Source organism: Anaeromassilibacillus sp. SJQ-5 (assembly GCF_054108045.1).
Genome location: NZ_JBPJWQ010000001.1, coordinates 576328 through 1499073, shown reverse-complemented (window position 1 = coordinate 1499073; position 922746 = coordinate 576328). Strand labels below are relative to the sequence as shown.

The following is a 922746-nucleotide window of genomic DNA, read 5'->3' as shown; positions in this document are numbered from 1 at the left end:
GGGCGCAACACCCTGTCCCTGACCGTCACCCTGGGCGAAACCGTAACCCAGGCGGTGGAGGGCCTGCTCGACGCCGCCAAGCAGCTCAACGCCGTGCTGTTCGACATCACCCGCGTCACCGGGCAGAATCCGGACGCCAACTACGACTACCAGCTGGATCTGGAAATCCCCGATCTGATTCCTCGCCTGACCGCCATCCGGCAGCAGGTGGAAGCCTGCCGGGAGCGCCTGCTGGCTTCCTCAAGCAAGGCCTCCGCCATGACCAACAATCTGGAGCGCATCGCCCTGGAACTACAGGAGCTTATCGACAAGCCCTCGAAAATTCCCCTGTCCCTGCCGGACGTCAGCAACAACCTGACCAACCTCAGCTCCTACGCCACCTCCCTGCAGGAGATGCCGCTGGCGCTGGACTATATCGAAATCCTGCCCCCCGGCGAGCGGGCCGCCAACCCCCACGCCACCATCTGGCAGAAAATCAGCGTCACCCTGCAAAACTTCCTGGCCGCCTTCCAAAAGGACTATAACGCCGTGGCCGCGGGAGAAACCGGCGCGTATTCCGGCAAGCCCCTGGAGCTCTGGGTCAGCCGGGGCAAGGAATGGGGCCAGATCCTCAAGGAGCGCATCGACGCGGATTTCACCCCGGAAACCGGCGTGCCGGTCAACGTCAACATCCTGCCCTCCGGCAGCGTGACCACCTCGGTCAACCCTCTGCTGCTGGCCATCGGCGCGGGCAAGGGTCCCGACGTGGTCATGGGCCTGACCTACAACCTGCCGGTGGAATACGCCATGCGGGGCGCGCTGCTCGACCTGTCGGCCTTCTCCGGCTATCAGGAGGCGGCGGGGCGTTTCCTGCCCGAGATGCTGGTGCCCTACGCCTTCGAGGGCGGGGCCTACGCCCTGCCCGAAACCATGTCCTTCCGCGCCATGTATATCCGCACCGACATCTTCACCTCCCTGGGCATCCCCGTGCCCGACACCTGGGACGATGTGTATAACCGGGTGCTGCCCGCCCTGAGCCAGAACAGCATGCAGATGTACGTGCCCACCATCCTGGACATTTTCCTCTATCAGCTGGGGGGAAACTACTACACCGCCGACGGCCTGCGCAGCGCCCTGGACACCCCCGCCGCCTTCGCCGCCTTCACCGAGCTGTGCGAGCTCTTCACCGATAACGGCCTGCCCATCTCCACCGATTTCTTCAGCCGCTTCCGCACCGGGGAGATGCCCATCGGCATCGAGAACCACAACGCCTATCTCCAGTTCAGCTACGCGGCCCCGGAAATCGCCGGCAACTGGAAGGTCTACCCCGTGCCCGGCCACAAGCAGGCCGACGGCAGCGTCACCCGGGCCAACAGCGGCCTGTCCGTCGATGCCGCCTGTATCCTCGCCTCCTGCGGGGAGCCGGAGGCCGCCTGGTCCCTGCTGGATTGGTGGACCTCCACGGATACCCAGAGCGCCTACACCACCCAGGTGGAGGGCCGCCTGGGATCCCAGGCGCGGTGGATGAGCGCCAACACCGAGGCCTATTGGGCACTTCCCTGGAACACCGATGAAAAGGCCGCCATCCGGTCCGCCTGGGACTGGGCGCGGGAAACCCCCGTGGTGCGCGGCAGCTATTACACCAACCGCTACTTGGTCAACGCCATCAACCGCGCCGTGGTGGAGAACGTCCCGCCGCGATCCGCGCTGGAGGAAGCGGTGGAGCAGATCAACAAAGAGCTCGCCCGCAAGCAGACCCGGCTCTAGGTAAGTGATGAAAGGATGACCGCCATGCCACGATCTCTGACGAAAGGACAGCGCCGGGAATACCGGCAGGGCGTCCTGTTCGTGCTGCCTTTTATGCTGCTGTTCCTGGTGTTCGTCCTGCTGCCCGTCGTCATCTCGGTGGTGCTCAGCTTCACCAGCTACAACATCATCCAGCCCCCCTCCTTCGCCGGGCTGGATAATTATAAGCAGCTGTTCTTGGACGACGACGTGTTCCAGACCTGCGTGCGCAACACCCTGCTGTTCGCCTTCATCGCCGGGCCGGTGGGGCTGGCGGCCTCCTTCATCCTGGCCTGGGTCATCAACCAGATGAAGCTGCGCAGCCTGTTTGCCATCGCCTTTTACGCCCCCTCCATCACCAGCGGCATCGCCATGTCTACCGTCTGGCTGTACATCTTTTCCCCCAACCGCTACGGCCTGGTCAATAACCTGCTCATCCAGCTGGGGTTCATCAATACCCCCATTCTCTGGAACCAGGACGCCCGTTACCTGCTGGGTGTCATTATCCTCATCCAAATTTGGATGAGCATGGGCAACGGCTTCCTGGTGTTCCTGGCCGGGCTGCAGAATGTCAACGCGGAATACTACGAGGCCGCGGCCGTGGACGGCGTGTCCGGCCGGCTGCAGCAGCTTGTGTACATCACCCTGCCCCAGATGAAGCCCCAGCTGCTGTTCGGCTGCATCAACGCCATCACCGCCAGCTTTGCCGTGTTCGATATCTCGGCCGGCTTCGCCGGGGTGCCCAGTCCCAACTACGCGGCGGACACCATCGTCTCCCATCTTTACGACTTCGCGTTCATCCGCTTCGAGATGGGGTACGCGTCGGCCATCGCGGTGGTGCTGTTCGTGCTGACCTTCGCCATCAGCCGCATCGTCATGCACGCCCTAAGGGAAAAAGAGTAAAGGAGGTGGGAAGCATGGTGCAGAAAGGTCTGCGCATCCGGCTGGGCCGCGCCCATATGCTGGTGGTAACGCCGGGGAAAATCGCGCTGTATCTCGGCATGGCGGTGCTGGCCGTGTTTATGGCCCTGCCGCTTCTCTACGTGGCGGTGACGGCCTTCAAGCCGTATGAGGAGCTGTTCCTGTTCCCGCCCCGGTTCTTCGTTAAGAACCCCACCATGGATAACTGGGCCAATCTAATGGGGGCCTTCGATTCTTCGTCCGTCCCCTTCCTCAAATATCTGTTCAACAGCCTGCTGACCACGGTGGTCTCGGTGGTCCTGACCATCCTCGTCTGCGCCCTGGCGGCCTACGGCTTCGCCAAAAAGCGGGTGCCCTTCGGCAACGCCCTGTTCACCCTCATTATCATGGCTCTGAGCTTTCCCGTCCACGCCACCCAGATCCCCAATTACATGATCGTCAACGCCCTGGGCCTCATCAACACCCTGTGGGCCCTCATTATCCCCAAAATCGCGGTGGCCTATAACCTGTTCCTGATGAAGCAGTTCTGCGACCAGATCCCCAATTCCCTGCTGGAGGCCGCCCGCATCGACGGCAGCGGGGAGTTACGGATTTTCTTCAAGCTGGTGTTCCCCATGCTCACCCCGGCTTGGGCTACCCTCATCGTGCTGTCCTTCGTCTCCAACTGGAACGATTACTTTTCCCCGCTAGTGTTCATCACCGATGAATCCCGCAAGACCCTGCCCCTGGTGCTGACCTCCCTGGCCGAAAACGGCAACATCGCCCGGGCCGGCGCGGCGGCGGTGGGCACCTTCCTGATGGTGCTGCCCACCATCCTCATTTTCGTCATCATGCAGCGGCGGGTCATCGAAACCATGACCTTTTCCGGCATCAAGGGATAGGAGGAGCCATATGCGAGTTTGTAAACGGGCCGCCGTCCTGCTTCTCCTGCTTCTGTGGTGCCTGAGCGTCGCGGCCAGCGCTGCCGTGACCACCGACTACGTGCTGGACGACGGGGAGAAGCGGCCCATTCCGCGGCCCTACGTGCCGGTGCGCACCCTGTCGGTGACCGCCTCCACCGGCCGCAGCCTCAACGCCCCCCAGGATCTGTTTCTCGCCCCCTCCGGGGATTTGGTGGTGGCGGATACCGGCAACAACCGCGTCCTGGTGCTCAGTCCCAGCGGCGAGGTGAAGCGGGAAATCACCGAGGCCGGCGGTCTTCCCCTGTCCAAGCCCCAGGGGGTGTTCGTGGATGAGCTGGGCCACCTGTTCATCGCCGATTCCTCCAACGCCCGCATCGTCCATCTGTCCCCGGACGGAACCTTCATCGAGGCCTTCGGCAAGCCGGAGACCGGGTATCTCACCTCCATCGACCTGTATACCCCCACCAAGGTGCTGTTCAGCGCCAGCACCGGCTACCTGTACACCATCATGGGCAAGGAGCTGCTCACCCTCAACGCGAACAACGAGTTCAAGGGCTATTTTGCCGCCAATCAGCTGGGCTTCAGCCTGAAGAACCGCCTGATTCAGATGTTCGCCACCGAGGAGCAGAAAAAGCGGCTGCGCAAGCCGGAGCCCGTCTCCTTCCAGAACATCCACTACCAGGACGGCCGCATTTACGCCGTCAGCGCCGGCGGCAAGGACAACGTCCGGGTCATCAACAGCATCGGCAATAACATTTTCCCCTCCGGCAGCTATGGCGAGCGGGAGATCGACGCCGACACCGGCCTGCCGGTGGAGCCGATTCTCGCGGACATCGCCGTGGACGCCCGCCAGACCGTCACAGTGGCCCAGGAAAACAACTCCCGGATCTACCAGTACGACATGGACGGCAACCTGCTGGCCGTCTTCGGCGGCAAGGGCAAAACCGCCGGGTATTTCGACCTCATCGCCTCCATCGCCATGGACGGGGAGGGGCGGCTCTACGTGCTGGACGCCGGCCAGCAGAACATCCAGGTGCTCGAGCCTACCCGCTTCACCTCCCGCCTCCACGAGGCCAGCCAGCTGTACGCCTCCGGCGACTACGCTCAGGCGCTGGACGTGCTGCACGAGGTGCGCGCCCTGGCCCCCTCTTATCCGCTGGTGCGGGAGAAGATCGGCGATATCCTCTATAAGCAGAAGGACTATGCCGCCGCCATGACCGAATATCGCCTGGCGGGGGCCCAGGAGAAATACGGCAAGGCCTTTGAGAAGGAGCGCTACCTCTTTTCCCAGCAGTATTTCCTGCTCACCGTCCTGGGCATCGCGGCCGCCCTCGTCGCCGTCGTGCTGCTGGCCCGCCTGGGGGTGAAGCTGGCCGCCCGGGCGGAGACCGCCCTGTATTTCGGCAGCCCCGGCCGGTTGAAAACCGCCCTGCTGCTCTTTCCTCTCACCCTGGTCCACCCGGTGCGCGCCTTCGAGCGCATCAAGCATGTCCGCCGCAGGCTGGGCGTTCTGCCCGCCTTCGTGCTGGTGGGGGCCGTCTGCCTCTTACGGGTGGCGCAGATCGCCTGGACCAATTACACCGTGGCGGACACCACCCTCCAGCAGACCAGCCTCGCGCTGGAAATGGGGGTCATCGTGGTGCCGGTGCTGGCCTTCTCCCTGCTGTGCTACCTGGTCACCTCCCTGCAGCTGGGGGAATGCACCTGCAAAGAGCTGCTGCTGGACGTGTCGTATTCCCTGGCCCCCGCCATTGTCGTGCTGCCGGTTCTGACCCTGGTTTCCCGGGCCGTCGGCGCGGCGGAAGCGGTGTTTTACCACATGGCCGTGGCGCTGCTGGTGGTCTGGATCGTCCTGCTGGTCTGCGTGGCCGTCAGCCGGAGCAACCAGTACGGCTTCTGGAAAACCGTGCTGGTGCTGCTGCTCACCCTGGTGGCCATCGCCCTGACGGCGGCGCTGCTGATGCTGTTCGTCAGCCTGAGCGCCCACGTGATCACCAGCGTCGGGGAAATGCTCAAAGAATTAGAAGCGCTGGGCGGCTGAACGGGAGGAACCGTATGAAAACATGGAAAAAAATCGGCGTCGGCCTGCTGGTGTGTGCCCTCGGCGTCGGCGCGGTCTGGGCGGATAACCGGCTGAACCGCGCCCCCGCCTACGACCCGGCCGCCTTCGCCTCCTACCGGGGCGCGTCCTACGCCCCGCAGGCCCAGTCCCGCGCCTTCGACGGCGCCGACGCCTATCAGACGGTGGGGGAGACCGCCGCCGCCCGGCTGCTGTACAACAGCGCCCGGCATGCCTTCGCCGTGGAGGATAAGGCCGCCGCCTCCCGCTGGGAGACTGCGGTGACGGGGCTGCAAACGGAGAATACCGATTCCCTCGGCGCCCTGTTTTCCGCCGTCATTGCCGATACGAACACCGGCAACACCCTCACCGTGGATAACGTCAAGGACGCCTGCACTGTCCAGGAAAGCGGCCTGAAAGGCGGCGTGCAGCTGGCCTTCACCTTCCCCGCCTATGAGCTGACCCTGACCCTGCAGGTCTTCCTGGACGACTCCGGGATGCTCTGCCGCGTCCCGCTGGAGGGCGTGCGGGAAGGGGAGGGGTACCACCTGGTCAACCTGGACGTGCTGCCCTTCTTCGGCGCGGCGGGGCAGGGGGACAAGGGCTATGTGCTCTATCCCGACGGCGCGGGGGCCCTCTACCGCTTCGGGGAGGGGAACCCGCCCTCCACCACCCCGCTGACCCTGGACGTTTACGGCCCGCGGAACCTCAGCCTGGACGACCTGGAGGACAACCGGGCCAAGCGTATCCCCAACCTGATGCTCCCCGCCTTCGGCATGAAGCGGGGAGAGGCCGCCTTTGCCGCCGTCATCTGCGAAGGGGACGCCTCCGCCGCCATCACCCTGGCCCCCAGCGGCTATGTCTATCCCCTTCACCGGGTCTACGCCTGCGCGGTCTACCGCCGGGTGACCTCCACCAAAAACGACGCCGGCTTCGACGTTTTCCACGTGGAGGAGGCCTCCCGGGGCAACGACTTCGCTGTCAAGTTCTTTTTCAGCGGCGGGGAGCCTGCCGGCTACTCCTGGATGGCCGGGGCGATTCGGGGCCACCTGCTGGACGCCGGCCTGCTGCCCGAAAGCGCGGAAACAGAGGGCGGCGCCTATGTGGAGCTGCTCATGGGGGCCGAGAAAAGCGGCATGCTGGGCGCCAGCTATCAGACCATGACCACCGCCCGGGAGGCCGGGACGATCCTCGAAGAGCTGCGGGCGGCCGGGAACGGCCTGACCGCCTCCCTGCTGGGCTGGCAGAAGGAGGGCTACGGCGTGTCGCCGGGCAGCCTGTCCGCCGCCGCGGGCGTGGGCGGCAAACGGGGCCTGCAAGCCCTGTCCCCCGACGGGGTTACCCTGGCACTGCAATTGCCCGTCGTCTTCGGCGGCACCGAGAAAACCGGCGCCAAGCGGCGGCGGGACGCCGTGGTCAACGTGCGGGGCGTCACCCTGGTGAACGAGGACGAAAGCGCCTTCCTCCTCAACGCCAATACCCAGTACCGGCTGCTGGAAAAGCGGCTGGCGGGCTTCGACGCCTTCTCCGGCAAGGGCCTGCTGCTCACCGGGGCGGCGGAGCTGCTGTATGAGGATTATAACCGGGGAAGCGCCATGACCCGGCAGGAGACCCTCCAGGCCCTGCGGGCGCTGATGGATAAGGCCGGGCAGGCGGGGCCGCTGTTGCTGCCCCGGGCTAACGCCTACGCCCTGCCCTACGCCGATTTCCTCACCGAAATGCCGGAGGGCGGGTCGGGCTACGCCCTGCTGGGCGAATCGGTGCCCTTCTATTACCTGGTGGTCAACGGCAGCATTCCCTACGCCCTGGAGACCGCCGGCAACCTGTCGCCCGATTTGCAGAAAACCAAGCTGAAATGGCTCGAATACGGCGCGGCGCCCTATTTCCTGCTCAGCGGGGAAAGCAGCGAAAAGCTGACGGACACCGCCGCCGAGTCCCTGTTTTCCACCGGCTACGCCGACCAGAAGGTTTCGGCCGCCGCCGTGCTCCAGGAATGGGCGGCCCTGCGGGAAAGCCTGAAGGGCCAGCGGCTGTGCGGCCATGAACGGACAGGGGAAAACCTGGCCGTCTGCACCTACAGCGGCGGCACCCGGATCCTGGTGAACGCCGGGGACGAGGACGCGCGGATAGCCGGCGAATCCGTCCCGGCCCGCAGCTACCGCGTACTGCCCGGATAAAGCAACCAAAGGCCGCCGCCTCTATATCAATCATCATTCAATAACGACCATAAGCGGAGTGGGGGATTGCCATGAGAGAAAAACCGAAACGCAGGGGCGTGTCCTTTCAACGGCGGGGCGTGCTGACCTGCCTGCTGTTCGTATCGCCCTGGCTGGTGGGCGCGGCGGTGTTCTTTTTGTACCCGCTGTTTTATTCCCTGCGCCTGAGCTTCGGCGTCATCGAAAATCCCGCCACCCAGAAGGTTGTCTTCGCGGGCTTCGAGAATTTCCGGGTCGCCTTCATGGAGGACGCCCGCTTTTTCCCCATGCTGCTCAGCATCGCCAAGGATACCCTCATCAACACCCCCCTCATCGTGGTGTTCGCCCTGTTCATCGCCACCCTGCTGAGCAAGGACATCCGGGGCAAGGGGCTGTTCCGCTCCGTCTTTTTCCTGCCGGTCATCCTGGGCACCGGCTTTGTCATGCAGCAGCTGCTGGGCGTGCAGATGAACGCTGACGCCGTGGAGGTGGCCCGGGGCATCCTCCTGCCCGAAAAGGTGGTGCGCTTTTTGAACCCCGGCGTCACCCAGGTGATTCTCGAATTTCTCAGCCGTGTCACCCTGGTTTTGTGGAAATCGGGGGTGCAGATCATCATCTTCCTCGCCGGCCTGCAGGCGATCCCCCGCTCCTTTTACGAGGCGGCCCGGGTGGATGCGGCCACCGAGTGGGAATGCTTCTGGTTCATCTCCCTGCCCATGATGGCGCCCACCCTGCTGCTGGGCGCGGTGTACACCATCGTGGCCGGCTTCCTGGATACCTCCAACGAGATGCTGGGCTATATCCACGAGCTGGGCTTCCAATGGTCGCAGTTCGAATATGCCTCGGCGGTCAGCTGGTTGTACTTTCTGTTCGTCATCCTGGTGCTGGCGGCCCTGTTCCTGCTGCTGAACCCCGCCACCAAACGGGTCAGGGAGGGCTGAACCGCCCCGCTTCCTCAGTCTGTGCGCGCCGTTTGCCGACGGCGGAGAAAGGATGAGCTTGGATATGCCACCATCTGCAAGGAGGGCCCCTATGAATTGGACGGATTTCAAGGCGTACGCCGCCCGGGGAACCTGGAAAAACACCCTGCGCAAGAACGGCCTGTGGCTGGCCGGCAGGGCGGCACTGTACTTTTTTCTCATCGTGCTGGGCTTCGTGTTCCTGTATCCGTTCCTGTTCATGATCTCCCGGTCCCTGATGAGCTATAACGACATCGTGGACGCCACGGTCAAATGGTTCCCGAAGGTGCTGTCGCCGGGCAATTACGCCCTGGCCTTTCAGACCCTGGAGGTGCCCCTCACCGGCCTGAACAGCCTCATTGTCACCCTGCTGTGCACCCTGGGTCACGTGGTGGCCTGCGCCTTCATCGGGTACGGTCTGGGCCGGTATTCCTACGGGTTCACCAAATGGATTTTCGCCTTCGTGGTGCTGTCCATCATCATCCCGGCCCAGAACCTGATTATCCCCCGGTATATCATCTATTCCTCCATGGAACAGCTGCTGAACGTGAAAATCCTTGATACCTACCTGCCCCTCATCGTTCCCGCCTTTTTCGGCTTCGGCCTCAACGGCGGCCTGTTCATCTTCCTGTTCCGCCAATATTACCTCCGCTTTCCAAAATCCATCGAGGAGGCGGCCCATATCGACGGGGCGGGCCCGGTCGTCACCTTCTTCCGCATCGCCCTGCCCACGGCGGGATCCACCATCCTGGTCTGCCTGGTGCTGTCCATCGTCTGGCACTGGAACGACTACTACGAACCCTCCATTTTCCTCACCACCCCGAAAAAATGGCTGCTGCCCCAGGTACTGCCCGATATGTTCGCCCGCCTGACCGCCAGCTCGACTGGGGACTTGACCGCCTCCGCCGAAGCCACCAAATACCACGCCGGCGTGGTGATGGCCGGCACCGTTATTTCGGTGCTGCCGCTGCTCATCCTCTATTTCCTGCTCCAGCGCTGGTTCATGGAAGGCGTGGAACGCAGCGGCCTCGTGGAATAACCAGCCGGGGCATGACAAAACACACCGGCTGTCATAAGGAGACGCGGTATATGACAGAGGCATTTGTGCAGAGCCTGCCGCTGCTGGACAGCGGTGATGTTGTGATAGCCGGAGCGGGGCCCGCCGGCCTGTGCGCCGCGGTGGCGGCGGCCCGGCAGGGCGCTCGGGTCATTCTTTTGGAACGGTTTGGGGCGGTGGGCGGCAGCCTGACGGTCGGTCATGTACGTACCTGCATGGGAGAGATCGCCGCCGGAACCATGCAGGAGGAAATCGGACGGCTGCTGGATACGGGCGGCGCCTGTATCCCTCACGATGTGGAGAGGGCAAAATATGTCCTGTCTCAGTGGCTGGAGGACAACGGGGTCATCCTGTATTTGCAGACACCGGTGGCAGAGGTCTGGAAAGCGGGGGAGAACGTCCGCGGCCTGGTGGTCTCCACGCCGCGTGGGTTGGCCCGGGTAGTGGGCCGGACGACGGTGGACGCCACCGGCGACGGTACGGCGGCCGCTCTGGCCGGGGCGCCCTACCAGATGGGGCGCCCATCGGACGGCTTGGTTCAGCCGGCCTCCCTTCTCTTTACCATCGATCGGGTGCACAGCGATCTGGTTTGCACGCATGAGGCGGACGATACGATGCTGGACGGGGTGAGTTACCTGCAGCTGTGCGAGCAGGCCAGCCGCTGCGGCGAACTGCCGCCGGACGTGACCATCGTACGGTTATATGGCGGTCAAGCACCGGATGAGCGGCTGGTCAACGCCAATCAGCTCTGCCGGGTGGACGGTACCTCCCCGGCGGATATCGCCCGGGCCGATCGGATGCTGCGGGGGCAGATTCAACAGGTGGTGGATTTCCTGCGTAAGCGTGTCAAAGGCTTCGAGAACTGCCGCCTGACAGGCAGTGCCGAAGCCCCGGGCTTTCGGGAGACCCGGCGGATCCAGGGCGACTATACGCTGACGGCTTCGGATATCTCCGCGGGGAGAACCTTCCCGGATGTGGTGGTGCACCACGCCAATTTCTGCTTTGATACCCATAACCCCGCCGGGGGCGGACAGGCGGAGGATTTGGAGGCGGCTCGGGATACACGGCCCTACGATATTCCCTACCGTTGCCTGCTGCCAAGAGGCGTGGAGAATCTGTTGGTGGCGGGCCGCTGTCTGTCCGGCACACATAAGGCCCATTCGTCCTACCGGGTGATGAATATCTGCATGGCGGTGGGGGAGGCCGCGGGGATAGCGGCTGCTCTGTCGGCCGCCAGCCGGATTTCCCCCCGGAAGCTGCCGGCTGCGGCTGTACAGGAGAAGCTGCTGAAAAACGGCGTGTCCCTATTCGGCTGACAGCGGAAAACTGTCCCGCGTCAATACACAGCGCCCCTCAAACCGCCCTGTCCCCAACTCATAGAAAAAGCCCTCTCCGCTGCGCGGGGAGGGCTTGGTTCATTTTAAGCCTTCAGGCCTCGAAGCCGATTTGGAGAAGGCCGTTGGCGTCCGTCCACCGGTCTTCCTCCTTGCGTGCCCCCATCAGGACGAGGAGCAGCCGCCGTCCGTCCTTTTCGGCGGATACGGTCAGGCAGTAGGTGGTATCGCCCGAGCCGGTCTTCATCCCGGTGACATAGGGGTTGTAGTGCTTCTCGTCGTCGGCAAGCAGCAGCTTGTTGGTGCTTTTCCAGGTGCAGGTGCGGCCGTTCAGCAGCGATTCGGTCACCGTGACCTGCTTGACGATTTCGCGCACCTGGGGCAGGCTGTCGGCGTGCTTGACGAGCTTGAGCATGTCGCCCGCCGTGGAATAATGGGCGGCTTCCGGGTAGCCGTCAGGGTTGTTGAAATGGGTGTTGGTCATCCCCAGCTCGGCGGCCGTCTGGTTCATCAGGGCGACGAATTTTTTCACGGCGTCGGCGGCGGACAGGGATTCGTCCCCGGCCGTCACCCGGCCGATGCTGGCCGCGATGGTATAGGCCGCGTCGTTGCCGGAGGGGATCAACAGGGCCTTGAGCATCTTGTCGAGATCCAGCTTGTCCCCGGTGAGCAGATTGGCCTTGCTGGATTGGTCGCGTACAAGACTCAGCTCGTTGCCGACGGTGAAAACGTATCCCTCGGGGGTGTATTGAATGGCCAGAGCCGCGGTCAGCAGCTTGGTCGTGCTGGCCGGCTCCTGCTTCATATCCGCCTGCTTGGTATATAGCAGCGTGTCGCTGCTGGCGTCATACAGGGCGATGTTCTGGCAGGCGGTGTTGGCGTCCAGGAAGGAGACGGGCAGCGTCACCTTGGGCGCGGCGGTAGTGGTCGCCGGCGCCTCGGAGGCGGCGGACGAGGAAGGGGCCGGCTGCGGCTGTTTCATAAGCACCCATATCAGGACGCCGGCCACCGCGCCGACCGCCACCACTAGCAGGGATGCCAGAACGACGACGATGGCGATCCGCCGGTTGCGTCCGTAAATCTTTTTCTTGGATTTCGAAACCTTATTACTCATGCGCAGCCCATTCCTTTAACATACTGTTTTTTAGTATTCTACCAAACAACCGGGTTATGTCAAGAAAATTGGCAAAGTTGTCCGGTTTTTCTATTATAGCATGGAATGGACGGACGCGCATAAATTTTTCCTTACAAATTTCTTATCCTTTATTCAATGGTGACGCCGGTGTAATAGTGGGTGAGGATTTCCTGCCAGGTGGACCCCTGCCGCGCCATGTAGTCGGCGCCGTACTGGCTCATGCCCACCCCATGGCCGAAGCCGTGGACGGTGAACTGAAACGCGCCGTCCGCGTATTTGACGGTGAAGCAGGCCGAGCGCAGGGAGAGCGCCGCCCGCATCTGCCGGCCGGTGACCTTCATGCCGCCCACGGTGATTTCCTCCACGGTGCCGGCCTCGGAGAGCTTGGGATCGCCGGTCACCCACCCGGCCGCGTCCCCCTCCAGCTTCAGATCCTTGACCTCCTTGCACAGGGCGGCGGAGAAGTCGGCCGCCTTGAAGGAAACCACCGTCTCATAGTCGGGCGACAGCTTGTCGCCCGGGCTGGGCACCGACTGGAGATAGGGATAATCGGTGCCCCAGACCACCCCCGCCGTCTCGGTGGCGCCGAAGCTGATGGCGTGATAGGAGGCCATAATCGGTTGCCCGTCGTAGTACAGCCGCTTGCCTGCCACCGCGTCCACCGCCTCGCATACCTTTTTATAATAGGTATCATAATTTTTGCCCCACCGCTCCTTGAGCCCCTCGGTGGTGTACCCCTCCGGGAACCGGGAGGGGACGTCGGAAAAGTCCGCCCCCTTCAAATCGGCGCTGGGATTGGCCCGCTGGGCAGTGCGCTTGCGGCTGTAATAGGTGTAAGCGGCCACCGCCTGGGCCTTCATGGCTTCGATGTGATAGGTGGGATACAGCTCGTTGGCCACCGTGCCGATGAGAAAATCCCTCTCGCTCAGCTCCACCACCTTCCCGCTGTCCGTATCCAGCACCCGGAAGGTGTCGGAGGCAGAGGGCGAGGAGGTGTCGGGGGAGGGGGCGCTCTGAGCCGGGCGGGGGGGCAGGGGAGACTTGTCCCCCTCCAGGACGCCCAAGGCCGGCAGGGGCAGCAGCAAAAGCATGACGAACACCACGAGCACCAGCGCACAATACCGTTTCACAAGCCTACTCCTTTCTTTTCCCGCGCCATCCCTGGTGAAGGGATTGGCGGAACATGCAAAAACTTCATGCGTACCTTTCATTTTCACGCGCATTATTTCGTTTTATTTTGAATTTTAAGAAGCAAAATGAAAGACAAAGAGAAACGAAATTCAAAATCTCTGCGTTTTTTCAAACGATTTCGCGCGTTTCTATTGACTTTGGCCGGGGGAAACTCTATAATCATATCCAAACGCCGAAGGGGCTGCCTGTCCGCCTTCAGACGAACAAAAAAGGAATGAGAGCGATGGACAAGACCACCATGCGAATTTCCAACAGCACATTAACATCTCTATGCGACGAATTCAAAAAGAATAACCGGATTGAACCGGAAAAATTCGAAAAGTACGAGGTCAAGCGGGGGCTGCGCAACGCGGACGGCAGCGGCGTTATGGCTGGGCTGACCCGGATCTGCAACGTGCACGGCTACGTCATGAACGAAGGGGAGAAGGCCCCGGTAGAGGGCCGCCTGATTTACCGCGGCATCGACATCAACGACCTGGTGGGGGGCTGCGTGTCGGAAAACCGCTTCGGTTTCGAGGAGACGGCGTGGCTGCTGCTGTTCGGCAGCCTGCCCAGCCCGCAGCAGCTCGCGAAGTTCACCGAAATCCTCTCCGCCTACCGGGAACTGCCCGAATACTTCGCGGAGGACATGATCATCAAGGCGCCCTCCCCCAACATCATGAACAAGCTGGCCCGCTCGGTGCTGGCCCTGTATTCCTATGACGACCTGCCCGACGATCTGTCCATGGAAAACGTGCTGCGGCAGTCTATTGAGCTTATCGCCCGCCTGCCCTCCATCATGGCCTATGCCTACCAGGTCAAGCGCCGCCATTACGACCGGGAAAGCATGTATTTCCACCCCAATGTCCCCGGTCTGTCCACGGCGGAGACCATCCTGCACTCTCTGCGGGCCGACTCGGCTTATACCGAGGAGGAGGCGCGGCTGCTGGATCTCTGCCTGATGCTCCACGCGGAGCACGGCGGCGGCAACAACTCCACCTTCGCGGCCCGGGTGCTCACCTCCTCGGGTACCGATACCTACTCGGCCATGGGGGCGGCCATCGGCTCCCTCAAAGGGCCCAAGCACGGGGGCGCCAACATCAAGGTCATGGAGATGCTGGAGTACCTGAAGGAGGGCATCCGGGACTGGGGAGACGAGGACGAGGTGCGCGCCTTCCTGGTGCGGATGATCAACAAGCAGGCGGGGGATCGCTCCGGCCTGGTGTACGGGATGGGCCACGCGGTCTACACCCTGTCCGACCCGCGGGCGGTCATCCTCAAGAAATACGCGGTGGATCTGGCCGAAAAGAGGGGCTACGGCCCCGAGTTCCGGCTGCTGGAAACGGTGGAGAAGCTGACCCCCGGCGTGTTCGCCGAGGTCAAGGGCAGCGACAAGGCCATGTGCGCCAACGTGGACATGTATTCCGGCCTGGTGTACAAATCCCTGGGGCTGCATCCCGACCTGTTCACCCCGCTGTTCGCCGTGGCCCGCATGGCGGGCTGGTGCGCCCACCGGGTGGAAGAGCTCTACACCGGCGGACGGATCATCCGCCCCGCCTACAAGGCCATCGCCAAGCCCCAGCCCTACATCCCCCTGGCGGAGCGGGGATAAGCCGATAGAAACGCCCCGGAAATCCAAGGATTTCCGGGGCGTTTGCCGACCCTTCAACAAGTATATAGAAAATCCATGTAAAGCCCGTATCGCGTGAACCCTTCGGAATGGGAGAAGCCTAAAGAAAACGGCTGGTTTTTTTCAAAGGATTGTGCTATACTGTAAAATATTGTTCCAGGCGGGCGGCGCCCGCGGAAAGGCGGAAGGACTGGTCATGAAGATGCGAGACGATTCCGGACAGAAACATGCCTGGCTGGCTGGAGGCTACCTGCCGGCGGGCAAAAAAATAGCCGCCGTTATCACGGCGGTGATGACGCTGGCGGTACTGATTCTGCGGGTGGCGCTGACGCCCAGGATGCAGGACCCGGACACCGGGCTGTTTCATCTGAGCTATCTTATCATCGGGCTGATGGCGTTGACCATGCTGGCGGCGGCGGTGCTGTCCTGGCTGTCGCAGAACGACGGGGTGCCGCCGGGAGGCAAGCTGCTGACCCCGCTGTCCCTATCCGCCATGCTGGCGGGTTCGGTGATGACCATCGTGTCGGCGCTGGACGGTTTTAACTGGCTGCTGTTCGGCGAGACGCCGGCCCCCAATGAGCATGTGATCAGCGGGATCGACGGCGTCACCCTCTTTTTCACCATCGTGTTCGGCCTGCTGGGCGGCGTGATGTTGGTGCGCACCGGCATCGTCTGGCTGACCGAAAACCGGGTTCGCTCGGGGCTGATGCGCCTGTGGGCCCTCGCGCCGGTGGGATGGGTCTGGATGCGGCTGGCGCGGTATGAGGTGTCGTATGCCAGCGCGGTGGCCGTCAGTGAGAGCTTTTACGATTTCGTCATGCTGATTTTTGCCCTGCTGTTCTTCTTCTCCTTTGCCCGGTATCTGTCGGGGGTGGGCGCGGGCAAAAACCGGCTGCTGTTCTTCTTTGCGCTGATGACGGCGCTGTTCTGCCTGAGCGGGCCGCTGACCCGGCTGTGCCTGTATATGACAGGGCAGGGGGACGCTTACAATGCCAGCCGGCTGGCCGGCGTGATCGACGGGGTAGTGGGGGCTTTCGCCCTGCTGTTCGCCTTTGTCCAGGCCTTCGGGAAGAACCGTCCGGCGTCGGAGGAGGCCCTGGTTCCGGCGGGGGATCCGGAGCAGCCCACGGTGGACGACATCCTCAAGGACCTTTATCCCAGCGACGAATAAAGACCCACCTGCACGGCCGACAGGGTGTCCCGCAGCAGCTGGGTCGGGGTGGGGGCGACATACAGCCCCGCGTCCCCCGGCAGGCTGGTGGACAGCGACAGCCCAACGGTGCCGGAACAGACGGCCAGGCCGCCCTTGTGCAGCCTGGCCGTTTCTTCAGCCACGGCCAGCGCCTCGGCCTCGGCGGGCGGGCGCTCCCCGGTGACGGTCAGAATGAAGGCTTCCGTTCCGGCGGACAGGGACACGGCCACCAAATCGGCCGCGTTGGCCCGGCAGGCGGCGCGCAGCAGGCCGACGACGCCCGCTTGGACAAGGCGGGGCTCGAAGCCCGCCGCTTCCCGCAGGGGAAAGCCCTCGGCAATCTGCACGCTCATGAGCGGAACGGCACTGTCCCGCTGCCGGGCGGCCCCCAGGGTTTGCAGGCAGGCGTCCAGCAGCGCGCGCAGCAGCACGGCCAGATCTCCCTGCGACAGGGGGCGGGGCAGGCCGGCGGCCTGGAGGATCGATCGGTTTTCCAGCCGCAGCAGACGGCGGAGGGCTGCTTTATGGCGGCGCTTCTGTTCGTCGTCCTGCCTGTCCAGAGGCGGGGCGGAAAGAAAGTAAGCGGCCAGCTTTTCCCGGAGCTCGCCTTCGGTTTCCCCAGTACAGGCGGGCGGGGCGGGAGGATCGGTGACAACCATAGCTTCAGACTCCTTGCGCGCGTAATCGTTTGGCGGTATTACACCCCTTTTTGGGGGAATTCATATGGCTTTTGGTGAACCTCACAAAAGTGTGAACATCTGGTTAAAAAGGTGACAAACTTCTTGAAAAGTGGGCGCAAACGCGTTAAAATGGAACAAGAATAAACGTATGGAGGTAATTTCATGGCTATTAAAGTAGGCATCAACGGTTTTGGCCGCATCGGCCGTCTGGTTTTCCGCGCGGCTGTTTCCCAGCCCGAGAAATTCGAGGTCGTGGGCATCAACGATCCCTTTATCGATCTCGACTACATGGTGTACATGGTGAAATATGACACCATCCACGGCAAATTCGACGGCTGCGTCAAGGCTGAGGACGGCAAGTTGGTCGTCAACGGCAAGGCCATCAGCGTGTATGCCGAGAAGAACCCGGCCGACATCAAGTGGAGCGAATGCGGCGCCGACTATGTGGTGGAATCCACCGGCGTGTTCTGCACCACCGAGAAGGCCAGCGCCCACCTGCAGGGCGGCGCCAAGAAAGTGGTTATCTCCGCTCCCGCGAAGGATAAAGACACCCCCACCTTTGTGTGCGGCGTCAACCTGGACAAGTACTCCAAGGACATGAAGGTCGTGTCCAACGCTTCTTGCACCACCAACTGCCTGGCTCCTCTGGCCAAGGTTATCAACGACAAATTTGGCATCGTGGAAGGCCTGATGACCACCGTGCACTCCACCACCGCCACCCAGAAGACCGTGGACGGCCCCTCCGCGAAGGATTGGCGCGGCGGCCGCGCCGCTGCCGGCAACATTATCCCCTCCTCCACCGGTGCCGCCAAGGCCTGCGCCCTGGTTATTCCGGAGCTGAAGGGTAAGCTGACCGGTATGGCGTTCCGTGTGCCCACCCTGGACGTTTCCGTGGTGGACCTGACCGTCCGCACCGAGAAAGCCACCTCCATGGAAGAGATCAACGCCACCCTGAAAGAGGCTTCTGAGACCTACATGAAGGGTATCCTCGGCTACACCGAGGACGCGGTGGTGTCCTCCGATTTCTATTCCGACTCCCGTACCTCCATCTACGACGCGACCGCCGGTATCGGCCTGAACTCCAACTTCTTCAAGCTGGTGTCCTGGTACGACAACGAGTGGGGCTACAGCAACAAGGTGCTGAACCTCATCGAGCACATGAACAAGGTCGACAACGAATAAGATTGTTTTCCGTTGGAAACGCCCGCAGCGAATGCTGCGGGCGTTTTTCAGCATTTGCGGGATTTGCGGGGCTTCGGGGGAGGGAGGATTATCCGTTTTTCTGCATGAAGTGCTCGGCGCACTGCTTGAGCTGTTCGACGGAGTTGACCTCCACGCCGCTTTGCACAATGGTTTCCTGCACGCTGGTGGGCAGGGTGTCGAAATATTGCTTCATGGCCGGATCCTGCATAGCTTTGGGCTGGTTGGACATAATCGGTTCATCCTTTCCAATGGTTTGACCTATCAAAATCGAACGGCCGAGAGGACCGGAATCGATGATGGTTTCCGACTATAGTGTAAACCGAATCGCCCGGATTACCGGTGGAAATTTTTTGCCGATGGAATTGGCAGATTTTGTTCGGATGGAAAATTCGCTGTGATTTAGGCCTTGTTTGATAAATGGCAGAATGCTCAATGGCGAGAGATTTTTTCGTCAATCAAGGCGATTTGACGCTGCCATACTTTATGTATGGCAAGGAAAATCAACGCAGAGTGGCGGAAAAAGATCCGCCGCTTGGACGTTTTGACATTTATCAAACAAGGCCTAGTCGGCGGCGCGCAAAAAAAAGAGGGCCCGCAGGCCCTCAGACTGTGAAAAAAGGGACGTTTCCGGCCCGCTAAGGCCGAATGAGGCCGGCGGTGAATTCGCCGCCGCAGGGGGGCGGCTGAGGCAGGGCCAGGGCGTACAGGTCGGCGGCGCGGCATTCGGCGTCCAGCACGGCGCGGGCATCCGCGTCCAGCCGGTCGATATGGGTGGGGCGGGCCAGCAGGGGCAGGGCGGGGTTTTTCACCGCCCGGAGAATTTCCAGCCCCCGGTCGTTGGCGCCGAGCACCCGCAGATAGGGCGGCTTTTTCCACCGGCCTGCCGCCGCGTCCCAGGCGAGAGAGGCGGACAGGCCGAGAAAGGCGGACCAGACCAGCCGCCGGATCCGGGTCAGGGGATATCGGCGGGTTTTGACGGCGTCCAGCAGCTCCTGGTAGGATCCGGCCTGCCGGGCCGCGGAGGCCAGCCGGTTTTCCAGTCCCTCGCTCAGGGCTGGGAGTGAAGCGAATTCCGCCGGCGACATGGTGCGCAGGCGGGCCAGCAGCGCGCGTTCCAGCCGGGAAACAGCCGCGGGGCAGCGGCCTTCCTGTGCGGCCTCGGCCAGGACGGCGGCGCAGGGGGCGGGCATGTAGGCGGTGGCGTTCAGAAGCCGATCGGCCTCGATGAGGGAACGTAGGAAGGTGGCGGAGGCCATGTCCCCGGCGGGGAGCCGAGCGCCGTGCCCGGCGCCGAAGCGGCGCACGGTGAAGGGGACTATGCCGGAGGTCAGGCGGCGCAGGGCCTTGATGTATTCGATGCCCAGGGTGTTGTTGGGGCTCTCAAACAAGGCGGCGACGCCGCCGCGCAGCTCCGCCGCCGCTTTCTGCCGGGCCTCGGGGAAGGGGAGGCCGCCTTCCAGATGGTAGGCGAGCAGATCGGCGAAGCGAGGGGATGCCAGCACGTCGGCGGCCTGCTCCAGCGCCTGGAGGTCGCCGCATTCGCTGCCGAAGCTGAGGACATCCACGCAGCCCAGGGCGTCCAGCAGGGAGACCGCGCCGAAGGCGAAGCCCTCCGCTGAGGACAGGCACCAGGGGACAGGCAGCTCGAGGACGAGATCCACCCCGCCGCGCAGGGCTGCCTTCACCCGGTCGGCCTTGGGCAGCAGGGCGGGTTCTCCCCGCTGGACAAAATGGCCGCTCATGACGGCGACGACGTGGGTGGCGCCGCAGCCGTTGTCCGCGGCGCGGGTGCGTTCGATTTGATGGGCGTGGCCGTTATGGAAGGGGTTATATTCCGCCACGATTCCGGCAACTTTCAATAAAATCCCGCCTTTCGGGCAGAAAAGCCCTTGAAAAACAAGCAAAACCGTACTATGATAGTATACGTTGTTTTGGGGCAAAATGCAATTGTGGAAGTTGCCCGGGAAAGGGCGAACCCGCGAAAGGATTGAGTACAAGCATGAAAATTCTGGTCATCAACGCAGGCAGTTCCTCCCTCAAGTATCAGCTCATCGACATGGACGGCGAGGTGGTCGTGGCCAAAGGGCTGTGCGAGCGCATCGGAATCGACGGCCGGTTCACCCACAAGACGGGAGACGGCCGGGTGGTGACGAAGGAAGTCGCCATGCCGGATCACACCGCCGCCTTCGAGCAGGTGAAGCTGGCTCTGACCGAAGGGGAAGGAAAGGTCATCGACAGCCTCTCCGAGGTATCCGCCATCGGGCACCGGGTGGTGCAGGGCGGCTCCAAGTATGATAAATCGGTGCGCATCGACGCAAAGGTGCTCGCGGACATCGAGGGGTATTCCTCCCTGGCCCCGCTGCATAATCCCGCCCATGTGCAGGGCATCAACGCCGCCGTGGCCGCCTTCGGCAAGGACGTGCCCCAGGTGGCGGTGTTTGACACGGCGTTCCATCAGACCATGCCCGCCAAGGCGTATATGTTCGGCGTGCCGTACGAATACTATCAGAAATACGGCATCCGGCGGTACGGGTTCCACGGCACCTCCCACCGCTTCGTCAGCGCTCGCTGCTGCGAGCTGCTGGGCAAGCCGGACGGGAAAGGCACCCGGATCATCACCTGCCACCTGGGCAACGGCTCCTCCATTGCGGCCATCAAGGACGGCAAGGTCGTTGACACCACCATGGGCCTGACCCCGCTGGACGGCTTCCTGATGGGCACCCGGTCAGGGGCGCTGGATCCCTCGGTGGTCACCTTCCTGATGGAGAAGGAGGATCTGTCTCCCGAGGAGATGGACAACATCCTCAACAAGAAGTCCGGTATGCTGGGCATTTCCGGCGTGTCCAGCGACGACCGGGACATCGCCAAGGCGGTAGAAGAGGGCAACGACCGGGCCAAGCTGGCGTGGGATATGCGCACGTATGAGATCGTCAAGTATATCGGCGGCTATGTGGCGGCCCTGGGCGGGGTGGACGCCATCGTCTTCACCGCCGGCATCGGGGAGAACCAGATCGATCTGCGTCGGGAAATTCTCAGCTCCTTCGGTTATCTCGGACTGAAGGTGGACGAGCAGGCCAACGACTGCCGCGGCAAGGAAAGGGAGATCACCACGGCGGATTCGGCCGTGCGGGCGTTTGTCATCCCCACCGACGAGGAGCTGGTCATCGCGCGGGACACCCAGGCGCTCATCGGGTAAGCGCGGTTCCCTTTTGTCGCTGGCTTCTTCTGAAGAGAAAACCACGAAAACCACTAGCCGGCTTAAAAGGTCGGCTAGTGGTTTTTTAGCGTTTTCTTTCATTTTACAGAGAGCAGGAGCTGAAAAAAGCGCGGTTTCGCGGCAGAGCCGCGAAATGCGGGCCACCAATATGGCCCGCAAACGGTTTTTCCAGGATCAAGCGCTTTAGCGTTTTATCCGCCATTCCCAAGGAAAGCAGAAACCAGAAAAAGCGCGGTTTCGCGGCAGAGCCGCGAAATGCCGGCCCCCCTAGAGGGCCGGCAAGAGGTTTTTCCAGGATAAAACGCATCAGCGTTTTATCCGCCATTCTCGGTTGGGGGAGAACAGGCCCAGCTGCTGGTTGTCCACGCCCTGATACTGATCGAGCAGCAGGCGACCGGCCGCCTCGGCGTAGAGGATGCCGTTATCGCCGCAGCACATGGCATAGGCCACGCGGCTGTTGGCGGGCAGGCGGCCGATCACCGGCAGGCCGTCCGACGTGCGGCCGTCCTTGGCCGCCCAGACGTATTCCGCTGTAATATTGCGGATAGCGGGGAACATATCCCGCAGGGTATACGCCAGGGCGTGATGGCGCTTCTCCGCCAGGTTTTGCAGGTTGATGAGGCGGGCTACCCGGCCCTTTTCATCCAGGACGCTGCTGTCCAGGCCGCCGATGAGGATGCGCTGGTCGGGGGTGACGGTGATATACTGCCGGGCGTTGCCCTCCCGATGAATGAGGCAGGTGCCCCGCCAGCCGGCAAACTCCTCCACCGGCTCGGTGGCCAGCAGATAGGTGGTACCCGCCTGGGTCAAGCCGCCGCAGTAGCGGTGCGTCTCCAGGCCGGCGGCCACGATGACATACCGGGCCTGTATCCGGTGATGGGTGGAGCATTCCAGGGTGATATCGTCCTGCGCCGACTGGTTGATGGCGGAGGCGGTGGTGTTTTCATAAATCCGGGCCCCCTTCTCCTTGGCGGCGCGGACGGCGGCATGGGTCAGGCGGTAGGGATCCACCTGCGCGGCGGCGTTTTTGGTATACACGCCCGCTTCCATGGGGAAGGTGAACTGCTCGCTGGCGGTGTCGGCGTTGAGCAGCTCGACATCCAGGCCGTTATGCAGGCGCAGGGAGTATTCCCGGCGCAGCTTGGAGGTACAGGCCTCTTCACTGGTATACAGCAGGCTGTCCTTGCGGTGGAAGCCGCAGCCATCCTCGGTGGAGGCGCAGAAATCTTCCAGGTTTTTCAGAGAGCCGAGCAGCAGCTCGGCGGCGGACATGGCCCGTTCGGCGCCGATTTCTTCCACGAGGGACACCAGGGAATCGCCGTTGGCCAGGGTCATCATACCGCTCGAGCAGGCCGAACCGCCGAAGCCGACGGGGCTGGCGCTGACCAGGACGGTGTCGATGCCCGCTTCGGCAAAGCGCAGGGCGCACATGGCGGCGGTGACGCCGCCGCCCAGGACGGCCACCTCACAGGTTTCGTCGGCGGACAGCCAAGGGTACTGGGCGGGGATTGTATCGACGGAGGGCCACAGCGGCGCCTCGATGGTGTTTTTGATCACGAGAACAACTTCCTTTCCGGCAATTGATACAAAGCTAGTGTGCGTTGCCGGCTCGGAGAATATGTGCATGCAGGCGAAAAAAGACGGCTCCAGAATCTGGAACCGTCTTTTTCTATTTGCCGGGGCGGTTGCTTTTGCCGCTGATGTATTCCACCTCCATGCGCACCACCGTGGTGTTGGCGATATGCTTTTTGAAATAGGCGGCCAAGGCTTCCTCGCTCATATCAGGGGAATATTTGGCGCACAGGAGGCGCAGGGCGGCGTGCCGCTCATCCTCGGCGTAGACGATGCGCGCTGTGCCGAACGCCATGGCGCTTTCATAGGTCATGGTCAGGCGGGCGGGCCGATTCTCCGCGTGGAGGACGGCGGTCAGGCATACACGGCTGTCGTGCACCAGGTTGTCCAGCTTCTGTCCCTCGGTGGCGCAGTGGAAATAAATCGAATTGCCGGACAGAGCGAAGCACAGGGGAATGCCGTAGGGCAGACCGTCCCCGCAGGTGGTGGACAGGATACCGTAATCCGCCTGCATCAAAATTTCCCGCGCCTTGTCGTAGCTTGTCTTTCTTCGGATATTCCGCATACCGCGCATGGGCGTCGCCTCCTTTCGCGGCGGGGGAGTAAATCCCGCGCCATTTCTGTTTTTTCTATAAGTATCATACACGGAAAACGAAAAAAATACAAGGTGGTTTCTGGGGATTTTTGGATGAGGCGTAAAGAGAAGAGAAAAACCGTTATTTATTTAACGAAAGGGCTTGCGTTTTGGAAAATCTATGCTATACTAATCCTGTAATTGTCCCATTTGGGACAATTTTGGAGGGGTGGTATGGAGGAGATCGCGTTTACCGCCGCGATGCGGCAAACCGCCGACGGCTTGTTCCTTCTGGAAGGGCTGGACGGGGAGACACGGCGGCAACTGTGGGCGCAGGCGCCCCGGCCGGTACGCTTTGAAAAGGGCGAGGCGATCTATTCCTGCCATGCCTTCCGCCGGGCGCTGGGGCTTCTGCTGCAGGGCGAGGTGCAGGTATACCGTCCGGGAGAGGACGGCCGCCGGGTGGTGATGAACCGGCTGACGACCGGGGAGGTCTTCGGCGCGGCGGCGCTGTTCGGCGAAGCAGAATCCTATGTGACGGAAATCGCGGCGCTGCGGCCCTGCGTGGTGCTGTTCCTGTCTCAGGAGCTGGTGACCGGGTGGATGCGCGCCCATTTTCCGGTGGCGGAGAACTACATCCGGTTCCTCACCGGGCGCATCCGCTTCCTCAACGGCAAAATCGCCGGGTTTACCGGCGGGCAGGCGGACGAACGGCTGACCGGGTATCTGTTGGCCCACCGCGGGGAGGACGGTCAGGTGACGCTGCCGGGCAGCCTGCTGGAGCTGGCCCAGTCCCTGAACATCGGGCGTTCCAGTCTGTACCGCTCGCTGGACGCGCTGACGCAGAGCGGCGCTATCCGCCGGCAGGGACGGCGGATTTATGTGGACGATCCCAGGCTCCTTGGAGAGCCTTGAATCGGATAGGTTGATTGGAGAAAGAAGGAGAACGTATGCAACTGAAAAAAATAACGGCCGGACTGCTCAGCGTCCTGCTGGCCGGCGCGCTGCTGGCCGGATGTTCCACGGGGGAGACCGCTTCCTCGAATGCATCCCAGCAGCCCGCCTCTTCCGCGGCGGCGGAGAAAACCAAGGTGAATGTATTCGGCATCAAGGGGCCGACCGGCATTGGCCTGGTCAATCTGATGAAAGCCAATGAGGAGAAGACGGCCCAGAACGACTACACCTTCTCTGTGCTGTCCACACCGGACGAGGCGGTGGCCAAGGTGGCCAGCGGCGAAGCGGATATCGCGGCGGTGCCCACCAATCTGGCGTCCGCCCTGTATGCCAAGACGAACGGCAAGGTGAAAATGCTGGCGGTCAACACGCTGGGGGTGCTGTACATTCTGGAAAACGGCACGGCTATCAACAGTGTGAAGGATCTGAAGGGTAAGACCATTTATTCCACCGGCCAGGGGGCCAATCCGGAATACGTGCTGCGGTATGTGCTGGAGAAAAACGGCCTGGATCCGGACAAGGACGTGAAGCTGGAGTTCCTGAGCGAGAACGACGAGCTGGCCACCCAGCTGGCGTCCGGGAAAGCCGGGGTGGCGCTGGTACCGGAGCCGGTGGTGACCACGGTGCTGACCAAGAACGACAAGCTGCGGGTGGCCCTGGATATGACTAAGGAGTGGAAGAATGCCGCAGGGGATGAGAGCACCCTGATGATGGGCTGCGTGGTGGCTCGTTCCGCGTTTGTGGAGAAGAACCCCCAGGCGGTCAAGGCGTTCCTCAGCGAGTACAAAGCCTCCATCGAAAAGGCGACCGGCGACGTGGACGGAACGGCCGCGCTGTGCGAGACCTACGGGATCATTCCCAAGGCGGCGGTGGCCAAGCAGGCGATTCCGCGCTGCAACTTGACATATGTGGACGGACAGGATATGATGAAGCAGATTAAGGGCTATTTCGACGTGCTATTTGCGGCGAAGCCCGCTTCCATCGGAGGAAAGCTGCCTGATGACGGCCTCTACTATCTCGACTAAAGGAAAACGGATCGGGACGGCCCTTCTGGCGGCGGCCTTTTGGCTGCTTGTCTGGCAGGGGATCAGTCTGCTGGTGGCGCAGGAACTTTTGGTTCCTGCGCCGCTTCAGGTTGCGCGCACGCTGGGACAGCTGGCGGGAGATGCGCGGTTTTGGCAGGCGGCGGGCGGCTCGCTGCTGCGGGTGGCCGTCGGGTTTGCGGCGGCGCTGGCGGCGGGGTCGCTGCTGGCGGTGCTGACGGTGCGGTTCCGGGCGGCGGACGTGCTGCTGTCCCCGCTGCTCAAAATCGTGCGGGCCGCGCCGGTGGCTTCGTTTATCATTCTGGCCTTGGTCTGGATCCGCACCAACACGCTGCCGGCGTTTATCGCCTTTCTGATGGTGGTGCCGGTGGTTTGGGGCAACGTGGAAAAGGGGATCCGGGAGACGGACGCGGGGCTGCTGGAAATGGCGAAGGTATACCGGCTGGGCTGGTGGAAAACCCTGGTGCGGGTGCGGATCCCTTCGGTGATGCCGTATTTTCTGGCGGCGGCCACCACCGGGCTGGGGTTCGCGTGGAAATCGGGGATCGCGGCGGAGGTCATCTGCCGGCCGGCCATGTCCATCGGCAGGCAGCTGCAGGACGCCAAGGTGTATCTGGAAACGCCTGAGGTATTCGCCTGGACGGCGGTGGTGGTGGCGCTGAGCATGGTGCTGGAGAAGGGGTTGCTGCTGGCTGTCCGGCGGCTTAAGCGCTACAACACCGGGGGAGAGGGGGACGGCGCGTGATCGCGTTGGAGGACGTATCGTTCGCTTACGGGCAAAAGCCGGTGCTGCAAGCGGTTTCCCTGCGGTTCCCGAAGAGCGGCGCGGTGTGCCTGTTCGGGGCGTCGGGCTGCGGCAAGACCACCCTGCTGCGGCTCCTGTCCGGCTTGGAAAAGCCAGACAAGGGGCGCCTCACGGGGCTGGAGGGCAAGAGGACGGCTATGCTGTTCCAGGAGGATCGGCTGCTGCCCTGGCTGTCGGTGCTGGAGAATGTGGCGGTGGTGCTGGAGGGGCCGGATGCCCGCGCGAGAGCGGCGGATTGGCTGGAGCTGGTGGGGTTGGCCGACGCGGCGCACAAGCGTCCGGCCGCGCTCAGCGGCGGGATGAGGCGGCGGGCCGCCCTGGCGCGCGCGCTGGCCGTGCAGCCCGACGTGCTGCTGCTGGATGAACCGTTCAGCGGGGTGGACGAGGCAAGCTGGCGGGAGCTGGCCGGATACATCGCGGCGGGCTATGCGGACCGCTTGGTGGTGCTGGTCACCCATATCCGGGCGGAAGCGGAGCAGCTGGGGGCGGCGGTGCTGGAGCTGCCGCCGGCGCCGCTGACCGGCCGGCTGACCTTCGGCTTACCCGAATAAATTCATGAAGAATTTTGCGGTTTTGGCTTGACAAACGGCCGGCTTTACGGTAATATATTGTACGGATTAAAAATCCCTTGCGGTTTTTTGTTAGTCGCCCGGGAAAATCCACAGTATATGGGGGCGTAGCTCAGCTGGGAGAGCGTACGGTTCGCATCCGTAAGGTCGAGAGTTCGATCCTCTTCGTCTCCACCAACAAAAACCCGCCATGGTTTTGCCATGACGGGTTTTTGCTATGTTATTTTTCGCTTTTATCTTGTAAGACTAACAGAAATTTGCGATAATATAAAAAATGCAAGAGGGTATATGATGAAAAAAGCCACTCAGATAGAGTCAGCGCCGGTATTTTGGTACTTTGAAAAAATATGTGCTATTCCGCACGGTTCAGGCGACATGGATGCCTTGAGTGAATACTGTATGCGGTTTGCAGAAGAAAACGGTTTACAAGCCGTTTGCGACGAGGCAAAAAATGTGGTGATCTATAAGCCGGGTACAAAGGGCTATGAAAATGCTGAGCCGGTTATTCTCCAGGGGCATCTTGACATGGTGTGCCAGAAAACAGAAGATTCAACCATGGACTTTGCAAAAGACGGGATAGAGGCTTTTACAGACGGTGATTTTATAAAAGCAAAAGGGACAACCCTGGGCGCCGATAACGGCATTGCCGTATCGATGATCATGACCATATTGGCGAGTCGGAATCTGCCCCATCCGCCGATCGAAGCGGTTTTTACAACCGATGAAGAAATAGGCATGCTTGGAGCCCAAAGGCTGGACACCGCCGTTTTGAAGGGCAGAAGAATGATCAATCTGGACGCGGAGGAAGCGGAGATCCTGACCGTTTCCTGCGCGGGGGGCAGTGATTGTAAGCTGATCCTTCCGTTTGATAGAAAAGTCGTGCGCGGTACGAAAATTCTATTGGAGATCCAAAATTTGAAAGGCGGCCATTCCGGCGTTGATATCGATAAGGGCCGTGTAAATGCCAACGTATTGGCGGGGAGAATTTTGCATCATGCGAGGAAAACGACGGCGTATGATATCCTAAAAATCAATGGCGGAACGAAAGGAAACGCCATTCCCTTTTGCTGTAAAGCGGAACTTGTCACGGCAGACGCGGAAAGTTTTATACAGGTACTTGAAGACTATTGTTCTGTTGTAAAAAGGGAGATCGGAGACAGGGAAGAACAGTGTTCGATCCGTCTAACGATGGAAGCGGCCGGTGAGTTTGAGGTTTTGGACTCTGTCGCCCGGGACAAGCTGTTATACATGCTGTTGATGACGCCAAACGGTGTGGTGGACATGAGTGCGGAAATAGACGGTTTGGTTGAAACCTCATTGAATCTGGGGATTCTGATGACAGAAGCGGACGGAATTGTTCTGCAGTACGCTCTGAGGAGCAATAAAAAATCCGCCCTGACTTATCTGGAGGACAAGCTCGCGGCGTTTGCCTCCTATAACGATTGCCGCTTCGGCATATCCGGCCGGTATGTCCCCTGGGAATTTAAAAAGGATTCGCCGCTCCAACAATTGTATATGGATGCTTTTTGCGAAAAGTTTGGGCACAAACCTCAAATTGCCGCCATCCATGCCGGGCTGGAATGCGCGGTGTTTGCGCAGAAAATGGAGGGCTTGGATTGTATTGCGATTGGCCCGGATATGTTTGACGTGCATACGGTAAATGAAAAACTAAGCATTTCTTCCACCACGGAAATTTTCGAGCTGCTATGTGTCGTGCTCGAAAGATGCAAATAAAATATTCTGAAATGCGGCGGCAATATTCTGTTTATGACGCGTGCGGAGAGGAATGAAGAACTATGGATAACAAAGATTTTAAGCCATATATTCCAGCGGAAAAAATTACTCCCGAAATTACGATAACTTCTATCGTTATGGGCGTGCTGTTGGCCGTTATATTTGGCGCGGCAAACGCTTATTTAGGGTTGCGGGTGGGTATGACCGTTTCGGCGTCCATACCCGCGGCGGTCATCGCCATGGGCGTCATCCGTGTCATTATGCGCAAAAATTCTATTCTGGAGAGCAATATTGTGCAGACCATCGGTTCGGCCGGCGAGTCGTTGGCGGCCGGTGCCATCTTTACGCTGCCGGCCCTGTTTTTGTGGGCGGCGGAGGGCAAGGTGGATAAGCCGGGCCTATGGGAAATCACCGCGATTGCTCTTATTGGCGGGTTGCTTGGCGTGTTTTTTATGGTCCCGCTCCGCAATGCCCTTATCGTGAAAGAGCATGGGGTACTTCCCTATCCGGAGGGAACCGCCTGTTCTGAGGTGCTTCTGGCTGGAGAAGAAGGCGGCGCGAAAGCCTCGACCGTTTTTGCCGGCATGGGCTTTGCGGCGTTATTCAAGTTTATTATTGATGGATTAAAGCTGGTTGCCGGAGAAATTTCGGTAAGCGTTAAGGGCTTTGCGGGACAGATCGGCACGCAGATTTATCCGGCGGTCATGAGCGTGGGCTATATCTGCGGCGCAAGGATTTCGTCCTATATGTTTGCCGGCGGCATTTTGAGCTGGCTTGTTATCATCCCGCTTATTGTGCTGTTCGGTGCGGATATGACGCTGTATCCCGGAACAGCGCCGATCAGCGAGATTTTTGCAAAGGGCGGAGCGGGCGCCATCTGGGGCACCTATATCCGCTATATCGGGGCGGGTGCGCTGGCTGCAGGCGGCATTATCAGCCTGATAAAATCTCTGCCGCTTATTCTAAAGACTTTTGGAGGCGCCGTGAAGAGCATGGCGGGCTCAAAAGAGAAGGCGAATGAACGCACGTCGAAAGACATCTCCATCAAAGTGGTGTTTCTGGCGATTGTGGTTCTGACTCTGCTCGTATGGCTCATCCCCGCCATTCCGGTTAGTTTGCTCGGTGCGGTCATTATCGTTGTATTTGGCTTCTTTTTCGCTACCGTTTCCTCTCGCATGGTGGGCTTGGTCGGCAGCAGCAACAATCCAGTTTCCGGCATGGCCATTGCCACTCTTCTGATTGCTACACTCATTTTAAAGGTTAGCGGGGCAACCGGTATTGCCGGTATGTGCAGTGCGATTGCGATTGGCTCGGTTATTTGCATTGTTTCCGCCATTGCCGGCGATACGTCCCAGGATCTGAAGACCGGGTATCTTTTAGGCGCCACACCGAAGAAACAGCAGATTGGCGAAATTGTCGGCGTTATTGCCGCGGCACTGGCAATCGGCGGAACACTCTATCTCCTGGACAGCGCGTGGGGCTTTGGTACAGACGAACTCGCAGCGCCTCAGGCCACCCTGATGAAGCTGATTACAGAAGGGGTTATGGAAGGAAATCTTCCGTGGGCGCTGGTGTTTATCGGTGCTTTTATTGCCGTGTTGGTCGAGATTGTCGGCATACCAGTGCTGCCCTTTGCGATTGGCGTGTATCTTCCTGTTCAGCTGAATGCGTGCATTATGGTTGGCGGTCTTGTCCGCCTGGCTTTGGATAAGCTGAAGCGCAGCAAAGAGGAAAAGGATGCCATTGTGAATGACGGCGTTCTTTTCTGTTCGGGTATGATAGCCGGTGAAGGCCTGGTGGGGATCCTGCTGGCAATTTTGGCGGTGTTTGGTCTGAATTCCGCGATTAACCTGTCCGAAAAATGGGCGATACCGGCGGTGGTTTCCAATATCGGAGGACTGGTGTTATTCGGTGTCATCATTCTGACGCTGTTGAAATTCTCCTTGTGGAAGAAGAGAAAATAAAAATGCGAAACAAACAGTCCGAAAATTATTTGGATGGGAAGCCGCTGCGGAATGAAAAAATTTCGTGGTCGGTCGAGGATGGACAAGTAACGCTGGAAATTGAAAATAAAGGCATATGGAATACGCTTTTTCAAAAAGTTTTGAAAAAGCCGCGGATCAGCTATGTGCATCTGGACGAAATGGGGAGTTTTATCTGGCCCCTTTTAGATGGCGAAAAGAGCATTCTGGAGATAGGAAAAGCCGTTGAAGAACAATTTGGAGATAAGGCAAATCCGTTATATGAAAGATTGGCTGAATATTTTCGGATTTTGGAAAGCTATCATTTTATACACTTAAATACATGAGCTTTACGCCAGCTGTATCCATATGGTCTTTCCATGTAGATCCGAATGGCTGTCGCAAGGTGGAAATGAAGAGAGCGGTCAAGGGGTTGAAGCCTTGGCCGCTCTTTATTTGGAGGCCGGTGCGGGTTCGACAACGCTGTGGGTTGTAGCAAGGCTAATCCCCCTTTTGGCCTAAGGCTTGTTTGCCGCAGAAGTTTTTTTGTGCGGCGATGGTTGCCAGCGTATCGCCCAGCTGTGTCAGAGTGGCCCCGATGAGAGTAATCTCGTCGGCTTCACGTCCTTCGGCGATGGCGGCCGCTATGGCGGTAATGCCGGCGGCTAACGTATTCGGACACACAATGTCATCTCCCCAATATATATTCTATGCACGAGACCCTGGTCATGTCCGGCCAAGTGCGCCAATCATGCAATAAGCGCGTCCCCCCATAACGCAGGCCAAGTTCCCGGGATCCAGCGTTTATCTATGGGCAAATACAGAAACTTTACAAATCGTTTATTGACTAGGCGCTCTATAAATCATATAATAGACTAATCGGTCTACTATATGATTGAAGGGGATCCCTATGAAAAAAGCAGAAAAAACTGAACGGACAAAGGAACGAATTCTTCAAGCAGCGATGGAAGAGTTTGGAAGAAAGGGGTATGCGGCCGCCACCATAGGCGCCATTTGCAGCGAACACGGCATCGCCAAGGGCCTGCTCTACCATAACTTTGTGGGTAAGGACGACCTGTATTTAGCCTGTGTATCCCGCTGCTTCGATGATGTGACGGCATATCTGCAGGGGCAGAACCTGGGGGCGGATCTGCATCGTTATATGGAGTATCGTTTTCGGTATTTTTCCGATCATCCGCTGTGTGCAGGGCTTTTCTTTGAGGCGGTATTGCAGCCCCCGGCAGCCCTCGTCTCTGCCATTCGGGAACGAAAGAGAGTGTTCGACCAACTGAACCAGCGGATTTATCGCGAGGCGCTGTCCGCGATGAAGCTGCGCAGGGAAGTCACCGAAGCGGAGGCCCTGGAATACTACGCCATCATGCAGGAGATGTTCAATGGGTATTTCAGCAGCCCGGCCTATGCGGGCAAAGATTTTAAGACGGTGGTGGCCGACCATGAGGATAAGCTGGCCAAAATGCTGGATCTTATGCTGTACGGTATTGCGGAAAGGGGCTCTGAAAAATGATCCTGTCTATTGTGCGGCTTCTGGCCGCTGTGATTCTGGCCTTTCTGGCCGGGAAACTCATCTCCAAGCTGAAGCTGCCCTCCATTTTGGGGTGGCTTATCGCCGGCATGGCTCTGGGCCCTCATGCTTTATCTTTGGTAAACAGCGCCCTCCTCGATGCGGTTTGGTATCAAAGCGCGGTGCATATTCTGGAGTGTGCGGTCGGCCTGATGATCGGCACGGAACTGGTCTGGAAGAGGATTAAGAAATCCGGGCGCTCCATCATCATCACCACCCTCACCCAATCCCTGGGCACTTTTCTGCTGGTGTCGCTTGTGTTCGGCATCGTCTTCTATTTTACAAATATCCCGTTGTATCTAGCCTTCCTTTTCGGCGGGATCGCTTTGGCGACGGCTCCCGCCCCGGCGCTGTCCATCGTGCGGGAATTTAAGACCAAGGGCCCCGTCACTTCGACCTTGATCCCCATGGCCGCGCTGGACGATATTGTGGGCTGCATCCTGTTTTTCACCACCATTGCGCTGGTCGCGGGGAACCTGTCCGCCGGAGAAATGCCCGCTTACATGATCGCTCTGGTGGTGCTGCTGCCCCTGGCGATCGGCGTGGTCACCGGCCTGCTGGCGGGTCTTGTGCTGAAAAAAGAGCGCCCTGCGCCGGTTACCCTGTTCCTCCTCATCATCACCATTCTGATTGCCTCCGGCGTAGGGTTCCTGTGCAACGGCCTGCTGCCCCGCCCGGTGCTCAATTTCATGCTCATCGGCATGGCGTTTTCCGCCACTTTCTCGAATATGATGCCGGAGGAACGGCTGGAGCAGATCATGAAGGGCTTCAATCCCATTCTCGGCGTGGCCATGATTGTCGTCATCCTCAATCTCGGCGCGCCGCTGGATTACCATCTGATCCTGGGGGCCGGGCTGTTTACCGCCATCTACATCATTGCCCGGGCATTGGGGAAATATTTTGGAGCGTTCTTCGGCGCGGCGGTCACCAAGTCGCCCAAAACCGTGCGGAATTTTCTGGGCTTCACCTTACTGCCCCATTCGGGGGTGTCCCTGGTCTTTACCGGTATCGCCGTGTCTGTGCTGACCGGCCCGGCTCCAGAATGCGCGAAAATCATCCAGGGTACCATCGCCGCCGCGGCGGTTATCAACGAGATCATCGCGGTTATCATGGCGAAAAAAGGATTCGAATGGGCGGGGGAATTTCACAAAGGAGAGCCTGAGAAAGAGGAAAGCCGTAAACTACCGGTTGATTGAGAAATACGGGCATACGCTAAGCGCTGGACACAGATTTTGTGGCAATAGCGCCGGAATATAAAACCGCGGGGGAAATTCGACGATTTCCCCCGCTTTTTTGCCGCCTGTTCATATAAAAGACAGACCAGAGGGACGCTGGCGTACATTCCCTATAAGAGAGCGGATAAACCGGCTTTCCGCAAGAGAAGAGGATTCCGGAACGTATTGTGCCATTCCGCATAAGCTGTACTATACCCCTACGGGAAGGAGGTTATACTCATGTCAGAATGTACGAGTTGTTCGGCTGGAGTTACTGCTAACCTGTCAGAGCCGGTTGAAGGCACTTGCCCGGCTGTTGGCTATCAGAAAGTAGCTGTTTGTGTCCCGGTGCTTATCACGCCTTTTGCGCATACCGGAAAGACGGTGACCAAGTGCTGCGGTGAGCCGGCTGTTGTTCCCGGCGAAATGCCCTGCCCCGGAAGAAAGAACGGCGTTTGCGCATTTACCATGAGTCAGACGATATGTGTGGAGGTTCCCGTAAACTTTGGCGCTACGGCAGTAGTAGGCGACACCTTTGTCGACTGTATTGACGCTTCCGCTGAGGACATCTGTCGAAACTGCAAAGAGGAGGTTTGAAAGAAATGGCCTATGATACCCCCTGCCAGCCGGAATCCTCTATTCCATCCGAGACATGCGGATGCAAGCAGGATGGATGCGAAAAGATCGGTTACCAATATGCGGATATCAGCGTTCCGGTAGAATTGAAATCGGATGCGAGTATTGGCGAGGTAACGGTGGAATGCTGCGGTGAGCCTTGTGTGAATTGTCGTGAATGCGACTGCGGAGACGCATGTGAAATCGTCGTCACGCAAAAGGTGAACATCCGCATTCCGGTCCATTATCAGGTAACCGCATGCATGGGTGACAGCACCATGAACTGCGATTGCGGCGGCTCCTGCTGTCAATAATTTTCTATGGCGCGTTGCGACGAAATCGCAACGCGCCTACTTATTACGCAGATCTCTTATGGATATCTTGAATTGCATGGTCGGTTTCACGTCATGCGTTGTCTTACGCTGTGTTATACTTTGGCTGGGATAGTGGGGGACGCAGAACTTTTATAACTTTTTGGATGTATTTCCAACTAAGATCGGTATAATCTTTTGGAATTTCTTTAAATAATATTAATTTTGTAAAGATCAATCGACAATTTCCGCTTTTTGTGATAGGATATATCATGAAATTGTCGAACAAGTGCGAGTTATTTCGAATTTTTCATGCATTTGTAGGACAAATTTGAGGAGGAAAACGAATGAAAAAGGTATGGACTCTCATTGCTTGCTTCGCCGCTTGTCTGTCTCTGGCCGCTTGCGGCACCGATTCGAACAGCAGCACGCCGGGCAGCACCGTCGCTACCACCACCACGGCCAAAACCGAGGCGGCCGACAAGACGGAGAAAACCACCGCGGCGACAACCGCGGCGACCAAGGAGCAGGGTTCCGCCGCCGGCATGACGTTGGAAGCGTATATCGCCTCGATCCAGGACAGCATTGATCAAATGTCCGCCGCCACGGAAAGCAGCGGCATGAAGATGAAGGTGTTCGCACGGGGCAAGTCCCTGGTGTACAGCTATCAGTATACCATCGATCTCGGGGATACGTCGCTGCTGAAATCCACCTTTGAGCAGGCGCTGGCTTCGACGGAAAGCACCTTCTCCAGCGTCCTGTCCGCCATGAAGCTCGTGGTGCCGGACGCGGAGTCCGTGACCGTTGAGTATCTGGACAAGGCCGGCAAGGTCATCGTTTCCAAGGAATTCAAATAAGCTTATACAGCAAGATAAAGCCCGAGGGGAGAGCAAATCGCTCTCCCCTCGGGCTTTTTTGTTCATCATAGGCGCCTTTTATTTCAGGGCCTGCCCGCCGCAGGAGATGATTCGCTGCGCCAGCCGCGCCATTTCTTCGGGGGATTCCTTCATGCCGGTTTCCAGCCATCGCTGGAATAATCCAATACAGCCGTACACGATGAACTCATAGAAATACTCGAAGCGTTCCGAATGCGCGCCCTCATACGCGGCGGTGATTTCCTGAAAGCATTTGTCCTTGACAATGGCCTTCAGCCGGTTGACAAAGGCGTGATCGCCGTTGGGACCCAACAGCGCAATGGCCATGTCGGAGTAGTTGATAAAGAAATGAAAGATATCGTTCAAAATGGGGTAAGGGTTTTCCGCGTTGACGATGGAGGGCTGCGCGTTCAAAATCTGATTGAATTCCTCGAACATTTCCGCCTCCACCTGCTCGAGCATATCGTATACATCCTTATAATGCAGGTAGAACGTCCCCCGGTTAATGTCAACCATGTCGGCGATTTCCCGTACCGTGATGTCCTTAATCGGTTTTTCCTGCAGCAGCTTCGTCAGGGCGAGACGAAGCTGCCTTTTTGTTTTGCGGACACGCCTGTCGACTTTCTTTTCCTCCATGACCGCTCTCCCTTTCGCTACTCAACAATTTTATAATTTTATGTCTATTATTTAATAATGGACAAGGGATATGATTATTAACGCACACTTGATTACTTATCTGGTGATTGCTTTCTGAACTAATATTAATATAATATAACTAGGCCTAAAAGTCAACAGCTGTTCATTTTAAATATTTCAAGTTTATTAGGAGGAGCGATCTATGGTCAAATTCGGCAAGGCGATCGTCAAGCTGCGAATTCCGATTCTGATCCTTGGGGTATTGCTGCTGATCCCATCGGTTTTCGGCATGATGAACACCAGGATAAACTACGATATGCTGGATTATCTGCCCGGGGACATGGACACGGTAAAAGGGCAGGACATTCTGCTGGACGAATTCGGCAAGGGCGCCTTTTCCCTGGTGGTGGTCGAAGGCATGGAGCCCAAGGACATCGCCGCCATGAGGGCGAAAATCGAAACGATCGAGCATGTGGAAACGGTGCTGTGGTACGACAGCCTGGTGGATTTGTCCGTTCCCATGGAAATGCTGCCCGATAAGCTTTATGAGGCCTTCAACCGGGGCGACAGCACCATGATGGCGATTTTCTTCGACACCTCTACCTCCGCGGATGAAACCATGGAGGCCATATCGCAAATTCGTTCGGTGGCCGGCAAGCAGTGCTTTGTTTCGGGTCTGTCGGCGTTGGTGACCGATTTAAAGGGCTTGTGCGAGCATGAGGAACCCATTTACGTCGCCCTGGCGGTGGTGCTGGCCTGTGCGGTTATGATGCTGTTTATGGATTCCTGGGTCATCCCGTTCATCTTCCTGATGAGCATCGGCATGGCGATTCTCTACAACCTGGGCAGCAACTTCTTTATGGGCGAGATTTCCTACATAACCAAGGCGTTGTCCGCCGTTCTGCAGTTGGGCGTCACCATGGACTATTCCATTTTTCTCTGGCACAGCTACTCCGAGCAGAAGGTCCGCTTTCAAGGGGACAAAAACCGGGCCATGGCCCACGCCATTTCCAACACCATCACGTCGGTGGTGGGCAGCTCGGTGACGACGGTGGCCGGTTTCCTGGCGTTGTGCTTCATGACGTTCACCTTGGGGCGGGATTTGGGCCTGGTCATGGCCAAGGGCGTGGTCTTGGGCGTAATCGCCTGTATCACCATCCTCCCGGCCATGATTCTCGTGTTCGATAAGCTGATTGAGAAAACCCGGCATCGCCCGCTCCTGCCCAAAATGGATAAGTTCGTGGGCTTTGTCACCAAGCGATCCTGGATTTTCCTGGTGGTTTTTCTCATTGCTCTGGTTCCCGCGTTTTATGGCTACCGGAATGCGAAGGTTTACTACGAGCTGAGCGAGGCCCTTCCCAAGGATATGGAGAACATCGTCGCCACCACGAAGCTGCAGGAGACCTTCGATATGGCGTCCACCCACATGATTCTGGCCGACGCCAAGCTGTCCGCCAAGGACGCGAAGGCCATGATGGACGAAATCGAAACCGTCGACGGCGTGAAATATGCCATCGGGTTTAATAGCCTGGTCGGCTCGGCTGTTCCGGAGGAAGTTCTGCCCGAGTCGCTGACCAGTCTGCTTAAGAGCGATAAGTATCAGCTCATGCTGGTCAGTTCCCGGTACAAAGTGGCGTCCGACGAGGTCAACCGGCAGGTGGACGATATCAACGCCGTATTGAAAAAGTACGACAAAAACGGCATGCTCATCGGGGAAGCCCCCTGCACCAAGGATCTGATCACCGTCACCGACCGGGATTTTAAGGTGGTCAACATCATTTCCATCGCGGCGATTTTCATCATCATCGCCCTGGTGCTGAAATCCGTCACCCTGCCGGTCATCCTGGTGGCGGTCATTGAGTTCGCCATCTTCATCAATCTGGGCATTCCCTTCTATACCGGCACGGCCCTGCCCTTTGTCGCCCCCATCTGCATCAGTACCATCCAGCTGGGCGCCACGGTGGACTATGCCATTCTGATGACCACCCGGTACAAAAAGGAGCGCTTCCGGGGCCGGGATAAGCATGAGGCCGTCAGGACGGCCCTGTCCGCGTCCATTCCCTCCATCACCGTCAGCGCTCTGGGCTTTTTCGCCGCCACCTTCGGCGTGGGCCTGTACTCGGATATCGATATGATTGGCTCCATGTGCAACCTGATGGCCCGCGGCGCCATCATCAGTATGCTATCGGTCATTCTCATTCTCCCCGCTATGTTCCTGCTGTTCGATAAAGTGATAGGCAAAACCACCCTGGGCATGCGGCCCAAACAGTCTCAAGGAGGTATCGGTCATGAAAAATAAGCTGCCTGTTAAAATTCTTGCCATCCTGCTGTCCTGCGGGCTGCTGACCGTGGGCGTGGGGGCCGCCCTGGCCCTGCAGCCGGCGGACGCCGCGCCGCCGGCTTCCGCCGCAACCAAGGAGCCGCAGCCGGCCGGCGCGGTTCAAAAGGAAGAAACGGTATACGTCTTGGCCAACGCCGACGGCACCGTGAGGAAAATCATTGTCAGCGACTGGCTGAAAAACACGCTCAAGCAGGACGTAATCGCCGACAAAAACGAGCTGTCCGAGGTGACGAACGTCAAAGGCGACGAGGGCTATTCCATGAACCCCGACAATATGCGGCTGTGGGACGCGAAGGGGCAGGATATTTATTATCAGGGCGAGATCCAGAAAAAGCTGCCTGTGGACATCTCCATCTCTTACAAACTGGACGGCCGCAGCATCTCCGCCGAGGAACTGGCCGGTAAAAGCGGCAAGGTCACCATGACCTTTACCTACACCAATAACCAGAAGCAGCCGGTGACCATCGATGGAAAAACGGAGGAGCTGTATGTGCCCTTCGTGATGCTGACCGGCATGATTCTGGACAACGATCACTTCCAGAATGTAACCGTCAGCAACGGCAAGGTTATCAGCGACGGGGATAAGAGCGTGGTTATCGGCTTTGCCCTGCCCGGTATGCAGGAGAATCTGAATCTTCCGGCGGATCGGCTGGAGCTTCCCTCCAGCGTGGAAATCACCGCCGACGCGACGGCGTTTTCCCTCATGACCACCATGACCATCGCCACCAACGATGTGTTTAACGAACTGGATCCCGACAAGCTGAACGATCTTAATCAACTGGGCGATTCGCTCGATGAACTCGGCGCAGCCGCCGGGAAACTGGTGGACGGCTCCTCCGCGCTGTACGGCGGCCTAAGCTCCCTGCTTGCCAAATCGGGCGACCTGATTAAGGGGATCGACCAGCTGGCCGCCGGCGCCAAGGAGCTGAGCGCCGGCGCCGGGAAGCTGCAAGGCGGCGCCGCCGATTTGCAGTCCGGCGCGAACGAGCTGGCTGACGGCCTGCAGCAGCTGTCTAAAAACAGCGCGGCCCTGAATGAGGGGGCTCAAACCGTCTTCAACACCCTCCTGGCCGCCGCCGATTCCCAGCTGGCCGCCGCCGGGCTGCAGACGCCGAAGCTGACGATCGACAATTACGCGAAGGTTCTCGATCAGATCCTCGCCTCCCTCAGCGAGGAGGCGGTGCGCAAGACCGCCGACGCGGCGGCGTTGGAAAAGGTCACCGCGGCGGTGAATGCGCAGGAAAGCGCCGTGCGCGCCCAAGTACAGGCGGTTGTTCGAAACCGCGTGCTGGAGGCGGTTCTGCAAACGCTGCATCCGCCCATCACCGTGGAGCAGTTCGCGCAGGCCCCCAAGGAGATACAGGCCGCGGTTAATGCCGCCGTGGATCAACAGATGGGCACCGACGCGATAAAGGATCAGGTGGATACCACCGTCCGGCAGCAAATCCAGCAGCTGATCGCGGATACTATGAAAAGCGCCGAGGTGCAGGCTCAAATTGAAGAAGCGGTGCAGAAAGCGGCCGCCGGCCGGGACAGCATCCAGACGCTGCGTAAGCAGCTGGACAGCTATCAGGAATTCTACACCGGCCTGCGGACGTATACCGCCGGCGTGGACGCGGCGGGCGCGGGCAGCGGCCAGCTGAAGGATGGTGCGGCGGATCTGGCCGGCGGCGCGGCGGATTTAGCGAAAGGCGCCGACCAGCTCTTAGCCGGTGTGCTGGAGCTGCAGAAGGGCGGCGCCGCCCTGATCGGCGGCGAGAAGGAGCTGAAAGCCGGCGCTATGCAGCTGTCCGACGGCATGAAGGAATTCAACAACAACGGCATCAAAAAGCTGACGGAGGTGTACGATGGCGACGTCAGCGTCCTCGTGGAACGTGTAAAAGCCGTCATCCGCATCTCCAAGAGTTACCAGACCTTTGCCGGCGCGTCGGATGAAACCGACGGCAGCGTGAAATTCATCTACAAGACCGACGGCATCGAATAGCCTCAAGCACCCCGCCATTTCGGCGGGGTGCTCAGTCTGTCAAAAAAGGGAATCCGCCATTCGTGAAACGAAAAAAGCGGAGGCGGGTTACCAATCGGTGTTTGCGAGGACATGTGCCTCGCAAACACACCTTATAGGCGAAAAATAACGGAAACACGTGTGTTTCCGTTATTTTTCAAGAGCAGGGGTGGTACTGGCGGGGATAGAGGGAGCAAGGCGAGTATAACGAGCCGCCGCGATCCGGCATCCCCGTCCAGCAGCGTGTCGACTTTGTCGACACGCTGAGCCCCCCGCCATTTCGGCGGGGGGCTTTTCCGTCCGGCCGCCTCTTGCTATTTTAAGGAAATTGGGGTATGATAAAAAGAAATAGGACGCCGTGGAGAAAGGCTGGCAGGTGCTGCCGATGTGAATCGGCAGCATTTTTCGTCCGTTCCACAGCCGAAAGGATGATGCGCGATGGCGGACAAAAGGGTATTGGTCATGAACGGCCCGAACCTCAATTTGCTGGGGATGCGGGAACCGGGTGTGTACGGCGACGAGAGCTACGACGCCATCTGCGCGCGGGTGGAGGAGCAGGCCCGGGCGCTGGGGCTGCAGGCGGACTTCTTTCAGTCCAACAGCGAGGGCGCGCTCATCGACCGGCTGCACGCCGCCATGGGCGTATACGACGGCATCGTGCTGAACGCCGGCGCCTACACCCATTACAGCTATGCCATCCGGGATGCCATCGCGGCCATTCGGCTGCCGGTGGTGGAGGTGCATCTGTCCAATATCCACGCCCGGGAGGAGTTCCGGCACACATCGGTCATTGCGCCGGTCTGCCGGGGGCAGATCGCGGGCTTCGGGCCGGCAAGCTATACGCTGGCGCTCCACGCGCTGCGGGAGCTGCTGTAGAAGCCGCCTAAACTTCGCGAAATCGGCTGCCTGCGGGCGGAAGAGGGAGGTATATGATGACAACGTATTGGGAACGCCTCGCGTCCCGGCTTCCGGACGGCGGCAGCGCCGCACTGGTTACCTCGCCGCATAACCGCCGGTATCTGACCGGCTTTCCCTCCAGCGACGGCTGTGTTCTCATTCTGCCGGACGCCGCGTATTTCCTGACGGATTTCCGCTATATCGAGGCGGCGCGCCGGCAAATCCGTTCCATGGAATGCCTGTGCTATCAGCGCCTGACGGACACCCTGCGGGAACTGACGGAAAAGCACGGCGTCCGGAGGCTGCTGGTGGAAGCGGGGCAGATGACCCTGCGGGAAAGGCGGAAGCTGCGGGAGACCCTGTCGGGGGATGTCGAGGATGGGGACGAGCTGGACGACTGGCTGGAGGCGCTTCGATTGATCAAATCCCCGGATGAGCTGCGCCGTATCCGGGAAGCCCAGGCGCTGACCGCCTACGGCTTTGAGAAAATACTCGACTATATCCGTCCGGGCCGGACGGAACGGGAGATTGCTCTGGAGCTGGAATTCCTTATCCGCCGGCAGGGGGCGGAGGGGATCGCTTTTGATTTCATCGTGGTGTCGGGCGCCAATTCCTCCTTGCCGCACGGCGTGCCGTCGGACAAGGCGGTGGAACCCGGGGACTTTGTGACGATGGACTTCGGCGCGGTGGTGGACGGCTGGCATTCCGACATGACCCGCACCGTCGCGGTGGGGCGCGTCGGTGAGAAGCAGCGGGCGGTATACAATACCGTGCTGCGGGCCCAGCAGGCGGCGCTGGCGGTGCTGCGGGCCGGCCTTCCCTGCGTCGAGGGGGACGCCGCCGCCCGGCGGATTATCGAGGCGGCCGGTTACGGCGGCTGCTTCGGACACAGTACGGGGCACGGTGTCGGCGTGGAAATCCACGAAGCGCCGCGCTTGTCGCCCGGCGCGGCGGGGGAGAGGCTGGCGGCCGGCAGCGTGGTGACGGTGGAGCCGGGCATTTATATCCCGGGCGAATTCGGCGTGCGCATCGAAGACATGGCATTTATTACGCCGGACGGCTGCGAAAATCTGACCGGCTGCCCGAAGGAATTGATGGTGCTGTGATGGATAAGAACGACTGGTCGCCGCTGCTGCAGCTTGCCCTGGGGGATGCGACCATGCTCAAAGAGCTCCTCCGCGAGCCTATTGCGGAGGAAAAGCCGGAGCCTGGGGAGGAGATTGTGCCCGCGATGGCCCAGGCACTGGCCGATTGGGCGGCCCTCCTGCCGGGAGACGTTGTGACGCTGGGGGGCGATCCCACCTATCCCATGCCGCCCGTCCTGCGCAGCGGTGACGGCTGGCTGGATTTCTACGAGCTGACCGGCGGGGAGGAGGCGGAGCGGGTGGATACCCTGGCCGGGGATTTCAACCGCTATGCCGCCGCGCATCCGCAGGAGGCCCGTGCGGTGTACCGGCTGGCGGCGGAGAAGCTGAAGCCGGCCGGCAAAACGCTGATTTTTCAGAATAAACCGGCCGAGAGCCGCTAGAGACCTTTCGGAATCCCCAAAAACTGCCGGTTTCTGCTGTGGAAAGCCATGTTTTTCGAACTTGGGGCTTGCAATCTATCCGCCGATACGGTAGAATGGGATACAGTTATGAAAATGGAGGAATAACAATGGTATCAGCAGGTGATTTTCGCAACGGCGTGACGTTTGAAATGGACGGCAACGTCTATCAGATTATCGAATTCCAGCACGTCAAGCCGGGCAAGGGCGCCGCTTTCGTGCGCACCAAAATCCGCAACGTAATCGCCGGTACGGTGGTGGAAAAAACCTTCAACCCCAACGATAAATATCCCACCGCTTTCGTTGAGAGAAAGGATATGGAATACTCCTACAACGACGGCGATTTGTATTATTTCATGGACAGCGAGACCTACGAGCTGCTGCCCATCGGCAAGGATATCCTGTCTGACAACTTCCGCTTTGTCAAGGAGAACATGATCTGCAAGGTCATGTCCTATAAGGGCAAGGTCTTCGGCGTGGAACCCCCGAACTTCGTGGAACTGCAGGTGACCACCACCGATCCGGGCTTCAAGGGCGACACCGCCACCAACGCCACCAAGCCCGCCACCCTGGAGACCGGGGCGGAAATCCGGGTGCCCCTGTTTATCGACGAAGGGGAGATGATTCGGGTGGATACCCGTACCGGCGAGTATATGGAGCGTGCATAATTCCCCGAAGATGTGCGCAAATTATAAAAATATTCAATATTAAAGGAGGGACAGCACATGACTGTCACAGAAAAGGTTGCCTATTTGAAAGGGTTGGCCGAAGGTATGGCCATCGACGAGAATTCCAAGGAAGGCAAGCTGCTCAAAGCGATTACCGACGTTCTGGCGGATCTGGCCCTGAGCGTAGAGGATCTGGAGGATTACACGGCCGAGCTGACCGAGCAAGTGGATGCCATCGACGAGGATCTGGATGCGCTGGAATGCGATTTTTACGATGACGACGAATGCGAGTGCGGCTGCGATGAATGCGGCGACGAAGACTGGGACGGCGAGTTTTACGATGTGACCTGCCCCAACTGCGACGAAGAATTCAGCGTGGACGAGGAAACCCTGATGGAGGGCAGCATCGAATGCCCCAACTGCGGCGAACACCTGGAATTCGATATCGACGAGTGTGACGAGGAAGGCTGCGACTGCGGCTGTCACCACTGCGAAGAAGACAAATAAGCATCCCCTTTGCAAGGCCCGCCGATTTTTTCGGCGGGCCTTGAGACTGTCAAAAAGGGGAATCCGCCATTCGGAAAACGAAAAAAGTGGAGGCGGGTTACCTATTTGTGTTTGCGAGGACATGTGCCTCGCAAACACACCTTATAGGCGAAACCTGGCGGAAACACGCGTGTTTCTGCCAGGTTTCAAGAGCAAGGGTGGTACTGGCGGGGACAGAGGGAACAAGGCGAACGTCAGTGAGCCGCCGTGATCCGGCGTCCCCGTCCAGCAGCTTGTCGACTTTGTCGACAAGCTGAAGGCCCGCCGAAAAAACGGCGGGCCTTGCTGTGATCTGTCCGCAGCCGCGCATGGGTTCCGTCAACGCCGGGCATACTAAAGGAAACGGCGGAGCGGACGCGTCAAGGCGTTTCGCTTCTCTTTTCAACAGAAATGCGAAAGGACGGGGCTTTAAGTATGCGTCTGGCGGCCAGGGGGCGAGCGTGCCTGAAAGGGCAATGGGCGGGCGCCGTGACGGTCCAGCTGACGATGCTGGCGGCGGGCGCTTTTTTGCTGGTATTGGAATTGCTGCTGCTGCGGCTGACCGGCATCGGCATGGCGGAAACCGTGCATGTGCCCGACTGGCTGGCAAATGCCGGCCTGTGGCCGCATGCCGCCATCATCGCCGGCGTCGCGATGCTGGATCTGCTGCTGGTGTCTCCTCTGCGTTTGGGGGAGGCTGCTTATTATTACCAGCTGACGCAGGGACAGGCACGCGCCCGGGAGGCGACCTGCGCCTTCCGGGCGGTGCGGGATACGGGCAGCCTGACGGTGCCTCAGTCGGCCACCCACGAATTCGTGCCTGTGCGCCCGGAAACGCCAAAGGTGCCGGTGCGCACCATCTGGGGCTTTTATCGGAAGGGATACGGCAAGGCGGTGGGCTGGCGGCTGGTCATGTGGGGCTGGCGCACCGTCTACGGCCTCGCCTGCTTCGCGCCCGCCACCCTGCTGTGGGGGTACAGCGAGGTGCTGCGGGTAAGCGGCGACGCCTCGTCGCTGACGGACGTAACCCGGCTGTTCTGCGGCCTGTTCGGTCTGTTCGCCCTGGCCGCAGGCTGGGTGGTGCAGCAGCTGATGATGCTGCGCTATCTGCCGGCCCAGTTCCGGCTGGCCGAAGGGGCATCCCTGCGGGAGGCCTTGCGGGATTCCCGGCGGCTGATGAAGGGGAATACCGGCGACGCCGCTTGGATGTATATGGGGTTTTCCGGCTGGCTGGCCGCCTGCCTGTTCGTTATCCCTATTGTATACGTATCCCCCTTGTTTTTGACCACCCGGGCGATCTTTGTCCGGCGGCTGGCACCCGCGGTGAAAAAGCGCCCGGCCGCTCTGCCGGCCAAAGCCGGCCCCCGTCCCGGCCGGCAGCCTTCCGTCTAAGCGGAGAGCTGCCGGCTTTTTTTCCAGAATACCGCTGTGGGAATCGGCGGATTGTCGCCTTGCAATTTCATGGGATCAACGGTATAATATATCCTATATACCAACCATAAGATGAACAAGCGAAACGCTCGGAAAGGACAAGTACATATGCCGAAGAAAATTAAGCAGGAGGATACCGACCTGTACAAGAAGCTGCTGGTCGGTTTCTCCTTTGGACAGCTGGTGCTGGGCTTCCTCTATTTCATGTTTGCCGCCATCAACCTGCCGACCATCGCCGTCCTGTTGGGGATCAGCATCGTCTGCATGATATTGGTCAGAGCCTTCTGGGAGGATAAGAAATTCATCCGCATTCTGGTGCGGGTGGTGTCCCTTACCTTTATCCTCGGCGTCCTGATACTGGTGGCGGTCACCGGCATCATGGGCCTGTCCTCTTTGGGCAATAACGCCAGCAGCTTGGAAAAAGAGTATATATTCCAGCAGGTAGCGGTGCTGCTCTGCGCGTTTTTTCAGTCGGTGCTGCTGGGGTTCTGCCCGGCGCTGGCCATGGCTTATCTGCGGGGGCACGGCTGGGACATCATGGCCCTGCGCATCGTCTCCGTCGTGGAATTGGTGGTGGCTGTCTGTACGGCGCTTTTCACCTATCGGTATGACGCTATCCAGCTCTCCATCGATAACCTGTATTTCAGCATTTTCTTTGTGCTGTGCGTGGCGGTGACCACGGTGCTGACCTTCCTGGTGTTTCCTCCCTTCGCCAAGAAAAAGGGGCTGCTTGCCCAGCCGAAGAAGGCCGCTGCGCTGTCGGCCGAACCGGAGGCGGCCCCGGAGGAGGAACCCGCCGCGCCGGCCAAACCCGTTTTCCGGGATTTGGGGGACGAAAAGCCCCTCCCGCCTGAGAAGAAGAAGCGCCGCCCCTCGGACAAGGATAAGCTTGGCCGCAGGAAAAGCGAGTAAGGCCGGCCCGTTATCCGATATAAAAAACCGACAGGCCGTGCGCGGCCTGTCGGTTGCTTGTTTCTGCTTTATTCGGCCTTCAGCCGGGTTTCCGCGTTGCGCAGCAGGTTGAATAGGGACGAGGCGAAGAGCGGGTACTGGGCGGAGATATCGTCGGGCAGTATGGCGGGCAGCTTGTCCGCTGCCACGCCCGGTTCCCCGCCCACGGTGAACCCTTGGGTCAGCCGGCCAATGCGGGCTGTCGCTTTGCCGGATTCCCCCAGCAGGGAGGGGAGAAACAAAAATTCCTCCACCGAAAACATAGCGGCGGGGTTCTTGGGATTGGCGGAATATATTTGGCGGAACACCGCGTAAACCGCCAGCATCAGGTAAGAGGAAACCTCCGTGGTCAGCGCCTTGTTGTTGCATTTCTGCAGCAGGTCGAACAGGATATGCAGCGAGTTGACCAGCAGCTTTTTGTTCAGCACCGGCAGAACGCTGCCCCGAAACTGATTGTCCCGGGCGGCGGGGTCGTTTTCCGGGATTTCATCCACGGCGATGACCGCGCCGGTTTTGTCCGCCGTACGCCCCAGCAGATAGTCGCAGGAGACGCCGTAATAATCGGCGGCCCGTACCACGAAATCCAGGCCGCATTCCCGAATGCCCTTTTCATAGTGGGACAACAGCGCCTGTGAAACCTGCAAATCGGCCGAGACCTGCTTTTGACTGACGCCGCGCTCTTTGCGCAGCAGGGTCAGGATTCTTGGAAAAGCGGTGTTCATGAAAACCCTCCAGCAGACAATTTGGAATCCGCAAGCGCGCCAAAATATGGGAGAGCCCTCAAAACGGCGCATCTGGCCCCAAACCCGCTTTTCCGGCATACCTCAAAATTCATCGCGGAAGGGCAGGCTTAGAGCCAGTCATATACTGTATGTTTACGATTATACTCTATTTTGATACCCTTTGTAAATCGTCAAAATGTGATTTTTAAGGAGAAAATTTGATGAAAACTTACAAAATCCACCTCATTCGACATGGACAGACCGAAGCCAACGCCAAGGGGCTGTACATCGGCATGACCGACCTGCCGTTATCCCCGGAGGGGCTGGCCGAATTGCTGACGCTCAAGCGGGAATATACCTACCCGGGCGCCGCTCGTTTTTTCACCAGCCCCCTGACCCGCTGCAAGCAAACCTTGGAGGTGCTATATCCCGGCTGCCGGCAGGAAGTGGTGGACGGGCTGGCGGAATGCGATTTCGGGGACTGGGACGGCCGCAGCGTGGCGGAACTGCAAAGCGATCCGCTTTTTCTACGCTGGATGGCAGGAGACAGCGGGGTCAAAATTCCCGACGGAGAGAATGCCGACGCCTTTCAAAAGCGGGTGATGGCGGCCTTCGAAGAGCTGGTGCAGGAATTGATGCGTTCGGGGGATACCGAAGCGGTGGTCTGCACCCACGGCGGCGTGATCATGCTGCTGATGATGGCCTACGCTCTTCCCAAGCTGGAAATGAGCGATTGTGTGGCGGAAAGCGGCAACGGCTTCACGCTGCGCATCACGCCTTCCGTCTGGATGCGGGAGCCGGTGGCCGAGGCGCTGTGCATGATTCCCTGGAAAGCGGAGGAATAAAGCGGGTCAGACGGTGGTTGACAAGATAGTTCCGCCTATGGTACAATGCCGTTTAGTTTGATTATCAAAATAAACGGAGGTAAGGCATGGCCGTCAGAATATTTACGGACAGCGCGTGTGATTTGGAGTTTTCAGAGCTGGAAGCCCTGCAGGTGGAGCTGCTGCGCATCCCGGTTTTCTTTGATGAGGAACGGTATATAGAAGGCGAAAATCTTACCCGGGAAGAGTTTTATGAAAAGCTGGCCGTATCGGAGCGGCTGCCCAAAACCGCCCAGATTACGCCGGTGGAGTTCGAGGAGGCGTTTCGTCCTTATGTGGAAGCGGGGGAGGAGATTGTGGTGCTGCCCCTGGCCAAGGAGCTCAGCGGCACCTATCAGTCCGCCTGCATCGCAAAGGAGCAGTTTCCCGAGGCGGTCATCCAGGTGGTGGACACCCGGCAGGTCACCTTTGGTTTGGCGCTTTTGGTCCGGCAGGCGGCGGCTCTGCGGGACGCCGGGCACACCGGGCCGGAAATCGCTGAACAAATCGGCCGTTTGGCGGCTCGGGTGCGGCTGTACGCCGTTATCGACGATTTGAAATATCTCCGGCTTGGCGGCCGCCTATCCTCCGCCGGCGCGGTGCTCGGCACCCTGCTGGGGATTAAGCCGATTATCAGCGTGCAGGACGGCCAGGTGGTCTGCGTGCATAAGGTGCGGGGCCAGAAGGCCGGCTGCGCTTATGTGCTGGAGCGGGCTGGACAGGAAGGGATCGATCCCGCCCTGCCGGTTTGCTTCGGACACAGCCACCTGCCCGGCGCGGCGGAAGAACTGCGGGATATGGCCGGGTCTCTTCTCGATGGCTGCGGACAGATCCATTGCTGCAGCATCGGCCCGGTGGTGGGCACCCATGCCGGGCCCGGCTGCGCCGGCTTTGCCTTTTTCGTCAAAGAATAAAAAGCGTCCGGCGGTCATTCCGCCGGACGCTTTGTTATGCTTACTGAATAGATAAATTCGGTACGCGGTATCTAGGAGTCACCGTTGATGATCAAAGCCATAAATTCCAAATTGTCTTTCCCGGTGTTGGCCAGCCCGTGACCGCTGCCCGAAGGGGTAAAGGTTACGTCGCCGGGCCCCACGTCCAGCATCGCACCGTTGTCGTTGTACCGGCCGGAGCCGGTCAGAATATAGTAGGTTTCGCTGTTGCCGTGATGCTCGTGATACCCCAAGGAACAACCCGGTTCCAGGGTTACCCGGGCGAACAGTTTGACCTTGCCGTCCATCTCCTTGTCCCCCAGCAGGGGTTCGATAAGGACATGGCCGTCCCCGCCGCATTTGTGTTCCGTCCGCTCCACGGTGCGCTCTTCCGGTTTTGTCATGGGATCGTCCTCCTTGGCCGTCAGCCGTTCCAGTTGGGCTTGACCAGCTGGTGGCGGCTGGATTTGTTGATGCTGTAATAATGGGTGAGGATTTCGTCGTATGTCCAGCCGCGCATTTTCCCGCCGTCGGACACACGCAGTTCGTTGGCGTAGCCCATGGCGCCCGTCTGGCTCATGCCGCAGCCATGTCCCGCGCCCCACACCTGGAAGGTCACGGTCTCGTTATTATAGGCCTCCACCCGGAAACAGTGGGACCAAAATCGCTGCCCGTTAAAATTGTCCAGCGCCTTGCGCACATCCTTGCCGGCCAGATAGCGCTTTTCGCTGCCGTTCATGCAATAAAACCCGCTGGTCTTGACATATTTGCCCGGCCCGCCGTCGTATTCCACCTGGAACCCGGCGTCATAGCTGACGGTGCCGCCGAACGCCTTCTGCATCTGTGCGTCAAAGTCGGAACGGGAAAGGCTGTACGTGGTGGAGACCAGGGAGGGATTGTTCGTGTATTTCTCGATATAGGTCTTGGTGTCATATGTACTCGCGACCGAGCGCAGGTAAGGCCGCGCTGAGACGAAGACGTTCTCCGAATTGGCCGTTACGCCGGGGGAGGAGGCGAAATACATGGCCTCAATCGGCGCTTTCGCCGGATCGGACTGCTTCACATCGAGAATTTTAATCCCCAATACGTTACCCACGGCCTGATAAATCTTTTGATCGTTCTCGTTGCCGTCCACATCCAGAGAAACCGTGGAAAAATTGAATGGATACGAATCCTTGCCAGATTTGGAGGCGTTGTAATTCAGCACGTAGGTGTAGGACGCCACCGCCTGGGCCTCCCAGGCGGCGGTGGAATTCACAGCCGTCCGGGCATTGCCCATTTCCGCCTTGACGATGCGGGCCAGCGCCAGCTGCAGCTCTTTCTTCTGATTGGCCGGGTCGGTGCTGATGGTCAGCAATTGATCGGCCTTGGCGTCGTATAAACGGAAATTTTTGATATAAACGCTTTCCGGCTCGACGGCGTCCCGTATGGTGGTTTCCGGGGGCTCGTCGCCGCTTGGCGGCGCCGAGGTGCTGCCGGTGGTCGTGGTGGTGACAGAGGCCCGGCTGGTGGTCGTGGTGGAACTGGACGTGGTGCCGTCCTGTGAACCGGTCGGTACCGATGAGCCGGTGACCGTGGTGGATTCCCCGGTTTCGCCGGATACCCCCTCCGTGCCCGTCGTGCTGGCGCCTTCGGTGAGGGACGCGGCGGTGGATTGCGCGGTACGGGCGGTCGTTGTTACCGAAGGATTGGCTTTTCTCCATGCCTCCGGCATAATGACGTCGCTGTTTTTGGTCGTGGTCGTCAGATGGATCGCTTCATCCTCCCCATCCCGCAGCCTGCGGGCGGCCACCACGATCTCCGCGCCGGAAAACCTCATCTCTACATCCGCCGGAACAGAGAGGAACAATAGGGAATCGTTGGCTTCCACCTGTACGGGCGTGTCGTACAGGGAACGGTCGCGTGTTTCGGCCACAAACTTAAGAAAGGCCGCTTCGTCGGCAAAGGTCGTGCGGTTATACGAGAAGGCCGTATCGTTCCGATCCAGCACCATGACGGCATAGGGGACCCACTTGCCGTTGGTGAACAGCGTGTTCATCTCCACCAAGGGGTGCTGAATCAGAAAATCCAGTTCCCGATAGCGCACCACGTCGGAAAACATCTGTCCGTCCTGCAGGTTGTTGCCGTAAATGGTCAGCGTCCGGTTGACGGACTGCGCGTTGACCAAAGCGGCCGTGCTGTCGAAGTAAGGCACGCCGTAGGGGGAATAGCGCCGGTCGTAGTTGTGATCGCGGTAGAACTGGTTCCTCGTATCCTTCATGACGGGATAGTTGACGTTGGTGCCGTCGATTTTTATCCAGCCGCCGATGTCCTTGTTCCGGTCGTACAGTCCATAGAAGCGGGAGAGCATGCCCTCCGGATATTTCTTGCTCGACAGAACGTCGGGGGGGAGGGAGCCCGGATCGTTCCCGTAAATCTCCAGGATTTCACCGAACAGCGCCCGGTTGCTCACCGGCATAAGCACGAACTGATTGATCAGCAGCCCGCCCGTCACCAGCACGGCCAGAACCGCCACCCAGGCGACGATTTTCCATACTCGTTCCTTAAGAGAATCCCCTTTCCAAGGGAAAATGGTGGCCAAAAACCGCCGCTGCTTGCCGGATTTGGGGGCGACGGGGATTTGCGGGGCTGCCTCCTTTGGCTCCTCCAGGGTTTCGCCGCCCGCCATGACGGCGGGAAGCGCTTCTAAATAGCGGCGGGTGAGATCCAGCGCGTGGGAGGTGGCGATGTACCGGACGTATTCCCGCTCGCCGCCCGAATGCCCGGCCACGATTTTTTTCACCCAGGTGCGCTTTTCATCCGCCAGGGCAATAAACACGGTACCCACCGGCTTGCCCTCGCTGGTTTCCGGCCCGGCGACCCCGGTGATACCGATGCCCAGGTCGGCCTGGCCCACCCGCCGGGCGCCGACGGCCATGGCGCTGGCCACCTCGGCGCTGACGGCCCCGTATTTCTCCAGCAGCTCCTCGGGCACGCCGAGAACCTGATGCTTGATTTCCTTGGAATAGGCGGCGATGCCGCATTCAAAGACAGAAGAAACCCCCGACACCTCGGTCAGACGCCCCGACAGCATACCGGCGGTGCAGGACTCGGCCGTGGCGATTTTCTTGCCCTTTTCCTTTAAAAGAGTGACCACCGCTTTCTGCAGGCTGCCGCTGTCCACCCCGTAGACAGCAGCCCCGAGTCTCTTGCGGATTTCCTCCACAATGGGGGCGCAGAGCGTCCTGGCCGTTTCGGTGTCCGCGGCGCGGGCCGTCACCCGCAGCGTGACCTCTCCGTCCTTGGCATAGGGCGCGACGGTGGGGTTGGCCTCCGACAGCAGGTCGGCCAGCCGCTCCGCCACCGTGGATTCCGGTATGCCGAACACACCCACGGTTTGGGAAAAGATGGTGCCGCCCGAAAACTTGGACAAATAGGGCGCTACCTTATCGTTGAACATGGGGATGAGCTCCGCCGGCGGACCGGGCAGCAGGATGACCACGTGGCCGTCCCGCTCGATGGCGCAGCCGGGCGCGGTGCCGTGATCGTTGGGAAAGACGACGCATCCTTCGGGCAGCATGGCCTGCTTCTTGTTGCTGGGGCTTAGCTCCCGCCCGGTGTTGGCAAAGTATTCCTGGATGCGCGCCCAGCTCTCCTCGTGCAGCATCAGCGGAATATCCAGCACCTCGCAGACGGTTTCCCGGGTCAGATCGTCCGGCGTGGGCCCCAGCCCTCCGGTAATCACCACCATGTCGCTGCGGCTCAGCGCCAGAGACAACACCTGCTTAAGGCGGGCGTTGTTGTCGCCCACCGTGGATTGATACAGCAGCTGTATCCCATACGCGGCCAGCTCCCGGGACAGAAACTGGCTGTTCGAATTGAGAATATCCCCGAGCAGCAGTTCCGTGCCCACTGTGAGTATTTCAGCGTTCATAATGACCTCCAAGCGTTGCTGTCCGAAAAATCTTAGGAAATGCTGCGACGGCGGACACCCGCCAGCGCTTCGGCCATCAGGGCGTCGATGTTCAGCGCCTTTTCCGCTTCCTCCACCATGGCCAGCTTGGGCCGGGTGCGGGGATGGCGGGGGGTGAACACCGTGCAGCAGTCCTCGTAGGGCTGGATCGATATATCAAAGGTGTCGATACGGCGGGCAATGGCGATGATTTCATCCTTATCCATGCCGATGACCGGCCGGAACACCGGCATGTCGGCCACCGCGTCGGTGCAGGCCAGGGCCGGAATGGTCTGACTGGCCACCTGCCCCACGCTTTCGCCGGTAATCAGGGCGCCGCATTGCTCCGTCTTGGCGATGGAAGCGGCCAGCCGCATCATGAACCGGCGCATGATCAGCGTAAAAAGCTCTTCCGGGCAGCTGCGCTGGATTTCCTCTTGGATGTGGGTGAAGGGGACGATGTGCAGCTCCATCCGCCCCGCGTACCGGGCCACCTGCTCAAGAAGGGAGACCACCTTCATCTCCGCCCGCTCGCTGGTATAGGGCGGGGAGGCGAAATGCACGCAGGTCAGCTCGATGCCCCGCTTGGCCATCATGTAACCGGCCACGGGGGAATCGATGCCTCCCGAGATCAGCAGGGCCGCCCGTCCGCCGGTGCCCACCGGCATGCCGCCCGCGCCGGGCAGCTGCGCCGCGTGAACATAGGCGCCGAAATCGCGGATTTCCACCATCACCACCACGTCGGGCTGATGGACGTCCACCCGCAGATGGGGATAAGCCTCCAGCAGACAGCCGCCCACGTCGGCGCAGATGGCGGGGGATTTCAGCGGAAACTCCTTGTCGCTGCGCCGCGCCTCCACCTTGAAGGTGCGGGCCTGTGTCAGCGCCGGCTTCAGATAAGACGCCGCCGCCTCGCGGATGGCCTCCATCTCCTTGGGCACCATGCGGGCGCGGGAAAAAGCGGAAAGACCGAACACCCGGGATACCCGATCGCAGGCCTCGTCCAGGTCGGCCGCGTCGTCCTGCGGCTCGATATAAATGGTGGATTGGGCCTTGCGCAGATGAAAGTGGCCCAGCGGGGTCAGCCGCCGGCGCAGGTTCTTCATCAGCACCGCCTCGAAGGTGCCGCGGTTCAGCCCCTTCAGAGCCAGCTCGCCGCATTTGATCAATAGGATTTCATTACAGTCTGCCATGCATCGTTACATCCGTTTCTTTTGTGTTTTCATGCCGCCGCATCATGCCGCCGGCGTTTCTTCTGTGGGGTCGGTGCTCGGTTTCGTCGTCGCGTCGGTCGGCTCGGTAGGTTCCGTCGGCGGATCGGTAGGCGCTTCGCTCGTCGGTTCCGTCGGCGCCTCGGTGTCCCCGCTGGAGGGGGTCTCGGAGGATGGCGTTCCCGTCGTGGTCGTGGTGGTCGGGGCCGTCGTTGGCGGCGGCGTGTTGCCGGACGTGGTGCCCGGCGTCACCGGCGTTGTGGTGGTGGGCTTCGTGGTCGACTCACCCAGCGTCGTGCCGGTGCTCCCCTCGGTGGGGGTGGTGCTTGCGGTGGTGCCCGCCGGCAGAGTGCCGGTGCCGCCGCTCGAGGTGGTGGTGACGTTCACGGTGGGGATCACATAACTGGGATCCGTATAGAAGGGATGAGGATCCTGCTTTTGATTGAGATACCATTGATAAGGCATGATCGCGTCGTCATTTTTCACGATGCGGGAGGTGTCCACGGTGTTGGCCTCCCCGTCCCGCACCCGGCGGGCCACCACGGCCAGACGGCCGTCGTCCAGCACGCTTTTGTTGGTGCAGGTGGAGAGAATGAGCAGATCGTCGTCCGCCGTCACGTCCACGCTGTTATAGTCGTAAATCGAATGAGCCCGCAGCTCGTTGACAAAATTGAGGAAATCCGCGTCCCCGGAAAAATCGGTGCGCAGATAGTTGAAGCGGTACCGGCTCTCCTTCTCGGCGTTGTCAATCATGACCACGGCGAATACCTTGTACTCGTTGCGATGGTACAGCGTATTCATGGTGATAAGCGGCGCGGAGCGCACGTTGTAGACGCTGTTGAGAAATTTGTTGATGCCGGAGAACATCTGCCCGCTGGCCATATTATGCCCATAAATGATGGAAACTTTGTTATGAGAAGCAGGCGTATCGATTACGTTGCGCTTGTCAAAGAACAGCGCGCCGTTTTTGTTGTTGTTCCCGTAAAAATCCTTGGTCAGATATTTGTCGTTATCCCCGGAATACAGGATGGGATAGCTGATTTTCAGAAAATCGTTTTTCGCGTTGGAGTTGTACTTGATCCACCCCCGCAGCTCGGTGTTGATGGGGTATATGTTCTTGAACGCGTCGTCGATGCCCTCGGGGAAGGGGAAGTCCTTGTATTTGTCCAGCACTGCCGCCGGGTTGTTGGGATCGTACATCTCGTCCAGGGTGCTGTACAGCCGGTCGTTGTTGGCCGGCACAATGACCATGTCATACACGATGTAGGACACCGAGCCGATGAGCACCAGCAGCGCGATGAGAAACACGCACTTGCGCACGATTTCCAGCGGCGCGTCCCCTTTTTTCGGCACCACATTGCCCAGCATATCGAGCAGAACGTCGGTGAATTTCTGCCGGGGCGCCGCCGCTTCCTCGCCGGCTTCCGGCGACTCGAACACCAGCGCGTAGGCTCCCGGGGCATCGTCCTCCGGCGGCGCGGCGGGATTCTCCACCTCAGCTGCGGCCTTGTCTACCTCGGCGCTTTTCCCGCCGCTCTGGTAGTCTTTCATCAGCCGGAGCACCTCCAGCTCGTTGGCCATATCGTCATCCATGGGCGGCAGGCCGCCCGGTTTTCTGTCCTTTTCCATTGGGTACCTCCATTGTCAGGAATGGCCTTCAGCGGCCTTTACGCGCCAGAGAGGCCATGGCCTCCTCCAGGGCGTCGAGAAACTGGCGGATGTCCTGCTCCGTGTTTTCATAGCAGAAACTCAGGCGCAGGGCGCTGTCGATTTCCGGGGACGGCAGCCCCATGGCGGTCAGCACGGGGCTTTTGCGCCCCTTGGAACAGGCGGAGCCGCTGGATACGGACACCCCCCGCTCGGCGAGAAAATGCAGCAGCGTTTCGCTGCGCAGGCCGGGAACGGAAAGATGCACAATGTAGGGAACCCCTCCCTCGGGCAGATGGAACCGGATGTCGTCCCGTCCGCCGAGTTCGCGGAGCAGCAGAGCGCGCAGCGCCTCGTAGTGCCGCCGCTGATCCTCGAAGGGGGGCAGCGCGGCGGCCGCGGCGCCGAAGGCGGCGATGAGCGGCACCGGCTCGGTGCCGGAGCGCAGCCCTTTTTCCTGCCCGCCGCCCAGCGCCCGGGGGACCACCCGCACGCCCTTGCGCAGATACAGGGCACCCACCCCCTTGGGGGCGTGCAGCTTGTGTCCGCTGACCGACAGGGCGTCCACACCCATCTTCTCGGGGAATACCGGGATTTTTCCGGCGGCCTGCACCGCGTCGCAGTGGATAAGCGCCTGGGGCGCGCGGCGCCGGATAAGCGGCGCCGCCTCCTCGACGGGGAACCGCGCGCCGGTTTCGTTGTTGACCAGCATGACGCTGACCAGAATGGTGCCCTCCCGGCAGGCCGCGGCAATTTGCTCCGCCGTCAGGCGTCCCTGTTCATCGGGAACCAGCCGGTCGACCTGCGCGCCTTCCTTTTCCAGCGCGTCGAAAGCGGCGGCGACGGAGGGGTGCTCGACGGCGGTTGTGACCGCGTGGCCGCCCCGCCGCTTGCGCGCGGCCCAGCCGCCCAGAATTGCCAGGTTGTTTGCTTCGGTGCCGCCGGAGGTGAAGATCAGCGTGTCCGGCGGGCAACCCAGCAGCTTGGCGACCGCCCGCCTGGCCGCCGTCAGTTCCTGCTCCGCTGCAAAGCCGACGGTGTGCAGGGAGGAAGGGTTGCCGTAGCAGCCGGTCATCATTTCATACGCCTTGTCGGCCGCCTGTTTGCAGACGGCGGTGGTGGCGCTGTTGTCCAAATAGGCTTGCTTCACGAATTTAACCACCCAGTCTGTAAGGGGAGGAGCCGCCGGGTGCCGCCGGACGAACGCGCGTCCCGCTTTCCCACAAGAAGCCCCCACCCCGTATTGACATCTTATTATATAACAAAACGCTCCGGGATACAACCTCTTGTTTTTATGGAATTTGCGTCGGACACCCCAAACGCACGGTTTTTTGCCGGCGGAAAGACGAAGATAACAAGATTGTCATTTTTACAGCCCGGAGGTTTCAAAAGTGTAATCAGTTTGTAATCAAAAACGGTATAATTCCCGCGAAAAATCCAATACAATAAAAGCATGGAAAAACACAAACACCGCCGCCGGGCGGCCGCATAACAGGAAGGATGTGACCTCTGTGAAAAAGAAGATGGGACAAATCGGTGTCGTGACGCTGCTGCTAGTGCTGCTGACTGCCTTTATGGGGGTCATGGCCAGCGCGGAGGAAGGCGGCTATTGGACCGAACAGCTGGACGAGGAAGGCCGCGTCGTGCGGATTTTTACGTATACCGAGCCGGTAGACATCACTGAGAATGAAGGCGAGCCCATGGACGACGCCGATTATGCCGTCCCCGAGGAGCCGGCCGCCGAGATGGTGCAGGTTCCCGTCTATCTGGCGGGCGCGGACGCCGCCCCGGCTCCCGCCGCCGAGCAGACGACCGGCATTACCGCCGGCATGGTCGTCGTCGGCATGGTGACGCTGGCCGGTCTGGCCTTCGCTCTGTATAAAGCCATTTAACAGCGGCATTGCCGGATTCTCGCGGACGTGAAAGGATGTGACGGATATGCAAAAGGCTTGGGCGCTGCTCCTGGTTCTGGCAGCTCTGGCCGGAGGACTGCTCTGCTGGGCGAAAAAACTGCAGGACCGCCGGCACAAACCGCTTGTGGAAACGTTTCACAACCGGTAAATGAACAGAGAAAGGCATGCCAACATACGAGGGCGCATTGCAAAATACAGGATTTTGCAATGCGCCCCTGAAAAACCGCTTGCGGGCCGTAATTTGCGGCCCGCATTTTGCGTCTTTACAGACGCAAAACCGCGCTTTTTCTGGTTTGTGCGTGTGTTTATCCATGGCGCAGCAGCCGTTTTTTGTCTGCCGGCGCTTCTTGCAATCCGGCGGCCGGGATGCTATAGTTAGAGCAAATCCAGCCAAGCTTTATGGGAAAGGAAGACCCGCGATGGAATCGTTTATAGAATTGGCGCGGCGCAGGCAAAGCTGCCGCCGCTATGACCGGCGGCCGGTGGAACCGGAAAAACTGGAGACCTGCATCGAGGCGGCGCGTCTGTCTCCCTCGGCCTGCAACAGCCAGCCCTGGGGCTTTACCGTGGTGACCCGCCCGGTTTTGCTTCCCGAGGTGGCCGCCTGCGTCCAGCAGCTGGGCATCAACGCATTCACGGCGGACTGCCCCGCCTTTGTCGTGGTGACGGAGGAAAAGGCGACCCTCATGAAGCGCCTGGACGGCGTGGTGGACAGCCAGCATTTCGCCTCTATCGACGTGGGCCTGGCGGCAGCACACCTCTGCCTCCAGGCGGCCGACCTGGGACTGGGTACCTGTATCATGGGCCTGTTCGACGAGGCGCGGCTGCGCCGCCTGCTGGATATTCCCGCCCAAAGCCGGGTGCGCCTGGTGATCGCCGTGGGCTATCCGGCCGAGGACGCGCCGCGTCCCAAGCAGCGCAAGGCGATGGAATCCGTCGCCCGGTTTATTCGGTAGGAAGGGAGCGGACAACCTTGATGAATTTCAACAGCGAAAAGATGTATCATATCGGCCTGCATCCGGAGCAGGGAGCGGGCTATGTCCTGCTGACCGGGGATCCGGGCCGGGTGGAGAGCATCGCCCGCCGGCTGGACAGCCCCGAGCCGGTGGCCTGCAACCGGGAGTACACCTCTTGGGCGGGGAACCTGGCCGGCCGTCGGATGCTGGTGATCTCCCATGGGATCGGCGGCCCATCCACCGCCATCTGTGTGGAGGAGCTGGTCAAATGCGGGGCCCATACCCTCATCCGGGTGGGAACCTGCGGCGGGATGGCGCACAAGGTGGTGGGGGGCGATCTGGTGGTCGCCTCCGCCGCCATCCGGCAGGAGGGCACCTCCCGCGAATATCTGCCGGTGGAATTCCCGGCCGCCGCCGATTTTGCCGTCACCCGGGCGCTGGCGGACAGCGCCGCCAGGCTGGGCCATCCCGCGCATACCGGTGTGGTGCACTGTAAGGATTCCTTCTATGGGCAGCACAGCCCCGAGGCCTCGCCCGTGGCCCCGTGGCTGAAGCTGCAGTGGCAGGCCTGGCTCAAGGGCGGCTGCCTCGCTTCCGAAATGGAATCCGCTGCTCTTTTTATTCTCGCCGCCTCCCTGGGCGTGCGGGCCGGCTGCGTCCTGACGGCCATATGGAACCAGGAACGGGCGGCCGCGGGCTTGTCCAATCCCCGCTGCGAGGACAGCGGCCCCGCGGTGGAAACCGCTCTGGAAGCCCTGCGCATCCTGATGGACGAGGAAACCGCTGAAATCCGCCGGGAGTGACGAAGTTTCGTTGTCAAATGCGCACAGAAATTTTGTTCGTATTTGGCAAAAACCAGAAGGGGCGATATTGCCCGCGTGCGGTTCCTGTGCTATAATTGAAAGGATAAGGCGTATATATCATTACCGGAGGAAATTCCCTCCGCGGGGACAGGGGAGAGTGACGGCGTCCATGATCATTTTAGGGATCGACCCGGGGTATGCCATTGTGGGCTGGGGCGTCGTGCGGTATGAACGGGGGCGCTTCACCCCTCTGACCTTCGGCGCCATCACCACCCCGGCGGGGATGGATTTTTCCCGCCGGCTGGAGGTCATTTACGACGAAATGGCCGTTCTGCTCGCGCAGCATAAGCCGGACGCCCTGGCGGTGGAGAAGCTGTATTTCAAAAACAACCAGAAAACCGCCATCGATGTGGCGGAGGCCCGGGGTGTTATCCTGCTGGCCGCGCACAAAAGCGGCACGCCCCTGTACGAGTATACCCCTTTACAGGTGAAAAGCGCGGTGACGGGCTACGGCAAGGCGGAAAAGCCCCAAGTGATGGAGATGACCCGCCGGCTGCTGCGTCTGGCCGAGGTGCCCCGGCCGGACGATACGGCCGACGCCCTGGCTATCGCCATCTGCCACGGCCAGTCGGGCGGCACCGCCCTCAAAAGGAGCTTGGCGGGCCGCGTGTAAGGGGCGAAAACTTTCCAGTAAATATCAGGAGGCATAGGCCATGCTGTACAGCGTAAAAGGCGAACTGATTCATATGGAACCGCAGATGGCGGTCATTTGCTGCGGCGGCGTGGGCTTCCGCTGCCGCATTACCATGAACACGGCCCGTCAGCTTCCCGCGGTGGGGAGCGAGGCGATGCTCTATACCATGATGAACGTGCGGGAGGACGCTATCGAGCTGTTCGGCTTTGCCGACCAGGGGGAGCTGAACTGCTTCAAGCAGCTGACCGCCATCACCGGCGTAGGTCCCAAGGCGGCCATCGCCATTTTGTCCGAACTGTCCCCCGAACGGGTGGCCCTGGCGGTGGCCGGCGGGGATTACAAGACCCTGACCCGCGCGCCGGGGGTTGGTCCCAAGCTGGCCCAGCGGATTGTCTTGGAAATGAAGGACAAGGTGGGCGCCCTGCAGACGAGCGGCGGCGCAGAGCTGCCCCAGGGGGCTGCCGTGTCCGCCGCCGGCAACGCCGCCGAGGCGGTGAATGCCCTGTCAGTGCTGGGCTTCACGCCGGGCGAGGCGTCCGCCGCCGTTGGAAAGCTGGACAGCGCCCTGCCGGTGGAAACCCTGGTGCGCCAGGCTCTCAAGTCTCTAGGCAGAAAGAGCTGACCGACTCGTGTCTCATAAAAAGGCGGATCCGCTGGTTTTCGCCGCAGGAAGGAAAGGACGTCGACCGTGGAAATGGATTACGAAAACCGCATGATATCCGCCGAATACCTGCCCGAGGACGACGGCGACAACCCGCTGCGTCCCCGCACCCTGGCCGAATACATCGGCCAGGAAAAGGTCAAGGATAACCTGTCGGTCTTTATCAACGCGGCCAAGATTCGTGGCGAGGCCCTGGATCACGTGCTGCTGTACGGCCCGCCCGGCCTGGGCAAAACCACCCTGGCGGCCATTATTGCGGCGGAGATGGGGGTCAATTTCCGCATCACCTCCGGCCCCGCCCTGGAACGGGCGGGGGATCTCGCGGCCCTGCTGACCAATCTGGACGAGGGCGACGTGCTGTTTATCGACGAAATTCATCGTCTCTCCCGCACGGTGGAAGAGATTCTGTACCCGGCGATGGAGGACTTCGCCATCGATATCATGAACGGCAAGGGCCAGGGCGCGGCCTCCATCCACCTGCCTCTGCCGAAATTCACTCTCATCGGCGCCACCACCCGGGCGGGGCAGCTTTCCGCCCCCCTGCGGGATCGGTTCGGCGTGGTGCTGCGCCTGGAGCTGTATACCCCCCGAGAGCTGGCCACCATCGTCAGCCGTAGCGCCCGGATTTTGAACATAGAATGCGACGAGGACGGTGCTTTGGAGATCGCCTCCCGCTGCCGGGGAACCCCCCGTATCGCCAACCGGATGCTCAAGCGGGTGCGGGATTTCGCCCAGGTCATGAACGACGGCGTCATCAATACCGACACCGCCCGGCAGGCGCTCGATCGCCTGGAGGTGGATGAGCTGGGCCTGGACATGGTGGATCGGCGGATGCTGGAGGCCATGATCCGGCACTATAACGGCGGCCCGGTGGGCCTGGACACCCTGGCGGCGGTCATCGGGGAGGAATCGGTGACCATCGAGGATGTCTACGAGCCCTATCTGATGCAAATCGGCTTCCTCACCCGGACGCCCCGCGGCCGGGTGGTGCTCCCCGCCGCCTACGCCCATCTGGGCCTGCCCGTCCCGGGCCAGCCCTCGCCTGAACAACCGAATTTATCGTTTTTTGATAACTGAATTCCGCGTATATTCCGCCTGTTGTGGGACAGGCGTAATATAGAATCTGTCACTGTGTGGGAAAGAGGTACTAGAATGGGAAGACTGTTTGGAACGGACGGCGCGCGTGGCGTAGCCAACACGGAGCTAACCTGTGAGACGGCCATGTCGATTGGACGGGCCGCCGCCATGGTGCTCATCGAGGTGGAGCACCGGCGTCCGCGTGTGCTCATCGGCAAGGATACCCGGGTGTCCTCCGATATGCTGGAGGCGGCGCTGGTGGCCGGGCTGTGCTCGGTGGGCGCCGACGTGCAGCTGCTGGGCGTGGTGCCCACGCCGGCGGTGGCTTACTTGGTGGGCAAGTATCAGGCGGACGCGGGCATCATGATTTCCGCGTCGCACAACCCCTGCGAATACAATGGCATCAAGATTTTCAACGGCGAGGGCTATAAGCTGTCCGACAACCTGGAGGAGGAAATCGAGGCGATTGTCCTGGACGGCGCGCAGACGCCGCCCACCCCCACCGGCGGCGGTATCGGCCGGGTGTCCCGCTGTGACCACGCGGTGGACGATTATGTCCGCCACCTGCTGGACGTGACCGACGTGGATTTGCGCGGGATGCGCCTGGCGGTGGACTGCGCCAACGGCTCGGCCAGCGCCACGGCCCGCCGTCTGTTTTCCGCCCTGGGGGCCGACTGCGTGTTTCTCAACGACCAGCCCGACGGCGTCAACATCAACGAAAACTGCGGGTCCACCCACATCGAGCAGCTGGCCGATTTTGTCAAAAAGCTGAAATATTACGGCGGCGTGGCTTTCGACGGCGACGCCGATCGCTGCCTGGCGGTGGACGAACAGGGCAACCTCATCGACGGGGATAAGATCATCGCCGCCCTGGCCATGGATATGAAGGAAAAAGGGGAGCTGGACGGCAATGCCGCCGTGGTGACGGTCATGTCCAACCTGGGCTTTTTCCGCTTTTGTGAGCAGAACGGCATCACCCCGGTCTCCACCAAGGTGGGGGATCGCTATGTGCTCGAGGAAATGGTGAACAGCGGCTACGCCATCGGCGGCGAGCAGTCGGGGCATATCATCTTCCGGCATCACGCCACCACCGGCGACGGGCAGATGTCCGCCGTCAAGCTGTTGGCCATGGCCCGGGAAAAGGGCGTCAAGCTCTCCCGGATCGGCGGCATGATGGAGCGGTATCCCCAGGTCATCATCAATGTCAAAGCCGACGCGGCCCAGAAAGCCAAATACGCCGCCGATAAGGCGCTCGCGGAGGAAATCAGCAAAGCCAACGCCTCCCTCGGCCGGGACGGCCGGGTGCTTGTGCGGGTTTCGGGCACCGAACCCCTGCTCCGTATCATGGTGGAAGGCCGGGAATTCGACGCCATCAACGACCTGGCGGTTCAGCTGGGCGAAACCATCAAAGCGGCGATCCAATAAGATTGAGTTAAAGGACAGGACGACGTATGAGAGCAGCTACCCGATGGAAAGACTATGAATTAATCGACGCCGCCGATGGGGAGCGGCTGGAGCGCTGGGGCGATATCCTCCTCATCCGTCCCGATCCGCAGATTCTCTGGAAAACGCCCCGGCGCAGCCCCCTGTGGAACAAGGCCCACGCCCGCTATCACCGCTCGCATACCGGCGGCGGCCAGTGGGAGCGGCTGAAGCCGCTTCCCGACGTGTGGGAAATCGGCTACGGCTCTCTGCGCTTTCGTCTGAAACCCATGGGCTTCAAGCACACCGGCCTGTTCCCGGAGCAGGCGGTCAACTGGGACGCCATGAGCGCCTGGATCCGGGAGGCTGGGCGCCCCATACGGGTGCTCAACCTCTTCGGATACACCGGCGGCGCGACCCTGGCCTGCACGGCGGCGGGGGCCCATGTCACCCACGTGGACGCCTCCAAGGGAATGGTGGCCTGGGGGCGGGAAAACGCGGCCGCCTCCGGGCTGGCCGACCGGCCCATGCGCTGGCTGGTGGACGACTGCGGCAAGTTCGTGCAGCGGGAGCAGCGCCGGGGCAACACCTACGACGCCATTTTGATGGATCCCCCGTCCTACGGCCGCGGCCCTGGGGGAGAGGTGTGGAAGCTGGAGGAGCAGATTTACGATTTGGTGGAGCAGTGCGCCGCCCTCCTGTCGGACAGGCCGCTGTTTTTCGCCATCAATTCTTACACCACCGGCCTGTCCCCCTCGGTGATGCAGTATATTCTGGGGACCCTCGTCTCTCCGAAGCACGCCGGCGTTCTCTCCGCGGACGAAATCGGTCTGCCGGTCACCCAAAGCGGCCTGGTTCTGCCCTGCGGCGCGACGGCGCTCTGGACGGAGCGGTAATCTACTCCCAGGAGGTTTCCCCATGAATATGATTGTCGCCGACGGCGTCAGCTTTCAATACGAATATCCCGATGAACCGCCGCTCAAGGTGCTGGAACACATCGACCTGACCATCGAGCAGGGTTCCTTCGTGGCGCTTCTCGGCCACAACGGCTGCGGGAAATCCACCATCGCCAAGCATTTCAACGCCATGCTGCTGCCCACGGGCGGCACCGTCCTGGTCAAGGAGATGAACACCAGCGACGAGGCGCTCAAATACGAGGTGCGCCGCACGGTGGGCATGGTGCTTCAGAACCCGGATAACCAGCTGGTCTCCACCATCGTGGAGGAGGACGTGGCCTTCGGCCCCGAAAACCTGGGGGTGCCTCCGGAGGAAATCCGCCGCCGGGTGGACGACGCCCTGCGGGCGGTGGATATGTTTGATTACCGCACCCATGCGCCTCATAAGCTGTCGGGCGGCCAGAAGCAGCGGATCGCCATCGCCGGCATCATCGCTATGGAACCGGAGTGCATCGTCCTGGACGAGCCCACCGCCATGCTGGATCCCCACGGCCGCCGGGAGGTGTTGGATACCGTCCGCCGTCTCAATAAGGAGCGGGGCATCACCATTGTGCTCATCACCCACTATATGGACGAAGCCGTCCAGGCCGACCGGGTGGTGGTCATGGACGACGGGGCCATCCTCATGGACGGCGCTCCCCGGGAGGTGTTCTCCCGTGTGGACGAGCTGCGCCGGGTGGAGCTGGACGTGCCCCAGCCCACCGAGCTGTGCCACGCGCTGCGCGGCCGGGGCCTCCCCCTGCCGGAAGGCGTCCTCACCGCCGCAGAATGCGCCGAAGCCATCGCCCTGCTGCCCGTTTTGGGCGCTGTGCCGGCCGCCGCGCCCGCTGCGCCCGCCCCCGCCCTCCCGGCGGAGCCGGTGCTGGAAACCGAGGCGCTGACCTACGTCTACGCTCCCGGCTCCCCCTTTGAAAAGACCGCCATGCACGATGTCAGCCTGACGGTGAACCGCGGGGACTTCGTGGGGATTATCGGCCATACCGGCTCCGGCAAATCCACCCTGGTGCAGCATCTCAACGGCCTGCTGCGCCCCACCTCCGGCCGGGTGCTGCTGGAGGGCCGGGACATCTGGGAGGATCCCAAAAAAATCCGCGCGGTGCGCTTCCGTGTGGGCATGGTGTTCCAATACCCGGAGCATCAGCTGTTCGAGGATACCTGCTATAAGGACATCGCCTTCGGCCCCAAAAACATGGGCCTGAGCGAGGAGGAGATCGATAAGCGCGTCCGCCAGGCCGCCGCTTTTGTCGGCCTGCGGGAGGAGTTGCTCGAGAAATCCCCCTTCGAGCTGTCCGGCGGCGAAAAACGCCGGGCCGCCATCGCCGGCGTCATGGCCATGGAACCCGAGGTGCTCATCCTGGACGAGCCCACCGCCGGCCTGGATCCCAAGGGCCGGGACACGATCCTCGAGCAGATCCGCGTCTATCAGGAGCAGCGCGGCACCACCGTGCTGCTGGTCTCCCACAGCATGGAGGATATCGCCCGGGTGGCCAAACGGGTGCTGGTTATGAACCGGGGCGAGGTGGCCATGTACGCCCCCACCGAGGAGGTCTTCTCCCGGGCGGCGGAGCTAGAAGCCATCGGCCTGTCCATCCCCGCCGTGACCCGCGTGTTCATGCGGCTGAGGGACAAGGGCCTGCCGGTGGGCGATAATGTCTATACTGTGGAGCAGGCGGCCGCCCGGCTGCTGCCCCTGCTGAAAGGGGGCGACACCCCATGCTGACGGATATTACTATCGGCCAGTATTTCCCGGGCAATTCCCTGCTGCACAAGATGGACCCCCGGGCGAAGCTCATTCTGACCTTCGCCTATATCGTGGCGGTCTTTGTTCCCCGCAACTGGGCGGGCCTGTCGCTTGCCGTCGCCTTCCTGGTGATGAGCGTCTGGCTGTCCCATCTGCCCCTCAAGCTGATTTTCAAAAGCCTGAAGCCTATCCTGCCCCTGATCGTCTTCACCTCCATCATCAACATCTTCTATGTGCGGGACGGCCTGGTGCTCGTGGACTGGTGGATCATCCATATCACCCTGCAGGGCGTGGTCACCGCCGTGTTCATCGCGGTGCGCATCCTCTGCCTCATTGCCGGCAGCTCCCTGCTAACTTATACCACCTCGCCCACCGCCCTGACCGATGCGCTGGAACGGCTGATGAAACCCCTCAAGTTCCTGCACGTCAACGTCCATGAACTGGCCATGATGATGACCATCGCCCTGCGCTTTATCCCCACCCTCATCGAGGAAACCGACAAAATCATGTCCGCCCAGAAGGCAAGGGGCGCGGATATGGAAAGCGGCGGCCTGATGCAGCGGATCAAGGCCCTGATTCCGATTCTCATCCCGCTGTTCGTCTCCTCCTTCCGCCGGGCCTACGAGCTGGCCATGGCCATGGAGTGCCGCTGCTACCGCGGCGGCGACGGCCGCACCCGGATGAAGCAGCTCCATCTCGCCGGCCGGGACACGGCCTGTCTGGTGGTCATGGCCATGCTGGTGACCGCCCTCATCCTGCTCAACATCTTCCTGCCCGCCAACGTCTGATTTCAAACGGAAAGGGGTGCCGCCATGCCGCGCCTGCTTTTGACCCTTCGCTATGACGGCACCCGCTACCACGGCTGGCAGGTGCAGCCTAACGGCGTCACCGTTCAGCAGGTGATGCAGGACGCGGTGGAACGCCTGACCGGCGTGCGATCCGGGCTGACCGGCTGCAGCCGCACCGACGCCGGCGTACACGCCAACATGTTCTGCTGCACCCTGGATACCGCCTGTCCCCTGCGGGGGGACAAGCTGGCGGCCGCTCTCAACGCCCATCTGCCAGCCGACGTGGCCGTGTACGGCTGCCGGGAGGTGCCGGCGGATTTCCATCCCCGGTATATGGCCGCGGGCAAGCGGTATGTCTACCGTATCTGGAACGCCCCCGCCCGCAATCCCTTCTGGCAGGGCTACGCTCTGCATCGGCAGCGCCGGCTGGACGAGCGCCGCATGGACGAGGCCGCCGCGGCTTACTGCGGCACGCATGATTTTACGGCCTTCTGCTCTGCGGGCAGCGCGGTGGAGGATCGGGTGCGCACCGTGCGGCGCTGCGGCGTCTCGCGTCAGGGCGACCTCGTGACCTTCACCGTGGAGGCCGACGGATTTTTATACAATATGGTGCGCATCATGGTGGGTACCCTGCTGGATATGGACGCCGGCCGGATCCCCTGGGACGCCCTGCCGGCCATTCTGCTATCCCGCGACCGGGACCGGGCGGGGGCCACCGCTCCGGCCTGCGGGCTGTATCTGGATGAAGTGTTTTACCCCGACGCCGCCGTCGGAAAGGAGATGGGGGGACAGCATGGCGAATAAACAGGACTTGAAAATTCGATCCCACGCGGCGCCTAGGAAAAAGAAGGATGCCCGCCCCGCGGCCGTTCCCCCGCCGATCCAGCAGTCTCCGGCCCCGCCGGCGTATACTTACCGCGAGTCCCCCCGGGAAGCCCCGGAAGCGGACGCCCCCATCCTGAAAGAGGTGCCGCCGAAAAAGCGGCGTCGGTCGGGCCGTTCCCTCATCTGGATGGTGTTTTCCCGCCTGGTGCTGGTGGGAGTCCTGCTCACCGGCGGTTACCTGCTTTGGCAGAATTGGGAGAAAATCGCCCCGGACAGCTTGGTCATCTGGGTGGAGGAAAAGCTGTCGGGCGGCGCCGGCGGCGAAGGCTACCCGGTGAGCGTGGCCGGCGGCAGCGTGCTGCATATGAGCGAGATCGAAGGCAATCTCGCCCTGCTCAGCGACACCTCCTTCACCATTCTCAACAGCCGCGGCGGGGAAGCGGTGCGCCGCCCCCATACCTTCTCCGCGCCGATCCTGAAAACCGCCGGCAAATACGCCGTGCTGGCGGAAACCGGCAGCACCAGGCTGAGCCTGGAAACCCGGGCTCAAACCCTCTGGAGCGTCACCCTGGAGCATCCCATTATCTCCGCCGACGTCTCCCGGAATGGCACCACCGCGGTGATTACCTCCGGCGGCCAGTCCTACAACGCCGAAATCGTGGTGTTCGACAAGAAGGGCAAGGAAATCTATCGCCGCAGCCGGAAACGGCAGGCGGTGGACGTGGCCGTCTCCCCCGGGGGGGATCGGGTCGCCATCGCCAGCATCGCGGCGGAAAACGGCGCCATCAAATCCTATTTGGAGATTTTCACCTTTGCCGCCGACAAGGATGCCGCCTTTACGCATGAAGCGTCCGGCATCCTGCTGGCCGCCGTGGATTACCTGGCAAGTGGCCAGACGGTCGCCGTGGGGGATACCGCCCTGTGGATCGCGGACGAGAAAACCGGGGCGCTCAAGCAGACGGATTTCGGCGGGCAGCAGCTGCTGGGCTACGCGCCCGGGGACGATCGCGTCGCCCTGATCACCCAGGCCTACGGCGCGACGGACGGGTGCCGCCTGCTGGCGGTCACCGCCGACGGTGCGACCGCCTTCACCGCCGACATCCACGAGGCCTATCGACATGTCGCCGCCGATAAAAACGGCGTGTATCTCCTGACCGGCAGCGCGGTGCATGTGTTCGGCGCCGCCGCCGAAACCGGCGTCCTCGAGGTGCCGTCGGACGGCCGCCTGATAGGAACGCTGGGGGATAAAATCATGGTGCTGGGGCTGACCACCCTGCGGCAGTACGACCGGCCCGCCGCCTAGAGCTATTGGCGAAGGACGACAATGATGTCCCCACGCCATTCTTGCCGCCGAACTTGTGTCATTTTATTCGCTAATGGCTCTATTATCGGAAAGGATTTTAGGCATGGGTATTCTTCTTGATATTCTCTGCATCGGCCTGCTCGCCGCCTCGGCGGTGGTGTTTGCCCAAAAATCGGTTTCCTCCTCGCTGCTTTCGTTGGGCGCCCTGCTGCTGGCGCTCACCGCCGCCTTCCTGCTCAGCCTCCCTCTGGGGGCTGCCGGTCGGCCCTTGATTGCTCCGACGGTGGAAAAGACCGCGGCCTATCGCCTGGCCGATCTGTTTTCCGCTCCCCATTTGGCTACCGGCCGGGAAACGGTGGAGGCCTTGGACTTTGATGAGCTCATTCGAACCAATCCGCCGGCCTTCCAGAAAATACTGGATCACTACGGCGCGGATATCGACACCCTTCGGGGCCTGCCGGAAACGCATGATTCCGCTGCGGTGCTGGATGCCGTTACCGGTAGGTACAGCCGCACCCTGTCCCGGGCGGTGAGCTATGCCGTGCTGTTCTGCCTGGCTTTTCTGGTCGGCAAGCTGGTCCAAAAGCGGGTGGAGGACGGCCTGGTGCCCCCGCCGCCCCTGCGGGGAACGCGGCGGCTGATTCCGCCCGCCCTGGGCCTGCTGGCCGGCCTGCTCTGGACTTTTTCGCTGGCCGTTTTGTTGGAATGGTTGGCGCCGGTGGTGGGCCGCGATTCCGTGGTTTTTTCGGAAGATATGCTGAAAAGCGCCTCTTTTTATCAAATTCTTAATCAAATAAACCTCTTTATCCGGTTGTAAAGAACAGGAAATCGTGGTATATTTATTGATACTGCGGGGCGGAAAAACCTCTCTGCGGCTTATGAATGGAGGGTTCTTCATGGCATATATTCTGGACATTGCGGTCATACTAATTTTTGTTTTGGCGATCTTCATCGGCTATCGCCGCGGCTTCGTCAAATCCATTATCCGGCTGGTCGGCTGCCTGTTGGCCCTGGTCATTGCCGGCACCCTCAGCGGCACCATCGCGGGCGGGATTTACGACGGCTTCCTGGCCGGTAAGGTCAAGGAGCAGATCGTCACCCACATTCCCGCCGCCGACACCGCCTCCATCAAAACCGGCCTGCACGACGCCATTGAGCAGATGCCCGGCTTTGTCAAAAACGCCCTGGACGCCTATGACTTGGGCAGTCCCGACGCCATTGTGGATTCCCTCGGCGACACGCTGAGCGGCAACGTCGACGCGGTGGCCCAGACGATTTCCGATAAGGTCATCCGCCCGGTGGCGGTTCTGCTGCTGCAGATGGTGTGCTTCTTTGTTTTGTTTATTATTCTGATTATTGTGGTCGGTATTCTGGCCGCCGTTATCAATAAGGCCTTCAAGCTGCCCGGCCTCAAGCAGATGAACGGGGCGCTCGGCGCCATCTTCGGCGCGGTGGAAGGCCTGCTGTGGGTGCTGGTCGCGGTCACGGTGATCCAGCTGGTCGCCACTTCCTCCGCCGGCGATTCGCTGTTATCCGCCAAAAATCTGCACGATTCGCTTCTGGTCAGTAAGATTGCCGACGTGAATCCCATCATCTCCGCCATGGATTCGGTTATCGAATCCCTGACCGCCGGTTGATTGCCCGCGGTGCCAAGGCGGATGGCCCAGGGCCTTGCTTCCGCCCTGGACCGGGAAAATAAGCGGCGGCGTGGAGACTGTCCAAGCCTTCCGGCGCGGCAGCCTTCACGCGGGAGCCCGGTTCGGCTGACCGGCTCCGTCGCGCGAGAAAGTATAGGCGGTTTGTATGCAACTGATGAATATCGAATGGAAATGGAATATTCCCAATCTCCTCTCCCTGCTGCGGATTCTGCTGGTGCCGGTGTTCGTCATCCTCTACCTGCTCAGCAGCGACGAGCGGATGGATTTGATGTACTGGTCCTTCGGCGTGCTGATTCTTTCCGGCGTCACTGACTCTCTGGACGGCATCATCGCCCGCAAGTGCAATCAGATTACCGACCTGGGCAAGCTGCTCGACCCGGTGGCCGATAAGCTGACCCAGGTAGCCGTGGTGATCTGCCTGGCCACCCGCTTTTCTCAGCTGATCCCCCTGGTCGTCATTTGCTTTGTCAAGGAGCTGGCCCAGAGCATCGGCGGCCTCATCCTGCTGCGGCGGGGGGCGGAGGTGCGGGGCGCCTCCTGGTATGGTAAGATGTGCACCTTTGTGTTCTACGGGGTGATGGCCCTCATCGTCCTGCTGCCCAATATGTACTGGTGGGTGCGGGTGCTTCTGGTGACCCTCGTCGCCGTTCTGATGCTGTTCGCCTTCTTCAATTATATGAGGGTCTACCTGAACATCAAAAAGACGCTCCCCAAAAAAGAGGGCGCCTCCAAATCCAGCGGCGGTCCGGCGGCTGAAAAGAAGGACGACGCGGCGTCCTGACCGGAAAATCCAGCGGGAGAAGAATTCCCGCTGGATTTTATCGCTTGTAAAACTCGTTTCTCAAGGTGAGCGCTCGCTCTCCCCAAAATCGGAGGTTGTTCGCTCCCCCTCACCTTCAGGTAAAAAATGTATCTGGCCGGGCCAAAGCCCGCCGGAATGGAGGCTTTATGGTTTGTTCACGCTGTAAAAAAAGGCCGGCGGTCGTCTTTATCACCCGCATGGAGGGGGAGAAGACGGTCAACGACGGCCTCTGCCTGGTCTGCGCCAAGGAGCTGGGCATCAAACCTGTCAACGATATGCTGGAGAAGTTCGGCATCACCGACGACGACATGGAGCAAATGGATCAGCAGCTGGGCGAACTGATGAGCCTGTCGGGCGAGGACGGGGAGGACGGGTTCACCCCCGGCGGCGCCCCGGCCTTCCCCTTTCTGCAGAACCTGTTCGGCGCGCAGGCCGGCGAGCAGGAGAAGAAGGAGACCGAAGCGCCCGCGGACGAAAAAGAGAAGGACTCCGCTAAGGAACAGAAAAAGAAGGAACGCAAGCGCAAGTTCCTCACCCAATACTGCACCGATCTTACCGCCCGCGCCCGGGAGGGGAAGATCGACGCCATCATCGGCCGGGATCGGGAAATCTACCGGGTGGTACAGATCCTGTCCCGCCGCACCAAAAATAACCCCTGCCTCATCGGCGAGCCGGGCGTCGGCAAGACCGCCATCGCGGAAGGGCTGGCCATCCGCATCGCGGCGGGCCAGGTGCCTCCCCGCCTGCTGGATAAGGAAATCCACCTGCTCGATCTCACCGCCCTCGTGGCGGGCACCCAGTTCCGCGGCCAGTTCGAAAGCCGCATCAAGGGCTTGGTGGACGAGGTCAAGGCGGAAGGCAATATCATCCTTTTCATCGACGAGGTGCACAACCTGGTGGGCACCGGGGACGCGGAGGGCAGCATGTCCGCCGCCAACATTCTCAAGCCCGCCCTCTCCCGGGGGGAAATCCAGGTCATCGGCGCCACCACCTTCAACGAATACCGCAAGCATATCGAAAAGGACGCCGCCCTCGAGCGCCGGTTCCAGCCGGTGACGGTGGAGGAACCCACCGTGGACGATACGGTGTCCATGCTTATGGGCATCAAGGGCTATTACGAAACCTTCCACGGCGTGCAAATTTCCGATCCGCTTATCCGCCGGGCCGTCACCCTGTCGGAACGGTATATTACCGACCGTTTTCTGCCGGACAAGGCCATCGACCTGCTGGACGAGGCCTGCGCCGCCGCCGCGCTGAACAACAAGGCGGCCGATAAGTATGAGCAGATGCAGCGCCAGGCCGCCTTCCTGCGCGGGGAGGAAGAGGAGGAGATGGGCCAAGAGGCCATCGACTATGAGAAGCTGGCCAATACCCGCGCCCAGCTGATGAAGGTGGAGCAGGACGCCGCGGCTATCAAAGAGGCCGCCCTGGGCGCCCAGGTGACCGAGGACGATCTGGCCCGGGTCATCGAGCTGTGGACCGGCATCCCTGCCTCCAAGGTGCGGGAGAACGAGCTGAGCAAGCTTGCCCATATCGAGGAACATCTGAAAGCCAAAATCATCGGCCAGGACGAGGCTGTGGCCCTGGTTTCCGCCGCCATCCGGCGCAGCCGGGTGCAGATAAGCCCCCGCCGCCGCCCTGCCTCCTTCATTTTCGTGGGATCCACCGGCGTGGGCAAGACCGAGCTGGTCAAGGTGCTCGCCGCCGAACTGTTCGACACGCCCGAAACCCTCATCCGCCTGGATATGTCCGAATTCATGGAGAAACACGCCGTTTCCCGCATCATCGGCTCCCCTCCAGGCTACGTGGGTTATGACGAGGCGGGGCAGCTGACCGAGAAGGTGCGGCGCAAGCCCTATTCGGTGCTGCTGTTCGACGAAATCGAAAAGGCCCATCCCGATGTGCTCAACATCCTGCTGCAAATCCTGGACGAGGGCCGGGTGACCGACGCCCATGGTCGGGTGGTCAATTTTGAAAACACCGTCATTGTCATGACCTCCAACGCCGGCAGTCAGAACCGGGAAAGCCTCATCGGCTTCGGCAAATCCGACGCGCAGGCCTCCCGCGACCGGGCCTCCAAGGCCTTGGCCGAGTTCCTGCGTCCGGAATTCATCGGCCGGGTGGACGAGGTGGTGTACTTCGACCCGCTGACCAAAGAGAGCTTTGTCCGCATCGCCGAGCTGATGCTGGACGAGCTGACCGCGCCGCTGCAGGAAAGAGGCATCGCCTTCTCCTGGACCGAGGACGCCAAGCAGGTGCTGGCTTCCAAGGCCTATGGCGGCAAGCGGGGCGCCCGGGATCTGCGGGGCGTCATCCGCCGGGACGTGGAGGATCGCATCGCCAGCCGGATCGTGGATAGCTGCGACGCCGGCCTGTCCGCCATCCGCCTGACCACCGACGCGAGCGGCCAGCTGCTGCTGGAAGCGGAATAGTCCCTTTGAAAAGGATGGATCCGAGGAATATTCGCCGGGACACACAGGGGGTTCTCCGCAGATACTAAAAACGCGAAAGCCATTGCGGCTTTCGCGTTTTTTTGTCCCTTTCAGGCGGTGTAACCGCTCAGATATCCCTCCACCTGGTACCCCGCGGCCAGCAGGGTGAGCGCGGCGGCTTCGCCGTCCGCGGCGTCCGCGCCGTAGACGATGAGCGGCGCGGCGGCGGACAGGCCGCCGTATTCTCCCCGCCGGATGGCGTCCAGAGGCAGATGAACCGCACCCTCCCGGTGCCCGAGGCGGTAAGCCTCGACGCTGCGCACGTCCACCAGCAGCGCGCCGTCCTGCTTCAGTTGGGCGGCCTCGGCGTCGGAGAGCAGCGCGGTGCTTAGTGCACCGGAGGGCTTCTCACCGGCGGCCCCCTCGCTGTTTCCACTGCCCGCGGTCGGGCGCTCACTGCCGCCCGGCCGGGTGGCCTGGCCGCAGGCGGCGGTGGATTGCGCGGCGTTCATATTCTTTTGGGTGGCGGAGCTTTGGGCCGCGTCCGGGCCGTCGGTGAAACCGACGGTGGTGGCGGCTCCGTCCGCCGCCCCGCCGGCGTTGTCGTCATAGGAGCCGTCGACAGGCTCTGTCGTTTTAGAAGGGGCTGTATCCTCCTGGCACGAGGTGCTCAGGGAGGCCGCTGGAGCGACGTTCAGCGAGCCGCCATTCTTGGTGCGCAGCCGGCCGCCGGCCGCCGCCGCGATGACCACCGCCACGCAGGCAGCCAGGGAAGCCAGCGCGGCGATCCACCGCTTCTGCCGGTAAAAGGGGAGGGGATGGGGCGCCTGCTCCTCCCGGAGGCGGGAGACGATGCTCTCCGGTGCGATGCGGGCCGAGGGCTCGTCATCCAGCGGCCGCAGGGCCTTATCGATATCCCGGGCGAGGCGCTTCTCCTCGTCGGGATGAAATTGATCGTTCATAGACATCCATGCCTTTCTGGCGTGTCGCCAAGCTGCTGTGTAGCGGAAACCGTCAGGGGGTGTTGGCGGGCTCTTCCTCCGGCAGAAGGGCCCGCAGCTTTTTCAGCGTCCGGTGCAGGCGGGAGCGCAGAGTCCCCTCCGGTCGCCCGAGCAGGGCGGCGATCTCTTTGCCGGAATAGCCGCCCACCACCGACAGGAGCACCAGCCGCCTATCTTCCGGCCCCAGGTCGGCAATGGCGGCCCGCAGCCTGAGGGCGGTGTCCCGGTCGCCGGCGAAATCCGGGCAGGCCAGGGGACAGGCGTCCAGATCGGTTTCCTCCCGGCGGCGGATGAGGCCGCGGATGTGCCGGTTGCACCGGGCGGACAGGATGGTGAACATCCAGCCCCGGAAGGCGTCCGGCTGCCGCAGGCCGTGCAGACCCCGGAAAGCCTCCAGGGCCGTTTCCTGCACGGCGTCCTCCGCCTCCTCCCGGCTGCCCAGCGCATACAGGGCGTACCGGTACAGATCCGTATAAACCTGTTCGTACAGGACGCCGAAGGCCGCCGCGTCTCCGGCGGCGGCGCGCTGTACCTGCTCGATGAAGTCGTCGTTCATGAAAGACACTCCTGTGCTGCACACTCGGATCGTGTTCAAAAGCGGGCGGGTTGTTGCATAGGGTTACAAAAAATTCGATTTTGCGCGTGCGGTCGACCGCAACGATGCGGAATCGGACGATTCTATAGTATACGAATGCGAAAAAAAACGCAAATATTTTTTCCCTTTGCGGCATATTGCCGCGCAAACGGTTCACACTATAACCGAGAAACAGCCTCGTTCATTTTGGAAAGCGAAGCCGTCGCCAGCGCGCCGGCCCCGCTTTCCGCCCGTTTTACCGCCGCCGGACGGGATTGCCGGAAGCCATTGGCCACCGGAGAGGAACGAAGCTGCGGCGGAGAAAAGGAGCGTTTCCATGGGAAAAAAGATTAATTTTGATGAAAAATCCAAGTTTAAACGGTTTCTTTCCGGCAAAGGCTTCTACGTGGCGCTGGCCGTCTGCCTGGTGGCTGTCTGCGGCGTGGCGGTAGGCACCTTTATCAATTCCCTGCCCCAGCTGTCCAGCGACAGCTCCAACCCCGCGTCCGTCGTATCCGTGACCCCCACCACCAAGGAAAAGCCGGTGGACAAGCCGGTCACCAACATCCCGGATGACCGCACCACCACATCCCAGGCGACCACGACTGGCAAAACCACCGCCGTGAACGTCGGCCCCACGCCGGCGGAGCTGTTCGTGCTGCCGCTGAGCAACGAGGTGCTGACCGAGTTCAGCGACGGCAAGCAGGTGTATTCCAAGACTATGGCCGACTGGCGCACCCATAACGGCGTGGACTTCAAAGGCGAGAAGGGGCAGAAGATCAAGGCCCTGGCCGACGGCACCATCCTGTCCATCGAGACCGACGCCCTGTGGGGCAAGGTGGTCACCATCGACCACGGCTTCGGCATCAAGTCCCGCTACTGCGGCATCGAGCCGGGCGACATCGAGAAGGGCCAGAAGGTGGAGGTATCCGAGGTCATCGGCACCCTGGGGGATATCCCCTGCGAGCTGCTGGACGGGCCGCATCTGCACCTGGAAATCACAGTGAACGGCGCCTATACCGACCCGGTGGAGGCCATTGGCCGGGAAGTGAAGGCGGCGTCGGCCACCGCGGCCAAGACGACTGGCGGCGGCGCATCCACCACCGCCGGCACGAAAGCCGGCACCACGACGGCGAAAAAGTAAGACTTTAGGCGACAACCTGCGGCATTTGGCCGCTGAAAATCGATAGTATGCGCTATTGCGCGCCCTCGTTATCCCGCTTGGCGGGTCGGCATAAGGGCGGGAAAAAGGGACGGATTTCTCCGTCCCTTTTTCTCATGCTTCCCATGGCCAAACGATGGGGACTCCATGCAAGACAGAGGCTGCCCTGCAATTTGAGCAGCACCTGAGACAGGAGGAAAAAGCGCGGCTGACACGCCATTTTAGAGCCAACTTGCAAGCCTTGTCCTTTGGCCGTGGTCTTGACGCAGAATTTGCAGAAGCTTTGCAGAGACGCGAGGATTTCTTTTCTTTCTTCGCGTATGATAGAAACAGCCCCGGAAGGACGGCGGACGTCTCCCGGGGCTGCGCTTATTTTTTGCCGTTGCCGAACATCACGATGCCGCGTTCCGCGTCCAGGGTGACGGTGGTGCCGCTTTTGAGAATTTTGGTGGCGTTGTGCGCGTTGACCAGCACCGGCTTTTCCAGCGCCATGCCCACGATAGCGGCGTGGCTGTTCATGCCGCCGGCCTCGGTGATGATGCCGGCTGCTTCCTTCAAGAGGGGAAGCAGGTTGTTGCTGGTCTGGGGGATGACGAGGATGTCGCCGGGGCGAAAGGTATCCAGCGCTTCTTCCTCGTCCCGGGCCACGCAGAGGTTGCCGCAGGCCGTGTACCGGGTGGCGCCCTTGCCCTGCACCAGGATGTTGCCCACCAGATGCACCTTGAGCAGGTTGGTGGTGCCGGACACGCCCAGGGGAGCGCCGGCGGTGATGACCACCAGGTCGCCGCTGGACAGGTACCCGGCGTTGACCGCGCAGTCCACGGCGTGGTCGAACAGGGCGTCCATGTTGTCCTTTTCCTCGGCCATGATGGGCACCACGCCCCAAGACAGGTTCATCTGCCGCTGGGCGGCGGGATTGGTGGTGCAGCAGATAATGGGGCAGGCGGGACGGAACTTGGAAATCATCCGGGCGGTGGTGCCCGATTTGGTGACGGTGATAATGGCCGCCGCGCCCAGATCGTGGGCGGTGGTGACGGTGGCGTGGGAGATGGCGTTGGTCACGTTGGGCGCTTCGTGAACGTCCCGGCTGGAGAAGCGCTTGATGTAATTGATGTCCTGCTCGGTGCGCCGCGCGATGCGGGCCATGGTCTTGACGGCCTCAATGGGGTAAGCGCCCGCCGCGGTTTCGCCGGAGAGCATGATGGCGCTGGTGCCGTCGTAGATGGCGTTGGCTACGTCGGTGGTTTCCGCCCGGGTGGGGCGGGGGTTCTTCATCATGGAATCCAGCATCTGGGTGGCGGTGATGACCTGCAGGCCCGCGTTGTACCCCTTATGAATCAGCTTCTTTTGAATGCTGGGGATTTCCTCCATGGCGATTTCCACGCCCATGTCGCCCCGGGCGACCATGATGCCGTCCGACACCTTGAGGATGTCGTCGATATTGTCCACGCCCTCGGCATTTTCGATTTTGGCGATGATCCGGATGGAATGGTTGCTGTTCTTTTCCAGCTCCTGGCGGATTTGCAGCACATCGTCGGCCCGGCGGGTGAAAGAGGCGGCGATGAAGTCGGCCTCCATTTCGCAGGCAAAGGCGATGTCGGCCCGATCCCGGTCGCTCATAAAGGGCATGGACAGCTGCGCGCCGGGGACGTTGACCCCTTTGTTAGCCGAGATCATGCCGCCGTTGATGACGGTGCAGGTGATGGTGGTGGCGGTGGTGCCCTGCACCTCCATATCGATGAGGCCGTCGTCAATCAGAATATGGCCGCCCTTGCGCACGTCGGCGGGCAGGCCGGCAAAGCTGATGGAGGCGATGGTGCTGTCCCCCTCCACCGGTTCGGTGGTCAGGGTGAAGGAGTCCCCGGCGCGCAGTTCTACCTTCGGTTCCTTGAAGGCGCCCAGGCGGATTTCCGGGCCCTTGGTGTCGATGAGGATGGCGATGGGGAGGCGCAGTTCCTCCCGCAGGGCCTTGACCATGTCGATGCGGGCCTTGTGATCCTTATGGGACTGGTGGGACATGTTGATGCGCGCGACGTTCATGCCGGAAAGCATCAGCTGCCGCAGCACATCCGGGTTATCAGTGGCGGGGCCCAGGGTGCAGATGATTTTGGTCTTTCTCATAAACAACCTCCATTTTTTGCCGGTCCAATCCGGCTGGCACTGCATGGAAGGGACAAACCAACATGCTTTTAGTATATCACAAAAAGCTGGTAAATAAAGGGGGAGGATGGGATTTTCCGATAATGGCTAAAAGAGGGCAGAGGCGTCCGGCAAATTTATGGGTTTGCATGAATTTGGAGGAAGTCGTTGCATAAGCGGCCGAATATGTTACAATGTTAGACGTATGCCGCCGGCCGGATCGGCGGGTAGTATGGCGCGGAACTCCAGGCGTTTTACGCTGTGTGAATATGAATCGATCGAAATCGGGATCTCGCCAGGGAAGGATGGACGAAAGATGGGGAAAAAATCAGAGGCGGTCAAAAGACGGAACCGGAGGCTGGCGTTTGTCATTCTGATAGCGCTGCTGGGGCTGCTGGCTGTGATATTCGTGATTATTGGGGTGATGGGGATGATTGAGCGCGGCAGGCAGACAGCCAGCAGCGCGTCCTCCGCGTCGCAGACGGCGCCGTCCGGCGGGGCGGATTCCTCTGATGAAAACGCGGACGGCACCACCGCCTCCACCAACGGCGCGACGACCGGGCCGACTTCAAAGCCGACCTCGAAGCCGACCGCCAAGACGACGGCCGGCTCCGACGGGCTGCTGCCGGTGGCCAAGTATGTGCAGAAAAACCGCAGCGTATGGAATTTGATTCTCGTCAACGATTACAATCCGCTGCCGGAAAATTTCGAATCCACGATCCACATCGCAGACTTCCGCGGGCCGGGCAAGCAGTGCGACGCCCGGATTGTGGAGCCTCTTAACCAAATGATCAAGGCGGGGGCTGCCTACAATCTGACGCCGATTTCTATGTTCCGCAGCCGGGAGCTGCAAACCAAGCTATATAACAACGAGGTCGCCAAGTGGCAGGGCCAAGGCTATTCCCTGGAGAATGCCAAAATTAAGGCGGCCACGGTGGTCAAACGACCGGGGGAGAGCGAGCACAATACCGGCCTGACCCTCGACATTCTCGGCAGCGGGCATACCTCTCTGACAGAAAGCTTCGAAAAAACGCCGGCGTTCAAATGGCTCGTCGAGCATTGCGCCGAGTATGGGTTCATCCTGCGGTACCCCAAGGGCAAGGAAAACATCACGGCGGTGATTTATGAGCCGTGGCACTACCGGTATGTCGGCGTGGAGGCGGCCAAGGAGATCATGAGCCGGGACATCACGCTGGAGGAATATATCCAGGAAAAGGGCATGTAAATGAAAAGGGACAGGAAACCGACGAAGAGAAGCGTCCCGGTGTTCCGGCTGACGCTGGGGGCGCTGTACGTGGCGCTGTTTGCTCTGGCGGGGAACGTGCCGGTGCTGGCCGCCATCCAGGTGGCGGGGATTCCCGTGACGCTGCAGGTGTTTCTGATCGCCATGATGGGGCTGACCCTGGGGGTGCGGGGCGGCCTGACGGCTTACGGGGCCGTGCTGGTGCTCACCCTGTGCGGCCTGCCCATGATGGCGGGCGGCCGGGGCGGGGCCGCCGTGCTGCTGGGGCCCACCTGCGGCTATATCTACGGCTGGGTGTTCCTCCTGGTGCTGCTGGGGCTGTACGCCGACAGGGGGATGCCCCGGCTGCTGCATAAAAAGCTCAGGGGGATGTCCATCCATCTGCCGGTTTCCTTCGCGGTGGGGCTGGCCGGGCTGGCGCTGGACTATCTGTGCGGCAGCGCGGCCCTAGCGGCCGTCAGCGGCCGGACGCTGGCCGAGATGCCGGCGCTGCTGCTGTCCAGCCTGGCGTTTCTGCCCGGGGATCTCATCAAGCTGGGGCTGGCCTCCTTTTTCTCCCTGTGCCTATTTGCCAAGCCGGCGTTCAGCCGGATGATGCGCGCCGTTTGAAGCGGCCGCGCCGGGAAAGAAAATTTTGACCGACCCATTGACAAGCGGGGAAAAGGCTGGTATACTAAACCAGAAATAAAACAAAGCAGAGCGTTACGCCCGCTCTCACCTGCGGATTTCGTTCCAACAGGTCAATAGACACACCTCGCTTTTAGCGGGGGGGATTTTGTGTGTATGACGCGGGCAGTTTCGACTGTCCGCGTTTTATATTTTAACACTGTATAGTGGTGGAGGTGCTTACCCATAGCAAGTAAGGAGATGCAGGTTAACGAGCAAATTCGTGACAGCGAGGTCCGCGTCATCGGGGACGGCGGCGAACAGCTGGGGGTTATGTCGTCCCGGGACGCCCAGCGGCTTGCCGACGAAAAAAATCTCGACCTGGTGAAAATCGCTCCGACGGCCACGCCGCCGGTCTGCCGGATCATGGATTACGGCAAGTATCGGTTCGAACAGGCCAAAAGGGAAAAGGAAGCCAGGAAAAATCAGCACATCGTGGAAATCAAGGAAGTCCGTCTCGGTCTGAACACCGATATCGGCGACTTCAACACGAAGGTGAAACACGCCATTCGCTTCCTGCAGGAGGGGAACAAGGTGAAGGTTTCCATTCGGTTCCGCGGCCGTGAGCTGGGACATCCGGAGATCGGTCATGAAGCCATGAAAAAATTTGCTGAAGCCTGCGCGGAATTCGCCAGCGTGGAGCGTCCTTCCAAAATGGAAGGCCGGCACATGTTGATGTTCCTTGCGCCCAAAGCCGCCGTCAAGTAAGCAATGGCCTCCGAAACGGGCCAGAACGTTTGCAGGACGACAGCGCGACAGCACCCTTTCACACCCGAATTTGTGGCTGCCGGGTATGCGCCCGGCAAGAAATGGAGGTCAAAATCATGCCGAAGATCAAGACGCACAGCGGCGCGAAAAAGCGCTTCAAGCTCAGCAAGGGCGGCAAGGTTATCCGCGCCCACGCCTACAAGTCCCATATTCTGAACAAGAAATCCACCAAGCGTAAGAGAAATCTCCGCAAGACGACTGTGGCCGACGTGACCAACGTGGCGCAGGTCAAGCGTTTGATTCCCTATAAATAAAGACACGTTGAAACGGAGGTAACGATTATGGCTCGTGTAAAAGGCGCAATGATGACGCGCAAGAGAAGGAAAAAGACTATCAAGCTGGCGAGGGGCTACTACGGCGCTAAGTCCAAGCTGTTTAAAATGGCCAAACAGGCGGTCATGAAATCCGGCCAGTACGCGTATATCGGCCGCAAGCAGAGAAAGCGCGATTTCCGTCGTCTGTGGATTACCCGCATTTCCGCCGCGGCCAAGGCCAACGGCATGAATTACTCCACCCTGATGAACGGCCTGAACAAGGCTGGTGTCACCCTTAACCGCAAGATGCTCGCCGAGTTGGCGGTGTCTGACGCGGCGGCCTTCACCGGGCTGACCGAAAAAGCCAAGGCGGCTTTGAAATAAGCTGGAATTGCGCCCGCCGGTAGTGACCGGCGGGCGCTGCTTTGTTTTTCCAAGGAGGGGCTATGGAGAGCATCACCAGCCGGGACAACCGGCTGATCAAGGAAGGGCGGCGGCTTCTGGCAGACGCGAAATACCGCCGGCAGACCGGCCTTTTCCTTTTAGAGGGGGCGCGGCTGTGCGCCGACGCGGCCCGATCGGGCGTGGCGATTCGCACGGTGCTGGTCACGGCGCGGGCGCGGGAAGGATACGGCGAGCAGCTTCAGGCCATTCGCCGGGGCAGCGGCGCAGAGGCGGCGTATGTCGAGATCTCGGAGGAGATATCCCGCCATTTGGGGGACACGGCGTCCCCGCAGGGAATATTCTGTATCTGCAAAACCCTTGACAACCGCGCTGCTTTGGATACAATAAATAGAATGGGCCGGTATATCGCTCTGGAGGACATGCAGGATCCCGCCAACCTGGGCACGGTGGTGCGTACCGCCGAGGCATTGGGGGCGGACGGGCTGCTGCTGTCGTCCGGCTGCTGCGACCTGTACAACCCCAAGGTGCTGCGGGGCAGCATGGGCGGGGTGTTCCGCCTGCCGTTTTACGCGGTGGGGGAAATGGGCGCGGCTATCGCCGCCCTGCAGGCGCGCGGGATGACCGGCTGGGCCTGCGTGGTGGATCCGGCGGCGACGCCGGTGCACAAGGCGGCGCTGGGGCCCGGCAGCATCTGCGTCATCGGCAACGAGGGCAACGGCCTAAGGCCGGAAACCGCCGCGGCCTGCCGCGGACGGCTGACCATCGCGATGGCTGGGCGGGCGGAATCTCTCAACGCCTCCATGGCGGCGGGAATCATACTTTGGGAGCTGATGCGGCCGCAGGCATAATCGGGGCCTGGCCGCATAAAAAATACAGGCGGGACGCCTGCACTTGAGGACGCGGGGAGGATGCGGATTGGACAGCCGGTTATACTGGATCTGGCTGCAGGCGGCGGTGCCCTTGGGGCACCGGGCGGCCGGGCGCATTCTCGAGGATGGGCGGCGGCCCGAAGCCATACACGCGGCCGGGGAAAACGAGCTGGCGGCCATGGGGTTGGCGGGCCTGCCGGGGCTGCTGGACAAACAGCTGGACGGGGCGGCGGACACCCTGCGCCGGGCCTGCGCGGGCAAGGACTGGGTGCTCACCCCGGACGACGCGGCGTATCCCCAAAGGCTGCGGGAGATCGCCGGGCCGCCGCTGGCTCTGTTCTGCCGGGGAGACGCGCCCGACTGGCAGGAGCGCCCCGCCTTCGGACTGGTGGGCACCCGGCGGGCCACGGACGGCGGAAAGCGGAACGCCGCCTGTCTGGCGGCGGGACTGGCCGCAGGCGGCATGATCGTGGTCAGCGGCGGGGCCGTCGGCATCGACGGGGCCGCCCATTTTGGAGCGGTGCGGGCCGGCGGCGTGACCGTGGTGGTCATGGCCTGCCCGGTGACCGGCACCTATCCGGAGGAAAACGAGGAGCTGCGGCGGGAAATCGTGGCTTCCGGGGGGCTGCTGCTCAGCGAGTTCCCGCCGGGCCGTGCGGCGAAATGCGATTTCCATGTCCGCAACCGGCTGATAAGCGGGTTGTCGGTGGGCGTCTGCCTCGGGGAAACCCCGGAGCGCAGCGGCAGCCTCATCACGGGCACGCTGGCCCGGGACCAGGGGCGGGACGTATACGCCATGCCGGGGGATCTCCAGACTGGCCGAAACGGCGGCGCGCACCAGCAGATCCGCAGCGGCGCGGTGCTGGTCACCAGGGCGGAGGAGATCCTCGAGGATTATCAGGAGCGGTTCCCCGGTCTGCTGGATTTGCAGGCGGCGGCCAAGGCGCAGGAGGCCATGAGCGCCTTCTGCCGGCGGCAGATGAACGGGCGGGCCCGCCAGGCGCCGGAAGCCGGAAAACGGCGGGCCGCGCGGGAGAGGCGGGACGACGAGCCCCGGCCGCTGCCGGCGGGCGCCTCGGCGCAGGCGGCGGCGCTGCACGCCCTGCTGAAGGCCGAGCCCGCCCAGGCGGACACGCTGGCCGAGACGGCAGGACTGCCGCTGAGCCAGGCGCTGGCCGCCCTGACCGAGCTGGAACTGCTGGGAGCGGCCCGCGGGTACCCCGGGCGGCGGTACGGCTTATGAGTTTGCTGTAACCCTTACGATACGGGCTTCACCCGGATGAAGGGGTACCCTTTATATAGAAAGGATTGGTTCGTAGACATGTCAAAGCTGGTCATCGTGGAATCCCCGGCCAAGGCCAAGACCATCAAAAAGTATCTGGGCCCCGGCTTTGAAGTGATTGCTTCTATGGGGCATATCCGCGATTTGCCCAAGACCCTGCTGGGGGTGGATGTGGATCACGGCTTCAAGCCCCGGTATGTGGATATTCCCGGCAAGACCGCCCTGATCCGGCAGCTGAAATCCATGGCGGCTGAGAGCGACGGCGTCATTCTCGCCACCGACCCCGACCGCGAGGGAGAGGCGATTTCCTGGCACCTGGCCCAGATTCTTAAGGTGGACATGGGGGATAACAACCGGGTCACCTTCAACGAGATCACCAAGACGGGGGTGACCCAGGGGATGGAGAATCCCCGGCACCTGGACATGGATTTGGTCAACGCCCAGCAGGCCCGCCGGATTCTCGACCGCATCGTGGGCTATAAGCTCAGCCCGTTCCTTTGGAAAAAGGTGCGCAAGGGACTGTCCGCCGGGCGGGTGCAGTCGGCGGCGGTGAGCATCATCGTCGACCGGGAAGACGAAATTCGCGCCTTTGTCAGCGAGGAATACTGGAGCATCGACGCGCTCTTAGCGGCCACGCCCAAGGGCAAGGGCTTCCCGGCCCGGTTCCACGGAACCGCCAAGGGCAAGATGAAAATTGAGAACAAGGAGCAGGCGGACGGGATCCTCAAGGAGCTGCGGAACGCCGCCTTTCAGGTCAGCGGCGTCAAGCGGGGCGTGCGGCAGATTTCGCCCGCGCCGCCCTTCATCACCTCCACCATGCAGCAGGAGGCCAGCCGGAAGCTGGGCTTTGCGGCCCGGCGCACCATGAAGGCCGCCCAGGAGCTGTACGAAGGCGTCGAGGTGGAGGGGATCGGCGCCATCGGCCTTATCACCTATATGCGTACCGACTCCCTGCGGATTTCGGAGGACGCCCGCAAGGAGGGCAACGATTTCATCCGGGAGACCTACGGGGCGGATTATCTGCCCGCCAAGCCCCGGACGTTCAAGTCCCGCAACAACGCGCAGGACGCCCACGAAGCCATCCGGCCTTCCATGCCCTCCCTGACCCCCGACCGGGTGAAGGAGTCCCTGACCTCCGATCAATTCCGGCTGTACAAGCTGATTTGGGATCGGTTCATCGCCAGCCTGATGGCCAACTGCGTCCACGACACCTGCCAGGTGGACATCCGCGCGGACAAATACCTGTTCAAGGCCTCCGGCTATACCGTCCGTTTTGAGGGCTACACGGTGCTGTACGTGGAGGGCAAGGACGAGGAGAGCGACGAGAACGGGCCGCTGCCCACCCTGAACGAGGGGGACGTGCTGCACCTGCGGGAGCTGGGGGGCAACCAGCATTTCACCCAGCCGCCTCCCCGCTACACGGAGGCGACCCTCATCAAGACCCTGGAGGAAAACGGTATCGGCCGGCCCTCCACCTACGCCCCCACCATCAGTACGATCCTGGCACGGGAATACATCGAGCGGGAGGGCAAGGCCCTGCGGCCCACGGCCCTCGGCGAGGTGACCACAAGGCTGATGAAGGAGCAGTTCCCCGAGGTGGTGGACGTGGAGTTCACCGCTAACATGGAGCAGCAGCTTGACGGCGTGGAGCACGGCAAGGCCGACTGGGTGGATACCCTGGACGCGTTTTATAAGGAGTTCTCCAAAACCCTGGAACGGGCGGAGGAGAACCTGTCGGGCGAGAAAATCAAGGTGCCCGAGGTGGAAAGCGACGTGGTCTGCGAGCAGTGCGGCCGCAAAATGGTTATCAAGTCGGGACGGTACGGGAAGTTCCTGGCCTGCCCGGGGTATCCGGAATGCAAGAACACCAAGCGGATCGTGGAGGAAACGGGGGCCGTCTGCCCGAAATGCGGCGGCTCCATCGTGGCCAAGAAATCCAAGAACAACCGCAAGTTTTTTGGGTGCAGCAATTACCCGCAGTGCGATTTCGTCACCTGGAGCGAGCCGACCAAGGAGCTGTGTCCCAAGTGCGGCAAGACTCTGTTCAAGAAAAAGGGGCGCAACGCCGGTGTTGCCTGCCTGACCGAGGGCTGCGGCTTTGAAAAAGGGCCCCATGACGAGGGCGAGGCCCCGGCGGCGCCGGAGAAGGCCGCGCCGGCGGAGGAATAGGCCGATGGATGCTATCCGAGTCATCGGCGCGGGGCTGGCGGGCTGCGAGGCGGCCTGGGCCATCGCGCAGGCGGGGGTGCCGGTGGAACTGACCGAGATGAAGCCGGGAGAGTACACCCCGGCCCATCACCGGGAGGGATTCGCGGAGCTGGTGTGTTCCAACTCTCTGAAGGCCAAGCGGCTGGACAGCGCGGCGGGGCTGCTTAAGGAAGAGATGCGGCGGCTTGGCAGCGTATGCGTGCCGGCGGCTTTCGCCTGCGAGGTGCCGGCGGGCGGCGCGCTCGCCGTGGATCGGGACGCGTTTTCCGACGCGGTGACGGCGCGGATACTGGCGCACCCGCTCATCACCGTGCGGCGGGAGCGGGCGGACGCGATCCCAGCCGACGGAATTGTGGTGGTGGCCACCGGTCCGCTGACGGCCGGTCCGCTGGCGGAGGATATCGTCCGGCTGTGCGGCGGGGGGCTCAGCTTCTTCGACGCGGCGGCGCCCATTGTGACCGCTGAAAGCGTGAATATGGACAGCGCCTTCCGGGCGTCCCGGTACGGCCGGGAGGAGAGCGGCGAGGGGGACTACATCAACTGCCCGCTGAACAAAGAGGAGTACGAGGCGTTCCACGCGGCGCTGGCGGCGGCCGAGACCGCGCCCCTGCACGAGTTCGATCAGGGCGGGGGCCGGAAGGTGTATGAGGGCTGCATGCCCATCGAGGTACTCGCGAAGCGGGGGGCGGACGCCATCCGCTTCGGGCCGATGAAGCCGGTGGGACTGCGGGATCCCCGCACCGGGCACCGGCCCTGGGCGGTGCTGCAGCTGCGCATGGAAAACGCGCAGGGGACGCTGTTCAATCTGGTGGGGTTCCAGACCAACCTGAAATTCGGGGAGCAGAAGCGGGTGTTCGGGATGATTCCCGCGCTCAAAGACGCGGAATTTATCCGCTACGGCGTGATGCACCGCAACACCTTTCTGGATTCCCCGCGGCTGCTGACGGCGGGATACCAATTGCGGAAGGAGCCACGGCTGTTCTTCGCGGGACAGATGACCGGGGTGGAGGGCTATATGGAGTCGGCGGCCTCCGGGCTGCTGGCGGGGATGAACGCCGCGCGGCTGTACCGGGGACAGCCCCTGCTCATGCTTCCGCCCGAGACCATGATGGGGGCGCTAGCGGGGTATATCAGCGGCGGGACGACGGCGGATTTCCAGCCCATGGGGGCAAATTTCGGGATTCTGCCGCCGCTCGAAGAGACGATACGGGACAAGCGGCAGCGATACGCCGCGCTGGCGCAGCGGGCGCTGGACCGGCTGGCGGAGACGACAGATAGATAGGAAAGGACGAGAAAGTATGCGGATCATTGTGGATGCGTTCGGCGGGGACAACGCGCCGCTGGAGGTTATCAAAGGGGCGGCCATGGCGGTCGCGGAGTACGGACACACCGTCGTCCTGGTGGGACGGGAAGAGGAAATCCGCCGGGTGGCGGCGGACAAGGACATCCCCCTGACCGGTATGGAGATTGTGGACGCGCCCGACGTGATAAGCATGGAGGACGAGCCCAAGTCCATCCTCAAGGAACATAAGGACTGCTCCATGGCCGAAGGCATGCGCCAGCTGGCCGCCGGGGAAGGGGACGCGTTTGTATCTGCCGGCAGCACCGGGGCGCTCATCATGGGCGGTACCTTCATCGTCAAGCGGATCAAGGGGGTGTCCCGGGCGGCGCTGGCGCCGCTGATGCCCTCCGACAAGGGGCCGTTCATGCTGCTTGACGCGGGGGCCAACGCCGACTGCCGCGCTGACATGCTGCTGCAGTTCGGCCATATGGGGTCGAGCTATATGACCAAGGTGATGGGTGGCGGCAAGCCGGCCACGGTGGGGCTGCTCAACGTGGGCACCGAGGACTGCAAGGGCGGCGAGCTGCAGCACGAGGCGTTTGCGCTGCTTAAAGACAGCGGCCTGAACTTCTTAGGCAACGTGGAGGCGCGGGATCTGCCCGCCGGGGCGGCGGACGTGGTGGTGGCTGACGGCTTCACCGGCAACGTGGCGCTTAAGATGATGGAAGGCGTCGCGGACATGATCATGAAGAACATTAAGGGCGTATTCATGTCCACCCTGGCCACTAAGCTGGCCGCGCTGGTCGTCAAGCCGCATCTGGGCGCGTTCAAGAAGAAAATGGACACCTCCGAATACGGCGGCGCGCCCCTGCTGGGCATCAGCAAGCCGGTCATCAAGGCCCACGGCAATTCCAAGGCCGCGGCTATCAAGAACGCCATCCGGGTGGCGGGCGAATTCGCGCAGGCCGGAGTGATCGAGGATATCGCGGCGGCGGTGGCGAAGAACGCGGACAAGGCGGAATAAGCGACAGAACGTGGGAGAGTACGGCATGGACGCGGAGCAAAAAGCGAACGTCAAGGCGTCGCTGAAGCTAGCGGGGATTCTGCTGGGATTCCTGGCAGGGCTGGTATTGGTGTGGTGCCTAATAAGCGCTTTTCATCTTTCCGATCCAGAGATAAACGGTTTCACAGGACTGTGGCATGCAGCCCGGATGGAGCTGACAGGCAAAAGCGTGGTACGGTACGAGGAATCGCCGCCCAAGTTTTTGGTGAAATATCCTGGGAACAACGAGGACTGGGCAGCGCTGGGAGTAACGCACCTGCACGAAGCCTGCGGATGCAGCGGCACCGCGTGGCTGGACGGAAAGCTGTACACTTATTTTACCGGCGCGTTTACCTCCCGGTATCAGCGCATGGTGTTTCAAGAAGCGAACGAAACCGAGGTGAGGCAAGTGGTTTTTAATGAAGTGGTGGAGCTTTGCCTGGGCAGGTACGGCTGCGAGGGGCCTGTCGAATTGGCCGACAGCTTCGACGAGCTGAACATCACCCTCGACGAGCGCAGCGATATGGCGCTGACCCTGGAGGAGCTCTACGGCGTGGCGATTCCGGACGAGGAGCTGGATGGGTTCGTGACGCTGGAGGACATGGTGGGGTATATCGAGGACAGGCTGTAGGAAAGGAATGGACACGGCATGAACAACGAGTATACGGCGCTGATGGATAAGCTGGGGTACCGCTTTCGGGATCCCCGGCTGCTGGAGAAGGCGCTGACGCATTCCTCCTATGCCAACGAGGGGCGGCACGGGCTGGAAAGCAACGAGCGGCTGGAGTTCCTGGGGGATTCCGTGCTGGGGTTTGTGGCGGCGAAATATCTGTTTGAAAAGGAGACCGGCCCGGAGGGGGAGCTGACCAAGCTGCGGGCGGCGGTGGTGTGCGAAAAGGCCCTGTGCTCCTATTCGAGGGAGCTGGGGCTTGGAGACTATCTGCTGCTGGGTAAGGGGGAACGGCTCACCGGGGGGGCGGAGCGGCCCTCCATCCTGGCGGACGCGTTTGAGGCGGTCATCGCCGCCATGTTCTTAGACGGCGGACTGGAGCCGGTGCGGGGGTTCGTGCTGCGCTTTGTCGAAAAGGAAGCGAACAACCAACGCAAGAGGCACTTCAAGGATTACAAGACCACCCTCCAAGAGATCGTCCAGCAGAATCCGGAGGAGAAGCTGGAATATGTCTTGACGGGTGAGTCGGGACCCGACCACAGCAAGCAGTTTGTGGTGGAGGTCCATCTCAACAGCAACGTCATCGGTACCGGCCGGGGACGCAGCAAGAAAGAAGCGGAGCAGCAGGCCGCCCGGGAGGCACTCAAGCTGATGGGCTACGACGGGTGAAACGCCCCGGCGGCGGATGACACTGTGAACTACAGGATGTGAACATATGCTATTAAAGTCCCTGGAAATACATGGCTTCAAGTCGTTCCCGGACAAGACGGTCCTCTCTTTCGGACAGGGGATGACCGCCGTCGTGGGGCCCAACGGCAGCGGCAAATCCAATATCAGCGACGCCATCCGCTGGGTGCTCGGGGAGCAGTCCACCAAAAGCCTGCGGGGCTCCAAGATGGAGGACGTCATCTTCAACGGAACCGCCCAGCGCAAGCCGGTGGGCTTTGCCGAGGTGTCCCTCGTCATCGACAACCGCTCCCGCAAGCTGGATTTTGACGCGGACGACGTAAAGGTCACCCGCCGGTATTACCGGTCGGGGGAGAGCGAGTACCTCATCAACAACGCCACTGTCCGGCTCAAGGACGTGCAGATGCTGTTCATGGACACCGGCCTGGGCCGGGACGGGTACTCCATCATCGGGCAGGGACGCATTGGGGACATCGTGGCCTCCAAATCGGAGGAACGGCGGGAAATCTTCGAGGAGGCGGCGGGCATCTCCAAATACCGCTACCGCAAAAACGAGGCGGAACGGCGGCTGAAATCCACCGAGGAGAATCTGCTGCGTCTGCGGGACATTTTACAGGAGCTGGAGGAGCGGGTGGGCCCGCTGGCCCAGCAGGCGGAAAAGGCCAAGAAATTCCTGGAATACGCCGGGGAGAAAAAGGATCTGGAAATCGGCTTGTGGCTGCACACCATGATCGATTCCAGGGCGGTGCTGCGGGAGCTGTCGGCCAAGCTGGAACTGGCCCGCACCCAGTACGAGGCGGCGGGAGAGGCCATGGACGGCTTCGAGGCGCAGATGGAGGATATCGCCCGGCAGGCCCAGGAGCTGGCCGTGGAGATGGACAACATCCGCCGGGGCGCCCAGCAGCTGGAGGAGGAGGCCGCCCGCTGCGACGGGGACGTGGCGGTGCTGCGCAACGATATTTACCACAACAAGGAGAACACGGCCCGCATCGAGGAGGAAATCCGCCTGTCGGCGGAGGGGGACAGCCGCATCGAGGAGGACATCGCCGCCCGGCAGGAGGACATCCGCGGTAAGCGGGAGGCCATCGCGCGGGCGGAGGCGGAGCAGCTGGCCCTGTCCGGCGAGATGGAGAGTCTCGCGCAGAGCAGCGACGTGTATTCGGGCCGGATCGACGAGCTGTCCCGGGAGGCGTCAGCCCTGGCCATGCGGCTGTCGGATATCCGGGTCAAATCGGTGACCAGCGAGTCCTCCCTGTCGGAAATCACCCTTCGGCTTTCCCAGCTGACTGCCAGCGTGGCCCTGCGTTCCCAGGCCGGGGATGCGGCCAAGGCGGAGCTGACCGAGGCCCAGGAGGCGCTGGACGCCTGCCGGCAGCGGGTGGAGGAGCTGCAGAACGCGGCCAAGGGCTACGAGCTGCGGTACAATTCCCGGGCGGCCAAGCTGGACGCGGCCAAGCAGAACGCCGACAAGCTGGGGCTGGACGCGGAGGAGAAGATGCGCCGGGCCCGGCTGCTGGAAGAGCTGGAACGCAACATGGAGGGCTTCGCCCACAGCGTCAAGGCGGTGGTCAAGCAGGCGGAGCGGGGCGTCCTGCGGGGCATCCTGGGGCCTGTATCCCGGCTGATTCGGGCGGAGGCCGACTATGCCCTGGCGGTGGAGACCGCCCTGGGGGGCGCGGCCCAGAACCTGGTGTGCGAAAAAGAGGACGACGCCAAGCGGGCTATCGCCTATCTGAAGGAGAACAAGGGAGGACGGGCCACTTTCCTGCCCCTGACGTCGGTCAAGGGCAATCTGCTCAGCGAGCGGGGCCTGGAGAACGAGCCGGGCTTCGTCGGGCTGGCGTCCTCCCTGGTGACCTACGATCCCGCCTACGAGGGAGTGGCCCGCAGCCTGCTGGGCCGCACCGCCGTGGCGGAGGATTTGGATTACGCCGTGACCATTGCGCGCAAATACGGCTACCGCTTCCGCATCGTGACCCTGGATGGACAGGTGGTCAACGCGGGCGGCTCCATGACCGGCGGCTCGAGTGCCAAGGGGACCGGGCTGCTGTCCCGCCGGGCGGAAATTGAAAGCATCCAGAAGGAGGCCGCCGTTCTGGGCGAAAAGGCGCGGCAGGCCCGGGAGCTGTTCCGGCAGCTGCAGCAGGAAGCGGCCGCCGCCGAGGCGGATCTCACCGGCACCCGAGGCGAGCTGGCCACGGCACAGGAGGATCGCATCCGTCTGGAGGGCGAGGTGCGCCGTTTGGCCGAGCAGGAGGAGGCCAGCCGCCGGGCGGCGGAGGAAGCCGCCGCCGAAATCACCGCTCTGAACGAGCGGGCGGAGGAATGCAAGCGCACCGCGGCGGGAGCCGCGGCCGAGGCGGCCGAGGCAACGGAACGGAAAACGGCCCTGGAGGCCGAGCTGCAGGCCGCCAGCGGAGGCCGGCAGGAGCTGACCGCCAAGCGGGAGGAGCTGTCTGCCAAAATCGCCGAAATAAAGCTGGAGGTAGTGGCCTATAATAAGGAGATAGAGGCCCTGGAGGGGGCCATACGCGATCTGCACGCGCGCCGTCAGGACGCGGCCGGGCACAAGGCCGCGCTCCAGGCGCAGATCACCACCCTGGCCGAGGCCAACGAGGCGCTGCAGGAGCGGATCGCTGAGAAAAACCGGCAGGCCGAAGCGCTCCGGGAACAGGCGGCGGCGTCCGGCGCGCAGATAGAGGCCCTGGCGGCCCGGCGCACCGAAGGGGAAGCCATGCAGACCAAGCTGCGCCAGCAGTCGCGGGAAAAGGCCGAGGAGCGGGAGCTGGCGGGCCGCGAGGCGGCGCGTCTGGAGGAAAAGTGCGGCGCCGTCCAGAAGGATGTGGACGACGTGGTGCGCCGGCTGTACGAGGAATACGAGCTGACCCGCACCGAGGCGGAGGCGGCGGCCAAGCCCATTGCGGATCCGGCGGCGGCCAACCGCCGGCTGGGCGAGCTGAAGAGCAAAATCCGGGGATTGGGCAGTGTCAACGTGGACGCCATCGAGGAGTACAAGGAGGTCAGCGAGCGGTACGAGTTCCTGAACGCCCAGGTGCAGGACGTGGAAGTCTCTAAGGACGAGCTGCTGGCCCTCATAGGCGAGCTGACCGTGCAGATGCGAGAAATCTTTATTGAACGTTTCAAGCAAATCAATTATAATTATGGCATTGTCTTCGCCGAGATGTTTGGCGGCGGCAAAGGGGAGCTGAAGCTCTCCGACCCGGACGACATTCTGCATTCGGGCATCGAAATGCACGTGCAGCCCCCGGGCAAGGTCATTCTCAACCTGGACGTTCTGTCCGGCGGCGAGAAGGCCCTGGCGGCCATCGCGCTGCTGTTTGCCATTCTGAAAGTCACCCCCTCGCCCTTCTGCGTGCTGGATGAAATTGAGGCGGCGCTGGACGACGTGAACGTGGATCGGTACGCGGCCTATCTGCGGCGGATGTGCGACAACACCCAGTTCATCGCCATCACCCACCGACGGGGCACCATGGAAGAGGCCGACGTGCTCTATGGCGTGACCATGCAGGAGCAGGGCGTATCCAAGCTCTTGGAGCTGCGGGCCAGCGAGGTGGAGCAGAAGCTGGGCATCAGCATGAACCAGGCGTAAGCGGTATATAGCGTCGTCGTTTGTCTGCGCAGCTCACCGGCGCTAAGTAATTCATGTGAAATTTGAGGTGCATCCATGGGCTTTTTCAGTAAAATCAGCGCGGGGCTGAAGAAAACCCGCGATTCCATCATGGGGTCGGTCAACTCCATGCTCCACGCCTTCACCAAAATCGACGAGGAGCTGTTCGAGGAGCTGGAGGAGATCCTCATCATGGGGGACGTGGGGGCGCCCACGGCGGGCCGGATCTGCGACGAGCTGCGCCGCAAGGTCAAGGAGCGGGGCGTCACCGACCCGGAGGCGGTCCGCGGGCTGCTGTATGAAACGGTGGCCGAAATGCTCCGGGGAGGGCAGGAGCTGCGGCTGACCACCAAGCCATCGGTGATCCTGGTCATCGGGGTCAACGGCGTGGGCAAGACCACCACCATCGGCAAGCTGGCCGCCCGGTTCCGGGCGGAGGGCAAGAAGGTGGTGCTGGGGGCGGCGGACACCTTCCGCGCCGCGGCCATTGAGCAGCTGGAAATCTGGGCCGAACGGGCCGGGGCGGACATCGTCAAGCACACCCAGGGGGCGGATCCCGCCGCGGTGGTGTTCGACAGCATCGCCGCCGCCAAGGCGCGGGGGGCCGATGTGGTCATCTGCGACACGGCGGGGCGGCTGCACAACAAGAAAAACCTGATGGACGAGCTGGCCAAAATCAGCCGGATCATCGACCGGGAGCTGCCCGACGCGGACAAGGAGGTGCTCCTCGTCCTGGACGCCACCACGGGACAGAACGCGGTCAATCAGGCCCGGGAGTTCAAAAACGCGGCCGGGATCACCGGCATCGTGCTCACCAAGCTGGACGGTACGGCCCGGGGCGGGGTGGTGCTGGCCATCCGGGAGGATTTGGACGTGCCGGTGAAGTTCATCGGCGTGGGGGAGGGCGTGGACGATCTCCAGCCCTTCGACCCGGACGATTTCGCCCGTGGGATTTTCGGGGAATAACAGGGTCGGAAAGGATGCGGGGATATGACCACCTTTATCATTGCCACCCATAACCAGAAAAAGCTGAAGGAAATGGCCCGGATTCTCGAGCCGCTGGGTATCCGGGCGGCCACCGACCGGGATCTAGGCTTGACCCTGACCGAGGCAGAGGAGACGGGAGACACCTTCGAGGAAAATGCCTATATCAAAGCGGCGGCGGCCTGCCGGGAGAGCGGCCTTCCGGCCATCGCGGACGATTCCGGCCTGATGGTGGACGCGCTGGACGGCGCGCCGGGGGTCTACTCGGCCCGCTACGCCGGAGAGGGGGCCACTGACGCCGACCGGAACGACAAGCTGCTGCGGGAGCTGAAGAACGTACCCGCGCATAAGCGGGGGGCGGCTTTCGTGTCCGTGGTCTGCTGTGTGTTCCCGAACGGGGAAGTACTGACCGCCCGGGGCGAATGCGCGGGCACCGTCGGTTTCGCGCCCAGAGGGGCGAGTGGCTTTGGCTACGACCCACTGTTCCTGGTGGGGGATCGCACATACGCGGAGCTGTCGGACGAGGAAAAGGACGCCGTCAGCCACCGGGGGAAAGCCATGCGGCTGTTCGCCGAGCGGCTCAAAACGTATTTAGACGGCCATCCGGCCGCCGCAGGAGACTAACAAGAATGGAGCAACGATATGCTGACCAGTAAACAGCGGGCGTATCTCAGAGGACTTGCCAATGGCCTGGATCCGATTTTGCACATGGGGAAGGGCGGCCTGTCCGACGCCATGATCCGCCAGGCGGATGACGCCCTGACCGCCCGGGAGCTTCTCAAGGGAAAGGCGCTGGAAACCGCGCCCATATCGGCCAGAGAAACGGCCCAGGCCATTGCCGAGGCGGTAGGGGCCGAGGTGGTACAGGTTGTGGGCCGCACCTTCGTGCTCTACCGCCGCAACGAAAAGGAGCCGCAAATCCAGCTGCCGAAGCAGAGGTAAAGCCTGTATCAAAATTACCCCGTACGAGGAGGAGCGCGTATGCCGAAACGAGTGGCCGTCTTTGGAGGCACATTCGACCCTATTCACGAGGGGCATGTACAGCTGGCGCTGCAGTTCGCCCGGCGGCTCAAGCTGGACGAGGTGCTGCTGGTGCCCACTTTTGTGCCGCCGCATAAGCTGAAGGCCGACATGGCCGCGGCGGAGGACCGGCTGGCCATGTGCCGCCTGGTGGCCGCGGCCCATCCCAAACTGAAGGTTTCCGACATGGAGATCACACGGGGCGGGGCCAGCTTCACGGTAGACACGCTGGAGACCCTGGAGGGCCAGTATCCGGGCACCGAATGGTATCTCATCACCGGGGCGGACATGTTCCTCACCCTGGGCACCTGGTGGCGCTTTGAAGATATCGCGGAGCTGGCGGTGCTGTGCGCCGCGCCCCGGGGGGCGGTGACGCTCGCCCAGCTGCGGGCCTACGCCCACACGCTGGAGGAGAGCGGCGCCCGCTGCCGGGTGGAGGACATTCCGGTGATGGACATCTCCTCCACCGACATCCGGGCCCGGCTGGCGGCGGGAAAGCCGCTGGAGGGACAGGTTCCCCGTGAGGTGGAAGACTATATCCGGCAAAGGGGCTTATACGGCGGCGCGCCGAGGGAGGAGCTCCCGCCGGACGAGCAGTTTATCGAGATCATCCGGGGGCGGGAAAGCGAAAAGCGGTTCCGCCATTCCCTGGCGGTAGCCGATGAGGCCGTCCGTCTGGCGAAAAAATACGGGGCCGATCCCGCCAAGGCGCGCACGGCCGGCATCCTCCACGACATTCTTAAGGATGCGGGACAAGATGCGCAGTTGCAAATTTTCAAGGATTTTGCTATACTACTGGATAACGTCGAACAACAGGCGCCCAAGCTGTGGCACGCCCGGGCGGGCGCGGTCTTTCTCGAGCAGGTGCTGCAGGTGAAGGACGCGGATATTCTCGACGCCGTGCGGTATCACACCACGGCGCGGGCCGGGATGTCGCGGCTGGAACGGGTGCTGTATCTGGCGGACTTCACATCGGCCGATCGGGATTATCCCGATGTGGACGAGATGCGCCGGCTGGTGGATGTTGGAATGGACGAGGCGATGGAATACGCGCTGGTCTACAGCATCCGGGATTTGACCGAACGCCGGCAGGCGGTGCATCCGGACACGCTGGCCGCTTACAACGAACTGGTGATGAGCCGGAAACACAGGTAAGGAGGACGGGACATTGGCGAAGGACAGACGGGACAAAACCGGCCGACCGGGACAGGTGAACCTGGCGCAGAAGGCCGGGCAGGCTGGCAAAAGTCCGGCGGGCGGTTCCGCTCCCCGGAAAAAGAAGAAGAAATCCACCGGAAAACGGGTGGTCACCATTCTGCTGGTCATCCTCATTCTGGTGTCCCTGGCCTTTATCATCGTACTGGGCGTGACGGTGTACCAGAGCCTTCGCTCCCCCACCAAGCCGCCGGTGACACTGAGCTCCTACGCCACCACCCCCACCTCGGAAAAGAGCCGGGTTTCCTATTTCCTGGTGGGACTGTTGGGGGAGGACGAGGTCGGTACCATGGACTCTCTGGCCCTGGTCTGCTACGATAAAAAGGGCAAGGCGGTGCAGATATTGCAGGTGCCCGCGGCCACCTATCTCGGCGAGGACGGCACCTTCGCGGTCAAAAATGCCGGCAGCGTGTACGGCCATCCGAAGCCGCTCGACTGGTGCGAGACCTGCCGGAAGCCGGTGTACTCCCCGGAAATCAAGGACGGCAAGCACACGGTCTGCGGTACGAAAATCACCCAGAAGACCGGCTCCGCCACCGAAAATCTCATCCATATCTTCACCCAGCAGTACGGCATGCCGGTGGATAATTTCTTCCTGCTGTCCCGAGGCTCACTGACCGCTCTGGTCAACGCCGTGGGCGGGGTGGATGTGAGCCTTGAGGCGGACATGAAGGTGGACGACATCCAGTACAAGAAGGGCGTCCAGACCCTGGACGGGGACGCGGCGCTGCAGTATATGACCACCTTCAGCTATAAAAACACCCCGGACAGCGACGTGGATCGGCTGGTGCGGCAGCGCAAGGTGTATACCTCCTTGTTCCAGCGGCTGATCGCCGCCGACAGCGCCGCGCGGGAAAAGGACATTTTCGGCCGGCTGATGGGCGGCGCGAACGCCATCCGCATGAAGAACGACACAGAAGCCATGCGGGCCATGCTGCTCGATCCCTCGGACGGCAAGCTCGAGGAGATGACGACGGCCCAAGCGCTGGCCGGGATGTTCGGAGAGCTGGCCAAGGTGCCGCTGGAAAACATCCAGTTTTATGTGATGCCGGGCGAAGCCGCCAAGAAGGGAAACGACACCTATTATTCCATCCACAAGGCCGATTTGGCCGCGCTGCTCCAGGAGCATTTTAATCCTTATGGCGCGGCGATCACCGAAGCGAACCTACAGGTGGCGGAGCTGAAAAATTCGAAGAAAACCGATACGAAGGCGCAGGCTATGAGCGCGATCAAGGTCGAGCAGGCGGGGACGGTCACCACCACCACGGCGGCGACCGCAACCACCGCCGCCACCGCCGCGAAATCCTGACGCCGGAAAGGACTTAACAGCGCATGGAAGCCAAAGACATTGCCAAAAGCGCGGTCGTCTCTCTCGACAAGCACAAGGCCGCGGATATCAAGGTCATCGGGGTGACGGATATCACCTCGCTGGCCGACTATTTCATCATTGCCGAGGGCACGAGCTCCACCCAGGTGAAGGCCCTGAGCGACTACGTGGAGTTCGAGCTGGGCGAGCAGGGGGTCAAGCCTCTGCGAGTGGAGGGATACAACGCCTCCAACTGGATCCTCATGGATTACGGCACCGTTATCCTCCACGTGTTTCAGGGGGAGACCCGCCAGTTCTACGATCTGGAACGGCTGTGGAAGGACGGGGAGCAGCTCCCGCTCGATGAATTCCTCGGCCAGCCGGAAACGGACTGAGAGCGCCGGGGGATAAAGCCCCCTGTATTGTATCTATGGGGCAGCCGCCCCTTTTGAAAGGATGCCATCAACATGCGGTACACACCCTCCTCGATTGAAAAGAAATGGCAGGCGATTTGGGAGAAGGAGAACACCTTCGCCGCTTCGGAAGACACGTCCAAGCCGAAGTTCTACGCCCTGGTTGAGTTCCCCTATCCCTCCGGCCAGGGGCTCCACGTGGGTCATCCCCGCTCCTACACCGCCCTGGACGTGGTGGCCCGCAAGCGCCGCCTGGAGGGATACAACGTGCTGTATCCCATGGGCTGGGACGCCTTCGGCCTGCCGACGGAGAACTTTGCCATCAAAAACCACATTCATCCCGAAATCGTGACCAAAAACAATGTGGCCCGCTTCAAGAGCCAGCTGCAGGCGCTGGGCCTGTCCTTCGACTGGACGCGGGAAATCAACACCACCGATCCCGACTATTACAAATGGACCCAGTGGATCTTTCTCAAGCTGTTTGAGAAGGGGCTGGCCTATAAAAAGGAAATGGCGGTCAACTGGTGCACCTCCTGCAAATGCGTGCTGGCCAACGAAGAAGTGGTCGGCGGCGTGTGCGAGCGGTGCGGCGGCGAGGTTATCCGCAAGGTCAAGAGCCAGTGGATGCTGAAAATCACCGAGTATGCCCAGAGGTTGATCGACGATTTGGATTTGGTGGACTACCCCGAGCGGGTGCGGGCGCAGCAGATCCACTGGATTGGCCGTTCCACCGGCGCGCAGGTGACCTTCCAGACCACGGCGGGACAGCCGGTGGAGATTTACACCACCCGGCCGGACACCCTGTTCGGTGCCACCTACATGGTCATGTCCCCCGAACACCCGCTGCTCGCGCAGTGGGAAGGCATCCTGACCAACCTGGACGAGGTAAAGGCGTATCAGGAGGAGGCCGCCCGCAAGTCGGATTTCGAGCGCACCGAGGTGGCCAAGGACAAGACCGGCGTCCGCCTGCAGGGCGTGATGGCCGTCAACCCGGTCAACGGCAGGGAAATCCCGATTTTTATCTCCGATTATGTGCTGGTGTCCTACGGCACCGGCGCGATTATGGCGGTGCCGGGCCACGATACCCGCGACTGGGAGTTCGCCAAGAAATTCGGGCTGCCCATCATCGAGGTGGTGAAGGGCGGCGACGTGGAAAAGGAAGCGTTCACCGACTGCGCCACCGGCGTGATGGTCAATTCCGGGTTCCTGGACGGGATGACGGTGGAGGACGCGAAGGAAGCCATTAAGACGTGGCTGGAGGAAAAGGGCATCGGGGAGAGCAAGGTCAACTTCAAGCTGCGCGACTGGGTATTTTCCCGGCAGCGGTATTGGGGCGAGCCGATTCCTATCGTCCACTGCCCCCACTGCGGCTTTGTCCCGGTGCCGGAGAGTGAGCTGCCGGTGCGGCTGCCCATGGTGGAGAGCTATGAGCCGACGGACAACGGCGAGTCCCCGCTGGCGGCCATCGAGGATTGGGTCAACACCACCTGTCCCCGGTGCGGCGCGCCGGCCAAGCGGGAAACGGACACCATGCCCCAATGGGGCGGTTCCTCCTGGTATTTCCTGCGGTATTGTGACCCGCACAATGACCAGGCGCTGGCGTCCAAAGAGGCGCTGGACTATTGGATGCCGGTGGATTGGTACAACGGCGGGATGGAGCACACCACCCTGCATCTGCTGTACAGCCGGTTCTGGCACAAATTCCTGTACGATATCGGCGTGGTGCCCTCGCCCGAACCCTATGGCAAGCGGACGAGCCACGGCATGATTCTCGGCGAGAACGGTGAGAAGATGTCCAAATCCCGGGGCAACGTGGTCAATCCGGACGAAATCGTCGCGGAATACGGCGCGGACACCCTGCGGCTGTATGAGATGTTTATCGGCGACTTCGAGAAGGCCGCGCCCTGGTCCAGCTCCAGCATCCGGGGCTGCCGCCGGTTCCTCGAGCGGATATGGGCCCTGTCGGAGGGGATCCTGCCCGGCGACGGGGTGCGCCCCGATTTGGAAACGGCCGTCCATAAGACCATCCGCAAGGTGGGCGAGGACGTGGAGAACCTGAAATACAACACCGCTATCGCGGCCATGATGGCGCTGCTTAATGAATTCGCGGCGGCGGGCGGTGTGACGCGGGAAGAGTACCGGATCCTGCTGCTGCTGCTCAACCCCTTCGCGCCCCACATGACCGAGGAACTGTGGGAAATGATGGGGTACGGCGGGCAGCTGGCTCACGCCAAGTGGCCGGCGTATGATCCGGCGAAGTGCGTGGAGGCCACGGTGGAAATCGTGGTGCAGGTCAACGGGAAAATCCGCGCCCGCCTGACAATCCCGGCCGCGGCGCAGGCCGCCGACGCCATTGCCGCCGCCAAGGCCGACGAGAAAATCGCGGCAGAAATCGCAGGGCGGCAGCTGGTGAAGGAGCTGTATGTTCCCGGTAAGCTGGTCAATCTGGTGGTAAAAGGCTGAGGCGGAAAAGGCTGGCGCAGTTTCCAGAGAGTTTTCCTTGAATTTGCATAAAGGCCTTGACGAAACCGGCGTTGTGCTGTATAATAAGTCACGCGTGATTTAGAGATTAGCCCCTGCTACACGGCGGAGGGAGGGAATACGATGTCAGAAGTTCGAGTAAAAGATAATGAATCCCTGGACAGCGCTCTGCGCCGGTGGAAGAAGTCTTGCGCCCGTTCCGGCGTTCTCGCCGAGGTGCGTAAGAGAGAGCATTATGAGAAGCCTTCCGTGAAACGCAAGAAGAAATCGGAAGCGGCTCGCAAGAGAAAGTTCAAATAATGTACGAAAAAAGCGGGCAAGCAATTGCCCGCTTTTTATCTATCATAAGACAGCTTTTCGTAACAAGCGTTAAAGGAGACGCCTATGTCGCTGTTCTATCCCACGATATTGAGAAAACGGGTGACCTCCATTACGGCGGAGGAGCTGCGTGCTTTGGGCGTGCGGGGGCTGCTGCTGGATGTCGATAACACCTTGACCACCCACGGCAGCCAGGCGCTGGATCCGGCCGTGCTGGCCTGGCTGCGGGCCATGGAGGCGGCGGGCTTTACGCCCACGGTGGTTTCCAACGCCCTGCGCAAGCGGGTGGAGCCTTTCGCAGGCAAGCTGGGGCTGCGATTTATCGCCTTTGCCTGCAAGCCGCTGCCCATCGGGTTCCTGCGGGCGGCCAAGCGGCTGGGGCTGCCCCGCGGGCAGTGCGTGGTTATCGGCGATCAGACCTTCACCGACGTTCTGGGCGCGCGGCTGGCCGGCATCCCCTGCATCCAGGTGCTGCCCATTCAACTGGAGGAGCATAAGCCGCTGATGCAGCTGAAGCGGCGGCTGGAAAAGGGCATCCTGGCCCGCTATACAAGGAAGACGAATACGACGGAGTAACCCGGCGAAAGGAATGAGCCATTTCATTGACGGTACGATTCGGCCCGGCGGGCAACAGCGATTCTTTTTACAATTCCGGCCATAAAAGCAGCCTGGAGACCTTCCCTTGGCTGCGGGAGAAGGGGCTGGACGTGTTTGAATACCAATGCGGACACGGGGCGCGCACCCGGGAGGAGACCGCCCGGCAGCTGGGGGAAAAAGCGAGGGAATGCGGCATCGGCGTATCGCTGCACGCGCCCTACTATATCTCCCTGGCCTCCAAGGACGAGGAAAAGCGACTGAACAGCCTGACCTACATCCTGCAAAGCGCACGCATTGTCGATTGGATGGGCGGGCGGCGGATTGTGGTGCATCCCGGGGGCTTGGGCGGACTGTCCCGGGAGGGGGCCACGGCCCTGGCCATGGACACCCTGCGCAGGGCCCAGGAGGCGCTGGACGCCGAGGGACTGTCCCACATCCATATCTGCCCTGAAACCATGGGGAAAATCAACCAATTGGGAGATTTCGACGAGGTGTTGACCTTTTGCTCGGTGGACGATCGGTTTTTGCCCTGCGTGGATTTTGGTCATCTTAATAGCCGCACCATGGGGCAGGTGAACAGCCGCAAGGCCTTTGCCGCCCTGCTGGACGAGATGGAGAACCGGCTGGGGCGGGATCGAGCCAGCCGGTTCCACGTCCATTTTTCCAAGATCGAATATTCCGCGGGGGGAGAAAAGCGGCATTTGACCTTTGCGGACGATTTTTACGGGCCCGAGCCGGAACCGCTGCTGGAGCTGCTGGCTGAAAGGGATTGGGGCCCCGTCCTCATCTGCGAATCCTGCGGCACCCAGGCGGAGGACGCGGCCGCGATGAAGACGGCCTATTTGGCGGCGAAGGGCGTCGGGAAAAGGTTACCGGAGTGATGGCGGTGCCGCTCTCGCGGGAAACAGGCGCTGCGTGGATGGAGGGGAGGTGCTGGCATGGAAAAAACAGAGGTACTGCGGCAATATTTTGGATATGCCTCCTTCCGTAAGGGGCAGGAGGCGCTGATCGACAGCATTTTGGAGGGGCGGGATACCCTGGGCATCATGCCCACCGGGGCGGGAAAATCCCTGTGCTTTCAGGTGCCGGCCTTGATGCTGGAAGGGGTGACGCTGGTCATCTCCCCGCTCATTTCCCTGATGAAGGATCAGGTCAGCGCCCTGTGCCAGGCTGGGATACGGGCCGCTTATCTCAATTCCTCCTTGACCTATCCCCAGTATCGTAAGGCGCTGGCCAACGCCTGCGCAGGGGTGTATAAAATCATCTATGTGGCCCCGGAACGGCTGCTGACCGAGGAGTTCCTGGCCTTTTCCCACCGGATGCGGATCGCCCTGGTGACGGTGGACGAGGCCCACTGCATCTCCCAGTGGGGGCAGGATTTCCGCCCGAGCTATCTGAAGGTGCCGGAGTTTGTCGCCCAGCTGGACGAACGGCCGGTGCTGGCGGCCTTCACCGCCACGGCCACCGAGGAGGTCAAGCGGGACATCGCCGCCATGCTGTCGCTGCGGGATCCGTTTACGATCACCACCGGTTTCAACCGGGACAATCTCTATTTCGAGGTGGACAAGCCCCCGGACAAAATGGCGGCCCTGCTGCGATACCTGCGGGACAATCCGGGGAAAAGCGGCATCGTCTACTGCACCACCCGCAAAACGGTGGAGGAGGTCTGCCAGAAGCTGCGGACGGCGGGATTTCCGGCCACCCGGTATCACGCGGGGCTGTCCCCGGAGGAGCGGCGGGACAACCAGGAGGATTTCCTCTATGATCGGGCGCCGCTGATGGTGGCGACCAACGCCTTCGGCATGGGGATCGACAAATCCAACGTGGCGTTCGTCCTGCATTACAACATGCCGGGGAGCATGGAGGCCTACTATCAGGAGGCGGGGCGCGCGGGACGGGATGGGCAGCCCGCCCAGTGTATCCTGTATTACAGCGGGCAAGATGTGGCGACCAACCGGTTTCTCATCGAGCACGGGGAAGGCGCTCCCGATGCGGACGAGGAGACCACCGCCCGCCTGCGGGAGCAGGATAAGGAGCGGCTGAAGCAAATGACCTTCTATTGCCACACGGCCGACTGCCTGCGGGAGTATATCCTGCGGTACTTCGGGGAAACGCCGGAAAACTACTGCGGCAACTGCGGCAATTGCAGCCGCAATTTCGAGGAAGCGGATGTAACCCGCGAAGCCCAGCTGCTGGTGGAGGGGATCGCCCGCACCGGGCAGCGGTTTGGGGCGAAGATGGTGCTCGATATCCTGCGGGGAAGCGGGAACGCCCGGATCCTGTCGGGCGGCTTCGACAAGCTGCCGGTATACGGCAAGCTGGCCGGCGTGGGAGAAAAGCGGCTGCGAGCCATTTTGCAGTTTCTGGAGCTGCGGGGCTTCGTGGAGAGCACGGGGGACGAGTATCCCGTGCTCCGGCTGCGGGAAACCGCGGAGGATTTGATGCGGGAGGACGCGGCGCTGACCATGAAAATCGCCCGGGAGGAGGTGCCCGCGCGGAAAAGCCGGGAGCCAGTGCCCGCGAACCCCGGGCTGTTCGATGCGCTGCGGGCCCTGCGGGCCAAGCTGGCGGCGGCGCAGAGCGTGCCTGCCTACGTGGTATTCTCCGACGCCACCCTGCGGGATATGTGCGCCCGTCTGCCCGCCGACGCCGACGAGATGCTGGAGGTATCCGGTGTGGGGCAGGCGAAGTTCGCCAAATACGGCGAGGCGTTTCTCGGGGCCATACGGGACTATACGGATAAAAACGGGATACCGTTTTAGAAGGGAGCGCCATGCGGATTTACATAGATGCCGACGGCTGCCCGGTGGTGGACAGCACCCTGCGGCTGGCCGCCGCCCACAGGGTGGAGACGGTGATTCTCTGCGACACCTCCCACGAGATTCAGCGGCCGGGGGTGCAGACGGTGACGGTTTCCAAGGGGGCGGACAGCGTGGATTTCGCCCTGGTCAACCGACTGGCCCCGGGGGATGTGGTGATTACGCAGGACTACGGTCTGGCGGCTATGTGCCTGGCTAAACGGGCGAAGGTACTGCATCAGGACGGCATGCGGTATTCGCCGGACAACATCGACGCGCTGCTGCTGGCCCGGCACACGGCCAGGAAAATCCGGCAGGCGGGCGGCCGGCTGCGGGGCAGCGCCAAAAGGAAGCCGGAGCAGGACAGAGCCTTCGAGGAAGCGCTGGAGCGGCTGCTGTCCGAGAGCGAGCCAAAATGAGGCAGCGGCTGGGGCGCTGGCCCAGCCGCTGATGGAGAACCCGGACATCCCGATTCTCGACGTAAAGAATCAAGAGCCTGCGTATAGCGTAGAGTAGGGGGCGGCCAAAAAAGCGGCTACTCTGTGGGATCATCAGTAACCGCCCCCGCTTTTTTCAGCAGCATCTGCACTTGGGGGACATCGACATGACGGACACTGGTTTTGTCCTTGATCGCCACGGCGGCAGCGACGCCTGCTGCTTGGCCTAAACAACAGACGATGGGCATGATGCGGATAGAGGCCTGAGCCTCGTGTGTGGTGGAAATACAGCGCCCGGTTACCAGTAAGTTCTGTGTATCCAAAGGCACGAGGCAACGGTAGGGAATGGTATAATATTGCGCATCCGGGAACAGATAATGGCTGGTTCCGGTACCCGATGGGTTGTGGATATCAATATCATAGTTGCCCAGGGCGATCGCATCCTCAAAGCGGGTACAGGCTTTGAGATCCTCGGCCGTGAGGGTGTACACCCCGTCGATCCTGCGGCTTTCCCGCACCCCGATTTCCATGGCGGTGGAAAGCAGGCGGCTGTTTTCAAAGCCTGCGGCGTTCTCTTTCAGAAAGCGGAATAGTTCAAACACCTGTTCCCGCGCTTCGATTTCCGCCTGGGTACGATCCCAAGCGTCCACCGGGTTGCGCTTGACAATCCGGGTGGAATTGACATGGATCACACCATCCTGCAAGGTCTCAAACAGAAGAATATCCTCCCGGGGATTTTTGATCTTTCCCTCTTTACGCCACTGCTTATAAAGTTGTTGGGCTTTTTGGAAGCCGTGGCGGCGTTTGTCAATGTCTACTCCGGCAATCCGAAAGCACAAAGTCATGGGCTGACAGAGGCGATCTTCATCCCGGCCCAGACGGAAGGGGACGCCACAGAGCACCGCTAAGTCTGCATCGCCGGTGGCGTCGATAAAGCAGTGGGCGCGATATGCCTGCCGTCCGGATTTGTTGAGCACGGTAACGCTGCGAATTTGTTCCTGATCTCGTTCGGCATCCGCCAGACAGGAGTGAAACAGCAGGCGGACCCCGGCTTTCAGAACCATGCGGTTCAGCACCAGCTTGAGAATTTCCTCATCAAACTCCATGCCGTTTTTATGGATACCATCGTTTTTTTGCAGTTCCTCGCAGATCTCCAGAAAAATGCCCTGACAGAGATTCACTTTTTTCTCGTTGATTTTGGTCCAATACGGCATAAAAGGGTTGACCAGGCAGTTGGCGGCCGCTCCTCCTAGGCAATTGGACTTCTCGATCAGCAGCACCGACATCCCTTCGCGCGCGGCGGCGATGGCGGCCGCCACTCCGGAAAACCCGCCGCCGGCTACGATGACGTCATAAAAATCGGATGGATTCATGTGAAAAACCCCCTTCGTATGTTTCAGCGCTTGTTGGATGACGCTTACCAGTATAGCAGTCCTTGATGCAAAAGATTTGTACAAAGGACAGTATATTTTTGCATCAAGGGAAAAAAGATGCTATATTGAGAGGGTAGGAGGGGTGGGTATGCCGGACGATTTCAACACCTTGTTGCAGATTTTTTGCCGTTTGGCTGGCGTTCATGTTTGTATCCACGACGTGGCCGGGATCTTTGAAAGAGCGGATATCCGGCTGGACGCGCGTTTTCGTCTGCACGCCCGGCCCTTCTGCGACGCCGCCAAAAGCACCAAAGCGGGCTACGCATACTGCACCGGCCACCGCATTCGTGTCAACCGGCAAAGCGCGGAGCTTCAAGCGCCGTTTGAGGGCCACTGCCCGTTTGGATTATATGAAATTGTGCATCCGGTTATCGTGGAAGGGCGGCTGGTTTGTATCGTATTTGTGGGCCATTTGTCGGTGGATCGGGAAAAATCGCGACGTCTGCTGCAACGGGCCTGTTCGCACACCGGTTCGCCGGCCGATGCCATGGAGAAGCTGCTGCCTGCGGTATGCGGCGGGGAGACGTTGGAGGCGTGCCGGGAAACGGCCGCTTTTCTGGCGGAGCGTATTGCTTCCATCAGCCATACGGCAGGCGTTTTGGCGGCGGAGGATAGCGGGCATTGGGCAGTGACGGCGGCTGTCCGGGAGATTAAGGCGCATTACGATCAGGAGCTGACGCTGAAGGATCTGGCCAAGCTGTATTTCCTCCACGAAAAATATCTTGGCCGCCTTTTCCGACAGCAAATTGGACGGAGCTTCCATCAATATCTGCTGGAAACCCGCTTGTCCAAGGCGGCGGAACTGCTGAAAACCACCCGAAAAACGGCAACGGATGTGGCGTTTGAATGCGGATTTAACAGCGCTGCTTATTTTAATCGGAGCTTTGCCGCCGCTTACGGCGCGCCTCCGTCCCAGTACCGCAAACAAATGGAGCAGAGAAAGAGACAAGGGCTCTGACGCTGGATAAGAACTTTATAGAAAAGGTTGACGATAATGGTGAATGGCGGGAGAGGCGCATAAGGAGCAACGCCAACCGCGCCATGGCGTTACCCGCTTCCATTTTACCAAAGGAGGTCTTTTCTCTCCGAATCAACGCTTTCGCTTTTTCTTCCTCCACGGCTTTGCCGGTGGTTGCCTCGCTAATAAAAAGGCGGAAGCCCAAAAGGGCTTCCGCCTTTTTTAGGTGCGGGGGAGCAGATAGCGGCGCACCAGGTCGGCCACGGCGTGATCCCGGTGAGAAGCGACCACCACGTCGGCCGCCTCCCTGGCGCAGGGCTGGGCGTCCGACGGGGCGGCACCCAGGCCGGCAAACCGAATCATGGTCACGTCGTTGTCGTAATCGCCGATGGCGGCGAAGGCCTCCCGAGGCTTGTTCAGATAGGCCGCCAACCAGGCGAGGGCGTCCCCCTTGGTGGCGCGGCAGGGCAGGATCTCGAGATAAAAAGAGGCGGAATAGGTGCTGACGAAGCTGCCGGGTGCTTCGACCAGGAAGACGCGCTCCAAATCGTGCAGCCGGGCGCTGTCGCCATAGAACAGCAGCTTGAAGCAGCCGTCGGCAAGGGCCTCCGCCAGCGTGGAGGGGCGGGTGGGCTGCTTTTCCCGGGTGACGTAGGGATCGGGCAGGCCGTTGGGATTGAGCATCCGGGTCCGGCCGCCGGTGAAGGCCTGCACGCAGACCTCCGGATACCGGTTCAGGGCGGTTTCCACCAGACAGGCCACGGTGTCCGCCTTCAGGCAGGCCTTGTATAAAAACGACTCGGTTTTGTAATCATAAACAGCGGCGCCGTTATACAGAATGGCGGGCAGGGTCAGCGGCAGGCCGCCGAGATAGGGGCGGGCCACCTCCTCCGACCGGCCGGTGGCGATGGAAAAATCCCCGCCGGCCGCCGTCAGGGCCCGCAGGGCGTCCAGGTTTTCCGGGGAAATCGCGCCCTCGCTGATGAGGGTGCCGTCCATATCGGAGTATAAAATCGATGGCATCATATAAGTCGGAGCCGCCTTTCTTTTCCGCCGGGGAATGCGGCGCTGGCGCGCCGTGACCAGTATACCGCAAATCGCTGCAAAAGAAAAGGGCTATAAAGCCGCATAGGCCACCGGGCAGGTTGTACATATCTGCCGGAATTTGGCATAAACTAAAGAGTAAGCGAGTATGGGAATAGGAGAGTCGGCATGGAATTTCAGGTTGGGGACGGTGCGCGCAAGGTGCTGACCCTCTGGATAGCGGGGACCGGCGTGCTGGCCGCTTTCCTCATCGGCGCGCTGGCGGGGCTGCTGACGCCCTGGCTGCTTATCGGCAGCGGCCTTGTCGCGGCGGCAACGGTGGCTGTCTGCTTCTGGTATCCCACCAGGTTTGTCCGTTCGTTCCGGGGGAGCTGCCGGGAAGAGGCGCTGCGGGCCGAAATAGGCGTGCTTTTCAAAAAGGAGCTGTATATCCCTCTGTCCTCCCTGCGCACCGTGGAAAGCTGGGCGACGCCTCTGCATCGGGCGTTTCGCTGCCGCACCATCGTTCTGCGATTCGCGGGGGGAGCGGCCATTCTGCCGTTGCTGCCCGCAGCCGAGGCGGGGGAGCTGGCCAGGCTGCTGGAGCAGCTGGAAAGCGTGAGCTGAGGAGAAGGGAACGAGCCGGAAGGGAGGAGGGCCATGGATCTGCGGCCACATCCGTTGTATATTTGGTACGACGCCCGCAAATGGATATGGCTGCTGCTCATTCCGGTGCTGCGGGCGTTGTTTTCCCCGCGGGACGCGGTCTATATCCTGCTGTCTTCCATCCGGGACGTGGGGATCGCCCTGCTGCTCATCGGGTATTCCGCCCTCAAGTGGCGAGGGGCTAGGTACCGACTGCATAACGGGATAACGCTGGAGCAGGGGATCCTGTTTCAGAGGGGGCTGCGGGTGGTGGCGGAGGACGCGGCCTCGGTGGAGGTGGAGCGTTCGCCGCTGATGTGGCTGTTCGGCGGCCGACGGGTGCGGGTCAACACCGCGGGGCTGCGGCGGCGGGCGGACGCGACCCTGTATCTGCCGGCCAGAACGGCCAGAGGGCTGCTGGGCGCGGACGGCCGGCGGAAGGAGAAAAAGGCTGTCTACGCTTCCCGTATCCTGCCGGTGACGGTGCTGGCCGCCTCGGGCTCCAACGCGGCGGTGGGGCTGCTGACCCTGGCGCCGGCTGTCAAGCAAATCAGCAATCTGCTGGGCCAGCAGGTTCCCGATCAGGTTTACGGCCTGCTCGACAAGGTGCTCTCCTTGGGGCTGCCGCCGCTGCTCAACTCCCTGGCCAATCTCCTGGTACTCAGCTGGGGCGTGGCGTTTCTAAACAGTTGGATGCGCAACGTGGGGTTCACCGCCCGGCGGGAGGGGGACCGGCTGCATCTCGCGTCCGGGCTGCTGACTCGGCGGCATATTCTGATCGATTGTCAAAAAATCACGGCTCTACAGCTGCGGCAGACCCTGTTCATGCGGCTGTTCAATTTGTACACCGCCACCATCACGGCAGCGGGCTATGGGCGGGAAAAGGGGGCGCGGCCGGTGGTGGTGCCCGCCGCCCGGCCCAAAGAGCTCAGCGGGGCGCTCGACGAGCTGCTCACCGATTACCCCATCTGCTCGAGCTGTCTGAGGCCCAGGCGGGACACGGTGATGCGGTTTATCGGTCTGCCGCTGACGGTGATGGCCTTCGGGCTGGTACCGCTGTGGCTGGGCGGGGTATGGACCATGGCGTCGGTTATCTGGATGATCGGCAGCGCCTGGTGGCTGCTCGTTCGGCTAGTCGGCTTCCGCTGGTCCGGCTTTGGCGTGGGAGGCGGAGCGGTGACCCTGCGGTATACCCGGGGGCTGGCGCTGTACGCCGTCCACGTGCCCCTGGAGGTGGCCGACTGCGCCATCCTGTCCCGCTCCCCCTTTCAGGTGCGGGGCGGCACCTGCACGGTGGAACTGCGCTGCTTCGGGGAGAAGCACCGCCGCCACCGGGCTCTGGCGCTGCCCTACGAGCAGGCCAAGGCCCTGGTCGAGCGTCTGCGGTAAAAAGGAAAAGACGCGGGCTTTCCCCCGCGCCTTTTCCTTGCTGAGCGGTTTGCTGGAATGCCGCCCGGCCCATCACAGCAGGTCGGTCAGAATATCCAGCAGGTGAACGGGATACACCCGGCCGTCTGCAAAGCATTGCAGAAGCCGCAGGGCTTCCTCCCGCCGGGAAGTGACGTCTGCCGCGCAGACATCCTCGTCCGCCCCGAGGATACGAATGCCGTAGCCGGCCCGCGCTTCCCCGGTTTCCCCAGTTACCGCCGTCTCCAGGAGATAATAAGAAAGGGTGCCGCTCTCCACGGAGATTTGTCGCAGAAGTTGTTGCTGCATGTTATACCCCCATAAGCATGTGCGCGGAAATCCAGGCGGCTTCCTGAATTTCCCAACTATTCGGACTTTCCTATTATGGCAGTTTAAAGGGGAAAAGTAAATACCACTTTTGTTTACAAAAAGTCCCATATATGCCCTTCGTTTCTGACTGAACCCCCAAGATCTGGTGCGGAGATTAGTCGAAATTTGAGGCGCTACCGTGGGTGGAGAGCATATAGGACACCGCTTCGGCCCGGGACTGGATATGCAGCTTCTTGTAAATATTGTAGAGCGTTTTTTTGACGGTGCCTTCGGCAATGCCGAGATATAGGGCGATGCGCTTATTGGTGCAGCCCTTGACCACATGCTCGAGCACCTGCTGCTCCCTCTCGGTCAGACGGGTGCCGGCCCGTTGGCTGAAGCGGACCACCTCGGTGGCGTTGACCAGTATGACGAAGGCCCGGTGGGGGCCGTGTTCGCTGTTGACGACGATCAGCTCGGATTTGAAAAAGCGCCGGGTTCCGTCGGAACGCTCGACGCAGAACTGCTGGGAATGGTTCTGCCCCGAGCGGATGTAGGACATGATTGTTTGTATCGGGGTGGGTTCGGCGTGGCAGTCCAGGATGTATTCCACGATTTCCTGGAAAACGTGGTTGGCCCTTTCCACATGTAGGCCGTCTTCGTCCACGCGGAGCAGGCCCATGCCGTTGATGCTCGAGGAAAACAGACAGTCGTATTCGTACAGCAGTTCCTCCCGCTGCCGGGAGAGCTGGACGGTTTGGGTGATGTTTTTCGCCCAAAAAAGAATCGTGCCGTTTTTCGGGCCATCGATGCGCAGGCAAGTCAGCTCGGCATCCCAAAAGGTGCTGCCGCCCTGCCGGGGGATGGACAGGGTGCAGTGCACGGGTTTATCGCTTTGCCGGCACTGGCTGCAGGCGCCGCAGATAATCTCCAAGCAGCGTTCCTGCATCATGGCGCAGAGGTTCCGGCTCTGATACCCCTCTTCCGGCAGGCTAAGCTGCCGCCTGGCGGTCGGATTGGCATGCAGGGGACAAACGACGTGGGAGCCGGAGAATTGCAGCACCATAATCCAATCATCAGTTTTCTCCCACATATAGTTGAAGTAGTCGATCACACCCATCATCCTCCCATTGCATTACCTATTTTGCATCATATTTACAGAAAATGCAAGAAAAATCTTTTTTATCTCGGAAAATACCCGGAAATTCGACAAAAAGGAGTGAAAAATACGCGCGATATTTTTGGTAAAATCCCGGTATCTTGTCCGAAAAGACAAAACCGCCGGCCAAACGTTGCTTGCGCCGCCGGGTTCCGGGCGGTATAATAACAGGGAACTCTAAATAAAAATGGAGGTAATACTATGCTGCTGAAAAATGCTGTGGTATACAATGAGGATTTTGAGCCGATCCGGGCGGATCTGGCTGTTGAAGGAGAAAAAATCGCGGGTATCGGCCAGGTGAACGCCGGGGGAGAGTGCCTGGATTTGTCTGGGTACACCATCATTCCCGGCCTGATTGATATGCACATTCACGGCTGCGCGGGCTTCGACGCCAGCGACGGCACCCCCGAGGCCTTGGAGGCCATGTCCAGGTGTCTGGTCGAGCGGGGCATCACCTCTTTTTGCCCCACGTCCATGACCCTGTCCTTTGAAGCGCTGCAGAAGATTTTCGCCAACGTGCAGGAGCAGAAGGACAAGGTGACCGGCGCTTACATTCACGGCATCAACATGGAGGGCCCGTATATCGCCATGTCCAAGAAGGGGGCCCAGAACGGCGCCTATGTCCGCAACCCCGATAAAGAGGAATTCCGCCGGCTGTACGACGGCTGCGGCGGCTGCGTCAGCATTGTGGACATCGCGCCCGAATGCGACGGGGCAGAGGCGTTCATCAAGGAAGTCCAGCCCTACTGCCCGGTGTCCACCGCCCACACGGCGGCGGGCTACGATCAGGCGGTCCAGGCCATCGAGTGGGGCGTGCGGCACACCACCCATCTGTACAACGCCATGAGCGGCCTGACCCATCGGGCGCCGGGCGTGGTGGGCGCGGTGTTCGACATGGCGCGGCAGTACGGCGTGCGGGGCGAGCTTATCTGCGACGGCTTCCACATCCATCCCGCGGCGCTGCGCATCGCGTTCCATCAGCTGGGCGAGGATGGCTCGGTTATTGTCAGCGATTCCATGCGCGCCGCCGGCCATGTGGACGGGGAATACGACCTGGGCGGGCAGACCGTATATGTCAAGGACGGCAAGGCCCTGCTGGCGGACGGCACCATCGCCGCCTCCACTTCCAACCTGTATGAGGAGCTGAAAAACGTCATTTCTTACGGCGTTCCCAAGAAGCAGGCCATCAAGTCGGCCACCATCAATCCTGCGCGGGCCATCCGGGCGGACGGGGAGACCGGTTCCATCGCCGTGGGCAAAAACGCGGATCTGCTGGTGCTGGACGACGACATGAACATCAAGCTGGTGGTCGTCAAGGGCGCGATAAAGGTGAACAATTTGTAACTTGCCACTGAAATTCTTGACTTATTTCCTCGGGCGCAGTATGATATAGGCAATACTGGTAATTCTATTGCTGGAGGATGATAAGCATGCGAGATAATAAATCTGGAAAGTTTGCGTTTATTGTGGTGGTTGCTGCCGTGGTGGCGGCTCTGACGACAGTGACGGTCCTGCTTCTGCGCGCCCGTGCCAAGAGAAAAGCTATGTGCTCTCATGCGACCGCCTTTGATTACGATTTGGACGACTGCGACTGCTACGACGACGAGTGCGACTGCGGCTACGGCCAGGAGGAAGAGCCCGTCGAGGAAGAAGCCGACGCGCAATAATTCAACAGATACAAAATAAGCAGCAGCTCGTGACGGGCTGCTGCTTATTTTTGGCGGCAGCATAAGGTGAGGGAGAGCGAACAACCTCCGGTTTTTGGGAGAGCGAGCGCCCACAGCGGCGTTGGCCTCACTTGCCATGCGACAGCATGGCGCGATCGGCCGCCTTGCTGTGAACCCCCGCTCCGTCCCCAAAAATTCTTTGACCTCAGCCTGCGTATTTTGTCATTCGGCAAGGCAGAGGACGACGGTGGGCTGGCGCCCACCTAGGACGATAACGCGGCAGAATGGCAAAATACACCGGCTGAGGCGGGGTGGGTTCCCTCTCCCTCACCTTAGGCGAAGGGATGGTAGGCACATGCGGATACAAGGGCCGGTGCTTCCCGCCGAGCTGAGGCGGGAAGCAGACATGGAGGAGGCCGTCCGCCGGGCGCTCCGGGAAGAGGACGACGTGCGGGGCTGTCTGTTTTCCGGCGGCGCGTTGACGCAGACGGCGCCGGACGATTGGAACGGAACCATGGAGTTCCGGGAATGCGTGTTCGAAAACTGGCGGTTTTCTGGCTGCTCGATGCCGCGTCTGGGGTTTGTGGACGCGGTGTTTCGGGGCTGTGATTTATCCAACCTGGATTTGACCGGGTGCAGCCTGCTGCGCTGCCGGTTCGAGGATTGCAAGGCGGTGGGGCTGACCCTGGCGGAGGCCAAGCTGCGGCAGGTGACCTTCGAGCAGTGCGGCATGCGGCTGGCCAACCTGTCGGGCTGCCAATGCAAGGGCGCGGGTTTTTTTCGCTGCGATTTGGAGGGGGCGTCCATGTTGGGCTGCGCGCTGGGGAAGGCCCCATTTGACCGCTGCCGGCTACTGGACTGCAACCTGTGCGGCACAGCCCTTTCCGGCATCGATTTCACCACCTGCGACATCGGGGGCTGGCTTCTGGGCGGCGGCGAGCTGCGGGGGGCGGTGGTCACCCCGTTCCAGGCGGCGGAGCTGGCCCGGCTGCTGGGCGTGGTCATTAAGGAGGGCAGCTTGTGAGGGCGGGAAGACGATGGTACGCGCTGGCCTTCGGCCTGCTGCTTCTGCTCGAGGCGCTGATCGCGGTGTTTGTGCACGACCGGTTCGTGCGCCCGTATCTGGGGGATGTGCTGGCGGCGGTTCTTCTCTACTGCCTGGCGCGGGCGGTTGGCGGGCGGGCGCCCGCCTGGCTGCCGGCGGCGGTCTTCCTGGCTGCGGCGGCGGTGGAGGCGGCCCAGTATTTTCAGCTGGGCGCGCGGCTGCACCTGGACACGGTGCCGGTGATTCGCGTGATTCTGGGCAGCGTGTTCGACTGGATGGATATTCTCTGCTATGCCGTCGGGGCGGGGCTGTGCGCGCTGTGGCAGGCGGCGGAGCCGCGGATTCTCTCGCGGAAAACAGGATAAGAGCCGGCTCCGGGAAGGTGGACGGATTTTCCCGGAGCTTTTTGTTTTTATGGCTTGTCCAAAGTCAGAACCGCCGGCCGAAAGCAACGCTTTCAGCCGGCGGTTTTCTGCGGCATTATAAAAGGGGGACGGTCAAAACCGTCCCCCTTGGCTTATTGCGGCGTGATGTCGTCAAAAAGGAAATCGTGCAGCTTCTGTTTGGTGGCGGTCTCGTCAAAGGTGATAACCGACACACCGTTGATGGTTTCCGGCATCAAATCCACGTTCATGGGGAAACGCATCTGATCGAACTTGGCGCTGCCGCTTTTGAGAACGGCGGTGCCGAGTCCCAGGATTTTCGAGGTGGACAGACTGGTTTCCATCAGCGGCACCACCTTGGCGGCCATGGAGGGGTATTCCAGCGGATTCATGGCTAGGGCCTTGTTGAAAACCTGCTCGATGACGCGGCGCTGCCGGTCGGTGCGCTGGCGATCGTCCCCGTTGCCTGCATACCGCACCCGGCTGTATCCGCAGGCCTGCATGCCGTTCAGGGTCTGGACGCCCGCCTTTTTGACATAGGTAGGGGTTTCTTTATAGTATTTGCAGTATTCCTTAATACTTTCATTGGTGCTTTTGATTTCGTTGGCTTGTACATCGATGGTCACGCCGCCCATGGCGTCCACCACCTTGGCCATGGAGTCAAAATCTACCGTCACATAGTCCCGCACGTTCAGGCCAAAATTCTGATTGATGGTCTGGATGGCCAGCTCCGGGCCGCCATAGGCATAGGCGTGGGCCAGTTTTTCCTTGGATTTGCGCCCCTGGATGGTCACATAGGAATCCCGCAGCAGGGAGGTGGCCTTCATTTTGTTGTTCTTGCGATCGACGGTCAGAATCATGATGGCGTCCGAACGGCAGGATTCCCCCTGCCGCGTGTCCACCCCGAACAGGGCGATATTGGTGATGTCGTCGTATTTCTCATCATTGAACTGGCTGTCGATACCCAGGGCGGAATTGTCCTGCGGGATGGCGTTGCGCTTAAGCTGCCCATTGAGCCAGAAAGCATAGACCGCCAGGCCGCAGACACACAGAATGAGCAGACAGGGCAGCATCACGAGCAGTATGCGGATCGCCTTGGGCAGGCGCTTTTTCTTCTTTTTCCGGTGGGAGGGCTGAAGCGGAACGGGAGCTTGTTTGGGCATGGCGGTTATCCTTCCTTTTACACGTCGCGTTTACCTGTTGCTTTTCTAGTATACCTCCGAATCGGGGGAATGCAAGAAAAAAACTTGTAAAATAATGCTTACGAAGAGTAAAAAAGGCGCGGCCCTTCAAAAGCACAGCGGCGGTGCATGGCCGGGACGGGAATAACGGCTTGAATTTTTCTTAAAATTCGGTGAAGAGGCGGGTGCCGGCCGTTTTTTTGCGGTATACTGAGTGGCGGACGGGAGCGCAGCCCCGCCCGGAGAAAGGCGGTATGGATATGGAAACGGCGCGGTATACCATTCTCATCGTGGAGGACGACGACACCATTGCCCGGCTGGTGAGCGACAGGCTCAGCCGGTGGGGGATGGAGACGGTGGTTGTCGAGGATTTCAGCGCGGTGCTGGACACCTTCGTGAAGGTGCAGCCCCATCTGGTGCTGCTGGATATTTCGCTGCCCTTCTGCAACGGGTACCACTGGTGCGAAGAAATCCGCCGGCTGTCCAAGGCACCCATTATTTTCCTGTCCAGCGCGTCGGATAACCTGAATATCGTCATGGCCATGAATATGGGCGGGGACGATTTCATCGCCAAGCCCTTCGATCTGGAGGTGTTGACCGCCAAGGTGCAGGCGCTGCTCCGGCGCACCTATGATTTTCAGGGGCAGGCGGCTTTTCTGGAGCACCGGGGAGCGATCCTCCGGCTGGGGGATCCGGTTCTCACCTATCGGGACAAGCGGGCCGAGCTGACCCGCAACGAGTACAAAATCCTGCAGCTGCTGATGGAGAACAAGGGACGGGTATTGTCCCGGGAGCTTCTCATGAAGCATCTGTGGGAGAGCGAGAGCTTCATCGACGACAACACTTTGACTGTCAATGTGGCCCGGCTGCGCAAAAAGCTGGAGGAGATGGGGCTGGAGGATTTCATCGTGACAAAAAAAGGCCTGGGCTATCTGGTAGAGGCGTGACGGCCCGGCAAGGAGGGGAAATGCGTATGGAACAGGCCAAGCTGCTGCCCGCCTATTTCCTAGCGCGGTGGCGGGTGCTGCTGGCGTTCGCGGCGTTCAGCGGGATATACGCCGCCGTGTATCTGCTGTATCACGAGCCGCTGGAGCCGGTGCTGTACGCCGGGCTGCTGACAGCGGCGCTGGGGGCCGGGATCGGCGTGGCGGATTTTCTCAAATACCGTCGGCGTCACATGGCGCTGCGCTGCCAAATCGAGGCGGCGGGGGTAACCCTGGATCGTCTGCCCGAGGCGGGGGATCTGCTCGATCGGGACTATCAGGAGCTGGCTGCTGCGCTCTCGCAGCGGAACGCCGCCCTGGTCAGCGAGGCGGACAGCCGGCTGAGCGAGCGGATGGATTACTACACCCTGTGGACCCATCAGATCAAGACCCCCATCGCCGCCATGCGGCTGCTGCTCCAGGAAGAGGAGACGCGCACCGGCGAGCTGGAGCAGGAGCTGTTCAAGATCGAGCAGTACGCCGACATGGCGCTGCAGTATCAGCGGCTGGAGAGCCTGAGTTCCGATTTGCAGCTGGAGTCCTGCTCCCTGGACGGGATTCTCCGCCAGGCGCTCAAGAAAATGGCCACCCCCTTCATCCGGCGGCGGATTTCCCTGGAGTTTGACGGGACGGGGGCGACGGTGCTCACCGATGAAAAATGGCTGACCTTCGTGGTGGAACAGCTGTTGTCCAACGCGCTGAAATATACGCCGCCGGGCGGGCGGATCACCCTGTACCTGGAGGCGGACAAGACCCTGGTCGTTGAGGACAACGGCATCGGTATTCGGGCGGAGGACATCCCTCGGATTTTCGAGCGGGGGTTCACTGGCTTCAACGGACGGATGGACAAGAAGTCCACCGGCATCGGCCTGTACCTCTGCCGGCGGATCCTCTCCCGCCTGTCCCACACCATTGCCATCGAGTCCCGACCGGGAGAGGGCACGCGGGTGCGGGTGGGGCTGGCCTCCCAGGCGATCGAGCTGCAGTGACAGGATTGTAAGGTTGAGGACGGGATTGTAAGCCAAAGCGATGGCGGCGCCTCGTTTTTTTCTTTATACTATAAGCATACTCCATATAAGAAACGAGGTTTACCCGTATGGCGCTTTTAGAAGTTAAGAATCTGAAAAAGGTATACACTACCCGCTTCGGCGGCAACCAGGTGCAGGCGCTGTCCAACGTCTCCTTCTCGGTGGAGGAGGGGGAATACGTGGCCATCATGGGCGAGTCGGGCTCCGGCAAGACCACCCTGCTGAACATCCTGGCTTCCCTGGATAAGCCGACCAGCGGCGAGGTGCTGCTGGAAGGCAAGAATCTGACAAAAATCAAGGACAAGGACATTTCCGCCTTCCGGCGGGAGCATCTGGGCTTCGTTTTCCAAGATTTTAATCTGTTGGACACCTTCTCGGTGCAGGACAACATTTTCCTGCCCTTGGTGCTTTCTGGTAAGCCCTATCCGGAGATGAAGCGCCGGCTGGATCCGCTGGCGAAGCTGCTGGGCATTACCGAGCTGCTGGGGAAATACCCCTATGAGATTTCGGGCGGGCAGAAGCAGCGGGCGGCGGTGGCCCGGGCGCTGATCACCCAGCCCCGTCTGGTGCTGGCCGACGAGCCCACCGGCGCCCTGGATTCCAAGGCGGCCACCCAGCTGCTGCGGCTGTTTTCCGATATCAATCGGCAGGGGCAGACTATCCTGATGGTCACCCACAGCACCCAGGCGGCCAGTCACGCGGGCCGGGTGCTGTTCATCAAGGACGGCGAGGTGTTCCACCAGCTCTACCGCGGCGGGATGACCAACGACGAGCTGTATCAGAAAATCGCGGACACCCTCACGGTGCTGGCTACGGGGGGTGGGGAGGTTGGCTAAGGTATTCTATCCCCGTCTGGCCGCCACCAACCTGAAGAAAAACGGCAGCACCTATTTTCCCTATATGCTCACCAGCGTCTGCTCGGTGCTGACCTTCTACACCATGCACGCCCTGGCCGCCAACCCGGGGCTCGCGCAGATGCCCGGGGCGGACAGCTTGAAGATGATTCTGAATCTCGGGGTCATCGTGGTGGGGCTGTTCTCCGCCATCCTGCTGTTTTACACCAACGGCTTTCTCATCAAGCGGCGCAAGAAGGAGCTGGGGCTGTACAGCATCCTGGGCATGGAGAAAAAGCACATTGCCCGGGTGCTGTTTTACGAGACGCTGTTCACCGCGGCGGTCAGCCTGCTTCTAGGGCTGGCGGGCGGCTTACTTATCGGCAAGCTGCTGTTCATGCTGTTGATGAATATCCTGCAGTTCACCACACCCATCGTCTATACGGTGACGCCGGACAGCCTGCTCGTGACGGCGGCGCTGTTCGCCGCCGTGTTCGCGCTGACCCTGCTGACCAATTTGCGGCAGATTCACCTGGCCGACCCCATCAATCTGCTGCGCGGCGGCCAGCAGGGGGAGAAGGAGCCCCGTGTTAAGTGGCCCCTGCTGGTCATCGGGCTGCTGTCCCTGGGCGGTGGGTATTTTATCGCGCTGACCGTTAAATCCCCGCTGGACGCGCTGCTGCTGTTCTTTGTGGCGGTGATCCTGGTCATCATCGGCACCTACTGTCTCTTCACCGCCGGGAGCATCGCGCTGCTCAAGGCCCTGAAGCGCAAAAAGAGTTTTTACTATAAGCCGGGGAACTTCATCGCCGTGTCGGGCATGCTCTATCGGATGAAGCAGAACGCGGTGGGGCTGGCCAACATCTGTATCCTGTCCACCATGGTGCTGGTGACCGTTTCCACCACCGTGTCCTTGTATATCGGGCAGAATGACATCCTGCGCAACCGGTACCCGCTGGACATGTCGGTGTCCTGCCCCGACACGCCGGAGGCCATCCAGGCCACAGACGAGCTGCTGACCCGCCTGGCGCGGGAGAACGAGGTGACGATTCCCGTCCGGTACGGCTACAGCTCCATTCCCTATATCACCGCCTTCCGGGACGGGAACGGGTTTTACAGCGCGGTGCCCGAGGGGATGAACGCCACGCCGGCCGACATCGCCGTGATCCGCGTGATGCCTCTGGAGAGCTATACCCGCATGACGGGGAAGGAGGTCTCTCTGGAGGAGGACGAGGTGCTGGTGTATACCGACACCATGACCACCTTCGGCGCGAACACCCTGGTGCTCAACCATGTCCCGCTGCGGGTGAAGGCGGAGCTGGACGACCTGCCGCTGGCCCCCAAACGGAAGGATCCGGCCCAGCCGACCGTGCATCTGGTCTGCCGGGACAAGGAGGTGATGCTCCATCTGGCGGAAATCCTGGACATGGAGAATCAGACGCTCATCTACGAGCAGTCCTTCAACATCACCGGCGGGGAAGAGGCCGCCGCGGCGTTTTCCCAGGCGGTGAAGGACGCGCAGGACACCATCCCCGGCTTGCGCTCCGACAGCCAGTATCTGGCCAAGACCAGCTGGTACGCCTCCTTCGGCGGCTTTCTATTCATCGGGATTTTTCTCGGACTGCTGTTCATGATGGCGGCGGTGCTTATCATATACTATAAGCAGATTTCCGAGGGCTACGACGATCACGACCGGTTTACTATCATGCAGAAGGTGGGCATGTCCCGCAAGGAGGTGCACCGGACGATTATGAAGCAGATTCGCCTGGTGTTTTTCCTGCCGCTGGCCGCCGCCGCGCTGCACATCGTCATGGCGCTCAAGGTGATGGTCAAGATGCTGGGGGCCTTCGCCCTGACCAACACGGCCCTGATTGTCACCTGCACCGGCGTGACGCTGCTGCTGTTCGCCGGCCTGTATTTCCTGGTTTACACCCTGACCGCCCGGACCTATTTTCGGCTGGTGCAATAAAAGCGCCGCGGCGGGCCGGGGCGTGAACCGTCGGACGTCACGCGGGAATTTGTCCTTTCCGGTTGGAACAGCCGAAACCGTTCAAATTTCCGGCCTGCGAAAGAATGGATGGTTGGTATGATGATCTTGGAATTTTTGCAGAAGGCCGGGCGGTTGCTTTGCCTGTGGGGCGGCACCGCCCTGTCCATCCTGCTGGTGGGGCTGGCGGGGCTGGTGTTCCTCCTGCTGCAAATGGTTTCGGACGGGGTGGATTGGATTTTGAAGCCCCGGGGCCGCCGGGCGCGGGAGACATAGAGAAATTTTGAAAAAAAGATAAAAAAGCGCTTGACATTGTGCCGGCTGTATGCTATCCTATAACACGTCGGTTGGACAGGTTCGCAAAAGTGACCTGAAAACCACAACATATGGGGGTATAGCTCAGCTGGGAGAGCGCTTGAATGGCATTCAAGAGGTCAGCGGTTCGATCCCGCTTATCTCCACCAAAAAATCCAACAGCCTTAAGGGCTGTTGGATTTTTTCTTTAAGAATCGACTGCAATATCGTTATCAATTATCCAGTAGGTAAAAGATTTATTCACCACATGCTTTCATAAACAAGGAGACAAAACTATGAAGCCCTTCCGCATTATATATCACTGTGGGGATGAACTTACCCTGCGGACAAAAGTGAAGTCCGGTCGGTTGGCGGATGATAACGGTATTCTTACTATAGTGCCTCGCCATGAGCAACAAACCATTGCGTTAGACGCTATACGCAGCGTAGAGCTGTTTATGATGAATGGAATAGGAAGCTGCCTTAAAATTCGGAATGGGGACAGCACCATCTTTATTAGTGTGGTGCGTTTCTGCATTGCCGGTCAATTCTCGGTGGTGAACATGCTCGGCACCCGTAAGCTAAAGGCTTTACTGGAAGCCCGTATCCTGTAAGTAAACATTCACCGGCGGGGCAGACGGCCGGCGGGATTCCATTTTATATAGCAAAACCCCCGGTTCTACCGGGGGCAGCATAACTGTGACAGCGGCGATACGGCTATACGGCCGTATTTGGGGATAGCGCGCCGCCGCCTGTTCAATTCGTCCGTTTTTTGCGGATAATCACCGCCGCTATAGACGCTCCGATGACTGCCGCCGCACCGAGCACGATAAGCAGCACGCGGATGAACCACGTCGAAGTAGGCTTGCCGTCCTTGGCGGCAGAGATATCTGTCGCGGCGTCGGAATCGCCGCTTTTACGGGCGCCGATTCGATCCAGACTGTCATAATAAGCTTTTGCAACCTGTCTTTCATCCAGTCCCTGTGTGTAGATTTTGGCGCCTAGTACCACATAATTGGTAAAATCCGAAAGCATTTCTTCTTTATAGGAAACGTTGCAGCCGATCCCCAATTTATTGTATATGGCATTGCCAAGCCGGAATTGACCAGTGAATTTTTCCTGCCCAATGAGTACGCCGTTGTAATATAGCTGCAGCATACGGTCTTCCGGGTCATAGGTACCCAGCACATGCGCCACCCGTTTGGCGTCTATCCCTGTTCCTTCCAGCAGGTCGCTGCCGGCAGCCATAACGTAGTGGGGATTTTCGGAATAATTCCCCTGCGTCGAGCCCAGCTGAAAGTTCATCTGTCCTCTTTTTCCGCGCAGATACAGCGTCACGCCGCCGTCGTTGCAGGAAGTGAAGAAGCCAGAGGTCTCGGAAGGAACTTTTTCCAGCTGAACGAACAGCTCCAGAGCAAAGCCTTTCATCAGCATCTCTTCCAGCTGATCCGGGGACGACAGCTCATCAAGCCTCAGCTCAATATAATCGCCGCGTTCCTTAGCCCGGAAGCCTGTGGTCTCGTATGGCTTGTTTCGATAATGGACGGTTACATCGCCGGCTCTGCCGCCGATACCCTTGACGGTAACATGGCCCTTTTGATCCACGGGCAGTCCGTTGGCAAAGCCAAGATCAAAATATGGCTCGGGGAGTGTTACGGCGGTGTCTGGTTCTTCAGGCTCTACCAGCGCGTTGCCCGCTGTGGGATCTCCTGGGAACTTGGTTTCCGCGTTCTGTGCGGGGGTATAAGGCAGCTTCAGCACTCTAGTGCCGAACCAGGAAACCACAAACTCCTTTGTGTTTTCATTGGCCACCAGCCACGCGGTATCCGGCGCGGCTTTATAAGAGTCCAAGTCGGTTTCCGCCGTAGGCCATAACACTACCTGCGGATTGGCAAGGGAATACAGTTCCGCCGTTCCGCCGCCGTATCCATGATGCGCCAGCTGCAGAATGTCACTTTTCAACTCGCCGCCATACTTGGCCGACAGATAATCGGAGGATTCCTTGGCAGAATCTCCCAAGAACAAGATTTTTTGGCTTTTTATAGTGACAGTGAACACGCTGGAGCTGGCGTTCAGACTCATATCCCGTACAGTAAGAGGGAACAGATCCTCATAGGTGAATAGGAATTCCACCTCGGCGTCGCGGATGAAATACCGGTATCCGCTGTGTACATTGGAGACCGGTACATTCGGTATGTATTTGCGGATGTTGTTCTTAAATGTGGTAAGCCGGGCGCGATGACTATCCAGCATATAGGCGGATTCGGAATGAGCGATATCCTCCTCGTTGGGGAAATTGTAAATTAGCTTTTCTATGGTTACTTGCTTGCTATATTTTTCAATAAAATCATTAAATGTTCCGATATGGTCGCCATGCGCATGGGTGAATATCCACGCGGCTATGACGATTTCCCCGTCGGCATATTGATCCAATATCCCGTATAGCTTATCCGCCTGCGCATAATTTTTCTCAGGCCATCCGCCGTCGATCAGCAGAAAACTGCCGTCGGCCAGACGGAAAACATAGCTCATTCCCTCCCGTATTTCCTCTGTAATCAGCTGTACCTGAACCAGAAAAGGAGCGGCGGTTCCGTTATAACGGTTTTCCTCCGCTTTGCCGGGCAGCATGCTTTTATTCTCCACAGTTACGCGCAGGCTGGCGTCGTGGGGAGAGTAGGAAACGTTGACCAGACGCTTGTCAGAAAGGTACACGGCAAACCGATTGTTTCCGACCTGGTTGTCGGCATATTTTTTATAGCCTGCCTTCTCCAACTGTTCCAGGTAGGCTGTATAATCCTTGCTTTCCAGTCCGGTGTAAAGATGGGTTTCGCTGTTTCCGCCGCTAAACCGCCCTTTGTAGGTTCCGCTTTTGTATGCGCCGAAATCGAATCCGTTCTGGTTCTGCCCAGCCGCGGAAACAGTAGGCAGTGTAATCAGCGGCGCTATGCACAATATCCCGATTGCCGCCGTTAGAATCCACGAAATAACCTGTTTCATAGTACGCTCTCCTTTTTCTGTATATAATGAGGAAAACAAAAAGGCTACGAAACGCGGCCGGCCCCTATGCCGGGCCTACCTCGATGGAATAGCCGGCGAACCGCTGAAGCGTTCGGTCGTCGATTTCGCTGTCAGTGACCAGGGTCAGGGAAGCGTCCAGACGGCAGAGAAGCAAGGGCGCGTTTACAAGGAACTTATCCTTTGTTACCATGATATAGGCGGCGTCTGCCTGCTTCAGGTATGCGCGCATCAGCGAAAGATAAGCGCTGTGAATAATAAACAGCCCCTTTTCGTTAATAGCGGAGGGCGTCACAAACGCCTTGGTGATATGCAGGTTTTCCAGGGCACTGACAGCGGGTTCGCCGTAGCAGGCCATTTCTTCCTTGTCGTAGTACCCGCCGGTGAAAATAACCTGGATATCCGGAACATCCTCAAAGCTTCGCATCACGTCTACTGCATTGGTGACCACCGTCAGCCGGCACGGCTGCTTCCTCAGGCATTGGGCCAGCAGCAGGGCCGTACTTCCAGAGTCGATCGCCACCACATCGCCATCACAGACAAGACGGGCGGCGGCTGCTGCCACCGAGGACTTTGCCTTATGGTTCTGCTTTATCCGGCAGGAAAGCGGTTGCAGGTGCTGCCTTTCCGCCCGCAGGGCGCCGCCGTGGGTACGTTCTATCAGGCCCTCCTGCTCAAGTGCTATCAAGTCTTTGCGCACCGTTTCGTTTGTCACTCCAAAGCGCGTTGTCAATTCTTTGACGTCAACTGCGCCTCGCTCGCCGACCAGGACAGCGATTGCGCTTCGTCTTTCTTTCGTAAGCAAATCCAATCAAATCCAATCATTCGCAATTTAATCCAATGTCGTTTTAGCGCTTAGCTAATTCATTGTCAATATGCTTTCTTCGAAATCAATAGGAAAGGAGAAAACTCATGGCCAACCTGATTATCGGCAACGGCGAGGATCTCCGCGCCCTGGTGGATAGCCTGTTCACCCTGCGGGACCCGGAGAAGGAGGCGGCCCTGTCCGAGGAGGAGCGGGAGGCCCTTCGCCGGAAACGGGAAGAGGAGATCCGGCTTCTTTGAAGTTGCCCCCGGTATGGGCGGCGGCCCTTGACAGACACACAAGATATGGGGTAAAATAGGATGTTGACGTTTCCCGGTCGTCGTGCCGGGAACACTTTTTTACGGGACGCTGCGAATTCACTAGAAGGAATGAGGAAACCCATGGCAACGAAAAAGCCCGCCTACGGCAACGACAGCATCACCTCCCTGAAAGGGGCCGACCGTGTGCGCAAGCGCCCGGGTGTTATCTTCGGATCTGACGGTCTGGAGGGCTGCGAGCACGCTGTGTTCGAGATTCTGTCCAACTCCATCGATGAGGCCCGGGAGGGCTACGGCAGCCGCATCGTGACCACCCGGTACGAGGACGGCTCCATCGAGGTGCAGGACTTCGGCCGCGGGATGCCGGTGGACTACAACCAGAAGGAGCAGCGGTTCAACTGGGAGCTGATTTTCTGCGAGCTGTACGCTGGCGGCAAATACAACACCAACGAGGCGGAAAGCTATGAGTTTTCCCTGGGCCTCAACGGTCTGGGCGCCTGCGCCACTCAGTATTCCTCCGAATACATGGACGTGGAGGTGCGCCGGGACGGGTATAAATACACCCTGCATTTCGAGCGGGGCGAGAACGTGGGCGGTCTGCAAAAGGAGCCGTACGCTAAGCGGGACACCGGCACCGTCATCCGTTGGAAGCCAGATTTGCAGGTGTTCACCGATATCGCGGTGCCGGTTGAGTATTTCCGGGATATTCTGCGCCGGCAGGCTATCGTCAACCAGGGCCTGGTGTTCGTTCTCCGGTCGCAGAACGGCCGCGGCTTCGACACCGAGGAGTTCGTCTATGAAAACGGCATCGCCGACTATGTGCGGGAACTGACGGGCGAGGAGGCCCTCACCGACGTGCAGGTCTGGTCGGCGGAGCGCCGTGGCCGCGACCGGGCGGACAAGCCGGAGTACAAGGTTAAGCTGAACGTGGCCCTCTGCTTCTCCAACAAGCACAACCTACTGGAATACTACCACAATTCCAGCTGGCTCGAGCATGGGGGCGCGCCTGAAAAGGCAGTGCGTTCCGCCTTCGTTTCCCAGGTGGACGCCTATCTCAAGCAGAATGGCCGGTACCTGAAGAACGAGAGCAAAATCAGCTTTCAGGACATCCAGGACTGCCTGGTGCTGGTTTCCTCCTCCTTCTCGACCCAGACCTCCTATGAGAACCAGACCAAGAAGGCCATCACCAACAAGTTCATCCAGGAGGCCATGGCCGATTTCCTGCGGCACAACCTGGAGGTGTATTTCCTGGAAAATAAGGCCGAGGCGGACAAGCTGGCCGAGCAGGTGCTCATCAACAAGCGCAGCCGGGAGAAGGCGGAAACCACCCGCCTGAACCTGAAGAAAACCCTGCAGAGCGGTAACGACCTGACCTCCCGGGTGCAGAGCTTCGTGGACTGCCGCAGCCGGAACGTGGAGGAGCGGGAGCTGTTCATCGTGGAGGGTAAGTCCGCCATGGGCTCCTGCGTCCAGGCCCGTAACCCTGATTTCCAGGCCATCATCCCCGTGAGGGGCAAAACGCTCAACTGCCTGAAAGCGGAGTACGATAAGATTTTCAAGAACGAGATCATCACCGACCTGCTCAAGGTCATGGGCTGCGGCGTGGAGGTCAAGAGCAAGGCCAACAAGGATCTGGCCACCTTCGATTTGAGCCTTCTGCGGTTCAACAAGGTCATCATCTGCACCGATGCCGACGTGGACGGCTTCCAGATCCGCACCCTTATCCTCACCATGCTCTACCGCCTGACCCCCACCCTCATTGAGAAGGGCCGGGTCTTCATCGCCGAAACCCCCTTGTATGAAATCACCTGCAAGGACGATACCTACTTCGCTTACGACGACCGGGAGAAGACGGAGGTCCTCGCCGGACTGGAAGGGAAGAAGTACACCATCCAGCGCTCCAAGGGCCTGGGCGAGAACGATCCCGATATGATGTCCCTGACCACCATGAATCCCGCCACCCGCCGCCTGGTGCAGGTCACTCCCGCCGACGCGGAGGATACGGCGCGCATGTTCGACATTCTGCTGGGGGACAACCTCAGCGGCCGGAAGGACTTCATCGCCGAGCGTGGCAGCCTCTACCTCGAGATGGTGGATGTCAGCTGACAACTGAAACGCATAGCGTTTCAGTTGTCTTGGAAAAAGCCCTTGCGGGCCAAAGCGGAGCGAATGTTAGCTGCATAGAAGAAGGAAGGATCACATGGCGAAAAAAATCCGAAAAACGCCGGTCATCGACAAGCTGCCGGATAACGCCCATATCGTAGGAGCGGGTCTGGTGGAGAACCAGAAGATCACCGATACGCTGGAGACCAACTACATGCCCTACGCCATGAGCGTGATCATGTCCCGCGCCATCCCGGAAATCGACGGGTTTAAGCCCTCCCATCGCAAGCTGCTGTACACCATGTATAAGATGGGGCTGCTGGGCTCCGGCCGCACCAAGTCGGCCAATATCGTCGGCTCCACCATGAAGCTCAATCCCCACGGCGACGCCGCTATTTACGAGACCATGGTGCGCCTGTCCGCCGGATATCAGGCCCTGCTGCATCCCTTTGTGGATTCCAAGGGCAACTTCGGCCGGTTCTATTCCTCCGACATGGAATACGCCGCCTCCCGGTACACCGAGGCCAAGCTAGCCCCCATCGCGGCCGAGCTGTTCCGCGACATCGACAAGGACACCGTGGACTTCGTGGACAACTACGACGCCACCATGAAGGAGCCCACCCTTCTGCCCGTCGGCTTTCCCACCGTGCTGGTCAACAACAACATGGGCATCGCCGTGGGCATGGCCAGCAACATCTGCTCCTTCAACTTAAGCGAGGTGTGCGAGACCACCATCGCCCTGATGAAGGATCCGCAGCACGACCTCACCGCCACCCTGAAAGCCCCGGATTTCCCCGGCGGCGGCCTGGTGGTCTACCGGCGGGAGGAACTGGAGAAAATCTACGAAACCGGTCGGGGCAGCGTGAAAATCCGCAGCGTCTATACCTACGACAAGGCCGCCAACTGCATTGACGTCACCGAAATTCCCTTTACCACCACCGTGGAGGCCATCATCGCCAAGCTGGCGGATCTGGTCAAAAGCGGCCGGGTGCGGGAAATCGCTGACGTGCGCAACGAAATCGGCCTGGACGGCCTGAAAATCACCATTGACCTCAAGCGGGGCGTCGACCCGGACAAGCTGATGAACCGGCTGTTCGCCATGTCCCCGCTGGAGGATTCCTTCTCCTGCAATTTCAACCTGCTCATCGCCGGCGTGCCCCAGGTGCTGGGCGTGCGCCGGATCCTGGAGGAGTGGATCGCCTTCCGCACCGAATGCGTGCGCCGGCGGGTGTATTTCGACCTGCAAAAAGCCAAGGACAAGCTCCACCTGCTCCGGGGGCTGGAGAAAATCCTGCTGGACATCGACAAGGCCATCCGCATCGTCCGGGAAACCGACGAGGAGGCCGAGGTGGTGCCCAACCTGATGATCGGCTTCGGCATCGATGAAATTCAGGCCGAATACGTGGCCGAAATCAAGCTGCGTCACCTTAACCGGGAATATATTCTCAAGCGCACCGAAGAGATTGACAAGCTGCGCCAGGCCATCGAGGAGATGGAGGCCGTCCTCGGCAGCGCCGCCAAGGTGCGGGCCATCATCGTCAGTGAGCTGCGGGAGATCAGCAAAAAGTACGGCCAGCCCCGCAAGACCCGCCTGCTCTACGCCGCAGATATCGAGGAGGCCGCCGCCGACGTGGAGGAGGAGATCCCCGATTATCCCTGCACCCTCTTCTTCACCGCCGAGGGCTACTTCAAGAAAATCACCCCCGCCTCCCTGCGTATGAGCGGGGAGCATAAGCTCAAGGAGGGGGACGTCATCACCCAGACGGTGGAGACCACCAACAACCGGGATCTGCTCTTTTTCACCGACAAGGGCACGGTCTACAAGGCCAAGGCCGCCGACTTCTCCGACACCAAGGCCAGTGTTCTGGGCGATTACGTCGCCGCTAAGCTGGGCTTCGACGAGGGGGAGAGCGCCCGCTACATGGCCGTCACCGGGGACTATAGCGGCTATATGCTCTTCTTCTTCGAAAACGGCAAGGTCGCCAAGGTAGAGCTGTCCTCCTACGCCACCAAGACCAACCGCCGCAAGCTGGTGGGTGCCTATTCCGACAAGTCGCCCGTCGTGGCCATCGTCCAGGCGCCGGAGGATGGGGAGTTCATGCTCACCGCCACCTCCGGGCGGATGCTGCTGGTGCATACCGGCGCCATCGCGGCCAAGGCCACCCGTAACACCATCGGCGTGCAGGTCATGACCCTCAAGGGCCGTCACCTGCTGCAAAAGGTAGAGCCCTTTACAGAGGGGATGGTCACCAAATCCAACCGCTACCGCACCAAAACCATCCCCGCCGCCGGCGCCCTGCCTTTGGCCGAGGATATCGGAGAGCAGCTGACGCTCGATTAAAGGCCGATGGCTTTATATGTGCGAAAGAAAACTTTTTCATATTTCGCACGGAAAAATGCATAGGATTCCGTTTTGCTGGGCATTCTACTGGTGGCGACGGATACAACCATTTTGCGTTTGCAGTAACCGCTGCCGGGAAAGTCCGCTATCGTTCGGTTCACTCCGTCCGGCAGCGGTCTTTTTCTTTACATATTACATAGCGGGGCAAAACCGGGACGGCGCTAATTTCCGTTTGCCGCTTGATTTTTGCCGGGATGTGTGCTAGTATACTAAGGACTGGAATTGATATACTATTTGGAGGGACAAGTAACATGAGCGTTTGGGAGATCATCATCGGCAGTGTGCTGATTGTGTTTTCGCTGCTGATTATTGCGGTGGTGCTGCTGCAGGAGGGCCGTCAGGCGAACCTGGGAGCCATTGCCGGCGCTGCCGACTCCTTTATGGAAAAAGGGAAGGCCCGCACCATGGACGCGCTGCTGGCCAAGTGGACGAAGGTCATCGCCATTACGTTTTTCGTTCTGGTGTTCGCCGGTATGCTGGTGACCAAGTTCTTATCCTAGGTAAGCGATTACGCCCTGCCCGGTTACGGTGCAGGGCGCTTTTTTTCACGCATGCCGCCCAGGCGGCTGAAAGGGTTGGTAGAACTATGACGGCAAAGGATATGAGAGACAGGGTGATCCGCCATTTCCGGCGGGCGAAAAAGCCCCTGAGCGCGGAGATGCTCGCTTCCCTGATGCGGCTGAAAAAATCGGAGCGTCCCCGCCTGCTGCTGACCTTGCAGCAGATGGAACGAGACGGGGAGCTGACCCAGAGCAAAAAGGGCCGGTACACCCTGGCCGACACGGCGGGCAGCGTACGGGGCCGGATACTGTCCCTCAACAAAAGCTTCGGCTTCGCCCGCCTGGAGGAAACGGGGGAGGACTGCTTCATCGCCGGACGCTACCTGGGTGACGCCCTGCCCGGCGACACGGTGGCCATCCGGATCGGTGCGCCCGATTCCCGCGGTACCCAGGGCGCGGTCGTCAAGGTGCTGGAGCCCGGCCCTCGCCTGTTCGCCGGCCGCCTGACGAGCGAGCGCGCGGATCGCTTCGCCGTAGAGCCGGACGGCGGCTTCCGCTACCCGCTGCCGGTGCGCCGATCCACCGTCGGCGGCGCCGTGCCGGGGGATAAGGTGCGCTTTGCCGTCAAGCGGAACAAGCAGGGGGACTGGACCGCCGGCATCCTGACCGTCTACGGTGCGGCGGACAGCGCCAAAAGCAGCGCCGACGCCATCATCGACAGCCGGGGCATCCCCTATGTCTTCCCGGAGGAGGTCTTCGCCCAGGCGGAGGCCCTCCGAAAAGCCGGCCTCTCCGCCAAAGAGCTGGAGGGGCGGGAGGATCTGCGGGCCCTGCCGCTGTTCACCATCGACGGCCGGGACGCCAAGGATCTGGACGACGCCGTCTCTCTGGAGCGGACGGCGGACGGCTGGGTGCTGGGGGTACACATCGCGGACGTGTCCCACTACGTGCAGGCGGACACCCCCTTGGACGTGGAGGCGCGCCAGCGCGGCACGTCGGTCTATTTTGCCGATCGGGTCATCCCCATGCTGCCCGAGGCGCTGAGCAACGGCGCCTGCTCCCTGAACGCCGGGGAGGACAAGCTTGCCCTCTCCGCCCTCATGACCCTGGACGCCGCCGGCAGCTGCCAAAGCCTCCGCCTGGTCAAATCGGTCATCGTCTCCAAGGTGCGGGGCGTGTACGACGAGGTGAACGCCCTGTTCGCCGGCACAGCGGACGAGGCGGTGCGGGCCAAATACGCGCTCGTCTGGCCCCAGCTCCAGGAGATGCGCCATCTGGCCGCCCTGCTGAAAAGGGCTGCCGAAAAGCGGGGCACCATGGATCTCATCAGTGTGGAAACCCGGTTCATCCTGGACGAGGAAGGCAAGCCCGCCGCCCTGCTGCCCCGCCAAAGCGGGGAGGCCGAGGGGATGATCGAGCAGTTTATGATCGCCGCCAACGTGGCCGTGGCCGCCCTGGCCCGCCGCAAAAAGCTGCCCTTCATCTACCGGGTACATGAGCGGCCCAATCCCGAAAAGCTGGCCCTGCTTATGGAAACCACTCGGGCCCTGGGGCTGAAAACCCCGCTGCAAAGCGACGATTTACCCCAGATGGCCCTGAGGGAGCTGATGGAGGAGGCCCGGGATACCCCTTACGCCCGGCTGGTCAGCGAGCAGCTGCTGCGCTCCATGGCCAAGGCGCAGTACAGCGACAACCCGCTGGGTCACTACGGCCTGGCCCTCCAGGATTACTGCCATTTCACCTCGCCCATCCGGCGGTATCCGGATCTGGCCATCCACCGGATTCTGAGCGATCATCTGGCCCATACCCCTAAGGCGGCCCTGTACGACCGGTACGGCGCTTTTGTTCGGGCCGCGGCTGCGTCCTCCTCCGAGTGCGAGGTGCGGGCCATGACCGCCGAGCGGGACTGTGAGGCCTGCTACAAGGCGGAATATATGCTGGGCTTCCTCGGGCAGACCTTCCCCGGCGTCATCGTCTCCGCCTCTGACTTCGGCCTGTATGTGGAGCTGGAGAACACCGTCACCGGCCTGCTGCGCCTGGAGCACCTGCCGGAGGAGGAGCTGCGCTTCAATGGCGTGGCCTCCTTGACCGATCCCCTGGGCCGTCCCCGCTACACCGTGGGGCAGTCCATCGATATCCAGGTGGCGGCCTGCGATGTGTCCATGGGCCGGGTTAGCTTCACTCTCCCGCCGTCCGCCGATTAATTTATCGCCGCGCGCTCGCCGATGATTAACGCGTCATATCCTGCCAATACTCTGCATAAGAATAGAGACGAAGGGCAGGATATTGGCGATGGAGAGTGTTCTGAAGCGGGCGATTTTGCGCGGCGAACAACAGCAGGAGTGCGATGTGCTGCAGGCCATCCGCGAGGTGTGCCGCCAGCTGGACAGCGTACAGGCGCGTTTTGAGATGGAGAGCGACAGCGATTTGATCGACGCCTGCATCTACGAGATGGAAGCCCTGCGCGCCCGGTACCGGTTTTTGCTTCGGCAGGCCAAGCAGGAGGGGCTCACCGCCTGCGCCAACACACCGCTGTGGGATAACAAAGCCTAAGCGGCCTCGCGTCCCCTGGCCTTCTGATTTTATGGGCCCGAAACGGACAGGTTTCCGCCGGGCGGGAAAGGCTGAGAAGGTCATGAGTCTGGGCATGTGGATCGCTGTGGGGATTGTGGGGAGCGCCGTCGCGCTGGCGGTAATCATCGCGCTGTTCCGGTCGGGGAAGCCGATACGGGGCCTGGTGGGCACGGGCGCCCAGGGGATATGCGCCTTGGCGGCCGTCAACGTGGCGGGCGCGTTCACCGGCGTGTCCCTGGGGCTGAATCTCCTGTCGGGGCTGAGCTGCGTGGTGCTGGGCATCCCCGGCGTGGTGACGCTGCTGTTTTTAAAGCTGATATTCAACGGATAACCAAAAAGCGGAGGAGCCGATTCGGCTCCTCCGCTTTTTTTCTTATGCCCGGGCCGTTCCGGCCTATTTCAGCCGGATGGCGATTTCCGTGTCCGCCCGCCGCATCCCCGCGTCCCCAGTCAGAATGGCCAGCAGACTGCGGTAAAGCAGGGTAGGATCGTTCAGAAAATTTTCCCGGATAAGCCCCGCCTGCATGTCGTCCGCCACCCGCAGGGAAACGGACATGAGGGGAGAGGCGCTGTCCTGGATGGTGCAGGTCACCCGGTAGCCGTGATCCAGCTTTTCCAGCTCCACGGTGTTCTCCTGCTCCCGCCGGATGCGGGTCAGCAGCTGCAGCGCCGCCTTGACCGACCGTTCCCGCAGAGTGTAGGGGATCATCCCCGCCAGGGTGTCGCCCACCTGCCGCCCCGTTTCGGTCAGGGAGATGCGGCCTTCCTCCTCGGTCAGGTGCCCCTGTCGGGCCAGCTCGTCCACGGCGGCGGCGGTCTCGAAGAAATTGGCCATGCCATTGCCCGCGATCAGCTCGGTCACCATCTGGCGCTCCATGGGCTCGCCCACCCCGAGCAGCATATAGCAGATCAGTATTTTGATTTCCTGCGACGTATATAAGCCGCCGGGCTCCACCCCGGCGGAAAAGGCATCCTGAATCGGCATCGTTGATGACTCCTATTATATAAAAACTCAGTATTACTGTATCACAATCCCGACCGAAAGGGAAGTGGGATTTTACACAAGAAACAGCCGGCGGCTTCTCCGGATCTTTTTCTCGGGAAAAATGGCGGTTTTTCTTGACAATCCGGCGGAAAACGAGTAAATTTTTAATGATATGCGCGGAATTTTGCCACCCACATTCTCGCGGCAGAGAACGGCGGGAGGGGCTTTCGCGCGCAATGAAGGAGGGAACCCAACCATGAACGTTTTTTCCAGGGTGAATCAGGCGCTGTTTCCCGGTGCCAAGGAGTACCCCAAGGTCGGCGCGGGCAAAATGGCGCTGCTCGGCCTGCAGCATGCTTTCGCCATGTCCTGTGCCACCATCCTGGTGCCGCTGCTGACCGGGCTGGACGTGGGCGTGGCCCTGTTCGCCGCCGGTATCGGCACCTTGATTTTCCACCTGTGTACCCGCGGCAAGATGCCCACCTTCCTGGGCAGCTCCTTCGCCTTCATCGCCGCCCTGCAGGCGGTCATCGGCGGCGACGAGGCCAATATTCCCAAGGCCATGGGCGGCATCATCGTGGCCGGCCTGTTCTATGTGGTGCTGGCCCTGCTCATTCGGCTCTTCGGCAGCAAATTTATGGACAAGCTCTTTCCCCCGGTGGTGCGGGGCGTGGGCATCGCCATCATCGGCCTGAACCTCGCGAGCGCCGCCATCAATAACATCCAGGGCAATGGCATTACGCTGTTCACCCCTGCGTATTATTGGAGCTGGGGCATCGCCATCGCGGTCTGCCTGACCGCCGTCATCCTGTCCAGCTACGGCAAGGGCATGGTCAAGATGTCCTCCATCGTCATCGCCCTGGCCGCCGGTTATGTCCTGACCCTGATTCTGACCAAGACCGGCCTGGCCCCGGCCGCGCTGATGGATATGGGGAAAATCGCCAATCACGGCTGGGTCGAAATCCCCAACTTCGTTCTGCCCCAGTTTGACCTGAAGGCCATCGGCATGATCGCCCCCATCGCCATCGTCACCTGCGTGGAGCACGTGGGCGACGTGTACGCCAACGGCTCGGTAGTTGGCAAGGACTTTACCAAGGATCCCGGCCTGCACCGCACCATGCTGGGCGACGGCCTGGCCACCATGGCCGCCGGCCTGTTCGGCGGTCCGGCCAACACCACCTATTCGGAGAACACCGCCGTCCTCGCCGCCACCGGCAACTACAATCCTGCCTCCCTGCGGCTGGCGGCCCTCATCGCCATCGCGATCAGCTTCTTCGGCAAGGCCATCGGCGTGGTGGAAACCGTGCCGAATTGCGTGCTCGGCGGCGCCTGCATCGTGCTGTATGGCATGATCTCCTCCGTGGGCCTGCGCACCCTGGTGGAGAATCACGTGGACTTCACCAAAAACCGCAATCTCTGCATCGCGGCGGTGATGCTGGTGCTGGCCATCGGCGGCGCCGTCATCGGCGGCCCGGCCTTTAGCGTCTCGGGCATCGGCCTGGGCATTCTGGCGGGCATCCTGCTCAACCTGGTGCTGCCCGAAGCCAAGAAGGAGGACGCCGGCCTGGTGCCCCACTATCTCAAGGAAGACGAAATCGACGAGGAGCGCGACTAAACCCCGGACGCTTCCGCCATACCGCCCGGTGCCGCCTTCGCGCGGCGCCGGGCCGCTTTATACACACGTGAAAGGAAGTGGCTTCTCATGGCCATCGAAAAAGTCAAGGAATACCTCAAGACCTTCGGTCGGGACGGGGACGTGCAGGAGTTTGACGTGTCCAGCGCCACCGTGGAACTGGCCGCCGCGGCTCTGCGCACCGACTCGGCCCGCATCGCCAAAACCATCTCCCTGTATGGCGACGACGGCTGCCTGCTGATCCTCGCTGCCGGGGACGTGAAAATCGACAATGCCAAATTCAAGGCCCAGTTCGGCAGGAAGGCCAAAATGCTGGCCCCGAGGATGTGGAGCCCCTGACCGGCCATGCCCCCGGCGGGGTCTGTCCCTTTGCCAATCCTGCGGGCGCTCGGGTGTACCTGGATGTCTCCCTGCGGCGTTTCGACGCGGTCTATCCGGCCTGCGGCAGCGCCAACTCTGCCATCCGCCTGACCTGCGAGGAGCTGGAGAAGCTGTCGAATTCCCAGGGCTGGATCGACGTCTGCAAGCCGAAAGAGCCGGTGAACGCCGGTTGAAACAGCGGCTGCTTGGTTTTGTGAAACGGGAGCCGGTGCTCCTGGTCTCGGCGCTCCTCGCGCTGGTTTCCGCGTGCTTTGCGCCCCCTTCGGCGGCGTATCTTCAGTATATCGATTTTCGCACCCTTGGCATCCTGTTCTGCCTGATGGCGGCGGTGGCCGGCCTGTCGGGGGCGGGGGTGTTTGTGGTGGCCGCCCGCCGGCTTTCCGCCCGGGCCCGCCACGTCAAGTCCCTGTCTCTGTTCCTGACCCTGCTCTGCTTTTTGTCCGCCATGCTGATCACCAACGACGTGGCCCTCATCACCTTCGTGCCCCTGACCCTGCTGCTGTTGGAGGGGCTGGAGCAGCGGCACCGGATCTTCGTGGTGGTTATGGAGACGGTGGCCGCCAATCTCGGCAGCATGCTCACCCCGGTGGGCAACCCGCAGAACCTGTATCTCTACGCCCGCTATGGGATCGGTGCCGGCGAGTTTTTCGCCGTGACCGCCCCGGTGTGGGCCGCGGGCCTTCTGCTGACGGTGCTGGCCGTGGGCCTGTCCCGCCTGCCGCGCACCCCGGTGCCTTATCTGCCTGCGTCCGGCCCTATCTCCCGGCGCACCGCCCTGTTTTACGGCGTGGTGTTTCTGCTCAGCCTCTTGGCTGTGTTCCGCCTGCTTCCCTGGTGGCTGGTGCTGGGGGCGACCGTCGCCGCCGTGGCCGTCGCGGATCGCCGCCTGTTCCGCTCGATCGATTACAGCCTGTTCGCCACCTTCGTTTTCTTTTTCATCCTGGTGGGCAACCTTGGCTCCCTGCCCGTCGTCCGGGACATCCTGTCCCGCCTGCTGGTGGGCCGGGAACTGCCGGTTTCCATCCTGGCCAGCCAGGCAGTCAGCAACGTCCCCGCCGCTCTGCTGCTCTCCGGCTTCACCGAGAATTGGAAGCCCCTGCTCGTCGGGGTCAATATCGGCGGCCTGGGCACCCTGGTGGCCTCCATGGCCAGCCTCATTTCCCTGCGCCTGTACGCCCGCACTCCGGGCGCGCGCGGCGGACGCTATTTTCTGGTGTTCACCGCCGTTAACGCGGTCTTTCTCCTGGTGCTGGGCGGCGGGGCTCTTCTGCTGCTGTAGCGTTTCCAGCAAGGCGGGCTTGTCCTGCCCGCGGCCGTATGGTACAATAGAAGCAAGCTCTTGCTTGGCCTACATGGAATTTCAAGGAACGGAAGGTTGAACCTATGACGAATATCCGGTGTCTGCGCCTGCACATGGCGGCGCTGTGCCTTTTGCTCGCGAGCCTGCTGGCCGCCGCGCTGGCTGGCTGCCATCAGCCCGCCGCTACCTCGAGCGACGGGGGAGAGAGCCTGGGCCTCATCAGCGTGCCTCCGCTGCTTTCGGTGGATATGGCCACGCTGCTAACGGCGCAGCAGGTTTCCGACGCCCTGGCGACGGAAGTAACCGGCCCCCAGATTTACGAGGAGGTCACGGCCCATTTCGAGTCGGAAGACGCTCTGACCACCGCCGACATCACCCTTAACGAGGTGACCCGGGAGGTCTTCGACGTCCAATTGGCCGTCATCCGGGAAACCTATACCGACCTGGAAGAAGCGCCCAACCTGGCGGACGCCGCCTTCTGGAGCCAGGAGAACAAGGAACTGATCCTTTACGGGAAGGGGTATATGGCGAGCATCGTGGTGGATATCCACGGCGTAAGCGAGGACAACGCCAACCTCCTGGGGGCCCGGCAGCTGGCCTCCCTCGTGCTGGATAAGCTATAAGAAAAAACGGGCCGTTTCGGCCCGTTTTTTTATCTATGCTTAAGCATGTAGGGGACAGCGCGAAGCGGTGGCCCCTACAAAAAGCCGCCCGCTAGGCGGGTGGGATTGTGGGCTTAAGCAAGAGCAACACCTTTCCTGGTATAATGACGATGTTCAAGCCGTCAAAAAAGAAGGAAAGGTGTTGCTCTATGGCACAAAGTTTAGCACATTCAAAATGGGTATGCAAGTACCACATCGTGTTCAGTCCGAAGTATCGAAGAAAGATCATCTACAACCAATTACGAGTGGATATACAGCAGTATATTCGGGATTTGTGCAAATGGAAGGGTGTGGAGATATTGGAGGGGCATATGATGCCCGACCATGTGCATCTGCTGTTGTCGATACCGCCGAAATATTGCGTCTCCAGCTTTATGGGGTACTTGAAAGGGAAATCGGCAATGATGATCTTTGAAAAACACGGGAATCTGAAGTACAAGTTCGGCAACAGGCACTTCTGGGCAACCGGGTATTACGTGAGTACCGTTGGACTGAATGAGGCAACCATCAAGAAATATATCCGAGAGCAGGAAAAGCAGGATATGCTCGAAGACAAATTGACTACCAAAGAATACGACGACCCTTTCAAGGGTAGCCGGTAGTCAGTCCACTACGGCTTGAACATAGTGAAAGCCAGCGTCTTTTAGGCGCTGGCCTTCCTATGCCCTTCTAGGGCTCCTTCATGCCACCCGTTTTACGGGTGGTCATGACTCCCAGCGCCCTCTTTTCCCGGAATCCCGGCTTTTTTGGCGTTTTTCTCACCTCCCGCCCCGCGCGGCATAGAATGGAGCAAGAAGCCAATGCAAGGGAAAGGGATGACCGATATGGGAGAGAACATATTGCTGGTGGCGGTGCTCCTGCTGGCGCTGTACGGCTGCACCCAGCTCATCCGCTGGCTGGTGCTGCGCCTCCTGACACCGCCGGCGCGGGATAAGGGCGTGCGCATCCTGCCGCTGAACGGCCATAGGGACGACTTGGAATACCTGGTGCGGGCCGCGGTGGTGCAGCGCCGTTGGGCGGGCCCGCTGCTCAAACCGGAACGGCTGATTCTGCTGGATACCGGCCTGGACGAGGAATCCCGGCAGGTGGCGGAGCTGCTTTGCCGGGACGCCGGCGTCGAGCTATGGGATCTGGACGCCCTGCTCGAGCAGTTCCACGAAGGGGCGTCGGTGCCGGAATAACCGGCGGTTTTCCCGCGGCCCCTTTACAACCGGGGGCGGTTCCACTATAATAGAATGTATGTTTGGCGAACCGGGTTGGAAAGGCGTTGGAGCGTATGGAATACCAAAGGGAAGACGAGGGCCTGCAGTCCCTGACCGGCACCGTGGAACGGGTGGTGTTCCGCAACGAGGAAAACGGCTGGACGGTGCTGGAGCTGGAGGCGGAAGACGAGCTGCACAAGGTGGTGGGGGTGCTCCCCTCGGTCAACGTGGGGGAGCGCCTGCGCCTGCTCGGCGCCTGGGTGGAACACGCCAGCTTTGGTCACCAGTTCCGGGCGGAACACTGCGAATCCCAGTTGCCCACCAACGCGGCCGCCATCCTGCGGTATCTCTCCTCCGGCGCGGTCAAAGGCGTCGGCTCCGCCACCGCTGTGCGCATCGTGGAGAAGTTCGGGGAGGAGACCCTGAACATCCTGGAGCAGGATCCCCTCCGCCTGGCCGAAATCCGGGGCATCAGCCGGGACAAGGCCAAGAAAATCGGGGAGGATTTCGCCTCCCAGTTCGGCCTGCGGGAGGTCATGATGACCTTTTCCCCCTATGGACTGACCCCCAACGAGGCGCTGCGCTGCTGGAAAAAGTGGGGCGCCGCCACCATCAAGAAAATCCGGGACAACCCGTATCTGCTCTGCTCCACCGGCCTGTACATCGGGTTCGAGCGGGCGGATCAAATCTGCATGGCCATGAACGGCGAGGCGGACAGCGCCAACCGCATTGAGGCCGGCCTGCAATACATCCTGCGGCATAACCTGAACAACGGCCATACCTGCCTGCCGGCGGACAAGCTGGTTCCCACCGCCGTCACCCTGCTGAACGTCCCGCTGGAGAGAATCGAGGCTGTGCTGGCCGAAATGATCGCCGGCCTCGACGTGCGGGAGGTGGTCATGGGTGGCCGCTCCTATATCTACCTGCCCCATCTGTATCAGGCGGAGAAATACGCCGCCTCCCGCATCTGTCTCATGACCGGCTTCCCGCCGGCGGTCAGCCGAAATATCGAGGCCGGCATCGACGCCATCGAGGCCAGCAACCACATCCATTACGAGGCCCAGCAGCGCCGCGCCATCGTGGAAGCGGTGACCAAGGGCGTGCTGGTGCTCACCGGCGGCCCCGGCACCGGCAAGACCACCACCCTGCGCGCCATCATCACCCTGCTGGAGGGGATGGGGGAGACGGTGGCCATCGCCGCCCCCACCGGCCGCGCCGCCAAGCGGATTTCCGAGCTGACCGGCTGCGAGGCCAAGACCATCCACCGCCTGCTGGAGGTGCAGTGGGACGAGGCGGACGCCGCCGTCTTCGCCCGCAATGAGAAAAATCCCCTGGATGCCGACGCCCTGGTGGTGGACGAGGTGTCCATGGTAGACGTGCTGCTTTTCGACAGCCTGCTGCGCGCCCTGAAATCCGGCTGCCGCCTGATCCTGGTGGGGGATACCGACCAGCTCCCCGCCGTCGGCCCCGGCAGCGTGCTCCACGATCTCATCGACAGCGGCGTGCTCCCGGTGGTGCAGTTGACCGAGGTGTTCCGCCAGGCGCAGGAGAGCCATATCATCCTGAACGCCCACCGCATCGTCAGCGGCCAGCAGCCCGAGCTGTCCTATAAGCAGGGGGATTTCTTCTTCCTGCGGCAGACCAGCCCCCAGGGCGTGACCCGCACGGTGCTCGACCTGTGCGCCCGCCGCCTGCCCGACTCCTACGGCTATACCGTGTTCAACGGCCTGCAGGTGCTCTGCCCCGGCCGCAAAGGGGAGCTGGGCACCCGCGAGCTGAACCGCCGCCTGCAGGAGCTGCTCAATCCCCCCGCGTCGGAAAAGAACGAGCTGACGGTGGAAGGCGTGCTGCTGCGCACAGGGGACAAGGTGATGCACACCCGCAACAACTATGACATCGGCTGGACGCGGGACGACGGGGAGTTCGGTAGCGGCGTGTTCAACGGGGATATCGGCGTGCTCGAGCAGGTGGATCCCCGCGGCGAAAGCGTCGCCGTGCGGTACGACGATCGGGTGGCCCTCTACTCCCGGCAGGACGCGCAGGATCTTGAGTTGGCCTACGCCGCCACCGTGCACAAAAGCCAGGGCAGCGAGTTCGAGGCCGTGGTCGTCCCGCTGTATCACAACCAGCGGCAGCTGTGCTATCGCAATCTGCTGTATACCGCCGTCACCCGGGCCAAATCCCTGCTCATCCTGGTGGGCAGCCGGGACACCATCCAGGAGATGGTGGAGAATAATCGCAAGACCCTGCGCTATAGCGGCCTGCGCTATTTCCTGCTGGAGGCCGGCGCTATGGACCTGTAACAAACCGGGGGGATCCTATGCATCGTTTAAAAGAACTGCGTTTGGAAAAGAAATATACCCAGGTAAAAATTCAGATGCTCACCGGTATCGACCAGAGCGATTATTCCAAAATGGAGAAGGGCACGCGGTATATGAGCCTGGAGCAGTGCCGTCGGCTGGCGCTTGCCTTGGGCACCAGCATGGATGACCTCGCCGGTCTCACCGACGAGAAAGCGCCCTATCCGCGGGTAAAGCCGTGAGGCGGCTGAGCGCCGTCCGCCGGCTGCTGGCCATCCTCTTCCCGGAGCGGTGTGCCTACTGCGGCCAGGTCGTCCGCTGCGGGGAGGGCTGCTGCCCCCGCTGCGCCGAAAGCCTGCCCCGCATCCTCCCGCCCGTCTGCCCGCTCTGCGGCCGGGGAAAGGCGAGTTGTACCTGCCGCGGCCATCGCGGCCCCCTGGACGGCCTGGCCGCCCCGTTTACCTACGAGGGCGCGGTTCGGCAGGGCATCCTGCGCCTGAAGGAGGAGGGGGACGCTACCGCCGCCACCACCCTGGCCGCCGAAATGGCGGATGCCGTCCGCCGTGCCTGGCCCGAAGCCGCCCCGGAGCTGGCCGTACCCGTGCCCGTCACCCGGCGCAAACGGACGCGTAAAGGCTTCAACCAGGCCGCCCTGCTGGCCGAAGCCCTGGCCCGGGAGTTGAATATCCCCTGTGTGAAGGCCCTCGTCAAATGCCGGGAAACCCGGCCCCAGAAGGAGCTGGCCGCCTGGCAGCGCAGCGGCAATTTACTGGGCGCCTTCGACGTGCGCCCCGGCACGCCGCTGGCCGGCAAATGCGTCCTCCTGGTTGACGACGTCTCCACCACTGGGGCTACGCTGGAGGAATGTGCCAAAATGCTGAAGATTCAAGGCGCCGCCCAGGTGCTGGGCATCGCGGCCGCCCTCACCCCCGGCAAAAAAGAGGCGGCTTGTCAAAAAAGGGAATCTGACATATAATAAGGAAAGCCGTCTGAAATCGTCGGACTCTGCCGTAAAGGATGGGATGAACCAATGCCCGGCATGGATCTGGGAATCGACCTGGGAACCTCCCAGGTGGTCATATATGCGTCCGGCAAGGGCGTGGTGCTCAAGGAGCCGGCCGTCATCGCGGTGGACAGCCGCGACGGCCACATCGTCGCCTGCGGCCAGGAGGCCTACGATATGCTGGGGCGCACGCCGGACTCCATTACCGCCGTGCGTCCGCTGGCCAAGGGCGTCATCGCGGACTACGATTACGCCGAGCGGATGCTGCGCTACTTTGTGCGCAAGGTCTGCGCCTATAAGATTTTGAAGCCCCGCGCCGCCGTCAGCGTCCCTGCCTCTGTCACCGAGGTGGAGCAGCGGTCGGTGGTGGAAGCGGTTTCCGCGGCCGGTGTGCGCCGGGTGGTGCTCATCGAGGAGGCCGTGGCCGCGGCCATCGGCGCCGGCCTGGACGTCAGCGCCGCCCGGGGCAGCATGGCGGTCAACATCGGCGGCGGCACCACCGATGTGGCCGTGCTGTCCCTCAAGGGCATCTCCACGTCCAGCTCCCTGCGGGTGGGCGGCGACGACATGGACGCCGCCATTGTCCGCTATCTGCGTACCAAATATAATCTTATCATCGGCACCCGCATGGCTGAAAGCATCAAAAAGTCCATCGGCTCCGCCATGCCGCCGGAGACTGCCTCTGTGATGGAGGCCAAGGGCCGGGACGCTCTCACCGGCCTGCCTGCCGTGCGCCCGGTGGACGCCCTGGAAATCGGGGAGGCCCTGTCTGAACCGCTGATGGAGATGCTCTCCGGTGTGCAGCGGGTGCTGGAAACCACCCCGCCGGAGCTGGCGGGCGACGTCATGGAGCACGGCATGGTGCTCACCGGCGGCGGTGCAAAGCTCGTCGGCCTCGCCCAGTTTATCCAGACCAATACAGGCGTCTCCTGCCGGGTGGCCGAACAGCCGGACGAATGCGTGGCCGTCGGCACGGGCAAGGCGCTGAAATTTGCCAAGCTCCTGTCCGCCGGTGTCTACGATGTCGACCAATTCAGCTACCATTTGTCCGAAACCTTGACCAATTAAACGCCGAAATCCCCCCGGAACCGTCGTTCCGGGGGGATCTTTTTTATTTATTCGTCGTCCTGATAAATCAGCGCCTTGATGGTCACGATCCGGTCACCGCCGGCGTTTTCCTCGCCCGGCGCGGAATCGGTCCCGCAGATTTTGCAGGCGTCCCGCACCTCGTCGCCCGCCGCGCAGATGGCCAGCTCCAGCCCCGTCTGGGAGGCGATGCAGGCCCGCTGCTGCCCGGAAACCACCTCGGCGTGTCCGCATTCGCAGGGGAAAATCGGCACGGGTTCAAGCCTGCCCCGGCCCTCCATGGCTCGGCGCAGGCTCGGGCAGTACAGTAGGTCCGACGGTTGCAGCCGCGTGCCGGGGGACAGGTAAAAGTCCGCCGCGACGCCCAGGGAGCACTGCCCGGTTTTTAAAAAATAACAGGTGGATTTATTCAAAGAAATCGTGGCTTCCAGCTTGCCCTTTATCACGCGCATACTCGTCACCTACATCCGGCGGAGAGAAACTCCGCTGAAAAAACATGGGCCGGATCCGCTTGGCGCGGATGGATTCCCCACCGTGCCCCGGCAATAGGGTTTCAGTGTATCATGTTTGGCACAAAAAGGCAAGATAAACGGCGGCGGAAAAGCCTCCAAAAAACCGACAGGGGTTTTAGCTTTACAGGTTGTCTGTTCAAAAAATCGGCAAAATTTTCGTCATAGAAGCTCTTCCCAAAACAGCCAAATGTCCCTGACTGAAAATTAATTTCTGGGTAAATACTTTTTTTGAGCAGTGGGATAGTAATAGAGGCTGGCGGAGAACCGACAGCTTGTGTCATGAAACACACACATCCATATATATAGGGAAATAGGCGCAGAATAGGCGGCGGCTTTTCCCCCATCGAAAGGATCGATTCGCTATGAAAAAGATGATACGGGGAGTTTGTGGGTTCCTCGCGCTGACCTGCGGGCTCCTCATGGGGGCGATCATCACCCTGTCCCACCAGCTTCCGGAGCAATTCAGCGTGGTGGAGGGCACGCCCCTGAATCTGAACGGTGCCGTGGAGGCGGGCGCGCCCCGTTCGGCTTCGGGGCAGACGGTGGAGACCGCGTCCCTCGCCGCGGGCAGCAGCTATACCGCTCCGCTCCGCCTGTTCGGCATGTTTCCCGTCAAAAACGTAGCTGTAAAGGTTGTTGACTTGCCGGTTGTGGTCCCTTGCGGCACCCCCTTCGGCATCAAGATGTTTACCGACGGCGTGCTGGTCGTGGGGATGTCGGATGTGGATACCGCTTCTGGCTCGCACAACCCCGCACGCAGCGCCGGTATCAAAACCGGCGATGTTATCGTCTCTATCGACAAGAAAATCGTGAACACGACGGAGCAGGTCGCCAAAATGGTGGAGGAATCGGGCGGAAAGACCATGGTGTTCCACATCCGCCGGGATAATATCGCCTTCGACGTGAAATTCGTACCCGCCAAATCGGTCAATGAAAACCGCTGGAAGGCGGGCCTGTGGGTGCGGGACAGCTCCGCCGGCATCGGAACCCTCACCTTCTATAACCCTCAGACCAAAACCTTCGGCGGCCTTGGCCACGCGGTCTGCGACGTGGATACCGGCGAGGTGCTGCCCCTGTCCACCGGCGAAGTGGTGCCGGCCCGGATATACGGCGTGGAAAAAGGCGTATCCGGCGCTCCGGGCGAGCTGCGCGGCGGTTTTGAAGCCGGCACTTTGGGCCAGCTGAGCATCAACGGCGAAACCGGTATTTTCGGAAAACTCACCCATTTGCCCTCCGCCATGCAGACCGTGCCGGTCGCCATGAAACAGCAGGTGAAAACCGGTAAAGCCCAAGTCCTTACCACCATTGACGGCGTGAAGCCCAAACTGTATGATATCCGTATCGACCAGGTTCGCTACAATGATTCTTCCCCCACCCGCAACATGGTGATTGTCATTACCGACCCGGAATTGCTGGAAAAAACAGGCGGAATCGTGCAGGGGATGAGCGGCTCGCCTATTTTACAGGACGGGAAATTGGTCGGAGCCGTTACCCACGTGTTCGTCAACGATCCGACAAAAGGCTTTGCAATCTTTGCGGAAAACATGCTGAAAACGGCGGACTCCGTCAAGACAGAGTCGGCAGCGGCATAAGTGGAAAGCTGATTGACTTTACAGAGAAGTGGGAACCTTTTGCAGGATTTCGTCGAATGGCTGGTGGATTTATCCAAATTCTTTTCTCCTTTATTATTTTTCTCGCTTTTTCCGTAAAAAGACTTGGAAACCCCTTGTGTTTATTGGAAGTATATGGTAATATATGCAAGCCGGCAAAAAATGGAAATTAAATAATTGGGGGAGCATCAACAGATGGAAAACAAGATCAAGGTGTTGTTGGCAGATAACAGTGAGCATTTTGGTATCCCGTGTGCGAACGTCATGCGCAGTCATGGTCTGGATGTGGAAACGGTCGAAAAAGACGGCCGCCAGTTGCTCGGCAGTATCGAGCGTGGGCATCCCGACGTGGTTATCATGGATTTCTTTCTGCCCCGCCTCGACGCTATCGGCGTGATCAAAAGCGTACAAACCACCGCGGCTTCCAAGCCTCAGTTTATGGTGATGTCCAGCTTTGATAACCCCAACTTGGAGCGGGAGGCCATGCTGGCCGGTGCCGACTATTACTTTCTCAAACCCTTCGACACCGACGAAATGGCCGAACGCATTCTGTCTCTGTGCAGCAAAAAGCGGGTGGAATCCATCCGCTCCGCCAAGCCCGCCGTTACCGCGAGCGGCAGCCTGGAAATGCGGGTGACGGAAATCATCCATCAAATCGGTGTGCCGGCCCATATCAAAGGATATCAGTACCTGCGGGATGCCATCCTCATGGCCATTGAGGACGACGACATCATCAACGCGGTGACCAAGCGCTTGTATCCGGCTGTCGCGAAAAAGCACAGCACCACTTCTTCCCGCGTGGAACGGGCCATCCGTCACGCCATCGAGGTGGCTTGGGATCGCGGCGACGTGGATGTGCTCAATTCTTACTTCGGCTACACCATCCATAACGGCCGCGGCAAGCCCACCAACAGCGAGTTCATCGCCATGATCTCGGATAAATTCCGGCTGCAGCTGAAAATTTCCTGACGATCGAAAAGCCTTCGGATGAAAGTTCCCCGCCGGAATTTTCATCCGAAGGTTTTTCCTTTTTATCGATCTGTGGTATACTATCGGATAGATTCACGTGTAAAGGAGATGCAATCTGTATGTCGAAAATGGAAGACGTCCGCGCGCAAATGGTCCAGGCCATGAAAAGCGGCGAAAAGGAGCGGAAGGAAGCCCTTTCCATGCTGCTGGCCGCCCTGAAAGCAAAATTCATCGATAAACGGGAGGAGCTGACGGAGGAGGAGGAAAACGCCGTTGTCCTTCGGGAACTCAAACAGACCAAGGAAACCCTGGCGTCCGCGCCTGCCGATCGCGCGGATATCCGGGAACAGTGCGAACGGCGCATTACCGTCCTTCAGGAGTTCGCCCCCCGGGAGATGAGCGAGGAGGAGATCCGCGCGCAGATTCAGGCCTCCCTGGCCGCTCTCGGTATTGAGCAGCCCACCATCCGGGACAAGGGGCGCTTGATGAAGGAGTTAATGCCCCGCGTTAAGGGAAAGGCCGACGGCGCCCTGGTCAACCGGCTGGTCACCGAACTGCTGGCTTAAAGCGCCCGAAAGGAAAAGACCGCCATGGAAATCGAACGAAAATTTTTGATAGACGGCTTTCCCTCCGACCTGCCCCTGCTCAAGGAGTCGGAGGTGGAACAAGGGTATCTGGCCACCGCCCCGGTGGTACGCATCCGCCGGGAAACCGTCGGAGGCGCCCCCTCCCATGTCCTGTGCTTCAAGGGAAAGGGGACGATCGCCCGGCAGGAGGTCGAGCTGCCCCTGACCGCCGAAACCTTTCGGCAGCTGGAGGATCTGCTGCCCGCGCCCATGATCCGCAAAACCTACAAGGTCTACGCCCTGCCGGACGGCCTCCGCTTGGAGGTCAGCCTGGTGGATGCGGGTACGCCCCGCGCGTTTTTTTACGCCGAGGTGGAATTCGATACGCTGGAGCAGGCACGCGCCTTCGTTCCGCCCGCCTGCCTCGGCCGCGACGTGACCGAGGAGCCGGGCTGGTCGATGGGCGCCTACTGGGAAAAAACCAGAATGCATCAATAAAACAGGCGATCGGCGGTTAAGCCGATCGCCTGTTTTATAGTTAACGGTTTTACGGAGAATTATAAGGGCAGGGTGCGGCGCATCATTTTTTTCATGGGGATGCAGACTCCGCAGGCCACCAGGCCGCCCACAATCGCCTCCAGCACGCCATTGGTCAGAATGGTGGTGCCGATGATGCCCAGCAGGAGATTGAAGGAAATGTCCATGGCCGTGGCGTAGCTTTTACCGAAAAAGACATAAATCCCGCCCATGACCAGCAGCGTGTTTGTCAGGCTGCCCAGTACACCGCTGACGGCGTAAATCACGCCGGTCGCGCCTTTTTTACCGTCCAGCAGCCGGCTGAGCAGCTTGAACATCAGGCTGGCCACCACGCCGGTCAGAATGCGGGGCACGAAACAGATGACGAGACTCCAAAAATTCCCCGGCGCGGCGGTGGGGGTGAACACGAAGGCCGTGACCGGGTTGGGGGGCATGAAGGTCCAGACGATGAAGCTGAACAGGCCGGCGGCAAAGCCCATGGCCGCCCCCGCGCCGGTGCCCAGCAGGATGCCGGCCACAATGACCGGCAGCATCGCCAGGGTAGCGACCAGTGGGCCGATGGGGATGCTGCCCAGCGGCGTGAAGCAGACGATCGCCTCCAGCGCCAGCAGAATGGCGAATTGCGCGATGAACAGGGTGTTTGGTTTCTTCTTGGACAGTGTTGCCATAGGGAATCATCCTTTCGCTGCTGTTCCTTATTACGGATACAGCGCAGTATATCTATGTAAACACATCGGTCCGGCGCCTGTGCGGCCGGGGCTGAAGCGCCTTGCGGCTGCTTCGCCCGGGCGCCGATAAGGCCCTGCCCGGCGTGTTGTTGTACGCTTAAACCTTGCCCTTATTCTTTTCGTAGATCATCCGCAGCCCCTCCAGCAGCAGATCGTCCACATAGGTGATTTTGCGCCGGCAGTGGGGGACGATTTCGCGCCCCAGCCCGCCGGTGGCCACGATGACCGCCGGGTAGCCCAGCTCCGCCTCGATGCGGTCGCACATGCCGTCCAGCATGGCCGCCGTGCCGTACACCGCGCCCGACTGCATGGAATCGTTGGAGTTGCCTCCGATGACCTTGGCGGGGGTCTCCAGGCTGATGCGGGGCAGCAGGGAGGCCCGGGAGATCAAGGAGTCGAAGGAGGTATAAACCCCCGGCATGATGGCGCCGCCCAGGAACGCACCGGTTTTGTCCACCACCGACACGGTGGTGGCGGTGCCCAGGTCCCAGATGACGCAGGGCGCGCCGAAGCGCGCCACCGCCGCCACCGCCCCCACCAGCAGGTCGGGTCCCAGCTGGGCGGGGTTGTCGATGCGGATGTTGACGCCGGTTTTGGTGCCCGGCCCCACCATCAGTGGGGTGACGCCGGTGACCTTTTTCACCGCCCCGCGGATCGCGTGCTCCAGCGGCGGCACCACCGAGCTGATGATCGCCCCTTCGAAATCATGGGTGTTGATGCCATACAGACGCAGAATGTCCATCAGGTCGATGGCGTATTGATCCTCCATCTTGGTGCGATCCGTCGCCACGCGGGATTCCAGCATCAGCCGGGTTCCCTCGAACACCCCGATGGTGATATTGGTGTTGCCCATGTCCAGCGCCAGCAGCATGCCGCGTCCATCCCTTCCGCCCGTGAATTTTCCTGTACGTTTAGTATACCATGCCGGACGGGCGGCATGCAAGCATTCCTCTTGCATATCGGACCAAAAGCGGTTAGAATAATAGCGCGGCGAAATATGGAAAAATGGAGATTTTGTATGATTACTTATCACGATATCCGGCATAACGAGGAGGTCCGCGCTCTGATTGAGGCGGGCAACGAGGCCCTGGGCGTCCTGGGCTATACCGACCATGGGTACGCCCACGCGGGCCTGACCGCCAAGGTGGCGGGGGATCTGCTGGAAACCCTCGGCTATGACGAGCGCACCTGCGAGCTGGCCCGTATCGCCGGCTTTATGCACGATATCGGCAACGCGGTCAACCGGACGGATCACGCCCTGTCGGGCGCGGCCCTGGCGTTTCCCATCCTCCGCTCCCTGGGGATGGACGCGGGGGAGACGGCGGCTGTCATCACCGCCATCGGCAACCACGACGAAAAAACCGCCAACGCCGTCACCCCCCTGAGCGCGGCCCTGATCCTGGCGGATAAGAGCGACGTGCGCCGCAGCCGGGTGCGCATCTCCCTGGAGGCGAAAAATTTCGATATCCACGACCGGGTCAATTACGCGGTGGAGGAATCCTCTCTGACGGTACAGAAGGAGGAGGGGCTTATCACCCTGGCCCTGCGTATCGACACCTCCATCACCGCCGTGATGGACTATTTTGAAATTTTTCTTTCCCGCATGACCCTCTGCCGCGCCGCCGCCTCCTTCCTGGGCCTCGACTTCGAGCTGGTCATCAACGAAACCCGGATGCTGTAGGTTCGGCCTTCAAACTTTGTTTACGTTTGCCGCCTTGTATTTTCTCCGGCTTTCCGGTATAATAACAGGGTTATTTTGCAAATTCTGCCGGAAGGCTTTGGAAAGGACAGGACAAGCATGCTGAACGTACTGTTGCGGGGGCAGCTCGATTGGTTCACGATCGTCGCGAATCTGGCCGTCCTCTGCGTCGTGGCTTTTGTGGTGTTCCCCGCCAGGGGGATGGCCCAGGCCTTCGTCGCCTATAAGCTGGGCGACCCTACCGCGAAATATAATGGCCGCCTGACTATGAACCCCCTGGCCCATATGGATAAGTATGGCATCGTGGTGCTCTTTCTTTGCGGCCTGGGCTTTATCAAGCCCATTCCCATCAACTCTCGCAATTTCCGCAATCCCCGCCGGGATATGATTCTGACCATCCTGGCCGGGCCGGTCATGGGCCTGCTGGTCGGCATGCTGGGCGTGGCCTTGTACCGCGTGGGCCTTCTGTTTGTCACGAGCGCCGCCAGCGTGAGCAAGCTCTGGCTGATTCTGGAGTATATGTTCGCTGAAACCAACGTCCGCCTGGCGGTGCTGATGCTGCTGCCCTTGCCCTTTTTCGACGGGTATCAGATCCTGTCCTTCTTCCTGCCGCCCAAATGGGTGTACTTCATTGAGCAGAACGGCATGATGATCTCCCTGGTGGTGCTGGTGCTGCTCGTCAGCGGCGCCTTGAGCGTTCCGCTGGATGCGATTTCCACGCTGTTCATGAAGCTGTTCAACTTCATCTTCATGGTGCCGAGCAGTCTGAGATTCTTTTATTGAAGGAACAAAACGGGGGCCCTATGGACGTCATCTCGTACAAGCTGCCTGTCTTCGAGGGGCCGCTGGATTTGCTGCTCTTTTTGGTGCAGAAGAACAAACTGAATATCTACGACATCCCCATCGCCGAGGTGCTGGAGCAGTACATGGACGCCATCCGGCGGATGCAGGAGGTGGATTTGGACGTGGCCACCGAGTTCTTGGACATGGCGGCCCGTCTGGTGCAGATAAAATCCTCCATGCTGCTGCCCCGCCACGAGGAGGCGGAGGCGCTCAAACGGGAGCTCACCGGCGAGCTTATCGAGTATAAGCTCTGCCAGGAGGCGGCCCGCCGCCTGGCCGCCCGCAACGTGGGAGGCGACATTTTCACCAGGGAGCCGGAGGAGTTTGAGCCGGACATGACCTATCGCCGCACCCACGCTCCGTCCGAACTGCTGGACGCGTATCTCGCCGCGGCCGGCCGGGGCAAGCGCCGGCTTCCGCCGCCGCCCCAGGCTTTCAGCGGCATCGTGGCCCGCCGGATTGTGTCGGTGTCCTCCAAGATCATTTTCGTGCTCCGCCGCCTCTACCGCCGGCCATGCGTGTCCTACGATTCGCTGTTTGACTCCGCGTCCAACAAGTCGGAGCTGGTGGCCACCTTCCTGGCCCTGCTGGAGCTGGTGAAGGCCAAGCGGATCGCCGTGGACGGCGAGGGCACGGCCCAGAACGTGCGGATGTTGGAGCGGGACAACGCCCGCCGCGCCGCGAAAAGGGGAGCTGAGCATGGAAATTAAGGAATACCAGGCGGCTATTGAGGCCGTCCTGTTCGCTAGCGGGGAGCCGGTTGCCGCCACCCGCCTGGCAGAGGTTCTGGAGCTGGATTTGGAAACCGCCGTCCGCCTGGCCGACGACTGGCTGCAGGACGTCAACACCCGGGGTGGCGGCCTGCTGGCCGTCCGCCTGGGGGATAAATACCAGCTGTGTACCAACAAGGCGTATGCAGGCTACGTCCGCCGCGCCATGGATATCCGGCGCAACACCCCGCTGTCCCAGGCCGCTATGGAGGTGTTGGCCATCGTGGCCTATAACCAGCCGGTGACCAAGGCTTTCATCGAGCAGGTGCGCGGGGTGGACTGCGGCGCGGTGGTGCAGGGCCTGGCCGCCAAGGGCCTGATTGAGGAAAAAGGCCGCCTGGAGCTGCCTGGGCGTCCGCTTCTCTACGGTACCACGGCGGATTTTCTGCGCTGCTTCGGCGTCTCCACCCTGGACGAGCTGCCGCCCCTGCCTCAAAAGGAGGAGGACGGCATGGTGGAAACCACGCTGGAGGAGGTCATCGAGGAAGCGGACGGCGAGCCGCCATCCGACGGCTGACGATAAAATAAGAGGGAAAGGGGCGATGGCGTGGCCTTTATCATCTGGCTGTCGGTTTTGGGGTTGGTGCTGCTGATTGCCCTGGCCCCTATTACCCTGCGCGCCGCGTTTGACGGCGAACTGCTGGTGCGGCTGCGCATTTACGGCATTCCCTATACGATTGCGCCCCGAAAAAAGCGAAAACGTGCGAAAGCGGCCGGGCGCAAATCCGGAAAAATTTCAAAAAAAGCGATAAAAGCCGATAAAAAGCGGCGAAAAAACGACCCCCTGAGCATTTCGCAGATGCTCAAGGAGGACGGCGTGGGCGCGGTGCTCGCCTATCTGAAGGGAATGGTTTCCCTGATGAACACGCTGGTGCGGCGGATATTAAACGCCATAACGGTGGATCGCTTTCATCTCTCCCTGACCGTGGCTGGCGGGGACGCGGCTGAGACCGCTCTTCTCCACGCCGCCGCCTGTTCCATCGTGTTTCCCGCCTTATCTTCTATGCAATATGTGCTGAAAATCCGCCGCCGGGAGGTGCGGATTCAGCCGGATTTTGTAAATGGAGAAAACCAGGCGTCGTTTGATATCCGGCTGCGATCCTGCCCGGCGCGTATTTTGTGGGCGGGGCTGCGGTTTTTGATGGCATATATTGGCAATACTATCCGGGAACGGGAACAAGAAGCACAAACCGAACCGCCGCGGCCCAAGGCGCCCGCGGCGAAATGACGAGTACAGGAGGAATGGCAAATGGATAAGAACAACAGCGTACAGGGCCTGCTTGGCGCGTCCATGGAAAAAATCAAGGAGATGGTGGACGCCAACACGGTCATCGGCACCCCCATCAACGCAGCAGACGGCACGATTTTGATCCCGGTGTCCCGGATTTCCTACGGGTTTGCCTCGGGCGGCTCCGATTTGCCCAACAAGGCCAATGCCGAGCTGTTCGGCGGCGGCAGCGGCGCGGGCATCAACATCACGCCCATCGCCTTTCTGGTGATCGCGAACGGGGATGTCAAGCTCCTGCAGCTGGTGTCCAAGCCGGATTCCACCGATCGCCTGGTCAACCTGGTCCCGGATCTGGTGGATAAGGTGACTGGCCTGTTCAAGAAGGACAAGGATAAAGAGAAAACCGAAGGGGAAGAGACCAACGTCCAGCCGGAGGATTGACCCGTTTCGGTGCATGTATCGCCACCTGCCTGCATATGTCTAGTCGTGGGTAGGTGGTTGATTTGTTTAAACAGATACTCAGTGCGGCGGCCTGTCTCGGCCTTCTATTCGCGGCGGCCCCGGCGAAGGCGGAGGGGCAGAAGCCGGAAAGCCTGTCGTCCCTGTCCGCCGTGCTTTACGAGCCGGAGTCGGGACGGGTGCTGTACGAGAAGGACGCCCATACGCCCCGGCCCATGGCCAGTACCACCAAGCTGATGACGGCGCTGCTGGCTATGGAGAACGCGGCCCCTGATCAGAACGTGGTCGTGACCCGGGAAGCCATTCTGGTGGAAGGGTCGGCCCTGGGGCTGCGGGAGGGCGACAACATATCCATGCTGGATCTGGTGACCGGCCTGCTGCTGGAATCGGGCAACGACGCGGCCAACACCATCGCGCTGACCGTGTCGGGCAGCCTGCCCGCTTTTGCGGAGAAGATGAATCAGAAGGCCAAAGAGCTGGGAATGAAGGACTCGGTATTCGTTACCCCCTCCGGCCTCGACCAGGGAGGGCATTCCTCCTCAGCGTACGACATGGCCCTGCTGGGGGCGGCGGTGATGCGCAATCCGGCGCTCGCGGCCATCTGCGCCAAAAAAAGCGCGGTCATCGAGCTGGGAAACCCCAAGCACAAGGCGACGGTGGTCAACCACAACAAGCTGCTGAACCTGTACCCCTACGCGGTGGGGATGAAGACCGGCTTTACCAAAAAATCCGGGAAGTGCCTGGTGTCCTCCGCCAAGAAGGACGGGGTGACCCTGGTGGCCGTGACGCTCAATGGCGGGGACTACTGGAACGACCATATCAAGCTGTTCGACTACGGCTTTTCCCAGGTGGAAGCGGTGCAGCTGGAGGCGCCCTGCCTGCCCGACATCGCGGTGACAGGCGGGTGCACCAGCCGGGTGCAGCCCCGAATGGAAAAGCCGCCAGCCGTCACCCTGCTCAAGGGGGAGAAGGAAAAGCTGGTCGTGCGGGTGGAGCTGGACGCCTTCGAATGGGCGCCGGTGGCCGCGGGGCAGCCCCTGGGAAGCGTGCGGTATCTGGTGGGCGATCGGGAGTTGTGCCGTCTGCCGGTGACCGCGGCGTATACCGTGGACGCCCGGCCGGTGGCGGGCTATAAGGACCAGGCGAAGCGCTGGTTTATGAAGCTGCTGCGCGAATTGCTGCGGTAATCCGCACTTTTGCGCGCTTTGATACGACAAAGAAAAGGAAGAAAACGATGGCGGAAGTACGATTGCAAAAGCTGCTTTCCGAGAGAGGTGTGGCCTCCCGGCGGAAGGCGGAGGAGCTCATCGAGCAGGGACGAGTCAAGGTCAACGGCCGGGTGGCGAAGCTGGGAGACAAGGCGGACGATCGCCGGGACGTTATCCTGGTGGCCGGCAAACGGCTGGGCCGGGCGGAAGCGCCGGTGTACATCCTGCTCCACAAGCCCCGCGGCTATATCACCACCATGAGCGACGAAAAAGGCCGCAAGTGCGTGGAGGAGCTGGTGCGGGACGTGGGGGTGCGGGTGTATCCCATCGGCCGGCTGGACAAGGACTCCGAGGGGATGCTGCTGCTGACCAACGACGGGGATTTCGCCAATGCGATCATGCACCCCGCCTCCCATGTGCCCAAGCGCTACCGGGTCACCCTGCGCGCGGCCATCAGCGACGAGCAGATCTTGAAATTTGAGGAAGGGATCCCGCTGGACGGACGCAAGACCGCCCCGGCGGAGCTGACCGTCGTCAGCAAGGAGCCGGAGCGTTCCGTGGTGGAAATCGTACTGTACGAGGGGCGCAACCGGCAGATTCGCCGGATGTGCGAGGCCATGGGGCTGCAGGTCGCGCGGCTTCGCCGGGTATCCATCGGCGGGGTGAAGCTGGGGATGCTGCCGGCGGGCAAGTGGCGCTATCTGGAGCCTAAGGAGGTCCGCACCCTGGTGCAGGCCACCGGCGTGACCCAGAAGGTGGCCGCCGCCTACATCAAGCAGGGAAGGAGCCCCGCCCATGGTGAGCATCGAACCGGCCGATAAGGGGACAGCGGCGGACGGATCCGTCCGCTTGGTTTACCGGGCCGGCAGCCGGGAGTGCGGACAGGTCGTCTTCCGGACAGAGGGCCCCAAGGCCCAGCTGCTGCAGGCAGCGGGGGAGAACAACCTTATCCTAGACGCGCTGGTGCGCGCGGCCCTCAACGCCGCCGATTTGGCCGGCGCGAGGGAGATGGTCTGCCAGGTCCCCACACTATATCCCACGCTGTCTGCCGTTGGTTTCGTCAAAAGCGACAAGGGAATGGGGATTCAAATTCGTGAATTTTTTAACCATCCCTGCTCACATCCGTAGGAAAAGACTTGTACTTTTTGGAAGTCTACGGTATAATAGAACTAATTTGCGCGACGAACCGCCCGGCTGGCGCAGAGCGGGGAAAGAGGGGGAAACCCTCCTTCCTCTCCGGCCGGAACCGGGTGGGGAAGCGCTTGGGTTTCATTCGATAGGAGGAAGCAGAGTATGAACATGCAGAATCAGCTCCAGAAGCTGGCCGATGCGGTTGCCGCGCGGGAAGGCTCCCCGGCGAGGGAGAGGCTGCTGCAGCTTTTCGACGCGGGGACGTTCGTGGAAATCGATCGGCTCGCGGCTGACGGGGACAAGCCCGCCGAAGCGGCGGCCGGATACGGGACGGTGGACGGCTCCCCCGTCTACGCATTCGCGCAGGATCCCTCGGTCTGCAACGGCGCTGTCGGCCGGGCGCAGGCGGCGAAAATCCGGAAGATTTACGAGTTGGCCGCCCAGAACGGCGCCCCCGTCGTGGGAATTTTCGACAGCGACGGCGCCAAGCTGGGCGAAGGTATCGACGCGATGGACGCCATTGCGGAAATCCTGCTGGCCTCCAACAACCTGTCCGGCGTGGTGCCGCAGATTGCGGTGCTGGCCGGCCCCTGCATCGGCTCCTCGTCGCTGATCGCCGCCAACGCGGACGTGACGGTGGCCGTGGAGGGCGCAGCCTATAGCCTGAATGTCGGAGACGACGACGCCAAAGCCGCCGTCCAGGCCGACACGGTGGAGGACGCTCTGCTGAAAGCCCGCGATCTGCTGAATCTCCTGCCCTCCAACAACCTGGCCAGCACGGCGCTATACGAGGCCGATGCGGCGGCCATGCCCGCCTGCGAGGACATCGCGGGTGTGGTGGACGCGGTGGCGGACGCCGGCACGGCGCTGCGGCTGTACGAGGGTTCCTCCTGTGAAACGGTTCTGGCCCGGGTGGGCGGCGCGGCCTGCGGTCTGGTTACCCTGGCAGGCGATAAAATCGGCTGCTGTGCAGCGGCCCGGCTGGCCCGGTTCGTCCGGCTGTGCGACGCTTTCTCCCTGCCGCTTATCACCTTTGTGGACGCGGCCGGGTTCGAATGCCTGCAGGGGGCGGCCAAGCTGTCCCACGCCTATGCCGAAGCCACCACGGCCAAGCTGACGGTGGTGACGGGGCGTGCCTACGGCCCGGTGTACATTGCGGCGGCCGGCAAATCGGCTGGCGCCGACGTGGTGCTGGCCTGGCCCTCGGCGGTGATTTCGCCGCTGGCTCCCGAAACCGCCGTGCATATCCTGTGGCAGGATAAGCTGGCGGCCATGACCGACCCGACCAAGGAGCGCCCGGCGCTGGCGGAGGAATACGCCGAAACGGCCTGCTCGCCCCTGGCGGCGGCCGCGGACGGCTTCGTCACCGACGTCATCCCCCCCGCCGAAACCAAGGCCAAGCTGGTGGCGATGATGGATATGCTTTCCGGCAAACGGGTGTCCCGCCTGCCCAAGAAGCATTCCAACCTGCCCCTGTAAACGGTACAGCGGAACAGAGCGGGGAATCCCCCGCCAAGCCTGCATGAAAATAGGAGGAACAACGATGAAACGGTTCAATATTTCGGTCAACGGCCACGCTTACGATGTACAGGTGGAGGAAGTCGCCGCCGGCGGTGCGACGGCTGCCATTCCCACCGCAGCCCCCGCCGCGCCTGCTGCTCCGGCTCCGGCGCCCGCGCCGGCCGCGGCCCCTGCCGCGCCCGCTCCCGCCGCAGCCGCACCCGCCGGGGCGGAGACCATCAACGCCCCCATGCCCGGCAACATCGTGAACGTGCAGGTCAAGGCCGGCGACACGGTGACCAAGGGCCAGGTGCTGCTGGTGCTGGAAGCGATGAAAATGGAAAACGAGATCATGGCGCCCCGCGACGGCGTGATCGCCGGGGTGCATGTGAACAAGGGCGACAGTGTGGATTCCGGCAAGCTGCTGATTTCCATGCAATAAGGCTTTTTGCCGGCCGCGCGGACGGCGCGCCGGACAGGAAGCCCGATGAAACTCAAGCGAAAGGGTTTGATTATATTGGCCAAGGTCGGAATTACCGAAACCATACTGCGTGACGCCCACCAGTCGCTGATTGCCACCCGTATGCCCCTCGAGGACATGCTGCCTGCTCTGGAGCGGTTGGACAACATCGGCTACCATTCTCTGGAGTGCTGGGGCGGCGCCACCTTCGACGCCTGCCTGCGGTTCCTGGACGAGGATCCGTGGGATCGGCTGCGCACCCTGAAAAAGCACATGCCCAAAACCCCGCTGCAGATGCTGTTCCGCGGCCAGAACATGCTGGGCTACCGGCATTATGCGGATGACGTGGTGGAGTATTTCGTGCAGAAATCGGTGGCCAACGGCATCGACGTCATCCGGATTTTCGACGCCCTCAACGATATCCGCAACCTGGAGACCTCTATCAAGGCGGCTCTCAAGGAAAAGGGCGCGCATGTGCAGGTGGCAATTTCCTACACCACCAGCCCGGTGCACAACATTGAATATTTCCTCAAATACGCCAAGCAGATCGAGGAAGCCGGCGCCCATTCCATCTGCCTGAAGGATATGGCCGGCCTGCTGGTGCCCTACCACACCTACGAGTTGGTCAAGGCCCTGAAGGAAACAGTCAAGATCCCGATCCAGATTCACTCCCACTTCACGGCGGGCATCGCGGATATGACCATGATCAAGGCCATCGAGGCCGGCGCGGACGTCATTGACACCGCCCTGTCGCCTCTGGGCATGGGCACCTCCCATCCGGCCACCGAGTCCATGGTGGCCGCCCTCAAGGGCACGGAGTACGACACGGGGCTCGACCTGGTGGCGCTCAACGAGCTGACCAAATATTTCCGCACCCTGCGGACAAAATATCTGGAAAGCGGCCTGCTCAACCCCAAAATGCTCGAGGTGGACACCAATGCCCTGATTTACCAGGTGCCGGGCGGCATGCTGTCCAACCTGGTCAGCCAGCTCAAGCAGGCGGGCAAAGAAGACAAGCTGGAGGAGGTGCTCCAGGAGGTGCCGCGGGTGCGCGAGGACGCGGGGTATCCGCCCCTGGTCACCCCGTCGTCCCAGATTGTGGGCACCCAGGCGGTGTTCAACATCATCGGCGGCGAGCGCTACAAGATGGTGACCAAGGAATTCAAGGGCTTGGTGCGCGGCGAATACGGGGCGACTCCGGTGCCGATCAAGCCGGAGTTCGTGAAAAAAATCATCGGCGACGACACGCCCATCACCTGCCGTCCGGCCGATCTGCTCGAGCCGGAGCTCGAAAAAATCCGTTCGGAAATGACCGAGTGGTACGAGCAGGAGGAGGACGTGCTGACCTATGCCCAGTTCGGCCAGGTCGCCGTTAAATTCTTCGAAAAGCGCCGCAATAAGAAATATGCCATCGATGGAGAGCATCTGCACACGGATGAAAAGGTTCATCCGGTATAACCGGAAACGCGCCGCTCTCCCTCCAGGGAGCGCGGTGAAAACGAAAGCCCCTTTTCGGGGCTTTCGTTCGTATAACGGCGGGTTCCCGCCAAGGAATGGATGAGGCGTATGATTCGAAGCATGACCGGCTATGGCCGGTATCAGGACACTGTGGACGGCATGGATATCACGGTGGAAATCAAAGCGGTCAACCATCGATATTATGAATACTCCTCCCGCCTGCCCCGGGCCTACGGCTTTCTGGACGACAAGCTCAAGGCGTATCTGCAGGGCAGCATCAGCCGCGGCAAGGTAGACGTATATGTATTCATCGACACGGCGGACGCACCGGGAAGCCGGGTAACGGTGAACCATTCCCTGGTGCAGGGCTATCTGAAGGCCCTGGGGGAGATCGCCGAAACCTACGGACTGCGTAACGACGTGTCCGTCATGTCCCTGGCCCGGTACCCCGATTTGCTGACCGTCCACCGGGAGGCGGAAGACGAGGAGGCGGTTTGGGCGGCGGTCCGCACGGTGGCGGACGTGGCGCTGAATCGATTCTTGCAGATGCGGGAAAAGGAAGGGGAGAAGCTGCAGGAGGATATCCTCAGCCGGGCGGCCGCTATTCTGGAGGCAGTCGGCCAGGTGGAGGAGCGTTCCCCCCAGACGGTCCGGGAGCACATGGACAAGGTGCAGGCCCGGATGCGGGAACTGCTGGGCACGGCCACGGTGGACGAGCAGCGGCTGCTCACCGAGGCGGCACTGTTCGCCGACAAAATCGCCGTGGCGGAGGAAACCGTCCGGCTGCGCAGCCATATCAGCCAGCTGGAGCACATGCTGGCCGGCAACGAGGCGGTGGGCCGCAAGCTGGATTTCCTGGTACAGGAAATCAACCGGGAGGCCAACACCATCGGCTCCAAGGCCCAGGATGTGCAGCTGGCGCGGGTCGTGGTGGACATCAAAGCCGAAATCGAGAAAATCCGCGAACAGATACAGAACATCGAATAAGCCCGGAAGGAAAGCGGTGCTTTCTTGTGGGAATGCAGCTCGCAGGTGTTTATGACCGAGGGATCACCTCCCCGGCAAGGAAAGGCGTGAGGACGGACAATGAAACTGATCAACATTGGGTTCGGCAACATGGTATCGGCCAACCGGCTGGTGGCGATTGTCAGCCCGGAATCCGCCCCGATTAAGCGGATTATCCAGGACGCCAAGGATCGCGGCACTTTGATTGACGCGACCTATGGCCGCCGCACCCGTGCGGTTTTGGTAACGGACAGCGATCACGTCATCCTGTCGGCGGTGCAGCCGGAGACGGTGGCCAACCGCTTGAGCGATCGGGAAGAAGATGACGAGGAGGAGCTGGAAGAGGATGAATGAACGAGGCATGCTGATTGTACTGTCCGGGCCCTCCGGCTCGGGAAAGGGCACCATCATCAAGAGCCTGTTGAAACAGCGGGACGACACCGTCCTGTCCGTTTCGGTGACCACCCGCCAGCCTCGGCCCGGGGAGGTGGATGGGGTTCACTACTTCTTCCGCACCCGCGAGGAATTCGAGCGCATGATCGAGGACAACGCCCTGCTGGAGTGGGCGGAATACAATGGGAATTATTACGGTACGCCGGAGGACGCCATCCGGGAATGGCTGGGGCAGGGCAAAAACGTCCTGCTGGAAATCGAGGTGCAGGGAGCGGAGCAGGTGATGAACCACCGCTCCGACCTGGTGTCGATTTTCATCACCATCCCCTCCATGGAGGAGCTGGAGCGGCGGCTGCGGGATCGCGGCACGGAAACCGAGGACAAAATCCAGGGCCGGATGGCGGTGGCGCAGCGGGAGCTGACCCGTGCCTTCCGGTACGATTATGTGGTGCTTAACGACGAGGTGGATCTGGCCGTCAAGCGGATCCACACCATTATTGACGCCGAAAAAATGCGGTATTCCCGCATGGAAACACTTGTGATGGAGGTATTGGGGCATGCTTAGACCGACGGATATCGAGAACCTGAAAGGAAACGAGAGCCGTTACGCGGTGGTGGTGGGCGTGGCCAAACGCGCCCGGCAGATTGCCGAGGAAGCGGAGAACGAGGGCGTGGTGCTGATTGAAAAATGCGTCAGCCTGGCCATCAACGATTTTACCAATGGCGATTACAAGATTGTGGTGCCGGAGATTACGGAAGAAAACGCCTGACAGTGAGGAGCGGAACGGGGCATGCGGGACAATGTGGTGCTGGTCGCCGTGGATCAGGCGTCGTTCCATTTCGATAAGCTGTACAGCTATCGCCTTCCCCCGTCGGCGGGAGAGGTAACCCGGGGCTGCCGGGTGCTGGTGCCCTTCGGCGGCGGCAACCGCCAGCGGCAGGGCATCGTGGTGCGCACAGACACGGCGGAGGATACCGCCCGCCTCAAGCCCATCGCCCAGGTGCTGGAAAGGGAACCGCTGCTGGACGGGGAAATGATGGATCTGGCCTTATGGCTTAAGGCGCGGACCTTCTGTACGGTGTTCGACGCGGTGCGCGCCATGCTGCCCACCGGGCTGTACATGCGGCTGCGGCCCATGCTGCGCCTGGCGCCGAAGGCGGAAGACCGGTTGGAAGAGATGACGCCCGAAGAGCGGCAGATCGTCTCCTTTCTGGCCAAATGCCCGGCCGCCGGTGTGGAACAGGAGACGCTGCTCAAAAAGCTGGGGCTGAACCCGGACGCGCCAGGCCTGCTCCGGCTGCTCGAATGGGGGGCCGTGCAGCGGTCGGAGGACGCTTTCCGCCAGGTGGGGGACGCCTCCATCCGCATGGCGCGCCTGGCCCTGGAGGGGGAGGCGCTGGACGAGGCGCTGAGCGTCTGCACCGATAAGCAGAAGGCGGTGGTTCGGCTGCTGCGGGACGTGGGGTGCGCGTCGGTCAAGGAGCTGTGCTATTTCGCGTCGGTAACCACGGTGGTGGTGGCCGCGCTGGTCAAAAAGGGCGTGGTGGAGTATTACGAAAACGAGGTGCTCCGTTCGCCCTACAAGCAGGCGGAAGAGCTGCCGGCCGTCGTCTCCGCCGTCCTGAGCGGAGAGCAGCAGGCGGCGTATGACGCGCTGCTCAGCCGGTACCGCGAGGGTAAGCCGGCCTGCGCGCTGCTGCACGGCATCACCGGCAGCGGCAAAACCCAGGTGTATATGAATCTCATCGACCAGGTGCTGGAGGACGGCCGCCAGGTATTGGTTCTGGTGCCGGAAATCAGCCTGACGCCCCAGATGATGCGCCTGTTTTTGGAAAAATACGGGCGGCGCGTGGCGGTGCTTCACAGCGCGCTGGCCATCGGGGAGCGAATGGACGAGTGGAAGCGGGTCAAGCGGGGGGAAGCCCGCGTGGTGGTCGGCACCCGCTCGGCCGTGTTCGCCCCCTGCGACAACCTCGGCCTGATTGTCATGGACGAGGAGCAGGAGCACACCTATAAATCGGAATCCTCCCCGCGGTATCACGCCCGGGACGTGGCCAAATTCCGCTGTGCCCGGCACGGCGCGCTGCTGCTGCTGACCTCGGCGACGCCGTCGGTGGAGAGCTATCACGCCGCCCTGACGGGGCGATACAGCCTGCATGAACTGCATGGCCGGTTCGGCGCCGCCCAGCTTCCCGAGGTGGAGGTGGTGGACATGCGCCAGGAGGAGGAAGGGGAGTCGGTAATCGGCCCCACCCTGCGCCGGGAAATGCAGAACACACTGGACAAGGGGCGGCAGGTGATCCTGCTGCTCAACCGCCGGGGGTTCAACACCCATATCTCCTGCCGCTCCTGCGGCTATGTGGTGACCTGTCCCTCCTGCAGCATCTCCATGACCTATCACCGGGCCAACGGGATGCTGCTGTGCCATTACTGCGGGCATATGCAGCCGCCGGTGACGATTTGCCCGGAATGCGGCAGCGACAAGGTGCGGTACGCGGGGCTGGGCACTCAGCGGGTGGAGCAGGAGCTGGAGCAGCTGTTCCCCGGGGTGCCGGTGCTGCGTATGGACACCGACACGACCATGTCGCGCTTCGCTTACGAGGACAAGTTTAGCCGGTTTGCAAAAGGGGAATTCCGGATCATGGTGGGCACCCAGATGGTGGCCAAGGGGCTGGATTTTCCTCTGGTGGGGCTGGTGGGGGTGCTCTCGGCGGATCAGGCGCTGTACGGCGACGATTTCCGCTGCTACGAGACCACGTTTTCCCTGCTGACCCAGGTCATCGGCCGGGCGGGACGCCGGGACGAGGCGGGCAAGGCGGTCATTCAGACGTATACGCCGGAGAATTACGTCATCGCTTTGGCGGCGCAGCAGGATTACCGCGGGTTTTATGAGTTGGAAATCGCGTCCCGGAAGATGATGAAGTATCCGCCCTATACCGATTTGTGTCTTATCGGGTTTGCCGGCGTGCAGGAAAGCCAGGTGCGGGACGCGGCGGGGCGGTTTTTGGCCGATCTGCAAGGGCTGGCCACCCGAGAGTATGCCGACGTGCCCATGATTGCGCTGGATCCCACCCCGGCGGCGGTGGCGAGGGCGGCGGGCAAGTACCGCTACAAGCTGCTGATAAAAACTGTCAACACCGCGCGCCTGCGGGAACTGGTCGGCCGGCTTCTGACAGAAGCGAATCGGAAGCCGGAAAACAAGGCGCTGACCGTTTACGCGGATATCAATCCTGCGGGCATGCTTTAAAAAAGATAAAACCAACATATACTGTGTATAGGCGTTCGGCGCGGAAAGCGCGGACGGAAAGGATGAACTGACCATGGCAATACGCAATATTCTGCGGGAATCGGATCCCTTTCTGCACAAGACCTGCCGCCCGGTCGAGGCGTTCGACGAGCGGCTGGCGCAGCTGCTGGACGACATGGCCGAGACGCTGCACAAGGCGGACGGCGTCGGACTGGCGGCGCCGCAGGTGGGGGTGCTCCGCCGGGTGTTTATTATGGATTTCGGCGAGGGCGTTATTGAATGCGTCAATCCGAAAATCCTCAGCACCAGAGGCAAGCAGGAGGATGTGGAGGGCTGTCTGTCCTGTCCGGGAGAGTACGGCATTACCAAACGACCCAAGACTGTCAAGCTGCAGGCGCAGGATCGGCACGGCAAATTTTTCGTGATGACCGGCAGCGATCTGATGGCGCGGTGCATGTGCCACGAGAACGATCATCTGGACGGGATCCTGTTCAAGGAGCACGTTATCCGGATGCTGGATCCGGAAAAGGACGGGTAAAGGAGAACTGCTCGGATGCGGATTATTTTTATGGGAACGCCGGATTTTGCGGTGCCCAGCCTGGAGCAGCTGGTGCGGAACGGGCACGAGGTGGTGCTGGCGGTGACCCAGCCAGATAAGCCCAAGGGACGTGGCAATCAGCTGACGCCGCCGCCTGTCAAGGCTAGGGCCTTGGCACTGAATATTCCGGTGTTCCAGCCCGTTTCCATGAAGACAGAGGAGACATACGAGACGCTGGCGGCCTGCCGGCCGGATCTTATCGTGGTGGTGGCGTATGGCAAGATTTTGCCGCAGCGGGTGCTGGATTTGCCGCCCCATGGCTGTATCAACGTGCACGCGTCCCTTCTGCCGCGGTATCGGGGGGCGGCCCCTATTCAGTGGGCGGTGCTCAACGGCGACGCCGAGGCGGGGGTGACCACCATGAAAATGGAGGCCGGCCTGGACACGGGAGATATGCTTCTCAAATGCCGCCGGCCGCTGCCGGCGGACATGACCGGGGGAGAGCTCCACGATTTGCTGGCCGCGGATGGCGCACAGCTGCTGTCCGAGACGCTCGGTGCGCTGCAAGCGGGAACGCTCCGGCCTCAGAAGCAGGACGACAGCCAGTCCTGCTACGCCCCCATGCTGAACAAGAGCCTCAGCCCGCTGGACTGGACAAAGCCGGCGGCTGTGCTGCACAACCAGGTGCGGGGGTTGAACCCCTGGCCCTGCGCCACCTGCCGGCTGGGCAGCCGGACGCTGAAGGTGCATCGAACCCGAGTGGGGGAGGCCTGCCGGGAGGAACCGGGGACAATTGTGAAGACAAGCCCCTTTACAATCGCCTGCGGCGGCGGAAGTTCGCTAGAACTGCTGGAGGTGCAGGCGGAGGGCTCTAAACGGATGGCGGCGGCCGATTTTCTGCGGGGCCATCCGGTCAAGGCGGGCGTTCTCCTGGAGGCGCAGGATTAGAAACCGAGATTTTGGGTAAAATCGTGAGGAAAGGAGCGAGATGAGATGCCTTTTGGCTTTTTCATGGATAAATGGTACCTGCTGCTGGTGGTGCCGGCGCTGTTGGTGGCGGCGTGGGCGCAGTACAAGGTGCACGCCACCTTTAAGAAGTACAGCCAGGTGGGGACGCAGCGGGGGCTCACCGGCGCGCAGGCCAGCGAGCTGATTCTGCAGCGGGAAGGGGTCGCGGCGGCGATTGAGGCCACCGGCGGCTCTTTGACCGATCATTACGACCCGCGGGGCAACGTCATCCGGCTGTCGGAGCCGGTGTTTGGCGTGTCCTCCATCGCGGCCATCGGCGTGGCGGCCCATGAAACGGGGCACGCGCTCCAGTATGCGAAGGGATACGCGCCGATTCAGATTCGCTCCGCCATTCTGCCGGCGACCCGGATCGGTTCGACCCTGGCGCCGTATTTGGTAATTGCGGGGCTGATTTTCAGCTTTTATCCGCTGGCATACGCGGGCATTGCGCTGTTTACGCTGGCGGTGCTGTTCCAGCTGGTGACCCTGCCGGTGGAGTTCAATGCCAGCGCCCGAGCCCTGCGGGCGCTGGAGGGCAACGGGATGATGACACAGGAAGAACTGGACGGCGCCAAAAGGGTGCTGACCGCCGCGGCGATGACGTACGTGGCGGCGCTGTTCGTGTCCCTGATGAGCCTGCTGCGGCTGGTGCTGATTGTTCTCGGCCGCGGACGGAGAGACAACTGATGGCGGGGAACGCCCGGCTGGCGGCGGTACAAGCCCTGCTGCAGGTGCATCGGGATCAGGGCTATTCCAATGTGGTGCTGGACAACCTGCTCAAATCCGGCGACCTGGGGCCGGCGGATCGGGCGCTGGCATCCCGGCTGTTTTATGGCGTGATTGAGCGCCGGCTGACGCTGGATTACGTGCTGGCCGCCTGCTCCACGGTGCCGATTAAGAAAATGCACCCTTGTGTGACGGAGATCCTTCGCTGCGGCATCTATCAGCTGCTGTATATGGACAAGATTCCCCCTTCCGCGGCGGTGAGCGAAGCGGTGAATCTCACCAAGGCGCTCAGGCAGCCCCGTGCCTCCGGCTTCGTCAACGGCGTTCTGCGGGGCGTGGAGCGAAAGAAGGGCGGTCTGCTGGACGGGCTGCCCGACACGGACGAGGGACTGGAAATCCGGTATTCCTGCCCGCGGGGATTGCTGCGGCTGTGGCGGGAAGCCTATGGCGACGAGACGGCCAGGGCGTTGGCGGCCCATATCAACGATGTGCCCGACGCCTGCCTGCGGGTCAACACCTTGAAAATCTCCGCGGACGGCTTTGCCGCCCGGCTGGAAGCGGCGGGGCTCCCTTTTGAGAGAGAGCCGGTTTTGCCGGCGTCCTTCCGGGTGGACGGGGCGCCGCAGTTAAAAAGACTTGCACCTGAAGCCGAAAACTGGTATTATCATCAGGATACCGCATCACAGTGGTGCTGCTATGCGCTGGGGGCGCGGCCGGGGGAACGGATTGCGGACGTCTGCGCGGCCCCTGGGGGCAAAAGCTTCACGCTGGCCCAGTATATGGACAATCAGGGAGAGATCCTGGCTTGTGATTTATACCCGGCCAAGTGTGACACCATGGAGAAACGGGCGGCGGCGCTGGGGATCACCTGCCTGCGCACCGCGGCCCGGGACGCTTCCAAGCCCTGTCCGGCGCCCCTGAGGGGGCAGTTTGACCGGGTAGTCTGCGACGTGCCTTGCTCCGGGCTGGGGGCCATTCGCAGAAAACCCGAAATCCGGTACAAGGATTTGAGTGCCTTCGAGGATCTGCCGGAGCTGCAATACCGGATTCTCGTCGAGGCGGCGGCGCTTACCCGGCCCGGCGGGGTGCTGCAATACTCCACCTGCACCCTCAACCCGGCGGAAAACGAGCAGGTAGCCGAACGGTTCCTGCGGGAAAATCCGGCGTTCTCCCCGCGGACGTTGCCGTTGGCGGACTGTTTCGCGGCGGTGGACAAGCCGATGGGGCATACCTTGACGCTGTTCCCGCATATGCATCATACGGACGGGTTCTTCCTGGCGGCCTTTGTTCGGTCGGAAGACTCTTCTTTATAAAGAATGGATGGTGCGCTTGACTCCCATCGACATCAAATCCCTGCCGGCTGAAGAGCTGCGCGAGCGGCTGGCCGAGAAGGCGATCCCGGCTTTCCGGGCCCGCCAGATTCAGGACTGGCTGGACAAGGGCGTATCCGATTTTGCACAAATGTCCAATCTCCCGCAGGCTCTGCGGGAGGAATTGTCACAAACTTTTACGATTCCTTGTGTCAAAATTGAAAAAAAGCTTGTATCTTCCTTGGACAATACTGTAAAATACCTGTATGGTTTGCCGGACGGCGAAACGGTGGAGTCTGTGCTGATGGAGTACAAGCACGGCTGGTCCCAGTGCCTTTCCACCCAGGTGGGGTGCCGGATGGGCTGTTCCTTCTGCGCCACCGGCATGGGGGGCTTTGTGCGCAACCTGTTGCCCAGCGAGATGCTCGCGCAAATTGAGCAGGCTCAGACGGACAATGGTATCCGGGTGTCCTCCGTGGTGCTCATGGGGATGGGGGAGCCGCTGGACAACTACGACAATGTTCTTCGTTTTCTGAAGATGCTGGCGGAGGACGGCGGTGTACATATCGGCATGCGGCATGTCTCACTGTCCACCTGCGGCCTTGTCGATAAGATATACCAGCTCATGGAGGAAAAGCTGCAGCTGACGCTGTCCATTTCGCTGCATGCGCCGAACGACGACATCCGCTCGCGGCTGATGCCTGTCAACCACCGCTGGCCGGTGGAGGAACTGCTGAAGGCCTGCCGTGCCTATATACAGGCCACTTCGCGGCGCATCTCCTTCGAGTACGCCATGATTCAGGGCGTCAACGATTCCGACGCCTGCGCGCACGAGCTGGCCGATCGCCTGAAGGGCATGCTTTGCCACGTCAATCTTATACCGGCCAACGAAGTGGCGGGCAAGAGCCATCGGCGCAGTTCCCAGGCGCGGCTGCGCGCTTTCTGCGGGGTGCTGGAAAAGCGCGGCGTCAACGTGACGGTGCGGCGCACCCTGGGCGCGGATATCAGCGCCTCCTGCGGGCAGCTACGCCGCCGGCAGGAAACCGGGGTCTGACAGCTGTAACCTTTCAAGAGGGCCGATAGGCTTATTACGGCGTTTTCCGCAGGGGGCTATCTCCGGGCGGGACAGACGGCAACACGTAGGAAAGGAGGCCATGTCCTTGAACGTTTTCGGTAAAACGGACACGGGACGCATGCGGCCCAACAACCAGGATGCTTTCGTCTGCGGGCGGCTGTTCGGCGACACCTTGTTCGCCGTGGTATGCGACGGCATGGGCGGGGCCAACGGCGGAAACGTGGCCAGTTCCATAGCCATCCGCATTATTTCCGATCGCATTGTGGATACCTACCGGGACGGCATGGGAGAGAGCTCCATCCGTCACCTTTTGGAGAGCGCCGTGGCCGCCGCCAACGTCGAGATATACGACACGGCGATGGCGGATTTGGAGTTGCGGGGGATGGGCACCACGGTGGTGGCGGCCATTGTCACCGGGGACCGGGCGCATGTCGCCCATGTGGGGGACAGCCGCGCCTATTTGGTGACGGACGGGGGCATCGAGCAGATGACCCGCGACCATTCCATCGTGCAGGCCATGCTCGAAAAGGGCCAGCTCACCCAAAGCGAAGCCAAGAACCATCCGCGCAAGCACTTCATCACCCGGGCCTTGGGCGTGGAGGAGACAGTGCAGTGCGACACGCTGGATTTCCCATTTCCCGATAAGGGAACGCTGATTATCTGTACGGACGGTCTGACCAACATGGTAGAGGCCGATGATATATACGCCATCGTACAAGCCGCAGGTGCGGAACAGGCGGTCGGCCGTTTGGTGGACGCCGCCAACGAGGCGGGCGGCAACGACAATATCACGGTGGTCGCCATCGGATAAGGGCGGCTGCACAATGCAAGAATACGCAGGGATTTGGAAAAAGCGAGGGTTTCCGTTATGAAACGGGAAGCAAGGGCCGCCTCTCGCGGCCTCGGGCGTTTTTCCAAAGGCGCTGTAAAATTCCATTTTGCAGCATCCCCTCCAGCGAAAGAATGGGAGTGACTTTATTTTGGATAAGTATGTGGGAAAGCGGCTGGACGGTCGGTATGAAATCAAGGAGGTCATCGGTGTCGGCGGCATGGCCTATGTGTACAAGGCCTATGACAGCATCGACGATCGCACCGTGGCGGTGAAAATCCTGAGGGATGAGTACCTGGCTAACGAGGAATTCACCCGCCGGTTTAAAAACGAATCCAAGGCGATAGCCATCCTGTCCCACCCCAACATCGTCAAGGTGTATGACGTCAGCTTTGGGGAGCGGCTGCAGTATATTGTCATGGAATACATCGACGGCATCACCCTCAAGGAGTATATCGAGCAGCAACAGGATATCAAGTGGAAGGAAGCCGTTCATTTCACCGTGCAGATTCTGCGGGCGCTTCAGCACGCTCACGACAAAGGGATCGTCCATCGGGACATCAAGCCGCAGAATATCATGCTGCTGCCCGACGGCACCATCAAGGTGACCGACTTCGGCATCGCCCGGTTCTCCCGCAATGAAATCCGCGCGACGAGCGCCACCGACAAGGCGATCGGTTCCGTGCATTATATCAGCCCGGAGCAGGCGCGGGGGGATATCACCGACGAAAAAGCGGATATCTATTCCACCGGCGTCATGCTGTACGAAATGCTGACCGGCCGTCTTCCATTTGAAGCGGACAGCGCGGTGTCGGTGGCCATTATGCAGCTGCAGTCCGAGCCGAAGCTGCCCCGGGAAATCAACCCCTCCATCCCCGAGGGCCTGGAGGAAATCACCATCAAGGCCATGCAGAAGGATCCCGCCAAGCGGTATCAGTCTGCAGCGGAGATGCTGTACGATATCGACGAGTTCAAGCGCAATCCCAGCATCCATTTCGAATACAAATATTTCGTGGACGAGACGCCCACCCGCTTTGTGGAAGCCATCACCAAGGTGAAGGGGGAAACCGCCCTGGAGGAAACGCCCGAGGAAGCCGACGAGCTGGCGGAGGAGGGCGCCGAGGAGGAGAAGAAGGGACCGCCCGTTCTGCCGATCCTGGCGGCCATTGCCGGCGCGTTCGTGGTGGTGGGCCTGATTTTTGTCGCCATCATTTTCATCTTCGGCCTCGTCGATCCGGGTAAGGAAAACATCGAGGTGGAGAATTTTGTCGGCAAAACCCTCGAAGAGGTTACAAATAACGAGGAATACGCCAAGCTCTATAAGTTCAACCCTCCCGAGCAGGAGTACAGCAACGAGTATGATAAAGGGGTCATCTGCAAGCAGAACCCCAAGCCCGGCACCTCCAAGAAAATCAAGGTGGAAATCACACTGACCGTCAGCATGGGCAAACGCACGGTGCAGATCCCCGAGGTGCAGGAGAACGAGCATAAGGATGTGGTGGTCTCCCGGATCACCGCGGCGGGCTTTGTGCCCCAGCTCACCCAGATGACCAGCGACACGGTGGCGAAGGATCGGGTGGTGAAGACTGTCCCGGCTTTCCCGGATCAGGCGGAAGAGGGCAGCGTAGTCGTCATCTACGTCAGCACCGGCGAGGAAGAGCCGGAGCCGATTTCGGTGCCCAATGTAATTAACCTAGGCCTCGAGGACGCCAAAACCCAGCTGCGCAACGCGGGCTTTATTGTCAACGACCCCGCCGTTAAATATGTCAACGACAAATCCCCCAAGGGGACGGTGCTACAGCAGTCGCTTGAAAAGGGGTCGATGCAGAAGCCCGGCACGGAATGCGTACTGACGGTGAGCTCCGGATTCCAGGATGTGGAGATCACGGTGCCGCTGCCCGATACCACCACCCCGGTGGACGTGCAGGTTTATGTCAACGGTAAGCTGAACAGCAGCCTGTCCGACTCGTATAAGAATATTCTGCCCAGTGTTGTGGGCAATCTCAAGCTGAAATGCACCGAGCAAGCGGCCAGCTATAATGTGACCATCATGCTGTCGGTGGCCGGCAAGAACGACTACAAGCAATACGCCAGCTATACGGCGGACGCGCTGGCCGGCTCGTCCAAGCTGGAGGGGACGCCGATATGGACGGAGCCTTCCAAGGGCACCACCACGACGACCACCACCGTTACGACCACGACCACCACCACGACCACCACCGAGCCGGAGTTCGGCTGACAATCAAAGGACGGAATGTATGAACGAAACGGTACAGGGAATCGTCATACAGAGCATCGGCGGCTTCTATTATGTAGAAGCCGCCGATGCGGTATATGAATGCCGGGCCAGAGGGATTTTCCGCAAGCAGGGACTCGCGCCGGTGGCCGGGGATCGGGTGCGGATCTCCCGGCAGGGCGGGGAGAAGGGAACCCTGGAGGAGGTGCTGGAACGGCGCAACGTCCTGGTGCGTCCGCCGGTGGCCAATCTGGATTACCTCGTGCTGGTGGCCTCCATCGCCGATCCATCGCCGAGCACCCTTATTCTGGATAAAATGATCGCTATCGCGGAAAAGAAGGGGATCGAGCCTCTGGTGGTCATCAACAAGGCCGACTTGGAGGATACGTCCTGGCTGGAGGATATTTATGGAACGACGGGGCTGCCCTGCTTCACGGTATCGGCAAGCGGCGGGGAAGGGGTAGAGCCGCTGCGGCAGCGGCTTCTCGGCCATATCAGCGCGTTCACCGGCAATTCAGGGGTGGGAAAATCCAGCCTGCTCAACGCCATCGATCCGCGTCTGACGCTGGAGACCGGAGAAATCAGCAAAAAGCTGGGCCGGGGGCGGCACACCACCCGGACCGCCACCCTGTTCCGCCTGGAGGGCGGCGGCTATATCGTGGATACGCCCGGCTTCTCCTCCCTGGACATGGAGCGGGCGGAACGGATATCCAAGGAGGAGCTGCCGAATTGCTTCCGGGAATTTGCGCCGTATAGGGGCGGGTGCCGGTTCACCTCCTGCGCCCATGTCAAGGAGCCGGGCTGCGCCGTGCGGCAGGCGGTGGAGGAAGGCAAAATCGCGGCTTCCCGGTATGAAAGCTACCGGACGATGTATGAAGAGGTCAAGGATAAAAAGGATTGGGAGTTCAAAGGGAACGCCGAATAGACAGACGGTCGGTCCACCAATGAGGCCGTGGGGTTCTAAACGGCGTTACGGAAGTCAGGAGAGAGAAAGCACATGAGCCGCTGTGTCATATTGTCCGCCGGGCCGGTGGAGGATCCGGAGGCCTTGCGCCCGCTGCTGCGCGATGACGACTGGTTTATCGCGGCGGACGGCGGGATGCGGTTGGCCGAAAGATTAGGGGTAACCCCCGGGCTGATTGTGGCGGATTTCGATTCCGGCGAGGCGCCGCGGGAAACGCGGGCGGAGGTGCTCCGTCTGCCGGCCGAAAAGGACTGGACGGACACCATGGCGGCCGCTATGGCGGGGCTGGAGCGGGGATTCCGGGAATTCCTGCTGCTGGGCTGCACGGGGGGGCGGCTGGATCACACCATAGCCAATCTGGCGGTGATGCTGTATATCCATCGCCAGGGAGGTACGCCGATGATGGCGGATGAGCGCAACCGGGTTTTCCTGTATGCGCCGTCGTCCTTTACTATCCCCCCGCAGAAGGGATGGAAGCTGTCGCTCTTCCCGTATGGCGGTGAGGTGCGGGGCGTCACGCTGAGGGATGTCCGGTATCTGCTGACCGACGCGACGCTGACGACCGACAATCCCGTGGGGGTCAGCAATGAATTTTTGGATTGTCCGGCGCGAATTTCCTTCCAGGAAGGCATTTTATTGCTTCTTTTTTCAAAAGATTGACGTTTTTACAGCAGAAAAGTCTGCACCCTTTTCCGCGTGTCGAATATGCTGATAGTAGACACGGGAAACGCCGTGATTACGAAAGCGGATGGGGGATGACTTCGGTGAAACGCAAATGCAGTACAGGTTTGTTTTGTGCGGCCTTCGGCGTCGGTTTGCTGGCTGCCACGATATGCCCGCCCCAGCTGATGCTTGTTGTAGTCGCGGCGGCGCTCGTGGTTGTTGGTTGTTCCAAAGCCCGAAATTGACGCTAAATGGAGGAGTATGAGTATGCAAATCGTCATTGTAAAGAGCCCCAAACTGTTCAGCGGGATCCTGCGCAAGCTGTTCGGCATTAAAAAGGAAAGCTACATAGACTGAAGACGGCGGGAATCGCCGGAGAGGACATGGCCATGCGGCCATGTCCTTTTCTTTTGGAGAAATCTTTGTTTGAGACGGTGCATACTTCTTGGACAGGTAGAATATATTGAGAGTGAACATATGCGTATGCAGCTGTGAGTGCGGCGTGGCATCCGCAGCACAAAGGAGAGGTGTATTCATGGACTTTAAGGTGATGAACAAGGCCATTTCCACCAATGAAACCTTGTTCGATGACTTTGACGAACGTCCGGTGGACTGTGACTTTGTCCTGCCGGACTATTGTCCGGACATTGCAGCGGTGCTGAAATGTACCCTCAAGCCGGTCATTCAGTCAAAGCAGCTCAGCGGGGATCGGATGCTGGTGGACGGGCAGGCAAACATCCGGGTCATGTATCTGGATGAAGCGCGTAAGTGTGTGCGCTGCTGCGAATTCAGCCAGCCCTTCACCAGTACATTTGCCGTCAAAAGCATGGGGCTGAATCCCTGTGTGCGGGCCACGGCCAAAACAGATTATGTCAACTGCCGGGCCACCAGCCCCCGCAGGCTGGACGTCCACGGCGCGTTCACGGTCAAGCTGAAAATCACGGCGGAGGGCGGCCGGGAGGTCGTCTGTGACGCCACGGGAGGCGGCCTGTACACCCGCAATCAGCCGGTGTCCTATTCCGTGCCCGCGGCCAGTGCCGAGAAGACCTTTACCATCAGTGAGGTACTGGATTTGGGAAGCGGAAAACCGCCGGCGGAAGCACTCATCCGCGGAGAAGCCGTCCCCTGCCTGACCGACTGCAAGCTGTTGGCCAACAAGGCCATCATCAAGGGCGACATTCTGCTGAAAAATCTGTATGCCAGCGATGTGTCGGCCGGGACGATGGAACAAGTGCGCCATGAAATCCCCTTCAGCCAAATCATCGATGTGGACGGCTTGAGCGATGACTGGCAGTGCCAGGTTTTCCTGGATGTGGTATCCAGCGACGTCCATATCAGCGTCAACCAAAACGGCGAGAGCTGTCTGCTGGCCGTGAGCATTAAGCTGACGGCCCAGCTCCAGTGCTACCGCACGGGTTCCTCCGAGGTAGTCATTGACGCGTATTCCGCCCGGTGCCCTCTCAAGCTGGAAACCGGCCGCTTGGAGACCCAGCATCTAATGCATGTGCGGCGGGAGACCAACGTGGTCAAGGAAGCCTTCGAGCTGCCGCCGGACGGCGTGTCGGATATCGTGGACGTCTGGTGCGAGGCGTCACCGGTTGGCCAGCGGTGCGAGGACGGAAAGGCCTTCGTGGACGGACGGCTGCTGATTTCCATGCTGGCCCGGGATCCCGGCGGGGCGGTCGCCTACTACGAGCGGCCGGCGGATTTTACTCTGGATTATGACGAGCGGTGCGACAGCATGACAGCGGATATGGCCGTCACCCAGGTGGAATACGCCATTGTCGGCGGCAAGGTCGAGCTGCGGCTGGAGCTGGAAGTGGTGCGCTGCTGCTACGCGGGAAACACCTGTCAGGCGGTTACGGCCATTACGGCGGAGGATAACGCCGAGTTTCCGCCCGAAAGAGCCGCGCTGAAGATTTACTTCGCGGGCGGCGGCGAATCCATTTGGGAAATCGCTAAGAACTGCCACACCTCCATGAATGCCGTGATGGAGGAGAACAACCTGTCCAGCGAAATATTACCGGAGGACACCATGCTGCTGGTGCCGCTTTGTTAAGGGGGAGTGACCGTATGGAAGGCCAGAGCATTTACGATACCATTGCCAAACGGACGGACGGCGACATCTATATCGGTGTGGTGGGACCGGTCCGGACCGGAAAGTCCACGTTTATCAAGCGCTTTATGGACACCCTGGTGATACCCAATATCGACAGTGCCTATCGGCGGGAGCGGGCCAACGACGAGCTGCCCCAGTCTTCGGCGGGGCGGACCATCATGACCACCGAGCCTAAGTTCATCCCGGAGCAGGCGGTCAGCATTTCGGTGGACGGCACGGCCAATTTGAACGTCCGTCTCATCGACTGCGTGGGTTACATTGTTCCTTCGGCGCTGGGATACATCGAGAACAACCAGCCCCGCATGGTCAAGACGCCATGGTTTGAGGAGGAGGTCCCCTTCAACATGGCGGCGGAAATAGGCACCCAGAAGGTCATCAACGAGCATTCCACCATCGGCCTGGTGATTACCACCGATGGAAGCATTACCGAGATTCCCCGGGAGGAATACCGAGAGGCCGAGGAACGGGTGGTCGGGGAGCTCAAGCAGATCCACAAGCCCTTCGTGGTGCTGATGAACACCATGAACCCCACCTCCACCGCCGTGATGCAGATGTGCGCGGATTTGGAGAAAAGCTACGGCGTACCGGTTTGTCCGGTCAACTGCCTGGATATGGGCGAGGCCGAAATCCGAAAAATCCTGGAGAAGGTGCTTTTTGAGTTCCCGGTGCGGGAAATTGGCGTGGAACTGCCCAAATGGCTGACCAGCCTGGATAAGAATCATCCCATCCGCAAGACGATTTTCGACTCTATCCGGGAGGCGGCCGGGCGGGTGAGGAAGGTCAGCCAGGTGGCTGGCATGGCTGGCGGCGTCGAGAACTGCGAGTATGTGGACGCGGCCAGGCTCACCGGCGTGGAGTTGGGACAGGGCTGCGCCACCATCAACGTCACCATTGATCCCGGCCTATTCTATCGCGTGCTCGGGGAGACCACTGGTCTGGATATCACCGATGAGGCGGCGCTGATGGCCACCATGATGGAACTGGCGGACGTCCAGAAAAAGTATGCGAAAATCAAGAGCGCCCTCGATCAGGTGGAGGCCACCGGGTACGGCATCGTGATGCCGGAACTGGAGGAAATGACCCTGGAGGAGCCGGAAATTATCAAGCAGAGCGGCCGGTACGGTATCCGCCTGCGGGCGGAGGCCCCCTCCATCCATATGCTCAAGGCCAACATCACCACCGAGGTTTCCCCCATTGTGGGCAGCGAGAAGCAGTCGGAAGAGCTGGTCAGCTATCTGCTGCGGGAGTTTGAGGAGAGCCCCGGAAAAATCTGGGAGTCCAACATCTTCGGCACCTCCCTGTATGGGTTGGTCAACGAGGGGCTTCATAACAAGCTGTACCGTATGCCGACGGATGCCCGCATCAAGCTCAAGGAAACGGTGGAGCGCATTATCAATGAAGGCTGCAGCGGCCTGATTTGCATCATCGTATAATTGGATAGGACATCCGGCGCGGGAGGGAGGCCTCCCGCGCCGGCGGAAGGGAATGGGATACATGCCGAATACGCCGGAAGAAAGAACGAACAGGCCGTCCCGCCGTCCGGCGGGAGAACAGAGAAACCGTGGGGGAAAGAAGCCGTCGCTGGCGGGTATGCAGGTGGTGCTGGTTCAGAGCGTTTCCTGCATAGCAGTGATTTTGCTGGTGCTGGTGATGAAGCTGGTGGGGGGCGACGCTTTTGCGCAGCTGCGTCAGCAGTTCAACGAATCCATCATGAGCAACTCCATTGTGGCGACTCTGGCGGCCTTGTTTGAATCGCCGAACAGCGAGCCCGTGCCGGGAGACAGCTCCGGCGATGCCTCCCAGCCGGACGGCGCGTCATCTTCGTCGGATACATCGGATGCGTCCGTACCGGACAGCCGGCCTGCGGAAAGCGGGGAAGGCGCGTCTTCGGCGAACGCGCCGGCCAGCAGCGAGGGCACCAAGCAGGCAGGCGCCACGCTTTCCGCGGAATCCGCTTCCTCCGGCACCGCGTCTGTTCAGACGGTTCGTTACGCGCCGGAAGGCTCTACCTTCGGCGTGGTAACGGCCAACCGTCTGGCCACGGCACCGCTGGATACCGGTACGATCACCTCCGGGTACGGCTATCGGAAAAATCCGACCAAGGAAGGGGAGGGGTTCCACAAGGGCCTCGATATCGGCGCGCCGGAGGGCACGCCGGTGCATGCGATGTATTTCGGCGTGGTTTCCGATGTGGGACAAGATCCCACTTACGGGAACTACATCAAGCTGTATCACGGTAACGGCATCGAGGTTCTGTACGCCCACTGTTCGGAGATTCTGGCCGAAAAGGAGGCGGTGATCCGGGCGGGGGAAATCGTAGCGAAGGTGGGCGCCACGGGCGACGTAACCGGCAGCCATCTGCATGTCGAGGTACGGGTGAACGGGCAGACCTATAATCCGGTCGGCCTGGTGCCGGTCAGCCTGTATGCTTAAGTTTCGGCTGTGGGGAACCGAATGGGCGTGCAGCCTGTTGTTTCCGGCTACGGTGGTGGTGCTGCTGACGCTGGACACAGGCGGTATGGCGGGATGGTGCCTGGCCGCCTCGGTGATGCACGAGGCGGGGCATTTTCTAATGCTGCTGGCCTGCGGCGGAAGACCGGCGCGGGTATCGATCGGCATTTTCGGCGTGCGGGTCGAGCAGGATGTTCACGCGCCTATCGGCTATGGGAAAAATGTGTGGGTTTCTCTTGCCGGGCCGCTGGTCAACGGCCTCTCCTGTGGGATCCTCCTGCTGCTTGGCGGAGGCTGGACAACGCCGGTCATGGTGCATGCGACCATGGCGGTGATGAATCTGCTGCCGGTGGAACCTCTGGACGGGGGACAGGCGCTGTTCTGTCTTTTGGCGCCCCACATGGAGGAGCCGAAGGCGACCCGCGCGGTTCTGGTTGTGTCGGTGGTGACCATCTTGCCTCTGGCAGCGGCGGGCTTCTACGTGCTGTTGCACAGCGGGTATAATTTTACGCTGCTGGCGGTCAGCGTCTACCTCGTATTACTGCTGCTGCTCAAGAAAAAATAGAGCCTGCCGCTTCGGACGGCAGGCTTTTTCGCCTTGTCAAGACAAGGCGGGGTATGGTATACTGCTGGCAGTATGAGGAAGGGGGGACGAGCGATGCCGCTATCTGTCTGGTTGCTGGAGGCGCCGGCCCTTCTTGACAGCGGCGAGGAGGCGGCGGTGCTGAACAAGCTGCTGCCGGGGCGGCGCGAAAGGGTGGCGGCGGGAAATCGGACGACGCGGCTGGCGGCTTATGCGCTGGAGGCGGTTCTCCTCCAGAGGTGCACAGGACTTAGAAGGGATCAGCTGTCGCTTGGGCTTTCACCCACGGGAAAGCCCTTTCTGCCAGGGTGCCCCTCCTGCCGCTATAATCTCTCGCATTCCGGAACGGCCGTGCTTCTCGGGATCAGCGACCAGGAGATCGGGGTTGATATCGAGACGATTCGAGTGCTGTCCCCGCGTGTGCTGCGCCGCTGCTTTACCCCGGCGGAAACGGAGTGGTGCGGCCAGGATGCTGCAAAGATGACGGCGCTCTGGACGCAGAAAGAGGCGTACAGCAAGTGGTCGGGCCAAGGACTGGCCCAGGTGCTGGCGGGCATCGACACGAGACAGGAGAAGACTGCCCAGTTGCTGACCACCTTCCGGGAAGGGGATTGGGCCGCGTCGGTTTGTTCCGCCGTACCATTTTGCAAAGAGCTGGTCCAGAGGATGACGTGGGACGAGCTGCGACATGCGTTATAAAACCGGGCCGCACGGCGATGGCTGTGCGGCCCAGCTGCTTTTAAGAGGTGCGTTTTCCGGACATGGTTTGCTGGACGATGCTTTCCATGACATCGCCGGTTAGGGCGCTTTCCACATAGCCGAAGATGTTGCCCTCCTTGTCGATCATGAAGGTGGTGGGAAAGGCGCGGATGCCGTATTCCGCGAACACATCCCCGCTCTCGTCCATCACTACGGGGAAAGTATATCGATTGTCCTTCAAAAACTTTTTGATGGAGGCCGTGGAGCCTTCGTTCCCCTGGTTGGGACCGGCCACGCCCAAGACGATCAGGTCTTTCTCGTTCTTGCCGTATTTCTCATAAAGAGCCTGAATTTCCGGCATTTCGCTGCGGCAGGGTCCGCACCAGGTCGCCCAGAAGTTGAGGAAAACCGTTTTCCCTTTGAAGTCGGACAGCTTATGCTGCTTGCCGTACTGATCGGTCAGGGTGAAATCTGGCGCCGGAAAAGCGGGCTCCTGAGACGCAGAGGAGGATTCCTCGGAAGTATCGGGGGCGGCGCTGACGGCGGAGGAGGCGGATTCCTGCCCGCCGCCAAACTGTGACAGATAGCTGGTGAAACCATTCATCATGCCGGTCAGGGTCATAACGCCCATCAAAATCAGCAGAACCGCGCCGATTTTAGCCGTGTATTTGACCACGTTGCGGTGCTTTTTGAAGAAATTGAGCACCGTTCCGGTGAACAGGCCCACGGCCAGAAACGGCAGGATAAACCCGATGGTATAGACGCCGATGAGCGCGAAGCCTTTGGCCATGGATCCGGAGGAGCCGGCCATCAGCAGAACGCTGCCCAGGGTGGGACCGACGCAGGGCGTCCAGGCAAAGCTGAATGTAAAGCCGAGCAGCAGCGCCGGAAGAGGGCCCATCGCCAGGCGATCCAGCCGGAAAAGAAGACGGTGCTCTTTGCCGAGAACCTTAGATTGGCCGAATACGCCGAGCTGATAGACACCGAACAGAATCATGATGATACCGCTGATGCGGGCAAACCAGATGCGGTTGTCGCTGAAGAAGCGGCCCAGGGCGTTGAAACCGAGCCCCAGTATAAAGAAGGTGAAGCTGATGCCCAGGACAAAAAACACGGTGTTGACGAGTACCCGACCCTGCCGGTAGCGGATGGTGCCGTCTTCCTCCACCGTTTTGGCGCCGCCCGCCAGATAGCTCACATACAGGGGCACGAGCGGCAGCACACAGGGGGAGAAGAAGCTGAGCAGCCCCTGAATAAACACGGTGAGAATTGGCACGCTGGTTTCGATGTTAAAACCCATAGCATCTCCTTTACATGTTGCGGTTTTATACGCAGGTGAATAAATCGTTGAGCGCCTCGCTCATGGTGGGGTGGGTATAAACGGCGTCGCGCAGGGCGGTGCAGGGAAGAGCGGCACTGTGCGCCAGTGATTTGGTGGGGATGCAGGTCACGTTGATACAGGTCCCCCATACATGGCCGCCGATTGCTCCACGAGCATGACCTATTCCAAACAGGCTTATTCGTTTGTTTCGACAGAAGTCGAAGAGCCGCCGAACAGCTGCCGCTCGACATCTTGCACGGTGATATGTTCCAAGCGCTCAAGACATTGGCTGTTTAAGTCGTCCAGGATATTGTCCACCACGCCGGAAATACCAGAAGCTATGCGGCACTTCATGTGGGGAGCGCCGCTGCGCCAACCGGTGGATACAAAACGGGCGTCCAACGCGTCGGCGATTTGCCGCAGGCTGACCGTGTCCGGCGGGAGGGGGAAGAAATAGCCGGCGTTTTCCCGCCAGCCGCGAGTCTCCACCAGACCGGCTTTCCGCAGCCTGGCCATTACCCGGCGTACCCGGACAGGGTTGGTGCAGATATTCTGTGCCAGCGTTTCGCTGTTGAGGGTTTCCGCCTTATGGTTGAGGAAAACCAGGGCGTGAACGCCGAGAATAAAATCGCTGTTCAAAAGCCGTCACCTCTTTACTTCGTGCTGTAATTATATCCATTACAGCATCCCCTGTCAAGAGAAATTTGGAAATCCGCACCAAAATTTGGTTTAACTAATAAAAAATTCTTTCATTGGAGTATATTGCTAAAAGATTGCGCTTTCCATTTTCCTATGTTATACTAAAAAAACATATATATAAGCAGAGATAGCGTATAAAAGAAGACTTTTCGCCTTAAATTGTAACAAAATGGAAGTGAGTTCCCTAGATGAGGGATAACAAATAGAGGAATGAGACCATGATTTCACGTAAAATGATACTGGTTGTGGAAGATAATGCCCTGAACCGGGCGCTGCTGTGCCAGATTCTGGCCGCCGAATACGATGTACTGGAAGCGGAAAATGGACAGGCGGCGCTCGATCTGTTAAAACAGTACGGCGAAGGGGTTTCCCTGATTCTGCTGGACATTGTTATGCCCGTAATGGACGGGTATACCTTTCTCTCCGTGGTCAAAACGGATCGTTCCTTGTCCTCCATCCCCGTTATCGTGACCACGCAGAACGACAGCGAATCCGAAGAGGTTGCCGCTTTGTCCCACGGTGCGGCGGATTTTGTGGCAAAGCCCTATAAACCCCAGATTATTCTGCATCGGGTAGCCAGCATTATCCATCTGCGGGAAACCGCCGCCATGGTTCGGCTGATTCAGTATGATCGACTGACGGGGCTGTACAGCAAGGAGTTCTTTTATCAGCGGGTCAAGGAGATTCTGCTGCATCATCCGGACAGGGAGTATGATATCATTTGTTCTGATGTGGAGAATTTCAAGCTGATTAACGATGTATTCGGTATTCCGGCGGGGGACCGGCTCCTTTGCGGCCTGGCGGACATGTATACATCTCTTGTCGGGGAGCGGGGGATCTGCGGGCGGTTCAACGCGGATCAGTTCGCCTGCCTGCTCGAACGCAGCGTCCAGTATACGGACGAGATGTTCATGGAGGCCAGCGTACGGGTGCACACCTTGTCCAGCGCAAAGAACGTTATCATGAAATGGGGAATTTATTCCATCGAGGACCGCACGATTTCGGTGGAGCAGATGTGCGATCGGGCGCTGCTGGCCGCTCGAAGCATCAAAGGGCAGTATGGCAAATATTTTGCCGCTTACGATGACCAGCTTCGCAACCAGCTGCTGCGGGAACAGGCCATTACGGATGGGATGGAGACGGCCTTGGCTAAAAGGCAGTTCGTCATTTACCTGCAGCCGAAATATCGCATCGCGGACAACCGGTTGTCCGGCGCCGAGGCGCTGGTTCGCTGGAACCATCCGGAATGGGGGTTGCAGCCGCCTTCGGAATTCATTCCTTTGTTCGAGAAAAACGGATTTATCACCCGGCTCGATCAATACATCTGGGACGGGGTCTGTTCCATTCTGCGGGAATGGGATGATAAAGGATACCCGCCGATTTCTATTTCCGTCAATGTGTCCCGGGCGGACATTTACAACGCGGATTTGGTGGACATTTTGATACATACCCTGAAAAAATATGATGTATCGCCGGAACGGCTTCATCTCGAAATTACGGAGAGTGCCTATACCGAAAATCCGAAGCAGATTATCGATACGGTCAGCCGTCTGCGCAAGGTTGGCTTTATTGTGGAAATGGATGACTTTGGAAGCGGCTACTCCTCTTTAAATATGCTCAATGAAATGCCCATCGACATCTTGAAGCTGGACATGAAATTTATGCAGAGCGAAACGGCCAAGCCGGTTAATCAGGGAGTTCTGCGCTTTATTATGGATTTGGCCCGCTGGATGAAACTGAGCGTGGTGGCCGAGGGCGTGGAAACCAAGGAACAACTGGAACGCCTGCGCGAAATCGGGTGCGATTATGTGCAGGGGTATTTTTTTGCCCGGCCCATGCCCTCCCTGGACTTTGAAAAGCTGATGAACGAACAGCGCTTATCGGTTACACCGGACGCGGCAGTCGGCCGCGCCGACCAGCACGGTTCTGCCTGATTTCGTTGGCTATCCGGCCAGCAGGCCGTGATGTGTCCATTTTGGCAGTCATGGGAGGACGAAAACCGATGAACCATCAAAACGCGGCTGAATCGACTGTGCAAGCGTTCTTCCGCTCCTGGTTTGAGCAGTGCGATGCAGAAGGAACCCTGTCTTTTTTACAGGTGCTCATCAATATTCTGAGCAACGCTATCAAATTTACAGGCGAGGGAGGAAAGGTCACCTTTTCGGCGGCCCAGCGAAAAAGAACGAAAAACGATGCGGTTATACGGTTTATCGTCAACGATACCGGTGTCGGCATGAGCGAGGAGTTCCTTCCTCACATCTTCGAGCCCTTTTCCCAGGAATCCACCGACACCACCGCTCTGTACGGCGGCACCGGTCTCGGCTTGGCCATTTCCAAAAACATCGTCGACATGATGGATGGCAGTATCGCGGTGCGTTCCATAAAGGGGATCGGCACCGCGTTCACTGTGGACGTTAAGCTGGGCATCACGGAAGAGGAAAAGCTGAGGCACAACCTGAAAAAGCGGGATTATAATTTTTCGCATATGCGGACGCTGATGGTGGACGACGACGTGGCGGTTTGCGAGAGTACGGTGGTCACGCTCAAGGAAATCGGCATCCAGGCCGAATGGGTGGACAGCGGCCGGAAAGCGATTGAGCGCGTCGGAATCCTCTGGGATAAGCATCAATATTTCGACACCATCCTGATCGATTGGAAAATGCCGGGCATGGACTGGTATGAACGCGCATCTGGCCAAGCCCATTGAGCCGGAACGACTGTATCAGACGTTATACGATTTTATTAATGGAAAGAGGCTTGAGTGATCATGCCGACATTTCGGGATGTTTTTGAAGCTTACGGCGCGGACTACGATACGACCATGGCGCGCTTCATGGGCAATGAAGCCATGTATCTTCAGCTTTTGGATATGCTGTTTCAGGACGAAAATATGCAGAAGCTGGGGGCGGCGCTGGCGAATAGAGACTATACGGCTGCGTTCGAGGCGGCTCATACGCTCAAGGGCGTTGTGGGCAATATGGGGTTGACGCCGCTGTACGAGGCGGTTTGCGTAATCGTGGAGCCGCTGCGTTCCAGAGAATGCCGCGACGATTATGCCGCTCTGTATCAAAGGGTTGAGTCCGAATTCCAAAGAGCGGAGGCACTTCGGAAGAAGCTGCGGGAAGGAGAATAGCTATGGCGCAGAGCAATCCCCTCTCTGTAGCTCAGATGACGGCCGTTCTGGATAACGCGCCGGTGGCGGTTTATGTCAGCGCGTTAGAATCCTGGGAATTGCTGTATGCGAACCGATTGGCCAGAAAAACACTTTGCAGGGGCGCAGGCATTCCCGGCACCACATGTTACCAGGCGGCGGGATATGAGAAGCCCTGTCCATTTTGTCGCATGAGCAGTATGTCGGACGCCGAGTTGCTGGTTCGGGAGTTTTATCATCCCGTTCATCGACGCGTCTACCAGCTCAGTGGGAAAATTATCGATTGGGATGGCAGGCCGGCGCATATCGAATACGGTTTGGACGTGACGGAAAAGAAGCGGGAGCAGGAGCGAAGCGAAACCCTCCGGGAAGAACTGCAGGCGACCTTCAGCAGCATTCCGTGTGGATTAAGCGTCTACCGGTTCAATGGCGAACAGATTACGCCGGTGTTTCATAATCCGGCATTTTATGAGATCATGGGATATTCCGATGAACACATTCGTTCCATCGAACGGGAAACCACTTTTTTGGGTGTTCATCCGGATGAGGTTGAACGCCTGCGGATCGGTATCGTGGAAGCAGTCCGCAGCGGCGCGCTGGTGGATCAGACCTATCGGATATGGAACGATCGGCGTGCCGCATTTTGCTGGATCCATCTAGAGGGGTCCGTTAAGGCGCAGGACGACGGCAGCAAGCTGCTATATGGTGTGTACAGCGACGTCAGTGAACGGATGCGTCTGGAACGCGAACTAATCGACGCCAATGAAAAGATGCAGGATATCGTTAACGCCATCCCCGGGGGCGTGGCGATTTACAAGGTTTCGGATATTTTTGAGACCACCTATTTTTCGGATGGCGTGGCTCAGCTGACGGGCTACACATCGGAGGAATACCAGCAGCTGATTCAGCAAGACGCGGCGGAGATGATATATGTTGAGGACGCCGCCATAGTGCTCTCGAAGGCCGCGGAGGTAATACAGAGTCACGGTATCGCGAAATTTGAGTTTCGCAAGCAGCATCGGGATGGACATATCGTGTGGGTGCGGGTGCAGATGAAATGGGTCGGGGAGGATGAGGGCTGCCCGTTGCTGCACTGCGTGTTTCACAATATCACCGACAGCAAGGAAGCTCAGCTGGAGATGGATCATCTGGTGAATTCTATTCCCGGTGGGATCGCCAGCTATCGGATCGAGGGGAAGCGTTTCCTTCCCACGTACTATTCGGACGGCGTGGTAGCGCTTTCCGGCTATACCCGGCAGGAGTATGAAGAGGTAGTGCGCGGCGATGCGTTCGAACTGATTTATGAGCCAGATAGGAAGCGGGTGTTCGCGGTCATTCAGGCGGTGCTGACGAACGGCGATGTGCTGGATGTTTCCTATCGGATGCGGCATAAAGACGGGCATTTGATTTGGATTCATCTCAATGGCAGACGGATGGGGCCATTGTCCGACTCCATGCGGTTTTACGCAGTGTTTACCGGTATGTCTTCCGAAACCCGGCTCTTCCAAAGCATCGCCAACGAGACGGCGGACGGCATCTATGTCATCGATAAGCAGAATTACGATTTGCTTTATGTGAACGAATCCAAGGACCTTTTTCTGCACGGTGGCGACAGAGTTGGGCAGAAATGCTACGCCGCGCTGCACGGCAAAACCGCTCCCTGCTCGTTTTGCACCCTGAATAGTCAGCTGCCGGATGGAACGGAGCACAAAATGCCGGTCGCCAAAACGGATCGGTTCTATGTCACGCGCTTCCGGGAGACCGAATGGAACGGTATTCCAGCATATGTCAAATATGTTCGGGATACGACGGAAGAGGTCAACACCCGAAAAGAGAAGGAGCGGCTGGAGCAGTATTTCCAAACGATTGTGAAAAATCTGCCCGGCGGAGTCGCCGTGGTTCGCTATGAAAAAGACGGGAGCCTGATTCCGGAGTTCCTGTCGGACGGTTTCGCGCAGATGACCGGGGTGACGCTGGAGGAAGCGTGGCGTATCTATAAAAAGGACGCCATGGCGGGCGTGCATCCGGACGACTGTGCCGCAGTGAATGAGCAAATGGCGGCTTACATCGCCAGCGGCGAAAATCATTGCGAGATTGTGTATCGCCTGCGCAAGGGCGACGATGGGTATATCTGGGTCAAAAACACCTTGACCATGATACAGAATGAGGGCGGCGATGGCCGGGTATATGCGGCCTATCATGACATGACCAAGGAGCGGGAGGAGCAAGAACGGATCCGCCAGCAGTATAACGATCTGATTTTGCAGCATTATCGCAAGCCGGGCCCTAACGCTTTGATCGTCGGGCACTGCAATGTGACGCAGAACCGGATTTACGAAATTATCGATTACACCCATTCTGCCCTTCTGGATACCTTCGGGCTCGCACGGCAGGAGTTTTTTCAAGGGATTGCTGGCTTGATTGTGGACGAGGCGGAACGGCAGACCTTTTTGAACATGTATCTCAATGAGCCGGCTTTGGCGGCGTTCGCGAGGAAGGACACGGAACAGATCCTCACGTGCTTTATAAAACTGCCGCAGGAGGAAAAAGGACGGTATGTGCAGTTCAAGGTCATCCTTGTAGAGACTCCCGACACCGGGGATATCACGGGTATTCTCACCGTCACGGATGTGACAGAGCAGACCATTTCCGATCGGATCCTGCACCAATTGTCTGTTACCAACTACGATTTTGTCATCGATTTGAATCTGGAGCAGGATACCTATACGATTTTAACCTGCAATAAAAAAGCGAACTGTGTGCCCGCTTCTCAGGGCAAGCATTCCGAGCACATGGCCGGCATGCTGCAGTCTTCCTTGGTGCCGAAGGATAGGGAACGGTATGCCCGCGCTTTGGAGCCGTGTGAAATCAAGCGCAGACTGAAGGAAAAAGGGTCCTATACGTTTTCTTTTTCCATGGTGGATGAGCAGGGGGATATCCGCACCAAGAATATGACGGTTTCCGAAGTGGATCTGCGGATTGGACGGGTTTGTCTGGTGCGCATCGATATTACGGATTCCGTACGCGAGCAGCAGGGACTGCTGAATATGATCGCCTATACGTTTGAACTGGCGGGATTTATTCATGTCGGCAGCGATCGCTTTACCCTGTATACCAGGCGTACGGTGCTGGAAAATCTATCGCCGTATTTGATGGAACATTATGGCGAGGAGGTTAAAAGCTTTTCTATGCGCTACGGCGTGGAGGCGGACAGGGAAGAGGTGCAAAAACAGTTTCGCTTGGAAACGATGCTTCAGAGGCTGGCGGAGCAGCCGGCAGGGTACGACTTCGTTTTTCCTTATCGGTCGGATAAAGGGATGCGGTATAAACAAATCAATGTGCTGTGGGGAGACGAAAACCACCGGACGGTCTGCTTGGTGCAGGCGGATGTCACCGATATGCTGACGGCTGAGAGAAACGCAAAACGCTCGTTGGAGCATGCGCTTATGGAGGCCAAGAAAGCGAACCGCGCGAAGAGCGATTTTCTGTCCGCCATGAGCCACGATATTCGCACCCCGATGAACGCTATTATCGGCATGACGATGCTGGCCGTCGCGCATTTGGACGACAAGGAGCGAATCGCGGACTGCCTGCAGAAAATCTCTGTTTCCTCCAAACATCTGCTCAGTCTTATCAATGACGTCCTGGACATGAGCAAAATTGAACAGTCCAAAATCCTTTTGAACCAGATTCCTATAGCGATTCCCGAACTGCTGAATCAGCTATCGGTCATGATGACGCCTCAGGCCAAAGAGGCCGGCTTGAATTTTTCGGTGCAGGTCGAACAGCTGCGGCACCCATATGTTTTGGGCGATCCGCTGCGCATCAATCAAATTTTCATCAATATTCTCAGCAACGCCATCAAGTTTACGCCGGAAGGCGGCCGTGTGGATTTCCTCATTGAGGAACTGGAGCCGAAAAAAGTGACCGCCGCCCGCTTTCGGTTCACCGTCAGCGATACGGGGATCGGTATGTCGGAGGGGTTTATCGCGCACCTGTTCGATCCGTTTGCCCGCAATTCCAGCGTCACGCGGGTCGAGGGGACCGGCCTTGGCCTCAGCATCACCAAGGGGCTTGTAGACTTAATGGAAGGCGATATTTCTGTGGAAAGCCAGGTAAACCGGGGCACCATTTTCCGCGTGGAACTGGAATGCGAAATATCACAGGCAAAGGAGAGGATCCATCCGGAAGCGATGGCGGAATCGTTTGGAGCGGCACGCAAGCAGGGCTTGGCCGGCCGTCGGTTTCTTGTGGTGGAGGATAACGCCATCAACGCGGAAATCCTTACGGAATTGTTAAGCATGCTGGGAGCCGAATCCATCGTCAGACCCGATGGCAGACAAGCGGTCCGGACATTTCAGGCGGCTCCGTCCCAGACCTTTGATGCGATTCTGATGGATATCCAAATGCCGGTAATGAACGGCTATGAGGCGACCAAGGTCATTCGAAAAATGGACCGAGACGACGCGGCAGACATTCCCATTATTGCCATGACAGCCAACGCGTTTGCTGAGGATGTTCAGGCCTCCCTGGACGTCGGCATGACCGCCCATGTGGCAAAGCCTATAGATGTGGACGTGCTGCAGAACACTCTGTATACCGTACTGGACAGAAAGGGAGAGTGAACCATGAAATGGCAATGGGCGGCGGCTCTCTGTATGGTCGTCGGACTGTTCAGCGGATGCACGGCGCGGCCTGTGACGTCCAGCGGCGAAGTGTCCGTCCATATCTCGTCCGCGGCTTATCACAAAATCACTCCCGAAGAGGCGAAAGACCGGATGGATGCCGGCGGCGTAACCATCGTGGATGTGCGGCGGGCGGAGGAATACGAAGAGAATCATATTCCAGGCGCCATTCTCGTAACAAATGAAACGCTGAAGGAACAAGCGGCAAAGCGTCTGCCGGTAAAAGACGCCGTGCTCCTTGTCTATTGCCGCACCGGGGTGCGAAGCCGCCAGGCCTCCGAAACGCTGGTTTCGCTCGGCTATCAGCAGGTATATGATTTCGGAGGCATTGTGGGCTGGCCTTTTGAAACGGAGAGCGGAGAATTTCAAACGCCGTGATGGTTTTGCCCCTTTCGATCGAGGTTTGCATTCCGGGAAGTTTTCCGGTATAATAGAGAACTCGAAGCCAATCAAGCAGTAGGATGGGAGACAATCGGATGAATTCAGAGCTCGAAAACATATTTATGCAGGTACAAAAGCCTGGCAGATATACCGGCGGAGAACTGAACAGTGTGGTAAAAGATAAAAACGCCGTGGCTATCCGGTTCGCCTTTGCCTTTCCGGATTTGTATGAGGTGGGCATGTCCCATCTTGGTATGAAGCTGCTGTACGGTTTGCTGAATGCGCAGGAGGATATCTGGTGCGAGCGGGTGTTCGCGCCGGATACGGATATGGAGCAGCAGATGAGGGAAAACGGCGTGGCGCTTTTTGGCCTGGAGAGCCGGGAGCCTATCGCTGATTTTGACTTTATCGGTTTTACGCTGCAGTATGAATTGAGTTTTACCACGATCCTGCATATGCTCGATTTAGCGGGGCTGCCCCTGCGGGCGGCGGATAGGGGAGACGATTGCCCGCTGGTTATCGGCGGCGGCCCCTGCGCCTGCAATCCGGAGCCGCTGGTGGATTTTTTTGACCTGTTCACTTTAGGAGAGGGCGAAGAGGTCAACCTGGAGCTGATGGCCCTCTACCGCCGGCATAAGGCTGCGGGCTTTCATAAGGCGGCATTTTTACGCGATGCCGCGCAAATCGAGGGGGTATACGTCCCTTCGTTGTACGAGGTGAGCTACCGGGCGGACGGTACCATCGAGGCTGTGCGGCCGCTGGACGGAGCGCCCTCCCGGGTGCGCAAGCGGATCATCGCCGATATGGACGCCATGTACTTCCCGGAATATTTTGTCGTGCCTTTTCTGGATATTGTGCACGATCGGGCCATGAGCGAGATTTTTCGCGGCTGCATCCGCGGCTGCCGTTTCTGCCAGGCTGGCTTTATTTATCGGCCGGTCCGTGAAAAATCTCCCGAGGTCATCGACGCCCAAAGCCGGGCGCTGTGCGCCTCCACCGGCTATGAGGAATTTTCCCTGTCCTCCCTGTCCACCAGCGACTATTCCCGCCTGGAGGAGCTGCTTCCCCGCCTGCTGGACTGGGCGGAGAAGGAGCATACCAATATCTCGCTGCCCTCCCTGCGGGTGGACGGCTTTTCCGAGGAGCTGGCCAATCAGCTGAATGTTCTGCGCCGCAGCGGCCTGACGTTCGCGCCGGAGGCGGGAACTCAGCGCCTGCGGGACGCCATCAATAAAAATGTGACCGAGGAGGAAATCCTGGAGACGTCCCGCAAGGCTTTTGCCGGAGGCTGGACGGCGGTTAAGCTGTACTTTATGATGGGGCTGCCCACGGAAACTCTGGAGGACATCGAGGGAATTGCCCGGCTCGGGCAGCAGATAGTCAATCTGTACTACGCCAACCCGGACAAGCCGAAGGGGAAAGGCGTGACCGTCTCCATCAGCGCCAGTTGTTTTGTGCCCAAGCCGTTTACGCCTTTCCAGTGGGAACCGCAGGATACGATGGAAGAGCTGCGCGCCAAGCAGAAGCATCTGGTCGCCTCGGTGACCACCAAGAAGATTTCGCTGAGCTGGCATGAAGCGGAAACCAGCTTTCTGGAAGCGGTATTCGCCCGGGGGGATCGCCGCTTATGTGCAGTCATTGAAGAAGCTTACCGCCGGGGCTGTCATCTGGACTCTTGGTCGGAGCATTTTGATTTCGCCACCTGGATGCAGGTGTTCGCCGATTTGGGGGTAGAGCCGGCCTTTTATGCCAATCGCCGCCGCTCCTATGAGGAGATTCTTCCCTGGGATCATCTGGATTACGGCGTTACCAAGGCTTTCCTGAAGAAGGAGAGCGAGAAGGCCCGCCAGAGCGTCACGACGCCCAACTGCCGGCAAGCCTGTTCCGGCTGCGGCGCCGCCTGCTGGAAGGGAGGCGTCTGTGTTGAAAACCGTTAGAATCCGCTTTTCCAAAACCGGACGGGCAAAATATATTTCTCATCTGGATTTGAATCGCGCCATGATTCGGGCGCTGCGTCGGGCGGAAATTCCGCTGTGGTATACCGAAGGCTTTAATCGCCACCCTTACGTGACCTTTGCCGCGCCGCTGTCCCTGGGATATGAGGGGCTGCGGGAATGCATGGATTTCCGGCTGGAGGAGGACATGCCCATGGAAGAGCTGGTCTCCCGGCTGAACGCCGTGATGCCGGAAGGGCTGACCGTCCTGGAGGCTAACGAGGCGCGTATGAAGCCGGGGGAGCTGGCGGCCGCTCGTTATCGTTTGACGTTTTCCTGTTTGCCGGAGGAGGTTCGCCGGCTTCTGGAGCAGGATGAGATCCTCGTAGAGAAGCGCACCAAAAAGAAAACCATGAAGACCGTGGATATCAAGCCGGCTCTGGCCGATGTAAGCTTGAGGGAAGCGGAGGACGGCTGCGTCATGGAAACGGTCTTGCCCTGCAGCAGCGATAACACAATAAACCCCGCGCTGCTAGCAACCGCTCTGCGGCAGTTGACCGGCCGGGAGGCTATCCGCTTTCAGGTAACGCGCCTGGAGCTGTATGGAAAAAGCGGGGATGTGTTTTTCTAAAAGATTTTATTGGGAAAAAGCGAAAATGTAGGATTGTCAAACATGTTGGACAAGGAATTCGATAGGAGAAAGCCAGGCGAGAGGTCTCATCGGTAAATCGTTGGAGCGGCGATTATGAGCAGCAAGTTGTTTTTCAAAATCAGCCAGGGAGAAGAAAGAGTGGAGAGAATAAAAGCGTTTCTGGTCTTCTCTGTGGCTGCGCTCTACCTTGCCATTATGTCTGGGAGTATAAGGGCGGATTAGTTTATGCTGGATGCCCAACTCAGCGGCAGTATTCTCAAAAAGGGTTTGGATATCCCGTTTGCTGTTGGAAAAGCGGTTGGTAAACTCAAAGCCGTTGTCGGTCTGGATGCATTCCACCTGAATACCCCGGCGGGAATACCACTTGACCAGCCTTTTGAGGAAGTCAGCGGAGGAATAGGTGGACTGCTCTGGGTAGGCGGCGAGGAATCGCAGGCGAGTGAACTCGTCAATGGCAGTATACTGGTACAGACGCAGTTCCGGATCGGTAATACAATGGCGGGGAACTACTTTCACATCCACCTGGATCCGCTGTCCGGGATAGGTCATCTGCTCATAGGGTTTGGGCTTGTATGGTTTCTTCTTCTTAGAAGCAGGGAACATCCCCAGCTTTCGCATGACCCGGAACAAACTCTCCGGACGGCGTGTATAACCCCGCTGGTGCAACCTATGCCACAGTTCCACCATACCTAGGGTAGGATTCCGGCGGCGCATATCCCGGATCAGTTTGAGTTCTGCTTCAGTATGCTGATTTGGATGGCTGTAGGGGCGTCTGGACTGACAGTCCAAAGAGCCAACGGTCCCATCCCAGCGTGCTTTCCAGAAGTAGATGTACGACCGGCTTTTGTTATACTTCCGGCTGGCACGGCTGACGCCGTATTTTTCCGCGTACTTCATCAGGGATTGCCGATATGCCATGTCCTGTGTTATACTTTTGCTCATGAAGGATATGGCTCCTTTCTCGGTAAGTTTTGTGTCGCAACTCAACTATAACCGATGTGGCCCTATCCTTCATCCTTTTTTATTCAACTGTCCAAGATGTATTGTACCTCTACAAGATTTTATTGGGAAAAAGCGAAAACCCCTTGCATTCTTTCTGAAACCGTGGTAAAATATTGCAGTTATCGGCGCATTGCGCTAATACCTGTTCCGTAAGAGGCTCTTCTCCTGACGGGCTTCTTACCGGGGATTAATGCCAAGCGAAAGCCGGACATTAGAGCGGACAGTCCTCTGCCTTCCGGGTAAGAATGTCTGAATATCAAGGAGGAAATGAAAAATGGACGCACTCAAAACCATTGCCAACGGCAGCCTTAAGGAGAATGCTCCCCAGTTCGGTATCGGCGATACCGTCCGGGTGGATGTGAAAATCCGCGAGGGCGATCGCGAAAGAATCCAGGCCTTCGAGGGCACCGTCATTGCCAAGCGCGGCAGCGGCGTGGCCGAAACCTTTACCGTGCGCCGCGTCTCTTATGGCGTGGGTGTGGAGAGAGTCTTCCCGCTGCACTCCCCCAATGTGGCGGACGTGAAGGTGGTTCGTTACGGCAAAGTACGCCGCAGCAAGCTGTACTACCTGCGCGATCGCGTCGGCAAATCCGCGAAGGTCAAAGAGCGCCTGAAATAATCCACGAAAATGTTATGCAAAAAAGGGACGTATCGTCCCTTTTTTGCTTTATTTAGGCGGAAAGCTGTGCTATAATAATGCAATAGTTGCATGTTTGTCCGGGAGAGGGGACGTTCCAATGTTCTCGCTGCATATATCCAAAGCCAAGCCCAATACCCGCGTATATGTGTCGGCGCTGTATGACTGGGTGGAGGCGGCGGTGTTTTCCCTGATTTGTGTCGTCGTGGTGTTCACGTTTTTCTTCCGCATCGTCGGTGTGGACGGCAAGTCCATGATGGATACCCTGATGCATAAAGACCGCCTGATTCTGGCGAGCGCTTTTTACACACCGAAGCACGGCGATATCGTGGTGATCAACCGCTATGCGGAGGAGCCGCTTATCAAACGCGTCATTGCCATGGGCGGCGACGAGCTGCAAATCGATCCGGACACGCATATCGTCCTGTTAAACGGGGAAGAGCTGGACGAGCCGTATGTGCACTATGACACCGTGCTCGAGGATTTCCGCGGCCCGATAACGATACCGGAGGGATATGTGTTCGTCATGGGCGATCACCGCAACGCGTCGAAGGACAGTCGCATGGACGAGGTGGGCCTTATCAATGTGAAGGATATCGCCGGCAAGGCGATTTTCCGTATCTGGCCGCTGAATAAAGTCGGCGGCCTGGAATAAAGAACCATAGAAGCAGATTGTGAGGTTTGAAACATGGACGAATCCAATAACGTGCTGGTGGAAGACACGGAAAACGAACGGACCGTCGCCGTATACGAATGGGTGGAAGCGGCTATCTTCGCCCTGGTCTGCGTGGTGCTGGTCTTTACCTTTTTGTTCCGTATTGTTGGGGTGGACGGGGAATCCATGCAAACGACGCTGATGGATCACGATCGCCTGATTTTGACCCGCCTGAACTACACGCCGGAACGGGGCGACATCGTGGTTATCAACCGGTATACGCAGGAGCCGCTGGTCAAACGGGTCATCGCCAAAGGAAACGACACCCTGGACATCGATGCCCAAACCGGGGAGGTCCTTCTCAACGGCAAGGTGTTGGATGAACCTTATCTTGACGATTTCCAGAGAACGGATCCCATGGAGTTTCAGGGGCCGATTACCATTCCCGAGGGCTACGTTTTTGTTATGGGAGACAACCGGCTGAATTCCCATGACAGCCGGAAAAGGGATATTAGCTGCGTCAGTGAGAAAGACTTAATGGGGAAAGCGGTATTCCGCCTATGGCCGTTCAGCCATATCGGCGGTTTATACAATTACGGAGGATAAGCGGCGCGAGATGGAACAAGGACAGACGATACAATGGTTCCCCGGTCACATGACGAAAACCCGGCGCAAAATCCAGGAATGTCTGCCGCTGATCGACGCGGTGGTGGAAGTGCTGGACGCGAGAATACCGAACAGCAGCCGCAACCCGGAGCTGGATGCGCTGACAGCGGGGAAGCCGCGCCTGGTGGTGCTCAACAAAGCGGATATGGCCGATGATACCGCCAACCGCCTGTGGCTGACGCATTTTCGCCGGCAGGGAGCGGCAGCCATGGCGGCGGACTGCAAAAGCGGTAAGGGGTTGAAGGAATTCACACCGCTGCTGCGCGGGCTTCTGGCGGAGCGGATTGCCGCTTGGGAGGCCAAAGGGATGGGAGGACGTCCTATCCGCGCTATGGTTATGGGGATCCCCAATGTCGGCAAGTCCAGCTTGATCAACCGCCTGGCAAAGGGCGGCAAGGCCAAGGTGGAGGATCGTCCCGGCGTTACCCGGGGTAACCAGTGGTTCGTGCTGGAGTCCGGCGTGCAGCTGCTGGACACCCCCGGCGTACTCTGGCCCAAATTCGACGATCAGCAGGTGGCGCGTCACCTGGCGTATACGGGGGCCATTCGCGATCAAATCCTGGATGTGGAAGAGCTGGCCTGCGGCCTGCTGACCATTTTGGGTCGGGACTACCGTCCGCTTCTGGCGGAGCGGTATAAACTTGCGGCGGATATGCCGGAGGACGGCTGGGAACTGTTGAACGCTATCGGCCGCAAACGGGGCATGCTGGTTTCCGGCGGCGAGGTTCACACCGAACGGGCGGCGATTACGGTTCTAGATGAATTCCGTGGCGGCAAGCTGGGCCGGATCACGCTGGAACGGTCCGAATGACCGCGAGAAAAGAGGGTACCATGACCAACTACGAATTTGACGAAGCCGTCCGTTCCGAAGGCTATGCCGTTGTTTGCGGCGTGGACGAAGCCGGACGTGGGCCGCTGGCCGGCCCGGTGTTCGCGGCGGCGGTAATTCTCCGGCCGGACGCCGTTATCGACGGGATTAACGATTCCAAGAAGTTGACCGAAAAGAAGCGGGAAGCGCTCTTTGATGTCATTCTTAAGGAGGCGTCCGCTTATTCGATAGCCAGCGCCTCGGTGGAGGAAATCGAATCCCTCAACATTCTGCAAGCCACTTTTTTGGCGATGAAGCGGGCGGTTCAGGGCCTGTCTGTGTCACCGGAGCTGGCGTTGATCGACGGCAACATGGTGCCGCCGGGGTTGGAGATACCCGGACGTTCTGTTGTCAAGGGGGACGCCTTGTCGGCCTCGATAGCCGCCGCCTCCATTTTGGCGAAGGTGAGCCGAGATCGGTATATGCTGGAATTGGATAAGACGTATCCGGCTTACCAGTTTGCGAAGCACAAGGGATATGGAACGGCTCTACATATGCAGCTCATCCTGGAGAACGGGCCTTCGCCGGTTCACCGGCGCAGCTTCCTTAAGAAACTGCTGGCTGAAAACGGAGGATAACGAATATGGCGGCGGTATCCAAAGGGGCGGCTGGTGAAGTACTGGCCGCCCGCTTTTTGCGGGAGCGGGGATACGATATCTTGACGGCAAATTACCGTACACGGTTGGGGGAAATAGACATAATCGCCGCCGATAAGCAATATATTGCCTTCGTGGAGGTGAAAACCCGAAACGATGCGGCTATCTATGCCCCCAGAGAAGCGGTTACCAAGGAAAAGCAGCGGCGGATTCTGCGTACCGCGGCCCGTTTTCTCCAGCAGCATCCCACCCCCTTGCAGCCCCGTTTTGATGTGGTGGAAGTCCTGACGGCGGCAGATGACCCGATGAAGGTGCTGGAGATCGATCATATTCAGGGGGCCTATGAAGCCGGCGACCTCCAACATGCGTTTTGAAGGAGGGATTTTCTTGCGCCTGTTTGACATGCATTGCGATACCTTGTACGAATGCTTCCAAAAGCGGGATGGCCTGAAGGAAAACAGGCACCATGTGGATTTACGACGGGGCCTGCGGTTTGACGCGTGGGCTCAAGTGTTTGCCGTATGGCTTCCGGATACGCTAGGGGGAGAAGCAGCCTTGGATACCTGCTGCGCCCTGTTGGACTACGGCCACCGGCAGATTGAGGCCAACGCCGACGCGATGCGCTTGATTCAAAAGGGCGGGGATTTGGAAGAGACGCCCGCCGCGCCGGTTTGCCAGGCGATATTCTCCGTGGAGGGAGGCGCCATGCTGGCCGGCCGGCTGGAGTCTATTGAAAAGCTGCGGGATCGCGACGTTAAAATTATTACCTTGACATGGAACGGCTCCAATGAGCTGGGACACGGCTGTGCTTCCGGCTGCGAGGAGGGGCTGACGGCCTTCGGAAAGGAAGCGGTGCGCCGCATGGAATCTGCCGGCATCCTGCCCGACGTGTCCCATTTGAACGAACGAGGCTTCTGGGACGTGGCGCAGACGGCAAAAGGCCCCTTTATCGCCAGCCATTCCGTTTCAGCGTCGATATATCCCCATGCCCGCAATCTGAAAGACGAGCAGTTTGCCGCTATCCGGCAGGCGGGCGGCCTAGTGGGATTGAACGTCTGCGCCTCCCAGCTCGGCGCGCAGACCTTTGAGCAGCTCGAACGGCATTTTTATCACTATCTCTCCTTGGGGGGGGAACGGGTGGTGGCATTCGGCTGCGATTTTGATGGGACGGATGTGCCGGAGGATTGGCAGGGGGTGGCCGTTATGGAACGGCTATATGCCTATTTTTTGCAAAAAGGCTATGCGGAAGACTGTCTAGAACGCTTATTTTACCGAAATGCCTTCGAATTCTTCCGGAACGCTTTGACAAGCGGCGGGAAAATAGATTAATATAAAGGAAAAGAAACTGTCTTGACCGGAAAGGAATGGTCCGTAAAATGATGTATAACAGCACCCGGAACAGCCAGGTGGAGGTGCCGTCCGCCCAAGCGATTGCGCAGGGGATCTCCTCCGAGGGAGGGCTGTTTGTTCCCCGGGAGCTCCCGTCCCTCTCCCAGAGCGATTTGGCGGGCCTGGTAAAAAAGCCCTACGTGGAGCGCGCCGCGTTTATCCTTTCGAAATTCCTGACGGATTTCACTAAGGAGGAACTGGAGGAGTGCTGCACAGCGGCTTATACCGGCGGAAAATTCCGGTCGCCCGCCGTGGCTCCGCTTCACAAACTGGAGGACGGTGTGCACGTGCTGGAACTGTGGCACGGCCCCACCTGCGCCTTCAAGGATATGGCCCTGCAGATTCTGCCGCATCTCATGAGGGTTTCTGTCGGCAAGACGGCTCAGGGGCAGGAAATCGTCATTTTGGTCGCCACCTCCGGCGATACGGGTAAGGCGGCTCTGGAAGGCTTCCGGGATGCCGCGCATACGAAAATTCTGGTTTTTTACCCGGTGGACGGTGTCAGCCCCATGCAGAAGCTGCAAATGACGACCCAGGAAGGAAACAACGTGGGCGTCTGCGCCATCCGCGGCAATTTCGATGACGCGCAGAACGGGGTGAAGGCCATCTTCACCGATAAAGCTGTGGGGGACGAGTTGGCCCGGCACGGCATGATGTTCTCCAGCGCCAATTCCATCAACTGGGGCCGCCTGGTGCCGCAAATCGTGTATTATGTATCGGCCTACTGCGATTTGCTGGCCAGTGGAGAGGTTGCTATGGGACAGGCGATCAACGTCGTGGTGCCCACCGGCAATTTCGGCAACATCCTGGCCGCGTATTACGCGAAGAAGATGGGACTGCCTATCGCTAAGCTGATATGCGCCTCCAACCGCAACCGGGTACTCACGGATTTCATCCGTACCGGCACGTACGATCGCAATCGGGAATTCCATGCCACTACGTCCCCGTCCATGGATATCTTGATTTCCTCCAACCTGGAGCGTCTCCTTTACGATTTGGCCGGCCGTGACGACGCAGAAATCCGGCGGCTGATGGGTTCTCTGAAAGAAACCGGCCGGTATACCGTACCGGAGGCCATCGGCGCCCGCATCCAGGATTTGTTCGCCGCCGGCTGGTGCGACGACGAGGGGACAGCGGCCGCCATTGCCGAAACCTATCAAAAGCACGGTTATCTCTGCGATACCCATACGGCGGTGGCTGTCCATGTTTACAACGAATACCGGCGGGAAACGGGGGATACGACCCCCACGGTTATCGCTTCCACCGCCAATCCGTATAAATTCTCCGCCAGCGTCCTGGACGCCCTGCACGGCGGCGCCGCCGCTATGGACGAGTTCGACAAGGTCGAGGCGCTCGAACGGCTGACCGGCTGCGAGGTGCCGCCTCCGCTGGCGGGCCTGCGCGGGAAAACGCCGCGATTCACCGAGGTTTGCTCCCGCGAGGAAATGCCGGCGGTTGTTTACCGCCTGCTGGGTATCCAGTAAAAACGCCGCCGGCAAAACCGGCGGCGTCCCTGCGGGGGTCAATCGTGCCCGGGCTTAAAGGTCGAGCAGGCCGTATCGGCGTTGCTGACGGCATAGGCCGGACCGACGATGATTTTGCCGGCGCTGCAGCTGCCGTCCTTCTCGTGATATTGGCAGTTTTTCACATCGCAGCGTACCACCGGCGACGAGGCTGCTTGGCTGTCGTAGCTGTTCATTGGCTATCCCTCCTTCATCGTCCTTCTGCGGTATAGTATGTCCGTCCGCCGATAAAACATGAGCGCGTCAGAAAATTTCTGGAAAGGGGTCCGTTATGTCGCTGTTCGCCATTGCCGATTTGCATCTTTCCCTGGGGACGAACAAGCCGATGGATGCTTTTCCGGGCTGGAATGGGTATGTCCGCCGTTTGGAGGACAATTGGCGGCGGCTGGTGGCCGACGGGGATACCGTGGTGGTGGCCGGCGACGTATCCTGGGGAATGTCTCTTGAGCAGGCGGGAGCGGATTTGGCGTTTCTTCACAGCCTGCCGGGGCGCAAGATCCTTATGAAGGGCAATCACGATTATTGGTGGACCACCCGGCGCAAAATGGACGCGTATCTGGAGGAACACGGCCTGACGAGCGTATCCATCCTGCATAACGACGCGTATACCGTAGACGACAGCTTGGCGGTCTGCGGCACCCGGGGCTGGTTTTACGACGCCGAGGCCGATGCGGATAAAAAGATTTTGGCCAGGGAGGTGGGGCGGTTTAACGCGTCCATCGACGCGGCAGTGGCGACCGGTCTAGAGCCGGTGGCGTTTCTGCACTATCCACCGGTGTACGCCGGGGCGGTCTGCGAGGAAATCCTGGAAACTCTGCAGCGCCGGCAAATCCGGCGGTGCTATTACGGACATATTCACGGGGCCGGAATCCGCAAGGCTTTCCGCGGGAAATGGGGGGACGTGGCGTTGGAGCTTGTTTCAAGCGACGCGTTATCCTTCGTGCCTCTCAAAATTTCACAGGGCTAGAAAAAATCGAGAAATTTACGGTTAATTCATAAAATCCTGTAGCGCAACGCGCGAGGATATGCTATAATCAAACTCAATGTGTAAAGGTAAATGTAGGAGGAAGTAAACAATGGCTTTGAAAACGGCAACGAAAACCGATACCAACCGGGTGGAACTGGTCGTCGAGGTGGATGCGGACAGCTTCGAGGCGGCGGTCAGCAAGGCCTATAAAAAGAATATTGGCAAAATGAATATTCCCGGTTTCCGCAAGGGGAAGGCGCCCCGTTCCTTCGTGGAGAAGATTTATGGCAGCGGCGTGTTCTATGAGGACGCTGTCAACGCTCTGTATCCCGAAGCGCTGGACGCTGCCATTAAGGAATCCGGCTATGAATATGTGGAAGATAAAATCGATCTGGACGTGGAGTCTGTCGGGAAAGAGGGCCTCGTTTTCAAGGCCGTCATCACCGTCAAGCCCGAGGTGGAAGTGGGCGAGTATAAAGGCCTGAAGGCCACCAAAAAGCTGGCGCCGGTCACCGACGAGGATCTCGATGCCGAACTGAAAAAGGTACAAGAGCGCAATTCCCGCCTCGTTTCTGTGGAGAATCATCCCGCTGAAAACGGCGATACCGTGACTTTCGACTTCGAAGGTTTTGTGGACGGGGAGCCTTTCGAGGGCGGCAAGGCGGAGAATTACACCCTGGTTCTCGGCTCCAACCAGTTCATCCCCGGCTTCGAGGAGCAGCTGGTCGGCAAATCCATCGACGAAGAAATCGATGTCAACGTGACCTTCCCCGAGGACTATCACGCGGCGGAACTGGCTGGCAAACCGGCGGTTTTCAAGTGCAAGATTCACGAGGTGCAGGTCAAGGAACTCCCCGAGCTGAACGACGATTTGGCGAAGGATACCAGCGAGTTTGACACGCTGGAAGAATTGAAGGCCGATATTAAGGGCAAACTGGAGCATGAGCGTACCCACGCTGCGGAAGACGCCGTGGAGAATCAGCTGCTGGATCAGCTCCTGGAGGGCTTTAAGGCAGAAGTCCCGGACGCGATGTACAACCATCGTGTCGACGAGAGCGTCCGCGATTTTGATTACCGGCTGCAGTCGCAGGGCCTGAACCTGCAGACCTATATGCAGTATACCGGCATGGATATGGACGCTTTCCGCGCCGGCTTCCGTGAGCAGGCGGAGAAACAGGTCAAAATTCGCCTGGCGCTCGAGAAGATTGCCAGCCTGGAAAATATTGCGCCTTCCGACGAGGAGCTGGAAGCGGAATACGCCAAATATGCCGAACAGTATAAGATGGACGTGGAAAAAATCAAATCCCTGATTCCTTCCGCGGAATTGTCCAAGGATCTGGCTGTCGGCAAGGCGATGGAAATGATTAAGGAAACGGCGGTTATCACCGAAGAATAATCGGCTGAAAATACAATTTCTTGGATTAAAATCCGGGTTCCCTGTCCATACTGGTCCTGTGACTGTGCAGACGGTCCAGCCGTTTGGACGGGGAATTTGTCCCCTCCTGCTGTATGGGCCGGAGAATGTAAATCTTCAAGCAATATGGAGGTGCCAGATAATGAGTTTAGTTCCTTATGTTGTTGAACAAACCAGCCGCGGTGAACGCAGCTATGACATTTTTTCCCGTTTGCTCAACGAGCGTATCATCATGCTGTCGGATGAGGTCAACGACGCGACCGCCTCGCTGGTGGTGGCTCAGCTGTTGTATTTGGAAGGGCAGGACCCCGATAAGGATATCCATCTGTATATCAACAGCCCGGGCGGCTCCATTTCCGCCGGCATGGCGATTTACGATACCATGCAGTTTATCAAATGCGACGTGTCCACCATCTGCATCGGCATGGCGGCCAGCATGGGATCGTTCCTGCTCGCGGCCGGTGCCAAGGGCAAGCGGATGACCCTGCCCAACAGCGAAATCATGATTCACCAGCCCATGGGCGGCACCAAAGGCCAGGCCAGCGACATCAAAATCCAGGCGGATCATATTCTCTTTATCCGCAACCGTATGAACCGACTGCTGGCGGAGATGACCGGCCAGCCTCTGGAGACCATTGAACGGGACACCGACCGCGACAACTGGCTGACGGCGGAAGACGCTGTGAAGTATGGTCTGGTGGACAAAATTATCGATAAGCACTGAATCGGAACGAATGCTATAAAGAGGGGAGGCATATCCGATGCCGAAAAACAACGATGAAAACCGTATTGTGAGCTGTTCATTCTGCGGCAAGACCCAGGACGCAGTGCACCGCTTGATAGCTGGGCCGGGCGTGTTTATTTGCAACGAATGCATAGAGCTCTGTCAGTCCATCTTGGAGGACGGCGGGAATTTTTCAAAGCGGCGCGCCAACAGCGACGATATACCGCCCCGCCTGCCTACCCCCAAGGAAATAAAGGCCGGGCTGGACGAATACGTGATTGGGCAGGATGCGGCGAAGGTTGCCTTGTCCGTTGCGGTGTATAATCATTACAAGCGCATTTTCTTCGGCGCATCCTCCGAGACTGAACTGGGCAAGAGCAATGTGCTCCTTCTCGGCCCCACCGGGGTTGGAAAGACAGCCTTAGCGCAGACGCTTGCTCGTACGCTGGATGTTCCTTTTGCCATTACCGACGCTACCACGCTGACCGAAGCGGGATACGTGGGCGAGGATGTGGAGAATATTCTGCTTCGCCTGATTCAGGCAGCGGATTACGATGTGGAAAAAGCGGAACGCGGCATTATATATGTGGATGAAATCGATAAAATTGCCCGTCGCAGCGAAAATCCTTCCATTACCCGGGATGTCAGCGGCGAAGGTGTACAGCAGGCGCTGCTGAAGATTTTGGAAGGCACGGTTTCCAACGTGCCGCCTTCCGGCGGCCGCAAGCATCCGCAGCAAGAATTCATTCAGATTGATACCAGCAACATTCTCTTTATTCTCGGCGGCGCCTTTGACGGCATCGAGAAGATTATCGAGAAACGAGTGGGATCGGGTTCTCTAGGCTTCGGCAACGAGGTGAAATCTAAAAAGGATCTTGACCGGAGCAAGCTTTTCAAGGAGCTGGTTCCCCAGGATCTTATCCGCTATGGGCTGATTCCGGAATTGGTTGGCCGTATGCCGGTGATCACTACCTTGGAAGCGTTGGATATCGAGGCTCTTGTCCGTATCCTAAGCGAACCGAAAAACGCGTTGATTAAGCAGTATACCCAGCTGTTTTCTCTGGATGGCGTGAAGCTGGAGTTCACATCGGAGGCCCTCAAAGCGGTGGCGGAGAAAACGCTGAAACGCAACACCGGCGCCCGCGGCCTTCGCTCGGTCATGGAGGAGCTTCTGACACAGCTGATGTATGAAGTGCCTTCGGATCCGACGATTGAAAAGATCGTGATAACCGGTGACTGCGTCACGCAGAACGCCAAACCGGAGATTGTTGTCAATCCGGAGAAAAAAACGAACCGGCTGAAGGTTCCGACGAAAAACCGCACGACACGCCGCAAGGTGACAGCTTAACCGGTGAAACCGCCGGCGGCAAGGGGATAAGCTTGACAGCCGGCACTCTGGTGCCGGCTGCCTTTTTATCCGGAAGACGGATACCAGTATCGCGTCTGTAAAGAATGGATGGTTAACATGGGAATAAAAAAACGGGTGGCACGTTCCTCGTCGCTCCCGCTGCTCGCATTGCGGGGGCTGGTAGTGTTTCCGGGGATGCTGCTGCATTTCGACGTCGGCCGTCAGAAATCGATTCAGGCGCTCAACGCTTCGATGGGCGCGGATCAGATTATCTATCTGGTTACCCAGCGGGATGTGGCACAGGACGATCCCTCTGTGGAGGGGCTGTATACGGTCGGCGTTGTGGCTAAGGTTCGGCAGGTCCTGAAGCTGCCGGGGGACAACCTCCGTATTCTGGTCGAAGGACTGTACCGCGCTGGCGTAGAGGAAGTGCTTCAGACGGAGCCTTTTTTGATGGTGGCTGTGCGTGAGCGGCTGGAACGCCGCATAGCCGGTTCGCTGCGCGCTCAAGCTGTGATGCGGGAATGCCGTACATATTTTGAGGAATATGCACAGCTGGCCCCGAAGATGGCGCCGGACGTGTCTTTGGGGGTGGCGGCGGCTCAGGACGCGGGTTACCTTGCCGATTACATCGCCGCCAATATCGCGCTGCCTCCGGAGGAAAAACAGGATATCTTGAGCACCGCGCCGGTGGAAAAGCGGATGGAACTGCTGCTGTCGCTCCTGGCACGGGAATGCTCGATCCTGGAGTTGGAGCAGGATATTCACGAACGCGTCCATGAACAGCTGGATCAGAATCAAAAGGAATATTATCTGCGGGAGCAGCTGAAAGTGATTTCCGAGGAATTGGGTGACGGAGATAATCCGGCGGAGGAATCCGAAGAATACCGGGAAAAAATCTTGGCGCTACAGCTCCCGGAGGAAACCAGCAACAAGCTGCTCAAGGAATGCGCCAAGCTGGCGAAAATGCCCTATGGGTCTCACGAAGCCACGGTGTCCCGCAACTATCTGGACACCTGTCTGTCCCTGCCGTGGAATACGCTGACCAAGGATAATCTGGACTTGACTGCCGCCCGCCGTGTATTGGATCGCGATCATTACGGCCTGGATAAGGTCAAAGAGCGTATTGTTGAGGCGCTGGCCGTCCGGCAGCTTTCCAGCGAGATGAAAGGCCAAGTGCTGTGTCTGGTCGGCCCTCCCGGCGTGGGGAAAACCTCTATAGCCAAATCCATTGCTTCCGCCATGAATCGGAAGTATGTCCGGGTGTCTCTTGGCGGTGTGCGGGATGAGGCGGAGATTCGCGGGCATCGCAAAACGTATATCGGCGCCATGCCCGGCCGGATCATCTCCGCCATCAAACAGGCGGGCAGCCGGAATCCGTTGATCCTTCTGGATGAAATCGATAAAATGGGCAGCGATTTTCACGGCGATCCCGCTTCCGCGATGCTGGAAGTGTTGGATGGGGAACAGAACAGCGCTTTCTGTGACCATTATATCGAAGTCCCCTTTGATTTGTCCGATGTGCTGTTCATCACGACTGCCAATACGGTGGACACCATCCCGGCGCCTCTTTACGATCGGATGGACGTCATCGCTTTGGGCAGCTATACGGCAGAGGAAAAATTCCATATAGCCAAAGAACATCTGCTGCGTAAGCAGGCAAAACGGCACGGCCTGACCATGCGGCAAATCCGGCTGTCCGACGACAGCTTGAAAGCCATGATCATCGGATATACCAAAGAAGCCGGGGTGCGCGGCCTGGAGCGCTGTATTGCGAAAATTTGCCGAAAGGTGGCCAAAATTATCGTATCCGGGGAAGCGAAGAGTGTGACGGTGTCCCGCCTGGAGGATTTCCTGGGGCCGGTGAAATATAAGGAAGATATGGCCGAGCGGCGGGATGAAATCGGCGTTGTCAACGGCTTGGCCTGGACTTCGGTGGGCGGAGAGACCATGCCTGTGGAAGTGGCTGTGCTGGATGGCAGCGGCAAAATCGAACTGACCGGCTCGCTGGGGGATATCATGAAAGAGTCCGCCCGCACCGCCATCAGTTATGTCCGTTCGCGCACCGCGGAATGGCACATCGATCGGGAATTTTATAAAAACAAGGATATCCACATTCATGTGCCGGAAGGCGCGGTGCCAAAAGACGGCCCTTCGGCGGGCGTTACCATGGCCACGGCCATTGTATCGGCTCTGACGGGTATCCCCGTGCGGCAGGATGTGGCGATGACTGGTGAAATCTCCCTGCGCGGGCGGGTGTTGCCCATTGGCGGCTTGAAGGAAAAGACCATGGCCGCCTATATTCACCACATGAAAACCGTGATTATTCCGGCGGAAAACGAGCCGGACTTGGATGAGGTGGACGGTGTGGTGAAGGACCATGTGGAGTTTGTGACCGCCTCCCACCTGGACACAGTTCTGAAAACGGCGCTGATTGCCCAGCCGAAGGCGGAAAGCTCCACGCAGTAAACCTGGAAAGGGGATAGCAACCATGAAAATTGAATCGGCCGCGTTTGAGGCGTCCGCCGCTCTCAGCCATCAGCTGGTGGCGCCTACTCTGCCGGAGGTGGCCTTCTCCGGCCGATCCAACGTGGGAAAATCCTCCTTGATCAATGCGCTTCTAAACCGCAAAAACTTGGCGCGCACCAGCGCCACACCCGGCAAGACCGCCACCGTAAACTTTTATCGTCTGGATACGATGCGGATGGTCGATTTGCCTGGCTATGGGTATGCAAAGGTTTCCGCTTCGGAGAAAAAACGGTGGAACACCCTGATTGAAGGCTATTTTGATGCCGACAGGGATTTGCGCCTGGTGCTGCAGCTGGTGGACATGCGCCATCCGCCGACCGGCGATGATCGCATGATGATCGAGTATCTGACGCAACGGGAAATCCCCTTTCTCGTGGTGCTGACCAAGGCCGATAAGCTCAACAAAACCGAAAGGAAATCTCGCCTGAAGGCTTTCGAAGAAGAGTTGGCGGAGTATGAAGGGCTGCAATGGGTGCCCTTCTCCGCCGTAACGCGGGAAGGCGTGGACGATCTGCGGGATATCCTGATTTCTGTTACGGAAGAAGAAGATGCCTAACATTAAAGGGCCGTATCTCCGCACGGAATGACGGACGATACGGCCGGGAAAGGAATGATGAGGATGTTACTATCGGATTGCTTATCTGTGAACGCCGCCGGGCATCTGGCCATTGGCGGCTGCGATACGGTCGAACTGGCCGCGCAATATGGCACCCCCTTGTATGTGATGGACGAAACCGCCATCCGCAGCGCCCTGCGCAGCTATAAGGCCTCCCTGGATGAGAACTATGAAAATGGGGGCATGGTGGCTTTTGCCAGCAAAGCCTGCAGCTTTAAGGAACTGTACCGCATCGTGATGGACGAGGGCTGCGGCGCGGATGTGGTGTCCGGTGGCGAGCTTTATACGGCCATGCAGGTCGGCTTCCCCGCGGAGCGGCTGTATTTTCATGGGAACAACAAATCCGTCGCCGAATTGCGTATGGCGTTGGAATACGGCGTGGGCCGGATTGTGGTGGATAACCTGGGCGAACTGCACACTCTCTCGAAGCTGGCGGGGGAGATGGGGAAGACGGCGGCTATCTATCTGCGGATTACCCCCGGCATCGACGCCCATACACACGCCTTTATCCGCACTGGACAAATCGATTCCAAATTCGGCTTTACGCTGGAGAACGGCGACGCCATGGAGGCGGCAAAGGAAGCCGCCGTCCTGCCCCACTTGGATTTTAAGGGGATACACTGCCATATCGGTTCCCAAATTTTCGACGAACAGCCTTTCATCCACGCGGCCGAAGTCCTGCTGGAATTTATGGATGCCGTGCGCACGGCCGCGGGCATTACCCTGACGGAACTGAATCTCGGCGGCGGCTTTGGGATTCCCTATACCAAAATGGATCATCCCAAGCCGACCGGGGACTATATGCGGCTGGTGGCCGGCGCGGCCAAGGAAAAAGCGCGGGAACTGCGGTTCCCCTTCCCCTATATCGTGATAGAGCCGGGCCGCTCCGTCGTCGCGCCGGCGGGCATCACTCTATACACTGTCGGTGGTATCAAGCATATTCCTGGTGTGCGGGATTACGTCAGTGTGGACGGCGGGATGCCGGACAATCCCCGTTATGCCCTTTATAAGGCGGATTACACAGCGGTGATTGCCAACCGGGCGGGAGAACCTGCTACAGATACCGTGACTATTGCTGGCCGCTGCTGTGAAAGCGGCGATTTGATACAGGAAAACACGCCGCTGCAAGCCTGCGGCGCGGGGGACATTCTCGCGGTGCTGGCGACCGGTGCGTATAATTATTCCATGTCCTCCAATTACAACCGTCTGCCCCGTCCCGCTGTCGTCATGGTCAAGGACGGCGCCTCTCGCGTGGTTGTCAAGGCGGAGACCTATGAGGATTTAGTGCGCAACGATCTTTGATAAAAATGCCCCTTACCGATTACCGGTAAGGGGCGCATTCGTTCAAAAGCTTAGCGCATCCGCGGTTGATTGCAGCCGCAGCCCGTTTTTTTGCCGTCGTTTTGTCCTTTGCCGCAGCATTTGTCAAAGCTGGGGTTGCAGGCATAGAAGTTCTGGCTGTTCAGATTATCGGTCGCAATTCGAAGCCCTTCGCCGAACCGTTGGTAATGCACGATTTCACGCGTCCGCAGGAATTTCAGCGGCTCGCGGATATCGGGATCATCGATGAGGCGCAGCAGGTTGTCGTAGGTAGTACGTGCCTTTTGCTCGGCGGCCATATCCTCGTGCAGATCGGTGATAACATCGCCTTTGCTTTGAATATAGGCGGCCGTCCAGGGCGCGCCGGAAGCGGCTTGCGGCCAAACCCCGGCGGTATGATCGACAAAATAGGTATCAAAGCCGGATTTGACAATCTCTTCCGGGGTCATATTCCGCGTCAGCTGGTGCACCATAGCGGCGATCATTTCAAAGTGGGCCAGTTCCTCGGTGCCGATGTCCGTCAGGATCCCCTTCAGCTCGGAATAGGGCATGGAATACCGCTGGCTCAGATATCGCAGGGAGGCGCTCATTTCGCCGTCGGGCCCGCCGTACTGCGTGATGATAATTTTGGCCAGCTTAGGGTTAGGGTTCTTGATTTTGACCGGATATTGCAGTTTCTTCTCATATTCCCACATAGCTTAATCCTCCATCTCATATTCCCAGGGCCAGGGGCTGTCTACCCAGGTCCAGCGGTTGCCGTTGGGTACGTCGCGCCGGGTTACCACATAGGGGCCGCAGCGCAGCTCGTACTCCGCGATCAGTTCCCGGCGTTTGCACATGTACTGCTCCCGCAGATGCATGGCGCGTGCGTCGTCGGGGTGGGAATCGAGATACGTCTCCAGATCGAGAATGGCAAAATCGTAGGCGGAAATGCAGCGCCGCATCTTGGCTCTCTCACTCACAGCAGCCGCCTCCTACCATCCACGGTTTGTCAAGCTCGGGGAAAATGGTGCCGCGGCAAAAGCCGTCCTCCACTTCATACACCTGCTCGAGACGCTGCCAGGGGACGTACGCCATGGCGACGACCTGTCCTGGACACTCTTCAGGGAAACTCATGGTATTCCGATCCATAAATTGATGTTCCAATGTCATGACTCCTTTATCTGGAAATAGACAGATGCTGTACAGCCTGTCTACTAATACAATATGGCCGCCTCCTCGTATTGGTTACAAAATTCTGGACATCTTACCAAGGACGTCCGGAAAATGCAAAAAAAAAGCCCGAATGGGTATGGACTTTTCTACTACACATATGCATAATAAAAAAGAATATTGATTGGAGGATGAGACTATGAATGTACGGACATATAAAGACCCCCAGGCTATCGGCACGGCGGCGGCGGCGCTTTTCTCCGCGAAGGTGATTGAAAACCCGCATGCGGTGCTGGGACTTGCCACCGGCTCCACCCCCATCCCCACCTATACCAAAATGGCGGAAATGTACGCCTGCGGCGCCGTGGATTTTTCGGGTGTGACCACCTATAACCTGGATGAGTATGTCGGCCTGGGCCACGATCATCCGCAGAGCTATTACTATTTCATGATGGACAATCTGTTCCGTCATATCAACGTACCGGAATCCAGCATTCATGTGCTTTCCGGCACTGCCTCCGATTCGGCGGCAGAATGCGCCGCTTATGAAAAGGCCATCGAAGCGGCCGGTGGCATTGACCTGCAGATTCTGGGAATTGGGCGCAACGGTCACATTGCTTTCAATGAGCCGGCCGATGCCTTTGCGCCGGTCACGCACGTGGTGGATCTTACCCAGAGTACCATTGAGGCCAATACCCGTTTCTTCTCCAGCTCCGATGAGGTGCCGCGTCAGGCTCTCAGCATGGGCATTGGGTCTATCATGAAGGCGAAAGCGATCGTGCTGATTGCCACCGGCGCCGACAAGGCGGAAGCGGTCAAGGCCATGATCACCGGCCCGGTTACGCCGCAGTGCCCGGCCTCCATCCTCCAGCTTCATCCCAATGTCACCATTATGCTCGACGCGCCGGCCGCGTCTCTGCTGTAACATTCTGACAAAAATCCCCATCCATATGGATGGGGATTTTTTATAACAGCAGCTTTCTAAGATCTTCCACGTTCTCGGCGATCTTAGACGCGCCGGCCTTTTCCAGTTCCTCGCGGCTGCCATATCCATAGGCAACGCCTAACGCCTGTGTCCCGACAGCGCGGGCGCCGTCGATATCGTAGCACCGGTCGCCGATCATCAATGCGTCGGCGGCGGAAAAACCAGTCTGCTCCAGGGCGTAAGCGATCACGTCCGCTTTGTGCACCCGGGTTCCGTCCAACTCGCTTCCGGCGGCCAATGAAAAATATTTCCTCAGCTGGAAATGCTCCAGAATCCGCTCGGCGAACACGGCGGGCTTGGACGTGGCCAGCGCCAGCGTCTTGCCGGCATCTTTTAAATCGGCCAATAATTCCGGAATGCCGGGATATACCTCGTTTTCATAAAGGCCGGTATCGGCGAAGTATTCCCGATAAGCGGCGACGGCCTTCCTGGCCTGTTCCTCGCTGAATCCATAAAACCGCTGAAAGGATTCCTGCAGAGGCGGCCCGATAAACGGCGTCAGCGCCTGGCGATCGGGCGGATCGATCTGAAAGGCGCGCAAGGCGTGCTGTACCGCGCTGGTAATCCCCACCATGGGATCGGTAAGAGTACCGTCCAAATCCCACAAAAGCAGCTGTTTGCTGGTCATTCTCCGGTTCATCCTTTCAAAACGTACATATATGACGCCCAGTATACCACATCGTCCCGCGTCTGCCAACCCGGTTGCGAAAAGGGGGCCGCCATGATACAATAGGCGAAGCGAATAACAAAGGGGAGAGCTTAAATGACGGTGCTGTGTCCGGTTTGCCAAACGCCTATCACGACGACGGAAGACGGAGGTGTCTGCCGAAAGGGGCACCGCTTTGATCGGGCGCGCAGCGGCTATATGCACCTTCTGCCCGCGAACCGGAAGCACGCCAAAAATCCGGGCGACGACAAGTTGATGGTCGACGCCCGGCGGAAGTTTTTGGATAAGGGGTATTACCGTCCTTTAGCCGATACAGTAAGCCGGCTGGCGGGCGAATGGCTGGCGAACCTGCCCCACCAAACGCCTTGTGTTTTGGATGCCGGCTGCGGCGAGGGGTATTATACCACCCTCCTTTACGACGCGCTGTGTCAGCGGGGGATGGAGCCGGATATCCTGGGGGTGGATATTTCTAAGCTGGCCTTGGATAAAGCGGCGAAACGGCAAAAGGCGATTTTCTATGTGGTGGCCAGCGTTTTCCATCTTCCCGCACCGGACGCCTGCTGCGATTTGCTTTGCAGCCTGTTTTCGCCTTACTGTTCGGAGGAATACCAACGGGTCATCCGTCCGGGCGGCGCCATGCTGCTGGTTATCCCGGGGGAAAATCATCTATGGGAACTCAAACAGGCAATTTACGAGCGCCCATATAAAAATCAAGTCAAGCCCTTTGCGCTCGAAGGCTTTACCTTACTAGACCACATGCAGGTACACGATACTATATACCTGGCGGAACATAACGATATCGAAAATCTTTTCAAAATGACCCCGTATTACTACAAAACTAGTGAGCAGGATCAGGCCCGTTTGCTTGGGCGGGGGGAACTGACGACGCAGATAGAGTTTGAGGTTCTGCTGTATCGGAAATAGCGGTCCGCGCCAGGGGGCAACCGTTGGTTGCCCCCTGTTTTTAACGGTTTTCCGATCTTGTACGCCCCGCATGGCTATGATATGATAGCGCATAGGAAAAGGAGGGAAGGGCCATGGATAAAGACAAAGCGGCGGCCTTTATTGAGGAAAAACGTAAGGAAAAGGGCCTGACCCAGCAGCAGGTGGCGGAGGCTCTTCATGTGACGCGCCAGGCGGTTTCCAAATGGGAACAGGGCAAATCGCTTCCCGACGTGGACACACTGCTGCATTTGGCGGAATTGTTTCAGGTGCCGGTGGAGGCTCTTCTGGGGGAGGAATACACGGCGCCGCCGGCACCGGAACCTCCTTGGTATCAAAACGTCAAAAAATCGCCCTCGCCGCCCCTTTATCAGGAGCCGGTGCCGCTGCGTCAGCTGCCCCAGGGCAAGCCCAACTCCCCATGGGGGATTCTGCTCTGCGTGCCGATCGGCTTGTTGGTCGTTATCGCGCTTATCTGGCCGTGCCTGAAAACGATAGGCTACAGCTTCACCTCCTACAACGCACTGTCTACGCCGGTTTGGGTCGGGCTGCAGAACTATTCGAACATGGTCAGGGATAACGTGTTTCAGCTGGAATTGGGCAATACCCTACTGCTGATCCCGCTGTCTCTTTTGTTCCTGGTGCTGGTCGGTTTTCTGGCGCGTGCCGCCAGCCGGCTTCCCAAAGCGGCTCGTTTGAGCCTGGGGGTGGTTTTGAGCCTGGTCAGCCTATCTGCGCTGCTGCCCTCCGGGCTGAACTATATCTTTTCGGCAGATTCGTACGGCCTGCTGAACGGCTACCTCATGTCTAAGGAGATTATTTCCGAACCCGTATTCTGGCTGCTGGATGGGGTATGGCCGCATCTGCTGTATGTGTTTCAGATGTTCTGTATCGTTCTGGCACCCCTGTATTGGGTGTGTGTGGCCGGTTTTTCTGATGGGGCCAATGGCAAAATTTTGCATGTGGCGGCGACATTGCTTCCGGTCGGCATGCTGGGCGTCGTACCGTATCTGATCTCTGTGTTTGGTTTCCCTTCGACGAATTACGCGCTCGACACCTTGCTGTCTTACCTAATCGACTACCGCCAGATTCGTTTTGAGTTGGGAACAGCCGCCGCGGTGTCGGTGGTTTTGTTACTCCTGCTGGCCCTTTGGATTACCGCCATCAATGGGATGGTATGGCTTTTTCGAAAGCTGATGGGTATGAGGCGTCCTCTCGCGCCTGCCCGCGCCGGGCGGCACAGCGTATGGGTTTGGGTCGTGTTTTCCGTAGGGTGTTTGTTTGCATTGGTTGCTCTCGTTCCGGTTGTGGCAGGGTTTCAAAGGTCTATCATGCCGCTGCAAGAGCAGTTTTTGTTCCCGCCCCGTTTCTGGGCGATGGAGCCCACCTGGTCGGGCTACGCCAAAGCGATAGCCTCGATGGTCGAAAATGGGAACTTTTCGGAAGGCGCCGGGGTGTGGCCGCTGCTGATTACACTGGGCTGGTACTGCCTGTTCATCCTGCCGGCCGCTTATGCCCTGACATTTTATCGGTATAAGTATCAACGTCTGGCGGCTGGAATCGGCATGCTCTGCTTTGCTGTGTCTCCGTGGCTGTATGAATGGGAGAGGATGCGTTTCCATCTTCCGGACTTGTTGATCGGATCGAGCAAGGCATTTCTCCTGTCCCCCTGGTTCGTTGTCGGTCTGTTGGCGTCGGTATGGGTGCTTCGGCGGGGAGCGGATGGATGCCAATCCCTCGCCGACTTGCGGCGCGGCGGGAAGCGGTTGATGCGCATGCTTTCCGGTCTTCTGGGAGTGGCGGTGCTGTCCTCGATGGCGGTCTATTTCGAAGGCCGTTTTTATGCGCTTTTGCCGGATTACAGCAATTTGTTTCACATTTGTAAGGAGCTGGGAAACGGAGGATCCACCATCATTCTTGCCTACGGGATTGTTCTGGGAACCGTCGGCTTAGGGCTGCTGATGCCGACGATTTTGCATAGGGAACCTAAGGAACGCGCCGTTTCCACCTAACAAAGAAGCGGGCCAGTTATTCTGGCCCGCTTCTTTGTTGGAGATCCCTATGATTTTCGGATGCTTCCCTGATGAAATGCCTCCACAAACCAGATATCCTCTAGCTGAAACACCCGGCCGTTCAGATAGTCGAGGATGCCTGCTGGTGTATGAAAATCAAACGCCAGCTTATAAGAGCACAGGGCTTGTTTGTGAAAGCCGGTGCCCTTGTTGATGGCGTTCGTGCCATACTTTCCGTCTCCAAGAAGCGGATGCCCGATAGAGGCCAGATGGGCGCGGATCTGATGGGTTCGGCCGGTTAGCAAATGAATTTCCAGGAGGGACATCCCGTCTTTTTCCTCCAGAACCCGATACTTCGTGCGAATGGTTCGGGCGCCTTCTTTGGCTTTGTCGGAAATATACACGCGGTTCTGTGCCTCGTTTTTTTCCAGATACCCCTCCAGCAGGGCTTCTTTTTTCTTCATGATACCATGTACGATGCACAGGTAGTATTTTTCGATCTCCCGTTCCTTGAGCTTCTCATTCAGGATCCGCAGTGCTTCCGCCGTTTTGGCGGCTATCACAATGCCGCAGGTATTCCGATCGATGCGGTTGACCAGCGCGGGTGCAAAGCTTGCCTCCCTGGCCGGATCGTAAGCCCCTTTTTCATAGAGATACCGCTGTATCCGAAACAGGAGGGTGTCGCGGTATTCCTTTTCGTCCGGATGCACCAGCAGGCCGGCTTTTTTGTTCAGCAGCAGCAGATTGTCGTCTTCATAGACAATATCCAACTGCCTGGATGCCGCCAGAAAGTCATAAACCGGCGCCGCTTCTTCCAGAAATTCGTCTTTCAAATACAGGGAAAGCACATCACCGGGCTGCAAACGTGTTGAAATTTCACATCTTTTTCCGTTGCATTTGATGTCCTTGGTGCGGATGGCTTTGTACATCATGGAGGCGGGAAGATTGTGAAAGGTTTTGGATAAAAACTTGTCAAGCCGCTGTCCAGCGTCGTTTTTTTGTATCGTTATGGTTTTCATAAAACGCTCCATTTCCCGGAAAATAGAGGATGGGCCACTGCCATTATAGCATATGTCCCGCTCTTTTCAAACTTCATATTTTTTGCTATACTGATTGGTAAGAATACCCTGTGGTTAAGGTGAGGGGGAAGAACATGGTTAAGGCAAAAAATCCTCACGATGGGCATCGCGGTCGCGTCAAGCTGCGTTTCCTCAAAGAGGGGCTCCATAATTTTGCGCCTCATGAAGTGATCGAGCTGCTGCTGTTTTTTGGCATTCCTGTTAAGGATACCAACGAGCTGGCTCATGAGCTGTTGGAACGCTTCGGCAGCCTGTCGGGTGTTCTGGAGGCGCCTTACGAGGAGCTTAAGCGCGTCAAGGGCATTTCCGATCACGTGGCCTCCCTCATCTGCTTCTGCTGTCAGCTGTCACATCGCTACTATGAGGACAAGCTCAGCTTCGGCACGGTGCTGAATAGTATCCATGAGGTGGGGCAGTATATTCTGCCGAAGTTTCTGGGCCTGAAGAATGAGGCAGTGGTGCTGCTGTCCATGGATAACCGCCGAAAGGTGCTCAACTGCACCACCATTTTCGAGGGCAGCGTCAACGCCACGGAAATCAATGTGCGCCTGGCGTTGCAGCAGGCCTTGCGGGATAATGCCACGGTCGCGGTCCTGGCGCATAATCATCCGAACGGCCATGCGTTTCCCTCTGCCGACGATATTGAATCCACCAAGATACTCGTAAAGGCCATGGCCTTGGCAGATGTGCGGCTGGTGGATCATATCATTATATCTGAGGATGACTTTGTGTCGATGGCTCAGACGCCGTCGCTGCAGTATATTTTTACCTGAACCTGATAAAAGGAGCAGCCGCGTCTTGTTGCGCGGCTGCTCCTTTTGGCTTGTCAGGACTGGATTTCCGGCCGTCCCTGGATGTTGTACAGGCGGGTGATTTTATCCCAGGTGGCCTTATCGGTTTTTCCGTTCGGTTCCAGCCCTCCCAGCTGCTGCATCTGCTGGACCGCACGCTGCGTATCCTCGTCGTAAATGCCGGTTTTTTTGACAGGCGGCAGGTTGCTGTAACGTTCCGAGATGGTGTCCAGCATGATTTGCAGGAAGAATACCAGATTGCCGGTATCGCCGGGCATCATCACATAGTCGGGTGCCGGAAAAGGCCGGAGAGCCTCCGCGGGCGCTTCCACCTTGAGTATCCGGGTGTATTCTGCGTAAATGGCGTCCCAGGTCTGCCGGTTGACCCGGCCGGTCGGTTCCAGACCGAAGCTTTCCTGAAAGGCGATGACCGCCTGGGTGGTTTCCGGGCCGAAAATACCGTCCACCGCTATCAGCGGGATTTCGATGTGCCGGGTGGCAACCGTACGCAAATAGGTCTGCAGCTCCCGGATATAGAGATCCTGATCCTGATGAATATCGTTGGGAATCCAGGTCATGTCGTTTCTCCTTCCGCCAGTTCGGTGCCCGGGAATTGTCCCGGCTGCTTATCATTGCCGACGCGCAGATCCGAGTACAGGCTGGCGATGGCGTCCCAAGTCAGTGGGCCGACAATGCCCGCGGCTTCCAGGCCAAAAAGATTCTGAAAAGCAATGACCGCCGCCTGGGTTTGATTACCGAAAACGCCGGTGACCTGCACTGCGGGGATTTCCGGGTAAAACTCGGAAATATATGCCAGGTATTCCTGAAGAATCTGCACATATTCTCCCTGGGAGCCAATACGCAGCACCGTTCCCGGATACAGCACGACGCCGCCCTCCATCACCGCCGTACTGTCGAGTATGCCGCGATAGGCTTTATACAGCTCGTTCCAGGTCTGCTGTCCCATAATCCCGTCCGGCGTCAGGCCAAAGGTGCGCTGGAATGCCATCACGGCCTGATAGGTGGCGTCGTCATATACGCCGGTGGTGGTCAGCGGGGGGACGGTATCGTAATACGCGGCGACTACCTGGAGATAATACTGTATCATCCGCACCTCGTCCCCTGTGTCTCCCGGAGACAGCAAGGAGGGGAACTGCTGCGCTACCTCGTCCAGGGAAATCCCCTCCGAATCCAGTTCGGATAGGCGCTTGACACTGTTGTAGAGATAGGCGATCCGATACCAGGTGGCTTTGCCGATAATGCCGTCGGCGGTCAGCTTGAAAATCCGCTGAAATTCCCGTACAGCGTCGTCTGTCTCCTGTCCGAACACGCCGTCCACCGGTGCAATTTTGGGAATGCTGGGGTAATTGCGGGATATGCGGTTCAGCTGTACCTGCTTGGTGCGCACGCTGTTTCCGGCATCCCCCAGCCGCAGGGGCAGCCCGGGATAGGAGGGGGAGTTGATGCGCACCGGTGTATCGGTGTTCAGGTTGATGTCCGGGCCGTAGAACTCCACCAGAATATCGTAAGGGCCATAACCCTGCTCCGCTAGAGGCACCGTTCCCCATTGAGACAACCCGTCGCAGGTGACGGTGGTGCCATTGCAGTATTGGGTGAAGTAGGGCTCGACGCTGCCCTGCCGGTAAACATACTCGTTGAAGATATCGTCAACGATGTCACTAATGTTGGCGAAGATATCCCGGTTCTGTACATAGGCCTGATCATAGCGTGTGGAGTTGGTGATGTCGAAATCATACCCCATGCTGCGGTACCACTCGGTATAGTAGCGGTTGAGAGCATAAGAAATCTGCGCATAGACATTGGCGCGGATGGCGTTTTCCGGCCAGGTCGGATAGATTTCGCTGGATGCCACGTTTTTAATATAGTCGGGGAAAGAAACCGTGACATTTTGGGCATTGGAGCCCGGCGCCCCCAGATGGACGGTCAGAAATTGAGGAATATACGGCTCTCCGTTCAAAGCGGTCGCTCCCTTCTAAAGATCCTGGGGTCCGGTCTGAAAGAATACCAGATCCTGGGGGGACAATTCAAATTCAGGAATGGGGATCATCTGAACGGGCTGCACCGCCGTGTTGCCGCCGTAGATCGGCGCGTTCACATTGAGTACTCGGAAATACCCGGGAGCGGCGGCCTGAATGTTATAGCTGGTGTAAGGCGAGGGGATCCCCGGTTCCATGGTCAGCGCGCTGTCCACGGCCGGCAGCGCGATCACCTCGGTTAAGCCGTCCCGGTCGGTGGTGGTATGGGCGTACAGCTCTTCGCCGCCGCCGTTTACCCGGGTGACCGTCACGATGGCGCCCGGAATCGGCGTGGCCTCCCTTGCGGAGGATAAAAACACCTGTAAGTATCCTGTAGACATGGGAAGGGACAGCTCTTCCGGCAGGACGGCGGGGCCTTCCTCCGGGGAAGATTCCGGGGCCTGCGGCGTGAAAATCTGTTGTGGCGTCTGCTCGCTGTTTTCCGCGGGCATCGGTTTTTCGAGCGCCCCTGGCTCCTCGACCAGCGGTACGCCGGGCAGCAGCCCTTCCTCCAGAATCCGGTCCTCCAGATGGATGGGAAAGCTTTTGGAAACGGGCCGGCCCGCCTGTGGAAGAGGCTGTGCGGGCGTTGACGCGTTGCTTTGGGACGGGTGGGGCACGGGTGCCGCGCTTTCTTGTTCCAAACGCTCGCGCATCTCCCGCCGGTTATCCTCCTGGAAATCCGGCGGATTGGGCGGCGAAATGATTTTGGCCGGATAGGCGACGCGTACCGGGCCTTCCGGCTCCTCGACGGGTTCGCCGTCCGGCTGGATACGGGGCGCGTTTTGCTGGTAGAAACGCATCAGCTCCCGGTTGTACTGTTCGATCAGGCTATCCAGGTTTTGAGAAGAGGAATCCAGCTTCATAAACATTCTCCATTTCTCCGGCGAAACGGATTGGTGGGGAAGGCGTCTCCTTTTCGCCGGCAGGAGACGCCGGAGGGCAGCGGTTGCCTATCAATTCATATATACGGCTTCGGCGGCTAAATATGCCAAAGCGGCAACATTGCATCTTTTTTTGGAGAATGGTATACTGATAGGAAATCAGCCTGGCCGGGACAAGCCGGCGCGGATAAGGAGGATGTCTATGAAACCGATACTAATCGTGGAAGACGACGAACATATAGCGAAAATGATAGCGGCCACCCTTTCCATCGGCGGGTACACCAGCGAAATCTGCGAGGATGGAGAGCGGGCGGTCACTCTTATCAGCGAGAGAGATTACGATCTGGTGCTGCTGGACGTCATGCTGCCCGGCTTGGACGGCTTTTCGGTTATCCAGCGGATTCAAAGTGATAAAACCCCGGTGATTTTTCTCACCGCCGTTCAGGATGTGGCCGATAAGGTGCGCGGCCTGAAGCTAGGGGCCGAGGATTATATTGTCAAGCCCTTTGAAGCGGTGGAACTGCTGGCTCGGGTGGAGGTGGTGCTTCGCCGCACGAACCGGGGAAAGACGCAGATTTGTTATGGGGATATCACGGTCAATTTGGATGAGCATGTGGTGAAGAAGGGCAACGATCCCGTTTCCCTCACGCCGAAGGAGTTCGACGTGCTGGTCTTTTTTCTGCAGAACACCGATATTGCCCTGTCCCGCGAACGGCTGCTCTCAGCTGTTTGGGGGTATGAATTTGCGGGCGAGACCCGGACGGTGGATATCCATGTCCAGCAGGTGCGCCGGAAGATGGGGCTGCAGCGGCAGCTGATCACGATTCCAAAACTGGGCTATCGCCTGGAAAGTCGCTAAGCGAAAGAGAGTGGTGGGCCGATGAAGCTCTGGCATAAAATATTTATCGGCACGCTGCTGCTGGTTATGCTGGCGGTGGACGGCACGTCTTTTTTGCTGCTGTCTCAGAGCCAAAACATGCTGTTTCAACAGGAACAGAAGCGGGCGGCGTCCGAACACAGCCTGGTGGCCGCCGCCGTGCAAAACACCGTGACAGTGACCCGCCTGCAGCAGAATAAAACCCTGCTGAGCGAGGAGGATACCTATGCCGTCGTGGAAAAAGTGCTGGACTCCCAGAAAAAGCGAGGCGCCGGCGTGTCCCTCTACCGGGCCGGCAAACGCATATCCACCACCGGCGTGATGGAAGAAGCCCAGGAGCTGGACGTGGTAAAAGCTGTGACAGCGGAAGCTCCTCAGCTGAAATTTATTACCCAGGATGCCCGGAGCTGTTTGCTGGTCGGCTCTCAGATCTCCATGGAAAAGGTGGACTATATCCTGGTCACCATGACGGACGCAACGGATCTGTCGGTTCTCCGCCGCGAACAGCTGCGGTATGTGCGCACGCTGAGTCTGGTGCTGTCTCTGGTGGTGGCCGGCCTGCTGCTGGTGATGGTCTGGTGGCTGATGCGCCCGCTGCAAAAGGTGAATTACGCTATGCGCCGTATTGCCCAGGGGGATTATCAGAAACGGCTCCAAATCGCCGGCCACAGCGAACTCGCCGAGCTGGCCCGCAACGTCAATCGAATGGCCGATTCCATTGAAACCAACGTCGACAGCCTGGAACAGGTGGCGGATAATCAGAAAACCTTTATCGCCAATTTGGCGCATGAGATGAAGACGCCGCTGACCTCCATCCTGGGCTTTGCCGATATTCTGCGCGTCAAAAAGGTCGTGACGGAAGCCGAACGGCGCGAGTACGCCGGTGTCATCGTCGAGGAAACCAAACGACTGCGCTCTCTTTCCGGCAAGTTGATGGAACTGATTACGGTAGGGAACACCCAGTTGGATTTTCAGCGGATATCCCTGCCTGATCTCGTTCGGGAGGTGGAGATTTCCCTCCAGCCTTCCCTCGCCCTGCGGGAAATGAATCTGCGCTGCGTGGTTCCCGACGTGGAGGTGCGTGTAGATAAAGAGCTGTTCAAATCGCTGCTGTACAATTTGGCGGATAACGCGATGAAAGCCTCGAAGGCGGGGCAGACGGTGGAGTTTTTAGGCGGGCTTGCGCCGGATGGCCATCTGGTTTTGATTGTGTCCGACTCCGGGATGGGAATTCCGCAGAAAGAGATCGCCAAAATCGTACAGCCTTTTTATATGCTGGATAAAGTGCGATCTAGAAAAGCAGGGGGAGCGGGCCTCGGCCTCGCCCTGTGTGTAGAGATTGCCCGGCTGCACGGGATACGGCTGACCATTGAAAGCGAATTGGGAAAAGGCACGCAGGTTTATCTCACATTTGACGGGGAGGCGGAAGCATGAGCAGCGGAAAACGAAAAAAGCGCATACGGAAAGACTGGCTGCTGATGAGCTGGCTGGCCGCCGCCGCGGTGGCGCTGGGGCTGTTTCTGGCTCTTGGGATGAACGCCCTGCTTCCCACCTATGAGAATAAGGTGCTGCCTTTGGAAAAGGAATTGCTTGCGCCCGCCCCGGTTTACGAGGCCATAGAAGAAACCCTGACGCTGTACCCGTGGAATCTGTACGACGCCGCTCGGGTGTCCAGCCTGTCCGAGTCGGATAAGGCGGCTTTGGGCGTACGTCTTTGGCAGATATTCGATTGGCTGTACATCTGCCTGTCCGAAGACCAAAATAAGGCGCAAATCCTAACCGCCGTAGAAGATACCAGCCAGCCAGCGGCTGCTATGAAAAAAGGACGGGATGAAAACGATCGGCCGCTCTATTATTTGGCGAATTATCGCCTGGAAACGGCAGATGAAAAGGGCGTGCGTTCGGCTGTCTGGGTGGATTGCGTTTTTGACTATCGGATGGAACTGGTTTATTTTCACTGTCGGACAGAACCGTCCGATACAGCCTATGATCGGTTTACGATTCAGCAGGGCGGCTGGGATCTGCGGCAGGCCCTATCCGACGGGGAGGCGGAAGGGTTGCCGGTTTGGCAGCAGCTCAAGAATATACAAAGCAACGGCTGGCTTCCCTCCTCCTTTACAGAGAACGATTTATATGCGGCCAATGCTCTGACGACGGACAGCGAACTGCTGCTGGTCTGCACCTCCAAGGCCAATGACGGCCAGCTGATATTGATGCTGGATCCGCTCCGTTTTTCAATGACCGGCTTCAGCTTACAACAAAAAGACTTTGTGGTAGAAGTTGATTAAATTGGCTCCTTTTAAAGGCTTTTATGCAGGAGCGGTACCGGGCGACGGGTAGCCAGTCGGTCAGCATGCTGTCGAGTAAACAGGAAGTTCGTTGAAGAGTTGAGGGAGACGGAGAAAACCGGAGGAAAAACGAGATTATGCAAGCGAAATGAACAACAATAGCTCTCAAATGCGGAAGAATCACATTTTTTTCGAGAAAATGCGAAAATATCTTGACATTTCCTGCATTGTTCTCTATATTGTTATTGTTGTTCACATTCCGGAATCCCACCCGGCAGAACCGGGCGGGATTTTTTCGCGTGAACATGCATCTGGCACATCGCATAAGCGGTATCCACGCAGCGCCGCAGTCTCCGCCGATCGGCGAGATTGTGAAAAACCCTTTGCGGAGGGCGTTGTCAAGGATACAGCGGTTTCCGATGGCTGGTTCAGGCCGGCTCAGGAAATTCTATTACCGCAAAGGGGGATGCATTGTCATGGAAAACACCAATATTATCCAACTCAAAGACATTGCGATGTCGTTCGATGGGGAACGGGTGCTGAGCCGTTTGAATCTCAGCATCTCGGATGGAGAGTTTGTCACCCTGCTGGGCCCTTCCGGTTGCGGGAAGACAACCACGCTGCGGATTATCGGCGGCTTCATCACACCGGACAGCGGCGATGTCTTTTTTGAAGGCAAACGTATCAATCAGCTGCCGCCGCACAAACGGGCCGTCAATACCATTTTTCAGCGGTATGCCCTGTTTCCGCATCTGAACGTCTACGAAAATGTCGCCTTCGGCATGCGGGTGCAGAAGAAGAGCAACGCCGAAATCAAAGACACCGTGGCCCGGATGCTTAAGCTGGTCAATCTGGTCGGCTTTGAGAAGCGGGGCGTGCAGACCTTATCCGGCGGGCAGCAGCAGCGGGTGGCTATCGCCCGGGCGCTGGCTAACCATCCGAAGGTCCTGCTGCTCGATGAGCCGCTGGCCGCGCTGGACCTCAAGCTGCGCAAGGATATGCAGGTGGAACTGAAAAATATTCAGAAAAGCCTAGGGATCACCTTTATCTATGTGACCCACGATCAGGAGGAAGCCCTGTCCATGTCGGATACCGTCGTGGTCATGGACGGCGGCGAAATTCAGCAAATCGGCACCCCGCAGGATATTTATAACGAACCGAAAAACGCCTTTGTGGCGGATTTCATCGGTGAAAGCAATATTTTGGACGGCGTGATGCATGAGGACTATTTGGTGGAGTTTTTCGGCCGGAAGTTCAAGTGCCTGGACGCCGGCTTTGCGCAGAAGGAGCCGGTGGACGTGGTGATCCGTCCAGAGGATATCGATATCGTGGAGCCGGACAAGGGACACCTTATTGGTACCGTGACCGGCGTGACCTTTAAGGGCGTTCATTACGAAACCATCGTCGATTTCAAGGGCTTCAAGTGGCTGATCCAAACCACGGACTACTATGCTCCCGATACCGTTATCGGTATTGTCCTCAACCCGGAGGATATCCATATCATGAAGAAGTCCGCCTATTCCGGCATGTTCGGCGACTACAGCTCCTATTCGGAGGAGTTTGAGGAAATGGCCGACCCCGAGGCGGATCTGGTGCACGAGGAAAGCGAGGAGGATAACGGATGAAAAACACCCGCTGCGCTGCAGCGCCCTTCGCGGTGTGGATGGTGTTGTTCACCGTCGTTCCCCTGGGCATTGTGGCCTGGTTCGCTTTTACCGATGCGCAGGGCTCCTTCACACTGGACAACATCCGTGCCATCGGGGATTATGCCGGCACTTTTCTGGACTCCATCGCCCAGGGGGGACTTGCGACGATTCTGTGTCTTGTCTTGGCCTATCCCCTGGCTTTCAGCATCGCCCGTTCCTCCGAAAGGGTGCAGCAAACTATGGTTTTGATCGTCATGCTGCCCATGTGGATGAATTTTCTGCTGCGCACCCTGGCTTGGATGACGCTCCTGGAGGACAAGGGGCTTATCAATCAGTTCCTCGGCCTTCTCGGCTTGGGGCCTGTCCATATGATCAATACCGACGGAGCGGTGGTCCTGGGCATGGTTTACAACTTTCTGCCCTTTATGGTGCTGCCCCTGTATTCGGTCATGGCTAAAATGGATGACCGCGTGATTGAGGCGGCGCAGGATCTGGGCGCCGGTTTCTGGAACGTATTCCGCCGGGTGGTGCTCCCCATGTCCGTGCCGGGGATCGTGACCGGCATCACCATGGTGTTTGTCCCGGCGGTGAGCACCTTTGTCATCACGAAGCTGCTGGGTGGCGGCAAGAAGATGCTTATCGGCGATGTCATTGAAATGATGTTCGCCGGCAGCGGACGGAATTATAATGTGGGCGCGGCCCTATCCCTGGTGCTGATGGTGCTGATGCTCCTGTGCATGGCACTGATGCACCTGGTCGACAAGGACGACGAGGATTTGGGAGGGATGATGGCATGAAAACACTCTCCCGTATCTACAATACCTTAATTTTTATCTTTCTGTATGCCCCCATCGTGGTGCTCATCGTTTTCTCCTTCAACAATTCCAAGAACCGGGCCGTCTGGCATGGCTTCACCACCAAATGGTATTCCGACCTGTTTCATAACGACCTGATTCTGGATTCCTTGAAGCTGACGCTGCTCGTGGCCTTTCTGGCGGCGATTATCGCCACCGTGATCGGTACGGCCGCCGCTGTGGGCATGTACGGTATGAACGCCAAGCTGCGTAAAACCCTGATGGCGGTCAACAATATTCCTATGGTGAATCCGGAAATTGTCACTGGCATTTCGATGATGCTGATGTTTGTGTTCCTGTTCCGGGCCACCGGCCTGCTGAAACTCGGCTTCGGCACCCTTTTGCTGGCGCATATCACCTTTTGCATCCCCTACGTGGTGCTGCAGGTAATGCCCAAGCTGCGGCAGATGAATAAGCATATGTATGAGGCAGCCCTCGATTTAGGCTGTCATCCACTGTCTGCCTTTTTCAAGGTGGTGCTGCCGGAAATCATGCCCGGCGTCGTCACCGGGGCGCTCATGGCCTTTACCATGTCCCTGGATGACTTTGTTATCAGCCTGTTCAATTCGGGTTCCACGGCGCAGACCCTGTCGGTGACCATCTATTCCATGACGAAAAAGCCGGTTACCCCGGAAATCAATGCGCTGTCTACCCTCATGTTTGGCACGGTGCTGCTGCTCTTATTACTCGTAAATATCCGCCAGATCCGCGATCTGGGGGGTAAAAATAAGAAAAAGGGAGATAGATAAGTGAAAAAAATCGCGATACTGCTGGTGGCCGTGCTGACGGCCGGGATTTTCGCCGGATGCTCTGCGGGCGACACGGACGAGGGCAGCGGTGGCAAAAAGAATGTGACGCTCAACGTCTATAACTGGGGCGAATACATCGACGATGAAGATTTCAACGTCAATGAAAAGTTCACCGAGGAGACCGGTATCAAGGTCAATTACAAGACGTTTGAGAACAATGAATCCATGTACACCATCATCAGCTCGGGCGCAGCGGATTACGACGTCCTGTTTCCCTCGGACTATATGGTGGGCAAGCTGATCAATGAGAATCTGCTGGCCAAACTGGATTTTGCCAACATCCCTAACTATCAGTATATTGACGAAGCGTATAAGAATCTGGATTACGATCCGAACAACGAATATTCCGTTCCGTATACCTGGGGAACGGTAGGTATTTTTTATAATAAAAAGCATGTGGATGAAAAGGATCTGGCCCAGGGCTGGGACATCCTGTGGAACGAGAAATACAAGGACAAAATCTATATGTTTGACAATCCGCGGGACGCCTTCGGTATCGCCCTCATCAAGCTGGGCTATAAAGTGAATACCACCAACAAGGCCGAATGGGAAGCCGCGTATAACGAGCTGCTCAGACAGAAGCCGCTGGTTCAGGGCTATTTCAACGATCAGATTTTCACCAAAATGCCCAACGAGGAAGGCTGGCTGGCCCCTTACTATTCTGGCGACGGCTCCATCATGATGTATGGAGAGGACGGCAATGAAAACATCGGCTATTTTGTGCCAGAACAAGGAACCAACTTTTTCGTGGACGCCATGTGCGTGACTAAGGACACCAAGCATAAGGCGGAGGCGGAGGCCTACATCAATTTCCTCTGCCGCACCGATGTGGCCAAGGCCAATGCGGAATATCTGGGGTATTCCACCCCGCAGACGGAGGCCCGCAAGCAGCTGGATCCGACGGTAGGGGAGAACCCTGTGTTTTATCCGCCTGCTTCCATCATGGAAAAAACGCAAGTGTTCCTGACGCTCCCCGCCGAAACCAATAAGCTGATGGACGACCTCTGGATTAAACTTAAAAGCAAATAACCGGCAAGGCGGCGCTGTGGCGCCGCCTTGTTTTTTGGGGGTTTCTTTTCAATTTTAGCCGGCATGGACATTGAAATTAAAAGGGGTTATTGCTATACTATATTTTGGAAGGAAGACAGCCTTTTCAGGAGAGGTGTGGAAAGCGTGATTTGTTTTCGTTGTGGAAAATCGGTGCCGGAAGGGGGCGTCTGCCCCTATTGCGGGCAGGATTTGTCGGCGGCCAGTCCGGCGACAGAAGCGGCGCCGGCGGATTCGCAGGCGTCCGTGCCGCCGGCACCGCTGCCCGAGAAAAAACGACGCTCTGTCGCTGGTCCTCTTGCGGTAGGGGCGGCGGCGGTGCTGGCCGCGGTGTGCCTGGCTCTTGGCGGAAGAAGGCTGGTGGACGGCTTGCCGTTGGCACCCTTGCTGACGCTCTGCGGCGTGTTTGCTTTGTTTTTCGTGGGGGATCTGCTGGGCCACAAGCAGCTACGTATGGCCCGCAGCGTGGGGCACTGGTGCTTGCTGGCTCTGGTGACCTCGGGGCTGCTGTGCGCCTGTACGGGTGTCGTGCTGTCCCTGGCCGGCGGAAGTTCCCGCCGGATGAACCTGGATTTTGCTTATCGGTATCTGCTGGACGGGCATGGCGAGGTGGCCCGCGAAAAGGCGCAGCTATGCCCCGAGAAGGACAGCGACATGATCACATTGTTGGCGGACGCCATTGATCGGGAGTATTTGACCGCCTATTTTGAAGCGGACAGGCTCCTGCGGGATGGGGAGCTGGACGCCTCCACGGAACCCTTGGTTCAGGAAGTGCGCGCGCTGTCCGCCGATGTCCTCGGCCTGTCGATCGACGCCGCAACCGGCGAAATGACAGGTACGGCGGCGGATTTGCCTCTGGCCAAGGAGGATATGGATCCGACGGCCATGACAGAGGCGAAGCGGCAGGAACGCATGGAGCAGCTGGTACGGGAAATCTGCGATAAGCGGGGCGCCGGCGATGTGATGAGCGAAAAAACGGATGAGCTGTATCGGCTGGACAAGGCCATGACGCTCGGCGATCTCAGCCAATTGGATGCGGCCACGGTGGAAGAGCTGTTGACGCTTTATCCCGATGACGAGGACGTTCTGCTGGTAGCCATCAAATACTATACCCGGCAGGAAAGTTGGGCCAAAGCGCGTCCGCTGGCTCAGAAGCTGGTCAGCCTGAACGGCAGCGAAAACAACCTGGTGGTGTATACAGATTTAATTGCGCAGCAGGTCAAGAGCGGCCAGAGCAGCAGCGATCCCGCACTGGACAGCGAAGCGCAGAAGCTTTTGGAGCAAGCGGAGAAAAAAGAGACGGAAGCCGGCGGCCTCAATACCCAGCTTCCCTCGCAGCAGGACAAATACGATCAGCTGATGAATGAAGCGGACGATCTGCGTAAGCAGGCCTCTCTGCTTGACATCACCCGCGCGGTGAACTACCTGCTCGCAAAAAAACCGATGAGCGGGGACAAGAGCGGCCTGCTGGATTTGCAGATTGCCAAGCTGTACCTGGCGGCGGACGAACGGGACGATGCCAAAGAGTATATCTGGAAGGTCGTGGACAACAGCGGCGTGCTGCGCCAGGATTCCCCAATCCGGGAGCCCTTGCAGGAGGTCGTAGGGGCCTACAACACCATGGAGGCGGGAGAAAGCGATCCGGCCCTGACCATGGCGGTACAGCGGCTGGTGCGCGCCCAAAGCCAGGATGTCGTATCCTCTTCGGGGGAGACGGTCAACGGAACTATGGCGAATTTCGTCACCTCCACGCTGAAATACGACAGGCTGTCGGTTTTGATCGGAAAGATCGATACGAAGAATTACCCCACTGTGCGCGCCTATGTGAACATAAGCGGAGAAAAGGATAGAAAGTTCGGCGCGGCAGACGGGTTCGTGAAGTCGGATTTTGAATTGTTCGATACGCAGTTCCAAATCCAGGATTTCAAGCTGATCCAGGATGAAGAAGCGGCGAAAATTTCGATTGCGCTGCTGATGGATCACAGCGGCAGCATGGAGGGAGCGCCGCTGAAGGACGCCAAGCTGGCAGCGGAAACCTGCGCTGAAAATATGGACGCGGATACCCAGCGCATGGCTTTGGTGCCGTATGACGACAGCGCCTCGGTCGCGGTGTCTCTGACCAATTCCTCGTCTAAATTGGTCAGCGGGATCCGCAATCTGTCGGCGGCGGGCGGCACCAACATTTCTGGAGGCATCCTTACGGCGTTGGGAGAGCTGGACGGTGTCGGCGGGACGCGGGCGATTATCCTGCTGACCGATGGAAAGGATAACAACAGCCAAGAGGAAATGCAGAAGGTGCTGCAAAAAGCCAAGCAGCAGGGCGTCGCGATTTTCACCATAGGTCTGGGCGACGTGAACAAAGCCTATCTGCGTGGTATCGCCCAGAGCACCGGCGGAAAATTTATCGCGGCGGAATCCTCCACGGAACTGGCGGATATTTATCGCCTGCTCCAGCAGTATATCGTCAACAACTACTGCATGGAATACACGATAACGGACAATCCGGAAGCGGATCCCCGGAGCCTGACGGTCGGCATACCGGACTATGCGGTGGACGATGTCAAGGCTTATCGGATTTCCGGAGAGGAAATCCCCGATGAAGACGAAGATACGGGGATTTACCCCGTGTCGGACGGGGATTTGGCCGTATACGCGCTCACGCCCGGCAGCGCGGCCCAAGGCGACATCAGCCAGGGGCTTACCGTCACGGTACGCGGCTCCGGCTTTCAAAAGGGAATGACCGTCAGCGTCGGGAACGTCGCCCTAACCAACGTGAAGGTGAAAAACGCGGGAGAACTTACCGGCAAGCTGCGGGGGAACCTGACGGCCGGTGTTTACGCGGTGAAAGCCCGGTTGCCCGACGGGCGGGCGGATACCCTGTATAAAGGCTTCCGCGTATTCCGCGCCGGCACGGTATCCTCTGTGCAGATGGGCAACCTGTTTATCTTGGCGGATAATATCGGCGTCACCAGCGAAAGCGGCAGCCGCACGCAGCTCACCGCCTCCGGCAATGTCAGCGTCAACGGCTTTCTGTACAGCACGTCCGAGCTGACGATTACTCCCAATGCTCAGCTGGATGACGACGATCTCTCCAAAGCGGGGCGCAAGGCGGTGTACCTCGGCTCAAACGGCTCGGTGGACGGCGAAGGCAAGCTCTACGCCAGCTACGCGCAGGCGGTGAAGACGGCGGAGAGCGGAAACAGCCTGCAGAGCATGGTGGGCCATACCTTTGCGGAGAACATTTTCCAGGGCCGGGATCTGGTGGTCCGCAGCGGGACGTTTTCCATGAGCGTGGGCGAATCCGATACCGATTTCGGCGCTGGCGGCAACGGCCAGGCCATTGCCGACGAATTGCGGGATTACTCGTTGAAATTCCCGGGCTTCACCGAGGTTTCCGCGGCCAAGGTGACCCTGTACGCCGATCGGCTGCAGCTGGATGCCGAGGCGTTGGATTTCGGCGCTATCGAGGACAATCTGGTTTCTGCCCTGACCGGAGGCGTGGCCGGCACCAAGAAGGATCGGGAGGCGCTGGTCAAAACCCTGGGGGGAGAATGGGAGCGCTTTTTTCCCCTGTCGGGATCGTTGTCGGTGGCGCTGGGCGCATCGGACGTGCGTTTCGGCGGCGAGGTCAAGCTCTCGCTTCCGGACGATAAAAAGTTCTTCCTGTTTCCGGTGAAAAAGCTGGGTCTAAAGATAAACTCCTTGGATGAGAATTATGAGTATTGGAACTTCGATGTCAGTATTTTAATGCCCGGCGTGAAGGTGATAAACGGCAGCGACCAGTCGGACAGCAGCATCGACGTGGCGGTAGGGTCGTATTTTTGGTATCCGGACAGCCTGGAAGTGGCAGTGACCATGGATCCGGGCATTCCGATTTTCAAGGTTTTCAATCTCACCAAGGTCGGAGGCGGGATGGCCGGCGCCAGCGGCCTGTTCATTCAGGATGATTCGGTAACCAAAAAGGACGCGACGCTGAAGGTGCTGGCCGAAGCGGATATCAACGTGTTCAAAATGCTCGGCTGGAAGCAAACCGGCGCGGCTCGCAGCATCACCCGCTGGGGGGAACTGGGGAAAATCTCCGACGCGCAGGTGCTGCTGAATTTCAGCGATCTGTCGCTGGATATCCAAGCGGATCTGGAATTGCTGCAGCAAAAAATCGCCTCGGCGGAAATTGGCATCAGCACCAAAAAATTTCTGGTGAAGGCCGGCGTCGGCGCCGAGCTGTCCTGTGCGGGCATCGACATCGGCGGTGAGCTGGAGGCGGAAGTTTCGGTATGCTGGGCCGGGCAGAATCAAGACGGTGTTTCGGCGCTGATCGGCCTGGGCGGCAATGGCCATCTGCGCTGCAGCTGGGCGAATGTGAACTGGGAAAACCGGAAGATCGGCATCGAGTTTACCGCCGATGTCGGTACGTCCAGCGGGACCACCCTCGCGGTAAAGGTGTACTGCAACGATGACTGGGCCCGGGCCTGGTATAACAGCGAAGGTCTCATGCTGTGGGATAAATTCCATTATGAGGATACATTCTGAGGAGAAGGAGGGATGGACGGTATGATAGCATATAAAAATCTCCGGCCCCGAAAAGCGGGCCTAGGCTTCAAGCTGACTTCCCTTTTTCTGACGGCGGTACTCTTTGCCGTTCTGCTGCCGCTGTCGGCGCTGGCCAAGACGAAGGAATATGAAATTCGTCTGAATGAACCCAAGGAGAATTATGTGTTTTCGGTTCTGTGGGACAATACCGATAAGCAGGCGGATGTGGTGATCACCTCCCCGAGCGGGAAGACCTATAACCTGGACAACATGCCGCAGGCCCAGGCCGGTGAGGGGGAGCTTCTGTTTTGGTTTGCGTCGGCGGAGAAAGGAACCTGGAAGGTCAAAATCACCGGCGAAGGGCTGGGAACGGTGACGCTGGATTCCGGCGTGATGCCCGGGCGGATGAACATTGCCTCGTTCACGGCACAGGTAGCGGGCGACAAAGGGACGGCCTCCTGGAATATCCAAGACAGCGAAGAGGACTTGACCCTGGAAATCTGGGCGGCGCCGGATCCCGTCAATTACGGAGGAAAGCGGTTGGCGTCCGTCAGGGGGAAAGTGTCCGGTCAGTGCGAATTCTCCCTGTCCGCTCTGGAGTCCGGAGATTATTATCTGTATCTCAAAGCCATCGGCAGCGGCGGCATTTTCGCCTGCCGCTATGGGGACGGCCCCGTTTCCTGGCGCAGCGCGGATGCTCTGCCGAAGCTGAGCGGCGTGAAGGCACGGATGCTGGACGAGGAGCTGTGGCTTTCCTGGGAGGCAATGAAGGATGCGTCCGGGTATCGCATCCGGGTGTATGATGCGGCCACCGGCGAACTGCTCACGGATGAGAGCGCGGAGAAGAAAGAAACCCAGTGGTTTGGAGAGATACCCGCTTCCGTCAACAAGCTGGCCGTCACCGTGGCGGCCTACCGCTGGGGAAACACCGGTGATTTCGAACGGCATACCGTGACGCGCGGCAATTTCGACGGCGTGACGGTCATGTTCCCGGAGGAAGAACACCTGAATACTAAAACCGTGTATGTCCAGGTGACGTTTACGGGAAGCTATACGGTCAGCGGAGCGCTCAACGACACCATGCTGGTGGAAGGAAGCAGCCAGTCGGGAAACTATCGGGTGGATATGGAGGAAGGAGACAACCGCCTCTCCTTTTATGTGACCGATTCATTGGGGAACATCCGCACCTTCGGCAAGGATGTGCATGTCGATGTGACGGCGCCTCAGCTGTCCGTTCTGCGGGATCTCAACGGGCAGTCCACCTCAGAGAACCACGTGTTTCTAGAGGGACATACCGAGGGAGGCGCCGTGCTGACCTTGAACGGCAAGACGGTGGACACACAAAACGGGTATTTCAGCATCCGCTGCCCCCTGTCCGTGGGAAAAAACCGGCTGGAGCTTTTGGCGACGGACGCCGCCGGGAACCAGTCAAAGTACAGCGCGGTGGTGGAGAGGCCCTGGTTCAGCGGGTCGGTTCTGATTTGGATTTTGTGCATAGTCGCGGGGGCGGCGCTGCTGGCGGTTTACGCTGTGATCTTCATTCGTGCAAGGAGGAAGAAAACATGAAAACGGCCAAGCGGATTTTCTTTATTCTAACGGTTGTGTGCGGCGCGCTTGCCGTGGTGTTTGATATTGTGGCCGTGTGCATGCAGGTGCAGGTGTCGGGTGAAAAGCTCCTGACCATGGATTCGCACTGGGGCTATATACTGGCCGTCAATTATCGCTGGGTGACCCTGGCGGCGGTTATCCTGACCGTCTCGGCGCTCGCTATGCTAACCGCGTACATTTTGTACAGAAGAAAGAGAAAAAAAGACGCACAAATGCCGGAAGGCTGATTTTCCCTTGAAACACCCCGCGGCGCGGGGTGTTTTTCTTCGGGAATCTTGACCGGTTTCCGGTTTGGTTGTATGATGGTAGGGATATGAACAAGGAAGGAACAAGCTTATGCTGACGACATTGAAAAACGGCCGTCTGACTGTGACGGCGGACACCCGGGGCGCGGAGCTCCAAACGATCGATAAAGATGGTGGCCCCTCGTATTTGTGGAGCGGCGATCCCGCCTTTTGGGCATTCCACGCCCCCACGCTGTTTCCCATCATCGGCGCGCTGCGCGGCGGCCGTGCCCTGTCGGCGGGCGGCGAAATCTCCCTGCCCAAGCACGGCTTCTGCCGTACGGCCGAGTTTGCCCTGGAGGACGCCGGCGACACCTTTGTGACCTACCGGCTGACCGACAGCGATGCGACCCGCAAAGGGTATCCCTTTGCCTTCTGCCTGCGGGTGCGCTATACGCTGGAAGGCGACAGCGTAGAAACCCGCTACACAGTGACCAACCGCAGCGAGCAGGATATGCCCTTTTTTATCGGCGGACATCCCGCCTTCCGCGTGCCGCTGTCCGAGGGCGAAACGCTGGAGGATTACCTGGTGGAATTCCCCGAAAAGGAAACGCTGGACTGCCCGCAGGTGGAGCTTGGCAGCGGCCTGATTATGGACACGGTGCGCAACCGGTTTCTCACCGACCGATCTTCCTTTGCTCTTAACCATGTGCTGTTCCGCGGCGACGCCCTGATTTTCGACGATCTCCGTTCCCGCAGCGTCTCCATGCGCTCGGTGAAAAGCGGCCGCGGCGTCCGTCTGGATTTCCCGGATATGCCGTATCTCGCCATTTGGACGCCGGTTGTCGATTCCCACTTTGTCTGCCTGGAGCCCTGGACGGGCATGGGCACGCGGGTCAGCGAGGACGATCGGTTTGAGCACAAGCTGGGCGCTAAGATTTTAAAGCCGGGCGAGGAACAATCGCTGGCGTTTACCATTACGGTGTTTTAAGGCAGGCGATGACAATGGAAACGATACAGGCCGTTCTCTTTGACCTGGACGGCACCCTGGTGGACACCCTGGGCGATTTGGCCGACGCCACCAACGAAGCGCTGCGCCGGCGCGGTTTCCCTGAGTATCCCGAAGAGCAATACCGGCAGATGGTGGGCAACGGCGCCCGCCGTCTAATTGAACGGGCGCTGGGGGAGCGCTGCACGCCGGAGCTGACCGGACAGCTGCTGGCGGATTTCGTGCGCATCTATGACGAGGGCTGTCTGCGCCGTACCGCGCCCTATCCGGGTATCCCCGAGGCCGTGACCGCGCTGAAGGAACGGGGGCTGCGCCTGGCCGTGGTCACCAATAAACCTGAAGAACAGGCAGACAAGATCGTCCGCCATTTTTTCGGCCCCCATGTTTTTACCTGTGTGGTCGGCGGCCGGCCTGGACGGGCCGCCAAACCGGATCCCGCCGCCGCTCTGGAGGTGCTGGCCGCCCTCGGCGTGCCGCCGGCCGCCGCCCTGTTCGTCGGCGACTCCGATGTGGATATGCAAACCGCGCATAACGCCGGCATGCGCAGCGCGGGCGCGGTCTGGGGCTTTCGCGGGGAAGAGGAGCTGCGGCGGGCCGGCGCCGGCATTCTCCTGCGAAAACCGGTAGAAATAGTAAATTGTTGTTGATTATTTTCCCGACATGCCTTATAATAAATAATCGTTAAGTTTTGTGGATGGAGGACTACATATGAAACGGTTTATGAAAATTCTGTCTCTGGGCGCGGCGGTTTTGATGCTGGCCGGTTCCTTGGCGGCCTGCAGCGGCAAACCCGGCGCGGGCTTAGATCTCATTTCTGAGGGCAAGCTGGTCATGGGCACCAATGCGTTTTTCCCTCCCTTTGAGTACAAAGAGGGCGGCGAGGTTGTCGGCGTGGACGTGGACATCGTCAAAGCCATCGCGGAGAAGCTGGATCTCACCTTCGAGGTCAAGGGCGATATCGAATTTGATTCCCTGCCCGAGAGCCTGAAAGCCAAGGATATCGATCTCATCGCCGCCGGCTTTACCGCCCGCGCCGACCGAGAAGAGGCCATGGACTTCTCCGACAGCTATTACACCGCTCTGCAGACCATCATCGTCCGGGCGGACAGTGCGTATACCTCTTTGGCCGACATCAAGGACAAGGGCCTGAAAATCGGCGGCCAGTCTGGCACTACCGGCCTGACTGAAGCGGAAGGCCTGACCGATAAGGACAAGGCGATTGGCTACACCAACGGTGCCCTGGCGGTGCAGGATCTGATCAACGGCAACCTGGACGTGGTTATTATCGACAACAACCCCGCCAAGGAGTACAAGGAACAGCACAGCAGTGAAATTAAGCTGCTGGAGAACCAGTTTGAGGAAGAGCACTACGTCATCGGCGTGCCCAAGGGCAACAAAAAGCTGCTGGAAGCCGTCAACAAGGCCCTGAAAGAGATCAAAGAGGACGGCACCCTCCAGAAGATCCTGGACAACTATATTAAATAATAAAAAGAGCCGGCCGCTTCGGCGGCCGGCTTTTCTGTCTATCTGTTATCTGTGAGGAGGCACTTTCTTGAACGCCATAGTGGATGGATTTCAAAACATCGTCCAGTCCTTTTCCGATGCGATTTTCCTGGCCGTCATTAAGGACGATCGCTATCAGTACCTGCTGGATGGACTGAAAATGTCCCTGCTGCTCACGGTTATCGCCGCGGGGATTGGCGTGGTCATCGGTATGCTGCTGGCCATTGCCAAGCTGCAGGATCTGGACAATCTGTCGGGCAGCCGCTTCATGAACGGGCTGCGCCGCTGGCTGGCCGGCTTCGCCAACGGCTATATTTCCGTGGTGCGCGGCACCCCGGCGGTGGTGCAGCTGATGGTGATCTATTTCATTATCTTCGGCCGGCTTTTCCAGGGGGTTCTGGAAGGGTATCAGGTGGCGGCCCTCGCCTTCGGCATCAATTCGGGGGCTTATGTGGCCGAAATTATCCGCGCGGGCATCATGGCCGTGGACAAGGGGCAGACGGAGGCGAGCCGTTCCCTCGGCCTTTCCGGCGGGAAAACCATGTTGTTCATCGTCATTCCCCAGGCGGTCAAGAACGTGCTGCCGGCCCTTGGCAACGAGTTCATCGTCCTGCTCAAGGAAACTTCGGTGGCCGGTTATATCGGCATCGCCGATCTGACCAAGGGCGCCCAGACCATCGGCAGCGTGACCTACGATTACATCGTGCCCCTCTTGTGCGCGGCGTATATCTATTTCCTGATGACCACCACCCTGGCCACCGGCCTGAACAAAATCGAGAGGAGGATGCGGCGCAGTGATTGAGGTACAGAATCTTCATAAGTATTTTGGCGAACTGGAAGTGCTCAAAGGCATTAACGCCCGCATTACCGACGGCGAATGCATTTGCGTCATCGGCCCCTCCGGCGGCGGAAAATCCACGTTTCTGCGCTGCATCAACCTGTTGGAAGTGCCCACCAAGGGCGATATCCTCATCGACGGCGTGTCCGTCATGCACAATTTGCGGCAGCTGGATAAAATGCGGCAGAAGGTCGGCATGGTGTTCCAGCAGTTCAACCTGTTCCCGCATATGACCGTGCTCAAAAACATTACCCTCGCCCCGGTCAAGCTCAAGAAAATGACCGCGTCCGAGGCGGGCGACAAGGCGATGGAGCTGCTTAACCGGGTGGGCCTGGCGGATAAAGCCAACGAATACCCCAACCGTCTCTCCGGCGGGCAGAAGCAGCGGGTGGCCATCGCCCGCGCCCTGGCCATGGATCCGGAGGTTCTGCTGTTTGATGAACCCACATCCGCCTTGGATCCCGAGATGGTAGGCGAGGTGCTGGAGGTCATGAAGCAGCTGGCGCTCAACCGGATCACCATGGTGGTGGTCACCCACGAAATGGGCTTTGCCAGAGAGGTGGGGGATCGGATCTTTTTCATCGACGGCGGCGTTATCAGCGAGCAGGGAACGCCGGACGAGCTCTTCGGCCACCCCCAGCAGCCCCGCACCCGGGAATTCTTGTCAAAAGTATTGTAAGGAGGCCGCCGCATGAAAGCCACACTGATTTTGTATATCGTCATGGGCGCGCTGTTCCTCGTGCCGCTGATCCTGTTCAATATCCGCCGGATTTTTGTCCGGAAGCCTCCGGCTCCCCTGAAAATCAATTGGGGCCGCGGCCTTTTCGTGGTGCTGTTTTCCGCATTCCTCGTCTTTTTTCTGGTCTGTGCGTATCGGACCACGATGGAAAGCCGGTATGAAATCGCGGCGGAGCGCATCGCGGAGCAGCACGCTTCTATGCTGGCCGGCAATCAATCGGCGGAAGATTTTCGCCAGTACGTGTTGGATAACGGCACAGAGGACGTTTCGGAAAGCCTTCGGGCCGCAGATTTGACCGATTTACCTGTCGCCGGCGACCAGGCGCGTTTTCAGATTAGCAGCTGGCTGACCCCAAAATATTGGGAAGAGGACGACGCCTATGCGCAAACGGAAAAGCTGGGCGACGAAAACCCTGTGTATATCATGTACCGTATGGAGGCCGGCGGCCAGCGGAAGCTGTACACCGTCCGGATGCGCAAGACCGACGACGGCTGGAAATACGATTGGTTCGGCAACGCCACCGAGGAACAAATCAAGAGTATGGAAAAAGGCCGGCGTCTGCCGTCGGAAAACAACGGCAAATGGTACGTGGTCCAAGCGGATAAACACGAATAAACGAACCCCTGCCGAGAGCCAGCGCTTTCGGCAGGGGTTTTTACAGCCGTGCGGTAAGTTCGTCCCAGCGGCGGATATGCAGACAGGCGCAGCGCGGCGCGGGCTTGTCTCCGCCTTCTCTGTCGTCCACGTCGCTGTCAAACCACACGGGGAACATCCCGGCCGCGGCGGCTCCCTCGATGTCCGCCTGCGGATTATCGCCGCAGAACCAGACCTCGCTGGCCGTCAGCCCCGCCTTGCGCAGGGCCAGTTCAAACAGCATGGGCTGGGGCTTGCGCAGCATATAGTCGCTCGACGCGAGAATAAACTCAAATGAATTTCCCGGCAGCAGCCTGTCCAGCCGCTTCCGCAGCGCCTCTCCCGACCAAAGAATATTGCTGACGACGGCGCTGCGAATTCCTTTGGCTTTGATGCAGGCCAGCATCTCTGCCGCGCCTGGCATCGCCTCGCCGGCGGACGCCGCGTCCCAGAATACCGTTTCCTGCTCCAAGGGCGTCAGGGAAAAGGCGATCCCTAAATATTCGTACAGCAGCCGGTTGAACTGCCCGCCGGTTATTTCATAACCGCCGTTGCGGATGTCTTTGACATAGGCGTCGATCCTTTTGGCCACTCTCCCGACATCCTCCGCCGTATCGCCGCCGTCGTTTTTGACCGCATAGCGAAGTAGCGCCGCGTTGCCGCGCAGGGAATCCCACCCCGGCTCGTAAGCCAGCGTTCGCCCGTAGTCGAACAGGATCATCTTTGGATACTTCATGCCTCTCATCCCTTCACGCCCGTCAAATCAAAAGCGGGAATATACGCGGTTCCGCTGCAGCCGCGCTCCTGTACATAGCCGTCGGTGATTCCCCTCTCCAGCATATAATCCCATACCTTCCGGCGTTCCCGGGCCGTCAGCGTTCGGTTCAGGGAAGGATACGCCTCCAGCGGCAGCACCGGGGTGTACTGGAACAGCAGGCTGACCCATACCGCTTCCTTGTGTCCCGCCAGCCAGTCCAATACCGCCAGGGATTCCCGGGTATACCCCGGCAGCACTAGATGCCGCACCATGGTGCCCTTTACCGCCACCCCCTGTGCGTTCAAAACCATCGGCCCCGTCTGCCGTGCCATTTCCAGGATGGCCGCCGCCGCGCGGGAGAAATAATCGGACGCGCCCGAAAAGGCCGCTGCCGGTTCTTCGTGTACGTATTTCAAATCCGGCAGATAAATGTCTACCAGCCCCTCCAGCGCCCGCAGCGTCTCCACTCGCTCGTATCCGCTGGAATTGTACACCACCGGAATCGCCGGCCGATACAATCGCAGCGCCTGACGGATCGCGGCCGCGTAGTGGGTGGGGTTGACTAAATTGATGTTGTGCGCCCCTTGCGCCTCCAGCTCCCAGAAAATCTCCGCCAGCCGCCGAATGCTCACCGTCTCCCCGAACCGCTCGTGGCTGATCGGGTGATTCTGGCAGAACACGCAGCCTAGGGAACAGCCGGAAAAGAACACCGTGCCCGACCCCCGCGTGCCGCTGATGCAGGGTTCTTCTCCCACATGCAGCGCCGCGCGGGCCACTACCGGCATCGCCGGCATCCCGCATACGCCGGCGGAAGGCGCGTCGTCCGCTCGGGGAACCCGGCAGCTCCGGGGGCAGAGAGAACAGCGGGGGATAGCCATATGGATTCCTGCTTTCCTGTAATCTACCTCTTATTGTACTCCAACGCATCGCGGCGTTCAATGGAAATTCAGAATTTGTTCGCATTCTGCCCGCCGAATCTGGTATACTGAAAACAATCCATATTGGAAGGAGCTTTCCCACATGAAATGCATCTCCTGGAACGTCAACGGCCTGCGTGCCTGCATGGGCAAGGGCTTTGCCGATATTTTCGCCGCGGAAAACGCGGATATCTTCTGCCTGCAGGAAACCAAGCTGCAGGCCGGCCAAATCGAATTAGAACTCCCCGGCTACCACCAATATTGGAATTACGCCGAAAAGAAAGGCTACAGCGGCACGGCTGTTTTCTCCAAACAGGAGCCGCTGTGCGTATCCTACGGCCTAGGTATCGCGGAGCACGATAAGGAAGGGCGGGTCATTACCCTCGAATTTCCCTCGTTCTATTTCGTCACGGTCTATACTCCCAATTCTCAGGACGGCCTGGCGCGCATCGCCTACCGACTGGAATGGGAGGCGGCCTTCCGCCGCTATCTCTGCGGGCTGGATGAAAACAAGCCGGTCGTCGTCTGCGGTGACCTCAATGTGGCGCATAAGGAAATCGATTTAAAAAATCCTGGTCCCAATCGGGGAAACGCGGGCTTTTCCGATGAGGAACGGGACGCTTTTTCCGCCCTGCTGGAGGCCGGCTTTACCGATAGCTTCCGTCTGCTGTATCCCGACGTGACCGGTGCATACAGCTGGTGGTCCTACCGCTTCCGCGCCCGGGAGAAAAACGCCGGATGGCGTATTGACTATTTTCTGGTTTCCAACCGGCTGGCCGGCGCCGTCCGGGAAGCTGCGATCCGCACCGAAATTTTCGGTTCGGATCACTGCCCGGTGGAGCTTCAGCTGGATATCTGAAAGGGGAGAAGCCTCATGGACGAGTATCAAAAACAAGTGGCCGGCCTCCAGGCCGCGCAGGTCATCGAAGCCCTGCGCCGCAACAATATGGATGGGTATTTTGTGGAACGCGCGGCCGATGTTCCCGAGCAGGTGGCCCGCCTGCTGCACGACGGCGACACCGTGGCGGTGGGCGGATCCAAAACGCTGACCCAGACCGGCGTGCTGGATTTGCTGCGCAGCGGGCGGTATCGTTTCATCGATCGCTACGCACCGGATATTCCCGACATGCGGAAGGTATTCCTCGACAGCTTCGCGGCCGACGCCTATCTGTCCTCGGTCAACGCCGTCACCCTGAACGGCGAGCTGTATAACGTGGACGGCAACAGCAATCGGGTGGCGGCCATCTGCTACGGCCCCCGCTCTGTCATTTTGGTGGCTGGCGTCAACAAAATCGTCAAGGATATCGACGCGGCCGTCACACGCGTCAAACGCTGCGCGGCCCCGGCTAACGCCGCACGCCTCGGCTGCGACACCTATTGCGCCAAAACTGGCGCCTGTATGGGCCTGCGGGGAGACATGGCGTCCGGCTGCAAAACCAGTACACGTATCTGCTGCTCCTACGTGGTATCCGCCTACCAGCGGGAAAAAGGTCGTATCAAGGTCATCCTGGTAGGAGAGGAATTGGGCTATTAAAAGACCAGCGGCCGGGGCGAAAACCCAGGCCGCTGGTCTTTTTATGTCAGCGGTACGCCGCAAGGATGGGCGGGCCGGCTGTCAAACGCCGCCTCCCGCATCACCTGCTCATACAGCCGGTAGCCGCCGGATAGGTTGTAGCATGTGAAGCCGTGCCCCGTCAGTATCCGGCAGGCGATATAACTGCGCAGGCCGCTTTGGCAGTGCACATACACCGGCTTGCCTTTGTCCAGCTCCTCAAGCCGAGCGCGCAGTTCGTCCAGCGGAATGTGCACCGCCCCCTCGATGTGTCCCCGTCGGTATTCGCCGGGGGTGCGGGTGTCCAGCAGCGTGACCTCCGGGTTGTGCTGCACGCCGGGAACGTCGTTCCAGTGGAACTGCCGCACCGTTCCGTCCAGCAGGTTGCCAATGACGAACCCGGCCATGTTCACCGGATCCTTCGCGGAGGAAAAGGGCGGTGCGTAGGCCAGCTCCAGCTCGGCCAAATCCGCTGCCCCCATCTGTCCGCGCACGGCGGCGGCCAGCACGTCGATGCGTTTGTCCGCCCCCTCGAAGCCCACGATCTGCGCTCCCAGAATCCGCCCGCTGCCGCGTTCGAACACAGTCTTGATTGTCATATTGGAAGCGCCGGGATAGTAAGTCGCGTGGGAAGGGGAGAAGGTCACTACCTTGTCGAACCGGTACCCCGCGGCTTCGGCAGCCCGTTCGTTGAGTCCGGTTGCCGCCACAGTCATGTCGAACACCCGCAGAATGGAGGTGCCCTGGCTGCCGTCAAAACGGCTGTCCCGGCCGCTGATGTTGTCGGCGGCAATCCGCCCCTGCTTGTTGGCCGGCCCCGCCAGCGGCACCCAGGCCGGATCTCCCGTCACGGCATGGGTGATCTGCACCGCGTCGCCCACGGCGTATATGTCGGGCGCGGAGGTTTCCATCCGGTCGTTGACCACGATGGCGCCCCGTCCGCCCAGCGTCAGCCCCGCTTCCTTGGCCAGTCCCGTGTCCGGGACCACGCCGAGGGCCAGCACCACCATGTCCGTTTCCAGCCTTTCGCCGCCCTCCAGCCGGACCGACAGGGAGGAATCCGTCTCTTCGAAGCCCTCCACCGCCGCATCCAGCCGCAGCGCAACGCCCTTGTCCCGCAGATACGCGTGTACGCCGCAGGCCATGTCGTAGTCGATGGGCGCCATCACCTGCCGCTGCTTTTCCACCACCGTCACCTGGATTCCCTGGTGGGTCAGGTTCTCCATCATCTCCAGGCCGATGAAGCCGCCGCCCACCACCACGGCGCTGCGCGGGGCGCTGCTTTGGATGAACGTGTGCAGCCGCAGCGTGTCCTCCACCGTGCGCAGGGTAAACACGCGCGCCGATTCCACGCCGGGCAGGGCGGGACGCAGCGGCCTGGCACCGGGGGAGAGGAGCAGCTTGTCATAGGCTTCCTCGTACTCGCTTCCGTCCTCCAGGCGCCGGACTGTCACGGTTTTCCGCGTCGGATCGATAGCCGTCGCCTCGTGGCGCACCCGCACGTCCACGGCAAACCTTCGCCGGAAGCTCTCGGGCGTCTGCAGAGTCAGCTCCTCCTGGTCGGTGATCACGCCTCCCACATAGTAGGGGAGCCCGCAGTTGGCGTAAGAGACGTATCCGCTACGCTCCAGCATGACAATTTCCGCCTGCTCGTCCAGCCGGCGAAGCCGGGCCGCCGCCGTGGCGCCTCCCGCCACTCCGCCGATAATCACAACCTTCATACCCGCGCTCCTTTCTCGATGTCGCCCTCCCAGGCTAGAATGCCGCCGATATTCACCACATGGGGATACCCCATTCCGCGGAACACCCTGCAGGCGCTTTCGCTCCGGCTCCCGCTGCGGCAGTATACGTACAGCGGTGTGCGGGGATCGGGCGCGATACGCGGCAGCTCGCTTTCCCGGCCCAGTTCCAGATGGACGCTTCCCGGAATATGGCCCTCGCCGTATTCCTCGTCGGTGCGCACGTCCAAGAGAACGGCCTGCGGATCCTGTCGGTAGGTTCGCACCCATTCGTTGATATTCGGTGTACTGGCTCGTGATTTTTTGAAAAGATGTATCGCCATCGTTTGACCTCCTTGTCGGGTTTCTGTCCACACTATACCACAAGGCGGCGCGGAGCGACGCCCTCCTTAGTCCGAAACGGCTTCGACCGTTTCGGAGTGGTTCAATGTTCTCTCAGGCGTCCAAAGGCTTGCGCTGCAAGGCTTTGGAGAACGCCGTGAGGTTATTCTACCACGCCGTCCGCCGGCCTTCCGTGATAAAGTCACCGGCCGGCGCAAACACGAAATGCGGGCCACATGTCATGGCCCGCACGCGGTCTTTTCAAGGGGTGGCGCATCCTGTCTTATTTTTTGGCTTTCAGCTGTTCCGCGATCATTCGGGCGCATTTGTATACGTCGCCGCCGCCCATGGTCAGCACCAGATCCCCCTCGTCCGCATGAGACGTCACATAGTCGCTGATTTCCTGGAAGGTGGGCAGATACAGCGCCCCCGGTATGCGATCGGTGATCTGCTGGGAGGACACATGATAGGTGTTTTCTTCCCGGGAGCCCATGATGTCGCTGACGATCACCTTATCCGCGATGGACAGGGAGGAGACGAACCCGTCCAGATGCCGGGCGGTGCGGGAATAGGTGAAGGGCTGGAAAATGGCCCAAACCTGCTGGTACCCCATGCCCTTGGCCGCGTTGAGGGTCGCGCTGATTTCGGTGGGATGATGGGCGTAGTCGTCTGCGATGGTCACGCCCGCCTCCGTGCCCAGAAATTCGAACCGCCGTCCGGCCCCGTGGAAGCTCTCCAGCCCCTCCACAATCTGCGCCGGGCTGGCCCCGCATAAGGTGGCCGCGGCGGCCGCCGCCAGGGAGTTGGAGACGTTGTGTGCGCCGGGCACCCCCAGGCGGACATGGGCGATGAAGCCGCCCTCGTGGTACAGGTCGTAGGTTCCATAGGAGCCGTCGGTCACCCCGACGTTTTTCGCCGTCCAGTCCCAGTCCCCTTGAAGGCCGTAGGTGATGACCCGCGGCCCGCTCAGCCCACGGACAGCCAGCGGCGCGTTTTCATCCTCCATGTTGACGATGAGGGTGCCGGTGGTGCGCGCGGCGAACTTCCGGAAGGAGGCGATGACGTTGTCCAGCGTGCCGAAATAGTCGAGATGATCCGCGTCGATGTTGAGGATGACCGCCACCGCCGGGATCATCTCCAGGTAATGATCCTGGAATTCGCAGGCTTCGCAGATCATGGTGTCGGTGGCCCCCGCCCGGCCGTTGGCGTTGATGAGGGGCAGCCGGCCGCCGATGAACAAGGAGGGATCCAGTCCCGCTTGCAAAAGAATCTGCGAAATCATGGAGGTGGTGGTGGTTTTGCCGTGGGTGCCCGCCACTGCCACCGTGTTGCCGTATCGGCGGGAAATCAGGCCCAGCAGCTTGGCCCGTTCCAGCAGGGGGATCCCCTTTTCCCGGGCGGCGACCAACTCCGGGTTCTGGGCGTTGACGGCCGCTGTATAGACCACCAGCTCCGCGCCGTCAATGTTCGCGGCTGCATGGCCCATGGTCACCGGAATGCCCAAAGAGCGCATCCGGTTCACGTTGTCCGACTCGTTGTTGTCCGACCCGGATAGCTGGTAGCCCCAGGTGTGAAGAATTTCCGCCAGCGGGCTCATCCCGGAACCTCCGATGCCGACGAAATGAATGCGCTTCACCGTGTGCAGGATATCCTGCGGTTGACGGTTGTCCATACGTGCTTTCAAACCCTTCCCTTGGGCCGGGGACTGCCCCGGCGCCGTTTTCCGGCGGGCGCGCCGCCGGATGTTCCGTTTCCTATTATATTGCCATCCGCAGAAAAAAGGAACACCTTTTCTTATTTTATCCGGAAAAATGTGGGTTTAATCCATCTTTCGCGCCCGTCGGCTCGGAATTCGGAATTATCCATTGAAATGGGCCGCCTGTTTTGGTATAATACAAGGATATAGGGCCCGCCGTACCGTCGCGTTTCTGCGAACATCGAGAGAGGAAATCGCCTGCTTATGACCAATACCAGACAAGTCACACCGGAAGAACTGGCCGTTCAGCGCGGCTATATGGACAGGGTGCGGGAGCATTACGAACGCCGCCTGTCCCACCGTTCGCCCCTGGCCTGCGTGCGCACCTTCGGCTGCCAGCAGAATGTCTCCGATTCCGAACACATTAAGGGCATGCTGGCGGATATGGGCTTCGGCTTCACCGAGCAGCCCGACGACGCGGACTTCATCCTGTTCAACACCTGCGCCGTCCGGGAGCACGCCGAGGATCGGGTTTTCGGCAACATCGGCGCCCTCAAGGCGCTCAAGCGCCGCCGCCCGGATGTGCTCATCGGCGTGTGCGGCTGCATGGCGCAGCAGGAGCACGTCGCGAAAAAGCTCAGGGAAAGCTATCCCTTCGTGGGCCTCGTCTTCGGCACCCACGTCATTCATACTCTGCCCGAATTGCTGTTCCAGGCCCTGGGAAGCCGCCGGCAGGTGCAGTCCATCCCCGACGCGGATGGCGTCATTGCTGAGGGGCTTTCCGTGCGGCGGGATGGGAGCTTCAAGGCCTTCCTGCCGATTATGTACGGCTGCAACAACTTTTGTACCTATTGCGTCGTGCCCCATGTCCGCGGCCGGGAGCGCAGCCGGGATCCCGCCTGTATCCTCGAGGAGGCGCGGCAGCTCGTGGCGGAAGGGTATACGGATATCACCCTGCTCGGACAGAATGTCAATTCCTACGGCAAAGGGGAGGCCCACGGGGTGGATTTTCCCGAACTGCTTCGGCGGCTCAACGCCATCGAGGGGGATTTTCTTATCCGCTTCATGACCTCTCATCCCAAGGATGCCACCCCCGCGCTGTTTGAAGCCATCGCCTCGTGTGAGAAGGTGTCCCGGCATTTTCACCTGCCCTTCCAATCGGGCAGCAACCGGATCCTCAAGGCGATGAACCGGGGGTATACCCGGGAGCAGTACCTGGAGCTTATCGCCTGCGCGCGCCGGACGGTTCCCGGCATCGCGTTCACCAGCGATGTCATCGTCGGTTTCCCCGGGGAGACGCGGGAGGATTTTGAACAAACCCTGTCCCTGATCCGCGAGGTGGGCTTTGTTTCCCTGTTCACCTTCATTTTCTCGCCCCGCGTGGGCACCCCCGCCGCCTCGATGCCCGATCCCATCCCAGCTGAGGAAAAATCCGCCTGGTTCCAAGAGATGACGGCCTTGCAGGAATCGCTGGCCGCCGAACGGCTGGCCGGTATGGTGGGATCCGTGCGCCGCGCCCTGATCGAGAACGCCTGCGACGGCTACCTGGAAGCGCGCCTGCCGGAAAATATTCTCATCCGGGTGGATGAAGGCGCCGCCCCGGTGGGAAGCTATGCCCAGGTGGAAATCACCGAGGCGAAAAGCTGGATTCTCTATGGCAGAATCGTCGACACGCAAGAAACAAAATAAACGGAGGATGTTTAACATGGAAGATATCTTGGAAATGGCTCGCGAACTGGCCCGCACCCTGCAGCAGGACGAGCGGTTTATCCGCACCCAAATGGCCCAGGCCGCCGCTGATGAGGACGAGGAACTGCAAGGCCTCATCGGGGAATTCAATCTCAAGCGGATCGCCGTGGGCAACGAAACCAGCAAGGAGGATAAGGACGAGGCTAAGCTGAAAACTTTGGACGGCGAAATCCGGGAGCTTTACGCCCTCATCATGGCCAACGAGCATATGGCCGCCTATAACGAGGCGAAAACCGAGCTGGATAAGCTCGTCAATGACATCGGCACTATCATCACCATGTCTGCCCAGGGTCAGGAGCCCGACGAGGTGCAGACCGGCGGCTGCGGCGGCAACTGCGCGGGCTGCAGCGGTTGCCACTGAGCATCGCTTTCGGCCGGAACAAAAGCGAAAGGAAGTGGCGCGCGTGGCGGAACTGACGCCCATGATGAAACAGTACCTGGAGATCAAGAAGCAGCATGAAAACTGCATTTTGTTCTTTCGCCTGGGCGACTTTTACGAGATGTTTTTCGACGACGCTAAGACGGCGTCGCAGGAATTGGAGCTGGTTCTCACCGGCCGGGACTGCGGGCAGGAGGAACGGGCGCCCATGTGCGGCGTCCCCTTCCACAGCTGTGAGTCGTATATCGCCCGCCTGGTGGCCAAGGGCTACAAGGTGGCCATCTGTGAGCAGATGGAGGATCCCGCCCTGGCCCAAGGGCTGGTCAAGCGGGACGTCGTGCGCATCATCACCCCCGGCACCGTCATTGAGGGCAGCATGCTCGACGAGGGGAAAAACAATTATCTGAGCGTCCTGTATATGGAGGAGGGGGCGGCGCAGGCCGGCCTGTGCTTCTGTGACTGCTCCACTGGGGACATTCATCTGACCTGCCTGCGGGGGGAGGACGTCCCCCTGCGGGTCGCCAATGAGCTGGGCCGGTACGCGCCCAGCGAAATCCTGCTCAACCAGCAGGCTGCCGGCCAGCCAGCGGTGGCTCAGTTCGTCACTGACCGTCTCGGCCTGTCTCCCGATGTCACCGACGACAGCCAGTTCGATTACGACGACAGCCAGCGCCGCATCCTCGCCCATTTCGGCAAGGATACCCTGGAGGATTTGGGCCTGGAAAACCAGTATCCTGCCGTGCGGGCCCTGGGCTGTGCCCTGTCCTATCTCCAGGCCACGCAGATGACCGGCCTGGAGCGGCTGACCAACCTGGATGTCTATTCCGACGTACAGTTCATGCGTCTGGACGTGACCGCCCGCCGCAATCTGGAACTGCTGGAAACCATGCGCAGCAAGGAAAAGCGCGGCTCCCTCCTCGGGGTGCTGGACTGCACCAAAACCGCCATGGGCAAGCGCCTTATCCGCAGTTGGATTGAGCAGCCGCTGATTCATCCCGCCCAGATTATCCGCCGCCATAACGCCGTGGAAGAGCTGCTGGGCGATATGGTGCTGCGCGGCGACGTGCGCACCATGCTGGCGGATATCTACGATCTGGAACGCATCATGACCCGCATCGTCTACGGCAGCGCCAACGCCCGCGAGCTGCGCTCCCTGTCCCATACCATCGCCAGCATGACACCCGTCAAATCCCGCCTGGAGGGCGTCAAATCGGCCCTCCTGCAGGAAATTCAGCATAACATCGATCCCCTGGAGGATGTCCGGGAGCTTATCGAAAGCGCCATCGTGGACGACCCGCCCTTCTCGGTGCGCGAGGGCGGCATGATCCGGGAAGGCTTCAACGCGGAAATCGACGAGCTGCATTTTGAAATGTCTGACGGCAAGGGCATCATCGCCCGCATCGAAGCCGCCGAGAAGGAACGCACCGGCATCAAAAACCTGAAGGTCGGCTATAACCGCGTGTTCGGTTACTACATAGAGGTCTCCCGCGCGTATTCCGGCGAGGTGCCCGATACCTATATCCGCAAGCAGACCCTGGCCAACGCCGAGCGCTATATCACCCAAGAGCTTAAGGAACTGGAAGCGCGGGTGCTGGGTGCCCGGGACCGCTCGATCGCGCTGGAATACCAGCTGTTCACCGATGTGCGCAACCGGGTCGCCGGCGAGCTGCCCCGCATCCAGAACACGGCCTCCGCCGTGGCCCGGTTGGATGTGCTGGCCTCCTTTGCCGAGGTGGCCATGCGCCGTCATTACTGCCGCCCCACGGTGGATATGAAGGGGCGCATCGACATCAAAAACGGCCGTCATCCGGTGGTGGAATCCCTGCTGGACGCCCCCTTTGTGCCCAACGACACCCTGCTGGATGAGAAGGATAATCGGGTGGCCATCATCACCGGCCCCAACATGGCTGGTAAATCCACCTATATGCGGCAGACTGCCCTCATCGTCCTCATGGCGCAAATCGGCAGCTTCGTTCCCGCCGACAGTGCCACCATCGGCATTGTAGACAGCATTTTCACCCGGGTGGGCGCGTCCGATGATCTGGCCTCCGGCCAGTCCACCTTTATGGTGGAAATGAGCGAGGTGGCCGCCATTCTCAAAAATGCCACGCCGCATAGTCTCATCGTTTTCGACGAAATCGGACGGGGAACCTCCACGTTCGACGGCATGAGCATCGCCCGCGCGGTGCTGGAATACGTGGCCAACAGCAAAAAGCTGGGGGCCAAAACCCTGTTCGCCACCCATTACCATGAGCTGACGGTGATGGAGGACGAAAAGGACGGCATCAAGAACTACAACATCGCCGTAAAAAAGCGGGGGGACGATATCACCTTCCTGCGCCGCATCGTGCGTGGCCCGGCCGACGACAGCTACGGTATCGAGGTGGCCAAGCTGGCCGGCGTTCCCGACGGGGTGGTGAACCGCGCCAAGGAGATCCTGCGCGAAACCGAGGCCGGCGACGCCCCCGAGCGCAAACGGCCCGCCCGCGAGCCGGAGGAGGACTCGGGCCAGCTGTCCCTCCTGGCTGGCGCGGACAACGAGCTGATTCAGCAGCTCAAGGCCCTGGATGTCAACACCTTGACGCCTATCGAGGCCATGCAGAAGCTGTATGAGCTGACTGCCGAAGCCAAGAAATACTGACGTGATGATAAAAAGGGGGGATCCCATGCCGCACATTCAAGTACTCGACAAGCATACCGCCGAGCTGATCGCCGCCGGGGAGGTGGTGGAACGCCCCTCCTCCGTGGTCAAGGAGTTGCTGGAAAACACCATCGACGCCGGCGCCACCATGGTCGCTGTGGAGATTCAGAACGGCGGCGTCACCTACATCCGCATCACGGACAACGGCGCGGGGATCGCCCGGGAAGACGTGCCTACCGCCTTCCTGCGCCATGCCACCAGCAAAGTGCGCCGCGAGGAGGATCTGGAGGCCATCGGCACCTTGGGCTTCCGCGGCGAGGCGCTGGCCTCCATCGCGGCGGTCTCCCGGGTGGAACTGCTCACCTGCGCCGCAGGGGAAACCGCCGGCACCCGGTACACCCTGGAAGGGGGAGAGGACGGCCACCTGGAAGACACCGGTTGCCCCCAGGGTACGACAATTGTCGTACGGGACTTGTTTTATAATGTTCCCGCCCGGATGAAATTTCTCAAAAAAGATGTCAGCGAGGCGAATGCGGTGGCGGGCGTGGTGGATCGCATCGCCCTGTCTCATCCGGAGGTGTCCTTCCGCTTTATCCGGGACGGCAGGGAAGAGCTGCTCACCCCCGGCGACAGTCAGCTGAGATCCTGTATCTACGCCGTTCTCGGTAAGGAGTTTTCGGACAGCCTGCTGCCGGTGGATTACACCCTCGGCGGCGTGCATGTCCACGGCTTCGCCAGCAAACCCGCCGCCAGCCGCGCCAACCGCACCATGCAGCACTTTTTTATCAACGGCCGGTACGTCAAGACGCGCACCGCCATGGCCGCCCTGGAGCAGGCCTATAAAGGGGCCATCATGGTCGGGAAGTTCCCCGCCTGCGTCCTGCATCTGGATATGCCCCCCGAGACAGTGGACGCCAATGTCCATCCCGCGAAAATCGAGGTGCGCTTCATCAATGAAAAGCCGGTGTTCGACGCGGTGTATCACGGGCTGAAATCGGCCCTGGCGGCCGGCGACGTCCCCAAGCAGGCGGTGCTGCCCGTCCGCCCCGCCGTCGGGCAGCCGCAGGCGGAGCAGCTGCATATGGAGCCGCCCGCCGCGCCCCGTTCCCCCGCGTCCCACATCGATGCGATTTTGGATAAGCCGCCGGCACAACCGACCGCTCCCGCGCCGGCCGTCCCGTCCGCGCCTCCGGCGGCTCGTCCCCGTCCCGTCCTTCGAGACGGGACGGATGCCCCCTATTACGCTGCCCCCTCGTATCTGAATATCGAACGCACCTCGGTCCAGCCTGCCGCAGCGCCTGAACCGCCGCCCGCGCCGCCTCCCGTTCGGGAAGAACCCGCCGCCCCGCCGCCCGCCGAAAAGGCGTCGGAGCCGGTCGTGTACGTCGGCGAGGTGTTTCATACCTACGTGATCGCCCAGATGGGCGAATCTTTATATGTCATCGATAAACACGCCGCCCACGAGCGCCTGCTGTATAACCAGCTGAAAGCGACGCCTCATAACGACGCGCAGATGCTGCTGGAACCGGTGTCCGTGCCCCTGGGCCGCGAGGAATACGCCGCCGTCACCGCCGAGCTGGAAACCCTGGGGGCCGCCGGCTTCGAGGTGGAGGATTTCGGCGGCTCCACCGTTCTGGTGCGGGCGGTGCCGCTGATCCTCTCCGGCTGTGACGCGGCGGCTGCCATTCAGGAAATCGCCGGCGGCTTCGTCTCCGGCAAACGGGAACTCACCATGGACAAGCTGGACTGGATTTACCATTCCTCTGCCTGCCGGGCAGCCGTCAAAGCCGGGGATAGCAGCCGGCCGGAGGAGCTGCGGCAGCTGGCGGAACGCGTGCTGCAAAACGACGACATCCGCTATTGTCCCCATGGCCGCCCCGTCTGCTTTGAACTCACCCGCCGGGAACTGGAAAAGCAATTCGGCCGCGTCTGACGGCCCTGCCTCGAAAGGAATGAGCCGTTTCATGCCCCCATCTCAGCCCCGCATCCCCGTCCTGGCCGTGGCGGGCCCCACCGCCTCCGGCAAGTCCGCGCTGGCCGTCCGCCTGGCGCGGGAGCTGGACGGCGAGGTGATCTCCGCCGACTCCATGCAGGTGTACGCCGCCCTCTCTATCGGGACGGCGCGCCCTTCCGAGGCCGAGATGCAGGGCGTCGCCCACCATCTTCTGGGCTTTCTGCCGCTGGAGGAGAGCTACAGCGTGGCCCGCTATGTCGAGGATGCCTCCCACGCCGCCGGAAGCATTCACGCCCGCGGCCGCCTTCCTATCCTGTGCGGCGGCACCGGCCTGTACCTGCAGGCTTTTCTGGATAATCTCATCTTCACCGAGCAGGGGGCCGATCCCGCCCTGCGCGCGGCGCTGAAAGCCCGTGCCCAGCAGGAAGGCGGACAGGCCCTGCTGGATGAACTGCGGGCCTTTGACCCGGAGACAGCCGCCCGCCTGCACCACAACGATACCGGCCGGATCGTGCGGGCCATCGAAGCCTTTCGAACCACCGGCGTCCCTTTAAGCGAGCAGGCCCGCCGCTCCCGCGCCGTCCCGTCCCCCTATGACGCCTGCCTTCTGGTGCTGGATTTTCGGGACAGACAGACGCTGTACCGGCGCATTAACGACCGGGTGGACGCCATGCTGGCTGCGGGCCTTCTTGAGGAAGCCCGCCGCGTTCTCGGCAGCCCCCACGCCGCCACCGTGACTCAGGCCATCGGCTATAAGGAGCTGGCTCCCTATCTGGAGGGGACCGGCTCCTTGGAGGCGGCGGTGGAGCAGCTGAAGCAAAGCACCCGCCGGTATGCCAAGCGGCAGCTGTCCTGGTTCCGCCGGATGAGCGCCGCGCACTTCGTGTATGTCGACGACTATCCCGACAAGGCCGCCCTCGTCAGGGCTGCCCTGACGGTGTGGAATACCCATCGCATGGAAAGGACGGTGTGACATGAATGCGTTTGTCAAACGGCTGCTGACGGTTTTGGGCGCCCTGTTCCTGCTGGTCTACGTGGTCTATCAGGGCTATCAGGTGCTGTATTCTCCCATCCGCACCGAAACCGTCTACAGTCAGAGCATGTACGAAACCGTGGATACCCGCGGCTTCACCGTCCGCAACGAAACGCCCATCACCGGCTCCGCCTCCGGCTACCTGTTTTACAGCGTGGAAAACGGCGGCCGCGTGGCGAAAAACGGCACCATCGCGCAGATATATCCCTCCGAGGCCGACGCTCTGGCGCAGCAGCAGCTCGCCGCTCTGGACACGGAAATCGCCCTGCTGAAAAGCATTCAGGAGCAGGGGACAGAGAACCGCGCCAATCTCGACCTCATCGAAAAGCAGCTGACCCAGTCCGTTTCGTCCCTGGTGAGCAAAGCCCATTCCTCCTCCTTCGAGGGCCTGGGAGACCTGCGTTCCGAGCTGCTGTCCCTGTTTAATAAGCAGCAGATCATCACCGGCAAGGTGCAGAACTTCGACGATCGGATCGCCCAGCTTACCGCGCAGCGCGGCACTCTGGCCGGCAGCTTCAAGGCGGCCACCGGCCAGGTGAAATCGCCGGTGGCCGGCTACTTCGTCGGCGGCCTGGACGGTTATGAGGACACCCTGGATTTTGACAAGGTAGAAACCTTGACAACCGAGGACATAAACAACGCCCTGAATGCCCAGCCCGCTTCCGTCCCCACCGGGGCCGTCGGGAAAATCGTGGGCGATTACGAGTGGTATGTCGCCTGCAACGTTCCCGCCACCTATGTCAGCTCCTTCGGTAAAGGGGCGTCCCTGACCATCCGCCTGCCCTTTGTCTCGGATGAGGAAATCCCCGTCAAGGTGGCCGCCTGCAACCGGGATCGCAATGGGCAGATGGCCGTAATTTTCCGCTGTGAGAACATGTCGAAGGAGCTGTCCTCCCTGCGCATGGAGGACGTGCAGATCCAGCTGGTCAAGCACACCGGCCTGCGCGTTCCCAAGGAAGCCATTGTGACCAACGAAGCCTTTGAAACCGGCGTGTACATCCGGGTGGGCAACACCGTGGTCTTCCGCAAAATCGAACAGGAATACAACGCCGACCCCACCTACTCGTTGTGCCGGCAGGTGGATAAGGAAGGCTATCTGAAATTATATGACGATGTCATTCTAGGAGGGAAGGGCCTCTATGACGGAAAAATCATTCACTGAGCCCGCGGACGACAGCGTCCGCGAGAACCTATTGCGTATTCGCGACACCATGGCGGCCGCCTGCGCCGCGGCGGGCCGTCCCGAAACCGATGTGTCCCTGCTGGCCGTCACCAAAACCGTGGAGCCGGCGCGGATTAACCGCGCCCTTTCCCTGGGCGTCGGCCAAATCGGTGAAAACCGGGTGCAGGAATTTCTCGGCAAACGGGATGCCCTGCGTCTGGACGGCGTCGGCGTGCACCTGATCGGCCACCTGCAAACCAATAAAGTGACGCAGATCGTCGGCCTGGTCGACTGCATCGAATCCATCGACAGCCTGCGGGTGGCCCGCGCCGTCAGTGACGCCTCGCTGAAAATCGGGCGGGTGACCGACGTGCTCGTGGAGGTGAACATCGGCAGGGAAGAGGCCAAATCCGGCGTCCTCGAGGAAGAACTGGAGCCCCTTTTGGAACAAATTTCCTCTTTTTCCGGCATCCGCGTGTGCGGACTCATGACTGTGCCCCCTATTTTAGAGACGGAACGGGAAAAAAGGCAGGTTTTTTCGCAAATGCGGCAACTGTTTATTGACATGCGAGGCAAAAACATAGATAATGTTAATATGAGCGTCTTATCCATGGGGATGTCGTCCGACTATCGGGAAGCGATCCTGGAGGGCGCCACCATCATCCGGGTGGGCTCGGCGCTTTTTGGAAGACGCAACTATTAATCACAGCAGGAGGAAATGCAAAATGGGACTGTTTGATAAAATCAAAGGCTTCATCAACGATCCGGAAGAAGACGAAGAAGAGGAATTCGATACGGCAGACGACGGGATGGATTTCGTGTCTAAAAGCGAAGACAAAGCTGCCGATTCATCGTATACAGCCGCCGAACCCAAGAAAAACAACAAGGTGGTCAACATTCACGCCACCGCGCAGCTGCAGGTGGTGCTCGTCAAGCCCGAGCGCTTTGACGACGCCAGCACCGTGGCTGATCACCTCAACGCCAAGCGCACCGTGGTGCTGAACCTGGAATCCGCGAATAAGGATGTGGCGCGCCGCATCCTGGACTTCCTTTCCGGCGTGGCCTACGCCAACGACGGCCAAATCAAAAAGGTCGCCAACTGCACCTTCATCATCACCCCCTATAACGTGGGCATCATGGGAGATCTGCTCGACGAACTGGAAAGCAATGGCCTCTACTTCTAAGAACCCGCACGCGGGCTTCAGGGATGGCGACGTCTGGCTGCGTGCCCGTCTGGACGATGCCGTGCAGTTGAGCGAGGCGCATTCCTGCCCTCGTTTTGTCGGTTTTCTGGATGAGCGGCAGCGGGCGATGGCGCAGGCGCAGCTGAAGGCTGCCCGGGGCGTGAACGTCTCCTTTTATGGCGGCCATGACGAGGCGGAGCGGACGCTGTGCGGCATTTTCCCGGATTTTATGGAGCCAGAGCCCGCCCTGTTTCCCCTGACGGCCCTGGCCTTTCGCTTCCGTGCCGAAGCCGGGCTGACCCACCGGGATTTCCTGGGTTCCCTCCTGTCCTGCGGCGTCAAACGGGAAACCGTCGGCGATATCCTCTGCGGGGACGGCCTGGCCGTGTCCTTTGTGGATGAGGATGTCGCCCCCTTCCTGTGCGGCCAGCTGACCAAGGTGGGGGGAGAAGGGGTCACGGTGACCGCCGGCTATACCGGCGCGCTGCCGGCTGGCCGGGCCTATGCTCCCATTCGGGATACGGTGGCCTCGCCCCGGCTGGACGCGGTGGTGAAGGCCCTTATCGGTACATCCCGGGAAGAGGCCGCCCGCCTGATCGCCGCCGGTTTGGTGTCCCTCAATCACCTGCCCAGCCTGTCGGCCAGCGCCCCGGTGCGCGAGGGGGACTGCCTGTCCGTGCGGGGTAAAGGCCGCTACATGGTGGATGCTCTTGGCCCGCCGACCCGCAAGGGCCGGCTCGCGCTGTCGGCAAGAAAATGTGTATAAGAATTCGTCCCAATAGCCGTTTGGCGGCTATTGGGATAGGTTCTAAGTATTCGATGCGTTTATCCGTTAGAAAGGAATGAGTCATGACCATGTATACGCCGGACGATATCCGCAATATTCAGTTTACCAAAAGCATGGGCGGGTACAAAACCGCCGAAGTGGATCCTTTTATTGATAAATGCGCCGATACGGTGGAGGCCCTCCTGCGCGAAAAGGCCGAGCTGACGAAAAAGCTGGAGGTTCTGGCGGATAAGCTGGTGGAGTACCGCAACGACGAGGATAATATCCGCACCGCTCTGCTCAGCGCTCAGCGCTTGGGCGACACCGTTGTCCGGGAGGCCAACCACAAGGCCGGCCTCATTCTGGAGGACGCCAATATCAAAGCGGAAAAGATCACCAGCGTGGCCAAACGGAACATCCAGGAGGAAGAGGCCGAATTGGAGCGCATCAAGCGCGAAGTGGCCGCCTTTAAGAAAAAGATGCTGTCCATGTACCGGGATCACCTCACCCTCATCGACGCTCTCCCCGAACTGAAGGAAGAGCCCCCCGCGTCTCCCGAAGTCCCCGCCGAGGAGCCGCCTGCCGCTCCCGTCCCCGAGGCGGGTTCCGCCGCGCCTGTGGCGGCTGTCGAACCGGTGGAGGAGGTTCCCGCCGTTCCCGCCCCGCCGGCGGTTCCGGTTCCCCCTCCCGCTGTGGAGCCGATGCCTTCCTTCGCCGCCAACATCCCGCAGCTGCCGGAGGACGAGATCCAGGTGGAATCTGTTATCCCCAAGGAGGTGCCGGTCGCTGGCAAGCGCCCCAATCCCCGCTTCACGGATTTGAAGTTTGGGTCGGAATACGACATCTCCGAGGATACCGGAGAGGCCACCGGCTTCTTTAAACGGAAAAAGTAATGCCGGCATTCGGCGTCCCCGCTGCCCTGTTCGGGCGGCGGTTCGCCCATTATCCCGACATATGTCGGCCTGGGAAGGAATGTTCATGCAATGGACCAGCAAGAGCAACGATCCGGCCAGCTGGTGGATCGAGCATTTGCCTTTGTCCGGGCGGCTTGGCTGCAGGCGGTCATCCTGATCGCCATCGCCGCCCTGACCGCTCTCGATCAGCTGTTTAAAGCCCTGGCGGTCTACTGGCTGAAAGGGAATCCCCCTCACGTTTTGATAGACGGCGTGTTTGAACTGCATTACAGCGAGAATCCGGGTGCCGCCTTCGGTATCCTGCAGGATCACCGCTGGCTTTTCATCTCCGTCACCATTCTGGTCATGGCGTTTATGCTGGTCCTGCTGATGAGCGGCAAATTCCGGCGCTACCCGCTGATGAACATCAGCGGCGTCCTCATTGTTGCTGGCGGCGTCGGCAACCTCATCGATCGGATCGCCAACGGCTACGTGGTGGATTTCCTGTATTTCCGCCTGATCAATTTTCCGATTTTCAATTTTGCCGACTGCTGCGTGGTGGTTGGCGCGGTGCTGCTGCTGATTTTCTTCTTTTTCTTCTATGAGGAAAAGCCGAAGTCCCAGCAGGAAGAACCCGCGCCGGCCGACAGCCTGCCGGCGACAGACGAAGGCGCCGCCGAACAGGCGCCGCAGGAGGAAGAGACGCCTCATGGAGGAGAAGAGCTGGATCGTTCCGCCGGAAAAGGCAGGGGAGAGGATTGACCGCCACGCGGCCGATTCCCTGCAGGTGACCCGCAGCGTCGCCCAGAGCTGGCTGGACGCCGGTCTGGTGTCGGCCAACGGCCGCCCGGTGACGAAGAATTATAAATTAAAGGGAGGCGACGTCCTGCTCGTGCAGGTGCCGCCTCCCGTTTCCTATGAGGCCCGGGCCCAGGATATCCCGCTGGACGTCGTCTATGAGGACGGCGACCTGCTCGTGGTCAACAAGCCCAAGGGCATGGTCGTTCATCCGGCCCCCGGCAATCCCGACGGCACCCTGGTCAACGCCCTGCTGGCCCATTGCGGGGACAGCCTGTCCGGCATCGGCGGCGTGATGCGTCCCGGTATTGTCCACCGCATTGATAAGGATACCAGCGGCTTGCTGATTGTGGCGAAGAACGACTTGGCCCATCAGGGCCTGGCCGCGCAAATCAAAGAGCATTCCTTCACCCGTATCTATGAGGCGGTGGTCTGCGGCCGGCTGCGGGACGCCGTCGGAACAGTCAGCGCCCCCATCGGCCGCCATCCTGTGCAGCGCAAAAAAATGGCGGTCACCGATAAAAATGCCAAGCCGGCGGTCACCCATTACGAGGTGCTGGCCTATTACCGGGGGTATACCCACGTCCGTCTGCGCCTGGAAACCGGCCGGACGCATCAAATCCGCGTGCACATGGCCTACTTGGGCCATCCCGTGGCCGGCGACACCGTGTACGGGCCATCGAAGCCTCTCAAAGGTCTCCAGGGGCAGTGCCTGCATGCCCGCGCCATCGGCTTCGTGCATCCCCGCACCGGTGCCTATCTGGAATTCAGCAGCGACCTGCCCGCCTATTTCACCCGGTTCCTGCAAGCGCTGCCGCCCGCATAGAGGCGACCAGGGGCGCGGCTGGCACTTGACCAGCTTCCTCGATGACCCTGCTGACAGAAAAACGGCGCCGCTCCCTTTCGGATGCGGCGCCGTTTTTGGTTATGCCAAGGTATTGGAAACCGGCGAGGAGACAGAACTCAGACGACGCCCTGCGCCATCATGGCCTCCGCCACCTTCATGAAGCCGGCAATGTTGGCGCCCATGACATAGTTGCCCTCGTGGCCGAATTTCTTGGCGTTGTCGTAGGCGTTCTTGTGGATGCCCACCATGATGTCATGCAGCTTGCTGTCCACCTCTTCGAAGGTCCAGCTCAGCCGCATGGAGTTCTGGCTCATCTCCAGGGCGGAGGTGGCCACACCGCCGGCGTTGGCCGCCTTGCCGGGGCCAAAGGCCACGCCGCTCTTCTGGAGCAGCTCGGTGGCTTCCAGGGTGGTGGGCATGTTGGCGCCCTCGGCCACAATCTGCACTCCGTTCTTCACCAGCATGGCCGCGTCTTCCTCGTTCAGCTCGTTCTGGGTGGCGCAGGGCAGGGCGATGTCGCACTTAACCGACCAGATGCCCTTGCCCTCGTGATATTCGGCGTCCGGGCGGGCCTGCAGGTATTCCTTGATGCGGCCCCGGCGGCCTTCCTTGATCTCCTTGACGGCAGCGAGGTCGATGCCGTCCTTGTCGTACACCCAGCCGTTGGAATCGCTGAGGGCCACCACCTTCGCGCCCAGGCTCTGGGCCTTCTCGGTGGCGTAGATGGCCACGTTGCCGGAGCCGGAGACCACCACGGTCTTGCCCTTGAAGGAGTCATTCTTTACCTTCAGCATCTCGTCCACAAAGTATACCAGGCCGTAGCCGGTGGCCTGGGTGCGGGCCAGGGAGCCGCCGTAGGTCAGCCCTTTGCCGGTCAGAACGCCCTCATAGCGGTTGGTCAGCTTCTTATACTCGCCGAACAGGTAGCCGATCTCCCGGGCTCCCACGCCGATGTCGCCGGCAGGCACGTCGGTGTCCGCGCCGATGTGGCGGTACAGCTCGCTCATGAAGCTCTGGCAGAAGGCCATAACTTCCCGGTCGGACTTGCCCTTGGGATCGAAATCAGAGCCGCCCTTGCCGCCGCCGATGGGCAGGCCGGTCAGGGAGTTCTTGAAAATCTGTTCGAAGCCCAGGAATTTGATGATGCCCAGGTTGACGGAGGGATGGAAGCGCAGCCCGCCCTTGTAGGGGCCGATGGCACTGTTGAACTGGACGCGGAAGCCGCGGTTGACCTGCACCTGGCCCTTGTCGTCCACCCACGGCACGCGGAACATCACCACGCGCTCCGGCTCGGTCAGACGCTCGAGAAGGCCAGCCTTCTCAAACTGGGGATTGGCCTCGATCACCGGGCGCAGGGAGTTGAGCACCTCGGTGGCCGCCTGGATGAATTCGTCCTGGGCGGGGTTCTTGCGGATAAGCTCGGAGAGAACGGAATCGACATAGGACATAGGGTACGTCTCCTTTTCATCAGCAGATTGCCGAAGCCCATGGCCCCGGCTTCGGTTAATATTATAACGAATTGAGGAACGATTTGCAAGAAGAATGCGAAAAAAATTCATAAAACTTTCAAAAGCACGGAAAAATGCGAATTTAGAAATCGTAAAATGCTAATTAATTCGAAAAATGTTGCGTTTTTTTGAACGCGTTTTCTCTAAAGAACCGATTGCCAGAAGGTGGGCAAGTGTGGTATACTAATCAAAAGTGCGAAAAGGTGCGAAGCGGTCGTTAAAAATGCGATAAGGAACGAAAACGTATGAAAACATGGCTCATCCGGGGTGCCAAAGTGGTAGACCCCTCCCAAAACCTGGAGGATACGCGGGATATCCTCATAAAAGACGGAAAAATTCAGGAAATAGGCACAAATATAATCAGCGAAAACGCGGAAATTATCGAAGCAAGCGGCCTGATAGCGGCTCCCGGCCTAGTAGATATGCACGTCCACCTGCGGGATCCCGGCCAAACTCACAAAGAAACCGTCCAAACCGGCTGTCAATCCGCCGCCGCCGCCGGCGTCACCTCCCTCGCCTGCATGCCGAACACCAGCCCGGCATGCGATTCGGCGGCGGTTGTGGAGGAGATTCTCCGCAAAGCTGCGGCCGCTAAGGCGCGGGTGTATCCTGTGGCGGCGATTTCCACCTCGCTCGAGGGGCGGAAATTGACGGACTTTGCCGCGCTGCAGAAGGCGGGCGCTGTGGCGCTGTCAGACGACGGGCGGCCTGTGCCAACGGCTGGGATGATGGCGGTGGCTATGGAACGGGCGGCCCGGCTGGGGATGCCTGTACTATCCCACTGCGAGGAGATGACCCTGGTGCGGGGCGGCATTATGCATGAAGGGGTTGTGTCTGAGGAACTGGGAGTGCCCGGTATTCACCGGGGAGCGGAAGAGGTGGCCACGGCGCGGGAAATTGCTCTGGCGGCGGCCACCGGCTGTCCGGTGCATATCTGCCATGTCAGCACGGCGGGGAGCGTGGCGCTGCTGCGGGACGCACGGCGGCGCGGCGTGCCGGTGACGGGGGAGACAGCCCCCCACTATTTCGCCTTGACTGACGAATGCCTGCGCGCGCGGGACGCGGATTACCGTATGAACCCGCCGCTGCGCACCGAAGCGGATCGACAGGCGGTCATCGAGGGGCTGCGGGACGGCACCCTGCAGGCCATCGCTACCGATCACGCCCCCCACACGCCGGAAGAGAAGGCCGATTTTCTCAAAGCGCCCAACGGTGCCATCGGCATGGAGACCTCGCTAGCCGCGGGGCTGACCTACCTGGTCAAGCCGGGTCATCTGTCGCTGATGCGGCTGATAGAGACTATGTCCACTTGGCCGGCCAAGCTGCTGCATATTCCTGCCGGTACCCTAAGACCCGGCGCTGCCGCCGACCTGGTGCTGTTCGATCCGGACAAGGAGTGGACGGTGGATGTGCAGAAACTGCACGGCAAATCCCGCAACTGCTGTTTTAAAGGAATGACGCTGACCGGACAGGTCCTGTATACGTTTTTAGGCGGCGAACTGGTATTTAGCCGCGGATAAATACACATGCAAGCTGGAGGAATGAAAACATGGCTCTCGATCGGCTGATAGAAGCGATCAAACGCACGCAAACCCCCACGGTGGCGGGACTGGATCCCAAGCTGGAGTATATCCCGTCGCACATCAAGGAGGCCGCCTTTCAGGAGTATGGCGAGACTCTGGAAGGGGCCGCCGCCGCTATTCTGGCGTATAACAAGGGCTTAATCGATGCCTTGTGCGATATCGTGCCGGCGGTGAAGCCACAGGCCGCCTATTACGAGATGTACGGCTGGCCGGGCGTTCGCACGCTGGTGCAGACCATCGCCTATGCCAAGGGAAAGGGCTTGTTTGTCATCACCGACGGCAAGCGCAACGATATTGGCACCACCATGGAAGCCTATGCGGCCGCGCATATGGGCAAAACGGCAGTGGGGGACAAGGACTGCGTCCCCTTCGGGGGGGACGCCCTGACAGTGAACGGATATTTGGGTTCGGACGGCATTCTGCCGCTGATTCCGGTTTGCCGGGAACAGGATACAGGCTTGTTCGTCCTGGTCAAGACCTCCAATCCCTCTTCCGGTGAGCTGCAGGATCGGCTCATCGACGGGCTGCCCGTCTACCGGCATGTAGGCGCTATGTGCGAAGCCTGGGGCGAACAGCTGCCGGGCCGCTATGGCTATTCCGGCGTTGGCGCGGTGGTGGGCGCCACCTATCCGGAGCAGCTGGCGGAGCTGCGGCGGGAGCTGCCCCACACCTTCTTCCTAGTACCGGGATACGGAGCGCAGGGCGGCGGCGCGAGAGACGTGGCAGGCGCTTTCGATAAGGATGGCCTGGGGGCTGTCATCAATTCCTCCCGCGGCATCCTGTGCGCCTGGAAAAAGGAAGACTGCGCGCCGGAGGATTATGCAGGCGCCGCCCGACGGGAGGCTTTGCGCATGAAAGCGGACATTACGTCTGTATTATAAGGGGGGGGCTGTATATGCGATATACGCAGGAAAATAGCAAGCTGCTCCATAAGGCGGAGATTGCTCCCGGTATTTATAATTTCACCTTGTCCGCGCCGGAAATCGCCAAGGCGGCAGCCGCCGGACAATTTGTCAATGTGCTGTGCGGCGCCCATACGCTGCGCCGGCCGATTTCCATCTGCGGATTTGATGCGAGCCTCGGAATCCTCCGGCTTGTTTTCGAGATACGAGGAAAGGGAACGGAATGGTTGGCCGGCAGGGAAGCAGGGGAGACCGTGGATCTGGTCGGCCCTCTCGGTCACGGCTTTCCCCTGCTGGAAACAGAAAAAAGAGCGGTCATGGTGGGTGGCGGCATCGGTACGCCTCCGCTTCTGCCTCTTGTGCGGCATTATGGGGCGAACGCGACGGCTATCACCGGCTTCCGCAGCGGGAGCGCGGCGATATTGCAGGACGATATGGCGGCCATGGGGGCCGGGCTGATTTTGTGCACCGACGACGGCTCCGCTGGTTTTCACGGCTTTACCACCCAAGCGCTCGAAGCGCATCTGGACAAACAGGCCTGCGATGTCGTTTACACCTGCGGCCCCAAGGTCATGATGCGCGGCGTCGCTCGTCTGGCGGAGGAGCGCGGCATTCTTTGCTACGTCTCCATGGAAGAGCGGATGGCCTGCGGCGTGGGTGCCTGCCTGGGCTGCGCGTGCAAAACCAAGGATAAAAACGGGGATCCGCAGATTTCCCGGGTTTGCCTCAACGGCCCGGTATTTGACGCGAAAGAGGTGGATTGGACATGAGCGACATGCGGGTGAATCTCTGCGGTGTCACGCTGAAAAATCCAGTTATCGCCGCTTCCGGCACGTTTGGCTACGGCATGGAGTACAACGAATTCTATTCCATCTCCCGGCTGGGCGGTATCTCCTGCAAGGGCACCGCCATCGAGGAATGGAAGGGAAACCCCACCCCGCGTATCGCGGAAACCCCGGCGGGCATGCTCAACAGCGTCGGGCTGCAGAATCCCGGCATGGACGCACTTTTAAACATCTATCTGCCCTGGCTGAAAGGGCAGGATATTGTGGTTATTGCCAATGCGGCGGGGCACAGCCTGGAGGAATACTGCGCGGTGGCTGAACGGCTCGGCGATTCCACCGTCGATATGGTGGAGCTGAACATTTCCTGTCCCAACGTCAAGGAGGGCGGCGTGAACTTCGGCACGTCCTGCGACAGCGTCGCCCGGGTGACGGCTGAGGTGAAAAAACGGTGCGGCAAGCCGCTGATGGTCAAGCTGACCCCGAACGTCACCAACATCGGTGACATCGCGGCGGCGGCGGAAAGTGCCGGGGCCGACGCCCTGTCCCTGATCAACACCATTACCGGCATGCGCATCGACATTAAGACGCGCCGGCCGATTCTCAAGAACAACACTGGCGGCTTATCCGGCCCGGCGGTTTTCCCAGTGGCGGTACGGATGGTGCGCGAGGTGTACAAGCGGGTAAATGTGCCGATAGTCGGTATGGGAGGCATCTCCAGCTTCGAGGACGCGGTGGAAATGATGATGGCCGGCGCCGCGGCTGTTCAAGTGGGCACGGCCAATTTTCATGACCCATATGCCTGTTTGAAAATTGCCGAAGGGCTTGCAGCCTACGCGGAACAGAACGGGCTGGACAGCATTACGGAGCTGACCGGCTGCGTGCAGGAATGGTAAGCGGCATGAAGATTATGGCGGTGGATTTGGGACAGGTTCGCACCGGTTTGGCGGTGTCGGACCCCACGGAACAGCTGGCCTCTCCGGTAGGCACCATCACGGAAAAGAATACGGACAAACTCCTTGAAAAGGTGGCGGCCGCCGCCAGGGAACAAGGGGTGCAGCAGCTGGTGGTGGGGCATCCGCGGAACATGGACGGAAGCCGTGGGGAATCCGCCAGACGGGCGGAGACGTTTGCCGCGTCGCTGGAGAAGGCGGCGGCGCTGCCTGTGGTGCTGTGGGATGAACGGATGACCACGGTATCCGCCATCGGCTATCTGAACCAAACGGATACCCGCGGAAAAAAGCGGAAAGCCGTAGTGGATACCGTGGCAGCAACCATCATTCTGCAGGATTATCTGGACAGTCGGCGTATGCGGCAGTCGGAATAAGCAAAAAGATGGTGTCAAGCGTTTAAGCTTGACACCATCTTTTTGAAGTTTGCGACGAACTTTTGTTTATTTTTTTGAAATTTCTTCTTTTTTCGGTTGTTGAGACGCGCGCATTTTTACGTGAGACAGTGGATTATTCTCCGCCGCCTGCTGAATTTGGGCGTTGGACAGATGGGTGTAAATTTCTGTGGTTCCCAAATTTTCGTGTCCTAGTATATCCTTGAGCACCCGAATGTCCACGCCGCCCTGCTGGTACATCAGCGTGGCGGCGGTATGCCGCAGTTTATGAGTGGAATAATCCTGCGCGCCGTCTACCTGCTTGAGATACCCTTTGATAATGTAATGGACGCCCTGCAGGCTGATTCGTTTGTTGAGACGGCTGAGAAACAGCGCGTGTTTATCTTGGACGCCATCCACGGGGCGCACCCTCAGGTATTGCCGGATGGCGTCCTGGCAAGCCTCGTTCAAATACAGGAGGCGTTCTTTGTTGCCTTTACCGCGCACCCGCAGGGTATTGTCCCGGCCGATGTCCTCCAGATTCAGACCAGCCAGTTCCGCCCGCCGCAGGCCGCAGTTGAGTAGCAGCACCAGCATGCAGTAATCCCGCTGCGGAAACTCTCCACTCACCTTGGTCAGCAGTTCCAGGCTCTGCTCCAAAGACAGGTACTTCGGCAGAGTTTTCTTGGCTTTCGGCGTATCCAGGTTCTGGACGGGATTGTACGGCAGTTGATTGGTCTTATCCGTCAAGTAGCGGAAAAACATGCGCAGGGAGGAAACCTTGCGGGCTCTGGTTTTGTTGCTGTTGCCGCGTTCGTTTTTCGCGTAGTTCAAATAATCGTATACGTCGTTCAAAGTCACGGATTTCACAAAATCCAAATCGATATCCTCAATGGATATTTCGCTGTCCGCTGTATTGGAATCCACCAAACGGCGTTGGCGTTTCAGGTAACGGAAAAAGGTGCGCAGGTCAGTGAAATATTCATCCACTGTTTTTGAAGAGCGGCCTTTGACCGTTTCCATATAGCCCAGGTAGCCACGCAGAATCTCGGGACAGGCATCCCAATAGTCCTTACGCAATGCAGTTCCTCTTTTCTCTCCCCTGAACTATACAAAATATTCATTTTGTATAGTTGTCCGTATCGTTGTTCAGATTCTGTAAACGGCTTCCCAGCCAGAGCAGCTCTTTCTCAAAACACAGGCCCTCCCGTTCCGGCACCTGGGCTTCCGCTGTGCGCTGGATGCAACGGCTGGTAAAGTATGCTGCCGTCTGTGCGGCCGTCTCCAGGTTTTGACCGTTGAGCAGGCCGGCCAGCAGCGCCGCGCTGAATGTGTCGCCGGTTCCGTGAAAATATTCCGGTACTTTGGTCGCCCAGACATATTGCAGCGATTGCTCGGAGGCCCGATAACAGGCGGCCCCGATTTGCGTCTCATCAAAGGATATACCGGTAAGGACAATCTGAGGCGCCCCTAAAGCCGCCAGACCTTTTACCAAGCTTTGTATATACTCTTCCGAGTAGCATTCCGCCTGATACGGAATACCGGTTAAGAACGCGGCTTCCGTCAGATTGGGCGTCAATATGGTGGCGCTCCGGCACAGGCCGCGCATACCTTCTACCATGTCCTCGGTATACATTTGATATAATTTTCCATTATCTCCCATGACTGGATCGACCAAACAAATGGTCTCTTTCTGTCCGAATAGCTGAAAAATCCGCTGCACACTTTCCAGTTGTTCGCAGGAACCGAGAAAGCCGCTGTAGACAGCGTCGAAGGAAAGGCCTTCCGTTTTCCAGTGCTCGGCCATGGGCAGGATGTCCACGGTCAAATCCCGATAGGTGTATCCTGTGAATCCGCTGGGATGGGTGGATAAAACCGCTGTGGGCAGAACCGAGCAGGTCAGCCCGGCCACCGACAAAATCGGCAGCGCCACGGTCAAGGAGCATTTACCCAGTCCAGTGATATCTTCTATAGCCAAGGCGTGTTTCTGTTTCATAAACGAACATCCAATCTATTCTCGACTTACTGGCTCATTGTACCACACTTTCCGGGAAAATAACAGCCGTGAAATTATTCACAAATTCCGACTTGTATTGTGTCCGGATTCCTGTATACTGGAAGGGTATTGCAAAGTAAAGGAAGGGTTGCATGTTTCGTAAGATCACTGCTGCGGACGAAGCCGTATATACTGAGCTGCTCAGAGAGTTCTACCACTCCCCCGCCGTTCTTCATCCGATACCGGAGGAATACTATCACCGTGCGTTTGAAGAGGCGGTCAAGGACAGCCCATACGCCGAGGCGTATCTGTTCGAACAGGACGGACAAATCGCCGGCTATGGCACGCTGGCCAAAACCTTCTCCACCGAGGCAGGCGGACTGGTGATTTGGCTGGAGGAGGTCTATATTCGTCAGGAGTTCCGGGGCTCAGGGCTGGGAAGCCGCTTTTTCCGCTTTATCGAGGAAATGTACGAAGGGACAGCCGCCCGGCTTCGCCTGGAGGTGGAGCCGGACAACGAAGCGGCCATCCGGCTGTATACGCGGCTCGGCTACGAGGCTCTCCCCTACCGGCAAATGATTAAGCCACTGATTTGAACGGCAAAAAGCCGGCACTTTCGTGCCGGCTTTTTTACAGTGTGAGAACGCCTTTATCCAACATGGACTGCGCCGCGAGCAGGACGCCGATTTTTCCGGAATGAAAATTGAGACCACCCTGCATATAGGCGGCGTACGGCGGGCGAATGGGCGCGTCGGCCGACAGCTCAATGGAAGCCCCCATAGTAAAGGCGCCCGCGGCCATAATGACGGGGTTCTCGTAGCCGGGCATATCCCAAGGCTCCGGCACCACAAAGGCATCCACCGGCGCCCCCTGCTGCATTCCCTGGCAGAAAGCGACCAGCGCCTCCGGGGTTTTTAGCTGCACGGCCTGGATGATATCCGCCCGGTATTCCTCCGGTTCGGGAGTGACGGCGTAGCCCAGACGGCGGAACAGTGCCGAGGCGAAGACGGCGGTTTTCATGGCCTCCCCCACTACGTGGGGCGCCTGGAACAGGCCCATATACAGTGTGCGATTGTGTCCGAGGGAGGCGCCCACTTCCCGCCCCAGGCCGGGCGTGGTCATCCGATAGGCGCATTGTTCCACCAAATCCGCCCGGCCGCAGATATAGCCGCCGTTTTCCGCGATACCGCCGCCAGGATTCTTGATGAGGGATCCGGCCATCAAATCGGCCCCCACGGCGGAGGGCTCCAGGCGTTCGGCGAATTCTCCGTAACAGTTATCCACAAACACCACGACGTCCTCACGCACCGCCCGCACGGCGGCGATCACGTCGCCGATGACCGACACAGGCAGAGAAGGGCGCAGGCTATACCCACGGGAGCGCTGGATATGTACGGCTTTGACGGCCGCGTTCTCCCGCAGTGCTCGGGTGATGGCCGGAATATCCGGCCATCCGTCGGCGGCCAGGGACACCTCTTGGTAGCCGATGCCATATTCGCGCAGGGATCCGGGAGAGGCTTCCCGCATGCCGATGACCTGTTCGAGCGTGTCATAGGGAGCGCCGGTGGCGGCTAAAAGGACATCGCCAGGGCGCAGGACGCCAAACAGCGCGATGGTAATGGCGTGGGTGCCAGACACGATGCTGTGCCGCACCAGCGCGTCCTCAGTGCCCATAACCTGCGCAAACACCTGATCCAGCGTGTCCCGGCCCCGATCGCCGTAGCCATAACCGGTCGTGGGGGTAAAGTGGCTTTCGCTGACCCGGTGGTCGATGAAGGCGGCCAGCACCTTCTGCTGATTATATTCGGTCGTCTCCTCAATTTGGGAGAAAATCTCGCGCAGAGAGGCGGTCACCTCCTCGCAAATGCCCTGCAGGGCGGGGGAAATCCGAAAAAAAGTGTGCTGCTCACTCACGGTTGTTCAACCTTTCAAAACAGTTATTCCTTAGAAACAACGCCCCAATCGCCGCAGACGGTAAAATGCAGGCGCTCGTACAAACGCTGTGCCGCCGGATTTTTAGGGCAAATCCAAACCGCTTTTCCCTTGGCCAGCATGGTGTGAGCCAGTGTGGAGACACAGGCCGACGCGTAGCCGCGGCTGCGGCAGTCGGGACGGGTGGCCACCGCCCCCAGAAGAGCGGCGCCGTGGCATTCGGCCACCGTCATGGCGGTGGCTGCGGGCCCCTGCGCATCGCTTAGTACAACCATGTGGCAGCAGCCGTGCCGCAGCCGATGGGAGACGTCGACATACCAGCTGTCAAAGGCGGACAGGCCGTCCTCAAAGCACTGGGCCAGCAGGGGATAAACGGAACGGGGAGACGCGGGAGGCTGTACCCGGTCATCCGGCGGCAAATCCCGTTCCAGCCGCATGACCGAGCCGGTTTTCGCCGTGGTTCCCCACCGCTCCGCGAGAATGGCGGCAAAGGCTGCATCGGTACGCACGCTCCGGATTTCCGGCTGCATAGATAAAAACAGGTACAGCTCTTCCCTATCCGTCTGCATGGAATGTTCCGCCACCGCCATACCGTCAAGCAGCGCGACAAGGCCGCCTTCGTCCGCCTGCCAGAAACGGACGAAGGGGCAGTCCGGGCCATAGGCCTCCAGCAGCCCTGCGATGCGGATGCCCGCCTCGGTTTCGGGAAGGGGAAGGCCGGGGCCTGTCCAGCGGCGGATCATACCGCCAGTTGCCTGGCCAGCTCCTGCAAAAGGGCCAGGGTCTGTTCCATATCCCGCTTGGCCACGACGCAAGCGGGGGAATGCAGGTACCGGCAGGGAAGCGAAACGGCGGCAACCCGCGCGCCGCGGCCGGCCAGCTGAATGGCGCCGGCATCGTTTCCGCCGGCCACCATGGTCTTGCTCTGGGCGCGGATATTCTTCTTTTTGGCAATCTCCAGAATCCGGGCATACAGATCCGCGTCGTAGAGGGTGCGCTTATCCATAAAGCTGATAACAGCGCCCTCCCCTACCCGGCAGACCTGCTTGTCAGCGGCGACGCCGACCGTGTCCGCCGCGGTGGTGGCGTCCACGACAACCGCGATATCCGGCTGCACGCCGAAAGCGGCGGCTTTCGCGCCTCGCAGTCCGACCTCCTCCTGAACGGTAAAGGCCAGAACCATGTCGTAATCCGGCGTCTGTTCCGCCAGGTCGAGCAGCAGCGCACAGCCCGCCCGGTCGTCGATGGCCCGGCTTTTCACCAGGCCGCCCTCCAAACGGGAAAATTCGCCAGCAAACACCGCCGTGTCTCCAGGGCGTACCAGAGCCTCAGCCTCCTCCTTTGAGGCGGCGCCGATATCGATGAGAAGCTCTGACGGCTTGGGGACCTGTTTTTTCTCGTCTGCACTGCAAAGGTGAGTGGCTTTACCACCGATCACACCGGAAATACCGCCAACCCGAACCGAGCGGCCGTATACCACCTTGGGATCGATCCCGCCGACCGTTGTAAAACGCAGATAGCCCTCCGGCGTGACGCCGGTGATCATAAAGCCGACCTCATCCATGTGCGCGGCGAAGAGGAGCGTATGCTTCGCCCGTTCGCGGCCTTTTACATGGGCCAGCACGTTGCCCATCGGATCCACGCGAACCGACATGTCCGCCGGGCTCTGCTGCAGGACGCGGAGAATATACTCCCGAACGGGGTGCTCTCGGCCTGAAACGCCTTCCAGAGAACACAGCTTTTTTAAATGGGTCATCACAGAGCCGTCACTCCCTTCTGAACAAACGCAGCCATCAGCGCGCCTACCGCCCGTACATCCTTAAGGTCGACGACCTCTGCGGGGGTATGCATATACCGAAGAGGAATGGAGAGAAGCGCGGTCGGCACGCCGGTGCGGGCATCGCTGATGGAATCGGCGTCGGTGCCGGTATCGCCGCCCATGACCTCGTGCTGCAACGGGATTCCCGCCTGTTCGGCCAGGGTTTCCAGCTGCCGGGTCAGTGCGACGTCCAGGGTGGGCGACCAGCCCAGCATGGGGCCTTTGCCCAGTTCACCGCATTTGGCGGCGGGGGCGTCGGGCGTCAGGGCGAAGCTGACATCGGTGGCAATGGCGCAGGTGGGATTGACCGCAAAGGCGGCGACGGCGGATCCGCGGCAGCCCAGCTCCTCCTGCGCGGCGAAGACGACCGCCATATCGCAGGAGAGCGCGACACCGTCTAGAAGCCGTAGGGCGTGCAGGATGGCCGCCACACCAGCCCTGTCATCCAGCGCTTTGGCGCAGACGCGATCTCCCAGCAGCGACTCGAAGTGAGGCCGGAAGGTGACGCGGGTTCCCAGTGGGATGTGCTTTTTGGCTTTCCTGGCATCCAGTCCCACGTCGATCCCCATGTCGGGAATATCCGCCAGAGGGGCGTCGCCGCCGCTCAAATGGGGCGGCGTGGAGCAGAAAACGCCGGGATAGGGCTTGTCCGCCCACAGAACGACCTCGGCCGCGGCCAGGGCGCGGGCGTCCACGCCGCCGCAAGGAGAAACGCGGACAAATCCGGCGTCGTCTACGCCGGTGACAATGAAGCCGATTTCGTCAATGTGCGCCTCCAGAAGCACCACCGGCGCGTTATTTTTCCCGCAGCGGCGCCAGCCGACGACATTCCCGATGGGGCTCAGCGTTACCTCGTCCATGTAAGGTTCCAGCAGTTTTGCGGCAGTTTTGGCAGCTTCCGGAAGGCCGCCGGCGCCGGCGGCACGGCAGAGGTCTTCGAGTGTTTTTTGTTCCTGTGTGATGGTATCCATGCGATTCCCTTCTTTTCAAACAGCAGGCAGGGCTTGAACCAAGTCTTTGAAATGGTTGCCCCGCACTTCAAAATTCGGATACATGTCGAAGCTGGCGCTGGCAGGTGACATAAAGACGATATCGCCTTGTCCGGCTATCGCGGCAGCTTTTTGGACAGCCTCCTCCATGTTATATACGCGGTAAATCGGTAAATCCGCGTGGGCGCGGATGGCGGCTTCTATGGCGTCGGCCGTCGCGCCCATGAGAATGGCGGCTTTTACGGTTTTGGCGGCGACGGGGCCGAGGGGGGCGTACGGAATATGCTTATCGTAGCCGCCAGCAATCAGGATAACCGGCTTTTCAAAGGCGTTCAGCCCCGCGATGGTCCGGGAGGGGCTGGATCCGATGGAATCGTTGTACCACCGGACGCCGGCGCGCTCACGCACCAGCTCGCAGCGGTGGGCGACGCCGCCGAAATCCCGGGCGTAGGACTTTATCACGTCGGCCGGCACTTCGCCCCAGACCGCGGAAATGGCGGCCAGATAATTTTCCACGTTATGGACGCCCGGGATGCGGATATCCCGAACGGACAGAACGGGCGTATCCTGGCCCTCTTCGCGGACATATAAGGTGCCGTCTTCCGCCTGCCAGGCGCCGCTCTCCACCGGATGACGGCGGGAAAACCAGGAGACCTGCGCCTGCGTGTCGGCGGCAAAGGTGGCGGTGACGGCGTTGTCCGCGTTCAAAACCGCTCGGTCGGACGGGGCTTGGTACCGAACGAGGTTCTTTTTAGCGTCGATGTATTCCTGCATATCGGTATGCCAGTCCAGGTGATTCGGGGCCACGTTTGTAACCACCGCCACGCGGGGTCGCTGTTTCATTCGGGTGAGCTGGAAACTGGACAGCTCCACGACGGCGGCGTCCTCGGGGCGGATGTCCCGGACGCAGGGAAGCAGGGCGCGGCCGATATTGCCGCCGAGATACACGGTTCTGCCGGCGGCGGACAGCAGGCCGGCGATGATGGTGGTGGTCGTGGTCTTGCCGTCCGATCCCGTTACCGCGTAAATCGGCGCGGGGCAAAGCTCGAAAAACAGTTCCATCTCCGAGGTGACGGGAATGCCGGCCTCTCTGGCCTTTTCGAAGGCAGGCAGGTAGGGCTTCATCCCCGGCGTACGCAAAATCAGGTCGGCGTCCGTCAGCTGGTCGAGGTACCCATCTCCCAGCAGCAGACGAGCGCCGGCCTGCTCCAGCGGTTCGACGGCTGCGCCCAGTTGTTCCCGGCTGCGGCGGTCGCAGGCCGTTACATGTGCGCCGGCTTCCAGAAACTGATGGATAACCGGCGTGTTGTTGGCGCCGATCCCGCAGATGGACACCCGCTTGCCGCGCATTCCCTCAAAAAAGGCTTCTGCCTTCGTCATAGTCCCACTCCTTCACTTCGGGTTTTCCCATCAAGCAAAGAAAACCCGCTAACCTTATTATTATACTGAGATGGCTGGAAAATATCAACAAATCCGCATCATTTTCTTTTCGGAACTTTTTCGTGTATTTCCACGGACATTTTTACGGAGAAAAGGCGGATTCGTTAACATTTTATAAATAGTAAGCAATTTAGTTGCGGATGTCAGGAAAAGAAGGTACAATAATCAAAAGGAATCGTACGATCCCTGAAAAAGTATGGTTACGTCGCTGTTCACCATCGAACAGACGGCATTCATACAGGAGGCCGTTTATGTTTTTTTATGAGGGGTATACCTGCCCTGTTTGTGGTGAAAAGTTCAAAGAGTCTGACGATATCGTCGCCTGTCCGGAATGCGGAGCGCCTCACCATCGGGATTGCTGGAAAAAAGAGGGACACTGCCATTTCGTAGCGGATCACGGTACCGATCGGCAATGGGTCCGGCCGCAGGCCGGCGATAGCGCAAATTCGGCTGAATCGGCGGTTGAGGGGAAGGTCTGCCCGCACTGCGGGGAGAAGAATCCGGAGTTTGCAGAATTCTGTTCCCGCTGCGGCAAGGATTTGCCGGCAAGCGACTGGAGCAGCGTACCTCCCCCGCCGCCCCAGGGACCGCCGCAGGCCAGCTATACGCCTCCTCCCTATCCCGGAGGCGCCTACGGGGAGTACACACCTTTTCGGATGCCGACTATCGATCCCTGCGGAGGCGTTCCTAAAGAGGAGACCATCGAGGGGGTTTCGGTGGAGGACATGGCCAGCGTTACGGGCATGAACTCGGCCTACTATGTACCCCGGTTTTATAAAATGTCCAAGGGCGGCTCGAAATGCAGCTGGAATTGGCCGGCCTTTCTGCTGACGCCCTATTGGCTGCTCTACCGCAAAAACTACTGGATGGGTGTTGTGCTGATGGTTCTGAATGTAGTGCGCACGGCTGTCAGCGCCTACATTCTCAACGTACAGATCGCCCCTGTGCTCAGCCCACTGCTGGGCGAAGGCTCCACCATCGTGGACGAATATCGAATCCTGATGGAAAAGTTCATGAACGGCGATCTGGCCATCGTTATGTGGATTATGGCGTTGATGGGGCTGGCCGATTTGCTGATTCGACTGTTTTTCGGGCTGTCGGGCAATTATTGGTATATGCGCACCTGTGTTTCCCGGGTTAAGCGGCTGCGCAGTAAAAAGCCGGATATGTTTCCCGCTGAGCTGACCGCCGCGGGCGGCACCTCCTTCCTGCTGGGGGCCTCGGCGTATGCCATTTTGTATTTCTCCTCGCTGCTGATTTCCACATTGATCGCCACGGTATTCCGATAAAGAGCCTTTACGGCGGAATGGACGGTGCTTATGCTGGATTATACCCACTATACCTGTCCGATATGTCATAAGCCGTTAAACGCCGATGAGGATATTGCTGTATGCCCCCAGTGCGGTGCGCCGCACCATCGCCGGTGCTTTTTAAAAAATGGACAGTGCGCTTACGCGGCGGATCACGGCGGGCCCCGGCAATGGAAACCGCAGCCGGATAAGGATGGGGACGGGACGGTCATCTGCGGCAACTGCGGCACCGTCAACAATGACACAGAAACGGTTTGCCACAAGTGCGGGCATGCGCTGGAGGAGATCTTCCCCCCTTCCCCAAGCGAACAGCAGCCGCCGGTGGACGAGGGAGTTTTTTATTCCCAGTTCAGTCCGTATATCGGGATCGCGCCGGACAGCACAATGGACGGATATCCGGTGATGGACATCGCCACTTTCCTTGGGGCAAATTCGGGATACTATCTGTCCCGGTTTCATTTTATGCGTCTGCAGAAGAGCAAAATGTCCTGGAACTGGTCGGCGGCTATTTTCCCGGTGTTTTGGGCGCTGTATCGAAAAATGTACCGGTTGTTTTGGATCCTTCTGGGCATATCGGTCTTGCTTTTTCTCCCCTTTGCGTGTATAATGGCTCGAATAGTGGCTTATCTGCTTAGTGATCCTACGCTATTGCGGGATTTATCGATCGGATTACTTCCAAAAACGGTGCTTCCCGCCTGGCTGATGATTGCAGCCAACGTTGCGACGACCGGAGGCTTTGTTCTGCGGGCAATGATGGCTTCTATGGGGAATCATTGGTATCACAAGCATACCCTGCGGCTGATGAACAAGGTGCGGGGCGCCGAGACGAATCCGCTGCATTACCGGTATGCCCTTTCCAAAAAGGGCGGGACGGCACCCGTGCAGGTGGCTGTCGCGGCGGCGGGGATCGCGGCCGTTTTGCTGCTGTATCTAGTGCTGCTGATTGTGTTCTGCGGCTGAATAAGACGTTAAAAATCGAGGAGGACTGCCTAATGGCTCAAAAAGTGCGGAAAGCTGTGATTCCGGCGGCTGGATTAGGGACGCGTGTGCTGCCCATTTCCAAGGCGATGCCCAAGGAAATGCTGCCGATCGTGGACAAGCCCGCCATCCAGTACATCGTGGAGGAAGCGGTCAAATCCGGCATTGAGGACATTTTGATTATCACCAACCGGGGAAAAGGCATCATCGAGGATCATTTTGATCACGCCGTGGAATTGGAGGAGCGGCTGGAAGCCTCCGGCCGCACAGAGGTGCTCAACGAAGTGCGTTCCATCGCTCACATGGCCAATATCTATTTTGTTCGACAGAAGGAAACCAGAGGGCTGGGGCACGCGGTCAACTGCGCGCGCTCCTTTATCGGCAACGAGCCGTTTGCAGTGCTGTACGGCGACGATGTGATTATCGGAGAGGATCCGGCCTGCGGCCAGCTGTGCCGCGCTTATGAAGCCTATGGCAAGGGTGTGGTGGGCATTAAGCAGGTGACGCCCGAACAAATTCTGAAATACAGCTCACTGAAGGTATCCCATATTGACGGAAATCTGTTTCACGTCACCGATATGATCGAGAAGCCGTCGCCGGATAAGGTGCTGTCCTTGTACTCCATACTCGGACGCTGTGTGCTGCCGCCGGAAATCTTCTCGATACTGGACAACACGCCGCCGGGAGCCGGCGGGGAAATCCAGCTGACGGACGCCATGCTCACGCTGACCCGCCGCGACGGCATGACCGGCGTGGATTTCACCGGAAAGCGGTACGACATGGGCAACAAGCTGGGGATCCTGGAGGCTACCTGCGAGGTGGCTCTGCAGCACCCTGAAGTGGGCGAAGGCTTCCGCGCTTATCTGAAAGAGTTGATTAAGACGCTGTAAAGAGTTTCATAAACAAATGAGGGCAAAAGGTGAAACATCATCACCTTTTGCCCTCATTTCTTGTATGCCCGCAGGCCGCATGCTATGATAAGAACAACCGAATGCTGCGGGAGGAAGTCCAAATGTCTGCGAAAGAAGTCTGGTCGAAATATCGCTTAGCCCTGCCAGTCTTTCTTTGTTTGGCGGTGGCGGGATTCATCATCGCCATGCTGCTGCGTGCTGGCCGCAGCGCCGAGCCGCCGATGTATGCGGTGGATTCCAGCGATTCCCGCAGCCGACCGTCCAGTCAGACGGCGACACGCTCTTCCACTGGGAGCCGGCCGCCAACCGTGGCGAGCGAAACAACCGGCGAAAAGCCGAAAGACGAGACCGCCAAGCCGGTTACCCGGTCCTCCCGGACGGCGAAAACGACGACACTTCGTACATCCCGCACCACAACGGCTAAGAGCACAAAAAGTACCAGTGCCAAAACCACGCGCTCCACAGCCGATCGATCGGAGCTCTATCAGAAAAAGCTGGAGGAGCTGCAAAAGGAATACGAGAAAAAACAGGAGCGCGTGCAGGACAAACTCATAGACCTGGAGATACAAAAGGAGATTGACCTGGCGGCTCTCGACCTGTATTATGCCTCGGCCGGTTTGGCGCATGGCGGCGCTTATGAGGCGGAAAAGAACCGGATATTGAGCCAGTATGAACAGGAAGCCGCCGCTTGCCGTCAGCAGGGCGAAGACTGGCAGCGGGAGTACGCGGACAAAGTGAAGGAACTGAAAGAGCAATATGGGCAGGAGTGATAAAAGCCGGTACAGACGCGGGCGTGTTCCGCATCCGTACCGGCTTTTATCTGGTTTTAGCCAGGCTGTGCGACCTTATGCATTTCCAGCTGGGCCATGACCAGGCCGTAATATATGCCTTTTTTCCGCATCAGCTCATTATGGGTGCCGATTTCCGCCACCGTATGCTTATCGATGACGATAATCCGATTCGCCTCTCGCAGGGTGGAGAGCCGATGGGCAATGGCAAAGGTGGTGCGATTTTGTGTCAGCCGGCCGAGCGCTTCTTGAATTTGGAATTCGGTTTCGGTATCCAGGCTGCTGGTGGCCTCGTCCAGAATCAGCAGATGGGGATCGTGGAGAATAGCGCGGGCAATGGCGATACGCTGTCTCTCCCCGCCGGAGAGCGTGTAGCCGTGCTCACCCACATAGGTATCGTATCCATCAGGGAATCGGGAAATGAAATCGTGGGCATTGGCCATTTTCGCCGCCTGGATAACCTCTCGCTGGGTGGCATTCTGCTTGGCGTACCGGATGTTGTCGTAAATGGTTCCGGTGAACAGAAACGTCTCCTGCAAAACCACACCGATTTGCCGGTGCAGACATTCCCGGGATATATCCCGCAAATCCACCCCGTCCGCCAATATCTGTCCGTCGTCCACATCGTACAGCCGCATCAGCAGATTAATCAGCGTGGACTTTCCGGCACCGGAGGAACCAACTAAGCCGATCATCTCTCCGGGGCGTATCTGAAAATTCAAATGCTCCAGCACTGGCAGATAGGATTTATACCCAAAGGTCACGTCTTTAAAGACGATTTCCCCTTTTAGCGTGTGCTCCCCGGCGTTCTTGCGTTCCTCCAGATCCGATTCCTCATCCAAAATTTCATAGATGCGTTCCAGGGAATTGGTCAGCTGCATCAGCATGCGGGGCAGACGGGATAAAAAGCCGAGAGGGCCGTAAAGCATGCCGGCATAGGCCACAAACTGGGTGAGCTGTCCGGGCGTCATACGTCCGCCGAGGACGGAGGCGCCGCCGAAGTAGATGACGAAAAAGGTGCCGACCGTCAGCAGGAAGGTCACAAACGGATAGAGCGTCGCCCAAAACCTCTCGTTGCGGCGCTGCAGCTGCATGAGCCGTTCGGTATATTCCTGAAAGCGCTGGGTTTCCCGCTGCTCCTGTCCAAAGGATTTCACCACGCGTATGCCGGAGATGACATCCTGCAGCCGGTTGTTTACCTTGTCGTTGAAGCGCCACTGTTGCCGCCAGAGCCGTTTTTCCTTCCGATGGAAGGCCCTGACCAGAAGGACGGCCGCCGGCATAAATGCGATGGCCAGCAGAGCCAGCTTCCAATCCATCAGCAGCATGACAATCATGGCGCCCAGAATGGTGAAGCTCTGGGTAAACATGTCGGCAAAAACCTCTTCCATGAATTGGCGGACCTTTGCCGAATCCTCCACCACCCGGTTCATCAGTTCGCCGGCCTGACGGCTGTCCATGAAGGACAGGGATAGAGAGTTGATTTTATGAAACACGCGGGCGCGCAGATCCCGGCTGATCCGGGTGCCCAGGCTGTTGCTCCACAGGTTGCGAACCACCGTCAGCGTCAACGTCAGCAGCATAAAACCGAGCATAATACCGAAGAAACCCAGCACCGCCCCCAGCGTTCCCTGGGCGGGAACCAGAATGTCGTCCACAAAATACCGCTGTATATACTGCTGCCCGATGGTGATCGCGGAAATTACCAGCATAAACAGGGTGATGCACAGCAGCGGTGCCATGTACGGCCGGCATAAATCAAAAAAACGATGAAAGCTGCGACCGCGGCCGTCGCAGCGGGGGCACAGGCTGGTTCCCGGAAGAACCCGTCCACAGCGCAGGCAGTGCTTTTCCTTTTCCCGACTGACCACTTCCCTGCCGTCTCCCCGACAAAGAACGTCCGTGCCCCGCGCCACATAGGAGCAGCGAACCATATGCCGCATGGTAAAGCGGCACAAAAGCCGTTCTTTCTCCCCTTGTTTGACCAGCAAAAGACCACTGTCGATTTGCGGCACGCACAGAATGGCATCCGCCGCCGCCAGGTCAATGGAATCAGCGATAGCGCCGTCCTTTAGAATATACAGCCGCTCGCCGGTCACCGCAATCCAGCCGTCTCCGCATAGATTCCCCTCTTTGTCCAGGTCATAGGGAACGCAGTAGCGGAGTTTCTGACCGTGCAGCGGGCCAGCCAGCAGTTCCTGCTCTCTGTCCGGCAGGGTATAGTGCAAATTCATGCGGTGTTTCACCCGCCTTTCTTTCCAACACGCCGCCTCTAAATAAACAGATCCAGCTTTTTGATTTCTTTGGCCGAGAGGGCATACAAATCCGGTATTTCAAACCGGTTGCCGTCCAGGTCGTTCACCAGATACCGATTAGAACCGATGGTATATACCGAACCGCCTCCCATACGGACCGTGAAGCGGCAGCGGCCCTTGTCGGTGGTGACATCCCAGTAGGAATAGCCGTATTCCTCCTTGATGGCGTGGATTTTCTGAATCTTCGGAGCAAAATACCGCAGCGCCATCTGTTCCTCCAGCATCTCCCGGGTGCCGGCGGGCAAATCGGCCAGATTTTCAATGAGGCCGATTTCTTTGCCGTCGCCCTCGGGTTCTCGAATGGAAATATAGGCATTTGGGTCACTGTGGGGAAAACACCGGTGTACCGCGATGCGGGAATAGTCCTTCCCGGCGAAGGTCATGCGTACAAAGCCGCCGCCCGTGCGTTCAAACACTGCGTTATCGGCGGTGATGGCTTTGATGGAAATGATGTCTTCCACCGATTTCTTTTCTTGTTCCAGAATATCGTTTTCTATCATAGAATCGGGCATCAGTCCCCCACCCCTCTCATAGCCAGCGCCTTGGACTGCAGTTGAAGCAGCTTGAAGTAGACGCCGCGTTTATCGATTAGTTCTTTATGGGTGCCGCTTTCCACCAGTTCGCCGTTCTCCAGTACGATTAAATGATCCGCGCCCCTCAGGGTGGACAGCCGGTGGGCGATGGAGATGGTGGTGCGCCCCTTGACCAAGGCGTCCAGCGACGCCTGAATGGCCCGTTCCGTTTCGGTATCCACCGAAGCTGTCGCTTCGTCCAGTACCAGAATCTGCGGATCGGCCAAAATGGCCCGTGCAATGGACACGCGTTGCCGCTCGCCGCCCGACAGCTGCCGACCGCCGGCGCCGATTAAGGTATCGTATCCATCCGGCAACCGGCAGATAAAGCCATGGGCGCTGGCGGCTATCGCCGCCTGTACGATTTCCTCATGGGTGGCGTCCGGGCGCGCATAGGCGATGTTTTCCGCCACGGTTCCCATAAAAATATAGGTTTCCTGGCTGACCATGGCCACCGCGCCCCGCAGGGAGGCGAAGGAAATGTCCCGAATATCATGGCCGTCCAGCTGGATATCACCGCTTTCCGCGTCATAGAGCCGGGAAATAAGATTGACCAGAGTAGATTTCCCGGCGCCGGACTTGCCGACAATGCCCAGCATCTCCCCGGCCTTGACATGAAAGCTGATGTCCTTGAGCACCGGCTTATTCGGCTCGTAGCTGAAGCTGACCCTATCCAGGCGGATATCGCCTTTTAGCTGGACATCCAAGGCCTTCGGGCGTTCCACAACATCGGGGTGCGCGTCGATAATTTCAAAGATGCGCTGGGCAGAGTTCATGCTGCCCGACCACCACTGAAAGACATGGGAAAAGAAATCCATTGGCCCCTGCAGCATGGACAGATAGCCCACAAAGGTCAGCAGAGAGCCGTAGCGAAAGGCGCCGTCGGCATGCAGAATGATCAGCGCGCCCACGGCCCAAACCAGCAGACTTGGGACGTCCTTGGCGATGCTGTAAGCCACGCTGAAGCGGTTTTGGTAATGCACAATGTTGATTTCTGCTTCCCGAACCCGGTTGTTGCTCTTTTCAAAGCGGACATCCTCGGTGCTTTCCTGGCCGAAGGCTTTGACCACCCGCGCACCAGTAATGTTGTCGTTGAGCACCGAATAGAGGCTGCGCACCACCCTGGCCCGCCGGCCAAAGGCATGCCAGAGGCGGGGCAGCAGCCAATAGCTGACCAGAAACAAAGGCGGCAGCAGGAAAAGGGCCACCAGCGCCAGGCGCCAATCCATAACGAACATCACCACAGCCGTTACCAAAATGGTCAGCACATTGAACAGCAAATACGGCAGGCCGTCGATGAAAAACTGCATGACTTCGTTGGCGTCGGCATTTACCCTCTGCATCAGGCTGCCGGTCTGCCTTCTGGTGAAGAAGCCGACCGAGAGTTTTTGCAGGGCGGCAAACACACTGTTCTTAATTTTACAGACCACGCCAGGAACCATGTACGCGGTCATTCGCCCGTGAATGACGCCGGTAATCTGCTGAAGCAGCTTGGTCACCGTCATGATGAAAACTAGGAAGCCCAGCATTAGCATAAAGTTGCCGCCGAAGCCCAGCGAGGAAGCGAAGTCCCCGTTTTTCCCCAGCACCTTATCATAAAGGACGGTGCCGGACAGATAGGGCCAAATAGCATTGAGAACGCCAGACGCGGCCACGCACAGCAGCATCACGACGACCCGCCAGCGGTATTCTTTGAAGTAGGCCAAGATTCGGAGCATCACTGTGCTCTTTTCCATACAGCGAGGGCAAACGGCACGTCCGCGCTCCGGATAGGGTAAGCCGCATTTCGGACAGCATTCCTCTTCTTCCCGTTCGGGAGGACGGCGGCATTCCCTTTCCGGATGCAGCAGCTGCTCAAGCCGATCGGTAAACCGGCGCATTTCCCTCATTTTACTGCCGGAGAAACGGCAGAGCCAGGTTTCTGTGCCGCTCAGTCGAACGGCCAGCAGGCCGCCGACCACTTGATTATGTATTTGCGGCTCCGAAAGGGTTTCCAGAGGATATTCATGCACTTCTTGAATGACCTCTTCCCTGCCGGCCGGCGCCTTGCCGAAGCCGCCGGAGAACTCCATCTCCCCTGACAACGCCGACACGGCCAATAGCAGGCGATCGGCCTTCAGGAACAGATGGACATGACGCAACTCCCCTTCTGGGCTCATGTCCGCGCAAGCGTAAGCCGCCAGAGGCTCTGTCTCTATGCCTCTGCGCCGGCAGGCCTGGAGAACCGTTTTGGGTACGGCAGGCGGTTTCGGCTCTTTGGCTGTGGAAGACACTCCCATCACACTCCTCCCCGTTTCACAAACGAGCGACAAAAAAAGCACACCCTACGCGGATGTGCTTACGGCCGTCTTCCTTCACGGAAGACGGGTTTATCTGCCCGAAAGTGAAACAGACAATTTGACATCCAAACCTTTGTTTTGAATTGTGCGGGTCATATTGTCCATCTCCTTTCCTGTAAGTTTCCTTATTTTAACACAGTATTTTGAATAATGCAACTAGTTTCGAACGTTTGTCCAAAAAAAGAATCGGGAGGCATTCCTGTATGGAATACCTCCCGACAGATAATCAGGTCGCCTGGCTGAACTGAAATTCGCCGTTTTCCGCGTCAATTTGAATGACATCACCGGCCCGGAATTTCCCTGTCAGAAGCTGCTCTGACAGGGTATCCTCAATTTTTGACTGAATGGCGCGGCGCAGGGGCCGAGCCCCGTAAACCGGGTCGAATCCCGCTTTGGCAATTTCCGCTACAGCCCGATCGCTGACCTGGCAGGACATATCCATACCGGCCAGCCGTTTATCCAGTGTGCGCAGCATCCGGCGGGCAATCTCCTGGATATTTTCCTCAGTCAGCTGCTGGAAGACAATGATATCGTCCACCCGGTTCAAAAATTCCGGCCGGAACGCCTTTTTAAGCTCAGCCATCACGTCGTTTTTTATCTGTTTCTGACTGGCGATTGGATCAGCGGTTTCCGCGATAGAGGCGAAGCCCATCTTTTTCTGCTCAGTGATCAGGCGGGCGCCGACGTTGGACGTCATGATGATAACCGTATTCTTGAAATCGACCCGCCGGCCCTGGGCGTCGGTCAGGATGCCATCCTCCAGAATTTGCAGCAGCATATTGAAAACATCGGGGTGCGCTTTTTCAATTTCGTCAAAGAGCAGCACCGAATAGGGCTTCCGGCGGATTTTTTCGGTCAGCTGTCCGCCCTCGTCATACCCGACGTAGCCGGGAGGCGATCCGACCAGACGGGACACGGTATGCTTCTCCATATATTCCGACATATCCAGGCGGATCATGGCGTTTTCATCCCCGAACATGGCCTCTGCCAGCGCCTTGCACAGCTCCGTCTTGCCCACGCCGGTGGGGCCGAGGAAGATGAAGGAGCCGATGGGGCGTTTGGGATCTTTAAGCCCCACCCGTCCGCGGCGGATGGCCTTAGAAACGGCTGTGACAGCCTCATCCTGTCCCACGATGCGTTCGTGCAGGATGGACTCCATATTCAGAAGACGCTGCCCTTCCGCCTCAGTGAGCTGCACGACCGGCACGCCGGTCCAGCCAGAAACGATTTCCGCGATTTCCCGGGCGGTCACCTCGCCGGTGATGCCGGCGTTCTTTTCCTGCCATTGCTGCTTGTGAACGGCCAGCTGTTCGCTCTTTTCCTTTTCCTCGTCCCGCAGCCGGGCGGCTCGTTCGAAGTCCTGTTCGTTGACCGCCGCTTTCTTTTCCTCGTTCAGCCGTTTGACCTCTTCCTCCAGCTCTTTCAAGTCCGGAGGAGCAGTAAAGGCTTTTAACCTTACGCGAGAGGCGGCCTCATCCACCAGGTCGATGGCCTTGTCCGGCAGATAGCGGTCGGATATATACCTTGTAGAGAGGGCCACGGCCGCTTCCAGCGCCTCGTCGGTAATTTTCACCTTATGGTGCGCTTCGTACTTATCCCGCAGCCCTCTTAGAATCAGAGCGGCCTCTTCCGCCGTCGGTTCGCCGACCATGACCGGCTGAAACCGGCGTTCCAGGGCAGCGTCCTTCTCGATGTGCTTACGGTATTCTTCGATGGTGGTCGCGCCGATGACCTGCAGCTCGCCCCGAGCCAGAGAGGGTTTGAGAATATTGGCGGCGTCTACCGCGCCCTCTGCGGCGCCGGCACCGATGAGGGTGTGCATTTCATCGATAAACAGGATAATATCTCCTGCTTTGGAGACCTCGGCAATGGCGTTTTTAATTCGCTCCTCAAAATCGCCGCGGTATTTCGTTCCGGCCACCATACCGGTCAAATCCAGCGTGACCACGCGCTTGCCCCGCAGGAGCTCCGGGACTTCATCGGCGGCGATTTTTTGGGCCAGGCCTTCTGCGATAGCGGTTTTGCCCACGCCGGGTTCGCCGATGAGGCAGGGGTTGTTTTTGGTTCGCCGGGACAGGATTTGGATCACCCGTTCGATTTCCGCGGCTCTGCCGATCACCGGATCCAGTCGGCCTTCCTTTGCCTGCTTCGTCAAATCCCGACCGAACTGATCGAGCGTCGGGGTTTTCCCTCCGCCCTTAGCCGCAGGGGCTTTCCCAAGCCGTTCGCCACCGGCGGTCGTTTGCGCCGTGGGGGCGCCCACGGCTTTCGCAATATCCCCGAACAGTTCGTCCGGGCGGGCGCCAAGTGCAACAATCAGGCGCACGGCCACGCTGCTGTCGTCCCGCAGCACCGCCATGAGGATGTGCTCCGTCCCCACATAGCCATGCTGCATCATCGCCGCCTCAGCCAGCGCCATCTCCATGGCGGTTTTGGCCCGGGGGGTGAAATCCTCGGGCGTCAGCCGGCTAAATTCCCCGCTGGATTCCACTTCGACGATTTTTTCCTCATAGAGAGCCGCCGTGACACCTCTGGCCCCGAGAACAGACGCGGCCACGCCGGTCCCCTCCCGCAGCAGGCCGAGAACGATATGCTCTGTGCCGATGTAGGTGTGCCCCAACTCCTGGGCAGCTTCTATGGCTAAATTCAAAGCCGTGTTGGCCTTTTCCGTAAATCCTTTAAACCGATACATATATCTACTCCATTTCTAAGATTCTTGCGATTCAGGCCAGGCGCTCCCTAACCATACGGGCGCGTAAAGCATCCCGCTGCAGGGGCTCCATGTCCTCGCCAGCGTGCAGCATGAGCGTCGCCGGCTGCGCGTCGTTGAGCAGTTCGCCGATAACATCCAGAGACAGCCCTTCGATAACACGAACGGCAATCCCGACCCGTACGTTGGAAATCAGCGCCATAAACTCGTCGTGGGACAATAGCCGCGCCGTTCTGAGCAGGCCCAGCGATCGCCAGACCCTATCCTCAAAATGCGGGTTTTGGCTGAGGCTTTCCCGGGAGACCCGTTCCTGCCGGATAATCTGCGAGGCGATGCCGAGGAGGTTTTCAATGGCGGCTTGTTCGGAAATTCCCAGCGTCACCTGGTTGGACAACTGGTATAGGGCGCCTTCCGACTTGCTACCCTCTCCATAAATGCCCCGGATCGTCAAGCCTAGCTTGGAAACGGTGTTGGCCAGCTGTTGGATGGCGTTATGCTCTTGAAGGGCGGGCAGGTGCAGCATAATGGAGGCCCGCATGCCGGTACCTAGATTGGTGGGGCATTGCGTCAGATATCCCAGGCGGTCGTCAAAGGCAAAATGCAAGGAGGCGTCTAGGCGGGTATCCAGTTCATCCGCCTGCGCATACGCCTCTTCCAACGCCAAGCCGGCCCGCAAGACCTGCAGACGCATATGATCCTCTTCGTTGAGCATAATGCTGACGCTTTCGTCCTCGTTGAGCAATAAGCCGCTTCCCGGCTCGCACCGGGCAAATTCCGGGCTGATCAGATGACGTTCCACCATCGACTGCGCCTCCATCGGCGCAATGTTTTCCATGGGACTGAACCGCAGCGGGCCGGCCGCCGCTTGAAGCGTTTTCTCAAAGATATCCATAACCTGCCGACGCTGCTCGGGTTCCATGCTGCCGGGGAAAGGATAGTTCTCGATATTGCGGGCCAGCCGCACGCGGGTGCTGATGACCACGTCCCCTTCCGGCCCACTGTGCTGATACCACTTATTCTCCATCGTGTCTCCCCTCCTCCAGCGCGCGGATGCTGTCCCGCAGCTCGGCGCATTTTTCATATTCCTGGCTGGCGATGCTTTCCGCCAGCTGCTTTTTCAGCACATCCAGCTCCCGTTCCTTTTTGGCCTCTTCCCCAGCGGCTACGGGCGTTTTGCCGGTATGGCGCGTTTTGCCGTGGATCCGGCGGATCGAGGGGAGAAGCTGATCGTAAAAGGTGGTGTAACAGGCCGGACAGCCGGCTTTGCCGTTTTTCGCGATATCGCCGAAGGTGCTCCCGCAGCATTCGCAGCGAACGGTGTCGGTTTTTTCTCGGACAGCCGGTTCCGCGAACAGACTGCCCCAGAAATTCCCCAGATCCAGACCAAGGCCGTCCCACACGGTGTTCAGGCCCTGCTTGGCGGCGCAAGCGGCACAGAGATGCAACTCTGTGGTTTTTCCATTCATCGTTTTCTTCACATGGGTAGTCGCCAGATTCTTGCCGCAATTCTGACAGGTCATACACAGTCCCATCCTTTCTCTATAACGCCGCTGCGGCCAGCATTTGTTTCATCACTGCCGCCCGCAGTCTATCCCGTTGTTCAGCCGGTATATCCCGGTACGCTTTGTCCGACAGGGCCGCCGCCATAATCCGCGCCTGCTCGGTTGTCAGACATTTCTCGTATAAAAGATTCTCCAATATAGCCTGGGCCGAGCCGGCTGCCAGTTCTTCGCCAATAGCGTTCAACGTATGCATCATCGGCGCGGCCGTGCTTTGGTATCGAACACGCTGAACGCGGATATACCCGCCGCCGCCCCGTCGGCTTTCCACGATGTACCCTTTTTCCGGCGTAAATCTGGAGGTTAATACATAACTGATTTGACTGGGAACACAGCCCAGCTCTTCCGCCAACGTGTTTCGCTGCAGCTCCGCCGTGCCGTTTCCGGTACGTTCCATTACACCTAAAATATAGGCGGCGATCGCGTCGCTTATACACATATTCCTATCAACTCACATTCCTGTCCCGTCATTTATTAATCCTTTTGCTTATTTTAGAGTATAATCAAAAGGTCAACAAAAGTCAAAGACTAAGAAAGTCTAACATCGTCGAAGGCAGTCTTTTTTTCTGTGTTACCTTGAAACATCACACGATTTCTTCTGTTTTCTTCGGATTTCAAGTCGTTACGGGGGCACAAATCCTTCCAGTTTCATCATATGGGTAGGGGACCGTTTTTATCCGTGGGCGCTCCCGTAAGATTCCGTAACCACTCCCCTGCTCGGTACATAGTATAGGGTGTAAGCGATGAAAGGAGGCGGCAAGATATGTGCCTGAGAAATTTGTTTGGCGGTAATGACTGCACCTGGATCCTGTTCATTATCATCGTCCTGTTGCTCATCGATAACGATGACTGTGGCTGCGGCGGAAGCTGCGGCGGTTGTGGCTGCGGCTGCTAACCTCCTACAGAAAACGCCCGGCGCGGAAAACCGTGCCGGGCGTTTTCTTTTGTTGACAGACGGTTCCGCTATGGCTATAATGTAAGGGAAAAGGACTACCACATCATGGCAGGAGGTATCCTATGAAAGACGACAAAATAAACGGCGCCTCCGCAAGGCCGGAAGAGCCACAGGATGATTTTGAAGTGCGGGAACGGAAAAGATGGACATTTTTCGGTCTCCCCTTCACGTTTACCACATATACCCTGACCCCTAAAAAGCTGACCGTTCAAACGGGGCTGTTCACCACGGCAGAGGACGATATTCTATTGTTCCGGATCATGGATACCTCCTACCGGCGGACCTTTATACAAAAGCTTTTCGGTCTGGGCAATATTCTAGTGGCCTCCTCCGATCACAGCATTCCTGAGCTGATTATTCGCAACATACGGAATGCGAAGGAGTTCAAGGATCTATTGGACGAGCAGGTGGAAAAGGAGCGGTTTCGCATGCGGTTTCGCTCCGGCGAATATGTGGGGATGGAATCGGAAGGCTGTGACGATGATTTTCATGGTCATCCGGGAACCTAATAAAATCAACCGTCTTCGGTCTTAGGATCGAAGGCGGTTTTGCTTTCGGCAAAATTCTTTAAATCGCGGCTCCGACTGTTGCGCACCGGCATCCGCTCGTTTATAATGGAAACGGATGTTTTACGCTTAGGAGGGGGAGCTATGAATAAGGATAAGCGGCGGCTTGGCGATCGGTATGATGGCAGGAGGCTGCGCCGTACGCCGGCTTTTTTTACGGTGATGCCGCATATTATGAAGAGGCGGTCGGACAGCATCGTCCTGTTTGATGAAGTAATCGATATTGAAAACCTGGAAAAATACGTGCGAAGGAAACGAAAGGAGGACAATTTGCCGGGCTTCTCCACCTATCATCTGTTCATTGCGGCGGCCGTTCGGATGATCACGCTGCGGCCCTGGCTCAATCGGTTTGTGATTGCGGGTAAGATCTATGCGCGCACCAATCTGACGGTTTCCATGTCTATCAAGCGGGGGCTTAATCGAGACGCGGAGGAGACCACCATTAAACCGGAATTCTCCCCCACCGATACGTTGTATGATGTATATCGTAAAATCAACGACGCGATTACGCATGAGGTCATGGACAGCACGGTGGAGAACGATACCGACATGGTAGCCCGGATTCTGAACCGTTGCCCGGCTTGGCTGATACGCGTGATTGTGAATTTGGTTAACGTGTTGGATCACTGGGGATTGATGCCCAAGGCGCTGAACCGCTTGAGCCCTTTTCATACGAGCATCTATATTACCGACGTCGGATCTTTGGGGATCGGCCCGGTCTTTCATCATATATACGATTTCGGCACCACTTCGGTTTTCATGGCTATTGGAAAAAAGGAGACAGAGCTAATCCGCGGATCCGACGGCTCGCTCGAGGATAAGAAGGTAATCCGGCTGCGCTTTACGGTGGATGAGCGTATTTGCGACGGATACTATTACGCGGAATCCATCCGCTCCATGAAACGCATGCTGAAAAACCCGGAGGTTCTCGAACAGCCTCCGGCCAGCACACCGGCTGATGCCTGGATTTGAAAAAAGGCGGGACGTGACTTGTATGGTCACGCCCCGCCTTTTTACAGGAGTCCTACTAGATTAACAGCCAATGTACCGAACTGATACACCATAAAAGAAACAATCCAGGCCACTACCGTCTGGAACGCAACAGTACCAAGCGCCCATTTCCAGGAATTCATTTCCCGTCGGATCGCCGAGAAAGCGGCGACACAGGGCATATACAACAGCACGAATGTCAAAAAGGACAGAGCTGCGACCGGTGTGAACACTCCTTGCAGGATGCTGTACATGGCGGCATCGCTGATGGGGTTAAATAGGATGGTCAGGGTTCCCACCACCGCTTCCTTAGCCACCAAGCCGGCCACCAGGGCAACGGAGGCCTGCCAGAAGCCAAAGCCCAGCGGGCTGAAGATGGGGGCGATGGCCTTGCCGATAGAGGCCAGCATACTGCTGCCTGTTTGTTCCGGCGACAGCATGTTCAGATGAAAGTCAAAGGATTGAAGGAACCAAATGACAATGGAGGCGGCCAGCAGGATAGTTCCCGCCCGCACGGCAAAGTCCTTGACCCTCTCATACAGATGCATCCACAAGGTTTTGAGCGTGGGCAACCGGTAGGGCGGCAGTTCCATGACAAAAGGGGAATGCCCGCCCTTCAGCACCGTCTTTTTAAGAATCATCGCGCAGACAATGGCAACAAGCAGCCCCAGGGCATAGATGCCGAAAACCACAAAGCCGCGGTACTTCGGAAAGAAAGCCGCGATGAACAACGCGTAAACCGGCATTTTCGCCGAACAAGACATAAACGGCGTCAGCATGATGGTCATACGCCTGTCCCGTTCATTCTCCAGCGTACGGGCCGCCATGACGCCGGGAACCGAACACCCGAAGCCCATCAGCATGGGAACAAAGGAGCGGCCAGACAAACCGGTCTTATGCAGCAGCTTATCCATAATAAACGCGGCCCGCGCCATATACCCGCTGTCCTCCAGGATAGAAAGGAACAAAAAGAGTAACAGGATCTGCGGAAAGAACGAAACGATGGAGCCGACGCCGGTGATTACCCCGTCACAGACCAGGCTGACGGCCCATGGAGATGCGTGCGCCGCCTGCAACCCCCTTCTGGCCCACTCGGTGAATATATCGATAAGACCGGTGAGCCCATCCGTCATCCAGGTGCCCAACGGGCCGAAGGTGATGAAAAACACCAAAACCATGATGCCTACGAAGACAGGCAACGCCAGATACTTATGCGTGGCGATGCTGTCGATGCGATCGGACAGCGTCAGTTCTCCTGGGGCTTTCAAGTGCGTCACGCACTGTTCGCAAATCTGACAGATAAATTTGTATTTTTGATCCGCGATGATCATATCGCGCTCGACGTACTTGGCCTCCAAATCGCGCACGATCTCATCGATCAAATGGGCCTCTCCGTCTGAAAAGTTCAGTGCTTCAATGGTGGGGGCATCGTCGTCAATGATTTTGACCGCCGACCAACGCAGGGCCATGCCCGTTTTCATGCACTTCGGTTCTATAATATCTTCAATGCGCAGGATGGCTTCCATGACGGCGGTGGAGTAAATTTCATCAATCACGTGGGTGGAAAGGTATTCGGAAGCGTGATGCTCCCGCCTGTCGTGGAGTTGATGCTTAATATACGGGTTGCCGCCATGCTTGGCGTCGATCCGTTCGGCCAGCCGCATTTCGTCGAAGGCGGATAAAGTCTGATGGCCGCGCTCTACGCCGTCATGATGAGCCCGGTCAATCAATTCCTTAATGCCACGGCCCCGGCTCGCGGAAATTGGTACAACCGGAACCCCCAGCATGTGCTCGAGCTTCTGCACATCGATTTCCACCCCGCGGCTTGCCAGCATATCCATCATGTTCAGGGCGATAATCATAGGACGGCCAAGCTCGGCTAGCTGTAAGGTTAGATAGAGGTTTCTCTCGATATTCGTGGCGTCCACCACATCGATAATCACATCGGGGTGCTCATCCAATATGTAATTCCGGGTGACCATCTCCTCGGCAGAATAGGGCGACAATGAGTAGATGCCTGGTAGGTCCACAACCGTTACATCTTCGCCGTGGCTTTTTAACTGGCCGCCTTTCTTTTCCACGGTCACGCCCGGCCAGTTACCGACATATTGGTTGGAGCCGGTTAATTCGTTGAACAGAGTAGTTTTGCCGCAGTTCGGATTTCCCGCCAGCGCGTAGGTCGTACTCATCAGCGTGCCTCCCCGTTGTCCGGCAAAACCCATATTTCTTTCGCTTCCGAGCGTCGGATGCTGAGTTCGTAGCCTCGCACATTGATCTCCAAGGGGTCGCCCATCGGCGCGGCCTTACGCATGATAACAACAGCACCGGGGGTAATCCCCATGTCAATGATCCGCCGCCGTAAAGCGCCGGAGCATCCCAGTCCTGTCACAATGGCCTTTTCGCCGATTTTCAAATCGTTGACCGTTTTCTCCAAACTGAGTCTCCCTCTTTCTCCCCTGCTCCCATCCCGGGGGTGTCCCTTCCATATATACGAGAAAAGCAGGACAAATATCCCGAGTGTTAGTCTTTGCTAATTTTAGCATGTTCCATTCGATTCGTCAATATTGAAATTGTGTGGCAATATGCCACATCTCTGCCACTCTTACATTTTTTCCACATATAATCCGTTGACAATTTAGACAGAAATTGGTACTATAAAAATGTCGGCGAAAATCGACAAAATCAAACAAACGCAGAAGCGACCAACGCCCTGTTCTGCGAAATGTTAAATGGAGGAAATAACATGAAATCAACCGGTATCGTCCGCAAAATTGACGGCCTTGGCCGCATTGTCTTGCCTATTGAACTGCGCCGTACCCTGGAAATCGGAGACAGCGATTCTCTCGAGATCTTCATCGAGGATAACACCATTATTCTGAAAAAGTATCAGCCCGCCTGCGTGTTCTGCGGCAACGCCAAAGACATCAGCACGTTCAAGGGGCGGAACATCTGCCCCGCCTGCGCGGCGGAAATCGCCCGTAAACTGTAAACTTAGCCTGTCTACCAAAAGCGGAATGTCCTTAACGAAGAAATATGAAAACCAAATAGGATACAGATGCAAGGAACCGTCGAGATGCTATAGCACGACGGTTCCTTGCGATCTATACGCTTCTATTTTTTGCAGAGAGCGTTATGTTCTCCGCCGCCTTAACAAATCTCAGCACATCCTCCGGCGCATGAAAGCTGTAAAGAAGTCCAAAAGGAATACTATAATCCCAATTGACAGGGATAGAGACAAGACCAGGATGAACTTCCTGCCAACATTCAATCGTAAGCAGAACATTTCTGGTCTCTGCACAGCGGTTAAATACAGATAAATCATAAAAGTAAGGCGTGTCTTCAATATGAATCTGCGGGTGATTTTTTTCCAAATCATTGCGTATGAAATCATTTACACCGGAATCTCCCGCACTCACCATCATAAGTGTTTCGCCGTATAAATCTTTGATATCAATACGGCTTTTCGATGCAAGAGGATGTTCTCTTGATACCGCAATCATTTTTTTGTATCTCCCAAGCGGCAGAAAATGGCATAAAGACAGCCACACCTTGGAATCACATACGCCAATTAAGAAATCAAATTTTTCACCCAACTTTTCGATTTCCGACAAAATGCCCTCGTGATTATCTTCAAAAGGAACGAGATGCAGCTTGTAGTCAGGAAAACTTTGATTTACCTTGTACCACAAATCCATAAAAGGCTTTGCGGGATTGAGCAAAGATGTACCAACGCAGAAGGTGGTGTCATAGGTATGCATGGCGGTATTTGCGGCGGCAATGGACTTTTTTGAGTAATCGATCATAAACTTTGCGTCACGGTAAATTACCTCCCCTGCCGGCGTTATATGTACGCCTGACGGAGTTCGTTCAATCAGCTTTAAGTTTAGATGGCTTTCAAGCGCGTTCATCTGTTTCATAACGGCAGTGGGTGAAATATACAGATGCTCCGCCGCTTTGGTAAAGCTACCGTAGTTGCTGACGGCTATAAAAGTATCAAGCATAGGATTATACATAGGATACCTCCAAACGCTAGTATAAACTTTAAGTTTATACTACGATAACATATCGGATATTCTGTGTCAAGGATTTCTATGTTATGCTTTTAGCAGAAACGGATGGAGGTATTGAAATGTCGAAAAAGTTGATTGCTTTTTATTCAAGAGCCGATGATAACTATGTAAACGGACTGATTAAAACCTTGGAAGTCGGCAATACGGAGGTTGCAGCGGGTATAATCAAAGAGTTGACAGGCGCTGATTTGTTTAAACTCGAGCAGTTGAAGCCTTATGCAAGAGATTACAACGAATGTATCGCACAGGCGCAAGCTGATCAGCGGCAGAACGCACGTCCCGATTTGAAAAGCTTCCCGGAAATGCTCGACGAATATGATGTGATTTATTTAGGCTATCCAAACTATTGGAGTACCATGCCTATGGCAGTATTTACTTTTCTGGAGCATTTTGATTTCAGCGGAAAAACAATCAAACCTTTCTGTACCCACGAAGGCAGTGGTCTGGGCAGCAGCTTAAGCGACATCAAAAAACTGTGTCCTGCCGCAAAGGTTGAAAAAGGTCTTGCCATTCACGGCGGCAGCGTAAAACGGTCGAGAAAGGATATTGAAAAATGGGTTCGGGAGGATTTGCTATGAATATACCGGAAGTGAGCCTATTCCCTATAGGAGGAGCAAACGAAGCTTTTGCACAGTATTTTATCGGGCAGAGCTATTTGAATATGCTATCCACAGAGCAGGTCATTATCGGCAATGTAACCTTTGAGCCGAAATGCCGCAACAACTGGCATATCCATCATGCGGATAAGGACGGCGGTCAAATGCTGCTTGTTACCGCAGGAGAAGGCTGGTATCAGGAATGGGATAAGCCGGCAAGAAAGCTGAAAGCCGGAGATATCGTTCACATTCCGGCAGGGATAAAGCACTGGCACGGTGCGTCGGCTGACTCATGGTTTCAGCATTTAGCAGTCGAAGTGCCGGGTGAGAATTGTGGGACGGAATGGTGCGAGCCTGTTTCCGATGAAGAATACGATAAACTGAAATGAGGTGTTGTTATGGCGAAGGTAACAGCAGGAAGAGACGAACTCGGCACATTTGCCCCGAAATTTGCCGAGGTGAATGATGATATACTCTTCGGCGAGATTTGGTCGAGAGAAGATAAGCTGTCCGCAAGAGACAGAAGCATCGTTACGGTGACGGCATTGATGGCAAGCGGAATTTTGGATAACTCCTTAAAGTTTCACTTATCAAATGCGAAAATTCACGGAGTAACAAAAGAAGAAATTGCGGAAATTCTTACACATGCGGCTTTTTATGCAGGCTGGCCAAAGGCTTGGGCGGCACTGCGTATGGCAAAAGAGATTTGGGAGGGATAGCCAAATGAAACGTGTATTGATTATTTCTGCAAGTCCGAGAAAAAACGGCAATTCCGATATACTGTGTGACAGATTTGCCAAAGGCGCGGCCGAAAGCGGTCATAAGGTAGAAAAGATATTTCTGGCATCAGAGAATATCGGTTACTGCCGTGGCTGTGGTGTGTGCAACTCCACGCACAAATGCGTTCAAAAAGATGATATGGCAGAAATTCTTGACAAAATGGTAACGGCTGATGCGATCGTTCTTGCCACACCTGTCTATTTCTACACGATGGACGGACAGATGAAAACCTTCATTGACCGTACCGTTCCGAGATACACGGAAATTACCGATAAGGATTTTTACTTTATTATGACAGCAGCTGACACCGAAAAAGGAAACCTTACCCGTACTATGGAAGCGTTCCGCGGTTTTACGGAGGATTGTCTTGCAGGAGCGAGAGAAGCGGGGATTATCTACGGCATCGGCTCTTGGAAGGTCGGAGAGATAAAAGACACTCCGGCTTACAACGAAGCCTATGAAATGGGAAGGAGCATTTTATGATGGAATATGTAACATTATCAAACGGTATAAAAATGCCAATTTTGGGCTATGGCGTTTATCAGGTAACAAAAGAAGAATGTGAGCACTGCGTGCTGGATGCCTTAAGTGTGGGGTACCGACATATCGACACGGCACAGTCGTATTTTAACGAGGAGGAGGTCGGCTCCGCTATTGAGAAATCCGGAGTGCCGAGAGAAGACATCTTCCTTACCACCAAAGTGTGGATTGAACATTATGGTTATGAGCAGACAAAGGCTTCCGTGGCGGAGTCTCTTCGCAAGCTGAAAACGGATTATCTGGATTTGGTACTACTGCATCAGCCGTTTTCCGATGCTTACGGTGCGTGGAGAGCACTGGAAGAATTATACGATGAGGGAAAAATCCGCGCGATCGGAATCTCCAACTTTTATGCCGATCGTATGGTCGATTTTGCGTCTTTCAACCGCATCAAACCTATGGTCAATCAGATGGAAACGCATATTTTCAATCAGCAAAAAAATTTAAAAGAGTGGGCTGACAAGTATGATATCCGTTTGGAAGCTTGGGCGCCTTTCGGGGAGGGGCGCGGAGGCACATTTGACAATCCGGTCCTTTCGCAAATCGGTGAAAAGCACGGAAAATCAGCGGCACAGGTTATGCTGCGCTGGAATATTCAGCGCGGAGTGGTTGTGATTCCGAAGTCAACACATATCGAGCGTATGAAGGAAAACTTCGCCGTTTTTGATTTTGTGCTGTCAGAGGAAGAGATGACCACCATTGCGGCTTTGGATAAAAATGAAAGTTCCTTCTTCTCTCATCAGGACCCATCCATGGTTGAATGGTTTGTAGGCATGGTTGAAGAAAGAAAAAAACATCAGGACTGCAGCAAAGAGAAAAAAAGCCGGTAAGACATTTATAAATCAGAATAAAAAGATAACGGAGGCAGCCGTGATGAAATTAAATTTAACACAGGAATGGGATAAAACCTATCCTAAAAGCAATAAAGTAAATCATAGCAAAGTAACATTTCATAACAGATACGGAATTACACTTGCGGCGGATATGTATACGCCGAAAAATGCTCAGGGTAAGCTTCCGGCAGTTGCGGTAAGCGGACCTTTCGGTGCAGTTAAGGAACAGGCATCCGGATTGTATGCACAAACGATGGCAGAGCGAGGGTTTCTTACGATTGCCTTTGACCCGTCATTCACGGGTGAAAGCGGCGGTAAACCGAGATATATGGCTTCTCCCGACATCAATACCGAGGATTTTCAGGCAGCGGTTGATTTTCTGTCCATACAGGACAATGTAGACTGTGAAAGAATTGGAATTATCGGCATATGCGGTTGGGGTGGTCTTGCACTAAATGCGGCGGCGATTGATACCAGAATCAAAGCCACTGTAACCTCGACCATGTACGACATGAGCCGTGTAAACGCGAAAGGCTACTTTGATTCTGAAGATAGCGAACCAGATCGTTATGAAAAAAGAAAGGCATTAAACGCTCAACGAACAATAGAATACAAATCCGGAACTTATGTGCGTGGGGGCGGTGTCGTGGATCCGTTGCCTGAAGACGCGCCATTTTTTGTAAAAGACTATTACGATTACTATAAAACCGAACGCGGTTATCACAAGCGTTCTCTCAACTCCAATGAGGGCTGGAATATTACAGGCTGTATGTCCTTTCTGAATATGCCGATTTTACGGTACAGCAATGAAATCCGCGGTGCAGTGCTGATGATTCACGGAGAAAAAGCACATTCCTGTTACTTCAGTAAGGACGCCTTTTCCGATATGATGAGAGATAGCGCTTATACAGATAACAAGGAGTTAATGATTATTCCTGATACAGTGCATACCGATCTATATGATGGCGGTAAAAAAAGTGCAATTCCCTTTGACAAAATAGAACAGTTTTTCAAAACAAATTTGAAATGAAAAGAAAGGAGTAGTAAAGAAAACTTACTATGAAAAAATTATTTTCAATCATTATGAGCATTTTGCTTATAGTATCTCTTACTGCCTGTGGCAGTCAAAACGCGGATCACTCCGGCGGCCAATCCGGGACTTTGGAAAACCTGCAATCAGGCAGCGGAAATGCTGAGGCGGAAATGCCTTCAAATGAAGCTTCTGGCAAAAAAACATTAGTTGTTTACTACTCTGCAACAGAAAATACCAAAAAAGCCGCCGAACATATTGCTTCTGTGACAGGTGGCGATCTGTTCGAACTTGTACCTGTAAAGCCTTACAGCCGTGAGGATTTGAATTGGAACGATGAAAACAGCCGTGTTGTTTATGAATACGAGCACCCCGCGGAAAGAAAGGTTGCCCTGACAACCGTAACGGTTGACAACTTCGATAAATACGATACCGTGTTCATAGGTTACCCTATTTGGTGGGGAATTGCTGCATGGCCTGTTAACGGTTTTATTGAAGCAAATGATTTTACAGCAAAGACAGTAATCCCTTTCTGCACATCGGCAAGCTCCGGTTTAGGCGATAGCGGAAAGTTGCTCAAGGAAGCGGCAGGAACCGGCAACTGGCTTGAAGGCAAGAGATTTTCTTCCGGGGTATCGGAAACAGAAGTTTCCGAATGGATACAAAATCTCGATTACTGATTATTATCCACTATGCGTTCCAGCTTCCCAAGCAAAGCGGAATGCCTGCCGTAGAAGTCCTCACCAACCCCACAGCAAAAGCCGCATAAAAAGCAGTAACCGGAAGGCATTTTGTCTTCCGGTTACATACTGTCCTCTATTCTCCGTTAAGAACATCGCAGAAAAGCAGATGGGCTTTTCGTTTTCCATTCAGATGGTATCGTCATCGTCATCCGGACGCGCGTCTTTCTTGTAAATCCGCCTGCCGCGTTTCAACTCCTGCTCATTGTACTGCTTAGGCAAAACGCGGGCCGGTTTCTTCTCGCCAGCCCCCTCTTCCTCTTCGTCCTTCACAGTACGGCCGGTATCCTGGAACACTGGCGCTTCCTCGTCGGCTGTATCTTCTTCGTCCTCGATGTTCAACGCCCGTTTGGCGTCTTTATCCTCACCGGGATGCTCCTTATAGTAAGGATCGATCATGTGTTTCTTAATAAGGGGAAATACATTATATTGAATCAGCAACGAACGGAATGCCGGAAAAATCAGAATGTACAGGAAAAGAACGATGGTAATCCCGATATAGCCAAGCCCCCAAATCAGAAGGAAACCCACGGCATAGCAGAGGATAAGCACCAGGGAAATAAGCAGATTCCGTTTAAGGCCGGCAAAAGCAAAAATCAGGCTGTTTTTAAACACCTGCTTAAGGGAAAGCTTGAAGGTGATGATCATCATGGGAATATAATATTTCATGAACGAGAAGACGATAAAGACCATGAAAATGACGGCCAGCAGGATATACTGAATAATCCCGGCTTCTTCCGCGGCCGCGTTGGCGTTGAAGAACCAGATATCAAAGGCAATCAGCACGCTGAGTATGACGTTGATTATGCCGTAAGGCAGCGCCTGTTTCCAATTCTTCTTGATAGTGTCAAAGAAGTCGCCGGAAACGAAAGCGTGTTTCTCTCGGGCAAAATTCCGGGTGATATACGTCATACCCGCTTCCGCCAAGCCCATGGTAAGAACCGGCAGGGAAATCAGAACATATAAGAGATTGACGCAGATAAGCTTCCAGAATTTGCGAAAGAAAATTTCAAAAAAGACAATAAAGCCTTTTTTCTTCGGGGCATTTTTGTCAATGCCCGGTCCTTCCTTGCTGTAGTCAAACAAGCCGAAAAATCCCGCCACTGCTATCAAACTCCTTGTGCTTGAAAATTCCTGCCGCTGACAGCGGCAACGATTCAGGTAAACCAGGAATAACACGCCAGCCGCAGACATACATCCACCACACCCGCGGCAAAAGCCAGACCGAAAAAGACCAGAAACCGTACACAGTAAAGCCGGAAATCCAGCCACAAGCCACCGCAATGCGCGTTGGGAAGCAGCTGGCCGCTGAGCAAAAGAGACATCCGCAGAGATTCGGAACAGCCCATAAGCAGCGCGGTGGCCGCAATCAAGGTGCGCGGTACGACCAACAGCGCCACAAACAAAATGCCCGGCCGGCCGGCTCCGTAGTAATAGGCTTCAGTCAGCCCCACTCCCAGACCGAAAAAGATGGGAACCAGCACCGTGACCGGTGCTCCATATGTGGACAAACCGGCCAGAAACAGCGCCAGCAGCAGAACAAACGTCAGAAAGCAAGAAGAAAACAGAACCGACATGCCCCCCTGAAAGCCCCCTTGAATCGCGGGGATATCCAGCATAAGAGACAGCTCATGCTCCATAGAGGCGTGCGAAACCGTAAATATCAGAACGCCGCCCAATACCCCCGCCAGAAACACAGCCAGAAATATCAGCAGACGACGGTTCTGTTCAAAGAATTCCTGCAGGGTCAGGCCGGGGGTGCTATGGGTTGTCCGGTTCATATGTAATTCCTCCCACCATCATATCACAAAATACTATGCAGGGAAAGAAGAAAATATGAACAGGACGGCATTTGGAAAAATCTTGCCGTTTTTTGTCGATGCTATTCGCAGGCAACGGCCTGCGCTGCCTCCATGACCTCCGCAGTCCCCAAGGCCGCCTTAATCATCAAAGCGCATTCCAATCGCTTTTTCTCCAATTCACAGGAAAGCGTATGCGCGCGAAGGATGTCTCCGGCATATTGCAGATTGTTCGCGTTGCAGCCGCCTGAACAATAGAATTTCGCCCAGCAGGAACGGCAGCTTTCTTTTTGATAAACCGTTGCCTTTGCGAAACGAGCCTTTTGTTCCAGGTCATATTCGCCGGTCAGAACATTCCCCATCTGCCATTCCGGCTGGCCCACGAACTGGTGGCAGGGGAATACGCCGCCATCCGGATCCACCGCCGCATATTCGTTGCCGCAGCCGCAGCCGCGCAGCCGCTTGATGGCGCAGGGGCCTTGATCCAAATCCAGCATAAAGTGAAAGAAATTAAAGCAGTGGCCGGCTTTTTTCTTTTCCAGAATCACTTTGGCCAGCTTATCATATTCCTCGAACACACGTGGCAGATCCTCTTCCCGGATGGAAAAGGGCAGGGACGGGTCACTGACTACCGGTTCCACAGATATCTGATCAAAACCGAGGGACGCCATATGCAGCACGTCTTCGGTAAAATCCAGGTTTTCCTTGGTGAAGGTTCCCCGGACATAATAATCCTTATCCCCCCGCTTAGCCACAAAACGCTGGTATTTCGGCACTATGCCGGCGTAGCTTCCCTTGCCGCCCGCATTCGGACGCATAGCGTCATTGACTTCTGGACGGCCGTCCAGAGATAAGACCACGTTATTCATCTCACGGTTAAGGAAGTCCGCGATCTCGTCCGTGAGCAGCACCCCGTTGGTCGTCATGGTAAAGCGGAACACCTTGCCGTGCTTTTTCTCCAGGCTGCGGGCATAAGCAACGGTTTCTTTGACCACATCGAAATTCATCAGAGGCTCGCCGCCGAAGAAATCCAGTTCTAAATTGCGCCGCCCGACGGATTTGTCAATCAAAAAATCAATGGCGGCTTTAGCCACTTCCAGACTCATGACTTTTGGCGTGCCGCCGTATCCCCCCTGCCCCGCAAAACAGTAGCGGCAGCGCAGGTTGCAGTCGTGGGAAACATGCAGACACATGGCCTTCAGCGGAGAAGAGACCATCCTATCAGCAAACTGCTCATAATCGTCCGGGCTGAACAGCAGGCCGTCGGTATATAGCTGATACAGCTCCTCGTACGTCTCCCGAATGTCGTCTTTGGGATAGTCCGCGTCCAAGCCGTCGTAAACGGTGGCCGGACAATCCGCCGTCATGTCCGCGGAAAGAAAACCGGCTATCCGATATGCTAGTTCATCCACCACATGGACGGCACCGCTGTGCACGTCCAGCAGGATATAATATCCATTGTTTTTAAATCTATGTATCATTCTATTGCCTCTCTTTATACAGCGAAACAGGGCGGATATCCTCCGCCCTGCTGAAATCTGAACTGGTGCAGGTTTACTTCTCACACTTCTGATTGGCAACGGTGCAGGAAGTTTTGCACGCCGATTGGCAGGAAGCCTGGCACTCGCCGCAGCCGCCCTTGGCCGCAGTATCCTTCAGATTTTTTTTGTTGATGGTTTGAATGTGTTTCATGGAAATCTCTCCTCCAAATTAAAATTCCTAATGTTTGCGTGAGTTCACGCCCAGAATGCCGCCGATCGCACCGCAGCCAATGAGAATGAACAGCTTAGCGACCGCAAAAGAACCGCGCACCTCTTTCAGCACCGCAAATCCCGCAACCAACACCAACACAAAAAGAATCAGTCCGCAGGCGGCGCCGAAAAGCAAGCCCTTTTCCTTGGCAATTTTCGCGGCAACGATACCGCCGACAAAAGCGCCAACCGCTGAAGCGACAACAGCCAAAGGTGTTATGGCCGCCTTGGGAACATCCACCGCCGCAATGACAGCCGCCATCAGCAGCAGCAAAAGCAGGCAGACGACGGCCCCCATACAGGCGCCTACCAAGACCGGACGCAATATTTTTTTCACCATGGCTGTATCCTCGCTGCGAGATTTCATATCTATCCCCTCCGCCATATTCATCACCATATGGTACATGCATATGTGGCGAAGAAAATATTTATGACCGTAAGGCCGGAAAAGCCGGGAAACCCCTGCATTCCTCCTTAAGATACGCGACAGGCGTTAATCAATCGTCGTCATCATCATCGTCATCGTCATCATCCACGATGTCGTTCGGATCGTGGATCGTATCGACGGTCTGAATGGCCCACTTTTTAATGGTCATTTTGTTGCGATCCGCGCCGGTCTCAATAACAAGAGAATCTTCCTTAATATTAAGAACACGGCCGCAGATGCCGCCAATGGTGGTGATTTCGTCACCGACGCGCATGTTATTACGCATCTTCTGCTCTTCTTTTTGCTTTTTGCGCTGCGGACGTATCATAATGAAGTACATCAGCACTACAATCAAAACAATCGGTCCGAACTGGATCAGCATCAGCAGAGCCGAGTTCCCAGCAGACTGCTCCTGAGCGGTCGTCGTGGCCGCTTGACCGGCCGCCAGTATAGCGTGCAAATTCAAATACAGCACCTCCTAAAAATCTTTTCTATTATAACGAGTTTTTCCAGAGTTAGCAAGTAAAATGAAAAAAATTTACAAATTATATCCGCTTGTCCAACACACCGATCAATTTCCTGTACAGTTCGTTGAATTTTCCCTGCTGCAGGCTGTCTCGAATCCGTTCCATCAAGGTGTTGTAAAAGTAAAGATTATGCATTACGCACAGCCGCATGGCCAGCATTTCATCCGCCTTGAACAGATGGCGGATATACGCGCGGGAATGACGGCGGCAAGTGGGACAATCGCATTCTTCGTCAAGCGGCGCCATATCCCGTTCGTATTTCTGATTGAGCATATTTCGATGGCCGCTCCAGGTGAAAACGTGGCCATGGCGGGCGTTACGAGCCGGCATGACGCAGTCAAACAGATCCACGCCCCGGAAAACGCCTTCCAATATGTTTTCCGGGGTGCCCACCCCCATGAGATACCGCGGCTTGTCCGCCGGCATATGAGGTTCGACGGCCTCGATGATCCGATACATGTCGGCGGCGGGTTCCCCCACGGCCAATCCGCCGATGGCGTAGCCGTCCAAACCCATGGCGGCAATTTCCTGCATATGGGCCACTCGCAGGTCCTCATACGTGCAGCCCTGGTTGATGCCAAACAGCATCTGATGGGGATTAAGCGTATCCGGCAGACTATTCAAATGCTGCATTTCATTCCGGCAGCGCCGCAGCCAACGGGTGGTGCGGGCGCAGGAATCCTTGGCATACGTATAAGCAGCTGGATTTTCTACGCATTCGTCAAAAGCCATGGCGATGGTGGAGCCCAAATGCGATTGAATCCGCATGCTTTCCTCCGGCCCGATGAACAGCTTGCGCCCGTCCACATGGGAAGCAAAATGCACGCCCTCTTCTTTAATCCGCCGCAGCTTGGCCAGGGAAAAGACCTGAAAGCCCCCGCTGTCGGTCAATATCGGTCCGTCCCAGCCGGTAAACCGATGTAGTCCCCCCAGCTCCCTGACCAATTCGTCTCCCGGTCGAACGTGCAGATGATAGGTGTTGCACAGCTGCACCTGGCATTTCAATTCCTTCAAGTCGAAGGCGGATACCGCCCCCTTAATAGCGCCGCAGGTGGCGACATTCATAAAAGCCGGCGTCTGAATAACGCCGTGCGGGGTTTCAAACGTGCCCAGCCGGGCACGGCCGTCGGTTTTCTGAATATGCATGTGATGTTCCCTTCCCATTTGCCTTATTGAAACAGTTTCTCCGGCAGGCGAATGTCGTCCAAGGGGATTTTATCCCAGGAAAACAGCGGCAGCACTTCCCGCAGGCTCATGGCCTGGGGCTGCGACAGCAATCCCGCTGTATAGGCCAGCCGTCCCACGATATCCTCCGCGCCATAGCCCCTTGTCCGCAGCGCGTCCAAATCCAAATCCCGATCTCTTTTGGATAGCCGCCTGCCGTCGGAAGTCAACAAAAGCGGAAGGTGGAAATACGAGGGCGGCGGCGCGCCCAGCAATCGAAACAGATACAGCTGCCGCGGTGTGGAAAGCAGTAAGTCCCGCCCCCGTACTACCTGGGTAACTCCCATAGCGGCGTCGTCCGCCACCACAGCCAGCTGGTAGGCGAATACGCCGTCGGCTCGTCTAACAATGATATCGCCGCACTCAGCGGCCAGATGCTGCCGGCACAGGCCGTAATGGCCGTCTGAAAAAGAAACCGTCTCGTCGGGCACCCGCAGCCGCAGAGCGGGCGTTCGTGATTTCATCTGTTCTGCAACCGTTTCTGCCGAAAGGTGCCGGCAGCGTCCATCGTATACCGGCTCGCCGTCCGACGCGTGCGGGGCTGTGGCGGCGTGCAGCTGAGCACGGGTGCAAAAGCAGGGGTATATCAGTCCGCGGCTTTGCAGCTTGTCCAAAAGCTCTTGATAAAAAGTGGTTCGTTCGCTTTGATAATAGGGGGCATGCGGCCCGCCCCAGCTTCCTCCCGCGTCCCAGTCAAAGCCCAGAAAGCGAAGATCAGCCTCCAGCTGATTGGCATACTTCTGCGGAGAGCGCGCCTTATCTAAATCCTCCACCCGCAAAAGAAACTGTCCGCCTTGTGAACGGGCGGACAGCCAAGCCAGCATGGCGCAAAGCAGGTTGCCGAGATGCATACGACCGCTTGGTGTCGGCGCGAAACGCCCCACAACCGGATTTGCCATCTCCCCCACTCCCCGCCTTTGCCAATCGTTTCCTTTCTATTGTAGAGTTTTGTTATATTCCTGTCAAGTGTTTTACAGTCGCTAGTTTTGCAGAGCGCGATACGCGCTGTCCAGCAGATCACCGCCGCTGTCATGAGGCAGGGACCAAGCGCCTACCCCCGCCAGCCCCTTCTGGCGGGCCAAGCGAACCTTGGCAGCAATGGAAGCCGGATCGTCATATGAGATAAAGGTGTTGTTGCCATATAGATAAGGGACGCCTGTTTCCTTGTGTTCAAACCGGGAATATCCCGCTTTATCAATATATCCCTTGACCAATTGCGCATACCCCAGAGACGAGGCGGACGAAAAGCGGCTGTAAAGGCCATTACCTTCCTTTGAAACCCCCTGGTATTTGTACCCATAAAACGGCATGCCCAGCACCAGCTTGGACGCGCTAGCTCCCCGGCGCAGATATAGATGGATCGCATCGTTTACGCTGTTTTGATAGTGCGGCGTGCTGCCGGAGGGCGTGTATAGCGGAGCGTTAAAGTCAGCGAATGTGTCCCAAGGGCCGTGCATATCGTAGCTCATAAGAAAAATATAATCGACCAGCGGAAGAATACGGGTCAGCTCGATGCGATCTAAATAGCTGGAGGAAACCGCCCCCGCAATAGTAAGCAGATAGGATTTCCCATCTTTTCTTCCCTGCGCGTCCAGTTGTTCCCGCAAGGTCTGAAGTAAAAGAGTAAAATTCTGTTTGTCCTGCGGTCGATTATGATTTCCTGCCATTCCGCCGGACACGGGATATTCCCAATCCAAATCCACGCCGTCAAATCCATGTTCCCGAATAAAAGCCACGCAGCTTTGCGCAAAGGCTTTTCGGCTGTTCGCGGTGGCAGCGGCATCGGAAAAGTATCTGGAATAATCCCATCCGCCAACGGAAATAAGCGTTTTCAAATGGGGATGTTTTGTTTTTAGCTGACGCAACTTTTCAAAGTTGCGCCGGTCTGTAACCGGATCGGCCAAAGTAATCGTCAGCGTCTTCGGATCGATCTTAGCAAAAGCATACGGAATATGTGTCAGCTTATTTGCCGGTATTTTATCCGGCGTATAACCGGTTCCCGCGGACCAGCCGGTGTAGTAGCCTACCATTAAGCTCTTGGAGGGCGCTACAGCTGCCGGCGGCTTAGAAGTAGCGGTAGGTTTTCGGTTGGTTGAGACGGTGCTCTTTGAAGTCGCCGCGGTGGTAGAGGACTGCTTGCTGAAGGACGTTGACTCCTGACCAATTTGTTGCGAAGTCTGCTGGGAGATACTTTGACTCGGTTGCGTGGAGCTGGCGCTCGATTCGCTTTCCGCTGTTGTGGGCGAATTTTCTGTAATCGTGGTCGTGTTTTCCGGAGAGGGAGTCGTCGCGGCCAGTTCCGCGCCGCAGCCCATCATAAATGTGGGAATAAACATTCCTATGATTGCCCAAAAGGCAACATATCTCCATCTATTCATATACCATCACCCTTTGCAAATACTCGATGTCCGCCACTATCATAACAAAGGTAGAATCACTGATACAATGAATAAAAATTGGCAAGGAAAATCCAAGAAAATGGGTTGAAAAAAGCTGTAACCTCCGACTCCAGTTCTTAAGAAAAACCATTTGGGGTTGACCGACGCCAAAAGCACGATATAATAGACATGTGTTTTTGTAACTCATGTAAAGAGAGGATTCATTATGGAAAAGGATTCCGTCAAAAGCGTGTCGTCCATCTTGCGCGTTTTGTTCCGTGTCATTCAGGGAGCCGTTATCGGTCTGGGGGCGGTTCTTCCTGGTATCTCAGGCGGTGTACTCTGCGTTGTATTCGGTATTTACAAGCCAATTATGGAGCTCCTTTCTCATCCGCTTAAAAATTTTAAAACCCATGTGCCGAAGCTGCTTCCGGTCATCGTTGGCTTGGGCGTGGGGTTTATGGGGATAGCCAATTTGCTGTCGTTTTTCCTGGAGAAATATCCGGCGCCTTCAGTCTGTTTGTTCGTGGGGCTCATTGTCGGCATGATGCCCTCCCTGTTTCGTGAAGCCGGTGAAAAGGGAAGAAGCCAGGGCTCTTTCATCTCCATGGGCATTGCCATGGTTGCTGTGTTCGCCCTACTGCTTGGCCTGCAGTTTTCTTCTGTGCAAATTACCCCCAACTTCGCCTGGTATCTTTTCTGTGGTTTCTGCCTGGCTTTGAGCGTCATTGCTCCGGGTATGAGCTTTTCCACCCTGTTGATGCCGCTGGGACTTTATACGCCCTTTGTGGATGGTATCGGCCATTTAAACATGGGGGTTTTGCTCCCCGGCGGCTTAGGGGCACTGATTACAGTCATTCTTTTGGCGAAAGCCGTCAACGCTCTGTTTGAACGGTATTACTCCTTGGCTTTTCATGCCATTATCGGCATTGTAATTGCGGCAACAGCCATGATCATTCCATTTCAAAGCTTTGCCATCTCCGTTGGGCAATGTGTCGTCAATGTGCTCTGTCTGGCGGTTGGCATTATCGCCGCTCTGCTGCTTGATCGTTTTAACAGGAACGTCACGAAGACAAGTGAATAAGTAGCTGATTTTAATGAGTTTTATAAGAAGGCCCCGGAAGTTTTTACTTCCGGGGCCTTCTAGCTTTTGTTGCAGATTATAGGATCAGCATGGCATCTCCGAAGCTGAAAAACCGATAACGTTCCTGGACAGCATGCCGATAAGCAGCCATGGTGTTCTCGTAGCCCGCAAAGGCGCTGACCAGCATGATCAGCGTACTTTCTGGCAGATGAAAATTAGTCAACAGTCCATCTAGCACTTGAAAGGAATACCCTGGATAGATGAAAATATCCGTCCACCCTTCCGCCGGCCGTATTTTCCCGTCCGTTAAACCCACGCTCTCCAATGTCCGGCAGCTGGTGGTGCCTACGGCGATGACCCGCCCCCCGCTTTCGCGCGTCCGGTTGATGACATCGGCCGTGGCGGCGGAGAGTTCATAATGCTCCGCATGCATTTTGTGGTCCGTGATATTTTCCTCTTTTACAGGACGAAAGGTTCCGAGCCCCACGTGCAGAGTTACAAAAGCCACCTCGACGCCTTTATTCCGGATAGCCTGCAGCAGCTCCGGCGTAAAATGCAGCCCTGCCGTGGGCGCGGCAGCGGACCCCAATTCCCGGGAATATACCGTTTGATAACGCTCCTTGTCCTCCAACCGTTTGGTAATGTAATGCGGCAGGGGCATTTGTCCGATATTCTCCAATAGATTGTAGAAATTCCCGTCGTAGTGGAACTTGACCAGGCGGTTTCCGTCCTCTACCACTTCCAGAACCTCTGCCTCCAATAGACCGCCGCCAAAGGTCAGCACATTGCCCGGCTTCGCCTTACGCCCCGGACCGGCCAGCACCTCCCAAACGTCGTTTCCCTTCGGGCTGAGCAGCAGCAGCTCCACCGCGGCGCCGGTTTCCTTCCGCTGTCCGTAGAGCCTAGCCGGCAAAACCCGGCTGTCATTGAGTATTAAACAGTCGCCCGGCCGCAAATACTCGAGGACATGATAAAACTGGGTGTCTACCAATTCGCCTGTGTCCTTATCCATCACCAGCATCCGAGAATGATCCCGGGGCTCCGCCGGTTCCTGTGCGATAAGCTCCTGAGGCAGGTCGTAATAAAATTCATGGCGTTGCATAATCCATTCCACGTCTTTCTGCTGCAAATTTTATGAGTTGCTGAATTTCCTGTCGGAGGACAGATTCCAATTGACATTCCCGAGTACGAATGCTACAATGATAAAAAATACCTATGTTGAATATACCGGAATAGAGGAGCGTTCGATTATCAGTAGGCTGTGTGAGGCGCCGCGCCAACGATCACAGCAGAAAGGAATCAACGCCGAAGGAGGAAGTCCCACGGCAGGACGACCGCCTGGCTGCAGGGTGAATAACTGTGCGGCTGTCATCATACACTATGGTGGAGTGCTATTCGCTTGAGGAATTGCCCCTCAGGTCAACGCTTTCTATTATACGTCGATGACAGCCGGTTTTCAACCGGTTTTTTTATTACTCTTTTTAGGAAATATGGGTGCGCGCAGCCTCTCGGCGGCGTTCCCTTATTCGGAAAGGATGCAAGCGAATGAAAACGTACAACGTCGGCATTGTGGGCGCCACAGGCATGGTAGGGCAGCGATTTGCCACCCTGCTCGAAAACCATCCTTGGTTTCGTGTGAAGGTGCTGGCCGCCAGTCCTCGTTCCGCAGGGAAAACTTATGAGGAAGCGGTGGGCAGCCGTTGGGCCATGGATGTTCCCATGCCTGCTGCCATGAAGGATATGGTTATCCGGGACGCTTCCAAGGTGGAGGACGTGGCGAAAGACGTGGATTTTGTTTTTTGCGCCGTCGACATGCCCAAAGCAGAAATCAAGGCGCTGGAAGAGGCTTATGCCAAGGCGGAATGCCCGGTGGTATCCAACAACAGCGCCCATCGCGGCACACCGGATGTCCCCATGATCATTCCGGAATTGAATCCTGAGCATGCGGAAATCATCCCGTTTCAGCGTAAACGCCTGGGCACCTCCCGCGGGTTTATTTCCGTCAAATCCAACTGTTCACTGCAAAGCTATGTTCCAGCCCTCTTCCCGCTTTCCAGCTGGGGAGTCAGCAAGGCGCTGGTTTGTACCTATCAGGCCATTTCCGGCGCCGGAAAGACCTTTGCCAGCTGGCCGGAAATGGTGGACAATATGATTCCGTATATCGGTGGCGAAGAGGAGAAGTCGGAACAAGAGCCCTTGAAAATTTGGGGCAAGATACAAAATGGTGCGATTGTCCCCGCCACGTCTCCGGCTTTCACGGCGCAGTGCCTGCGTGTGCCGGTTTCCAACGGACATTTTGCCGCTGTGTATTGCAGCTTTGACCGTAAGCCCTCCAAGGAAGAGATTCTCACGGCCTGGAAATCCTTCCGCGGCCGGCCGCAGGAGCTGGAGCTTCCCAGCGCTCCCAAGCAGTTCCTCCACTATTTTGAGGAGGACAACATGCCTCAAACCCGCCTGCACCGGGATTTGGAAGGCGGTATGGCCATCTCACTGGGGCGTCTGCGCGAGGATACGCAGTATGACTACAAATTTGTCGGCTTGTCCCATAACACGCTGCGCGGTGCAGCGGGCGGCGCCGTTCTGCTTGCCGAACTGCTGTGTGCAGAAGGGTATATGGCCTGATTTTGATAAGGAGGCGTTTGACTGTGAGCAAAACGACCATTTTTACCGGGGCCGGAGTGGCGATCGTCACTCCCATGAATCCAGACGGCAGCGTCAATTACGAAAAATACCGGGAGCTTATCGACTGGCAGATTGAAAATGGCACCGACGCCATCATCACCTGCGGCACCACCGGCGAATCCTCTACCCTTGGACACGAGGAGCATATCGCCGTCATGCGCACGGCAGTGGAGCAGGCGGCTGGCCGGGTGCCTGTTATATCCGGGACGGGCTCCAACGACACCGCCTACTGCATCGAGTTGTCCAAAGAGGCGGAGGCCTTGGGAGCCGACGGGCTTCTCCTGGTCACGCCGTATTACAACAAGGCGTCCCAAAAAGGGCTGATTCTGCACTACACCGCCATTGCCGACGCCGTCAACCTGCCGATTATTCTTTACAATGTTCCATCCCGCACCGGGGTGGAAATGAAACCGAAAACCATTGCGGAGCTGGCAAAGCACCCCCGTATCGTCGGCGTCAAGGAGGCTAACGGCAACATCTCCGCCGCGGCGCAGGTTGCCGCCCTGTGCGATATCGATATGTACTCGGGCAACGATGATCAAATCGTTCCCCTGCTGTCCTTGGGCGGTAAGGGTGTGATTTCGGTGCTGTCCAATATTCTCCCCCGCCCGACTCACGATATTTGCGCCAAATGGTTTGCCGGCGATGTGCAGGGAAGCCGGGATTTGCAGCTTCAGTATCTGGAGCTGGCCAATGCCCTGTTTACCGACGTCAATCCCATCCCCATTAAGGAAGCCATGAATCTGATGGGCATGCAGGTCGGCGGTTGCCGGTTGCCGCTGTGCGGCATGGACGATGCCGCGCGGGAAGCTTTGGCGGCGGTTCTGCGGAAATATCATTTGATGGCCTGATACGGCCTTACTGAACGCCCGCCGGACAACCGACGGGCGTTTGCATAAGAAAGGATGTGCTAACTATGACGCGCTTAATTCTAAGCGGCTGCAACGGCAAAATGGGCCGAGTCATTACCTCCTGCGTGGAGAGCCGCTGCGACTGTACGATTGTAGCCGGTTTTGATATCAACACGGAAAGCCATGCTGGCTATCCTGTTTACGCCAATCCTGCCAACTGCAACGCCGAGGCGGACGTACTCATTGATTTCTCTCACCCCTCTGCGTTGGCCGGAGTTCTGGCCTATGCGCAGGAACATCGGATTCCCGCGGTTATCGCCACGACAGGCCTGTCCAATGAACAAGTCGAGGAAATCAAAACGGCCGCCTCGGTTATTCCGGTGTTTTTCAGCGCCAATATGTCTCTGGGGATCAACCTGCTGATGGAATTGGTTCGTAAAGCCGCCGCTGTTTTGGGCAACGATTTCGATATTGAAATTCTGGAAAAGCATCATAATCAGAAGCTGGACGCTCCTTCCGGTACGGCCTTAATGCTGGCGCAGGCCGCCTCCGACGGTGTGGATTACCATCCGGAGTTCGTATATGAACGGCATTCCGTGCGCAAAAAAAGAGATAAGACTGAAATTGGCATTTCCGCCATTCGCGGCGGCACCATCGTGGGAGAGCACGATGTGATTTTCGCCGGCCGGGACGAGGTGTTGACGCTTAGCCACGCTGCCATGTCCAAGGAGATTTTCGCGGTCGGGGCACTGAACGCCGCCCTCTTCCTTCACGGCCGTCCCGCCGGGTTTTATTCCATGACGGATGTTGTCAATGCGGTATAAAGCAATAAAAAGGAACCGGACGCCTAAAAGCGTCCGGTTCCTTTTTATTGCTACTGATTATTCGGCAGAGGTTTCCTCGGCAGCTTCTTCAGCCGCAGGGGTTTCATCGTCGGAGGCATCCGCAATGGTCGCCGCCTCCTCTTCGCCATCTTCCAGCAAGGCACGAATAGACAAGCTGATACGCTTGCTGTCATAGTCGATGTTGGTGATCTTCACCCGGACTTCCTGGCCGATTTTCAACTCATCCTGAGGCTTCTCGATGCGGCGATCCGCAATCTGAGAAATGTGGATGAGGCCGTCGATCCCCGGAATGATTTGGGCAAAGGCGCCGAAGGTGGTCATCCCCACCACTTTGGCGGTCACTACGGAACCAATCGGGTAATTGGCTTTGAAAATCTCCCACGGATTGTCTTCCGCCTTGCGGTAGCCGAGGGAAATCTTGTGCTTCTCGGTGTCCAGATCCCGGATATACACATCCACGGTGTCGCCGACGTTTACCACTTCGGAAGGATGCTTGATGCGGGCCCAGGACAGTTCGGAAATATGCACCATACCGTCCACGCCGCCCAAATCCACAAACGCGCCATAGGACGTCAGTGACTTAACGACACCGGTATACCGCTGGCCGACTTCCGCCTGCTCCCAGAAAGCGGCTTCCTTCGCCTTGCGCTCCTCTTTCGCCACCAGGCGGATGGAACCTACCGCACGGCGGCGACTGGTGTTCACCTCGATAATCTTAAAGCGAACCTCCTGCTTGAGCAGCGGGGAGAGATCCTCCATCCGGGTCACGGAAGCGTGGGAAGCCGGGATGAAAACGCGCACGCCATTAGTTACGGCCAGAACGCCGCCCTTGATAACGTCGGTGATGACACCGTCCAGGATATCGCCGTTCGCTTCCGCCTCAACGACCTTATCCCAGCCCTTCAGGGTATCAACGCGCTTCTTGGAGAGCATAATCGTGCCCTCCTGATCGTTGGTGCGCATGATGAGCAGTTCCAACTCATCGCCCACTTTGACCAGTTCCTCGGGGTTGACGTTCGGATTAGCGGACAGCTCGTCCACAGGAATATAACCCGCCTGCTTGCGGCCGACCACTTCCACCTGCACTTCGTTGGGGGCGATGCCCACGACAATGCCGCGTACTCTTTCATCTGTACTTAAACTTTGAAGAGATGCCTCCAGCGCCTCCTCAAAACTCATTTCCTCAAAGGACTTGGCAGGTGCGGCTTCTTCGACAGCTTCTGCCGCCGCATTGGCTTCCGGAGTTTCGGTGGTCTCCGTCACTTCGGTTTCCTGGACTTCGTTGTTGTTCACGATCTCAGACATGGTTGAAAGTACCTCCTTTATAATACCGGCGGGCGTAGACGCCCCCGCAGTAATCCCAATGGCCCGTGCGCCGATAAATTGCCGCTTGTCCAGTTCTTCGGCCGACTCTATCAGCAAGGTAGGACAATTTTCCGAACAGACATCGCGCAGCTTGGCGGTATTGGAACTCTGGCGCCCGCCGACAATCACCATTTTGTCGCATTCCTGCGACAAAATAACCGCCTCATTTTGTCGTTCGGCAGTCGCATTACATATTGTATCAAAAATCAGAAGATTTGTATAGTGGTTTTTTGCGATTTCCGAACACTTTTCCCAAACATTCATATTAAAGGTGGTTTGCGCCACCATTATCACTTGTTTTTCTCCACCGAATTCGTCGGTTTTTATCCACTCTTCTAAATCTTGAGCGCTTGAAAAAACAAACGAAGGGCCGCTGCAATGTCCGCGAATCCCCATCACCTCCGGATGTCCCTCGTCCCCGGCGATCAGCACCGTGTAGCCATTCGCCGATTTCTCCGCGACAATACGGTGGATTTTCGCAACAAACGGACAGGTTGCGTCGCAGAGGTCCAGGCCTAGTTCCCGCGCTTTGTCATAAATCTCCTGCGCCACTCCATGGGAGCGGATGACCAGAACACAGCCGGCGGGCACCTCCTCCGGCACCTCGACAATCCGGACGCCGCGCTCCGTCAGCTCCTCCACCACCTGCGGATTATGAATAATCGGTCCGAGTGTACATACCTGCCTTCCCTCATCCAGAAGGTCCCTCACCATGTTGACCGCTTTGTTGACCCCAAAACAGAAACCCGCTGTTTTGGCCAAGCGTATGTTTGCAGCTTTCATTGGTTCTCCTCGATCATACGCCCGATCCGCTCGCTCATCATCCGGGTGGCATACCGGAGATCCGGCTGATCCTTATTATCCAAATGTAGTTCTTCCGAGGTAATTAGGGGGCCGAACACAATCTTCGTTCTATGGAAAGGCCGCAGATGCTGATTTTTTGTGACAATGCAAACGGGCAGAACGTTCGCCCCAGTCTGGGATACGATAAGAGCGGCGCCAGATTTAAAGCGCCCCAGCTTCCCGTCCTTTGAACGGGTTCCTTCCGGGAATATGCCCATGATTCGTCCCGATTCCACCACATCCCTGGCCGTGTCGATCGCCCCGCTGTCCCCTTTCCCGCGCCTGACGGGAAAAGCCCCCAGCTGTTTGCCGAAGAACCAGTTGTTAAAGCGGCTGTGAAACAGCTCTTCCTTAGCCATGAAATAAATATGACGCCTCTGCCCCATTTCCAGAAAAACCGGATCAATTTCGGAAATATGGTTGCATATCAACACGATGCGATCCGTATCGGAAGCCGGCGGAATATGCTCCCGTCCCAGCGTTTTGAAGGGAAAAATCAAATGTGCCAAGGGCGTACAGAGCCGAATCAGAAATTTTCCGAAGTTCATACGCTCTTTCATCCGATTGCCTCCAGCGCTAGTTTTTTCAGAACCTCCACCGACTGCTCGAGCGTATTCCCAGTCGTATCCACTAGGATGGCGTCGTCGGCCGGCTTCAGGGGCGCCGCCTCGCGATGACTGTCGTCATAATCCCGCTTAATCATGTCCGCCAGTACCTCCTCAAAGGTCGTAGCGACACCCTTTTCCTTCAGCTCCATATACCGCCGTGTGGCCCTGTCTTCCGGCGAAGCCGTCAGGAAAACTTTCAACCCCGCCTTTGGCAGTACCACCGTGCCGATATCCCGGCCATCCATAATGACGTTCTGGCTGACGGCTGTATCCCTCTGCAGCTGGAGCAGGAAAGCTCGCACCTCCGGCAGCGCCGACACCGCCGAAGCCGCCATGGAAACCTCGGGCGTGCGAATCCGTTCACTAACATCCTCGCCGTTGGCAAACACCCGCTGTACCCCATCCACATAGCGGAGCTCCAGCTGCAAATCTTTCAAAAGCGGCGCTACCTGCTCCGCCCTGGAAGGGTCGGCCCCCGCCGTAAGAGCGCAGTATCCCACCGTGCGGTACAACGCGCCGGTATCCACATAAATAAACGCCAGTTCCTTGGCCAGAATGCGGGCTATGGTGCTTTTTCCGGCGCCGGCCGGGCCATCAATGGCAATCGCTAAAGGTTTCGTCATGGGTTTTATTCTTCCTTTCGAGGGTGTTGCAGCTGTAATTATATATGATGGCCCAAAGCCATTCCGGTCGAAAAAGCAATTTGCAGATTAAAACCGCCCGTATAAGCATCCACATCCAGCACTTCGCCGGCAAAGTACAAACCGCTTACCAGCTTGGATTCCATCGTTTTAGCCTGGACTTCCTTCACGGAAACGCCGCCCGATGTGATAATGGCCTCCTCCACCGGACGAAACCCGCGGATGCTTACGGGAAAGGCCTTGAGCAGAGATACCAGCCGGTTTCGTTCCTCCCGGGTGATGGAATGCCCTTTTGTATCGCCGGCTATGGCGGCCAGGCGCAGCACCACCGGAATGGCCGTGCGCGGCAGTAGTTTGCCGAGAGTGTTGGCCACGTCGGCGTTTTTATACGCCTGCAAATCCCGCAGGACCCGGTTATCTAGCTGCTCCGGCGTCAATCCCGGTTTCCAGTCGATCCACAGCGTGTACCGTCCCGGTACCATATGCCGCATATGGGCGCTGGCGCTGAGAACCATCGGACCCGATACACCGAAATGGGTAAACAGCATTTCTCCCAAATCCGAGCAAATGCTGCCGCCGCTTTCGTTGTCCACCACCCGAAGCCCCACATTTTTCAAGGCCAGTCCCTGCATGTCCCCACACCAGCTGTCGTTCGATTCCAAGGGAACCAGCGAAGGCCTGGGCGGCACAATGGTATGACCAGCCTGCTCAGCGAGACGATAGCCGTCTCCGGTGGAACCTGTCAGCGGATAGGACAGCCCGCCTGTGCAAACCGCCACCGCATAGGCCGGCAATACGGAACCGTCCTCCAGCCTCACACCGGTACATACCCCGTCCTCCAAGCACAGCGATACGGCTCTTCCTTGGTGAAAGCGACACCCGCCCCCCCGCGCATACCGCACCAAAGCGTCCACGATATCCACGGCCTTGTCCGAAACGGGAAACACACGGTTCCCGCGTTCTGTTTTAAGCGGGACGCCCTGCTGCTCGAAAAAATCCATCGCGTCCTGCGGGGAAAACTGATTGAGGGCACTGTACAAAAAGCGCCCATTCTCCGGTACATGCTCGATAAACTCGTCGATGGTGCATCGATTGGTAACGTTGCACCGGCCTTTGCCGGTAATCATCACCTTGCGCGCCATGCGGGGATTGCGCTCTATCACCGTAACATCTAATCCGCGGCGAGCGGCACAGCCTGCCGCCATAAGACCGGCAGCTCCTCCGCCGATCACCAGTATTTGCATGCCATCCAATCCCCTTATTCAGAAACCTCTTCAAATGGCTGAAAAACCTGATAGGTCTCCCACAGCTGTTCGAGTTCCGTCAGCCGGGCGGCGTTGCTGTCCATCTTTTTCAGCGACACGGCCACCAGCAATGCGTTGATAATACTCAGCGGCGCGACCAAGGAATCCACGATGGTGGCCATATCGCTGTGCGCCAACAGCAGATAGGACGCGTACTCCGCTATAGGGGACAGCACGCTGTCTGTAATCGCAATGATCTTCGCCTGCCGGGAATGTGCGAAGTGGACGGTCTTTACCGCCTTGCTGGAATAGCGGGGAAAGCTCAAGCCGATGATGGCGTCCTGCTCCCCTATCTGCAGCATTTCCTCCAGAATTTCCGTTTCGCTCGAGGTGTAAATCAAATGGATATCCGGCAGCAGCAGCTTTAAATAATAGGCGAGAAAATTGGCCAGCGCCCGACAGCTGCCGGCGCCGAAAATATACACCCGCCGAGCCTCCACAATGGCGTCCACCGCCTGATAAAACACGTCGCGGGGAAGCTCCTCCAGCGTTTGACGAATGTTGGCCATATCATAGGCCATTACATTGTCCAGCACCTCGTCGTCCGCCATACGGGCCCGGGTCACCTCGATGCGCTGGACGGTGGTCAGCTTGCTGCGGATCAACTCCTGCATGGCTTTCTGAAGCTGCGGATACCCGTCGAACCCCAGTTCCGCCGCGAAGCGCACCACGGTCGATTCGCTGACGCCGACCGTCTCTCCCAGCTTGAAGGCCGTCATAAAAGCGGCCGATTCATAATGCTCCTGAATATATTGTGCAATCCGTTTCTGCCCCTTTGAAAAACCGGCGGCATGCTCCGATATATGGGCAATCAGATTCGTCTTCAAAGCCAGCACCCCCTCCCGGATATTCTATAGCGTTTACGGAGAAAATGCAAGCTTTATTATTCTTTCCTGCAAAATCATCCATGACGGAACAGACGGGCCAGCTTGGGCTGAAGCACGCGGAGATAAGTGGTGATCACCCCGGTCAGCGCAATATCATATAAAACGAACGCTACGTTCCCGATCGCCAGTATGACGAACGGCAAATCCAAGCCGAATATCTCAAAGGAATCGGCCGGCAGCCCGAGAAATGTCAGCATAATCCAATATGCGCCTATCATCGTCAAGTTAAACACAGCCAGCTTGATAATCCACTCCAGCCAAATCTTCCGCAGCCGCTCGATCAGCGCCTTAAGTACCGGATAATACCCGAAAAAGGCGATAAACAACACCTTGGCTTCCATGGACGGCGTGATCAGCAGCGACAGCAGCGCCACGCAGGCGTAGGACATCCAGCCCCACTTAACCCCTATCTCCAATATAATGGGGATCAGTACAGCTCCCGCAAGAGCCGGCAGCCCCATTTCAGAAATCGGCAGTATGGTCAGCAGCATACAGACCAGAGATAACGCGCATAAAATACCGCCCAAAGCCACCTTGGCACTCTGTCTCACAAATCCTGTCCTCCCTTTTATCCATGCGCCGCAACGCTAAACAACCCGTGCAGCAAGGCGGCACGGGTTGTCGGCTTCCGATTAACAGCAGCGGATGAAATCGCCGCCCATACATTCGCAGCAGCAGTCGGCGCAAAGCAGGCCGCTGCACATATCGCAGCCGGAACAGCCGCCGGCGGATTGCTGCCGATTGGACGTCCGGAACCCGCCGGTCTGCCGCTGCATGTTCATCTGATTGAGAGCGGAGCGGTATTCCATATTGCCGGGATCCATACGGGTGGCCGTGCTGAAATGATTATAGGCGTCCTCCAGCCATCCCTTTTTAAACAGGACGCTTCCTTTCAAAAAATACCATTCGGCATCGCGAGAGGCGGAAGGAATCCCGTCCAGCAGCACCTCCGCGTCCACAATCCGGCCGGTGCTCACCATGCTGCGGATATCGGCGAAGCGGGTGCTGCGCGCGGCGGAACCGCCGCCGGCTTGCCCGCTTCCCCCCTGCTTACGCATCCGGATAATGGTATCGTAAGCTTCGTTGATTTCCTGCATCTTTTCCTGCGCCAAATCAGACAGCGGATTGTTGGCGTAATTGTCCGGGTGATATTTACGCGCCATTTCCCGATAAGCGGTTTTAACCTCCTCGTCGGTGGCCTCAGGAGAAATCTCCAATACTTTATAAGGATCGTTCACGCTCATCAGGGCTCCTTTTCTTTCAGCGGCTTTTTATGGGGGCCTTCGCGGGTAAGCGCCTCTTTCTGGGCGGCGGGCATCCCCAATTCCAATATATTGCGTAAAATGCCGTCGAAACGGCGAACATGAAGTAAATTGTAAGCGGCAAGGCATTCAGCCAAACAGGCGTTTAGAGTGAACCTGGCATACTCCCGGGTGTCTTTGACCGCCTGAATGTCGCCCTTTTCCAAGCCACGGACAAGGATATAGGGATTATAGCTCCCGTTCTCCAAGTCTTCCGGCAAATCCTCCGCCGCATCCACGAGATAAATCCAACGACCCAGGCAGTAGCCGAACCGATCGCGTATTTTCTCCTCTCGCTCATCCGCGGCTCCCATCCTCGCCAGATAGGCCAGCATCATCGCGCTCGGCTCGGCAGCGGCGTCGAGGGACGCCGTTTTGGAAGTCTCCAACTCCGCCTGCCTGTCCATACAGGTCTGTATATGAGCGGCCAGCTCCGGATAGGCTTTGGCCGCCTTTTTCTTGGCACGGGAGGCGAAGGGCAGCAACAGCCTCGCCGGCAGGCTGTGGAAAAAACCGTTGTCGGCCATGTTGTCCTTGAGCTTGTGATACATCAGCAGGGTGGCAGCGTCGGCCGCAAATTCCACATGCGTGTTCTCGCAGCAGCAAGTCCGCTTTTTCAGCGGATTGAAGGTACAACGTCCTTTTTTGAAGCCGGTGCAGGTATCCGAAAGCGCCATGCGAAAAACGGCTAAAAAAGTAAAATCGTAGCTGAGCGTCATCCTTGCCATGACGCCGTACCGTTTCCCCAGTTGCTTGCACAGGGAACAATAAACCCCTTGATAATGCTCAAATTCGGCCATCTTCAATTCGGGTTTATAAATACGCACATAGCCAAACATAACGTCCCAACTGTTACCCTTCCTGATGGAATCTGAATATTATCATAGCGTAAACAATCGAATAGTATATGAAAGAATTGTAAATATTCCTTTGTGCGGCCATCAATTTCACACCTTGCCAGAAGACAGGCTCTGTATAGTGTACGGTTGTCCAAAACAGAATATACCTGCCGCTTCCCGGAAAAAGCCACAGCATCGGCAAACCCGCCGCCGATATAGCATCAGCAGCGGGTTTGCCTATTCCTGTTCACTTGAGAACCGATCGCAGGTATTGTCCCGTATAGGATTTTTCCACGGCGGCAATTTCCTCCGGCGTACCGCAGGCGACCACTGTGCCGCCTTTGTCGCCGCCCTCCGGCCCTAAATCCACCACATAATCCGCCGTTTTAATGACATCCAGATTGTGTTCAATCACCACAACTGTGTTGCCGGTGTCCACCAGCTTCTGCAGCACCTCGATAAGCTTGTGAACGTCCGCCGTGTGCAGGCCGGTGGTGGGCTCATCCAGAATATAAATCGTACGGCCCGTGGCCCGTTTGGACAGCTCGGTGGCCAGCTTGACGCGCTGCGCCTCACCGCCGGACAGCGTGGTGGCGGGCTGTCCGATTTTGATATACCCCAGCCCCACGTCCAGAAGTGTTTGCAGCTTTCGCGCAATCTTCGGGATGCTGCCGAAAAACTCCACGCCCTCCTCCACGGTCATGTTGAGCACATCGTCAATGCTTTTGCCCTTATACTTCACTTCCAAGGTCTCCCGGTTATACCGATGACCCTTGCATACCTCGCAGGGGACGTAAATATCTGGGAGAAAGTGCATTTCGATTTTAATGATACCGTCTCCCTGACAGGCCTCGCACCGTCCTCCCTTGACGTTGAAGGAAAAACGGCCGGAGGAAAAGCCTCTCATCTTGGCGTCGGCCGTGGAGGCGTACAGCTCCCGGATATCGTTGAACACCCCCGTATAGGTGGCCGGATTGGAACGAGGCGTCCGCCCGATTGGCGCCTGGTTGATGTCAATCACTTTATCTAAGGCATCCAGCCCGGTCATCTCCCGATGAGCGCCCGGCCTGGTATGGGCGCCGTTCAAATCGCCCGCCAGCTTTTTGTATAGGATTTCATTGACCAGCGAAGATTTGCCCGAGCCCGAAACCCCGGTCACGCAATTGAAAGCCCCCAGCCGGAACGATACATCCACGTTTTTCAGGTTGTTTTCGGTCGCCCCTAAAATGGTCAGCAGCTTGCCTGATCCCGGCCGCCGCGTCTGTGGAACGGGAATCTTTTTCCGGCCGCTGAGATATTGACCGGTTATGGATTCCGGGCAATCCGTGATGCTTGCGGAAGGACCGGAATAAATTACATGCCCGCCATGGATGCCGGCGCCCGGCCCCACGTCTACAATCCAATCCGCCGCCCGCATCGTGTCCTCGTCGTGCTCGACTACAATCAGCGTATTCCCCAAATCCCGCAGCCGCTTGAGGGTTGCCAGCAGCTTGTCGTTGTCCCGCTGATGCAGGCCGATGCTGGGTTCATCGAGTATATAAAGCACGCCCATCAGGTATGACCCGATTTGGGTGGCCAGCCGGATCCGCTGGCTTTCTCCGCCCGACAAGGTCCCCGACGCCCGGGATAGGCTCAGATACTCCAATCCGACGCTTTGCAGGAAACCGAGCCGCTCCCGGATTTCCTTGAGAATGCGGTCGCCAATCAGATGCTCCCGATCGCTCAGCTCGATGCCGGACAGGAAATCGAGCGCATCGGACACCGATTTACAGGACAGCTCGGAGATGTTGATCCCCCCTACCGTCACCGCCAGGCTCTCCTTGCGCAACCGCTCGCCGTGACATTCCGGACAAGGCACCTCGCTCATATAGGCTTCCAGCTCTTCCCGCATCCAGTCGCTGGTGGTTTCTTTGTAGCGGCGCTGCAAATTGTTGAGAACGCCCTCGAATTCCGTGAAGTATTCGCCGTGTCCGTATTCCTTTTGTCTGATCAGCTTGATTTTTTCTCCCTTGGTTCCATAAAGAAGAATATCGACGATTTCCTTCGGCAAATCCTTGACGGGCGTATCCAGTGAGAAGTGGTAATGGGCGGCCAATCCCTCGTAGTACATCTGCGCGATGGTGCCGCCGTCCACATAATTCCAGCCGCTGGCGTGGATGGCCCCCTGCCGGATAGAAAGCTTTCGATTGGTAAGGATCCGATCCGGATCCATGGACATGTACATCCCCAAACCCGTGCACTTGGGACAGGCGCCAAACGGGTTGTTGAAGGAGAACATGCGGGGAGACAATTCTTCCACACTGACCCCATGCTCCGGGCAGGAATAATTCTGCGAAAAGGTCAGTTCCTCTCCGCCAATGACATCCACGGTCAGCAGACCGCCGGTCAAGGAGGTGGCCGTTTCGATGGAATCCGCCAGCCGTCCTTTGATATCCGGCTGCACCACCAGCCGATCCACCACGATTTCTATCGTATGCTTCTTGTTCTTTTCGAGAGTGATGGCCTCGGACAAATCGTAAAGATTGCCGTCTACCCGCACCCGCACATATCCGGATTTCCGGGCGGCCTCGAACTCCTTGACGTGTTCGCCCTTACGCCCGCGCACCACCGGCGCCAGCAGCTGAATCCGGGTGCCCTCCTCTAGAGACAGTATCTGATCCACAATCTGATCGACCGTCTGCTGCTTAATCTCCCGGCCGCAGACGGGACAATGCGGGATGCCAATATTGGCATATAGCAGCCGCAGATAGTCGCTGATCTCCGTGACGGTGCCCACCGTGGAGCGCGGATTTTTGGAGGTGGTTTTCTGATCGATGGAAATAGCCGGCGAAAGCCCTTCGATAAAATCTACGTCCGGCTTGTCCATCTGCCCTAAGAACTGTCGCGCATAGGAGGACAGACTCTCCACATAGCGCCGCTGCCCCTCTGCATAGATCGTGTCGAAGGCCAGCGAGGACTTGCCGGAGCCGGATATGCCTGTAAAGACAATTAGCTTGTCACGTGGAATTTCTATATCCACGTTCTTGAGGTTATGCTCTCGGGCGCCTTTGACGATCAGTTTGGTGTTTTGCATGTACAAATCAAGCCTTTCAAGGAGCTAATTCCAGCCCTATTTCATATTCTGCAGTTCCTGTATGCGATCGCGCAGATACGCCGCGTGTTCAAACTCTAGCAGCTTCGCGGCGTTTTTCATTTCCCGCGTCATTTCCTCAATCAGCTTGAGCCGTTCAGCCTTACTCAGACGCTTGAGAGGTTTATCGATTTTTCCGGAATGCTTGGAGGTGATTTCAATGACCTCCCGCACATCCTTGATGATGGTCTTCGGCACGATGCCGTGCGCCTCGTTGTATGCCATTTGAATAGCGCGGCGCCGGTTGGTCTCGGCAATGGCCCGTTCCATGGAGGGTGTCACCTGATCGGCATACATAATAACCTGTCCCTGCGCATTGCGGGCCGCCCGGCCGATGGTCTGCACCAGGCTGGTTTCCGAGCGCAGAAATCCTTCCTTGTCCGCGTCCAGGATGGCCACCAGCGAGACCTCCGGAATATCCAGGCCCTCCCGCAGTAGGTTGATACCGACCAGGACATCGAATTCGCCCAGCCGCAAATCCCGAATAATCTCCATACGTTCCATGGTGTCGATATCGTGATGCATATAGCGAATTCGGATACCGTTATTTTCCAGGAAGGTTGTGAGATCCTCCGCCATCTTTTTGGTCAGCGTGGTGACCAGCACGCGTTCCTTTCGCCCGGCCCGCTGCCGAATTTCCTCCATCAGATCGTCTATCTGCCCTTCAACCGGCTTGACGATCACCTCGGGGTCCACCAACCCGGTGGGACGAATCACCTGCTCCACGATCTGGGCGCTCTTCTGTCGTTCCAAATCGCCCGGCGTCGCGCTGACAAAAACGACCTGGTTGACCCGATCGTAAAACTCGTCGAAATTCAGCGGCCGGTTGTCAAAGGCGCTGGGCAGCCGGAACCCGTAGTCCACCAAGCTCCTCTTTCGCGCATAATCGCCGCCGAACATGCCGCGTACCTGGGGCAGCATGACATGGGACTCGTCCACAAACAAAAGGTAGTCCTTGGGGAAATAATCCAGCAGCGTAAACGGCGTGGAGCCGGCGGGCCGGCCGGCCAAAACGCGGGAATAGTTCTCAACACCCTTGCACACGCCGATTTCCTGCAGCATCTCGATATCGTAACGCGTGCGCTGCAAAATACGCTGCGCCTCCAGCAGCTTTCCCTCCTGCTTGAACCACTCAACCCGTTCCTGCAGCTCCTGCTCGATATTCTGAATCGCGTCCTGCATTTTTTCCGGCGGTACGATGTAATGGGAGGCCGGGTAAATCGCCACATGGTTGACGACACCCTTCAGCTCGCCGGTCAGCGGATGGATTTCGCTGATACGGTCTATCTCATCCCCAAAAAACTCCACACGGATGACCGTTTCGCTGGAGCCGCTGGTGAAAATCTCCACCACGTCTCCCCTGACCCGGAATTTGTTGCGGATAAAATTGATGTCGTTGCGCTCATATTGCAGCTCGACCAGCTTGGCGAGCAAATCGTCCCGCTTTTTTCGCATGCCCGGCCGCAGCGAAATCACCATGCTGCGGTAGTCGATCGGGTCGCCCAAACTGTAAATGCAGGACACGCTGGCCACAATGATCACGTCTCGTCTCTCCGACAGAGCGGACGTGGCCGAATGCCGCAGCTTATCGATTTCGTCATTGATGGCGGAATCCTTCTCAATATAAGTGTCCGTGGAGGCAATATACGCCTCCGGCTGATAATAATCGTAATAGCTGACGAAATATTCGACCGAGGACTCGGGGAAAAACTCGCGAAATTCGCTGCACAGCTGGGCGGCGAGCGTCTTATTGTGGGCCAAAACCAGGGTAGGTTTTTGCACCTGCTGAATAATATTGGCCATAGTAAATGTTTTGCCGGAACCCGTTACGCCCAGCAGAGTCTGCTCTTTGTCCCCTCTTTTGATTCCCTCCACCAGCTTGGCAATCGCTTCCGGCTGGTCTCCCGTGGGTTTATAAGGGGCCACCAATTTAAACAATTCCCGCTCAGTTTTTTCACTCATCACACGAATCCTCATGACGGCTTCTATCAGCCGCTTATTGACACGAATGCCGCTTGGGACACGGCAATCAGATTAGAACAAACGTTTCTGTTATTCTACCTCTTTCGGCCTGCTTTGTCAATCTTTTTAGCAGGTCCGGATAGCGCAATTTTTCAGACGAAGAGTATCTCCTTGTTTGGACAACACTAGGTATGCCCAGTTTTGCCGCTTTCTTCACGAAAAATCAAAATCACCAGTTCACTGGTGGTTTCGTTTGTTTCGCTTATTCGAGACGATACGGTACGCGATATAATTCCCGTTTATAAATTGTTTACCATTCCGCCCTTGACAGGGATTTCCAAACCTGTTAGACTATTGTTTACACAAAAGGGAGTAGTTACAAGCTTCGTTGTCAACAACTCGATTCTTCGGAATCTGGCAATGAACGCCGAATATCGGTAACAAGACTTTTGGATGGCTTCTCCGCCCTGCGCGGAGGCTGTCTGAAAGTCTTTTTTATTTGGTCGGTTTCTGCTCATACTACTCTCGTATAAGGAGGATGCATATGCCTACGTATTATAACCGCTCCGGCGAGGACGTCCTGCGGCAGCTTCACTCGTCTCCCAAAGGACTGACCGAGGAGCAAGCCCGGCAAATCGCACTGGAAAGCGGCCCCAATGCCTTGACAGAGGGTAAAAAGAAGGGCGTCGTCCGGATTTTTCTGGAGCAGTTCAAGGATTTGCTGGTGCTCATTCTGATCATCGCCGCCGTGGTGTCCCTGCTGTCCGGCCATGGAGAGAGCACCTTTGTTATCTTCGCCGTCATCCTGCTCAATGCCGTGCTGGGCACCGTCCAGTATTTCAAGGCGGAAAAATCCCTGGCCAGCCTGAAGGCCATGTCCTCCCCGTCCGCCAAGGTACTGCGCGGCGGCGTCAAGCTGGAAATACCCTCCCGGGAGGTGGTGCCCGGCGATATCGTCCTGCTCGAGGCCGGGGATCTGGTGGTGGCCGATGGGCGGATACTGGAGAACTATTCGTTGAAGGTCAACGAAAGCTCCCTGACCGGCGAATCGGAAGGGGTGGATAAAAGCGCCGAAATCCTCTCCGGCGACACCGTGGCCTTGGGGGATCAGAAAAACATGGTGTTCTCCGGCTCCCTCGTCACCTACGGCCGGGCCACCGTGGTCATCACCGCCACCGGCATGCGGTCGGAGCTCGGTAAAATCGCCTCCCTGATGAACCAGACCCAGCAGCGCAAAACCCCTCTGCAGCAGAGCCTGGACAATTTCAGCAAAAAACTAGCCCTGATCATCCTGGTGATCTGCGCGCTGGTCTTCGGCCTGTCTATGTACCGCGAAGCCTCCTTCCTCGATTCTCTGATGTTTGCCGTGGCCCTGGCCGTGGCGGCTATTCCCGAGGCTCTCAGCTCCATTGTCACTATCGTCCTGGCCCTGGGTACCCAGAAAATGGCCCGGCAAAACGCCATCATCAAGGATTTGAAAGCGGTGGAAAGCCTGGGTTCCGTCTCGGTTATCTGCTCGGATAAGACCGGTACCCTCACCCAGAACCGCATGTGCATCCAGCAGATATATGCCGACGGCGTTCTCCTGGACGGCCGGGATCTCGACCTGGCCAATCCCGCACAGCGGCTGCTGCTGAAAACCGCCGTACTGGCCAGCGATGCCACCGACGTGGATGGCGTGGCCATCGGTGACCCGACGGAAATCGCCCTGGTGCAGCTGGCCGACGTTTTCGGCGTGGAGGAGGTTTCCTACCGGGAACAGCATCCCCGCTTGGGCGAAATCGCCTTTGATTCCGACCGCAAGCTAATGAGCACGCTTCACGATGTGGATGGCGTTCCCACCCTGATGACCAAGGGCGCCATCGACGTGCTGCTGTCCCGCTCCACCCGCCTGCTCACCGCGCAGGGAACCCGTCCTCTCACCGAGTCGGATCGGCAGGTCATTCTCGGGGTGAACACGGATCTCTCGGAAAACGGCCTGCGGGTGCTGGCCTTCGCCTGCCGGGAACTGGACGCGCCCCGTCAGCCCACCTTGGAGGATGAAACGGATTTTACCTTCATCGGCCTCATCTCCATGATTGACCCGCCACGGCCCGAATCCGTCCAGGCGGTGGCCGACGCCCGGCGGGGCGGCATCCGCACCGTTATGATCACCGGTGATCATAAGGTGACCGCCACCGCCATCGCCCGGCAGATTGGGATTTTCGACGACGGGGATCTGGCGGTAGACGGTGTGGAACTGGACGCTATGCCGGACAGCGAACTGGATGAAAAGCTGCCCCGCATCGCGGTCTACGCCCGTGTCTCCCCCGAGCATAAAATCCGCATCGTTTCCGCCTGGCAGCGCCGCGGCTGCATCGTCTCCATGACCGGCGACGGCGTCAACGACGCGCCCGCCCTGAAAAAGGCCGACATCGGCGTGGCCATGGGTATCACCGGCACTGAGGTGAGCAAGGACGCCGCCTCCATGATTTTAGCGGACGATAATTTCGCCACCATTGTCAAGGCTGTGGTCAACGGCCGCAGCGTTTTCACCAACATCAAAAACGCCATCACCTTCCTGCTTTCCGGCAACACGGCGGGCATCCTGTGCGTACTATATACCTCCCTGCTGGCCCTGCCCGTCCCCTTCGCCCCGGTGCATCTGCTGTTTATCAACCTCCTCACCGATAGTCTGCCCGCTATCGCCCTGGGGATGGAGCCCGCCCGGGACGGCCTGCTCGAACAGAAGCCCCGGGATCCCAAGGAGCCGATTCTCAACAAATCCCTGGCCGGCCGGATCGGCGTGCAGGGCCTGCTCATCGCCGCCGCCACCATGGCAGCCTTCTATCTTGGCCTGTCCTGGGGCGGGGCCGCCATGGCCAGCACCATGGCCTTTGCCACCCTCACCCTGGCCCGCCTGTTCCATGGCTTCAATTGCCGGGGCCGGGAGTCGGTTTTCCGCTTAGGCCTGACGACCAACCGGTATAGCCTGATGGCCTTTGCCGCCGGCGTCCTGCTTTTAGCCGCTGTTTTGTTCCTCCCGTTCCTGCGTTCCCTGTTCCTGGTCGTCCCCCTCACGTTGGCCCAGACCGGCTGGATCGTTCTCCTCGCCTTCCTGCCCACCGCCCTTATCCAGCTCTTCAAACTTCTCCGGGACGCCCTGAAAAAGTCATGACCACCCGTAAAACGGGTGGCATGAAGGAGCCCTAGAAGGGCATAGGAAGGCCAGCGCCTAAAAGACGCTGGCTTTCACTATGTTCAAGCCGTAGTGGACTGACTACCGGCTACCCTTGAAAGGGTCGTCGTATTCTTTGGTAGTCAATTTGTCTTCGAGCATATCCTGCTTTTCCTGCTCTCGGATATATTTCTTGATGGTTGCCTCATTCAGTCCAACGGTACTCACGTAATACCCGGTTGCCCAGAAGTGCCTGTTGCCGAACTTGTACTTCAGATTCCCGTGTTTTTCAAAGATCATCATTGCCGATTTCCCTTTCAAGTACCCCATAAAGCTGGAGACGCAATATTTCGGCGGTATCGACAACAGCAGATGCACATGGTCGGGCATCATATGCCCCTCCAATATCTCCACACCCTTCCATTTGCACAAATCCCGAATATACTGCTGTATATCCACTCGTAATTGGTTGTAGATGATCTTTCTTCGATACTTCGGACTGAACACGATGTGGTACTTGCATACCCATTTTGAATGTGCTAAACTTTGTGCCATAGAGCAACACCTTTCCTTCTTTTTTGACGGCTTGAACATCGTCATTATACCAGGAAAGGTGTTGCTCTTGCTTAAGCCCACAATCCCACCCGCCTAGCGGGCGGCTTTTTGTAGGGGCCACCGCTTCGCGCTGTCCCCTACATGCTTAAGCATAGTAAAAAACCGCGGAGCCGGACGGCTCCGCGGTTTTTGCTTTAGCGGTTGCCTGAGATTGTAATGCAGCGTCAAGCCTTCGATGTCCCTTTAGCTAAGTCCGTTTTGGCCCTTCTAGGGCCTGTGCATACCACCAGTTTACTATGATAAATCCACCTTTTCGAACCGAGCCGCCGCCGTCTGGTAGGTCAGCGCCATGCCGCCGCCATACGCGGCAAGCCCGGCCGCCAGGATGGGCAGCTGCTGCAGCAGCATGGCAGGCGCCGTGCTGTCGAACCAGTCGGCCACCCCGGGCACATGGGCCAGCGTCTCCATGACGCCGATCCCCAGCGTCACCGGGATCACCCCCAGCAGAAACGCCTTTCCCGCCTTGTACGCCGTCTTGTAAAAGCTGATGAGGAACACCGCGTTAAACGCCGCGTAAATCAGCAGCCCACAGCCGAAATACGCCACGTTCGCCTCGATTCCCGCCGGGTTGCCGTTCGGCAGCAGCACCACCCGCAACAGGGCGAAGGGCACCGTCAGCAGTAGCTGTCCCAGCTGCGCGGCGGCCAGCAGCTGGCATTTGGCCCGCACCACGTCCCGTTTGTTGACCGGCAGCGCGGCGGTGAAAAACGCGTCCTTGTTCTCCCGCGCGTTGATAAAGGTCTGAAAAATGCCCAGACATCCGAAAAAGAACACCACGCCATAGGGATAGGCAGGCACTAGGGTCAGCGCCCCCATACCGAGGAAAAGGAAGAGGGATGGATGGGCAGCCAGCCGGATTTCCTTATAAAGCAGCGTCATCATCCCGCGCCCCCCTCTCGGTCCGAATCATAATCTGCTCCAGCGTCAGCGCGCCGGTATCCTCCGGTCGCTTTAGGTGATCGAACGCCCGCAGGAATCCGGCCTTGTCCCGGCTCTGAAGCACCCGGCCGCCCTGCAAATAGGTGATGTCGTCCGCGCAGCTGTCCAGATCCGAGGTGATGTGGGTGGAGAACAGCACGCTCCTCTCCCCGCTTTTGACCACCCGGCGGAACAGCGCCAGCAGCTCGTCCCGCGCCACCGGATCCAGCCCGCTGGTCGGCTCGTCCAGAATCAGCAGCCGCGCCTGATGGGACAGCGCCAGGGCAATCAGATATTTCACCCGCATTCCGGAGGACAGCTGGTTGACCCTCTTGCTTTCGTCCAGGTCGAACAGCCGGCAGTACCGCCGATACGCCTCCTCGTCCCATTGCGGATAAAACCGCCGGGTCACGTCAGTGATCGCCGCCAGCTTTTTATACATATAGAAATCGATGCCGCCCAGCACAATTCCCATTTCCTGCTTACAGGCCGTCTCCTCCCGGCGGAAGTCCCGCCCCAGGATTCGCACCTCTCCCGCGTCCGGCGCCACCAGCCGCAGGATGGCCTTCAGGGTGGTGCTCTTCCCTGCCCCGTTCTTGCCGATCAGCCCCATAATCCGCCCCGGCCGAAGCGTAAAGGACACATCCTCCAGCACAAACGCGGGATAACGCTTGGTCAGTCCCCGTACCGCCAGCATGTCCGTCCTGCCCATCATCTTTCACCGCCCGCGCGGAAATGCCGCAGCACGCTTTCTATGGCCTGCATAAAGCGCTCGCTGTTCACCAGCGCCAGCCCGTAGCTCTCCGGCTCCTCGCTTCCCAGCACCATCAGGGAATCCCCCGCCCGGATTTGAAACAGATCCCGCGCCTTCTTCGGCAGCACAATCTGCCCCCGTTCCCCCACCGTCACTGTACCGAACATGTGCTTGCCCTTGGGCGGAATGGGATATCCGGCCTTCTCCCCCTCATGATGCACCAGATCGTCCAGTGAAACGCCGTACAGGGCGGCCAGCGCGTCGCAGTTGAGGATGTCCGGCATGGTCTCGCCGGTATCACATAGTTAAAGATATTGGTATCATTCAATCAATTTTGCCGATAAAGCGGTAGAAGATTTCTACCTCCTGTTCCCGGCTTCCGTCCTCACCTTTGACCGCTTCATGGACAAGGATTTTTTCAATCAGCGTATTCAAAAGTTCGGCGGTCAGTTCTGTTGGATTGACGCACTCTTTCATCAAGGCAATCCATTTTTCTGCGTCTGCGGCGTTCTGGCTTTCAGTGGCGATAGCGGATTGAAGCCGCTCAATCTTTTCGTCCAGTTCAGCCTGTTCGCTTTGGTACTTCCCGGACAGCATAGAGAAGTTGTATTCCGTGATACGCCCCGCCGCCCAGTCCTCATACATCCGGGCAAACAAAGTATCGACTTCGGCTTTTCGCTTCTCTGCCTTTTTCAGTTCTGCGGCTTGCTTCTTTCTTGCGGCGGCCTGTCCCTTATCAGTGGCATTTAACAGCCGCTTCAAGAGCCGTTCTTCATCATGTTGTACCAGTCCCGACCAGTATTGCAGACGGGAAAGGACATAGGCGTAAAGCACATCATAGCGGATATAGTGCATGGAGCATTGGCGTGTGCCTTGACCGTTCTTGCTACAATGATAGTAACCATAGGGCTTGCTGTTCTGCCTGTTCTCTCCATAGGCCAGCGACCAGCCGCAATCCGCACACTTTATCAGTCCCGCAAAAATCTGTGTCGTACCGTTTTTGCGTTCCCGTCGGCGGCTTGCTATCTGCTCCTGTACCTGCCGGAAAACCTGCTCGCTGATAATCGGCTCCTGCGTGTTTTCCACCCGCACCCATTCACTTTGGGGCTTGCGTACCCTCCGCTTGTTCTTAAAGGAAATATTTGTTTCCCGGTAGTGGATGGTATGGCCGATATAGGTTTCATCTTTCATAATGCTCTTGACCTGCGCTATCGTCCATGCGTAGCTTTTTTCCTCCGGTGCACCCGCATAGATGTTTGCGAAAGTCCCGTCACGCTGGAAGTTGATAAATCCCGGCGTGGGAACCTTTTCCGCAATCAGTATTCTTGTGATACTGGCCGCCCCTCTGCCATGAATGGCAAGGTCAAAAATCTTCTCCACTATCCAGCGGGTTTCCTCGTCGATTATCAGCTTGTTTTTGATTTCCGGGTGTTTCCTGTACCCGATGGGAGCATAGGCGCCGATACGCTGTCCTGTGGCAAACTTCGCTTTGAAAGCGGCCTTTACCTTGCGGCTCGTATCTTTCGCAAACCACTCATTGAACAGGTTTTTGAACGGGACAAAATCGGAAAGCCCTTTTTCTGTGTCCTCATTCTCCGCAACGGCGATGTAGCGCACCCGTTTTTCCGGGAACAGAAATTCCAGATAGTAGTCCATCATCACATGTTCCCGCCCGAAACGGGAAAGGTCTTTCGTGACAATGCAGTTTACTTTTCCGGCTTCCACATCGTCCATCATGCGCTGAAAATCCGGGCGTTCAAAGTTCGTCCCCGACCAGCCATCGTCCACATACTCACCGACTACATGAAGTCCCTGTTCCTTTGCGTACTGTTGCAGGATTGTCCGCTGTGTTTCAATGCTTACGCTGTCACCATAGTTTTCATCGTCCCGGCTCAATCTCATATAAAGCGCCGTGTTGTAAATCGTAGTATTGTAAGGTTGTTTCACCGTTAAAAATCCTCCTTCTAAAGAAACAACCCACGCTTACAATACTTTTGCTCTATGGCAATTATATCATAAGCGTGGGCGTGTTATCAATGATGGGCTATCAGGTTGAAGCGGCTTTTTCTGCGGTATGCCGCACCACATCTACAATCAGATCACCGAGGGGCTTCCCGCCTGCGGCGAAGTGTTCGGAGATTTTTATACGGTTGTTCCCACATACAAAATACTGCGTGCCGTTCTCTGCTTGTATGACCTGCCCTGTCCGGGGTGTAAAAATATCGCTTTCGCTTTTTGCCATCCAGTGTCCTCCATATTCAGTTTTCAAGGTACAATGCCGCACAAAGGCGGCGAAAATTTCTGCTTATATCTATCACCTTTCCTTTACCGTGTGCCGCTGCTGACGTTTCAGTTCCGCCAGTATATCCGGCGGGATACGGTCAACCAGCCGCTGTAAATTGTCCAGTTCGCTTTTCAGCTTTGCCCGTTCCATCGTATCTTTCATCTTTCCTTTTTCGCTGGCCTTTGCCCTTGCTTCCAACTTCTCATTCTCCGCCAGCAGGTCATTGATTGTGACCTTGTACTTTTTCAACTGCCCGGAGAAGTTCTCCATCTGCGGGAACCACTTTTTTAGCATGGAGAGGGCTTCCTCTTTTTTCTTTCCGGCGTTCAGCGGGTTAATGCCGTCAAGGGCGGCTTCAATGGCTCTGGCCTGTTTGGAGAGGGAAACCGCCTGTTTGAAAAGCCGGGTGGGGATATGCTTCCGGCCTGTCTTGCTGGCACTCTCCCCACGCTCCAAGTCGGGATATTTCACCACCATATAGGCGTGAAAATCGTCCTGCCACTTCGTCAGGTTTGCCCGGTTGCCGATAATCTCTTTAGCGCACAGGCGGTTGTCCTTTGTCAGCGGAACAAAGGTCAAATGCAGGTGGGGCGTTTTCTCGTCCATGTGTACCACCGCCGACACGATATTTTCCCGTCCTACCCGGCCAATGAGGAAGTCCGACGCCCTTTGGAAGAACGCCTGTATCTCCTTTGGGGATTTCCCCTTAAAAAACTCCGGGCTGGCGGTTATCAGCGTATCGACAAACCGTGTGCTGTCCTTGCGGGTTCGGCACCCGGCCTGCTCAATCCGGCTCTGAATGAAGTGGTAATAGCGTCCCTCCGGCTTGACGATATGGAAGTTGTATTTGCTCCGGCTTGTGTCAATGTCGGGATTGCTGGCATACTGTTCTTTCTGTCTTTCGTGATGGGCTTCCAGCGGCCTTGCCGGGTTGCCCTTGTGCTTCTCAAACCGTAAAATTGCGTGTTGTGCCATTCTGCTCCTTTCCCCATTCCTTTCCTATCCGGGGTTTTCCACAGGGAAAATCCCGCAGAAAATAGCTCGGATAGGATTGGAATGGATAGAATATAAATCAATCTTTTTATCTTTGTATTTCTATATACCGTCCGGTTTTCGTACGTCTCAGGAGTGATTTCCGTACTTCATGGGTACGTTTTTCAGTCCTCCGGTGTACCAGAACGGGATTTCTTAAAGTCGGTGTTTGGAACCGCTTCATAGGATTTTGGGAAAATGCGGTTGGGTTTTCCACAGCCCTGCTTCTGGATCTCCACCAGTCCGGCGTATTGCAGTTCCCGCAGGGTATTCACCGCTTTCTGCCGCCCACAATGGAGCAGTGTGACCACTTCACAGATAGGGTAATACAGGAAAATCCGTCCGCAGTCATCCGCCCACCCATTCTTGCGGGATAACTCTGTCCGGCGCAGGATAAAGGCGTACAGAACCTTTGCCTCGTTGGACAGGGGCTTGAATGTGGGGGCTTCAAAGAGAAAATTCGGGAGCCGGGTGAAGCTGAACGCCTTTTCCGGCTGATGAATGTAAATCGTGTTTGTCATATCGTGTTTTGTGGACGGTTAGAAGCCCGTTTTCCGGGGCGGGCGATACTTTATACCACCTGCCCCGGTTTGGGGCTTGCGGAGCCTGATAAATCAAGGCTTTTTCCGCTCCTAACTGTCCACAGCAGACCTCCTTTTCCGTTCACTTTCTGTTTTCTGCCGCCTGTGAACTCTGGCGGCACAGCCGGGGCAGTATTTTGCCCGGTTGGATTTGGGGACGAACACACCGCCGCAGACCACACAGCGTTTCAAGTCCTTATCCCGGAAAATCTCCGCTTCCAGCGTCCCGTCCAGCGGCAAGACCGACCAGCGGAACCACTTACAGCAGACCGAGAAAGAAACTGTCTGCGGGCAGGTGCAGGTGTCCCCATCGTCAAGGACAATGCAGTTGCCGTCCTCAAAGCAACAGCACTCCCGGCGTATCAAGCTGGCCGCCTGTTTCTTCTGCGCCGGTGTCATGCGGTAAAGGGAACCGTCCGGCCTGCGTTCCAGCGGCGGCAAGTCTTTATAGGGGTTATCTCTCATGCGTTCCCTCCATTTTGCTTTCCGTTGCCGTTCTCCCCGAAAAGGTTTCCTGCCCCATTCCTGCGGCGTGTTCCGGCGTTGGCACGCTCCCCGCAACTTCGGGACAACTTGTCCCGAAGTGACCTCTGGACAAAGTGTCCAGAAGCTGGCTCCTTGCAGTGCTTCCCCAGCCGGGGTATTCCTTTTCGGACGGTCATTCTGTTTTCAAGGTGCCGTTCATCGATGAACTACCCTAAGTCTACACCTAAATGACCGCCCGTCCCGTATATCCGAAAGGTAGGAAATCGGCTTAAAAAACAGGCTATTTCCACGCTCTTGGAATTGTGGTAAAATGATAAGTACGAAGAGACAAATCGGAAGTTGTGGAGGTAATTATCAATGAGAAATATTTACGATAATAGTGAATTTTTTGCCGCATATGCGGAAATGGGAAGAAGCAAAGATGGTCTGAAAGCTGCTGGAGAGTGGCATCAGTTGCAACCGTTATTCCCTAAATTACAGGGAAAAAAAGTTTTGGATTTAGGATGTGGTTACGGTTGGCATTGCAAATATGCCGCACAAATGGGAGCTGCTGAAATTCTTGGTATTGATAGTAGTCAAAAAATGATTGCAAAAGCAGTAGCTGATAACTCTGATGACAAAATCAAGTATAAAGTTTGCGGTGTTGAAGAATACATTTATCCTGAAAATACTTATGACCTAGTTGTTTCTAACCTGGTACTGCACTATATCGAAAATTTAGCTAATGTTTATCAAAAGGTGTATTGCACATTAAAAGTAGGTGGGTATTTCCTATTCAATATTGAACATCCGACTTTCACCGCAGGTGTTAATGAGGATTGGATTTATGATGAAAATGGGAAACCTAAATATTGGCCAATCGACAATTACTATTACACAGGCGAAAGAGAAACCAATTTTCTTGGTCAACGAGTAATTAAACAGCACCACACATTAACGCAGATATTGAATCCACTTATAAAATGTGGTTTTCAAATTGAGGCTATTGAGGAAGCAATGCCTCCGGCAGATATGATGGGTATGCCGGGAATGTGTAATGAAATGCGTAGACCTATGATGTTGTTGGTTAAGGTTAAAAAGGTTTAATAAACAACTTCCCATTTATCGGGCAGACAAGGAGGGAGAGCATGGAGTTATCCATACAGGAACGGCTAAAAGACCTGCGTGTGGAGCGTGGCTTGACGCTGGAACAGCTTGCGGAACAGACGCACCTCTCCAAATCTGCGCTTGGCAGCTATGAAGCGGACGAGTATAAGGACATCAGCCACTATGCCATTATCAAGCTGGCAAAGTTTTACGGCGTGACCGCCGATTATCTGCTGGGCCGTTCCCAAACAAAAAATCACCCAAACGCCGATCTTGCAGACCTGCGTTTGAGCGACGATATGATTGAACTATTGAAAAGCGGGCGGGTGGACAATTCTCTCTTGTGTGAACTGGCGGCACACCCGGATTTTCCCCGGCTTATGGCTGACCTTGAAATCTATGTGAACGGCGTGGCGGTGAAGCAGGTGCAGACCGCAAACGCCATTGTGGACGCTGTGAGTGCAACAATTATGAAACAACACAATCCCGGCTTGACCGACCCGCAGTTAAGGCAGCTTATCGCCGCCCATATTGACGACGACAGCTTTTGCCGCTATGTGATACAGCAGGACATAAACAAGATAGCCCTCGACCTGCGGGAAGCCCACAAGGACGATTTTTTCAGTGTCCCGGAGGACAATCCTCTGGAAGATTTCTTGCAGACCGCAGAGGAAACCACCAGAGAGGACAGCGACCCGGAGCAAGCGGCTTTGGCGTTTATCTGTAAGCGGCTTAAACTGAATTACAAGAAGCTGTCTGAGGAAGAAAAGAAGTGGCTGAAAAAGATTGCACAGAAGTCGGACTTGCTGAAAAATCCAAACCCACAGCGGGGGAGAAAATAAGTGGGCGACAAAAACAAATTTTACAAAACGGAGGATACCATGAAGAAAGACGATAGAGAAAGATGTTCGTGGGCAACCACAGAACTCTATAAAGAATACCATGATGAGGAATGGGGAAAGCCCGTTCATGATGATAGAAAACTATTTGAAATGTTGGTTCTTGAAGGTATGCAAGCCGGATTATCATGGCTGACGATATTAAATAAAAGAGCTGCATTTAAGGAAGCCTTCAACGAGTTTGATTATCAAAAAATTGCTCTCTATGACGAAACTAAAATTGATGAGTTAATGCAAAATCCCAATATTGTTCGCAATAGATTAAAAATTAAGTCAACAATCACAAACGCACAGCAATTTATCAAAATCCAAGAAGAATACGGAAGTTTTGATAAGTTTATTTGGTCTTATGTTAAGAATAGACCGATTCATAATCATTTCAAATCGGAAGCGGACATTCCTGCAACAACGCCACTTTCAGATAGAATCAGTAAGGACTTAAAAAAACGAGGCTTTAAGTTTGTAGGCAGCACGATTATATATGCGTATATGCAGGCAATCGGAATTGTAAATGACCATGTGAAAGGTTGCTATTTGTATGTACCAGAATAATTCAATATTTCGGTACAATTTATCGAGAGATAGCAAAGCCAGCCGAGCCAGTCAACGGTCAAGATGAACGGCGCATTTCATGCGCCGCCGTTGACAGTCCCGCCCGTCTTTGCTAAAGGGTAATCAAGGCGGGAAAGCCCTAAAATGGCTTCACACCTATTTCAATAATTGGAGGAGATAAAAATGAGATCAGAAAAGGAAGTTTATGATATTGTTTTGAATTTTGCAAAAACAGACAAACGCATTCGCATGGTTACTTTGGAAGGATCTAGAACAAATACAAATATTCCGCCTGATGATTTTCAGGATTTTGATATTACTTTTTTTGTTACGGATATGGACAGCTTCACAAGTGATGATAAATGGCTAGATATATTTGGTGAAAGGTTGATTCTGCAAAAGCCGGAAGATATGGAATTATTTCCAGCTGTAGAAAAGGGATTTTCATATTTAATGCTGTTTACTGATGATGTTAAGATAGATTTAACTTTGCTGCCGCTGGAACTGATAGACGAGTATTTTACATGGGATAAACTGGTAAAGTTACTGTTGGATAAAGACAACCGTATCGTAAAGCCGCCAATACCAACGGATATAGACTACCACTTGCAGAAGCCTACTCAAAGAATGTTTGACGATTGCTGTAATGAATTTTGGAATACTACAACATATGTAGTAAAGGGCTTATGCCGCAAAGAAATTCTTTTTGCTATTGACCATATGAATGATATAGTACGAAAAGAATTGCTTCGCATGATTTCCTGGCTGATTGGTATCAAACAGGGATTTCATTTCAGTTTGGGAAAAAACTATAAATTTATGAAGCAATATGTCCCAGAGGAATTGTGGGAACGACTTATGTCCACTTATAATATGGATTCCTATCCCCATATGTGGGAATCCTTTGAACAATGTATGGCATTGTTCCGGGAGGTTTCGTCAGAAGTGGCATGCCAGTTGGATTACCAGTATCCACTATATGATGAAAAAATCAGTAATTATGTGATTCGGCAAAAGAAAAAATATGGCATTGAAGATGATAACAAATAAAATTTTTTCAATCGAAAAAATTTATTTTGATTATTCAATTTTGAAAAACTGAATACCTCAAAATCAGAAAGAGCGCGGACAAGCACTTTGAGGGATTGGCCGCCTTGTCCACCCATTCAGTGGGACGGCGGGCGGCGGTCAAGGCCGGGTGTAACCCCGTTCATTTCAGCCTTGACGGTTGCCCGCTGTCCTGCTACTTTTCCGGGAGTGTGGCCACAACTTCGGGACACTTTGTCCACAAGTCGGAGCGTAGGACGAGGGACGGGGGCTTTCATATACGCCCAGTCTGCTGTTGAAACCAGACCTGTGCTTACGGCTCTACGCCACGCAAGCACAGCCCTGTTTTCCTGCCGCTTCAAATGCCCTTGCCCTCCCCGGCGGCAACGGCATTTTCACGGCAACGCCGACAGAGCGTATAACACACTACACTTTGCTTCGCAAAGTCGTGTGCCAAATGGGGGCGTTGCCCCCTTTGGAAACCCCCACAAGAAAAGGCGGTACGCTACCCCTCCACGGGGCGCATACCGCCTTTTCTTGTTATCCAGCCCTCCGGCTGTATCGGTTGAGCAAAAGTCAGCGTGGGATTGATGTGGTATCTTTATCTAAGTGAACCCCCGCTTTCCCATTTGGCCACCGCCTGCCGGGTCACGCCGATTTTCTCCGCCACCTCCTCTTGGGAATACTGGTGGCATTTCCGCAACCCGGCCAGGTTGGCCGCCAGTGGGCTTGTGGTTTCTTTCATACTTTTCACACCCCGTTCAATCCTAGTATACCAGAATGCCGCCGTATGACAACCAATTCCCGCTGACATTTTTCGTTCGTTTCGGTTGCTCTATATCCCGTATAGCAGCACGCCTGCCCCGCCGCTGAACAGCATCACCAGCATGGGATGAGGCTTGCCCAACCGCAGCCAGGTCAGCATGAGCGTCAGTAGGCACAGCCCCCTCCATTCGATCCCGCCCGTCGGCAGCCAGATCGACAGCATCACGATCGAAGCGGCCGCCGACGCGATCAGCCCAGCCGATGCGGCCCGCAGTCCGCCCAGCGCCTGTACCATCCCTGGCGACTGCCCGTACCGCCGGAACACCCCGAAAAGCAGCAGCGCGATCACACATCCGCACAGTACACATCCCGCCGTGGCCGCTATCGCCCCCGGTATCCCCGCCGTCCGCAGCCCCACAAAGGTGGAGACATTGACCGCCAGCGGCCCGGGCGTCATCTGGGAAATGGTCAGAATGTCGGTGAACTCCTGCAGCGTCAGCCAGTGCCGCCCCTCCACCACCTGCGCCTGAATCAGCGGGATGGTAGCGTATCCCCCGCCGATACTGCACAGCCCGATTTGCAAAAACTCCCAAAACAGCTCGCCAATCCCCGCCGTCATCTCCGCTTCCCCCCTTGTATCCAGCCCCGCATAAAGCAAATGCCCGCCCCGGCCGCCAGCACCGGCAGCACCGGCGCCTGCAGCAGGGTGCAGGCGATGAAGGTCAGCGGCACGATGGCGATGGTCAGCGGCTCCTTCTGCCGGAACACCGCCCGGCTCATGTCCACCACCACGTCTGCCACCAGCGCCGCCACCCCGGCCTCCATCCCCTTGAGCACGGCGGCGATCACCCGATTGGCCCGGAACGCCGCGTAGCACGCCGCCACCGCCGCCAGAATGCCCAGCGGCGGCAGCACCGCCGCCACGCAGCTGAGCACCGCCCCCGGCATTCCCGCCGTCCGATACCCCGCCAGCACCGCCAGGTTCACCGCGATGGCCCCCGGTGAGGACTGGGCGATGGCCGCCATGTCCAGCAGCTCCTCCTCGCTGAACAGCCCCTTTTTTTCCACAAACGCCTTGCGCACCATGGGCAGCACCACATACCCGCCGCCAAAGGTGAACGCGCTGATGTACAGATTCACACCGAACAGCCAAAGCATCCGCTTCGCCGTGCCATCCCGTCCCGCCTTGTGATCGTCTTTCACGCCCTATCCCTCCGTTCTCCCTCCAGTATATCGGTTGCCAATCCATAAATAAAATGCTATTATTTTATAGAATGGATTAGTATTTTATCATGAATAGGAGAGCGTCATGAACCTGCGCCAGCTGGAAGTGTTCCGCGCCGTCTGCGAGCAGGGCGGCTTCACCCGCGCCGCCCAGAGCCTGTATATGACCCAGCCCGCCGTGTCCCACGTTATCGCCGAGCTGGAAAAGGAAGCGGGCTGCCCCCTGTTCGACCGGATTTCCCGACGGATTTACCTGACTGAAGCGGGCCGAATTTTCTTGGAAAAGGCTCGCCAAATCCTCGAGCTGCACGAGGAGCTGTCCGCCGGCTTTCCCGCCCTGACCGGGCAGGCACCCCTACGCATCGGCTCCGGCATCACTATCGCCAACTTTCATCTCCCCACCATTCTGCGCCGCTGCCGCCGCCTGGATGGCTTTCCCTCTGTCCGGGTGACGGTGGATCAGGCCGGCCGGATCGAGGAAGCCCTGCTGAACAGCGAGCTGGACGTCGCCCTTATCGAAGGCGTCGTCCGTCACCCGCACCTCATCCGGCAGCCCTTCTCCTCCTACGACATGGCTGCCTTCTGCGCCCCGTCTCATCCCCTGGCCACCCGCAGCCCCCTCTCCCTGGACGACCTGCTGACGGCGGAGCTTCTCCTGCGGGAGCCGGGCAGCGCCATTCGCGACGCCTTCGACAGCGCCCTGCTCCTGCGCGACCGCTGCGCCGAGCCCGCCTGGACGAGCGTCAACTCCCCCGCCCTGGCCGCCGCTGCCCGGGAAGGGCTCGGCGTCGCCGTCCTCCCCGCCTGCCTGACGGAAGCCGACGTCGCCGCCGGCCGCCTTGTCCGCCTGGAGGTGGAGGGGCTGACCCTGCGCAACCAAAATCAACTGGTGGTTCATCGGGATAAAACCATCACCCCGCCTCTGCGCCTGTTTATGGAGGCTGTGACGGCTGAAGAGGGATGAATTCCTTGACAATCCGCCTCCCCGCGCCGTATACTGAAAGCATCATTTTGGAAAGCGGGATGACGATGAAAAAAGTGCCTCTGGCCGATTATCAGGCCATGGAAGCCCAGTCCGCCGAGTGGCGGGTGAAAGCCGCCGCCCTGGATAAGGAACTGCAGGCCGCCCGAGACGACGCCAAGCACCTGCGGGAGCAGCTGGATAAACAGCAAGCCGAAACCGCCTCCCTGACCCGGGAGCTGGACGAGCTGCGCAGCCTGAACGATACGCTCCGCCTTCAGGCGGAACAGCTCCGGCAGGAGGCCGAGGAAGCCCGCCAGGCGAAATCCGCCTACGCGCCCTATCTGCCCGCCATTTCCAAGATCTACGGCATGGCCTGTGAAAGCGCCGGCAATATCGTGCGGATGGCCGGAGAGGAAACCGACGCCTTCGCCCTGCGCCTCTCCTCGCAAGCCGCCGCCTCCCGGGAAGAGACTGCCCGCGTCCTGCAAAATTTGGAGGCCGCCCGCGCCCAGCTGGGCAGCGTCCTGCCGGCCCTGCAGCAAACCTTGCAGCAAGCGCTGGAGCAGACCGACCTCTTCCTGCGCCAGGCGGAATCGATTCCCCAGTCCTTTGAGGATGTGGAACGCTGGCGGCAGGCCCTGCTGGCCCGCTTCGAGGAGGAGAACGCTTCCTTCCATGAGCGTTCCCGTTCCGTCGCCGAGCCGAACGCCCCCGCCCGTCCGGCGGAGCCACTGTTCAGCGCGCCCGTCCCCTCTCCCCGGCCGGTGCCCATCGCGCCTCCTCCCGCCTGCGCGCCGGCCCCCGCGCCGATTCCGCAGCCGGCCATCCCGGCTCCCGCCCCGGTTCCCCTGCCGGAATCCCCTCCTCTCTCCGTCCAGCGCCCCAACATCAAAAAGACCCTGGATAAATACGCGATTTAGAAAAAGACCCGGGGAAAAGCGGCGCGCCATTAGCGGAGAATCCAAGCCGGGTTCCGCCGCTTTGCAAGAAATGGCTCAGTGGAACAAGTTCCACTGAGCCATTTCTTCTTAAAAGGTGCGCACCGAAATCCCGGGTCTTTTTCCGCTCCCCAACGGCTTGTCATAATCTGTCCCGCTTTCTCCATATATATAGAGCAAAGCGCGCATTGTTCGGACGGGGAGTGTTACATTGAAGAAATCCACCTTTATCAAAAACGCCTTTATCATGACCGCCACCGCGCTGCTGCTGCGCACCATCGGCATGTTTTTCCGGGTGTATATGTCCAACAAAATCGGCGCGGAGGGCATGGGCCTTTACCAGCTGATTTTTTCCATCTATGTGCTGGGCAGCACCTTCGCCACCTCCGGTATCTGTACCGCCGTCACCCGCCTGGTCACCGACGAGCTGGTCACCGGTACCAAGAAATCGGTGAACGCCGTTCTGCGCAAGGCCATCGTCCTCAGCGTCCTCATCGGCGTCGTGTCCGCCCTCCTCATCTTTTTCGGCGCCGATCCCATCAGCCGGTACTGGCTCAAGGATTTGCGGGCCGTTCCCGCCCTCAAGGTACTCTGCTTCTCCCTGCCCTCCATGGGGGTATCCTCCTGCCTGCGCGGCTACTTCATCGCCCGCCGGAAAGCCGCCTCCCCCTCCCGCGCTCAGATTTTCGAGCAGATCGTGCGCATCGGGGTGGTGGTGTTTCTCATCGATCGCTTCGCCGTCCTCGGCCTGACCTTCGCCTGCGTGGCCGTCATGCTGGGCGATACCCTGGCGGAAATCGCCTCCTGCCTGTACCTGGCCGCCGGGTATTTCCATGACCGCCGCAAGGTGAAAATCCCCCCGTCGCCTCCGGTGAAGCAGCGCCACGGCGTGCTCTACCGCCTGCTGGCCATCGCCGCCCCCATCACCGCCGGCCGATACCTGAACACCATCCTGCGCACCATTGAAAACATCCTGGTGCCCAGCACCCTGACCAAATACAGCGGTTCGAAGGAAAAGGCCCTGTCCTCCTTCGGGGCTCTCAAAGGCATGGCCATGCCCCTGCTGTTTTTTCCCTCGTCCTTTCTCAATTCCCTGTCCACCCTGCTGATCCCCGAAATCTCCGAGGCCTCCGCCCTCCATCAGCAGAAAAAGGTCAACCGGGCCGTGGGCCTGACCCTCCAGATCACCCTCCTGTCCTCTATCCTGCTCAGCGGCCTGTTCACCATGTTCGCCCGGGAACTGGGCCTCGTGATTTACAACAGCGAGGAGGTCGGCTTCCTGCTGCTGGTGCTGGCCCCCCTGATGCCCATCATGTACGTGGAAAGCGTGGTGGACGGCATGCTCAAGGGCCTCAACCAGCAGGTCAGTTCCCTGAAATACATGCTGCTGGACTCCAGCTCCCGCATCGTGCTCATCCTCTTCCTGGTTCCCTCCCGGGGGATGGAAGGCTTTCTGTTCATTATGGTGCTCAGCAACCTGCTCACCTGCTTCCTCAATACCCACCGCCTGTTGTCCGTCACCGGCATGAAGCTGAAATGGAGCACCTGGATCCTAAAGCCCGTCCTGGCCATGTGCACCGGCGCTGCCTCGGTTCTCCTGCTGATCAAAGCCACGCCCCTGCACACCCTGCCGAGGATTTGGATCCTCATCATCGGCGGCGTGCTGGCCGCCGGCCTCTACTGCTTGCTGCTCCCCCTGCTGGGCTGCATCACCCGGGAAGATTTGCGGCATCTCCGCCCCTCCCGTCGGCGGGAGCCTCCAGAAGTGCCGGAGGAACCGGCCGCAGCGCGTACCGATTGGTGACCGGATCCGGCGCGTCGTACCGCACCACGACCGCCCGGCCGCCGAAGCTGTAAAGGATGGCCGCGCCCCGCTGTCCTCCGGCGGGCTCCGCCTCCGCCAACCGGCGCTTCAGCCACCCCAGCGCCTTGTCCGTTACCTGAAGGCAGGGCGGCAGCAGCCCGCCCCGCACCGCCGCCAGCCGGTCGCAGACCATTATGTCCCGCAGCCGCCCCCGGTCGATCCCCGGTAAGGCCGCCAGTTCCTCGAAAATCGCCGCCGTGTAAGCGTCCAGGCTCATCCCCTCCGGCCGGATCCCCCGCTGGATCAGCCCGTCGGCCAGCGTGTCCAGCAGGGCGAAGGGCGTCGTCTCCGCCGCCCGCAGCGCATACGCCAGCGTCAGGCGGAACCGCCCGCTGTTGTGCAGCCGCTCCAGCACGTCCTCCAGCCGGCTCAGCCGGGCTGTGTCCGCCTCGTCCAGCCACCGGCTGCGGATGAACGTATACGGCGGATCTTTCCGGTAATCGAGCCCCAGTTCCTCCGCCTGCCGCCGCAGCCGGGAGCCGTGCAGCAGCTTGAGAAATCCCAGCTGCAGCATGTGCGGCCGCAGCCCGTAAGCGCGGTTGAAGCTGCCCGCGAAGGTTTCCAAGTCCTCGTAGGGCAGCCCGGCAATGAGATCGATATGTATATGGATGTTTCCCGGCCGCAGCAGCCGCTTCAGGTTGCGGCACAGCTTGTCGAGGTCGGTCTTCCGGCTGACCGCCCGCAGCGTCGGCTCGTGGAAACTCTGCAGCCCCGCTTCCATCTGGAACAGCCCCGCCGGGGCCGTGGCCAGCAGATCGAGCGTCCGATCGTCGAAGAGATCCGCCCCTACCTCAAAGTGGAAGCAGACGCCGCCGGGAATGGCGGCGTTTTTCGCCTGTTCGATGAGAAAGCGGAACAAATCGAAGGCCCGTTCCGCCTGGCAGTTGAAGGTGCGATCCACCAGCTTGACGGTCTTCGTCCCCGCCCCCGCCAACAGCAGCAGCTCCCGTTTGGCCCGGTTTAGTTCAAAAAAACGTACCCCCTCGTGCCGCCCCGACAAGCAGAACGCGCAGGAAAACGGACATCCCCGGGAGGTTTCCAGATAGGCGATCCGTCCCCGCAGCGCCGCCAGATAGGCGGGACCATAAGGAGAGGGCGGATCCTCCGTAATCCCTTCGGCCGGACAAGCCTCTATCTCCCCGTTCGCGGCACGGCTATATACCCCCGGGATCCCTGTGAGCGCCTCGCCCGCCGCCAGCCGGTCGAGAATCCGGGCAAAGCCGCGCTCCCCCTCGCCCACCTGTACCGCCGTCACCATGGGGAAATCCCGCAGGATTTCCGCCGCCCGGAAGCTCGCCTCCGGTCCGCCCAGTAAAATGCGCGTTTCCGGCGCGCGCTCCGCCACCCGGGGCAGCAGCTGCCGGATGACCGCCCAGTTCCAGATATAGCACGAAAAGGCCAGCACATCGGCCGGCCTTTCCAGCAGCAGCCGAAGCAGCTCCTCCTCCGGCTGGTTGATGGTCCCTTCCAGCACCCGTACCTCCGGCGCGGAGCGGCACCATGCCTCCGCCGCCGCCTTGAGATACCACGGCGCCAGCGCGGAATGGATGTATTGGGAATGAATCGCGCAAAGAATAATAGTCAAAGAAGGTTCCTCCAAAAAGTTTTCGCGGAGAGTGGCGCAGCCACTCTCCTGCCTTTCCTGCAAAAGGCGGCGGGGTCGAGGGGCAGCGCCCCCGCCGCGTCACGCAGGACGCGGAATCCCTCCCCCTCAAAAAAGCGCAGGAGGGGCTTTTTACGGCGGGGAACCCTCGCCGGGGGTTCCCCGATTGACCGAAGGGCAATATAACCCTATCGGGCTTAGCGTAGGTATGCGGGGCAGAACCCCGTACTCCTCTCGCGGCTGTGAGCCGCCCGCACCCCCTCTTTTCCTTTTCTAGAAAAAGAAAAGATGGGGGAGAAAAGAAAAAACATGGCCAACAGACGCGCAGGAAAAGAACACGTCGAATTTTTTTGTCCTATCAATCAGCGTGTGCGCTCGCCGTGGGGGAACCCCCCACTGGAAGAACGAGGCTACGCCCCGTTCTTCACCCCCCCATGTAGGAAATAAATCCTGAAAAATATTCGGCACTATAGTTCGCAACAGCGCCTATCAACCGGAACGCGTGTCCTTTTCCCGCGCTACGGGCGCGCTGACGCGCGTAGTATACTTGGGCGATCGCCCAAATTGTACAATCGAGTGTGGTCTCCCCGTCTTAAGACGGCGAGCCCTATCAATCGAGCCCGGATAAACACCCGCTTGCGGCTACCTTCTACGGATCCCCGTATGGGCTCGGCGGTCTAAGCCGACGAGACCGGCAGAGGCAGAGCATCCCCCCTTGTCTCTTGGTTCTCCCTATGCAGCGCAGCCTCAAGACAGTCGGTCGCCCGACTTTCCGCAACGTGTGGCTACGCACAGGCGAGGCGGGGCTGGCAGAAAGCAGAACGTTGCATCCGCATGATTATTAGCGGGCGTACCTGTGGCGACACGAGCGCTAAAAGTTTCTATTTTTCTTGTAAGGGGCCGAAGCCCGCAGCGACACAGGGGGTGTTGCGAGGCTGTGAATTATTTTCACGCCGCCGGAAAGGTTGCATAAGGCTTTTTCTTTCTCCCCCATCTTTCTTTTTCACGCACGAAAAAGAAAGATGGGGTGCGGGGCGGCTCACAGCCGCGAATAGCCCGCGGGGTTCATCCCCCGCATACCAACGCAACCCCCGACAAAACCATAATTAACAAAAAATTCATAGACAATCTGACGGTTTCATCTGACCAATCTGCAGTTTATTTCATAAATCCAAGAGTTGTACGCTCCCGGCATTATCCTTATTCCGCCAATCTTCGACCATTGATTTTTTTGGTACTAGCCATATACTTATAAGCCGAGGGGCCTGTAAAAACCGCCTCTGCGAAAATTCGTAAAGGAGTGCACCCACCATGTCCTATCAAGCCGAAGCTCTTGAAAGAGCCAAGCTCAAATTCCTTGGCGTTTACCTGCAATGCGGCGGCTCCCCCGGCCAGTATCTGCTGGAGCATGACGAAACCGAGGAGGAACTGACCAGCCGGACGCGCGGCGAGCTGGAAACCCTGCTCCAGGACATGGCGCGGAGCGAGGACATCCTGGAAGCCGCCGAAAGCTACAGCGAGGCCTGCCAGCGCGTCGGCTTTTATTCCGGCATCAAGATCGGCGCCCGGCTGATGCTGAGCCTGACGGAGGACGCGGACATCGTCTTTTAGAAGCGATGATCGCCTACCGCCCCTGCTCATCCAGGGTCAACCCCACCGTGTAAAAGCTGTATACATTGTCCTCCGCTCCGTTCAGCAGCCGCTTGTATACCTTGCTGACCGGCGCCATCTGCCAGCCGCCCTCTTTGTTTAGAATGGGCTCGCCCTCCGTCAAATCCCAGGCATATCCCTTGGCGGCCAGCCCGCCGCGCAGCATGGCCTCCCCCAGATAGCACCCGAAGGTCAGCGCCTCGCTCCGGATTTGCTCCTCGGAGGGCAGAGCCATCTCCCGGTGAAGGTTTTCGAGCATCCCCTCCAGCGCCTGCACGCTGGCCTCGCTGAAATCCAGCTGCACCCCCATGGCTCGCCCGCGCTTGACCGCCTGGCGGATATATCCCCGCAAAGAGTTTCCCTGTCGCATCTGTAAAGACCTCCTGTAGCCGTCCAATATACGCGGCTATTTTCCGTACTTTTCCCGCACGGCCGCCCAGTAGGCCTGATAGGCCTGCTCGTTTTTGTTATTCCCCGGGACATAGTAAGCGGCGTTTCTCAACGCGTCGGGCAGATACTGCTGGTCTACCCAGCTTCCTGGATAATCATGGGGATAAAGATAATGCTGCCCCTTCACCGCCGCGTCCTCCCCGTCGTAATGCTTGTTTTGCAGCTGCCGGGGGATCGGCCCCGCCTTGCCCGCCTGCACATCCGCCAGCGCGGCAAAATACGCGTTGTGCGCCGTGTTGGATTTGGGGGCCAGGCTGACCAGCACCACCGCATCCGACAGAGGCATACACGCCTCGGGCAGGCCGACCTGCATCGCCGCGTCCACCGCCGCCTTGACAATGGGGATGATCATCGGATAGGCCAGCCCCACGTCCTCGCAGGCCGTCACCAGCAGCCGACGGCAGGCGGAGGGCAGATCCCCCGCTTCCAGCAGCCGGGCCAGATAATGCAGCGCCGCGTCCGGGTCGGATCCCCGCATGGACTTCTGGTAGGCCGAGAGAATGTCGTAATGCTCGTCCCCTTCCCGGTCGTATTTCATAGCGCTGCGCTGTGCCAGCTGCCGGGCCGTGTCCAAAGTGACGTTCCGCCCGCCGTCGGCGGCGGGCGGGGTGGCCAGCACGCAGAGCTCCACCGCGTTGAGCGCCTTGCGCACGTCGCCTCCGCAGGCCGCCGCAATGTGCGCGGTCACGCCTTTTTCCGGATGGATGGGAACCTGCTGCTCCTCCTCCAGGAAAGCGAACCCCCTTGTCACCGCCTGCTCCACATCCGGCGGCTCCACCGGCTTGAACTCGAACACCGTCGAGCGGCTGAGTACCGCGTTGTACACGTAAAAATACGGGTTTTCGGTGGTGGAGGCAATGAGGGTGATCCGCCCGTTCTCAATATGTTCCAACAGGCTCTGCTGCTGCTTTTTGTTGAAATACTGGATCTCGTCCAGGTACAGCAGAATGCCGTTTATCCCCGCCAGGGTGTCCAGCTCCTCCACCACCGCCTTGATGTCAGCTGTGGAGGCGTTGGTGCCGTTGAGCTTGTGCAGACGCATGTCGGATCGCTGTGCGATGATGCGGGCCACCGTGGTCTTTCCCACCCCCGAAGGGCCGTAAAAAACCAAATTGGGGATCCGCCCGGAATCGATGATGGTGCGCAGGGCCTTCCCCTGCGTAAGCAGATGCCGTTGGCCCACTACATCATCCAGAGTGTCGGGCCGCATCCGGTCGGCCAGTGGTGCCGTCATTCGTGTCCCGCCTTTCCTTTATCCAAAAGCGCGTAAAGCCTATAGGCTTTACGCGCTTTACCGTCGTTATCTGCCCTCGAAAAAGAAGGCCAGCGCCCGTCGGACGCTTTCATCCCAGAAATGGTAATCATGGGTTCCCGGCCAGATCTCCAGCGGATGATCCCATCCCAGCGCGTCCAGATGGGCGGAAAACCGCCGGTTGTCCTCCAGAAGGAAATCCTCGGTCCCGCAGCTTATATACAGCCGTGGCCGTTCCCCTGCCGTCTTCTCTGCCAGCCGGAAGAGATCGTCCTCCGCCCGCAGCGTCCCGCCGCAGGTTGCCTGGAAAATGTCCGGGTGGGAATCGAGCCGGGCGGCCACATCCACCGCGCCCGAAAAGCTGGCCGCCGCCGCGTACCGCTCCGGACGGGACAGCGCCGCCTTCATCGCGCCGTAGCCGCCCATGGACAGCCCGGCCACGAAGTTGTCCTCCCGCCGGGCCGATACCCGGAACAGGCGCTGGCAGAGCGCCGGCAGCTCGTCGACGATATAGGTGAAATACCGCGGCCCGTTCGTCATGTCGCAGTAGAAGCTGCGCTGCACCTCGGGCATGATCACCGCCACGCCCCATTCCTCCGCGTACCGGTCGATGTCCGTGCGCCTCACCCAGGAGGTGTGATCGTCCGACAGGCCGTGGAGCAGATAGAGGACGGGCATGTCCCCCGTCCTGTCCCGCCGCTCCCCAGGGAGGGACACGGTCACTCCCGTGTTCATCCCCAGGCTCTCGGCGTACAGGCTTCCCGCAAACAGCGCCATGGCTTAGTACAGCGGGTACTGGGCGCACAGGGCGGACACGCCGTCCCGCACCGCGTCGGCGCGGCCCTCGAAATCCGCCACCACGTCGGCGATGAAGCCCGCGATGCGATCCATGTCCGCTTCCTTCAGGCCCCGGCTGGTCACCGCCGGGGTGCCAATGCGGATCCCGCTGGTCACGAAGGGAGACAGCGGCTCGTTGGGGATGGTGTTCTTGTTGACGGTGATGTACACCTCGTCCAGCCGGTGCTCCAGCTCCTTGCCGGTGATGCCGGTTTCCCTCAGGTCCATCAGCATCAGATGGTTGTCCGTGCCGCCGGACACCAGCTTGAGCCCCCGGGAGGTCAGCCCGTCGGCCAGCGCCTTGGCGTTTTTGACGATCTGATCCTGATAGGCTTTGAATTCCGGGGCCATGGCCTCGCCGAAGCAGACGGCCTTGGCCGCGATGACGTGCATCAGCGGGCCGCCCTGGGAGCCGGGGAACACCGCCTTGTCGATGGCTTTGGCGTAGGCTTCCTTGCACAGGATCATGCCGCCGCGGGGCCCCCGCAGGGTCTTATGGGTGGTGGTGGTCACCACGTCGCAGTAGGGTACCGGGTTCATGTGGTTGCCGGCGGCCACCAGTCCCGCGATGTGGGCCATGTCCACCATCAGCAGTGCGCCGCAGGCGTCGGCGATTTCCCGCAGGAGATCGAAGCGGATTTCCCGGCAGTAGGCGGACGCGCCAGCCACGATGAGCTTGGGGCGAACCTCCAGCGCCAGCGCCTTCACCTTGTCATAGTCGATATAGCCGGTTTCCTCGTCCACGCCGTAGGGGACGAAGTTGTACAGCTTGCCGGAGAAATTGACCGGGGATCCGTGGGTCAGATGCCCGCCGTGGGCCAGGTTCATCCCCAGCACTGTGTCGCCGGTCTCCAGCAGGGCGAAATACGCCGCCTGGTTGGCCTGCGCGCCGGAATGGGGCTGGACGTTGGCATGCTCCGCGCCGAACAGCTTGCAGGCCCGTTCCCGCGCGATGTTCTCCACCACATCTACTTCCTGGCAGCCGCCATAATAGCGCTTGCCCGGATACCCTTCGGCGTATTTATTGGTCAGGACGCTGCCCATGGCCGCCATCACCGCGGGGGACACGATATTTTCCGAAGCGATCAGCTCCAGATTCCGGCGCTGACGGAGCAGCTCGCGCTCCATGGCCTGCCCGACTTCCGGATCCGCGTTTTTAACAAAACCGATGGTATCCATCATATCTGCGTACATGTGTTGCTATCCCCTTTTTTAAACAATATATTCCTATATTACCACCTTCCCACCGGGGAGCGCAACCCTTCCCCGCGCTTTTTTCCATTTTTCTCGTTTTTTTATATTTATGCACTTTTATGCAAACCCCGTCTTTCTGCCAATCCCTCCCGTTTGACAGGAAATGGACTTCGTGATACACTGAACCCGGTAGAAAATGAGCGAAAAAACGCGAATTCGTGCGAAGCGAAGAGCGGTTTGCAACGATAAAATGCGAAAGAAAGGGAAAAAATCGCCATGAAAAAGAAAGAATTGGCGCTTCTGGCCATCGAAAAGCTGAAGGAGCGCTACCCGGAAGGCATCTGTTCCCTCACCTATACCGACCCTCTCCAGCTCCTCATCGCCACCCGCCTTTCGGCCCAGTGCACCGACGCACGGGTCAATATGGTGACCCCTGCTCTCTTCGCCCGTTTCCCCACCTTGGAGGCCTTTGCCGAGGCCTCTGCGGAGGAAGTGGGTGAATACATCCGCTCCTGCGGCCTGTACAAAACCAAAGCCCGGGACATCGTGGCCCTGGCCATCATGCTGCGAGACGAGTACGACGGGGTGATTCCCGACACGGTGGAGGAGCTCATTAAGCTCCCCGGTGTGGGCCGCAAAACGGCCAATCTGGTGGCGGGCGACATCTACGGCCGCCCCGCCGTGGTCGCCGACACCCACTGCATCCGCATCGCCGGCCGGCTGGGCTTGGTGGATTCCAAGGATCCCTACAAGGTGGAGATGGCGCTGAAAAAGCTGCTGCCTCCCGAGGAAAGCAACAGCTTTTGTCATCGCCTTGTTCTGTTTGGCCGGGACGTGTGCTCGGCCCGTTCGCCCCGCTGCGGCGCCTGCCCCTTGCAGGACGCCTGTCCCTCCAGGGTCAGCCTTGCTCCTTCGCCGGACGGCGGCGGATCCGCCCCGTCTCCAGCCAAGAAAAAAAGAAGCGGTACAGCGGAATAGCCACGATGCTCAGCAGCCCCCACAGCACGGAATACAGCAGGCACACCTGGCCCATAATATTGAGCGGGAACCCGCTGTAGTCCCAGACGTTCATGTGCAACTTGAGATTGAACAGGCAGCCGCTGAAAAACTCCACGGCCGTCACGGCGGCGGAGCAGAGCAGGCAGCGGCGGAACAGTCCCCACTTCACCAGGGCGGTCTGAATGTAGCCGATGAGCTGAAAGCACAGCCCGCCCACGATGAACATGGACCAGTGGGTATAGCCCCGCCACAGAATTTCGATGAGATTGTACAGCGCGCCTCCGATGAGAAAGATACCTACCTGGCATCGCAGCTTCGTCCAAAAATGATTTTTCATGGGCAGTCGTCCATTCCTTTTCCGGTATTGCATACTTAGTCTGTCCGTCCGCCAAAACCGGTATACCATGAAAAATCTGGCCAGAAAAACCCTCTTCACAGAAGTGAAGAGGGTTTTTCTGGATGCTATATTTGCTCTTCAAAAAATCGGCTTTTATATCCGAGGCTTTTTAAATAAGAAAACGCCGCATTAAGTTTTTCTTCAAAATCCGGCTGATACGCAGGATAATCCGGATAAAAGTATTGCTCATGTATCATGACGCGAATTGCATCACGATCGGATAAAGCTTTCAGCTTTGCAAGTATTTCGTCTCTAGAAAAAGAATTCATCACAATATCTATAGCCGCAAAAGCTATCGTCCCTTTTGTCACTATCGCGCCGTTTCGAATCCGTGCAGCATCCATTTCTTCAATGCCATAAGATGTTCGCGGGTGCGTTTCATCGCCGAAAAGCCCAAGCAAACCGATCACTTTATTATCAGCAATCGCCTTTAATCCCTCCGCCGTTGCAAGACAATAATGAACCGTGGTGGTTTTCGCCAAATTCTTGAGAGAAGCAAAGTGTATTATCCGATCGTTTACCGCTTTGCAGTCCCGATACACTTCATCATATCCGGAAAACTCATATGGTTTGATGTTCTCCACATCGGAATGAAAAGATAGTTTAAGCCAATCGGCATTATTTTCCCATTCCGAACAATAAGCGTCACTCATTTGAAAAAGATTAAAACCGTCAGCGCGATAAAACAAATTCAACTGTACTTTTAATCCGTATTTCTCATGCAGTCTTCTATACAAGGAAAGGTACGGATGCTCAAATATGCTTATATATGTATTCTCTGTTATTTCCTTCAAGAAGCGAATATTATCATCAACCGTAAAACAAAAGCTTTTTTCCATAGCAGAACACTCCTTAAACTAGGGGTAGTAAGAAGATATAGTAAAAAATCCCGAACGCTTACGCATTCGGGATTTTTGGAGGCGACACCCAGATTTGAACTGGGGAATCAGGGTTTTGCAGACCCATGCCTTACCACTTGGCTATGTCGCCATGGATAGTAAAAGACGCCAAAATCCTTTTGACGTCCTTTACTCCTTGGAGCGGCTTACGAGGCTCGAACTCGCTACCTCCACCTTGGCAAGGTGGCGCTCTACCAGATGAGCTAAAGCCGCGGGGATGGTGCCTCCGGCCGGAATCGAACCAGCGACACGTGGATTTTCAGTCCACTGCTCTACCGACTGAGCTACAGAGGCAAATTTGGCGACCCGGAACGGGCTCGAACCGTCGACCTCTAGCGTGACAGGCTAGCGTTCTAACCAGCTGAACTACCGGGCCAAATCCAAATAAGAGATATCAACGCGGCGGCGGGTTGCCCCCTTCGCAGACGCTGACAACGGGGATACACCCCGCGTTGGTGGGAACAACAGGGCTCGAACCTGTGACCCCCTGCTTGTAAGGCAGGTGCTCTACCAGCTGAGCTATGCTCCCGAAGGCGCCGCCGTCGGCGACGCTGTATATAATACTACGGATGGGGCGGTTTGTCAACAGGTTTCTGCAAACTTTTTTGAATAATTTCTCATTTCGTGGTACGCGCCGACTCCGCTGCCAGAACCTCCAAATCCTTGGCGGAAAACCGGTATACAGCGTCGCAGAATTGACAGGTGGCCTCCACCTTTCCCTCGTCGTCCGGCAGCTGGAGAAGTTCCTCCGGTTTCATGGACAGCAGGGCGCGCTCCACCTTTTGCCGGGAGCAGGTGCAACGATACGCCGGCTCATAGGTATCCAGAATATCGAAAGGCATGCCTTCCAGGGCCTTGGCGCAGATATCCGCAGGCGTCATCCCCTTGGACAGCATCACCGTCATCGGCTCGAGTGCCGCCACGTTTTTTTCTACCTGATCAATGACCGCTTCCGGGCAGAAGGGCAGCAGCTGGATAAGCAGCCCACCCGCCGCCTGCACGGTCAAATCGGGATTCACCAGAACCCCCAGGGCGCAGACGGTGGGGGTCTGCTCGCTGACCGCATAGTACTGGGTAATATCCTCCGCGATTTCGCCGGAAACCAGGGGGGTACAGCCCACATAGGGCTCTGCCCCGCCCGAGTCCCGCATGACATAGAGCATCCCCTGGGTCCCTACGGCCCCGCTGACGTCCAGCTTGCCATTCGTCTTCAGCGGGATTTCCACCACAGGATTGGCCGCGTAGCCCCGCGCGTTCCCCTCACTGTCCGCCACGGCCATCACCGTGCCGGCAGGGCCGTTGCCGCTGAGCTTCAGGGTCACTGAGTCGTCCCGGCCCTTGAGCAGTATTCCCATCATGGAGGAAGCGGTCAACAGGCGGCCCAGCGCCGCAGTCACGACGGCGGACGGATGGTGGATGCGTTCCGCCTCGGCCACCATGTCGGTGGCGTCCATCGCCATAGCCATCACAGTGGCGTCGGTCGTCAGGCAGCGAATCACTTTACTCATAGTGTATACAATCCTTTTCCAATTGGTTACAACCATTTTTTGTCTTCTTGCGTCTAAACGCTCTTTTGGTAATAGGCCGTGCGGTTAGCCGCCACCAGCACCCAGCGCTGGCAATCCTCCGTCGGCGGCTCCTCGGTGCGCTCCCCATACACGGCCAACAGCTCGAAATCGGCTTCCTTCAGCAGCCGCTCCCAGGTGGACAACGAGTAGGCGCGTTCTCTGACTACGTCGGTCATTCGCTCATACAGGCCGCCTTCCTCCACAAAGAAATCCAGCGTCATCTCCACCTCACAGGTACGGCCGATAAAGCGATTGCGCCAGACACACAGGAAATCCTCCTCCTCGAACACGAAGGCATTGTCTCCCAGAATCTCTCGGTGTTTATACGGGGTGTTGGCGTCGAACACCAGCAGGCCTCCCGGCTCGATAAACAGGCCCAGACGACGGAACACCTCTGCCAAGCCGGCGGTATTGGTGATGTGGTTTAGACTGTCCAGCAGGCAGACCGCGCCGCTGACCGTGCCGAACAAATCCAGCTCCCGCATATCCTGCTCCAGGAACATCAGCTCGAGATCCCCCCGCGCCGCCTTGGCCATGGCCAGGGACAGCATGTCCTCCGAGCCGTCCACGCCGATGACATCCACGCCCCGGGAGGCCAGCTCCAGCGACAGGCTGCCAGAACCGCAGGCTAGATCGAGCAGCGTCTCGGGGCGTCCCCTTCCATGCTTCTCAAACAAAGACAGCAGATAGTCCGCCCACGACCCATAAGCCACATCGGTGGTCAGCCGGTCATAGAATTCCGCAAACACGCCGTAACCGCCCATGGTTCCCCGTCCTTTCCCGCAGCGTTTTACTCCCCGTCTTCCTTCAGCATCCGTGAAAAGACCATATCATACGCATCGCAGCCATAAATCAGGGAACGATTCACCCGGCTGATAGTGGCGGTGGAGGCACCGGTAGCAGCCACAATGTCGCTGTACACCCGCTTATCGCTGAGCATTTTGGCCACCACGATCCGCTGGGACAAGGCCTTGATTTCCGCCACGGTACACAAATCCTCAAAGAACTGGTAGCACTCCTCCATGGTGTGCAGCTGCAGAATCGCCTGAAACAAAAAATCCGTATTCGTATCCTTGATTTTTGAATTCATGGTTTATCCCCCTATTTTTCGCCTTATCTTTCCATAGGACTCCCCCAAAAGGGAGGCCCGCATCTCCCTTCTGTATTTTAGCACACTACAGCGTGAAAATAAAGAGAAAAGGAGCGGAAGCAACATGAAAATTTGCTTCCGCCCCCCATAAATGGCGTTCGTTATCCCAGAATCACCTTATGAAAGGCCTTTTTGCCCTTTTTCAAGACCACATAGCCTTTATCAAAGGCGGCTTTTTTAACCGATTCCGTCAGGCTGGTCACCTTGACATCGTCAACGGCAATGCCCCCCTGCTCGATCAGGCGGCGGGCCTCGCCGCGGGATGGTGCCAGCTTGGTCAGCACCAACAGGTCGATGACCGAAACGGCATCCTGCGCAAAGATGTCCTCGCCAACGGTGGTGGACGGCATGTTGGCGCTGGCGGAACCGGCGCCGAACAGCGCGCGGGCGGCCTCCTGTGCCTTGTCCGCCTCCTCCTTGCCGTGCACCAGGGCGGTCACCTCATAGGCCAGCCGTTCTTTGACCGCGTTGATGGCGCTGCCCTCCGCCTTGGCCATCTCCCGAATCTCCTCCACCGGCACAAAGGTCAGCAGGTTCAGACATTTGATGACGTCCGCGTCGTCCACGTTGCGCCAATACTGATAGAATTCATACGGAGAGGTTTTCTCCGGATCCAGCCAAACGGCACCTTTTTCGGTCTTACCCATTTTCTTGCCTTCGGAGGTGGTCAGCAGGGCGAACGTCATGCCGTACACCTCTTTGGCCGCCTTCCGGCGGCAGAGCTCCACGCCGCCGATGATGTTGCTCCACTGGTCGTCGCCGCCCAGCTCCAGCTGGCAGCCGTAGTGCTGATTCAGGTAGAAGAAATCGTAGCTCTGCATCAGCATATAGTTGAATTCCAGAAAGGACAGGCCACGTTCCATCCGGGTTTTGAAGCATTCGAAGGTCAGCATGCGGTTGACCGAGAAATGAACGCCCACCTCCCGAAGAAAGTCGATATAATTCAAATCCCGCAGCCAGTCGCCGTTGTCCACCATCAGGGCCTTACCATCGGAGAAATCCACGAATTTGGACATCTGCTTTTTAAAGCAGTCCACGTGGTGCTGGATGGTATCGACGGTCATCATCTTGCGCATGTCCGTCTTTCCCGTGGGATCGCCGACCATGCCGGTGCCGCCGCCCAGCAAGGCGATGGGCCGATGCCCAGCCCGCTGCATATGCGCCATCACCATCATCTGCACAAAGTGGCCCACGTGCAAGCTGTCCGCCGTGGGATCAAAGCCGATGTAGAAGGTGACCGGCTCGCTCCCTCCCAGCAGCTCGCGGATTTTCTCCTCGTTGGTGGCCTGGGCGATCATGCCGCGGGCCTTCAGTTCGTCGTACACATTCATGTCTTGACCATTCCTTTCCGTTCGTTCGGGGCCGGCAGACAACAAAAAACGCCCTCTGCCAAACCAGCAGAGGGCGGAAATACCGCGGTACCACCTCTATTTACCCATTCCTTACGAAACAGGCCTCACGGGCATCTTTCAGACCAATGCCCCTGCGCTGTAACGTGCGCGCACGGCTCCCTTACTGCGCCTTTCAGGCGGTTCGGTTCGCGGCTCCGGGATGTATTTCCTCCTGCCGTCCCTCCGCTTTTCACCAGCCAGCGGTTCTCTGCGCGGACAAGCCGGGAGTACTTCTTCCCTTCTTTGCCTATGAGGGCATTAAAGCACATTTCGCCGGAAAAGTCAAGCCCCGGATTTCTGGAAATTCAACCGGCGGCTACATCTGGGAAAGCATCTCCCGGGCGGCCACGCGGGCGGCCTCACTCACCTCGCCGCCGATGATACGGGCCAGCTCCAGCTCGCGCCCTTCCTCGTCCAGGGGGGCGACCTGCGTATAAGTGCGGCCGTCCCGCACCTGCTTGGCAATCAGCAGATGATGATGCGCCTGCGCGGCGATCTGCGCCAGATGGGTGACACAGAGAATTTGCCGGTTTTTCGCCGTCTGACGCAGCTTAATCCCCACCTTGAGGGCAGCGCGACCGCTGATGCCGGTGTCCACCTCGTCAAAAACCAGCGTATCGATATCGTCCACCTCGGCCAGCACCGATTTCATAGCCAGCATAATCCGGGACAGCTCGCCGCCGGAGGCAATGCGGGAAATGGGCTTGGCCGGCTCCCCGGGATTGGCCGCGATGAGGAATTCCACCCGATCCCCGCCGACGGCGGTCAGGGGAGCGGATTCCATGGACACCTCCAGAGTTACGCCGGGCATGTCCAAAAACGCCAGTTCCTCCCCCACCCGGCGGGTAAAGAGGGCGGCGGCGTCCCGACGGGCAGTCGTCAGCTTTTCCGCGGCGGCAATGAGGTCTTCCCGGGCAGTTTCCAGCTCCGCCCGCAGACGGGCCGCCAGTTCGTCGGACATTTCAATGGTCTCCAACTCTTGGCGAGCCTGCTCCAGAAATTCCAGAGCCGCCTCCTCGGAGCCGCCGTATTTCGTGGTCAGACGGCGGATGATTTCCAGACGCGATTCAGTCCGCTCCAAATCCTCCGCGTCGAAATCCAGCTGATCCGCATAGCTGCGCAGATCCTCCGCGCATTCCTCCAGCTCGTACAGCAGCCCTTCCACCCGCTGGGAAACCGGCTGCAACTCCTGCATGAAGCGGCCCGCATCTGCAAGGGACGACGCAGCCCCGGACAGAGCCGCAATCGCGCCGCCGGTTTCCTCGTCGCCGCTAAGCGCGGCGCGGGCGGCCTGCAGGGAGGAGGCCACCCGTTCCGCGTTCCGGTACAACGTCCGCTGGGACAGGAGGGTTTCCTCTTCTCCCGGGCGCAGAGCGGCCCCTTCGATCTCCTCCAGCTGGAAACGGAGCAAATCCAGACGGCGCTCCTTGAGCGTCTCGTCCATATCCACCTTTTTGAGCCGATGGCGGATATCGCAGTACCGGCGGTAGGCCGTCTCGTAGACCGCCCGTACCGGCAGCAGACCGCCGAGCCGATCCAGGTACTCCACATGCTTTTCCGGCGCCAGCAGAGCCTGGTTTTCGTGCTGGCCGTGGATATTGACCAGCATCCGGCCCACGGTGCGCAGCATGGCGACGGTGGCCGGACGACCATTGATGCGGCAAGAACCCTTCCCCTCGGAGGAAATACTCCGCTGGATGAGCCAAGTGCCATCCTCATCCGGCTCAAAGCCCATTTCGCCAAGACGGGCGGCCGCCTCCTCCGAAATCCCGGTAAAGAGGGCGGAGACATGGGCCTGTGCGCTCCCAGTGCGCACCAAATCGCGGCGGATCCGCTCTCCCAGCACTGCGTTAATGGAGTCGATGACGATGGACTTACCGGCGCCGGTTTCGCCCGTCAGGACATTCAGGCCGGAATCGAAGACGATATCCGCCTTCTCGATTACGGCGATATTTTCAATATGCAGGCTCACCAGCATCGAGGCATCCGCCCCTTTCCAGGCAAATTTCTTATTGGAGGGTACGAATCAGCTTTTTCAGTTCCGTCACCAGTTCGACCGACTGGGCTTCGTTTTTCGTGATGCACAGGAAGGTATCATCGCCCGCCAGGGTCCCCACCACATTGTCCCAATGCAGGGAATCCATGGCCGCACAAACCGCCTGAGCCATGCCGACAAAGCATTTGATCACCACGATATTGCCCGCGTAATCCACCCCGACGACCGCGTCGCTGAACAGGGAATGAAATTTGGAGGAGATGTGATCGTTCTCCTGCTTGACAGTGGAATACCGATACCGCCCGTCGCTGTCCAGAGTTTTAATTAAACGCAGTTCCTTGATGTCCCGGGAGACTGTGGCCTGTGTCACGTCGAAGCCGCATTCCCGCAGCCGCTTGAGCAGTTCGTCCTGGGTATCCACCGGCGTGCTGTGGATGATTTCCAGGATTTTCGCGTGCCGTTTGGTTTTCACAACAACCATCCTTTCGCAGTCGTTCCCGTTTAAAAGACAAGCAGCGCTTCCCTTTAAAAACCTATCTCCTGTTTATCAGCTTTTGATTCAGCACCTGATAAAACGATGTCTGCTTGAGCTTGATTAGATGGGCATCCGCGGCGGCGCGGGATATCAGAATCCGATCGCTGCCGGTAATGGGCGCCCCCTCCTCCCCGTCCACGGTCAGGAACACGCTGGTCCCCGCTGGAATGAGCGGGCGGATGGACAGCACGGCGTCCGCGTGAAAAATATAGGAGCGGGAATACAAAGAATGGGGGCAGATAGGGGTGAGCAGCAGGCAGTCCACCTCCGGATCCACCACAGGACCGCCAGCCGATAAGGAATAGGCGGTGGAGCCGGTAGGGGTGGCTGCGATGATACCGTCCGCTCGGTACGTCATCACCGGTTCGGCATGGTTGGAAACCTCCAGTTCAATCAAGCGGGACAGGGCCCCGCGGGAGACAACTGCTTCGTTCATGGCGGTAAACCGCCGTTCCCCCGCAGCGGTTCGAATCACCACATCCAGGAGCATCCGGTGCTCCACCGTATACTGCCCTTGGATAAGGGCGGGCAGCTTTCCCAGTTCATCGGCTTCCAGGCCGGCCATAAAGCCAAGGCGGCCGCCGTTGATGCCCAGAACAGGGCGGAAATACCGGGCGGCCCGCTTGGCGGTGTGCATGATGGTGCCGTCCCCTCCCAGGGCCACCACCACGTCGCTCGCGGCGATGATTTCGTCCGTCTCCTCACTGGGGAACTGCTGCGTTTCGGCGGGAAGCAGCACCTCGGCGCCCAGCTTTTCCAGAGCAGCGCAGACGCTGCCCAGCGACTCACCGCTGCCGGAGGCTTTAAAATTGGGGATAACGGCCACACGCATACATGCTTCCCATACCTTTCCGCGCCGGCAAGTCCGGGCGTTTCCCGTTAAAAAAGCCGACGCTGTCCACAGGGCAGCGCCGGCGAGCCGGTCACGGAGACGCACCTCCGCTTCGGCGGCCCCATGCCTCTGTGTTCCGCGTTTTCGAGGCTTTGGGAACGCGTCCCGCAAGCCTTAGTTGTTAGGGCGTCCGCGCAGACAGCGATGCGCCTGTTCCACCAGGCCATCCACATCCCAGGCATTGACGGGAACCGGTGAGCCGGGCGCGTAGGTCAGCGCGGCCAGATATTCGATATTGCCCTCTCCGCCGGTAATCGGCGAATAGGTCAGCTGTTCCAGGCGGCAGCGCTGCCCGGCAAAGAAAGCGAGCAGGGCGTGCAGCACCTGTTTATGCGCCTTGGGGTCTTTCACCACCCCATTCTTCCCCACCGCCTGCCGGCCGGCCTCAAACTGCGGCTTTATCAGGCAGACGATCCGCGCCCTATCGGCCAGGAATGGAAGAACCGAAGCAAAAATTCCTTCTACTGGTATAAATGATACATCAACCGAGCAAAAAAGTACAGAACTTTCCGCAACAAAATTTTGAATTTTTTCGGTTTTCCGAATATCTATACCTTCCAGGTTGATCACACGGGAGTCGGTGCGCAGCTTTTCATGGAGCTGATCATGGCCCACGTCCACAGCGTAGACTCTCACGGCCCCTTGCTGCAGCATGCAATCGGTAAAACCGCCGGTGGAGGCGCCGATGTCCATGGCCGTGACGCCTTCCAGCCGCCAGCCGGTGACATCCAGCGCCTTTTGCAGCTTATACCCACCGCGGCCCACATAGAGAAGGGACCGGGTATCGCATTCGATCGCATCGGCTTCTTTTACCAGCTGAGCCGGTTTCGCCGCGGGATGGCCGTTGACACGCACCAGGCCGCCGGCAATCAATTCCTTAGCCTTTTCCCGGCCGCTGACGAAGCCTCTCTCCACCAGAACAGCGTCCAGCCGGCTCCCCTCACGCGGGCTCATCGGGTTCCTCCGTGGGGGCGTCGCTGGATCGTTCCGCGAGTACAGCCGCCACAATCCCCTCGACATCCAGCCCAACCTGATGGAGGCCGGAGGCGGTGGAGCAGGTGGTCAGAAAATCCTCGATAGCCCGCACCCGGTAGCTGCCGCTGAATCGTTCGGCCATCAGCCGCGAGCCCAGATATTCACCGATCCCGCCCCGGCGGCTGCCCTCTTCAAAAAAGAGGACATGGCTGTACCGACGGGCGATCTGCACGCATTCCTCATCGAGAGGATGGATACGGGTCAGCTTGAGCACGGAAACGGGCAGGCCCTGGCGAAGCAGCTCCTTGGCGGCGGAGAGGACATTGGCGAAAATCCGGCCGTAGGTGATGAGCAGCACGGCTTTCTTGCCGGAGCGCAGATAGGTATACGGCTTAAAATTCGGCACATAGCCCGCCGGACAGGGAAGCTCGCCGCCCTTGGGATAGCGGACAGCGGCAATGCCCTTGACGTCATACAGGGCTTGCTTGAGGTTGATCTCCAGCTCGGCAAAATTGAAAGGTGCGTAGATGGTGACATGGGGGATGGTGGTTAAAAACGGCACGTCAAAAATTCCCTGATGGGTTTCGCCGTCGTCGGGGACAATACCGGCCCGGTCGATAGCCAGCACGATATGGTTGCCGATGATCGAAGTATCGTTTAAAATCTGATCGTAGCTGCGCTGCAGGAAGGTGGAGTACACGGCAAACACCGGCAGGATGCCCCCGCAGGCCAGGCCGGAGGAAAAGGTGACGGCGTGCCCTTCCGCGATCCCCACGTCGAAAAAGCGCTCGGGATAAAGCAGGGAGAAATCCTGCAGGCAGGTGCCGGTCTTCATAGCGGCGGTGATGGCGCAAATTTCAGGATCGTCCTTGGCCAGGCGGCAGAGGCACTCTCCAAAGGTGGTGGAAAAAGAGGGTGCGGATTCCGGCGCCTGGCCGGTTTCCACGTCGAACTTGCCCACGCCGTGATACCGATCCGGACTCTCCGCTGCAAAGGTATAGCCCTTTCCCTTAATTGTCTCCACATGCAGCAGGACCGGACGGTTGATTTTTTTTGCGGTCTCCATGGCCCGGGTCAAATCCTTCAAATCGTGTCCGTCGATGGGGCCGAGATAATGAAAGCCCATCTGTTCAAACATGGAGCTATTTTTATAGACAGCCTGCTTGAGTTTGGTCTTGACACGAATCAGGCAGTTGTACAACCCCTTACCGAGCAAGGGGATGTGGGACAAAAAATTGCCAAAAGCATTTTTGAACCGAACATAGCGGGGCTTGGCCCGCAGGTTGGCGAGATAGCGGGCGACGAAGCCGACGTTCCGGCTGATGGACATGCGGTTGTCGTTGAGCACAACCACCAGCTTGTCTTTGCTACGCCCAGCGTTGCTCAACCCCTCGTAGGCGAGTCCACCTGTCAGGGCGCCGTCACCGATAATCGCCACCACATAGCCGTCCTCTCCCGCCAGGGTTTTCGCCTTGGCCATGCCGTTGGCGGCGGAGATGGAGGTGCTACTATGTCCCGCGATGAAGGTGTCGTATTCGCTCTCGCTCGGCCGTGGGAACCCGCCCAGGCCGTTTTCCTGGCGGAGGGTATGGAACTGTTCCATCCGCCCGGTGAGCAGCTTGTGGGGATAGCACTGATGCCCCACGTCCCAGACCAGGCGATCCAGCGGCGTATCAAAAACCTTATGCAAAGCCACCGTCAGCTCCACCACCCCCAGATTGGAGGACAGATGGCCGCCGGTCTGCGAGACGGTCTGAATTAAAAAGTCCCGGATTTCCCCGCACAGGGCGGTCATCTCGGGATAGGTCAGCTGTTTCAAATCGGCCGGAGACTTAATCCGGCTGAGTATCGTTTCCTCTGGCATGCCAAAAAGCCTCGCTTCCAAAACCGCCCATCTGCGGGCAGAAATCTGCCACCTACATGGGCACCGTTACGCCGACCAAAATACCCAGCAGCACGCCGCCGAGCACCTCCAGGGGCGTATGGCCGATAAACTCTTTCAGCTCAATCTCATCCACTTCTTTATCCGGGATGCCGTCACCGTCTACATCGGCGTTTTGATTCTCAATTTGATTGAGGTATTTGTTAAGCAGTTTAGCGTGAACGCCCGCCTCCCGACGAACCCCCATTGCATCGTACATGGTGACGAAGGCGTATATCACGGCCAAAGCGAACAAAGGAGAGTTAACACCGTCAACCCGTGCCAGGGAGATGGTCAGTGCGCATACCATGGAAGAATGCGCGCTGGGCATCCCGCCGGCACCCCACAGGCGCTCAATATTCAGTTTTTTGGAAAGTACAAGGGTGAGAAGCACCTTCAACACCTGGGCGCACAGCCACGCCAGTACGGCGGTAAACAGCACCTTGTTTTCAAAAAACTCTTTAAAAACCGACATTGTCTCATCCGTTCCTTTATCCGTTTTCCCGTCCGGACTTATTTCTTCCGTTCCAGAAGCGCCCGGGCCAGCCGCCGCAGATGCTCCGCTTCGGCGCCAAAGGGCTCCAGGTATTCCACAGCCTCCCGGGTGCGCCGTTCCGCCAGGCAGCGGGCGTCTTCCAGCCCCAGGAGGGACACGTAGGTCACTTTTTCATTTTCAACGTCGCTGCCGGCCGGTTTGCCCAGCTGCTGCGCCGTGGATGTACTATCCAGTATATCGTCAACGATCTGAAAACACAAGCCTAAATTCTGCCCATAGGCGCGGGCGGCCGCCGTCTTGGAAGCGGAAGCCCCACCGACCAGGCAGCCCATCTCGCAGGCGGCCATCATCAGCGCGGCGGTTTTGCCCTGCTGCAGCTTCTCCAGGACCGGCAGACCGATGGCCTTTCCCTCGCTCTGCAAATCGATCACCTGGCCGCCCACCATGCCGGCATATCCGGCACGTTTCGCCAGTGTAAAGGCAGCGGCCAGTACAGATTCAGCTGGGATTGCCTGTCGGTTATCGGCGCGCAGCATCACCTCGAAGGCCAGAGTCAGCAGCGCATCCCCGGCCAGCAGGGCCATATTCTCCCCGAAGGCGGCATGAACGGAGGGCTTGCCGCGGCGCAGAGGGCTGTCGTCCATACAGGGCAAATCGTCGTGAACCAGCGAATAGGAATGAATCAGTTCCACCGCCGTCGCAAAAGGCATGGCCCGCCCGGCGTCGCCGCAGGCTAGCCGGCAGAACTCCAACGTCAGCACGGGTCGAATCCGCTTGCCGCCCGCCTCGCAGGCATAGGTCATCGCCCGGGCCACCGTCTCGCAGAGGCCTTCGGCGGCGGGCAGATGGGCCGGCAATTCCTTCTCAAATACGCGCAGGTGCTCCTGTAATTGCTCGGTGTAAAGTTCGCTCATCTCGGTGTCTCCCGGCCTTTCCTGCTAATTTTATTCGGACAGCGCCTGGCCCATATCCTGGCCCTGCCTATCCACCAGCTCATCCGGGGCGGGAGTCGCCTCTTCTACAGCGGTCAGCTTGACGATTTTCTGCTCGGCGGTTTTCAGCGCCTTGGAGCAGTAAGCCGTCAGCTTGGTCCCCTCCTCGAACAGCTTCAAAGATTCGTCTAGCGTGCAGCGGCCGCTCTCCAGCACAGAGACAATCTGCTCCAGGCGGGTCATCGCTTTTTCAAAAGTCCATTCGGTAGCCATGGCTGCCATCCTTTCTTATGTGTCTTCCCCTTGTGCGCGCACCTCGTCCACGGTGCAGCGGATGCTGCCTCCGGAGAGGCGCCAATCCAGAGAGTCGCCGGGGGCGACATCCGCCGTGCTCTTGACGACACGACCATCGGTCCTATAGCCGATGGCGTAGCCGCGGGACAGCACCTTCAACGGGCTGAGGGCATCCAGCTTGGAAGCGGCGGCGGCCAGGCGGCGATCCGCCCGGGCGGTCTGCATCTGTGCGGCAGAAACAAAGGCTTTGGTGATATAGTCCAGCCGCATGGCCTGCTCTTCCACGTAAAACAGTGGCGTGGACAAGCAGCGCTTCGCGCGCACGGCCTCCAACCGCTTGGCGGCATCCTGCACGCCGGCGGCGATAGCCCGTCGGGCATTCTGCTCCAGCTGAGCCACCCGGCGGATTAGCTGCTGCTGATCCGGCACCGCCAATTCGGCGGCGGCGGAGGGAGTGGGCGCGCGCAAATCCGCGGCGAAATCACAGATGGTAAAATCGGTTTCGTGCCCCACGGCGGAGATGACGGGTATGCGGGACGCCGCCACCGCCCGGGCAACCGCCTCCTCGTTGAAGGCCCAAAGCTCCTCAATAGAGCCGCCGCCCCGGCCGATGATCAGCACATCCGCCGCGTCCGCCTCATTGAAGCGGCGCAGAGCGTCCACCAGAGAGGGGGCCGCCCCCTCCCCCTGCACCAGAACGGGGGCAAATATGACCCGCGCCATCGGATAACGGCGGCCCAGAATGTTGAGAATATCCCGCACCGCCGCGCCGGTCGGCGAAGTAATCACGCCCACCCGGGTCGGATAAGGCGGCAGCGGACGTTTTCGCGATTCGTCGAACATGCCTTCGGCTGCCAGCCTTTTTTTCAGCTGTTCGAAGGCTATTTGGAGGGCACCGACGCCGTCCGGCTGCATCTCTTCAATATATAATTGGAAAGAACCGTCCTTTTCATACAGAGACACCCGGGCCTTGACAATGACCTTCATGCCGCTTTCCGGACGAAACTGCAGCTTGGAGGCATAGGCGCGGAACATCACCGCTTTGACAATGGCGTTCTCATCCTTCAGGGACATATACAGATGCCCCGACTTGTAATGGTTAGTAAAGTTGGAAATTTCGCCGCCGATATAGACGGCCGCCAGATTGGCGTCGCCTTCCAGAATGGATTTGACATAGCGATTCAGCTGACTGACGGAAATGACCTTCATAAACGGCTGGCTCCTTTCTCCCGCAGACTGCATAGCAGGGCAATGCCCGCCGCGTTGTCAGCCGAATAGGCCGGCGGGGCGAACGTGCCGTTATAGGCGGCCTCCAATTCCCGCCGAAGCAGACTGTTGGACATGACGCCGCCCGCGTAGACCACCGGCAGATTGCCGTAAACACGCAGCAGAGCCTGCGTCATACCGCTAACCGCCGCCAGAACGCTGCGCAGACAAAAGAGCGCCACTTCTTCGTCGGGCGCGCCCTTTTCTTTCATGGTACGGCATTGGTTTTCCACCCCGGACAAATGGCAGTCCGCCCCTTCTAAAGAGGGGCGGGGCAGACGGCCGGCGGAGCCCCATCCCGGGGCGCGGGAGGCCAGTTTCTCCAGGGCGGGACCGGCGGGAAAGGGCAGGCCGAGAAGGCCGCCCACCCGGTCGATAAGCTGTCCCGCCTTCAAATCCCGGGAACGCCCCACCGTCTCACAGCGGAGGATATCCTCTTTGTCCGGCCGCACCAGCAGGGCGTCGGTCGTCCCACCGGAGACATGAAAGGCCAGAAACGGCTCACGTATCCACGCGGTGCGCTCCGAGCCGAAAAGGGCGGCGGCCACATGGCCCTGCTGGTGGGTAAACCGGTAGCAGGGAACATGGAGAACCGCCGCCAATTCCCGGGCGGCCCCCATCCCCGCCAGAAAGCAGGGCATATACGAGCCCTCCCGCTGCTGCGGGCGGTCGGAAGCGGCTATCGCTGTTATCGGCGCGTCACAGAGGCCGCGCAGTTCCTCGACGATGTCCGGAAGCTGCCGTACGTGATGAAACACCGCGTCGCTTTGCCGCAGCCCCAATTCCCCGGGCTTTACCGGTAGCAGGCGTTTAACCTGATGAATAGCGCCGTCCTGCCAGATGGCCGCCGAGGTGGTGTAATTACTGGTATCCAGCCCGAGACAAACACTCATGCCTGTGCGTCATCCTTCGGGGCAGTTTCGCGGGAAATGCCGCCGAGCACGCCGTTGACGAAGGAGGAATCCTCGTCGCCGCCGTATTTTTTGGCCAACTCCACCGCCTCGTTGATGGAAACGCTGACAGGGATGTCGTCCACATACAGCATCTCATACACCGCCAGACGCATAATGGCCAGCGCCACCCGGGAGATCCGCTCCTTGCTCCACTTCAAGGAACAGGCGGCAATTCTCTGATCGATGGACTCTGTGCGGCTTTCCGCCCCCTGCGCCAGCGACAGCGCGAAGGCGTCCCCTTCCACGTCCCGGGCCTCTCCCGCGCGCTGGAGGATTTCGCTTACCGGTTCCTCGGTAAAGGTCTTTTCAAACAACAGTATAAACGCCAATTCGCGCGCTTCCCGCCTCGTCATACGGCACCCCGCCTTTTCCTATGTATTCGGCCGTTTCCCGACAGGAAACGACACGCCGATCAACAAGAGAGCCCTCCACACCTCTGCGGAGGGCCCGCTTAGCCGGTTATTTGCTTTTTTCATCATCCAGGACAATGCCCGCCACGTGCACGTTGACCTTTGTCACCGGTTTGCCGGTCATGGACTGAACCGCGACCTTGACACCGTGCTGCACATCCCCCGCTACGTCCGGGATACGGGTGCCCAGCCGCAGATTGATGTACACGTCCACGATGGTCTCGTTTTCATTGTTCAGCACCTTGACCGATTTGGTCGCGGCGTTGGTGGACATAATGCCGTGAATATCCGCAGGGCGCGCCGCCATGCCCGCCACGCCGGGAACCTCCAGCGCCGCCGTGCTAGCGATAGTAGCAATCACATCCTCCGAGATAATGCAGCTTCCTTCCGAAGGACGCAACCCTTTATCATCCATGTTTGAGAACCCCCTATTTCTTGATAGCGGAAAGCCGGCCCATCCGCCCGTTTATCTGGACGGATGCAAACCTTCGCTTTCCTGTTATTATACCACAAACCAAGAAAGGGGCAACTGTTTTTTATGAATTTACGTTGGATATCTTAATATTTTGTGCGACAATCTTCGACTGGGCGGTGACAATCTCGGTGATTTGAATCGTCTGCTGGGGCTGAAGACTGTCCGCTTTGACCACGACATTGCAGTTTTCTCCCTCAATGTACACCACGCAGTCGGCAAAGCCCTTGGCTTTGATAAGGCTTTCGATTTTGCTTTCCTGCTCGATGGCGGCAGCCACCGCCTCGGTTTTTTCCAGCGCTTGCTTTTTGATGGCATCGGTGGCTTTGACGTCATTCATCATTTCTTTGATAAGATCCAGCGACTGAGCCCGGGCGTCCTCCCGGTTTTTGCGAGCCTGAGAGAAATAGTCGGCCTTGTCCCCAGGCTCGGAGGACTGGGCGGAGCCGCCCACGTACTGTGCGTCTCCCATGTTCTTGGACGTGTCGGACACGCTGGCCCCCGTATCGATAACGGGCGACTGGTTGGAAAAGTAGTAATTCAAATATACGGCCACGCCCAGCGCCACGATTAAAGTCGCCAAAAGCACCTGTTTTTTCCCAAAGATGTTGCTCACTGTTCCCCATTCCTTTCCTGCTGACAGTTTAATTGGATTTGGTAACGCATACCCGTTTGGAGGAAATATTCAGCGCCGTGGTGATGGCGTCGACGATGCGCTGGGATACCGCCGCGTTATCGCCGCCCTGGCAGACCACCACAACGCCCTTGACCGTGGGCTGAATCTCGGTGACCAGCAATCCCTGCCGCCCCTGATCGGTATCCACCACAATGATGGACTTTTCAGAGTCGTCCTTCTGCGAAACCTTATTGGAATCGCCGTTGGTGTCTTCCACCCGGTTGGTATTGATCTTGTCCTGGGTGGCATACACATACTCCACACCGTTTTCCAGGGTGACCATCACCTGGCAGGATCCCGCGCCTTCGATGCTGCCCACCAAGGCGGCCAGCTTGGTCTCCGTCTTAGCGACGAACTCCTCGGCCGAGGCCTTGGCGGCGGCCACCTGCTTGTCAGATTTTGGCGTCCAAAAATTGGACGCCAAAATCAGCCCCATTCCCACCAGGCCAACCGCCACAATGATTTTGGTGCCTTTTCCCCCTTTCAGAAACGCCGAAAGGCGCGTAAGCGTCCCGCTGCCGTTTTCTTTTTCTTCCATGGAACTCTTCCATCCTTTCCGTCAATCCGCCGACTGGACGATGACTTCCACCTCCAGCCGCTTTTCCATTACCTGTTTGGCGACCATGGCGTCTCGGATGTTTTGTTTGTCCATGTAAAGGACGATTTGTGTAATACATATGCCGCCATCCGCCGAAGTATCCGTCTTTGCCACGACTTTTTCCGCCTGGGTGTTATAATTTTTCAAAGTATCGTTGGTGACCCGCAGCAGCGCGGCGTTAATTTGCCGTTCCACCTGCCCGTTGACCCGTTCCTGTAGCACATCCGCCCGCACATCCTCCGGCAGGGCGTCGATATCCAGCTGGGTCATGGATTTCAGATTCATCAGGGGAGCGATCATACAGCAAAGGAAAAAGGCCGCGATAATCAGCTTGAACAGCCGCCCCATGCCTCCCTTGGGGGCCAGCATATGCAGCAGGGAGCAGCCGACCGCCGCCGCGCACAGCGCAATGGCCCATGCCTTAATCCCGTCCATGTCTGCCCTCCCTCCGTATCGTCAGCACGATTGTTCAACCTCCCCGTCCCGCCAGGGTCATAATACTGGTGGCGATAATCATAAACAGCGAGCAGGACGCCAGAAGGCCGATCAGGGTATTGGTCACCGACCGCACCGCCGTCAGCAGGCCGCTCATAGTTTTCAGCTCCAGCATATCCGCCGCCATGACGCACAGGCTCAGGCAGAGAGACCAGGCCGCGCATTCCAGCATGGGCGGCAGGACGATGAGCACGGTGGCCAGAATGCCGAAGCCGCCCAGGGTCGACTTGAGAAGGCCCAGACAACCCTTCACCGTGTTAAAGGCTTCGCTGAGGGCGCCTCCCACCACCGGGACGAAGCTGGACAGGGAAAACTTAATGGCCCGCCCTCCTAGCGTGTCGGCCGCCGCCCCCACCAGACTCTGCAGGGACAAGAGTCCGACAAACAGGGTGGACGATATGCTCAGAAGCCAAACGGCGGTTTTATTGATGAAGCCGGCCACGGCGTCCAGCTTCATGCCGCTGGTGACCGATCCGGTCATGCCGAGCGCCAAGGAAATAGTCATCAAGGGCAGGATGATGCTAGTGGCCAGCCACGAAAACAGCTCCGCCACAAACAGCACAATGGTTTGGTAGGAGGCGGCGGCGGCAATTTGTCCGCCCGTCAGCAGGACGCCGGCATAAACCGGCACAAAGCTGACCATAAACACCGAGGTGCTTTCCGCCGCTTCGCAGACCGACCGGATACAGCCGGAAACCGGAATCAGCGCCGCCGCACAGGCTGCGAGGGTACAGATGGTTTGAAACACATCAGAAATTGCCGGCTCTCGCACCGCTTGCTTCATGCCGTCCATCAGGGCGCACAGCAGGATAATGCCCAGCAGGATCCCCGCCGATCGCAGCGGTCCGCCTGCCTGGTCAGCCAAAAGACCGAGCAGGCCGCTTAAGGAGGCTTGAGGCGTCAGGCCGGACAGGCTGTCCTTGTCTAGTCCGGTAATCCCCAGATTGTCCAGCAGCCGCCGCGTCTCCTCCGGCAGCTTATCCCAAATTTCCTGCGCGCCGCTGGCCTCCAGCTGTTCCTGATACAGCTCATCGGCACTGGGCTCTTCCGCTTCCGCCGCCGCAGGAATCGTCGCGGCCAGCAGCATAGTCAGCAGCACAAACACCAGGAGAAAAATCCGGCGCGTCTTTTTCATGAAATCGCCTCCCCATTGATCAGGGAAGCGGCCAGCTGGGCGATTTTCTCAAACAACGGCAGGGCCAGCATCAGCAGCATCAGCTTGCCCGCCAGCTCCGCCTTGGATGCCAGCGCGGATTCTCCCGCATCCTTACAGGCGTCGGCGGCCAGCTGGGTGAGCAGGCAGATACCAAGCGCCTTGAATAGGATCGCCCCATATTCCTCCGGAAGGGCCGCCGTGCTCAGCAATTCCCGCAGGGTTCCGATGACGGGTAAGGCCTTGGACAGCACTAGGGCCAGGATGCCGATACCTGCCGCCAGACTGACGGCCATGGCCTGCTCAGGCCGCTGCTGGCGCAGCATGACGGCCAGGAAAGCCGCCACCACCACCACGCCCGCAATCATCACGATATCCATGGCGTCACAACCCGAAGACCGATTTGACCGTGCTGAACAAATCACCGATTTCCGTGACAATAATGGTCAGCACCACAATCAGGCCGGCCAGGGTGGTCAGCATCGCCTGCTCCTCCCGACCGGAACGCACCAACAGCTGGTTGAGCACCGCCACGATAATCCCGACCGCCGCAATTTTGAAAATCAAATCCACGTCCATCCAATTTCCCAGCCTTTCTTATCCGTGCAAAGCTTTATCCGCGTTACAGCAACAAAAGCGCCAGTCCGATGCCGCCGGTTACCCCCAGGGTTACGTACAGCCGGCTTTTGGTGGCCGCGTCCCGCCGGGCTTCCTCCAGCCGCTCTCCCAGCTGCTCCGCGTACAGCCGGCAATTTGTCAGCTGCCCCTCCACGTCGGTGCGGCCCAAGCCGTCGCCGAAATGAACCAGCAATTCCCGATCGGCCGCCGTCAGGCCACTGGCTTCCCCCTGCTCCTTGACGCCCTGACGCCAGGCAGTATGAAAATCCCCGTCGATTTGCAGATCCGCTGCCGCCGCTTTCAGAAAGGGCAGACTCTGGAATTCCGGGGAGGAGGCGGCGGCGGCCAGCAATTCGCCCACCGGGGCAGCTGTATACCGGATTTGAGAGCCCAGCTGGATCAGCAGCCGCTGGATTTTTTCAAGAGCAGCCGCCCGGCGACTCAGACCGGCCGCCGCCGAAAAGCCCAGAAACGCCCCCGCCGCCACCAAGAGCAGCAGGCCGATGACTTTGATAATCATACAGCTCCCCCGTTTCGTAAATCCGCCGCCAGACACCGGGTGATTTGCGGCCGTCCAAAGCCACCACACAGTCGAACGCGCCGCTGTCCAGGGCCATACGGACGCAGGGGCGGCGCAGCAAAGAGGGGATATCCCGGCAATGGGCGGAAGCAACCGCCGCCACTCCGGCATTGAGTCCCGCCAGCACGGCTTGTACCTCCTCGGCCGATCCCAATTCATCGAACAAAATGACGTCCGGAGCTAAGCAGCGCACCGCCTGCTGAATGCCGGCGCCTTTGGGGCAGTGCAGCAGCACATCGCACTCGGACAGGCCACCCTCTCCCGAGAGTTCTCCCCGCTCGTCCACCACCACCGTCCGGTAACGCCGTCCCATCCGGCCGCCGGCCAACTGTCTGGCCAAATCCCGCAGCAGACTGGTTTTGCCGCTTGAGGGCTCCCCCGCAATCAGGGCACTGCGCAGGCCGGAAGGACCGATCAGCTCCGCCGCCAGGGCGGAGGCGCAGCCGTCGTGCCGCCGGGCGATGCGGATGCATATCGACGTGATATGGCGCATGGTGACAATCGCGCCGTTTTCGGTGACGACGCTGCCCGCTATCCCCGCCCGGCAGCCGCTGCGGGTGCTGACATAGCCGTCCTTGATTTCCTGTTGATGGGTATGTACCGAATATTCACAAAGCCGCTGAAAACAGTCCTCGAGTTGAAGCGGATCGCAGGTCAGCAGGCTGCCGGAGGATAATTCGGTAACTTGTCCGCTTTTTGTCACCAGCAATTCGCCGGCAGGGGTAGACAATACCACCGGAGCCCCCGCGCGCAGCCGGATCTCCTGTGTCGCGGTCTGAATCCTGGCCGGCACTCCGATGATCACATCGCGAATTGACGGCGGCAGATACGCCGCCCCACTCAAAAAATCTCCCATGCCTGTCCTCACCTCGTCCCATACTTATGTGCCTGTCCCGCCGGTTAGAACAAAAAAATAGGACGGGCTCTCTTTTGAAAAGAGAACCCGTCCGGTTGGTATGAGCTTCAGTTGTCAGGCTCGGCCTCCAGCAGCTGCATAAATTCCTCTTCGTTGATTATGCGGATGCCTAATTGCTGGGCTTTGGTCAGCTTACTGCCGGCGTCCTCTCCGGCGAGGACGATGCTGGTTTTCTTCGAGACGCTGCCGGCGGTTTTGCCGCCGTGCTGCTCGATGAGGGCGGCCGCCTCCTCCCGTTTCAAAGTCGGGAGGGTGCCGGTGAGCACAAAGGTCATCCCGGCGAAGCGGACATCCGCCCGCTCGGCTTTGCAGGTCATATTGACCCCCGCCAGCCGCAGCTGTTCAATAAAATGCCGGGACTGGGGGAGGGAGAAAAAGTGCACGGCGCTTTCCGCCATAATGCCGCCGAAGCCGTCGATGGCGGCGATGTCTTCGGCGCTGGCGCTCAGGATGGCCTCCATGGTGCCGAACCGTTCCGCCAGCAGTTTGGCCGCTTTCTGGCCGATGTGGCGGATCCCCAGGGAAAAGATCACCCGGAACAAATCGCATTCCTTGGATTTTTCAATGGCCGCCAGCAAATTGTCGGCCGATTTCTCCCCCATTCGCTCCAGCGCTTCCACGGCTTCCCGATCGAGGCTGTACAGTTCGTAGGCATAGCTGACCAACCCGTTGTTCACCAGCTGCTCGAGCACCGCGGGGCCGAGGCCCTCGATATCCATGGCGTCCCGCGAGGCAAAATGGATGAGATTGCGCAGCTTCTGCGCCGGGCATTCCGGATTGGTGCAGCGCAGCGCCGCCTCATCCTCTTCCCGGGCGACCTGCGCGCCGCAGGAGGGGCAGACATGCGGCATCTGGTAGACGGGAGCGCCCTCCTGGTGAGACACCACCCGCACCACCTCGGGGATGATATCTCCGGCCTTGCGCAACACCACCCGATCGCCGACGGCCAGCTGCTTTTCGTGAATGAAATCTTCATTATGCAGGGTGGCGCGGCTGACGGTGGTACCGGCCAGGGTGACCGGCTCGAACAGACCGGTAGGCGTCAGCACACCGGTGCGCCCGACGTTTATCTCCACATCCAGCAGGGTGGTTTCCTTTTCCTCCGGCGGGTATTTATAGGCCACGGCCCATTTGGGGAATTTTGAGGTGCTGCCCAGCTGCTCCCGCTGTGAAAAGTCATCCACCTTGACAACTGCGCCGTCGATGTCGAAGGGCAACGTGCCGCGCACCGTGCCAATCCGCTCCACCTCGGCAATCACATCGTCGATAGAGGCCGTGCGGGTATAGAACGGAATGATATGAAAGCCCAGCTCCTTCATGCATTCCAGGGAACTGGCATGGGAGGCGACGGTCTCCCCCTCGATCAGCTGCAGGTTAAACACGAAAATATCCAGGTTGCGGCCGCGGGTCACCTTGGGATCCTTCTGCCGCAGGGAACCCGCCGCCGCGTTGCGGGGGTTTTTGAAAGGCTTTTCCCCGTTCAGCTCCTGCCCTTCGACCAGAGCGGCGAAGCTCTGGCGGGGCATATACACCTCTCCGCGCACGATGATGCGGGGCAGGGGCCGTTTCAGCTTTTTCGGAATGGAACGGATGGTGCGCAGGTTGGCGGACACATCCTCCCCCACCTGCCCGTCCCCCCGGGTAGCGCCCCGCAGGAACTGGCCGTCCCGGTATTCCAGCGCGATGGACAGGCCGTCGATTTTCGGCTCCACCACATACACCGGCTCCGGGATGGTTTCCCTTACCCGGGCATCGAATTCGCGGAGTTCTTCCAAAGAAAAGACATCCTGCAGGCTGGCCAGCGGCACCTCGTGGGCAACCGGGGTGAACAGGTTGGACAGTTCTCCGTGTATCCGCTGGGTGTAAGAATCGGCAGTAATTAATTGAGGATATTCCGCTTCAAGCTCACGCAGCTCCCGGGTCAGTGCATCGAATTCGTCGTCTTCAATTTCCGGCGCGTCTTCGTCGTAATATCGTTTACTGTGATACTCAATACGTTCCCTGAGCGCCTCTACCCGCTGCTGTGCCGCTTCAAAATCCATGACTGGATCCTCCCTTTGGTTTCATGTCCTTTAGTATACCAAAACTTCCAGGGAATTTCTACTTGGAATCACTGCCGTAGGCGAATATTTTTCCAAGCAGCTCGGCCTGACTGCCGTCGACCTCGGTGTAGGAATCCGGCACCTTGCCCACCAGCACGGTTTCCGCCACCACAAAATCCGTTTCCACTTTGATGTAGTTGGTATAGCCGGGGATGGTGGTCACAATCTGCGATTCGATATGCAGTGTGATCTGGTGGGAGGTCTGGTTGATCCCCGCGCTGCTGAAGGCGCTATTCATGGTAGTGAGGGCGTTGCCGGACATGGTCACCCGCAGAGGGATGCGCGGGCCGCGATCGTTGAACATTTCCCCTCCCAGAATACTGCCCAGGGGAATCCGCATCTCTAGATGCGCGTACTCCTTCAATCGCTCCAGCACCACGGTGGTAATTTCCGCTTTCAGACGGTTGATTTTGCTGATATCCGCCTCCACCGATACGATATCGCCCACTTCGTTTCGAGCCACCGTCACCAAATCCTCATAACGGATCTGTTCATCGGTCAGCACCTGGGTCACCGCCTCGTTTATCGCCTTGGTGGAAGTGAATTTCGCCTGATTTTCTCCGAAAGATTTGACCAGCGGATGGATCTGATGGTCAAGAAAAATGATGAGCAGAATCAGAGCGATCAGAAAAGCCAGCAAGCGCCAGACCGCCAGGTTCTTTCCAGCGCCCGTCGGCCATCGGCGCGCCCGCCAGCCCCGGTGGGATTTCAGACTTTTTCGCACAGCCAGCATCCGCCTTACCCCCTTGTGCTGTTGTTTAACCCATCTTACGCAAGGGGCCGGGCAGGGGTTCGCGGATTTTTGAAAAGGAGCCGCTTTTCTTGAATTTTGGGGATGATTCCGTTCGTATTACAGAAAAACAGCCCTGCGGCCAGAATTGCCGCAGGGCTGTTTTAGGCACTCAGGAAACGGCGGTCGTGGTGGTGGCCGCCGGCGTTGTGGCGGCGGGAGCGTTCTTCGGATCCTCAAACGTCAGGTATTGCCCGCTGACATATCCGACCAGCTGCAAAATCTGGATTTTATACCAATCGCCCTCCTTGGCGAGAATTTGCACCTGTTCCCCCATCTTGGTGCCGCCGATCGCCTCATAATCCCGGCCCGGCCCGCTGCGCACATGCATCGAGTCCGCTGTCACCCAAGCGACGGAAGGCAGGGTTTCGTCCCGCGTCGGGGCGGTCGTGCCCGTGGTGGGGGCGGCTGTGGAAGCCGTGGAGGCCGTCGTGCCGGCTCCCTCCGTGGTTTGCGTGGACGCGTTGGAAGCGGGGTCCTTTTTACCGAGATCGCAAGCCGTCAGACTACATGCGAGCAGCAAGGCACTGCCGCCGGCGGCCAGCCGTTTTTTCCAATCGATGATCATCGCCGCATTCATCCTTTCCTCTGACCGTGCGTTATTGCTGTTTAGTATGGGATGCTTAGCATCGATTGACAAGGGGAAACGCGGTTTTTCGGCGTGAAAAGGGGTGCTGGCGGCGTTGTCCTCGTTGCCGGGCGCCAGCCCGGCGGCCTCGTCCGCCTTGCCATCTCCTCTTTTTCACTGCCGAAAAACTCCGAAGGACCTGCCGTCGGAGCAAAAAGGCGGCCAGCAAGGCCACAGGCTGCGGGCGGGCTGACGCCCGCCAAAGCAGAGAACGCCGCAGGCCACCTTTTTGGCCGACGGCAGGCGTGTTCGCCCTTGTCAATCGATGCTATACATATCCTAACACATTTTCGTGCACAATAAAAGAAAAAGAATCGTAAATTTTTTGGGGGCCGCTTCATTGATCATCCTGTACCGAATTCTTCCCGCCTTCGTCTGCCTTTGCCTTCTAAGCGGCTGCACGCCGAAACCGCAGCCACGGACGCCGGCCCTGGCCCGCTATGCCGTATCCTTCGTCGGGCCGCTGGACACCGTGACGAATTTCACCGCCTATTGCCCCACGCAAGCTGTTTTCGATCAGGTCTCCAATCAGGTGGAAGCCGAATTGAACCGGTTGGATACTTTATTCAACCACTACAATCCGGACAGCCCGCTGGCACGCATCAACGCGGCGGCCGGAACGGTTCCATCAGAAGACACCCCGCCGGAAATCCTGGAGCTGCTGGCCTACTGCCGAGAGAAGCAAACCAGCGTGCAGGGCGTCAACGTCGCGATGGGAGCGGTCCTGTCGCTATGGAACCAGGCGCGGGAAAGTGGTGTCCCCCCCACCGCCGCAGCCGTCGAGGAAGCGATGCGGCACGTGTCCATGGACGGCGTTTGCGTTCGGGACAAGCGGCTGACGCTGTCGGATTCGGCCATGACGCTGGATTTCGGCGCGGTGGCCAAAGGCTTCGCGGCGAAAAAACTCGCGCAAATCGTGACCGAAGCGGGCATCGGCGCCTTCCTGCTGGACTGCGGCACCAGCACACTGGTGTGCGCCGGCACACCGCCGGATAAGGATGGCTGGCAAATAGCGGTGCGCCATCCGGACGCCGCGCTCAACCTGTCCGGTTCCAGCCAGCCGGATGAAATTCTTGGAACGCTGTCGCTGCAAAACCGCTGCGTGGGCGTCAGCGGCGATTATCAAAAGTATTTTGAAGCAAATGGGACATACTATGCCCATATTCTCTCTCCCGATACCGGGTGGCCAGCCTCCTATTACCGCATGGTCTGCGTTCTGACGGATGACGCCGCGGATGCAGATTATTATTCCACCGCCCTGTTTGCCCTGCCCTACGAGCAGTCCAGGCAAACGGCGGAGGAAGCGCCGGGTCTCCAGGCCCTGTGGATGATGGAGGACGGCAGCATCCGGACCACCGGGGGATTCCCCGCATTTTCCTCTTAGAAAGGCAGGAGATCGTGTTGAGTCAACCCTTCAGCGGCGGCATCGCCTTCCCCCATGACGTGGAAAACAAGGCGGCGACCAGCGCTCTTCCCATTGAAAACTTTACACCCGCCCGTTTGGTCATTCCGCTCCGGCAGGGGTTCGGCGCTGCCTGCGTGCCGGTGGTGGACGTGGGGCAGACCGTCAAAAAGGGACAGCTCGTCGGCCGGCCATCCGAGGACGGCGGGACGCCGGTGCACTGCGGTATTTCCGGCACCGTGCGGGCCCTATCCCCCATGCCGGTTATCGGAGGCGAGGAAGTCCTCTGCGTCACGGTGGAGAACGACAGCTTCCATACGCCGGAAGCCCCCCTGTCCTGGAACAACACGCCGGAGGGGATTGTTTGCCTGATGGCGGATGCGGGCCTGGTGGGCATGGGCGGCGCCGGCTTTCCCACCGCCGTCAAGTTCTCTACCGACAAACCTATTCATCAGGTGCTGATCAACGGCTGCGAATGCGAGCCGTATCTCACATGCGATCACCGCCTGATGCTGCAGGAAGCGGAAAAGGTCATCAAAGGCGCCCAAGCCATGGGCCGTGTGGTGGAGGCGGCGGTCACCATATGCGTCGAGGACAACAAGCCCGACGCCGTAACTGCTTTGGAACAGGCGGCGCGGGACGCCGACGTGAAAGTTTTATCACTGCCGGCCCGCTACCCTCAAGGGGGCGAGCGGCAGCTGATCCAGGCGGTCACCGGCCTTGAGGTGCCGGACGGGAAGCTTCCCGCCGACGTGGGCGTGCTGGTCTCCAACGTGGCCACGGCAGCGGCCCTGGCGGATGCCATGGACGGCACGCCGCTGACCCATCGGATCGTCACCGTTTCGGGCCAGGTCAATCGGCCGGCCAATCTGCGGGTCCCCATTGGCACCCTGCTGGCCGATTTGCTGGCACACTGCGGCGGGATAGCGGGAGACGACGGGAACAGCCGTCCGCTGTATATAGCGGGCGGCCCCATGACCGGCACCCTGCTGGAGCGGCTAGATGTGCCCGTTACCAAAACCACCGGCGGCCTGCTGGCCATCCTTCGGCCGGAGAACACGGAACAGAACTGCATTCGCTGCGGGGCCTGCGCGCGGGTCTGCCCATCCCGCCTGATGCCTTTCGCCATTGACAGCGCGGTCATCGGCGGACATCCGGACATCTGCGCCGATTACAACGCCCAGCAGTGCATCGCCTGCGGCAGCTGCTCTTACGTCTGCCCCGCCAAGCGGTTTCTCGCGGCGCGGGTGTCGCTGGCACGAGGCACCGCCCGGCGGCTGAACCAGCAGAAAGCCACGAGAAAGGAGGCCGCGCAATGAAACCGACCTTGCAAAAAGCGGCCCCCCATATCCGGCGGGGACTTTCCAGCCGGGACGTGATGCTGGACGTATTGATCGCCTGTCTGCCCATGAGTATCGGCGGCGTGTGGAATTTCGGCTGGCGGGCGCTCTGGGTGATCCTGGTCTCCGTGGTAACCTGCGGCCTGTGCGATGAGATTGGCAACCGACTGCGGGGCCAGCGGGTTTTTGACGGAAGCGGCCTGGTCACCGGCGTGCTGCTGGCGCTCTGCCTGCCGGCCGGCGTCCCTTTCTGGGCCCTGATATTGGCGGGGATATTTTCCGTCGCGGTGGTCAAGCAGATACCCGGCGGGGTGGGCCGGAACATTTTCAACCCGGCCATGGCCGGGCGGGCGTTCCTGATGATTGCGTTTCCTCAAACCGTGACGGGATTCACCCGTGCCGACGCGCTCAGCTCGGCAACCCCTCTGTCCCATGTGCATATGCAGCCGTCGGTGCTGTCCATGCTCTTCGGTTTTGAAAACGGGAGCATCGGGGAAACATCGGTCGTTCTCATCCTGGTCGGCGGGATTTACCTGTACCTCCGCGGCCGGATCAGCTTGCGGGTACCGGTCACCTGTCTGGGGGTGTTCGCCCTCTTTGTGTGGATGTGGGGCGGGGCTATCCCCTTCACCGGGCCGGTCACTGCCCATCTGCTCTCCGGCGGGCTGATGCTGGGCGCTTTCCTATATGTCACCGATTTCACCAGCAAGCCCACCACACCGGCGGGAGAATATATTTTCGCGGGCGGCGTGGGGCTGCTCACCGCTGTTCTGCGGTTGTGGGGCCGCTATCCGGAGGGCATCTGCTTTGCCATCCTCCTGATGAATCTGGCCGCCCCGCTTCTGGAGTATCTCACCCGCCGCCGTGTGTACGGCATCGCCACCAAAAAGGAAATCCGGCCGCAGGTCTGAACTGAGGCATTTCAAACGAAAGGACGACATCCCATGAATGCAAAAATGAAAGCCATCCTCAACGTGGTGATTGTAGCCGTGGTTTCGGTCGCGCTGCTCTTTGGCATGAGCGCCATCACCGACACGCTAGTCAAACGCCAGGAGGATGAAGCCGCCAAAATCGCCTTTGGCGATATTCTGAACGCTGATCGCCTGGAAGCAATCGCCACCAAAGACACCGAGGGCATCACCTCCGCCTATAAAGCCCTAGACAAAAACGGCGCTCTCATCGGCTACGCCGTCACCGCCACGGTCAAGGGCTATGGCGGCGACATGGCCGTTCACGTCGCGCTGACCCCAGACGGCAGCGAATTCATCGGCCTGCGGGTGGGCAGTCACATGGAGACGGAGGGCTACGGCTCCAAAGCCGCCGAAGCCGCGTACACCGACCGCTTTGCCGGCCTGAAAGCCCCGGTTTCTCTGAACGGCTATACCGGCATCGAGGGGCTGGACGGCAACGCCGGCACTTCCTCCTCTCCCGCCTCCTCCCCGGCGAGCTCTTCCCCCTCCTCCCAGCCGGCCGCCATGAAGGACGGCACATACAAAGCGGAGGAAACCACCTATACGCAGGGCTATAAGTATTTTCTCGAGCTGACGGTCAAAGGCGGTAAAATCACCGCCGTCAACTGGGACGCCTACAAGGAAAACAGCTCCACCACTAAAAAGCAGGAGTCGAAAAACGGTTCTTATGTGATGACGGAAACCGGGAAAAAGTGGCATGAGCAGGCCAAGATTATGGAGGATGCGCTTATCGCGTCCAACTCTCCGGACGCCATCCGCTATCAAGAGTCGGACGGTAAAACCGATGCCTATGCCGGCGTGTCCGTGGATATCAGCGCTTTTGTAAAGCTGGCGAAAAACGCTGTGGAGCAGGCGCGCGGCAACGCCTCCCCCGCCCCTACCGGCATGTTTAAAGACGGGCATTATAAGGCAGAACAAGCCGATTACCACCAGGGCTATAAATACTATGTGGAGATCACCATCAAAAACGGTAAGATTTCCGCCGTGGACTGGGACGCCTATAAAGAAAACAGCCCTCTGACCAAAAAGAAAGAGTCGGAGGACGGCACCTATGTGATGACGGAAACCGGCAAGAAATGGCATGAGCAAGCCAAAATCATGCAGGACGCTCTGATAGCCGCCGGCGATCCAGCCAAAATCAAGTATAACCCGGAGGACGGCAAAACCGACGCCTATGCCGGCGTGTCGGTGGATGTCAGCGCTTTTGTCCAGCTGGCCAACCAAGCTCTCGACGAGGCCAAGGTGACGAAAACGGGGACCTCCCCCCGCGGCAGCGCCGCCGAAATCGACGGTGTGAGCGGCGCCACCATCTCCTCCAAAGCGGTGGTCAAGGCGGCCAACCTCGCCTATGTATTTGTGCAGGCGGTAAAGTAGCCGTTACCGCTCTGCCGGAAAGGGACGATTCCAATGGCTGAGACTATGAAACCTCGCGGCATCTCCTTGGCCGCCGCCTTTTTCTGCGTACTGGCGGCGGGTTGCGCTTCCGTGCGCGGTGCCTTGCTGCTGCTGGAAATGACGGCGGTTCAGCTTCTTTTAGGCCTCTGTCTGTTCCGGCTGCTCCGCCCGCTGGCCGGACGCGGCAACGACGTCGCCATGGGCGTATTCACCGCGGCGCTGGCCGCTGCGATGCAGATGGCGCTGATGGCCTGGAAGCCCGGCTGGTGGGAAGAAATCCCCACCGTGCTGTATTACGTGCTGGCATTCCTGAGCGGCGCCATGTCCGCCCGTTCGGAGGAATGGGAGGAGCATCTGCCGAAATTCGGCTGGTGGGCGGGAGCGCTGCTGCTGCTCGGCGGCCTGCGGGAATGGCTGGCCGCCGGCCGGCTGATGGGCGTCCGTCTGCTGTGGGACGGCTTGTCCAAGGATTTCGGCCTGGGTGGGCTTGGGCTGCTGACCGCGGCGCTGCTGCTGTCCATCTGCGGGCTCAAGCAGCGCTGGAGCTGGCAGTATTCCGTGCGGGAGAGCGCGCAGGCAGGAGGCCTGCTCTTTCTCTGCACCGCTTTGGCCGGTTGTATCGCGGCGCCGCTGTACCGGTTGGATCTGCCCGCCGGTATCCGGGAGTTTCTCCCCGCGCTCCTTCTGTGCCTGACGCTCCTCATCGGGCGCAGCGTCAGCCGCTCCGCATCTCGGCGGGACATGCTGGCCGATCCGGCGCTGGCGGCTGCGGGCTACGCCGCTTTGCTGTGCCTGCGCGATGTCACCACTGTTTGGTGGTCCGCCCTGCTGATTGTCCTGGGCGTTTCCCTGCTGGCTGGCTGCCTGGTGGCGGCCTTCGGCGCCGCGGCCAGCCGTTTGGACAGCCCGGGGCTGCCCGCATTCTGGAAAACCTCGCCCGTATTGCTGATGACCGCCGGCATGGCGGTATATGCCTTCGCCGCATTTTGAAGGGGGCCGGTCATTGACCGGCCCCTTTTTTGACAGCCTCCAATAGAACCAGCTCCAGCACATTGGCGGCGGATTCCGCTCTGCTCCAAAGGGCTATCCAGTGCTTCACCCGGACTCTCCTGTTTTCCTCTCTGTATTTTTTCAACCCCCCTCACCCCATAGATTTCTATTCATTTGCCAAAAATTCTATTCGTTTTCACCGAAATTATTGAAAAAATAAGAAATTTTAATTTTCTTCACAATTTTCCATCCTCCATATGATATACTGAGGGTTATTCATCGAATGACGAGAAGAAAGGATGGGTGCGAGTGGGTAACACATATGCGGAAATCACACCAAAGATTAAGGAGTTGACCCAGCTCTGTCTGGACAACAGCCAAATTGACGCGTCCCTCTACACGAAGTACCAGGTCAACCGCGGGCTGCGGGATCTCAAGGGAAAAGGTGTGCTGACGGGACTGACGGAGATATCCGAAATCCAATCCAGCGTCGAAATCAATGGCGAATCCGTCCCCTGCGAAGGGAAGCTGTTCTATCGCGGCATCGATATTGAACAGATTGTGGGCGGATTTATCCAGGAAAAACGGTATGGCTTTGAAGAAACCGTGTATCTTCTGTTATTCGGCAATCTTCCTAGCCGGGAGCAGCTGGCCGATTTTCAGCGGGTTCTGGCCGATTACCGCACCCTGCCGACCAGCTTTGTGCGGGATATCATCATGAAAGCGCCCAGTCCGGATATGATGAACACGCTGGCGCGCAGCGTGCTGACCCTATATTCCTACGACGACAACGCCAACGACATCAGCATCGAGAACGTGCTGCGCCAGTGCCTGCAGCTTATTGCGCTGTTCCCCCTGCTGTCGGTCTACGGCTACCAGGCCTACAGCCATTATCACGACGGCAACAGCCTGTATATCCACAATCCCCTGCCGGAGCTGTCCACGGCGGAAAACATCTTGCGCGTCCTGCGTCCCGACAGCCAGTACACCGATCTGGAGGCCCGGGTTCTTGACCTGGCGCTGGTGCTGCACGCCGAGCATGGCGGCGGCAACAATTCCACCTTCACCACCCACGTGGTCTCCTCCTCCGGCACCGACACCTATTCCGTCATCGCGGCCTCTCTCGGCTCCCTGAAAGGGCCGAAGCACGGCGGCGCCAACATTAAAGTGGTTCGGATGTTCGAGGACATGAAGAACACGCTGACGGACTGGAAGGACGAGGAAGCCGTTACGGCGTATCTGAAAGCGCTGCTGAACAAGCAGGCATTCGATCGTTCCGGCCTCATCTACGGCATGGGCCACGCGGTGTATTCCCTGTCCGATCCCCGGGCCAACATATTCAAAAAGTTTGTCAAGAGCCTGTCGGAAGAAAAGGGACGGGAAGACGAGTACATGTTGTATTCTCTGGTAGAACAGCTGGCCCCGCAGGTCATCGCGGAGGAACGGAAGATTTACAAGGGCGTTAGCGCTAACGTGGATTTCTACAGCGGCTTTGTTTACAGCATGCTGAACCTGCCACTGGAACTGTACACCCCGATTTTCGCCATCTCCCGCATCGCCGGCTGGAGCGCCCACCGCATTGAGGAGCTTATCAACGCCGGAAAAATTATCCGCCCCGCCTATAAGAGCGTGGCACCTCACCGGGAGTACACGCCCATCGAAAACCGCTAAGAATCGCAAACGCCGTCCGGATGGTTTCCGGGCGGCGTTTGTCATCCAGTTAAATCTTTCCATTGACCAGCCGGCATATCCGCACGCATTCCGGCAACGCTATAGACGTATATTGGTAATACCTCTCAACTGCAATGGAAAGGCTGGATTAACAATGGGAAAGACCTCATCCTTAAGCCGCCGGGGCGTTGTCCGGCTCATCAGCTTCAACGTGGCGCTGATTGTGGCGCTGACGGCCGGCACCATCACCGGGTATACAGCCGCCCGCCGTCACCGCACCACCATCGAATACACCTACCAGCGGGCGCTGGGCGAACTGACGGATTATTTGGGCAATCTGGACATCACGCTGGAAAAGGGCAAATACGCCTCCACGGCCAGTCAGCTGCAGGGCCTTTCCTCCAAGCTGTGGCGGGAGGCCGGCTTTGCCAAGGAAACGCTGGGGCAGCTTCCCGTTAACGGTTCGGAACTGGCGGGCACCTATAAATTTTTGTCGCAGGTCGGCGATTTCTGCATGGTTTTATCCAACCGGGTGGCCGCGGGGGGCAGCATTACCGATGAGGAAACCGCCTCTATGAAGGCTCTGGCCGCCTATTCCCACAAGGTGTATAACCAGGTGGCGGGCATGCAGAACCAGGCCCAGGCCGGGCTGCTGGCCTTTGATGACGCGGCGCAGGCCGCCGAAGTCGCCGCTCCCAATGTCAACAGTGGCTTCCACGATATGGAGGAGGGCTTCGAGGACTATCCCACGCTGATTTACGACGGCCCCTTCTCCGATCACATTCAGCAGCAGGAGCCGAAGCTGCTCAAGGGCAAAGCCGCCGTCAGCGGCGATGCCGCTTTGTCCAAGGCCAGCCACTGGTATTCCGGCAAGCTGCAGGCCGCCGGCGACATGGGCGGGACGATCCCCTGCTACTCCTTCGCCGGCGACAACTTCCGCATCAACGTGACCAAAGCGGGCGGTTTTGTCCAGTATTTCATCCATTCCCGCCCCATCGGGGAAGGCCGCCTGACGATCGAGGAAGCCCTGCAAATGGGCGATCGGGTCATGAACGAGAACGACCTGCCGGGGTTTGTTCAGCGGTACTATAGCCTGAACAACGGCGTGCTGACCATCAATTATGCCTACGCGCCGGATGGCGTGATATTCTACCCCGATCTCATCAAGGTGGGGATCGCCATGGACAACGGGCAGGCAGTGTCCTTCGACGCCACCGGTTACCTGATGAATCACACCTCCCGCACCCTGCCCAAGGCCGCCCTCACGGCGGAACAGGCCAAGGACAAGCTCAGCCCGCTGCTGACCGTTACCGGCGCCGCCAAACAGGTGGTGGTGCCCTCCGAGGGCCTGAATGAAACCTATTGCTACGAATTCACCTGCCAGGGCGAGGATAACGAGCAGGTGCTGGTCTATATCGACTGCCAGACCGGCCTGGAGGAGCAAATCTTGATTTTACTCAAGGATGAAACCGGCGTTTTGGCCATGTAAAAATACCCGGCGCTTTCGTTTTGAAAGCGCCGGGTATTTTAAGAACGTTATCGGGAGGCGATGTCCCGGGCCACCACGACGCCGGTCACGCTGGCCTGCATCAGACCGCGGGTGATGCCGGCACCGTCGCCGATGGCATACAGACCATCGACGGCGGTTTCGAAATGGTTGTCCACCGCCACCTTGGAGGAATAGAATTTGACCTCCACCCCATACAGCAGGGTGTTTTTGGAATACAGGCCGGGCGCCACCTTGTCAAACGCCTTCATGGCCTCGATGAGGCTGGTCAGATGCCGGTGGGGCAGCACGAAGGACAAATCGCCCGGCACGGCGGTTTTCAGGGTAGGCACCGTGGTGGAACGGCTCAGCCGGGAAGCGTCGGTGCGCCGCCCCTGGAGAAGATCGCCCAGCCGCTGCACCATGATCCCGCCGCCGGTCAGCATATTCCCCAGCTGGGCGATATAGCGGCCGTATTCGATGGGGCGGTTAAACGGCTCGGTAAACCGGGAGGACACCAGCATGGCAAAGTTGGTATTGGCGGTGCGGCGCTCCTCCTCCGCGTAGGAGTGGCCGTTGACCACGGCAATCCCGCCCTGGTAATGCTCCTCGCTGACGATCCCGCCGGGGTTCATACAAAAGGTGCGCACCTTGTTCTCGAACGTATCACTGTAGTATACCATTTTCGCTTCATACAAATGGGCGGTCAGGTGATCCATCACCGAATTGGGCACCTCCACGCGCACACCGATATCCACTTCGTTGTTCTTCGTGTCAATACCGTTGTCGTGAGCCACGTGATTCAGCCAGTCGGCGCCGCCCCGTCCGGGCGCGGCCACCACATAGCCGGCTTCCACCGACTCCGGCTCCTGCCCCTTGGTGCACAAAACCACGCCGGTCACCCGGCCGTTCTCGATGTGCAGAGACTGGGCCCGGGTCAGCTCCCGGAAGGTAAAGCCCGGCTGCTCGATTAGATAGCGGTACATATTGCGCAGCGTCTCAAAGCTGTATTCGGTACCCATATGCCGCACTGGGCATTTCACCAGATGGATGTTGTGGCGGCTGCATTCGTAGTCGATTTCCTCGACCTTTTTGTCGTTGAGACCGTGCACCTTATCGGGCGCGCCGAAACGGGTGTACTGGGAATCGGCGTACCGAATAAACTCCCGCGCTTCCTCGGCCGACATATAATCGACGATATTGCCGCCCACCTCTTCGGACAGCGACAGCTTGCCGTCCGAGAAAGCGCCGGCCCCCGACCAGCCGCTCATAATATTGCAGGGCTGGCAGTGCACGCAGCGGCCGGTCTTGCGCGCCGGGCAGTTCCGTCGATCGATCGTCAAGCCCTCGTCCACCAGCAGCACATCCAGCTGCGGTGCTTTATCCTTCAGTTCCAGAGCAGTAAAAATGCCGGCAGGTCCGGCGCCCACAATGACAACGTCGTATCGCGACATACTTTTCTCTCCTATTCTCGCATTCGCCGGGTCGGTATCGGCCCAAACCTGTTTATTATACTGGACAACCTTCCTTTTGTCAACTGTCTTGCAGCGGAGTCACTGTCATTGAACTCTGGTTGAGCTCCTTGTTTTTCATCCATTCGTATGATAGAATACAGCAACGACACAAAACAGGAGAAAAGGATTATGCATATAGCAAACACCCCTCAATTGGTAACGGAGAGACTGCTGTTAAGACAATTCAAAGAGCAGGACATAGAGCCCTTGTACCGTCTTTTAAGGGACGAGGAAGTTAATACATTTCTGCCATGGTTTCCCACAAAGAACCAGGAAGAGGCTAAGGCATTTTATAAGGAGCACTTTGCCTCCCAGTATGAAAAGAACCGCGCCTATAGATATGCGATTTGCTTGCGTACAGCGGATATCCCCATCGGGTATATACAGGCCGCTATGGATGACAGTCACGATTTTGGTTACGCACTCCGCAAGGAATTTTGGCATAAAGGAATCGTTACGGAAGCCGGCCAGGCGGTTGTCGAACAGTTAAGACAGGACGGCGTCCCTTATATAACCGCTACGCATGATATCCGTAATCCGCGCAGCGGCGGCGTTATGAGGCGTTTAGGTATGACATACCGGTATTCCTATGAAGAGCAATGGCAGCCAAAAGATATACGGGTCACTTTTCGCCTATACCAATTAGACCTTATCGGCGAACAGATGGTCTACAAAAAATATTGGGAGTTGTATCCCGTTCATTTCATAGAGGCCGGGCTGTAACACCCGCGCAATACATACCAAAGCCGCCATGAGCACTCATGGCGGCTTTCCTTATTTCTTCATCTTCTCGATTGTGATGCGGATATGGTGGGTTTGCGCTATTTCCAGCAGCGTTTCGAACGTGTAATTTCGTGTCCCCTGCTCATAGGTCTGAATCACCGCTTCCGAGCGGCCGATGCTTTGCGCAAACTGCTTTTGGGTAAGTTCCGTCCATTCCCGGACAAATTTCATGACCTCCGCCGCGCTGTACTCGTTGGCATTAATTTTCATACCCGTTCATCACCCGTTTTCCTGTTATGATACCCACAGTATACCGCAAACGAAGTGAAAAACCCACACATTATGACAATTTGTTACAGAGAACTCCGTCTTTCCGTTGGACTGGTCAGTCTTCGTTACCGAAACGATCACAGCCGCGAAATTGCCGATACCCCGTGGCCGGATCCACCAGATTCAGCAAGGGATCGCCGGCAACATACCGCCGCAGGTTTTCTGCGCATAAACGCACGATTCGCCGCTGTGTCTGACGCATGTGATACCAGCCAGAAATATGCGGCGTGATGACGGCGTTCGGCAGCGTCCACAGGGGATGATCGGCGGGAAGCGGTTCCGGGTCGGTAACATCCAGCCCCGCCCCCGCCAGGCGGCCGCTGCGCAGGGCGTCGCAAAGCGCCTGGGTGTCAACGGCGGTGCCTCTCCCCCCATTGAGCAGGAAGGCGCCGCGCTTCATGAGCGCCAGGCGTCGGGCGGAAAACAGGGCGGCGGTCTCCCGCGTTCCCGGCAGGCACAGAACCACCACATCCGCCAGCGGCAGAACCTCGTCCAGCTTATCCGCCGTCACCAGCCGCTCGGCGTAAGGCGGCGTCTCCCCCGCGTGCCGGCGCACGCCGATAACGCGGCCACCCAGCGCGTGAACGCTCCGGGCATAGCAGCTGCCGATATCTCCCAGTCCCACGACCAGAAACACCGCGTCCGCAATTCCCGTCACCGTCCCCTCGTCCCGCCAAAGCTTGTCCTGCTGGTTGTCCCGATACAGGTGCAGTTTTTTCATCAGCTCCAGCGTCATGGCCAGCAGATGCTCTGAAACCGCCGGGCCATAGGCTCCCGTGGCGTTGGTCAGCTGCACGCCCTCCGGCAGCACGCCGGGCTGCAGATAGAGATCCGCCCCCGCGCTGTTGAGCTGCAGCCATCGGAGCCGGATGGCCTCCCGCAGGACGCTTCGGGGTACGTTGCCGAGTATCACCTCCGCGTCGCGCAGGCCGTCGGCCGGGATTTCCCGCGGCTGCGCAAAAAGCAGCCGGTAACCGGGTGCCGCCTGCTCCAGCAGCCGCTTGTCCTCATCCTCCACGGGTATTACCGATACAATGGTTTTCATGTTTCCGGCATCCTTTCTCTCTTCCGCCGGTCTATTCGGCGGGACGGGTCAACTGGCGGATCCAGCCGCCGCGGTTGACCTTGACCGCCGCCACCGCGCATTTCAGAATCTGATCGCTTTTCAGGCAGATGAACACCATCAGCGGCGGCAGGTGAAAAACGAACGCAGCCAGCGCCGAGGAGGGCAGCACCACCCCCCACATAAAAATCAGATCGTTAAACAGAACAAACCGCGTGTCCCCGCCGCCTCGGACAATGCCGGTAAGCACCGCCATTTGGTAGGAGGTGCCCACCACCGTCACCGACAACACGGCGATAAACGCCAGCGCCAGGCTGCGGGACTCCGGGGTGATGGCGTAGAAGCTGAGCACAAAATCCCGGCAGAGAAATAGTGCCGCCCCAGTCGCCAGCCCCAGCAGCAGGAACAGCAGCTGCATGGTCTTGGCGTACTGCCGGACCTTATCCAGTTTACCCTCCCCCACGGTTTTGCCGATCAAGACCGCCGATGCGCTGGCCGCACCGTAGCTGAGAACTGTCAAAATCTGAAATACCGTGGTGGCAATGCTGTTGGCCGTCACCGCTGTTTTGCCGAGATGCCCCAATATAGCCGTCTGGATCGCCATGGCGATCCCCCAGGAGGCGTTGGAAAGAATGACCGGCGCCCCGCTGCGAAAATAGTCCCGGCCTATCCCTTTATCCAGCCGAAACACATCGGCCAGTCGGAAAGAGAGCTTCTTATCTCTAAACCGCACATATAGGATCGTCACCAGGCATTCCACCGCGCGGGCTGCCAGCGTGGCAATGGCCGCGCCCCTCACGCCCAGGCGGGGCGCGCCGAAATGTCCATAGATGAGGATATAATTGAGGCAGGTATTAATGACCAGCGTGGTCAGGGACACCAGAAAGCCGATGCGCACCGTCTCCACCCCTCGCAGGGAACAGAGCAGGACATTCGTCACCGCAAACAGCGGATAGGTAAAGCAGATAATCCGCAGATACTTGACCCCTTCGGCAATCAGGGAGGCGTCGTTGGTCAGCAGCCCCAGCACCGCGCTGGGGAACAGGAAGACCACCGCCGCCAGCGCCAGAGATGCCAGCACCCCGCACCACAGCCCGATCCCCACCGTGCGGCGAATCGGGCCGGTCTGTCCTTTGCCCCAATACTGGGCGGATAGAACGATGATCCCTTCCCCCACGCCCATAACGATCATCTGCAGCAAAAATTGAATTTGGTTGACCAGGGCCACCCCGGCCAGCGAAGTCTCGCCGTAGGCTCCCAGCATGATATTATCCGCCAGATTGACGCTGAATACTATCAAATTCTGCAGTGCAATCGTGCCGGTCAGCCGGAAAAATGTGGTATAAAAACGCGTGTCCTTTACCAAAACAGCCATCTGCCACTCCCCATTCCGGGGACATTATACCACTAACCCCCTCTTGATTCAATCGGCAGCCCTTGCGCGTCCTGCGCATGGGTTTTCAAGCGGAGGAGATACCAGGACAGCAGGCAGCCCACCGCCCCCAGGAGCACCGCCATGGCCGACGGCAGATCCGCCCTAAGGGGCGGAATCACCGGGAAGACCGAACCCAGAAGCAGCCCAGCCACCAGGAAGCTGACCAAGCCGTAAGCCTTCCGGTACAGCCATTGAATGATTTTGGCAAACAGGAGGACGAACGTGCCGAACCCGATGGCAAAGGGGATGAGCCGGGGAATATCCACCGTGCGGATGATGTCCAGGACCGTGTCATACAGCCCGGCCCCCATCAGCAGGAAGGAGGAACTAACGCCCGGCACGATGGTGCCGAACCCCTGTACGGCCCCGCAAATCAACAGGATGGGAAAGGTAAGCCCCTCCTCCCCACCGGTATAGACGAACAAATGAGCAAAGGACAGCCAAATCGTCCCGGCCGTCGCCGCCAGCATGAGGAGCAGATACCACCAGCGGAACCCCTGCCGTCTCGCGGTGTGAAAAACCGAAGGGAGCGTCCCGGCCATCAGACCGACGAACAGGCACCGGGTGGCCACGTTGTAATGGCCAAAAAAGTAAGCGATGACCTGACTAAACAGTAAGATACTGGCTCCCGCGCCCAGACAGAGAGGGACTAAGAACTTCATCTTGTTCTTAAAATCTCGGTAAAAATGGGCGACGGCGTCCGTTATGGGGTCGTAAAGATTAAACACCACCGCGATCGCGCCGCCGCTGACCCCCGGCGCTATGGAGCCAATCCCGATCAAAAAACCGGTTGCCAGCGTGTTCCAGAAGCCAGGATAGACCGCCTCCGTTTTATCCGCGCCTGTATGTGGCATAGTTTCCTCTCCTTTCATGGATTGACACCGTTTTTTCTTTTCTCTATAATGAAATCATATCTTCCCCCTCTTTGGTTTATGATAAGACCGTAAAGTTTTTTGAAAGAAGGCGACGATCTATGCAGCTTCATTGTGAACAGCCCTTCCTCGAGTGCCCCGTCAGTTACACCGCCCGCAGCAAGCGTCTGGAGTTTCTGGACGGCGACACGCTGGTGTATGACCTGGATATCCCGCTGGATCCCCTGCATCCCGACTATGTTGTGTATCTTCCCATCCGGCATCTGCTGGGCCGCACGCTGACGCTGCGCACCGTTCCGGAAATGCCGCTCACCCTGCGCCAGACGGCTGAGGACGAGGCGCCCCGTGCCTCCCGCCTGCGCCCCAAATTCCACTACACCGCCAAACAGGGCTGGCTGAACGATCCCAACGGCTTGTGCACAGTGGACGGGACATACCATCTGTTCTACCAGTACAACCCCGCTTCTAGCAATTGGGGCAACATGCATTGGGGGCACGCGGTCAGCACCGATCTCCTCCGCTGGGAGGAGAGGGAACCCGCCCTGTACCCGGACGAGCTGGGCACCATGTTTTCCGGCAGCGCCGTGGTGGATTTCGATAACCGCTCCGGCCTGGGTGACGGAATCCGGCCGCCCCTGCTGCTGTATTACACGGCGGCCGGCGGCGCAAGCGCGCTGTCCGCTGAAAAAAAAGCCAGCCAATGCCTGGCCTACAGCACGGACGGCGGCTTGACCTTCCGCAAATATGAGGGCAACCCGATTATCCCCTATTTCGCCGAGGAAAACCGAGATCCCAAAGTTATTTATCACCCTGAAACCGATCGCTACATCCTGGCGTTGTTTCTGAATAAGCACGATTACGGCCTGTTCGCCTCGGACAACCTGCTGGACTGGTCGCTTCTGCAGGTGATCGCCATCGATGAGGACTGGGAGTGTCCCGATTTTTATCCTCTCCCGCTGGACGGGGACGGCACGAATATCAAATGGGTGCTCATCGGCGCTTATGACCGGTACCTGGTGGGCAGCTTCGACGGCTACAGCTTCCGTGCGGAACAGAGCGCGGGCCGTCTGCATGTCGGCAACGCCAGCTATGCCGCCCAGTCCTGGTTCAATCTCCGGGAGGGCGACAGCCGCCGGGTGCGGATCGCCTGGAATAACCACGCGCTGCCCGCGGCCCCGTTCAATATGAGCATGAACATCCCCTGTGAAATGACCCTGCGCACGGTGGGCGATCGCATGGTTCTTTGCGCCAACCCCATCGCCGAATTGCGCGATCTCTATCAGGAAATCCATCAAACGGACTCCCGCCCTCTCCCCTGCCGCGAAACGCTGCGGGAGGCCGGCTACGACCTGCAAATCGAGTTGAGCGGCGACGCGGCCGGCACCGCGGACATCCGTGTTTTCGGCCTGCATTGGCATCTGGACTGGAGTAGCGACACGATCTCCTGGGACGATTTTACCGCCCCTCTCTGCCTGGAAAATGGCCGCGCCTCTCTGCGTATCCTGCTGGACACCACCGGCGCGGAAGTGTTTATCGGCGGCGGGCAGTGCCTATTGACCTGCGGGCAGATGCTGGATTATAACCTCTGCGATTTGGAGTTAAGCGGCACCGCCGTATTGGAGCATCTGCAAATTGCCGAACTGAAAGCGGTATAAAAAATGGCTCTGCGGGATTATCCGCAGAGCCATTTTTGAAATTTTTCCGCCGATACTCCGGCGGTACCGATTTATTTTTTCTTCCGGATATGCAGATGTTCCCTCAGTTCGCTCAGCACGCGGCCGTCCCCGCCCCGTTTCATGGTGGGGAAAGCCGACAGCATTCGCTTTTGCGTGGGTCTGACCTGCTGCATGAGACCGGTTCGCTTCGCTTGCAGTTCCTCGGCCATATGGCGCAGTCTGTCCGCAACATCCTCCCGGCCCAAGCCTCGCAACCCGTCTAATTTCCCGCGCAGAGACGCCGCCGCTTCCTGCTTCCGGGCAGCATAGCGGTCATAGGCGGCCTGCAGCTTCAGTTCCACATCCTCGGCGGCCGGCAACTCCAGCCCCTCCAGATGCGCCTTGATGAGCTCACCCAGCTTTTCCATCTGCTCCAGCTTGTTGCCCAGCGAGCGGGCGATCCGCACGGAAAAGGCGCAGTCCACCAGAAACAGGACGGTAAAGGTAACCGCCAGAACCAGCGGCAAATGAGCGTTCCATCCATACAACTTGCCCACCAGCGACTCGAACAGCGGCTGCACTATGTACACAAAGAAGGTGGCAAGTCCTCCCCAGGCCAGGGAAATGGACAGGCAAATCCGTCCGCCCAGATTGTATTTATAATGGGAATAATCCCACCAGCGTGCGTGAAACAGCTTTTCCATCAGCCAGGAGGTAATAAACTCCACAGCGGACGCCAACCCCGCCCCGGCAATGAACACGACCGGCAGCGCAATGGCCAGATTGGGCAGACCGTCCCTCACCGGCAGCAGGAAAATCATAATCAGCGTGACCCCGCAACCGTAAATGGGACACAGCGGGCCGTTCAAAAACCCGCGGTTAATGAAGCGGCGCTCCTGTACCGAGCAGAGAATCGTTTCCATCAGCCAGCCGCAGAAACTGTAAATGAAGAAATACAGCAGGGTGTCCGTGAGTGAATAGGGCATGGCGGCTCACCTTCTCCTCCTTTAAAATTCCATGGCGATAAACCCCGCCAGACTGCCGCGCTGCCCGCCGGTCACCCGGTGGGACCAGAAGACGTCGGCATGGCATTTGGTACACAAATCGGTCGCCGTAATGTGCTCCGGCCGCAGTCCGGCCTTTTCCAGAATCCGCCGGTTGACCGCCCATAAATCGATGTCAAACTTCTCCCACGGCCGGCGGCGGACAAACCGCTCCTCCCAGAGATCCATACCGGCAAAGGCCTCGTATACCGGCGCGTCCACCTCAAAGCAGCAGGGCCCGATGGACGGGCCGATCCCCGCCAGAATATCCTGACGGCGGCAACCGTAATCCGCGCACATCCGCTCCACCGTCACCGCGCCGATCTGCGCGACCGTTCCTTTCCAGCCGGAATGGGAAGTTCCCACCACCCGCCGGACGGGATCGACGAAAAACAGCGGCACACAGTCGGCGTATTGGGTGCAGAGCACCACCCCCGGCTCGTCGGTCAGCAGCCCGTCCACATCCTCGTAGCCCCGATCCCGCGTAATCCCGCGCCCGCAGTCGGCCGCCGTGGCGTTGTATATCGTGGTATGATGCTCCTGCGCGGAAACCACCACCCGATCGGCTAAAACCCCGACAGCGCTGCAGAAACGGTCGAAATTCTCCCGAACGGCACATGGATCGTCCCCACGGGTAAAGCTCAGGTTCATGCTCGCGTATATCCCCTGACTCACCCCACCCAGCCGGGTGGAAAATCCGTGCCGAACAAAAGGCACCGCCTCAAGTGCCGGGAAAACCACCACCGGCACGCCGTCCCTTTCCCGAAATCGCAGCGATTCCGTCTGGGGTAAAGTCATATCACTTGCCCCCTTTCGCGCTGTCTTGGCAGGCCTTTATCAGCTGCCCGCATACCGGCTCGATGCCGAACCGCTCCAGGATGCTAGCCCGGATCCGCTCCTGGTCGTAGCCGGCCGCCCGGTCGAGCATCTCCAGCATCGCCTGCGCCATGGCCTGGGGATCATCCACCGGCACCAGCACCCCGGTTTCCTCGGTGATAATATCCTGCGGGCCGCCGCAGCGGGTGGCAATGGCCGGCCGGCCGCACGCGGCGCATTCGTGGAGTACGCAGGACAGCATCTCCGTGCGGGAGGAACACACAAAGCAGTCGCATCCGTTCATGAAGCCGACCACCTCATCCCGTGGGATCGCCCCGACCAGGCGACAGTTGTCCGCTATGCCCAACTGGTCAATCAGTTTCTGGAGATTGTCGTGCAGCACGCCCTTTCCGGCTATCTCGAGGCAAACCGGCCGGTCCGTCATTTTCTTGAGCAGCGCGAACGCGCGGATTAGGGTGTCGTGCCCCTTGATGGGCCGCAGCTGGCCCATGGCGCGGAAGGTGAACGTCTCTCTCGGCGCCGTTTCTTGGATAATAAACCGGCTGTCGTCCACGAAATCCGGAATGATCCGCGTTTCCCTGTAGGGCGCCATCACCTTGTACAGTACCGAGCTGACGCAGGCGTTGACCGTCGCCGCATCCATAACGGCGTGCAGCCGGCGGACCGCCTCGCTGTCCGGCCCTTCCGTCACCACATAGGAGGAATGCTCCATGAAAAACAGGGGCAGCCCGTGCCGCCTGCAGAGCGCCGCTGCCTCGTACCCCTGGAGGGAGGAACGCAGATTCACCACATCGGGCCTCCCCCACTCCTTCTCTAGGCGGCGGTACAGTTTTTCCAGCATCCGAGTCCGCTGGATGCGCCGCCCCTTTTCCCAGCGGGGCGTCAGGTTGGGATGCACATAGGTATAGGCCAGCACGCCGCCGGCGTCGTCCCGGTGAATGCCGTTATGCGCGGGATGGAAATCGCCGCTGACATTCACATACAGCACAGCCATATCCACCCCTCGGGCGGCCAGCGCCTCCGCCTGCTCTTTATAAAAGGTGCCCAGCAGCGGCGCTTCAGCCGTAGGGTACCAGGAGGGAATCATCAACACTTTCATTTCAGCAGCCCCTATTCTTCCAGCCTTGGTGAGGTACGCCTTATTATACTCCATCTCCCCCGCACCTGGCAAGTAAAACGTCCCGCAGGCCCCGGATAAGTATCCGGGGCCTGCAAAATTTTCAGGTATTGTCTTTACTGATGGGCCGTCTCCACAGCAGACGGCGGAATGCCCTCCAGTTGAACGGAATAAGCGGATAAAGATAGCCGCTATTGCACACAGTGGGGGTGATGGCGATAGTCAGCAGGAAGAGCCCGACCCCCGCGGCGAACCCCCACCAGTTGAACAGCGCCGTCAGTACCAGTAGCAGCATGCGGAACAGCTTAAGCGCATACCCCAGTTCAAAGCTCGGCTGGGTGAAGTTGGCGATGGCCACAAAGGCCATGTACAGCAGCACCTCCGGCACAAACAGCCCGGCCTTGATAGCAAACTCGCCCAGTATCAGCGCCCCCACGACCGAAAACGCGTTGCTGAGCACCGTCGGCGTGTTCAGCGAGGCCAGCTTGACCCCATCGATGATCAGCTCGATGATCAGTAGCTGGAGCAGAATGGGGATGGAATTCGGCTCGTGTACCTGTATGAACTCCAACCATTTCGGGACGATGTCGGGATTTTTGATCAGCAGATACCAGACCGGCGTCATGAACATGGTAAACAGCGACACCAGCGCCCGCACAAACCGCAGGTACGACCCCACCAACGGCGGAAAATAGAAGTCGTTGGTATCCTGAACAAAATCGAAAATACTGGTGGGCAAAATCATGGCGGCGGCGGAATTGTCCACCAGCAGCAGAATCCGCCCCTCCGCGATGCTGGCCGCCGCACAGTCCGGCCGCTCGGTGTACCGCACCTTGGGGAAGGGGTTGAACCACTGCCGGCCGATTAGGCACTCGGCCAGGCTTTCCTGTGCCATGGTCAGGGTCGGGATATCAATGCTGTCCAGCTTCTTTTTCAGCTTGTCCAGCAGTTTTTTATCCACCCGATTTTCCATATAGCACAGCACGATGTCGGTCTGGGACACCGTTCCCACCTGATGGATGTCCATCGTCAGACGTGGATCGCGGATGCGCCGGCGGATGAGGGCGGTGTTAAACACCAGCGTCTCGACGAACCCGTCGTGCGATCCCCGCAGAACCCGGTCACTGTCCGGTTCTTCCACCCCTCTGGCCGGATAGGTGCGGGCGTCGATCAGGATGAAGCCGTCCACCCCGTCCACCAGCAGGGCCAGCTGACCGGACAGCACCGGAACCAGCACCGCCTGCGGATCCTGCTCGGTATCCACCTCCACATAGGTGATGAACCGGCCGGCAAACACCTCGGCGCCGGAAATATCCTTTACTTCCTCCGCCTTCAGGGACATAATATATTCGAGGATTTTTTCCATCACTTCGTCTTTGACGAAACCATCGATGAAAAACAGCACGGCGTCCCGCCCGCCGACAAGGATCTTCCTGGCGATCACATCAAAACTTTCCTTCACGCGCAGCAGGGATTCCACGTGATCGGCGCGGCTGGAAAACGGCAGATCCGGCATAGATGCAGCCCTCTTTTCATAAAGTCTCTCTATAGCGTTCCCGCCTGGCGGACGGATTATTACGTTTTGATGAAGGAAAGCCGGCCAGTCTTGTGCCGATACGTCTTTCATGCTATACTGAACAGGGATATTCCCGCCCTTTTCATTGAAATCAGGAGGAGGCTTTTCCATGCCAGACGATTTTGATTTCCGTCCCTCCGCAGGCGGACAGGAACCCAGCCGTACGCCGCCCGCCCCTTTCTCCTCCCCCATACCGCCCATTCCGGACATTCACGCGGCGCCCGCCCTGCCGGACATGCCGGCCGCTCCCTTGCAGCCGCCGGTATCCTATCCGCCGGCCAGCTATGCGCCGCCGGTTTATCCCGCCGCGCCCCAGCCGCCGGTCAACACCCCCTATACGCAGCAGCCTTACGCGCAGCCGTACAGCCCGCCGCCGCCCGTCAACACGCCGCCCTATTCCTATTATTCGCCCCAGCAGCCGGGCTACACGCCGGTCCCTTATGCGTACCCGGCTGTTCCCCACCGGAAAAACGACGGCCTGGCGATAGCTTCCCTGGTTCTCGGGATTCTGTCCATTCCGATTCTTCTCGCGGGTGATTCCTCCGTTTTTATGGGGATCGCGGGGCTGATCCTCGGCATCATCGCCAAATCCAAGGGCAGCGGCCGCATGGCGGTGGCGGGCATTGTTCTGAGCAGCATCGGCCTGGCGCTGTTTGTCCTGATGCTGGTTCTGGCTTTCTCCGGCTTCTTTATTTCTCATGAGATTTTTGACGATTCCTATCGGTTGTTTCGTTCCCTCTTATAAATCGCGGCCGCCCTTTTCAACGGGCGGCCATTTTTGTACTCTGTAAAAAAGCAGCCGGAAGAGGCATTGGCCCCTTCCGGCTGCTAATTATTCGATATCGATCACTCAGCGCTCGTGGTGGCGGTCGCTTCCGTGCCGGTGGTGGCGTCTGTCTTCGCCGTCGCGTTTTCGTCCTCAAGCCGGCCGCCCGTGGTGATCTCATACGTCAGATTTTCCAGGGAATCGTCCGGAATCTTGACATACTTCGGGGAAATATAAAACGTGAAAGTGCCGTAGCTCTCCGGATCGAGTGCGAAATCCTCAATGGAATCCGTATAGCCGCTCGCGATCAGCTCGCCGTCCCCATTGCTGACCTTGACTTCCAAAGACGTCAGATAATGCTTGGTATTGTAGGCGTTGGAAAGCTTGAGCACCACGGCAAAATGCTTGTCGTTGGTGTAATAGGCCCGCGTGATAATCCCTTTGATGCCTTCCGCCGACATCTCCGGCAACGCGGTTTCCTCCGCGATGAATTCATTGGAATTCGCCGCCTTGTCCTTACCGCTCGTCGCAAATTCGATCGCCATCATAACCCCTACCGCTATCACCACAGCCCCCAGGATTCCCACCATCACCCACAGGGTGGTGTTTTTCTCGCGGGGCATGCCATTGCGATATTCCTTCCTGCTCCGCCTTCTCATCTTACGCTCGGCCTTTTCCTGCTCTTTTCTGCGCTTCTCCTGTTCCCGAAGTTCCGCCGAACTGATGGAACGGCCCAGAACCCCGTTTTCTCCGAAGGTTTCCAGGTTCTCGTCGCGTTCCTGCTCATCCCGTTTGTCGTCCATGGTTTTTCCTCCTTGGATCCCGATTCCATATATAGCCAGCTTTCGCTGTAACCCTTTTATCATACACGAAAGCCGCGGTAAAGTAAAGCGATTTCACCGAAAATTCACGATACCATGGGCCGGCATTCGACAAAAGGAGGCGGGAGGGTCTCCCCTCCCGCCTCCAGCGAACTGCCTCTTAGAACATGCCCGTCACGTTGTCCACCAGATCGCCCACGTTGCGCAGGGCTCTTCCCACGTTCTTTTTCAGGCCCTTCTTGTTGGACTTCATGTAGCTGTTGCCCATAGCCCCGGCGACACAGCCCACAGCAATGCCCATGCCGATTCCTTTCATAAAACCGGATACGCCTCTGTTCATTTGAATTGCCTCCTTTTCCTTATCATATTTTGCTTTCGCTTTCTTAGGATTTCCGCCCTCTGTGTTCTCAAGCAAGGGGAATGCTGGCAGTCCCCTCGTTTATTTCCACCTCTGGCAGGGAATCCCGCCGCGGAATCCACCCTTGTCAAAATCGGAAAAATACGATAAGATAGGTAGCGTATTTTTAAGAATCGAGGGATTGTCTATGAAACCCTACCCGCTGCTGCTCAAACCGCCGATTAAAGATTACCTGTGGGGCGGTACTCGTTTGATTACGGATTTTGGATTTGAAACAACAAGCGCCAAGGCGGCGGAAGCCTGGGTGCTGTCCTGCCATAAGGACGGGGCGTCGCTTATCGCCAACGGCGAGCTGGCCGGCCATACGCTCCCCGAGGCGCTCGACCAGTGGGGCGATGCCGCCGTGGGCGACAAGGCCGCCGCCTTTCCTTACTTTCCCATTCTTATCAAGCTCATCGACGCCCGCGATCGGCTGAGCGTCCAGGTGCACCCGGACGACGCCTATGCCATGCGGGTGGAAGGCGAGTTCGGTAAAACGGAAATGTGGTACGTGGTGGACTGCGAACCCGGCGCCGCCTTGTTATACGGCTTCAGCCGCGGTCTCACCCAGGAGGAATTCCGCCGCCGCATCGAGACGGACACCCTCGAAGAGGTCTGCAATCGGGTGCCGGTGAAAAAAGGGGACGTGTTCTTTATCGAGGCGGGCACCCTGCACGCCATTGGCGCCGGTATCCTTATCGCCGAGGTGCAGCAGAACTCCAACACCACCTACCGGGTCTCCGATTACGGCCGCCTGGGCGCGGACGGCAAGCCCCGTCCCCTGCATGTGGATAAGGCCGTAGACGTCACCAATACCGCGCCGCCCACCCGGCCCTACGGCGCCGTGGGGGAAATCACCGCCATCCCCGGCGGTACATACCGGCCCCTGGCCTCCTGCAACCTGTTCACCTCTCAGCTTCTCTGCGTGGAGGAGGCGGTGCGCGTGGGCAGTATAGAAAGCTTTACCTCCCTGCTCTGCCTGGAGGGCGGCTGCGAGCTGACCGCCGCGGATGGCACGGCGCTGCCTTTGAAAAAGGGCGCCAGCGTGTTCCTGCCCGCCGGAATGACCGCCAAGCTGACCGGACGCGCCCAACTGCTGTGCAGCCGGGTGTAGGAAAGGAAGGAAGCAACCGTATGCCGCAGCTGAATATCGTGCTGGTCGAGCCCGAAATCCCGCAGAACACCGGCAACATCAGCCGTACCTGCGCCGCCACCGGCGCCCGTCTCCATCTGGTGGAGCCCATGGGCTTTACCATTGATGACAAAAAGCTGAAACGGGCGGGCCTGGACTACTGGCCCCTTCTGGACGTTACCTATTACAAGAACCTGGACGACTTTTTTGCCAGAAACGCCGGCCCCTTCTTTTATTTTTCCACCAAAGCCAGCCATATCTACAGCGACGTTGCCTATCCCGACGGCGCGTACCTGGTCTTCGGCAAGGAGACCAAGGGCCTGCCGGAAAGCCTGCTGCACGACAATCCGAACAGCTGCGTACGTCTGCCCATGATCGACAACGATGCCGCCCGCTCCCTCAACCTGTCCAATTCTGTGGCCGTGGGCGTGTATGAGGCACTGCGCCAGTGGGGCTTCCCCGGCCTGCGCACGGAAGGTCATTTGACCCAATATTAAAAACCGGAGGGCTGCGGCCCTCCGGTTTTTCCTTATTTCAGCAGGACGAATCCCATCTTCTTTTTGGCCTTATCCAGCGTGCGGGTGGCTATCTGTGCGGCCCGTTCCGCGCCCTGCTTCATCAAGATTTCCAGCTGCGCCTTGTCCTTCATCAGCTCGGCGAACCGCTCCTGAATGGGCCGGAGCTCTTCCGCCACGGCCTCGCCCACGGCGACTTTGAAATCGCCGTAGCCCCGTCCCTCGAACTCCGCCTCGATGGCCGCCATGTCCTTGCCGGTCACCGCGCTGTAAATTTCCATCAGGTTGTTGATGCCATCCTTGCCCTCGGCGTAGTGCACCCGGGCCTCGCTGTCGGTAACGGCCCGCTTGAACTTCCGCAGGATAGTAGCGGCGTCGTCCTTAAGCGAAATAAAAGCGTTCTGGTTTTCGTCCGACTTGGACATCTTTTTGGTAGGATCCTGCAAGGAGCGCACCCGCGCGCCCGTCTTCATGATGTAGGGCTCCGGCACCGTGAACACCCCGCCGTAATGGCCGTTGAAGCGCGCGGCAATGTCCCGGGTCAGCTCCACATGCTGCTTCTGATCCGCCCCCACCGGCACGTAATCCGGCTGATACAGCAGGATGTCCGCCGCCATCAGCGCAGGGTAAGCGAACAGCCCCAGCGTCACATTATCCGCATGCTTGGCCGATTTGTCCTTGAACTGGGTCATCCGGGCCATCTCGCCGTACTGGGCGTTGCAGGACAGCAGCCAGGTCAACTCGGCATGGGCCGGCACCTGGGACTGCACGAAAATCAAGCTCTTATCCGGATCCAGGCCGATGGCCAGCAGCAGCGCAAACATCTCAGTCGTCTGGGCGCGCAGCTTGGCCGGCTCCTGACGGACCGTGATGGCGTGCAGATCCGCCACCGCGTAAGCGCAGTCGAATTCCTCCTGCATCGTCACCCAGTTGCGCAGCGCCCCGAGATAGTTGCCCAGGGTGGGCACGCCGGTGGGCTGGATGCAGCTCAGCGCCCGTTTTTTGCGCGGCGCGGTCGTTTCCATGGTATGTTCCATACTTCCAAAACCCCTTTATATCTGTGGTGTCAATTCCGGTATTCCCTGGCAAGCTCGCCCAGCTGGACACAGCCGCGCTCCATCGCCTCCACCGTGGGGGTGGAGAAGTTGACGCGGAAGGAGGAGCAGGGCAGACCTTCATCCACCAGGAAGGCGGAGCCCGGCACCACGGCGACCTTGCGCTCTTTGACGGCGCGGGTGCAGAATTCCGGCATCGAAATCCGCTCAGGCAGGGTGCACCAAACAAACAGGCCGCCGGTCACCGGCTGATAGGTAACGCCGGCCGGCGCCAGATATTCGTCGATGTAGCGGCACATGGCCCGCGCCCGTTCCCGATAGAGATCCTGCAGGGCCTTCAAATGCGCCTCGTAGTCGTATGCCGCCATGAACCGCTCGCAGATCATCTGGGACAGGATGCCGGTGTGCACGTCCTCCCCCTGCTTGCAGACGATCATTTTCTGCACCACCGGGGCCGGCCCGATGGCGTAGCCCACCCGCAGCCCGGGCGACAGCACCTTGGAGAAGCTGCCCGCGTACAGCACCAGCCCGTCCTCGTCCATCGACTTAATGGACGGGATATACGCGCCCTCGAAGCGGAGATCCCCGTAAGGGTTATCCTCCAGAATCAGCACCTGATACTTTTTGGCCAGCGCCAGCATGGCCTGGCGCTTCTCCAGGCTCATGGTGATGCCGGAAGGGTTCTGAAAATTGGGGATGGTATAAATGAACTTAACGTTCTCGTTGGTTTTCAGCGCGTCCTCCAGGGCGTTCATATCCATGCCGTCGCTCTCCATCGGCACGCCGACCAGCCGGGCGTTCATGGAGCGGAAGGCGTTGAGAGATCCGATAAAGCTTGGGGCCTCGCAGAGCACCACGTCCCCCTTGTTGCACAGGGCCTTGACCGCCAGCCCCATCACCTGCTGGGCGCCGGAGGTCACCAGCAGCACGTCGCCGTCCCGGCCGACGTTGTGCTTTTCCTTCATATACGCGCTCAGCCGCTCCCGCAGGGCCGGATAGCCCTCGGTCAGGCTGTATTGCAGCGCGTCGATGGGATGCTCGCTGAGAATCCTCGCCGTGATTTCCTGCACCGCCTCCACGGGAAACGCTTCCGGCGCGGGGTTCCCCGCCGAAAAGGGGATGACCGCCGGATCCGACGAATATTTCAGGATTTCTCGAATCGCCGAAGGCTTCAGGTTCTGCACCCGTTCGGCAAAGGCATAGTTCATACCGATTCCTCCATTTTTCAGCGGCAAGCGTTTTTCCAGCCGCTGCCGACAAAGCTTTCTGTGTGGTAACCCTTTTATCTTACCATCATCGATTGACATTTTCAACTAAAAATTGTAAAGTAGAAAGGAATACATCCCAGTGAAAGGACCATCGACATGACGACATTGGAAAGTCTGGCCGCGGCCATGTTTCCCGCCATCACCCACACGCCGGAGGATTACGAGGCCATGTATCCGCCCCGCGCGCTGAAGGAGGGTGCCCGGGTCACCCGCATTGCTCCCAGCCCCACCGGGTATCTGCATCTCGGCGTGTTTTTCACCGCCATGGTCAACCGGCTGACCGCCAGCGCCTCCGACGGGGTGTTCTATTTCCGCCTGGAGGACACCGACAAAAAGCGGGAGGTGGCAGGCGGCGCGGAGGATATTCTCACCGGCCTGAATGCCTACGGCCTGACCATCGACGAGGGCTTTGTCGCGCCCGGCGAGGTGCGGGGCGCTTACGGCCCGTATCAGCAGAGCGAACGGGTGGCCATCTACCAATGCTACGTCAAGTCCCTGGTGGAAAAGGGGCTAGCCTACCCCTGCTTCTGCACCGAGGAGCAGCGGCAGGCGGTCCGCGAACAACAGGAGGAGGCCAAGCAGCGCACCGGCTACTATGGGGCCTACGCCCCCTGCCGCTCCCTTTCGCCCGAGGAGGCGCTTGAACGGGTGCGGGCGGGCGCGTCCTACGTGGTGCGGCTGCGCTCCCCCGGCAGCGAGGAAAACCGCGTCAAATTCGACGATATGATCAAGGGCACCATCGAGATGCCGGAGAACGACGAGGATTTGGTGCTGCTTAAATCGGACGGCGTGCCTACCTATCACTTTGCCCACGCCGTGGACGATCATCTCATGCGCACCACCCACGTCATCCGGGGCGACGAGTGGATTTCCTCCGTGCCCAAGCACCTTCAGCTGTTCCGTCTGCTGGGCTTCAAGCCGCCGAAATACGCCCACGTCAGTCCCATTATGAAGGAGGAGAACGGCGGCAAGCGCAAGCTGTCCAAGCGCAAGGATCCGGAGGCGGCCATGCACTTCTACGCCGAGCAGGGCTATCCGGCCGACAGCGTACTGGAATACCTGCTGACCATCGCCAACAGCGATTTTGAGGATTGGCGGCGGCGCAATCCCGGCGAGCCCCGCAGCCGCTTCCCCTTCAACCTGAAAAAAATGAGCGTGTCCGGCGCCCTGTTCGATATGGACAAGCTGGACGATGTGAGCAAAAACGTCATCGCCTTTATGGACGCGCCCACCGTCGCCGGATATATCCGCCGCTGGGCGGCACAATATGATCCGGAGTTTTCCGCTTTGCTGGAAAGCGATCCGGTCTATGCCGAAGGCATCTTCGCCATCGATCGCGGCGGCAGCAAGCCCCGCAAGGACATCGCCAAATGGAGCGACGCCAAGGAATACGCCGCCTATTTTTACGACAGCCTGTATCAGCGCGCCTTCGACCTGCCGGAAAATATCGCCCCGGCGGACGCCACCGCTATCCTGGAGGCGTATGCGGCGGTTTACGATCCCACTCTCGACAAGCAGGCCTGGTTCGACGCGGTCAAGGCCATGTGTCCCTCCCTCGGGTTCTGCCCAGAGGTCAAGGAGTACAAAAAGAATCCGGAGGGCTATAAAGGGCACGCCGGGGACGTCAGCACCGTCCTGCGCATCGCGGTGACGGGCCGCCGCAACACCCCCGACCTCTGCGCCATCATGCGGCATCTCGGCAAGGAGCGGGTTATCGCCCGCCTCCGGGAAGCCGCCGACGCCTATAGAAAATAAAGGCCGCCCGCGGCCTCAAGGACAGGAGTTCCATAACCATGTCGGAAGAAACAGTCAAAACGCCGGAATCCAGCAATTTCATTGAAGACATCATCCGCGAGGAGCTCGCGGAGGGCGGCCGCTGTCATGGCCGCGCCATCCAGACCCGTTTTCCCCCCGAGCCCAACGGCTACCTGCATATCGGTCACGCCAAGGCGCTGTGCATCGACTTCGGCATGGCGGAAAAGTTTGGCGGCGAATGCCATCTGCGCATGGACGACACCAACCCCACCAAGGAAGACGTAGAATACGTGGACGCCATCCAGGAGGACATTCACTGGCTGGGCTACGACTGGGGCAAGCATTTCTACTACGCCTCCGATTATTTTGAGAAGATGTATGAGCTGGCGGTCGGCCTCATTCGTAAGGGGCTCGCCTACGTCTGCCAGCTGACCCCCGAGCAAATGCGGGAAAACCGGGGCGACCTGTCCCGCCCGGCGGTCAGCCCCTACCGGGATCGCCCGGTGGAGGAAAGCCTCGACCTTTTCGCCCGGATGCGGGCCGGGGAATTCCCGGACGGCTCCATGACCCTGCGGGCCAAAATCGACCTGGCCAGCGGCAATTTCAACATGCGCGATCCGGTCATCTACCGCATCAATCACGCCCACCATCATCGTCAAGGGGACAAATGGTGCGTCTATCCCATGTACGATTTCGCCCACCCCATCGAGGACATGCTCGAAGGGATCACCCACTCCCTCTGCTCCCTGGAGTTTGAGGATCACCGCCCGCTGTACAACTGGGTGGTGGAGCATGTGGATCTCGAGGCGGATCCCCGGCAGATTGAGTTCGCCCGCCTGAACATCAACTACACCGTCATGTCCAAGCGCAAGCTGCGCCAGCTGGTGGAGGACGACTATCTCACCGGCTGGAACGACCCCCGAATGCCCACCCTGTCCGGCCTGCGCCGCCGGGGCTATACCCCCGCTTCCATCCGCAATTTCATTGAGCGTGTGGGGGTGTCCAAGGTGTTCAGCGTGGTGGACGTGGCCCTGCTTGAGCACTGCCTGCGGGAGGATTTGAACCTAAACGCCCCCCGGGCCATGGCCGTGCTCCGCCCCCTGAAGCTGACCATCGTCAACTATCCGGCGGATACCACCGAGACCTTCTCCATAGAGAACAACCCTGCCCGTCCGGACAGCGGCACCCGCCCCGTCTCCTTTTCCCGCACCCTGTGGGTGGAGCGGGACGATTTCATGGAGGAGCCGGTCAAGGGCTATTTCCGCCTGTTCCCCGGCAATGAGGTACGCCTGAAGTCGGCCTACGTCGTCAAATGCACCGGCTGCGTCAAGGACGAGGCCGGTAACGTGGTGGAGGTTCTAGCTGAATACGACCCCGAAACCCGCGGCGGCAACACCCCCGACGGCCGTAAAGTCAAGGGCACCATCCACTGGGTAGACGCGGAGACGGCGGCGGAGGCGGAGGTGCGGCTGTATGCTTCGCTGTTCACCGAGGCCGATCCGGAGGGGGGCGAGGAGGACTTCCTCGCGTGCCTCAACCGCGACTCTCTTGAAACCCTGACGGGGTGCAAGGTGGAGGCGGATTTGGCCTGTGCGGCCGCTCCGCAGGCTTTTCAGTTCCTGCGGCTGGGCTATTTCTGCGTGGACAATGTGGACAGCCGGCCGGGACATCTGGTGTTTAACCGCTCGGTTTCCCTCAAGGACAGCTTCAAAAAGGGCTGATTTTTTCACACAAAAGCGCTCCGCCGTGCTTTTTTTCGCACGGCGGAGCGCTTTTTTCGAACATCTGCGAACGAAAAAGGCCGCTTTTTCGACGGTTTGTGGCCGTTACCACACGCCCTCTTGCAGATACCTCTCCGCCCGGTTCTCCGCTTCCTGGGTCAAGGCTTTATCAAACCCCATCAGGGTCAGCAAACGGATGGCGTTGCGCGTGCAGGCAGGGCCGGGACGCAGGCGATAGTCGAACGCGATGGTATCGCCGGCAATCGCCTCCTCGAAATGCGCCATTTCGTACGCGTCGGACAGCAGCGCACACAATTCAATATCGTGGGTGGCGGCGATGCAGACGGCGGTTTCTCCGGCGAGATACCGCAGCAGAGTGCTGGAGGCGGCGATCCGTTCCACCGTATTGGTGCCCCGCAGAATTTCATCGATGGCACACAGCACCCGTTCCCCGCGCTCGACCGCCGTCAGGATCCGGCGGAACGCTTTCAGCTCTGTGATAAAATAGCTCTCCCCCGCCAGAATGTCGTCCGACAGGGCCATGGATGTATAGACATGAAAGGCGGAGGCGGAATAGGCGGTGCAGGGCGCTGTGCAAAGGCTCTGCGCCATAATCGCGCTTAGGGCCGCCGCCTTGATCAGCGTGGATTTTCCCGACGCGTTGGAGCCGGTCAGCAGCAGGGATCCAGTCAGCTCCACCGTGTTGGCCACCGGGTTTTTGAGCAGCGGGTGAACCAAACCGGCGGCGGTGAAATGGGAGGGTCCCTCTTTGTCAAAGTCAATAGCCGGGTCGCAGTACACGGCGGCGCTTTTGCGATAGGAGGCCACCGCAATGGCGGCGTCCAGGCGGCCCACGCACTCATGAACGGCAAAAATATCCTCCCGCAGGCGGCTGAGGCCGACCTTCGTCCACTCATACAAAATGAGATCAAACAAGCACAGGCTATTGAGGATCTGCGCGAACTCATTGTCGTAGGCAAAGGCGCTAAAGCCCATCCGGGACAACGCGCGGGTCCGCTTTTCAGCGGCTTCGTAGGGGCGCAGGTACGCGGCCAGTTCCTTGCCGTACAACCGGCAGATTTTCTGAAAAACGGCGATCAGGGATACCGAATAGCTGGCGGCGGGCAGGTGAGTTTCCAGCCGACGAAGCATGGCGATATGATAAATCGGATTCCCGAATAGAAAAAGGAGGAGAAACGGGAGGGCGGCCGGCGAGACGATCAGGCCGATCCCGCTGCCGATCAGCCCAACGAGCAGCAGCAGGGCGACAACTAGGCCGCATTTCCCGTGAGCGGAGGGGGAAAACGCCTCGATGGTCCGCGCCCCGCCGGTTTTCCCCAGACGGGACAGAAGAACCTGCAGCTTTTGGCGCAGCTCCGGCTGTTCCTCCATCAGGCGGATGAGTCCATGCCGCCGTTCGTATTCATCCCGCTCCATCGCCGGGCAGCGCAGCTGATAATACAACAGCTGCTCGCCGGAAGCGCTGCCGGTGCTGCTGACCCGTTCAAACAGGGTATCCAGATACAAATCGTACCAGGTGGTTTCATCCAGGGCAAAGGTTTCCGGCTCTTTTTCCCGGCGGTAATCGTAATAGGAACGAATACATCGGAAATCCTCATCCTCGTACCGATTGTCCGGCGGCTTGCCAAACCGGGCGGCAATGGCGGCCGCGCGCTTTTTTGACAACAAAGACGGTTTTCCTCCTTTGATACGCAACAGCCAGGGAAGGGCGCGGTCATGACCGCGCGTTCCCTGGCCGTTTTCGCTGTTATTCCTTTTTCAACTGGTAGGACAGGGTCATCAGGCTATCGCCCAGATGGACGTTCTCCACCACCAGGCCGGGATGATGATAGGTGATATCGTAATGGGAAAAATTCCAGAAGCCGCGGACGCCTTGGGCGATCAGCCGTTCCACCAGGGCGGGTGCGGCCTCCTTGGGGATGCAGAGAATGGCCACCTGCGGGCTGCACCCGGCGCAGACCTCCTCCAGCTCGGCGGTGGGGCGCACTGTCATGCCCCGCACCTTTTTGCCGATGACCGCGGGGGAATCGTCAAAAATCCCCACCAGCCGAATGCCCCGGTTTTCAAAATCCATGTGATTGGCGATGGCTTTCCCCATATTGCCGGCCCCTAGCAGGACGGTGTCCGACAGGGAGTCCATGCCGAGGATATGACCGATTTCCGTGTACAGCTGCTCGACCATGTACCCATAGCCCTGCTGGCCGAAGCCGCCGAAGCAGTTGAGATCCTGCCGGATCTGGGAGGCGGTCAGCCCCATCCTCTGGGACAGCTCCCGGGAGGAAATCCGGGTGACGCCGTTTTCCTTCAAGTCATACAGGAACCGGTAATACCGGGGCAGGCGGCGCACCACCGACATGGAAATGTATTCGCTTTTTGCCATACTACCACCCCTTCTCTAAAACAGCTGGGCGTCTCATCCGTTTTGATTGCGGGTATAGTCCAGCAGGCCGCCGGCCAGCAGCATCTCCACCTGGCGGCGGGAGAAGGCGGCGTTCAGGGGGAAGCTCTCCCCCGTCGTGCGGTTTTCGAGCGTCACGTCCTTGCCCTGCTCCAGGCAAGCGCGCACGTCGGGCAGGACGATGTCGTCCATGAGGGAAATCCGGTCGTAATCCGCCTCATTCTTAAAGGTCAGAGGCAGGATGCCGGCGTTGATGAGGTTCGCCACATGGATGCGGGCGAAGGACTTGACAATGACGGCCTTGATGCCCAAATACAGAGGCGCCAGGGCCGCGTGTTCCCGGGAGCTGCCCTGCCCGTAGTTGGATCCGCCGATGATGATCCCCTTCCCCTGCTTCTTGCAGCGGGCGGGGAATTCCTCGTCGCAGCGCACGAAGCAATGCTCCGAAATGGCGGGGATATTGGACCGCAGGGGCAGGATTTTGGCCCCGGCGGGCATGATATGGTCGGTGGTGATATTGTCCCCCACCTTGAGCAGCACCGGCGCTTCCACCGTCTCGGGCAGGGGCGCGGTTTTGGGGAAGGGCTTAATGTTGGGACCGCGGACGATATCCACCGCGTCCATATCGGCCTCATCGGCAGGAGGCACGATCATATTGTCGTTGATGAGGAAGCGCTCGGGCAGGGTGACGACGGGGGCCTCGCCCAGGGTGCGGGGATCGGTCAGCACGCCGGTGAGGGCGGAGGCCGCCGCCACCTCGGGGCTGACCAGATAGACTTGGGCGTCGGCGGTGCCGGAACGGCCCTCAAAATTGCGGTTGAAGGTACGCAGGGAGATGCCGCCGGAGTTCGGCGACTGGCCCATGCCGATGCAGGGGCCGCAGGCGCATTCCAGAATCCGGGCGCCCGCCGCGATGAGGTCGGCCAAAGCGCCGTTTTCGGCCAGCATGTTGTACACCTGCTTGGAGCCGGGGGCGATGGAGAGGCTGACATCCGGGTGAACAGTCTTGCCCTTGAGGATGGCCGCCACCTTGAGCATATCCATCAGCGAGGAGTTGGTGCAGGAGCCGATGCAGCACTGGTTAACCGGCAGGGGGCCGAGATCCTCCACCGCCTTCACGTTGTCGGGAGAATGGGGGCAGGCGGCCAGGGGACGCAGGGAGGACAGGTCGATATCCACCACCTCGTCGTACACCGCGTCGGCGTCGGCGCTCAGCTCCACCCAATCCTGCTCCCGGCCCTGGGCCTTCATGAACGCCCGGGTCACGTCGTCGGAGGGGAAAACCGAGGTGGAGGCGCCCAGCTCGGCCCCCATGTTGGTGATGGTGGCCCGTTCCGGCACGGAAAGGGTCTTGACCCCTTCCCCGCCGTATTCGATGATTTTGCCCACGCCACCCTTGACGGACAGGAGACGGAGCACCTCGAGAATGACGTCCTTCGCCGCCACCCAGGGCCGCAGACGGCCGGTCAGGTTGACCCGCACCATCTTGGGCATGGAGATGTAGTAGGTGCCGCCGCCCATGGCCACGGCCACGTCCAGGCCGCCCGCGCCGAAGGCCAGCATGCCGATACCGCCACCGGTGGGGGTATGGCTGTCCGACCCGATGAGGGTTTTACCGGGAATGCCGAACCGCTCCAGATGCACCTGATGGCAGATGCCGTTGCCGGGGCGGGAAAAATACAGGCCGTGCTTTTTGCATACCGACTGGATATAGCGATGGTCGTCGGCGTTTTCAAAGCCGGTTTGCAGGGTATTGTGATCGATATACGCGACCGATCGCTCGGTCTTTACGCGAGGCACGCCCATGGCTTCAAATTCCAGGTAAGCCATGGTACCGGTGGCGTCCTGTGTCAAGGTCTGGTCGATCTTCAAACCGATTTCGCTGCCGGGAACGGACATGTCGCCGCTGACCAGATGCGAACGAATCAGCTTTTGCGCAATGGTGTCTCCCATGGTCATCCACTCCTAAAGGTTGTTATCTTCTCTATTATGAAGGATTGTAGCAAATTTGTCAATCTTTCCGGGCAGAAAAAAAGGGAGGCCCCCTCCCTTGCTATGTCCTATCGAGTACAGCGTTGGTATGCGGGACAGAAACCCGCGATTCTATTAGCAGCGCTTTTGTAATGCTCTATTGGGTTATGTGTAGGTGTGCGGGGGACTGCCCCGCGTCCCTATGCCACCAGTGCCGCGCCCGCACCCCATCTTTCTTTTTCGTGCGTGAAAAAGAAAGATGGGGGAGAAAGAAAAAGCCTTATAGAACCATACGGCGGGGGGAGGCCGACGTTGTGGCTCGCGGCAACCCCTGTGTCGCTGCGGGTTCCGAACCCAAACAAATAAAATAAAAACTTTAGCACCTGCGTCGCCATAGATACGCCCGCTAGTTGCCGCGGTGACAACGTTCTAGCCCACTACCGCCCCCGCCTCGACTGTACGCCGCCACACGTTGCGGAAGTTGGGCGACCAACTCCCCTGGGGCTGCGCTGCATGGGAAGGATGGACGGATTATGATCGATGCTCTGCCGCTGCCGGTCTCGTCGGCTTAGGCCGCCGAGCCCATACGAGGATCCCGTAGAAGGTGGCCGCAAGCTGGGGGGGTATCCGGGCTTGATTGATAGGGCTCACCGTCCTAAGACGGGGAGACCCCACCGGATTGTACAATTTGGGTGATCGCTCAAGTATACTACGCGCGTCAGCGCGCTCGTAGCGCGGGAAAAGGACACGCTTCCCGGCAGATAGGCGCTGGGCGCACTATAGCGCCTTTAGGCGCGAGCGCAATTTTAAATTGATAGGACAGGAAAGATTCGACGTGTTCTTTTCCCGTGCGTCTGTTGGTTAAGGCTTTTTCTTTCTCCCCCTTCTTTCTTTTTCACGCACGAAAAAGAAAGAAGGGGTGCGGGAGCGGCACAGGTTCAATAGGGTCGCGGGGTCATGCCCCGCATACCTACATAACCCCCGATAGGATTTAAAAAAGCGAGCCATTTTTATGGCCCGCTGATGTGGTTTGGACGCTGTAAGCGGCGCCCTATCCCCTGCTTACGAAAAACTATTTTATTTCCTTTTTCGTATCGTTCAATATAAAGCCACCGACAAATGTGGCGTTGCACGCCTTGGCAATATCCTGCAATTCTTTTTCAGACAGATTATCTCGACGCAACTTCGCGCTCATATTCTGAACCGTTTTCCCCAGTTTCCCGGCCAAATCCGTCAGGGTCATATCGCGTTCCAACAGCAAGGTCTTGACTATTTTCGCCATTCCCATACAAGGCCACATCCTCTCCGTGCTAAAATTGTATACCAAATAATTGATAATTGCAAAAATAAAAGCAATATGTTAACTCAACATTTGAAAACGATATTGACAATTTCAATTTTTTAGTTTAGAATTATTCATGTGGTTTGATATTCTAAAATATTCAGTTAAGAATCGAAAAAGTAAATTTTTTATGAACAAGGAGGAAAACGGTATGGACTTCAACCATTCTTATCGCAGGGCCGATTTAAACTCGATCGAGGCCTTCCTGATGCATGGCGGGGAAAGCTTTGAAAGGCCGTCCGACAAGTCCTATGCTCAAAGGCTCCAGGAAGCCAGGAAAAACGCCACGGCGTTCTTCGAGGCCCGGTTTACGAACATCGATGAATTCGACGAAATCGCCGGGTACTTCAACGAGCAAGTCTCGGTGTTCGAAGATGTGTATTTGGAAATTGGCCTGCTGCTGGGAGCCAGAATCGCCTTTCAAATTTGCGGGAAAATAGCGGAATTATCCGATGGGTAACAGCGGCAGCCATTGCCACCTTCCCCTCAAGGGGAAGGCTTGGCTCGCCGTGAGTCCGCGAGGGAGGCGATTTGCGCGCGGCCCTGTAAGGCCGCTGAGGCCTATCCAAGCCGCATTCGTAAAAAATACGCGGTCTGAAGATCTTCTCTTCAGACCGCGTCAATGTATGATGGAAAATTAGTACTGTCCGACCTCGTCGCCGCGGCCGGCGGCGGAGAGCTCCTCGGTGGTCAGTTCGGTGTGGAAGCATTCCAAAGTGGTCCGCCAGTTGGCGGGGGCGGCCCATTTCACGGCGTTACCGATAATTTTCAGGACATGGGGGTTGTGGTAGGAGGGGTTTGTCTCGTGGCCGGGCTGGAAGTAGAAGACCTTCCCCGCCCCGCGGTGCCAGCAGCAGCCGGAGCGGAACAGCTCGCCGCCGCGGAACCAGCCGCCGAAGACGATTTCATCCGGATTGGGAATATCGAAATGCTCGCCGTACATCTCTTCCTTTTCCAGCTCAAACCAAGCGGGGACACCTTCGGCGATGGGATGGCCGGGATTCATGCACCACATCCGTTCAAAATCGCCGTCCCGCCAGCGCAGGGAGCAGGTGGTGCCCATCAGGAGGCGGAAAGGCTTGGAATAATGGCCGGAGTGGAGCACGATGAGACCCATGCCCCCTAGGACGCGGTCGGCCACCTTGCGGGCCAACTCGTCGGGCACGAGATGGTGGCCGCAGTGCCCCCACCAAATCATGACGTCCGTGTTGTTCAGCACCTCGTCGGGCAGGCCGCATTCCGGCTGCTCCAAGGTGGCGGTGCGGGCTTCCACGCCCTCCAGGGTATTCAGATAAGCGGCCAGGGTGCCATGGATGCCCAGGGGATACAGATCCTTGACCTCCTGCACCTCTCGGTCATGGATATTTTCATTCCATACGGTGACGCGAATCATACTACTCCCACCTTTCTTTCAATCAGAAGCGGCCAAGAATCGCTTGGCCGGTGCGGTCGGATTCGAACGCCGCTTCCATTACCTTCATGACGCGCATGGCCTCCTCCGGCTTGACGCGGAGCTCCGCCGTGCCGTCCAGAACGTCGGCCAGGTTGCGGTAAAAGACATCGTAATCGGAGAAATACTTATCCGGGTCGAGGGCGATTTCCTCGATGGTATCCTTGGCGCGGGGGGCCATGGTCTTGGTGGGGCCGGCCTTGGTGTAGATGATCTCCTCTTCCCAGGTGACCTCATGCTGGCTGGCGCGCACCACCTTGCCGTTGCAGCTCCAATCCGGAATGGTCAGCGCACCGCGATCGCCGCAGACATACCAGCGGGGCGCCTCGATATAATGGCTGGTGCCCACCTCGATGGTGGCCATGACGCCGTCCTCGAATTTGAGCTGAAGCTTAAAGCCGTCGTCGCATTCCTGATACGCCACATGGTACATATCGCAGAACACCGACGTGACGGGGGTGGGGTTCATCATCATCAGCTGATCGATGAGATGGACGCCCCAGTCCAGCATCATGCCGCCGCCGGCCACGGCGTACTGCCGCCAGCCCTCCGGGATGCCGCGGGATCCGGTCACGCGGGACTCGATCTCAAACACCTTGCCGAGAAGACCGGATTCCGCCTGCTCCCGCATGGCCAGATAATCGGCGTCGGCGCGGCGGTTCTGGTGGATGGTGAACAGGCTGCCGGTGCGTTTCGCAGTATCCATCATGTCCTGCAGCTCTCCGCTGGACATGGCCACCGGCTTCTCGCACACGACGGCTTTCCCGGCCTCCAGCGCCTGGCATACCAGGGTTTTATGGAAGTTGTTGGGGGTGGCCACCACGATGATGTCCAGGCTCGCGTCGGCCAGCATCGCCTCGTAGGAATCATAGAGCTTTTCAAAGCCTTCCGACTTCGCCAGCTCCATCCGCTTGGGATCGATGTCGTACACGCCGACGAATTTCACCCGGTCGGTTTTGCAGATCCCTTCGAAGTGCCAATGGCCCATCCCGCCGTAGCCGACGAGAGCCGCTTTATACTGTTTCATGTCACGATGTCCTTTCCGATCGCAGGAATTCTATTCTCCCGAAGAGGGAGCGCTCACGCCCACCACATCTGGGCGGGCTGTTCGGTGATCATCACGTCCTGCAGGAAGCGGATCGCTTTCTCCAGCCCCTGTTTGACGGACATCAGACCGTCTTCATGCTCGATGCTGACCGAGCCCTCGTACCCGATCATCCGCAGGGTGGACATCATGTCCTTCCACAGGGCGGTATCGGAGCCGTAGCCCACCGTGCGGAACACCCAGCTGCGATCCAACAGATCGCCGTAGCTGCCGGTATCCAGCACGCCGTTTTTCGCTTTGTTATAGGGATCCACCTTGGTGTCCTTGGCATGGAAATGGTACACCGCGCCCTTGAGTTCCCGCAGAGCGGCCACCGGATCCATCCCCTGCCAAATCAGGTGGCTGGGGTCGAAGTTGGCGCCCAGGATATCCCCCACCGCGGCCCGCAGGCGCAGCAGGGTGGCCGGGTTGTACACGCAGAAGCCGGGATGCATCTCAAAGGCTATTTTTTTCACGCCGTAGGATTTAGCGATATCCGCCGCTTTTTTCCAATACGGGATCAGCACGTCATTCCACTGGTACTCCAGGGTTTCGCCATACTCGGGCGGCCAGGCGCAGGTGACCCAGTTGGGGCGCTTGGATTCCGGGCAGTCGCCGGGACAGCCGGAGAAGGTCACGATGGTGTCCACCCCCAACTTCTGTGCCAGCTTGCAGGTGTCCACAAACACGTTGTGATACATCTCGGCCGTGGCTTTATCCGGGTGCACCGGATTGCCGTGGCAGGACAGCACGCTGATTTCCAGCTCGTTCTTTTTGAGCAGCTGCTTGAATTCCTCGATTTTCCCGTCGTCGTTTAAATAGACCTCGGGCTTCAGGTGGTTGTTGTTGGTATACCCGCCGGTACCCAGTTCCACGGTTTCCACTCCCAGGCCATGCAGGTAGGCAAACGCCTCCTCAGCGGGCATCCCCTGCAGCGGGACGGTCAGTACGCCCAGTTTCATTTTGTCAGCTCCTTACTATCAATTAGAGAATAGCGGTTTGACTTTATTATAACGCAAATTCTCAGTTTTTCAGCAACTATTGCGCCCATTTTTTTCAACTATTTTTATCCGTCCTCAGATATCGCCGCCGTTTTTCCGATAGGACACCGGTGTGCGGCCAGTCACCTTGCGGAAGGCTTTATAAAAATTGGTGCTGTTGTTGAAGCCGCAGGACATGGCGATGTCGGTCAGGTTCATGCTGGTGGTACGGATGAGCTCAATGGCCCGCTGGATCCGCCGGTGCACCACGTATTCCACCGGGGACAGGCCGTTATACCGTTTGAACAGCGTGGAAAAATAGGCGGGGCTGACATGGGCGATGGAGGCCAGCTGGGCCAGGCGGATCTCGCCGTCCAGATGCTCGTCGATGTAGCGGATGACCTCGTTCAGCTGCGCCACGTCCTCCTGCTGGATGGGCTTACGGGCCTTTTCCCGATCGATATAATCGTAGTTGCGGATAATCTCGGTAAAAATGGTTTGCAGCTTGATTTTCACGAGCAGCTCGTAGCAGGGGCGCTGCTCCCGGAATTCCTGCATAATCTCCATCATAAGGGAAAAAATGCGGCGGGTGGCGGGATTGTCCCTATCCAGCCGGTGGGAAAAATTCTTGCCGTTTTCAAAAAAGACCAGCAGGAAATTATAATCGAGATCGCTGGCCAGGGAGTTCCAGATAAAGGCGGTGTCGAAATGGATGACCAGATTGTTCATTTTCTGGCCGTCGGCCAACTCCAGTCCATGATAATCTGTATTGGGCAGGATAAATACGTCGCCCGGGCGGATATCGTAGAACTTCTCGTTGATATGATACGTGCCGTAGCCCGAGGGCACGCAGGAAATTTCCAGCTCGTGGTGGGCATGTCTTTCAGCCGCCATAGGGCCGACGAGCACATGGCTGTCGATGGAAATCAGCTGGCGGCCGTTCTTATCCAAAATGGCGCGGGAGGGCGCGAGCGGTGACATACCGGCGGGAGCCGACCGTTCGTCCGGCGGCCGGCACATATTGCATAAATCGCTCAAGGACCATCAGCCTTTCGAAAAAACATAAGGGGAAAACCGCATTTAAATTGACGTATAACGCCTATAGTATGACACAGCTCGTCCCCCGGCGCAACACCTTTTTGGCAAATAGCCGCCCGAATTTTTCCGGTTCGGGCGTATGGGCACAGTTTTCCGGGCATACTATTGCGGAAATCACCCCGGCGCACAGCCGGAAGGAAAGGCAGGAACTGTTGATGGAATTTAAGGGAAGCCGTACCGAAGCCAATCTGATGGCTGCGTTCGCCGGCGAGAGCCAGGCGCGCAACAAGTACACCTTTTACGCCTCCCAAGCGAAAAAGGACGGGTATGTGCAAATAGGCAAGATCTTCCAGGAGACGGCGGACAACGAGAAGGAGCATGCGGAAATCTGGTTCAAGTGGCTCCACGGCAACGCGATGCCCGCCACCCCCGCCAACCTGGCCGACGCGGCCGCGGGCGAGCGGTACGAATGGACGGAAATGTACAAAGAGTTCGCCCAAATCGCCAAGGAGGAGGGGTTCACCGAGCTGGCGGCCCTGTTCGATCTAGTGGCGAAAATCGAAAAGAGCCACGAGGAGCGGTTCAATAAGCTGCTGGACAACCTGAACACCGGCAAGGTCTTCAAGAGAGAGGCGCAAACCGTCTGGGTCTGTCTGAACTGCGGGCACTTGTACACCGGCGAGACACCGCCCACCATCTGCCCGGTCTGCAAGCACGCCCAGGCCTACTTCCAGATGCACGTCGAGGATTATTGAGCCATGGATAAGAAAAGACGCGACAATCGCAAGCTGGACGCCGCCGGACAGGCGCTGGTGCGGGACGACAGCCACACGCTGCGAGAGCAGGGGCGGGGATTCATTCTCTCCGACGTGCTGGGCAGCTATACCGGCACCGACGAGGACGGGGAACGGCCCGTCCAGGACGCCGACGATTTATAACGGACCGCCCGCCGCATACGGCGGGCGGTTTTTTGAAGGGAGGTCGCTCGCGTGAGGGGTAAGGCTAACTCCTTTACAAAGGCAGAAAAAAGCTGGATTCTATACGACTGGGCTAATTCCGTCTACGCCACCAACATGACGGCGGCTATTTTCCCGATATACTACGCGACAGTAGCCGGCGACGAGGGAAACCGGTGGTGGGGATTGGGGGTATCCGCCGCCTCCCTGCTGGTGGCGGTGTTGGCCCCGGTGCTGGGAGCGGCGGGCGACACCCGGGGCATGAAGAAAAAGCTGCTGGCGGGCTTTCTGCTGCTGGGGGTGGGCTTTACGGCGGTGACGGCCTTTGTGGCCAGCTGGCAGTGGATGCTCATCGGGTATGTGCTCTCCCACATCGGGTTTTCCGGCGCCAACGTGTTCTACGACGCGTTCCTGACCGACGTGACCACCCGGGACCGGATGGACAAGGTATCGGCCTGGGGGTATGCCATGGGATATCTGGGCGGCAGTACGGTGCCCTTCGTGCTGTCCATCGCGGCGCTGCTGTTCACCGGGTTCAGCGTGGGGGCGGTCAAATTTTCCATTCTGCTGACCAGCGTATGGTGGGCGGTGTTCTCCCTGCCGCTGCTGATCAATGTGAAGCAGACACACTTTACAGAGGTGCCTTCCTCTCGCTTGCTGACTTCCACCTGGCGAAACCTGAGGGGCACGCTGGGACGCATCCGGAGCAACCGGGGGCTGCATCTGTTTTTACTGGCGTATTTCTTTTACATTGACGGGGTCAACACGGTGATTTCCCTGGCGACCAACTATGGCGCGACGCTGGGGTTGGGCTCCACCGGCATGATCCTGGCGCTGCTAGTGACCCAGTTGGTGGCTGTCCCCTGCTCCCTTCTGTTCAGCCGCCTGTCCCGGCGGATACATGCGGTGCATCTCATCACGGCGGCCATCGCGGTGTATTTCATCATCTGCGGCGTGGGCTTCTTCATGGGCTGGAAGGTGGAGCCATATCAGCTGGAGTATACGGCGGCGGTCAACGAGGCCGCTGTGCCGCCCACCTTGGTGGGCAAGGACGCGGCTGCGCTGCGCCAGGTGCTGGGCGATATCCGAGAGGAGGGCAAGGACGCGCTGGCCGCCGCGGATCGGGGCGCCGCTTTCTACGCGGTGGACGAGGCGGGACGGGAGACCGGGGTGCTCGGGGACGTGCTGACCCGGCTGCGGGACCCGGTCTCTTCCCGATACGGATTCACCAAGGCGGCGTACCGGGAAGAGGCGCTGCATATGGTGGAGCGGATGAAGCCGGCGCTACTGGCCTTCGCGCAGGACGCGGCCAGACAGGAGGGCTATCGCCGGGCGCTGGCGGTGTCCTCCCGGCTGTTCTGGCTGATGGCGGTGCTGGTGGGGACCGTGCAGGGCGGGATTCAAGCGCTGTCCCGCTCCTTCTTCGGCAAGTTGGTGCCGCCGGAGCGCTCCAATGAATATTTCGGGTTCTTCGACATCATCGGGAAGTTTGCCGCTGTGACCGGGCCGTTCCTGTACGCGCTGTTTTATATGCTGACCGGGCGGGCGTCCATGGGGATCATCAGCTTACTGCTGCTGTTTGCCGCCGGTGGGTCTCTCCTGTTTTTCGGCCGGCGCACCATTATCCGTTCCGGGCAGATGGAAAGCCCTCCCGCTTGAGCAGGAGGGCTTTTTTAGCGATCCAGGATTTCCAGCCAATAGCCGTCGGGATCCTCGATGAAGTAGAGATCCATGGCGGGGTTCTCGTAGCAGATGCAGCCCATGGATTCGTGGAGGGCGTGGGCCGCGGCTTTATCCTCCACACGGAAGGCCAGATGAAACTCGTTGTCGCCCAGATTATACGGTTCCCGACGGTCGCGCAGCCAGGTCAGCTCCAGCTGGTAGCCGGTGTGGCCGTCCTCCAGGAAAACGATGACAAAGGAGCCGTCTTCGGGAATAACGCGGTGCGCTTCCCGGAGCCCCAGGGCCTGCCGGTAAAACGCGAGGCTTTTGTCCAGATCCAGCACGTTGAGGTTGGTATGCAGAAACGCCGCCATTTATTTATCCTCCTTATGCTTACGCAGCCGCTCCACCAGGGACTCATCCGGGGTGACGTAAGCCGTCTGATTCGCGTCGTAAATCACCATGCCGGGCTTGGCGCCGGCGGGCTTGCGCACGTGGCGGACAGCGGTATAGTCCACCGGCACCTGGACGGATCCCGCCGCCCGGGAATGGAAAGCGGCCAGAATGGCGGCTTGCTCCAGCGTGCGATCGGGCGGGGTCTCCCCCTGGGTCAGGACGACGACGTGGGATCCGGGAATGTTTTTAGTATGGAACCAGATGTCGCCGCCGCGGGCGGTTTTCAGGGTGAGGCGGTCGTTCTGGACGTTGTTGCGGCCCACCAGGATGGTGAAGCCGTCGTCGGAGCAAAACTCCATGGGACCCAGAGGGGCGGGAGGCTTCTGCCGGCTTTTTTGCAGGCGGAGGTAGCCGCCCGCCGCCAGTTCCTGCCGCAATTCCCCGATCTCCCGGACGGTGGAGGCGCGGGACAGGGCATCAAAGACGGTGTCGATATACCGCAGTTCTTCCTCGCCACGGGCGATTTGTTCGGCGAGAATCCTTTCCGCTGTTTGGGCCTTACGATACTCCTTATAATACTTTTGGGCGTTCTGCGCCGCCGACAGGGCGGGGTCGAGGGGTACCCGCAGAGTGGCGCAGTCCGGGTCGTAGTAATTGACGAGATCGGCGAAAGGGGCGCCCTTTTCGATGGCATAGAGATTGGCGTTGATGAGATCCCCGAAAATCCGGCGTTCCTCCCGGTTCTCCGACTGCTCTAGCTCCTGCCGCTGGTGGGCCAGCTTGCGGGAGGTACGCTCATAGGCGTTGGTCAGCACCCGCAGCAGGTCATGCGAGCGCTGCTTCATCCGTTCGACACCGTCTTTTTGGGCGTAGAAGGCGTCCAGCAGGGCGGAAAAACTCGCCATTTCCCGCCCGACGGCGGAGAGGCCGTACTGGGTGATGGGGATAAAACTGAAGTCCAGGGGCGCGCCGTCGGGATGCAGCAGCAGATAGGGCTTGCGGTTTTCGCCGCCGAGAACGGCGGCTTTTAAACGGGCCAGATGGAAAGCCAGGCGCTGCTTGTCCTCCGCCGTCAGGGAGGCGGCGCGGGTATCTTGCCCACGGGTGGCCAAATGGGCCATTTCCCGGCAGAGGAGGGGCGACAAGCCGTGGGAGACGGCCAGCAGGGCCTTGGAAAGCGGATCGTCCTTCCCCTTCTCCACCGCCGTGACGAAGGCGGCAGGCTCCTCCTGGGACAAATCCAGACGGCCGGGAGCGGCGGGGGGCGGCGAATAGGGCAGGCCGGGCAGCACTGGCCGCACGGAGGACATGTCCCAGTCCACCCGTTTGATGGCGTCCACCACCTGGCCGTTTTCCACGAGGATGATATTGCTGTGGCGGCCCATGATTTCCACGGCCAGCGTGAGGCGGACGATGTCGCCCAGCTCATTGACACAGTCGAAATCGAGGTACAGGGCCCGCTCCAGACCAGGCTGCCGGATAGCCGCCAGACGACCGCCGGTCATCCGTTTGCGCAGCAGCATACAAAACATGGGGGGCTGCGCAGGATTCTCCAGCGGGACGGCGGTGAAGTGGATCCGTGGCGAATTGGCCCGGGCCGAAATATACAGCTTTTCCGCCCCGTTCCGGCGGCGCAGGGAGAGCACCAGCTCCTCCCGGGAGGGCTGGTGGATTTTATCGATGCGGGCATCCCGCAGGGTATCTTGCAGTTCCGCGCGCAGGCAGGACAAAAACGCGCCGTCAAAGGCCATGTCGCCCGCCTCCTTTTCTAGTATTACTCAATGGTACGGTAGGGAGCCTCCCCACGATGGACAAGGACGCGGAGGGCCGGGAAGGCCTCTTGCAGCCAGCCGCCCAAGGCATCGACAATACACACCTCGGTGGCATAATGACCGGCGTCCACCAGGGTCAGCCCCGCCTGCCGGGCGGCCAGCCATTCGTGGTGCTTCACCTCGCCGGTGACAAAGGCATCCACGGCGGGGTTCAGCTTCATCCATTCGCCGCCCCCAGCGCCGCCGCACAGGCCGACGAACCGCACTGGGCCGTCACCGCAGGCCCTTACCGGCGTTCCAAGCCGACGGGCGACCAGGCAGGCGAAATCCCGAGCCTCCATGGCGGCGGGCAGTCGGCCGACACGACATAATCCGTCGTCGGCCGCCGCAACCTCTTCCAGCCCCAGAAGGGCGGCCAGAGTATCGTTAACACCGCCAGGCGCTTTGTCCAGATTGGTATGGGCCGCGTAGGCGGCGATCCCCGCGGCGGCCAGCCGATAGGGCATTTCCTCCGCGTCCAGGCGGCGCAGAGGATCGAAAATCACCGGGTGGTGGCTGACGATAAGGCCGGCCCCTTCCCTTTCAGCTTCTTCCAGAGCGGCGGGGGTGACATCCAGCGTCACCAGAACGGCGGACAGCTCCCGGCAGCGGCCGGTTACCAGCAGGCCGGGATTATCCCACGCCTCGGCGGTATCCTCCGGGGCCATCTGTCCCAGAAAGGCGCATACATCTTCGATTGTCATTGGTTATCCCTCACAGTGCGTTCCATTTCCCGGGCAATGGCTTCCAGGCGGGCGGCCTCCCCCGCGCCATCCGCCCGACGCGCCAGCCCTTGGGCCTGCCGGCGCAGGCGCGCCGCCTGACTCAGCAGATAGGCGGACGCCTCGGGCAGCGGCAGGCGGCCGATATAATACGCGGCTTCTTCGGTCACCGGCGGGGCGCCGGTATAGGCACAGGCCAGCACCAGATACCGCCGCCGGCCCTCCTGCACGATCTGCTCCGACAGAATGCCGAAGCCGCCGGTCAGCAAAAACCGCCGCAGGCATTCGTGGCGGGTCATGGGCTGTAAAATCAAGCGGTACCGGCCATCTTTCGTCCAGGGGGCGGCCTCCAGAATGGAGGCGATGGTCTCTCCTCCCATGCCGGCGATCACGATGTCGTCCGCCTCGCCGGGGCATAAGGGTGCCAAACCGTCCCCCACCCGCACGTCGATGCGCTCTTCCAGTCCCGCCGCCTCGACGGAACGGCGAGCGGCGGCAGCCGGGCCGATGCGGATATCCGCCGCCACCGCGCGGGGGCAGACCCCCTCCTTCACCAGCCACACCGGCAGATGGGCGTGATCGGTGCCGATATCCGCCAGAACGCTCCCCGGGCGCACCAAACCGGCCACGCAACGCAGCCGTTTATCCAGCATATATCCACCTGCTTTATATCCATTCCGTTCGGAACGGGAAGTTCCGTCTAGACGCAAAATGCGGGCCACAATTCATGGCCCGCAAGCGTGTTGCACAGAAGATGCGGCAAGCCGGATTATTGACCGGCCATGTGCGCGTTGATTTTCTCCACCATGGCGGCACAGTCGACGCCATGCACCATACAGGCCTGTTCAAGCGTCTCCCCGCGAGCGGAGGGACAGCCCAGGCAGTGCATCCCCATCTCCATAAAATAGGTGGCGGTGGTGCGGTCAGTATCGAGAATATCTCCAATCAGCGTATCCTTCGTCACGGTCATACAGTAAACATCCTTTCCATTTTACCCGGGCGGGCCACTTTCCTTCAATAGCATGTCCGCCGTGCTTCTTATTATAAACGCAGGCGACCCGGATTGCAAGAGGTTTTGTCTCCTGCACACACGGCGGCCGGGATGGGAAACGGGTATTTTTTATCGAAATGAAAAAAAAGCTTGCTTTTCCCGGCTGGATCTGCTAAGATATATCCGTTGTTTTTCTTTAAGGATGTCGGCCGCGGCCGGTTCATTCCTTGGAAAAAGCGTATCGCTTTGAAAAGGAGGTGCAGATGATTATGGCAAAATGCGATATCTGCGGAAAGAGTGTGACTTTCGGCATCCAGGTATCCCACTCCCACAGACGTTCTAACCGCACCTGGAAGCCGAATATTAAACGTGTCAAGGCTGTTGTGGACGGTTCCCCGAAGAGGATTTACGCCTGCACCCGTTGCCTGCGTTCTAACAAGGTGACCCGGGCCGTTTAATCTCATACCGTACACAGAGGGCTGCGCTTACAAAAGCGCGGCCCTTTTTGCGGCCCGGCCCTAAAGTTTTTGCCGCAATTCCCTTACCTTCTATTGCTAAATGGCCGGATATCCGGTATAATAATGAGAGGGTTCTTCCGGCATACGTCTCCGGAAATGTGAAATATCATCACCAAAGGAGCGACACGCATGAACATATGGCACGACATCTCCCCGGAACGCATTCAGCCGGAGAATTTCACCGCCGTCATCGAAATCCCCAAGGGCGGCAAGAATAAATACGAAATGGACAAGGAGACCGGCCTTTTGCGGCTGGATCGGGTGCTGTACACAGCCACCCACTATCCGGCCAACTACGGCTTTATCCCCCGCACCTACGCCGACGACGGCGATCCGCTGGATGTGCTGGTGCTCTGCCAGGAGTCCATCGTGCCACTGACGCTGGTGCAATGCTATCCCATCGGGGTTATCCAGATGGTGGATGACGAGTCCACCGATGAAAAAATCATCGCGGTGCCGTTTCGGGATCCCTCCCTGTCCGGGTACGAGGATATTTCCCAGCTGCCCAGCCACACCTTTGACGAAATTCAGCACTTTTTCTCGGTGTATAAGTCGCTGGAGGGAAAGGAAACGGTGGTGCGGGAAGCTCTGGGACGGCAGGAAGCCATTAAAATCATCGTCCACTGCATCGAAGAATATCGGCGCTGCTTCTGCGGGCAGCGCACGCTATAGGAGGCGACAGCATGACATGGACGGATAAGACCGCGTTTACCGGCGAGGCGGCCGCGTTCGCCGGGGAACTTCACGACAAGCTGGCCGCGCTCCCCTCTCTGGCCCTGTCCACTCTGGATTCGGAATCCACCGCGCTGTTTGTGGTGGACATGGTCGAGGGGTTCGCACGGCAGGGCGCGATGGCCAGCCCCCGGGTGGAGGCGCTGATCGCCCCCATCGCCGCCCTGGCGGGGCGGTGCGAGGCGGCGGGCATTCCGGTCGTGGCCTTTGCAGACACGCACGCGCCGGACAGCCTGGAGCTTCAGGCCTATCCCCCGCACTGCCTGCGCGGCACCGAAGAGGCGCGGCTGTGCCCGGAGATCGCGGCGGCGGCGCCGAAGCATACGGTACTCGAAAAGAACTCGACCAACGGGTTCCTCGAGCCGGTGTTCGAACTATGGCGGCGGGAGCATGCGACGGCAACCACCTATCTGGTAACTGGCGACTGCACCGACATCTGCGTGCTGCAGTTTGTACTCTCCGCCAAGGCGTGGCACAACACCCGCAATCTGCCGCTGCGGATACTGGTGCCGACGGCGCTGACGGACACCTTCGACGCGCCGGGACACCCGGCCGACACGCTGGGGGCGGCAGCGTTGTATTTGATGGAGGCCGCCGGGGCGGAACTATACGGCGATGTCGTTTAATAGGGCATCCTTTCGGGACTCGGAAACCGATTACATTGGGGAGCTGACAGACATGAACCAACCGGACAATCCCATTTTTGAGACCGACAACCTGACCATGCTGACCGATTTTTACGAGCTGACCATGGCTAACGGGTTCTTTCAGACCGGCAACGTGGACAAAATCGCATATTTCGACATGTTTTTCCGCCGCATCCCGGACAACGGAGGGCTGGCCATCATGGCGGGGGTGGAGCAGCTGGTGCAGTATCTGAAGAACCTGCGCTTCACCGACGGAGACATCGCTTATCTGCGCAGCAAAAAGCTGTTCAACGAGGCGTTTCTCGAGTATCTGCGGACCTTCCGGTTTGCCTGCGACGTCTGGGCGGTGCCGGAAGGCACACCGGTATTTCCTCACGAACCCATTGTGACGGTGCGTGGGCCGATCATCCAGGCGCAGTTCATCGAAACCATGGTGCTGCTCGCGGTCAACCACCAGTCTCTGATCGCCACCAAGGCCAATCGGATCGTCCGGGCGGCCAAAGGCCGGGCGGTGATGGAGTTCGGCTCCCGCCGGGCGCAGGGATATGACGGGGCGATGTACGGCGCGCGGGCCGCGTATATCGGCGGGTGCGTCGGCACGGCATGCACCATTGTGGATCGAGAGTTCGGCATACCGGCTCTGGGCACCATGGCTCACAGCTGGGTTCAACTCTTCGACAGCGAGCTGGAGGCCTTCCGGGCGTACGCCAAGGAATATCCCGACTCCTGCACGCTGCTCGTGGACACCTACAGCACCTTGAAATCCGGCGTACCCAATGCCATCCAGGTATTCAACGAGGTGATTGTTCCGGCCGGGTTCCGGCCCAAGGCCATTCGGATCGATTCGGGCGACATCACGTATCTAAGCAAAAAAGCCCGCAAAATGCTGGACGACGCCGGGTTCCCGGACTGCCAGATAACCGCTTCCAACTCTCTGGACGAATACATCATTCAGGACATGATTCAGCAAGGGGCCTGTGTGGATTCCTTTGGGGTGGGCGAGCGTCTGATCACCGCCGCGAGCGATCCGGTGTTTGGCGGGGTGTACAAGCTGGCCGCGGTGGAGGAAAACGGGCAGGTGATCCCCCGCATCAAGGTCAGCGAGAACGTCACCAAGATCACCAATCCCTGCTTCAAGAAGCTGTGGCGGCTTTATGACCGGGACAGCGGCAAGGCCATTGCAGATGTCATCACCCTGAACGACGAAATCATCGACGACACCAAGCCCTATGAAATTTTCGATCCCGAGCATATCTGGAAGCGCAAACGCGTGGAGAATTACACCGCCGTCCCCTTGCAGGAGCAGCTGTTCCGGGCGGGAGAATGCGTCTACGATCTGCCGACGGTACAGGATCTGCGCTCTTACTGCCAGGCGCAAATCGGCACCATGTGGGACGAGGTGCTCCGCTTCGAAAATCCGCATAAATACTACGTGGATCTCTCCCAGCCCCTTTGGGACGAGAAGCAGCGGCTGCTATCCGAGTACAGCCGTTGAGGCTTTCCGGGAATTCTCACATTCGTTTCACTTTATTCACAAATCCAACAAAGTAGTCTGGTATGCTGATATAAGGTATCCCACAACGACAGCCTAAAACGCCGTGGGCGTTTTGAACGGGGGCCGCGCCCTTGTATGGAAATAAAAGATGGAGGAATGCAAGATGCCGAAGCTGGTCTATGTCTATGGCGACGACAATAAAATGCTGGACACACTGGTAACCTCTCTGCGCAACAACGGGTATTCCATCGAATACACCAATATCAGTGATGAACTGAGTTCCACCAACATAACGGCGGACATCTCCCTCATCTGCAAGCCGGTTAGCCCCAGCACCAAAATCACGCTGGGCGGCCTGACGATGGATCTGGATAATATGGCGGCTTACGACAGCAACAACGAGGAAATCCACTTCACTCCCACGGAGTTCGCCATGCTCACCTATTTAATGAAAAACGCCGCCCGGGCGGTTCCGCGCAGCGAATTACTGCCCACGGTGTGGGGATTTGAAAACGATTCCGGCACGCGGGTGGCGGACGACACCGTCAAACGGCTGCGCAAGAAGCTGCAGAACACCAATTTGTCCATCGAGACCATTTGGGGGTACGGCTTCAAGGTCCGGGAAAAATAAAGGGATTTATCCCGGCTTGCCGGCGAAGGTGCGCCGGATAAGCCGGGATTTTTATACGCGTCTTCATTGTTCACCGAAAGGAACGAGTTTCATGATTGCCATACCGCAAAATGTGCTGGATATTCTTCGCGCGCTGAATGAACGCGGACACGAGGCCTATGTGGTCGGCGGCTGCGTGCGGGATTCCCTGCTGGGACGGACGCCCACCGATTGGGATGTGACCACCTCCGCCCTACCGGAGGAAACGGCAGGTATCTTTGACGCTCTGGGCGGCTATACAGTGGCGAAGACCGGGCTGGCGCATGGAACGCTGACGATCATCAAGGAGCACTGCCCGGTAGAGATTACCACCTATCGCGTAGACGGCGCTTATTCTGACGCCCGGCATCCCGACGCGGTGCGGTTCACCCGCAGTCTGCGGGAGGATTTGAGCCGCCGGGATTTTACCATCAACGCCATGGCCTACCACCCGGACGTGGGACTGGTGGACTATTTCTCCGGGCGGGCGGATTTGGAGGCCCGGCGGATTTGCTGTGTGGGCGATCCGGACAAGCGGTTCGGCGAGGATGCGCTGCGCATTCTACGGGCGCTGCGTTTCGCCTCCGTTCTGGAATTCTCCTTGGAGAAGATGACAGGGGAAAGCCTTCACAGGCAGGCGTTCCTGCTGCGCCAGATAGCGGCGGAACGAATCGCGGCTGAAATGAATAAGCTACTTTGCGGCCCGGCGGCGTTTCCGGTGCTGATGGAATATCCCGACGTGTTTGAGGTCATTCTGCCCGAGCTCTCTCCCATGCGGGATCATCCCCAATATAACGCCTACCACAAATATGATATTTACGAGCACACAATGCGCGCGGTACAGGCGGCTCCTCCCCTGTCGGTGCTTCGATGGGTCCTGCTGCTGCACGACAGCGGCAAGCCTTCTTGCTTTACACGCGACGCGGAAGGGGTCGGTCACTTTTACGGGCATCCGGCGGTAAGCGCCCAGATAACCGGAGAGGTTCTGCGTCGGATGAAGCTGGACACGGCCACCATAGAACGGGCGGTCATGCTGGTTACGTACCACGACGTGCGGCTGACCGCCAAGGAAGCCGAGGTAAAGCGATGGCTGCGGCGGCTCGGCGAGGAGGCGTTTTTTCAGCTTCTGGAGGTACAAAAGGCAGATGTGCGGGGACAGCATCCAGATTTGCTATACCGGATACAGGACATTGAGGCAATTGGCCAAACCGCCAGAGAAGTACTGGCTTCTCAGGCTTGCTTTTCTCTCAAGGATTTGCAGGTGAACGGACACGATTTGATACAAATCGGTATTTACCCAGGTAAGCTGCTGGGAGACACATTGGAAACACTGCTGGAAGCGGTCATCGACGGGCGCTGCCCCAACCGAAAAGAGGATTTGCTGGAGATGGCCAAGGCGATGCGCTGAGAAAAGGCCCGGGTTATCTCCGGGCCTTTTCTATGCTCCTCCCTGCTGACGGCGCGGATCGGCTTCCGTGTCGGAAACTGCGGGAAAAGATTGCGGAAATCTCTTGACAATTCCGAATTATATGATAAAATAGCTTTCGTGCTGTGGCACTCCATTATGGGCCTTTAGCTCAGTTGGTTAGAGCAACCGGCTCATAACCGGTTGGTCCCGGGTTCGAGTCCCTGAAGGCCCACCAATAACTCGGGATGCATTCCCTTTATGATAATAGAATACACAGGGGCATAGCTCAGTTGGTAGAGCAGCGGTCTCCAAAACCGCGTGCCGAGGGTTCAAGTCCTTCTGCCCCTGCCAGTGAAAAAGACACGGAAAGCCTTGATTTACCGAGGTTTTTCGTGTCTTTTTTATTTGCTGGAGAGAGGTTGTCGTCGATACGTTTTCCCCTCTTTTATCCCCAAGTACACCTCCTTTATCCCGAAAAAGGCTGTCAAAAAGGCTGTCAGAATATCCGGCATCCAGTCTTCTCAGGAAAAGTCATACTACCTTTGAAATCAAGCGAAAGGAGTAGACTTTATGCCTCAATCAAACGAACCCAAAACACGCCGTGACAACGGCGAAGGCACAGCCCCGAAGCAGCGCAAGGACGGCCGGTGGTTCCGGCAAATCACCGTAGAAGGAAAAAAGAAGTTTATTTACGGAAAGACCAAGACGGAGGTCAACCAAAAATTTCGAGAGTTCAAGAAGATGCTGGAAAGCGGCACCTATCGAGAGATTCAGAAACAGACCGTTGAGGAATATACGCTGAACTGGCTCACCACCTATAAGCGGATTGAACTTAAGCCCAAGTCCTATGACACGTTGGAGAGTACCATTTATCATCAGATCATTCCCTATTTTAAGGGAATGCAGTTCTTTACGCTGACTCATGACGATATTCAAAAATTCATCAATAAGCTAGACGGCGACGGCTATTCCTATTCCCAGATCAAAAAAGCGTACCTGGCATTGAATGCCTGTTTCAAATTTGCCATGGTCAAGGAGCAGATCATCAAAAATCCCTGCTTTGAAATCCGGCTGCCGAAGAAGGCGGAAAAAGGGGTTAAAACGATAGACGTGTTGACGAAAGAGCAGATGCGGGTGTATTGCCAGTTTGCTACAGAAAAGTACGGTAACGGGAAACCGGTGTATCGTCTTGGATACGGATTGGTTCTCATCCTATTCACTGGCCTGCGGTTAGGCGAGGCACTAGGACTGCGATGGGAAGATATTGATTTTGAAAAACAAAGTCTAAAAGTGGAGCGTACGCTGGAATATGTCAAGAATCGAAACATCGTTTCGGGAGAACCGCGGTATTGCTTTGTGGAGGGCAGCACCAAAACCACCTCCGGAGACCGCACCATTCCTCTCAACCAGACGGCGCTTCAGGCACTTCGGGAGTTACAGAAAATCAACGGACAGTTTTCATTGGTGTTTGCGAATGCAACAGGGAAACCGATCAATCCGCGCAATCTGAACCGGGCGCACGATTGTATTCTGGAACGGGCCGGAATTCCCCATATAGGCATTCACGCTCTCCGCCACACCTTTGCCAGCCAACTGTTCGCCAACAAGGTGGACATCAAAATCGTATCCCGTCTGCTGGGGCATGCGGACGTAGGAATTACATATAACACTTATATTCACCTGCTCAAAGAGGATCTGCCGTCCGCTACCAATACGCTAGACGGAATCCTGAATACCGGATGAGCGAAAGGGCGGGCTAGAAAGCCCGCCCTTTCCGGTTCATTTAATAATCCCTTTTCCAGCGTTACTTAAGATCCAGCGTTCCAAGGCTTTGGCGCTGATGAGATACTTTCCGCCGATCTTTATCGCCGGAAATCCATGAACACGAACCAGCTCATAAGCCTGTCGTTTCCCGCAACGAAAAATTTCCTGTACCTCATGTAACGTGAGAAGGGTATCATTAAATTTCTTTTCACTCAACACAGCCGTCCCCCCTTTCTATTTTGATTTCAAATATAGTATGACGGAAAAAAAGAAAATTGACGATCCGCACTTTAGCAGATCGTCAAAAATGATAATTTTTGAGTTTGCATGGTAATTTTCAGAAATTATCCTCTCTTAAGAGAAAGGGTGGAAGAAGGCCGTAAAAAATTATGTTTAGCCGAAGAAAAATTATGTTCCGCTGCCGAAAAATTACTATGAATCATAATTTCTCTTCCGAAAGCTCGTGATTTCTCCGGATTTCTATGCTGTTTGATTTTCTTCCTGCCCTTCCCATTGGAGAAGGGCGCCTTCTCTTTTCTATCACAAAAAGAGCGGCTACAGCCGCCCTTTTTGTGAAGCCGTGCCGGAAGATTTTTTATTCCTCCGGCATTTCTTCCCATTCTTCCAAGAAAAAACCGCCGTTTTCCTCCATCCAGCGGAGCTTGTCAAGCTCCGCCTCCACTTTTTCGTCCAGGCTTTGGTAGGTGCCGATTTCCCGGATCATTTTCCGGAACCCCACCTCTTTTGCCAGTTCTTTTATGTCGAACATCATGATACTCTCCATTTTGATTCCTCCTTTGTGTAGGGTCTGTTTATAGTATAAATCGCCTGATTCACGCGGTCAAATCCTCCCACAACCAAAACAGCCGCGACCAGTTGAAAACTTTTCCGACATACTATCTCCGAAAAGAATTCGGAGGTGGTTGTTACGAAACGGACAAATATTACCCGTGAGCAGAAGAAACAGGTCGATTACTTTCTTCAGCAAATCTATGGGTTTGACTTCAAAACGGGAAGCGCCTATCTGTGCGGTGCTGGCTTTGATGGCCAGAAAGCCTATTCCTCTCTGTATGTGCTCAGAAAACAGGCACTGTACCTGATTCAGAATACAGGAGAGGCTTATATATCTCTCAACATTTTCAAGAGCCGGCAGGGCTATTGTCGAAGGACGGAGAAATATCTGTGGCGGTTCAATCACATCGTCATCGATATCGATTTCCAGCAGGATTTTTCTCCGGACTACGAAACCGTAGAACAGGAATTGGAACGGCAGATACGCTGGCATAGTACATACGGAGACGCGCCCATGCCGAACGCTATCGTTTTCACCGGTTCCGGAGGCTGCCACCTTTATTACATATTTGAGGATCTTCCAAACGGGAAAAAAGGCCGGATGGCAGAAGGAATTCAGGCGGTGAAAATGCAGCTGCTTGCCCGCTGGGTGCCGCTGGAGAAATCCTTACAGGAGGAAGGGGTGGATTTCCATGTGGACACCCAAGCGGTGGACGCCAGCCGGGTGTTTCGCATTCCGGGGAGCATCCACCGGGATACCGGCCGAATATGCCGCATGAAACCGCTGCGGTTAGCCTCTTACGGCTACAAGGAGCTTTGCCGCTACATAAGCGATATACCATGGAACGGAGATTATGCGGTGGCGAACGCCCGCCGGGACATAGAGCGTGCGCGTTTCGATTATGGACAGAGTGATCGGAGAAGCGAACCATACACCATGACGAAGCAATTCCTTGGAGCCAAACGGCTGCGGGAACTGCTCCGGCTGGCTCACGCCGGATGGGGATTCCAAAACTGCCGGGAGTTGGCGGCGCACTTCGCCTGGGTTTGGGGACGGGATGCGGAACTTTCCGAGGACGAGATTCGGGACAAGCTTTTAGAGCTGAACGCCTGCTTTTACCGGCCTCTTTCGGAGAAGGAGTTGTTCTATACCGCCAAAGGAAACGGAAAAAGCTATCGATATACTAATGTCCGCATCCGGTTGGCCTTAGGGCTGGATGACTCTGAGGGGTATTTTACGGGCCGGCGTTCTCGGGAATACAAAGACCGTGCAGGCAAAACCTGCAAGCATAAGAAATGGATTGCAGCGTTGGTACTGGCCGGGAAGAAGATACGTGAAATCGCACAGGAACTGCACCTAAGTGTTTCCCTTGTGAAACGCCGCCGAACGGAGATGAAGAAAGCAGAGGGCTTCACCTTCTGGGCGGCTGTTCCCATTTGAGTGACCGAAAATCGCATAGAAAAACGGCCAGACTGCTGCGAAATCGCAGTGGTCTGGCCATCGTGCGAAAAACAGGAGAAAAGACTGGAAAAAGAGAGACAAAATGCATCTCCGCCGGGTATCAGACGGATTGTATGCATCCCTGCTTTAAAAAAGTTCGTTTTGGGCGCTATATTATATCTTCTAAAGAAACGCCGCCGGACTAAAGAGGTACCCGCCTTGGGTTTTGAAATTGAAATCGGATTGTAGACTTTCTGTGAAAATGGGGATGCGACTTTAAGTTGATATTACCTGCTTATTTTAAAGAACTTATATTTACATTTCATTCACAAATTTAGGATTGCGTTTATACATTATTCTAATGTATAATAAAATAAATACTATTTTATTATTTTATATTTTATATTGTTAAATGGGGGCATAAAAATATGCCGCGAAAATCTTATTCTATTGAAGAGCGCCAACGAGTGAAGGAAGCATTAATGACTACTGTCCTTCAGTGCATCATAGATAGAGGTCTGATCCATAGCAGCATTGATATTCTGTGCAGGAAAGTAGGTATATCAAAAACCTTTTTTTACACTTTTTTCTCTTCCAAAGAAGAATTGGTCATACAGGCTCTTCGGTATCAACAACCCAAACTGATCTGTTATGCGCAAAGTCTGATGGATGACCCGAATCTTAGCTGGAGAGAGGGAGTAAAAATCTTCCTGAAAAATTGTTGCTATGGAGCCAAAAACGGGGTTGCGGTTTTGTCGATAGAAGAAGAAGTGGAAATATTCCGCTGTCTCTCTGCGGAAAATTATAATGCCTTTCAACAGGAGCAGATTGTTTTTTACAGCAAATTGCTCTCCGTTTTCGGACTTCCTGTGAACAGCATTGATCCCCGTTTATTTGGAAATATGGCCCTTAGCATGATGATGGTCTACAAAGCAATTCCTGATACAATGCCTTTTCTCTTTTCAGAAGTTGCAGAGGATATGGTAGAGTTCCAGGTCAACGCACTAATAGATGAGATGGAGCGAGTCAAAGAAAAAACAAGGTGAACAAAAGATGTCCAGAAATAAAATTTTATATCCTATAAGATTACAAAGCAATCAAATACATCTAAACTTTAGAAAAGGCCGGATTTTTACAACCGACTTTTGGCTCTGTGCGGCCTTTTCGCGCCTTGCGTCAGCCTGTTTACCATGCGGGATGTCGCAGGGCGTTTTTCTATCTTCTGAAAGGAGTCAAAGAATATGAGTTTAAAATATACCTGCCCAAGCTGCGGAACTCCCCTGAGCTATGAGGGTTTGTGTTGGAAGTGTAAGTGTGAACAGGAGAGAAAGTCTACGCTGGCCTGGACACCGGAACAAATCATAGAGAAACAGGAAAAACTGATGGTGAACATACAACGGCTGGGTGATATGGAGGATCCGGAACTCACAGACTTCTGGCAGCTACTCAGTTACCGGGATGCTATCACACCAGAGATTCAACGAGCTGCTTTTACTGCAGGGGTATTCTTTCCCTGTGAGCTCTATTACCGTGCCCCGGCAGATTTGCGGGATGGTCTGATCGCCGCTCTGTTAAAAACCGAGAATGCCCATGAAGCGGCCAATCTGATGTGCTGTCTTGCCTTCCAGGGAGATGATAAGGCAATGGAAACGCTGCTGGAATTGGAGCGAAATCCACGACCTTGGCGCAAAGGACTCTATGTAGACCCATCTATCTATGCACAATGTGGCGGCTGGACCTTTGACAAAGAAGGTCATCGGACACAGCTCAATTTCGATACCTGTTATCCCATGATCAAGGGTGATCCTGGCGAAGCAACTCCTGTTCGCATCGGTCGAGTCCGAGAAGATACCTGCCCTCACTGTGGCTGCCAAATGGTGGACATACTTGTGCTGGATGGCCGGGATGAACGGCTGAAGTTTCTAGGACTGGATGGTATTTTAACTGCCACCTGCTGCCCCAACTGTGTCGGTTTTTTAAAAGGTCCCGCATTTAACAGCTTTACTCTGGACGGCAGCGTAGAGGTATTTCCCTCGGAACTATTTGACGGTGCGGAAAAGATGGATTGCTATGTGCGACCGGAGGACTACAAAGCCCTCACCGAAAATCTATTTATACTGGACAAAGCACCTGTACCCTTGTTTTACGGTTCTGCTTGTGAAGATGTGAATACGGTAGGAGGCTTTGCCAACTGGGTACAGGATGCGGAATACACCACTTGCCCGCACTGCGGAAAGCCGATGAAATACCTTGCGCAAATTCAATGGGATACCGTGATGGACGGCACAGAAGGAACTCTTTATATCGAGTTCTGCCCAGAGTGCCAAATTGTTTCCATGCAGCATCAACAGACCTAAGAGGTGATTGAATATGAATTTACCAAAGCGCAATAGTGCAGACGGGCGCTGTTACTGGATGAAGCCCGAGGTACAGGAGGAACTGCAACCGCTCTTTGACCAGTGCATCCAGGATGCCATTGACGGGAGAATCACGCGGCTTGATTCCCTCTGGCCGCCGGTAGTGGTCAGCAGCGAAGGCGCGCCCTTTGCGGTGCACGATCTGGTGAGAAAATGGATTGAAACCCAGCGAGCGGAAACCATGGATGCGGAAAAAGCCATCGCCTTCAGCGAAAACCTGCGCCGCCAGAGCCGCTGGGGTGAAATTGACTATTATTTGATTGACCTGCTGAAACGGGAATTACAAGAGAAGTATTTTGTCGGGACAGGCAGTGAAGATGACTACTGGAAAGAACAGGAATATTCCCTAAAACCGGGTATCCGTGCGGAGGATCTTTCAGAAGAGCTATTGCGCTTTGCCTGCTATGTGGCGGTGAGCTATAAGATATATGGAGCGAACTATGAATATTTTTCAACCAATTATCTCTTGGGCTTGGTGGAGAAAGTCCGTCCTGATATGGTGAAAAAGCTCCGGGAAAATGGAACCGGCAGGCTACCGATCTCTCTGCAAAAGAGGAAAACAGAGCACTTCACTGCATCGGCCAACGATGCCTTTGCCGTTATCCGTATTACTGCCAGGGACAACACAGAGGAATGCTGCCATGAAGTGCTGGACTATCTGTGTGAGGTTCTTTCGCAGGAGGATTTTCCCCGCAGCTATGCGGTGGAGTTCAAAGGACCGGAAAAGAGATATCTTCCCATCACAGGACTGCCCAAAAAGGGAGTAAACCAGCTTTTTGCCTGTGCCGTGCAGTACCCCGGCCTCCATCCCCTGATGGAACGGTACGCTCGGCTTGCCATGCGGCAATATGAGCAGTACACCAATCTCAGCGATGAGCAGTGCGCACTCCCCGGAAGTTTTGCCGTGTTCGCCCTGGGAATGCTGGGGCAAGAGTGGCGGCAGCTGGTATGGGATTATCTCGATCTCTGCGATGATGAGCACTCCCACTTACAGGAAAAATTCCTCCGGGAGTATGTGAAACAGTTCGGATTTACCGCCGATACTGTCCCTGTATTTGTCCGTGGGGTGCTGTCCATGCAGAACATGAAGTATTCCAAGGACTATGCCGCGTGGATGGCAAACGCAGAAAGCCTGGACGCTCTGCTGGAGGCAAAAATCCACCTGTCCGAGATCGTTCCAAGCGGTTTTTCCTCCGACGAGGATGACGATGATGACGAGGACGAGGAACCCACCCTGGAAACAGAATCCAGCCCAGAGGAAGTGCTGCAATACGCATGGGAAACGGTCTGCTATGTGATCTGGGGCAAAGCCAGCGCCAAGGGTGGTCAAAAAGTGGTGGAAGCAGCTCCGGAGGAACTGAAGGAACTTTACCGACAGATTTTTATTCCGATAACGGAGAACCTGGAAGAAAGTGGTGGCCTGCTATGAGTTTGCCGAAACGTGATGGCGTACATGGCCGTTATTACCTGATTCATAAACCAGATACGAACCCAGAAGTGCTGGAACACGCCGATCAGTGCATTCAGGATGTGTTGGATGGAACCGCAAAAGAAAATCATTCCGGCTACCCGATGGTAGTTCGGAACCAAAGCGGAACGCCCTTTCTTCCCAGCCAACTGCTGGATCGGTATCTGTCCAAACTGCCTTTGAAGGGGTTTCCCTACGAGGAGGCGGTTGTATTCTGCGATGCACTGCGGCGGTTGGTGGGCTGGAAAGAGATTGATTACACACTGGAGCAATACATCAAACACCAAGTGCAGGAGAGGTATTTTGAGGTTGGAGAAAAAGAGGATGATTTTACGCCTTACCCGCCTTGTACCGTGTGGCCGGAACTGCAGCCGGAAGATGTGGACGAAAACCTGCTGCGCTTTACCTGTTATGTCGCGGTCTGTTCTACGGTGTATGGTGCCAGCTATAATACCATTACAACCGAACACTACCTCAATCTGGTTTCCCAGATTCGCCCGAATATGGTAAAACAGCTGAAAACGGGCGGCAGCGGCCAATTGCCAAAGGACATTCAGCGGCGTAAGACGGAGCATCTCACCGCATCGGCCAATGATGCGTTTGCTACCATCCGCATCACCGCCAGGGATTCTACCGAGGAGTGCTATGCTGAAATCCTGGACTACCTGTGTGCGGTGTTGGAGCAGGAGGAATTTCCCCGCAGTTACTCGGTGGAGTTCCGTGGGAAGGAAAAACTCTATCTGCCCATTCCCCGCCTGCCCAAGAAAGGAGTCAATCAGCTCTTTGCCTGCGCCGTGCAACATCCAAATCTGCATCCGGCTATGGAGCGATACGCTCGTCTGGCTATGCGAGAGTTTGAGTGGTACCAAAACCTCGCAGATGAAGCCTGTGCGATGCCCGGCACCTTCGCCGTGTTTGCTCTGGGGCTGGAGGGACCACAGTGGTGTTCGCTGGTGTGCGACTATCTGGATCTGTGTGATGACGAACATTCCTCTTTACAGGAGAAGTTTGTTCATGTTTTCATCAAGAAGTTCGGATTTACGAAACAGACTGTGTCTGTATTGGTCCACGGTGTCCAGTCTATGCAAGGTATGAAACCAGCCAAGGAGTTCCGTACTCTGATTGCTAATGAGGAAAGTCTGAATGCTCTGCTGGAGGTCAAGGGTCATTTAGAGGACTACCTGCCGGAAGAAAATCGCCAGGACAAAAGATCCCAGGACTTTCTCTGGCAAGATGTGCTTTGGGGCATTTGGGGGCAAGCTGCGCAAAATGGCGGTGGTAAGGTTATCAAAGCAGCTCCTGCACATCTGCGGGAGCTGTATGAACAGATTTTTCACTGAGGTGGAACATTATGAAAAAGAGAACAGTTAAGGACTTTATTGCCCTTTATAACTCAGATGATGAGGAAAAATTGGTGCTGATCCAAAGCGGTACCAGTGCGGATAAAACATTTCTGGATAACTTCTGGTCAGCTCATACCTGTGCCCTTGCTATGGCAGATGCGCAGACCGGTCAAGTGATCTCTGACCGCTGTTACCTGAACTGGCCATTAACAGATAAAGAAAGAGAAGCCGGTGAGTATTCCAATCGATTTGCTAAAGGAAAGGTCTATCGTATCAAGGTTCGAGGTTGGAAAGGTACTGCATTCAGCGAACCCCAGTGGTATGTTACCGAAGTGCTGGAGGAGGATGTTCCCTGCCCGGCTCTGGAAGATATCTGGGCGGAGTACATAAAGCCCATTGTTATTGAAGATGAGGTGCTGGGGACTTTGACGCTGGATCGGGAAATGAGTTTTTTCAATGGAACCTGCCGGTGGATGGGAAAAGAAGTCCAGATTTCTCTGGATGTTGACATTGAAAATAAAGCCTCCTGGACCCGTGTCAGAAATGTGATGAAGAAACTGATAGATGATCAGGAGACATGGAATAAAGCCTTGCGGGGTTTTGCCGCCAAAAAGCTTACCAGTCTGGCCAACGAGTGGCTGGCGGATAATGATCAAACAGATCGGAATCCTGAAAAAGACCCCATCACTGAAGATGAGTTTGGAAATCGTATTATTTTAACTGAGTTTTCTGTTTCTCCGGGCGGGCGTTTTACCGCTTGGTATGAAGACGACGATATGTTCTGGGGCCATGTAGTTATTGTAGAAGCCACGCTAAAAAAAGGCCCTATATCTGCTGATATACAGGGATAAGGAGAGGAGGAAACCTAAATGAACAGCGAGCAAATCACGGCTTTTTTACAGGAACATTGGAACTGGGTAACCCTGATTATTGGTGTTGTCCTGCTGATCGGGGCGATCATGAACTGGAACTGGCTCTGCGCCCCCACCGGCAAACCGGACTCTCACCGCTATGGTCGTGGTTCTCGGCGGGTGATCTTCTTTCTACTGGGGATTGTGCTTATTGTAACCAGCATCATGGCCTGGGTGCTGTAAGGAGGACGAACGATGAGTGAAAAATATCCCACCTGGCTCACCGGCCATGTGAAAGAGTGGGCGCAGAAACGCCTGCCCACCGTGACACTCTCTTCTACCACTGGCAATGAACTGCTGGAGGTTTGGTATTACGGAGATTTGCTCACGGTGAAAGGAGAGCCCCAATTCTATATTGTAGATAGCGATGAAGCCCCCGGACTGGTGGCAGCTCGCGACCCAGAGAGCGGCGAGGAGTTTGTCATCTTTGATGGTGGACGGCATGGCTATGACAATATGTTCTGCGATGAACGTGATCCATCCGAACTGAAGAATCGTCCCCTCAAGAGGTATGAGATTCCCGCCTCCAAGCTGGTGCTGGAGCTGGGGTACAGCGTAGACTACGAGGACGAAAAAGAGGACTTCGAACCGGATGAAGCGGATACCGTAGAACTGATCAACGGCGAGCGTATGCCCTGGGATCAGGTCAAGCGGGATGGTATTGACTATATCGCCCTTTACTATGTGAACGAGAAAGGAAAGCAGATTCAGATCCTAGACGCAGAGCTGGCGTAAGTACAGCTATTCTATCCTTTGCTAATCCGAGGAGGTACCCCATGACTCAAGAACAACAGCTCCGTCTCTACCGGCTGATGGAAAAGCTCAACTGGTTTTTCCATCAGGAGATGCACTATTTGGATAAAGAGATTGCGGAACAAACTGCACGGGAGTGTTATCCGGAGATTCGGGAGTTTACATATGATATTTTATGGAATGACCTGCCCAAAGAGGTACAGGAGCAGCTAATGGACGAGGATTAACCCTCAATGAATTTGAGCTGGCTGAGGAGGTTGAGATACAATGTCAGTAACCGCTTATAAAGTTGAAGCCGTCGGTCATGACCGAACCGGCGAAGACTATGGCTATGTAAATATCATGTACCGATATGGCAACAAGCAGTCCTGTCCTCGGCCAGATCAATGTGAAAAGATAGAGGTCATGTGGGCGGATGAGAGTGTCTACGGACCGCCTGCTCCTGGCAGCAAGGTGGGCGATTTTATTATGACTTGGCTGATGGGTTCCCAGAACTGTGGGGTGTTTACTCACCGTCAGATTGCCCAGCGGCTCATAGATACCTTCACCGGTCTGAAGGTCAAGGAACTGACATGGTTTGAGAACCCCAGAGAAAAGACGCTAAAAAACGGCAAACCACGTGTGCGCCGAGCTAAATGGCTGCCAGATTGCGAAGTGGATCTGGTGTACCTCTATTCTGACCACTATATTGACGCAAGAGAACCGATTACTACTGAAACTGACTTTTTCACAGTCACAAGGATGGACTCTTGGGGAATGAGCACCTGGTTCATGTGTACCTCGGAGGCCGCCGAGAAGCTGATCGCCATGGATTACGACAATCTGGCCGTCAAGGAAACCACCATTGTGGGATAGGAGGAACGTGATGTGAAAAAGCTATTACTAATACTTTCCGTTATTCTGACGATTCTTACATTCGCAGGCGCAATTTATGTCTTAACATCAAACGGGAAAGCAAATGCAGGATACGCAGCAGTACCATTGTTATTTGATATTGTGTGCATTGGCGGTTACAAAGCATACAAAAACAAAGAGTAATTGATATATAAGATAATCAGAAAAAAAGGAATGGGTGTAAATATAGATGATGAGGTTAGAACAACTGCCCCCTAAGGGCGTAAAGCGAGAACAAGCCATCTTGGAGCTGGGCAAGAATGAAGCAAACGGCGAACTGCTTCTCCAGCTTGTGAATACAGAAAATGGCAAGTGCAAAACGGCAGCTCAGAAGGCTTTGGCGCAGCTGGAGTATGCCCCTGCTGCCCCATTGTGGGCCAAACTGGTCAAGGGCAAATGGATGGGCAGCAATATCATGTCAGATGCCTGCTCCGACTGTGTATCGGAGCAGATCGCGCCAGTTATTCTGAAGACTCTCTCCCAGCTGCTGGACGAGGGGGACACAAAGCCACTGGATATAGAACAACTGAACTTCTGTTTCCATTTGATGTTGGGGAAAGCCTCACCCAAAATGCTGGAGGTCTATCGCTTTCTGGCGGAAAACATCCAGCGGATCGCCCAGCTGAAACGCGCCCCAGTTTATTCTGATGATGATTGTACCTCCTGGTGGATTACGGACGGGCTTCGTATTTGGGATGCCACACCCAAAGAAAAAGAGAAAATTCCCGCTGTGGTACTGACCGCCTCCCTGATCCGCAACCCGGATGAGCGGCTGCAAGCATTGGCTGATGAGCTGAATGAACGCTACGGCGGCAGCTGGCTGATGCCGGTCTTTATGAAGGCGATCATCACCCAGCCCAAGGAGCAGGTGTATGAGACCTATTCGCCCCTTCTGGATACGCCGCAAAAAGGCTATTTGTTCCATGCACTGGGAATGCTCCATTACCGCTGTTATCCGGAAGACTGGACCTTTGAACGCCTGGGCCCGGATGGAATGATCGCTCTGATTTTCTGGGGTTATTACAGCTATGGAACCTATGACACAAGGTTCATGTTTGAACGGTATGTGGAACTGGATGAGCGGTGGCTCTTTGATCTGGCTAAAGACCCGGAAGGACGTAAGCCTACGGTGACATGGCAGACCTACAACCGAGGCGGTGTTCTGTATGGAAGCTACGACGAAATGTTCATCAGTCTGCTGCCCCGTAAGGTGGAAAACCCGGAACTGAAGCGCGTTCTAAGGGACTACTTCCGTATTCGCAGCGAAAAAGTGAGAGTGGAAGAAAGTATTACTGTTTACAAAGACGCTGCTGAGCGGTTCGGAGATAAATAAGAATTGAAACAACAACGAAAGTAGGTGCCTTATGTACCAAATTGCATATATTGGCCGCTGGGAGACCCTTCCGGAAACGGCTGCTGCCATCTGTGACCATGACACTCCCAAGCTGGAAGCAATGCTTCAAGGTGGGTTGGAGCTGAATGCTCCCATTCAGCTCAGCGAGTATATCAAACTCACACCGCTGGAGATCGCGGTTTTTCGGAATGATGTGCCCATGATTCACTTCCTGCTGGAGCATGGAGCTGATCCCGGTCTGGCAGAGGAACAGCCCCTTCTGCTCACCGCCGCCCGCTGTTGTGGACCGGAGGTGGTGGCGCTCTTTGCTGGACAGGCCGCAAAACTCAGCCCGAAGCAGAAAGAGCGGGCCTTCCAGGAAGTGCGCTGGGGCAAGCGCCCGGAGAATATCCAGGTGTTGGAGCAAGCCGGAATCACAGTGGACAAGTTTGGCGGCGAGGCATTCCGGGCCGCTGTGTCCGATGGCAATACCAAACTCGCCCGACTGCTTCTGGAAAAAGGAGCAGACATCAATTATCACAAGCCGGACATGGTGTTTCCGAACGCTTCCACCGCTGTCACCGAAGCTGTCCGACACAAAAATCTCCCCATGGTGCGCTGGCTCATTGAGCAAGGAGCTGACATCACCATTGCTGACAAATACGGCGACCGGCCTTACACCGTGGCGGTGCAGAATAAAGATCAGGAGCTGGCCGACTACCTAAAGGCTCTGGAACCGGAAGACTGGCACAACGAGCAGGAAAAGACCCGGCAGCTCATGCCATACAAGTTACCAGTCAAACTGATGAAGTACCTGAAAACCGGCCCCCTGCGGCTGGAATTCCCAGAGCAGAAATGGGTAAAATGGATGGAGTTTTACTCCTTCATGGATGTGCAGGAAATGACCTGGAAGCGGAAGAAGCTGCTTTCCCTCATGGTTCAGATGGATAACTACAGCGACTATCTGTTGCTGTGGAGCCCCAGGGACAAGAAACTGTGGTACTTGGATATAGAGCATGAGGAATTCCACCCTCTGGCCAAATGGGACGACTTCATTGCTGATCCCGGAAAATATCTTAATGGAATGATTGAGGGCGAGTTTGAGGAATAAGGAGAGAACACAAATGACAAAGGAACAACTCTTATCTTTATGGAATGCGGACAACTGGGAGGTAATGAGCTGTGGGGTCTACTTTACGGCTCACCGGGCAGGTAAGGAACTTTATATCAACTGCGGTGATTATACCGAGGAAGAGGTTCTGGCCTTTCCCTTCTGGGAGCGGTTGATTCAGGAACTGGATGAGCTGGATCGACAGGCCCATGAGATCTTGCAGAAAGAATTTCCAGATGATGAGGACATCCCCGGTCTGCCCCTGACCGACATCACGATAGACAAGTCCGGCTGCTGCGGGACATTTTCCCTCTGCTACGATACTGGGGACTCTCCGGCTGGGGAACTCTATCTCAATGTGTCCTTTGACGAGCAGTTCGTGCCAAGCCCGAAGGTTGGCTACGACACCTTTTGATACAGGGAGGCTCCCCTATGGCATTAAAATTGAACTTTCGTGAAGTTACCCCAGAAGATACCGAAATTCTTCGTATGATAGCGTTGAGAAACGGGAAAGCAGAAGATTGCCTTTGCTGCGATGTTACCAATGAGGATGGTGTAACGCAGACTACCTGGTATAGTAAGGCGGATGTGGCCCTCTGGGGTGAGGATTATATCCGGGCGAACACCACAATGAAGTACAGCGATTATAGCGGATGGATCATCATTCTGGATATGGAGCCGTGGAACGATGCGCAGGCATCGCCGCGAAAAAAGAAGAAACGGGCTTCCTTTCCCCAAATCCCTACCTGGCTGGAGGGCCATGTCAAAGAACGGAAACAAAAGCGCCTGCCCACCGTGACCCTCTGCTCTGCTACCGGAAATGAACTGCTGGAAGTGTGGTATTACGGAGATTTGCTCACAGTAAAAGGAGAGTCCCAATCCTATATCATAGATAGCGGCGAGGCTCCCGGACTGGTGGCAGCCCGCGACCCAGAGAGCGGCGAGGAGTTCATCATCTTCGACGGTGGGCAGCATGGCTATGATAATATGTTCTGCGATGAACACGATCCAGCCCAACTGGCGCACCGCCCCCTCCAGCGATATGAGATCCCAGCCTCCAAGTTAGTGCTGGAACTGGGCTACAATATCGACTATGAGGATGAAAAAGAGGACTTCGAGGTAGACGAGGCTGATACCGTGGAACTGGTTAACGGTGAGCGGATGTCCTGGGAGCAGGTCAAACGGGACGGCATTGACTACATTGCACTTTACTATGTGAATGATAAAGGAAAAAAGGTGCAAATTCTGGATGCGGAACTGGCATGAGTACAACAGGACTGTTTTAGTGAAAATTTGATGATTACTGGTGTTGATGATGTAAGCTGAGAAAAGAAATAAGGTGTGATCAATGATTATTGGAAAGTATTTGGAGAATCCAGCATTATATAGTCCTGATGAACTTGAACAATTGGACAAGCATATCGAAAAATATTTTGGAAAAGCCACAACAGTGGTTCATGAATTTTTCAGCGAAGATATTCATGTGGATGTTTCCATCATTTCGCCCCATGAGGGACACAACTATTATACTTTGGTAACCACGGGTATGGGTGCGTTTTCGATGAAAATCCCAAGTGAATACCAAGAGGATGGCCTTCCCTCCCGGATAGAACTGATGATGTGCCTACCGCCTGACTGGAACCCGGAAAGCAAGGAAAGCCAAGAAAATTGGCCGATAGAACTGCTTCGCTATTTAGCAAGGTTTCCAATCATAGAAAGCACTTGGCTGGGCTATGGGCATTCTGTTCAAAACGGAACGCCATACGCAGATAATACATTGCTGGCAGGGTGTGTTCTTTTAGGCGTACAGGATGCGCCGGAGGGTGCTGCTGTATGCAAGCTTTCAGATGGAAGTTGGGTCGGTTTTTATCAGGTGATTCCTCTGACAGAGAACGAACTGGAATACAAGATTCAACATAGTACAGATGAAATGCTGGACTACATGGAAGATGTAGACCATGTTGTATATTTCCAAAGACCGGATACCAAGTTTGACTAACACAGAAGAATAAGGAGAGAAGTAAAATGGAACAGGCATACTGTACCGCTGTTTTCTGGCGCGGCGGAGAAAAGATTGATCTAAATGGACTAAAACCAGATGCGGTACGGTGTCTGTCTGTGACGGGAGAGCGGAAGGTGAATCTGTCCTTCCTGCGAGATTATCCCAATCTGGAGGAACTGACCCTAATGGAAAAATGTGAGGGTGTAGAAGTTCTCTCCGAGCTAAAGCAGCTTCATACACTGTCCATATGGCTGTCGGCCCCTGTTTTCTGGCACAATGTTTCTCTCCCTGGCCTGCGTGTTCTCCACCTGCGCGGGGAAAAGAATGGCGACATCACCCCGCTTCTCTCCAGCATTACATATCTCCACTTGGAGGAAATGCGAAAAACAGAAGATCTTGCCCCTTTCCTGACTCCGGCGACCCGGCTTCAAAAACTCTATCTCCAGTCACTCCCAGCTGTGCAGGAACTACCGGCTCTGGATGGACTTCCGTCCCTTTATGCTCTGAAACTCTATGAGCTACATAAACTCAGTGATTTGTCCGCTCTCTCTCACAGCCATTTGCGCTACTTTGCCGCCTCTCTGATTGCGGATCAGCTCTCCGCCCAGTCGCTGGCAGATGCTGTGATGGCGATTCCCAATTTGGAGGCAGCCGCGCTCCAGCTGGTAGACCGCTCCGAGCGGCGCTATGGCGGTGTCCAAAAAGTCTTTGCCAACGCTGGCAAGTCCCCGCTGCTGCGGGAGGAAATCAGTGCTTTGACCACATGGCTGTCGCTATAACTATTGCAAAGGGAGACACATTATGATAAAAGAAAAAATTTCGCTGTCTGGCGACCTCAAAAACAAAGTCAAACAGCTGATGATATATGCTGGCTGGTATGAAGGTCGAAAAGTTGATATTTCCATTGCATCGCAATACTACGCCGAGCGAGGCGTTCCAATGATGAAAAGCACCCAGCGTTTTTACCACAAATACTTTGGGTTATGCTGTCAGTGGTACTTTTCTGGTGGAATGAAGCGTGCCGCAGATTTTGAGTTCGGTCTGTTTCCATACCTTATTAACGGAATCAAAGACCATTTGGAGGATACCTATTTCCAAAATATGTCTGGAGCAGAACTCGATGAAATTGAACAGATTGCCGGTGAACAGTGTCAGCCGATTGGACAAATTGGCTACTACTACCCAGCACAGGTTTGGACCTCGGAATTTGGAAAACTATACGCAAAATATGAGTATCAGGATGAGATTGAGTGCTTTTCAGATATTTTTGCTTTGATTGAGCGAGAACTAAAAAAATGCACGATTGATTCCGTTGCTATGAAAACTGTTGAAGCGCTGGATAATAAACTTTGAAATTTTCAAAAAGAGGGGGTACTTTTATGCCAGACTGGGCACAAATCATATCTGATGCGCTGGACATTCTGAAATTTGACGGAGCCGTACAGGACACTCTGACGGAACTTCGAGAAAAATGGGGCGCACAGGTCCCGGCGCTGCTGGATGAACGCTTTGATGCCGTTGGCGTTCAGTATATGAAACTATCCCATGAAAAAGGGGCGGCAGCGTTGGGACAGGAACTTTCTGCCTTCGGCTGGGCACTGTATAACCTGGACGATGAGGACGAGTATCTGTTTGCCTTGATCCCAGAGGAAGAACGCAGCGAATGGGAACACTACTGCAAAAAGCAGGGGCAATATTGTCACCTGATGAAACAGCAAGGACGGAAATGGGGCGACCATGCCAAGGAGCAGGACCCTGGGAAGGTGATGCCCTGCGAGGAATACATACTTCAGGATGAGTACGATTATTTCTTCAATTCTCTGGCGGGTGATTTTGCGGCGGGCAAATGGAAAAACCAGGATGCAGAAGAATGGAAAAGCGGCTGTGTGGCCGATCTGCGCCACCGTCCGCCGCAAGTAATCCGCTCCCACAGCTTGCCGCACCTTGGGTGCCTTACCTATTCCCCGGAACATGAACTATATGCTGCATCGAGGGCCGCTGGCAGCGGGACTATTGGCCGAGCATTACTGAGCAAGAATCCCGCCACGCTCAACTGGGCCGAACCGTCCCCCATTGGATATGACGGTCCACCCCAGACTCTGTGCTGGGCTGACCATTCGCTCTGGGTGGGTGATCCCACCAACGCTACACGGATTGAACTGACTGACCGGGGCACCTGCCAGGATGTGAAAAACTGGACTCTGCCGGAAGATGGATGGAGCACCAAATACCATTGCGGCATTACGACAGACGGGCTGGGTCGGGTCTACTTTTCCAACGAGTGGTACAAGGGACAGATTTACCGCTGGGAAAACGGCAAGGTAACAAAACACACTTTCTCTCTGGATGGATACGACCATCTCTCCGAGGCCGTTCCCGTTCCCGGCACAGGCCGCATTACCATGATCCACGCAGTCAGTGGCAAGGGGCGGATGGAAGAATGCCTGCTGGAACTGGACATGGACACCGGGCGGTGCCGAATTGCCCCCCTGCCTGGAATGGGCGAGGGGCTGAAACTTCGCTGGTTTACCGGGGACTGGCTGCTGGTGCAGGGAAATGGCGAAATCCTCTCCGATGACTTTGCCCAGCTCATCAACATGAACACCCGTGAAGTGCTGCGTATCCGCCCGGGAATGTTCGTCGGGGAGAAAATGCAGCACATTGGAATACTCACCGATGGCACGGTGGTCATCGTCACCCGGCGGCATATGGTTGGACCAGTGTTTCATTACCCTATCGACTTCTGGGGTTTCCTTCGGACGGCAAACAAGCCCCAAAAGCTGGAATGGCGAGAGTACAAAGAAGTGTACCCGAATCTGCCCATCTTTCTACCACCCAAGGCCACGGAGCGAATAATCATTCTCAAAAAAGATAGCCTGACCATTCTGGGGTCGGTATTTACGCCGCCGTTTACCATGTCGCAGCTGGCAGAAAAGCTGGGGTCCGCCCGCATTGTCCTGCAAAATGGAACACGGAAAAGCCCCATTACAGGCCAGGAGAGTCCCTATACCCAGGCACTTGCTTTATGGGACGAGCTTGGACTACAGGGCTGGTTGGACGAAGATGAGCAGACCATCAAAACCCTTGGTGTCCGGGTAGCGGCACAGGGAGATTATGCGGTCCGGCAGACATTTGACGGAGCGGTTTGGATCGGGTCCAAGGACTACCGAGAGGCCAGCTGGAAGGATTTCGCCGGATTTGCCCATACCCTCAAATTAGGCGGCTTTACTGTTTATACCCGCTTGCCGGGTCCTGTTCCAGAGGATCAGTCAGCGCAGAAAGCCAAGCTGGAGGCACTCTCCGCTATGGTACAGATCAGCTGGAAAGAGCCAGAGAATAAGGCGGCGAAAGCACAGAAATACAAGTTATCCAAGCTGACGGAACCAGTGCTGCACTTTGATACCTTCAACTTCAAGCTGGCGGTCATGGAAGTCCTGATGTACGAAAAAGGCTTACTGGCTCCTAAACTGGATGTCCATGAGTTTGCCAGAGAGTATAGCCGACGCAAGATCGACATTGACGCGGAAGGATATGAACCCATCCCAGAGATTCGGAAGTGGCTGGAGAAATACCCTGTCCCGAAGCGGCTGGCTCTGGAGGTCACAGAAATCGAGATGGATGGAGGCAGCGAGATTTATACCCAGCTCTGTCCGTTCTGGGATGGCGAGGATGGAGCCTTTGATCTTAACACCATTACTGAAGCGGAACTGCGCCAGTTCCCCAATCTCAAACATATTACCCTCATGTCCTCCAAGCCGGAACAAGTGCTGCCGGTTCTGGAACGGTGCAGTATCAAGGTAGACTTGCTATGAGGTGATGCAACACAAATGCTTTTCAAGAAAAAGATTGTATTTACGGAAGGAATGAACGAAACACTTCGTTCTTTCGATGAAACGCCCTGGTTTTCCTGTTGTGGAGTTCCGTATGATAAACCATCGTATTACCCGTATATTCAGGAAAAGGACCCAAAACGAGCAGAAAAACTACTGCTGCATACAAAGAACTGCTCAGGAACCGTCTGCCTTACGAATTTGTTCAAAGAAGGCATTTGTCGTGCAGATACCTTTATTCTGCAAACGGCTGGGTGGAAGTTTTACCAGAATGAATTCATGCCATGTGTGGAGGCCAGTTGGCGCACTTATGAAAAAAGAGCATCGAAGGCAAATGGCCCCGATCTAAACTCGGTGGAAAAAAGATTCCTGCGTGATTGTGGCTTTCCTGACAGCATAGATCTTCAGTTGTGCCGAATGGCGCAATATTTGCTGGTTGAACAATACTTCTTTGAAAGGTTTCATCAGTTCCCTCTATTTTTCAGCCGGATCATTGATATTTACAAGGATGGGCATATCGTGCTCGGCTGGAATGGAAGATTTGCATCGCATGAAACGAATCTGGAAAATGAAAACGGAACTCCTATCTTACCAACAGACGGAAGTTTGATTATATGGTAGGAAAACAAGAACTTAATTGCTGTGAGACGAGGGAAAATGATATGGCACTACAAGATAAGAAAATAATGCCTCCCCCTTGGCTGACCCACCGTGAGATCGAACGATACTCTATTGGCTGGCGCATGGGCTATGGGGAGGATTACATATACCGATTTGGCGATTGGCTGGACACTCTCTCCCCGGATGAGCGGACGGAATACCGCACCCTCTTTCCCGAGCCGGTGACCTGGAAGGGCTGGTGGGATGACGAAGATAGCAGCGAAGTGCTGGAACATGGGGACTTCTGGGTGAATGCGTGGCAGCCGGAAGGAAGCCCTAAGTACACCCGTCAGTGGCTCCAGCAGGAGTTTACCGCTGGGAGAAAGCGAGAGCTGTGTCTGTTCTGGGGTCATCAGCCTGCCGAGGACGGTCAACTGACAAAAAGCTGCCTCAGCCAGTGGTGGATGGAGGATTTCTGGTCCGTTGCCAATACCTATCTTTGTATGGAGCAGTATATGATGGCAGGCAAGGCGGAACTGTTCGACGATCAGGAGATTCGGGAGCAAATTTTGAAATGCAGCGACCCGAAACAGATCAAGGCCCTGGGCCGCAAAGTGCGGGGTTTTGACCAGAAGGTATGGGACAAGTTCAAATACGCCATTGTATTGAATGGCAACTGGTGCAAATTCAGCCAGAACCGCGACCTGCGGGAATTTCTCCTCTCCACCGGAGATAGTGTGCTGGTGGAGGCCAGTCCCTACGATAACATCTGGGGGATTCGGCTTTCAGCCAACTCCCTAGAGGCGCAGGACCCGATGAAGTGGCGAGGGCAAAACCTGCTGGGCTTTGCTCTAATGGAGGTACGGGACGAACTGCGCCGGGTCACGCAGAATGAAATGTTGTGCGACTGGAACTCAGTCTGAGGTAAAATGATGGAATTATTTGCAAAAAGAATGACTTGGGAGCTGGACAATGAGGAAGGGCTGTCCTGCCTGTTCTTTGAATGGGAGGAAGGTTACTTTACACTCTCCCGCAAGACCGGTGCGGAAGCACTCCGCTTGGAAATGAATGATCCAGCCAATGGTCAGTTGATTGACCCGGACTGTATTGAATATGCCCTTGATAATACCAGGTTTCGTCTAAATATCGTGCGGAACAACCGAAAGGTTCTGCGGTATCTGGAAGAACACCACATCAACACGGAGTTGTATGGAGAAATCGTTCTTCACTACACTTCTCTCAGCAATCCACAGCTTGAATCATTATCTGCCGTGACTCTCAGACTGTTTTTCGGTGAACTACTTTTTTAGGTGAAAACAAAAGTGTTGTTGGCAGAAATCATGAGAGGGGATAACTATGGTTAAAATTCATCGTATTTGGTTCAATACGGAGAGAATAGACAGAGAGGATCATTACAAAATCACATTATTCAGTCGCCCTCGTGTATCTATTCATGTGGACGAGTACATTTGGAGTTTCATCGAAGAAAACATTGTGAAGCCACACAAGCTTATGCGCAGTGAGAAGCATGGGTATCTGTTGGACATTTCGTTTGATCAGTTTGACCCGGCAAAACACCGATATTTTCCGCTTTCCTCATACAACGGCTTGCTTCGGGAAGGGGTCGAGATGGACAGCGCAAACAGAAGCTATTTCCGCGAGGATTTTGCAGGCGGCAAGGATCGGACTACCTGGTTCTCTCCGAATAAAATATGGACAAACTGCGGCGACAAGGTTCTAAATGTGGACATCAAAGCCGCCAACGTGAGTGAGAATATCACCCCCAGGGAATACACAGATTTGCTTTTCGATGGAATTGGAGCGGCCTTGATATTCAATTTTAAAAGGCTCAAGCGCGAGGAGTTTGATGAGCTGAAGCCCAAGATTGACTGGAGCATCGTAGAAAGCTTCCCCTTTCCCGCCCCCTTTGAGGAACAGCGGTACATTGGGGATGAAGGCGAAATTCATGTGTATTCCTGGGATGGCCGGAAGGAAACGACCCTTGTTGGTCCCTATTCCGTACGGAAGTTGTACCTGGAGCACTTCGGAGAATCGTGAGGAGGAATTTTACCGTGCAAGTCTGGTCAAAAATGGATTTTGGCACTGGAGAGATTATCTTTTTGGATATCACGCAAAAAGAAGATATGCTGCAAGTGGAATATCCGAACTGTTTTCTGCTTGATATGGGCTGGTATCAGGACAGATACATCATTTCTATCATTCAAAATTTTGATTGGACGCATCCAGTCCAGCAGTATGAAACGGCGGAAAGGAATCAGCTTCCCAAGCTGTTGACGGAGGCGGTTCGCCTTGTGGAAAAGGAATCACAGTCTGCCGGAGCAATTTGAAAGAGGTCTTGTTATGAACGAGAATTTATTTCGCCCACAATTTGATAAATTGAAACTGTCCGATAAGCTCTGGCTGATGCAGACGCTGGCGACTCGTTATCGTTTGACATTCAAGGAACTATACGCCTTTTCACGCTGGGGACAAAGCTGCACCACCGGCCTGTTTGAAAAAGGTGGCCGGGAGTTTGTCTTTGTCCCAGGCGATACCGTGATTCTTGGCTGGGAGAGCTTTGTCCTAGGAATGGACAAAACCAATCAAGAGGAACTGGCGGATATTTTTGCGGAAATCGAATATGAGGGCACTGCGGAGGAATTTCTCCGGCAAGGCATGACCCCAGTACGCCAGGTGACCATCGGCCCCATGTTTGTGGGCAGAAAACTGGAGGAGATTGGCTGGGAAAGCGTTTCCATAAGCGACCCTCGCATCACTGCCCACCCCGACTGGCTGGAGAACTTGCAGAAGTGGGCGGGTCAGGACAGCCAGAGCTTTGAAATACACGAAACTGTCCGCTTTGAACGCAATGGTGATAGCTGGCGAGCGTGGCTGTGCCATCCAATGACCTACCCGGAGTTTCAGCGGTCTCTGTTGTGGGAGCTGGCAGCCAACCTTCCCACTCCGGATGAGTGGGCCTATCTGTGCGGAGGCGGATGCCGCACCCTGTTCCCCTGGGGAGATGGACTGGATTACTCCATGCATCTGCACCACTTTGAAAGCGAGGAAGATCAGGGCAAGCCATACGACATGGAGCAGGCTAACTTCTTTGGCCTGTCTATTGCCTACGACCCGTATAAGCGGGAGCTGGTAGACGGGAAAACATTGACCACCTGCGGCGGCGACGGAGGCTGCAATATCTGCGGAGGCATGGTTCCTTTGCTTGGATATTTACCCTGTTCCCCTCACTGTAAACCGGAGGTTCGGGAAGATAATGAGATTCACAATGACTATGACTTTTTCCGTCCTGTTATCCGGGTGCAGACATCCGGGTGGAGAATGGTAACAGATAGAGCACAGGAGTAAGGAGGTAAACTATGGAATGGCCAAAACGAGCACGAACAGTGGATTGGGAAAACGGTGTCCTAACCTTAGATGGAGAAAAGAAATTTGCTATTCCGGAGCTGACCGCAGAGATCATGGAGCAGCTGGCTGGTTACACCCTGGTGGGATTTCATGTGAAAGGCTATCCGGTAACGGATGAAATGCTCATCCCGTTTACCGCACATAAAAGCATGGTCAACTTCGGTGTGGAGAACGGCTCACTCACAGACGCCTGTTTCCCCGTTTTTTCCGCTATGCCCAAGCTGCGGATCCTGCTGCTGACTGGGAACGCCGGGATCGACGGAAGCGGCCTGTCCGCCCTGCAAAACTGTAAGCTGGACCTGCTGGCCCTTGACCATACTGGTCTGGATGATGCCGGACTGCTTCAGGCGGCTTCCATCCCCAAGCTCTCCCACATCTGGATCGACCATACTGCTGTCACTTATGAGGGCTTGCTGGCTGTCGCCGGCAATAACTACATCAAGCCGGTGGCCCATGTGCAGTTCACCAAGGAGCAAATGGAACACTTCTCCCAGCTCCAGCGAGAAAAGGCCAAAAAGCCCGTCCAGCTGGATGAGCAGGCAGCGTCGGAATGCCGCAGTGTGTTGTCCGCTTTCTTTGCCGAAATGACAGAATGGGAGCAGTACATGGAGCAGGTTGGGTTTGAAGATGCCGAGGCTGTGCCCCGCCTGCTGGCGATCTGGGAGAAGTATGTGAGCGAAAAGCCCCGTCTGGGCTATCGGCCTCTGGCCCTCTCATACAGCGCCCAGGGCACCTACAACGGGGAAGAATTCCTTGACGCGGAGCAGATCACTAAGAACAAGCTCTACATCTACACCAGAGAGAAAAATACCAGCTTTGACCGCCGCTTTCTCATGAAGCGCGTGGGCGAGGGTTGGATGATTGACGCGGTGCAGGAGCGGCTGGACGGCTGGCAACGGACAGGATTGTAAGGGAGGCATAATGGATGATATATAGGTTTACGGAAGTATTAAACGATCTTGTTAATTATTTTCTCCTTGGTGACATTTTGTTGCTGGAGGACTGGAAGCAGGCAAATCATCTGAAAGATGATTTAGCGATGGAGTTTACCACAAACGAAAGCGGCGACAGGGTATTTGCCGAAGGAATTGTAATCCCAATGACCGGTATTGAAAACTATCCCTATACCATATTGTTCAATCTCTCTGGTGATAGACCGGAGCTGTGCAAAGAAAGAAACCGATTGCAGCTTAGAAAAAGTGGCTATTCCCTCAAAGTAGATCATAATATGCTGATGCTTTTTACATGGCCAATATTGGAACAGTTTACGCCTGAAAAGGTGAAAGATCTGATTTCTTACTATAGAGTGCATAAGAAGCCGATGATTGAGCTTGCAAATGGCTGGTATCATATCGAGATTTTGGGTGGAGAAACCTTGCAGGACGGGGACTATGAACCTACATTTGAGTTTGTGATACAACCAGCCACAAATGAAGAAGCCACCATAAATGCAGATATGAATTTTAGCTTTGAAATTACAAGCTCTGCTTATTAGAGAAACCTATCCCTACCGAAGATGGAAAAGGAGATTATGATATGGATTTATTGAAACAATGCCAGCAATGGTTTGAACAGGAAGAAGAGCAGAAGGTAATCGACGCCCTGGAAGCGATTCCTGCCGAGGAGCGCACCCCGGAACTGGACAGCGAATTGGCCAAGGCATATATTGCCGTTGCACATATAGGAGAACGGGAGCCTTTTGAAAAGGCGCTGGAACTTCTGGCTCCCCATGAGGAGTATTTTGCCGAAGATCACTGCTGGAATTATCGAATCGCTTCCGCTTATTATTACTTGGATGAGGAAGGTCCCGCCCTGCGTTACTTTGAAAAGGCCCTGGAAGCCCGCCCCGGAGACAAAGACACTAAGGAGTACATAGACGATTGCCGGCGTCGTTTGTCCCTGCCCCGCTTTGAAAAGAACTTCCGGGAAAGGACGCAGGAAGCATGGGCAGCCTTTTCTCAGATTGAGGCGGAGTTGCGTGAAATCATGGATACCGACAAAACGCATCGGCGCAGCGAAGAACTGATTGAAAAATGCGGGAATGCACTCAAGACGGCCCTGCGTGATACTTCCTTTGAGCTGGGCTTTAATGGCGAAAAGTATGAATTGATCCTCAGCCCGGAGGGCTTTCGCTCCCGCCTGTTCCCGTTGGTGTACTTCCAGAAGCAGGCCCCGGAATCGGTGCTTGAGCATTGGAATATCTGGGTAGGCCGCCAGCCCTGTGAGGGGTTCGAGCTGCGAGCTGGAGAAATCGAAGTTCGGGCTGAAGATGTACAGATGTGGGCAGAGGAAACAGAAGATCATCAGGTAAGTCTGGTCCTTTGCTGTGAAAAGCTGACGCCGATCTTGAAAGAGGACACAGACAAGGTCTGGTGGGCGCTCTCTATGCTGGTGGATCAAACTATCGGAGAAGTTTCCGCCATCGCCTTTGTTGCTGGGTTTGATGTTTATGCTCAGCCGAAAGACGAACCGGCCAAGCTACTTTCCGAACTGCCGGAGCTGCTGCAAAGCATGGGACTCTCCCTTTGGAGGGATGGCAGCGACTATCTGGAAAACAGTTATCTTGCCTATGAACTTGAACCGGTGGAAGATCCGGAGGCTGATTGGCGGCTGGATGTCTATACCGGTACCAGCCGCCTGCCGGTGCTCATCAACGACTATCTGACTGCCCGTACTGATATGGTGGATGAGTATCATCGTGACGGAATCGTGGCAGGGTTCATCTGCTACCCCCTGACGGGCTTTACCGGCGAGGAGCGAAGCAAAGCCATTCTGGACTTCCGGGATAACCTGCGGGATGCCATCCTGCGGGATGCAGGAGCGGAAGCCGTGACCTTCCTGGGTGGCGCCACTGGTCTGTATTGTGGGTATCTGGATTTTATCGCCTGGGATTTGCCTGCTGTACTGACAGCGGCGCAGGCATTCTTTGAAGGAAGTGACCTGCCTTATGCCCACTTCCATGTTTTCCGACGGGATGTGGGCGGTGTGCCGCTGCTGGATGAGAAAGAACTGGAGCCTGATATTCATGAGGAAACCGGCTCCCTGCTCTCGGCAGAGGATATTGAAACACTGGAATCCTTTGATGAAGGAACCACCGGTTACTTTGAGAAAATGCTCGGCTGGCTGGAGGATTTTATCAAAAACGGCGTAGAAGAAGGACGGTTCAGCGAAAAACAGGCTCACCAGGATTTGCAGATCGCCCTCTGGTACGCCTTCGCCTGCCTTAACCTGGACGACTACATCCATTACTATCAGGCAGCCCAGTGGATGAAGGATTCGGAACCCAACACCGCAGGCTGCGCGACCTGGTACTACCGGTACTCTGTTGCGCTGATGTACTGCGGCAGGCTGGAAGAAGCGCTTAACTATGCAGAGAAGGGCGCAAAAGAGGAACCGAACTACCCCTGGATCTGGCTGCAAGTGGGCAAACTGCGGGCGCATTTTGGTGATAAAACTGGTGCGCTGGATGCTGTCAAACAAGGATTAAAACTGGAACCGGGCGATTATGAGTTCCTGACCTTGAAAAAAGAGATCAAAGCCGGAGCTACCTTAGAACAGATGGAATACCACTGGATCAACCCCGATGCCGACCAAACGCTCCAGCAGGGACTGGACGAGAATGCGGATGATAAACAGCGTGCCTTGGCCTGTATTCGGGTGGATGAAGCAGGACTTTCCGAATTTTATGCGTTATTCTGCCCGGAACGGTATGGCTATGAGAAAAATTCCCCTTGCTGTGAATTTCAATACCCGGTAAAGGAACATCTTGTGGAGCTCTCCTTCCGTATGAACGAAGCCGGACTCTCCAAGATGGGAACCGACTGGTTGCGGCAGCTAAAGGAACGGTTGGACAACGGAGAATGGCTGACCCACACCCCTGAAGGAGAACCAGAGGGCATTCTAACAGGTGTGTTTGTAGACCAGATCCGCCGCATTGGTCTTGTCTATCAACAGCCTGGAGAGGATCAGTATTTTCAGATTTTCCTGAATCCAGACGGCACAAAGGCGGATGCCTTCTGGTCCTCAAGGAAAAACAGTGAACCGGAGGTTTATACGGAGGATGAGATGTCTGCGATAGAGCAGCACATCAAAAACACCTTTGGTGAGTTTGAGAATGTGTTCCATGAGCTGGTTTCCCCTGACATCCATGTGGACATCTGCGTTGTTCCGCCTTCTGAGGAGCGGGACTATTACACACTGGTGACGATGGGCATGGGTGCTCACCGGATGAATGTGCCGGAGGAACTGGCGGAATACAAGCTAGAGAGAGCGGAGCTGGCCATCGCTCTGCAGACGGACTGGAAACTGGATGAGGAATCCCTGAAGGATGAGCGGTGGTACTGGCCTATTGGCCTTTTGAAGGTGCTGGCCCGCCTGCCCATTTCCAGCGATACCTGGCTGGGTTTTGGTCACACGATGGACAAGCAATCGCCTTTTGCAGAGGATACGAAACTCTGCGCCGCCATTTTGACCGGTCCCCAGGGTGTGGCGGAAGGCGGCGAGGTATGCACTTTACCGGGCGGCGAAGAGGTCAATTTCTATCAGGTAATCCCTCTCTATCGGAATGAGATGGAATATAAAATAGAGCATGACGTGGACGCCCTGCTTAACAAGATGGCAGGCATCAGTTTTGTGGTCAATCCTACTCGCCAGAATGCCATCACCAGAGGAACGCTTGCAGAAGAGGAATTCACCGGCGATATGGACGATGCCGCCCGGCACCTGAAATCCATTCAGGAAAAGGGCCTGCCGGTGGACGAGTTGAGCGCTTATAACCACATGGCGATCTATCTGCGCTGGTGCATGGAGCATGATCTGATGAGCGCAGAATTTATGGAGCGGTACTGGGAGCAGGTGCAGCCGTTTATAGCGGATGTGAGCCGCGCCGATCTGCGTAGCTTTATCCGGGATCAACTGAAAGGACAGCTTTTTGGGGCACTGTTCAACAAGGAGGGCGCAGCCTTTGCCGGATACTACTATGGGGAGGCGGACAGCCCGTACTTCCCCAGCGATATTGATAACTATGCCTTGGATTATTTCGGTTTAGAGCAATATTATTCCGATAAGTTCCAAGATGAAGCCTATCTTTTTATTCCCTTTGATGAGAATTATTATCAGGCCATGGCAAAAGTTATTGAAAAGCGGTTCGTCAACTGGCAGGGACAAAATTTCGATGAGGCCACTCTAGAGCCTTCGGACCTTGCAGAAGCCATGATGGAATATCTGGACTGTGAATGTACCTATTTTCCCTCAATGACGGATGATGACCCCATCATGTCGGCATACAACTATGCCAAACGGGAAAGTGTTAAAGAGGGCTTTGTGCCGGTTCTGATTAAGGCGGATGACGAAATCCTGTGGGAATGCCTGATTATGAATTCTGACCCGGACAGCGATGGCGAGGACGACTATGCTTTCGACCCGGACAAAGTTGCCGCATACCGGAAGAAAATGCTCTCCGCCCCCATCAAAAACAGTAAAGCAGTTTTGGAGGAAATGATTGGGCAGCGCAAGGAAGAAGCCGAGGATGACGATATGGACTGGGATGAGGAGATCCTGGGCGAGATGGAGGGCGGATATGATAACCGTCGTTTTTCAAGCTACTGGAATTCCGATAATAATATGACCTATCCTCTCATTCTGGCTAAAATCCCCGTGAAGAACCCTTGGGAGATTTTTGCCTATCTGCCCTTTGGTGGCTGGAATGAATGTCCTAACACGCCGGAGTTAATGGCAGTTGCGAAATACTGGTTTGAACAGCATGGGGCGGTGCCCGCTGCTATGAGCCACGACGAGTTGGAGTTCCTGCTCCCGGCTCCCGTTCCCGAGGAGAAGGCTATGGATGCAGCAGTGGAACTGTATGGCTTCTGCCCTGATGTGATTGACCAAGGCCCGGAGGAAGCCACCGTTGGTGCTTTGTCCGATGTGCTGCGGCAGTCCACTGTTTGGTACTTCTGGTGGGATTGAGCAGGAGGGTGTGTCTATGAACGAATACCTAAAGCAATATATTGAACTCCAAAAGCAGTTTCGTGAGACAAAAGGAAAAGCGGATAGTGTTCGTGCGCTTTATGCGTTCAAAGAAGAATTAGAGCAGAGCGAAGATACACAAGCTAAAGAAGTATTGGTGTATGTTTATGACCTATTGGACTTCAAAAAAAGTGCCTATGAATTGCTTTCTAAAATCGGAGATCGGTCGAATCCAAAAATTTTCCGGCGTCTGGCGATTATGAAAGAATATGCCGATGACTGGGGAGACTCCTTTGCCCTCCGCAAGCCTAAAACCAAAGCGGAGAAACAAAAAGACAGGGAAAAGCGGGACAAACTTGGTCTCCCTTCTTTCCGGTACCATCCAGACCCTTTGGATACCGGGGCTTTTGAGCAGTCTGAGGAGAGTGTGGTTTGTGATTGCTGTGGCAAGAATACTCATATTTACTATACCGACCCATTCTATACCGTGGAAGATATTGAGTATTTGTGCCCAGAGTGCATTGCCAGCGGCGAGGCGGCCCGGAAATACAACGGCAGCTTTCAGGATGATTGTTCTTTGGATGATGGTGTAGACGATCCAGAGAAGCTGGATGAACTTATCCACCGCACTCCTGGCTATTCTGGTTGGCAGCAGGAATACTGGCGCGCCCATTGTGGTGACTATTGCGCCTATTTGGGTAATGTGGGAGCCAGCGAACTGCGGGCGCTGGATGTGCTTGAAGAAGTTTTGGATGACCCCATGTGGGACGATGAGCATAAAGAAATGATTCAGGAATCTGTTAACGGAGGACATCTTCAATGCTATCTGTTTCAGTGCCTTCACTGCGGAAAGCACCTGGTCTGGATGGACTTCGATTGAGGTGTTTTTTATGACCACACAGTTGTATCTTCAAAAAGCAGAAATGCAATTATCAAGAGGTGTCGTTCCAAAGTGTTGCGTGATGGACTTGTGTTCAAAGATGAGGATGGTCAGATCATATTCAACCAGTACAGCTTCTGCGAACTGGTGAAGCACCTGCTGGTGGAGATGGTGGAGATCTCCTATGAGGAAGCCTCCCAGATAGTGGAACGCTCACCGCTGGCAGCGCCAGTGGACAATGCCATGGATGTGGCGATATTCAGCCATGAGTTACCCTATTACTGGACCATGTTGCTCTACTATGGAAACGGCTATTGGCAAAAGGATATTCCAGCGCAGCCAGAGGATATGAATGCCTATTTCGCTTTAGAAAAGCAAATCATGGAAAAACACCACTTAAAAGAGCCTTTTGAGTGGGAGTGAAAGGACGGATCGAATGGGATACGATGTGAGTTTTCACCCGATTTCACCAGAGGAAATGCGGGAATGGTATTTTACTCCCTTAACCTGGATACAGCAGGGACAGGAGGAAAAAGTGCTGGCACTTGCCGCGCAGCATGGAATGGAGGATTTCTATGCAGAAAAATATCTGAATACCTTGCGCGTTGGGGCTGAAACGGAATCTAACGAGCTGTTTGACAAAAGCCACGGCTTCTATATTGCAGTAATCCAAGGGTTTTTCAGAGATTACTATTACACCAGAGGTAGTGCCTTTTCGTTCCTGGTGGAACAAAAGCCAGAATATGCGCGGTACTTCACCTCATGGGAACAAATCACTCCTGTTTCCTTTCCAAACCCCATGCAGAACCGAATCATCGAAAACTACTGCTCCGGTGTATATCTGTCTCCAGATCAAGTTATGCAACTTCTCAAAGACATGGAGCAGGACCCAAAAGTCCTTGAAGATCTGGAGGGGCTTTGGAGCAATGGACAGATCGCTGTGCTGAAAAAGCACTTTCTGCTGCTGCAAAATCAGGAGCTGGTCTGTTGGAGGCCACTGAAGTGGTAGAGCCCAACCCCATCAGTCCGAATGAGAGCACAAGCTACTCCAATCTGTACCATTGTGATCGGGACGGGGTGTATCTCTACATAGATGCCGTCAGTGGTCAATTAGCGGATGCGATTGGGAAAAACGAAGGACGAACATAAGCAGTTGGCGACATTTATCAAGGGGGTGGCACATTGAGCTACACAAAATTCAGCAAGGAAGTAACCAAGTGGCTGAAAGCCAATGGGCTGCCCTGTTATGGAACAGCCTATGATAGTCCTGAAGTGACTCAAACCAGACTGGATGCATGGATGCAAGGAAGTAAGATAATCGCACAGAATTGGATCTCGGAAAAGCGTTATCAGGAATTGATTTCTTGTGCTCATGGCGGCTGGTATCAGGATGATGTGCTCTTTGAACCGTTAGCAATCCATTTTGTAAAGAATCATTTGTTCGACGAGCTTCGATTTTTATGTGAATATGATATTAGACATTCTGTGAAAAATCTGCTGTCTACCATTAAATCGGAAAAAGAGGAGCACAAAACGCTGGACATAACGGCTGTTCAGTGCATAAATGTTGAGGTTTATATGGCGGGACGCGGTTATTCCCAACTGGGCGAGATTGCCAAGTACAGAAAGAAATCGCTGGATCAGATTATTCGCTATATAGGATACCTGGAGCAAATACAAGCGCCTGTCGAATATTTTGAAATGGTGCGAGATCTACAAAAGAAAGTTGTTGATCTGTCCGTGAAACCGAAAGACTTGAAACAGATTTGTTTTCGGTTATCAACTGAGCTATAAACAGAAGATAATAGGAAGTTAAACCATAAAGCAACTTTGAAGGGCGGTCAGTTCACTTGAAGGTATAGAGCATAGAGCACGACTTTTCTTTTAAAGAAAACAGCTTTAGCGTTGAAGAAAAAAAGATAAGGAAAAAGCGAATGGAAATTATAAAACTTAATGATGGCGATAAGAGAAAATATATCGACCTATTATTGATAGCTGACGAACAGGAAAGTATGATAGACAAGTACCTTGAACGCGGCGAAATGTTTGTGCTTAACGACAATGGAGTAAAGGCCGAATGTGTAGTTACGAATGAGGCGGACGGCATTTATGAGCTTAAAAATATAGCGGTTATGCCTGACAGTCAACGAATGGGCTATGGCAAAAGACTGATTGATTATCTGTTTTCCCATTATGCTGACTGTAATACGTTACTTATCGGAACTGGTGATGTTCCTTCAATGCTTTGCTTCTACCACAAATGCGGCTTTACGGAATCACATCGTATAAAGAATTTTTTCATAGACAACTACGACCATCTGATGTTTGAAGATGGGAAGCAGCTTATTGATATGGTCTACTTGAAACGGGAACGCTAATATCTCGTTTGCTATACTGGTCTATTTCCAACGATTGACGAATGGATAAAAAATAGCAATCCAAATACTCGGAGGGCAGTTACAGAAAAAAGGAGGAATGATGATGAGTAACGAAGTGTTCCAGCAAAACTTGGATGACAAAAAAGGCCCACAGCCCGGAGGCCCCTATCTCATTCAGATGCTGTTCAAAGAGCCGGTGGACATGCCGGACAAGGATGAAATGACCGCTGTGATGGAAAAGCACATCGGCGCTGTAGAGTGTTTCTGCCGTGATAAAAAGATGACCGGTTTTGCTGCCCTGGATCATATCGCGGAATTTCAGGATGGCAAATGCCCGGTGCAGCTGATGGTAATGAAATGCGACAAGTTCAAGGGCAAAGGCTTTGATGCCTTCCTGATGAGCCAGATGTGGGACTGTCAGGAGGACCGAGATCGGATCTTCCGTGAGTGTCAATATCAGGTCGTAGCCACCGATATGCTGGCAGCCGCTCTTCCCGCACTGGAGAGAGCCAACCTGGATGCCGACTTTTTGGATGCTCTGGCGGAGCTGTACCCCACCTGTGAGGCGTTCTATTTCCAAAACTGCGGCAAGCTGTTTCTGGCGGAGGATGTACGTTCCCACCAGATCGAAGGCTCGGACCGATTTATCCGCTTTGGCGTCAATGTCCGCTTCTTCAACATTGAGGGAACCGAGGATATGCTCATCGACACGGTGGGCATGAGCACTCTGTTCCTGCCAGATCTCCAGTATCACTTCCATGGTATGGATCCAAACCTGGTAGTAAACCACGCCTACAACGTGGCGTCATATATTCTGGAAAATGACAATCCCATTGAGGATGATGAAACCATAGATGGAATCAAGGATGGTAACATGAGTCGGGAAATTCAGTGGAGATGCCAGTACGAAGATTCTTTGATCCAACCCTCCAGGGCGGTGCTGGATATCAATATGGGAGAGTATGCAGCGGGAAATCGAAATAATTAACTGGATTTATTATCTAACTAAAATAATCATACTGAGCGCATTTGACAAATTGATTTTTTAAAACTATGATAGTGATAGATGACTTTTCCTAGAAAGGCTGTCAAAAAGGCTGTCAGAATACGGTTCGCGTTTCATCAGCCTTTTATGCTCCGGGTCAAAAAGCCAGTAAAATCTCGACTTTTTCGTGTATCATGGTGGAGTGGGATAGACCTCAGCGTTTTGTCTCCAAAACCGCGTGCCGAGGGTTCAAGTCCTTCTGCCCCTGCCAAAAAATGCGTCAAACCTTGATTTCACTAAGGTTTGACGCATTTTTCTGCCTGTACGAACCATATGAAATTTCTCTTTCTCCCTCAAAAGCAGCCATTAGAGAGCCTATTTATGACGTAATAGTTGTACGGCACAGGGTCGAAAAAACGGGGTGCTCATGAAATTGGCGTGTATAATTCATAGCAAGACCCCCATTGGCCACAATGGGCTGGTACTTTTGTGGGATGCGGAAGTTCGTATCCCCTACCTGTAAAATTTTGCGCAGGTATTTCAAACTGTTTACCCGGAAAAGTCGAATACGGCACGGCCGTTTTCCAGACGCAAAGCGGCGTCGAAGGCTTTTCCGCTTTTTGAGATGAACCCAACGATTTTCGCGGTACGGCCTTCAGACAACAGTTTTCGGACATTGGCAATGGATATCACCCGCGAACAAATCACGCCATGGATGCTAAATTTACACCCCTCCTTATACCCACGGCAGCCATAGCCGAATTTCGTCCGGACGACCTCGCCGCCGCATAGCGGGCATCGGCCCGCCGTTTCCCCGTAAAAACCATCGTCTGTGTCCTCTTCGAGCGTTTGGGGCGCCGTGTTAAAAACCGCGGCAATTTCCTTTTGAGCCAGAGCCAGGCAATCGTTAATCCGGCTCTCCGCACGGAAAACCCGTTTTAGCGAGCGGCCCAGTTCGGCCGTCTTATACTTATCCATACCTATCTGCATCCGCCGAAGCGATTCGATGAGATAGACGCCGTCGGGCAAAATGGTGTAAACGTCCTTTTTCAGCTGAATGTACCGGCTTTTCCGCGCGTTATCGATGATTCCGGTGCGGGTCGCTTCCGTCCCCAGCTCCAGGCCTTCGAAAATGGCCTTATAATCTGCGGTATCGCTTCCCGGATCATCGCCCTCGCTGTCGGCGGCGGCCTTTTCCTCCCGGAAAGGGTTTTTCAAATAATTATTCAAGGTCTCAATGGTATAGTGCTTGGGCGGACTAGTCTCCTTTTCCACCGGCTTAAAGTCAATATTGACCTTATCCCCTTTTTTAAGCGCCGGTAAAACTTTGTCCTTTCCCCTGTAATCGTCGTATTTCGTCCATCCTTTTTCCAAAATCACGGTGCCCTTGAGCAGGAATTCTTCCAGTTCCCCGACCGCTATCCGGATTTCCGTCTTCTCCGCCACACACGGCTCCGCGCAGAACACAGCCACAAAGCGGCGGATGATGGCCGCGTATACCTTGGACTCGTCCGGGGTCAGCCTGTCCTTGGCCGGGATTTTGAAGGTAGGGGTCAAGGCGGAGTGAGACTCGATTTTGCTATCGTCAAAAATCGACTTGCTGTCTTTGAATTCCACTGGATATCCCAGACGCCCGACAGCCTCCAAAATCTTTTTCACCTTGTCCTTTTCCGCTGTCGCCAGATATTCCGAGTTGGTGCGGGGATAGGTGACATACCCTTCTTCATACAGCTTTTGCACAATGGCCAGACTGTCTGGCATGGCCATTTTATAGGTCTTTCCTAGCATATTCTGCAGCTTGGTCAGCGAATACAGCTTACCTGGATTCAGCTTGTCCTTTTTCTTCTTGACGCCGACGACGACGGCTCCCGCCGCATTATAAGCGTCGCACAGCTGCTGTGCTTTTTCCCGCTGATTTTTATCAAACTTCTGCTTGGACTGCAATTCGATCGGTTCTCCGTTGGTTTCCTCTTTGCTCGCCAAGGCGTAATATATATCGGGAACGAAATTCTTGATAGCCATATCTCGGTCGTAAATCGCCTTGACAATCGGGACAATAACCCGGCCGACCCGCAGCAGAGTGCCGGTTTTCAGGGTGGCATACCGGGTCAGATTCACGCCGTACAGCCAGTCGATAAAGGTTCGCGCATAGCCTTCGTACGCGAGATTGTCATACGCCTCCTCGTCTTTCATCTCCGTGAGCGCCTTGTTGATGGTTTCCGCCGTTTGATCCGGCAGCCACAGGCGTTTATGGCTTTTGCCCGCGCGTTCCTCTTTACTGGCAAAGGCGTGATCCACGATGATGCGGATGATGATTTCGCCCTCTCTGTCGGCGTCCCCCGCATTGACGATGGTATCCACATCCGGCCGGTTGCACAGCGCCTTAATGGTCTCAAATTGCCGGGCAACGCCGCTATCCACCTGTTTGTCGCTGCCCTTACGCAGCACAAACTTATACTTTTTCGGGAAGCAGGGCAGATTATCCATCGTCCAATGGCGGCATTCCTGCGGGGCGGGATTGTAGTCCTCGATATCCGCCAGGGAAAATAGATGGCCAAACGCCCAGGTAACGATATACTGGGCACCTTCATAATACCCGTCCCGTTTCTTCATGCCCCCGATGGCCGCCGTTATATTCCGGGCCAGGCTCGGTTTTTCCGCAAGTATCAGTATCATATGGCAATCGCTACATCCTTTTATCCGAGATAGTCGTTGTTACTTATCATAACACATAATCTTCCAGAAGTCGATCGACCGTGCCGCCCGGTATGTCAGCCGCGTTGCCTCTTTCTTATTGTTTCGTCTGATTTTGTAAATTCTCCCTTGAACGTCGACATTTTTTGGGTTTTATGATATGATTTACGAGGATGAATTTAAGAGAGGTATAAGGAGGGGCATTATATGGCAATAAGATTTCGGATAGCCAAGGGCGCGCTGCTGGGGCTAGCGGTTATGCTCGCACCCGCCTGCACAGCACAGAATCCGTCTGATTCCGTCCGCCTTTCGTTTCGGGGGCAAGTCTCGTCTTTTACGGAATCTGCCGCCTCTATTTACTTGACTTCCTATGATAGCGGGAACTCATCCACATATCATCTGAACGCCTTTGACAAGAATGGGAAAAAGAATTGGGAGATAAAAACACAGACGGATGGCCGGATATATGCGCTGCGAGACGGAAGGTTTTTTTATGCATCGAAAAACGGGGAGGTTGCCGCCTACAATGAGCGGGGAACGCTTCTTTGGAAAACGGCATTGGATTTAGACGAATTCTCGAATTCCAATTTTTTATTAACGGCGAGCGGTGCATTGCTGGTAAATTTGCAATCATCCCCCGATCCGGCGACGGTTTATTGCCAAATCAGCATAGAAGGCACAAAAACCATTTCGCCTGAAATAAAGGGTCTTACCACCTGCTATACCTTCAATTATCCCTTGGGGGGCTACATCACCGTGGGGTATACCGGTGACCAATGGGCCATCAGCCGGATTCGCGATGATTTTTCAGTGGAATGGACGTATAGCGGCGAGACACATGAGGATAACTTTTCCATTCAGGACATTTCGCCAAACGGCAGCGTTCTTTTCAGCGGAAACACGACTGGCTCGATCAGCACGTTTTTGAAGGAGCTCGATCCCGCAGGCCAGGTGGTGAAAAGCGCGGCTTATCGAAACCCGCAGATCGTGGCGGCTTATTTTCAGGATCAAATCGTCGCCACGGCGGATAAACTGAGGGTTCTAGAAGCGGATTTTACCCTCAAGGCCACATATGATTTCTGTTTGTACCCAAAAATCAAGATCCTGGAGGACTCTTTTTTTGTTTACAGTCCGGGTTCTTACAGCCGCGGTGCTTCTGTGACCTATGACGGGTATTGTAAACAGTACGACAAAACCAACAGGCTGGTATTCGACAAGGTTTTTGAGGCTTCGGATCAATTTTTTGAAATCGGAGAAAACGGCAAGCGCTATTACAGGAAATAGCGCCAGGGCTGGATTTTCGGGCTGTTCAGCGATAAGCCCGGAAATTGCGTCAAAAAGGCCATGCGGGAGTGCACCGGTATAAAAAGGGGTTGACAGAGAAATCAAAGCGGCTTATAATGTTAGCAGCCTAACAAAAGGAGGGATATACTAGTGGAACATTCCATTGGGCTTACCATTCGGACGCTCTCCAATTTGCTCAAGCGGCGGATGTTTGAAACCCATCCGTCTCCCGGCGGCCCTCCCCCGACCAAAATGCATGCGGAAATCATTGATTTTCTCTATCAGAACCGGGAAAGCGTCATTTTTCAGCGGGATCTCGAAGCACACTTTTCCATTCGGCGTTCCACCGCCTCCGGGCTTTTGCGGCTGATGGAGGAACGGGGCATTGTGTATCGTGAAAGCGTGGCGGAGGACGCCCGGCTAAAAAGGGTGGCCCTGACGGACAGCGCGGTGGCTATTCATGAAAAGGTCCGGGAACAAATCGCGGAAACAGAGGCCTTGATGGCGCGCGGCATTCCAGCGCAGGATTTGCAAATCTTTTTTGACGTGGCGGAAAAAATCAAACAAAATTTGTCGTAACCTCTTTTTTCTAAAAAGAGGTTATTTGCCAAAGCAAACTGTTAGGTAACTGACTGATAGTCTGCTAACATAATGGAGGTACTGTGTATGATAAAACGACTGGCAAGTTGTGTGAGGGAATTCAAACGGGATTCGATACTGGCCCCTCTCTGCGTGACGATGGAAGTGGTCATGGAAGTGGTCATTCCTCTGTTGATGGCCCGGCTCATTGACAACGGCATCAACGCCGGGAATATGCCGTATTTGATAAAAATGGGCATATTTCTGGCCTTGTCGGCAGGCATCTCCATGCTGTTCGGAGCGCTGTCGGGACGCTTTGCGGCCCGCGCTTCGGCGGGATTCGCCCGGAATCTCCGGCATGATCTATACGGGAAGGTGCAGACGTTTTCTTTTGCAAATATCGATAAATTCTCCAGCGCCGGTATCGTCACACGACTGACCACCGACGTCACCAATCTGCAAAACGCCTACCAGATGATTATCCGGGTAGCGGTGCGGGCGCCGGTAATGCTGCTGTTCTCACTGGGCATGGCGTTTTCCATCAGCGCGCGGCTGTCGCTGGTGTTTCTATGCGTGATTCCGGTGCTGGGACTCGGCCTGTTCTTATTGGCGCGCAAAGCGCATCCGATTTTCGAACGGGTATTTTTGACCTACGATAAGCTGAACAATGTCGTTCAGGAAAATCTGCGGGGGATCCGGGTGGTGAAATCCTTTGTGCGGGAAGACCACGAAATTGAAAAATTCGGCAAGGTTTCCGACACGATATACCGGGATTTCAGCCGGGCGGAAAAAACAGTGGCCTGTAACATGCCACTGATGCAGCTGTGCCTGTACACCTGCATGCTGTTAATCTCCTGGATTGGCGCCAAGCTGATTGTGGGCTCCAGCATGACGACAGGCCAGCTGGTCAGCCTGATTTCTTACGCTATGCAGATTTTGATGAGCCTGATGATGTTGTCCATGATTCTGGTGATGGTGACGATAGCCCGTACCTCCGCCGAGCGGACGGCCGAGCTGCTGGACGAGGACAGCAGCCTGCAAAACCCCGCCGCGCCGATAACCCATGTACAGGATGGGGCGGTGGCCTTCGAAGGCGTTTCCTTCAGCTACAGCAGCGATATGGAAAAGCTGTGCCTGCGGGATGTGAGCTTTTCGATCCCATCAGGCCATACGGTGGGAATCCTGGGCGGAACAGGCAGCTCCAAATCCACCCTGGTGCAGCTGATTCCCCGTCTATACGACGCCACCAGCGGGCGTGTGTTGGTCGGCGGGGTGGATGTGCGCGCGTACGATATGGAAAGCCTGCGGGAGAACGTGGCCATGGTCCTGCAAAAAAACGAACTGTTTTCCGGCACGATCCGGGAAAATCTGCTGTGGGGCAACGAGAACGCCACGGATGAAGAACTGGTGTGGGCCTGCCGGCTCGCCCAGGCGGACGATTTCATCCGCGCCTTTCCCGACGGGTATGACACGCATATCGAGCAAGGCGGCGCCAATGTGTCGGGCGGCCAGAAGCAGCGTCTTTGCATTGCGCGCGCCCTGCTGAAGCGCCCGAAAATTCTGATTCTGGACGATTCCACCAGCGCCGTGGACACCCGCACCGATGCCCTCATCCGCCAGGCTTTCCGCAGCGAGCTGCCGGACACCACCAAATTCATTATCGCGCAACGGGTATCCTCTATACAGGACGCCGATACCATCCTGGTGCTGGACAACGGCGCCATCAATGGCATCGGCACACACGAACAGCTGCTGCAAACTAACCGAATTTACCAGGAAGTCTTTACTTCTCAAACGAAAGGAGAGCAGATGCATGCCTAAAATTCCTATGGATGGTAAGGCGGCCAAAAGGCTGCTGGGCTATGTTTGGAAAGGCCATAAAGGGCAGCTGATCGCCGTGCTCATCTGCATTCTGGTCAGCGCGATAACCGGCGTGGCCGGTTCCTTATTCACCCAGCGGCTGATCGACGATTACATCACGCCGCTGCTCCTCTCCCCTTCTCCGGTATTCACAGGACTGCTTCAGGCCATTCTGATGATGGCGGTGGTTTATTTGGCGGGAACGCTGGCGGCATTCGCTTATAATCGCATCATGGTGTCGGTTTCCCAAGGGGTTCTCAAGCAAATCCGCGACGGGCTGTTCGCCAGGATGCAGGCGCTGCCTATCCGCTATTTCGACACCCATAGTCACGGCGATATTATGAGCGTTTACACCAACGATACCGATACGCTCCGGCAGGCGGTTTCCCAAAGCCTGCCCCAAATGTTCAGCGCCGTCATCACCGTGGTGGCCGTGTTCATCGCCATGATAACCACCAGCATCCCGCTGACGGTTCTGGTGCTGCTCTGTGTGGCAGGTATGCTGCTGGTCAGCCGGAAGGTGGCGGGAAAAAGCCGCCGGTACTTCATCCGCCAGCAGGCTTCTCTGGGGTCGCTCAACGGATACATCGAAGAGATGGTTCACGGCCAGAAAGTTATCAAGGTGTTCTGTCATGAAGAAAAAGCCAAAGAGGAGTTCGACAGGCTTAACGGTGAGCTGTTCGAGGACGCCGACGCCGCCAATAAATACGCCAACATTCTCATGCCGATTATGGGAAACATGGGCCACCTCCAGTATGTACTGGTCGCCGTCGTAGGCGGCGCGCTGGCCCTGTCCGGCATCAGCTCGCTGACGCTGGGGGCTATCGCGGCCTTCCTGCAGCTTTCCAGAAGCTTCTCTCAGCCCATTTCCCAGATGTCTCAGCAGTTCAATTCCGTGGTCATGGCGCTGGCGGGCGCAGGCCGCATTTTCGCCCTTATGGACGAGGAACCGGAAACGGACGAAGGCTATGTCTCTCTCGTCAACGCCCGCGAGGAAAACGGCGTACTCTGTGAAACGGAAGAACATACCGGCTTATGGGCCTGGAAGCACCCTCACGGCGATGGGTCGGTTACTTACACGAAATTGACTGGAGATGTCCGTTTCTTCAACGTGGACTTTGCCTATGAAGAGGACAAAACCGTGCTGCACGGGGTCACTCTGTATGCCGAACCGGGGCAAAAGGTGGCCTTGGTCGGCGCGACTGGCGCCGGGAAGACCACCATCACCAATCTTCTCAACCGCTTCTACGACATTGCGGACGGAAAAATCCGATACGACGGGATTAACATCAATAAAATCCACAAGAGCGACCTCCGACGTTCGCTGGGCATCGTGCTGCAGGATACCAATTTATTCACCGGCACCGTGGCGGAAAACATCCGTTACGGCAAGCCGGACGCCACCGATGAGGAGGTGAGGGCTGCGGCCAGGCTGGCCAATGCTGACGGGTTTATCGAGCGGCTTCCCGAAGGATACAACACCATGCTGAACGGCGCGGGAGCTGGGCTGTCGCAAGGGCAGCGGCAGCTGCTGTCCATTGCCAGGGCGGCCATCGCCGATCCGCCGGTTATGATCCTCGACGAGGCCACCTCCAGCATCGACACACGCACGGAAGCCATCGTTCAGAAGGGCATGGACGGTCTGATGAAGGGCCGCACGGTGTTTGTCATCGCCCACCGGCTGTCCACCGTTCAAAACGCCGACGCCATTCTGGTGTTGGATCACGGCGAGGTAATTGAGCGAGGCAGTCACGACAGTCTGATCCAGGAAAAGGGCGTCTACTACCGGCTGTATACCGGCGCGTTTGAGCTGGAATAAACACCAAAGGCCTGCCGCGCATGCGGCAGGCCTCAGCTTGTCAAAGAAGCCCCGGAGAATTCTCCGGGGCTTTACGCTTTACAGGGAATCGAACGTGGCTTCGTCCAGCTTTTGAATAACCATTTGCGTAATGTCATCGAAAACCGAGTGAAACGGGCAGGCCGTCACCGAAGAGCAATTACAGGCATAGCCATTGTCCACACACCGGCTGAACCGATAGGGGCCTTCCACCGCCTCGATCACCTGGCGCAGGGTGATGGACGAGGCGGGACGGCTCAGCGTGTACCCGCCGTGGGCGCCTTTGAACGATTGAACAATATCGGCCGCCACGAGCTTTCGCATAATTTTCAGAGTAAACCGCAGGGAAACACAGGTACTGTCGGCAATGCTCTGGGCGTCCCGCCGCTCATTCGACTGGGCAAGATACTGCACAATCCGCACGGCATAATCGGATTCCAGATTGATGTGCATAACGGCTCTCCTTTAATCCAGGAAATCTTTCAGCTTTTTGCTGCGGCTGGGATGCCGAAGCTTCCGCAAGGCTTTGGCTTCAATCTGACGAATCCGTTCCCGGGTGACATCAAACTCCTTGCCCACCTCTTCCAGCGTGCGGGGGCGGCCATCCTCCAATCCAAAACGCAGCCGCAGCACCTTCTCTTCCCGCGTCGTCAGGGTGGAGAGCACCTCACCCAGCTGTTCCTTCAGCAAGGTATGGGAAGCGGCGTCCGCCGGCGCTGGCGCCTCATCATCGGGAATAAAATCCCCCAGATGGCTGTCTTCCTCTTCGCCGATAGGGGTTTCCAGGGACACCGGCTCCTGGGCCACCCGCATAATTTCGCGCACCTTATCCACCGGCATATCCAGCTCGTTGGCGATTTCCTCCGCCACCGGCTCATGCCCGTTCTTATGCAGCAGCTGGCTGGACACCTTTTTCACTTTATTGATGGTTTCGACCATATGGACGGGGATGCGGATGGTACGGGCCTGATCGGCGATGGCACGGGTAATCGCCTGCCGAATCCACCAAGTCGCGTATGTCGAAAATTTGAACCCCTTGGTATAGTCGAACTTCTCCACGGCCTTGATAAGGCCCAAATTCCCCTCCTGAATCAAATCCAGGAATTGCATGCCGCGGCCCACGTAACGCTTAGCGATGCTGACCACCAACCGCAGATTAGCCTCGGACAGGCGCTTTTTCGCATATTCGTCCCCGTCGATGATCCGCATGGCGAGATCGATCTCCTCCTCGGGAGACAAAAGCGGCACGCGGCCAATCTCCTTGAGATAGACCTTTACCGGGTCGTCAATGGCAATACCTTCCGCAACCGCTACCGGTTCGGCGGTGTCCCCCTCCGCCGCGTCCAGAACGAAATCCAAGTCAGCGAAAGCCGCCGTTTCGAAGTCGTCAATGATTTCGATATTTTGGCTTTCCAGCTGCTCGTACAGCTTATCCATCTGATCGGGATCGAAATCGAAATCCTCCATAGCGTCCATGATTTCCTGCGTGGTCAGCTTTCCCTTGGCTTTGCCAAGCTCCACCAAATCATGGATTTGCAGCTTTTTATCCTTTTTCGCAGCAGGGGCTTCCGCCGTTTCCATTGGCTCCTGTTCCGCTTCAGCAGCCGCGCCGGCGGCCTCCTCCGTCAGGATTTCAGGTGTTTCCAGTTCTTTTTTGCTCATGTTTTCCAATCCTTCCAGCCGTCCGCTGCGCGGCGGCACACCATTTGAACCTAATACGGTTTCTTACTTTTTCAAATCCCGCATGGCGGCCAATATTTCGTGGATTTTATCCTCCGGCATGTCGGCAGGATTCTCCAGACCGCGCAGGCTATATTCCTCGCGGATGATATCCGCGTAACCCCGGGCTTCCGCAAGAGAAGCTTCTCTCTCCTTCGCGTCCCGCACCATGCGGGACATGTACGCCATTTCATCCTCCGAATAGTCGGCGGAAAGAAAGGCCAGTTCCACCAGCAGTCCATTCTTGTGGCGTTCAATCAGCTGCCGATACAGCCGCCGATTGAAATCGGTCACCATATGCTCGGGCGGAAGCCGTTCCGCCATCGGGCCGATAAAATCTGGATTCAGCAGCAACAGCCCCAGCAATCCTTCTTCTGCGCTGACGGCTCGCAGATGCTTCTCCGCGCCGGGATTCACCTTGCGGATAGTATTCTCCGTCTGCCGCACAATTTGCGACAGCTGCCTGTCTTTTTGCTGTTTTCGCTTTTTTTCCACCGAATAATTGACCTGTTGAAGGATGGCATCCTTCGAAACAGCAAGTTCCGCGGCCAATTTACCGGCATACACGTCCCTCTCAATGGGGCTGCCGAGACCGGCCAACAAATCCGCAGCTTCCCGCAGATAGGCCACCTGACCGTCCGCCGTACCCAGCATATGGCGACGCCCCAGCTCCATCAGTTGGTATTCCACGTCGTTTGCCGAGCGTTCCAGCAGCAGACGAAACCTTTCCGGTCCGTTTTTCTTGATGAATTCATCGGGATCCTTCCCATCCGGAATGGACACGACCCGGATATGTACACCATTGCTCCGCAATAGGCTAATAGCCCGCTGAGTGCCCTTTTGACCCGCGGAATCCGCGTCGAATATCAAGGTGGCTTCATCTGCGTAGCGGGCCACCAGCCGGGCATGGTCGGCCGTAAACGATGTACCCAAGGCTGCCACGGCATTGCCGAAGCCCGCCTGGTGCAGGGCGATAACATCCATATAGCCCTCGCAGAGAATCAGCTGCCGGTTGTTGGCCGCTTTTGCAAAATTCAGGGCGAACAGGTTGTTGGTCTTCTTAAAGACCAAGGTGTCGGACGAATTGAGATATTTCGGTTTGGAATCGTCCAGAACCCGGCCGCCGAATGCGATGACATTGCCCCGAATATCGATAATGGGAATCATGACGCGGTTTCGAAATATATCGTACAGACTGCCCGTACCCGGAGAACGGGAGCTGCGTTTCGCCAGAAAAGCGGCAACCAGCTCTTCGTCGTTGAAGCCCTTCTTACGCAGAGCGTCCCGAAGCGTTTGATAGCTATCCGGCGCAAAACCCAGGCCAAAACGGCGAATCGTATGATCCGTGTAGCCGCGGCTGTGGTAATAGTCCAGGCCGACTTTCCCTTCCGGCCCATAGAGCCAGGTGTGAAACAGCCGCGCGGCCTCTCGATTCGCCTCCAGGACACGGGTACGCAGACGGGAGGTGGCGTCGTTTACATCGTTTTCCGGCATTTTCATTCCGGCCCGATCCGCTAAAAAGCGTACTGCATCGATGTAGTCGAGATTTTCTATTCTTTTGATAAACGTGATGACGTCTCCGCCCGCTCCGCAGCCGAAGCAATAAAACGAGGAGGTTTCCGGATACAGTGTGAACGAGGGGGTTTTCTCCCCATGAAAAGGACAAAGTCCCACCAGATTTCTTCCCCGCCGTTTCATATTTACATAGGAGGAAACCACGCTCTCAATATCGCTGCGCGCCATCAGTTCCTGCAAAAAGCTGTCCGGCAAGGGCATGAGCGTCACCTCCCCGTTAAATTTTCAATCGCTCATTTGAGTTGAATCGACCAGCTTCGCGGGATAAACAACGTATGATAGATTTCCAGGGCATAATTGTCGGTCATGCCGGCAATATAGTCGCAGACGGCCCTTGGGGCCCCCTCCGCTTCCCGAATAGCGGCAAACTCGTCGGGAAGCTGCCCGGGATTATGGATATAGTAGTCAAACATACGACTGACAAGCCCATCCACTTTACTTTCTTCACTTTTGGCTACCGGATTGCGATAGAGCGCCTCAAACATGAAGGTGTGCAGCTGCTGAAAGTAAATCTCGGTTTCGGGATCCATCCGGATATCGTCTCCGCTGTTCTCGACGATGGCGGTAACCAGCGTATCGATGCGGGTGGTGCGGCGGTCCCCCAGCGCTTCCCGGATGGCGGGCGGAACATCCTCCTCCGACAGGACGCCGGCCCGGATGGCGTCGTCAATATCGTGATTGATATAGGCCACCCGATCGGCCAGGCGAACGATTCGCCCCTCCAGGGTCTGGGCCGGTTCGCCTGAGGTATGCCGTTCGATACCGTTGCGAACCTCATAGGTAAGATTCAGGCCCCGGCCGTCATTTTCAAGACGCTCCACCACGCGGACGCTTTGCTCATAATGGCGGAAACCGCCATCCATCACAGCGTTCAGCGCCCTCTCTCCCGCGTGGCCGAAGGGCGTATGGCCGAGATCATGGGCCAGAGAAATCGCCTCGGTCAAATCCTCGTTCAGCTGCAGGGCGCGGGCAATGGTGCGGGCAATCTGAGAGACCTCCAGCGTATGCGTCAAACGCGTCCGGTAATGGTCGCCTTCCGGAGACAAAAACACCTGCGTTTTGTGCTTGAGCCGTCGGAACGATTTGCAATGCAGCACCCGATCGCGATCCCTCTGAAACGCGGTACGGTAATTGCAGGGGAGTTCCTCCCTGTCCCGCCCCTTGGAACGGGACGCCAAGGCGGCATAGGGAGACAATATCTGTTCCTCGATTTGTTCGTAGCGTTCCCGAGCCTGCATAGGGCACCTCCTTGCACGACAGTGTGTCATAACGGCGCTTCTATACATGTTATACGGCAAATCGGACGTTCATTCCTGCTTGTCCGCAGAATTCTTTTATCTCTTACCGGTTTTGTCCCATTTTTTTCGACTCAAATGAAAAATATCGCCGTTCTTCGACAGCAAGCGACAACGCGCCCGCGCTTTTCTCCGTCAGAGCCGCCTGCAAAGGTTCGGTTTGCTCCAACGGCAGATGAAAGGCCAATTCCACCGTATCGGTAAAAATCGTATCGTCCAGCACGCCCCCCTGTTCCGCGATGAGCGGCGCGACCCAGCCATATTGGCCATAGCTACAGCTGAGGCGCACGATATCGCAAAGACGCATAACCTGCAAACCGCCGGCGGCAACCGCCAGCGAGGCACCGTGAGAATAGGCGCGCACCAGCCCGCCGCCACCCAGCAGAATACCGCCGAAATATCGGGTGACAACCACGACGCAGTCGGATAACTCTTCCTTAAGCAACACATCCAGAACCGGCATGCCGGCGGTTCCCTGCGGCTCTCCGTCGTCGGAATACCGGCGGATGCCCCCTTGCCGCAAGACATAGGCATAGACATGATGCGTGGCATCCCAATGCGCCTTTTTTCTTTTGGCTACAAATGCCAGAGCGTCTTCTTCCGTCTGAACGGGACATATAGCGCCAATGAAGCGGGAACGGCGTTCCACGAAGGCGTCCTCCGCCTCTCTGGCAGCTGTTTGATAACCGGCGTCCATAGCACTCCCTCCTTGTCCGCATCGCATGATAAAAACGGCGCCGGTAAAGCGGCGCGTCATTAGCGGAGAATCCAAGCTGAGGTTCGCCGCTTTGCAAGAAATGGCTCAGCGGAACAGGTTCCGCTGAGCCATTTCTTCTAAATAGGTGCGCACCTAAATCCGGCGCCGTTTTGTGTCCGCTGCTTATTTCTCGTTCTTCAAACCGAAACGCCGGTTGAACCGATCCACACGGCCGCCAGCGTCCACCAGCTTCTGTTTGCCGGTGAAAAACGGATGGCATTTGGAGCAAATTTCCACGCGGATATTCTCTTTAGTGGAACCCGTCGCAATAACCTCGCCGCACGCACACGTGATCGTGGTCTGGTTATACTTGGGATGGATACCCTCTTTCATTCCTGTCACCTCTTTCGGAAAACCAATGCAATAACATTAAGACTATAGCATATCTCGTCCAAAAATGCAAGTTGTTTTTTATAAAAAATTTGATTTACAAATTCACTCGATTATTATGCTGCAGAGGCAGCCCCTCTTTATAAATATGGGAGGTGTCGGAAAGGCACAGGCACTGAGGAGCGGTCACCCCGTTCGGATAATTCCGAAATTCCAGAATGGTAATACTGGAATGGGTAATATCAAAGCCCGACCAAAACAGCATGGGCGGCACCTGCAGCAGATGGGACAGCCAGGTGGTTCCGAACCCCTGGTGACAGAAAACCGCTACCCGCTCCTCACTGGGATTCACCATGCGATATACACGCCCTTCGCGGCGATAGCCCAGTTTCTCCAGAAATCTATCGGATTCCCGGACAATGCGGGCGTATCCCTCCCGGGCATTCGTCCCCCGAAAGCAGGGGGAATCGTACCAGTCCTCACGGATGGGATTGTCCTGCATCATTACCGTATTCTGTACATGAAAAGCCCACGTCCTTCTTCCCTGCTCATTCGTCACCGACAGGTCTTGCCAAGCCGCGTTTTCGCTGGTCCATTCTTCAATTTGGCAATCCAAGCCCAGCAGCTCGCAGGTGGGCTTCGCCGTCTGCTGCGCCCGAACCAAGGGAGAGGCGAAAATTTTATCCAGGCCATGAACAGCCAGACGCTTCGCAAGAGCCGCCGCCTGAAGATGTCCTTTTGGGGTCAGAGAGTCGGGAGCGTAAATTGGGTCGCCATGTCGGATAATATACAGCAGCACATCCGTCTCTCCTTTCAGAAAAATCAACCGAAGGGGCAACTGTCCAGAACAACAATTTGATATCCCGGGTAGGTCAGTGTCTCCACACGGTTATCCAACGCACCGTCCCCTGATGCCAATTGGCTGTATTCCCAATCGGTCAGCAGCAGAAAATAGGTCTGAGGTTCCGGCTGCGGCTTGAACCAAGTTGATTGACTTTGATAGGGGTTAGGGGCGATTTCCCCCGTTTCATCTATATCGATATTTCGAACCTTCACTTTGGAATCGCTCAAAACCGTGATCGCCTGGGCGTTCCAGAAGGTAGCATAGCCATAGGTCATGCCGTTAGCCTCCAGAAAGGAGGAAACGCCTTGCAGCCCCTCGTCCTTTTTATAATCGTGCGGCATGGAAAGAATGGTGGTCAGCACGATGAGACAGGCCAAGAAGGCCGGCGCCAAAGTCAGAAAACCAATCCGAGGTGCGCCAGACTCCATCACCAACCAGCGGCTGAACGCCACCAGGAGTAAGATGGAGGAGGCGACGATCGGGCTCAGCCTCCAGTTGGCGGCCGACAGACTGCCGAACACATACGCCATCATGATCAGCGCCGTGAGCGTCCAATGCGCGATCAGCAAAATTTTCATATACCGCTGGGTATACCGCCGATAGCACAGCGTCATCGCCACTGGAACCAGCAGCAGAAGGATGGCAAACCCAATGCGCACCAGATTCCGAATACCGTCGAAATCGGCGAGCGGCTCTCCCCCGGCCACATCAACCCCCAACAGCGTCAGCCAATGCGGCAGAAACCCCCGCAGATTATCCATCCATTTATCCGGCCCGCTGAAGGTGGAATACGCGTCAAAATACCCTTGTGTCAATCCGCTTTTCAGCAAACCGCCTACCAGGCAGCCGGCACAGGCTGCCAACAGCAGCGCCCCGGCATAACCAGCTGTGAAACGGTTCTGCCGCGAGCACCAAGAGGATTTGGTGTCAAAAAAGCGCTCCCCCAAGATTCCCACCAACAACGGGAAAGCAAAAATGGTCAACGCCTGCAAACCATTTGTCGAACAGAGGAACATCCATAGCAGGCTGAAAGCCGCCGGGATCAACGCCTGCCGGGTAAACAGCCCCCCCGGCGCTTCCATAGCGTTTAGGGTGGAAAACGCCAGTGCCAGTCCCACCAGGAGAAACAGGATACCGAGACTGTAATAAATGATATGCCCCCAAAATATTTCCCGCAGCTTTTCACTTGAGGACAACAGCAGCAACAACGCGGTCACCATTATCGCGGCCCAGCTCATGGACCACTTCATGGAGCGGCAAAAACACACGGCCGCCGTCACAAACAGCGCTAGAAACAGCAGCATCCCGATGGCGTGGGTGGTTGTCGACACACCAAATAGACCGATAAAGGGCTGCATCAGCAATTGACCGCCAAACGGAAGCAAGCAGGCATATGTAAAATCCGCATTAAAAAGACCGCCGGCGTCATAACCAGCCTGCGCCCAAAGGATGGTGTCGGTGCAGTCGGAGTGAAAATATCCCCAGGCCGGGAACAGAATAAAATAGCCGATGAGCGAGACGCCCAACAAGATGATCAGACAGGCCAACAAATTGGGCAGAGTCAGCAGACGCTTACCCGTTTCACTTCTCTTCATGATAGGCTTTCTCCGTATTGACATTCCAAAGGTTCTGCCGCGAGCTATCGCCCGTCAAGATACAGCGCACCGCTTCAAAGGAGGTTGCCATGGAATGATCCATGTTGTTGTACCGATGCTGTCCATTCCGGCCCACGCAGTACAAGTTTTCGATGCCGTCCAGATAGTCGCGAAGCTCATCGATCTGTGCATAGGTATCAAAATAAGCGGGATAGGCTTTGAGGATGCGCTCCCGGTGGGAGTCAAGCACATCCTCGGCCTGGGTCAGAATCCCCATGGAAATCAGTTCTTTGATAGCGAAGGCTACACAGTCCTCTTCCGGCATACGCCAAAAATCGTCGCCCTCTTCACAGAAATACTCCAAGCCAATCCATACGGTATGCTCCGGATCCTTGACTAAATAGGGCGACCAGTTATTGAAGATTTGGATACGCCCCAGCTTTACGCCGATATCTTGAACGTATATCCAGCAATCGGGAACAATGTTTCCCAAGGTGGGGATGGCGGTCTTGTTCTCCAAATTGAGTTTGTTAACCAAAAGTCCCACCGTAACAAAATCGCGGTAAGGCAGCCCAGAGGCAACGCGCTGAATCGTATCCGGTACGGCATCCCCCAAGCCTGCCACCAAATCTTTGATGGGCATGGACGAGATGACGAAGTCCCCTTCAATCTCCATCGGCTTTCCGTCATGCTCATAGACGACGCCGGAAATACGGTTATCTTTCCTGGTAAGAGACGTTACCTGGCAGTTCTTCAGCAGGCGGCCGCCCTTGTCTTCAATCTCGGCCGCCACGGTTTCCCACAATTGTCCGGGGCCGAATTTGGGATAGATAAATTCCTCAATCAGCGAGGTCTCCACCTGTCTATTTTTGGATTTCGGAAGGATTTTCGAACACATGTCCTTGATGACCGCGGAAATCGACAGCCCCTTTACCCGCTGCGCGCCCCATTCGGCGGAAATATCCCGCGGATGCCGTCCCCACAGCTTTTCCGTGTATCCTTCGAAAAACATGCTGTACAGCACCCGGCCAAACCGGTTTATGTAAAAGTTCTCCAGGGAATCTTCCGGCAACTTGCGAAACAAGGAATGCAGATAGCTGAAGCCAGCTTTGACTGTCTGCCGGAACCCCATATTCCGAAATGTCTGGGGTTTCATGCTGATAGGATAATCGAAAAAATGCTTTTGATAATAAATGCGGGATACCCGCTGCCGAATCAGCATGACCCGGTCTTCCTTCTCCGGGTCAGGGCCGGCATCGGCCAATGACTTTTTCCTGCCCAGGACTTTATCATCGATAGAAGGCGCTCCTTGAATGGGCATTATTTGCCGCCACCAATCCATGATCGTATCGTCCTTGGAAAAGAACCGATGACCGCCTATATCCATGCGATTTTCATGCCAGCGGATCGTTCTCGATATACCGCCGACATCATCGCCGCCTTCCAGAATAACGACCTCAAAGTCCCCCGACTGCCGCAGAAGCTCATAGGCGGCAGTCAGCCCCGCAGGACCAGCGCCAATAATAATTACTTTTTTCAATGCCGTCCCCACCTCTTTTATACTAACACCGCATATTGTGTCTATTATACGCGATTGGAATACTTTTGTCTACGTCAATCTACGAAAACCCAAGCATAATTGGTAATAAAATGTCGCATATTGTATAGGGATCATTTGACAAAATCACTATTATGCCGCTTTATAAGGGATACTTGCACGCATGGGTTTCCCCAATTCTGGAGCCTTCTCATCCATTATACACGGGAACCTTCGGTATCTTACAAAAATTTTTTAAAAAACGAAAAAAAGACTTGATTTTTTGAAAGACATTCATTATAATGGTCTAGCGTCAACGGAGAACGACCTTGCGTTGGCGGGTGATACCGATGGAGAGTTGGCTGAGTGGTCGAAGGCGCACGATTGGAAATCGTGTGTGCGTTAATAGCGCACCTAGGGTTCAAATCCCTAACTCTCCGCCAAAAGAGACCGACTAATTCGATGAATTAGTCGGTCTCTTTTTATTTTCTAGTTCCTGATTACTTGACTAGTTTTCATTATAGGCTCGCTCAATCAGTGGTTTTGCCTTTTCTAAGTCCCTATTGTTTTGCAAATGCAATTCCACCGGCCCACATCCCCAATGCCCAATATTTGTAACATCTCTTGAATAGCCGTCTTCAAAGGTTACCGAATTGACCTCTAAGGGAAGATTGATAATGAGTTTTTTCCTTTGTGCCACAACAGTCACAACATTTTTGATTTTCTTAAAAGCAGCATAGAGCTTCAAATGGGTTTCGCTGATATCATCGCCCAGACTTAGTATGTAATTCGATAAATCCTGATATAAGATTTTTATGGCTTTATCCGCACTTTCCATCTGCTCATCAAAAGTTTTATCCGATGACTTCGCTTTCAATGCAATGGGTTCATTTTCTGGAATTGCAGCGGCAACATTTTCATTGATCTGCTCGAACATCAATAGGTCTTCACCGAATTTTTTATACCGGATCAGGCTAATGTTACGGTTCATCTGTTTAATCGCCGATTCATCATACCTGGTAAAATCTCCCGCTATACAGATCACACGGGGCATAGTCCAGTCGATGACTTCGGCCGCTTTTAGTCCCAGCGTTTCAATAACAAGGACTTTAAAGCTATCTTTATGATCGAGCAGCCAATTTAAATAAAACAGTCCCTGATTAATTACGTTTTCTTTCATTGACCGTTTATACTCAAAAATGACAGGACAATGATTTTCATCAATCCCAATGCTATCCATTCTGCCCCCATCCGTTGTACGATACTCAGACGCAAGGAAAGTAACGCCAAAGAAAGTCATCATATTGTTTTCAATAACCGTCTGAAGCTCTTTTTCAAGTGTAACGGTTCCACTTTGATACTCCTTTACCGTTCCAGCTATGTTAAAAAGTTTAATATCAGCCATTACTTTCACTCCTTTGACCACAAGCCCTTGTCCTTCTGGATGAAAAAGGAAAATTCATGTAATATAAGGTAATTATATCATAAACAAGCGGGGATTCAACAGTGTTTTGGACGATTTCATTTTTTATATCCGCGTTAGAGACGTAAAATAAAATGATCGGAAATCGTTTGAAATTACCCTCGCGTCCCCGAAAAAGATTGGTAGCAAGCTGGAACGTTGCGAGCGCGTTTACAAGCGAACAGCAAAGGTGCAGCGTGACCTTTTTCGTAAAAGGAGACGTAGCGGAATGAGCGCGCCGGTGACTTTTGTAAAAAAGTCGCCGCAAGCGATATGTAGCTTGCGGCGACGTGTCAAGAGACTACGGAAAAGATATTTTTGCGATTTTAGATGAGGGATTCGACCCCTTGTAATACAAGACAACCGAACAGAAGTAATCGAAACATATAGGTTCGGATCGCAATGGTGTTATCAATAATTATTCAATCATCAACTTATCAAAATTTTCGCAAACCCATTTGGTCATCTTCTTGTTCACTTGGAAAATATTTTTATATTTCTCCTGCTCAGAAAGCCATGCACAACAAATCAATTGATTGGATAAAATGACATAGGGAATCGCTTTTGTTTCGTTATCACTAAGTTTTGCCACACTATCATAACCGTAGATAATGTTTTTATAAATCTCAATCCATTTTGAAAGATTCTCCTGATTATTTTCATCAAAGCTCTCACTTAAAATCGCAGTCGTAGCGTAGCAGGGATCGAAAATTCGTATATTCCGTTCTGATAAATCAAAGTCGATAAATCCCCATGTGTCTTCTGCCATAATAATATTGCTTGGGTTGGGATCACGATGAATGATTTGTTTTGGCAGGGTGCTATATAATGTTCCAAATGATTCCATCGTATCCTTCCAAAAGCGTTCCGGGATATTGAGCATATCTTTTGCTTTTGGTAAAGCCCAATTTTTGACGTTATCATAAATATTAACATCGTTGACTACTACATCCACTTTTGCAAGCGCGAGGCTGAGCTGTCCAATGATTTCACCTACAAATCTCGCTTTATCTTTATAGTTGCCTTCGTACATATTAAGAGCTTTTATACGTTCACCCTGCAAGCGCTTGGTCAGACTAAAATACAACTGACCATCCTCAACGATTTCTTCGCCAGCAACGGTTTTGATAGGAGCAGCGGCAGATAATCCAAAGTTTTCTAATGATTTTGAAATATCAACATATTTTTTTAGCGTGCCTAAATTGGCGAAAATTTTAATGACATAATGATCACCAACATAAAATGCGTGATCGTTTTTTTCTCCACTTTCATAAAAAATATCTGTGATAATTTCGTTTTCTAAATTCCAGTTTTTCAGAATTTCGCTTACTTTTTTATGTGTAACCATAATATGTTCCTCCTTGAAAAGATTAATTTTATAAGGTTTATTAAACTTATAATTTTTGAGAAATTGCTTGGGCGTACAACCAAACTCACGCTTAAATGCTTTATAAAATCCAGCATATGTATCGAAACCGTAAGACAAAGCGATATCTATCATTTTGTTTCCATGACTGATTTCATAGATTGCATGTAGTAGTTTCCTGCGTACAATATACTGCATGATAGGCATACCCACAGCTGTTTGAAAAAGTCGATAATAATAAAACAATGAAAAGTTTGCTTTATCGGCAAGTTCCTGTGCTGCAATTTCTGTTTTAAGATTTTCTTCTATATAATCAATGCTGTTTTGAATAATATCAAGATTTCTCATCACATGCCTCCTTTCTCAAATATTCCTTGTAGCTACACACATATAATAACATAAAAGCAGGAAAATACATTTCCTGCTTTGCGATATTTTATAGTTTACATGTTATATAAATAGCATTTCTATAACTTTATCATACAAAACAAAAGCACAACACGAGAGTTCAACTCTACAATGTTGTGCTTTTCTTGGCGGAGAAGGTGGGATTCGAACCCACGGGCCCGGTTAAGGGCTTACTCGATTTCGAGTCGAGGCCGTTATGACCACTTCGATACTTCTCCGTATATGTCAACCCCGGTTTCCCGGAGGTGGACGCTTATTTAGTTTTGTCAGACAATCACTTGGGCACATATAGATATCGCCGTTAATTATAGAATAGCTAACTCTGTTTGTCAACCGTTCTGGCAAAAAATCTTCCGGCTCCTGCGCTGCCTCCGCAGGAGCCGGCTTTTATCTTATGCCAGGGCAGATACCACGGCGTCGCCCATTTCTACTGTTCCCAAGCGCTTGCAGCCGTCTGTAAAGATATCTGCGGTTCTGCAGCCATCGTTCAGAACGCTTTCCACAGCCTGCTCAATGGCGTCAGCCGCTACCGGTTCGTTCAGCGAATACCGCAGCATCATGGCCGCGGACAAAATGGTGGCCAGCGGGTTCGCCAAATTCTTTCCCGCAATATCCGGAGCCGAGCCATGAATCGGCTCATACAAACCGCGGGTCCCCTCACCCATGGAGGCGGAGGCCAGCATACCGATGGAGCCGGCGATCTGCGACGCTTCATCCGAAAGAATATCTCCAAAAATGTTGGAGGTAAGAATGACGTCAAACTGCTTGGGGTTGCGAACCAGCTGCATGGCGGCGTTGTCCACATACATATGGTTCAGTTCCACATCCGGATAGTCCTTCGCGATTCGGATCACCGTTTCCCGCCACAGACGCGAGGATTCCAAGACGTTGGCTTTATCAATACTATGTACCTTTTTATTCCGTTTACGGGCTGAATCAAATGCCACGCGGGCAATCCGTTCGATTTCCGGCACGGTATACATTTCGGTGTCATACGCCGCTTGCGCGCCATTCACCGTTTTCCGGCCACGCTCGCCAAAATAGATGCCGCCGGTCAGTTCTCTAACCACCATGACATCCATGCTGTCCCCGATAATATCTTCCCGCAAAGGGCATGCGCTTTTCAAAGGGCCGTAGATTTTTGCGGGGCGGAGATTCGCAAACAGCCCCAGAGCCGCACGAATTCCTAACAAGCCCGCCTCCGGACGCTGTCCACCGGGCAGGATGTCCCATTTGTAGCCGCCGACAGCGCCCAGAAGAACCGCGTCGGACGCCAAGCAGGCCTCTACCGTTTCACCGGGCAAAGGGTTGCCGGTTGCGTCGATTGCGCAGCCGCCTAGCAGCGCGTCGGTATAGGCACAGCGAAAACCGAACCGCTGTCCCGCCGCGTCCAGCACCTTCACCGCCTCGGCCACGATTTCCGGGCCGATGCCGTCGCCGCGCAGCAATGTGATCGCATACGTATTCATTGTATTGACACATCCTCTTTTTGAAGAATCAAGCGTGCACCACGTTAGGAATAACATTTAACAAAACCAGCAAAATCACCAAAGCCCCCAAGGCAATCCGATACCAGCCAAACGGCTTAAAATCATGCTTCTTGATGAAATTCATCAGAAAACGGATGACCACCAGCGAGACAAGGAAAGATACCACGGTCGCAATGATCAAGGCAGCCCACTCTTGGCCGCTGAACGACACCTTGTCAATGACAAGAGCTTTGAGAAATTTGACGCCACTGGCTCCCAGCATGACCGGAATGGCCATAAAAAACGAGAACTCCGCCGCCACTGTCCTGGAGGTACCCAGCAGCGTAGCGCCCAGGATGGTCGAACCCGAACGTGAGGTGCCTGGAATCAGGGCCAGCATTTGAAAAACACCGATGCCAAACGCCGATTTATAAGACATCTCCTGAAAGCTGCCGATTTTGGGCTGCTTTTTCCGGGATTCCATCCAGATAAAGGCCACCCCATATAAAATGAGGGCGGCGGCGATGACCAAGGGATACGATAGCTTGGAATCGATTAAATCGTTGAGCGCCATACCGACAACACCCGCCGGAATACTGGCTATCAGCACCTTTCCCCACAGACGAAAGGTGTCCCCCTTTTCCTTCTGGCTCTTTTTGGGAGAAAACGGATTCAGCTTATGAAAATACAACACCACGACCGCCATGATGGAGCCAAGCTGAATTACCACTTTAAACACATTGAAAAAATCGGGACTGACATTCATGGGCCAAATCGCATCCAGCAGCAGAATATGGCCGGTGCTGCTGATGGGCAGCCATTCGGTAATGCCCTGTACGATGCCCTGTACGATCGCCTTGAGTATCTCGATAAAATCCATAATGAGGGCCATACCTTTCCCCGTGAAGCACGGCGGTATTACAGGTCAATTTCGTTAAGCAAATCCCGCAGAAGGATCACTTCGTCCGCAGAAATCGTCACCCCTTTGCCCATTTTGGCATGTTCAGGCGCCCATTCGCGGATATCGTATTTCGGTGCACGGTCATTCCAGGATATCAAATTCAGCTCCTTTGTCCATCCGGAGGGAGACTGGGACAAGACGCCGAACTCTTTTACAATTTCATACTTCAATTCTGCCATGGGTTGCACTCCTTGTTTTGTTTTTATATTTATATATGGCCAAGACCCCTCCTGCTATGCATGCCGGAGAAAAATCAGCCTGTATATCCGGCGTCAAACAGATTGCCGCCACAGCAATCGATGGCTACTATAAGGGGAAACTCACGAATTTCCAGCCGTTTCACCGCCTCGCAGCCCAAATCCTCAAAGGCGATTACCTCGCAGGCCGTCACACTTTTGGCGGCCAGAGCGCCCGCCCCGCCCACGGCACACAGATACACCGCCTGATTACGGGCGATCGCCTCCACAACCGCGGGAGCGCGCCCCCCTTTTCCGATGGTGGCGGTCACGCCGCTATCGTATAAACGAGGCGCATAGGGATCCATCCGCCCCGATGTGGTGGGTCCGCAGGCGCCGATGGGCAGCCCCTCAGGCGCCGGTGTGGCTCCCGAGTAATAAATCACGCTGTCTTTAAGCGAATAAGGCAATGGCTTGCCCTCATCGAGCAATGCAAAAATACGCTTATGCGCCGCGTCTCGGGAGGTGTATACCGTTCCGGAGAGATAGACCCTGTCCCCCGCCCGTAAGGATGGACAGACGGCGGGCAGCTTGCTTGTATGGATATGCCGCTCGGTCATAAGGATTCCCACTTTCCGGTTCACGCGAATCAGCCGAACCAATTTTCCAAGATTTCTGACAGCCGCCTCTTTCGCCTGGTCGGAGGCAGAGGCGTCCGATAGGGCCGCCGGATCGGCGGCCGCTCCGATTCGCCGCTTTTTACCGCCGCCGTGACAGCGGGAAGCGGCTCATCGAAAAAATGCCGGTTCGGTCAGCGGCGCCGAATCGCCCGGCTCCTCGTCCACGGGATTGTCCTCGGAAATTTCCGCGCATTCCGTCACCGCCGCCGCGGAGCGTTCCAAATGCCGGGCCCACTCTTCCAGCCGCAGTTCAGAGGCGGCGCTTTTCTCTTCCAGCTCCTGACGGGCTTTTCCAAGCTCTTCACGGGAGGCGGCCAGCTGTCTATCGATTCCCTCCAGCGTATCCTCGATGGTGTCCAGGCAGCCGCCGGCCCGGGCATAGGTGCTTTCGAGATAGCGCTGCCCCATAGACCGGATTTCCACCAGAAACGCCCCGAGATCGCCCATCAAGCCTTCATAACTGCGGTTGGCCGCCAGCAGTCTCTCGATTTTCGCTTCCTTTTCCGCCATCTCGTTCTTCTGCGCCGTCAATGCTTCCCGCAGCCGCTCGTTCTCAGCGCGCAGGCTATCGGATTTCTCGTCGCCGCCCACCCGCAGCTCTTTTTCTGTTTCGAGACGCGCCTCCAGTTCCCGCAGCTTCTCCTGGAACGCATCGCTCTCAGCCGCGCGTTCCGCCCGTTCTTTTTCCAATGCAATCCGCGCCTCGTCGGCCCGGCCCTGTACCTCGGCGGCAGAGTCCACCAACAAACGCATTCCACCTAGCTGATCCCGCAGTTCCTGATTTTCCCGGCGAAGGGCGTCGCCCGCCGCAGCCGCCTGCCGCAGCTGCTCTGTTTCAGCGAGCCGCTCCTCCTGCTGCTTGCAGGTCTGCAGGACTTCCGACAGCTGTTCCGCGTTTTGCTTAAGCGCCAGGTCGCTTTCCTCCAGCTTCTGCTGTTCAGCGCTTAACTGCGTGCGCGCTTCTTCCAGCTCCCGGCGCGCTTCCTCCACTTCCTCGCCGTGCCGGGCGTTGAGCTCATCGATATAATTCAAAACATCGGCCTTGTTGAATCCGCCGATCCCTGTGCGAAACGATCCGATTTCAGCCATGCCTCTCACGTCCCTTTATCTGGCGTTGAATTTTAACCATTATACTATATCATGGGAAAAAAGAAAAGACAAGCGGTTATTTCCCCGGTAAGCTTGAGCCGCGTTCCATCTTGTGGTAGAATAAAAAGACATGGGCGGCGGCCCGATTATTCAACGGAAGGTGGAGGTGACCAGTATGACAATGGAACAGGCGGCAGCACAAATCCGTCTTCCCGACACCAAGGCCCGCGACGCCGCCCGCCGGAGACTGGATACCCGCGCCAAGCTGCCGGGCAGTCTGGGTCTATTGGAAGACGCGGTCATTCGCCTGGCGGGCATACAGCGGACCGCCTTCCCCCGGCTGGACCACAAGCTTGTGGTGGTCGTGTGCGCGGACAACGGCGTAACCGCTGAAGGGATTTCCCCTTCCGCCCCCACTGTCACCGCCGCCCAGGCGGTCAATTTTGCCCGGGGCGGCGGCACCATCAACGCTTTCGCCCGTCGGCTGGGCGCGCCGGTTCGTGTGGTGGATGTGGGGATCGCTACACCGTACACACATGAAGGTGTGGAGCGGAGAACTGTCCGGCGCGGCACCGATAATATGGCGGCGGGCCCCGCTATGTCGGCGGCGGACTGCCGCCGGGCTGTGGAAGTCGGCATAACCCTGGCGGAAGAAGCGGCCGCAAGCGGCGCACAGCTGCTCATTCCCGGCGAAATGGGGATCGGCAACACCACCTCCTCCAGCGCCGTCGCCGCCGTTCTGCTGCAAAAGCCGCCCGAAGAGATAACCGCCAGAGGGGCGGGCGCTCCTGAACGGGTGGCGCATAAGGCGGCGGTCATTCGAAAGGCATTGGACGTCAACCGCCCCTGTCCCGCCGACCCGCTGGATGTTTTAGCCAAGGTCGGCGGACTGGACATCGCCGCGCTGTGCGGCCTTTATATAGGGGCCGCGGCCTGCGGCCTCGCTGCCATGCTGGACGGCGTCATTTCCTGTACCGCCGCCCTGGCGGCGGTGAGGCTGGCACCGGCTGTCCAGGAGTATCTTCTCCCCTCCCACTGTTCGGCGGAACGGGTAGGAAGCCTCCTGCTGGAAGCCCTCGATAAGAAGCCGCTGATTACCGCCGGCCTTTGTCTTGGAGAAGGAACCGGCGGCGTTTTGGGTGCGGCGCTGTTGGATTACGCTTTGGCCGCTTACGAACAGGTGGTTGGAATCGACGAAATTTAGGGGGAGCGCGTGTGGTGCTGCAATCGCTGATCATTGCCATATCCATGTACTCGGCCATTCCCATGCCGCAAATCGAATGGCGGGAGGACAATATGCGCTGGTCGCTGGGTTGTCTGCCGGCAGTGGGGCTGCTGGCGGGCGGGCTGCTTTACGGGTGGTCGGTGCTGGGTGCTGTTACCGGCATGCAGCCGGTGCTGTTCGGCGCGGTGGCTGTCCTCCTCCCCATCGTTTTGTCCGGCGGTTTTCATATGGACGGTTTCCTAGACGCCGCCGACGGCATTTTTTCCCGCCGCGACCGGCAAAAGCGTCTGGAAATCATGAAAGATCCTCACTGCGGTCCCTTCGCGGTGCTTTGCTGCGGCGGCCTGCTTCTGCTGGAGCTGGGCGCTTGGTGCCAGCTGGCGTCCGTCCCAAAGCTTCTGCCTCTGGCCTGCTGTCTTTTCACTGTATCCCGCAGTCTGACGGTCATGGCGGGCAGCCGCCTCCCTTATACGTCCACCAGCACGCTAGGCGTGCTCTTTGCCAACCGGGCGGCCCGCGGCGTGGCCGGTCTAGGCATCGCGGAAACGGCGGTTTCCGTTGCCGGGTTATTCATTGTCGGCTGGCTGTCCGCCGGTGCCGGCGGCTGTATCGCGGCGGCCGTGCTGGCCGCCGCGGCGGGGCTCCTCTTCTGGTGGTACGCTTCCATGGTCCGCCGGGAGTTCGGAGGGATTACCGGGGATTTGCTGGGCTTCTTTGTGGAGCTGTCCCAAGGCGGCCTGCTGCTTGTCCTGGCACTTTGTTCTTTGTTTCTCCGCGCATTGTGATAGAAAGGTCTTGATTATATGCAATTGGAACTCGTATTCATCCGTCACGGTCAGACAGCCGGGAATGAACAGCGCCGCTATATCGGGCAGAGCGACGATCAGCCCTTGTCCGAAGCCGGCCGGGCCCAGCTGCAGGAATGGCAGGCCGCCAAAAAATACCCGCCGGCCGACGCCCTGTATGTCAGCCCCTTAGCCCGCTGTCAGGAGACGGCCAGAATTCTCTATCCCATGCTGGTACCGGTGACCATCCCGTCTTTGGTGGAAGTCGATTTGGGCATATTCGAAGGGAAAACCTACGAGCAGCTTAAGGATGAGCCGTCCTTCCGACGCTGGATCGACTCCCGTGGGATGACGCCGCCTCCCGGCGGAGAGGGCGGAAAGGAAATCGCGCAAAGGCTGATGGGCGCGCTGCGGCAAATCGCTGACGACGCGCAGCGCTGCCATTTCAAGCGGGCGGCCGTTATCACCCACGGCGGTTGCATTATGACACTTTTTCAACAGCTGGACGTCGCTCCCGGGACGGATTTCTATGCCTACGCCACGCCAAACGGCAGCGGATATACGGCCCTGCTGGATACCAATACCATACAGCTGTCCCGTATCACTCCTCTGTCTTTGTAAAAATATTTCAAGAATTTTCGTACTTTTTCGAGCAAAGCTTGTCAAATGCGAAAAAATTCGGTATACTTAACCCAGAATACTTACAGGACTGGAAAGGCGTGGTGAGGAACATGGCATTGGGCTTCCCCCTTTATATCGACCTGAACGGCAATAACTGTGTGGTTTTCGGGGGCGGAGACTATGCCGCTTCCTGCGTGAAGACGTTGCTGGCCTTCGGGGCGAGGGTGACGGTTATCTGCCCGATACTCAGTGAAAAAATGCGGGAGTTGGATGCAGCAAGTGAAGCCGTCCGCCATATTCCCCGCCGCTATTACCGCGGGGACTGCACCAACGCCTATCTTTGTGTGGCCGCCACCAACGATGAAAGTGTAAACATTGCCATTTCTGACGAATGCAAGGCAAAAGGGGTGCCGGTCAACATTTCCCGGCCGGCCGCCTTCGGCAATTTTATTTTCCCCGCTGTGATTGTCCGGGACGATATGGTCATCTCCATCGCCGGCAATCAGCCGCCGGACGCACTGGAACCGCTACGAACCGCGTTGGAAAATACGCTGCCCACGCTTTTGGAAACTGCCGGCTGGGGGCCGGAAATCGATAGCTGATATACAAGCTGCAGCCCCGACACACGATGTGTCGGGGCTGCAGTTTTTATATTTTGTTTGGTCGAATCAGAAGCCGCGGGAAGCGCCTCCGCCGCCGAAGCTGCCGCCACCCCCACTAAATCCGCCGCCTCCGCCTCCGCCGCCGAAGCCGCCTCCAAAACCGCCGCCATGGCCGCCGCGGCCCGAGTGCCAAAAGATGACAGGCGGACCGCCCCTGCGGCCCGGACGGCCGAAAAAGAAACCGCACAGGATAACCAGAGCCACCAGGATAACAATAAAGACAGTGCCGCCGTCGTCGTTTTCGTGCACCACGTCATCGATCGGCGTATAGCTGGCGTCCGGCTCCAGGCCAAGTTCGATCATCACCTCGTTGACCAAGGAACGATAGGCGTCCAGCATGCCGCCGGAATAATCGCCCTCTTTGAATTTGGGCGTGGCATACGTATCCAGAATGCGGCCTGCCTTAATATCCGGGATGCCGCCTTCCAGCCCCTTTCCCACTTCGATGGTCACCTGCCGCTCGTCCATGGCCAGCAGGAGAAGCACGCCGGTATCCTCTTTTTCTTTGCCGATGCCCCAGCGGTTGGCCAGTTCATAGGCAAAATCGCGCACCTCTTCCCCATCCATGGAGGGAACGGTCACCGCCACCACCTGGGCTTCCGAGCGGGCAAACAACTGCTTGCCCAGATTATACATCTCGTCTTCTGCCTGGGCCGACAGCACATCGGCAAAATCATTGACAAAAAACCGATCGGTGGGCTCAAACGCTTCCGCAGCAGCAGCCGGCAGGGCGGTGCCGGCAAATAAGACCAGGCTCAGCCCCGCCGCCGCAAGCAGGCGCATGCCTCCGCCACTCCTCATCCTAACCATCCATTCTCATCAAAGGCCCCATAGGCTTATCAATCGAAATTCACCTGCGGATTGCTCTGCGAGCCCTCCGAGGCCTGGAAATACGCCTTCTTATCATAGCCGAACAGGGAGGCCACCACCGAGCCCGGGAATCGCCGGATAGCGGCGTTATACTCTTTGACGGCCTCGTTGTATTCCTGCCGGGCTCTCGTAATACGGTTTTCGGTTCCTTCCAGCTGTGTCTGCAAATCTTTGAAATTCTCGCTGGCTTTCAAATCCGGATAATTTTCCACCACGACCATCAGCCGAGAGAGCGCCGCGGACAGTTCCCCGTCGGCCTCCAGTTTGGCGGCCGTGTCCGTCGCGCCGGCCAGTTTGGCGCGTGCGTCGGCCAGGGCGGTATATATGTCCTCTTCATGCTGCGCATAGCCCTCCACTGTATTCACCAAATTGGGGATGAGATCCGCCCGGCGCTGCAGTTGTGTTTGAATGGTGCTTTCCGCCGCACTGATACTCTCGTCCAAAACGGCGAATTTGTTGTTGGCCGAAACGCCCCAGCCAATGACGCCAATAATCAGAAGAACCACAACAACCACTACCGAGAGAATGGCCATGGTACTTTTTTTCATAATTTCGTCCGTCCTTTCTCTGCAGCCTCCGCTGCTAATTGAACCGAAGGCCTGCATCCAATAGAATACCCAAACGCGCCGCTTTTTTCAAGTGTTTTGGCTACGAATTCACCGCCTCTTCATAATTATGCGGAACTCTCAAGAAAATTGTCATCGGTTCTTCATTGATTCGAAAGGAATCCGGCGGGCGGACATAAAAATTTTGCATTTCCCCGCGCATATTTTTTTCCCGTCCGGCCATACTAAGCGATGCGGAGACCTGTCTCTGCCCGCAATATTTTTCACAACTCCTGGAAAATGGAGCGAATGCTTGATAAAGAAAGGATGGACGTTTCATGCTGGACAGACTGGCTTTGATCCTGGTTGTCATCGGAGCGCTCAACTGGGGCAGCATCGGCTTATTCCAGTTCGACATAGTGGCGTGGGCCTTCGGCGGCGCGGGTTCCGCCGTCAGCCGTGTGATTTACACCCTTGTCGCCCTGGCTGGTATCTGGTGTATTTCCCTGTTCTTCCGGGATCGGGAAGAAATCCTCGAACACAACGATTGATTCCGCGAAAAAGCGCAGCCGTCATTGCTGATGGCTGCGCTTTTTTGTGGTTTTATTTCATTAGCGGGGTCAACAGCAGCTGGAAGGTAAAGGCGTCGTCGTTCAGCTGGTGGCGCGGCGTTAAAACGGGGCCGCAGCTGTTGGAACCTATACCGCTCTGGGCGTAATCCAGGCAAAGAACGGTATAGCCGCTTTCCTGAAGCTCGAAGTTATGCGCCGCGGCGGTCAGCGCCTCTTGGGTGTAGGCAGACGCATTGAACCCGAACGGCTCCGCCAGGGAATCGGCCCGCAGGCCGCCGTCCGGCCCCGTCACATGCATGAAAGAGCAGGAGCAGTGACTGCCGTTTTCCTGCGGCTTGATATAGTCCTCGTGCATATCCCGGACGTGAGAGGTATACAGCCCCACCGTGCTGGCCCAGCGCTTGTCCCGATAGCTTTCCACCGGGCCGCGCCCCAGATACGTCACCTGCTCCATTCTCGCCGGCAGGAACAGCCGCAGGCCGAACCGGGGAAGGAAAGGCGTGTGCGGGTTCTTTTTCACCTCGAAACGGCAGGCAACGCGGCCGGCCCCATCCACCGTCCAGAAGGCCTCGATATCCAGAATTCGCTGCAGATAGACGGCGGAAATGCTCAGCACGGAATGGATAACAACGCTATCCCCGTCCCATCCTACCTGCGTTTCATAGGCGCGAGACACCGTGCGGTCGTAGCCGCATGCCTGCCAATGATGCCGGACATTCCGATCGTTATCGGTAGGGGCCCGCCACAGGTTATAGGTCATCGGCTTTTCCAGCAGGGAACAGTTTTCCACCACCAGGGAATCGAACAAGCCGGTCAGCTTATTGTAGACATAGCGGAAACCCACGCCGGTAAGGGTCGCCTCCTCGTCGGTTTCCTCCACGCGGATTGTCCCGGGAGCGGGGGCGAACACGGCCGGCACGAAGGGGCGCAGCTCAATTTGCTCGAACCCGAGCACATGCCCGGCCGGCGTAAAGGGGCGGTCCCCTTCCTGCACCAGGGTAAAGGTCACATAGCAGCGGCCATCCGCCGGAACAGGAATGGACACCGGAAGCGGCCGTTCCTCATGCGGCGGTACATCCAGCGCGGCGCTGTCCACCCGGCCGCCGCTTACCCGGACGCCCTCCCGGGTCACTTCCCATTCCAGTGACAGCAGATCTTTCAGATTGGTGAAGTCCAAGCGATTTTCCAGGGCATAGCCGCCCTCCTCTGTTTTCCGGATCCGGGCGGGCCGCAGCACGTTTTTATACTCCAGCAGGCCGGTATGCACCCGGCGATCGGGATAGACCAGGCCGTCCATGCAGAAATTGCCGTCGTGGGGGAATTCACCAAAATCGCCGCCGTAATAATATTGTTCCCGACCGTTGGCGTCCCTCCCCATATAGAGGGCATGATCGCACCATTCCCACACAAACGCGCCTACGAACCCGTCGTGCGCCTGGATAAGCTCCATGTAGTCCTCTAAATCGCCCGGGCCGTTGCCCATGGCGTGGCTGAACTCGCAGAGCACATAGGGCTTCCGATCCCCTTTATCCTTTGCATTCCATTCCCGAAACCTTTCCTGAATGGACTCAATGGTCGGATACATGTTGCTGTCAATATCCAGGTTGGAAAAATCCGCCGGATAGCCTTCCAGAATATAATGCTGCGATTCGTAATGGGTCAAGCGGGTGCTGTCCACGCTCTTGATATAGGCCAGCTCTGCTTCGGTGTTGGGACCGTAACCCGACTCGTTGCCCATCGACCATACCACGACGGAAGGGTGGTTTTTATCGCGGGTATACAGCAGTCTGGCCCTATCCACAAAGGCCTCCCGGAATCGCTCGTCGTGGGGCATTTGCGGGAAGCAGGCATCCTCGCCATATTGGTTGATGGTGCCATGGCATTCCTGATCCGCCTCGTCAATCACATAGAAGCCGTACCGATCGCACAACTCGACAAAAATGGGGGCGTTCGGATAATGCGAGGTGCGGATGGCGTTGATATTGTGCTGCTTCATCAAGGCCAAATCCCGCACCATATGCTCCTTCGAAACGGCGGGGCCGTCAAACGGGCTGCTATCGTGGCGATTGACTCCGCGGAACTTCACGCGTTGCCCGTTTAAGTAGATAACCCCTTCCCGAGCGACAATCTCCCGCAGACCCACGCGAACTGCCAGGGCTTCCTCTCCTGTTTCCAACAAAAGCGTATACAGCTGCGGCTGCTCCGCGTTCCAAAGGCGGGGATGCTCCACAGGAATGTGGAGCGCCGTCCCAGTGCACTGCCCCTGCCCCACCAGCGAGCCGTCCGGCGCACTAAGGGTATACGTCACCGGCAGAGGACCCCCCAAAAACTCCAGGGAAACCTGCACATCGCCGCGGGTATACCCATCGGACAGCGGCGTGGTAATGGTGAAATCCCGGATATGGGCAGCGGGGCGGCGAAGCAGGTAGACATCCCGGAAAATGCCGGACATCCGGAATTTGTCCTGATCCTCCAGATAACTGCCGTCGCACCATTTGAGGACGAGGACGGTCAACTCATTATGTCCGGGCCGCAGCGCATCGGTGACATCGAATTCGCTCGTGGCGTGGGACACCTGGGAATAGCCGATAAAACGACCGTTCATCCAGACGTAGAAGCAGGAGTCCACCCCTTCGAAATTCAGATAATGCCGGTAGTCCGCCGGCGTCTCCGGCAGTTCAAAGGCGCGGCGGTAAATGCCGCAGGGATTGTCGTGGGGAACATACGGCGGATCGCAGGGAAACGGATAGCGGGTGTTGGTATACTGCGGCCTATCGTAGCCCTGCGTCTGCCAGACCGAAGGCACCGGAATGAGCCGGCTGGTACGCCAAGGCGCGTCCGACTCCCAGAAAGGCTCTTTCACGTCGTGAATGCTGGCGTAATAGCGGAAATCCCAGTCTCCGTTCAGCAGCTGAAAACGGCTGGAAGCGGCGCGGGCGTCGTCCGCGCACGCTTCTTCTCCGCTGGCACAGGGTACATAGTAGGCGCGCGGCGGCATGGTGCCTATGTGCAGGCGCTGGGGATCTTCAAAATACTTCTCGACTATCACAATTCACCACTCCAATCAAGTAAGGGATTTTTCTTCATTATACTGGCGCGTGGCGGTTCTGCCAATGACCGGACTTGTTCAGAATATGCACAAATCGATACGATCGCTCTTTACAGGACGTCTCGCCGGCGCTATACTGACTAGAGAGAAAACCCTTTATTGGAAAGGTGGTGCCGTCATGCTGAACATTTCAGGATATCTGGGCCCCAGCAGTGAAATTCCCATCGTGGACGATCGGGCGCCTATCGTCATCTCCAGCTGCGGCCATTTTCGACTCAGCCGGGAGGAATATCTCATCACTTCCCGCCCTGCGGGCCGGCCCGACTACCAGCTGCTGTATATCGCGGGGGGAACCGCCCACTTCTGGCTAAAGGAAAAGGAGCGTGTTCTCCCGGAAGGCCACACGGTTTTGTACCGGCCGGGCGAGTCCCAGCGATACACCTATAAAGCGGAAAGCATGCAGGAAATTTACTGGGTTCACTTCTCAGGACGAGATGCGGCGGAATGGCTGGACAGCCTGGGCTTTGGCGGCGAGTCCATCCGCGCGGTGGGGGAACATATCGAATACACCCGTCTGTTTGAGCAAATGATCCAAGAGTTGCAGCTGCGGCGGGAGCATCATACGCAGATGACCGCCCTGTATTGTCTGCAGCTGTTTACCCTGATGTCCCGCCAGGCGGAAGCAAGCCATTTCCCCAAGCGGGACGAGCAGGTGGAGGAGGCCATCCGCCTGTTCCACGCCCGATTCCACGAGCCTTTGGAAATAGCCGAGATCGCCCGTGGCTTCGGCATGAGTCCCTGCTGGTTTACCCGGCTGTTTCATCGGCAGACCGGTCTGTCCCCTCAGCAGTATCTGACCGATATTCGCATCAACAAGGCCCGGGAGCTGCTGGCCACCACCAACTACAACGTCAGCGAGGTGGCGGATTTGACCGGCTATCCCAACCCCCTGTATTTCAGCCGGATTTTTAAAAAGCACACGGGTGTATCCCCCTCCCGCTATAAACAGCCGTAGAACCCCTCTAAAAGCAAACCCGCCATCCCTTAAAAGGACGGCGGGTTTGTTATCCATGGGATAGGACGCGTTTGACGCTGCGCAGCAGGGTCTTGAAATTGACAGCCAGCACCACCAACAGCAGCAGGGCTTCCCACAGAATCCACAAGGGCGTTTCCGCCACCAGGATCCAGCTTTGCAGGGATACAATCAGAAAATTCAAGCCAAAACGGGCCACATTCCACTGGAAGGGGATTAGCGAGTGGGTATGCACCACCCGGATAAGGAAAACCGCCGCATAGCTGATGCAGGTGGACAGCGCCGCCCCCTGCGCCCCCATTTTGGGAATTAAGAGGAAATTGCCTATAATATTGAGCACCGCGCCGAGAATGGTGGTGACGAGAGTGGAGATGCTCTTTTTCTCCACCACGTAGATGGTGCCGAAAAAGGTCACGAAGCAGGAAAAGCAGGTGGCCAGAATCAGCATCGGGATATACTGCCAGGATTCATAGAAACCGCTGGAAACTAGGATCTTGGTAATCACCTTGGCAAACACGATCAGACCGGACGCGGAAACAAACACCACCGACTGATACATGGAGAAGACCCGGGCAAAAAATTTCTGCCGGGCCAAGCGGCTGGTTTCAGTCAGAATGGAAATCTGCCACGCGTCCATGAATATACCCACGAGAAGGATCATGATGGTCGGGATTTTATAGGACACGGCATAGAGGCCGTTGGCCCCCTCGCCCTTGAAATAGGTCAGAATATACCGGTCGGACAAATCGGTGATCCACCAAAAGGCGTTGGTGGGAATCATTGGCAGCGCATAGCGGAGCATATTGGACACCGCGTCCCGTTTCAGGTAAGACAGGCGAATATACCGATGCAGCCGCGCACTGATAAACAGAAACAGCAGCGACAGGAAATCCGAGCAAATCATGGCCATGATGTAGCCCGTGACGCCCCATTTGAACACCACCAGGAACAGGATATCGAACAGCAGGGTGGTGGCCGTCCCCAGCACGCCGCTTAAGGCGTACAGCTTGACCATCTGCTTGGCCTTGACAAACTGCGCGCTGAGGCTGCGCAGCATGGAGCAGAGGACAAACAGATAAATATACAGCACATTTCCCTTCATGGCGGGGAAAATGTCGGTCAGCTTGTTCATCAGCGGGGCGCAGAGAACAAATATCCCGAAGCCAATCAGTATGGCGGCTAGGCCCGTGGTGAACACCGAACGCTTGTCCGTTTCTCCATCCATACCGAAGCGCATCACGGCGTTGGTAATTCCCACCGACACCAGCGGAATTAAAAAATTGCCCGTCTGCACCAACAGGTCGACAATGCCGTACTGATCCTGTGTCAGTACGCGGGTATACAGCGGCATGAGAACAAACACCAACAGCTTGGAGCTGAAGGTGCCGATAGCCAGTATCACGGTGTTGGAAAACAGCTGCTTGTAGCGATTCAAGAGAGCCGCCCTCCCGCTTGGAAATCGGCGGTGCGATACCGCGCCGGAAGCCATACCGATCGTATGTCCTCCGGTAGGATACCACACCGCCGGAAAATGTCAAGTCTTGTCAGGTTTTCGAAAACTTGTAGGCGCCGAAAGCCGCTCCCGCCAGCAGAACCAGCCCGATGGGCAGTTCCAGTGTCAGAGCCAGAGAATCCTTGGGGAAAACAGCCAGCAGCGACCCCACCACCAGGCCGAGAATGGCGAAATAGGTGGCCTGCGGCTGCTTGCGGATCAGGACATCCACCAGCTTGGAGCCAAAAATCAGACCGACGATGCAGCCGAGCCCCACCGGAATCAGCATCCCGACACAGTGCCAAGTCACGCCGTCGATAGGCCAGGTAAACACGCCGGAGATGGAGGTGAGCACCGTGGTGTACACGCCCAAAACGAGCATGACGAAGGAGCCGCTGATGCCGGGCAGAATCATGGCAAAGGTACTGATAGCCGACGCGCCGAACAAAATCAGCAGATTTAATGGGGTCAGCGCCAGTACCGCGTTCGATTCAGCGGGCTTGAGCAGCGCGATGACCACCATGACCACCAGCGCCACCAGGAAGGAAACCATTCCCTTGGCCTCCATTTTCTCGCCCCTGGCCCGCTGGAAAATCATCGGAATACTGCCGAGAATCAGCCCCATAAAGGTAAAATTGGTGGCCATGGGATAATTCCCGAGCAAGAACTCGATGGCCTTGCTGAACAAGACGATCCCCACGGCCGCGCCGATGCCCAGCGGAATGATGAAGGGCAAATTCTTTTTTACATTTTTCAGGCTCAGCGTCTCGATGAGGCGATCGTATATCTTCAGGATCACCGCCATGGTGCCGCCGCTGACGCCGGGGATAATGTTGGCCACCCCGACGATCGCGCCGAATATCACAAACTTAACCATGTCCATTCCGTCACTCTCCCAGACTTCCTTTTAGGGTTTCCCAGTGCCCGGCGCCTTATTCCTCCGTCCGGCCGTCTCGGCGCGTCTCCCGCTCCTGCCGGGCGCGAAACTGCTTGCGGTTCTGATGGATCACGAAGCAAGAGTTGGCAATGGATACCAAGGCAAACAGCAGCAGCAACGCCTTGGAAATATCGTTATTGATAAAATTCATGGCGCCGTTGAATTTGTCCACGATAAAAAAGGTGATGAACATCAGCGCCAGAATGATGCCCGCATGGGGCAGCAGCTTTCGAAAAATCCGCATGGATGCTCCTCCCCTCTCTATTCGAGCTCCGCGACATAAAACATGTCGCTGTTGGAACGCCCGCCGTTGGCGGGCTGGTTGTATACCTCGCCCATAAAGGTCATCACCGACGATTGCCCGCCGTCGAAATTGTACGCGGCTTTGCAGCCGAGAGATTCGAACAGCTGCGAGAGCTGCACCATGGACATTCCCTTGGAATACCCGGCCTGCCGCCCCTCCACCAGCACCGTGCAGTAATGGCCGGGCTCGTAATAGCCGATGGCCGAGCGGGGATTGGCCCCCTTGACGGTGGAAACGAAATCCTCGCTGGTGGCAAAAGCCTTGCCGTTCTTGTCCAGCAGCTGCGGCCCAAAGCTCCATATCTGATAAGCTCCCCGCTGCTTGGCCGCTTCCATATCCAGCTCTTCGGCGGCGTAAGTTTCCATCACCCCGTCGCTGTAAAGCACACACGCATCCTCGAACGGCGATTCCCGATACAGGATGCCGTTGCGCACCACCGGGCCTATGGTGCGGTTGCCGTAGTAATCGCCATTGATGGCCACAATGGCGTTCAGCCTCTGGCTCATGGATTGTACGCTCTCGCGCAGCCCCTGGCCGAACTTATCCTTCGCCAGACCGGCGCGCAGATTGTCGATGCTGTTCACATAAATGTCGGTGACAAAATAAACAACGCCGTTTTCCTCCACCCGCTGAATCTCCACGGACACATCCTTGCTGCGGTAGCTGTTTGCCGTTTTCACCACCGTGTCGGAGAACTTATCTGGCCATTTGGCGGCCCAGCCCGTGGGGGAAGGCGGCTGGGTGGCATCGGTGGAGGACGGGGATGAGGAGGCGCCGGCTCCGTCCGAAACGGGCGGACGGCTGATCGGGGTCCCCTGGAAGTCGCTCACCCGCGGCAGTACATGGTGAAACAGGGAAAATATACACAGGCAGGCGCCGGCGGCCACCACGTCGATGAGCGCGACCACCGGGACCGGCAGCAGTTTTCTGGTTCTTTTTTTATGAGAAGGAGGAGTATGTCGCATAGAAAACCCTTTCTGACATAAATCGACAATTTTACGTATATTTTAATCAGAATACCAGATGGATGTTAAGAAACGATGAACGGGAAAAAGAATTGACAGCCCGACGGCTTTGGGGTTACAATAGCAGGGATTTCCCCGCTGGAAAAAGCTTGCTCTGCTTATTATGATAGGAGTCTTGGTTGATGTCAATACCTTCTTTAAAATCCCCCGAGGATCTGCGGCGTCTGCGGCTGGAGCTGCTGGGCGTCTCAGTCTATCGAAAAGTGCTCGTCCAACCGGTATCCGCCGCGCTGCTGAAGCTGATGGAAGCGGCGGTCGGAGAAGATCCCGCTAAGCTTTGCGAGAGCTGGGGCGCCTTGTGCTCCACGCTGGCGCAGACCGGGCGGCTGGACAGCCTTCCCGCCGCCGTGGCCGAGGAGGTGCTGCGGGACGATAACGCCTTTTCCGCCGCGCTTTCCGCGGGTGAGGCAGCGGCTCCTTTGCTGGAAGCGGCGGCCCTGCGGGATCTGCGCGTCCTGTACCGCGCCGCCCAGGTGACGGCGGAGGAACTCGCGTCCATTTGGGAAGAACCGGCAATCGCTTTCCTGCCGCGCTGGGGCTCGGCGCCGGCCCCCGCCCCCATGGAGCGGCCCTGGGGCGGCTCGCCCGAGACGCTTGCCGCCTATCACAAAGCCCACGGCTGCGGCCGGTTCGTCAGCCATATCGCTTTTCTCTGGCGGGACGGCGCTTTGCTGCCAGTGGAGCATCCGGATCCCATCCGCCTGTCGCAGCTGAAAAGCTACGAATACCAGCGGCAAATCGCAGTGGACAATACCCTGGCTTTCCTCAACGGATTCGAGGCCAATAACATGCTGCTGTACGGCGATCGGGGCACCGGCAAATCCTCCACCGTCAAGGCCCTGCTCAACGAATACGCCCCTATGGGCCTGCGCATGATCGAGGTGCCCAAGGAGTACCTGCGCCAGCTGCCCGATTTGACAGGCTATCTGTCGGGGCTGCCCATGAAGTTCATCATTTTCATCGACGACCTGTCTTTTTCCAGAGACGACGATAACTTCGGCGCCTTGAAGGCTGTGCTGGAAGGCGGGCTGGCCTCCCGGCCTGAAAACGTCATTCTCTACGCCACCTCCAACCGCCGCCATCTGCTGCGGGAAACCTTCGCCGATCGGGACGGGGACGAGGTGCATCACGCCGACACCGTGCAGGAATCGGTCTCCCTGTCCGATCGTTTCGGCATCAGCCTGACCTTTCTGCTGCCGGATAAGCAGCGCTTTCTGGATATCGTGGCGCAGATGGCGGAGGATCGGGGCCTGCAGGTGGAGCGGCAGACGCTACTCGACGCCGCGGAACGCTGGGCGCTGGAGCGTGGGGCCCGTACGCCCCGCTATGCCCGGCAATTCATCGCCGACGCCCAGGCCAGGCTGGCCCGGGGCGGCTCTTTATAAAGAAAGGCGGCGCGCATATGGGGCTGTTCTCCCGAAGGAAACAAAAGCAGCTGGACACCAACACCGAGCTTCTGGCCAAAATTGACGGGCGCATTATCCGCTATGTAACCTGCCGCGGTATCGACGAAAACGGCAACCCGATGGAAACCGTCCTGGGCAAGGAAGGGCGGATCAATACCCTGCACGATCGCATCGTTATTTCCTGCAGCGGCACGGAGGTGTTCCGCTGCGACACAGCGCTGGCCAAGTGCGGCGAGCTGATGAGCCTGGAGGGCGTAGTCGTCACTGGGCCCAATCAGGTGACCGGGCGGACGGAGTCCGTGGTGGCGTATTACAAATATTATCGATAAGCGAAGAATGGAGCGATATTATGCCTATTGTTTTCCCTGGCTTTCGAACCAAAGCGCTGACCTTCAGCTATGACGACGGCACACTGCAGGATCGCCGCCTGGCAGCGCTTTTCCGTAAATACGGGTTAAAGGCCACCTTCAATTTGAATTCCGGCGCCTTCGACGAGGTACAGCATGGCAGCCACGGCGGCTTTTCCGTCAATTTTTCTCGGGTGCACGCGGGGGAGGTGCGGGATCTTTACGCCTCCTTTGAAGTGGCGTCCCACACGCTGACTCACCCCATCCTGACGGACATTCCCGACGAGGAGATCCGCCGGCAGGTTCGGGAGGATATAGCGGCGATCAGCCGACTGACAAAAAAGCCGGTCACCGGCTTTGCCTATCCCTGCGGCGCGTATAACGAGCATGTGATGGATCTGCTGCAGGAAATGGGGATTCGATACGCCCGCACGGTGGAAGACCACCACACTTTCGCTCTGCCGGAAAATTTTCTCGCTTGGCATCCCACTTGTCACGATCATGACGAAGCCGCCATGCCGCTGGCCGACACCTTTGTGAACAGCACGGATGAAGAGCTTCGCCTGTTCTACATTTGGGGTCACTCCTTCGAACTGGATAAGGATGATATGGATCGCTGGCAGGCCATGGAAAAGCTCTGCGCTTTCCTGGCAGAGAGAGAGGACATCTGGTACGCCACCAACGGCGAAATTTGCGAATACGTCACCGCCATGCGCAGCGTGACGCCTAAAAACGGGCAGCTCTTCAACACCAGCTCACAGCCTCTGTATATTCGTCGGAACGGCGCGGACGTGCTTCTCCAGCCGGGTGATCGAATAGAGCTATAACATTAGATGCTTACGGGATCAAAAAAGTTGCCGGAAAAATCCGGCAACTTTTTTTACCTCCATATCCCTTAGAACAAAAACACCGGCATATCGGCCCGGCGAGAGTCGGGCTGCGGCGTCTCTTCCTCCACCTGGGGTTGAGCGGGCTTCGCCGGCCGAGGTACCGGGGAAGTTTTGGGCATCGGACGCACTTGGGAGGCCGGCCGCGCCGGGCGGGAAGCCGGCGGCTTCACCGTTTCCGGGGAAAGGCGCGTCTCCACCGCGGCAATGGCCGCCTCGGCCTCTTCCCCGCCCGCGGCTCCGAAAAAATCGTGGGCGGCGGCGACCGCTAAGCGGCGGCGAAGGCGGCGGCATTCCAGCGCGTAGCGTGCCGCGTCCGGCGGGGCTGTCTCCTGCCTTTCTTCCCAATTCAGCTGGGCCAGCAGCCGCCTGGCATCGGCCGTGATTTCTCCATATTCTTCTTCCCTGGCGGCCTGAATCGCGCCGAGCATGGCCTGTTCGTCCGCCTCGCTGTCGTAAGCCATGGATAAAAGCGCGGCGGTGCCGCCGCTGGCCAGCACACGCTCCCGAATGGCCAGCAGCGCCTCCCGCAGCCCCTCCCGCTGGGGGACGACCGCGACAGCCGGCTGAAGATACACCGCCCCCAATTCTTTGAGCGCCTTCCATACCGCCACCCGATAGCGGGACGGGTTGGCCGGGATGCTGTAGCTGAGTGCCCAAAATTTCATGGGGATCCTTCCTTTCATAACGGGAAAGCCTGTTCGTATTAACACCGGTTATTTTACCATTTTTTCCGGTGCAAGTCAATGTGCGGACACCCGCTTTTCTTTTGTCGGAAAATAAGGTATACTGATAGGGTTATCAACGAAGGGAGGGATAGTCATGCTGCAGCTGCTTCTGGGACGATCCGGCACGGGAAAGACCAGGCGGGTGCTCGAGGAACTGACGCACCTGGCGCGGCAGCAGGACGCTCCCACCCTCGTGCTGCTGGTGCCCGAGCAGTTTTCCTTTGAAAGCGAGCGCACCCTGCTGGAAGCGCTGGGGCCCCGGCTGGCCGGACGCATCCGGGTGCTCAGCTTCACCCGCCTGGCGGAGACCGTTTTTCGGGAGGTGGGCGGTCTGGCAGGGCGGCAGATGGACGACGCCACCCGCGCCCTGCTGATGAGCCAGGCGCTGGAGCAGGTTTCGGAGCAGCTGGTGCTCTACCGGCGGCAAGCGGCTTCTCCCGACTATATCCAATCGGTGCTGTCCCTGCTGTCCGAATGCAAGCAGTGCGCCATCACGCCCCATCAGCTGGAGGAGGTTTCCGCCGGCCTGGACGGCACCCTGCAGAAAAAGACGGCCGAGCTGGCCTTGATTCTGGACGCCTACGAAGCACTGGCCGCGCAGAGTCACCTCGACCCGCTGGACAGCCTGACGCTGCTGGCCGACCGTCTGCCCGAAAGCCGCCTGCTGGACGGGGCGCTGGTCTATGTGGATTCCTTCAAGGGGTTCACCGGGCAGGAGCTGCGGGTGCTGGGCGGCGTGATGTCCAAGGCGGCGCGTACCACGGTGGCTCTCTGCGCCGACGGCATCGAGGATTCCTCCGGCGGCTACGGCCTCTTCTCGCCGGTCATCCGCACGGCCTCCCGCCTGCGCAGTCTGGCCTATGAGCGGGGCGTTCCGGTGGCCAAGCCCATCCTTCTTACCGAAAACCGGAGGGCCCGCAGCGAGGCCCTTCGCCTGTTGGAGGAGGGGGCTTTCGCCCCCCGTCCCCGCACGAGCGAGGAGCCCGCCGACGCGGTGACGATCGTTCCCTGCGGCGACATCTATGAAGAATGCGCCTGGACAGCCCGGCGGATTCGCCGCCTCCTTCGGGAGGACGGGCTGCGCTGCCGGGACATCGCCGTGGTGGCCCGCAATCTGCCCGCCTATGAGGGGCTGCTGGACGTGGCGCTGGAAGAGGCCGGTATTCCCTATTACATGGACAAGCGGGAGGATATTCTCACCGATCCCCTCATCACCCTGGTGCTGTCCGCCCTGCGGGCGGCGGTGGACGGCTGGGATACGGAGGATCTCCTGCGCCTGATGAAAACCGGCCTGTTGCCCGGTTTTACCGCCGATCGGATAGCGGTATTGGAAAACTATCTGTACATGTGGCGTATCCGGGGAAACAAATGGAAACAGCCCTGGGACTGGAACCCCCTCGGACTGTCGGTGCGCCAGGACGAAGCCTCGCAGCAGCTGCTAGCCGAACTCAACGCCTGGCGGGAGGAAATCGCCGCCCCGCTGGAACGGCTTCAGGCCGATTTGTGCGGCGCCGAAAAGCCCACCGGTCGGCGGTTCGCCGGGGCGGTATACCGCTATCTTCAGGCCGTCCGCGCGGACGAAGCGGTGCGCGGACAGGTAACGCGGCTGGAGGAAGCGGGGGAACACGCGCTGGCCGAACGCGCCGCCCGGCTGTGGGATGTGCTGATGGAACTGCTGGATCGCTTCGCCGCGGCGCTGGCCGATATTCGTCTGTCGCCCAACCGCCATCTGGAGCTGTTTCGCCTGGTGGCCGGCGTGACCGACCTTGGCTCCATTCCTCAAAGCCTGGACGCGGTGCAGGTGGGCTGCGCCGATCGGATGCGGTTTTCCGCGCCCGCCGTTGTCTTCATTCTCGGCGCCAACGAAGGGGTGTTCCCCGCCTATCCCGCCTCTTCCGGCATTCTCAGCGACAACGAACGCCGCCAGCTCATCGCGGCGGGGCTGCCCATGACCGACGCGAGCGACTGGCAGGCCGTGGAGGAACGATTCTTCGCCTATACTGCCCTGTCCGCCCCCTCCGACCGGCTGTTTATCAGTTTTTTGCAGGGCAACGCGGCCGGGGAAAGCTTGACGCCCTCCTCCCTGGTGGAGCTGGTTGGGCGGATTCTCCCGCAGGCGCCGACGGCCAACGTCCGGGTCGCCTCAGAGATGGAATCCGCCCCCGACGCCTTTACGTATATGGCGGAACGCACCCTCCGCCCCACGCCGGAGTCGGCCGCCATCCGTCAGATTTTTGAGGAGCAGGAAGCCTATCGGCCCCGTATCTCCGCCATGGAGCGGGCGGCGGCAGGGCGGCCGGCGGCCTTCACGGATGAACAGCTGGCCGCGCGGTTTTTCGGGGACGATATGCGTCTCAGCCCGTCCCGCGTGGAAAAATACCACCTCTGTCGTTTCGCCTATTTCTGCCAGTACGGCTTGAAGGCCAAGGTGCGGCGGCTCGCGGATTTGGACGCGGCGGAATTCGGCACCCTGGCCCATTATGTGATGGAAACGCAGCTGCGGGCCTACGTGCGGGATAAAACGGATTACGCCGCCTTGAGCAAGAAACAGGTGACGGCGGACGCGGAACAGCGGGTGCGGGACTATGTGGACGCGGTCATGGGCGGCACGGAAAACAAGCCCCAGCGTTTCGCCTGGCTGCTCACCCGCCTTATCCGCACCTGCGGCAGCCTGCTGTGGCAGGTGGTGCGCGAGCTGGCGCAGAGCCAGTTCGTGCCGGTGGCGTTCGAGCTTTCCATCGGCCGTCTGGAAGAGGAGGGCGGCGAGTATGTCAAGCCGCTGGTTCTCACCCTGCCCGACGGGGCCAGCATCCAAGTTCATGGGCAGGTGGATCGGGTGGATGTGTTTGAAAAAGACGGCGTCTCCTACGTCCGGGTGGTGGATTACAAGACCGGCCACAAGGAGTTCCGCCTGTCGGAGGTGGTGGAGGGCATCAATCTCCAGATGCTGATCTACATCCTCTCGATTTGCCAGAACGGCGGCCCCCATATCGGGGACAAGCCCGCCGTTCCCCTGCGGGAAGACAGCCCTATCCAGCCGGCCGGCGTCCTCTATCTGCCGGCCAAGCTGCCGGTGGTCCGGGTGGGACGAGACGCGGACGACGAGGTGACGGAAAAGGAACGCACCAAGGCTATGCGTATGAACGGCCTGCTGCTGGATAATCCCGAAATTGTCCGCGCCATGGAGGCGGACGCCGCCGGCCTGTTCATTCCGGCCCGCATCGGCAGCGGCGGGAAATATCTGGCGGGTTCGTCGGTGGCCTCCCTGCGGCAGTTCGGGCTGCTTAAGGAACGTATCGAAAAACTGCTGTGCGAGATGGCCGCCACCCTGCGGCGGGGCGACGTGGCCGCCCTGCCGGCAGCCGGAAGCGTGGATGCCTGCGCCTGGTGCGACTACCGCGCCGTGTGCGGTCACGAACCGGACAGCCCGGTACGCCGCATCGCCGAAAAAGACGCCGACGAGGTCTGGAAGGAGCTCGTCCCCAAAACCGCCGACTGAAAGGAGGCCGCCCTGTGCGTCAATGGACCTCGGAACAACGGCAATGCATCGAAGCCCGCGGCGGCACCCTGCTGGTTTCCGCCGCGGCCGGCTCCGGCAAAACCTCCGTCCTGGTGGAACGGATCGTGCGCCGCATCACCGACCCCGCCGACGGCACGGACGTCGATCGCCTGCTGGTCGTGACCTTCACCAAAGCGGCCGCCGCCGAGATGAAGCAGCGGCTGAGCGCCGAGCTGTCCCGCCTGATTGCCGAACGGCCGGAGGATTTGCGGCTCCAGCGCCAGCTGATGCTTCTTCCCCGCGCCAATATCAGCACGGTACACGGTTTCTGCAGCGCCCTGCTGCGAGAGCATTTTCATCTGCTCGATCTCTCCCCCCAATTCAAGGTGGCGGAGGAATCGGAAACCGCCCTGCTGCGCCAGGAGGCGGTAACCGAGGTACTGGAGGAATGCTACGGAGAGAAGGAGCCCGCCTTTCTAGAACTGGCCTCTCTGCTCAGCTCCGGCCGGAATGACAAGGGCCTCATCCAGGCGGTGGAACGCATTTACGGCTTTATCCAGTCCCACCCCTTTCCCGATCGCTGGCTGGAAGAGCAGGAGCGGGCCTATGCCGCCGACACCCCTGTGGCGGAAACCATCTGGGGGCTGGCCGTCCGCGCCCGGATTCTCGATACGCTGCGGTACGCGGCCGCGCTGCTGGACAAGGCCGTCGAGCTGGCCGACGGCGAAGAAAAAATGGCGGCGGCCTATGGCCCGGCCCTGCGGCAAGCCCGGGAGGACATAACCCTCTTATGCCGGGAATTGCCTCACAGAACCTGGGACGAAACCGCCGAGGCTCTCTCCGCTTTTTCGTTCTCTTCTTTCGGACGGCTGTTAAAGTATGAGGACGAGGGACGCAAGCAGCGGGTAACGGCTCTGCGCGACGAGGCGAAAAAACGGATCCAGGCGCTGCCTCCCCTTCTCTGCGGAACGGAAGCAGAATGCCGGCAGGATCAGCAGGCGCTCTATTCTCTGGTAACCGCCCTATGCGGCGTGGTGCGCCGTTTCAGCGACCGTTACGCCGCCAAAAAGGCCAAGCGCCGGATGGTGGATTTCAACGACTTGGAACACGGGGCGCTGCGGCTGCTGGTCATCGAGAAAGAAACCGGAGAAACGACGCGCACCCCCCTGGCCGAGGAGCTGTCCCGGCAGTTTGACGAAGTTCTGGTGGACGAATATCAAGACACCAACGCCGCACAAGACGCGCTTTTCCGCGCGCTGTCCCGGGACGAGACCAATCTGTTCATGGTGGGCGACGTCAAACAGAGCATCTATGGCTTTCGGCAGGCCATGCCCGCCCTGTTCATCCGCCGACGGGACGCCTATCCCGACTTTACAGGAGAAAATTATCCCGCCGCCATTACCCTAGGCAATAATTTCCGCAGCCGCCCGCAGGTCACCGACGCGGTCAATTTCGTGTTCCGGCAGCTGATGAGCCGGGAGGCAGGCGGCATTTCCTACGATGAGCGGGAGGAGCTGGTTCCCTCCGCCCCCTATTCCGACGGGGCGGGTTACGAAACCGAGCTGCTGGTGCTGGACACCGGCACAGTGGCCGAGGAGGACACCAGGGACGCGGCGGAAGCCCGCCTGATTGCCGGCCGGATCCACCAGCTTCTGGACACCCTGACCATCACCGATAAAGGCGGACAGCGCCCTGCCCGGTTCGGGGATTTCTGCATTCTTCTGCGCAGCAAATCCGCCCATGCACAGGCCTATGCCGACGAATTGAACGCCTGCGGCATTCCGGCATGGACGGCGGCGTCCGGCGGCTTCTTCGCCGCGCCCGAGGTGGCCGTCGCCGTGTCCCTGCTGCGCTTTATCGACAATCCCCTTCTGGACGTGCCGCTGCTGGCCGTGATGCTCTCCCCCGCCTTTGGCTTTACGCCGGACGACTGCGCCCGTATCCGGATGGCGGACAAAAACAGCCCCCTCTATGTCGCGGTGCGGGGCATGAGCGCCGGGGAGGGCGATTTGCCCGCCCGGTGCGCGGCCTTCTTGACCCGGATGGATCGCTATCGCCTGCTGTCCGCCTCTCTGCCGGCGGACAAGCTGATTCATCGGCTGTATGAAGATACGGGCCTGCTGTCCATGGCGGCGGCCCAGCACCACGGCGCTCAGCGCGTGGCCAATCTGCGCCTGCTCCACGGCTATGCCCGCGGTTTCGAGCAGAGCGGCTTCCGGGGCTTGTCGGCTTTCGTGCGCTATCTGGATCGGATGGAACAGCAGGCGATGGACATGGCCCCCGCCTCCACCGTGTCGGAAGGCGGCAACGTGGTGCGGATTCTCAGCATTCACAATTCCAAGGGTCTGGAGTTTCCCGTGGTCTTTCTGGCCGGGCTGGGCGGGCTGTTCAATCCCGATTCCACCCGCGGCGATCTGCTGCTGCATGCTGACGCTGGCATCGGTTTGGTACGGCGGGAGGCGGACACCCTCAGGCAATACAACACACTTCCCCGACAAGGGGTATCCCTTGCCATTCAAAACGGTGAGCGTGCGGAGGAGCTGCGGGTTTTGTACGTGGCCATGACCCGGGCGAAGGAGAAGCTGTGCCTCGTCATGTCCCTTCGACAGCCGGCCAGTCTCTTGTCCCGCCTGGCTGCTTCTCTAGGAGATGACGACAAGCTATCTGCCTTTACGGTTTTGTCGGCTCGTAGTATGAGCGAATGGCTGTTGGCCTGCGCCCTGCGCCACCCTTCCGGTAAAATTCTGCGGGATATGGCCGGGGACGACGCCGTCTCCATCCGTCCGGCGGCCTATCCTTGGTCGGTGGAGGTTTGCCGCGCCCCGGCCGCGGGAGAAAACGCCGTGGAAGAAATCGCCGCCGTGCAGCCGGATATGGCCGTATACGAGACCCTGCGCCGCCGGCTGGCTTATACCTATCCCTATGCGGCGCTGGGGCAGGTGCCCTCCAAGCTGGCGGCCTCGGAGCTGTCGCATGAAGGCGTGCGGCGGCAATTTGTAGCCGCCTCCCGTCCCGCCTTTCTCAGTCATTCCGGCCTTTCTCCCACGGAACGCGGCGTGGCTCTGCATACCTTTATGCAGTTCGCGGATTATTCCCGCGCCGCCCTGTCGCCGACGCAGGAGATTGCCCGCCTGACGGCGGAAGGCTTCCTGACGGCCGAACAGGCCGCCGTGCTCCCTTTGCCGAAAATCCGCCGCTTCTTCGCCAGTTCCCTGTACGCCCGCATGGCGGCGTCTCCCCGCTGCCTGCGGGAAGAGCATTTCACCATCCCGCTGCCCGCCAGCCAGTTCAACAAAGAGCTGCCGGAACACCTGCCGCACGGGGCGGCGGAAGAAAGCCTGATGATCCAGGGTATTGCCGACTGTGTCTTTGAGGAACAGGGCGGTTTGGTCATCGTGGACTATAAAACGGATCGGGTAAAAACCGGGCAGGAGCTGACGGAGCGCTATATTGAGCAGCTGCGAATTTACGCCTATGCGCTCTCCCGTACGCTGGCGCTCCCCGTCAAGGAATGCCTGCTGTACGCTTTCGCGCTGGATGACAGTATTTCCTTGGAAATAGTTTCATGAAAAAAGCATTCGCCTTTCTTTCAAACGGGAGTTTTGTCCTTTCGCGCCAGAAGCACGGCGCGAATTTGCTTTGCAAACCAGACAAAACGTCTAATCCCTGCGAAAGGATGAGTCATTATCATGATAAAAAGTCCGCTATGTCCCCCATAGCGGACTTTTTTCTGCCGTATTACAGCACCACCTCCACCGGATTCCGGATGGTCAAGCCGTCTGGCTCCACCGTGCAGTCGTAGGCCAGCGCCGCCACACCGCAGCGAACCGCTTCCTCCAGCGCGTCGGCGAATGCCGGATCCATCTGTCTGTGCGGCGTGAAGTACGAAACGCCTTCCATCTGGATGACAAACACCACAGCCGCATACCAGCCCTCCCGGGCGGCGCGTGAAAGCTCCCGAAGATGCTTGCGTCCCCGTTCGGTGGGAGCGTCGGGGAATCGAACGACGCCCTGCTCCTCCAGGGTCACCCCTTTGACTTCCATCCATCCCCGGACGGCGGGCCATTCGATATAAAAATCCAGGCGGGAATCGCCGAAAACCGCCTCCCGGCGGATTAGCGCGGCCGCTTCCGGCCTTCCCGGGAGAAGCAGGCCGCCGGCAAGCGCTTCCTGCCAAACGGCATTTGGCGCCTGGCTGTCGATGTTGACAAGCTGCCCGTCCTTTTCCACCGCAATGAGAGACAAAGCCGTTTTGCGAGCCGGATTCCGATGCCGCTGCACGTAAACGCGGGCGCCGGGAATCAGCAGTTCCCGGCAGCGGCCGGTGTTTTTCACATGAGCCGTCTCCTCCCGGCCGCCGCAAATCACCCGGGCGATAAATCGGTTCGGCCGCTCGAGGAACACCGCCGGCTCCACAGAATGATAACGCAATCCAATCCCTCCTCGTCCTTTTCAGTATAGCAAAAAAAACGGTTTTCAAAAAGCCGCCATCATAAATCCCCGCTTTTTCCAGTATAATGAACGGACGGGCTTGCACACTAATGACGTATAAACCAAAAAAGAAAGGCATTCGACCTTTCTTGACAGGGATGCGGCCGCATGGTATGCTGAAAGAAACGCGCGGCGATTCCCAGCGACGGAGGAAACGTATGGGCATTCGACTTATTGCTGACAGCTGCTGCGACACTGGGCCGCAGACAGACGAGCGTCTGCGTGACCTGTCCAAGGCCCCTTTGCAGGTTTTGGTGGAAGAACAAGCCTTTGTTGACGACGGCACCTCCCATCCGGAAGAACTGATTGCCGCCATGAAGGCCAGCCGTCAGGCGGCCCGTTCGGCTTGCCCCGGCCCGGAGGACTTCGCCTGCCGTATACGTGGGGCGGACGACTGTCTGGTCATCACCCTGTCCAGCAAGCTCAGCGGCTCCTATAACGCCGCGCGCAACGCCAGGGATTTGGTGCTGGAGGACGAACCGGGCAAGCGCATTCACATTCTTGATTCGGCCAGCGCCTCCGCGGGTGAGACGCGTCTGGCCCTTTTTGCGCAGGCCTGCCTGGACGCGGGCAACGATTTCGACACGGCGGTCCGCCGGGCGGAATCCTTCGCCGCCGGCATGCGCACCCTGTTCGTGCTGGAAGATCTCAGCGCCCTTGTGAAAAGCGGACGGCTGAATAAAGTATCGGGTATTGTGGCTTCCATCCTGTCCCTCTGCCCCGTGTTGGGGGCCGATGGGCACGGCGAAATCAAAATGGTGGCCAAAGCCCGGGGCATGCAGAACGCTCTTCGCCGCTTGACCGAAATCGTCGGGCAGGAAACAGCGGGGGCCCCGCCTCGCTCTGTGACGATGGTGCTGGCTCACTGCCAGGCGGAGGAACGGGCCGAATCGCTGAAAATGCAGCTGAAAGCCTCCTGCCCCGCCATCGGCAAGGTGCTGATGGTTCCCACCGGTATCCTGTCCACCATGTATGTGGGCAACGGCGGTATTGTGGTGGCCTTTTGATGCTTTTTCGCGGATTTTCCGATAATCTTCATCGGTTCTTTCGATTCGCGTGTTATAGTAAATCTATTTCAATGAGACGAGGAGGATGAAGCGTGGGATTTTTCCGCGATACGAATAAGAAAAAGGAGCTGCCAGAGCTGTACTCTGAGCGGCATCTGGAATGCCTGGAGAATCACATTGAAAGTCATTTCGGCCCCTATGAATCGGTCTTTCACGAGCTGGTTTCTCCGGATATCCATGTGGACATTGCCATCATCCCGCCGTCAGAGGCTCATAACTGCTACACGCTGGTTACCATGGGAATGGGCGCGCATCGGATGCGGGTGCCAAAGGTCGTCAAAAAGGCCAAGCTCGATCGCGCCGAACTGGTCATCTGCCTGCCGCCCGATTGGAATATGCAGAGCGATGAGGAAACGGACTATTGGCCGCTGCGGTGGCTGAAAATCATGGCCCGCCTGCCCGGCAATGAGAAATCCTGGCTAGGCTGGGGGCATACGGTGCCCAGCGGCGAGCCTTTTGCGGAGAACACTCGTCTGTGCGGCATGCTGCTGGAAAATCCCGTGACCTTTGAGGAGGAAGCCGCGGCCTGTCCCCTTCCGGACGGAAGCTGTATCCGGTTTTATCAGATGATTCCTCTTTATGAGGAAGAGATGGATTATAAAGTATCTCACGGAACGGAGGCGCTGCGCGGGCGCTTCGGCGGGCAGTTCCCGACGGTGGTGGATATCGGACGGGAAAATGTCTGCGAGCCGCTGCTGGCTGCCTCTCTGTGACAGGAAGGAACCGCCCATGAAACGTCTCGTCTCTCTGCTTCTGATTTTGACATTGGCAGCCGGCCTGGCCGGCTGCGCATCTTCGCCGGAGGATTCGTCCTCCGGCGTCCTCGCGTCCTCAGGCGGACAGGTGGTGGACGCGGGGGCCACCACGGCGGCGCCTGCCACATCCACCACCGTTGTCACCACGACGACAGCCGCCACTACGACCACGTTGCCGGCTGTCACAACGGCTTCCAAAGGAGGAACCACCGGAAAGCCCGTTCCCACCCTCCCCACCCGTTGGAATACGGCGGATATCCAGGCCCCCGCCGCCCTGCTGTACAATGTGACGGACGATCGGATGCTGTTTGAAAAGGGGGCCCAGGACACCCTGTATCCGGCCAGCACCACCAAGCTGCTGACCGCCCTGGTGGCCCTGAAATACTGCCCGGAGGACACCGTGCTGACCGTCACGCAGGACGCACTGAATCTGAAGGCCTGGGACGCCAGCACGGCGCGCCTGAAGCCGGGCATGAAGCTGACCAACCGGATGGCCCTCGAGGCCCTGCTGCTGGTTTCCGGCTGCGACGCGGCCTATGTGCTGGCGGAAAACATCGGCCGCCTCATCGCGGAAAACGAGGCGCTGTCCACCAAGGAGGCGGTGGCGCTTTTCTGTGTCAAGATGAACGAGGAAGCGGCGCTGCTGGGCGCTGAGCAAAGCCATTTTGCCAATCCGGACGGCTATCATCATGAGGAGCATTATACCACGGCTTACGATCTGCTGCTGATCTCGCTGGAGGCCCTTCAGCATCCCACCATCCGCGAAATCTGCGCCATGACCACCAGCACTCGCACCCTGGTGTCCGGCCAAAAAGTTACCTGGAACAACAACAATCAGCTGCTGCAGCAAAAGAGCCTTTACTATTATCCGGGGGTCACCGGTTTGAAATCGGGCTTCACTTCCCCCGCCGGCCATTGTATGGTGGCCACGCTGACCAAGGCCGGCAAAGAATACGTCGCCATCGTCCTCAAAAGCCCGAACAGCACCCAGCGCTGGCTGGATATTCTCCAGTTGCTTCACGCTGCATAAACCCGGTTATTTCCTGTCGTTTCGGTTCGATATGGGGCATACTAAGCCTGTCAGGAAAGGCAGGTGAGGATCGTGTCCTATATTCATCCCGCCCTGCGCGAACAATGGGAAAACGTTCCCATCTATATTAAAAACCGCATTCTGGAAGCGAACGTGACCATTGAGACGGCAGAAGAACTGCAGACCTGCGTGGCGCTGATCGAAAAGCAGGAGCAGTGCTGCGGGGACTTGTAATCCAAAGGAGAGCGACGTATGGCAAAAGCCGGCATGCGCCGTCCGGATCCGAAGGATCCTCACGGCACCGAAAGCAACCGCAAAACCCACTTTCCCAAGAACGAGGTGGCACCTGTTCCGGAAATTCAAGGTAAAGCCAAAACCACCAAGGAAAAAGCCAAACCCATCACCGAAAAATAAGCGAAACGAGCAGGGCAAACACCCTGCTCGTTTCACTTATTCAGAAATCGTTCATTTTACCTTTGCAGTTTTTTTCGTTTTGGTTCAACTTACGGACACATTTACCCGGTATACTAAAAGCATCCCAAGAGGGAACCGATAACATCCCTGGGAAATCCCATTTACTGCCGGAACGGCAGACTATCGACAAGGCCTCCTTCCTGGAGGATTTACATATACCTTCTTTTCTCCCTCCTCTTTTCTTCCGGGCGCGCCTTGCAGGCGCGCCCCTTTTTTATTTATCCCCGGCGGTGTATTCGCGGAGCAGCCGGATATAGATCTGGTAATTATCCAAGGATACCTCCGGCGGCGTCTGATGATCCACCGACAGCACATATCCGCCCGAGCACATCACCGGCAGAAGACGCTCAAATTCCCGCCGCATCGCATCCTCGCCGCGGCTCATGGTCATTTTATCAAAACCGCCCATCATCAGCAGGCTCGGATACTCCCGCCGCAGCTCGCAGAGATCCACCCCGGCCTGCCGCTCCAGGGGATAGACGCCCTCGATGCCGCTGTTCAGTAGCCAGGGGATCATGTCTGTCACCAGGCCGTCCGTGTCGACGAACACATGAACGCCCGCCTGTTTCAGCGGCACCAGCAGTTTCTGATAATACGGGTGCAGAAACTCGTCGTAGCAGGCTTTGGACAGCATAGGGCCGTTGTTGTAGGACATATCCTCGGCAATCCCGACCAAATCAGGCCGCATCACGTCCAGCAGCCGATCGAGCACCCGCAGTTCATACTCCAGCAAATCGTCGTTGATCCGATGCAGCAAATCCGGCTGATCATAAAACGCATACAGATGATCCTCGATGCCCAGCAAATCCCGCGGATGCCAGAAGAACCCGTCCAGGAACAGCCGGACGATACACTCCCCCCGCTCCTGTGCCGGCAGGAGCTGGCGGGCATTTTCCACCACCGTGTCAATCAGCCGGTCGGTATACAGCTCTCCCCGAACCGCTTCGTACTCCTCTTCGTTATGGATGGAGGCCTTGCCCGCCTGGGCCATCAGGCACTGCATAACATCCAGCCCGAAATACCGAAGCGAATCCTCGAAGGACAATCCCTTGGGGAGCCCCTCATTCTCCCAGCGGGCGATGGTTTTATCCCACCAGGCGGCCCATTCCACCCTGGGCAGCCGGGATACCGGCTGAAAATTCAGTGTGTTTAAAAAGATGTCCCGCGGTGTCATTTCGATTCCTCCCTCAACAAATCGAGAACCGCCGGCCCGCGGATCCCCGAAGGCAGCGGCCGCCCCTCATAGGCGTTGGCCAGGGTGTTGACCGCCTTCAGGCGGATATGGTTCGTTCCCGCATGAAACAACCCGGTTTCCAGACGGTAGGGCCGCCAGAGAAGCACGCCCGCCGACTGCCCGTTTATCTCCGCCTCGCACAGACTGTTTACCTCGGCTAGGGAGAGAACGGCGGTCCCCGCGTCCGCCTCTTCCCCCAGCGCCACCGTGTATTCGTATACGCCTTCGCCCGAATAGGTCGGTAATGGCTCTTCCCATCCGCACAGCTCGCCGGTCAGCACCTGCCCGTCGATGCGCAGCGTCCAGTCCCCGTCCAGATATACCCGGCGTTCCAGACGTTTTTCCGGTGCGGCAGACGGGACGTCATCCCCGAACACCACCAGCATAGAACCATAGGGCGGCAGCGCGAGAGCCAGCTCCACACCATCCCGAACCAGTCTGTACGGGCAGGCATGCCGTTCGCCAGCCAGGGCCTCCCAAATCACCGGCGCTCCGCTTTCGCGGAAGCGGCCGCGCAGCGTCCGCTCCCCGTCCTGTTCGTTGACCAGGAAATATACCCGTCCATTTTCATACTCCCGCGCCATGCAGCTCACGCCGCTTATCCGGCCTTCCGTCCGCACCAGCGGCTGAACAGCCTCCTCAAATCCTTCGGCCGCACGCAGGCAGCCAGGATCGAAGCGATAGGTGTATTGGCGGTATAAACGGTAATCGTCCACATACGCGGCATTCGGTAACGCGAGCACCGCCGCCAACCGTTCTTCGAACAGTGCCTGCTGGGCCGGATCCATGCATCGCGGCCGTTCCTTGAGAAAAACCACCGGGATCCCCCGCTCCGCCAGACGGGCGATAGCCTCCATCGCCTGCATGGGCAGATACGGCGCCGCCGGAATCAGCAGGGCGCGGAACACGCACCGTCCGCAGCAAAAGCCCGTTTCCTGCGGCTGTAAGCCGTCCAGCGCCTCGTCGTTGATGAACTGGTAATCGTACAACGCCTCCTGCAGCCCCAGGGCGATGTCCTGCACATCCCGATCCAGCCGCCGAACCGCTTCCCGATCGGCCGGGTCGTAAAGCGCCTGTCCCGCCGCCGTGGGATAATACACCGCCAAATGACATAGGGGCCGCCCGCCGGACAGCACGGCGCTCAACCGACCGGCGTACCCGGCATACAAATGATACCAGGGATAGCCCGGACTTTGCAGAAAATAGGAGGGCGGGCAGTCCAACTTTCTCTCCCCCCGCACCGAATAGTAAAACGCGTGAGGCACCATCAAATTAACGCCCCGTACCAGCTGGTAATCAGTCCAGCGCCGTAAATCCGCATACGTGAACCCCCAGCCGCCCTGGGCAAACGATTCGGACAATACCCTCTCCTGCCCATACTGATTCGCGACCGAGCTTACCAATTTTTCAGTCAGCTTCTCGCCGTTGTACTCGATCCGATCGCAGCCCGCATAGGAGAAGGCCGCCAGCGCCCGGGTAAAATCCCCTTGGGTGGCAATCTGCAGATGAAGATAATCCTCGCAGTGGAGGTGCCCCACAAAGGCCATGCCGTATCGCTCGCAGTAGGCCCGTTGGGGCAGCAGAAAACTCTCCCGGTACAGGGAACAGACCGTGTCATGAAAATCCCGCCGCACCCGGGGTGACCGCGCGGGATCCCAGATAAACAGGAAGGGAAGCTGATCCAGCAAATCGTACCCGTTCTTTTCACGGAAATACGCCGGCACCCCCGCGCTCCAGACCAGGGTATCGTTGTCCCCCGGATCCGACCACGGGGCCAGCTGTAAATTGTTGTAGAACCCCGCCTCATCGGAAAAGAATCCCCGGATGACCGTGCCGAACAGGGAACCGAACCGGCGGCGGTACTCCTCATGCGTCACCCGCAGAAACACCTGCGTGGCTGCGGGATTCAGCACGTCGATGTACAGCTCCTCCGAGAAAGCCGTTTTCCAGTGGGTGTCCGTCACCGTGAACAGCCAGCGGCGCTGGCTCAGAGAGGGCGCGTCCCGCCGCACAAACCGGCCCGCCTCGTCCAGTACAAAGACGGCCTCCAACCGGCTTCCCTCCGGGAGCGTCAGCGGCTCTCCCGCCTCCACCACCCGCATCCGCAGATTCTTGCCGCAGAATGCGGGGTTCTCCGCCAGCACCCGACCCCCTGCGTAACCGGAAGGAAAATTGTTCTCATCGTACAGCCAGACGCCCATTTCCAGCCGCTGCGCCTCCCGCAGAACGTGCCCTATCCGCGCGAACCACTCCTCGGACAGATAGGGTGTTTGCAGCCCATGCCGCGCGTGAATGAAGAAGGCCTCCACCTGCTGCTCCTTCATCCGGGTCATCTGGCGGGTGATTTCGTCCTCCTCGATGCGATCGTTCCAGAACCAGAAGGGCATGGGCCGGTATCCTTCCGGCGGGTTTCGGAACCGCTCGTACTCCAGCATACGCTTTCACTCCTACGCCAAATCCCCCGCCTTGGCGGGGGATTTGGTATTTATCGATAGGTGTAATACCGGCATTCGTGCCGCCGGAAGGTCGCCTCAAACGCCGATACCGGCCCGCACAATGGGCGGCCTTCCTCGTCGTAAACCGTATAGCGGCCGGGCAGGCGCAGGGTCTTGACCCCCTCTGAGCGGGCATACAGGCCGATAAAGCCCTGCCCGGCAATCAGCACGTCGTTGCCATCGGCAAACACATGCGCCCCCGCAATTGCCGCCGCCTGACGGATCGCCTCCTCGCTGAGAGACAGCCCGCCATAATACAGCGATGTCCACGTCCCCATGTCCTTGACCGCAAAGCCGCAGGCGTCCGTCCCTTGGAATCGCGCCAGGCACCGGGCGTCCGGATCCGTCACCGCATACACCGGAGCCACCGGGACGGCGTACGCGTACGCCTCGGGATGACAGCTCTCCAGCAGGGGACGCCTTTCCCCCGGCAGCGCCTCTGTACGGAACCCGGTGACCTCCTCACTGAAGGTCCGCGCCGCCGTGTCGGCCCCATAGAGCCACAGCACCGTCTTGCCATCCCGATGCAGGCGGGCCTTCAGCCGCTCCGCCTTGTCCCGCGTGAGCCGGTAGGCGCCGATAATAATATACAGCTTGCAGTCCGCTGCCGCCCGTCCATCGAGCACGTCGTCCAGCAGATACAGCCCGAAGGACACGCCGCTGCGGTAAAGCGCCGGCATGTTCTGCTGCAGCACGGCCTTGGCCTGGTTCCAGGGATCCCGGAAGGCCTTGATGCCGTCCTCATCCCCCACCACCGCCACCTCGGGGCTGTATCCGCCCTTCAGCTGCGGCAGATACGCCTGATAAAAGGCGCAGAGCGACTCGATATTCTCCCAGATCCCCTCGTCTCTCAGCCAGCCGTGGGACCAGAGATCCATCCACCACACGCCCAGTCCTCTGGAAAGAATGACCGCCATGTTGCGCTTGTGGATCATCGCCGTGTCCCACGCCGTTTCGATTCGGTGGTTGAAGGGATCTCCATAGTCCTCGGTGGACGGCGGCTCCAGATGGGTCTTGGTGTCGTCCTCCACCATCCAGAGCTTGCCGTGAGCGTGCACCGAATCCACCGGCGCCATCAGGGACAGCACGCCTCCCGCCAGCCGGTCTAGATACCCTACCGGGCTGCACAGCACATCCACATACGGGCTGTTCAGCACTTGCCGCAGCGCCTGGTGTCCCGTCTTCGGGTCGCCCAGCTCGAACAGGTACCCATAAAAATGCATCACCAGGCTCTTGCCGTTGGTGCCCCGCTTGATCACCTCGGACAGCTCTTCAATCCGCCGGGCCGTCAAGTCGGAGATGTAATCGTAAACGTCCAGCACATCCCGCTGCTTCTCCACGTCCAGGAACAGCCCGCGGCACTCCTCCTGGAAATTCACGTTGTTGGGCGGCACCGGAATGGCCGCCTGTCCCAGCCTCTCCCGGCGGCCCCAGGCGGCCGACAGCGCCTCGTCCGTGCCGTACCGCTCTTTCAGCCAGCTGTTGAACATCGCCCGGTTGGCCTCGCTGAGGTCCACCCCGTCGCAGTGGCCGTTCATGCTCATCCATTCCCCGACATACTGGGGAAAGATGTGATATCCCACAATCCGCCGGTCGTAGTCGGGATGCGCCCGCACATACTCCAGCATGGCCAGAAGGGCGTCCGTCTCCTGCTTCAGCCACTCCTCGCTCGCAATGTTCGGCCCCCCCGTTTTGCCGGTCGCGTACACCGCCAGCGCTTCGGGATGATGCTCCCGCCACCAGTCCACCCCCGGATGGTGCATGCAAATCCGGGGAAACACCAGCGCCTCGGGATCGGCCGCGATGCAGTAGTCCATCACCTTTTGAAAATGGGAGAAATCCGCCTGCCGCCAGTCGGTGCCCGGCGCGATATAGGGCAGATGCAGCACCAAGGAATGCAGGTGAATCCCCCGTCCAGCCGCCATCCGGATTTCATCCGCCAGCACTGGCTCCCAGTTTTCCGCCTCGCTGTTGCCGAAGAAGAGAAACGGGGCCGTCTCCTTTCCGCCGATGAACAGGCGGGGAACACCGTCCACCGTCTCCACACGGCACGCTAAGGCCGGATCTTTCCCCTGAATGCCGCTAAAATCCGTTTTCCACATACGCGCCTCCGTCATTTCATCCCATAATAGCCCTGGGCCGTCAGCTTCGCCTTGTCGCCATAGAACAGGTAGTAGGTCTTCGCGCCCTCCACCGGCAAATCGATGGACGAGACGCCGGTATACCACTTGCCGCGGAAATAATCGTACACGTCGCATTTGGACGGGAAGGTGACCTTCCGGGTGCCGGAGGCGTTTTTCTGGGTGTGCACCACCACCAGATTGTCGTTGCCGAAGAAGGTGTCGCCGCTGGTCATAAACACGTTGGCGCCGGCAAACTTCGCCAGGTTCCGCAGGAACGCGCGATCCGGCTTGGCGGCCCCCATGTACACCGATTTCCAGCCGTTGTTCTCCTTGACCGCCAGGGTGTTCAAGCCCTCGCTTTGTCCCAAAACGGTCGCGTTGGTAATCGACCAGGAGGGATTTGTCAGGAAGGAGGGCGCCACGCTGCTCAGCCCCGCCGTCAGGGCGTGAGAACCCTTGAGGACGATATTCGAGGTCATGGTACCGCTCTTGTTCGCCGTCATTCCCGTCATCTCGGTGATCCGGGCCGCGGAGTTATCCCCGAAGCCCCCCAGGAAGAACAGGGTGTTTCCGTTTTTCTGATACGCCTTGATTCCCTGCATCTCCTTGTCGTCGATATGGAACGCGTTGGGGAACAGGAACAGCTTAACACTGGAGGGGATCGTCCCCTTGACCAGATCGGCGGTGGTGTAGAATCCGTAGGTCAGCCCGGCGCGGTACAGCTCCTCCCGCATCCCGTAGGAGAGGGAGTCAAACCCGGTTTTCATCGGCATGGCGTAGCGATAGCTGCCGTCCTCGTCGAGAATCACCGCCACCTGCGGCCGGAACGCCGTCTTGTCCCCGCTGGATACCGTCATTTTGCCCGTGTAGCTGGTGTACAGCGGATACAGGTTGCCGATGTTCTTCCAGATATCCGGATGATCCAGCCAGCCGCTTCCCCACAAATCCATGAACCAGGTGCCCGCTCCACGGATGAGCAGCGCGCCCATCTCCCGCTTGTGAATCTCCAGCGCGGCGGCGACGCTGCCCGCCGCCGGATTGTAGCTGGCGTCGGGGTCGTCCGGGTTGTTGAGAAGACGGATATCGTCCTCTACGATCCACAGCTTTCCCGCCGACTGCACCGCGTCCACCGGGCTCATAAAGCCGCCCAGTCCGCCTTCGTTGCGGTCGTGATAGGAAATGGGGCTGACCAGGGCGTCCATGTTCTTGTCCTGAAGCAGCGCCTCCACGGCGTTATGCCCGCTCAGTGGGGTCACCACTTCCATCTCATAGCCGTAGAAGGCCACGGTCAGACAGCGGTTGTTCGTTTTCTGCTTGACCAGTTTGTTGAACTCCTTGATCCGGGACGCCACCAGCCATTGGGTATACTCATAAAAATCGATAGTCCGGGTGTCGCTTTTCTCGGTCAGCAGGCTGCGGGTCTCGGTGCGCCCGCCGTTGCCCGGCACATCGGGCACCGCCGCGCTCGCCAGGGTCGCCGTCCCGTCCGCCCAGGCGGCTTTCAGCGCGGCGTCGGTCTTGTATTTGTCCTTGAGCCAGGCGCGGAACTTCTTCGTGTTGGTTACCGAAGCGTCGGCGCCCTTCTCCCGGCAGTAGGGCTCGAACCATTCGCCCACACAGGGGTGATACCCCACCACCCGGGCGGCGTAATAGGGATCGCTGTTGATGTAGTCGATAATCTTGGACAGGATGCCCAGCGCGTCGTACCCGTTGTTGTCCTTGAACCATTTGTCCGACGCCCAGGATACGGTATCCTCGTTGCCCGTGGAGCCGTTGACTGCCTTCCAGCGATCGTCCGGATTTTTGTCCAGCCACATTTTCCCGGGATTGCCGTCCCAGTCGCCGCCCAGGCTCAGCCCCACACGCAGCAGAATGAAGGAATCCGGGTTCACCGACAGCACCGACATCAGCGCCCGATCCAGCTCCGCCGTGTCGAATCGCTCATGGCTGATCATCCAGGCCGGCTCGATGTACACGCTCGCGATGTTGACCCCGCTGTCCCGGGCGTAAGCCCATTCGTTTTCCAGCCGTTCGACGGTCTTACGCGAGTAGGCCGAGCCCACGTTGCCGAAAATCATCAGCGGCGGGTTCTGCTTGCCGTTGATGTACAGCTTGGGCAGGCCGTTCTCCATTTTCACCTGGGCCGATACCGGCTTATCGGTGGGTTTGTTCACCCCCGACGGCTCCGGCGGGGCGGGAATGGCCTGGGTCGGGCCGGAGGTCGTCTTTTTCGTCACGCCGCCGGAGCTGTCCGGCGTGGCCGCGCCGCCGGCGGTGGTCCCCGTCTCCCCCGCCGGTTCGCTTTCCCCGCTGCTGACCGCGTAGGCAGAGGACAGCCCGGAGGAACCGTCCCCCTCCACCGGCAGCGGCTTTTTCGGCAGCGCGAGCAGCAGGGCGCTGACGCCGATGAGCACGGCGCCCGCCGTACAGCCGGCCGCCAGCAATATGGTCTGGGCTTTCTTGGAAAGCCGGATGTCTTTGATGTTCATGGCGTACCTCGCGTCTCTTTCATTGGCAGGAAGGTGTTATTCCTGCGGATCGTTGTCCGTCGGCGTCTGACGGCGGCGAAGCAGAAGGAAGGCGGTGACCGCGCCGCCCACAAGCAGCACGCCGATGACAATCAGTACGATAGGCAGCACATTCGACGAGCCTTCTTCCCCGCCGGTCGGCTGAGCCGAGGAGTTGGCCGCGGTGGTTTCCGGCGCGGCCGTCGTGTCGGCCGGTCCTTCCGTCGGGTTGGTGTCCTGGGTCGCGGCGGTTGTGTCAGATGACGCCGCGGTGGTGGTCGTCTCGGTTTTGCCGGGAGTCTGGGTCTTGGCGGGGCCTTCCGTCTTGGGGGTGGCGGTGGTGGCTGGCTTGGTGGGGGTCTGAGTCTGCCCGCCGGGAGGGTTGGCGCCCGACACCTTTTCCCACTTGCTCTTCAGGTTCTCGAACAGCGGCTTAACCCAGTCGGCCTTATCCTGATTGTAATTCGGGTTGGAGGTCTGTTTGCCGTATTCCAGATCAGCGATGGACAGCTTGTATTTGGCTGGGCTGGCGTTGACGACCTTGCCGTTGCCCTTGGCATAGCCCTCGCCCGGCACCTTTAAGCCCTCCAGGATTTCCACCGTGAAGGTGTCGTAAAGATCCTTGTTGAACAGCTCGCCCCGCGCGCCGCCGATCCACACGGACATCCGCAGATTCTTGTCGTCGTTGGGCTCATACGCGATCATAATGCCATAGGAATCGCCCAGGCTGTCGTTGAGCTGCTTGACCGTCTTGCCGTTGAATTTAATTTTGGTGTTGGCCCCGGGCTTCAAATCGGCGTCGCCTGTCACCTGCTGGTTGACCATGCTGGTCTCAAAGGTGCATTTCACATTAAAATCGATTTGGAAATACACATAGTAGCCGGAGGTGTAGAACTGATCCCAGGTGCCCTGATTCATGGCCGCGCCGGATTTGTCGTCCCCATAGACTTTGATAGGATAGGCCAGCGTTTCCGCCGAGGCCGCCGTGCCGAAGCCGACCGCCAGCAGGGCGGCGGCCGTCAGGGCTGTCAATAGCTTTTGGACCTTTTTCATCGCAGAACTCATCCTTTCTCTTCGGGCATTTTAATGGACGCGTATTCGGTTTCCCAGGGCATCCGGTGATAGTGGTTGCCTTCGTACCGGCGTATCCCCAGGGAAAACTCCAGGGTTTTGCTCCGCTTGGTAAGCTTGAGGGAAATGCGGTTGCGCCCCTGCTTCAGCCGCACGATATCGCCGTGGCAGTGGGGCTGCCAATTGCGCACCTCCTGATTTTCCCGCACCAGCTCGCCGTTGAGCCACAGCTTGAAGGCGTCGTTGTTGCCGATGACCAGCCACCGCTCCCCCTCCTCCGGGAACCAGAAATCCGTCGTCAGATAGAAGGTGGCCTCGCCGGTAAAGCCGAAGGTTTCGTCCAGCGGGAGTTTGTCCTCGTAGGCCGTCATCAGCCGGGAACAGGGGAACGAGAGTGGAGAAGCCACGTACGCCTCCTCGTCCAGATACGCCTTGGTCGGGTCAGCCATGTTGGAGAACAGGGCCTCGATCCCCGGCAGCGTGCTGTTATCCGCGTGGCAGGAGGGATAATCCCGGCGTTCGGTCTCGTCATACTCCTCGATGAACGGCCCGCTTACCCGCCATTCCATCGCGCCCACGATACCGAAGGAATGGCCCGCGATCTCCGCGCCGTCCGCGCCGAACAGACCTACCCGCAGCCAGTTCGTCTGGCTGAGACGGAAGCCGCCCGCCGCCGTACGGCAGACCGCTTTGACCGCCGCCTCTTCCCCCGGCCCCAGCCGCAGGACAGCCGGTGCCTCGAGCTCCGCCGAGAATCCTTCCGGCAGGCCGGTGAAGCGCACCTCCCCGGCCGCCGTCCGGCCGGTGCCGTTATGCACACGCACCAGCAGCGGGCAAGCGTCGCCGAACCCGATGGCCGGCCGCCCCAGATATTCCACGGTGACGCCGACCGCCGGCTCCGCCTTTTCCCAGGCGGGGATCGCCATGTCCTCCGGCACCCCCCCCACTGCGGCGGGATGCAACCCCACGCCGACGGCGCAGGTGTCCCGAGCCAGGGTCAAAATGGTGTCGTCCGGCCGGGTCACGTCGATCCCGCAGACGAATTTGTCCTGAAGCAGCTCCTTGAGCCCCTCGTCGATCGCCCGATACCCGGAGAGTATCCCCACCACCGCCCCGGCCGACGCACAGGTGCAGTCGGCGTCGTAGCCGCAGCGCAGAGCCAGGTTGATGGTGGTTTCCATGTCTCCCCCGCCGAACAGCAGCGCCAGCGCCGTAAACCCCAGGTTCTGTACCGAATTGGTGAAATCCGGGTGGGAATAATCCAGCAAGATCGCGTCCCTGATCTCCTCAAAGGAACGGCCCTTCTCAAAGCTGTCCAGCACCATGGTCAGGCAGTCCCGCATCCGGCAGGGTTCGCCGATCACACCGAGCCCGCGGCGCAGCAGTAGCCGGATATCCTGTTCGAAAAAAGCCTCACTTTCGATATACGCCAAGAAAGCCTCTCCCCAGCAGGAATTGCCCTCGTGATCGAGGCTGCCGTCCTGCAGCGCCATGGCCACCGCCGCGTCCGGATCTCCGGGATGAACGAACGCCCAAATTTCCGAGCGGATGGGGCAACCCATCCCCTCCTTGAAATAGGCGTTGTTGAACCCGCCGGAATAAGGCGGGCGGATTCCCCGCCGGGCGTTGCGCATGAAATACCCGTATTCCCCGAACGGATACCAGCAGTGGGCCAGCCACGCCTCAGCCAAATCGTCGGCGGTGACGGCCGGCCCCTTTTCCTCCAGCACCGTCAGCCAGAGCAGCTGGATGTCCAAATCGTCATTGGGGATGTCCTTGTCCAGCACCTGGCGCATGGTGACGTCCAGCTTCTGCTTGATGCCCTCGCATCGGGCGCCGCCCGCGCCCCCCAGGCACTTGCCGAACCAGCCGCCGTATACCTTGTCGAAATATTGATCGTAGGTCATCGCCGCCCCGCTCCGGACGGGTGCGGCGGCCGTAGCCATACTAGCGTTCATAATCCGATACCTGCCATTTCCTTATATGGTAGCCGGGCTAACCGATGAGGCCCGTGCGGGTGATGCTTTCGGTAAAATACTTCTGCAGGAGAATATAAATCAGCAAAACCGGTGCCACGATGAGAAGGACCCCTGCCTGCAGATAAGCCGAAATGGTGAACTGGTCGGCCTGCAGGCCGGGCAGCATAACGCCCAGATTGTTTTTCAGCACCTCCAGCGTGACCGATAGGGTCTTGAACTGATCGAGATACATGCCGGAAAAGAAGGTATCGTTCCAATACCATACCAAGGAAAACAGGAACACGATCAGTACCGGGGACAGGGCGTTTGGCAGCATGATGCGCAGGAAGGTTCTAACCGGCCCGCATCCGTCCACATAGGCCGCGTCCTCGATTTCCACCGGCATCCCCCGGAAAAACTGCCGGAATATGAAGATAAATAGGCCCGAGCGAATCCCGTTGGCCGTCAGGGCGGGCAGATAAAACGCCAGCGGCGTATCCAGTATCCCCATCTGCTTGAACTGCATGAAATTGGAGATGGTGACCGCCTGGGGCGGGATGACGATGGTCAGAATCACCACCGCGAACAGCAGCCCCTTGCCCTTGAAGGCAAACCGGGCGAAGCCGTATCCCACCACGCAGCAGGACAAGGTTTGGAACAGCGTGCTGAACAGGTCGATCAGCACCGTATTGCCCAACAGCTTCGGGAACTCGATGAAATCCCACACCTGCCGGATGTTGTCCAGCGTCAGGGACTTCGGGATCCAGATGACCACCGGGTCGTTGAGCTGCGCCGGCGGCCGGAAAGCGACGCTGACCGCGTACAGCAGCGGATACAGCAGCACAAAGCTGGTCTCGATGAGGATGACGGCGCGCACCAGCGACCAGCAGCTGCGCGCCGCCGCCTGCCGGTTGAAGCGGTTGTCCTCGGTTATCCAATGATTTCTCGCCATGGCGCGTCACCTCTCCGTATAGATAATCCGCCGGCCCACCAGCAGGAACACCAGCCCCAGCACGGCCATGACCATGGCGCTGTATGTCAGGGACATCGCCGCCGCGTAAGAATACCGCAGATTGTCCAGCGCCGGCGAGATGGCCCTCAGCATGATGTTGTTGCCGTAATACGTGAAGGAATCCACAATGGTATACACGATGCCGATAAGGAGGATGGGCGCGATGGATGGGAAGGTGATTTTCCAGAATTTTTCCCAGGAACTGGCCCCCTCGACGCTGGCCGCCTCGTAAAAGCTGGAGGGCACCGATTGCAGGCCGCTGAGAAACAGCAGGGTCTGCACGCCGCACTTCCACAGCAAATCGAAAATGCTGCTCATCAGGCCGGTGACGGTGTCCACAAACTCTTGGCCCAGCCCGATGCGGGAGAGGAGCTGGCTGACCGCCGTCAGCTGAATGAACCCCTGGGAACCTCCCCCGCTCATCAAGCTGGACGCGGTGGAATCGTTCTTCAGGATGAAGATTACCACGCCGGAGGTGACGATAACCGGCAGGAACAGAATTGCCCGCGCCACCGTGCGCCCATGGAATTTCTGGTTAAGCAGCAGCGCGAAAAACAGCCCGAACACCAGGATCATGAAGGATTCGGTCAGCATGGTTTTCAAGCTTCCGACCAGCTCCTTGACAAAGGTCGGATCCTTGGTGAACAGCGCCAGATAATTCTCCCCTCCCAGAAAGGTCACATCGATCCCGCCCGCCGCCAGCTTCAACTCGCCCAGAGAATAATACAGCGTGCTGATAAGCGGGATGATGAAGAAGGGAATCACGCCGACTATCCAGGGCAGTACAAACATCCAGCCGGTAAAGGCCCTGCGCTTTTCCAGCGTCCTTTTCCACCGCATTCTCCGTTTCCCCCTTTCCCGCCCCGCGGCGGCTTACTGCAGAACGGCGGTCTTGTTTTCATAGTCGATGAGGAGCCGCGCCCCTCCCTCGAAGGTGGTGACGATTTGGCCGTTTTCCTCCCGCCACCCGGTGATTGCCCGTCCCCTTACCGCGGCCGCGGTCTTTTGGTAGTTCTCCAGCAGCGCGGGCAAATCCGCGGCCCACTGGGCGTACTGGGTATCGTATAAGTCGTCCAGGCGGGAGTTTTTCAGCCGGGAGGTCTCCTCCGCCGTGAAAGCGAACAGCGGCGCCGTGCCGCCCTGCAAGCATTGAAGCAGGTAGGTCTCCGGATCCTCCGCCATGTTGACCGGCTCCCCGGCCGCCGCCGTCATGCCGGAGAGCACCATCTGCAGGAAGGGCACCTCCCGGGTGAAGATGGTGTACCGGCTGGAGGTCAGGGGGATGCCCGTCACGTCGGTGGCAAAGGGCAGGGCGTAAGCGGCCGCCCCGTCGAGTAGCACCCGTTCGAAGCTCTCCCCCGCCCGCCGCAGCCCCGCCTGCCACTGGGCGGCCGATCCGGCCCGGTCGCTGGCCTGCCGGGCGAACAGCCTGTCGAACACGGAGGTGTGCGCATCGGCGTACAGCAGGCTGCCGTAGCCGTCCACCGCAATCCCCACGCGCGGCGACCCGCTCCGCTTTTTCAGCCTGGCCGCAAAGCGCTCCAGAAGATTCCGGGAATAGGCGGGGTTGAGATAATAGCCGGGATCCTGCAGGGTATTTTTGGTCTTGGTGCTGGGCAGGAAGTCCGCCGCCTCGGCGATGGAGCCACTGACATTGCGGGCGGCCTGGAACAGGGCCAGAAAGCTTCCTCCGCTCTTCTGGGCCCGGGTGAAATCCGCCGCCGGGCAGAGCACCACGTCCTCGTGCTCCTGGGCGTACCGTATCAGGGCGTCCAGCCCCTTCTTCCCGCCGATGGCGTCCTCCGCATCCAGCCGGTCGGACACCATTCCCCGGTTTTCATTGGCGCGCCAAGCGTTCAGCCGCACCACCACCCCGCCTTGGTGGACGCTCCGTATCTCGTCCAGCAGCCGGATGGCCTGGTCGAAGGAGGTCAGCACCTCCGTGCCGCTGTAGGGCAGCCCCAGCATCGCCTTGGTGCGCTCCACGCACATGTACAAATCGATATACAGCGGGGCGCTTCCCGTTTCCGGCGCTTCCATCCCGTACGCCTGCATCAGGTACCGCCTGCCGGCGGCCGCCATGCCGGCCTCGTCGGCCTGCCCCCTGGGCAGGAAGCTGTACAGGACGGTGAACGCCTCCACATCCCCGTTGACCTCTCCCAGATAGGGGAGCACCCGCTCGCTCCAGGACATTTCGTTGAGGGTGATGTTGTCCGTCTCCCGGTAGCGAAAGGTGAAATACGCGCTGTTCCACTGGGTGCTCATGCCGAAAGCCGCCGCCTTGATGGTGGCCAGCTCGCCGCCCTCGGCCGCGATGGCCAGCAGGGCGTCCTGTCCCCGCCGGATGCCCAGGAAGGGCAGGCTGACCGGCTGCGCCACCGCGCCCTTTTGCTGCTGCTTGAGACTGGGGTCCCGGCCGTATACCTCGGCCGCGTACTCCACCGCGCCGGTGCGCGGGGTGTTGAAATCAATCGCCGCCCCGTTGCCGTCGGGCAGCAGGAAATACCCCTCATCCTCCGGCGACCCCGCCCCAAAATAGGGCAGCAGGGAAATATCCACCAGCTTGAACCTGTCGTTTTCCTCGATGCCGTCAAAGGGCACCCGCACCTGCAGATAGCCGTTGAGCAGCGCATATTCCACCGCCACGCTCAGATACCGGTTCTCCGCCGCCTTCCCGGTCGGAAAGCGGTAGGTCACCCGGTAGGCGTCCCCGCCCCCCGTAATATCCGGCGCCCGCCGGCCGGAGTCCAGCGCGTTGGCGTAGGTGGTGGCCGTATAACTACGGTTGTCCTCGTCCACATACCGGATGACCAGCTGGGACAGCATGGTCATCTTGTACACACCCTTGGCCAGCGTGTCGGCCGCCGCCTCGTCGGGGGTGGGATTGCTCCGCCACACGGCCCCCTCTCCGGTGGTCACGCTGACGGCGCCCGTCGCCTTGTCTATGGCAAGAGAGTGCGCATCGCTTTCTCCCGGCCTCGTCCCGTTCACCGCCGCCGCGTCCGCCTTTCCCCGGGGCAGACCGGCCACATACACCGCCGGCACCAGCACCGTCAGGGCCAGCAGGCAGAGAAGCCCCGTCCGCACGATGCGCCGCAGCATGCCCGGGCGGTTTGCCGCCGCGCGCACACCGCGCCAGGCTTCCCTGAAGCCGTTTGCTTTCCGCATTCGCCGCCACCTGCCTTTCCTTATACGCGGTAGAGTATTTCTGTCAGAATATTTTGAATAAAGACCACCATCTGGCTGGTCAGGCCGTACACCAGCACCAGCAAGAACAGCAGCAGCAGCATCCCCACCAGGGTCAGCAGGATATTCGCCGCCGCGCCCAGAGCCGTCAGCCGGTGCACCGTCATCACCCCGATGAACAGCAGGATGAAGGAATAGGCGGTCGCCGCGGCCGATACGATGCCGAGTATGCCGCTCTCCCGCAGCGTCAGTCCGTTGGACAGCACCGCGCACACCAGATTTCCCACCACCATGGGAACAAAGGAATACCCGGCGACGACGGCCACGTCCCGGCGGCGTCCCTCGCCGCCCACCAAAGTGGATACCGCCCAGTTGCACAGGATGAACCCGCCGTACAGGGCGAAAACCAGAAGAATTTCCTGTCCCGCCTGGATATTCTCGAGCCGCTGGTTGTTGAACAGGAACCCCGTCATCCCCATGGAGACGATCCGGCTGAGCACCAGCAGCGCCATGATCACCGCCGCCGCTCCGATCCCGCCCTGATCCATCATCCGCACGTCGTCCGAGGCTTTGAAGGGCTTGGTCAGATAATACCTCACCGGCAGATAGCGCTCCCCCCGGAACACCCGGGCCAGAGGATGCCGTTTGCGTATCTGCCGTACCCCCACCGCCAGCAGGGCGATCCCCGCCGCCAGCGCGAGCAGCAGCCAGCCGAAATGCCCCCGGATGAACTCCTTGCGGTACTCGGTGTAGGCGTCGTCGTAGCCCCGCTTGTCGTACGCCAGCTTATAATATTTCATCGCCCCGGCGAAATCGCCCTCGTTGTACAGCGCCTTGCCGAGGCCCGTATACGCCAGCTCGTAGTTGGTGGACATCCGGTTGACCCGCAGCCACACCTCTTTCGACTGTTCGTACAGCCCCCGGTTGTACAGGGAAACCGCCTGCCGGATGGTTCCGCCCAGCGTCGTGGGTCGGAAAACGGTCACATTCCCCTTTTCGCTGTCCAGCACCAGCACCCGATCCCCCAGGCTCTCCACACTAACCGGCCGGCGGAAGGTACCCGTCTGCTCTCCCATATCGCCGAACACGCACAGCAGATTGCTGTCGTTGTCGTATTGGAACACCCGCCCCCGCTGCCCGTCGAGCGCGTACAGGAATCCGTCGTCATCCGCCTTGATATCGACAAAGCGGGTGTCGGTCTTCTGCCCCCGCTCGTAGCTGACCTCCAGATCGCCGTAGTCACCCATGTTCAGCTTGACGCCGGGCACCATGTCCTCCGCCGCCCGCACCCGCAGGATGTTCATCCCCTTGGGATCCAGCTTCTTGATTTCATACTGGGAGTTTTTCGATTCCGCCGTAACCGCGTATACGAAGCCCGCGCCGTCGATGTCCAGGGAGGCGTACTCGATGGGCACGATGTTTTTGGTGTTTTCCCGCTGTTCCTTGGAGAACAGCCGCCGCCAGAACAGATCGATTTGGCTGGCCTCCACCCGGTTGCTGCCGTAAAATCCCAGGGAATTGCCCTGATAATCGGTCTCCATAATTCCCTGGAACGATCCCTCGCACACAATGTAAAGGGAATCTTCCAGCCCCGCCGCCACCTTGACCGGCTTGAAATCCAGCGAATCGGGGATCTCCTCCCCCACCGGCTTGCCGAAGGCGGACAGGGTCTTGCCGTCCTTGTCGGTCCGAATGATTTTTCCCGCGTCCTTGTTGGCGACATACAACGCCCCCTGCCCGTCCACGAACAGGCCCGCACCGCCCACAAAATCCGGGTTCTCCAGCGTGCGCTGCAGCCGCAGCTGCGTGTCCGTCACCAGCACCCGCCCGTTCCCCGCGTCCAGGATATACACGTTCTCCCCCGCCGCGAACAGGTCGGCCGGCGCCTTCAGCTCCCCGGCGCCCATGGCCGCCCCGTCCGCCACCTGTTCGACCTCATAGGTGGAGGGCATGGGCACGCTCTCGCCCCAGGCGTTGTAATTGTAGGATTCATAGGGGGTGAAGGCGGCCGCCGGCGTTGCGGCCGCCAGGGCCAGCAGCAGACCGATGGCAAGACCTCTGCGCAATCTCATACTGACTCACCCCTTTATGCCCGAGGACGACATGGTCTCGATAATCCGCCTCTGGAAAATGATGAAGAACAGAATCGGCGGCAGCAGAATGATCAGGGCCGCCACCGCTTCCACCCCCGCGCGGGCCATGGTGCCGTTGGATACCTGGGACAGCACGTTGGGCAGAGTCTTGAGCGATTCGGTGTAAATAAACGCCGTGCTCGAGGAATAGTTCCAAATGCTCTGGAACACGAAAATCGATACCGTAATCACCGCCGGCCGCACCATGGGGGCCACGATTTTCCAACATATCCGCAGCTCCCCGGCCCCGTCGATGCGCCCGCTCTCGATGATTTCATCCGGCACCATGTCCATGAACTGCCGGATGAGGAACATTCCCAGCGGCATGCACAGCATGGGGGCCAGCAGGGCCATGAAGCTGTCGATCCAGTTCATGGAGGACAGCACGATATACTGCGGCACCCCGATGACCTTGCCGGTAAAGAGAATGGCGTTGACAATGAGGAAGTCGATGAGCTTTTTCCCCGGAATATCGTGCTTGGTAATCACAAAGGCCGCCATGACCGTGAACACGATGCAGCCCACCGTGGCCACCGCGCTGACGAACACGCTGTTGAACAGATACCGGGACAGCGGCACCCACATGTTGCTCAGCAGCTTGGATAAATCGCTGAAATTCTCCAGCGTGGGATGGATGACATAGAACCGCGGCGGGAACACAAAGAATTCCTCCAGCGGCTTGAACGCGTTGACAAAGGTGTATACCAGCGGGATGTCCATAAAGACGGCCCCGGCCAGCAGGAACAGAAATATGAAAGCGTTGGCCGCCCGCGAGCGGTTGAGCTTCTTTTTCCCGACGGCCAGCCGCCTTCTGGGGCGGACGGGCCGCCGCAGGGCCGCCGATTGCGCAGATTTCACTGTATCCGCTCCTTTCCGTATGGGATCCGGCGCATCAGCTGCCGACTTTTTTCAGCGCCCGCGTAATGACCTGGTTGGTCGCGATGATGATGGCGAACAGCACCACCGTGATCGCGCACGCATAGCCCATTTCGAACCGCACGAAGCCATAATCGAAGGCGTGGATGTCGATGGTGTGGGCCGCGTACTTGATGCTGGGGAACCCGGCCAGCTCCATGCTGACGTCCGCCACGGCAAACGACTTGGCGATCTGCATCACCGCGCCGAATATCAGCATGGGCAGCATGTTGGGCAGGGTGATGTACCACAGCTCCATCCACCGGTTGCGGATGCCGTCGATGGCCCCCGCCTCGTACTGGGAGCGATCGATGTTCTGCAGCCCCGCGATAAACGCCAGGAACCCGGCCCCCAGGGACAGCCAGATATGCACCAGAATCACGATGCCCAGACTCATCTGCGGATCGGTCAGCCATAAAATCGGCTCGTCGATAAGCCCCATGCGCATCAAAAGGCCGTTGATCATACCGTAGGAATCGGAGCTGAAAATCAGCCGCCACACCACATAGATGCCGGTTCCTGCCACCGACGGCGCGTAAAAGCAGACCGTCACGATGGAGCGCAGGGTCGGCCCCAAATCGCTGATAATCCAGGCCAGCAGAAAGCAAAGCACATAGCTGATGGGCCCGCTGATGAAGGCGAACACCATGGTGTTGGTCAGGGCGGTGACGAACACGTCGTCGTCCAAAAACAGCTTGATGTAGTTGCTGAACCCCACGAAATCCGGGGTCTGCAGCATATTGAAGTTGGTGAAGCTCATGAACAGGGAGACGAAAATGGGCATGACGAACATTAAAAAGAAGAAGAACAGAAAGGGCAGCAGCATGGCGTAGCTGACCAGCAGCTGCTTAGGGCGGCGCTTGCGGCGCAGGGAAGCGCCCGGTGTCGTTTTCCTCATGACCGCCCCTCCTCCGCGTCCAGCTTGAATTCCTTGCGCTTGCGCTGAATTTCCTGGTTGATATCCTTGTTGTACTTCTGCAGCACCGCCCGCGGATTGCCGTTGTCGTACACGGCCTCCATCACCGCGTTGTTCAGGCTGCGGGACATGAAGTAGGCCCCCGGGATAACCGGCTGCTCCACCACCTTATTCCACTGGCTGACGAGATGTTTCTGCTCAGAGGCCGACCAGGCCAGGTTCTCAAAGGCCCGCCGGTTGGCCGTGGTATGTCGGGCTGCCGGCCCCAGGATGGATTCCATCTCCCGGGCGTACAGCGTCTGGGCCTCCTCCCCTGTCCACCAGCGCAGGAAGGTGAAAGCGTCCTCCGGATTCTTCACATGGCTGAAGGCGATCGCGCCCGAGCCGTCGCCCTCCACCCGGTTGTTGACGCTCCCGTCCTCCTGCCGCACCCCGAACACCGGCCGCATCTCCCAGAGATTGCGGATTTCCGGCGCCATGATGTACAGCACGTTGAACATGGAATAGGGCGCCAGTCCCATGGGCATCTCGCCGCTGCGGAACCGGGTGGCGAAATCGTAGTAAACCGGCAGGGAATAATCCCGGTACAGCTCAATATACTGGGTGAACACCTCGATGGCCTTCACCTCGTCAAACCGGGTGCCCGTCTGTCCGTCGTTGAAATAGGACAGCCCGTTTTGCAGCAGCATGCTGCCGAAGGTCTTGGGGAACGGGGTGCTCGAGGAAGCCGTCTGGGTTGTCAGGCTGGGCAGACCCACGTCCAGATTCCGTCTCTCCAGCAGACGGATCACCCGGTACAGGTCGTCCCAGGTCTCGGGCGGCTCCACCCCGATCTCTTCAAAAATATCGGTGCGGTAAAATAGCATGTCGAAAATCTGGGTCTCCGGCATGGCGTAGATATGCCCCTGCAGGGTATAAGGCACGAAGGCCGTCTCCTGAAAATCTTTTTTGGCCTCCTCGAAGCCGTCGAAGCCCTCCAGCGCCAGCAGCGTGCCCCGCAGCGCCAGATCCACCGGCTGCGTCCGGCCCACGCCCAGGGCGATGTCCGGCCCCTTCCCCGCCATGGTCGCTTCCATCAGCGTCCCCTTGACGTGGTTCAGGTTGACGGCAATCCCCGTTTTCGGGGTGAACTGGTTGTCGATGAGAGTCTTGGTGACCTGGGCCTGATCCCGGCCGGACATCACCCACACGTCCAGCACCGTCGCCCCCTCGGCCACGTCGCCGATGAAGTTGTAATCCACGAAGAACGAAGCGACAAACATCTTCGCCCCCGCGGCAAGGGATTCCCAAAAGCTGGCCTTGGCCCGGGGCATGACCGTCCCGGGGCTCGCCGCCAGCAGGTAGTCCACCTCCAGCGGCTTCTGCCGCATGGTGAGAATCGCCGCGGACAGGGCGGTCACGTTGTTCTTGTACCTCTCCAGCCGCTCCACCACGCTTTCCGGGTCCTCCGCAAGGCTGTCGAGCTGCACCCCGATTTCCTTGAGCAGGCCGATGTCCGCGTTGCTGCGGCCCGACTGCTTCTCCACCCGCTCCACCTCGTCGCGCACCATTTTCGCAATGGCGGCGAAATCGGAGGCCAGCTCGGGGATGTCGTCCTCTAGGTTGTAGTCCCGGTTGACGTCGGGATGCACGCCGGTTAACATGATGATTTTCCGATACACCTGGTTCATGGCCAGCACCACATTGTCCGCCGCCTGGATGGTCTGGCTGGTGTCCCCCGTGACCACCTCCAGACGGATGGTGTGCCGCCCCTTGGACAGTCGGAACAGATACGGGTTTTCCGCCCCGCCGAAGGGCTCGCCGATCCAGTCCTTGTCGTAGGCGTATTCCACCTCCAGCAGTTCGGAAAAGGGCACCTCGTCGTCTATGTATACCCGGCGGTATGAGGAAAAGCCCTTGAGCAGATCCTGGCGATACCGCATTCCCAAGATGTAATCCCCGTCCTCCGGCACCTCGATTTCCCACGAAATCCACTGGCCCGCGTTCTGCCAGTTGCTGCCCCCGATGGTGTTGAGCCGGCTGGCCGCCGCGTCAAAAGGCTCAGTCAGCGGGCTGGAGCGATCCGCGATGGGAAACAGGGAGGGATCCGACTTGTACGCCGCGTCCTCCCCCTGCACCTTCTGCTGGTACGCCGCCGGCTGCTTGACGCCGCCGAGCGCCCGGCGATAGGCCGCATAATCGGGAAGCGGCTCGGGATTGTATACCCGCAGCCCGGCCAAATACACCCCTTCACGGATAAGCCCCAGGGACAGGGTGTTTGTCCCCTCCCGCAGGTAAAACTCATAGGGCTGGTTGAGTATGCCCTCTTTATCAGCGAAATCCGCTGTCAGCCAGGCGTCCTCGCATACCTGCGTCGGCCGCAAATCGTTGCCCCGGTTGTCCTGCTTCATGGGGGCCTCGTCCTTCCACAGGCGGTTCAGCACAATCTGCTGCGCCTGCTCGAAGGGCCGTTCGCCGTTGAGCTGCACGTCGAACTCCACGTTGCCCGTGCGCCCCGGCGCCGGATAGTAATCCACCGCCACCCGGTACAGTCCCGCCGTCCCCACCGTCACCTTCCAGGTCAGGGTGGTTTCCGCCTGGTCAAAGACCACCACGTCCGTCCTGCCCTCGAACACGGGCAGCACTTCGGGCGCGGGCGTCCCCTCGCAGGCCGCCGCCGGCACCGGCACCACGGTCACCGGCCGGGGCGCGTCGGCGTACCGGCCGATGTAGGCGTCGTAGCCGTCCCGGCCAAAGGCGGACATTCCCCCTTCGGAGGGGGCCGCCGCCTCCGCCGGTTTCCCCTGCGCCGCCGCGCACAGCGGCAGCAGGGCGGCGGACAGGACTCCGGCCAGAACCCGCCTGGCCCACCGCATATGCCTTCTCAACGGAACCATCCCCCTTGTCTCGCAGCGGCGGCGTCCATTTCCGTCCGCGTCCCGGCGGCCGGAACGCCGCCGGGCGCTTCTGCCTTCCCTGTGCCCAGCGGCATTTTCCGTCCGCCCCTTTCGATTAGCCCTCTGTGATGCTCAGGTTGTCAATCAGCACGCTGAACGCCGTGTCCTCGCCCAGCAGCAGCAGAACGTTATCCGCGCTCGGGGACATCACATCGATGTGTCCCTCGTAGGTGCCGCTCTCCCCGGCCTTGAGCTTGATGGTTTCGAACCCGAAGCTCACCGTCTCATCGAGCATGGTCGCCTTGGGCCGGATGGTCAGGTTCAGCCGGGTGTCGCCGCTCAGCGTCTTGTAATCGAACTTGATGACATACCGGTGGAAGGCGGGCAGCTTCACCTTACTCTCGTCTGTCCGGGCGGCAAGCAGCCAGTCCTCCGTGTCCGGATAGTCGATTTTGAAGGAGGAGGAGCCGCCGATGGCTCCCTCGCCCGTCACCGCCGCGGTGACGCCGTTTTCCGGCAGGCCCGCCCGGGTCAACAGGATGCTGTCCTTGTTTTCAAAGCCCTCGGCGGGCGGCGGGGTAAACGGCTCGATCTCCTGAGGCGTGGCCTCCAGGGTGTCCTTGATGTTGCGCTCGAAAATGGGCTTGAAGGTCTGCAGCACGGTGGCCACCGGCGTGTTGTTCAGGGTGGCTTCGATCCACATCTCCCACCGCTCGGTCTCCCAGGTGCCGAACCCGTTTTCGTACACCAGGCGGGAGTGGCTGTCGGCATAATCGCAGACTTCCTCCTGCTCGGCGCTGAGTCCCGCTTCCTCGTCGCCCGGCGTCTTGGCCGCCTCATCCTTCAGCTCCTTGGTGAACTCCCGCATCTTCGCGCAGAAGGCCCGCGCGCCGTCCACGTTTTTGGCACCCTTGGTCAGCCCCCAGAACAGGGCGTTGCCGATGAACCGGACGTCGTCCTTGTTTTGATCGGGACCCAGCGGCAGCGGGGCGTTGTCCACCTCGTCGTTCATGCCCTCGCACATGCTCTTTAGGAAGCTCCGATCCCCCGCCGTCATGGCCAGGGTGCCGCCCTTGAACGCGTTGACGTGATAGCTGTAGTCGAGAGGCGTCACCTTATGCTTGTTCATCAGATCCTGGGCGAACTGGATGGAATTCTTATACGGCCCCTGATCCCAGATAATCTCCACCGTGCCGTTCGCGTTGGTCCGCGCCATGGAGGCGTTGTTGGCCATGGCGAACACGTCGGGGGTCCAGTTGGCGTAGCCCCACTGGTCGGTGGCCTTGTCGTTGTTGGTGTCCTGGGTCAGCTCCTTGGCCACCTCCAGGAAGGTATCCCAGGTCCAGTTGCCTTCCTCCCAGTATTCCCGGGGCGTCTTGACGCCGTTGTTGGTGAACATGGTCTTGTTGTACCAGATGCATTGGGCCCAGGAGCCCATGGTGTACAGAGCGTAATGCTGGCCCTTCCAGGACAAATCCTCAAAGGGCATCTTTTCGTAATCCAGCAGATCGTCCTTTTTTATGTATGGATCGACCGGTTCGATGATGTTGGCCACCGGGAACCGGGGCATCCAGTTGCCGGAGGACACCGCCACCAGATCCGGCGAATTGTTCGCGCTGATCATGCCCATGATTTTGGTCGGATAGATATCGGCTGAAACCACGTTGAGGCTGACGTTGCCTCCCACGTTCTCCTTCCACCATTTGACTGTCTTGCCGATGGCGGATTTCTCGTTGTCCAGCCCCACGTCGTAGTGGGCCACCAGCTGGATGTCGGTTTTCTCCAGCTTCGCGATGTCCACGCCCCCGTAGGTGCCCGTTCCCTTGGAGCCGCCGCCCCCGTTGCAGCCGGCCAGCAGCGCCGTGCCGATCAGCAGGGCCGACGCCCCCGCCAGGATTCTCCTGCGTTTCATTCTCTATACCGCCCTTTCCTGCGTACTTGGTTCCGCCGGCGTCCCTTCCGGGCCGCCTCGTCCGCTCCCCTGGCTCCGGTACTCCCGCGGCGTCATGCCGACCGCCGCCGCGAAGGTCCGGTTGAAATAGCTGATGTCGTTAAAGCCCGCCTTGAGCGCGATTTTGGCGATCTTCTCGTCGGTGCGCAGCAGCAGCTCCCGCGCGTGATTCAGCCGCACCTCGTTGATGTAGGCTGTCACCGTCATGCCCATCTGCTGCTTGAACTTCCGGGACAGCTGCCGCTCGCTGCACATGCCGATGCGCGCCAGCTCCTCTTTTTTAATATCCTCGGCGTAATGGTATTCGATGTACCCCTTTACCCGGGATATGTAGGAAAAGTCCTTGATTTCCGCCGTCATTTCGTTTTCCTCGGAATCGAGGGACTCCAGATAGCGCCGGCTGATGATCATGAGAATCTGCGCCATGATATAGCCCATCATCATCCGGTATCCCACCCGGCCCGCCTTCATCTCCCGGTTAATCCGGGCGACCAGGGCCACCACCTCCTCGATTTCCTCCTCCCCCAGTCGCAGTTTGTTGCTGAACCGGATATCCGGCGGCAGCATGGGCTGCTGGTAGACGAAATCCAGGATCCGCACCTCCGCGTCCCCCTGCTTGAAGGACCCGTCCAGGAACTCGGAGGTGAAGTTGATGTTGATAAGCTCCAGCTCTTCGCCCTGCGCTAGCTCGAAGGTGTGCTCCTCGTGAGGATTGATGATCAGCACGTCCCCCCGGCGCACCTGGCTGACGTGTGTGCCGGTGGGATACAGATGGATGATATGGCTGGCGTGCCCGCGGAGGATCAGCACGATTTCCGTGAATTTGTGCCGGTGCATCGGCAGCTCCTCCGGGCGCTTCCAGCTGTGGTTGTACCGCACGGAAGCAAAGGGAATATCCTCGGCAAACTGGAATTCCTCGCCCGTGTATACCCAGTGCCAGCGGCGTTCGTCCTTGTTCACGGCCGCCTCTCCTCCTTCTCTAAAACCCGGGAGCGGGAGGATGGGGCTCTCCCCATCCTCCCGGCGTTATCTCACAGTTTCGTCCGTGTCTTCACCAAGACCAGCGCCGCGCCGGAAACTGCTGCGAGCAGCATCGCCGCCGCCGGCAGCGCCGCCCCGGTGGTCGGGGAGCTGCCCGGATCCGTCTCCGGGGTCGAGCCGCCGCCTGACGGCTCGGAGCTCTCGTTCTCCTCCGGCACGCTGGATTCCGGCTCCACAGGGTCGGCCTTGGCGCCTTCCCCACTCATGGTCCAAATGTCGTCCTCTTCGTTGTATACGCCCTTGAAAGCCGCCACCGGCTGATCCGCCTTGCCGGACGTCACATTGCACACACCGGTTTTGAACTCGATTTCATGGCTGCCGCCGTATTCCATCCCTGCCCGGGCATACTCGATCCAAATTGATACACTCTTGGCCTCGTTCTTAAAGCTGACCATGGCGGTATAGTCGCCGCCCGCCTGGTTGATTTCCCGGATGGTCTTCCCGTCCACCAGGATGCAGTGGTTGACCGCCTTGACGATGTTTTCATCGGTGATATAGGCGGCGGCTCCCTGCTGGATGTTAACGTCCTGGCCGTCGGGGTTGTCGGTCATGGCCGTGTTGAAGAACACGTCGATCACCATGTATTTCCCCTCCGCCTTGGACAGGGTGACCGGGCCGGTCATGTCCAGCTTGATGGGGGTCTTGTCGTTGGCGGGGGGCACAAACTCCTCTTCCTCGGCGGGGAATTCCACCGTCGCGGCGCCGTCCGTCACCTTGACGGTGATGACCATCGGCTCGATGGGCGCGTTGTCCTTGACCGCCAGCAGCCCTTCCCCGATCTCCACCTCAAAGGTTCCGTCCTTCAGCGCCGTCCCGTCGGCGTTCAGCAGCTTGCCCTTCATCTCCGCCGTCAGCTTGGCGACCTCCAGCATGATGTTGATTTTGCCGGCCGCCCCGGTGACATCGCTCTTCTGATAGGCCACCATGGCCCCGTACGCGTCGCTGTCCGCGATGTACTCGCCAATGGTGCGCCCCGCCACCTTCAGCTGGCTCTTGACCGACGCGGTCACGGCCGCCGGCACTTTTACCAGATCCTCAGCCGAAGGATTTTGAAGATTGACGATTTGTTCGACCCCGGCATCCAGCAGAGCGCCCTTGGTCTGGACGACGATGGTGATATACCCGCCGCCCAACGTCACGGAAGCATCGCTGCGCAGAATGTCCACCTGATCGCCCTGCGTTTCCGCTGGAAAGCTCACGATCGCCGCGCCGCCGGAGACAGTGACCGTGGCCGTAATGGCCTCGACGGGCGCGCTGTCCTTGACCGCCAGCAGCCCTTCCCCGATCTCCACCTCAAAGGTTCCGTCCTTCAACGCCGTCCCGTCGGCGTTCAGCAGCTTACCCTTCATCTCCGCCGTCAGCTTGGCGACCTCCAGCATGATGTTGATTTTGCTGGCCGCCCCGGCGACGTCGCTGTTCTGATAGGCCACCATGGCCCCGTACGCGTCGCTGTCCGCGATGTACTCGCCGATGGTGCGCCCCGCCACCTTTAACTGGCTCTTGACTGACGCGGTCACAGCCGCCGGTACCTTCTCTTGATCCTCCGCCGAGGGATTCTGGAGGTTGACGATTTGATCGACCCCAGTATCCAGCAGAGCGTCTCTTGTCTGAATAACAACGGTGATATACCCGCCTCCTAGAGTTACGGAGGCGTCGCTGCGCAGGACCTTTACGGTTTGGGTGTCCGCTTGTGCCCCGAAGGATAGACAGGCCGTCAAAGTGACCAGGGATGCTGCCAGAACAGACAATGCCTTTTTCACAGTAAATTCACCAGTCCTTTCCAACTATTTGCGCGTTTCTTGTTCATCTTTTCCTGCTGCACTCATCATAACAAAACGTCTTCCGGAATAATAGGAGTATTCGGCCAAATGTGTTGACATATTATGCTTTTCCGGCCATTTTGCGCGCCTATTTTTCGGTGTTTTCCCAATTTGCGGCTACTTCTATAGGATATGGTTCATAAAAATTGGGAAGGATAGCACAACCGCTTGTCCATACCAGAGAATATGCACAGCAGTTTGTCAGTATTCTGAATTGTTATGTCCTTTTAAGCACGATATTTTGTTTTCCTCTGTCCGCCTATGCCGGTTAAGCCAAAAAAGCGCGGCCTCCCGCCACACCGGAAGACCGCGCTTCATTTCGCTAACATTCTGTTTGGAAGATTCGAACTCCGAACCTGGCGTCTCGGGTGTCTCGCTTAGCGAGCCACCGCGCGTGCCGCTCTTGAAATGCCCTCCTTTGGGCATCTTGCCTCATTTGTCGCGGGGCATTTCGGGATATTCCTCGCATGGATCCCCAACAACTCATAAAAAGAACGCACACCCTGTCGGGTGTGCGTTCTTTTTGGTGATCCATCGGAGATTCGAACTCCGGACACTGCATCTCGCTGCGCGAGCTGCCCATGAAATGCCCTCCTGGCAACTACTTGTCCTAGTTTTTGGAGGCATTTCGGGATATCCCTCGCATGGATCCCCAACGACTCATAAAAAGAACGCACACCCTGTCGGGTGTGCGTTCTTTTTGGTGATCCATCGGAGATTCGAACTCCGGACACTGCATCTCGCTGCGCGAGCTGCCCATGAAATGCCCTCCTGGCAACTACTTGTCCTAGTTTTTGGGGGCATTTCGGGATATCCCTCGCATGGATCCCCAACGACTCATAAAAAGAACGCACACCCTGTCGGGTGTGCGTTCTTTTTGGTGATCCATCGGAGATTCGAACTCCGGACACTGCATCTCGCTGCGCGAGCTGCCCATGAAATGCCCTCCTGGCAACTACTTGTCCTAGTTTTTGGGGGCATTTCGGGATATCCCTCGCATGGATCCCCAACGACTCATAAAAAGAACGCACACCCTGTCGGGTGTGCGTTCTTTTTGGTGATCCATCGGAGATTCGAACTCCGGACACCCTGATTAAAAGTCAGGTGCTCTGCCAGCTGAGCTAATGGATCTTGTCCTCGCAAACACTGCTTAAGTATTATACCCATCAGCCCTAGAAAAGTCAAGCAAATCACAGGAAAATTTCTCTTTTTTGCGCTTTGCCCAAAGGGCCAGTCCGCACCCTGCCGCATTTTGTCGGATTCTCCGCCGGATGGTCAACAGGGCGCGTTGCAAAACACAAGATTTTGCAACGCGCCCCTGAAAAACCACTTGCGGCCCATGAATTGTGGCTCGCATTTCGCGTCTACAGACACGAAACCATGCTTTTTCCCAGGCCCTGCGTATATGGCCGAACTCAACGCCCGTATATCTCCCGGAGCCGGCGCACTGCTTCCCGGGTGTTCTCCTGGCTGCCGAACGCAGTCAGCCGGAAGAAGCCTTCCCCGTTGCGGCCGAACCCCGCGCCGGGCGTTCCCACCACGTTGGCCTTCTCCAGCAGCTCGTCGAAAAACGCCCACGAGCCCATGCCCCCCGGGCATTTCAGCCACACGTAAGGCGAATTCTCCCCGCCGGTGAACCAGAACCCCAGTTCCCGCAGCGCCTCGGTGATAACCCGCGCGTTCTCGCGGTAATAGCCGATACCCTCCTGCACCTGCTCCCGGCCTTCCGGGGTGAACACCGCCGCCGCCCCCTTCTGCACGATGTAGGGCACCCCGTTGAACTTGGTCGTCTGCCGGCGCAGCCACATGTCCCGCAGCCGCACCCCGCCGGACTGGAGCTCCATGGGCACCACTGTGTATCCGCAGCGGGTGCCGGTGAACCCCGCTGTCTTGGAGAAGGAGCAGAACTCGATGGCGCACCGTCGCGCTCCCTCGATTTCATAGATGCTGCGGGGCAGATCCGCCCCGCTGATGAAGGCCTCGTACGCCGCGTCGAACAGAATCACCGCCTCGTTCTCCAGCGCGTATTCCACCCACTGCCGCAGCCCGTCCCGCCCGTAGACCGCCCCAGTGGGATTGTTCGGGGAACATAGGTAAATGATATCCGCTTTCACCGCCGGATCGGGCAGCGGCAGGAATCCGTTGTCCTCCCCCGCCTCCATATAGACGATGGGCCGGCCCGCCATGAGGTTGGTGTCCACATACACCGGATAGACCGGATCGGGAATCAGTACCGTGTTCTCCCGGTCGAACAAATCCAGAATGTTCCCCAAATCGCTCTTGGCCCCGTCGCTGATGAAGATTTCGTCGTCCTCCACCGCGATCCCCCGGTCCCGGTAATACTCTCCCACCGCGCCGCGCAGGAACCCATATCCCTGCTCCGGCCCGTATCCCCGGAAGGTGGCCGCCTCCCCCATCTCCGCGACCGCTTCCCGCATGGCGGACACCACCGCCGGGCACAGCGGCCGGGTCACATCCCCGATCCCCAGCCGGATGACCGGCGCGTCGGGATGCGCCTGCTGATAGGCCGCCACCTTGTGCGCGATGGTGGAAAATAAATAGCTGTCCTGCAAATCCCGATAATGGCCGTTGAGTTTCATATCCCTTCTCCTTTCCTGTGCTCCACTAGTCTCCCCTTGCGTCCGCCCGCCTATGCGGGCCCCCGGGAAAGAAACAGACCCGCCGGAAGCCGGACGAATCCCAACTCCCGGCGGGCCCCATTGCCTCGCCGCTCTTAAATCTCGATGATGCCCTCGTATACCGTCTCGGCGCTGCCGGTCAGATACACGGCCTCGTCGGTGTAGCGGATGACCAATTCCCCGCCCCGCAGCTTGACGGTGATATCGGTGTCCTTGTCGCAGTAGCCGTTCTCCACCGCCGCCACCGCCGCCGCGCAGGCGCCGGTGCCGCAGGCCCAGGTCTCGCCGCTGCCCCGCTCCCACACCCGCATTTTCAGCGTGTTCCGGTCAATGACCTTGATGAACTCGGTGTTGAGCCGCTCGGGGAACTTCTCGTGATGCTCGAACAGCGGCCCGACAACCTCCAGATCCAGGCTGTCCGGGTTGCAGAACACCACGCCGTGGGGGTTGCCCATGGACACGCAGGTGATCCGGTACTCCTCTCCGCCCACCGTGATGGGCTCGCTCACAATCCGATCCCCGCCGAACTTCGCCGGGATGCTGGCCGGCGACAGCAGCGCCGGCCCCATGTCCACCGTGGCCATCTGCACCTCGCCGTTCATCTTGACCAGGCTGACCGTCTTGATGCCGCTCAGAGTATCGATGGTCATGGTCATTTTCTTGACCAGTCCCTTGTCATACAGATACTTGGCCACGCAGCGGATGGCGTTGCCGCACATCTTCCCTTCGCTGCCGTCCTGGTTGAACATCCGCATCCGGGCGTCCGCCTTGTCGGACGGGCAGATGAGCACCACGCCGTCGCCGCCGATGCTCAGATGCCGGTCAGACAGCCGCACGCTCAGCCCCTCGGGGTTGTCAATCTTCTGGTTCAGGCAATTGAAGTAGATATAATCGTTGCCGCAGCCCTGCATCTTGCTGAAAGCCAGCTTGGCCTTCTCGGCGCGCATGTCGTTGATGTCCACCAGCTCGGTGCTTCCCAGGGAATACCGGCTGCGCAGACTGTCCGCCAGCGCGTTGGCCGTGTCGATGGAGGTCAGGCAGGGGATGCTGCGCTCCACCGCCTTGCGGCGGATTTTCACGCAGTCCCGGGTGGGAATCCGCCCCTTTGAGGAGGTGGACACGATGTAATCCACCATCCCGCTCTCCAGCAGGGTGATCGGGTTGTTGTCCGACTCGTGGATTTTCTCGATGACCGTCACCGGCATGCCGCCTTCCCGGATGACCGCGGCCGTCCCCTTGGTGGCGTACAGCGTAAAGCCCAGCTCGTAATACTTCTTGGCTGTGTCGGCGATTTCGTTCTTGTCGGAATTGCGCACCGTGAAGAACACGCCGCCGCTCTTCTTCATCCGGTAGCCCGCGGCCACCAGCCCCTTGAACAGCGCCTCGTCCAGGGTGTTGGCAATGCCCAGCACCTCGCCGGTGGATTTCATCTCCGGCCCCAGATGGGTGTCCACGTTGGCCAGCTTCTCAAAGGAGAACACCGGCACCTTCACCGCCACATAGGGGGAGGTCTTGTACAGCCCCGTGCCATACCCCATGTCGCTGAGCTTTTCGCCCAGCATGCAGCGGGTGGCCAGGTCGACCATGGGCACCCCCGTCACCTTGCTGATGTAGGGGATGGTGCGGGAGGACCGGGGATTGACCTCGATGACATACAGCTCGTCGTGGTAAATCAGGTACTGGATGTTCACCAGTCCCTTGGTGTTCAGCTCTATCGCCAAATCCCGGGAGCAGCGCACGATGGTCTCCACCATCTCGTCCCGGATATTCCACGCCGGATACACCGCGATAGAGTCGCCGGAATGAATGCCGGTGCGCTCGATGTGCTCCATGATGCCGGGGATGAGAATGTCCTCCCCGTCACAGATGGCGTCGATTTCCAGCTCCTTGCCCATCAGATACTTGTCGATGAGCACGGGGTTCTCGATGCCCTGATCCAGGATGATGGCCATATACTCCCGCACGTCTTCCTCGTTGAAGGCGATGATCATGTTCTGCCCACCCAGCACGTAGGAGGGCCGCAGCAGCACCGGGTAGTGAATCTTGGCCGCCGCCTCAAGCGCTTCCTCCGCGGTCATGACGGTGGTTCCCTGGGGCCGGTTGATGTGCAGCTTCTCCAGCAGCGCGTCGAACCGCTCGCGGTCCTCCGCCATGTCGATACTGTCCGCCGAGGTGCCCAGCACGTTGACCCCCGCCGCCGACAGTGCCTTGGTCAGCTTGATGGCCGTCTGCCCGCCGAACGCCACCACCACGCCGTAGGGCTTCTCGGTCTCGATGACGCTCATCACGTCCTCAGGCGTCAGCGGTTCGAAATACAGCCGGTCGGCGGTGTCGAAGTCGGTGGACACCGTCTCCGGGTTGTTGTTGACGATGACCACCTCGTAGCCCGCTTCCTTCAGCGCCCAGACGCAGTGGACGGAGGCGTAGTCGAACTCGATGCCCTGGCCGATGCGGATAGGGCCGGAGCCGAAGACAATGATCGTCTTCTTGCCGCTGTTCCGGCGGGCGATGAACGCGGCCGCCTCGTTTTCCTCGTCGAAGGAGGAGTAGAAATAGGGCGTCTGCGCCGCGAACTCCGCCGCGCAGGTGTCCACCATCTTATAAGAGGCAAACCGCTTGTTCTCCGCCTTGCAGCCGGACAGCCTCTCGATCACCTTGTCCGGATACCCCATTTTCTTGGCCCGCAGATACAGCGCGTCGTCCAGCTTCCCGGCCGCCAGCGTCCGGTCCATCTCCACCAGCTTCATCAGCTTGTAGAGGAACCAGGTGTCGATCATGGTGGCTTCGTGGATCTCCTCCGGCGTCACCCCCCGCGTGAGAGATTCGTATACTGCGAACAGCCGCTCGTCGTCCTGGGCCCGCACCTTGGCGTGCAGCTCCTCGTCGGTGAGTTCCTTCATGTGCGGGCTGCTCAGGCTGTCCAGGGAAATTTCCGCCCCCCGCACCGCCTTCATGATGGCTTCCTCGAAGGTCTGGCCGATGGCCATCACCTCGCCGGTGGCCTTCATCTGGGTGCCAAGGGTGCGCTTGGCGTAAACGAACTTGTCAAAGGGCCACTTGGGCAGCTTGACCACCACATAGTCAATGGACGGCTCGAAGCAGGCGTAGGTGGTGCCGGTCACGGCGTTCTTGATTTCGTCCAGGGTGAAGCCGATGGCGATTTTCGCCGCCACCTTGGCGATGGGATACCCCGTTGCCTTGGACGCCAGCGCCGACGACCGGGACACCCGGGGGTTGACCTCGATGACCGCGTATTCGAAGCTGTCGGGATGCAGCGCGAACTGGCAGTTGCATCCGCCCTCCACGCCCAAGGCGTTCACGATGGCCAGCGCCGCGGTGCGCAGCATCTGGTATTCCTTGTCCGCCAGGGTCACCGCCGGGGCGACGACGATGCTGTCGCCGGTGTGCACGCCCACCGGATCCAGGTTCTCCATGCTGCAGATGGTGATGGCGTTGCCCTTGCTGTCCCGCATCACCTCGAACTCGATTTCTTTCCAGCCGGAGATGCACTTCTCCACCAGAATCTGGTGGATGGGAGACAGCCGCAGCCCGCCCATGGCGATTTCATGCAGCTCGTCCTCGTTCTGCGCGATGCCGCCGCCGCTGCCGCCCAGCGTGAACGCCGGCCGCACGATGACCGGATAGCCGATGTCGGCGGCGAAATCCATGGCCGCCTGCAGGTCGGTCACCACCTTTGAAGGGATGCAGGGCTGGCCGATGGATTCCATCGTGTCTTTGAACATCTGGCGGTCCTCCGCCTTGTCGATGGTGGCCGGGTCGGCGCCCAGCAGCTGCACGCCGTGGCTCTCGAGGAACCCTTCCTTGGCCAGCTGCATGGACAGGGTCAAGCCGGTCTGCCCGCCCAGAGTGGACAGCAGGCTGTCCGGCTTCTCCTTCTCAATGATCCGCTTGATGGTCTCCACCGTCAGCGGCTCGATGTAGATATGATCGGCCATGGCGTTGTCGGTCATGATGGTGGCCGGGTTGGAGTTGACCAGCACCACCTCCAGCCCCTCGGCCTTGAGGGCGCGGCAGGCCTGGGTGCCCGCGTAATCGAACTCGGCGGCCTGCCCGATGGTGATGGGCCCCGAGCCGATGACCATAATCTTATGTATCGTGGGATTCAGCGGCATATCTATTCACATTCCTTTCACAGTGCTCGGGGCGGGGCGGGTGCTTCCCGCCGGGCCCCTGTTCCGGTAAAAGCCAGGGTTATATTCTATCCCGCCGCGTTTACCTGGCGTTTTCCTTGTCCATCCGCTCCATGAACTCGTCGAAGAGGAACGCCGTGTCCAGCGGGCCGGCGGCGGCTTCCGGATGGAACTGCACCGAGAAGGCGGGCATGTCCTTGTACGCGATGCCCTCACAGGTGCCGTCGTTGGCGTTGATAAAGCTGACCGCCGCGTTTTCCGGCAGGCTGTCGTTCACCACCACGTAGCCATGGTTCTGGCTGGTGATGAACACCCGCCCGGTGCTTACCTGCACCGCGGGCTGGTTGGCCCCCCGATGGCCGTATTTCAGCTTTTCGGTTTTCGCCCCCTGAGACAGGGCCAGCAGTTGATGGCCCAGGCAGATGCCGAAGGTGGGGATTTTCTTCACACACACCAACCGCAGCTGCTCGACAATGTCCAGATCCTCCATGGGATCCCCCGGCCCGTTGGACAGCATCAGGCCGTCCGGCTTCAGGCTGAGGATGTGCTCGGCCGTGGTGCCGGCGGGCACCGCCGTCACTTCACAGCCCCGGCGCAGCAGCTCCCGCTCGATGTTCTTCTTGGCCCCGAAGTTCCAGAGCACCACCCGGCGCTTCGTCTCCCCTTCGGGCTTTGTCACCGTCTCGGGCGCGCTGCCCACGGCCTTCACCGCGCGTTCCACCCGGTAGGCCTTCATCTCCGCCATGTCCGCGTCGGTGACCGGCCGGGTGAGGATTTTGGCGTTCATCACGCCCGATTCCCGCACAATCCGGGTCAGCGCCCGGGTGTCCACCCCGTATAGGCCGACCACACCATGGGCTTTTAAAAAAGTGTCAAGATCACCCTCACAACGAAAGTTCGAAGGCTCTTGACACCAATCACGGACGATATACGCTTTTAACACCGGGGTTTCGCTCTCAAAATCGGAAGGGATCACGCCGACATTGCCGATCAGCGGGAACGTCTGTACGACGATTTGCCCGTACATGCTGGGATCGGTCAACGTCTCCAAATAGCCAGTCATGGCCGTCGTGAAAACCAATTCCCCAACGACCTCTTTTACGGCTCCGAAGCAGCTGCCCTCGAACACCATGCCATTTTCCAGAACAAGGGTTGCCTTTTGTTCCATAGCGATCACTCTTCCTTTCGCATCCCCGCGCAAACCAGCCCGCGCCTCGCGGCGCGCGCCCTTTTGCGCCATTTACGTCTCGTAAGCCGCCAGAATACCCGCCGCAACCTCCCTGCGGGAGACCCGCCGGTCCATGGCCTGCTTCTCGATGTACCTGTGAGCCTGTGGCTCAGTTAACCCAAGATATTGTATCAGAACACACTTGGCTCTGTCAATAAGGCGGATCTCCTCAATTTTGTGGTGTAAACCCGCGTTTTCTGTTTTTATTTCCAGCAGCCGCCGCCGCGCGACCATGGCCAGCCGCACCGTCCGCAGGAACAGCGCCTTGTTCAGCGGCTTCTGTAGCACCAGCGCCCCCCGCGCCTCCAGCCGGTCGACGTCTGCCTGCGCAAAGCCCGCCCGCGCCAGCAGCAGCACCATGCTCGCCGTGCCGTCCAGCACCTCGCGCAGCAGCGCCCCTGTCTCGGGCAGCGGGGTGTCCGCGATGATCAACGCGAACTCCTCCCCTTGAAGCAGGGCGCGGGCCTGCGCGGCGTCGGCCGCGCCCACGCAGGGCCAGCCGCTTTCCGTTATCTCTCGCGTCAAGTCCTCCCGGCTCCTGTCCGAGCCGGAAACCAACAGCACCCGGCTCATCCCGCCGCCTCCTTTTGTTCCCCGGGGAATTCTCTGTTTCTCTTTATTATACACCGAAACAAGGGGCCTGCACAAGGCTTTTATTTTCAATAATTCTTGGCGTGTGGAGGCACATTTCAAGGCTATGCCGCTACAATTGGATTTACCAATACATGTGAATCATGATGACGCGCAGAACTTTCCGGCGATTCATTAAAAGCACCTGTCAGCGTTGGGCGTGATTCCCGCTTCGACGGCCGACGAGGCCTTGAAAATTCAAAAAGCCCCTCCTCCCGTCTTGACAAACCTCTTCGGATACGCTATACTCTTTCCAAAGCAGCAAGGGCGCTGCAGGTGTGGAACCTGCAGCGCTTTTTTGCAGCCCGCAATTCTACTGTGAGATGGGAGACGGATTTATGAGCGGCGTACCCGAACTGTTCGGCAGCCTGGTATTCAATGACGCGGTGATGAAAGAGCGCTTGCCTAAGGACACCTATAACGCGCTGAAAAAAACCATGAAAGACGGCAAGAGCCTGGACAGGACGGTGGCCAACGTGGTGGCCAACGCCATGAAGGACTGGGCCCTGGAAAAGGGCGCCACCCACTATACGCATTGGTTCCAACCCATGACCGGCGTCACCGCCGAGAAGCATGACAGCTTCATCTCCCCCACCGACGACAGCCATGTCATCATGGAATTCTCCGGCAAGGAGCTGATTGTCGGCGAGCCGGACGCCTCCAGCTTCCCCTCCGGCGGCCTGCGGGCCACCTTCGAGGCCAGGGGCTATACCGCCTGGGACCCCACCTCCTACGCCTTTATCAAGGACGGCACCCTGTGCATCCCCACCGCCTTCTGCTCTTTCGGCGGTCAGGCGCTGGATAAAAAGACCCCCCTCCTCCGCTCTATGGAGGCTATCAACCGGCAGGCCATGCGCATCCTCCGCCTGTTCGGCCACACCGAGGTCACCAATGTCAAGACTACCGTGGGCGCGGAGCAGGAATATTTTCTCATCGACCGCAAGGTGTACGATCAGCGCAAGGATCTGCTCTATACCGGCCGTACCCTGTTCGGTGCCCGTCCCCCCAAGGGGCAGGAGCTGGACGATCACTATTTCGGCACCTTCCGCCCCCGTGTTGCCGCTTTCATGAAGGAGCTGGACGAGGAGCTGTGGAAGCTGGGCATCCTGGCCAAAACCAAGCACAACGAGGTGGCCCCGGCCCAGCATGAGCTGGCCCCCGTTTTCTGCACCACCAACATCGCCGCCGACCAGAACCAGCTGACCATGGAGATCATGAAGAAGGTGGCCGATCGCCACGGCATGTACTGCCTGCTGCATGAGAAGCCCTTCGCCGGCGTCAACGGCAGCGGCAAGCACAACAACTGGTCCATGTCCACCAACACCGGCCTGAATCTCCTGGAGCCGGGCCAGTCTCCTCACGAGAACGCCCAGTTCCTGCTGTTCCTCTGCGCCGTCATCAAGGCCGTGGACGAGTATCAGGATATGCTGCGCATCTCGGTGGCCAGCGCTGGCAACGATCACCGCCTGGGCGCCGCCGAGGCGCCGCCCGCCGTGGTCTCCATGTTCTTGGGCGACGAGCTGACCGACGTGCTGGAGGCCATCGAAAACGACGCCGATTACGACGGCCCGGAACGGGTGGAGATGAAAATCGGGGTGCACACCATGCCCCGCATCCCCAAGGACAGCACCGACCGGAACCGCACCTCCCCCTTCGCCTTCACCGGCAATAAATTCGAATTCCGGATGCTGGGATCCGCCCAGTCCATTTCCGGCCCCAACGTCATTTTGAACACCGCCGTGGCCGAGGAGCTGTGCCAATTTGCCGACATGCTGGAGGTGGCCGACGATTTCAACGCCGCCCTGACCCGCCTGATTAAAACCACCGTCCAGGATCACAAACGGATCATCTTCAACGGCAACGGCTATAACGACGAATGGCTGGCCGAGGCGGAGAAGCGCGGGCTGTATAACTTTAAGACCACCCCCGACTGCGTTCCCCACTATCTGGATCGTAAAAACGTCGGCCTGTTCACCAAGCACCGGGTGTTCACAGAAACTGAGATGCACGCCCGGTACGAAATTCATCTGGAAAACTACTGCAAGGTGCTGAATATCGAGGCGCTGACCATGCTGGACATGGTGAATAAGGAGATCCTCCCCGCCGTCACCGGCTACATCAAGGAACTGTGCGACGCCGCCCTGACGAAGCGGTCGCTGGACGCGGGCATCAGCAGCGAGGTGGAAACTTCCCTGGCCGCCCGCCTGTCCGCCCTGTCCGCCAGCCTGTATAAGAAGACCGGCGACTTGAACGCGGCCCTCATGGGGGTCAAGGAGCATCCGGATATGGAGGACTGTGCCATGTATTATAAAGATCGGGTGCTCGTGGCCATGCAGGAGACCCGCGCCGTGGCCGACGAGCTGGAAACTCTGACCGCCAAGAAATGCTGGCCCTTCCCCACCTACGGCGACATCCTTTTCAGCGTTTGAAAAAAAGCGATTGCGTCTCAAAAAATGAGACGCAATCGCTTTTTCTTCGAAGCACCGATCGGTTCCGTACGAAAAAATGCGCAAATGGAAGCCACAAACCAAGGGCAAACTCGCCCGGAAAGGACAGAAAAATGGAAGAAAACGCATCGATAAAGGCGTTGCGGGAAGCAATAGACCGCAGCCGGTATATGGTCTTCTTCGGCGGCGCCGGTGTCTCGACCGAGAGCGGCATTCCCGACTTCCGCACCCCCTCCGGCCTCTACAATCAGCCTGGCGCCTACCCGCCCGAGACGATTCTGAGCCACAGCTTTTTTGAAAAGCATCCCGAAATCTTCTTCGATTTTTACCGCAAGAAGATGATCCATCCCACCGCCAAACCAAACGCCGCCCACCAAAAGCTCGCCCAATTAGAAGCCAAAGGGAAGCTAAAAGCGATCATAACCCAAAACATAGACGGCCTCCACGCCCCCGCCCAAGAAGTCCTAGAACTGCACGGCTCTGTCCATCGCAATCACTGCGTACGCTGCGGCAGGGCGTATGCCTTGGCGGATATATTGGCAAGCGAAGGGGTTCCCCGCTGCTCCTGCGGGGGGATTATCAAGCCGGATGTGGTGCTGTATGAGGAACCGCTGGACGAGGCGGTGCTGGACAGGGCCGTGTGCCATATCCGGCAGGCGGATCTGCTTCTCATCGGGGGGACCTCACTGAATGTCTACCCCGCCGCCGGGCTTATCCGATATTTTCAGGGGCGGGATCTGGTCATTATCAACCGGGAGCCCACCCCGGCCGATCGGCGGGCGTCCCTGGTGATACAGGGCTCCATCGGCGAGATATTCGCCACGCTATAGCCTTTGCCCCAGGACTTCCACGGTAGGGCCGACCGGGAATCAGGCGGCGACCATCGGTAAACCCCTCTTCCCGGCCGGTCAGGGCCTCTATCAGCCGGGCGCGCAGTTTCTCCACCCGTTCCCGGCAGGGAATGTCGTCCACGGCGTTGTGCCGTTCCTGCGGATCGGCCTGAAGGTCAAAATACTGCTCCTTTCCTGTCTGGCTGAACCAGATGTATTTATCCCGGGCAGTGACAATCCAATGAGTGGAATCCGGGCCAGCGGTGTGCTCCCCATGAAGGAAGGCGCGGCCCTTACCAGGCTGGAGCAGGCTTTCGCCGTCCAGGGAAGAGGGAATCGGGACGCCCGCGGCGTCCAGCAGGGTGGGCATGATATCCCGGAGTTCAGCCAAGCGATCGCTGACCCGCCCCCCCGGGCCGATCACCGCCTCCGGCCCCCAGAGCAGCAGAGGAATATGCGCGCTGCCCTCATAGGGGCGGGATTTGCGGCACAGGCCATGATCGGACAGCAGCTCCCCATGATCGGAGGTAAACACCACGACGGTGTTGTCGTAGAGCTCCTCATCCATCAACCCCTGTAAAAACCGGCCGATCTGGTGATCCACGTGGGTGATGCAGGCATAATAGCCGGCCTGCTGCTGCCGGATAAGCTCCGGATCTAGGGGGCCGGTGGTGTTGCAAAACACCCGTCCCTCCCGCCGCAGGCGCTCCAAGTCGTCCCAGTCCCCGGAAAAAGGGGGGGCTAGCGCCTTGTTCGTATACATGTCGTAATAGCAGGCGGGCGGATCATAGGGGGCATGGGGGCGGACATAGGACAGCATCAGGAAAAAGGGCTGATCCCTGTCCCGGCGGCGAAGAAAATCCAGCGCTCGGCCAGTTGCCCAATTGGTGGGATGCAGATGCTCGTCGTACATCCAGGGACGGGTGACCCAGGAATTGCATTCCAAGCCGGTATCGGTAATATCACAGGCGATGCCCTTCTCATTTTTCAGCCAATAGAGATAATCGTCCGCTACCATTTGATGCTCATGATGCGGGATATTGGGCTTGCGGTGGGCGTGCAAGTAGCCGTCGTGCAGGTCGATGTGGTGAAAACCCATAGAACGGCGAAGGGGATAGACATGCATCTTCCCCGCGCACGCGGTGGCATAGCCCGCTTTCGCCAGTTCGCCGGCCATGGTCACCGGGTAATCCCACGGCACCCCGTCCCGATACCCTACCCGGCCGTGATGCTCTTGAGACAGGCCGGTGTGGAGAGCCGCCCTGGCGGCAATGCAGCTCGGGCAAGTGCTATAGGCGCGGGAGAACCGAATTCCCTGGGCGGCCAGCGTGTCCAAAAAAGGGGTCTTGACATCGGGATGGCCCGCCGCCCCCAGGCAGTCCCCCCGCATTTCGTCGGTCATAATCAAAACCAAATTCGGACGTTTTGCGTTTGCAGGCATACAAGTTCGCATCCTTTCGCAGAGAATCGAATGTTACCGCCATCCAGGCTAAGGTATACGAGAAACCCCCCGCCGCGAAAAGCGGCGGGGGGTTCTGGATATACCCTGAGAACTGAATAAAGAGGGGAGCAAGAAAGGGAGGGGAGGGGCATCAACCACAACCACTCCAAGAAACCCAAGAACAATTCCGCTCTTGGTGCATAGGTCAAGCCCTCGGTCTATTAGTACTGCCAAGCTAAAAACATCGCTGCTCTTACACATGCAGCCTATCTACCAGGTAGTCTTCCTGGGACCTTACCTGATTACTCAGTGGGATATCTTATCTTAGGGTCGGCTTCACGCTTAGATGCTTTCAGCGTTTATCCGCACCGTACTTAGCTGCCCAGCTGTGCCACTGGCGTGACAACTGGTGCACCAGAGGTACGTCCATCCCGGTCCTCTCGTACTAAGGACAGAGCCCTTCAAATATCCTGCGCCCGCGACAGATAGGGACCGAACTGTCTCACGACGTTCTGAACCCAGCTCGCGTACCACTTTAATCGGCGAACAGCCGAACCCTTGGGACCTACTACAGCCCCAGGATGTGATGAGCCGACATCGAGGTGCCAAACCTCCCCGTCGATGTGGACTCTTGGGGGAGATCAGCCTGTTATCCCCAGGGTAGCTTTTATCCGTTGAGCGACGGCAATTCCACTCTCATACCGCCGGATCACTAACTCCAACTTTCGTTACTGCTCGACCCGTCGGTCTCGCAGTTAGGCTCGCTTATGCGTTTACACTCTAAGGCACGGTTTCCGTCCGTGCTGAGCGAACCTTTGAGCGCCTCCGTTACTCTTTTGGAGGCGACCGCCCCAGTCAAACTGCCCGCCTAACAATGTCCCCCGGCCAGATTCATGGCCGCAGGTTAGAATTCCAATACTTTAAGAGCGGTATCCCAAGGTTGACTCCACAAAGGCTGGCGCCTCTGCTTCCTAGTCTCCCGCCTATCCTGTACATAAAATATCGAAACCCAATATTAAGCTGCAGTGAAGCTCCATGGGGTCTTTCCGTCTTGTCGCGGGTAACCGGCATCTTCACCGGTACTACAATTTCGCCGGGCGGGTAGTTGAGACAGTGCCCAGATCATTACACCATTCGTGCGGGTCGGAACTTACCCGACAAGGAATTTCGCTACCTTAGGACCGTTATAGTTACGGCCGCCGTTCACTGGGGCTTCGATTCGGAGCTTGCACCCCTCCTCTTAACCTTCCAGCACTGGGCAGGTGTCAGCCCCTATACTTCATCTTTCGATTTTGCAGAGACCTGTGTTTTTGCTAAACAGTTGCCTGGGCCTATTCACTGCGGCTCTGTTTCCAGAGCACCCCTTTTCCCGAAGTTACGGGGTCAATTTGCCGAGTTCCTTAACTACCCTTCTCCCGTTGGCCTTAGAATCCTCTTCCTGTCTACCTGTGTCGGTTTGCGGTACGGGCATCCTCGATATACACAAGGCTTTTCTCGCCTTCGTCCACGCATGCTTCCCTACTTGAATTTCAGTCCCTTTCGCCCGGGGCTACCATCGCCCGGGTCATGCGCTTTCAAAGTGTCCCCTTGCTTAAATCTTCGGACGGCTACGGAATATCAACCGTATGTGCATCGACTACGCCTTTCGGCCTCGCCTTAGCTCCCGGCTATCTTGAAGCGGACGAACCTTCCTTCAAAAACCTTAGACTTTCGGCCATTATGATTCTCACATAATTCTCGCTACTCATTCCGGCATTCTCACTCGTATGAAGTCCACCAGCGCTTCCGCTCTGACTTCACCCCTCATACGACGCTCTCCTACCATTCCGTATGCTGAACAACCACACACACGCTTTAGCTGAACGAATTTCGCGCCGGCTTCGCCGTCGCTATATTTCCTTCCGCTTTACCTGTATGCATTGTTCAGCATACGGAATCCCAAGCTTCGGTACATGGTTTAGCCCCGTTAAATTTTCGGCGCAGGGTCACTCGACCAGTGAGCTATTACGCACTCTTTTAATGAGTGGCTGCTTCTAAGCCAACATCCTGGTTGTCTGTGCAACCCCACATCCTTTTCCACTTAACCATGTTTAGGGACCTTAGCTGTGGGTCTGGGCTCTTTCCCTTTCGACAATGAGACTTATCTCACACTGTCTGACTCCCGGTTATGATTATCTGGCATTCTGAGTTTGATAGGGTTCAGTAACCTCTCGGCCCCTAGCCCATTCAGTGCTTTACCTCCAGTAATCTCAAACCGAGGCTAGCCCTAAAGCTATTTCGGAGAGAACCAGCTATCTCCGAGTTCGATTGGAATTTCTCCGCTACCCACATCTCATCCGCTACCATTTCAACGGGAGTCGGTTCGGTCCTCCATGGCGTTTTACCGCCACTTCAACCTGGACATGGGTAGGTCACACGGTTTCGGGTCGAATACAACTGACTTCATACGCCCTATTCAGACTTGCTTTCGCTGCGGCTCCGGGCCTGAAGCCCTTAACCTTGCCAGTTACATTCACTCGCCGGACCATTCTACAATAGGTACCCGATCACCCCTTGACGGGCTCTCGGTGCTTGTAAGCACAAGGTTTCAGGTTCTATTTCACTCCCCTCCCGGGGTTCTTTTCACCTTTCCCTCACGGTACTCTTCGCTATCGGTCACTGGGTAGTATTTAGGCTTGGAGGGTGGTCCCCCCATCTTCCCACCGGGTTTCACGTGTCCGGCGGTACTCTGGATCCAGCTAGCGGATTTCGCTTTTCGCCTACGAGACTCTCACTCCCTATGGTGCGTCTTCCCATACGCTTCGGCTAAACTACATCCTGCATATCGCTGTCCGAACCCCGGAGGTATTGCTACCTCCGGTTTGGCCTCTTCCCCTTTCGCTCGCCACTACTCAGGGAATCTCTGTTGATGTCTTTTCCTCGCCCTACTTAGATGTTTCAGTTCAGGCGGTTCCCCCCATACACCTATGGATTCAGTGTATGGTGACCGGGCTTATCCGGCCGGGTTTCCCCATTCGGGCATCCACGGGTCAGGCGCCTGCTTTCGGCTAACCGTGGCTTTTCGTAGATCGCTACGCCCTTCATCGGCTCCCAGTGCCAAGGCATCCCCCTTGCGCTCTTTCTAGCTTGACCAAACGAAACTTTGCTTCGCACGGCTTCGTTTCCGATTCCCTGCTTCGCTCTGTTTTCGCATTGCTCCAATCATGCTCGAATCATTCTTGGGTTCTTCTTGGCAAAATCATAGTCTGCCATTTGCTTTCGCAAACAGCTTACCCATAATTCTACTTCACTTTGCTTTCTTGCTTTTCTTTATTCAGTTCTCAAGGTACACCGGACAAATTGGGCTTCGCACAATTTGTCCTGGAAATACGCTCCGCGTATTTCTCGGCTAGTTTGTGCTTCGCTCAATCGCGTCCTTTTTGGTTTTTCAGCTTTCTCCGTTCCGCGAGGTATTGACTTTTCAGTCCCTTCCCTCTTGGTTCGCGAATTGCCGCGGCGCCAGCCGCTGGTGGGCTCAAGATGGCCATGTCCATTTGAGCCTCTCAGCTCTCCTGTCCTTTGCCGCTCTTGCGCTTCCCTTTCTTTGTGCCACTTTCGTGGCGTGGTGGGCTCAAATGGACTCGAACCATCGACCTCACGCTTATCAGGCGTGCGCTCTAACCACCTGAGCTATGAGCCCATATCCGTGGCCGTTTCAAGTTGCCATTCCCGGCCTACCTGTTGCTGCGCGGTGCTCTTCGCTTCGCGAGTACCAACTTGCCGTTCATACTCTCTTCAGCGCGTCTTGCCTCCAGCGCAGCTGGTGGTGGAGATGAACAGAATCGAACTGTCGACCCCCTGCTTGCAAGGCAGGTGCTCTCCCAGCTGAGCTACACCCCCATATCCTACAGGTTTGCCTCTCTCGGTTGAGCCTTCCAGCTTCCACCTTCTGAAGATTCCTGGACAGAACAAAACGGCCTAAGCCGTTCCGCCCCATCTTGGAGACCCTCAAAATTAAACAACGTATTCGGTCTGTCCCTATCCTACCCTTGCGGTTTCCGCTTGCGCTTCTTCCGCCTGACCTTGGATTCCGAAGAAGTCTTGCTTCTTCTTCTCTCCATAGAAAGGAGGTGATCCAGCCGCACCTTCCGATACGGCTACCTTGTTACGACTTCACCCCAGTCGCCAATCCTACCTTCGGCAGCGCCCTCCTTGCGGTTGGACTACTGACTTCGGGTATTACCGGCTCCCATGGTGTGACGGGCGGTGTGTACAAGGCCCGGGAACGTATTCACCGCGGCATGCTGATCCGCGATTACTAGCAATTCCGACTTCATATAGGCGAGTTGCAGCCTACAATCTGAACTGGGACCATTTTTGGGGTTTTGCTCCACCTCGCGGTCTTGCTTCCCTCTGTTAATGGCCATTGTAGTACGTGTGTAGCCCAGGTCATAAGGGGCATGATGATTTGACGTCGTCCCCACCTTCCTCCGTTTTGTCAACGGCAGTCTCATTAGAGTGCTCTCGCGTAGCAACTAATGACAAGGGTTGCGCTCGTTGCGGGACTTAACCCAACATCTCACGACACGAGCTGACGACAACCATGCACCACCTGTCTCAACTTTCCCCGAAGGGCACCTAACGCATCTCTGCCTCGTTAGTTGGATGTCAAGACCTGGTAAGGTTCTTCGCGTTGCTTCGAATTAAACCACATACTCCACTGCTTGTGCGGGCCCCCGTCAATTCCTTTGAGTTTCAGCCTTGCGGCCGTACTCCCCAGGTGGATTGCTTATTGTGTTTACTCCGGCACGGAAGGGGTCAGTCCCCCCACACCTAGCAATCATCGTTTACGGCATGGACTACCAGGGTATCTAATCCTGTTTGCTCCCCATGCTTTCGTGCCTCAGCGTCAGTTAAAGCCCAGCAGGCCGCCTTCGCCACTGGTGTTCCTCCTAATATCTACGCATTTCACCGCTACACTAGGAATTCCGCCTGCCTCTACTTCACTCAAGAACGACAGTTTCAAATGCAGCCCCGGGGTTAAGCCCCGGTATTTCACATCTGACTTGCCATCCCGCCTACGCACCCTTTACACCCAGTAAATCCGGACAACGCTCGCTCCCTACGTATTACCGCGGCTGCTGGCACGTAGTTAGCCGGAGCTTACTCTCCAGGTACCGTCATTATCGTCCCTGGCTACTTAGGTTTACAATCCGAAGACCTTCTTCCCTCACGCGGCATTGCTGCATCAGGGTTTCCCCCATTGTGCAATATCCCCCACTGCTGCCTCCCGTAGGAGTCTGGGCCGTGTCTCAGTCCCAATGCGGCCGATCAACCTCTCAGTTCGGCTACCGATCGTCGCCATGGTGAGCCTTTACCCCACCATCTAGCTAATCGGACGCGAGCCCATCCTTCAGCGAATAAATCCTTTGACAACAAAGTCATGCGGCTTCGTTGTGTTATGCGGTATTAGCGTCCGTTTCCAGACGTTATTCCCCACTGAAGGGCAGGTTGCTCACGCGTTACTCGCCCGTCCGCCACTAAGATACAAAAGCAAGCTCTCGTATCCCCGTTCGACTTGCATGTGTTAGGCATGCCGCCAGCGTTCGTCCTGAGCCAGGATCAAACTCTCTAAATATGGTATATATCCGCCGAAACGGTCTATATCGTCTTTAGAGCTTCTAGCTCATTCGCAGCCTCTCTGCTGCCCGCACCGGTTTAGGCCCGGTGTGCCTTTAATTAACGGGTAGTTTTGGTTCTTTCCGTTTACGTTGTTTAATTTTCAAGGTCCCCACCTCTCAGAGAGAGGTACTTGTTAGTATACCACAGCGAAACCGCCGTGTCAACAAGTTTTTTTCGCCGCTTTTCGACGGCTCATCTATAATAGCACAGAGTATTCATTCTGTCAACACTTTTCTGCAAATATTTTCACGTTTTTTCCGTCGGCGCCCAACAATATATAAGGACATAAAGAGAACAGCTGGCAGAGGCCCCTTGAAGAGCGGCGGCGACTTTGGTATACTAGGTAAAGGTTATTTATTCCCCAAGAGAAGGAGCGGTATCCATGCCAATCAGAATCCCCGATCATCTGCCGGCCGCCAAAATCCTGGAATCGGAAAACATCTTCGTCATGACCGAAAACCGCGCCATGCACCAGGATATCCGTCCGCTCCAGATTCTCATCCTTAATCTCATGCCCACCAAAATCGAAACCGAGACCCAGCTGCTGCGGCTGCTGGGCAACACGCCGCTGCAGGTGGACATCGACTTGATGCAGACGGCCACCCACATATCCAAAAACACCGCGCCGGAGCATCTGCTGGAGTTTTACCAGACCTTCGACCAGGTGAGGGACAACAAATACGACGGCATGATCATCACCGGCGCGCCGGTGGAGACCTTGGATTTCACGGCGGTGGATTACTGGGAAGAGCTGTGCGCCATCATGCGCTGGTCGCTGACCCATGTATATTCCACCCTGCACATTTGCTGGGGGGCCCAGGCGGGGCTGTTCTACCATCACCATGTGCCCAAGTACGCGCTGAGCGAAAAGCTGTCGGGGATATTCAAACACCGGCCGCTGGACATGAACCATCCGCTGCTGCGGGGGTTCGACGAGATGTTCTACATGCCCCATTCGCGGTACACCGAGGTGCACCAGGATGATATCGATCACAACGCGAATTTGCAGGTGCTGGCCCTGTCGGAAACGGCAGGGGTCGGCATTGCGGCCACCCGGGACGCGCGGCAGGTCTTCATTACCGGACACTGCGAGTACGATCGATACACCCTGGCGGGAGAATACGATCGGGACTGCAAGCGAGGCATCTCGCCGCGGGTTCCCCAGAATTATTTCCCGGGGGATAATCCGCGGGCGGTGCCCCCCATGCTGTGGCGGGGACACGCCAACCTTCTGTTCTCCAACTGGCTGAACTATTTTGTCTACCAACAGACGCCCTACGACCTGACGAGGTTGGATTAGGCAGCTATGCCGCCTTCCAGTTCAGCCCAAGCCTCCTGCTCGGTATCGGCGGAAAACAGAAAGCGTCCCACCCAGTCATAAACCTCGATGTGTCCGCCGACGTTTTTCATAATAACATCCATGGGGGATTCCTCCTTCTGTTTCACCAAGAATCGCAGCCTATGCTCTCAGTATAGGAGAAGGAGTGTCCCATAAACGGGACTTAAGAAAGCGTCGTCAGGCCTGTGCGGCCGGACGACGCTTTTTTATTCTGCGACAGGCAGGCGCAGGATAGTCCGCAGGCGGGAGGGATCCGTCCGCCGGGGATCGCTGAGATAGATCTCATGGTGGCGGCGCTCCCGACCGGTGCAATCGACCAGGCCTTGCTCGGCCATGAAGCGATGCAGATCGGCTATGGTCGCCGGCTCGTCCGCATAGGGGCCGATGTGCATCCGCTGAACGCAGAGGCCCTCCTCCAGGACAGAAAACTGGGCGGCGGAAACATCCACTTCCGGCTTTTTCCGGCGGCATTCTTCTACTGCCCAATCAAAGACGGCGGGGGTGACAAAATCCGGCTGCCGTATGAGGGCTGTCCATTCCCAATCCTCCCGGCGGCTGGCCGCGATATCGGCACCCTCGAACCACCAAAGTCCCTCCAGCGGGGGCACCACATAGTCGAAGTACCCGGCCGGCGCGTTCCCGCCGAGGCGGCTCATTTTAATAGTAAAAGTCAGCGCATACAGAGTCTGCACGGCAGCCTGGTAGGCGGGACTGTCAGGAGCGCCCCGGCCGTCCACCATCAAAAAGGGCATGGACGGTACCAGCACCCGTTCCGGTTTCCGGCCGGGGGCGTAGAAGCGGGGGTAGGCTTTTTTATAATCCAGTTTCTCGGTCACAGGATCTCCCTCATTTCAGGGCAATATAGATGTGGATTTCCGCGTGCTGCATATCGCCGCCGGGCTGGTATTCCTCAAAATCCGCCGTGAAGGCGCGCGGCAGATCCATGGCCCACAGCTTTTCCCAGAAAGCGGCCACGTCCTTTTGCACATCGCCGTGTACGACAAATTTGGCATACCGGCCGGCGGGGATGACGGCCTGGACGACCCCGGCGGGAAGCGCCTCTCCGGGAACCGCCTCGCAGCCGACGACCACGTCATAAGAGTCGCCGGCATAGCCGGTGTACAGCCCGATGCTTTTGCCGTTGACCTTGCCGGGAATGGCCTCGTAAAGACCGGCGTACAGCCGCTCCCACAAGTCACCGATTATCTCCCCCATATGGGGATCGGTGTTAGAGGAGCGTGCTTGCAGGCCGACGATGGTTTTGGCGTTCAGCTGGACAACTTCATAGGTCATGGAAACTTCCTTCTTTCCGGACAACGTGCAAGGCGCGGCTTGTCCTGTGTGATGCTTCCAGTATACCTAGGATAACCAGACAATTACGTGTCATATTCTGCATACAACCGGAGAACATCTCGGGCTTTTTCTTTCAGGATGCGGCGGATATGCGGCGGAGAAAGCACCTCCACCTCCCCGCCGAAGGAAAGGAGGAAGCCATAGACCCAGGCATCCTCCGGATACCAAACGGACACGGACAGAGAACCGTCCTGTTCCCGCCGGATATCCTCCCGGCGGAAGCTGTCGAACACCCGGTAGGCCGCCGTGGGGGCGAAGCGCAGGGACAGGGCGGTAACGGCGGCGGGCGGCGCGGCGGCTTCCAGCGGCGGCGGGCCGTCGGGGCGGGGCGGAAAGGATTCCTCCAGCCGCTCGGCGCGGCCGATGCGGGAGAGCCGGAAGGTGCGCCAGGCCTGGCGGGTACGGCAATAGGCTTGCAGGTACCAGCGTCCGCCCTTGAAGTGCAGGCGGACGGGTTCAATTACCCGTTCGCTCTGTTCGCCAGCGGCGTTATAATAGGTCAGGTGAACGAGGCGGGCGGTCAGAATGGCGGCCTTCAGGATGTCGAAAGCTTCCTTCTCCGCTGGATCGCGGCCCCAGGAGGAAAAATCCACCTCGATCCATGAGGCTTCCGCCTTATGGAACAGGCGGGCGAGCTTATCGGTGACGGCGGGGTCCTCGCCGCCGGTGGCGGCCAGGCTTTTCAGGCCCAGCAGAATAGCCTCCTGCTCGTTTTCGTTCAGGAGGGATTTATCCAGGACGTAATCAGGCAGCAGACGGATGCCGCCGCCCTTGCCCTTGGCGGCATAGACGGGGATGCCCGCGCCGCTGAGGACATCCACATCCCGATAGATGGTGCGTTCGCTGACTTCGAAGCGTTCCGCAAGCTGCCGGGCTGTGATATTGGGGGTATCCAGCAGCAGATAAACGATTTCAAAAAGGCGGTGGATTTGCATGGCGCAGGCTCCTTTCTCCACAGGCGGGTTCCGGCTGCGGTGTTATCAGTATACCATAGCATCGATTGACAAGGGGAAACGCGGTTTTTCGGCGTGAAAAGGGGTGCTGGCGGCGTTGTCCTCGTTGCCGGGCGCCAGCCCGGCGGCCTCGTCCGCCTTGCCATCTTCTCTTTTTCACTGCCGAAAAACTCCGAAGGACCTGCCGTCGGAGCAAAAAGGCGGCCAGCAAGGCCACAGGCTGCGGGCGGGCTGACGCCCGCCAAAGCCGAGAACGCCGCAGGCCACCTTTTTGGCCGACGGCAGGCGTGTTCGCCCTTGTCAATCGATGCTATTGAGAAAAAAGAAAAAACACTTGACTCTCCCGGTACGTCATAGCGTATACTCGTCCTTGGATGGGACCCCGTCCGATACCAGACAGAAAGGAGAATCCCTTTGAAAACCGTCAAGCAGGTGGCCACGCTGACCGGCGTGAGCGTGCGCACCCTGCATTATTACGACGAGCTGGGCCTGCTGACGCCCAGCGAGGTGACCGCGGCCGGATACCGGCTGTACGGCGACGACAAGCTGGAGCGGCTGCAGCAGATTCTGTTCTTCCGGGAGCTGGATTTCCCGCTGCGGGAGATCACGCGGATACTGGACAGCCCGGATTTTTCCCGGCAAGAGGCGCTTCGCCAGCAGAAACGGCTGCTGACGCTCAAGCGGGACCGGCTGGAGGGGCTGCTCCGGCTGCTGGACGATTTGACAAACGAGAAAGAAGGCACGCACATGGCATTTGAGGCATTTGACACGGCGGCCATCGACGCCTACGCCGCGGAGGCGAAAGAGCGATGGGGCGGCGGCGAGGCTTACCGTCAGAGCGCGAAGCGCACGGCAGCGTACACCGCGGAGGACTGGAACGCCGTTCAGGAGGAAATGAGGGCGCAGTTTGCCCGGTTCGCCGCGCTGCGGGGCGGAGATCCCGCGGGCGAGGAGGCCCAGGCGGCGTGCGAAGCGCTCAGGCGGTTCATCAGCTGCCGGTTCTACGATTGCACCAAGGAGATCCTCGCGGGCTTGGGCGCGATGTATATCGAGGACGAACGGTTCCGAGAGAGCATTGACCGCTGCGGCGAGGGAACCGCCCGGTTCGCCGGGGAGGCCATCGCGATTTACTGCGCGACATGAAAAAAGCCGGCCGCCCATTTGGGACGGCCGGCTTGGTTTTTAGTGTTGCACTTCGCCGTCGTCGGCGGAGTCGGGCAGGGCGGGTTCTTCCTCTTTCTTGGGGAAAACCGCGGGGATGGGGGTGGAATCGGCGGCCACGGTGCCATCCATGATGGCTTTGAACTGCTCGCCGTCCAGTTTTTCGTGCTGGAACAGGTAGCGGGCCACGGCGTGGAGCTTATCCATATGCTCGGACAGCTTCTTTTCCGTTTCGGCATAGCCGCCGGTGATGATGCGGTTAATCTCCTGGTCGATTTCGGCCGCCACTTCCTCGGAATAGTTGCGGGTATGACCGAAGTCGCGGCCCAGGAACACCTCACCGGAGTCGGAGGCGCCGAACACAATCGGGCCGAGCTTATCGCTCATGCCGTATTTGGTGACCATCTTGCGAGCCGTTTCGGTGGCGCGTTCAATGTCGTTGGAAGCGCCGGTGGAGATATCGTCCAGCACCAGTGCTTCAGCCACGCGGCCGCCCAGCAGCACCTGGATGTCCTCGAGCATCTCCTTCTTCGCCCGGTAGGAGCGATCGGCCTCGGGCAGGCTCATAGTATAGCCGCCGGCCATGCCACGGGGAATGACGGAAATCTGATGCACCGGATCCTGTGTCGGGCAGTAGTAGGTGACCACAGCGTGCCCGGCTTCATGGTAGGAGGTCAAGCGCTTTTCCTTGTCGCTGATGACATGGCTGCGCTTTTCGGTACCCATGACCACCTTGATGGTGGCTTCCTCGATTTCGGGCATGGTGATGGAGTGGAGGCCCTTGCGGGCGGCCAAGAGGGCCGCTTCGTTGAGCAGGTTTTCGAGATCGGCGCCGGTGAAGCCGGCGGTGGATTTCGCAATGGTGGACAGTTCCACGTCGGGGGCCAGGGGCTTGCCGCGGGCGTGAACCTTGAGGATTTCCTCACGGCCCTTGATGTCCGGGTAGTTGACCACAATCTGGCGGTCGAAACGGCCGGGACGCATGAGGGCGGGATCCAGGATATCCGGGCGGTTGGTGGCGGCGATCATGATGACGCCCTCGTTGGCGCCGAAGCCGTCCATTTCCACCAGCAGCTGGTTGAGCGTCTGCTCTCTTTCATCGTGACCGCCGCCCAAGCCGGCGCCGCGCTGGCGGCCGACGGCGTCGATCTCGTCGATGAAGATGATGCAGGGGGAATTCTTTTTCGCCTGGTCGAACAGGTCGCGGACGCGGGACGCACCGACGCCCACGTACATTTCCACGAAGTCGGAGCCGGAAATAGAGAAGAAGGGCACGCCCGCCTCCCCCGCCACGGCGCGGGCCAGCAGGGTTTTACCGGTGCCGGGAGGGCCCACGAGCAGGACGCCCTTGGGCACGCGGGCGCCCAGTTCCTTAAACTTCTTAGGAGATTTCAGGAAATCCACGATTTCCCGCAGTTCTTCCTTTTCCTCGTCGGCGCCGGCCACGTCGGCAAAGGTGGTTTTGCGCTTCTCGTCCACCGGCTGCTTGATACGGGCCTTGCCGAAGCCCATGGCCTTGCCGCCTCCGTCGATAGAGGACAGGCTGCGGCGCATCATGACCCACATGGCGATGAAAATCACCACGATGAGCAGAGACGGAATGAGATTGACAATCCAGGGCAGCTGGCTGACCGGCTTGTAATCGTAGGTGATTTTGGAATCCTTATTGGCGGGATCCCGATTGTATTCATTGACCATGTCGCCCACGTCGTTGACGAACAGGCTGACATCGGGCACGGTGTATTTCAGGACATAATCGCGCTCGTCGATTTTACCGTCCTTGTTGATGTCCTTGGTCCGGAAGGCTTCCCGCAGGGTGAGTTCCAGATTGCCGTTGCCCAAATCCAGGGTGTAGCTTTCCACCTGGTTATTCTCGAAATACGCCACGTAATCCGAGTATTTCACATTGGACGACGAGGTGCGTGGGTCGAGAAACAGCCAGAGAATCAGGAAAAACACCAGCGGAATGCCGATGAACAGGCCGACGTTCCGTATGATTTTTCCGAAATCGTTGTTATTGTTGGATTCCATAGAACCTCACTCCTTACCGGGCCGTGCGTCCCTTCCGGGAACGGCGCCGTTTGCTCTTATTGGTAAATCTCCGGCTTCAGCACGCCGATAAACGGCAGGTTCCGGTATTTTTCCGCGTAATCCAGGCCGTAGCCGACGATGAATTCATCAGGTACCACGGCCCCCACGTAGTCGGGCCGGATGTCCACCTTGCGGCGCTCCGGCTTGTCCAGCAGCGTGCACAGGCGGATGCTGCGCGGCTGACGGGCGGACAGATTTTTCAGCAGAAAGGACAGGGTGACGCCGGAATCGAGGATATCCTCCACCACCAGCACGTCCCTGCCCTCCAGGGTGGAATCCAGATCCTTGAGAATCCGCACCTCCCCGCTGGTCGTGGTGCCCGCGCCATAGCTGGACACCGAGAGAAAATCGATGGCGCAGGGCAGGTCGATGGCCCGCATCAAATCCGCCATAAAAATTAGGGATCCCTTCAGTACGCTGACCAAAAAGAGGTTCTTTCCTTGATAGTCCTCGGTGATGCGCCGGCCCATCGCCTGCACGATTTCCTGCAGCTTTTCCTCTGTATACAGGATTTCCGACACATCGTTGCGTATACTCACTCTTTCTATCCATCCCTTCGCCAAAATAACCCTGCGTGAGTGATTACCGGCCGTCCTCCACCGTTATTATCAAAAAACGGCGGGTGCTCTCGTCCGGTCGAACCCGTTCGTCGCAGCCGCAGCCATACGCCAGCAGAATGCCGGCACTGTCGCACAAAATCGGGATAGTATCCCGGATTTCTGGCGAAATTTTGGCTTCATTGAACAATTTTTTCAGGCTTTTTCCTCCCTGGCGACCCATCGGATGATAGGCGTCACCGGGCAGGCGCTGCCGCACCACGAGATCACCGCTTATCTTATCATAGTTCACCGTGTTTTTTAATAAGTTTTTGTGAATTTTCTTTTTCTTCTCATATTCCTCCAAAGAAACACAAGCAATTTGGTAGATTCTGCCGCAAATCTCACAACGCTCCCCCGGACGTATCGTCCACTCGAAATACGGAACAGCGGCGCGGGGCGCGGCGGGCCGGATTTGCAAGCGGCCGTCGGCCAGGAGGGCCGTCCGCCCGCCCGGCAGATTGACGCTGCCGCCGACGGTCAGCAGGGTATCCAAGGCGGCGGCGTGGCGCTCCTCCGCTTCCTCCCCAGCCAGGCGGCGAAGAGCCCGCAGGCGCAGGGCCTCATGGGCGGCGGCCAGCGGCGCCGGGTCGAAAACATCCTCCGCCAGCCGGGCCTCGTCCAACAGGGCGGCGGCCAGCGTCTCCAGGCAGTCGTCGTCCCGCCGGGCGGCGCGGGCCAGCCGGCCGGCGGCCTCCTCCAGCCGGGGATTCACCCGCCGCAGGGCGGGCACCGCCTCGTGGCGCAAGAGGTTGCGGCAGTAAGCGGTATCGAAATTCGTGCTGTCGGTGACGAAGGGGACGGCGTTCTCCCGGCAGTAGGCCTCGACCTCCTCCCGAGTCACATCCAGCAGGGGGCGGATCCGCCGGCCCAGGAGAGGACGGATCCCGCCGAGCCCCCTCACCCCGCTGCCCCGGGCCAGATGGAGCAGAAGGGTTTCCACATTGTCGCTCGCGGTGTGGGCCGTGGCGATCCGGTCGTAGCCTTCGCAGGCGCAAAGTTCGTTGAAAAAGGCATAGCGGATCCGGCGACCGGTTTCCTCCAGCCCTTCCCCCCGGGCAGCGGCCTCGGCAGCCACATCCGCCCGCATGACGTGAAGGGGCACGCTCCAGCGGGCGCACCATTCCCGCGCAAAGGCCTCGTCCCGCTCGGCCTCGTCCCCGCGCAGGCCGTGGTTCACGTGGGCAGCGGCCAGCCGCCAGCCATGGGCGGGGGCCAGCGCCCTCATAGCGTGGAGCAAGGCCATGGAATCAGCCCCGCCCGACAGGGCGATCAGCACGGCGGCGCCGTCCGGGATCAGCCTCTCCCGCCTCACGGCGGCGGCCACGGTATCCAGCAGCGGCATGGAAAGAACGCCTCCCTTCGCGTAGAGATATAAGATAAGTGAAATGCGGGCCCATCGGGCCCGCAAAAAATTTTCACGTTAGGTAATGGCCGAGCCGGTTAGACCGCGCAGGCGAGTAATTGCCGCGCCGGTAGGCAAGGCTGGAGGTAATTGCCGCGCCGGTAGGCAAGGCAATTACGCTTCGTTGCGATGCAGCTCCAGACCGCTGAACTGCGTAAACTCGCCCGACCAGGCCAGCTTGACCGTTCCCAGCTCACCGTGGCGGTTTTTCGCCACGATGACCTCGGAGGTGCCGGTTTCCACCGACGTGGGATCGTCCTTTTCATTCTTATAGTATTCCTCCCGATAGAGGAACAATACTTGATCCGCGTCCTGCTCGATGGAACCGGATTCGCGCAAGTCGGCCAGGGCGGGCCGGTGGTTGCCCTGCTTTTCCGTGCCGCGGGACAGCTGGGCGCAGATCATAACCGGCACGTCCAGCTCCTTGGCCATGATTTTCAGGCTGCGGGTGATGTCGGACACCTCTTGCACGCGGTTGTCCGTTTTTTTGGCGGACTGCATCAGCTGCAGGTAGTCCACCACCACAAAGCCCAAATCCTTCATCCGCCTGAGGCGGGCCTTCATCTCGGGCACAGTGATGCTGGCGGTATCGTCCAGGTAGATGGGGGCGCTGCACAGGCTGCTGGAGGCCATGGCGATCCGGCCCCATTCCTCCGGGGTCAGGTTGCCCACCCGCAGCTTTTTGCTGGATACCCGCGCTTCCGACGAAAGCAGGCGATTGACCATCTGCTCCCGCGACATTTCCAGGTTGAAGAACGCCACCGGGCGGTTGCTCTTAACCGCCACGTTGCGGGCGATGTTCAGCGCGAAGCTGGTCTTGCCCATGCCGGGGCGGGCGCCGACGATGATCATATCCGACCGGTTGAGGCCGGTGGTCAGCTCGTCGAGGGCGGCGATGCCGCTGGGAATGCCCACGAACTGATCCCGGTCGCTGGAGGCCAGCTTGGAGAACATCTCGTAGTTGCTGGCCAGCACGTCCCGGATATGCTCCAGGCCGCCCCGCTGCCGCCCCTGGCGGATTTCGTAAATCTTCTGCTCCGCCGCGTCCATGAGCAGGGACGGGTCGTTGCCCGGCTCCATGGCGTCGTCGATGATTTCCCGCGCGGCGTGGATGAGCGAGCGCACATCGTGCTTTTCCCGCACGATGCGGGCATAGTTGCCGATATTGGAAATGGAGGGGACGATTTGGGCCATCTTGAACAGATAGGCCTTTCCCTCCTCGCCGGAGAAAAAGCCCTCCGATTTCAGCGATTCCAGAACGGTGACGAAATCGATGGTCTGGGATTCCATCATCTTCTGGCTCATCACCCGGTAAATGGCCTGATGCTCGGGCAGATAAAAATAATCGGGGCGCAGGATATCCGCCACCTGGTTGATGCTTTCGGGATCCATCAGAATAGCGCCCAGAACCGCCTGCTCCGCCTCCAGGCTGTAGGGCAGGTTCAGCCCGTCGTTATACGCCGTTTGAGCCATCGGCCCCACATTCCTTTCCTAAACATCCCGGCAGTGATATTGGCGCTTAGCCTTCGCCGACCATGACCGTGATCTTGGCGCTGATGCCGGGATACAGTTTGACCTCGGCCTCGTAGCTGCCGAAGGCCTTCACGTCCGCCATGGAGATTTTCCGCTTGTCCACTTCCACCTGGAACTGGGCCTTGAGTCCCTCGGCCACCTCCTTGGTGGTGACCGAGCCGAACAGGCGGCCGGCGCTGCCCGCCTTGGCGGTCAGCTTGACCGTTTTACCCTTCAGGGCTTTGGCGGCCTCCTCGGCGTTCTGTTTTTCCATGGCCGCGTGGTGCCGGGCGGCCTCTTCTTTATTTTTCAGATCGTTCATGGCCTGGGCGTCGGCCTCCATGGCCAGCCCCCGGGGCAGCAGAAAATTGCGGGCGTATCCGTCCGATACATTGACCAGCTGGCCCTTTTTGCCCTGGCCCTTGACGTCTTCCTTCAAAATGACTTTCATAAGAGCGTGTACATCCTTTCCTCATATGGTATCGTTCTGCTGGAGCTGGGCGGCGAGAGAGCGCTCCCTGGCTTCCAGATGGCCATCGATGGCTTCCATCAGCCGCCGCTTGGCCTCTTCCATGGACGTGTGTTTCAGCAGGGCGCCGGCCATGGTCAGATGACCGCCGCCGCCCAAAGCCTCCATGACCAGCTGGACGTTGAAGTCCCCCATGGAACGGGCGGAAATATTCACGTCCTCCCCGTCCACAAACAGGGCGAAGGAGGCCTCCACCCCTTTGATGGAGAGCAGCTCGTCGGCCGCCTGGGCCGCCGCGATCCGCACCTCCGGCCCGCCTTCCTCATCGCTGGCGATGGCGGTATGGCGGTAAAGCTCCGCCCCGGCGACGATGGCGCTTTTCTTGCGGTAAGCCTCCATGCTGCCGGAGAACATCCGCTTGACCTCCACGGTGTCCGCCCCCTGCTTGCGCAGATAGGCGGCGGCCTCGAAGGTGCGCACCCCCGCCTTCATGACGAAGCTGCGGGTATCCAGCATGATGCCGGCCAGCAGGGCCTCGGCCTCCAGGCGGGTCAGGCTGCTGCCCGCCATGTACTGCACCAGCTCGGCCACCATTTCGGAGGCGGAGGAGGAATAGGGCTCGTGATAGAAAATCACGGCGTTGTCGATAAAGTCCACCATCTTGCGGTGGTGGTCGATGACCACCACGGTCTGGGCCGCCTGATACAGGGGCGGCCATTCCAGCATGTTGGGGTTATGGGTATCGGTGATAATCAGCAGGGTGCGCCGGGAGACCAGCAGCATGGCGTTGTCCGGCTCAAGAAACAAATCGCCCCGGCCGGCCTTGCCGTACCGCTCCAGCAGCTCGGGGGCCAGGGTGGTTTTCCGCTGGGTGACGACATTGGCGGGTTTGCCCATGGCGCGGACCGCGGCCGCCATGGCCACGGCGGATCCCAAGCAGTCCAAATCCGAGTACCGGTGGCCCATGACCAGCACGTTTTCCGCCGTCTGAATCAGCTCCGAGAGGGCGGAGGCCACGACGCGGGTGCGCACCTTGGTGCGCCGCTCCACCCCTTTGGAGGCACCGCCGTAGAAATCAAAGCCGTTCTTCGTCTTGATGGCGGCCTGATCGCCGCCCCGGCCCAAGGCCATTTCCAGGGCCTGGCGGGCCATTTCCTCGCTTTCCCGCAGGGTTTCGCCCCGGCCGACGCCGATGGACAGGGTGATCCCCGCCCGCTCGCCGGTCTGGATGGTGCGCACCCGATCGAGAATGTCGAATTTCCCTTCCAGGATCCCCTGGAGGTGCCGCTGCTCGATGACCACCATATACTTATCGGTGCCGCATTTGCGCAGGATGCCGGTGGTGGATCCGATCCAGTCCTCCAGCAGGGTTTCCACCTTACCGGACATCTGGGCCTTCTCGCTGTCCCGCACGTCCTGCATGATTTCCTCGAGGTTGTCTATGTAGACCACCATCACCGCCGGACGGCTGGCCGCGTATTCCTCCGCCGTTTCCTTCAGGCGGGTATCGTCCAGATAATAGAGCACGTACAGCTTGGAGTCCCGCATATTCACCTGGCTGAGGCTGACGGTATAGCGTTTTTTGCCCAAGCGGACATCCAGGGCCTTCTTTTTCTGCGCGTCCTCCAGCGAGCAGCCGCCGGTGATGACAGCGGCCGGCTCACCAAAGATTTCGGATCCTTCCAGCACCTGCTCCCGGAACAGCTCGTTATACCACACGATTTCCCCGGAAGCCCCGCACACCGCCACCGGCATGGGGAAAGCGGACAGGCTGTCCTGCTCTTCCTGGCTGAGATGGCGGGCGATGCGGGAGAGATACCGGGCGGTATCGTTGCGGATGCGGCGGGTGTTGATCAGCAGGAAAACCGTCAACACCGCCAGGGCGGCCGCTTCCCCGTAAAACAGGGGGCGGTTGTAGAAAAACGTGACGCCGATGGTAACGGCCAGCAGTACGCCGGCACCGATAAGGATCGGCAGCAGCAGGCTTTTTCTTCGATTGTTCATGCGCCACCCGCCTTTCCTAGATGGGGGTCCCAGCAGGGATACCCCGGCGGAAATTTCCGCCGGGGTTTGCCGGTTCAGATATCCATGATGATGGGGAGGATCATGGGACTTCTCTTGGTTTTCTGGAACAGCATCCGGGACAGTTCGTCCCGCACGCGGGTTTTCATGGTCGTCCAGTCATAGGCGTGGGTGCGCAGGCAGTCTTCCAGCACGGCCCGTGCCGCCACCCGCGCGTCGTCGATGAGCTTTTCCGATTCCCGCACGTAAACGAAGCCGCGGGAGACGATGTCGGGGCCGGACACCACCTGGCCGGTGGATGCGTCGATGGTGGCGACCACCACAATGAGGCCGTCCTCGGCCAGATGCTTGCGGTCGCGCAGCACAATGCTGCCCACGTCGCCGATGCCCAGGCCGTCCACCATCACCCGGCCGGCGGGGACGGCTCCGGTCACCTCCATCTTATCGGGGGTGATCTCCACCACCTTGCCGATATCGGTGATCAGGACGTTCTGGGGCGGCATGCCCATGGATTTTGCCAGATTGGCGTGCTTATGCAGATGCTTCTGTTCGCCGTGGACGGGGATGAAGAACTTCGGGCGGGTAAGGCCGTGGATGATCTTCAGTTCCTCCTGGCAGGCGTGGCCGGAAACATGGACGTCGTACATTTTCTCATACACCACGTCGCAGCCCCGCTTCATCAGCTCATTGACCACCTTGCCCACCGTTTTCTCGTTGCCGGGAATGGGGGTGGCGGAAATGATGATGTAATCGTCGGGGCCGACCTCCACCTTCCGATGCTCGGAATAGGCCATGCGGGTCAGGGCGGACATGGGCTCGCCCTGGCTGCCGGTGGTGATGATGGTCATTTTGTCCTTGGGATAGCGGTTGATGAGATCGATGTCGATGAGCACCCCGTCGGGCACGTGCAGATAGCCCAGCTCGGTGGCGATGGTGACGAAATTGATCATGCTGCGCCCGGAAACCGCGACCTTCCGGCCGTCCTTGACCGCCGCGTCCATAATCTGCTGGATGCGGTGCAGGTTGGAGGAGAAGGTGGCAATGATGATGCGCTTGTTCTCCGCCTTTTTGAACAGGTTGGCGAAGCTCTCCCCCACCACCCGCTCGCTGGGGGTGAAGCCGGGGCGTTCCGCGTTGGTAGAATCGGCCAGCAGGGCGAGAACCCCCTCGGTGCCCAGGGCGCCAAAGCGGGCCAGGTCGATCATGGGACCCATGATGGGGGTGCAGTCGATTTTGAAGTCGCCGGTATGCACCACGTAGCCGATGGGGGTTTTGATGCCCAGGGCCATGGCGTCCGGGATGGAGTGGTTGACCGGAATGAATTCCACCGACACCTTGCCGAACTGGACGACGCTGCCGGGCTCCACCACGTTGAGCTTCACCTTGCCGGACAGGCCGTGCTCCTTGAGCTTGGAATCCACCAGGGCCAGGGTCAGCTTGGCGCCGTAGACAGGCAGGTTGACCTGCTTGAGCAGGTAGGGCAGGGCGCCGATATGGTCCTCGTGGCCGTGGGTGATGACCACGCCTTTGATGCGATCCTTATTCTTCTCCACATAGGTGAAGTCGGGCAGGACGATGTCCACGCCCAGCATTTCGTCATCGGGGAACGCCATGCCGCAGTCGATGAGGAAGGCGTCGTCCCCGTATTCGAACAGGGTGATGTTCTTGCCGATTTCGTTCAGGCCGCCCAGGAAGGTCAGGCGCACCGGGGTGGCCGAGGCCTTCTTCTGCCGGGAATTCCGGCCGCGGGCGGGCTTGGGCGCCGCCGGGGCGCCGTTGGTGTTGGGATTGGGCAGGGACAGCACCGCCTTGTCCGCGGGCTTGCCGCTGCGCGCCGCCCCTTTTGGGGGGCGCGACGCCTGGGCTTCCTGCTGCGGCGCGGCGGCCTTGGGTGCCGCCTTTGGCGCGCGGGGAGCGCGGCGGGGACCCCTCTGTTTGCTGGCCGGTTTGGTTCCGCCGGCCGGGGTCTCGTTCTTGTTTTCAGTTGACACGAATAATATCCTCCGTTTCGGGAGCGGCGTCTCCGCGGGGAGAGGGCGCTCCTTCTCATGATGATGCGCGGACGCTGACGTCCCTCCGCGCGGTGTTGCTTCGGCTATGGTTGCCGTGGGAATCGAAGGAGCCTCCGGGCGGCTTTGCCTGCCGCGAAGAAATCCAAAGCCCCGCGTCACGCGGGGCTGTCCGTTGCGACACGGGCGGACCCGGCCGGGGCCATACCGCCCGCGGCTTGAGGCTTTCCGCCGTGTCCGAACACATTTCCTTGGTTTGCCATCCGATCTTTCTGCCGGAAAATCCGGCCTCGTCTTATCTATATTACCGGTTTTCCCGGTTGATGTCAAGCTGTCCGGAGGAATTCTGAGCGGAGAGGGCGCGCAGGCGTTCCTCCAGCCGGCCGCAGACCTCCTCCGCGATTTCAGCGCTGGAGGCCTCGGCCACCAGTACCAGATTCTTGCCCGCCTTGGTGGGCCGCACCAGGCCGGTGCCGCCCCGCAGGCGTACCCGGGCCCCCTCGGCCGGGGCGCCGTCGGAAGCGGCTTCGGGCGTTTCGTCCCGCAGCTGGCGCAGAATGCGGCCGGGGTTGCCCTCGCAGGGGATGGTGCGGGTGGTCACGGCGAAATCGGGCAGGCGGCCGAGCAGCTCGGCCAGGGTGACGTGATACTGCTTCATCCGGCTGAGGAGGCGCACGGCCTGCATCAGGCCGTCCCGCACCCAGGGCTGGTTAGCGGCCAGCCGCCGGGCCTCCCCGTCGCAGCCCTCCACCGGACAGGACAGGTAGCGGCGCACCTTGCGGCCGTAATGGGCCGCCATTTCTTCGATGGCCACCGGCGCGTCGTATGGCAGGGCGAGATCGCCGCCGTCCTCCAGCTCCAGCAGGCAGTTGACGCCCAGCACCCTCTCGGGCCAGACATATCCCGCCTCGGGATCGTAAATGGACAGCCGCCTCCCTCCGGCCCCCAGATGGAACCGGGGACCGCTTTCCGCCCCGCAGCCCAGGGTGGACAACACCTCGCCGAGCAGGCGCACCGGCTCGTAGTCGGATCCCCGCACCTCGGCCGACAGGCCGGACAGGCCGTCCGGCGCCATGGAAATGAGCTCCTGGCGGTACAACTGGCGCATGCCGGTCATATTGGTGGCCTCCCGGACGGTATCCCAGCCCACCCGGCTGAAATCGCCGCCGGTCAGGCGAGCTTCCACCGACCGCTCGGTATTGCGCGCGGCGGGCAGGCCCCCGGCACCCAGCAGGCGGACGGCCCCTTTCAGGCCGCCGCTGACGTAGACGCCGGTGCGGATAAGGCTGAAATTCACGAAATAGTCGAACTGGGGCTCGATGCAGGGGCCGAAGTCCCAGACCAGGCCCCCGACGGAGAGGATGCCGGCCGTCAAAGCCATTTTCATCACAGCGGCCGCTTTGTCGGAGCTGCAGCCCACGGCCACCTTTTCGCCCCGCACCTGGCTGCCGATGGCGGCACCCAGCCGGGCGCAGAATTCGGGGGTGAGCTCCACGCCCGTTTCGCCGCACAGGCCGCCGTCGTCGAACAGGCCGGGGGCCGGGCCGCCCTCCCGCAGGTTTTCCCGCAGGTGGGTGCCGGCCTCCACCTGCTTTTCGGGCCAGATTTTCACGTGGGGGCTGACGGCGGCGTGCTCGCCGATAACCGCGCCCTCTCCCACGGCGGCGCCTTCGAACAGGGCCGCGCCCCGGCGCACCGAGGCCCCGTGGCAGACCAAGGCGCCGGTCAAAGCCGCCCGGTCGCCGATATACACCCCATCCAGCAGGACGCTGCCCCGCACCTTGGCGTTGTTGCCGATGTGGCAGCCATCCCCCAGGACGGCGAAGGGGCCTATCTGGGCCGCCGCGCCGATTTGGACGTTTTTACCGATATAGACGGGCGGGATGAGGGTGTAGCCGCCCGCCGGCTCTTCGGCCATGCAGACGCCGTCCTTGACGGGCAGGTTGGTTTTCACCCTGCCCTCCAGAATATCCCGCTGGCAAGTCAGATACGTGGTCAAATCCCCGATGTCGCACCAATAATCCTTGGTTTCATAGGCGTACAGGGGCAGGCCGTCCCGCAGGAGCAGGGGAAACAAATCCTTGGCGAAGTCGAAATTGGTATCCGCCGGGATGGATTCCAGCGCCTCGGGGGACAGGATATAGATCCCGGTATTGGCCGCGTCGGTGGCCGCCTGGCCCCAGCCGGGCTTTTCCAGGAAGCCGGTGATCCGCCCCTCCCGGTCAAACTCGGCCAGTCCGTATTCCCGGGGATCGGCCACCCGGGTGACGATCAGGGTGGCGGCGGCGTGACGGCTTTTATGAAACGCGCAGGCTTCACTCAGGTCGATGTCGGTCAGGGCGTCGCCGCTGATGATCAGAACATCGTCATTGGCGCCGCCCCACTGGCTGTCCACCGCCAGGCGGACGCTGCCCGCCGTGCCCAGGGGCTTGTCCTCCTCGGAGAAAGACAGGCGCATCTGCCGGTAGCCGTCCCCGAAATGGGCGGTGATGGCCGACGGGATATACCGCATCGTCACCGCCGCGTCCAGGACGTCGTGCTCCTGGAGCAGGTCGAGGATGTATTCCAGCACCGGCCGGCCGCACAGGTGCGCCATGGGCTTGGGGCTGTCGCAGGTGAGGGGACGCAGGCGCGTGCCTTCCCCGCCCGCCATAATGACTGCTTTCATGAATGAAAAACCTCTCTTTTTGATGTCGTAGTCCTAGTATTGACGGAAAAAAGAGGGTTTATATAAGGCCTTTCAGGGAAATTGTAAAGGAACGTAGTCAAATGCCTGTAAATATGGTAAAATATCGGATAATTCCCGGAAGGAAGTGAGCAGCACTTGAGAGCAGACATCAAACTGGCTCTGAAACAGTTCCAAATTAAGACCTGGGGTAATCGCGGCCGGATAAAGAGCGTACAGCTGGAAATCCTGCCGGAGGAAATCGTTCATTATATCGCGCCGACCAATATCGTCATCCGGAAAAAGGAAAGCGCCGACGTGGTAAGAAGGCCGGGCATCCTACTTATCACAAATTTCCGCGTGTTATTTTATAATAGAATTTCAAATGAGATTTTCAAGGAGGAGTTCCCTCTTTTGGAAATTCAGGGAGTATCCGCCGACGCCGGTTGGTTTACCTCGTATGTGTCTTTTCTCACCCATACGAAAACGATTGACTTTCTGGTTCACTACAAAAAGGAGCGTTACCAGGCGATTGTCCGTGTATTGAACGAAGCTATAAAAACAGCCGTGAACCATTATAATGATAACACTCTCGTTTACAATCCGGACGATACCGTTACAGTCGTCACCTGCGCTGGGTGCGGCGCAACAAACATCTTACAAAAGAGCACCATTAAGCCGTGCGCCTATTGCGGCCGCAGTCTCAGCAGCGAATAGCTATAAAGTAGAAAGGACGGAAAAGCCATGAAACACATCGATTTATTCACCGACGGGGCCTGCTCGGGGAATCCGGGGCCGGGGGGCTGGGGGGCGGTGCTGCGCTATAACGGGCAGGAGAAAGAGCTGTGCGGCGGCGAAGCCAGCACCACCAACAACCGCATGGAGCTCACCGCCGTCATAGAAGGGCTGTCCGCGCTCAAGGAGCCCTGCGACGTAACGCTGACCAGCGATTCCAAATACGTCCTCGACGCCATTGAGAAGGGCTGGGCCCGCTCCTGGAAGCGCAACGGCTGGCGCAAGGCCGACAAGAAGCCTGCCCTCAATGCCGATTTGTGGGACAGGCTGCTGACCCTGCTGGACATCCATACGGTACGGCTGGTCTGGGTGCGGGGACACCAGGGCCATCCCGAAAACGAACGCTGCGACCAGCTGGCCGTGGGATATTATCAGCGGTGGAAATAGCCGCGTTACAAAAAATGTCGAAAAACCGAGCGGGCGGCCGCGAACTTTTTACACTTTGCGTATTGCAATCTAGACCAAAAAGGTATATATTAAACCTGCAAGACGCATACTACGTCGTGACTTTATAATAGAGAGCTGGTTTTGCGTATGTCATCAGCCGCACGTTTTATTTACGCGGACAACGCCGCCACCACCCGCCTGCTGCCGCAGGTGCTGGATAAAATGATTCCCTACCTCACCGAGGAATATGGCAACCCCTCCTCCCTGTACAGCTTCGGGCAGGCGGCCCGCCAGGGGGTGGATGCCGCCCGGATCACCATGGCGGAATGCCTGCACTGCCGGCCCGACGAGGTGTTCATCACTTCGGGAGGCAGCGAGGCGGACAACTGGGCGCTGAAAATGGTGGCGGAGAGCCTGGAAAAGAAGGGCAAGAAACACATCGTCTCCACCGTGTTCGAGCATCACGCCATCCTCCACGCGCTGAACGCCCTGGAGAAACGGGGCTTTGAAATCACCCTGCTGCCGGTGTATGAAAACGGCATCGTCCGGGTGGAGGACGTGGCGGTCGCCATTCGGCCGGACACCGCCCTGGTTTCGGTGATGTTCGCCAACAATGAAATCGGCACCATCCAGCCCATTGCCGAAATCGGTGCGCTGTGCCGGGAGCGGAAGGTGCTGTTCCATACCGACGCGGTGCAGGCGGTGGGGCATGTACCGGTGGATTTTGAGGGGATGCACATCGATCTTCTCTCCCTATCGGCGCATAAGTTCCACGGGCCCAAGGGCGTGGGCGCGCTGCTGGTGCGCAAGGGGCTGCGCTTCGGCAACCTCATCGACGGCGGCGCCCAGGAAAAGGGCCGCCGGGCGGGCACCGAAAACACGGCAGGCATCGTCGGCATGGCGGAGGCCATGCGGCTGGCCTGCGCCTCCATGGCACAGGCGACCCCGGGCCTCATCGCCAAGCGGGATCGGCTGATTCACGGGCTGCTGAGCGCCCTGCCCCGCTGCCGCCTCAACGGCGATCCGGTGCGGCGGCTTCCCGGCAACGTCAATATCAGCTTCGAGGGCATCGAGGGCGAGAGCCTGCTGCTGATGCTGGACATGAAGGGAATTTGCGCGTCCTCCGGCTCGGCCTGCACTTCCGGCTCCCTGGACCCCAGCCACGTGCTGCTGGCCATCGGCCTGCCCCACGCGGTGGCCCACGGCTCCCTGCGGCTGACCCTGTCGGAAGAGACCACCGACGAGGACGTGGACTATATGCTTCAGGTCATCCCCGGCGTGGTGCAGCGGCTGCGGGAGATGTCTCCTCTTTGGGAAACCATCTGCAAAAACGACTGAAAGGTATCGAACAAGAAAGAAGGAACCGAGCATGGCAGCATTTTACAGCGAAAAGGTTATGGATCACTTTGCCAATCCCCGCAATGTGGGCGAATTGGAAGACGCCAACGGCGTCGGTGAAATCGGCAACGCCAAATGCGGCGACATTATGAAAATGTATATAAAGGTGGAGGACGGCCGGATCGCGGACGTGAAGTTCAAGACCTTCGGATGCGGCTCCGCCATCGCCACCAGCTCCATCGCCACCGAAATGATCAAGGGCAAAACCATCGAGGAGGCGCTGCAGCTGTCCAACAAAGCGGTGGTGGAAGCACTCGACGGCCTGCCCGCCCACAAAATCCACTGCTCCGTCCTTGCCGAGCAGTCCATCAAGGCGGCCATCGCCGACTATTACCGGCGGCAGGGCATCGACCCCACCCCCATTGTGGGCGAGCTGCCCGATCCCGACGAATACGAGGCCTGCCACGTCTGAGCGGCAGGGTCTCTGAGCATCCCCGAACGACAAGCGCGTCCCGAAACGCGGCATAGACCCAGCGGAGAATCGGAGTGCGGCGAGCCGCATTCCAGAAAACGGAGCGATCGCTCCGTTTTCTTCCAAAGGGCTATGGCCATCGCCGGGACGCGCTTTTTTCGGGCTAGTGAGGGTTGTTCACGGGGGGAAAAATCCTTTTGTTAACATCTTGTTAATTATTTTGGAATATGGTACAATGAAGCATCATGCAGCCGCGCCCGGCGGCGGGAGCAGACAGAGGTGACCGGCGATTCGAGTCTATGACAGAAAAACGGGGCGGACGGTGGAACAGCCCTCCGCCGACAGCGGCGCGGTGGGGTGGATTTACCGCAACCGGCCCGCCCGGTTCGTGGTTTCCTGCGTCTGCCGGAAGACCCTGCTGCGGCTGGTGGGCCGGTACGCGGACAGCCGGCTGAGCCGGATCCATATCCGGCGGTTCGCCGAGAAGCGGGGGATCGCCGACTGGCAGGGCTACGGCAGCCTGAATGCCTTTTTCGCCCGGCCCCGCGCCAATGTGGCTTTTCCGGCCCGCGAGGACACGCTGGGCTCCCCCTGCCAGGCGCTGGTCTGCGCGTGGGATCAGCTGCGGCCCGACGCGGTGGTGCAGGTCAAAGGGGTGACCTATCCCCTGGCCGAGCTGCTGGACGAGGACGCCTCCCGCTTTGAAGGGGGCGCGGCCTATTGTCTGCGGCTGGAGTCGGGCCATCACCACCGGGTCTACTGTTTCGACGACGGGGTGCTGGAGGAAGAAAATTCGGTGCCCGGGCGGTACGACTCGGTGCATGCGGCGGCCCTCCCCCACGTGCCGGGCCTGTACGCCAAGAACCACCGGGTGATCACCCGCTACCGTACCGAACAGTTCGGCACGGCCATGCTGGTGGAGGTGGGCGCCATGTTCATCGGCAGTGTGGTGCGGCAGGCGCCCCTTGGAGAGCCTGTCCGGCGCGGGGACGTCAAGGGCTGGTTCTGCTTCGGCGGCAGCTCGGTGCTGCTCTTTTTTGAACCCGGCCGGGTGCGGCCCGACGCCGATTTGCTCGCGCAGACGGCGGCGGGAATCGAAACGGCTGTGGATGTTGGGGAAAAGATTGGGGAGAAAATACCGCGATGAAGAATTTTTCGAGAACGCGCTCCGTGCCGGCCGTGGAACGGCCCAGCCTGTCCAGGGCTTTCCCGGCGGCGGGAAAGCTGAACGTGGCCTGCTGCATCACGGTGGCGGGCTTCGTCCTGGCGCTGTCCGGGCTGTGCCTGCTGCTTCGCGGCCAGCTGGCGATGGGGATTTTTGTGCTGACCCTGGCCTCGGTGGCCGATCTGCTGGACGGGTTCACCGCCCGCAAGCTGGGGCTGGTGTCGGCCTACGGCCAATCGTTGGATTCCCTGAGCGATACCATCAGCTTCGTGGCCACGCCGGCCGTGATTCTCATGTGGTTCGGCCATTTTCGTCCCATTTGGGTGGTGGCGGGACTGGTTTACGCGGTGTGCGGGGTGCTGCGGCTCAATTATTTCGAGCACAACCCGGCGCCGGGCTATTTCATCGGGGTGTCCAGCCCCATTGCCTCCGGCCTGCTCATCATGCCATTTTACGCGCTGACCTTCCTGTTCCGGGTGGAGGCCGGATGGCTGACGACGCTTTATCCGTTCTACGCCCTGGCGGTGGGCCTGGCCATGATCGGCGGCTTCAAGGTGAAGAAATACAGCTTCACCAACGCGGCCATCGGCCTGTGCTGCTACATCATCGCGGTGGCGGGGCTGGTCAAGTCCCTGCTGTAACGTCAAGCATAGGCAAGCGCCCCGGAGCGAATGCTCCGGGGCGCTTTATCATGAGGAGGCGGCCGGTCCGGTTTCCTCGGTAAAGGCCACGTGATAGACGTCGTCCTCCCGGATCGCGTCCTTTGGCACCGCCAGGAACAGGCTCCACTGGCCGGACAGCCATTCCTGGCCGATAGTCGTCCGCAGACGGGCGGTGACGTGCCGGCCCTGACGGAAAAGCCGAAGGAACTCCACATCCTGGGCGCTGGTATAGGGAAGCTGCACCACCAGGAGGACCTTCTCCTCATAGAACGCCTCCGTCTTGTAGGCCGCCGAGGATGTCTGCCAGACAGCGGCCCGGCTGTTGTTACCGTCCGGCCGTTCTTTAAGATAATACGCCTCCGCCTCAGCCAGGGTGCGGTATACCTGTATGGGCGACGCGGCGGCTTCGGCATAAAGCGCCCGGCCGCAATACTGGGCAACCAATTCCGGAGCTGTCTCCCCGTCGTCCACTTGGGCGATGCAGCGGGACGCGCCCGCGGCGTCCTCCCGGGCCACCTCCACGCAGGCCAGCCAGTAAGCCATATCGGCGGTCCGCATAAACGGGCAGTACCGGGCATAGCGCACGATGAGGGCGTCCCCCTCCCGCCGCAAACCGGTCACCTGATGGGTAATGGAGCCGCTGGGCTCCTCGATGATCACCAGCAGAAGCGTGCGGGTATTGAAAAACTCCGCGGTATAGGAGACAAAAGCCCCATTGTCGACGGGATAATCCGCCGATTCGTAGGCCGTCCGGAACGCCGCCAGCTCCTCCGCCGAGTCCACCCGCCGGGCCAGGGGGAAGTCGATAGCCTCCCGGCAGGGAATGCCATAGCGGAATAACGCGCTTTTGAAGGGGATCTCCCCCTCCGCCTCTGCAGAGGAAAGGCTGCCGCTGTCTTCCGGCGCCGGAGAACCGTTCAGCCGGGGGATCATCCACACCGCCCCCAGGATCAGCGCCATCATCGCCGCCGCGGCTGCGGTGGTCTTGAATGCCTGCGCCGCCGCCCGCCGTCCCCGACCGGGAAGGGAGACGTCCGGCGGGCGGACGGGATAGGACAGGCGCGCTTCTATGTCCTCCCACAGGCCGGGATCCTCCCGCGTTTCCTGAGCCAGCCGCGCACGCAGCCGCTCCTTTTGGCCGGTCTTCATCCGGCATTTCCCCTTTCGCGTCAGACAGTGTTCCGCAGCTTTTTCATGGCGGAGCGGTACAGCCAAGCCACCGTGCCCAGTGGCTTGTCCAGCAGGCGGCTCACGGCGGCCAAGGTCATGTCCGCCATGACGTGAAGCAGCACCACCTGCCGTTCCTCCGGACGCAGAGGCTCCAACACCGAGCGGACATACAGGCGGCGGCAGACAGTCTCCTCCGTGCTTTCGGCGGCGGGCGGTTCCCCCACCGACTCCGGGAAAGAACGCTCCCGGAGCCGAATCCAATCCACCGCCAAGTGGTGGGTGACAGTCATCAGCCAAGCCTTATGAGGGCCGCCGGGCCGGTAGCTTCCCGCCTTGTCGCACAGACGGAGAAACACCTCAGAGGTCACATCCTCCGCGTCCTCCCGGCGGCCGGTGACCGACAGGGCCAGGGCGTACACCAGGCCGGCGTACGCCTCGTATACCTCTCTGAGAGCACTCCGATCTCCGGCCAGCAGGCCGGCCATCAGCCGCGCAAACCGCTCATTCGTCATGCCGTCGTCCTCCCGTGCCGCTGAAAAGCTCTTCCTATCTAATACGTCTGAAGAGGGGCGGATTTATGGGGAAAGGCCACATTTATTTTCCGGTATACCGGGCCGGGACGCGCCCGCCGTTCACCAGAGCCACGGCGACGAGAATCTCCTCCCGCCGGGACTCTGCCTCCTCCGGGGGCAGGGTCAGCACAATGTCGTCCAAATCATAGGGGCCGTTGCGGAACCGGCCAATCACCGCCCCCTGGAACGCCCCATCGATCAGCAGGTAAAAAAGAGGCTCCTGCCCGTCCTTCTTGAAGGCCGACGTCAAAACAGCCTCGAAGGACTTGACCAGAAAATCGTTGCGGTGCAGGGCGAAGACGCCGCGGGGCGGCGCGTCCCCCGGCTCTGTCAGCAGAGAAACGTCCTCAGGCAGCATGAAGACAGGCGAGCCATCCTCCCGGGCGGCGGGCAGCAGGCTTTCCCGCGCCGTCAGGGCGGACAGGGCGGCCCGGAGATCCCGCAGGGGCAGGCCGAAGAAGGACCGGGCCATGGTCTCGTCCGCCGCCCCGTGGAGCCGCACGAAGCGGAGCAGCGCCCGCTCGATCGCGTCCTCCCTCTCCGGCCAGGCCAGGGAGGGAAACTCGGTTTCAAAGGGATACCAGGCCCTATCCCATTCGCTGTCGGCCTGATCCTCGAAAACCAGAAACATTTCCTGGAGCCGGTGGAGCATGGGGGTGATGGCCTTGGCGGCCAGACCGGTGAACTCCCGCAGGGCGGCGACGGTCATGGGCCCCTCCCGCCGCAGCAGGTCGAGAAGCCGGGCGTCGTTGGGCCGCAGGGCGGCGTCCTTGCGGTATATCGCGCCGTACAGGGCTAAATCCGCCTCGTCCACATAGGCGATGCCGCCCCCCTGGAACCGGCCCTTGACCAGTTCCCGCCGGGATCGCCTGTCGAAATTCCGGGCCGCGCCCCCGTCCGGGGCGAAGGCGGCGCGGAAGCTCAGCTCCGGCGGGGAGCCGGGGCAGCACCAGTAAGGGGTACGCACCGGGGACATGTCCCGGAAAAGTCGATCGTAATCCGCTTCGTTTGCCGGCGGACAGAACCGCTGCCGTTCAAGCCGCACGCGGCGCAGGGCGTTGTCGCATAAAACCATGGTAAAACCACCTTTCCAACAGGGAGAATTCTGTCGACAAAATGCTGTTGTCAGCGCTCCGGTTGTGTGTTAAACTATTGGCATACAGGCCAAGGATATTGGCGGCGGACAGGCTGGCCCTGCCGCCGTTTTCCATTGTAACATAAACCGACCAAAATGACTAGAAACATAGGAGGCGCGGTATGACAGCGGTAGAAGAGGACGCTCTGCGGCTGATGGAACAGGTGCAGGGCAGCTTTTGGGAGCGGCAGGATTCTGCCCCTCTTCGCGCGGTCATGGCGGCGGAGGGGCGGTCCTGGCCGCTCCCCCCTTGTCCGGATCCGGCTGTCGCCCTAGCCGACGAGCAGTATGATACGACGCCGCTGTCCGAGGACGCGTGCTTGGTGCGGGGCACCTTTCGCACCGTGAGCCTGGACGCCGCCATGGCGGACACGCCCCGCCGCCTGACCGCCGTTTGCATCCGCCGGCCGGAGGGACTGCGGATAACGCACCTCCATCTCTCTGAGGACGGGCCGGCGGCCTCCTGCCGGGAAGAGGCCGCCGGCGGCGAACGGATCCGCGGGAACAGCGCGGCGCTGCGGGAGCTTATCCGACAGACCTCCCGCGCCCTGCGGGAGCGCAACCGGGAGCTGGAGGCCCTGACCGAAAACATTCCGGGCGGGGTGCAGTGCTGCCGCAACGACGAGGAATTCACCATACTGAACATGAACAGCGGCCTGCCCGGCCTGTTCGGCTATACCCGGACGGACATTGAAGAGCGGTTCGGCGGCAAATTCGCCCGCATGATCCACCCGGCGGATCTCCCCGGAGTTCAGACAATGATAGCCGAGCAGCTGTCCCGGGGGCCGGCGATCGATCTGGAATACCGGGTGGTGTGCCGGGACGGTTCTTTCCGCTGGGTGCTGGACAAGGGGCAGCTCCGCACGGCGGAGGACGGGACCTCCCTGTTCTACTGCATCCTCATGGACATTACCGAGCAGAAAAGGGAACGGGAGGCGCTTCGCCTGAGCCTGGAGCGCCATCAGGTGATCCTGGATCAAACCGCGGATATCATTTTCGAGTGGGATATTCATACCGACACGCTGGTTTGTTCCCCCAACTGGCAGAAAAAGTTCGGCTATATCCCCGTGGAGCAGGAGGTCAGCCGCCGGATTCCCTGCTCGGACAATATTCCGACGGAGGACATGCCGGCCTTCATCGACCTGCTGCACAGCGTGTCCCTTGGCGTACCCTACTGCGAGACGGAGTTCCGCATCCGCAACACGGCGGGAGACTTAACCTGGCAGCGGATCCGGGCCACCACCCAATTCGACGGAGAGGGGCGGCCTCTGCGGGCCGTCGGGGTCATCGTGGACATCGACGAGGAGAAAAAGCAGCGGCAGACGCTGCTGGAGCAGGCACAGCGGGATCCGCACACCGGCCTGTACAACAAAACCTCGGCCAAATCCCGGGTCAAGGAATTGCTTCGGATGCCCGGCGGGGACGTCAGTCACGCCATGCTCATCATCGACGTGGATAATTTCAAAACCATCAACGACCGCTACGGCCATCTCTGCGGGGACGCGGTGCTGGTCGCGTTTTCCGCCCGGCTCAAGGCGCTGTTCCGCACCGCCGATGTGGTGGCGCGCATCGGGGGGGATGAATTTCTGGTCTTTCTCCCCCATATCAGCGGGCGGGAGACGGCGGCGGGCAAGGCGGAGGAGATTCTGCAAATTTCCCGGGAGCTGTCCCTGGAGGTGCCGCCGGATATGGCCCCCGCCTCCTGCGCGGGGGGCGGCGTTCCCGCGCTGTCCTGCAGTGTCGGGATCGCCATGTATCCCCAGGACGGCCAGGATTATGCCGGGCTGTATCTCAATGCCGACCGGGCGCTCTACCTGGTCAAGAACAACGGAAAGAGCGGCTTTGCTTTCTATGAGCGGCAGCTCTGCTCCCCGGTGACGCCCGGGGAGCAGACCGGCACCGGCATACTGCCGGGCGCCGAGGACACGTACACCATGGGCCGTGCGCTCTACCCGTATATTTTCCGTCTGCTGTACCGCACGGCGGACGTGGAGACGGCGGTGGAACATATTCTGGAGGTGGTGGGCCGCACGTACGATGTCAGCCGGGTATACATTTTCGAAAACAGCCCGGACGATCGCGCCTGCAGCAATACCTTCGAGTGGTGCGGCGAAGGGGTGCCGCCTCAAAAGAGCCGGCTGCAGAACCTGCCCTACTGGGACGACCTGCCGGATTATCCCGCGCATTTTGATGAAAACGGCGTGTTCTGCTGCCGGGACACGGCGGCGCTTCCCCCGCCCTTGTGCGGATTTCTGGCTGGGCTGGGGGTGGTTTCCCTGCTGCAGTGCGCCGTGCGGGACGGGGGCCGGTTCAGAGGCTTCGTTGGCTTCGACGAATGCCGGGTCAGCCGCTATTGGACCCGGGAGCAAATCCATTCCCTCACCCTGGTGGCCAACATTCTCTCCACCTTCCTGCTCAAGCACCGTCTGGCCCAACGGCTGGAGGAGCTGTCCGAAAGCCGGCTGTGAGCCGAAAAAACCGCCGGCAGGCCTCCGAGGAGGTCTGCCGGCGGTTTGCTTTACCCGGAACGCGTAATTCATATGATGATTTACTCCGTATATTTATAATTATACCACTATATTGACAGATTACCGAAAAAATGATAGGATGACTTTAGTGTATAAAGGAGGGGACGCCATGCCGGCAGAGGAAAAAAACCGCACCCAGCGCACGGCAGACGCCATTCTGCGCTTCATCGCGGAGCAGGGGCTGCAGCCGGGCGGCCGGCTGCCGAACGAGAGCGAGCTGTCCCGGCGGCTGGAGGTCGGCCGCGGCACGGTGCGGGAAGCCATGAAGCTGCTGGCCTCCCGCAACATCGTGACCATCCGGCAGGGCAGCGGCACCTACGTGGCCGAGCGGCCGGGAATGGCGGAGGATCCGCTGGGGCTGCAGTTCATCGCGGACAAGAGGCAGCTTTCCCACGATCTCATTGCCATCCGCTTTCTCATCGAGCCGCCCATCGCCGCCATGGCGGCGCGCAGCGCCGAGGAGGCGGAAATCGAGCGGCTGCGCGGGCTGGCGGGGGAAGTGGAGGCGCGCATCCTTCGCGGGGAGAGCCATATCGCGCAGGACGTGGAGCTGCACACCGCCATCGCTTTGTGCAGCCGGAACCTGGTGGTTCCCCGGCTCATCCCCATCATCCACAGCACCATCCAGATATTCACCGATTTGAAGGAGCCCCGGCTGCTGCGGGAAACCATCGAGATTCACCGCCGGGTGGTGGACGCCATCGCGGCCCACAATCCGGTGGAGGCCCAGGACGCCATGTATCTGCATCTCGTCCACAACCGGGAATCCCTGCGGGCAATCGAACGGCAGCAGACGACCGAATGACAGCAAGGAGGACACGTTATGGTTCCAGGTATCCTATTGGCAGGCGAGCCCATGGGCCTGTACATCGCGCAGGAGGAGGGCCCTATCGACCAGGCCGTGACCTTCCGGGCCGCCGTGGCGGGCGCGGAGTTCAACGTGGCGGTGGGGCTGACCCGCCTGGGGCATCGGGTGGAGTATCTGACCCGGCTGGGCTGTGACCCGGACGGCGAACGGATCCGCCGGGCGCTCCGGGAAACCGGGGTGGGCGACGCGCTTGTGATCACCGATCCGGAGCGGCCCACCGGCATCATGTTCAAGGGCCGGGTTTCCCGGGGGGATCCCCCCATCTTCTACCGGCGCAGAGGCTCCGCCGCCGCCGCGCTCAGCCGGGAGGACGTGGAGCGTCTTGACCTGTCCGCCTTCGGCTGTCTGCATCTGACCGGCATTCTGCCCGCCCTCTCCCCTTGCGCGCTGGACGCGGCGGAATATTTGGTGGACAAGGCCCGGGCGGCGGGGCTTTTCATCTCCTTCGATCCCAATCTGCGGCCCCAGCTCTGGCCCTCCCCCGCCGTCATGGCGGAGACCGTCAACCGGCTGGCGGCCAGGGCCGACCTGTTCCTTCCCGGCGCGGGCGAGGGCGAACGCCTGATGGGCAGCGCCGACCCGGCCGCCATTGCGCGGCACTACCAGCGGCTGGGCGTGCGGTACGTGGTGGTCAAGACCGGCAAAACCGGCGCTTACGCCGCCGGTGAAGGGGAGGCGTTCCAAAGCCCGACGTACCAGGAAACCGCCGTGGTGGACACGGTGGGGGCGGGCGACGGCTTTGCCGCCGGGGTGCTCAGCGCCCTGCGGGAGGGGCTGTCCCTGCGGGAGGCCGTGCGCCGGGGCAACGCCATCGGCACCATCCAGATCCAGCACGAGGGCGACAACGAAGGGCTTCCCACGCGGGAGGCGCTGGAGGAATTCATGACGCATACGCCGCTGAAAACGGCGGAGGAGGCATCGCTATGATCGAAGTATTACGCGCCGTCGGCATCGTGCCGGTGGTCAAAATCAACCGGGCCGCCCCGGCCGCCGGGCTGGCCCGCGCCCTGTGCGAGGGGGGACTGCCCGCGGTGGAAATCACCTTCCGCACCCCGGCGGCGGCGGACGCTATCCGCGAGGCCTGCGCCGCCGCGCCGGAGGCCTTCGTCTGCGCCGGGACGGTATTGACGGCGCAGCAGGCCGAGCAGGCCGTGGCGGCGGGGGCCAAGGCCATCGTCAGCCCCGGCACCAACATGGAGGTGGTGGACTGGTGCCTCGCCCAGGGCGTGCCGGTCATCCCCGGGTGCGCCACCCCCAGCGAAATCGAGGCCTGCATGCGTAAGGGGCTTCGCCTTGTCAAGCTGTTCCCCGCCGAGGTGCTGGGCGGAGTGAGGATGCTCAAAGCCCTGGCCGGGCCTTATGCCGGCGTTTCCTTCATGGCCACCGGCGGCATCAGCCCGGCCAACGTGGGGGATTACCTGCGGCAGAAGAACATCGTCTGCTGCGGCGGCAGCTGGATCGTGCCGGAAGCGGCGCTGGACGCCGGAGACTTCGACGCCATCCGCCGCCTGGCCGCCGAGGCGCGGGCCATCGTGGACAGCATATAAGACGACAGCAACGCGGCGGGAGCATGGTTCCCCGCCGCGTTCTGTATATCAAAAAAGGTGCCAAAAAGCAGCAAAGAGGGTGCAAAACGAAGCGTTTTGCACCCTTCTTTTATGGCTTGACGTAGCCGCTTTTGATGGGCTCCACCGCCACATTCGCTGATCCTTTTCAGAAATCCGCTCCAACGTCTTGGATTTGACCAGATAGGCGGCGTAATTGTCCGCGTGAAATGTCAAACCGGCGGAACGGGGGCGGCCGTCCCGTCATATAGTGGAAGGAACTCCATTTTGAGAAAGGCAGGATTCCGCCCATGATTAAAATCTTTATCGATCAGGGACACAACCCTACGAATCCCAACGCCGGGGCGGAGGCCAACGGTGTGCGGGAGCAGGATGTGACCTACGAGGTAGGGGTGCGGCTGGCCGATTTGCTGCGGGCTAACCCCAATTTCGAAGTCCGGCTGTCAAGAAATTCGCCGGACGAGCAGCTGGGAACCTCCAACGCCACCTCTCTGGCCGCCCGGGTTAACGCGGCCAACAGCTGGCCCGCCGATTATTTCATCAGCCTGCACTGCAACGCCAGCACCAACACCACCGCCAGCGGCAGCGAGGTCTATGTCTACAGCGAGACCAGCCCGGCCTTCCCGCTGGGCGAGGCCATCCTGGTGGGACTGCAGAACGCCACCGGTCTGCGCAACCGGGGAATGTTCATCCGCCCGAGCCTGTACGTGCTGCGCCGCACCAACATGCCCGCCCTGCTGGTGGAAATGGGCTATCTGACCAATCCGGAGGACGCCCGCCTGCTGTCCACCGACCCGCAGAGCTTCGCCCGGGGCATCTACAACGGCATGCTGTCTTATTTTCAGCTGACATAATTCCCCGCAAGCTGCATACACTACTGCCAGGAATGAACAAGGAGGCAGCAAGCTATGCAAGACAACCATCGCTTTTATTTGTGCCGCAGAGACGGCACCCTGGTGGGCCTCATCCACGGCGGCGGCGGGGAACTGACCTGCTGCGGGGAGCCCATGGAGGAGCTGACGGCGGGCAGCACCGACGCCGCCCAGGAAAAGCACGTGCCGCAGGTGAAGGTGGACGGCTGCGACGTGACCGTGGAGGTGGGCAGCGTGCACCATCCCATGTCGGAGGAACACAGCATCAACTGGGTGTACCTGCTTACTGAAAAAGGCGGCCAGCGCAAGAACCTGCCCTTCGACGGCAAGCCGGTGGCCGTCTTCCGGCTGACCGACGACGATCGCCCGGTGGCGGCCTACGCCTACTGCAACCTCCACGGGCTCTGGAAAACCGAGATATGAAAACGGCCCCCCGGGTTATCCGCGGGGCCGCTTATTTATTCGCCGAAGCAGGCGGTGCAGAAGGGGGTGGTGCAGCCGCGGCAGGCTTCCCTAAGGCCGGGGAGGCTGATGTAGCCCAGGCTGTCGGCCCCGATGGAGCGGCAAACGGCATCCATCCCCATGCGGCCCGCAATCAGGTTCTCCTCGTCCCCGATGTCGGTGCCGTAATGGCAGGTGTGGCGGAAGGGCGGCGAGGAAATCCGCACATGCACCGCCGCCGCCCCCGCCGCGCGCAGGCTGCGCACGATTTTTTCGCAGGTGGTGCCCCGGACGATGGAGTCGTCCACCAGCACCACCCGCTTCCCCCGCACCACGGCGGACAGCGGGTTGAGCTTCAGGCGCACGGCGGTGTCCCGCTGGGTCTGGGTGGGAAAAATGAAGCTGCGGCCTACATAGCGGTTCTTCATAAAGCCGGTGGCCAGGGGCAGGCCGCTTTCGGCGCTGTAGCCGGCGGCGGCCTCCAGGCCGGAATCCGGCACGCCGCAGACGATGTCCGCGTCGGCGGGATGCTCCCGGGCCAGGATCCGCCCCATCCGGCACCGGGCCTCGTACACGCTCAGCCCGTCGATAACCGAATCCGGCCGGGCGAAATACACATACTCGAAGATGCACAGCCCCCCGGCTGCCGGGCGGGAGGCGGGCACGGCGTCCCGGGCGATCAGGCGGCCGTTTTCCATCACCAGGATTTCGCCGGGGCGCACGTCCCGGATGGAGGAGAAGCCGCCGATTTCCAGCGCGCAGCTCTCGGAGGCCACGGCTATGCCCGCCTCGCTCTCCCCCACGCACAGCGGGCGGTAGCCGCTGGGATCCCGCAGGGCGACGAGCCGCCCGCCCCCGTCCAGGATGACCAGGGAAAACGCGCCCTCCAGCCGGGCCGCCGCTTCCTTCACCCCTGTCAGCAGGTCGCCCGTTTGCAGGGCGCAGCGGGCGATCAGCTGGGAAACCACCTCGCTGTCGCTGGAGGCCGAAAAATGCAGGCCCGCGCTCCGCAGCTCGTCCCGCAGGGCGGCCGCGTTGGTGACGTTGCCGTTATGGGCGGCGGCCAGACGGCCGGTCAGGTATTCGGAGACGAAGGGCCCCGCGTTCTCCCGGGTGCTCGCGCCGGTGGTCGAATACCGGGTATGCCCCACCGCCGTTTTCGCATGGGCAAGGGCCTCCATCGCCGCGGGGGTAAACACCTCCCCCACCAGGCCCGCGTCCTTATGGCAGAGGATCCCGCCGTCCTGCGCCACGGCGATGCCCGCTCCCTCCTGTCCTCGATGCTGGAGGGTCAGCAGCCCGTTCATGGTCAGGGCGGCAGCGCCGCCTGTCCGGGTGCTCACGCCGAAGACGGCGCATTCCTCCCGGGGCTTGTCATCAATTCTCATAGGTTTTCAGGATCCCTTCCGCTATCGCTCGTCTCGTCGTGCGCCGATCCATGGCCTGCTTTTCGATGTACCGGTGGGCCTCCGGCTCCCGCATGTGCATGTGGGTCATGAGGATGCATTTCGCCCGGCCGACCAGGCGGACGTCCTCCATCCGCCCCTTGAGCAGGCGGTTCTCCTCCTCCAGGGCCCGGATACGCCGCTGCGCCGCCGAAACCGCGCCCAGCGCGGCGGCAAGCTGCGCCCGGCTCACCGGCTTGGCCAGGGTGAGAACCCCGGCCTCCTCCAGCCCCTGGGGCGGCGGCCCGGCGGTAAGCAGCAGCACCTGCCCCGTTGTCCGCCCGGCCAGCTGCCGGGCCAAGGCGGCCCCCGTCCCGTCCGGCAGGGGCGCGTCGATCAGGATCAGGGCGAAGTTTTCCGCCGCGGCCCGGCGGCGGGCATCCCCGCCGGTGCGGGCCGTCACAATCCGCCGGCAGCCGGCCGCGTCCAGCAGCGGCCGCAGCTGCGCGGCAGCTGTCTCCGTGGCGGAGACAAGCAGCACCGGTTCCATCCAATCATCTCCCTCAGTTGGGGGTGTACAGCTGCTGATAAGGGTTCTTCGCGTTGGGACGCAGCAGGACGTACTCGTCCGCCAGCAGGCTGTCCGCGTCCATACGGAAACGGCGGGCGAATTCGCGCACATAAGGTGCCGCCTCCTCCATGTCGCCGGCCGTGGCGGAGCTGACCGTCACCTGGGCGGGCAGCGGAGGCAGCGGCTGCGCGGTGCGGATGAGAATCCGCCCCCCGTGCATCCCGGTCCCCGTGAAGTTGCTAAGAGGCGCGTCGGAGGCGCCGATACCCAGCACGATGATGGTGCCTCCCGCCAGGTATTCCCCGAGGAAGCTGCCCACCCGGCCGCCGATGACGATGACCGGCTGCTTATCCTCGTAAGCCTTCATGTGGATGCCGGCCCGATACCCGGCGTCGCCCCGCACGTAAATCGCGCCGCCCCGCATCGCGTAGCCCAAAGCGTCCCCGGCGCTGCCGTGCACGACGATTTCCCCGGCGTTCATGGTGTCTCCCACCGCGTCCTGCACGTTGCCGTGCACCTCGATAACCGCGCCGTCCAGATAGGCGCCCAGAGCGTTGCCCGGCGTGCCGTGAATGGTCACGGTCTTGTCCTTCAGGCCGCTGCCGATGAACCGCTGCCCGCAGCAGTCCCGGATGCACACGTCCCCCGGGGCCGCCTTCACCTGCCGGTTCAGCGCCTGAAAATCCAGGCCTTTCGCCGCTATATCCATACGGACCATTCCTTTCCCTATCGCGTTTATTCGCCCGCGTGCTTCACGCCCAGAAGCTCCAGCTCCTTTTCGTTCAGGCCCACGCCGCGCAGCATCAGCCGGTTGCCCCTCAGGCTCTCGATGGAATTGATGCCCATGCCGCCCAGCATTTCCTCGATCTCATGCCGCCATCCGGTCAGCAGGTTGACCAGCCGGCGCACGCCCACGTCGGGGCGCAGCCGCCCGGCCAGTTCCGGAATCTGGGTGGCGATGCCCCAGTTACACCGGCCCGACTGGCAGCTCCGGCACAGGTGACAGCCCAGCGCCATCAGGGCCGCGGTGCCGATGTACACGCAGTCGGCCCCCAGGGCGACGGCCTTGACCACGTCGGCGCTCGACCGGATGCCGCCCCCCGCGATGATGGACACCCGATCCCGGATGCCCTCCTCCCGCAGACGGGTGTCCACGCTGGCCAGGGCCAGCTCAATGGGGATGCCCACATGGTCGCGGATCCTCGTGGGCGCGGCCCCCGTGCCGCCCCGGAACCCGTCGATGGCGATGATGTCCGCGCCGCTGCGGGCGATGCCGCTGGCGATGGCGGAAATATTATGTACCGCCGCGATTTTGACAATCACCGGCTTGCGGTAGTCGGTGGCCTCCTTGAGGGAGACGATGAGCTGCCGCAGGTCCTCGATGGAATAGATGTCGTGATGGGGCGCGGGGGAAATGGCGTCGGCACCCTCGGGGATCATCCGGGTGCGGGAGATGTCCCCCACGATTTTCGCCCCGGGCAGGTGCCCGCCGATGCCCGGCTTGGCCCCCTGGCCGATCTTTATCTCGATGGCCGCGCCGGCGTTGAGGTAGCCGGGATGCACGCCGAACCGGCCGGACGCCACCTGCACCACCGTGTTTTCCCCGTAGCGGTACAGGTTCTCATGCAGGCCGCCCTCCCCGGTGTTGTAGAGGATGCCCAGCTCCTCCGCCGCCCGGGCCAGGCTCTCGTGCACGTTATAGCTCACCGATCCGTAGCTCATGGCGGAGAACATCACCGGCATGGACAGGGTCAGGTGCGGGGGACGGTTGTCCACCAGGCGGCCCTCCCCGTCCCGCTCGATCCGTCCGGGCTTGGCCCCGAGGAACACCCGGGTTTCCATCGGTTCCCGCAAGGGATCGATGGAGGGGTTGGTGACCTGGGAGGCATTGAGGAGCAGCTTATCAAAATAGACAGGGTAGTCCATCGGGTTCCCCATGCTGGAGAGCAGCACGCCCCCGCTGTTGGCCTGCCGGTAGATTTCGTTCATCAGCGCGGGCGTCCAGCAGGCGTTTTCCCGGTAGACGTTCGTGCTTTTCACAATTTTCAGCGCCCGGGTGGGGCAGAACGCCACGCACCGCTGGCAGTTGACGCATTTCGCGTCGTCGCAGACCATGCGGTTTTCCTCGGCCGAAAACCGGTGCACCCCGTTGGCGCACTGGCGCTCGCAGGCGCGGCAGTTGGTACAGCGGCCGCGATCCCGCACCACCTCGAATTCCGGATACAAATCCTGTATGCTCATGCTGTTCACCTCTCCTGCTGCAATCCCACGAGGACGGGTTCTCCCCCGCGGGGCGCCCATACCCGCTCGAGCGTGGGCTCGATGCGCCGGATGGCCGCCTCCTCGCTGGCAAAATAGACCCGGCTTCCCTTCTCGCCCACCACCAGGCTGCGCAGCTTCAGCCGGTCGTTGAGGGCCATCAGCCCCCCGTCGAAGCCCACCAGGATGGAAAAGGGCCCGGTAATCAGCTGGGACGCAAAGACCTGCCGCAGATATTCGTGGGTGCGCCGCTTCTCCGGCTCCATACGCTCGATGGTCTGCCAGAAGGGGGCGGCGATAACCGACGCGATCTCCTCAAAGGACAGGCCCACCTTCCGATGGAGATAGTCCACAATATAGGCGATGACCTCGGTGTCGGTCTGCAGGGTACAGGCGTAGCCATGCATCTCCATGGCGCGGCGGTTGGCGTCGTAGGAGGAAATCTCTCCGTTGTGCACCACGGAATAATCCAGCAGCGCGAAGGGATGCGCGCCGCCCCACCAGCCCGGCGTATTGGTGGGATACCGGCCATGGGCGGTGAAGCAATACCCCTCGTATTCCTCCAGGCGGTAGAACCGGCCCACGTCCTCCGGATACCCCACCCCCTTGAACACGCCCATGTTCTTCCCGCTGGAAAACACGTGGGCGCCGTCGATGCCGGTGTTGATGCGGAACACGCACCGGGCGACGAACTCCCGCTCGTCGAGCTGGCTGTCCGCCAGCTTAGAGGGCAGCGGGGTGAGGAAATACCGCCAAATCATGGGCTCGTCGGTGATGGCTTTCAGCTTGCGGGTGGGGATTTTCGAGAGGTTGATCATGTCGAAATGCCGATCCAGAAAATCCTCGCACTCCTTGCGGGCGGCGGTGCTGTCGTAAAACAGATGGAACGCGTAATAGTCCTTGTATTCCGGGTAGATCCCGTAGGCCGCGAACCCGCCGCCCAGTCCATTGGAGCGGTCGTGCATGACGGCGATGGACTCGATAATGGCCTCCCCGTTCATGCGCGCGCCCGACTTATCGAATATCCCCGCGATGGCGCACCCGGACGGGATGCGCACCTGCCCTTCCTTCCTCATATGGCTGACCGTCCTTTCGGTGGAGCGGCCGCTTGCCGGCGGCCGTGCTACGTCTTTCAGTATACGGCGGTCCAAAATCGCTGTCAAGATATTTTTGAAAATATTTTATCTTTAACTTTCATTTTGTCAGGATTTACAGAGGGTTTTCGGATTTTGTATCGTAGTTTTTGCAAGTTTAATATCAATAAATTTCACATTAGCTATTGACAAATGCGTGTCGGCGCGGTATGCTGTTAGCAGAGACAGCAAAGGCGCTGCGGACGGGGGACCGTCTGCGGCGCCTTTGTGTTTTCAGCAAAAGCAGTAAGGAGTTGACCGGTATGAAAAACGTTCCCAACCTGTTCGGCAGCATGGTGTTCAACGACGCCGTCATGCAGGCCCGCCTGCCCAAAGACGTGTACAAGGCGCTGAAAAAGACCATGGCCCTGGGCACCCACCTGGAGCTGGACGTGGCCAATGTGGTGGCCAACGCCATGAAGGACTGGGCCGTGGAGCACGGCGCGACCCATTACACCCACTGGTTCCAGCCCATGACCGGCGTGACAGCGGAGAAGCACGACAGCTTCATCTCCCCCGAGCCGGGCGGGCGGGTGCTCATGGAGTTCTCGGGCAAAGAGCTGGTGCGGGGCGAGCCGGACGCCTCCAGCTTCCCCTCCGGCGGCCTGCGGGCCACCTTCGAGGCCCGCGGCTACACGGTTTGGGACATCACCTCCTACGCTTTCATCAAGGACGGCACCCTTTACATACCAACCGCCTTCTGCTCCTACAGCGGCGAGGCGCTGGATAAGAAAACGCCGCTCCTGCGTTCCATGGAGGCCCTGGATCGGCAGGCCATGCGGATTCTGCGGCTGTTCGGCAACACGGCGGCCCATCGGGTCATCACCACCGTCGGGCCGGAGCAGGAGTATTTCCTGGTGGACAAGGCCGCGTATGAGAAACGGCCGGACCTCCTGTATACCGGGCGCACCCTCTTCGGCGCGCGGCCTCCCAAGGGGCAGGAGCTGGAGGATCACTATTTCGGCAGCATCAAGCCCCGGGTGGCCGCCTTCATGCGGGAGCTGGAGGAGGAGCTGTGGAAGCTGGGGATACCGGCCAAAACCAAGCACAACGAGGTAGCCCCCGCCCAGCACGAGCTGGCCCCCGTGTTCGAGACCACCAACATCGCCTGCGATCACAACCAGCTGACCATGGATCTGATGAAAACCGTGGCGGCCCGGCACGGGCTGGTCTGCCTGCTGCACGAGAAGCCCTTCGCCGGGGTCAACGGCAGCGGCAAGCACAACAACTGGTCCATCAGCACCGACACCGGCGTCAACCTGCTGGAGCCGGGCGACACCCCTCACGACAACGCGCAGTTCCTGCTGTTCCTGTGCGCCGTCATCCAGGCGGTGGACGATTACCAGGATCTGCTGCGGGTATCGGCGGCCAGCGCCGGCAACGATCACCGGCTGGGGGCCAACGAAGCGCCGCCCGCCATCATCTCGATGTTCCTGGGCGACGAGCTGACCGAGATCCTGAAAAGCCTGGAGTCGGGCGCGGCGTATCACGGCCCGGATAAGCATCCCATGGAAATCGGGGTGACGGTGCTCCCCCACTTCCCCAAGGACACCACCGACCGGAACCGCACCTCCCCCTTCGCCTTCACCGGCAACAAGTTTGAGTTCCGGATGCTGGGCTCCGCGTTCTCCATCGCCGGGCCGAACATCGTGCTGAACACCGTGGTGGCGGAATCCCTGCGCCAGTTCGCCGACCAGCTGGAGGCCTCCGCCGATTTCCAGGCGGATCTGGCCGCCCTCATCCGGAAGACCATCCGGGAGCACCGGCGCATCGTCTTTAACGGCAACAGCTATTCCGACGAGTGGGTGGCCGAGGCCGAGGGACGCGGCCTGTCCAACCGGCGCTCCACCGTGGAGGCGCTGCCCGCCTTTGTGGAGCCGAAGAGCATCGAGGTGTTCACCCGGCACCACGTCTTTACCGAAACCGAGCTGCGCTCCCGGTACGAGATCCTGCTGGAAAACTACGCCAAGACCCTGCGCATCGAGGCCCTGACCATGGTGGACATGGTGCGGCGGGACGTCATCCCCGCCTGCGTCGGCTACCAGAATGAGCTGCTGAGCCTGCTGCAGGCGAAGAAAGCCTGCTTCAAGAGCGGCGGCGCGCTGGAGGAGCAGCTCTGCGGAAAGATCGACGGCCTGTGCGGCTGCCTGATGAGCAAGCTGGAGGCCCTGGAGGACGCGCTGCTCGGCGCGCCGGAGAGCGCCTCCCCCCTGGACGAGGCGGACTACACCCGCCGCCGCGTCTTCGGCAGCATGGCCGAGCTGCGGCTGGTGGTGGACGAGCTGGAAACCCTGGTTTCCAAGAAATACTGGACGCTGCCCACCTACGCGGATCTGCTCTACAGCGTCCAATAAAACGCGCACAAAGACGTGCATCCGCCGGTTTGTCTCCGGCGGGCGCACGTTTTATTTTAGGAGGAATGCAGTATGTTTGCGGCACTGGACACCATTTGGGTACTGCTGGGGGCGGTGCTCGTCTTCTTCATGCAGGCCGGGTTCGCCATGGTGGAAACCGGCTTCACCCGGGCGAAAAACGCCGGAAATATCATCATGAAAAACCTGATGGATTTCGCGGTGGGCACCCTGGTCTTCTGGGCCATCGGCTTCGGGCTGATGTTTGCGGGGGACGGGCCTTTCATCGGCGGGCTGGACTTCTTTATCCGCGGCGATTACAGCCAGTCGTTCCCCTCGAGCGCGTTCGTCATCTTCCAGACGGTGTTCTGCGCCACCGCCGCCACCATTGTCTCCGGCGCGATGGCGGAGAGGACCAAGTTCTCCTCGTATCTGGTCTACAGCCTGGTGATCAGCGCCGTCATCTACCCCATCTCCGGCCACTGGATCTGGGGCGGCGGCTGGCTGTCCCAGCTGGGCTTCCACGATTTCGCCGGCTCCACCGCCGTGCACATGGTGGGCGGCGTGGCGGCCCTGGTGGGCGCGAAAATCCTGGGGCCCCGCATCGGCAAATACGGCAAGGACGGCAAGCCCCGGGCCATCCCGGGCCACAGCCTCCCTCTCGGCGCCCTCGGCGTCTTCATCCTGTGGTTCTGCTGGTTCGGCTTCAACGGCTGCTCCACCGTTTCCATGACCGGGGACGACGCGATCCGTTCGGCCGCCGATATTTTCGTCACCACCAACCTGGCGGCGGCCACGGCGACGACGGCGGTGATGATTATCACCTGGATCCGGTATAAAAAGCCCGACGTGTCCATGACCCTCAACGGCTCCCTGGCCGGTCTGGTGGCCATCACCGCCGGATGCGACGCAGTCACGCCGGTGGGCGCGTTCTTCATCGGCCTGATCGCCGCTTTCGTGGTGGTTTTCGGCATCGAGTTCATCGATAAGGTGCTGAAAATCGACGATCCGGTGGGCGCTATCGGCGTGCACGGCCTGTGCGGCGCGACGGGCACCCTGCTGACCGGCCTGTTCGCGGTGGACGGCGGCCTGTTCTACGGCGGCGGCTTCAAAATGCTGGGGGTGCAGGCCCTGGGCGTGGCCGCGGTGATCGCCTGGGTGGGCGTTACCATGACCGTGGTGTTCCAGGTAATCAAGAGAACCATCGGCCTTCGGGTTCCCAAAAATGAGGAAACGGCGGGGCTGGACATCATCGAGCACGGCCTGACAAGCAGCTACGCCGACTTCATGCCGGCGGAGAACGAGGCCGCGGCGGCGGTGCCGGTGGAGGCGGCGGTGCCGGTGGTGAGCACGGCCGGACCGGACGTCAAGCTGACCAAGGTGGTCGTCATCACCCGGCAAAGCAAGTTCGAAGAGTTGAAGGCCGCCCTGGAGCAAATCGGCATCACCGGCCTGACGGTGACCCAGGTGCTGGGCTGCGGCATGCAGAAGGGGCGCCGGGAATACTATCGCGGTGCCGAGGTGGAAACCACCCTGCTGCCCAAGGTCAAGCTGGAGGTCGTCATCAGCAAGGTGCCGCTGGATCTGCTGATTGCCACGGTGCGCCGGGCGCTGTACACCGGCGCTGTGGGCGACGGCAAGATCTTCGTTTACGACGTGGAAAACGTCGTCAAGGTGCGTACCGGCGAGGAAGGCTACGCCGCCCTGCAGGACGAGGACTGAAAACCGCCCCGGTGGCAGCCCGATAAGGGCCGCCACCGGGGCGGTGCTTTATTGTCCGGATTCCTGTCCCGCGTACCGGCGCACCAGCAGCCGCATGGCGTCGAACTGCTGCTCCATCTCCTGCACCAGCTTGAACTGGGTGCGGGCCCGCACCAGGTTGTGCTCGGGATAGGCGGTCTTAAAATAGGTGTCCCCCTGCAAAAAGTCGGTGAGGAACCGCATACCGCATTCCAGCGTCATCAGCCGCGCGCCCCAGGGCAGGCTGTCCAGCTCGGCGGGGGTCAGCACTTCGCCCGCCGTTTCCAGATACCCCTTGACGTACAGCTCGTACAGGCCGATGTCGAAGTGCACCTTATCAAGCTCCGGCTCGTCCTCCGCCGCCGTGCTCGCGCCGAAGCGGATGGAATCGCCGAAATCGTTGGCGGCCAGGCCGGGCATGATGGTGTCCAGGTCGATGATGCACAGCCCCTCGCCGGTGGCGGCGTCAAAGAGGATGTTGTTGAGCTTGGTGTCGTTGTGGGTCACCCGCAGAGGGAGCAGCCCCTGCTCCTGCTGGCGCACCAGCCGGCCGCAGTCCTCCCGCCGGGCCTCGGCGAAGGCGGCCTCCGGCCGGCACCGCCGGGCCCGGTCCATCACGTCCCGGCGCAGCGCCTTTTCAAAAGCCTCGTACCGCCGCACGGTGTCGTGAAAATGCGGGATGGTCTCGTGCAGGCTCGCCGCCGGGTACGCGCCCAGCTGCTTGAGGAAATGCCCGAAGCTGCGGGCGGACTGATAGAACTGCTCCGGCCGCTCCACCGTCTGATAGCAGACGGAATCGGGGATATAGTTGTAGCAGCGCCAGGGCTGCCCCTCGTCGTCCTCGAAATAGTTATGCCCGCACTTGGTCTTGATATAGGACAGGGTGCCCCGGTCGGGGTCGCCGCCCTCCGCGCGGATTACGTCCCGCATGAATTCGGTCACGCCGAAGATGTTTTCCATCACCCCGGCCGGATCCTTGAACACGTTGGTGTTCACCCGCTGGAGCACATAGGTCAGCTCATCCGCCCCGTCCGCGCCGGGCATGTATACCGCGTAGGTTTCGTTGATATGCCCCGCGCCGAAGGGCTTGACGTACCGGCACTGCGTCCCGAAGCCGAAGGCGTACAGCGCGTCCTCCAGCGCCCGGCTGTTCACCCCGTCGATTTGCCGCCGGGTGGAGAAGACCACCTCGCCCGCCTCCACCTTGCGGCCCGGCGCGATGGCACAGTAGGCCTTGACCACGCTGCCCAGGCCCACGTGGGCCCCCGCGCCCACCGTCGTGTCGTGATCCACCACCGCGCCGCTGTTGACCAGCACCGCCCGCTCGATACGGGTGTGGGTGTTGACCACGGCGCGCTGCATGATGAAGCAGCCCGGCCCGATGACCGCGCTGGGGCTGACGACGGCGGAGGGGTGGATGAGGGCGGGCACGGCGTACCCCGCCTGAAGCAGCTTATCCGTCCAGGTCAGGCGCATATCGCTGTTGCCGAAGGCGGCGACGGCGGTGTCGAATTCCGCGCGCTTGGCGTGATAATCGCAGCATTTCCCCGCCACGTCCGCCCCCTTGGCGGCGTCGTCCAGGAACATGACGGGGGCGTACCCCAACAAGCCGGCGGTTTCCTTGACCATCTGGCCGAACCCTCCGGCCCCGAGAATGAGTAAGCTGGGCATAAGCGGCTCTCCCTTCCCTATGTACAATGAAAAAACAGAATCCCCGCGAAGCCATCGGCAACGCGGGGATTTTCATGGAGCATCTAAGCAGATTCGAACTGCTGACCTCATCCTTACCAAGGATGCGCTCTGCCGACTGAGCTATAGATGCAAGTGGCGACCCGGAACGGGCTCGAACCGTCGACCTCTAGCGTGACAGGCTAGCGTTCTAACCAGCTGAACTACCGGGCCACTTGACCGCCGGATGCCGGAGCATCCACGATATCCAGGTGCCCGGACATCAGCGACGGTGTATATTATAAGCGATAGCACGTGGTTTGTCAATCATTTTCTGCAAGAAAAAATACAAAAAGTTTTATTTCCCAGCATCGCCCTTTTCCCGCCGGTTTTCGGGCGTTTCTCCGCCCAGGTCGCCGCGCATGGCCGCCCCGGGGCGGATGGCGGCCCGGCCGTATTTCAGCCGGATCCGATCCATGGCGGTCTCCAGGCGTTCCCGCTTATCATGGCGCTCCCCCTCCCCGTCGTCGAACAGGGACAGCTGCTCCCCCTCGTCCCGGTCGGTCAACTGCAGGCCGGTCAGGGAGAGCATGCGGATGGGCTTGTCCATGCTCCAGGAGCGGCGGAGGATGTCCATGGCCGCCGCGGCCAGCTCGGCGGCCAGATTGGTCGGCCGGCGCAGGGGCTGCTGCCGGGAAATGGTCTGCAGCGCCGGGTTCTTGACGATCACCTGCACCGTCCGGCACCAAAGCCCCTGGCGGCGCAGCCGTTCGGCCACACTGTCGGCGAGCAGGAGCACCCCCGCCCGCACGTCCTCCTCCCCCGTCAAATCCCGGGGAAAGGTCATGTTATTGCCCACCGACTGGATGTCCCGTCCCTGCGCCGCCAGGCGGACCGGGCTGTCGTCCAGCCCGCACGCGTAGCGGTGCAGCATCTCCCCCAGCCGCCCGAGGGCGCGGGTCAGCCGGTACGGGTCCGCCCCGGCCAGCTCCCCGATGGTATGGATGCCCATGCCCGCCAGGGTGGCCGCCGCCTTGTCCCCCACGTACAGCAGCGCCGCGGCCGGCAGGGGGAACACCACCTGCTTGTAATTCTCCCGGGTGATCACCGTCGTGGCGTCCGGCTTGCGGTAATCGCTGCCCAGCTTGGCAAAAATTTTGTTGAACGACACCCCCACCGATATGGTCAGGCCGGTCTCCTCCCGCACCGTCCGGCGCAGGGCGTCGGCGATGGCCTGCCCGCCGCCGAACAGCCGGCGGCTGCCGGTCACGTCCAGCCAGGATTCGTCAATGCCGAAAGGCTCCACCATGTCGGTGTACCGCGCATAAATGGCGTTGACCCGGCGAGAATATTCCTCGTAGAGCTCCCGGTGGGGCGGCACCAAAACCAGTCCCGGGCATTTCTGCCGCGCCTGGAAAACGGTCTCCGCCGTCCGGACGCCCCGCTGCTTGGCCAGCTCGTTCTTGGCGAGGATGACGCCGTGACGGTGCTCCGGATCGCCGCACACCGCCATGGGCACCCGGCGCAGGGCGGGATCGCGCACCCCCTCCACCGAGGCGTAAAAGCCGTTGCAATCGCAGTGCAGGATGGTGCGATCCATGCGCCGTTTTCCCCCTTTCTTCCGCCGCAGGCGGCTCTACCAAAAATCTTTCGAAATTCTTCAAGAAATACCGATTGACCTTCCGGGCCGGAAGGTATATAGTTGGAAAGAAAGGCATACCTTTCTTTCCAACGGTTTTTGTGGAAAGGAATGCGTCATGGCTATGAAATGAAAGCAAGGGCTTTTCGTCCCCTGTTTCCGACAATTTGTCCGAAAGGATGACCCCGGCATGGAAGAAGCCCTCAAAGTCGTTTCCTTCAACGTCAAACGCGACTCGATTTTTCACGGATCCCACTCCTGGACCAACCGGCGGGAGCTGGTCACCCGCCTCATCGAGGAATCCGGCGCCGCCATCGTGGGCGTGCAGGAGCTGATGCCCGCCATGAAGGAGGATATCCGCCGCCTGCTCACGGACTACAGCATTTTCGGCTGGGGCCGCACCCGCAAGCGCACCAACGAGCATTCCGCCATCCTGGTGCACGAGCCGGACTGGGCCGCCGTGTACGACCAGACGTTCTGGCTCTCCAAGCATCCGGAGAAAAGCGGCAGCCGCGCCTATTTCGCCATGTTCCCCCGCATCTGCACCGTGTGCGAGGTGTATTCCAAGGAGCTTGGGCAGAAAATCCGGGTGTTCAACACCCATTTCGACCACGTCTGCGGCCCGGCGCGGAGCCTGGGCGTGCGCACCATCCTGGAGTATATGCACCGGTACAACCTGCGGGAAAAGCTGCCCACCATCCTCATGGGGGATCTCAACGCCCGCCCGGGCAGCAAGCCGGTGAGGATGCTGTCCGAAAACCGGCATCCCTTTACCGACATCCATCTGACCAGCGTCTATTCCCGCTTTGATACGAAGGATATCCACAATTCCTATCACGGCTTCCGGGGCCGGTGCAAGGGCCGCCGCCCCATCGATTACATCTTTGTCAGCGACGATTTTCAGATTCAGGACGCCTATCTGGACACCAGCAGCCTGGACGGCCGGTATCCCTCCGACCATTTCCCCCTGGTGGCTGTTCTGAGCGTCCGGAAAAAAGCGGCGGAATAAACGGCATAAAGCCGGGGCGGCAAACGCCCCGGCTTTTCATTATGTGCCATGTGCTGCATCCCGCCTGTACGGTTTTACAGATACTGCCACAGCTCCTCGTGGGGCGCGGCCATGACCGAGCTGCTGCAAAACAGCCCCTGCTGCTTGGCGTAGTCTCCGCCGGCCTCCACCGCCGCGGTCACGTCGCTGACCTCGCCGGTGAGCATGACGACGCCCTTGCCGCCCATGCCGCGGGAGACCCGCAGGTCGAGGATCTCCACCTTGGAGGTCTTGACCGCCGTGTCCGCCGCCTTGATGGCGCTGGCGGCGGAGAAGGTCTCCACAATGCCCAGCGCGCCGGTGGCCACCGCCGTCTGCGCGCCCATGAGGGCCTTGACGACCGATTCGTCGATGCGGCCCATCAGCACCGCGTCCACGATGTAGCTGCCGTAGAAGGAGCGAACCCGTTCCAGGGCCGTCTGCACGTCCGAGAGGTTCCCGGTCAGCAGGATCTCATATTTTCCCGGGCAGGAGGGATGCGCCGAAATCAGGCGGACGCCCGCCGATTTCAGCGCGCTGTCGCACGCCTCCACACCCTTTGCAATGCTTTTTATCTCAATGACGCCAACTGCGTATACCATCTGCCATCAACCTTTCCGGATGTTCCGTTTGTCTTTCCTCTCAGGCCGTCACAATGACCACGGCGCCCGCGTCGGCGGAGGCCACCCGACCGGATACCGGCGCGTGGATGTTGGCCGACACGACGCCCGCCGCGGCCCCGACGATGTCCCCGGCCCGCACGGTGTCCCCAGCCTTGACGGCGGGGGCGGCGGGAGCGCCCACATGCTGGCGCATGGGAAGGGTCACCCGGGAGGGGACGTAGCCGTCGGGCAGGAAATCGGGCACGGCGTCAAACGGCGCGACGCCAATGCGGGTCATAAACCGATCGCTGGGCAGCATCCGGTATTCCCGGTCGGGATCCACCGTAAGCTCCCCCTTATGCTGGTAGCGCAGCTTGTTCTTGGCCAGGATCCCCTTGACCTGGGCGTACACCCGGCGGGGGCTGATCCCCTGGCAGCAGGCGGTCAGCTCGCAGACGCCACAGGCGCTGCACACCTGGGCCTCGGTGAACGCCTCGGGCATCTCCTCCACGAGGGACAGCGAGGTGCGCACGATCTTATGGGGCCGCAGGGGGTACCCGATGAGGGCGCGGGGGCACATCTCGGAGCAGAGGGTGCACTGGCAGCAGTTGGAGGAGGCGTGGGCCATCACCGCCCGGTTCTGGCTGAGCTTGCTGGTGATGGCGGGGATGTCGTCGGGCAGAATCAGCAGCCCCTTGGTGGTTTTGGTGATCACTGCCGTGTCCGGGTTGATGACCGGGCCCATGGCAGGGCCGCCGTCGATGACCACGCAGCCCTCCGGCACGCTCACGCCCAGATGGGCGAACAGCTCGGCCACGCCGGTGCCCACCGGCACCTTCAGAGACACGGGACGGGCCACCTTGCCGCCGATGGTCACCCATTTTTCTGTCACCGGCAGGCCTTCCTTCACCGCCCGATCCACATTATACAGAGTCTCGGCGTTGAAGACCAGCACCCCGGCGGACAGGGGCAGGCTGCCAGGGGTAACCACCCGGCCCAGCACCTGATAAATCAGGATGATTTCATCCCCCATGGGATAGACGTCGGGGAGAATATGTACCTTCACGTGGGAGGACACCGCGTCCCCGTGGCTGAGCCCCAGGCGCTTGGCGGTGTGAGCCTTGACGCCCAGGTACCCATTGGGGATCCCCGCCGCCTCCATGACGGTTTCGGCGCCGGAGGCAATGCGCTCCATGGCCCGCTTCATCACATAATAGTCGGTATACAGCAGCGGCTCGCATTCGGCGGCGTTGATAATCAGGGAGTCGGCCCCCTCCGCCACCTTGACGGCGGTGGGAAAACCGGCGCCGCCCGCGCCCACACAGCCCGCGTCCGCTATCCGTTTTTTCAGTTCGTTGATGTTCATCTCGATGTTCCTTCCATCCTAGAGCAGTCTGACAAGAGCGCGACAGCCGTTAATAATCGACGATGCCCACGACCACCGCGTCCACCGGCGCCTGCTGATTCGGCAGAGCCAGCCGCGCGCTGCTGCCCGTGGTGACCAGCACGGTTTCCCCGATGCCGGCGCCCAGGCTGTCGATGGCAATGATATACTTATCGGTTTCCTGCCGGTTTTCCATCAGGCGGATTTCCAGAATGGTGGAACCGATGATTTTTTCGTTTTTCCGGGTCGACACCACATTGCCGACCACCTTCCCCATCAGCATAGCAAACCTCAGCCTTTCCGCCGCCCCGCGGCGCGTTACTCCTTATTTCGTGTCCTGCAAGACCTTCACCTGGGCCCCGTTGCCAATGCCGGCGGCGTTGGCGTCGTCGGTATCGATGTGCATTTCCAGACGGAACTGGGGGCTGACCCGGATCTGCACGTCGTAAAACCGGGTACGGCGGGCGCCGTCGGTCTCCACGGTGACAGTATCTCCGTCCTTCAGGCCGAAGGCCTCCCCGTCGGCGGGGCTCATATGGATGTGCCGGTTGGCGATGATGCAGCCTTCCTCGATGGTCACCACGCCCTTGGGGCCGACGATGGTCAGCCCGGCGCTTCCCGCCGTGTCGCCGGATTCGCGCACCGGGGGCTTGACCTTGAGGGTGAAGGAATCGGTGCGGGAAATCTCCACCTGGGTCTTTTTCCGCACCGGGCCGAGCACCCGCACATTCTCAATGGGCCGCAGGGAGGGCCCGATGATGGTCAGCAGCTCCTTGCAGGCATACTGCCCCGGCTGAGACAAATCCTTCAGAGGGGTGAGCGCATAGCCCTTGCCGAAGAGGATTTCCACATGCTCCTGGGTCAGATGGATATGGCGGTTGGACACGCCGACGGGAACGGCTTGAGGGGCGGCGGCCCCTCCCTGTTCCCGCAGAACACGGCGGACAATTTCCGAAACGACAGCAGCGTCCACACTCATGGTTGACGGCCTCCTTACACGGCTCTATATAATCAAACGCGTTATGAGCAAAATCAAAGCACCTGGGTGGATGGACGGACCGGGACGCGCGCATCCCCGCGGCGGGGGGGCGCGTTGCAAAAACTTGCAACGCGCCCTTGAAAAACCGCTTGCAGGCCACCCTTCATGGCCCGCATTTCGCGTCTTATAGACGCGAAACCACGCTTTTTCTCAATCTCTGTGATTTTAGCAAAGCGCTTATTTGAGAACGGGCAGCAGCTTCTCCACGTCGTTATGGGGACGGGGAATCACGTGGGTGGCGATGACTTCGCCCAGGCGGGACGCGGCAGCGCCGCCGGCCTCGACGGCGGATTTCACGGCGCCGACGTCGCCGCGCACCATGATGCTCACCAAGCCGGATCCGATTTTCTCAGAGCCGATGAGGGTGACGTTGGCCGCCTTGACCATGGCATCGGCGGCTTCGATAGCGGCCACCAGGCCGCGGGTTTCCACCATTCCTAAAGCTTCCATTGTTGGTTCCTCCGTGTATTGTTATTCCTTATTTCAGAACGGGCAGCAGCTTCTCCACGTCGCCGTGGGGGCGGGGAATCACGTGGGTGGCGATGACTTCGCCCAGGCGGGACGCGGCAGCGCCGCCGGCCTCGACGGCGGCCTTCACAGCGCCGACATCGCCGCGCACCATGATGCTCACCAAGCCGGATCCGATTTTCTCAGAGCCGATGAGGGTGACGTTGGCCGCTTTCACCATGGCGTCGGCGGCTTCGATAGCGGCGACCAGGCCGCGGGTTTCTACCATTCCTAAAGCTTCCATGTTCGTTTTCTCCTTTTTCATAACAGGGGTGGTGGTGGCGGGCTGAGCCGCCGCGGACGGGGCCGCTTTGCGGGAGGCCGGGCGTTTGGCCGCCGGGGCGGCTTTGGACGCAGGCTCCTCCACGGCCTTGGCGGCAGGGGTCTTCTTGGCTTCTGCCATGGAATCGCATCCTTTCGCGGGAATGAAACCGCTGCCTCAGCGGTCAGTCGGTATACAGGAATTTGGTCACCTCGGGATGGGGGTTGGCGATGACCTCGCAGAGCTTCACCTTCCCCACCCGGGCCGCCGCTTCCCGGCCGGCCTCAGCCGCCGCGGTCACGTCGGAGACCGTTCCGTCCACCACAATCGTCACCAGGCGGCCGCCCAGGCGTTTTTCCACATGGATGAGCCGCACGTCGGCCGCCTTGAGCATGGCGTCCAGGCCGGTGATGGCCGTGACCATAGCCTGCACTTCCAAAAGGGCAATGGCTTTGTTCATGTCGGGTACCGTGCCTTTCCAGAGCGAATTGAGCCGGTCTGTCGAGAGCTTAGAACCTGTACCAATAGCCTGAAATGGTCAGGCTTTGAGCGGATTTTTCACCAGACAAGGCGGAAAATCGCCGCACTCCTTGATGGAATGCAAGATTTGACAACGCCGTATGGTGAAAAATCCGCCAATGAATGGCCCTTGAACGGCTATTGGGACTGGTTCTTACTTCAGGACAGGCAGCAGCTTCTCCACGTCGCCGTGGGGGCGGGGAATCACGTGGGTGGCGATGACTTCGCCCAGGCGGGACGCGGCAGCGCCGCCGGCCTCGACGGCGGCCTTCACAGCGCCGACATCGCCGCGCACCATGATGCTCACCAAGCCGGATCCGATTTTCTCAGAGCCGATGAGGGTGACGTTGGCCGCTTTCACCATGGCGTCGGCGGCTTCGATAGCGGCGACCAGGCCGCGGGTTTCTACCATTCCCAATGCTTCCATCATATCGTTTTTCTCCTTTTATGACAAGTGTTTTTTCCAATGAGCGGGGTCAATATTCTTCAAGATACGCTGTGTTCAGCTTATCCTTGCCCAGAGCGTTAATGCGGGCCATCTTCTCGGTATCGGCCTCCTGCCGGGAGATCATGTGGCTGGTCACCAGCAGCCCCCGGCTCTCCGCCAGCGCGACGCCCGCCTGCATGCCGGCCTCCACCGCCGCCACGTCCCCCTCGAACTTGATGGTCATCAGCAGAGGAACCTCCGCCGCGTCGCCGTTCGCGGGTTTATTTTTGTCCAGCGCGACGATGGTCACGTCCGCGGCCTTCGCCACGGCGTCGGCCACCACGATGGAGGTGGTGAAGCCGAAGACCTCAATCAAACCAAGCGCCATACTGTGTACCCGTACCTTTCTGAGAGTTCCCGCATCCTATTAATGCGGGAAAAGACCGTTTTCGCGGCGTTCGCCGCGAAATGCGAGCCGCCGTCCTGGCTCGCAAGGGGTTTTCCAAGCTGAATCGTAAGCTTCGCTTACGCTTCAGCCACATAGGCGATCTTAATGCCCTTCTGGGACACGTTGACCTCCATGGCCTCGTTGAGCTTATCCAGCGGGAAGCTGTGGGTAATCAGGTCCTCGATCGGAATCTTCATCTCCCGCGCCTGCTTGAGGAAGGCGATGGTGGTGGGATAATCCGACGCGCTGTAATCCCAGGAGCCGACCAGGTTGATCTCCTTATTGCACAGGGCGAAATGGGGGTTGATGGTGCATTCGCCGTTGTTGACGAAGAAGCCCATCTCGCACAGCCCGCCGCCCCGGCGGATGTAGCTGTAGATATCGGCGGCCGCGGGGGGCGCGCCGGTGCACTGGTACGCAAAGTCGGCGCCCATGCCGTTCGTGACCGCCTTGACGGCCGCGACCCGCTTCTCCAGGGTATCGGCCTCGCGGAAGTTGATGACCGTCTTGACGCCCAGCTTCTTGGCCATCTCCAGGCGGGAGGCGGAGCCGTCCACCGCGATGAGGTGATTGATGCCCGCCGCGCGCAGCACCGCGATCATCATCAGGCCCACCGGGCCGCAGCCCTGGATGAGCACCTTGCTGCCGAAGTTTAACAGGCCGGTGCCGTTGCCCCGGCCCAGGGCGTGGACACACACGCACGCCAGCTCCAGCAGCATCCGCTCCTTCAGGTTCAGGTCGTTGACCTCGAAGTAGGTCGCGCCCTTGCCGCTGATGAGCAGGTGGGTGGAGAACCAGCCGTTCAGGTGTTTGTCCGGGCTGTCGGAAATCAGGCCGAAGATGCCCTGGTTATCGCACAGGTTGGTGGTGCCGGGATGCAGGCGGCAGATGCCGCATTCGCCGCAACTGATGACCGAGGTCACCAGCTTATCCCCCACCTTCAGGGGCTTGCCGGCGGTGTCGCACTTGATATTCTTGCCCAGCGCCACGATTTCGCCGGTGCCCTCGTGGCCGAGGACCACCGGGGCCAGGCCGAAGGGGTCGCCCTTCCACTCGTGGACGTCGGTGCCGCAGACGCCGCAGCCCTCTACCTTGACCAGGATGTCGTTGTCGCCCACCTGGGGCATGGGGAATTCCTTGACCTCGATGGTCTTGGGGCCGGTGAGCATGGCGACCCGGGCGGTGGCGGGGATGCCCGCGGCCTTTTTCGGAGCGGAGGCCCCGCCCATCTGGGTGAGGACCTGACGCACGATGCTCTCCACCTGATTCGCATTCAAATCCATGTTTGCACCTCAATTTCTATCCGTTGATTGACTCGTTTATATGATGCGGAAGTTATCCGCCATCACGCAGCGGCGCTTGCGGGTGTAGCTGCGGGCGGAGGTGATGCCCTCGCCCGTGGGGCCCGCGATGGTGAAGGTGGTATGTCCTTCCCCGCCGAAGCCGATGCCCGCGTAGGACGGGGCGTTCTTGACGAAGATGGTGGTTTCCACCGCCTTGGCGAACCGGCTGAGATGATCCACATTCTTGGAATGCATGTGGGCGGTGTGCCGGTTGCCGTGCTCGGCCTTGACGGCCAGGTCGATGGCCTCGTCGATGTCCCCCACCCGCACGATGGGCAGGATGGGCATCATCAGCTCCTCCTGCACGAAGGGATGGCCGAAATCCGTCTCGCAGATGAGGCAGCGGATTTCCTTGTCCGCCTTGACCCCGATCATGGAAAGCAGCACGTCGGCGTCCCGGCCCACGCACTTGCGGTTGATGACGCGGCGCATTTTGCCGGTTTTCTTGTCCTCCTGATCGACCAGGACGATCTGGGCCAGGGCGTCGGCCTGTTCGGCGCTCATGAGATAGGCGCCGTTCTGCCGCATGTAGTGGATCAGCTCGTCGGCGATATTCTGGAAGGCGAAAACCTCTTTTTCCGCGATGCAGGGCAGGTTGTTATCGAAGGTGCAGCCGTCGATAATGTCCTTGGCGGCCTTGCGGATGTCGGCGGTGTCGTCCACGATGACGGGGGGATTGCCCGCGCCCGCGCCGATGGCCTTCTTGCCGGAGGAGAGCACCGCCCGCACCACGCCGGGACCGCCGGTGCAGACCAGCAGCTTGATAGCGGGATGGGTCTGCATGACCTTGGCGGTCTCCATGGTGGGCTTGGCCACCGAGCAGACCAGGATTTCGGGGCCGCCCGCCGCCTTGGAGGCCCGGTTGACCAGGTCGACGGCGTAATTCGAGGTGGCAATGGCGTGAGGGTGAGGGTTGAAGACCACGCCGTTGCCCGCGGCCACCATGCCGATGCTGTTGCACAGCACCGTTTCGCTGGGGTTGGTGCTGGGGGTGATGCTGCCCACCAGGCCGAAGGGGGCCATTTCCACGAGGGTCAGGCCGTGGTCGCCGGTACGCGCCTCGGACACGATGTCCTCGGTGCCGGGGGTTTTGTCCGCCACCAGCAGGTGCTTGGCGGTCTTATGCTCCACCCGGCCCATGCCGGTTTCGGCCACGCCCAGGCGGGCCATGGTTTCGGCCTCGGCCCGGGTCAGGCGGCGGATTTCGGTGATGATTTTCTCCCGCTGCTCCACCGTCATCTCTCTGAGGGCCTTATAGCCGGCCGCCGTGGCCTCGATGGCGGCTTCCATACTCTCGAAAATCCCAATGAATTTCCGGCCGCCGTACCCGGTGGCATCCCACTGTGCGGCCGGCGCGGAGGCGTCCGGAAGGCTGCGCAGAACCTGTTCCACGATTTTCTCGATTTGTGCTTCGGAAATTTCAAAAGCCAAGGGTTTCCATCTCCTTTTCAAAAAGCTGCACGCCGTAGTCGCACAGGGCGGTGTCCTGCTCGGCGGAACCGCCGCTGACCCCCAGGCCGCCGACGATGACGCCGCCGCGCATCAAGGGGGCGCCCCCGCCGAAAATCACAATCCGGCCCTGGTTGGTGTGCTGCACCCCGTAGAGGGGGGCGCCGGGCTGGGCCAGCCGGCCCACCTGCTCGGTGGTCATTTTCAGGGAAACCGCCGTGAACGCCTTATTGGAGGCCACGTCCACGCTGGCGATGTATGCGTCGTCGTCCCGCTGGAGGGCGACGGCGTTGCCGCCGGCGTCGCAGACGGCGGCCACCACCCGGAAGCCCTGCTCCCTCGCGCGCAGCCGGAGGGCCCGGCAGAGGGCCGCGGCCTGATCGCAGAAGCCGTCCGCCGTCAGGGCCGAAGCCATGACCGGCGCGGCCGGGGCCGGGGACGGGGCGGGCGTCGTGCGGTCGCAGACGCGGGCCAGAGCGTACAGCAAATCCGACAAGCGGTTCATCCAGGCCAGCACGTCGCGGTTCACGCCGCCGGTCTGGGAGGCGGCCACCGCGCAGCGTTCCGCCCGGCGGGCCACGGCGCGGGCCAGATCCAGGGCCGCGCCGCCCTCTGAACCGCCCGGCAGGATGAAGCCGCTGAAGGGCGGGACGTTTTCCATCAGGGAATCGATGGCGGCTTCCAGCTGCCGCACCTTCTCGCCGGTGGCGAATTTCTGGCCGCCGGCCAGCTCGCCGTTCAGGGCGATGACATGGCCCTGGATCTCCTCCAGCAGAGGGGCCAGGGAGGCCGGGGCCTTCCGCTTGGCCACCCCCAGGGCCGACGTGAACTCGTCCAGGGTGCCCAGCAGCTCGAAAATCGGGCTGTTCTTGGGGATATTCATCCGGGTGATGGTACTCGCCCGGCCGCCGTCGCCTTTTTTCGTATAGAGTTCCATGCCGCTGCGCGTCACCTCCTTCGCGGGGGACATTCCCCCCTAGTTTCATACCGTCTTTTCCATGGTTCATGCGTCGTCCGCCAGCGCCAGGCCCAGAGCCACGGCGCTGTGTGGGGGCAGAAAGCCCAGCAGGTTGGCCCGGCCGGTGGTGATCCGGTAGGCCATCAGGTGCTCGGCCAGCAGATCGGCGATTTCGAAGTCCTGGGAGCTGCCGCCCACCAGGGCTACCGAGCCGATTTGCCGCAGATCGCCGTCCGGCGCCACCCGGCGCAGGGCCCGTTCCGCGTTGGCGATAAACACCTTGCGCTTGGCTTCCCGCCGCACCAGGGCGATGCGGTCGATGCTCAGCCGCTTGGAGGAGCGGACAGGCACCAGGGTATCCCCGGCCACGATGACCACCCGGGCAAACAGCTCGGGGGGCAGCGGCTCGCTGACGAACTTGACGCTGCCGTCCTCAAAGCGGAGGAACAGCAGGCCCTCCACCTTGGCCAGGGGGTATTTCTTGATAAGCTCCGCCGTGTCCCGGTCGTGCAAATCCAGCTCGAGGTCGATGATCCGGGTGACCATCTCCCCCGCGCCCGCGTGGTGGACAGCGGTGATCGCGCCGTTTTCGTCGATGAGCGCCGCGTCGGTGGATCCGCCGCCCAAGTCCAGGATGGCCAGGGGAACGCCGGCGCCGGGGGTGGTCATGGCGCCCTTAAGGGCCATTTCGGCCTCCCGGCCCGCCACACGGACGAAAATCCCCGTCCGGCGGGACAGCTCCTCGGCGATAGCCTGCATGGGCAGACGGGAGGTCTGCACCATGGCGGCGAGCATCACCACGTTTTCCATGGCCGATTCCCCGGCCAGGCCGCCGGCCACCTCCACCGACGAAAAGGTATCGGCGGCCAGCATATCCACGATATGCAGCTCCTCCGGGGACTGGCCGGTCAGGGAGGCCATGCCGGCCTTCACCCGGGAGAGGAGGGCGCCCGCGTTGGTGTTGGGCTCTCCGGTAATGTCCCGGATGTCGCCCGCCTGGGCGACGGCCTTCATCAGGGCGTCCGCCCCGGCGTTCACGTCCAGGCGGGCGCGGCCGCGGTCGCCCTGGATGTCCACGGTGCCGGCGGGGATTTTGCTGACCTTGACGCTGGCCCCCTCGGCGCGGAGCACCACGCCGGAGCGGCAGCCGATGAGGCTGCGGGCCACGGGGATGGCGTCCCGGGTTTCCTGCGGCGTGAGGCCGAACAGGCCGGCCAGGCCGTAGGGATTGGAGAGGGTCTTGACGCTCTCGCCGTTTTTCGCCACCTCCACGGCGGCGGGGACGCCGGGCTCCACCTTTTCGAGGTGGGCCACCTCGTCCACCACCGGGATGGGGGTTTTCAGCCGGTTGGCAATCAGCACGCCGTCGTCCTTCCGGCAGATGGCGGCCACCACCCGGCAGCCGGCGGGGGCGTTGTTCAGGATTTCCGCCGCCCGGTAATAGGGGCAGTCCCCGTCCACCAGGGCCACCACGTCGCCGGAGGCTTCGGCCAGCCGGGCGATGGGGACGGTTTTCCCCACGGCCAGCCCCTCGCCCCCGGGGGTGTCCGGGTTATGGCCGATCATGGCGGAGCCGATGACGGTGGTTTCGCTGACCGTGTCCATGGACAGGTCGCTGATGACCGGAGCCGCCTGGTTGAGGCGGATCTGCGCCACGTCAGCGTAGGCAAGCCCCGCCGCCCGCAGCGCCTCGTCCAGGGCCTCCAGACAGCCCTTCGCGTTATCGGGGGTGCCCTTGACGCCGGTGGTGGCGGTCATGGCGCCGGCCAGATAGCGGCTTTCGCCGTCCAGCTTTTCCAGCAGGACGGCCTCGGTGGTGGAATTGCCGATGTCGATGCCCGCCACCACGCGCCCGGCACGTGCCATGTCTCCACCACCTTTCTGTCAGCCGGGGAGCAGAATGCCCCGTTTCTCATAAATCTCCAGCGCTTCCCGCACCAGGCGGGCGCACATGGCCGCGCCGTAGTCATTCTCCAGGGTGGCGGCCATCTGCTCAAGCTGGGCCTTGGTGGCCCGGTTGGGCCGCAGGAGGTCGTACATCTCAATAACCTTATCGTCGGGCACGGCGGTCATTTCCGCCGCCCGGCGGAGGTTTTCGGCCATCTGCTTTTTTCCCGCGCTTTCGGCCACGTCGGCCTGGCAGAGGAGCATGTCCCGGGAAATACGCAGATCCTCGCCGGTAATGGCCCCGCTGCGCACGGCCTCCATGGTGATGGCCTCCATCGGTTTGCCGGTGGGGGTGCGCACCACCTCGGGGTGCTTCTCAAGCAGCGGGTAATCCGCGGCGGTGAAGCGGCCGGCGTGGGCGGCGGGGGCCGGAGCGCCGCCGGTCTGTTCCAGGAGCTCGCGGGTGATTTTCGCCACCAGCGCCTCCATCGCGTCAGCCATGCCAGGTCACCTCCAATTCCACGGGGGGAGCGCCTTCCACGATATGCTCCGTCTCCTTAATATGGAGGATGGCGGCCCGGGCCTGGAATTTGGGGCGCACCATAAAGTCGTTGGCGACCGCCACCGGCACCGGGGACTGGCCCTTGGCGTACCGGGCGGCGTTCTTGCCGATTTGGCGGTAAATCTCCAGGGTGATGAGGGGGGCCTGGGGGAACAGCTCCAGGTTGGTCAGGGGGAAGAGATCCTTCTGATGGATGACCGCCGTGCCCTTGGACTGGATGCCGATGCCGATGCCCGAGCCGCTGAGCTTAGCGGCCCGCTGGGCGATGAAGGACACGTCCGAGATGTCGCGGAAGCGGACAAACCGGGCGCGCAGCCCTTCCTCCTCGATGCCGGCGCTCAGCTCCCGCAGCACGTCGGCATGGGCCAGGCCGCCGATGGTTTTCACCTGGGAGAGGGCGAAGGCCGGGGCCACGCCGATGACCACCTCGTCCGGGGTGACGCCGGGCTTGGCCTCCTCCCCGTCGCGGACAGTCATGAACAGGCCGTCCGTCCGGGGCGCGGCGGGAGCGGTTTCCCCCGCCCGCAGGGTCTCGAGCACCTTTTCGGTGACGAGGGCGACCAGTTCTTCATTGAGTTCCATGGCTTCGCCCTCCTTACTGAATCGACGCGCAGTCAAAGGCCTGCGGGATGTTTTTGACCCGTTCCCATTCCGCCCCGTCCAGGCGGTAGCCGGTGCCGGGGCCTTGGTAGGTGTTCGGGTTGTTGACGCTGCTGTGCACGTGGAAATCCTTGTCCAGGATGGCCGCCGTGTGCAGGTAATCGCCGGAGACCCGCTGCTTGAGCATTTCGAGCAGGGAGGCGGCGATGTCGGAAAAGCCGGAGGCGTCCAGGGCCTTGACCACGTCCAGGCCGCCGATTTCGCCGTCCTGGATCCGCTTGGCGGCCTTGAGGTCCTCGTTGACGTCCCGCAGGGCGGTGACGTCCTTGCTGCCGTTGGCCAGGACGTTCTGCTCCACTTCCTCGTCGGAAACGGGCGGGAAGCCCAGCCGGTCGAACACAGCCTGCATGGCCTTGGCGGCCCGCAGCCGCACGGCGTGCACGGCCTCCTCCGTCACCGGACGCAGGCCGCCGTCCACCTTCAAGTCCCGCTGGAGGATGTTGTAATCGTCGAAGTCCTCCGCGTCGAAGTTGGAGCCGGCGAACATGTTGTCGTAGTTGGGCACCGAGCTGTAGCCGGAGAAGATGAAGTCGGTGCCGGGGAGCATCTGCATCAGCATCCGGGCGGTGCGCCGGATGTCCGAGTGGGAAAAGCTCTGGTCATTGCCGGAGGCGACCTCCAGGCCGAGCATGGCGGCCAGCAGGTTCTCCGCGAGCACCTCCCGGATGCCGGAGGGCACCGCGCCCACCAGGCCGATGCAGCTGATGGATCCGTTCTGGGTGCCCTGCACGCCGCCGCCCTTGATCATCAGCAGGCAGCGGGCCTCCAGGTAGAGCATGGATTTCTTCTCCGCGTGGCCCATGAGGGCCTCGCTGCCCGATCCGGAGGTGCAGCGCATCTTCATGCCGCGGGACGCGTAGGCCGCGGCGAGGAAGGTCTTGGAATACGGGGTGTCGTCCCCGTCGATAAACACTTTTTCGGTGCCGTAAACCGAGATGGTTTCCGCGTAGGTGGTCAGGCCGAGCATCCCGAGCTTCAGCTCGGTGGCCTCCTCCACCGCGCACTGGGAGAGCACGCCAGGGCGGCCGCACTGGGATCCGACCAGAAGCCCGAGGGCGCACAGCGGCGCGTACCGGGCGATGCCCACCGTGGTTTCGGTTTCGGCGAAGCCGCGCAGGGCGGCCTCCGCCGCGTCGCAGGCGATTTGCACCGGGTTATCCCGCAGGTTGGTGACATGGCACTGGTTGGAGGGGGTGCTGCGCTCCCGCATCTTCTGCATGGCCATCATCATTTCCACCACGTTCATGTGGCGGAGCACCTCGCACAGCCGGGCGGGGGTCATGCCCCCGGCCAGCCGGTTGATGACCGTTTTGTCCACGTGGATATCCACCAGCATCCGGGCCATCTCCAGCGGGTCGACGGCCATGGCCTCCTCGGCGGCGTCCAAATCGATGGCGTGATCCGCGAGGAACGCGTCCATGAAGTCGAAATCCGCCCGGGCCTTGCCGTCCATCTCCACGATCCGGCCGTTCTCCATACGCAGGGAGGACGGCGGATCATAGGGGGATTCCATGGCCGCGATGCCCGCCTCCGGCCATTCGGTGACGAAACCGTCTTGATTTACGGGGCGCTGTGCCAGCGCCTGGAACCGTTTGCTTTGCGGCACAAACACCACCTCCTGTGGGGGTTAGCACCCCCACTCTAAAAATCCTTTCAGGATTTTTCCGCCCCCGCTATGGACGTACATCCTGAAACCTGTGGGGGATAAATCCCCCACTCTAAAATCCTTTCAGGATTTTTTCACCCCCGCTATGGAAGCAAATCCTGAAACCCGTGGGGGGCTACGATAAATCCCCCACTCTAAAAATCCTGTCTTACTTCTTCAGCTCGGCGAGAACCTTGCGGGTGATTTCGGCCACCAGGTCGTCGCTGACGTCGGCCGGGGCGGCAGAGCCGCAGGAGCAGGAGGCGGAAGTGCCGGCGGGCAGGTTCTGCTTGCACTTGCAGTTTTCGGTGCCCAGGTTGGGGCACTTCTTGCAGCCCGGGTGCTTGCCGGGGATCTGCATCTTCACCCGCAGTTCCATCAGCTTGGCCAGCTCGTCGCAGGTCAGCTCGTTCTGGTTGCCCAGCTGCTGGGCCATGAGGGCGATTTTCGCGGAGAACTCCACCTCTTCCATGACGAAGAAGGCTTTGGTCAGGTTGCAGCCGACGGTCAGAGCGCCGTGGTTCTGCAGCAGGAAGGCGTCGTGGGTCTGGATGTAGGGCTCCAGGGAATCCGGGATTTCCATGGTGGAGGGGGTGCCGTATTTGCAGATCGGCACGTCGCCCAGCACCAGGATAGCCTCGGGCAGGAGGTACTTATCCAGCGGGATGCCGGCCACGGCGTAGGCGGTGGCGGTCGGCGGATGGGCGTGCACCACGGCGTTCACGTCCGGGCGCTCCCGGTAGACGCGCATATGCATTTTGATTTCGGAGGAGGGGTTCAGCTTGCCCTCCAGCTTGTTGCCGTCGGCGTCGATTTTGATGATCATGTCGGGGGTCATGAAGCCCTTGGACACGCCGGTGGGGGTGCAGTAATATTCGTTCTCGCTGACCTTGACGGAGATATTGCCGTCGTTGGCCGCGACGAAGCCGTTCATGTAAATCCTCCGGCCGATTTCGCAGATTTCCTTTTTGATTTCATAGGGTGACATCATGATGAACTTCTCCTTTTCCTTTATATCAATGGCTATGGATGACGGATTTCGCCAGGGTTTCCGTGTCCTGTGCGATCATGTATTCCTCGTCGGTGGGGATGACGAAGGTGCGCACCCGCGCGCCGGGGGCCGAGATGTCCCCCGCCTCGCCCCGGGGCAGGGAGCTGTTGGCCCCCTCATCCAGGGCGATGCCCAGATAATCCATGCCCGCGCAGACCTGGCGGCGCAGCCCCGCGTCGTTTTCCCCGATGCCGGCGGTGAAGACCAGGGCGTCGATGCCGTTCATCTCCGCGACGTAGGCACCGATATACTTCTTGATGCCGTGCACCAGGATGCGGATGGCAAGCCCCGCGCGGTAATGGCCCTGCGCGGCGGCCTCGCAGACGTTGCGGGAATCGTTGGACAGGCCGGAGACCCCGAGGAGACCCGACTGCCGGTTAAGCATGTCCTCCACCTGCTCCCCGGTCATGCCCTCATGCTCGATGAGGTACGGGATGATGGTGGGGTCGATGCTGCCCGACCGGGTGCCCATGAGAATGCCCTCCTGCGGGGTGAAGCCCATGGAGGTATCCACCGCCCGGCCGCGATCCACCGCCGTGATGGAGGAACCGTTGCCCAGGTGGCAGGTGACGATTTTCAGCTCGGACAGGGGGCGGCCCATTCTTTCGGCCGCCTTGCCGGAGACATACCGGTGGGAGGTGCCGTGGAAGCCGTACCGGCGGATCCGCTTCTCCTCATACAGCCGGTAGGGCAGCGGGTAGATATAGGCCTTGTCCTCCATGCCCGCGTAGAACGCGGTGTCGAACACGCCGACCTGGGGGGTGTCCCCCATCAGGCGGCGGCAGCCCTGCATCCCCTTGATGGCGGGAGGGCCGTGGAGGGGGTTGATGCTGACGATGGATTCCAGATAGGCGATGACCTCGTCGTCGATGAGGGTGGAGGCCTTGTACTTCTCGCCGCCGTGGGCCACCCGATGACCCACCGCGTCGATCTCGCGGATGTCGGCGAGCACCCCGTGGACGGGATCCACCAGCAGATCCAGCACCCATTTCAGCGCGGCCTCGTGATCCGGGAGGGCGGTTTCCACCTTGTAGGGCGGCGCGCCCGCCTTCTTGTGGGTGACGGCGCCGCCGGCGCCGATGCGTTCACAGTTGCCCTTGGCCAGCACATGGCCCGTGTCCATATCAAACAGCTGATATTTCAGGGACGAGCTGCCGGCGTTGACCACCAGAATTTTCATGGGTCTACCCTTCACTACCTTTACAGCAATTTTTCAAACCGGCCGTAAGCCTCGTCGTAAACCTCCGGGCTTTCGGGGGCGTAGTGCTTGAGGGGTTCGGAATCGGCGATGACCCGCCGGGCCTCCTTGAGATCCTTCAGCTCGCCCAGGGCGATGAGCTGGACGGCGATGTTGCCCATGGCGGTGGCTTCGATGGGGCCGGCCACCACCTCGCAGCGGCAGGCGTCGGCCGTCATCTGGCAGAGCAGGCGATCCTTGGTGCCGCCGCCGATCATATGGATGGCCTCATAGGAACGGCCGGTGACCTCCTCGATGGAGCGGCGGGTGTACCGGTACCGCATGGCCAGGCTTTCGTAGATGCAGCGCATGATTTCGCCCCGGGTTTCGGGGACATACTGGCCGGTCTTCCGGCAGAACTCCTGCACCCGGCGGGGCAGGTTGCCCGGCATCTCGAAGCTCGGGTCGTCGGGGTTGATGAAGCACTGGAAGGGCTTGGCGGCCAGGGCCTCCCGCTCCAGGTCGGCGTAGGACACGTCGGCGCCCTCGCGGATCCACTGGCGGCGGGATTCCTGGATGAGCCACAGGCCCATGATGTTCTTGAGGAAGCGCACCGTGCGGCCGTAGCCGCCCTCGTTGGTCAGGTTGTATTTCCTGGAGGTCTCGTTGATGACCGGCGCGGGCAGCTCGGTGCCGAAGAGGGACCAGGTGCCGCAGCTTATGTAAATGAAATCGTCCTGCTGGGTAGGCACGGCGGCCACGGCAGAACCGGTGTCGTGGGTGGCCACGGCGATGACCGGCACCTTCGGGCAGCCCAGCTCCTCGCAGATGGCGTCGGACAGCAGGCCGTAGGTCTGGCCCGCGTCGATGATGGGCGGGAACAGGCGGGTGGGAATGTCCAGCCGCTCCAGCAAATCGAAGGCCCAGTCGCCGGTTTTCGGGTCGAGGCACTGGGTGGTGGACACCTCGGTGTATTCAGCCCGCTTGACCCCGGTGAGCAGGTAGGCGAACAGGTCGGGCATGAGCAGCAGGGTCTCGGCCTGGGCGAGGGTTTCCGGCTCGTCCTGCCGCAGGGCGGCCAGCTGGAAGAGGGTGTTCAGCCGCGCGAACTGGATGCCGGTGCGGCCGTACAGCTCCTGTGCCGGGATGGTCTCGAAGACCTTTTCTATCATGCCCACCGTCCGCTCGTCCCGGTAATGGACGGGGTTGTTCAGCAGGCGGCCCTTTTTGTCGAGGAGGCCGAAGTCCACGCCCCAGGTGTCGATGCCGATGGCGTCGAAGCCGCCCTGGTGCACGGCCTTGGTGATCCCCTGCTTGATTTCGAAGAAGAGGCGCAGCACATCCCAGTGGAACACGCCGCAGACGGTGACCGGGTCGTTGGAAAACCGGTGAATCTCCTGCATGGAGATTTTGCCGTCCTCGTAGGAGGCCAGGATGGCCCGGCCGCTGGACGCGCCGAAGTCGAAGGCCAACACTCGTTTACCGGCCAAGCAGAATCAGCTCCTTTGTCTATAGTGTGATGGCGGCGGTTCAGCCCCGCTGCGACAGCACGTCTTTCTCGTAGGCTTTCACGCTGTCCAGCCAGCCGAGGCCCACGCCCGTGCCGGTCTTCTGGCAGTAGTAATCCCACACCAGGGAGAAGGGCTGGGCCTTGAACTCCTGGACATAGGCCAGGCGGGCGCTGACGTCGCCGTCCCGCTCCAGGGCCTTCATGGTGTCCACCGGCTGGAGCAGGGCTTCCAGCAGGGCCTTGCGGGTGTTGCGGGAGCCCACGACCCAGGCGACGATCCGGTTGATGGAGGCGTCGAAGTAGTCGGTGGCGATATACACCCGGTCAAGGGCGTCCATGCGGACGATTTCGTCCATGATGGCGCGGGTCTCGTCGTCGAAGGCGACCACGTGGTCAGAGTCCCAACGCACGGGGCGGGACACGTGGAGCAGCAGCTTATCCTTGAAGGTCAGCATGGAGGACAACTTGGCGCTGACCACCTCGGTGGGGTGGAAATGGCCGGTGTCGAAGGTGACCAGGACGTTCGGCCGGCTCATGGCGTAGCACATATAGAACTCGTGAGAGCCGACGGTGTAGCTTTCGGCCCCGATGCCGAAGACCTTGCTCTCCACCGCGTCCACCACGCCGGGGATGTCCTTGGCGAAGATCTGGTCGTAGCTGTCCTTCAGGCGCTGACGGGGGGCCAGGGTATCCACCGGCACCTCCTTGGACCCGTCGGGGATCCAGTGGTTGATGACGCAGGGCTGGCCGGTGCGCGCGGCGAAGTAGCCGCCGATTTCCCGCACCCGCAGGTCGTGCTCAATCCAGAAGCGGCGCACCTTGTCGTCCGCGGCGGAAAGGGTGCCGTTCTCGCTCAAGGGGTGGGAGAAGAAGGTGGGGTTGAAATCCAGGCCGTAGCCCTTCTCCACCGCCCAGTCGGCCCAGGCGGCGAAATGCTTGGGCTCCAGGGCGTCGCGGTCCACGTATGTATCGCACTCGTTATAGCTGGCGTGGATGTTGATCTTCTTCGCGCCGGGGACGAAGCCCAGGGCGAAATCCATGTCGGCGCGCAGCTCCTCGGGGGTGCGGGCCTTGCCGGGATAGTTGCCGGTGGTCTGGATGCCGCCGGTCAGGGCGCCGCCGGTTTTCTCGAAGCCGGCCACGTCGTCCCCCTGCCAGCAGTGAATCGAAATCGGCGTTTTGTCGCACAGCTCCATGGCTTTGTCGACGTCCACGCCGTATTGGGCATACAACTCCTTGGCCACCTCGTAGCCTTTCTGCAAATCGTACATATGTCCAGTCCTTTCTGCGGTTTGATTTTTCAGCTCATTTTTGGTATACTCCGATTATAGTATAGAAAGCGTATTTCGTCTATAACTGGCGTGAAAATCGATAAATGCGCAATACATTTCGTTGTTTTTTGCATTTTCGCTCACAAATAATCAAACGGAAGCGGGTTGGAGCCTATGCTGCCCCTCGAACGGCAAAACAAAATTCTGGAGATTCTATCCAAGAAACAGGCGGTGACGGTGGACGAGCTGTGCGCCCGGCTGTATTCCAGCGGGGCGACCATCCGGCGGGATTTGCAGGCGCTGGAAAGCAACGGCCTGCTGCGCCGCACCCACGGCGGGGCGGTGTTCGTGGACGGGAACGCCCGGGACTTCCCCCTGACCATGCGGGAGACCGAAAACCTCATCCCCAAATCCATCATCGCCAAGAGGGCCCTGCCCTACATCCACGAGGGGCAGACCCTGTTTATGGACGCGAGCAGCACGGTCTGCCAGCTGGCGGAAAAGCTGACGGGGTTCCAGCATCTGCGGGTGATCACCAACGGTCTGAAAACCGCCAACATCCTGTCGGAAATCGAGGGGGTGGAGGTCTACGGCACCGGCGGGCGGCTGCGGGAAAACGCCAAGAGCTTCGTCGGGCCGCAGGCCATCGAATTCGTCTCCCGGTTCACGGCGGATCTGGCCTTTTTCTCCTGCCGGGGGGTGCATCCCGAAACCGGGGCGACCGACTCGAGCGAGGACGAGGCCAGCCTCAAGCGGATGTACATGCGCAATGCCAAGCGGGTCATCCTGCTATGTGACGCGAGCAAGCTGGGCAAGGAGAATTTCTGCAAAATCGGGTCGCTGGGCGAGGTCTGGAAAATAATCACAAACGTGCAGCTTCCGCCGGAATACGCGCGGGAATGAAAAAAGGAGCTGGACGGGGACACTGGATCGCGGCGGCTCGTAACCATTCGTTGCGTGCGTGTTTACTCCCCGTCCCCTCTTTGGTATATGCCCGCTCGCGGCGGCCCTGTAGGGGCGGGCATCGCCCGCCCGTTTCCCTGGACGGCGGGGCTGTTTCGCGGGCGAGCACTGCTCGCCCCTACCGCCTCTGTCCGAATGGGCGGGGAGACAAAAAAGAGCTTTGCAACCGCTCGCGGCGGCCCTGTAGGGGCGGGCATCGCCCGCCCGTTTCCCGGGGCGGCGGGGCCGTTTCGCGGGCGAGCAGTGCTCGCCCCTACCGTCTCTGTCCGAATGGGCGGGGGACAAAAGAGCTTTGCAACAGATCACGGCGGCCTTGTAGGGGCGGGCATCGCCCGCCCGTTTCCCTGGACGGCGGGGCTGTTTCGCGGGCGAGCACTGCTCGCCCCTACCGCCTCTGTCCGAATGGGCGGGGAGACAAAAAAGAGCTTTGCAACCGCTCGCGGCGGCCCTGTAGGGGCGGGCATCGCCCGCCCGTTTCCCAGGGCGGCGGGGCTGTTTCGCGGGCGAGCACTGCTCGCCCCTACCGCCTCTGTCCGAATGGGCGGGGAGACAAATACAGAAAGCCGACCCCTGCTATTTTCAGCGGGGGCCGGCTTTATCCTTGGGTTATCCGTCCTGTCTCGCGCCACAGTACATGCAGAACACGCTTTCGGCGTCCAGGGTTTTGCCGCAGGAGGGGCAGGTCTTCTTGCCCTTCTCCCCCACCGGCGGCACGGCCGCGGGGGCGGGGGTGCTCGGGATGGACGAGGCGGGCGGCGAATTGGGCTTTACCTGCCCGAAGGGGCTGCTCATATCGAAGGGGTTCCCGTCCTTAAAGGGGTTCTCCACATGGGGTGGCTCCTCGCAGGCAAAGGGGTTCTCCGGGGTCTTCACCTGCACATGGAAGGGATCCGGCGGGGTGAAGGGCGGCTCCTCCGGCGCGCTAGGCGCGGGGGCCGGGCCCTGCACGGGGACGGAGGGCGCGGGAGCGCGGGGCGGCTGCGGCGGCTCTGGCCGGGGCGCGGCGGGCTGCTGCGGCACCGTCGGCGTCGCCGGAGCCGGGCCCTGCGGCGGATAATACCCGCCGGGCTGCGCGGGCGGGGTGGGCTGCTGCGGGGTTTGATAGGTCTGGTAGGCCTGATAGGCCGGCGGCTGCGCCGGGGCCGCGGGGGACTGGTAATACCCGCCCGTCGGGGTGCTGACCGTGCCGAGGATGATCTGCAGCTCGTTCTCCACCGTTTTGGGCAGCCGGTACTGGTTATACGCGCCGATGGCGGTGAAGATCCAGGGGATCCAGCAGGTGAACCAGCCGACGACGAAGCCGATGATTTTATCCGTCCACTGCTCGTCGCTGAAGCTGACGTTGAGGAGGTTGGCGCCGGGCATGAAGTTTATCTTGATGCCCTCGCAGCGGCCGATGACGGTGTTCAGGCCGCCGGTATTCCGGCTGACCTCCAGGCAGGCCCCAGCGCCCACGGGATAGGAACGCACGGCGTAGCCTTTGAGCTGGAAGGAGCGGCCGAGACGGCCGACCACATTCTGCAAATCAAAGTTCTGGGGCAGGGAAAAGGCGATAGGACTGGCCATAAGGTTTCTCTCCATTTCTCCGGCGGATGATGAGGGTTCCGCGGCCTGAGGCTGCCGGGCCGCCCAGGCGGGAATGAACCGACAGAAGGGGGTCGGGTCGGCGGATGACGATGGGCAATCGGGCGTGAAGCCCTGGCGTAAAGCCCTGGCGTGAAGCCCGGGCGCTAAACCAGGGCTAGGCGGTAAGCCGGGCAAACAGGCGGGCGACGGCGGACGCGCCGAAATCCACCCGGATGGCCGGGTCGGGCTGCCAGAACAGGCGGTAGAGGTAAACGGCCAGGAAGGCCGCCCCCAGCAGGATCACCAGGATCTGCCGGGCCCGCTTCCCGCCCGGCAGACGCCAGGCGTCCTGGTGGGCGAGGTACAGCACGGCGGGCGGGACGGCGAACCAGAGCGGGTGATAATAAAACGCGCCGGCGAAGTCCAGACGCACCGCATGGGTGAGGGCGCGGGTCATCCCGCAGCCGGGGCAGGGCACGCCGGTCAGCCACAGAATCGGGCACCGGCCGATGACAAAGGTGTAGAGGAGCAGGGCCGCCGCCAGCAGCAGATGCATGCGGACAAGGCGGCACACACGCGCCCGCCGGCTCTCGGCCAAAGGGGCGCAGACGGGTGGAGATGCCATGCCGCGCACCTCCTTCCATGGCCCGGCCGGCGTCAGCTTAACAGTTGTTTTTCCCGGCTTTTCAGCAGCTCCGCGATCTCCAGGAGCTCGTGGACCGCGGCTTGAAAATCCGGCTCGGAAAAGGCGGCGCACAGGGCCTGCACCCGACGGGACGCGGCGCTCACGCGGGAGGCGATGGCCGCCTCCAGCTCCAGCACCACCGGCATATCGCTGCGCCCGAAGGGGGCGGCGAATTCCCAGCAGGTGCGCAGGGCGACGTAGGCTTTATTCAGCCCCTCCCACTGCCGGGGCGGCAGCAGGGACTGGAGCTCGTGGACGCTGCCGCCCAGCTCCAGCATGCTCAGGGCGATGACCCCGCCGTTCACCTGGGTATCCCGGCGGCGGCGGCGCTTGTTGCGGGTGAGCAGGATGGCCGCCACGGCGGCGGCGTACAGCGCCAGGGCCCCGCCCACCATGGCGGTGAACAACGGGCCGGGCGTCCGCCAGTAGAACAGGGGGGTGAGCACCATGGTCAGCAGGTAATACCCGCCGGTGGCCAGGCACCAGCCCCGGGCGTAGGAAGCGCCGTACCGGCGTTTCAGGTAGGGGTAGAGCAGGACCGTCGTGTCCGCGAAAACGAGCACGACCAGCAGATTGAGCAGGGCCCATGGGAAGTTCCCTATATGGAACCCGGGAGCGGCGGCGAAGGCGATGAAGACCGACGCGCAGTCCACGGCCGCCAACGCCAGGCTTTTGACCAGAAGGAGGGCCGCTCCTCCTCCCGGCACGGATTTCCGTTTCACACTACCACACCGCCCATCCCAAACATCTTACCGATTATTATAGGGGACGGAAAAGGCGGCTGTCAAGGCGGTTTCAGCGTCTTATGGAGTTTCCACGGGTGGAGCAAAGGGGTTTTGGCCAAGATACCGGGCAAAGGCCGCGAAACTGCGGGAGCGGGCCGGGCTAACCGGCGGGGCCGATGGTTTCCCCCGGGGCGCGCTGGTAATCGGTGGGGGTGACGCCTTTGATTTTTTTGAACATGCGGGAAAAATACAGGGGGTCGTTGAAGCCCACCGACCCGGCCACCTCGGCCACCGTGTACCGGCGGCTGCGCAGCAGGGCGCAGGCCTCGCTGATGCGGTATTTCTGCAGAAAATCGTGGGGGGACAGGCCGAACCCGGCCTGAAAGGTGCGGTACAGCTGGCTGCGACTCACCCCCGCGTAGGCGGCCACGTCGCTGACCCCGATGTCGGATGCGTAATTGCGCTGGATGAACCGAACCGCCTGCTCCAGGTAATCCTTGGTGCCGACCGCCGGGGCCTGCCGCTCATTCCGGCGGATCAGCTCGGCCAGAAACAGGTAGAGGTACCCCACCATATCCGCGTCCGCCGCCGGCGTATTGCCGCCGGAGCGGTAGATATGGAGCAGCATCTCCTTCAGCCCCTCGGGATGCGGGGGGCGCAGCACGGGGGTCTCCCGGGAAAAGCCGGCCAGGCTCAGCAAACGGCCCGCTTCGGTGCCGTTGAAGCCCACCCAGCAGTATTCCCACGGCTCCTCCCTATCGGCCGCGTAGCCCGCCACCTGGGAGGGGCAGATGAGGAACAGCTCCCCCTCCGCCAGGGCGTGGGTCCGCCCCGCGCAGGTGAAGGTCCCCCGCCCCGCCGAGACATAGTGCACCAGGTAGTGATCCCGGCTGGCCGGGCCCCAGGTGTGCTGGCCGTCGCACTTCTGATAGCCGGTGTTGTACACCGCCAGGCCCAGGTTCTCCTTGAGGGTGTTTTTGAAGGAATGCTTAAAGCTGTCCACAGCGCCGCCTCCCCGGATTGTTTTCTTCCTATAGTATACCGGGTGATGCAACATTTGTCCATGGATTTGCTAAAATACAGGATGGATGTTCCCGCCGGACAGCTTATAATGATACTATACCCTCTAATTATGAAATCGGCGAAACGCAGAAATGAAGATTCTCTTAAAACGAAAGGAACGATCGCTATGACCGCAGCCGCAGCGCTTATCCAGCGTATCCGGGAGGGGGCCTACGACGCCCTGTTCGCCCGCCTGTACGGCGAGAGCCGGGTGGAGGCCCAGCGCGACCGGTACTGTGAGGCGGCCGCCGCTTTCACCGACACCTTCGGCGAGGCGGAGGAGCTGGTTCTCTTCTCCGCGCCGGGGCGCACCGAAATCGGCGGCAACCACACCGATCACAACCACGGCCGGGTGCTGGCGGCCAGCGTCAACCTGGACGTCATCGCCGTGGCGGCCCCCCGCGCCGATGGGCGCGTCCGGGTCAAGTCCAAGGGGTACGACATGGACGAGGTGTCCCTGGACGACCTGGACGTCCGGGATGCGGAGAAGAACCACTCCGCCGCCCTGGTGCGGGGCACGGCGGCCCGCTTCGCCCAGCTGGGCTATCGGGTGGGCGGCTTCGACGCCTACACCACCTCCGACGTGCTCAAGGGCTCCGGCCTGTCGTCGTCGGCGGCCTTCGAGGTGCTGCTGGGCGCTATCCTGAACCAGCTGTACAACGGCGGGGCCGTGTCCGCCGTGGAGGTGGCGAAAATCGCCCAGTACGCCGAAAACGTCTATTTCGGCAAGCCCAGCGGCCTGATGGACCAGATGGCCTCCTCGGTGGGGGGCATCATCACCATCGATTTTGCCGACACCGACAAGCCAGTTATCGAGACGGTGGATTTTGATTTCGCCGCCGCCGATCATGCGCTGTGCATCGTGGACACCGGGGGCAACCACGCGGATCTGACCCACGAATACGCCGCCGTGCCGGCGGAGATGCGGGCGGTGGCCGCCTCCCTGGGGGTGACCTACCTGCGCGAAACCTCCATGGAGGCGCTGATTCCCGCCATCCCGGCCCTGCGCAAGGCCCACGGGGATCGGGCGGTGCTGCGGGCCATCCACTTCCTGGGGGATAACGAGCGGGTTTCCCGCCAGGTGGCGGCCCTGAACGCCGGGGATTTCGACGAGTTCAAGCGGCTGGTGGTGGAGTCGGGTCACTCCTCCTTCGAGTATCTGCAAAACGTGTACGCGGCCTGTGACGTGGAGTTCCAGGGGCTGAGCCTGGCGCTGGCGCTGGCCCAGCGGGCGCTGGACGGCTGCGGCGCGTGGCGGGTGCACGGCGGCGGCTTCGGCGGCACCACCCAGAATTTCGTGCCCACCGGCAGGCTCGAGGCGTTCCGCGCCCTGATGGAGGGCGTGTTCGGCCCCGGGAGCTGCCATGTGCTGAGCATCCGCCCCCTGGGCGGGATTTGCTTAGACTCTTTGTTATAAGAAAGGACTATATAGAATGGCTGAGCTGCGCAAGCATCCGCTGACCAACGACTGGATCATGATCGCCTCCCACCGGCAGGGACGGCCCCAGATGCCCAAGGATTACTGCCCCTTCTGCCCGGGTTCGGGCAAGGTGCCGGAGGACTACGACGTCTACAAATACGACAACGATTTCCCCGCCCTGTCCCCCAACCCGCCGGCGCCCGACGACGTGGCCACCGATTTTTTCGAGACGGCCCCCTGCTACGGCAAGTGCGAGGTGATCCTCTACTCCCCCCAGCACACCGTCACCCTGCCCGAGCTGCCCACCTCTCACATCGTCAAGCTGGTGAACCTGTGGGTGGAGCGGTACGAGGCGCTGGCCGCCGACCCGCAGATTAAGTACGTGTTCATCTTTGAGAACCGGGGGGACGTGGTGGGGGTGACCATGCCCCATCCTCACGGCCAGATTTACGGCTACCCCTTCCTGCCCAAGAAGCTGGAGCTGGAGGTGGAAAACGCCCGGGCGTACCAGCAGGAGAAGGGCCGCTGCCTGTTCTGCGACATGCTGGACGCGGAGGTGGCCGACGGGCGGCGGGTGATTTTCCGCACCGAACATTTCACGGTGTTCCTCCCCTTCTTCAGCGAATACCCTTACGGCGTGTACATCATGAGCAACGCCCACCGGTCGAATATCGCCCAGTTCACCCCGGAGGAGCGGGAGGATCTGGCCGAGGTGCTGCGGCGCACCACCGGGATGCTGGACAGCCTGTTCGGCTTCAAGTTCCCCTACATGATGTGCATGTACAACGAGCCGGTGAACGGCGAGGACGTGTCCGCGCTGTTCCATTTCCACATCGCGTTCTATCCCCCCATGCGCAGCGCGGACAAAATCAAGTACAACGCTTCCAGCGAAACCGGCGCGTGGGCCCACTGCAACCCCACCTGCCCGGAGGAGACCAGCAAAGAGCTGCGCGCCGCCTACGAGCGGTTCATGAACCAATAGTAGCGAAAAAAGGGCCCCCGCCGGTTTGGCGGGCTATACAAGCAAAAGCGCGGGAGCCATGACGGCTTCCGCGCTTTTGGTTTATTTCGCTTTTTCCACCTTGTTGAAAATGTCCTGGGCCTTCTGGTTGGTGGTCTCCAGCAGGAAACGGCCGTTGCGTTTGAAATCCTTGACGGTGGAGGCGTAGTCCTTCTGGGCCTTCTCCAGGGCCTCCTCCGACTCGTACATATAAATCTTCACCGTCTCGTCCCCGATTTTGAACATGGTGCCGGCGGTGGCGCCGACGGCGGCGAACAGAGGCTCGGTGGCGTCCGCCACGGAATGCCCCGCGTCCTCGAAGGCCTTGGTGAAGTGATCCAGGGTCCGGCTGTCCGTTTCCTTCTTGCTGCAGCCCGCCATGGCCAGCAGCAGCAGCCCGGCGAGCAGGCCGATGGCCAAGCGTTTGATGATCTTCATACGCGTGTTCCTCCTAAAACAATGGTTTATTGGTAGCCTGCCCCAAAGCCGCGCCGGCATGCATCCAAAAAATTTTTCTTAAACCTATTGACAAATGAACAGATGTGCATATAATAATAAATGAACGATGGTTCATATGTTTACACAAGGAGGCAACGCGAATGGTCGACAGCAACGGCGTGGAGCGCTGCGAATTCATGCACGCCCACGAGGACATCATCGACAAGGTCAACCAGGAGATGCCGGAGGAGGAAATCCTCTACGACCTGGCGGAGCTGTTCAAGATTTTCGGGGACAGCACCCGCATCAAGATTCTGTACGTGCTGCTGGAGGCGGAAATGTGCGTGTGCGACATCGCCCAGCTGCTGAACATGAACCAGTCGGCCATCTCCCACCAGCTGCGGGTGCTCAAGCAGAGCCAGCTGGTCAAGTTCCGCCGGGAGGGCAAAACCGTGTTCTACTCCCTGGCGGACGGGCACGTGCGCACCATCCTCAGCCAGGGCATGGAACACCTGGCGGAGTAAACGCTGAGAAAGGGGATACTCTATGAAAAAACGGTACAATCTGCGCGATCTGGACTGCGCGAACTGCGCGGCCAAGATGGAAAACGCCATCCGGCGCATCGACGGCGTGCGCGACGCGTCGGTCAGCTTTTTGACCCAAAAGCTCACCCTGGAGGCCGACGAGGGCCGCTTCGACGCCATCCTGCGCGAAGCCGTGGCCGTCTGCCGCAAAATCGAACCCGACTGCGTCATCGAGGTGTAAGCCCCATTTTGAAATAAGCGAGGAAACCGCCATGAGCCGCATGACCAAAAAACAGCAGAAAACCCTTTTCCGCATTCTCGCCGGGGCCGTCCTGTTCGCGGCGGCCGTCGCCCTGTCGAAGACCCTGCCGGCCCTGGCGGGCTGGTGGGCGCTGCCGGTGTATCTCGTCCCCTATCTTGTCGTCGGCGGGGACGTGCTGCTGCGGGCCGGGCGGAACATCGCCCACGGCCAGATTTTCGACGAGAACTTCCTGATGGCCATCGCCACCGTCGGCTCCCTGTGCATTGGGGATTTCCCCGAGGCCATCGCCGTCATGCTCTTCTACCAAGTGGGCGAGTGGTTCCAGTCCTACGCGGTGGGGCGTTCCCGCCAGTCCATCGCCGCGCTGATGGATATCCGCCCCGACTACGCCAACGTGGAGGGGCCGGACGGCCTGACCCGCGTGGATCCCGAGGAGGTGGCGGTGGGCGACGTCATCGTGGTCAAGCCCGGCGAGCGGGTGCCCCTGGACGGCGAGGTGCTGGAGGGCCGCTCCCTGCTGGACACCTCCGCCCTGACGGGGGAATCCGTGCCCCGGCAGGCGGCGGCGGGCGACACGGTCATCAGCGGCTGCATCAACCAGACCGGCCTGCTGCGCGTCCGGGTGAGCCGGCCCTATGGGGAATCCACGGTGGCCAAGATCCTCGAGCTGACGGAGAACGCCGGGAGCAAGAAGGCCAAGGCCGAGAATTTCATCACCAAATTCGCCCGCTGGTACACCCCCGTGGTGGTCATCGGCGCGGCGCTGCTGGCCGTGCTGCCGCCCCTCATCCTGGGCGGCGGCTTCGCGGAGTGGCTCCACCGGGCGCTCATCTTCCTGGTCATCTCCTGCCCCTGCGCGCTGGTGATTTCCATCCCGCTGAGCTTTTTCGGCGGCATCGGCGGGGCCTCCCGTCAAGGCATCCTCATCAAGGGCGGCAACTACCTGGAGGCCCTGGCCAAGACCGGCACCGTGGTGTTCGACAAGACCGGCACCCTGACCCGGGGCAGCTTCCGCGTGACCGAATGCCATCCCGTGGGGATGGAGGAGGCCCGGCTGCTCGAGCTGGCCGCCCTGGCGGAGAGCTATTCCGACCATCCCATTTCCCTGTCCCTGAAACGGGCGGTTGACAAACCCGTCGACCCCGCCCGGGTGACCGGGGCGGAGGAGATCGCGGGCCGGGGCGTGCGGGCCGTGGTGGACGGCCGCGCCGTCGCCGCCGGCAACGCCCGGCTGATGGCGGAGCTGGGCGCGGCGTACGAGACGGGCGACATCCCCGGCACCGCCGTGCACGTGGCGGTGGCGTCCGCCGCCACACATGCGGCGGCGTCGGACTGGGTTTACGCCGGGTATCTGGTCATTTCGGACGAAATCAAGCCCGACGCGCCCGAGGCCATCGCGCAGCTCAAGGCCCTGGGGGTGCGCAAAACCGTGATGCTCACCGGCGACGCGCCGGCGGCGGCCGGCCGGGTGGCGGCGGCCCTCGGCCTGGACGAAACCCACGCCGGGCTGCTGCCCGACGGCAAGGTGGCCAAGGTGGAGGAGCTGCTGGCTCGTCCGGCGGAAACCGGGGTGCTGGCCTTCGTCGGGGACGGCATCAACGACGCGCCCGTTCTCTCCCGCGCCGACGTGGGCATCGCCATGGGCGGCCTCGGGTCGGACGCGGCCATCGAGGCGGCGGACGTGGTGCTTATGGACGATCAGCCCTCCAAAATCGCCGCCGCCATCCGCCTGTCCCGCCGCACCCTGCGCATCGTGCGGCAGAACATCGTCTTCGCCCTGGGTGTCAAGCTGCTGTTCCTCGCGCTGGGGGCCTTCGGGCTGGCCAACATGTGGGAGGCGGTCTTCGCCGACGTGGGCGTGTCGGTCATCGCCATCCTCAATGCCACCCGGGCGCTAAGGGGATAAGCAACCCCCGTCCGGAGGCCCTCATGGGGCTTCCGGGCGGGGGTTTGTGCGTCTGCCCGGGGTGGCAATAAAGGACTTGTTCCCAGAGGGAACCCCTATGTCTCTGCCTCACCCTCCGGGGCGCTGCCCCGGGCCCCGCTAGGGGAGGTTGCGTGCCCAACCTCCCCTAAGACCCCAAGGGCAGTCAAGGGGGGCCGACGCAGAAGCAAAGATAAGTAAGCGCCGGCCCCCCTTAACGAACCCCCTCCCCGCGCGGCCAACAGCCTGACCACGGAGAAACCCGGAAAAGGCATCGTTCTCGCGGGGGCGGAACCCCGCGTATTCGTTGGGAGAATCAAGGAAAAGCGGCGGTTTACACGTTTATCTCGCCTCTGCTCAAATGGCTGCGTAACCACTTGTCTATCCAATGGCCGTCCGTATGGGCTCGGCGGCCTAAGCCGGCGAGACCGGCAGCGGCAGAGCGTCCCCCCTTGTCTCTTGATTCTTCTCGTGCAGCGCAGCCCCAGGAGAGTTGGTCGCCCGACTTCCGCAACGTGTGGTCACGCAGGCGCGAGGCGGGGCTGGCAGAAAGCAGAACGCTGCTGCCGCGTGATTATTAGCGGGCGTACCTGCGGCGACATGAGATCTAGAAAGATACCACGTCTCTTGTGGGGTCGGAAGCCCGCAGCGACACAGCGCTTGCCGCGAGCCGCAGCGTCGGCCTCCCCCCGCCGGATGGTTTCCAAAGGCTTTTTCTTTCTCCCCCATCTTTCTTTTTCACGCTCGAAAAAGAAAGATGGGGTGCGGGCGGCTCACAGCCCTAAATAGGGACGCGGGGTGATACCCCGCATACCAACGCAATACCCGATAGGGTCATCCCCCCTGCCCGGCAGGGCTTTTTTTGTTTTCATCCGATGCACACCCACCGCACACAAAACCGACACATGGCCTGCCTACAATAAGGAGGAACAAAAACCGCTAGGGAGGCATTTGCTTGTACATTGTCAAAAACGCCCTGCGCAACCTGCTGCGCTCCAAGGGCCGCAACATCCTCATCGGCCTGATCGTCCTGGTCATCGCCGTGGCCAGCTGTCTCGCGCTCTCCATCCGGCAGGCCGCCGTCACGGCCCGGGAAAGCGGGCTGGAAAACCTGGCCGTCACCGCCCAGATTTCCCTCGACCGCCAGGCCATGATGCAAAAGTTCCAGCAGGGAGGTGGCGACATGAAAGACGCTTTTCAGAACATGACGGCCCTCTCCCTGGAGGAGATGCAGACCTACGCCAAATCCCAGTATGTAAAGGATTTTACCTATACGCTCACCACCTCCCTGAACGCGGGCGAGGGCCTGGAGGCGGTGGACACCTCCGGCTCGTCGGACAGCGGCGACAACGCGCAAGACCAGCAGCCCCCAAACCTGCCGGACGGCGGCATGGGCGGGCGCTTCCCCCTGGAGGGGATGGGCGCGCAGGGGGATTTCACCCTGGTGGGGTATTCCAGCCACAGCGCCATGACCGCTTTTGTGGCCGGCACCTGCCAGGTGACCGACGGCGAAGTGTTTGACGAGGCCGCCGCCGAGCCGGTCTGCCTCATCAGCGACGAGCTGGCCACCCTCAACGGCCTGCAGGTGGGCGATACGCTCGCCCTGGTCAACCCCAACGACGAGACCGAGACCGTCACCCTGACCATCGCCGGCCTCTACCACAACAGCGCCGCCGGGGCGGAGCAGGGCGGCATGATGAAGGGCTTTTCCGCCGCCAGCGACCCGGCCAACCAGGTGTATCTGAGCTATCCCGCCCTCAAGGCCATCACCGACGCGTCCGCCGCCGCGGCCGTCACCTCCACCGACGAGGAGACCGGCGTCACCAGCACCACCGCCCTGCGGGCGCAGACCGCCGGCGTCTATTCCTTCGCGGACACGGCCGCCTACGAGGCCTTCCAGGCCGACGCGCGGGCCATGGGCCTGTCGGAGGACTACGCCGTCACCTCCACCGACGTGGAGGCCTATGAGCAAAGCCTTTTGCCTTTACAGAACCTGAGCAAGTTCGCCGTCTGGTTCCTGCTGGTGGTGCTGCTCATCGGGGGCGTCATCCTCATCGTGTTCCACATCTTCAACATCCGGGAGCGCAAATATGAAATCGGGGTGCTGACCGCCATCGGGATGCGCAAGAGCCGGGTGGCCCTTCAGTTCCTCACCGAGCTGTTCGTCGTCACCTTCGCCTTTCTGCTTCTCGGCACCGCCATCGGCGGCGCGGCGTCGGTGCCGGTGACCAACGCCCTGCTGGCCTCCCAGATTTCCGCCCAGGAGACCCAGCAGGCCAACCGGCAGCAGAACTTCGGCCGGCCCGGCGGCATGGACGGCGGCGGGGCGGACGCGGCCCCGGCCGATCTCCCCACCGGGGGCGGGGGCGGCTTTCGCGGCATGGGCCGCCAGATGGTCAGCTATCTCAGTGACGTGAGCTCGGCCACCGACTGGGTGGTGGTGCTCCAGCTGCTGGGCATCGGGCTGGCGCTGACCCTGCTGTCCGCCTGCGTGGCGGTGGCGGCGGTCATGCGGTACGAGCCGCTGAAAATCCTCTCCGAAAGAGGCTAGAAAGGGAAGCGTGATAAAGCTATGAGTATTCTCACCATGGAAAACGTCGGCTATGCCTACGGCGGGGGCGTCCCCGTGCTGCAGGACGTGTCCTATACCTTTGAAAAGGGAAAAATCTACGCCATCGTCGGCCGGTCGGGCGCGGGGAAAACCACCCTGCTCTCCCTCCTGTCGGCCCTGACCGCCCCCACGGCGGGCCGCATCCTGTTCGACGGCCGGGACATCCGGCAAATCGACCAGTACCGCTACCGCAGCCAGTACGTCGGGGTGGTGTTCCAGAGCTTCAACCTCCTGCCCAACCTGACCGCCGTGGAGAACGTGGAGCTGTCCATGGACATCGCGGGCAAGGCCATGCCGGGCGCGCCCCTAAAAGCGGCGGAGAAGCGGCGGCGGGCCATGGAGCTGCTGGAGAAGGTGGAGCTGGACGAGGACCGGGGCCTGCGCCGGGTGCTCAAGCTGTCGGGCGGCGAGCAGCAGCGGGTGGCCATCGCCCGGGCCCTGTCCTATGACCCGGCCGTCCTGCTGGCCGACGAGCCCACCGGCAACCTGGACGGGGAAACCCAGGACGCGGTGATGGAGATTCTGCGCCGCCTGGCCGACGAGGAGGACAAGTGCATCATCGTGGTCACCCACTCCCCCACCGTGGCCCAGGCCGCCGACGTGGTGTACCGCCTGGAGCGCCGCACCCCGCCCAAAAAGCCCCGAAAAACCGCCCCCGTCCCCCCGCCGGAGCCGGCCAGCACCCTGGGGCTGTAGATGGACTGCCGAACGCTTGCTCTATTCCGCAGCCCCGCCCTCTCGAGGCGGGGCGGGATTTTCCAACGACACCGCTCTCTCGGGGCGGGAGCGATTTCCCGACGATACCGCCCTCTCGGGTCAGGATTGTAGGGGCGAGCAGTGCTCGCCCGCGTAGTGCCCCCGCCGCCAGGGGGACGGGCGAGCGATGCTCGCCCCTACAGGGGTGCAACAGGCGGGGTGGGATTTTCCACCATCACCGCCCTTCTCGAGGCGGGAGCGATTTCCCGACGACACCGCCCTCTCGGGGCGTGCACGATTTCCCGACGATACCGCCCTCTCGGGGCGGGGATGGTGGGGCTCGCCCGCGTATTGCCCCACCGCTATGGCAACAAGCATGGTGTGGTTTTTCATCACCATTGCCTTTTCCAGAATTGCCCTTCAGCGGGTTCTATGGTAGAGTATAAACCGGGTGGTCATGATGGAATATCCGCAAAGAAAACGGAACCGCTTGCAAGATTTTGATTACAGCTGTCCCCGGGCGTATTTTATCACCCTCTGCACGGAAAACAAGCAATGCCTGCTGGGAAGCGTTGCCGGGGCGAGCGACGTTTGCCCGGCGTATACCCGGCTGTCCGCTTCTGGCAAAATTGTGGAGGCAGCCATTCTGGCCATCCCCCGGCAGTATCCCGCCCTCTCCATCGCCACATATGTAATCATGCCCAACCATCTCCACATGCTTCTCGTCCTAACCGGGGACGGGCAGGAGACGCCCTCCCTATCCCGCGTGATGCAGCAAATGAAGGGCGCGGTCACCAAGCGGCTGGGACGCTCCATTTGGCAGAAATCCTTCCATGATCACATCGTCCGTGATCGCGCCGATTATCAGGAAATCTGGCAATACATTGCCAACAACCCCGCCAGATGGAACGCCGACGCTTTATATAAGGAATAACCACCCCTGGCGGGACGTATTCCCCACCATTACCGCCCGTTCGGACAGGGGTTGTAGGGGCGAGCAGTGCTCGCCCGCGTAATGCTCCCGCCGCCAGAGGGACGGGCGAGCGATGCTCGCCCCTACAGGGGTGCAACAAGCGGGGCGGGATTTCCCGCCATCACCGCCCCCGCCGCCCGCGAAACGGGCCCATTTTCTGGCGGCTTCCCTGGAAAATATCGCCTTTTGCGATGACGCCGGCAAGCATTTCTATTGATCCCTATATATAAAAGAGGCCTGACGCAGACGCGTCAGGCCTCTTCAGTCTGTCAAAAAAGGGGAATCCGCCATTTGGAAAACGAAAAAAGCAGGGGCGGGTTACCGATCGGTGTTTGCGAGGACATGTGCCTCGCAAACACACCTTATAGGCGAAAACCGGCGGAAACACACGTGTTTCCGCCGGTTTTCAAGAGCAGGGGTGGCACTGGCGGGGATAGAGGGAGCAAGGCGAGTATAGCGAGCCGCCGCGATCCGGCATCCCCGTCCAGCAGCGTGTCGACTTTGTCGACACGCTGAGAGGCCTGACGCAGACGCGTCAGGCCTCTTCGCGGTTCAGCCAGCGGCGGCAGGCCTCCAGCGTGCCGAAGGTCTCGACGAAGGCTTCGCCGGCGAGGTTGTCAATGCCGAGATAGCCGTCGGCCTCCCGGGCCCAAAACAGGCCCCGGGGCTCCCGAGCCTCCACCACCGCACGCGCTTCCTCCAGTGTCAGCTCCCGGATATGCATACGCTCCTCATCCTTTCCCCTGTGGAGGACACGCCGTCCTCCATCCCCCTCATTCTATCACGGTTTGGGCCGATTTATACACCTGCCGCCAACTTTTTTATTCGACAGTATCCGTTCTTTTTTTCCCAGTTATCGGAAACTTTCTCTTGACTTTTATCCTGTTTTGAGATATAATTATAATAGAACATCAGGAAAGGAAGTTGATCGTATGGCATGGATCGAAGCGCATCAAAGTCTGGCAGAAAGTCCGAAGCTGATGAAGCTGTGCAAGCGACTAAAGATTCCCCATTCCCAGGGGATCGGGCACCTGTTTTTTCTGTGGTGGTGGGCGCTGGATCACGCCCCGGACGGAGACCTGAGCGCCCTGGGAGCCACTGGCGTGGCGCGGGTTGTCCGGTGGGAGGGAGAACACCTCCGCTCGGTTCTCCCGGCGCTGAAAAAGGCGGGGTTCGTCGATGAGGACAACCGGATCCACGACTGGCAGGATTACGCCGGGCGGCTCATCTCCAAACGAGAAGAAAAGCGCGAGCAGGATCGGGAACGGCGGAGGAAACAACGCCTACTGAACAGCGACAAGGCGGCGGATCCTGTCGCCGGTGACGCACACGCGACGCGCGCCCTACAGAACCGTACCCAACCCAACACAACCGAACCTCTCCCCCCCGACGCCCCCCAGGGGGCCTTCCCTGAGGGGAACGCGTACCCCGACGCGGGGGACGACATCCCCGCCGTCATCCCGGAGGAGGCCAGCCTGCTGGACGTATTGCCCCCATACATAGAGTGCTGACCACAAGCGAGATCGGAAAGAAGCTCTCGGCGGCACATAACTAGGGTTGGTAACCACAAGCGGGAGTGGAAAGAACCCTTCGGCGGCACAAGGGGCCGCCGCCCCGCATAGCGGGGACAGGCTTCTTTCCCCTACTCTACCGTCTATGGGCGGCTGAGCGGGTAGCCGGCGCCCCGCAAAGCGGGGACGCGCTTCTTTCCCTTCATCTAATTTCTGCGGGCGGCTCAGTTGAGTGATAGAGTGCTGACCACAAGCGAGATCGGAAAGAAGCTCTCGGCGGCACATAACTAGGGTTGGTAACCACAAGCGGGATTGGAAAGAACCCTTCGGCGGCACAAGGGGCCGCCGCCCCGCATAGCGGGGACAGGCTTCTTTCCCCTACTCTACCGTCTACGGGCGGCTGAGCGAGTAGCCGCCGCCTCGGCGGGCGGCGGACTTGCGATGGACGAATCGGAGAGGAGCTTCGGTATGTTGGAAACGGAACGCGCGGTGATCGGGTGCCTGGTGGTGGACTGGCCGGCCTGCCGGGAGCCGCGCATCGAGCCGGTTTGGTTCGAATCGGCCTTTTACCGCAGGGTGGCGCGGCGGGGGCTGGAGCTGGAGGCGGCGGGGACCCGGCCCGACGCGGTCACCCTGCTGCCCGACCTGAGCCCGGAGGAACGGGCGGAAATCCTCCGCTGCGCCGAACAGATGCCCCGGGTGTCGGGCTACACCCATTACGCCGAGCAGCTGCGGGAGGAATGGCGGCAGCGCAGCCTGCGCGCGGCGCTTCAGCGCATCGGCGCGTCGGGCGAGAACGCGGACGGCATGACCGCCGCCCTGCGCCGGGTGGTGGGCGAGCAGGAGGCGGCGGGCGGCGGCTCGCCCCCGGGCTGCACCCTGTCGGAGGCCTATGTCGACCTGTACACCGGCCTGTTCAGCCAGGACACGCGGCATCTGTCCGGCTATCCCGGGCTGGACGGCCTGATGGGCGGGCTGCTGCCCGGGTCGGTGTTCGTGCTGGCGGCCCGCAGCGGCCACGGCAAAACCGACTTTGCCCTGTCCCTCCTGCTGCGGTACGCGGCGGCGGGGCTGCGGGTGCTCTACTACTCCATGGAGATGGGGGGCGGGCAGCTGATGACCCGGGTGGCGGCCCAGCTGACCGGCCTGCACAGCGCCCGCATCCGGGACAAACGGCTGACCGACGAGGAACGCGCCCTGGTGGCCCGGGCCATCGGGCTGCTGCAGGGCCGGGAGGCGGTGCGGGTGGCGGAAGCGCCCCCCAGCCTGGACGACCTGCGCCGGCACATCCGGGAATGCCGGCCCGCCGTGATTTTCCTCGACCATCTGGCCCTGATGAAGATGCCCCGGCGGGGCAGCCGGTACGAGGAGGTGGCCGAGACCACCCGGGCCCTCAAGGCCCTGGCCCTGGAAACCGGGGTGGCGGTGGTGGAGCTGGTGCAGATGAACCGCCAGGTGGAGCTGCGCCCCGACAAGCGGCCCCAGCTCTCCGACCTGAAGGAATCGGGCACCATCGAGGAGGACGCGGACTATGTTCTCTTCCTCCAGGCCGAGGGGGCCAACCGCTTTCTGACCGGCGGGGATTCCCGCCCGGTGCGGGCCACCCTGGCCAAGAACCGCCACGGCGCGACCGGGACGCTGCGCTTCGCCTGGCGGCCCCAGTACAGCCGCTTCGCGGAGCTTAAGCCCCCGGCGACAGAGGAGGCTTCGGGGGCCGCGAAACCCGCGGCCTCCTGAAACCATAAAGTTGCAAAACGCAACCATTTGAAAGGAGCTTGTCCATGAACACACCTATTCTGCGCGTGCGGGACGCGCAAGGCAATCTCATCCCCATTCCGGCGGTACGGGGGGAAGCCGGGCCCCAGGGCATCCCCGGCCCCCAAGGCCCGCAGGGGCCTCAGGGCGGCAAGGGCGACCCCGGCACGACCGGGCCGCAGGGCCCCCAGGGCGATCCCGGCGACACGGGGCCCCAGGGGCCGCAAGGTCCCAAGGGAGACAAGGGCGATAAAGGGGACGCGGGCGTTGTGGACGCCGCCGCCCTGCTGGCGAAAATCTACCCCGTGGGCTCCCTCTACCTGTCCACGGTGAACGTCAGCCCCGCGAGCTTTCTCGGCGGCGAATGGGTTCCCTGGGGAACGGGCCGCACGCCGGTGGGCGTGGACGCGGCCCAGACCGAATTCGCCTCCCCCGAGCAGGTGGGCGGCGCGAAAAGCGTGGTGCTCACCGGGGAAAACCTGCCCACCGACGCGGTGTACGACGGCACGGTCACCCTCTTCGCCTCCGGCAACTACGCGGGGGGGTGGGATTTCGCCCTGCGGGGCGAGGGCAAGCCGGTGCCCGTTTTGCAGCCCTATATCACCTGCTACATGTTCAAGCGCACAGCGTAGGCCCTGTTTGAAAAATAAAAAGTGCTGGATATTTCGCTGCGAAACGTCAAGAGCAAGGAAAAAAGCGGACGAATCCTTTCGGATTCGGAGCATTTTTGACGCAGCTATCGGCGCTTCGCAGTAGAAATAGACAGTATTCTGGATTTTCCAAACAGGGCCTAATCGAAAGAAAGAGAGGAATGCATATGCAGGAACCCATTCGAACCCTGCGCGTCCAAGCGGACGCCAATGGGGTACGCCCCTCCAACCCCCAATACGCCGGGGTGCAGGGGGAACACAACGCCACCCGGGTGATCTTCGCCCTGGACGAGGCGCTGCTGCGGGCAGAATACCGCTACCGGTTTGAGTTCGTGGACAGCATGGGCGGGCTGGACGCGGGCGGGGAAGCCACCCCCGTCGACGGAGAGCTGTCCTGCCTGCTGCCCGAACCGTGGACCCGGGCGGGGGGCTGCGGGACGCTGCGGCTCTGCGCGGTGGCGGCGGGGGCGGACGGCCAGGAGGAGCAGGTGGTCTACACCCTGCCCGCCCTGCTGACCTTCGCCACCCGGGAGAGCGCCGGGCCCCTGGAGGACGAGGTGAAAACCAACCTGTCCGCCCTGATGACCGACGCAAGGGAGGCCACCGACGCCGCGAACGAAGCCGCCGAAAGCGCGAACGCGGCGGCGGACAAGGTGGATGAAGCTGTGTCCAGCGCCAACGCGGCGACGGCCAACGCGAACCGCGCCGCTGCAAGCGCGGACGCTTCCGCGGCCACGGCCAACGCGGCGGCCGGCGGGGCGCAGGAGGCCAAGGAGGCGGCTGACACGGCGGCCAGCGGGGCCAATACGGCAGCCGAGCAGGCGCGGACGGCGGCGGCCAGCGCCAACACCGCGGCAGGAACGGCCAGCACCGCCGCTTCCAACGCCAACGCCGTGGCCGACGCGGTGCAGGCCAAGCTGGACGCAGGCGAGCTGAAGGGCGAAAAAGGCGACACCGGCCCCCAGGGCCCCCAGGGGGTCAGCGGGGTGTACGTGGGCGGCGGCGAGATGCCGGAGGGGTACACCGTCCAGGTGGATCCCACCGGGGATATGCTGTGCTATACCGCCGGGGAGAGCGACAGCCGGTATCTGCGGGCCACCGAGATTCGCCGCCCCTTCACCGGCGGCGGGATCACCCTGACCGACGCGGACGACGCGGCCTTCGGCGGCGTGACCGTGCTGGGCGCGACCACCGAGACAGGCACGGGCGACAAGGGGCCGGACAATCCGTATGCCATCACGGGCGTGCAGCCGGCGAGCCTGACGGTGTGCGGGAAGAATTTGTGTCCGCCGACATTTTACCAAGGGGCGTACACCACCCAGGCGGAATCACGCATACGCTCCGAAATTATCCCCATCGTGCCGCACGTGCAGTATGTGTTCTCCGTCGCGGCGGGATATGCCGCATTAAACGTCTACTTTTTAGGTGCCAATAAGGTGGGGCTTGGCTGGCTGCAAAGCGCCAACAACACAGCGGCGCAGCTTAGGTTCACGCCGAACAAGGACACCTATCGCTATGCGGTGCTGGTGGTGTCCTATCCAGACCAGACAACGCCGATCGCGCCGGACGCACCGATTTCCGCGCAGTTAGAGTTCGGCACCGCCGCCACCCCCTACACCTCCTACGCCGGACAGACCATCGATTTGCCCGTGCTGGCCCCTTTGTACGGAGACGGAACCGTGTGCGACGAATACGACGCGGCCACCGGCGTGGAAACCCGGCGGTGGGGACGGGTGGAGTTCGACGGAACAGAGGCGTGGATAACGAGGACAAGCGGCGCGGGAGTATATGGGTATGCGCTGCCGGATGTTTTCGATGCGCCGGCAGCGGCTGGTGTTTGCACCCACTTCTCTTTCGTTAAAAACGGGGCATCCGGTATGCAAACGGCGGTTTGTGTTGCGTCTGCCAGCACGAGAAAAGACCTATCTGTCTTTACCACAATAGCAACGCTGGACGATTTCAAGGCCTGGTTGTCTGCCCGAGCCACTGCCGGCACCCCGGTGACGGTGGTGTATCAGCTGGCCGAGCCGGTCGTGACCCAGCACGGGCCGCAACGGATCCACACCTATCCAGGATGCACCAATCTGATGCTGGATATTTCGGCCGAGGGGGCCGTCCGGTATCCGCTGTCCGCCCCCATGCAGTGGGACGCCAAGGCAGACAAAACGGCGGCGGACGACCGATACGCCAATGTGCTGACCGGCACGGCTTCGGGGCCGGTGGCCGCGCTGGAGGACGTGTCCCCGACGGGGGCGCTGCGCCGGGCGGCGGTGCTGGGCGCGACCGCCGAGACCGGGTCGGGGGATAAGGGGCCCGATAACCCGTATACCCTCGCGGGTGTACAGCCGACAAAGGTGACGGTGTGCGGGAAGAACCTGCTGCCAGTTACCAGGACGGCGGAAGGGACATACAGCGGCGTTACCATTACGCCGCTGGAAGGCGGCCTGTTGAAGCTGTCTGGCACCTGCACCGCCAACAACAACTGCCCCGTTTTTTGTACACAACCTGTTCGTTTGGACGGTACCCTCACGGCAACCGTTCAGGTGCAGTCTGGCACAGCGGAATTTGTGGGGTATAACTTAGTACAGTATAACGGCGATATACAGGGGCTTACCCTGGTAAATATGAAAACAAAGGAACACCATTTCCAGCGGACGTGTATGGCTTCCGGGTTTAACATCCGCATGGACGCGGGCACGGTTTTTAACGATTACGTGTTCGGGATCCAGCTGGAGAAAGGCGACACCGCCACCCCTTATGAGCCGTATACCGGCCAAACTATCACGTTGCCCGCGCTGGCCCCCCTGTACGGCGACGGAACCGTGAACGACGAATACGACGCGGTTTCGGGTGTGGAAACCCGGCGATGGAAGCGAGTGGTGTTCGACGGGACAGAAAGCATGCGGTGTGAAGCCCACGGAAATGGCCAGCGATATGTATCTATAGACCTGGACGCTGCCGCTAATAAATCCGTCATGCCCATATCCACGCATTACACGTCGTCTGCCTGGACGCAGGACAATAACAAGGTGTATATCCCCAATCCCGTTGTGATGGTGATTACGGATAGCCGTTTCACTACCTTGCAAGCTGCGCGGGACATATTAGCCGCCCAGTACGCCGCCGGCACGCCGGTGACGGTGGTGTACCAGCTGGACGCCCCCGCCGTGACCCAGCATGACCCCGCCCGCATCCTGCCGCCCGCCCCGGTGTGCCGCGTCTTTGCCGACGCCGGAACGATGGAGGTGGGATATAACCGGGATGTCAATATCGTCATCCCCAAGCTGGAGGCCGCGCTTGCCGCCCTGCAGAGCGGCGCTTAACTCACCCGATCGCGGCGGGGCCGGTTCGAATTCCCGTCCGGTTCTTCTTGCGCGGTGGCTATGCCGTTGACTTTTCCCGCCTTTTATGCTATAGTAAAGGTAGCCAAGGGGCGCTGCGTGTGGAGCCTCTGGCGGCCCCTAGTCCCTACGCTCTGGCAAGCGTAGGGACTATTTTACTTTTATCGCAAACACCGCGAAAAGCAGGAGCAGGACAACTACACAGAATATGTACTTAATGACCCTTTTCCCCATCGGCCTCACCTCCTTCCATCGGAGGTGTGCGCCCCTTGACTACCATATGGTTATAGCACAGTTCCCCCGCGATGTCAAAACTCTTTCCCCGGTTTGTCCGCACGGCTTGTCGGACATGGCGGAATAGCCTGTCCATATATGGGAAATCTTCATAATTTTTTTCGGCATTTCTATTGACAGCCTGTCCTCGCGGCTCTATACTGAAGGTAAGCGAATCCCCCGCCTTCAGAAAGGAGCGCGCGTATGAAACAGTCCACCCGACCGGCCGCCGTGACGGCCGCCGTCATCCTGGTGCTGGAGCTGGCCGGCGCCGCCTTCTGGGGGCACGCCGCCCTGCACCGGGAGGCGTACGCGCGGGCCTACAACCTGCTGCCCATCGCGGTGCTGGAGCTGGCGGTGCAGCCCCTCATGCTGGCGGGTGCCGCCTATCTGCTGCTGTGGGCGCTGGACCGGCTGTTCCTATCCCCATATTCATGGCTGAAGAAGACCGATGTCGCGTCCAAGACGCGACAGGGAGGCGCCCTCTGTCCCGTCGGGCGGGTGGCCCTGCGGCTGCTGGCCGCAGCCATGGTGGTGGTATACCTGGCCCTCGTCCTGGGGGGCCTGTTCGGCCGGGTGTCCGGCCTGACGGTCGAGTGGCTGCTGCGGCTGCGGTTCCTGCTGGTGATCCCCGGGGCCGTCCTGTACGCCGGCATGAAAGCGCCGTCCCCCGCCCAGGAGGAGCCGGCGGACTAAACCAGAAAAAGCGCGTACGGTTTTAGGTGCGCGCCTTTTTAGAAGAAATGGCCCAGCGGAACTCGTTCCGCTGGGCCATTTCTTGCAAAGCGGCGGAACCCGGCTCGGATTCTCCGCTCATGGCGCGCCCCTTTGACCGTGCGCGTTTTTTAACGCTTCTTTTTCTAAAGAATATCCACTAATGTAATGACACCCTTTTCAATCCATACGAGTTTCCCTATTTTAATATAGGAAATTGCGTATATTTCATATGTAATTTACATAAATTTTTATTTGGATTCTTCTCTTTTGCTAATTGATTAGGTAATCCTATAGCGCTATACTATACATATACCATTTTTTGCTACTTAAAGAAAGATGTGGTGAAATCATGAACAGACATCCAGCCGCTGCCATTACCGCCCTTGTGTCTATCATTTTTGAAGGAATTGGCTGTGCCTACTGGATATGGACGGCCATAAACCGTACAAATTTCCTGCAGACCTATTATACACTCCCGTTTGCCATTTTACATGATATCTTCTTCCCGTTAATGCTGACCGCTGCCGTTTATTTCATTTTTTATCTGTTATATAGATATTCTATCATGAAACAGGCGGTACACAGCCAAGCTATCCGTGCGGTCTTACTCCTGGTATCCATTTTGCTGATTCTCGCTTATATCCTCATCATATGCGGCACCATGAACGGCTATATTCCATATGCCAACCGCTTTGTCCAAATGGTATATCAACTGCAGTTTGGTTTGCCAATCGCCGGTATCGGTCTATTTTTTGGCCTGTGGGCACCCCCAAGTAGTAGGAAAGAAGGCGATTCCAATGGGTAGGAAAAGCAGAGGCCATAAAACCATCTGAATAGAGAAAGGAAGTATAAAATGAAAAAGCTTTTCGCCGCATTATTGACAGTTGGTATGTTCCTATCAGCCTCTTGTCCGGCTTTCGCAGAAATCGACACGGCCGCAGCCGCAGATAAGGATATCGACATTTTCGAACTGGCTGAAGGTGGCGAAATCTCCATAGTTGACAACGCAGTACAGGTGCATAAAACCACCATGGTGAACAGCGTTAAGACACGTTCTGGGGCACAGACGCAATATTTTGAATCCACCAGCGTTGCCCTCGCGCCACTGACTGATGAGATCACGGTGAATGAACTCTACGAAACTCTGCGAGCTGGCCGAGAAGGGCATTATGCAGAGCTTCCGGATAAAAGCGGCATTGCTAGGGGTTACACGCAGATTTACTATTCCGTCACCACTCTGGACAATGTTTCCTATTACAGTATGTCGCAAATTTTAGGAGGATTAATCGGACCCGGAAGCGGCTCCTATCTGGAAAGCGGCATCAAGTATTATGGTGCCTATATCCAATTCGGCCAAACCGGAAACACGGCTCACAATGGTTATCGGTCATTTTCAGGCGAAGAATATTTTGGAGCGGAGCCCAGAGATTGGACTTGCACATATGACAAATTCGACACTTGGATTCCTGTCTCTTCTAGTTACATGGCAACGCTGAACTGTCAAGCGCGTTTCAGCTTTGGAGGGCGCAATTCTGCCTGGGATTTAAACGTTATGAATAGCGCGTTCTCATCCTGAACCCTCCCTTGTAAAAACCGGCTATGCGCCTGTGCCGCGCATAGCCGGTTTTTTACACCGTTACCGGGGTTTTCTCCTCCACGCCGGCATCCTTGGCGCGGATTTCCACCCGGCGGATTTTGCCGCTGATGGTCTTGGGCAGCTCGGTGACGAACTCCACCACCCGGGGATATTTGTAGGGCGCGGTGGCCTTCTTGACGTACTGCTGCAGCTCCTTGGCCAGGGCGTCGGAGGGCGGATACTGGCTGGTCAGCACGATGGTGGCCTTGACCACCTGGCCGCGCTCCGGGTCGGGCACGCCGGTGATGGCGCATTCCAGCACCGCCGGGTGCTCCATGAGCACGCTCTCGATTTCGAACGGCCCGATGCGGTAGCCGCTGGATTTGATGATGTCGTCCAACCGCCCGACGTACCAGTAATACCCGTCCTCGTCGATGTAAGCGGTGTCCCCCGTGTGGTAGACCCCGCCCTGCCAGGCCTTGGCGTACAGCGCGTCGTCGTTATTATACGCGCTGAAAATCCCGTACTGCCGCCCGGTTTTGCAGGGGCGCACCACGATTTCGCCCACCTCGCCGGGGGCCACCTCGTTCCCCTGCCGGTCGACGAGGGCCACGTCGTACAGGGGGGAGGGCTTGCCCATGGAGCCGGGGCGGGTCTCGCTGCCCGCCAGGTTGGCGATGAGCAGGGTGGTTTCGGTCTGGCCGAAGCCCTCCATCAGGTGGATGCCGGTGTTCTCGAGAAACCGGCGGTACACCTCATAGTTGAGGGCCTCCCCCGCGTTGGTGGCGTATTCCAGGCTGGACAGGTCGTACCCGTCCATCCCCTCCTTGATGAGGAAGCGGTAGATGGTGGGCGGCGCGCAGAAGGAGGTCACCCGGTATTTCTGGATGATCCCCATCAGGTCGGCGGCCACGAATTTGTCGAAGTCGTAGACCATCACCCGCACGCCCGCCAGCCACTGGCCGTAGAGCTTGCCCCAGGAGGCCTTGCCCCAGCCGGTGTCCGCCACCGTCAGGTGCAGCCCGCCCTCCTTGACGTTCTGCCAGTGGACGGCCGTGACGATGTGGGCCAGGGCATAGGTGAAGTCGTGGATGACCGCCTTGGGATAGCCGGTGGTGCCGGAGGTGAAATACATGATCATGGGGTCGGTGGCCAGGGTGTCCGTCCGCTCGAGGACGGGGGAGGCGGCCTGTACCGCCTCGTCCAGGAAGAGGAAGCCCTCCTTTGGCTGCCGGACGATGCAGGGGATCGTCAGGGTCGGGCAGACCTTCCGCGCCTCGGCGACGTAGTCGGCCAGCTCCCCCTCCGGGGTGCAGACCACCGCTTTGATGGAGGCCGCCTGCACCCGGTAGACGATGTCTTTGACGGTGAGCATGTGGGTGGCGGGCACGGCCACGGCCCCCAGCTTGTGCAGGGCCAGGATGGTGGTCCAATATTCGTGGTGCCGTTTGAGCATCAGCATCACCCGGTCGCCCTTGTTCACCCCGGCCTGTCGCAGGGCGTTGGCCGTCCGGTTGCTCAGCTCTCCCAGCTCCCCGTAGGTGAAGCGGCGCTCCTCCCCGGCCACGTTGCACCAGACCAGGGCCTCGCTATCCGGCTCCTCGGCCGCCAGCACGTCCATCACGTCGTAGGCGAAATTGAAATTGTCCGGATGGTGGATGGAAAACCGCGTGAGGGTGCCGTGCTCGTTAAATTCCTCCTGGCAGAAGCGTTTGTACAGCTGCATATTCATGCCCAACCTTTCTAATGTCAAAGCCGCCGCCGTTGGGCGTCAGCCTCCGATTTTGCGGAAGCGATCGTACCGGGCGCGCAGCAGGTCCTCCACGGGCAGCGCCCGCTTCTCGGCCAGCTTGTCGGCCAGCGCCTGCCCGAGAGAGGCAGAAAGCTCGTCGAAATCCCGCCCCTTTTCCGGCACCACCCGTTCCACCACGCCCAGGCGCAGCAGATCCGCCGCCGTCATTTTCAGGCATTCGGCGGCTTCCTTGACCTTTTTCGGGTCCTTCCACAGGATGCTGGCGCACCCCTCGGGGGAAATCACCGAATACACCGCGTTTTCCAGCATCCAGACCTCGTCGGCCACGGCCAGCGCCAGCGCGCCGCCGCTGCCCCCCTCCCCGACGAACACCGACAGGATGGGCACCCGCAGGGTCATCATCTCCATCAGGTTTTCCGCGATGGCCTGGCCCTGGCCCCGTTCCTCGGCCCCCACGCCGCAGAAGGCCCCCGCCGTGTCCACGAAGCAGACCACCGGCCGGCCGAACTTCTCCGCCTGCTTCATCAGGCGCAGCGCCTTGCGGTAGCCCTCGGGGCTGGGCGCGCCGAAGTTGCGGCGGATCCGCTCCTTGGTGGTGTCCCCCTTCTCGATGGCGACGACCGTCACCGGCTCGCCGTGCAGGCGGGCCACCCCGGCCACCACCGCCCCGTCGTCCCCGTACCGGCGGTCGCCGTGCAGCTCCAGGAAGTCGGTGAAGATATGCTCAATGTAGGCGAGGCCCGTGGGCCGCCCCTTGGCCCGGGCGGCCAGTACCTTGTCGTAAGCGCTCATGCCCGCGGCCCCCTTTCGTGCAGCGCGAGCAGCCCGGCGATGACCCGCCGCTGCTCCTTGCGGGGAACGATGCAGTCCACAAACCCGTGCTCCAGCAGGAATTCCGCCCGCTGGAAGCCCTCGGGCAGCTTCTTGTTGGTGGTCTGCTCGATGACCCTTTGCCCCGCGAAGCCCACCATGGCCCCGGGTTCGGCCATGATGATGTCCCCCTCCATGGCGAAGCTGGCGGTCACGCCGCCGGTGGTCGGGTCGGTGAGCACCGTGAGGTAGAACAGGCCCGCGGCGCTGTGCCGCCCCACCGCGCCGCTGACCTTGGCCATCTGCATCAGGGAGAGGATCCCCTCCTGCATGCGCGCCCCGCCCGAGACGGTGTAGCCCACCACCGGCAGGCCGGCCTCGGCCGCGTGCTCGAACAGGCGGGTCAGCTTCTCCCCCACCACCGTGCCCATGGAGCCCATCATAAAATACGGCTCCATGACGAACAGGGCGCAGCGGCGGCCCCCGATGCGGGCGGTGCCGGTGACCACCGCCTCCTTCTCGCGGCAGGCCAGCCAGGCGTTCTCCAGCTTTTTGGGATAGCCGGGAAAGCCCAGCAGGTCCCGGCTTTTCATCTCCCCGTTCATTTCCTCGAAGCTGTCGGGGTCGGTGATGAAGCTCACCCGCTGGCGGGCGTTCATGCGGAAATGGTGGCCGCAGGGGCAGACGCTGTGGTTGTTCCACAGGTCGCCCACCGGCAGGCGGCGGCCGCAGGCGGGGCAGAGCTTGGTCTGCACCGTGGTGTCCGCGTCCTGCCGGGCAGGCGACCGCCCGCCCTTCTCCAGCTCGTTATTCGGCGTTTTGAAAAGCCCCAAAAGCTGCATAAACTGTCACCTGACTTTCTAACGATTGCTAATGTTGATGAGTGTTTTTATATCTGCTTCTTGCAGCGGGCGCTATGCCCTATCGGGAGTTTGTTGGTATGCGGGGCACCACCCCGCGGGCTGATTGTGCCTGTGAGGCACCCCGCACCCCATCTTTCTTTTTCGTGCGTGAAAAAGAAAGACGGGGGAGAAAGAAAAAGCCTTTGGAAAACCATCCGGCGGGGGGAAACCCACTCTCTGCCTCGCGCCAACCCCTGTGTCGCTGCGGGCTTCGGCCCCTTACAAGAAAAATAGAAACTTTGTAGCGCCTGCGTCGCCGCCGGTACGCCCGCTAATAACCATGCGGCAGCCCGTTCTGCTTGCTACCAGCCCCGCCTCGTCTGTGCGTAACCACACGTTGCGGAAGTTGGGCGACTGACTCTCCTGGGGCTGCGCTGCATGAGGAGAACCAAGAAACAAGGGGGGACGCTCTGCCCCTGCCGGTCTCGTCGGCTTAGGCCGCCGAGCCCATACGGGGCTCCGTAGAAGGTAGCCGCAAGCGGGGGATTATCTTATTTTGATTGATAGGGCTCGCCGTCCTAAGACGGGGAGACCCCACCGGATTGTACAATTTGGGTGATCGCCCAAGTATACTACGCGCGTCAGCGCGCTCGTAGCGCGGGAAAAGGACACGCTTCCCGGTTGATAGGCGCTGTTGCGCACTATAGCGCCGAATATTTTACAGGATTTATTTCCTACATGGGGGGTGAAGAACGGGGCGTAGCCTCGTTCTTCCAGTGGGGGTCTCCCCCACGGCGAGCGCAATCTCAAGCAGATAGGACGGAAAAGATTCGACGTGTTCTTTTCCTGCGCGTCTGTTGGCCATGTTTTTTCTTTTCTCCCCCTTCTTTTCTTTTTCCGGAAAAAGAAAAGAAGGGGTGCGGGCGGCTCACAGCCGCGAGAGGAGTACGGAATTCTGCCCCGCATACCTGCATAAAACCCGATAGGGTTGTATTGCCCTAACGGGCAATCGGGGAACCCCCGGCGAGGGTTCCCCGCCGTAAAACACCCCACCGGGGTGTTTTTCGCCCCTCCTGCGCTTTTTTTGGGGAAGGGATTCCGCGTCCTGCGGGACGCGGCGGGGGCGCTGCCCCTCGACCCTGCCAGTGGCGGGCGAAAATCTTACCGACGTATCACCGGTTTTTCATAAAATCGGTGGTATACGTCCCCGCCCGGAACGCCGGGTCCCCGAGAATCTCCAGCTGGCTCTCGATGTTGACCGGCACCCCTTTAATGACCAGCTCGCACATGGCGGATTCCATCTTGCGAATGGTCTCCTCCCGCGTGCCGGCGTAGACGATCATCTTGCCGATCATCGGGTCGTAATAGGGCGGCACCTCGCACCCCTGGTACAGCGCGGTGTCAAACCGCACCCACGGCCCTCCCGGCACGTGGAGGAAATCCACCGTGCCGCAGCCGGTGGCGTTGACGCGGCATTCGATGGCCGCCCCGGTCAGCCGGATGTCCTCCTGGGTGAAATCCAGGGGGATCCCCGCCGCGATGCGGATCTGCCACTTGACGATGTCCACCCCGGTGACAAACTCGGTCACCGGATGCTCCACCTGCAGGCGGGTGTTCATCTCGATGAAATAGAACCGCCCGTCCCCGTCCAGCAGGAACTCCACCGTCCCCGCGCCCAGGTAGCCCGCGGCCTTCGCCGCCCCCGCCGCCGCGTCCATCATCTCCTGCCGCAAGGCGGGGGAAATGGCGGAGGAGGGGGTCTCCTCGATGAGCTTCTGGTTGTTCTTCTGGATGGAGCATTCCCGCTCGCCCAGGCAGACCACGTGCCCCTGCTCGTCGGCGAGCAGCTGCACCTCGATGTGCTTGACCGGGGAGAGGAACTTCTCCATGTACACCCGCCCGTCCCCGAAGGCCTTTTCCGCCTCGGCGGCCGCGGTGTGGAAGGCGTTTTCCAGCTCCTCCTCCCCGTTCACCAGGCGGATGCCCTTGCCGCCGCCCCCGGCGCTGGCCTTGATGAGCACGGGATACCCGATGCGCGCGGCCTCGGCCCGGGCCTGCTCCACCGATTCCAGCAGCTCGCTGCCCGGCACGGTGGGCACCCCGGCCTCCTTCATCAGGCGTCTGGCCGCGTCCTTGTCCCCCATTTTGGAGATGATGTCCCCGTCGGGGCCGATGAAGGCGAGGTTCTGCTCCTTGCACAGCCGCGCGAAAGCCGCGTTCTCCGACAAAAAGCCGTAGCCCGGATGAATGGCCTGCGCCCCGGTGGCCAGGGCGGCGGCCAGAATATTCTGCTGGTTGAGATAGCTGTCCGCCGACGCGGCCGCGCCCACGCAGACCCGCTCGTCCGCCAGGGCCACGTGCAGCGCCTCCTCGTCCGCTTCGGAATAGACCGCCACCGTGGCGATCCCCATTTCCTTGCAGGCGCGGATAATCCGCACGGCGATTTCTCCCCGGTTGGCCACCAGGATTTTTGAAAACATACTGTATTCATCCTTTCGAGGAGGAATTCCATGTGGGGATGTCTGCTCTGCTCTATTTCCCTATTAACGCAAAAGAGAAATCCGCCGTGACGCACAGCTTGCCGTTCACGGTTCCCTTGCCGGTGCAGAAATAGAACGGCCCCTTGGCCTTCACGAGGGTGCACGTCGTCTCGAACACGTCCCCCGGCTTCACCGGGTTCTTAAAGCGCACCTTGTCCAGGCTGGTGAAGAAGGGGGTGGCCCCCTCGGCGGCCCCGGCGGCCAGCAGCACGCAGGCCGACTGGGCCAGGATTTCGCAGAGGATCACCCCGGGCACCACGGGATTTCCCGGGAAATGGCCCTGGAGGAACCACTCGTCCCCGGTGATGGTTTTGCGCCCGTGGGCCTCGCCGTCCACCACCTCGGCCTCGTCGATGAGCAGCATGTTGTCCCGGTGGGGCAGCAGCTGCATAATCTCTTGCTTGTTCATGGCTTTCCCGCCCTTTCAGCGCAGGCGGAACAGGGGCTGGCCGAACTCCACGACCTGGCCGTTCTGTACGCAGACCTCCGCGATTTCGCCGTCTTCCTCGGCGGTGATTTCGTTCATCAGCTTCATGGCCTCGATGATGCAGACCACGTCGCCCTTTTTCACCCGGTCGCCCACCGTGACGAAGGGGGCCGCGCCCGGCGCGCCCGCCAGATACGCCATGCCCACCATGGGGGCCTTGATGACGGGCCCGGCCGCCTCGGCCGGCAGGACGGGGGCAATTTCCGCCGCCGTTTCCGCCCGCGGGGCCGCGGGCAGGGCAGGCGCTTCCTTTCCGCCGCCCATGGAGAGCTTCAGCGTGCAGCCCTCCTCCGTCCATTCCAGGCCGGTCAGTCCGTTGGCGCGCATCACCCGGGCCAGCTGTTCGATGGTTTCCACGTTCATACAAATTTCCCCCCACTGAAAATTCCTGCGGAATTTCGGCCCCCGCCGGGGGCTTTATTCCGCTTTCGTAAAGGCGACGCAGGCGTTGTGCCCGCCGAAGCCCAGGGACACCGACAGCGCCATGTCCAGCGCGGCCTCGCGGGCCTGGTTGGGCACATAGTCGAGGTCGCAGTCCGGATCCGGCTCCTGATACCCGATGGTGGGCGGCGCGACGCCGTCCCGCAGGGCCAGCACCGCCGCGATGGCCTCCACCGCCCCCGCCGCGCCCAGCATATGGCCGGTCATGGATTTGGTGGAGCTGACCAGCACCCGGTAAGCGTCCGCGCCGAAGACCTTCTTGATGGCGGCGGTTTCCGCCTTGTCGTTGAGGGGGGTGCTGGTGCCGTGGGCGTTGATGTACACCCGGGCCGCGTCCGGCGTTTTCCCGGTTTCCTCCACGGCCAGGCGGATGGCCCGCGCGCCGCCCTCCGCCTCCGGATGGGGGGCCGTCACGTGATACGCGTCACAGGTGCAGCCGTAGCCGCTGATCTCCGCGTAAATCTTGGCCCCGCGGGCCTTGGCGTGCTCGTATTCCTCGAGGAGGAGGGCGCCCGCCCCCTCGCCCATGACAAAGCCGCCCCGCCGCTTGTCAAACGGGATGGACGCGGCCTCGGGATCCTCGCTGGTGCTCAGGGCCATGCAGTTGATGAACCCGGCGAAGCCCATGGGGGTGATGGCCGCCTCGCTGCCCCCCGCCAGGATGGCGTCGGCGTAGCCGTATCGGACGGCCCGGAAGGCCTCGCCCACGGCGTTGGTGCCGGTGGCGCAGGCGGTGGTCACCGGCAGGCAGGGGCCGGTGGCCCCGTACTTGATGGCGATGGTGCCCGCCGCGATGTTGGCGATCATCATGGGGATGAAATGGGGGGACACCCGCCGGGGTCCCTTTTCGATGAGCTTGGTGTGCTCGCTGTCGAAGGTCTCGAACCCGCCGATGCCGGAGCCGAAGTAGACGCCCAGCCGTTCGGGGGCCACCTGCCCGATGATGCCGCTGTCGGCCATGGCCTCCTTGGCCGCCGCCAGGGCGTACTGAACAAAGCGGTCGGTTTTGCGGATTTCCGGCTTCTCCAGCACGGTTTCGGGGTCGAAGCCCTTGACCTCGGCGGCCAGCTTGGCCTTATACTCGGCCGTGTCGAACCGGGTCACCGGCCCGATGCCGTTCCTCCCAGCCAGCAGGCCCTCCCAGAAGGCGGGGACGTTGTTGCCGACAGGGGTCAGCGCCCCCATCCCGGTAATTACCACGCGTCTCGTTTCCATAGCTTTTGTCACCTATCTTTATCCATCACAGTGGTTGCGTTCGGTTTCTTTGATTATGGGGCAAGTCCTGTTGAATCGTTTCCTGTGTCGGTTTGCTCTATCGGGCTTGGGGTTGGTATGCGGGGGACTGCCCCGCACGCCCCTCAGGAGGGCCATGTTCGCCCTCCGGGGCGCTGCCCCGGGCCCCGCTAGGGGAATCTTCGCTTCTTGCAGCGGGCGCTATGCCCTATCGGGTTGAGCGTTGGTATGCGGGGTACCACCCCGCGGGCTGATTGCGGCTGTGAGCCGCCCGCACCCCTTCTTTTCTTTTTTCGGAAAAAGAAAAGAAGGGGGAGAAAAGAAAAAGCCTTAACCAACAGACGCGCAGGAAAAGAACACGTCGAATCTTTCCTGTCCTATCAATTTAAAATTGCGCTCGCGCCTAAAGGCGCTATAGTGCGCAACAGCGCCTATCTACCGGGACGCGTGTCCTTTTCCCGCGCTACGAACGCGCTGACGCGCGTAGTATACTTGAGCGATCACCCAAATTGTACAATCAAGTGTGGTCTCCCCGTCTTAGGACGGCGAGCCCTATCAATCAAAATAAGATAATCCCTCCCCGCTTGCGGCTACCTTTTACGGATCCTCGTATGGGCTCGGCGGCCTAAGCCGACGAGACCGGCAGGGGCAGAGCGTCCACCCTAGTCTCTTGGTACTCCTCATGCAGAGGAGCCCCAGGGGAGTTGGTCGCCCGACTTTTCGGTGCGTGTGGTTACGCAGACGCGAGGCGGGGCTGGCAGAAAGCAGAACGGGCTGCCGCGGCAACTAGCGGGCGTACCGGCGGCGACACGAGCGCTAAAAGTTTTTATTCCTTTTTATAAAAGGGCGAAGCCCGCAGCGACACAGGGGTTGCCGCGAGGCAGAGAGTGGGTCTCCCCCGCCGAAAAGGTTGCATAAGGCTTTTTCTTTTCTCCCCCTTCTTTTCTTTTTCTAGAAAAAGAAAAGAAGGGGTGCGGGCGGCTCACAGCCGCGAGAGGGACGCGGGGTACTACCCCGCATACCTGCATAAAACCCGATAGGGTTATATTGCCCGGCAGGGCAATCGGGGAACCCGATAGGGTTATATCGCCATGCCGCCGTCGACCCGGATCACCTCGCCGGTGATATAATCCCCTCCCGGCCCGGCCAGGAACAGGGCCAGCGCCGCCACATCCTCCGGCTTCCCCGCCCGTCCCAGCGGGATGGAGGACAGCAGCGCCGTTTTATCCAACGCCTCGGTCATGTCGGTCTCGATGAGGCCGGGGGCGATGGCGTTGCAGCAGATCCCCCGCCCGGCCAGCTCCCGGGCCACCGCCTTGGTCAGGCCGATGACCCCCGCCTTGGAGGCGGAATAGTTGGCCTGCCCCGCGTTGCCCATGATGCCGCAGACCGAGCTGATGTTGAGGATCTTCCCCGCCCGCTTGCGCACGAAGCCGGGATAGCAGTGCTTGATGAAGTTGAAGCAGCCCTTCAGGTTGGTGTCCACCACCTTGTCGAAGTCCTCCTCCTTCATGGAGAACACCAGGCCGTCCCGGGTCACCCCGGCGTTGTTGACCAGAATATCCACCCCGCCGAGCTCCTTGCCCACGGCGGCCACCACCGCCTTGACCGCGTCGAAATCCGCCGCGTCGCACTGGTAGGCCGCGGCCTTCACGCCCAGGGCCTCGATGTCCCGGCGGGTTTCCTCCGCCGCGTCCTGCCGCCCGGCGTAGACGATGGCCACGTCCGCCCCGTTTTCCGCCAGCTTCAGGGCGATGGCCCGCCCGATGCCCCGGGACCCGCCGGTCACCAGGGCCGTTTTCCCTTTCAGCATGTTCCCTCTCCTTTGCAGGCTGTCACCGCCGCGGCCAGGCTGTCCGCGTCCTCCACCTGGAGCACGGCCGCCTGGGGGGCGGTTTTTTTGATGAGGCCGCACAGGGTCTTGCCCGGCCCCACCTCAATGAACGTGTCGATCCCCGCCGCCAGCATGGCCTCCACCGTCCCCTGCCAGCGCACCGGGCTTTTCATCTGCCGGACGAGCAGGGCGCGATAGTCGCCCTCGTAGGGCCGCGCCGTGGCGTTGGCGTACAGGGGCAGGGCCGGATCCTTCATGGCGAAGCGCGCCAGCACCCCGGCGAACGCCTCGGCCGCCCCCTCCATAAAGGGGGAATGGAAGCCGCCGCCCACCGCGAGGGGCAGGGCCTTGCCGCCCGCCTCCTTCACCGCGGCCTTGAAGGGCTCCAGCTCCTCCCGCGCGCCCGCCACCACCAGCTGCCCCGGGCAGTTGTAGTTGACCGGGTACACCCGGCGGAACCGGGCGCACAGGCCCTCCACCGTGGCGTTGTCCAGCTTGACCACCGCCACCATGGCCGCGTCGGTCTGCTCGGCGGCGGCCTGCATGGCCTCCCCCCGGGCGCAGACGATGGAAAAGCCGTCCTCCGGGCTGACCGCGCCGGAAAAGGTCAGGGCCGCTATCTCCCCCAGGGAGAAGCCCGCCAGGGCCGCGGGGGCCACCCCCGCCTCCCGCAGGGCGCACGCCGCCGCCAAATCCACGCAGTACAAGCAGGGCTGGGTGTTGCGGGTGACGGTCAGCTCCTCCTTTGTGCCCTCGAAGCACTGGGCAAGGGTGCCGGGCCGCAGCCGCTCCGCCAGGTCGAACACCGCCCGGGCGGCGGCGCTTACCTCGTACAGGGATTTTCCCATGCCGGGATACTGGGCCCCCTGGCCCGCGAACACCAAGGCTATTTTACCCATTTTTTCGCTCCGTTCAGCACCGTTTCGGCTTCCTCGAAGATTTCCCGGATAATCTCCGCCGCCGGCTGCTCCTTATTCACAATGGCCGCGATCTGCCCGGCCAGGAAGGAGCCGGTCTTCTCGTCCCCCTCCACGGCCGCCCGGTAGAGGGAGCCGGTTCCCATGGCCTCCAGCTCCTCGTCCGAGATGCCGCTGTATTCCGCCTTGAGATAGGCGCGGGAGAAGGGGTTCTTCAGGCTGCGCACCGGATGGCCCAGCCGCTTGCCGGTGGTCATGGTGGCGATATCGTTCGCCGCCAGCACCTTTTTCTTGTAATTTTCATGCACGCCGCACTCCTCGGCCACCAGGAACCGGGTGCCCAGCTGCACCCCCACGGCCCCCAGCAGCAGGGCCGCGGCCACGCCGCGCCCGTCCCCGATGCCGCCGGCCGCGATGACCGGAATGTCCACCGCGTCCACGATTTGGGGGGTGAGCACGATGGTGGTCAGCTCGCCCACATGGCCGCCCGATTCGCCGCCCTCGGCGATGACCGCCGCCGCGCCCGCCCGGGCCACCAGCCGCGCCATGGCCACCGAGGCCACCACCGGGATGACCCGGATGCCCGCCGCCAGCCAGCTTTTCATGTATTTGGAGGGGTTGCCCGCGCCGGTGGTGATCACCGGCACCTTCTCCTCCGCCAGCAGCGCGGCCACTTCCTCCACGTGGGGGCTCATCAGCATCACGTTGACGCCGAAGGGCTTGTCGGTCAGCTCCCGGCAGATGCGGATCTGCTCCCGGAGGTAATCGCCGCCCGCGTTCATGGCCGAGATGATGCCCAGCCCGCCGCCGTTCGACACGGCGGCCGCCAGCTTCCCGTCGGCAATCCAGGCCATGCCGCCCTGGAAAATGGGATATTCGATCCCCAGCATGTCGCAAATCGGTGTGTGTATCAACCTGCATCCGCTCCATTTCTATGCCAAATATGGTGATAAAAGGGGGTGTTTCACCGGAAAAAGGTGCAAAATATGCAGCCAAGAGGCGAACGTCAGAAACGTCCCCCTCGTGGCCGCATGGTATTGTGGGAAATGGGATTAGCCCATTTTCTCCTCGATGATGGCCACCAGTTCCCCGACGGACTCCACCTTTTTCTCCAGCTCCAGCTCGATGCCCAGGCTTTCCTCAAGGTCCATCACCATTTCGACGGTGTCCAGGGAATCGACGCCCAGCTCTTCAAAGGTAGTCTCCATCTTGATGGAATCCTGCTCGATGCTCAGATGATTGGCCAGCATTTCCGCGACTTTTTCGAATACCATATTCGTGTTCCTCCGATGATTTTTATTTGTATATAGCAAAAAGGGAATGGCCCTTTGCTGCTCAGGTTTTATGTCCTCTATGGGCTACCACCGCAGCACGCACGCCGCGCTGGACAGCCCGCCGCCGAAGCCGCAGAGCACCAGATTGTCCCCCCGGTGCAGCAGCCCGCCCCGGTTGAGCTCGTCAAGGGCCAGCGGGATGCAGGCCGCCGACATGTTGCCGTACCGGTCGATGTTGATGAAGAACCGCTCGTCGGGAATATCCAGCTTTTTGCGGGCCATATGGATGATGCGCACGTTGGCCTGATGGGGCACCACCCAGGCGACGTCCTCGCCGGTCATGCCCGCCTCGGCCATCACGTCCCGCACGTCGGCGCACATGGCGTTCACGGCGAATTTGAAAGTCTCCTGCCCCTTCATGTGGATGTAGGGCTTCATGGGCTCCCGCTCGTAAAAGGGGGATTTGCCGATGAACTGGGGGATTTTGATCACGTCGTCCCCGCCGCGGGAGTACAGCTTGGAGGTCAGGTAGTTGTCCCCTTCCCCGAGGACCACCGCGCCCGCGCCGTCCCCGAAGATGACGCAGGTGCTGCGGTCCTCCCAGTCCATGATGCGGCTCATCCGCTCGGCGCCCACCAGCAGCACCTTTTTCACTTTTTTCCGGGCGAAATACCCCGCCGCCGTCTCCAGCAGGAAAATGAAGGCCGGGCAGGCCGCGTTGATATCGTAGGCGGGGCAGGTCGCCCCGAGATGATGCTGAATCATGCAGGCGAGGCTGGGGCTGACGTCCTCGTTGCTGACCGTGGCCGCCAGGATGAGATCCAGCTCCTCCGGCTTCACCCCGCTGTTTTCCAGGGCCCGCCGGGCCGCCTCGGCCCCCAGGTCCGCCGCCGTCTCGGTGGTGCAGACATACCGCTGCTTCACCCCCACCCGCTGGGTGATCCATTCGTCGGTGGTGTCCACAAACTGGGACAGCTCCTCGTTGGTCACCACCCGCGGCGGCACGTAGCTCCCTGTGCCCATGACTGCAAAACTCATACTCGATTCTTCCTCCCAGGTTAAGGTGAGGGGGAGCGAACCCCCCCGCCTCAGCCGGTGTATTTTGCCATTCTGCCGCGTTATCGTCCTAGGTGGGCGCCAGCCCACCGTCGTCCTCTGCCTTGCCGAATGACAAAATACGCAGGCTGAGGTCAAAGAATTTTTGGGACCGAGCGGGGGTTCACAGCAAGGCGGCCGATCGCGCCATGCTGTCGCATGGCAAGAGAGGCCAACGCCGCTGTGGGCGCTCGCTCTCCCAAAAATCGGAGGTTGTTCGCTCCCCCTCACCTTATAACTCGTCGCCGATGGTTTTGGCGAAATACTCGTTAAGCCGCCGGATGACCAGCAGGACGTATTTCTTCTCCTCGTCCGACAGGCCCCGGCTGATTTCATCCACCAGCTGCCGGCGGCAGATGCGGTTGTAGGTGTCCACACCCTTGCCCGTCTCGGTCAGGTACACCCGCACGATGCGGCTGTCCTTCTGGCTGCGCACCTTGCGCACAAAGCCCTTTTGAATCAGCTTGCTGACCGCGATGGTGGCCGAGGATACCGTGATGCCTAAGGAGCGGGCCAGCTCGGTGACCGTGCAGCCATCGCCCTTGGCATCCCCCAGGCAGAGGATGAGGTGCACCTCGCTGACCGACAGGGTGGTTTGCCGGCTGCGCTTGAGCATCTGCTTTTCCAGCCGCAGGACATTGCGGTAGATACTGACCAGTATGTCGTCCAGTGCGCCGCTGAAGCCTTCCATCGTTCCCTTGCCCCTCTCACCGGAATTGCTTTGACAGCCTATCTATTTGAAGTTCAAACTATTTGATATTCTAATGGAATCTTTTGCATTTGTCAAGAAAAAATCCATGAACAGATTGTGAAATCCATCGACACACTTCCATAAAAACCGAGGAAAACCGCGGGGTTTCGCTCTTTTTCCGGGATTTACCGGTTCCTTTTTCGTCCGGGCCATGGTACCATGAGATTGTCACAAAGCTGCATTTCATCCAGCTTATGGCAGCCACAATCACACGACGAGCCGCCCCTTGGCGGCCGGAAAGGATGATTCGGATGAAAAACAAGAACCTATCGATGTTTGCTTTGACCGCCGTGCTGGCGGCCCTGTCGATAACCCTGGCGGGCTGCGCCGGCCCGGCCAAGGAAACCGCTTCCTCCGCGGCGCAAGGCCAAGCGGCGAGTTCCGCCGCCTCCCAGACGGAGGAGACGGGCGGCGAGACGGAAAGCCTCCCGCCCGAGGAGAACGCCGGCGTCCTCCCGCAGGAGGAGGCCGGACAGGCCGCCCCGCGCACGGAGGCCGCGCCGGACGCGTCCGCCAGCGCCAAGAGCAGCGCCTCCTCCGCCAGCCGGGCACCGGAGCGGCAGCCGGAAGCCTCCGCCTCCCGCTCTTCCTCCACGACGGCGGCCTCCCGGCCCGCGACCAGCCCGAGCCGCACCCAGTCCCCCGCCGCCAAACCCTCCGCCCCCGCCTCCACCACCAGGCGGCCCACCACCACCTCGACGGCGAAAACCACCCGTTCCACCGCCGCCCCCACCAAGCCGCCGGCTGACGGCAGCCTGTCCGGCTACGCCGACGCGGTGGTGAAGCTGGTCAACCAAGAGCGGGCCAAGGCCGGCCTGAAAAGCCTGAGCGTCAACCAGGCGGCCGCCGCCGCGGCCAATGTGCGGGCCCGGGAAATCGAAGGCGCCTTCTCCCACACCCGGCCGAACGGCAGCTCCTTCAGCACCGCCCTGAAGGAGCAGGGCGCCTCCTACCGCGCCGCCGGCGAGAACATCGCCTACGGGCAGCGCAGCGCCGAGCAGGTCATGGAGGGCTGGATGAACAGCTCCGGCCACCGGGCCAACATCCTCAACGCCCAGTACACCGCCATCGGCGTGGGCGTCTACCGCAGCGCCTCCGGCACCCTCCACTGGGTGCAGCTGTTCATTGGCTGACACGAGAGCATAAAAAACGCACGGCTTCAAAGCGGCGCATCATTAGCGGAGGATCCAAACTGGTTTTCGCCGCTTCGCAAGAAATGGCTCAGCGGAACAGATTCCGCTGAGCCATTTCTTCTAAAAGGTGCGCACCTTAAGTCCGTGCGTTTTTTTATGCGTGTTTATTTGTACTGCAGGCCGGTGACCTGGGAGCCGACGGCCAGGTAGGAGGAGGCGTTGCCGGCGGTCAGCTTCGCCCCGCCGATGACCACGTTTTCGAAGGTCACGCCCTTGACCTGGCGGCCCCCGTCGTAGCCGGACAGGCCGGATTTCAGCGGGGCCGCGCCGGTGTAGGCGATGTTCTTGAACACGACGTTCTCCACCGCCTTGCCGGGCTGGCTGTTGTAGGCGGCGTTCATCATCACCCGCACGTTGAACAGCTGCTGATTGCTCACGCCGGAAATCCGGACGCCGTCGAACACCACGTTTTTGACGGTGACATTGTCCCCTGCGTTGACGCCCAGCACCCCGTAATAGGGATCCCCCGGGGTGCGGCTGTCGATGACGTCGATATTCTGGAAGGTGAGATCGGAGATGGTCTCGTTCCGGCCGGGATCGGCGTGGATGCCGGTAAACACGGCGTGGGCCGAGTCGGACAGCAGGGTGCAGCCCTTGGCGGTGACGCCGGAGGAATTGCCGATGGCCCCGCTGCTCGAGGCATAGACGGAAATGCAGTCGTCGTTGGAGCGGATGAAGCTGTCGGTGATGGTCACGCCGCTGCTCGCCTTGATGTTCACCCCGTCGGTGGCCCCGTAATGGCTGAAGATTTTCAGGTTATGCAGCGTGACGTTTTTGCTCTCCTGCAGGCTGACCGAGAAGGAATAGGCGTTGCTGAAGGTGATCCCGTCCACCGTCACGCCGTCCGATCCGGCGATGATCACGCCCCGCTGGGTGTTGAAGTTGAAGCCTCCGGCGATCACGTCGTTGGTGACGGTGCCGATGTCCACCATGCCCCGCCCGGCGATTTTCACGTTCTTGACGCCGCAGACCAGCAGGCTGCCCCGCACCACGGCGCCCGGCTCCAGATACACCGTCTCGCCGCTTTTCGGGTAATAGCCGTTGACGATCTGGCCCGCGCCGATGACCGTCCAAATCTGCACGCTCTGGGTGTCGCTGGGCCGTTTGTCGCTGCCGTTCTGGGCGGTGCAGGCCTTGCCGTCGATGTACACGGTGATTTTCTGCCCGTCCTTGACCAGGGCGACATGGTGCTCCTTGCCGTCGGCGGGGAGCTTTTCCTTGGTCACATAGGGGGTCTCCCAGCCGCCGATGTTGGAGGCCAGGGTGCCGTCCGACCGGCGGTACAGCCCCTCCATCAGGATGCCCCGTTGCATGGGCGTGGCGTCGCTGCCCGCCTTCAGGGTCACCTTGGCGGAAATGGAGAACTGGCCGGAGGCGTTGTACAGGTAATCCATGTCCTTGTAATCGTCCAGGCCGTCGAAGGTCATGGTCTCGGCGTATTTTTTCAGCAGCACCGGCTTGCCGTCCATGGGCACGGTGTCGGTGTCCTTCAGCTGGGTAATCAGCGCCTCCGGCAGGGCCATCTTATACAGATACACGTTCCGGATGGTGCCGTTCCACACGCCGAAGCCCACCTCGGGCAGGGTGGTCACCCCGGCGGGGAAGGTCTTCTGCGCCTTGGGCTTGGACACGGGGTCGTTGGCCATGATATAGGCCATGTTGGTCTTGGTGCCGTCCAGGGACACCGCCAGCTTCTGCGCGCCGTTCATGGCGAAGGTCAGCTTGTTGCCGCTGACCGTGGGCTTGATGCCCAGGGACTCGGGGTAGACCTTGACGGCGGAGGCGTTGAAGGTGCCCCGGTTCTTGGTGATGGACACCTCCGCCCGGCCCGACAAATCGAAGCTGATGAGCGGGCTGTTCTGCACCTTGGGCTCGATGGTGTTGCCCTTGCCGTCCACCACCCGGGTGTTGGCCGGCAGCTCCGGGTCAACCTTGACGTTGTAGGCCGCCACCTTCTGCCAGTCCTTGCCGCCCCCCTTGACCTGGAAGGTGTAATCGGTGTTTTTCAGCCCGGCGGGCAGGCTGGCCGGCGCGGCGTACAGGGTCAGCGCCGGGGGCGCGGACACCGCCGTGCTCCCGCTGGTGGCCTTGGTGCCGCCGGAGGGGTTGGTTTTGTCCCCGCCGCCGGGCACGGTCACCACCATGGTGCCGCCGCTCGCGTCAGTGACGATTTCGGTGGCCGGGGCGCTGCCGGTGGTGGAATCGCCGGATCCGCTTGTCTCCTGGCCGGAGGCCGCGCCGGATTCCGGCGCGCTGACCGGCGTTTCTTCCCGGCGGCAGGCGGACAGGCTCCCGGTCAGGGCGGCGGCCAGCAGCATGGCCGTGACCGCCCGCAGGGCGCGCATGGACTGCTTCATAGGGCTTTCATCCTTTCTTTATTGGAACCGGATATCCTTGGTGTAGTTGCCGATGAGGAAGTCGCTGCCCGGCCCGGTCACCCGCCGGCCGTTGAGCACGACCCTCTCGAAGGTCACGCCCTCCACCTGCCGCTCCGGCCCGTCCCCGTGGATGACGGACATCAGCGCGTTGTCCCCGGTATAGGCAATGTCCCGGAAGGTGACGTTCCGGATGGCGCGGCCGCTGGATTTGCAGTAATCCGGGTTGTTCCACACCCGCAGGTTGAACAGCTGGTTCTTCTGGAAATCCTCGACGCGGATGTCCGAGAACAGCACGGTGTCGATGGTCACGTCGTTGGCGGCGTTCAGGGCCAGCACGCCCTGATAGTCGCTGTAGCCCGCCTTGCTGTCCAGCACGTCGATATCCTCAAAGGTGAGGCCTCGGATAACGTCCTGCCCGCCCGGCGCGGCGTGGATGCCGCCGTATATGGCGTGGGCCGCGTCGTTTATCAGGGTGCAGCGCCGCACGGCGATGTTCTCCGCGTTGCCCGTGTAATGGGTGAAGGAGGCATAGACCGCGATGCAGTCGTCGTTGGAGCGGATGAAGCAGTCCTCCACCGCGACGTTGCGCGAGGCCTTGATGTGCACGCCGTCGGTGGCCCCCAGGCGGCTGAACATCCGCACGTCGGTGAAGGTCACCCCGTCCGACTCGCACAAATGGCTGCACATGGAGCGGGGGTCGAGGATGGTGATCCCCTCCACCCGCAGGTTCTCGGCGTAGAGGCTGACGATGGACTGGCCCGGCGACTGCCAAACGACGCCCCGGCCCCGCACCGCGGCGTTCTTCACGCCGTAGGCGAGGATCCGCCCCTTGACCACCGCGCCGGGCTCCAGGTACAGGGTCTGGTTGTCCATGAGGCAGAAATCGTGGGACACGCCGCCCGCCCCCAGCAGGAGGCTGGCCGCGGTTTTGGGCAGGGCCCGCTGCTCGGTTCCCGCCGCCCGGCCGTTTATGTAGAAGGTCAGCTCCATCCCCTGCTTGACCAGGGCCACGTCCGTCCAGGCCCCCATGGGCACCTTGTCCGTGGAGAAAAAGGGGTATTCCCAGCTGCCCAGGTTGGTGTAGAGCACCCCGTCCGACCGCACGGCGAGCAGGCCGCTGAACACCACGTTTTCCACCCCCGGCCGCGCGGGGTCAAGGTATATCCGAGCCGTCAGCGTGTAGGCGTTCTCCCCCGTCTGGAGGGCGTAGCCGGTGGGCACCGCGTCGTCGTGGCCGTCCAGGCACAGGGCGGGCGGGCCGTAATCGGCGGCGATCGAGGGGTTCCCGACCGGCCGCCCGTCCTTATCGCCCGCCTTGTCGGCGAAATCCTCCGCCAGCGGCCACCAGGCGTCCGGGCCCTCCGGCAGCTCTCCCCGGCCGTATTCCTCCAGCTCCCCGGCGGTCAGCGCCCGGGTATAGACGGCGGCGTCCCGGATGCCGCCCTTCATCCCCTCGGTGCCGGTTTCGGGGAAGGTGTGCACCCCCGGCCCCAGGCGCACGACGTTCGGGTCGTCCGGCGCGGGCGCTTCCTCCGGCGTCCCGGCCATGATATACACCATCCGCTGCCGGTCGCCGTCCAGGGAAAGGGTGACCTTCCCGGGCTGGCGCAGGGTGAGGACGGCCGTCCCGTCCTCCATCTTCAGCGGCAGCTTTTTCGAGGCCGGATGGGCCTGGGCGGACGAGATAGGCCCGCCGTCCGCCCGCCGCACCCGCACCTGCACCCCGCCGGTGAAATCGAACAGCACCATCGGGCTGTCGATGACCGGGTCGTCATCGCTGCTGTTCTGCTGAAAATCCGGATCGATTTTGACGTTGTACACGTCCAGCTCCCGCCACTCCCCACGGAGCGGCCGCGCCTCGATGCGATAGGCGGTGTTGCGCAGCGCCTCCGCCTCGGGCGCGATGGGATAGGTCACCAGCTGACCCCCGCCAGAAAACATCCAAATCCCTCCTGCCGTCAGCAGGCCGGCGGCCACCACCGCCGCCGCCAAGCCGACGCCTTTTTGTCTTGTTGTCAGCGACATCACGCCTCCCCCCTGTGTCCTGCTGGTTTTCATTATATATTGCACAGTCGGCAAATACAATTGCCATTTATTTTAGATTTATTCCACATTTTTGTCTCGGCGGAAGGGGACAGCAAATATTCGGAAGAAAGCGTAAAAAATTGGGCGTTGCTGGACAGAATGCCTATGCTCTATAATGAAACCAGAGCAAAACCGGACAGTTTCCACGAAAAGCAAGCCGGTTCTTTCATTTTACACCATTGTGAGGAGGAGCGATATGGAAATCCCAGGAAAACGCCTGCTGGCCGGCGCGCTGGCGGCGCTCATCGCCGGAGGCGGCGCGGCCGCCGTACAGCCCGTCCCCCGGGCGCGGGCCGCGTCCCGCACCGTCACCGAGACCTATGCCTCGCCCCGGCACGGCAACGAAACGGGGCTGGGCACCGTGTGGCTGTATGAGGCGGAGAAAATCCAGTCCTCGCAAAGCCTGACCAGCGGCCAGTACATAGCCATGACCAAGGATGCGAACGGCAACTATGTCGGCGAGGCCGGCAACAAGGCCACCATCCGCGTCAACGAAAGCCAGAACAAGGCCGCCTACCCCATGGCGGCCACCATCGAGGAAAACGCGGTGCTGACCTTCGCCGCCCCGCGGGCCGGGACGATAAGCGTCGCCGAAACCGCCGCCCGGCTGGACGGCTGGAACCCCGCCGACTTCGACGGGGCGGGGCTGTCGGTTTACAAGGACGGCGAGCGGATATGGCCCGCCGAGGGCGATAACCCGGTGGTCACCGACACGCCGGTGACCGTCCCCGCCCTGCCGGACATCGCCGTCGAGGCTGGCGACAAGCTCCGCTTTGTGGTGGACATCGGCCGGGTGGGCGGCACCCAGTGGGGCGACACCGTCATCTGGCCGGTCACGCTGTCCCTGTCCTATGAAAAGGGCGGCCGGCCGACGGAGAGTAAGACCTACGCCTCCCCCACACCGAGCCACCCGGACGGGCAGGACACCCTGTGGCTGTACGAAGGGGAAACCGTGCCGGTGGGCAGCTACTTCTCCGGCAATTTCGCCCCCATGACCAAGCAGGCCGACGGCACCTATCTGGGCAGCGCCCCCACCTACAAGGCCAAGGCCGGTTCCCCGTGGGACGACGATTATCTGCTGTGTCCCAATGTGGAGGAAAACGCGGTGCGTACCTTTGTCGTCCCTAAGGCGGGGACCGTGTCCATCGCCGCCTCCACCGCCTCCATGCCCAACTGGAACGATGCCTGGGACGGCGTGGGCGTGGCGATCTATAAAGACACCACCAAGCTCTGGCCCACCGACAGCGACCACAAAATCGCCGGCAGCGCGCCGGTCAGCGTCCCCGCCCTGGCCGACATCGCCGTGGAGGAGGGGAGCAAAATCCGTTTCGTGGCCGACGTGGGCGGCGCCAACAATTGGGGCGACAACCTGCTTTGGCCGGTGAGCCTGACCCTGACCAGCGAAGCGGATCTCGGCCCCATCGGCACGCAGACCTATACCGCGCCCAAATACGGCGCGCAGTACGGCCTCGGCACCCGCTGGGTCTACGAGGCGGAAACCTTCGCCGCGGGCAGCGCCCCCCATTCCGGCGTGTTCTCCCTCATGGCCAAGCAGGACACCGTCACCGAGGGCGGGCCCTACTACCTGGGCCAGGGCGCGACCTGGGGCGCCAAGCTGGTGTTCGAGAAGGCGTCCTATAAGCTGCAGCCCAACGCCGAGCAGAACGCGGTGCTGACCTTTATCGCCCCCGGCTACGGCCAGGTGTCGCTGCCCGAGACCGCGGTTACCCGCCACGGCGGCGCACAAGACGCCAACGACGGCGCGGGTCTGTCCATCTATCTCAACGATCAGAAAATCTGGCCGGCGGACGCCGAGCACCAGCTGGTGGACGCCAGCATGGGCAACCGCTTCACCGTCCCGGCCATCGAGGCCGTCGAGGTGGAGGAGGGCGACGCCCTGCGCTTCATCGTGGATCTCGGCCCGACCGGCGGCAACGAGTGGTGCGACGACATCGACTGGCCCGCCAGCGTGACCTATACCGGCAGCCGCGCCGACGCGGCGGACAAGGTGGAGGATCCGATCATCTCCGAACCCACCCCGCCCGACCCCGGCGAGGACGACAACAGCGCCTTTGAGGCGGCGGAATACAAGGCCCCCGGCGAGGGCGAGCTGAAATGGCCCGACGTGTGGCTGTTCGAATACGAGACCCGCGCCGAGGACGGCGCGGCCACCGGGACGTTCACGCCCATGACGGTGGATCTCAACGGCGACCGGCTGGCCTACGGCACCGACAAGGCGGCGGATTTCAGCGCCGCCCTCCACGCCCAGGCCCTCTTCTTCACCGAGAAAAAGGACGGCTATCTCACCTATCCCATCCAGCCCGGCAACACCCAGAACGCCGCCATCACCTTCATCGCCCCCAAGGAGGGCGTCATCAAGATTCCCCAGGCCACCGTCAAGCGGTACGGCGGCGTCGCTTCCTGCGACGGGGACGGGGCGGCGCTGCGCATCCTGGTGGACGGCAGGCAGGTCTGGCCCGCCGAGGGGGAAACCGCCCTGGTCTCCAACGCCAACCACAACACCCTGACCATCCCCGAAATCCCGGACATCGCGGTGAACATGGACACCACCGTCCGGTTCGTGGTGGATATGGGCGAGGCCAACAACTGGTGCGACGCGGTGATGTGGCCGGCGGCGGTGACCTACACCAAGTCGGCGGAGGACGACAAGGATCCCACCGACATCGAGGAACAGAAAAAGGCCATGGAATTCCACTCCCCCACGCTGGAGAATCCGGCCCTGGGCATTGTGTGGAAATACGAATATGAAGACATCGCCGGCAGGAGCGAGCTGTACTCCGGCGTGTTCGGCGACATGGTGAAAAAGACCACCGACCTCGGCCTGTATCAGGGCAACCGGCAGCTGGACGAAGCCGCCCACGCCCTGGTGCTGAAGAAGGAAGGGGCTCTGCCCATGCGGCCGGGCGCCGACCAGAACGCCATTCTCACCTTCGTCGCGCCCCGGGCGGGCACCCTGAACATCCTGTCCACCGAGGCGGTGCGCGCCGGCGGCGGGGACGGAACGGGCCTGTCCATCATCCTCAACCGGAACCAGCAGCTCTGGCCCGGCGACGGCGCGGCCTTCCTGCTGGACGACGCCGGCGGCAACCGCGTGGCGGTGCCGGCCATCACCGGCCTCCAGGTGGAGGAGGGCGACCTCATCAGCTTCGTGGCGGATATCGGCAAGGTGGGCGGCGACAACCAGGGCGACGAGGTCGTCTGGCCGATCACCATCCGGTACGACGAGCCCGAGCAGCCCGAAGATCCCGGCGACAGCAGCGCCCCGGAGGACGGCGGCAGCCCCGACACCGGCGCGGCCGCGGCGGCGCTGCCCCTGGCCCTGGCGGCCGCGGGCGCGGGCCTGCTCCTCGCGGCGCGGGGCGGACACAAACGGCGTGAAAGAAAGGACCGGTAATACGGCGTGAAAAAGCAATGGACAGCCCTGGCGGCGGCGGCCGCCATCACCCTGACCCTCCTGCCCCTTGGCGGCTGCCGCCAGGGCGGCGGGGAAACCGGCGGAGACAGCCCAAAAGACGGCGAGCCGGTGGTGGTGCGGATTTCCATGGATAACAAGCTGATGACCGAAGCGGCCCAGCAGTTTGAAAAGGACAATCCCGACATCAAAATCCAGTTCGAATCCCCCTCCGACGACGAGCAGAAGCTGATGTCCGGCCTTGCGGCGGGCACGGCCCCCGATATTTTGCGCATCCTCGGCGCCCAGCAGCTCAGCGGCTACGTGGTCAAGGGCATCGCCCTGAATCTCGACGACTACTTTTCCAAAAGCAGCCTCATCCGCGCCGACGACATGGAGGACATCTGCAACACCTACCGCTTCGACGGCAAAAACATCGGCAAAGGCTCCTTCTACGGGCTTCCCAAGGACTGGAGCAACGACCTGGCCATGTTCGTCAACAAATCGGTGTTCGAGAAAGCCGGCATCCCGGTGCCCAGCACCACCGAGCCCATGACCTTCGAGCAGGCGTTCGAACTGTCGGGCAAGCTGAACCAGAAGGACAGCAGCGGCCGCATCACCCAGCTCGGCCTCTTCAACGCCCTGATGCCCAATCAAATTCTCGACTACGGCATGTTCCTCTATCACCTGGCCGCCCTGGATCTCAGCCTGTGGAGCGACGATTTCTCCCACTCGCGCTGGACGGATCCACAGGTCAAGGCGGCGGTCAAGGTCTGGATGGACGCCAAAATGAAGATGCAGATCCCCTCCTCCCTCATGGACGTCACCGGCGTGGGCATTTTCTCGGACAAGAAAATCGCCATGGAGCTGTGGGGCTTCTGGGAAGGCTCGGTCTTCAAGCAGGACGCCAACATCAAGGACGATCTGGACGACGTGATCATGGTTCCCTCCCTCTACCCGGAGGGCGGCAAAAAAGCCACCGCCTCCACCTTCGCCACCGGCGGCATCATCTACAGCAAGACCAAGCATCCGGACGAGGCGTTCCGGGTGTTCGAATGGTATTTCGCGGGCGAGCCGGCGAAAATCCGGGCCCAGAGCGGCTGGGGCATGCCGGTGTTCAAATCCCTGAAGCAGTATATCCCCCGGGACACGGCGTTTGAAAAACAGATCGCCGAGGTCGCGGAAAAGGATCTGGAAAACCTGATTTACATCCAGCCCAACCCCTATCTCAGCTTCAACTACGAATCGGTCATCACCCGCTTCCTCCAGCCCGCCCTGTACGAAATCGAAACCCTGGACGAGTCGCTTGAGAAGCTGCAAAAGGAAACCGACATCCTCATCCAGGAGGGTATGGAAACCGCCAAAAGCCTGAAATGACAAGCCGCCCGCCCCTCGGCAATCAGGGGGGCGGGCGCGGAAAGGCCTGACTGCCATGCGCGTCTCACATAAGGAAAAAGTCAAAGTATCCCCGCTGAAGAAGAAGGAGGAGCGCACCTTTTACGCCCTCATCTCCCCCTTCATGCTGTCGTTTGTGTTCCTGTCCGTTTTCCCGATGGGCATGGGCCTGTTTCTGAGCTTCACCAACTATTCCGGCTTCAACCTGGACACCGCCAAGTGGGTGGGCCTGTCCAATTACCAGAAGGTGTTCAACGACAGCGAGGCCATGCATTCCCTGCTGCGCACCCTGGAGCTGAGCCTCATCATCATCCCCCTGACCATGATCCTGGCCTTCATCCTGGCCATGATGCTGATTCAGAACGTCAAGTTCCAGGGCGGCTTCCGCACCATCTACTACCTGCCGTCGGTGGTGCCCTTCGTGGCCGCCGGCCTGATGTGGAAGATCCTGTTCAGCCGGGATCGCGGCATGCTCAACGCCGTCCTGGGGATGTTCGGCATCGAGCCGGTGTTCTGGCTTGGGCCGGAGATGTGCTCCGCGTCCCTGATCATCATGTGCCTGTGGGGGGCCGGCGGCGGCATCCTCATCAACATCGCGGGCCTCAAGAATATCCCGAACGAGCTGTATGAATCCGCCTCTATCGACGGGGCCCGCTTCTTCACCAAGCTGTTCCGCATCACCATCCCGCTGTTCACCCCCATTCTGCTGTTCAACCTGCTGCTGGCCATCATCGGCAACCTGCAGATGTACGCCCAGCCGGTCATGCTGGCCACCTCCGGCACCGGGCTGCTGGCCGTCCCGTTCAAGGACAACTACCTGTATCTCGTCCATATCTACCAGCAGGTGTTCGGCTCCCAGCGGTTCGGCTACGGGCTGGCGCTGTCCTGGGTCATCGTGGTCATCATCCTGGTCTTCACCCTGCTGGTGCTCAAATCCAGCAAGCGGTGGGTCAATTACGATTTATAACGGGAGAGGAGATACTTTCCATGCCAAGCGGAGAATCGGCCGTGCTCAAGGAACGGCCCAAGGTAAAAAAACGAATCAAATGGAAGAGCGGCCTGCTCCGCGCTCTCCTGTATGTCGTCATCATTCTGTTCGGCGTCACCTTCGCCTTCCCCTTTTTCCTGACGCTGATGAATTCCCTCAAGCCCTTGACCGCCTCGGTGGGGCTCAGCCAGATCATCCCCTCGGAGTTCCACTGGGAAAACTATTATTACGCCGTCACCCTGATCCCCTTCTTCAAGTACCTGCTCAACTCCCTGATCATCGTGGCCATCGTGGTGCCCATGTGCACCATCATCAACATGGTCATCGGCTACGCCTTCGCCCGGCTGCGGGCGCGGGGCAAGGACGTGATGTTCGTCATCGTGCTGTCCACCATGATGATCCCCGGCATTGTCACCATGATCCCCCAGTACATCCTGTATAACGTCCTGGGCATCACCGACACCTTCTTCATCTACGTTCTCGGCAACATCGGCGGCGGCGCTTACAACATCTTTTTGTTCAAGCAGTTCTTCTCCGCCATGCCCAAGGAGCTGGAGGAGGCCGCCAAAATCGACGGCGCGGGCACCCTGCAGACCATTTTCCGCATCTTCGCCCCGGCGGCCAAGCCGGTCATCATCATCGTGGCCATCGGCGCGTTCCAGGGGGCCTGGGGCGACTATATGACCCCCTTTATGTATTTCTCTCCCGAGAAATATCCTCTGGCCATGGCCCTGTTCGGCTCGGTGTCCTATTCCATGCCCGGGGCCCCTCCCGGCATGGTGTACGAGCCGCTGATCAACGCCGCGGCCATCCTGATGACCATCCCGCCCATCATCGGCTTCTTCTTCACCCAGAAGCATATCGTGCAGGGCGTGGTCACCACCGGCCTGAAGGGATAACCCAAAAACTGACAGCCTTACCCGGCGGCTGAGACTGTCGAGAAAGTCTATCGGAGGGAGGGGGAGTGTGCGGCACGACGTACGCGTCGTGCTGGGAACACGTCAGGGTTCCCTCCTCGGCTGTCGGACGTTCGCGTCCGACGACAATCGACCCGCCCGCAGGCGTCAAAAGTGGAGAAAATCGAATGATTTTCTCCACTTTTGTTCAGCTTGGCGTAAATGGCCGGCGTATGCCGGTCTTTTTCGACAAGCTGCGCCGCCGAAATCCATCCGGCGGCTGTCGTTTGCTGTGGAAATATGGTACAATGAAGGCACTACATGGGGGAGGTTTTTTATGTATCGCCTGGTCATTGCCGACGACGAATTCTATATCCGGGAGGGCCTGTGCAAGCTGGATTGGGCCGCGATGGGCATCGAGGTGGCCGCCGCCTGCAAAAACGGCGCGGAGGCCGCCAAATATATCTATGAAAACCCGGTGGACATCCTGCTGACCGACATCAGCATGCCCATCGTGTCGGGGCTGGAGCTTATCCAGGACGTGGGCCGCCGCTTCCCCGCCATCAAAACGGTGGCCCTGACCGCCTACGACGATTTTGAATACATCCGCACCTGCCTGCGCTGCGGCACGGTGGACTACGTGCTCAAGCCCTTCACCGAGGAGGCCTTAAAAAAGACCTTTGCCGCCGTGACGGACATCCTCGACAAGGAAAAGGCCGAGCAGAAGCGGGTGGCCGAGCTGGAGCGGGTGAACCGGATGAAAACCCTCGCCCTGCGGCGGGAATGGACGACCAGCCTGTTCCGCGAGAACATGAGCGACGAGCGCATGGAGGAAATCAGCGTGTACTGCGAGCTGTTCCTCGACAGCCCCTGGTACTTCCTTTGCGCCGTCCGCCCGGACGACATGGATAGCCTGCCCGACGCGGACAGGGAGCTGGCGGCCTTCTCCTTCCAGAACGCCATGGAGGATTTCTGCGGGGACGGCGCGGCCTGCTTCGCCATCGGTGAAAATGCCGCCTGTTATTACCTGCGGGGCTTCGACGTCCCGCCCTCGGAGGAGGAGCAGCGTCAGCTGGCCCAGGCCATCCGCGGCCGGCTGTACAAGCTGCGGGGCGTGTTCCGCTGTCCCCTGTCCGCGGCGGCCGCCCTGGTGGACGACCGGCACCGCATCGCCTCCTGCACGGCGCTGCTGGACGGATGGCTGGCCCGGGCCGGAGACGACGCGGTGCGGCTGTTCTCCGCCGGGGAGCTGTGCGCCTGCCCCGCGGCCGCCGGCGAGGAGGGGCCGGAGCCGGAGGAGGAGGGAGCGGGCGGCCACGCCCACCTCATCCGCATGGTCAAGGAATACATCCGGGATAACTACCAGAACCCCATCACCCTCCAGTCGGCGGCGGAAAGCGTGTTCGTCAGCCAGTCCTATCTCAGCCACGTCTTCAAGGTGGAAACCGGGCAGAATTTTGTGAAATATCTGACCGATTACCGGCTGCGGGAGGCCTGCCGCCTGCTGCGGGAGACCAACCGCCGCGTCTGCGACATCGTCGGGATGGTGGGGTACGACAGCCCCAAATACTTCTCCGAGGTGTTCAAGCGGGCGTTCGGCATGACGCCCAACGCCTACCGGCGGCAGGGAGGCTCGGAATGACGCATCGAAAAAAATGGATGGCCGTCACCCTGGCGGCCCTGGCGGTGAGCAGCCTGGCCATTGGGTTGGCCGGGCTGTTTCTGCTGCACGCCTCCCTGCTGAAAACGGCGGCGGAGCAGCGGGATCTGGTGCAGGAAAACCTGTCCTCCCGCCTGGAAAAGCAGCTGGCGTATTTCAGCGGCACGGCGGACTTCCTGTGCGGGAAGGAAACCACCCGCTATTTGACCTCCCTGGCCCGTCTGCGCCCCGAGGAGGACACCCGGGCGCTGAAGGCCGCCTTCGAGGACTACCTGCACGGCACGGCCCTGGATACCGAGAGCATCCAAAGCGTCTGCTTCGTCGGGGAAAATGAGAACCAAGCCGGTTATCTGTACGAGACGGCCTCCCGGCGGGAAATTCCCGTGGAGATCCCCGCCACCGACAGCTGGCTGCGCTCCGGGCTGGCGGATCTGCTGCTGGGGGACGGCACGCTTGTCTATATTCAGGACGACGCGGTGGAGGAGGTGCTGGCCCGCCCCTATTTCGAGCGGTATCCGGCGCAGAAGAAGGCCGTGGAGGAGTGGCTGGGCTATCTGTCCGGCCGGTACTGCTATGTTCTGCCGCGGGAACGGTACGGCGTCATCCTCGTGCTGGACAGCCAGGTCTTCGACCGCCTCCATCAGGCCTTTCCCTGGGAAACCGACGGGGCGGCCCTGTGCGCCGGCGACGGGCGGATCCTCTGGCAAACCGGCGAGTGGATAGCCCGGGCGCGGGCCGGGGAGGAACCGGTGCTCCTGGACGGCAGCCTCCCCCTGGCGGATACCAAGCTGCGCCTGTATTACGCCCGCCGGGCCGAGCCCCGCGCGTACTTGCTCTTTGCGGCGGTCTATCTCGGGGCGTCGCTGCTTCTGCTCGCCGTGGCCGTGGCCGCGGTCAACCGCATGGCGCGGCGGATCCTCGCCCCCTTCGACCGGCTGACCGACCGCATCCGCGCTTCCATGAGCAGCGACGATTTCGAGCCGATCCCTGCCGACGATCCGGCGCTGTTCACCGGCCGGCCCCTGTATCGGCGCATTTTCCGTCTGTTCGCCGTCGGGCTGCTGCTGCCCGCCGTCTGCCTGGGGCTGCTGTCCTCCCTGCTGACCAACCGCATGCTGGCCTCCCGGCTGACCGGCGTCGCCGCCCTGCACGCCGCCGCCCTGCAGGGCGCGCTGGACGACAGCCTGGCCATCAGCGAGAGCATCCTTAAGATGATCTCCGGCAAGCCCGATTTTGCCGAGGCGGCGGCCCTGTCCATCGACAGCCTGGAATCCGGCGACTACCGGGAGCGGGCGCTGGAGCTCAATTCCTATATCAACCGCTATCCCCTGGGGATGTTCAACGTGGCGTATCTGGCCCTGCAGGACGTGGAGGGCCACGCCAAATACCAGTCCCTCTACCTGGACGAGGAGAGCGCCGAAAGCCAGCTGAGCCGCTTCAGCCTGCTGGATCAGCCCGACGCCCTGGCGCAGGTGCGGGCGCTGGAGGGGGACGCCGGCCTGCTGCTGTGCGCCAATTTGTACAAGCAGCCCGCCGTGGCGGCCGTGCAAAAGCTGTACGACCCGCAGGGCAAGGTGGCGGGCTACCTGCAAATGGTGTATAACCAGAGCTATTTCCAGGAGATCAGCACCCGGCAGACGGTCGGCTTCCTGGTGTTCCGGCGAAGCGACCGCCAGCTGGTGTACAACAGCGGGGCCGACGGCTTTGCCAAAGTCCTGGAGGAGAATGCCCTGCGGCCCGGGGAAAGCCTGTCGCTGCATGTCGGCGGGCGGGGGTACCTCCTCAACACCCGCGCCGTGGACACCACCGACTGGATGCTGGCGGTCTTTCAGCGCACCGACGACCTGATGAGCGTGGCGACGGCGGCCCTTTTGCAGGACGCCCTGCTGCTGGCCGTCCTGCTGGGGCTGCTGCTGCTCCTGTCCCTGCGTCTGGCCCGCTGGATGAGCCAGCCCCTGCGGGCCATCGAGCAGGATCTGGGCCGGGTCATCGAAAACGGCTGCCGCGGCTTCGTCCCCTATACGAAAAAGGATGAGCTCAGCCGCCTGGTGGATACCTACAACCAGGTCATCGGCCAGCTCAACAGCCTGATGGACAGCATGGTGGAGAAAAAAACCATCGAGCAGCGGCTGACCACCCTGCAAACCCAGGCCGAGCTGGAAAGCCTGCGGCAGCAAATCGCCTCCCACTTTTTCCGCAACACCCTGGAAAACATCCACATGCAGATCCAAAACGGGGACAAAGACAGCGCCTGCCGGATGCTGATCGCCCTATCCCGCCTGTTCAGCTACGGCATGACCAACCAGGATCGCATCGAGTTGGAAAAGGAAATCGACTATGTGGAAAACTACATCACCATCCAGCGCTATCGCCTGCACGACGCCTTCACCGTGCGCTGGAACATCGACGAGAACGCCCGCCTGACGGTGGTGCCCAAGCTCATTCTCCAGCCGCTGGTGGAGAACTGCATCACCCACGGCCTGTACGAATATCAATCGGGCGGCCTCATCACCATCAGCGCCGTCCGCCGGGACGACCGCCTGGAGCTTCAGGTTGCCGACAACGGGGTGGGCATGTCGGCCGGGGAGCTGGAGGAGCTCCGGCAGTCCCTGCGGCAGCCCGACGACGCCGACAAGCGCAGCGGGCTGGCGCTGAAAAACATTTACACACGGCTGCGCCTGTACGCGGGCGAAGGCGCGGACATGACCATCGACAGCCGCCCCATGCGGGGCACCACGGTCCGCATCCGCCTGCCGCTGACCCCGCCCCCGGCTTGAACAACGCCTCCCGACGCGGTTTGTATGCCGCGTCGGGAGGCGTTGTTTATCGGGTTATTCGGCGTCGCGTCCCTCCAGCCATAGCTGGCGCACCCGTTCGTATACCTCGTCGGGAACGTCGGCCTCAGGATACGCGGTGAGGGGCAGCAGCTGATCCCCCGCCACGGCGGGGTCGGTGCAGGCGTTGTCCTGCCGCCACGCGTCCCGTTCCTCCGGGTTGCGCAGGTTGGGCACGTCGATGGGAACGCCGCCGTTCAGGATGGAGCGGAAAGCCAGTATCCCGCAAATCCCCATGTCCACCGCCTGGTACACGTCCAGGCTGTAAGCGCCGTCCGGGCGGCCCAGAATCTTTTCAATGAAAAAGTGGGTGGCGTAAAAATCGCTGCCGTTATGGCCGCCCACGCCGCTGGCCGCCACCAGATCGGGCGAAACGAATTTCTCCGGGACATAGGTGCTCAGGTCGCCCTTGCACAGCTGCTCGCCCTCCCGGTACACGGTCAGGCGCGCGCCGTCGAAACGCTCGGTTTCCATCATGCCCTTGGTGCCGTACACCTCGTAGTTGATGCTGCCCGGCTCCCGCTTGAGGCCGCCGTGCACGCTTTTGGCTATCGCCCCGTTGTCCAGCACCAGCATCTCCACCCCGCCGGCCTGCCCGCCCGGATGCCCGAGCGCCGTCATCTGCGGGTTGGGCGGGGTCTCGTAGCCCGTCACCCGCACAGGCCGCCGCCCGGTGATGGCCAGCATCGGCCCGATGCTGTGGGTGCAGTAAAAGGTGGGGTACATCCGGTTGCGCCAATGGTTCCGGTCGCCGTAGGTAATCCCCGGCCAGATGGCCGCGCAGTCGTGGATATACTCGCCCTCGGCATAGGTGACCTCACCGATATCCCCGTTCTTGTACCGCCGCCACATCTCAAAGGTGTTGTCCATATAGCAGTAGTTTTCCGCGTAGGCGTACACCTTGCCCGATTCCTCCACCGCCTCGATAAGGGCCACCGCCTCGGCCATGGTCTGGCAGGGCAGCACCTCGCTGAGCACGTGCCGGCCCGCCCGCAGCAGCCGGATGGCATAGGGCGCGTGCTCGTTGGCGTAATTGGCCAGCACCACCGCGTCCATGTCGTGCTGGAAGAACTCCTCAAAATCCTCGTAAAGGGCGACCTGGATGTGCGCCTCCTCCGCCAGCTTGCCCACCTCGTCCAGCAGCGGGCGGTGCCGATCGCACACCGCCACCAGCGCGGCGTCCGGGTGGTAGGCCAGCACCTGTATCATGGTTTTGCCGCGGAAAGCGCCGAATACGCCGATGCGAATTTTGTTTGCCATTTTCCAAACCTCCTTCATGCTTCTGCTACCATCATGCCAGCTTACGCCGTTTTTTGTAATGTGCGAAATGCTCAAATATGTCCGCGGCTTTTTAAGCAGGTCGGCCATTGCACGAAACGCCGTTCCATGGGATGATGGGTCTATACGGAAAGGAGATGGCGCCATGGATAAGGACGCGGGATGCATCCGCGAAATATCCCGCCGGGTGCGGCTGTCCAAATCCACGGTGTCCAAGGCGCTGCATAACTGCGGGAACGTGGACGCCGGCACCAAGGAGGCGATCCTGCGGGCCGCCCGCGAGGTGCAGTACGACCCGGCGGGCGCGCGGCGCGCCAAAATCCAAGCGGGGGAAACGGTGGTGGGCGTTGTCCTGCCCATCAACCCGTACGCTTTCTGGAACGAGGCCATCCGCGGCGTCAAGGACGCCATGGCCGCCCTGAAAGGCGCGCATCTGACGCTGAGCCTGTACGCCGGCGTGCACAGCGAGGCCGACGCCTTATACTGCCTCGATTATATGGAGGATATGCGGGCGGATGTGCTGGTGGTCACCCCGGCCCCTTTTCCCGCCATGACCGAGCGGCTGCGCGGTATCGCCGCGCGCATCCCGGTGGTTTTCTTCAACGAGACAGCGGACGGCGTCCCTTTTCTTTTCTACGCCGGGGCGAATTTCTATCAGGACGGGATGCGCCTGGCGCGGGCGTGCCGGGACGCGCTGGCCCTCCGGCCGGACATCCTGTGGATACACGGCGCGCATACGCCCATGTCGCGGCGGCGGGACGAAGGCTTCCGCCTGGAAATCCAGGCGCTGCTTCCCGCTCTGCGCTGGACAGGCGAGGTGGACGTGTCGGCCATGACCCCCTCCCTGCTGTCCGCCCAGCTGGCCCGTGCCCTGCACGAACGGGAGCGGGCATTTCACAGCGTCTATGTCTCACAGGACATCCTGCCGCAGGTATGCCTGGCCCTGCACAAGCTCCGCCTGGACGGCGTGACGGTGTGCGGCTATGAAAGTCCCGGCCGGAACGAGGCCTATCTGAACCGGAACGCGCTGGCCGCCGTGATCCGGCAAGACCCGTATCGGCAGGGTTACCAATGCATACAGGCGGTGGGCGACTGGCTGTCGCAGGGGCGGCTGCCGGATAACCGGCATTTGTATATAGCCTCCCGGCTGCGGGACGGCGCGGAGGAGGAGCCCCTATGATGACACTTGCCGCGGCCGGCGTGTTGTTTTCCGTCCAGTTTCTGTTCACTAAGCAATATCAGCTCCGCGCGGGCGCCGGCTGGCGGCCGGCCATATGGATGCTGGTGTTCGCCAATCTGTGGATGGGATTCCTGTTCCTGTCGGCGGGCGGGTTCCGCCTGCGCATCCTGCCGGCGTCCCTGCTGTACGCGGTGGTATACGCCGTCTGCGCGGCGGTGAACAACGCGGCCTCCCTGTTCGCCATGCGCCTTGGGAAGGTGGCGGTGGTCACCCTCTTCAGCCTTTCCGGCGGCCTTCTGCTGCCATCCGCCTACGGCGTGATACGGCTGGGGGAACCGCTGACCGCCGGGAAGGCGGCGGGTACCCTGCTCATCGTGCTCGCTTCCTTCGGTTGTCTGTTCGGGAAACAGGACGAGCGGGCCGCCGGGAGCCCCCGGCGGCGCTTCTGGCTCCTGTGTTTAGCGGTGTTCGTTTCCAACGGCATGGTCAGCGTGGTGACGAAAGCGCACGCCATTCGCGCGGATACGGGTTCCAGCCGGGAGTTTTTGACGCTGACCTCTCTTCTGGGCCTTATCGCCTCCGCGGCCATCCTGCTGCCCGGCCTTTTGAAACGCACAGACGAAGCCGGCGCCGCCGGACTTCGCGCCCGGATCGGACGCGACCTCGGGGGAAAGCGCGCCGCGTGGACGCTGGTGCTGCTGACCGGCGGATACGCCGTGTGCAACGGCTTGGCCAACGTCTGTTCGATGCACACGGCCAAAACCATGGATTCCTCCCTGCAGTTCCCCCTGCTCAGCGCCATGGTCGTGGTGTTCACCGCCCTGCTTGCCTGGGCCGTTTTTCACGAAAAGCCCGGCCGAGGCGACGCCGCCGGCCTCGGGCTGACCGTGGCCGGCATGGCCCTGCTGGTACTGTAAGCGCGGGGTTCGTCTATTCCCCGGAAAATACCGACGCCCGCCATCCTTTTATAAAGGATGGCGGGCGCCAGCTTGTCAAAGAAGGAGGGAACAAGCAAGGGGTTGCTCCCTCCTTTTGGAGAAAAAAGCGGGAAAGAAGAAGGAAAAGAAGAAAGGGGAGTAGTGCCGGGAGCGGTATAAAGCCAGCTTTTTAAGATTCATGGCAGCAAACTTAAGCGTGACCCATTGCGTAACGCGGGCCAAGCCTCTGTGGTGAGTATAACGCATGGCGTGTTTGTCTTTCGCATCGGCAAAAACGCGCTCGATGGTTTGCTTGCGCATGGCGTAAATGTCTTTCGCCAATTGGGTTTTGCGCAGTTGCTCCGCTAAATCCAATGCTTCCTGCCAGATGTGACGATATATCACCTTCTGCCCATTGGCATTGACCCCGCACTCCTTTCGGCAAGGACAGTCCCGGCAAACCTTCGGGGTGCTGCGGTATAGCCGTTTGCCCTCTTTGTTGGTGGTGGTATGCCGGAGAACTTGCCCCTGTGGGCAGATCAGCTGGTCGTTTTTTTCGTCATAGGAAAAATCCCATGGCATAAACCCTTCCCGTCGTGTTCCGTGGGGGCGGGTGTACGGAAGAATGGGGAGCCGGCCGTCTTCTAAAATACGCTTCGCGATCCATGGCTGCTTGTAGCCTGCATCCATTGTCACATACTGGATTTCCGGAAATCGACTGGTTACCTGCTCATACACACTGTCCCATGCCACGCTGTCATGGACATTCCCCGCTGTTACCTTTACCCCTAACACCATTCCGTGACGGTCACATACCGTGTGCGCTTCATAGGCAAACTGCTTTTCATGCTCTCCCTTGTGGTACATCCCGCATTCCGGATCCGTTGTCGATACCACCTGTTCCGTTGTTCCGCCGTCCCCGTGACTGTCGTCATCCTCGTCCTCTTCTTCCACTGGCGCTTTCCCCAGCTTCATCCTCTCCTCGTTGACCTCTTCGCGAAGCCGCTTGGCATACACACGGGCAGCCTTTGCCACCTGTTCCTTCTGGTATTTCTTTTTGTTGGCGCTTGCTTTGATATGCGTCCCGTCTATGAATACCATGCTGCTGTCCACCATGTGGTTGTTCAGCGCTTTGTTCAGTATATGCTCGAAGATTTCCGTCGCCAGTTCTTCCGGAAACCGCCGGCAAAACGCATAGCTTACCGTCGCAAAGTGCGGGAGCTTGTCCAACAGCCCATATCCCAGAAACCATCGGTACGATATTGTATCACATGCCCGCTGATATGTCTGCCTCAGCGACGGGATCCCGAACAGGTGCTGGAGCAGCACCATTTTCACCAGTACCACCGGGTCTGTCCCCGGCCTTACATTTTTGGCTGCGCTGTAGTATGGCGCTACCCGCTCATAGATCCACTCGTAGTCCATCACCTTCTCTATTTTCCTTACCAGATGATTCTCCGGCACTAATGCTTCTATATCCGTTACCGCTACTTCCCGCCGTCCGTCTCTTTCTCTCTCGTACATCTTTTCTCACCCTACTCCATTTTACCAAAAAAGCCGCCTTTCGGCGACTTCTTTGACAGGCTGACGCCCGCCATCCTTTTATAAAGGATGGCGGGCGCTTTTGCATGCACGCGTCAATCGGGGGATTTCAGATAATGGGAGGGCAGGCGGCCCGTGTACTGCTGAAACACCTGGGTGAAGTAGCTCATGTTGTGAAACCCGACCTTTTCCGCTGTCTGGGTCACGCTGCGGCAGCCCTCGTCGAAGAACTGCTTGGCCTTGCTGATGCGGTACATCATCAGATAGTCGCGGAAGCTCTGGCCGAACTGCTGCTTAAACAGCCGGCAGAAATAGCTCTGGGTATACCCCAGCTTGTCCGCCACATGGCGGGAGGTAATCTCATGGGCGTAATACGACTGGATAAACGCGAACACCTCGCGGCAGAACTGGTTGTTTCCCGCGTCCACGCTCCTGGAACGCACCAGATGATTCTGGCGGAGGAGCCCGAAAAACACGAGGAGGCTGCCCCGCAGCAGCATCTCCCGGCAATCGGCATGGGCCCCGCAGGCGATGAGCGCCTGCTCAAAGCAGGCGGCAAGCGGGCCATGCAGAGGATGGGTCGCGGGCACCAGCGGCACCGTCTCGTATTCCCCCTGCTCCAGCAGACGGCTGAACGCCTCTTCCTCCAGCAGCGACAGGTCAAAGGACAGACAGTCCGCGAAAAAGGAGCGGCCGATTTCCACCTCGATGGCATGCAGCGCGTAGGAGTTGACCAACACCAGATCCCCGGCCGACACCGTGTACGGAATGTCGCCGATGGTAATGCGCACCTGGCCGCTCGTGATGGACAGCAGCTCAAACTCCTTGTGATTATGCAGGGCGGTCACGGTCTCCGGCATCGTTTTCGCTGCCCGGGCGATCTCGCAGGAGGCGATAGGCAGGACACGATACCGCAATTTGAAAATATCGTGCATCATGCGGCGACTCACTCCCCTCGCACTAAGGGTAAATCTTCCAAGCGAAAATGTCAATAGCGTGTTATTATATATCAATCGCGGGACTATATCCATTATATTTAATATGTTAAACTAATGGCATGGAAATAATATACAATTTAGATAACAGGATAGATCTTCATTAAAAAATCTCAACGCATGTACCGAGCAAGTGCCAAACAGACGGCCAGCCGCCATCCGACAAAAAATGTCAAACAAGCCGGAGGAATCACTATGGAACACGCAACGCCCGCATCGGAGCGGATCCTACATATTAAGGAAAAGAGGATATGCCTGGACAGCAGCGCCGTGCTGTATGCCCGTCCCTTTGACGAACAAAGCCTGCGGGAGGACTTCGAGGCGACCGGCGGCCAGTGGCGGGCGGAGGCGGACGGCTGGATTGTCGGAGAAACCAAACGGGACGGCGCGGGCATCCTGTATTCCCGGGCCAGCTACGAGGGGGATATCCTGCTGGACTTTATCGCCCAGCCCGTCCCCCCCTGCTGCAACGATTTGAATTTCGCCTGGAAGGCCTCCGGATGGAACTACGAAAAAGACGACGCGGACAAGGGCTACATCGGCGGCCTGGGCGGCTGGTGGCTGAACCGGGCCGGCATCGAAAAATACCCGGGATGCGTCCCCTTCGTATCCACCAGCCTGTACCCGCTGGAAGCCGCGAAAACCTACCATATCCAGGTGGGCAGCGTGGGCGGCCACTGCTTCCTGTTTGCCAACGGCGCCCTGGTGGTGGAGATGATCGACCCGCAGCCGCAAACCCTGGACGGCTGCGGCCGGTTCGGGCTGGGCACCTATGCGTCCGCCATCCGCTTCACCGGGCTGACGGTCTACCGCCCCTTTTACGAACCAACGTGTTTTTCTTATCTGCATCAATAAAAGCCGGTTCTCTCCATTCGGAAGCGCCTGTGCGCGGAAAGGGTTGGATGTTCTCATGGGAAAAAGCAGACTCAGCAAAAAGAGGGAAGCGATCGGCTGGATATTCATCCTTCCCTGGTTTATCGGTTTCCTTCTGTTGTTTGTGCAGCCGATGGTGAGCTTTTTCCGCTATTCCTTTTATCAGTTTGCCTTCGAGGGGGACGGCTTTGTTTTGAAGCCGTTGGAAAACGGCATCTGGGGCCAGTACATACAGGCGCTGACCGGCGACGCCGAATTTCCCCGGCTGATTTTCGAGGCGTTCCGGGATCTCGTCTACCAGGTGCCGGTTATCGTGTTTTTCAGCCTGTTCACCGCCACCATCCTCAACCAGAAATTTCACGGCCGCATGATTATGCGCGCTATCTTTTTTCTTCCCATCATCGTCACCGCCGGTGTGGTGGCGGAAATCATTAAGGCGGACATGAGCTCCATCGTGGCGCTGCCAGCCGCCGGCGCCTCCAATATTTTCGACGTGACCATTCTAACCCAGTTTCTGCTGGAAAGCGGCCTGCCGAACGGCCTGGTGGATATTCTGACCGGGATGATCGCCAACGTGGCCGACCTGGTGTGGAAAAGCGGCATCCAAATCCTGATTTTCATGGCCGCCCTCTTGTCCATCCCCTCGTCGTTCTACGAGGTGGCGCAGGTGGAAGGGGCCAGCGGCTGGGAAACCTTTTGGAAAATCACCTTCCCCACCGTGTCCCCCTTCGTCCTGGCCACAATTGTCTATACCATCATCGACAGCTTCACCAGCTACGACAACCAGGCCATGCGGTATATCCGCGACTACTTCATGAAGGACATGAACTATTCCTATGCCGCGGCCATGGCCTGGATGTACTTCCTGCTGGTGCTGATCATCCTGGGGCTCGTCGTCCTCCTCTGCCGCCGGATGCTTTTTCAAAAAGAACGCTGAAGGAAGGGAGTGCCTCCATGGCAAGGAAGAAAAACCGTCGGGAACTGCCGGATCTCCGGAGCATTCAGATATCCCCGGCCTACTACGCGGGAAAATGCGTGGGCAATCTGCTGCGCTGGCTGTTTCTGCTGGCCATCGCGTTTATTATCCTGTACCCCCTGCTGTATATGGTGAGCATGGCCTTCCGCTCCCCCAAGGATTTCATGGATATCACGGTGGTGTGGCTGCCCAAAACGCCCACCTGGGACAACTTCCGCACGGCGGTGGTGGATGTCCATCTACTGGAAGCCATGAAAAACACGGTGCTTATCGCGGTGGGCAGCTCGCTGCTGCAAATCCTGGTGACCTGCCTGGCCGGCTATGGCTTCGCCCGGTTTCATTTCAAGGGATCCACCCTGCTGTTCATCATGGTGGTGTTCACCATCGTGGTGCCGCCCCAATTGTTGGGGATGCCCAACTACCTGCTGATGTCCAATTTTGATGTCTTCGGCATCATCCGGCTGATAACCGGCGCCCCCTCCGGCCTGAGGCTGCTCGACTCCCCGCTGGCGTTCTTCCTGCCGGCCGCCCTGGGCCAGGGCCTGCGGGCCGGGCTGTTCATCCTGGTGTTCCGGCAGGTGTTCGCCGGCATCCCCGCCGAGCTGGAGGAAGCCGCGCTCATCGACGGCTGCGGCTACCGCAAAACCTTTTTCCGGATCATGCTGCCCAACGCCCGCACCTCGCTGCTGGTCTTCTTCCTGTTCTCCCTGGTGTGGTACTGGAGCGATTACTATCTGGCCTCCATCAATCTGTCGTCGGTGCAGACGCTGGCCACCCGGATTGTGGATTTGCGCTACGCTCTGGAGGTGATCCTGCCCCGGGAGCATTTTACCGTGTATTACATCATCCCCATCGAGCAGGCCGCCTGCGTTTTCAGCATTGCGCCGCTGATTCTCCTCTTTCTGGTGGGACAGCGTTTCTTTGTGCAGGGGATCGACCGCACCGGGATCGTCGGATAAGGAGGAGACATGCTGTGTTAAAACCGTGCTTGCGCCGCCTCGGCGCGCTGCTTCTCGCCTTCTTTGTCTGTCTGCCGGCCGTCTGTCCGGCTGCGGCGGCGGAACCAGCTGCGGCGGCGGTGGATGTATACCGCGAGGAAGAGGGCCGGCAGCTGGAGGAAAAAGCGCCGGCGGACTTCTCCTTCCAGGTGCCGGCCGCCGGCCGCTACCAGCTGCAAATCGAATACAAGGCCCCGGAGGGCAAGCCCATCACGCCGCAGGGCTCCCTGGAAATCCTGCAAAACGGCGCCGTTATCAAGGAAACGGCGGTGGAATTCCCGCGGCGGTGGGAAAACGCCGGCGGACAGCCGGCGAACGGCCGCTTTGAACAGGACTGGCAGGGCAACGAGCTGATGCCCACCCAAGTGGAGGTCATCCACTGGCAGACCGTGACGCCCTCCCTGGGCGAGGATCAGGGGCTGAACCTGGCCGCCGGCGCGTATACCCTGCGCCTGACCATGACCCGGCAGCCGGTGCGTATCCGCCGCCTGAGCCTGCTGCCTCTTTCTCAAACGGATGACTACGCCGCCTATGTCCGCGCCATGGAGGCCGGGGGCGCCGTCGACACCGCCGACCGGGAGATCCAGCAGGAGGCAGAGCTGTACGCGCAAAAATCCCATCTGGAAATCACCCTGTCCTACGATCGGATTTCCGCCTCCGTCAGTCCCAACGACCCCTCCAAAATCCGCTACAACACCCTGGGCGGTTCGGGCTACAGCCGGGAGGGCCAATGGGTCTCCTGGAACGTGCAGGTGCCGGAAAGCGGCTTTTACGCGCTGGACGTGGTGTATCGGCAGAACGATACCAACGGCTTCTCCGTGCGGCGGAGGCTGACGGTAGACGGCGAGGTTCCCTTCCGGGAATGCGAAACCCTCGTCTTCCCCTACGCGGCGGACTTCACCTGCCAAACCCTGGCCGACAGCCAAGGAACCCCCTATCGGTTTTACCTGGAAAAGGGCGTCCACGAGCTAAAGCTGGAGGTGGTGATGACCGGCCTGAACGCCGTGCTGCAAGAGCTGTCCTCCATTGTGGAGGAGCTCAACGGCCTGTACAGCCGCATCATGGTGCTGGTCGGCGAGACCCCGGACAGCTACCGGGATTACGATCTGGATACCCACATCGACGGCCTGGTGCCGACGCTGGAGAGCTGCCGCCAGCGGCTGAACGCGCTGGGGGCCAGGATGGACGCCGGTGCCGACAGCGGCATCGCCGGCAGCGGCACCAGCCGGATTTATGAAACCGCCCGCATGCTGGCGGCCATGGCGAAAAAAGTGCGGGGCATCCCTGGCCAAATGGACAATTTCCGCTCCCAAATCAATACCCTGGCCGATTTGCTGGGAGGCATCCGCTCCCAGCCCATGGAGCTGGATTACCTGACGCTCCGCTCCCCCGGCCACGCGCCCGTGCGCACGGGCGGCACCTTCCTCGGACAGCTGCGCTTTCGCTTCCTGGCCTTTCTCTCCTCCTTCATTCAGGATTACGATACCGTGGGCGGCGGGGCGGCGCAGGGAGAGTCCCTGCGGGTCTGGGCCAGCACCAACGATTTGATTTCCACCGGCTATGCCACCGGCCGGGATCAGGCCCAGATACTCAGCCGGCTGATCACCGACAGCTTCACCCCCTCCACCGGCATCCCCGTTACCGTGTCCCTGGTCAACGCGGCGGATACCCTCCTGCCCGCTCTGGTCTCGGGTAAGGGCCCGGACGCGGCCCTGTTCGTCCCCAAAACGGTTCTGATGAACCTGTATTACCGGAACGCCCTGACCGACCTGACCGCCATGCCTGATTACGCCGCCATCGTGCAGCGCTTCTACCCCTCCTCCCTGGTATCTCTGCAGGTGGGGGAAAAGACATACGGCCTGCCGGAAATCCAGACCTATAACATGCTCTTTTACCGCGCCGACATTTTCCGGGAGCAGGAGCTGACGGTTCCGAAAACCTGGGAGGAGTTCTACGCCGTGCTGGCCCGGCTGCAGAAAAAAGGGATGCAGGCCGGCATCGAGGAATCCACCCAGATTTATGAAATGTTCCTGCTGCAAAACGGCGGTACCCTGTATAACCAGGACATGAGCCGGACCAATATGACGGGAAAAGCCTCCATCGAAGCCTTCGCCGCCTGGACCGACCTGTATGTCAAATACGGCCTGCCGAAATCCTTTGATATTCTCAATCGCTTCCGCACGGGGCAGATGCCTCTGGTCATCTCCACGTCCAATTTCTACGGGCAGGTGACCGTCGGCGCCCCCGAAATAGCCGGCCTGTGGAAAATGGCCATGGTGCCGGGCACTGTCCGGGCGGACGGCACGGCGGATCACACCGAGGTCTGCCGGGTGAGCGCCGCCGTCGTCATGGAAAAGTCGCGGCGTCACGCGGACGCCTTCCAGTTCCTCGACTGGTGGACCTCCGACAGTACGCAGGAGCGGTTCGCCCTGGAAACCGAGGCGAAGCTCAGCGTATCCTCCCGCTACTTCCCCGCCAACAAGGAGGTTTTCGGCTCCCTGGCCTGGACGGCGGAGGAAGCGGAGGCACTCCTGGGCCAGTGGAGGCAGGTCAGCGACAATCCCCAGTCGCCCGCCGCCTATTACGTGACCCGAAATCTGAGCAACGCGTTCCGGCGCGTCGCCTACGAATACGAAAACCCGCGCGACGTGATTTTCCGCTATGGGCGGATCGTCGACGAGGAGCTCAGCAGAAAGCGTATCGAATTGGGGCTGGAGGAAGGCCGATGAACAAGCTGCGAAACTTTATACATACCTATGGAAACGCCTATTTCTTCATTGGCTTCTGGCTGATTCTCTTTGTCTTTTTCACTCTCATCCCGATTCTGATGGCGGTGGTCATCAGCTTCACCAACTTCGATATGGTGCAGGCGCCCCGGTTCATCGGGTTCTCCAACTATATGCGGATGTTCCTGGACGACGACATTTTCGTCAAGGCCTTCAGCAACACCATGCTGTTCGCCATCATTACCGGCCCGGTCGGCTATATTCTGAGCTTCGTGGTGGCCTGGTTTATCAACGATATGGGGCGCCTGCTCAAAAATATCCTGACCTTTTTGTTCTATTCCCCCTCCCTCATCGGCAGCGCCTATCTGATGTGGACGTATCTGTTCAGCAACGATTCCTACGGCATACTCAACAGCTTTCTCATCAACTGGGGACTGATAAGCGAACCGATCCAGTGGCTGTACGACCCGGATTATAACTTCTTTGTGGTGATCGTGGTGGTGCTGTGGATGGGCATGGGCACCGGCTTCCTGGCCTTCATCGCCGGCTTCAAGCAGCTCAACGCCAGCTACTTTGAGGCGGCGGCCATCGACGGGCTGCGCAACCGCTGGCAGGAGCTGTGGTACATCACCCTGCCCCAGATGCGCCCGCAGCTGCTCATCGGGGCGGTGCTGTCCATCTCCGGATCCTTTGCCATCGGCGCCCAGCCGGCCGCCCTGACCGGCATGCCCAGCACCGATTATTCCACCCACACGCTGGTGCTGCATATTCAGGACTACGGCAATCTGCGCCTGGAAATGGGCTATGCGTCGGCGGTGGCGGTGGTGCTGTTCGCCATCATGGTGGTCAGTTGGGTGGTTATCAACAAGGCTATCAACACGGTGGCCCCGGGCGAAGGCTGAGCCTTCCGCCGCCGTGCGCAAAGGAGGCATCTGTTTGACAGGGAAAACCATGAATCGATCCCGGGCCGGCAACGCCGCGGCCTTTCTCTCCCTGGCTGTTTTCGGCGTTTTCATCGCGCTGCCCATGTACTATTCCGTCATCAACGCGTTCAAGCCGATAAGTGAGCTGTTTCTGTTTCCTCCCCGCTTCGTCGTCTATCACCCGACGCTGCAGAACTTCGCCGAAATCCTCCGGGTGCAGTCCCAGTCGCTGATACCGGTGGAGCGGTATGTGTTCAACAGCGTGTTTGTCACGGCCGCGTCCACCGGGGGATACATCCTGCTGGCCTCCATGGCCGGCTACGCCATGGCCAAGCTCCGGTTCCCCGGCAAAACCATCATCAACCGCGTCATCGTGTTCGCCATCCTGTTCCGCCCCGAGGTGACGGCGCTGCCCCAATACATGCTGATGGCGAAAACCGGCATGCTGGACACCTTCTGGGCGCTGATCCTGCCGCTGATGAGCACCTCCTTCGGCGTGTTCCTGATGGGCCAGTTCATCTCCGCCATTCCGGACGACGTGCTGGAAGCGGCGCGAATCGACGGCGCGGGAGAAAAATACTCCTTCTTCAAAATCGTCTTGCCGATGATGCGCCCCGCCTGGATGACGCTGATGATTCTCACCTTCATCAGCAGCTGGAACGTGACGGGCGCGCAGTTTACCTACAGCGAATCCATGAAAATGCTGCCCACCATGATGCAGCAGATCAACACCGGCGGCATCATCCGCACGGGCGTCACAGCCGCCGTGTCGGTGCTGCTGATGCTGCCGCCCATCGTCATTTTCCTTTTCTGCGAAAATTCCGTGGTGGAAACCATGGCCTATTCGGGCATCAAATCCTGACGAAGCCACAAACCTTTTCCGAATGGAGGCTGGAACCTTGAGGAGCTACAGAAGGGCAGCGGCCGCTTTGGCTCTGTCTCTGGCGCTGACGCTTCCCGGCGCGGCCCTGCCGCAGAGCGAGGCTTATCTGTACGGGCCCGATAAAACATCGATACCGGCGCCAGCGCCCTACCAGGTGCGCGCGGTTTACGACGGACTCGAGCTGGGCGTTGGCCGCCTGCGGGAGCCGCAGGATCTGCACGTCGACGGGACGGGCGCCATCTATCTGGCGGACACGGGAAACAACCGGATCGTCCGTATCCGCGCGGATTTTCAGTCCGCCGACGTCCTCACGGCGATACTTATCGATGGCCGGGAAGAGCCGCTCAGCCAGCCCAAAGGGGTGTTCAAGGCGGCCGACGGGCTGCTGTACATCTGTGACACGGGCAACGCCCGGATCGTGGCCGTCAATGAAAAGCGGGAAGCCGTGCGCATCATGACCAACGAGGGCATCACCGCCATCAACACCCATATCCAGTACACGCCGGAAAAGGTGGCGGTGGACACGGACGGCAACGTCTTCGTGGTCGATCCCTCGATCTATCAGGGGATTGTCCAATACGACGCGCAGGATCGCTTTCTCGGGTTTTTCGCTCCCAACGAGGTGAAGGTGACCGCCGACGTCCTGTTCCTGCAGATGTGGAAAAAGTGGTTCAGCACAGAGCAGGTGGAATCCATGGAAAAAAGCCTGCCCTCCCCCTACAGCAACCTGTATATCGACCGCGACAACTTTCTGTATACCTCCTCCGCCGGCGCGGGCGCGGGCAAAGCCCTCAAGCACCTGAACATGCTGGGCGTCAATATCCTCCAGCCCGCGGAGAAGAAGTTCGGCCACGGCGTGTTTGGGGATTTGGAAGTCTCCTACGATAACGGCGAGGAGGTCGCCAGCGCCTTCGTGGACGTCTGCGTCACCGAATCGGGCCTGCTGTGCGGGGCGGACGCCACCCGCGGCCGCCTGTTCCTGTACGACGCCGATTGCAATCTGGTGGCCATTTGGGGCGGCTCCGGGCAGCGCCGGGGCACCTTCAAGGCCCTGGCGGCCGTGGAACGGCAGGGAGACAGCTTCCTGGCCCTGGACAGCGAAAAGGCCAGCCTGACCGTGTTCGAGCCCACCGCCTACATGCGCCGGGTTCTCGACGCCCTGACGTTTTACAGCGCCGGCAAGTATATCGAATCCGTGGAGCGGTGGCAGGAAATCCTGCGGGAAAACAGCCATCTGTCCATCGCCTACAAAAGCATCGGCCGCGCGTATTTCCAGCAGGGCGACAGCGCCGCCGCCATGGAGATGCTGAAAAAAGGGGACGACCCGTATTTCTATTCCATGGCGCTGAAGGATTACCGCAAGGAATTTGTCCGCCGCCATTTCGTGTGGCTGCTTCTGGGCGCGGCGGCCGGCCTGACCCTGTTTATCTTTCTGATAAAAAAAGCGCACCGGTGGATGCTGTCCGGGAAATCCGGCAAACGAATCCGTCGCCGATAAGGCGGAAAGGCGAATCCGACTATGACAAATGTGAAGAAAATGCTGCTTGGCTGCTATATCCATCTGCGGCAGCGCCGCCTGCGGGACACTCCGCCGGCAAAACCGGACAAGGAAAAGCTGCTTTATCCCTTTCGCCTGCTCATTCATCCCCTGGCGGTTTTCCAGGATTTGAAATACGAGAAAAAAGCGTCCATGGGCCTGGCCAATCTGCTGGTTCTGCTGTTTTTCCTGGAAGCCCTGACGCAGGCCCTGTGCACCGGCTATCTCTTCCATCCCCAGCCCGATTCCATGGTCCGGCTCCTCCCTGCCCTGCTGCAGTCGGCGGGCGCTCTGCTGCTGTGGACGATATGCAACTGGGCCACCTGCACGCTCATTGACGGCGAGGGGACGATGCGGGACATCTGGATAGCCGCCGCCTATTCCCTGACCCCCTGGATCCTCCTGGGCTTCCTGGGCATTCTCCTGTCCAACGTCCTGTCTCTGGATGAAGCCATGATTTACCAAACCTTCCAGGTCGTCGGCGCGGGCTGGAGCCTGCTGCTGGTGTTCCTGGGGATGATGATTGTCCACCAATACACCGTTAAGAAAACCATCGTCTCCATAATCATCACCCTGCTGGCCATCCTGGCCGTCTGCTTTCTGCTGCTGCTGTTTTTCAGCATCGCCCAGCAGATTCTCGGCTTCGCGACCAGCATCGCGCAGGAACTGACCTACCGATAACGCAGCCGAAAGGAATGGGATGTCTCATGAAAAAAATCGGCGCCTTTCTGGCGGCCGTCGCCGTTCTGCTCGGCGCGGGCGTGTCCGGATCGGCCGATCCGGCGCCCGCAGACGGCGGAACGCCGCCCGGCTCCCCCGTCGTCCCGCTTTCGGAGGACTTCACCCAGGTGGCGGCTTCCGGCTTTCTTCGGCTGGGCGTCGACCTGCGCACCGCCAACCTGGCGGTGTGGGATTCGCGGGAGAACACGGTCTGGTACGCCAATCCCCCGGAGTTGGAAGGGCTGGAGCTCTCCCAGGAGATGCTGCGGCAGCTGCAGTCGCAGCTCATCATCACCTTTGTGGACGCCGCCCTGAATGAAATGACGGTGAACAGCCAGGAGGGCTGCGTACAGGCGGACACTTTCGAAGTCCGGCAGATTGCCAACGGCGTGCGCATCGTCTACGATTTCGCCGAGGCCGTCACCTCCTTCCGCATCCCGGTGGAAATCACCCTCGCGGACGATTATGTCCAGGCGTCCATCGTGTATCCGGAAATCGAGGAATACGGCACCTCCCGCCTGACCTCCGTCAGCCTCCTCCCCTACTTCGGCGCCGGTGAAAGCGGAGAGGACGGGTACGCGCTGGTGCCCGACGGCAGCGGCGCGCTGATTCGGTTCTCGGACAGCGGGCGGGGCGCTTCCCCCTACAACCAGCCGGTATACGGCAGCGATCCCTCCGTCAACCTGCTGCTCAAAAGCGTGGACAACACCCAAAGCGTCCGCCTGCCGGTGTTCGGTATGCAAAAGGCGGGGCACGCCTTCCTGGCCGTCATCCATGCCGGCGCCGCCGCCGCTTCCATCCGGGCCGAGTCCGACGGCGGCCTGTCTCCCTATACGGCGGTGAACAGCGCCTTTATTTATCATCAGCAGGACTTGACCGGCATCCGGGATAAGGAATCCAACCAGCGCACCGTCCTGATGCTGCACGACAAGCCGACAGCGGAGTCCCCGGAGGTCCGGTACTATTTCCTGGAAAAAACCGACGCCGATTACAGCGGCATGGCGCGCCGCTATCAGCGCTACCTGGAGGAGGAAACCGGTTTGCGCCCGGCGGCGGAAAGCGGCCGGAGCGTCAGCCTGCAATTCTTCGGTAAAACCTCCCGGCCGGCCAGCTTCTTAGGTATTCCCTATCAAAAAAGCGTCGCCGCCACCACCTTTGCCGAGGTGGAGCAGACGATGAAGGCTCTTCAGGACAAAGGCGTGAACGGCGCCAACATCCTGTTATACGGCTTTGAAAAAGGCGGCTATGAAAACCGCTATCCCTTTAAAGCCGCTTTTGACAAAAGCCTGGGCGGCAAAGCCGCAGCGTCCAGACTGCAGGAACAGGCGAAAACCTCCCGCGTGTTTATGGTCTGCGATCTGGTCCGGGACTACGGCGGGGGAATGCGGCTGTTCTCCAGCAACCAATACGCCAAAAGCCTCAATAAAGTAAACGTGGTGCGCCGGCTGCCCCTGTCCAGCACCTGGGACTGGGACGAAAAGGGCGCCTCCTGGCGGTATGTATCGGCGGATTCCCTGCGGAAGAACAATCGCCGGCTGCTGGACAGCCTGGACGCGTCGGGCGTCTCCGGCGTGCTGCTCCAAAACATGGGCGGCGAGCTGTACAGCGACTTCGACGCGCACCGCGGTATGGATCGGGGGCAGCTTCTGGCCGTTTACCGCGCCTGCTTCGAGCAAATGCGCGCCGCCGGCATCCGGCTGGCCGCCGACGGGGCCAACGGCTACATGGCCGGCCTGGCCTCGCTGCTGCTGGAGGTTCCCAGCGAGAGCAGCGGACAGGATTTGTTCAGCGAAACCGTCCCCTTCTATTCCATGGTGTACCACGGCTATACGTCCCTGGCCTCGCAGCCGGTCAACCTGGCGGGAGACCCGGCGGATTACCTGCTGACGCTGCTGGAAACCGGCATCCAGCCGGCCTATTGGCTGACCGGCTGCGATCCCGCCATTTTGAGCAAAACCCCGCTGAAATTCCTCTTTAACACCTGCGCGGAAAACTGGATTGACAGCATTGCCGCCGCTTCTGCCGCCTATACCCGGCTGCATCAGGGCCTGGAAGGTCAGCGCATCCGCGCCCACTCCCGGGAGGGGGATCTCAGCCTCGTGACCTACGAAAACGGCGTGGTGCTGGCCGCCAACCACGGCGGCGCGGAACAAAGCTGGCAGGGCCGCGTCATTCCGGCAGGCGAAGCCGTCCGCATCGAGACCCCGGCAGGGTTTTAGGACGACATCCATATAAATCAAGCCGATAGTAAGGAGGGATGCGTATCCAAAAGGCACAGCACGGCGTTCCCGGCTTCGACAACACGTTCATTCAACCTTAAAAGGAGGAAAAACCATGCGAAAAGTTCTCAGCACCATAGCGGCAATGGCCCTTCTGGCTACCACCATGATAGGCGGCGCGGCGGTGTCCGCGGCGGACGAAACGAACATCAAGGACGTGACGGTTCTGCGCCGTACGCCCCTGATCACCGAGCTGAACACCATAGCCCAGAGCCTGAAGGAGGGCGAAACGTCCACCCTGTTTGAAATCGAGGCTGGCGGCGAACGAGGGGATTATTTCCCCTACGGTGAAGGCACCGAACCTGTGTTCCAGCTGTACGGCGGCAGCTATCAGGGAAAGAACACCGTGTCGGTGGAGCCCTCGAAATCCTCGCTGTTCTCTCCCCTGATGTTCAAGGTGGACAGCACGGTCACCGAGCCCTTTTCGGAATCCAACAGCATCTGGATGAAGTTCTTCACCGACGACAGCGTCGACGAGGGCGCGGTTTCCCTCAAGGGGGCGGCCGGTCTTCTCTGGTATGTCAAGACCCCTGCCTCTAAGCTCCGCGCGCAGTTCCCGATCTGGAATCCGCAGGAGGATTGGAGCATCGGCCCCCCTGCTAACAAAGACATCTATGTGCTGAAAAAGGGCGCCAAGGAATGGAGCACCATTAAGGGCACCGGCGAGTATTTCAACTTTGGCGAGGAAGGCTTCGAGGGCTATATCTTCCTGTCCAAAGAAAACTGGAAGAAGGACATCGACTGGAATGAAGTGAACCTCAAGGACATCTCCATCATCCCGGGCGAATACGGCGGCGAGGCCGGCCCCCTGTACTTCTCCGCGCCCATGCCCGTCCTCAACGATCCCACCAAAGCGGAATACTACCCCACGCGCGTCATGATGGAAGGGGAAACCACCACCCGGTTTTTCTTCTACGGCGAACCGATCGATACGCCCGATCCCAAGGAAACCATCGACGGCGTATCCTATATGAAAGAAATCCCCTTTATGGCGGATTACACGGTGGACGAGCAGATCCCCGAAGGGGAAACCAAGGGCCTGTACACCGTATTCCCCGCTCCTAAGTTTCCGCGGGATACCTTCGACATACGGGCGGTAACGAACCCCAATCCTTTGGGCAGCAAATACAACGGCCTGTATATTAATAACAAGACGGAGATCACCAACAACGTATACGGCAAGGGCCCCAAGCTGGAGCTGACCATCTACAGCTTCGAAATGTTCACCGTCCGGGACAAAGGCGGGTTTATGTTCTATGTCAAGATGCCCAAGGGCCTCAACGGCATGGAAACCACCGACATCAAGCTGAGCCTGTGCATCAACGGCGAATCCACGGATACCAAGTCCTGGCCGGAGGTCGGCAAGGGCGACGCCTTCCTGCTGGCCAAGGGCTCCAAGACCTGGGAAACCACCAGATGCGGCAACTCCTCCGTGCCCATGCCCAGTGGGTTTGAGGGCTGGGTGCGCATCCCGTGGTCGATTATGACCGGCAACGGCGGCGTGGTGCCGGGCGACGTGGTGTGCAACCTCGTCATCTACATCACCTCCTTCGGCGGGGAGATGGGCGGCTTCACCCTCAGCTCGCTGATGCAGGCCACCAACGACGTCATGAGCAAGGACGGCGTGGTCATGAACGGCAGCGGCAAAATTCAGAACCTGTTTACCGGCGCGGAAATGACGAAAGCCGAGCTGGAAGGCGGCGGGGAGCCCGGCACCTCCAGCGAGCCCACGGTTAGCACCCCCTCCGGTGAGCCTGGCACCTCCAGCACGCCCGACGCCGGCACCTCCAGCGGCGGCAGCGACGGGAACAATGGCAACGGCGGCAGCAACCCCTCCACCGGCGAACCGGTCGGCGCGCTGGCCGTGCTGACATTGGCCGGCCTGTCCGGCGCGGTCATCTGCGTCTCGCGCAAAAAGCGCCGCTGACCCCACGGGAGACCCGGTAACACCAGCACATTCTTTCACGACACGGAACCATACGGACAGGAAGGAATGGGATACCGATGAAAAAACGGTTGATTGCCGGAGCTCTGTGCGCGGTGCTGCTCCTGGCGGCTGGCTGCCGCCAGGAGCCCCCGCCGGCCTCCTCCGGCACGCCGGCCGGCAGCAGCGCCAGCTCGGGCGCTCCGGCCGATGGCAGCACGGACGGGACCGCCGGCTTTACCGATCCGGCAAGCTCCACACTCCCCGACAGCTCCACGCCGGGCTCCGCCGCCCCGGGCAAAACCACACGGCCCAAGACCCCCGCCGGCAGCGGAAGCGTCACCACGGCCACCACCGCCGGCACGGGGAAGAAAACCCCCGTGGCGGTGGAGAAAGTCCTCAAGCCCCTGACCGCCTCGGACGACGCCCAGTTCTGGGGGAACCCGGATCGGGGCTTCCGCAGCAACATCAGCGGCGTGGGCGTCCATACCATCGCCGAGCAGAAGGATATGGCCGCCTATTGCAAGGAGCTGGTGATGAAAACCATTGGCCAGAACAAAAATTACCCCGGCGACGACACCATGGTCATGCAGAACTATTTCTATCTCTACGCCTATAACAACGGCGACATCTCCGCCAGGGGGCTGGAAGGCATCAAAACCTTTCTGCGGGTGCAGGCCGAAATGGGCATCAAGAGCCAGCCCCGGTTCTGCTATATGACCAGCATGCCCGACCCGGATCATGAAGCGTCGCAGGAGACCATGCTGCGGCACATCGATCAGCTCGCGCCGGTCATCAAGGAGATGAAGGATACCATCCAGGCCTTCCCCATCTGCTTCATCGGAGCCTGGGGCGAATGGCACAGCGACGGACTGAAATACCCCATTGACAAAAAGGTCATCTGCAAGGCGGTTATGGAAAAGCTGGTCATCCCCAACGGCCTGTACGGCCTCATCCGCCTGCCGGAATACAAAAACCTGATGAAAGGCGAAACGTGGTACAATCGCCTGGGCATCGAGAATGACGCGGTTTTCGGAAAGGTCCCCTACGGCTACGGCAACGCGGACGGCGGCACCGGCGGCCTGGAGGACGGCACCGACCAGTGGCTGCAGCTCATTAAAGAAGCGGCCTACACCCCCCAGGACGGCGAAATCTACTGGAACTCCTGGTTCCCAGAGAACGACGCCTGGGTGGACGGCAAGCGCTGCGTGCTGCAATTTTCCGAGCATCGCTTCTCCACCCTGAGCATTATGCACAGCTATCTGGACTGGGGCCGGAAGGAGACCTCGGAAATCGGCAAATGGAAAAAAATCGCCATGACCGAGGACTGGCTCAAAAAGAACGGCGTCCTGTATGACGCCAACTGGTTCAAGGATAAAAACGGGAAAGTCGTGTCCCGCAACCTGTTCGAATTCGTGCGGGATCATCTGGGCTACCGGATCGTGGGCCAGTCCCTGAAGATCACCGGGGACAGCAAGCCCTCCGCCCCCATTCAGGTCGCCATGTCCCTGCAGAACCGCGGCTTTGCGGCGGCCTTCAATCTGGAAAGCGGCTTTGCCATCCTGGACAGCCAAAACAAGGTGGTGTCCACCGTCAAATGCGGCAATCCCGCCGCCTGGTATAACCGCAATCCGGACAACTACAGCGATACCAAGCAGCTGACCCACACCCTGAGCGCGAAAATGAAGCTGCCGGGCCGGGCCGGGCGCTATAAGCTGGCCTTCTACCTGAAAAATAGCCTGAACCGGTACGCCCGCGTCAGCATCGACGCCGCCGTGGTGAACGGGTACCATATCCTGCATGAATTTGATGTTGCCTAGGCGGAAAACCGCCTGGGCAGCCGAAAGGGGCATGACGATGAAACGCCGGATTACAGGAGGGATTTTAAGTCTGATGATGCTGCTGGGGCTCGGCGCCTGTGGTCCGGCGCAGGTGCCCCCAGCCTCATCGGGCGGCGAAGCCTCCCTCTCCCCCTCGGAAGCCTACACCACTTCGACAACGGAGGTGAACCCCACCATGACGGACAACAGCTTGACAGAGCCGGCCGGCACGTCCACCGCGCTCAGGCCCTCCCGCCAGACGGCGGCGACGACAGCCGGCGGCACCCGCCGCCCCCCCACCGCCGCGCCAACCGCCGGCGGCACGGTGACGGTGGACAAAGCCCTGGAGCCCCTGAACAGCGAGGAAGACGCGCTGCTGTGGAAAAATCCCGACAGAGGCTACCGCATCGATTCCTGGTGCGATTTGTATGAGATGACCCTGGTCAAGGATCCCAAGGCCGTCATGAAAGCCCGGCTCCAGGAGCAGGTGCCGCCCGAAGGGATGCCCATGATCTCTCAGACGTACATCTATCTCAGCGGCTTCAACAGCCGGGCCATCACGGACAAGGGCCTGCAGGCCCTCGGGCAGGTGTTTGAGGCCCATCTGGATCTGGGAATCAAAATCCAGCCCCGCTTCTGCTACGCCAAGGATATCAACGACGCCCTGAACGACGCGCCCCAGAACATCATGCTCCAGCACATCAAACAGCTGGCGCCGGTGATCAAGACGTGGAGCCGCGCCATTCAGTTCTTCCCCATCTGCTTCATCGGTGCCTGGGGCGAATGGCATGGGGAGTATTACCCCATCGACCGCGCGCTGATAGCCAAAACCGTCATGGAGCAGCTGGTAGTGCCCAACAATCTCTACGCCCTGATCCGCCTGCCGGCCTACAAGAACCTGCTCAAGGGAACCCCCTACTACGATCGGATCGGCATCGAGAACGACTCCATTTTCGGGAAGATCGTGGATATGGGATACGGCACCGGTGGGCTGGACGGCGGCTCGGATCAATGGATGCAGCTGCTGCGGGAAGCCGCCTACACCCCACAGGAGGGCGAGCTGTACCTGCAATACTGGTTCAAGGAAAACGACGTGGAGCTGGACAACCTGAAGATCCTTGAGCAGCTGTCGGAGCATCGATTCACCACCTTGAGCCTCATTCACTCCTATGTGGACGCAGGCGCCGGGGACGACACCAACATCGGCAAATGGAAGAAGGAACCCATCACCGAAAGCTGGCTCAAGGGCCGGGGGATCCAGTACGATCCCGCCTGGTTCCGCGACAAGGCGGGGAAAACCATCCGCCGCAATATGTTTGAATTTGTCCGGGATCATCTGGGCTATAAGCTGGTCGCCCAGCGCGTCAAGGTGTCGGGCAGCGGCAAGCCCTCCTCGGCCCTGAACGTGGAAATGCCGCTGATCAACTACGGCTTTGCCGCGGCCTTCAACCTCGAAAGCGGCTTTGTCCTTTTGGACAGCGGCAACCAGGTGGTGTCCACCGTCAAAAGCGGCGTTCCCGAAACCTGGTACAACCGAAACCCCGCGCAATATACCGACAGCCGGAACCTGACCCATACCCTCAAGGCCACCCTCAAGCTGCCCGCCAAGCCGGGCCGGTATAAGCTGGCGTTTTACCTGAAAAACACGGCGGATCAGTACGCCCGCCTTAGCAACCGCACCCCCATGGCGGGCGGCTACCATATTCTGCATGAATTTGACGTGTCGTAACGTATGCGGGAAAGAAGGAACGGTATGAAACAGCGGGCCGTCGGGCTTTTGCTGGCCGCCAGCCTGGCGCTGGGCCTGTGCGCCTGCTCACCCGGCGCGCCGGCGGGCTCTGCCGGGCCGGGGAACGGGGCACGGCCGCTGGCGGTGGAAACGACCCTGGAGCCGCTGACCAGCGAGGACGATGCACAGCTCTGGATGAATCCGGACAGGGGCTATCGGATCGACTCGTGGTGTGACCTGTACGAGATGAGCCTTATCAAGGATCCCGGGAAAGTCATGACCGAGCGGCTGCTGGCGCAGGAACTGCCGGAAGGGATGCCGCGGGTCTGTCAGACCTACATCTATCTCAGCGGCTTCAACGATCGGGACATCAGCGAAAAGGGGCTGGAGGCGCTGGACGCCGTCTTTCAGGCCCATCTGGATCTAGGGCTGCGGATGCAGCCCCGCTTCCTCTACCCCAAGACCCGCGACGACCCGGTCAACGACGCGCCGCAGGACGTCATCCTGCGGCATATCGGGCAGCTGGAGCCGGTTCTCCGGAAATGGAGCCACGCGGTGCAGTTTTTCCCGGTCTGCTTCGTGGGGGTATGGGGCGAATGGTATGGCGAAAAGTATCCGCTGGATCGCCGTCTGATTGCCCAAACCGTCATGGAAAAGCTGGTCATGCCCAATCACCTGTACGCGCTCATGCGCCTGCCCCGGTATAAAAACCTGTTGGAGGGAACGCCCTATTACGAGCGGATCGGCATTGAAAACGATTCGGTGTTCGGCAAGCTGCCCGATCTGGTCAGCTACGGCACCGGCGGCCTGGACGAGGGAACCGCGCAATGGGATCAGCTGGTGCGGGAAGCCGCCTACACCCCCCAGGAGGGGGAGCTGTTCATGCAGTATTGGTTCGACAGCAATCACGTCCGGCTGGACAATCAGCAGGTGCTGATACAGCTGTCCGAGCACCGGTTTACCACGCTGAGCGCCATCCACTCGTATGTGGACGCCGGCGCGGGGGACGAAACCAACATCGGCCAATGGAAGTCCGTGCCGGTGACGGAAGACTGGCTGCGGGACAACGGCATCCAGTACGATCCCGCCTGGTTCCTGAACCGGAAGGGAGAAACCGTCCCACGCCATCTGTTCGAGTTCATCCGCGATCATTTGGGATACAAGCTGACGGCGCAGAACCTGCGGGTAACGGGTGAAGGGAAGCCCGCTTCCACGGCGGAGGTGGAAATGTCCCTCATTAACTACGGCTTTGCCGCCGCCTTCAACCTGCAAAGCGGCTTCGCTATTCTGGACGAGGACAACCGGCTGGTTTCCACCGTCGACAGCGGTTCGCCGGAAACCTGGTATAACCGGAACCCCGAGCAGTACGCCGACAGCCGGAACCTAACCCATACGCTGAAAGCCGCCGTCCGCCTGCCTGATCAGCCCGGCCGGTACAAGCTGGCGTTCTACCTGAAAAACACGGCGGGCCAGTACGCCCGCCTGAGCAACCGCCTGGATATCGTCAACGACCCGGCGGACCCCACCGTCAAACAGGCGGAAGGGACGCCGACGCCCACCGGCTTCCATATCCTGCACGTTTTCGACCTGTAATGGCCGGACAACCGGCATGAAAACCAACCATATACGGGACTGCTTTCGATATTGTGCCGCGTGTGCGCGGCGGAATGGGTGATCATCATGAAAAAATGGAGTTGCGCCATACTTGCCGGGCTCTTGATCTTCAGCCTGGCCGCTTGCGGAAAAACCACACCGCCGGATTCCGCCCCCGCCTCCGGCGATCCGTCCGCTTCTGCCGAAAGCCTGTCGTCCGGCGAAGCGTCGGAACCGGAAGACGTTTCCGGCTCCCCCCAGGAGAGCGGGACGGATTCCACCACCAACAACGGGGTGCTCAAGCCAATCAAAACCACCGGCAACCAGAACAAAACCTCCGGAAAAACCGGCTCGGTCACCAAGTGGACCGGCTCCAAGGAAACCGTGCCCAGCAACGTCGATTTGTCCACCCCTCAGGAAAAAATGCTGGCGAGCGTCAAGGGTACCACCATCACCATCGTGGATGACGAGGTGACGGACAACGAAAACACCAAGGTGTTCCGCCAGATCGTGCAGGAAAAGTACGGCCTGAAGCTGAAATTCATCTCCATCAAGGACGGCGTCGCCGGACAGAACCAGTTCGCCCAGATGGTGGCCGCCGGGAACCCGCCCGACGTTTTCAGCGTCGACGAGGTGACGTTCCTGCGCTATGTCTGCTCCAACATCGCCCAGCCGCTGGATCCCTATCTGGCCAAATCGGATCCCTTCTGGAAGGAAGTGGATTTGAGCGACTACTATTTCAACAACAAAACCTACGGCATTCCGGCCACCTGGGGCCTCAGGGTTTACATGTGCGTCTACAACAAAACCCTCTTTAAAGAGCAGAAGCAGAAAACCCCCACCGAACTGTATAAGGAAGGCAATTGGAACTTCAAAACCTTCCTGGATGCCGCCAAGAAAATGACCATCTACCGGGCCGACGGCAAAACGGTGCAGACCTACGGCGTGGGGACCTGGAACTACGCCCTGTTCATGTTCGCCAACGGCGGCAAGGGACTCAGTGAGAAGAACGGCAAGCTGTACGCTTCGGTGGATCAGAAGCCGGAGATGGGCGGCCTGCAGCTGCTGCACGATCTGGTGGCGGCCAACGCCTTCTACACCGGGGACAGCTATATCGGCTTCGGCCGCCGGCGGGTGGCCATGCATCTGGAGCAGCCGGCCAACGCCGTGGGCAACTACGACTACTACAACAACATGGAGGACGAAATCGGCATCGTGCCGCTGCCCATGGCCAACGACGGCAAATATTACGCTCCCAAATCCGCCGGCGGCATGATCGTCCCCCGCAACGCCAAGAACCCGCTGGGCGCCGTCGCATTCGCCTATGAGATGGCCAAGTTCGACAACAACCGGTTCTTCAACAGCACCCTGGATTTTGACCTGATGTACCGCCGCATGAGCATTTCCGACGAGGATCTGGCGCTGTATCTCGACTACCGGAAAAAGGCGGTTCCCCTGATGTCCTATATGGAGTCTCTCTCCGGCTGGTGGGACGGCGGGTACCGGGATAAATTCTGGAATACCATCGTCGTGGACAAGAAAAAGCCCGCCGAAGCCGTGGCCTCCATGAAGAGCGTGCTGGAATCCTGTATCAGCAGAACCACAAGCTGACTTACCGCCCCCCCAAAAGCCGGCCCCCTGAATGAATCTATCAGGGGGCCGGTTATTTTTCATAAGGGAGCACCGAATATGTTCCATCGTATTGCGTTTCTTCTGCTTTTTCGATATACTGGATCGACAGAAGAATTCATCGCCTCTTATGTGTACGCCAACCGGTCGCCTGAGAGGAAAGTCCGGACATACGGATAAAAACGGGGAACGGTGTTGACGATGGCGCCCCGGCCTTTTGGCAAAGGATCGCGGCGGGCTACTACGAGCATATAAGGAGTTTTCACGTGGAAAAGACAAACTACAAAAGTACATTGCACGCCTGCTATCTCGGCTACATAACGCAGGCGCTGATCGTCAATCTCCCTCCCCTGCTGTTTATCGTATTTAGAGAAAAATTCGGGCTTTCCTTCACCATGCTGGGCAGTCTGGTGCTGATTGTGTTCGTCACCCAGCTTATCGTGGACGCGGCGGCGGTCAAGATCGTCGATAGAATCGGGTATCGCGCTTCGGCCATCATCGCGCATGCATTCGCCGCTGTCGGTATGCTGGCGTGCGCGTTTTTGCCCCGCATCATGCCGCAGCCGTATAGCGGGCTCATCATCGCCAGTATTCTATACGCCATCGGCGGCGGCTTGATTGAAGTGCTGGTCAGTCCGATTGTCGAAAGCCTGCCGGGCGAGGCAAAGGCCTCCTCCATGAGCTTGCTGCATTCGTTTTACAGTTGGGGCCAGGTGCTCGTCGTCGCCTTATCCACCATCGCCTTGGTGCTAATCGGTCAGGACTTGTGGTTTGTTCTCCCGCTGGCCTGGGCGGTTCTGCCAATTATCACGCTCATTAAATTTATACATGTCCCCCTGATGCCGCAGGAGGAGGAAAGCAAGCGGACGCCGCTGAAAACGCTGCTGACCTCCCGGATCTTTTTGATTGCCATCCTGCTCATGATCTGTTCCGGCGCCGCCGAGCAGGCCATGGCCCAATGGGCCTCCCTGTTCGCGGAAAAGGGGCTGGGCATTTCTAAAACCTTGGGCGATCTGCTGGGGCCCTGCCTGTTCGCCGTCATGATGGGCATCGCGCGTACGCTGTACGGTGTCAAGGGGCAGAAAATCAACATGCATAAAACGTTGGTTTTCAGTTCGGTCATGTGTATCCTGTCGTTTGCGATAACGGCTTTGGTGCCGGTTCCGGCCATCGCCCTGATCGGCTGCTCCCTGTGCGGCCTGTCTGTGAGCCTGATGTGGCCGGGCATGCTGAGCCTGACCGCCGCGGGCTATCCGTCGGGCGGTACCGCCATGTTTGCTCTCATGGCCCTCGGCGGCGATTTGGGCTGCTCCATCGGGCCGCAGCTCACCGGCATTATCGCTGACCAAAGCAGTCTGAATCTAGGCCTGTTGGCGGCAGTCGTCTTCCCCGCCGTCATGCTCATCGGCTTAATGGTTCTAAAACCCATGCTCTTTCCAAAGCACGGAGCGGATTCCCCTCAGCAATAGGCGCTTCGCTTACCAAGGCTGTAAACGGCCGTTTTGTTAACCTTATAACCCTAGCAAAGCCGGGAGGGCCTGCTGGCTGCGTTCTGCAGACGGCAGGCCCTCCCGGCTTTATCAGCCCTCTAATCTCCTTTGGCGTCACTTTCCGCTTTGGTGCGGTGAACCGTCCCATGCGGGTGGTGCGGCGGCGCATAGATAGCATAGAGCTTGAGGGGCGTTCTCCCCGTATTGACGACATTGTGCCACGTTCCCGCCGGGACAAAAATGGCGTCATCCTGGCAGACCGGCCGCTGAAAATTCAGCCGCTCTCTGCACGCTCCCATCATGACGATCCCCTGCCCCTCTTCCAGGCGGAGGAACTGGTCGTTATCCGGATGTACCTCTAGCCCAATTTCCCCGCAAGGCGGAATACACATCAAGGTGAGCTGCAAATGGCAGCCCGTCCACAATGTCCTGCGGTAAAACGGATTTTGCTGTGTCGCACGGGCTATATTGACGACAAATGGCTCCGGCCCAAAATCGACGGGATTTTGATTATGCTCTGCATAACGCATGACAATTTCTCCTTTCTAAATGAACTCCCAGTTCATTTTATTCGTCATTCCCGGTTCCTGTGAGATTTTCGGATACGTTTTCTCTTTTTTGCTTTCGCCGCCTCATCCCCGCGTGCAAACTCCTCCCCCTATTTCGTCCGTATACTTGAATAAACTTACTGGTTATAGACACACAGAAAATTTTCTGTTTTATTTTTCAGGCAGCGTTGGATTCGAAAAATGCGGTATCTATTCGCTCATTTGCAGTCCCTATACGCAAAAAAGCGGCCGATCTACCACAAGGCAGACCGGCCCGCTCGGCAAGGTTCGCTTGCCATGTTTTGCTTTTTACTATATTTACGGCGTTCTCAACACCTTTCAAAATTTAACCACTGAACAAAGGTACCTATTCGCTTGGTATACTGTTTTCACTTTTTTGCATAGGGGTGTCGCTGGTTGTAAGGGCTGGCTCTGATGCCGCACTCTCCGGCCCCGTCGGTGCCGGTTCGTCAGCTTTCTGATGCGATTCCGTCTGCCGGGATGAGGAAGAGACAGACTCCTCCGTGATTTCATAATCCGCCGGTGGAATTTTGATTTCCTGTCCGATTTGCAATACAGCGTTTTTGTCAATATCGTTGTATGCAGCGATTTTCTCCACGGCCGTGCCATGCTGCTGGGCGATTTTCCACAGCGAATCGCCGGATCGCACCATATAGACGCTTTCGTCTGCCGCAGCCTGCTGCGTTTCGGGGCCTTCCGGAGCGGAAAGTACCCCCGTTTTCTGCCCAATGGTGCTGCCGTTCTTTATATCCGTCTCGCCGGAATGACTACCCCACACAGCGGTGAACGTATAGGTAGCCGTTTCAGGTGGGGTGAGAGTAAAAGACAGCGTATGACCGGGGAGCAGTTGGGCGGTATACAGCATCACATCTCCACACCCGACGATACAATAGCCGCCGAATTTGTCAGCGGTGCCGCTGGCGGTCAGCGTGACCTTGTAGGATTTCCCGCCTTCCAGCGGCTGACCGTGGGAAACAAAATCGCCGGATTCGTTTGTGATGGAGACCGCTATATCATAGTTGGCAGCCTCTATGGTCTGCGGCTGCGTTTGAACGCTGGCGGTGAACCACGCCCATGTTGTCCCGGCCAGGCAAATCATGCACAGGAGGATTCCAAGAAGTGACGGCACAAGCAGCCGCAGGATATTTTCGTCGGTTGACTTAGAATGTCTGGGGATATGTAGGGCAAATTTTATCCACGGTTTCAAAGCGACCGCCTCCTTTCCAATTTCTCTTCTTTACGGCAATCAAAAGGCACGAACGCAGGCTCATGCCCTTTGATTGCCGCCCCTCCCGAAAGAGGGGAGAGGGCGGACTTACTGCTTAAAATATATCCTGTCATTTAAAACAGGAAAAATAAGAACTACAAAAATAATTTGATCCTAGGCCTTGGTGATCACCCAGTTTTCACCATCATCTGTCACGGTGCAGCCGCTTCCGATGCTGGTAGGCTGACGGCTGGAAACAGCTTTGGAGAGAATAATTTTTCCGCCGTTGTCTACATCGTAGTTAACACCGTTTGCTCTAATCGAATCCAAACCGGTAATCACAATGGTTCCACCGTTGGCATAGATAGTAGAACTGCTAGCGCCGCTGGTTCCGTAGCTGCCACCCTTGATGTAAACCGTCGCACCGCTCTCTGCGGTTACTGCGTGGCCCTTATAACCGGAAGTAGAGAAAGAGCCCGAATTGAGGTAAATTACGCTGCTGTTGCGTGCGGCCACATTGGCATTACCAGAGCCGCTGTCGCCGTACTCTCCGCCGTTGACCGTCAAGGAGCTGCCTGTGCCGTCGGTTGCCAGCTTACCTGCGGTGTAGTTAAAGCCCGGTCTACTGTTGGCGTTGATAGTCAGAGAACCGCCGTTTTCCACTGTGAGATCCGCTCCAACAATATCCGAGTTGTTTTGATTGAGCGCGCTGTCCCCCAGATTCAGGGTTACGTCGCCGGTGACGGTCAGATCATTAGAATTTGAAATAGGCTCTGTCAGCGTAATATCCACAGGTACACCGGGATTATTCAACGCCCCTTCCAGGGCCTCTTTGTCCGAAACACTTACTCGAACCGGATACTTCGCGTCCTTATCATACTGATTATCAAAGCTGTCGCCTTCATGCGTATACTGTGTAGCGACCAACTGGACCGAGAAATCCGTGCCGATGGACAGTCCCTGATACTCATTGCCTGCATCTTCCTGCATCTTCAGCGCGATAGTGGCGACATCCGCCGCATTCTCGCCCGCAAGGATATGGCCTTTGGCAGCATACGGATTGGCAAGTACCTCTTTCAGGGTACCAATTTTCATCGTGTCTGTCAAATCGTTACGGCTGGTGAGCTGCTTCCCGTCCTTGACGTAGTAAACGTCAATAGCCTCCGCCAGCTTGCTGACTTCGCCGTTTGCCACAATACGAATCTCATATTTCAGCGCCAGATTCCCCTTGTTGCTGATCCGTACATGGCGAGCCTCGGTGTAGCCCGGCTCCCACAGGTTATAGTTGAAGATGGCGCCCGTGGACGCGTCTTGCCAGGTTGCCGTGTCAAGCGCCTCTGTTCCGTTCGCCCATTCCAAGGCGACCTTCAGATTGCCTGACTTGATGATGTTGCCTGCGCTGGTGACCGAATCGGTGAACCACGCGAAGGTGCTGCCTACCAGCATGGCTGCGCACACTACCACTGACAGAACGCTTGCCAGCAATGCACGCTTGGTGTGTTTGCTGTTTGTCATTGTTGTTCATCCTCCTTAACAAAATTTTCAATGACCGTATGTAATCACGCACACCACGTGTTTACAACATAGAATGCGTTTCGCCCTCGGCGGGTTGTTCCTGCGATTCCGTTGCCGGTGTCTCCTTGCCGGACAGCTCGTTTTTCAGCTTCAGCAGCTCAGCCATCATCTTCTGTGACTCGGCCTGCTGTTCTTCCAGCCGCTGCCGCTCCGCCGCCATTTCTGCCCGTTCCTTTTCGCGCTCGGCCTCCAGTTCGGCAAGCTGCTCCTTCTTATACTGCCGGAACAGCCGGATGCTGTTAATACCCTGCACCAAAATCAGCAGCAGAAAGGGGAGAAAGATGCAGACGATATATCCCGGCGTGGTCTTGAGAAACTGAAAGAATTTTCCCACGCCCGGCAGCTTGGTCTGGTATTTCCCCAGCACAAAGCTGTAGGTAACAATGTTTTTATCGTTCTGGTCCGTGGTGGTGCCATAGGTCACAAAACCGGGGTTGCCCTCCGCGTCGGTTGTCAATTCCCGGATCTTGTGTGTTACCACCTCGCCGTAGTTTTCGGTGTTGGTGGACTGATAGGAGATAATATCCCCGGCTTTCAACGTAGCCGGATCGACCTCTTTTACCAAAACTAAATCCCCGGCGTTAAAATCAGTTTTACTCATCGAGTCCGATAAGACAATAAACGCCTTATAGCCGAAGATGCTACGGTCGGTGCGGCCAAAGGTGTTGACCGATACAACGGTGAAAATCATCATACATACGGCCAGAGCAACCACCAGCCAGACAAAAATATTTTTTATGATATGGAATACTTTTTTCATCCGAACACCCCTTCACCGCCGTGGTTTGCTTCCAGCAATCAAAAGGCACGAACACAGGCTCATGCCCTTTGATTGCCGCCTCCCCGAAGGGAGAACGGACTTTTTTTAGATTATATAAAATTATGACTTTATTTCGTCTTACAATATTTCAGTTACTTGAGAGTGAAGTTAAAACTGTCTATCACTTCCGGATAAACTGAAACATAGTTTGGTACATCCTCTATGCTGACTTCCGTACCATCAACATAAAATGAACAGTTTTCAGCAATCAATGTAGTATTTTTCGCTCTAACTGACAAGAGATACTGTGTGTTACCGGTTGTCTGATTCGCCTCAATCCGGCAGTTCTTAAATGTAAAAGTACCGCCGTGAGCGCCATCAGGATCAGGATTGCCTTCTGAATACCCATTGACAACAACCGTAGCGAAATCATTCCAACCATCTGCATTAAATCCCTTATCATTCAAGCCTATCAATGTGCAATTTTCAAATGTGACGTTGGAATAGGGAGAATGTGTCTGGAATGCGCACCAACCGGTTAAAGTGGTATTTTTGACAACAATTTCTGCGTTGGGAGCAGCGCTCGCTAGATTGATGGCATAATAATTCGCTGAAAGGGAACAGTTATCCATTACAACCTTTACCTTTGGCACATCGTATATAGAAATGCCCCTTGTATATGTGCCTTGGGTGGGCCCATTCAAATCCACGTTATTGAGCGTAACCGTTATCGGTTCCGCAATGTTAGCCAAATTGATTACTCTATCTGTGGGAATGGTGATAGCATTGCCGTTTCCGTTAATGGTAATGTCTTTTTTTACCTCTAATCTTTCGCTCAATTCAATCGGGGCTGTAAGAGAAACATTTTCGCCATCTGCTACTGCCTTAGTTAACTCGTCAGCAGTAGCAACGGGAACAAAATTAAGGGGCGCATCCTTATCATACTGATCGTCAAAGCTGTCGCTTTCAGATGTATACTGAGTCGCAACAAGCTGAATGGAGAAATCACTGCCGATTGCAAGACCCTGGTACTCGTTCCCGGCGCTCTCCTGCATTTTCAGTGCGATGGTGGCGACGTCCACCGCATTCTCGCCCGCAAGGATATGACCTTTTGCGGCATAAGGATTGGCAAGTACCTGTGACAGCGTGCCGATTTTGTTTTCATCAGTAAGCCCGGTGCGGCTGGTAATCTGTTTACCGTCCTTGATGTAATAAACATCGATCACGTCAGCCAGCTTGCTGACTTCGCCGTTTGCAGCAATACGAATCTCATATTTCAGCGCCAGATTCCCCTTGTTGCTGATCCGTACATGGCGAACCTCGGTGTAGCCCGGCTCCCACAGGTCATAGTTGAAGATGGCACCTGTGGACGCGTCTTGCCAGGTTGCCGTGTCGAGCGCCTCTGTTCCGTTCGCCCATTCCAAGGCGACATCCAGATTGCCCGACTTGATGATGTTGCCTGCGCTGGTGACCGAATCGGTAAACCATGCAAAGGTGCTGCCTGCCAGCATGGCTGCGCACACTACCACTGACAAAATACTTGCCAGCAATGCACGCTTGGTGTGTTTGCTGTTTGTCATTGCTTCATCCTCCTAATAAAACTGTTGGATAAACCGTATGTAATCACGCACACCGCGTGTTTACACCATAGAACGGGACTCTTTCACAGGCCACTCCTGCGATTCCACCAGCAGGGGGTACTCCTTTAGCCGAACAGCCTCTGGGGATTATTTTTGGTCTGTACCGCGTCAGCCTTCAAATCGAAGGAGAGGTACTGGGCCTGTCCGCTGTTGCCATCTTCTTCAGGATAGTGGAAGGTGATGGTCAGTTCCCGGCGCTCGTTCAGTTTCAAAATATCGTCTGCCGCGTCGATCTGCTCTTTTTGCAAATCAACTGCTTTGCCGCTGTACAGGACGGTATCCCCGTCCCGGATCGCCACATCCAGCACATCGGCCAGACCGCCCTCCACATTGTCGAGGTACAGCTTATAGTACACATCCCATGTACCCTGATTTTCGAGGAAGAAGTCCTTTTCCACCGTCATGCCCGGCTCAAACAGGAATTCATCTTCTTCGATTACCGGCCTGCCGTCGTTGAGGTTGACCTTGATTTTGCCGGTCTGAAAGAGATTGCTGTCCACGGCCACCATGGAATAGACCAGCGCGAAAGTCGTGATACAAAGGCAGACGGCGAGAACGACGATCGTCGCCACACTTGTCGTCAGCCTTTTTGTGGTTTTAGACTTACTCATGCCGCGCCTCCTTCCTGCGTTTCCAAAGAAGAACGAGCAGCAATAGAGACGAAGCCGCCAGCGTTACCCAAAGGATAAGATTTGTGGTATCGCCGGTCTGCGGTGGGGTCAGCCCGCCCTCATCCTTGACATACCACGCAAAATCCGCTTTCAGTTCCGCCGCCTGATACTCGTTGCCGACAGAGGTATCCAGCGACACGTCGATCTGATAATACGCGGTGGTTCCGCCCGCTGCCTTCTTTTTCAGCAGCTCGGAAAATTTCTTGCTGTCGATTTCAGCAAAAGGCGCGTCGCACAGCACCTTGCCGGTTTCCAGATGGGTGACCTTAATATGTAGCACATCGCCGAGATTTTTCGTCTGTCCGGTGATTTTCGTCCTGAAAAACAACTCCAAGTCTGCATCATGGTGCGCTTTGACGCAGAAATACTTTGTCTCGGTATCACCGGGAAACATATTTTTCACTTCAAAGCGCTGGTTAGCCCCCGGTCTGCCCTCGTATAATTCCAGCTTAACGGCGATGGGCTTGTCCGCAGTCGGGTTGCCGTTTTTACTGGAATTGCCGGCCGCATCCGTTTGGCTGGAAACGGACTCACCGTCCGTTAGAGGGGTGGTTTCCGACTGGCTGCTGTTTTCCGCCGGCTTTTTCTGCGATTCGGAGTTTTCTTCACCGATCAGATTATCCGGCACGGTTACAGTAGACTGTGCCGGGGCAAAGAAGTGGAGGTAGATATACCGCGCCGCAAGGCCGCCCGCGCTGATTACCAGCAGGACAGCCAAGATAACCATGACGATTTTCAGCCGCAAAGATTTCGGCGTTGCTTGCTCCGGAACTCCCATAGCCGACAATCACCGTCCTTCTATTTTATTTTCTTGCGAATTGATGACATAAGACTGATTATGTCGCTGACAACAACGAAAACCGAACCATGAGCATGCTTGCAAATGTCAATAAAAGATGCCGGAATATCTACGGCAGATAAAAAGGACTCGAAAAGACAGCCGGAGGAAAATCATGGATAATCCCGGCCTGATTTTTCGTGTCTTTTTTTAACTTTTTAACGATATGTATTGCGGAGTCGGTCGGATCGTGGTATGATAGAGAAAAATAGAGTGGTATGGTTATATGGAATTGATGACATAATCAGTCTTATGTCATCAGTAGCTTTTCGACTCGTTCCAAACGGTGGCGGTGTTCGTTCCCGGTTTCCATTGTATAAATCCGGGTGGTATTCACGTTGCTGTGACCTAACAGGTCTGCCAGACGAACAATATCCTTATCCATGCTGTAAAATGTTCTTGCAAACAGGTGGCGCAGATTATGGGGAAATACTTTGTCCGGCGATACTCCGGCCCGTTTGCACAGTGCTTTCATATCCCGCCAGATATTCCGGCGGTTTAACGGTTTTCCGCTTCTTGTCACAAACACGCTTCCGGCTGTTACGCCGGATTTTTTCATATATGGCTTTAGCAGCTTTTGAATCGACGTGGGGATGAAGATCACCCGCGTTTTATTTTTGCAGTTCACCACCGCCTTGCCCGCCCGCACCGCTTCAGCCGTGATATATTGCAGCTCGCTCACCCGGATACCTGTGCCGCAAATCGTCTGGATCACCAAAGACAGCCGGGTGTCCTTGGCTGCTCTCACCAACCGCTGGTATTCTGCCCTTGTCAGCTCCTTGTCCTCCCGGCTGAATATCTGCCGCTGGATTTTCAGAGGCCGGACGCAGCAGTCCTGCAATCCGAGAAACCGCAGAAAGCGGTTGATCGCAATCAGCATGGAATTGACGCTGGCCGGGGAATATTCCGCCGTCAGGTATTCCTTGTAGGCGATAGTTTCCTCCTTGCTGATCCGCCGTCCGGCCAGATGGGAACAGAAGCCGCGAATATCCCGCAGATACTTTTCAATTGTCGCTGCGCTTTTTTCTTCGGTAAGCAAATACTGTTCAAACCGTTGTATTTCCTTTATATAGTTCATACCCGTAACCTCCCAAAACAGTGATAGTACATATACTCCCCGAATTTCATTGTACTATAACTTTTCGGGAGACAAAAAAATGAAACCCTGCGGCATAAAACTATTGAGTTGCCGGACTCCCTCGGGAAACAAGAAGGAATCGTTAAAAAGTAATCCGAGCTGGGATACTTTTTAACGATTCCCCGATTTTTACCTTATTTATATAGAGGGGGGCAAATTTGAAACCTCTTGGGTATTCTCAGCGGACGGCCATGCCGCAAGAGGATTTTGTGGGCTGCCGCACCGCCAGATAAGGTAGAATAAGTTGCGCAAATTGAAAAAGGGATAAAAAAAGAGACATAGTTTGCAGTCTTTGGTAGAATGAAGTCACGACACACCATTCTGAAAGGAGACAATAAACTATGTCCGAGAAAATTGTACAACTAAATGAGGAAGTAATCAAGGGTGAAATCAGGGAACTGGTGCGTGGGAGCGTGGAGGAGACCCTCAACGGCCTGTTGGAGGCGGAGGCGCAGAAACTGACCCAGGCGGCGCGCTACGAGCGCAGCGAGGAGCGGCAGGCCTACCGCAGCGGTCACTACCAGCGTAACTTGACCACCAGCTCCGGCGACGTGACCTTGAACGTCCCTCGTTTAAAGGGAGCAACCTTTGAAACCGCCATCATCGAGCGGTATCGCCGCCGGGAGAGCAGCGTGGAGGAAGCGCTGATTGAAATGTATCTGGCTGGAGTATCTGTGCGCCGCGTGGAGGACATCACCGAGGCACTGTGGGGCAGCAAGGTGTCCCCCTCTACCATCAGCGAACTGAACAAGAAAGCCTATGTCCACATTGAAGACTGGCGCAACCGCCCCTTACAGGGCGGTAAGTACCCGTATGTGTATGTAGACGGCATCTACCTGCGCCGCAACTGGGGCGGAGAGTATGAGAATGTGGCCGTACTGGTTGCCATTGCGGTTAACGAAGACGGCTACCGCGAGGTGCTGGGCGCTGCCGAGGGTATGAAAGAGGACAAGGCTAGCTGGGTCAGCTTCTTTCAGTGGCTCAAAGGGCGGGGTCTGGAGGGCGTCCAGCTCATCGTGGGAGACAAATGCCTCGGTATGCTGGAAGCTGTGGGAGAGGTGTACCCGGACGCGAAATACCAGCGGTGTGTGGTACACTTCTACCGCAACGTGTTTTCCTGCGTCCCACGCACCAAGGGGAAGCTGGTGGCCAAGATGCTCAAAGCAATCCATGCCCAAGAGAGCAGAGCCGCCGCCCAGGCGAAGGCGCGGGACGTAGTGACCGCTCTGCGTGAAATGAAACTGCCCGAGGCGGCGAAAAAGGTAGAGGATGGGCTGGAGGAAACACTTGCTTACACTGCTTTCCCCTATGAGCACTGGACGCGCATCCGCACCAACAATGTGATTGAACGTCTTAACCGGGAGATCCGCCGTCGCACTCGCGTGGTGGGGGCTTTCCCAGACGGTAATTCTGCCCTCATGCTTGTCTGTGCCCGGCTGCGTCATGTGGCCGGCACTCAGTGGGGCAGCAAGAAGTATATGAACATGAAGCATTTAGACGGGGCGTGTGACGATGCCTCTTTTGCCGGTTGACTTCTTTCTGTTTTTGACTGCAAACTAATTTGCGCATAACTCTTGACACTACCCACCGCCACTCTGGAAAACAGAAAAAGCCCGGAAACCGCATAAATACACGGTTTCCGGGCATAGACGCAAAAACAGCCCTCCAAATCGGAGAGCTGTTTTTGCATCAAAGTTTACGCTTTGATTTGGAGCTGGTGGACGGATTCGAACCCCCGACCTGCTGATTACAAATCTGTATTCATTCCTTTTGCGGTTTTTTGCATATTCTAAAAAATGGCTGTATTGCTCGATTTTTTGTGCTGCTCGGTTTGTATTCGTTGGTGGAATGTAAACACCAAACGTAAAAATAAACACCAAATAAACACCAAGAAATTATCCTCTCTTACGGTTAAGGGCTAGTTCAATTACATCTGCGGCGGCTTCATCGGCAGACTGAATCTGATGGGCATATATATTCCCTGTCGTGGATACCTGAGCATGTCCCAAGCGCTTACTTACTGTACGAATATCGACGTTTTTAGCAATCATAAGGCTGGCGCATGTATGCCGGAGACCGTGGATATTAATATCCGGAAGACCGCGGCGCTTGAGGAATTTGTCAAACCACCGGGGCAGGGTATCCGGGTGCATGGGGTGCCCGTCCCATGTGGTAAACAGTCGCCCGCAATCCTCCCAGCGATCACCGGCCAATAATCTCTGCTCCGCTTGCCAGACGCGATATTCCCTCAACATATCAACCACGCTATTCGGCATCTTAATGGCCCGCTGGGACTTTTTGTTTTTCGGAGCCTTGGTGATGATACCAACCTTTGGAATATACTGACTGGAGCGGAGAACCTGCATAAGCCCTCTGTCGAAATCAATGTCCTGCCACTCCAGGCCTAGAAGTTCCCCCTTGCGTAGCCCCGTAAACAAAAGAAGATACACCATTGTCCTGTATTGGATAGGTTCATCCTCCAAAGCGTCCAGCAATGCCGCCGCTTGGTCTTCTTCCAAGTGAGCGGCTTCTTTTTGCTCCATTTTAGGAGGCTGTACCTTGAGCGGGCTGACAGGCATAATCCCCCACAGGACGGCACGGTTAAACATGGAGGAAAGTAATCTATGGTAGTGCATGATGGTAGAGTTAGAAAGGCGACCGCCAGTCTTTGCGTTCATGCCGTCTTCCGCTAGATTGTCATAAAACTGCTGAATGTGAAAAGGCTTGATTTTGTCTACGTGGAGGTGTCCCATAGCGGTTACAACTCGCTTCAATAGCTTCTCGTTTTCTGCTATGGATTTAGGCGCCAGCTGCTTTTTGCAGTGCTGCTCCATCCATAAATCAGCTAAAGCAGACAACTTCATGGAACTGTCAGCCGCCGTTCCGCTCTTGACCTTCTCCTCAAAAAGCACCGCCTGTCGGTCGAGTTCCTTCTGAATCTGCTTTTGCGTCATGCCGGGAGCTGGCTTCCAGGTTGTGGATTTGCGGAGCTGCTTCCCGCTCGCGTCGTAGCCGTTGGAAACCGTGATCCGGTATGTGTCACCGCGCTTCTGGATTGTCGGCATTTATGGCTCCTCCTTCCGCTGCAAATTTTTCATTAACAATCTCGTTACAAATTTCATCAATAATTTTTCCAAAAGTATTTTGGCATAAATACAAATGGTATTCTTTTGCCTCACACGGAATCAATAATTCAAAATTAGGATCATCGAAATTGTACTTATCAAAATCAATCCCATTCGCTTCTCTTTTCAGTTCTTTTTCTCCAGACATAATTGCAAATCCAATTCTAGTTATTAGCCAAGAAAATCCACTCCCACAAATTAACATATTAACAATCTTTGAGAGAGGAAAATCGAGGTTAAGAAAAGGGGTGTTAGGTGGATTTTGCACAATTGTGTTTAATTCGCTCAAGGTCTCGATAGCTTTATCCGAAAGACCGAGACGATCTCCGACATCTGTATTTTCAGGCTTCATGTTATTACTCAACCCAATTAGATAATCGGCTGTAACACCAAAGTGTTTCGCAATCTTATAGATGGCAGTTATCCCGGCCTCTGCTCCGTCGTTTTGGTATTTGCTTAATGCGCCGGAAGATATCCCTATCTCTGCTGCAAGACTCTTAACATCCTTTCCACTATTGGCGATAAGGTCTTGCAGGCGGTCTGCAAGGCATTTCGTTGCATTGGTGCCGGTCATTTGCGCCACTCCGTTCATTTTTAGAAATAAACATGTGTTCTTTTCCCTTTGTGAACACCGTAGTGAATATTCGTTTTTTCCACTCTCCTCGTGTTACAATCACAAGTGTAAACGACAATGCGATTGATTCATCATAATAATACCACAATATCAATTGCATTGCAATCAAAATATATAGGAGGACTGAGACCATGGCGCAACCTAATCAGACCATCAGAAGGACAGCAGCGGCGGCGGGCGTAAGACTATGGCAAATAGCAGATCGCATGGGCTACTCGGAATGTTATTTCTCCCGTCTGCTTCGCAAAGAACTCCCAGCGGACAAACAGGCCGAAGCGCTGCGCATTATCGCGGAGCTGGAACAGGAGGCGGGATAATGCCGCCACGCATGAGAACGATTCAAGAAGCGGCGGCGGAGCTGCGGAAAATTGACCCCGGCACCGCCGTTACCCCGTACCGGATCCGGCGTCTGGTGCTGGACGGAACCATCCCCCATGTGAGCGCGGGTAACAAACGGCTGATAAACCTGGATACTCTGCTGCGCTACCTGGAAACCGCGCCCGCTCCCGAGCCGGTGCTGTACAGCCAAATCCGGCCCGTAAAGGAGGCGTGACCGTGGAACTGCTGGACTACATACCTACAGGGGCGGAGAACGCTATACAGGCCGGGGAACTTTGCAAACGAGCGGGTTTCCCAAGCGTCCGCGCCATACAGCAAGAGATCCACCGGCTACGGGAGCGGGGGCATCTCATCTGCTCTAGCACGGAGCCGCCCACGGGGTACTTCATAGCGGCAAACCATCACGAGGCGGCCCGGCTCATCAGGAACATGGAGAGCCGCCGGGAGATAGGCCGAGCCATCAAGGCGGCCAAGTGGTATACATCATCTTTCACGGAGAACGGGCGGTGATTCTTTGACATTGCAGACTGACAACATACCGGAGGAGCTGCGGGCGCTCCCCCAATGGGTGGGGCGACGTGGGAAAATGCCGCTTAATCCGGCCACTGGTGAAGGGGCCAAGGCGGGTATACTGTCAACATGGGGAACGCTGGAACAGGCCATTACGGGAGTAAGCGCAGGCCGTTTTGAGGGGATCGGCTTTGAGTTTGCTACCGGCGGCGGGCTGGTGGGAATCGACCTTGACCATGTAGTGAACCCTCACACCGGCGAGGTGCAGCCTTGGGCGCTTGAGATTGTGCACCGCATGGACAGCTATACCGAATACAGCCCGAGCGGGACGGGATTACATATATTCGTGCATGGCGATATACCCGAAGCCGGGCGAAAAAAGACGCTCAACAAGGACACCAGCGAGGCCGTGGAGATGTACAAAGAAAAGCGGTATTTCACTGTAACCGCCCAGCCTTTTCATCCCGCACCAATCGCCGAACGGTCGGCAGAGCTTACGGCGCTGTATACAAAGCTGTTCCCACCCCAGCAGCCCCACCCATCCCCCTCCCCTGCTATTGACGCGCCGGAATATCTGCGGATAGGGCTGGACAAAGACCGCACCTTCCGCGCCCTCTGGGACGGCTACAGGAACACCGGTGACGAGAGCAGCAACGATATGGCACTTATGAATAAGTTGGCGCACTGGTGCAACCGCGACGAGGAACGCATGATAGAGGCGTTTCTAGCCTCCCCGCATACCGCCGGTAAGGACGATGCACACCGCGCCAAGCTGGAACGGGAAGACTATCTACACCGGACGGCGCAAAAGGCGATCGCCGATTGCCGCGAGACGGCGGCGGAGCGGGACGCGGCCTATAAGCTGGAGCGGGCGCGGCGGGATTTCTCCGAGGCTTCCCAACTTCCTGGCTTTGCTTTCATCAACCCCATTGAGCCGCCTTCCGTCATGCGGCGGTACACACTGGACGACATGGGAACCGCCCGCCTGTTTGCTGATACCTTTCGTGGTCTCCTGCTCTATTTACCGGAATACCGTGACTGGTTCATATACGACAGCGGACGATGGATACAGGACAAGGGCGGGCTAAGGGCGCACAACCTGGCTAAAGAGCTGGCCGATTACGTGTGGAGTATCATTCCGGCGCCACCGCCGCCCGAGCCGGACGCCAAAGAAAAGCCGGAGGACAAATGGTCGAGCCATCGCAAGCACTACAACCGTTACCGCTCTTTACAGGCGCGAAAAACGCTCATACAGGACGCGATGTCCGAGCTGCGGGGGAACGCGTCCGATTTCGACCATGATCCATACCTGTTCAACTGCCAGAACGGCACACTTGACCTGCGCACCGGCAAACTGCGACCCCACGACCCCAGCGACATGATAAGTAAGCAGGCTACGGTTAACTATGACCCCGCCGCCCGCTCCCCGCGCTTCGTTCAGTTCATCGAAGAAATCACCGAGAGCAACACCGACAGAGCCGCCATGCTGCAAAAGTCTCTGGGATACGCCTTAAAAGGCGAGGCAAACGAGGAATGTTATTTTACGGCCATTGGAGAAAAGACCCGCAACGGCAAGGGAACGCTGTTTGATACCGTGCTACAGCTCTTCGGCAGTTACGGCATACAAATGGATTTTGCCACCATATCGCGCGGGAATACCGTCAAGGACGGCAGCAAGGCCACACCCGACCTCGCCCGCCTGGCAAGCGTCCGTTTTGTCCTGACAAACGAACCAGAAAAGGGCGTATATCTGAACGAGGCCTTGATGAAACAAATCACCGGCAATGACGACATCACTTCCCGGCCGTTATACGGGGATATTCTCCAGTTCAAGCCGGTGTTCAAGCTATTCATCACCGCCAACAGCAAGCCGAATGTGGCAGACGACAGCCTGTTTGCGAGCGGGCGGGTGAAGCTGCTCCCGTTTACCCGGCACTTTGAGGAACACGAGCAGGACAGGACGCTCAAAAGCAAGCTGCGGGAAGCGGAATCCATGAGCGGCATTCTCAACTGGCTTCTGGACGGTTATCGCCGGTACTGCGCCGAGGGCTTAAAAGACACCGAGGAAATGCAGCGCATGGTGGGGGAATACCGGTGGGAAAATGACGCAGTAGGCCAGTACCTTGCCGAGCGGGTAACATTAACACCAGGGACGCCCGGGAATCGCATGCCGGTTAAACGAATGCTTGCCGACTATCGCCACTGGTGTGATCCTATAGGGATAAAACCTTTAGGGCTAAAAATGTTTAAATCCGAGCTTGAACGGCACAATGTTGAGGTATACAACTTCAAAGACAGATACCCAAGCCTCAACGCTGTACTTCCCAACAATTACGACTATACCGGATGAAACAAATCCACGGCGTAAAGGCGTTCTCTTTACAAGCAAGTGCAAAACCGGTGCAAAAGTGCATTTTCTTGGTGCATTTTCAAGACTTTCTCTTTACGCAATATAGGCCCTTTGTAATGTACATGTGTGTATATAAAGTGTAGAAACGACCCTCAGAAAATGCACTTTTGCACTTTTGAAACCAAAAGAGAACTTCCCTCTAAAAACTCAAAATTTCTCCCCACGGGTGTGTGTGGACTTGAACAGGAGGATGAAAGCATGCGATGGTACAAACTGGATAACTACCGCGAAACCATAGCAGAACGCAATAACACAGATGTACGGTTATTGGACAACTGGATTTTTGAACACGGGGCAGACCGCTGCAGCTATGACAGGCCGAATGATTTAACCCGGCTTTTACTTACAGGGCGGAATACCGCACATAGCTTTGTTGACAGCTTGCCACCATACACCGACCACCCGCGCCTGTTTAAGAACAGCGTAACCGGCGAGGTATGGTTCACTTCACAGCCTTATGACCGCCCGGAGGATATACGGGAAGAAGTTATCACTTGGGCGGCAGAGCGCGGTCTCCACGCAGAGGTGTACGGCACCGAGGCAAGTTGGTATTATCCAGGCAGCACATGCCTTGTCGTGATTACGAAGGGAGCCGCCCATGAATAAGCCCATCAATCTCTTAGCCGACTATAAGGACGAGGCGGGCCGGTATTATCACCGTGTATTCAAAGCCTACCACGCCCCCGACGAGAAAGTAGCGGCAGCCTCTCTCATTGTAAGCCTGAACCGGAAAGGCTTCATCCCCTGCGCAATCGTGGCAGTCTACGGCAACTACACCATGGAAGAGCTGGCGCGGATTCAGAACAGCCCGCCGGTGCTGGGGCGGACGCGGATACTCTACATAGACAAGGCGGAATATCAGGCCCGCTCCCCCGGTTGACAAATCACAACATCCCCGCGCGCGTGAAAAAATCAAGTTTCCGCAAGTTTTATGAATTTATCAAGTTTTGTCAAGTTCTCTTCGAACCTTAGCCAATCCTCATCTATGGCAACTTACTAAGTTTTACTAAGCGAAAACCTCAAGTTTCCTCAAGTATCCAAGTTATTCCAAGTAAAAAAGCCGCCCCTTTCGGAGCAGCCCTCACACCATCATCTTACACCGGAGAGGGGCGGCGGTCAATGACCAATGAAGAATGGGCCATAGAGATACAGGCAGGCTGGGAGGATTACACGGAGCTATGGGAACAGGTGAACAAATTCATCCGGCAGCAAGCCCACAGGTATTTCACACTCCATGCCGGAACCTGCGCACATGCCGGGGTAGAACTGGATGACCTCACACAATGCGGGTTCATGGCGCTGCAAGACGCTGTACGAGCGTTTGACCCAGAGGCCGGGACACGCCTGCTTACCTACATGAAATACCCGCTTTTGAGCCATTTCCGGGAAGTCTGCGGCATTCGTACCGCCCGCCGCGACCCGCTTAACAACTGCGCCAGTCTTGACAAGCCGGTTGGAGATGAAGGAGACACCACGCTTGGGGATTTGCAGCCTAGCCAGAGCGCCGCACAGGATATGGAAGCGGCACTCGAGTGGGAGTACACGAGGGAGCTGCACGAGGCTATAGGAAAAGCACTGGACACCCTGGATGAACCTCAGCGCGAAACCATCCGGCGGCGGTACTGGAACCGGGAAACTCTGCAAGCCGTGGCCAAGGATATCGGCATTACACCCGAGCGGGTACGGCAGAGGGAGAGCGCGGCTCTTCGGAGGCTGCGGAGCGGGCCATGCGTGAAGCTGCTCAAACCCTTTGTTGACGAGATACGGGCCGGATATGCCTGGAGGGGAACCAGCTGGGGAGCCTGGAACAGTACAGGCGTGTCCTCTGTGGAAAAGGCTGCTGAAAAAACCGAAGCCCTCATGAGGCGGATCAGCGAACAGCAGGAACGAGAAAAGGCTCATTTCTGCGCCCTGCTTCACATCACCCCGGAGGAATTCGACCGGCGATACAGCGCTGATTGAACCCCGAATGAACAAAGAGAAAGGACAATTTTTATGATTCAGCTAACCGAAAATATAGCCGTAATAGCGGACGATTTGCAATACCTCGTGGGAAGGCCCGTAACACGTGAACGAAATGGAGAAACCGTGGTGTAAATACGGCGACCACGGTATAACCACGCTTCGAGATTTTTTCACGGAGCATAAACGAATCAACAAGGAATTCCGAAGCCTGTTGGAACCGCTGGAAGCGTGAGCACGGCGTTGCAGAGGCGCGGGAAGCCCGCTTCACCACTCCGGGAATATACTTTCATACCCTAGCCATCTCCCTGTCAGAAATCAAGAAGCTATAGAGCAAATTTAAAGAGTTTTCACGGCTCATTTTAGAGTCAGAAACATAACGGCCAACGAGCCGAGAAAGAAAGGGTACACATTATGACAATCAGCAACTACTATGTCAAGGGCAAAGCCTCCAACGGCGAAGAGGTAACCATCGGCATTGAGGACGACTGCGTTTTCACCACCTGCCCCGTCTGCGGCAAGGAACACACCGTGGACCTTGTGGAGCTGGCCGCTTCGGGGGATTTCGACCTCTACGGCAGCGCCATATACTGCCCGGAGTGCGCCGACAAACGCCGCCAGACAGAGCCGAAAACCTGATCCATAGTAAACGAGCGGGCAGCCAATCCCACACAAGGGACGGTTTCCCGCTCTCTATTTGTAGCATTTTGTAGCCATATATTAGCCGAAACTTTCATTTCTAAGATTTTTTATGTTTTTGTGGGGGATCGTGGTATCCGGGAGCCTCGCCTGCGAGATGATGTATCCCGGGGGGCTGGAAATCCCTTCGCGCGCGCGAAGATCGGTTCTGTCGTGCTTCTCCCCGGTATGCGGCTCCTGGAGAGTTTTCGCTTTTTTCGACCCGGGGGTGTACCAATCGGTACGACGTGTATCCTGTCCGCCTCCTTCCATTGCGAGCCGCATGAAACGCACCGGCCACTATACAGCAGGTTATCTTCCTTGCTCCATGCACGGAACACAACGCCGCTTACAGTGTGGTCTATTTCCTCGAGTTGCCGCACAGAAACACCGCTCACTATACCGCGCCTTATTTCCTCGTCGGCTGCACAGAACCGAAGGGTAAGTATATGCCGCGCTCCGTTCCTCGCCGAACGCACGGAATATAAGGCCATCTATACCGGCGCTTCACTTCTTTGCGCCTTGCAAGGAAGATAACGGTCATTATAAGCCGGCTTAGGTAAAACGATGATGAGATCCAGCGGGGAATTGATGCAGGGAAATTTTCCCGCCTAACCGCCGCCGAGCCGCTAGGCGTGAATAAATCAACACTTACCCGAGGGACACGCTATATTGTACGGCGGAGGTTATGGACGCTGGCGCGTGGTCACACGGTTTCCGGGCATGGTTCCTGACGTTCAGGACAATCCGACGGCCATACAATTACCGGTTATACAGCTTAACCGGTCCATATAGCCCCGACGGAACTTTCTGTTCCATGAGCGCATTCGCCAGCGTATTGGTCACCCGCACCTGCAAGGCGTTTTTCCCTATATGTACATACGGCGTAACATTGAAAGTAAACGGCGGCCAGCAGCGGACGGGAAGGCTGTGTCCGTTTACAGAAAGCTCAGCAATATCGCAGACTTTTCCCAGATCTACATGAACCTCCGTTATTTCTGAAAGCTCAAAGTCGGCCATATAGAGCAGGCTGCCGGCATGTTCCGCCAAACCGAAATCTCTCCAGTCTCCCAGAACCGCCTCCCGTTCCGTCCCATCCGGCAGAGCAATGCGCCAGCCAAAGAGCTCCCGTGCGCCGTCTTCCTCAAACAATACCAGCAAAGATCCCTGAGGCGGCAGAACAAGTGGAAAGGAGAGCCCGTCCCCTGCACGAACCGTCTGGAAAGGCTGGCAGGTTCCCGTTTCCGGGTCCAATCGCCAGGCGCAGCCGGATTCCGGCACCGTGACCGTATGGCAGACCGACGTGGCGGCCTCATTGACGAGAAAATACAGCGTTCCATCCTCGGTTTTTCTCCGCATATACTTGATGTGCGGAGCAGGAGCCTGCAGGGCCAGCGTTTGCAGACCCAGCTCCCGGCAGCGGGCAGGAATCTCCCCGCACGTCGCAGTGACGAGTCCGCCGCAGGCCGACAGCCGCGCCCACAAAGCCGCCGCCTTCCGGTCATCCTCCGGAACCGCCGCCTTTGCAGTCCATTCGCCGGTAGTAATCACCGTGCCGCCGCCTTCCGCAAAAGCCGCCAGCGTCTCCACTGTCCGCAGCGGTATGTTGGCGATGGGCGGCAGAACCACACAGCGATAGGCGGTTTTGCCAATCCTCAGCGCGCCCGCCTCGACGACAGCGCGTTCTTCCAAAGCGGCGTCATCTACAAAATCAAAATCCAGCTGATTTTGCAGCAGCGTTTCGCACAGCCCGATGAGAGCCTCATCCAGCCGATCCACTCCGGCATGCGATAACGGACGGAAAAGCTCCCAGCAGGAGGTAATCGGATAGTAAACCAGCAGTTCCGCGCAATAGGTCCCCTGGGTCAGAATCCAGGACAGGCGCTGGATATAGCTCGCAAATTGCCGGAAATGTGGCCAATAGGGATTCTGGTAAAACAGCGAGGGCGGGCTTTCAAATTTACGTATCCCCTCGATGGAGCTGAAAAAGGCGTGCGGCACCAGCATGTTGATGCCCTGGACAAACTGCCAATCCGCTTCCGCCTTCATTTCCGCCAGGGTCAGCCCCCATCCGAAACAGCCGTAGGTTTCTGAGAAACAGCGCTCCCGCCCGTACAGGTGCATGGCCGAACTGCCCAGCTTCTCGGTAATCCGGCGGCGCTCCCGATCAATACGGTCGATTCCCGGCACATGGAGGTACCGCATATCCTCAAAAAAATGCCCCTCCATCTGCACCGTATCGCTCAGGTGTTCCTCCATATGCAGATGGCCGATGCTTTGCAGGCCGTCCTTATCGCAAAATTCGTAAATCTGACGGAAAAAGCTCTGATTATACAGTTCGGTAAACGTCCGGTAGAAGTCGTGCCGGACCTTTCGGGACAAATCGCCCATGTCGTCCCAAAGCGCCCCGATAACCGGCAGCAGATCGTAGCCGCGCCGCGCCTTGAAGAATTGCGGCAATCCTTCCGACCAGGGAATGGTGTTCAGATTGCGGGTCTGGTACAGGTAATTCTGGTAAAAACCCGGTTCATCCGTAAAAAAGCCCTTGATAACGGTGCCCCAGTACTGCGGGAAGCGGCGCTTGTATTCCGCATGGGTGAGCGCAATGAATGTCTTCACCGCCTCGGGATTGAGCAGATCCACATACGGCTTATGACTATAGGCGGGACAATGGCCGCAGACTTCGCGGCGCAGCACAAACACCTCCCATTGCAGCGAGGGCGGCGTCCATCCCTGTCCCTGCCGGATTAGTTCGGTGATATCGCAGAACTTTTCGTTATGCCATACGGCGATAACCCCCACCAGCGCTTTCTCCGGAACGTCGGGCACCTGTACAGCCCGCCCCAGCACCGGGAAAATCTTCTCCATAGACAGGCAAGAGGCCGCAAACTCCGCCCGCCGTTCGATCACCCCGCCCCCCGCATAGCCGCTCGGCCAGTTGTCCTCGTCGTAAATCCATATCTCCATGGATAAGCGCTCCGCCTCTTCCAGGATGCACCCGACTCGAGCGAACCAGTCCTCGGACAGATAGGGTATCTCCATCCCCTTACGGGCATGGACTATACAGGCATAGACACCCGCTTCCTTCATCCGACAGAGCTGCTGTCGGAGAGATTCGGGTTTCAAATCGTCATTTAAAAACCAGAAAGGCACGGCAGAATACGCTGGGGGCGGAGACTGAAAGGCATGGAGAAATTCGCGATTCATAGCATGTCACTCACTTTCTAAAAAAGCGTATTCCTGGCGGACGCCGCCCGCCGGAATACGCTTTTTCTTTATCCTTTTACACCGTCGCTGGAAGACAGTCCACTTTGCAGCTGCTTTTGGAAAATGCCGTAAACGATGAGGATCGGGATGAGGGCAATCGCCAATCCAGCGAAGGTTCGGCCATAATTCACATCGTAGGTGCCGGAGTTGGTCAGATACGACAGGCCAATAGCGATGGTGTATTTAGTTTCGTCCCGGATGAAGGTCAGGGCCGTAATATACTCGTTCCACGTCCCCATAATATTGAGCAGCGCCACCACAAACAGGGACGGCTTCGTCAGTGGCATTATGATACGGAAAAACAGCGTGAACTGGGACGCCCCGTCGATGGTGGCCGCTTCCAGCAGGGCGTTATGGATGCCCCGCATAAAACCGGCCAGCAGGAACACCGAAAAGGGCATACCTTGAATGGCGTAAATGATGGACAGCCAAATCAGCGAATCGGTCATCCGCATGGAATCCGCGAAATAGTACAGCGGCACCAGCATTAACACGGCAGGCACCATCATAGCCACCATATAGAACTTTTCCAACGCCCGGATAGTCCAATTGTTGTATTTGGCGATAACGAAAGCCGTCGCGCCGGTAATCAGCAGCGTGATGGCCAAGGTCAGTACCACCGTAAAGATGCTGTTGAAAAAATAGGCGCCGAAATTGGCCTCGTTCCAGGCTGAGACAAAATTGCTCCACCGCGGCGCAGTCGGAAGAGCCCAGGGGTTGGAAAAAAATTCCTGGTTGGATTTGAGTGACGTGTACAATACCCAGATGACCGGGAAAGCCACCAGCAGGCACCAAATTATCAGGAACGCCCGAATAATCCAGCGGGAGACAACGGTTCCTCTCGACTCACGCACCTTACCGCTTCCACGTTTATTCATGGATATCCGTCCCCCTTGACATCAGCTTATTGGCGAGCAAGGATACCGCTGCGGTAATCACCAGCATAATGATGGCGGCGGCATACGAATACCCGACCTGGGGCCACTGGCTGTCAAAGCTGTGCTGATACACAAACATCCCCATAACCACCGATTTTTCGTTGGTCGTACTACCCAGCATGGCCTGCACCATGGTAAAATTGGAACTGAAAGACTGATACAGTATGGTAATCACTATGAACTTCGCCTGTTGCCACACCGCGGGCATGGTGATATAGCGAAGCTGTCTCCATTCGCCCGCCCCGTCGATGGTGGCCGATTCATACAGTTCCTTGCTGATGCCGTTGATGGCGGTAATCAGAATAAGCATAAACAGTCCTATCCCGCACCAGCTGGCCACAAAGGTGATCACGCCAAGCGGGTACTCGAACGTCCACCCGGTGACCGGAATCAGCCGCTCCAGACCTACGGCACGCAGCAGCGGATTCAATATCCCAAAATTAGGATCTAACACAAAGGTCCACATGATCGCGATGATGACGACCGACAGGACATTGGGAAGGAAAAAAACAAACCGATAAATGCCGGCCTCGACCCGGTGGAACCGCAAGCGCGTCAGCGATACGGCGAAAAGAACGGTCAGGACAACGATGATGACCTCTTTGCCCAGAATGATAAGAAAGTCGTTTTTGATGGCCGCCAGGAACTCGGAATCGGTCAGCACCGCTATGTAGTTTTGCAAGCCGACAAAGTAGTCTGCCGACAGCTCGTCATACCCTGACCATTCAAAAAAGCTGGTGTACAGCGAGGAGACGATCGGATAGACGCAAAACAGGATGTACAGCAGAAGCGGTGGCAGACAAAAGCAGCAGAAAAAGCCAATTTTAGATTTGTCTATCGGTTTTCTTCGCACGTTGCGCAGGCCCTTATCCAGCATGAATCACAGTCCTTTCCGGAAGTTTCCGGCTTTGCCGGGGGCGGGGCTGAAACCGCCCGGGCCGTCTGTCAGCCGTTTTTCTTTCTGGTCGCCTTCTGCAGTTCTTCTATAGCCTTATCGACCGTATATTTGCCCGCCACAATCTGGTTGACACAATCGTTTATCACCGGGTCGACGGAGCCCCAGGTGGTAGAGCCTTTGGCAATCAGAGTCACCTCGGCGGAATTGATCATCTGATTGACCTGTTTGGCCGATTCGGTCAGGTTTGCGCCAGACATATCGGTACGGGCGGCACTGGGCACCGCGCACAGCTCGGCGAACCTTTTGGCCACATCGTCCGTATACAGGAAGCGGAGGAAAGCCTCGGCCGCCTTGGGGTTTTTGGCCTTGGAGGCGATGCCGACCGTTGCCGAGGACGCGACGACGCAGGTGGGCTGGCCGGCATCCTGCAGCATGGAGGGATAATACCGCATCTTGAAGTCCTTCGGGGTGGAATCCTTCATTTCGTTTTCCAGCCACAGTCCGTTGGGGATAAGCGCGGAGCCACGCTGCAGCCAGGCGGCCTGGCTAGTGATATGATTCATGGACAGACCGCTCATGTTGAAATACCCCGCATCCGCCAGCTCATCCAGCTTAGTCAGGACATTGCGGAACCGTTTGTCGGCAAACACCGATTCCCGAGAGGCGTTGGCTACATCATAAAAATACTGAACATCCTTACTGGCCAGCGCCTCTGACGCCACCGCCGGCATGAGCAGCCCCCATACCAGATAGCCCGAATACTGGCCGGTATAAATCAGCGGGTTAACGCCGGATTTTTTAGCCGCCACGGAAAAGCTTTTCAATTCGCTGAAGTTTTTGGGAACCGTCCATCCCTTCTGTGAAAACAAGGTCTGGTCGTACCACATACCGTAGGTAGAAAGTAGAACCGGCATCTCATAAATCTTGCTGGTGTTGGCATACTTGGTCACCAAGCCGTTTTTCAGCTGATTCTTGATCAGGGTGGAGGTCCCGTATACTTTGCCCGAATGATGCAAGCCGCTCAAATCCTTCAGCTTTCCTTCCTTCATCCAGGTTTCCTTGGGCATATTGGTGCCCTCCAAGAACACGAAATCGGGGGGGTTGTCCTTGGACCAGCGTGTTTTCATCTGGGCGTTGACGTTCGTGTCCAAATGGGCGTTGATTTCCAGTTCCGGCTGCAGCTTCTGAAATTCGTTGATGGCGTATTCCCAGCACTCGCTGCCGTAACCGCCGACAAAAATCTGCAGTTCAAAGCTGCCGGTCAGTTTTTCCTCCGTTTTGTTGTCCACCCTGCCCGCATTGTTGGAAGACGTATCCTTAATGCCGCTCGCCGTGGTTTTGGCCGATTCTTTGCCGGTCGTGGCGTTGGTTTTTCCGTCGTTAGCTTGCTGGGCCGTGGTCTGTCCAGCGCTCCCGGAAGCGCCGGCTTGCATCGATACGGTTCCCGACGCGTCGTCCACATAGCTGACCAATTGCTCCGTTTCGCTGGTCACGCGGGTGGTGGTCAGGCTGCAGCCGCTGTGCGCCAGCAGTATCCCCGCGGTCAAAAGAGCGGCTAACCCCTTTACCCGTTCCTTTTTCATCGTAATGGCATCCCCTTTCCACTGTTGCGTACATCGTCCGCCCTGCCGCCAGATGACAGGCCCCCTACACGCTTTATTCTACAGGAAAGCCGGCGTATCCGTCGTTGCCTGTTTTTGTATCAAACGGTTACTTTTCTTTACATTTTTGAAATTCAGCTCGTTATTTTAGCGGCTTTTTCTCAGCTTTTAAACACATTGCTGAAAATCCCGTTAACGAACAAGGCGCCGCAAAACACAAATGCCTGTATTCTGCGGCGCCTGGAATACTCTACTCCTTGCTTTCCCGCTGCTTCTTCCGCCGTTTGAGCAGGAGGATCGCTACCGTTACCGCCGCGCCGGCCCCTGCGACACAGCCCACAATTAGGCCGATAATGGCCGGCCAGTTGAGTACCGTTTCCTCCCGATAGGTCGTTTTGTCCTGGATTACCGGCCGCTGCCCGCCGCTTGCATCTGGCGCGCCGCTCTCCGGATTTTCCTCCGGCCCGGACTCGGGAGAACCCGATTGTACCGGTTCGTTCGGTGCGCCATCCACTTTGTTATCCGTGGAAGGCGCGGACGAATCCCCTGGTCGGCTGCCGGGTTCGCCGCCGGATATATCCGGCTCGTCGGGCTTGTCAGGTTCCTCCACCGGGGGCTTTTCATAAACCGGCGTATAGCGGGCCACCACGGTATGGCTTTCCTGGAGGTTGCGGAAGGTATAGGAATCGCCCTGCACCGTGGTCTTTATCCCGTCGATCAGAAGATAATTCAGCCGGTACCCCTCCTCCGCCTGGAAGGTGAAGGTCAGCTCGCCTCCCGGTTCCTTTTCCGTCAGTCCTTCGGGCGACACGCGCCCTCCCTTGGTGCGGGTGACGTAAACCTGTACGGTATCCGGCTTGCTCAGCCGGAACAGGCGTGTCTCGGGGCCGTCGAGGGCGACGGTAAAGGCGTTGGTGTCGGCGGCGATGATTTTCCGGTTGAAAACATCGTATACCGTACAGTTTTTAGGAAGATGGATGGTCCGTTCGCCGCCGAACAGGGAGTGCACCGCGACATAATTGCCGTCCGCATAGACCACGTCCGAAGAGTTGTCGTCATAGATGTGACAGCCTTCATGCCGCAGCATATTGCGGATAAGCGCGGTGGGCACGGCGGGAACCCCCGAATAGACGCTGGTCCACTTGCTGCCGTCGGCGTTGGTGATTTCCTTGACCGCCAACCCCACATGACGCCCGGAAAGCCCCGCGGTATTGTGGTAGGCAATGTCCGTCGCCTCGGGATCACGCACGGCGATAACCGGTGAAAGCGTGTGGTATTCCGCCGCGCCGTAGGTGACGTCCGCCAATCCCTGTGTAAGCCAGTGATCGTAATTTTCCACCAGAACGGTGCCTACCTGTTTTCTCTCGGTACTGACCACCTCCAGATCCATACCGGTCACCTCGGACAGCAGGGAGACGTCGGTGGTCTTCCCGTCCGCTATGCCGGACAGGAATATAAAGACAAGTAGGTTACCGTTCTTCTTTAGTTGTTTCTCGATGGCCGTGCGTTCCTCCCTGGTCATTTGCGTGGTGCTCAAAAAGATATTGATTTTATGCTCCGGCACCAGGCCCTTCGCCAGATCGTCCAGCAGATAGGTGTTGAAGGGCGCGCCGATATTGTACAGCTCCGCGCGCTGCTGCATCAGCACCGACTTAAACAGCAGCTCATTGGCAGTATCGGCCCCGGTATAGGGAAAATAAGCCGCAGACTGTCCGTCCATAAAAACGGCCACGTCGGAAACACTCTGTCTCTCCAGCCCCTGGGCCAGGGTCATTTCCTGCATCATCTGGGAAATGACGCCGTAATATTGCTCGTCGTCAAAGTACCCGCCGCCCAGGTTATAAAAATCCAGCGTCTGCCCTTTGGACAATGCATAGGCGAAATTGCGCTTGATCGTCTCCACCGACTGCTTCGTGGTCCGCGTCCACCCCACCGCTGCCCGGGAATCCTGCGCCAAATCCAGGCGAAGCAGGTTGAGCCGGTCGTCGTCCTCCGCCACATAGAGCTTTCCATGGGCGGTTACGGAATCCACAGGCCCCATATAGTCGCCGGAGGTTCCGATTTCCCGCTCGCCGTACAGCCACGGGCACTTCACATAATCGATGGCGTCCGATTCCAGAATCCGTTCCAGCGCCACCTGCGCGGTGGAGGTTCCGAACTCATAGGTGGTGCAGTTGAGCAGATACCCGGCATAGGTGCCGACCACGATCCGGTCGTCCACAGCCTCCTTGACCAGCTCCGCGAAATACAGGATGGCATCTGTCTTCATGTCCGCCATGAACAGCTCGTAATCGATAACGTCAGGGCTGTTCTGCGCGTGGAGGATGCTGCCGTACTCGGATTCGCTGCGCGCCTCGATGGCCGGCACTTCGGCGGTGGCCATGGTAACGCGGGGATCCCCCCAGGCGGCCTGCAAAGCCGCGTCGGTTTTATATTTGTTCCGCAGCCAGCCTCGATAAGCGGTCAGTCCTGCCGAGGAAAAATCGCCAACCACCGTGTTGTTTCCGTTCATGCCCCACCACTGCCATTCATAGGTGGTGCCACCCGTTATCTTGATGCCGGCGATGTTGTTAGCATAGGGCTGCTCCATCAGGTAGTGGATGATCCGGATCACAATTTCCCCGGTTTCCTTCTTCCATTTTTCCGAGGAGAAGGATTCCTTGCTGAGCTTTCCGTTGCTCAGCTTGACGCATTCCTCCGGATTCGCGTCCAACCACCATTGCGGCGGCGTGGTATCGATCGCCACCTGCAGATAAGCCTCCGGATTCCCCGCGAGAGTGCCGAGAATCTGGGTGTCAATCGTCGCGGTGTTGAGCGAGCCGTCCGGCATCCAGAGCTCGCCCAAAGTTTCACGGGGCAGGATGTAGGGGACTATCGTATCGACCCCGATGTCGGCGTATTTGGCAATCCACGATGCATCGTACTGGGAATCCCGTTCCGGGCGCGCGAACCAAATCGGGGCCGTCGCCACGCCGTTGACGAAATAGGTCGGACGACCTCCCGCCATCTTCACCTCCGAGGTTGTGGTGAGCTTTCGTTCGGGCTGCGCCACCTTCAGGTTGCCGACCTTATTGCCGATGTAATAGTCGCTGACAATGGCCACGGTGTTGTCAAATTGCACCGTATAGCTGCCCTGTGCAAGAAAATCCGGAACCTTCATTGTGAATCTGGCGGTAAACTCCCGCCCGACCGGCCAGCTGTCGGTGGTTTTCCCGTCCGCCAGAATGATGTTGCCCGAACAAATTTTGCTTGTGGAATTCCGCTTCCAGAAATACACGGGGAAGCTGTTAGCAGCCGGCAGCTTTTCCCGAATCTTCAGAGTGGCCTCCACGGTCACGCTGTCTCCTGCGTACACCGTGTCCTTGGGGAAAACAAATCGATTGCTTTCCAGCTTATAATCCGAGTATTCGGTATTGTCAAAATCTATGAGTCCCCAAGAGCCGCCGCCCACCTTGCAGTAGACCTCGGCGGGAATCCAGGCGGAGCAGGCGGCCATATCGTAGTCCGGGTTCATAAAGGTCTGCGCGTCCTGTTTCGACCAGGCGGGATCGGGCGTTCCCTTTTCTCCGGACTTTTCCCTGGCAATGAAAACACTCTCGTTGGAGTAGAACCGCCGGACGGAATCGTTCTCCATCTTGATAATGCCGTCGTAGAGTACGCCGTAAGCGTACACGTCGTTATACATTTCCACCGCAATGACATTTTTGCCCTTTTGGAGGTGTTCGGTAATGTCGAACAGACCGGGCAGGCTCCAGGTATCGCCCGTGCGGGTTTCCTCGTACGCCAGCTCGCCGTTGACGAACAGCTTGTATTTGTCGTCCACCGCGATCTGGATCTGCGCCGTTTTCACCTCGCTGTCCAGATACAGCTCTTGACGGGTATAATAATACCGATCGTTATGCTCGTGGGTCAGAAGGGAATCGTAATCGTCGGGATGGACGATCCAGCTGCCCACCCAGCCCACCTCCCGGCTGGGCTCGCCTGTCTGCCGCAAGATCACATTTTGCAGGCACACCGTCCCGTCGCCGCCGGTCTTTTCAAAATACAGCCGGTAGGCGGAGGCGCTGACAGCCGTAAAGGAGGTCTCCAGCTCCGCGACCGAACCCCCTGAAGACAGTTCCTGAGAGACGACTGTCCTGGTCGGCTTATCCAGCCAGTTGCGCGCCTCCAGGATAAGGCGGCCCTCCGCCGTCCCCTCGGTACGATAACTGGCCTTTACCGTGTAGACACAATCGGTTTTCAGCGTGTATAAATCGGTGTAAATTCCGCCGCTGTCCGCCGCCTGGCCGGCTATCGACGCTTCGCCGCCGGTCCCGAACACAGGGGAACCGGCAGCCGTCTCCCGCTTCCAGCCGCCGAACATCCCGTTGCTGGACGGCCCGGCGAAATCCTCGGCATAGACCACCCCGCCGCTTTGGGTATAGTTGTAGTATTCAATGGCGTCCACGAAAACATCCGCCTGTTTTCCGCCCAGACGAAGCACCAGCTTAACCTGCCGGACGCTTTTGGGCACCGTATACATCAGGTTATAGGTGTCCCAGCCGGAAAGCTCGCCGGAGGTGTTTAATACTCGTTCCTGTCCATGCCAATATTGCATGACATTCCCGTCTTCGTCCAGTCCGTGAATTACCGCGGCAAAGCTGCCACCCACACTGTTCCGGCTGCGCATATGGATGGCGAATTCCACCTCGTCGCCGGGATTTACCCGGATGTACCGGTCGGTCTCCAGCGTGGAATAGTTAATCTCGCTGTATGCCTTCTGCAGGAAAACGGACTGTTTGCCCCGATAAAAAACGTCGGAATTTACCGACACCCCGAACACGCCGTCGGAGGTGGTTGTCGACCAGTTGACCGGCTTGCCGCCTGCGGCGTATTCAAAATCAAGGTTCACATCTTCGATTTCCTCGGTTTTGGTAAAGGATACATTGTCCAGCCAAACGGTGGACGGCTCCTCCCCCGTCATGACGAACATCAGCTGTAAATAGCGGCAGTCCGCGGCCGTGCGGAAGGAGCCGCCGCATTCCCGCCAGTCGAAGGAGCCATAGGCATAGGCGCTGGTCAGCCAAAGATAGGTCTGCGCGTCGTCGTCCACATTTGTCCCGGCGCTGTCCTTGTATTGCCGGATAAAGATGCGCAGACCGTTCTTCTTGGCGTCGCGGATCATCGCGTCGTAGGCGAAGGTATAATAGGTGTCCGGCTCTGCCTCCATAACGCCGCTTTTAAAATACAGCTCGACAGGCTCCGTGCCGTTCTTTCTAAGTACGGCGGCCGCAGAGCCGTCGGCCGACGCGCCGTCCGCCTTGTAAACCGTATAGCCGCCGAACCCGCCTTCCTCATACTCCCCGGGCCTGTCCGGCTTTTCCCGCCGCTCATAGGTGGTCCAGTTCAAGGGGATCCTACCGCCGGCGCCCTTTTCAAAATCAAAGTTCAAGTCCGTCGCGCTGCCCAGTTCTTCATAGGAAATGTTATCGAACAGGAAGGACGCGCCCGCCGTTTTGGCCCGCACCTCGAACCGAATTTCGATAAACGCGGCGTCCGCGCTGGTGGAGAAGTCGGCGGAGTAGGAGTTCCACGTCCCGCCTCCATCGGTGCTGGCGATGCCGCTTAGCCAGATATAGGAGGAGGCGGCAGTCGTTTCCGCTCCGCTGGCTGTATATTGGCGCACCAGGGGAAAAGCCGCCACATCCGCACCGGTATATTTTCCCTGGAAGGTCAGATCATACACCGTGGACGGCTTAACCTCCCGCCGGATGCTGTACGCCACGTAGGAGCCCTCATTGTCCTTTGCGGCGGTGATTTTCATGGCGTGACTGCCGTCCACGCCCTCCCCCTCTCCAAACTGAAGAAGGTAATCCCCCTCTTTTCCCGTGCAATAGCCGAGCCAGTTCATCGGTCCGGCGCCGCCCGGATCCTTCAGCTCAAAATTGAAGTTTTCCGGGTGCTCTTCCAGCCGCAGCGATATCCGTGAGATGCTGGCTCCTTCGGAGTCTGCCGCGTACCGCACGCGTATGTAGGCTGCGCCGGCCGGCACGATGAAATAGCCGGTGTTGCCCGACAGCGCCTGCTGCCGACCGTCGTCGAACTCAAACGACAGGGTGCCGTCGCTGCCGGTATAACTCACATGGTATATGTCGCCACCCTTCACATCGTACCGGTAGGATCGAAGGGACGCGCCGGCGCGCAGGGTAATTAGGCGGCCGTCTTCCGTATAGGCTGCGCCGCCGGAAACGCTCCAGCCCGGGATCGTTAGGGTAGCCGCCTGTTCAAATCCGCCGTCGGTTATGAGGTTACGGTCGGCGTCCGGGACTCCTCCGCCGCAGAAGCCTCCGTTGGTCAGCACATTGGTTTCGGCGGCGTCGCCCTTGACATGTACGGATACATTGTCCAGATAGAAATCCGCGCCGGTATACTGCGACGTATACACCCGGATCGGGAACCAGCCGGGGGTATTCACCTGGAATTCGCAGGTGATCCTGGTCCATCCCGCGCTGTTGATCCGCAGCTCCCGTACTGCGCTTTGCGTATCGGTCCAACTGGCCTGTCCCCAGACCAGCTCGATTTTCGCCGGATCGCCCGCGCTGCAGGTATCGCCCTTGAGCCATGCGGAGAACACATAGGTCTGTCCAGCCGTCCAATTTTTCCCCAGATTGGCGATCGACGGCTCCCGACCGGCACCCGCGTTTTCTGGATATTTCTGAATAAAATGAACCGCTCCCGCATCCGTGTATCCCTCGCTCTCCAGCGTCAGATCGCTCACGCCGTCCACGTTCGGATCCTGATAAAACCCCGCATAGTCCCAATCCGCCATTGATGGAGTCGCCGTCACGGGGCGCAACGCGGCGTTGTCCACATACAGCGTGTCGCCCGCCGCTCCTTGAAAGACCAGACGTATCTGCACGGTGGCGGCGCCTTCCGGGGCGGTGAGACGGGCGGACGCGCCGGTCCATCCGGCAGGCGCATCCCCCATGACGCCGGTCTCAAAGGATTGCGGACTTCTGCCGTCGTTAAAGAAAAAGTAGCCTGTCACGATATAGTAAGGCTTGGTTCCCTCGCCCCTCAACTCCACCGAAAATTCATAGGAGGCGCCGCCGCCGACAGCAATCAACGGGCTGGCCAGCGACACCCAGCCGGCGCCGGCCTCGGCGGAGGCCCCCTTGGTCATGCGCAGGAACTTCCCATGAGCCCCGTCCTGCTCCACGCTCAGGGTATCCCCGGTGGCGTTGTCGCTCAAGGTCCAGTCCAATCGCGCCTCGCCGTTATCCGCCCCTTCAAAGGTTCCGTTAAAGGCGTCAAGCGGAAGGTATGTATAGACAATATCTTCAAATTCCCCGTTGGGCAGCAGATTGCTAGCGGTATTCAGCACACGGTCAGCCCCCAGACAGAACCCGCCCTTACCGGCCAGAATGTCCGCACCGGTCTGTTTATTCACCAGGGAGATATTGTCCACATACAAATCCGACGCCCCGCTGTATTGCCCGAAAAACAGGAGGAACACCGGGGACGACGGCGCATCCGAACGATCGGCGTAAACCGTCATGGGTTTTTCAATTTTTGTCCATTCGCCATAGGTTGTCTGCTCTGAAATGAGGACCTTCGCCGCGTCGTGGCCCTGCTCAAATATTCGAAACTCTCCTGCCGTGGAAACATGGCCCCGGATATAAAGAGACAACGTGTATTCACCCGCCGTCACGCCGGCGGTTTCCAGAGCGATGGGCATATCCCCTTCCGGGGATCCGTTGACAAAACGCAGAGAACCCGCGTCCTGGCAGCCTTCATCGACGGTCTCGGCGTACTTGGCCGAGGTGTTTTTCCAGCCGAGCCGGTACCATTGCCCGCCGGTATACCCGTCGTAAAGCGGCATAGCCGCGGTATAAGCGTACACATACGCATTATCCGCCATATAGACGTCGCCCCGGGCGGACTCATCGTTTCCCATCAGCACACGGACCGTGAGATACAACGCTCGATCCGGAACGGTATAGTCGCCCGAAACCTCCGTGAACTCCGCCGCCGCAGACAGCGTTGCAAGGATGGTTCCAGTCCCTACGGGCCTTTTACCCTCCGCATCCTCAAAGGCCTGGATCTCCAGCGCGGCATACCCCGTATCAGCGGTATCCATTTTCAGAAAAACGCCGGCCTTGTAGGTAGCACCGGAAGTCACCTTTATCCTATCCGAACAAAGCGCGGATTTTCCGGCTCCGGCCTTTACCACCTGCGCGCAGGTTCCAGTACGGCCCGCGGCGGGCTGCAGTTCATCCGATCCTGTCGATTCCAAACTCCAACCGGTGAAATTCGCAAAACGCCTGTCTGTATCCTCCGCGTAGGACGAGAGGGGGAGCACCCCCGCCATAATGGTCACGCTGAGCAGGATAGCTGCCGCCCTGTGCAGGTACTTCCCAATCGATCGACCCATTCGTTCACGCCTCCCAGATAAATTTACGCATCTTTTATCGTGTGAATACAACAAAAGTATATCGAAGCTCATCGGAATTGTCGTTTACTTTTTTTGTCCGAAGGGGTTACTTTTTTTGGGTTCTTGGCCTGAGAGCCTGCTCTCTCCACCGTTAAACACAAAAAAAGATACCACATTGGTAAAGGGTCTTCTATTGAAATTCCCGTCAAAAATAGTATAATTATAGGTAGAAATATGGGAAATGGTGATATTTAGAAACAAATTTGTTAAAGGAAGGGGGGGGGCTTTTGAAAAAGACGGCGGCAAAAGCAAGGCGGATCGGTGTCCGGACACGACTGCTCTGCATCTTTCTGCTCTCGGTTCTGAGTCCGCTCGTCCTGTTCGGTATTCTGATGTTTTATTCCAGCAATAGGGAACTGGAAAAGGAGAGCTTCCAGACCTATACCCAGATGACCAAGCAGATCGGCGTGGTCTTCACCGAATACATCTCCCGGGTGGACATGATGACCCGCTCGGTGGATAACACCAACATGGTGCCCCGTTACCTGCGCAACGAGACCATTGCTCTCGATTTTGACAACGATTCCCGTCACGTGCTGGAGCAAGACGCTCTGGACTCGTTGGAGTTGTTTGCGCGCAGCACCGATGGGATTTATTCGCTGTCGGCGGTGAGTCTGGACGGTCGCGCGCTGTCCTATGTGAATCAAAAATTCGATCGCACCCTGTGGGATTTTGACAGCGACTACTTCGCTCCGCTGCGGGAATCCACTGGCAACACCGTCTTGCTGCCCGCACGGGATTCGCAGTACCTCTTCTCTCCCCCGGTCCCTGTGTTCACCGTGGCCAGCAAGCACATCGACATCAACACAGATGAGGACGTCGGCATCGGCGGCTATACCGGTTACGTGATCGCGGAGTGCCCCGTCTCCAAACTCGCGGAATTCTGCGGCAACGTGGACATGGGCCCCGGCAGCAGCCTGTATATACTAGACGAGGCCAACCGGCTGGTGCATGCCAGCAGCCCGGACACGGCCCATCAAGCCGCGATTTCCGCCTTGGCCGCCCGGAGGGAGGCGCAAGGAAAAATCCGGTTGAACGGCGAGACGCATATCTTTGTCAGCAGCACACTGTCCGACAGCGGCTGGACGATTCTTGCTACCACGTCATACAAGAATCTGACCGCCCGGTCCAGCCGCTTGCTCAATACTTTTCTTGTTCTTTGTCTGGTGTCCATGCTGATCATTTCCACGGTTACCTTCGCGGTATCCGGCAGCTTCACAAGGCCAATCCGTATCCTGCAAAAGGCCATGAAAAAGGCGGGAAACGGCGACCTGACCGTGCGCATTGAGCATCACCGGACGGACGAATTCGGCGAACTCAACGACGGCTTTAACCGGCTGATTGACGAGCTGCGCGTCCTGATTCAAAATATATCCGAATCCAGGGAACGGGAAAATGCGGCAAAATACCACATGCTGCAAAGCCAAATCAATCCCCATTTTCTATATAACACTCTGGACACCATTCGCATGATGGCCGTGCTGGAGGACAAAGACGATATTGCGAGCGCTCTTCTGCACCTGTCGGCTTTGTTCCGGTACCATGTACGGGAAAGCGGTAAGCTGGTCACGGTCAAAGAGGAGCTGGAACAGACGGAAAACTATCTCTACCTCCAAAAACTGCGGCATCAGGAACAGCTGAAGATTCTGTATCGAATCGATCCGGCGGCGCTTGCTTTTAAAATGCCCAAAATTTTGCTGCAGCCGCTGCTGGAAAACGCGTTTACCCATGGTTTTCAAGACCTGGAACGCACTAAAATTCTCACGATAACGGTGCGTAAGGAGGCTGCGCTCATCTGTTTTTCCGTTCACGACAACGGCCGGGGCATGGACGCCAGGACACTCGACGCCCTGCGGCTGCAGCTCAAGCAAAAGATGGAGGATTCGCGGCGCGGCATCGGCCTCTCCAACGTCAACGAACGGCTCCGCTTGTATTTTTCCGAGTCCTGCTGCCTGCAGGTGGAAAGCCAGCCCGGGGTAGGCACCGTTGTTTCCTTTTCCATTCCGCTGCTTGACGAAGCATCCGCCCTGTTTCGGTACGATCGTCGCGGGGACGAAAGCGGGCCAAAGGAGGAGTATCCATATGGATAACCGCATTTTATCCGTTTTCCTGGTGGATGACGAGAAAATTATCCGGGACGGTATGAAAAAGCTGTTTACCTGGGAAACCAACGGTTTCCGCGTCATCGGCGAAGCCGGCGATGGGCGGAGCGCGCTGGCCCAGATCCTCGAAAAAGGGCCTGATATTGTCGTCACCGATTTAAAAATGCCGTTTATGGACGGAATAGCCCTGGCCAATGCCGTTGTGCAGCACTGCCCGGTAACCGAAGTGGTGGTGGTTACCGGCTTTGACGAATTTTCCTATGCCAGAGAGGCCCTGCGCGCCGGTGTTTTTGACTTTCTGCTCAAGCCGGTTTCCCCTGACGAGCTGAAAAAGGCCATGCTGCGTGTCAAGGAGAAAATCCAGAACCGCAGCATTAATTATCCCTTCGAACAGGAGGCGGTGCTGGTTAAAGCAATCGCCCAAGGCCAAGCTGGCGCCGCCCTGGATGCACTGGCCTCCGTTTTCGACGGATTTATCGAAAAGCGCGTACAACGGGAAACCGCATGGAACATCAGCGCAAGGCTTTTGGACATGATCGAAACCGCGTATAAAAACAGTATGGGACCTTATACCGTGGTGGAAAAACCAGAGTTAGCCGCGGAGGGGGCCGTGGAGGATATGAAGACGACTTTAGTGAACTATGTTCTCAGCATTTTCGGTTCCGGCAGTTCCGACTCCTCCGATCTTCTGGTGGAAAAAATCAAGCGGCACCTGGAGGATCATTATCAGGAAAACATTACACTGAAGGCTCTGGAGGATGCCTTCTATTTCAACGCCAGCTACATCAGCCGAATTTTTAAAAATAAAACGGGAGAAAACTATAGCGATTTTTTACTGCGAATCCGCATCGACCACGCGAAAAAACTGCTGGTAAACACCAACCGTTCCATCCGGCAGATAAGCGAAATGGTGGGATTCGGCAATTCTAAATATTTCAGCAGAATATTCAAGGATATCGTGTGCCTGCAGCCGATTGCCTATCGGAACGCGCACCGGTACGGTCAGCATGAATAGCTGCGGCAGGCGGCGCCTGCCGTGGTTGGCGGCGGGCTGTGCGCTCCTTATGATGGGAACCGGCTGTTCCCCTGAAAAGGCCCCCATGTCTTCCCCCGGCTCCCCGGTCAGCGAGACGGCCCTGTCCGGCAGTCTGTCCGTCTACGCCGAAAAAGGATACCAGACGGCCCTGGAGCGGGTTTTCCGCACCTTGAACCTGCGGCACCCTCTGCTGGACATGCAGTGGGCGGATACGCCCGCCGGGGCCGATATCGTCATAACTGATCGCCTGCCCGCCGAGGAGGCCGGCCAATACCGCACGCTGGACAATGTGGCGGATCCCCTCCGCGACGTACTGATTCCCGAGCTTGTCCTGCGGGATGAACGCGGCGTGCTGGGACTGCCGCTGTTTCTGCGCTGCGACAGCTATTGGTACGATACGCTGCTCTATCAAAAAACCGAAAGCGCCGTTCCCTATTCCCTGGAGTCTTTCCGTTCGAGCCCACTGCTGTCGGAATTCCCCGTGGTCTGCGACATACAAGGGATGGAGCATCTGTTCTGGAGTACGGCCGCCCCGGTTTATCTATCGGCGGGCGGTACGGAAGAAGAGCTGTCCGTAGCCTCCTTTCGGCCGGAGCCTCTTCTCGCCGCGCTAAAGCGCATCCGGGAACTGACCGATGGGGGGATGCTGAGCATGCAGGAAAACGCCCAGTCGCGTTTCACCTCGGACACCGCCATGTTCTGGATCACGGACGTTCATAAAATCGCCGGTGTTCTCAATCGCATGCCGAACCTGTCGGATATTAGCTTTGCTCCCACTCTGGTCTATACTAAAACCTCTGCCGCCAGCTTAGTCGTGCGTGCCGACTTCGTGACGGTACGGCAGCAGGCTAGCCCGGTACTGGCAGAATTCTTTCTCCGCACCCTTTATGAGAATAAAACGCTGGTTAACCTGACCATTGACACGAAAATACCGCTCGCCTGCCGGCTTTCCTTCGGTACCAATTCCGTGCCGGAATTGGTCGCCGCCTGTTACACCATTCTGGCCTCCCCTTCCCTTCAGCTTTTTTATCTGCCCTGCCGCTGGGACGCCTCCGTCTCCGCGCGGATAGAAGCGGCGCTCTCCGGTCTCGCAAGCGCCTCCCTTACGCCGGAAGAAGCCGTCCAAAGGCTGTGCCCGTAGCGGTAGCCGTGGCCCGATGCGCTTCGGATAGCCGAGGCCGTCGTTCTTAAAAAGAGACCATCCACGGCAGATCACCGCTGCCGTCCGACAAACTTGCCCGGCAACACACCTGTAAAATGAACTTCTAAAAACGGACATTATGGAAATCCCGTCCCCGATGTAAGCTAGATTAACCGCTGTTGACAACCGGATAAGTACTACGGTACATGTCCGCTGGCGGAGTTACTTCAGGTAATCGGCATGGTTGGCCTGATATTCACGGCCAAACGAGCGGGCAGCCTATCCCACACAAGGGACGGTTGCCCGCTCTCTATTTGTAGCATTTTGTAGCCATACATTAGCCGAAACTTTCATTTCTAAAATTTTTTATGTTTTTGTGGGGATTCGTGGTATCCGGCACTTCACTTCACTAAAGCACACACCCCCGTGAGGGCTTAAAAAGCCCTCACGCGCGTGAAAATCGATTCTGTCGTGCTTGACCGCGGTATGCAGGTGTCAAAAATTTTTCGTTTTTTTTCGACCCGGGGGTGCCCATTGGCCGGATTTTAAATCCGGGCTGTTCTTTTTTTGGTGTCAGAACCCGGACATTGAAAAGCTTCAGACACGCCCGTTGAAAATAGTATACCGTTTCGGTGTACTTTCGCCATGCATCTCCTGTTCCATCCGGTAACACCCTGGGATGAGTTGCGCTCAATTTCAAGCCTATCTATGCAAAAAGCCGCCACCCCGGAGGATAGCGGCTCATATCATTTCACTATGCGAAGGTCTCTAATTTGCGCGGTGTTGTCTTTTGTGACGGCCTCGAGCGCCGTGACCTTGACCTTGATTTCCTCCACGTCATCCGCTACCTGGTCCAGCTTCGCGAACTTCTCATTCATGCCCTTCTGCCCTTCAGCGAGAGCATTTATTTTCTTATCCATGTGCTCCATCATGGTCTGCATGTGCATCTGACGTTCTGCAATGGGCGCAATCATCTTCCCAATTTCTTCAAGAAGCATCTTCTCATCCATCTCATTCACCTCACTTCCACAGCATACCATGCTAACCGCTCGTTTGCAAGCGGATATTTTGAGTTGCCAATGTTTGCGAAGGGTTACACAACATTCACAGCAGCAGGTGTGTGGATTATTCACGCACCTGACTTTTCGTCGTCCCGCTCGATGGTTTCATCTATTGTCATTCTCGGCGTCCTGCATAGCCTGTTCCAGACAGCAAAGCCATTCCGGCCTGTAGGTTCCTTTTGGCAGCAGTTCTCCGTTGCGATACTCTGCGACCTCTACAAAGCCGTTTTCGTTATCAAACAAGGTCACCTCGTCGCAGTACGGCAGGACACGGATAAGCGCGTCAAATCTGCTGGAGAACCGGCGAAGAACGTCCTCGTCGGGAATATCGTGTCCACCCTTTAAGACGCGGTTCTGTATGCGCTTCATGCTCTCCTCTGCGCTGTTCAGCCCAACATAATAAAGCCGGACATAGTACCCGCTCTCTTTGGCTTTACGGATAGTATTTTCCGTCCTAATCCCCGACAGTGTGGTTTCCTGCGTAAAGCTCACGCCCCGGCTGATACAGTCGTCTATCTTGCGAATGGCCGCTTTCCCCGCTTCTAATGTCTTTCCTCCGAAGGACACCACTAGCTTATCCACGTCAACGATGGTTCCCAGGTCGTTCCGCTCCGCTTTCAAGGCACCGGTGAGGCTGGATTTTCCTGCTCCGTTCACGCCGCCGATGATGGTATATATTTTCAATCTCCCTTGCCTCCTGTACCATTATCCCGCTCGATAGTTTCATCTATCGCCCGCACGATGAAGCCGTTGAGGCTCTCCCCCTGCTGCTCTGCGTGGGCTTGCAACTCTGCCTTACGGCCTTTGGGGACGCGGACTTTGATTTCATCTAGTTTTTCGATGTATTTATCATTTGCCCTTTTTCTGGCCTCGCTAATGGGTGCCATCTGCTTTAACCTTCTTCGCGATTCTACTTTTACCCACAATTATTATAACACGTCGAATTGTATGTGTACATACATATATTGCACAAATGTATGGGCACATGTTTATGGACTTTGTCAATCGAAATGTATGGGTACATGCAGTATGCTATAATTATAGCGAAGGGGAGCGGGATGGAAACTAAGCGGAGTAAGAGACTACCGCGGCCAACAAACTCCCGCCCCCTCGCCTAAAAGAAAAGGAGAGGATACCATGAGCAAGAGTAAACGGAATGAACTGGTACAGGAACTTGTGGAACTGCGCCAAATGGCCGCCGAGCTGGCCGACGAAATCACCGCTATTAAGGACACCCTCAAGGCCGACATGCAGCGGCAGGGTATCGACGTTCTGGAGGCCGGGAAACACACCATCCGCTGGGCCGTGGTCAAGTCAAGCCGGTTCGATTCCAAGGCTTTCCGCGCCGCTTATCCCACCATCTACGCCGACTACACCAAGCCCACAGAGACAAGACGGTTCACGGTGTCCTGAAGAAAGGAGGCGAGACAATGCCATACAAAGACTGGAAGCGGCAAGTCGAGGAACATATCTGCATCATACCAACCGGCTGCACGTTGGAGGAAGATTACCCTACCGTTGACTTCCGCCACCTCTACAAGGCCGGGTTTGAGCCTGCCAAGGCTGCTGAAGCTGCTAAAGCCATCCACTGGTTCACCAAGTCCAAATACAAGCCCGTGGCATAAGAAAAGCCCCTTTCCTGTACCGCCGACCAAAGCACACAGGAAAAGAGCCAGGGACACGCCGGAGCGGGTCTGTATCTATTCTATCAGGCCCGCTCCCATTTTGCAAGGGAGGAATTGAAATGACCACTACAGCCCCAAAGGTTGAAACCGTTTCCGGCGTTCCGATTGTTGGATACTGCCGGGTGCAGGGCACAGATGAATGTATCCCGATGATTGAAACGGAAACGGATATACAGTGGGTCAAAGGCTGTATCCGCGACCGCGAAGAGCACCCCGAGTATTACCCGGATGAAGATGTTCCGGCTGTTATCGCCCAACAGAAAGCGCTTCTGGAACGGCTGCGGGCGAAAGAACCGCGCCGCCCCAAGCAGACCAGCCGCAGACGTGTTTTTATCGACCTTGAAAACGATGACGCCGTTTATTCCATCACGCCCGACGGCCTGGATTATCTGGAAGAAATGGAGGCGTTTTCTAATGCCGGAGAATGAAACATGGCGGCGCAAGGAGCACCTGAAGAAACTCGTGGACGGCCTCGACAACGAGCGGGATATTCTGCTCATTTACCGTTTTGCCAAAGCCCTGACGAGCAAGGAGGAGCCACATCGTGCCGGAGAATAACCGAACCGAGGCAGAGTACAGGGGGGCAATTGCGGACTTGCTCGGCCGAATCCACACAGGCGACCCTGCTGCGGCGCATTTACAAATTTGTCGAATATCTATATTTACATCACTGAAAAACAGCGAGCGGGCAAGCATGGGAAACCGTGCCGCCCGCTCTTATTTGTGCGTAGCTTTCGGTAGGTTTTCGCAGCGATAAACACCAAATAAACACCAAAGCCAAATTTGCGGTGCCGACGAGCAAAAGAAGAAACCCGCAAGAACGCAGTGTTCATGCGGGTTTTCATTGGAGCTGGTGGACGGATTCGAACCCCCGACCTGCTGATTACAAATCAGCTGCTCTACCGGCTGAGCTACACCAGCGAGTGCATATAACAGAAAGCATATGGAAATTTGATACATGGGCGGCGAAAAGGGGGCACATTTTTTCGCGTTCTTCCGCACAGAATCGCGGAAAACCGTTCCAGCTTGTGCGCCGGAACGGTTATTACTATAGCATATCCGCACTTTTTCTGTCAAGCCTTTTCCATATCGGGCGCGGCGGCGTTCCGGCGGCCGGTGTGAACGATGGGCTTCCAGGAGGTCCGGGGATGGAGGAGGGCCGCCACGGCCATCCAGCCCATGGGGATGAGGAAGAGCGGAAACAGCAGAATCCCCCTGCCGTAGATTTTCAGCGGCTTATGCTCGAGCAGGACGGTCAGCAGAGCCAGCAGCGTCATGAACACCCAGCCGCCGGCGAACGACGCCAGGCACCAGACGATCCGCACCCCGAGGGCGGCGGGGGTGAAGGCCATGGCCAGCAGGCCGAAAAGGCCCGACACCACCAGCAGCGTGCAGGCCGGGGCCGCCAGCAGATACGCCGTCATATCCACGGCGGCCACGAGGCGGGGCCCGTCCCCTTTTTGGCGATGAAACAGGGATTTCAGGCAGGCGGGCAGGTAGCGCATGCATTGGACGCTGCCCACCAGCCAGCGGAACCGCTGCCGGAAGGAGACGGCCCAGGTTGTCGGCTGTTCGTCATAAAAAACCGCGCGATAGGCCGGCACGATCTGCCGGCCGGCCAGTATCTGCTGCAGGGAAAACTCGCTGTCCTCCCCGAGGGTCTGGGTATGCCAGCCGTTCTGGGCGATGCACGACCAGCGGAAGGCGAAGCCGGTGCCGCCCACCAGGCAGGGCAGGCCGCTGTTATACCGTGCCCGGTGGAAAAACCGCATGAGCAGCAGCCAGTACACCGCGTAGCAGGAGCTGACGGCGGATTCGTCAGGATTGGTGGAATCCCGGTAGCCCTGCGTCACATCGGCGCCGGTGCACAGCACGTCGTTCACCGCGGCCAGGAACCCGGGATCCACCAGATTATCGGCGTCGAAAACCGCCGCCGCGTCGAACCGATCCCCATAATCCTCCCGCAGCTTGTCAAAGGCCCAGGACAGGGCGCAGCCCTTCCCCACCCGCTGCGCGTCCTCCCGCTCGTACACAAGCGCGCCGTGGCGGGCGGCCTCGGCGGCGGTGCCGTCGGTGCAGTTGTCCGCGACGACAAACACGCTGAAGCAGTCGCGGGGATACCGCTGGGCCATGAGGCTGTCGATGAGGGAGCCGATCACCGCCTGCTCATTGCGGGCGCAGACGACCACAGCGAAGCGCAGACGCCGCTCCTCCCGGACGGGACGGGCCAGCATGGGAAACAGGCCGCGCAGGCCCCGCAGCAGGTGCCACAGGGCGACGGGGGCCGCGAGCACCGTCAGGCCCGCCGCAATCCACCAGCATATCTGTCCGAACAGCTCCATTCCGCGCCCTCCCAAAAAACCGCATGTTGACCGCTTCCCCATAAAAAAGGCGGACCGTATACCGCCGCGGGGAATGGCCCCGTATGGCTCTAGTATACCAGTCCAGTCCCAGAAAGCGCCACCAAAATTTGCGATCTTTTTTCTTAACGAATTCTTAAATCGTGCAATTTTTGGAAATCTGCACAAATGTCCGGACAGAAAACAGACTTAGGGGGCCGCGCGGGTGATGAGGGTGGCGGACAGGCCCTCCCCCACGGGATCGGACACGCTGAAGGCCAGCCGAGTGCTGCCGACGGAACCGTCGGCATAGGTCAGCTCCACCTGGATTTCCACCCCGTTCAGGAGACGGTGGAAGGCCTCCTCCACCTCCTCTTCGGAAGCGTCCCGCCGGGCGGTCAGCGACAGCTGGAGGCTCAGCTGCTTATGGGCCATGAGCTGATTTTCATAGGCAAAGCGGATCGCATCGCCCAAGGGCGCGTAGCCCCACGCCCCGGAGGGGGTGCGGTTGACCACATCCACCACCTGGGCAAACGCCTCCAGGTCGGCCGGGTGGCTCACCGACAGCCGCCTTTCGAACCAGCCGGTATTGGTCCGGTAGGACACCGCACAGATCGCCTCCCCCTCGCACACCACCTCAAAGGGCAGGTGGATTTTATACAGGGAGAGATCGCCGTCCAGGGCGGTTTTGCCGATCATGCTTGCCAGGCCGCAGTCGACGGCGGGCAGGTTGACCGCCTCGTTGGGTGACAACACCTGCGCCTGGGAGTCGGAGGAGGCCGATCCCGCCGGGCTGTAGGCCTTCATGACAAAGCCGGTGGCTTCAAAGGTTCCGCCCGGCTCCCCCGGCAGGGAGGCCTCCGGGCCGCCCGGCAGCCGGCCAGGCGAAAGCAGCAGCGCCAGCACCGCCGCCGCGGCCGACACCCCCGCCGCGCCGGCCCCCAGGGCCGCGGCCAAGCTGCGGCGTTCCCGTTTGGGCAGGGCGGCCTTTTCCCGGCCCGGCTCGTCCGCCCGGGCGAGCACCGCGTCCAGCACCGCGGGCGTTTCGGCCTCCACCGCCCGGCGGAGGGCCTCATTCAGTTCTTCGTTTGCAGCCATAGCGGATGTTCCTCCTTTCCCGCCGGTTCCTCCGTGTCCTCCAGATGACGCTTAAGCTTCTTCATGGCGTTGCTGTACTTCCAGCGGACGGTGGCATAGGGCTTTTCCAGCACGGCGGCGATCTCCTTGTGGGAATAGCCGCCCACGGCGAACAGCATCACCACCTGCCGCTCCGTTTCGTCCAGATAGCGCAGCAGGGCCTCGAGCACCAGCCTGTCCAGCACCGGCGCCGTCTCGTCGGAGCCGGACAGGCTCTCCGCCCAGTCGCCCAGCTCCGCCGACCGCCGGCGGGAGCGCAGCAGCATCAGGGCGAGATTCCGGGTGATTTTCAGCACCCAGGCCCTGGCGTCGGTACCGGGCCGGTACTGCCCGGCGCAGTCCCACACCCGCAGAAAGGTGTTCTGCATCACGTCCTCCGCGTCGTCCCGCACCCGCAGGATGGACAGCGCCAGACCGTACACCGGGGCTTTCAGCCGGTCGTACAGGCACGCGAAGGCGGCCCTGTCCCCGGCGGAGACGGCGGTCATCCAGCCGTCGAAAAGCTGCCTATCCCCCTGTGTTTCCTCCACGTCCGCCGCCTCCTTACCTTATTATCAGTACAATGCCGCAAGCCCGTCGATTGTTGGCTGTGAGGCAAAATTATTTTCAACGCGCGGCCCCCAGTTGATGGGGTGAAAAACGCCAACGGCGTTTTTCCGCGGGGGGTATCCCCCCTGATCCGCTGCACGGTTTCTTTCCTCTGTGGGGGGGGTGAAAAACGCCAACGGCGTTTTTCCGCGGGGGGTATCCCCCCTGATCCGCTGCACGGTTTCTTTCCTCTGTGGGGGGGTGAAAAACGCCAACGGCGTTTTTCTGCGGGGGGTATCCCCCCGTCATACTATATTAACATATTTCACCCGGAAAAGCGCTATAATAAAGCCCTAACGTGCCGCCCTCGAGCGGCTGAGAGGTGACAACAATGGGACATTTTGTGGAATTCCAGGATGTGTGCAAGTATTACACCATGGGGGAACAGCGGATCACCGCCGCCGATCATATTACCTTCACCATCGAGCAGGGGGAGTTCACCATCATCGTGGGACCGAGCGGCGCGGGAAAAACCACGGTGCTGAACATGCTGGGCGGGATGGACACCTGCGACGAGGGGAGCATCCGGCTGGACGGCCAGGAAATCAGCCGGTATACCCGCCGGCAGCTCACCGAATACCGCCGGTACGACGTGGGGTTTGTGTTCCAGTTCTACAACCTGGTGCAGAACCTGACGGCGCTGGAAAACGTGGAGCTGGCGGCGGAAATCTGCCGGGAGCCGCTGGACGCCCGGGAAACCCTGGCCCACGTGGGGCTGGAGGACCGGCTGAACAACTTCCCCGCCCAGCTGTCCGGCGGGGAGCAGCAGCGGGTCTCCATCGCCCGGGCCCTGGCCAAAAACCCGAAAATTCTGCTGTGCGACGAGCCCACCGGCGCGCTGGACTACAAGACCGGCAAGACCATCCTCCAGCTGCTGCAGGACACCTGCCGGAACACCGGGCGGACGGTCATTGTCATCACCCACAACCAGGCCCTGACCGCCATGGCCGACCGCGTCATCCGCATCAAAAACGGAACGGTGCTCTCCAACGAGACGAACCCCGATCCGACGCCGGTGGAAAGGATTGAGTGGTAGGCTTGAAACGGACATATCGCAAGGTCATCCTCCGGGAGGTGCGGTTCAGTCTCAGCCGCTTCCTGGCGATATTTGCCATCGTGGCGCTGGGGGTGGGCTTTCTGGCCGGGCTGCTGGCCGCCACGCCCGACATGCGCCTGTCGGTGGACGATTACTATGACCGCATGAACATCATGGACGTCCGGGTGCTGTCCACCCTGGGGCTGTCGGAGGAGGACATCGCCGCCATCCGGCAGGCCGACGGGGTGGAGCAGGTGGAGCCCGGCTACACCGCCGACGTGCTGACCAACGCCATGGACGCCGAGGACGTGGTGACCCGGGTGCACAGCCTGCCCGCCGGAGGATCCGCCCTCAACCAGATCAAGCTGGTGGCCGGCCGGCTGCCGGAAAAGCCGGGCGAGTGCGTGGTGCTGAAAACCAAGACCCTGACCGGCGTGGAGGAGGGGGACGTCATCCCCCTGTCGGCGGAGAACGACGATTTGACCGACGTGCTGGCCGTGGAGGGCTTCACGGTGGTGGGGCTGGTGGAAACCCCGTATTACATGTCCATTGAGAAGGAAACCAGCACCGTGGGCGCCGGCCACGTGCAGCTGACCCTGTACGCCGGCGAAGACAGTTTCGCCTACCCCGCCTACACCGAGGCCAACGTGTTGGTCAAGGGCGCGAAGGCGCTCAACGCCTTCACCGACGAGTACGAGGCCGCTGTGGACACGGTGCAGAACGCCCTGGAGGACCTGGGGAAAACCCAGGCGGTCGTCCGCTTTGAGGAGGTCAAGGGCGAGGCGGAGGACAAGCTGGCCGACGGCAAGGAAGAATACGACAAAGCCAAGGCGGAGGCGGATGAAAAGCTGGCCGACGCCCGGGGGGAGCTGGAGGACGGACGGCGGGAGCTGGCCGACGGCGAAAAGGCCCTGGCCGACGCCAAGAAAAAGCTGAGCGACGGCGAAAAAGAACTAACAGACGGGAAAGCCGCCCTGGCCGACGCGAAGCGGAAGCTGGCCGACGGCGAGAAGGAACTGGCGGATCAAAGAGCGGCCTACGCCGCCGAAATTGCTGACAAGGAAAAGGCCCTGCGGGAAAGCGAAGACAAGCTGGCCGCAGGAAAGGCGGCCCTGGCCGACGCGAAGAAAACACTGGACGAGACCGCCGCGCAAATCGCCCAGGCGGAGAAAACCATCGCCTATCTGCTTTCCATCGGCCAGACGGAGCAGGCGGCGGCCCTCCAGGCCCAGCTGGACGAGCAGCGCCCTGCCTATGAGGCGGGGCTGGCGGCATACGACCAGCAGGCCGGGACGTTGGCGGCCAGCGAGAAGGAGCTGACCGCCGGGAAGGCCGCCCTGGCCGCCGGGAAGGCCCAGGCGGAGAAGGCCTTTGCGGCGGCGCAGAAGGAGCTGGACGACGGGGCGGCGGAGATTGCCCGGAACGAGAAAAAGCTGGCCGACGCCCAGAAGGAACTGGACGACGGGCGGGCGGAAATCGCGGCCAACGAGAAAAAGCTGACCGACGCCCGGCAAAAGCTGACCGACGGACAGGCGGAATACGACAAGGCCAAGGCGGAGGCGGACGAAAAGCTGGCCGACGCGAAGGCCGACATCGAGGACGCCGAGAAGAAAATCGCGGATATCAGCGAGCCGGAGTGGTACGTGCTGGACCGGAACACTAACGTCAGCTTCGCGAGCTTCGGCAGCAACGCCACCAAGGTGGAGGCCATCGCCAAGGTGTTCCCCATCTTCTTCTTCCTGGTGGCGGCCCTGGTGGCGCTGACCACCATGACCCGGATGGTGGAGGAGGAGCGCACCCAAATCGGCGTGCTCAAGGCCCTGGGCTACACCCGGGGGGCCATCGCCTTTAAATACCTGCTGTACGCGGGCGCGGCCAGCGTCCTGGGCAGCGTGTTCGGCCTGCTGGTGGGGTTCCAGGTCTTCCCCATGGTGATCTGGAACGCCTACCGCATCCTGTACACCCTGCCGGAGCTGTTCACCCCCTTCAACGTGCCCTACGCCCTGGCCGCCTCCCTGTCGGCCATCGCGTGCACCATGCTGGCCACCCTGGCCGCCTGCATGGAGTCCCTGAAAGAGAACCCGGCGCGGCTGATGCTGCCCCGGGCGCCCAAGGCGGGCAAGCGGGTGTTCCTGGAGCGGATCACCCCTCTGTGGTCCCGGATGAAATTCACCCACAAGGTCACGGCCCGCAACCTCATCCGCTACAAGAAGCGGTTCTTCATGACGGTCATCGGCATCGCGGGCTGCACCGCCCTGCTGCTCACCGGCTTCGGCCTGCGGGATTCCATCGGGGACATCGTGGGCAAGCAGTTCGGCGAGCTGTACCAATACAACCTGACGGCCAGCTTCAAGGACGAGGACGCGCCCCGCGCGGACGAGACCGTGAAGGCGGTGCTCGAGGACAAGAGCCGGGTGACCGACTACCTGATGACCTACCAGGAAAGCGGCGATCTCTACGCGGGGAACAAGACGACGGAAGCCACCCTGTACGTGCCGGAGAGCACCAGCCGCCTGCCCGATTTCATCGTGATGCGGGAGAGGAAAAGCGGCAAGGCCGTGCCTTTTGACGGCAGCGGGGTGCTGCTGACCGAGAAGCAGGCGGAGGCTCTGGGCGTGAAGGCGGGCGACACCCTCCGGGTGCGGAACGCCGACGGCAAAAGCGGGGAATTCCGCCTCGCCGGGATAATCGAGAACTATGTCCAGGGGGCGCTGTATATCCCGCGGGAGCTGTACGAGGCGGCCTTCGGCGCGCCGGCGTTCACCACCCTCATCGGCCGGACGGCGGGAAACACCCAGGCCGACCGGGACGCGGTATCCGCCGCGCTGCTCAAGTCCGACCAGGTGCAGAGCGCCATGTTCACCGACGACATCAAGGGCTCTTTCGCGGACATGGTGAGCAACATCGACTACATCGTCATCGTGCTGATCATCTCGGCGGCGGCGCTGGCCTTTGTGGTGCTGTACAACCTGACCAACATCAACATCACCGAGAGGCAGAAGGAGCTGGCCACCATCAAGGTGCTGGGCTTCTACGACAAGGAGGTGTCGGCCTATATCTACCGCGAGACGGCGATACTGAGTATCATCGGCACACTCGCGGGGCTGGTGCTCGGCATCTTCCTGCATGCCTTCGTGGTCAAGACGGCGGAGGTGGACATGGTGATGTTCGGCCGGGAAATCAAATGGCTGAGCTATCTGCTGGCCGCGGCCATGACCATGTTCTTCTCCTTCCTGGTCAATCTGGTGATGGGCCGGAAGATGAAGAAAATCGACATGGTGGAATCCATGAAAGCGGGCGAATAGGATAAAAAGGCGCGTATGGCAGGAGCCATACGCGCCTTTTTTGTTGGGGGGATTTTGGGCTCGCCGTATGCCGAGAGGATGGGCCGGTTGGAGGGCTGTTCCGCGGGCGAGCGATGCTTGCCCCAGCTTGTCGAAAAAGACCGGCATACGCCGGCCATTTACGCCAAGCTGAGCAAAAGTGGGGAAAATCATTCGATTTTCCCCACTTTTGACGCCTGCGGGCGGGTCGATTGTCGTCGGACGCGAACGTCCGACAGCCGAGGAGGGAACCCTGACGTGTTCCCAGCACGACGCGCACGTCGTGCCGCACACATCCCCCTCCCTCCGATAGACTTTTTCGACAGCCTCGGGCGAGCGATGCTCGCCTCTACAGGAAGGCGTCGAATTGGACAGACAGGCCCTGCCAGGGGCCTACCGCTTGGCCATGGCCAAGAAGGCCTGATGCACCGCCGGGTTGCCCGACAGCTCGGGGTGGAAGGCCACGCCGATTTGATTTTGATACCGCACCCCGACGGGGCGGCCGTCCAGGGAGGCGAAAACCTGCGCCCCCTCCCCCACCCGGACGATGCCGGGGGCGCGAATGAAGACCAGCGGGTAGGCGCCGACGTCCGCCACCTCGCCCATAGCGGTGAAGCTGCCCAGCTGCCGGCCATAGACGTTGCGGCTCACGGCGGCGGGCAGGGTGGCGAGATGAGGGGCCTCCCCGCCCGGCAGCTCCTCGGCCAGGAGAATGAGGCCCGCGCAGGTGCCCAGCACCGGCAGGCCCTGCCGGATCCGCTCCCGCAGCGGCTCCAGCAGCTCCAAATCCCGCAGCAGGGCGCCCATCACCGTGCTTTCCCCGCCGGGGAGAATCAGGCCGTCGAAGGGGGCGGCGATGTCCTCCCGGTTCCGAATTTCAAAGCAGGAAACGCCGAGGGAACGCAGCATATGCTCGTGCTCGATAAACGCGCCCTGCACCGCCAATACGCCGATGCGCATCACTTGCCGCGCTCCGCCATGAGGAGGGTGATCTCCTGCTCGTTGATGCCGACCATGGCCTCGCCCAGATCCTCCGACAGCGCGGCGATGAGCTTGGCGTCGGTGTAGTTGGTGACGGCCCGGACAATGGCGGCGGCCCGCTTCGCCGGGTTGCCCGACTTGAAGATGCCGGAGCCGACGAACACGCCTTCGGCGCCCAGCTGCATCATCAGGGCCGCGTCGGCCGGGGTGGCGACGCCGCCGGCGGCGAAGTTGACCACCGGGAGCTTTTGATGCTCATGGACGTACCGCACCAGGTCATAGGGCACCTCCAGCTCCTTGGCGGCGGTATACAGCTCATCCTCCCGCAGGGCGGCCAGGCGGGCGATTTCGCCGGTCATTTTCCGCATATGGCGCACGGCCTGCACCACGTCGCCGGTGCCTGGCTCCCCTTTGGTGCGGATCATGGACGCGCCCTCCGCGATGCGGCGCAGGGCCTCCCCCAAATCCTTCGCCCCGCAGACGAAGGGGACGCGGAAGGCGGTTTTGTCGATGTGATACCGATCGTCCGCCGGGGAGAGCACCTCGCTCTCGTCCACGCAGTCGATTTCGATGGCCTCGAGCACCTGGGCCTCCGCGAAATGGCCGATGCGGCATTTTGCCATGACCGGGATGGACACGGCCTGCTGGATGCCCTTGATCATTTTGGGATCGCTCATGCGGGACACGCCGCCCGCCGCCCGGATATCCGCCGGGATGCGTTCGAGCGCCATGACCGCGCAGGCGCCGGCGGCTTCGGCGATTTTGGCCTGCTCCGGGGTGGTGACATCCATAATGACCCCGCCTTTGAGCATCTGGCAGAATTGTCTGTTCAGTTCCACGCGATTGTTTTCCATACAAATCGGTCCTTTCTGGGGCCGAGCCGCCGCGACGGGCGGACGAGACCCATACAATTTATAACATTTTCAGTTTATCATTGCAATTGTATGGAATCAATCGTATAATTGTCATGCATACAATTTTCTAGGAGGGATGGCGGATGCCGGTCAATTCTTTTGACGATTACCCCATGGCGTGGAAGCCGGACAAGGCCCGGCTGGCCGCGCCGTTTTACCAGTCCATCGCCGGGGCGCTGGAGGAGGACATCCTGTCGGGGGCGCTGCCCGCCGACACCCGGCTGCCGCCCCAGCGGGAGCTGGCGGATTTTCTGGACGTGAACCTGAGCACCATCACCCGGGCCTACAAGGTCTGCGAGCTCAAGGGGCTGCTGTACGCGGTGGTGGGGCGGGGCACCTTCGTCGCCCCCAACGCCCGCACCAAGAACCTGCCCTTTCACGAGAAGGCGCCGGAGGCGTTCATCGAGCTGGGGATGATCAAGCCGTTCTATCAGGTGAACGCCGCCATCCTGGAGGCGGCGCGGGCGGTGCTGGAGAGGCCGGAGGCCACCCGGCTGCTGGAGTACGGCCAGGCGGCGGGAAATTCCCACCAGCTGACGGCGGCCGAGGCTTGGCTGCGCCGCTTCCATGTGCAGGCGCGGCCGGACAACCTGCTGATCGCGGCGGGCTCTCAGAACGCGCTGGCCGTCTCGCTGATTTCCCTGTTCAAGGCGGGGGACAAAATCGCGGTGGATCCCTACACCTATCCCAATTTCATCGGGCTGGCCAGCTTCCTGCACATCCAGCTGGTGGCGGTGGAGGGGGACGAGGACGGCATGAAGCCGCAGGCGCTGGACACGCTCTGCCGGCAGAGCGGGATAAGCGGGGTGTACCTCATGCCGTCGTGCAGCAACCCCATGGGGATTGTCATGCCCATGGAGCGGCGGGAGGCGCTGGCCCGGGTGATTGAGCGGCATGGGCTGATCCTGGTGGAGGACGACGCTTACGCGTTCCTGCTGCCCCGGGAGTTCCGGCCGCTGGCCGCGGCCATCCCCGACCGGACGGTTTACATCTGCGGCACCTCCAAGTCGCTGTGCGCCGGGCTGCGGGTGGCGTTCCTGGCGTTTCCCGAGGCGTTCCGCGCCCATCTGGCCTCCGGGGTGACCACCATCAATCTAAAGACCGTGTCCTTCAACGCGGAGATCATCGCCCAGCTTATCCTGGACGGGCGGGCGGAGGAGATTGTGGAGAGGAAAAAGGCGCTGGCCGCCGAACGGGCCGCGGTGTACCGGCGGGTGTTCCCCCACGACGACGGGCGGCCCGCGTTTTTCAAGTGGCTGCCCCTGCCGGAAGGGATGGACGGGGATCGCCTCGAGCAGGCGGCGCGGGAGCGCGGGGTGCACCTGCTCGCCTCCCGCCGGTTCGCGGTGGGGGCCCGGCGGCCGGAGGCGTTCGTGCGCCTGGCCATATCCTCCCCGCAAAGCGAGGAGGAGCTGAGCCGGGGGCTGCGGACGGTCAAGGGGCTGCTCGAGGAGGGGGCCGGGGCGCGGGGAGGCCTGGATATTCTGGTATAACCCGGGAAATACGGGGCTGGCGCGACGGTCGAGCCGCGAAAACAGCCGGTTTTCTTGACAGGCCGGAAACCGGGAGGCTACAATGAGGGCATCCCAAAACGGAAGGACGATCGCCATGGAAACCACCACCGGTCTGAACAAGCAGACCTTCGCCGCCTTCATCGCCGCCAAGCGCAAGGCGGCCGGCATGACCCAGGAGGAGCTGGCCCGGCAGCTGTACGTCACCCACACCACCGTTTCCAAATGGGAGCGGGGGGATTCACTTAGATAAAGATACCACACCATTCCCACGCTGACTTTTGCTCAACCGATACAGCCGGAGGGCTGGATAACAAGAAAAGGCGGTATGCGCCCCGTAGAGGGGTAGCGTACCGCCTTTTCTTGTGGGGGTTTCCAAAGGGGGCAACGCCCCCATTTGGCACACGACTTTGCGAAGCAAAGTGTAGTGTGTTATACGCTCTGTCGGCGTTGCCGTGAAAATGCCGTTGCCGCCGGGGAGGGGCGGCAGGAAAACAGGACTGTGCTTGTGTGGCGTGGAGCCGCAAGCGCAGGTCTGTTTTCATCAGCAGACAGGGCGTATATGAAAGCCCCCGTCCCTCGTCCTACGCTCCGACTTGTGGACAAAGTGTCCCGAAGTTGTGGCTACACTCCCGGAAAAGTAACAGGACAGCGGGTAACCGTCAAGGCTGAAATGAACGGGTTTACACCCGGCCTTGACCGCCACCCGCCGTCCCACTGAATGGGTGGACAAGGCGGCCAATCCCTCAAAGTGCTTGTCCGCGCTCTTTCTGATTTTGAGGTATTCAGTTTTTCAAAATTGAATAATCAAAATAAATTTTTTCGATTGAAAAAATTTTATTTGTTATCATCTTCAATGCCATATTTTTTCTTTTGCCGAATCACATAATTACTGATTTTTTCATCATATAGTGGATACTGGTAATCCAACTGGCATGCCACTTCTGACGAAACCTCCCGGAACAATGCCATACATTGTTCAAAGGATTCCCACATATGGGGATAGGAATCCATATTATAAGTGGACATAAGTCGTTCCCACAATTCCTCTGGGACATATTGCTTCATAAATTTATAGTTTTTTCCCAAACTGAAATGAAATCCCTGTTTGATACCAATCAGCCAGGAAATCATGCGAAGCAATTCTTTTCGTACTATATCATTCATATGGTCAATAGCAAAAAGAATTTCTTTGCGGCATAAGCCCTTTACTACATATGTTGTAGTATTCCAAAATTCATTACAGCAATCGTCAAACATTCTTTGAGTAGGCTTCTGCAAGTGGTAGTCTATATCCGTTGGTATTGGCGGCTTTACGATACGGTTGTCTTTATCCAACAGTAACTTTACCAGTTTATCCCATGTAAAATACTCGTCTATCAGTTCCAGCGGCAGCAAAGTTAAATCTATCTTAACATCATCAGTAAACAGCATTAAATATGAAAATCCCTTTTCTACAGCTGGAAATAATTCCATATCTTCCGGCTTTTGCAGAATCAACCTTTCACCAAATATATCTAGCCATTTATCATCACTTGTGAAGCTGTCCATATCCGTAACAAAAAAAGTAATATCAAAATCCTGAAAATCATCAGGCGGAATATTTGTATTTGTTCTAGATCCTTCCAAAGTAACCATGCGAATGCGTTTGTCTGTTTTTGCAAAATTCAAAACAATATCATAAACTTCCTTTTCTGATCTCATTTTTATCTCCTCCAATTATTGAAATAGGTGTGAAGCCATTTTAGGGCTTTCCCGCCTTGATTGCTCATCAGCAAAGGCGGGCGGGGCTGTCAACGGCGGCGCGTATGCGCCGTTCATCTTGACCGTTGACTGGCTCGGCTGGCTTTGCTATCCTCCGATAAATTACTATCTGGATTTCATTTCTTTTTCAAATCTAAAGAAATAATTGTTCTCTTTTGGTATGTTGCCTGCGCTTTCACTTATTTGGTGTGGGTCTTTGTGCTTAGGATTAAAAAATTCTACAATCTTGAAACCACAACGATTTACATAAAAATGAATGTTCCGCTTATCGTAATATGGGGTATGCGTCTCCCAAATTCTTGTTTCAGGATGTAGTTCTTCAATCGCTTTCCATATCTTAAATCCATTTCCAGCATTTTGTGCGCTTGATTTCACATATAAAAGATGAAGTGAGTTGTAGCCGGTCTTATCATCTATTACAATGACTGCTCCGCCGATTCTTTCTCCGCCAATTTCTGCGATATATGCTTCAGCGCCTTTTGCGTTAAAAGATTCTTCTATATCTTCCGTGGGAAGAACTTGCTTTTCAAATTCTCCAAACTCTGACACATAAGAAATTTGAAAAGCCTCTTGTATTTCACTTACAAATGTGTTTTTTTCTTCAACGGTAATGATTGGTCTTAATTTTATTGTGTTCATACTTCCTTGCTCTCCTTAAATTTTATAGTCTGGTTCATCAAAGAAGTATGTCTTTATTCTCTCCCACCCCAATCAAATAGTTTCATAGTTCACCACTCCAAATCTCGATTTTCCGTTCTCCTACTTTCTTCCCCGCTGGGGCTTTGGATTTTTCAGCAAGTCAGACTTTTGTGCAATTCTTTTTAGCCATTTCTTTTCTTCCTCGAACAGCTTCTTGTAATTCAGTTTGAGCCGCTTGCAGATAAACATCATAGCCGCCTGCTCCGGGTCGCTGTCCTCTCTGGTGGTTTCCTCTGCGGTCTGCAAGAAATCTTCCAGTGGGTTGTCCTCTGGGACACTGAAAAAATCGTCCTTATGGGCTTCCCGCAGGTCGAGGGCTATCTTGTTTATGTCCTGCTGTATCACATAGCGGCAAAAGCTGTCGTCGTCAATATGGGCGGCGATAAGCTGTCGCAGCTGCGGGTCAGTCAAGCCGGGATTGTGTTGTTTCATAATTGTTGCACTCACAGCGTCCACAATGGCGTTTGCGCTCTGCACCTGTTTTCCTGCCACGCCGTTCACATAGATTTCAAGGTCGGCCATGAGCCGGGGAAAATCCGGGTGGGTCGCCAGTTCACACAAAAGAGAATTGTCCACCAGCCCGCTTTTTAATAGTTCAATCATGTCATCACTCAAATGCAGGTCTGCAAGATCGGCGTTTGGGTGATTTCTTGTTTGAGAACGGCCCAGCAGATAATCAACGGTCACTTCGTAAAACTTTGCCAACTCAATAAGGGCATAATGGCTGATGTCCTTGAGATTGTCCCCCTCATAACTGCCTAAAGCAGACTTGGAGAGGTGGGTCTGCTCCGCAAGCTGTTCCAGCGTCAGCCCACGCTCTACACGCAGGTCTTTCAATCGTTCTTGTATGGATAGTTCCATGCTCTCCTCCTCATCCGCTTAAGCGGCCGATATTTATTTTGTGAGAGTAATAAGTTCATCAACTGATTGGAAGCCGTTTTTCTTATAAAATTTTTCGGCCGGAAAACCTCGTTCAGTATTCAAAATGATTGCGTTCACTTCCTTTATTATTTTTCATTTTTTTAAACTATTTAATACTAATGTCTTTTATAATAGCTTTTCATATATTATATAATCAATCTTTATAAGTCCTTTTATAAATTTCTTTTCTACCATTTTCGATAAATTCCTGTTTAATATTTTTAATTCCATAAACAATAGTTTCAATAGGATAATATTCTTCAACTATATCTTGATATTCTTTTGCTTTCTCAATATCTATATTTCCATACATTCTTAATATATCTTCTCCAAAATTTGTTCCTATTTCTTCTTCACTATCTTCAAGTAAGTATATAAAATCACAATATTCATCTATAATTCCAGAATCTCCAAAATCAATTATTCCAGTTAATCTATTATTGCCATCTAACAATAGATGATTACAACTAAAATCATTATGGCATAAACACTTTTTACCCTCAAAAACTGTTGTTGCATTTAGTCTTTCCATAAAACTTTCTATATAATCTTTTTCTATATCAGTTAAATCATTATAAATAGTTTCACGCAACAATATATACTCTTCTAATACATTTTGTTTATTATCAATAGTACATTCACTAATATCTGTATAATCTAAACCGTGCATTTGTCTTAAAAAACTGGCAATATCTCGTTTTAACAAATTTTGTTCTTCTTCTGACATAGTAGAATAAATTTCTGGTGTTAAAAAAGTTCCTTTAATTTCTTTATAACCTAGTATAGATAATTCATCACTAATATACGAATATTCAATATTAGGAATTTTTACATTAGTTTCTAAATTTGTATTTAAAAAATTATATATTGCTTTTTCTTTTGCATAACCTTTTTTCTTATTAGTACTAAATTTTGTTTTAAAAATGTATTCATTATTAACTAAATATGCCACACTATCATAACCACTACCGATTATTTCAATACTATCTACTTTGAAATTATCAAAGTAATGCTCAATTAAATATTTCATTGCCTTAACATTTGTGGCATTATCATCATATCTATATTCCATTAAATAACAATCTTCTTTTTTGCCCTCGTGTAATTCATGTTCTGGCAAATCTTCAATAATTCTAAAACCAGATTTTTGGTATGCCCTTATTGCTCTTGGATTATTTTTATGAGGGTCTAAAATAACTGCATTAGCATTTCTTTCTTTTTTCAAAAATTCAAAAATCAATTTAATATATCTTGTACCAATTCCTTTACTCCAATAATTTGGCTCTCCTATAAATTGATCCATACCATAGACTATCTCATCAGTTTTTGGATAATGATAATCAGTATATAACTCATCATACATTTTATATATTTGTCCATATCCAATAGGAACATTGTTATATTCAATAATTACTCTAAAAACTTCATCTTCCCAAGGCTCTGTATAATGTTTTTTTAATGATTCTAATGTATATTTTTTATCTCTACCACCATAAAATTCTAATACTCTTTCATCAGTTAACCATTTTAACATCAAAGGAAAATCATCATCTATTAAAGTTCTTATACATATTTCATTTTCAACTATATTCATTTATTTATCACCTTTTTCATAATCATATACATATACTATTTCATCTTTATAATCATTTTTACCACCTAATTTTTCATATACATGGCAAGCTCTAGGATTACCTTTATCAGTTATTAAAAACATTTCAGAACAACCAATCTCTTTAGAATATTCCTTAATAAAAGATAATAATTTTGAACCATAACCTTTGTCTTGATAGTTAGGTAACATTCCTATTGAGTGTAAATAAAACATTGTTTTTCCATCAGGTCTTAAAAGTGTATAGCAATATGCAAATCCTATAATTTTATTATTTTCTTTAGCTATAAACCCAAATGAACTGGTATCATTAAGAAATCCTTTTAAATTATCAATATCAAAAACCATATTATCATCAATTAAAACTTCTTCCATTTTTTCTGTCTGTATCTCATTTTCAATCAATTTCAAAAAATAACTTCCAATCCCTTTCCCTTGCAAGTCAGTCTTTACACAAAACTGGTCGATATAATATTCCATTCCGTTAATCCATGGTTTCTTCATTCCCACGCTGATAGCAATCATACAGTTTTGGTCTTTTAAGCCATACCCTACAAAGTAGTTATTGTTTATGTAGTTTTGAAAATAACTTATCACCTGCCCTTTGGAATTGTATGTATCATTCCAGGGGGCTTTTGTGAACACATCAATAAATAAATCTGCACATTCCTCAATGTGCTCCTTTGACAGTCTAATTATGTTCAAAAATTCTCCTCCCTCATATTTTCTTCCATTATACCACAATTCCGAGAGCGTGGAAATAGGGAGTTTTCCGGGCGGATTTCCTACCTCTTGGATATACGGGACGGGCGGTTATTTAGGTGTAGACTTAGGATAGTTCATCGATGGACAGCACCTTGAAAACAGAATGACCGTCCGAAAAGGAATACCCCGGCTGGGGAAGCACCGCAAGGAACCGGACTTCGGGACAAAATGTCCCGAAGCTGCGGGGAGCGTGCCAAAGCTGGAAATCCTTTCGGGGAAAACGGCAACGGAAAGCAAAATGGAGGGAACGCATGAGAAATAACCCCTATAAAGACTTGCCGCCGCTGGAACGCAGGCCGGACGGTTCCCTTTACCGCATGACACCGGCACAGAGGAAACAGGCGGCCAGCCTGATACGCCGGGAGTGCTGTTGCTGTGAGGACGGCAACTGCATTGTCCTTGACGATGGGGACACCTGCACCTGCCCGCAGACGGTTTCTTTCTCGGTCTGCTGTAAGTGGTTCCGCTGGGCGGTCTTGCCGCTGGACGGGACGCTGGAAGCGGAGATTTTCCGGGATAAGGACTTGAAACGCTGTGTGGTCTGCGGCGGTGTGTTCGTCCCCAAATCCAACCGGGCAAAATACTGCCCCGGCTGTGCCGCCAGAGTTCACAGGCGGCAGAAAACAGAAAGTGAACGGAAAAGGAGGTCTGCTGTGGACAGTTAGGAGCGAAAAAAGCCTTGATTTATCAGGCTTTGCAAGCCCCAAACCGGGGCAGGTGGTATAAAGTATCGCCCGCCCCGGAAAACGGGCTTCTAACCGTCCACAAAACGCACTATGACAAATACCATCTATATCCATCAGCCGGAAAAGGCGTTCAGCTTCACCCGGCTCCCGAATTTCCTCTTTGAAGCCCCCACATTCAAGCCCCTGTCCAACGAGGCAAAGGTTCTGTACGCCTTTATCCTGCGCCGGACAGAGTTGTCCCGCAAGAATGGGTGGGCGGATGACTGCGGACGGATTTTCCTGTATTACCCCATCTGCGAGGTGGTTGACCTGCTCCACTGTGGGCGGCAGAAAGCGGTGAACACCCTGCGGGAACTGCAATACGCCGGACTGGTGGAAATCCAGAAGCAGGGCTGTGGAAAACCCAACCGCATTTTCCCAAAATCCTATGAAGCGGTTCCAAACACTGACTTCAAGAAATCCCGTTCTGGTACGCCGGAGGACTGAAAACCGTACCCATGAAGTACGGAAACCGCCCCTCTTGAAGTACGAAAACCGGACGGTATATAGAAATACAAAGATTAAAATGATTTATTTATATCCATTCCATTCCTATCGTATCAGAGATAATTCCGGCGGGATTTTCCCTGTGGAAAACCCCGGATAGGAAAGGAATGGGGAAAGGAGCAGAATGGCACAACACGCAATTTTGCGGTTTGAGAAGCACAAGGGCAACCCGGCAAGGCCGCTGGAAGCCCATCACGAAAGACAGAAAGAACAATACGCCAGCAACCCCGACATTGACACAAGCCGGAGTAAATACAACTTCCATATCGTCAAGCCGGAGGGACGCTATTACCACTTCATTCAGAGCCGTATCGAGCAGGCTGGATGCCGGACGAGGAAAGACAGCACACGGTTTGTCGATACGCTGATAACCGCCAGCCCGGAGTTCTTCAAGGGGAAATCCCCAAAAGAGATACAGGCGTTCTTCCAAAGGGCGGCAGATTTCCTCATTGGCCGGGTAGGACGGGAAAATATCGTGTCGGCGGTGGTACACATGGACGAGAAAACGCCCCACCTGCATTTGACCTTTGTTCCGCTGACAAAGGACAACCGCCTGTGCGCTAAGGAGATTATCGGCAACCGGGCAAACCTGACGAAGTGGCAGGACGATTTTCACGCCTATATGGTGGAGAAATATCCCGACTTGGAGCGTGGGGAAAGTGCCAGCAAGACAGGCCGGAAGCATATCCCCACCCGGATTTTCAAACAGGCGGTTTCCCTCTCCCGGCAGGCAAGAGCCATTGAAGCCGCCCTTGACGGCATTAACCCGCTGAACGCCGGAAAGAAAAAAGAGGAAGCCCTCTCCATGCTGAAAAAGTGGTTCCCGCAGATGGAGAACTTCTCCGGGCAACTGAAAAAGTACAAGGTCACAATCAATGACCTGTTGGCGGAGAATGAGAAGCTGGAAGCAAGGGCAAAGGCCAGCGAAAAAGGAAAGATGAAAGATACGATGGAACGGGCAAAGCTGAAAAGCGAACTGGACAATTTACAGCGGCTGGTTGACCGTATCCCGCCGGATATACTGGCGGAACTGAAACGGCAGCAGCGGCACACGGTAAAGGAAAGGTGATAGATATAAGCAGAAATTTTCGCCGCCTTTGTGCGGCATTGTACCTTGAAAACTGAATATGGAGGACACTGGATGGCAAAAAGCGAAAGCGATATTTTCACACCCCGGACAGGGCAGGTCATACAAGCAGAGAACGGCACGCAGTATTTTGTATGTGGGAACAACCGTATAAAAATCTCCGAACACTTCGCCGCAGGCGGGAAGCCCCTCGGTGATCTGATTGTAGATGTGGTGCGGCATACCGCAGAAAAAGCCGCTTCAACCTGATAGCCCATCATTGATAACACGCCCACGCTTATGATATAATTGCCATAGAGCAAAAGTATTGTAAGCGTGGGTTGTTTCTTTAGAAGGAGGATTTTTAACGGTGAAACAACCTTACAATACTACGATTTACAACACGGCGCTTTATATGAGATTGAGCCGGGACGATGAAAACTATGGTGACAGCGTAAGCATTGAAACACAGCGGACAATCCTGCAACAGTACGCAAAGGAACAGGGGCTTCATGTAGTCGGTGAGTATGTGGACGATGGCTGGTCGGGGACGAACTTTGAACGGCCGGATTTTCAGCGCATGATGGACGATATGGAAGCCGGAAAAGTAAACTGCATTGTCACGAAAGACCTGTCCCGTTTCGGGCGGGAACATGTGATGATGGACTACTATCTGGAATTTCTGTTCCCGGAGAAACGGGTTCGCTACATCGCCGTTGCGGAGAATGAGGACACAGAGAAAGGGCTTTCCGATTTTGTCCCGTTCAAAAACCTGTTCAATGAATGGTTTGCGAAAGATACAAGCCGCAAGGTAAAGGCCGCTTTCAAAGCAAAGTTTGCCACAGGACAGCGTATCGGCGCCTATGCTCCCATCGGGTACAGGAAACACCCGGAAATCAAAAACAAGCTGATAATCGACGAGGAAACCCGCTGGATAGTGGAGAAGATTTTTGACCTTGCTATTCATGGCAGAGGGGCGGCCAGTATCACAAGAATACTGATTGCGGAAAAGGTTCCCACACCGGGATTTATCAACTTCCAGCGTGACGGGACTTTTGCAAACATCTATGCGGGTGCGCCGGAGGAAAAAAGCTACGCATGGACGATAGCCCAGGTCAAGAGCATTATGAAAGACGAAACCTATATCGGCCATACCATTCATTACCGGGAAACGAACATTTCCTTTAAGAACAAGCGGAGGGTACGCAAGCCCCAAAGTGAATGGGTGCGGGTGGAGAACACGCAGGAGCCGATTATCAGCGAGCAGGTTTTCCGGCAGGTACAGGAGCAGATAGCAAACCGCCGCAGGAAGTGCAAGGATGGTACAACGCAGATTTTTTCCGGATTGGTAAAATGTGCGGATTGCGGCTGGTCGCTGTCCTATGGGGAGAACAGGCAGAACAGCAAGCCTTACGGCCATTATCATTGTAGCAAGTACGGGCAGGGCACACGCCAATGCTCCATGCACTATATCCGTTATGATGTGCTTTATGCCTATGTCCTCTCCCGTCTGCAATACTGGTCGGGGCTGGTACAGCATGATGAAGAACGGCTCTTGAAGCAGCTGTTAAATGCCACTGATAAGGGACAGGCTGCCGCAAGAAAGAAGCAGGCCGCAGAACTGAAAAAGGCAGAGAAGCGAAAAGCCGAAGTCGATACTTTGTTTGCCCGGATGTATGAGGACTGGGCGGCGGGGCGTATCACGGAATACAACTTCTCTATGCTGTCCGGGAAGTACCAAAGCGAACAGGCTGAACTGGACGAAAAGATTGAACAGCTTCAATCCGCTATCGCCACTGAAAGCCAGAACGCCGTAGACGCAGAAAAATGGATTGCCTTGATGAAAGAGTGCGTCAATCCAACAGAACTGACCGCCGAACTTTTGAATATGCTGATTGAAAAAATCGTTGTCCATGAAGCGGTCAAAGGTGAGGACGGAAGCCGGGAACAGGAGGTAGAAATCTTCTACCGCTTTATCGGCAAAATTGATTGAATGATACCAATATCTTTAACTATGTGATACCGGGCTGTCCTATCCGGACATCGCGCTGGTGCCCGAGGTCTGCCGGCTGCTGGGCATCACGGAGCACGAGTTTTTCACCGCCTGCGACGACCTGCAGCACCGCCGGCAGAAGCGGGACGCGAAGCATTGGCGGCGGCTGACGCTTATCGGACAGGGCACGCTGTGCGGCGGGTACGCCGTCGCGCTGCTGACCTGCTTTATCTGCAATCTGGCGGTGGGGCATCGCCTCGACTGGTTCTTTATCGTGCTGACCTCCCTGCTGCTGGCGTTCAGCCTGACCTCTCTGCCGGTGTTCCTCAAGCGGGAGCGGGCGGTCATCAGCCTGAGCGCCGCGACGGGGAGCCTGCTGCTGCTGATTCTGACCTGCGGGCTGTACACGGGCGGGGGCTGGCTGGGCGCCGGCTTTTCCATTGTGGCGGCGTGTCTGGCGCTGCCCTGGGGGCTGTACGCCCAGTGGCGGTTCTACCCGAAGCACCGGCTGGAGCTGAGCCTGGGAATACTGACCGTGTGGACCTTCGGGCTGCTGGCGGTCATCTGCCTGGTCACGGGCGGGGACTGGCTGCTGCGGCTGGCCTTCCCCATCACGGCCTTCAGCTACGCCTTTGTGTGGGCGGTGTTCGCGGTGGCCCGGTGGACGCCGGTTAACGGGTGCATCAAAGCGGGGCTGTTCACGCTGCTGGCCGCGGCGGCGATGCCGGGCGGCACCTGGCTGGCCACCGCGCTGGCGGGGCCGGGAGCGACCGGCATCACCTTCGCCTCCTATTTCCATTGGGAGGGCGGGCTGCTGCACGACGGCATCGACGGCAGCATCACCGGCAACCGGCTGACCTTCGTCTGCCTGCTGGCGGCGGCGCTGGTACTGCTGATCATCGGGCTGGCGGTGGCCGTATCGCGGCGGAAAAGGAACCAATCGGCATGAAAAAAGCCCGGCGCGTCGGAGAGACGCACCGGGCTTTTTTCATGGGGCATTCGCGGGGCGGCAGGGCAGCCGCCCTTTTATCCCGCGGCTTCGAACTGGCTGTTGTACAGGGAGGCGTAGAAGCCCTGCTTTGCTAAGAGCGTTTCGTGGCTGCCACGCTCGACGATATCGCCGTCCCGCACCACCAGGATGAGATCCGCGCTGCGGATGGTAGAGAGCCGGTGGGCGATGACGAAGCTGGTCTTGCCCTTCATCAGGCGGGTCATGGCCTTTTGGATCTCCACCTCGGTGCGGGTGTCCACGCTGGAGGTGGCTTCGTCGAGGATCAGGATGGCGGGGTCGGTCAGCATGGCGCGGGCGATGGTGAGCAGCTGCATCTGGCCCTGAGACAGGTGGGAGGCCTCGCCGGAAATGACGGTGTCGTAGCCCGCCGGCAGGGTGCGGATGAAGTGATCGCAGCAGGCGGCCCGGGCGGCGGCCACGATCTCCTCGCGGGTCGCGTCCATCCGGCCGTAGGCGATGTTCTCCGCCACCGTGCCCTCGAACAGCCAAGTATCCTGCAGCACCATGCCGATATGGCGGCGCAGCGCGGCCCGCGGCAGGGCGGAGATGTCCTGCCCGTCGACCTCGATCACGCCGCCATTCAGCTCATAAAACCGCATGAGCAGGTTGATGAGGGTGGTTTTGCCGCCCCCGGTGGGGCCGACGATGGCCACCATGTCGCCCGGGCGCACCTCCAGGTTCACGTCCCGCATGAGCAGGCGATCCGGCGTATAGCCGAAGCGGACGCCGCGAAAGGCCACCCGGCCCTCGGTCAGGGGGGCGGGGAGCCCGGCGGGATCCGGCCGCTCCTCCTCCTCGTCCAGCAGGGCGAACACCCGCTCGGCCCCGGCGATGGCGGCCTGCAGGGAGGTGATGACATAGGAGGCCTGGGTCACCGGCTCGGAAATCTGATTGACGTACTGCAGAAAGGCCTGCACGCCGCCTAGAGTCATCCCGCCGGCCAGGGCGGACAGCCCGCCCGCCACGGCGACGGCCACGAAGCCCAGCTGGTTGAGCAGCCGGATGGAGGGGTAGATGGCGAAATCCGCGAACTGGGCCCGCCGGTTGGCCTCGAACTGGGCCTGGTTCAGGGCGGACACCTCCCCGACGGCCTCCTCCTGCCGGGAGAACACCTTGATCACCCGGTTGCCGGCATACAGCTCCTCCACCTTGGCGCTCAGGGCGCCCATGGCGGCCATATTCTCCGCGTAGCAGCGCTGGCTCCAGCGGGAGACATATTTGGTGGCCACGGCGCAGACCAGCACCGACACCAGGGTGACGAGGAACAGCAGGGGGCTGAGGATCAGCATGATGACGCAGGTGAGCAGAATGGTGAAGGCGGAGGAGATGAGCTGCATCAGCCCCACCTGCATGACGGAGGACACCTTTTCGAGATCGTTGGTGATCCGGCTGAGGATATCCCCCGTCTTATGGGAATCGAAGTAGCGCAGGGGCAGGCGGCCCAGCTTGCGGCTGATATCCTGCCGCAGGGACAGGGTCAGCTCCTCCCCGACGCTGGCGATGACATACTGCTGCACATAGGCGAGCAAAGAGCTGGCCGCCGAGGCCGCCAGCAGGAGCAGCACCGGCAGGAAAAGCGCCCCGGCCGCCAGGGACAGCTTCTGTTCGGCGGATGCGCCGCCGCGCAGCACGGCGAGAAGGTTATCCAGCGCCATGCCCACCAGCAGGGGGATGGCGGCGTAGGCCGCGCTGGACAGCAGGGTGGCGGCGGTAACCACCAGCAGCCGGCCCTTCTGCCGGCCCAGGCGGGACAGCAGCCGCCGGACGGTGGCTTTGGTATTCTGAGGCACATCCTCCATATAGAGGTCGTCCCTCGTCTTATTCTTCTTCATGTGTTCCGCCTCCTTGGGAATCCTTTTGCTGCGTTTGGCTGCGTACGATGGCGCGGTAAATCTCACAGGTTTCGAGCAGCTCCTCATGCCGGCCCCGGCCCACCAGCCGCCCCTCGTCCAGCACCAGGATCTGATCGGCGTCCAGAATGGTGCTGACCCGCTGGGCGATGATCAGCTTGGCGGCGCTCGTGCCGTAGGCGGTCAGGGCCCGGCGCAGGGCCGCGTCGGTTTTCACGTCCAGGGCGGAAAAGCTGTCGTCGAACACGTACACATCCGCCTGCTTGACCAGGGCGCGGGCTATCGCGAGCCGCTGCCGCTGGCCGCCGGAGAAGTTGGCGCCGCCCTGGGCCACCGGCGCCTGCAGCTGCAGAGGCAGCCGGGAGACGAAGCTCTCCGCCTGGGCTATCCGAAGAGCCTGCCAGAGCTCCTCGTCCGTGGCGTCCTCCCGGCCCATGCGCAGATTGTCCGCGATGGTGCCGCTGAACAGGAACGCCTTCTGGGGCACGCAGCCCACGGCGTCCCGCAGGCGGCGCTGGGACAGGGTGCGGACATCCGCCCCGTTCAGGCGGACGACGCCCGCGTCCACGTCGTGCAGGCGTAGCAGCAGCTCAGCCACGGTGCTCTTCCCCGCCCCGGTGCCCCCGATGACGGCGGTGGTCTCCCCCGCGCGGCATTGGAAGCTCAGATCCCGGATAACCGCTTCCTCCGCGCCGGGATAGGCGAAGGTCACATGCTCGAAGGAGACGGTGGGCGCGTCCTTCCGCCCCGTCTCATGGGGCGCGGCGGGCTCCCGGATGGCGGGCTCCATCTCCAGCACCTCCTCCAGCCGATCGAGGCAGGATCGCATTTTGGGCAGGGAGGCGCTGATGGCGGCGGCCATGATGAGGTAGCTGAGGGTGAGGATGGCGTATTCGGCCACGGCCGTAATCTGCCCCACCTCCAGCCGGCCGCCGACGGCCAGGGTGCCGCCCAGCCAGACCACGGCGGCCATGCACAGGCCGACGAGCAGCCACACGGCGGGATTCACCACGGCGAACAGCTTATTCAGACGGATCATGGTATCCGCGTAATCCCGATAGGCCCGGCCGGATCGCTCCGCCTCATAGTCCTCGTTGCCGAAGGCCCGGATGACGCGGGTGCCGGTAACCGCCTCCCGCACCACCTGGTTAATCCGATCCAAGCGAACCTGGATCTGCCGGGAGAGTCGGCCGGAGAGCTTGAGCATCAGGGCCGCGAAGGCAAGGAAAACCGCCACGCTGACAATCAGCACCAGCGCCAGGCGGGGGCTGGCGTGAATGGTCATGCCCACCGACGCCGCCGCGAGGATGGGCGCCGGAATGACCAGCTGCAGCACCAGGCCCACGGTGGTCTGCATGGTGGCGATGTCGGAGGTGGAACGGGTGACCATGGAGGAGACGCCCACCTCGTCGAATTCCCGCACGGACAGCTCCTGACTCTTGCGAAAGAGGCGGACGCGCATATCCCGGCCGAACAAGGCGGCCAGGTCAGCGGAGCACCAGCTCCCCCACACGGCCACGCCGGCGGACAGCAGGGACACGGCCAGCATCCAGCCGCCCAGGCGCAGCACGGCCCCCATATCCCCGGCCAGGATCCCGTCGTCCACCACGCCGGCGATGAGATACGGGATGAGCAGCGTGCCCACCGATTGCCCCAAAAGCAGCAGCAGGGTCAGGGCGACCTTCCCCCGGCGCTGCCGAATAAACAGCTTTAAGACCTTCATGGTTTCCTCCTGTTACCTTTCCGGTTTGCCTTTTGACCGGTTAAGTGGTATGATAAACCATAAAGTAACTTGAATGTCAAGAGGTTTTTTTCAAAAAGAAGGGACGCGGGATTATGAACCAGAAATCCACCATGCCCATCCGGGAGTTTGCCCGTCTGACCGGTATCCGTCCGGCCAATCTGCGCTTCTACGATCAAATCGGCCTGCTGTCGCCCGAGCTGCGGGGGGAAAACGGATACCGGTATTATTCCAGGCGGCAGCTGAGCACCGCGTATCTCATCAGTGATTTGCGGGATTTGGGGGTCGGGCTGGAGGAAATCAAGCGGTACGCCGGAGAGCGCTCCCCTCAGCAGATGCTGGCCCTGTTCGGCGAGCAGGACAAACGCATCCAGGCGGAGATGGACCGCCTGCGGGCCATGCGGGAGCTGATGCGGCTGCGCGCCGACATGGCGGCGGAGGCCCTGCGGCACGAGGACGGGACGCTGCTGCTGGCAGAGAAGGAACGAGAGCCCATTTTCCTGGGGCCCCCGCTGGAGCGCGGAACGCCGGAGGACGACGGCCTGCTGCAGACCTATGAGGCCGCGGCCGGACAGGGGGTGAACCTGAGCTTCCCGCTCGGGGCTGTCATGGCCCGGCAGGCCATGGAGACCGCCGACCTATCCGACGTGGCGCGGTATTATTTCAAGGTGCGCCGGGGCCACAACGCCTATAAGCCGGCGGGAACCTACGCCGTGGCCTACGGCCGGTGCGCCATGGGGCAGTCCGACGACTACTACGAGAGGCTGCTGCGCTTTATCCGGGATCGGGGGCTTGGCATCGCGGGCGACGCCTACGAGGAGTATCTTCTCGACGAGCTGTCCGTCCAGGATGAGACGCGCTACATGGTTCATCTGGAGGTGCCGGTGACCGCGGAACGCTGAAAAGCCCGCACCGGTGAAACGGCGCGGGCTTCAGCTTGTCGACAAAGTCGACAAGCTGCTGGACGGGGACGCCGGATCACGGCGGTTCACTGACGTTCACCTTGTTCCCTCTGTCCCCGCCAGTCCCACCCCTGCTCTTGAAAACCGGCGGAAACACGTGTGTTTCCGCCGGTTTTCGCCTATAAGGAGTGTTTGCGAGGCACATGTCCTCGCAAACACAAATCGGTAACCCGCCTCCGCTTTTTCATCTTCCGAATGGCGGATTCCCCTTTTTTGACAGCCTGAAGCCCGCACCGGTGAAACGGCGCGGGCTTTTGGGTGGGCGGATCAGTTCCGTTTCCAGGTGGCGGGGACGAACAGCAGCAGCATGGGAAACAGCTCCAGCCGGCCGGCGAGCATATCGAACATCAGCACGCATTTCGACAGGCCGGAAAAGGCGGAAAAATTGCTCATGGGCCCGACGATTTCCAGGCCGGGGCCGATGTTGTTGAGGGTGGCGGCCACGGAGGTGAAGCTGGTAATCAGATCGAAGTTATCCAGGGAAATCAGCAGAGTGGACAGGGCGAAGAGAAGAAAATACGCCGTCAGGAAGATGTTGATGGTGCGCAGGGTCTCGTGTTCCACCTTCTTGCCCTCCAGCTTGAGCATCCGGACATTGCGCGGGTGGATGAAGCGGGCCAGCTCCTTGGCCACGGCCTTGACGGCCACCACGATGCGGCTGACCTTGATGCCGCCGCCGGTGCTGCCGGCGCAGGCGCCCACGAACATGAGCAGCACCAGGATGGTGCGGGAAAAGCCGGGCCAGAGGTTGAAGTCCGATGTGGAAAAGCCGGTGGTGGTGATGATGGAGGCCACCTGAAAGGCGGTGTGATGGAACGCCTCCCACCAGGAGGAGAACAGCCCCCGCACATTGAGGGTGATCAGCCCGATGGCGGCGGCGATGATGATGAGATACCAGCGCATTTCCTCGCTTTTGAGCGCTTCCTTCGGCCGGCGGCGGATGAGCAGCAGAAAATAGACATTGAAGTTGATCCCAAACAGGATCATGAAGACGGTGACGATCCCCTGCTGCAGGACGGTGTAAGAGGCGAGGCCGCTGTTCAGAATGGCGAAGCCGCCGGTGCCGGCGGTGCCGAAGGCGATGGTGATGCTGTCGAACACGGGCATGCCGGTGGCCAGCAGCAGCAGGATTTCCGCCACCGTCATCACCAAATAGATGCCGTACAGGATGGTGGCGGTGCCCCGCAGGCGGGGGACCAGCTTGCTCACGGCGGGGCCGGGGCTTTCCGCCCGCAGGAGGTGGATGCTCTGCCCGCCCGCCATGGGGACGATAGCCAGCATGAACACCAGCACGCCCATGCCGCCGATCCAGTGGGTGAAGCTGCGCCAGAACAGCATGCAGCGGGACAGCGCCTCCACGTCGGTCAGGATGCTCGAGCCGGTGGTGGTGAAGCCGGACACGGTTTCGAACATGGCGTCGATGAAATGCGGGATTTCCCCGCTGATGACAAAGGGGAGGGCGCCGGTCACGCTGAGCAGGATCCAGCTCAGTGCCACGACGGCAAAGCCCTCCCGGGCGTAAAACGCCTTGTTGGCCGGCTTGCGGAAGGTGCACAGGACGCCGGCAATCAGCAGCGCGAAGGCGACGATCAGGAAGGAGAGCCCGGCGCTCTCCCTATAAATCAGGGCGGTCAGGCAGGGCAGAAGCATGAAGGCCGCTTCCAGGTTCATGACCCAGCCCAGCATATAGATGATCATGGTACCGTTCATGAAAACCCATCCACTCCTCCGCCCGCGGGCGGTACAAATAATCGGAAAAGCCGTGCGGGGCGGCCCTCACGCGCGCAGAATGTCCCCCAGATCGCTCAGACCGGTGTTGGTGGTGACCACGACCACCGTGTCCCCCAGCTCCAGCGTATCCTTGCCGCTTGGGGTGATAATCCGCCCCTGCCGGTTGATGCAGGCGACCAGCAGGTTGTTCCGCAGAGGCAGGGTTTCCAGGGGCTGGCCCAAAAAGGAAGTCTTTTCCCTGACCCGGAACTCCAGCGCCTCCACCTGATTGTCCACGATTTTATACAGGGTCTCCACATTGCTGCCCAGCGAGTTCTGCATGGCGCGGACATACCGCACGATATGCTCGGCGGTGATGAATTTGGGCGAGATGATGCTGCCGAGCGGCATACTCGAGACAATTTCCTCCAGGGCCAGACGGTTGATTTTGGTGATCAGCTTGGCCTTGGACTTGGCGCCGGCGTACAGGGAGAGCAGGACGTTCTCCTCGTCCACGTCGGTCAGAGAGGCGAAGGCGTCCATCCGGGACAGCCCTTCCTCGGCAAGAAGCTCCCGATCGGTGCCGTCCCCCTGGAGGATCATGGCCTCGGGCAGCAGCTCGCTGAGCTCCTCGCAGCGCGTCTTGTTCATCTCGATAATCTTGACCTGGATGCCGTCCTCGATGAGCTGGCGGGCGAGATAATAGGTGATCTTGCCGCCGCCGACGAGCATGGCGGTGTTCACCCGGCCGGCGGTGACCCCGGCCTTGCGGAAAAACTCGACGGCTTTGCGTGGGGAGGCGACGATGGACACGCGGTCGCCCTGCCGCAGGACATAATCGCCGGTGGGGATTTCCACCGCGTCCCCCCGCTCCACGGCGCAGACCAGCACGCGGGTGCGCAGGCGCGAGGAGATGTCCCGAATCCGCATGCCGTCCAGCGCCGAGGCGGCCGGGATATGCAGCTTCAGGATTTCCACCCGCCCCTTGGCGAAGGTATCGATTTTGATAGCCGACGGAAACCGGAGCAGCTGCGCGATTTCCGCCGCGGCGGCAAACTCCGGATTGATGACCATGGACAGGCCCAAATCCTCCTGCACCAGGCGGATTTCCTGCGAATATTCCGGGTTGCGCACCCGGGCGATGGTGTTGCGCACCCCGACCTTTTTGGCGATGAGGCAGCACAGCAGATTCAGCTCGTCCGTGGTGGTGACGGCGATGAGCAGATCCGCCGTGGCGGCCCCCGCTTCCCTGAGCACCGCGTCGCTCGCGCCGTTGCCCGCCACGCCGATGAGATCCAGCGTGTTGGTGACCCCTTGCAGCACCTCGGGATTCTTCTCAATCAGCACGATTTCGTGCTTCTCCCGGTTTAGCTGCTCGGCCAGCGTGGTGCCTACCTTGCCGCAGCCCACGATGACAATACGCATGACGCCCCGTCCTCCCGTATCCCTCTCCCGGCAGGCGCCGGGGGTAGTACGGGAACACTATAGCACAGCCGGCCGCGGAAAGAAAGGGCTCGGGCGGCTTTTCGGTGAAATCAGCCGAATTTAGGCGGAAGAAATGGATAAAATGAGGCGGTCTGAAGGGGACACGGGGCGTTCCGGCGGAGACGGCGGGACGGCGGATTTGACACTTGACAACCGGGGCCGGGATGCGTATAATGAGACAAAGACACCTTTTCCCCAATAGCGCAAAGACGTTGACGGGAATAAGATACGGGCGCACGCGCGCAGAGAGCCGGCGGAAGGTGCAAGCCGGAGGCGGAGCCCGTATGGATAGCTCATCCCTGAGTCGCCCACCTGAACTCCGGCGCCGGAGCTAGGGCGGGACGTGTGGCCCCGTTACCGGCCGGAGCCTTTGCCGAGGCTCGCTGAGGGACGCCTGCGGGCGTCCGAATGTGGGTGGTACCACGAGCGATTTGTCGCCCGTCCCTGTTTTTCGGGGACGGGCGTTTTTGTATTCTTATTAAGGAGGTTTTCGCTGTGAAACCGTCATATCAAAAGTATCGGCCCTTCGAGCAAATCCAGCTTCCCGACCGGCAATGGCCGGACCGCGTCATCGACAAAGCGCCCGTCTGGTGCAGCGTCGACCTGCGGGACGGCAACCAGGCGCTGGTCGATCCCATGAACCTGCAGCAGAAACTGGAGTTTTTCAAGGCCCTGTGCGACATGGGCTTTAAGGAAATTGAAATCGGCTTCCCCTCCTCCTCGGAAACGGAATATGAAATCTGCCGGGAGCTCATCGAGGGCGGCCATATTCCGGACGACGTGACCATCCAGGTGCTGGTGCAGGCCCGGGAGCATCTGATCCGCAAGACCTTCGACGCCATCAAGGGCGCGAAAAACGTCATCGTCCATTTTTACAATTCCACCTCCACGCTGCAGCGCAAGGTGGTGTTCCAGAAGGACATGGCGGGCATCATCGACATCGCCGTCGCGGGCGCCAAGCTCATCCGGGAGCTGACCGAGGCATACGAGGGCGACACCCATATCCGCTACGAGTATTCCCCCGAGAGCTTCTCCGGCACCGAGATGGACAACGCGGTGGACATCTGCGCCGCCGTCATGGAGGCGCTGGGCAGCACCAAGGAGAACCCGGTGATCCTCAACCTCCCCAACACGGTGGAGATGTGCACCCCCAACACCTACGCCGACCAGGTGGAGTATTTCATCCGGCATCTGCCCAACCGGGAGGCGGCGATTATCAGCATCCATCCCCACAACGACCGGGGCACAGGCGTGGCGGCCACAGAGCTGGCGCTGCTGGCCGGGGCCGAGCGGGTGGAGGGCACCCTGTTCGGCAACGGGGAGCGCACCGGCAACCTGGACATCGTGGTGGTCGGGCTGAACATGTTCACCCAGGGGGTGGATCCCCGGCTGGATTTCAGCAATCTGCCCGCCTACCGGGAGCTGTACGAGCGGTGCACCAAGATGCACATCCCCGAGCGGCAGCCCTATGTGGGCGAGCTGGTGTTCACCGCCTTCTCCGGCTCCCATCAGGACGCCATCAACAAGGGCACCATTTACATGCGGGAGCACAACAGCGACTACTGGGAGATCCCCTATCTGCCCATTGACCCGGCGGACGTGGGCCGGCAGTACGAGCCCATTATCCGCATCAACTCCCAGTCGGGCAAGGGCGGCGCGGCCTTCGTCATGCAGAACGCCTTCGGGTACAACCTGCCCAAGGCCATGCATCCGGAATTCGGCGCGCTGGTCAAAGCGGAATGCGACCGGCTGGGCCGGGAGGTGTCCGCCGACGAGCTGTTCGGCGTGTTCCGCCAGCACTATATCGATGTGCCCCGGAAGGTGGATCTGCGCGCCCACAGCTTTGTGGAGGACGCGGACAGCGTGCGGTTCACCGGCGTGCTGGTTTCCGACGGGAAGGAAACGGCCCTGTCGGGCAGCGGCAACGGCCCCATCGACGCCTTCTTCAACGCCCTGCAGGCGGCCCACATGACCCGGTACGAGTTCCTGTCCTATCACGAGCATGCGATCTCCTCCGGCTCGGACTCCAAGGCCATCGCCTACATCCAGCTGAAAAAGCCGGACGGCAAGCCGATTTTCGGCGTGGGCATCGAGAACAACATCAACCTCGCGTCGGTCAGGGGCGTTCTGTGCGCCATCAACCGGGCCGAGGCGGGAGAATAAGCCTAAAAAATGCCCCCGGTTCCGCAAGGAACCGAGGGCATTTTCTTATGGTTTGAGCGCTTCGTAGGCGTCCCGCACGGTGCGCACGCCGACCAGCTCGATATCGCCGCGCTTTTGCAGGGATTTCAGGTTATGATAGGGCAGGATGACCTTGGTGAAGCCCAGGCGGGCGGCTTCCCCGACGCGGGCTTCGGCGTTGGAAACCGACCGCACCTCGCCGGCCAGGCCCACCTCGCCGAAGGCCAGGATCCCCTCCCCCACCGGCGTGTCCTTGAGGCCGGACACCAGGGACAGGGCCACCGGCAGATCGGCCGCGGGCTCGTCCAGCCTGAGGCCGCCGACGACGTTGATGTAGGCGTCCAGGTTGGAGAAGAAATAGCCCGCCCGCTTTTCCAGCACCGCCAGCAGGAGATTGAGGCGGTTGTTGTCAAAGCCGGTGGACATCCGCCGGGGATTGCCGAAGCCGGTGGGCGACACCAGGCCCTGCACCTCGGCCAGCAGGGGGCGGCTGCCCTCCATGGCGCAGGCGACGCAGGTGCCGCTGACATTGGTCAGGCGGCCGGACAGCATCATCAGGGAGGGGTTCTCCACCTCGGCCAGCCCCTTGTCCCGCATCTCGAACACGCCGATTTCGTTGGTGGATCCATAGCGGTTCTTCACACACCGCAGCATCCGGTAGCTGGTATGGCGGTCGCCCTCGAAGTAGAGCACGCAGTCCACGATATGCTCCATCACCTTGGGGCCGGCGATGGCGCCGTCCTTGTTGACATGGCCCACGATGAACACCGGGGTATCGACGCTTTTGGCCGCCCGCATGATGGCGGAGGTGCATTCCCGCACCTGGGTGACGCTGCCGGGCGAGGAGGCCACGTCCGCCAGGCTCATGGTCTGGATGGAGTCGATGATGACGATGTCGGGCTTCTCAGAGAAAATCGTCTCGATGATGGCGCCCACGTCGGTCTCGCACAGCACGAACAGCCGCTCGCTGTGCACGCCCAGCCGGTCGGCCCGCAGCTTGAGCTGCCGGGCCGATTCCTCGCCGGAGACGTACAGGATGTTGAGCCGCTGCCCCAGATGCTCGCAGATTTGCAGCAGCAGGGTGGATTTACCGATGCCGGGGTCGCCGCCGATGAGCATCAGCCCGCCCCGCACGATGCCGCCGCCCAGCACCCGATCCAGCTCCTTCAGGCCGGTTTTATACCGCTGCTCCCCCTCGGGGTTGATGTCCCCAATCCGCCGGGGCTGCGCCCTCACAGCGGAGGACGCCCCGGCGGGGGCCGCCGCGCGCTGGGGGGCGCGCACCTCCTCGTTCATGGTGTTCCACTGCCCGCAGGAGGGGCATTTGCCGTACCATTTGGGCGATTCGCTGCCGCATTCCGCGCAGACGAACACCGCTTTCGCTTTCTGTGCCATTTCCAGTCCTTGCCTTTCGTCACGTTTCTATAACCCGTACTGCAGCAGCCCATTCAGGATGGCCAGGGCCATCTGATGCTGATAGTCCGGGTTTTTCAGCTTGGCCAGCTCCCCCTCGTTGGACAAAAAGCCGCATTCCACGAACACCGCGGGCACCTTGGCCTTATCCAGCAGGAAGATGTTGCTGTCCGCCTTTTTCATCTCCCGGGTATTTTTCGGCTGCAGCAGCCCGACCACGCTTTCCCGGATAGAGGAGGCGATCCCCTCGCTTTCCGGGCAGTTGGCGGAGTAAAACAGCTGGGTACCGAAATACTGGGTTTGGGGGAACTTATTGGTATGGATCCCCACCGCCGCCTTGGCCTTGTCGTACAGGGCCAGCCGGTTATGCATGTCGCTGACCTTCTGCTCCCTCAGGGTGCGGGCGGAATCGCTGTGCACCGAAATGTCGGTATCCCGGGTCATTTTCACCGGGTAGCCGCAGACCTTGAGCATATCGTTCAGGGGCAGGGCCACGGCCAGGTTGATGTCCTTTTCCAGGGTGCCGTCCGCCGCCTGGGCGCCGCCGTCGGCCCCGCCGTGGCCCGGGTCGATGAGGATATACCCCGTGTCGGCCGGCATGCCGGCCTCGGTGCTGGCGGCCAGGGTAATCTGCATCACTGCGATGAACACCGCCACCACCGCGCAGCCCGCCAGGGGAAGGGCCGACCACTGCCACAGCTTCCGGACGGCGTCCCGGCGCGCGGGGCGGCGGGGCGCGCCCTCCCGGCGTTCCGGGCGATGAGAGGCCCTGTCCCGGCTGTTCCTGATGATCCGCATGTCAACCACCCATTCTTTCGTGTAAACTGAAAGGGGGCGGTTTCGGCAGCCGTCCATGGAACGCACCGGCTGTTCCGCCCCCGTGCCATACTTATGAGAACGGCGGGCGGATTATTCGTCGCGGACAAAGGGGGACGGCCAAGCGGCTACTGGTTCAGTATACCACCGGCCGGCCGGTTCCACAAGCCGGGCGTTGAAAATCAGCCGGGGATGTGCTACAATGATTCCATATCGCATAGAAGGGCGGGACGTCTCGCGTGAAAATCCAGGAATCCGCTGAGAATTATCTGGAAACCATCCTGATGCTCGAGCAAAGCAAGGGCCGGGTGCGTTCCATCGATATCGCCGTGGAGCTGGGCTTTTCCAAGCCCAGCGTCAGCGTGGCCATGAAGCAGCTGCGGGAAAACGGCTATGTGGAGATGACCGACGGAAATTTCCTGCTGCTGACGGACAAGGGCCGGGAAATCGCGCAGCGGATGTATGAGCGGCACACCCTGCTGACCGACTGGCTGGTCTTTCTGGGGGTCGATCGGAAAACCGCCGCCGCCGACGCCTGCCGCATCGAACATGTGGTCAGCCAGGAGAGCTTTGAGAAAATCCGGGAGCATGTCCGCCGGGAGGGCGAATTTCCCCTGGAGGAATAGAATGCGCTGGAAACGACACCACCCGCGAGCCCTTGGCTCGCGGGTGGTTTTTATATGGCTTGGTTCAGTCCGGCACGGCGTAGGGATCGTCGTAGCTGTCCGGGTCATACTGGTAGCTATAGTCTACCGTACCCAGCAGACCCCGCAGGAAAGCGTTCGTGGTGTTGGAGTTGTACCATTTGCCGTCGGTTTTTCTCAGCATCAGCACCTCCATCTGGCCGTCCCCGGGGCTCAGGGATTCCCGCTCGGTATAGCGGACGATCGCCAAGGCATAGGTGTCCTTCCGGCCGGAGAAGACCTCCACCAGCTCGAGCTGAAGATTCGGCAGATCGCTGGCGGTGAGCCGGCTGTAATCGCTGGCGTTGTATTCGACGCCGGCCGGCAGGGCCAGCTCGGCGAAGAGGCGGACGTCCTTGTCGTCCAGGGCCTTTTGCAGCCCGGCGACCAGCCGTTCGGGCGAGGAGCGGAAGCTGGCCGTCGTGCTGCGCACCGCCCCGATAACCAGTGTGAGCACCACCACGGCGGCCACAGCCACGGCGGCGGCCAGCAGCTTGAAGCGGTGCTTTTTGAGAAAAGGGCCCACCGGGGACGGCTCCTTGGCGGAGGCGACCGGATGGCCCAAGGGGACACAGGCCCACCCGGAGCCGGGAACGGCGCTCCCGGCGGGCGGGGGCAGCGGCTCCCCAAAGGCCGCCTGCACCGCGGGGATGGGCGAGGCGACATAAGCGGCCGGTGGCCGGGAAGGCCGCTCCGCGACCGCGATCGCGGGTTCGGGCGGCGCGAAGGCCGCCGAAGCCGGATCGGTGCGGATGGGCGCCCCCGCGGCGGGGCCGGCAGCCGTATGCTCCAGCAGCTGCTCGATATGCCGCTGCCGGGCCGCCGGCTCGGCGGGCAGGCCGCAGTGGGGGCAGCGCGCCTCCCCCTCGTCATACAGCGTCGCGCACTGGGGACAGCGGATTTGATGGGTATCGGCCATGTTTTACACTCCCTTATCGATCCTTAAGGTAAGGGGGAACGCCCCCCGCCTCGCCCTTACCCGAGCACCAGCACCGGCAGGTGCAGCCGGTTGCCGAAGCGCAGGGAAAAGGTGCTGTTTCCAAGGCCCCGGCTGACCGCCATCTGAGTGTCGCCCCGCCGGTAGAGGCCGCTGGTGAAGGGGGGCAGCATTCCCTGCCCCGGGGCGTACAGCCCCTGACCGATCAGGCGCACCTGCCCGCCGTGGGCGTGGCCGCTGATGACCAGATCCCAGCCGGCGGCCTCGTACAGATACAGCCACTGAGGCTGATGGGCCAGGGCGATAACCGGCCGGGGGCAGGAGGCGGGCAAGGGCCGGGGCCGCTTGCGCTCCATGCCGTACAGGGTGAGGGTCTCCCCCTCCCTCTCCAGCAGCGTCCAGCCGTCCCGCAGCACCCGCACGCCCGCGCGCTCCAGCAGCCGGGCGTATTCCCCCGTCCGGCCGAACCGCAGCTCGTGATTGCCCGCCACCGCGTAGCAGGGCGCGACGGCGGCCAGCCGCCGCCCGAGATCCGTCAGGCCCTCCCGATCAAAGTCGGCATAGCTGTTGGTCAGATCGCCGGGGAGGACAATCACGTCGGGCCGCTGGAGGGCGACCAGGCGGGCCAGGCGGGCGGACGACACGCCGCCGCGGGGCAGGTGCACATCGGACACCACCGCGATTTTAAAGCCCCGGAAGGCGGCGGGCAGGCCGCTGAGGGCCACGGGGAGGGGCTCCACCTCCACGGACGTATTCTCCTGATACAGCCACAGGCCGGCCGAAAGCGCCGCGCCGGCGGCGGCCAGGCCCCATTTGGTTTCGGTTTTCATGCAGGCGCTCCTTTACATCAGACTATCACAAATCCTTGGAAATGAAAAGAGGGAACGCGGCGCCTACAGCGCTTTGACGTCGTCGGGCAGGGCGTAGCACATTTCCTCGTGATAGTCCGCGTCGGTCACCTTATCGCTGGGCAGCTTGATGTATTTCATCTCGGCCTCGGCCAGCACGTGGCCGTCCATATCGGTAATCTGGGCATGGCTTTTGACGAACCGGGAGGAGGCGGACAGGATGGTCCCCATCCCCTTGAGCGGCTCGTCGTAGGGGACGGGGCGGCGGTATTTGGTCTGCAGCTCCATGGTGACGGCCAGCACCTCGGGCTCGAACGCCCAATAGGCGCGGAAGCCCAGCTCGTCGAGCATGGCGGTGATCAGGCCCCCATGCACCCGGCCGGGATAGCTCTGATGCTCCTGCCGGTAGCGGAACAGGGTCATGACGCTGTCGTCCTCCATGACGTAGAAGGGGGCCTGAAGGCCGAAGGGGTTGTCCATGCCGCAGATGACGCACATCCGGCTGTTGTTCTGTTTATACTTGACCTGCATGACGAGAGACCTCCGTTATTTTAAAAACCGTTTCATCAGCCCGAGGCGCGGGGTGTAGGGCGGGTAGCGCACGGGCAGATCCAGATGGGTGGACTGGCTGACCACCGGCTTGTAATGGGTGAAGGTGTCGAACCCGAATTTGCCGTGATACCGGCCCATGCCGCTGTCCCCCACCCCGCCGAAGGGCAGGCGGTGGGTGGCCAGGTGCATGATGGTGTCGTTGACGCAGCCGCCGCCGAAGGACAGCTGACCGAGCACCCGCCGCACCGCTGCCGCGTCCTCGGAAAAAACGTACAGCGCCAGGGGGCGGGGCCGTTCCCGGACGAACCGGATCGCCTCGTCCAGCTCGTCGAAGCCCAGGACCGGCAGCAGGGGGCCGAAAATCTCCTCCTGCATCACGGGGGAGGCGGGGGTCACCCGATCCAGCACGGTGGGGGCGATGCGCAGGGCGGCGGCGTCGCACTCCCCGCCGACGGCGGCGTGCTCCCCGGCCATCAGGCCCACCAGCCGCTCGAAATGCTTCTCGTTGACGATGCGGGGGTATTCCTCCTTCTCCAGGGGACGGCGGCCCCAGAGGAAGCGCAGCTGCTTTTCCATCTCCCGCAGCAGCGCCGGCTTCACCCGGTTGTCCGCCAGGACGTAGTCGGGGGCGACGCAGGTCTGGCCGGCGTTGATGGTCTTGCCCCACAGGATCCGGCGGGCGGCCACCTTCAGGTTGGCCGTCGCGTCCACAATCACCGGGCTTTTGCCGCCCAGCTCCAGGGACACGGGGGTCAGGTGCCGGGACGCGGCCTCCATGACCACCCGGCCCACGGCCACGCTGCCGGTGAAAAAGATGGTGTCCCATTTCTGCTCGAGCAGCGCGGCGTTCTCCTGCCGGCCGCCCTCCACCACCGCCACATACTGGGCGGGAAAGACGGCGGACAGCAGCCGGGCCAGGGCCGCCGAGACGGCCGGCGCGTAGGCGGAGGGCTTGACCACCGCGCAGTTGCCCGCGGCCAGGGCGGCGATGAGGGGGTTGAGGGTCAGCTGCACCGGGTAGTTCCAGGGGGAGATGATCAGGGCCGTGCCGTAAGGCTCGGGCAGGATGCAGCCGGAGGCGGGAAACTGGAACAGGGGCAGGCGCACGTTTTTTGGCCGGGCCCAGCGGCGCAGATGCCCCAGGGCGCAGGACAGCTCGTCGTGCACGATGCCAAGCTCGGTCATATACGCCTCGCCGGCGGACTTGTTCAAATCCTGTTTCAGGGCGGCCAGCAGGGGCTCCTCTTCCGCCCGCAGGGCGGCCTGCAGGCGGCGGAGCTGCTCCTCCCGGAAGGCGACGGAGCGGGTGCGCCCGGAGTCGAAAAACCGCCTTTGGGCGGCGGCCAGCTCGGGAATCGTCATAGACATCCGTCCTTTCTAAGCTCTGCTTAGCATCGATTGACAAGGGGAAACGCGGTTTTTCGGCGTGAAAAGGGGTGCTGGCGGCGTTGTCCTCGTTGCCGGGCGCCGGCCCGGCGGCCTCGTCCGCCTTGCCATCTCCTCTTTTTCACTGCCGAAAAACTCCGAAGGACCTGCCGTCGGAGCAAAAAGGCGGCCAGCAAAGACCACTGAACGCCGCAGGCCACCTTTTTGGCCGACGGCAGGCGTGTTCGCCCTTGTCAATCGATGCTACCAGTATACCATAATCCGGACAAAAATGCGCCAAAATTTCCGCAAAAAAAGAGGCTGTCGCACCATGCGTTCGCTCTTCCGACATTCGCCGGGAGAGCGACGATATTCGCAGAGATAGGGCGCGTTGCAAAACCTTACATTTTGCAACGCGCCCTCCGCTGAGTTATTTCACCTTTTCCAGCTTCATGGCCAGGACGGTGATGTCGTCCTCCCGCTGGCCCTTCTGGCGTCGCCGGGCCTCGCTGGCGATTTCCTCCGCCAGGCGGGGCATGCCGCCCTTGTCGGCGTCGTAGTCCCGCAGGGCCTCCTCCACCCAGGCCACCCCCTCGCTGACCACCCCGTCGCTGAGAAGCAGCAGGATGTCCCCATCGGTGAGGGTGTCGGTGCTCCGCTCGAAATGAATATCCCGCAGGATGCCCACCGGCAGGGAGGATTTTTCGATGCGGCTGACCCGGCCCATGCTGCGCAGCAGGGAGACCGTGGCCCCGGCCTTGAGGCTTTCCATCCGGCCGGAGAACAAATCGATGCTGGCCACGTCCAGGGTGGCCAGGCTCTCGTCCCCCGCTTTGACCATCAGCGCGGAATTGACCAGCCTGAGCACGCTGTCCTGCCCAAAGCCGGCCTTCAGCAGCCGGGAGGTCAGGCCCACGGCCATGGCGCCGTCCACCGCCGCCCGGCCGCCGCTGCCCATGCCGTCGCTGAGCACGGCTACCATCCGGCCGCCGCCGTCCGCGAAGGTCTCGAAGGCGTCGCCGCACAGCTTCTCGTTGGAACAGTTCAGCTGGGCCGAGCCGATGTTCAGTTTATAGGCCGGCTTTTCCGACAGGGAGATTTTCACCGCGTCCCCGATCCGGGCGGCGACGGGATGGTCGAACTCCCGGCCGCAGGCGTCGCAGATATCCCGGAACCAGCGGCTCTGCCGCAGCTTGATGCCCGCGTCGGCCGCCAGGATTTCCACCGACATCCGCCCCGTCTTGCCCACGAAGCAGACCGCGTCCTCCACCAGCAGGCCGTGATCCTCGCACACCGCCATCACCCGGGCCGCCGCTTCGGTATCCACCTGCTGGGCGCCGGTGAAGTTCTCCGACAGCTCGTCGAGCAGCTCGGACATGCCGGCGAACTGGTCGGTGATGACCGTGCGGATTTCGGACAGCCGCCGCCAGGCGCCTTCCCGTATCAGGTATTCGTTATAGCCGTTGTTCACCTTGCGGGTCACTTCCTCCAGCCGGCCGCAGTGGCGGGCCAGGTGGCCGGTGACCTGAGACTTGTCCACCTGGCCCTTCTCCCGCAGGAGGGGCGTCAGGTCGTTGAGGGAGGACATGGTGTCGGAAAAGCAGGTGTCCCAGCAGTACATCCGCAGGCCGCAGACCCGGCAGACGCTGTCCGACACCCCCCGGTAGACCGAGCCGAGATCCGGGGCGCTCAGGCCCGCAAGCTTCTGGGAGACGGAATCCACGGTGGTGGCCACCTCTCCCATGGCTTTGGAGGCATAGTCCAGCTTCATCACCATGGAGCGGCGCAGGCCCTCCACCGCCGGGATGTCCCGGCCCCGGACGAAGAAGCGGTTGATTTTCCGATCCACCGATTTGGGCAGGGCCACGAACAGCACACTGCCGCCCAGCACCTCATAAATGCTGGCCACCACCAGCAGGTCGGTGGCGGTGATCATAAAGACGATAATGTTGGACACGAGAAAGGCCCCGGCGGCGGCGAACTTGCCGAACCGGGCGAAGATGCCCGCCATCAGGCCGCCGAAGGCATAGGCCGCGGCCAGCACCAGGTGCTCGGGGCTGGCCAGCGCCATGGTCACGCCCAGCACAATGCCGGCGATGGCGCCGCCCTGCTCCTTGCCGCAGCGGGCCAGCAGCAGCACCAGCACCACGGCCAGGATCCGGCCGGGCGAGATGCCGGAGAACTCCACGGCCGACACCGCCATAAGCGCCACTGCGCCGGTGACCACGATGGCCGCCTGCTGCTGAGCCGACAGGGTGGGGACGTTCCCCTCCCCCGCCACATGGACGGTCACCGCCATGAAGTAGGCGAAGCCGCCGGCGATCAGGCTTTCCGCGATGACTATGAGCGCCTTATAGACGTCCGCCCCGCCCGCCAGGCTCATGGCCGCGCCGGTCACGGCGGTGGCGAGGAAGGCGAGCACCGGCGCGAAGCCGGTGCGCTTGGAAATGGCGGGCAGGGAGCCGAGGGCCCACCGGATCCCGCCCACGGCGGCCACGGCGGCGATATACCGCAGAGGGAAGGCGGTGCCCATGGGCAGCAGATACCCGACCACCGTGGCCAGATACACCACCACCGCCCCAGGGCCGGACACGGCGGCGGCCACCCCGACGCCGAAGGGCGCCATGCCGCCGTAGACGGAGGCGCGGGGCACGATGAGCCCGATCAACGCCCAGAGCGCCACGAGGGCGACCTGCCGGACAGGTTCCCCCCGCAGGGTCTGTTCCCCCCGTGTCGAAACGCCGGATTCCACGGCTTGTCCACCTGTGGGATTGGGTTCTCCCCCGGCGTATGCTTTCTGTTTCAACATCCTCACCACCACTAAGATTTCAGTGTTTCCATTATATGGCGGCGGGGGCGGCGAATGTGTCGGAATCGGTGGGCGCATCCTGGAATTTGAGGGCGAAAGAGGTAGAAGAAGCAAAAGAAAGCGGGAACCGGCACCGTTTCCCGGAGATCGGCCGCTTTGGAGGAGAAGGCGCCCGAAAACGGGCCGCTAGGGTAAGGCGAGGGGGAGCGACGATGAAATCCAGTGGTTGGCCTGGTATAGGGCATTTCCTCCGCCAAGTCGCCGCTGAGCCGTCAGGCGTGATGCATTCAGCGCTTGCCTGGGGGTTGCGGTCCTGTGAAAAAAGGCGTATACTGTGCCCATAAAAGGGTGCTCGCCTTTTTAAACGGTACGGAGGAAAGGAATGGTCATGTATGAAGCAGTATCTCATTCCCCATGAAGGCCGCTTTTTCAAAGCCAACCTGCACGCCCACAGCACCTTTTCCGACGGGCGGCTCACCCCCGCGCAGATGAAGGGTCTCTACCAAACCGGCGGGTATTCCGTCATCGCCTTCACCGACCACAATGTTCTCCAGTGGCACAAGGATCTGGACGCTCCGAACTTTCTGGCCCTCTGCGGCTACGAGGTAGACGTCTGCGAGACGGCGCCCGACGGGTATTCCCGCTGCTGCCACCTGTGCGCCATTTCCCGGGATCCGGAGCACGCGGTGCTCATCCCCCGGCCGACGGCCTATTCCCCCGCGGCCATCAACGCCACCATCCGCGCCCTGCGCGAGGCGGATTTTATCGTGCATTACAACCATCCCTCCTGGTCGGCGGAGGAGCCGGAGAACTACCTGCAATACGAAGGGCTGACCGCCTTCGAGATTTACAACCACGGCTGCGAGGTGGCCTCTGGCGACGGGGACGACCGCGCCCATTACGCCGCCCTGCTGAACCATGGCAAGCGGCTGTTCTGCATCGCCACCGACGACAACCACAACGCGGGCGGCGAATCCGACGCCATGGGCGGCTTCACCATGATCAAGGCCCCGGTCCTCGCCTACGACGCGATTATCAAGGCCCTGGACGCGGGGGACTACTACTGCTCCACCGGCCCGGAAATCCACGATCTCTATCTGGAGGACGGCCGGCTGTGCCTGGACTGCTCGCCGGTGCGCCGCATCGCGCTGCAGTGCAAGGGCATCGGCTCCGCCGCCGGCCGCTGCGCCGAGGAAGACTGCCTGACCCATTTCGAATGGGAGATCCCCGCCGACGCGGCCGAGCGGTTCGGCTTCCTGCGCTTCGTCCTGACCGACAGCCAGGGCCGCAGGGCGTTCACCAATCCCTATTATCCGGCATAACCAGAAAGGGAATCGCCCCGGGCGATTCCCTTTCGGTTTCTCATGTGGGAGGATGCCTGAGCATCTCCTCCAGGCGGCGGGCGTAGGCCCGCCGCTTTTCCGTTTCCTCCGGCGCGGGGATGTAGGCCCCGCCCTCGCTTTTCAAGACGTCCCCCGGCTTCGCCCCGGCGGGCAGCTGCTCCCGAGGCACGGCGAACGTCCGCTCCTCGTCGTCCTCCAGCACCGCCTGGGCGCCCTCGAACCGGTCGATGGTCACATAGGTCATACGCTCACAGCCTTTCCCACCGCCCCCTATGGGGCGGCGGTTCCTTTTTCGGTGGTGATGGTTATCTGGCTGCCGTCGGTGGCGGCCACGACGGTGCCGTTCAAATCGCTGCGATAAGCCGTGATGTTCCGCGCCTTCAGCTTATTAAGCGTCGACTTGTCCGGGTGCCCGTAAGAGTTCCCTGCCCCGCAGGTGACAAAGGCGTACCGGGGCTTCACCGCGTCGAGCAGCTTGTCCGTGGTGGAGGTGTCGCTGCCGTGGTGGCCCACCTTGATCACGTCGGCGGACAAATCCAGGCCCTTGCTCAGCAGCTCGGCCTCCGCCTGCTTTTCCGCGTCCCCCATGAACAGGAACTTTTTGGCCCCGAAGGTCACCTTGCAGACGACCGATTGGTTGTTGTTCTCCTCAAACTCCGCCGCCGGGCCGAGAATGTCCAGCACGGCGTCCCCCAGGGGATACCGGGCGCCCGGCTTGGCCTCGGTGATCTTCACCCCCTTGCCCGCCAGGGCCTCCAGCATGCCCGTATAGGTCTTGGTGGTGGGGGTATACCCCTCCGGCATGGTGGCCATTAAAAAGGCATCGATGTCCATGCCGTTTATCACCGTCTTCATCCCGCCGATGTGATCGGCGTCCGCGTGGGTGGCGATGACCATGTCCAGCTTGTCCACCCCCTGCTCCCGCAGGTAGGCGAGCACCCGCTCCCCGTCGTCCTTCTCTCCCGCGTCGATGAGGAGGCTGGCCCCTTTATTTTGCACCAGGATGGCGTCGGCGTTCCCCACGTCGATGACGTGGACCCTGAGCTCGCTGTCCAGCGGCTCCGCCTCGGCCAGGCCGACCTTTTGAAAAATCTCCTTCCAGGTGGGCAGGAAGGGCCTGGTCATCTGCTCGCTCAGGGTGACGAGAACGCAGAAGGCGGCCGCCAGGCTGACGAGCAGGATCCCCGCCCAAAAGCGGCGTCTGTGCCGCCGCTCCCGCTCCTTTTTAGTCATCCGTTTCTTTGCCGCCATACGTCTCCTCCTGCCGCCCCAGCAGCCAGTTCACGTCCACCTTCAGGATGTCGGCCAGCGCCGCCAGCTCGTAGTCGAATACCGGCCGTCTCTGCCCTTCCAAGAGGGACACGGAGGAGGCGCTGATATCAATACCGCGGATTTGCAGCCGGGCCATCAACTCGTTTTGCGTCAGCCCCATGGCGATTCTGGCTTCCGTCACCCGGCGGCCTACCACATTGCGATCGCCATAATTCAATTTGCGTGTATTCACGCGCCCACCTCCTTTTGCAATAGTATTCTAGCCAAAATTAGCGTCGATAATATTGATGAAATTCATATTGGAGATCCGCTTACACGCAAAAAATCCCCCGAAAAGGCTCGCAGTCCTTTTCGGGGGATGATTTTCTTCTCTTTTCTGTTTCAAGAGCGCCGGCGCGGCGGCTTTCGCTTGGCCGGCGTCCCTCGCCGGGGCGCGCCGCCCGGGCGGGCGCCGGGGGCTTTGCCGGTCTCGGGCGCGGCCAGGCAGTCGGGGCCGGTGCCAATGAGATCAAAGCGGCCCGCCTTTTTCAGCGCCGCCAGCACCAGCGGCCGGTTTTCGGGGCGGAAATATTGCAGCAGGGCCCGCTGCTCCGCCTTCTCCCGCGGCGTGCGGGGGACGTACACCGGCTTCAGGGTATACGGGTCGAGGCCGGTGTAAAACATGCAGGTGGACACCGTGCCGGGGGTGGGATAAAAATCCTGCACCTGCTCGGGGTGCAGCCCCTCCCGCTTGAGAAACACGGAAAGCTCGATGGCGTCCCGCATGGTGCTGCCGGGATGGGAGGACATGAGGTAGGGCACCAGATACTGCTTCTTGCCCGCGCTCTTGGTCAGCTCGTAGAACCGCTTTTGGAACCGGCGGTAGGTGTCGATGGGGGGCTTGCCCATGCAGGAAAGCACCGGGGCGGAGCAATGCTCCGGCGCCACCTTGAGCTGGCCGCTGATGTGGTGCTCCACCAGCTCTTTGAAGAAGCTCTCGTCCGGGTCGGCCAGCAGGTAGTCGAAGCGGATGCCGGAGCGGATGAACACCTTCTTGATCCCCGGCAGCTTCCGCAGCCGGCGCAGCAGATGGAGATACTCGCTGTGATCCGCCCGCAGGGCGGGGCAGGGCTGCGGCGCGAGGCATTTTTTCCCCTTGCACAGCCCCTTGGTCAGCTGCCCCTGGCAGGAGGGGCGGCGGAAGTTGGCCGTCGGCCCGCCCACGTCGTGGATATAGCCCTTGAAGCCCGGCAGCTTGACCAGCTTTTCAGCCTCCCGCACCACCGACTCCTCGCTGCGGCAGGCGATCCGCCGGCCCTGATGATAGGCCAGGGAGCAGAAATTGCAGGCCCCGAAGCAGCCCCGGTTGTGGGTGATGGAGAAGCGCACCTCCTCGATGCCCGGCACCCCGCCCAGCGCCTCGTAGCTGGGGTGATACGCCCGCTCGTAGGGCAGCTCGTACACCCAGTCGAAGGTTTCCGTGTCCAGCATGGGCATGGGCGGGTTCTGCACCACGATGGTATCGCCGTGGCGCTGGATGACGGTCTTGCCCCGCACCTCGTCCTGCTCGTCCTGCTGGATGCGGCAGGATATGGCGTACTGCCGCTTGCCCGCCTCGTCGGGGACGCGCACCTGCTCGTAAGAGGGGCATTCGGCGCAGGGGCGGGGGGCGTACTCCCGCGCCGGCACGGCGTAGCAGGTGCCCCGGATATCGGTCAGCTCGCTCACCGGCTCCCCTTCGGAGAGGCGGCGGGCGATCTCCATGGTCTGCCTCTCCCCCATGCCGAAGGTGAGCAGATCCGCCCCGCTGTCCAGCAGGATGGAGGGCCGCACCCGGTCGTCCCAATAGTCGTAATGGGCGAACCGGCGCAGAGAGGCCTCCAGCCCGCCGATGATAATGGGGCAGTCGGGATAGGCCTGCCGCGCCTGCCGGCAGTAGACGATGACCGCCCGGTCGGGCCGCGCCCCCGCCTTGCCGCCGGCGGTATAGGCGTCGTCGCTGCGTTTCTTCTTGGCGGCGGTGTAGTGGGCCACCATGGAGTCGATGTTGCCCCCGCTGATGAAGAAGCCCAGGGTGGGCCGCCCGAAGCGGGTGAAATCCGCCGCGCTTCGCGGCTGCGGCAGGATGCACACCCGCCAGCCGCAGGCCTCCAGCACCCGGGACAGGATGGCGATGCCGAAGGAGGGGTGGTCGACATAAGCGTCCCCCGTGACCAGCACCGCGTCCGCGCAGTCCCAGCCCCTGTCCAACATCTCCTCTTTGGTGATAGGCAAAAACGGCATAGCGCCCGTCCTTTCTGTTACCGTGTAACCGGATGTTCCCAACAATATTTATCTGGCTACTTCCCCTGTACTGTACGATACCTATACTATCTTTATATAAACTCGGTTACACCAGTAACAAAGTGGAAAAACCCCAGCATTCATGCGGGTTACCGGGGTGTTACCCGATTGTAACCGAATGGCATCCGGTTACAAAATTTCCGTGAACCTGTACAGATTCGACCTATTAACCGAGGCAAAGATTGTGACGCGAAATATTCAGCCAGGCACAGCAGAAGGACGGGGCCGCTGCTTCACGCCTCATGCTGCAGCGGCTCCGTCCCCAGCGTTATTCCTCGTCCCCGTCCTCGCGGCTGAGGCTCATTTCCTGCCATTGCTGACGGGTGATCAGCACCTGGCGGGGCTTGCTGCCCTCATGCGGCCCGATGATGTGCCGCTCCTCGAGCTGGTCCATAATCCGGCCTGCCCGGGCATAGCCCAGGCGCAGCCGCCGCTGGAGCATGGAGGTGGAGGCCATGCCCGCCTCCACCACCGCCTCGATGGCCTGGGGCAGCATGTCGTCCTCGTCCCCGTCGCCCAGGTCGTCTCCGCCGCCCTTGCCAGAGGTTTTGCCGCTGGCCGCGGCCTGGCGCTCGATTTCGTCGATGATCTGCTGGTCGTATTCCTGCTTTTCGGTGTTCTTGAGGAAATCCACCACCGATTCCACTTCCCGGTTGGTCACGAAGCAGCCCTGCACCCGCAGAGGCTTGGGCTGGCCCACCGGCATGAACAGCATATCGCCGTAGCCCAGCAGCTTCTCCGCCCCGCCGGCGTCCAGGATGGTGCGGGAGTCCACCGCCGACGCCACGGTCAGCGCCAGGCGGGAGGGAATGTTGGCCTTGATGAGGCCGGTGATGACATCCACCGAGGGGCGCTGGGTGGCGATGACCATATGCATCCCCGCCGCCCGGGCCATCTGAGCCAGGCGTATGATGGAATCCTCCACCTCGCTGGCCGCGGCCATCATCAGGTCGGCCAGCTCGTCAATAACGATGAGAATAAGCGGCAGCTCTTTGAGGGTGTCGCTCTTGCGGGCCAGGGCGTTGTAGGACTGGAGATCCCGCACGTTGTTCTCGGCAAAGGTCTTGTACCGGCCCAGCATCTCGTTGACGGCCCAGCCCAGGGCCCCCGCCGCCTTGCGCGGGTCGGTGACCACCGGCACCAGCAGGTGGGGGATGCCGTTGTAAATCCCAAATTCCACCTGCTTGGGGTCGATGAGCATGATCTTGACTTCCTTGGGCGACGCCCGGTAGAGCACCGACTGGATCATCGAGTTGGTGCACACCGATTTGCCCGATCCGGTGGTGCCGGCGATGAGCAGATGGGGCATTTTGGCGAGGTCCGCCAGGATGATTTTGCCTTCGATATCCTTGCCCAGGGCCACCGTCAGCTTGCCCTTGGCGCAGGAAAACTCGGTGGTGTCCAGCAGTTCCCTGAGGCAGACCACCTTGCGGCTCTTGTTGGGCACCTCGATGCCCACGGCCGCCTTGTTGGGGATGGGTGCCTCGATGCGCACCCCGGTGGTGGCGAGCCTCAGAGCAATGTCGTCCGCCAGGCCGGTGATCCGGCTGATCTTCACCCCGGCGCTGGGCTCCAGCTCGAACCGGGTGACCGAGGGGCCGCGGGTGACGTCAATGACCTTGGTGCTCACCCCAAAGTCCTTGAGGGTGCCCACCAGCAGCTTGGACAGCCCCTGCACGTCCAGCTCGCCGGCCGCGTCGTTGGCCGCCTTGGGCTCGTCCAGCAGGGACATGGGCGGATAGCGGTAGCCGTCCTCCTCCTCGGGAAACAGGGAGGTCTGGGTGGGCGGGGCGAACCCGGTCTTGGCCGCCTTATCCGGCTTGTCCTCCCCCGGCTTCTCCTTGGCCTTCAGGATGTCGTCCAGCTTGGGGGGCGGGGCTTCTTCCTGCGCCTGAATATCCCGGGCCGCCTTTTCCAGCGCCGCCAGCTTGTCCGACTTGACAGGCGGCTGTTCGGGCGAAAGCTCCTGCGCCGTCTCGGGCAGGGGGGCGGGGGGCGCGGCCTTGCGGCGGCCGGGCTTCGCCGGCTCCTCCTCATACCCGTCGCCCAGGTCGATGTCGATGGGCGCGGCCTTGCGCTGCCGCCGCTCGGCGGACACGGACATGGCCGTCTCGATGGATTCCCTGGTCTTTTTCACCGGCTTATAGGCGGTGCGGAACAGGGACAGGATGGTGGTGCCGGTCACCAGCATCAGGAACATGCCGATGAGCAGGAAAATGATGATTTTCGCCCCCAGGTCGGTGAAGGCGTATTCCAGCGGGTAGCCCAGCAGCACCCCGAGCACCCCGCCGCTGTGCAGGGCGATGCCGTCCATATAGCCCTGGCCGATGGCCTTGAAGTAATTGATCCCCTCCGGCGAGGTGGTGCATATGTAGATGGCGCTGCCCAGCATCACCAGCAGCAGCACGCACTGCCACAGCTTGGAGCTGATGCTGCCGATGGGCTTTTCCATGGCGGCGATGACCGCGATATACCCCATCAGCACCGGCAGCACGAACGCGCAGATGCCGAACAGCCCCAGCAGCAGCTTGTGCAGCTGCCCCCACAGGCTGGCCCCGGGAATAAGCACGAGAGCCAGCAGCAGCAGGGCGCCGAAAAACAGCAGGATGGCCGCGACCTGATGCCGGGCGCTGGCCTGCTCGGCCGTCGGCTTCCCCTTTTTGCGGCTGTTGGCCTCCGCTTTGGCGGAGGAGGGCCGCGATTTGGTTGTGGTTTTTCTCTGCGCCATGGACAAACCCCTCGATTATGTAATGTGCCCGCTTCCGCGGGCCGGAATTCCGGCATCAGTCGGCCGGGTGGGCGGCGGGTTCCTCCGTCTGCTTCGCCCGGTTCTCGTCGATCATGGTATTGAGCGCGCCGATGGCATCCGACAGGCTTCCCAGCCCGTCGATGAGGCCCTCCTTCACCGCGTCCTCCCCGTCCAGCACGCTGCCCACGTCGGTGGCCAGCTCGTCGGTGTTCATGCACAGCTCGGTGAACCGTTTGGGGGACATATGGGAGTTGGACGTGACGAAGGTGGTAATCCGCTCCTGCATCCGCTGAAAATACGTGAAGGCCTGGGGCACGCCCAGCACCAGGCCGTTGATGCGCACCGGATGGATGGTCATGGTGGCCGTGGAAGCGATGAACGACTTCTTGGCCGCCACCGCCAGGGGCACCCCGATGGAATGCCCGCCGCCCAGCACCAGGGACACCGTGGGCTTGGTCATTCCGGCGATCAGTTCCGCCAGGGCCAGCCCCGCCTCGATGTCGCCGCCCACGGTGTTGAGCAGGATAAGCAGGCCCTCGATCTCCTGGCTTTCCTCGATGGCCACCAGCTGCGGGATGACGTGCTCGTATTTGGTGGTCTTGTTTTCCTGGGGCAGGGCGTAATGCCCCTCGATTTGCCCAATAATGGTCAGGCAGTGGATGGTATGCCGGCCGTCATTGGTGGTCACCGCCCCGTTTTCCACCACGTCCTTCAGCTGCCCCTGCAGGGAGGCGGCCTCCTCCGGCGTCTCGCCGTTGGTATTTGTGTTCGTCTGGCTCATCGCGATCACCTCTCCGGTAGTGTTACCCGCAGAGGCGTCAATTATGAAAGCCGCCGTTTATTTTATCGCGGCGGGCGCTTGTTCCGTGTCGGATTCCGCCGGGCGGGCGATCACCTTGGCCCGGCCGGCCTTGATTTTCGCGTTGGCCAGCATCAGCTTGATGCGGTTCTCCTGGTTGATGCGGGTGGCGCCGGGATCGTAGTCGATGCACACGATGTTGGCGTCGGCGTGGTTGTTTTTGATTTTGCGCACCATGCCCTTGCCCGCCACATGGTTGGGCAGGCAGCCGAAGGGCTGGGTGCACACGATGTTGCACACGCCCGAGTCGATGAGCTCCAGCATCTCCCCCGTGAGGAGCCAGCCCTCGCCCATCTTGTTGCCGTAGCCGAGGTAGCCCTTGACCAGCTCCTTGAGATGGTCGAAGGTGCAGGGCTTGCGGAACTCGGGATGCCGCCCGATGGCCGCGATCATGTCGTCCTGCAGACGGCGGACGTATTTTTTCAAAAAGCCCGCGCCGATGTAGGTGGCCGTCTTGCCGCCGTAAATCTTATGATCCTCCACCCGGTTGTCGCATTTGAACAGGATGAAATCGGTCAGCCCGGGCACCACCGGCTCGCAGTCCTCCGACCGCAGGAAATCCTCCAGGTTGTTGTTGCCCAGGGGGGCGAATTTGACATAGATTTCCCCCACAATCCCCACCCGCACCTTGGGCACCCGATGGACCGGGATGGAGGCGAAATCGTCGGAAATCGCATTAAAGTTCTCCCGCACGTGGCCCTTGCTGAACGCGCCCTTGCGGGTGAAATCCTCCACCAGCCGCTCCACCCAGGCGGCGATGCGGCGGTCGGTCTCCCCCTCCACGATTTCATAGGGGCGGCACTGGTTGGCCATGTGCACGATTAAGTCCCCGTAAATCATGGAATAGGCCATGCGCATGATCATGCCCAGCCCCAGGGAAAAACCCGGGTTTTTCTCGAGCCCCGACAGGTTGACCGACACCACCGGGATGTAGTCGTAGCCCGCGCGGTGCAGGGCCTTGCGCAGCAGATGGATGTAGTTGGACGCGCGGCACCCGCCGCCCGTCTGGGTGATGAGCAGCCCCAGCTTATGGGGATCGTACTTGCCGCTTTTGACGGCATCCAGCAGCTGGCCGATGACCAGCAGCGCGGGATAGCAGGTGTCGTTGTGGACGTATTTGAGCCCCTCGTCCACGATACCGCGGTGGTTGGTGGTCAGCATATCCACCTTGTAGCCTTCCAGCTCGAAGACCTTCTTGAGCATGGTAAAATGCACCGGCAGCATCTGGGGCATGAGAAGGGTGTACTCCTTCTTCATCTCTTCGGTGAAGAGCAGCCGCCCTTCCTCGTTATACAGCAGTTCGGCCATACGTTGTTTCCTTTCCATGGGATCGTTGTCTCAAAATGCGGGACCTCGTTCCGGCCCCTCAGCCCGCGTCGGCCGGCGCGTCCTCGCGCGCGTCCATGGCGGCCAGCAGGCTGCGGATGCGGATTTTCACCGCGCCCAGGTTATTGATTTCGTCGATCTTCAGCTGGGTATAGAGCTTGCCGCCCCGCTCCAGGATGGCGCGCACCTCGTCGGTGGTGATGGCGTCAATGCCGCACCCGAAGCTCACCAGCTGCACCAGCTGCATATCCGGCTGGGTGGTGACGTATTCGGCGGCGGCGTACAGCCGGCTGTGGTAGGTCCACTGGTTGAGCACCTGCACCGGCTTCTTCTGGCCCAGGTGGGCCACCGCGTCCTCGGTCACCACCACCAGGCCGAAGGAGGCGATCAGGCCGTCGATGCCGTGATTGATTTCCGGGTCGATGTGGTAAGGCCGGCCGGACAGCACAATGATCCGCTTGCCGTTCTGTCTGGCGTAGGCGACCATTTCCTCGCCCTTCTGGCGGATGGCCTGCATGTACGCGTCATGGGCGGCGTAGGCCGCCTTGGCCGCTTTTTTGATTTCCGCGGCCGGGAGATGCAGCTCCTGCCCAAAGTATTCCGCCGCCTTTTTGGCGAAGTCCTTCGGCCGGTGAATGCCGAAATACGGGGTCATATACCGGATTTCGGACAGCTGCGCCACGTTGGCCGCCAGCAGCTCGGGATAATAGGCCACCACCGGGCAGTTATAATGGTTGTCGCCCCGCTCCTCGTCGAAATTGTAGGGCAGGCAGGGGTAGAAGATGGCGTCCACCCCCATTTCCAGCAGCTTTTCCACATGCCCGTGCATCAGCTTGGCCGGATAGCACACCGTGTCCGACGGGATGGTGTGCTGCCCGCAGGCGTACAGCTCCCGGTTGGACTCGGGAGACAGCACCACCTCATAGCCCAGAGTGGTGAAAAACGCGTGCCAGAAGGGCAGGTTTTCATACAGGTTGAGCCCCAGGGGGATGCCGATGCGCCCCCGCCGGTTCTCCCCGCCCTGCAGGGAGCGGATGTAATCGTATTTCCATTTATACAGGTTGGGAACGTCCTTCTGCTTGCCTTTGCCCAGCGGGCGCTCGCACCGGTTGCCCGAAATGAACCGCCGGTTGCCGCCGAAGGAGTTGATGGTCAGCTGGCAGTGGTTGCCGCACAGGCCGCACTGGCTGGATTTCGCCGTATGGACAAAATCCTTCAGCTCCTCCGGCGTGAGGACGCCGGAACGCTCCCCTTCCAGCCGGCCGGCCGCCGCCGCGTCCCGGGCGGCCAGGGCCGCGCCGTACGCGCCCATGATGCCCGCGATGGTGGGCCGCACGACCTCGGCGCCCAGCTCCAGCTCGAAGCTGCGCAGCACCGCGTCGTTGAGGAAGGTGCCGCCCTGCACCACGATGTGCTGCCCCAGCTCGGCCGGGTCGGCGGCGCGGATGACCTTGTAAATCGCGTTTTTGACGATGCTGATGGACAGGCCGGCGGAGATGTCGTCCACCCCCGCGCCCTCCTTCTGGGCCTGCTTGACCGAGGAGTTCATGAACACCGTGCAGCGAGAGCCGAGATCCACCGGCTTTTCCGCCCGCAGCCCCAGCTTCGAGAAGGTCGCGATGTCATAGCCCAGCGCCTTGGCAAAGGTCTCAATGAAGGAGCCGCATCCAGAGGAGCAGGCCTCGTTGAGCAGGATGCTGTCGATGGCGCCGCCCCGCACCTTGAAGCATTTCATGTCCTGCCCGCCGATGTCGATGATGAAATCCACCTGCGGGCTGAAATGCCGGGCCGCCCGGTAATGGGCCACCGTCTCCACCAGCCCCAGGTCGATGTGAAACGCGTTTTTCACCAGCTCCTCGCCGTAGCCGGTGGCCGCGCTGCCCCGGATGACCACCCGGTCGCCGAAGCGGCGGTAGATTTCCTTCAGCTGCTCCAGCACCACTTGGACGGGATTGCCCTGGTTGGAGGCGTAATAGGTGTACAGCAGCCCGCCGTCCGGGGAGACCAGCGCCACCTTGGTGGTGGTGGATCCGGCGTCCACGCCGAGATAGGCGTCCCCCGTGTAGCCGTCCGCGTCCATGGGGGGCGGGCAAGCCGCCGCGTGCCGGGCGGCAAAGGCCTCGTACTCCTCGTCGGAGGCGAAGAGGGGAGGCATGGTGTTGGTGGTGTTCTTCTGGGCCGAGGCGTCCTGGATGCGGGCCATCAGCTCCTCGAAGCGCACCGGCTCGGTGTTCTCCGCGTAGCAGGCCGCGCCCACCGCCACGAACACGTCGGCGTTGTCGGGGAACACGGCGTGCTCCTCGTCCAGCTTCAGGGTGTCCACAAACCGCTCCCGCAGGCCCTTCAGGAAGAAGAGCGGACCGCCCAGGAACAGCACCTTGCCCTTGATTTCCCGCCCCTGCGCCAGGCCGGCCACCGTCTGGTTGACCACCGCTTGGAAAATGCTGGCCGCGATGTCGGCCTTCTGCGCGCCCTGGTTGAGCAGGGGCTGTATATCCGATTTGGCAAACACGCCGCAGCGGGACGCGATGGCATACAGCTTCTCATGCTGGAGGCTGAGCGCGTCCAGCTCGTCGGCGGTGATGTTCAGCAGGGTGGCCATCTGGTCGATGAAGGCCCCGGTGCCCCCGGCGCAGGAGCCGTTCATCCGCTCCTCCAGCCCGCCGGTCAGGAAAATGATTTTGGCGTCCTCGCCGCCCAGCTCCACCACCACGTCGGTGTCGGGGATGAAGCGCTCCACCGCCCCCGCGGTGGCAAAAACCTCCTGAACGAATTCGATGCCGGAGGCATTTGCCACCCCCAGGCCGGCGGAGCCGGTGATCGCCACCTGCACCTCCTGCCCGCCCAGGGTATCGGTCAGCCGCTCCAGCATCTCGGCGGTCTTCTCCCGCACCTTGGACATGTGGCGTTCGTAGGTTTTGAATATGGTCCGGTCGCTGTCGTCCAGCACCACCACCTTGACGGTGGTGGAGCCGATGTCGATTCCTATACGCAAAACATGTGCCTCCTGTTATGAAAGGCCGGCAGCCCGGCCAAAAAATCGAGAATCTCCCTCCGCCGAACCCCGGCCCGGCGGACGATTCCCTTTATTATAGCATTTCGGACGAAAAAGAGCAAGGGAAAGACTTGGGGAAGCGCCTCCAATTACCCGCCCGCGTTATCGTCTTTCCACTTTTTATAACAGACCAGCGCCAGCAGGAGATAGTCTTCTTTTTCCAGGGCTTTCCTCGCCATGTCTTTTACGGCTCGATCCGTCAGCTTTTCCCCCCGTGCGAATTGGTCGGCCATGCTTTTGTTTTCAAGCACCCAGCAGACGGCCCGCTGTGCTTTTTCAGGCAGTCTGCTGAATTCCTGTTCCAGGTAGCCGCATTCCGGCCCGTTCTCGTTCATAAAGCTCATCTTCCTTTCTTTTTCTTGTGCACCTCCTTGGTTTTACCACAGATCATGAATTGCCATTGGAATGTATACATTCCAATGGCAATAATTAAGAAAAAATTAAAAATTAACTATACTCTTTTGGATCGCAGCAGCGCTTTAAGGCTTGCCGCCCCTTGACAAAACCCGCGTGTTATACTATCATACAAATAGATGGTGGCACTACCGAAAGGCGGTTGTCCCCTCGTGCGACTAGAAGTAAGCCGAAGCGTTGGGGAACGGGCGGCTTACTTCTTTTTTATGGCGGAAATAATCACGCCGATAATGCCGATTACCACAAGGCAGAACTGAAACAGCTCTGGATATGTAACCATCAGCATCCCCTCCTTTCACAGGAGGGAAAAAGAAGCGTTCTCCCTCCCAGAGAATGGGAGGAGACAACCGCCTTGAAACCGCGCGCGGCTTCTCTGCCGCCGGTAGTGCCACCGGGAAAAGTATACCACTCTCTGTTGGATTGTCAATAGAGGACGTCGTTGCCTAAAGGCGGTTGTTCCCCTCGTGGCGCAGCCAAAGCGTCCCTATCTTATATCCTAATATTATGGGGCCCAGTTCACCCTGGCCTTGAGCGTGTTTTTTCCTTGGTAACCGTCGCCTCCGGCTTTTTGCCGGAGGTTTTTTCATTTTCGTCGATCCCCGGAAAATGGGCGATTTACTTTCCGGCCCGCGCGTGGTTGAATACGATGGGAGACTGTGTCTCTCGACTGGTATCACCACATGCTGAAAGGACTGTAGCCTCATGCGGCAACCCATCCGGCGCTATTTTCCCGCTCTGATCGCCCTGCTGCTTGTACCCGCGCTGTCTGCCTGCTCTCGCCCGACCGCGCCCGGCGAAAGCGGCGCCGCCTCGTCCGCCCCTCAGACATCGCCTCTCGCCGCCCGTCCGGCCTATACCACCGCCGTGCCTGAGAACGCGGAAATCTTCCGGCCCGAGGATTACGGCGCGAAGGGCGACGGATCCACCGACGACGGCCCCGCCGTTTCCCGGGCCGTGGAGGCCGCCATGGCCAGCGCGAAGCCCGAAAAGGTGCTCCTGTTCCGGAAGGACGCCACCTACCGGCTGGCCTCCGCCCCGGAGGAAAACAGCCTAAAGCGGGTGTTCAGCCTCATCGGCGGCGAGAACCTCCGCATCCTGGGGGATCACACCCGTCTGCTGATGAAAGCCCCCTACCGCGTCGCCTACTTCAAGCAGTGCCGGAACGTGGAGTTTTCCGGCTTTATCATCGACTATTCCCCGAAGCCCTTCGTCCTGGGCACCGTCGCCGCCATCGACCCGGATAAACGCTATATCGATTTCACCACCCGGGACGATTTGAACTTCACCGGCAAGGTGGAACCGCCTCAGCCCTATTACGCCTTCCGCAACCGGACGGACGAGCGGCTGCACTACTTCATCTCCTCCATGGAGCAGCTGGGAACCGGCTCCTACCGCCTGTATATGACGGACGCGTCCCGGGTGGCCGCGGCGCAGGTGGGGGAGGAATTCATCCTCCCCGTCTATCAGAACTCCCACAGCATCGGCAGCCTTTTCTCCATCAGCGAAACCGAAAACTTCGAGATGAGCAACGTCTATATCGAAGCCGTGCCCGAATTCGCCTTCGATATCCGCTCCAACCGGGGCTACACCCGCTTCACCAACGTGCGCCTGGAGCCGCCGGAGGGATCCGGCATCCATCTCGTCTCCTGGCGGGACGGCTTCCACGTCAAGGACAACGTCTCCAAGCCCACCTGGGACAGCTGCTACATCGGCCCGCTCGGGGACGACGCTTTCAATCTGTCCACCGTCATCTGCAACGTGACCTCCTATGACGCGGACACCGGCCGGGTGGTCATGACCCCCACCGAGGCCGAGCCGTATCGCAACGGCCTAAATCCTGGGGACGAGCTGGCCATCTACAACATGGCCACCGGCCAGGATTACGGCACGGCAACCATCGCGGAGGTGTATCCCTCCGACACCTCCGTGCAGATCCGCTTGAACCGCGCGGTCCCCGGCCTCGCCCCCGGCTGTCAAATCGCCTTCTACTCCCTCAACAAGGACTACGTGGTGAAAAATTCCTATATCGAGGGCACCGTGCGTGTCCGCTCCTCCGGCACCTTTGAGAACTGCCGGTTCAACGTTTTCTGGGTACGGGTGGAAAACGAAACCTATGTGGAGGGCCCTATCCCCAAGGATATCCTGTTTAAAAACTGCACCTTCACCACCCCCTACGCCGCCGACGCCGAGATTTTCCACGTGGGCACCCAGGTGAAAAAGGATTCCTCCGCCCGGCCGCAGTACACCTGCAAGAACATCGTGCTGGAGGGCTGCCGGTTCCTCAAAGGCAAATGCCAGGCCGACCCGGGAAACGACATCCAAATCCGCTGAAAATCCAAAAAATCCTCCATTTTCCGGAATTGTCGATCGCCGGAAAATGGAGGATTTACTTTTCCGCCGTTTGCCCTAATAATGGAAATAAAGGGAGCGGGAACGCTTTTCCCGCGCTCCTAAAACAGAGAGGTGAATGCAGACGATGAAGCTGAAAAAATGGCGGCGTTGGCTCTCGCGGCGGCGGTCCCCCTGACCGGGCTGTCCCTGGGGATCGCGCCGGCCGGCGCTCTGGCGGAAGGAACCGCCCCTGCCCCAGCGGTCTATCTGAACTTCGACGGCGACACCAAAGATTCCTCGGGCAACGGCCTTGACTTTGCCGCGCAGGGGAGCGGCTCCCTGGAGTATATCACCGGGGTGAGCGGCAAGGCCCTGAAATTCACCGGAAAATCCTACCTCAAAGCTTCCAGGGCTCTGTCCTTCGGCACCGGCGATTATTCCTTCTCCTTCTGGATCCAGGATTTCGGCACCCCGCAGTTCACCTATGTCATGGGGAACCAGGACTACGGCGTCGGCGAGAAATACCGGGGCACCGGCCTGATGTACGCCAGCGCGGATCACCTGTATCTGGCCATGGGCGACGGATCCTCCGCCTACGCCAAGACCAACCAATCCCCGACGGAGAAGAACGCGTGGGTTCACGTGGCCTACGTGGTCGACCGGGACGGCGGCATCCAGCTGTATAAAAACGGCGAGCTGCTGGAAACCGCCGCTATACCGGAAAACAAGCGCGGGGAAACCGTGGACAGCGACCAGATCTTCCAGATCGGCGCGGGCGGCACGTCGTGGATGGAAAACAACCACTTCGCCCTCGACGAAGTGGCCCTGTATGCCTCCGCCCTGTCCGCCGCCGACGTGAAGGCGGCGTACGAGAAAACCGCCTATCTGGCCCAGGACTATGCCTGCCGCCTGGATTTTGAATCGAACACCGCCGACAGCTCGGACAACGGCTTCGATTTCACCGGCAAGGGCACCGCCCTGACCTATGAAAAGGGCGTCAACGGCGGGACGGCCGCCCGGTTCACCGGCGGCTCCTACCTGCAGGCCTCCAAGACCCTGGCCCTGGGTACGGGGGACTACTCCTTCTCCTTCTGGATCAAGGACGACGGCACCCCCAAATTCACCTACATCCTGGGCAACCAGGACTACGGCATCGGTGAAAAGGCGAAGGGCACCGGCGTGATGTATTCTGGCCTCGACCACATGTACATGGCCCTGGGCGACGGCTCCAGCCCCTACGCCAAAACCAACCAATCCCCCGTGGACGCCGGCAAATGGACGCATATCGTCTACGCGGTGGATAAGGACGGCGGCATCAAACTGTACAAAAACGGCGAACTGCTGGAAACCGCCGCCATCCCCGCCGACAAACAGAGCGCCTCGGCGGACAGCGGCCTGCCCTTCCTGATTGGCGGCGGCAACAACTGGCATGTGGGCGCCAACAACTTCGCCCTCGACGACGTGCGGATTTATCGGCGCGCCCTGGGCGACAAGGAGGCACAAGCCTTGGCTTACCGGGAAAAGGCGGAAAACGCCGGACAAATCTCCTTCGCCGCCTCCGCGCAGACCATCGACGAGCTGCGCGGTTTCGTGGCCGAGCTGCAGTCGGATCTGGACGAGCCGAACTTCGCCGGCGTCACCTGGACGTCCAGCAAGCCGGACATCGCCATGGTGCAGACCTATGAGGCCTATCCGCAGGCCGCCGCCATCCACGGTTTGAAAGCCGGAACCGCCGTCGTCACCGCCACCGATTCCAAGACGGGCAACAAGGCGGAAATCACCGTGACGGTCAAGCCCGTGACGGTCGACGAGAGCAAGCTGCAGGTCTTCTTCGGCGACCTGCACGCCCACACCGGCGTCTCGGACGGGGCGGGCGATCCGGACAACGACGCCTGGTACGAGAGCCGCGGCTTCGACACCTATTGGACGGAGAACCGCCGCTCCACCCCGGCGGACGCCTTCAAGCACGCGGCGGAGAAAGGCAACGCCGATTTTCTGATGATTACCGATCACCATTACGGCCCTCACGGCGGCGGCAAGCTGAGCACCCAGGATTACCTGGACGGCATGGCCGCGGCGGAGAAGTACACCTCCGACGATTTTCTGGCCATGATCGGCTTTGAAGCCAGCGGCTATTTCGGGCATATGAACGTCTTCGGCGGCACCTATGACCAGATGTTCACCTATCCCGCCGGCTCCGCCGACAGCCTGGATAACGTGGTGTTCACCAAAGAGGATCACGGCAACGCCGCCAAGGAAAAGGCCCTGTGGGACGGCATGCAGCAGTTCTACGACGTGCTGGCCGCCAGCCCCACCCTCCTGGCCCAGTGGAACCACCCGAAGGATCTGTGGAACAACGTGTGGGATTTCGACGACTTCGGCCATTACTCCGAGGCGGTCGACAAGGTGCTCAACACCTACGAAATTATCAACTTCCTGTCCATTCAGGACACCAAGGTGGGCCACTTTGAGGAGGGGTACATCAAAGCCCTGGACGCCGGCTGGCACGTATCCCCCACCGGCAACTCCGACATCCATCAGGGCTGCTGGATCACCGGCTATGAAACCCGCACCGCCGTCCTTACCGACGAGCTGACCGAGACGAAAATCTACGACGCCATCCGCAAGCACCGCACCTACGCCACCGACGACAGCAACCTGCTTATCGACTACAAGGTCAACGGCCAGGTGCTGGGCAGCGAGCTGGACGGCGGCACCAACACCTTCCATTTCCAGATTGCCGTCAGCGATCCCGACACCACTGTGGCCAAGGATAAGCTGAAGACCATCGAGATCGTCTCCGACGGAGGCAAAGTGGTGAAAGCCTTCGACGTAAACGGCTACAGCGCAAACATCGACGTCACCCTCACCTCCGCCACCGCCACCTACTTCTATGTGCGGGTCAAGGATTCCGAGGAAAAAATCAAGAACGCCGACTATGTGGCCTACACCGCTCCCATCTGGACGGGCCTGACCCCCAGCGAGGATGCCGCCGACGACGAGGCGAAGGCCGCGGCCGTCAGCGAGAAAATCGACGCCATCGGCACCGTGACACTGGACAGCCGGAACCGCATCGCGCAAGCCCGCGCCGCCTATGACGCGCTGACCGACGCGCAGAAGAAGCTGGTCGGCAACTACGCCGTGCTGACCGCCGCCGAGGCCGCCTATCAGGCGCTGGTGGACGCTTCCGATCCTCAGCCGGATCCCGGCCCGTCCCCCGATTCCTCCGACGCCTCCGAGCCCTCCGGGGCCGGCGGCGACACGCCGGTTATCCCGCCCACCGGCGTGACCCTGGCGGCGGGGGCCGTCGTCCTGCTGGCCTCTTCGGCGGCGGCTGCGGTGGCCGTGCGCAAGCGGAAGAAATAACCCCCTGTAAATCCCTGATAAAAAACGCGTCCCCGGGCATCCTTCACGGATGCCCGGGGATGTTTTTATGCTCCGCCGCTTTCTCCCGCGGTCCTTCTGTGCTATACTGTCCGAAAGGGAGGGAACCGCATGCTGTACACCGCGCTGACCAAAAAAGCCCTGCGCATCGCCTACAACGCCCATCGCGGGCAGGAGGACGAGGCCGGGCTGCCCTATATCCATCACCCGCTCCACCTGGCAGAGCAGATGCCCGACGAGGCCTCCATCACCGTGGCCCTGCTGCACGACGTGGTGGAGAAAACCATGATGACCTTTGCCGATCTGGAACGGGCGGGCTTTCCCGCCGCCATTCTCGAGGCTCTCCGCCTCCTGACGCGGGAGCCCGCCGTCCCTTACCAGAAGTATATCGCCGCCCTGAAGGGCCACCCCATCGCCCGTCTGGTCAAAACCGCCGACCTGCTGCACGACAGCGATCCCGCCCGGTACCCGGTGCTGACCGACCGGATTGTGAATCGTCTGAACACCAACACCCTTGCGCTGCAGCTGCTCGAAGACGACAGCGGATAATCCCCCAGCATAAACGAAGAGGCTGTTGCAAAATTCTTTTTGCACCCCCTCCCATTCGGATAGAGCTTGTAGGGGCGAGCAGTGCTCGCCCGCGAAACGGCCCCACCGCCATGGGATACGGGCGAGCGATGCTCGCCCCTACAAGGCCGTCGCAATCCAGCGTCCCCGTCCAGCCGCTTGTCGACTTTTTTGACAGTCTGAACAAATTGGGGCTGTTGCGAAAAGGGGTAAAATCCCTTTTGCAACAGCCCCTTTTAGAGGATCCGGCTATCAGGATTTTCTTTTGCGCAGCGCCAGCACGGCTCCGGCCGCTCCGGCCAGCACCAGCAGCGCCGCCGCGGGAAACGCACGGCCCGTATCGGGCGCGCCGCCATTGTCGGAGGATTCCTCTTTGCTGCCGGGATCCACGGGACCGAAGCCTTCGGCCGCCTTGTCGTTGCCCAGCAGGACGAAATCGCCCGTCCAGGTGGTTTCCATCTGATAGTAACCGTCGACAGCCTCGCCGGCAATCGGCGTGAACTTGTCGATGTCCATATCGTACGTCATGGCGTAATACGCCGCGCCGGCCACCTGTTCTTTGACCGGGAAGGCCACGATCAGCGGTTTCTCGAAATCGGTGTAGACCTCGCCGCCCACCATGATGCGGATTTCCACCATGCTCAGCGCATTCTGATAATCCTTAACGGCGGGGTTCTGCAGATACGCGGCCAGCGCGTTCTTGACGCCGCTCTCCGACTTATCGATGACGACCAGCTCCGCGCCCTTGGGCAGATCGCCGGTCACCCGGATGCCGGTGGCGGCGTCGGTCAGGGTCTTGTTCTCTTCGATATCCACGGTTTTCTTGTAGGCCTCCACCTTCAAATAGCCCAGCGGCGCCTGCCAGTTGGCGTAATTAAAGGGGTACTCGGCCTCCGGATCGCTTCCCTTGAAGAACAGCTTGATATACCGGGCCTGGGCCGGAATGTTCTCAATGTTGTAGTAAGCGAGATACTGGTTGCCGATGGCTTCGTTTTCCGGATCGCCGGGCACATAATCGTCGCCGATTTTCTCCCGGGTATACTTGATGTCGCTGGCGGTGAAGGGCGTGTATTCGCCGTCCAGGGTCTCCGACCAGGAAATCTCGAACACGCCGGGAACTGCCGATTTGAAAATGCTGGCGTGGATATAGGAGGACACGAACTCCAGAGACTTGAGGCCGTTTTCGAACTCGTAGACCACCGCGGCGTCCACCTCGGTCATCTGCTTGAAGAGAATGCCGCTGGATTTGTCAAATTCCGCGCCGAACTTGTACTTATAGATATTGGCGTTGACCTCCCGCTGCAGGCTGAACACCTGGTTGATATCGATGTCCTCGCGGGGGGTGATGGTTTTGACCGCCTTGGGGAAGGAGCCGTCGTCGAACTTGTCGAGGAAGGTTTCGGTCTTGGCGGTGTTTTCCGCGGGCGGATTGGCCTTCAGCTCGGCCAGCTTCTCCTCCGCCGCTTTCAGCACGTCCAGCTTGGTCACCAGCGCCTTCTGCGTCTCGGTCAGGGCATTATAAGCGTCGCGGCACTCGGTGATGAGGGCTTCCTTATGCAGCATGACATAGCCGATGGAGGCGATCTTGTCGTCCACCGCCTTGGCCGCCCGTTTGTCAACCTCGGTCTGGCTGTTGTAGATCAAATCCTCGATCCGTTTTTCCGCCGCTTCCAGCTCGGCCAGCTTGGTCACCAGCAGCTTCTGCGCGCCAGTCAGCTCCTCATAGGCCGCCCGCACCGCCGCCACAGCCTCTTTGTCGGTCAGCTGGAGTTCATCCACAGCAGGAAGAGACGCGACCAGCGCATCGAACGCCTGGGCCGCCTCCTTGTCCAGCTCTGACTGGGGAGCGGGGGCATAGCCGAGGGAATTGACCTGGATGTACTGATCCTTCTGCGCAAATTCCAGATAAAGGGTCTTGATGGTCACCTTGCCGTCCTGGCCGGCGTGGCTCATCACTTCGCTTACTTCACGCAAATCGATAAGCCCGCTGCCTTTGTTGCCAGTCAGATCCTTGCTGTCCAAAATAACTACCGCGTCCTTGCCGCCACACCACAGTTTAAGCTGGAAGCCGGCGTTGGATTCCATATCATAGGCCAAATAGGGGGTTTCGTTCAGATTGATTTCCTTGGGATCGTCGTACCGCAGCTCCGGATATGTGTAATCAAAACAGACCATTTTCCAGGGATCCTGCGTGATGGTGTAGCCCCACGCCGCTGGATTACCCCACACGTTGAATTTGTCCGCATTGGTAAACGCAGGGGTTTTGATTTCCGATTTGGGGGCGGGAACAAATTCATACGTATTGAACTGAACGAACTGATCCTTCTGGGCAAATTCCACATAGAAGGTGTTGATCGTGACATTGCCGTCCTCATCCGCCGCCTGTATGACCTCGGGAACCGTCCGCAGATCCACCAGGCCGGTTCCTTTGTTGCCGGTCATGTCCTGGCTGTCTACAATCACGTTGACAACCTCTTGGGGGTTGTTGGCCGAGCAAAAAAGCTCCAGCCTGAAGGCCGCGTTGGATTCCACATTATAGGAAATACAGGGGGTCTCATTGAGATTGATAGTTTTGGGATCGTCGTACCGCAGCTGCGGATAACCGTAATCAAAGCAGGTCAGCTTCCAGGGATCCTGCTCGATGGTATAGCCCCAATTTGCCGGATTCCCCCAAACGGTAAACTTACTGTCATCGGTGTAGATAGGGGTGTCGCTGCCTTCCCCTGTCGCCCCGGCCGACAGGGGGGCCGCGATCATGCCGCTGGACAGCAGCAGCGACGCCGCCAGAGCGATGGATAGGATTCTGCTGCGCAATGCTTTCATTCTGTTTCCTCCACTCCATATTTCATACGCATGGGCAATAGCGTTCCTTCGGTTCTGTCTCCATCGTACCCATTTCCCATAAAAAAGTAAATCGTTAATTTTCCTTTGTGTATATCGACCGTTTTCCTGGATCGACAAATCCGGCGACCCGCCTGAAATCAGGCTTTTTCCGGTTCGTGCGCCCCCATGGACGGGGGAGCGTCCATCGCCCGTTTTCCGAAGAAATCCCGCTCGCCCCGGTCCATCAACCGTTTTCCGGCATACGCGCAGGGCGCGTCCGGCCTCAGCCGGCACCCCTGCGGCCCCGGGTCTTCCGGCGCGGCCAGCCCCGGATCCTCACCCGTCCGGTTGGAGGGGAGCACCCGGATGGTTTCCTCCTCCTCCGGCGCCCGGCCGGCGAAAAAGTTGCTCTCGAAAGTCATGACCAGCCCCCGGTTATCCCGAGGGTTCCCCTCCCCGTCCTTGGCGTCCACGAACCGGGAGGCCGCCGGCGCCTTGTCCACGAACAGGTTGTTGGCAAACACCGCGTCGTTGCGGCTCCACAGCAGGGTGGAAATCGTCCCCGCCGGGTAGCCGAAATCGGTGATAAAGGTGTTGTTGTACACCTGCAGCCCCGTCACCTCGATGCCCTTGATGGTCACCAGGCTGTTCCGGTCGTTGCGGCTGATGTTATAGCGCACCACCGTCCCCCGGTTGTAGTGCCCCGTCTCGCCGTCGGTGCAGACCAGCAGGAAGCCCCCCTCGTTATCGTGGCTGTAGTTGTACTGTACCAGCGTGTCGTTGCAGTTGATGTCCACGTCCAGCCCCTGGCCGTCCCCGGCCCCCAGCCGGTTCTCATACAGCTCGTTGAACTGCATGACGCAGCCGTCCGAGTTGTGGGGCCACATGCCCGCGTATTGGGTTAGTTCCCCGTAGGAGGTGTTGTAGACGGTGTTGTATTCCAGCACCGCCCCCTTGGTGGTGCTGATCCACATCCCATCCCCCGGCAGATCGTGGACGCGGCAGCGGCGAATAACCACCCCGGTGCAGGGGGTGAAGGGCAGCGGCTGGATGTCCCAGGAGGCTATCTCCGGCCGTTTGCCGTAGACGGAGTTCAGGATAATCCCGCAGGAGCCGGTGTCGGAAATGTCACAGTCCTCCACCGTCAGCCCGTCGAACCGGCAAGGCGCGGCGGCCGGCTCCACCGTGATAATCAGCCCCGCCGTTCCCCTGCTCAGCCGGCCGTTCACCTGCCGCACCGTCAGCCGCCGCAGCACCGTGTGCCGGAGAACCTCCGTGCGGCACCCTTCGCCCCCGGCGGTCACCGCCAGCCCGGAACAATCGCCGGGCGCGTGGGCCGTGTTGCGCAGCTCCAAATCCGCCAGCTCGATATACGCGCAGTTGCGCAGCCGAAGCGCGGCGGGCGCGCCCCGGCCGTCGATTACCGGCTTCTCCCCCTCGCCATAGGCGCCGATTTGCACCGGCCTGGCCGCCTCTCCGGCGGCGGTCAGGGTAAACCCGCCCTGGTGGCAGGCTCCCGCCCGCAGCCGGACGACGGTGCCCGGCGGCAGAATCCCCCGCGTCAGCGGCTCCAGATCCCGCAGCGCTGTCTCGGGAGACTCCCCCCGGCGGCTGTTGTCGCCGGTCAGGGGATCGATATACACGGTCATAAAAATCGCCACCCTTTCACAGATTTCCTCGTGAAACAGGGGGCCGCCAAGCCAATGGCGGCCCCCCTCTCTATGGTTCGTGTTATCCCTGGTGCGCGCCGATGGACGGCGTGCCCGCGACCTTGCCGCCGAAGAAATCCTTGCCGCCGTTGTTCGCGATCGCCTTGCCCGCGCCCAGGCAGGCCGAGCCGCTCTTCAGCTTATAGCCGCCCGCCGTGCTCCGGCCAATCTTCCCGCTGCCGGGATTGGTCAGGCCGGGATCCACGCCGATCTTGTTGCTGGCGGCCACACGGATGTTCCCCTCCGCCGTGGGCGCCTTGGCGGGGGAACGGCCAAAGAATACGTTGTTCTCGAACGTCATGGTCAGCCCCCCGTTGGACGTGCTGGCCCCGTTGCCGTCCTTGTTGTCCACAAACCGGCCGTAGGAGCCGCTGCCGCCCGCGAAGTTGTTGACAAAGATGTTGTTGGTGAACACCGCGTCGTTTTTCCCCCACAGCAGCGTGTCGATGGTGCCGTTGGAGTATCCCTTGTCGGTGTAAAAGGTGTTGTTGTACACCTTCAGACCGGTCACCTCCCGGCCCTTGATGGTCACCAGGCCGTGAAGATCGTTCTGACTGATGTTGTACCGTACCACCGTGTTCCGGTTGTAGTTGTTGTTGTCGCCGTCGGTGCAGACGAGAACGAACCCGCCCTCGTTGTCGTGGCTGTAGTTGTACTGCACCACCGTGTCGTTGCAGTTGATGTCCACGTCCAGTCCCTGGCCGTCACCGCCGCCCAGCCGGTTGCCGTACACCTCGTTATACTGCATCACGCAGCCGTCCGAGTTGTGGGGCCACATGCCCGCGTAGGCGGTGTTGGTGCCGTCGCCGGTGTTGTAGACGGTGTTGTATTCCAGCACCGCCCCCTTGGTGGTGCTGATCCACATCCCGTCTCCCGGCAGATCTCGGATGATGTTGTTCTTGATGACCACATTGGTGGCAGGGGTAAAGGGCAGCTTCTGCAAATCCCATTTGGTGATTTCCGCCCGTTTGCCGTAGTTGGAATTGATGATGATTCCACAGGCGCCGGTGTCGTAAATCTCGCACCCTTCGATGCGGAAATCGTTGTACCAGCAGGGGTTAAGCGATTCTCCGTTTTCGATATAGATGCCCGCCGAGCCCCGGCCCACCACGGCTTTCATCCCGTGGATGGTCAGGTTGGTCAGGTAAATGTGATTGAGCGCGCCGCCCGCGTGCTTCTTGCCGCCGCTGGTGAACGTAATGCCGCGGACTATATTGCCGCTCGCGCCCTTGCTGGTGATTTCCAGGTTGCGCATCTCCAAATACTGGACGTTGCGCACGTTGATGACCTCGAATTTTCCGCCGCCGTCGATGATCGGCTTGGCGCCCGTGCCGTACATGTCGTACACGATGGGCGCGCCTTCCTTGCCCGAGGCCGTCAGTCCCAACTGCTCTTTAAAATAGCTGCCCGCCTTGAGCAGCACCTTGGAGCCCGGCGTCAAATCGCCGTGCGGCACCCGGCCCAAGCTCTTGAAGGGGGCGTTGGCGGACAGGCCGTTGTTGGTGTCCTTGCCCGCCACCGAATCCACATAATAGGTCACAGGCTTGCCCGCCGGCTCAGTTTTGTCCCCGCCGGGCGTCGGCGTTTTGCTCGAATCCCCGTTCGGCGTCTGTCCGTTGGTGGTGCCGCCGTCGGAACCGCTGGAATTCACCGGCCGCCCGCCGTTCTGGGTGGCATCGCCGGAGGTCGTGTCTCCCGAGGCGTCGCCGGAGGGCTCTCCACCGGAAGCCGTGTCACCGGAGACGTCGCCGGGTACGGAGGCGCTGCTTCCCACATTCCAGTTGATATCGTCCCCGGAGGCATCCGGATCCTTGCGCTGACAGCCCGCCAGGGCCAGGGTCATGAGTAAGGCGCCAGCCGTCAACAGGCTTATCCAGTACCGGCCCCGCGTCGTGTACATATGCGTTCATCCTTTCCTGCTCAGGCATTCCATCCGGCCGCCGTCAGTTGTATCGCACCTTATCCAGCGTGTCCCGGTGGACGGTCACCGCGGCCTTCGCCGCCAGCGCCGCTGTCTTTTTCTCGAACTTCTCTTCCACAAGCCGCTTATCGAGGACGGCCCGCACCTCTTCCAGGGGCTTGCGCGTCCCGTCTTCCTCGAACAAAAAGGCATCCGTCCCCTGGTACGCGGCCTGCCGTTCCTCGTCGGTCACCTTCAGCTCGCCCGCGGCCAGTTTGTCCGCCAGGGCCAGCAGCCCCTTGTCCAGGCGGAGGGTGTAATACTGCTCCTCCGTGTAGCTTTCGGGCCCATAAAGCGCTTCTCCCCGCTCCAGGGCCTGCCGCCGCCTCTGGTTCTCCCGCCGCCAGTCCTCGAGGAACGCCTCATACCCTGCGTCCTCCAGCACCCCGGCCTCCAGCATCATCTGCTGCTGCACCTTGACGACGGTCAAGCGATCGAGGGTGCGCTTCTCCAGCGCTTGGGCCGGGGTTTCACCGTCCCATTCGCGCTGCCAGAAGCCCTCGTCCGCCTGCGCGCCGTACCGGGCGGTAAAATCGGCCAGCACGCCGCCCCGTTCCTGGCCGGCCACCAGCAGGTATTCCCGCACATCCACGTCCAGGCCGTTTATCCGCGCCGCCGTCTGAACACCGGGGCGGGCGGCGAGGAACAGCCCCGCCCCCACCGCCGCGAGACACACGGCAAGCGCCCCCAGGCCGCCCCACACGCGGGCCTTGTTACTTAAGCGCTTTCGCATAGTCGTCCAGCTTGGCCTGCCAGACCGGCTTATATTCCTGTACCTTGGCCGCCACGTCGGCGCCGCCCATGATGTCGTACATCAGATTGTCCGGGTCGGTGATGCCGTCCAAATCCGGGACGGCCTCCACCTTACCCTGCAGCTCTTCATACAGCTTCGCCTGCTCCTCGGTGAAATAGCTGCGCAGGTATTCGCCCCGCTTGAGGTAGTCCTGCCGGCAGAACAGGTAGATGTAGGCCGCGCCGCCGGTGGGGTTCTTGGCCCCCTCCCCGATGCCGTAGAAGCCCACGGTGCCGGGGGTGGAATCCTTGTCGCCCGAGGGGCCCACCGGGAAGGGCACGATATCCCAGTCAAAGTTGAATTCCGCGTTGGCGGTCTTGTTGCCGAAGCGCTCCATCATCATGGGCAGATTGCCCGCCTGGAAATCGCTGAAGGACCAGCCCTGCCAGGAGGTGAAGGCCTTGGCCGTATAGGACAGATCCCGGAAATAGGTCAGCGCCTCGGACATTTTCGGGTCGTCCAGGTTGAGCACGGTCTTGCCGTCCTCGCCCGTCTTGACGTAATAGGTGCCGTTGGCCGTCAGGAAATTGGCCGGATCCCAGGAGGAGAAGGCGTAGTTCCGCTTGCCGTTGTCCCCGTCGGAGGACATGGCCTTGCACAGGGTCATGAAGGTGTCGAAGTTCCAATTGCCCTTTTTATAGGTCTCCAGCGGATCCTCCAGCCCGTTGTTCTCGATGGCCGTCTTGTTATACAGGATGACCTGGGGATAGGTGGTGGAGGTGATGCCGTACAGCTTGCCGCCGAACCGGCGGGTCTCGATTTGCTTCTTCGTGTTCTGGAAAATCGGATCCTCCAGGTCGAAATACTGGTCGATCGGCTGCACTAGCTTCTTGTCCACCAGGCTCTTGCCGGAGATCACCAGATCGTAGGAGTTGCCGCTGGCCAGTTCGGTGGCAATTTTGTTATCGTTGTCCTTCCAGTTGGAGAGCACCGTGTATTCCACCGTCACGCCGTACGCGTCCTTGAGGATTTTCCGGATTTCCTCATGCTCCGCTTCCCAGCCGGCGTAGCCCAGAATCTTGATGACGTCCCCATCCAGCTTTTCCGGCAAGCTGACGCTGTTGATGGGAAGCTTGCCGCTGCCGCCGCCCGACTGGCCGCCCTTGTCCCCGCAGCCCGCCGTCATCGTCAGCAGCAGCGCCGCCGCCGCGGCGCCCATGAGCCATCTTTTTCCCTGCATAGTCGATTCCTCCTGTATCTTAATAGGTTTGCCCCTTGTCAGTTCCCCCGGAACCGCCCAGGCGTCTTGCCCGTGTATTTCCGGAAGACGCGGATGAAGGTGTTGACATTTTCATAGCCGCACCGTTCCGCGATTTCATAAACGCTGTCCTGGGTGTCCAGCAGCATGGCCTTGGCCTTTTCCACCCGGAAGCTGTGGATTCGATCCAGCAGGCCGTAGCCGGTTTTCTGCTTATACTGGCTGGAAACCAGCCGCATGGGCATGTTCAGTTCCTCCGCGATCATCCCCACGCTCAAGGACATGTCGGCATAGTTCTTTTCTAAGATGCTTTCCACCTTGGCGATGAAATAGTCCTGCTCCTCCACCCGGCTGCTGGTCACGCAGTCGTCCAGCTTTTTGAGGAACAGGGTGAAAAACACGTGGAGCTGTTCGCTGGTGTTGCACAGGCGCAGCTCCTCCATGTCCCGCCGCTCGCTCTGCGCGTCGTACACCTCGGCCTGGCGGTTCTGCCGCAGCGTGTTCACCATGGCCAGGAACGCCTCTTTGCACTTGTCCTGCACCTCGTCGAAGGTGTTGACCGGATTGCTCAGCAGCAGCTTCTCGAAATCGGCCACCGCCGCCGCCACGTTGCGGTAGTTCCAAGGCTGGCAGTTCTCAATGATCAGCTGCTCCTTCTCAATGAGCCGCTTGTAATAGTTGCCCGCCGCCTCCGGGTTGCGGATCTTCTTCTCCACCTCGTCGTAGGCCACCAACGGCAGGGAGCGCACCCGGGCGTATTCCTGGGCCCGGATGGCCTCCTCGTACAGGGCGCCGATGTCTCCCCGGTTTTCCGACACGCCGGAAACGCCGGCCACGAAGATGAGCTCCAGCTCCTCCTCACATACCCCGCGCAGCACCTCCAGCTCCTCGAGGATGGTCTGCAGCCCCGTCTTGTCTCCCCGTTCCCGGAAATTGATGAGGCAGGCGATTTTCTTGCCGGCGAACCGGGAATAGCAGACGTAGTGCTCGCTGAGCACATTGTCCACCACCAGCTTGATGAGTGCCTTTTCCTCCGAGGCGTTGATGGATTTATCCTTGCGGAACACGCTCTGGTTGTCGATGCTGATGACGCAGACCGCGAACAGCCCGTGGAGGAAGCGGAAGCTCTCGTCCGGCTCCTCCCCGCCCGCCAGCACCCGCGCCAGCTTGTTGTCAAAATCTATGGATCGAAAATGGTCTAGCCGGTCAGATAGAATTTCTCTCTCCGCCACCAGCTTGACGACCAGTTTATCCAGCCCTTCCGTTTCGGTGTCGTCCATATTGACGATCCCCTTTTCGGAAAGCAACTGGAAAGCGTTGCTGATGGTGCGGGACTGCCTGCGGACATACCGGAAGAAGAACCAGCCCCCCGCCGCCAGAATCAGCAGCGCCCCCACCGTCACCGGCAGCCAGACGCGCGCCGCCGTCCCCACATAGGATTCGTCCGGCGTCAGAATGGCGTAGGCCAACTCCGTGCGGGGGCTTTTCATGGAATAGCACCGCAGTTTCCCGCGTCCAGCCTCCCCCTCCACCAGCTGGGCCGTGCTTTCCCTTAAGCCGCTGAACCGCAGAGCGCCGGCCGCCGCCACCTCGTTGGTGTTGTACAGCACCCCGGTGCCGTCCAGCCAGTACAGATCGTACCGGGACGGCAGCATGAAAGCGCCGTTGCGGATATTCACCGTGTTCCTGTCCAGCAGGAACAGCACCATCCCCACCCGTGTCGCGCTCTCATCCATCACCGGTCGCACAAAGGTCAGGGTGGAATTGTCCGGATTCTTCCCCGGCGCCAGGCTGAGGAACCGGAACCGCCCGGTGAAATCCGCCGGGTTGAGCAGCACCGTCTGCCCCTCCTCCGTCAGCATGGAGGTGATGCCCGCCAGGTTTTCCCGTCCATTCGCCGTCACACAGATGTTCTGGTCGGGGGACAGGAGATACACGTTGTTGATAAGCGTGCTGGATTCCATCTTCTCCCGGAGGAGTTCGACGACCAGGCTCTCCTTGCCCTTTTCGCCGGTACTGAAAGCCACCAGGTTTTTCTGGCTGACAATGTCCTCCGACAGGCCGAGCAGCTCGTCGATAAGCATCTCGCCCGCGTTCTCCACCTGCTGGAGGGCATCCCAAGCCTGCCTGTCGTCCCGCTGCCGGATTTCCGTCTCCATCCGCCTGGTGCCCAGGCGCACGCACAGCAGGAACACCAGCAGGCAGCCCGCCAGCAGGAGCAGCAGCTTCCGGAATACACGGACATTCCGGCGTATTTTCACGCGCCGCTTTCTCATAGTCCTCCGCACACCGCCCCTCGTCGTTTTCGCCCCGGCGCCTGTGGCCGCCGGCTGCCGCTTTCGACCAAATCCGAGAGGATTCCGCTACGCTCCCGGATTTTCGCCGCGATTTCCACCATTATAGCATAAAGCGCCGGGTTTGACAGCCGCGGTGGTGCTGGAAGATTTTCCAATCACCCCACGATGCCGCTGCGCTCCACGCTTTCCGTGAACTTCTTCTGGGCGAAAAAGTACACCACCATGGGCGGCAGGATAGCCAGCAGGCACCCGGCCTGCATGCGCAGCATGGTCAGCTCCAGATCCTTGCCGGAAACGAACTTCCACATGCCCTCCCGCAGATGGGACAGGGCCACCGTGACCGTCTTGGTCTGATCCATCAGCATGGAGGAGATGTAATAGTCGTTCCAGTACCAGACCATGGACAGCAGGATGCCGGTCAGATAGATGGCGGCCGCGTTGGGTACCATGACCCGCAGGAAGGTTTTCAGCGGCCCGCAGCCGTCGATGAGCGCCGCTTCCTCCAGCTCCTTGGGCATGCCCCGGAAGGACTGGCGGAAGATGTAGATGAACAGCCCCGAGCGGATCCCCATGCCGAACAGGGCGGGCAGATACATGACGAAGGGGGTGTTGATAAGCTTTACCTGCCCCTCCATGCCGAAGATGGTACGCGTCAGTTCCGCGATGCCCAGCACGTCGAAGTTGGAGAACTTTAAGAACATGGGGATCATGGTGGTCTGGGGCGGCACGATGATGGTGAACAGCACCAGGCCGAACAGCAGGCTGCGCCCCCGGAATTTGTACCGGGCGAAGCCGTAGCCCACCACCGAGGTGACCGCCACCTGGAGCAGGGCCGCCACCATGTTGATCCCCGCCGTGTTGGCCAGCGCCTTGGGATACTCCATCACGTCGAAGGCCTGCTTGATGTTGTTCAGGGAGAAATGCTTGGGGATCCACACGATGGAGGGATCGAGGATGTCCGCGTCGCTGCGGAAGGTGGTGCTGAGCATATACAGGATGGGATAGAGGATGACATAGCCGATGCCGATGAACAAAAACAGCCGAAAAATCGCCCACAGCCATGTTTTTCCCTTGTTCAGCCGGGCCTTGGTCAGGATGTCGGAGGAAACCTTCGCGGTTAGCCGATCCGTCAGTTGCATGGGATTTCCTCCTTTACTCCACACTGTAGAAAATCTTCTTGGACACCAGCCCGAGGATGGCCCCCAGCACGGCCATAATGGCCGCGAAATAAATCCAGGTCATGGCCGCCGCGTAGGAATAGTGCAGCTGGCTGGTCTCGCTGAGAATATACTGCATCAGCCCGTTGGAATAGCTGGTGAAGCTGTCGATGATGGTGAAGATGACGTTGACCAGGATAATGGGGCTGATCATGGGCACCGTGATTTTCCAGAAGGATTCCCACGCCGTGGCCCCCTCCACGCTGGCCGCCTCATACAGGCTGCCCGGGATGGACTGAAGCCCCGACAGGAACAGGAGAATCTGGATGCCCGACATCCACGTCATGTCGAAAATCCGGTCGATGACCGAGGTCATGAAGGACAGCAGCTCCTCCGGCACCCCGATTTGAAACAGGACGCTGGATATGTCCACCGAGGACACCATGTATACCGAGGTGGTGTCCGATATGCTGTGCACCGCGCCGTCCCCCTTGATCACCGACAGCAGCACCGTGGAGGAGAGCATCAGCGGCAGGAAGAACAGGGTGCGGGCCGCCCCCCGCCCTTTGAACTTCTGGTTGAGAATCACGGCCACGAACAGGCTGAACACCAGAATGATGGGCACCTGATACACCAGATCGCCGAACGCGGCGGACAGCTTGGGCAGAAATGCGTCGTCCTCCAGCAGGGCCTGCTTGAAAAACTGCACGCCCACGAAGGGCCGATCCAAGCCGCCAGCCCGCACCGATACGTTCTGGAAGGCGTAGAGCAGGGAGTTGACGATGGGCGACAGGAAGAAGATCAGGAACCCGATGATCCACGGCAGAATGAACAGGTAGCCCGTGCGTTCGTTCCGCTTTTCCAGCGTGGACAGCTTTCTCATGCCGCTCCCTCCCCTCTCTGAAACACGGCGAAGTCCTCCGGCCCCACGGTGCCCAGCTCCCCGGCGTAGGCCTCCTTGCCGTAGTTGACCACCACCGTAACGCCGTCCGCGTAGTCCACCCGCGCCACGCCGTCGGCGGGCTGGGTGTGGTTGACGATGGCGCGGCCCTTTACCTGAGCGTACAGGCCGCTCAGCCGGGCGTAGTACCCGGCCGCCTCCTCCTGCCAGTCGCGGTAGTTGGAGTTGTAAATGCCCTGCAGGTAGGTGTCCTCCACCCGGTCGAAGTTCTGGCTGTTGAACACGTACTGCAGCGACGCCCCCGTCTCCGCCGCGTAGAGAAACTGGGTGTGCGCGTCGGCGCTCAGGTTGACCGCCGGCACCGAATAGCTCTTATACCCGTGCAGCACCAGCTGGTAGAAGGGCACCCGCCGGCTCTCGATGTCGAACCGGCTATGCTCCGCCGGCGCCCCTGCCACGTAATCCACGTAAGGGAGCAGGAAGGCGTTGACGTCGTCGGCCATCACCGGCCCCGCCTGCGCGGCCTTCCGGAACGCCTCGACATACGAGGCCTGGATGCCCAGCCGGTCGTGCCCGCCCTTGCGGAAGTCGGAATACAGCTCGCTGCCCGCCGTGCCCAGCCCCAGCCCCGCGTAGGCATAGTCGGTCTTTTTCAGCACCTTGTCCAGCACCTCCCCGTATTTCAGGGGAGAGAGCAGGTACCAGGGGGCCAGCCGCTCGTTATAGAAGCCGCTGATAAAGCTGTAGGAATACTGCAGCGCTGGGGCCGCGGTGACGGTGCGGGCCACGCTCGAGGACTTGGAGAACCCGTTGCCGGTCTTGTAGAAATCCACCAGGTTCACCCCGGCGAACACCCGGTCCCCGTTAGCCTGCGCCGTGTCGAACAGGGCGGCGAACTCTTTCTTGGAACCCAGCTTGCTTTCCAGCCGGCCGCCCGTCGGCAGCTTGCCCATGTAGCCCCCGTCCTGCCAGCCGCGGTAATCCACCGTCAGCCCCTTCAGCCCCGCCTGCCGCAGCTCTCCGAGCATGGCGGTCATCTGGGAATAGGTGGTCAGCGGCACGACGATGTCGGCGGGGATCCAGAACACGCTCCCCCGTCTCTCCAGCGCGCCGTAGCTGGTGATGTAGAAGGGCAGGTCGTCCCCGAACTCGCTGCGGGTCATTCCCTGCTCCTCGGCAAGCAGCCGCTGGTAGCGGGAGGCCATGTCGAAATAGGTGCCCGCCCCCTCCAGCGGATAATACCGCAGGGACAGCGCGTCGGTCTCGGCCGGGCGGCTGGCGTAGGCCAGCACCTCCCGGGCGTTGCGGTCGCTGCTGTTCAGGGTCATCCGATCCGCCGGGCGGTACAGGAAGGAGAAATACCCCATGTTCCGCTTTTCCTTGAGATTGGACAGCTGGGCGTTGGCGGTGGCCAGCCCGGCCCCCTTGTCCGCCACCACCAGCAGGCCGCCCTCCTGCCGATGGATGCCGAGCACCGGCAGCCGCGCCGTCTCGGAGGCGTAGGTGTCCCGGATTTTGGTGGTCACCCGATCCCGGCCGTAAATCGGCTGGGCATAGGCGCTGGGCGCCCGGGACGCGTCCGCGAAGTCGATGAGGGCGCCGGAGCCGTCCGGCACCAGGAGATAGCCCTCGTTCCCCGCCGCGCCGCTGCCGAAGAAGGGCAGCACCGCAATGGTCGAGAGGGTGTACTCTCCTTCCTCTTTCACCCCGTCCATCGGCACGGATACCTCCAGGTAATCCGCCCGCAGCGTGTACCGCAGAGGCACGGTGATCCCCTGCTGGGGGAAGCGGTAGGTAAACTGCACCCCGTCGGCCGTTTTCTGGCAGGTCATCCCGCCCTTGTTGAGCGAACCGACGGTGCTGATAAGCTCGTTTTGCACGAACTGCTTGTCATAGAAGGTGATTTTCATCTGGGCGGAGGCCAGCACCTTTTCCTGCCCCGTGGGCTTCTCCCCCAAATATTCCGGCGGGTTGGTGTACCAGAAAACCCCTTTCGCCTTGTGATACAGCGCCGCGTTCCCCGTCGCCGAGTCGGCGTAGAGGATGAGCGCCGCGTTCTCCGCCACCGGTGTTAGTCCCTTGGTGGCCAGCTCCTCCACCGCCTGCGCGGAGGGGGGAGCGGGCTGGGCCGCGGCCGGCAGGGCCGGCACGGCGCTGAGCGTCAGGCCGCAGACCGTCAGCAGGGCCAGCACCAGCAAACCGATTCGTTTCATTTGTGCAAGCCCCCTCTCAGCGGAACCGGAAGTTCAGTTCGTTAAATATGGTCAGAATGAAGGACACCACGTTTTGCCCCAGGGTGAACATCAGCACCAGCAAGAACAAAATCAGCGCGATGCCCACCACGGTGAACGCCATGGTCAGCACGTTCTTGGACAGGCTGAACTGGTGCATGGTCATCATCCCGATGAACAGCAGCACCGCCACCCACACGGTGATGAGCGTCATGGCCGCCTGATAGAACATGGCCTCGTTGTTGGTCAGGAAGTGGCTTAACACCGTCATGGGGATGGAAAACAGCACATAGGGCAGCAGGGAATAGCAGGTGGCCACCCAGATTTCGGAAAACCGCCCCTTGCCGTCGAGCAGAGTGCAGAGCATCCAGTTGGCCACGCACCAGACGATGACCAGCCCCACCGTGCCCGCCAGGATACCGAAGATGTTGACGTCCTCCAGGTTCTTGTCCTTGAACAGGTACCCGGTGCCCACCTGGCTGACGACCGAACAGACGTAGAACAGCGCCAGCAGAAGGGTGGCGTATTTCACCGAACCCTTTTTGTTGAACTTCATTTCCTCGAAGGCGGTCACCGGATGGACGAGCAGATAGAAGAGATACCGGGCCTTGGACATCTGCGCGTAATTCATGCGCCCTTCCTCCTCTCTCGGATCCGGCGAAGCAGCCGCGGGAATACCCGGAACTTTTTACACAGCCAACCCGCGACTATCAGCAGCGCGAGTCCCAGCGCGATGGCGTAGAAGTTGGCCCGGATTCCCGCCTTGCGGATATCCCCGTAGGCGCTGGAATACCCGTCGGTGTCGTTGCACTTTTCGAAATACTCGACGGCCTTCTCGCTCTCCCCCACCTGGTACAGGGCCTTGCCGATGCCCCGGTTGGCCAGGACGGACAGGCTGTTGTACTTGAGGATCTCGTACCAGTAGGGCAGGGAATCCTGATACCGCCCGTCGGTGTAGATGTCGATAGCCGTGTGCAGCGTCTCGCCGTAGGGGGTCAGCTCAAATACGGTAATGGCATTGCGCTGGGCGTCCAGCACGAACACGTTGTTTCCCACGCCGCAGAGGCCCACCGGCTCGGTGAACGCCCCCTCCAGGGAGCCGCTGCATCCAAAGACGGTCAGCAGGTCGCATTCCTGGTTGTACTGGAAAATCCGGCTGCGGCTCCGGTCGAGGACGGTGATGTACTTGCCGTCGATAACGTCGATGGCCGTCAGCGCCGTCTCATAGGTCTCGCCCTGGAGCTGGAAGGTGCCAGTATCCCCGAAAAACAGCTTGTCGTTGGAGCTGGAGCGCAGGATGTTCTGCCCCAGGGGGTTAAGCTTGCGCACCCGCTCGCTGGGACTGGAGGCCGCCTCGGTGGTCAGATAGACAAAATCCTCGCTGTCGATTTGGATGGAGGAATACTGCACCGGCACATACCGCCGCATCCGGCTTTTCTGCGCGCTGGTCATGAAGTTCTTCCAGAAGAAATCGGCCAGCAGAGACAGGCTGACCTCCACCTTATTGCTGCCGTAGAAGCCGGCGAATTCCCCGTCCGGGCTGAAAATCACCGCCCCCTGGTATACCCCCTCGACCAGCACGTACACCGTACCCGCCGAGGTGACCACCAGGTCCCGGGGCTTGAATTCCGTGTTCGCCCCGAACAGGTCGCTGTCCGGCTTTCCCAGAATCCGCAGGACGTTCCCGTCCCCGTCCGCCACCAGCACCCGCTTGTTGCCGGTGTCGGCGATGTAGTAAATCCCGTCCGCCGTCACAAAGACGTTGCGGGGGGCGTTCAGCGTCTCGGTTTTGTCCCCGTTGCGGAAGGTGGACAGCGCCTTGGCGCTCTTCCGATCGGCCGCCAGAGCCACGATCCGGTTGTTGCCGGTATCCGCCACGTAGAGCCGCCCCGCCGCGTCCTTGAAGATGTCCTGGGGCGCGTTGAAGGCCCCCACCCCCAGCATCTGCCCGTCTATCGTCCCCACCGGGACATACGCGTCCGGCGCCGGGGTCGGGCGGCTGTATCGGTCGTAAACATAGCTGTTGTAGGGGACGCTGGCCGAGGCCGGCAGGCCGGACAGAAGCAGAACCGCGCACAGCCCCGCCGCCAGCCGTGGCAGCCATTTGTGTCGCCGCATGTGCATAGGTCCATTACTCCTTTAATCCGGATTGGGCCATGGTTTCGATGACCTGGCTCTGGGAGAAGGTGAAAATCAGGATGGGCGGGATCATCAGCAGCACCGCCGCCGCGGCCCCCACGCCCACCCGGGAGATACCGCCCTCGCTGATCTGTCGGAACATGGTGGGCAGCACCTTTAGGGACTCGTCGTAGATGAACTGGGTGCCTTCGTAGTTCCAGATGCTCTGGAAGGCGAAGATGATGCAGGTCATCCAGGCGGGCTTGACGTTGGGCATGACGATGCTCCAGTAGGTGCGGAAGGTGCCCGCGCCGTCCACCTTCACCGCCTCGATCATGCTGTCTGGCAGCACCGAGATGAACTGCTTCATCAAGAACAGCCCGAGGGACGAGCCGATGGCCGGCAGAATCAGGGCGAAATAGGTGTCGATCATGTGCAGGGTGGACATGACGAGGTACAGCGGCAGCGCCGTCACCTCGGTGGTGAACAGCAGGGAAAGCACCACCACCTGGAAGAACGTCCGGCTCCCCGGGAAGGTCGCCTTGGCCAGCGGATAGGCCGCCATGGAGGCGATGATGACATGGGCCGCCGTGGCGATAATCGACACCAGCAGGGAGTTGAATATGTACCGGGTGAAGGGCACCCAGGAGTTGGCCACCAGCTGGGTCAGCTGATAGAAGTTTTCGGTGGTGGGCCGGTTGACAAAAAACCGGGGCGGAAAGAGGAAGATCTCCTCCATCGGCTTGAAGGACTGCAAAATCGCGTAGATGAACGGCAGCAGCATAAACCCGCCCACCAGGATGAGGATCACCAGGATGAAGACGTCGCCGCCTATCTTCCGGTTGAGTTTTTTGGAAGCTATCCGTGCCATAAGCTCATTCCCTTATCATCAGTTGGTGTAACCCCGCAGCAGCCGGCGGATGACCTGGTTGGTCAGCAGCATCATCAGGAACAGCACCGTCGCGATGGCGCAGGCGTACCCCATCTCATACCGCAGGGTGCCGTAATCCAGGATGTGCGTGACGATGGTGCTCGTGGAATAGTCGGTGCTGGGAAAGCCGGTCAGCGCCATGCAGATCCGGCCCACCGAGAAGGAGGAGCTTATCTGCATGACCGCGGAAAAGAGCAGCGACGGCCCGATGGCCGGGATGGTGATCTTGACGAACTCCTGGAACCGGTTGCGGATGCCGTCGATGGCCCCCGCCTCGTACAGGCTGCGGTCCACCCCCTGCAGTCCGGCGATGAAGGCCAGGAAGCTGGTGCCCAGGGAGAGCCACAGCTGCACCACGATGACAATCCCCAAATCGTAGCGGGGATCGGTCAGCCACAGTATCGGCTCGTTGATGACGCCCAGCTGCATCAGCAGGCCGTTGGCCATGCCGTAAGCGTCGCCGCTGAAGATGAAGCTCCAGATAACGTACAGGGCCCCCGAGATGGAGGGCGCGTAAAACACCAGGGTGAACAGGTTGCGCGCCCGCACCGGCAGCTCGTTTATCAGCCAGGCGAACACCAGGCAGAGGAAGTAGCTCAGCGGCCCGGTCAGCAGGGCGAATATCAAGGTGTTCTTCATGGACAGCCAGAACACATCGTCGTCCAGGAACAGCCGCATGTAGTTGAACAGCCCCCGGAACTGGGGCGGCTCCAGCAGGTTGAAATAGGTGAAGCTCATCACAATGGCCAGCACCACCGGGATCACCGTGAACACGGTGAAAATCACGGCGTAGGGCGCGACCATCAGGTAATTGTCCCGGTTCTTCCGGATTTCCCGCCCGTACCAGCGCAAGCTCTTCTTTTTGCGGGCCTCTTTCTCCATTGTCCGTCTCCGTCCTTTCAAAGCGCGGGATAAACCACAACTCTAGGCAAGCGCTGAATGCATCAGGCCTAGCGGCTCAGCGGCGGCTTGACGGGGGAAATCCCCTATACCAGGCCAACCACTGGATTTCATCATCGCTTACCTAGTCCAGGCCGAACTCCACCCGCTTGCGCTGGATCTCGGCGTTCATTTCCTTGTTGTACTTATAAAGGATTTCCCGGGCGTTGGAATAGTAAATGGTCACGTTGCGGAACGCGTTGTACAGGTTCCGGGAAATGTAATAGCTGGCCGGCACCTGGGGGATCCCCTTGACGTTCTCCCACTGGCCCAGCAGGGTTTTCTGCTGGGCCTTGGTCCAGGGCAGCAGCTTGAGCGCCTCCAGGTTGGCCGTGTCGTACCGGGCGGAAGCGCCCAGCAGCGCCTCAATGGTGCGTCCGTAGGCCGCCTGGGTCTGCGAACTGGCAAACCACTTGACGAACGCCCAGCCGTTCTCCTTGTCGCACTTGTTGAAGATGACCGCGCTGGTGCCGGTCAGCCCGGCCGCCCGGTTCAGGCTGCCGTCCTCTCTGGGCGTGCCCGGCAGCTGCCGCATCTCCCACAGGCCGCTAAGCTCCGGCGCACCGACGCATAGCTGGTTGTACAGGGTGTATCCCGCGATGCCGATCGGCATCTCGCCGGTGCGGAACCGGTTGTAAAAATCGAAATCCTGGGGCAGGCCGTACTTGGTGTAAAAATCGGTCCACTCCCGGAAGGCCTCCAAGGCCTCGGGCTTGTCGAAATTGGTGGACGACCGGCTGTCGTCGAAATAGTTGAGCCCCTTCTGCAGCAGCAGGGTGTCGAACATGGCGCTGGTGCCCGAGCCTGCGCCGGTGGCGTCGATGACTACTTTGGGAAGCCCCACGTTCATGTTCTTCTGCTGGATAACCGGAATCATCTCATACAAATCCCGCCAAGTTTCCGGGGCCTTCAGCCCCAGCTCCTCCAGGATGTCGGTGCGGCAGAACAGCATCTGGAAGCTGCCGGTCAGCGGCATACCGTAGACCCCGTTCTCATAGGAGTAGGGCACGAAGCTCTCCGGCGAGAACTCGGCCGCCGCCTCCTCAAAATCCGGGAACTGGCTGAGATTGACCACCGCATTGCGCACCGCCAGATTGACCGGCTGATCCTGGGCGATGAACAGGGCGATATCCGGCCCCCGCCCGGCGAAGGTGGCCTGAATCATGGAATCTTTGGCCAGCTTGATGTTCACCGGGATCCCGGTCTTGGCCGTGAAATTCTCATCCACCAGCTCCTTGATGATCTGCACCTGATCCCGCCCGAGGCCAATCCACACATCGAGGGCCTCGGCCGCGGCGGTAGTATCTCCGATGGAGTTGTAATCCATGACAAAGGAGCCGGCGAACTGCTTCGCCATGTAGGACAGGGTCTGGAAGAACCCGGCGTTGGCCTTCGGCACGGCCACGTCTTCCGACTGGATGCGCAGATAGTCGATTTCCAGCGGCTGATTTTTCAGGTTGAGCATCCAAGCCGACAGGCTGGAGATGTTGCTGCTGAAATTGGACAGCCGCTGGGGGATGGTGTCCACATCCTTTAGGAATCCGTCCAGCTGCACCACCAGCCGGTCGATGTTGGCCGTATCCCCGTCCCGGATGCCGGAGGAGGCCTGTATGTTCTCATAAGCGGCCTGGAGCCGGTCGCGCACCGCCGTCATCTCCTCCCGCAGCCCCGGGATTTCCTTTTCCAGGGCGTAGTCGCGGAACAGATCGGGCTGGGTGCCGGTGACCATGAGGATCCGGCGGTACAGGGTGTTGAGCTCGAGCACGCATTCCTGCAGCTCCGCCGTGATGGCCGCCGAATCGCCGGGCACCACCTCCATGCGGATGGTGTGGGTGCCCACTCCCAGATAGAAGCGGTAGGGTTTTTCATCCCCGAGCGTCTTTATGTACCAGTCGGGCGAGAACCCGAAGGGCACCTGCATCATCTCCGCGAACGGCACCTTGCCGTCGATGGTGATCCGTCGGTTGGAAGGATAGGCCCGCTGATAATTCTGCCGCGCCCTCACCGCGATGTTGTAATACCCCGCCTGCGTCACGTTGAAGGACCATTCGATCCACTGTCCCGGCGTGGACCAGTTGTAGGATCCGATGGTGTTGTACCGCATCAGCACTGGGTCGGAGGGATAGGTGTTGGCGTTGGAGCGGTCGTACATGGGGGCCAGCGCCGAGGAGGATTTCAGCGTCGCATCCTCGCCCTGCAGCTCGATGACCTCGTTTTTCAGCTCCATCCCGTTGCGGCTGTCCGATACCGCCACCGCGTAGGGCTCCGCCGTTTTGAGGTTGCGCAGCACGATTTTCTCCAGCACGAAATCCGTGCGGATGCCGGTGAGCTTCAGCGTGTTCTCGCCTTTTTTAAAGCAGAAGACATACGGCTCGTTGAGCACACCCTCCGCATCCTGGAAAAAGGCGCTTTGCCATTCCAGCACCTGGGTCTGACCCGGCCGGATTTCGTTGCCCGCTTTGTCGTACTTTTTCTCTGTGGTCTGGTTGCGCCACAGCTTGCTCAGGGACAGACTGCCCGCGCTGCGGGAGGGGGTCTGCCCGTTTATCTCCATCGACAGCTCGATGGCGTTGTTCTTGCTTTCCAGCGCGTAATAGACAAGCTCCACCGCGTACAGGCTGATGTCCGGCAGCTGGAAAGTCCAGGTCACGCTGCCGTCCGTCTCGCCCTCCTTCCACTGGAGGACGTTGTCCCGCCCCTCGAAGGTGGGCAGCACCGTCAGCCCATCCCCTTCCTTTGAAGAGAAGGCGGCTGCCGGAATCTCGGCGGCGTCCGTGCGCCGAGGCACCGACGCGTATTGCGCGATATATTGGCGGTAGGTCATGTCGGCGGTGTCCGCGTCCCGGCTCTGCGCCGCGCCTCCCCCGCCTTCGGAGGAGGAAGCGGCCGCAGCCTTCGCCGGCAGCGAAACCCCCGGTGTCCCCGTCAGCAGCAGCGCCGCCGCGAGGCCCAAAACAGCCGCCCGCTTCAAACCGGTGATCCTTTTCAATGGGAACCCCTCCTACGATCATCTAAACCCGCGGCGGGGCTTTCCGCCGCAATTTCATGATACTAGGATGGGGAAAGCGTGTATATCGTCCATTTTCCAAAATCCTCAAAAATCCGGCCGATTTTCCCACAAACCCGCCCTCCGCGGCAAATTTGACGATGCCGGAAAATGGACGATATACATTTCCCCTTATCTATTGTAGGCTTAAGGCAGAGGAACCCAACACTACATAGGGAAAGGGAGATTCCGCGCTATGAAACATCCTTTGAAGAAACTGGCCTCGGCGGTCCTGGCGACGGCCCTGCTGGCCTCCTGCATGTCCGTCGGCTTTCTGGCAAGCGCCGCGGGCAGCTACGTGTTCACTGACAAATTCGGAGATAACAAATTTCCCAAAGCGGTCAGCGTCTTCGTCCAGGGCGGCGGCGCCACGGACAAGTGCTATGGCTTTACAACCAACGCCCCCATGGTGGAATCCATGCCCGACGACCGCGAACAGGTGATGATGAAATGCATGACCGAGGTGGAAAGCTCCATCACCTACGAATTCAAAGAGGGCTTCACCTCTTTTGAATACATCGGCTACGGCGGGGGCGGCTGGGCCGGTATCTACGGCAAAAGCGGCCTGTTCAAAATCCAGTGGTCGGATACCCTGGGCGGCACCTACCGGGACTTTAAGCAGCTGGTTGTCGGCCCCAACAAGGGGAAGAGCACCGATCTCGCCGTGGGCGAAATGACCCTGGATCGGCCCGACCAGGACTCCGCCGGCCTGGCGTACTTCTATTCCAACAAGATCCCCTCTGCCGCCAAGTACCTGCGCCTGTGGTTCAAGGGGGCCGGCACTGGCGACTCGTACTATGAGCAGTGGCAAGCCGCCTTGGTGAGCCTGAACGTCAAGGCCAACGGCGCCGATCCCGACGCTGGGAAGCCGGCGCCCACCACCAAGCCCACCGAAGCCACCACCAAGCCGAACAGCACCACCGTCAAGCCGGACGGCACCACCGAGGCCAAGCCCGTGGACGCCACCACCGCGCCCTCCGAAACCGCCGCCCCCTCGGATGAGACCACCACCGCTTATACCGGCGCCACCGACGAATTCGGCAACCCCGTGCGCACCACCGCCGCCACCACCGCCGCTCCGGTGGTCATCACCTCCTCCAACGCGGCGTTCAAAATCGACGAAAGCTGGAAAACCATCACCGTTCCCGCCGGATCCACGGTCGACGACCTGGCCAAGGCTCTGACCATCGCGGCCGGCTACGAAATCAAGCTGTTCGACAACGCCAGCAATCCCATCACCTCCTCGTCCGCCGAGCTGACCAAGGATACACTGGTGCGTCTGTATAAGGACGGCAAGGTAGCTTTGACCTATACCATCAGTCCAGAGGGCGAGTCCTCCTCCGGCTTCCCCCTGTGGGCTATCTTCGCCATCATCGGCGGCGTCATCATCGTCGCCGGCGTGGTGCTCCTGATTGTCTTCCGCGACAAAATCTTCAAGAAACGCGTCTAAACGAAAAAATGGCTCTGCGGTTGACTCCGCAGGGCCATTTTTTCGGCTTAAGCGAGTCATGACCACCCGTAAAACGGGTGGCATGAAGGAGCCCTAGAAGGGCATAGGAAGGCCAGCGCCTAAAAGACGCTGGCTTTCACTATGTTCAAGCCGTAGTGGACTGACTACCCGGTGGCTTTTAGCCACCTGCACCCTTGAAAGGGTCGTTGTATTCTTTGGTAGTCAATTTGTCTTCGAGCATATCCTGCTTTTCCTGCTCTCGGATATATTTCTTGATGGTTGCCTCGTTCAGTCCAACGGTACTCACGTAATACCCGGTTGCCCAGAAGTGCCTGTTGCCGAACTTGTACTTCAGATTCCCGTGTTTTTCAAAGATCATCATTGCCGATTTCCCTTTCAAGTACCCCATAAAGCTGGAGACGCAATACTTCGGCGGGATACTCAACAGCAGATGCACATGGTCAGGCATCATATGACCTTCTAAGATCTCTACACCCTTCCATTTGCACAAGTCGCGGATGTACTGTTGTATATCCGCACGCAGCTGGTTGTAGATGATCTTCCTGCGATACTTCGGACTGAACACGATGTGATACTTGCATACCCATTTGGAATGTGCTAAACTTTCTGCCATAGAGCAACACCTTTCCTTCTCTATTTTGACGGCTTGAACACTCGTCATTATATCAGGATTGGTGTTGCTCTTGCTTAAGCTTCTAATCCCACCCGCCTAGCGGGCGGTTTTTTGTAGAACCCTGCGCTCTGCTCAGGGTTCTACATGCTTAAGCATAGTAAAAAAGCCGCCGCATGGGAATGCATTCCCATGCGGCGGCTTTGGCGCGGGCGGAATCAGTCTTCCGCCTGCTGCTTGGCGTTTTTCTGCGCCTTAATGACCTTAAGCCGGGAAAAATCCTCCCGTTCCTTCTCTTCCAGGGAATCGGTGATGAACTTCACGGTGCTGGTCAGGCGGGGGATGATGATATTCTTCAGGGCGTTGGCCCGTTTCTGGGTCTTGTTGACGGCGGTGGCCAGGCGGTACACGCTGTTTTCCACCTCCGCCAGTTCGGCGGTCAGCTTCTTCACACGGTCGAACTTGATGTACGCCTCGTCCACCAGGGAGCTGGTGGACATGAAACCATAGCGAAGGGAAACCGGCTCGGCGTCCAGCTTGACCATGGGGATTTCCACCCCCATGACGCTGCGCACCGTCAGCTCGAGGCCGTTTTCCACCGGCACCGACGCGGCGATGTCGTCGCAGACGCCGTGGGCCACGTTGGCCCGCTGCAGCGCCTGATACGCCTCCGCGTAGCAGGAGTCGATCTGGGACTGGATCACCGCGGCCCGGTCAATGAGCTGCATCATTTCCCGGACAATGATGTTCCGCTTGCGATCCAGCAGTTCAAAGCCCACCTTGGCTAAATCCAGGGATTTTTTGGTGTTGATGAGGTTGCCCTTGGTCGGAAAAACTTGATCAGCCAAGTGAAATCACCGCTTTCATACAGGAGTGAGGACGGCCGACGGGCGGCGCCGCGTCAGTGCACCTTCAAGGGCTGGGCCGTCACGGCGGCTTCGGGATGGTAGTGGGCATCCAAGGTCTTGTCGTCTACCCGATCCAGCTCTTCCCTGGGCAGGGTGGAGAGCAGCCGCCATCCCAGATCCAGGGTCTGGTCAATGGAGCGGTTTTCATCAAAGCCCTGGTTGATGTACTGCTGATCGAACATCCGGCCGAACTCCAGCAGCTTCTTGTCGCCCGGCGACAGCTCCTCCTCGCCGATGACCGAGGCCAGAGAGCGGGCTTCCTGCACCCGGGCATAGCAGGCGAACAGTTGATTGGACACCGCCGCGTGATCCTCCCGGGTGAACCCCTCGCCGATGCCGTCCTTCATCAGACGGGACAGGGAGGGCAGCACCGACACCGGCGGGTAAATCCCGCTGTTGTCCAGGCTGCGATCCAGCACGATCTGGCCTTCGGTGATATAACCGGTCAAATCGGGAACCGGATGGGTGATGTCGTCGTTGGGCATGGTGAGAATCGGGATTTGCGTCACCGACCCCTTGCTTCCCTTGATCATGCCGGCCCGCTCGTACAACGACGCGAGGTCGGAATACAGGTAACCGGGGAAGCCCTTCCGCCCGGGGATTTCACCCTTGGAGGCCGAGAATTCCCGCAGCGCCTCGGCGTAGGAGGTCATGTCGGTCATGATGACCAGAATGTGCATCCCCAAATCGAAGGCCAGGTATTCCGCGGCGGTCAGCGCGCAGCGGGGGGTGAGGATCCGTTCGATGATGGGGTCGTTGGACAAGTTTAAGAACATGGCAACCCGTCCGAGCACACCGCTTTCTTCGAAGGAACGCTTGAAGTATTCGGCCACGTCGTTCTTGACGCCCATGGCCGCGAAAACGATGGCGAAATCGGAACCCGATTCGTCGGCGATTTTCGCCTGCCGGACGATTTGGGCCGCCAACTCGTTATGCCGCATGCCGGAGCCGGAGAAAATAGGCAGCTTCTGGCCCCGGATCAGGGTCATCATGCAGTCGATGGAGGAGATGCCGGTCTCGATGAAGTTCCGGGGATACACCCGGGACACGGGGTTGATGGCGGTGCCGTTGATGTCCCGTTGCTCCACCGGAAAAATATCGCCCAGGCCGTCGATGGGGCGACCGGAGCCGTCGAAGATACGGCCCAGAAGCTCGGGCGACAGGGGCATTTCCACCGGGTGGCCCAGCAGACGGGTGCGGGTGTTGTCCAGGGCGATGCCATTGGTGCCTTCGAACACCTGGATAACCACCCGTTCCCCCTCCATCTGGACGATACGCCCGGCCCGTTCGGTGCCATTGTCCAGGCGGATGGAAACCGTTTCCTCGAAGGTGGCGTCCTTGACGCCGTCTAGGGCGATGAGGGAACCGTTGATTTCCTTGACGCCGATGTATTCGATGATCATATGGTCAGTCCCCCTCCTATCGTTTGAGCGCGGCCAGCGTGTCGTCGATTTCCTTGTAATAGCCGTCCAGCAGCTCCAAATGGTCGTTGGGGACGTCGTATTTGATGCGGCTGACCTTGTCGAATAAGCCGAGCGCGAGTATCTGCGACAGGGGCACCGATGCCGCCACGATGGCCTGCGCCGCCTTGTGCAGGTACAGGATGACCCGCATCATTTTCAGCTGCTTTTCCAGCGGGACATAGGTGTCGTCCTGATGATACGCGTTCTGCTGCAGGAAGCCGACCCGGATGACCCGGGCGGTCTCGATGACCAGCTTTTGATCGTCGGGCAGCACGTCGGAGCCGATGAGCTTGACGATTTCCATCAGCTGGTTTTCTTCCTGAAGCAGCTGGGCGATCTGGGTGCGGCAGGCGAGGAAATCCTCCCCCACGTTCTTCTTGTACCAAGCGGTCAAATCGCCCAGATACTCGCTGTAGCTGGAGGTCCAGTTGATGGCGGGATAGTGCCGGGCGTAGGCCAGGGATTTGTCCAGCGCCCAGAAGCAGCGGGTAAACCGCTTGGTGTTCTGGGTGACGGGTTCGGAGAAGTCGCTGCCCTGGGGGGACACGGCGCCGATGATGGTCACGCTGCCGGAACCGCCGCCCAAAGGCTCCACCATGCCCGCGCGCTCATAGAACTCGGACAGGCGGGAGGGCAGGTAAGCCGGAAACCCTTCTTCAGCGGGCATTTCCTCCAGGCGGCCGGAAATTTCGCGCAGGGCCTCGGCCCACCGGGAGGTGGAGTCGGCCATGATGGCCACGTGATACCCCATGTCGCGGTAATACTCGGCCAGGGTGATGCCGGTGTAGATGGACGCCTCGCGGGCGGCCACCGGCATGTTGGAGGTGTTGGCGATGAGGCAGGTGCGATCGGTCATGGGCCGGCCCGATTTCGGGTCAACCAGCTCGGAGAACTCCTCGAGCACCTGGGACATTTCGTTGCCACGTTCGCCGCAGCCGATGTAAACGATGATGTCGGCGTCGCACCATTTGGCCAGCTGATGCTGGGTCATGGTCTTGCCGGTGCCGAAGCCGCCGGGGATGGCCGCCGTGCCGCCCTTCGCCAAGGGGAACAGGGTGTCGATGACCCGCTGCCCGGTGATCAGAGGGGCGTCGGCGTACTTCCGGCTGGCCACGGGGCGGGGGGTGCGGATGGGCCACTGCTGGCAGAGGGTCAGATCGTGATCCAGGCCGTCCTCGTCGGTGATGGTGACCACCGTGTCGTTCACCTTGTAGGCCCCGCTGGGCTTCACGGCCTTGACGGTGCCGTACAGTTGGGGAGGCACCATGCATTTATGGGTGATGATGGGGGTTTCGGGGCAGGTGGCGTACACGTCGCCGGGATGCAGGGTGTCCCCCGCCTTCACCAGCACCGTGACCTCCCACAGCTTGTCGGCGTCGATGGAGGGCACCGACACGCCCCGGTTGATAAAATCGCCGGACAGCTTCTCGATGGCCTTCAGGGGCCGCTCGATACCGTCGAAGATGTTGTCGAGAATGCCGGGACCCAGCGTGGCGCACAGCGGGCCGCCCGTGGCGTACACCGGTTCCCCGACCTTCAGGCCGGTGGTGTTTTCATATACCTGGATGGTGGTCGCCTTGGCGGTGATGCCGATGACCTCGCCCACCAGCTTTTCCTCGCCCACCAGCACCATTTCCATCATGGACAGGCCGGTATTGCCCAGCACTGTGACGACGGGGCCGTTGATGCCAAAGACTGTATTCATACCAAAAGCCCCCTTATTCTACGGTCAAGCCGGAGGTCTTGGCGAACCATTCCCGTTGGATGTCCAGCTTAGTGTCCAGGGAATCGTCCGCCAGCATGCCGGTGGCGGCGTTCAGGCCGCGCAGGCCGCCCAGGTGGATGTCCGCGGAGGTCTCCACCCGGCTGCCCGCCGGGCAGAGGGCCGTCAGGTCGGGGATCAGCGCCTCGTCCCGGGGCGCCACCTCGTACACGGTGCCCTCGGCGGGCATCCGGGCCGCCATGGCGGTCAGCGAGTCCTTGAGGGACTGGCGGTATTCCGGCGTGGCGGTATAGGCGGCCAGCTGTTCCTTCACCTCGGCAAATATGGTTTCGGTCATGTCCCGGCGCTTGCCCAGCAGCTTTTTACGGGCATCCAGCTCCCGGCGGGACATTTCGCGGCTGGCGTTGTTCTTCAGCTCCATACGCTCCCGCTGGATTAGATCATAAGCGTCCGCGAGCACTTCCTGCTCGGCTTGTGTCAGCCGCTCGATTTTATAGTCTTCCACCTCTTGGTGGATTTTCTGGCGCTGTTCCTCCGCGTAATCGGTTATCGCCTGTACGAATTTACTGACTTTCTCATCGCTGTTCGCCATACGCAGCTCCCATCTCCGGCGAGTTGTCTGCGCCGCAGAGCGGCCGTATGCCGCGGGCCTTTCGCCGGAAAAGCCCGCTCCCGCAGGGTTTAGGTAAGCGCTGAATAAATCGGCCACAGCATCTTTTCGGCGGGGATTTACTCATCGCTTACCTAGATTTTGATTCCGATGGCCTCGCGGACATACCGGGTGATGGAATCCTTGGCGCGGCCGTTGCCGTGCCGGTCGGGGATTTCCACGATAAGCGGCCGGGACCGATTGAGCTTCAGATCGTCCACGAGGTCGCCGCACATCTTCACGAGATGCTCGGTCATCAGGATGACCGCCACATCGTCCATGTTCATGGCGGCGGCCAGGGCCTGGTGCACCTCGTCGGGCTCGTGTACCACCGTGCCCTCGATGCCGGCCAGACGCATGCCTACGCAGGTGTCGTTGTTGTCACTGATGACATAAAAGCGCACGGGTACTCACTCCCTTCCGCGCGGCCGGCTATTTCAGGATGAGAATCATAATGGCGATCAGCAGGCCGTACAGGCCGAAGCCTTCGCCCAGGGCGACGAAGATGATGGATTTACCGAAAGCCTTGGGATCCTCCGCCGTGGCGCCGATGGCGGCGGGGGCGCCGGAGGCAACGGCGATACCGCCGCCGATGCCGGCCAGGCCCACAGCCAGGGCGGCCGCCAGGTATTTCATGCCGTCGCCCACGCTGGTGACAGCGGTGGCAACTTCTTCGGCGGCGGCGGGATCGTTCGCGGCGGCGGAGGCCATGAAGGGCACGGCGCAGGTGGCTGCCACAATGAGAATCAGGGTCAGGAAGTGCACGCGCATGACCTTCTTGGCGGGCTTGCCCTTCTTCACCAGGATAAAGGAAATCAGCAGGGAAACAGCCAGCAGGGCCACCGGAATCATCAAATACGCCATGTTCATAACAAGTACCTCCTAAATATAATCGATGTGCGGGAAAATCTCCCCCAATTTATTTATCAGCCGATACGGAGAGGGGCTGGAAAGCGCGGCCGTCGCCGACGTAATACCGGCTGAACATTTCATAGAACTCGAGACGCATGACCTGGATGGACACCAGCAGGGCCTCCATCCCCATGACCAGGGCGTTGCCGATAATCACCGCGATGGTGAAGCCCAGCGGGCCGAACAGCTCAGCGATGGCAAACACCGCCATCATCATGCCGGCGTGAACCAGCACGAACGCGGCCACCCGCAGGAAGGACATGGTGTTGGATACATAGGACAGCAGGATTTCGAATTCCTCGAAAAAGTTCTGGATGATGAACTCGCCCCATTTTTCTGGCTTCCAGTCCTTTTCCCCTGCCATAAGCTTGCCCAGCGGCTCTCGGAAGAAAATCACCACCAGGGGCAGCACGATAAGCAGCAGCACATAGGGCAGATTCAGCACATGGACGTCGAACAGCAGCTGACAGCCGAAACCCAGCACCAGCGAGCCGTAGAACACCAGCCCCGCGATGCCGTTCGGACCAAAGACGGCGCTTTCATAATTGCGCTGCTTGAAGCCGGAATAGATGTTGAGCATCATGGCCAGCATGATGAGGGTCAGGCCGATGACCACCGCGAACAGGATGATGTTGGTGGCCATGGCGGAGTTCATGACCTCGATGGGCTTTTCCTCCAGGCCGAACAGCGCCTTGTACATGGGATCCAGCACATGCTCGAAACCGAACACCGACCCGTACACCAGGCCGAAGACGGCGGAGGAAATGCCGCAGGGCAGCAGGATGCGCCCGATGGGCATCTGCTTGAAATGCCACATGGCCCAGCCGATGACGGCCACCAGGATCCCCTGGCCTAAATCGCCGAACATGATCCCGAACAGGAGGGTGAAGGTGATGGCCACAAAGGCGGTGGGGTCGATCTCGTTATACCGGGGCAGGCCGTACATGTCCACGAAGTATTCGAAGGGCCGGAAAGTCCGGGCGTTGCGCAGGGTGACAGGGGGCGTGTGGTGGGTGTCCCCCTCCGCCGACTCAATGGAATACTCGATGGCGTCGATGGCGTCCAGCGCGGTCTGGAACTTTTTCTCCTCCCGGGCGGGGATCCAGCCGGCCAAGATAAACTTGTCGTTGTACCGGGCCGCGTACTGCCGCACGCCGAACAGGGTGGCCAGCTGCTTGTACCGGGCATGCACCTGCAGGCACAGATTCTTTTCTTTGGCCCAGTAGTCCGCGATTTCCTTTTTCACCTGGTCGAGCGCGGCGTTGGTGGCGTTCAGCTCGGTGCGCAGCTTGCCGACGATTTCCTCCGGGGTGCCCACGGCGGAGGGAATGCGCAGGCGCTCGAAGTACAGGCTCGAGAAGATCCGATCGATGTCGGAGGCCATCTCCAGCGGGGCGAAATACACGCCCCAGTAATACTCTGCGTCGCTCGCTCCCGGGAAAAACAGCACATACGGGTTCTGGCTGTAGGCGTTCAGCTTCTCAAAGCTGTCCTTGGGCAGGCGGCCGAAGCGCACCTTGATGGTTTCGCAGTGGATGATGCTGTCCAGGTCGATATTCAGCCCCCGGAAATGCTCGAACTGCTCGATATCCCGGTTCTGGGCCTCCGCCTTGGTGGTCAGCTCGCTGCGCCTCTTGGACATCTCGGCGGCCTTCGCCGTGAATTCCTCCACATAGGCGGCCATGTCGTCCATCTCCATGGTGGAGGGAGCCACGCGGCCGGACAAATCGCCCTGCACCCGGGCGATGGCCGATTCCAGGGTACTCAAGGGGACGCTATAGGGGTTCTCCTCCTTGATGGTCATGAAATCGGAGGTGTCGGAAAAGAAGGTCATGGCGTCGTCAGGCTGGAACACGCCGCTTTTTCCGCAGGCATAGACTACCTTGTCCAGGCTGGCCATCTGTCCGATCACGCTGACGAGCCTCATTTTTGCAACTGCCAATGAAATTCACACCCCCTTATTGGTCGAGGAGGACAAGCATGGGCTTGATTTCCTCCGGGGGCATTCCGTACCGGATGCCCTCAATGATGTTGATGATGTCGTCCAGCTCCACATCCATCAGGATGATATAGGAGACGAGCACCACCATCGGATGGATGGAGTAATGGATATGCCGCCGGGCATTGAAATACGGCACCCGGTGATGCAGATCGTGGATAAACCGCCGCTGGGCCTCCGGCAGGGACTTGCCCACCCGGGTGGTGTAAAAAATCCGGAGCACCTCGTCCGCCGTGGGGGCGTCGATCATCTTGTCCATGGTCTTTTCGGGAATGCAGCGCCCGGACGGCAGAAGGTTGGCGCGGATTAGGTCGGGCGCCATGCCGAAATACCGCTTCATCCGCACGATGCGGGAGACGTTCTGCACGTCGATCTGGGTGCCGCACAGGTTCTCGAGCTGCTCGTGCAAATCGCCTGACGTGTCGTCGATGATGGTCAGCAGGGTGTTGGTCAGATAGGTATGCAGCGCGTTTTCTATTTCCGTAATGCGGATATGCCCGTTCTCCGGCGGGAACTGGCTGATCATTTTCGCGTAGGGCGTCCCCCCCAAGGCGGCGACCAGCTCCGCCTGGTTTTTCGCCTTGCCCATCTTCATGAAATCCAGGCGCGTCTGGCTGGTGAAAAACAACGGCATAGAGAAGAAAAATTCGTCGCTGCGCCCCGCGTTCATCAACCGCAGGCACTGGATGATCTGGTCGATTTCCCCCCGCCGGATGATGTAGGCGGACATGTGCATCCCCACGGTGGCGTCGTACCGGCTCAGAGAGGAATAGTCGTTGAACAGCTTGCGCCGGAGTAGCATCTCCAGATGCCCCCGATGGATGGTAGTCTCGTTGATTTCGGTGAGCATCACCGCATAGGAGGTACGGTTTTTCAGATAAGAGGCCACCTCACTGACGCTGTGACAGTTCAGCAGCTCGAGATAATTCTGCGATTTCAGGCTGTTGCCGTACATGGCGCGGGCCTTCGCCAGAATAACGTTGGCGGATGGTGCCGATGCGCGCATGGCCATGCCCCCTTTCGTGGATACCTTACCGTCAGGATTCCTTCACCTTTTTGACAATATCGGCCACCCACTGCGTATGCTTTTGCGCATACAGCCGCTCGAGGCGGGCCGTCTGTTCGGCATAGTATTCCTCGCGCTTGCGCCATTTCTGCTCGAGCAGCGTCTGTTCGGTCTCGGCGTTGATTTGGATGCGGCGGCGGGCGCGATCCAGGTATTCCTCTTTGAGCGCCTCGGCCCGCTTGACGAGCTCCTTCTCCGATTCCAGCTTTTCCCGCCGGGCGGCCTCGGTGATTTCCTGCGCCTTGCGATCCATATCGATGATGCGCTTGATCATTTCTTCCATGAACGCCTCACGCCTTTCTGTCTATCGGCGCCGGGAAAATTTTCCGGATATGCCGACGTAATTTCGGGGGAGAATGACCTTTTGTCATTCTCCCCCGAACGTATGCTGTTTCATACAAATAGGATGGCCTTGGATTTCAGTATATACCTGTAAAAATAAAATTACAATGTTCAAATTGGCGAAATGTCACGGAATTTCGTGTGTGGTTTCGTCAATTTTTCAGGCTCTGCATGGGGGCTGGAATCCGGCCGCCCCGGCCGATAAACCGGGCGGGCGAGTAGGTGTTCAGCGGCATCACCGGGCCGCCGCCCAGCAGGCCGCCGAAGCTCAGTTCCTCCCCTACCGTCTTGCCGATGGCGGGTATCAGGCGCACCGCCGTGGTCTTGGAGTTGACCATGCCGATGGCGGCTTCGTCCGCGATGATGGCGGAAATCACCTCCGCCGGCGTGTCGCCGGGGACGTTGATCATGTCCAGCCCCACCGAGCAGACCGCGGTCATGGCCTCCAGCTTCTCCAGCCGCAGGCAGCCGCAGCGGGCGGCGTTTATCATCCCCGCGTCCTCGGTGACCGGGATGAAGGCGCCGGACAGGCCGCCCACATGGGAGGACGCCATGACCCCGCCCTTTTTCACCGCGTCGTTGAGCAGGGCCAGGGCCGCGGTGGTGCCGTGGGCGCCGCAGCATTCCAGCCCCATTTCCTCCAGGATGTGGGCCACCGAGTCGCCCACCGCCGGGGTGGGCGCCAGAGACAAGTCCACGATGCCGAAGGGTACGCCCAGCCGTTTGGACGCCTCCCGGGCCACCAGCTGGCCCATGCGGGTGATTTTGAAAGCGGTCTTCTTGATGAGATCCGCCACCGCCGTCAGGTCGCAGTCCCCGGCCTTAGCCAGGGCCGCCCGCACCACGCCGGGGCCGGAAACCCCCACGTTGATGACGCAGTCGGGCTCGCCCGCGCCGTGGAACGCCCCCGCCATAAACGGGTTGTCCTCCGGCGCGTTGCAGAATACCACCAGCTTGGCGCAGCCGATGCAGTCCCGGCCGGCGGTGCGTTCCGCCGTCTCGCGGACCACCCGGCCCATCATAGCCACCGCGTCCATGTTGATGCCGGCCTTGGTGGAGCCGATGTTTATCGAAGAACAGACGTGATCGGTGACGGCCAGCGCCTCAGGGATGCTGGCAATGAGCTCCTTGTCCCCGGGAGAAAAGCCCTTCTGCACCAAGGCGGAGAAGCCGCCGATGAAGTTTACCCCGCAGGTGCGGGCCGCTTTCTCCAGGGTGACGGCCATCTTCACCGGAGCCTTGTCCTCGCAGGCGGCCAAGATCATGGCGATGGGAGTGACGGAGATCCGCTTGTTGATAATCGGGATCCCCAGCTCCTTTTCAATCTGCTCGCCGGTTTTCACCAGGTCCTTGGCGTACCGGGTGATTTTGTCGTAGATTTTCCCGCAGGCCTTCTCGAGACTGCTGTCGCAGCAGTCCAGTAGGGAGATACCCATGGTGATGGTGCGTACGTCCAGGTTTTCCTCCTGAATCATGGTGATGGTTTCCAGTATATCGTGGGCGTTGAGCATAGTGTTCCCGTGCCTTTCCTGGCGGGGGTGTCCCCCGCCCCAAAATTCCAGTGGGTTTCGCCGTTAGATGGTGTGCATAGCGTTGAAAATATCTTCATGCATGGCATGGACGGAAAGGCCCATTTCCTTGCCGATAGCGGTCAGCTCGTCCGCGAACTGGGTGAAGGGGATATCGCTTTTCGAAATGTCCACCATCATGATCATGGCGAACATATCCTGCAAAATGGACTGGGTAACCTCCAGGACATTGATGCCGTGCCCGGCGCATTGGGCGGAAACCCGGGCGAGAATCCCCACCATGTCCTTGCCGATGACTGTTATCACTGCGCGCATACTCTGCTCCATTCTCCGCCGGATCCGCCCCGCGGCCCGGCAGTGCTGTTTTCATTCGTCCTATTCTACCATATTTCAACCGGAAAAGAAAGAGCCAATAAAAAGCGGCCGCCGAACTGGTCAAGTCCGGCGGCCGCCTCGCGTTCGGCCCTATTGCAGCACAATCAGCAGCTCCCGGCTGCAGGAGAGGAACTTGGCGCCGCGGTAGACCCCCGCGGCCCGGCTAATGGCCGACCAGTTTTGGCGAAGGCTGTCCGCGAAGGCGTCGAAATCCCCCTCCACCCACAGCCGGGCGATCCCGTCGCCCCTGTCGGCGGCCTTTACCAACGCGGCCACGGCATCCACCTGGAACGCCCGCTGTACCAGGCGGTTTTTATGGTAGTAATTCAGCGCCGTGGCGGTGCAGTCCGGCAGGGGATAGTTCTCGGCATCCATGGTGTGATCCTCCCGGATTTGGGCGGTGGTGACGTTGAAATAGCCGTAAAACACCGGCTTGTCGGCCTCGCGGATGCCGTTATAGACCGGATCGTCCCAGGTGATGTCCACATGGTAATACGCGCCGTCCAGCTGCACCAGATTCCAGGCGTGCCCCTCCCCCTGGCTCTGACCAGTGACAAACAGGCAGGGCACCCCCGCCTGGTATAATAGGTACTGGAAGGCTTTGGAGTATCCGTCGCACACCGCCAGCCGGTTCACCAGCACCCCGTAGAGATTGTGAATCTGGGGCTGACTCTGCGATTCGTCGTAAGCGGTCTGTTCGACCAGCCTGTCGTGGATGGCCAGTTCCCGCTCATAGGGGCTCATATCCCCGGTAATCCCCTCCAGCAGCTTCGCGGCCGCGGCGTTCACCGCCGCCTTGGCGGCGGGCAGCTCAGCGGCGCTGAAGGTGTAGGCAGGGATGATGTCCACGATTTTATCGCCGTCCGTATAGTGGTAGCGGTACGACGCGTCCAGCCAGAAAACCTGGGGGAAATCCGCGCGGACATACGCGTACGCCCGCTGCATCTCGTCCAGGCTCAGCTTCAGATCCGCCAGATACACGGCTCCCTCCCGCCGCTCGCTGACGGCGGCGGCCAGCCGCCGATAGGCGGTCAGCAGCCGGGCGTTCCCGCTCAGCTGCCGTGCGCCGTAATAATCCGCCGTGTCCAGCGGCGACAGGGCCCGGCTCAGCGGCTCGTCGGCCGGCACCTGGGTGGGGGGCGCCGTGACGGGGGCGGTGCCCTCCGTCACCCGCTCCCCCGTCGGCCGGGTCGTGGAGGTGGCGACGTGCCTTTTTTTCGTTGTGGGGGCCGCCGTGGCGGCGGTGACGTTCTGGGAGGGGAGCGTCGACGAGAAGGCTGCGGCAGGGCCGTCGGCCGACGAGACCGTCGTGGTTTCCATAGGCAGGGAGAGCGTCTCACGCGTCCCGTCTTCCGTCCGAAGGCCGGAGGAATCCGCCGTCGACGGCGGTTCGGCCGCTTGGCAGGCGGAAAGGGCCAACAGGCCGGACAGGCAAAGGGCCAGCCAGCCGGATGGCCGGGCAAACGCGCTTTTTTTCATCGACAGCGCCCCATTTCTAAAAGCCTTTTTCTTCATTTTACTACAAAACAGCGATCTTGTCACCGATCCCTTCAATTTTCCCCCGGAATATGCTATGATGCAAGGGCAAAGGAGTGGTTTCCATGACATGGGTGGATTTTCATATGCATACCGACGCGTCGGAGGACAGCGACGCGCCTCTGCGCTCCATGTGCGACGCGGCGGTTGCCAAGGGGCTGTGTGCCGTCGCCGTCACCGATCACCTGGAGATGGTGGACTACGAGGACTATGTCGGCACGCTGGTCAAATCGTGGCGCGACAGCGGCGAGGCCGTGCCCGCGTACGCCGGCCGGCTGCGGATCGCCCGGGGGATCGAGCTCGGCGAGCCGCTGGCCGACCTGAAGCGGACCGAGGCCATCCTGGACGCCTACGATTTCGACTTTGTTTTAGGTTCCCAGCACAAGCTCAACAGCCTGGACAGGGAAACCAACATCGATTATTACTTCTACGACTACACCGGCAAGGACGTCGGGCTGGTGATGGACGAGTATTTCGACGCGGTGCTGGAGCTGGTCAACTGGGGGCGGTTCCACGCGCTGGCCCATCTGACCTACCCGTTCCGGTACATCCCAGAGGAGAAGCGGCCCGCCGATTTCAGCCGGTGGCAGGACCGGATCGACGCGATCCTGCGGCAGCTGGCCGTCAAGGGGCTGGCGCTGGAGATCAACACCTCCGGCCTGCGGCAGCCGGGCGGTACCACCCATCCGCCCCTGTCCCTGGTGCGCCGGTTCCGCCAGCTGGGCGGCGAGTTCATCACCATCGGCGCGGACGCCCATCGGCCGGAGGATGTGGGCACCGGCCTTGAACAGGCGGCCGCCCTGGCCCGGGAAGCGGGCTTCACCCACCAGGCCGTGTTCTTCGGTGGAAAAATGGAATTGCTGCCGCTGGAATAACCGGCAAAGCCGCCGCGCAGAAGCCTGCGCGGCGGCTCTTTTTATAGAGTATACAGCTTGGCGGCGCCCTTGGTCATGAGATTCCGGTAGAGGAGGGCGCTGGCGGCGAGAAACGCGAGGGTGACGCCGGTCATGGTCCACACCGGGGGAAGGAATGCCTGCAGCCCGAAGGTCAGGCCGGCGGCCACCCCCACCAGACCCATGCCGCCCAAGACGGCAATCATGGTGGCCTGGCTCTGCTTGATGACCTCCGTTTCAGTTTTCCAGGTGAAATGAGGATAGGCGAGATTGACGCGCAGGCCGAACAGCGGGGTGAACACGGCGGCGGCCAGAGGCAGGGCGAACAGCAGCAGAAGATCCGGCAGGCCGGGGCGCGTGGCGACGGCCAGCAGGGCGGCGCAGACCGCTGTCAGCGGCACGGTGACAAGCATCCCCAGCAGCAGCTTGCTGCGAAAAATATCCTTCGCGGTCACCGGCAGGGCCTTGAGCGCCTGGAAGTGATCCCCCTCCAGGGAAATGGCGCTGGCGGCCGTGTTGGACATAACGATGAAGAAGCAGAGCAGCAGCGGCAGGGCCAGCCCGATCCCGTCCCGCAGGTCGGGGATTTGAAGCGCGCTTTCCAGCCCGTCCATCCCCACGACCAGCAGGGCCACCGACGCGACGAGCAGCAGCAGCATGCCGATGGCGGTGTTCATAACATACAGGGGCGAGGCCATATACCGCCGCCATTCCTTACGGAACAGGGCGGCCAAAGGGGTGGCGGTCTTCATGGCCCGTAACCGGTAGCCGGAGGAGGCGCGCCCGGCGGTGAGCCGGGAATTCCACCGGCGGAACCGCCAAGCGGTCAGGGCACAGAAGCCGGCGAACAGGGCCGCCGACACGGCCAGGAAAAGGGCGAGGGCCCCCACGTCCCCCCGGCAGACCGCCCGCACGAACAAAGGGGCCAGGACATACGCCCGGCCCACGGCGTCCATGACGGCCTGGCCGATGTCGGCGAAGTTTTCCACCAGCGTCTGGGCCATGGTGGAGGCGACCACCACCCCGCACACCAGCGCCAAGGACACCAGCAGATTGACCAGGCTGGAACGCTTGAAGCGGGAGGAAACCAGAGCGAGGAAGGTGCCGATCACCGCGGCCACGATCAGAGGCACCAGTGGAATGGCCAGCAGCGCCAGGAGGAAATACAGGGTATAAAACCAGGGCGGCGCGGCGAACACCGCGTACACCACCCAGGCGGGCACCATCGTCAGCAGGGTGAACGCCAGATTCACGCCGTACAGCATCAGCAGGCGGCTGGCCACCAGGCTGCCCGTGCGCACAGGCAGGGACATCAGAAGATCGTAATCCTTAAAGGCGAAGAGCAGACCGGGGGCCTTGTAGACGGTGGTCACCAGGGACAGGACGGAGGCCACGGCCATCATCAGGCCGGGCACCAGATCGAGCAGGCCGGCAGGCTCCAGCACGAAAGCCATGCCGACGCTGTACAGCGTCATCATCCCCACGAGCAGCAGGGCGACCGCGCCCATCATGACCAGGAAGCCGGTCAGCTTGCGCTTTTCGCCGGGATCGCCGGTATGCCGGATCTTATTGAACCCGAACAGGGCCAGCAGCTGATTCTTCAGCAGCAAACGCACTTCATTCATCATCGGTCAACTCCAGGAATACGTCCTCCAGGCTCTGACTGCCCTTGACGGAGGCGGTTTCGCCGCAGGCGATGAGCCGGCCGTCCTTGATGATGGCGATCTTATTGCACAGCTTTTCCGCCACCTCCAGGACGTGGGTGCTGAAAAAGATGGCGCTCCCCTGCCCGCACAGCTCATGCATGATTTCCTTGAGGGTATGGGAGGCCTTGGGGTCGAGGCCCACGAAGGGTTCGTCCAGCACCAGCAGACGGGGCGTATGGATGAGGGCGCCGATGAGGGCCAGCTTCTGCTTCATGCCGTGGGAATAGGAGGAAATGAGGCCGCCCAGGCTGCCGGTCAGCTCAAAGCGGCCGGCGTAATCGGCGACGCGGGCCTCCCGCTCGGCCTTCCCCACCCGGAAAACGTCGCCGATGAAATTCAGATACTGGATGCCGGTGAGATGCTCGTACAAATCGGGGTTGTCGGGGATGTAGGCGGTGACGCTTTTGCAGGCCACCGGGTCGCTCTTCACCGAATGGCCGTCTATTAAAATCTCGCCCTCGGTGAAATCCAGCACCCCGACCACGGCGCGGATGGTGGTGGTTTTGCCGGCGCCGTTATGGCCGATGAAGCCGAAAATATCGCCGGCCTCCACTGTCAGGGACAAATCGTCCACGGCTCGGCGGCCGCCCTTGTATGTCTTGGAAAAATGAGAAATTGTCAGCATAGGATCGATCCTTTCCAGAGCGGCGCGCCGCTCTACTTCTCCCACCGGCCGGGGCGCATGTCCGCCGGCGTCAGGATGGTGGTCAGCCGCCGCTGCCTGCGTCCCTCCCCGGGCGGGAGCACGGCGGCCTCCATTACCAGGGCGCTCAGCTTTTCACCGAAGGCCCGCCATTCCGCGTCGTTCATAAAGAGGGTGGCGGCGGACACGCCCAGGCCGTCGCGGGCGGGATCCGCCTCATCCTCCGCCAGATACCGCTCCACCTCCCCGATGAGGCTTATCAGCAGGGCGGGCAGCATCCGGCGCAGCTCCTCCTTCGTCGGCGGGCCCTGGGCGGGCTTGCCCAGCTTCTCGTCCGCCGGATTATCCGTCAGGGCGTAGGTGCGTTCCACCGTCCCCCGCACCCGGGTTTCCTCCACCACCGTGAGATACCCCAGCTCCGTCAGGGTGCGCAGATGGCGGTAGAGACTGGCGCGCGGAATGTCGGGCAGGGCGGCGGCCAGCTCCTGCACGGTGGCGGTGCCCAGAAGGGCCAGCCGCTGCACCAGGCGCAGGCGCACCGGATGCATCAGGACGCTGTGCGCAAAGTCGGCCAACGTCATCTCACCTCCAAGATTATTATCAATTTTGATAATAATCCAAAATTCGAGACTTGTCAAGACAAAGAATGACAGGATTGTTATTAAATTGTAACCATAATCGCCTGTTTTCCGGTAGGCGGCGTGGTATAGTGGGGGGAGAATACAGAGGGGATTCGTTTGAAAGAAAGACACCCGCCTTTCGTTCAAACGGGTTTTGTGGAAGGGAATGAATCATGATCATGAAAACGCCGGCCTGACCCAGCAGCAGCTCAAGAACATCTACGCCGGCAAAATCACCAGCTGGAAGGCGGTGGGCGGCGCGGATCGCCCCATCATCGCCTTCCAGCGCAACGCGGATTCGGGCAGCCATACGCGCCGGGAGAACGCGTGGGGCGCATATAAATCCGCCGTTCCCCGGAAGTCCCGGGGAACGGCGGATTTATATCTGTTTTTTGATCCGATCGAGGGCACCCTTTTCCAGGCGGCTGACCTGGGCCTGGCTGATGCCGATTTCGCTGGATACCTCGATTTGGGTCATGCCCTTGAAAAAGCGGAGATTGAGGATGCGCTTCTCACGGTCGCTCAGGTTCCGGATGGCTTCCTTCAGGGCGATTTCATCCAGCCAGTTGCGATCGTCGTTGTGATCCCCCACCTGATCCATCACATAGATGGTGTCGCCCCCGTCGGAATAGACCGGCTCGTACAGGCTGACCGGCTCCACGATGGATTCCAGGGCCAGCACCACATCCTCCTTGGGCATATCCAGCTCCTTGGCGATCTCCTCCACGGTGGGATCACGGAGCTTTTCGTTGGTGAGCCGCTCCTTGACCTGCATGGCCTTATAGGCGGTGTCCCGCATGGATCGGCTGATGCGGATGCTGTTGTTGTCCCGCAGGTAGCGGCGGATTTCGCCGATGATCATGGGCACCGCATAGGTGGAAAACCGGACGTTCAGGGTGACGTCGAAGTTATCGATGGCCTTGATGAGGCCGATGCACCCCACCTGGAACAGATCGTCCAGGTTCTCGCCCCGTTGGGTGAAGCGCTGAATGACGCTGAGCACCAGCCTCAGATTGCCGTTGACCAGATCCTCCCTGGCCGACGCGTCCCCCTCATGCATCCGCCTGAGCAGCTGCATCTTCTCGCTCTCGGTGAGCACCTTCAAAGTCGCGGTATTCACCCCGCAGATTTCGACCTTGTTGTACATCGGGACACGTCCTCTCTGCAAATGGCGTGGCCCGTGAAAGGGCCCTGCTTCCAGTATTGCCAGATGCAGGGAGAACATGCAGGAGGGTGAAAAAACCTCGCTGGAAAAAAACGGCGCGAACGGAAAATCAGCCCGCCCGCTCGATGTCTTTTTTCAGGCGCTTGATGATCTTTTTTTCCAGGCGGGAGATGTAGGACTGAGAAATCCCCAGCAGATCCGCCACCTCCTTCTGGGTATGCTCCTGGTTGCCGCTCAGGCCGAAGCGCAGCTCCATTATCAGCTGTTCCCGTTCGGACAGGCGGCGTACGCACTCGAGCAGCAGGTTTTTTTCCGCCTCCTGCTCGATGTTGCGGTTGACGATGTCGGGATCGCTGCCCAGGATGTCGGACAGGAGCAGCTCGTTGCCGTCCCAGTCCACGTTGAGGGGCTCGTCGATGGACAGTTCGTTGCGCAGCTGTGTGTTTTTGCGCAGGTGCATGAGGATTTCATTCTCGATGCAGCGGGAGGAATAGGTGGCCAGCTTGATGTTGCGGGAGGGGCAGAAGGTGTTGACCGCCTTGATAAGGCCAATGGTGCCGATGGAGATGAGATCCTCGATGCCCACACCGGAATTCTCGAACTTCCGGGCGATATAGACCACGAGACGCAGGTTGTGCGTAATCAGCATATCCCGGGCGTCCGGATCCCCCTCCTCCATCCGGCGGAAGACGTCCGCTTCCTCGGCGGGGGTCAGGGGCGGCGGCAGCGTGTCCGCACCGTTGATATAGTGGACGTCCTCCCCCGCACGGCGCAGCAGCCGCCGCCAGAGGCGGGATAAAAAGCTCTCCAGCCGCGGCAGCAGGCCGGCGGGCAGAGGCACTTCCTCGCGTTTGACTGTGATCATGGTTCGATTTCCCCCTTAGAGCAATTAGCGAATAAACTGGCACAAGTTCGGCGGTAAAAATGGCGTGAAGACGTCGTTGTCGTCCTTGGCGGGCGCCAGCCCGCCGGCGTCCTCCGCCTTGCCCCACATCATTTTTCCTCGCCTCCTTTTATGCCATTCCACCCGCCAATTGCTCTAGATGAACGCCCGGCGACGGGCGGAAAGCTCGCGGATTTCGCCGGCGGCGCGTCGAACAGGCCGGCGATGTCGGTGCCCACCAGCGCGTCGTAGTCCCCCCGGCCCAGTTCCTCGCAGACGGCCACATAGGCACCAGTGGCGTCCCGGTTCGCGCCGTTTTCCGCCACCACGGTCAGCTGCTCCGGGCGGAAGGCGGGCAGCAACCCGTCGCCCCCCACCGAGCGGAAGGGTACCAGCCGTAAACGGCTGCGCACCGCGGCGGCCGCGCCGCCGTTTCCAGCCCCGGCCTCGCCGGAGACGAAGGCGGCCGGATCCCGGAGTGCCTCCCGCACCTCGGCGGGCAGGACGCTCTCCAGCGCGGCGCGGCGGACCACCGCCACCGGGCTGCCGGAAAACAGTTCGGTCAGGCTGTTGCCGCTGTCGTACAGGGCGCGCACCGCCGCCGTCCGCCCGCCGCAGGTCACCAGCAGGCGGTAATCCCGGCCCAAAGGCGCCTTTTTGCGGGTAAACCGGTCGTACAGGCACAGGGCGCCGTAGCTCACCACGGTCAGCAGCACGAGGGTCAGCGGAGAGACGTCGTAATACACCACGCCGCCCACCACGTAAAAGCCCTGGGGCGCGGCGAAGAAGTACAACGCGCCGGCCATGCCGGCAAACAGCGTGGAGATGACGAAAAAGACCACCACGGCTTTTATGTACAGCAGCCGGCCCCGCCAGGGAAAGGCCACCAGTAGAATGACGCAGGCCGCCGCCAGCTTGACCGCCGTGGCGGCGGCCGTGGGCAGGTCGGGCAGGAAGATCAGGCAGGAGGTCGCGGCCCCCAGCAGAGCGCCCAGCACCATCCGCCAGCGGCGGCGGGGCAGGCGCAGGATGCGGGCCGTGGCCAGCAGAAGGATGAAATCGATCCACAGGTTCAGCGCCAGCAGCACATCAATGTAAATGACCGGCATCCGCCTCGTCCCTTTCGTATACAAACGCCCGTCCCAAGGTCACGCGGACATCCGGGCTTGTATATCCATTATATCGTCAGGCGGGGGGAAATTATGCCGAATGAGGAGAGGCGGCGGCGTTTTTTTATGAAAAGGCTGTCGAATTCTTCCTGCCCGGGCGCCGGGATTCGCCGGAATTCGCGGAAAAGCGCGCGGCCGGTTGGCTTTTTCGCGCAAATGTGCTATACTGGCAGCGCGCGGCCAGGCGGCCGAACTTTACACAACAAGGACGGGACACACCATGAATCTGCACATCAAGCAAGCGGTTCTCCATGTGCTTGACACCAGCATCGACACGCCGGTTCTCTCCGACGCCTGCCTGGAACTGAGCGCGGACGTATACGAGTTTCTGAGCCAGCACGTGGAACGGGCCGCGGCCAGCGACGAGCGGAAGGCCTGCGAATTCCAAGAGGGATCGCCCTTCCTGACCTATCCCCTGCACGATCTGGAGCAGTTCCTGCCCACCACCCGGGAAATCGCCCTGCGGCTGTTTCAATACATGCGGATTTATCCGGACATCCCGGCGGCCGACGTGCTGATGATGCAGGCGGAGATCGATGAGCAGCCGCATTTTGTGCTGCTCAAGCTGAATTACAAGGAATCCTACATCCATTTTCTGCAAAACGGCGAGGAGGAAAAGCGCACCTCCATCGTGCGGCAGCGCACGGTGCTGCCGGCGCCGGGGGGCAAGGGCGGCGAGACGTTCCTGCTGAACATGGCCACCGGCGGCGTGCAGGTCATCGAGAAAAAGTTCGATATTGACGGGAAAAAGGATTTCTACTTTTCCTCCCGGTTCCTGGAATGCGCCGCCGCCCTGTCGGAAAAGCAGAAATTCCAGGAAATCAAAAAGGCGGCGGAGAGCGTCAACGAGCTGTTTGGCGGGGGCGACAAGCTGGACAAAAAGGCGGAGACCCGGGTGGCGGCGGTGCTCTGCGACTACATGGGGGACGCGCAGGAGGCCCGGGTGGAAAGCCTGTGCGAGGAGCTGTACAGCGACAACCCCGCCGCCAAGGAGGAGTTCACCCGGATCCTCCGGGAGAAGCACGTGGAGCCGCAAGACACGGTGCAGGTGGCCCCCGCCACCGTCCGCCGGATGGAAAAGCAGTCCATCCGCACGCCCGACGGGGTGGAGATCAAAATCCCCATCAGCCTGTACGAGAGCGGCGACGCGGTGGAATTCATCAACAACCCGGACGGCACCATTTCCCTGCTGATAAAGAACATCGAGCTGTGAAAAACAGCTTGGGTTTGTCTGCCGATAAATAAGCGAAGCCGCTTCCACCAACGGGAAGCGGCTTCGCTTATTTATCGCATGTTTGGCTTACATCGCGCTGCGGGCGTGAAGGATCCAGCGGGCGCGATCCAGGGGATCCACGCCCCGGCGGGGCGTATCCTCCCCGCAGCCCGGCGGGCACTCGCGGTATCCGGCAAACCGGGAGGAATAGCTGCCCTTGCCGGAGGTCAGGGAGCGGAAGGTCACCGGATAGTCCAGGGAGGTGGCCACCGGCAGGACGGCCTCCAGGGTGAAGGTATCCCGGGTGACGACAGGGGAATCGAATTCCCCCCGCATGGCGAGGATATCCCCGATTACCCGGCCGAGATGCGCTTCCCCAGCCGTCAGGCGCACCTGCACCAAGGGTTCCAGCAGACGGGATCCGCAGGCGGTCAGGGCGCGGAGGAAGGCCACCGGCGTGGCGACGAAAAAGTCCAGCGGATGGGTATGGATCGGGTGATGCTCTCCGGCCGTCAGGGTGATTGCCGCATCGGTGACCTCCCAGCCGTGAATCCCCTGCGCGAGGGTTTCCCGGACGCTGGTTTCCACATGATGCTGGTACCGGTAAGGCAGCTCTTTTTCCTTGATGACCGAGCGATAGACGATGCCGCTCCCTCGGGGAAGGGGCTCCATCCGCAGAGTCAGGCAGGCCCAGCAGGGCTTGGGCATGGTGTACCGCTCGCTTCCCTCGCCGGGGGCAGCGGGGGTTTCCTTGTAAATCACGCTGGGGGCGGAAAAATTGGTGTGGAGGCGGTAGCGGCCGGCCAGCCGCTCACTGAGGATTTCCAGCTGGATTTTGCCGGTGATCCGCAGATAGATCTCCCGCTTCTCGCGGTTCCATTCCAGGCCGAGAAGGGGATCCTCCTCGCTAAGCTCCCGCAGGGCGTCCAGCAGGGGGGACAGCTCCTCCTCGCAGGAGGGAAACGCCCGCACCAGCAGCAGGGGCACCGCCAGGCGGCCGGGCCGCCGCCGTTCCTGCGCGCCGAGGATATCCCCCGCGCGGATGGAGGGCAGGCCGTACAGCGCGCCGATCTCCCCGCCGCGCAGCACGCCGGCGTCGGTGGCGCGGCTGCCGGAAATCCGCCGGATCTGGGTGATTTTCTCCATCTCCGAACGGCCCAGCACCGGCACGGCGTCCCGATTGCGAAGCTGGCCGCCGAAAAGACGGACGTGTGCGGCCTTGCCCATGACGGGATCGTGCTCGATGGCGAACACCACACCGGACAGGGGCGTATTCTCCCGGGTGTCGGCCGGAGGCAGAAAGCGGACGATGCCGTCCATCAGCTCCCGCATCCCCACCCCCAGCTTGGCCGAGGCCAGCAGAACAGGTGTGAGCTTCCCCGCCCGGGCGGCCCGGGTCAGGGCTTTCTCCAGCGTCTCGTCGTCCACCGGGCGGCCCTCCAGATAGGCGTCCTCCAGAGCGGGATCCGCTTCGGCCGCGGCCAGCAGCGCCTCCTCCCGGAAAACAGGATCGGCAAATGGGCGGGGCAGGACGGCGCAGGCGGCATCCCCCTCCCCCTCCGCCCGCTGCACGGGCAGGCAGGCGGCGGTCAGCTCCCGGCCGATTTGATCGAGCACATCGGCAACGCGGCTGCCCGCCCGGTCGATTTTATTGATCACCAGCAGGACGGGGAGATCCATGCGGCGCAGGGCTTCCCACAGCAGGAGGGTGTGGGCCTGCACCCCCTCCACGGCGGAGAGCACCAGAACCGCGCCGTCCAGCGCGGCCAGGCTGCGCTCCACCTCCCCCGCGAAGTCCACGTGGCCGGGCGTGTCGATGAGCTGGACGACGCCTCCGCCGTATTCCAGCCGGGCGCAGGCGGTTTTCACTGAAATGCCTCGCCGCTTTTCCACCTCCAGCCAGTCGGTCTGTGCGGTGCCCTCGTCCACGTTGCCCGGCTGCCGCACGGCGCCGCACAGATACAGCAACTGTTCGGTCAGGGTGGTTTTGCCCGCGTCCACGTGGGCGAGAATCCCGATATTGCGGATATCCAGCACGGCGCGTCCCTCCCCCGGGCGGTTATTTCGGGCTGATGATGCCGACGCGGTAGGCGCGCAGCAGCATTTTCAGGCGGTCGATTTTCTCCTGAATTTCCGCACCTTTATCCATGTCCTTGACCATCAGGCGGTGGCGGGTGGTCTCGAAAATGGTGGTGGTGGTCAGGATGTCCTTGTTCTCCTGAATGGCCGACTGAATGCCGCCGAAGGATTCGTGGGCGATCAGCCGCAGGCCGTGGGAGGAATAGATCAGGGTGTAGCCGGCGATGCCGGTGGTGGCGTGATAGGCCTTGCAGAAGCCGCCGTCGATGACGATGAGGCGGCCGTCCGCCTTGATGGGGCTTTCCCCCTGGATGGCCTTGACCGGCACGTGGCCGTTGATGATATGGGAAGACGAGGGCTCAAGACCGAATTCCCGCAGGATTTTGTCGCACAGGTCGGCGTGCTGGATATGGCGGTAGTAGGGATCCTTTTCTTCTTTCCACAGGGCGGGCTCGGCCACAAAGTACCGTTCGAAGGTGCTGATTTTATCCCGGCCGAACAGCGGGGAATTCCGGCCGCACCACAGATACCACAGGAAATCCACATACTCCTGCTTGAGCGGGTTCTCGGCCGTGGCGTAGTAGGCGCGCCGGGCCGTCTTGTCGGCATAGTCCATATAGGCCCGGCCGCTGTAGGAGCGGCCGTCCGCCGCCGTGAAAACGCGGAAATTGCCGTCCTCATCCATGGGGATGCAGCCGTGGAACAGCAGGTTTTGGTTGATTTTCAGATACATGCTTCCATGGCTGTACAGGAAGCCCACGTGCTTTTGGAGCCGTTCGCTGCCCAAGAACGCCCGGCGCAGGGTGGCCATCAGCTCCCGCTCCGCCACCGACAGGGCATAGGGATCCGCCGCGTCGAGGGTGGGGAAATGGCAGTCGTTGAGCGGGTAGGCGATCCCGCCGATGGTCACCGTCCGTTTGTCGCAGTCCACGTTCCCTAGCAGCAGGCGGTCGTCCATGCCGTATTCCGGGTGGCGGCGGATGATCTGCCCCTCCAGCTTGAACTGCATGATGGCGATGGCCTTGTGCACCTTGGACAGGGTGTCCATGCTGGTGGGCAGATAGTCCTTGTCGTCCGGGTTGCGGGGCATGAACCAGGTGCAGTCCTTATAGGTCTCCTGCGCGAAGCTGATCATGTCCCTCAGGCTGATGCCGTAGCCGTTTTCCACGATATCCAAGGTATTGTACTGTAGGGCCAGGTTGAGCACGCAGGCGATGCACGCCTCGTTCCCTGCCGCGGCGCCCATCCAGAGGATGTCGTGGTTGCCCCACTGGATGTCCACGCAGTGATGCTCCATGAGCAAATCGAGGATGTTGTCCGCCCGCTCGCCCCGGTCGTAGATATCCCCCACGATGTGCAGGCAGTCCACGGCCAGCCGCTTGATGAGGGAGCAGAGGCACTCGATGACCTCCTCCGCCCGGTTGATATCGATAATGGTGGAGATGATGTGCTGGTAATAGGACTGCTTGTTCTCCTCGTCGTAGTTGGTATGGAGCAGCTCGTCCAGAATATAGCCGAATGCCTCGGGCATAGCCTTGCGCACCTTGGAACGGGTGTATTTGGAGGCCACCAGCTTGCAAACCTCCACCAGCCGGTAGAGGGTGATGCTGTACCAATCGTCCATATTGACGGTGTCCCGCTTGATTTCCTCCATCTTTTCCTTGGGGTAATAGATAAGGGTGGCGAACCAGGCCCGCTCCTTTTCCGGCATGGAATGAGCGAAAACCATGTCCACCTTTTCCCGGATGACGCCGGATCCGTTGTTGAGAATATGGCGGAAGGCCTCATCCTCGCCATGGAGGTCGCTCATGAAATGCTCGGTGCCCTTGGGCAGGTTGCGTATGGCGTTCAGGTTAATGATCTCGGTGCAGACGGACGAGATGTCCGGGTACTGCTGGGCCAGCAGCTTAAGATAATCCTCCTGGCGGCGCAGCTCCTCATTCTCCAGGCTCACGGCGGGCCTCCTTTCCGGCAATTACAGGCCCAGGCGGGCCCGCAGGGCGGCGGTTTTGTCCGTTTTTTCCCACGACACGCCCAAATCCTCCCGGCCGATGTGGCCGTAGGCGGCCAGCTGCCGGTAAATGGGACGGCGCAGGCCCAGCTGCCCGATGATGGCGGCGGGGCGGAAATCGAAGACGGCCCGCACGGCCTCGGCCAGCCGGTCGTCAGACACCACGCCGGTGCCCTCGGTATCCACCAGCACCGACACGGGATGCGCCACGCCGATGGCATAGGCCAGCTGCACCTCGCAGCGCTTGGCCAGGCCGGCGGCCACCACGTTCTTGGCCGCGTAGCGGGCCATATAGGAGGCGGAGCGGTCGACCTTGGTCGGATCCTTGCCCGAGAAGGCGCCTCCGCCGTGGCGGGCGTAGCCGCCGTAGGTATCCACGATGATTTTCCGGCCGGTCAGGCCGCTGTCCCCCTGCGGGCCGCCGATGACGAAACGGCCGGTGGGGTTAACGTAAATCTTGGTCTGGTCGTCCATCAGCCCGGCGGGGATCTCCGGGCGGATGACCCGGTCAATGAGATCGGCGCGGATGGTCTGAAGCGACACGTCGGCGCTGTGCTGGGTGGAGACCACCACCGCGTCCACCCGCACGGGGGTGTTCCCCTCGTATTCCACCGTCACCTGGGTTTTTCCGTCCGGCCGCAGGTAGGGCAGCGTCCCGTCCTTGCGCAGGGCGGCCAGCCGTTTGGCCAGCCGGTGGGCCAGGGAAATGGGCAGGGGCATCAGCTCGGGTGTTTCGTCGCAGGCGTAGCCGAACATTAGCCCCTGATCCCCCGCGCCGGTTTTATCGAAATCCTCGGCCTGGGCTTCCCGCCCCCGGGCCTCCAGGGCGTCGTTGACGCCCATGGCGATATCGGGCGACTGCTCGTCAATGACGGTGAGCACCGAGCAGGTATTGCCGTCAAAGCCCTGGTTCGCGTCGTCATAGCCGATGTCCCGCACCACCTGCCGGGCGATGGCGGGAATGTCCACGTAGCAGTCGGTGGAAATCTCGCCCATGACCAGCACCATGCCGGTGGTGGCGATGGTTTCGCAGGCCACGTGTGCCGTTTCGTCCTGGGCCAGAATCGCGTCGAGCACCGCGTCGGAAATCTGATCGCAGACCTTATCGGGATGCCCCTCGGTCACCGATTCGGATGTGAAAAAATGCCGTGTGTTTTCCATACTGTACCTCTTTTCTTTTCCATGCCAATCAAAAACGCCGCCCGGCAGAAACCGGGCAGCGTCGTATTCCACCTCATCTTCCGGTTTCCACCGCAGGATTTAGCACCTTGCCACTCGGCAGGTTGCTGGACATCATCGGGCCTGTTCCCTCCGTCGCTCTTGATAAGGGCCTATTCGGTTGTCACGGTCTTATTTTAGCACGCCTCGCGGAAAAGGACAAGACCGGGCGGAATTTTTCCCGAAGATGCCCAAAACGCAAAGGGGCGGCGTTACTTTCCCTGTGTAAGGTAGCGATTTTTCTGCAGGAAGGGGGCGAGGGCCTTAAACAGCAGGCCCGCCAGGATGCAGTTGGTCACCGCGATGATGAGGTTCATGGGGATGATGCCCGGCAGCATCAGGGACATCACCACATCGTGGGGAACGCCGAAGGCGTGGACGGTCAAAATGAGGTTGAGCGGAATCATCACCAGGGTCCTGGCCAGGGAGCCCAACGCCATGCCCACGGTCATGCCGGTCAGGCTGGGCTTGCGGTCATAGAGGATGCCCACCAGCAGCACCATAGCGCCCGATGCCACAAAGTGCATCACGAAGCCCACCCAGCCGTTGATGCCCAGGATAAAGGCCTGCACCAGGGAAGCCACCAGCAGGATGAGCAGGCCGGGGATCGGCCCATACAGCAGGGTGCCGATGAGCACCGGCACGTCCGCCATATCGTACTCGATGAAGCTGACGGCCGGGATGATAGGAAAATGGATGAGCATGACCAGCACCACCGCGATGGCGGCCAGCATGCCCATTTGAACCAGAGCGACGACATCGGTGCGGATTTTTTTCATAACAAGACCTCATTTCCGGCGTTTCGCGGCGCAAAAAATCCCATAACGGTGCGGCTGATGCCGCCCATTATGGGACGAAACATACGCAGGAGGCTGCGCACGTCTTCTTTCATCCGGACTGACCGCACTGCTGCGGAATACCGTCGGCTTTGGAATTTCACCAAATCGGCCCGGCACTGAACGCGCCGGGTTCGCGGGCTGCGGGAGGCTGCTCCCTTACCGCCGGTGGGGAATCGCACCCCGCCCCGAAGACAACCATATATTTTCGATTTCTAAGTATAGCACGCAACCCAAAAGTCGTCAAGCTTTTTAGCAGGATTGCCAAGCGCAGGGGACTGTGGTATACTGGAAAGGATTTTCGGAGGGGATAAACTTATGGATATACAAAACGTGCCGCGCATCGTGCAGGAGCTTGTTCCGGGCAAGCAGATCACCCTCGCGCATATCATCGCCAACCCGGACGACATTCTCTATCAGAAGCTGGGGCTGAACCCGGCGGTGGACTATGCCAAGGCGGCCATCGGCATTCTCACCATGAGCCCAAGCGAAACGGCCATCATCGCGGGAGATCTGGCCATCAAGACCGCCGGCGTGGATTTGGGCTTTGTGGATCGGTTCAGCGGCACCCTGATCGTGACCGGACGGGTGTCGGAGGTGGAGGCCGCCCTGAAAGCCATTGTAGACTACGCCCGGGACGTGCTGGGCTTCACCGTCTGCCCCCTGACCCGCACCTGATGAAAAAGATCCTGCTGGTGGGGCGCAGCGAATGCGGCAAGACCACCCTGACCCAGGCTCTGCGGGGAGAAACCATTCATTATCACAAGACCCAATATGTCAACCATTTCGACGTCATCATCGACACCCCGGGCGAATACGCCGAGAACAAATTTCTCGGCCGGGCGTTGGCGCTGTATTCCTACGAGGCCGACGTGGTGGGGCTGCTGCTCAGCGCGACGGAGCCGTATTCCCTCTATCCCCCGTGCGTGGCGGCCAGCGCCAACCGGGAGGTCATCGGCATCGTCACCCAAATCGATCAACCCCGCGCCAACCCCGCGCAGGCGGAGGCTTGGCTGCGGCTGGCGGGGTGCGAGACAGTGTTTCATGTCAGCGCCGCCAGCGGGGACGGCGTCTGGCGGATCCTCGAATATCTGCGGCAGGAGGGGGACGTTCTGCCGTGGGACAACGCGTGAACCAGGAGAACCGGGCCGACGGCCGGGTTCTTTTTTTCTGCCATCCAGCATATATACTACGGAAATGCAGACAACCCATGCGGATTTTACCAGTCTTTCCAGGGAGACCCCTGCATGATTTTGCAATTTCCTTGTTGAAACGGCTCGAATAATCTGGTATACTAGCAATAACAATTTATCCAGGCAGTCGCTTTCCCTGTGCCTGGACATAAGGAGTGGCAGAATATGAATACATGTCCGAAATGCGGCGGCAATTACGAAGGCGACGTTTGTCCTTTCTGCGCGGCGAGCGAACAGCAGGCCGCCCCGGTTCAGGGACAGGAGTACGTTCAGCAAGCACCCGTTCAGGACGCTCAGCAGATTCCGACGCAGGGCTATCAACAGGCCCCGCAGCAGGGCTATCCGCAAGGCTATCAGCAGGTTCCTCCTCAGGGCTATCAGCAGGTACCGCCCCAGGGGTATCAACAGATGCCGCCTCAGGGGTATCAACAGGTGCCGCCCCAGGGGTATCAGCAGGTACCGACCATTGTGGTCAACAATGTGAACACCAACAACGTGGGCGGCGCCGGTATGCCCGGCATCAGCCCCAAGAGCAAGATGGTCGCGCTCATTCTCTGCATTTTCCTGGGCACCATCGGTATCCATCGGTTTTATGTCGGCAAGGTCGGCATGGGCATCCTCTATCTGTTGACCGGCGGCTTGTGCGGCATCGGCTGGATCGTCGACATCATCCAGATCGCCTGCGGCAACTTCCGCGACAACATGGGGCTGTTCCTGAAGAACTAACCCGCCGGCAGGCTGCCATTATAATATGTGCTTGTAAAAAAGCAGGCCGCTTCAAAAGCGGCCTGCTTTTTATTTCCCGGTCAATAGGGACAGGGTTTCTGTACGGCTGCGCGGATCGGTTTTCATCCGGCCGCGCAGGGCGGAGGTCTGCGTCCGGGAGCCGGCGGCCCGCACCCCCCGCATGGTCATGCACAGGTGTTCCGCCTCAATAATCACCGCCACCCCCTGGGGCGACAGCTCCTTTTCCAGGAAATCCGCCACCTGGGCGGTCAGCCGCTCCTGCAGCTGCGGCCGGCGGGCGAAGGTGTTGACGATGCGCGCCAGCTTGGACAGGCCAATCACCCGGCCGTCTTTGGGAATATAGGCGATGTGCGCCACCCCGGTGAAGGGCAGGAGATGGTGCTCGCACATGGAATACAGCGGGATGTCCCGCACCGTCACCATTTCATCCGGAGAATCCTCGTGAAAAATCTTCACATGGGCGTGGGGATCCTCCTCCAGGCCGGAAAACACCTCCGTGTACATGGCCGCCACCCGCCGGGGCGTTTCCTGCAGCCCTTCCCGTTCAGGGTCCTCCCCGATCGCCAGGAGCAGCTCCCGCACGGCCGCCTCGATGCGCTGTGTATCCATAGGAAATCCTTCCTTTCTCTTCCTAGAGCAATTGGCGAGTGAAATGGCATAAAAGGAGACGAGGAAAAATGGCGCGGGGCAAGGCGAAGGCCCGGATCAGGCGGCGCCCGCAACGCCATTTTTACTGCCGAACTTGTGTCGTTTTATTCACTGCTTGCTCTAAAGAGCAGCTCTGTGGGACAGCGCCGCATGGCATTCATTATATCGGGATCCGCCGGTTCCGTCAAGGTTTCGGAAGAAAACAAGCAGACGGCTTCCGCCGCCTCCTGCGAGGAGGGCACAGTAATTCGTATCGGGAACCGCCTTCAGGCTGGGGAGCGGTACAGCAAAAAAGGATGCGGGAATTTACCGTCCCGCATCCTTTTCCACTCAGCCCTCTTTCACCAGGGAGCGATACAGCTTGATATACTCGTTGGCGGAGCGGCCCCAGCTGAAATCGGTGCGCAGGCACCGATCCATCAAAACCGGCCAATCGGTTTTGTTCGCATAAGCGCCGAGCGAACGGCGGATGGCGTACAACATGTCGTTGGCGTTGTAGGTCTTGAAGGTGAAACCCATGCCCTCGCCGTCGCCGCAGTCGCGGATGCTGTCCTTCAAGCCGCCGGTTTCCCGCACGACGGGAACCGTGCCATACCGGCAGGCCACCATCTGAGACAGGCCGCAGGGCTCGCTCTTGGAGGGCATAAGGAAGATATCCGCGCCGGCGTATATCTTCCGGGCCAGCTCTGGCAGGAAGCCCGCGCAGTAACAGAATTTCTGCGGATAGCGGCCCTGCACCTCCCGGAAATAGTTCTCATAGGCCCAGTCGCCCGATCCCAGGATGACCACCTGCAGGTTTTCCTGCAGAAGCTCGTCCAGGACGTATTTGACCAAATCCAGCCCCTTATGGGCCACCAGCCGGGTGACCATGCCGATAAGGGGGACATCCGCCGCCGCGGGCAAATTCAAGCGTTCCTGAAGCGCCCGCTTGTTTTCCGCCTTGCCAGAGGGATCGTCGGCGGAATAGGTCTTGTAGATAAGCGGATCGGTCTCGGGGTTGTACCCCTCGGTATCGATGCCGTTGAGGATGCCGGTCAGCTTCCATTCCCGCGCCCGCAGGATGGTGTCCAGGCCGTGGGAGAACCAGGGATCCAGGATTTCCTGCGCGTAGGTCGGGCTGACGGTGGTCACCTTGTCGGCCATCTCGATGGCACCCTTCATGAGGTTGACGCAGCCGTCCTGCTCCACGATGGTTCTGCTGCTTTGCGGAATGCCAAAGACATCCTCCAGGATTTCCATGCCGTATTTGCCCTGGTACTGGATGTTATGAATGGTGAAAACCGTTTTGATATTTTCGTACCCCTCCCGTCCGGCGTAGAACAGGCTGTAATACACCGGAACCAGGGCGGTCTGCCAGTCGTTGGCGTGGATGATATCGGGTTTGAAATCGATGTACGCCAGCATTTCCAGAATCGCCCGGGACAGGAACGCAAACCGCTCCGCGTCGTCGTAATGGCCGTAGAGGCCGGGGCGCTTGAAATAATACTGGTTGTCCAGCAAATAGTAAATCACACCGTTGTGGCGGGCCTCGAACACGCCGCAATACTGCCGCCTCCAGGCCACGGGAACCGACAGGCTGGTCAGGAAGGTCATGTTGTCCCGCAGCTCCTGCGGAACCGATTCATACAAGGGCAGTACCACGCGGCAGCCGATCAGCCGCACCCGCATCGCATGGGGCAGCGATCCCGCCACATCCGCCAGGCCGCCTGAGGCGGCAAAGGGAAGCGCTTCGCTGGTTGCATACAAAACTTTCATGGTATCCTCCTATTCCGCCGCACGCAGGCGGCACAGACAGTCTGCTTGTTTGCCGCCGCTGCTTTACACGGCGGATCCCTTGCCGATATAAATCGGATAGCTGCCGAAGCCCTGCAGCGTCCGGCCGTCCTGTATAGACACGTTTTTATCCAGAATCACATAGCACAGGTTGGCCCCCGCGCCGACCGCCGTGCCCTGCATCACGATGCAGTTTTCCACCCGGGCGTCCCGGCCGATATTGACGTCGCGGAAGATGATGGAATTGCGCACCGTGCCGTCCACCCGGGCGCCGTCGGCCACCAGGGAATGGCTGACCGAGGCGTGCAGGCCGTAGAGGGCGGGCGGGCAGTCCCGCACCTTGGTATAGATGGGCCGGCTCGACAGGAACAGCTGCTGGCGCACCTCGGCGTTCAGCAGCGCCATATTGGCGTCGAAATAGCTGCCCAGAGAGGAAATCACCATGGTCATCTCAGGCACTTCGTAGCCGTACAGCCGCATATTTTCCACCTGCCGCTGCAGCACGTCCCGTTCAAAATGATGGTAGTTGCGGCCCAGGCAGGTGGCCACCAGCCGCTGCAGCAATTCCTTACGCAGGACATAGAGGCCCAGGCCGTAAGCGGACTCCCCGGCCGGGCGAGTATTGAGCACGATGTCCTTCACCCGGCCGTCCTCGGCCGTCCACAGCAGAAGATTATCCGGCGTATCCGGGACCGGGCCGCGCTTATAGGCGATGGTAATATCGGCCCCGCTGTCCCTGTGAGTCTCCAGCAGAGCGTCGTAGTCAATGTTGCCCACCACATGGCAGTCGGACATCACGACGTATTCTTCCTTGGAATTGCGCAGGAACGGCTCGATTTCCGCAAGAGAAACGATCCGGCCGTTGTACATTTCCTCGCTGGTTCCAAAGGGAGGAAGGAAATACAGGCCCTGATTCTTGCGGGACAAATCCCAGGCCTTGCCGGACCCCAGATGATCCATCAGCGACTGGTAATTCCGCTTGGTCACCAGACCCACCTTGGAAATGCCGGCGTTGACCATGTTGGACAGGGTGAAGTCAATAAGCCGGTACCGGCCGCCAAAGGGAACCGAACCCAGCGCCCGCAGCGCGGTGAGATCCCGCAAGGCTTCGTCGTGCATATTGGAAAACAGGATGCCCATGGCGTTGTTGTTGCGCATATCAGTCGTTCCCCTTTCCGTCGGATTCGATCATGGCTTTGGCCGGGATAATCTGGCCCGGCGGGACATGGACGCCCTCGGCGACCACCGCCACGCCCCAATCGCCCAGGTCGGGGCAGTCCTCGGGGCGGGCGCCGATGATGGCGTTTTCCCCCACCTCCACGTTTTCCGCCAAGATGGCGTATTGCACCTTTGCACCCCGCCGCACGCAGGCCCCCGGCATGATGATGGAATCCCGGATTTCCGCGCCCTCCTCGATGGTGACGCCGGAAAAAATCACCGAAAAATCCACGTTTCCGTAAATGTTGCCGCCTTCGGAAATCATGCTGTTCTGTACACACGCGCCGTCGGCGATATAGTGGGGAGGCAGGCCGGGATTGCGGGAATAAATCCGCCATTCGGTGTCGGACAAATCCAATGGGACGTTGGGGTCGAGCAAATCCATATTGGCTTCCCACAGGCTCTCGATGGTGCCGACATCCTTCCAGTAGCCCTCAAAACGATAGGCGCACATTCTCTCCCCCGCCGCTAACATGGCGGGCAGTATGTTTTTGCCGAAATCGTTTTGGGATTTGCGGTTTTTCTCGTCCTCCGTCAGATAGTACCGCAGCTTTTTCCAGTTGAACACGTAAATGCCCATGGAGGCCAGGTTGCTCTTCGGTACGGCCGGCTTCTCATCGAACTCGTAAATCGAGCCGTCCTCGTTGCAGTTGAGGATGCCGAACCGGCTGGCCTCCGACATCTCGACCTCCAGCACCGCGATGGTGCAGTCCGCCTCGTTTTTCTTATGGGCCTCGATCATCTGGGAATAGTCCATTTTATAGATATGATCGCCCGAGAGGACCAGCACATATTCCGGGTCGTACCGCTCGATAAAGGCCAGATTCTGATAGATGGCGTTGGCGGTGCCCTTGTACCAGTCGGCCCCGCGGCTGCGCTGATAAGGCGGCAGGACGTGTACCCCCGCGTCCATCCGATCCAGGTCCCACGGCTGGCCGGAACCGATATAATCGTTGAGCTCCAGCGGCTGATACTGCGTCAGCACCCCCACCGTCTCAATACCGGAGTTGACGCAGTTGGACAAAGGGAAATCGATGATGCGGTATTTCCCTCCATAAGGGACGGCCGGCTTGGCGATACGGCTGGTCAGAGCATACAGGCGGCTTCCCTGGCCGCCCGCCAGCAGCATGGCGACACATTCTTGTTTGCGGAACATGGCGATACCTCCTTGATTTCATCGCGGGGAACAAACACAGGTCTATTTTTTCTTAGCTGGCGGTTTCGCGGCGGGCTTGGCCGCTGCGGCGGCCGGCTTCTTGTTCGTTTTAGGGGCGGGACGCTTTTTCTCCCGCACCAGCCGGAAATACAGCACCGACAAAGGCGGAATCGTCAGCTCCATGGACTGCTCGAAGCCATGCATCGGCACCGGATCGGTATCAAAGGTGCCATTGGTAATCCCCTGCCCGCCGAACTCGGCGGCGTCGGTGTTGAACACCTCGGTATAGGTGCCGTAAAACGGGGCGCCGATGCGGTAATGCTCCCGTTTGACCGGGTTAAAGTTGCACAGGGCCACCAGCTCGCCGCCGTGATTGTCCATCCGGCGGAAGGAAATGATGCTTTGGGTATAGTCGTCATGGGCGATCCAGGAGAAGCCCTCCCAGGAAAAGTCATTTTCCCACAGGGGCGCGTTGTCCCGGTAGAAATGGTTCAGCGATTTGGTGAAATGCTGCAGCATCCGGTGCGCTTCGTAATCCAGCAGCAGCCAGTCCAGCCCGCTTTCGTAGTCCCATTCCTTGAACTGGCCGAACTCGCTGCCCATAAACAGCAGCTTTTTGCCCGGATGGGCCATCATATAGCCCAGAAAAGCCCGCACGCCCGCGAATTTCTCCTCATACGTGCCGGGCATTTTGTTGATGAGGGAGCCTTTGCCGTGCACCACCTCGTCGTGGGAGATGGGCAGGACGAAATTCTCGGAAAAGGCATAGAAAAAGGAAAACGTCAGGTTGTCGTGATTGAACTTCCGGAACCAGGGATCCAGGGAGAGATAATGGAGCATATCGTTCATCCAGCCCATGTTCCACTTGTAATTGAACCCAAGGCCGCCGTCGGCGGTGGGGCGGGATACCATCGGCCAGGAGGTGGATTCCTCCGCGATCATCATGGCCTTGGGATGGGCGGCGAAGACCGTCTCGTTAAGCTCCTTAAGGAATTCCACCGCTTCCAGGTTCTCCTTGCCGCCGAAACGGTTGGGGATCCATTCCCCGTCCCGCCGGTTGTAATCCAGGTACAGCATGGAGGCCACCGCGTCCACCCGGATGCCGTCCACGTGAAAGACCTCCAGCCAATACATGGCGTTGGATATCAGGAAGCTGCGCACCTCCGGACGGCCGTAGTCGAACACGCAGGTGCCCCATTCCTTGTGTTCGCCCTTGCGGGGATCGGCGTATTCGTAGCAGGGCCCCCCGTCGAAATGATACAGGCCGCATTGATCCTTGGGGAAATGGGCCGGCACCCAGTCGATGATCACCCCTATCCCCGCCTGGTGGCAGCGGTCGATGAACCGCATGAACTCCTTGGGGGTGCCGTACCGGGAGGTGGGCGCGTAATAACCGGTCACCTGATAGCCCCAGGAGCCGTCGAAGGGATACTCCATGATGGGCATCATCTCGATGTGGGTGTATCCCATTTCCAGCACATAGGGGATCAGCTCGTCCCCCAGCTTCTCATAGGAAAAGGGATTGCCGTCGGGATACTGTCGCCAGGAACCGGCGTGAATCTCGTAGATATTCACCGGGCAGTCGTAAATGGTAGCCTCCTCCTTGGCCCGCAGCCACTTGCCGTCTCCCCAGGCATAGCCGCCGACGCTGAACACCTTGGAAGCGTTGCCGGGGCGCGTCTCAAAATGGGCGGCGAAGGGATCGGATTTCATCACGCCTTGTCCATGCTTATCTACAATATGATACTTGTACGTATCGTATTCCTGCAAATTCTGCGCCGTGCATTCCCAGACGCCGCCGGTCAGCCTTTCCAGGGGCTGCGCCTCGGGATCCCATTTGTTGAAATCGCCGACCAGGGACACGGCTTGCGCGTTGGGCGCCCACACCCGGAAAATATATCCATCCTCCCCGGCGGCATGGCACCCGAGCACCTCATAGGCGCGGCTGTTCTGTCCCCGGCAAAAGGCCGACAAGGCCTGTTCGATCTCCGGCATCATGCCGGCGCGCGGATTGCTGTACATGAGCATCCCTCCATGGTGGATTGGCGGCCGAACCATTCCCGGCGGGCGCCGCGGGGAATATCCGCAGTTCGCCCACAGGTTTTATTCAGCATGTCCGATTGTCATCGGATTGGAAGTGATTACCTTTATTGTAGCAACTGCCTGTGTGAATTGCAAGCGTTTTTGGTAAGTTTCTTAAAACAAATTGTTAACAAATTCAATATACTTGTATATAAAGCACAACAATCAATTTGTATTCCTAGACAAATCGCTTTTCAGGGCAGTCCACATTCGCTTAGTATATCCCAACCATGTTACAAAACCTGTCGAAACCTTAAAATTGCCGATAAAAAAAGAACGGCGGAGTTTTCCGTCGTTCTTTTAAAACGCAAAGGCTGTGTTCAGCAGGCATCGACGGCGGAAACGAACAGCGGCAGGGGAAACCAGCCGGCCGGCACCTTCCCCGCGGGCGTCTGCACGAAACCGCCCATGGGGGAAAAGAGAAAGCGGGAGGCCTCAAAAGGAGACAGCGTCAGATCCGGCGTTTCCTCGGTGGTTTCCACGCAGGCCCGGCCTGAGGCGACTTCGATTTTCATCCGGCATTCGCCGGGAATATCCAGCACAAGACGGCCCTCCGCCAAAGGCCCCATTGCCGCGCGGCACCACAGGTAGGCCTGGGTGACCCCGGGAAAATCGAAAATCCGGTACTTGTGGTCCGTTCCGATCGTCCCGTATTCCGCCACATCGGCCAGCCAGCCGGCGGTATCCGTCTCAAAAAGCGGCAGATCGATATGCAGCGCATCCGTTTTCTGCCGCTTCATCAGGGCGGCGCCGATTTGCGGGAGTCGCGCGCCGTCGGTCAGCGCCAGCTCCTGTACATGGCCGCGCACCGCCGAGACATAGCCGGCGAACGCGCCGTCGGCCGTGACGGCGAGCAGATCGGCATCCCAGCTACGGCCGACGGTGCAGGAATTTTGCAGCGTGCGCGCCCCATTAATCGGCTGCAGCTGGTAGAGCGCGTAGGCTTCCCGGCACCAGGGCGAAGACGGCTCTTCCAAGGGCGAAAGAGAAACACCGTCGCCGGACAGCCCCGGATACCGATGGGCCAGATTGCCAGCCGTCAGATGGAAGGACGCCCGCGTGCCCGTGGGCGTGAACCCAAAGTATTCATACCGCTGGCGCATGCCGCCCAGGAAAGCCATCGCGTAGCCCTGCGTTTTCAAGTCCTCCATGGCCCGATTCATGAGGGCTTTCATGTAGCCCTTGCCCCGGGCGTAGGGATGCACCGACACGGTGCCGATCCCCGCCGCCCGCAGCGGCTTGCCCGCCACCAGCAGGGACAGCGGCATGGCGCAGACCATGGCGCGGATCCGTCCATCCTCCCGCACCAGATAGTGATACCCCTCGCTGCCGCTGTTCTCGCCGTACAGCTTGGGAAGCAGCCGGCGGAAATCGTGGGGCTGCGACGACTGGCTGAACACATAATTGGCAAAATCTAGTATGTCCGGCAGTTCCCCGGCACAGCCCTTTTCAATCCGTATCTCGCTCATTTCGGCATCCATCCTCTTCGTTTGTCGTGGGCTTACAGCAGCGCTTCATCGTATACCGCCCGGGAGCCGCCGATAAATTTGGGCCGCGTCCTGGCAAACACCACGGGCGCCTCGCCGATGGCTTTGATCTCCAGGCGCACCGGCACCGCCACCGGGACGAGATGCATGCCGATCAGCGTGTTCCCGATATCCATGCCCGCCCTGGCGTCAACCGTTTCCACGGCCACGGGCCGGACGAACCGGCGATACGCCGTGGTGGCAAAGGAGCCGCCCGCCTTGGGCTGGGGCACCGCGTTGACCGGCTCCAGCCCATGCAGCCGGGCAGCCTCCCGCTCCACAATCAGGGCGCGGTTCAGATGCTCGCAGCACTGCGCCGCCAGATAGACGCCCGCCCGCTGCAGCACGGGATACAAACCGTCAAACACCGCCTCGGCCACCTCCAGCACTGAATCGGTACCGATGGCATGCCCCCCCACCTCGCTGGTGGAGCAGCCCACCACCACAATATCCCCCGTGGACAGCTTGGCCGCCGCGAGCAGCTGCTCGGCCGCGGCCTTCGCCTGGGCGGTAATCGTTTCCAGCATCATCAACGCCTCCTACGCTTTGGATTGTGGGATATACCCCTCGAAAATCGGCACGTCGAACCACCGGCCGGCCTGTTTCCACTCCTCCTCGGAGCGGATCGTCCAGGCGGCGCAGAAAGAGCGGTAAAGCTTCCGGCAGATCCGGAACCCCCACTTGTCGGCGTGCTTATGGTTATAGGCGATAAAATCCGGCCGAGTCAGCCGGTTGAGCAGCAAATTGCCCAGCAGAAAAAACAGCAGCGGATTCCCCGGCTCCTTGTCCTTGCGAAAATCGGTGGCCAGCTGGCCCCGCGCAATCCGGGGCCGGTTCTTCTTATACCAGCGCAGGGCCAGCGGGTTGAAGGATTCCACGCAGTAGACGCCTCGGTAGCCGTCCAGCAGCGCCTGGGCCGCGGGACAAACCTCCGCGTTCATCCAGGCCATCTTGATTTCCACAATCAAGGGCACCCGGCCGTCCACCAGCTGCAAGAATTCCTCAAAAGTGGGGATGGTTTCGGCAGAATCCAACAGCCGCAGCGTTTTCAGCTCCGCCAAGGTCAGCTCCCCCACCTTTTTTTCCACGCCGCAGACCCGGAGCAGGCTGTCGTCGTGAAAAACCACCGGCACCTTATCCTTGGAGAGCTGCACGTCCAGTTCGATGCCGAAGCCCCGCTCCACCGCCAGCCGGAACGCCTTCAGGGAATTTTCAGGGGCGTCCGACCGGTTGTCGTGCAGCCCCCGGTGGGCGTACTGCACAGCGCGCAGCGGCGTCATATCGGGGCGGCCCGCCAGCCGGGGCATCAGCAGGAACACATACACAAGCAGCAGCGCCGCCAAAACCGCGGCGGCGATTATCCAGCCCACGCCGCAGCACCTCCTTTCTTGCTATATGCTTCAGCCGTCGTCCACGTCGAAATTTTCCAGGACGCTGGCTTTTTTCTGTGGTTTGACATCGCCATGCCGGACAAACAGCATGGTGATAAAGGACAGCAGCGAAAACACCGCCGCGTAAGGAAACAGGGTGCGGTAGCTGATATGCTCCAGCAGGACGCCGGAGAAAATGGGAGTAAACACCTGCGCACCCATGGAGAAAAAGTAATACATGCCGGTGTACTTGCCCACATCCGCACCGCTGCCCATCTCCACCACCATGGGATAGGAATTGACGTTGATGGACGCCCAGCCCACGCCGGTCAGGCCGAAAACCACATACAGCAGCGGGGAGAAATGTCCGAAGAAAATCCCGCTGACATAGGCGGCGCACATCAGAAGGATGCCGGCCAGAATCATCTTCTTGCGGCCGAACCGGCTGGACAGGAACCCGATGGGCAGGTAGCTGACGACAGCCACGCCGGTGGCCACCATCAGGCAGGAGGCAAAACCGCCCCCCTGCATCCCCCACACCTCCTCCGCGTACCGGGAGAAAGCGGTGGTGACGGCGTTATAGGCGGTAAACCACAAAAACACGGACGCCAGCAAAAACAACAGGCTGCGCAGCACCGGACGGGGCAGCTTTTTCTTTTCTCCCGTCTTGACCGGTTCCTCCTCCGGCTCGGGCCAGGCCTCGGCGGCCTCCCGAGCCATCCGATTCTCCCGGATGGTGAGAAGAAGCGCCACCACTGCGACGACCATGACCGCCGCCACCGACAGGAACAGGGGCATGTAATCGGGCCGGCCCGTTTTGGGCACGAGGACGCTGATCATCACCAGCGTGAAAATGCCGCCCAGAGCGCCCATCAGATTGATCACGGCATTGGCCTTGCTGCGCAGGGGCTTGGGCGTCAGGTCGGGCATCAGAGCCACGGCCGGCGACCGGTAAAAGCCCATGGACAGCAGCACCGCGCCCAAAGCGATGAAAAAGCCGGTCAGGCTGCCGGCGTTATCCGTGACAGGCAGAAGGATCATGCAGATAACGGCCAGCACGGTTCCCACCAGAATAAACGGCGTCCGCCGGCCCAAGGGCGTACGCAGCTTGTCGGACAGCATGCCGAACAGGGGCAGGAGCATAAGGGCCAGCACGTTGTCCATCGCCATGACCACGCCGGTCCACGTTTCCCCCAGATGAAAGGTGTTCTTGAGAATGAGGGGGATGACATTGTCGTACATCTGCCAGAAGGCGCAAATGGAAAGGAATGCCAGGCCCACAAAAAAGGTACGCCGGTAATTCAGTTTCATATTCTGCCTCCGCCATCATTTTTATTCAATTGTAGCATCCCCTTGTAAAAACCACAAGAAAATCCGGGGAAGATTCAGCGATGATCCGGGAGAATTTCCGCGAAAGCCTCGATCGCCTCCATGAGCAGATGGTACAGAGGCGCCAGTTCCGCAAATCCGCGGCGCAGGGTATCGGCCAATTCAGGCCCGCCGAAAAACGCCATATCGCTTTCTTCCCGGATCATATCCACCGACTTGCGGTTGTACAGCCCGTCCAGGGCCGCCGGCGCGTCCGGCTTTTTGGGGCGGGCATACCGATCGCCCATGGGGGAGAAGCCGGCCGCCTGCGCCCGCTCCACCGCCCGGATAAACGGACGGGGATTCTCGTCCATCCTCCGACGGAGGAACTGCAGGAAAACGGGCGGGCACTGGTAAAAACCCATGCCCCAGGAGCTGCCCTGCCCGGAAATATCCACAAAAAAGCCGGGGCTGCACACCCACGCCTTTTTGTCCCGTTCGAAGACGATCCAGGCGTTCTCCCGATACATGGATTTATCCCGGGTGTACCGGTTGTCCCGGCGGATCCGGCTGATATTGCCGTTGCGGCCCGGCTCGGTGACAAACTGCGGATCGATGTCCAGCATGAAGGGGGTCAAATCCTCCAGCAGGGCGCGCAGGGGACGCAGCACCTGCGCCTGGATTTGCGGCTTTTTTTCTTCGTAAAAGCTCTTGCTGTCGTGGAAGCGGTTTTCCGCCAGCAGCCACATGGCGTCGGGGGTGATTCCGGCAAAATTGCTCATGTCAGCACATCCTTTATGTCCAGGGCCGTATAGCCCTCGTCAAACTACCCAATATTATAGCATAAAAATTTTCCTGCCGCCACCGGCAAAGACGTGTGAAAAATCCGCCAAATCATGGACATTCCTTCCAACTTTCTGTATAATAAAAAGCATGTAAACCCGAAAAGGAGAGGATCGGTTGTCCCATCTGATATTGCTGACCGGCGGCGTGCGCAGCGGCAAGAGCGCCCAGGCGGAGCGGCTTCTCGCCGGCAGCCCTGCGGTGCTGTACATCGCCACCGCCCGCTGCCTGGACGGAGAAATGGCCCGGCGCATTGAGGCGCACCGGAGCCGGCGGCCCGCCCATTGGGTGACGGCGGAGGCCAGCGCCGCCCTGGACGAGGTGCTGCGCGCCCATCCCGAGGGCGACGTGCTGCTGGACTGCGTGACCAACATGGTGACCAATCTCATGCTGGACGAGGAGCCGGAGTACGAGGCGCTCTCCCGGGCCCGCGTGGAGGAAATCGAGGCCCATATTGAGGAGGAAATCGACCGGCTGCTGTCCGGCCTGCGGCAAAGAAGCGGGCTGGCCGTGCTGGTCACCGGCGAGGTGGGGCTCGGCCTGGTGGCGCCCTACCGCATGGGGCGGATTTTCGCCGATATTCTGGGAAAGGTGAATCAACAGCTGGCGGCGCAGGCGGATGAGGCGTATTTCATGGCCTGCGGGTTTCCCATCCGGCTGAAATAAAGACAAAAGAGGGTAAAGGGGTACGACATGGATTACTTACACACACTGGACGATATCCGCAGCAATATCCGGCAGGTCATCGTCGGCAAGGATACCGTCATCGATCACCTGCTGATTTCCCTGGTCTGCTCGGGCCACGTGCTCATCGAGGACATGCCGGGCCTGGGCAAAACCACGCTTGCCTCGGCCCTGGCGTCGTCTCTGGGCTGCACCTTTAAGCGCATCCAATTCACGCCCGACGTGCTTCCCTCCGACATCACCGGCTTCACGATGTTCAACCTGAAAACCGGCGAGCAGGAGCTGCACCTGGGCAGCATCATGAACCAGATCGTGCTGGCGGATGAAATCAACCGCACCAGCCCCAAAACCCAGTCGGCCCTGCTGGAAATCATGCAGGAAAACCAGGTGACCATCGACGGGCAGACCTATACCGCGCCCGCGCCCTTCATGGTGCTGGCCACCCAGAACCCGGTGGAAACCGCCGGCACCTATCCCCTGCCCGAAGCCCAGCTGGATCGCTTTTTCATGCGCATTTCCATGGGCTATCCCACCCATCAGGAGGAAATGAATATCCTGGCCAATCACCGTCCGCAGCGCACGGCGCCCAGGCTGCAGCCGGTGGCTTCCGCGCAGGACGTCATCCAAATGCAGCAGATGCTGGACGGCATCCGCTGCGCCCCCGCGGTCATGGACTATGTCGTTTCCATCGCGGAGGCCACCCGCTCCCTGGCGGACGTGGCGCTGGGGATCAGCCCCCGGGGCTCCATCGCCCTGATGCAGGCTGCCAAGGGAGCGGCCCTGCTGGAGGGCCGTGGCTACGTGCTGCCGGACGACGTGCAGCGGATGGCAAGGCCCGTGCTCTGCCACCGGATGGTGATGCGCACCAAGGCGGGGCTGCGCCGGCAGACGCCGGAAAACGTCATTGCCGCCGTGCTTCATACCATTCCCGTCCCCACCGTGCCATGACGGGGCGGGGGATCGGCGCGGCGGTCACCCTGGTTCTCGTGCTGCTGATAGGACTGGGGACCGGTCTGCGCGAAGTGTATTTCATCGTCTTTGTGCTGGATATTCTGCTGCTGTACGCCTGCCTGTCCGCTCTGCTGGCCGCCTGCACCCTGCGCTGCGTTCAGACGCTGGACGCCGACAAGGCCGTGCGGGGAGAATCGGCCACGCTGCGGGTGCGGATGGTCCGTTTTCTGCCGCTGCCGGCGGTGGTGCGGCTCTGGGTGAAGCTGCCGGTTCCCTCCGCCCTGCCGTCGGAGGGGCAGTTCCATTTCGCCCTCATGCCCGGCGGCAAGCGGCCCGACTTGTCGCTGCGGGTGTATTGCCCCCACCGCGGGGTGTGGAGCGTCCGGGTGGACAAGGTACGCGTTCACGACATTTTCGGCTTGTTTTCCTTTCCGCTGCTGGGAAAGCAGGCGCTGAACAACCGGGAACTGGCCCTGACGGTGTATCCGCAGCTGTATGAGCTGACCGGCGAGCCCCTTTCCCCCGCGATTTTAGCGGAAGACTCGACTGCAAAGGCTGTCGTCACCGATCACGGGGACAGTTTCTCCGGCACCCGGCAGTACCGGGACGGCGACTCGCTCAAGCGGATCCACTGGAAGCAAAGCATCCGCACCCAGGAGCTGTATACCCGCCAGTATGAGATGTCCACCGAACAGTACAACCTGCTGGTGATGGACACCGGGGCCCCCGCCGGCGTGGATATTCCGGGATATGCCGACATGGCCGCCGAATGCGCGGGAACGCTGGCGCTGTTCTACCTGTCGGAGGGCCAGCCGGTGGAAATCTGGGGGGAAGGCCCCGATTCCGTTCAGCTGACAGGGCGCTCGCCGGATGATTTCGCCGAGATTTACACCCTTCTGGCGGAGCTTCCCTTTCAGGCGGATCCGCTCCCCCTGGATTTATCCTCGTTGCTGGACGCCAACCTGGGCGCCGTGCGCTCGGTGCATGTGCTGACCAACCGCCCCACGCCGGAGCTGCTGGAAACTCTCCGTCTTCTGGCGGGCCGCCGCTGCCTGGTGTCCTGCCTGTGTCCGGACTTTCCCTATGCGCGGCAGCTGCGGGCGTCCTGTCCGGGGGATGTGCACCTGTATCTCATCACCAGCCCGGCGGATATTCTCGCGCAGATGGGGGAGAGCTTATGAATACGGAAAATCGCTCCTCCTTGGCCCGCTCCCGGGACGCCCGCTGGGATCTGCTGCTGGACGGCCTGTCCTGCTGGCTGCTGTCCATCGGGGTGATCCTGGCGTTCGACCAGCTGTTTCGCTTTCACGCCAGCCCGGCCGCCATCGTGCTGCATCCTTTGCTGATCATCGGGATCCTCCTTTTGTTTTACCGGCGGACCTGGCTGATTCCCATACTGCTGCTGGCGGGGCTTTGCCTGACGGCGGCCATCCTGTCGGTCAGCGGGGCTCTGACCCCCGCCCTCGAGTACCTGGGCAGCCTTTTTCGCTGGTGGATGGACTTGTTTCCCCGGCGTTCTCCCCTCAACACTGCCGGGAACATCCTGCTGGTGCAGTGGCTGATCCATATCGGCATCACCTGCACGCTGTATCTCTGCGTGAGGCTGACCCATTCGGCCGTTTTTATCGCCTTGGCCGGCTGTCTGCTGTTTTTGATCATCGGGCTCAACGGCTTTCACAACAACATCCCCGCCATGGCGTGGATGACGGCCGGCCTTCTCCCCCTGCTGGCCCGCAGCTTTCAGCCGCGCCGGCCCTCCCCCTTCTCGCCCACTGTGCTGACCGCGCTGCGCCCCACGCGCCTGGCGGCAGCGGCCGTCTGCGCCGCGCTGAGCGTTCTGGCGGCCCTGCTGCTCCCATCGGACACCTCCGCCTGGAAATGGCGGCCCATGGCCAACATGGCCGCGGATTTTGCGTCGATGCTCAACCTGCAGGGGGATAACGACATGTATCGGCCTATCACCCTGAAGTCCATTGGCCTGCAGCCGAACGCCGATCATCTGGGCGGCGATATCCGCCTGGACAATTATTCCCCCGTCATGCAGGTGGATACGCCGATCCCCACCCTGATGAAAGGGCGGGTCTATGAGGAATACACCGGCAGCGGTTGGACAAACGCCGAAGACGACATATATCGGTTCGACAGCGAACGGTTCAGCGATCAATACCGCCGCGCCTTCGACATCGGCAAGCCCTTCAGCGACGCGGGCGCCGCGCTGTGGCAGTCGCTGATGACCCCGGTCAGCGCCCAGGTCACCCTGCTGAACCGGAGCTCCAGCCTCTACGGCTATGGCCGGATGCAGACCCTGACCATGCTGGACGCCAAAAACCAGCCGCCCATGTTCAATCCGCGTTCCGAGCTGTTTGTCCAGACGCTTCTGCCCTCTAAAACCCGGTATTCGTTCACCACCGAGTGGCTCAACCGGCAGGAAGAGGGGTTCATGGAGAGCATGACCGCCCTGGAAAGAGCAGCCGGGGACACCATGGATGCGGACTATTCCTCCATCCAGTATCAATACACCCGGCTGCCCTCGCATTTGTCGGGCGGTGTGGAGGAGCTCGCCCGGCAGGTTACCGCCAGCGCGCCGACCCCTTATGCCAAAATGGCCGCCCTGGAAAGCTATCTGCGCGGCAACTACACCTATACCCTCACCCCGGGCGACGTGCCCCGGGGCACCGATTTTGTGGAGTATTTTCTCCAGACCAAGCAGGGCTACTGCGTGTATTTTGCCTCCGCCATGGCCGTGATGGCCCGCACCCAAGGCATTCCCGCCAGGTTTGTGGTGGGCTACGGCCTGGAGTCCAACGGCAACGGCACCTGGATCGCCCTGCAGAAAAACGCCCACGCCTGGGTGGAATGCTATTTCTACGGCATCGGCTGGGTGGCCTTCGATCCCACGGCGTCCTCGGGCTATAATCAGCCGCGTCCTCCGCAGTCGGCGGGCACGCCGGACGACCCGGAGCCCTTCGCCCCTATGCCCGGCGGCACCACGACCACGAAGGAACCCACGACCACCACCCGCCCGGACATTCCCACGACTACCGCACCGCCGGCCGTCTCCGCCACCACCGTCCCCCAAGAGCCCGGCGAGCCGGTTTCCCTGCCGCCATGGGCCTGGCTCCTTCTCCCCTGTCTGGCGCTGCTGGCCGCTTTGGGCTGGCTGCTGTGGCGTCTCCAGCGCTTCCGGATGATGTACCGGCCGGACTATGTGCAAAAGAAATTCCCGGACCCCGCGGGGCAAGCGGCCTACTATTACGCCGATCTGCTGCGGCAGCTGGCCGCTCTCGGCTATACGCCGCACACCGGCGAGACGCTGCTGCAGTTCTCGTCCCGCATTCTGGAGGGCGGCAATGTGGAGCCGGAGCTGACGCCCGTTTTCACCCGCCTGATGGATTGGCGTTACGGGGAAGTGCCGCTGACCGCCGGCCATGTCGCGGAAATCGCCGCTGCCCACGAGCAGCTCGAGGATTGTCTGCGCGGACACATGAACGGATGGCGCTATTTCTGGAAACGGATGATAGGCCACCGATAATTTCCAAAAAGAAGGGTTACAAGCATGTTGGATGGCTTTTTACGCATCGCGGCCGCTACCCCGGACATCCGGGTGGCGGATCCGCATTACAACGCCCGGCAGATCCTGGCGCAAATCGAAAGCGCCCCGGCGGACACGGCTCTGCTAGTGTTCCCGGAGCTTTGCGTCACCGGCTACACCTGCGGGGATCTGTTTCTCCAGCCCTCGCTGCTGCGGGGGGCGGAGGAGGCGCTGGCTTTTCTGCTGACGGAAACGGCGGCGGCGGACACCGTCTTTATCGTCGGCCTGCCGGTGGCCATGGGCTCCGTTCTGTACAACTGCGCCGCCGTCTGCCAAAAGGGGCGGCTGTTGGGGCTGGTGCCCAAGACCAATCTCCCCGCCTATTCGGAATTCTACGAGGCGCGGCATTTCAGCCCCGGCCATGCGGCGCCGGCTGACGTCCGCTTCGCCGGCCAAGCCACCCGCATCGGCACCGATTTGCTTTTCGGCTGCGAGGAACTGCCCGCGTTCCGGTTCGGTGTGGAAATCTGCGAGGATTTGTGGGTGGCCTCTCAGCCGTCGCAGCGGCTGGCCGCCGCGGGCGCTCTGCTGATCGCTAATCTGTCGGCCAGCGACGAGGGCATCGGCAAAGGCGCTTACCGCCGGCAGTTGGTGACGGCGCAGTCCGCCCGCCTGTGCTGCGCCTACCTCTATGCCGACGCGGGCGAAGGGGAATCCACCAGCGATCTGGTGTTTTCCGGCCACAACCTGCTGGCGGAAAACGGCGTGCTGTTGGCGGAAAGCCCCCGCTTCTCCACCGGGCTCATCGCCGCCGAGACCGACCTGGAGCGGCTAAGCTACGAACGGCGGCGGATGACTACCTTCCCCCAGCGTCAGCCTATGGAAACCGTCTCCTTCTCCTATCCGCCCCGGCCGCTGACCCTGACCCGCCGGTTTTCCCCTCTCCCCTTTGTCCCCACGGATCCGCAGGAACAAACGGCCCGCTGCGAGGAGATTCTGTCCATCCAAACCGCCGGCCTGGCCCGGCGGCTGGATCATACCCGTTCCGGCGCGGTCATCGGCTTGTCCGGCGGCCTGGACTCGGCCCTGGCCCTGCTGGTAACGGCGCGGGCCTACGACCGGCTGGGCCGGGATCGGCGGGAGATCCAGGCGGTGACCATGCCCTGCTTCGGCACCACCGGCCGGACGCTGAACAACTCCCGCCGGCTGGCGCAGGCGGTGGGCGCCTCCCTGCATGAAATCGACATCTCCGCCGCGGTCACCCGGCACCTGGAGGACATCGGCCACACCGGAGAGCTGGACGTCACCTATGAAAACGCGCAGGCGCGTGAACGCACCCAGGTGCTGATGGATTTGGCCAACCGGCAGGGGGCTTTGGTCATCGGCACCGGCGATTTGTCCGAGCTGGCCTTGGGCTGGGCGACCTATAACGGAGATCATATGTCCATGTACGGGGTCAACGCCTCCGTGCCCAAGACCCTGGTGCGTCACCTTGTCGCTTATGAGGCGGAAAAGCACGGCGGCCTGCTGCGGGATGCCCTGCTGGACATTCTGGACACGCCGGTCAGCCCCGAGCTTCTCCCCCCCAAGGACGGGGATATCGCGCAAAAGACCGAGGATATCGTGGGGCCCTACGAGCTGCACGACTTCTTTCTCTATTACCTGCTGCGCTTCGGCTATCCGCCCCAAAAAATCTATCGGCTGGCCTGCCTGAGCTTCGCCGGGCAATTTGACCCACCGATCATCAAGCACTGGCTGACCACCTTTATCCGCCGCTTTTTCTCCCAGCAGTTCAAGCGCAATTGCCTGCCTGACGGCCCCCGGGTCGGCAGCGTGGCTCTCTCCCCGCGCGGAGACTGGCGGATGCCCTCCGACGCCTCGGCGGCCCTATGGCTGCAGCAATTGGATACCCTATGAAAAGGCCGCCGTTCACTTTGGAGTGATCGGCGGCTCTTCCTGCTAAAAAGAATCGTGGCAATAAGGCGGAACCAACGCCTATCTTTATACAATCTTAATGGGAACGTCTTGTTTTTTATACGGCGAAAAGGCCTTATATGCTATACTGTCATCAGGCGGATACTTTCCGGGAGGGACGCAGATGGATGAACGCAGGCCGAACCCGCAGCAGGTACTGCATGCCATACGGGAGCAGGACGCTCAAGAAAGCCATGGAAAGCTCAAAATATTTTTTGGCTATGCCGCCGGCGTGGGCAAAACATACGCCATGCTGCAGGCCGCCCATCAGGCACGCAAAAACGGCGTCGACGTGGCGGTCGGGTACGTGGAGCGCCATACCCGCCCAGACACCCTGGCGCTGCTGGACGGTCTGGAGCAGCTCCCTTGTAAGGAAATGATCTATAAAGGCGTCTCGCTGAAGGAATTCGATTTGGACGCCGCCCTTAAACGCAAACCCCAGTTGCTTCTGGTGGACGAACTGGCGCACAGCAACGCGGCGGGCTGCCGGCACGCGAAGAGATACCAGGACGTCGAAGAACTGCTGCGGGCTGGAATCGACGTATACACCACCGTCAATGTCCAGCATCTGGAGTCCCTGAACGATCTGGTGGCCTCCATCACCCATATCGCGGTGAGCGAACGGATTCCGGATCGCGTGTTTGATTCCGCCGAGCAGGTGGAACTGGTGGACATCGAGCCGGCCGACCTGATCGCCCGGCTGCAGGCCGGCAAGGTATATAAAAGCGACCAGGCGCAGCGGGCTCTGGGTCATTTCTTCTCCCTGGAAAACCTGGCGGCCCTGCGCGAAATCGCCCTGCGGCGCACGGCGGATCGTTTGAACCGCTCGGCGCAGAAAGCGGGAAACGAGGCGGCCGCGCGAGCGGGAGAGCATATACTCATCTGCCTGTCCAGCTCACCGTCCAATCCCAAAGTGATCCGGACGGCCGCACGCATGGCGGAGGCGTTTCACAGCGGCTTCACGGCCCTGTTCGTGGAAACGCCGGAAACCGGGGAGCTGAAAGGTGAAAACCTGAAACGGCTGCGGGACAACCTGCGGCTCGCCGAACAGATGGGCGCTCAGATATCCACCGTCTACGGCGAGGATCCGGCGGTGCAGATTGCGGAATACGCCAAAGTCAGCGGCGTGACGAAAATCGTGCTCGGGCGCACCAACCATAGTCAGAACCTGTTGTTCAGAAGAAAAAGCCTGGCCGACAAGCTGACGGAGCTTGCCGAAAATATGGATATCTACATCATCCCCGACACGCAGCCGCTGTATAAAAAGAAACCGGTGCTGGCCCATGACGACGAGCCGTGGTTCCGCTGGCCGGATCTGCTCAAAACCCTGCTGGTCATTGTATTGGCCACGCTGGTCGGCTGTATCTTCTTTGCCGCCGGCCTTCGGGACGCCAACATCATCACCGTCTATATTCTCGGCGTTCTGATTACAGCCATTTGGACGCGCGGGCATCTCTTCGGCGCGCTCGCCTCTTTATTGAGCGTTTTCGCCTTTAACTTCTTTTTCACGGTTCCGCGGTTCACCTTGCAGGCGACCGCCCCTGATTATCCGGTCACGTTTCTGATTATGCTGACCGCCAGCGTGCTGTCCAGCACCTTGGCTATCCGTGTGAAAAAGCAGGCGAGGCAGGCCGCTCAAAAGGCCTACTACACCGAGCTGCTGATGAACAGCAGCCAGAAGCTGCAGCAGGGCCGGGACGAGCAGGAAATCATCGGGCTGGCAGCCGAGCAGCTGAGCATTCTGCTGGAACGCCCCATTCTGTTCGCCCTGGCCGGCAACCAGGAACCGCCGCGCTTTGACGTCAGACCGGCCGAACAGGCCAAAGAAATCCTTCCCTCTTTGACCAAGGAAGAACAGGGCGTGGCCGATTGGGTGGTTAAGAACAGTAAACGCGCGGGTGCCACCACCACGACGCTGTCTCATGCGCAAAATCTCTATATGACCGTCCGGGGCGTGCAGGGGGTGATGGGGGTGGTCGGCATCCCCGCCAAGTTCTATCCCCCTCTGGATGTCTTTGAAAAGAACTTAATGATCGCCATCCTCAACGAATGCGGCTTGATACTGGAAAGACAGCGGCTGCGGCAGGAAAAGCAGCAGATCGAGCTGGAGACGCAGCAGGAGCGTCTGCGCTCCAACCTGCTGCGGGCCATCTCCCACGATTTGCGGACCCCTCTGACCAGTATCAGCGGGAACGCCGGGGTGCTGATGGAAAAGAGCATCGTCCTGGGAGAGGAAAAAAAGCAGGAGCTCTACCGCGCCATTTATGACGATTCCATGTGGCTGGTCAATCTGACAGAAAACCTGTTGTCCATCACCCGTATCGAAAACGGCACCATGCGCCTGCAAATGGAGGCCCAGCTGCTGGATGAGGTGTTTCAGGAGGCGCTGTCCCACCTGGATCGCCAGGCGGCGGAGCATCGGATCGCCGTGGAGCTTCCCGACGATCTGCTGATGGCCAGGATCGATGTCCGGCTGATCGTGCAGGTCATCATCAACATCGTGAACAACGCCGTTAAATACACCCCCGCCGGCTCCCATATCCTGCTGCGGGCGGAAAAGCAGGGGACCATGGTGGCGGTCAGCATTGCCGATGACGGTCCCGGAATCCCCGAGGAAGCCAAGGCGCATCTGTTCGACATGTTTTATACGGCCAGCCAGGGGAAATCCGATAACCGGCGGGGGCTTGGCCTGGGGCTCAGCCTCTGCCGATCCATCGTCAGCGCGCATGGCGGCGACATCACCGTCTCGGATAACCATCCGCACGGCGCGGTCTTTACCTTTACACTCCCTTTAGAAGAGGTGGATATCCATGTATAAAGCCAAAATCCTGGTGGTGGAGGACGATCCGGCCATCAGCAATCTGATTCGTACGACGCTGGAAACGCAGGATTACCAGTTTCATACCGCCCAAAACGGCTCCGGCGCATTAATGGAAGCCGTTTCCTATAACCCGGATGTGATGATTCTGGATCTGGGCCTGCCGGATATGGACGGCGTGGATATCATCAAGAAGGTGCGTGGCTGGAGCAGCCTGCCGATTATCGTCGTCAGCGCCCGCACGGAGGATCGCGACAAGGTGGAGGCACTGGACGCCGGGGCGGACGATTACCTGACCAAGCCGTTCAGCATCGAGGAGTTTCTGGCCCGGCTGCGCGCGGCGCTGCGCCGCAGCCACACGGAAGCCAAGGCCGGCGAGGAGAGCAGCCTGTACACCAACGGCGATTTGACAATCGATTTCGCCGCCGGCTGCGCGTACGTGAAGGGGGAAGAAATCCATCTGACCCCCATCGAATATAAGCTGCTGTGCCTGCTGGCGCAGAATACGGGCAAGGTGCTGACGCATAACCATATTCTCAAAGAGGTGTGGGGAGGCGCGCAGGCCTCGGACATTCCGTCCCTGCGGGTGTTTATGGCCACCCTGCGCAAGAAGATCGAACAACACCCGGACTCCCCTCGTTATATTCAAACCCACGTGGGCGTCGGCTACCGGATGCTGCGGCAATGAATTTCATACGGTTTGGGGGCGCGTTGCAAAATGTAAGATTTTGCAACGCGCCTTTTCTGCGTATATCGTCGCTCTCCCGGCAAATGTCGGGAGAGCGACCGCATTGTGCAACAGCCCCTTCTTCTTGTTTGGTCTTCGCGTCTTCATTCAACCTTAATGTCGGGCGCAAAACGCTAAGACCGCTTTCATGAGCGGCTTGCTATAATAAAAGTACATTCCAGGGGAAAAGGAGGAAACGGAAATATGCTCGATTTCGTCATGCTGGCGGCTTTGGCCGCGTGCGGCGGCGCGATAGCCCTGCTCGTTCATTGGTGCCATAAGCAGGTGGAGACAAGCGAATGAAGGAGGCAACCGGTATGCTGGTACTCGCAGGCGTCGTCCTACTGCTGGGCGGCTATCTATTGTATGCTCTGGTGCATCCGGAGAAATTCTGACACAAACAGGAGGCAATCGCTATGCTGCAGCTCGCTCTGACCAGTCTCCTCTTTCTGGTGATGGTCATTCCAGCCGGCATGTATCTGTACCATATCGCGGCCGGAAAGCACACCCTGGCCGATCCGGTTTTTGACCGGGTGGACAATGTCATTTACAAAATAGGCGGCGTCCATCCGCAAAGGGGCATGAACTGGAAAACATACGCCCTGGCCCTTTTAGGCACCAACGCGGTCATGATTCTGCTGGGCTATATCGTCCTGCGTATCCAGAGCATCCCGCTGTTCAACCCCAACGGGATAGAGGGCATGGAGCCGTCCCTGTCGTTCAACACCATCATCAGCTTCATGACCAACACCAATCTGCAGCATTATTCCGGAGAGTCGGGGCTGTCCTATCTTTCCCAGATGCTGGTCATCACCTTTATGATGTTTGTGTCGGCCGCGAGCGGCTACGCCGCCTGTATCGCCTTTATCCGCGGCCTGGCTGGCAAAACCAGGGATAACGTCGGTAACTTCTTTGCCGATCTTGTTCGTATAACCACACGGGTGCTGCTTCCCTTCTCCATAGTCGGCGGCCTGCTGCTGGTGTGGCAGGGCGTCCCGCAGAATTTCAGCGGCAATGTCGTTGTGGATACCATCGAGGGGGCGAAGCAGGTCATCGCCATGGGCCCGATGGCCGCGCTGGAAATCATCAAGCATCTGGGCACTAACGGCGGCGGCTTCCTCGGGGCCAATTCGTCCACGCCTTTGGAAAACCCCACGATACTGACCAACCTCATCGAGCTTTACTCCATGATGCTGCTGCCCGGCGCCTGCGTCATCACGTTCGGCAAAATGGTCCGGGATCGCAAGCGCGAGCAGGCGGGCACGGACGCGGCGGAGCTGGCGGGTGCCGGACGTATCCGCGGCAGCCTGACGGCCCGGCTGTACGGCCGGGAGGGCCGGACCATTTTTGCCGCCATGGCCATCATTTTTGTTATCGGCCTTAGCGTCTGCTACTGGGCGGAAAGCCAGGGCAACCCGGCGCTGGCCGCGGCCGGGCTGAGTCAGTCGATGGGCAGTATGGAGGGCAAGGAGGTGCGGTTCGGCATTGCCCAGTCCGTCATGTTTACGACCACCACCACGTCCTTTACCACCGGCACCGTCAACAACATGCACGACACCCTGACGCCGCTTGGCGGCATGATTCCGCTGTTGCATATGATGCTCAATGTCGTGTTCGGCGGCAAGGGCGTCGGCCTGATGAACATGATCCTATACGCCATCCTGGCCGTGTTCATCTGCGGGCTGATGATCGGGCGGACGCCGGAATATTTGGGCAAAAAAATCGAAGGGCGCGAGATGAAGCTCACCGCCCTGTGCATCATCGTCCACCCGCTGCTGATACTGTCGTTTTCCGCCTTGGCGGTCGGCACGGCCGCGGGGCGGGAGGCCATCACCAACCCGGGCTTCCACGGGCTGACCCAGGTACTGTATGAGTTCGCCTCCTCCGCCGCCAACAACGGCTCCGGCTTCGAGGGGCTGGCGGATAACACCCTGTTCTGGAACATCACGACCGGTCTGGCCATGTTTTTCGGCCGATACATCTCCATTGTGTTGCAGCTGGCCATCGCCGGCTCCCTGATGAAAAAACGGTTTGTGCCCGATTCGGCCGGGACGCTGCACACCGATACGGCGGTCTTTCCCGTGGTGCTCGTATGCATCGTCTACATATTTGCGGCGCTCACCTTCTTCCCGGTACTCGCGCTCGGCCCGATCGCGGAGCATTTAACCCTCTGGTCTTAAGGAGGCCCCATTGCCATGAGTAAAAAGCAAAAGCTGTTAACCCCGGAAATTTTCCGTCAGGCGGTGCTCGGTTCCTTTGTCAAGCTGAACCCCCGGTACATGATGAAAAACCCCGTCATGTTTGTGGTGGAAGTGGGCTTCGCGATCACGCTGGTTCTCTCCTTTTTCCCCGGCCTGTTCGGGGACGCGGCCACCAGCAATCTGCGCGCCTACAACATCATCGTTTCCGTCGTGCTGTTCATCACCGTGCTGTTCGCCAATTTTGCCGAATCGGTGGCCGAGGGCCGCGGCAAGGCACAGGCGGCCAGCCTAAAAAAGACGCAGAAGGATACCCGGGCCCGCCGGCTGCAAGCGGACGGAACCGAAGAAGACGTGCCGTCCAGCGCACTGAAAAAAGGCGACATCGTGCTGGTATCCGCCGGTGAAATCATCCCCGGCGACGGGGAGGTCATCGAAGGCATCGCCTCGGTGGACGAATCCGCCATCACCGGCGAATCCGCGCCGGTCGTCCGGGAATCCGGCGGTGACTTCTGCTCCGTCACCGGCGGTACCACCGTCGTCTCAGACTGGCTGAAAATCCGCGTCACCTCCGATCCCGGCAACAGTTTTCTAGATCGGATGATCGCGCTGGTCGAAGGCGCTTCCCGGAAAAAGACACCGAATGAAATTGCGCTGAACACACTGCTGGTATCTCTGACCATCATCTTTCTGATTGTCATCGTCACCCTGTATCCCATTGGTCTGTATGCCGGCGTCCAGCTGCAAATTTCCACGCTGATCGCACTGGCCGTCTGCCTCATCCCGACCACCATCGGCGGGCTGCTGTCCGCCATTGGGATCGCGGGCATGGACCGCGTGACCCGCTTTAATGTCATCGCCATGTCTGGCAAAGCGGTGGAAGCCTGCGGGGACGTCGACACCATGATCCTGGATAAAACCGGCACCATTACCTATGGGAACCGCCTGGCGGCGGATTTCATCCCGGTGGGCGGCGCCGCGCGCGGCGAGCTGATCCGCTGCGCGGCCCTCGCCAGCCTGCGGGATGATACACCGGAAGGCAAATCCACGCTGGAGCTGGCCCACCGTCTGGGCGGCGACAGCCGGGAGAGCCCCGGTTCCGTCTTTTTCGAATTCACGGCGCAGACCCGTATGAGCGGCGTGGATCTGCCGGACGGGACGAAAGTCCGCAAAGGCGCGGCCGAAGCAATCGAGCAGTACGTGCGGGAACAGGGCGGCCAAATTCCAAAGGATCTGCACGAACAGGTGGATAAAGTATCCAGCCTGGGCGGCACCCCGCTGACCGTCTGCGAAAACGACCGTATTCTCGGCGTCATCTACCTGAAAGACACGGTCAAGTCCGGCATGGCCGAGCGATTTGAGCGGCTGCGCGCCATCGGCATCAAAACCATCATGTGCACCGGCGACAACCCGCTGACCGCCGCCACCATCGCCAAGGAGGCCGGTGTGGACGGGTTCCTTGCGGAATGCAGGCCGGAGGATAAAATCGCGGTGATAAAAAAGGAACAGGCGGAGGGCAAAATTGTCGCCATGACCGGCGACGGCACCAACGACGCGCCGGCGCTGGCCCAGGCCAACGTTGGCCTGGCCATGAACAGCGGCACCGCCGCCGCCAAAGAAGCCGCCAACATGGTGGATCTCGACTCCGACCCCACCAAAATTCTGGAGGTCGTGGAAATCGGCAAGCAGCTGCTCATCACCCGCGGCAGCCTGACCACCTTCTCCATCGCCAACGACATCGCCAAATATTTTGCTATCATTCCGGCCATGTTCATGCGGGCCATTCCCCAGCTGGGCGTTCTGAACATTATGCATTTGGCCACCTCGTTCAGCGCGATTCTGTCGGCCCTGATTTTTAACGCCCTCATCATCCCGTGCCTGATCCCGCTGGCCATGAAAGGGGTCCGGTACCGGCCCATGTCGTCTGGGAAAACCCTGGCCAGAAACCTGCTGATTTTCGGCGGCGGCGGCATTATCACCCCGTTTATCGGCATCAAGCTCATTGACCTGGTCATCCATCCGCTGCTCTCTCTCATGGGATTATAAAAGGAGTTGGACATCGATGAAAGAACGCGTAAAGAGTTTTCTAGGCCATACCCGGCAGGCCTTGGCGGTTTCGCTCGTTCTCATGCTGATTTGCGGCCTGCTGTTTCCGGCTCTGCTGTCCGGCCTGTCCGCCTTGTTCTTTCCGCACCAAGCCGGCGGCAGCCTGATTGAGGTGAACGGCAGGGCCGTGGCCGCCAAAAACGTGGGGCAGGAATTTCTGCAGGACTATTATTTGTGGAGCCGCCCCTCCGCCTATCATTACAACGTCTATGTGGAGGGGGCGGACGGCAAAAAAACCTATCCCGACGGATCGGCTTTCCCCGGCATTGGCTCCGGCTCCAACAACTACGCGCCGACCAATCCCGACCTTACCGCCCGGGTGGAGGCGGCCATCGCGGATTTTCTGAAAAAGAATCCGGACGTCAAGCGGGAGGACATTCCCACCGACCTGCTGACCGCCTCCGGTTCCGGCCTGGATCCTCACATTTCCCCGGCTTCCGCGGCCATTCAGGTTCCCCGCATGGCCCAAGCCTCCGGTCTGAGCGAGGAGGCGATCCAGACCATTATCGACGAGCACACCAGCGGAAAATTGTTCGGCGTTTTCGGCGAGGAAACGGTGAACGTGGTGGAGGTCAACATTGCCGTCGGTATGGCCATGGGCCTCATCAAAGCGGAAGCCTGAACGGGAGGGCGGGTAGTATGCTGCATCCGTATCAGGAAGCGTCCGCCATGGAGAGGCCCGTCGGCCCCTGCCCGTCGGCATTGACCCCCGGGCAGGAGCTGCTTCTCCTGCTGAGCGGGGTCGGCGAGCGGCTGGACACAGGCCCCGCCATTTTGTCCCTTCAGAATCCTATTCTCTATGTCCTTTACAGAAACGAGGCGATACTGACAGCGGACTTCTGGGAATTTTTCGGCGTCTGCATGGCTCGTATCAACAGCACCTGGCCCATCTGCGCTTATGGTACGGCCGAAAACCAGGAAACGATCCGCTTGTCGGCCGTTATCCGAGGGGAGCGCGTCCGCCTGACGCAGCAAAGCCTGTCGGGAAACAGCGCCGACGTTCTGCAGACGCTGTGCTTTCAGATCGACTGTGCGGACGACCGGACGGCGACGGCGCTGACGGCTGTTCTTTCCAGGATGAACTGGACGGCTGGCCAGGCGGCTATGGACTGGAAGGACGCGGATTTCCTGCGGGAACACAAGCTGATTCTTGCCCCGGAAAGCCGAAGCTTCTTCTGCTACGCGGGTATAGAGCCGGCCGGTTCGGCCCGCGATCGTCTGCTATCCTTGGATTTTTCGCAGAAAATCACCCTATGGATCGCCTTTTTACAGGACGGCTTCGAGCCGGAGGAGTTCGAATGGCTGGCGCAGGAAATCGAGGACGGCACGATCGCCAACCGGATGGAGTGGGAGCTGGCGCTCAGGGAGGCCATGGATCAGCTGCATTTCCGTCTGGTGAACAAGGAAAAGACCTTTCAGCTGTACGACGGTGCCGGGCGGCGCCTCTATTTTGGAGCGGACGGCCGCCAGACAGCGGCATGGGTGATGCTCAAAATCCTGTTCCCCCTAAACTTTGCCCCCTAAGTAAAAAGAAGGCTCCAGGAGCAACTGCTCCCGGAGCCTTCTTCCATAGAAAATCCAGTATCTATGCGGCTTCACGCCACATTATTTCGCTTCGCTCACCGCCACGGCACAAGCCACGGTGGCGCCCACCATGGGGTTGTTGCCCATGCCGATGAGGCCCATCATTTCCACGTGGGCCGGCACAGAGGAAGAGCCGGCAAACTGGGCGTCGCCATGCATGCGGCCCATGGAGTCGGTCAAGCCGTAGGAAGCCGGGCCGGCCGCCACGTTGTCCGGATGCAGGGTGCGGCCCGTACCGCCGCCGGAAGCGACGGAGAAATATTTCTTATCGTTCTCCTGCGCCCACTTCTTATAGGTGCCCGCCACCAAGTGCTGGAACCGCGTCGGGTTGGTGGAGTTGCCGGTGATGGACACTTCCACGCCCTCATGCTGCATAATGGCCACGCCTTCCAGCACATCGTTGGCGCCGTAGCATTTGACTTTGGCGCGTTCGCCGTCGGAGAACGCCTTCTCGCTGACGACCTTCAAATCGCCGGTATAGAAATCGTATTCGGTATTCACATAGGTGAACCCGTTAATCCGGCTGATGATATACGCCGCATCCTTGCCAAGGCCGTTGAGAATAACCCGCAGGGGGTTCTTACGCACCTTATTGGCCGTGCGGGCGATGCCGATGGCGCCTTCGGCGGCGGCAAAGGATTCGTGTCCCGCCAGGAAGGCGAAGCAGGAGGTTTCCTCACTGAGCAGCATTTTGCCCAGATTGCCATGGCCAAGGCCCACCTTGCGCTGTTCAGCGACAGAACCGGGCACGCAGAACGCCTGCAGCCCCTCGCCGATTACAGCGGAAGCCTCTGCGGCGTCAGTGACGCCTCTTTTCAGCGCCAGAGCCACGCCGAGCGTGTAGGCCCAGACGGCATTTTCAAACGCAATGGGCTGCACGCCCTTGACGATCGACTCCACGTCAATCCCCTTGGACAGGCAGAGATCCCGGGCGTCTTCCATGGAACCAAGCTGATTGTCGGCCAAAAACTTTTCGATTTTGGCCATGCGGCGCTCTTTGCCCTCAAATTTCACATCGTTTGCCATTTGTCCGTCCTCCTACTCTTATTCCTCACGGGGATCGATGTACTTGGCAGCTCCGTCGAAGCGGCCGTACTGCCCGATATTCTTCTCATACGCGTCGTTCGGCTGCATGCCGTGACGGATATCCTCCAGCATTTTGCCCAGCTTAACGAACTGATAGCCGGTAACCTCGCCCTCTTCATCCAACGCCAGTTTGGTCACATAGCCCTCGGCCATTTCGAGATACCGGACGCCCTTGGCCTTGGTGGAATACATGGTGCCCACCTGAGAGCGCAGGCCCTTGCCCAGATCCTCCAGGCCGGCGCCGATGGGAAGACCGTCCTCAGAGAACGCGGACTGGGAGCGGCCGTAAACCAGCTGCTGGAACAGCTCCCGCATCGCCACATTGATGGCGTCGCAAACCAGGTCGGTGTTCAGGCATTCCAGCAAGGTTTTGCCCGGCAGGATTTCGGCGGCCATAGCGGCGGAGTGGGTCATGCCGGAGCAGCCGACAGTTTCCACCAGAGCCTCCTCCACAATGCCCTCCTTCACGTTCAGGGTCAGTTTGCAGGTGCCCTGCTGAGGAGCGCACCAGCCCACACCGTGAGAGAGGCCGGAAATATCGGAAATCTGGGTGGATTTCACCCATTTGCCCTCTTCCGGAATGGGGGCGGGGCCGTGGTGAGGGCCCTTCTTCACTATGCACATTTGTTCCACTTCATGGGAATAGTTCATAATTGTACTCCTTTCGGCTTATACTGCCGCGCTGCCGCCGGATGCCGGTCAGGCCCGCTGCATGTTTGTCACGCTTTTTCTATTATACCGAAACTGCGCCGCCTGCGCAAGCCCCGCCCACGGGAATTGACGAAAAATTCACAAAAGAAAAAGCGCCGGATAGCCTGACGAATTTAATAGAGTTTGCACAATAGCGGACAGCTGGAATTCCATTGTCATGAAAAATTCCACCGCGGCCAAACCGCGGTGGAATTTTTAAAACCGTATTATTCGCTCACAAAGGGCAGGAGCGCAATCTGACGGGCGCGTTTGATGGCGACGGTCAGGTCCCGCTGATGGCGGGCACAGGTGCCGGTCACGCGGCGGGGAAGGATCTTCGCCCGCTCGGACATGAAACGGCGTAGACGGGCCACGTCTTTGTAGTCGATGGAATCGATTTTATCCACGCAAAACTGGCAAACCTTACGGCGGCCCTTCCGGCCTCCGCGGCCGCCCGGGCGTTCGGATCTCTCAAAAGCCATGAGCATTGGCCTCCTTTTCTAAAGCGTTCAGAACGGCAAATCGTCATCCCCGACAATTTCCTCAAAATCGCCCGCATTGGCGGTGGAAAAAGCAGGGGGCGTTTCGCTGTACTGGGGAATCTGGGAATCATACCGGGAGCCGCCGGACGGCGCTCCGCCTGCATTTTTGGATTCAGCAAAGAAAGCGTTGTCGATAACCACCTCAAAGGCCGTGCGTTTGTTGCCATCCTTATCGGTGTAGTTCCTAGACTGCAGCGAGCCCTGCAGCGCGATGCGCTGTCCCTTGTGGAAATACCGGCAGATGAACTCGGCAGTCTGCCGCCAGGCGACACAGTTGATGAAATCCGCCTGACGCTGCTCCGCTCCCTTAGGCTGGTAAGCCCGGTCGACAGCGACACTGAAGCTGGTCACGGGAGTCTGCGTCTGGGTGTGCCGAAGCTCGGGATCCGCCGTGAGACGGCCTAATAAGCAAACCACATTCATAGTGACGCCCTCCCTTACTTCTCTTCCGCTTTCGCTTCTTCTTTTTTCACGACTTCCTTGGTCTCTTCCTTGCGGATGATCATCGAGCGAAGCACGCCGTCGGTGATCTTGCTGACACGGTCGAGCTCAGCCGGGAATTCCGGGCCGCTCACGAAATTGTACAGCACGTAGAAACCATCGGCTTCGTCGTTGATGAGATACGCCAGCCGGCGCTTTCCCCATTCATCGATTTCGCCAATTTCCGCATTCTGCTCGATCAAGGACTTGAATTTCTCCTTGATTTCCGCAACGCCCTCTTCTCCAAGCGTCAGGGAGAAGATAAAGACTGCCTCGTAAGAACCTTTGACTGTGGGCATAAGTTGCACCTCCTTATGGTCTGATGGCCTCTCTTCAAAACGAGGGAGGCAAGGATAACGGCGAAAACTCTTCCCGCCGAACGGCCCGTTTACAGGTCTCCCCAAAATAGGCACCAAAGTATTATAGCAGTCTTGTCCCCCACCGTCAAGCCCTAAAACCGCTGCCGGCCGGTTTTTCTGGAATTTTTTCTTTACATTGGGCAGTCTATCCTATATAATAAGCGATGGATTGCGTCAAGGGAGAAATCCCTGTTGACAGTGAAATGACGCCGGCGCCAAGCCATGTTTGGCATCGCCTGTATTTTGAGAGCACAGAAGGATGGATACTATGCTGCAATTTGAAGAATTACGGCTGCGGCTGGAGGGTCTTCTCCCCGACATCGAGGATCTGGCCCATGCCGTGGGCATCAAGCAGATGCTCGCCGAAACCGAAGAACTGGACGCCCGGGCCGCGGCGGACGGTTTTTGGGACGATATGGACGCCGCCCAAAAGGTGGTGCAGAAAACCGCCATTCTCAAAGCAAAAATCGAATCCTATAACCGTCTGGTGGCCGATTACCACGACGCCATGACCCTCATCGAGCTGGCCAACGAGGAGGAGGATGCCTCGCTGGTGGACGAATGCACCGAAAGCGTGGAACGCATCGCCGCTGAAATCGACAAGCAGCGGCTGGCCACCCTGCTGACCGGGGAATACGACGCGAAAAACGCGATACTCACCTTTCACGCGGGGGCGGGCGGTACCGAAGCCCAGGACTGGGCCGAGATGCTCTACCGCATGTATACCCACTGGGCGGAGAGCCACGGCTTCCAGTATAAGATTCTCGATTATCTGGACGGCGACGAGGCGGGCCTGAAAAGCGCCTCCATCGAAATCCTGGGTACCAACGTATACGGCTATCTCAAGGGAGAAGCCGGCGTGCACCGGCTGGTGCGCATCTCCCCCTTCGATTCCTCCGGCCGTCGGCACACCTCCTTCGCCGCGCTGGAGGTCATCCCGGAGATCGACGACACCGTGGAGGTGGATATCCGTCCGGAGGACATCAAAATGGATGTGTTCCGTTCTTCCGGCGCCGGCGGGCAGCACATTAACAAAACCTCCTCCGCCGTCCGGCTGACCCATATTCCCACCGGCATCGTCGTGGCCTGCCAGAACGAACGCAGCCAGTTTCAGAACCGCGACAAGGCCATGAGCATGCTGAAATCCAAGCTGGTGGAAATCAAAGAGCGCGAACATCTCGAGCGCATCGAGGACATCAAGGGCAGCCAGTCCCAAATAGCCTGGGGCAGTCAAATCCGTTCGTATGTGTTCATGCCGTACACCTTGGCCAAAGATCACCGCACCGGTTTTGAAATGGGCAACATTCAGGCGGTGATGGATGGGGAAATCGACGGCTTCATCAATGCCTATCTGAAAGCCGCCGCCAACGGCACTCTGGGATATAAAGAATAATCGGCCTCCCCGTCCGCTTCGCCGGACGGGGAGTTTTCTGTCTGCGGGAACCGGAATGGAAAGCGCGCATATGCTGGTAGTGGACGGCCTTGTTCCCCCTGTCGAACCCGGCCCATCCTCCTGCAACATACAGAAAGGAGCCTTTCCATGAAACTGTCCCGCAGGCGCCTTTGTCGTCTGTTTCCCGGTCTTCCCTTCTGCCGTCCGGGGCCACAGCCGCCAAGACCAACGCCTCCCCCTCCGCCGCCTCCCCGGCCGCCTCGTCCTCCCTTCCCTCCGCCCAAGCCGCAGCCGCCGCGTCCACCGGCCCCCCCTCCTCCTCCGCCCAGACCTCCCCGGCCGCCCAGACCACAGCCTCGTTGAGAAAATAGCAGCCCCGCCGATCCGATAGATCGGCGGGGCTGCTATTTTGCCCAAATGGTGGTATAATAACCTCACGGCGTTCTCCAAAGCCTTGCAGCGTAAGCCTTTGGACGCCTGAGAGAACATGGAACCACTCCGGAACGGTCGGAGCCGTTCCGGACTAAGGTAGGCAGCACGCTGCGTGTACCGCTTTGTGGCATAATAACCTCCGTAAGCGGCGCGGTGGTACGCGCCGAACCGCGCTGTAGCGCGGTAGGCGGAAAGCGTAGCTTCCCGCAACGGAGAACATTGTACCATCAAAAGGCCCTGCTGCGGCAGGGCAGGGCACTGTCGTGCCCCCGCAAACGTCGTTTGCTTGCTTTGTGGTATAATGAATACACATCGCCTATTCGAATGGAGGGGTCCCTATGAAATCATTCTGGTTTAGCGTCGGACTTTGCCTTTTGGCTCTGCTTCCTTCGTGTAATCCTGTCAGTTCCCTCAGCTCCGACACATCCTCGACGTCCGTAGGCTCCGCACCGGTATCCACCTTTTCTTCCTCCTGTGCCGCCTCTTCCTCCACTTCGGCTACCTCAGTCGCCACGTCCCGGACATTGCCCACTACCGTGACCACCTCCACCACAGCATCATCCAAAGCCACAACTCGGACGACAGAGTCCACGTCCACTTCTGCCGCCCCTTCCGCCACAGCGGAACAGAAGGTCGCCGCCCGGCTGAAAGCCATGTCCACCACGGAAAAAGTGGGCCAGATGTTTTTTGTCCGCTGCCGCAAAAACACGGCTGTAAACGATCTGAAAACCTACAAAATGGGTGGTTATATCCTATACGCCTCGGATTTCAAGGGCCAGACGAAGGACAGCATGCGCACCGTCCTGAACCAATATCAGCAGGCCGCTGAAATCCCCTTGTTGATCGGTGTGGACGAGGAGGGCGGCAACGTTAACCGGGTAAGCCTGTACAAAGCCTTCCGGGCCGCGCCCTTCCACTCCCCGCAATCCCTGTACGCCCAGGGCGGCTTTCCTTTGGTTATCAGCGATACCATAGAAAAGGCGGCCCTGCTCCAATCCCTGGGCGTCAACGTCAATTTGGCTCCGGTCTGCGATGTGTCCAACAATCCATCCGACTATATATACCCCCGGACCTTCGGCAAAGATGCCAAGCAAACCGCCGCTTATGTCAAAACGGTGGTGGAGACCATGAACGGCCGAAAACTCGGGGCAGTTCTCAAGCATTTTCCCGGCTATGGCAGCAATGTGGACACCCATACCGGCATCGCCACCGATACTCGTCCCTACACGTCCTTTGAAACAGCGGATTTTCTCCCCTTTCAAGCTGGTATCGCCGCCGGGGCCGGCGGCGTGCTGGTATCTCACAACATCGTCACCTGCATGGATGAAACCCTGCCCGCCTCCCTCTCGCCGGCTGTGCACCGGGTGCTACGGGACACGCTGGGCTTTAACGGCGTCATCATGACCGACGATTTGATGATGGAGGCCATCAAACAATATACCGGCGCGCAGAAAGCGGCGGTACTGGCTGTCCGGGCGGGGAACGATATGGTACTGGCCACCGATTTCGACGTGCAGATTCCGGCGGTGCTGGCCGCTGTGGAGGAGGGGACTATCCCCATGGCGCAAATCGATGCCTCCGTCACCCGGATCCTCTTGTGGAAAGCCCGGCTGGGCCTTGCTATTTGATCGATTCACTATTTTATTTTCCACAAATCCGTGGTAAACTGTAAAGGAAGGAGGGACATTTATGCGTATGGAAACTGCATCCGTGGTGTTGCGGGATTTTGCCGCAAAGGACGCGGAAAGCCTCTGCCGCATTGTGCGAGAACCGGAGATCGCCCGTTTTATGCATGAGTGGGTGGAACGCTGTCCCACCGTGGATAAGGCCCGCGCCTTTATTGACGCCCAGCAGGCGCTGAAGGATGCCGCCGATATCCAGGCGAGGCGCTGGCTGGCCATCGCCCTGCCCGATTCCGACGACATGGTCGGCATGGTGGGCGTCGGTCTCCATCCTCTTCTGCGCGAGGTGGAAATCACCTATTTCATGTCGGAAAAATACCAGTGGCGCGGTTTTACCCGCGCGGCCGTGAAAGCGCTGTGCAGCTGGTGCTTTTCAGTCTCCGATATTCCGTACCTGATTCTGGTTACTGACAGCGCCAACACCCCCTCCGGCAAGCTGGCGGAAAGCTGCGGTTTCACGCTTTTGGAAAAGCGGACACCCGTCGGCCGCGTCCAAAAGACGCTGGTCAGCGGCAGCTACGATTATTATCGGTTATACCGGCCGGATTAACACCTGCTAATACAAAGCGGGAGCCATCGTCAGACGGCTCCCGCTTTCCTTATGGGCGCTTATTTTGTTTCCCAGGCAGCCAGCACGTCCCGGCCGCTGTCCCGATCGATGTACAGGGTAGCCTGCGGATGCAGCCGGAGAATGGTCGCGGGCAGCGTTTCCCGTATCTCCCCAAGCACCGTTTTGCCGACCGCGTCGGCCTTAGTGGCCGCGGGCACCATGCAGAACAGCCGCTCCGCGCTCACCAGCGCCGGTATGGTCAGGGTCAGCGCATGAGTCGGCACCTGATCGAGCGCCGCGAAGCAGCCGTCGTTGACCTGCTGCCGGCGACAGGTTTCATCCAGCTCCACCGCCCGCATCAGGCAATCGTCGTCGAAGTGAGCCACATGCGGATCGTTGAAGGCAATATGTCCGTTTTCCCCGATCCCCATGAACACCACATCCGCCGGCTGCTCCCGCAGCAGGGCGGAATACCGGGCAATCTCCCCGTCCACATCCGCCGCACCGCCGCGGATGCGGTTGACGCTGCGGAAGGGGACGCGATCGAATATCGCCCGTTTCAAAAAGTTGCCGAATCCCTGCGGCGCTTCCTCCGGCAGGCCGATGTACTCGTCCATATGGAACGCGTCCACCCGGCTCCAGTCCACGTCCGCCCCGCAGAGGGCCTCCAGGAATTCGTTTTGCGAGGGCGCGGCGGCAAATATCACCCGGCAGCTCCCCTTGTCGGCCAGCACCGCACGCAGCGCCTGCGCCGCCTCCGCCGCCGCGGCCCGGCCCATCTCCGCCCGGGTCTCGTATGCCTTGACCAGCAGGCGGCCCGCTTTTCTTTCCAGAATCATGCGCCCATCCCCTCATTTTCTTCATACACCACGCGCCCTTCCACCATGGTCAAGCTCACGTGGATCGTCTCGTCAAACAGAACCAAATCGGCATCCATGCCTGCCGCCACAGTGCCCTTCCGGTTCCAGCCCATCACTCGGGCCGGGGTGGCCGTGGCCATCCGCACCGCATCGCACAGAGGAACGCCCGCCTGGTGCGCCATGGTGCGGACCAGCCGATCGGTGGTACACACACTGCCCGCGAAACACGACCGATCGGGCATGAACGCCACCCCCTGCTCGATATACACCCGCTGGCCGTGGCGCAGGCTGCCGAGGATGCTCTCCCCTTCCGGCATGCCCGCCCCCCGCATGGAATCCGTTACCAGCACCAGGTTTTCCGCTCCCTTAGTCTTATAGGCCAGCTGCAGCAAGGCGGGCGGCAGATGGCAGCCGTCGGCAATCAGCTCGGCCCGCATCCCCTCAATGAGATACGCGCTCTCCACCACGCCGGGCACACGGAAGCCCTTATGCCGGGTGATGGTGGACATGCCGCTGTACAGATGGGTGATCAGGCCAAATCCGTTTTCGTAGGCCTCCAGCACATCCTCATAGGTCGCGGAGGTGTGGGCGATGGACGCCACAATCCCCTGCCGGCGCAGAAACGCGCCGAACGCCGCCGCTCCCGGCAGCTCCGGGGCCGCGCTCCATCGCAGGATAGCCCCATCGGCCCACTCCGCGATGCGGCCGTAATCCCCCGGCGACGGATGGCGCAGATATTTTTCATCCTGCGCCCCCTTGTATTCCGCCGAAAAGTACGGCCCTTCCAGATGCAGTCCCGGCATCCTGGCCCCCTGGTAATCGGCGTCCTTCACCTGCCGGTACGCCTCAAAGGTCTGCTTTAAATCCCCGTCGTCCCCCGCCAGCGTGGTGGGCAGCAGGGTGGTGGTGCCGTACCGGGCATGGGTTTCGCACGCCCCGATGAAGGCCTCAGGCGTGGCGTCCATGAAATCATGCCCGCCGCCGCCATGACAGTGGATGTCGATGAAGCCGGGGGCCAGATACCGGCCCCCGCCGTCGATAACCCGGCCCTCAAAGGCCGGCGTCTCCTCTTCCGGGTAGAGGCCCTGAATGCTGCCGTCCTTGGTCAGCACGGCCATCCCGTCCCGAATCCGCTCCGGCGTGACCACCCGTACATGGGTGAACAGGGTTGGTTCGCTTTGCAGCGCCCGTTTCATCCGCCCGCCTCCTTACAGCCCAAGGAAGGCTTTCATCTGATCGCAGATGGCGTTGGCCTGGGAGCCGTCCTCCATCTCGCAGAAGATGCGGATGAGCGGCTCGGTCCCCGAGAAACGGGCGATGATCCATCCGCCGTTCTCGAAGTACACCTTGCACCCGTCCAGGTAAGATACCTTCTCCACTTCGCAGGGGAACTCCGGCAGCTGCTTCTCTTCCATCAGCAGCCGGTGGATCTCCTCCTTACGTGCCGCGCTGAACCGGTAGTCCCGCTCCGCCATCACCAGGTTCCCATACTCCCCGATGATTTCGTCGTAGATCTGCGACAGCTTCTTGCCCGTCACCGCCAGCATCTCCACCAGCAGCGACGCCGCGTAGATCCCGTCCTTTCCCTGGATGTGGCCCCGTACCGTCAGGCCTCCAGACGATTCCCCGCCGATGACCGCGTTTGTCTCCAGCATCTTGCCCGAAATGTGCTTGAAGCCCACCGGCACCTCATAGCACGTCTCCCCGAACGCCTTTGCCACCTTGTCCAGCAGGTGCGTCGTCGCGATGTTCCGCACCGCCGCCCCGTGCCACCCCTTGTATTTCAGCAGGTAGTAGTACAGGATTACCAGGATCTGGTTCGGGTGCACGAAATGCCCCTTGTCGTCGATGATCCCCAGCCGGTCCGCGTCTCCGTCCGTCGCGATACCGATGTCCGCCTTCCGCTCCAGCACCGCGTTACGCAAAGCTCCCAGCGTCTCCACGTTGGGCGCCGGCAGCCGCCCCCCGAACAGCGTGTCGTGCCGGTCGTGGATCACGTCCACGTCGCACCGCGCCGTCAGCAGGATCGTCTGCAGGCTCGTCTTCGACACCCCGTACATCGGATCCAGAATGATCTTCAGGCTCCGGCTCCGGATCGCGTCCATGTTGATCCCCCGGATGATCGAGTCGAGATACGGGTTCTGGGGGTTGATCTCCTCCACCAGCCCCTCCGATACCGCCTGCTCATACGGCACCGCCCGCAGGCTGTCCCTTTCCAGCCCCGCGATATAGCGCTCGATATCCGCCGTCACCGTCTCGTCCGCGTCCCGGCCGCCCTTGACGAACACCTTGATCCCGTTGTAGATCGCCGGGTTATGGCTCGCTGTCACCGCCATCCCGTACGCCATGTCGTAGTATTTCACCGCGAACATGATGAGCGGCGTCGGCGCCTCCCGGTTCACCAGCTTGCAGGCGATGCCTTCCCCCGCCATCACCTCCGCCGCCCATTTCGCCGCTTCCACCGACAGAAACCGCCGGTCGTACCCGATGACGAACCCGTTCCCTTGCGTTCCCTCGTCCTTCATCTTCCGCGCCAGCGCAGCCGTCAGCAGCTGCACGTTCGCCTTCGTGAACTCTTCCCCGATTACGGCACGCCAGCCGCCCGTTCCAAATCCTATCATGTGCCTTCTCCTTTCTATGCCGTCGTCAGTCCTCCACCGTGACCTCGATCATTCCCTTGAGGCGGTTGGCCGGAATCCACAGGCGCTGTGCCTTCAGGATGTCGTTATACCGGCCCTCCGCGGGCTCGCCGTCCACTGTAAACCGGCGTTTCCCGGCCCCGGTCTGCTTGTACCGGATGCGCACCACCGCGCCCTTCACCGGCACCTCCGCCGTGAAAGCGCCGAAGGGGCAGTAGGCGGCGGGCTGCACCCACACGCCGTCGTATTCGGGGCGGACGCCCGCCACAAACCGGACAAGCAACTTGAGGGTCACGTTGGAGCTACCCGTCTGCCAGTCCATCATGGACTGGCCGTCCACATTCTTCTCCGGGTTATAGCCGTACGAGTTGGGCATGACGTACGGGGACACCGAAATGGTGTCGTGCGTCATGGGCAGGGACTTGATCAGCTCCTGCCAGGCCGCCTCGGGGCTGCCCATACGGAACAGGGCCATCACGCCGAACACCGACGCGTGGATATACGGCGCGCCGTTTTCCGCCGTGCCGGCGGGCAGCTTCGGGATCCGTCCCACGCCCTTGGCGTCCGGTTCAAAATGAGGCTCGAAGGTGCGCAGGCCGTATTTGGAATCCAGCGCCAGGATGTCCTTCTCGATAACGCCGCGCAGACCGGTATCCCGATCGTACAGGCCGCTGAGCACCCAGAACGCGTTGGAGGTCAGGCTGCGTCTGGCCACCCCGTCCGGGTCGTTCCAGCCGCCCACGTGATAAGACAACTCGTCGCCCCAGCCGTGGCTGATGCGGGCCTGTCCCTCGTCGTTGTACACGATGCCGTATTTCTGCAGCCCGGCGGCCAGCCGGTCGGCCCTTTCGGAATAGTCGGTGATGGTGTCCGAGTATTTGTCCGCGTTGAGCAGGGAGAGCAGGGCCATCATCTCGTTGAGGTTCTGCCATACCTGGGACGCGGCCATCACCGACACGCCGCTGCCGTATTCCTTGTCCGGATCCCGGCTGGTTCCCAGCCCGTCCAGCGCGTCGTTCCAATCGCCGAACAGCACCCGGATGCAGCCGGTTCGCGGATCGGTCTTGTCCAACAGCCAGTTCATGATCCGCAGCATGTGATCGAGAACCGTATCCTGCTCCTCGCTCTTTTTGACCAGCCGCTTTTTTTCGTCCACGATTTCATAGTACCCGCAGACCTCGCCCAAGAAGCCGAAGTCCCCGGTCAGCTTGAGATAAGTCACGATGGTGGAAATCACCCACACACCCTGATCGATGAAGGGGCGCAGATCCATGGCGGGCGCCGCGCCCTCCCGCACCGGCAGCGCGTATTGGCGAGGGCACCGCCCGGAGGGATCGGTGAAGCTGAGCGCTTCAAGCATCTTGGCGCGGGCCGCCTCGGGCTGCCAAATCATATAGCCCTCCAGCGCCTGGAACACGTCCCGGATGCCGATGAGCGATCCGGCGCTGAGCTGAATATAGCCCTTGATGGTGGCGCAAAACTCCACCTGCTTCTTGAGCTGTTCGACAAACGCGTTCATCACTTCGGCGGACAGGCTGTCTTCCTTCCCGTCCTCGAAGGTCATGGTCAAGCCGCCGCTTTTGGCCTCCTCGGCCTGTATCAGAGCGGCCAAATCCGCGTCGAAAGCGGCGGGAGCGGGCCGCAGGGCCCGCAGCTCTTCCACCGCTCCGCCATTCTCACAGTGGACGCGGTAAGCGAAGGCGCTGTCCACCCGAAGGGAGGCCCCGGCCGGCATGGTCAGGCGCAGGATGTCCCCGCAGATCCCCACCTCGGTGAAGGTGGTGACCGTCGGCGCCGCACCGAAGGTGCCGGCCAGCACGCCCCGGGGATGATGCAGGCTCGAACGGGCGCCGCCCACATAAGCGGCCCGGGAGGTGGTCTCCTCATGCCCCTTCAGCGCCGCGCCGCCGTTCAGGGTCAGCGTCCGGGTCAGCACGCCGTAGTTGGAAACCTGCCGGGTGCGGCTGATGCTCTCGTTGCACCGCACCACGAAATCAGGCAGGCTCTCGCCCGCCGCCACGCTCACCTCGCGGAACCAACGGTTTTCCCCGTTTTCAAACACATCGTGCAGCAAAAAGGGGTTGCAGTAGGAGGAAATAAAGAAATCGATTTCTTTTTCAGTTAAATTTTCTACCCCCAGCGTGAAACGAGTGGTTCGGTCACCGGTCACATACACGCGCACGCTCAAGCGCAGTCCCTCGGCCTCGCACATATAGGTCACAAAGGATTTGTTGAACACGGTATACCGCACCGCGTCGTCCTCCGTTTCCGGCACCGCCAGCAGAGGGACAATTTTATTGCCCGCCTCGGTCGGGAAGCCCGCAAACCAGCACAGCTTGGGCTCCTGCCCCTCGGCGCTGCGCAGAAAAGGGGAGAAAATGCCCTCGTTGCTGTGCATATACCCGGAGGTGTACGCCCAGAAATTGAAGCCGTCGCTGCCATAAGGATACCGGCAGTCCCCGTCGTCCCGCGGACGGGTAAAGATCTCCTTGTCTCCGGCGAACCAGGCCCGCCCGGGCAGGGCGGCGGCGTCCAATTCTCTCGCCGATGCACTCGCGGCCATAGCCGCCAGCCGGGCGGCGTTTTTTAATGCGTTCATTTGCCATACACCTCCGCGTATTTCGGGAGTACGTGGGGCTGCAGGGCGATCCAGCGCTTCACATCATGGATGGCGAAGCCGAACGCATCATAGGTTTCCGCCACGTCCCGCATAATGGTCTGCAAGCACTTGTACATGTAGATTTTGCCTTCCTCAAAATAGGAAATCGCGCAGTTGCCGTCCTCCCGGCGCGCCTCGTCCAGATCCATGGTCTCGCAGCCGATCATCAGATGCTTGCCAGTCTTCTTGGCGATTTCCACATTGGGCATCACCACACGGTACTGCCCCTCGGCCGTGTCGCTGTACGCCATGATCCCCACTGCTTCGCAGTAACGGAAAATGGTTTCGGTCAGAGAGCAATCGTTTTCTGCGTCATGGAATTTGCCGAACCAGGCGGGAATATCCCATTCCAGCTGCAAGCCGCGCTTATCCGCCTGCGCCCTGGCGTCCCGGATAAGCTCCACAAAGCGGGGTATGTAGCCTTCCATGCCGTCCCGCTTGACCTCCGGCAGTACGTGGGGCTCCACGTCCAGATGGAGAGAGTAAAACTGAGGGCCGTCTCCGCACAGAGCATTGATGGCGTCCACCCGCTCCAGATACTCCTGATACGGCCGCCGTTTATCCGGCATAATCCAGACCGGATCGCCCGACAGGGCGGCGGCACGGATGCCATACGCGGCGCAGTGCCGGATAAGATCCGCGTACCGGGCGTCGGTTACGTCCCGGTTGATGGAAAAATACAGCTCGGTCACGTGGTTTTTCCGGCAGAACCGGAACAGCTCGTCGGGATTGACCACATAATAGGAAACATTCCAGACCCAGGAGCCCAGCGGACGTCCTAAATTCAGATACGGTTGGTCTGTCATCGTCTTGTTCACGCCTTTCTGACTATCGCGGGCCCGATCCCAGAGTCCGGGACGGCCTCATGGACCGCCCCGGACACAGGGAACATTGCCTTGATTACTTGCGCTTACGGGTCAGCAGCACGCCGCCCAGGGCCAACACACCCAGCACCGGCAGCGCCAGAGGCAGGCTGTGTCCGGTCGTGGGGTTAGAGGGGTTGCCATTGTCCCCGCTGGTGGAGCTGTTGTCGCCACCGGTGGAGCTATTGTCGCCAGGTTCGGAGGGAGTGGGAGCGGGCTTGGGATTGTCGGGATCCTCATAGTCTTCCTGGCCGTCAAAGGCTTTCCAGAACTTCAGATCGTCGATGTAGTAGTCGGGGAACGCAGCGCCGTCCGCGTCACTCTCCCAGAGTTCGTTCTGGCCGCGAAATCGCAGAGAAATATAGCCCTGCGTATACTCCGGAATCTCATTGCCTTGATACTGCAGATAGCCGTCCAGATCGTCGTAGGCAACGCCGACAAAGGTCCACTCATTCGTGATCTCGACAGGTTCCGCTTCATACACGCCGGCCGGATCTCCCAGAGCGCTGATATACAGTTGAGGGGTCACGGTCATCACGTCGCCGGGGTTCTTGGTACGCAGCCAGGCGGAGAAATAGTATTTGCCGCCTCCCTGACTCTTGATAACCTCGGTCAAGGTGAAAGCCGCCGCATTGTACTTACTGGTTCGATCCGAAATCAGCAGGCAGTTGTTACCGCCATGCGCGATATTTTTGTCGGTAATCAGGGTGTACTTGGGATGCCCACCCTCAACGTCGGCCTCAGACCAGATGTAATCGTTGGCAGTGAAGCTTTCCAGATCGCCATAGGGAGCAATCAAATTAGCCTTATTCTCATACTTGAATTCCGGAACAAACGCATTTTTTTCCGGGGGCAGCGCGTCAAAAGCCGCGCGAGCCGCGTCCAGCTTGGTTTTGGCGGCCGCGACAGTCGCTTTCTGCTCAGCGGAAAGCGAATCCAAATTCAGACCTTCATACAGGGATTCCGCCGCCGTGATGGCCACCTCGTCGCCGCGGGTAATCGCATCCGCCGCCGGCAGATCCTCAACGGCTTTGACAAACGCCGCCACGGCGTCAGCCACGGGCCGCGGGCCCATAACTTTGAAATCATCCACATAGAAATTGGCCGTGTCTTCGGTAGCCAGACGGATGGACGCCCAAGTGGCGCCGAAGGGATCGAAGTTACCCGCGTCGGCACTGCCGTTAATCAGGAAGGGCAAATACTCACCCGGTACATCAATGCCAACCTCGGTCCACTCTTCGCCGACCTCCACATAACCGCCGCTGCGGGGCAGAATATAGCCGTTGCCCATGGTGGCGCTAAGGCTGCAGCCGAAAATGGGCTGCACCTTGATGGTGCCCGTCTCCGCGCGCACCCACACAGAGATATAATAATGCTCGTCTTTGCTCAGCTTGCCAACGCTGTTTACGACATCTTTCAAATCAACCGCGATGCTCTGCTGTACGCCGGGGCGATTGGTAATATGCAGGGCGCCGGTGCCGTTATGCACGATCGTCGTGTCCACAGCGGACAGGGTTTCCTTTTCCACCGTGGCGGCAACCAGGGGCTCACCGGTGGCGGCATCATTGCTGGTGGCCACATACCAGGCATCGCCTTCGGCCTTCTGGGTATTGTAATAATTGGCATCCTCGACTTTGGCGTTGAAATCGCCGTCTTTAAGGATGTTGGTTCCGATTTCCGTGACGGAAGCCGGCGCCCCGTCGTTGGGAACGAACCAGAGCGTCACGTCGTCGATGGAATACCCGCCGTCATAGGGCGTCTGCGCCCCACTTTCCGTGGTGAACGCCAGGAAATAGAACTTGGCCCAGGTTAAAGCCGCCGGATCAAAGGCGCCGTTAACCAGGGAAAAATCCATGTAGGAGCCATCCCGTTTTTTCCCGATAGTCGTCCATTCATCCGTTACGGCGAAGCGTGTACCGCCTCCGGTCTGAAGCTGCATCCCGCCAGAGCCCTGAATAAACGGAACGAAATACGCGGTTTCATCCGGATTGTCCAACTTGATACGCGCGCTGATATAATATTTACCCGCGGCGCCGTTGGCCTTCAGCTGTTCCTTGACATTCTGCATCACCGTCGCGCTGCGCTTATTTGCCTCTCGATCGGTAAGGTGCAGATAGGCATTGACCGAATCGGCGATGGACACCGGCGTAATGGTGGCTTTCTTGCCGGCGTCGCTCTCATTCGCAGAGAACGGCGCGTCCATCCCATTCTCGAACCCGCTTTCCACCAGAGTAACCGTAGGCCGCACCTTGGCCGTGTCCTCTGCCGAAACGCCGGTGACCGCCAGGCCGCCGCACAGCAGCGCCGCGGACAGGGCCACGCTCAAAAATCGTTTCATCCATAATCCTCCTTACTTGTGTTTCCTATTTCTTACCGGCGGCTCGCCGGCGCCCACATGGAGCGTCGGCGGCCGGCCGGTTCTTGCCGATTAGTGCTTGCGGAACTTGAACCAGTAGAGAGCGAATCCGCCGCCGCCCAGAACCACGACCGCCGCGACGACGATGCCGACGATGGCGCCCACGCCCAGTCCGCCGCCGTCCTCCTTGTTCTCCGGCGCGGTGGTTGTCGCCGAGCCGCTGGAAGCCTCATTGGTCGGGGCGGTGGTAACGGCTTCCTCCGTGGAAACGGTGGAATCGGTGGGCGCGCTGCTGTCCGCAGGGGCCAGGGTTGTGTTGGAAGACTCGTTCTTAGTAGTGCCGCCGCCCTTGGTGGTGGTGGTCGTGTTTTCCGGCTTCTTGGTGGTGGTGCCGCTGCTGGGCTGCGGCAGTTCTTTAATCAGCTGGGACGCGTCGTCCACTTTCCAAATCACAATATCGTCCACGTAGAAATCGCCGTTGGTCTGTACGATTTTCTCATTGGTGTCCGCGGGATTGGCCTTGGGGTTCTTAGTGATAAACTTCAAAGCCGACCAAGTGGATACGCCATTACGGGGCGCGTAAATGCCGGATTTGGTACTGTCCTCAATGAAGGGGACGTAATAGGTCTTACCATCCACGACCGCGATGCCGATTTGAGTCCAGGCGTCGCCCTTGACCTCAAAATAGGTCTGGCCGGGCAGCCATACTTCGGCAGAACCGCCGTACTGTAGCTGCAGCCAGAAGTACTGGGTGACGGAAGGATCCACATTACGAACCCATGCGGAAATAAAGTACGTATCGGTCTTCTTGCTGTTGGAAGCATCCTTGACGAACTTTTCGGCAATATCAATGCCGATGTCTTTATAGGTCAAGGTGTTGTAGCCCATCGGGTTGCCATCCGCGCTCTTGCCGCGGGCGGAGACCTTCAGCGCCTTTTTGCCGGAATGTGCCACATTGCTGACCACCTCGATTTTGGCCGGAGAAATCGAGGTATCGTCCGGCTCGGTAGCGGCAAATTTTCCAATCATGCCCTCGTCGTTGAGCGTATCTGACTCAAAGTCCTGATAGGTTAGTACCCCGGCGTCATTCTTTCCGGGAACCTTGGTCGCGTAGCCCTTGGGCGGATCCTTTTCCAGCGGGGCGGCCGCCGTGGGGATCGCCATCAGACTGGCCGTCGTCAAGAGCGACAGAAACACAATGGCGCCCTTTCGAAACAGGGTGTTTTTCATAGCTGCTGTTCCTCCTTTTTCATCGGGTTACAAGTTTATTATCGCACGGCTGCGTGGGGTTCTCTTTGCATAATTTATCGGAGATTTCCCCTATCCTATGAAACCGCCTCAACCCTCGGCCGGGCCGGCCGGAACCAGCACCGCCTCGTCGGCCCACAGGGTGCCGCCGCCGTTGTTGCGCAGGGTGACCCGCACCTTTTTCGCCTGGGAGGGCGGTGTCAATTGAAGGGTATGCTGCCAGGTGCCGGTGTTCTCCAGCTTTTCGGTCACCACCGATTTTTCCAGCAGGGAATTGCCAAAGGCGTCGGTGTACTCCACCTCCAACACCGCGTCCGTCTTTTTGGAGGAGTTTTTGGTGTTGACCGTCAGGGTGTACTTCACCTTGGACGAGATACCGGAAACCAGCTGGGCCAGGCTGCCGCCCTTGCCGATGGCCGCGCTACCCTTGCCATCGGTAGCGTGCTCCGTGGAGGCTGCCGCCTCCCCCTCCGCCGTCCAGCCCTCGAGCCCGTCCTCAAAGCTGCCGTTTGCGAAGAAATTGTTGACCGGCAGCGGAGAGGTTTGGGAAGGATAGGTATGCTCCAGCCCCTCCATGTCGAACTCCAGGTTTTCCCGTGGATTGGCCTCCCACCCCGTTTCGTCGTAGGGGGTGAACCGGAACCAGTCCACATACATGTAATTGCGCTCGAAATCCGCCACGCCGGCCCACCCCTTCGGGAACCATACCCCGATGGTGAAATAGCCTTTGACGGTGGGAATGTTCCGGCGGCTGGTGACCAGCTTTTCCCCATCGATGTAGTAATCGATGCGCGGATCCGCCGGATCGGTGTGCCAGTCGAAGCGGTAGGTGTGCCAGTCGCCGTCGTTGTTGGCAATGGTCTTGGTCTTCACCGAGGCCATTTTTTCCTCGGTGATGTAGTTGGTCATGCCGGCATAATCGAAGCTGTACTTGCTGGGTCCGGGCAGCTCGATGTCGATCTCATGGTTTCGGCTCCCGTCGTTGAAAAAGGTCCAGATGGCGCTGCACCCGCCGAACCGGGGCATCACCTTCATTTTCACCTCGTAGCTGCCGGGGCCGAAATAGTAATGGCTGCGCACGATGGCACCGGTACGCGTGCCGGTGGTGGCCGGCCGGCCCCCGTCGCTCATCCCCATGATGTCGCCCTTGTACAGGTCGCCGTTGGCGGCCAGCACCAGGATGCCGTCCTTGGTGTAGCTGACGTTCCGGCTGGTCACTCCCCGGTTGTCGTAGCCCCATTTGGTGTCCGGCACCGTCCAGATCTCCGGATTCACGCCGTTGGTGAAATCGTCGAACAGCGACCCGTCCTCCTGCCAGAGCTCTGGATAGGTCTCGCTGCGTTGTACCGGCGTTTCCTCCACCTTTTCAGGCAGCCGATCCTGCGCCAGGGGATCCGCCGCGCACCCCGCCGCCGTCATGACGAGCGCGGCCGCCAGCGTCCCGCACAGCATTCGCTTACGCATGGCCGTTTCCTCCCTTTCATAACGGTCATCACCCCACGATACCGGTGCGTTCCACCGATTGGATGAAGAACTTCTGGCAGAATACATAGAGAACCAGCAGCGGGATAATCGCCAGGAGGGTGGCCGTCGCCCGCAGGATGGACTGATAGGCCATCTGAGCGGCCAGGGATACGACGCTGCCGCTGCTCTGCTGGATGTCCGCCAGGGCGTATCCCAGGCTGTCCAGCGTTTTGGCAATGGTCTGGAAGCTGCTGTAGAACAGGTTGGTGTAGGTGTTTTCCCCCCACTGCCAGACAAAGGAGAAGAGGAAAATGGTTACCATAATCGGGATGGCGCTTTTAAGCATGATGGAAGTGAAGGTCTTGTAGGGTCCGGCGCCGTCGATGGCCGCCGCCTCGTCGATCTCCCGCGGCACCCCCCGGAAGAACTGGCGGGCCAGGAAAATATACAGCCCGCAGCGGGGGGCCACCCCGGTCAGCCCCAGGGCGATGAACGGCGCGAAGCTGCCCAGCATGCCCATCGCTTTGAAATTGAGGTATTGCGGGGTCAGAATAACCTGGGTGGGCACCACCATGCACAGCACCACCAGGGCGAACAGAATCCCCCGCCCCTTGAAGTGGAACCGGGCGAACCCGTATCCCACCACCGTGCAGGACAATGCCTGCAGCAGAGACACCACCGTGCACAGCCCCACCGTGTTGAGCAGCAGCTTGCCGTAGTTGATATAGGTGGCGGCCTCCAGGTAGTTTTCCGGGGTGAAATGCTTGGCGATGACCTTAACCGTCCGGTCATACAGGTCGGTCTCGTCCATGAAGGACATGGAAATCTTGGTCAGCAGGGGATACAGGATGGTAAAGCAAATACCGACGATGAACACCGTGCGGAACAGGGCCAGCATCCATTTCGCCGCCGTCTTCTTGCTGAGCAGCTTGCGAAGCCTCGGATTGCGGATGCGGGGGGTGGACAGGCTGTTATTCATGATAGAACACCCTCCTCTGCAGCACGGCGAACACGATGCCCAGCACCGCGAATATCGCGATGAAGTACACCCAGGCCGCGCTGGACGCGACGCCGAAATTTTTCAGCCCCATCAGGTCGCTGCGGATTCTGGCTATCAGCGGATTGCTCAGGTTGGTGAAAGAGTCGATGATGGTGTACACCACGTTGAGCAGGATGTACGGCCCGCACATGGGGAACGTGATTTTCCAGAAATTCACCCATGCGGTGGCCCCCTCGATGTTGGAGGACTCGAACAGGGACGGCGAGATGGTGTTCAGGCCGCCGATGAAGATGATGATCTGCAGGCCCGACTTGATGATGATGTCGTAAATTCCCGCCGTGGCGGTGCTGATGAAATCCACCATCTCCGTGGGCAGGCTGTCGGCAAACAGCGTGGTGATAAGCCCGGAAGCCGAAAACGTCTGCTGCATGCTGTTGGCCGCCGAGGCGGTGTCCCGGTCCATCATCATGCTGATGACGCTGTTGGAATCCATGGTCGCCAGCACGCCGGTGGACACGATGACCGGCAGGAAAAAGATGGCCCGCGCAAAGGTGCGTCCGTGGAATTCCTTGCTGAGAATCAGCGCCGAGAAGAAGCTGAACGGCACCACGACGATGGTGTCCCGCAGAGTCATGATGAAGGAGTTGACGATCCGCTGCCGGAAATCGGTGTCGATGGTGAGAATGTACTGGTAGTTGTAAAGCCCCTTGGGTACCAGCGTGTACCCGTTTTCCACGATTTTAATGTCGTTGAAGCTGAAAATAAAAGACTGAATGAGCGGGATGAGCATAAACGCGGCAAATCCCACCAGAAACGGGGCGATGAACACATAACCGGTGCGGTTCCGCCTGGTCATCAGGTCGGAACGCCGCCGCCCGGCGCTTTTCTTCTCCTTGCCCATGTTCAGCCCTCCTTCTCTGCCAGGAGCCAGCCGGCCGCGGGCACGGTGCCCGCGTCGGTGGCCGCCTCCGATTGGTTATAGTTGATATACAGGCTCTTGCCGCCCTCGTAATCCACCCGCACGACCCCGTCGGTCAGCTGCGTGTGCCCCACCATGGCGCGGCCGTAAACCGGCGAGAGCGCCTCGATGAGCTGGCTGCCCACTTCCTTAATCCGCGGCTCCAGCGTATCGAAGTTGACGGCGAAAAGCTCGTCGTACGCCGTGTCCTTGACCTCCGAATTGGCGGCCGCGATGGCCGACACATACATGGCCGAACCGGTCTCGATGCACTTGAGCAGGTAGTACCGGTCGTCCGCCGCCCGGTTAAGCTCCTCGGCGGCATACTGGACGCTGCCGGACAGCACCATCTGGGTAAAGGGCACCGACCGGCTGAGCATCGGATGGGTGTTGCAGTCGGTGGGAATCGCCACCGCCACGTCGAGCAGGGGCAGCGCGTAGGCGTTGACCCCGGTGGAGAGAATTCCGTAGCCCGCGTCCCGCAGCTTCTGCATGACCTCCACTGAATAGGCGGCGGCCGCGTTGCGGGTCATGAAGGCGTCCTTATTGAAGTTGCTGGACAGATCCGCCCCGATGTACGGCAGGCTGAACCCGCTGAGTCCCTTTCCCTTGACCGCCTTCAGGAAACTGTCCACGTGCCCCGCCATCCGGGTGGGCTCGAGAATGTATCCAAACAGCCCATCCGCGTCGGGAACAAAGGTGGCCTTGTTGTAGGCGGGCTTGTAAGCCGATTCACTGGTGATAAACCGCACCACATCCTTTGATGAGCTGAACTCGTCGAACAGCTTGTCGCGGTAGACGTACTGGAAATCCGCATCGGGGAACAGCCGGGCATTCATGCCCTGCAGCTTGTCGGCCAGGGCCCCAAGTCCCTTTGCTCCGCCCAGCTTGCCCTCCGGGTCAAATCCGGTCAGTACCGAGGACTTCAGCCCTCCCTTGCGCCATCCGGAATACCGGATGACCAGCCGGTCTCCGCCGAAGGCTTCGGCCAGCCGGTCGGCGATGTCCCCCGCCTGAGAGAAGGTGGTCAGCGGCCGCAGGATCTCCCGCGGGATCCCCAATACCGGCGCCTTATCATCGATGGCCCCCACCAGGTTGACCATCACCGGCAGGGTGGAGCCAGCGCTGCCCGTCAGCTTGCCTTCCTTCTGCAGGCGGGTCCGGTAGGTCGCCGCCACGTCCGTCCATTGGTTCCGGCTCTTGTCCAGGAAGGTGTAATCCACCGCGATGTCATCCTCGATGGACTTGTCGGGGTAGCTGTTGACCGTGTTGGTGTCGGTGTTCGTCAGCTTCACCTGGGCGTAATCCAGCAGCTTGAACCGGGCGCCGATGGCCCCGATATCCTGTTCGGAGCCCCGGGCCGCCGCGTACAGCGACGCCGTGGCATCCGCCTGGCCGATGACGGCCAGCATGGCGCCCTCCTCGGCGGTGATGCCGTATACCGGCAGGTACAGATTCTTTTTCACCGCCGCCTGGGACAGCTGGTACAGGGCGTAATCCCGCCCGTAGAACCCTTCGGCGTACTCCGCCGTGTTGCCGGATCGCACCTGGCTTAGATGGATGATAGCACCCGACCCGTCGGGCACCACCGCCTGGCTGTTGGTCAGCCCAGCGGCCGTGTTCATAAAGGGCAGCAGCGTCACCGTGTCCAGCTTCAGGTTGGACGTCACCCGGATATCCGCCACCGGAATGCGAACATTCAGCCTCCCGTCGGCCAGGGTGTACTCCACCGGCAGCAGGAAGTTGCCCTTGGCCTTGTCAGGGTCGGTGTACCCCACGGCCGCGTGATCCGCGTCCCGCATCTCCTGGGTGTATGCCAGCTTGGTGAAATACGCCGTAATCCGGTTGGTTTCCAGCGCCGACGGCGATTGCTTGAGCGCGTAGATGTGCTGGACTTCTTTGATCTTCGTGTATTGCTCCTCGAGGTTTTTCAGCGCCTGCTGATCGGTCACCGTGTCGTAATTGACCTCGAGGTAGTACCGCTTCATGTTGTTCTGTTCCGCCTTGGTCAGCCCCTCGAGCAGCTCGTCGAACCGCTCCTTGGTCAGCACCTGGGGATACAGCGGCGTCTTGACCACCTGGCCGAAATGGTATTCCACCCGCACGCCGTTCTGGATGGACTGGATGGTGTACTGCCCGTATTTGACGCTGTCGTCGAAGGCGTTCATCTGCTTGGAGGTCTCGGCCGAATCAATGGCCGTGACCAGCAGCGGTGAGGAATACCGCCCCAGGGAGGACGCGTTGAGATCCAGCCGGTTCTGCGGGTTGGAGAACCACACCGTCCCGTCGGCGGTCTTGACGGCGATCTCGGTGGTTTTCTCGTTCATATACAGGGTCAGCCCGCCTTGGGAGGCCACCTGCTTCATTTGCTCGAGCCCCAGCATCTCCTTGGTCTGGGTGATGGGATCGCCGGTCTTCCATTGCTGTACATCCGCCGCTGGCAGCTCGGTGAATAGAAGCGCCATCTCGCCGCAGCCCGCGAAAGACAGTACCGTCACAGCCGCCAGAAGAACGGCAAGCGCACGGAAAATTCGATTGGTTCGCATGTCGTCACATCCTCAGCTGAATTTCGGTAAAGATTCCGGCCACATAGCTGAACAGCTTGTCGAATATGCTGGCGAACAGCAGCGCCAGAAAAACGATGAAAGCCATGCCCGCCACGGTCAGAATGATGGAAAATACGTTTTTGGTCACCGTGAACTGGTGAACGGTCAGGATGCCGCAGAACAGCAGCAGCGCCGTGAACGCCACACCCAGGCCGGTGACGATGCCGATGAAGGTGCTTTCGTCCGCCGTCATGAAACGGCTCATAATCACCCCAATGAAAGTGGCGATGGTGTAGGGCACCGTCGCGTAGCAGGTCGCCATGAAAATATCCACGAATCGGCCCTCCCCGTCCATCAGGACGGTGATGGACCAGTTGGCCACGCACCAGAGCAAGACCGGTATCACCACGCCGCAGATTTGCCGGATGACGTTGAATTCCTTCAGGTTGACCTCGTTGAAAATGAATCCGGTATACTGGCTCTGGCAGATGAAGGCCAGCACCAGCAGCACCAGCAGCAGCAGGCAGGAAACCACGTTGCCCTGGTTTTCAAACCGCATTTCATAGAAGCCCCGGATGGGATGGGTCATGATGGTGAAGGAGTAGCGCAGCCCTTTTCCTATCTTCTTCAAGGGTCATTCCTCCTCCCTCTCCAGCTGCCGGTTTTCCGTTTGGTTCGTATCTTCACGGCGGCCAGGATGCCGACCGCCAGCACCGCCACCGCCACGGCGGCGGGCGCAAACCACTTGGCCACCACGGTCTTGCGGTATTCCTTGTAAGCCCGCGAATACCAGTCGGTGTTGTTGCCCAGCTTGAACAGCCGCATGGCCTCTTTATAATCGCCGTCCCGGTAGGAGGCCTTGCCCAGTCCCGAATACGCCATGTCGTAGTTGGCATTCTGCGTAAGCGCCTCACTCCACAGCTCGGCGGACTTTTTATAGTCGCCGCCTTCCTGCCAGGCGATGGCCTCGGCCACCGTGTCGCCGAAGCCGGTGCGCCGGAACATGGTGATGGCCCGGGTGTTGCTGTCCAGCACATACAGGCAGTCGTCCAGCTGCGCCAAGGACGCCGGGGTGCGGAACCCTCCCGCCGTCACGTCCGGCCCGCCGAAGGCGTACAGCAGATACCCCTCGGAATCGTAGGTGAACAGCCGGCTGCGGGTGCTGTCCAGCACCGTGTAGGTGCCGTCCGGCCCGTTGGCCACGTCCACGAATTTGGATGTCCCGATGTAAGGAGAATCGATGTTGTCCGTGTCCCCCACAAATTCCCGGTCGCCCGACGGCGGGCCGAAGCCCTTGCGCCGCAGGATGTCCTTGCCCAGCATGTTCAGCCGGCGCACCAGCGCGCCCTGCTCGGTGCCCTTGCCGCTGCGCAGCTCGGAAACCACCACCTTTCCGTCGATGGCGGCGGAGGTGGCGAAAATAAAGTCCTCGTCGTCCAGGGACACGTTGTTGTATTCGATGGGCACGAAATCGGACATCCGTTCCAGCTGCGCCTGGGTGGACAGCTTTTTCCAGATGACCTCGATGGGGTTGGCGTTGACCTTGCCGGCGGCGAGGAAGCCCTCGAACTTGCCGTCCGGGTCAAACTCCACGATGCCCTCGTTGACGTTGATAGCCACCACATGGATCCGCCCTGAGGAATCCACCACCAGCTTGGACGGCCGGTAGCGTTCCACGAAATCGGCGTCGATGATGGCGCTGTCTTCGCTCGACGGGGCGGCGATGATTCTCTTGAGCTTGCCGGCCGCGTCCATGTGGATGATCTGCTTGGAGGTGCCGTCCGCCACATAGATATCGTTTTCCGCCGTGATGAAAACGCCAAGAGGCTCTTTAAAGGCCACCGTCTGGCCGTCCGCGTCGATGTAGCCGCTGAAGCTGCCGACCACCTGCAGGTTTTTGTCCAGCTTGACCACCCGGTTGTCGGCTGCGGTGTCGCCGCTGGCCGCGATATACAGATAGCCGTCCGCGGAGGCGAACATATCGTTGGGCTTTTTAAAATCGCCGACGCCCAAGTCCACGCCGGTGACCACCTTTTCCACCGTGTACGGATCGGGGCAGGCGATCGGATCCCCCCACCGGCTGTAGGTGTAGCTGCGGAAGGACAGCTCCGGCGCGTATACCTTGGCGCCGGCCTCCTCCGCCGCCGCGGGAACGGCTCCCAGAAGCAGCAGCGCCGCCAGGGCGGCGGGCGCCCCCCTGCGGAGGAAAGCCGCTAGTTTACTCATCGGTCATTCCTCCTATTCCTTGATGCCCGACGTGGACATGGTGTCCAGAATTTGGCTCTGGCTGAAAATAAAAATCAAAATCGGCACGCTCATCAGGATGAGTCCCACCGCCGAGGCCGCGCCCGCCCGGGCGAAGCCGCCCGCCATGATCTGGTTGAGGGCGTAGGGCAGGGGCTTGAGCTCCTCGCTGCGGATGAGCACGCCGCCCGTGGAGTTCCACAGGGTCTGGGACGAGAAGATGATGAGGGTCAGCCACGCCGGCTTGACCGTGGGCATGACGATTTTAAAGAAGATCCGCAGCTCTCCCGCCCCGTCGATCTTGGCCGCCTCCAGGATGGAGTCGTGCACCGTCACCATGAACTGCTTCATCAGGAACAGCCCCAGGGACGAGCCGATGGCCGGGATGATTAGCGCGAGATAGGTGTCCACGAACCCGATGCCCGACATGATGACGAAGTTGGGGATGGAGGTGACCGTCGGGGAAAACATCAGGGTCATGACCACCAGGCCGAAAAAGGCGTTCCGCCCGTAAAACCGGTGCTTTTCCAGCACGTAAGCCGCCATGGAGGCGAAAATCACGTGCAGGCCGGTGCCCGCCACCGTGATGAACAGGGTGTTGAAGAAATACCGGGTGATGGGCACCCAGGAGTTGTTCATCACCGTCATCAGGTCCTTCAGATTGTCCAGCGTCGGGTTCTGCACGAAGAACCGGGGCGGCGAAAGGTACAGCTCGTCGATGGGCTTGAACGCGTTGCAGACCACGTAAACCAGTGGGATGGCCATGAAAATGGCCAGAATGGTCAGAAACAGGATATTGCATATATCACCAGCCAGGCTGCGGGTACTCCGCACGCCCAGCAGCTTGCGGAAAAACCGGTAGACAGCGCTGCCCGCGCGGGCCAGTCCGCGGCCCATCGTGCCGAAAACCGTCCCTGCCGGGTGAGGCTTTTTCACATTGGCTTCCATGTCGGGCTCCATTTCTCCGGCGGCCTTGCGACCGATTGTCGCACGCGGTGCCGGTCATTCACAGTATTCTCATTCGAAGCAGGGGGCGCTTGCCTACCGGCCGACCCGCTCGAGCAGCAGGTTGATAAGCTTCCGGCACACGAGCATCATCAGGAAGAGCACCGCCGCTATGGCGGAGGCGTATCCCATCTCAAACCGCTGGTAGCCGTAGTCCCACATGTGGTTGACCATGGTGTGCGCGGCGTATTCGGTGGAGGGGAAGCCCGCGAGCGCCACCGTGACCTCATGGATGGAGAAAGCGCTGGTGATGCTCATGACCGCGCCGAACAGCAGCTGCGGCTTCATCATGGGCAGGGTCACGTACCACAGCTCCTGCCACCGGTTGCGCAGGCCGTCGATGGCGGCCGCCTCGTAAAACTGCTTGTCGATGTTTTTAAACCCGGCCACGAAGGACAGGAAGCCCGCGCCCATGCTGCCCCACAGCACGCACAAAATGATGACGATTTTGATGTACTGGGGATCGGTCAGCCATTCGATGGGGTCGGTGATGAACCCCAGGTTGATGAGCGCGCCGTTGACATAGCCGTAAATGTCGCCGGAAAACAGGGTGCCGAAGATGACGTAAACCGATCCGGCGATGGTGGGCGAATAGAAAATCAGCACGAACAGGGTGCGCAGGAAGGGAGACAGCTCGTTGATGAGCCACGCCACCACGAAGGAGAGCAGGTATCCGCCCGGCCCGGTGATGACCGCGAACACCAGGGTGTTCTGCAAAGCCGTCAGGAACACGTCGTCCCGGGTGAACAGGCGGATGTAGTTTTCAAACCCCACCCAGCGCACCGGCTCGAAAATGTTGTTGTAGGTAAAGCTGTAGAAAACGCTGGCCAGCACCGGCAGCACCGTGAAGGTGATAAACACCGCCGCGAAAGGCAGCAGGAACGCATAGGATACCCGGTCGTGCCACAGCTTGCGCCCCACCCGGCCCAGCCGGCTTTGGGGCTTGTTGGTTTGCAGGGACATCGAACGTACCTCCTATCGTTTTTCGGTGGGCAGGCCAAACTCGGTCCGCTTGTCGTAAATCTCGTCGTTGATGATCCGGGCGTACTGCAGGATGGTCTCCCGCGGCTCGTCCGCGTCCTCCTTGATGCACACCGCCCGGAAAGCGTTGTTGATGTGCCGGGGGGTGTAGTAGCTGCCGGGCACCTCGGGCACGCCCTTGGCCCAGGCCGCCTGGGCCTGCAAGACCTTGAAGTCCCGGGTGGACCAGGGCAGCTGCTTCATAGCCTCCACGTTGGCGGAGGGATACCGGGCGGAGGTGCCCAGCAGGCTTTCCATTTCTCTCGAATAGGATACCTGGGTGTCGGTGTCCGTCCACCATTTCATGAAGTCCCAGGCCGCCGCCTTGTCCTGCGCGGTGGACAGCATGATGCAGGCCGATACCGAGGAGCGCACCGAGTGATCCACCGTCCCGTCGTCCTTCTTGGTGCCGGGCACCACGCTCATCTGCCACAGCCCCTTGATTTCAGGGGCAGACACGATCAGCTGGTTGTACAGGGTCATGTCGGCGATGACGATGGGGGACTCGCCGGTGCGGAAGCGGTTGGCGATGTTGAAGTTGGTGGGCAGGCCGTAGCTGGTGTAGAACTTGGTCCAGAACTTGAAGGCCTCCACCGCGGTTTCGCTGTCCAGAGCGGTGGCGATGCCCCCATCCTTATAGAACTGGCCGCCCCGCTGGTAAACGAACATGGCGAAGGTGGTCATGCCCACGCTGACGTCGGCGCCCACGCTCGTACCGGTGTCCATCAGGAAGCTCATGTTCTTTTTCTGCAGCACCGGCAGATACTTGATCACGTCCTCCCAGGTCCAGGGGTTATCCAGGGAGGGCGCAGGGATCCCCAGCTCGGAGAGAATGTCCGTGCGATAGAACATGACCGGATAGGTCTCCTGCTCCGGCAGGCCGTACACCCCGCCGTTGAAGCTCAAGGGCGTCAGGGCGCTCTCCCGGAACCGGGCGGTCACCCTCTCGAAATCGGCGGCGTCCGCCACCGTCTTCAAATCCACCGCCGCCTTACGGGTGGCGTAGTTGATGGGCAGCTGCATCCCGGCGTGCATCAGCACGTCCGGCCCGTTGCCCGCCGCCACAGAGGGCAGAATGGCGTCCGCCTGCACGATTTGCAGGTTGACCCCCACCGTTTTGCCGGCGGTCAGCTTGCTGTTCGGGGTGTAGGTGGAGCGGATCAGATCGTTGAGGATGGTGGCCTGATC

The 922746-nt window shown here is 59.2% G+C and carries 819 protein-coding genes, 17 tRNA genes, 2 rRNA genes, 3 pseudogenes and 3 riboswitches (2 of these 844 cut by a window edge); of the genes and pseudogenes, 437 read left to right on the top strand and 404 right to left on the bottom strand.

What is annotated here, in order from left to right; all coding sequences use genetic code 11:
- From ACSAMM_RS06540 to ACSAMM_RS06505, 8 genes are all read left to right on the top strand, one after another.
- Positions 1–1746 carry the 3' portion of an extracellular solute-binding protein gene (locus ACSAMM_RS06540; protein WP_457790593.1) on the top strand. It extends 1119 nt beyond the left edge of the window, so 1746 of the gene's 2865 nt are visible here — the last part of the coding sequence; its start codon lies beyond the left edge, outside the window; the stop codon is at positions 1744–1746.
- Positions 1747–1770: 24 nt separating this feature from the next.
- Complete coding sequence (locus ACSAMM_RS06535) at positions 1771–2667, top strand: carbohydrate ABC transporter permease (RefSeq protein WP_457790591.1); 897 nt, start codon at positions 1771–1773, stop codon at positions 2665–2667.
- 14 nt (positions 2668–2681) lie between these two features.
- Positions 2682–3566, top strand: a complete 885-nt coding sequence (locus ACSAMM_RS06530; protein WP_457790589.1) for a carbohydrate ABC transporter permease — start codon at positions 2682–2684, stop codon at positions 3564–3566.
- 10 nt (positions 3567–3576) lie between these two features.
- Positions 3577–5628, top strand: coding sequence for a hypothetical protein (locus ACSAMM_RS06525; protein WP_457790587.1), 2052 nt, complete (start codon positions 3577–3579; stop codon positions 5626–5628).
- A gap of 14 nt (positions 5629–5642) precedes the next feature.
- On the top strand, positions 5643–7823 hold the full coding sequence (locus ACSAMM_RS06520; RefSeq protein WP_457790585.1) for a DUF5696 domain-containing protein: 2181 nt from the start codon (positions 5643–5645) through the stop codon (positions 7821–7823).
- A 71-nt stretch (positions 7824–7894) separates the two neighbouring features.
- The gene (locus tag ACSAMM_RS06515) at positions 7895–8782 is read left to right on the top strand and encodes a carbohydrate ABC transporter permease (RefSeq protein ID WP_457790584.1); all 888 of its coding nucleotides are present in this window, start codon (positions 7895–7897) and stop codon (positions 8780–8782) included.
- 91 nt (positions 8783–8873) lie between these two features.
- Positions 8874–9839: an ABC transporter permease subunit gene (locus tag ACSAMM_RS06510; RefSeq protein ID WP_178721126.1), complete on the top strand. Its 966-nt coding sequence runs from the start codon at positions 8874–8876 to the stop codon at positions 9837–9839.
- A 50-nt stretch (positions 9840–9889) separates the two neighbouring features.
- Positions 9890–11173, top strand: coding sequence for an FAD-dependent oxidoreductase (locus ACSAMM_RS06505; RefSeq protein ID WP_457790582.1), 1284 nt, complete (start codon positions 9890–9892; stop codon positions 11171–11173).
- Between the two features lie 112 nt (positions 11174–11285).
- On the opposite strand, the gene ACSAMM_RS06500 is transcribed toward ACSAMM_RS06505, so the two are convergent.
- Together ACSAMM_RS06500 and spoIID are read right to left on the bottom strand one after the other, a co-directional pair.
- Positions 11286–12305 (bottom strand): D-alanyl-D-alanine carboxypeptidase family protein, encoded by a 1020-nt coding sequence (locus ACSAMM_RS06500; protein WP_457790580.1) that lies wholly within the window; start codon positions 12303–12305, stop codon positions 11286–11288.
- A 149-nt stretch (positions 12306–12454) separates the two neighbouring features.
- Positions 12455–13456, bottom strand: a complete 1002-nt coding sequence (gene spoIID, locus ACSAMM_RS06495) for a stage II sporulation protein D (protein WP_457790578.1) — start codon at positions 13454–13456, stop codon at positions 12455–12457.
- Positions 13457–13740: 284 nt separating this feature from the next.
- Here spoIID and ACSAMM_RS06490 point away from each other — a divergent pair, with 284 nt between their 5' ends.
- Both ACSAMM_RS06490 and ACSAMM_RS06485 read left to right on the top strand, forming a co-directional pair.
- A complete protein-coding gene (locus ACSAMM_RS06490) occupies positions 13741–15108 on the top strand; it encodes a citrate/2-methylcitrate synthase (protein ID WP_457790576.1) in 1368 nt (455 codons plus the stop codon).
- A 214-nt stretch (positions 15109–15322) separates the two neighbouring features.
- Positions 15323–16297: a hypothetical protein gene (locus tag ACSAMM_RS06485; RefSeq protein ID WP_457790574.1), complete on the top strand. Its 975-nt coding sequence runs from the start codon at positions 15323–15325 to the stop codon at positions 16295–16297.
- On the opposite strand, the gene ACSAMM_RS06480 is transcribed toward ACSAMM_RS06485, so the two are convergent.
- Positions 16279–16977 carry a hypothetical protein gene (locus ACSAMM_RS06480; protein WP_178720609.1) on the bottom strand — a complete coding sequence of 233 codons (699 nt, stop codon included), beginning with the start codon at positions 16975–16977 and terminating at the stop codon, positions 16279–16281. The two genes, ACSAMM_RS06485 and ACSAMM_RS06480, sit on opposite strands and share 19 nt — an antisense overlap.
- 183 nt (positions 16978–17160) lie before the next feature.
- Here ACSAMM_RS06480 and gap point away from each other — a divergent pair, with 183 nt between their 5' ends.
- Positions 17161–18180 (top strand): type I glyceraldehyde-3-phosphate dehydrogenase, encoded by a 1020-nt coding sequence (gap, locus tag ACSAMM_RS06475; RefSeq protein ID WP_178720607.1) that lies wholly within the window; start codon positions 17161–17163, stop codon positions 18178–18180.
- Between the two features lie 88 nt (positions 18181–18268).
- On the opposite strand, the gene ACSAMM_RS06470 is transcribed toward gap, so the two are convergent.
- Positions 18269–18430 carry a hypothetical protein gene (locus tag ACSAMM_RS06470; protein ID WP_178720605.1) on the bottom strand — a complete coding sequence of 54 codons (162 nt, stop codon included), beginning with the start codon at positions 18428–18430 and terminating at the stop codon, positions 18269–18271.
- A 203-nt stretch (positions 18431–18633) separates the two neighbouring features.
- Between ACSAMM_RS06470 and ACSAMM_RS06465 the strand changes: the two genes are divergently transcribed.
- Positions 18634–18840 carry a hypothetical protein gene (locus ACSAMM_RS06465; protein ID WP_457790571.1) on the top strand — a complete coding sequence of 69 codons (207 nt, stop codon included), beginning with the start codon at positions 18634–18636 and terminating at the stop codon, positions 18838–18840.
- Here ACSAMM_RS06465 and ACSAMM_RS06460 read toward each other — a convergent pair.
- Positions 18837–20060, bottom strand: coding sequence for a tRNA(Met) cytidine acetate ligase (locus tag ACSAMM_RS06460; protein WP_457790569.1), 1224 nt, complete (start codon positions 20058–20060; stop codon positions 18837–18839). The genes ACSAMM_RS06465 and ACSAMM_RS06460 overlap by 4 nt on opposite strands.
- Before the next feature lie 140 nt (positions 20061–20200).
- Between ACSAMM_RS06460 and ACSAMM_RS06455 the strand changes: the two genes are divergently transcribed.
- A complete protein-coding gene (locus ACSAMM_RS06455) occupies positions 20201–21397 on the top strand; it encodes an acetate/propionate family kinase (RefSeq protein ID WP_457790567.1) in 1197 nt (398 codons plus the stop codon).
- A gap of 103 nt (positions 21398–21500) precedes the next feature.
- Here the strand turns inward: ACSAMM_RS06455 and ACSAMM_RS06450 are convergent, their stop codons facing one another.
- The 3 genes from ACSAMM_RS06450 to ACSAMM_RS06440 form a co-directional block, all read right to left on the bottom strand.
- On the bottom strand, positions 21501–21725 hold the full coding sequence (locus tag ACSAMM_RS06450; protein WP_457790565.1) for a hypothetical protein: 225 nt from the start codon (positions 21723–21725) through the stop codon (positions 21501–21503).
- Positions 21725–22975 (bottom strand): NAD(P)/FAD-dependent oxidoreductase, encoded by a 1251-nt coding sequence (locus tag ACSAMM_RS06445; RefSeq protein ID WP_457790563.1) that lies wholly within the window; start codon positions 22973–22975, stop codon positions 21725–21727. Before ACSAMM_RS06445 ends, ACSAMM_RS06450 begins: the two co-directional genes overlap by 1 nt.
- Positions 22976–23087: 112 nt before the next feature.
- Positions 23088–23564, bottom strand: coding sequence for a pyridoxamine 5'-phosphate oxidase family protein (locus ACSAMM_RS06440; RefSeq protein WP_457790561.1), 477 nt, complete (start codon positions 23562–23564; stop codon positions 23088–23090).
- 234 nt (positions 23565–23798) lie between these two features.
- On the opposite strand from ACSAMM_RS06440, the gene ACSAMM_RS06435 reads away from it, so the two are divergent.
- The 8 genes from ACSAMM_RS06435 to ACSAMM_RS06400 all read left to right on the top strand — a co-directional run bounded on the left by ACSAMM_RS06435 (position 23799) and on the right by ACSAMM_RS06400 (position 30977).
- Positions 23799–24479 carry a Crp/Fnr family transcriptional regulator gene (locus tag ACSAMM_RS06435; RefSeq protein WP_457790559.1) on the top strand — a complete coding sequence of 227 codons (681 nt, stop codon included), beginning with the start codon at positions 23799–23801 and terminating at the stop codon, positions 24477–24479.
- Between the two features lie 35 nt (positions 24480–24514).
- Positions 24515–25543: an ABC transporter substrate-binding protein gene (locus tag ACSAMM_RS06430; protein ID WP_457790557.1), complete on the top strand. Its 1029-nt coding sequence runs from the start codon at positions 24515–24517 to the stop codon at positions 25541–25543.
- A complete protein-coding gene (locus tag ACSAMM_RS06425; protein ID WP_457790555.1) occupies positions 25518–26306 on the top strand; it encodes an ABC transporter permease in 789 nt (262 codons plus the stop codon). Before ACSAMM_RS06430 ends, ACSAMM_RS06425 begins: the two co-directional genes overlap by 26 nt.
- The gene (locus ACSAMM_RS06420) at positions 26303–26917 is read left to right on the top strand and encodes an ATP-binding cassette domain-containing protein (protein WP_457790553.1); all 615 of its coding nucleotides are present in this window, start codon (positions 26303–26305) and stop codon (positions 26915–26917) included. The genes ACSAMM_RS06425 and ACSAMM_RS06420 overlap by 4 nt, the downstream gene beginning before the upstream one ends.
- A 119-nt stretch (positions 26918–27036) precedes the next feature.
- Positions 27037–27112, top strand: a tRNA-Ala gene (locus ACSAMM_RS06415).
- 111 nt (positions 27113–27223) lie between these two features.
- Positions 27224–28669, top strand: a complete 1446-nt coding sequence (gene pepD / locus ACSAMM_RS06410; RefSeq protein ID WP_457790552.1) for a beta-Ala-His dipeptidase — start codon at positions 27224–27226, stop codon at positions 28667–28669.
- A 62-nt stretch (positions 28670–28731) separates the two neighbouring features.
- Complete coding sequence (locus ACSAMM_RS06405; RefSeq protein WP_457790550.1) at positions 28732–30633, top strand: OPT family oligopeptide transporter; 1902 nt, start codon at positions 28732–28734, stop codon at positions 30631–30633.
- Entirely contained in the window at positions 30615–30977 is a 363-nt protein-coding gene (locus ACSAMM_RS06400) for a PqqD family protein (protein ID WP_457790548.1), read from the top strand. The genes ACSAMM_RS06405 and ACSAMM_RS06400 overlap by 19 nt, the downstream gene beginning before the upstream one ends.
- A 154-nt stretch (positions 30978–31131) precedes the next feature.
- Here ACSAMM_RS06400 and ACSAMM_RS06395 read toward each other — a convergent pair whose 3' ends face one another.
- A complete protein-coding gene (locus tag ACSAMM_RS06395; RefSeq protein WP_178720579.1) occupies positions 31132–31314 on the bottom strand; it encodes a DUF6774 domain-containing protein in 183 nt (60 codons plus the stop codon).
- 226 nt (positions 31315–31540) lie between these two features.
- Between ACSAMM_RS06395 and ACSAMM_RS06390 the strand changes: the two genes are divergently transcribed.
- The 4 genes from ACSAMM_RS06390 to ACSAMM_RS06375 all read left to right on the top strand — a co-directional run bounded on the left by ACSAMM_RS06390 (position 31541) and on the right by ACSAMM_RS06375 (position 35209).
- A complete protein-coding gene (locus ACSAMM_RS06390) occupies positions 31541–32155 on the top strand; it encodes a TetR/AcrR family transcriptional regulator (RefSeq protein ID WP_457790546.1) in 615 nt (204 codons plus the stop codon).
- Complete coding sequence (locus ACSAMM_RS06385) at positions 32152–33408, top strand: cation:proton antiporter (protein WP_457790544.1); 1257 nt, start codon at positions 32152–32154, stop codon at positions 33406–33408. The genes ACSAMM_RS06390 and ACSAMM_RS06385 overlap by 4 nt, the downstream gene beginning before the upstream one ends.
- Before the next feature lie 620 nt (positions 33409–34028).
- Positions 34029–34355, top strand: a complete 327-nt coding sequence (locus ACSAMM_RS06380; protein ID WP_457790543.1) for a hypothetical protein — start codon at positions 34029–34031, stop codon at positions 34353–34355.
- A 344-nt stretch (positions 34356–34699) separates the two neighbouring features.
- Positions 34700–35209, top strand: coding sequence for a DUF4854 domain-containing protein (locus ACSAMM_RS06375; protein WP_178720571.1), 510 nt, complete (start codon positions 34700–34702; stop codon positions 35207–35209).
- Positions 35210–35287: 78 nt separating this feature from the next.
- Here ACSAMM_RS06375 and ACSAMM_RS06370 read toward each other — a convergent pair whose 3' ends face one another.
- Positions 35288–35863, bottom strand: a complete 576-nt coding sequence (locus ACSAMM_RS06370; RefSeq protein ID WP_178720569.1) for a TetR/AcrR family transcriptional regulator C-terminal domain-containing protein — start codon at positions 35861–35863, stop codon at positions 35288–35290.
- 202 nt (positions 35864–36065) lie between these two features.
- Between ACSAMM_RS06370 and ACSAMM_RS06365 the strand changes: the two genes are divergently transcribed.
- From ACSAMM_RS06365 to ACSAMM_RS06325, 9 genes are all read left to right on the top strand, one after another.
- The gene (locus ACSAMM_RS06365; RefSeq protein ID WP_457790541.1) at positions 36066–38162 is read left to right on the top strand and encodes an efflux RND transporter permease subunit; all 2097 of its coding nucleotides are present in this window, start codon (positions 36066–36068) and stop codon (positions 38160–38162) included.
- Positions 38152–40188: a hypothetical protein gene (locus ACSAMM_RS06360; RefSeq protein ID WP_457790539.1), complete on the top strand. Its 2037-nt coding sequence runs from the start codon at positions 38152–38154 to the stop codon at positions 40186–40188. The genes ACSAMM_RS06365 and ACSAMM_RS06360 overlap by 11 nt, the downstream gene beginning before the upstream one ends.
- 456 nt (positions 40189–40644) lie before the next feature.
- Positions 40645–41082, top strand: coding sequence for a type II 3-dehydroquinate dehydratase (gene aroQ / locus ACSAMM_RS06355; RefSeq protein WP_178720563.1), 438 nt, complete (start codon positions 40645–40647; stop codon positions 41080–41082).
- Positions 41083–41135: 53 nt separating this feature from the next.
- Positions 41136–42209 (top strand): M24 family metallopeptidase, encoded by a 1074-nt coding sequence (locus ACSAMM_RS06350; protein WP_457790537.1) that lies wholly within the window; start codon positions 41136–41138, stop codon positions 42207–42209.
- The gene (locus ACSAMM_RS06345; protein WP_457790535.1) at positions 42206–42631 is read left to right on the top strand and encodes a hypothetical protein; all 426 of its coding nucleotides are present in this window, start codon (positions 42206–42208) and stop codon (positions 42629–42631) included. The genes ACSAMM_RS06350 and ACSAMM_RS06345 overlap by 4 nt, the downstream gene beginning before the upstream one ends.
- Positions 42632–42759: 128 nt before the next feature.
- Positions 42760–43317: an elongation factor P gene (gene efp / locus ACSAMM_RS06340; protein ID WP_178720559.1), complete on the top strand. Its 558-nt coding sequence runs from the start codon at positions 42760–42762 to the stop codon at positions 43315–43317.
- Positions 43318–43374: 57 nt separating this feature from the next.
- Positions 43375–43824: a CD1247 N-terminal domain-containing protein gene (locus tag ACSAMM_RS06335; protein WP_178720557.1), complete on the top strand. Its 450-nt coding sequence runs from the start codon at positions 43375–43377 to the stop codon at positions 43822–43824.
- 453 nt (positions 43825–44277) lie between these two features.
- Complete coding sequence (locus ACSAMM_RS06330) at positions 44278–45234, top strand: hypothetical protein (RefSeq protein ID WP_178720555.1); 957 nt, start codon at positions 44278–44280, stop codon at positions 45232–45234.
- 147 nt (positions 45235–45381) lie between these two features.
- A complete protein-coding gene (locus ACSAMM_RS06325) occupies positions 45382–46185 on the top strand; it encodes a hypothetical protein (RefSeq protein WP_178720553.1) in 804 nt (267 codons plus the stop codon).
- A 68-nt stretch (positions 46186–46253) separates the two neighbouring features.
- Here the strand turns inward: ACSAMM_RS06325 and ACSAMM_RS06320 are convergent, their stop codons facing one another.
- A complete protein-coding gene (locus tag ACSAMM_RS06320) occupies positions 46254–46946 on the bottom strand; it encodes a helix-turn-helix domain-containing protein (protein WP_178720551.1) in 693 nt (230 codons plus the stop codon).
- Between the two features lie 221 nt (positions 46947–47167).
- Here ACSAMM_RS06320 and ACSAMM_RS06315 point away from each other — a divergent pair, with 221 nt between their 5' ends.
- Positions 47168–47791 carry a histidine phosphatase family protein gene (locus tag ACSAMM_RS06315; RefSeq protein WP_178720550.1) on the top strand — a complete coding sequence of 208 codons (624 nt, stop codon included), beginning with the start codon at positions 47168–47170 and terminating at the stop codon, positions 47789–47791.
- 86 nt (positions 47792–47877) lie between these two features.
- Positions 47878–48723: a DegV family protein gene (locus ACSAMM_RS06310; RefSeq protein ID WP_457790531.1), complete on the top strand. Its 846-nt coding sequence runs from the start codon at positions 47878–47880 to the stop codon at positions 48721–48723.
- Between the two features lie 71 nt (positions 48724–48794).
- On the opposite strand, the gene ACSAMM_RS06305 is transcribed toward ACSAMM_RS06310, so the two are convergent.
- The 5 genes from ACSAMM_RS06305 to ACSAMM_RS06285 are packed head-to-tail and all read right to left on the bottom strand — an operon-like array spanning position 48795 to position 56680.
- Positions 48795–49145 (bottom strand): cupin domain-containing protein, encoded by a 351-nt coding sequence (locus tag ACSAMM_RS06305; protein ID WP_178722125.1) that lies wholly within the window; start codon positions 49143–49145, stop codon positions 48795–48797.
- A gap of 20 nt (positions 49146–49165) precedes the next feature.
- Positions 49166–52654, bottom strand: coding sequence for a competence/damage-inducible protein A (locus ACSAMM_RS06300; RefSeq protein ID WP_457790529.1), 3489 nt, complete (start codon positions 52652–52654; stop codon positions 49166–49168).
- 32 nt (positions 52655–52686) lie between these two features.
- Positions 52687–53865 (bottom strand): tRNA uracil 4-sulfurtransferase ThiI, encoded by a 1179-nt coding sequence (gene thiI, locus ACSAMM_RS06295; protein ID WP_457790527.1) that lies wholly within the window; start codon positions 53863–53865, stop codon positions 52687–52689.
- A 42-nt stretch (positions 53866–53907) separates the two neighbouring features.
- Positions 53908–55512 (bottom strand): sortase domain-containing protein, encoded by a 1605-nt coding sequence (locus ACSAMM_RS06290; RefSeq protein WP_457790525.1) that lies wholly within the window; start codon positions 55510–55512, stop codon positions 53908–53910.
- Between the two features lie 28 nt (positions 55513–55540).
- Entirely contained in the window at positions 55541–56680 is a 1140-nt protein-coding gene (locus ACSAMM_RS06285) for a cysteine desulfurase family protein (RefSeq protein ID WP_457790523.1), read from the bottom strand.
- A gap of 361 nt (positions 56681–57041) precedes the next feature.
- Between ACSAMM_RS06285 and ACSAMM_RS06280 the strand changes: the two genes are divergently transcribed.
- The 18 genes and pseudogenes from ACSAMM_RS06280 (at position 57042) to ACSAMM_RS06195 (ending at position 73561) form a co-directional block, all read left to right on the top strand.
- Entirely contained in the window at positions 57042–57422 is a 381-nt protein-coding gene (locus ACSAMM_RS06280; RefSeq protein ID WP_457790521.1) for a hypothetical protein, read from the top strand.
- Positions 57423–57468: 46 nt separating this feature from the next.
- The gene (locus ACSAMM_RS06275) at positions 57469–57591 is read left to right on the top strand and encodes a hypothetical protein (protein WP_457790519.1); all 123 of its coding nucleotides are present in this window, start codon (positions 57469–57471) and stop codon (positions 57589–57591) included.
- Between the two features lie 271 nt (positions 57592–57862).
- Positions 57863–58399 (top strand): nitroreductase family protein, encoded by a 537-nt coding sequence (locus ACSAMM_RS06270; RefSeq protein WP_457790517.1) that lies wholly within the window; start codon positions 57863–57865, stop codon positions 58397–58399.
- A 20-nt stretch (positions 58400–58419) separates the two neighbouring features.
- On the top strand, positions 58420–59202 hold the full coding sequence (locus ACSAMM_RS06265; protein WP_178725704.1) for a nucleoside phosphorylase: 783 nt from the start codon (positions 58420–58422) through the stop codon (positions 59200–59202).
- Between the two features lie 169 nt (positions 59203–59371).
- Positions 59372–59875 carry a crossover junction endodeoxyribonuclease RuvC gene (ruvC, locus tag ACSAMM_RS06260; RefSeq protein ID WP_178725655.1) on the top strand — a complete coding sequence of 168 codons (504 nt, stop codon included), beginning with the start codon at positions 59372–59374 and terminating at the stop codon, positions 59873–59875.
- Positions 59876–59915: 40 nt separating this feature from the next.
- Positions 59916–60518, top strand: coding sequence for a Holliday junction branch migration protein RuvA (gene ruvA / locus ACSAMM_RS06255; RefSeq protein WP_457790515.1), 603 nt, complete (start codon positions 59916–59918; stop codon positions 60516–60518).
- A gap of 72 nt (positions 60519–60590) precedes the next feature.
- Positions 60591–61634 carry a Holliday junction branch migration DNA helicase RuvB gene (gene ruvB / locus ACSAMM_RS06250; protein ID WP_457792158.1) on the top strand — a complete coding sequence of 348 codons (1044 nt, stop codon included), beginning with the start codon at positions 60591–60593 and terminating at the stop codon, positions 61632–61634.
- A 75-nt stretch (positions 61635–61709) separates the two neighbouring features.
- A complete protein-coding gene (glmM, locus tag ACSAMM_RS06245) occupies positions 61710–63059 on the top strand; it encodes a phosphoglucosamine mutase (RefSeq protein ID WP_178725659.1) in 1350 nt (449 codons plus the stop codon).
- A 26-nt stretch (positions 63060–63085) separates the two neighbouring features.
- Positions 63086–63952: a class I SAM-dependent methyltransferase gene (locus ACSAMM_RS06240; protein WP_178725661.1), complete on the top strand. Its 867-nt coding sequence runs from the start codon at positions 63086–63088 to the stop codon at positions 63950–63952.
- A gap of 22 nt (positions 63953–63974) precedes the next feature.
- Positions 63975–64784 (top strand): annotated as a pseudogene (locus ACSAMM_RS06235) (energy-coupling factor transporter ATPase); the annotation flags it as partial.
- Positions 64785–64871: 87 nt separating this feature from the next.
- Positions 64872–65732 carry an energy-coupling factor transporter ATPase gene (locus ACSAMM_RS06230; protein ID WP_457792156.1) on the top strand — a complete coding sequence of 287 codons (861 nt, stop codon included), beginning with the start codon at positions 64872–64874 and terminating at the stop codon, positions 65730–65732.
- Positions 65726–66541, top strand: coding sequence for an energy-coupling factor transporter transmembrane protein EcfT (locus ACSAMM_RS06225; RefSeq protein ID WP_178725665.1), 816 nt, complete (start codon positions 65726–65728; stop codon positions 66539–66541). Before ACSAMM_RS06230 ends, ACSAMM_RS06225 begins: the two co-directional genes overlap by 7 nt.
- A gap of 24 nt (positions 66542–66565) precedes the next feature.
- Entirely contained in the window at positions 66566–67345 is a 780-nt protein-coding gene (gene truA / locus ACSAMM_RS06220; protein WP_178725668.1) for a tRNA pseudouridine(38-40) synthase TruA, read from the top strand.
- Positions 67335–68669 (top strand): DUF5711 family protein, encoded by a 1335-nt coding sequence (locus ACSAMM_RS06215; RefSeq protein ID WP_457790512.1) that lies wholly within the window; start codon positions 67335–67337, stop codon positions 68667–68669. Before truA ends, ACSAMM_RS06215 begins: the two co-directional genes overlap by 11 nt.
- 103 nt (positions 68670–68772) lie before the next feature.
- A complete protein-coding gene (locus tag ACSAMM_RS06210; protein ID WP_178725672.1) occupies positions 68773–69486 on the top strand; it encodes a hypothetical protein in 714 nt (237 codons plus the stop codon).
- A gap of 79 nt (positions 69487–69565) precedes the next feature.
- A complete protein-coding gene (locus ACSAMM_RS06205; RefSeq protein WP_178725674.1) occupies positions 69566–70306 on the top strand; it encodes a CvpA family protein in 741 nt (246 codons plus the stop codon).
- Positions 70307–70472: 166 nt separating this feature from the next.
- Complete coding sequence (locus tag ACSAMM_RS06200; RefSeq protein ID WP_457790510.1) at positions 70473–71108, top strand: CDP-alcohol phosphatidyltransferase family protein; 636 nt, start codon at positions 70473–70475, stop codon at positions 71106–71108.
- 167 nt (positions 71109–71275) lie between these two features.
- Positions 71276–73561, top strand: coding sequence for an AAA family ATPase (locus tag ACSAMM_RS06195; RefSeq protein WP_457790508.1), 2286 nt, complete (start codon positions 71276–71278; stop codon positions 73559–73561).
- A gap of 110 nt (positions 73562–73671) precedes the next feature.
- Here the strand turns inward: ACSAMM_RS06195 and ACSAMM_RS06190 are convergent, their stop codons facing one another.
- Both ACSAMM_RS06190 and ACSAMM_RS06185 read right to left on the bottom strand, forming a co-directional pair.
- Entirely contained in the window at positions 73672–74523 is an 852-nt protein-coding gene (locus tag ACSAMM_RS06190; RefSeq protein ID WP_457790506.1) for a rhodanese-like domain-containing protein, read from the bottom strand.
- A gap of 52 nt (positions 74524–74575) precedes the next feature.
- Entirely contained in the window at positions 74576–75118 is a 543-nt protein-coding gene (locus tag ACSAMM_RS06185; RefSeq protein ID WP_457790504.1) for an RNA polymerase sigma factor, read from the bottom strand.
- 355 nt (positions 75119–75473) lie between these two features.
- Between ACSAMM_RS06185 and ACSAMM_RS06180 the strand changes: the two genes are divergently transcribed.
- Positions 75474–76280, top strand: a complete 807-nt coding sequence (locus ACSAMM_RS06180) for a peptidoglycan DD-metalloendopeptidase family protein (RefSeq protein WP_457790502.1) — start codon at positions 75474–75476, stop codon at positions 76278–76280.
- A 387-nt stretch (positions 76281–76667) separates the two neighbouring features.
- On the opposite strand, the gene pyk is transcribed toward ACSAMM_RS06180, so the two are convergent.
- Positions 76668–78419: a pyruvate kinase gene (gene pyk / locus ACSAMM_RS06175; RefSeq protein WP_457790500.1), complete on the bottom strand. Its 1752-nt coding sequence runs from the start codon at positions 78417–78419 to the stop codon at positions 76668–76670.
- A gap of 334 nt (positions 78420–78753) precedes the next feature.
- Here pyk and ACSAMM_RS06170 point away from each other — a divergent pair, with 334 nt between their 5' ends.
- From ACSAMM_RS06170 to ACSAMM_RS06050, 25 genes are all read left to right on the top strand, one after another.
- Positions 78754–79662, top strand: coding sequence for a M15 family metallopeptidase (locus ACSAMM_RS06170; protein WP_457790498.1), 909 nt, complete (start codon positions 78754–78756; stop codon positions 79660–79662).
- On the top strand, positions 79663–80289 hold the full coding sequence (locus ACSAMM_RS06165; protein ID WP_457790496.1) for a biotin transporter BioY: 627 nt from the start codon (positions 79663–79665) through the stop codon (positions 80287–80289). It begins immediately after the preceding gene.
- A gap of 258 nt (positions 80290–80547) precedes the next feature.
- Positions 80548–81054: a translation initiation factor IF-3 gene (gene infC / locus ACSAMM_RS06160; RefSeq protein WP_178725691.1), complete on the top strand. Its 507-nt coding sequence runs from the start codon at positions 80548–80550 to the stop codon at positions 81052–81054.
- Between the two features lie 116 nt (positions 81055–81170).
- Complete coding sequence (gene rpmI / locus ACSAMM_RS06155) at positions 81171–81368, top strand: 50S ribosomal protein L35 (RefSeq protein ID WP_178725693.1); 198 nt, start codon at positions 81171–81173, stop codon at positions 81366–81368.
- Between the two features lie 27 nt (positions 81369–81395).
- Complete coding sequence (gene rplT / locus ACSAMM_RS06150) at positions 81396–81752, top strand: 50S ribosomal protein L20 (RefSeq protein ID WP_178725695.1); 357 nt, start codon at positions 81396–81398, stop codon at positions 81750–81752.
- Between the two features lie 62 nt (positions 81753–81814).
- Positions 81815–82621, top strand: coding sequence for a TrmH family RNA methyltransferase (locus ACSAMM_RS06145; protein ID WP_457790493.1), 807 nt, complete (start codon positions 81815–81817; stop codon positions 82619–82621).
- A gap of 67 nt (positions 82622–82688) precedes the next feature.
- The gene (dprA, locus tag ACSAMM_RS06140; protein ID WP_457790491.1) at positions 82689–83885 is read left to right on the top strand and encodes a DNA-processing protein DprA; all 1197 of its coding nucleotides are present in this window, start codon (positions 82689–82691) and stop codon (positions 83883–83885) included.
- 78 nt (positions 83886–83963) lie between these two features.
- Complete coding sequence (topA, locus tag ACSAMM_RS06135; protein ID WP_457790489.1) at positions 83964–86093, top strand: type I DNA topoisomerase; 2130 nt, start codon at positions 83964–83966, stop codon at positions 86091–86093.
- Positions 86094–86097: 4 nt separating this feature from the next.
- On the top strand, positions 86098–87414 hold the full coding sequence (gene trmFO, locus ACSAMM_RS06130) for a methylenetetrahydrofolate--tRNA-(uracil(54)-C(5))-methyltransferase (FADH(2)-oxidizing) TrmFO (RefSeq protein ID WP_457790488.1): 1317 nt from the start codon (positions 86098–86100) through the stop codon (positions 87412–87414).
- A gap of 16 nt (positions 87415–87430) precedes the next feature.
- Entirely contained in the window at positions 87431–88438 is a 1008-nt protein-coding gene (plsX, locus tag ACSAMM_RS06125; RefSeq protein WP_457790486.1) for a phosphate acyltransferase PlsX, read from the top strand.
- 25 nt (positions 88439–88463) lie between these two features.
- A complete protein-coding gene (locus ACSAMM_RS06120; RefSeq protein WP_457790484.1) occupies positions 88464–89087 on the top strand; it encodes an acyl carrier protein in 624 nt (207 codons plus the stop codon).
- Between the two features lie 18 nt (positions 89088–89105).
- Complete coding sequence (gene rnc, locus ACSAMM_RS06115) at positions 89106–89795, top strand: ribonuclease III (RefSeq protein ID WP_457790482.1); 690 nt, start codon at positions 89106–89108, stop codon at positions 89793–89795.
- 46 nt (positions 89796–89841) lie between these two features.
- Entirely contained in the window at positions 89842–93423 is a 3582-nt protein-coding gene (gene smc, locus ACSAMM_RS06110; RefSeq protein WP_178725635.1) for a chromosome segregation protein SMC, read from the top strand.
- A gap of 75 nt (positions 93424–93498) precedes the next feature.
- A complete protein-coding gene (ftsY, locus tag ACSAMM_RS06105; RefSeq protein WP_457790480.1) occupies positions 93499–94407 on the top strand; it encodes a signal recognition particle-docking protein FtsY in 909 nt (302 codons plus the stop codon).
- Positions 94408–94431: 24 nt separating this feature from the next.
- Positions 94432–95049, top strand: coding sequence for an RdgB/HAM1 family non-canonical purine NTP pyrophosphatase (rdgB, locus tag ACSAMM_RS06100; RefSeq protein ID WP_178725630.1), 618 nt, complete (start codon positions 94432–94434; stop codon positions 95047–95049).
- 18 nt (positions 95050–95067) lie between these two features.
- Entirely contained in the window at positions 95068–95367 is a 300-nt protein-coding gene (gene yhbY / locus ACSAMM_RS06095; protein ID WP_178725628.1) for a ribosome assembly RNA-binding protein YhbY, read from the top strand.
- A gap of 39 nt (positions 95368–95406) precedes the next feature.
- Positions 95407–96600 (top strand): nicotinate-nucleotide adenylyltransferase, encoded by a 1194-nt coding sequence (gene nadD, locus ACSAMM_RS06090; RefSeq protein ID WP_457790478.1) that lies wholly within the window; start codon positions 95407–95409, stop codon positions 96598–96600.
- Between the two features lie 13 nt (positions 96601–96613).
- Positions 96614–97969 carry an LCP family protein gene (locus ACSAMM_RS06085; protein WP_457790476.1) on the top strand — a complete coding sequence of 452 codons (1356 nt, stop codon included), beginning with the start codon at positions 96614–96616 and terminating at the stop codon, positions 97967–97969.
- A 23-nt stretch (positions 97970–97992) separates the two neighbouring features.
- Positions 97993–98361, top strand: a complete 369-nt coding sequence (rsfS, locus tag ACSAMM_RS06080) for a ribosome silencing factor (protein ID WP_457790474.1) — start codon at positions 97993–97995, stop codon at positions 98359–98361.
- Between the two features lie 72 nt (positions 98362–98433).
- Positions 98434–100842 carry a leucine--tRNA ligase gene (gene leuS / locus ACSAMM_RS06075; protein WP_457790472.1) on the top strand — a complete coding sequence of 803 codons (2409 nt, stop codon included), beginning with the start codon at positions 98434–98436 and terminating at the stop codon, positions 100840–100842.
- 141 nt (positions 100843–100983) lie between these two features.
- Positions 100984–101160 carry a 30S ribosomal protein S21 gene (gene rpsU / locus ACSAMM_RS06070; RefSeq protein WP_178725441.1) on the top strand — a complete coding sequence of 59 codons (177 nt, stop codon included), beginning with the start codon at positions 100984–100986 and terminating at the stop codon, positions 101158–101160.
- A gap of 84 nt (positions 101161–101244) precedes the next feature.
- The gene (locus ACSAMM_RS06065) at positions 101245–101754 is read left to right on the top strand and encodes a YqeG family HAD IIIA-type phosphatase (RefSeq protein ID WP_457790469.1); all 510 of its coding nucleotides are present in this window, start codon (positions 101245–101247) and stop codon (positions 101752–101754) included.
- A gap of 26 nt (positions 101755–101780) precedes the next feature.
- Entirely contained in the window at positions 101781–102656 is an 876-nt protein-coding gene (locus ACSAMM_RS06060; RefSeq protein ID WP_457790467.1) for a TIM barrel protein, read from the top strand.
- A 57-nt stretch (positions 102657–102713) separates the two neighbouring features.
- Positions 102714–104537: a DNA helicase RecQ gene (gene recQ / locus ACSAMM_RS06055; protein ID WP_457790465.1), complete on the top strand. Its 1824-nt coding sequence runs from the start codon at positions 102714–102716 to the stop codon at positions 104535–104537.
- A gap of 11 nt (positions 104538–104548) precedes the next feature.
- Entirely contained in the window at positions 104549–104992 is a 444-nt protein-coding gene (locus tag ACSAMM_RS06050; RefSeq protein WP_457790463.1) for a YaiI/YqxD family protein, read from the top strand.
- Between the two features lie 116 nt (positions 104993–105108).
- On the opposite strand, the gene ACSAMM_RS06045 is transcribed toward ACSAMM_RS06050, so the two are convergent.
- Entirely contained in the window at positions 105109–106383 is a 1275-nt protein-coding gene (locus tag ACSAMM_RS06045) for an FAD-dependent oxidoreductase (protein WP_457790461.1), read from the bottom strand.
- A 148-nt stretch (positions 106384–106531) separates the two neighbouring features.
- On the opposite strand from ACSAMM_RS06045, the gene ACSAMM_RS06040 reads away from it, so the two are divergent.
- The gene (locus ACSAMM_RS06040; RefSeq protein WP_457790459.1) at positions 106532–107401 is read left to right on the top strand and encodes a helix-turn-helix domain-containing protein; all 870 of its coding nucleotides are present in this window, start codon (positions 106532–106534) and stop codon (positions 107399–107401) included.
- 222 nt (positions 107402–107623) lie between these two features.
- Here ACSAMM_RS06040 and ACSAMM_RS06035 read toward each other — a convergent pair whose 3' ends face one another.
- Positions 107624–108427, bottom strand: coding sequence for an HAD hydrolase family protein (locus ACSAMM_RS06035; RefSeq protein ID WP_457790457.1), 804 nt, complete (start codon positions 108425–108427; stop codon positions 107624–107626).
- Positions 108428–108613: 186 nt separating this feature from the next.
- Here ACSAMM_RS06035 and ACSAMM_RS06030 point away from each other — a divergent pair, with 186 nt between their 5' ends.
- On the top strand, positions 108614–109051 hold the full coding sequence (locus ACSAMM_RS06030; RefSeq protein WP_178725418.1) for a PH domain-containing protein: 438 nt from the start codon (positions 108614–108616) through the stop codon (positions 109049–109051).
- Positions 109052–109084: 33 nt separating this feature from the next.
- Positions 109085–110458 (top strand): PH domain-containing protein, encoded by a 1374-nt coding sequence (locus ACSAMM_RS06025; protein ID WP_178725420.1) that lies wholly within the window; start codon positions 109085–109087, stop codon positions 110456–110458.
- 72 nt (positions 110459–110530) lie between these two features.
- On the opposite strand, the gene ACSAMM_RS06020 is transcribed toward ACSAMM_RS06025, so the two are convergent.
- Both ACSAMM_RS06020 and ACSAMM_RS06015 read right to left on the bottom strand, forming a co-directional pair.
- Positions 110531–110785 (bottom strand): DUF6514 family protein, encoded by a 255-nt coding sequence (locus tag ACSAMM_RS06020; RefSeq protein ID WP_457790454.1) that lies wholly within the window; start codon positions 110783–110785, stop codon positions 110531–110533.
- A 175-nt stretch (positions 110786–110960) separates the two neighbouring features.
- A complete protein-coding gene (locus ACSAMM_RS06015) occupies positions 110961–111899 on the bottom strand; it encodes a response regulator transcription factor (protein WP_457790452.1) in 939 nt (312 codons plus the stop codon).
- A 246-nt stretch (positions 111900–112145) separates the two neighbouring features.
- Here ACSAMM_RS06015 and nagA (ACSAMM_RS06010) point away from each other — a divergent pair, with 246 nt between their 5' ends.
- The 4 genes from nagA (ACSAMM_RS06010) (at position 112146) to ACSAMM_RS05995 (ending at position 115021) form a co-directional block, all read left to right on the top strand.
- Positions 112146–113288, top strand: coding sequence for an N-acetylglucosamine-6-phosphate deacetylase (gene nagA, locus ACSAMM_RS06010; protein ID WP_457790450.1), 1143 nt, complete (start codon positions 112146–112148; stop codon positions 113286–113288).
- Positions 113289–113374: 86 nt separating this feature from the next.
- Positions 113375–113611, top strand: coding sequence for a hypothetical protein (locus ACSAMM_RS06005; protein WP_178725429.1), 237 nt, complete (start codon positions 113375–113377; stop codon positions 113609–113611).
- Between the two features lie 355 nt (positions 113612–113966).
- Entirely contained in the window at positions 113967–114635 is a 669-nt protein-coding gene (locus ACSAMM_RS06000) for a pentapeptide repeat-containing protein (protein ID WP_457790449.1), read from the top strand.
- Positions 114632–115021, top strand: a complete 390-nt coding sequence (locus tag ACSAMM_RS05995) for a ribosomal maturation YjgA family protein (RefSeq protein WP_457790447.1) — start codon at positions 114632–114634, stop codon at positions 115019–115021. Before ACSAMM_RS06000 ends, ACSAMM_RS05995 begins: the two co-directional genes overlap by 4 nt.
- A gap of 152 nt (positions 115022–115173) precedes the next feature.
- On the opposite strand, the gene ACSAMM_RS05990 is transcribed toward ACSAMM_RS05995, so the two are convergent.
- Complete coding sequence (locus tag ACSAMM_RS05990; protein WP_457790445.1) at positions 115174–116202, bottom strand: LCP family protein; 1029 nt, start codon at positions 116200–116202, stop codon at positions 115174–115176.
- Between the two features lie 278 nt (positions 116203–116480).
- Between ACSAMM_RS05990 and ACSAMM_RS05985 the strand changes: the two genes are divergently transcribed.
- The 7 genes from ACSAMM_RS05985 (at position 116481) to ACSAMM_RS05955 (ending at position 121959) form a co-directional block, all read left to right on the top strand.
- Complete coding sequence (locus ACSAMM_RS05985; RefSeq protein WP_457790443.1) at positions 116481–117167, top strand: response regulator transcription factor; 687 nt, start codon at positions 116481–116483, stop codon at positions 117165–117167.
- 26 nt (positions 117168–117193) lie between these two features.
- A complete protein-coding gene (locus ACSAMM_RS05980) occupies positions 117194–118192 on the top strand; it encodes a sensor histidine kinase (RefSeq protein ID WP_457790442.1) in 999 nt (332 codons plus the stop codon).
- A gap of 107 nt (positions 118193–118299) precedes the next feature.
- Positions 118300–119067, top strand: coding sequence for an ATP-binding cassette domain-containing protein (locus tag ACSAMM_RS05975; RefSeq protein WP_178723814.1), 768 nt, complete (start codon positions 118300–118302; stop codon positions 119065–119067).
- The gene (locus ACSAMM_RS05970; RefSeq protein ID WP_457790440.1) at positions 119060–121033 is read left to right on the top strand and encodes an FtsX-like permease family protein; all 1974 of its coding nucleotides are present in this window, start codon (positions 119060–119062) and stop codon (positions 121031–121033) included. Before ACSAMM_RS05975 ends, ACSAMM_RS05970 begins: the two co-directional genes overlap by 8 nt.
- 117 nt (positions 121034–121150) lie before the next feature.
- Positions 121151–121327 carry a hypothetical protein gene (locus ACSAMM_RS05965; RefSeq protein WP_178723810.1) on the top strand — a complete coding sequence of 59 codons (177 nt, stop codon included), beginning with the start codon at positions 121151–121153 and terminating at the stop codon, positions 121325–121327.
- Between the two features lie 112 nt (positions 121328–121439).
- Positions 121440–121515, top strand: a tRNA-Ala gene (locus ACSAMM_RS05960).
- A gap of 126 nt (positions 121516–121641) precedes the next feature.
- On the top strand, positions 121642–121959 hold the full coding sequence (locus ACSAMM_RS05955; protein WP_457790438.1) for a hypothetical protein: 318 nt from the start codon (positions 121642–121644) through the stop codon (positions 121957–121959).
- A gap of 142 nt (positions 121960–122101) precedes the next feature.
- On the opposite strand, the gene ACSAMM_RS05950 is transcribed toward ACSAMM_RS05955, so the two are convergent.
- The gene (locus ACSAMM_RS05950) at positions 122102–124342 is read right to left on the bottom strand and encodes an MBL fold metallo-hydrolase (protein WP_457790436.1); all 2241 of its coding nucleotides are present in this window, start codon (positions 124340–124342) and stop codon (positions 122102–122104) included.
- A gap of 64 nt (positions 124343–124406) precedes the next feature.
- Complete coding sequence (locus ACSAMM_RS05945) at positions 124407–125165, bottom strand: DeoR/GlpR family DNA-binding transcription regulator (RefSeq protein ID WP_457790434.1); 759 nt, start codon at positions 125163–125165, stop codon at positions 124407–124409.
- 107 nt (positions 125166–125272) lie between these two features.
- Between ACSAMM_RS05945 and ACSAMM_RS05940 the strand changes: the two genes are divergently transcribed.
- The 7 genes from ACSAMM_RS05940 (at position 125273) to ACSAMM_RS05910 (ending at position 133352) form a co-directional block, all read left to right on the top strand.
- Positions 125273–125425, top strand: coding sequence for a hypothetical protein (locus ACSAMM_RS05940; RefSeq protein WP_457790432.1), 153 nt, complete (start codon positions 125273–125275; stop codon positions 125423–125425).
- Positions 125426–125566: 141 nt separating this feature from the next.
- Entirely contained in the window at positions 125567–127549 is a 1983-nt protein-coding gene (locus ACSAMM_RS05935; RefSeq protein WP_457790430.1) for a DNA gyrase/topoisomerase IV subunit B, read from the top strand.
- 94 nt (positions 127550–127643) lie between these two features.
- Positions 127644–129887 carry a DNA gyrase subunit A gene (locus ACSAMM_RS05930; RefSeq protein ID WP_178723797.1) on the top strand — a complete coding sequence of 748 codons (2244 nt, stop codon included), beginning with the start codon at positions 127644–127646 and terminating at the stop codon, positions 129885–129887.
- A gap of 311 nt (positions 129888–130198) precedes the next feature.
- Positions 130199–130447 (top strand): preprotein translocase subunit SecG, encoded by a 249-nt coding sequence (secG, locus tag ACSAMM_RS05925; protein ID WP_178723795.1) that lies wholly within the window; start codon positions 130199–130201, stop codon positions 130445–130447.
- An 86-nt stretch (positions 130448–130533) separates the two neighbouring features.
- Positions 130534–132651, top strand: a complete 2118-nt coding sequence (gene rnr / locus ACSAMM_RS05920; RefSeq protein WP_457790428.1) for a ribonuclease R — start codon at positions 130534–130536, stop codon at positions 132649–132651.
- An 88-nt stretch (positions 132652–132739) separates the two neighbouring features.
- Positions 132740–133000: a DUF2508 family protein gene (locus ACSAMM_RS05915; RefSeq protein WP_178723791.1), complete on the top strand. Its 261-nt coding sequence runs from the start codon at positions 132740–132742 to the stop codon at positions 132998–133000.
- Positions 133001–133082: 82 nt separating this feature from the next.
- Complete coding sequence (locus ACSAMM_RS05910) at positions 133083–133352, top strand: pro-sigmaK processing inhibitor BofA family protein (RefSeq protein ID WP_457790426.1); 270 nt, start codon at positions 133083–133085, stop codon at positions 133350–133352.
- A 63-nt stretch (positions 133353–133415) separates the two neighbouring features.
- On the opposite strand, the gene ACSAMM_RS05905 is transcribed toward ACSAMM_RS05910, so the two are convergent.
- Entirely contained in the window at positions 133416–134006 is a 591-nt protein-coding gene (locus ACSAMM_RS05905) for a DUF4364 family protein (RefSeq protein ID WP_457790424.1), read from the bottom strand.
- A gap of 256 nt (positions 134007–134262) precedes the next feature.
- On the opposite strand from ACSAMM_RS05905, the gene ACSAMM_RS05900 reads away from it, so the two are divergent.
- From ACSAMM_RS05900 to mreB, 10 genes and pseudogenes are all read left to right on the top strand, one after another.
- The gene (locus ACSAMM_RS05900) at positions 134263–135621 is read left to right on the top strand and encodes a uracil-xanthine permease family protein (RefSeq protein WP_457790422.1); all 1359 of its coding nucleotides are present in this window, start codon (positions 134263–134265) and stop codon (positions 135619–135621) included.
- 87 nt (positions 135622–135708) lie between these two features.
- Positions 135709–136193 (top strand): annotated as a pseudogene (locus ACSAMM_RS05895) (YbaK/EbsC family protein).
- A complete protein-coding gene (locus ACSAMM_RS05890) occupies positions 136190–137299 on the top strand; it encodes an SLC13 family permease (protein ID WP_457790420.1) in 1110 nt (369 codons plus the stop codon). Before ACSAMM_RS05895 ends, ACSAMM_RS05890 begins: the two are co-directional and overlap by 4 nt.
- A 104-nt stretch (positions 137300–137403) precedes the next feature.
- Complete coding sequence (locus ACSAMM_RS05885) at positions 137404–137943, top strand: hypothetical protein (protein ID WP_178725901.1); 540 nt, start codon at positions 137404–137406, stop codon at positions 137941–137943.
- A gap of 188 nt (positions 137944–138131) precedes the next feature.
- Positions 138132–138584 (top strand): IS200/IS605 family transposase, encoded by a 453-nt coding sequence (gene tnpA / locus ACSAMM_RS05880; protein WP_457790176.1) that lies wholly within the window; start codon positions 138132–138134, stop codon positions 138582–138584.
- A 222-nt stretch (positions 138585–138806) separates the two neighbouring features.
- Positions 138807–139163, top strand: coding sequence for a hypothetical protein (locus ACSAMM_RS05875; RefSeq protein ID WP_457790419.1), 357 nt, complete (start codon positions 138807–138809; stop codon positions 139161–139163).
- A 95-nt stretch (positions 139164–139258) separates the two neighbouring features.
- Complete coding sequence (gene recD2, locus ACSAMM_RS05870) at positions 139259–141487, top strand: SF1B family DNA helicase RecD2 (protein ID WP_457790417.1); 2229 nt, start codon at positions 139259–139261, stop codon at positions 141485–141487.
- A 17-nt stretch (positions 141488–141504) separates the two neighbouring features.
- Entirely contained in the window at positions 141505–141726 is a 222-nt protein-coding gene (locus ACSAMM_RS05865) for a helix-turn-helix domain-containing protein (RefSeq protein WP_457790415.1), read from the top strand.
- The gene (locus ACSAMM_RS05860; protein ID WP_457790413.1) at positions 141723–142460 is read left to right on the top strand and encodes a ComF family protein; all 738 of its coding nucleotides are present in this window, start codon (positions 141723–141725) and stop codon (positions 142458–142460) included. Before ACSAMM_RS05865 ends, ACSAMM_RS05860 begins: the two co-directional genes overlap by 4 nt.
- A 54-nt stretch (positions 142461–142514) precedes the next feature.
- Positions 142515–143555 carry a rod shape-determining protein MreB gene (gene mreB / locus ACSAMM_RS05855; protein WP_178725887.1) on the top strand — a complete coding sequence of 347 codons (1041 nt, stop codon included), beginning with the start codon at positions 142515–142517 and terminating at the stop codon, positions 143553–143555.
- A gap of 47 nt (positions 143556–143602) precedes the next feature.
- On the opposite strand, the gene ACSAMM_RS05850 is transcribed toward mreB, so the two are convergent.
- Positions 143603–144025, bottom strand: a complete 423-nt coding sequence (locus ACSAMM_RS05850; RefSeq protein ID WP_178725885.1) for a hypothetical protein — start codon at positions 144023–144025, stop codon at positions 143603–143605.
- A 422-nt stretch (positions 144026–144447) separates the two neighbouring features.
- On the opposite strand from ACSAMM_RS05850, the gene spoIVB reads away from it, so the two are divergent.
- From spoIVB to ACSAMM_RS05830, 4 genes are all read left to right on the top strand, one after another.
- The gene (gene spoIVB, locus ACSAMM_RS05845) at positions 144448–145677 is read left to right on the top strand and encodes a SpoIVB peptidase (RefSeq protein WP_457790411.1); all 1230 of its coding nucleotides are present in this window, start codon (positions 144448–144450) and stop codon (positions 145675–145677) included.
- Between the two features lie 213 nt (positions 145678–145890).
- Positions 145891–146664 (top strand): sporulation transcription factor Spo0A, encoded by a 774-nt coding sequence (spo0A, locus tag ACSAMM_RS05840; RefSeq protein WP_457790409.1) that lies wholly within the window; start codon positions 145891–145893, stop codon positions 146662–146664.
- Between the two features lie 119 nt (positions 146665–146783).
- Positions 146784–147230, top strand: coding sequence for a GatB/YqeY domain-containing protein (locus ACSAMM_RS05835; protein ID WP_457790407.1), 447 nt, complete (start codon positions 146784–146786; stop codon positions 147228–147230).
- 24 nt (positions 147231–147254) lie between these two features.
- Positions 147255–147728, top strand: a complete 474-nt coding sequence (locus ACSAMM_RS05830; protein ID WP_457790406.1) for a CYTH domain-containing protein — start codon at positions 147255–147257, stop codon at positions 147726–147728.
- Positions 147729–147787: 59 nt separating this feature from the next.
- Here ACSAMM_RS05830 and ACSAMM_RS05825 read toward each other — a convergent pair whose 3' ends face one another.
- Entirely contained in the window at positions 147788–148435 is a 648-nt protein-coding gene (locus tag ACSAMM_RS05825) for an ECF transporter S component (RefSeq protein ID WP_178722114.1), read from the bottom strand.
- Between the two features lie 157 nt (positions 148436–148592).
- The gene (locus ACSAMM_RS05820) at positions 148593–149366 is read right to left on the bottom strand and encodes a type III pantothenate kinase (protein WP_178722112.1); all 774 of its coding nucleotides are present in this window, start codon (positions 149364–149366) and stop codon (positions 148593–148595) included.
- Positions 149367–149513: 147 nt separating this feature from the next.
- Here ACSAMM_RS05820 and ACSAMM_RS05815 point away from each other — a divergent pair, with 147 nt between their 5' ends.
- From ACSAMM_RS05815 to ACSAMM_RS05660, 32 genes are all read left to right on the top strand, one after another.
- Positions 149514–150176 (top strand): HD domain-containing protein, encoded by a 663-nt coding sequence (locus ACSAMM_RS05815; protein WP_457790403.1) that lies wholly within the window; start codon positions 149514–149516, stop codon positions 150174–150176.
- 117 nt (positions 150177–150293) lie between these two features.
- Positions 150294–150977 (top strand): site-2 protease family protein, encoded by a 684-nt coding sequence (locus ACSAMM_RS05810; RefSeq protein WP_457790401.1) that lies wholly within the window; start codon positions 150294–150296, stop codon positions 150975–150977.
- Positions 150978–150997: 20 nt separating this feature from the next.
- Positions 150998–151747, top strand: a complete 750-nt coding sequence (locus tag ACSAMM_RS05805) for a segregation and condensation protein A (RefSeq protein WP_457790400.1) — start codon at positions 150998–151000, stop codon at positions 151745–151747.
- Positions 151737–152324 (top strand): SMC-Scp complex subunit ScpB, encoded by a 588-nt coding sequence (scpB, locus tag ACSAMM_RS05800; protein WP_457790399.1) that lies wholly within the window; start codon positions 151737–151739, stop codon positions 152322–152324. The genes ACSAMM_RS05805 and scpB overlap by 11 nt, the downstream gene beginning before the upstream one ends.
- 30 nt (positions 152325–152354) lie before the next feature.
- Positions 152355–153035 (top strand): DUF2953 domain-containing protein, encoded by a 681-nt coding sequence (locus ACSAMM_RS05795; RefSeq protein ID WP_457790397.1) that lies wholly within the window; start codon positions 152355–152357, stop codon positions 153033–153035.
- 21 nt (positions 153036–153056) lie between these two features.
- Positions 153057–153476 (top strand): GerW family sporulation protein, encoded by a 420-nt coding sequence (ytfJ, locus tag ACSAMM_RS05790; protein ID WP_457790395.1) that lies wholly within the window; start codon positions 153057–153059, stop codon positions 153474–153476.
- Positions 153477–153538: 62 nt separating this feature from the next.
- On the top strand, positions 153539–154681 hold the full coding sequence (locus ACSAMM_RS05785) for a D-alanyl-D-alanine carboxypeptidase family protein (protein WP_457790394.1): 1143 nt from the start codon (positions 153539–153541) through the stop codon (positions 154679–154681).
- A gap of 47 nt (positions 154682–154728) precedes the next feature.
- Positions 154729–155523, top strand: coding sequence for a pseudouridine synthase (locus tag ACSAMM_RS05780; protein WP_457790392.1), 795 nt, complete (start codon positions 154729–154731; stop codon positions 155521–155523).
- A complete protein-coding gene (locus tag ACSAMM_RS05775) occupies positions 155498–155830 on the top strand; it encodes a hypothetical protein (RefSeq protein WP_457790390.1) in 333 nt (110 codons plus the stop codon). The genes ACSAMM_RS05780 and ACSAMM_RS05775 overlap by 26 nt, the downstream gene beginning before the upstream one ends.
- A 165-nt stretch (positions 155831–155995) precedes the next feature.
- Positions 155996–157312: a carboxyl transferase domain-containing protein gene (locus ACSAMM_RS05770; RefSeq protein WP_457790388.1), complete on the top strand. Its 1317-nt coding sequence runs from the start codon at positions 155996–155998 to the stop codon at positions 157310–157312.
- 64 nt (positions 157313–157376) lie between these two features.
- Entirely contained in the window at positions 157377–157775 is a 399-nt protein-coding gene (locus tag ACSAMM_RS05765; RefSeq protein WP_457790387.1) for a biotin/lipoyl-containing protein, read from the top strand.
- 75 nt (positions 157776–157850) lie between these two features.
- Positions 157851–159251, top strand: coding sequence for an oxaloacetate decarboxylase subunit alpha (locus ACSAMM_RS05760; protein WP_178725113.1), 1401 nt, complete (start codon positions 157851–157853; stop codon positions 159249–159251).
- A 108-nt stretch (positions 159252–159359) separates the two neighbouring features.
- Positions 159360–160238 (top strand): YicC/YloC family endoribonuclease, encoded by an 879-nt coding sequence (locus tag ACSAMM_RS05755; protein WP_457790385.1) that lies wholly within the window; start codon positions 159360–159362, stop codon positions 160236–160238.
- A 99-nt stretch (positions 160239–160337) separates the two neighbouring features.
- On the top strand, positions 160338–160610 hold the full coding sequence (remA, locus tag ACSAMM_RS05750) for an extracellular matrix/biofilm regulator RemA (RefSeq protein ID WP_178723211.1): 273 nt from the start codon (positions 160338–160340) through the stop codon (positions 160608–160610).
- Positions 160603–161214, top strand: a complete 612-nt coding sequence (gmk, locus tag ACSAMM_RS05745) for a guanylate kinase (RefSeq protein WP_457790383.1) — start codon at positions 160603–160605, stop codon at positions 161212–161214. The genes remA and gmk overlap by 8 nt, the downstream gene beginning before the upstream one ends.
- A complete protein-coding gene (locus tag ACSAMM_RS05740) occupies positions 161207–161419 on the top strand; it encodes a DNA-directed RNA polymerase subunit omega (RefSeq protein WP_178723215.1) in 213 nt (70 codons plus the stop codon). Before gmk ends, ACSAMM_RS05740 begins: the two co-directional genes overlap by 8 nt.
- A 21-nt stretch (positions 161420–161440) precedes the next feature.
- Positions 161441–163897 carry a replication restart helicase PriA gene (gene priA / locus ACSAMM_RS05735; protein ID WP_457790381.1) on the top strand — a complete coding sequence of 819 codons (2457 nt, stop codon included), beginning with the start codon at positions 161441–161443 and terminating at the stop codon, positions 163895–163897.
- A gap of 73 nt (positions 163898–163970) precedes the next feature.
- The gene (gene def, locus ACSAMM_RS05730; protein ID WP_178723219.1) at positions 163971–164435 is read left to right on the top strand and encodes a peptide deformylase; all 465 of its coding nucleotides are present in this window, start codon (positions 163971–163973) and stop codon (positions 164433–164435) included.
- A gap of 15 nt (positions 164436–164450) precedes the next feature.
- Positions 164451–165383 (top strand): methionyl-tRNA formyltransferase, encoded by a 933-nt coding sequence (gene fmt / locus ACSAMM_RS05725; RefSeq protein ID WP_457790379.1) that lies wholly within the window; start codon positions 164451–164453, stop codon positions 165381–165383.
- A 45-nt stretch (positions 165384–165428) separates the two neighbouring features.
- Positions 165429–166130, top strand: coding sequence for a zinc metallopeptidase (locus ACSAMM_RS05720; RefSeq protein ID WP_457790377.1), 702 nt, complete (start codon positions 165429–165431; stop codon positions 166128–166130).
- Positions 166130–167482 (top strand): 16S rRNA (cytosine(967)-C(5))-methyltransferase RsmB, encoded by a 1353-nt coding sequence (rsmB, locus tag ACSAMM_RS05715; RefSeq protein ID WP_457790375.1) that lies wholly within the window; start codon positions 166130–166132, stop codon positions 167480–167482. The genes ACSAMM_RS05720 and rsmB overlap by 1 nt, the downstream gene beginning before the upstream one ends.
- 16 nt (positions 167483–167498) lie before the next feature.
- Positions 167499–168533, top strand: a complete 1035-nt coding sequence (gene rlmN, locus ACSAMM_RS05710; protein ID WP_457790373.1) for a 23S rRNA (adenine(2503)-C(2))-methyltransferase RlmN — start codon at positions 167499–167501, stop codon at positions 168531–168533.
- A 100-nt stretch (positions 168534–168633) separates the two neighbouring features.
- Positions 168634–169365, top strand: coding sequence for a Stp1/IreP family PP2C-type Ser/Thr phosphatase (locus tag ACSAMM_RS05705; RefSeq protein WP_457790371.1), 732 nt, complete (start codon positions 168634–168636; stop codon positions 169363–169365).
- Positions 169366–169534: 169 nt separating this feature from the next.
- A complete protein-coding gene (gene pknB, locus ACSAMM_RS05700; protein ID WP_457790369.1) occupies positions 169535–171622 on the top strand; it encodes a Stk1 family PASTA domain-containing Ser/Thr kinase in 2088 nt (695 codons plus the stop codon).
- A gap of 19 nt (positions 171623–171641) precedes the next feature.
- Entirely contained in the window at positions 171642–172544 is a 903-nt protein-coding gene (gene rsgA, locus ACSAMM_RS05695; protein WP_457790368.1) for a ribosome small subunit-dependent GTPase A, read from the top strand.
- Positions 172545–172616: 72 nt separating this feature from the next.
- Positions 172617–173243 (top strand): thiamine diphosphokinase, encoded by a 627-nt coding sequence (locus ACSAMM_RS05690; protein ID WP_457790366.1) that lies wholly within the window; start codon positions 172617–172619, stop codon positions 173241–173243.
- Positions 173244–173513: 270 nt separating this feature from the next.
- Complete coding sequence (spoVM, locus tag ACSAMM_RS05685; protein WP_178721711.1) at positions 173514–173603, top strand: stage V sporulation protein SpoVM; 90 nt, start codon at positions 173514–173516, stop codon at positions 173601–173603.
- 178 nt (positions 173604–173781) lie between these two features.
- Positions 173782–175305, top strand: coding sequence for an SPOCS domain-containing protein (locus ACSAMM_RS05680; protein ID WP_178721709.1), 1524 nt, complete (start codon positions 173782–173784; stop codon positions 175303–175305).
- A gap of 14 nt (positions 175306–175319) precedes the next feature.
- A complete protein-coding gene (gene spoIVA / locus ACSAMM_RS05675) occupies positions 175320–176798 on the top strand; it encodes a stage IV sporulation protein A (protein WP_178721707.1) in 1479 nt (492 codons plus the stop codon).
- Positions 176799–176859: 61 nt separating this feature from the next.
- Complete coding sequence (locus tag ACSAMM_RS05670) at positions 176860–177798, top strand: M23 family metallopeptidase (RefSeq protein WP_457790363.1); 939 nt, start codon at positions 176860–176862, stop codon at positions 177796–177798.
- Positions 177791–178381, top strand: a complete 591-nt coding sequence (locus ACSAMM_RS05665; RefSeq protein WP_178721703.1) for a site-2 protease family protein — start codon at positions 177791–177793, stop codon at positions 178379–178381. Before ACSAMM_RS05670 ends, ACSAMM_RS05665 begins: the two co-directional genes overlap by 8 nt.
- Positions 178382–178474: 93 nt before the next feature.
- Positions 178475–179098 carry a 4'-phosphopantetheinyl transferase superfamily protein gene (locus ACSAMM_RS05660; protein ID WP_178721701.1) on the top strand — a complete coding sequence of 208 codons (624 nt, stop codon included), beginning with the start codon at positions 178475–178477 and terminating at the stop codon, positions 179096–179098.
- Positions 179099–179138: 40 nt separating this feature from the next.
- Here ACSAMM_RS05660 and ACSAMM_RS05655 read toward each other — a convergent pair whose 3' ends face one another.
- The 3 genes from ACSAMM_RS05655 to ACSAMM_RS05645 all read right to left on the bottom strand — a co-directional run bounded on the left by ACSAMM_RS05655 (position 179139) and on the right by ACSAMM_RS05645 (position 181058).
- Entirely contained in the window at positions 179139–180398 is a 1260-nt protein-coding gene (locus tag ACSAMM_RS05655; protein ID WP_457790362.1) for a redoxin domain-containing protein, read from the bottom strand.
- 25 nt (positions 180399–180423) lie between these two features.
- A complete protein-coding gene (locus tag ACSAMM_RS05650; protein WP_457790360.1) occupies positions 180424–180549 on the bottom strand; it encodes a hypothetical protein in 126 nt (41 codons plus the stop codon).
- 65 nt (positions 180550–180614) lie between these two features.
- Positions 180615–181058, bottom strand: a complete 444-nt coding sequence (locus ACSAMM_RS05645) for an RrF2 family transcriptional regulator (RefSeq protein WP_457790358.1) — start codon at positions 181056–181058, stop codon at positions 180615–180617.
- A gap of 278 nt (positions 181059–181336) precedes the next feature.
- Here ACSAMM_RS05645 and ACSAMM_RS05640 point away from each other — a divergent pair, with 278 nt between their 5' ends.
- The 7 genes from ACSAMM_RS05640 to ACSAMM_RS05610 all read left to right on the top strand — a co-directional run bounded on the left by ACSAMM_RS05640 (position 181337) and on the right by ACSAMM_RS05610 (position 191900).
- Positions 181337–183052 carry a putative bifunctional diguanylate cyclase/phosphodiesterase gene (locus tag ACSAMM_RS05640; protein WP_457790357.1) on the top strand — a complete coding sequence of 572 codons (1716 nt, stop codon included), beginning with the start codon at positions 181337–181339 and terminating at the stop codon, positions 183050–183052.
- Positions 183053–183120: 68 nt separating this feature from the next.
- Positions 183121–183825 (top strand): ATP-binding response regulator, encoded by a 705-nt coding sequence (locus tag ACSAMM_RS05635; RefSeq protein WP_457790355.1) that lies wholly within the window; start codon positions 183121–183123, stop codon positions 183823–183825.
- A 60-nt stretch (positions 183826–183885) separates the two neighbouring features.
- On the top strand, positions 183886–184251 hold the full coding sequence (locus tag ACSAMM_RS05630; RefSeq protein WP_178721693.1) for an Hpt domain-containing protein: 366 nt from the start codon (positions 183886–183888) through the stop codon (positions 184249–184251).
- Between the two features lie 2 nt (positions 184252–184253).
- The gene (locus tag ACSAMM_RS05625) at positions 184254–188894 is read left to right on the top strand and encodes a PAS domain-containing hybrid sensor histidine kinase/response regulator (RefSeq protein ID WP_457790353.1); all 4641 of its coding nucleotides are present in this window, start codon (positions 184254–184256) and stop codon (positions 188892–188894) included.
- 3 nt (positions 188895–188897) lie between these two features.
- Entirely contained in the window at positions 188898–189332 is a 435-nt protein-coding gene (locus tag ACSAMM_RS05620; protein ID WP_457790352.1) for a rhodanese-like domain-containing protein, read from the top strand.
- A 98-nt stretch (positions 189333–189430) separates the two neighbouring features.
- Positions 189431–191272 carry a TIGR03960 family B12-binding radical SAM protein gene (locus ACSAMM_RS05615; RefSeq protein WP_457790350.1) on the top strand — a complete coding sequence of 614 codons (1842 nt, stop codon included), beginning with the start codon at positions 189431–189433 and terminating at the stop codon, positions 191270–191272.
- The gene (locus tag ACSAMM_RS05610) at positions 191259–191900 is read left to right on the top strand and encodes a TIGR03936 family radical SAM-associated protein (protein WP_457790348.1); all 642 of its coding nucleotides are present in this window, start codon (positions 191259–191261) and stop codon (positions 191898–191900) included. Before ACSAMM_RS05615 ends, ACSAMM_RS05610 begins: the two co-directional genes overlap by 14 nt.
- A gap of 36 nt (positions 191901–191936) precedes the next feature.
- Here the strand turns inward: ACSAMM_RS05610 and ACSAMM_RS05605 are convergent, their stop codons facing one another.
- A complete protein-coding gene (locus ACSAMM_RS05605) occupies positions 191937–192863 on the bottom strand; it encodes a DDE-type integrase/transposase/recombinase (protein WP_457790346.1) in 927 nt (308 codons plus the stop codon).
- Between the two features lie 334 nt (positions 192864–193197).
- On the opposite strand from ACSAMM_RS05605, the gene rplS reads away from it, so the two are divergent.
- From rplS to thrC, 8 genes are all read left to right on the top strand, one after another.
- On the top strand, positions 193198–193542 hold the full coding sequence (gene rplS, locus ACSAMM_RS05600; protein ID WP_178725520.1) for a 50S ribosomal protein L19: 345 nt from the start codon (positions 193198–193200) through the stop codon (positions 193540–193542).
- A gap of 118 nt (positions 193543–193660) precedes the next feature.
- Positions 193661–194215 carry a signal peptidase I gene (gene lepB / locus ACSAMM_RS05595; protein WP_457790344.1) on the top strand — a complete coding sequence of 185 codons (555 nt, stop codon included), beginning with the start codon at positions 193661–193663 and terminating at the stop codon, positions 194213–194215.
- A 33-nt stretch (positions 194216–194248) separates the two neighbouring features.
- Positions 194249–194821 carry a signal peptidase I gene (gene lepB, locus ACSAMM_RS05590; RefSeq protein ID WP_178725524.1) on the top strand — a complete coding sequence of 191 codons (573 nt, stop codon included), beginning with the start codon at positions 194249–194251 and terminating at the stop codon, positions 194819–194821.
- Positions 194822–194831: 10 nt separating this feature from the next.
- Positions 194832–195692, top strand: a complete 861-nt coding sequence (gene ylqF, locus ACSAMM_RS05585; protein ID WP_457790342.1) for a ribosome biogenesis GTPase YlqF — start codon at positions 194832–194834, stop codon at positions 195690–195692.
- Positions 195689–196327 (top strand): ribonuclease HII, encoded by a 639-nt coding sequence (locus ACSAMM_RS05580; protein WP_457790340.1) that lies wholly within the window; start codon positions 195689–195691, stop codon positions 196325–196327. The genes ylqF and ACSAMM_RS05580 overlap by 4 nt, the downstream gene beginning before the upstream one ends.
- Positions 196328–196332: 5 nt before the next feature.
- A complete protein-coding gene (locus ACSAMM_RS05575; RefSeq protein ID WP_178725530.1) occupies positions 196333–196719 on the top strand; it encodes a YraN family protein in 387 nt (128 codons plus the stop codon).
- 13 nt (positions 196720–196732) lie between these two features.
- On the top strand, positions 196733–197674 hold the full coding sequence (locus tag ACSAMM_RS05570; RefSeq protein WP_457790338.1) for a dipeptidase: 942 nt from the start codon (positions 196733–196735) through the stop codon (positions 197672–197674).
- 47 nt (positions 197675–197721) lie between these two features.
- Positions 197722–199218, top strand: a complete 1497-nt coding sequence (gene thrC / locus ACSAMM_RS05565) for a threonine synthase (protein ID WP_178725533.1) — start codon at positions 197722–197724, stop codon at positions 199216–199218.
- Positions 199219–199256: 38 nt separating this feature from the next.
- Here the strand turns inward: thrC and ACSAMM_RS05560 are convergent, their stop codons facing one another.
- Entirely contained in the window at positions 199257–199433 is a 177-nt protein-coding gene (locus tag ACSAMM_RS05560) for a DUF1540 domain-containing protein (RefSeq protein WP_178725535.1), read from the bottom strand.
- 95 nt (positions 199434–199528) lie between these two features.
- On the opposite strand from ACSAMM_RS05560, the gene ACSAMM_RS05555 reads away from it, so the two are divergent.
- The 7 genes from ACSAMM_RS05555 (at position 199529) to lysA (ending at position 208157) form a co-directional block, all read left to right on the top strand.
- On the top strand, positions 199529–200224 hold the full coding sequence (locus tag ACSAMM_RS05555) for a metallophosphoesterase (RefSeq protein WP_457790336.1): 696 nt from the start codon (positions 199529–199531) through the stop codon (positions 200222–200224).
- A 109-nt stretch (positions 200225–200333) separates the two neighbouring features.
- Complete coding sequence (gene tig, locus ACSAMM_RS05550) at positions 200334–201620, top strand: trigger factor (RefSeq protein ID WP_178726264.1); 1287 nt, start codon at positions 200334–200336, stop codon at positions 201618–201620.
- A 160-nt stretch (positions 201621–201780) separates the two neighbouring features.
- On the top strand, positions 201781–202362 hold the full coding sequence (gene clpP, locus ACSAMM_RS05545) for an ATP-dependent Clp endopeptidase proteolytic subunit ClpP (protein WP_178726266.1): 582 nt from the start codon (positions 201781–201783) through the stop codon (positions 202360–202362).
- Positions 202363–202399: 37 nt separating this feature from the next.
- Positions 202400–203710: an ATP-dependent Clp protease ATP-binding subunit ClpX gene (gene clpX, locus ACSAMM_RS05540; RefSeq protein ID WP_178726268.1), complete on the top strand. Its 1311-nt coding sequence runs from the start codon at positions 202400–202402 to the stop codon at positions 203708–203710.
- 117 nt (positions 203711–203827) lie between these two features.
- Positions 203828–206179, top strand: coding sequence for an endopeptidase La (gene lon, locus ACSAMM_RS05535; RefSeq protein WP_457790333.1), 2352 nt, complete (start codon positions 203828–203830; stop codon positions 206177–206179).
- A 22-nt stretch (positions 206180–206201) separates the two neighbouring features.
- Positions 206202–206795: a ribosome biogenesis GTP-binding protein YihA/YsxC gene (gene yihA, locus ACSAMM_RS05530; protein WP_457790331.1), complete on the top strand. Its 594-nt coding sequence runs from the start codon at positions 206202–206204 to the stop codon at positions 206793–206795.
- Between the two features lie 63 nt (positions 206796–206858).
- Positions 206859–208157: a diaminopimelate decarboxylase gene (gene lysA / locus ACSAMM_RS05525; RefSeq protein ID WP_178724079.1), complete on the top strand. Its 1299-nt coding sequence runs from the start codon at positions 206859–206861 to the stop codon at positions 208155–208157.
- Between the two features lie 50 nt (positions 208158–208207).
- On the opposite strand, the gene ACSAMM_RS05520 is transcribed toward lysA, so the two are convergent.
- The 3 genes from ACSAMM_RS05520 to ACSAMM_RS05510 are packed head-to-tail and all read right to left on the bottom strand — an operon-like array spanning position 208208 to position 209321.
- Entirely contained in the window at positions 208208–208870 is a 663-nt protein-coding gene (locus ACSAMM_RS05520; protein ID WP_457790329.1) for a manganese catalase family protein, read from the bottom strand.
- Positions 208871–208873: 3 nt separating this feature from the next.
- Positions 208874–209137 (bottom strand): spore coat protein CotJB, encoded by a 264-nt coding sequence (locus ACSAMM_RS05515; RefSeq protein ID WP_457790327.1) that lies wholly within the window; start codon positions 209135–209137, stop codon positions 208874–208876.
- The gene (locus tag ACSAMM_RS05510; RefSeq protein WP_457790325.1) at positions 209130–209321 is read right to left on the bottom strand and encodes a spore coat associated protein CotJA; all 192 of its coding nucleotides are present in this window, start codon (positions 209319–209321) and stop codon (positions 209130–209132) included. Before ACSAMM_RS05510 ends, ACSAMM_RS05515 begins: the two co-directional genes overlap by 8 nt.
- A 205-nt stretch (positions 209322–209526) precedes the next feature.
- Between ACSAMM_RS05510 and nagB the strand changes: the two genes are divergently transcribed.
- A complete protein-coding gene (gene nagB / locus ACSAMM_RS05505; RefSeq protein ID WP_457790323.1) occupies positions 209527–210252 on the top strand; it encodes a glucosamine-6-phosphate deaminase in 726 nt (241 codons plus the stop codon).
- Positions 210253–210292: 40 nt separating this feature from the next.
- Here the strand turns inward: nagB and ACSAMM_RS05500 are convergent, their stop codons facing one another.
- On the bottom strand, positions 210293–210940 hold the full coding sequence (locus ACSAMM_RS05500) for an HAD hydrolase-like protein (protein WP_178724069.1): 648 nt from the start codon (positions 210938–210940) through the stop codon (positions 210293–210295).
- A gap of 135 nt (positions 210941–211075) precedes the next feature.
- On the opposite strand from ACSAMM_RS05500, the gene ACSAMM_RS05495 reads away from it, so the two are divergent.
- Positions 211076–211903 (top strand): putative RNA methyltransferase, encoded by an 828-nt coding sequence (locus ACSAMM_RS05495; RefSeq protein WP_457790320.1) that lies wholly within the window; start codon positions 211076–211078, stop codon positions 211901–211903.
- Between the two features lie 113 nt (positions 211904–212016).
- The gene (locus tag ACSAMM_RS05490; protein ID WP_457790319.1) at positions 212017–213933 is read left to right on the top strand and encodes a helix-turn-helix domain-containing protein; all 1917 of its coding nucleotides are present in this window, start codon (positions 212017–212019) and stop codon (positions 213931–213933) included.
- Positions 213934–213980: 47 nt separating this feature from the next.
- Here ACSAMM_RS05490 and ACSAMM_RS05485 read toward each other — a convergent pair whose 3' ends face one another.
- Complete coding sequence (locus ACSAMM_RS05485; protein ID WP_178724063.1) at positions 213981–214952, bottom strand: RluA family pseudouridine synthase; 972 nt, start codon at positions 214950–214952, stop codon at positions 213981–213983.
- A gap of 134 nt (positions 214953–215086) precedes the next feature.
- Here ACSAMM_RS05485 and ACSAMM_RS05480 point away from each other — a divergent pair, with 134 nt between their 5' ends.
- A complete protein-coding gene (locus tag ACSAMM_RS05480; protein WP_178724061.1) occupies positions 215087–215785 on the top strand; it encodes a RadC family protein in 699 nt (232 codons plus the stop codon).
- 53 nt (positions 215786–215838) lie between these two features.
- Here the strand turns inward: ACSAMM_RS05480 and ACSAMM_RS05475 are convergent, their stop codons facing one another.
- From ACSAMM_RS05475 to ACSAMM_RS05465, 3 genes are read right to left on the bottom strand one after another with little or no spacing between them, the layout of a single operon-like run.
- Complete coding sequence (locus ACSAMM_RS05475) at positions 215839–216381, bottom strand: peptidoglycan-binding domain-containing protein (RefSeq protein WP_457790316.1); 543 nt, start codon at positions 216379–216381, stop codon at positions 215839–215841.
- Positions 216378–217781 (bottom strand): peptidoglycan-binding protein, encoded by a 1404-nt coding sequence (locus ACSAMM_RS05470; protein WP_178725937.1) that lies wholly within the window; start codon positions 217779–217781, stop codon positions 216378–216380. Before ACSAMM_RS05470 ends, ACSAMM_RS05475 begins: the two co-directional genes overlap by 4 nt.
- 15 nt (positions 217782–217796) lie before the next feature.
- On the bottom strand, positions 217797–218705 hold the full coding sequence (locus tag ACSAMM_RS05465) for a hypothetical protein (protein WP_457790314.1): 909 nt from the start codon (positions 218703–218705) through the stop codon (positions 217797–217799).
- Positions 218706–218925: 220 nt separating this feature from the next.
- Between ACSAMM_RS05465 and ACSAMM_RS05460 the strand changes: the two genes are divergently transcribed.
- The 16 genes from ACSAMM_RS05460 to ACSAMM_RS05385 all read left to right on the top strand — a co-directional run bounded on the left by ACSAMM_RS05460 (position 218926) and on the right by ACSAMM_RS05385 (position 237310).
- Positions 218926–219582: a response regulator gene (locus ACSAMM_RS05460; RefSeq protein ID WP_178725941.1), complete on the top strand. Its 657-nt coding sequence runs from the start codon at positions 218926–218928 to the stop codon at positions 219580–219582.
- 21 nt (positions 219583–219603) lie between these two features.
- Positions 219604–221034, top strand: a complete 1431-nt coding sequence (locus ACSAMM_RS05455; protein ID WP_457790312.1) for a sensor histidine kinase — start codon at positions 219604–219606, stop codon at positions 221032–221034.
- A complete protein-coding gene (locus ACSAMM_RS05450) occupies positions 221031–221888 on the top strand; it encodes a hypothetical protein (RefSeq protein ID WP_457790310.1) in 858 nt (285 codons plus the stop codon). The genes ACSAMM_RS05455 and ACSAMM_RS05450 overlap by 4 nt, the downstream gene beginning before the upstream one ends.
- Positions 221889–222364: 476 nt before the next feature.
- On the top strand, positions 222365–223513 hold the full coding sequence (potA, locus tag ACSAMM_RS05445; RefSeq protein ID WP_457790308.1) for a spermidine/putrescine ABC transporter ATP-binding protein: 1149 nt from the start codon (positions 222365–222367) through the stop codon (positions 223511–223513).
- A complete protein-coding gene (locus ACSAMM_RS05440) occupies positions 223510–224331 on the top strand; it encodes an ABC transporter permease subunit (protein ID WP_178724816.1) in 822 nt (273 codons plus the stop codon). The genes potA and ACSAMM_RS05440 overlap by 4 nt, the downstream gene beginning before the upstream one ends.
- On the top strand, positions 224328–225137 hold the full coding sequence (locus tag ACSAMM_RS05435; RefSeq protein ID WP_178724814.1) for an ABC transporter permease subunit: 810 nt from the start codon (positions 224328–224330) through the stop codon (positions 225135–225137). The genes ACSAMM_RS05440 and ACSAMM_RS05435 overlap by 4 nt, the downstream gene beginning before the upstream one ends.
- Complete coding sequence (locus ACSAMM_RS05430) at positions 225138–226226, top strand: extracellular solute-binding protein (RefSeq protein WP_178724812.1); 1089 nt, start codon at positions 225138–225140, stop codon at positions 226224–226226. It begins immediately after the preceding gene.
- Between the two features lie 144 nt (positions 226227–226370).
- A complete protein-coding gene (locus ACSAMM_RS05425; protein WP_457790306.1) occupies positions 226371–230774 on the top strand; it encodes a VWA domain-containing protein in 4404 nt (1467 codons plus the stop codon).
- Positions 230775–230795: 21 nt separating this feature from the next.
- Positions 230796–232340, top strand: a complete 1545-nt coding sequence (locus ACSAMM_RS05420; RefSeq protein WP_457790304.1) for a hypothetical protein — start codon at positions 230796–230798, stop codon at positions 232338–232340.
- Positions 232337–232609, top strand: coding sequence for a hypothetical protein (locus ACSAMM_RS05415; RefSeq protein WP_457790302.1), 273 nt, complete (start codon positions 232337–232339; stop codon positions 232607–232609). Before ACSAMM_RS05420 ends, ACSAMM_RS05415 begins: the two co-directional genes overlap by 4 nt.
- Positions 232610–232718: 109 nt before the next feature.
- Positions 232719–233597, top strand: coding sequence for an aldose 1-epimerase family protein (locus tag ACSAMM_RS05410; RefSeq protein ID WP_457790300.1), 879 nt, complete (start codon positions 232719–232721; stop codon positions 233595–233597).
- A gap of 14 nt (positions 233598–233611) precedes the next feature.
- Complete coding sequence (locus ACSAMM_RS05405) at positions 233612–234262, top strand: HAD family hydrolase (protein WP_457790298.1); 651 nt, start codon at positions 233612–233614, stop codon at positions 234260–234262.
- A gap of 61 nt (positions 234263–234323) precedes the next feature.
- Positions 234324–235100 carry a transporter substrate-binding domain-containing protein gene (locus tag ACSAMM_RS05400; RefSeq protein ID WP_178724798.1) on the top strand — a complete coding sequence of 259 codons (777 nt, stop codon included), beginning with the start codon at positions 234324–234326 and terminating at the stop codon, positions 235098–235100.
- A gap of 67 nt (positions 235101–235167) precedes the next feature.
- On the top strand, positions 235168–235920 hold the full coding sequence (locus ACSAMM_RS05395) for an amino acid ABC transporter permease (RefSeq protein WP_457790296.1): 753 nt from the start codon (positions 235168–235170) through the stop codon (positions 235918–235920).
- Positions 235913–236635 (top strand): amino acid ABC transporter ATP-binding protein, encoded by a 723-nt coding sequence (locus tag ACSAMM_RS05390; RefSeq protein ID WP_457790295.1) that lies wholly within the window; start codon positions 235913–235915, stop codon positions 236633–236635. Before ACSAMM_RS05395 ends, ACSAMM_RS05390 begins: the two co-directional genes overlap by 8 nt.
- 12 nt (positions 236636–236647) lie before the next feature.
- On the top strand, positions 236648–237310 hold the full coding sequence (locus ACSAMM_RS05385; RefSeq protein ID WP_178725919.1) for a hypothetical protein: 663 nt from the start codon (positions 236648–236650) through the stop codon (positions 237308–237310).
- Between the two features lie 40 nt (positions 237311–237350).
- Here ACSAMM_RS05385 and ACSAMM_RS05380 read toward each other — a convergent pair whose 3' ends face one another.
- Both ACSAMM_RS05380 and ACSAMM_RS05375 read right to left on the bottom strand, forming a co-directional pair.
- On the bottom strand, positions 237351–238064 hold the full coding sequence (locus tag ACSAMM_RS05380) for an HAD family hydrolase (RefSeq protein ID WP_457790293.1): 714 nt from the start codon (positions 238062–238064) through the stop codon (positions 237351–237353).
- Positions 238065–238069: 5 nt separating this feature from the next.
- Positions 238070–238963 carry a radical SAM protein gene (locus ACSAMM_RS05375; protein WP_457790292.1) on the bottom strand — a complete coding sequence of 298 codons (894 nt, stop codon included), beginning with the start codon at positions 238961–238963 and terminating at the stop codon, positions 238070–238072.
- A 142-nt stretch (positions 238964–239105) separates the two neighbouring features.
- Between ACSAMM_RS05375 and ACSAMM_RS05370 the strand changes: the two genes are divergently transcribed.
- Positions 239106–239861 carry an exodeoxyribonuclease III gene (locus ACSAMM_RS05370; RefSeq protein WP_178725913.1) on the top strand — a complete coding sequence of 252 codons (756 nt, stop codon included), beginning with the start codon at positions 239106–239108 and terminating at the stop codon, positions 239859–239861.
- Between the two features lie 15 nt (positions 239862–239876).
- Positions 239877–240536 (top strand): lactate utilization protein, encoded by a 660-nt coding sequence (locus ACSAMM_RS05365; protein WP_457790290.1) that lies wholly within the window; start codon positions 239877–239879, stop codon positions 240534–240536.
- A gap of 41 nt (positions 240537–240577) precedes the next feature.
- On the opposite strand, the gene ACSAMM_RS05360 is transcribed toward ACSAMM_RS05365, so the two are convergent.
- The 3 genes from ACSAMM_RS05360 to murC form a co-directional block, all read right to left on the bottom strand.
- Positions 240578–242275 (bottom strand): FAD-dependent oxidoreductase, encoded by a 1698-nt coding sequence (locus ACSAMM_RS05360; protein WP_178725909.1) that lies wholly within the window; start codon positions 242273–242275, stop codon positions 240578–240580.
- Positions 242272–242616: a rhodanese-like domain-containing protein gene (locus tag ACSAMM_RS05355; protein WP_457790288.1), complete on the bottom strand. Its 345-nt coding sequence runs from the start codon at positions 242614–242616 to the stop codon at positions 242272–242274. The genes ACSAMM_RS05360 and ACSAMM_RS05355 overlap by 4 nt, the downstream gene beginning before the upstream one ends.
- A 281-nt stretch (positions 242617–242897) precedes the next feature.
- On the bottom strand, positions 242898–244286 hold the full coding sequence (gene murC, locus ACSAMM_RS05350; RefSeq protein ID WP_457790286.1) for a UDP-N-acetylmuramate--L-alanine ligase: 1389 nt from the start codon (positions 244284–244286) through the stop codon (positions 242898–242900).
- A gap of 288 nt (positions 244287–244574) precedes the next feature.
- Here murC and miaB point away from each other — a divergent pair, with 288 nt between their 5' ends.
- The 12 genes from miaB to ACSAMM_RS05290 all read left to right on the top strand — a co-directional run bounded on the left by miaB (position 244575) and on the right by ACSAMM_RS05290 (position 257695).
- Positions 244575–245999, top strand: coding sequence for a tRNA (N6-isopentenyl adenosine(37)-C2)-methylthiotransferase MiaB (gene miaB, locus ACSAMM_RS05345; protein ID WP_457790284.1), 1425 nt, complete (start codon positions 244575–244577; stop codon positions 245997–245999).
- A 16-nt stretch (positions 246000–246015) separates the two neighbouring features.
- Positions 246016–246420 (top strand): YlbF family regulator, encoded by a 405-nt coding sequence (locus ACSAMM_RS05340; protein WP_457790282.1) that lies wholly within the window; start codon positions 246016–246018, stop codon positions 246418–246420.
- Between the two features lie 43 nt (positions 246421–246463).
- The gene (mutS, locus tag ACSAMM_RS05335; RefSeq protein ID WP_457790280.1) at positions 246464–249079 is read left to right on the top strand and encodes a DNA mismatch repair protein MutS; all 2616 of its coding nucleotides are present in this window, start codon (positions 246464–246466) and stop codon (positions 249077–249079) included.
- A gap of 25 nt (positions 249080–249104) precedes the next feature.
- Positions 249105–251012, top strand: coding sequence for a DNA mismatch repair endonuclease MutL (gene mutL, locus ACSAMM_RS05330; protein WP_457790278.1), 1908 nt, complete (start codon positions 249105–249107; stop codon positions 251010–251012).
- Positions 251013–251043: 31 nt separating this feature from the next.
- A complete protein-coding gene (miaA, locus tag ACSAMM_RS05325; protein ID WP_457790276.1) occupies positions 251044–252006 on the top strand; it encodes a tRNA (adenosine(37)-N6)-dimethylallyltransferase MiaA in 963 nt (320 codons plus the stop codon).
- 1 nt (position 252007) lies between these two features.
- The gene (locus tag ACSAMM_RS05320; RefSeq protein ID WP_457790274.1) at positions 252008–253228 is read left to right on the top strand and encodes an HlyD family efflux transporter periplasmic adaptor subunit; all 1221 of its coding nucleotides are present in this window, start codon (positions 252008–252010) and stop codon (positions 253226–253228) included.
- The gene (locus ACSAMM_RS05315; protein WP_178723881.1) at positions 253206–253931 is read left to right on the top strand and encodes a YggS family pyridoxal phosphate-dependent enzyme; all 726 of its coding nucleotides are present in this window, start codon (positions 253206–253208) and stop codon (positions 253929–253931) included. Before ACSAMM_RS05320 ends, ACSAMM_RS05315 begins: the two co-directional genes overlap by 23 nt.
- Positions 253932–253953: 22 nt before the next feature.
- Positions 253954–254412, top strand: a complete 459-nt coding sequence (locus ACSAMM_RS05310) for a cell division protein SepF (protein ID WP_178723879.1) — start codon at positions 253954–253956, stop codon at positions 254410–254412.
- On the top strand, positions 254396–255178 hold the full coding sequence (locus tag ACSAMM_RS05305) for a YlmH family RNA-binding protein (RefSeq protein WP_457790271.1): 783 nt from the start codon (positions 254396–254398) through the stop codon (positions 255176–255178). Before ACSAMM_RS05310 ends, ACSAMM_RS05305 begins: the two co-directional genes overlap by 17 nt.
- 83 nt (positions 255179–255261) lie before the next feature.
- A complete protein-coding gene (locus ACSAMM_RS05300; RefSeq protein ID WP_457790269.1) occupies positions 255262–256071 on the top strand; it encodes a DivIVA domain-containing protein in 810 nt (269 codons plus the stop codon).
- A 90-nt stretch (positions 256072–256161) separates the two neighbouring features.
- Positions 256162–256833, top strand: coding sequence for a signal peptidase II (lspA, locus tag ACSAMM_RS05295; protein WP_457790267.1), 672 nt, complete (start codon positions 256162–256164; stop codon positions 256831–256833).
- On the top strand, positions 256781–257695 hold the full coding sequence (locus tag ACSAMM_RS05290; RefSeq protein WP_178725566.1) for an RluA family pseudouridine synthase: 915 nt from the start codon (positions 256781–256783) through the stop codon (positions 257693–257695). Before lspA ends, ACSAMM_RS05290 begins: the two co-directional genes overlap by 53 nt.
- Before the next feature lie 137 nt (positions 257696–257832).
- On the opposite strand, the gene gdhA is transcribed toward ACSAMM_RS05290, so the two are convergent.
- Complete coding sequence (gene gdhA, locus ACSAMM_RS05285; protein WP_457790265.1) at positions 257833–259164, bottom strand: NADP-specific glutamate dehydrogenase; 1332 nt, start codon at positions 259162–259164, stop codon at positions 257833–257835.
- 305 nt (positions 259165–259469) lie between these two features.
- Here gdhA and ACSAMM_RS05280 point away from each other — a divergent pair, with 305 nt between their 5' ends.
- Genes ACSAMM_RS05280 through ruvX form a run of 5 tightly spaced genes read left to right on the top strand, consistent with a single transcriptional unit; the run spans position 259470 to position 263818 of the window.
- On the top strand, positions 259470–260744 hold the full coding sequence (locus ACSAMM_RS05280) for a dihydroorotase (RefSeq protein ID WP_457790263.1): 1275 nt from the start codon (positions 259470–259472) through the stop codon (positions 260742–260744).
- A 29-nt stretch (positions 260745–260773) separates the two neighbouring features.
- Positions 260774–261688 carry an orotidine-5'-phosphate decarboxylase gene (pyrF, locus tag ACSAMM_RS05275; RefSeq protein WP_457790261.1) on the top strand — a complete coding sequence of 305 codons (915 nt, stop codon included), beginning with the start codon at positions 260774–260776 and terminating at the stop codon, positions 261686–261688.
- 14 nt (positions 261689–261702) lie between these two features.
- Positions 261703–262479 (top strand): dihydroorotate dehydrogenase electron transfer subunit, encoded by a 777-nt coding sequence (locus ACSAMM_RS05270; RefSeq protein ID WP_178725558.1) that lies wholly within the window; start codon positions 261703–261705, stop codon positions 262477–262479.
- Complete coding sequence (locus tag ACSAMM_RS05265) at positions 262476–263387, top strand: dihydroorotate dehydrogenase (protein ID WP_457790259.1); 912 nt, start codon at positions 262476–262478, stop codon at positions 263385–263387. Before ACSAMM_RS05270 ends, ACSAMM_RS05265 begins: the two co-directional genes overlap by 4 nt.
- Positions 263388–263392: 5 nt before the next feature.
- Positions 263393–263818: a Holliday junction resolvase RuvX gene (gene ruvX / locus ACSAMM_RS05260; RefSeq protein WP_178725554.1), complete on the top strand. Its 426-nt coding sequence runs from the start codon at positions 263393–263395 to the stop codon at positions 263816–263818.
- Between the two features lie 66 nt (positions 263819–263884).
- Here the strand turns inward: ruvX and ACSAMM_RS05255 are convergent, their stop codons facing one another.
- Positions 263885–264895: a tyrosine-type recombinase/integrase gene (locus tag ACSAMM_RS05255; RefSeq protein WP_457790257.1), complete on the bottom strand. Its 1011-nt coding sequence runs from the start codon at positions 264893–264895 to the stop codon at positions 263885–263887.
- A 40-nt stretch (positions 264896–264935) separates the two neighbouring features.
- The gene (locus tag ACSAMM_RS05250; protein WP_457790255.1) at positions 264936–265811 is read right to left on the bottom strand and encodes a pyridoxamine kinase; all 876 of its coding nucleotides are present in this window, start codon (positions 265809–265811) and stop codon (positions 264936–264938) included.
- A 152-nt stretch (positions 265812–265963) separates the two neighbouring features.
- On the opposite strand from ACSAMM_RS05250, the gene ACSAMM_RS05245 reads away from it, so the two are divergent.
- Entirely contained in the window at positions 265964–266407 is a 444-nt protein-coding gene (locus ACSAMM_RS05245; protein WP_457790253.1) for an N-acetyltransferase family protein, read from the top strand.
- 34 nt (positions 266408–266441) lie between these two features.
- Here ACSAMM_RS05245 and ACSAMM_RS05240 read toward each other — a convergent pair whose 3' ends face one another.
- Genes ACSAMM_RS05240 through murD form a run of 5 tightly spaced genes read right to left on the bottom strand, consistent with a single transcriptional unit; the run spans position 266442 to position 271931 of the window.
- Entirely contained in the window at positions 266442–267725 is a 1284-nt protein-coding gene (locus tag ACSAMM_RS05240; protein ID WP_457790251.1) for a methionine gamma-lyase family protein, read from the bottom strand.
- A 23-nt stretch (positions 267726–267748) separates the two neighbouring features.
- On the bottom strand, positions 267749–268486 hold the full coding sequence (locus tag ACSAMM_RS05235) for a GNAT family N-acetyltransferase (protein WP_457790249.1): 738 nt from the start codon (positions 268484–268486) through the stop codon (positions 267749–267751).
- Positions 268483–269499 (bottom strand): M42 family metallopeptidase, encoded by a 1017-nt coding sequence (locus ACSAMM_RS05230; protein ID WP_457792155.1) that lies wholly within the window; start codon positions 269497–269499, stop codon positions 268483–268485. The genes ACSAMM_RS05235 and ACSAMM_RS05230 overlap by 4 nt, the downstream gene beginning before the upstream one ends.
- On the bottom strand, positions 269499–270533 hold the full coding sequence (locus ACSAMM_RS05225) for a M20/M25/M40 family metallo-hydrolase (RefSeq protein WP_457790247.1): 1035 nt from the start codon (positions 270531–270533) through the stop codon (positions 269499–269501). The genes ACSAMM_RS05230 and ACSAMM_RS05225 overlap by 1 nt, the downstream gene beginning before the upstream one ends.
- Before the next feature lie 15 nt (positions 270534–270548).
- Positions 270549–271931, bottom strand: coding sequence for a UDP-N-acetylmuramoyl-L-alanine--D-glutamate ligase (murD, locus tag ACSAMM_RS05220; RefSeq protein WP_457790245.1), 1383 nt, complete (start codon positions 271929–271931; stop codon positions 270549–270551).
- Positions 271932–272242: 311 nt separating this feature from the next.
- Between murD and ACSAMM_RS05215 the strand changes: the two genes are divergently transcribed.
- From ACSAMM_RS05215 to ACSAMM_RS05200, 4 genes are all read left to right on the top strand, one after another.
- On the top strand, positions 272243–273280 hold the full coding sequence (locus ACSAMM_RS05215) for an RING finger protein (RefSeq protein ID WP_457790243.1): 1038 nt from the start codon (positions 272243–272245) through the stop codon (positions 273278–273280).
- 30 nt (positions 273281–273310) lie between these two features.
- Positions 273311–274261: an RING finger protein gene (locus ACSAMM_RS05210; protein ID WP_457790241.1), complete on the top strand. Its 951-nt coding sequence runs from the start codon at positions 273311–273313 to the stop codon at positions 274259–274261.
- Positions 274262–274293: 32 nt separating this feature from the next.
- Positions 274294–275169 carry a UTP--glucose-1-phosphate uridylyltransferase GalU gene (galU, locus tag ACSAMM_RS05205; RefSeq protein ID WP_457790239.1) on the top strand — a complete coding sequence of 292 codons (876 nt, stop codon included), beginning with the start codon at positions 274294–274296 and terminating at the stop codon, positions 275167–275169.
- Positions 275170–275291: 122 nt separating this feature from the next.
- Complete coding sequence (locus ACSAMM_RS05200) at positions 275292–275960, top strand: hypothetical protein (RefSeq protein WP_457790237.1); 669 nt, start codon at positions 275292–275294, stop codon at positions 275958–275960.
- A gap of 56 nt (positions 275961–276016) precedes the next feature.
- Here the strand turns inward: ACSAMM_RS05200 and ACSAMM_RS05195 are convergent, their stop codons facing one another.
- The 7 genes from ACSAMM_RS05195 to ACSAMM_RS05165 all read right to left on the bottom strand — a co-directional run bounded on the left by ACSAMM_RS05195 (position 276017) and on the right by ACSAMM_RS05165 (position 285912).
- Positions 276017–278212: an ABC transporter ATP-binding protein gene (locus ACSAMM_RS05195; protein WP_457790235.1), complete on the bottom strand. Its 2196-nt coding sequence runs from the start codon at positions 278210–278212 to the stop codon at positions 276017–276019.
- 38 nt (positions 278213–278250) lie between these two features.
- The gene (locus tag ACSAMM_RS05190; RefSeq protein WP_178721574.1) at positions 278251–278805 is read right to left on the bottom strand and encodes a DUF1854 domain-containing protein; all 555 of its coding nucleotides are present in this window, start codon (positions 278803–278805) and stop codon (positions 278251–278253) included.
- Positions 278805–281144, bottom strand: coding sequence for an ABC transporter ATP-binding protein (locus ACSAMM_RS05185; protein ID WP_457790233.1), 2340 nt, complete (start codon positions 281142–281144; stop codon positions 278805–278807). Before ACSAMM_RS05185 ends, ACSAMM_RS05190 begins: the two co-directional genes overlap by 1 nt.
- A 286-nt stretch (positions 281145–281430) precedes the next feature.
- Positions 281431–283896 (bottom strand): ATP-dependent Clp protease ATP-binding subunit, encoded by a 2466-nt coding sequence (locus tag ACSAMM_RS05180; protein ID WP_457790231.1) that lies wholly within the window; start codon positions 283894–283896, stop codon positions 281431–281433.
- Positions 283897–283927: 31 nt separating this feature from the next.
- Complete coding sequence (locus ACSAMM_RS05175) at positions 283928–284938, bottom strand: protein arginine kinase (RefSeq protein WP_178721580.1); 1011 nt, start codon at positions 284936–284938, stop codon at positions 283928–283930.
- Positions 284928–285434, bottom strand: coding sequence for a UvrB/UvrC motif-containing protein (locus tag ACSAMM_RS05170; RefSeq protein ID WP_178721582.1), 507 nt, complete (start codon positions 285432–285434; stop codon positions 284928–284930). The genes ACSAMM_RS05175 and ACSAMM_RS05170 overlap by 11 nt, the downstream gene beginning before the upstream one ends.
- Positions 285435–285453: 19 nt before the next feature.
- Entirely contained in the window at positions 285454–285912 is a 459-nt protein-coding gene (locus ACSAMM_RS05165; RefSeq protein ID WP_178721584.1) for a CtsR family transcriptional regulator, read from the bottom strand.
- Positions 285913–286236: 324 nt separating this feature from the next.
- On the opposite strand from ACSAMM_RS05165, the gene ACSAMM_RS05160 reads away from it, so the two are divergent.
- From ACSAMM_RS05160 to ACSAMM_RS05150, 3 genes are all read left to right on the top strand, one after another.
- Positions 286237–286368, top strand: coding sequence for a hypothetical protein (locus tag ACSAMM_RS05160; RefSeq protein WP_457790229.1), 132 nt, complete (start codon positions 286237–286239; stop codon positions 286366–286368).
- Positions 286369–286490: 122 nt separating this feature from the next.
- Positions 286491–286937, top strand: a complete 447-nt coding sequence (locus ACSAMM_RS05155) for a PH domain-containing protein (RefSeq protein WP_178721586.1) — start codon at positions 286491–286493, stop codon at positions 286935–286937.
- 141 nt (positions 286938–287078) lie between these two features.
- Positions 287079–287966 (top strand): 2-oxo acid dehydrogenase subunit E2, encoded by an 888-nt coding sequence (locus ACSAMM_RS05150; RefSeq protein WP_178721588.1) that lies wholly within the window; start codon positions 287079–287081, stop codon positions 287964–287966.
- Positions 287967–288007: 41 nt separating this feature from the next.
- On the opposite strand, the gene feoB is transcribed toward ACSAMM_RS05150, so the two are convergent.
- Both feoB and ACSAMM_RS05140 read right to left on the bottom strand, forming a co-directional pair.
- Positions 288008–290176, bottom strand: a complete 2169-nt coding sequence (gene feoB, locus ACSAMM_RS05145) for a ferrous iron transport protein B (RefSeq protein ID WP_457792153.1) — start codon at positions 290174–290176, stop codon at positions 288008–288010.
- Positions 290173–290418, bottom strand: coding sequence for a FeoA family protein (locus tag ACSAMM_RS05140; protein WP_457790227.1), 246 nt, complete (start codon positions 290416–290418; stop codon positions 290173–290175). Before ACSAMM_RS05140 ends, feoB begins: the two co-directional genes overlap by 4 nt.
- A 309-nt stretch (positions 290419–290727) precedes the next feature.
- On the opposite strand from ACSAMM_RS05140, the gene ACSAMM_RS05135 reads away from it, so the two are divergent.
- Complete coding sequence (locus ACSAMM_RS05135) at positions 290728–290973, top strand: AbrB/MazE/SpoVT family DNA-binding domain-containing protein (protein WP_457790225.1); 246 nt, start codon at positions 290728–290730, stop codon at positions 290971–290973.
- Positions 290974–291085: 112 nt separating this feature from the next.
- Here ACSAMM_RS05135 and ACSAMM_RS05130 read toward each other — a convergent pair whose 3' ends face one another.
- Complete coding sequence (locus tag ACSAMM_RS05130; RefSeq protein ID WP_457790223.1) at positions 291086–291997, bottom strand: LysR family transcriptional regulator; 912 nt, start codon at positions 291995–291997, stop codon at positions 291086–291088.
- 83 nt (positions 291998–292080) lie between these two features.
- Between ACSAMM_RS05130 and ACSAMM_RS05125 the strand changes: the two genes are divergently transcribed.
- From ACSAMM_RS05125 to ACSAMM_RS05095, 7 genes are read left to right on the top strand one after another with little or no spacing between them, the layout of a single operon-like run.
- Positions 292081–292632: a flavodoxin gene (locus ACSAMM_RS05125; protein ID WP_457790221.1), complete on the top strand. Its 552-nt coding sequence runs from the start codon at positions 292081–292083 to the stop codon at positions 292630–292632.
- Positions 292629–293039 carry a cupin domain-containing protein gene (locus ACSAMM_RS05120; RefSeq protein WP_457790219.1) on the top strand — a complete coding sequence of 137 codons (411 nt, stop codon included), beginning with the start codon at positions 292629–292631 and terminating at the stop codon, positions 293037–293039. Before ACSAMM_RS05125 ends, ACSAMM_RS05120 begins: the two co-directional genes overlap by 4 nt.
- Before the next feature lie 9 nt (positions 293040–293048).
- The gene (locus tag ACSAMM_RS05115; protein ID WP_457790217.1) at positions 293049–293369 is read left to right on the top strand and encodes a carboxymuconolactone decarboxylase family protein; all 321 of its coding nucleotides are present in this window, start codon (positions 293049–293051) and stop codon (positions 293367–293369) included.
- Between the two features lie 4 nt (positions 293370–293373).
- Complete coding sequence (locus ACSAMM_RS05110) at positions 293374–293913, top strand: flavodoxin family protein (RefSeq protein WP_457790215.1); 540 nt, start codon at positions 293374–293376, stop codon at positions 293911–293913.
- Positions 293913–294800, top strand: a complete 888-nt coding sequence (locus tag ACSAMM_RS05105) for an aldo/keto reductase (protein ID WP_457792151.1) — start codon at positions 293913–293915, stop codon at positions 294798–294800. Before ACSAMM_RS05110 ends, ACSAMM_RS05105 begins: the two co-directional genes overlap by 1 nt.
- 43 nt (positions 294801–294843) lie before the next feature.
- Complete coding sequence (locus ACSAMM_RS05100) at positions 294844–295833, top strand: alpha/beta hydrolase (RefSeq protein WP_457792150.1); 990 nt, start codon at positions 294844–294846, stop codon at positions 295831–295833.
- A gap of 29 nt (positions 295834–295862) precedes the next feature.
- A complete protein-coding gene (locus tag ACSAMM_RS05095; protein WP_457790213.1) occupies positions 295863–296513 on the top strand; it encodes a flavodoxin in 651 nt (216 codons plus the stop codon).
- A gap of 189 nt (positions 296514–296702) precedes the next feature.
- On the opposite strand, the gene ACSAMM_RS05090 is transcribed toward ACSAMM_RS05095, so the two are convergent.
- From ACSAMM_RS05090 to ACSAMM_RS05050, 9 genes are all read right to left on the bottom strand, one after another.
- Positions 296703–297845, bottom strand: coding sequence for a YesL family protein (locus ACSAMM_RS05090; protein WP_457790212.1), 1143 nt, complete (start codon positions 297843–297845; stop codon positions 296703–296705).
- Positions 297731–298354: a hypothetical protein gene (locus tag ACSAMM_RS05085; protein ID WP_457790210.1), complete on the bottom strand. Its 624-nt coding sequence runs from the start codon at positions 298352–298354 to the stop codon at positions 297731–297733. The genes ACSAMM_RS05090 and ACSAMM_RS05085 overlap by 115 nt, the downstream gene beginning before the upstream one ends.
- A 101-nt stretch (positions 298355–298455) precedes the next feature.
- Positions 298456–299853, bottom strand: a complete 1398-nt coding sequence (scfB, locus tag ACSAMM_RS05080) for a thioether cross-link-forming SCIFF peptide maturase (RefSeq protein WP_457790208.1) — start codon at positions 299851–299853, stop codon at positions 298456–298458.
- A gap of 73 nt (positions 299854–299926) precedes the next feature.
- Entirely contained in the window at positions 299927–300064 is a 138-nt protein-coding gene (gene scfA / locus ACSAMM_RS05075; RefSeq protein ID WP_457790207.1) for a six-cysteine ranthipeptide SCIFF, read from the bottom strand.
- Between the two features lie 27 nt (positions 300065–300091).
- Positions 300092–300490 carry a TIGR04086 family membrane protein gene (locus ACSAMM_RS05070; protein ID WP_457790205.1) on the bottom strand — a complete coding sequence of 133 codons (399 nt, stop codon included), beginning with the start codon at positions 300488–300490 and terminating at the stop codon, positions 300092–300094.
- A gap of 130 nt (positions 300491–300620) precedes the next feature.
- Entirely contained in the window at positions 300621–301016 is a 396-nt protein-coding gene (gene yajC, locus ACSAMM_RS05065; protein WP_457790203.1) for a preprotein translocase subunit YajC, read from the bottom strand.
- Positions 301017–301095: 79 nt separating this feature from the next.
- On the bottom strand, positions 301096–302223 hold the full coding sequence (gene tgt, locus ACSAMM_RS05060; RefSeq protein WP_457790201.1) for a tRNA guanosine(34) transglycosylase Tgt: 1128 nt from the start codon (positions 302221–302223) through the stop codon (positions 301096–301098).
- 23 nt (positions 302224–302246) lie between these two features.
- Positions 302247–303200 carry a tRNA glutamyl-Q(34) synthetase GluQRS gene (gene gluQRS, locus ACSAMM_RS05055; protein ID WP_457790200.1) on the bottom strand — a complete coding sequence of 318 codons (954 nt, stop codon included), beginning with the start codon at positions 303198–303200 and terminating at the stop codon, positions 302247–302249.
- Positions 303201–303281: 81 nt separating this feature from the next.
- The gene (locus ACSAMM_RS05050; RefSeq protein WP_457790198.1) at positions 303282–304679 is read right to left on the bottom strand and encodes a glycoside hydrolase family 18 protein; all 1398 of its coding nucleotides are present in this window, start codon (positions 304677–304679) and stop codon (positions 303282–303284) included.
- A gap of 226 nt (positions 304680–304905) precedes the next feature.
- Here ACSAMM_RS05050 and ACSAMM_RS05045 point away from each other — a divergent pair, with 226 nt between their 5' ends.
- Positions 304906–305763 carry a DUF368 domain-containing protein gene (locus ACSAMM_RS05045; protein ID WP_457790196.1) on the top strand — a complete coding sequence of 286 codons (858 nt, stop codon included), beginning with the start codon at positions 304906–304908 and terminating at the stop codon, positions 305761–305763.
- A gap of 76 nt (positions 305764–305839) precedes the next feature.
- Here the strand turns inward: ACSAMM_RS05045 and queA are convergent, their stop codons facing one another.
- A complete protein-coding gene (gene queA / locus ACSAMM_RS05040; protein ID WP_178724592.1) occupies positions 305840–306865 on the bottom strand; it encodes a tRNA preQ1(34) S-adenosylmethionine ribosyltransferase-isomerase QueA in 1026 nt (341 codons plus the stop codon).
- A 123-nt stretch (positions 306866–306988) separates the two neighbouring features.
- A riboswitch (Lysine riboswitch) is annotated at positions 306989–307165 on the top strand.
- Between the two features lie 143 nt (positions 307166–307308).
- Between queA and asd the strand changes: the two genes are divergently transcribed.
- The 3 genes from asd (at position 307309) to dapB (ending at position 310120) form a co-directional block, all read left to right on the top strand.
- The gene (gene asd / locus ACSAMM_RS05035; RefSeq protein ID WP_457790194.1) at positions 307309–308385 is read left to right on the top strand and encodes an aspartate-semialdehyde dehydrogenase; all 1077 of its coding nucleotides are present in this window, start codon (positions 307309–307311) and stop codon (positions 308383–308385) included.
- A 74-nt stretch (positions 308386–308459) separates the two neighbouring features.
- Positions 308460–309296 carry a 4-hydroxy-tetrahydrodipicolinate synthase gene (gene dapA / locus ACSAMM_RS05030; RefSeq protein WP_457792149.1) on the top strand — a complete coding sequence of 279 codons (837 nt, stop codon included), beginning with the start codon at positions 308460–308462 and terminating at the stop codon, positions 309294–309296.
- Between the two features lie 65 nt (positions 309297–309361).
- Positions 309362–310120, top strand: a complete 759-nt coding sequence (gene dapB / locus ACSAMM_RS05025; protein WP_178724596.1) for a 4-hydroxy-tetrahydrodipicolinate reductase — start codon at positions 309362–309364, stop codon at positions 310118–310120.
- A 57-nt stretch (positions 310121–310177) separates the two neighbouring features.
- Here dapB and ACSAMM_RS05020 read toward each other — a convergent pair whose 3' ends face one another.
- The 10 genes from ACSAMM_RS05020 to uvrB form a co-directional block, all read right to left on the bottom strand.
- Positions 310178–312289, bottom strand: a complete 2112-nt coding sequence (locus tag ACSAMM_RS05020; RefSeq protein WP_457790192.1) for a bifunctional 4-hydroxy-3-methylbut-2-enyl diphosphate reductase/30S ribosomal protein S1 — start codon at positions 312287–312289, stop codon at positions 310178–310180.
- A complete protein-coding gene (locus ACSAMM_RS05015; protein ID WP_457790190.1) occupies positions 312286–312909 on the bottom strand; it encodes a lysophospholipid acyltransferase family protein in 624 nt (207 codons plus the stop codon). Before ACSAMM_RS05015 ends, ACSAMM_RS05020 begins: the two co-directional genes overlap by 4 nt.
- Positions 312906–313580, bottom strand: coding sequence for a (d)CMP kinase (gene cmk, locus ACSAMM_RS05010; protein ID WP_178723956.1), 675 nt, complete (start codon positions 313578–313580; stop codon positions 312906–312908). Before cmk ends, ACSAMM_RS05015 begins: the two co-directional genes overlap by 4 nt.
- Before the next feature lie 38 nt (positions 313581–313618).
- Complete coding sequence (locus ACSAMM_RS05005) at positions 313619–314860, bottom strand: NAD(P)/FAD-dependent oxidoreductase (RefSeq protein ID WP_457792148.1); 1242 nt, start codon at positions 314858–314860, stop codon at positions 313619–313621.
- The gene (locus tag ACSAMM_RS05000; protein ID WP_457790188.1) at positions 314857–315738 is read right to left on the bottom strand and encodes a MurR/RpiR family transcriptional regulator; all 882 of its coding nucleotides are present in this window, start codon (positions 315736–315738) and stop codon (positions 314857–314859) included. The genes ACSAMM_RS05005 and ACSAMM_RS05000 overlap by 4 nt, the downstream gene beginning before the upstream one ends.
- A 65-nt stretch (positions 315739–315803) precedes the next feature.
- The gene (locus ACSAMM_RS04995; RefSeq protein WP_457790186.1) at positions 315804–316340 is read right to left on the bottom strand and encodes a hypothetical protein; all 537 of its coding nucleotides are present in this window, start codon (positions 316338–316340) and stop codon (positions 315804–315806) included.
- Between the two features lie 81 nt (positions 316341–316421).
- Positions 316422–317033 (bottom strand): J domain-containing protein, encoded by a 612-nt coding sequence (locus ACSAMM_RS04990; RefSeq protein ID WP_457790184.1) that lies wholly within the window; start codon positions 317031–317033, stop codon positions 316422–316424.
- Positions 317033–317929: a DUF5685 family protein gene (locus ACSAMM_RS04985; protein WP_457790182.1), complete on the bottom strand. Its 897-nt coding sequence runs from the start codon at positions 317927–317929 to the stop codon at positions 317033–317035. Before ACSAMM_RS04985 ends, ACSAMM_RS04990 begins: the two co-directional genes overlap by 1 nt.
- 247 nt (positions 317930–318176) lie before the next feature.
- Positions 318177–321002 carry an excinuclease ABC subunit UvrA gene (gene uvrA / locus ACSAMM_RS04980; protein WP_178723947.1) on the bottom strand — a complete coding sequence of 942 codons (2826 nt, stop codon included), beginning with the start codon at positions 321000–321002 and terminating at the stop codon, positions 318177–318179.
- Positions 321003–321038: 36 nt separating this feature from the next.
- On the bottom strand, positions 321039–323021 hold the full coding sequence (uvrB, locus tag ACSAMM_RS04975) for an excinuclease ABC subunit UvrB (protein WP_457790180.1): 1983 nt from the start codon (positions 323019–323021) through the stop codon (positions 321039–321041).
- Positions 323022–323565: 544 nt separating this feature from the next.
- Between uvrB and ACSAMM_RS04970 the strand changes: the two genes are divergently transcribed.
- Entirely contained in the window at positions 323566–326178 is a 2613-nt protein-coding gene (locus ACSAMM_RS04970) for a cation-translocating P-type ATPase (protein WP_457790178.1), read from the top strand.
- A gap of 102 nt (positions 326179–326280) precedes the next feature.
- Here ACSAMM_RS04970 and tnpA (ACSAMM_RS04965) read toward each other — a convergent pair whose 3' ends face one another.
- From tnpA (ACSAMM_RS04965) to ACSAMM_RS04925, 9 genes are all read right to left on the bottom strand, one after another.
- Entirely contained in the window at positions 326281–326733 is a 453-nt protein-coding gene (gene tnpA / locus ACSAMM_RS04965) for an IS200/IS605 family transposase (protein ID WP_457790176.1), read from the bottom strand.
- A gap of 294 nt (positions 326734–327027) precedes the next feature.
- Entirely contained in the window at positions 327028–327675 is a 648-nt protein-coding gene (locus ACSAMM_RS04960; RefSeq protein ID WP_178723942.1) for an ABC-2 transporter permease, read from the bottom strand.
- Complete coding sequence (locus ACSAMM_RS04955) at positions 327656–328423, bottom strand: ABC transporter ATP-binding protein (RefSeq protein ID WP_457790174.1); 768 nt, start codon at positions 328421–328423, stop codon at positions 327656–327658. Before ACSAMM_RS04955 ends, ACSAMM_RS04960 begins: the two co-directional genes overlap by 20 nt.
- A complete protein-coding gene (locus ACSAMM_RS04950; protein WP_457790172.1) occupies positions 328423–328749 on the bottom strand; it encodes an AbrB/MazE/SpoVT family DNA-binding domain-containing protein in 327 nt (108 codons plus the stop codon). Before ACSAMM_RS04950 ends, ACSAMM_RS04955 begins: the two co-directional genes overlap by 1 nt.
- Positions 328750–328789: 40 nt before the next feature.
- Positions 328790–330412 carry a recombinase family protein gene (locus tag ACSAMM_RS04945; RefSeq protein WP_025487527.1) on the bottom strand — a complete coding sequence of 541 codons (1623 nt, stop codon included), beginning with the start codon at positions 330410–330412 and terminating at the stop codon, positions 328790–328792.
- Between the two features lie 100 nt (positions 330413–330512).
- Positions 330513–330707 carry a hypothetical protein gene (locus ACSAMM_RS04940; RefSeq protein WP_002334813.1) on the bottom strand — a complete coding sequence of 65 codons (195 nt, stop codon included), beginning with the start codon at positions 330705–330707 and terminating at the stop codon, positions 330513–330515.
- A gap of 72 nt (positions 330708–330779) precedes the next feature.
- Complete coding sequence (mobV, locus tag ACSAMM_RS04935; protein WP_025487526.1) at positions 330780–331724, bottom strand: MobV family relaxase; 945 nt, start codon at positions 331722–331724, stop codon at positions 330780–330782.
- A gap of 182 nt (positions 331725–331906) precedes the next feature.
- Complete coding sequence (locus ACSAMM_RS04930; RefSeq protein WP_008666017.1) at positions 331907–332302, bottom strand: replication initiator protein A; 396 nt, start codon at positions 332300–332302, stop codon at positions 331907–331909.
- A gap of 111 nt (positions 332303–332413) precedes the next feature.
- Positions 332414–332827, bottom strand: coding sequence for a cysteine-rich VLP domain-containing protein (locus tag ACSAMM_RS04925; protein WP_025487525.1), 414 nt, complete (start codon positions 332825–332827; stop codon positions 332414–332416).
- A 378-nt stretch (positions 332828–333205) separates the two neighbouring features.
- Here ACSAMM_RS04925 and ACSAMM_RS04920 point away from each other — a divergent pair, with 378 nt between their 5' ends.
- The 4 genes from ACSAMM_RS04920 (at position 333206) to ACSAMM_RS04905 (ending at position 336435) form a co-directional block, all read left to right on the top strand.
- A complete protein-coding gene (locus tag ACSAMM_RS04920; protein ID WP_025487524.1) occupies positions 333206–333934 on the top strand; it encodes a class I SAM-dependent methyltransferase in 729 nt (242 codons plus the stop codon).
- Between the two features lie 41 nt (positions 333935–333975).
- Positions 333976–334776 (top strand): helix-turn-helix domain-containing protein, encoded by an 801-nt coding sequence (locus ACSAMM_RS04915; protein ID WP_025487523.1) that lies wholly within the window; start codon positions 333976–333978, stop codon positions 334774–334776.
- Between the two features lie 39 nt (positions 334777–334815).
- Entirely contained in the window at positions 334816–335385 is a 570-nt protein-coding gene (locus ACSAMM_RS04910) for a DNA-3-methyladenine glycosylase I (RefSeq protein ID WP_005934810.1), read from the top strand.
- A gap of 183 nt (positions 335386–335568) precedes the next feature.
- On the top strand, positions 335569–336435 hold the full coding sequence (locus ACSAMM_RS04905; RefSeq protein ID WP_001255868.1) for an aminoglycoside 6-adenylyltransferase AadE: 867 nt from the start codon (positions 335569–335571) through the stop codon (positions 336433–336435).
- Between the two features lie 598 nt (positions 336436–337033).
- Here ACSAMM_RS04905 and ACSAMM_RS04900 read toward each other — a convergent pair.
- The 3 genes from ACSAMM_RS04900 to ACSAMM_RS04890 all read right to left on the bottom strand — a co-directional run bounded on the left by ACSAMM_RS04900 (position 337034) and on the right by ACSAMM_RS04890 (position 338400).
- A complete protein-coding gene (locus ACSAMM_RS04900) occupies positions 337034–337177 on the bottom strand; it encodes a helix-turn-helix transcriptional regulator (protein ID WP_457790168.1) in 144 nt (47 codons plus the stop codon).
- Positions 337178–337267: 90 nt separating this feature from the next.
- Positions 337268–337816 carry a chromate transporter gene (locus ACSAMM_RS04895; RefSeq protein ID WP_457790166.1) on the bottom strand — a complete coding sequence of 183 codons (549 nt, stop codon included), beginning with the start codon at positions 337814–337816 and terminating at the stop codon, positions 337268–337270.
- Positions 337813–338400 (bottom strand): chromate transporter, encoded by a 588-nt coding sequence (locus ACSAMM_RS04890; RefSeq protein WP_457790164.1) that lies wholly within the window; start codon positions 338398–338400, stop codon positions 337813–337815. Before ACSAMM_RS04890 ends, ACSAMM_RS04895 begins: the two co-directional genes overlap by 4 nt.
- A 106-nt stretch (positions 338401–338506) precedes the next feature.
- Between ACSAMM_RS04890 and ACSAMM_RS04885 the strand changes: the two genes are divergently transcribed.
- The 3 genes from ACSAMM_RS04885 (at position 338507) to ACSAMM_RS04875 (ending at position 342127) form a co-directional block, all read left to right on the top strand.
- On the top strand, positions 338507–339385 hold the full coding sequence (locus ACSAMM_RS04885) for a LysR family transcriptional regulator (protein WP_457790163.1): 879 nt from the start codon (positions 338507–338509) through the stop codon (positions 339383–339385).
- A gap of 65 nt (positions 339386–339450) precedes the next feature.
- Entirely contained in the window at positions 339451–340305 is an 855-nt protein-coding gene (locus ACSAMM_RS04880; RefSeq protein ID WP_457790161.1) for a hypothetical protein, read from the top strand.
- Positions 340306–340534: 229 nt separating this feature from the next.
- Positions 340535–342127 carry a putative polysaccharide biosynthesis protein gene (locus ACSAMM_RS04875; RefSeq protein WP_457790159.1) on the top strand — a complete coding sequence of 531 codons (1593 nt, stop codon included), beginning with the start codon at positions 340535–340537 and terminating at the stop codon, positions 342125–342127.
- Here the strand turns inward: ACSAMM_RS04875 and ACSAMM_RS04870 are convergent.
- Entirely contained in the window at positions 342033–343772 is a 1740-nt protein-coding gene (locus ACSAMM_RS04870; RefSeq protein WP_457790157.1) for a DUF4080 domain-containing protein, read from the bottom strand. The two genes, ACSAMM_RS04875 and ACSAMM_RS04870, sit on opposite strands and share 95 nt — an antisense overlap.
- A gap of 1329 nt (positions 343773–345101) precedes the next feature.
- Here ACSAMM_RS04870 and ACSAMM_RS04865 point away from each other — a divergent pair.
- Positions 345102–345401, top strand: coding sequence for a hypothetical protein (locus ACSAMM_RS04865; protein ID WP_457790156.1), 300 nt, complete (start codon positions 345102–345104; stop codon positions 345399–345401).
- A gap of 13 nt (positions 345402–345414) precedes the next feature.
- Here the strand turns inward: ACSAMM_RS04865 and ACSAMM_RS04860 are convergent, their stop codons facing one another.
- The 4 genes from ACSAMM_RS04860 to ACSAMM_RS04845 form a co-directional block, all read right to left on the bottom strand.
- The gene (locus tag ACSAMM_RS04860) at positions 345415–345810 is read right to left on the bottom strand and encodes a hypothetical protein (protein WP_457790154.1); all 396 of its coding nucleotides are present in this window, start codon (positions 345808–345810) and stop codon (positions 345415–345417) included.
- A 36-nt stretch (positions 345811–345846) separates the two neighbouring features.
- On the bottom strand, positions 345847–347124 hold the full coding sequence (locus ACSAMM_RS04855) for a replication-associated recombination protein A (RefSeq protein WP_457790152.1): 1278 nt from the start codon (positions 347122–347124) through the stop codon (positions 345847–345849).
- 66 nt (positions 347125–347190) lie between these two features.
- Entirely contained in the window at positions 347191–347919 is a 729-nt protein-coding gene (locus tag ACSAMM_RS04850) for an alpha/beta hydrolase-fold protein (RefSeq protein ID WP_178724086.1), read from the bottom strand.
- Positions 347920–347922: 3 nt separating this feature from the next.
- Positions 347923–349173 carry a serine hydroxymethyltransferase gene (locus ACSAMM_RS04845; RefSeq protein ID WP_178724088.1) on the bottom strand — a complete coding sequence of 417 codons (1251 nt, stop codon included), beginning with the start codon at positions 349171–349173 and terminating at the stop codon, positions 347923–347925.
- A 276-nt stretch (positions 349174–349449) separates the two neighbouring features.
- On the opposite strand from ACSAMM_RS04845, the gene nth reads away from it, so the two are divergent.
- Positions 349450–350151 carry an endonuclease III gene (gene nth, locus ACSAMM_RS04840; RefSeq protein WP_457790150.1) on the top strand — a complete coding sequence of 234 codons (702 nt, stop codon included), beginning with the start codon at positions 349450–349452 and terminating at the stop codon, positions 350149–350151.
- On the opposite strand, the gene ACSAMM_RS04835 is transcribed toward nth, so the two are convergent.
- The 34 genes from ACSAMM_RS04835 to ACSAMM_RS04670 form a co-directional block, all read right to left on the bottom strand.
- The gene (locus ACSAMM_RS04835; RefSeq protein WP_457790148.1) at positions 350072–350509 is read right to left on the bottom strand and encodes a putative ABC transporter permease; all 438 of its coding nucleotides are present in this window, start codon (positions 350507–350509) and stop codon (positions 350072–350074) included. The two genes, nth and ACSAMM_RS04835, sit on opposite strands and share 80 nt — an antisense overlap.
- A gap of 125 nt (positions 350510–350634) precedes the next feature.
- Entirely contained in the window at positions 350635–351408 is a 774-nt protein-coding gene (locus ACSAMM_RS04830) for a hypothetical protein (protein ID WP_457790146.1), read from the bottom strand.
- 76 nt (positions 351409–351484) lie between these two features.
- A tRNA-Cys gene (locus ACSAMM_RS04825) sits at positions 351485–351559 on the bottom strand.
- Between the two features lie 46 nt (positions 351560–351605).
- Positions 351606–351681 (bottom strand) — tRNA-Gly (locus ACSAMM_RS04820).
- A gap of 5 nt (positions 351682–351686) precedes the next feature.
- Positions 351687–351762: transfer RNA gene (locus tag ACSAMM_RS04815), tRNA-Phe, on the bottom strand.
- Positions 351763–351767: 5 nt separating this feature from the next.
- Positions 351768–351844 (bottom strand) — tRNA-Asp (locus ACSAMM_RS04810).
- 77 nt (positions 351845–351921) lie between these two features.
- Positions 351922–351997: transfer RNA gene (locus tag ACSAMM_RS04805), tRNA-Val, on the bottom strand.
- A gap of 88 nt (positions 351998–352085) precedes the next feature.
- Positions 352086–352976, bottom strand: coding sequence for an Hsp33 family molecular chaperone HslO (gene hslO / locus ACSAMM_RS04800; protein WP_178725342.1), 891 nt, complete (start codon positions 352974–352976; stop codon positions 352086–352088).
- A gap of 53 nt (positions 352977–353029) precedes the next feature.
- Positions 353030–353800, bottom strand: coding sequence for a methyltransferase domain-containing protein (locus ACSAMM_RS04795; RefSeq protein WP_178725340.1), 771 nt, complete (start codon positions 353798–353800; stop codon positions 353030–353032).
- Between the two features lie 26 nt (positions 353801–353826).
- Positions 353827–354126, bottom strand: a complete 300-nt coding sequence (locus ACSAMM_RS04790) for a YerC/YecD family TrpR-related protein (RefSeq protein ID WP_457790143.1) — start codon at positions 354124–354126, stop codon at positions 353827–353829.
- 161 nt (positions 354127–354287) lie between these two features.
- A complete protein-coding gene (gene tyrS / locus ACSAMM_RS04785) occupies positions 354288–355517 on the bottom strand; it encodes a tyrosine--tRNA ligase (protein WP_178725336.1) in 1230 nt (409 codons plus the stop codon).
- A 376-nt stretch (positions 355518–355893) separates the two neighbouring features.
- Positions 355894–357555 (bottom strand): DNA repair protein RecN, encoded by a 1662-nt coding sequence (gene recN / locus ACSAMM_RS04780; RefSeq protein WP_178725334.1) that lies wholly within the window; start codon positions 357553–357555, stop codon positions 355894–355896.
- Between the two features lie 31 nt (positions 357556–357586).
- Positions 357587–358045 carry an arginine repressor gene (locus ACSAMM_RS04775; protein ID WP_178725332.1) on the bottom strand — a complete coding sequence of 153 codons (459 nt, stop codon included), beginning with the start codon at positions 358043–358045 and terminating at the stop codon, positions 357587–357589.
- A gap of 61 nt (positions 358046–358106) precedes the next feature.
- Positions 358107–358940 carry an NAD(+)/NADH kinase gene (locus ACSAMM_RS04770; RefSeq protein WP_178725330.1) on the bottom strand — a complete coding sequence of 278 codons (834 nt, stop codon included), beginning with the start codon at positions 358938–358940 and terminating at the stop codon, positions 358107–358109.
- Positions 358941–359114: 174 nt separating this feature from the next.
- Positions 359115–359954 carry a TlyA family rRNA (cytidine-2'-O)-methyltransferase gene (locus ACSAMM_RS04765; RefSeq protein ID WP_178725328.1) on the bottom strand — a complete coding sequence of 280 codons (840 nt, stop codon included), beginning with the start codon at positions 359952–359954 and terminating at the stop codon, positions 359115–359117.
- Positions 359941–361839, bottom strand: coding sequence for a 1-deoxy-D-xylulose-5-phosphate synthase (dxs, locus tag ACSAMM_RS04760; RefSeq protein WP_178725326.1), 1899 nt, complete (start codon positions 361837–361839; stop codon positions 359941–359943). Before dxs ends, ACSAMM_RS04765 begins: the two co-directional genes overlap by 14 nt.
- 52 nt (positions 361840–361891) lie before the next feature.
- Positions 361892–362371: a divergent PAP2 family protein gene (locus tag ACSAMM_RS04755; RefSeq protein ID WP_178725324.1), complete on the bottom strand. Its 480-nt coding sequence runs from the start codon at positions 362369–362371 to the stop codon at positions 361892–361894.
- Positions 362372–362409: 38 nt separating this feature from the next.
- On the bottom strand, positions 362410–363306 hold the full coding sequence (locus tag ACSAMM_RS04750) for a polyprenyl synthetase family protein (protein ID WP_457790140.1): 897 nt from the start codon (positions 363304–363306) through the stop codon (positions 362410–362412).
- A 30-nt stretch (positions 363307–363336) separates the two neighbouring features.
- Positions 363337–363597, bottom strand: a complete 261-nt coding sequence (gene xseB, locus ACSAMM_RS04745) for an exodeoxyribonuclease VII small subunit (protein ID WP_178725320.1) — start codon at positions 363595–363597, stop codon at positions 363337–363339.
- Positions 363598–363612: 15 nt separating this feature from the next.
- Positions 363613–364827, bottom strand: coding sequence for an exodeoxyribonuclease VII large subunit (xseA, locus tag ACSAMM_RS04740; RefSeq protein WP_457790138.1), 1215 nt, complete (start codon positions 364825–364827; stop codon positions 363613–363615).
- Positions 364824–365777, bottom strand: a complete 954-nt coding sequence (locus ACSAMM_RS04735; RefSeq protein WP_457790136.1) for a peptidase M22 — start codon at positions 365775–365777, stop codon at positions 364824–364826. The genes xseA and ACSAMM_RS04735 overlap by 4 nt, the downstream gene beginning before the upstream one ends.
- Positions 365774–366190 carry a transcription antitermination factor NusB gene (nusB, locus tag ACSAMM_RS04730; RefSeq protein ID WP_457790134.1) on the bottom strand — a complete coding sequence of 139 codons (417 nt, stop codon included), beginning with the start codon at positions 366188–366190 and terminating at the stop codon, positions 365774–365776. Before nusB ends, ACSAMM_RS04735 begins: the two co-directional genes overlap by 4 nt.
- Before the next feature lie 106 nt (positions 366191–366296).
- Positions 366297–366662 carry an Asp23/Gls24 family envelope stress response protein gene (locus ACSAMM_RS04725; RefSeq protein WP_178724149.1) on the bottom strand — a complete coding sequence of 122 codons (366 nt, stop codon included), beginning with the start codon at positions 366660–366662 and terminating at the stop codon, positions 366297–366299.
- A gap of 121 nt (positions 366663–366783) precedes the next feature.
- Positions 366784–367335 (bottom strand): SpoIIIAH-like family protein, encoded by a 552-nt coding sequence (locus ACSAMM_RS04720; protein WP_457790132.1) that lies wholly within the window; start codon positions 367333–367335, stop codon positions 366784–366786.
- Between the two features lie 28 nt (positions 367336–367363).
- Positions 367364–367933, bottom strand: a complete 570-nt coding sequence (locus tag ACSAMM_RS04715; protein ID WP_457790130.1) for a hypothetical protein — start codon at positions 367931–367933, stop codon at positions 367364–367366.
- Between the two features lie 21 nt (positions 367934–367954).
- Complete coding sequence (locus tag ACSAMM_RS04710; protein WP_457790128.1) at positions 367955–368428, bottom strand: hypothetical protein; 474 nt, start codon at positions 368426–368428, stop codon at positions 367955–367957.
- 34 nt (positions 368429–368462) lie between these two features.
- On the bottom strand, positions 368463–369623 hold the full coding sequence (locus ACSAMM_RS04705; protein ID WP_457790127.1) for a stage III sporulation protein AE: 1161 nt from the start codon (positions 369621–369623) through the stop codon (positions 368463–368465).
- Entirely contained in the window at positions 369620–370021 is a 402-nt protein-coding gene (locus tag ACSAMM_RS04700; protein WP_178724139.1) for a SpoIIIAC/SpoIIIAD family protein, read from the bottom strand. Before ACSAMM_RS04700 ends, ACSAMM_RS04705 begins: the two co-directional genes overlap by 4 nt.
- A gap of 4 nt (positions 370022–370025) precedes the next feature.
- Entirely contained in the window at positions 370026–370220 is a 195-nt protein-coding gene (gene spoIIIAC, locus ACSAMM_RS04695; RefSeq protein ID WP_178724137.1) for a stage III sporulation protein AC, read from the bottom strand.
- A 43-nt stretch (positions 370221–370263) separates the two neighbouring features.
- Complete coding sequence (locus ACSAMM_RS04690; RefSeq protein WP_178724135.1) at positions 370264–370779, bottom strand: stage III sporulation protein AB; 516 nt, start codon at positions 370777–370779, stop codon at positions 370264–370266.
- Positions 370679–371695 (bottom strand): stage III sporulation protein AA, encoded by a 1017-nt coding sequence (locus ACSAMM_RS04685; protein WP_457790125.1) that lies wholly within the window; start codon positions 371693–371695, stop codon positions 370679–370681. The genes ACSAMM_RS04690 and ACSAMM_RS04685 overlap by 101 nt, the downstream gene beginning before the upstream one ends.
- Before the next feature lie 107 nt (positions 371696–371802).
- Positions 371803–373797 carry an NAD-dependent DNA ligase LigA gene (gene ligA / locus ACSAMM_RS04680; RefSeq protein ID WP_457790123.1) on the bottom strand — a complete coding sequence of 665 codons (1995 nt, stop codon included), beginning with the start codon at positions 373795–373797 and terminating at the stop codon, positions 371803–371805.
- Between the two features lie 58 nt (positions 373798–373855).
- Positions 373856–374581, bottom strand: a complete 726-nt coding sequence (yunB, locus tag ACSAMM_RS04675) for a sporulation protein YunB (protein WP_178724129.1) — start codon at positions 374579–374581, stop codon at positions 373856–373858.
- A 178-nt stretch (positions 374582–374759) separates the two neighbouring features.
- Complete coding sequence (locus ACSAMM_RS04670) at positions 374760–375215, bottom strand: SH3 domain-containing protein (protein ID WP_178724127.1); 456 nt, start codon at positions 375213–375215, stop codon at positions 374760–374762.
- A 400-nt stretch (positions 375216–375615) separates the two neighbouring features.
- Here ACSAMM_RS04670 and ACSAMM_RS04665 point away from each other — a divergent pair, with 400 nt between their 5' ends.
- From ACSAMM_RS04665 to ACSAMM_RS04635, 7 genes are all read left to right on the top strand, one after another.
- Positions 375616–376659 carry an FAD:protein FMN transferase gene (locus tag ACSAMM_RS04665; protein ID WP_457790121.1) on the top strand — a complete coding sequence of 348 codons (1044 nt, stop codon included), beginning with the start codon at positions 375616–375618 and terminating at the stop codon, positions 376657–376659.
- A gap of 14 nt (positions 376660–376673) precedes the next feature.
- Positions 376674–377996: an electron transport complex subunit RsxC gene (rsxC, locus tag ACSAMM_RS04660; RefSeq protein WP_457790119.1), complete on the top strand. Its 1323-nt coding sequence runs from the start codon at positions 376674–376676 to the stop codon at positions 377994–377996.
- The gene (locus tag ACSAMM_RS04655; RefSeq protein ID WP_457790117.1) at positions 377993–378928 is read left to right on the top strand and encodes an RnfABCDGE type electron transport complex subunit D; all 936 of its coding nucleotides are present in this window, start codon (positions 377993–377995) and stop codon (positions 378926–378928) included. The genes rsxC and ACSAMM_RS04655 overlap by 4 nt, the downstream gene beginning before the upstream one ends.
- A 33-nt stretch (positions 378929–378961) precedes the next feature.
- A complete protein-coding gene (locus ACSAMM_RS04650) occupies positions 378962–380362 on the top strand; it encodes an FMN-binding protein (RefSeq protein ID WP_457790115.1) in 1401 nt (466 codons plus the stop codon).
- A 33-nt stretch (positions 380363–380395) separates the two neighbouring features.
- Positions 380396–381373, top strand: coding sequence for a hypothetical protein (locus tag ACSAMM_RS04645; protein ID WP_457790113.1), 978 nt, complete (start codon positions 380396–380398; stop codon positions 381371–381373).
- A 309-nt stretch (positions 381374–381682) separates the two neighbouring features.
- Positions 381683–383044, top strand: coding sequence for a citrate/2-methylcitrate synthase (locus ACSAMM_RS04640; protein ID WP_457790111.1), 1362 nt, complete (start codon positions 381683–381685; stop codon positions 383042–383044).
- Positions 383045–383198: 154 nt separating this feature from the next.
- A complete protein-coding gene (locus ACSAMM_RS04635) occupies positions 383199–384533 on the top strand; it encodes a PepSY1/2 domain-containing protein (protein ID WP_457790109.1) in 1335 nt (444 codons plus the stop codon).
- Positions 384534–384580: 47 nt separating this feature from the next.
- Here the strand turns inward: ACSAMM_RS04635 and ACSAMM_RS04630 are convergent, their stop codons facing one another.
- The gene (locus tag ACSAMM_RS04630) at positions 384581–385984 is read right to left on the bottom strand and encodes an NAD(P)/FAD-dependent oxidoreductase (protein WP_457790107.1); all 1404 of its coding nucleotides are present in this window, start codon (positions 385982–385984) and stop codon (positions 384581–384583) included.
- 189 nt (positions 385985–386173) lie between these two features.
- Between ACSAMM_RS04630 and ACSAMM_RS04625 the strand changes: the two genes are divergently transcribed.
- A complete protein-coding gene (locus ACSAMM_RS04625) occupies positions 386174–386767 on the top strand; it encodes a GNAT family N-acetyltransferase (protein ID WP_457790105.1) in 594 nt (197 codons plus the stop codon).
- A 51-nt stretch (positions 386768–386818) separates the two neighbouring features.
- Here the strand turns inward: ACSAMM_RS04625 and ACSAMM_RS04620 are convergent, their stop codons facing one another.
- The 4 genes from ACSAMM_RS04620 to ACSAMM_RS04605 form a co-directional block, all read right to left on the bottom strand.
- A complete protein-coding gene (locus ACSAMM_RS04620) occupies positions 386819–387037 on the bottom strand; it encodes a helix-turn-helix domain-containing protein (protein WP_457790103.1) in 219 nt (72 codons plus the stop codon).
- A 115-nt stretch (positions 387038–387152) separates the two neighbouring features.
- The gene (locus ACSAMM_RS04615; RefSeq protein ID WP_457790101.1) at positions 387153–388142 is read right to left on the bottom strand and encodes a D-2-hydroxyacid dehydrogenase; all 990 of its coding nucleotides are present in this window, start codon (positions 388140–388142) and stop codon (positions 387153–387155) included.
- Positions 388143–388173: 31 nt separating this feature from the next.
- The gene (locus tag ACSAMM_RS04610) at positions 388174–389535 is read right to left on the bottom strand and encodes an MATE family efflux transporter (RefSeq protein ID WP_457790099.1); all 1362 of its coding nucleotides are present in this window, start codon (positions 389533–389535) and stop codon (positions 388174–388176) included.
- Between the two features lie 32 nt (positions 389536–389567).
- Positions 389568–390449 (bottom strand): DUF368 domain-containing protein, encoded by an 882-nt coding sequence (locus tag ACSAMM_RS04605; protein WP_457790097.1) that lies wholly within the window; start codon positions 390447–390449, stop codon positions 389568–389570.
- 119 nt (positions 390450–390568) lie between these two features.
- On the opposite strand from ACSAMM_RS04605, the gene ACSAMM_RS04600 reads away from it, so the two are divergent.
- A complete protein-coding gene (locus tag ACSAMM_RS04600; protein WP_457790095.1) occupies positions 390569–392122 on the top strand; it encodes a glycoside hydrolase family 32 protein in 1554 nt (517 codons plus the stop codon).
- Between the two features lie 71 nt (positions 392123–392193).
- On the opposite strand, the gene ACSAMM_RS04595 is transcribed toward ACSAMM_RS04600, so the two are convergent.
- The 4 genes from ACSAMM_RS04595 to ACSAMM_RS04580 form a co-directional block, all read right to left on the bottom strand.
- The gene (locus ACSAMM_RS04595) at positions 392194–393108 is read right to left on the bottom strand and encodes a putative ABC transporter permease (protein WP_457790093.1); all 915 of its coding nucleotides are present in this window, start codon (positions 393106–393108) and stop codon (positions 392194–392196) included.
- Between the two features lie 21 nt (positions 393109–393129).
- Positions 393130–393963 carry a peptidoglycan editing factor PgeF gene (pgeF, locus tag ACSAMM_RS04590; RefSeq protein WP_457790092.1) on the bottom strand — a complete coding sequence of 278 codons (834 nt, stop codon included), beginning with the start codon at positions 393961–393963 and terminating at the stop codon, positions 393130–393132.
- Position 393964: 1 nt separating this feature from the next.
- Entirely contained in the window at positions 393965–395101 is a 1137-nt protein-coding gene (locus tag ACSAMM_RS04585; protein ID WP_457790090.1) for a glycosyltransferase, read from the bottom strand.
- Between the two features lie 121 nt (positions 395102–395222).
- On the bottom strand, positions 395223–396635 hold the full coding sequence (locus ACSAMM_RS04580) for a spore germination protein (RefSeq protein ID WP_457790088.1): 1413 nt from the start codon (positions 396633–396635) through the stop codon (positions 395223–395225).
- A 169-nt stretch (positions 396636–396804) separates the two neighbouring features.
- Between ACSAMM_RS04580 and ACSAMM_RS04575 the strand changes: the two genes are divergently transcribed.
- Entirely contained in the window at positions 396805–397440 is a 636-nt protein-coding gene (locus ACSAMM_RS04575; protein WP_457790086.1) for a hypothetical protein, read from the top strand.
- Between the two features lie 101 nt (positions 397441–397541).
- On the opposite strand, the gene ACSAMM_RS04570 is transcribed toward ACSAMM_RS04575, so the two are convergent.
- Positions 397542–398264: a hypothetical protein gene (locus tag ACSAMM_RS04570; RefSeq protein WP_457790084.1), complete on the bottom strand. Its 723-nt coding sequence runs from the start codon at positions 398262–398264 to the stop codon at positions 397542–397544.
- Positions 398265–398442: 178 nt separating this feature from the next.
- Positions 398443–398622, bottom strand: coding sequence for a hypothetical protein (locus ACSAMM_RS04565; protein WP_457790082.1), 180 nt, complete (start codon positions 398620–398622; stop codon positions 398443–398445).
- A gap of 205 nt (positions 398623–398827) precedes the next feature.
- Here ACSAMM_RS04565 and ACSAMM_RS04560 point away from each other — a divergent pair, with 205 nt between their 5' ends.
- Together ACSAMM_RS04560 and ACSAMM_RS04555 are read left to right on the top strand one after the other, a co-directional pair.
- Positions 398828–399793, top strand: a complete 966-nt coding sequence (locus ACSAMM_RS04560) for a type I phosphomannose isomerase catalytic subunit (RefSeq protein ID WP_457790080.1) — start codon at positions 398828–398830, stop codon at positions 399791–399793.
- Positions 399794–399813: 20 nt separating this feature from the next.
- On the top strand, positions 399814–400308 hold the full coding sequence (locus tag ACSAMM_RS04555) for a tRNA (cytidine(34)-2'-O)-methyltransferase (protein WP_178726243.1): 495 nt from the start codon (positions 399814–399816) through the stop codon (positions 400306–400308).
- Positions 400309–400340: 32 nt separating this feature from the next.
- Here ACSAMM_RS04555 and trpS read toward each other — a convergent pair whose 3' ends face one another.
- Both trpS and ACSAMM_RS04545 read right to left on the bottom strand, forming a co-directional pair.
- Positions 400341–401363 carry a tryptophan--tRNA ligase gene (gene trpS, locus ACSAMM_RS04550; protein ID WP_457790079.1) on the bottom strand — a complete coding sequence of 341 codons (1023 nt, stop codon included), beginning with the start codon at positions 401361–401363 and terminating at the stop codon, positions 400341–400343.
- Between the two features lie 29 nt (positions 401364–401392).
- Positions 401393–402589 carry an aminotransferase-like domain-containing protein gene (locus tag ACSAMM_RS04545; protein ID WP_457790077.1) on the bottom strand — a complete coding sequence of 399 codons (1197 nt, stop codon included), beginning with the start codon at positions 402587–402589 and terminating at the stop codon, positions 401393–401395.
- Positions 402590–402745: 156 nt separating this feature from the next.
- Here ACSAMM_RS04545 and gltX point away from each other — a divergent pair, with 156 nt between their 5' ends.
- Both gltX and ACSAMM_RS04535 read left to right on the top strand, forming a co-directional pair.
- On the top strand, positions 402746–404404 hold the full coding sequence (gltX, locus tag ACSAMM_RS04540) for a glutamate--tRNA ligase (RefSeq protein WP_178726247.1): 1659 nt from the start codon (positions 402746–402748) through the stop codon (positions 404402–404404).
- 38 nt (positions 404405–404442) lie between these two features.
- Positions 404443–406125, top strand: a complete 1683-nt coding sequence (locus tag ACSAMM_RS04535; RefSeq protein ID WP_457790075.1) for a glutamine--tRNA ligase/YqeY domain fusion protein — start codon at positions 404443–404445, stop codon at positions 406123–406125.
- A gap of 105 nt (positions 406126–406230) precedes the next feature.
- Here the strand turns inward: ACSAMM_RS04535 and ACSAMM_RS04530 are convergent, their stop codons facing one another.
- From ACSAMM_RS04530 to ACSAMM_RS04515, 4 genes are all read right to left on the bottom strand, one after another.
- Positions 406231–407814, bottom strand: coding sequence for a MutS-related protein (locus tag ACSAMM_RS04530; RefSeq protein ID WP_457790073.1), 1584 nt, complete (start codon positions 407812–407814; stop codon positions 406231–406233).
- A 79-nt stretch (positions 407815–407893) separates the two neighbouring features.
- Entirely contained in the window at positions 407894–408526 is a 633-nt protein-coding gene (locus ACSAMM_RS04525) for a redox-sensing transcriptional repressor Rex (RefSeq protein WP_457790071.1), read from the bottom strand.
- A 33-nt stretch (positions 408527–408559) separates the two neighbouring features.
- The gene (locus tag ACSAMM_RS04520) at positions 408560–410497 is read right to left on the bottom strand and encodes an aconitate hydratase (protein WP_457790069.1); all 1938 of its coding nucleotides are present in this window, start codon (positions 410495–410497) and stop codon (positions 408560–408562) included.
- 1090 nt (positions 410498–411587) lie between these two features.
- Positions 411588–411803, bottom strand: a complete 216-nt coding sequence (locus tag ACSAMM_RS04515) for a helix-turn-helix transcriptional regulator (protein ID WP_178726254.1) — start codon at positions 411801–411803, stop codon at positions 411588–411590.
- Between the two features lie 184 nt (positions 411804–411987).
- On the opposite strand from ACSAMM_RS04515, the gene ACSAMM_RS04510 reads away from it, so the two are divergent.
- A complete protein-coding gene (locus ACSAMM_RS04510) occupies positions 411988–412317 on the top strand; it encodes a hypothetical protein (RefSeq protein WP_457790067.1) in 330 nt (109 codons plus the stop codon).
- Between the two features lie 177 nt (positions 412318–412494).
- Here ACSAMM_RS04510 and ACSAMM_RS04505 read toward each other — a convergent pair whose 3' ends face one another.
- From ACSAMM_RS04505 to ACSAMM_RS04490, 4 genes are all read right to left on the bottom strand, one after another.
- Complete coding sequence (locus ACSAMM_RS04505) at positions 412495–413250, bottom strand: ThuA domain-containing protein (RefSeq protein WP_457790065.1); 756 nt, start codon at positions 413248–413250, stop codon at positions 412495–412497.
- A gap of 22 nt (positions 413251–413272) precedes the next feature.
- Positions 413273–414334 carry a Gfo/Idh/MocA family protein gene (locus ACSAMM_RS04500; RefSeq protein ID WP_457790063.1) on the bottom strand — a complete coding sequence of 354 codons (1062 nt, stop codon included), beginning with the start codon at positions 414332–414334 and terminating at the stop codon, positions 413273–413275.
- 53 nt (positions 414335–414387) lie between these two features.
- Positions 414388–415353, bottom strand: a complete 966-nt coding sequence (locus ACSAMM_RS04495) for a TIM barrel protein (protein WP_178721727.1) — start codon at positions 415351–415353, stop codon at positions 414388–414390.
- A 114-nt stretch (positions 415354–415467) separates the two neighbouring features.
- On the bottom strand, positions 415468–416409 hold the full coding sequence (locus tag ACSAMM_RS04490; RefSeq protein WP_178721729.1) for a helix-turn-helix domain-containing protein: 942 nt from the start codon (positions 416407–416409) through the stop codon (positions 415468–415470).
- Positions 416410–416624: 215 nt separating this feature from the next.
- Here ACSAMM_RS04490 and rbr point away from each other — a divergent pair, with 215 nt between their 5' ends.
- Genes rbr through ACSAMM_RS04475 form a run of 3 tightly spaced genes read left to right on the top strand, consistent with a single transcriptional unit; the run spans position 416625 to position 419024 of the window.
- Entirely contained in the window at positions 416625–417164 is a 540-nt protein-coding gene (rbr, locus tag ACSAMM_RS04485; protein WP_178721765.1) for a rubrerythrin, read from the top strand.
- A gap of 3 nt (positions 417165–417167) precedes the next feature.
- On the top strand, positions 417168–417347 hold the full coding sequence (locus ACSAMM_RS04480; protein ID WP_457790060.1) for a hypothetical protein: 180 nt from the start codon (positions 417168–417170) through the stop codon (positions 417345–417347).
- Between the two features lie 51 nt (positions 417348–417398).
- Positions 417399–419024: an MFS transporter gene (locus tag ACSAMM_RS04475; RefSeq protein WP_457790058.1), complete on the top strand. Its 1626-nt coding sequence runs from the start codon at positions 417399–417401 to the stop codon at positions 419022–419024.
- A gap of 14 nt (positions 419025–419038) precedes the next feature.
- On the opposite strand, the gene ACSAMM_RS04470 is transcribed toward ACSAMM_RS04475, so the two are convergent.
- The 5 genes from ACSAMM_RS04470 to ACSAMM_RS04450 all read right to left on the bottom strand — a co-directional run bounded on the left by ACSAMM_RS04470 (position 419039) and on the right by ACSAMM_RS04450 (position 422926).
- Entirely contained in the window at positions 419039–419401 is a 363-nt protein-coding gene (locus ACSAMM_RS04470) for a VOC family protein (RefSeq protein WP_457790057.1), read from the bottom strand.
- Entirely contained in the window at positions 419402–421174 is a 1773-nt protein-coding gene (locus ACSAMM_RS04465) for an NFACT RNA binding domain-containing protein (protein ID WP_178721735.1), read from the bottom strand.
- Positions 421175–421197: 23 nt separating this feature from the next.
- The gene (locus tag ACSAMM_RS04460; RefSeq protein WP_457790055.1) at positions 421198–421938 is read right to left on the bottom strand and encodes a Nif3-like dinuclear metal center hexameric protein; all 741 of its coding nucleotides are present in this window, start codon (positions 421936–421938) and stop codon (positions 421198–421200) included.
- The gene (locus ACSAMM_RS04455; protein ID WP_457790053.1) at positions 421935–422609 is read right to left on the bottom strand and encodes a class I SAM-dependent methyltransferase; all 675 of its coding nucleotides are present in this window, start codon (positions 422607–422609) and stop codon (positions 421935–421937) included. The genes ACSAMM_RS04460 and ACSAMM_RS04455 overlap by 4 nt, the downstream gene beginning before the upstream one ends.
- A gap of 116 nt (positions 422610–422725) precedes the next feature.
- Positions 422726–422926: a DUF1858 domain-containing protein gene (locus tag ACSAMM_RS04450; protein WP_178721741.1), complete on the bottom strand. Its 201-nt coding sequence runs from the start codon at positions 422924–422926 to the stop codon at positions 422726–422728.
- Between the two features lie 290 nt (positions 422927–423216).
- On the opposite strand from ACSAMM_RS04450, the gene rpmB reads away from it, so the two are divergent.
- The 9 genes from rpmB to ACSAMM_RS04405 all read left to right on the top strand — a co-directional run bounded on the left by rpmB (position 423217) and on the right by ACSAMM_RS04405 (position 430139).
- On the top strand, positions 423217–423405 hold the full coding sequence (gene rpmB / locus ACSAMM_RS04445) for a 50S ribosomal protein L28 (protein WP_178628320.1): 189 nt from the start codon (positions 423217–423219) through the stop codon (positions 423403–423405).
- A 189-nt stretch (positions 423406–423594) separates the two neighbouring features.
- Positions 423595–424137, top strand: coding sequence for an inorganic diphosphatase (locus tag ACSAMM_RS04440; protein ID WP_178721743.1), 543 nt, complete (start codon positions 423595–423597; stop codon positions 424135–424137).
- A gap of 11 nt (positions 424138–424148) precedes the next feature.
- Positions 424149–424823, top strand: coding sequence for an isochorismatase family protein (locus ACSAMM_RS04435; protein ID WP_178721745.1), 675 nt, complete (start codon positions 424149–424151; stop codon positions 424821–424823).
- Between the two features lie 52 nt (positions 424824–424875).
- Positions 424876–426339 (top strand): nicotinate phosphoribosyltransferase, encoded by a 1464-nt coding sequence (locus tag ACSAMM_RS04430; protein ID WP_457790050.1) that lies wholly within the window; start codon positions 424876–424878, stop codon positions 426337–426339.
- Positions 426340–426502: 163 nt separating this feature from the next.
- Positions 426503–426970, top strand: a complete 468-nt coding sequence (locus tag ACSAMM_RS04425) for a winged helix-turn-helix domain-containing protein (RefSeq protein ID WP_178721747.1) — start codon at positions 426503–426505, stop codon at positions 426968–426970.
- Positions 426971–427061: 91 nt separating this feature from the next.
- Positions 427062–428396: a CCA tRNA nucleotidyltransferase gene (locus ACSAMM_RS04420; protein WP_457790048.1), complete on the top strand. Its 1335-nt coding sequence runs from the start codon at positions 427062–427064 to the stop codon at positions 428394–428396.
- A gap of 158 nt (positions 428397–428554) precedes the next feature.
- Positions 428555–428631: transfer RNA gene (locus ACSAMM_RS04415), tRNA-Ile, on the top strand.
- Between the two features lie 40 nt (positions 428632–428671).
- Positions 428672–428747: transfer RNA gene (locus tag ACSAMM_RS04410), tRNA-Trp, on the top strand.
- A gap of 219 nt (positions 428748–428966) precedes the next feature.
- The gene (locus ACSAMM_RS04405) at positions 428967–430139 is read left to right on the top strand and encodes a tyrosine-type recombinase/integrase (RefSeq protein ID WP_457790047.1); all 1173 of its coding nucleotides are present in this window, start codon (positions 428967–428969) and stop codon (positions 430137–430139) included.
- A 36-nt stretch (positions 430140–430175) separates the two neighbouring features.
- Here the strand turns inward: ACSAMM_RS04405 and ACSAMM_RS04400 are convergent, their stop codons facing one another.
- Both ACSAMM_RS04400 and ACSAMM_RS04395 read right to left on the bottom strand, forming a co-directional pair.
- Positions 430176–430379 (bottom strand): helix-turn-helix domain-containing protein, encoded by a 204-nt coding sequence (locus ACSAMM_RS04400; RefSeq protein WP_224763972.1) that lies wholly within the window; start codon positions 430377–430379, stop codon positions 430176–430178.
- A 376-nt stretch (positions 430380–430755) separates the two neighbouring features.
- Complete coding sequence (locus tag ACSAMM_RS04395; RefSeq protein WP_457790045.1) at positions 430756–430944, bottom strand: hypothetical protein; 189 nt, start codon at positions 430942–430944, stop codon at positions 430756–430758.
- A gap of 135 nt (positions 430945–431079) precedes the next feature.
- Here ACSAMM_RS04395 and ACSAMM_RS04390 point away from each other — a divergent pair, with 135 nt between their 5' ends.
- The 34 genes from ACSAMM_RS04390 to ACSAMM_RS04225 all read left to right on the top strand — a co-directional run bounded on the left by ACSAMM_RS04390 (position 431080) and on the right by ACSAMM_RS04225 (position 462694).
- A complete protein-coding gene (locus tag ACSAMM_RS04390; RefSeq protein WP_457790043.1) occupies positions 431080–432393 on the top strand; it encodes a hypothetical protein in 1314 nt (437 codons plus the stop codon).
- Between the two features lie 428 nt (positions 432394–432821).
- On the top strand, positions 432822–433439 hold the full coding sequence (locus ACSAMM_RS04385) for a TetR/AcrR family transcriptional regulator (RefSeq protein ID WP_457790041.1): 618 nt from the start codon (positions 432822–432824) through the stop codon (positions 433437–433439).
- A 195-nt stretch (positions 433440–433634) separates the two neighbouring features.
- Complete coding sequence (locus tag ACSAMM_RS04380) at positions 433635–434750, top strand: hypothetical protein (protein ID WP_457790039.1); 1116 nt, start codon at positions 433635–433637, stop codon at positions 434748–434750.
- Between the two features lie 13 nt (positions 434751–434763).
- Positions 434764–436239 carry a DUF6138 family protein gene (locus ACSAMM_RS04375; RefSeq protein WP_457790037.1) on the top strand — a complete coding sequence of 492 codons (1476 nt, stop codon included), beginning with the start codon at positions 434764–434766 and terminating at the stop codon, positions 436237–436239.
- Positions 436236–437618 (top strand): DUF6138 family protein, encoded by a 1383-nt coding sequence (locus ACSAMM_RS04370; RefSeq protein WP_457790035.1) that lies wholly within the window; start codon positions 436236–436238, stop codon positions 437616–437618. The genes ACSAMM_RS04375 and ACSAMM_RS04370 overlap by 4 nt, the downstream gene beginning before the upstream one ends.
- Positions 437619–437629: 11 nt before the next feature.
- Positions 437630–438472, top strand: coding sequence for a DUF2262 domain-containing protein (locus ACSAMM_RS04365; RefSeq protein WP_457790033.1), 843 nt, complete (start codon positions 437630–437632; stop codon positions 438470–438472).
- Between the two features lie 18 nt (positions 438473–438490).
- Positions 438491–438715: an Imm17 family immunity protein gene (locus ACSAMM_RS04360; RefSeq protein WP_457790031.1), complete on the top strand. Its 225-nt coding sequence runs from the start codon at positions 438491–438493 to the stop codon at positions 438713–438715.
- A gap of 12 nt (positions 438716–438727) precedes the next feature.
- On the top strand, positions 438728–439267 hold the full coding sequence (locus tag ACSAMM_RS04355) for a hypothetical protein (protein ID WP_457790029.1): 540 nt from the start codon (positions 438728–438730) through the stop codon (positions 439265–439267).
- Between the two features lie 41 nt (positions 439268–439308).
- Positions 439309–439512: a hypothetical protein gene (locus tag ACSAMM_RS04350; protein WP_457790027.1), complete on the top strand. Its 204-nt coding sequence runs from the start codon at positions 439309–439311 to the stop codon at positions 439510–439512.
- Between the two features lie 40 nt (positions 439513–439552).
- Positions 439553–440140, top strand: coding sequence for a hypothetical protein (locus ACSAMM_RS04345; RefSeq protein WP_457790025.1), 588 nt, complete (start codon positions 439553–439555; stop codon positions 440138–440140).
- 12 nt (positions 440141–440152) lie between these two features.
- A complete protein-coding gene (locus ACSAMM_RS04340) occupies positions 440153–440323 on the top strand; it encodes a hypothetical protein (protein ID WP_457790024.1) in 171 nt (56 codons plus the stop codon).
- A 46-nt stretch (positions 440324–440369) separates the two neighbouring features.
- The gene (locus tag ACSAMM_RS04335; RefSeq protein ID WP_457790022.1) at positions 440370–441512 is read left to right on the top strand and encodes a hypothetical protein; all 1143 of its coding nucleotides are present in this window, start codon (positions 440370–440372) and stop codon (positions 441510–441512) included.
- Between the two features lie 31 nt (positions 441513–441543).
- Positions 441544–442623: an ankyrin repeat domain-containing protein gene (locus ACSAMM_RS04330; RefSeq protein WP_457790020.1), complete on the top strand. Its 1080-nt coding sequence runs from the start codon at positions 441544–441546 to the stop codon at positions 442621–442623.
- A gap of 64 nt (positions 442624–442687) precedes the next feature.
- Positions 442688–443038: a hypothetical protein gene (locus tag ACSAMM_RS04325; protein ID WP_457790019.1), complete on the top strand. Its 351-nt coding sequence runs from the start codon at positions 442688–442690 to the stop codon at positions 443036–443038.
- 17 nt (positions 443039–443055) lie between these two features.
- Complete coding sequence (locus ACSAMM_RS04320) at positions 443056–443889, top strand: hypothetical protein (RefSeq protein WP_457790017.1); 834 nt, start codon at positions 443056–443058, stop codon at positions 443887–443889.
- Between the two features lie 82 nt (positions 443890–443971).
- Entirely contained in the window at positions 443972–444622 is a 651-nt protein-coding gene (locus ACSAMM_RS04315; RefSeq protein ID WP_457790015.1) for a suppressor of fused domain protein, read from the top strand.
- 26 nt (positions 444623–444648) lie between these two features.
- Complete coding sequence (locus tag ACSAMM_RS04310; RefSeq protein WP_457790013.1) at positions 444649–445404, top strand: hypothetical protein; 756 nt, start codon at positions 444649–444651, stop codon at positions 445402–445404.
- Positions 445405–445426: 22 nt separating this feature from the next.
- A complete protein-coding gene (locus ACSAMM_RS04305) occupies positions 445427–445978 on the top strand; it encodes an SUKH-3 domain-containing protein (RefSeq protein ID WP_457790011.1) in 552 nt (183 codons plus the stop codon).
- Positions 445979–446004: 26 nt separating this feature from the next.
- A complete protein-coding gene (locus ACSAMM_RS04300) occupies positions 446005–448437 on the top strand; it encodes a DUF6892 domain-containing protein (RefSeq protein ID WP_457790009.1) in 2433 nt (810 codons plus the stop codon).
- A gap of 15 nt (positions 448438–448452) precedes the next feature.
- Positions 448453–449076 (top strand): hypothetical protein, encoded by a 624-nt coding sequence (locus ACSAMM_RS04295; RefSeq protein WP_457790007.1) that lies wholly within the window; start codon positions 448453–448455, stop codon positions 449074–449076.
- 41 nt (positions 449077–449117) lie between these two features.
- Positions 449118–449978: an NADAR family protein gene (locus ACSAMM_RS04290; protein ID WP_457790005.1), complete on the top strand. Its 861-nt coding sequence runs from the start codon at positions 449118–449120 to the stop codon at positions 449976–449978.
- Between the two features lie 9 nt (positions 449979–449987).
- On the top strand, positions 449988–450365 hold the full coding sequence (locus tag ACSAMM_RS04285) for a hypothetical protein (RefSeq protein ID WP_457790003.1): 378 nt from the start codon (positions 449988–449990) through the stop codon (positions 450363–450365).
- A gap of 46 nt (positions 450366–450411) precedes the next feature.
- The gene (locus ACSAMM_RS04280) at positions 450412–451113 is read left to right on the top strand and encodes a hypothetical protein (RefSeq protein WP_457790001.1); all 702 of its coding nucleotides are present in this window, start codon (positions 450412–450414) and stop codon (positions 451111–451113) included.
- A 14-nt stretch (positions 451114–451127) separates the two neighbouring features.
- Entirely contained in the window at positions 451128–451403 is a 276-nt protein-coding gene (locus ACSAMM_RS04275) for a hypothetical protein (protein ID WP_457789999.1), read from the top strand.
- A 13-nt stretch (positions 451404–451416) separates the two neighbouring features.
- Positions 451417–452421: a hypothetical protein gene (locus ACSAMM_RS04270; RefSeq protein ID WP_457789997.1), complete on the top strand. Its 1005-nt coding sequence runs from the start codon at positions 451417–451419 to the stop codon at positions 452419–452421.
- Between the two features lie 11 nt (positions 452422–452432).
- Entirely contained in the window at positions 452433–453392 is a 960-nt protein-coding gene (locus tag ACSAMM_RS04265; protein WP_457789996.1) for an NTF2 fold immunity protein, read from the top strand.
- 14 nt (positions 453393–453406) lie between these two features.
- On the top strand, positions 453407–453976 hold the full coding sequence (locus ACSAMM_RS04260; protein ID WP_457789995.1) for a hypothetical protein: 570 nt from the start codon (positions 453407–453409) through the stop codon (positions 453974–453976).
- Between the two features lie 41 nt (positions 453977–454017).
- Positions 454018–458448 carry a suppressor of fused domain protein gene (locus ACSAMM_RS04255; protein WP_457789994.1) on the top strand — a complete coding sequence of 1477 codons (4431 nt, stop codon included), beginning with the start codon at positions 454018–454020 and terminating at the stop codon, positions 458446–458448.
- A gap of 16 nt (positions 458449–458464) precedes the next feature.
- On the top strand, positions 458465–459328 hold the full coding sequence (locus ACSAMM_RS04250) for a CbrC family protein (RefSeq protein WP_457789993.1): 864 nt from the start codon (positions 458465–458467) through the stop codon (positions 459326–459328).
- A 72-nt stretch (positions 459329–459400) separates the two neighbouring features.
- Positions 459401–459751 carry a hypothetical protein gene (locus ACSAMM_RS04245; RefSeq protein WP_457789992.1) on the top strand — a complete coding sequence of 117 codons (351 nt, stop codon included), beginning with the start codon at positions 459401–459403 and terminating at the stop codon, positions 459749–459751.
- Positions 459752–459764: 13 nt separating this feature from the next.
- On the top strand, positions 459765–460337 hold the full coding sequence (locus tag ACSAMM_RS04240; protein WP_457789991.1) for a hypothetical protein: 573 nt from the start codon (positions 459765–459767) through the stop codon (positions 460335–460337).
- A gap of 173 nt (positions 460338–460510) precedes the next feature.
- Entirely contained in the window at positions 460511–461122 is a 612-nt protein-coding gene (locus tag ACSAMM_RS04235; RefSeq protein WP_457789990.1) for a hypothetical protein, read from the top strand.
- 140 nt (positions 461123–461262) lie between these two features.
- The gene (locus tag ACSAMM_RS04230) at positions 461263–461706 is read left to right on the top strand and encodes a GNAT family N-acetyltransferase (RefSeq protein WP_457789989.1); all 444 of its coding nucleotides are present in this window, start codon (positions 461263–461265) and stop codon (positions 461704–461706) included.
- Positions 461707–461809: 103 nt separating this feature from the next.
- On the top strand, positions 461810–462694 hold the full coding sequence (locus ACSAMM_RS04225) for a DUF4261 domain-containing protein (RefSeq protein WP_457789988.1): 885 nt from the start codon (positions 461810–461812) through the stop codon (positions 462692–462694).
- 546 nt (positions 462695–463240) lie between these two features.
- Here ACSAMM_RS04225 and ACSAMM_RS04220 read toward each other — a convergent pair.
- Positions 463241–465367 (bottom strand): DNA topoisomerase, encoded by a 2127-nt coding sequence (locus ACSAMM_RS04220; protein ID WP_457789987.1) that lies wholly within the window; start codon positions 465365–465367, stop codon positions 463241–463243.
- A 225-nt stretch (positions 465368–465592) separates the two neighbouring features.
- Between ACSAMM_RS04220 and ACSAMM_RS04215 the strand changes: the two genes are divergently transcribed.
- The 5 genes from ACSAMM_RS04215 (at position 465593) to ACSAMM_RS04195 (ending at position 470927) form a co-directional block, all read left to right on the top strand.
- The gene (locus tag ACSAMM_RS04215) at positions 465593–466669 is read left to right on the top strand and encodes a hypothetical protein (protein ID WP_457789986.1); all 1077 of its coding nucleotides are present in this window, start codon (positions 465593–465595) and stop codon (positions 466667–466669) included.
- Between the two features lie 12 nt (positions 466670–466681).
- Complete coding sequence (locus ACSAMM_RS04210; RefSeq protein WP_457792146.1) at positions 466682–466762, top strand: hypothetical protein; 81 nt, start codon at positions 466682–466684, stop codon at positions 466760–466762.
- Positions 466763–466819: 57 nt separating this feature from the next.
- Positions 466820–467248 carry a MarR family winged helix-turn-helix transcriptional regulator gene (locus ACSAMM_RS04205; RefSeq protein ID WP_457789985.1) on the top strand — a complete coding sequence of 143 codons (429 nt, stop codon included), beginning with the start codon at positions 466820–466822 and terminating at the stop codon, positions 467246–467248.
- Between the two features lie 87 nt (positions 467249–467335).
- Positions 467336–469069 carry an ABC transporter ATP-binding protein gene (locus ACSAMM_RS04200; RefSeq protein ID WP_457789984.1) on the top strand — a complete coding sequence of 578 codons (1734 nt, stop codon included), beginning with the start codon at positions 467336–467338 and terminating at the stop codon, positions 469067–469069.
- On the top strand, positions 469062–470927 hold the full coding sequence (locus tag ACSAMM_RS04195; protein WP_457789983.1) for an ABC transporter ATP-binding protein: 1866 nt from the start codon (positions 469062–469064) through the stop codon (positions 470925–470927). The genes ACSAMM_RS04200 and ACSAMM_RS04195 overlap by 8 nt, the downstream gene beginning before the upstream one ends.
- A gap of 78 nt (positions 470928–471005) precedes the next feature.
- Here the strand turns inward: ACSAMM_RS04195 and ACSAMM_RS04190 are convergent, their stop codons facing one another.
- The 9 genes from ACSAMM_RS04190 to ACSAMM_RS04150 form a co-directional block, all read right to left on the bottom strand.
- On the bottom strand, positions 471006–471398 hold the full coding sequence (locus tag ACSAMM_RS04190; RefSeq protein WP_457789982.1) for an RrF2 family transcriptional regulator: 393 nt from the start codon (positions 471396–471398) through the stop codon (positions 471006–471008).
- Between the two features lie 12 nt (positions 471399–471410).
- Positions 471411–472526: an RNA polymerase sigma factor RpoD gene (gene rpoD, locus ACSAMM_RS04185; RefSeq protein ID WP_457792145.1), complete on the bottom strand. Its 1116-nt coding sequence runs from the start codon at positions 472524–472526 to the stop codon at positions 471411–471413.
- A gap of 144 nt (positions 472527–472670) precedes the next feature.
- The gene (gene dnaG / locus ACSAMM_RS04180; RefSeq protein ID WP_457789981.1) at positions 472671–474440 is read right to left on the bottom strand and encodes a DNA primase; all 1770 of its coding nucleotides are present in this window, start codon (positions 474438–474440) and stop codon (positions 472671–472673) included.
- A 32-nt stretch (positions 474441–474472) separates the two neighbouring features.
- Positions 474473–475477: a deoxyguanosinetriphosphate triphosphohydrolase gene (locus ACSAMM_RS04175; RefSeq protein ID WP_457789980.1), complete on the bottom strand. Its 1005-nt coding sequence runs from the start codon at positions 475475–475477 to the stop codon at positions 474473–474475.
- A 103-nt stretch (positions 475478–475580) separates the two neighbouring features.
- Positions 475581–476231, bottom strand: coding sequence for an IMPACT family protein (locus ACSAMM_RS04170; RefSeq protein ID WP_457789979.1), 651 nt, complete (start codon positions 476229–476231; stop codon positions 475581–475583).
- A gap of 183 nt (positions 476232–476414) precedes the next feature.
- A complete protein-coding gene (gene rpmE / locus ACSAMM_RS04165) occupies positions 476415–476624 on the bottom strand; it encodes a 50S ribosomal protein L31 (RefSeq protein WP_457789978.1) in 210 nt (69 codons plus the stop codon).
- Positions 476625–476718: 94 nt separating this feature from the next.
- On the bottom strand, positions 476719–477420 hold the full coding sequence (locus ACSAMM_RS04160; RefSeq protein WP_457789976.1) for a histidine phosphatase family protein: 702 nt from the start codon (positions 477418–477420) through the stop codon (positions 476719–476721).
- A gap of 23 nt (positions 477421–477443) precedes the next feature.
- On the bottom strand, positions 477444–479060 hold the full coding sequence (locus ACSAMM_RS04155) for a hypothetical protein (protein WP_457789974.1): 1617 nt from the start codon (positions 479058–479060) through the stop codon (positions 477444–477446).
- Positions 479047–480600, bottom strand: a complete 1554-nt coding sequence (locus ACSAMM_RS04150; protein ID WP_457789972.1) for an NAD(P)/FAD-dependent oxidoreductase — start codon at positions 480598–480600, stop codon at positions 479047–479049. The genes ACSAMM_RS04155 and ACSAMM_RS04150 overlap by 14 nt, the downstream gene beginning before the upstream one ends.
- A 349-nt stretch (positions 480601–480949) precedes the next feature.
- Here ACSAMM_RS04150 and ACSAMM_RS04145 point away from each other — a divergent pair.
- A tRNA-Ser gene (locus ACSAMM_RS04145) sits at positions 480950–481040 on the top strand.
- Positions 481041–481105: 65 nt separating this feature from the next.
- On the opposite strand, the gene ACSAMM_RS04140 is transcribed toward ACSAMM_RS04145, so the two are convergent.
- From ACSAMM_RS04140 to ACSAMM_RS04105, 8 genes are all read right to left on the bottom strand, one after another.
- On the bottom strand, positions 481106–482023 hold the full coding sequence (locus ACSAMM_RS04140) for a DUF5655 domain-containing protein (RefSeq protein ID WP_457789970.1): 918 nt from the start codon (positions 482021–482023) through the stop codon (positions 481106–481108).
- A gap of 454 nt (positions 482024–482477) precedes the next feature.
- Entirely contained in the window at positions 482478–483773 is a 1296-nt protein-coding gene (locus tag ACSAMM_RS04135) for a helix-turn-helix domain-containing protein (RefSeq protein WP_457789968.1), read from the bottom strand.
- Positions 483774–483959: 186 nt separating this feature from the next.
- Positions 483960–484051, bottom strand: a tRNA-Ser gene (locus ACSAMM_RS04130).
- A 174-nt stretch (positions 484052–484225) separates the two neighbouring features.
- The gene (gene leuB / locus ACSAMM_RS04125; RefSeq protein WP_457789966.1) at positions 484226–485302 is read right to left on the bottom strand and encodes a 3-isopropylmalate dehydrogenase; all 1077 of its coding nucleotides are present in this window, start codon (positions 485300–485302) and stop codon (positions 484226–484228) included.
- A 28-nt stretch (positions 485303–485330) separates the two neighbouring features.
- Positions 485331–486182 (bottom strand): undecaprenyl-diphosphate phosphatase, encoded by an 852-nt coding sequence (locus ACSAMM_RS04120; protein WP_457789964.1) that lies wholly within the window; start codon positions 486180–486182, stop codon positions 485331–485333.
- 38 nt (positions 486183–486220) lie between these two features.
- Positions 486221–486442, bottom strand: a complete 222-nt coding sequence (locus ACSAMM_RS04115; RefSeq protein ID WP_178722510.1) for a PC4/YdbC family ssDNA-binding protein — start codon at positions 486440–486442, stop codon at positions 486221–486223.
- Positions 486443–486516: 74 nt separating this feature from the next.
- On the bottom strand, positions 486517–487059 hold the full coding sequence (locus ACSAMM_RS04110) for a FumA C-terminus/TtdB family hydratase beta subunit (RefSeq protein WP_457789962.1): 543 nt from the start codon (positions 487057–487059) through the stop codon (positions 486517–486519).
- Between the two features lie 168 nt (positions 487060–487227).
- Entirely contained in the window at positions 487228–488208 is a 981-nt protein-coding gene (locus tag ACSAMM_RS04105) for a hypothetical protein (protein ID WP_457789960.1), read from the bottom strand.
- 175 nt (positions 488209–488383) lie between these two features.
- Here ACSAMM_RS04105 and cobT point away from each other — a divergent pair, with 175 nt between their 5' ends.
- The 4 genes from cobT to ACSAMM_RS04085 all read left to right on the top strand — a co-directional run bounded on the left by cobT (position 488384) and on the right by ACSAMM_RS04085 (position 491441).
- A complete protein-coding gene (cobT, locus tag ACSAMM_RS04100; RefSeq protein ID WP_457789958.1) occupies positions 488384–489412 on the top strand; it encodes a nicotinate-nucleotide--dimethylbenzimidazole phosphoribosyltransferase in 1029 nt (342 codons plus the stop codon).
- Positions 489413–489423: 11 nt separating this feature from the next.
- Positions 489424–490218, top strand: a complete 795-nt coding sequence (locus ACSAMM_RS04095; protein ID WP_457789956.1) for an adenosylcobinamide-GDP ribazoletransferase — start codon at positions 489424–489426, stop codon at positions 490216–490218.
- Between the two features lie 18 nt (positions 490219–490236).
- Positions 490237–490839 (top strand): histidine phosphatase family protein, encoded by a 603-nt coding sequence (locus tag ACSAMM_RS04090; RefSeq protein ID WP_178722520.1) that lies wholly within the window; start codon positions 490237–490239, stop codon positions 490837–490839.
- 110 nt (positions 490840–490949) lie between these two features.
- Positions 490950–491441, top strand: a complete 492-nt coding sequence (locus tag ACSAMM_RS04085; RefSeq protein ID WP_178722523.1) for an NAD(P)-dependent oxidoreductase — start codon at positions 490950–490952, stop codon at positions 491439–491441.
- 66 nt (positions 491442–491507) lie between these two features.
- Here ACSAMM_RS04085 and ACSAMM_RS04080 read toward each other — a convergent pair whose 3' ends face one another.
- Positions 491508–492302, bottom strand: a complete 795-nt coding sequence (locus ACSAMM_RS04080) for a TPM domain-containing protein (RefSeq protein ID WP_457789953.1) — start codon at positions 492300–492302, stop codon at positions 491508–491510.
- Between the two features lie 38 nt (positions 492303–492340).
- Positions 492341–492919 (bottom strand): LemA family protein, encoded by a 579-nt coding sequence (locus ACSAMM_RS04075; protein WP_457789952.1) that lies wholly within the window; start codon positions 492917–492919, stop codon positions 492341–492343.
- Between the two features lie 335 nt (positions 492920–493254).
- Between ACSAMM_RS04075 and ACSAMM_RS04070 the strand changes: the two genes are divergently transcribed.
- A complete protein-coding gene (locus ACSAMM_RS04070; protein WP_178722529.1) occupies positions 493255–493467 on the top strand; it encodes a DUF378 domain-containing protein in 213 nt (70 codons plus the stop codon).
- A 52-nt stretch (positions 493468–493519) separates the two neighbouring features.
- On the opposite strand, the gene ACSAMM_RS04065 is transcribed toward ACSAMM_RS04070, so the two are convergent.
- On the bottom strand, positions 493520–496537 hold the full coding sequence (locus ACSAMM_RS04065; RefSeq protein ID WP_457789950.1) for a glycoside hydrolase family 2 TIM barrel-domain containing protein: 3018 nt from the start codon (positions 496535–496537) through the stop codon (positions 493520–493522).
- A 178-nt stretch (positions 496538–496715) separates the two neighbouring features.
- Between ACSAMM_RS04065 and ACSAMM_RS04060 the strand changes: the two genes are divergently transcribed.
- Positions 496716–497552, top strand: a complete 837-nt coding sequence (locus ACSAMM_RS04060) for a helix-turn-helix domain-containing protein (protein WP_457789948.1) — start codon at positions 496716–496718, stop codon at positions 497550–497552.
- A gap of 49 nt (positions 497553–497601) precedes the next feature.
- Here the strand turns inward: ACSAMM_RS04060 and ACSAMM_RS04055 are convergent, their stop codons facing one another.
- The 4 genes from ACSAMM_RS04055 to ACSAMM_RS04040 all read right to left on the bottom strand — a co-directional run bounded on the left by ACSAMM_RS04055 (position 497602) and on the right by ACSAMM_RS04040 (position 501268).
- Positions 497602–499005, bottom strand: coding sequence for an oligosaccharide flippase family protein (locus tag ACSAMM_RS04055; RefSeq protein WP_178722535.1), 1404 nt, complete (start codon positions 499003–499005; stop codon positions 497602–497604).
- Between the two features lie 109 nt (positions 499006–499114).
- Complete coding sequence (locus ACSAMM_RS04050; RefSeq protein ID WP_457789946.1) at positions 499115–499939, bottom strand: DUF368 domain-containing protein; 825 nt, start codon at positions 499937–499939, stop codon at positions 499115–499117.
- 55 nt (positions 499940–499994) lie between these two features.
- Complete coding sequence (locus ACSAMM_RS04045; protein WP_178722540.1) at positions 499995–500243, bottom strand: hypothetical protein; 249 nt, start codon at positions 500241–500243, stop codon at positions 499995–499997.
- Between the two features lie 17 nt (positions 500244–500260).
- Positions 500261–501268, bottom strand: coding sequence for a phosphodiester glycosidase family protein (locus ACSAMM_RS04040; protein WP_178722542.1), 1008 nt, complete (start codon positions 501266–501268; stop codon positions 500261–500263).
- 182 nt (positions 501269–501450) lie between these two features.
- Here ACSAMM_RS04040 and ACSAMM_RS04035 point away from each other — a divergent pair, with 182 nt between their 5' ends.
- Genes ACSAMM_RS04035 through ACSAMM_RS04025 form a run of 3 tightly spaced genes read left to right on the top strand, consistent with a single transcriptional unit; the run spans position 501451 to position 503908 of the window.
- On the top strand, positions 501451–502713 hold the full coding sequence (locus tag ACSAMM_RS04035; protein WP_457789943.1) for an ATP-binding protein: 1263 nt from the start codon (positions 501451–501453) through the stop codon (positions 502711–502713).
- Positions 502714–502730: 17 nt separating this feature from the next.
- Positions 502731–503063, top strand: a complete 333-nt coding sequence (locus ACSAMM_RS04030; RefSeq protein WP_178722544.1) for a hypothetical protein — start codon at positions 502731–502733, stop codon at positions 503061–503063.
- 20 nt (positions 503064–503083) lie between these two features.
- Positions 503084–503908, top strand: a complete 825-nt coding sequence (locus ACSAMM_RS04025; protein WP_178722546.1) for a polysaccharide deacetylase family protein — start codon at positions 503084–503086, stop codon at positions 503906–503908.
- 68 nt (positions 503909–503976) lie between these two features.
- Here ACSAMM_RS04025 and ACSAMM_RS04020 read toward each other — a convergent pair whose 3' ends face one another.
- Positions 503977–504636, bottom strand: coding sequence for a Chromate resistance protein ChrB (locus ACSAMM_RS04020; protein WP_457789941.1), 660 nt, complete (start codon positions 504634–504636; stop codon positions 503977–503979).
- A 154-nt stretch (positions 504637–504790) separates the two neighbouring features.
- Here ACSAMM_RS04020 and ACSAMM_RS04015 point away from each other — a divergent pair, with 154 nt between their 5' ends.
- A complete protein-coding gene (locus ACSAMM_RS04015) occupies positions 504791–508195 on the top strand; it encodes a PD-(D/E)XK nuclease family protein (RefSeq protein ID WP_457789939.1) in 3405 nt (1134 codons plus the stop codon).
- Between the two features lie 14 nt (positions 508196–508209).
- Entirely contained in the window at positions 508210–511764 is a 3555-nt protein-coding gene (gene addA, locus ACSAMM_RS04010) for a helicase-exonuclease AddAB subunit AddA (RefSeq protein WP_457789937.1), read from the top strand.
- Positions 511765–511933: 169 nt separating this feature from the next.
- Here addA and sfsA read toward each other — a convergent pair whose 3' ends face one another.
- On the bottom strand, positions 511934–512626 hold the full coding sequence (gene sfsA / locus ACSAMM_RS04005) for a DNA/RNA nuclease SfsA (RefSeq protein ID WP_457789936.1): 693 nt from the start codon (positions 512624–512626) through the stop codon (positions 511934–511936).
- 218 nt (positions 512627–512844) lie between these two features.
- Between sfsA and ACSAMM_RS04000 the strand changes: the two genes are divergently transcribed.
- The 5 genes from ACSAMM_RS04000 to ACSAMM_RS03980 all read left to right on the top strand — a co-directional run bounded on the left by ACSAMM_RS04000 (position 512845) and on the right by ACSAMM_RS03980 (position 515952).
- On the top strand, positions 512845–513693 hold the full coding sequence (locus ACSAMM_RS04000; RefSeq protein WP_457789934.1) for a DegV family protein: 849 nt from the start codon (positions 512845–512847) through the stop codon (positions 513691–513693).
- Positions 513694–513785: 92 nt separating this feature from the next.
- Positions 513786–514466 carry a suppressor of fused domain protein gene (locus ACSAMM_RS03995; RefSeq protein WP_457789932.1) on the top strand — a complete coding sequence of 227 codons (681 nt, stop codon included), beginning with the start codon at positions 513786–513788 and terminating at the stop codon, positions 514464–514466.
- Between the two features lie 16 nt (positions 514467–514482).
- Positions 514483–515538, top strand: a complete 1056-nt coding sequence (locus ACSAMM_RS03990) for a D-alanyl-D-alanine carboxypeptidase family protein (RefSeq protein ID WP_457789930.1) — start codon at positions 514483–514485, stop codon at positions 515536–515538.
- A gap of 72 nt (positions 515539–515610) precedes the next feature.
- Positions 515611–515772, top strand: a complete 162-nt coding sequence (locus tag ACSAMM_RS03985) for a hypothetical protein (protein ID WP_457789928.1) — start codon at positions 515611–515613, stop codon at positions 515770–515772.
- 18 nt (positions 515773–515790) lie between these two features.
- Positions 515791–515952, top strand: coding sequence for a hypothetical protein (locus ACSAMM_RS03980; RefSeq protein WP_457789926.1), 162 nt, complete (start codon positions 515791–515793; stop codon positions 515950–515952).
- Positions 515953–516226: 274 nt separating this feature from the next.
- On the opposite strand, the gene ACSAMM_RS03975 is transcribed toward ACSAMM_RS03980, so the two are convergent.
- The 21 genes from ACSAMM_RS03975 to ACSAMM_RS03875 form a co-directional block, all read right to left on the bottom strand.
- Positions 516227–517186: a uroporphyrinogen decarboxylase family protein gene (locus ACSAMM_RS03975; RefSeq protein WP_457789924.1), complete on the bottom strand. Its 960-nt coding sequence runs from the start codon at positions 517184–517186 to the stop codon at positions 516227–516229.
- On the bottom strand, positions 517183–519681 hold the full coding sequence (locus ACSAMM_RS03970) for a glycosyl hydrolase (RefSeq protein ID WP_457789922.1): 2499 nt from the start codon (positions 519679–519681) through the stop codon (positions 517183–517185). The genes ACSAMM_RS03975 and ACSAMM_RS03970 overlap by 4 nt, the downstream gene beginning before the upstream one ends.
- 50 nt (positions 519682–519731) lie before the next feature.
- On the bottom strand, positions 519732–521843 hold the full coding sequence (locus ACSAMM_RS03965; protein ID WP_457789920.1) for a hypothetical protein: 2112 nt from the start codon (positions 521841–521843) through the stop codon (positions 519732–519734).
- 11 nt (positions 521844–521854) lie between these two features.
- On the bottom strand, positions 521855–524353 hold the full coding sequence (locus ACSAMM_RS03960) for a hypothetical protein (RefSeq protein ID WP_457789918.1): 2499 nt from the start codon (positions 524351–524353) through the stop codon (positions 521855–521857).
- A 36-nt stretch (positions 524354–524389) separates the two neighbouring features.
- Positions 524390–525424, bottom strand: a complete 1035-nt coding sequence (locus ACSAMM_RS03955; RefSeq protein WP_457789916.1) for a hypothetical protein — start codon at positions 525422–525424, stop codon at positions 524390–524392.
- Between the two features lie 8 nt (positions 525425–525432).
- Positions 525433–527400, bottom strand: a complete 1968-nt coding sequence (locus tag ACSAMM_RS03950; RefSeq protein WP_457789914.1) for an ADP-ribosylglycohydrolase family protein — start codon at positions 527398–527400, stop codon at positions 525433–525435.
- A 37-nt stretch (positions 527401–527437) separates the two neighbouring features.
- On the bottom strand, positions 527438–528352 hold the full coding sequence (locus tag ACSAMM_RS03945; RefSeq protein ID WP_178723075.1) for an ABC transporter permease subunit: 915 nt from the start codon (positions 528350–528352) through the stop codon (positions 527438–527440).
- A 6-nt stretch (positions 528353–528358) separates the two neighbouring features.
- A complete protein-coding gene (locus ACSAMM_RS03940; protein ID WP_178723077.1) occupies positions 528359–529252 on the bottom strand; it encodes an ABC transporter permease subunit in 894 nt (297 codons plus the stop codon).
- Positions 529253–529285: 33 nt separating this feature from the next.
- Positions 529286–531580, bottom strand: a complete 2295-nt coding sequence (locus tag ACSAMM_RS03935; protein WP_457789912.1) for a DUF5696 domain-containing protein — start codon at positions 531578–531580, stop codon at positions 529286–529288.
- Between the two features lie 20 nt (positions 531581–531600).
- Positions 531601–533670 (bottom strand): YIP1 family protein, encoded by a 2070-nt coding sequence (locus ACSAMM_RS03930; protein WP_457789910.1) that lies wholly within the window; start codon positions 533668–533670, stop codon positions 531601–531603.
- Positions 533671–533676: 6 nt separating this feature from the next.
- The gene (locus tag ACSAMM_RS03925) at positions 533677–534588 is read right to left on the bottom strand and encodes a carbohydrate ABC transporter permease (RefSeq protein ID WP_457789908.1); all 912 of its coding nucleotides are present in this window, start codon (positions 534586–534588) and stop codon (positions 533677–533679) included.
- 34 nt (positions 534589–534622) lie between these two features.
- Positions 534623–535543 carry a sugar ABC transporter permease gene (locus ACSAMM_RS03920; RefSeq protein ID WP_178725443.1) on the bottom strand — a complete coding sequence of 307 codons (921 nt, stop codon included), beginning with the start codon at positions 535541–535543 and terminating at the stop codon, positions 534623–534625.
- Positions 535540–538416: an extracellular solute-binding protein gene (locus tag ACSAMM_RS03915; protein WP_457789906.1), complete on the bottom strand. Its 2877-nt coding sequence runs from the start codon at positions 538414–538416 to the stop codon at positions 535540–535542. Before ACSAMM_RS03915 ends, ACSAMM_RS03920 begins: the two co-directional genes overlap by 4 nt.
- Positions 538417–538552: 136 nt before the next feature.
- Complete coding sequence (locus ACSAMM_RS03910) at positions 538553–540349, bottom strand: extracellular solute-binding protein (protein WP_457789905.1); 1797 nt, start codon at positions 540347–540349, stop codon at positions 538553–538555.
- A gap of 3 nt (positions 540350–540352) precedes the next feature.
- The gene (locus ACSAMM_RS03905; protein ID WP_457789903.1) at positions 540353–541348 is read right to left on the bottom strand and encodes a helix-turn-helix domain-containing protein; all 996 of its coding nucleotides are present in this window, start codon (positions 541346–541348) and stop codon (positions 540353–540355) included.
- A gap of 71 nt (positions 541349–541419) precedes the next feature.
- Positions 541420–543189: a hypothetical protein gene (locus ACSAMM_RS03900; RefSeq protein ID WP_457789901.1), complete on the bottom strand. Its 1770-nt coding sequence runs from the start codon at positions 543187–543189 to the stop codon at positions 541420–541422.
- Positions 543190–544304: 1115 nt separating this feature from the next.
- A tRNA-Lys gene (locus tag ACSAMM_RS03895) sits at positions 544305–544380 on the bottom strand.
- Positions 544381–544664: 284 nt separating this feature from the next.
- A complete protein-coding gene (locus ACSAMM_RS03890; RefSeq protein ID WP_457789899.1) occupies positions 544665–545849 on the bottom strand; it encodes an LL-diaminopimelate aminotransferase in 1185 nt (394 codons plus the stop codon).
- A gap of 134 nt (positions 545850–545983) precedes the next feature.
- Positions 545984–550021, bottom strand: coding sequence for a carbamoyl-phosphate synthase large subunit (gene carB / locus ACSAMM_RS03885; protein WP_457789897.1), 4038 nt, complete (start codon positions 550019–550021; stop codon positions 545984–545986).
- 100 nt (positions 550022–550121) lie between these two features.
- Complete coding sequence (locus ACSAMM_RS03880; protein ID WP_457789895.1) at positions 550122–551207, bottom strand: carbamoyl phosphate synthase small subunit; 1086 nt, start codon at positions 551205–551207, stop codon at positions 550122–550124.
- A gap of 72 nt (positions 551208–551279) precedes the next feature.
- The gene (locus tag ACSAMM_RS03875; protein WP_457789894.1) at positions 551280–551840 is read right to left on the bottom strand and encodes an ANTAR domain-containing response regulator; all 561 of its coding nucleotides are present in this window, start codon (positions 551838–551840) and stop codon (positions 551280–551282) included.
- Positions 551841–552235: 395 nt separating this feature from the next.
- Between ACSAMM_RS03875 and ACSAMM_RS03870 the strand changes: the two genes are divergently transcribed.
- Both ACSAMM_RS03870 and ACSAMM_RS03865 read left to right on the top strand, forming a co-directional pair.
- Positions 552236–554326, top strand: a complete 2091-nt coding sequence (locus tag ACSAMM_RS03870) for a glutamine synthetase III family protein (RefSeq protein ID WP_457789892.1) — start codon at positions 552236–552238, stop codon at positions 554324–554326.
- Positions 554327–554457: 131 nt separating this feature from the next.
- Positions 554458–555174, top strand: a complete 717-nt coding sequence (locus tag ACSAMM_RS03865) for an NAD-dependent protein deacylase (protein WP_457789890.1) — start codon at positions 554458–554460, stop codon at positions 555172–555174.
- Here ACSAMM_RS03865 and ACSAMM_RS03860 read toward each other — a convergent pair.
- The 5 genes from ACSAMM_RS03860 to ACSAMM_RS03840 all read right to left on the bottom strand — a co-directional run bounded on the left by ACSAMM_RS03860 (position 555092) and on the right by ACSAMM_RS03840 (position 562232).
- Positions 555092–556615, bottom strand: a complete 1524-nt coding sequence (locus ACSAMM_RS03860; RefSeq protein WP_457789888.1) for an arylsulfatase — start codon at positions 556613–556615, stop codon at positions 555092–555094. The two genes, ACSAMM_RS03865 and ACSAMM_RS03860, sit on opposite strands and share 83 nt — an antisense overlap.
- Positions 556616–556816: 201 nt before the next feature.
- A 23S ribosomal RNA gene (locus ACSAMM_RS03855) occupies positions 556817–559747 on the bottom strand.
- A 470-nt stretch (positions 559748–560217) separates the two neighbouring features.
- Positions 560218–560294: transfer RNA gene (locus tag ACSAMM_RS03850), tRNA-Ile, on the bottom strand.
- Between the two features lie 124 nt (positions 560295–560418).
- Positions 560419–560494: transfer RNA gene (locus tag ACSAMM_RS03845), tRNA-Ala, on the bottom strand.
- 223 nt (positions 560495–560717) lie between these two features.
- A 16S ribosomal RNA gene (locus ACSAMM_RS03840) occupies positions 560718–562232 on the bottom strand.
- Together the 16S and 23S rRNA genes with 2 tRNA genes alongside form the textbook arrangement of a ribosomal RNA operon.
- 426 nt (positions 562233–562658) lie before the next feature.
- On the opposite strand from ACSAMM_RS03840, the gene metA reads away from it, so the two are divergent.
- Complete coding sequence (metA, locus tag ACSAMM_RS03835; RefSeq protein ID WP_457789886.1) at positions 562659–563576, top strand: homoserine O-acetyltransferase MetA; 918 nt, start codon at positions 562659–562661, stop codon at positions 563574–563576.
- On the opposite strand, the gene ACSAMM_RS03830 is transcribed toward metA, so the two are convergent.
- The 4 genes from ACSAMM_RS03830 to ACSAMM_RS03815 form a co-directional block, all read right to left on the bottom strand.
- On the bottom strand, positions 563573–563698 hold the full coding sequence (locus tag ACSAMM_RS03830; RefSeq protein WP_457789884.1) for a hypothetical protein: 126 nt from the start codon (positions 563696–563698) through the stop codon (positions 563573–563575). The two genes, metA and ACSAMM_RS03830, sit on opposite strands and share 4 nt — an antisense overlap.
- Positions 563699–563821: 123 nt before the next feature.
- Positions 563822–564451 (bottom strand): GyrI-like domain-containing protein, encoded by a 630-nt coding sequence (locus ACSAMM_RS03825; RefSeq protein WP_457789882.1) that lies wholly within the window; start codon positions 564449–564451, stop codon positions 563822–563824.
- A gap of 10 nt (positions 564452–564461) precedes the next feature.
- Positions 564462–564908: a GyrI-like domain-containing protein gene (locus tag ACSAMM_RS03820; protein WP_457789880.1), complete on the bottom strand. Its 447-nt coding sequence runs from the start codon at positions 564906–564908 to the stop codon at positions 564462–564464.
- A gap of 83 nt (positions 564909–564991) precedes the next feature.
- A complete protein-coding gene (locus ACSAMM_RS03815; protein ID WP_178724609.1) occupies positions 564992–565903 on the bottom strand; it encodes a WYL domain-containing protein in 912 nt (303 codons plus the stop codon).
- Positions 565904–566335: 432 nt separating this feature from the next.
- Between ACSAMM_RS03815 and ACSAMM_RS03810 the strand changes: the two genes are divergently transcribed.
- Positions 566336–567064, top strand: a complete 729-nt coding sequence (locus ACSAMM_RS03810) for a MerR family transcriptional regulator (RefSeq protein ID WP_457789878.1) — start codon at positions 566336–566338, stop codon at positions 567062–567064.
- 39 nt (positions 567065–567103) lie between these two features.
- Here the strand turns inward: ACSAMM_RS03810 and ftsH are convergent, their stop codons facing one another.
- From ftsH to ACSAMM_RS03770, 8 genes are all read right to left on the bottom strand, one after another.
- A complete protein-coding gene (gene ftsH, locus ACSAMM_RS03805) occupies positions 567104–569113 on the bottom strand; it encodes an ATP-dependent zinc metalloprotease FtsH (protein WP_457789876.1) in 2010 nt (669 codons plus the stop codon).
- Positions 569114–569169: 56 nt separating this feature from the next.
- Positions 569170–569706, bottom strand: a complete 537-nt coding sequence (gene hpt, locus ACSAMM_RS03800) for a hypoxanthine phosphoribosyltransferase (RefSeq protein WP_178724613.1) — start codon at positions 569704–569706, stop codon at positions 569170–569172.
- Between the two features lie 49 nt (positions 569707–569755).
- A complete protein-coding gene (tilS, locus tag ACSAMM_RS03795; protein ID WP_457789874.1) occupies positions 569756–571114 on the bottom strand; it encodes a tRNA lysidine(34) synthetase TilS in 1359 nt (452 codons plus the stop codon).
- A 174-nt stretch (positions 571115–571288) separates the two neighbouring features.
- Complete coding sequence (gene dnaB, locus ACSAMM_RS03790; RefSeq protein ID WP_457789872.1) at positions 571289–572647, bottom strand: replicative DNA helicase; 1359 nt, start codon at positions 572645–572647, stop codon at positions 571289–571291.
- Between the two features lie 46 nt (positions 572648–572693).
- Entirely contained in the window at positions 572694–573137 is a 444-nt protein-coding gene (gene rplI, locus ACSAMM_RS03785) for a 50S ribosomal protein L9 (RefSeq protein ID WP_178721597.1), read from the bottom strand.
- A 21-nt stretch (positions 573138–573158) separates the two neighbouring features.
- Positions 573159–575159 carry a DHH family phosphoesterase gene (locus tag ACSAMM_RS03780; RefSeq protein ID WP_457789870.1) on the bottom strand — a complete coding sequence of 667 codons (2001 nt, stop codon included), beginning with the start codon at positions 575157–575159 and terminating at the stop codon, positions 573159–573161.
- A 74-nt stretch (positions 575160–575233) separates the two neighbouring features.
- A complete protein-coding gene (locus tag ACSAMM_RS03775; RefSeq protein WP_457789868.1) occupies positions 575234–577168 on the bottom strand; it encodes a ribonuclease J in 1935 nt (644 codons plus the stop codon).
- 322 nt (positions 577169–577490) lie between these two features.
- Positions 577491–579854 carry a sugar phosphate nucleotidyltransferase gene (locus ACSAMM_RS03770; protein WP_457789866.1) on the bottom strand — a complete coding sequence of 788 codons (2364 nt, stop codon included), beginning with the start codon at positions 579852–579854 and terminating at the stop codon, positions 577491–577493.
- A 156-nt stretch (positions 579855–580010) separates the two neighbouring features.
- Between ACSAMM_RS03770 and ACSAMM_RS03765 the strand changes: the two genes are divergently transcribed.
- The 6 genes from ACSAMM_RS03765 to ACSAMM_RS03740 all read left to right on the top strand — a co-directional run bounded on the left by ACSAMM_RS03765 (position 580011) and on the right by ACSAMM_RS03740 (position 584649).
- The gene (locus ACSAMM_RS03765) at positions 580011–580568 is read left to right on the top strand and encodes a PH domain-containing protein (protein WP_178721535.1); all 558 of its coding nucleotides are present in this window, start codon (positions 580011–580013) and stop codon (positions 580566–580568) included.
- A gap of 27 nt (positions 580569–580595) precedes the next feature.
- The gene (rnhA, locus tag ACSAMM_RS03760; RefSeq protein WP_178721537.1) at positions 580596–581033 is read left to right on the top strand and encodes a ribonuclease HI; all 438 of its coding nucleotides are present in this window, start codon (positions 580596–580598) and stop codon (positions 581031–581033) included.
- 147 nt (positions 581034–581180) lie between these two features.
- Entirely contained in the window at positions 581181–582371 is a 1191-nt protein-coding gene (gene nifS / locus ACSAMM_RS03755) for a cysteine desulfurase NifS (protein ID WP_457789863.1), read from the top strand.
- Positions 582372–582402: 31 nt separating this feature from the next.
- Positions 582403–582843 (top strand): Fe-S cluster assembly scaffold protein NifU, encoded by a 441-nt coding sequence (gene nifU / locus ACSAMM_RS03750; RefSeq protein ID WP_178721541.1) that lies wholly within the window; start codon positions 582403–582405, stop codon positions 582841–582843.
- A 322-nt stretch (positions 582844–583165) separates the two neighbouring features.
- The gene (locus ACSAMM_RS03745; RefSeq protein ID WP_178721543.1) at positions 583166–583990 is read left to right on the top strand and encodes a phosphatidylserine decarboxylase; all 825 of its coding nucleotides are present in this window, start codon (positions 583166–583168) and stop codon (positions 583988–583990) included.
- The gene (locus ACSAMM_RS03740; protein WP_457789860.1) at positions 583987–584649 is read left to right on the top strand and encodes a CDP-alcohol phosphatidyltransferase family protein; all 663 of its coding nucleotides are present in this window, start codon (positions 583987–583989) and stop codon (positions 584647–584649) included. Before ACSAMM_RS03745 ends, ACSAMM_RS03740 begins: the two co-directional genes overlap by 4 nt.
- A gap of 48 nt (positions 584650–584697) precedes the next feature.
- On the opposite strand, the gene ACSAMM_RS03735 is transcribed toward ACSAMM_RS03740, so the two are convergent.
- From ACSAMM_RS03735 to ACSAMM_RS03725, 3 genes are all read right to left on the bottom strand, one after another.
- Positions 584698–585819, bottom strand: coding sequence for a hypothetical protein (locus ACSAMM_RS03735; protein WP_457789858.1), 1122 nt, complete (start codon positions 585817–585819; stop codon positions 584698–584700).
- Between the two features lie 20 nt (positions 585820–585839).
- Complete coding sequence (locus ACSAMM_RS03730; RefSeq protein ID WP_457789856.1) at positions 585840–586352, bottom strand: RNA polymerase sigma factor; 513 nt, start codon at positions 586350–586352, stop codon at positions 585840–585842.
- An 82-nt stretch (positions 586353–586434) separates the two neighbouring features.
- Complete coding sequence (locus ACSAMM_RS03725) at positions 586435–587487, bottom strand: DNA glycosylase AlkZ-like family protein (protein WP_457789854.1); 1053 nt, start codon at positions 587485–587487, stop codon at positions 586435–586437.
- A 182-nt stretch (positions 587488–587669) separates the two neighbouring features.
- Here ACSAMM_RS03725 and ACSAMM_RS03720 point away from each other — a divergent pair, with 182 nt between their 5' ends.
- The 6 genes from ACSAMM_RS03720 (at position 587670) to ACSAMM_RS03695 (ending at position 593803) form a co-directional block, all read left to right on the top strand.
- On the top strand, positions 587670–590015 hold the full coding sequence (locus ACSAMM_RS03720; RefSeq protein WP_457789852.1) for a sensor domain-containing diguanylate cyclase: 2346 nt from the start codon (positions 587670–587672) through the stop codon (positions 590013–590015).
- Positions 590016–590184: 169 nt separating this feature from the next.
- Positions 590185–590880 carry an FCD domain-containing protein gene (locus tag ACSAMM_RS03715; RefSeq protein ID WP_178724523.1) on the top strand — a complete coding sequence of 232 codons (696 nt, stop codon included), beginning with the start codon at positions 590185–590187 and terminating at the stop codon, positions 590878–590880.
- An 18-nt stretch (positions 590881–590898) separates the two neighbouring features.
- Positions 590899–591870 carry a sugar kinase gene (locus tag ACSAMM_RS03710; protein ID WP_457789850.1) on the top strand — a complete coding sequence of 324 codons (972 nt, stop codon included), beginning with the start codon at positions 590899–590901 and terminating at the stop codon, positions 591868–591870.
- Positions 591867–592490, top strand: coding sequence for a bifunctional 4-hydroxy-2-oxoglutarate aldolase/2-dehydro-3-deoxy-phosphogluconate aldolase (eda, locus tag ACSAMM_RS03705; protein ID WP_178724519.1), 624 nt, complete (start codon positions 591867–591869; stop codon positions 592488–592490). The genes ACSAMM_RS03710 and eda overlap by 4 nt, the downstream gene beginning before the upstream one ends.
- A 308-nt stretch (positions 592491–592798) precedes the next feature.
- Positions 592799–593362, top strand: coding sequence for an N-acetylmuramoyl-L-alanine amidase (locus ACSAMM_RS03700; RefSeq protein ID WP_178724517.1), 564 nt, complete (start codon positions 592799–592801; stop codon positions 593360–593362).
- Between the two features lie 54 nt (positions 593363–593416).
- Positions 593417–593803 carry a desulfoferrodoxin family protein gene (locus tag ACSAMM_RS03695; protein ID WP_457789847.1) on the top strand — a complete coding sequence of 129 codons (387 nt, stop codon included), beginning with the start codon at positions 593417–593419 and terminating at the stop codon, positions 593801–593803.
- 35 nt (positions 593804–593838) lie between these two features.
- Here the strand turns inward: ACSAMM_RS03695 and purF are convergent, their stop codons facing one another.
- From purF to ACSAMM_RS03670, 5 genes are read right to left on the bottom strand one after another with little or no spacing between them, the layout of a single operon-like run.
- On the bottom strand, positions 593839–595209 hold the full coding sequence (gene purF, locus ACSAMM_RS03690; protein ID WP_457789846.1) for an amidophosphoribosyltransferase: 1371 nt from the start codon (positions 595207–595209) through the stop codon (positions 593839–593841).
- Positions 595199–595756, bottom strand: a complete 558-nt coding sequence (locus tag ACSAMM_RS03685) for an ANTAR domain-containing response regulator (RefSeq protein ID WP_457789845.1) — start codon at positions 595754–595756, stop codon at positions 595199–595201. The genes purF and ACSAMM_RS03685 overlap by 11 nt, the downstream gene beginning before the upstream one ends.
- A 13-nt stretch (positions 595757–595769) precedes the next feature.
- Positions 595770–596486 (bottom strand): GltB/FmdC/FwdC-like GXGXG domain-containing protein, encoded by a 717-nt coding sequence (locus tag ACSAMM_RS03680; RefSeq protein ID WP_457789843.1) that lies wholly within the window; start codon positions 596484–596486, stop codon positions 595770–595772.
- Positions 596487–596512: 26 nt separating this feature from the next.
- Positions 596513–598018: a glutamate synthase-related protein gene (locus ACSAMM_RS03675; RefSeq protein WP_457789841.1), complete on the bottom strand. Its 1506-nt coding sequence runs from the start codon at positions 598016–598018 to the stop codon at positions 596513–596515.
- Positions 598019–598023: 5 nt separating this feature from the next.
- Complete coding sequence (locus ACSAMM_RS03670) at positions 598024–599112, bottom strand: glutamine amidotransferase family protein (protein WP_178724510.1); 1089 nt, start codon at positions 599110–599112, stop codon at positions 598024–598026.
- Positions 599113–599432: 320 nt separating this feature from the next.
- On the opposite strand from ACSAMM_RS03670, the gene ACSAMM_RS03665 reads away from it, so the two are divergent.
- Positions 599433–601523: a glutamine synthetase III family protein gene (locus tag ACSAMM_RS03665; RefSeq protein WP_457789839.1), complete on the top strand. Its 2091-nt coding sequence runs from the start codon at positions 599433–599435 to the stop codon at positions 601521–601523.
- Between the two features lie 72 nt (positions 601524–601595).
- Positions 601596–603242: an ammonium transporter gene (locus tag ACSAMM_RS03660; RefSeq protein ID WP_457789837.1), complete on the top strand. Its 1647-nt coding sequence runs from the start codon at positions 601596–601598 to the stop codon at positions 603240–603242.
- A gap of 48 nt (positions 603243–603290) precedes the next feature.
- Here the strand turns inward: ACSAMM_RS03660 and ACSAMM_RS03655 are convergent, their stop codons facing one another.
- From ACSAMM_RS03655 to dinB, 4 genes are all read right to left on the bottom strand, one after another.
- A complete protein-coding gene (locus ACSAMM_RS03655) occupies positions 603291–604931 on the bottom strand; it encodes a phosphotransferase (RefSeq protein WP_457789835.1) in 1641 nt (546 codons plus the stop codon).
- A gap of 75 nt (positions 604932–605006) precedes the next feature.
- Positions 605007–605082: transfer RNA gene (locus ACSAMM_RS03650), tRNA-Thr, on the bottom strand.
- A gap of 3 nt (positions 605083–605085) precedes the next feature.
- Positions 605086–605162, bottom strand: a tRNA-Asp gene (locus ACSAMM_RS03645).
- A 124-nt stretch (positions 605163–605286) separates the two neighbouring features.
- Complete coding sequence (gene dinB, locus ACSAMM_RS03640; RefSeq protein WP_178722497.1) at positions 605287–606528, bottom strand: DNA polymerase IV; 1242 nt, start codon at positions 606526–606528, stop codon at positions 605287–605289.
- A gap of 229 nt (positions 606529–606757) precedes the next feature.
- Here dinB and ACSAMM_RS03635 point away from each other — a divergent pair, with 229 nt between their 5' ends.
- Positions 606758–607576, top strand: a complete 819-nt coding sequence (locus ACSAMM_RS03635; RefSeq protein WP_178722495.1) for an endonuclease/exonuclease/phosphatase family protein — start codon at positions 606758–606760, stop codon at positions 607574–607576.
- 74 nt (positions 607577–607650) lie between these two features.
- On the opposite strand, the gene ACSAMM_RS03630 is transcribed toward ACSAMM_RS03635, so the two are convergent.
- The 20 genes from ACSAMM_RS03630 to ACSAMM_RS03535 form a co-directional block, all read right to left on the bottom strand.
- A complete protein-coding gene (locus tag ACSAMM_RS03630) occupies positions 607651–608196 on the bottom strand; it encodes a BMC domain-containing protein (protein WP_178722493.1) in 546 nt (181 codons plus the stop codon).
- A gap of 40 nt (positions 608197–608236) precedes the next feature.
- On the bottom strand, positions 608237–609562 hold the full coding sequence (locus ACSAMM_RS03625) for a 4Fe-4S dicluster domain-containing protein (RefSeq protein ID WP_178722491.1): 1326 nt from the start codon (positions 609560–609562) through the stop codon (positions 608237–608239).
- 49 nt (positions 609563–609611) lie between these two features.
- Positions 609612–609863, bottom strand: a complete 252-nt coding sequence (locus ACSAMM_RS03620; RefSeq protein WP_178722489.1) for a EutN/CcmL family microcompartment protein — start codon at positions 609861–609863, stop codon at positions 609612–609614.
- A gap of 42 nt (positions 609864–609905) precedes the next feature.
- Positions 609906–610559, bottom strand: a complete 654-nt coding sequence (gene pduL, locus ACSAMM_RS03615; RefSeq protein WP_457789832.1) for a phosphate propanoyltransferase — start codon at positions 610557–610559, stop codon at positions 609906–609908.
- 237 nt (positions 610560–610796) lie between these two features.
- The gene (locus ACSAMM_RS03610) at positions 610797–611069 is read right to left on the bottom strand and encodes a BMC domain-containing protein (protein ID WP_178722485.1); all 273 of its coding nucleotides are present in this window, start codon (positions 611067–611069) and stop codon (positions 610797–610799) included.
- A gap of 28 nt (positions 611070–611097) precedes the next feature.
- Positions 611098–611370, bottom strand: a complete 273-nt coding sequence (locus tag ACSAMM_RS03605; RefSeq protein ID WP_457792143.1) for a BMC domain-containing protein — start codon at positions 611368–611370, stop codon at positions 611098–611100.
- 202 nt (positions 611371–611572) lie between these two features.
- Entirely contained in the window at positions 611573–611848 is a 276-nt protein-coding gene (locus ACSAMM_RS03600) for a BMC domain-containing protein (RefSeq protein ID WP_457789829.1), read from the bottom strand.
- Positions 611849–612061: 213 nt separating this feature from the next.
- Complete coding sequence (locus ACSAMM_RS03595; protein WP_457789827.1) at positions 612062–612337, bottom strand: BMC domain-containing protein; 276 nt, start codon at positions 612335–612337, stop codon at positions 612062–612064.
- 46 nt (positions 612338–612383) lie between these two features.
- The gene (locus ACSAMM_RS03590; RefSeq protein ID WP_178725365.1) at positions 612384–612722 is read right to left on the bottom strand and encodes a BMC domain-containing protein; all 339 of its coding nucleotides are present in this window, start codon (positions 612720–612722) and stop codon (positions 612384–612386) included.
- A gap of 137 nt (positions 612723–612859) precedes the next feature.
- Positions 612860–614065 (bottom strand): zinc-dependent alcohol dehydrogenase, encoded by a 1206-nt coding sequence (locus ACSAMM_RS03585; protein ID WP_457789825.1) that lies wholly within the window; start codon positions 614063–614065, stop codon positions 612860–612862.
- 36 nt (positions 614066–614101) lie between these two features.
- Positions 614102–615556, bottom strand: coding sequence for an aldehyde dehydrogenase (locus tag ACSAMM_RS03580; RefSeq protein ID WP_178725369.1), 1455 nt, complete (start codon positions 615554–615556; stop codon positions 614102–614104).
- On the bottom strand, positions 615546–616511 hold the full coding sequence (locus ACSAMM_RS03575) for a cob(I)yrinic acid a,c-diamide adenosyltransferase (RefSeq protein ID WP_457789822.1): 966 nt from the start codon (positions 616509–616511) through the stop codon (positions 615546–615548). Before ACSAMM_RS03575 ends, ACSAMM_RS03580 begins: the two co-directional genes overlap by 11 nt.
- 66 nt (positions 616512–616577) lie before the next feature.
- Positions 616578–618398, bottom strand: coding sequence for a diol dehydratase reactivase subunit alpha (locus ACSAMM_RS03570; RefSeq protein ID WP_178725373.1), 1821 nt, complete (start codon positions 618396–618398; stop codon positions 616578–616580).
- A gap of 18 nt (positions 618399–618416) precedes the next feature.
- The gene (locus tag ACSAMM_RS03565) at positions 618417–618920 is read right to left on the bottom strand and encodes a diol dehydratase small subunit (protein WP_457789820.1); all 504 of its coding nucleotides are present in this window, start codon (positions 618918–618920) and stop codon (positions 618417–618419) included.
- On the bottom strand, positions 618913–619563 hold the full coding sequence (locus ACSAMM_RS03560) for a propanediol/glycerol family dehydratase medium subunit (protein WP_457789818.1): 651 nt from the start codon (positions 619561–619563) through the stop codon (positions 618913–618915). The genes ACSAMM_RS03565 and ACSAMM_RS03560 overlap by 8 nt, the downstream gene beginning before the upstream one ends.
- A 13-nt stretch (positions 619564–619576) precedes the next feature.
- The gene (locus tag ACSAMM_RS03555) at positions 619577–621247 is read right to left on the bottom strand and encodes a propanediol/glycerol family dehydratase large subunit (protein ID WP_457789817.1); all 1671 of its coding nucleotides are present in this window, start codon (positions 621245–621247) and stop codon (positions 619577–619579) included.
- A 208-nt stretch (positions 621248–621455) separates the two neighbouring features.
- Positions 621456–622277 carry a class II aldolase/adducin family protein gene (locus ACSAMM_RS03550; protein ID WP_457789815.1) on the bottom strand — a complete coding sequence of 274 codons (822 nt, stop codon included), beginning with the start codon at positions 622275–622277 and terminating at the stop codon, positions 621456–621458.
- A 25-nt stretch (positions 622278–622302) separates the two neighbouring features.
- Entirely contained in the window at positions 622303–623517 is a 1215-nt protein-coding gene (locus ACSAMM_RS03545) for an acetate/propionate family kinase (protein ID WP_178723085.1), read from the bottom strand.
- A 20-nt stretch (positions 623518–623537) separates the two neighbouring features.
- Positions 623538–625004, bottom strand: coding sequence for a rhamnulokinase (locus ACSAMM_RS03540; RefSeq protein ID WP_457789812.1), 1467 nt, complete (start codon positions 625002–625004; stop codon positions 623538–623540).
- A 40-nt stretch (positions 625005–625044) separates the two neighbouring features.
- Complete coding sequence (locus ACSAMM_RS03535; protein ID WP_457789810.1) at positions 625045–626295, bottom strand: L-rhamnose isomerase; 1251 nt, start codon at positions 626293–626295, stop codon at positions 625045–625047.
- 174 nt (positions 626296–626469) lie between these two features.
- On the opposite strand from ACSAMM_RS03535, the gene ACSAMM_RS03530 reads away from it, so the two are divergent.
- Positions 626470–627198: a DeoR family transcriptional regulator gene (locus ACSAMM_RS03530; protein ID WP_178723092.1), complete on the top strand. Its 729-nt coding sequence runs from the start codon at positions 626470–626472 to the stop codon at positions 627196–627198.
- Between the two features lie 666 nt (positions 627199–627864).
- Here the strand turns inward: ACSAMM_RS03530 and ACSAMM_RS03525 are convergent.
- From ACSAMM_RS03525 to ACSAMM_RS03510, 4 genes are all read right to left on the bottom strand, one after another.
- Complete coding sequence (locus ACSAMM_RS03525; RefSeq protein ID WP_457789808.1) at positions 627865–628824, bottom strand: zinc ribbon domain-containing protein; 960 nt, start codon at positions 628822–628824, stop codon at positions 627865–627867.
- A gap of 175 nt (positions 628825–628999) precedes the next feature.
- Positions 629000–629449 (bottom strand): DUF2752 domain-containing protein, encoded by a 450-nt coding sequence (locus ACSAMM_RS03520; RefSeq protein ID WP_457789806.1) that lies wholly within the window; start codon positions 629447–629449, stop codon positions 629000–629002.
- A 32-nt stretch (positions 629450–629481) separates the two neighbouring features.
- On the bottom strand, positions 629482–630231 hold the full coding sequence (locus ACSAMM_RS03515) for a hypothetical protein (RefSeq protein WP_178726026.1): 750 nt from the start codon (positions 630229–630231) through the stop codon (positions 629482–629484).
- Between the two features lie 163 nt (positions 630232–630394).
- The gene (locus ACSAMM_RS03510) at positions 630395–631237 is read right to left on the bottom strand and encodes an AraC family transcriptional regulator (RefSeq protein WP_457789804.1); all 843 of its coding nucleotides are present in this window, start codon (positions 631235–631237) and stop codon (positions 630395–630397) included.
- A 186-nt stretch (positions 631238–631423) separates the two neighbouring features.
- Here ACSAMM_RS03510 and ACSAMM_RS03505 point away from each other — a divergent pair, with 186 nt between their 5' ends.
- Together ACSAMM_RS03505 and galT are read left to right on the top strand one after the other, a co-directional pair.
- The gene (locus tag ACSAMM_RS03505) at positions 631424–632713 is read left to right on the top strand and encodes a galactokinase (protein ID WP_457789802.1); all 1290 of its coding nucleotides are present in this window, start codon (positions 631424–631426) and stop codon (positions 632711–632713) included.
- A 16-nt stretch (positions 632714–632729) separates the two neighbouring features.
- A complete protein-coding gene (galT, locus tag ACSAMM_RS03500) occupies positions 632730–633698 on the top strand; it encodes a galactose-1-phosphate uridylyltransferase (RefSeq protein ID WP_457789800.1) in 969 nt (322 codons plus the stop codon).
- Positions 633699–633779: 81 nt separating this feature from the next.
- Here galT and ACSAMM_RS03495 read toward each other — a convergent pair whose 3' ends face one another.
- Positions 633780–634154 carry a hypothetical protein gene (locus tag ACSAMM_RS03495; protein WP_457789798.1) on the bottom strand — a complete coding sequence of 125 codons (375 nt, stop codon included), beginning with the start codon at positions 634152–634154 and terminating at the stop codon, positions 633780–633782.
- Positions 634155–634315: 161 nt separating this feature from the next.
- On the opposite strand from ACSAMM_RS03495, the gene ACSAMM_RS03490 reads away from it, so the two are divergent.
- From ACSAMM_RS03490 to ACSAMM_RS03465, 6 genes are all read left to right on the top strand, one after another.
- Complete coding sequence (locus ACSAMM_RS03490; RefSeq protein WP_178725928.1) at positions 634316–634678, top strand: metalloregulator ArsR/SmtB family transcription factor; 363 nt, start codon at positions 634316–634318, stop codon at positions 634676–634678.
- Positions 634679–634700: 22 nt separating this feature from the next.
- Complete coding sequence (locus tag ACSAMM_RS03485) at positions 634701–634919, top strand: cation transporter (RefSeq protein WP_178725931.1); 219 nt, start codon at positions 634701–634703, stop codon at positions 634917–634919.
- Between the two features lie 40 nt (positions 634920–634959).
- Positions 634960–636846 carry a heavy metal translocating P-type ATPase gene (locus tag ACSAMM_RS03480; RefSeq protein ID WP_457792141.1) on the top strand — a complete coding sequence of 629 codons (1887 nt, stop codon included), beginning with the start codon at positions 634960–634962 and terminating at the stop codon, positions 636844–636846.
- Positions 636847–637819: 973 nt separating this feature from the next.
- Complete coding sequence (locus tag ACSAMM_RS03475) at positions 637820–639415, top strand: ABC transporter permease (protein ID WP_457789796.1); 1596 nt, start codon at positions 637820–637822, stop codon at positions 639413–639415.
- 21 nt (positions 639416–639436) lie between these two features.
- Positions 639437–640171 carry an ATP-binding cassette domain-containing protein gene (locus ACSAMM_RS03470; RefSeq protein ID WP_178723625.1) on the top strand — a complete coding sequence of 245 codons (735 nt, stop codon included), beginning with the start codon at positions 639437–639439 and terminating at the stop codon, positions 640169–640171.
- 490 nt (positions 640172–640661) lie between these two features.
- Positions 640662–641105, top strand: a complete 444-nt coding sequence (locus ACSAMM_RS03465; RefSeq protein WP_457789794.1) for a transposase — start codon at positions 640662–640664, stop codon at positions 641103–641105.
- A gap of 574 nt (positions 641106–641679) precedes the next feature.
- On the opposite strand, the gene ACSAMM_RS03460 is transcribed toward ACSAMM_RS03465, so the two are convergent.
- Positions 641680–641868 carry a hypothetical protein gene (locus ACSAMM_RS03460; protein WP_178723623.1) on the bottom strand — a complete coding sequence of 63 codons (189 nt, stop codon included), beginning with the start codon at positions 641866–641868 and terminating at the stop codon, positions 641680–641682.
- Positions 641869–642076: 208 nt separating this feature from the next.
- Here ACSAMM_RS03460 and ACSAMM_RS03455 point away from each other — a divergent pair, with 208 nt between their 5' ends.
- From ACSAMM_RS03455 to ACSAMM_RS03425, 7 genes are all read left to right on the top strand, one after another.
- Entirely contained in the window at positions 642077–642655 is a 579-nt protein-coding gene (locus ACSAMM_RS03455) for a hypothetical protein (RefSeq protein ID WP_457789792.1), read from the top strand.
- Between the two features lie 468 nt (positions 642656–643123).
- Positions 643124–644392, top strand: coding sequence for a replicative DNA helicase (locus tag ACSAMM_RS03450; protein ID WP_457789790.1), 1269 nt, complete (start codon positions 643124–643126; stop codon positions 644390–644392).
- 44 nt (positions 644393–644436) lie between these two features.
- On the top strand, positions 644437–645042 hold the full coding sequence (locus ACSAMM_RS03445; RefSeq protein WP_178723617.1) for a phage baseplate protein: 606 nt from the start codon (positions 644437–644439) through the stop codon (positions 645040–645042).
- 185 nt (positions 645043–645227) lie between these two features.
- The gene (locus tag ACSAMM_RS03440; RefSeq protein WP_457789788.1) at positions 645228–648383 is read left to right on the top strand and encodes a hypothetical protein; all 3156 of its coding nucleotides are present in this window, start codon (positions 645228–645230) and stop codon (positions 648381–648383) included.
- A gap of 495 nt (positions 648384–648878) precedes the next feature.
- Positions 648879–649370 carry a hypothetical protein gene (locus ACSAMM_RS03435; protein ID WP_457789786.1) on the top strand — a complete coding sequence of 164 codons (492 nt, stop codon included), beginning with the start codon at positions 648879–648881 and terminating at the stop codon, positions 649368–649370.
- Positions 649371–649740: 370 nt separating this feature from the next.
- Entirely contained in the window at positions 649741–650196 is a 456-nt protein-coding gene (locus ACSAMM_RS03430; protein ID WP_457789784.1) for a hypothetical protein, read from the top strand.
- Positions 650197–650244: 48 nt separating this feature from the next.
- Positions 650245–650967 carry a hypothetical protein gene (locus ACSAMM_RS03425; RefSeq protein WP_457789782.1) on the top strand — a complete coding sequence of 241 codons (723 nt, stop codon included), beginning with the start codon at positions 650245–650247 and terminating at the stop codon, positions 650965–650967.
- A 52-nt stretch (positions 650968–651019) separates the two neighbouring features.
- Here ACSAMM_RS03425 and ACSAMM_RS03420 read toward each other — a convergent pair whose 3' ends face one another.
- The 13 genes from ACSAMM_RS03420 to ACSAMM_RS03360 form a co-directional block, all read right to left on the bottom strand.
- Positions 651020–652693, bottom strand: a complete 1674-nt coding sequence (locus ACSAMM_RS03420) for an AMP-binding protein (RefSeq protein ID WP_457789780.1) — start codon at positions 652691–652693, stop codon at positions 651020–651022.
- 45 nt (positions 652694–652738) lie between these two features.
- Positions 652739–653512, bottom strand: a complete 774-nt coding sequence (locus ACSAMM_RS03415) for an acetyl-CoA carboxylase carboxyltransferase subunit alpha (protein ID WP_457789778.1) — start codon at positions 653510–653512, stop codon at positions 652739–652741.
- Positions 653509–654372 carry an acetyl-CoA carboxylase, carboxyltransferase subunit beta gene (accD, locus tag ACSAMM_RS03410; protein ID WP_457789776.1) on the bottom strand — a complete coding sequence of 288 codons (864 nt, stop codon included), beginning with the start codon at positions 654370–654372 and terminating at the stop codon, positions 653509–653511. The genes ACSAMM_RS03415 and accD overlap by 4 nt, the downstream gene beginning before the upstream one ends.
- A gap of 1172 nt (positions 654373–655544) precedes the next feature.
- A complete protein-coding gene (locus tag ACSAMM_RS03405) occupies positions 655545–656852 on the bottom strand; it encodes an acetyl-CoA carboxylase biotin carboxylase subunit (RefSeq protein ID WP_457789774.1) in 1308 nt (435 codons plus the stop codon).
- Positions 656853–656904: 52 nt separating this feature from the next.
- Positions 656905–657321, bottom strand: coding sequence for a 3-hydroxyacyl-ACP dehydratase FabZ (gene fabZ, locus ACSAMM_RS03400; RefSeq protein ID WP_457789773.1), 417 nt, complete (start codon positions 657319–657321; stop codon positions 656905–656907).
- Between the two features lie 15 nt (positions 657322–657336).
- Positions 657337–657762: an acetyl-CoA carboxylase biotin carboxyl carrier protein gene (gene accB / locus ACSAMM_RS03395; protein ID WP_178720544.1), complete on the bottom strand. Its 426-nt coding sequence runs from the start codon at positions 657760–657762 to the stop codon at positions 657337–657339.
- 54 nt (positions 657763–657816) lie between these two features.
- Positions 657817–659055 carry a beta-ketoacyl-ACP synthase II gene (fabF, locus tag ACSAMM_RS03390; protein WP_457789771.1) on the bottom strand — a complete coding sequence of 413 codons (1239 nt, stop codon included), beginning with the start codon at positions 659053–659055 and terminating at the stop codon, positions 657817–657819.
- A 1099-nt stretch (positions 659056–660154) separates the two neighbouring features.
- On the bottom strand, positions 660155–660886 hold the full coding sequence (gene fabG / locus ACSAMM_RS03385) for a 3-oxoacyl-[acyl-carrier-protein] reductase (RefSeq protein ID WP_457789769.1): 732 nt from the start codon (positions 660884–660886) through the stop codon (positions 660155–660157).
- Positions 660880–661806: an ACP S-malonyltransferase gene (locus tag ACSAMM_RS03380; RefSeq protein WP_457789767.1), complete on the bottom strand. Its 927-nt coding sequence runs from the start codon at positions 661804–661806 to the stop codon at positions 660880–660882. The genes fabG and ACSAMM_RS03380 overlap by 7 nt, the downstream gene beginning before the upstream one ends.
- A complete protein-coding gene (locus ACSAMM_RS03375) occupies positions 661794–662738 on the bottom strand; it encodes a nitronate monooxygenase (RefSeq protein WP_457789765.1) in 945 nt (314 codons plus the stop codon). Before ACSAMM_RS03375 ends, ACSAMM_RS03380 begins: the two co-directional genes overlap by 13 nt.
- Positions 662739–662876: 138 nt before the next feature.
- Positions 662877–663137 carry an acyl carrier protein gene (locus ACSAMM_RS03370; protein WP_457789763.1) on the bottom strand — a complete coding sequence of 87 codons (261 nt, stop codon included), beginning with the start codon at positions 663135–663137 and terminating at the stop codon, positions 662877–662879.
- A 45-nt stretch (positions 663138–663182) separates the two neighbouring features.
- On the bottom strand, positions 663183–664136 hold the full coding sequence (locus ACSAMM_RS03365) for a beta-ketoacyl-ACP synthase 3 (protein ID WP_178726137.1): 954 nt from the start codon (positions 664134–664136) through the stop codon (positions 663183–663185).
- A gap of 289 nt (positions 664137–664425) precedes the next feature.
- Positions 664426–664884, bottom strand: a complete 459-nt coding sequence (locus tag ACSAMM_RS03360; protein ID WP_457789761.1) for a MarR family winged helix-turn-helix transcriptional regulator — start codon at positions 664882–664884, stop codon at positions 664426–664428.
- Positions 664885–665195: 311 nt separating this feature from the next.
- Here ACSAMM_RS03360 and ACSAMM_RS03355 point away from each other — a divergent pair, with 311 nt between their 5' ends.
- Positions 665196–666077, top strand: coding sequence for a CAP domain-containing protein (locus ACSAMM_RS03355; RefSeq protein WP_457789760.1), 882 nt, complete (start codon positions 665196–665198; stop codon positions 666075–666077).
- Positions 666078–666241: 164 nt separating this feature from the next.
- Here the strand turns inward: ACSAMM_RS03355 and ACSAMM_RS03350 are convergent, their stop codons facing one another.
- Both ACSAMM_RS03350 and ACSAMM_RS03345 read right to left on the bottom strand, forming a co-directional pair.
- A complete protein-coding gene (locus tag ACSAMM_RS03350) occupies positions 666242–668494 on the bottom strand; it encodes a glycosyl hydrolase family 28 protein (RefSeq protein WP_457789758.1) in 2253 nt (750 codons plus the stop codon).
- An 18-nt stretch (positions 668495–668512) separates the two neighbouring features.
- Positions 668513–670540: a glycosyl hydrolase family 28 protein gene (locus ACSAMM_RS03345; protein WP_457789756.1), complete on the bottom strand. Its 2028-nt coding sequence runs from the start codon at positions 670538–670540 to the stop codon at positions 668513–668515.
- A 256-nt stretch (positions 670541–670796) separates the two neighbouring features.
- On the opposite strand from ACSAMM_RS03345, the gene ACSAMM_RS03340 reads away from it, so the two are divergent.
- The 6 genes from ACSAMM_RS03340 to ACSAMM_RS03315 all read left to right on the top strand — a co-directional run bounded on the left by ACSAMM_RS03340 (position 670797) and on the right by ACSAMM_RS03315 (position 681728).
- Entirely contained in the window at positions 670797–674015 is a 3219-nt protein-coding gene (locus ACSAMM_RS03340; RefSeq protein WP_457789754.1) for a hypothetical protein, read from the top strand.
- Positions 674016–674021: 6 nt separating this feature from the next.
- The gene (locus ACSAMM_RS03335) at positions 674022–675389 is read left to right on the top strand and encodes an extracellular solute-binding protein (RefSeq protein ID WP_457789752.1); all 1368 of its coding nucleotides are present in this window, start codon (positions 674022–674024) and stop codon (positions 675387–675389) included.
- 55 nt (positions 675390–675444) lie between these two features.
- A complete protein-coding gene (locus tag ACSAMM_RS03330; RefSeq protein ID WP_457789750.1) occupies positions 675445–676374 on the top strand; it encodes a carbohydrate ABC transporter permease in 930 nt (309 codons plus the stop codon).
- Positions 676375–676394: 20 nt separating this feature from the next.
- A complete protein-coding gene (locus ACSAMM_RS03325; RefSeq protein WP_457789748.1) occupies positions 676395–677294 on the top strand; it encodes a carbohydrate ABC transporter permease in 900 nt (299 codons plus the stop codon).
- A 334-nt stretch (positions 677295–677628) separates the two neighbouring features.
- Entirely contained in the window at positions 677629–678933 is a 1305-nt protein-coding gene (locus ACSAMM_RS03320) for a helix-turn-helix domain-containing protein (protein WP_178725295.1), read from the top strand.
- A complete protein-coding gene (locus ACSAMM_RS03315; protein ID WP_457789746.1) occupies positions 678930–681728 on the top strand; it encodes a cache domain-containing sensor histidine kinase in 2799 nt (932 codons plus the stop codon). Before ACSAMM_RS03320 ends, ACSAMM_RS03315 begins: the two co-directional genes overlap by 4 nt.
- Before the next feature lie 54 nt (positions 681729–681782).
- On the opposite strand, the gene ACSAMM_RS03310 is transcribed toward ACSAMM_RS03315, so the two are convergent.
- Entirely contained in the window at positions 681783–683045 is a 1263-nt protein-coding gene (locus ACSAMM_RS03310) for a Gfo/Idh/MocA family oxidoreductase (protein WP_178725298.1), read from the bottom strand.
- 163 nt (positions 683046–683208) lie between these two features.
- On the opposite strand from ACSAMM_RS03310, the gene ACSAMM_RS03305 reads away from it, so the two are divergent.
- Both ACSAMM_RS03305 and ACSAMM_RS03300 read left to right on the top strand, forming a co-directional pair.
- Positions 683209–684243: a substrate-binding domain-containing protein gene (locus tag ACSAMM_RS03305; protein ID WP_457789744.1), complete on the top strand. Its 1035-nt coding sequence runs from the start codon at positions 683209–683211 to the stop codon at positions 684241–684243.
- Positions 684240–685160: an EamA family transporter gene (locus tag ACSAMM_RS03300; RefSeq protein ID WP_457789743.1), complete on the top strand. Its 921-nt coding sequence runs from the start codon at positions 684240–684242 to the stop codon at positions 685158–685160. The genes ACSAMM_RS03305 and ACSAMM_RS03300 overlap by 4 nt, the downstream gene beginning before the upstream one ends.
- Positions 685161–685235: 75 nt before the next feature.
- Here the strand turns inward: ACSAMM_RS03300 and ACSAMM_RS03295 are convergent, their stop codons facing one another.
- Positions 685236–686684: an IS1182 family transposase gene (locus ACSAMM_RS03295; RefSeq protein WP_418977484.1), complete on the bottom strand. Its 1449-nt coding sequence runs from the start codon at positions 686682–686684 to the stop codon at positions 685236–685238.
- 113 nt (positions 686685–686797) lie between these two features.
- Positions 686798–687640 carry a helix-turn-helix domain-containing protein gene (locus ACSAMM_RS03290; protein WP_178725304.1) on the bottom strand — a complete coding sequence of 281 codons (843 nt, stop codon included), beginning with the start codon at positions 687638–687640 and terminating at the stop codon, positions 686798–686800.
- Positions 687641–687892: 252 nt separating this feature from the next.
- Here ACSAMM_RS03290 and ACSAMM_RS03285 point away from each other — a divergent pair, with 252 nt between their 5' ends.
- From ACSAMM_RS03285 to ACSAMM_RS03215, 15 genes are all read left to right on the top strand, one after another.
- A complete protein-coding gene (locus ACSAMM_RS03285; protein WP_457789741.1) occupies positions 687893–688552 on the top strand; it encodes a hypothetical protein in 660 nt (219 codons plus the stop codon).
- Positions 688553–688607: 55 nt separating this feature from the next.
- Positions 688608–689507, top strand: a complete 900-nt coding sequence (locus ACSAMM_RS03280; RefSeq protein WP_178725308.1) for a sugar ABC transporter permease — start codon at positions 688608–688610, stop codon at positions 689505–689507.
- Between the two features lie 17 nt (positions 689508–689524).
- Entirely contained in the window at positions 689525–690505 is a 981-nt protein-coding gene (locus ACSAMM_RS03275) for an ABC transporter permease subunit (RefSeq protein ID WP_178725310.1), read from the top strand.
- A gap of 14 nt (positions 690506–690519) precedes the next feature.
- Positions 690520–693273: an extracellular solute-binding protein gene (locus tag ACSAMM_RS03270; protein WP_457789739.1), complete on the top strand. Its 2754-nt coding sequence runs from the start codon at positions 690520–690522 to the stop codon at positions 693271–693273.
- Complete coding sequence (locus tag ACSAMM_RS03265) at positions 693270–694172, top strand: ABC transporter permease subunit (protein WP_178725314.1); 903 nt, start codon at positions 693270–693272, stop codon at positions 694170–694172. The genes ACSAMM_RS03270 and ACSAMM_RS03265 overlap by 4 nt, the downstream gene beginning before the upstream one ends.
- A 49-nt stretch (positions 694173–694221) precedes the next feature.
- Positions 694222–695055, top strand: a complete 834-nt coding sequence (locus tag ACSAMM_RS03260; protein WP_457789737.1) for a carbohydrate ABC transporter permease — start codon at positions 694222–694224, stop codon at positions 695053–695055.
- Between the two features lie 67 nt (positions 695056–695122).
- Positions 695123–696574, top strand: coding sequence for a hypothetical protein (locus tag ACSAMM_RS03255; protein ID WP_457789735.1), 1452 nt, complete (start codon positions 695123–695125; stop codon positions 696572–696574).
- A gap of 21 nt (positions 696575–696595) precedes the next feature.
- Entirely contained in the window at positions 696596–697294 is a 699-nt protein-coding gene (locus tag ACSAMM_RS03250) for a YIP1 family protein (RefSeq protein WP_178722214.1), read from the top strand.
- A gap of 26 nt (positions 697295–697320) precedes the next feature.
- Complete coding sequence (locus tag ACSAMM_RS03245) at positions 697321–699552, top strand: DUF5696 domain-containing protein (RefSeq protein ID WP_457789733.1); 2232 nt, start codon at positions 697321–697323, stop codon at positions 699550–699552.
- A gap of 115 nt (positions 699553–699667) precedes the next feature.
- The gene (locus tag ACSAMM_RS03240; RefSeq protein ID WP_457789731.1) at positions 699668–701539 is read left to right on the top strand and encodes a hypothetical protein; all 1872 of its coding nucleotides are present in this window, start codon (positions 699668–699670) and stop codon (positions 701537–701539) included.
- A 77-nt stretch (positions 701540–701616) separates the two neighbouring features.
- Complete coding sequence (locus ACSAMM_RS03235; protein ID WP_457789730.1) at positions 701617–703356, top strand: DUF4874 domain-containing protein; 1740 nt, start codon at positions 701617–701619, stop codon at positions 703354–703356.
- Between the two features lie 37 nt (positions 703357–703393).
- A complete protein-coding gene (locus ACSAMM_RS03230) occupies positions 703394–705085 on the top strand; it encodes a DUF4874 domain-containing protein (protein ID WP_457789728.1) in 1692 nt (563 codons plus the stop codon).
- Positions 705086–705109: 24 nt separating this feature from the next.
- Positions 705110–706678 carry a DUF4874 domain-containing protein gene (locus ACSAMM_RS03225; RefSeq protein WP_457789726.1) on the top strand — a complete coding sequence of 523 codons (1569 nt, stop codon included), beginning with the start codon at positions 705110–705112 and terminating at the stop codon, positions 706676–706678.
- Between the two features lie 87 nt (positions 706679–706765).
- Positions 706766–708289 carry an extracellular solute-binding protein gene (locus tag ACSAMM_RS03220; RefSeq protein WP_457789725.1) on the top strand — a complete coding sequence of 508 codons (1524 nt, stop codon included), beginning with the start codon at positions 706766–706768 and terminating at the stop codon, positions 708287–708289.
- Between the two features lie 284 nt (positions 708290–708573).
- Positions 708574–709776 (top strand): MFS transporter, encoded by a 1203-nt coding sequence (locus tag ACSAMM_RS03215; protein ID WP_178722200.1) that lies wholly within the window; start codon positions 708574–708576, stop codon positions 709774–709776.
- Positions 709777–709895: 119 nt separating this feature from the next.
- Here ACSAMM_RS03215 and ACSAMM_RS03210 read toward each other — a convergent pair whose 3' ends face one another.
- The 8 genes from ACSAMM_RS03210 to ACSAMM_RS03175 form a co-directional block, all read right to left on the bottom strand.
- The gene (locus ACSAMM_RS03210) at positions 709896–710327 is read right to left on the bottom strand and encodes a cupin domain-containing protein (RefSeq protein ID WP_178722198.1); all 432 of its coding nucleotides are present in this window, start codon (positions 710325–710327) and stop codon (positions 709896–709898) included.
- 385 nt (positions 710328–710712) lie between these two features.
- A complete protein-coding gene (locus tag ACSAMM_RS03205; protein ID WP_457789722.1) occupies positions 710713–711573 on the bottom strand; it encodes a LysM peptidoglycan-binding domain-containing protein in 861 nt (286 codons plus the stop codon).
- Positions 711574–711747: 174 nt separating this feature from the next.
- A complete protein-coding gene (locus ACSAMM_RS03200) occupies positions 711748–713088 on the bottom strand; it encodes a TasA family protein (RefSeq protein WP_457789721.1) in 1341 nt (446 codons plus the stop codon).
- Between the two features lie 61 nt (positions 713089–713149).
- Positions 713150–713908 (bottom strand): signal peptidase I, encoded by a 759-nt coding sequence (locus tag ACSAMM_RS03195; protein ID WP_457789719.1) that lies wholly within the window; start codon positions 713906–713908, stop codon positions 713150–713152.
- A 152-nt stretch (positions 713909–714060) separates the two neighbouring features.
- Complete coding sequence (locus tag ACSAMM_RS03190; protein WP_457789717.1) at positions 714061–715488, bottom strand: TasA family protein; 1428 nt, start codon at positions 715486–715488, stop codon at positions 714061–714063.
- A 125-nt stretch (positions 715489–715613) separates the two neighbouring features.
- Positions 715614–716159: a TasA family protein gene (locus ACSAMM_RS03185; protein ID WP_457789716.1), complete on the bottom strand. Its 546-nt coding sequence runs from the start codon at positions 716157–716159 to the stop codon at positions 715614–715616.
- The gene (locus ACSAMM_RS03180; protein ID WP_457789714.1) at positions 716152–716997 is read right to left on the bottom strand and encodes an LPXTG cell wall anchor domain-containing protein; all 846 of its coding nucleotides are present in this window, start codon (positions 716995–716997) and stop codon (positions 716152–716154) included. Before ACSAMM_RS03180 ends, ACSAMM_RS03185 begins: the two co-directional genes overlap by 8 nt.
- 310 nt (positions 716998–717307) lie before the next feature.
- Positions 717308–718135, bottom strand: a complete 828-nt coding sequence (locus ACSAMM_RS03175) for a tyrosine-type recombinase/integrase (RefSeq protein ID WP_457789712.1) — start codon at positions 718133–718135, stop codon at positions 717308–717310.
- A 401-nt stretch (positions 718136–718536) separates the two neighbouring features.
- On the opposite strand from ACSAMM_RS03175, the gene ACSAMM_RS03170 reads away from it, so the two are divergent.
- Positions 718537–719727, top strand: coding sequence for an IS256 family transposase (locus tag ACSAMM_RS03170; RefSeq protein ID WP_457789050.1), 1191 nt, complete (start codon positions 718537–718539; stop codon positions 719725–719727).
- A 363-nt stretch (positions 719728–720090) separates the two neighbouring features.
- Here the strand turns inward: ACSAMM_RS03170 and ACSAMM_RS03165 are convergent, their stop codons facing one another.
- Together ACSAMM_RS03165 and ACSAMM_RS03160 are read right to left on the bottom strand one after the other, a co-directional pair.
- Positions 720091–721260: a tyrosine-type recombinase/integrase gene (locus ACSAMM_RS03165; protein ID WP_457789710.1), complete on the bottom strand. Its 1170-nt coding sequence runs from the start codon at positions 721258–721260 to the stop codon at positions 720091–720093.
- On the bottom strand, positions 721235–721894 hold the full coding sequence (locus ACSAMM_RS03160; protein ID WP_457789708.1) for a helix-turn-helix domain-containing protein: 660 nt from the start codon (positions 721892–721894) through the stop codon (positions 721235–721237). The genes ACSAMM_RS03165 and ACSAMM_RS03160 overlap by 26 nt, the downstream gene beginning before the upstream one ends.
- Before the next feature lie 191 nt (positions 721895–722085).
- Here ACSAMM_RS03160 and ACSAMM_RS03155 point away from each other — a divergent pair, with 191 nt between their 5' ends.
- The 9 genes from ACSAMM_RS03155 (at position 722086) to ACSAMM_RS03115 (ending at position 727814) form a co-directional block, all read left to right on the top strand.
- Complete coding sequence (locus tag ACSAMM_RS03155) at positions 722086–722271, top strand: hypothetical protein (RefSeq protein WP_457789707.1); 186 nt, start codon at positions 722086–722088, stop codon at positions 722269–722271.
- A gap of 11 nt (positions 722272–722282) precedes the next feature.
- Entirely contained in the window at positions 722283–722507 is a 225-nt protein-coding gene (locus ACSAMM_RS03150; protein ID WP_457789705.1) for a helix-turn-helix domain-containing protein, read from the top strand.
- 2 nt (positions 722508–722509) lie between these two features.
- Positions 722510–722803, top strand: coding sequence for a hypothetical protein (locus ACSAMM_RS03145; protein WP_457789703.1), 294 nt, complete (start codon positions 722510–722512; stop codon positions 722801–722803).
- A 4-nt stretch (positions 722804–722807) separates the two neighbouring features.
- Positions 722808–725153, top strand: coding sequence for a phage/plasmid primase, P4 family (locus ACSAMM_RS03140; RefSeq protein WP_457789701.1), 2346 nt, complete (start codon positions 722808–722810; stop codon positions 725151–725153).
- A 258-nt stretch (positions 725154–725411) separates the two neighbouring features.
- Positions 725412–725819: a hypothetical protein gene (locus ACSAMM_RS03135; RefSeq protein ID WP_457789699.1), complete on the top strand. Its 408-nt coding sequence runs from the start codon at positions 725412–725414 to the stop codon at positions 725817–725819.
- Positions 725812–726093 (top strand): hypothetical protein, encoded by a 282-nt coding sequence (locus ACSAMM_RS03130; protein WP_457789697.1) that lies wholly within the window; start codon positions 725812–725814, stop codon positions 726091–726093. Before ACSAMM_RS03135 ends, ACSAMM_RS03130 begins: the two co-directional genes overlap by 8 nt.
- A 239-nt stretch (positions 726094–726332) precedes the next feature.
- Positions 726333–727175 carry a sigma-70 family RNA polymerase sigma factor gene (locus ACSAMM_RS03125; protein WP_457789695.1) on the top strand — a complete coding sequence of 281 codons (843 nt, stop codon included), beginning with the start codon at positions 726333–726335 and terminating at the stop codon, positions 727173–727175.
- 106 nt (positions 727176–727281) lie between these two features.
- Positions 727282–727410, top strand: coding sequence for a hypothetical protein (locus ACSAMM_RS03120; RefSeq protein ID WP_457789693.1), 129 nt, complete (start codon positions 727282–727284; stop codon positions 727408–727410).
- A 179-nt stretch (positions 727411–727589) separates the two neighbouring features.
- Positions 727590–727814: a hypothetical protein gene (locus ACSAMM_RS03115; protein WP_457789691.1), complete on the top strand. Its 225-nt coding sequence runs from the start codon at positions 727590–727592 to the stop codon at positions 727812–727814.
- Between the two features lie 801 nt (positions 727815–728615).
- Here the strand turns inward: ACSAMM_RS03115 and ACSAMM_RS03110 are convergent.
- The 5 genes from ACSAMM_RS03110 to ACSAMM_RS03090 all read right to left on the bottom strand — a co-directional run bounded on the left by ACSAMM_RS03110 (position 728616) and on the right by ACSAMM_RS03090 (position 742970).
- Positions 728616–730895, bottom strand: a complete 2280-nt coding sequence (locus tag ACSAMM_RS03110; protein WP_457789689.1) for a glycosyl hydrolase — start codon at positions 730893–730895, stop codon at positions 728616–728618.
- Positions 730896–731128: 233 nt separating this feature from the next.
- A complete protein-coding gene (locus tag ACSAMM_RS03105) occupies positions 731129–731998 on the bottom strand; it encodes a carbohydrate ABC transporter permease (RefSeq protein ID WP_457789687.1) in 870 nt (289 codons plus the stop codon).
- Positions 731991–732935: a carbohydrate ABC transporter permease gene (locus ACSAMM_RS03100; RefSeq protein ID WP_457789685.1), complete on the bottom strand. Its 945-nt coding sequence runs from the start codon at positions 732933–732935 to the stop codon at positions 731991–731993. The genes ACSAMM_RS03105 and ACSAMM_RS03100 overlap by 8 nt, the downstream gene beginning before the upstream one ends.
- Positions 732936–733003: 68 nt before the next feature.
- Positions 733004–734539, bottom strand: a complete 1536-nt coding sequence (locus ACSAMM_RS03095; protein WP_457789683.1) for an extracellular solute-binding protein — start codon at positions 734537–734539, stop codon at positions 733004–733006.
- 268 nt (positions 734540–734807) lie between these two features.
- Entirely contained in the window at positions 734808–742970 is an 8163-nt protein-coding gene (locus tag ACSAMM_RS03090; protein WP_457789681.1) for a beta-galactosidase, read from the bottom strand.
- Positions 742971–743257: 287 nt separating this feature from the next.
- On the opposite strand from ACSAMM_RS03090, the gene ACSAMM_RS03085 reads away from it, so the two are divergent.
- From ACSAMM_RS03085 to ACSAMM_RS03075, 3 genes are all read left to right on the top strand, one after another.
- Entirely contained in the window at positions 743258–745120 is a 1863-nt protein-coding gene (locus tag ACSAMM_RS03085; protein ID WP_457789679.1) for a cache domain-containing sensor histidine kinase, read from the top strand.
- Positions 745113–746147 carry a response regulator transcription factor gene (locus tag ACSAMM_RS03080; RefSeq protein WP_457789677.1) on the top strand — a complete coding sequence of 345 codons (1035 nt, stop codon included), beginning with the start codon at positions 745113–745115 and terminating at the stop codon, positions 746145–746147. Before ACSAMM_RS03085 ends, ACSAMM_RS03080 begins: the two co-directional genes overlap by 8 nt.
- Positions 746148–746232: 85 nt before the next feature.
- The gene (locus ACSAMM_RS03075) at positions 746233–747309 is read left to right on the top strand and encodes a hypothetical protein (RefSeq protein WP_457789675.1); all 1077 of its coding nucleotides are present in this window, start codon (positions 746233–746235) and stop codon (positions 747307–747309) included.
- Positions 747310–748055: 746 nt separating this feature from the next.
- Here the strand turns inward: ACSAMM_RS03075 and ACSAMM_RS03070 are convergent.
- From ACSAMM_RS03070 to ACSAMM_RS03060, 3 genes are all read right to left on the bottom strand, one after another.
- Entirely contained in the window at positions 748056–748319 is a 264-nt protein-coding gene (locus tag ACSAMM_RS03070; RefSeq protein ID WP_457789673.1) for a hypothetical protein, read from the bottom strand.
- Positions 748320–748475: 156 nt separating this feature from the next.
- On the bottom strand, positions 748476–749054 hold the full coding sequence (locus ACSAMM_RS03065) for a zeta toxin family protein (protein ID WP_457789671.1): 579 nt from the start codon (positions 749052–749054) through the stop codon (positions 748476–748478).
- The gene (locus ACSAMM_RS03060) at positions 749051–749257 is read right to left on the bottom strand and encodes a YlcI/YnfO family protein (RefSeq protein ID WP_457789669.1); all 207 of its coding nucleotides are present in this window, start codon (positions 749255–749257) and stop codon (positions 749051–749053) included. Before ACSAMM_RS03060 ends, ACSAMM_RS03065 begins: the two co-directional genes overlap by 4 nt.
- 250 nt (positions 749258–749507) lie before the next feature.
- Between ACSAMM_RS03060 and ACSAMM_RS03055 the strand changes: the two genes are divergently transcribed.
- The 4 genes from ACSAMM_RS03055 to ACSAMM_RS03040 all read left to right on the top strand — a co-directional run bounded on the left by ACSAMM_RS03055 (position 749508) and on the right by ACSAMM_RS03040 (position 750613).
- Positions 749508–749783, top strand: coding sequence for a hypothetical protein (locus ACSAMM_RS03055; RefSeq protein ID WP_457789667.1), 276 nt, complete (start codon positions 749508–749510; stop codon positions 749781–749783).
- 17 nt (positions 749784–749800) lie between these two features.
- Positions 749801–749995: a hypothetical protein gene (locus ACSAMM_RS03050; RefSeq protein WP_457789665.1), complete on the top strand. Its 195-nt coding sequence runs from the start codon at positions 749801–749803 to the stop codon at positions 749993–749995.
- Between the two features lie 119 nt (positions 749996–750114).
- Complete coding sequence (locus ACSAMM_RS03045) at positions 750115–750483, top strand: hypothetical protein (RefSeq protein WP_457789663.1); 369 nt, start codon at positions 750115–750117, stop codon at positions 750481–750483.
- Positions 750470–750613, top strand: coding sequence for a hypothetical protein (locus tag ACSAMM_RS03040; protein ID WP_457789661.1), 144 nt, complete (start codon positions 750470–750472; stop codon positions 750611–750613). Before ACSAMM_RS03045 ends, ACSAMM_RS03040 begins: the two co-directional genes overlap by 14 nt.
- A 287-nt stretch (positions 750614–750900) precedes the next feature.
- Here the strand turns inward: ACSAMM_RS03040 and ACSAMM_RS03035 are convergent.
- From ACSAMM_RS03035 to ACSAMM_RS03020, 4 genes are all read right to left on the bottom strand, one after another.
- Positions 750901–750976: transfer RNA gene (locus ACSAMM_RS03035), tRNA-Thr, on the bottom strand.
- Positions 750977–751128: 152 nt separating this feature from the next.
- Positions 751129–752397 carry a glycosyltransferase family 2 protein gene (locus tag ACSAMM_RS03030; protein ID WP_457789659.1) on the bottom strand — a complete coding sequence of 423 codons (1269 nt, stop codon included), beginning with the start codon at positions 752395–752397 and terminating at the stop codon, positions 751129–751131.
- A 207-nt stretch (positions 752398–752604) separates the two neighbouring features.
- Entirely contained in the window at positions 752605–753492 is an 888-nt protein-coding gene (locus ACSAMM_RS03025; RefSeq protein WP_457789657.1) for a hypothetical protein, read from the bottom strand.
- Positions 753471–754061: an RNA polymerase sigma factor gene (locus ACSAMM_RS03020; RefSeq protein WP_457789655.1), complete on the bottom strand. Its 591-nt coding sequence runs from the start codon at positions 754059–754061 to the stop codon at positions 753471–753473. Before ACSAMM_RS03020 ends, ACSAMM_RS03025 begins: the two co-directional genes overlap by 22 nt.
- A 389-nt stretch (positions 754062–754450) precedes the next feature.
- Between ACSAMM_RS03020 and ACSAMM_RS03015 the strand changes: the two genes are divergently transcribed.
- Together ACSAMM_RS03015 and ACSAMM_RS03010 are read left to right on the top strand one after the other, a co-directional pair.
- Positions 754451–755155, top strand: a complete 705-nt coding sequence (locus tag ACSAMM_RS03015) for an ABC transporter ATP-binding protein (RefSeq protein WP_457789653.1) — start codon at positions 754451–754453, stop codon at positions 755153–755155.
- A 2-nt stretch (positions 755156–755157) separates the two neighbouring features.
- The gene (locus ACSAMM_RS03010; protein ID WP_457789651.1) at positions 755158–758460 is read left to right on the top strand and encodes an FtsX-like permease family protein; all 3303 of its coding nucleotides are present in this window, start codon (positions 755158–755160) and stop codon (positions 758458–758460) included.
- A gap of 411 nt (positions 758461–758871) precedes the next feature.
- Here ACSAMM_RS03010 and pdxT read toward each other — a convergent pair whose 3' ends face one another.
- Positions 758872–759438, bottom strand: a complete 567-nt coding sequence (pdxT, locus tag ACSAMM_RS03005) for a pyridoxal 5'-phosphate synthase glutaminase subunit PdxT (protein WP_457789649.1) — start codon at positions 759436–759438, stop codon at positions 758872–758874.
- Entirely contained in the window at positions 759438–760313 is an 876-nt protein-coding gene (gene pdxS / locus ACSAMM_RS03000) for a pyridoxal 5'-phosphate synthase lyase subunit PdxS (RefSeq protein ID WP_178723919.1), read from the bottom strand. Before pdxS ends, pdxT begins: the two co-directional genes overlap by 1 nt.
- Before the next feature lie 143 nt (positions 760314–760456).
- Between pdxS and ACSAMM_RS02995 the strand changes: the two genes are divergently transcribed.
- Positions 760457–761866: an aminotransferase-like domain-containing protein gene (locus ACSAMM_RS02995; protein ID WP_457789647.1), complete on the top strand. Its 1410-nt coding sequence runs from the start codon at positions 760457–760459 to the stop codon at positions 761864–761866.
- A gap of 115 nt (positions 761867–761981) precedes the next feature.
- Positions 761982–762137: a helix-turn-helix domain-containing protein gene (locus ACSAMM_RS02990; protein WP_457789645.1), complete on the top strand. Its 156-nt coding sequence runs from the start codon at positions 761982–761984 to the stop codon at positions 762135–762137.
- Between the two features lie 584 nt (positions 762138–762721).
- Here ACSAMM_RS02990 and ACSAMM_RS02985 read toward each other — a convergent pair.
- The 5 genes from ACSAMM_RS02985 to ACSAMM_RS02965 all read right to left on the bottom strand — a co-directional run bounded on the left by ACSAMM_RS02985 (position 762722) and on the right by ACSAMM_RS02965 (position 767585).
- Positions 762722–763588, bottom strand: a complete 867-nt coding sequence (locus ACSAMM_RS02985; RefSeq protein WP_001255868.1) for an aminoglycoside 6-adenylyltransferase AadE — start codon at positions 763586–763588, stop codon at positions 762722–762724.
- Between the two features lie 165 nt (positions 763589–763753).
- Positions 763754–764287, bottom strand: a complete 534-nt coding sequence (locus ACSAMM_RS02980; RefSeq protein WP_022616447.1) for a GNAT family N-acetyltransferase — start codon at positions 764285–764287, stop codon at positions 763754–763756.
- Positions 764288–764407: 120 nt separating this feature from the next.
- Complete coding sequence (locus ACSAMM_RS02975) at positions 764408–765208, bottom strand: helix-turn-helix domain-containing protein (protein WP_024739815.1); 801 nt, start codon at positions 765206–765208, stop codon at positions 764408–764410.
- Positions 765209–765422: 214 nt separating this feature from the next.
- Positions 765423–766862: a bifunctional aminoglycoside N-acetyltransferase AAC(6')-Ie/aminoglycoside O-phosphotransferase APH(2'')-Ia gene (locus tag ACSAMM_RS02970; RefSeq protein WP_001028144.1), complete on the bottom strand. Its 1440-nt coding sequence runs from the start codon at positions 766860–766862 to the stop codon at positions 765423–765425.
- The gene (locus ACSAMM_RS02965; protein WP_022616448.1) at positions 766863–767585 is read right to left on the bottom strand and encodes a GNAT family N-acetyltransferase; all 723 of its coding nucleotides are present in this window, start codon (positions 767583–767585) and stop codon (positions 766863–766865) included.
- Between the two features lie 311 nt (positions 767586–767896).
- Here ACSAMM_RS02965 and ACSAMM_RS02960 point away from each other — a divergent pair, with 311 nt between their 5' ends.
- The 6 genes from ACSAMM_RS02960 (at position 767897) to ACSAMM_RS02935 (ending at position 772885) form a co-directional block, all read left to right on the top strand.
- Positions 767897–768310: a cysteine-rich VLP domain-containing protein gene (locus ACSAMM_RS02960; protein ID WP_002584985.1), complete on the top strand. Its 414-nt coding sequence runs from the start codon at positions 767897–767899 to the stop codon at positions 768308–768310.
- A 111-nt stretch (positions 768311–768421) separates the two neighbouring features.
- Positions 768422–768817, top strand: a complete 396-nt coding sequence (locus ACSAMM_RS02955) for a replication initiator protein A (RefSeq protein WP_002584984.1) — start codon at positions 768422–768424, stop codon at positions 768815–768817.
- 184 nt (positions 768818–769001) lie between these two features.
- Positions 769002–769946 (top strand): MobV family relaxase, encoded by a 945-nt coding sequence (gene mobV, locus ACSAMM_RS02950; RefSeq protein WP_002584983.1) that lies wholly within the window; start codon positions 769002–769004, stop codon positions 769944–769946.
- 72 nt (positions 769947–770018) lie between these two features.
- Entirely contained in the window at positions 770019–770213 is a 195-nt protein-coding gene (locus ACSAMM_RS02945) for a hypothetical protein (RefSeq protein ID WP_002334813.1), read from the top strand.
- A 100-nt stretch (positions 770214–770313) separates the two neighbouring features.
- On the top strand, positions 770314–771936 hold the full coding sequence (locus tag ACSAMM_RS02940; RefSeq protein WP_002584982.1) for a recombinase family protein: 1623 nt from the start codon (positions 770314–770316) through the stop codon (positions 771934–771936).
- 58 nt (positions 771937–771994) lie between these two features.
- Positions 771995–772885 carry a hypothetical protein gene (locus ACSAMM_RS02935; protein WP_457789638.1) on the top strand — a complete coding sequence of 297 codons (891 nt, stop codon included), beginning with the start codon at positions 771995–771997 and terminating at the stop codon, positions 772883–772885.
- Positions 772886–772962: 77 nt separating this feature from the next.
- Here ACSAMM_RS02935 and ACSAMM_RS02930 read toward each other — a convergent pair whose 3' ends face one another.
- Both ACSAMM_RS02930 and ACSAMM_RS02925 read right to left on the bottom strand, forming a co-directional pair.
- Entirely contained in the window at positions 772963–774780 is a 1818-nt protein-coding gene (locus ACSAMM_RS02930; protein WP_457789636.1) for an ABC transporter ATP-binding protein, read from the bottom strand.
- Entirely contained in the window at positions 774767–776521 is a 1755-nt protein-coding gene (locus tag ACSAMM_RS02925) for an ABC transporter ATP-binding protein (protein ID WP_457789634.1), read from the bottom strand. Before ACSAMM_RS02925 ends, ACSAMM_RS02930 begins: the two co-directional genes overlap by 14 nt.
- 113 nt (positions 776522–776634) lie before the next feature.
- On the opposite strand from ACSAMM_RS02925, the gene ACSAMM_RS02920 reads away from it, so the two are divergent.
- Complete coding sequence (locus ACSAMM_RS02920) at positions 776635–777441, top strand: MerR family transcriptional regulator (RefSeq protein ID WP_457789632.1); 807 nt, start codon at positions 776635–776637, stop codon at positions 777439–777441.
- Positions 777442–777768: 327 nt separating this feature from the next.
- On the opposite strand, the gene ACSAMM_RS02915 is transcribed toward ACSAMM_RS02920, so the two are convergent.
- Together ACSAMM_RS02915 and trkA are read right to left on the bottom strand one after the other, a co-directional pair.
- Positions 777769–779211: a TrkH family potassium uptake protein gene (locus ACSAMM_RS02915; RefSeq protein WP_457789630.1), complete on the bottom strand. Its 1443-nt coding sequence runs from the start codon at positions 779209–779211 to the stop codon at positions 777769–777771.
- A 66-nt stretch (positions 779212–779277) separates the two neighbouring features.
- Positions 779278–780636 (bottom strand): Trk system potassium transporter TrkA, encoded by a 1359-nt coding sequence (gene trkA / locus ACSAMM_RS02910; protein ID WP_178722039.1) that lies wholly within the window; start codon positions 780634–780636, stop codon positions 779278–779280.
- Positions 780637–781191: 555 nt separating this feature from the next.
- Between trkA and leuA the strand changes: the two genes are divergently transcribed.
- The gene (leuA, locus tag ACSAMM_RS02905; RefSeq protein ID WP_178722037.1) at positions 781192–782859 is read left to right on the top strand and encodes a 2-isopropylmalate synthase; all 1668 of its coding nucleotides are present in this window, start codon (positions 781192–781194) and stop codon (positions 782857–782859) included.
- A 45-nt stretch (positions 782860–782904) separates the two neighbouring features.
- Here leuA and radA read toward each other — a convergent pair whose 3' ends face one another.
- The gene (radA, locus tag ACSAMM_RS02900) at positions 782905–784272 is read right to left on the bottom strand and encodes a DNA repair protein RadA (RefSeq protein WP_178722035.1); all 1368 of its coding nucleotides are present in this window, start codon (positions 784270–784272) and stop codon (positions 782905–782907) included.
- A 27-nt stretch (positions 784273–784299) separates the two neighbouring features.
- On the bottom strand, positions 784300–785088 hold the full coding sequence (locus ACSAMM_RS02895; RefSeq protein ID WP_457789627.1) for an N-acetylmuramoyl-L-alanine amidase: 789 nt from the start codon (positions 785086–785088) through the stop codon (positions 784300–784302).
- A gap of 257 nt (positions 785089–785345) precedes the next feature.
- Between ACSAMM_RS02895 and ACSAMM_RS02890 the strand changes: the two genes are divergently transcribed.
- Positions 785346–785732 (top strand): metal-dependent transcriptional regulator, encoded by a 387-nt coding sequence (locus ACSAMM_RS02890; RefSeq protein ID WP_457789625.1) that lies wholly within the window; start codon positions 785346–785348, stop codon positions 785730–785732.
- 64 nt (positions 785733–785796) lie between these two features.
- Here the strand turns inward: ACSAMM_RS02890 and ACSAMM_RS02885 are convergent, their stop codons facing one another.
- From ACSAMM_RS02885 to ACSAMM_RS02865, 5 genes are all read right to left on the bottom strand, one after another.
- Positions 785797–786708, bottom strand: coding sequence for a hypothetical protein (locus tag ACSAMM_RS02885; protein ID WP_457789624.1), 912 nt, complete (start codon positions 786706–786708; stop codon positions 785797–785799).
- Between the two features lie 56 nt (positions 786709–786764).
- Positions 786765–787556: a metallophosphoesterase gene (locus ACSAMM_RS02880; RefSeq protein WP_457789622.1), complete on the bottom strand. Its 792-nt coding sequence runs from the start codon at positions 787554–787556 to the stop codon at positions 786765–786767.
- A gap of 63 nt (positions 787557–787619) precedes the next feature.
- Positions 787620–788105, bottom strand: coding sequence for a hotdog fold thioesterase (locus ACSAMM_RS02875; protein ID WP_178723696.1), 486 nt, complete (start codon positions 788103–788105; stop codon positions 787620–787622).
- A gap of 15 nt (positions 788106–788120) precedes the next feature.
- Positions 788121–789488 (bottom strand): aldehyde dehydrogenase family protein, encoded by a 1368-nt coding sequence (locus ACSAMM_RS02870; RefSeq protein WP_178723698.1) that lies wholly within the window; start codon positions 789486–789488, stop codon positions 788121–788123.
- A 433-nt stretch (positions 789489–789921) separates the two neighbouring features.
- On the bottom strand, positions 789922–792297 hold the full coding sequence (locus ACSAMM_RS02865; RefSeq protein WP_457789619.1) for a SpoIIE family protein phosphatase: 2376 nt from the start codon (positions 792295–792297) through the stop codon (positions 789922–789924).
- Positions 792298–792692: 395 nt separating this feature from the next.
- Between ACSAMM_RS02865 and ACSAMM_RS02860 the strand changes: the two genes are divergently transcribed.
- Positions 792693–793622 (top strand): CehA/McbA family metallohydrolase, encoded by a 930-nt coding sequence (locus tag ACSAMM_RS02860; RefSeq protein WP_457789617.1) that lies wholly within the window; start codon positions 792693–792695, stop codon positions 793620–793622.
- 40 nt (positions 793623–793662) lie between these two features.
- On the opposite strand, the gene ACSAMM_RS02855 is transcribed toward ACSAMM_RS02860, so the two are convergent.
- The 9 genes from ACSAMM_RS02855 to ACSAMM_RS02815 all read right to left on the bottom strand — a co-directional run bounded on the left by ACSAMM_RS02855 (position 793663) and on the right by ACSAMM_RS02815 (position 805561).
- Complete coding sequence (locus tag ACSAMM_RS02855) at positions 793663–793887, bottom strand: DUF3006 domain-containing protein (protein ID WP_457789615.1); 225 nt, start codon at positions 793885–793887, stop codon at positions 793663–793665.
- Positions 793888–793913: 26 nt separating this feature from the next.
- A complete protein-coding gene (locus tag ACSAMM_RS02850; protein ID WP_457789613.1) occupies positions 793914–794894 on the bottom strand; it encodes a ComEC/Rec2 family competence protein in 981 nt (326 codons plus the stop codon).
- Entirely contained in the window at positions 794869–795147 is a 279-nt protein-coding gene (locus ACSAMM_RS02845; protein ID WP_457789611.1) for a helix-turn-helix domain-containing protein, read from the bottom strand. The genes ACSAMM_RS02850 and ACSAMM_RS02845 overlap by 26 nt, the downstream gene beginning before the upstream one ends.
- A gap of 149 nt (positions 795148–795296) precedes the next feature.
- Positions 795297–797177, bottom strand: a complete 1881-nt coding sequence (locus ACSAMM_RS02840; RefSeq protein ID WP_457789609.1) for a YgiQ family radical SAM protein — start codon at positions 797175–797177, stop codon at positions 795297–795299.
- A gap of 328 nt (positions 797178–797505) precedes the next feature.
- Positions 797506–799965, bottom strand: a complete 2460-nt coding sequence (locus ACSAMM_RS02835) for a DNA translocase FtsK 4TM domain-containing protein (protein ID WP_457789607.1) — start codon at positions 799963–799965, stop codon at positions 797506–797508.
- Between the two features lie 55 nt (positions 799966–800020).
- Positions 800021–800767 (bottom strand): ATP-dependent Clp protease proteolytic subunit, encoded by a 747-nt coding sequence (locus tag ACSAMM_RS02830; RefSeq protein WP_178721786.1) that lies wholly within the window; start codon positions 800765–800767, stop codon positions 800021–800023.
- A gap of 57 nt (positions 800768–800824) precedes the next feature.
- Positions 800825–802153, bottom strand: a complete 1329-nt coding sequence (locus ACSAMM_RS02825; protein ID WP_457789605.1) for a 2-hydroxyglutaryl-CoA dehydratase — start codon at positions 802151–802153, stop codon at positions 800825–800827.
- 58 nt (positions 802154–802211) lie between these two features.
- A complete protein-coding gene (locus ACSAMM_RS02820; RefSeq protein ID WP_178722907.1) occupies positions 802212–805166 on the bottom strand; it encodes an acyl-CoA dehydratase activase-related protein in 2955 nt (984 codons plus the stop codon).
- Between the two features lie 149 nt (positions 805167–805315).
- Positions 805316–805561, bottom strand: coding sequence for a hypothetical protein (locus ACSAMM_RS02815; RefSeq protein WP_178722909.1), 246 nt, complete (start codon positions 805559–805561; stop codon positions 805316–805318).
- A 781-nt stretch (positions 805562–806342) separates the two neighbouring features.
- On the opposite strand from ACSAMM_RS02815, the gene ACSAMM_RS02810 reads away from it, so the two are divergent.
- The 3 genes from ACSAMM_RS02810 to ACSAMM_RS02800 all read left to right on the top strand — a co-directional run bounded on the left by ACSAMM_RS02810 (position 806343) and on the right by ACSAMM_RS02800 (position 811904).
- Complete coding sequence (locus ACSAMM_RS02810; protein ID WP_457789603.1) at positions 806343–807971, top strand: hypothetical protein; 1629 nt, start codon at positions 806343–806345, stop codon at positions 807969–807971.
- A gap of 159 nt (positions 807972–808130) precedes the next feature.
- Positions 808131–811337, top strand: a complete 3207-nt coding sequence (locus ACSAMM_RS02805; protein WP_457789601.1) for a LamG-like jellyroll fold domain-containing protein — start codon at positions 808131–808133, stop codon at positions 811335–811337.
- 129 nt (positions 811338–811466) lie between these two features.
- Entirely contained in the window at positions 811467–811904 is a 438-nt protein-coding gene (locus tag ACSAMM_RS02800; RefSeq protein WP_457789599.1) for an HD domain-containing protein, read from the top strand.
- 270 nt (positions 811905–812174) lie between these two features.
- Here the strand turns inward: ACSAMM_RS02800 and ACSAMM_RS02795 are convergent, their stop codons facing one another.
- From ACSAMM_RS02795 to ACSAMM_RS02730, 14 genes are all read right to left on the bottom strand, one after another.
- Positions 812175–814745 (bottom strand): coiled-coil domain-containing protein, encoded by a 2571-nt coding sequence (locus tag ACSAMM_RS02795; protein ID WP_457789597.1) that lies wholly within the window; start codon positions 814743–814745, stop codon positions 812175–812177.
- A gap of 158 nt (positions 814746–814903) precedes the next feature.
- On the bottom strand, positions 814904–816394 hold the full coding sequence (locus ACSAMM_RS02790; protein WP_457789595.1) for a right-handed parallel beta-helix repeat-containing protein: 1491 nt from the start codon (positions 816392–816394) through the stop codon (positions 814904–814906).
- A gap of 82 nt (positions 816395–816476) precedes the next feature.
- Entirely contained in the window at positions 816477–818354 is a 1878-nt protein-coding gene (locus ACSAMM_RS02785; RefSeq protein WP_457789593.1) for a right-handed parallel beta-helix repeat-containing protein, read from the bottom strand.
- A 43-nt stretch (positions 818355–818397) separates the two neighbouring features.
- Positions 818398–819147, bottom strand: a complete 750-nt coding sequence (locus ACSAMM_RS02780) for a hypothetical protein (protein ID WP_457789591.1) — start codon at positions 819145–819147, stop codon at positions 818398–818400.
- Entirely contained in the window at positions 819128–820387 is a 1260-nt protein-coding gene (locus ACSAMM_RS02775; RefSeq protein ID WP_178722922.1) for an extracellular solute-binding protein, read from the bottom strand. The genes ACSAMM_RS02780 and ACSAMM_RS02775 overlap by 20 nt, the downstream gene beginning before the upstream one ends.
- A gap of 38 nt (positions 820388–820425) precedes the next feature.
- A complete protein-coding gene (locus ACSAMM_RS02770; protein ID WP_457789589.1) occupies positions 820426–822681 on the bottom strand; it encodes an AraC family transcriptional regulator in 2256 nt (751 codons plus the stop codon).
- Between the two features lie 176 nt (positions 822682–822857).
- The gene (locus ACSAMM_RS02765) at positions 822858–823841 is read right to left on the bottom strand and encodes an ABC transporter permease subunit (RefSeq protein ID WP_178722925.1); all 984 of its coding nucleotides are present in this window, start codon (positions 823839–823841) and stop codon (positions 822858–822860) included.
- A 13-nt stretch (positions 823842–823854) separates the two neighbouring features.
- The gene (locus ACSAMM_RS02760) at positions 823855–824742 is read right to left on the bottom strand and encodes an ABC transporter permease subunit (protein WP_178722926.1); all 888 of its coding nucleotides are present in this window, start codon (positions 824740–824742) and stop codon (positions 823855–823857) included.
- Complete coding sequence (locus tag ACSAMM_RS02755; protein WP_457789587.1) at positions 824739–826973, bottom strand: DUF5696 domain-containing protein; 2235 nt, start codon at positions 826971–826973, stop codon at positions 824739–824741. Before ACSAMM_RS02755 ends, ACSAMM_RS02760 begins: the two co-directional genes overlap by 4 nt.
- A 16-nt stretch (positions 826974–826989) precedes the next feature.
- On the bottom strand, positions 826990–827622 hold the full coding sequence (locus ACSAMM_RS02750) for a Yip1 family protein (protein WP_457789585.1): 633 nt from the start codon (positions 827620–827622) through the stop codon (positions 826990–826992).
- The gene (locus ACSAMM_RS02745; protein WP_457789583.1) at positions 827619–829115 is read right to left on the bottom strand and encodes an NHL repeat-containing protein; all 1497 of its coding nucleotides are present in this window, start codon (positions 829113–829115) and stop codon (positions 827619–827621) included. Before ACSAMM_RS02745 ends, ACSAMM_RS02750 begins: the two co-directional genes overlap by 4 nt.
- A gap of 7 nt (positions 829116–829122) precedes the next feature.
- Complete coding sequence (locus ACSAMM_RS02740; RefSeq protein ID WP_178721823.1) at positions 829123–829980, bottom strand: ABC transporter permease subunit; 858 nt, start codon at positions 829978–829980, stop codon at positions 829123–829125.
- Positions 829981–829998: 18 nt separating this feature from the next.
- A complete protein-coding gene (locus ACSAMM_RS02735) occupies positions 829999–830922 on the bottom strand; it encodes an ABC transporter permease subunit (protein ID WP_178721821.1) in 924 nt (307 codons plus the stop codon).
- A 142-nt stretch (positions 830923–831064) separates the two neighbouring features.
- Positions 831065–833968, bottom strand: coding sequence for an extracellular solute-binding protein (locus tag ACSAMM_RS02730; protein WP_457789580.1), 2904 nt, complete (start codon positions 833966–833968; stop codon positions 831065–831067).
- Between the two features lie 253 nt (positions 833969–834221).
- On the opposite strand from ACSAMM_RS02730, the gene ACSAMM_RS02725 reads away from it, so the two are divergent.
- Complete coding sequence (locus tag ACSAMM_RS02725) at positions 834222–835475, top strand: hypothetical protein (RefSeq protein WP_457789578.1); 1254 nt, start codon at positions 834222–834224, stop codon at positions 835473–835475.
- A gap of 178 nt (positions 835476–835653) precedes the next feature.
- Here the strand turns inward: ACSAMM_RS02725 and tnpA (ACSAMM_RS02720) are convergent, their stop codons facing one another.
- From tnpA (ACSAMM_RS02720) to ACSAMM_RS02660, 13 genes are all read right to left on the bottom strand, one after another.
- Entirely contained in the window at positions 835654–836109 is a 456-nt protein-coding gene (gene tnpA / locus ACSAMM_RS02720) for an IS200/IS605 family transposase (RefSeq protein ID WP_457789576.1), read from the bottom strand.
- Between the two features lie 215 nt (positions 836110–836324).
- Positions 836325–836954, bottom strand: coding sequence for a V-type ATP synthase subunit D (locus ACSAMM_RS02715; RefSeq protein WP_178726016.1), 630 nt, complete (start codon positions 836952–836954; stop codon positions 836325–836327).
- Positions 836955–837007: 53 nt separating this feature from the next.
- Entirely contained in the window at positions 837008–838417 is a 1410-nt protein-coding gene (locus tag ACSAMM_RS02710) for a V-type ATP synthase subunit B (RefSeq protein ID WP_178726014.1), read from the bottom strand.
- Between the two features lie 16 nt (positions 838418–838433).
- Positions 838434–840182: a V-type ATP synthase subunit A gene (locus ACSAMM_RS02705; protein ID WP_178726013.1), complete on the bottom strand. Its 1749-nt coding sequence runs from the start codon at positions 840180–840182 to the stop codon at positions 838434–838436.
- Between the two features lie 13 nt (positions 840183–840195).
- Positions 840196–840792 (bottom strand): V-type ATP synthase subunit E family protein, encoded by a 597-nt coding sequence (locus ACSAMM_RS02700; RefSeq protein ID WP_178726011.1) that lies wholly within the window; start codon positions 840790–840792, stop codon positions 840196–840198.
- Between the two features lie 152 nt (positions 840793–840944).
- Positions 840945–841253, bottom strand: coding sequence for a V-type ATP synthase subunit F (locus ACSAMM_RS02695; protein ID WP_178726009.1), 309 nt, complete (start codon positions 841251–841253; stop codon positions 840945–840947).
- A 28-nt stretch (positions 841254–841281) separates the two neighbouring features.
- Entirely contained in the window at positions 841282–841719 is a 438-nt protein-coding gene (locus tag ACSAMM_RS02690; RefSeq protein WP_457789572.1) for an ATP synthase subunit C, read from the bottom strand.
- 49 nt (positions 841720–841768) lie between these two features.
- Complete coding sequence (locus ACSAMM_RS02685) at positions 841769–843703, bottom strand: V-type ATP synthase subunit I (RefSeq protein WP_457789570.1); 1935 nt, start codon at positions 843701–843703, stop codon at positions 841769–841771.
- A gap of 16 nt (positions 843704–843719) precedes the next feature.
- A complete protein-coding gene (locus tag ACSAMM_RS02680) occupies positions 843720–844766 on the bottom strand; it encodes a V-type ATPase subunit (RefSeq protein ID WP_178726005.1) in 1047 nt (348 codons plus the stop codon).
- A 31-nt stretch (positions 844767–844797) separates the two neighbouring features.
- Positions 844798–845109: a hypothetical protein gene (locus tag ACSAMM_RS02675; RefSeq protein ID WP_178726003.1), complete on the bottom strand. Its 312-nt coding sequence runs from the start codon at positions 845107–845109 to the stop codon at positions 844798–844800.
- Positions 845110–845320: 211 nt separating this feature from the next.
- Positions 845321–846679, bottom strand: coding sequence for a DUF711 family protein (locus tag ACSAMM_RS02670; protein WP_457789567.1), 1359 nt, complete (start codon positions 846677–846679; stop codon positions 845321–845323).
- Between the two features lie 63 nt (positions 846680–846742).
- Positions 846743–847012, bottom strand: coding sequence for an ACT domain-containing protein (locus ACSAMM_RS02665; RefSeq protein WP_178725999.1), 270 nt, complete (start codon positions 847010–847012; stop codon positions 846743–846745).
- Positions 847013–847162: 150 nt separating this feature from the next.
- The gene (locus ACSAMM_RS02660) at positions 847163–848551 is read right to left on the bottom strand and encodes a transglutaminase domain-containing protein (RefSeq protein WP_457789565.1); all 1389 of its coding nucleotides are present in this window, start codon (positions 848549–848551) and stop codon (positions 847163–847165) included.
- A 122-nt stretch (positions 848552–848673) separates the two neighbouring features.
- On the opposite strand from ACSAMM_RS02660, the gene ACSAMM_RS02655 reads away from it, so the two are divergent.
- On the top strand, positions 848674–849483 hold the full coding sequence (locus ACSAMM_RS02655) for a histidinol-phosphatase HisJ family protein (RefSeq protein ID WP_178725995.1): 810 nt from the start codon (positions 848674–848676) through the stop codon (positions 849481–849483).
- A 41-nt stretch (positions 849484–849524) separates the two neighbouring features.
- On the opposite strand, the gene ACSAMM_RS02650 is transcribed toward ACSAMM_RS02655, so the two are convergent.
- Genes ACSAMM_RS02650 through ACSAMM_RS02640 form a run of 3 tightly spaced genes read right to left on the bottom strand, consistent with a single transcriptional unit; the run spans position 849525 to position 852425 of the window.
- Positions 849525–851129 (bottom strand): hypothetical protein, encoded by a 1605-nt coding sequence (locus ACSAMM_RS02650; RefSeq protein ID WP_457789563.1) that lies wholly within the window; start codon positions 851127–851129, stop codon positions 849525–849527.
- On the bottom strand, positions 851119–851832 hold the full coding sequence (locus ACSAMM_RS02645; RefSeq protein WP_457789561.1) for an ABC transporter ATP-binding protein: 714 nt from the start codon (positions 851830–851832) through the stop codon (positions 851119–851121). The genes ACSAMM_RS02650 and ACSAMM_RS02645 overlap by 11 nt, the downstream gene beginning before the upstream one ends.
- Before the next feature lie 32 nt (positions 851833–851864).
- Positions 851865–852425: a helix-turn-helix domain-containing protein gene (locus ACSAMM_RS02640; protein WP_457789559.1), complete on the bottom strand. Its 561-nt coding sequence runs from the start codon at positions 852423–852425 to the stop codon at positions 851865–851867.
- Between the two features lie 211 nt (positions 852426–852636).
- Here ACSAMM_RS02640 and ACSAMM_RS02635 point away from each other — a divergent pair.
- A pseudogene (locus tag ACSAMM_RS02635) lies at positions 852637–852750 on the top strand (substrate-binding domain-containing protein); the annotation flags it as partial.
- Positions 852751–852849: 99 nt separating this feature from the next.
- Here the strand turns inward: ACSAMM_RS02635 and sigG are convergent.
- The 3 genes from sigG to ACSAMM_RS02620 form a co-directional block, all read right to left on the bottom strand.
- On the bottom strand, positions 852850–853617 hold the full coding sequence (gene sigG / locus ACSAMM_RS02630) for an RNA polymerase sporulation sigma factor SigG (protein ID WP_178725988.1): 768 nt from the start codon (positions 853615–853617) through the stop codon (positions 852850–852852).
- Between the two features lie 127 nt (positions 853618–853744).
- Positions 853745–854500: an RNA polymerase sporulation sigma factor SigE gene (gene sigE / locus ACSAMM_RS02625; protein WP_178725986.1), complete on the bottom strand. Its 756-nt coding sequence runs from the start codon at positions 854498–854500 to the stop codon at positions 853745–853747.
- A 128-nt stretch (positions 854501–854628) separates the two neighbouring features.
- The gene (locus tag ACSAMM_RS02620) at positions 854629–855627 is read right to left on the bottom strand and encodes a sigma-E processing peptidase SpoIIGA (protein WP_457789557.1); all 999 of its coding nucleotides are present in this window, start codon (positions 855625–855627) and stop codon (positions 854629–854631) included.
- A gap of 280 nt (positions 855628–855907) precedes the next feature.
- Here ACSAMM_RS02620 and ACSAMM_RS02615 point away from each other — a divergent pair, with 280 nt between their 5' ends.
- Positions 855908–856900 (top strand): nucleoid-associated protein, encoded by a 993-nt coding sequence (locus ACSAMM_RS02615; RefSeq protein WP_457789555.1) that lies wholly within the window; start codon positions 855908–855910, stop codon positions 856898–856900.
- 87 nt (positions 856901–856987) lie between these two features.
- Here the strand turns inward: ACSAMM_RS02615 and ACSAMM_RS02610 are convergent, their stop codons facing one another.
- From ACSAMM_RS02610 to ACSAMM_RS02595, 4 genes are all read right to left on the bottom strand, one after another.
- The gene (locus tag ACSAMM_RS02610) at positions 856988–858937 is read right to left on the bottom strand and encodes a GTP-binding protein (RefSeq protein ID WP_457789553.1); all 1950 of its coding nucleotides are present in this window, start codon (positions 858935–858937) and stop codon (positions 856988–856990) included.
- Between the two features lie 22 nt (positions 858938–858959).
- Positions 858960–860933, bottom strand: coding sequence for a fructose-1,6-bisphosphatase (locus tag ACSAMM_RS02605; protein ID WP_457789551.1), 1974 nt, complete (start codon positions 860931–860933; stop codon positions 858960–858962).
- 21 nt (positions 860934–860954) lie between these two features.
- Complete coding sequence (metK, locus tag ACSAMM_RS02600; protein ID WP_457789550.1) at positions 860955–862151, bottom strand: methionine adenosyltransferase; 1197 nt, start codon at positions 862149–862151, stop codon at positions 860955–860957.
- Between the two features lie 70 nt (positions 862152–862221).
- A riboswitch (SAM riboswitch) is annotated at positions 862222–862320 on the bottom strand.
- A 100-nt stretch (positions 862321–862420) separates the two neighbouring features.
- On the bottom strand, positions 862421–862987 hold the full coding sequence (locus tag ACSAMM_RS02595; RefSeq protein ID WP_178720872.1) for an ECF transporter S component: 567 nt from the start codon (positions 862985–862987) through the stop codon (positions 862421–862423).
- A 97-nt stretch (positions 862988–863084) separates the two neighbouring features.
- A riboswitch (FMN riboswitch) is annotated at positions 863085–863244 on the bottom strand.
- A gap of 118 nt (positions 863245–863362) precedes the next feature.
- Here ACSAMM_RS02595 and ACSAMM_RS02590 point away from each other — a divergent pair.
- From ACSAMM_RS02590 to ACSAMM_RS02580, 3 genes are all read left to right on the top strand, one after another.
- The gene (locus ACSAMM_RS02590; protein ID WP_178720870.1) at positions 863363–863722 is read left to right on the top strand and encodes a BMC domain-containing protein; all 360 of its coding nucleotides are present in this window, start codon (positions 863363–863365) and stop codon (positions 863720–863722) included.
- Positions 863722–864177: a EutP/PduV family microcompartment system protein gene (locus ACSAMM_RS02585; RefSeq protein ID WP_178720869.1), complete on the top strand. Its 456-nt coding sequence runs from the start codon at positions 863722–863724 to the stop codon at positions 864175–864177. Before ACSAMM_RS02590 ends, ACSAMM_RS02585 begins: the two co-directional genes overlap by 1 nt.
- Before the next feature lie 225 nt (positions 864178–864402).
- Positions 864403–864963, top strand: a complete 561-nt coding sequence (locus ACSAMM_RS02580; protein ID WP_457789547.1) for an NINE protein — start codon at positions 864403–864405, stop codon at positions 864961–864963.
- A 69-nt stretch (positions 864964–865032) separates the two neighbouring features.
- On the opposite strand, the gene folE is transcribed toward ACSAMM_RS02580, so the two are convergent.
- From folE to ACSAMM_RS02530, 10 genes are all read right to left on the bottom strand, one after another.
- Complete coding sequence (gene folE / locus ACSAMM_RS02575; RefSeq protein ID WP_178720867.1) at positions 865033–865593, bottom strand: GTP cyclohydrolase I FolE; 561 nt, start codon at positions 865591–865593, stop codon at positions 865033–865035.
- A gap of 369 nt (positions 865594–865962) precedes the next feature.
- The gene (glgA, locus tag ACSAMM_RS02570) at positions 865963–867387 is read right to left on the bottom strand and encodes a glycogen synthase GlgA (protein ID WP_457789545.1); all 1425 of its coding nucleotides are present in this window, start codon (positions 867385–867387) and stop codon (positions 865963–865965) included.
- A 63-nt stretch (positions 867388–867450) separates the two neighbouring features.
- A complete protein-coding gene (gene glgD / locus ACSAMM_RS02565; protein WP_457789543.1) occupies positions 867451–868563 on the bottom strand; it encodes a glucose-1-phosphate adenylyltransferase subunit GlgD in 1113 nt (370 codons plus the stop codon).
- A 1-nt stretch (position 868564) separates the two neighbouring features.
- Positions 868565–869779: a glucose-1-phosphate adenylyltransferase gene (locus ACSAMM_RS02560; protein WP_457789541.1), complete on the bottom strand. Its 1215-nt coding sequence runs from the start codon at positions 869777–869779 to the stop codon at positions 868565–868567.
- 42 nt (positions 869780–869821) lie between these two features.
- Positions 869822–871801: a 1,4-alpha-glucan branching protein GlgB gene (glgB, locus tag ACSAMM_RS02555; RefSeq protein ID WP_457789539.1), complete on the bottom strand. Its 1980-nt coding sequence runs from the start codon at positions 871799–871801 to the stop codon at positions 869822–869824.
- A 380-nt stretch (positions 871802–872181) separates the two neighbouring features.
- On the bottom strand, positions 872182–873330 hold the full coding sequence (locus ACSAMM_RS02550) for a GNAT family N-acetyltransferase (RefSeq protein WP_457789537.1): 1149 nt from the start codon (positions 873328–873330) through the stop codon (positions 872182–872184).
- Positions 873331–873362: 32 nt separating this feature from the next.
- Positions 873363–873914, bottom strand: a complete 552-nt coding sequence (locus ACSAMM_RS02545; RefSeq protein ID WP_178721681.1) for a TIGR01440 family protein — start codon at positions 873912–873914, stop codon at positions 873363–873365.
- Positions 873915–873926: 12 nt separating this feature from the next.
- Entirely contained in the window at positions 873927–874757 is an 831-nt protein-coding gene (locus ACSAMM_RS02540; protein WP_457789535.1) for a glycerophosphodiester phosphodiesterase family protein, read from the bottom strand.
- Positions 874758–874787: 30 nt separating this feature from the next.
- A complete protein-coding gene (locus ACSAMM_RS02535; protein ID WP_178721673.1) occupies positions 874788–876068 on the bottom strand; it encodes an MFS transporter in 1281 nt (426 codons plus the stop codon).
- Positions 876069–876142: 74 nt separating this feature from the next.
- Positions 876143–876847, bottom strand: coding sequence for a DUF2461 family protein (locus ACSAMM_RS02530; RefSeq protein WP_178721671.1), 705 nt, complete (start codon positions 876845–876847; stop codon positions 876143–876145).
- Between the two features lie 178 nt (positions 876848–877025).
- On the opposite strand from ACSAMM_RS02530, the gene cobU reads away from it, so the two are divergent.
- The 12 genes from cobU to ACSAMM_RS02470 all read left to right on the top strand — a co-directional run bounded on the left by cobU (position 877026) and on the right by ACSAMM_RS02470 (position 893422).
- Positions 877026–877574, top strand: coding sequence for a bifunctional adenosylcobinamide kinase/adenosylcobinamide-phosphate guanylyltransferase (gene cobU, locus ACSAMM_RS02525; RefSeq protein WP_457789533.1), 549 nt, complete (start codon positions 877026–877028; stop codon positions 877572–877574).
- Positions 877575–877601: 27 nt separating this feature from the next.
- Positions 877602–878540: an AAA family ATPase gene (locus ACSAMM_RS02520; RefSeq protein ID WP_178721669.1), complete on the top strand. Its 939-nt coding sequence runs from the start codon at positions 877602–877604 to the stop codon at positions 878538–878540.
- Positions 878537–879724 (top strand): DUF58 domain-containing protein, encoded by a 1188-nt coding sequence (locus ACSAMM_RS02515; RefSeq protein ID WP_457789531.1) that lies wholly within the window; start codon positions 878537–878539, stop codon positions 879722–879724. The genes ACSAMM_RS02520 and ACSAMM_RS02515 overlap by 4 nt, the downstream gene beginning before the upstream one ends.
- Positions 879721–882075 (top strand): transglutaminase domain-containing protein, encoded by a 2355-nt coding sequence (locus ACSAMM_RS02510; RefSeq protein WP_457789529.1) that lies wholly within the window; start codon positions 879721–879723, stop codon positions 882073–882075. Before ACSAMM_RS02515 ends, ACSAMM_RS02510 begins: the two co-directional genes overlap by 4 nt.
- 24 nt (positions 882076–882099) lie before the next feature.
- On the top strand, positions 882100–883992 hold the full coding sequence (locus tag ACSAMM_RS02505) for an NAD(+) synthase (protein WP_457789528.1): 1893 nt from the start codon (positions 882100–882102) through the stop codon (positions 883990–883992).
- A 181-nt stretch (positions 883993–884173) separates the two neighbouring features.
- Positions 884174–886867, top strand: coding sequence for a DUF4118 domain-containing protein (locus ACSAMM_RS02500; RefSeq protein ID WP_457789526.1), 2694 nt, complete (start codon positions 884174–884176; stop codon positions 886865–886867).
- On the top strand, positions 886860–887555 hold the full coding sequence (locus ACSAMM_RS02495; protein ID WP_457789524.1) for a response regulator: 696 nt from the start codon (positions 886860–886862) through the stop codon (positions 887553–887555). Before ACSAMM_RS02500 ends, ACSAMM_RS02495 begins: the two co-directional genes overlap by 8 nt.
- Before the next feature lie 338 nt (positions 887556–887893).
- On the top strand, positions 887894–887989 hold the full coding sequence (gene kdpF, locus ACSAMM_RS02490; RefSeq protein ID WP_457789522.1) for a K(+)-transporting ATPase subunit F: 96 nt from the start codon (positions 887894–887896) through the stop codon (positions 887987–887989).
- Between the two features lie 21 nt (positions 887990–888010).
- A complete protein-coding gene (locus tag ACSAMM_RS02485; protein WP_457789520.1) occupies positions 888011–889774 on the top strand; it encodes a potassium-transporting ATPase subunit KdpA in 1764 nt (587 codons plus the stop codon).
- Between the two features lie 15 nt (positions 889775–889789).
- Complete coding sequence (gene kdpB, locus ACSAMM_RS02480) at positions 889790–891838, top strand: potassium-transporting ATPase subunit KdpB (RefSeq protein ID WP_457789518.1); 2049 nt, start codon at positions 889790–889792, stop codon at positions 891836–891838.
- Between the two features lie 16 nt (positions 891839–891854).
- Positions 891855–892520: a potassium-transporting ATPase subunit KdpC gene (gene kdpC / locus ACSAMM_RS02475; protein ID WP_178723522.1), complete on the top strand. Its 666-nt coding sequence runs from the start codon at positions 891855–891857 to the stop codon at positions 892518–892520.
- Between the two features lie 17 nt (positions 892521–892537).
- On the top strand, positions 892538–893422 hold the full coding sequence (locus ACSAMM_RS02470; protein WP_178723520.1) for a hypothetical protein: 885 nt from the start codon (positions 892538–892540) through the stop codon (positions 893420–893422).
- Between the two features lie 81 nt (positions 893423–893503).
- On the opposite strand, the gene ACSAMM_RS02465 is transcribed toward ACSAMM_RS02470, so the two are convergent.
- The 5 genes from ACSAMM_RS02465 to rpsF form a co-directional block, all read right to left on the bottom strand.
- Positions 893504–894508 (bottom strand): GGGtGRT protein, encoded by a 1005-nt coding sequence (locus ACSAMM_RS02465; protein WP_457789516.1) that lies wholly within the window; start codon positions 894506–894508, stop codon positions 893504–893506.
- A gap of 18 nt (positions 894509–894526) precedes the next feature.
- Entirely contained in the window at positions 894527–895219 is a 693-nt protein-coding gene (locus ACSAMM_RS02460; protein ID WP_178723472.1) for a hypothetical protein, read from the bottom strand.
- A 266-nt stretch (positions 895220–895485) separates the two neighbouring features.
- Complete coding sequence (rpsR, locus tag ACSAMM_RS02455) at positions 895486–895740, bottom strand: 30S ribosomal protein S18 (RefSeq protein WP_178723471.1); 255 nt, start codon at positions 895738–895740, stop codon at positions 895486–895488.
- Between the two features lie 27 nt (positions 895741–895767).
- Positions 895768–896223 (bottom strand): single-stranded DNA-binding protein, encoded by a 456-nt coding sequence (locus ACSAMM_RS02450; RefSeq protein ID WP_178723470.1) that lies wholly within the window; start codon positions 896221–896223, stop codon positions 895768–895770.
- A gap of 14 nt (positions 896224–896237) precedes the next feature.
- Positions 896238–896579 carry a 30S ribosomal protein S6 gene (rpsF, locus tag ACSAMM_RS02445; RefSeq protein ID WP_178723469.1) on the bottom strand — a complete coding sequence of 114 codons (342 nt, stop codon included), beginning with the start codon at positions 896577–896579 and terminating at the stop codon, positions 896238–896240.
- 328 nt (positions 896580–896907) lie between these two features.
- On the opposite strand from rpsF, the gene prfB reads away from it, so the two are divergent.
- Together prfB and ACSAMM_RS02435 are read left to right on the top strand one after the other, a co-directional pair.
- The gene (gene prfB / locus ACSAMM_RS02440) at positions 896908–898032 is read left to right on the top strand and encodes a peptide chain release factor 2 (protein WP_178723467.1); all 1125 of its coding nucleotides are present in this window, start codon (positions 896908–896910) and stop codon (positions 898030–898032) included.
- Between the two features lie 170 nt (positions 898033–898202).
- Positions 898203–898403, top strand: coding sequence for a hypothetical protein (locus tag ACSAMM_RS02435; RefSeq protein WP_457789512.1), 201 nt, complete (start codon positions 898203–898205; stop codon positions 898401–898403).
- A 377-nt stretch (positions 898404–898780) separates the two neighbouring features.
- Here ACSAMM_RS02435 and ACSAMM_RS02430 read toward each other — a convergent pair whose 3' ends face one another.
- Positions 898781–899062: a hypothetical protein gene (locus ACSAMM_RS02430; protein ID WP_457789511.1), complete on the bottom strand. Its 282-nt coding sequence runs from the start codon at positions 899060–899062 to the stop codon at positions 898781–898783.
- Positions 899063–899117: 55 nt separating this feature from the next.
- On the opposite strand from ACSAMM_RS02430, the gene ACSAMM_RS02425 reads away from it, so the two are divergent.
- Both ACSAMM_RS02425 and ACSAMM_RS02420 read left to right on the top strand, forming a co-directional pair.
- Positions 899118–900092: a glycoside hydrolase family 3 N-terminal domain-containing protein gene (locus tag ACSAMM_RS02425; RefSeq protein ID WP_457789509.1), complete on the top strand. Its 975-nt coding sequence runs from the start codon at positions 899118–899120 to the stop codon at positions 900090–900092.
- Between the two features lie 67 nt (positions 900093–900159).
- Positions 900160–900696 (top strand): GNAT family N-acetyltransferase, encoded by a 537-nt coding sequence (locus ACSAMM_RS02420; RefSeq protein WP_457789508.1) that lies wholly within the window; start codon positions 900160–900162, stop codon positions 900694–900696.
- 59 nt (positions 900697–900755) lie between these two features.
- Here ACSAMM_RS02420 and ACSAMM_RS02415 read toward each other — a convergent pair whose 3' ends face one another.
- The 16 genes from ACSAMM_RS02415 to ACSAMM_RS02340 form a co-directional block, all read right to left on the bottom strand.
- Entirely contained in the window at positions 900756–901535 is a 780-nt protein-coding gene (locus ACSAMM_RS02415) for a 6-phosphogluconolactonase (protein ID WP_178725546.1), read from the bottom strand.
- Positions 901532–902752 carry an N-acetylglucosamine-6-phosphate deacetylase gene (nagA, locus tag ACSAMM_RS02410; protein WP_457789505.1) on the bottom strand — a complete coding sequence of 407 codons (1221 nt, stop codon included), beginning with the start codon at positions 902750–902752 and terminating at the stop codon, positions 901532–901534. Before nagA (ACSAMM_RS02410) ends, ACSAMM_RS02415 begins: the two co-directional genes overlap by 4 nt.
- 12 nt (positions 902753–902764) lie before the next feature.
- Positions 902765–904177 carry a phosphoglucomutase/phosphomannomutase family protein gene (locus ACSAMM_RS02405; protein WP_457789504.1) on the bottom strand — a complete coding sequence of 471 codons (1413 nt, stop codon included), beginning with the start codon at positions 904175–904177 and terminating at the stop codon, positions 902765–902767.
- 25 nt (positions 904178–904202) lie between these two features.
- Entirely contained in the window at positions 904203–906794 is a 2592-nt protein-coding gene (locus ACSAMM_RS02400; protein WP_457789502.1) for a GH36-type glycosyl hydrolase domain-containing protein, read from the bottom strand.
- Entirely contained in the window at positions 906791–907660 is an 870-nt protein-coding gene (locus tag ACSAMM_RS02395) for a hypothetical protein (RefSeq protein WP_178720958.1), read from the bottom strand. The genes ACSAMM_RS02400 and ACSAMM_RS02395 overlap by 4 nt, the downstream gene beginning before the upstream one ends.
- 94 nt (positions 907661–907754) lie before the next feature.
- Positions 907755–910055: a hypothetical protein gene (locus ACSAMM_RS02390; RefSeq protein WP_178720956.1), complete on the bottom strand. Its 2301-nt coding sequence runs from the start codon at positions 910053–910055 to the stop codon at positions 907755–907757.
- 90 nt (positions 910056–910145) lie between these two features.
- Positions 910146–911303, bottom strand: coding sequence for a hypothetical protein (locus ACSAMM_RS02385; protein WP_457789500.1), 1158 nt, complete (start codon positions 911301–911303; stop codon positions 910146–910148).
- A 108-nt stretch (positions 911304–911411) separates the two neighbouring features.
- Positions 911412–912785, bottom strand: coding sequence for a glycoside hydrolase family 16 protein (locus ACSAMM_RS02380; RefSeq protein WP_457789498.1), 1374 nt, complete (start codon positions 912783–912785; stop codon positions 911412–911414).
- Between the two features lie 28 nt (positions 912786–912813).
- Positions 912814–913764 carry an ABC transporter permease subunit gene (locus ACSAMM_RS02375; RefSeq protein ID WP_178720950.1) on the bottom strand — a complete coding sequence of 317 codons (951 nt, stop codon included), beginning with the start codon at positions 913762–913764 and terminating at the stop codon, positions 912814–912816.
- Positions 913757–914686, bottom strand: a complete 930-nt coding sequence (locus ACSAMM_RS02370; protein WP_178720948.1) for a sugar ABC transporter permease — start codon at positions 914684–914686, stop codon at positions 913757–913759. The genes ACSAMM_RS02375 and ACSAMM_RS02370 overlap by 8 nt, the downstream gene beginning before the upstream one ends.
- Before the next feature lie 2 nt (positions 914687–914688).
- Positions 914689–917289, bottom strand: coding sequence for a DUF5696 domain-containing protein (locus ACSAMM_RS02365; RefSeq protein ID WP_457789497.1), 2601 nt, complete (start codon positions 917287–917289; stop codon positions 914689–914691).
- 4 nt (positions 917290–917293) lie between these two features.
- Positions 917294–917920 carry a YIP1 family protein gene (locus tag ACSAMM_RS02360; protein ID WP_178722675.1) on the bottom strand — a complete coding sequence of 209 codons (627 nt, stop codon included), beginning with the start codon at positions 917918–917920 and terminating at the stop codon, positions 917294–917296.
- Positions 917917–919515, bottom strand: coding sequence for a hypothetical protein (locus tag ACSAMM_RS02355; RefSeq protein WP_457789496.1), 1599 nt, complete (start codon positions 919513–919515; stop codon positions 917917–917919). Before ACSAMM_RS02355 ends, ACSAMM_RS02360 begins: the two co-directional genes overlap by 4 nt.
- 12 nt (positions 919516–919527) lie before the next feature.
- Positions 919528–920481, bottom strand: coding sequence for a carbohydrate ABC transporter permease (locus ACSAMM_RS02350; protein WP_457789494.1), 954 nt, complete (start codon positions 920479–920481; stop codon positions 919528–919530).
- A gap of 93 nt (positions 920482–920574) precedes the next feature.
- Positions 920575–921501, bottom strand: a complete 927-nt coding sequence (locus ACSAMM_RS02345) for an ABC transporter permease subunit (protein WP_178722671.1) — start codon at positions 921499–921501, stop codon at positions 920575–920577.
- Between the two features lie 12 nt (positions 921502–921513).
- Positions 921514–922746, bottom strand: partial view of an extracellular solute-binding protein gene (locus ACSAMM_RS02340; RefSeq protein ID WP_457789492.1) — the final stretch only. 1728 nt of this gene lie beyond the right edge of the window; the window shows 1233 of its 2961 coding nt (coding positions 1729–2961); the start codon falls outside the window, past its right edge; it ends in the stop codon at positions 921514–921516.

Coding starts and splice junctions, on each gene's coding strand:
- ACSAMM_RS05460 (WP_178725941.1), top strand. CDS start 218,926: ATGAAACCGATACTAATCGTGGAAGACGACGAACATATAGCGAAAATG.
- ACSAMM_RS06065 (WP_457790469.1), top strand. CDS start 101,245: ATGTCGCTGTTCTATCCCACGATATTGAGAAAACGGGTGACCTCCATT.
- recQ (WP_457790465.1), top strand. CDS start 102,714: ATGGAAAAAACAGAGGTACTGCGGCAATATTTTGGATATGCCTCCTTC.
- ACSAMM_RS02365 (WP_457789497.1), bottom strand. CDS start 917,289: ATGCGAACCAATCGAATTTTCCGTGCGCTTGCCGTTCTTCTGGCGGCT.
- ACSAMM_RS03350 (WP_457789758.1), bottom strand. CDS start 668,494: ATGAAGCAGTCCATGCGCGCCCTGCGGGCGGTCACGGCCATGCTGCTG.
- ACSAMM_RS03495 (WP_457789798.1), bottom strand. CDS start 634,154: ATGAAGATCATCAAACGCTTGGCCATCGGCCTGCTCGCCGGGCTGCTG.
- ACSAMM_RS02620 (WP_457789557.1), bottom strand. CDS start 855,627: ATGCCGGTCATTTACATTGATGTGCTGCTGGCGCTGAACCTGTGGATC.
- ACSAMM_RS03220 (WP_457789725.1), top strand. CDS start 706,766: ATGAAAAAATGGAGTTGCGCCATACTTGCCGGGCTCTTGATCTTCAGC.
- nifS (WP_457789863.1), top strand. CDS start 581,181: ATGTCATCAGCCGCACGTTTTATTTACGCGGACAACGCCGCCACCACC.
- ACSAMM_RS04405 (WP_457790047.1), top strand. CDS start 428,967: ATGCCTCAATCAAACGAACCCAAAACACGCCGTGACAACGGCGAAGGC.
- accB (WP_178720544.1), bottom strand. CDS start 657,762: ATGAACGTGGAAACCATCGAACAGCTGGCCCGGGTGATGCGCGCCAAC.
- ACSAMM_RS02530 (WP_178721671.1), bottom strand. CDS start 876,847: ATGAGCAATTTTGCCGGAATCACCCCCGACGCCATGTGGCTGCTGGCG.
- ACSAMM_RS05110 (WP_457790215.1), top strand. CDS start 293,374: ATGAAACGTGTATTGATTATTTCTGCAAGTCCGAGAAAAAACGGCAAT.
- ACSAMM_RS04025 (WP_178722546.1), top strand. CDS start 503,084: ATGCCTATTGTTTTCCCTGGCTTTCGAACCAAAGCGCTGACCTTCAGC.
- ACSAMM_RS03625 (WP_178722491.1), bottom strand. CDS start 609,562: ATGAACATCAACGAACTGAAAAAACGGATAGCGGACGCGGGCTGTGTG.
- ACSAMM_RS02680 (WP_178726005.1), bottom strand. CDS start 844,766: ATGCGCGCATCGGCACCATCCGCCAACGTTATTCTGGCGAAGGCCCGC.
- ACSAMM_RS04020 (WP_457789941.1), bottom strand. CDS start 504,636: ATGAAATTTTGGGCACTCAGCTACAGCATCCCGGCCAACCCGTCCCGC.
- ACSAMM_RS02825 (WP_457789605.1), bottom strand. CDS start 802,153: ATGGCCGAACTGCTGTATAACGAGGAAGGGCGGCTGCTCTTCACCGAA.
- ACSAMM_RS03435 (WP_457789786.1), top strand. CDS start 648,879: ATGAAACAGTCCACCCGACCGGCCGCCGTGACGGCCGCCGTCATCCTG.
- miaA (WP_457790276.1), top strand. CDS start 251,044: ATGCCCCCATCTCAGCCCCGCATCCCCGTCCTGGCCGTGGCGGGCCCC.
- ACSAMM_RS03875 (WP_457789894.1), bottom strand. CDS start 551,840: ATGAGCCGGGTGCTGTTGGTTTCCGGCTCGGACAGGAGCCGGGAGGAC.
- ACSAMM_RS05160 (WP_457790229.1), top strand. CDS start 286,237: ATGTGCCTGAGAAATTTGTTTGGCGGTAATGACTGCACCTGGATCCTG.
- spoIVB (WP_457790411.1), top strand. CDS start 144,448: ATGAAAAAGATGATACGGGGAGTTTGTGGGTTCCTCGCGCTGACCTGC.
- ACSAMM_RS03250 (WP_178722214.1), top strand. CDS start 696,596: ATGACAAATGTGAAGAAAATGCTGCTTGGCTGCTATATCCATCTGCGG.
- ACSAMM_RS04830 (WP_457790146.1), bottom strand. CDS start 351,408: ATGGAAAAAAGCTTTTGTTTTACGGTTGATGATAATATTCGCTTCTTG.
- ACSAMM_RS03915 (WP_457789906.1), bottom strand. CDS start 538,416: ATGCGGTGGGCCAGGCGGGTTCTGGCCGGAGTCCTGTCCGCCGCCCTG.
- ACSAMM_RS03445 (WP_178723617.1), top strand. CDS start 644,437: ATGAACACACCTATTCTGCGCGTGCGGGACGCGCAAGGCAATCTCATC.
- ACSAMM_RS04280 (WP_457790001.1), top strand. CDS start 450,412: ATGGTTAAAATTCATCGTATTTGGTTCAATACGGAGAGAATAGACAGA.
- ACSAMM_RS03185 (WP_457789716.1), bottom strand. CDS start 716,159: ATGAGTAAGTCTAAAACCACAAAAAGGCTGACGACAAGTGTGGCGACG.
- ACSAMM_RS02585 (WP_178720869.1), top strand. CDS start 863,722: ATGAAAAAGATCCTGCTGGTGGGGCGCAGCGAATGCGGCAAGACCACC.
- ACSAMM_RS04585 (WP_457790090.1), bottom strand. CDS start 395,101: ATGAAAGTGTTGATGATTCCCTCCTGGTACCCTACGGCTGAAGCGCCG.
- ACSAMM_RS05125 (WP_457790221.1), top strand. CDS start 292,081: ATGCTTTTAGCAGAAACGGATGGAGGTATTGAAATGTCGAAAAAGTTG.
- mreB (WP_178725887.1), top strand. CDS start 142,515: ATGCCCGGCATGGATCTGGGAATCGACCTGGGAACCTCCCAGGTGGTC.
- ACSAMM_RS04170 (WP_457789979.1), bottom strand. CDS start 476,231: ATGGACGCCGGTTATCAAACAGCTGCCAGAGAGGCGGAGGACGCCTTC.
- ACSAMM_RS02975 (WP_024739815.1), bottom strand. CDS start 765,208: ATGGAACTATCCATACAAGAACGATTGAAAGACCTGCGTGTAGAGCGT.
- ACSAMM_RS06310 (WP_457790531.1), top strand. CDS start 47,878: ATGGCCGTCAGAATATTTACGGACAGCGCGTGTGATTTGGAGTTTTCA.
- ACSAMM_RS05465 (WP_457790314.1), bottom strand. CDS start 218,705: ATGAAGCTGGATTCCTCTTCTCAAAACCTGGATAGCCTGATCGAACAG.
- rpmB (WP_178628320.1), top strand. CDS start 423,217: ATGGCAAAATGCGATATCTGCGGAAAGAGTGTGACTTTCGGCATCCAG.
- ACSAMM_RS03245 (WP_457789733.1), top strand. CDS start 697,321: ATGAAAAAAATCGGCGCCTTTCTGGCGGCCGTCGCCGTTCTGCTCGGC.
- ACSAMM_RS02370 (WP_178720948.1), bottom strand. CDS start 914,686: ATGGGCAAGGAGAAGAAAAGCGCCGGGCGGCGGCGTTCCGACCTGATG.
- ACSAMM_RS03330 (WP_457789750.1), top strand. CDS start 675,445: ATGCGCGTCTCACATAAGGAAAAAGTCAAAGTATCCCCGCTGAAGAAG.
- ACSAMM_RS04070 (WP_178722529.1), top strand. CDS start 493,255: ATGCTGGACAGACTGGCTTTGATCCTGGTTGTCATCGGAGCGCTCAAC.
- ACSAMM_RS05300 (WP_457790269.1), top strand. CDS start 255,262: ATGACCATGTATACGCCGGACGATATCCGCAATATTCAGTTTACCAAA.
- ACSAMM_RS06225 (WP_178725665.1), top strand. CDS start 65,726: ATGCTGACGGATATTACTATCGGCCAGTATTTCCCGGGCAATTCCCTG.
- ACSAMM_RS04630 (WP_457790107.1), bottom strand. CDS start 385,984: ATGTCGCGATACGACGTTGTCATTGTGGGCGCCGGACCTGCCGGCATT.
- ACSAMM_RS06195 (WP_457790508.1), top strand. CDS start 71,276: ATGGTTTGTTCACGCTGTAAAAAAAGGCCGGCGGTCGTCTTTATCACC.
- ACSAMM_RS03180 (WP_457789714.1), bottom strand. CDS start 716,997: ATGGGAGTTCCGGAGCAAGCAACGCCGAAATCTTTGCGGCTGAAAATC.
- ACSAMM_RS05885 (WP_178725901.1), top strand. CDS start 137,404: ATGACGAATATCCGGTGTCTGCGCCTGCACATGGCGGCGCTGTGCCTT.
- ACSAMM_RS05780 (WP_457790392.1), top strand. CDS start 154,729: ATGGCGGAAGTACGATTGCAAAAGCTGCTTTCCGAGAGAGGTGTGGCC.
- ACSAMM_RS04285 (WP_457790003.1), top strand. CDS start 449,988: ATGGAATTATTTGCAAAAAGAATGACTTGGGAGCTGGACAATGAGGAA.
- ACSAMM_RS02830 (WP_178721786.1), bottom strand. CDS start 800,767: ATGAGCCAGACGAACACAAATACCAACGGCGAGACGCCGGAGGAGGCC.
- ACSAMM_RS02650 (WP_457789563.1), bottom strand. CDS start 851,129: ATGATGAATGAAGTGCGTTTGCTGCTGAAGAATCAGCTGCTGGCCCTG.
- ACSAMM_RS04955 (WP_457790174.1), bottom strand. CDS start 328,423: ATGGGCAGGACGGACATGCTGGCGGTACGGGGACTGACCAAGCGTTAT.
- ACSAMM_RS03710 (WP_457789850.1), top strand. CDS start 590,899: ATGGTTCCAGGTATCCTATTGGCAGGCGAGCCCATGGGCCTGTACATC.
- ACSAMM_RS03060 (WP_457789669.1), bottom strand. CDS start 749,257: ATGGCACCCATTAGCGAGGCCAGAAAAAGGGCAAATGATAAATACATC.
- ACSAMM_RS03355 (WP_457789760.1), top strand. CDS start 665,196: ATGAAAAACAAGAACCTATCGATGTTTGCTTTGACCGCCGTGCTGGCG.
- ACSAMM_RS05265 (WP_457790259.1), top strand. CDS start 262,476: ATGAGCGACATGCGGGTGAATCTCTGCGGTGTCACGCTGAAAAATCCA.
- ACSAMM_RS03320 (WP_178725295.1), top strand. CDS start 677,629: ATGTATCGCCTGGTCATTGCCGACGACGAATTCTATATCCGGGAGGGC.
- ACSAMM_RS04385 (WP_457790041.1), top strand. CDS start 432,822: ATGCCGCGAAAATCTTATTCTATTGAAGAGCGCCAACGAGTGAAGGAA.
- ACSAMM_RS05805 (WP_457790400.1), top strand. CDS start 150,998: ATGGACGTCATCTCGTACAAGCTGCCTGTCTTCGAGGGGCCGCTGGAT.
- ACSAMM_RS03730 (WP_457789856.1), bottom strand. CDS start 586,352: ATGACGAATGAGCGGTTTGCGCGGCTGATGGCCGGCCTGCTGGCCGGA.
- ACSAMM_RS04860 (WP_457790154.1), bottom strand. CDS start 345,810: ATGCGACAGGGAAACTCTTTGCGGGGATATATCCGCCAGGCGGTCAAG.
- ACSAMM_RS03325 (WP_457789748.1), top strand. CDS start 676,395: ATGCCAAGCGGAGAATCGGCCGTGCTCAAGGAACGGCCCAAGGTAAAA.
- ACSAMM_RS02485 (WP_457789520.1), top strand. CDS start 888,011: ATGCTGCAGCTCGCTCTGACCAGTCTCCTCTTTCTGGTGATGGTCATT.
- ACSAMM_RS03660 (WP_457789837.1), top strand. CDS start 601,596: ATGTTTGCGGCACTGGACACCATTTGGGTACTGCTGGGGGCGGTGCTC.
- ACSAMM_RS03935 (WP_457789912.1), bottom strand. CDS start 531,580: ATGCGGAAAGCAAACGGCTTCAGGGAAGCCTGGCGCGGTGTGCGCGCG.
- ACSAMM_RS03680 (WP_457789843.1), bottom strand. CDS start 596,486: ATGGATATAGCGGCGAAAGGCCTGGATTTTCAGGCGCTGAACCGGCAG.
- rpsR (WP_178723471.1), bottom strand. CDS start 895,740: ATGGCTTTTGAGAGATCCGAACGCCCGGGCGGCCGCGGAGGCCGGAAG.
- ACSAMM_RS04360 (WP_457790031.1), top strand. CDS start 438,491: ATGAACAGCGAGCAAATCACGGCTTTTTTACAGGAACATTGGAACTGG.
- ACSAMM_RS03860 (WP_457789888.1), bottom strand. CDS start 556,615: ATGCCTGCAAACGCAAAACGTCCGAATTTGGTTTTGATTATGACCGAC.
- ACSAMM_RS04545 (WP_457790077.1), bottom strand. CDS start 402,589: ATGAACTATGCCTTTGCCGAACGGGTGCAGAACCTGAAGCCTTCGGCG.
- ACSAMM_RS03965 (WP_457789920.1), bottom strand. CDS start 521,843: ATGTGGAAAACGGATTTTAGCGGCATTCAGGGGAAAGATCCGGCCTTA.
- ACSAMM_RS05815 (WP_457790403.1), top strand. CDS start 149,514: ATGATTACTTATCACGATATCCGGCATAACGAGGAGGTCCGCGCTCTG.
- ACSAMM_RS05170 (WP_178721582.1), bottom strand. CDS start 285,434: ATGACCTGTCAGAATTGCGGCAAGAATCTGGCGACTACCCATGTGAAG.
- ACSAMM_RS02745 (WP_457789583.1), bottom strand. CDS start 829,115: ATGCACATGCGGCGACACAAATGGCTGCCACGGCTGGCGGCGGGGCTG.
- ACSAMM_RS05410 (WP_457790300.1), top strand. CDS start 232,719: ATGCTGACGACATTGAAAAACGGCCGTCTGACTGTGACGGCGGACACC.
- ACSAMM_RS04040 (WP_178722542.1), bottom strand. CDS start 501,268: ATGCGACATACTCCTCCTTCTCATAAAAAAAGAACCAGAAAACTGCTG.
- ACSAMM_RS02855 (WP_457789615.1), bottom strand. CDS start 793,887: ATGACCTATGTGACCATCGACCGGTTCGAGGGCGCCCAGGCGGTGCTG.
- ACSAMM_RS06030 (WP_178725418.1), top strand. CDS start 108,614: ATGGAATTTCAGGTTGGGGACGGTGCGCGCAAGGTGCTGACCCTCTGG.
- rdgB (WP_178725630.1), top strand. CDS start 94,432: ATGACCACCTTTATCATTGCCACCCATAACCAGAAAAAGCTGAAGGAA.
- carB (WP_457789897.1), bottom strand. CDS start 550,021: ATGCCGCTGAATCCCACGATACATAAGATTATGGTCATCGGCTCGGGG.
- ACSAMM_RS06425 (WP_457790555.1), top strand. CDS start 25,518: ATGACGGCCTCTACTATCTCGACTAAAGGAAAACGGATCGGGACGGCC.
- ACSAMM_RS03310 (WP_178725298.1), bottom strand. CDS start 683,045: ATGGCAAACAAAATTCGCATCGGCGTATTCGGCGCTTTCCGCGGCAAA.
- ACSAMM_RS03815 (WP_178724609.1), bottom strand. CDS start 565,903: ATGCAAATCCACCGCCTTTTTGAAATCGTTTATCTGCTGCTGGATACC.
- uvrA (WP_178723947.1), bottom strand. CDS start 321,002: ATGCAAAACACCAAACTGATCGTCAAAGGCGCCCGAGAGCATAACCTC.
- ACSAMM_RS03090 (WP_457789681.1), bottom strand. CDS start 742,970: ATGGGTCGATCGATTGGGAAGTACCTGCACAGGGCGGCAGCTATCCTG.
- ACSAMM_RS04480 (WP_457790060.1), top strand. CDS start 417,168: ATGGATAAGAAAAGACGCGACAATCGCAAGCTGGACGCCGCCGGACAG.
- ACSAMM_RS02470 (WP_178723520.1), top strand. CDS start 892,538: ATGCTGCATCCGTATCAGGAAGCGTCCGCCATGGAGAGGCCCGTCGGC.
- scpB (WP_457790399.1), top strand. CDS start 151,737: ATGGAAATTAAGGAATACCAGGCGGCTATTGAGGCCGTCCTGTTCGCT.
- recD2 (WP_457790417.1), top strand. CDS start 139,259: ATGGAATACCAAAGGGAAGACGAGGGCCTGCAGTCCCTGACCGGCACC.
- ACSAMM_RS05720 (WP_457790377.1), top strand. CDS start 165,429: ATGCCTTTTGGCTTTTTCATGGATAAATGGTACCTGCTGCTGGTGGTG.
- ACSAMM_RS03165 (WP_457789710.1), bottom strand. CDS start 721,260: ATGCCGACAATCCAGAAGCGCGGTGACACATACCGGATCACGGTTTCC.
- ACSAMM_RS05015 (WP_457790190.1), bottom strand. CDS start 312,909: ATGAAAGAGCGTATGAACTTCGGAAAATTTCTGATTCGGCTCTGTACG.
- ACSAMM_RS05405 (WP_457790298.1), top strand. CDS start 233,612: ATGGAAACGATACAGGCCGTTCTCTTTGACCTGGACGGCACCCTGGTG.
- ACSAMM_RS06190 (WP_457790506.1), bottom strand. CDS start 74,523: ATGAACGATCAATTTCATCCCGACGAGGAGAAGCGCCTCGCCCGGGAT.
- ACSAMM_RS05915 (WP_178723791.1), top strand. CDS start 132,740: ATGGAGAGTGTTCTGAAGCGGGCGATTTTGCGCGGCGAACAACAGCAG.
- ACSAMM_RS06385 (WP_457790544.1), top strand. CDS start 32,152: ATGATCCTGTCTATTGTGCGGCTTCTGGCCGCTGTGATTCTGGCCTTT.
- ACSAMM_RS05440 (WP_178724816.1), top strand. CDS start 223,510: ATGAAAAACACCCGCTGCGCTGCAGCGCCCTTCGCGGTGTGGATGGTG.
- ACSAMM_RS03170 (WP_457789050.1), top strand. CDS start 718,537: ATGTCCGAGAAAATTGTACAACTAAATGAGGAAGTAATCAAGGGTGAA.
- ACSAMM_RS06050 (WP_457790463.1), top strand. CDS start 104,549: ATGCGGATTTACATAGATGCCGACGGCTGCCCGGTGGTGGACAGCACC.
- cmk (WP_178723956.1), bottom strand. CDS start 313,580: ATGACGAAACCTTTAGCGATTGCCATTGATGGCCCGGCCGGCGCCGGA.
- murD (WP_457790245.1), bottom strand. CDS start 271,931: ATGACGAAGGCAGAAGCCTTTTTTGAGGGAATGCGCGGCAAGCGGGTG.
- trmFO (WP_457790488.1), top strand. CDS start 86,098: ATGGATGCTATCCGAGTCATCGGCGCGGGGCTGGCGGGCTGCGAGGCG.
- ACSAMM_RS03295 (WP_418977484.1), bottom strand. CDS start 686,684: ATGTACGAGAGAGAAAGAGACGGACGGCGGGAAGTAGCGGTAACGGAT.
- ACSAMM_RS05615 (WP_457790350.1), top strand. CDS start 189,431: ATGAATTCAGAGCTCGAAAACATATTTATGCAGGTACAAAAGCCTGGC.
- clpX (WP_178726268.1), top strand. CDS start 202,400: ATGCCGAAAAACAACGATGAAAACCGTATTGTGAGCTGTTCATTCTGC.
- potA (WP_457790308.1), top strand. CDS start 222,365: ATGGAAAACACCAATATTATCCAACTCAAAGACATTGCGATGTCGTTC.
- ACSAMM_RS03570 (WP_178725373.1), bottom strand. CDS start 618,398: ATGGCACGTGCCGGGCGCGTGGTGGCGGGCATCGACATCGGCAATTCC.
- ACSAMM_RS05605 (WP_457790346.1), bottom strand. CDS start 192,863: ATGAGCAAAAGTATAACACAGGACATGGCATATCGGCAATCCCTGATG.
- ACSAMM_RS02615 (WP_457789555.1), top strand. CDS start 855,908: ATGAATCTGCACATCAAGCAAGCGGTTCTCCATGTGCTTGACACCAGC.
- ACSAMM_RS06390 (WP_457790546.1), top strand. CDS start 31,541: ATGAAAAAAGCAGAAAAAACTGAACGGACAAAGGAACGAATTCTTCAA.
- ACSAMM_RS03620 (WP_178722489.1), bottom strand. CDS start 609,863: ATGCTGATGGGGAAGGTGGTCGGCAATGTGGTGTCGACCCGGAAAAAC.
- ACSAMM_RS02385 (WP_457789500.1), bottom strand. CDS start 911,303: ATGAAAAACACCCTGTTTCGAAAGGGCGCCATTGTGTTTCTGTCGCTC.
- ACSAMM_RS03535 (WP_457789810.1), bottom strand. CDS start 626,295: ATGTACGATTTGCAGAAAGGCTACGAGGTGGCCAAGGAGTTGTATGCC.
- ACSAMM_RS04425 (WP_178721747.1), top strand. CDS start 426,503: ATGCCGAAGCTGGTCTATGTCTATGGCGACGACAATAAAATGCTGGAC.
- ACSAMM_RS02390 (WP_178720956.1), bottom strand. CDS start 910,055: ATGAAACGATTTTTGAGCGTGGCCCTGTCCGCGGCGCTGCTGTGCGGC.
- pyk (WP_457790500.1), bottom strand. CDS start 78,419: ATGAGAAAGACCAAAATCATCTGCACCCTGGGCCCCGCCACTGATAAC.
- lysA (WP_178724079.1), top strand. CDS start 206,859: ATGTTACTATCGGATTGCTTATCTGTGAACGCCGCCGGGCATCTGGCC.
- ACSAMM_RS03695 (WP_457789847.1), top strand. CDS start 593,417: ATGCAAGACAACCATCGCTTTTATTTGTGCCGCAGAGACGGCACCCTG.
- ACSAMM_RS06120 (WP_457790484.1), top strand. CDS start 88,464: ATGGACGCGGAGCAAAAAGCGAACGTCAAGGCGTCGCTGAAGCTAGCG.
- ACSAMM_RS02995 (WP_457789647.1), top strand. CDS start 760,457: ATGCCGGTCAATTCTTTTGACGATTACCCCATGGCGTGGAAGCCGGAC.
- ACSAMM_RS03315 (WP_457789746.1), top strand. CDS start 678,930: ATGACGCATCGAAAAAAATGGATGGCCGTCACCCTGGCGGCCCTGGCG.
- ACSAMM_RS03055 (WP_457789667.1), top strand. CDS start 749,508: ATGAGCAAGAGTAAACGGAATGAACTGGTACAGGAACTTGTGGAACTG.
- ACSAMM_RS05975 (WP_178723814.1), top strand. CDS start 118,300: ATGGCGCTTTTAGAAGTTAAGAATCTGAAAAAGGTATACACTACCCGC.
- ACSAMM_RS05045 (WP_457790196.1), top strand. CDS start 304,906: ATGGAAAAGGATTCCGTCAAAAGCGTGTCGTCCATCTTGCGCGTTTTG.
- ACSAMM_RS02960 (WP_002584985.1), top strand. CDS start 767,897: ATGAGAAATAACCCCTATAAAGACTTGCCGCCGCTGGAACGCAGGCCG.
- ACSAMM_RS06535 (WP_457790591.1), top strand. CDS start 1,771: ATGCCACGATCTCTGACGAAAGGACAGCGCCGGGAATACCGGCAGGGC.
- ACSAMM_RS05905 (WP_457790424.1), bottom strand. CDS start 134,006: ATGCCGATTCAGGATGCCTTTTCCGCCGGGGTGGAGCCCGGCGGCTTA.
- lepB (WP_178725524.1), top strand. CDS start 194,249: ATGGACGAATCCAATAACGTGCTGGTGGAAGACACGGAAAACGAACGG.
- ACSAMM_RS04670 (WP_178724127.1), bottom strand. CDS start 375,215: ATGATCATCGATTGGAAAAAACGGCTGGCCGCCGGCGGCAGTGCCTTG.
- xseA (WP_457790138.1), bottom strand. CDS start 364,827: ATGAAGGTCATTTCCGTCAGTCAGCTGAATCGCTATGTCAAATCCATT.
- ACSAMM_RS03770 (WP_457789866.1), bottom strand. CDS start 579,854: ATGAAAGCAGTCATTATGGCGGGCGGGGAAGGCACGCGCCTGCGTCCC.
- ACSAMM_RS06320 (WP_178720551.1), bottom strand. CDS start 46,946: ATGAACACCGCTTTTCCAAGAATCCTGACCCTGCTGCGCAAAGAGCGC.
- nth (WP_457790150.1), top strand. CDS start 349,450: ATGAAAAAGAAAGAATTGGCGCTTCTGGCCATCGAAAAGCTGAAGGAG.
- ACSAMM_RS06465 (WP_457790571.1), top strand. CDS start 18,634: ATGGCGAGAGATTTTTTCGTCAATCAAGGCGATTTGACGCTGCCATAC.
- ACSAMM_RS04045 (WP_178722540.1), bottom strand. CDS start 500,243: ATGCGGATTTTTCGAAAGCTGCTGCCCCATGCGGGCATCATTCTGGCG.
- rsgA (WP_457790368.1), top strand. CDS start 171,642: ATGAACGAAACGGTACAGGGAATCGTCATACAGAGCATCGGCGGCTTC.
- ACSAMM_RS05095 (WP_457790213.1), top strand. CDS start 295,863: ATGAAAAAATTATTTTCAATCATTATGAGCATTTTGCTTATAGTATCT.
- ACSAMM_RS02800 (WP_457789599.1), top strand. CDS start 811,467: ATGCTGTACACCGCGCTGACCAAAAAAGCCCTGCGCATCGCCTACAAC.
- ACSAMM_RS02970 (WP_001028144.1), bottom strand. CDS start 766,862: ATGAATATAGTTGAAAATGAAATATGTATAAGAACTTTAATAGATGAT.
- ACSAMM_RS03265 (WP_178725314.1), top strand. CDS start 693,270: ATGAACAAGCTGCGAAACTTTATACATACCTATGGAAACGCCTATTTC.
- ACSAMM_RS04620 (WP_457790103.1), bottom strand. CDS start 387,037: ATGAAAATTAATGCCAACGAGTACAGCGCGGCGGAGGTCATGAAATTT.
- ACSAMM_RS05820 (WP_178722112.1), bottom strand. CDS start 149,366: ATGCTGCTGGCGCTGGACATGGGCAACACCAATATCACCATCGGGGTG.
- trkA (WP_178722039.1), bottom strand. CDS start 780,636: ATGCGTATTGTCATCGTGGGCTGCGGCAAGGTAGGCACCACGCTGGCC.
- ruvA (WP_457790515.1), top strand. CDS start 59,916: ATGCTGTACAGCGTAAAAGGCGAACTGATTCATATGGAACCGCAGATG.
- ACSAMM_RS06365 (WP_457790541.1), top strand. CDS start 36,066: ATGGTCAAATTCGGCAAGGCGATCGTCAAGCTGCGAATTCCGATTCTG.
- ACSAMM_RS04350 (WP_457790027.1), top strand. CDS start 439,309: ATGACTCAAGAACAACAGCTCCGTCTCTACCGGCTGATGGAAAAGCTC.
- ACSAMM_RS03095 (WP_457789683.1), bottom strand. CDS start 734,539: ATGAAAAAGGAACGGGTAAAGGGGTTAGCCGCTCTTTTGACCGCGGGG.
- scfA (WP_457790207.1), bottom strand. CDS start 300,064: ATGAAACACATTCAAACCATCAACAAAAAAAATCTGAAGGATACTGCG.
- ACSAMM_RS04345 (WP_457790025.1), top strand. CDS start 439,553: ATGTCAGTAACCGCTTATAAAGTTGAAGCCGTCGGTCATGACCGAACC.
- ftsY (WP_457790480.1), top strand. CDS start 93,499: ATGGGCTTTTTCAGTAAAATCAGCGCGGGGCTGAAGAAAACCCGCGAT.
- ACSAMM_RS04255 (WP_457789994.1), top strand. CDS start 454,018: ATGGATTTATTGAAACAATGCCAGCAATGGTTTGAACAGGAAGAAGAG.
- ACSAMM_RS06045 (WP_457790461.1), bottom strand. CDS start 106,383: ATGAATCCATCCGATTTTTATGACGTCATCGTAGCCGGCGGCGGGTTT.
- ACSAMM_RS03870 (WP_457789892.1), top strand. CDS start 552,236: ATGAGCGGCGTACCCGAACTGTTCGGCAGCCTGGTATTCAATGACGCG.
- ACSAMM_RS04985 (WP_457790182.1), bottom strand. CDS start 317,929: ATGTTTGGCTATGTGCGTATTTATAAACCCGAATTGAAGATGGCCGAA.
- ACSAMM_RS03415 (WP_457789778.1), bottom strand. CDS start 653,512: ATGAGCGCTTACGACAAGGTACTGGCCGCCCGGGCCAAGGGGCGGCCC.
- ACSAMM_RS03820 (WP_457789880.1), bottom strand. CDS start 564,908: ATGACCTATGAAGTTGTCCAGCTGAACGCCAAAACCATCGTCGGCCTG.
- ACSAMM_RS03990 (WP_457789930.1), top strand. CDS start 514,483: ATGAAACGTCTCGTCTCTCTGCTTCTGATTTTGACATTGGCAGCCGGC.
- ACSAMM_RS05775 (WP_457790390.1), top strand. CDS start 155,498: ATGGTGAGCATCGAACCGGCCGATAAGGGGACAGCGGCGGACGGATCC.
- ACSAMM_RS06200 (WP_457790510.1), top strand. CDS start 70,473: ATGCAACTGATGAATATCGAATGGAAATGGAATATTCCCAATCTCCTC.
- rpmE (WP_457789978.1), bottom strand. CDS start 476,624: ATGAAAGAGGGTATCCATCCCAAGTATAACCAGACCACGATCACGTGT.
- ACSAMM_RS03685 (WP_457789845.1), bottom strand. CDS start 595,756: ATGGAACCGGTGCTGCTTGTCTCCGCCACGGAGACAGCTGCCGCGCAG.
- ACSAMM_RS04515 (WP_178726254.1), bottom strand. CDS start 411,803: ATGGGAATGGCGAAAATAGTCAAGACCTTGCTGTTGGAACGCGATATG.
- nusB (WP_457790134.1), bottom strand. CDS start 366,190: ATGACGAGGCGGGAAGCGCGCGAATTGGCGTTTATACTGTTGTTTGAA.
- ACSAMM_RS03015 (WP_457789653.1), top strand. CDS start 754,451: ATGGGACATTTTGTGGAATTCCAGGATGTGTGCAAGTATTACACCATG.
- ACSAMM_RS03030 (WP_457789659.1), bottom strand. CDS start 752,397: ATGGAGCTGTTCGGACAGATATGCTGGTGGATTGCGGCGGGCCTGACG.
- rpsF (WP_178723469.1), bottom strand. CDS start 896,579: ATGCCCACAGTCAAAGGTTCTTACGAGGCAGTCTTTATCTTCTCCCTG.
- ACSAMM_RS03195 (WP_457789719.1), bottom strand. CDS start 713,908: ATGAAAAAAGTATTCCATATCATAAAAAATATTTTTGTCTGGCTGGTG.
- ACSAMM_RS06170 (WP_457790498.1), top strand. CDS start 78,754: ATGGGGAAAAAATCAGAGGCGGTCAAAAGACGGAACCGGAGGCTGGCG.
- ruvX (WP_178725554.1), top strand. CDS start 263,393: ATGAAGATTATGGCGGTGGATTTGGGACAGGTTCGCACCGGTTTGGCG.
- ACSAMM_RS03160 (WP_457789708.1), bottom strand. CDS start 721,894: ATGACCGGCACCAATGCAACGAAATGCCTTGCAGACCGCCTGCAAGAC.
- tnpA (WP_457789576.1), bottom strand. CDS start 836,109: ATGGCAGAAAGTTTAGCACATTCCAAATGGGTATGCAAGTATCACATC.
- ACSAMM_RS02985 (WP_001255868.1), bottom strand. CDS start 763,588: ATGAGATCAGAAAAGGAAGTTTATGATATTGTTTTGAATTTTGCAAAA.
- ACSAMM_RS05955 (WP_457790438.1), top strand. CDS start 121,642: ATGAAGCCCTTCCGCATTATATATCACTGTGGGGATGAACTTACCCTG.
- ACSAMM_RS03155 (WP_457789707.1), top strand. CDS start 722,086: ATGGCGCAACCTAATCAGACCATCAGAAGGACAGCAGCGGCGGCGGGC.
- ACSAMM_RS04315 (WP_457790015.1), top strand. CDS start 443,972: ATGATTATTGGAAAGTATTTGGAGAATCCAGCATTATATAGTCCTGAT.
- lspA (WP_457790267.1), top strand. CDS start 256,162: ATGGACCAGCAAGAGCAACGATCCGGCCAGCTGGTGGATCGAGCATTT.
- ACSAMM_RS05850 (WP_178725885.1), bottom strand. CDS start 144,025: ATGCGCGTGATAAAGGGCAAGCTGGAAGCCACGATTTCTTTGAATAAA.
- ACSAMM_RS04200 (WP_457789984.1), top strand. CDS start 467,336: ATGATAAAACGACTGGCAAGTTGTGTGAGGGAATTCAAACGGGATTCG.
- ACSAMM_RS02400 (WP_457789502.1), bottom strand. CDS start 906,794: ATGAACGCATTAAAAAACGCCGCCCGGCTGGCGGCTATGGCCGCGAGT.
- rpsU (WP_178725441.1), top strand. CDS start 100,984: ATGTCAGAAGTTCGAGTAAAAGATAATGAATCCCTGGACAGCGCTCTG.
- ACSAMM_RS03480 (WP_457792141.1), top strand. CDS start 634,960: ATGACCAAAAAACAGCAGAAAACCCTTTTCCGCATTCTCGCCGGGGCC.
- ACSAMM_RS05830 (WP_457790406.1), top strand. CDS start 147,255: ATGGAAATCGAACGAAAATTTTTGATAGACGGCTTTCCCTCCGACCTG.
- ACSAMM_RS03595 (WP_457789827.1), bottom strand. CDS start 612,337: ATGATGGAAGCATTGGGAATGGTAGAAACCCGCGGCCTGGTCGCCGCT.
- ACSAMM_RS03955 (WP_457789916.1), bottom strand. CDS start 525,424: ATGAAAAAGGTCCAAAAGCTATTGACAGCCCTGACGGCCGCCGCCCTG.
- ACSAMM_RS05050 (WP_457790198.1), bottom strand. CDS start 304,679: ATGAATAGATGGAGATATGTTGCCTTTTGGGCAATCATAGGAATGTTT.
- ACSAMM_RS05910 (WP_457790426.1), top strand. CDS start 133,083: ATGAGTCTGGGCATGTGGATCGCTGTGGGGATTGTGGGGAGCGCCGTC.
- recN (WP_178725334.1), bottom strand. CDS start 357,555: ATGCTGGTGAGCCTGCATATTGAAAATATCGCCGTAATCGAGAAGGCG.
- ACSAMM_RS04880 (WP_457790161.1), top strand. CDS start 339,451: ATGAAAAAAGTGCCTCTGGCCGATTATCAGGCCATGGAAGCCCAGTCC.
- tgt (WP_457790201.1), bottom strand. CDS start 302,223: ATGCATATTCAGAAAACCGACGGCCGTGCCCGGCTGGGCACGTTTGAA.
- ACSAMM_RS05190 (WP_178721574.1), bottom strand. CDS start 278,805: ATGCCCGATTCTATGATAGAAAACGATATTCTGGAACAAGAAAAGAAA.
- ACSAMM_RS05175 (WP_178721580.1), bottom strand. CDS start 284,938: ATGGAGAATAAGTGGTATCAGCACAGTGGGCCGGAAGGGGACGTGGTC.
- ACSAMM_RS02990 (WP_457789645.1), top strand. CDS start 761,982: ATGGAAACCACCACCGGTCTGAACAAGCAGACCTTCGCCGCCTTCATC.
- ACSAMM_RS02710 (WP_178726014.1), bottom strand. CDS start 838,417: ATGATCATCGAATACATCGGCGTCAAGGAAATCAACGGTTCCCTCATC.
- ACSAMM_RS04835 (WP_457790148.1), bottom strand. CDS start 350,509: ATGAAAAATCATTTTTGGACGAAGCTGCGATGCCAGGTAGGTATCTTT.
- ACSAMM_RS06275 (WP_457790519.1), top strand. CDS start 57,469: ATGCAAAAGGCTTGGGCGCTGCTCCTGGTTCTGGCAGCTCTGGCCGGA.
- ACSAMM_RS04950 (WP_457790172.1), bottom strand. CDS start 328,749: ATGCCGGACATCCTCAACTGCGACGCGCTGGCCGCCCTGTACGGCGTT.
- ACSAMM_RS03575 (WP_457789822.1), bottom strand. CDS start 616,511: ATGGAACTCTATACGAAAAAAGGCGACGGCGGCCGGGCGAGTACCATC.
- ACSAMM_RS06205 (WP_178725674.1), top strand. CDS start 69,566: ATGGCATATATTCTGGACATTGCGGTCATACTAATTTTTGTTTTGGCG.
- yihA (WP_457790331.1), top strand. CDS start 206,202: ATGAAAATTGAATCGGCCGCGTTTGAGGCGTCCGCCGCTCTCAGCCAT.
- ACSAMM_RS06005 (WP_178725429.1), top strand. CDS start 113,375: ATGCGAGATAATAAATCTGGAAAGTTTGCGTTTATTGTGGTGGTTGCT.
- ACSAMM_RS05380 (WP_457790293.1), bottom strand. CDS start 238,064: ATGAAGTATCCAAAGATGATCCTGTTCGACTACGGGCGAACGCTGGCT.
- ACSAMM_RS03975 (WP_457789924.1), bottom strand. CDS start 517,186: ATGACACCGCGGGACATCTTTTTAAACACACTGAATTTTCAGCCGGTA.
- plsX (WP_457790486.1), top strand. CDS start 87,431: ATGCGGATCATTGTGGATGCGTTCGGCGGGGACAACGCGCCGCTGGAG.
- ACSAMM_RS04450 (WP_178721741.1), bottom strand. CDS start 422,926: ATGACCGTGACGAAGGATACGCTGATTGGAGATATTCTCGATACTGAC.
- uvrB (WP_457790180.1), bottom strand. CDS start 323,021: ATGAGTGAAAAAACTGAGCGGGAATTGTTTAAATTGGTGGCCCCTTAT.
- ACSAMM_RS04790 (WP_457790143.1), bottom strand. CDS start 354,126: ATGAATTCAAAAATCAAGGATACGAATACGGATTTTTTGTTTCAGGCG.
- sigG (WP_178725988.1), bottom strand. CDS start 853,617: ATGTACAACAAGGTCGAAATCTGCGGGGTGAATACCGCGACTTTGAAG.
- ACSAMM_RS03865 (WP_457789890.1), top strand. CDS start 554,458: ATGGAAGAAAACGCATCGATAAAGGCGTTGCGGGAAGCAATAGACCGC.
- ACSAMM_RS03405 (WP_457789774.1), bottom strand. CDS start 656,852: ATGTTTTCAAAAATCCTGGTGGCCAACCGGGGAGAAATCGCCGTGCGG.
- ACSAMM_RS04580 (WP_457790088.1), bottom strand. CDS start 396,635: ATGCCGGATCTGCCGTTTTCCAGCCGCGCCGATCACGTGGAATCCCTG.
- ACSAMM_RS05360 (WP_178725909.1), bottom strand. CDS start 242,275: ATGAAGGTTGTGATTATCGGCGGAGTGGCGGGAGGCGCCACGGCGGCG.
- ACSAMM_RS03290 (WP_178725304.1), bottom strand. CDS start 687,640: ATGATGCACGATATTTTCAAATTGCGGTATCGTGTCCTGCCTATCGCC.
- ACSAMM_RS04260 (WP_457789995.1), top strand. CDS start 453,407: ATGATATATAGGTTTACGGAAGTATTAAACGATCTTGTTAATTATTTT.
- ACSAMM_RS06505 (WP_457790582.1), top strand. CDS start 9,890: ATGACAGAGGCATTTGTGCAGAGCCTGCCGCTGCTGGACAGCGGTGAT.
- ACSAMM_RS04560 (WP_457790080.1), top strand. CDS start 398,828: ATGAAACCCTACCCGCTGCTGCTCAAACCGCCGATTAAAGATTACCTG.
- ACSAMM_RS06025 (WP_178725420.1), top strand. CDS start 109,085: ATGGATCTGCGGCCACATCCGTTGTATATTTGGTACGACGCCCGCAAA.
- ACSAMM_RS06185 (WP_457790504.1), bottom strand. CDS start 75,118: ATGAACGACGACTTCATCGAGCAGGTACAGCGCGCCGCCGCCGGAGAC.
- ACSAMM_RS03280 (WP_178725308.1), top strand. CDS start 688,608: ATGGGAAAAAGCAGACTCAGCAAAAAGAGGGAAGCGATCGGCTGGATA.
- ACSAMM_RS04135 (WP_457789968.1), bottom strand. CDS start 483,773: ATGAGAAATCTTGATATTATTCAAAACAGCATTGATTATATAGAAGAA.
- ACSAMM_RS02495 (WP_457789524.1), top strand. CDS start 886,860: ATGTATAAAGCCAAAATCCTGGTGGTGGAGGACGATCCGGCCATCAGC.
- ACSAMM_RS05290 (WP_178725566.1), top strand. CDS start 256,781: ATGGAGGAGAAGAGCTGGATCGTTCCGCCGGAAAAGGCAGGGGAGAGG.
- ACSAMM_RS05575 (WP_178725530.1), top strand. CDS start 196,333: ATGGCGGCGGTATCCAAAGGGGCGGCTGGTGAAGTACTGGCCGCCCGC.
- ACSAMM_RS04650 (WP_457790115.1), top strand. CDS start 378,962: ATGAATGCAAAAATGAAAGCCATCCTCAACGTGGTGATTGTAGCCGTG.
- ACSAMM_RS04700 (WP_178724139.1), bottom strand. CDS start 370,021: ATGGATATCGTGATGATTGCGGGCGTGGTGGTGGTGGCGGCTTTCCTG.
- thiI (WP_457790527.1), bottom strand. CDS start 53,865: ATGGCAGACTGTAATGAAATCCTATTGATCAAATGCGGCGAGCTGGCT.
- ACSAMM_RS02850 (WP_457789613.1), bottom strand. CDS start 794,894: ATGGCGGCAAAGAAACGGATGACTAAAAAGGAGCGGGAGCGGCGGCAC.
- nagA (WP_457790450.1), top strand. CDS start 112,146: ATGCTGCTGAAAAATGCTGTGGTATACAATGAGGATTTTGAGCCGATC.
- ACSAMM_RS06370 (WP_178720569.1), bottom strand. CDS start 35,863: ATGGAGGAAAAGAAAGTCGACAGGCGTGTCCGCAAAACAAAAAGGCAG.
- ACSAMM_RS02415 (WP_178725546.1), bottom strand. CDS start 901,535: ATGATTCTGGAAAGAAAAGCGGGCCGCCTGCTGGTCAAGGCATACGAG.
- ACSAMM_RS03450 (WP_457789790.1), top strand. CDS start 643,124: ATGTTGGAAACGGAACGCGCGGTGATCGGGTGCCTGGTGGTGGACTGG.
- ACSAMM_RS02875 (WP_178723696.1), bottom strand. CDS start 788,105: ATGCAGGTCAAGTATAAACAGAACAACAGCCGGATGTGCGTCATCTGC.
- pgeF (WP_457790092.1), bottom strand. CDS start 393,963: ATGACTTTACCCCAGACGGAATCGCTGCGATTTCGGGAAAGGGACGGC.
- ACSAMM_RS04320 (WP_457790017.1), top strand. CDS start 443,056: ATGGCATTAAAATTGAACTTTCGTGAAGTTACCCCAGAAGATACCGAA.
- ACSAMM_RS06490 (WP_457790576.1), top strand. CDS start 13,741: ATGGACAAGACCACCATGCGAATTTCCAACAGCACATTAACATCTCTA.
- ACSAMM_RS03135 (WP_457789699.1), top strand. CDS start 725,412: ATGCGATGGTACAAACTGGATAACTACCGCGAAACCATAGCAGAACGC.
- ACSAMM_RS03880 (WP_457789895.1), bottom strand. CDS start 551,207: ATGGAACAAAAGGCAACCCTTGTTCTGGAAAATGGCATGGTGTTCGAG.
- ACSAMM_RS04655 (WP_457790117.1), top strand. CDS start 377,993: ATGAAACCGACCTTGCAAAAAGCGGCCCCCCATATCCGGCGGGGACTT.
- ACSAMM_RS03675 (WP_457789841.1), bottom strand. CDS start 598,018: ATGAGCATACAGGATTTGTATCCGGAATTCGAGGTGGTGCGGGATCGC.
- dnaB (WP_457789872.1), bottom strand. CDS start 572,647: ATGGCTCAAACGGCGTATAACGACGGGCTGAACCTGCCCTACAGCCTG.
- scfB (WP_457790208.1), bottom strand. CDS start 299,853: ATGATACATAGATTTAAAAACAATGGATATTATATCCTGCTGGACGTG.
- ACSAMM_RS05560 (WP_178725535.1), bottom strand. CDS start 199,433: ATGAACAGCTACGACAGCCAAGCAGCCTCGTCGCCGGTGGTACGCTGC.
- ACSAMM_RS06240 (WP_178725661.1), top strand. CDS start 63,086: ATGAGAGCAGCTACCCGATGGAAAGACTATGAATTAATCGACGCCGCC.
- ACSAMM_RS06360 (WP_457790539.1), top strand. CDS start 38,152: ATGAAAAATAAGCTGCCTGTTAAAATTCTTGCCATCCTGCTGTCCTGC.
- ACSAMM_RS02550 (WP_457789537.1), bottom strand. CDS start 873,330: ATGAGCGAGATACGGATTGAAAAGGGCTGTGCCGGGGAACTGCCGGAC.
- ACSAMM_RS06215 (WP_457790512.1), top strand. CDS start 67,335: ATGGCGAATAAACAGGACTTGAAAATTCGATCCCACGCGGCGCCTAGG.
- ACSAMM_RS03630 (WP_178722493.1), bottom strand. CDS start 608,196: ATGGTATACGCAGTTGGCGTCATTGAGATAAAAAGCATTGCAAAGGGT.
- ACSAMM_RS05340 (WP_457790282.1), top strand. CDS start 246,016: ATGGAAGATATCTTGGAAATGGCTCGCGAACTGGCCCGCACCCTGCAG.
- ACSAMM_RS02790 (WP_457789595.1), bottom strand. CDS start 816,394: ATGACCGTGTATATCGATCCCCTGACCGGCGACAACAGCCGCCGGGGG.
- ACSAMM_RS05370 (WP_178725913.1), top strand. CDS start 239,106: ATGAAATGCATCTCCTGGAACGTCAACGGCCTGCGTGCCTGCATGGGC.
- ACSAMM_RS02345 (WP_178722671.1), bottom strand. CDS start 921,501: ATGTCCCTGCAAACCAACAAGCCCCAAAGCCGGCTGGGCCGGGTGGGG.
- ACSAMM_RS03150 (WP_457789705.1), top strand. CDS start 722,283: ATGAGAACGATTCAAGAAGCGGCGGCGGAGCTGCGGAAAATTGACCCC.
- ACSAMM_RS02725 (WP_457789578.1), top strand. CDS start 834,222: ATGAAACATCCTTTGAAGAAACTGGCCTCGGCGGTCCTGGCGACGGCC.
- ACSAMM_RS05835 (WP_457790407.1), top strand. CDS start 146,784: ATGTCGAAAATGGAAGACGTCCGCGCGCAAATGGTCCAGGCCATGAAA.
- ACSAMM_RS05770 (WP_457790388.1), top strand. CDS start 155,996: ATGAACATGCAGAATCAGCTCCAGAAGCTGGCCGATGCGGTTGCCGCG.
- ACSAMM_RS03920 (WP_178725443.1), bottom strand. CDS start 535,543: ATGAGGAAAACGACACCGGGCGCTTCCCTGCGCCGCAAGCGCCGCCCT.
- remA (WP_178723211.1), top strand. CDS start 160,338: ATGAAACTGATCAACATTGGGTTCGGCAACATGGTATCGGCCAACCGG.
- ACSAMM_RS06375 (WP_178720571.1), top strand. CDS start 34,700: ATGAAAAAGGTATGGACTCTCATTGCTTGCTTCGCCGCTTGTCTGTCT.
- ACSAMM_RS03735 (WP_457789858.1), bottom strand. CDS start 585,819: ATGAAGACCGGCCAAAAGGAGCGGCTGCGTGCGCGGCTGGCTCAGGAA.
- ACSAMM_RS05130 (WP_457790223.1), bottom strand. CDS start 291,997: ATGTATAATCCTATGCTTGATACTTTTATAGCCGTCAGCAACTACGGT.
- ACSAMM_RS04470 (WP_457790057.1), bottom strand. CDS start 419,401: ATGGCGGCGTTTCTGCATACCAACCTCAACGTGCTGGATCTGGACAAA.
- ACSAMM_RS04495 (WP_178721727.1), bottom strand. CDS start 415,353: ATGAAACTGGGCGTACTGACCGTCCCGCTGCAGGGGATGCCCGCTGAG.
- ACSAMM_RS05310 (WP_178723879.1), top strand. CDS start 253,954: ATGGGACTGTTTGATAAAATCAAAGGCTTCATCAACGATCCGGAAGAA.
- ACSAMM_RS05825 (WP_178722114.1), bottom strand. CDS start 148,435: ATGGCAACACTGTCCAAGAAGAAACCAAACACCCTGTTCATCGCGCAA.
- ACSAMM_RS05105 (WP_457792151.1), top strand. CDS start 293,913: ATGGAATATGTAACATTATCAAACGGTATAAAAATGCCAATTTTGGGC.
- ACSAMM_RS04120 (WP_457789964.1), bottom strand. CDS start 486,182: ATGGATTTTATCGAGATACTCAAGGCGATCGTACAGGGCATCGTACAG.
- glgA (WP_457789545.1), bottom strand. CDS start 867,387: ATGAAAGTTTTGTATGCAACCAGCGAAGCGCTTCCCTTTGCCGCCTCA.
- ACSAMM_RS06180 (WP_457790502.1), top strand. CDS start 75,474: ATGGGAAAAAAGATTAATTTTGATGAAAAATCCAAGTTTAAACGGTTT.
- asd (WP_457790194.1), top strand. CDS start 307,309: ATGAAAACGTACAACGTCGGCATTGTGGGCGCCACAGGCATGGTAGGG.
- ACSAMM_RS04000 (WP_457789934.1), top strand. CDS start 512,845: ATGGGCATTCGACTTATTGCTGACAGCTGCTGCGACACTGGGCCGCAG.
- ACSAMM_RS04735 (WP_457790136.1), bottom strand. CDS start 365,777: ATGAGTGTTTGTCTCGGGCTGGATACCAGTAATTACACCACCTCGGCG.
- ACSAMM_RS02515 (WP_457789531.1), top strand. CDS start 878,537: ATGACGGGGCGGGGGATCGGCGCGGCGGTCACCCTGGTTCTCGTGCTG.
- ACSAMM_RS05485 (WP_178724063.1), bottom strand. CDS start 214,952: ATGAAAACCATAACGATACAAAAAAACGACGCTGGACAGCGGCTTGAC.
- spo0A (WP_457790409.1), top strand. CDS start 145,891: ATGGAAAACAAGATCAAGGTGTTGTTGGCAGATAACAGTGAGCATTTT.
- ACSAMM_RS05225 (WP_457790247.1), bottom strand. CDS start 270,533: ATGGATACCATCACACAGGAACAAAAAACACTCGAAGACCTCTGCCGT.
- ACSAMM_RS04420 (WP_457790048.1), top strand. CDS start 427,062: ATGATTGCCATACCGCAAAATGTGCTGGATATTCTTCGCGCGCTGAAT.
- spoVM (WP_178721711.1), top strand. CDS start 173,514: ATGCAAATCGTCATTGTAAAGAGCCCCAAACTGTTCAGCGGGATCCTG.
- ACSAMM_RS05115 (WP_457790217.1), top strand. CDS start 293,049: ATGGCGAAGGTAACAGCAGGAAGAGACGAACTCGGCACATTTGCCCCG.
- ruvC (WP_178725655.1), top strand. CDS start 59,372: ATGATCATTTTAGGGATCGACCCGGGGTATGCCATTGTGGGCTGGGGC.
- ACSAMM_RS03275 (WP_178725310.1), top strand. CDS start 689,525: ATGGCAAGGAAGAAAAACCGTCGGGAACTGCCGGATCTCCGGAGCATT.
- ACSAMM_RS02350 (WP_457789494.1), bottom strand. CDS start 920,481: ATGGAAGCCAATGTGAAAAAGCCTCACCCGGCAGGGACGGTTTTCGGC.
- ACSAMM_RS03235 (WP_457789730.1), top strand. CDS start 701,617: ATGAAAAAACGGTTGATTGCCGGAGCTCTGTGCGCGGTGCTGCTCCTG.
- ACSAMM_RS02500 (WP_457789526.1), top strand. CDS start 884,174: ATGGATGAACGCAGGCCGAACCCGCAGCAGGTACTGCATGCCATACGG.
- ACSAMM_RS05655 (WP_457790362.1), bottom strand. CDS start 180,398: ATGGGTTTTAACATCGAAACCAGCGTGCCAATTCTCACCGTGTTTATT.
- ACSAMM_RS02805 (WP_457789601.1), top strand. CDS start 808,131: ATGGCGGCGTTGGCTCTCGCGGCGGCGGTCCCCCTGACCGGGCTGTCC.
- ACSAMM_RS05155 (WP_178721586.1), top strand. CDS start 286,491: ATGAAAGACGACAAAATAAACGGCGCCTCCGCAAGGCCGGAAGAGCCA.
- ACSAMM_RS06455 (WP_457790567.1), top strand. CDS start 20,201: ATGAAAATTCTGGTCATCAACGCAGGCAGTTCCTCCCTCAAGTATCAG.
- ACSAMM_RS02405 (WP_457789504.1), bottom strand. CDS start 904,177: ATGATAGGATTTGGAACGGGCGGCTGGCGTGCCGTAATCGGGGAAGAG.
- sigE (WP_178725986.1), bottom strand. CDS start 854,500: ATGATCACAGTCAAACGCGAGGAAGTGCCTCTGCCCGCCGGCCTGCTG.
- ACSAMM_RS05200 (WP_457790237.1), top strand. CDS start 275,292: ATGTCTGCGAAAGAAGTCTGGTCGAAATATCGCTTAGCCCTGCCAGTC.
- galT (WP_457789800.1), top strand. CDS start 632,730: ATGGCTGAGCTGCGCAAGCATCCGCTGACCAACGACTGGATCATGATC.
- ACSAMM_RS03025 (WP_457789657.1), bottom strand. CDS start 753,492: ATGGCTGCAAACGAAGAACTGAATGAGGCCCTCCGCCGGGCGGTGGAG.
- ACSAMM_RS05980 (WP_457790442.1), top strand. CDS start 117,194: ATGGAACAGGCCAAGCTGCTGCCCGCCTATTTCCTAGCGCGGTGGCGG.
- leuS (WP_457790472.1), top strand. CDS start 98,434: ATGCGGTACACACCCTCCTCGATTGAAAAGAAATGGCAGGCGATTTGG.
- ACSAMM_RS05495 (WP_457790320.1), top strand. CDS start 211,076: ATGACGGTGCTGTGTCCGGTTTGCCAAACGCCTATCACGACGACGGAA.
- ACSAMM_RS03980 (WP_457789926.1), top strand. CDS start 515,791: ATGGCAAAAGCCGGCATGCGCCGTCCGGATCCGAAGGATCCTCACGGC.
- ACSAMM_RS02670 (WP_457789567.1), bottom strand. CDS start 846,679: ATGCTCAACGCCCACGATATACTGGAAACCATCACCATGATTCAGGAG.
- ACSAMM_RS03070 (WP_457789673.1), bottom strand. CDS start 748,319: ATGGATGAGAAGATGCTTCTTGAAGAAATTGGGAAGATGATTGCGCCC.
- ACSAMM_RS05635 (WP_457790355.1), top strand. CDS start 183,121: ATGAACCATCAAAACGCGGCTGAATCGACTGTGCAAGCGTTCTTCCGC.
- ACSAMM_RS03890 (WP_457789899.1), bottom strand. CDS start 545,849: ATGAAACTCAACGGCCATTATCGGGATTTGCAGGACAGCTATTTATTT.
- ACSAMM_RS06510 (WP_178721126.1), top strand. CDS start 8,874: ATGAATTGGACGGATTTCAAGGCGTACGCCGCCCGGGGAACCTGGAAA.
- ACSAMM_RS04440 (WP_178721743.1), top strand. CDS start 423,595: ATGAACATATGGCACGACATCTCCCCGGAACGCATTCAGCCGGAGAAT.
- ACSAMM_RS05230 (WP_457792155.1), bottom strand. CDS start 269,499: ATGACCCATTTAAAAAAGCTGTGTTCTCTGGAAGGCGTTTCAGGCCGA.
- ACSAMM_RS04225 (WP_457789988.1), top strand. CDS start 461,810: ATGAGTAACGAAGTGTTCCAGCAAAACTTGGATGACAAAAAAGGCCCA.
- ACSAMM_RS04430 (WP_457790050.1), top strand. CDS start 424,876: ATGAACCAACCGGACAATCCCATTTTTGAGACCGACAACCTGACCATG.
- ACSAMM_RS03080 (WP_457789677.1), top strand. CDS start 745,113: ATGGATAACCGCATTTTATCCGTTTTCCTGGTGGATGACGAGAAAATT.
- ACSAMM_RS02420 (WP_457789508.1), top strand. CDS start 900,160: ATGGAAACTGCATCCGTGGTGTTGCGGGATTTTGCCGCAAAGGACGCG.
- ACSAMM_RS04565 (WP_457790082.1), bottom strand. CDS start 398,622: ATGAACAGAGGCGTATCCGGTTTTATGAAAGGAATCGGCATGGGCATT.
- ACSAMM_RS02700 (WP_178726011.1), bottom strand. CDS start 840,792: ATGGCGAACAGCGATGAGAAAGTCAGTAAATTCGTACAGGCGATAACC.
- ACSAMM_RS04635 (WP_457790109.1), top strand. CDS start 383,199: ATGGGAAAGACCTCATCCTTAAGCCGCCGGGGCGTTGTCCGGCTCATC.
- ACSAMM_RS02880 (WP_457789622.1), bottom strand. CDS start 787,556: ATGAAAACCGAAACCAAATGGGGCCTGGCCGCCGCCGGCGCGGCGCTT.
- ACSAMM_RS03945 (WP_178723075.1), bottom strand. CDS start 528,352: ATGGCGAGAAATCATTGGATAACCGAGGACAACCGCTTCAACCGGCAG.
- mobV (WP_002584983.1), top strand. CDS start 769,002: ATGGCACAACACGCAATTTTGCGGTTTGAGAAGCACAAGGGCAACCCG.
- ACSAMM_RS02665 (WP_178725999.1), bottom strand. CDS start 847,012: ATGCGCGCAGTGATAACAGTCATCGGCAAGGACATGGTGGGGATTCTC.
- ACSAMM_RS06165 (WP_457790496.1), top strand. CDS start 79,663: ATGAAAAGGGACAGGAAACCGACGAAGAGAAGCGTCCCGGTGTTCCGG.
- ACSAMM_RS05810 (WP_457790401.1), top strand. CDS start 150,294: ATGCTGAACGTACTGTTGCGGGGGCAGCTCGATTGGTTCACGATCGTC.
- ACSAMM_RS03420 (WP_457789780.1), bottom strand. CDS start 652,693: ATGCAGCTGTACAAACGCTTCTGCCAGGAGGAATTTAACGAGCACGGC.
- miaB (WP_457790284.1), top strand. CDS start 244,575: ATGACCAATACCAGACAAGTCACACCGGAAGAACTGGCCGTTCAGCGC.
- ACSAMM_RS03100 (WP_457789685.1), bottom strand. CDS start 732,935: ATGCTGGATAAGGGCCTGCGCAACGTGCGAAGAAAACCGATAGACAAA.
- tilS (WP_457789874.1), bottom strand. CDS start 571,114: ATGCCGCTGCTGGATACCGTGGCCGCCGCCGTGAGGCGGGAGAGGCTG.
- ACSAMM_RS02460 (WP_178723472.1), bottom strand. CDS start 895,219: ATGAACTATTCCCATGAAGTGGAACAAATGTGCATAGTGAAGAAGGGC.
- ACSAMM_RS03460 (WP_178723623.1), bottom strand. CDS start 641,868: ATGCATATCCGGGAGCTGACACTGGAGGAAGCGCGTGCGGTGGTGGAG.
- ACSAMM_RS04395 (WP_457790045.1), bottom strand. CDS start 430,944: ATGGAGAGTATCATGATGTTCGACATAAAAGAACTGGCAAAAGAGGTG.
- ACSAMM_RS02375 (WP_178720950.1), bottom strand. CDS start 913,764: ATGAATAACAGCCTGTCCACCCCCCGCATCCGCAATCCGAGGCTTCGC.
- lepB (WP_457790344.1), top strand. CDS start 193,661: ATGTTCTCGCTGCATATATCCAAAGCCAAGCCCAATACCCGCGTATAT.
- mobV (WP_025487526.1), bottom strand. CDS start 331,724: ATGGCACAACACGCAATTTTACGGTTTGAGAAGCACAAGGGCAACCCG.
- ACSAMM_RS03725 (WP_457789854.1), bottom strand. CDS start 587,487: ATGGTTTTATGCGACAACGCCCTGCGCCGCGTGCGGCTTGAACGGCAG.
- queA (WP_178724592.1), bottom strand. CDS start 306,865: ATGCAACGCCATGAATTTTATTACGACCTGCCTCAGGAGCTTATCGCA.
- ACSAMM_RS04220 (WP_457789987.1), bottom strand. CDS start 465,367: ATGATACTGATACTTGCGGAAAAACCGAGCCTGGCCCGGAATATAACG.
- ACSAMM_RS03380 (WP_457789767.1), bottom strand. CDS start 661,806: ATGGGTAAAATAGCCTTGGTGTTCGCGGGCCAGGGGGCCCAGTATCCC.
- ACSAMM_RS05665 (WP_178721703.1), top strand. CDS start 177,791: ATGCTTAAGTTTCGGCTGTGGGGAACCGAATGGGCGTGCAGCCTGTTG.
- ACSAMM_RS05640 (WP_457790357.1), top strand. CDS start 181,337: ATGATTTCACGTAAAATGATACTGGTTGTGGAAGATAATGCCCTGAAC.
- ACSAMM_RS02895 (WP_457789627.1), bottom strand. CDS start 785,088: ATGCGGATCATCAGGAACAGCCGGGACAGGGCCTCTCATCGCCCGGAA.
- ACSAMM_RS03455 (WP_457789792.1), top strand. CDS start 642,077: ATGGCATGGATCGAAGCGCATCAAAGTCTGGCAGAAAGTCCGAAGCTG.
- ACSAMM_RS05355 (WP_457790288.1), bottom strand. CDS start 242,616: ATGGCGATACATCTTTTCAAAAAATCACGAGCCAGTACACCGAATATC.
- ACSAMM_RS02945 (WP_002334813.1), top strand. CDS start 770,019: ATGGCAAAAAGCGAAAGCGATATTTTCACACCCCGGACAGGGCAGGTC.
- ACSAMM_RS04885 (WP_457790163.1), top strand. CDS start 338,507: ATGAACCTGCGCCAGCTGGAAGTGTTCCGCGCCGTCTGCGAGCAGGGC.
- ACSAMM_RS02930 (WP_457789636.1), bottom strand. CDS start 774,780: ATGAAGAAGAATAAGACGAGGGACGACCTCTATATGGAGGATGTGCCT.
- ACSAMM_RS03440 (WP_457789788.1), top strand. CDS start 645,228: ATGCAGGAACCCATTCGAACCCTGCGCGTCCAAGCGGACGCCAATGGG.
- ACSAMM_RS05215 (WP_457790243.1), top strand. CDS start 272,243: ATGTTTTTTTATGAGGGGTATACCTGCCCTGTTTGTGGTGAAAAGTTC.
- tyrS (WP_178725336.1), bottom strand. CDS start 355,517: ATGAATGTGTACGACGAACTGAAGGCCCGCGGCATGATCGCCCAGGCC.
- ACSAMM_RS06305 (WP_178722125.1), bottom strand. CDS start 49,145: ATGACAAAACCGGAAGAGCGCACCGTGGAGCGGACGGAACACAAATGC.
- ACSAMM_RS03175 (WP_457789712.1), bottom strand. CDS start 718,135: ATGAACTATATAAAGGAAATACAACGGTTTGAACAGTATTTGCTTACC.
- ACSAMM_RS04015 (WP_457789939.1), top strand. CDS start 504,791: ATGCTGCAGCTGCTTCTGGGACGATCCGGCACGGGAAAGACCAGGCGG.
- ACSAMM_RS04910 (WP_005934810.1), top strand. CDS start 334,816: ATGAAGAAAGACGATAGAGAAAGATGTTCGTGGGCAACCACAGAACTC.
- ACSAMM_RS04765 (WP_178725328.1), bottom strand. CDS start 359,954: ATGAGCCCGCGTGAGGGGAGCCGGCTGGACGCTGTTCTGGTGGAGAGA.
- ACSAMM_RS03490 (WP_178725928.1), top strand. CDS start 634,316: ATGGTCGACAGCAACGGCGTGGAGCGCTGCGAATTCATGCACGCCCAC.
- ACSAMM_RS05195 (WP_457790235.1), bottom strand. CDS start 278,212: ATGAATTTGCACTATACCCTGCCGGACAGAGAGCAGGAACTGCTGGCT.
- ACSAMM_RS03940 (WP_178723077.1), bottom strand. CDS start 529,252: ATGCGGTGGAAAAGGACGCTGGAAAAGCGCAGGGCCTTTACCGGCTGG.
- ACSAMM_RS02870 (WP_178723698.1), bottom strand. CDS start 789,488: ATGACGATTCCCGAGCTGGCCGCCGCCCAAAGGCGGTTTTTCGACTCC.
- rbr (WP_178721765.1), top strand. CDS start 416,625: ATGGAATTTAAGGGAAGCCGTACCGAAGCCAATCTGATGGCTGCGTTC.
- pdxS (WP_178723919.1), bottom strand. CDS start 760,313: ATGGAAAACAATCGCGTGGAACTGAACAGACAATTCTGCCAGATGCTC.
- ACSAMM_RS03960 (WP_457789918.1), bottom strand. CDS start 524,353: ATGAACATCAAAGACATCCGGCTTTCCAAGAAAGCCCAGACCATATTG.
- ACSAMM_RS03715 (WP_178724523.1), top strand. CDS start 590,185: ATGCCGGCAGAGGAAAAAAACCGCACCCAGCGCACGGCAGACGCCATT.
- ACSAMM_RS05620 (WP_457790352.1), top strand. CDS start 188,898: ATGAAATGGCAATGGGCGGCGGCTCTCTGTATGGTCGTCGGACTGTTC.
- glgB (WP_457789539.1), bottom strand. CDS start 871,801: ATGTACAGCAATCCGCGCGCCGGCATGATGCCGGAGATCGAACAGGCC.
- ACSAMM_RS02560 (WP_457789541.1), bottom strand. CDS start 869,779: ATGTTCCGCAAACAAGAATGTGTCGCCATGCTGCTGGCGGGCGGCCAG.
- ACSAMM_RS05475 (WP_457790316.1), bottom strand. CDS start 216,381: ATGACCTGGATTCCCAACGATATTCATCAGGATCAGGATCTCTATATC.
- ACSAMM_RS05185 (WP_457790233.1), bottom strand. CDS start 281,144: ATGGGAGTGTCTTCCACAGCCAAAGAGCCGAAACCGCCTGCCGTACCC.
- ACSAMM_RS03430 (WP_457789784.1), top strand. CDS start 649,741: ATGAACAGACATCCAGCCGCTGCCATTACCGCCCTTGTGTCTATCATT.
- ACSAMM_RS05490 (WP_457790319.1), top strand. CDS start 212,017: ATGGATAAAGACAAAGCGGCGGCCTTTATTGAGGAAAAACGTAAGGAA.
- ACSAMM_RS06500 (WP_457790580.1), bottom strand. CDS start 12,305: ATGAGTAATAAGGTTTCGAAATCCAAGAAAAAGATTTACGGACGCAAC.
- ACSAMM_RS02835 (WP_457789607.1), bottom strand. CDS start 799,965: ATGGCGCAGAGAAAAACCACAACCAAATCGCGGCCCTCCTCCGCCAAA.
- ACSAMM_RS05320 (WP_457790274.1), top strand. CDS start 252,008: ATGAATGCGTTTGTCAAACGGCTGCTGACGGTTTTGGGCGCCCTGTTC.
- kdpF (WP_457789522.1), top strand. CDS start 887,894: ATGAAGGAGGCAACCGGTATGCTGGTACTCGCAGGCGTCGTCCTACTG.
- ACSAMM_RS04355 (WP_457790029.1), top strand. CDS start 438,728: ATGAGTGAAAAATATCCCACCTGGCTCACCGGCCATGTGAAAGAGTGG.
- ACSAMM_RS04365 (WP_457790033.1), top strand. CDS start 437,630: ATGAAAAAGAGAACAGTTAAGGACTTTATTGCCCTTTATAACTCAGAT.
- ACSAMM_RS04075 (WP_457789952.1), bottom strand. CDS start 492,919: ATGAAAAAAAGTACCATGGCCATTCTCTCGGTAGTGGTTGTTGTGGTT.
- ACSAMM_RS04195 (WP_457789983.1), top strand. CDS start 469,062: ATGCCTAAAATTCCTATGGATGGTAAGGCGGCCAAAAGGCTGCTGGGC.
- ACSAMM_RS02765 (WP_178722925.1), bottom strand. CDS start 823,841: ATGCAACTGACGGATCGGCTAACCGCGAAGGTTTCCTCCGACATCCTG.
- ACSAMM_RS03590 (WP_178725365.1), bottom strand. CDS start 612,722: ATGGCGCTTGGTTTGATTGAGGTCTTCGGCTTCACCACCTCCATCGTG.
- ACSAMM_RS02795 (WP_457789597.1), bottom strand. CDS start 814,745: ATGAAAGCATTGCGCAGCAGAATCCTATCCATCGCTCTGGCGGCGTCG.
- trpS (WP_457790079.1), bottom strand. CDS start 401,363: ATGGAACATACCATGGAAACGACCGCGCCGCGCAAAAAACGGGCGCTG.
- ACSAMM_RS03045 (WP_457789663.1), top strand. CDS start 750,115: ATGACCACTACAGCCCCAAAGGTTGAAACCGTTTCCGGCGTTCCGATT.
- ACSAMM_RS04895 (WP_457790166.1), bottom strand. CDS start 337,816: ATGACGGCGGGGATTGGCGAGCTGTTTTGGGAGTTTTTGCAAATCGGG.
- glmM (WP_178725659.1), top strand. CDS start 61,710: ATGGGAAGACTGTTTGGAACGGACGGCGCGCGTGGCGTAGCCAACACG.
- ACSAMM_RS04115 (WP_178722510.1), bottom strand. CDS start 486,442: ATGGCAGAATTGAAGTATGAAATTGTAAAAGAGTTCGGCGTCTTGTCC.
- ACSAMM_RS03655 (WP_457789835.1), bottom strand. CDS start 604,931: ATGCCCAGCTTACTCATTCTCGGGGCCGGAGGGTTCGGCCAGATGGTC.
- ACSAMM_RS05420 (WP_457790304.1), top strand. CDS start 230,796: ATGATAGCATATAAAAATCTCCGGCCCCGAAAAGCGGGCCTAGGCTTC.
- ACSAMM_RS03110 (WP_457789689.1), bottom strand. CDS start 730,895: ATGGAGATACCCTATCTGTCCGAGGACTGGTTCGCTCGAGTCGGGTGC.
- ACSAMM_RS03190 (WP_457789717.1), bottom strand. CDS start 715,488: ATGACAAACAGCAAACACACCAAGCGTGCATTGCTGGCAAGTATTTTG.
- ACSAMM_RS04605 (WP_457790097.1), bottom strand. CDS start 390,449: ATGCCACATACAGGCGCGGATAAAACGGAGGCGGTCTATCCTGGCTTC.
- ACSAMM_RS04725 (WP_178724149.1), bottom strand. CDS start 366,662: ATGGATGATAAAGGGTTGCGTCCTTCGGAAGGAAGCTGCATTATCTCG.
- infC (WP_178725691.1), top strand. CDS start 80,548: ATGCAGGTTAACGAGCAAATTCGTGACAGCGAGGTCCGCGTCATCGGG.
- ACSAMM_RS05455 (WP_457790312.1), top strand. CDS start 219,604: ATGAAGCTCTGGCATAAAATATTTATCGGCACGCTGCTGCTGGTTATG.
- ACSAMM_RS03525 (WP_457789808.1), bottom strand. CDS start 628,824: ATGGCCAGTCCTATCGCCTTTTCCCTGCCCCAGAACTTTGATTTGCAG.
- ACSAMM_RS04555 (WP_178726243.1), top strand. CDS start 399,814: ATGCCGCAGCTGAATATCGTGCTGGTCGAGCCCGAAATCCCGCAGAAC.
- ruvB (WP_457792158.1), top strand. CDS start 60,591: ATGGATTACGAAAACCGCATGATATCCGCCGAATACCTGCCCGAGGAC.
- ACSAMM_RS04595 (WP_457790093.1), bottom strand. CDS start 393,108: ATGCCCTATTCACTCACGGACACCCTGCTGTATTTCTTCATTTACAGT.
- ACSAMM_RS02660 (WP_457789565.1), bottom strand. CDS start 848,551: ATGAAAAAAAGCGCGTTTGCCCGGCCATCCGGCTGGCTGGCCCTTTGC.
- ACSAMM_RS06265 (WP_178725704.1), top strand. CDS start 58,420: ATGAATTTCAACAGCGAAAAGATGTATCATATCGGCCTGCATCCGGAG.
- ACSAMM_RS05165 (WP_178721584.1), bottom strand. CDS start 285,912: ATGTGTATAAGCGACGCGATCGCCGCCTATATTTTAGGTGTAATGGAA.
- eda (WP_178724519.1), top strand. CDS start 591,867: ATGATCGAAGTATTACGCGCCGTCGGCATCGTGCCGGTGGTCAAAATC.
- dnaG (WP_457789981.1), bottom strand. CDS start 474,440: ATGCCCTTGCCGGACAGCTTTTTGCAGGAACTGATGGCGCGCAGCGAT.
- ACSAMM_RS04500 (WP_457790063.1), bottom strand. CDS start 414,334: ATGAAACAGTATAAAGCGGCTCTCGTCGGCTACGGCGGGATGGGCCAT.
- tnpA (WP_457790176.1), top strand. CDS start 138,132: ATGGCACAAAGTTTAGCACATTCAAAATGGGTATGCAAGTACCACATC.
- ACSAMM_RS06145 (WP_457790493.1), top strand. CDS start 81,815: ATGGAGAGCATCACCAGCCGGGACAACCGGCTGATCAAGGAAGGGCGG.
- ACSAMM_RS04090 (WP_178722520.1), top strand. CDS start 490,237: ATGCAATTGGAACTCGTATTCATCCGTCACGGTCAGACAGCCGGGAAT.
- ACSAMM_RS06405 (WP_457790550.1), top strand. CDS start 28,732: ATGGATAACAAAGATTTTAAGCCATATATTCCAGCGGAAAAAATTACT.
- ACSAMM_RS06430 (WP_457790557.1), top strand. CDS start 24,515: ATGCAACTGAAAAAAATAACGGCCGGACTGCTCAGCGTCCTGCTGGCC.
- ACSAMM_RS03950 (WP_457789914.1), bottom strand. CDS start 527,400: ATGAACGCTAGTATGGCTACGGCCGCCGCACCCGTCCGGAGCGGGGCG.
- pduL (WP_457789832.1), bottom strand. CDS start 610,559: ATGAGTGTGGACGCTGCTGTCGTTTCGGAAATTGTCCGCCGTGTTCTG.
- ACSAMM_RS03105 (WP_457789687.1), bottom strand. CDS start 731,998: ATGAATAAACGTGGAAGCGGTAAGGTGCGTGAGTCGAGAGGAACCGTT.
- ACSAMM_RS03565 (WP_457789820.1), bottom strand. CDS start 618,920: ATGGCTGACGCGATGGAGGCGCTGGTGGCGAAAATCACCCGCGAGCTC.
- ACSAMM_RS05085 (WP_457790210.1), bottom strand. CDS start 298,354: ATGAACCGGACAACCCATAGCACCCCCGGCCTGACCCTGCAGGAATTC.
- ACSAMM_RS03125 (WP_457789695.1), top strand. CDS start 726,333: ATGACCAATGAAGAATGGGCCATAGAGATACAGGCAGGCTGGGAGGAT.
- ACSAMM_RS02840 (WP_457789609.1), bottom strand. CDS start 797,177: ATGCCGTTTTTGCCTATCACCAAAGAGGAGATGTTGGACAGGGGCTGG.
- fabG (WP_457789769.1), bottom strand. CDS start 660,886: ATGCTGAAAGGGAAAACGGCCCTGGTGACCGGCGGGTCCCGGGGCATC.
- spoIVA (WP_178721707.1), top strand. CDS start 175,320: ATGGAAGGCCAGAGCATTTACGATACCATTGCCAAACGGACGGACGGC.
- leuB (WP_457789966.1), bottom strand. CDS start 485,302: ATGAATACGTATGCGATCACATTGCTGCGCGGCGACGGCATCGGCCCG.
- ACSAMM_RS05875 (WP_457790419.1), top strand. CDS start 138,807: ATGGGAGAGAACATATTGCTGGTGGCGGTGCTCCTGCTGGCGCTGTAC.
- ACSAMM_RS02770 (WP_457789589.1), bottom strand. CDS start 822,681: ATGAGAAAGCGGCGCGTGAAAATACGCCGGAATGTCCGTGTATTCCGG.
- efp (WP_178720559.1), top strand. CDS start 42,760: ATGGTATCAGCAGGTGATTTTCGCAACGGCGTGACGTTTGAAATGGAC.
- ACSAMM_RS04625 (WP_457790105.1), top strand. CDS start 386,174: ATGCATATAGCAAACACCCCTCAATTGGTAACGGAGAGACTGCTGTTA.
- folE (WP_178720867.1), bottom strand. CDS start 865,593: ATGGATACACAGCGCATCGAGGCGGCCGTGCGGGAGCTGCTCCTGGCG.
- ACSAMM_RS04155 (WP_457789974.1), bottom strand. CDS start 479,060: ATGAAGAGAAGTGAAACGGGTAAGCGTCTGCTGACTCTGCCCAATTTG.
- ACSAMM_RS03505 (WP_457789802.1), top strand. CDS start 631,424: ATGACCGCAGCCGCAGCGCTTATCCAGCGTATCCGGGAGGGGGCCTAC.
- ACSAMM_RS04035 (WP_457789943.1), top strand. CDS start 501,451: ATGTCAATACCTTCTTTAAAATCCCCCGAGGATCTGCGGCGTCTGCGG.
- ACSAMM_RS05580 (WP_457790340.1), top strand. CDS start 195,689: ATGACCGCGAGAAAAGAGGGTACCATGACCAACTACGAATTTGACGAA.
- ACSAMM_RS03520 (WP_457789806.1), bottom strand. CDS start 629,449: ATGGCATCTCCACCCGTCTGCGCCCCTTTGGCCGAGAGCCGGCGGGCG.
- ACSAMM_RS03240 (WP_457789731.1), top strand. CDS start 699,668: ATGCGAAAAGTTCTCAGCACCATAGCGGCAATGGCCCTTCTGGCTACC.
- galU (WP_457790239.1), top strand. CDS start 274,294: ATGGCTCAAAAAGTGCGGAAAGCTGTGATTCCGGCGGCTGGATTAGGG.
- ACSAMM_RS05670 (WP_457790363.1), top strand. CDS start 176,860: ATGCCGAATACGCCGGAAGAAAGAACGAACAGGCCGTCCCGCCGTCCG.
- ACSAMM_RS06350 (WP_457790537.1), top strand. CDS start 41,136: ATGATGACAACGTATTGGGAACGCCTCGCGTCCCGGCTTCCGGACGGC.
- ACSAMM_RS06020 (WP_457790454.1), bottom strand. CDS start 110,785: ATGCAGCAACAACTTCTGCGACAAATCTCCGTGGAGAGCGGCACCCTT.
- ACSAMM_RS05990 (WP_457790445.1), bottom strand. CDS start 116,202: ATGCCCAAACAAGCTCCCGTTCCGCTTCAGCCCTCCCACCGGAAAAAG.
- thrC (WP_178725533.1), top strand. CDS start 197,722: ATGATGTATAACAGCACCCGGAACAGCCAGGTGGAGGTGCCGTCCGCC.
- ACSAMM_RS03545 (WP_178723085.1), bottom strand. CDS start 623,517: ATGAAAATTCTGGTGGTCAACGCCGGCAGCTCGTCCCTGAAATATCAG.
- ACSAMM_RS04465 (WP_178721735.1), bottom strand. CDS start 421,174: ATGGCCTTTGACGGCGCGTTTTTGTCCTGCCTGCGCGCGGAACTGCAA.
- ACSAMM_RS02675 (WP_178726003.1), bottom strand. CDS start 845,109: ATGGAAGAAATGATCAAGCGCATCATCGATATGGATCGCAAGGCGCAG.
- ACSAMM_RS04715 (WP_457790130.1), bottom strand. CDS start 367,933: ATGGAAGAAAAAGAAAACGGCAGCGGGACGCTTACGCGCCTTTCGGCG.
- def (WP_178723219.1), top strand. CDS start 163,971: ATGGCAATACGCAATATTCTGCGGGAATCGGATCCCTTTCTGCACAAG.
- tnpA (WP_457790176.1), bottom strand. CDS start 326,733: ATGGCACAAAGTTTAGCACATTCAAAATGGGTATGCAAGTACCACATC.
- tig (WP_178726264.1), top strand. CDS start 200,334: ATGGCTTTGAAAACGGCAACGAAAACCGATACCAACCGGGTGGAACTG.
- ACSAMM_RS02760 (WP_178722926.1), bottom strand. CDS start 824,742: ATGAGAAAGCTGTCCACGCTGGAAAAGCGGAACGAACGCACGGGCTAC.
- ACSAMM_RS03560 (WP_457789818.1), bottom strand. CDS start 619,563: ATGGAACTCAATGAAGAACTGGTCGCCCTCGTCACCGAAAAGGTGCTC.
- ACSAMM_RS04525 (WP_457790071.1), bottom strand. CDS start 408,526: ATGGCAAAAAGCGAATACATTTCCATGTCGGTGGTGCGCCGCCTGCCC.
- ACSAMM_RS02355 (WP_457789496.1), bottom strand. CDS start 919,515: ATGAGTAAACTAGCGGCTTTCCTCCGCAGGGGGGCGCCCGCCGCCCTG.
- kdpB (WP_457789518.1), top strand. CDS start 889,790: ATGAGTAAAAAGCAAAAGCTGTTAACCCCGGAAATTTTCCGTCAGGCG.
- ACSAMM_RS06485 (WP_457790574.1), top strand. CDS start 15,323: ATGAAGATGCGAGACGATTCCGGACAGAAACATGCCTGGCTGGCTGGA.
- dinB (WP_178722497.1), bottom strand. CDS start 606,528: ATGGATCGCACCATCCTGCACTGCGATTGCAACGGCTTTTACGCCTCG.
- ACSAMM_RS03910 (WP_457789905.1), bottom strand. CDS start 540,349: ATGAAACGCAGGAGAATCCTGGCGGGGGCGTCGGCCCTGCTGATCGGC.
- ACSAMM_RS03340 (WP_457789754.1), top strand. CDS start 670,797: ATGGAAATCCCAGGAAAACGCCTGCTGGCCGGCGCGCTGGCGGCGCTC.
- ACSAMM_RS02735 (WP_178721821.1), bottom strand. CDS start 830,922: ATGGAGAAAGAGGCCCGCAAAAAGAAGAGCTTGCGCTGGTACGGGCGG.
- ACSAMM_RS04960 (WP_178723942.1), bottom strand. CDS start 327,675: ATGATGACGCTGCTTTATAAGGAAATCCGGCTGGCTGCCCATCCATCC.
- nifU (WP_178721541.1), top strand. CDS start 582,403: ATGGCAGCATTTTACAGCGAAAAGGTTATGGATCACTTTGCCAATCCC.
- prfB (WP_178723467.1), top strand. CDS start 896,908: ATGCTGCAATTTGAAGAATTACGGCTGCGGCTGGAGGGTCTTCTCCCC.
- rplT (WP_178725695.1), top strand. CDS start 81,396: ATGGCTCGTGTAAAAGGCGCAATGATGACGCGCAAGAGAAGGAAAAAG.
- rsmB (WP_457790375.1), top strand. CDS start 166,130: ATGGCGGGGAACGCCCGGCTGGCGGCGGTACAAGCCCTGCTGCAGGTG.
- hslO (WP_178725342.1), bottom strand. CDS start 352,976: ATGAGTAAAGTGATTCGCTGCCTGACGACCGACGCCACTGTGATGGCT.
- ACSAMM_RS05250 (WP_457790255.1), bottom strand. CDS start 265,811: ATGAAACAGAAACACGCCTTGGCTATAGAAGATATCACTGGACTGGGT.
- ACSAMM_RS05120 (WP_457790219.1), top strand. CDS start 292,629: ATGAATATACCGGAAGTGAGCCTATTCCCTATAGGAGGAGCAAACGAA.
- ACSAMM_RS04915 (WP_025487523.1), top strand. CDS start 333,976: ATGGAGTTATCCATACAGGAACGGCTAAAAGACCTGCGTGTGGAGCGT.
- ACSAMM_RS04970 (WP_457790178.1), top strand. CDS start 323,566: ATGCCTACGTATTATAACCGCTCCGGCGAGGACGTCCTGCGGCAGCTT.
- ACSAMM_RS04330 (WP_457790020.1), top strand. CDS start 441,544: ATGTACCAAATTGCATATATTGGCCGCTGGGAGACCCTTCCGGAAACG.
- ACSAMM_RS05680 (WP_178721709.1), top strand. CDS start 173,782: ATGGACTTTAAGGTGATGAACAAGGCCATTTCCACCAATGAAACCTTG.
- ACSAMM_RS05690 (WP_457790366.1), top strand. CDS start 172,617: ATGAGCCGCTGTGTCATATTGTCCGCCGGGCCGGTGGAGGATCCGGAG.
- yhbY (WP_178725628.1), top strand. CDS start 95,068: ATGCTGACCAGTAAACAGCGGGCGTATCTCAGAGGACTTGCCAATGGC.
- ACSAMM_RS02690 (WP_457789572.1), bottom strand. CDS start 841,719: ATGAACATGGCGTATTTGATGATTCCGGTGGCCCTGCTGGCTGTTTCC.
- ACSAMM_RS06315 (WP_178720550.1), top strand. CDS start 47,168: ATGAAAACTTACAAAATCCACCTCATTCGACATGGACAGACCGAAGCC.
- ACSAMM_RS06300 (WP_457790529.1), bottom strand. CDS start 52,654: ATGAACGCTGAAATACTCACAGTGGGCACGGAACTGCTGCTCGGGGAT.
- ytfJ (WP_457790395.1), top strand. CDS start 153,057: ATGGATAAGAACAACAGCGTACAGGGCCTGCTTGGCGCGTCCATGGAA.
- fabZ (WP_457789773.1), bottom strand. CDS start 657,321: ATGAACAAGCAAGAGATTATGCAGCTGCTGCCCCACCGGGACAACATG.
- dapA (WP_457792149.1), top strand. CDS start 308,460: ATGAATCCAGACGGCAGCGTCAATTACGAAAAATACCGGGAGCTTATC.
- ACSAMM_RS06525 (WP_457790587.1), top strand. CDS start 3,577: ATGCGAGTTTGTAAACGGGCCGCCGTCCTGCTTCTCCTGCTTCTGTGG.
- ACSAMM_RS04435 (WP_178721745.1), top strand. CDS start 424,149: ATGACATGGACGGATAAGACCGCGTTTACCGGCGAGGCGGCCGCGTTC.
- ACSAMM_RS04370 (WP_457790035.1), top strand. CDS start 436,236: ATGAGTTTGCCGAAACGTGATGGCGTACATGGCCGTTATTACCTGATT.
- fabF (WP_457789771.1), bottom strand. CDS start 659,055: ATGGAAACGAGACGCGTGGTAATTACCGGGATGGGGGCGCTGACCCCT.
- ylqF (WP_457790342.1), top strand. CDS start 194,832: ATGGAACAAGGACAGACGATACAATGGTTCCCCGGTCACATGACGAAA.
- ACSAMM_RS05270 (WP_178725558.1), top strand. CDS start 261,703: ATGCGATATACGCAGGAAAATAGCAAGCTGCTCCATAAGGCGGAGATT.
- ACSAMM_RS04930 (WP_008666017.1), bottom strand. CDS start 332,302: ATGACAAACACGATTTACATTCATCAGCCGGAAAAGGCGTTCAGCTTC.
- ACSAMM_RS06035 (WP_457790457.1), bottom strand. CDS start 108,427: ATGATGCCATCGATTTTATACTCCGATATGGACGGCACCCTCATCAGC.
- ACSAMM_RS05375 (WP_457790292.1), bottom strand. CDS start 238,963: ATGGCTATCCCCCGCTGTTCTCTCTGCCCCCGGAGCTGCCGGGTTCCC.
- ACSAMM_RS02815 (WP_178722909.1), bottom strand. CDS start 805,561: ATGAACGAGAACGGGCCGGAATGCGGCTACCTGGAACAGGAATTCAGC.
- ACSAMM_RS05625 (WP_457790353.1), top strand. CDS start 184,254: ATGGCGCAGAGCAATCCCCTCTCTGTAGCTCAGATGACGGCCGTTCTG.
- ACSAMM_RS03075 (WP_457789675.1), top strand. CDS start 746,233: ATGTCTTCCCCCGGCTCCCCGGTCAGCGAGACGGCCCTGTCCGGCAGT.
- ACSAMM_RS02520 (WP_178721669.1), top strand. CDS start 877,602: ATGGATTACTTACACACACTGGACGATATCCGCAGCAATATCCGGCAG.
- ACSAMM_RS06520 (WP_457790585.1), top strand. CDS start 5,643: ATGAAAACATGGAAAAAAATCGGCGTCGGCCTGCTGGTGTGTGCCCTC.
- ACSAMM_RS05280 (WP_457790263.1), top strand. CDS start 259,470: ATGAAAACATGGCTCATCCGGGGTGCCAAAGTGGTAGACCCCTCCCAA.
- ACSAMM_RS05385 (WP_178725919.1), top strand. CDS start 236,648: ATGAAAGCCACACTGATTTTGTATATCGTCATGGGCGCGCTGTTCCTC.
- ACSAMM_RS05950 (WP_457790436.1), bottom strand. CDS start 124,342: ATGAAACAGGTTATTTCGTGGATTCTAACGGCGGCAATCGGGATATTG.
- ACSAMM_RS05100 (WP_457792150.1), top strand. CDS start 294,844: ATGAAATTAAATTTAACACAGGAATGGGATAAAACCTATCCTAAAAGC.
- ACSAMM_RS02395 (WP_178720958.1), bottom strand. CDS start 907,660: ATGACAGACCAACCGTATCTGAATTTAGGACGTCCGCTGGGCTCCTGG.
- ACSAMM_RS04300 (WP_457790009.1), top strand. CDS start 446,005: ATGCCAGACTGGGCACAAATCATATCTGATGCGCTGGACATTCTGAAA.
- kdpC (WP_178723522.1), top strand. CDS start 891,855: ATGAAAGAACGCGTAAAGAGTTTTCTAGGCCATACCCGGCAGGCCTTG.
- ACSAMM_RS05365 (WP_457790290.1), top strand. CDS start 239,877: ATGGACGAGTATCAAAAACAAGTGGCCGGCCTCCAGGCCGCGCAGGTC.
- ACSAMM_RS05900 (WP_457790422.1), top strand. CDS start 134,263: ATGAACGTTTTTTCCAGGGTGAATCAGGCGCTGTTTCCCGGTGCCAAG.
- ACSAMM_RS04265 (WP_457789996.1), top strand. CDS start 452,433: ATGGAATGGCCAAAACGAGCACGAACAGTGGATTGGGAAAACGGTGTC.
- ACSAMM_RS05210 (WP_457790241.1), top strand. CDS start 273,311: ATGCTGGATTATACCCACTATACCTGTCCGATATGTCATAAGCCGTTA.
- ACSAMM_RS03665 (WP_457789839.1), top strand. CDS start 599,433: ATGAAAAACGTTCCCAACCTGTTCGGCAGCATGGTGTTCAACGACGCC.
- ACSAMM_RS02750 (WP_457789585.1), bottom strand. CDS start 827,622: ATGAATTACGCGCAGATGTCCAAGGCCCGGTATCTCTTCTATCTGCTC.
- ACSAMM_RS04755 (WP_178725324.1), bottom strand. CDS start 362,371: ATGTCGGTTTTTAAAGAGTTTTTTGAAAACAAGGTGCTGTTTACCGCC.
- ACSAMM_RS06270 (WP_457790517.1), top strand. CDS start 57,863: ATGGAATCGTTTATAGAATTGGCGCGGCGCAGGCAAAGCTGCCGCCGC.
- ACSAMM_RS03360 (WP_457789761.1), bottom strand. CDS start 664,884: ATGGAAGGCTTCAGCGGCGCACTGGACGACATACTGGTCAGTATCTAC.
- ACSAMM_RS03605 (WP_457792143.1), bottom strand. CDS start 611,370: ATGGAAGCTTTAGGAATGGTAGAAACCCGCGGCCTGGTCGCCGCTATC.
- ACSAMM_RS03740 (WP_457789860.1), top strand. CDS start 583,987: ATGAAGAATTTTTCGAGAACGCGCTCCGTGCCGGCCGTGGAACGGCCC.
- ACSAMM_RS03305 (WP_457789744.1), top strand. CDS start 683,209: ATGGATAAGGACGCGGGATGCATCCGCGAAATATCCCGCCGGGTGCGG.
- ACSAMM_RS04855 (WP_457790152.1), bottom strand. CDS start 347,124: ATGACGGCACCACTGGCCGACCGGATGCGGCCCGACACTCTGGATGAT.
- ACSAMM_RS04905 (WP_001255868.1), top strand. CDS start 335,569: ATGAGATCAGAAAAGGAAGTTTATGATATTGTTTTGAATTTTGCAAAA.
- ACSAMM_RS02915 (WP_457789630.1), bottom strand. CDS start 779,211: ATGAACGGTACCATGATCATCTATATGCTGGGCTGGGTCATGAACCTG.
- ACSAMM_RS04105 (WP_457789960.1), bottom strand. CDS start 488,208: ATGGCTGAAATCGGATCGTTTCGCACAGGGATCGGCGGATTCAACAAG.
- rplI (WP_178721597.1), bottom strand. CDS start 573,137: ATGAAAGTCATTTTGAAGGAAGACGTCAAGGGCCAGGGCAAAAAGGGC.
- ACSAMM_RS02955 (WP_002584984.1), top strand. CDS start 768,422: ATGACAAATACCATCTATATCCATCAGCCGGAAAAGGCGTTCAGCTTC.
- ACSAMM_RS03670 (WP_178724510.1), bottom strand. CDS start 599,112: ATGAGGAAGGAAGGGCAGGTGCGCATCCCGTCCGGGTGCGCCATCGCG.
- rpmI (WP_178725693.1), top strand. CDS start 81,171: ATGCCGAAGATCAAGACGCACAGCGGCGCGAAAAAGCGCTTCAAGCTC.
- ACSAMM_RS04510 (WP_457790067.1), top strand. CDS start 411,988: ATGAACAAGGAGGAAAACGGTATGGACTTCAACCATTCTTATCGCAGG.
- ACSAMM_RS03260 (WP_457789737.1), top strand. CDS start 694,222: ATGAATCGATCCCGGGCCGGCAACGCCGCGGCCTTTCTCTCCCTGGCT.
- ACSAMM_RS05555 (WP_457790336.1), top strand. CDS start 199,529: ATGTCGCTGTTCGCCATTGCCGATTTGCATCTTTCCCTGGGGACGAAC.
- ACSAMM_RS06480 (WP_178720609.1), bottom strand. CDS start 16,977: ATGGTTGTCACCGATCCTCCCGCCCCGCCCGCCTGTACTGGGGAAACC.
- ACSAMM_RS03930 (WP_457789910.1), bottom strand. CDS start 533,670: ATGAGATTGCGCAGAGGTCTTGCCATCGGTCTGCTGCTGGCCCTGGCG.
- ACSAMM_RS05020 (WP_457790192.1), bottom strand. CDS start 312,289: ATGAAAGCTGCAAACATACGCTTGGCCAAAACAGCGGGTTTCTGTTTT.
- ACSAMM_RS02465 (WP_457789516.1), bottom strand. CDS start 894,508: ATGGCAAACGATGTGAAATTTGAGGGCAAAGAGCGCCGCATGGCCAAA.
- ACSAMM_RS04295 (WP_457790007.1), top strand. CDS start 448,453: ATGCTTTTCAAGAAAAAGATTGTATTTACGGAAGGAATGAACGAAACA.
- ACSAMM_RS03040 (WP_457789661.1), top strand. CDS start 750,470: ATGCCGGAGAATGAAACATGGCGGCGCAAGGAGCACCTGAAGAAACTC.
- ACSAMM_RS05940 (WP_457790432.1), top strand. CDS start 125,273: ATGGCCAACCTGATTATCGGCAACGGCGAGGATCTCCGCGCCCTGGTG.
- ACSAMM_RS05630 (WP_178721693.1), top strand. CDS start 183,886: ATGCCGACATTTCGGGATGTTTTTGAAGCTTACGGCGCGGACTACGAT.
- ACSAMM_RS05755 (WP_457790385.1), top strand. CDS start 159,360: ATGATTCGAAGCATGACCGGCTATGGCCGGTATCAGGACACTGTGGAC.
- ACSAMM_RS02780 (WP_457789591.1), bottom strand. CDS start 819,147: ATGCGAAAGCGCTTAAGTAACAAGGCCCGCGTGTGGGGCGGCCTGGGG.
- ACSAMM_RS03210 (WP_178722198.1), bottom strand. CDS start 710,327: ATGCGTTATGCAGAGCATAATCAAAATCCCGTCGATTTTGGGCCGGAG.
- ACSAMM_RS04230 (WP_457789989.1), top strand. CDS start 461,263: ATGGAAATTATAAAACTTAATGATGGCGATAAGAGAAAATATATCGAC.
- ACSAMM_RS06530 (WP_457790589.1), top strand. CDS start 2,682: ATGGTGCAGAAAGGTCTGCGCATCCGGCTGGGCCGCGCCCATATGCTG.
- ftsH (WP_457789876.1), bottom strand. CDS start 569,113: ATGGAATCCAACAATAACAACGATTTCGGAAAAATCATACGGAACGTC.
- ACSAMM_RS04690 (WP_178724135.1), bottom strand. CDS start 370,779: ATGATTATCAAAGTCATCGGCCTGCTGCTCTTGGTGGCGGCGGGGGCG.
- ACSAMM_RS04505 (WP_457790065.1), bottom strand. CDS start 413,250: ATGATTCGCGTCACCGTATGGAATGAAAATATCCATGACCGAGAGGTG.
- ACSAMM_RS02810 (WP_457789603.1), top strand. CDS start 806,343: ATGCGGCAACCCATCCGGCGCTATTTTCCCGCTCTGATCGCCCTGCTG.
- purF (WP_457789846.1), bottom strand. CDS start 595,209: ATGAGAATTGATGACAAGCCCCGGGAGGAATGCGCCGTCTTCGGCGTG.
- ACSAMM_RS03230 (WP_457789728.1), top strand. CDS start 703,394: ATGAAACGCCGGATTACAGGAGGGATTTTAAGTCTGATGATGCTGCTG.
- ACSAMM_RS04865 (WP_457790156.1), top strand. CDS start 345,102: ATGTCCTATCAAGCCGAAGCTCTTGAAAGAGCCAAGCTCAAATTCCTT.
- ACSAMM_RS02775 (WP_178722922.1), bottom strand. CDS start 820,387: ATGCAGGGAAAAAGATGGCTCATGGGCGCCGCGGCGGCGGCGCTGCTG.
- ACSAMM_RS03830 (WP_457789884.1), bottom strand. CDS start 563,698: ATGGATGTTATTATGAAAAACGTCGGCGGACACATCGAGGTTTATGAC.
- ACSAMM_RS06380 (WP_457790543.1), top strand. CDS start 34,029: ATGGCCTATGATACCCCCTGCCAGCCGGAATCCTCTATTCCATCCGAG.
- ACSAMM_RS04750 (WP_457790140.1), bottom strand. CDS start 363,306: ATGAGCGAACTTTACACCGAGCAATTACAGGAGCACCTGCGCGTATTT.
- ACSAMM_RS03635 (WP_178722495.1), top strand. CDS start 606,758: ATGGAAGAAGCCCTCAAAGTCGTTTCCTTCAACGTCAAACGCGACTCG.
- mutL (WP_457790278.1), top strand. CDS start 249,105: ATGCCGCACATTCAAGTACTCGACAAGCATACCGCCGAGCTGATCGCC.
- ACSAMM_RS04685 (WP_457790125.1), bottom strand. CDS start 371,695: ATGGGAGATTTTTTGAGTGGGGCGGCGTATCTGCCGCCGTCAATTCGC.
- ACSAMM_RS06325 (WP_178720553.1), top strand. CDS start 45,382: ATGCCGAAGAAAATTAAGCAGGAGGATACCGACCTGTACAAGAAGCTG.
- truA (WP_178725668.1), top strand. CDS start 66,566: ATGCCGCGCCTGCTTTTGACCCTTCGCTATGACGGCACCCGCTACCAC.
- ACSAMM_RS03115 (WP_457789691.1), top strand. CDS start 727,590: ATGACAATCAGCAACTACTATGTCAAGGGCAAAGCCTCCAACGGCGAA.
- ACSAMM_RS02535 (WP_178721673.1), bottom strand. CDS start 876,068: ATGAAACTGAATTACCGGCGTACCTTTTTTGTGGGCCTGGCATTCCTT.
- ACSAMM_RS05400 (WP_178724798.1), top strand. CDS start 234,324: ATGAAACGGTTTATGAAAATTCTGTCTCTGGGCGCGGCGGTTTTGATG.
- ACSAMM_RS04215 (WP_457789986.1), top strand. CDS start 465,593: ATGGCAATAAGATTTCGGATAGCCAAGGGCGCGCTGCTGGGGCTAGCG.
- dapB (WP_178724596.1), top strand. CDS start 309,362: ATGACGCGCTTAATTCTAAGCGGCTGCAACGGCAAAATGGGCCGAGTC.
- ACSAMM_RS02545 (WP_178721681.1), bottom strand. CDS start 873,914: ATGCTGGAAACGATTACCGCCCAGGCGAAGGCCGCGGCCGAGCAGCTG.
- ACSAMM_RS06000 (WP_457790449.1), top strand. CDS start 113,967: ATGCGGATACAAGGGCCGGTGCTTCCCGCCGAGCTGAGGCGGGAAGCA.
- ACSAMM_RS04850 (WP_178724086.1), bottom strand. CDS start 347,919: ATGGCGCTGTTTGCGGGAAGCCTGTACGCCGAGAGCCTGGGGATGAAC.
- rpoD (WP_457792145.1), bottom strand. CDS start 472,526: ATGGAAACGGCGGAAGCCCCTGCTGCGAAAAAGGATAAAAAGCTGCAA.
- ACSAMM_RS04925 (WP_025487525.1), bottom strand. CDS start 332,827: ATGAGAGATAACCCCTATAAAGACTTGCCGCCGCTGGAACGCAGGCCG.
- ACSAMM_RS05935 (WP_457790430.1), top strand. CDS start 125,567: ATGGCAACGAAAAAGCCCGCCTACGGCAACGACAGCATCACCTCCCTG.
- ACSAMM_RS04610 (WP_457790099.1), bottom strand. CDS start 389,535: ATGGCTGTTTTGGTAAAGGACACGCGTTTTTATACCACATTTTTCCGG.
- ACSAMM_RS06440 (WP_457790561.1), bottom strand. CDS start 23,564: ATGCGCGGTATGCGGAATATCCGAAGAAAGACAAGCTACGACAAGGCG.
- ACSAMM_RS06335 (WP_178720557.1), top strand. CDS start 43,375: ATGACTGTCACAGAAAAGGTTGCCTATTTGAAAGGGTTGGCCGAAGGT.
- ACSAMM_RS04645 (WP_457790113.1), top strand. CDS start 380,396: ATGGCTGAGACTATGAAACCTCGCGGCATCTCCTTGGCCGCCGCCTTT.
- ACSAMM_RS04520 (WP_457790069.1), bottom strand. CDS start 410,497: ATGGGAGACACCATTGCGCAAAAGCTGATTCGTTCGCATCTGGTCAGC.
- gmk (WP_457790383.1), top strand. CDS start 160,603: ATGAATGAACGAGGCATGCTGATTGTACTGTCCGGGCCCTCCGGCTCG.
- ACSAMM_RS06470 (WP_178720605.1), bottom strand. CDS start 18,430: ATGTCCAACCAGCCCAAAGCTATGCAGGATCCGGCCATGAAGCAATAT.
- rsfS (WP_457790474.1), top strand. CDS start 97,993: ATGGAAGCCAAAGACATTGCCAAAAGCGCGGTCGTCTCTCTCGACAAG.
- ACSAMM_RS04290 (WP_457790005.1), top strand. CDS start 449,118: ATGGCACTACAAGATAAGAAAATAATGCCTCCCCCTTGGCTGACCCAC.
- priA (WP_457790381.1), top strand. CDS start 161,441: ATGCGGGACAATGTGGTGCTGGTCGCCGTGGATCAGGCGTCGTTCCAT.
- ACSAMM_RS04990 (WP_457790184.1), bottom strand. CDS start 317,033: ATGAGCGTGAACGATCCTTATAAAGTATTGGAGATTTCTCCTGAGGCC.
- ACSAMM_RS03700 (WP_178724517.1), top strand. CDS start 592,799: ATGATTAAAATCTTTATCGATCAGGGACACAACCCTACGAATCCCAAC.
- ACSAMM_RS03050 (WP_457789665.1), top strand. CDS start 749,801: ATGCCATACAAAGACTGGAAGCGGCAAGTCGAGGAACATATCTGCATC.
- ACSAMM_RS05660 (WP_178721701.1), top strand. CDS start 178,475: ATGCCGCTATCTGTCTGGTTGCTGGAGGCGCCGGCCCTTCTTGACAGC.
- xseB (WP_178725320.1), bottom strand. CDS start 363,597: ATGGCTACCGAATGGACTTTTGAAAAAGCGATGACCCGCCTGGAGCAG.
- ACSAMM_RS04940 (WP_002334813.1), bottom strand. CDS start 330,707: ATGGCAAAAAGCGAAAGCGATATTTTTACACCCCGGACAGGGCAGGTC.
- ACSAMM_RS06435 (WP_457790559.1), top strand. CDS start 23,799: ATGGAGGAGATCGCGTTTACCGCCGCGATGCGGCAAACCGCCGACGGC.
- ACSAMM_RS04770 (WP_178725330.1), bottom strand. CDS start 358,940: ATGCGTGTGGCCGTTATCCCCAATTTTAAAGCCTCCGGCAGCGGTGAG.
- spoIIIAC (WP_178724137.1), bottom strand. CDS start 370,220: ATGGACGTGGATTTGATTTTCAAAATTGCGGCGGTCGGGATTATCGTG.
- ACSAMM_RS04575 (WP_457790086.1), top strand. CDS start 396,805: ATGCCAGACGATTTTGATTTCCGTCCCTCCGCAGGCGGACAGGAACCC.
- aroQ (WP_178720563.1), top strand. CDS start 40,645: ATGGCGGACAAAAGGGTATTGGTCATGAACGGCCCGAACCTCAATTTG.
- rnc (WP_457790482.1), top strand. CDS start 89,106: ATGAACAACGAGTATACGGCGCTGATGGATAAGCTGGGGTACCGCTTT.
- ligA (WP_457790123.1), bottom strand. CDS start 373,797: ATGGATTTTGAAGCGGCACAGCAGCGGGTAGAGGCGCTCAGGGAACGT.
- ACSAMM_RS04335 (WP_457790022.1), top strand. CDS start 440,370: ATGATGAGGTTAGAACAACTGCCCCCTAAGGGCGTAAAGCGAGAACAA.
- ACSAMM_RS02740 (WP_178721823.1), bottom strand. CDS start 829,980: ATGGCACGGATAGCTTCCAAAAAACTCAACCGGAAGATAGGCGGCGAC.
- topA (WP_457790489.1), top strand. CDS start 83,964: ATGTCAAAGCTGGTCATCGTGGAATCCCCGGCCAAGGCCAAGACCATC.
- ACSAMM_RS04085 (WP_178722523.1), top strand. CDS start 490,950: ATGGCATTGGGCTTCCCCCTTTATATCGACCTGAACGGCAATAACTGT.
- ACSAMM_RS02920 (WP_457789632.1), top strand. CDS start 776,635: ATGAACCAGAAATCCACCATGCCCATCCGGGAGTTTGCCCGTCTGACC.
- ACSAMM_RS04305 (WP_457790011.1), top strand. CDS start 445,427: ATGATAAAAGAAAAAATTTCGCTGTCTGGCGACCTCAAAAACAAAGTC.
- ACSAMM_RS04240 (WP_457789991.1), top strand. CDS start 459,765: ATGGGATACGATGTGAGTTTTCACCCGATTTCACCAGAGGAAATGCGG.
- ACSAMM_RS05180 (WP_457790231.1), bottom strand. CDS start 283,896: ATGTATCGGTTTAAAGGATTTACGGAAAAGGCCAACACGGCTTTGAAT.
- ACSAMM_RS02705 (WP_178726013.1), bottom strand. CDS start 840,182: ATGAATACAGTCTTTGGCATCAACGGCCCCGTCGTCACAGTGCTGGGC.
- ACSAMM_RS03720 (WP_457789852.1), top strand. CDS start 587,670: ATGACAGCGGTAGAAGAGGACGCTCTGCGGCTGATGGAACAGGTGCAG.
- ACSAMM_RS04600 (WP_457790095.1), top strand. CDS start 390,569: ATGCAGCTTCATTGTGAACAGCCCTTCCTCGAGTGCCCCGTCAGTTAC.
- ACSAMM_RS04270 (WP_457789997.1), top strand. CDS start 451,417: ATGAACGAGAATTTATTTCGCCCACAATTTGATAAATTGAAACTGTCC.
- pepD (WP_457790552.1), top strand. CDS start 27,224: ATGATGAAAAAAGCCACTCAGATAGAGTCAGCGCCGGTATTTTGGTAC.
- ACSAMM_RS05070 (WP_457790205.1), bottom strand. CDS start 300,490: ATGAAATCTCGCAGCGAGGATACAGCCATGGTGAAAAAAATATTGCGT.
- ACSAMM_RS04570 (WP_457790084.1), bottom strand. CDS start 398,264: ATGGACGACAAACGGGATGAGCAGGAACGCGACGAGAACCTGGAAACC.
- ACSAMM_RS04455 (WP_457790053.1), bottom strand. CDS start 422,609: ATGCTGGATAAACGGCTGCGTTGCGTGGCCGGTTTGGTGCGCCCGGGG.
- ACSAMM_RS05765 (WP_457790387.1), top strand. CDS start 157,377: ATGAAACGGTTCAATATTTCGGTCAACGGCCACGCTTACGATGTACAG.
- radA (WP_178722035.1), bottom strand. CDS start 784,272: ATGGCACAGAAAGCGAAAGCGGTGTTCGTCTGCGCGGAATGCGGCAGC.
- ACSAMM_RS03300 (WP_457789743.1), top strand. CDS start 684,240: ATGATGACACTTGCCGCGGCCGGCGTGTTGTTTTCCGTCCAGTTTCTG.
- ACSAMM_RS04535 (WP_457790075.1), top strand. CDS start 404,443: ATGTCGGAAGAAACAGTCAAAACGCCGGAATCCAGCAATTTCATTGAA.
- ACSAMM_RS04050 (WP_457789946.1), bottom strand. CDS start 499,939: ATGGTTAAGTTTGTGATATTCGGCGCGATCGTCGGGGTGGCCAACATT.
- ACSAMM_RS03130 (WP_457789697.1), top strand. CDS start 725,812: ATGAATAAGCCCATCAATCTCTTAGCCGACTATAAGGACGAGGCGGGC.
- gluQRS (WP_457790200.1), bottom strand. CDS start 303,200: ATGGCAAATCCGGTTGTGGGGCGTTTCGCGCCGACACCAAGCGGTCGT.
- ACSAMM_RS05135 (WP_457790225.1), top strand. CDS start 290,728: ATGAAATCAACCGGTATCGTCCGCAAAATTGACGGCCTTGGCCGCATT.
- ACSAMM_RS02580 (WP_457789547.1), top strand. CDS start 864,403: ATGAATACATGTCCGAAATGCGGCGGCAATTACGAAGGCGACGTTTGT.
- ACSAMM_RS02450 (WP_178723470.1), bottom strand. CDS start 896,223: ATGAATGTGGTTTGCTTATTAGGCCGTCTCACGGCGGATCCCGAGCTT.
- ACSAMM_RS03200 (WP_457789721.1), bottom strand. CDS start 713,088: ATGACAAACAGCAAACACACCAAGCGTGCATTGCTGGCAAGCGTTCTG.
- ACSAMM_RS04380 (WP_457790039.1), top strand. CDS start 433,635: ATGAGTTTAAAATATACCTGCCCAAGCTGCGGAACTCCCCTGAGCTAT.
- ACSAMM_RS04325 (WP_457790019.1), top strand. CDS start 442,688: ATGAGCTGTGGGGTCTACTTTACGGCTCACCGGGCAGGTAAGGAACTT.
- ACSAMM_RS04310 (WP_457790013.1), top strand. CDS start 444,649: ATGGAACAGGCATACTGTACCGCTGTTTTCTGGCGCGGCGGAGAAAAG.
- ACSAMM_RS05740 (WP_178723215.1), top strand. CDS start 161,207: ATGCTTAGACCGACGGATATCGAGAACCTGAAAGGAAACGAGAGCCGT.
- rnr (WP_457790428.1), top strand. CDS start 130,534: ATGACGGCAAAGGATATGAGAGACAGGGTGATCCGCCATTTCCGGCGG.
- ACSAMM_RS06450 (WP_457790565.1), bottom strand. CDS start 21,725: ATGCGTTTTATCCTGGAAAAACCTCTTGCCGGCCCTCTAGGGGGGCCG.
- accD (WP_457789776.1), bottom strand. CDS start 654,372: ATGCAGCTTTTGGGGCTTTTCAAAACGCCGAATAACGAGCTGGAGAAG.
- ACSAMM_RS03365 (WP_178726137.1), bottom strand. CDS start 664,136: ATGAGTTTTGCAGTCATGGGCACAGGGAGCTACGTGCCGCCGCGGGTG.
- ACSAMM_RS06330 (WP_178720555.1), top strand. CDS start 44,278: ATGCGTCTGGCGGCCAGGGGGCGAGCGTGCCTGAAAGGGCAATGGGCG.
- ACSAMM_RS05305 (WP_457790271.1), top strand. CDS start 254,396: ATGGCCTCTACTTCTAAGAACCCGCACGCGGGCTTCAGGGATGGCGAC.
- ACSAMM_RS05985 (WP_457790443.1), top strand. CDS start 116,481: ATGGAAACGGCGCGGTATACCATTCTCATCGTGGAGGACGACGACACC.
- ACSAMM_RS02595 (WP_178720872.1), bottom strand. CDS start 862,987: ATGAAAAAAATCCGCACCGATGTCGTCGCTCTGGTTCAAATGGGCATG.
- ACSAMM_RS02980 (WP_022616447.1), bottom strand. CDS start 764,287: ATGAACACAATAAAATTAAGACCAATCATTACCGTTGAAGAAAAAAAC.
- ACSAMM_RS04710 (WP_457790128.1), bottom strand. CDS start 368,428: ATGGACGGGATTAAGGCATGGGCCATTGCGCTGTGCGCGGCGGCGGTC.
- metA (WP_457789886.1), top strand. CDS start 562,659: ATGCCAATCAGAATCCCCGATCATCTGCCGGCCGCCAAAATCCTGGAA.
- ACSAMM_RS03285 (WP_457789741.1), top strand. CDS start 687,893: ATGGAACACGCAACGCCCGCATCGGAGCGGATCCTACATATTAAGGAA.
- ACSAMM_RS04375 (WP_457790037.1), top strand. CDS start 434,764: ATGAATTTACCAAAGCGCAATAGTGCAGACGGGCGCTGTTACTGGATG.
- ACSAMM_RS03470 (WP_178723625.1), top strand. CDS start 639,437: ATGAGTATTCTCACCATGGAAAACGTCGGCTATGCCTACGGCGGGGGC.
- ACSAMM_RS06290 (WP_457790525.1), bottom strand. CDS start 55,512: ATGGAAAAGGACAGAAAACCGGGCGGCCTGCCGCCCATGGATGACGAT.
- smc (WP_178725635.1), top strand. CDS start 89,842: ATGCTATTAAAGTCCCTGGAAATACATGGCTTCAAGTCGTTCCCGGAC.
- ACSAMM_RS06515 (WP_457790584.1), top strand. CDS start 7,895: ATGAGAGAAAAACCGAAACGCAGGGGCGTGTCCTTTCAACGGCGGGGC.
- ACSAMM_RS04250 (WP_457789993.1), top strand. CDS start 458,465: ATGAACGAATACCTAAAGCAATATATTGAACTCCAAAAGCAGTTTCGT.
- ACSAMM_RS04900 (WP_457790168.1), bottom strand. CDS start 337,177: ATGAAAGAAACCACAAGCCCACTGGCGGCCAACCTGGCCGGGTTGCGG.
- ACSAMM_RS03345 (WP_457789756.1), bottom strand. CDS start 670,540: ATGTCGCTGACAACAAGACAAAAAGGCGTCGGCTTGGCGGCGGCGGTG.
- ACSAMM_RS02755 (WP_457789587.1), bottom strand. CDS start 826,973: ATGAAACGAATCGGTTTGCTGGTGCTGGCCCTGCTGACGGTCTGCGGC.
- lon (WP_457790333.1), top strand. CDS start 203,828: ATGGGAATAAAAAAACGGGTGGCACGTTCCTCGTCGCTCCCGCTGCTC.
- ACSAMM_RS03485 (WP_178725931.1), top strand. CDS start 634,701: ATGAAAAAACGGTACAATCTGCGCGATCTGGACTGCGCGAACTGCGCG.
- ACSAMM_RS05150 (WP_178721588.1), top strand. CDS start 287,079: ATGAATAAGGATAAGCGGCGGCTTGGCGATCGGTATGATGGCAGGAGG.
- ACSAMM_RS05930 (WP_178723797.1), top strand. CDS start 127,644: ATGGCGAAAAAAATCCGAAAAACGCCGGTCATCGACAAGCTGCCGGAT.
- ACSAMM_RS03225 (WP_457789726.1), top strand. CDS start 705,110: ATGAAACAGCGGGCCGTCGGGCTTTTGCTGGCCGCCAGCCTGGCGCTG.
- ACSAMM_RS05245 (WP_457790253.1), top strand. CDS start 265,964: ATGTTTCGTAAGATCACTGCTGCGGACGAAGCCGTATATACTGAGCTG.
- ACSAMM_RS02505 (WP_457789528.1), top strand. CDS start 882,100: ATGTTGGATGGCTTTTTACGCATCGCGGCCGCTACCCCGGACATCCGG.
- ACSAMM_RS03780 (WP_457789870.1), bottom strand. CDS start 575,159: ATGAACAATCGAAGAAAAAGCCTGCTGCTGCCGATCCTTATCGGTGCC.
- ACSAMM_RS06040 (WP_457790459.1), top strand. CDS start 106,532: ATGCCGGACGATTTCAACACCTTGTTGCAGATTTTTTGCCGTTTGGCT.
- ACSAMM_RS03970 (WP_457789922.1), bottom strand. CDS start 519,681: ATGCTGGAGTACGAGCGGTTCCGAAACCCGCCGGAAGGATACCGGCCC.
- ACSAMM_RS04705 (WP_457790127.1), bottom strand. CDS start 369,623: ATGAAAAAGACGCGCCGGATTTTTCTCCTGGTGTTTGTGCTGCTGACT.
- ACSAMM_RS04060 (WP_457789948.1), top strand. CDS start 496,716: ATGCTGAACATTTCAGGATATCTGGGCCCCAGCAGTGAAATTCCCATC.
- glgD (WP_457789543.1), bottom strand. CDS start 868,563: ATGCGCAACAACAACGCCATGGGCATCCTGTTTTCCAATATGCACGAC.
- ACSAMM_RS02885 (WP_457789624.1), bottom strand. CDS start 786,708: ATGGCCGATACCCATCAAATCCGCTGTCCCCAGTGCGCGACGCTGTAT.
- ACSAMM_RS02645 (WP_457789561.1), bottom strand. CDS start 851,832: ATGCTGACAATTTCTCATTTTTCCAAGACATACAAGGGCGGCCGCCGA.
- ACSAMM_RS03600 (WP_457789829.1), bottom strand. CDS start 611,848: ATGAACAAAGCCATTGCCCTTTTGGAAGTGCAGGCTATGGTCACGGCC.
- ACSAMM_RS04920 (WP_025487524.1), top strand. CDS start 333,206: ATGAGAAATATTTACGATAATAGTGAATTTTTTGCCGCATATGCGGAA.
- ACSAMM_RS03425 (WP_457789782.1), top strand. CDS start 650,245: ATGAAAAAGCTTTTCGCCGCATTATTGACAGTTGGTATGTTCCTATCA.
- ACSAMM_RS05235 (WP_457790249.1), bottom strand. CDS start 268,486: ATGATCCGCCGCTGGACAGGCCCCGGCCTTCCCCTTCCCGAAACCGAG.
- ACSAMM_RS04190 (WP_457789982.1), bottom strand. CDS start 471,398: ATGCACATCAATCTGGAATCCGATTATGCCGTGCGGATTGTGCAGTAT.
- clpP (WP_178726266.1), top strand. CDS start 201,781: ATGAGTTTAGTTCCTTATGTTGTTGAACAAACCAGCCGCGGTGAACGC.
- nagB (WP_457790323.1), top strand. CDS start 209,527: ATGAATGTACGGACATATAAAGACCCCCAGGCTATCGGCACGGCGGCG.
- ACSAMM_RS05965 (WP_178723810.1), top strand. CDS start 121,151: ATGATGATCTTGGAATTTTTGCAGAAGGCCGGGCGGTTGCTTTGCCTG.
- ACSAMM_RS05865 (WP_457790415.1), top strand. CDS start 141,505: ATGCATCGTTTAAAAGAACTGCGTTTGGAAAAGAAATATACCCAGGTA.
- ACSAMM_RS05315 (WP_178723881.1), top strand. CDS start 253,206: ATGACGGAAAAATCATTCACTGAGCCCGCGGACGACAGCGTCCGCGAG.
- ACSAMM_RS05480 (WP_178724061.1), top strand. CDS start 215,087: ATGGTTAAGGCAAAAAATCCTCACGATGGGCATCGCGGTCGCGTCAAG.
- ACSAMM_RS03530 (WP_178723092.1), top strand. CDS start 626,470: ATGCTGCCCCTCGAACGGCAAAACAAAATTCTGGAGATTCTATCCAAG.
- ACSAMM_RS04080 (WP_457789953.1), bottom strand. CDS start 492,302: ATGAGGAGTGGCGGAGGCATGCGCCTGCTTGCGGCGGCGGGGCTGAGC.
- ACSAMM_RS03585 (WP_457789825.1), bottom strand. CDS start 614,065: ATGGATTTGAATGCGAATCAGGTGGAGAGCATCGTGCGTCAGGTCCTC.
- ACSAMM_RS06210 (WP_178725672.1), top strand. CDS start 68,773: ATGGGTATTCTTCTTGATATTCTCTGCATCGGCCTGCTCGCCGCCTCG.
- murC (WP_457790286.1), bottom strand. CDS start 244,286: ATGGACAACCGTCAACCGCAGGATATCCTGCACACGGTGAAGCGCATT.
- ACSAMM_RS03550 (WP_457789815.1), bottom strand. CDS start 622,277: ATGATGTCACCCTATGAAATCAAAAAGGAAATCTGCGAAATCGGCCGG.
- ACSAMM_RS02925 (WP_457789634.1), bottom strand. CDS start 776,521: ATGAAGGTCTTAAAGCTGTTTATTCGGCAGCGCCGGGGGAAGGTCGCC.
- cobT (WP_457789958.1), top strand. CDS start 488,384: ATGACAATGGAACAGGCGGCAGCACAAATCCGTCTTCCCGACACCAAG.
- ACSAMM_RS02655 (WP_178725995.1), top strand. CDS start 848,674: ATGACATGGGTGGATTTTCATATGCATACCGACGCGTCGGAGGACAGC.
- gltX (WP_178726247.1), top strand. CDS start 402,746: ATGACGACATTGGAAAGTCTGGCCGCGGCCATGTTTCCCGCCATCACC.
- nadD (WP_457790478.1), top strand. CDS start 95,407: ATGCCGAAACGAGTGGCCGTCTTTGGAGGCACATTCGACCCTATTCAC.
- gdhA (WP_457790265.1), bottom strand. CDS start 259,164: ATGTCCTATGTCGATTCCGTTCTCTCCGAGCTTATCCGCAAGAACCCC.
- ACSAMM_RS04110 (WP_457789962.1), bottom strand. CDS start 487,059: ATGACCGAGCGGCATATCCATACAAGCAAGCTGCCCGCCGTCTGTCCA.
- dxs (WP_178725326.1), bottom strand. CDS start 361,839: ATGCCAGAGGAAACGATACTCAGCCGGATTAAGTCTCCGGCCGATTTG.
- rnhA (WP_178721537.1), top strand. CDS start 580,596: ATGAAACACATCGATTTATTCACCGACGGGGCCTGCTCGGGGAATCCG.
- metK (WP_457789550.1), bottom strand. CDS start 862,151: ATGGAAAACACACGGCATTTTTTCACATCCGAATCGGTGACCGAGGGG.
- ACSAMM_RS02860 (WP_457789617.1), top strand. CDS start 792,693: ATGAAGCAGTATCTCATTCCCCATGAAGGCCGCTTTTTCAAAGCCAAC.
- ACSAMM_RS04175 (WP_457789980.1), bottom strand. CDS start 475,477: ATGCAGGCTCGGGAACGCTACGAACAAATCGAGGAACAGATATTGTCT.
- gap (WP_178720607.1), top strand. CDS start 17,161: ATGGCTATTAAAGTAGGCATCAACGGTTTTGGCCGCATCGGCCGTCTG.
- ACSAMM_RS04845 (WP_178724088.1), bottom strand. CDS start 349,173: ATGTACGCAGATATGATGGATACCATCGGTTTTGTTAAAAACGCGGAT.
- ACSAMM_RS02380 (WP_457789498.1), bottom strand. CDS start 912,785: ATGCGTAAGCGAATGCTGTGCGGGACGCTGGCGGCCGCGCTCGTCATG.
- ACSAMM_RS02510 (WP_457789529.1), top strand. CDS start 879,721: ATGAATACGGAAAATCGCTCCTCCTTGGCCCGCTCCCGGGACGCCCGC.
- ACSAMM_RS04460 (WP_457790055.1), bottom strand. CDS start 421,938: ATGACAATCGAAGATGTATGCGCCTTTCTGGGACAGATGGCCCCGGAG.
- ACSAMM_RS03610 (WP_178722485.1), bottom strand. CDS start 611,069: ATGGAAGCTTTAGGAATGGTGGAAACCCGCGGCCTGGTGGCCGCTATC.
- ACSAMM_RS05450 (WP_457790310.1), top strand. CDS start 221,031: ATGAGCAGCGGAAAACGAAAAAAGCGCATACGGAAAGACTGGCTGCTG.
- ACSAMM_RS02590 (WP_178720870.1), top strand. CDS start 863,363: ATGGATATACAAAACGTGCCGCGCATCGTGCAGGAGCTTGTTCCGGGC.
- ACSAMM_RS05500 (WP_178724069.1), bottom strand. CDS start 210,940: ATGACCAGCAAACAGCTGCTTTTGTGGGATTTGGACGGTACTCTTACC.
- pdxT (WP_457789649.1), bottom strand. CDS start 759,438: ATGCGCATCGGCGTATTGGCGGTGCAGGGCGCGTTTATCGAGCACGAG.
- ACSAMM_RS02785 (WP_457789593.1), bottom strand. CDS start 818,354: ATGTACACGACGCGGGGCCGGTACTGGATAAGCCTGTTGACGGCTGGC.
- ACSAMM_RS02425 (WP_457789509.1), top strand. CDS start 899,118: ATGTCCACCACGGAAAAAGTGGGCCAGATGTTTTTTGTCCGCTGCCGC.
- ACSAMM_RS05435 (WP_178724814.1), top strand. CDS start 224,328: ATGAAAACACTCTCCCGTATCTACAATACCTTAATTTTTATCTTTCTG.
- ACSAMM_RS04795 (WP_178725340.1), bottom strand. CDS start 353,800: ATGGGCGGTTACGGCGTGTTTGCGGAATTCTATGACCGGCTGACCACC.
- pyrF (WP_457790261.1), top strand. CDS start 260,774: ATGGCTCTCGATCGGCTGATAGAAGCGATCAAACGCACGCAAACCCCC.
- ACSAMM_RS05520 (WP_457790329.1), bottom strand. CDS start 208,870: ATGTGGGAATATGAGAAGAAACTGCAATATCCGGTCAAAATCAAGAAC.
- secG (WP_178723795.1), top strand. CDS start 130,199: ATGAGCGTTTGGGAGATCATCATCGGCAGTGTGCTGATTGTGTTTTCG.
- ACSAMM_RS05415 (WP_457790302.1), top strand. CDS start 232,337: ATGAAAACGGCCAAGCGGATTTTCTTTATTCTAACGGTTGTGTGCGGC.
- rplS (WP_178725520.1), top strand. CDS start 193,198: ATGGACGCACTCAAAACCATTGCCAACGGCAGCCTTAAGGAGAATGCT.
- ACSAMM_RS04615 (WP_457790101.1), bottom strand. CDS start 388,142: ATGAAAACCATTGTATCGGTAATACCCGTGGAGGATGAGGACAAGCGG.
- ACSAMM_RS04030 (WP_178722544.1), top strand. CDS start 502,731: ATGGGGCTGTTCTCCCGAAGGAAACAAAAGCAGCTGGACACCAACACC.
- nagA (WP_457789505.1), bottom strand. CDS start 902,752: ATGAAACGGGCGCTGCAAAGCGAACCAACCCTGTTCACCCATGTACGG.
- ACSAMM_RS05705 (WP_457790371.1), top strand. CDS start 168,634: ATGTCCTTGAACGTTTTCGGTAAAACGGACACGGGACGCATGCGGCCC.
- fmt (WP_457790379.1), top strand. CDS start 164,451: ATGCGGATTATTTTTATGGGAACGCCGGATTTTGCGGTGCCCAGCCTG.